Source organism: Psychrobacter raelei (genome assembly GCF_022631235.3).
Lineage (GTDB): Bacteria > Pseudomonadota > Gammaproteobacteria > Pseudomonadales > Moraxellaceae > Psychrobacter > Psychrobacter raelei.
This window is the reverse complement of record NZ_CP093310.2, coordinates 749,731-1,672,476: the sequence shown is the minus strand read 5'-3', so window position 1 is coordinate 1,672,476 and position 922,746 is coordinate 749,731. Positions and strand designations below refer to the sequence as shown.

The window sequence follows — 922,746 nt, the reverse complement described above, 5'->3', positions numbered from 1 at the left end:
CTTGTTGCTCTTTCTTTTTTTCTTTGGGGTTTATTCCATCAGCAACCAATTGTTTTATTTCTAGATTACGCTTTCTAGCCTCTTGTAATGAAAATGCAGGATACTTATTCAATGTGAGTGTCTGTTGTTTACCTTGCCAGCGATAAGCACTCACCCAAACTTTATTACCTGTATGTCTTACCCAAAGTTGAAGGCCATCGCCATCGCTATATTTATCAGGTCTGTTAGGTGTGCATTTATCGCTTGGGGTTAGTTTATTTATAAATGTATGAGTTAGTGCCATTGTTGGTATATTCCTGTTCTGTTAATCTTTATACCAACAAATATACCAACATTCTATATTGTTCACCATACCCCTATGTATTCACTAAACCCATCAAACGCCCATAAAAAAAGGCTTACCGAATATGACGGTAAGCCTTGAATCAAAATATGGTGGGCCCAGTAGGACTTGAACCTACGACCAAAGGATTATGAGTCCTCTGCTCTAACCAACTGAGCTATGAGCCCTAATAACAAGCCGTTTAATCAGCTTTATTAGACGCATTATATTACCTGAAAATTATAAATTTGCAAGGGTAAGACGCTAATTTTGGGTGACTTTTTTATAAAATCTGAGCAATAGCATTTATTCGAGCGGCACTCAATGCCGTACCAATAGCGCTGCCTTGTAAATCTGGGTCGATATCCGCCATGCTGATCTGAGTATAAGCCTTAATAAAATCAGTCATCTCAAGCTGCTGCCACGCCATTTCAATAACCTTGTGTAATTGTATTAGCTCATGGAGATCAGAGGGGTCTTTATCGGCTTTAGTGAGCACGATGAGCTTGGTCAACGAATTGGCATCAGAGTCGCTGTGTTGCCCTAGGTATGGATATGCTGCTAAATACCCTGAGCAATTGGCATAAGATGCAGCAAACTGAGTGGTTTTTTTTGGTACCTTCAAGTTATGGCTCACCTGTTTAAGCTTGCTTGCCCAGGCGCTGAATAAGGCCTCATCGATTTGATGCGGATGATGATTTGAGTGATGGCGTGGATTAAGCACCTCTATCACCTCTTGTGCGAAGCTTAACATGATTATCGCCCAGCGCTGCTGCAAGCTTAAGTTCAGTTGGCCTGCTAATTGTAGGGCTTGAAACACCAATGCTTTTATCTTGTCATCGCCTAACGCATTGGCAATACTGGGAAAAATATGGGGTAGGGCGCCCATATACTGCAAACAATCTAGGTAAGCATATGGACAGTCTTGCATCAAAGCGCGACTGGTCTCTTGCCAGACACGCTCAGCAGTCAGGCATGCAAGTTCATCACTGTCATTGATGGTGGCGATTAACGCTAAGGTATCTGGTGCAATGCTGAAGTTATGATCAGCTTTTGGATCATAAAATCGTCCATAAAACCTAGCTATCCTTAGTACCCGCAGCGGGTCTTCACTAAAAGCTTCAGACACGTGCCTTAGTGTTTTAGTTTTAATGTCCTCACGGCCACCATAAGGATCAATGACTTCACCTGTGAGAATGGTGTCGTCCATCAGGCTTTTGACTTCTATGGCCATGGCATTAATGGTCAAATCGCGGCGTAAAAGATCTTGTTCTATGGTCACCTCGGGTGAGGCATACACCTCAAAGCCTTTATACCCTTTGCCAGATTTACGCTCAGTACGTGCTAAGGCATACTCTTCTTTGGTTTTAGGGTGCAAAAATACCGGAAAATCTGCGCCTACCTGGATAAAGCCGGCCTCAATCATTTGCTCGGGTGTGGCACCTACCACAACGAAGTCTTTATCGGTATAAGGTCTGTTGAGTAGCTCGTCTCTGACTGCACCACCCACAATATAAACTTGCATAGTCATCCTTATGTTTTAATTTTATTATTAAGAGCGTATAAATTAAAGTATCAGTATCAATAATGTTTTTGATATAATCAACCGCTTTATTCTCAAGGCTCCAAGAGACTAAGCGATTAAAATCTATAAGGAGTATAACGCATTATTTGGGATGCTATTCATCCTATAGATGATACTTAAGCGATAGTGGAGTTGATGTAAATGATGATCTCAAATGCTAACCAGCTAGATAAAGCCCTTGAAAATGTTAAAGATGGTGAGCTTATTAGGCTGGTTTATGTGAGCATAATTAGTAAGGAAAGCAGCTCAGACCCGCAGTTGTTCGAACACATCAGAGTACATGCTGAAGATTATAATCTTAAAAACTCTATTAAAGGGGTGCTCTGTAATGATCATCGTCATTTTTTACAGTGTTTAGAGGGTCAAAAAAAGGTACTTGTACCACTTATGGCTCGAATATTTGTCGACAAGCGTCATAAAAAGGTGCAAGTTATTTTGTTAAAGCACATTAATAAATACAGCTTCCACAAGTGGCAGATGAGCAGTTTAAGCTTTGATAAAACAGCATGGACGGCTGATTCGATGCAAGCACATACTCCTGAGTTAAATCAGTTTTTACCCTTCAAGCCGTTAACCTGGTCGCCTTGGTTCGTTGAGCATTTTATTTGTGTGATGCAAAAACTTGAAGCCAATACCGTTAATGACCCACAGTATCAAGAAGTTTATAACATCATCAGAGATCCTAAAAATGATGTGGTCAGCATTATGGACTCAGGATTATTGCATTGGCTACTGTTTGGGCTCGTGGTTATTACGTTGGGCGTACTGCTAAAATACGGCTCAATTTTTTAATCTAGGTTTATCAATAAAAAAGCCAGCGATTGCTGGCTTTTTTATTGACTTAAGGCTTATAAGCTAAGATTAGTTTTTTGCGTTGGCTTCGATATCTTGAGCTTCTGTAACCGCTAGGGCAGTCATGTTGACAATACGACGAGCAGTAGCAGAAGGCGTTAAGATATGTACAGGCTTGCTGGCACCTAATAGGATTGGACCAATGGTGGCACTACCTGTAGCTGTCTTTAACAAATTAAAGGCAATATTAGCGGCATCAAGGGTTGGCATAATCAACAAGTTAGCTGGGCCTTTTAACACACTGTGTGGGAAGTCTTGATTACGGATACGGTCATCTAGTGCTGAATCACCATGCATTTCGCCATCAAACTCAAAGTCCACATTCATTTCATTTAGCAGCTCATACACTTTGCGCATTTTAATGGCGCTATCACGGTTAGAGGTACCGAAGTTTGAGTGTGAAAGCAGAGCAACACGTGGAGTAATGCCAAAGCGGCGCATTTGATCTACAGCCAGTACTGTCATTTCTGCCAACTGCTCAGCGGTTGGGTCTTCATGAATATAGGTATCGGCAATAAACAGGTTGCGGTTTTGCATCAATACGGCATTCATTGAGTAGAAGTTTTTAACACCCTCAAGCTTGCCAATGACTCTTTCTACGTAGTTTAAGTGTAAGTTGTAGTGACTGAAAGTACCACAGATCATACCATCAGCATCACCTTTTTCGACCAACAAAGAGCCGATTAGCGTGGTCTTACGGCGCACATCACGGCGAGCAAGTTCAATACTGACGCCCTTGCGTTTATTTTGCTCGTAATAAGTCTGCCAGTAGTCTTTATAGCGTGGATCATCATCTTGGTTTACAATTTCAATGTTTTCACCTGCTTTTAGACGCAGGCTCAAGGCATTGATTTGTGATTGAATAATTGCAGGGCGACCCACTAAGATTGGCTGAGCTAAGCCTTCATCAACCACTACCTGAACTGCACGCAGTACGTCAGGATCTTCACCTTCACAGAAGACAATACGTTTTGGATCTTCTTTGGCACGCGCAAACAAAGGCTTCATTACAAAGGCTGAGTTATACACAAAGGCTGAAAGTTTTTGACGATAAGCACTAAAGTCATCAATCGGTAGTGTGGCTACGCCCGAATCCATGGCCGCTTTTGCTACCGCAGAGGCAATCTCAACGATTAAGTTTGGCTCAAGTGGGCCAGGAATCAGATACTCGCGGCCAAAGATCTTAGAGCTATCCACATATTTTTGGCCTTGCAATGGCGTGGCTTCTACATGAGCCATGGCTGCAATAGCGTGCACACAAGCAATCTTCATTTCTTCGTTTACTGTGGTTGCGCCCACATCTAGTGCACCACGGAAGATATAAGGAAAGCACAAGGCATTGTTTACTTGGTTAGGATAGTCTGAGCGACCGGTTGCCATGATAACGTCATCACGAACAGCATGCGCAACCTCAGGCATAATTTCAGGAGTAGGGTTAGCCAGTGCAAAGATAATAGGGTCACGAGCCATACGCTTAATCATGTCAGGGGTTAAGATACCTGGCATAGATAAGCCTAGGAACATATCCACATCGTCCATCACATCATTAAGGCTTGTGGCTTCTGTGTCACGAGCAAAGCGCTGCTTGCTTTCATCTAAGTTGTCACGTTTGGTAGAGATGATACCGCGTGAGTCTGATACAAAGATGTTAGAGCGTTGAACGCCTAACGCACAAATTAAGTCTAAGCATGAGATGGCGGCTGCACCGGCACCAGAACACACCACTTTGATATCTTCAATTTTTTTGTCGATCAGTTTTAAAGCGTTAATTAAAGCGGCGCCCACAATGATTGACGTACCATGTTGGTCATCATGGAATACAGGAATGTTCATGCGCTTACGTAGTTCGCGCTCAATTTTGAAACATTCAGGCGCCTTGATGTCCTCAAGGTTGATACCACCAAAGGTAGGCTCTAAAGAGGCCACAGCTTCAATGAATTTGTCAGGGTCATTTTGATCAATTTCGATATCAAATACATCGATACCTGCAAAGCGTTTAAATAATACGCCCTTACCTTCCATAACCGGTTTTGATGCCAAAGGACCGATGTTACCTAGACCCAGTACTGCCGTACCATTGGTAATAACACCAACTAGATTATTGCGTGCGGTATATTTTGCCGCAAGCTTTGGATCTCGTTGAATTTCTAAGCAAGGAACAGCTACCCCTGGAGAGTAGGCCAAGGCTAAGTCATGTTGGTTAGCAATCTGCTTAGTTGGGGTAACTGAGATCTTACCAGGTGTGGGGTGCTCATGATAATGCAAAGCGGATTGTTCAAACTGCTCTTTGTTCATTGCATTAATGGAATTAGGATCTGAAGGAATAGAATTTGAAGTATTATCGCTCATGTTTAAGACCAATTATCTCTTGAGAAAGGAAATCCGTAACCGGAGATTCAATGTTATTGTGCGCCTCATATTTTAGCATTTTTCTAGCTATTATACTAACCAAAGAGGCGACACTCATTTTATAAGTATTATCGTATTACTAACCAAGCTAGGTAAGCCACAGCTTGCTCGCTAAGTCACTAATAGCACAATTATACAGGTTTACATCTCATATAGGGTGCTTAAGCAGCTATAGAAGGTGTTTTTTACATGAAAAATATTTAATGGCGCCCAAAATATTTATGATGAGCAGCTAATTACCAGCGGCTTATCTTCTCTGGCCGGCGGTGTATAGTCTGTTAGCTTCGCCATGTCATTGACGTTATAAGGGGTGCTTAGCAGCTTAAATAAGCGATCCACCTCAGATAAGTCGCCCGCCTGCGCCTGTTCAATAGCGCGCTGTGCCATGCCATTACGCAGCACATAGACAGGGTTGGCTTGGGCGAGTTGCTCGACCACTTGTGTGGCCGAAAAACGGTGGTCATTTATCGCAATTTGCTCATTGATATGAGCGCGATATTTATGTTGCCAAGTTTGCCACAATGTTTGCTGCTCAGCACTGAGCTCCTGAGATATATTGGCAAGTAGCTGATCTTCATGGGAGTGACTACCTGGCTCAAGCACAGCCATAAGAGCGCGAAAACTGTTGGTATAGTCAAGTTTATTGTGCTCAATAATCTCAAGCAGTTCAAAGGCCAGCTTTAATGTGGTATTGATGCTTTCGGTGCTACGCTGATACTGATGCTGACTATTTTGTAAATTACCAAGCCCCTCCCAAGGCAGTCCTAATTTACGACAAATACCGTGTTGATAGTGGCGCATAAAGTGAGTTTCATACTCAGATAAGGCGGTGGCCAAAGTTTGTCGGTCTAAGCGCTCTTTGCACGTGCCGAATAAGATCTTATCCGACAGCTGCATAAAATGCATCATCCACACGTTTAGGTTCCAATGGCCGATGGCGGGCTGATTTTGATAAGTATAACGGCCAGAGTAATCAGAGTGGTTGTTAATCCAAGCAGGATCAAAGCGCTCTAAAAAACCAAATGGTCCATAATCTAAAGTAGTACCGGTAATAGATAGGTTGTCTGTATTCATAACACCATGAGCGAAGCCAACGAGCTGCCAGTCAGCGATCATGGTAGCGGTATTGGCCACTACAGCAGCAATGAAGTCCGCGACGGGCGTCTTGGAGGTAGTCAGCTCAGGATAGTAAGTCTCAATCATATACTGAGTAAAGCTTGGCAATAAGTCTGGGGCAAAGCTTGCAATCCATTCGACATGACCTAAGCGAATGTGGGTATCGGCTACGCGCATTAAAGCGGCGCCAGTCTCTACGGTCTCGCGGCGTACGGGAGTCTGTGAGGTAACAAAGCCCAGTGAGCTTGAAGAGCGAACGCCCAATGCGCTCATGGCATGACCACACAAATACTCTCTTATGGTGCTACGCAAAACGGCTCTACCATCGCCCATGCGAGAGTAGGGCGTCAAGCCGGCACCTTTAAGATGCAAATCGGTCAGCTCGGAGTTTTTGTCAATGACCTGTGCCATTAATAGCCCGCGGCCATCACCTAATTGACCGGCCCATTGACCAAACTGATGGCCGGCATAAGCCATAGCCAGTGGCTCGAAGTCTTCAGGAACCTTATTGCCTGATAAAATATCTACCCAGTTGTCCATAAGCTCAGAAGATTGATCCCAACCAATTTGAGCGGCAACTATTGGGTTAAAGTGTCCAGCTTTTGGGTTATCCAAAGCTGTGGGCATTTGTTTGTTGTACAAGCGAGGATCAAGTTTGGCGTAGCTATTATGGTATTGCATAAGTATCGACTTTTTAAGAATTTAAAGATGGGTGATAAAAAGATGGATGATAAGTTGTCTGATAGAAGTCTAACAAACAGAAGTTTAACAAACCTGATGGCCGCTTATTGTGGTCTGACTGTTATGGTTGGTTGCACAGTTTAAGCAAAAAAAACCCTTCACCAGAGGCAAAGGGGTGGAGAAAGCATACGCTTGTTATTATTATTGTTTTAATATTGAGCTTTATTTTTATTGTATTTTATTTTTATTGGGTTGGGGGTGTAGAGCAGTACTTCTACAGCAAGCTGCTCTACCAGGATAAGCTTAGTTAACGAGGCTAACTGGGCTTATAATTCAATTGTTTAAACGCCTGCTTTAAGTTACGGTTGTGAGCGAATATGCGCTGCTCCAAGATTTTGTATTGGTCTCTTAACACCTCATCTACCTCATGCAGACGCTCAGAGAATTCCGCCTTCTTCATTTGAATGGCTTTGGCTTTTAGGGCCTGCCATTCTTTGACTGTCTCATTAAACTGTTGGTACTCAAAGTTGATTCTATCGCTAAACTTCTGTAAGTTGCTTGGCAAGTTACTGTCTAACACTTGTCCTTGCTCATTGGTAATCTTAGCCAACTTATTTTGAGCACGTTTAAACTGCATTTGTACTTCTGCATGCTTAATAGTCATATCATCAACGGTACGAAGCTCAGAAGCTAAGCCTAATTTTGCCAATGCTGCGATTAACCATTTCGTGGGGTCGTACTGCCACCATTTGACGCCATTACGATAATCGTATTGGAAGAAGTGGTGATAGTTATGATAGCCCTCACCCCAAGTAGGAATGGCAAGTATGAAGTTATCACGCGCAGTATTGGTGTCTGTATAAGGGCGTGTACCATACATATGGCATAAAGAGTTAATAAAGAAAGTAAAGTGGTGGTTGATGACCAAGCGCACCAGACCTGCAAGCAATAAAGTGCCCCAGACATCACCGATAAGCCAGCCAATAGCACCAATCAGTCCCACGTTGGTAGCCACTACCCACAGACCATAGTATTTATGCTGAATTTGCAGCACCTTATCCTTGGTTAAGTCAGGGATGTTTTTATAGTCAAAATTACCGCTTGGGTAGTTTCTTAACATCCAACCGATATGGCTGAACCAAAAACCACGCTTGGCTGAGTAAGGGTCATCCATAGGGTCATCAACATGGCGGTGATGAGTACGGTGGCCCGAGCACCAATCAAAAGCAGAGCCTTGCACTGCTAATGTGGCACCCAATAAGAAAAAGTTGCGTACAGCAGGATGCGCCTTGTAAGCACGATGCGACATGAGACGATGATAGCCTGCGGTAATACTCATACCGGTCCAAACCGCCACGGCACCGAAAGTGAGCCAAACAGGGGCACTGACCTTATGGGTAGCAAGATACCAAGGGGTAATCAAAGCTGCGGCAATGGGCGTGGCTACTAAGACAGCGGCAGGAATCCAGTTAATGGGGGCGCGCTTAAACTCAAGCTCTTTGGCCATCAATTCACTGTTTATCTCGTTGGTTTCAAGATGGGCGTAAGCGTCAGCACCTTTTGCCGATAGTGTAACCCCAGGCTGATAGCTCAAACGCTGACCCTCATTGACTGGCTTGTTTTTATTTAGCACAGACAAAGGGATTTGGGCCAAAGCATTGGCTATTTTTTTGCCGGTAAATACCGCACGACTGGCACTTAGCTTGGACAGCTGAGCACTTGAGCGCAAAATACTTAAAAGGCTTGTTTTGTTTGTAGGCATTCTTGGGGCGTTCCTTGCATTACATATACATAGTTTTGACTTGATAGAAGTAGGATACCTCAAATCAGCGATAAAGTGAACACTTATACACTAAGAATTTGAAGAAATAAGGCGCAAATAAGGGGTTAGTTACCTATATTAAACACTCAATTAATAGCAGGGTAACAAAAGCAACTACCCCTTATACACCAGGATATTGACAGCTATTGCTGTAAAAATAAAGTGGGATAATCGGTAATGACATAATTCACCCCAAGCTCAATGAGGTTTATCGCTTGCTGCGGTTGATTTACTGTCCAAGCTGTGGTCGACAATCCATAATATTGGCACCTTTGGATAACTGAGGCATTAAACAAAGGATAATAAAGACCGAGACTGCTACAGCCTAAGCGTGCGGCAAGCGATGGGGTGTCATACAGCATCTGATGAGTGCTAAGCGGTAGCGTGTTTAAACGATCAGCAGATGAGGACTCAGTTAGGGTTCCACTGGGCGAAAAAACAGACGGTAGCTCAGATATTGACCAAGATAGCGGCTCGACCAAAAGCCCTCGGGGTAGGTGGCTTAAAAATGAATCAATTTGCAAATAATAATGAAGGCGTAAGTCAAAGCTTGTTAAGGTGATTGGCAAGCTGTCAAAGTCTGGGTGCGCTAAGCATCGTCTTAGAGCCTTGATCAGTGCTTGATAGTTAGTGCGGCTGTGGGTTTTGATCTCAAGCTCGATGTGCTGATAAGTGCTCAGCCATCTAGGCATCTCATCAAGAGTGACAATGGCCGGCTGACTGGCCGCGCTATTTTTGTTATTTAAACGCTTAATCTCAGCGGTACTCAACTGATCTATACGCGATTGTCTACCATATAGCCTAAGCAAAGATTCATCATGAAATACCACAAGATGGCCATCGAGTGTCAGCTGTACATCGAACTCTATGCCGACTAAGTGATTTGGAAAGCTTTGCTGTAACCGCTGGGTGTGCTGAAAGCCAGCTTGTGTGTTTTCAAAGTATTCGCCCCGTGCCCCTCGGTGTCCGAGCAGGTGGCTGTTATGAGTATCAAGGGCGCAGGTTACGCAGGAACGGCTCATAGATAAGCACTCGCATAAATTAATGGCTAAAGTGGATAAAAGTTTGAACATATCTTGAAGGTAGGACAATCATTTTACAAACTGTAGATATAAATTGACACACACCGGCATTACAATACGCTTACAGTAATACTAATTAACAAATGCTAAATGTTTGGCGTATAATACCAAGCGACATGGCTTATCAGCTTGTCTTTTTTAAAAAAGACTTATGTATCAGTCTGGTAGCAGCTTTTTACGGACACTTTCAAAAATGGATTTGTTAAGTAAATAGCAAGTATTATATTAGTAAGACTCCTTAGTTCGTAGTTTGACGAGCATAAATACATTATTAAATATACGACTTACCTTGCAAAAGCTAATGTGGGTCATCTAAGAGGTTACAATGAAGTTAAGTTTTGATCGCGTTTCTCGTCCTGCCAGCTTAGTTGGTGTTGTGATACTGTGTGGCCTAACCGCAGTAGGGTGTAGTAAAAAAGAGGAGTCTACCGCTGACAAAGCAGAAGAGGCCAAAGTTGAAGTGGCGCCAGCGCCTGTCGTGGCATGTAATGATCAAGTGGCCTTAGCTCAGTTGACTAATATGGTGCAATCAACGCTGACCGGTCAATCGCAAAAGCTATTTAGCGCTTATGCTGAAAGTGCAGGCGAAAGCTTGAGCTTAAACAATGTCAATACCGCTGTGGGCTCTGTGTTGGTGGATATTGCCAATCCTACTATTTTGCAAGAAGCCAATGCTCAAGGTATGGTGACCTGTAACGCAAGCTTAAGCTTAACCTTACCCAATCAAGATGTAGCGCGTGCTACCCGTGTCTATGCCTCTTTAGAAGACCGTAACTTAGCCGACTTATTGCAATCAGAGAACATTACCTTAAACAACAATATGTTGGTGAGCAATAACTTCAATTATGTGGTTGGTATGCAAGGAGGGCAAGTAACAGCGCGTTTAGTCGGTCAGCCTGCTATATTGACCGCCGCTTCAGATATCATTGCAAAATCTCAATTCCAAGCGGTATTAGAAACCAATCGCGCTGCCCCGCAGACCAATAAGCCAAGACCGGCACCAGCCTTACCTGCTGAGCCTAAACAGCCCGCCCAGCCTCGTGTGCGTCCAGAGCCTGAGCAAAAGCAAAAAGCACCTGCTCGTGAAACGCAGCCTGCCCGTAGCGCTGAGCCAAAAGCTGCCACCAAGCCAACAGAGCCTTCTGTGTCTACTGACAACACTAAGCCCAGTGTCGAAAAACCTGCAGCCACTACCGCACCTGCTCAGTCTGCTGAAAAACCTAAATTGGTTGTGCCAAAAGATGACAACATAGAAATGGTGATTATTGAAGAAGATGGTACCTACTAAGACGCAGCTTCTCGCCTTCCATGATGAGCATTGAAGCGTTGCTGGTATTATTTGCCTAGCATAAAACAGCCCTCAAATTGAGGGCTGTTTTATGCTTAATTTTTATTTTTTTAGCCATTGAATTTATCTAAGATGTTTTTGTCCCATAAGACTTCTTGGGACTGCTCAAGTTTGGCACAATATCTTGAGAGTACAAATAACCAATCAGACAAGCGGTTTAATAACTTAAGACAGGGGCTAGATAAAGCGTCAGAGCTGTGATTGACTAGGTGTACCGCTTGGCGCTCAGCACGGCGACACACGGTACGAGCGATGTGTATTTGGCTGACCAAGACAGACCCTGCTGGTAATATAAAGTCCTTGAGCGCTGGCAAGTGCTCATTGAGCGCATCAATCTGATCTTCAAGCCAAGTGATGTGTTGATCGGATATGCCTTTATATTCAGGCATGGCCAGCTCACCACCGACATTAAATAATAAATGCTGCACAGTGCTTAAGCTGTTTTGTAATTGGGCATGCGTGGGCTGATTATCTAATGGCTTAGGCAAGCGTGTTAGATTATTAAGATGGGCGCTAACCATACCCACATGAGCATTTAGCTCATCCACATCCCCCATAACGACAAATATAAGATCAGATTTGCTGACGCGATTGCCATTGGCTAGGCCAGTGGTGCCATCGTCACCTGTGCGGGTATATATCTTGGTTAATCGGTTACCCATAACAAGGAACTCCGTTAGTAATAAAAAGGGGCCAAATAGGCTAGGCGCATCATAACCCATGGCCATGAAATATAGCAATTTTTGTCAAGCTTAGGTAAGATGGCCGTCATTAAAACAATAATCAGTTGTTGGCTTTTTATACTCATTTGAACTTTAAGGTTTTTTTATTATGTCCTCACCTGCCAAAATCGCACAAACTCCTGAATTTTTATCAAAACAGCTACTGCAACAGCAGGCGGCATTGAAGATCTATGATTCGATGACCACCAACAAGCGCAGCTTTGAGCCATTACAAGCGGGTAAAATTGGCATGTATGTGTGCGGTATGACAGTTTATGATTATTGTCATATTGGTCATGCGCGCGTCATGGTCGCCTTTGATGTGGTGTCTCGCTGGTTGCGTCATCTGGGTTATGAGGTCAATTATGTGCGCAACATTACAGATATTGATGACAAGATTATTGCGCGTGCCAATGAAAATGGTGAGCCGATTGGTGAGTTGACCCATCGCTTTATTAAAGCGATGCATGAAGATGCGGCGGCTTTGGGCTGTGAAAACCCCGATGCTGAGCCACGCGCCACCGAGCACATTGATGAGATGCTTGATATGATTGGCACGCTTGAGCAAAAACAGCATGCTTATGCCGCCTCTAATGGTGATGTCTATTATGCCGTTGATACCTTTGAAGGATATGGCAAGCTGTCTAAGCGCAAACTAGAGGACTTGCAAGCTGGCTCACGTGTGGATGTGGACACCGATAAGAAAAACCCATTTGACTTTGTGCTATGGAAGGCGGCCAAAGCCGGTGAGCCTCAGTGGGCATCAAGCTGGGGTGGTGGCCGACCTGGGTGGCACATTGAGTGCTCGGCCATGTCGACTAAGTGCTTGGGTAATAGCTTTGATATCCATGGCGGCGGTCACGACTTACAGTTCCCGCATCATGAAAATGAGATTGCCCAATCCGAAGCGGCTACGGGCTGCACGTATGCTCATAACTGGATGCATGTGGGCTTTATTAACGTTGATGGCGAAAAAATGTCCAAATCATTGGGCAACTTCTTCACCATTCGTGAAGTGATGCAGAAGTTTCATCCTGAGACCATCCGCTTCTTTATTTTATCAAGTCATTATCGCAGTCAGGTGAACTTCTCTGATGCGGCGTTAAAAGAAGCACATTCTGGTTTGACCCGTATCTATCAAGCCCTAAAGGCAGCCGATGCCGTACTAAATACTTCAGTAAGTGCCGCGGAGTCTATTGAATCTATCAATGCTGAGCACGCCGGTACCCACAGTGCTGACTTTATCGCCGCGATGAACGATGACTTCAATACCCCCCAGGCCATTAGTGTGTTATTTAGCTTGGCAAAAGAGGTCAATAAACTGGCCCGTGACGCGGATGATGCTGACACACAGGCTCAATTACAACTGCAAGCTGTTCAACTAAGAGCGCTGGCAGGCATCTTAAATATTGGTCAGTTAAATCCTGCCGAGTTCTTACAGGCACAAATTGGTGAGGTGGCAGAGGGCCAAATGAGTGATGAGCAAATTGAAGCGTTAATTCAAGAGCGCCTCGACTCTAAGGCCAATAAAAACTTTGCACGTGCTGATGAGATTCGTGATTTATTGCAAAATAGCGGTATTGAGCTTGAAGATGGTAAGCTTGGTACCACGTGGCGCCGCACCTAATCTGTTAGGCTGCTTGAGGATTAAGTGGCCCCAAATAAATTGGCGGTAGCGTCAAACCCAAAAATGGCCACTATTAGCAAACTTACGTACCATAAAATACGCACCATAAAAGTGTCATTAGAAATCAGATAAAGGTAGAGCGCTATGACATCGCAGACAGACCAATATCCTTCTAACGGCACTTTTTTGCGCCTGCTGATACCGCTTTGGGCGGTGTGCATCGCCGTTGTATTGATGGCTAGTCCCCTAAGCGCCTATGCTGCTGAGTCTAGTGTTATCGAGCAGCCCGATAGCTTAGTGGCCTATGTCAAGCAGCAGATGCAGCAGCCCCAAGCTGACACGCTGACACCCACCCGCAGTTTGTTGGCCAAAAATGAGCTGACTGGCGAATTTAATGACGCTTATTTTGCGGTTAATAAGCTCAATGCAGGGCTACCTAAGCTTGATCCTCCGCCAAATTTAGAGACACCACTGGCTACGCTGGATTTTTTTAACAGTGCCAGTCTAAAAAGTGACTTTGCGCTGGCAAGTTATGCACTCAACCTCAACTCTATAGAAGATGACCTACAGGTTAGTCATGCTTCAGATTTGGCACAGAAGCTGGATTACTTGCTAAGTGAGCAAGGCCTGTATGTCTTCGATGAGTTGCCTGATCGCTCAGATGGCTTGATTGAACCAGCATTGGGCGGCTCTAATCCCATACAAGGTATCGCTAGGCGCTCCATTAAGCTTGGCAGTATCAATTACAAAAATCGCAGCGTACCGCTTTATTTAGAGCGGGTGCGTGTCGAGGGTGAAGCACCAGTTTGGGTTTTTTCTTCACAAACTGTCGCCAATATTGAGGCGCTATATAGCATCCATAAGCCTGCCGGCTTTGAGCGCTATCTGCCAGAGGTATTAACGGCCAAAGTTCTTGGTATCAGTGTCTGGGAGATACTGGTGCTCATCGTATTTATGTTCACCACTATGGGACTTGGCTTTGCGCTTAGTAAAGGGGTAGCAAAACTTAGTGATTGGTATGTCACTCATGCCAAAAAGCGCGGCAATACTGAGGAGTTGTCTTTACACAGTAAGGGTATTACTGACTTTTTTTACAAAATTACCGTGCCGCTTACGGTCACTATTAGCTTGTCTTTAATGTTTGCCCTTGTTTCAGGGAGCCTGCCTAAGGTTGAGGCCATAGGTACCTCAACACGTCCCATTATCTGGATTTGTTTGATCATAAGCGGGTTGTGGCTGGGCATACGTGGTATTAATTTTTTTGCCAATCGTTATCAAGATTATCAAATCGATGCGCTCGATGAAGAGCAGTTTAGTATTCAGCGTGAGCGTATGACTTATGTGTCTATCTTTAGACGCATTTTTATCTTTGTTATGGTCATGGGCGGGCTGTGGATCAGTCTGGCTGAGTTTACTGACTTAGAGGGGCTAGGTACCACGCTGCTGACCTCAGCAGGTATTGCCGGTGTGGTGATAGGTATTGCGGCACAGCCCACGCTTGGTAATATCATCGCTGGTTTTCAGGTGGCAGTGACGCAGCCGGTGAGAATCGGTGATACCATTATGGTCGATGACATTTGGTGTGAGGTTGAGGATTTACGCTATACCTATGCGGTGCTCAAAACTTGGGATGACAGACGCCTGATTGTGCCCATGAAGTACTTTGTGACCGAGGTGTTGGAAAACTGGTCGCATACCAATACCCAACAATCAAGCGCCATCTATTTGTATGTCGATTATGGGGCCGACATTGATGCCATATCCGATAAATTCTTTGAGTTGGTAAGAGCACATGAGCTTTATAATGTAGAGGTTGAGCCAGATTTTAGAGTCATAGACGCCACTAAAGATGGCATCACCTTACGCGGAAAAGTCAGCTCTGATGGGCCTTTAAATGCTTGGAATTTAGAGTGTGATATCCGTCAGCAGATGCTGGCGTATTTAAATCAGCAGCACCACATGTATCTACCCACTGACCGCATTACTTTAACCCCTAGACCGCTAAGACACGGCTCTGACAACCGCTAAACCCTAACTTTTTACTTCGAGCGGTTTATTTTTAAAAAACACGCCCCATTAAAGGCTTACAGTGAATGACACGCTGCTAAGTGTGGTTATTGTAATAATGAAGTAAACACTTACGAATTAAAATAGCAATGTCACAGATAGCTTTGTATTTATCTGTTTAAGTCTTTATCTGTTTATGTCTTTATGCCAACTTATAGTGACGGAATGCGGTGATCATCCTCACTGGCATGGCTTTTATTTATTAGTAGTTATCTTTTAAGTATTTAGACCGCTTACCAAGTGAAATTCACCTGCTCAAAAAACAATTATTTTGCTATAATAGATTGCTTATTTTTCCCAGCCAAGAGGTTTGTATGTTGCGAATCGTAGATGATGCCCTAACTTTTGATGATGTATTACTTTTACCAGCATATTCTAATGTGCTTCCTAAATCAGCTTCATTGACGACGCGATTAACCGAAGATATCTCATTGAATCTTCCAATCATTTCTGCAGCAATGGACACAGTGACTGAGTCAGAGATGGCCATCACCATGGCACAGCTTGGTGGTATGGGAATCGTGCATAAGAACATGGATATCGATCGCCAAGCGATGCAAGTGCGCCGTGTCAAAAAGTTTGAAGCCGGTACCGTGGTTGACCCCATCACAGTGACGCCAGACATTAGCGTGGGTGAGTTACTACGCATTACTCACGAAAATAATATCTCAGGGGTACCGGTAGTAGAAGCCGGTAGTGGCCAAGTCGTGGGTATTGTTACTCACCGTGATGTGCGCTTTGAGACCAATCACAACCAGCCTGTAAGTAACGTGATGACCCCGCAAGACAAGCTGGTGACTGTCAAAGAAGGCGAAAGCAACGAAAATATCAAGAAGCTACTCCATGAGCACCGTATCGAAAAAGTGTTGGTAGTAGATGATAACTTCAGCCTAAAAGGTATGATCACCGTTAATGACTTTAACAAAGCGGAGAACAACCCTAACGCTTGTAAAGATTCTCAAGGTCGCTTACGTGTAGGTGCCGCAGTTGGTACAGGTGCAGACACTGAAGCACGTGTAGAAGCGTTAGCAGAAGCTGAAGTGGATGTGATTGTGGTCGATACAGCCCACGGTCACTCACAAGGCGTTATTGATAAAGTACGCTGGGTGAAAAAGCACTTCCCGCACATCCAAGTTATTGGTGGTAACATTGCAACAGGCGATGCGGCATTGGCTTTACGTGATGCCGGTGCCAACGCTGTAAAAGTGGGTATTGGCCCAGGTTCAATCTGTACTACTCGTATCATTGCTGGTGTGGGTGTGCCTCAGATCTCAGCGATTGATAACGTAGCATCAGCGCTAAAAGACAGTATTCCATTAATCGCTGATGGTGGTATCCGTTACTCAGGTGATATGGCCAAAGCCATTGTTGCTGGCGCTTCATGCATCATGGTAGGCTCATTATTAGCCGGTACTGAAGAAGCGCCAGGTGAGGTTGAGCTGTTCCAAGGTCGTTATTACAAAGCTTATCGCGGTATGGGTAGCTTGGGTGCGATGTCAGGCTCTAACGGCTCATCAGATCGTTACTTCCAAGATGCTAAAGACGGTGTTGAAAAACTGGTACCAGAAGGCATCGAAGGCCGTGTTCCTTATAAAGGCCCCGTAAGCGGTATTGTTAACCAAATGGTGGGCGGCCTACGCTCTTCAATGGGTTACACCGGCTGTGCTACCATCGATGAGATGCGTACTAAGCCTGAGTTTATCAAAGTTACTTCTGCAGGTATGAAAGAGTCGCATGTTCACGATGTGCAAATCACCAAAGAAGCACCAAACTACCGTATTAGCTAATCTAAGGTAGGGCTTAGTATAAAGTTGCTAAGGCTGGGCTAATATACAATTACATTGGCCTGGCTGTTTGACCTTAATAATAAAAGCTTTACTCTGCTTGATAAGCTTTGAAAAAGACCAAAAGAGAATATCTTTTGGTCTTTTTTTTGTAGTATATTAAGGCATAATAAAGTGTTGACTGATTTTTAATTATTTGAGGTATTTATGAGCTATTTCGGTACAGATGGTATTCGTGGTCTTTTTGGCAAATTTCCTATTACCCCAGATTTTGTCTTAAAGTTGGGTTATGTCACCGGTCAGGTATTGGTGGAACAAAATCCCAACCCTAAGAAAAAGCCGAGCGTGGTGATAGGCAAAGATACCCGTTTATCCGGTTATGTTATCGAAGCAGCCCTACAGGCAGGATTCAACTCAGCTGGGGTAGATGTGCACATGATTGGCCCGTTGCCAACTCCGGCTATTGCGCACTTAACCCGCAGCTTCCATGCAGATGCTGGGGTGGTGATTTCAGCCTCACACAACCCTTATTATGACAATGGTATTAAGTTCTTTGCTGCGGACGGCCGCAAGCTTAGCGATGAGATGCAAAATGCCATCAATGATAAGCTAAAAACAGTGGTTGAAGGCCATGCCGATTATACGCAAGATGATCCTGCTCAGCTTGGCAAGCATTTTCGTATTAATGATGCCAAAGGCCGTTACATCGAGTTTTGTAAAGGCAGCTTTCCCTATCAGTATGACTTATCTAATTTAACCGTGGTTATCGACTGCGCTAATGGTGCTGGTTACAGTGTGGGGCCTCGAGTACTGCGTGAGCTGGGTGCCAACGTTATTGCCATTCACAACAAGCCTAATGGCATTAATATTAATGATAATTGCGGCTCAACCCATCCAGAAACCCTACAAAAGGCGGTGCTTGAGCACAAGGCTGATGTGGGTATTGCCTTAGATGGAGATGGTGACCGTATTATTATGGTCGATGAAAAAGGGGTGGTGGTCGATGGCGATGGTATCTTATATATCCTAGCCACTAAATCAGAGGCCAAGGCTGAAGGTGTGGTAGGTACTCAGATGAGCAATATGGGGCTGCAATTGGCATTAGAGGCGGCCGGTATAGCTTTAGAGCGAGCCAAAGTGGGAGACCGCTATGTGATGCAAGGCCTAGAGGCCAAAGGCTGGATTTTGGGCGGTGAGCCATCAGGTCATATCTTGTGCTTAGATAAAAGTCGCACTGGAGATGCGATTATTGCCGGCCTTCAAGTACTGGCGGTCATGGCGCAAACTCAAAAGAGCTTAAGCCAGCTGACAGAAGGCTTTAAGCTGTTGCCTCAATGCCTGGTCAACGTACGTTTAGAGCAAATGCAAGATCCTTATGACTTCCCTGAGTTGGTGGCAGCCTTTGAGGCGGCCTCAAAACAGATTGAAGGGCGTGGCCGTATCTTAATTCGCAAGTCAGGTACTGAGCCGCTCATTCGAGTGATGGTTGAGCTGGATAATGCAGAAGAGTGCGACAAATTAGCACATGAATTAGCAGATAAAGTCAAACAGGTGATGGCTTAATCAGTCAGTGCTGTTGGGAGTCTCCAACGGCTCTTGATATTCGATGGCTTATTCGATGAGCTGTCTGACTACCTCTAAGCGAATACTCACATATTAAGGATGCATGATGGATTTTAGCGATAAAAGACTGTCTTATGAAAAAGGCGCTTTGCACGAAGAGATCTTACCACAAGAGCCTTTTTCTATGTTAAAACAGTGGCTTAATGAGGCCATAGAACAAAACGTACCCGAGCCTTATGCCATTAGTTTGGCGACTTGTGGCTCGGATAATATGCCAGCGGTCAGAACCGTATTGGTACGTGAAGTTACTGAGCTTGGCGTTGTATTTTATACCAATTACTTAAGCCATAAGGGTCAAGATATCGAGCAAAACCCGCATGCTGAAGCTTTGTTTTTTTGGCATGACATGCAGCGTCAAGTGCGTGTGCGCGGCGTTATTACTAAAGTCGATCGCGCCAAGACTGAGGCTTATTTTCAAAAGCGCCCTTATGAAAGTCAGGTGGGCGCTTGGGTGAGTCAGCCTCAAAGCGGGGAGGTCGCCAGCCGTGAGGCCATGGATGAGATCTTTGCCAACTTAAAGCAAAAATTCCCAGAAGGTGATACAGTACCCACCCCTGAGTTTTGGGGAGGGTATGAGATTGCTGCTACTGAAATTGAGTTTTGGCAAGGACGAGCCAATAGGCTGCACGACCGTTTGTTATACTCAAGAGCATCGACCCAAGACACGTGGCAGATTATCCGTTTATTGCCCTAGTCGATGATTGCTAGCGCAGTAAACGCCTTGGTAATTACCAAGTGATAAATCTAGTAGATATTAAATTCGATGGTTTAGGATGTATTAATGACCCGTTTTGTCAGTTTTAACATTAATGGTATTAGAGCCCGTCAACATCAATTAGAAGCGGTAAGAGATATTATCGACCCTGATGTGATGGGACTGCAAGAAACCAAGGTTCATGATGAGCAGTTCCCTTTAGAACTGGTAGAGTCACTGGGATATCATGTGGAGTTTTTTGGTCAAAAAGCTCATTATGGGGTGGCTTTGGTGTCTAAAGTAAAACCCATATTCGTCCAAAAAGGCTTTCCTGATGAGCCAGAAGATGCCCAAAAACGTTTCATTCATGCCCGCTATGTGTTTAACGGGCAAGAGGTGGATGTGTTAAATGGCTATTTTCCCCAAGGTGAAAGCCGCAATCATGAAACCAAGTTTCCTATGAAGCGCGCTTACTATGCTGATTTAAACCAGTATATTGATGCCCTAAAGGCAGAAGGTCGCACTCTTATCATTATGGGTGATATGAACATTGCGCCGGAAGATAATGACATTGGCATTGGTGAAAAAAATGCCAAGCGGTGGTTAAGCCAAGGCAAAACCTCGTTTTTACCTGAGGAGCGTGAGTGGTACAGTGCGCTTATGAGCCGTGAGTTATCAGACACTTACCGTATCCATTATCCAGACGCCAATGATACCTTTAGCTGGTTTGACTACCGTAGCCGCGGCTTTGATGATGACCCTAAGCGTGGCCTAAGGATTGATCATATTTTGTGTACTCATGATATTGAGGACAAATGTATTGATGCTGGTATCAGCTATGAGCTGCGTGCTATGGAGAAGCCCTCGGATCATGCGCCAATTTGGGCTTCATTTAAGTTCTAATATAATAGAGCTGTATGTTATCTAAGAAAAATCATTAATCAGTTATAAAAAGGACCACTATGCCAGTAGGAAATATTGCCCCACCTAGCACCATTCATGCCATCAAAGGCGTTAAAATCGGTATTACTGCCGCTGGCGTACGTTATAAAAATCGAGATGATTTGGTGGCGTTTGAGCTAAGCCCGACCGCCGCGGTAGCCTGTGTGACAACCAGCAATCAGTGCTGCGCAGCGCCGGTATTATTGGTGCGTGAGCATTTGGCTCAGTTAGCCGCCAATAACAGCTCGCCACGTTATCTGCTGATTAACACCGGTAATGCCAATGCTGCGACAGGTGATGAAGGCCATAAACGTGCCTTACAAACTTGTCAGGCGCTGGCAGATAAAGGCGCTGTAGAGAGCACACAGGTGCTGCCTTTTTCAACGGGTGTGATTGGCGAGACTATTAATAGTGAGGCCATTATTACCGGCCTAGATAAATGTCTGGCTGCATTAGGAGCAGATAATTGGCTGGCTGCCGCCAATGCCATTCGTACTACAGATACCATTCCTAAGCTTGACAGTCAGCAAGTGCAAGTGGCAGATTGCATCACCTATCATATTACCGGTATTTCAAAAGGCGCGGGCATGATTCGCCCGAATATGGCGACCATGCTTGGCTTCGTGGCAACAGATGCGCCTATTGCACAGCCTTTATTACAGCAGATATTGGTGGAATTGACCAATCAATCGTTCAACCGTATCACCATTGATGGTGACACCTCAACCAATGACTGCTGTGTGCTGATTGCGACGGGTGAAGACAGCAGGCATATGATTGATTCAGAGCAGCATCCGCATTATGCTGCTATTTATGAGGCGTTAAAGCAAGTATTTTTGCGTTTGGCAACCTTGATTGTCAGAGATGGCGAGGGGGCGACCAAGTTTATTACCGTTAAGGTTACGGGCGGTAAGACCACAGAGGACTGCTGTGACGTGGCTTATGCGGTGGCTCATTCGCCACTGGTTAAAACAGCCTTTTTTGCCAGTGATCCAAACTGGGGCCGCATTGTAGCAGCCGTTGGTTACTCTGGGGCAAAAAACTTAGATGCCAACTTAGTGAGCGTTAAGCTAGATGATGTGGCAATCTGTACTCGTGGCCAGTTGGATAACAGTTATAGTGAAGCACAAGGCCAAGCAGTAATGAGTCGACCTGAGATTACCATTCACATTGATTTGGGTATGGGCTCGGCCACAGATACGGTCTACACCTGTGATTTATCACACGAATACGTCTCTATTAATGCCGACTACCGCAGCTAACTCATTAAAATGTTATCAATGGGTAATTAGTTTAGTGAATTACCCATATCCATTGACATTATTAACCTAATATTACAAATAGTGAGTGGATAGCAACACAATATTGCCCTTATAATTGGTTCATAATTAGAGGGCATCGCTTGCCTCTAAAAGAACAAAAGAACGATTTTAATTTATTTAACTTTTCACTCATTTGAGTTGACTATACTTAGAGGTATTTATGAAACTATTACTATCTTCAGTTTTATTGGCTACGGTTGCTTTAGCAGGCTGTACTACCACTCAACTTAACGACGAACGCGCTATGGTTGTGGACGGTGAAGCTCAAGTTGTTAAGGTTATTAATATTCCTAGCATCAAGATTGAAGTTGATCCAAAAAAAGCGGTGTGTGACATTCCTGCCGCTAACGGTACTATGGTTCAGGGCGAGTGCTTACAATATCGTCAACCTTTCCAAAAGAACTTCAATACGCTATCAGGTGATATCCAAGGCTTTACCTTTGAGCCAGGTTACCGCTACTTACTAGACATTCGTCAAGAAGCTGTGGCTGATGAAGTCTCTGGTGTGGTAAGACCCGTTTGGATTTTAAACGAAGTATTATCAAAAAAATCTGAGCAGCTATAATTCATTGATAGCATAATCAGCTACTAATGATTTGCTAAGCTTATATCTGCTTAAAAAGCGCCCTTTATATCTTTAAAGGGCGCTTTTTTTTGAAAATAACGGTCAAAAACAGCTCACTGTCTAATTAGGCGACATCTGAATCAGAGGTATAAAAGTGCTCACTGAATAGGTCGGCAAGGTAGCGGGCTAAAGGGTAGGGGATATCATGGCCAAGTCCGGGTATCAGTTTAAAATTAGCATGAGCGATGGTTTTGGCTAAACTGTGACCATGTGCCGGTGGCAGGAGTCGATCGCAAGCACCATGTACAATAAGAGTAGGCTGTTTTATAAGCTTGTCTATCTTGGTCAAAGAACCTGTGGCCAAAATAGCCAGCAGCTGACGTGATACTCCTTTGGGGTAAAACCGGCGCTTATACAGCAGCTTAGTGCGACTTAAAGCAAGATTTTCATCAAAAAAGTCCGGTGAGCCAATCGTTCTTTGTAGGTGCAAATGGTTATTGATGATTTGCTGCGGATCTTTGTCTTCAGGTATAGGCTGAGTCAAAGCTCTTAGCGCATCCCATTTGGGCGGCGGCAATAACGGCTTATTATTACTGGTAGCAAGTAAGCCGAGTTTATCTATTCGGTGCGGATAGTGAGCGGCCAAAATCTGTGCAATCATACCCCCCATAGACATACCTAGCACATGACATCGCTCAATGTGTAGCGCATTAAGCAATTGGTTGATATCCTCACTCATATCATACAAAGTATAAGGAATGCTTTGATCATCAAGCGTTAGGGGTAGGCCGAGTTTGAATTTAGCAAGCAGCTTCAGCTTTTTACGGCGCGCCTTGTAGACTTGATTGAGTGGATTTTTGTGTTTGAGCTTGCTGGATTTTCCAATGTCTCTGTTGTCAAAGCGAATAACTTGAAAGCCATTGTCTATTAAGCGCTTACAAAATACATTCGACCATACCAAAGACTGGGCACCAAGCCCCATAACCAGCAATATAATAGGATCCTCTGTATCGCCGCCACGCTCCAGATAAAACTTATATTTTGGGGTTTTTATTTTGTACGCTTGCATAAAATCAGCGTATTTGGAGGGCTTGGTCTTGATTTGATAGGGAGTGTGAGAGCATGGCATAAACAAAGCACCTAAAGTGGTGTGGACAGGCTTAAGTACGCCGGGTGTTATACGACCGGCAGCTTATCTCTACCATAAAGCAGGGCTGTTTCAGTTTTATGACGCCGCTGTGAGGCGTCTTAATTTGCAACCTGTACCAAGCACAGCAGGTATTGCGCTATATTTGTAGCATGTGGCGCTTTAATTGACTGACGATAAACGGCTGGAAATACTCAGGCAAATCATGAGACATGCCTTTTATAAGCTTGAATTTGGCATTGGGGATGTCACTGGCCACAGCTTTGCCATGTGAGGGAGGTAATAAGCCATCATTACTGCCATGCATCACCAAGGTAGGGGCTTTGACCTCTTTACTGTAAGGCTGAATTGAGCCGGTCATTAAGATAGCCGTCAGCTGCTGTAACGTGCCGGCTGGATAAAAACAGCGCTGATAGCGTAGGCGGGCAATATCAGCCACTGCTTGCTCATTAATATGGCCTTTGGAGCCCACCGTTTTTATAAACCATTTGCCATGATTGACAATGTCCTCTTCAGCATGACTATCAGGGCGCTTAATTAAGGTATACAACTGCTTTGGACGTGGCGGGGCCAATAATGGTTTGTTATTAGTTGAGAAGATAAGCGCCAAGCGATTGATTAAATGAGGATACTTTGCCGATAAAATCTGAGCAATGATACCGCCCATAGATGCCCCTAAAACATGCACTTGAGACAGACCCAGAGCTTGAATTAAATGGGCGGCATCATCTGCCATATCAGTTAAGCGATAGGGCACCGGCGTCTGCGAGTTATCGAGTCCAAACTGCAGCTTAAACATGGCTGACAAGGTATTGACCCGAGGCAGGTCATCGCGCTTAATCTTAGTTGATAAGCCAATGTCACGATTGTCATAGCGAATAATGTAGAAGCCGGCATCGATAAGGCGCTTTAGTAGCGAATCGGGCCAAAAAATCAGCTGCGAGCCCAGTCCCATGATCAGTAATAGGGGCGGATTGTTCGGGTTGCCCCCCACCTCAACACACAATTCAATCTCATCAGAGACCGGAATGATGGCCTGCTGCATAAAGTCAGAGACGGGTGAGGGGTACCACTGATAGTCTGTTGAGCGCTTGCGCATAAGGGGGAATCCTTTTGGTACATCCTAGGGGTATGGCAGCTGAGCTGAGCCTTTAGATTTCTGACATCTCAAAATCTAGTTTACCTACGCCGCATTCAGGGCACGTCCAGTCATCGGGGATATCTTCCCATTTGGTTCCTGGCGCAATCCCTTCCTCTGGACAGCCTAACGCCTCATCATATACCCAGCCACAAATGATACATTCCCATTTTTTCATAAAAGCACTCTTTAATAAACAAAGTAACCATCCTGCTTGAGCTAGAAACTCTCATCTGAATCAAGATTCTAGTAAACAAGGATAAACTCAAATTTCACAGACTGATTATAGCAAACCAAATCTTGCAGTGTAACTGTTAGTGAGCTTACATTGCCCACAATTACACTTTAACCGCTCACCAGTAACTGCCGCTCAATAACTGCTATCTAACCGTAAGTATCACCTTGAGTATTTTGAGTCTTATGGGATAAATCTGCTCAAAATTATCAGTGATTAGGCAGGGTAATTGGCGCTGCGGCCGCACGCGCAACTCAAGATATGTTAAAATATAATATGACCTAATAGACCAATGAGTATTGGAAATCATTTATGAGTAATCAAACCCCTAATTCTTCTAGTCCTTCTAATCAGGCCAACGTAGAGCAGTCGACGCGCTGCCAGCATCCGCTTTGGCAAGCCATTCGTACTGTGCCTGATTTTCCAAAGCCTGGTATTGATTTTTATGATATTACCCCTTTACTGCTTAATCATGTCAATGAAGTCATTGATGCCATGTTGGATGCTTTGCCAGAGGGTATGTTAGAGGAGATTGATTGCTTTGTGGCCATCGAAGCGCGCGGCTTTATATTTGCCAGCCTATTGGCAGGCCGCTTGGGCAAGGGCATGATGCTGCTACGTAAGCCTGGTAAATTACCACCTCCGGTAGCCAATAAGTCTTACGCCCTTGAGTACGGCAGTGATACGTTAGAGATTCAAGACGGCCTACATGCCTGTAATGTGCTATTGGTTGATGATATTTTAGCCACTGGCGGCACCTTAAAAACAGCTTATCATTTGTGCATCGAAGCAGGTCATAGCGTGGCGGGCGTGTTGGTATTGCTAGACTTGGTAGATTTGCATGATACCTTCCCAGTACCCGTCTATACTGTGCTTGAAGGCTAAAATCTCTTTGATACAAAAAAAACTCTACTGCCTAGGCAGTAGAGTTTTTTTTGGATTTTTATAAGCCTAAAGCTTATCGATTCATTACTTTACCAATTGATGTAAGGCTTTGGCCAGCTCATCACGAGCAGCGATAAAGCCATCGATACCTTTGGGCAATAAGTGCTGAGTGATGCTATCTTGTTCGTAAGCGGCATTAAACTGTGCTTCAGTTAGGCTGACTTTTGGCATGATGTCACTTGCCATTTTAGGTGATAATACTTGCTCAACTGGGGTATCTAAAGCCGCTAGCTCATCAAGTAAGTCAGGTGAAATGGTCAATAAATCGCAACCGGCCAAGGCAAGTATTTGCTCTACACTTCTAAAGCTTGCACCCATTACTTGCGTGTTGTAGCCGTGCTGTTTGTAATACTGATACGTACGCTTTACAGATTGCACGCCCATATCATCGCTAATTGGGATAATTTGACGGTTTTGCTCGCGCTTTTGCCAATCTAGAATACGGCCTACAAAAGGTGAAATCAAAGTCACGCCAGACTCAGCACAGGCAACGGCTTGATGCTGACCAAAAATCAACGTCAGGTTACAATGAATGCCTTCTTTTTCAAGCTGTTCAGCCGCTTTAATACCCTGCCAAGTGGCAGCAATCTTAATTAAGATGCGCTCTTTATCCACGCCGGCACGCGCATACGCTTCCATAAACTCATGCGCTTTGGCAATGGTGGCCTCAGTATCATAAGATAAGCGGGCATCAACTTCAGTAGACACACGGCCATCGATAAGTTTTAGGATGTCTAAGCCCACTTGGATGGTCAAGTCATCGATTACTTTATCAATCATATCCTCGCCATGATTTGAGTAGCGATTTAGGGTGTCAGATAACATGGCCTGCTTGTCAGGGTGAGTGAGTGCTTTGGTAATGAGGCTAGGGTTGGTCGTTGCATCAACTGGTTTTAAGCGTGCAATGGCGCTTAAATCACCGGTATCAGCAACAATGGTGGTCATGGTCTGTAATTGAGATAAGGCACTCATCATGTATTCCTAATTTGTTTCTATGAGATTAAAAAATATCAAGGGTATCTTGGCCTGATTTTGTGCTAACTTGAGCAATCAGGCAGGACACCCTAGCGTTAATTTCGCCTGCATATTAAACTAGCTATGTGCTTAATACCATTAAAAATATGCTAAACATTCCAAAAACCGTACGGTACAATGGAAGCTCAGTGAAGTTGGTATTTAAACGGCGCTATCTTAACAGGGCGTAAGTTTGTTATAGTTACTTTATTAGGACTTTTTTTTATAAAGTCGCTTGGATGAAACGTCATTTTTATGACGTGTAACTTATCCAATTATCATAACATGACCTATAGGCTTTTTTATGACTTCGTCAACAAATAACGATAATAATGCGGCTCAAGCAGCCTCGACAAATGTATTAGGTGAGCTTCGCCAAAAAATTGATCACGTAGACGGCGAGATTTTACAACTTATTAGCAACCGTGCCAAATTGGCTCAAGAAGTGGCCATCTTTAAAAAAGAGCACGCCGATGAGGTAGAGTCTAATCCTATCTTTTATCGCCCAGAGCGAGAAGCACAGGTGCTAAAAAACATCATGAAGCGCAATCAAGCGTCAGACAGTCCCATTAGTGATGAAAAAATGGCGCGCTTATTTCGTGAGATTATGTCGGTTTGTTTGGACTTAGAAGCCCCGCAAAAAATTGCCTTTTTGGGCCCAGTCGGTACCTTTACTCACGCTGCTGCGCTGAAACACTTTGGCAAAGCGTCAACCACCGTGCCGTTAACCACCATTACCGATGTATTTCGTGAGGTGGAGTCGGGTTCTGCTATGTATGGGGTTGTGCCTGTTGAGAACTCCTCTGAAGGCGTTGTTAACCACACACTCGATGGGTTTTTAGGCTCTACTCTAAAAATTATTGGTGAGGTGGAGCTGCCCATTCATCAAAACTTCTTAGTGGCTGAGCATACCAAGGTGGATAGTCTAAGCCGTATTTATTCACATCAGCAGTCGTTGGCACAGTGCCGTCATTGGCTAGATGTGAATTATCCTAATGTTGAGCGTGTTCAAGTGTCAAGCAATGGGGAGGCGGCGCGCCGTCTTAAGAACGAATGGCACTCAGCGGCGATTGCCGGTGATGTGGCTGTCGCAGAATACGGATTACATAAGCTGCATGAAAATATTGAAGATAATCCAGGTAACACCACTCGATTTTTGATCATAGGTCATGAAGATATTGCGCCTTCAGGCCAAGACAAAACCTCTATTTTGGTCTCAGCGCATAATAAAGCGGGCGCCTTAATTGAGATTTTAAAGCCATTATCTAAGCACGGCGTATCTATGACCAGCATCGAGACCCGTCCTGAGCGCCCTAATAAATGGTCTTATGTGTTCTTTATTGATATGGAAGGTCATATTGAGGATGAAAATGTGCGCGCGGCCATTGAAGAGATTCGTCCTTTAGTTCGAGATGTTCGTGTCTTAGGCTCTTATCCGCAAGCTGTGATTTAAGCGCTAGCCATTAACCTAAAAAACCTAAAAGTTAAACGTTCAATAGCCCTATAAAGGCCCACTTATAAAGGTAGTATCATGAGTCAAAAGACATTTGCAACCCCAGCTTACGCCAGCATAGCCACCCTAAGCGCTTATCAATCGAGTAGGTCTGTGGAGGAGCTCAAACGTGAGTATGAGGTAAATGATGTCTTAAAGCTTGCCAGCAACGAGAACCCGCTAGGGTGCTCGCCTTACGTAACCTTGGCCATCACTGAGCAGCTGGGGCAATTGGCTCGCTACCCAGATGGCAAAGGGCATGACCTTAAACAAGCGTTAGCGTATTTTAATGAGGTGCACAGTAAGCAGGTCACTTTAGGTAATGGCTCTAACGATTTGCTCGACTTGATAGCCCGTACCTTTGTGGGCCATGAAGATGCCATTATTTATAGCGAATATGCTTTTATTGTGTACGCTATGCTGGCTAAGATACTAGGGGCTAAGGGTGTTGAAGTACCCGCTAAGCGCTATGGTCATGATTTACCGGCTATGCTTGATGCGGTTCAACATACCCCCAATGCGCGCTTGGTATTTATTGCCAATCCTAACAACCCGACCGGCACCTTGTTAAGCAGTGAAGAGATACGTGATTTTGTCGCTCAAGTGCCCTCACATGTGTTGGTGGTGCTAGATGAAGCCTATGTCGAGTATAGCCCTGAGAGTAATAATCGCGCTTTACTTGAGGATTTTGATAATGTGATTATTGTGCGCACTTTCTCTAAAGCTTATGGGCTGGCAGGTCTACGCGTGGGTTATGCGTTGAGCCATCCTGAAGTGGCAACTATGCTTGATAGAGTGCGTCAGCCTTTTAATGTGAGTCTGGTGGCGCAATCAGCTGCTGTGGCGGCCTTGGGTGATCAAGACTTTATTGCCAAAGTGCATAAAATCAATGATGGTCAGATGCGCTGGATATGCAAGCAATTTGATGCACTGGGTTTGGGTTTCGTCAAATCCTATGCCAACTTTGTGATGGTCAACGTGGGGGATGCTCAAAGTATTAATCAGGCCTTATTGGAGCAAGGAGTGATTGTGTATCCACTGACTGCGTATGGTCTGCCCGAGTGGCTGCGTATCACTGTGGGAACGCCTGAGGACAATACAAGATTGATAGATACCCTGCGTGATACGTTGCAGTCCCTGTAGTCGGTTATACTGACGTGGTTTTATTGATTACTCACATAACAAGATAAGATAGGTTTGGCGCATATGTTGTTTGAACAGGTTTGTATTGTTGGTCTGGGCCTTATTGGCGCAAGCCTTGCTCAAGCAATTAGGGACAGACAGTTGGCTGCAAAGCTTGTGGCCGTAGACAGACATGCTCCTAGTATTAAGTCAGCGATAGAGGCAGGCGTTATTGATAAGGGGAGCGACTCACTGTTTGAGGTAGTCGCAGGTAGTGATTGTATTATCCTAGCGGTACCGGTCAAGGCAGTGGGTGCTGTATTTGCTGATATTAACAGCGCTATGCAGCAAGGTCTGATTACGACAGCGTGTTTAATTAGCGATGTCAGTAGTACCAAACAGAACGTGGTAGATGCCGCACAAAAGGCTTTTGGTCAGCTGCCCACAGGGTTTGTGCCTGCACACCCAATAGCCGGTGCCGAGCAGTCTGGATTTCATGCCCGCCGCAGTCATTTGTTTGTCAATCACAGCCTGATTGTGTGTGAGTTAAAAAGCACCACACCTAAGGCCATTGCTCAAATCAGCCAGTTGTGGCAGAGTGTGGGCGCGACAGTCATGAAAATGGATGTGGCACATCACGATGCAGTATTGGCTTACACCAGTCACTTGCCGCATTTGTTGGCTTTTAATCTGGTTGAGCAGTTGGCGGATCATGATGATAATATGGATATTTTTCGTTATGCTGCTGGCGGGTTTCGCGATTTTACCCGCATTGCCGCAAGCGATCCGGTAATGTGGCATGATATTTTTATTGCCAACAAACCTGCTTTGTTAAATGCATTAGATGAATACAGTCAATATCTAGCTAAGCTGCGCCGCCTTATTCAAGATGAGGATTCAACTCAGCTACTGGGGCTTTTAGGCCGCGCTCAGTCTGCCAGAAAGCACTTTGGGCATATGCTAACCGGTACCCCCTATACTAAAAATATCACGGAAATATCTAACACAAAAACCAATACGGAAAACTCTATGGCAACCTCAACCCATACCTCTAGTGCATACATTATTACTCCAAGCTCAACCATTAATGGCACTATCGCTGTGCCGGGTGATAAGTCAATATCACATCGTAGCATCATGTTTGGTAGCCTTGCTGAAGGCGTGACTCGGGTAAGTGGCTTTTTAGAAGGCGAGGATGCCCTAGCGACACTACAAGCCTTTAGAGACATGGGCGTGACTATTGAGGGGCCAGAAAATGGTAATGTGGTCATTCATGGGGTAGGTATCAATGGTCTAAAGCCTAGTCGCACCCCTTTATATATGGGGAACTCAGGCACTACCATGCGTCTATTATCGGGTATTTTGGCCGCCCAAAGCTTCGATAGCGTATTAACCGGCGATGCAAGCTTATCTAAGCGCCCGATGGAGCGTGTGGCCAAGCCGCTGCGTGAAATGGGTGCCACCTTACAGACCACAGGAGAGCGAGGCACGGCGCCTATTAGCATCACGGGCAGCGACAAGCGTGGCAGTAAGCTGCATGGCATCACTTACGACATGCCGGTGGCTTCAGCTCAGGTAAAATCTTGCTTAATCTTGGCCGGTCTATGGGCTGAGGGGAAGACCACCGTAATTCAGCCAGAGATTAGCCGTGACCACACCGAGCGTATGCTAAGCGCGTTTGGTTATGATGTGGAAGTCGAGGGCAATACCATCAGCGTTGAGGGCGGCGGTAAGCTGACTGCTTGTGATATTGCTGTACCTGCTGATATCTCCTCAGCAGCATTTTTTATGGTGGCGGCCTCTATTGCCAAAGACAGCCAAATTACCATCACTCAAGTGGGTATGAATCCGACACGTACTGGTATCATTGATATTTTAAAGCTTATGGGTGCAGACATTAGCCTAAGTAATGAGACTTTTGTGGGCGGTGAGCCTGTGGCAGATATCACTATCAAGTCGGCTCAGTTAAAAGGCATTACCATTCCAGAGGCGCTAGTGCCCTTGGCGATTGATGAGTTTCCAGTGCTATTCGTTGCCGCCAGCTGTGCCCAAGGTCAAACCGTGTTAACGGGAGCCAAAGAGCTTCGTGTAAAAGAATCAGATCGTATCGCAGTAATGGCAGATGGTCTGACCCAATTGGGTGTGGACTGTACAGTAACTGAAGATGGCATTATTATCGAGGGTAAAGGTGATGGTCAATCTCATCAAGCGGTGTTTGGCGGCGGTGAAATCTACTCTCACCACGATCACCGTATCGCGATGAGCTTCTCTGTGGCAAGCTTGCGTGCTACTGACACCATTACCATTCAAGGGGTAGAAACCGTGAATACCAGCTTCCCAGGCTTTGCGGAGTTGGCAAATAAAATTGGTATGAACCTAGCCACTCGTCAAGGCTAAAAAGCTAAGTTATCTGCTGTTAGCTGCACAGTGTAAGTCAAAGCCATCTGTTATGAGATGGCTTTGCTGTTTAGAACAGCCAAAACGTTTGTTATGATTTAACTGTGCATTTATCACCGGTCGCCGTAAAGCCACCCACTTCAGGGGGTGGATATAAGGCGACACACACTGTCGTGATCAGCACTTAAAGTATTGCAAGTTAAAATTAACCTCGCCATACTAACCCTATGAAAACACTCAAGCTACGCATCAAAGACAAACATGCAAACCAGCTAAACAAACTAGCTGGGAGTGTTAACTATGCGTGGAACTATGTTAATGCGTTAAGCTTTGAGCATGTAAGACGCACAGGTAAGTACTTTTCCGCCTATGATTTAAGCCAATACACCAAAGGCAGTGGTGAGTATTTAGGCTTGCACTCGCAAACCTTACAAGCTATCAATGAAACTCACGCCAAATCTCGTAAACAGTTTAAAAAAGCCAAACTCAATTGGCGAACCAACCGACCCGATGCCAAACGCAAATCGCTTGGTTGGATACCCTTTAAAAAATCAGCCATCAAGTATCTACATACCAGACAAACAGGTAAAAAAGCACTGAAATCAACCATACAGCTATCGCTCTGTAAAGGTCAAAAGCTTATCATAGACGTATTCGATAGCTATAATCTAAGCCTATATCAAATCAACACGCTTGAGATAGTGCAAGACAGCCGTCATCGCTGGTATGCCTGTATTACCGTCAAAGATTTTCCTAGACAAGCAAGTGGCAAAGGCAGCGTTGGTATTGACTTAGGCTTAAAGCAGTCTGCTACCACCTCAAACGGTGACAAGCTGACAACCAAACAAACTCAAAAATGGGCGAATAAATTAGCAGTCGCCCAGCGTGCAAACAATAAAAGCCGGGTAAAGGCAATACACGCCAAAATTAAAAACTCAAGATTAGATGCCATACACAAATTCACCACCCAATTAGTTAAGGATAATGCCTTAATTGTGGTTGGTGATGTTAAATCACGCTCATTCACTAATTCGATGACCAACCTAGCTAAATTGACATATGATGCAGGATGGTTTGAACTCAAAAGACAACTGGAATATAAATGCAAGCATGCAGGTTGTCAGTTTGAGATAGTGAATGAGAGTTACACTACCCAGACCTGCTCGTACTGCCTTAAAATAAGCGGTAGTAGCTTGAGCGGTAGAGCAGGTCTTGGAATAAGAGGATGGAGGTGTGCTGAGTGTGGCACATGGCATGATAGAGATATCAATGCTGCTAAGAACATCCTTGCGGTCGGGCTTGACCGTCTAGCTGTAGGAATCCCCTCGGTTTAGCGAGGGGAGGAAGTCAAAAGCAGTTGATACAACGCTGAGCGGTTTCTCGAGTTATAATTTCAATATTTTTTGTATCGCTGCTGCTTATCATAGTCTTTATGACTATAATTTTGATTTTGCTGCGTTTATTAACATTGCCTATATCTTAATATAGCTGACTGCATTTAGCCCTTTGGATGTCTTATGTCATTAGCCACTCCCACCAATAGCACACCCAGTAAGCCCAAGCCTGCGGTGGTTCATACCACCAGTAAGGGCATCATCACCGCTTTAATTGCTTTTTCAATATGGGGGAGTTTTCCTTTTTATTTCAAGCGTTTGGGTGAGTATAATGCCGTAGAGATTATCGGCCACCGTATTATTTGGACCTTTGTGTGCCTAAGTTTGGTGCTGATAGTGAGCAAGCGATGGCAGTGGATTGCTACTTTAAAGGCGCAGCCGCGGCTGATTTGGATTACCTTTTTATCAAGCCTTATCATTGCCACTAACTGGCTCACTTATGTGTGGGCGGTCAATGCCAATCAGATTTTAGAGGCCAGTTTGGGCTATTTTATTAGCCCGTTAATTGGTATTTTATTGTCTTTGGTATTCTTGCAAGAGCGTTTGCGGCCGCTGCAATGGATAGCGGTCGGCTTTGCCATCTCCTCGGTACTTATCCAAGTAATTATGCTGGGTAATTTGCCGTGGGTGTCTTTGATATTGGCGTGCTCCTTTAGTGTGTATGGAGTTATGCAAAGACGGACGCCACTGCCTGCGCTTGACTCGCTGTTTTTGGAAACGGCGCTACTTGTGCCGCTATGTATTTGGTGGTTTATGACATCCAATGTGGCCAGCTCAAGTTTGTCATTTTGGTGGAGCGATAACATTTGGTTTTTGATGTTGGCAGGTCCAATCACCCTAATACCGCTGCTGCTGTTTAACCAATCGACCAAGATGGTGGCCTATAGTATTTTAAGCTTTATGAACTATTTGACCCCAACGATTATTTTCTTATTGGCAATATTTTATTACCATGAGCCTTTTGATACACATCGGCTAATGATATTTGGTCTTATCTGGTTTGGGCTTTTGTTGTTTAGTATAGATTTATGGCAAAATCGCCCCAGCAAACAGCTCAATAAGCGTGCTAATTAACTTGTTAATAATTGAATTTGCGAATAATTGAACTTCCTAATAATTGATAAAAGTAGACTGTAATGAGTAAAAAAGACAACCCCACTGATTTTGTCAAAGTTAACGGCTTAAAAGTTGAGGCAGTAATCGGGGTATTTGATTGGGAGCGGGTAATTACTCAGCCCTTGGTGATTGATGTGACGATGGCAACGGATATCAGGGAGGCGGCAAGTAGTGATGATATTGACCATGCCATTAATTACAAAGCCGTGTGTGATGACATCACCCAGTGGTGTCAGCAGGCCAAAGCCATGCTGATTGAGACACTGGCTGAATTAATTGCTCAAAATATCTTACAAAAATATGCCACCACTCAAGTGACGGTTACGGTAGCCAAACCCACGGCCATTAAAGAGGCGGATTACGTTGCGGTACAAATTACGCGTACTGCCAAAACAGCAGAGTAAGCGCCTAGATGGACATAGGAGTGGTGTGTCATGAGCCGTATAGTGCCTTATAAAAATAGCATAAGCGAAAAAAGCAAATCTGCACCTGCCGATGATTCTGATACCTCTTTGGTAAAGGTGTTGAGTGCCATTGAGCCTTTAGCGCAGATTTGCCAGACCCAACCAATAGGATATGTGGTTGAGCTGGGTAGCAATGAGGCGGCTGATAAACATCTGGCGCAGGCTCGGCAGTGCTTATCTCAGCTTGCCAAAAACAGCGTGTGGTCAACTGAGTTTGTCAATCCAGACTATACTGCCACCGAAGATAATCCCAAACCCGATTATACCAATCAGTGTGGCTATCTGATTATGGGTGTACACACCGCCTTGGATAACCCAAGCTTGGGGGAGCTGATAAAAACCACGAAGATTATTGAAAAACAGATACAAAATGAGTTTTTTGAAGCCCAAAAACTCAGTCAGCTTGATGTGCATTCTGTGATTCATAATATGAGTGAGCCTAAGAATCGCAGGGTGATTATAGATATAGATGTACTGGCTATTAAAACAGCCGATAATGAGCTGATTGGTATCGCAGAGCGCTATCCCTTTAAGCATCATGAGTGGGTAGGATTACAAGAGCTGCATCAAAAAGGCCACTTAGAGTAAGTGGCCTTTTTTACGTTGCGGCTTTTTAGCGATGGGTTTGCGGCCGCATCTGACTAATTATTAATAACATCAATCTCATCGGCTGAAATCTTATGACAGTCTTTGGGCTTAAAATTGGGGTCCAAGCGGCACAGCGCCTCTTGCATCTCGCTAATACGTGTCTCAGACTGCTGAATGTGGCTGAGCATCTTGCTAAAGGCTTCTGCTACTGGGTCCTCAGAGTTTGGATTGAGGCCATAAGCATTAAAGTCTACCCGCTCTGACAGACGTTTTTTATGCGCCTTTTGCGGTTTAGCAATAATCTCATCAGGGCAGCTGATTTCATTGTTAGCTGTCGGCTTTTGTTTGGTCGCCTCTAACGCGGCCGAAGTGTTGTTCGCTTCATCCTCAGCACTACTTGTAATCATACGCGCCGCATTGCCCACCATGGTGGCTTCGGCAGGCACTTCTTTGACAACCACTGCATTAGAGCCAATCTTAGCGTTTTTACCTACTGTGAAGGGGCCCAATACTTTTGCACCTGCACCAACGATCACGCCATCTTCTAAAGTAGGGTGGCGTTTACCTTGACCTAAGGAGACGCCGCCTAAGGTAACTCCATGATATAAAGTCACATCATCGCCAATCTTGGCGGTCTCACCGATAACCACACCCATGCCATGATCAATAAAAAATCGACGACCAATTTGAGCAGCTGGGTGGATCTCAATACCAGTGACCATGCGTGAACCATATGAGATGGCGCGAGCACAGAACTTGTAGTCTTTATTCCATAAATAATGGGCACCGCGGTGTAATATTAAGGCATGAATACCGGGATAGGTCAGCAGTACCTCGGTACTGTTACGGGCTGCAGGGTCACGATTGAATACAGCGGCAATGTCTTCTTGTAATGAGGCCTTGGCTTTTTTAATGGCTTTAATGAGTCTCATGGCGATGTCTTATTTTGTTGTTTAAAATGAAATAGCTAAGTAATCTTATTTAGATTATACAACTTAAGAGTGCTTATACGTACGTAAAAGTGCTAAATCCCTTGAAGTAATAAAACAAGGTAAACGCTCATTTTAGAGTCTGCGCTGTACTTTAGCAATGATGGCACTTAACAGCTCAAATTCTTTTTGATCAAGCTGTAGTCGAGATAGCAGCCGTGATAGTCGGCTGGGCAACTCTCTTAGCTTATCATGCTCTGTACTCTCTACCAATTCTAGGCTATGCATCAGCTCTATTATACGAGACTGTAAGCTTTGCTTTTGTTGTTGATTGACAGCCGGTGCATCCCATTTTTGGCGTATCATTACCTCAATATCAGTACCGTCTTTATCAGCAGTGTCATTGGTTTGATTTAGCTTGCTATGGCTGTGCTGCAAGAAACGGCTGTAAAAAAAGCTGGATATAACTTGAACTGCTGAGGCCACATTAAGCACTGGGTAATCAGGATTGGCATCGATTTGAATGTGATAGTCTGCCAGTGCCAGCTCTTCATTGGTAAGCCCTCGGTCCTCTCTGCCAAACAAAATGGCAACTTTGGTCTCACCGATGGGTCTATCTAAAACCAATTGGGCTGCCTCATCTGGGGTGACCACAGGTCTTGGTATGTGACGTTGGCGACTACTGGCGGCAAATACCAGCTGGCAGTCGCTCAAAGCCTCATCTAAGGTATCCACTACTGCACAGTTATCTAACACTGATTTAGCGCCTGCAGCATGAGCGATACTGTCCTCGTCAATCGGGTGTTTAGGGTTGACTACAACCAAGTCTGTTAGCCCCATGGTGAGCATGGCACGAGCCGCTGACCCTATATTAGCAGGCAGAGTGGTATTGACCATAACGATACGGACGCTATTTAAACGTTGACGTAAATCAGGACTGTGGCGGTCTACATCCATGTGTATAGGTGTAGACTTTGAAGCAAAAGGAGCGGTCATAGGGTATCTTTAGGTTGTTTATTGCTAAGTTAAGCGGTTAAGTTTAATGAAAACTGGGCTGAAAATCTATGGGGCTTTCCTTATAAGTGCTGTCTTTATAAGTAAGCTGGGCCATTAACTCAATGAGTCTACACTCAATTTAAGCTTTTTATATAACTGGAGCAAAGCTGAGTAAAAAGCTGTACTTGCGGTGGTAATGTTCTGCCAGCAATGCTAAACATGCCTATCTGACGTTTTACAATAGGGTCAATAAGCGGTATCCATACCAAATGGTTATCGTACTCTGGAAAGGCAAGCTTGGGTAAGGTCGTCACACCGAGCTCATTTCTTAATAATGAGAATAAGGAGGTAATATTGCCCACCTCATATCTAGGCTTGATATTTATCTCATAAGCAGGGGTATGGCTGAGTAACTGACAGGTACCGTTATAAATAAAAGGTTCGCCTAACAGCTCTTGCCACACGACACCCTCTTTAAACTGAGCAAGTCGATGGTTTTTGGTGCAGACCACGCCAATAGGGTCAGCGAGTAACGGCATAAAAGTTACCTCTTGCTCATGGGTGGTGTCTAAATTACCTAGCGCAATATCGACCTCGCCAGCAAGCAAACGGTTGCAAACACCTACCGAGTTGTCATCAACCAAGCTTATCTCTACATCAGGATAACGTCTGGAGTATTCTGCTAAGACGTCAGGCAGCAGTTTGGTGGCTATAGAGGGAACAGTGGCTATTCTTATCTTACCGTATTTTCCTAAAGCAGTAGACTGTAGGTCGGTTTCAAGGCGATGATAAAGCTGCATAAACTGATCGATTTTGGGTGCGCACTCTTTGCCAAAGGGCGTTAAGATCGAGTTATTACCAGGTTCAAATAAGGCTCGTCCTAGGTGAGGTGCCTGATGAGCTACTTGAGCAGCTGCGTGCAAATGTGCCGCTGCAAGAGGCAGGACGTAACTCAAATAAAGTGATTGTTCTGGCACGGGCGAATAAGAGTATGCGCGTGTTTGAGCACATTGTTGACAGGCTTAGCGAGTGGCAATCAGCCAAAGCCTGAAGTGCTAGCACAAGTGGGGTATATTCTAAGAACGACTGCTGTCTATGGCAATGGCAAATTTGGAATCCATGATTTTAAACCATTAGAAAAAACCATCGACTTTGGTCAGTCATTTAGTGCTCAGATGTGTGCCGTCTATTTATTACGCCAGTTCAGCCTAGATTTGGTGGATTTCTTAGCGAAGAATAGAGGCGGGGAGACCGCAGTTGGTTTGCATCCTAAACTACAACGTTATCTAGGTGTGGGCAATGCAACGGGTTTGGGTATGGCGCCTTACCTCATTAACCACCCTTGTATTGTTGATCAGTGGCTAAGCACCAGAGAGCAGGCATTAGCCACTGTATTAGAGGGCAAGATTGAAACGAACAAGTTTGCAACATTAAAACAATACCTTGAGCGAGCTGTAAAACACCTACAGCAAGTTGTTACTATCAATGAGCGACAGCAACAAAAGAATCAAACGGCAGTATCAGAACTTGAAGAGCTGCTTAAGTCTGTTGAGTTGACTGCATCAACTTTATGCATTTGGCGAGAGCTGCTCAAACATTATCAATATATGAGCTATGAGGCGCAGGAGGTCTTAATCGCCTGCTTAATGGCGCTGTATCCTGAAAAAGTAGATGCGTTTGAGTCACTTATGAATGCTGATGAAACCATGGAGGTGCCTTTAGGTAAAAAGGTGGGCGACATTATCCGTATCTTGGAAGCTCGTTATCAGTGGGCAATTCATACCGACTTCACTGATTCTAATAATGCTTACTGGTTTTGGTATCGCTCTGAAAATAAAGAAGAGCCAAGGCTTGGTGTTAGAGGTGTAGAGGAAGGTGTTGAAAAAGAGTTGCCCTTAGATATCGGTAGGCAAGCACGCAATCTTTATTTGGCGATGAAACAGGCTGATGAGTCGCAAAAGCTGTCAGAGTTTGTCTTAAAGCATCCAAAGTATCGCGGTATTATTCGCCGTGTGTGGAATATGGGTAACAAGCCAATGGGTGATATTCAAATGAATGTGCTACATAAGGATGCACTACCTATGAATTTACTGCGCTGTAAATTATCTATATTTGGAGCGACTAAATTTGATCCGCGTTCAGATCGGTGGGTACGCATTACTTTATTCCAAGGCGCGCCTTTATTTGAAGAGGCTCATGAAGCAGAGTGGCTATTTCCTTTGTTGCCGACAGAAGCAGAAATACAGCAAGGAGATGAAATATGATAGTCTCTCATAATGAAATTATAAGCTTGGTGCAAAAGGCTTTTTTGGGCACGCGTAATGAATATGGCGAGGCCGATCTCATTGCCATCATGGTGGCAGAGCTACAGATGGCTGGGCTTGAAGGTATTCGCCAATTTAACAATGCCAGTGATTTTCTGTTCAATGAGCAAGAAGTCGAATTAGATATTATCAATAATCAGATTGTTGATGAAGTGGTATTAGATGAAAATGATGAGAAGTCTAAGTCTTCATTAACTTTGACGTTTGATTTTCATGGCAATAGTATCGCTTATCACCTACCGGCAGTTTTAGACTATGCGTTAGAGCATTTTGCAGATGATAAGCACCATCATATTAAGATTGAGCTAAAAAACTGCCATAATCGCTGGCTGGCTTACGGGGAGTTAGTCAGGCTTGCTGTAAAAGGTATTGCTTGTATGGCACGCTGGGATAATGGAGCAGAACCCAGACATACTTTGTTCATATTAAACTTAGGTAATATTTATCCTGAACTTTACTTCTTTGATGAACAGGTCGATGAGATAGATGGGCCCCAAGACATGATCATTGAGTTGGCTGATAACGACTTTGTCTTAGAGCGCTATGGAAAAAACCACGTGGACTATCTAAGCTCAGAGGAAATCTTAAAGCGCCATCAATCATCTTGGGATACTGGAATTAAAGTTAACTCCGTAGAATGGGGTATTTTGAAAGAAACCGCTAAGCATATGTTAGTAAAGAACAGTGAGCAGTCAATGAGAGGTGCTGGTGGCGTATAATGTGACTACTCTGCTATTATTACTCTATACTCATCAAGTTATAATTCAAAATACAAAAAAGCCCGCTAATCAGCGGGCTTCTCGTTATTAAAAACTAAACTAGGCGTTTATTAAAAGTGCTTAAACAGCCCAGCAAGAGCAACCAAAGGCACCGAAGAAGTCTTTCATGTTAGAGACAGGTGCATTTGATTTCCAAGCCTTGGCATGATTATGGCCATGCAAGTTACAGGCGCTTGAGCAGCCACAAGAGGCGGCCATGGCAGCACTGTTTGGCGCTAAAGAGTTCTTGCCAGCCCCTTCAGGATCACCCCAAGCAGCGTAGCCGCCATACTGATTGACAGGTGACCAATCTGGCATAGCAGGGGGGATTGGTGAGTCGAAGTCTGAGAATTCACCCGCACCATATACCGTCTTACCGCCCACGACTGTTAAATCTGAGGTAAGATAAGGAATTTCATTTTCTGGAATGGCGAAAAAGTCTTTGTTTGGTACGATGAAGTCTGCTAAATAACCTTCTTCAATGCGACCACGTTTGCCTTCTTCATTGGTAAACCAAGCGACTTTTTCTGTCCACATACGTAGCGCTGTTTCACGGTCTAATAGGTTGTCTTGATCATATAGCTGCATACCGCCAACGGTCTGACCACTGATTAACCATGATAGAGAGACCCATGGGTTATAAGAGGCAACACGTGTTGCATCTGTACCTGCCGATACATTGACGCCGCTGTCTAGCATTTGCTTAACAGGTGGGGTGTTAGACGCTGCCGCAGTGCCATAACGCTCAGCGAAGTATTCGCCTTGGTAAGCCATACGATGCTGAACAGCAATACCACCGCCTAACGCTGCGATACGGTCAATGTTTCTCTGAGAGATAGTTTCAGCATGGTCAAAGAACCAGTTTAGACCTTCAAAAGGAATCTCTTCGTTCACCTTTTCATAAACATTAAGGGCACGCTCAATGGTCTCATCGTAAGTAGCATGTAAGCGCCATGGCCATTTGTTTTGAGCCAAAATACGAATCACTTCTTCAAGGTCATGCTCCATATCAGCGGGCATTTCAGGACGTGGCTGACGGAAATCTTCAAAGTCAGCAGCTGAGTACACCAGCATTTCACCTGCGCCATTATGGCGGAAGTAGTCATCACCTTGCTTATAAGTGACCGATGACGTCCAGTTTAAGAAGTCTTCTTTTTCTTCTTTTGGCTTTTGAGTAAATAGGTTGTAGGCCATACGAACAGTCAGCTGACCTTCATCATGAAGCTTTTGAACCACTTCATAATCATCAGGATAGTTCTGCGAGCCACCACCAGCATCAATAATACCAGTCACACCTAAGCGGTTCAGCTCACGCATAAAATGACGCGTAGAATTTAATTGGTATTCAAAGGGTAGCTTTGGACCTTTGGCCAAAGTAGCATAAAGAATTGAAGCATTTGGCTTGGCTAACAGTAGGCCTGTTGGATTGCCATTGGCATCACGTTGAATCTCGCCACCAGGTGGTTCTGGCGTCTCTTTTGTATAACCTACTGCACGTAAAGCAGCCGCATTCAGTAAAGCGCGATCATATAGGTGTAAGATAAATACGGGCGTATCTGGAGCAACGGCGTTGATTTCATCAATGGTAGGAAGGCGCTTTTCAGCAAACTGATTTTCAGTAAAGCCACCAACCACACGTACCCACTGAGGAGAAGGGGTATTTGCCACTTGCTGCTTCAACATCGCCATAGCATCTGCAAGCGTGCGTACACCATCCCAGCGTAGTTCCATGTTGTAATTGAGGCCACCGCGGATGACGTGAGTATGATTATCAAATAAGCCTGGTAGTACACTACGTCCTTTTAGGTTAATCGACTTAGTATTGCTGCCTGCCATTGAAAGAATTTCTGAATCACTACCTACGGCCACAAATTTACCATCTTTAATAGCGACCGCTTCCGCCGTAGGCTGTGAGCGATTTAAAGTGGTTATTTTCCCGTTATGATAGATAATGTCTGGAGTTGTCATATTATTATCCTAATTATAATGAAGTAAAACATTATTCAACAAGGTATGATTGATTACAGTGCAATTTCACAGACTTGTCGACTTCCATGGATGATTACTTATTAGATCTTATCGTCATCGCTTTATTATCGTATATAAGATATCAGTGAGTCGCAACTATTAAGTATTTATTCAATACACAACAACACTAAAGCCATACAATATTTTTTTCGTAATCTACAAAACGACTCGATACCTCTTATATCGCTTAATGTGAGCGCAGTCATAGATTACCTATGTGACATTTCATGCACTAAAGGTTAATCCCTATGATTTGCAATTTAGACAACTCAAATAGTTTAGCTAATCTATAATAATGCTTGGTTAAACTCACAAATACAAATAAGAAAATAAAAGTTATTGAGCCATAGAGACTAGGCTTTATTTACTTGTCTGTATGCTATGAATAGCAAGCAGAGATTACTGCATATTATTTTGAGAGCTATCTTGTTGTACTACTTGCTCAGCAGACGGTGGCGTGTGAAATACGTGCTGCTTAACAAAAGGAATGAGCTGCTCCCCAATCAGCATTCCGAACAGCCCGACCAATGCCCAAGTAGGCGGTGCAGGAGAGCGAACATTGACAACACTATAGATAACACCAACAACAATACCGACAATTAAAGAAGCTAAATAGATTTTCATGAGGGATATACTCGGGTGGGTGAATGCAAAAAAGGACTAACTGAGCTCGATATAACTAGGATTAAGTTAGTTCACAAGCTAAGTTCGCCCTTTTTTATTTAAAAATAAAGGTAACGTTTAATCGTTAATTATTTTTTTGGAGCAGGGTTAGGACCGATGCTACCTTTAGCTGCAACACGCGCAGGCGCTTTATGAACCATAGTGTAGGCATAGTCAACACCCATACCATACGCACCAGAGTGCTCACGTACGATGTCCATTACAGCATCATAAGTTGCTTTGTTAGCCCAGTCACGTTGCCACTCAAGAAGCACTTGCTGCCAAGTTACAGGAACAACGCCTACTTGAAGCATACGCTCCATAGCCCACTGATGTGCTTCTACAGTAGTACCACCAGAAGCGTCAGCTACCATATAGATTTCATAATCAGTATCTTGTAAGCAAGAAAGAGCGAAAGATAGGTTACATACTTCAGTCCATAGGCCTGACACAACAATCTTCTTACGGCCATTTTTAGCATTTTCGGCTAAAGCATCACGAACATTTTGGTCATCCCAAGAGTTCATTGAGCTACGCTCAAGAAGATCGTTATCTGGGAACACTTCTAATAGTTCTGGTAAGGTGTTACCAGAGAAGCTGGCTGTCTCAACAGTAGTAATAGTAGTAGGAATATTGAAAACTTTAGCAGCTTTGGCTAAACCAACAACATTGTTTTTAAGAGTTTGACGGTCGATAGACTGTACGCCAAATGCCATTTGTGGTTGTTGGTCAATAAAGATTACTTGGCAATTTTCTGGCGTTAAAAGTTCTAATAATGCTTTAGATGAAGTAGACATAGTTTTTATTCCTATTTATATGATTAATTAGAATTTAAATGAGTTAATTACAGAGCTGCTAGATAAATGCTTTAGCAATTAACGTGGCTGGGCATCCTGGGTTAGGCTAGTATTCTATTTAATAATATAGCTTAACTAAAAGCAGGTCTTATAACGGATTTATACAATCAGTATTTCTCTGCGTGCTAAGTGCCGTCGAGGGTCATTATATTAGTAGAATTAAATACTGACAAGTCCCGTGTTACAGTTGTTATACACTGTTATAAAAGGGTTTGCAGGCTATTTTTTTGATTTAATTACCGAAGATGTTTAGGGGTTTTTTGTGATTTTTAGGCTATTTTTTTGGGTATTGGTTGTCATTTAGATTAAAATATGCCCCAATATTTTATTTAGTTTTAATAAATAATTTTCTTTTAAAACATCGAAGTTTTAATGGCTTTAAATAAAAATTGGTTTTATTTGTGAGTACATAGTGATCTTGTATTATTTAGATTTTAAATTTAGTTTGTTTATAATTTAATGAACCAATATTAGACTAAATTAAGTAAAAATGAGGTATAAAATAATTAATTTTCGAGATTTTATGCGGTAAATAGAGCTCGAATTTATTTATTAAGAAGCCAATTTGGATAACAAATCTAGGTCTAAATTGACTGATCTGCCAATAAAATCCCAAAATATAATCAGCAAATTACGAAAAAGTGGCGCGATTAATTTCGCTCAGCCCATTTGAGTCGTCTTTATAATAGGTTATTTTGCAACCTTTTTAGAGCTGATTGGTGATAACTTGAGAGAGTCTTACTTAATAGGAGCAAGAGGTGCTTAAATTTGTTCGACACACAAAAAAATGCTTAAGCTTTCAAACAAAGCTTAAGCATTTTTCGATTAAAACGCCAAATATTAAGCGTGTTAGAGGTTACTGGTTTAAAGGCTACTGGTAATGGAAATACAAGTTGTCCTGGGGTACTAAGGTGCCCAGCTGTATTAAATTGTCATCTGTGGGGTACAGACGCCAGTTGTCATTTAAACTGACATTGGCAATGGCAAAGTCGGTATAAATGTTTAGAGCGATAGGAATACAGCCATCGTTTTGTGCTACCGGAGCCGCTGTCATATCCGAGTTGCCGTTATAGTAAGCTTCCATTGAATTGCCGTCATCACTGTCTTCATCGAAGGCGGGGCTTTGATGATTTGGAATGAGATGACTCTGAGCAGGCTTTAGTAAGGGTTGTAGTGAGTCAAGCAACAAGGTGTTTTGGCTGTGAATCTTGATACTTATCTTTTTTACCCAACGTTGACGGCATTCAAGCAGGGTATAAGCATTGTCTAAACGGGCGAATAACCGGCCATCACGGTCTCGAATGCCGCCTTTGATAACAATTACCTCATCGACCTTGAGCTTGTCTTTAATGCGGTTAAAACGCTCAGCATAGCAGCTAACCTCAAGACGGGCTGTGCCATCATCAAGTGTAATGACGCAGCGGTTACCAAAGTTTGCGATGTCCATAATCAAACCGGCAAAAAAAGTACTGCCGTTATAGCCAGTATCTGCCAAGCTATCTAAACGGGCATTTGAGGTATAAACAGCCACCTCTTTGCGGTATTGATCTAGGGGATGACCGGTTAAATAAAGCCCTAGGGTGTCTTTTTCAGCTTTGAGACGGTGCTTGTCTCCCCAAATCAGACCGCTATCTGTAGGCAGTGGCGGTGCGGTGGTGGCATTATCGACTTCACTGAATAAGTCCATCATGCCCATTTCGTTATTTTGACGCTCTTGTTCCGCCGCTTGTACTGCACTTGGCAGCTGTGCCATTAACGCACCGCGAATCTGATGGCGCTCATCTGCTGCTAAATCTGGGCGCTGGGTAATGGCAAAGTCATCAAAGCAGCCAGATTTAATTAACGCCTCTAAGGTGCGCTTGTTTACCTTTTTGATATCTACTCGGCGGCAAAAATCATAAAGATCTGTAAACTTGCCCCCTTGACGACGTGCTTGCACGATAGAATCTACCGCACCTTCACCGACGCCTTTAATGGCACCTAAACCATAGATGATGTTGGTGGGAGTATCGGCCACAAAGTGCCATTCACTTCGATTTACTGAGGGGTTATCGACGCTAAGATCGAAGTTTTCACGGCAATCGTTAATGAAGAACACCACGTTATCGGTGTTGTTCATATCTGAGGTAAGGACTGCTGCCATAAACTCAGCTGGGTAGTAATATTTGAGATAAGCCGTTTGATAGGCAAGTACCCCGTAAGCGGCTGAGTGCGACTTGTTAAAGCCGTAACCGGCGAATTTTTCCATCAAATCAAACACACCGCCAGAGATGACAGGGTCAATACCTTGTGCTGTGGCACCGGTCACAAAAATGTCACGCTGTTTGGCCATCTCTTCAGGTTTCTTTTTACCCATGGCACGGCGCAGCATGTCAGCGCCGCCTAAGCTATAGCCAGCCATGACCTGTGAGATTTGCATTACCTGTTCTTGGTAGACAATAACGCCGTTGGTGTTCTCCAAAATTGGCTCGAGGTTGGGGTGATCGTATACAACCTCTTCACGCCCATGTTTGCGGTCAATATACATCTCTACCATGCCAGCATCCAATGGGCCGGGGCGGTATAACGCACACATGGCGATAACGTCTTCGATGTTGGTCGGTTGCAGCTTGGCCAGGTATTTTTTCATACCCGAGCTCTCTAGCTGGAACACCGCTGTGGTTTTGGCGTCTTGTAGCAGCTTATAGGCATTTGTATCATCAAGCGGTAAGTCTTCAAGCTCTAAAGCGGGTTTGTTTTCGCGGGCACGGCGCTCGTTGATGTTTTTGACAGCGGCATTGATAACCGTTAGGTTGCGTAGACCTAAGAAGTCGAACTTAACTAGGCCGACAGACTCTACGTCATCTTTGTCGAATTGGCTAACCCGGTGACCTTCTTCATCACAATAAATCGCACTAAAGTCGGTGATTTTGTTCGGGGCGATTAGTACCCCACCGGCATGCTTACCGACGTTACGAGTGATGCCCTCAAGCTTAATGGCCATCTCCCAGATTTCATTGGCATCTTCATAGTCCATGTTGTCCGGATTAGACAGCAAATCCTTAAGCTGAGGCTCCTCGAGTAGGGCGTCTTTTAAAGAGATACCGGGCGTCTTTGGAATAAGCTTGGAGATTTTATCAGCCAAGCCATAAGATTTACTTTGGACACGAGCCACGTCTCGCACCACAGCTTTAGCCGCCATGGTACCAAAGGTGATAATCTGCGACACCGCTTCACGGCCATACTGACTGGCCACGTATTCAATGACGCGGTCACGCCCTTCAATACAAAAGTCGATATCGAAGTCAGGCATGGACACACGCTCGGGGTTTAAGAAGCGCTCAAACAGCAGATCATAATGCAGCGGATCAAGGTCGGTGATGTTCAAGGCGTAGGCCACTAACGAGCCGGCGCCCGAACCACGCCCTGGACCGACAGGCACGCCATTGGCCTTGGCCCAGCGAATAAAGTCCATAACGATTAAGAAGTAGCCCGGAAATCCCATCTCCAAGATAATATTAAGCTCATGGTTTAAGCGCTCATCATAGGGTCTGCGAATCTCAGGCCACGTCTCATCACGCTCGCTTACTGGATATAACTTATCCAAACGTGCCTCCAGCCCGCGCTGCGACTCAGCTCTGAAGAAAGACTCAATGGTCTCACCTTCTGGTACTGGAAATTCAGGCAATACGTTTATGCCCAGTGTCAAAGTAACGTTACAGCGCTGCGCTAGAATGACCGTGTTTTGAACCACCTGAGGGATATCGGAAAATAGCTCAGTCATCTGGGCTTGAGTCTTTAGATACTGTTCACTTGAGTAGTCGTGTGGCCTATTGGGATCAGCCAATACATGGGAGGAGGCAATACACACTCGAGCTTCGTGAGCATCAAAGTCCTCTTCTTCCAAAAAGCGCACGTCATTATGGGCCACTGTGGCAATACCATGACGCTGACCTGCCAAAATGGCCTGTTCAATAAAAGTATCTTCCAAAGCCCGTTTGGTGCGCTTTATCGCAAAATACAGGCGATCACCAAATACTGCTTGATACTCGCTAATCAATTGATGTCCGCGCTCTGGGTTTGCGCCTAATAAAGCTTGGCCCACATCAGATTTTTCGGTGAATAGTACAATAACCCCTGCGCTGTTATCTAGCAAATGCGCTTTATTGACAATAGGTGTTCCTCGGTTATCAGGATTCATGCGGCCATCAGTGAAGCCTAGCGAGACAATACGGGTAATGCTTTGATAACCCTCGTTATTCATGGCAAGCAAGGTTAAACGAGTATGTTCATCATCAAGAATAATCTCAGCACCAATAATGGGCTTTATCGCCGCATCTAGGCAGGCACGATAGAATTTAACAGTGGCATACAAATTCGATAAATCTGTCAATGCCAGTGCCATCTGTCCATCAGCAGCGGCCGCTTTGACCATAGGTTTGATACGGATAATAGAGTCCGTAATAGAAAATTCGCTGTGAATACCAAGATGTACAAACGCCATAAATGACCTGATTAGCTGATTAAAATAGAGATGATGTGGCGAAGCTACGCTATATAGCGTATAGCGCTCAAAAGAAGTGGCTTGTTTATACCAAGTAAACCAATAAACAAGAGGATAACTATAGCATTTTTAAGCATATTGAGCCATAGCTAGGCGCAGTGTTACACTCTTATATTACTAACAGATTTTGCTGTTTTTATGATGACCATTTATTGTATACCCTCCAATCAAGGACCCTATTATGCATATTTCTGCCAATTTCGATGCCGGTAATATTGAGGTTTTAAATGCCGACAATCCTAAAAATATTGAACTGGCTATTCGTCCAGATGTTGGCGATGAGTTTTTTCAGTGGTTTAATTTTCGTCTGACCGGTGACATCGGTGATCAATATGTGCTCAATATTGTCAATGCTGGCGAGTCCTCGTATGTCGAGGGCTGGGAGGATTATCAAGCCGTCGCTTCTTATGACCGTCAATATTGGTTCCGCTTACCGACGTCTTATAAAGAGGGCAAACTGACCATTGATGTTGAGCTTGAGTGTGAAGGTATCCAAATTGCCTATTTTGCCCCCTATAGTTATGAGCGTCATCAAGACTTATTGGCAGCGGTTCAGACTCATCCTTTGGTCACTTTAGAGCATCTGGGTGAGACCCTTGATAAACGGGATTTAACCTTGGTCAAAGTCAGTAGTGATGATGATAATGAGGCGTCAAATGAAAAGCGTAATATATGGATTATCGCTCGCCAGCATCCGGGTGAGACCATGGCTGAGTGGCTGATGGAAGGTCTGCTTTATAGCTTGTTAGACAGTGACAACACCACTGGCAGACGTTTGCTTGACAAGGCCAACTTCTATATCGTACCAAACATGAACCCAGATGGCAGTGTGCGTGGACACCTGCGCACCAATGCGGTAGGCACGAATTTAAACCGTGAGTGGGAGAGCCCAAGTCTGGAGAAAAGCCCTGAGGTGTACCATGTACTTAACAAAATGGATAAGACCGGCGTAGATCTATTTTATGATGTGCATGGCGATGAAGCACTGCCTTACGTCTTCTTAGCAGGCTCGCAAGGGACACCAAGCTATAGTGAGCGATTGGCAAATCTTCGTGATAAATTCTCTGAGGTGTTGACCCTTGCCAGTGCTGACTTCCAAACTGAGTTTGGCTATGAAATTGATGCGCCGGGTGAAGCCAATATGACAGTGGCCACCAATGCAGTCGCTGAGCGTTTTGATTGCTTAGCCAATACGCTTGAGATGCCGTTTAAAGACAATGCCAATTCACCAGATGAGCTGGTCGGCTGGTCACCTGAGCGCTCAATTAAACTGGGTGAGGCGTCATTAGTCGCTATGCTTGCTGTGGTGGATGAGCTGCGTTAGTTTATTATCCTAAGTTGTTCATGAAATATTCAAGCCTTCTAAGCTTAGCTTGGAAGGCTTTTTTTATCGTAAGTCGCTATAAAATCCTGCTGTTTTGAATATTTCATGGGAATGACACAGAATTTTGAAGAGGGCGTTCAAAACTCTGTGTTAACTAAATTAAAGACGCATCATCTTGCCTATATCTCTTAATTCAGGCAATAGCGCCATGTAATTTTTCTTATAATTTTCTGTAGTTTTATTACCTACAATGCTTTTTTAATTAATTCTATATAGTTTTTATAATGTTTTTTTTAAGTAATGTTATTTTTCTAAATAGTTTCAATTCTTTTAAAGTATAAGATATATGTTTAATTTTTCTTATGAATGCTAATAAAATATTGTAATCATAGATTATTTTAGTATTATACAATTATATAACTAAAAGTAGAGCCAATATTTAGGTTGCCTTCAACTTTAATATGTTTGCTAGAAGGCTTAAGTAAGCCAGTGGATTCTGATTTTTTTCAATACCTCTTGTTTTTGACAGATTTTATATTGTGTCATTCATTTTGAATAACCGCGTATTTTCTATAATAAATTCAACCGAGCTTGTTAACTCATCTTTCTAGCCGCTAAACAACAGCTGATTAAGCGACTGTCAATATAACTCTAATATCATCAACATCACCTTTTGATTACTCCATTCATAGAGAAAAATAAATGAATCTAAACCCCCTCATACTGTCTTCTTTATTCGCAGCGATTACGTTAAGTGGCTGTCAAACCTTCCCTAACTTCAATTCACATGACACAACGTCGGCAGTGAATAGTGCTAATAATAGTAGTAGTCGCTATATTAATAATGTGCATTGGGAGAAAAAGGGCGATCTTTTTAGTGTGCCTAATAACTCAGACTTAAGCCGTTATCAAAGCCGAATTGTGGTTTTTCGTCAGGCTGATGACGTAGTAAATCTAAGAGAAGATTACCAAGGCAGCATTAATATCGGTATTGATGATCGTTTTCAGACAAGCTTGCAGCCTGGTCAATACTCACAGTCTATTGTGTGCACTGGGCGTCATAATTTGAGTACAGAAATAACTCGTAGCAAAACCAATTATTTAAATAATACCGCTTCAGTTGAAACCTTACAGCCCAAGAAAACTTATTATTATCAAGTCATTATTGATCAACGAACCAGCCTACCTATCGCTCAACCAATAGATGATGCAACCGCAATCTCTATGCTACAAAACCTACCGGAACAAACCCACCAAATTAGCCGCGTGGTACAAAACAATTGTCAGCCAGTTGCTCAGCCTGCACCAACACCTACAGATATCTCGCCAGAACCCATTGTTGTCAATCAACCCATTAAGCTTGATGTCCTATTTGATTTTGACAGCGCCAATATTCGATCCTCTTATTCTCAAAAAATAGAAGCAGTTGTTGATTTTATGAGACAACATCCTGAGGTTACTGCTGTGTTAGAAGGGCACACGGATAGTAAAGGCAATGCCGCTTATAATCAGAGACTGTCTGAGCAGCGTGCTCAAGCGGTCAAAGACAAAATGGTTAATCAATATGGGATCAGTAGTCAGCGCTTGATGGCTCAAGGCTATGGTGAGTCACGTCCTGTTGCAACTAATGATACAGAGCAAGGTCGCCAAGAGAATCGCCGGGTCGTTGCCATCATTAGTCAGTAGTTTATTAACCACTTACTTTATTGACCGTCTTAATTTAAAACAATTTAACATCTAGAAGAACTATTTAATACCTATTAGGAAAAGCATGAAAAATATTATCGTAAAAGTAAACAATGCCACACAAACTATCGCTGAACATAACATCATCACTCAAGATGGTAAGCCCACAGTCATTCGTGCTGTACAAAATGCCAATTATGAATTATTTGATAAAGCAATGGGCCGTGCCCCTAATCACATTGTGACCAAACGTGTGGGTGATGATCTTCATGTTTCTATGGAGGATGACGGTGAAAGTAGTGACTTAATCATTGAGGGCTTTTATGACTATCCTCAAAGTGCGTTAATCGGCTTAGCAGAAGATGGGGGCTATTATTACTACATTCCAGATTCTGGTGAAGTGGCAGATTACGTTACTGAATTAGAATCTGGAAATATCGAGGGCCAGGCATTAGGTGGTGAACATCAAGTTACGCCTTGGTGGGTAAGTGCGGGTGATGTAGAAGGTTTTAATGCCATGCCTTGGCTTGTTGGTTTGGCAGGTGTCGGTATTGTCGGTGCTGCCTTATCCAATAATGGTGGTAGTGGCGGATCAAGTGTCCCTCCAGTGACAGAGCCTGATAATATCATAATTGCACGTGATCTTATTGCCCAAGCTGAAGCAGCTGAGGCGCAAGCTGAGCAGCTATTAGCCGCTGCTGCTGAAGATGGCGTGATTAGCCAAGCAGAAGCCGATGCGATCGTAGAAGCAAACGCAGAAGTTGCCCGCACCAAAGATGCGGCCCAAGAGGCAGTTGATGCGCTACCAGAGAGTGTTGAAAAAGCGCAGCTACAAACCCGCGCTGATGACGTGAATGAAGTAACCGTGCCACCAGTTACGCCAGTCGATCAGCCTGTAGATACCACTGCTGCCCAAGACTTACTGGCCCAAGCTGAAGCAGCTGAGGCGCAAGCTGAGCAGCTACTGACAGACGCTAATGCCGATGGCATCATCTCACAAGCAGAAGCGGATGCGATTGTAGCGGCCAACGCGGAAGTTGCCCGCACCAAAGACGCGGCCCAAGAGGCGGTTGATGCGCTACCAGAGAGTGTTGAAAAAGCGCAATTACAAACCCGCGCTGATGACGTGAATGAAGTGACCGTGCCACCAGTTACGCCAGTAGATCAGCCTGTGGATAGTGATGCACCAAACGCACCGACTGTGGTAATTAATGCTGATGGCACCGCGATCAGTGGTAAAGCGCAGCCAGGCTCAGATATTGCTATTGACACCAATGGTGATGGCACGCCAGATTACACAGCAACTGCCGATGCTAATGGTAACTACAGCGTAGATACCTCAGCTGCACCGCTTATCAATGGCGAAACCGTAAGCGCCACAGCAACCGATGAAGATGGCACGAGCGCGCCAGGGACAGATACCGCCTCAGGCGACACTAACGACACCGCACTGAAGCACCGACTGTGGTAATTAATGCTGATGGCACCGCGATCAGTGGTAAAGCGCAGCCAGGTCAGATTGTATTGACACCTGGTGATGGCACGCCGATCACAGCAACTCACGCTAATGGTAACTGTGGGATACTCAGTGCACCGCTTATAATGGCGAAACCGTAAGCGCCACAGCCCGATGAAGATGGCACCAGTGGCAGCGGATCCTGGTGATGTTATGGGAGCCGCCTGAAGCACGACTGTAAGCTGATGGCACCGCGATCGGTAAAGCGCAGCCAGGTCGATATTACTATTGACACCAGAGGCACGCCAGTCACAGCAACTGCCGACGCTAATGGTAACTACAGCGTAGATACCTTCAGCTGCACCGCTTATCAATGGCGAAACCGTAAGCGCCACAGCAACCGATGAAGATGGCACGAGCGCGCCAGGTGATACCGCCTCGGCGACACTAACGACACCGCACCTGAAGCACCGACTGTGGTATATGCGATGGCACCGCGATCTGGAAGCGCCCGGTCAGTATTACATTGACACCAGGATGGCACGCCAGATCAGCAATGCGACGCAATGGTAACTACAGCGAGATACCTCGCTGCTTATCAATGGCGAACCGTAGCGCCCGCAAATAAGATGGCACGAGCGCCGGTACAGTACCGCCTCAGGCGACACTAACGACACCGCACCTGAAGCACGACTTATAATGCGATACCGCGATCAGTGGTAAAGCGCAGCCAGGCCAGATATTACTGACACCAGTGGGCGCCGATTCAGCAACTGCCGACCTGGTAACTGCGTAGATACACCCATCAATGGCGAAACCGTAAGCGCCACAGCAAGATGAAGATGGCACGGCGCCATCAATACCGTCAGCGACCAACGACACCGCACCTGAAGCACCGACTGTAATTAATGTGATGACCGCGATCAGTGGTAAAGAAATTACTATTGAACATGGATGGCAGCCGACAGCAACTGCCGACGCTAATGAACTACAGTGTGGATACCTCAGCGACCGCTTATAATGGCGAAACCGAAGCGCCACAGCAGATGAAGATGGCACGAGCGCCGTCGATACCCCCGGCGACACTAACGACACCGCACCAGCACGATGTATAAGCTGATGGCACGCGATCAGGGTAGCGCAGCAGGCTCAGATATTATTGACACCAATGGTGATGGCGCAATAGCAACCCGACGCTATGTAACCAGGGATACCTCAGCGCACGCTTACTCAATGGCGAAACCGTAAGCGCCACAGCAACCGATGAAGATGGCACGAGCGCCGGCAGATCCGCCTCGGCACACTAACGCACGCACCTGAAGCACGACTGTGTAAATGCTGATGGCACCGCGATCAGTGGTAAAGCGCGCGCCAGATATATTGACACCAATGGTGATGGCACGCCAGATCAGCCGCGACGCAAAATAGTGGATACAGCGCACCGCTTATCAATGGCGAAACCGTAAGCGCACAGCAGATGAAGAGGCACGGCGCCAGGCATACCGCCTCGCGACACTAACGACACCGCACCTGAAGCACCGACTGTGGTAATTAATGCCGATGGCACCGCGATCAGTGGTAAAGCGCAGCCAGGCTCAGATATTGACACGGTGATGGCACGCCGATTACACAACTCGACGCTAATGGTAACTAGTGTGGATACTAGCGCACCGCTATCAATGGCGAAACCAAGCGCCACAGCAACTGATGAAGATGGCACGACGCGCCGGTACAGATCCGCCTCTGGTGACACTCGACACGCGCCAAACGCACCGACTGTGGTAATTAATGCTGATGGCACCGCGATCGGGCGCAGCCAGGCTCGATATTATTACAATGGTGATGGACGCCAGATACACAACGCCGACGCAAATGGTAACTACAGTGTGGATACCTCAGCTGCACCGCTTATCAATGAACCGTGGCCACAGCAAGATGAAATGGCACAGCGTGCCGTACAGATACGCCCGGCGACTAACGACACCGCACCACGACGTGGTATAATGCTGATGGCACCGATCAGGGTACGCCAGGCTCAGATATTACATTGACACCATGGTGATGGCGCCAGATACCGCAACTGCCGACAAGGTAACTACAGTGGATACTCAGCGCATATCAATGGCGAAACCGTAAGCGCCACAGCAACCGATGAAGATGGCACGAGCGCCAGGTACAGATACGCCTCAGGCGACACTAACGACACCGCGCCAAACGCACCGACTGTGTGATGCACCGCGATCGCGAGCGCAGCCAGATATTGCTATGACACCATGGTGATGGCACCAATTACACGTAACCGCCGACGCTAATGGCTTGTGGATCTCGCTGCGCTTATCATGAAACCGTAAGCGCCAACGATGAAGGGCAGAGCGCCAGGTACATCCGCCGGCGAACAACGAACGTGAAGACGACTGTGTTAATTAATGCTGATGGCGCATCGGTAGCGCAGCTCAGATATTGACACAATTGGGCACGCCGATACCAGTGCCGACGCAAGGTAACACGGAATCAGCTGCACCGCTTATCAATGAAACCGTGCGCACAGCAAGATGAAGATGCGAGCGCCGAGATACGCCTCTGGACACTAACGACACCCGCCAAACGCACCGACTGTAATTAATGCTGGGCACGCGATCAGGGTAAAGCGCAGCTGCGATATTATGACACCAGGGATGGCACGCCGATTACACGCCGGACGGGTAACTCGTGGGATACCCAGCTAGATCAATGAACTAGCGCCAAACCGATGAAGAGGCCAGGGGAGATCCGCCTCTGGTGACACAACACACCGACGACTGTGGTAAGCACACCGCGATCAGCGGAAAGCAGCCAGGCTGATATTCAACACCGGGCGCGTCGCCGCACGCTAATGGTAACGCGTAGATACTCAGCTGCCCACAGGCGAACCGCGCCACAGCAACCGATGAAGATGGCACGAGCGCGCCAGGGAGATACCGCCTCTGGGACACAACGACACCGCGCCAAACGCACCGACTGTGGTAATTAATGCGATGGCACCATCACGGAAACACGGCCTGTATCACCTGGGATCGCCAGATACACGAGCTAATGGTAACTGGTAGATCGTGCGCTTACAATGGCGAAACCAAGCGCCGCCGATGAAGGCACGAGCGGTCGATACCGCCCGGCGAACAACGACACCGCGCCTGAAGCACCATGTGAAAGCTGATGCACCGCGATCGGGAAACCAGGCTCAGATTGCCATTGCACCGTGATGGACGCGAACACGAACCGCTGACCAAATGGAATACGGGACTCAGCTCACCGCACGGCGAAACCAAGCGCCACAGCAACCGATGAAGATGAGACCAGGTACGATACCGCCTCAGGCACACTAACGACAGCCCACAACCATGGAATTAATGCGATGGCACCGCGATCAGGGTAAGCGCCAGCTCAGATATTCTGACACCATGGTGATGGCACGCCGTCGGTAACTGCCGACGCTATGGAACACAGCGTAATACCTCAGCTGCACCTATCAATGGCGAAACCAAGCGCACAGCACTGATGGCACGAGCGCGCCAGGCACCCTCTGGTAAAACGACACCGAAACCACGACTGTAAGCTGATGGCACCGCGATCAGTGGTAAAGCGCGCCAGTCGATATTACTATTGACACCAAGATGGCACGCCGATCAGCACTGCCGACGCAAATGGTAACTCAGGGATACAGCGACCGCTTATCAAGGCGAACCGGCGCCAGCACCGATGAAGATGGCACGAGGCCAACATACCTCGACACAACGACACCGCGCCAAACGCACCGATGTGTATTACGGCACCGCGATCACGGAAAGCGCAGCCCTCAGATATTGCTATTGACCAATGGTGATGGCACGCCAGATTACACGGAACCGCCGACGCATGGTAACCAGCGTGATACCAGCTGCGCATCAATGGCGAACCGAGCGCCAAGCAGATGAAGGCAGAGCGCGCCAGGGACAGATACCGCTCTGGTGAACTAACGAACCGCGCCAAACGCACCGACTGTGGTAGCTGATGGCACCGCGATCAGCGGTAAAGCAGCCGGCTCGAATTCTATTGACACCAGGTGATGGCCGCCAGTTACACGGTAACGCGACGCTAATGGTAACACAGCGGATCCCAGCCACACTGGCGAAACCGTAAGGCCCAGACCGATGAAGATGGCACGAGCGCGCCAGGTCAGATCCGCCTGGCGACCAACGACACCGCGCCTGAAGCACGACTGTAATTAATGCTGATGGCACCGCGATCAGCGGTAAAGCGCAGCCAGGCGATATTACATTGACACCAATGGTGATGGCACGCCAGTCGGTACGCCGACGCTAATGGTAATACAGCTGTCGACCGCTTATCAATGGCGAAACCGTAAGCGCAACGATGAAGATGCAAGAGCCGGTACGTCAGCGACACAACGACACCGCCCGAAGCACCGACTGTAATAATGCTGTGGCACCGCGATCGTGGTAAAGCAGGTCGATATTATTGACACCAATGGGATGCACGCCAGATACACAACTGCCGATAATGACACAGCGATACGCACATCAATGGCGAAACCGTAAGCGCCACAACGATGAAGAGGCACGAGCGCGGCAGATACCGCCCTGGTGAACTAACGAACCGCGCCAAACGCACCGCTGTGGTAATAATGCTGATGCACGCGATCAGTGGTAAAGCGCAGCAGGCTCGATATTGCTGACACCAATGGTGGCACGCCAGATTACACGGTAACCGCCGACGCAAAGGTATCCAGTGCACCGCTTATCAATGGCGAAGTAAGCGCCACAGCAAGATGAAGATGGCACGAGCGCGCCACAGATACCGCGACACTAACGACACCACCGAAGCACGACTGTGGTAATTAATGCGATGGCACCGCGATCTGGAAAGCACGGCTCAGATATTACTAGAACCAATGGATGGCACGCCAGATTACACAGCACTGCCGACGCAATGGAACACAGTGTGGATACCTCAGCGCCGCATCAATGGCGAACCAAGCGCCACAGCACCGATGAAGATGCAGAGCGTGCCAGTGATACGCTCAGCGACAACAACGCCAACGCACCGACTGTTAAATGCGATGGCACCGCGATCGGGTAAAGCACCGCTGATAGCATTGACACCAATGGTGATGGACGCCAGATTACGGTAACGCCGACGCTAAGGCACAGCGAGATACCCACGCACCGCTTATCAATGGCACCGTAGCGCCACAGCAACCTGAAGATGGCAGAGCGCGCCTAATCCTCTGGTGACACTAACACACCGCAAACGCAACTGTGTATAATGCGATGGCCGCGATCAGTGGTAGCGCGCCAGCTCAGATATTACTATTGACACCAAGGATACGCCGATTACAGCAACCGACGCAAATGGTAACTACAGTTACAGCTGCACCGCTTATCAATGGCAAACCGTAGCGCCATAGCACGATGAAGTGGCACGAGCGCCAGGTACATCGCCTCGGTGACACTAACACGCGCCAAACGCACCGATGGGTGATTAATGCAGACGCGATCAGCGGAAGCGAGTCGATATTGCTATTGACACCAATGGTGATGGCACGCCAGATTACGGTAACCGACGCAATGGTAACTACGGGATATCAGCTGCACGCTTATATGAAACCGTAAGCGCCAGCAACCGATGAAGATGCACGAGCGCGCCGGCAGTACCGCTCTGTACCTAACGACCCGCCAAACGCACCGACTGTGGTAATTAATGCTGATGGCACCGCGATCAGCGGTGCCACCAGGCTCAGATTGCTATGAACAATGGGATGGCCAGAGAACGACGCTAATGAACACGCGTGACGCTCGCTTATGCGAACCGTAAGCGCACAGTTGGCACAGCGCCGGACAGATACCTGGACATAACGCCGCAAACGCACGACTGTTATGCTGAGCACGCGATCAGCGAAAGCAGCCAGGCTCAGATATTGCTATTGACACCATGATGCACGCCGATTACAGAACCGCGACGCTAATGGTAACCAGAACAGTGCTATCAATGGCGAAACGTCGCACAGCAACGATGAAGATGGCGAGCGCCACGATACCGCCTCAGGCGACACAACGACACCGCGCCGAACCGACTGTGTTAATTACTGATGGCACCGCGACGGGTAGCGCAGCCGCAGTATTACTATGACCAATGGTGATGGCACGCCAGATTACACGAATGCCGACGCAGGTAACTACAGCGTAGATATCAGCTGCACGCATAATGGCGAAACGTAAGCGCAGCAACGATGAAGATGCGCGGCCGGTACAGATACCCTGGTGACGCACCAATGGATGGCGCGATTACTGAGCAACTGCCGACGCAAATGGTAACTACAGTGTGGATACCTCGCTGCACCGCTTATCAATGGCGAAACCGTAAGCGCCACAGAGATGAAGATGGAGATGGTCGATACCGCTGACACAACGACAACCGAACACCGACTGTGGTAATTAATGCTGATGGCACGATCAGTGGTGCAGCCAGCTCATACTATTGACACCAGGATGGCACGCCAGATTACACGGTAACGCCGACAAATGGTAACCATGTACAGCTGCATTATCAATGGCGAAACCGTAGCGCCAAGCAAGATGGCGAGCGCGCCAGGTACAGATACCGCCTCAGGCGACACTAACGACACCGCACGAAGAACTGTATTATGCTGATGGCACGATCAGTGGTAAAGGCAGAGTCAATATACAGACACCAATGGTGGCACGCCGATTCACAGCACCGGGTAACTACGCGTAGATACTCAGCTGCCCGCACAGTAAACGCGCCACGGCGATGAAGATGAGAGCCGGTACAGATACGCCTGGGACACAACGACACCGCGCCAAACGCACCGACTGTGGTAATTACGATGGCACCGATCAGCGGAAGCGCAGCAGCTTGGTAATGAACCAAGGGATGGCACGCCAGAGTACGGAACGCCGACGCAATGGTAACAGTGGACTCAGCAATCATTAATCATGATAAGTGCAAAACGAAGAGGGACGCCAGCTGGATGCTCCGGTGATGTTAATGGGAGCCGCCTGAAGCACGACTGGTATAGCGATGGCACCGCGATCAGTGGTAAAGCGCAGCCAGCTCAGATATTGCTATTGACACCAATGGTGATGCACGCCGTACCGCAACTGCCGACGCAAATGGTAACTACGGAACCGCACCGTATCAATGGCGAAACCGTAGCCACAGCACATTGGCGACGCCCGGTACGATACCCAGGCGACACAACAACCGCGCCAAACCACCGACTGTGGTTTAATGCTGATGGCACCGCGATCAGTGGTAAAGCGCAGGATATTGCATGACACCAATGGTGATGGCACGCCAGATTACACAGCAACTGCCGACGCTAATGGTAACTACAGCGTAGATACCTCAGCTGCACCGCTTATCAATGGCGAAACCGTAAGCGCCACGGCAACCGATGAAGATGGCACCAGTGAGCCAGGGACAAGCGAAGCTCCTAATCTCAATGAAGCGCCTGTACTAACCGGTGATTTCCAAGCAGAGGTTGTTGAAAATTACTCAACTATTATCACAACAACAGATTTGAACTTCACAGATCCTGACGCTGAAGATATTGCTAGTGAGGTTACTTTTACTGTGACTAACTTAACAAATGGGGTTGTGATGGTAGATGGTACGGCAGCGACCTCATTTACTGGACAACAGTTGGCTGATGGTCAGGTGAGCTTTGCACATGATGGTAGTAATGTGACCGATGCAAATAATCAAGCTAGCTTTAGTGTCATTGTAGAAGATGGTAATGAGGACGGTAGTACGCCAACGCCGCAAACGTTTACTATTAATATAACGCCATTAGCAGAAGTGACAAATATTGTTGTTACAGATAATATAAATGCGACCACTGAGCTGCCAAACTCGCTATCAAATACTAATACGAGTATTTCAGGGGTAGCAAGTGCAAATTACGGTGACAATTATGTTTATTCTGGCGGGGTAGTTGCAGATTCTGATAATGCAACACCAAATCAGCAGAATCTAACCAATGATATGACACCGACAGTGACGGTGACTATTGATAACCCATTAGTGGATGGTTATCAAGCCTTAGAGGTTGTTCGCTATACAGTAGTTGATGGTGTTGCTACCGAAGAGGAGGTGATAACCTCACTGACTCGTAATACTGATACTGAATATACTTATACTGAGCCAGCTGAGCTTCCCTCAACATATGGTACAGAGTATCGTTATGAAGCACGAGTTGTTAATATTGATGACCCTGCTTCAGTAGAAACCACCGAAATAAACTCTGAATGGAGCAGTAGTGAACAAGCTAAGTTTGTTTTAGATACTATTGAAGAGTCTCTACTGATTTCTGGGGTTTCAGGAACAGGTCCACTTATCATCTCTGGTGTCAATGCTGAACAAGGTACGGTAGTGGCTTATAGTTATACTAACGAAACAGGGGAGTATGTGTTTAATCCTACTGGCGGACCAGAAGGTAATGGTATTATTGCTAGCACACAAGTAGATGCAGACGGTAATTGGTCATTAGAGTTATCCAGAGACAATGCACGAGCTTATCTCGCTATTAATGATGAAGATAACTATGAGGGGAGTAATGCGCGTAATGCAGATCCGAAGGTAGATAATAATGGCAATGATATTTATGATGAGTTCTTACCACTAGGATTTGTTGATCAGGCTGGTAATGCCACAGATCCACTTGCCCCGATAAAGCTCTATTACTTTGACTCAGATTCTTTAGAAGGTTCTGGGAACCTAAACCCGCTGGATCGTCCTCGTGATGCTACTAACACAGTATCTGATGGTAATCCGCAGTTCAACACTGTGTTTACCGATGATCGTGATATTATCTATGTCAGAAATAATATTGCGACTCTTGGTAGCGGCACAAGCAATACCTTCACTGTGGATTTGTTAGGAGGTGATGACACCTTAAATGTTGGTGGTAACTTATTGGCTAATACAACAGTGAATATGGGAGAAGGCAACGATTCCTATATTGGTAGTGGTCTAGTAGGAACTGATAATACAACGACCTCTGTTAATCTAGGTACAGGTGACAACCAAGTATTGACGCTTGATAACAATGGTTTAGCAATTTCAAATATCACTATTACGGCTGAAGGTAATGGTAACAACCTAATCAGTGTTAATTCTAATAACTCTGACTCAATTAATAGCAGTGTTATTACAACGACAGATGGTGATGATACCTTGATTACCTTAGGCGGGATTGATAGCTCTACTATCGATTTAGGTAATGGTAATAACTCAATTACAGCATCAGGCCCTGTAGATAGTGGTTCTGTTATCAGAACGGGCTCAGGAGTCGATGTGGTAGAAGTAGGCTTGATTAATCGTGCTGATGTCTCTCTTGGTGATAATGATGATACATTGACTACCACCTCTTATATTTCGGCCGGTCAACTCGATGGTAGAACTCATACGGTCGACTTAGGTGCTGGTAATGACACTCTCAATATAGGTACATATTTGCGCGCTGGTACTGGTAATCGAAATACAATGAATGTTCTTGGCGGAGCAGGTGAAGATAGTATCAATATTGCACAAGATGTCAGTTCAGCTATAGCAGGACTTGATAGAAGCACTGTATTATTAGATAGTGGTGCTGATGATGATACCATTACCATCGGCGGTGATGTCAGTGGCGGGACTCCTATTAATAGTAGAGTTACCATCTTGAGTGGTACAGGTGATGATACTATTCGTATAGATGGTCAAGTTACTGGTGGTAGTGGTAATAATAACTCTGCTACTATTGATGCGGGTGATGGTAACGATACGATTATTATTGAAGGCCGAGTATATGGCGGTTCAGCGTCAGGGACTGTGGCTAGTATCATCGGCGGCTTAGGTAGTGACACGCTTACACTTAGTACGTTAGATGGTGGTAGAGCGGTTGTTTATACTGGGTCAGCATCAGATAATGAAGATAATGCTGTGGATACGGTTACTATCAATAATATGAGCGGTAGTACGGTTTACTTAGGTAATGATGATAACTTCCAAATAACAGGGGAGATGTCTAATGGTACCGTTAATTTCGCAGCTTCTGATGATACCACTACGCTAAACGTTGTGTCAGGTGGCACAGTGAATATGGAGTCCGGTAATGATACGGTTAATATTACTACCAGCATGAGTGGTGGTAACATTAATTTAGGTGCTGGTGACGACACTATTACTGTAGCGAGCTATACAGGGGGTAAGATTGACGGTGGCGCAGGGTTTGATACCTTAGATATTCAAACTGGTAATAATAAGGTTTCATTGTCAGATGTAACCAATATTGAAGCCATTGATTTGCATGGTACAACGATTCATTTGGCTGATGTTAATCGTGGTGACCTAACGAATGATATTTATATAAGAGGTGATGGGGGTAACACAGTGAATATCGGACGTCAGGCACTAGGTACAAACTATAGTGAGACTGGTACTCAAGGTGGTGGTACTTGGTCAGATACTGGGGATTTGACTCAAGATGGCGTGACTTACGATGTTTGGACTAATAGTAATGGTAATGATTACACAGTTTATATCGAACAAGGTATCAACGTAATCTAACCCCAAACAACCTCACTGTAAAAAACGTTTTCACTTTAAGTTATGCCAGTCAGTTACAACTGACTGGCATTTTTTATGATGTTTTGGTGTTTTAAGTCGCGATACTGTAGTGACTCAAGTGGCTCAAAAGGTTAAGCTAAATATGTGGTTACATTGACATAATTTGCGGCGATTAGGATATCAGTTTCAGCACTCAATTTTACAATACCGCCAAATCTTCATCTTTTGGATCACAAATAAACATATAACCTGGTGCATGGGTGATCATCAGCTCAGGCTTTGATGTCATTGCAATGTTTTGCGGAGTGACACCACACGCCCAGAACACAGGCACTTCGCCTTTTCCAATGCGAGAGGCGTCACCAAAGTCAGGGGTGTTAATATCATCAATACCGATTAGGCTTGGATCACCAATATGTACCGGCGCACCGTGAACTTGCGGAAAGCGTGACGTTGCTTGCACCGCCCGAGTAACTTGATGATAGGGAATGGGGCGCATACTGACCACCATTTTTCCGCTAAATGCGCCGGCTGGTACGGTATCTATATTGGTAATGTACATCGGTACATTGTGATTGTCTTCGATATGACGGATGGGGATAGACGCATTGATTAACGCTGATTCAAATGAGAAGCTACAGCCCAACAAGAAGCCGACCAAATCATCCTGCCAATAACTCTCTAAATTTGATACCTCATCGACCAGCTCACCCTGTTTGTAAATACGATATCTTGCTAAGTCATAGCGAAGGTCGGCACCTTTTGCCATAAACTTGGGCTCTGGGCTACCGATGTCGGTCACATCTAAGATGGGGCAGGGTTTTGGGTTGCGCTGAGCAAATAATAAGAAGTCATAGGCAAGGGCTTTAGGGACGATAACCAGATTGGCCTGAACATGACCTTTACACAACCCAGATGTGGGCTGATTGAGCTTGCCTTCTCTAATGAGAATTCGAGCGCTTTGAGGCGTAATGTTGGCAAGGTCTGTCATGATATATTTCCCTGTTGCCTGAGTGACTTAACTTTGGTGTGCTTAACTCTAAAAAACCATAATAGCCAATAAAGCAGCTACTCGTCTATAGCCCATTTAGAAAGATACCATAAGTCATATCGCTCCCAATGTTATAAACTTTTTAAAAGCGTTTTGGCCTCAATGGGTTTGGTCAGTTCAATAAATTTAATATGCTGGTGTTCAGGTTTGTTTATTAATTGACGAACCTTTTTACGATTTTTATGATGCGTTGTGATCGTCCACCAAATAATAGATTTTTTGGAAAACAGTCTTGTTAAGCTCTCTACATTATTGGTATCCCACAGCTTCTTTCTACTAATAGTCCTAAATATGGCACGCCTAAAAGCACGAGATAACACTAATGGGAACGAATAGTTCAGCCAAATGACGGTGTCGATATCTTTCCATTTGATAGGTATTGTCCGACTATAATTACCATCTAATATAAATGTTGGCTTATCTAGCGCTTTTTCAATATTTTTGATAAAGGTTTCATCATCAACATGCTGCCAATTATCGAGCCAAAATAATCCGTCCATTTCAACGTATGCACATTTAAGCTTATCTGCTAGAGCTTTGGCAAACGTAGATTTCCCTGAACCCGATGTCCCTAACACGTTGACTTTTTTCATAGTTATACTACCTCAAACACTTATGAATATTTCGGTAATATTCGAAAAAAGGCATGTAGCATACCTTAGAGAAACCACCTAAAATCAGTCTATAAAATCTAAAATAGACCATTATAATCAGCCACTTATAATAGTCTATCTTTTAGTCTAAGTCTGTCGATACAGCAGGCATGCCATAACGACAGACGATCATAAACCGGTTATACGAGCTGACCCATTTTACCGCTGTGATAATCCTCATAAGCTTGTACGATACGCTCTTCGGTATCCATCACAAATGGACCATCAAAAATAATATTGTCTTTGATGGTATCGCCACCTAGTAGCACCAACTCGACATCGGCATCACTGGCTGTCAACGTAACACTATTGCCCGTAGATAAAACGGCAATAGATTCTGAACCAAGTTTGCGTCCATCAGCTAAAGCTAATTGACCAATCACCACATAAATCCCAAGCTCTTCAGCACTTTTTTCATCCACATCCAAAGTAACACTTTGATTGGCAGGCAGGCGAACATGCGCTAATAGATTGGTGGTTTGGGTCTGAATGGGGCCGTTATGACCTTCAAGATGGCCTGCAATAACGCGGACGGTGGCTTGATCTTTATTAAACTCAGGGATTTTGTCGCTATGATATTCTTGATAGCTGGGTTCCATCAGTTTTTTGTCAGCGGGTAGGCTTGTCCATAATTGTAGTCCGTGACGACCACTGGTTGGCTGTTCGGCATGGATCATACCGCGTCCTGCATTAATATATTGGGCATCAAGTGCGTTCAACTCGCCTTTTAGGCCTTTGCTGTCACGGTGGGCAACGCCGCCTTCAAATAGGTAACTAATCACTTCAATCCCAGCGTGTGGGTGCGGTTTATCCCCAATACCACGCATGCTTTGGTGTTTGTAATGATCAACGAACACATAGGGCCCAATAGAAAATCGGTCACGCTGAGGCAGGGCACGCCATAACAGCATGTCCCCGTCATCGATGGCTTTGTGTGCTGATAAAACCTCGGTAATTGTTCTTGTTTTGTTTGGCATAATTTAATTCTCTCTTGTTGTGTTTTTATCACATAGGTTTATGGTTATATAGGTATTTATTAGAAATTATCAAGTATTGACAGAGGGTAACAGCACTTAAGATGGTGTACCCAGGAGGAGTCTATCAAGAGAGTGAATTCGTTATAGTATAAGCGATTCTATTGTATGACACAGAGTCTAGGATGGGCTCAAATAACGATTTTTCTTTAATATAAATATTTCTAACAAATAAATCATGCTTTAAATGAAAACAATTATCATTTGTGTTATTGTTAGTTAATATTTAGTATCATAATCAATACATTATAGTAACTAAATAATAATGAATAGCATTTTAGACAATTATCAGTCTTATTTTATGGAGAAATTTATCAAGTTATTTAAGCAGGCCAGCAGTGTAATCAATGTCATGGAGTACAACAGGTTGAGTAACGTTATACACGTAATGAGTCAAATTGCACGTCCCATAACATTGACATCACCCCGTTTCTTATCCGTTTGTGTGGGGGCAGCGATGCTAGCTACACTGCCATCAATAGCCAGTGCAGTAGAAATACATAATGCAGAAGCAGACAATACAGTAGAAAATGCTACGACAACACCAACACCTAAAACGCAGGCGAATGAACGAATACATCGGGCGGCCGCACCCACTGTCATGCTAGATACGATACAAGTGGTAGCCTCTAACAACGATATTAGTGAAGACAGTGATAGTTACGTTTTTGAGAATGCATCAACTGCAACGGGTTTGGCTTTGTCTCCCCAATATACTCCGCAATCGGTCACGACCATTACCCATCAGCAGATTGAAGATCAAGACCTAGAAGATGTTGCCGATGTATTACGGCACACGCCAGGGGTTAGCCTGCTGACCTTTGACGGTGGGCGTACCATGTCGTCTGCACGTGGTTTTGATATCACTCAATATCAAATTGACGGTCAAGATGTTGATTTTAATGGTATTTGGACAAAGGGCGAAGACTTTACCAGTACTGCTATTTTTGACCGTGTCGAAGTGGTGCGCGGCGCAACAGGATTAACCAGTGGCTCAGGTGAGCCTTCAGCGTCTATTAATCTGATTCGTAAACGTGCCAATAGCCGTAACCCTGAAGCCATGATTCGTGTTGAAGGTGATCATCATGGTCAATATGGCGCAACGCTCGATGCCAGTACGCCATTAATAAAAGGGGGCGATATAAGAGGGCGTTTTATCGCGCAATATAAAGATGGCGACACCTTTATTGATCGTGAAGAAAAACAGATAGGTCTATTGTATGGTGTGGTCGATGCTGATATAGGCGAAAAAGCCACACTTAGTATAGGGGCATCGCAACAAGATACCAAGATAGATTCGGGCATGTGGGGCGGATTGCCTGCATACTACTCAGATGGCGGAAAAACGTCTTGGGATGTAGACCGAAATAGCAGTGTGGACTGGGTAGAATGGGACAATAAAAATCGCACGTATTTTGGTACATTAAATTACGATATTACCCATGATTGGCAGTTTATGTTGCAAGGCAGTCGTAGTAAAAATGAAGCAGATGACAAACTGCTTTATTTACTAAGCAATACGATCGACAGAGAAACAGGCATGGGTGCAGCTACTTACAATAGTTACTCTGGTGGCGACCGTAATCAAGACAACTGGAAAGCCACTGTAAATGGTGTTTTTGATGCCTTTGGTCAAACCCATACAGTGCAATTTGGCGGCAGCTATAACAAAAATGAGCTAAAGAGTTACGCGCATACGGCTACGCCTAATTATGAGCCGATAAACTTTTATACTTGGAATGGTGATTATCCAGAACCCGTCTGGAGTGATAAAAGAGAGACTGCTAATGTTGATACTAAAGAGAAAAGTCTATTTGCTTCGGGTCGCTTCCAACTCACAGACCCGTTAGCGTTAGTACTCGGTACACGCGTAACCGATTATGACAGTGAAGGCTTTGATTCAGGTGTCGATATTGATGTATCACACGATGATAAATGGGTGCCCTATATAGGCGCCACCTATGACATCAATGATAACCACACCGTATTTGCCAGTTATACCAGCATTTTTGATCCACAAATAGAGCGGGATGTTAATAATAACTTGCTTGACCCCGTTGATGGCGACAACTATGAATTGGGTATTAAAAGCAGTAACGTTGCGGGCACGCTACAAGGTCAATTTAGTGTGTTTCGTATTAAGCAAGATAATTTAGCACAGCCAGTGGCGGGCACAACCATTATTAATACAGATCCGCCGCAGCAAGCTTATATACAAGCAGATGGCGCAACCAGCAAGGGGGTAGACATCGAGGTGACGGGGCGTATTAATCCTGATTGGCAAACCAGTATTGGTTTTACCCAGTTTATCGCAAAAGATGATAATGACGATAGAGTTAATCCGCAGTTTCCAGACAGAGTATTCAAACTGTTCAACACTTATGACATGTCTTCATGGATACCCGGCTTAACGGTAGGCGGTGGTATTAATTGGTCAGATGAACGCCACACCTTACTGACCAATCCAGCAACGCAGACGCTGGAGAAATATGAGCAGAATAACGTGACTTTAGTAGACATTATGGCGCGTTACAACATTACAGACAGTTTGGAGGCGCAACTCAATGTAGAAAACCTATTTGATGAAGAATACCTGAGTAATACGGGGTTCGGTTTTGGTCAAATCAATTATGGTAAGCCGTTGACACTTTCTGGAAAGCTGAGCTATACGTTTTAATGCTTATCGTGATTCAGAGAACATGGTTAAGATAGCATGGTTAAGAGAGCATAATACAATGCTTGGTGTGCCCACGAGGACTCGAATTAAAGCTTTTAACCATTGATATAAAAGGGATGTAGCGATTTGATAAAAGAAAATACCGCGTTTAATACCGTAATTACAAAAAGTCACCTTAATTTAAAGGTGAAAACGAGGCATTAAGCCTCATTTTCTTCGCTGTCAGCTGAGACTGACTGCTTACTAATAATATCATCAATCTTTGATTTTAGCCATTTATTAGGGCGGCCCTTCAAGTCAGGCTCAGGTAAAAAGCCGCTTTCCATTTTTCGATAAATTGTTGTATTAGATTCCCAGCAAAATATTTCTTTAATTTGTGCCGTAGTATAGTAAATTCCACTCATAGTACCAACTCCTTTGCATATGCCTTAATATTTCTTGCCGCCGTCTTTCTTGCGGTTCTCAATCTTATGATCAGCACGATTGTTGTTATAATCAAGCTTATCAACAAAAGCACTGGCCAATTCCAGGTTGTGCCCACCGGCATAATCAAATATACGAATAAGGGCATCGGCAAATTCGACATCTTCCATACCGTAGGCTGGCAAGTGATCATCTTTTAAGCCCTTGCGGTGACCTTCCATTGCTTCAGCAATCTCACTCACTATTAGCATCATCATCTCACCTTTGTTGCGAGTTAGAGGTTCACCAGTTGATAGATCAGTCCACCAGCCATTTGCTGCCGCTCGTGAGTGGCATGCATTAACAAGACTTTGTATGCTATTAGTTAATAATTCACGCTCAGTTGGGGCTTTGCACCAATTTTGTAGTTTCTCCTCAAAATGACCTTGTGCCCAATTTTTAGCAGCATTAAGGCTGGTAAATCCAGTTGCCGTTTGCGGTGGCTCAACTACTTTTTCATGAGTCGGAGTAACCTCGTTATAGTTCCAGTATTTAACTAGGTACTTACCGGTTTCCACGTTCTTCCTGATTTCATATTCAGTAAAAGGGCTGTGAGACTTACTGTCGTTATGCCAAAATAAATCAATTGCCTTATTTGTCATATTATTTACCTTCAATTACGTTAATCATCTTATCCAAGCTGTCACAATGCAGTGCAGTCACCAAGTTGCCGTTATCCCAAGACTCTTTATTAAGAACAAGTTTTACAATTTCCTGATAACGAGGGTCGTTTTCATCGTCAAAGTGTATGGCAAAAATGCAATTAACCTGTTTAGGGGTGTTAACTAATGCCTCGGTTCGCCTTTCAGCTACGCTCATTCTTATACCTCCCATTCATCTAAAAAGTCATCGACCCATGCTTTGTTTGTCACTACCAAGCCATCATGCATATATTGATAAATCACGCAACCATCGCTTGCATCTAGGACCGTGCAAGTGACGCCAGGCTTTGATTTGTGTCTATACGTCATCTGGCACCTCGTTTGTCACCTCAGTCCTCCTTAAACAAAGCCAAGCTGCTGTTAACAGCTCGGCTGGCTCGACTGACTAGCTCTCTTAAGCGCTGTTCGTTGCTGGCCATACTCGCAAGCTCTTGTTCGAGCGCACAAACCCTAAACTCTAGTTCATCTACCTCATAAGATAGGTTATGATTTTCATCTTGCAATTTTCTGAGTTGTCCAGACTCTTCAGGGTTTAAGTTGCGCTCTAAGCGGCAGGCAAGAGCATATGCTAGCGAGTCATAACCCTCATCTAATGCGAGTGCTATTAACTCGAATTCAGATGCATTAGCGAATCTACGATTAGCAATTAGGTTCATTTATGCCTCCTCAGTTTGAGGGTAGTCATTTACCTTAGTGAGCTTTTTATGTACCTCAGATTCGAGCACCCAACCAGCTTTTCTGCCAAGCTTATAGTTGATAGATACCACGTCTTTTAATTCTTTCGCCTGTTTGATAGCCAAAGCAACCATTCTTAAAATCACAACTCTTGAATGCCGAGGCAGGTATTCATCCACCCTTACAAATTGACCTGATAATAGCCTTTGGGCTATTTCTCCGATGGTTTGATGATAAGCTACTCGTGAGGAAACGCCCTTAGGCAGTGGCTCACGCATTTGACGAACAACATCTGTATTGGCCTTTGTTAAGAACATATCGCTAAAAGCGCTTTCTAACATCCAGCCTAGATTCTTTCTAGTCTCAGTCTGGATTGTGATAACCTCAAAGCCACGCGCTTTTAAGTCAGAAGTAATTTTCGATAAAATGACACGCATTGTAGAAGGTGCATACATACTTTTATAGTCAGATACTTTGACGAGTTCGCCACTAAAAAGCCGCGATTTAATCTGGCCTCTTAACCCTTCAAATGATTCATCCGAGACATCAATCATTTTGTTGGTAGGCTTTGGTACGTTACCAGCAGCAGTAATAAGCGCAGCTTGTAGATCTTGTTCTCGCTTTTTATTCTTGGCCTGTCGTTCTTTAATATATTTGGTGTTTGTATTATTAAAATACGTATCACCCTTCGCCAGGTTTTCAGGAAGCTGTTCGTTCTTTGCATTTTCTCTTAGCCATTCTTCGATAACTTCAACTGGTGTACCTTGGTTGGCTTTAACAGCTGATAAATTTGTTTGTATTAGCATTATTCCCTCCAACCCTAGATGATAGATAGCATCAGCAAAGCCAATGCTATCGTTAGTCTTTTAACCCTCAGCACCAATTTCTTCAGCGATCATGTCTAGCGTGTCGCTAAGTAGCTGTAAATCAGGCTGTGCAAAGTCACCAGACTTGTCTTCAATCACACCGCGCATACGCTCAACATCATCTAATGACTGGCATGATTTGATGTTATTCATAAGATTGGCGTACTCAAGCTCCAGCTTTTTATCTTTCCAAGTTTTACGTAGAGCTTCCAAGTCATCATTTTTGATGTTGATATCTGCATCTTCAGACATGGCTTTAATTTCTTTGCCGATACTATTAATTTGCTTTAAGTCTTGAGCTTTACCAATCGTGCTTAGCAAATCTGATGTATCAAAGTATTCAATAGCCGGCGCTTCAACTGTTGCCGCCTTTGCTTTGACACGCTCAAGTAGGGCAGAGGCACCGGCGTTCTTGGTTTTAACCGGCTTGGCTGGAGTAACGTCAATCGCACGGTCTTTCTCTTCTTCAGTGATCCCAAAGCCACTTAGCACGTCAGCGAACTTGTCACGTAGAGCGTAAGCACGTGCGCGGTTTTTCATCATGCGCTTGGGGTACTGAGTCCAGGGACCTTGTTTACCAGCCAACCCTGCTTTTTTAGCGTCTTGCATACTAAAGGTTACGCTGTGTGGCTCTTGACCAATACGCTTAACAGTGACCGTTGCATATTCATCTGTAACTTCTTCAGTAATATCTTCAAGCATCCCTGAGCTTTGGCAGATGGCCACAACAGCATCACCCCAGATGGTAGGACGGCCATTAACTACAGCGATATTTTGCAATGATTGCAGGGGTTTTAAGCCAATCTCGCTACCCATTTGCATGGCGATTAAAATATCGGCCGGTTTACCTTTGAAGTTCTTGGGTACCATTTCAGATGCTGCTAACATTTCACTAAACTGCCAGGCTTCTTGATAGTTTTGAGGGTTGATAAAGCCAGATGATTGAGTTTGTTGGGGTAAGTTATTCATTGTTTTGTTCCTTATTGAATGGTTATTTGATTCGCATCACACGGCTTGCTGACTGTTTGACATACTTAGCAGCAAGTTCTGGCATATCTTTTTTAAAGCTATTGCTATCAAAGCGGTTGCTAACTTGCGCCTTGTAAGTCACTGCAATATCGCCATCGATTGCCAGTGCTTCATTGTCACCAATCGTGCAAATAAGCTTGGTTTGAGCAGCTTCAATCTGCTTCTTAAGCAGCTTTTCAGCTTCTTTTAGCTCTACATACTCGTTAAACACTTTGACTTCGTCGCTATCAATGGAGATGTCCAGCACCGTGTCAGGGTTGTGAGCGGGGTACTTATTCTTAGCGTTTTCAAGAGTCGTTGGCTCTGGTGCCACACCTGCTAAAACATTGTTAACCCAAAAGTCTTCGGCTGCTTCAAAAAGCACATCGATAAGCTCTTGGCTTCGTTCAATCTTGTACTGGCGGTACTTGTTGCCACCGATTAGCACAGCCATGTAGCAAGTCTTGGTATCAGTAACGCCCATATACCACTGTGCTTGACACATATACTGGTCAGGGACTTGGTCTGACTCTTCATCGCCCCAGTCTTTAGCGACATACTCAGATGCCGTCTTAATCTCTAAGATAGTATCGGAAGTAAGCTTGCCGTCTTTAAATCTGACGTTGCCGCTAATCTCTGGATTGATCACAGCGCGGTCAATGTTGGCCACTGCAAATGTATGAACGGGATGACGCATCATGAAATTAACGTTTTGGATTTTAAAGTCATTACGCTTGGCAAATTCAGCAGCGACCACTGGTTCCAAGGTGGTACCCCAGTAAGCGAACTCGCTAGCTTCTTCATCCACTGGCTCAGTCTTGCTGACATAAACATCGTAGGCGGTAGCGTAGGGGTTAACACCCATGATTGCGCTGATATCAGAGCCACCGATACCAGTTTGGCGAGCCGTTAACCAATCTTCGCGGCACATGTTTTTAGTGCTTAAAGCCAGGCAAGTTTCATACTTCTTAAAATTCTTGGCGATTGCTAAATTACTCATAATCTTTTGCCTCCATTTGACTCATTTCGTAGTCGTAGTTATCGATGTACTGCTGCTGATTGCTTTGTTCTTTGTCTAGCGCAAGCAGCGCTACATGGGTTGAGCAGCCACCTACAATGGCTGCTAATAGGGCTGTAGCTAATGCCTTCATCATGCGCCCACCTCGCTAACTTCAACGACTTCTTGAAAATCTACCCAGCGCTTTAAGCTATGAATGATGTGACCGCGTGCTTGCATGATTGTTTCCCCATAGACGTACTCAGTAATGTACGTCCCTTGGTCGATGTAGCTGACTCGATATAACTTTTCCATCACCATCCCCTTAACCGTAAAGAAAATCTGAATTTGTGAAACCAAGACTGGCCATGCTGTCACGCTCTTCATAAGGCTCTTCACCCCATAGCATTGGCTCGATTTGGTCACGCATGATGTTGAAGATCTCGTCAGTGATTTCGAACTGCATTGGCTCTTCACCGTCTTTTAACGCTTCGATAACTTCCAGGCTTTTTACGTTGCCGTTTTCGTCTGATTTGAAGCCAACTTGAATCAAGTCATAACCTTGCTCAAAGAAGAAGAAGCCAGTCTTCTTGCTATAACCTTCGTTAACTTCAAAGTCATAACCGGTATCTAACTTGAGTTTTTCTAATAGTGCTGTCATAATGTTTACCTCTCTTAATTGAGTGAAGCCCCTTTGCCGTCCAAAGTTCAGGGGCTTTTTAATGTCTAAAAAATGTCTAACTAGACGTTTGAATGTCTAGCTAATCAGTGATGTTGTTAACAAAATCAACGCAGTTTTCAAAAGTATCTGAGTAAATCATTTCGTTTTGCTCAAGACACCAAACCTCGCCACGATGATTAACAACGTAATTGCCTTTCTGATACGTTTTGTTCATAGCTCTTTTTCCCTTGGTTGATTAACACACAACAGCCGACTACTTGAATCGGCTGTAATTTGTTAGCCTTTAAATTCTGTTTTTACATAGTCACTAGCATCATCGTCTGATTGCTTGTCTTTGTTGGTATAACGATTATGCAATAATGCATAGTTAAATGCAAGTATGAAATGAAATTAAATGCATTAATGCATTAAAATATTCGTACTTATGCCTTGCTGGCTGAGAAAATACTTAAGGCTAAATGAAAACCGCCCTCAAGGCGGCTTTGTTCACATCATTTTGTGTTTTTTAAGAAACAAAGGATTTTGCTTCTTGAATTGCGGGCATAAAAAAACCGCCCTGGTATGGCGGTTGGATTTAGGTATTGAACGATCATTGGAATGTAAGTGATGTTGGATAACCAGGTTGGTCAGGAGCGAAGCTGAACCAACTATTAAGATGAGCGGCATCAGGGAGCGTACTGACGCATACTAGAGTAGGGCGCGACCTATCAGAAAGTCGCTATTATGCTAGAGCTAAGTATAAAACAGGGCGTTGATACTATTTTAAGATCTTCAGAATAGGCCTTTTAACATCTAGGCCTTTAGTTTCTTGAACTGTTTTTCTCGGAAGTCGAACTGTAGTATTTGAATCAACAACTATATCTTCCATAGCATCGGTTTTATGTGATACCTTGGCATTAAGCTGATAATTATTTACATATCTCTCTAATTGCTGTTTTATACTATTATGCAAATCTTCAGCCAGCTCTTTATCTGTTTCAGTAATATTGAGATGGATATCATAATCTGCTTTACATCGTAAATCATGATACCTTTTTAAATCTCTCCCTAACTGCATCAACCCTTCTTTTTTACTACGTATGAGACTTTGGCTGACAGCTTGATGTGAGCTATATTTCTGTGGTGAACTACCTTTTTTATTAGGCTTATATTCATATAAGACTATATCTGTATCGCTAATAACTTTCTTAGAATAATGATACGTTGCATAGTAACCCCGAGATATAACCAGTCTTTCTATCAACTCTCTTGGGGTAGCGCTAAAACTTTTCAGACTCTTCTTAAGATTGTATAAATCTTCAGTGTTTAAAGGCATTACGATTCCAGCAATTCTTTATTATCCAAAACGAATGCTGACTCAATTTTATTTTGATTGTCATCTATTGGTTTAAAATAAACTATAAATTTCTCTAAAGCTGATAAGTTCTCCGATATTATTACGTGCTCGATAAACGAAGAGTCAAATTGCTTGTTCAGCTCAATGGCTTGTTTGGGTGTAATTTCTAAAAAAACCTCTACCCGAACAAATTGATCATATTTATCTTCTATGCTAATTCTAAGATGATAGGTTTCAAGAGTCTTGCTACTTATGAAACCATTCAAGTATTTCATTGAATCAACGTATACTTCGGTATCTAAGTCAATTTCATTGAGATTATCAATTACTTTAGGAACAGCATTAATAACTACTCTAGATTGTCTTACTAATGAGCATTCAGCTTCATCTTTCTCTTGGAATAACTCTAAAGCTGCTTCTAACTCATCTGTATCTAATAAAAGGTATGATGTAGCCAAAAGGTGGACTATAGGTTGATACATGGATGGGTAAGATCTTAGATATCGTTTTGCTTCAGAAAATAATTCATCAAAACGATTCATACGAAATAATAGTGCAGGATAATTCACCATTAATTCGCGGTTGTCTTTACCCAATTTCCAGGCTTTTTGATAACAAGAATATGCTGCGGTATAGTTTAGTTTAAGCGATTCTATGAAAGATAGGATAGCCCAATATTTTGCAGGACCGCCATCCAAATTCTTATATGCTTCTGCCTTAAGATTGTCTAATTGAGAATAATCCGGTTCTTCTAAGCCCTTCGACTCCGTCAACAAATTAATTAACTCATTACCTATGTCAATTAAGGCATCTTCTTTAGTTTTAGGTTGACGTGGTGCCATAGTTCACCTTTATCTTATTGAATTCTATTGAGCTTCTTTCATAAATTTTAGGGATAAAAAAACCGTCTTTATACAACTCAATAAGACAGCCAACACGATGAAGTTAAATTGTAAATATAATTTCTATATCTAGTATTTAAATACTAATATAGGTAAGAAAATCATAACAGCTTGCTAGCCTTAGTTCAAGGTTTACTAAAAAACTTATTGATTTTGTCAACCCTTATAACTGTATTTTTATTAAGGCCTATAAAGCCTTGATAATATTATGATTAAAGGAACGACATTGAAAAACCGCCACTGGGGCGGTTTTTTATTTTTATTAAGAGTATTTAAACAAGGGTTTGCGTTTTAGGCTTGTTTGTTTTTGAACGCTGTATTGAAAGAACTAGCTTTACGAGTCTCCATTACTTTCATCGCTATTTCGCTGCTTTTTCGACTGGCTTCTTGCATTGCATTCTTTAAGCTCTGGGGAGTTTGATATATCATTGCTTTGTGCTGTGCTTGCATTTGCTTGTTGCTCACTATTATTGTCTCTGTTAGCTTCATCATCCTCTTCCTTCCTATTTAATGTTTCGTAGAGTGCTGGTAAATCAAGCTCATTACAAAATACATCATGTAGACTTATGCCTTCGCGAATAATTACATCAATTTGATTCAGAAGAGTCTTTTCAGTTGAATCAGGCGCTCGTACTTTTTTAAATATACTACGCGCCTCTTTTCTGTCAATAACGAAGCCATGTGAAGGATAGTCTGCTACTAAGTTTAGCACCCCATTTTCATGTAAATTGTTAAATTTTTCTTGCAATCTGTTGCCGTATTTAAATGCAATTTCTGTAGCTCGCTGAGTTTCGCCTAGCCTAGTGGGGTCAATCTGAGAAAATATTGGACTAAATGTACCTACGGTAATTTGTGCAGCTGCATCAGTTGCAAGTTTAGTAGAAAGTCTAGTCTGTGTTTTAAGTTTTATAGCTATGCTATTAAACATATCATAAGCTTGTGTAGATAATACATTAAACCCCTGAGTAATGTCCATACCAGAGGAGCGCTCAAACATTTCGTCAGATTTCATTATTTGCACATCCAATGGGCCCAACTCCCCGCCATCTGATAGCACAAGTTCGCTTGCTCCAATTGCTATTAAAGTCCCTGCAGATTTGCAGTAGTGAGGAACATATAGTGTTATGCCATCTTCAAAATAGTGCTGCAAACACCTAGCAATCCTAAACCCAGCATCTGGATCTCCACCATAAGTAGATAATACAAGGTCTACAGTTTTCGGATGGTCTTCAGGCAGTCCTTCGCAAACTTTAGAAATCCTTTCATAGCCATATCTATTAATTTCTCCAACATAAACTATGGTTACTGATTGTGTATTACTTATAGTCATAACAACTTCCTCTAATTTTTCTTAAAAGATGCAATTTTTTCATTTTTAATTCTCCATATGAACGCCCTCTACCATGGTCATCATCTAGTCACCCCACAAATCCCCATACACCCCACAGTTACGCTCAATAGCATCCATCGTATCTTCAGTGCTATGAACGCCATTACGCCAAGCATTGACAGGGAAGCCCTAATTTAGCGACTTCCCCTCCGAATACCCGACATCCTGCCAGCCACTCTACTTGCCTTTTTCTTGTTATACGCAGATGGTTTTAATTATGTCATCTGGTGGAGTGGTAGGGTATGCAATTTTAAACTCACTTTCATCTTCAATCGTATAGTCATCAGATGCTACAACTTCTCTGTTGTTATACATTCTAAAACTTTTAACAAAATAGCTGCCCATATCACAGTTGATATAATTGTATTGAATAGTGTGAGTATAGGCCTCACCGCTTGATAAGCGAGCACCGTCATTGAAGTCAATCCTGCTGAACACTGATAGATACCGATCAGTCGAACTGCTGCCTACCAGGTAAGGGCTAATACTTCTAACACTATCAATATCTATATAAAAGCTAGAATCATCGTCGTCTGCAAGCTGCACCCATTTTGCAGCATACGCTTGAGCACTACAAAGCACCAAACTAAATACCAGTAGTCTTGTCATATCGCACATCCTTATTATCTCAAGTTTTTAATGTACTTTGCCCACCTTCTACTCTTCATCCGCACTCTGACTTTTACTGGATTTTTTAATTGGGAAGTTGTCCATACTATAAACAGGGATAGCAACTAGATCCCCGTAATGCTTCGCCAACAATTTAACCTGCTCAATTGTCAAGCTCATAGGCTCATTGTTATCTGCTGCTGTATTAATTTCAGCCATCAGCTTGTTAATAGGTAATTCGCTATTATCCATAATTTTTATCCTGTTATATATTTTCGTAGACCTTTCATAGCCCACTATGGCCTGTCTTTCTTATTTCAGTTTCTTCTTATGCTCAACAGCCACACCGCAAATTGTGAACGGAGTATGTCTGCTATCAATGGTAGGGAAGTCAGGGTTTAGAGGTACTAGCTCACAGTACTCCACACCGTTATCATCAAACCCACGTGGCCGCCACTTTTTAAAAGTTACGGCGTTTTCACCTGCTTTTTTAGCAACGACATAATTACCGGGTGAAGGCTGGGTGTCTGGATCGACCAAGATGAGATCGCCTGGATTGAAGTCAGGCGTCATGCTCAAGCCCTCAATGATTACCCAGTGAACATGGGGTGGATAATCACCTATGATGATTTCAAAAGTATCAGCAATAGCATCATCGAAGTAATGGCAAAACTCGCCAGCTTGTACGTAATTAAGGACAGGTACGCGCCGTACATTATCCATTGGTAAAACTCTGAAGTTATCACCTTGGATTCTAGTGAGGTCTTTAAACCTAAGCTCAGCCTCTTCAATGTCAAAATATTCCGCGTATTTCTTAACAGTCTTACTGCTGGGGCTTTGGGTATCACCATTTATTATTCTGAAAGTCGTTGACTGTGGAATGCCAGACTTGTCCTGTAATTGGTAGGCGTTAATTCCATGTTTTTTTAATAAAAATTCTAAGTTACTAACTAAGTAAGACATACAACCAACCTATTAATATTAAAGTGCAAGCTTATTTTATGCAAAAACGCATATATATGTAAGTAGTTATGCAAATATGGGTTTACATTATGCAAATGTGCATTATAATAACGATGTTAATAAATTTAAGGATTCTAAAAATGACTCCAAAGCTAATTGAGAAAATCAATACACTCATTGGTGTCGGAATGACTCAGGCAATGATTGAAGAGCAAACTGATATTCCACAGTATCGAGTCTCGCGACTAGGAAGTGGAGCAACTAAAAATCCAAGATGGTCTGATGTTGAGAAAATCAATAGTCTTTACGACCATGTCATTACTCAAGGTCAACACTGGAATGACTTTAAACAACAAACCGAGGAGACTTAACTATGTGCCACACCCCGATACATTTATTATCAGACCCCACGCGTGGAATAGCACGCAACAACTACGCTTTTTTATTACAGCGCCTTACAGACAAGACGCAATGTGCTACAGCTGCGGCTACAGGCGTAAGTACAGCTAAGATTAGCCGCCTTGTTGGCAGTGAGGATAAGCAGGGTGATTTGGAGCTGTTTGCCATTATGTGTGCTTTTTTAGGCATCAAGCTTGTTGATATAGACGCTGTTTTTTGTGACCGAGACATGGCCCAGGCAATGGCAACAATGCTACGCACGAGTGTAAATAGCCCTGATTTTATCGACATTATTTTTAGTGGGGGAGACAAGAAGTAATGGCTATGAAGATCACTCATCCTTTGCAAAAGACGGTTGATCAGATTATCGAAGATGAGCTAGGCACAGAGTTGGTGGCAGGCGTGCAGATATCGCTGGCAAGTTTTGAGCATATTCGAAACAAAGAATACGTGCGCAGACGACTAGAGCAGAAGGGGTTTAAACAGATAAAAGGTTCAACTATCAGATACTCGTATCAGATAGTGATCGATGAACGCCCGCCAAGTTGCCGCAAGTACAGCAAAGAAGATGTGCTTAATAGATTTAAACATGAGGCTGGGATTATCTCGAACGAAGGATTAAAGCTGTCTGAAAGAAACAAACTATCCAGGACTATTACTTATCTTAGACGGACTGGATATGTGATTGAGTCCAAAAGAGACTGGTCAAAGGTGGTCGGAACATCTGTAACGACTTACAAACTAAAAACCTCTGATAACTGCGAATTATCAGAGGCGTGTTAATTAACCATCAAAAAGTAACTAACAAGGATATTTAATCATGAATACGGTTTATAGGCAATCACCAATGAGAGAAGCAGGCTATACGCAGATTGATAACAAGATTTTTGACGCACAGCCATTCTTGTCGCCCGCTGCATTTGGGGTTCTTCTACGCATGGTGAGAATGATAGACGGTTATGGAAACACCGATAAATCTCTATCGAATAGCTTTTTACAAGAAACCTGCAATATCAGCAAAAATACGGTTTCAAAAGTAGTAAATGAGCTGGTTGATTTTGGCTTTTTAACTGCCAAAAGACAGCAAAGAAAGACAACAATTTACAGTCTAAATTATGAAAATATCGCCAATTTCGACCCCAAAAAACTAGGTCAAAATTTAGCATCCCAAAATTTAGCATCCCAAAATTTGACCATTAGATTCCCAAAATTTGACCAAGTTGGCTCCCAAAATTTGGGAAGTAATAAAGAAAAAGAAAGAAAAGTAATTAAAGAAAAGTATAAAGAAAAAAATAATAAAAAAGAAAAGCCAGCCGAGCCTGACAAATCCAAAAAAACAAATCAGTTTGTTAAGCCTAGTGTTAATCAGATTAAAAGTTATTTTTCTGAACTAGGTCGTAGTGATTCACAAGCAATTGCTGAAAGGTTTTTTGATTACTACGAATCGAACGGCTGGAAGGTTGGTAGATCATCGATGAAAAACTGGCAAGCAACTTGTCGCAACTGGAATCGAAATAACAAGCAGACCGCAGCTAAGCAAAACACAGGAAATCAGAACACAGGACTTAATCATGCAATCAATCAACCAGCTAACAACCAAGCTAACGAACAGCCAAAGAAATCAAGCGCAGACATCTACGCAGAGAACCTTGCCAGAGACCTTGCACAGCAGTACCCAGACGAATTCGCAAACGTGCCTTTCTAAGCAGCAGATAGCCAGTTTGTTTGCAGGGTGGAAAAAGTTATTTAGATCAAAAATCAAAGATGAGGACTGGGGTGTCGACACACTGACCGTTTGGTATATCGCATTAACCGACCTAGGCATGACACAAGACGAGTTTAATCAAGCTAAGCGTAAATCGTTAAGTCTTTCATGGCCACCAACAGCCCCAGCTGATTTTTTAGAGTTAGCAAGAGCTGGCAAGCAAAGTGAATACCTAGACACACAAACCGCATTTGAAACAGCCTGTAGATGCTCAGGAATGCGCGGAGACGTCGAAAGAGACTGGAGGCACCCAACTGTACTAGAAACTGCAAATCGCATCGGGTGGGGCAAATTAGCGAGTGCTGGTAACAGATTTATTAAATACTTTGCCACGGTCTATGAGCAGGTGATTATCGAACACAAGAATGGGGCTGATTTTGAGATACCCAAAACCCATCGTATTGAAGCGCCTAAACCTGCCCGCCTAAATGATGATAGTCCAGTAGCTCAAGAATGGGAAAAAATGAAGGCTAGATTCGGTGTAGGCAGGCCCAAACAAGAAACAGTTGAAGTTTAAAACAAAGGGAATCCATGGCTAAGAATAAATTGAGTAGAAACCAGCGCCGTGCTAAGGCGTTAAAAGCGAAAAAAGCCACGAAGATACAACAAGCGAAGTCTAAGCCACGCCAATATCAAGGCTATATGAAAATGTTTTTGGACGGTGACAAGGTGGAGGACCTAATCAAGCGAGTGGTACGTACCGAAGACTTCTTAACCCGGCCACATGATATTTTCAGCCACGACCGGACTTACACTTTCACCATGAATGCAGTTAGCAAAGATGGTCAACGTGCACACGCTAAGGCTGAAATTGAAGGCGAGCATGATCAAGCCGGGCTAGTTGCTGCTATTGGTCAAGCATTTAGAGACTTTTGCGATGAGCTTATGGAGCACGCGCCAGAGGTTGAGCTTGATTATAGTGAATGTCATGTGGTCATACGGGCGCTTAAAACAAAGATTAAGGCACCAGGTGGCTATCGGTGGGTGTAAGAGCAGGTAAGCTTAAAACAAGTAAGGGCTATACGCTCACACGCTTAAGCAGAGCATATGACCCGGCCGGCAATCATTGGAATCAGTATAGCGCCCGGGTAAGAGCAGTTGAGGGTAATCCTTTTTTTGATCAAATCGTTCGATGGGATTTAAAGGGCAATGCGATTAATCATGAGTTGGGCGATATTGTTTGGGGTGCAGATGGTACTGGGGATTATCAACTAAGACAAGGCGAGAATATTTTTAGATTTTAGTAAGGGCTTTTTATGTTAAACGAATTATTTTTGATGATGTTGTGGTGCTATCTTTTTCTTTCCCTGTTTAGCACGTATTTAATTGCTCGTGTGGTTTTTGGTGATGGCAGGCGGGTGTATAGGTTTCAGGTCCAGTGGTACCACAAGTGTGTTTTAGGGTATTTGATAGCCGTTCCAGTTATTTTTTTACAGTGGCGTTTATCACTTTGTTATGGGGCAAGTAAGGGTTAAAAGGGTATGAGGGGTAAACGAATAGGATTATCAGAAGATGAAGTACAGACGGTAGTAATGAATTGGTCTAAGCGCCAGAAGTTTAAAGGCCGGCCATTGTTTGATTATATTCATCATTCACCAAACGGCGGTAAGAGAGCCGCTAAAGTTGGGTCTAGCGGTAAGAGGTATTCACCAGAGGCGGCTAAATTCAAGCGTATGGGTGTGAAAGCGGGCTACCCAGATTTGATTATTGATATTGCTAGAGGCGCTTACCACGGCCTGCGCATTGAGATTAAAAAAGATGGTAACAGCTATGCGACGCCAGCCCAAAAAGAACGAATCGAGATGTTGGCCAAAGAGGGGTATTGCGCGGTTGTCGCTAAAGGGATTGATAACGTAATAGAGGTTATTCAGCAGTACATTAAATTAGGTGACTTTGATGGCGTAAGCCAGTTAACAGCTGACAAATAAACAGGCAAAAAAAAGCGCTCATGCGGTTACATGAGCGCCAAAGGATGACAATTCCAGCCCTTACTTCATTAGGCAGCATGATTATATCAATGACAGAAAAAACTGCAATGAGGGCGCGCGTGTGGCAAAAAAACGGCTTGGGTTTACGGATAAACAGTTAAGGCAAATTAGAGTAACAATAGGCCGAAATTTGGCGGCGGCCAGAAAGAATGCTGGCATGACTCAAGCTGAGGTCATGCGTATTGTGTGGAATGTGGATAACAATAGAAACCGTATTAGTGAAATTGAGAACGGTAATAAAGATTTAACGCTGACGGATTTGCTGATATTTCAAAATCTTTATAACCAGTCGCTTGATTATATTTGCGGCCTATCGGTAGAGCCAGAGCTGGATATGCTGGCAAGCACAGTTAATCATGTGGTGACTCAATCGCGTGCAATGGTAGAGCATTTAACAGAACAGTTTGCCGAAACAATCACTGAGCATATGAAGTCGATTTGCGTCAATGATCAAGAAGCACTACTGGCTGAGGCGAAACAGTTATGCAGACTGCTAAAAGAGCAAGAGGTTCAAAAAGACTCTCAAATCGCTCAAAGCGCTAAAAGTCTTATGTCAACAATACGTAAGATTGAATCTAAGCAAGCGAGGCAAATTATGGCTGTTGAGACGCAAATGATGCAGATTAAGCAGCGACTAGACAAAGAAGATAAGCACATCATGCTATCTGATCTTGATTGCGACTATCAGTACAGTCTACCTTTGCCGGAACCTGTATATAGCGATGAAGAAATGATTAAAGGGGTTAACTGATGGCAGTACCAAAGGAAGTGTGGGCGGCAGCTAAGGCCCTATGGGAGAGTACACCCAATATTACTTATCAAGAAGTTGTGGACCACTTACAAGAAGTGTACGGGGATAAGGCGCCGGCTTCTAAATCCGCCGTATATAACCGTGCCAAAAAGTATGACTGGCAAAAGCTATCCATGCTTGAACTGAAAGAACGAGCGGAAAATGCGAAAAAAAAACAGAACAAAAGTGAACAGAACGGGGTTGAAAAAAAATTAGAGAACAAAGAAAACAATAAAGTCAAAAATGAGCATGAAACCCAAATTTACAGAACAATAATCGATAGCACAGACAGAACAAAACAGAAAATCGTTCTCTCAACTGAACAGCGTGCCAGCGTTATTATCAAACATAGAAATAGACTGCATAATCTGGGTGCATTAGAAGATGCTATCACCATGCTATCACTTGACGTCGCAGAAAACGTGCTAAATCCAACACCTATTGAGTTGGACCATGTTAGCACTGGTGATGACGATGATTATAAGTTCTATGATGATGAAGAGGACCCTATTGCTAAGAAGTTAGGAGTGATAAAAAGTCTAAGTTTTGTACTGGGTAATTTAACTCAGGCACAAAAGGTGATTGCTGAACAAGAAATGCCCATGTGTGGTATTAGTGCCGAGGACTTTAAGCAATCAGAACAAGAACGCCGTTTAGGGGCGCTTGAAGCGCTGGCAGGTATTGATGAAGAAGAGCGTGCTGCTCGTGAAAAACTGCATAGGGAATTGCAAGAACGGATGCAGTCGCTTACCCAGCTTGAGCATGACCCTGATTTTTTTCGTAATGGTGATGCTGAAGATGTTGAATTTGATGATTTGGAGGAGTGAATATGAAGTGCGCAGTCTTTACAGATGGAATATTACCAGGTCTTAACAGCTTAGAGACTGAGCCGTTATCGTTTTTGAAGTGCAGTCAAAAGGTTTATAACCAGCTTATCGAGCACGCAGACGGCGAAGATATTGTTTACAGCGAACAACTTAAGGTTTTGGTTGTCTTAGGCCGGCTGGTCAAAGTTGATAATAGTTTGGGTGATAATATGGTTGAGCTTTGGACTGAGCACAAGGTAGAGTCAAAGCCCAAGATTGGTAATGCAATGAGTCATACCATCATTATGACGAAGCCACTTAAAGACTACACTCTTACTATGCCTAAGGCGTTACGAAATAGCTTACCAGGATTTAGGCAGATGATTGGCTATTGACTCAAAATATTGAGGTGAAAGTAAAGATTAGATTGATTCATGCAACTTTTTTGTATAAAATTCCAAATTATGCAAATAGGAGTGTCAAATGAAATCTAGTCCAAAAAATATATTCTCTAAACATATAGCTAAAGAGTTTACGATTGATAAATTAATTAAACTGCATGAGGCGATTGCCGCTCAGCTTGTCACTCATGAAAGATTCATTACGGATGTATATGATGATGTCATTAAGCCATTTTCTCGACCACAGTATCAGTATTTTGCAATAATCCAAGCGGCTCAGGAGTCAATGGTTAATTTAATTGATGCCTCATATCGTTTAAAAAATACTGAACCAAAAGGAGGTATATATCCTCTCATTGAATTACCTTCTTTTTCTATAATCCCACGAAGATCTGGGACAATGCAGTCGTATCGAAAAGCAAATTATCTCAAAAATAAAGCTGTAAATAATGCTATGTTTGAACAGGCGATGCCTGATTTATTTGATGTGATTGAGAACCCTAATATTGCCAGATCAGATAGAGTGTTTATGATACTGGATGTATTTGTTGACGAAGACAATCAACCTCATCTAAATTTCTTACTACCTAGCACTGATTTAAAAACAATTCATTTAATTATTTCCTTTGAAGAGATTATACAAATGCAATTCCAGCATGAGGATAATAATCCGCAAATACAGCCTGCTGCTCCTACGCTTAAGAAGACATTGCAAGAACTTGATGCGCAGGTAAGTCAGTAATATTGCAAGGTGAAATGTTATGTTTAATCCAGAACGTTTAGTTTTAGCTCGGAATGCTAGACGAATGACACAAGAAGCGCTAGCCCAAGAAATTGATTACTCTGATTCAATGATATCTCGATGGGAAAGTGGAGCAAATAAACCTACGTATTCTGCAATCTCTAAGATTTCTAAGGCACTATCTATGCCAGAGAGATGGTTTTCCTTAAGAAGCATAGATGAACAAGGTGTATATCAGTTTAGATCATTAACAAGAACAGAAGCTAGCGCGAGAGATCAAGCAAAAGCCAAGCTGCTTTATTTTCGAGAGATTTCAGAGATTTTAGAGCAATGGGTGGATTACCCTGCATTAAACCTAGTCGATTCTCCAAATAGAATAGAGGCTCTTAATATAACAGACGAAAAAATAGAGAAGCTTGCAGAAGAACAGCGTACATTGTGGGGTCTTGGGAATAGGCCTATTCAAAATTTAACGAGATTAATTGAAAATTCTGGTGTGTTAATTACTTCAGATTGGCTGAATTCTAGCGATATGGATGGGGTGTCTGCTTGGATGGCAGGTAGACCGTATATTCTTTTAGCAAAAGATAAAGATAATTATTTTAGAAATAGATTTGATAATGCTCATGAGTTTGCGCATGGTATTTTACATAAAAATTTAACCAGTTCCGACTGTAAAAACATTGGCTATAAGGAAATTGAAAGGCAAGCCAATTATTTTGCCGGTTGTCTATTAATGCCAAGTGACGCTTTTTCTTTAAACTACAAAAGTGTTACTTTAGATAATTTGGTGATCGAAAAGCGTCACTGGGGAACATCTGTTGCTTCATTAATAATGCGTTATAGCCAGTTAGGGCTCATTGATGATAATCATAAGACACGCTTATTCAAAAACTACAGTTATCGTAAATGGAGATATGGTGAGCCTTATGATGATAGCGTTAAGCCAGAAACACCTGAATTAATGTATAACACTGTCAAAATCTTGCTAGAAGAAGGTGGGTTTCGCAAAGAAGATATAATTGATCGAACATTTTATAATGCCGATGATTTAGAACAGCTATGCTGCTTACCAAAAGGTATGTTATCAGGGGAACAACCAACCAAACCAAAGTTAAGGTTAATTAATTAGTAGTATCCAATATTCATATAAATTGTCTCTGCACACGACAAAAAAAACAAAAAAGTCTGTTAAAGCAAAGGCATAATAGTGATTTTTAAGACGAATCAGACCATGCCAAACTTTAACAGACTTAGTGAAACTTTAACCCAAAACCTGAGTATGAACAAGGCAAGAATCACATGTTTGAGCCTAATGATAATAGCCCTGATTACTGCTCAAAGCAGTAATCTTAAAAAAAATAGCAAGACACCTCCCTAAGGGTGGCAAGACCGACAGCCACTATCGCAGACTACAGCGATTTTTTGCCGAAGCGAGGATAGACTACGATCAATTAGCTTTAATGATATATCGACTATTTGGGCTAGGCAAAGTCACCTTAACCATTGACCGCACCAACTGGAAATGGGGTAAAAGTAACCTCAACATCTTTATGCTAGGGGTGGTATATAAAGGGATAGCCATCCCCTTATACTGGCAAATGCTAGATAAGCGAGGTAATACAAACCATCTTGAACGCTGTGAACTTATTGAGCGGTTTATCAAACAATTTGGCAAAGATAACCTTGAGATGATAGTAGCGGACAGAGAGTTTGTTGGCGAAAAATGGTTTAACTGGCTCACCAATAATCACATACCCTTTGCCATACGGATTAAGAAGAACAGTAAAGTTAAGAATCATCATGGCAAGTTGGTACAGATTAAAGAGTTATTGCGCCATGTTAGCCATCAAGAAACATATCGACATGGGCGAATACTGACTGTCGATGGTTGTTTGGTTCGAGTATTTGCCAAGCGTGATAAAGACTATGGTTTAGTGATTGTCGCAACCAATCAACTAGAAACAGTGGATGCGATGACAAGCTATGCTAAGCGTTGGGAGATTGAGACTTTATTTGCTTGTTTAAAGGGGCGTGGCTTTAATCTTGAAGATACCCACTTAACCCATCTTGATCGGGTCAGTAAATTAGTCGCAGTGAACGCCTTAGCATTTTGTTGGGCTTATCATGTCGGTATTTATAAAGACAAAGATAAGCCGTTAAAACGCAAGTTGAAGTCAAACGCTCGACCTCAAGCCAGTTTGTTTGTGCTTGGCCTGGATGTGTTGATTGAGGGCCTGCGCTTGGTGTTTTTTAACAATGATAAGACTGTACTTCGACAGTTAGTTAGCTTTTTAACCCCTAAACCTATGAAAATTGGGTGGGGATAATTTTTTTGTCGTGTGCAGAGATAAATTGTGTATTTTTTTTAAAAACAAAAAGGCGAGTGCAGTGGCAAAACCATTTTTAAAGTGGGCTGGTGGAAAAAGTCAGCTAATTCCGGAAATTGTTAAGAGGTTACCAGAATATGTATATAACAAGTCGCCCTATCAGTATGTTGAACCCTTTGTGGGTAGTGGGGCAGTGGCATTACATCTTTTAGATAGTCCACATCCGCCCACTAAAGTGATATTAAACGATATTAATAGCGACTTGATAAATCTTTACAGGGCTACAAACAGTAACATAAATTCTATCTAAATCTATTTATAATTACTTACTATGAATAGATTATTAAGCATAAAACAAGCAGCTAACCAGTTAGGCGTTTCCGTTTCAACCCTGCGAAGATGGGATGAGACAGGAGTGCTTGTAGCTCAAAGAACACCAAAAGGTCATCGTAGATACGACTTATCTAAAATAAACCCAAACCTGACTCGTAATAAGGTGGAACAACAACGCAAAACCATAGCTTATGCTCGTGTATCAAGTCATGACCAAAATCCAGACTTGCAGCGTCAAATTGAGATGCTTGAGCTGTACTGCTCTGCTCAAGGCTGGTCATTTGAAGTGATTAGCGATTTAGGCAGTGGTATGAACTATCATAAAAAAGGCTTAAAACGCCTGCTTGATGATATTTTAGACAACAAAATAGACAGGCTGGTGCTAACCCATAAAGATAGATTACTGCGTTTTGGGGCAGAACTTGTTTTTGCTTTGTGTGAAGCTCGTCAAGTCGAAGTGGTTATTATCAATCAGGGCGAGAACTTATCGTTTGAGGAAGAGTTAGCACAAGACGTACTTGAGATTATCACCGTGTTTTCAGCAAGACTTTACGGGTCACGTAGCAAGAAAAACAAAAAACTCATTGAAGCAGTTAAGGCGAGTTTAGAATGATACGAGGCCATGTTATTGAGCTTAATCCAAACAATAAGCAAGCAACTTATTTCGCTAAAGCTTGTGGTGTTGCTCGTCTTGCCTATAACTGGGCGTTAGCCGAGTGGCAACGACAGTATGCTCAAGATAAGGCCTATCAAGATGCTTGTCGCATTATTGGCATTGATATTGATGAAAGTAAGTTACTAAAGCCTAGCCAAGGCAAGTTACGCAAGCAATTAAACGCCATTAAGCGTGATAAGTACCCGTTTATGCTTGAGGTAACGAAGTGCGCCCCACAGCTCGCTATTATGCAACTAGGTGATGCCTACAAACGATTTTTTAAAGGCGAGGCTAAGTATCCACAGTTTCGTAAAAAAGGTGTTAACGATAGGTTTAGTCTATCCAATGACCAGTTCGCTGTAAAAGGCAAGCAGATTCGCATACCAAATCTAGGTTGGGTTCGTATGCGTGAAGAGCTGCGTTTTGTCGGTAAAATGCTCTCAGCTAAAGTCTTTAGCAGAGGTGGGAGATGGTTTGTCTCTGTTGCAGTTGAAATAGCTGATATTGTAAACCTTACCAAAAAGACAGGTAAGCAAACTGGTGTAGACCTAGGTATTACTGACTTAATCACTCTATCAGACGGTAGTAAAGTTAAAGCACCCAACCCACTTAAGGCGAAACTCAAGAAACTTAAAAGGCTTAGTCGCCAATTAAGTCGTAAACAAAAAGGCAGTAATAATCGTGCTAAAGCGAAAGCCAAGCTATCACGATTGCACCTGCAAATTAGTAATATCCGTAAGGATGCACTACATAAGCTTACTACTGGTTTAGTGAGTGAGTATGATGTTGTTGCGATTGAAAACCTAAACACTAAAGGCATGATGCAGAACCGCAAATTAAGTCGTGCGATTAGTGATTTAGGTTTTTATGAGTTTAAGCGTCAGCTTGTTTATAAGGCCAATCAATACGGTAAAACCGTCAAAGAGTTAGATAGATGGTTTCCATCATCTAAAACTTGTTCTAATTGCGGTCACTTGCTAACCAAAGACGAATTACCACTATCAGTTAGACGATGGCAGTGTTCGTCTTGTCAGCAAGCAAATGATAGAGATATCAACGCCAGTATCAATATATTGCAACATGCTGATAAAGTTTTAACCCATCAGTGATGGGTTAACAAAGCGGTGAGTTCCACCGTGTTAGCCTGTGGAGATGATATAAGACCTGCGTGTAACCACAAAGGCAAACATCTATGAAGCAGGAAGAAAATACTAAAACTACGTGAGTAGATTTAGATAAGTTTTTCGGAACGGTAATTAAATCAAACCCTACCGAGTTATTGGATTATTTGAAGCTTATTCAAAGTGAGTACGATAAGCTTGAAGACAAAGAGGCAAAGCAGCCGTTTTATTACGATAAAAGAGATAGTTTTAATAAAAGAGATGTCAGTTCTGTAGAACATGCAGGGCTATTCATTTTTCTAAATAGGGCTGGCTTTAACGGTTTGTATAGGGTAAATAAAAATAATGGTTTTAATGTTCCTATAGGAAGCTACAAGAAGCCTAACTTTGTGTTTGAAGACGTTATTCTGAAAGCTTCACGGCTATTATCTGGTGTAGATATATGTAATATCAGCTTTGAAGGGGCCCTAAAATTAGCTAATGAGGATAACCCTGAGGGGTTACCTACGTTCTTTTATTTTGACCCACCATATAAACCATTGAATGATTCATCCAGCTTTACCTCTTATGCTAAAGATAGCTTTAATGATGATGATCAGGTGAAGCTAAAGCTAGTTTGTGACCTACTAGATGAGCAAGGTCATCAGTGGCTGCTAAGTAATTCAGATACAACTAATTTTGATGTTACTAATACATTTTTTGATGATTTGTATGAGGGCTATAAAATAGAACGTGTTAAAGCTAGCCGTAATATCAACTCTAAAGGTACTAAGCGTGGGCAAATTAATGAGCTACTGATTAGGAACTATTAAATAATGAAAGAGCTATACGAAGCGGCACACTTTACTCAAATGGTAAATACTTTAAGCCAAAGAGGTATTCTCCAATATGATTATTTTGTTAATTGGGCAAAGGTTTTAACCAAGATTGCGCCTATAGAGAAAGAGTTAAATATCCTAAATGCTGCTGTAGGTAAGGAGGATATTGAAGGTGCTTTGTTTGATATTTTCAAAGAGTATCCAAAAACAGTTAAAGCTATCCCTGCTTTACTCGCTATACGGGATAACTCAATTGATATTCTCATAGACAAAACTAACTATATCCATAGAAACTTTGACTTTAAGCATAGAGAGTTTACAGATGATGATTTAAATAATTTAGTCGATTTTGTTATGCATTCTGGTCTTGGCAAGATGATGCAAGACAGGAGTATCAGAAACCTGCCTGATTATTGTACAGGAGTTGAGGTAGGGCTTGACTCAAATGCTCGGAAGAACCGTGGTGGTACACAAATGGAGAAGCTAGTAGAGTCATTTGTGGCACTTTTCTGTCATGAAAACGACCTGGAATATTTACCTCAAGGCAACGTCAAAAGTATTAAAGAAGCATGGGATGTGGACGTAAAAATAGGTAAGGCAGGTAAAAACATTGATTTTGTTATTTATAAAAAAAGCACAGGTAAGCTATTCTTTATAGAATGTAACTTTTATAACGGTGGGGGCTCAAAACTAAAATCTACTGCCTCAGAATACACAAAAATGAGTGAGTTATGGAAGGCTCAAGATATAGAGTTTATATGGGTTACTGATGGTAAGGGCTGGCTAACAACCACTAAGCCACTTAGAGATTATTTTGATGAAGGTAATTATTTATTGAACATTGATATGTTGCAAAAAGGATATTTAGAAAAAATAATTTTATGAGGGAGTCCATCCTGATCAGGAAGCAAACGATATAAAACCAGTGATTCAAAATAGACAAAAGTGGCACTGGTGGGAACTATTGAAGCTATTTAGGGCCTGGCCGTAGGAAAGTCTCTATTAAAAGCGATTGATTTAATTATCAGTCGCTTTTTTCATGCCCTTAGGAACACTCAAAGCTACAACCCGCCAGCAGTGCCATAATTTAAGCCACACGTACAGTATTATAAGGCTTTATCATGGCAACTTATCTTAACTATGATGATCAGGGCTTCATTATTGGCACAAAGCGGCTAGAAAGCGGTATTAAGTCAATCGGTGAAGATACTCAAGAGATCATACAGATACTCAAATCACAAAATCAAATTAACCAAACGGTATTAAACCGTATAGCTAAATCCAATGAGCGTATAGCTAACAAGAAGTCTATGCGTATTCAGGGCGTGGTGCCAACTTACGATCCCAATGATTCAAGATTGACTGGTATAAGCCAGCCGAGCACGCAGAGCCAGGCACAATCAAAGCAGCAACATAGACAGAGGTTAAGTAGTACGAGTCAGCCAGAAAAAAGCGAGGTAATGTCAGCCGGCGGGAAGGGCGGCGACACTCTTAGTAATGTCACTGCAAATGCTACCGTAAAATCAGGCTCAGCAGCAAATAGAGCTGATAGCCAGCGCGATAGCGGCTCAAGCGGCGTTAATAGTTCAACAGGTGGTAAGGGTAAGGCCGAGGGGCGGCTAGACGCCACTAACAACGCAGCTGGTGGCATACCTGGTGCAGCTCGCAAGGCCAACAACCCTACCGGTAAGAATGGGCGTGAGAAAAGCAAAAAAGATAGCGATAAAAATAGAGACGAGAAGGGCCGCTTTACAGCCAAGGAGAAATCGCTATTTGATTCGCTGGCCAAGGTGGCTAATAGCGGCCGTAGTAGCTATGGCGGTTATGGTGGCGCTCAAGATATTGACCCGCTAATTGCATCAATGAATGAGATCAAGGATGTAGCAACACCCATGGTCGGTATGGCCATGCAAGCTGGCAAGATTGGCGGAATGGCTGGCAAGGCAGCGTTAAGGGCAGGCAGGTTCTCGTTCTCAAAGTACAAGAGTTTGAAGCGCAAAGAGCCGTTGCCGAAGGAGCAGGAAAGACATAACAAGCAGAACGAGGAAACGCTAGGCGAGATTCTGAAAAGGATGCCAAGTGGTGACGGTTCGTTACTGGGTAAATTAGGGCGTGGCTTAGGCATTCTGGGCGGCGGTGGCGGCGGAAAGGGCAAGGGCAAAGGTAAAGGCGTTAAGGCTATATTATCTGGAGCTGGAGCTGCTTTATTAGGTGCTGGCAAGAATGGCAGCAAGCATATTGGCAAGGCAGCTAAAGCGCTTGGCAAGGCTAGAGTGCTGACACCACTGGCAACAGCTATTGGCGTGGGGAGTCTGGCGAGTCGTTGGGATGATCTCGATGATGAAGAGAGAACAGCGGGCATTGGTAGTGTAGCTGGCGGCGGTGTTGGTGCTATGGCTGGCGGCGCTGTAGGCTCAGTGCTAATACCAGTGCCAGTAGTGGGTACAGCTATTGGAGCGGCCGTGGGTGGGTGGATAGGTAGCGAGGGCGGCGAGGTTTTAGGTCGTACAGCGTCACCTCATATCAAGTCATGGACTGATAGCGTTAAGGCTTACAACTTACCTCAAAAAATGCAATCTAAGTGGGAGACCGGATTAGCACCGGTCCTTTCTAAACTAAGTGAAGCAGCCGGCGGCATGAAGTCATGGGTGTCAAACATGGCTAGTGGCTTGGGCAGCATGCTGGGTTTTGGTGGTGATAGTGGCATGGGTGACTGGAAGGTTGATTTTGGTTCGGGCCTAACATCAGCCAAAGATGGTGTCACTTATAAAATGGGCGCTAAAAACTTCAGCGGCGGTGTTATTGATTGTTCAGGCTGGGTTGATCAATTAAACAAAGATACCGTAAGACAGATTGAAGAGCAGCTAGGGCCAGAGGCGGCTAAACGCGCTCGTATTGACGCAAGCGGTGGAGCAGCTGGCATTATCCAGTCAGAAGAAAAGAAAGGGCGCCTCATGACCACGGCGAACAGTTGGGCTCAACTAGATATCAACAAGTTGCAGGCTGGCATGGTTATTGGTGAGTCACGAGGGGAGCATGCAAGAAAAGAAGGCAGATACAAAAACATCGGCCATATCGTGCAGATTGTTGAGGAAAACGGCGTTAAATACGTGTCTGAATCTACATCATCCAAAGGCTCAGACGGTAAGACAGGGGTTAGAAAAACAGAGCTTAGCGAGTACGTTAAAAACCTTAACGGCCGACAATTTGGGGTGACAGTTGTTGACCCTTACAAAGAGCTTAGAGGACAGTTGAAAGCACCAGCAGCGCCGTCGAGTGTTGCGATTGGCGGTGCAAGTAACTACCAAGACAAGGCGATTAGTTATTTTATGGGGCAGGGTTGGACCAAACAGCAGGCGATCGGTATTGTTGCTAACCTACATAAAGAAAGTGGCGGGTTTGATCCAAACGTGATATCAGGAAAAAGACTAGGCGATAGCGGCCAAGCCTACGGTATTGCACAGTGGCACCCACCACGCCAACAAGATTTTAAACGCGTGTTTGGTAAGGATATCCGTCAATCTACCTTTGAAGAGCAATTGAAGTTTGTTCAGTGGGAATTAAAAAACGGTGGGCCATTAGAGAAGAAGGCTGGTAAAAAGCTTAAAGAGGCCAAGACTTCTGAGCAGGCAGCTAAGGATTTTTCTCAATACTATGAGCGACCCCAAAATACCGAAGCTGAAAAACGTGATCGTGCTGCTATTGCAAGTAGAATAGAGGCTCAATATAGAGAGTCTGTGCCTGCTTACATGGGTGGTGGGAAGGTTCCAAGCGGTGCTGGTGCATCAAACTTTATGCCAACCGCCAATACAAGTTACTTGCCAGCCAGCCAATCGTTAGGCCTCGATTTGGGTGCGTCGATCCTTAAAAACGTGCTTAACATACCTGATATGCCCTCATTTAGATTGCCGCTGGCAGGTGGCAGCCAGGATAAGCCGATTATTGTTCAAGCTAACAATGAAAGCATCGGTCAGAATGTGTCAGACAGGGATTTAGCACATGCAATTACTGGTGGCATGGGTATGAGTATGAGTATGGCTTGGGACTAAGAGTCTAAAGGAACACCCCAAAGGCAAAAGCGCTTAACCCCTTAAACTAAGGCATATTATTAAATATTCTATGCCTTTTTTGAGGGGTTTTTCATGGCTAAGAAAACGAAAGTTATTACATACAACCTGGCGGATCGTGGCCGTAAATACAATGGCCAGGATAGATCAGACTTAGATATCAGCTCAATGGTTAAAAAGATTAATTCACCAGAGGTTCAAGAGCTTGTCAGCAGTGGTGATTTATTTGGCTTTAACGGCCATGAGATAAGAGCACGCTTTGGCATGTACCCACCAGACCAATGGGTGGATGAAAAGACGGGCCGTATTATTAAAATCCAGCCAGCCTTACGCACCATCAGGCTTGAAGCTGACGATGACGGCAACGTCGTAACCCAGCATGAGTTCTTAGATACGGACGACGGCCAATTTGCCGCGCGTTTATACGCTAACAAGGCCGGCGGCTTTAGCAGCGCTATTAATCGCAGACGCAAGCCAGACGGTTATTATGAAGTTACCGGCTTTCATGGCTTTGACTATGTGAGAACACCAAACTATGCCACAAATAAAGGCGACGGCATGTTTGATAGCATCTTGAATGGCGCTTATACCGAAGGTGAGGCGTGCTTTGATAGCCTGGTAGAGCTGCCACAAGACCAGATTGTCTTAAAAGAGGCTTTAGAACGCATCATCATTGCTCAATATGACTCAATGCAAACAGCTTTACATTCAGAGTCACTGGTAAGCCATTATCAGCGTGAAGCACTGGCAGCCCAAGACGCTTTGATCAATGCAGAATTACGTCGTCAAAAAGTATTAGAGCGCAAGAAGCAGCGAGAATTAGAGCTTTTTGATAGCCTAATTTGCCCTTCTAAGCCGTTTAACGAGATTAAGGCCCAATGGGATAGCTTTCATATTGGTAGCACGTCAGACGCAGATTTACGCATAAGTGAGCTAGAAAAGGTGGCTGGCAGGTCAGAAGCACCACAAGAGCGCATTAGCATTGTCGATAGATTTCGTGGCCTTTAAATAGGGATTAAACAATGAGCAAAACTAAACGACTGCTATCACCGCTTGAGTATTTGCAGATAGCTTGGGCCATGAAGTTAAGGGATTTTAGGCAATGGTGCATGCCAACAACTCAAGGCGTTTACGACTGGAAGCGACGCAGGCTAGAAGCGGCTATTGTTGTGGCCAGGACTTCTATGGTTGATGATGTGGAAGGCATGCTAAAAGCAATACAAGAGACTGATAACGCAAAGAACGCAGGTTATAAAAAAGAGTCTGGTTCGTCCGTTTATTTGCCAGTGCTTATGACGGCTATTAGCCCGATTGAAACGCCACCTGAGTATGATCAGGTTGGCGGCCTACCGTATTGGGTAAACGTGGTTCTACCTCAAGACCCACTAAAGCGAGTCGTACAAATGCGATCGGTGCCCGTAGCTTATCGTTGTCAGATAGCTTTTTTTAGCCCAGATCCCCACAGTGCGTCAGATATTGCCAGGCAGTTTGCAAACTTTTGGAGGCATGAGGAAAAAAGAACATTCCCAGTGTCTTATGATGTTGGGGTTCTTGAGGGTAAGCCAATTAAAGATGATTGGAATTTTAGGGTATTAGAAAATAGTCTTTACCCTGATAGTGCAACAACTGACCTTAAAAACCTGTTTATTGCCACTGTTGATTGTACGATTGTTGGTGCTATCCCTGAGTTTGTTGGCTTGGGCGGCGAATGGGATGATGTAACCGATATGGGTGAGCCATACGAGAGCTTGCCAACACGGCCTAACCCTGAATATGACCCAGAGAAGCCAACCATACCGCTTGACCCTAATAACCCAGACGGGCCGGCCATTAACAGCCCAAGAGTGCCGGTTCCAGGCGTTAAACCAGTTGAAGGCAGTCGCGATGATTACGACAAGCTTAACAGCCTGGTTATTGAAGCCAGTATTGATGATGAAGATACAGACCATGAATTCAGAGTTGCTATTGACCCTGATACGGGTGTGATCACTGAAACTAAGGTGGATAAAAAAGGACCTACCGACGATGAATGATCAGGTTAAACCAGTCGTTATTGACGCAAGGGCAGCTGCTTATGCTGGCGAGGCTGTACGAGTGCTTGGCGTAGTATTGCCCACGTCAGGTAGGGTAGTTATTAAGAAACAAGCCAGCTGGAAAGAGCAGCCAGTACCGAGCGATAGTACCGTTGTAGTTACTGACACCCCAATGATCTTTGATTATTGGGATATGAGCTTTAACGAGTCAGAGCAGATGAAGGAGGTTATGGCCGTTTATAACGAGGCTCAGCGATCAGGCCTAGTTGGCATTGAGGACGCATTAAGACGATACGAGCCAAAAGATGTTATTCAGTTGCGAAAAATGGACGAGCGCGGGCAAGTGTTGGATTTTGACTCTATGGGTATTACTAATGGCCATATGGCTGTTTTATTGGCTATCTGGGCTGCAAGAAAGGTGCATGGCGGCTATATTATGGCAACAGCACCGATAACGCTTGATGACAGCTCAAACGACAAGGAAAGCGACTATGGTTTAATGCCGTTTAGTATTTAGTATTTAGTATTAAGGGCTAAAAATGTTAGATGATTTAATGCTACTGCCTGAGTGGCGTGAGGTATGTGACAGGTATCGCTATGATATCACGCGCTTTGCCGTCGAAGCGTTAGACATGACTGTACAAGCCGGGCAAGCGGTAACATGGCAACAAGAATTATTGTTCAAGTCTATAGTCGTGCCTGGCAGCCGCACAAGTGTTGCCTCTGGTCATGGTTGCTTTGGGATTGATACACCGATAATGCTATCCACAGGTGAGGTGAAGAAGGTACAAGATATACAGGTTGGCGATAAGCTCATGGGCGATGATGGGAGGTCTGTAAGGGAGGCCTTAGATGTTGTCTCAGGTGTGCAAGAACTATTTGAATTTAGACGGTCCAATGGCACTAAAATTACTTATAACGCCAGCCATATTTTGTGTTTATTCGATATTCGGACCAAGCAAACTTTAAATTTAACGGTCTATGATTATATCCAATCACCTGATAAGTATTTTTTACATGAGTATGTATTAGGCAAGTCGGAAAACAGCCTTCTCAATTTTCAAATAAGTGATACTGATTATCATATTTCTTATATTGAGGAAGTAGCTTTTTTGGGCGAAGGGAATTACTACGGCTTTGTGCTAGATGGTAATAGCCAGTTCCTAGGTGGGGACTTTACGGTACTTCATAATACAGGCAAATCGCGCTCAGCCGGCATTATCGCCTTATGGCACCTTTTATTTTACCCTGAATCGGTTATGCTGTTCACCGCACCTCAAATCGGGCAACTTAGAACCGTTGTATGGAAGGAAATCAATATTTGTTTGCAGCGCCTACGCAATAACAAGGCGCTAGGCTGGCTGGCCGACTATGTTGTCGTACTAGCAGAAAAAATCTATATCAAGGGCTTTAAAGACACCTGGTTTGTGTTTGCTAAGACAGCCCCAAAACATCAACCAACTAACATAGCAGGTCAACACGGCGATCACTACATGGTGTGGGCCGATGAAGCTTGTGGTATCGATGATGCGGTTATGGAAGTTGCTATTGGTGCATTAACCCATGAAAACAACCGCGCTGTATTGACTAGCCAGCCTGCTAAGAATACCGGCTTCTTCTACGATACGCACCATAAGTTGAGCCACCATAATGGCGGTAAATGGATTGCTCTTGAGTTCAACGGTGAAATGTCACCGATCGTTAGTAAGAACAAGCTAGTAGAAGCCCTATATCAATATGGCAGCCGAAACAGTCCAGGTTATCTGATTCGTATTCGCGGTAAGTTTCCAGAGCTTAAAGGCGAGTACCTATTAACGCGCACTGACTACGAAAACATGAAGCAGCAGCCTTGTGTGATTGAAGAAGGCGATAAATGGGGCATTATCGTAACTGTGGACGTGGGTGGCGATGTTGGCCGTGATAGCAGTGTAATCTCGGTTATGCAAGTAGTGGACAAAATGGTTAAAGGCCGTATTGAGAGGCACGCACATTTACTTGATATACCGCTGTTTAGTAATAGAGCTAATATCAATACGCTTAAAGCCAAAATTAATGATGTAATGAGCGATTACCCGGGCGCGACATTGGTTATTGACCCGCTAGGCGCTGGGATGGGCTTAACGCAGTCGGTAAAAGCTGACGGGGTTTATTTTGATGAAGTGCATTGGGGCTCACCTTGCTTTAACAATACGCTCAAACGCTATTACATGAATAAGCGTAGTCATGCCTATGTGGCTATGGCCAAAGCAGTAGAAAGTGGCCGCTTTAGTGTAAGCGATAAAGTCAAAAAAATGTACCAGGTAATGACCAACTTAGAAGAGCAAATAACACGCCTACCATACTATTTTGATGAGAAGGCCCGTTGGTGCATGATGAGTAAAAAGGACATGCTCAAAAAGGGTATTAAGTCGCCCGATATCGCAGATACCATAGCCTTTGGTTTTATGGAAAACATAAGCTATGCGCCGGTTGAAAGCTACGAGGATATAAGTGCTGGTAGCGATGAGGATAATGAGTGGGATTTGCTCAATGAGGCGGCTGACTCTTTGCTTGATATTTAAGCTTGCAAATGGAACACATGGCACACCTGCCAGCCCAGGTAGTTAAACTTATGCAATACCAAAACTTTAAGGATTGCGTAAACCATGGCGAATAAACCAAACCCAATTATATTTAAGATAACCGATGAAGGGCGTTTAGCGGTGTTAGACGCTCAAAAGCAAGGTATAAGCTTGTCTTTAAAGACGTTTGTTGCTGGCACGTCAAAATACGTACCAAACGGCAGAGAGACGCGTATCAAGGCAGAAGCTATGCGATCCGATATCGTAACAAGCGGTATTGAGAAGGAGAGCAAATCTTTACGATTCAGTGTTACTTTGAATAGCGTCATGTCAAGGGATATCTACGAAGTTGGATTGCTAACCAGCGATAATAAGCTTTTTGCAATTGCCGCCAGTACCGAGCCATTATTTACCGTTTATGCAAACGTTACATTTGTTGGTAGTTTTGGCATGTCTTTAAGTGACCTGGATGTTAGTAATATCACAGTCACTACCGATCCTGATAGCGCTATTGTTATTAAGATGATTGAAGATCACTTAGCAGCACCAGACCCCCACCCTCAATACGTTAAGGCTGATAAGCTGGCCCAGCTTGATAAAAAGGTGGATAAGCTTGGCGAGAATATCAATAGTGCATCTAACAACCTGGCGGAACACCTAAAGGCGCCAAACCCACACCCGCAGTACACACTTAAAACAGAGCATGATGCACACGTTAAGCAATACGATGCGCTTAAAAAGCTAGTGGACACAAATGCTGGCACAATCGCTCAGCATGGCAAGGATATCAACAAAGTATCTACTGATCTTGATAGCCATGTGAAAGCAGCTGATCCGCATGCGCAGTATGCCAAGAAAACAGACTTATCAGCTCATACAAGTGCAGCTGATCCGCACCCTCAATACGCTAAGAAAACAGACTTATCTACCCATGCCGACTCAACCGACCCGCATCCTCAGTATTTGCAAGATAAAGACCTGGCTGGCATGAAGAAACAGATTGAGGAATTGCAGAAGCAGCTAACAGCAGCTCAAGGCAAGGTTACTGAAATGCCAATTGGTTCTGTGTATGTGACGACCAATGATTACAAGAGCAGCGCAGAAGTTAATACAGCTTTGGGTTATGGCACATGGGCTAGGTTCGCAGAAGGTAAGACGCTTGTTGGTATGTCAACCAAAGCAGCTGATCCGGCATGGACCAAGACGCTTAAATCATCATTTGGTGCTTATGAGCATAAGCTTGTAGCAGAAGAGATGCCCTCAACAGCGCTTAAAGTTAGGGAAGCAGGTTATCACGGGGCACGTAGGCACGGCGGGGGTGGTACAGGTTACGCGAGTGGTAGCCAAGGCAAGATGATCCCTTTACCCACATCGGAAACAGGGTGGAAAGATAAGCCGCACAATAACGTGCAGCCTTCAATCGTTGTGGCTTACTGGTTACGGACAGCTTAACCATGATTGAGAACATATTAAACATTTATCACAATGCGATACGTGATCACGTTGACTTGCTTTATCGACGTGGCCGCACCGATAGGCTAATAACCTGGAAAGTGGGTAATGATGAAATTCACGACCCCACGTTAATTGCGTTTAGAGCATACAGGGATCGCAGTTATGCAGACGTTGTTATGGTATGCGCTGGCACGAATAGGATTGGCCAGCCATTGCCCAAAGACATTATCTTTTTGCCAGTCGCTAGGGATTTAATAGCAATCAAACGCAGGTATTTAAAAGGGGTATAAATGGATAACCTAGATACTGACTGGTTTAACAATAACAGCCCACAAAATCAGGATAACCCAGTAAGCCGGCAGGATAGGCTTGTAAACAATATGAGCCTTGAAGAGCTTAGGCGTTGGCGTATTGATACAGCCAGGCAGGCCAGCGAGCAGGGCAAATTTGCCAGCCAGCATAACAGGTATCTAAAAGATACGATCAGGGATATCAAGGGCGGTGAAAGGCTAACTAGCCAGCAGTTACAATCCCTGGTGGCCAGTGCTAAAAGCTTAGCTGGCATATCAGCAAGCGAGCTATTGGAATTTACGCTAGGCAATACCAAGCGTAACGAAAGCTTAATGCAGGTATTGGACGCAAGCGTATTAGACGCATACCTGGCAAACGTTAAGAAGGCGGCTAAGAAGTTCGCTGGAGGTATCACCCCTCAAGACGTGATCAACAACTCAAGGCCCGTCGATATCCAGCGAGCCAACAAGCAAATTTACATGGCTATGGTTTATAAGAGACAAGGCAATACCTTGTTTTTCTTAACCAATTCAGGGCCAGAAAGTAAGGTTGCTAACCACAAGGTGACAGTACAGCTGCTAGATTACCCTGGATTGCTGCTAAGAACCAAGCCACCTAGCATGACAGAGGTAAGAAATAGCATATTACACGGCAAGATAAGATTTGACTGTGACTGTGGCCGTCATCAATTTTGGTATCGCTATATTGCCACCGTTGGCAAGTATAACTATGGCATTGATGAAAACAGGTACCCGTCAACACGTAACCCTAATTTAACTGGGGTGGCTTGTAAGCATGTATTGCGAGTGATGAAGCACTTAACAAGCGGTATGATGCTAAGCCAGGTAAGAGACTATGCCAAGGCTGATATTGCCATGGCTGAAAACCAGGTTAAATCGCATAGACGCACAAGCCAGCAAGTCAAACGAGAAGCAGCTAAACAGACTCAAGCACTCAACAACTGGAATGGCCGTTTACATTGGTCGAAGGTGATCAAGCAAGCTGTTAAACAGGCCGAGCAAAAAGTACGCACTGAACAAAAACGGCAAGCTAAAGCACGCCCGTATGAGCCAACAAAGGCTGAGTTAAGTAGTTATAAGTACGCGCAAAGCCAGTTGCAGCAAAAGGGCATACCAGACAGGTACAAGCAGCTATACCAGGCAGATATTCAAGATTTTGAAAAGAAATGGGGTAAACGATGACGCTTAAAATTGAAAATAAGCTAGTCACAGACGGTCAGGCACTAAGTACACGTATTATCACGCTGCGCAATCAATCAACGATCCCGACGTTTGTGTTTAGACGTAAAGTGCTAACAGTGAATGATGATGATTATGAGCGTTCAGACTTGTCATGGGCTGGCCTTGGTACAGTAAGTGACAGTGATGAACATTCAATAGACTATGAGCCATTAGGACACGCTATGGTGGTGCTACTAGATAGCTTAGGCGGGCCTATGCACGATAGCGGCATGTTTATCACCCCAGAGCAGTTTAGCTCAATGGTATTGATTGAGCCTTACGATATTGATTTGGAAGGCGACGATCGTATAAGAATGAGACCAGACTGGAACCCCAAAAAAGGCGACCTGTTTTGCTTTTTATTAAACAACCATAAGGAATACCATGAGTGCGTAGGCGTGGTTGGTAATTCATTGTTGGTGAGTCATGGCCATAGGTACCTACTAAACCAAAGATTTGACCTGGAATATTTGGATGCGTTTGATGAAAGCGAAATTGAGGATGTGGAAGTACCGTACAAGTAAGGTTTTAGACACATTCAACCTTGTACTGGTGTTTTTTTTAACCTTCTTGATGTAAGCCTGCCAGCAACACCCATTAACCGCCTTAAATGGCGGTTTTTTTGCTATTGGAACACCCCTAAAAAGGGTGTCTAGGCGAGTCTTAATATAACCCTATCGGATATGTTCAATTTTTTTCAATGACGATAGGAATATTCTTATGAATAAAGACCAAGCCAAACAACATTTATCCGTTGTTTCTAATGAGCTTACAAAAACACGCCAGTTTATGCGCGAATTTGCTAAGTTTGATGCCAAACAATCTGACGTTGCACAATTTGACTCAATGATCGCTGCTAACTCGCATGATCGTGAAATGGGATTACAGGCCATTCCTGAGTCATTGCAAAAACTGTTAGAGGCTCAAAACATTGCAGCTGCCCCAGCTGGCAAGCAAGCGGTATTCGACGGCTTACGTGATGGTATTGCAGAATATCAGCGTCGCAATGGCGGCGATATGCCACCAGTAGAAGTAGTACAGTCGGCTTTATCAGCTGCTACCGCATTTACCGAAAATGCCCATCGCGGCGATGATAACGACCCATCATTTGACAGCCTATCATTTAGCCACCATGAAGCCTTATCAGTAGTACCAGCTGCCGTACAAGTTGTTATTACTATGGGTATCGCAAACAGCCTACCATTAATCTCAATGCTACCTAACCCAACTGGCTCAAACGAAGTACCAATCGTTGCCGGTGAAGGTACCGCTGGCATGGATATGGGCGTTATGCGCCGTGGTGAATTAATCGACGGTGAAAAAGCAGGCTTACCATACTTCGATAATCGTCACCTATTGGTTATGGAAGATGCAGGCGAGGGTAAATTCACCCTTGAATCACACGTAGCCTACACTAAAGAGATCCGCGACAACAAAACAACTAAGTTTGTTGTAGATAAAGACTCTATCAAAGCCCCATTTGTAGGCGGGCGTGTAAGCATTAAAGTTCGCGGCGTTGAAGTTGCTAACGACAATCATCGCAGTCACCCAACTTTTGGCGGCAAGAGCACGTTACAGCCACTTGATCCTATTACTTTAGGTGCAGATACCTTTATCGTTAAGTCGGCAGTTGCAGATCTTGATAGTCACACAGTTGAAGTTGCTTTTGATACTACCGACGGCGCTGCTCCAGGTGCAGACGAAGTAGAAGTTGAATTAATCTTTGACTATGAGCGTAAAGACGAGAAAGGCGACTATATCTTACGCGCACCAAGTCACGATATGGCGTTTAACTACTATGGCGTTTACGCTTACCCAAGCCGCGCTCGCTCTACCGCTACCATCGACGCAATTACCCAGCTACAAAATGAGCTAGGTATTAACTGGTATGCAGCAGCTCAAATGTTATTTATCAACAAATACAACTTTGAGCAAAACGGCCGCTTATTACGTGGTGCAGTTAACCAGTGTCTAGCCAACCAAGAGCAGCACGTCAAAGTATTCGACGCTGATATCGCTGGCGTGACTCACACCACATTAACTGATCTTTACTCAAACATCCGTGTCGTTTTAGGCAAGGCTCGTACCGCGCTATCAACAATCACCAATACAGCTATTGGTCAGTATGACTTATACGTATCTGATCGTGGTGCAGCGTTCTTTGAAGCTATGAGCCGTGACGAATACACCCCAACTGGCGAACAATACGGTGATCAATACTCAATCTACCGCATTGGCCAGTTAAACACTGGCGTAAACATTTACTACGTGCCAGCCTCAATGGGTGTGTTTAACGAAGATGAATTAACCCAGGGTGGTTATGCGTTGTTAGTGCCACGTGCAACAACACCAGCAAAAGCACCGTTTGTAGGTACTGTTGCAGTTCCTACTATGGTTCTGGCTTCATCAGCTAATGCGTTTGAAAAAGACGTAGCGGTTTATAACCGTATGGCGGCAGAAGCTAACCCAATCCCACGTTATCGCAACCAGTGCATGTTGATTGAGTTACGTAACTTACCATCACTTTAAGCCAATAGCTTAGCCATGTAACCGCCACGTTGCATGGTTAAAACTGGCCTTGTTGTCTGTGGCAACAGGGCCTTTCTTTTGACAAAAACATGAGGCTGATTATGACAGAACCAAAACAAGTACCAGGTGATTTAGCAGAACTTGCTATCAACCCTGAATATGCAGAAGTTGATGAAACCTATACGGTTAAAGAACTGCAAGCAGAGCTTAGAGGCTTGGCCGTTGCTTATCGTTCTAACGATAGTAAAGACGCTTTAATCTGGCGATTTCTTGACGCTAAACAGGCCGATCTTGAGCCAGTTGAAGCAGAAGTTGAAGCAGAAGTTGAAGCAGAAGTTGAAGCAGAAGTTGAAGCAGAAGTTGAAGCAGAAGTTGAAGCAGAAGTTGAAGCAGAAGTTGAGGCAGAAGTTGAGGCAGAAGTTGAGGCAGAAGTTGAGGCAGAAGTTGAGGCAGAAGTTGAGGCAGAAGTTGAGGCAAAAGAGTTTGAACAAATCACTGTTTACAACAGTGGTGCATACAATCTATATGACCCGCATAGCCGCACCTTGTTTTACGCTCGTAAAGAAGCGGTTATCGAACTCAAGCCAAGCATTACCAAAGAGCGTGTGTTGCGCAATATCGAACAGATCAACGCAACGCGCGGCAAAGTTTTAGTAATTCTTTAAACCCTATAGGCTGTGGTGCTTTGCATCGCAGCCATCTTTTGGCTAAGGGCGGCTTAAATGTTAAATAGCAATACTTTAGGACGTGCAGTAGGTATAAGCCAGGACGAGGTTTCTGGAAATGCAAGCCCAAACGTGCCGTCAATCAACCAAAATGGCGTTATTGTTGGCCGCTTCAAGCGTGGCCGTTCAGACAAGCCATTCAAGGTCAATCCCCAAAACTACAAGGCCTTACTGGGTGAGGATCGGGCCAACCCAAGTTATTTAATTGTCCAAGATGCCTTCATTGCTGGAGCCACTGAGTTGTGGATCTTGCGTATAGGCGATCCAATTCTAAAGCTTAGCAATGGAACCGAAGTTACAGATGGAAAGACGTTTGAGCAGATAGCATTTGAAAGTAATTTATACCCAGTGCCAATGGTTAGGGATGATATTTACGTGCCATTGCTTGAGCCGCTTGACGCTCAATTAAGGTCGCTAATCAAAAAGGCTGGCGAGATCGTTGATTCATACTTACCTGGCGTTACTCACTTTGATATCAAGAAAATAACATTTGGCAAGGCGTTTGATATTGCAGAAGGCTATAAGTCAAAAATTGAACTATTGCAGTCTCACCTGGGATCGGTGGTTAAGCAGCCAGTACCAATCGTAGATAGTTATAAGCCTGGCGTTGAGATTTTACCGCTATCGTTGCGTTATGGCTTTAAGTCATTTGATTATGAATACGGTTATAGCGTGTCAGCCGATCAGCTAAATATTGAGCGTATATCGAAAACTAAAGAAAAAGACATTCACTCAAAATACACACCTAAAGCTGAAATTCTAGACGTTCAGCTGTCACAGGCATTGCAGACTCAGAGCGCAAATGCAGGAACAGGCTTTTATACACAAAGTTATACCTTGCTAGACTTAATTATGTCGAATGGGCTGGTTGAGACGACTGCTAATGACGAGAGTTACCAGCCGCAAGTTGAGCAGTTATCACTGGTATTACACCAAGCTTTAAGTGTTGTCGATATCAAGATTGATAGCGGTTACTTGCCAGCAGTTAAACCGTTGAGCGTCCACATAACAGACAAGGGTTATTACACGACGATAAGCGATGGTTATTCAGCCGACTTAGAGCTTATGGATATCGAGCATATTAATTACCTTGCTGGCAATTATGATGCAAATAGCGGCTATTTAGTTGGAGTTGAAGCCTTGGATGCAACCAAGGTTGATTTTGAACAAGTGGATATAGAGGTTTCCCAGGACGGCTACACCCCAATTATTAAACCACTAAATATCTTTACAACACAGAGGGTCAAATAATGAAAACAGGTTTTGCAGGCGAGTTGCGTTGCATTGTCAAAAAGAAAGACGGCACAACCGTTCAAGATACTGGCTACCAAAAGAACATGTTTCTTAATACGGGCTTGGACTTTTTTGGCGGTGGCCACGGTGATGATATTTTTGCTCACTGTGTGATTGGCGCCGGCGAGGATGCACCAGAAGCCACACAAGACAAGTTGGTCAGCTTTGTGGCTAAAAACAACTCTATTGAAGCTGATGATAGAGGTTCAGAGCCGTATTTAAGTGGTGATCAAGAGTTCAAGGTGTGGCGTTCTAGCACATATCGCTTTGAGGATATTAGCGGCGAGTCTATTTCAGAGGTTGGTTTGGCTAGTGAGTTTGTCAGTGAAGATGAATACCATCTTTGCACCAGGGCATTAATCAAAAGCGCAGAAGGTGAACCAATCACAATCACGCTTAAAGAAGATGAAGTGCTGGAGATCACCTACCGCATCTGGCAGGTTTTTGACCTATCGGATAAAGATTTTTCCATCAAGATTACCGATGATATTGGGGGCGAAAAGCTATATAACGCTAGATGCCGCTTGTCTGGTATTGGTGATGAAGGTGCTTACTATGAATACAAGGCAGGCATGGCGTTTGCAGAAGATACCGAATACTCATCAGAAACCTATAACGGTTTCTATTCGTATGCTGGCGATATTGGCGAGGTTACAGGTGTGCCAAGCATCAATATGGGTGAGGCCGCCAGTGTAACGCTTAGTGACTACGAGGAAGGCTCATACACACGCGATATGAGTATTTTCTTCGGTCTTGATGATGCACGTTTTCCGGTTAGAAGTGTGTTGGTACCAACAACTATGGGTAACTATCAGATTCAGTACGGATCACAGCAGAGTGACGACCCAATACCTAAGTCGAAAAACGATACCTTGACGGTGCCAATTCGCTTTACTTGGTCACGTTACGAAGGCGATTTAAATGTTACCGAATAACAAAATTAAGCGTGCAAGAAAATGGCTTGGTGATCTGCATGAGCCAAGGGATAGAAAGCACCCCAATACACGCTCGTTTTGTTTAGGTGGTATTGATATAGGCGACACCACTCAAGGTATAACCAATTATGTCTGGCAGGCTTGGACGGATGGGGCGGCCATTTATTTGCAGCGTACTGATTCTACTAGGCCTGATAGGGTGCTAACCGATAAGAGCATAACATCGGTTTCAGTGGCTTTTGATCGCAATATGAATCTGGTAATAGCTTACCAGGCTGGCTTGGAGTCGAAGCTATGGGTGGGCCACAATGGTTCGCTTTCCGGAACTGTTACAGCCTCAATAAAAGGCAGTCAGAGCCCTATGGTGGCCTTAGATGACAATAGATATGCAACTGATAGTACGTCTGATGTGATCTTTGCTTACGTCAAGGACTCAATGCTTTGTTGTCGATATCAGCGCGAAAAGTATAGAACAGAGCATAAGTTGCAGTTATTAGAAGGTGATACAACTTTGTATCGCATAGGCATGGGTAGGGATAATCGCTTTTTATTCCTACTACAAAAAGAAGTGAAAAACTAAGGCGGAAATATGATCACAACTAAGATTTTAAAAACCGCTGTTGGCGTACAGCGTGGTGATGTTATTGATAAGACAGAATCCACGAAGCTTCAAAACGTCACGAACGGTATCATCGTTGGTCGGTTCAAACGTGGCGTTATGGGTACCCCATTTAAGGTCAATGAAGGCAATTTTTCAGCCATTCTGGGCCGTGATGTGGCAAACCCTAGTTTCCTAGCTATTGAGGACGCTTTAAACAGTGGATTGAGTGAAGTTTGGGTTATGCGAGTGGGCAGCAGCTACAAGCGTGCTGACTTGAGTGGCTTAACTGATTGCTTTAACAAAACTATTAAAGAGGGCGATATGGTAGTCGGTGACGACAATTATACCCCTGATTATCAACAAGGCCAAAATGAGCAATAGGAGTTAATTTATGGCGTATGTTCTGGTGGAAGAGGGGAAAATCGAAGAGCTTGAAGAGGCCTGCCAGCGGTCTGTGAAGGTTGATGATATTAAATTAAGTAGCGGCTACATTGCAGTTTATGAGCAATCAGGCGAAGGCAAAGAGGAAGATTAACTATGAGTATTAAAGGTGTTGTTCTTACCAAGGACACAGACGTAAGAGAGCTTGCAGCCCGTATCGGTAAAGATATTGGTAGTGTTAGCAAGCTTGAAACTGGCGACAAAAAGAGCGTTGTTGCTGCCATTAACGAGGTTAAAAAAGCAACTGTTGAGGCTGGCGAGATTTATGCCACCAAAGAAGAGGCTGCTAAGCTTGCCAGCAAGGTAGAGCTACAACAAGCTATCACTGATCTTATCAATGGTGCTGATGAAGATGATGATACTTTAAAAGAGCTTGCAGATAAGATAGCAGACTTATTTGAAGCTGATGAAAACTTTGCTCAACAAGTTAGTGCTATTAATAGCGATAAGGCATCACGTACTGAACTTAACCAGGTTGAAACAGAGTTATCAGGCTCAATCCAGGCAACCAAGACTCAACTACAAACGGCTATCAGTGCAGAAGAGACTTCTCGTAAGGCCGAAGATAAAGCCATTCGCGGTGAGTTTGCAGCTGCCGATAAAACGCTTAAAAGTGCATTTGAAGCAGCAGATACGGCTATTCGTGGTGAATTATCCCAAGCTACTCAAACCCTAAAACAAGAAGCTAAAGAAGAATCAGAAGCGCGTAAGGCTGAAGATATAGCCATTCGCGGTGAACTTGCTGAATCTAGCCAGCAGGCCCAAAAAGCCATTGAAGATGAAGCAGCTGAACGCTTAGCAGAAGATACGGCGATCCGTAATGAGTTTGCCTTAGCTGATCAAGAGCTACAAAAAGCGATTGATTCAGAAGCGGCAACCCGTAAAGCACAAGATACCGATATCCGTAACAAGTACGCAACTAAGGCTGAATTAACCCAGGCGATCACCGATTTAATTAACGGTGCAGACGCCGATTCAGACTCTTTAAAAGAACTTGCGGACAAAATTACTGCCCTGGCTCAAGCTGATAAGGGATTGGTGAGTGCTACCGAAACCCAATCATTCAAAGCGGCTAACAAAGAGATTGCACGCAATAACATTGATGCAGTAGCTAAAGCCACGTTTGAAAAAGAGGTAGCTGAAATTGATAAGGTTAAAGCAACCCGTGAAGAGCTTAGCTTAGCCAAAACAGAGCTAAGAGACTCTATTAATACTAAGAGTACCCAGCTTAGATCATCTATTGATGATGAGGTAGCTAATCGCAAAGCAGACAGTGCAGCAATTCGCACAGCATTTGCTCATGCAGACGACATGAACAAAGAAGCTTTGACAGCTATGATCAACACCAAAGAAATCTCTTTACGCAGTGAAGTTACCAATTATATTGAGGTACTACAAAGCGGTATTGATGCAGAATCGGTGGTTCGTAAGGTTGAAGATACTGCTATTCGTAGCGAGTTTGCCCAAGCAGACCAAAAGCTAAAAGATAGTCTGATTGATACGATCAACGCAAGAGATTCTTCTATTCGCAATGACTTCAACAAAGCTGATAGCCAGGTGCAAGCAGCTGTTTTAGCAGAAGAAGGTGCTCGTAAAGCAGAAGATGAAGCGATCCGTGGTGAATTGTCACTTATCGACCAAAGCCTAAAGGCAAAGGTTGCTTCAGAAGAGAACGCACGTAAAGCAGAAGATACGGCTATTCGTGGCGAGCTGGCAGGCATTAATCAGTTAATACAAAGCACTATTGATGCAGAAAGTGCAGCCCGTAAGTCGGAAGATGCGGCCATTCGCAGTGAGTTTGCCACTAAGAACGAGCTAACCAAAGCGATCACCGACTTAATCAACGGTGCCGATGCTGATTCTGATACGTTAAAAGAGCTGGCCGATAAGATCACAGCCCTGGCACAAGCTGATAAAGGCCTAGTTAGTGCTACCAGTGCTCAAGAGTTTAAAGAAACCAACAAGCAAATTGCGCGTAAAAATATCGACGCAGTAGCTCAAGCGGTTTTTGAGCAGTCAGTAACAACAATCAATAGCACTAAAGCTGATCGTACAGAGCTTGCACAAGCCAAAACGGAACTAGCTGATTCTATTCAGAATAAAGGCGTTGATCTACAAGCAGCTATTGACAAAGAGCAGGCCGAGCGTAAGTCTGAAAACACAGCTATTCGCAGCGAACTTGCTTTAGCAGACCAAAGCTTAAAAGACGACATTGAGGCGAAAGACGCAGCTATTCGCAGCGAGCTTACCCAGTCTAGCCAGCAACTTCAAGAAGCTATTAGCACAGAGGAAGAAGCTAGAAAGGTTGAAAGTGCTGTTATTCGCAGTGAGTTTATCAAAGCTGACCAAACCTTAAAGCAAGCGGCAGATGCAGCAGACGAGGCTATCCGAGGCGAACTAGCGAAGGCTGGCGAGCAGTTGCAAGAAGCGATTGAAGCTGAAAAAACGGCCCGTGAAGCCGCTGAAACCGCTATCAATGAGCAGATTGCTATTAAAGCTGATAAAGCCCCAGAAGGCGAGGAATATGCCCTTGTTTCATCATTGCCTGGCCTAGTAGCACCATACGCCACCAAAGATGAGTTAACGCAGGCTATTACTGATTTGATCAACGGCGCTGATGCGGATTCTGACACCTTGAAAGAATTGGCCGATAAAATCACGGCACTGGCACAAGCCGATAACGGCCTTGTTAATGCCACACAAGCCCAGTCTTTCACAGTGGAGCAGCAGAAGCAGGCACGCACCAATATTGCCGCTTTAGCAGAAGAAGATATTGTTCTAGGTGATGGCTATGCAGAGCGATTTGCAGAGGCTTTAGAGCAAGCAATTAGCGATGGAATTACAGAAGGCCAAGCATAGGTGGATAATATGAAAAAATTAGTACCACATGAAAAATTAAATGAATTTATCGACGCGCTTGGTGCGTCGGTAGGATCGATGATTGCTGATATTAAGCAAGGGATTGAAAAGCTAGATGGTCGCATTGGCGAGAGCGAAGCAACTATCACCACTTTATCTCAAAAAATTGATCCGCTACATGACTTAGAAGCACGAATTGCTAAGCTAGAGTCGTATCATCAAGTAGATGAGCAAGACTTGGGCGAAGATACTCAAGGGGTATAGGAACACGTGCAACCAAAACCATTGTCTGACTTTATACTATGCCCATATCTAAGAATATGGGCATTTTTTTAGCCACATCAATCAACATAGGTGAGTAGTATGAAGAAGTTAGCATCACATGATGAATTTATTAAGTTTATAGACGAAGTTAGCGTGTCGTTAGTTTCAAAAATCAAAGGCCTTGGGGGGTCATTAGAGGAATTGCTGGATCGCTCATTAGTGATTGGTAGCGACTTAACCAAGCTGTCTGAAAAAACAGAGGGTATTTCAAATATTGCAGAAGCAGAATCACGAGTAGCTAGACTTGAAAAGATACATAGAGAGTCTGGCCTAGCCAAAGACTATCCTGGCACTGGCTGGTATAAAGCCACTGACACAGGCATTGTTTATAATAAAGGCGTACCGGAGGGTGAAACCTATAAGTTTGAAGGCGATCCTAAAGAGTATGTTTCGGTTTACACTAGAAAAGATGCTAGATTGTATGCAGAACGTGCAGCTACTTCCCACATTACTGGTATGAGTAATATGTTTAGTGGAGCTAGTTCATTTAATCAGGATATATCTCACTGGGATACTAGTAATGTTACTAATATGAGTAATATGTTTAGTGGAGCTAGTTCATTCGACCAAGACCTATCTTCATGGGACACTAGTAATGTTACTAATATGGGTACTATGTTTTATAAGGCTACCTCATTTAACCAAGACTTAACTACATGGGACACTAGTAATGTTACTGGTATGAGTAATATGTTTAGTGCCGCTACTTTATTTAATGGTGATATATCCACATGGGACACTAGTAATGTTACTAATATGAGTAATATGTTTAGTGGAGCTAGTTCATTTAATCAGGATATATCTCACTGGGATACTAGTAATGTTGCTAGTATGAATAATATGTTTAGTGCCGCTACTTTATTTAATGGTGATATATCCACATGGGACACTAGTAATGTTACTAATATGGGTACTATGTTTAGTGGAGCTAGTTCATTTAATCAGGATATATCTCACTGGGACACTAGTAATGTTACTGGTATGAGTAATATGTTTAGTGGAGCTAGTTCATTTAATCAGGATATATCTCACTGGGATACTAGTAATGTTACTAATATGAGTAATATGTTTAGTGGAGCTAGTTCATTCGACCAAGACCTATCTTCATGGGACACTAGTAAAGTCACTAATATGAATAATATGTTTGGTAGTGCTACTTCATTTAATCAGGACCTATCTGAATGGTGCGTACCTCTTATAACAACAGCACCCGGATGGTTTGATATCAATGCAACCAGCTGGACCCTACCAAGACCCGTATGGGGTACCTGCCCGCGCGGTGAGGATCAAGCATAGGAACACCCCTAAACAATACTGTTAGCCCAACTCTATACTATGCCTATATTCACCAATATAGGCATTTTTTATGGCAACTCAACTGTTTATTAATATCCTGCCTACTTCCGTTACTATCACCAATAGCAAGGAAAGTAAGGCATTAGCAACTATCGAGCTTGTTACTGAATACGGCTTTGACCACAACGTCGTGGCCAAGATTCAAGTAGTTGATGATAAGACACCAGCTAAAGCAAATGACCCGTTAAATAATCTGTTATTTGACATTACATTTGCTGATAAAGTTGATGATAGTATGATCACCTCACTGCAAGGCCGTTTATACACTGGCGGCGGCGCAGACGAGCTTGAAAACAACTATCCAAATGACTTTTCATACATCACGCAAAAGCTTGATTTTCATGGTGCATTAGATAGCAGCAATGACTTCTTTGAACAAGTCGAAACGACCTATTCTAAAGATAACGCAGCTCAGGTTGTAGATGCACTGAAAGCTGTTAAGGCCCTAAAAGACCACGGTACCTACCGCAAGGCTGAAATTGTCATTGACGTGCCAGCCAGCAAGGTTGTAGAGCCAACACCCGAGCAGATCACACGTACTTTAATTGATATGCGTGAACGCCCACGTTACATTGTTGTTTGTTCAACCGATGACATGCCTGTCATTGAGGCCACAACAAAGGTAATGGATAAGCTTAACTGTCACGTATTACTGGACCTGGGTAAGATCAATGACTGGGTAGCAGCCGCGGCACTTGCTGAATCTATCAACATTAAAGACCACCGTTTTTGGGTTTTTTGGAACCCGAACGTATCACGCCCTTCAAACAGCGCAAGCGTACTATCACGCAAAAAATGGCGACCATGTGTAGGCGATTACCTAGGCCAATTACTTGTTCGTAACGCCCTTACTAATGCGTCTGGTATTCCACCTGTTAACCGCCCTGTTGCCGGTTATGACTTCCCTGTTAGCTTCCGTGATATGGAAACCATGCCAAGCGTTAGCCTTGATGAAGAGGCCCAAAACGCCCTGGCATCAGCTGGCGTGAACGTGGTATTGAATGAACGCTTTGATGCAGGCGATCGCTGGATTTATGGTGACGCTATTACTCAATACGATAGTAAAACAAGCGCTTTACGCTTAATCAACGCATCTGAAATTACCACTTACGTTGATAACGCAGTAGTTAGCATTGCTAAAAAGCACTTACTTAAAGGCATGGCTAGTTACGTAAACGACGCAGACGCAGAAATCCGTCGCTTCTTGAACGCTTGTAGCTCAGCTGGCTTGTTACAGCCGGTAGCAGAGCTATCAGGCAAGCTATACGGCCTAGAGGTAGCACCACGAGCAGATAACCCGTTTGAAAAAGTTGATATTAGACTTGTTAAACGCCCAGAGGGTTGTGCTCGACAAGTTTACTTTGAAACCACAATCACTAAGTAATGCAGTTTATTGATCAGTAAAAGGAAGATAAATAATGTTAGTATCAAGCCATATTATCGAGCGTAACCAGGATCGCATGTTAGAACGTCAAGAGGCGCAATTTGACGCAACTAACAGCGCCAAACAAGCGGCAGAATCTATTGATTTTGACCCAATTGATGAACGTATTGCCGCACACTCAACCACTCAAATGCGTTTAGCAGCACTGCAAGTAGCGTTTATGCTGGCAGGCATCATGTCAGAGGTTGACTTTGAGGATCAGGAATTACTACCAAGCGAACTTCTTGACAGCCTAATCCTTGAAGTGTTTGTTGAGGACCCAGAAGATGACGACGACGAGATTGACCCAACTGTCAAAACCGTCTTGTCAGCTCATATTGCAGACGCCATGAGCACTTTGGGCGTTGATGAGGACCTGATTAACGATGTTTTTGATAGCGATATTGATATTGCAGATGCGGCAATCGAAACAGCCTCAGAAGTTATCTTAGAGAACATGCCAGCCGATGACGAGCTAGACGACTTTATCTCAATCTTTGCATACGGTGACGAAGCCACTTATGACGCAATGATGAAAGAAGAAGATGAAGGCATGTATGACGCAGCCCGAAAACCTTTACGCCCTGGTAAGAAGACCACTCGCAAAGTTAATGGAAAGACTATTTCATACCGAGCTGTCAAAGCGGTACGTGATGGTAAAATCAAGGTTGTTAACAAGCGTATTAGAGGCAAGGTTCGTTTAAGTGCAGCTCAAAAAGCAGCCCTTAAAAAAGCTCGCAGAAAATCAACCACGGGTTCAGCGGTTCGTAAGCGTATGATGTCATTTGCTAAAGGCTTACAGCGCAATATCTATAACATTGATCCACAAAAAGCACGCAATATGCGTCGCGGGCTAAAAGCAAGCCACTACCGCCGCAGTGTTGGCATGTAATTTGTTGGAACACCCCAGCTAATCAGAGCTAACAGCAAGCGATAATAACCCCAATCAATTAATTTGTTTGGGGTTATTTTTATGAAACTGTCAGAAATCACAGAAAAAACATCGCTTGTCAGTGACTTTGTTAAGCGCTTAGCTAAAACAGCTAGGCAGCAAGTTGTTGTTGTTGATGTTTTAAGAGTATCGAGGGTATCTGGTGCTAGTGCCAGGCCTATTCACATCGCTTTAGACGGCGGCCAGGTTGTAAAGCTTTATATTCGTGAAGCCCCTGAATCAGATCAGCCGGATGGGCTGGATATTTTCCGTATTGATATTAACAGCAAAACACAGCCGACTACCGGCGACTTTGATAACTCTTATAAGCCGTCATTCAACGCATCGGTTGACGAGATCGCAAAACTTATTAACCAGGGCCAAAAGGCATTTAGTGCCCGACGAGCTCGCGCCCAGGTAACAAGAACTAAGCGTAATAGAGCGCCAGCCAACAAAGCGCAAACGTTAAAATCACTGCTAGAAGAGTCGGTGGAACTAGATAAAGTAATTGCCGTTAAAACCAAAGAAAAACAAGATCTTGAGGCTCAATTAGAGAAAGTAAAACAGCAAAACGCAGCATAAGGTAATGGTATGCAGAACGCCTATATAGTGGACTTTTTTTTAAGCGGTATGTTAATGATTATGATGTTTTACTTGTATGTAGATATCCTTAGCAGGTTAAAGCTACTCAACAAGGTTATTGACAGCAATACATTGGCCGTGGCTATCGGTCAAACCTTGCGTCAATCCCTATTGTTGAGCGTGCCGCTTTTAATATTGCTTATGTTCTTATTATGGCGTTTTTATGCTGTCATGGTTATATCGCAGTCATGGGGGATTGGTGGTGCTGGCTTGCTTGTTATTATGGCCATTCTAGGATCGTTTTTTGTATGGCTTGACATGCTGTTAGTTTGCATCAAGAACTCAAGATTTGTTGATGCGTCTAAGCTTATAACCCAGGCCAAAAAGACAAGATCCAAGATAAGACTGCCAGACCCCAATACCCCATTATCCGAGGTGCGAATTAAATGATTACCGCCGAACACATTAGGCAGATGATTATTCATTGGTTGGACACGCCGCCTAACGGTTACTTTGCTCAAGGTTACGGCGCCGATGCTAAGGCCATGTTATTAAAAGAGTTGTCAGCTGATACGGCAGATGACTTTTTGAGAAAACTAAGGCGCGATATACCGATAATAGATACGTTGGATGAAGAACAATTGAGCATATCTGTTGAGACAGTAGGCTTTGATAGGATTAATGTTGTCTTATCTATTGGCAATATTGATATTCAATTAAACGATAACCCAATAACCGATATCGACCAGGATTACTACAATGTCAGTGCCCAGTAACCAATTAAGGAAAAAGATACTATCAAGTATAGATAGTCATTTAAACGACTACCCAGAAGTTGCAGAGCGCTGGCGAGCTGGCGATCCCACGGTAAGGGCCATGATGACCTCTATCGTGGAGACTGTATTATGGCTATCACGTGATAACGCGGTAAATATTACAGAGCCGTTTATTAAATCCAAGCAAAGCACAATCATTGCAGATGCCATTAACAAGGGCATATTGCCAGTTGCTACACCTTGCCAGCACATGCTAACTATTGAGAACAATGGGAATAGCAAGGTTAGTTTGAGCCAGGGCCGTTTAGTTGAGGACGGTACGGGCAGACAATGGCGGCTTATGTCGTCCGCAACTTTAAACGGCCATGAAACCAAAAAGGTTCTAGCAGAGCAAAGCACTGTTAATCATATTGAGGTTAATATACCTGTTAGTGAGTCTTTTTATCGCCTAGACGTATCAACAACCGACGGCGCCTATCTATCGAGTTTGTCAGTTTATAACGCAACTTTGGGTATGAGTTTTCAGTACACGCCCAAGTTTATGAACGCCGGTTTGGGCCAGGCGGCTTATACACTACAAAGCCATAACCTTGAGGATATAACCATTGTTTTTGGCGACTCCGAACGTGCCGGCGTGACAGTACAAGCCGGTGATACCTACGAGATCGCAATCACTCAAAGCTATGGGTATGTTGACCAATCAAGCCTAAGCAGCGCGGCCTTGAGTGAGATTTACGAGTCAGAGGAAAGCAAGTTAAACCTATATTTCAAAGCCGGTGATCTTGTTCGAGCCGGCGCAGATCCGTTAAGCGTGGCTCAAATGCGACTACTTGCCAGCTACCCGTCAATGTATGACCATAACGCCGTTTTCATGGGTAACTTTGATTTTTTAGTACGCAAGCACTTTATGCAGCGGTTTGATTACATGGCCATTTGGAACGAGACGATCAATGAGAAGCACTACGGGGCCTCATTGGACGCAATCAACCATCTATTTTTAACCGTGGTAGCTAAAAACAAGATTGAGCAAAAGGCGCTGGTAGAGGATATTAAAAAGCTGGTAGCTAATGCTGACTCGCTATTGGATGGAAAGGTTAATATCAAAGAGGTTGTAGAAAGACCCTATCAAATCACCATTGCTGGCCGCTTAGCAACGGTGCATGATATGGATTCAGTAAAGACTCAAATCAAAGAGTTGCTGCTAGAAAACTTTGGTAAAGGCTCGCTATCATCAAGCTACCACAATCCAGACGGTTTTAATAAGCAAGAAATTGCCATTAAGATCAGAAGTGATATTACAGCCTTCCAAGACCGTATTAGCGACTTTTCAGTCTTAACAGAAGATACCGCTGAAAACCCTATTAAACCGCATGAATGGGCTTATATCACAGAAGATAGTATTACTATCAATATGACAAGAACGGCCGATACTGGTACAGCTATTTGGACTTTGTAGAATGGGTAAAATAAGCAACTTACAAGCTACCGACTTTACTAGAACGGTGCAAGAAAGCCACAAGGCAAACGAGCTTGATGAGGCCATTGCAGGTGTCTTTACTAAGCTGATTGAAGAATACGAGCTTGAAAGCTTGGTTGATATGAATAGCTATGGCACCCCATGGCTAGAAAGCAGCCCAGTTGTTATTGAGCGATTCAGTAAGCTTAACGGCCTAGTGATCTTGAGACAAGACGCAGATGGGTTATCAACTGATATCATGTCTACAATTCTATCTAGCTGGCAGGCTATGGCCAGTGGCCGTGGCTTGGCTTTTTTGCAGTTTGTCTTAGACATGTTGTTCCCAGGTAATAACAGGGTGCTCAGGCTTTGGCATTCAAAAGAGCTGGCAAGCTCTTATCCAATGGCGGTAAGTGAAAAACAAATGCCAGGTTCTTTTTTGACTAGCCGTGTGCGTATTGCATTAACCCTTGATGACAACAATAGCGATATTTCTGACATTGCCCCCGTCTTAGAAAAGCTGGTTCCCTGGAATATCGTACCTGAAATTGCTGTCTCTGTTGATTTCAGCCAGGTTGATGCTGCTGTCGCGGTTGGTGGCTATCGCTATCATGTGGCTTATCTATCGCCTTTTTAGGTGGAACACCCCTAAACCATACTACCTCTCCAATGCCAAAATAACCCTATCATTTATTATTGACTAGGGTTTTTTTATGAAAAGTTCATCACCTACCTTGCAAGCCTATTCACAAATGCACGAGCTGGCCAAATCTTTGGGTTCAGCTATGCTTGCTTGTAACGCAATTTGTAAACCAGAAGGTTACGAAAACCTTTATATCCTTATTCAAAACTTCCAGCGCCCAATGATCACTAACCACGAGCCAGCCGACGCAGATTATGCTTACGGCTTCCAGGCCCACGTTACAGCGCCGCCTAAAACAAACTTTGAAGGCCAGTGGACCATGATTGAAACCGAATCAGGCACCATTGCTAAGTTTGCAGAAGATATCGTTATTAAACACAATGGTGAGATCCCACTGGTGCGTGTTTATGATGGGTTCGCTACCGATGGTAACGAGATTAAAGGTAAGACTGAATACTTGCTTAAAGACTGTGCTATTACCTTCCCTGATGGTGGTGGTGAGATTGATTCAGCAAGCCGCAGTCAGATTTTACAGGTGCAAGTAACTTGCCGTTATAACTACTTTGGCCAAACTGGTGATATTGGCGCCGGTACTGCTAACAAACTGGCTGGCTTGTTAACCAACGCGCTAAATGCTTTTGGTGGCTACAAACCAGTTTCTACCATTGGTGGTACAACTATCTTTGGTTAAGGTAATCCTGTATGTTTACTAGCAGACAAGATAGCTACATCGAGGGCGATATTAAGAGTATCGCCACTCGATTTTATGAAGATCTATATACGACCGGCTACTCACTTCTTGAAAGTGATGTAGAGCGTATTATTACTGATGTTTGCCGCGATTACCTGGCATGGGGTGGTGCGTTACGTGCGTATGATCTTGATGATAAAGATGATACCTATACGTTACTTATTGATAGCGCAATTAATATCTACAACGACGAATGGAGCATTATTAGGCCTGTTGTTGTGGCTAGATGCGACCTTATGCAAGCGAAACGCATGGAAGGCGCTCAAAACTTAGGGGTTCAGCCGGTTGGCATGGGCTCAAGTGAGGCCTACCAAAACCACAGAGAAGCTATGCTAGAAATGAAGAGGGAGGCGTTTAATACACACCCCTTTAGCGTTGATAGTACGGCCGATCTTGAGGGTAAAAACCAAACTAACAATACGATTGATCTTTTTCAAAGCATTCAGATTAATTACAACGGCTGGTGGAAATGAGGATAGTTCTATCTGACGGCTCAACTATTGGCGGCGGCGACCTTATTAGTGCGATATATCGTACTGACTTGGTGCCGGTGCCAGTATCTCTTGAAATGGTAGTTAAAGCTACCGACGAGCTAAAAGGACTATTGGGTATTGGCGATAAGCTGATAGTTGGCGACGGCATCAGCTTAACGATCGTCAAATCACAGCATATAAATATGCAGGCGGTTAAGGCTGGAAAGCGTGTAGGCGGATTAATTATTATTGCTGTGTTATCGGGTTGCGAGCCGCTGCTAAGCGTAGCTAGTAGGGCCACGTCACTAAACGATACAAGCTTTAACGAGGTTTATCGGGTCCTGGGTGCAAAGATACGACTAAAAAGCGATATCAAGTTAAATCAGTTTATATGCTTAAAGGGCCAATTACCGACAAAAAGAATAGCAATATCGCTGCAAAAAGAAGCAGCTGTAACTATGTATAGCGACGGTGAAATATCTGTTACTCGCATTAATGATTTATTCAAAGGTGAGTCGCTTATATACGATCGCAGTGCTTTACAGTGGATAGATAACCCCCATGTTTTATCGCATGGTAACACTAACTTTTTATCAGTTGATGATAACGGATCGGATATCTTAGGCTCACCACTTAACAACAAGCAAGTAGGCTATTATCCAAGAGCAGATGCCAGGGAGTTACAAAACTTGCGTCGTATCTTAGTGACTAAAGCCAAGATGGTAAGACAGCTTGATGATAGGTTAAACGCTGGCAGTGTGGTAACCGTTGATGACGGTTATGGCCAAGATAGCCTGGTGGTTTTAACAGCAGCGCATCGTTACGATACTGGGGCTTTAGGTGGCAGGCCGATAATGGCCACTCAAGCTTGGCTTGCGCAGTTAGAGGGCGAGAAATGAGCGTAATATCACCATATTTTCACCCAGCTAAGCTAGTGTCTTATGACAAGGCCAATAGAACGGCCAATGTAGCAATAGCTGGGCTAACCGATGGGGTGCCGGAGGGTATTACTGCTATGTTAGCTTATCCAATCGGTGATGATGATTTTGATACCGAGCGTGAATTACTACCAGGCGCCGACGTATGGGTTTTCTTTGAGCAAGGCGACACATCAATGCCAGTGATTGCTTTTTACCGTCGCCATGGCGGTGGCCAAGCGGCAGTTGATGTTCGCCGCATAAGACAGCAAAACATTGAATTGCTGGCAAGAGCTCGTATTACTTTGACAGCAAAAGACCTGATACAAATGCAGGCCCAAAGCGTGACCATTGATGCCAGTACGGTAACTATAACGGCCGACAATATGAATGTTAAGGCTCAAATCAACCATACCGGTAACCAAAACACGTCGGGAACCATGGCTGTTAAGGGCAATGTCTCAACTAGCAGTAATATATCAGCCAATGGCGGCATTACCGCCGATGGAACCATGGTGGCTAAAGGCAATATCACAACTCAAGGCACTATGTCAGCAAGTAATGATGTGGTTGGTGGCGGTATATCACTAAAAGGCCACGTTCACGGCGGTGTTAGAAGTGGTGGCAGCTCAACTTCTGGGCCAAGATAAGGGCATAAATAATGAATTTTAGAAAACGTCTAGCAAGCTTTTTAATTGATGATAGGCAAGCTCGAATGTCAGAGCAAATGCCTACCATTGATGACGTGGATCGTAGTTATGAGGCTACCAATCCGTTTGAACTTGGCACCTTTCATCACAAGGCAAAGCAGCCGCGTACTCGCAGACAGATTTATACGATGTGGGAAATCATGCAGGCAGACCCTCAAGTTTCAGAGGCGTTAAGCTTGCACGTTACCGCAGCTTTAGGCGGCCATGAGTCAACCGGTGATATGATCTTTATCACACCAAGCGATCACATCAGAGAAGGCGGCCGCAGAGCCAAAGAGCTTAGAAAAAAGGTTGAGCGTGAAGCTAAACATATCGCACCTATCATTAACCGTCATGTATTCTCGCTGGCACGCCAGGCTATTGCTTATGGTGATAGCTATGCTCGTATCTATACAGACGAGCGCAAAGGCGTGCTTGATTTAATGAATAACCGCTTTACCCAGCCTTCATTAATCATGCCGTTTGAGCAAGCAGGGCGCACTATTGGCTTTCACGCCTTAGAAGATGAAGATAAGCAGCGTACTATTGCCAAGTTATCATTAGAACAAATGCTTAGAGTTAAAATGCCTCGTATTGAGAACATACCGCAAATGGCCTTAGATGTATGGCAGGATAGAACAACGCTTGTTTATGACCTAAGATCCGACAACCCAATCCTACCGTCAGAGGTAGGCGGCTCATTCTTATATCCTATTGAGGACGCATGGAGAGACGTAACCATTAGTCGTGCTGGCCTTAACAACCAGCAAATTGCAGACAGCGTAAAACAGGCTTTTTTAACGCTCAATATGGAAGGCATGCCAGCCAAACAACGTCAAGGTTATATCAGCTCATTAACTAAAATGTTGAAGTCATACCGAGATCAGATACAAGATGCGTTTGACGGCGGTGAGGCTTTGTACGGTACAAAATACCACGTACTACCGCAGTATGGCGAAAAGCAAGTTATTCAGTCAGTAGGCGACCTAGCACAGCGCGTAGCACCACTGAATGAAGGCATATTAATGATCAACTTACGTCGCTTAGCCGGTGGCCTGGGTATGGATCTATCACTAATTGGCTGGGCCGATATGCTGGCAGGTGGCCTGGGCGATGGTGCAGCTTTTCACACGTCAGCGCAAGTTATGAGACGGTCAATGCTAATCAGACAGGCTTGTATTGACGCATTTAACCACTTAATGAGCATACACTGGGGTATTAAGTATAACGAATGGTTTGAACCTCAAGATTATCCCTGGCAGTTTGACTTTTACTCGGATCAATCAGCCGCCGCTACTGAAATGCTTAATAACAAGCAAAATAGAGCTAATACGCTCGCTATTGTAGCCCAATCGCTTGCCGGCCTTCGTGAACTAGGCTTTGACAAGGAAACCAACCAATTAATGCTAGAGGATGTGTTTGGGGCCGATATTAATCTAGCAGAGCGTGTGGCAGCAGGATTATCAGCCAGACCGGCAGATGAGCAAGGCGGACTAATGGGCCAAGAAGCTGGCATGCCAGGTGAAGAGCCGATGCCAGGTGAGGAAATGCCGGTAGATGATGATGTGGATGATGATATGTTTTGGGATGACGAGTAATGCTGGATTTAGTTAGCGAGTTAATCGACCATGACTTTACGGCTGGCAATGACTTTAGAGAAACAGCCTTCAACTTAGTCAGTAATGCAGCTCAAAAAACGGGTAGTGCAGTTGATAATACTGTAAGCAAAAACCTACTAGAAGAGTACGCTCGCATTTATGGAAGGGTTAAAGCTCATAAGGCGTTGATTAAGGCGGTTTACAGGGTAAAGATAGAGAATATATTTGGTCATAAAGGCGATATACCCTGGTTCAAAGATCAAACGCTTAGCTACCTTGCGACTAATGCTGAATTGTCGTTAGGTTCTAATGAGTCTGAAAGCTATCAAGCTGGATCTTACCAGGCGAACTACTTAACCCAACAAACAAGCAGTGAAATGGACATCACCTTTATCGAAACAGCCAAAGGCGATATCTCTAAATCATACAAAGCTTGTCGCAGGCTTGCGTTTAACAACGATGGAACAATGAACGAAACAAAAAACTATGCGTTTAAGCTAACGGTGGCATTGTTAAACCCCAATGATCCCAGAAGAATTGCTGTTCAGGAATCATGGATAGTTGGTGTTAAGTCAGCAAGCATTGAATTATCAGCAAGTAGCAGAAGCGAATTGGTAGAAATACCGGTTACTTTTGAAAAACTAAGACCTTTATCATTCTCAAGCTAAGGATTAATCATGATTGAAACTAAAATTATTTCAACCGCTGTTGGCGTGCAGCGAGGCGACGTAAACGACAAGACGGAATCAACCCAGGTTCCCTCAACTCAAAATGGGCTAATTATTGGCCGCTTTAAGCGTGGTCGCACCGACAAGCCATTTAAAGTAACCAATTTAAGTTACCCTGGCATGCTAGGCCGTGACATTAACAACCCAGACTATCTAACGGTAGAGGACGTTTTCAACAAGGGCGTTAACGAGGTATGGATCAGTCGAATTGGCGCACCAGAAACAGAAGAATAGCTGCCTGGGAACACCCCTAAAACACAATCTTATATTAATGACAAAATAGCCCTATTATCTTTATTGTAATAGGGTTATTTATCATGTCTTATATTAAAACAGGTGCAGCACACACCAACCAATTAACAGAAGATTTATACGGTAATGAGCAAACACGTTATAGCCGCTATGAAACTGGTTTTATCGAAGGCGAATACCGAGATATGCTGGCATTAATTGCCGATGAAACAGGCTTTGATGGATTAGGCTTTGATTCAACAGCTGGCAGCAACGATGATAAATGGCATGTAGTTAACTTATTTGAAAATGGCGGTCATTACGTCGATTCAGTGGCCATTGGTGGTGCTTTAGATGAAGAGCACGCACTATCACTAGCAACCACTCAGTTCGACCATTTAGGCGCTGATTATGGTGTTGTTGTTGGTTATACCGATAACATGCAGTTTGATCACATGACAGATGATGGGGCGTGGTCAATTGATGCTATTTCTAAGCTACTAAATAACCCCTCACAAGATAAGCACTATCTACCAATCATCACATCAAAAGAGCTATACGAAGAGGCGACACGAGCCGCTTTTAATGGTGTTCAATGGGATAACTTAACCCTATCAAGCCATGGTGGCAGCTTAACCAATCTATACACAGATATGATCCGAGCTGACACGTTTAAAGAGCTGACACAAGAGTTTGACTTACAGCAAGCGTTGATTGACTCAGAGGCAGAAGAAGCTGAATTCGACTCAATCATGGAGACGGTCAACCGCTTGCCAATGCTCAAAGATCGCTTATTTAGAGCAATGAGCCAAGCCTCAAATGAAACCTTATCTGTAACCAATGTCACTCAAACCAAGCCATTTAAACGTGGTGGCGTGGTAAACGTTGCTTTTGTGTTTGATTTATCGGACGGCCAAAAACTATCTATTTGGTTCCACAACCCTGATAGCACGCCTAGCAAATTGCTGGCAGGCGATATGATGGTTAGCTGGAAGTGGCTGTTAAACAAACGCGACGTAACTGCTATTTTGTCACCAGTAAACGGTCAAACAGTGAAGATCCCAACCCTGGCGCGACAAATGATGTTGCTTGCCAGCAAAAACAGCAAAAACTTTAAACGTGCTCAAGAACGCAAAGCTAAGCGTGACGCTGATATCAATGAAGCTCAAAGCAATATTGAGAAGAAGAAACAAACTATTGAGCAGCTAGATAACGATATTGCCAGCTTAAAAGATCAGATTGACGCTGCTATGAAAGCGAATAAAGGCAAGGCAGACAAAGATACGACAGAAACAACAAATGATGATAGCTCGCAAGATATGAATATTCAGGTTAACAGCATTGATATAGATAGCCTGGATATTGAGCCTAGATACAAAAAGAGACTGCTAGATGGCGTACAAAGAGGCCTGGGGATTTTAGATACTGCCGCACAAACCAAGCTTAAACAGAAGATTGAGAGTTTAAAAACACAACTTACCTCAATGGGAGTGTCGTTCATATCAGAAAGTGAGCACCAAGAAAAAATAAACTCGAATGAAGAGTCTGGTTTTTCAGTTCAAAGCCTACAAGATGATCTAAAAGAGTCGGTGTCGCAGCTACACAAATTGGTAAACAAGCAAATAAGACCCTCAAAAATTGTGGGAACTGGTTATAAGGATAACCGAGCTGTTGCCTTTGAAAACCTTGGGTTAAACATAGCTGAGAATGAGGTTGTATTGCGTACACAGCCATCGGGATTCTATAAAACTGTGAACCTAAGTAACTATGAGACTTACTTAGATGTTCTTGTTAGTAGCTCGAAAAAAGCTAATGAGGGAGTTACGACTGCCAGTCAAATTGAACCAAAAGAAGCGCTGAAATCTGATGTTGAAACCTACTTTTCTGAAACCCCTTATGTATCGGATGCCGGTGGCGATGTGCTACAGATGAGCGGCTTCGAGCTAGGCAAGTTTCCAGATACTCCGGAAGGAAAAAAACAATTACGCCAAGCAGCTAAAGATGCTTTTAATCAATTGCGCGGCCAATGGGTTGATTGCCCCTCTTTAAAAGTTACTGAAGGTGAAAATGCGAAAGTCGAGATTCGCCGAAGAAGTATAAAAGAGTTTATGGCATTTAGTGGTGACACACGCAAGCTTAAGCTTGTACCAAAAATAAAAAATATTATTGAGACAGCGTCTTTACCTGATAATGGCTGGCAAGAAAACAAAAAGATGGATAAAAAGCGCAGTACTGTAGGTTACTACCATCTTGAAAATAAAGTCAGATTGGATAACGAATTACTTTCAATCAAGATTGTAATTGAGAAGGATAATAACGGCTTGCTTCATTATGATGTTTTGGTGCCTAAGTTTTCATCACAATTTGACCATATAAAAATGCCTGAAACAGCGATCCCTGATCACGATTCAGGGGTTGCTTCAGGCACTGATAATATTAAATCAAAATATGCAGATGAAATCAATATGTTTGATTCTATTGAAGATGATTATGAGAAAAAAATGTCTGAGCAACCGATCCCTGATAACTATTCAGGGGGTGACTCAGACACTAAGATAATTAAGCCAAATTCTACAGATGAAGTCAATATGTTTGATTCTATTGAAGATGATTATGAGATAAACATCGAAATACTAGAAGTAATAGAACAAGGTAATAGTTCTAAGCAGGTCGAGGACAACTTTGTAGGTACTACGGACAAGACTGCAAAAGAGCAATCTATCACTAGTGAGCTTGACCCAAAAGAAGTTCCGAAATCTGATGTTGAAACTTTCTCCCCTGAAAACCCTTATGCACTTTATGCCGATAATGACGAGGACGCTATGGCGAATGCTGAGCGCTGGGAAGCTAGAAAAGTGTTGACGGAAAAAGGTTTAGAAAAGCTCAATGAACTTGCTGAATCTTTTGGTTTTACAACTTTTATCGAACCAAGGCATGCCGGATTAGGCGTATTTCAAGCGGTTAAAGAAGTATCTAACCGCAGAGTTGAAATTGAAGGCAAGTTCAAAAACTATGATGGAGAGTCCGCAAAGGAATCACCTAATGACTTTACCATTGAATGGTCACAAGATGGTGAAGTTGTCGATTATCAATATACCAATGACTTACCTGAATATATTGAAAAGGCCAATAACTGGTTGAATCAAGATGTCGGGAGCTTAAATGAACAAAATGTAGCCACAGTAAATGCCCCTGAGGACATTGAAAGCGGTGAACAAGAAGTCAGTGATATCAAACAAGGACATGCGATGCAGCAAACAGAAACAGCCTATAGCCAAGATGATACAGATTACCTAAATTCAATCATCGATGGCTCTTTAAGTACCGATGATATTGACCTTGATAGGCTGACAGTTATTGGCGAAAAAGACGAACACAACCCGCTATTTACTCAAGCGTTAGATGTTGTATTAAGCGCAGTTGATAAAGAATCATCAGACTTATAAGGGGCGGGCATGACACCTTTAAAGAAGATAGAACTGGTGAAGCAGCTCAAGGCTGCTATATCAGACGCTAAAAACCTTGATGGGTTAAAGCGCCTTGATGAAATAAAAAGAGTTATGCAGCTTAGAGCTGATCTTGGCTTATCTGTTAAATCAGATAATTCAAACAGCCAGCCTAATCAGGTAAACAAGATTATTAAAGGCCGCAACAATAATGTTAAAACAGCAAAAGGAACCAGGGTATCAACACTCCTAGCCATAACTGAAATTGATAACGTTATTGCTAGTCACACAGCAAGCGGCAGCCAAAACCCAATATATCCGCAAGAATTACAGCCACGTGATCGTGGCCGTGACTCATCAATCGCATGGGTACAAAAAGTATCACGTGATCTTGACCCTGAAAGCTTAGGGCGTTCTGGCAGGGCTGATAGCGGGGCACCTATTGTCGGTGATGATGTGGCCGTGGAAAGTGGTAACGGCCGAACTATGGCAATAGCTATGGCTTATGACAATGGTACAGCCGATGATTATAGGGATTGGCTCATTGATGAAGCCGACTACCTGGGATTCAGCCCCAAAGATGTAGAAGCATTTAAACGGCCAATACTGATTAGGATTAGAACCAGCGAGGTTGATCGAGTTAAGTTTGCTATTGAGGCCAACCAGGACGACAAGCTGTCATACAGTGCAACAGAGCGAGCCAAGACGGACGCTAAAATGCTAGATGACCACATGCTCATGCTATTTAATCCAAGTGAAAACGGGGATTTAACGGCATCAAGTAACCATAACTTCGTTGTCGCCTTTTTAAAGCAATTAGGCGATACAGAGGCGGCTCAATACACAACTAAGGACGGTAAGCCAACACAAGCGCTGGTGGCACGCATGAAAGCCGCTATTTTTAGCAAGGCCTACAATGACGAGCGATTAACAGAAATGATGGCCGACGACGCAAAACCAGAGCTACAAAACGTACTAAACGCCTTGAGCGTGGCCGCGCCTAAGTTTATTGAGGCACAAGCCATAAGCCGTGGCAATGTTCAAGATATATCAAGCGGCATTGTAGATAGCATCGAAAAGGGTCTTGATGACGAGGTTACAAACGCAATCATTGACGCAGCTAATGTGGTTATGAGTGCTAAGGACAACAACCAAGATGTTGCAGAGTATGTTAAACAAATGGGCTTGTTTAGTGATTTGGCAGAAGGTGTGGCCGAAATAGCCGTGTTTATTGCTACCAATAACCGTAGTGCAAAGAAGATGGGGTTATTTTTCAAAGCCATGGCTGAATTTTGTGAAAAAGAATCTCAACACGGCCTCGCTGATGATTTATTTGGTTCGCCACCTGTTAGTACCAAAGACGCTGCTAACTATGCAGTTGATAAGGTTCAAAGTATTTACGGTAACAACAAAGGGTTAGATATGTTCGACTCAATGACACTAACACCGCTTGAAAAACTTAAAAAGATTAAAGAGCTTAAATCAGTCGTATCAGACGCCAAAACATTAGGCAATTTGCAAAAGCTACAAGCGCTTAAAAAGATTATGCAGTTGCGTAAGGATTTAGGTCTAGTAAGCAATAAAGAAAACGAAACTGATTACCTTGGCGAAGAGGTTAAAAGCCTTAGCGACAAAGTATCAGAAAGCAGCTTTGACCCACTGGGATTTGATAGTGACTTTGCAAAAGAGCTGGCTGGCAAGATTGAAGAGGCAGATAGGCCTGATCTTGTGCAGATTTTCAAAGATACACTTGAACATTATCGTGACTTACTGGTGTCTTTAGCTATTGAGAGTTTGCAGAAAACTAAAGCGGTCGTTTAGCTATGAAAAAAAATACAAATAAGCCGGCGGATAATGCAAGCAAGCCCAAGACAAGCGTAGTAGTAGGATCTGGCGTGCCTTGGTTGCATAAAGGTTTAAATGAGCGACTGATCGCTAAGATACGGCCAGTATCTGAAGATAACGTGGAAGGCGGCCAGGGCAAACAGACCTATAACCCCATTGAAGGTAATACCATTATTGCTGCGCTATTTGAAGATGGTGAGTTTACAGTTGAGTCTCAGTACTCAACACCCTTTGAAACATCGAACCCAGAAGGGCGGATGCCCAATATGATGGGTATGATTCAATCGGGGGAACTACCCGCATCAATGTATAGTATTTTTAACTTGGACTCAGAAATAGCGGATGACAGCGCGGTTAAGAGTGTTGCCGGCGATGCTGCTGACAAGCTACTTGGGCTAAAAGATAAGTCTACGTTTACTAAGATTAATAGCCGTCAAGTCTATACTTCATCAAGCTCAGTACGTATTAGTGGGACGCTCGTTTTTCAGGCGTGGGTTGATGCAGCCTCGGAAGTTGAGCGCGCATTGAACGTATTACAGCAATACGCATCACCTAGAAAGCTATCAGATGCGTCTTTAGTGGTGGGTGCGCTTAGTGAGGGTGCTGATGGTATGTTTCCATCGACCATACCTCCGCTTGTGCAGTTTCAATACGCTGGGAAAACATATAAGCCTATGTTTATTGAGAGCTTATCAGCACCTATTACGGCGCCGATGAACAAAAACGGTGACAGAATCGCGATCAAGGTTCAAATAACATTGCTGTCCCTAACCGCTTGGGATAAATACGATATAGCAAATTTAAGAGCATCACCTAACGGGAGTAAGAAATGACAGACGTTGCAGTAATCCAATTACAGCTGCTTGAACATATAGTGCCAATGCCAGATCTCACAATCGGTCAGGCTATGGAAGTTGCGAAAATACCAGAGCGTTTTAACGAAAAGCGTATTAGCGCACTAATAACCTTAATTACCGGCTATCCAGACTTGGCCGACAAACTAACTGTGCAAGAGCGTTATTATTTTTTATTAAACCAACAAGCCTTATCTCAGAACAAGTATTCAGCTAAAAGCAATTTAAGCGAATACCTGGTTGATACAGTCGAATCACTGGTGCCAAAAGAGCATTTAGACGAAGAGACTCAAATAGGCGTACAACACATTAGAGGTGCTCATGTCTGCTTGCTTGAAACGATATGTGAAAATTTGTTTGATTGGACTTGCGGCCTTATGGCTTGTCAGCTTTTCGGTAATATCAGCAGCATTGTGGGTGGTGATATGGTTTGGGACAAGCTAGACGATAGCTTAACCCAAAATGAGTTGAACAAACAGGTTTTAGAACGGGCCAAAACTATCAGTGATCTTAGTGAGTTTAACTTTAATAACCTGGCTGAATTGTTTGATAGCCTCATATCCAACTTATCGCATTACGTTGATACCAGCATTGATAACAAGGGCATTACAGTCATTGGGGAGGTTGCTGGCGAATACACGCCAGCACGATTTCAAGCCCTTTTTGAGTTACGAGGGCATGCAAGACAGCTTGCACGATATATTGTTGAGTGACATTGTTTTACTAATGGAACATGGCCAAATGAGCATGTTTGAAGCGCTTAAAATGAGTCTAAACTTTGTGGATCTTTATGATAGGTCGCAGGCGTTTGACTATCGCTCAAAGATAATGGAGAGAGACACAACAGCCCAATTGGGACTGTACAAAAGGCTAGACGCTATCATTAAGATTTTAACAGCACGTCGGTAATAGACGTGCTTGGGTTTTTGAAAAGGGGTGAAGGGTGCAACATAATATTGATACTGCAAAGCTTACTATCGGGCTAATTGCTAGCTCGGTAGCAAGTATATTTAGTGCGTCTGCTAGTGCAGTGGCTTTTACGGATCAACTCAATCAAACCCGCACTTTCTTGTATCTAAATATCCCAATCTGGGTGTTCTTTTTTGCTGTATTGCTATTGAGCATGGTTGGCTCAGTGGCCTCTTTGCTTACTGATATTTATACAAGTGATATGGAGCAGCGACCTTCTGTATTGCAACAAATGTTTCATCTTGCTGGCGGGTTTTTTAGTGGGATTATTGGAGCGTTCGTTTTATTGCCAGCGCTTACCGATGCTGCAAGCCCACCGATTGAAGTTATGCTGATGACAGCATTGGTTATGTCATTTTCAGGTGTGGTACTTATCAACAACTTAGGTGACTTAAAGCGTGATAAAGAACTCCAAGACTCAGTACGTAAGCTCTTAATTAGCAGGGTGTCATGGCTGGCCAACATCTTCACTAAGGGAAATGGAGATAAAGGATAGAGATGGAACATCTAATCATCATCAACTTGCAAGTCATTAATAATATAACACCGTACCTTGGATTGTTCATGTGCGCAGTTGTTATGTTTAGTGGCAGATATTGCACTAACCGCAAATCAACTTCGACTTTGATAGTGCTTTACGCATTTATATGGCTGGGGCTTTTGTGGGCTGATGTTGGTAGTACGGTGTTTGTGCCTTCAAAACATACAATTTTAGCGAGGACACTGCTTGTCTTATCAATGGCAGTGCTCATGCTTGATATAGCGGGCAGCACCAAAACAGTTAGTAAGCTTAAAAGTAAGATAAGAGAATTTAAAGAAAATGACAGCAAAAATTAGAGAGAATATCAAGAGATTGCAAGTGCAGGCTGGTGCCAAAGTCGATGGATTATGGGGTCTGAACTCGCAAAAATCTTTGACTGATTCTGGCAAGCGACTTACCTATGAGCCGGGCAAACTTGCTAAGCACTTTGGACCATTAAAGCAATCCCAGGTTAATGGGTTTGATAGTATTTTAGAGGCTTGCAACCAATACGGAGGCAATGCTATTAATCCGCTTTATTTTGCTTATATGCTAGCTACTACCTGGCATGAAACAGCAAGAACCATGAGGCCCATCGAAGAATACGGCAAAGGCCGTGGTAGGCCTTATGGTGGTCGTATTGATATCCATGGCGGCAGGTACTCTGATTTACTTCCAATTTACTATGGTCGCGGTTATGTGCAGCTAACTTGGTTAACAAACTATGTCTTGATGCGCAGGTTGCTAGGCGTTGATTTTGTGAATAAGCCTGAACTGGCACTAGACCCAAAACATGCAGCAGATATCATGATCATTGGTATGCTGGAAGGTCATTTTACTGGCAAATCACTATCAAGATACATAAGATATGGTTCGTTTGAGCAGTTTAAAAACGCTCGTCGAGTCATCAACGGTACTGACAAAGATACACTGATAGCAGGGTACGCAATCAAATTTTTAGACTGCCTGACAATACAGTAGTTTTGTGTTAGGGGGTCGCAATGCCAATAGGTGTTGCGACCCTTTTTATTTTAGATATATCAGCCGCCAAGAGCTATTTTAGCTTTTATCCTCAATTCATCAGCCCTGCTAAAGTTCTTCTCATATGTGCACTGAATGTCGTTTTTACATTCGGTATTTCTTGACTCTATCCAATGTGATTGCTTCTGAATTAAACTGTCTGTAAGCATGCCTTTATCAGCAAGCTCTCCTAATGTGCTTTGTAAATACATTTCTGACTGAATAAGAGTCTCGCATTCATTTTCCTCATCATACCCATATAAGATATCAGAACATTCTGTCGCCATAGCCGGCATACTAGCTAGCCAAAAACAACTAATGAATCCTACTTTACAAAGTTTTGCTGCTAATTGCATGATTAGATTCCTTTTAGGGAGTTTGAAATTAGGAACATAGCACGCCATGAGCAATGCTATCTGCAACAATATTACATATTCATCATATATTAGGAAATTATTTTTATGATTATTGATATTGACCGCTTGGTACCGCTTCAAACAGCCCTAAAGAAATTACATTCAGCAACTAGCGTAGAAGATAAGCTAGAAGTATCAACCCTTGTTCGTAACGAGCTTGTTAAGCTTGGCGTGTTAAGTGATATCGACGATACAAGCAGCCCAAAAGATAATAGAGCCAGTATAGGTGCGGCTTATGATGCCATTACATCATGGGACATTAAAAAAGCGGATAATAAATTTCAAGAGTTACTCGAACAAAACAACAGTGATCATAAAAAATCCGCAATGCATTTTTTTAAAAAATACCTGTCTGGTAGGGCGGTTAAGACGACTCTTGGATTGGTTGTTTTGAATAGCAAATCTAAAAATAAAATGACATGGCAGGCCAAGCGTGAGCCAATTGCTTTAGCTACACCTCGTATTCCACAAATTCTACTAGAAGGAAAAATAGGCGCAAGAGAGCCTGCTAATAAAGAACGCTCAGACAGTTTGATAGCTTTTTATGAATTTAGCAAAATCATTACAGTAGCAAGTAAAGATTACCATGCAAGAATCAAAGTAGCAGAAAGGGAGATGGGTGACCACGCTGCATACAATTTGACTTCAAGGCAGCTAGACGGAATGTATAGCGAAGAAAACCCGTCACACCTTCCTCATTGGCTGAACAAGTCTGATTTAGACAATCAGCCCAGCTTGAGGCGTTGTGACGAGCTTTTAACTATTACATCACACAGTAATAATGATGTCAACGATAGTACAGCTTTTGATGATGTTTCATATGCTGAGAATGTTGGCAGTAATACAGCATATGAAATTTTACTAGATACGCTAGAAGTGCAAGAATTAGAGCCTTCTAATTCTGAGTATAGCGACAACCCTAATGATGATAACTATCGGTATGCTGATACAGGTTATATTGCTGGCAGTAAAAAAGAGCTGGCAAGTAACCGAATAAAAGAGTTAGCCAAAGATGGGGTGGCTGTAAAGGTTAAGGATATTGATTGGTCAGAAATTGAAACTGATGCGCTGCTTGCTGAGTCCCTAATTAAAAAATCAAATATTATGGGTCAGGTTGACTACAATGAGTTAAAAGATAATGGTATTGAGCCTGGTACCGCTTTTTTAATTCAAAAGGTATTGGCGTCTGTGGCAACAGAACCTCATTGGGACTTAGTTGAATTTGCTAAAAACTCTTATGCTGGTCGTAGAAACATAAGCTACAATCAAGATCAATTACTTGCATTTGCAAGATTAGCAGATGAGCTTGGTGTGGCCGAGCAAAAACAGATGATGCGTAAAGCTTATGTATCAGGTATTGATACGTTAAAAGCACGCATTAGTAAGTGTGTCACGCCTCGTGATTTGTACAATGAACTTGTTGCTATCGCAGGTGAACTTGGTGGCTCAATGCTTAGTACAGACGTCGCAGATAAGTACAAAACTCTATCCTCAGAGCAAGATGCATTAAGAACTGAGATGGAAGAAGAGAGTGAGGCGTTATACAAAGAAGCGATTGCTGGACTTGCTAAAATGGCTAAGGAAGAGGGTATAAACCCAATTGAATATAATATACAAAAGTGGGTAATGAGCTGGGCTACAGAAAAATACCCCGAACGCCAGTTTAGTGGGAGCTACATTGGCAAAGGCATTGTAGATGCTAATAAGTTTAAAAAGTGGAAAGAGTACAATATTGCTTTAAAAGCTATCAATGCAATAGGGGCATTTGAGACATTAACTACAAATAGGAGCATTCAGCAATGGGTAGCTCTTGGTGAGAGATTCTGGGCAATTATTGAGCGTACTTCATCAGCCTTTGTTAAACACCTAAACCTAGCCATAGATGGTAAATATGACGACTGGGGGCTGACTATTACAGATAGCAGCAAGACTGGAAGTGGTGGTAAAAAAGGTAAGAAAAAAACAACCTTTGAATTAATTGTTGCTGAACAAATTGAGCGTAAGGGTGGGAAAGAAGTTGTCATCAACTCTACCAAAGAGCTTAAGGATGAATTTGGCTTCAGAGATATTCAATCAGGAGATTGGATTTTAAAAGAAAAATCTAGCGCTGAGTTTCATGTAAAAAATACGGCAGCAGCAATGTTTGATTTGTCAGATATTATCGGTATTAACCATAAAGCGCTTGGGTTTAACGGCAGGTTGGCAATGGCTTTTGGCGCGCGTGGTAGAGGAGGAGCGCTTGCTCATTATGAGCCAGTTCAGCGCGTTATCAACTTAACTAAGATGCGTGGTGGTGGCTCGCTTGGCCATGAATGGTTTCATGCTATCGATAACATTTTAGGTGAAGTGCTAGGTAATGAAGAAGCTGTTGGAGCAGGTAATTATTTAACGGAAAAACCAAGCCTTGCTAGTAATTCTAAAATATCAAAGGCTTTTAAAGACTTGCAAGATGCTATGTTTATTGGTGATACTTATACACCTGAAGTGTTTAAGATTACAGAAAAAGATATTGAGCTGGCAAAATTAAATATTAATCCTGACAAGCTCAATAGGACGACAAAATTAATCTTAGATGCAGGCAATGCCAGCGGCGCTGTAAGAGCGATTGACAGTATATACGGGAGAGCTAATAGAAGTCGGCGCAGCAAACAGCATACAGCATGGCGAAAAGTGGCGGCTGCATACTACAATCAAGATAAGTCAGGACAAGAGGTCGTTCTTGAAACCGGCCTTATATCGTCTAAGTTTAAAGCAAATTCGGTATCCCTTGATGGAACACGTGCCAAGCCGTATTGGTCTTCAACAAGAGAAATGGCGGCAAGAGCATTCCAGGCATATCTTGAGGATAGCCTGGAGGCACAAGGACGCCGTAATGATTACTTGAGCTATGGTGCTAACAATGATTTATACGATGGCGTACATAAAGCTTACCCTGAGGGTAACGAGCGTGCGCGTATTAACGCGGCATTTGATAAGCTTTTCGAAATAATTAAAGATGAGAAGGTATTTGAAAATGCCTCAGCCGATGAAGCTTTGATGGACTCTATTTTTGGAGCTCAACCATATGGTCAGTTCGTGCTTGACCATTTGATTCAATGGTAGCGTAAAAAGCCCTCCTAGGTTGACCTAGAAGGGCTTTTTAGTGGCTGTCTGTCATACCACAAGCTATACTGAGCTTTTAAGTTCATCTAGATAGTTCGACCAGGTCTGCATCATTTCTCGCCTCTCATCTAAAAATATGGTCCTATTGTAGGCCCTACCGTGCATATCTCGCACATTATGGCCAAGCTGCATTTCTACTAACGATTCATCGTATTTGAGTCGCTCAACCAGCATTGTTCTAGCTGATGCTCTAAAACCGTGTACCGTATGCTGTTCACCACTAAATCCCAGGCGCTTTAGAGCCTGACCTAATGTATTTTCGCTCATTGGCCGTATTGTTGAATGTAGCGATGGAAATACAAAATCGCTGCGTTTATGCGGCTCTAATTGTTTGAATAGATCATAAACCTGGTCAGATAGAGGTACGATCAGAGATACGCCGGTTTTGCGCTTAGTTTTACGCGGTGTGAATGTCCAGGTTCGGGCATCAAAGTCGAAATCTTCCCATAGCGCATTGCGCAACTCACCACTTCTAACAAAAAGATGAGGGATTATTTTGATAGCGATACGCGTCTCAAACATCCCGTCATAGTCGTCAATCGCACGTAGCAATATAGCAAATTCTTCCGGGTCGGTAATTGCGGGATAATGCTTTACTTCTGGTGGCTTAAGAGCTCCTTTTAAGTCTTGAGTAACATCACGCTCACATCTTGCCGTCTGTACTGCGTATCTAAATACCTGACCTGCTAGCGAGCGCATTTTCTTTGCTGTCTCAAGATACCCTTGCTTTTCAACTTTACGACATGCATCAAGTACGTCAATTGGTTTGATATCTGAAATAGGCATGCGGCCTAAGTGTTGGCTCAAATACATAGCATATCTGGCTTTGTGGTCGATTGTATCTTGCGATAGATGAGTTTGGCGCTCGATATACTCAGCAGCCACAATCTCAAAAGTGTTATTTTGTTTTAAGCGTTGTTGGCGTGCCTCATCACGTATTTTGTCAGCTGGATCAATGTCAATTGCTAGTAATGCCCTGTACTCGGCGCGTATGGTTCGCGCGCCGGCAAGCGAGATTTCAGGGTACTGACCAAATGTAAGCGTGGCCCGTTTTTTAGTAAACGGCCTAGTGTAATCAAAGCGCCAAGATTTTGTGCCGGTACTTGATATATATAGATAAAGTCCGCCACCGTCTGACAATTTATAAGGCTTATCGGTATTTCTAGCCTGCTTAACCTGAGTATTTGTAAGGGGTGCAGTAATTTTGGCCATTATTTTACGGTATCCTTTAACGGTATTTTCGGTAATACCGCTTATATTACCGTAAAATTGACGGTATGCAAGGGGTCTTTATGGTACGATAAAGTTTATTAAAGTTAACAAAAAGCCCCGTATCATAAGGGATACGGGGCAATATGGTATAGTAAGGTATAGTAATTTGGTATGCCCACAGGGACTCGAACCTCGATCGGTCGCTTAGGAGGCAACTGCTCTATCCTGTTGAGCTATAGGCACATAAATAAAGCTATTTTATCATAACAAAACCAGCGTTTTACCCATTTTTTTTGGCATTGACAGATAAACATAAACCGCAGGCCTCAGTGTATCTTACTGGTTAAAAACCATCAGATTATTTTGTAAATAAAATAACAACGATCTACCCGTTGGACTAAAAACCAAAGTCACTAGTGCTATAATGCCGCGATAATCGATAGTTATGGAGGATGTACATTATGGCTCGTACGGCAAGCGCATTACATATCTTAGTAAAAGACAAAGAACTGGCTGAAGAGATTATTGCCAAGCTTAATAAGGGCGCACATTTTGATGTGCTGGCTAAGAAGCATTCAACCTGTCCATCAGGTAAAAAGGGCGGCGACTTAGGTGAATTCAGAAAAGGTCAAATGGTACCAGCATTTGATAAAGTCTGCTTCAATGGCGAGCTGTTGACACCGCATTTGGTAAAAACAAAATTTGGTTGGCATGTGGTTAAAGTGCTTTACAGAAACTAAGCACTATAATCTGAGCCTGAACAGTAAAGGCTATGCAAACACAGTTGAGATGAGGATAGGACTTAAAGGTGACCTATCTAAAATTAAGGCCTAAAAAAGACGGATAAAGATGGATATTGAAAGTGGCACCGATAACCAAATTGACAATAAAATAGATATTATCTATGAAGATGAGCATCTGGTCGCAATTAATAAAGAAGCGGGTCTATTGGTGCATCGCAGTTGGCTTGATAAGGGTGAGACACGATTTGCAATGCAACTAACCCGTGATGCCGTAGGTTGCCATGTCTTTCCAGTACATAGGCTAGACAGGCCAACATCGGGCGTATTGTTGTTTGCTAAGAGCGCTGCTGTGGCACGCAGCTTGACCGAAGCTTTCACTGAGCGCAAAGTTACTAAACGCTATTTAGCGGTGGTGCGCGGCTTTATGACAGAGCAGGGCAGCATTGATTATGCGTTAAGCTTTAAGCCCGATGCCATCGCTGATAAGTTTGCCAACTTAGACAAGCCTGCTCAAGAAGCGGTCACTCACTGGCAGAGCTTAGCCCAGATTGAGCTACCATTTGCAGTATCAAAAAAGCACGATACTAGCCGCTATAGTCTCATGCGTTTAATACCTGAGACGGGGCGAAAACATCAGCTACGCCGTCACATGAGACATTTGTTCCATCACATCATAGGTGACACCAGCTACGGTGACGGACGCCACAATAAATTTTTTCGTACTCAATATGATTGCACGCGCATGCTGTTACATGCTCAGACTTTATCGCTCACTCATCCTGTTACTGGTGAGCCGTTGATGCTCGAAGCAGGTTTTGACGATCAATGGACTCGAATTTTGGAAGCGTTTTCTTGGACAGATAGTGCAAACCCTTAGCATGTGATAATTGAGTTAATCAAACCTCCTCTCATCGACACATCGTCGGAGTTAACCTTGTATTTATAGGTAGCAATGCTTTGTAATTCTGACGACATTCAGAACATAAATCACAATCATAATAACAATAAAAATGGTGTCAACTCTTTGCGACAGTAGTTGACGTTATAGTGGTGTTTGATGGTTTTCTTTTTGTCATAATGAGTTATGCTTATATGAGCGTTGTATCTTTGCTATGACTGTATTTATTTGAACTTCCATTAACAAAAGATTGCCTCCTTATGTTCAAGATTATCCAATCACATCGCACCGAAAACTTAGTCGATGAACTGCTGGTCGAATACCAATCAGTGCAGCAGTCTATTTTTGATCCCTTTGTGGTGATTGTGCCGTCAATGGTCTTAGGTGATTGGCTTGATAAAACCATTGCCAGCCGTGCTGGTATCAGTACGCTTGTGATGACTAAGTTCTGGGGTCAATACCAGTGGACACTGATGCAAGATGTACTCAGTCAGCATAATGCTTATCTGCTGCAATCTGATCCTGATGCGGCGGTGCTTAACGTGCCTGAGGTGGCTGTGCTGTCACCCACGGTCATGCAGTGGCGTCTGTTTGGCTATCTGACCTATTATCAGCACACTATCATTGAGGATGATAAGCATCCGGTATATCCATTGTTGTCCTCATTGATGGATGCGCCACAAGAAGGTGTTGAGCCAGACCAAGCACAGCAAGATGCGCGTATCTGGCAGCTGGCAAGTGATTTGGCACGGGTGTTTAACCGCTATTTAACCCACCGTGAGGACTGGTTAAGCCTGTGGTCGGCTAATAAGCCACTTGATGTGGATGCGTTGATTGCAGAAAAAGATACGTTGTCTTTGCGCTTTGATCAATATGCACGCGGTACTCCAGAATGGCTGGTGGCGCATTATGTAGAATTGGAAGCGGCTCAGCGTTATCTGTGGTCGCAATTGTTCGCTGATGTGCATCAGTACCGTGTCCAGTTAGAAAAAACCTTTTGGCACGCATTACAGAGCAATAAGGCGGGCGAGCAAGATCAGTTGCCCAAAGTACTGCGTATTTTTACCATTCAGCAGCTACCGCAGACTGAGCTTGATTTTTTGCAGCGTTTGTCACGTTACATGGACATCACCTTACTGCACTACAACCCCTCTAAGCTATTTTGGGCAGATATCGTAGATAAGTCGTGGCTACAGCGCCAGCAGATTATTAACCCTGAGAGTGTGTTTTTACGTGATTATGGGCACAGTTTGCTGTCACGTCTGGGTAAACAGTCTCGTGATACTTTTGCCATGCTTGCTAATTTATCCGGTAACGAGCTGCATGGTGATGCCGTTGTGGATTGGCAAGATAATTTTGAAGATGGCGAGTTTGGGGACTTGAGCGATGAGTTTGGTGCTAAGGCAGATATTGATAGCGATGATAACGCACATGACGCCCCCTCTTATCAACCTCACAACAGCCCCAGCTTATTAAGACGGCTACAAAATGATGTGCTGATGCTTGATGAGCGCTCTACCCAGCAAGCCACAGCAGTTAAAGTGTCACAGGCTATTAGCGAGCAAATCGAGTTAAGCTTCGATGATGCCAATGCTGCTGCCTGGTATGAGGATGAGGTACTTGAGAACAAACGCTTTGAAAAAGAGCGTCTGTGGTCAATATCCTCACAAGATAATAGCCTCAGTATTCATTCGTGCCACAGCTTGCAGCGTCAGCTCGAGGTGCTGCGTATTATGATTGGACGCTGGCTTAATGAGCCACTGCCGCCGGGTACAAAAAAGCGTCATATCTCTGACATCGTGGTGCTGCTGCCCGATGTGGAGCGCCATCATGCACTGATTAGCTCAATCTTTGTCAATGGTAGGGGTCAAGATGGGCTGACCTTGCCGGCCAAAGTCACCGGTGTGGTTGACGCCTCCATTCGCCAATTATGGGAGGCGATTATTGGGTTTTATAAACTGCTTGGCAGTGACAGTGCCCGCTTTGAAGCCGCGGAGGTGCTAGATTGGCTGATGCTACCGCCGCTATATGAAAGCTTTGGTTTGACCCATGATCAGATGAGCCGTGGCTGTGATTTATTGGTAGAGGCAGGCTTCATTAGAGGCTTTGATGAGCAGCATCTTAAGCAAACCTTAGACGGCAATGACTTTGATTACCGCTTTAGTTTCGCCCAAGCGCTAGATAGGTTAACGTTGGGGCTGATTATGCCAGAGGCACAAATGAGCGATTGCTTGTATCCGCTTGATGCCCAGCAATGGCCAAGCACAGCCATTGCTGAGATGAGCTTGCCATTGCCTGAAGTGAGCCTCAATGATGCCCCGATTATTGAGGCCCTATGCCGCATTTATAGCGGGCTACTGGCAAGACGTAATGATCACAAACAAAAGCTAAAGGCAGAGGATTGGCTGAATCAAATTGAGCGACAAGTGATTCACCGTTATTTTGGCGATGTGGATCAAACCCGCAGTATGCGCGCCATTTATAATGCCATGAACGGCTTTAAATCGAGCCTGCGCGCCAACCGTCATTATCGACACTATGCCAGTAGTGACAATACCAATAACCAAGAGGTTGAGCAAAGGCTGGCAAGGGTTGAGCAGCTACCTTTGAAGCTCAGCTTTATGCTAGATAGTATCGAGGCGGAGCTTGAGAGTCAGCAGGTGAGTGCCGAGCCGACAGGGGTGATTACCTTCGGCCGTTTTGGGGCATTAAGAAATGTGCCCTTTGATTTGGTGGTCATGCTCAATATGAATCTCTCTGAGTTTCCCGCACGTGACCGTGACAATCGCTATGACTTGATGAAGGCGACCCTATCACGCCGTGGCGATAGAGTGAGTGAAGACGATGACAATGGTGCATTTTTAGATGCGTTATTATGCGCGCGCAGTGCCTGCTGGATATTTTATAACGGTCAAAGTTTAACCGATACTCATGAGCATTTACCGGCCAACCCTGTCAGCGAGCTGCTGCAATTCTTGCAAGGCGAGGTGCAGTGGCAAGTCAATTCACTCGACAGTTTGTCAGAGGTGGTAGACCCCACTACCGAGAGCCTAAAGCGTCATTTACCAAAGCTTGTCAAACAGTGGCTGGTGACCGAGCATCCCGCACTGCCCTTTGATAAGCGCTTATTTGAGCAACCGCTAGAAAATGGTAGGGCAGTTGAAGACAGTGTTGCATTACAAAAAAATAGCCTAAGCAATAAAAATGACACCCAGCAGGTAGCAGTACAGGATTCCGCTAAAAAGGATTTAACTCAGAAGAATTCAGCTGACTTAAATGGTGCCAATGATGAGCCGTCTGAGTTTGACGCTTTAGAGGGCCTATTAAATAAAGCGATGCAAAAAACCAAACTGGCGCAGCAGCGTCAGTTCCCACCAGCCCCTCTATGGCAAGCGGTATTTCATACCTTAAAATCTCGAGACTCTAAGGCACATCCGCAGCTGGTCAGCTTACCTAACAAAGCGCATTATGAAGCAATTGCTCAGTTATTGGGATCTGGCTTGGGACAATTGGGGGATATCGACAATCAAAATTTGCCTGCCTTAACTGATCTGTTGTCAGTTGATGCTGATTTAAATAGTAATGAGCAGAATAAAGCCTTGGCCCAACGGCTGTTTGATATTGGTGAGATTGATGTTGAAGGGGCGCTTGCCTATCAAGTACGCCATCCTGCCAAGGCCTTTTTACGGGCACAAGAGGTGCATGTGGTTCAAGGTGAGGAGGCGATGGCACATCAAGAGCCGCTGTTTTTGAATAGCCTCAGCACCTACCAGATCAAAGATTATTTGATTCATCAATTGGCAAATGCTTCGCCAGCGATGGGTTCAGACAACGCCCAAAGTATAGAGACATCAGCGGCTCAAGCCACACCAATTTTAATGTATCAAAAAATCATGCCAGCTGGGGTAGCACGCCATACCACTTTACCCAATCAACAACAAAAGCTGCAGCAGCAATGCCAAGCTTTTCAAGAGCAGTTGCTCGCTAACGGCATTGAAGTTCACGAGGCGGATGTGGGCTTGCCGATTATCAGCCCCACTATCGAGCATCCTGTACAAGTAGATTTGGCACGTGTGTTGCCACAAAAACAGAGCGCATCTTTACTAGCCCTTTTACCCCAAACAATTAAGATCAAAGGTGTGGTACCCATACAGGTTAATGACAAAGGCGCGCAGCTACAAGCAGGCATCTCTTATGCCGAGCAGTCGCCTAAGCACTGGTTTAATATCCTGCCCAATTCTGCCAGTCCCAGACATCTGCTTAAGTTTTGGTTATCGCACTTGTATTGGCAGGTTGCCAGACGCACCACAGCTGAGCAGGCGGCATTAAATGATGGTATGAGCATTTGGCGCTTTAATAAGTCAGGCACTAAGGCCAAAAAGCTTGAGAAAGCCACAGCATTTAAGCTTGGCCCCATCGTTTATGAGGATGCTGTCATTGAGCTGGTTAAGTGGGCCATTTTTGCCAATCTATCTGGTCAAATACCGCTCACCTTATTACCAGAGTATGCGCTTGGCTACTTGGACAACTGCCTAAAAGCGCAAGAAGATGAGGGCGCTGAATATTGGCCAAAACGAGGTGATTTCTCAGAGTGGCTGTTCCCTAACTACACGTCAGATGCGGTCTATGACACTTGCTCGCAGCATGCTATTTGGCAATATATTCTGCGCGATCAAGATGCCTTTAGCGCACTAGCCACTGCTTTGATGGCTTTGGCACAGCCTTTGTATTCGCCTATGTTTGACACGCTTAATGGGCTAGAGGGATAAGATCAGCCAGTTAGACCGGCACATTGAGTAATTAAGCTACGATATTGATCCTATAGACAATAATTAAAAAAGTATATCTACCTATGACAGACATCACTGATAACACGACCTTAGATACCCAAGCACAAGGGCTAGCAGATGATTTAGCCTCGTATGCGCATGCTGACAGCGATGTGCCCAATGAGTCGCATCAGGAGCATAACAAGGAGGTGATACCGGCTGTTGATGTGGCGTTAAGCGGTCGACATCTTATCGAGGCGTCAGCGGGCACAGGTAAGACTTGGACCTTAACTGGTATTGTACTGCGGCTACTTATCGAGGCGCGGCGTGCGCCTGAGCAAATTATAGCGACCACTTTTACCCGAGCGGCAGCGGCTGAGATGCGTCAGCGTATTCATGATCGCTTGGTGGATTTTTATCAACTGCTGCAATGGGTCAATAACCTAAGTGCAGATTTGGCCAATAAAGAGCACTTATATCCAGATATCCTGCAGGTCACCCCTGAGGCCAGTAGGGATCAACGACAGGCAGATAAACAGGCAGACAAAGCGGCTAATGCTAGTCTTGCTGACGATGAGCTTAACCAAGACTTAGCGCATGACAAACAGCGAGAAGCAGCGCACAAAGCCACTGCCAAGAAGATTCGTGCCAAGTGGTTGGTAGAGCAGGCAAAAAATGCCCGTTTAGATGACATCATGCAAGACCCGATTAACCTGCACTTGGTGGGTTACTTGCTGGATCATATACACAGTTATCCGATGACAGATGCCATTCGCCGCACCGCACTGGTATTAACCACACTTGATAAACTGTTTGTGGGCACGCTTGATAGTCTGGCACAAAAATGGCTGGCAGAATATAGCAGTGAGACAGGTCATCAGCAAGGTATGGCCATTATTGAAGACAGTCAGATTGAGCAGGTGACCGACAGTATTATTCATGATGAGCTGCGACAGTTTCAAAGCCGTTTGTATTACGAGCAGCCTAAGCTATATGCACTCATGGAGCAGCAAGGCAAGCTGACCGATGTTAGTGATCATAAGTCCTATGTGAGCCGCTCGCTTAACTTTATTTCTGCACCTATTGATGAGGTGGCGCTAAATGAGGCTTTTGACTTCGCTGATTTGGAGCAGTTGCTAGAGGGTTTTGCTAAGCTTGATTTGACAGATATTGAGCCGTACTTAAATCCTGATTATCGAAAGTCACAAGGATTTAATGGTCGATCTAGTCTACAGACTCGGTTTGAATTTATTACTGAGATTCATGAGGTAATCGCTGACAAAGGCGTGAGCTTTGAGAGTTACCTAAATGAAGATGCTAAAAAACTATTGGGGTCATTAAGAGATGCTCAGTTCCCCAATGATGACGGAAAAATAAAGAACTTTAATAAGAATAAAGAAAAACAGCATCAAGCCTTGTTCGAGCTAGAAACCATCTGCCAGTTAATGTCCATTATGGATAAGATGGATCGTTTAAATCAGCATATTTTGCTATTGTTGGCCACGCTTAATCGTCATATTGTACTGGCTGTCCGTGACAGATTACCGGTCATTTTAGAAGAGCGTGGCGAGACGACGTTTAGCCTGCAAATGGTACGTCTGAATCAGGCATTGACTGGCCGTCAGGGAGAGAAGCTGGCACGTTATATCCGCCACCATTATCCGGTTGCGCTTATTGATGAATCGCAAGACATCAATGGCGAGCAAGCCATTATGATTGAAAGTATTTATCTGCCGAACAATAAACGTCAGCACTCAGGCAGTCAGACAGGCGATGAGGATAAGCAGTCAACTAATACCAAGTCTAATCAAGAGTTTTTGTTGTTGGTTGGCGACCCAAAGCAAGCCATTTATGGCTTCCGCGGTGGCGATGTTGCCAACTATAATTATATGAAAGCCCAGTTTGATAAAAGTAGTCTATGGACACTAGATATCAACCGCCGTTCTAACAAAGGGGTCATTGACGCCTTAAACTGCTGGTTTGGTATGCCGACGCCCACGACAAGCGAGAACAAATTTGCTGAGCTCGGCAGTCACATTTATTATCAGCACATTACTGCAGCCAAGCTTGAGAAGCAGTTGTCCTGGTTTAATGACTTAGAGAATCATCAAGCCGCTACATCAAGCAGCGCTGCAACAACAGAAGTTGATTTAGTTACTGACGTGCTATCTGCTAAGCCTGTCAGCGTCTTGCATCTGCCTTATGACAAAGAGCTTGAATACGATGAGCATGAAGTGACAGCACGCCATATTGCCGCTTTATTAAACAGCGGACAGACCTTAAAAGGTAAACCTATTCAGCCTAGTGACATTGGGGTGCTGGCACGTGCCAAAAAAGACTTAAAGCGGGTAGAGGATGAGCTGGTTAAGTTAAATGTAGCGACTTTGACCACCAGTGACGTGAGTATCTTTGAGACCATCATGGCTGAAGACGTGGCTGCTTTACTGAGCGCCATGCTCTATCCATACCGTCACGACATGATTAATCGCGTACTGACCAGCCATCTGTATGGGCTGAGCATCAAAGAGGTCAAAGCGATGATGACCGACCATGAATCAGGTGTCGCTCAAAGCGATGAGGCAGCCGTAAAAGTAGCTGCTCATACCAATAGTGCCACTAACGGTAGTATCCAAGGGGATACTGGCAAAAAAAGCTATCAAGATGTCATCAGCTATCTTAAAGAAGCGGCTCAGCGTTGGCAGAATTTCGGCATCTTATCAGCGATGCACTATTTGCTAGATAAAAGCAGTGTTCAGCCGCAAGGTGTTTGGCAAGCTTTAGCGGCTCATCCTGAAGGCGATCGACATATCATGGATTTGCGCCATGTGATGGATATCTTGGCACAGTATGGTATGGGTATGGGTGAACATGAGCTGCTGGCGTGGTTTAGACAAAACATAGACGCTGCACCCAACAGTGACTGGGCCAAGCAGTACCCACTGCCGACAGAATCTGGCGTACAGCTAATGACCATTCACAAATCTAAAGGGCTTGAGTTCCCAATTGTCTATGTGCTCGGCATGGGCGGTGCCAGCCGCAAGTCGGGCAATAAAGAAGACTATGGGTTGTATTTGTATAATGCTCAGCAAGCGCCTAATGCATTGGTACAGAGGGTACAGGGCTCTTCTGGTAATCAGCGCCGTTTTTCAGCGGTAAAAGACTCAGCGACCACACCAGGCTATTATACAGATATCGAGACCCAAGAAGATTTTGAGGAGTTTCGTCGCCTCGGGTATGTGGCCTTTACCCGTGCCAGTGAGCTGCTTTATGTGGTGCTGCGAGACCCAAAAGATAAGACTGGGTTTGATCTAAAGCCGGTGTTTTATTGGTTTGATTCATCAGAGCCGAAGTTTGAGCTACCTGATAGACTCAAAGGATCAATAGGCATGGTACGCGGACAAAAAGTGCATGAGTTTTATCAAGACAATGATACTAAGGCCAAAACTCATCACTTAACGGACAGTACTCAGGCTACCCTTACTCAGCCGCGTTTAGAGCCGATCAAATACGATAAATTTTCTGATGTGATGCGAGACAATTACTTTTATGGCTGGGCCAAGACCAGCTTCACCGCGCTTGCCCGTCAATTGGATGAATCCACACAAGCGATGGCTGTGGTCGATGAGCGTATCGATGATGCCACATATATTGATATTAGCGAGGCAGATGGCGCTTTAAATGCCCAGATACAGGAGCACGGACTAGCCATTAAAGCTGTAGATGACATTCGCTTTAGCTTTGTTAAAGGTGCTAATGCGGGTACGTTTTTGCATGAAATCTTTGAGAAGATACATTTTACCAATCCTGAGCAATGGCCTGCGGTGATAGACAGAGCGGTCAGTGGCTATCAGCTACCCCTGGCCTACGCCAGTGTGGCGCATCAAAAGCGCATTTTAGAAGCCAGCAGACAAGGGGCGAATAACAAGACTTATCATATCGATGAGCGGGGGCTTCAGCATCAGGCATTAATGAGCTGGATTAATGAGGTTTTGCACACGCCATTATTGGCTTCAGGTCAGAGGTTGGTGGACATCTCACCCAAGCAGCGCTTTGCAGAGATGGGCTTTAATATGGGATTATCTGAAACCTTTAAGGCGCAGCAAATTAACACCTTATTTGAGCGTTATTTGCCCCATGAGCCTGACAAACACATCCGCTTAACAGCTCAAAGTAGCAGCCAGTTATATCGTTATCTGCGCGGTGAGATTGACTTGGTTTATGAGCATGCAGGCAAATTTTATGTGGTTGATTATAAAAGTAACTTTTTAGGAAATAGCCTAAGCAATTACGATGAAACCACCCTAAAATTAGCGATGAGTAAAGCAGGCTATTGGCTACAAGCCGCGATTTATCAAGTGGCGCTGCATCGCTTTTTATCGATGCGTATCGCCGATTATACAGGTAATGAGGCTAAGTATTTGGGCCCTGTTGAATATGTATTTTTGCGGGGGACTTATGCGCCAGCAATGACAGAGCGCGCTGAGGACTACCCCCCACGTTATGGACTGGTTGCTTGGGATATTCCCATTGAGTTTGTAAAAGCGTTAGATAAGCTATTTGGTAAGCCTCAGTAGCATCGCTGACAGTTAATTATCCATTTTTAGCCTTTGAGCCATTACCCTTAAACCTTTCATCCAATAATAGGTCTGATAACTTAATGAAATCCAATAACAATACGGCAACTATGCGCGTTGAAGAGAGCTGGGCTGATACCATTAGTGACTATATTTTACAGCGCCGAGCTCAGACGTATGCGGCATATGTACAGCCAAGTGACACCAACACGTCAACAAATTTTATAGAGACTGACCGTTATTTGTTCAAATCGCTGTTTATGGTGTTGGCTAAGCAGTTGGAGGAGGGGCATACTGTATTAACTCTGCGCCAAAATAGTACTGAGCTGGCATTACAGGGCAGGGTAGCGGGCAAGGTAGCTAAGCTTTATGCGTGGCAGCGCGATATTCTACAAAGTTTGGCAGGGCCTTTGTTTGATCTGATTGACAGTGATGCGGCTTTGGCTGCTATCGCACAGTCGCAAGAGGATACTCAAGGCGAGCTTGCGCACTCTGAGGACAGTGATCCTATCTTTAACCTACTTAATATTTTGATGACCTGTGGTAATGAGCTGTGGTTACAGTTAAGCCTTCCTAATAGCAGCAAAGCTCAGCTGGTTGAGCGTTTTAAGTTGGTTCAGCAGCTATACGAGTTAATGCAAAATGATAATAAGGCAGATGAGTTGAGTGAAAAAGGGTTGCTAAATAGCCTAAGCAAATTTATGCAACATGTAGATCAGCACCCTTTATTTACCCAGATGTCATCGGCACTGCTAGCCAAAGAAAATAGCCTAAGCAAAAATATCTCAACTTCAAAACAAACACCCATCATTTACCAAAGTAATCAGCCGCACAACAATCATTTAAACAATCATTTAGACAAGCACTTAAATACAGACAAAAAAATAACTTTCTGGCTGCATCGTACTTGGCAAGCTGAGTTTAACCTCGCTAAAACCATACAAAATATCTTAAACCAGCCAATAAAACCCTTAGATATCCATATTCCTGACAATCTCAATGCTCAGCAGGTACAAGCAGTTAAAGTCGCTAATGAGAACGCTTTTAGCATCATCACGGGCGGGCCTGGTACGGGAAAAACCTATACCGTGGCACAGCTTGTGATTGCCTTACAGCAGGCTCAAGCAAATAGCGATGCACAGCAAGCATTAGGGGAGGGCGCTACGATTAGATTTAGCACAGACAGCGCAGGGCTTGCTCTGTCGGCACCAACGGGTAAAGCGGCACAGCGTATGCAAGAATCACTGCAAGCGGCTTTAGACAACGCTCAAGTAGAGGTGCAGCTGCAAGAAGCAAAGACCATTCACCGTCTGCTGGGGATCGGTAGAGATGGCAGACCACGCTATCATGCAGGTAATCCTTTGGGGGAGGACATCATTATTGTCGATGAAGCCTCAATGCTCGGCGTAGAGTTGGCCAATTACTTAGTGAGCGCCATTAAGCCAGGGGCAAGGCTAATCTTATTAGGGGATGCCAATCAGCTGGCCGCAGTGGATGCTGGGGCAGTGCTCGCCGACTTATGCCGTATTGATGTATTGCAGCCCATTCATGCACAGTTGACAGAGAGCCGCCGCTTCCATGCTGACTCGGGTATTGGTAAATTGGCCACGCAGATTAATACAACACCAACGGACATGCAGCAGGTGTGGCAGCTATTAACCCATGACGAGGCGTTACAGTTCCAAAGCGTTAACATTCAACTGGGCAGTGATGCTATTGATAGGGAGACTGACGATGTAGAGGCGGCTGTTTTTAATCATCAATTAATAAATAGCCTAAGCAATAAAAAAATCATTTCAAAGCTGTCCCAAAACTACCTTCCATATTTAAATAAAATCCGTCAACTAATAAAGCATCCCATAGCAAAATCCGTGCCAGAAGCAGTAAGCCTTACTATTTCTGAGCTTATGAGTGAGTTTAACCGATTTCGTATCTTAACTGCCGGACACAATGGGGAATGGGGAGATCATAATATCAATGACTATCTGACCCGCTGGCATATGACGCAGCTTAAGCTGCCTTTGGGTAAAAGTCCTTGGTTTCATGGTAGACCGGTTATGGTGTTACAGAATAATTATGAGCTGGGTCTATTTAACGGAGATATTGGTATTTGTTTGCAGACACAGCAAAAAGGTGAGGGTGGCCGTTTAGAGGTATTTTTTGAGAATAAGACCCAAGGTATTGCGGTCAATTTGCTTAATGATGAGCTGATTGCTACCGCGTATGCCATGACTATTCACAAGTCGCAAGGCTCTGAATTTGATCATGTTGCAGTTACCTTTGATAATAGCAACAGCCGACTGCTTAGCAAAGAGCTGATTTATACTGCAGTGACCCGCGCTAAGAAAAAGGTAAGTATTTTTAGTACCAAACGTGCGTTACAAAAAGCGGTGCAGACGCCGACGCAGCACTATACAGGTCTTGCTTTACAATTTGAGCAAAAGGCGGCTGTTGATTAAATATTAAAGCGACTAAGTTTTCGGCACAAAAAAGCACCTAATAGGTGCTTTTGAGTTAAAAGACTGGTTAATTGATAGGGTGTTTCAATTAAGGCAGTTTGTCTTCTTTGATGGCATAGATGCCAGGAAGATGACGTAAATAACCATGAAAATCCATACCACAGCCGCAAACATAGCGGTCGTCAACATCCAAACCAATGAAATCTACGTTGAAGCCTTCTACTTTGCGATCATGCTTCTTATTTAGTAGCACACAGCAATCTACTGACGCTGGGTTTTCTTTTTTCAGCTCTTGTACGATAGCCTTTAACGTGATGCCTTCATCAAAAATATCATCAATTAAAAGCACATGCTCGCCTTCAATGTTAACGTCTGGCTTAAAAGCCCACATTAATTCATTGGTACCTTGGTTGTCACGATAGCGAGTTGCGTGGATGTAATGCATACGATGGTAGAAGGTTAGGTGGGTCAGAAGTTGACCGGCTGGAATCAAGCCACCATTCATAACGACCATAACAATTGGGTTCAGGCCTGCATAATGTAGGTTTAATTGAGCAGCCAGGCGCTCATAAGCAGCAGCCACTTCAATGCTACTGATTAAGCATTCTGAATTGCGTAGTGTTTTCTCGATTTCTTGATTGCTGATTTGGCTCATAGTAAGGACACGCAGTTATTTTGTTGAAAGGATCTATTTTAACAGGATTAGCCAATTTGAGCCAACCCTGTTAACGCTATCCATCAATATTTACTGCTTTTCAATGATAAAAGGTCTATAAAACGCCACCAAACGATTTAAAGACTCTAAGGGTAATTGCGGAAACAGCTTATTAATAGCCACCTCTAGTGCCTTATTAATGCCTGCCTTGGCAACTGGGATAGACTTACGCTTGAACATACCAAGTGGTAAAGTCTCAGAGAAGCGAGTAATAAAATGGTCTACCACGGCGTGGTTCATTGCCATGAGGGCTGCTTGCAGCTTTTCTTTATCTACTGACGTTTCGGTAACTGAATCAAAACCTTCGTTGATGGTTTTTGCTGTCGCCTCATCAAGTTTAAAGCCGACACGCATGATACCATTGGGGTCTTCAAAATAAGTTTCGTTCTTTAGATAATCAAAGTTTGGTAGCACCTCTTTATTGCTGTCTTTACCCAATAAGATGTTGAGCATGGTATCAGTTGCGCTCTCAATCTTATTGACGATGCCTTTCATTTTCGCTTTGCGTTCTTCATCAGGAATCACGCTAATTAAATTAACCAGCAAGTTATCAATAATCTCAAGACCAATTTGATGTGAGATGCTGTTACGAAGCGGATAATAAGCCTCATCACTATTGGAAGAGATTTTTAATTCTGCCTCTTCGATCATATTTGATAATTTATTGGTGGGTTCAAATCCGAAATAATGGGTCATTTTAAGTCCTTTTATAACCTATAGGTAATAAATGACGATCGTCAATACGCTTAATAATCGTCATAAGTAGTTCTAATATAACTCAATTAATTCCCAATCACCTAAAGTGTTTCAAAACTATAGGGTCACAAATCGCTATTAATTAATAATTAACACACCTTTAATGTGCCTATCATTTAGAGCGGCAATTGCGAATAAAACCCATTGTCAGCTGTCTTACCGAGCCTTTTATTCGGTATAATAAATCCTTAGCGTAATAATTGAGTAAGAAAGCTGTTGCAAATCTTTAAAGTATAAGATTGAATTCAGCCTTCTTAAAAAGTAATTTCCTTTATTTTATTAGCCTGTTAAAAGTAAGCTAATCCAAGTGCCACAAGTTATGGTGCTTGTTAAGTGGCTATCCTAACGTTCGGCTTTTCAAGGAGTGATAAATGAACAGTGCAGTGGTTTTACTGTTTGGTGTCTTAGCCATGCTTGGTGGCTATTTATTTTATTCTAAATTCTTTGCAAAACACATTTTAGGTCTAGATAACTCAATCCCCACGCCTGCCCATACTATGAAAGATGGCATCGATTATGTGCCGACCAACAAGTATGTGCTATGGGGACACCACTTTACATCAGTTGCAGGGGCCGCACCTATTATTGGTCCAGCTATTGCTGTGATTTGGGGCTGGGTGCCAGCTGTATTATGGGTAGTATTTGGTACTATCTTTATGGCCGGTATTCATGATATGTCGGCGGTTTGGGCCAGTATGCGTAACAAAGGCCAGTCCATTGGCTCTATTGCTGGATCGGTTATGGGTGGCCGTGTGCGCACCTTGATGATGGTTGTGATTTTCTTATTGTTATTGATGGTAAACGCCGTATTTGGTGTGGTTATCGCCAATATGATGATCAAAACGCCCACAGCGGTTATCCCAGTATGGGGCGCCTTGGTAGTGGCCTTTATTATTGGCCAGTGTATCTACCGCTTTAAAATGAATTTGGTGATCGTCTCAACCTTGGGTGTTATTGCGTTATATGGCCTCATTTATATTGGAACCTTGGTACCTGTAGTATTGCCTGAGACTATGTTTGGTCTACCTGACAATGCGGTTTGGATTTTATTCTTATTCTTCTATGCCGCTGTGGCCTCTTTATTGCCAGTTTGGATGCTATTGCAGCCACGCGATTACATCAATGGTCTACAGCTATTTGTGGGTCTAATTTTATTATTTGGTGCTATTTTGATTGCCACACCAGATATTGTCGCACCTGCCATTAACCATAACTTGCCAGTTAGCACGCCCTCTATTATGCCACTATTATTCGTGACGGTGGCTTGTGGTGCAATCTCTGGTTTCCATGGTCTAGTTTCAACCGGTACCACCTCTAAGCAGATCGATAAAGAAGAAGACACCCGCTTCGTGGGCTACTTCGGTGCAGTCGGTGAAGGTTTGCTGGCATTAGGGGCTATCTTAGCGACAACAGCCGGTTTTGCAAGCCTAGCGGAATGGGAAGGCATCTACCAAAAATTTGGTGACGGCTCTATCGGTGCCTTTATCGATGGTGGTGCGACTATTTTAAATAATGGTATGGGCATTGAGATTGTATTATCGCAGACCATCTTGACCGTTATGGCTGCACTATTCGCCGGTACCACTATGGACACTGGTGTGCGCCTACAGCGCTATATTTTCCAAGAGTTCGGTGAGGTGTATAACTTGCCAGCATTGAAAAAAGGCGTGGTAGCGACTTTGCTTGCAGTAGGTACCTGTTTGTTAATCGCCTTTGGTGCTGGTGGTATCGATGGCTCAGGTGGTATGATCATTTGGCCTCTATTTGGTACCACTAACCAGTTGATGGCCGCCTTAACTCTAATGATTGTCACGGTTATCTTGTTACGTAAAGGTAAGACGGTTTGGTATACTTTAGCGCCGCTGTCTTTCTTGCTAATTATGGCCGTATTTGCGCTTATTTTACAGCTAAAAACTTTCTATACAGATGGTAACTGGCTGTTAATCGTGATGGATATCATCATTTTAATTGCAACAATTATGGTCACCTTTGAGAGCTTCTCAGTTTTACGCCGCGAGTGGAAACAGAACAAAGCTTAATAAGAATGGTATAAGTATAAAAACATAAAAGTGCTGGCTTAGGCCGGCATTTTTATTACCCAATTTTTGATAGGCGACTATGGTGCATGTCAAATACGTCTGTATAATTAAAATAAGACTGAAGCAAGCTAAGGAGATAAACCCATGAGTATAGAGCCTACGCTATGGCAGCGTTTTGTAGAAGGATTGACTGAGTTTTATCACGCCCCTTATCGGCAGACCTTGGCCCGCGCAGCTCGCGAGGAAGAGGACTTATTTATGTTGCTACTGTTCTGTGAAAGTTTGGGTATTGATAATCCTGCAAGCTTTTATACGTTGGAGTTACAGCCTATATTTTTAGAAAAGTTCCATGAGTGGCATCAGCGTATGGGCATGCCGCGCTGTCCACTGCAACATGGGGGCTGCTGCTAAGTTCACTCAGACCCATCATCTGTTAATTTAAGAAGAAAAACATGCAAAAACTCATACAATTGGTCGATCAGCTACAGCATCTCCCCATTATATTTGTGGGCGGCAAAGGCGGGGTGGGCAAGACCACTACCGCAGCAGCTTTAGCCAGCCAGCTCTCAGCACGCGGTCAAAAAACCTTGGTCATCTCAACCGATCCAGCGCACAGCTTAGGTGATGTGTTCAATAAAAAATTAAGCAATACCATCAGCAGCTTAGCGGCTAATTTGGATGCTTTAGAATTAAATCCTGATTTAATTATTGAGGAACACTTTGCTAGAGTAGAGCAGACGATTAGCAGTTATGCTCATCCAGATATGTTGCCGAAGATTAAGCAGCATCTACAGTTATCCAAAAGTGCGCCTGGAGCACAGGAGGCGGCGATGCTTGAGGCCATTTGTCGATATCTAGTAGACACCGTACAAACAGGTGAGTACCAGCACGTTATTTTTGATACGGCGCCCACAGGTCATACACTGCGCCTGCTTATGCTGCCTGAAATGATGGCAGCTTGGACCGACGGGTTATTAACTCAGCAGCGCCGTCAAGCTAAGCTAAAAGGCGCTGCTGATAACTTACGCCCACATAAGCCTAAGTCAGCCCTGACCAATCCTTTTGCCGATGCCAAGCCGGTAGACAAATGGCAGCAGGCGGTTGAGGTACTTAACAAACGCCAAGCGCTATTTAAGCAAGCTGGTGCGCTATTGCATGATAGACGTAGCACAGCTGTGGTGCTGGTATTAACTGCCGATAATTTGCCTATAGAGGAGACGCGGCGAGCCGCCGAGCAGTTAAGGCATGCGAATATGGCACCAGCAGCTTTAGTGGTGAACCAATTAATTGCTGAAACACAAAGTGATCCCTTCTGGCAAACCCGTGCTGCGCGCCAGCAAACACTGCTCGCACACATTGGGCAAGATTTTGCGCAATACCCTTTGTATGGGGTATACCTACAGCCTTCGGATATTCGTGGTGTTGAAGCGCTGCAGCAGTTGATTTAAGCTAGCACCAACCCAAGCTGCAGTGCCAACCAACCAAGGCTTATTCTTTATCTTCCAGGCGAGAGCGCTTGAGCTTAGAGGATAATGACCAAGCAGCATCTGCTCTAAGCTCAGCGGCCAAGTCGCTTTTGCCACTCGATAGGCTGCTCCACTGAGGTTTACCACGTGCTTTTTTAAGCTCGCTTGGTAGCTTATTGGGATTCCAAGGTGGCGTATTGGCCTCTTGTAACTCAGTGATGGGCGTGTCGGCATTGGCGGCATGACCACGGTGGCGCAGCGAGGCCAATAGATCCAGTGAGCGAGTGGCTAGTAAGGTTAAGGTGGCCGGATCAATATACAGACGTTTTACGCCATTAATCTTATCGGCGATACTGCCAGTATTAGACAATATCCCGCCTGCTAATCCGCCAATGGCCGCACCTAGTCCAAAGGTAGTGCCTAAAGCAGCTGCATCTATACCCAGACCAAGTAAGGCGCCTGCAGCTGCACCTGAGGTGGTGCGTAGACCATAACTTTTGAGCAGCTCAGGGTCAAAGGGGTCTTGCTGATATTCGCTTAGCTCAAGTGGGGTGACCACAGCACTGTTATCATAAAACTTATATAAATTAAGTAATTTGCCTTGCATGGCCCGCTCTGTTTGACGGACTGCCTCTTGCATCTCATTGAGTACAGGTAGCGGATCATCGTCCTCATCAATCTCGCGCACATAAGCGGCCACATCCAATAAGAAGTGGGCGATAATGATGCCTGCCTGCTCGTATAGCTGTATCCAGTCTTCACGGCGACGGGTAATTAGCTGATTTAAGGTCTCCGGATGGGTCAGCATGGTGGCCAAATTCTGCCAAAGCCTCATCTCATCTTCAAACTCAAAGGCCACGGAGTCGAAGCGAGTTGAGATGTGCAGATTACGCCTTGCCAGCATCGTCTGCCACTCAGTGATATTGGTTTCTTGGCTATCAGTGAAGTTAAACACAGGCATAACCGGAATAGCGGACCAGGACAAAATCGCCAACTCATCTTTGTATTTGCCTAGCACCGGCTCTCTGGCATCAATCACATAGATGGCCATGTCACTGGCCAATAACTGGCGTATTACCTTCGCCTCTTGGGAGTAATCATTTAAAGCAGCGACCGCCTCACCGCCTTGAGCACTATCACTGGCCAAAAACTGCTGTAGACGCTCAATGCCATCACGGCGACTGGCTGTATGGTCTTCAAGCCAGTCCATTAAACCTGAAGCATCCTCTAACCCTGGTGTATCAAACAAGGCCACTAGCGGCTCATCAGTCTGGCTGTCACTGATTATGGCTCGCTCCACGTGACGGGTAGTGGCTGCTTCGTTTTTTACTTCTCCAAAGTACATATCCCGCAATAAGGTACGTAAAATTGAGGTCTTTCCGGTATTGGTATGTCCCACTACCGCAAGCTTTAGGGCCTCTCCTGTGGCTAAGGTCGCCTTTTTTGACTGTGAGCTGGCATGGGGGTCCGTCAATACGGCATCACCATGCAAGTCATCACTGGTATTTTGCGTGTCTTTGAGCAAGTCTACATTCGATTTAGCCGGCGTTATCGAATTTTTTTGCTGTGGGGTATCATCTTGCATGGTCATAAAGGACTCAAATATTGATCAAATTAATAGTATAAATCACAGTAAATATCAAAGCGAAAAATACGAGCGAAAAATACGGTTACTAAGTTAACGTTTACCAAGTTAGCAGTGTCGCTTGTTTTGTTATTTTATCTCACTGGGGGGATGAATAAAGGCTTTTAGTTTTTGTTTTAGCCCTTGAGCGCTTAAAGCTTTGTGCCACATGCGACCAAAAAAAGAAAATATCAGCCCAAAGAGGTTGTCATTGCTTTTCTCACCATAAGCACCAAATCGTACAGGATTATTGAGGGGGTCTTCTTCAACATAAGTACCAAATAAGCGGTCAAAAATAATCAGTACGCCGCCATAGTTTTTATCGACATAAGCGGCATTGGTGCCATGATGGGCTCTATGGTTAGAGGGGGTGTCAAAGACATATTCCACCCATTTGGGGAGCTTGCCGACAGTTTCGGTATGAATGAAGAATTGATAAATTAAATCAAGCGCGTAGAAGAAGAACACCCAGACCGGATGCACACCTAGCAGCATCAGCGGGGTAAAAAACAGCCACCAACCGGTAACCGAATACAGTAAGCTTTGGCGCATGGCAGTCGATAAATTCATACGATCATCAGTGTGATGCACTATGTGTGCCGACCAAAACCAGCTGATCCGGTGCGAGGCGCGGTGGAACCAGTAATAACAAAACTCAACGGCAATAAAGATAGGCAGGGCACTAAGCCAAGTGACATCAATGGTAAATAACCGAAATTGATACAACCATAAGCAAATTGGCAGCACTATCAACGCCTGAATAATCAGCTCAAAGGTGATGTAGGTGCCGCCTAAGCTAAAGTTAGTCAGGGCTCTTTTGGCTGAAAATTGTTCAGCTTGCCCGCGGCGGCTTTGATAAAACCACTCAAGTAGAAATATCAAAACAAAGGGTCCACCCATTAAAGGCAATAACCACTCCTGCCAGTGTTGGGGCAATATACTCACCAAAGTAGGGTGTATGCCTGCAGGAGCGATAGTTAGAACACCATCATTTAATGTGTCTTTTAGAGCGTTTAACTGCTCCGTGATTCCATTCATAGTTACCTCACTACCTTGTTAAATATGACGTCGCTGTTAAAGATAACGGCGTTAAGCACAAGTATCTCTCTGAGTTTAGCAGTTATCAGGGAGGCAACCCATTAAAAATTTTTTACTATCAAGTAATTTTTCTAAATTAAGTATAAATAATGGCTATGAGACCAGACCAATATTGCGCTCAGCCAGTGCCGCCTGCCACTGTTGTCTGCGCACGCTGTCTTGCTTCTCCATACTAGAGGTATCCTCTAGCAGCTGTACAATAACCCCTTGTTTGGCATGAGTGGCAATCTTATCTAACTTACGCATGGTGCCACGATCAGGCAAGGCTTTGGCATGAATACCCACCAAAACTTGAACCTCATGCTGCTCAAGATACTGCAGGATTTTATCCATATCCTCCCTATCATCTAGCACCCCAAATTCAACAGGTGCAGGATGAATAAAGGCCTGGCCTGCGGCATGATACCAATGAGGATCACTGTGTTTATACTCAAGCAATACCACCAATTTATTGCCCGTACTTATTTTTGCGACAGGGGCGACAGCCTGTATTTTTTCGACAAAGTCATCTGCATCCACCACTTTTCTTTGCCAAAAATTGAGGATTTTTTGATAGTAAGGTAGATTTAAGTCAATCTTCATTTTTTGGCGATTAAACATCAGCGCGCACAATGCCCAAGCGATGGCCCTTGGTACAATGCCATACATGAGCAAGCTGCCAATAAGCAAGCTCGCCCATTGCCGGGCAATAGATAAGGGCATTGCCTCTGTGGCCAGACGACTTTGGATAATCGCCTCAGTATCAGGGACGTGAAAACCCACCAAACTTGGTAGCCACCCAAGCCAATGTGTCAAGCTCATTAACGCTTGATCAGAGAGTAGGGTAGACTCCCAGCTAAAGCTGTATTGACGCACAATCAGCAAAAAGATGATAGCAAACAGCATACCGGTTAAAGTGGCCAGCCACAGCTGATGGCTAAACTTACTCAGATACCAGCGCATGCCAGTGTGGTGCAATTGCTCGTCATATAGCTCTACCGCCGCTTGGGTCACATCATCTTTGCCGCGAATTAAAGCCTTGGGGCTGATAAAGCTGGTAATCAGGCTGGGTGATTGACTGCCGCGATTAATGACCGTGAAGATCAGCCACCCAAGCAGCATCACAGTATGAAAACCAAGCAAACACACCAGTACATAAAAGAAGTTGACCACATTGGCCTGTAGCAGCGCAAACAACCCCAAAAATCCTGAGATGCACCACAGCACACTCATGATTAGGATAATGCCTTTAATACGGCCATCGATTTTATTTAACGTACCAGCTAAGGCGCCATTGCTATCAATGCGTTCAGCACGGCGACGTATTTTTTGAAGGGGTGTGGCAGCCTCATCCTGCAAGCGCTCTGTGATTAGCAGCGGATCGGTGGAGAACACATGATTTTTCGACTCAAGCTTTCGTACCAGCTCAGTCAATTGGTCTTGTTTGGATAACATGATATTCCTTGTCGATGGCAGCCGATCACGCTACGCGATACCAAATAAATCAAATAAAAAGTGATTAAGGGCGTCATTGCCCAGCAAAAGAGGCACACATGGCAAAAACCGGCCCGCCATCCTTTAGATTAACAGATACAACACCCCAATAATGGCCACCGCGATAATAAACAGTACTAAATTCATCAGCACACTTTTGGCGCTGACGCCTTCTGCAATGGCAGGGACAGAAGCCGCTTTGATTTTGCGCTTATTTTGCTGTAGCACCATATCAATATGACTCAAGCCATCTTCTTCATACGGCTCACCAATGGCCTCGAAACCTAAAGATTGATAAAACTCGGTCAAGTAAGTTTGTGCCGCTATTCTAATTGGTTTTTTGCCATACTTGCTACGGCAATACTTAATGGCATGCATCATGATATCGCGCGCCAGCCCATTGCGGCGGTACTCAGGTAGCACCAACACTCTACCGATGCGGGGATTTGGATTGGAGGCCACACCACCGACATTGGGCGGAATAATACGGCAATAACCGACCAAGGTTTTGTCCATATGAGCCACCAAGTGTAGGCATTCAAAGTCAATGTCATCAACATCTTGATAAGGACAGTGCTGCTCGACTACAAATACCTGAGAGCGGGCTTGTAAAATGTAATACACATCGACGGCAGTGAGCTCATCGAAGTTTTTTATAGTGAATTTAACGGTCATTGAAAAACATCTTATCGGTTATTTATCAGCCAAAAATTATAAACTAAAAAGCCGCTATAAATTAGACATCGCTTTTGAGAGTGTGGCTTATTTTATCTAAATTTAAGCTGTCTGACATGGCGTTAAAGATATCATAATACGCGCCATGCTGGGCATACAGCTCTTCATGGGTACCGGTTTCGACCACGCGGCCATTATCAATCACAATCAAATCATCAGCATCGATAATTTGGGAAATATTGTGTGAGACAATAATTACCGTACGGTCTTTTTTGATTAAGTCCAAGCTGTGTTTGATCTGCTGGGTTGCAATGGCATCAAGGCTTGCTGTAGGCTCATCTAAGAACACAATAGGCGGGTTCTTTAGGAACATTCGTGCCAGCGCAATCCGCTGCTGCTGTCCTCCTGAGAGCATTTTTGCTTCGCTATCATAGCCCTCAGGCATCCCCATAATCTGCTCATGAATAGACGCCTGCTTGGCCGCCTCAATAATCTCATCATCGGTGGCCTGCATATTACCATAACGAATATTATCAGCAATGGTACCTGAGAAAATATGGTTCTTTTGCAGTACCAATCCAATTTGTTCGCGCAAATTATGCGTATTGTAGTTATCTAGGCTTTGACCATCTAGACAAATAGTGCCGCTGCTGGGGTCATAAAACTTCACCAGTAGATTAATGATGGTGCTTTTACCAGCGCCACTTAAGCCGACCAATGCGGTAATACGATTGGGATGAATCTCAAAGCTGACATCTTTTAACGCCTGCTTGCCATTAGGATAGGAGAAATTGACATCTTTAAGCTCAATATGGCCTTTTAAATCCGTACACTCAATTTCACCAGCACGTTCAATGGCGTCATCATCATCTAAAATATCAAAGAAGCCTTCAGCGTAGGTTAGGGCGTTGTTGATTTGGTCATAAATACGGTGTAATTCGCGAATAGGTGCAGCGACGTTTTGAAACAGCAAAATATGAAACATAATCGCACCAATGGTCATCTGGCCATTAAGCACAAAATATGAAGTCAAGACGATAATAACCACCACCCCAATTTGCTCGATAAAGCTCTTGCCGGCATTATACATAAACGCAATACTGCGGATGCGTAGCTGGTTGGTGGTCATGTCTTTTTGAATTTCCCAGTGCTTATCCGACTCAATCGGCTCACGCACAAAGGACTTAATCACGGTGATAGAGTCAATAATTGAGATCACCAGGCCGCTTTTGGTCTCGCGATATTGGCGCATTTGCTTACGAAACCCTTGTAAGCGGTTGGCCTGCTGTTGACTAACAAAGAAATAAATCGGCACAATAATTAGGCCGACCATGCCCACCCAAAAGTTGGCATTAAACATAATCACCAAGGACACAATGGCACTGGCGAATAGAGGCAGCATGTCGATAAAGAAGTTTTGTACCAGCTGCGTCAAACTGCTAACGCCCAAGTCAATACGGGTCTGCAGCTTACCGCTGGCATTCTCATCACTGGTATAAAACGACATTTTGTAGGACAAAATACGATCGACGACTTTTTGTGATAAATCACGCGATAAGTTAATACGAATACGCTCACCAAAATAGCGCTGACCGAAGGTGATAAAAACGTTGAGCACCTCTTTAGCCAATAAAATACTACTAATTAAGGTTAATAGCTTCAGGCCTTTAATCCACGGGTCAGGTAAACCCACGATACCCGTTAAAGTATCAATGGTGTACTGCAGCACGAATGCGTTAACCTGAGCGGTAAATGACCCCAATACCGTCAAAATTAAGGTTAGGATAAACAGGCCACGATAAGGACGAGCAAATTCACCCAGTCGTTTTAATATTGACCACAGCAATGCCCCCCGTTCGGTTTTTTTGGTGGGCGGTTTGATATCTAGGGGGACACGTTTTGGAGGTGAGGCCATATTATCTCTAGCTCATTACTTATAAATAAGATTAAATATAAAGCGGATGATTATGAAGTTTACCATTCGCGCTCTTGGCTTGGGTAATTATACCTTCATAATCATAGCCGCTTACTATGGCGCCATTGTAATATTTTTGAAAGCAAAGCCCTATGATGACTCTTTATATCCGCTCACCAAGGTCATTATAGAGGCCAATTGTCATCCCAAAAACTCTAAAAGCAGTCACCAGGCACAAACACTTGCCCGACCATAATTCGGCGAGCAGAGCGGCTCATAGACACTTTTTTGGCTTGCCAGCGGCCATCTACCAGCTCAGTTTTACCGCCCACAAGCAGTGTACCAGAGGGATGACCAAAGCGTACTTCAGACAGCTGTGTTGCTGAGCCATTGCCAGCTGATTGGTTAACCAATGTACCTTGCGTGGTGGCAGCAGCGGCAATGGCCACCGCCGCTGTACCCATCATCGCATGGTGCAGCTGTCCCATACTCATGGCACGTACCACCAAGTCAATGTCGTCTTTATCGACCACCTTACCACTTGAGGCAGTGTAAGACTGAGCAGGTGCCACCCAAGCAATCTTAGGGATATGCTGGCTTTTTTGTGCGTCACTTACATCCTGAAATAAGCCCATAGCCACACCGCCTTTGGCGCGGATAGTCTCAAGCTTATCAAGCAGCTCTTGATTGCCATTAATATCAGACTGAAGCTCAGTACCATTAAAGCCTAAGTCCTCAGCTTTCATAAATATGGTGGGGATGCCGGCATTGATAAAGGTCGCTTGAACACAGTCTTTATCCAGTCCGCACCCGGAGACATCAAAGTCGTCAACCAGATGGCCTGTTGGGAACATAGCGCTTGACGCGTCAACCGGATCAATAAATTCAATTTTTACCTCTGCGGCAGGGAAGGTAACCCCATCTAATTCAAAATCGCCGGTTTCTTGTACCTGCACTTGTCCTTGCTCATCAGTGTAGACCGGCACATGGGCAATGATAGTTTTGCTAATATTTTGCTGCCAAATACGCACTTCACAAATACCGCTCTTGGCACTAGCAGCTACTTTATCAGCATCGACCAGACCCATATTGATGGCACAAGCACCCACTGCAGCGGTTAAATTACCACAATTACCCCCCCAATCAATCATAGGCTTGGCAATATTCACTTGCCCAAACAGGTAATTCACATCGTGGCTATCTTTTTCAGACTTGGCTTGATCAGGTTTAGAGAGAATAACCGTCTTTGAGGTACTAGATGACCCATTACCCAAGCCATCGATTTGCTTGCCATAAGGATCGGGGCTACCAATGACGCGCATTAAAAAGTTATCGCGAGCCTCGCCAGGTTGTTGGCAACGCTCAGGCAAATCACTTAATTTAAAAAACGTGCCTTTAGAGGTGCCGCCACGCATATAGGTGGCAGGTACTGAAATTTGGGGGGCAAAGGGTGTATTAGATTGGGTCATGACAAATCCTTATGAGGGGGGTATTATTTTTTATTAAAAAAGCGCACAAGCACAATAAAAGGTGGCTTATGCGCTTAATTAAGACGCGATTTATCAGCGAATTAGCTTCAATAAACTAAGCCACATTGCCTGCCAAGAACTCTTTAGCAAAGCGCTGTAACATACCACCTGATTGATACATTTTAACTTCATCAGCGGTATCTAGACGACACTTAACTGGCGCTTTATCTACGCTACCATCTTTGCGGTGAATCACGAGTGTCATTGTGCCACCTGCAGACACTTCACCTTCGATATCAAACACTTCTGTACCGTCGATGTTTAGGGTTTTGCGGGTCGTGCCAGCTTCAAACTGAACCGGTAGCGCACCCATACCCACTAAGTTTTGACGGTGAATGCGCTCAAAGTCTTCAGCGACCACACACTCAACCCCAGCTAAACGAACCCCTTTAGCAGCCCAGTCACGGCTAGAGCCTTGACCATAGCCATCACCTGCAATGATGATGAGCGGCTGATTGCGTTTCATGTACGTTTCAATGGCTTCCCACATGCGCATGGTCTCGCCTTCTGGCTCAACACGGGCCAGAGAGCCTTGAATGACTTCGCCGTTTTCGTCACGAACCATCTCGTTTAACAGTTTTGGGTTGGCAAAAGTTGCACGCTGAGCGGTTAAATGATCACCACGGTGAGTGGCATAGGAGTTGTAGTCCTCAGCAGGCAAGCCCATGGTGTCCAAATACTCGCCAGCAGCACTATCTGGCATAATGGCATTAGAGGGTGATAAGTGGTCAGTTGTGATGTTATCTCCCAATACTGCCAGTGGTCGCATACCTTTTAACTGGTTGGCCTCAGCCATATTACCCTCCCAGTAAGGCGGACGGCGAATATAGGTGCTCATCTCTCGCCAGTTGTATTGAGGGTCAGTGACAGCATCGTGACGCTCAGCATCTACTTTTCCTTCATCGAACATGGGGATATACACCTTGCTGTATTGCTCAGGCTTAACCGCAGAGGCCACAATGGCATCAACTTCCGCATCATCAAACCAGATGTCTTTTAGATAGACATCATTGCCATCTTGATCTTGACCCAGTGGGTCTTTTTCGATATCAAAGCGAATAGAACCTGCAATTGCATAGGCGACAACCAGAGGCGGCGAGGCTAAGAATGCTTGCTTGGCGTAGGGGTGAATACGGCCATCGAAGTTACGGTTACCTGAGAGCACTGCCGTGGCAAATAAGTCGCGGTCGATGATTTCTTGCTGAATTTCAGGTTCAAGCGCACCGCTCATGCCATTACAAGTCGTACAAGCAAAGGCCACCACATCAAAACCAAGGGCTTGCAAATCAGGCAATAAGTCGGCTTCTTCTAAATACAGTTTTACGGCTTTTGAGCCCGGTGCTAACGATGATTTGACCCAAGGTTTACGCACCAAACCCTTTTTGAGGGCATTACGGGCCACAATCCCCGCAGCAACCATATTGCGTGGGTTTGAGGTATTGGTGCAGCTGGTGATGGCGGCGATAATCACAGCGCCATCAGGCATTGAGCCATCTGCGGGTGCGGTGGGGTCATAGTGCTCTTGAGCGATGCCTTTGTTGACCAAATCTGTGGTAGATACACGAGCATGCGGCTTAGAGGGGCCTGCGATATTACGCACCACTTTTGATAAATCAAATCTTAATACACGCTCGTATTTGGCTTGTTGCATGCCATCTGCCCAAAGCCCCGTGTGCTTAGCATAGGCCTCAACGACGTTAATTTGCTTTTCTGTACGGCCGGTCAAACGCAGATAATCAATGGTTTGCTCATCAATATAGAACATAACGGCGGTTGCGCCATATTCAGGTGTCATGTTTGATATTGAAGCACGATCGCCTACAGATAAGCTACGAGCCCCGTCCCCAAAGCATTCGACATAGGCGGAGACCACACCTTCATCACGCAAAAATTCAGTCATAGCCAGTACCAAATCTGTACCGGTAATGCCAGGTTGTAATTTGCCGGTTAATTCTAGACCGATGATATCAGGCAGGCGCATATATGAGGGATTGCCCAGCATCACGCTTTCAGCTTCTAGCCCGCCCACACCAATGGAGATAACGCCTAAGGCGTCGACCATGGGCGTATGACTGTCAGTACCGACCAAGGTATCTGGATAGGCCACAGGTGTGCCGTCGTTTTTATCGGTAATGACCTGGACCACAGGTGACATTTTCTCAAGGTTAATTTGGTGCATGATGCCATTGCCAGGCGGCACCACGTTAACGTTATCAAAGGCATATTCACACCAGTTGATAAAATGGAAACGGTCCTCATTGCGGCGCTCTTCAATGGCCCGGTTTTTCTCAAAAGCATTCTCTTCATAGCCGGCGTGTTCAACCGCCAATGAGTGATCGACAATCAATTGGGTCGGCACAATGGGGTTAACTTTCGCCGGGTCACCGCCTTCAGCAGCGATGGCATCACGAAGGCCAGCTAAGTCGACAAAGGCGGTTTGGCCCAAGATGTCATGACACACCACACGCGCCGGATACCAAGGAAAATCAATGTCTTGTTTGCGGTAGATATGCTGTGATAGCGCCTCGGTCAAATCTTCTGGTGGGCAGCGGCGTACTAAGTTTTCACAAAGAACTTTTGAGCTAAAAGGCAGCTTGGCATAAGCGCCTGGTTCAATTGCATTAACTGCTTGTTCAACGTCAAAATAATACAGACCACTGTCCTCACCGTTTGGCAAAGGTAGTGGTTTTTTAAATTCTGTATTCATCGGCTGGGGATGTTTGTGGGTCAGCTCTGGCTGGTTTGTTTCAATACTCTGATTTGACATGACTGGCTGTCCTTAAATTAAATTTAACACTTAGCAGTAAGTAGCCCTAATTGCTAAAATCGCTAAATTTTGAAATCAATAAAATATTAATGCGCTAACGGCCATTAAATACAATCATCTAACAAAATAATCATCTAACAAATAAGGCCCTATCTTCAATAAAAAAGATAGAGCCCTAAACAATCTGACTCTACTTTATAAACTAACCGCGCTCAGCGATAGGCGTTACCTCACGTGGCGCTTCGCCCACATATTCGGCGCTTGGGCGGATGATACGGTTGTCAGCACGCTGCTCAAATACGTGAGCGGCCCAGCCGGTTAGGCGAGAGCAAACGAAAATTGGCGTGAATAGCTTGGTTGGAATGCCCATAAAGTTATAGGTAGAGGCATGGAAGAAATCAGCGTTACAGAACAGTTTTTTCTCACGCCACATCACCTCTTCACAGCGCACTGATACTGGGTATAACACCTCATCGCCCACATCGGCGGCTAGTTTTTCAGCCCACTGCTTAATAATCACGTTACGTGGATCTGATTCGCTATAAATGGCGTGACCAAAGCCCATAATTTTGTCTTTATTATCTAGCATACGCAGCAAGCCGGCTTCTGCATCTTCTGGCGAGTCAAAGCCTTCGATAAGCTCCATCGCCGCTTCATTGGCGCCGCCGTGTAACGGGCCACGTAATGAGCCGATGGCACCCGTGATACAAGAGAAGATGTCTGACAAGGTAGATGCACACACACGCGCAGTAAACGTAGAGGCGTTAAACTCGTGCTCAGCGTACAAGATAAGTGACACATTCATCACTCGCTCGTGTAGTTCACTTGGCTTGTCACCTTTTAATAGCTGTAAGAAATGACCACCAATGGTTTCGGCATCGGTCACGCAGTCAATCTTCACGCCTTCATGGCTAAAGCGGTACCAGTAGTTAATAATCGCTGGGAAAGCGGACAACATACGGTTGGTTTTGTCCAGCTGCTCATCAAAGCTGTCTTCTGGCTCTAAGTTGCCTAGCATTGAACAACCAGTACGTAGCACGTCCATTGGATGCGCGTCTTGTGGAATACGCTCTAGTACGTCTTTTAGCGGTTGCGGTAAATCACGAAGCTGTTTTAGCGTTGCTTTGTAGTCATCGAGCTGGGCTTGGGTGGGTAGCTCACCGTATAACAATAAATACGCGACCTCTTCAAAGATGCAATTTTCGGCTAAATCTTTGACATCATAACCACGGTAAGTTAAGCCTGAACCTGATTTGCCGACGGTTGATAATGCCGTTTTACCTGCTACTTGACCACGTAAGCCTGCGCCTGATAATTGTTTACCTGCTGCCATAGTAAAAATCCTTTTTTTGTTTGGTGGCTGAAATAGTTTGCATTTTGCAGCGTCACTGTGTTGGTTTCCTTAGATGTACGATTTGTACAATCTGCAGTCAACCGCCTTGTGACGCTACAAACCTTCAAGCTATTATTAAATTAAAATATTTGGTTTACTCGAAAATACCTTCTTAAAACTTTTCACATTTAAGATGTTTACTTCTTTTGAGCAAATAGCTCATCTAGCTTTTGTTCAAACTGGTGATAATTTAAGAAGTCATATAGCTCCATACGCGTCTGCATGGTATCGACCACAGCTTCTTGAGTACCATCATTTAATAGATGCTGATACACGTTTAGCGCTGCTTTGTTCATCGCACGAAAGGCAGATAGTGGGTATAACACCATGTCCACACCAACGTTAAATAGCTGCTCTGTGGTGTATAAGTCAGTCTGGCCAAACTCAGTCATGTTGGCGAGTACCGGAATGTTTAATACATCGGTGAATTTACGATACATCTCGATATCGGTTAGCGCTTCAGCGAAAATCATATCGGCGCCAGCTTCTTCAAAAGCCACAGCACGTTCAACAGCTGCTTCTAAGCCTTCGACCGATAAGGCATCGGTACGTGCCATCACCACAAAGTCTGGATCGACTTTGGCATCAAGCGCCGCTTTAAGACGGTCAACCATTTCGGCGGTTGAAACGATTTCTTTGTTTGGGCGGTGACCACAGCGCTTTTGTGCCACTTGGTCTTCAATATGCACGGCAGCAACACCTGCTTTTTCCATCTTTTTGATGGTTTGAGAGATATTAAATGCGCCGCCCCAACCGGTATCGATATCGACCAATAGTGGCGTATCTACCGCATTGGTAATACGGCTGGCATCCTCTAATACGTTATCAAGGCTGGTCATACCCAAATCTGGTAGGCCGTATGAGGCATTTGCCACGCCGCCACCTGATAAGTAAATGGCTTTATGACCGACTTGGGTCGCCATCATGGCCGTATAGGCATTGATGGTGCCGACGATTTGTAGCGGTTGGTTATTTGATTTTTGTGCTAAGAGGGCTTCGCGAAAGCGCTTGCCGGCAGAATAAGTGCTCATAATCAGTCCTTTGAATAGAAGGGGGAGGGAGTTTTTATGCAGATTGTATTTTCAATAAGAATAGCCCTAAATTGGCCAATAAGGAAGAAGGGTATAAAGCGATATTGATTACAAATACTAAATATTAGATGTGTTTTTACTAAAACTATTCATAAAATGAGTATGGTTATTTAAATTTTGATGATTTATCTTAAGCCGTATTTAAAATATGCAAAATAGAGCAATCAAAAACCAGATGATTTTTTACAAAAAATTACAATTTGTGTGGAAAATTCAGCTGATAAGGAATTAGATCACTCGGCGATAGGTGATACCACGCTCTTCATAAATGGCATAAATCACCTCAAGTAAGGTAGTAAAGGCTGGGTGCGTGGGGGTGGTCAGGCTACAGATGTAAATCGGTGAGGTGGCATCTTCATGAATTAAGGTGCGGTAACTGATTTGCTCAGAGCGTACTGATTTTAGGCTATCAGGCACTAACGTTATGCCTTCACCGGCGGCTACCAAGCCTAATGCCAACTGAATGTCACTAACCGAGGTGGTGTGATGCGGTAAGGCTGAGCGCTTGGCAAACAGATGCAGCAGCGGCTCGCTAATAAGACTAGGGTCTGTGTTTTGAGCCTCAGTTGTTGAAGCGCTGGCAAGTTGAGGGACAGGAAGGTGGGTTTGGTGGTATAAGATAACTCGGCTATTTTGCAGCTGTGATAAGTGAATATCATGGCTGCCAGCCAGTTCATGAGTATTGGGAAGGGCGGCGACGTAGCGTTCATGACGCAGTAACAGCTGATAAATATGCTCATCGTTATGGGCAAATCGGCCAAAACCCACGTCAATCTCGCCGGCCTTGAGCGCACCGATCTGTTTGAAGGAACTGATGTCTTTTAAATGCACCTCCAAATTCGGCAAGCGCTGCTTTAACCTTGAAATAACCGTCGGTAATAAGCCATAAAGCACTGAGGGCACAAAGCCAATGTTTAGGGTATCTGGCGGATGCGCGATTTTTTGGGTCAGACTGATGGTGCTATCGAGCTCTTTTAAGATGATATCAATTTTTTCATAAAAAAATCTGCCCGCCTCAGTCAGCTGTAACGGACGATGATAGCGGTCAATGAGGATAACGCCCAGATCATCCTCTAACTGCTTGATTAAGCGGCTTAAAGTCGGCTGTGACAGCTGGGTTTGTGATACTGCCTCACTAAAGCTTTTTAAGCGTGCTACGCTATGAAAGGCGGTCAATCTTTTTAACTGCATCACTTCTCACCATACGTTAGAACACATACATTGCACCAAATAGTGCTTACTTAAACACAATCTCGCGACCATCTTCTAATACCATAGCGCCCTTGGTTATCTCAATTTCAATATTTTGTGGATTTTGAATGGCTTTCATCACATTGATGTCAGTTATGCTCACATCCGCCTCCATTTTCCGAGACTGTTTGGGCGACATGGGCGGATCAAATAGGGTAAAAGGAATGACCACCGGCTTGGGTTTTTCGAATGCCGGATAACGCAGCATTAAGGTACCTTTAAAGCTTTTTACAGCTGTTTGCCCTTCATTTGACAGCACAAAAGACAATTTAACATTATTCAAACTGTCGTTTTCACTGGTTTTGGCCGGCAGTAGGGTTATCGGATAGTTATCAGGCTGCACAGCTGTGGTTACTGGGCTTTTTTTACCTGTGGGATTATCCGGATGCAGTGCTTCGTACTTTCGCTGCTGCTCTAATGCCCGGCCAATGGTAATTCTAGGGACAGCGCCTTTTTCATAAGCGTCACTTAAACGCATCCGTAGCATATAACGGCTTAGAAGCTGGCGATCTTCTTCTGAAAGCTGCTCTAAGGTGTCACCCAATTTATCTTGCCACTTCTCGGCATCGGTAGGAATGGTCTGCATCATTGGGTTTTGGGTGCGCGTATCACAGCCTGCCAAAGCAGTGAGGGTGGCCAGCACAACTGCGCTCACAAAAGGACGTACGGGATTTAAGGTCATGGCACTTACTCCAGTTATCTATCTAAGGGGCCAAAAGAAAATCACCAAAAAACGTGCCAAAAAAGGCGTATTGTCGCTATTAAGATAGCATACAACGAAACCTTTGGATTGTAATTACAATTCTAACCCTAATCCAACCCTGCGCTTAAGCCAGCTAAATATGAGGGGATATAAAAAAAGACCTTACGGCTATTGTAAGGTCTTTTAAAGAGGCTAAACAGAGAAGTTTTTTTAGATTAGGCCAAATAATTGCGCCATAAACAACAAAGCAATACCGCCTAAGAAGATCAAGCCGGCAATACTGTACAGCTTCATGCCAGCTGATAGGTTCTGCTGATCTTTGGCTAGTGAGTAATTTAACCAACCAAAAATTGGGGCTGAAACAAAAGCTGTAATCATAGCAAACTTTAGCATAGCGCCCAGCTGCCCGGTAAAGAAGGTGATAATAATATAGCCGCCCACAATACAGTAGGTGGTCCACAGGATGATTTGCTGTTGTGAAATATTGGCATCGTCTTTGATTAAACGTAAACTTTCGGCATTGATACGGCCATAACCATCAGCACAGGTAATGGTGGTACCAAACATCACCATAAAGGCCACAAAAGCTACCAATAGACGTGACCACTCACCAATGGTGGCCGTGTACATACTAATCAGCTGCCCCACATAAGCACCGCCTTGGGTCTGGATTTCAACGCCTGAGCCATACTGTACAAACACACCCAATGCCAAAAATACCAGTGCCAATAAAGAGGTGGCGATAAAACCGACATTAAAGTCAATTAAGCCCTGACGGTGTGTGGTGTGGTCCGATTTTACTTTGGCCGAAATCCACATAGAATTAATCGCTGAGAACTCAAGTGGTGCCGGCATCCAGCCCATTAAGGCCACAATAAAGCCCAAGGTGGCCAAATTCCAAGGTGAGGCGGCCACAAAATCTGGTGCCATAATGGTAGGCTTGCCTGCCGCAATAATCACCGCAGCTAACGTGGTTACAGTCAGCGCCACCATAATCCATTTGGTAAGCTTATCAAGCATCTTGTAGTGACCAAGAATCAAAAATAGCCAAGACACGCCCATGACGATAATCGACAAAACACCATTAGATAGCCCCCAGCTTTCAGGCAACATAAACCCTAGAATAACTGCCGCCAATAGCGCCACTGCACCGGTGCTAATGATCGAAGCTGCTAAAGATAAGATAAAAAATGCCCACAGATATAGGCGTGATTTTTTGGCATATCCGGCAACCAACGACTCTCCGGTTTCATAAACATAGTCGGTACCAAATTTAAAAAAGGGATATTTAAAAAAGTTGGCGAGGATAATCATAATCGCCAATTGCCAACCATATAACGCGCCAGCTTGTGTCGATGAGATAAGATGTGAGCCCCCAATGGCTGCTGAGGCCAGTAAGATACCGGGACCAAAAGCTTGCCAATTAATGCCTTTGTCTTTGGGCGAGGCGTGAGTCGAAGATGTGCTCATAGCAGGTTAACCTTAATTTGTGCTTATTTTAAAGGGCTTGGTTTATAAGATTACTCATAGGTGCAGTAGGTGTGTTTTTTAAATTCATTTAAGTTTTTACTAGCAAAGCGCTAGGCAAGAATCCCTGTCAGCTGTGCCATAAACAATAAAGCGATACCCGCTAAAAAGATAAGGCCTGAGATACTATAAAAGGTCATAAGCGGTGACAGTCGTTGCTGACTTTTAATCAATGAATAGTTGAGCCAGCCATACACAGGGGCTAACACAAAGGCTGAAATCATCGCAAACTTAAGCATGATATCAAGCTGACCTTTGAAAAAGGTGATAAGAACAAAGCCGCCTAAGGCTGAAAAGGTGGTCCACCAAAAAATCTGGGTTTGCGAGGCCTCGTTTGGATTGTTATTAATCAAACGCATCCCTTCAGCAATAGAGCGGCCATAACCATCGGCACAGGCAATGGTGGTGCCAAACATTACCATAAAGGCCACAAACGCCACCAATAACTTGGACCAATCGCCAATGGTGGCGGTGTACATATTCATTAATTGAGTAATGTAAGCGCCGCCTTGGGTTTGAATCTCGGTCCCTGTGCCATATTGTACAAAGACCCCAAGCGCTAAGAAAAACAGCGCCAAAATGGCACTTGAGATGTAGCCGGCATTGAAGTCAATTAAACCTTGGCGGTGGGTAGTGTGATCGGCTTTTACCTTTTCTTTGGTCCACATCGAGGTCATGGCCGCAAATTCAAGCGGTGCTGGCATCCAACCCATTAAGGCCACGATAAAGCCCAGCGAAGCCATATTCCAAGGCGAAGCGGCTATGAAACCTGGTGCCATAACCGTCGGCTTACCCGCTGCAATCATAACAGCAGCAATGGTTGAGACAATTAAAGCGGCCATAATCCACTTATTGAACTTATCGAGCAGCTTGTAGTGGCCCAACACCAAAAACAGCCAAGAGACGCCCATAACGATAAATGACAGTACCGTCATCGAGGGACTGATGCTTGAGGGCAACATAAAGCCCAAAATAACCGTGGTTAACAAGGCCACAGCACCCACGCTAATAAGCGCTGACGCTAACAAAAGCAAGGTATATAACCAAAGATATACCCGCGATTTTTTGGCGTAACCGGCAATTAGTGACTCCCCTGTGTCATACACATAATCGGTGCTGAATTTAAAAAAGGGGTATTTAAAAAAGTTGGCGAGAATAATCATAATCGCCAATTGCCAGCCATATAACGCGCCAGCTTGTGTCGATGAAATAAGATGTGAGCCACCAACAGCGCCAGTAGCTAGCAAGATGCCAGGGCCGAAGATACGCCAGTTAAATTTATCCGAGTTTTGATCTAAATTAGGGGATGCTGCGCTCATAAATACCTCGAATGAGTCAGAAAGCTTAGATCAGCGCAACTGGCAGTGGTGGCAGTAATCATAAGCGCTAAGCTCAGCTTTCAAAAAACTCAATATACTATCACGTATAGTATTGCAACTAATTGAATATGGTTATGACCGACCACTCCTTTAGTTATAAAACCCACAGCAGAAGCAGAACGTATCATTAAAAATACACTTAAGTTAACCCTAAGTTTGCTGATAGCATATTTTATAACTATATTTTATCTATTAAGCAAGCACCGCATAAAATAAGTAACTTCCCTTCTAACTAATTAGGGATTAGGATAAGCAAGCACGCAAAGGAAAATTGCGGCTTATAAGAACCGGCCTTAACGCTTATTTATTCAAAAATAACAAAAGGTTAAGGCTTAATAATAATCACAAGGAGCGTCACATGCTTTACCAAACCCCAAATACTGACAATAGCTTGGTTAAATTCCGCGAAAAATACGATAATTTTATTGGCGGAGAGTGGGTTGCTCCCATTGATGGTGAGTATTTTGATAACACCAGTCCTATCGACGGCAAACTCATTTGCCAAGTTGCCCGTTCAAAAGCTGCCGACATCGAAAAAGCCCTAGATGCTGCACATGCGGCCAAAGAAGCTTGGGGCAAAACCAGTGTCACAGAGCGCTCAAATATCCTGCTAAAAATCGCTGACAAGATGGAAGAAAATCTTGAAAAGATCGCGGTGGCCGAATGTTATGAAAACGGCAAACCAGTTAGAGAAACCCTAGCAGCAGATATCCCTTTATCTATCGATCATTTGCGTTATTTTGCCGGCGCCATCCGTGCTCAAGAAGGCGGCATCAGTCAAATTGATGAAGATACCGTAGCCTATCATTTCCATGAGCCCTTAGGTGTGGTCGGTCAGATTATCCCTTGGAACTTCCCTCTACTTATGGCGATTTGGAAAATTGCTCCGGCATTGGCTGCAGGTAACTGTATCGTACTTAAGCCGGCTGAGCAGACGCCTGCCTCAATCTTGTATTTAATTGAAACCATTGGGCTGGCAGACATCTTGCCAAAAGGCGTATTAAACGTGGTCAATGGCTTTGGGGTAGAGGCAGGCAAGCCACTTGCGTCAAACCCTCGTATTAGCAAAATCGCTTTCACAGGTGAAACCACCACCGGTCGCCTAATCATGCAATACGCCAGTGAAAACATTATTCCTGTTACGCTAGAGCTTGGTGGTAAGAGTCCTAATATCTTCTTTGCAGACATCATGGATGAAGACGATGATTTCTTAGACAAGGCGGTAGAGGGCCTGGTGATGTTTGCGCTCAACCAAGGTGAAGTCTGTACGTGTCCTTCACGTGCACTGGTGCATGAGAGCATTTATGATGAATTTATCAAACGCTGTATTGAGCGCGTTAAAGCCATTAAACTTGGCAACCCGCTAGATACCGAAACCATGGTCGGTGCGCAAGCCAGCTCAGATCAGTTAGAAAAAATCTTATCTTATCTAGATATTGGTAAAAAAGAAGGCGCTAAAGTACTGGTCGGCGGTGAGCAGGCCAAGCATGAAGGCGATCTTGCCAGCGGCTATTATGTGCAGCCTACTATCTTTGAGGGCACCAACGACATGCGCATTTTCCAAGAAGAAATCTTTGGACCTGTGCTGGCGGTAACTACCTTTAAGGATGATGAGGAAGCATTACGCTTGGCTAACGATACCTTGTATGGCTTAGGCGCAGGCATCTGGACCCGCAACGTGCATAAAGCTTATCGCTTTGGCCGTGGCATCCAAGCAGGCCGTGTATGGACCAACTGCTACCACCTATATCCGTCACACGCAGCCTTCGGTGGCTACAAGCAGTCAGGTATTGGTCGTGAAAACCATCTAATGATGCTAGATCATTATCAACAAACCAAAAATATGCTGGTCTCTTATAGCACCAAGGCGATGGGCTTCTTTTAAAACCTAAATTCAACTCTGTATCAACTTACCAAAGCAATCTATCGTCAGGTGGATTGCTTTTTTTAATTTTAAGGTGCTCATTACCAAACCATAATGACAAGGCCGAATATTTTAGGAGTACAAATTATGAAAGTTGATGCCACGCCAGCCTGCATTGAGCTCATTGAGTTATTAAAATCTAAGCATGGCGAGCTGATGTTCCACCAATCTGGCGGCTGCTGTGATGGCAGCTCACCTATGTGTTATCCGCTTGGCGAGTTTAAGACAGGAGGGCAGGATGTGCTGGTAGGCGAGATTGGCGGCTGTCCTTTTTATATGGGCAAGGCTCAGTTTGAACTATGGCAGCATACTGACTTAACGATAGATGTTGTGGCCGGACGCGGTGCTAGCTTCTCGCTTGAGATACCTGAGGGCAAGCGCTTTATTGTGCGCTCTGAGATTTGTCAGATTCAAAGTTAAGCCCGCTCTAAGTACTAAAAAAAGTTAATTTATTTGCAGTAAATCATCTAAAAAACCGAGTCTAAACCGCTCGGTTTTTTCCATTTATATGGTCCTATGCTCTGCATTGACTCCAGCCGACACATAGACTGAGCAATTACAACTTATAACGCTTAAGATACTAACTATCAATATAAGACAGCTATCATAGTCATATATTTGTAATGAAATATTTCAAGCCCTGATTTAGCTAAAGAGTACTGGGTAAATTGATTTTATAAGGATAAATCCGCATGATAAAACTTAAAACATTGGCCACAGGATTTACTGCTATATTTTTGAGTGTAGCTGTTGTGGGCTGTGCATCGACACCTCTGGATACTCGAGGGATGCACTATCCTAATGGTACCTATGATAAAAAAGGGCATAATACCCATAAGCAGAACAAAAAGCATCAAAACAAAAAATATAACAAGAGCGAGTACAACCAAGGTAATGCCGAACGACTGGCCACACGTAAGCTAAATGCAATGGGTTACCAAGTACAAAAAGTCGACTATAAACAAAAGCAAGGCATTGTCAAAACCACCGCTTATCGAGGTGGCAAAAAATACAAGATTGACTTAGCTTATCCCAGCATGAATGTGGTAAAAATGAAAAAAGACTAGTAGCGAAAGACTAGTAGAGCAGGCCACTTGGTATTAACGGCTGCGCAGACTATCAATATAGTCAGCCCAGTGCTGCATCATTTGAGTACGTGTGCTTATTTCATCCAATCGGTTGTACGCTCCGCCATGGGTATCCTTGATCCTGTGGCCGAGCTGTAGCTCAGTGACAATGTCTGAATAGCGAAGCTCGGGCTGCTCCATAAGCAGTGTCTTGGCGGCGGCTCGAAATCCATGCGTACAATGTTTTCCCTTGTAACCCAGCCGGTGAAATGCCTGAACCAAAGTGGCCTTACTCATATAAGCATTGCTTGAGCTGCGTATCGAGGCGAACACATAAGGCTTGTCACCGGTTATTTTTTGGATGTCACGCAGGCGAGTAATCACCTGATCTGCTAAAGGCACCACCAAACTTGAGACCATATCTTCACGCCCTTCGCCTTTGGTTGGTGAAAAAACCCAGAGCTTATGCGCCCAATCAATCTCATCCCAGCGCATAGAGCGTAAATCAATACTGCGCACAAAGACATAAGGCAATAAGTTCATTGCCATTAACGTCAGCTCACTTGCTGCAGTAAACGTCGCCATGTCCTTCAATAAAGCGGCAAACTCATCGGGTTTGGTCAGTGCTGGCAAGTGTTTTCCTGAGCCCGCTGGTGCCAGCTCTCCACGGGTATAAATGGCGACATTGGTGTCACATAACCCACGAGCCACGGCGAATGAAAACACCTTTTCGGTATATAAACGGGTACTGGCACCCACAAAGGCAGCTTCATTATCGTTATTTTGAATAGACTCACAAACATTCAAGATGGTTTCACTGGTGATGTCATACATCCTCAAGTTACCAATCTCGGCGCACATATAACCCAAGCACAAATCCCAAAACTTTAGGGTAGACTCACTAAAGGCACGCTTACCAGATTTGCGTTGACGGCGGCTATTGATTTTATTATCACGCCAAGCTGCAGCAATCTCAGCAAACGTGGCGTTTTTTAGATGCGCATATTTATTCACCTGCTTTTGCTGACGTATGGCTTTAGGGTCGGTGCCATTTCGCACCATATCCAATATAGACTCAGCTTTGGTTCTTGCCTCATGCAGGCTGATATCTTCCACAGAACCCAACGTCATACGCGGACGTTTATTGGGCTGATGTGGATGGGTGTAACGCAGATAAAATTCTTTTTTGCCATTGGGATAGATACGTACACTAAGTTCGGGTACGCCAGCGACTGCGACCAAATAATCTTTGTCACGGCACTCAAGTCTATTAATATCCCGTCTATTATGAATAACCATACTTCTCACTTTGTTGTTTTGTCATATAAATAGGAGCACACATTTTTGTACAATCTTCGCTTTTATTGTGCTAAAGTATTGTTAGTAATCTTCATCACGCCTAACGCCTAGCATTAAAGGCATACAGTTTAATAATCACCGTCTTTTATCTGTAGTCTTGCCTCTAAAATCCAGTACTAAATATCCTATTATTTGGACACCAAACTGGACACCAAAATCATCTTTATAAAAATAAAAACCTTATATATAAAAGCTTTTATGAATAATCATCCCCAAGTGTACCTTGGGGATGATTTAATTTATTGTAGAGCAAATTAACTACAAATACTGGCAATAGGTGATACATTTAATAAAAGAAGTAATTTTTAATAAAAATTAGAGGCGCCTGTATTTGCACAGAATTATAAAAGTAGGGGTGTATTACTGTTCTGTGCAAATACAGGCGCTTGTCTTTTTTGATGATGATAAGCGTCAAAATAGCACAGTCATATCATAACTATTGCGGTTTAGAGATGGCACGCCACAAAATATTGAACAAATCATCAAAACTGTCCGTAAGCGGCGTATTGGCTTTGCGAACCACTTGCATCATACCAATACGCATCACAAACCCCATAAACACATCGAATAACACATATAAAGGCACGCTGTCATTTAACACACCACGTTTTTGTCCATCTAGCAAGACACTGGTAAATGCCTTAATCAGCTCTTCATTTTCATAGATAGATATTTTACGAATGTCCGTGGCAGATATCGAAGTAAGTACCATGACGGCATCAGGGTGGGTATCCACAAAGTCAAAAACCACCCAAAGTGTTTTTCTAATTCTATCCTCCACACTATCAATACCTTGCAAATGATCCATCATGCGTATAGCGAGCCGGCCGAGTACTCTATCCATAATAGTATGGAACACGGTCTGCTTATCCCCAAAGTACTTATATAAAGTTTGCAATGAGACGTTGGCCGCCTTGGCAATTTGGATCATGGTGACCTCTTGCGCATTATCACCGGCAAACAACTGATGTACTGCTTTTTCAATGTTATCCAATGTGGCAGGGCGTATCTTGGATAAAGGGGCAAGTGCTTTGTCATTGAGCCTCTCATTTTTTTGGCTTGCCTTTCCTAAACTCTGGTTCACGTCACATCCCAATAAAATAGTAATAATAATTACTATTTTAGTATAAGTCGTTGCTTAAATAAATATACTTTTGTAGTATGAAAGCTCAAAGTATAGACATATAAGCCTAAAATGTTTTTTATACGGGATAATATATGGTAATTTAAATTACCATAAAAACCCTAAACCTCGTTAAGGAATGACGGTATGAGTATTGATGCTTTTAAAAGTAATTGGATGACTGAAGAACATGAAATGGTATATGAAAGCGCCTTAAAGTTGTTCAAAAGCTGGGAAGATAAAGATGAGCAGTGGCGCGAGAACGGTAAAATTGATCGTGATGCATGGCTTGAGGCCGGTGAAATGGGCTTTTTATGTGCCTCAATGCCTGAAGAGTACGGCGGCGGCGGCGGTGATTTTGGCCATGAAGCCGCTATTTTGCTAGCTCAGGCTCAAGCCAATCAATCTGGATTTGGAGGGATGGTTCACTCAGGTATCGTTGCCCCTTATATCCTCAAACATGGCACTCAAGAGCAAAAAAAGGCTTGGATTCCAAAATTGGCAACTGGCGAATATGTGGGCGCCATTGCGATGACCGAGCCGACAACAGGCTCAGACTTACAAGCAATTAAAACTTATGCCGTAAAAGAGGGCGATGACTATATTATTAATGGCTCAAAAACCTTTATCACTAACGGTCAACATGCCAACCTGATTGTATTGGCGTGTAAGACAGACCGTGAGAAGGGCGCACAAGGTGTCTCATTAATCGTTGTTGAAACCGATGGTTTAGAAGGCTTTGAGCGTGGCCGTAATCTTAAAAAAACCGGTTTGTCCGCTCAAGACACCTCAGAGCTGTTCTTTAGCAATGTCCGCGTGCCACAAAAGAACTTATTAGGTAGCATCGAAGGCCTTGGCTTTATCCAAATGATGCAAGAGCTGCCACAAGAGCGCCTTATTATAGCCTTAAGCGGTTGCGGTGCTATCAAACTGGCGTTAGAGCTCACCCTTGACTATGTCAAACAGCGTGAAGCATTCGGTCGTCCCATTTGGAAATTCCAAAACACTCGCTTTAAACTAGCCGAAGTACAAGCTGACTATTTAGCCGTACGTGCTCTGTGCGACTCTGCTGTGGAGGCCATGATAGAGGGCAAGCTTACGGCACCACAAGCGTCATTAATCAAATACTGGGTCACTGAAAAACAGTGTAAAGTAATCGATGAATGCTTACAGTTATTCGGTGGTTATGGTTATATGAGCGAGTACCCCATTGCCCGTATGTATGCTGATGCGCGCGTACAAAAAATCTACGGCGGTACTAACGAAATCATGAAAGAGCTTGCCTCACGCTTCATGTAACGCACCAGTTTGACTTATGTTTGGTGACTTAAAAACAATATCAAGTCACCAAATAGCTTTACTTAAGCTATCTTAGCGTAAACCAACCGTTCGACCATAAATGATATTAAGAATTAAAAAAGGGATTTTTATGACTGAAGTTGCTTATATTTATGACGCCATCCGCACACCTCGTGGCAAGGGTAAGAAAGATGGCTCGTTACATCAAGCCTCTCCAATTTGGCTGGTTCGCACACTATTAAAACAGATGCAGCAGCGCCACAACTTAGATACCAGTTTGGTTGACGATATCGTGTTAGGCTGTGTCACCCCAGTCGGTGAGCAGGGTTCTGACATTGCTCGTATTGCAGCGATTGATGCCGAGTGGCATCAAAGCGTGGCTGGGTTAACTCTGTCACGTTTTTGTGCCTCTGGTCTGGAGTCAATTAATTTAGCCGCCACCAAAGTTATGTCTGGTATGGAAGATTTGGTGGTTGCCGGCGGTGTTGAGTCTATGAGCCGTGTGCCTATGGGCTCAGATGGCGGTGCTTGGTATATGGATCCTCGTGTCAACGTTGCGACTCAGTTCGCGCCACAAGGCGTTGGTGCTGATGCCATTGCAACTTTGCGTGGGTTTAGTCGTGAAGATGTCGATGCCTTTGCCACAGAGTCGCACAGAAGAGCGGCTGCCGCTTGGGAGCAGGGCTACTATGATAAATCCGTGGTGCCGGTAACCGACATTAATGGTCTTTTATTATTAGATAAAGATGAAACCATTCGTCCTAATACTTCTGTAGAAACCTTGGCAAAATTAAATCCCTCATTTGCTATGCCTGGCAAGATGGGCTTTGATAGCGTTATTCTTGATAAATACACCACAATTGAGGATATCAATCACGTTCACCATGCGGGCAACTCATCAGGTATCGTTGATGGGGCTGCCTTGTGTCTAGTCGGTAGTAAAGCGGCTGGCGAGAAAGCCGGTCTGAGGCCACGCGCTAAGATTACTATGGCCTCTGTTATCGGTTCAGAGCCTACCATCATGTTAACCGGCCCAACTCCAGCCTGTCAAAAAGCTTTGGATAAGGCGGGCATGAGTGCTGCTGATATCGACCTTTGGGAAATCAACGAAGCCTTTGCTGCGGTCCCGATGAATACTGCTGCAGACTTTGGTGTTTCGCTAGATAAAGTCAACGTTAATGGCGGCGCTATCGCCATGGGTCATCCATTAGGGGCAACAGGCGCCATGCTTTTGACTACTGTCTTGGACGAGCTAGAGCGCCGTGACCTAAAGACGGCTATGATCACGCTCTGTGTGGGTGGTGGCATGGGTATTGCGACTATTATTGAGCGTGTTTAACCCGCAATTTATCAATGATAAGGGCACACTCTTCTAGGGTCTAAATACGGACAGAATACACGCCCTACATTACGTGTAGAAATAATAAGGACATAACATGAGCACAAACAGCGTAAACATCATTAATGCATTAAATAACTTCTCTGCAGAAGCAGACAACGGCATCATCACAGTTACCATCGATCAAAGCGATCGTAAAATGAACGTGATTGGCGATGGCTTTAACGAGGCATTTGCCACTTTGACCGATGCATTTATCAACGATACAGAGGCAAAAGGCCTCATCTTAACCTCAGGCAAATCAACTTTTGTGGTGGGTGCTGATATTGATCAGTTGGCCAAGATTGAAAACGCAGAACAAGCGTTTGAGTTGGTAGAAGATCTAAAAACCAGCCTGCGTAAGCTTGAAACTGCCGGAAAACCAGTAGTGGCCGCTATGACCGGTACGGCTTTGGGTGGCGGTTTAGAATTAGCCTTGGCTTGTCATTATCGTATTGCTATTGATTCACCAAAGACCAAGCTGGGTCTACCTGAAGTGAAGCTGGGTCTATTGCCAGGCGGTGGCGGTACTCAGCGCCTGCCTCGTCTTATTGGCATCCAAAAAGCACTTGAGCTAATGACTCAAGGCAAAGAGCTTCGCCCTCAACAAGCGGTAGAGCTCGGTGTTATCCATGATACGGCCAAAGACAACGAGGCGCTTATCAGCAAAGCCAAAGCCTGGATCAATAGCAACCCTAAAGCCTGCCAGCCTTGGGATGAAAGAGGTTTTAAAATCCCAGGAGGAGACAGCAAGCATCCTAAAGTGGTTCAGGTCTTCTCAATTGCCCCAGCCATGGCCAATCAAAAATCACATGGCAATTATCCTGCCATTACGCACATTTTATCTAGTGTGTTCGAGGGCTGTTTAACCGACATCGATAATGGTCTTAAAATTGAGTCGCGTTATTTTGTGGCTTGTGCTTTATCTGATGTGTCTAAAAACATGATCAACACCCTTTGGACACAGCTAAACAGCATCAAAAAAGGTCAGTCACGCCCTGCAGGGTTTGAGCGCTCTAAAGTGAGCAAAGTAGGTATCCTTGGTGCAGGTATGATGGGCGCAGGTATTGCTTATGTTTCTGCCAAAGCAGGCATAGATGTTGTGCTGTTAGATACCTCTATTGAAGCCGCTGAAAAAGGCAAAGACTACTCTAGCAAGCTGTTAGACAAGGCGATTAGCCGTGGTCGTTCCACGGAGCAGAAGAAACAGGCTTTATTAGATAAAATTAACACCACTACCGCTTATGATGACTTAGAAGACTGTGACTTGATTATTGAAGCGGTGTTTGAGGACATCGATATTAAAGCGGCGTGTACTCGCAATACTGAAGCGGTTATTGCAGAAACTGCCATTTATGCCTCTAACACATCGACATTACCCATCACCGAACTGGCTAAGGCCAGCAAACGTCCCAACCAATTTATCGGATTACATTTCTTCTCTCCGGTAGATAAGATGCCTTTGGTTGAAATTATTGTGGGTGAAGAAACAGATGATGCCACTTTAGCCAAAGGCTTTGATTATGTGGGTCAAATTGCGAAGACACCGATCGTGGTTAATGACAGTCGCGGCTTTTACACCTCCCGCGTATTTGGCACTTATGTCTCAGAAGGTATTGCGATGCTCAGTGAAGGCATCCATCCCCGTAGTATCGAAGTGGCTGGCATGAAGTCTGGTATGCCAATGCCGCCATTAGCCCTACAAGATGAGGTATCGTTAAGCTTATCTCTTCACGTGATGCAGCAGACCAAGCGTGCTTTACAAGCCGAAGGTAAACCCTTTAATGCGCATCCGGCCATGCCAGTTGTTGAGAAGATGGTAAAAGAGCTGGGCCGTGAAGGCAAGAAGGTAGGCAAAGGCTTTTATGACTATCCTAAAGACAGTGAAAAACGTTTATGGCCTGAGCTAACCAAGCTTTATCCCACCCAAGATAAGCAGCCCTCACAGCAAGACTTGGTGGACCGCCTACTTTATATCCAAGCCAATGAAAGCGCCAAATGCTTTGAGGAGAATGTGGTACGGACGGTTGCAGATGCGAATGTCGGATCAATCTTCGGTTGGGGTTTTGCGCCAAATCAAGGTGGCACCTTACAATTTATCAACTCTGTAGGTGTCAAAAACTTCGTTGAGCGTAGTCGCACGCTTGCTGCCGCCTACGGTGAACGCTTTGAACCTGCTAACATTTTAGTACAAATGGCTGAAAAGGGGCAGGAGTTTAGTGATGAGTAGCCGACGTTTAGATCAAATGGCGGATTGCCTTCAAGGCGTCAAGGTAGTGGACTTAACCCGTAATTTGCCTGGTCCATTTGCAACCAGATTACTTGCAGATTTGGGTGCCCAGATTGTCAAGATTGAGCCGCTAAATGGGGACCCAGCCCGTGCGTTTGGTGAGCTATTTACCGCCCTAAACCACGGCAAAGACACTCAAAAAGTGGACTTTCGTGATGCAGCAGGTATTGAGGCCATCAAAGCGCACATAAAAGATGCGGATGTCATGCTAGATAGCTTCCGTCCTGGGGTATTAGAAGCCATCGGGTTAAGTGCAGAGACTTTACAAGCGCTTAATCCAAAACTTGTCATGGTATCTATTACTGGCTATGGCTATGGCTATGGCTATGCCGATGCTGACGCGGTGACTCATGGTTGGCGCCACAAAGCGGGTCATGACATCAACTTTATGGCGATGAGTGGCGTGCTCGATCAATTAAAGACAGCCGATGGCGGGCAGGCGATGCCCAATGTCCAGTTTGCAGATTTGGCAGGCGGCAGTGATACCGCCGTCATTGCTTTATTAGCGGCGCTGATTGCTGCTAAGGCCACGGGCAAGGGTCGACATATTAACATCAGTATGACTCACAGCTTATACCAGCATATGGTCATGCCAAAGGCGACGGGTAAGCTTATCGAGCAGATGACCGGCAAAAAACCTGCCCCCCAGTATGATTTTTTGGGAGGTCTATTGCCTTGCTACCGCCTGTACAAGACATCAGATGAGCGCTATATGGCTGTAGGCTCGCTTGAATTAAAGTTCTGGCAGGGGCTTTGTGACGTACTGGGATTGGCCGATTTAAAAAATACGCATTGGCAACGTGGGGTGTTACCAAACATGCCAGATAGTCGTGCTGCGATGAAGACAGTGGCCGACAAATTTGCCAGCCAGCCACTATCGCATTGGCAACAAGTCTTTGCTGACACTGATGTCTGTGTGAGCCCTGTGCTGACGCTTGCAGAAGCACAACAGCATCCGTTATTTGCTCATCAAGATCAGTATGGGGCGACGGCGGGCTGGCAGGTGGTGCGTTAAATGTCTTCATATTTACAAGCCATACATGAAGCGTATTTGACATTAATATATTTAGTAAAAATAGCTCGCTGGCCCCTCTAAAGTGGTTTGGATAAGTGGCTGGGATAAGTGGCTATAGCGGGCTGTTTTTATCTATGTTGTACGCACTTCAAGGCTGAAGTGTATTACTTAACCAGGGAAGGTATGTTATGAATAAGTTTTGGACTGAGTTTTATCCAGAAGGTGTCGCCAAGGAGCTGCCCCCTCTCAACCAATCATTGAATGACTTCTTCGATGACACCTTAACAAAATTTGCCAAAAATAAGTTTATGACCAATATGAGCGTGTCATATACCTATGCCGAAGTCGATCAGATGTCTAAAAACATCGCTGCATGGATTCAGACTCTAGGATTGGCACAAGGCTCAACGGTTGGGATTATGATGCCTAACGTTAATCAGTACTTGCCTATAGTTATTGGCGCTTTACGCGCAGGTATGGTTCTAACTTTAATCAACCCTCTGTACACCTCACGAGAGCTAAAACATCAATTGATTGATGCCGATGCCAAAATTATTTTTATTCTAGAGCCGTTCGCCCATGGCCTAGACTCTATTATTGATAAGACCCCTGTTGAAACTGTCGTTGTCAGCGCCATTGGTGACATGTTAGGCACAGCAAAAGGCGCTTTGATTAACCTAGCCGCCAAACACCTCAAAAAAGCAGTGCCTAACTATGATCTATCAAGCTGCTCAAAGTGCCAAGAAGTTAGCTTTAAAGCGGTGTTAAAACAAGGCAAAAAGCTCAAATACACCCGTTGTGATAGCAAGCCTGATGACTTAGCTTTAATTCAATATACCGGCGGCACCACAGGCACGGCCAAAGGAATATTGATCACTCATCATAATGTGGTCTATGGCACCAAGCAGTATGATGAATGGTTTAAGCCGTTAAATTATGACGCCAATAAAGACGGTCAGTTAACCTCAGTTATTGCCCTTCCGCTGTATCATATCTTTGCTTTTATTATCTCTTTACTCGGGTTTCGTACCGGACAACACTTCTTACTTGTCACCAATCCGCGTGACATTGACGCCTTTGTCAAATTGCTAAAAAAAGAACCATTTCATCTACTGCCAGCAGTGAACACCTTATTCCAAGCACTGTTAAATCATCCTGAATTTAAATCCGTTGATTTTTCAAACTTAAAACTGTCTTTGGCAGGTGGTATGGCGGCGACACCTGAAATGGCACGCAAATGGCTAGATACTACTGGCGTCCCCATTCATGAAGGATGGGGGATGTCAGAGACCCTCGGCGTGGGTACTGCCAATCCTTTAACCAATAAAGAATTTACCGGTACGATTGGTATGCCTGTCCCAGGCGTTGATATTAAGATATTTGATGATGAAGAAAATGTACTGGGTGTGGGCGAAGAAGGGGAGATTGGCATTAAAGGCATGAATGTCATTAAAGGCTATCACAACCTAGATAACAGTAAGTTTTTTACCAAAGATGGCTATCTGAAAACAGGCGATGTGGGCGCTATCGATGACAAAGGCTACGTTAAGCTCTTTGATAGAAAAAAAGACATGCTCATTGTCAGCGGCTTTAATGTCTATCCTAATGAAATTGAAGGTGTTGTGGAGATGCATCCTAAAGTTAGAGAATGCTCAGTGGTGGGTGTGGAGGATGAACTACAAGGCCAATCTGTAAAATTATTTGTGGTATCTGACCACTCAAGCTTAACCAAAAAAGAGCTCTTTGAATTTTGTAAAAAGAACCTAGCCGCTTATAAGTGTCCTCGTCATATTGAGTTTATCGATGAGCTGCCTAAGTCTACAGTAGGTAAAATCTTAAGGCATAAGCTTCGTGCGAAGAGTAATCGTTAGCCGTTTTACATCGATTTTATGCCGTGGCGAGTACAAAAGGTGGCTCACGGCTTAAAAGCTGCAAATACAGCAAGATAATTTTTTTAGAATGCTATAAACTGCCTCGCTAACACTGAACATGCTCATTGAAATAAAAGGCACCTTGCTATGGAACACGCACAAACCGCTACAGAACAAAAACCCGTATTCATGCCACGCGTTGGTAGTGACAATTTAGTAAAAACGGACATGGTTCGAATTGAGCGGCATGTGGGATTTGCAACCAGACAAAAGAAAAAAACCCTTAACGACTTGCACCGAGTCATCAAAAAGAAATACGGCTTTAAAAATGTGCTGGAGCTGTCTAGCAAATCCGGCAATAAGTTAAGCTTTCCTTTAAGCCCGGTGAGCCTTAAGATCACCAATGAAGAAGATGGTCAACAATACAGTGTAGAGAATGCGTATCAAGCCAGCAAAGTATTTAAAGGCGGTGGCCCCTTTGTAGATTTGTTAGATGCCGCACCCAGACAGGCCAAAAAAGATGAGCGCCTTATAAGCTCAGGAGAAATCACTGGCTATGATTACTTTGGTATGGTCTGGGGGCTTGAGCCTTTAACGGTGTTTTATGACTGGCTGTATGTGAATGCCTTAAAACAAAATCCGCACTTGCATCAAGAAGTACTACAGTATCAAGCCTTTACTGACATCTCATTTAACCCAAAAAAGAATGTGCATTGTCCGGCCTATTCGCTGGCGATGTTTGTGGCCTTGCATAAGCGCGAGCTGTTAGAGGGCATCGAGGACCCAGGCACCTTCTATGATTTGGTCACTGGGTTTGAGCTGAGTAATACTGAGCATCTTTTGCAAGAAGGCTGGTTTTAGAGCGCATACCGCCATATAAAGATACAGATTAAAATGGCTTAGAGGTACCAAACTCTTTTTTCATAAAATCAATAAATGAGCTGACCCGCTGTGACAGTTTTCTATTTTTATAGTAGACCAGATTAATGGGCTGCTGCATTTTTATGGTGCTTGACGCAAACAGCTCAATCAAGCGTCCTTCTTTAATATCTTGCTGGGTCATAAAGTCAGATAAGCAGACAATGCCAGTACCGCATAAGGCCAGTTGTCTTAAGGTCTCACCACTATCGGCCTTGATATTGGTCTGAGCGTGAAATAGGTTATTAAAGGCATCATATATTGGCCAATCATTAAGCTTAGGTAGAGCATTAAATACCAGTAGCTGATGGTGAGCTAAGTCTTCTACGCCTTGCGGTGTGCCCTGTGGCTGTAAATAGGCTGGGCTGGCTAGAATTCGAATCTGACTTAAGCCAGCAGCGTGGCATATAAGGTGGAGTCTTTTAGCGTGGGCATTGGCCAAAGGGTACGCGGTTATTCCTTCATCCACAAAGCGTGAAAATCTCGCCAGCAACTTACAAGCCCAACATATCACGTTAAGTGATGAGCAGATGGCACAAATTGATCAGTTAGAGGCCAACAGCCGTGAAGTCGATCCTGAGGGTCTGGCACCCATTTGGGATTAATGTTTTGACATTCAAATAGAGGCCAAGACCTCTGGCTTTTGGCTTTAAAATGATTAAATAGATACAGAGTAATTAACATGACAAACATATTAATCTTAAATGGCGGCAAAAACTTTGCCCATTCACATGGCAAGCTTAATGACACCATGACGTAGGCGGCAAAAGCGCATCTGCTAGATTTGGGGCATCAGGTACAAGTCACCCACATTGATGCCGGCTATGAGGTAGAAGAAGAGATACAAAAGTGGCTGTGGGCAGATGTGGTCATTCAGCAGACGCCGGCTTGGTGGATGGGTGTGCCTTGGATAGTCAAGAAGTATATCGACGAGGTGTTCACTCTAGGTCACGGCCGCTTATATCAAAGCGATGGGCGTACGCGCCAAGACCCTGAGAAGAACTACGGCTCTGGTGGATTATTACAAGGCAAGCAGTATATGCTTTCGGTGACTTGGAATGCCCCTGCCATTGCCTTTACCGACCCTAAGCAGTTCTTTGCAGCCATAGTGCGTCGCGGCATAAATGGCAAATCCGCCCCAGCCTGTACCGATTTCAATCACATGATCCTCAGGCGTTAGCTCTAACAATGTGCAGAGTGTTTTTAATTTATGTTGCTGAGCCTCATAAAGCGTTGCCCCCAGTGCTGGATAAATGGCGGAGGAATACATCATGCTATCGTCCAAGAACGACTGATACATGTCATTACCAAGGTCATAATGCGCTAGGATATTCGATTTTGAATTGCTGACTGTGTTTGAACGAGATTTATGTTTTTTAAACTCAAAGGTTTTTGTCAGCTTGCTAAGCTTACCGTCAAGTTTATGGCTTATATTTTTATTGCGGGCACCAAGTCGAATCAAAGCGGTGAGGTCATCCACCTCCCATTCACCGTTAATATAGCTGTCTGCAAGGGCAATATCGCCACCTGTGATCAGCTTGCGATAGAAGTCTTTATTATGCACCTCTAGCACGGCATGAAGCGCATGATTGCCTGCCACCTCACCACTAAATTTAGGGTTTAATTTTTGAGGTTTGTTGCCAAAGGTAAAGGTGTTGTGCGTTTTACGGCGTTTTCTGGTTTTATTGGAGCCTTGGCCTTCAATAACCGTGATGCTGCCAAATTGTAAGTAAGATAAGGCTTTAAATAAGACACGGCGAGACACCACATCAATACCAAGCTTAACAGGGGTTAGCGCAGGGCTATTTGTCACACGCTTGACCAATGAGTGCGTTTTTCTGTCTGTAGGGTGGTGTGGCTGTATTAACATTTTAGGCTCTCTAATTTGATCATTGTGTTGCCGGCTAGCAACATGAGCGGCTTGTTTACTGCCCTGTAATCGTTGGTTGTAACCCATGTAAGGTACTTTTTTTAAGGCGTATATTAACAATGCATGCCAGTAAATACGGCGCATCGAGCTGTAATTCATAACAGGATTGTTGGTGAGGGTTTTAGTAATATTTGAAACGGTCATAGCTTGAGGCGTCATGTTGATACCGGCCTCAAACACCTTGCCTCTGCTGTCTGATACTTGAATGCTTAATATGAGCTGCTTTAATCCAAGCGGATTATCTACGAGCTTAACCTTCCAAGTGTATGTTTGGTCAAGAGGGTTAAAGGGTGAGACATGAAAGCCTTTATTGTGGCTAAATTCGCTGATATTGCCGTCTAGTTTGAACCCATAAAAATGACGTTTGTCCCATGGCGTATTGCTAATCTCTGCCAACAGATGACTGACATCGCCCTTAGCATTAAAGCCAATATAGAAGTTAACAGGACTAAAATAAAACCCCAAATTTCGGCTCACTACCAGTGCTAAGATGTCGCCGCTAGGCGCGCTATCGGTCAATCGCTGAAACTGTTGTAAGACTTTATGTTGCCACTGCTGTGCTTGTCGCTGTTTATCCGTAAGATCATCTGTTACATATTGTGCATTCTTATAATGAGCATGCTCCACCTTTTCTAGCTCAACATAGTCAGAAAAATCAAAATGATGCAAATTATTCCAAGCCTTACCAAGCTTATCTGGGAAATCGCCTGCCACCAGTCTATTTAGACTCAGCCCCCAATAGCGGTAGGGATAGCTAAATTCATGTTTTGAGGGTAGGTGACGCACATGCCATGTTGTGCCAGTTAAGATTTGATGGGGCAGGGCTTGATGCCGTAAGTTGTGATGACTGTCTTTATCTGCGCTTAGAGGATAAAGACATCGTCACGTTTAAGCGTACGGGCGCCACGGGGCAGTTGCTCAGTGCGCCTGATAAGTTTGAGTTAGATGCCAAGCTTGGGTTTTTGTTCAAAAGCTTTTTGCCCAAGATAAAACAGCAAATTGAGCAAAACCTAGATAAGGCGATAGCAGAAAAGTCTTAACTTAGTGCTTAGATTACCAAGGTTGCGCTATAATGACACTCATAAAATCATAAAAAAATAAGGTTCATTATGGCTAAATTACCTTTAGATAAACCCAGCCTTGCTACTTGTCCGATTGCCCATAGTCTGTCGGTATTCGGTGATTCTTGGTGCCTGCTTATCTTACGCGATGCCCATAGTGGACTGACTCGATTTGATGATTTTCGTACCAGTTTGGGTATCGCGCCCTCAATGCTGACCAAGCGTTTAGCAACTTTGGTGCAAGAGGGGCTGCTTGAAAAAAGAAGCTACTCAGAGCATCCACCGCGTGAGGAGTATCTGCTAACAGCGGCGGGGCAGGATGTATTGCCAGTATTGTTCTCAATAGGCGCTTGGGGCCGCACCCATAAATTGTGCGACACACCCGCTCAGATGCCGATTTTTACAGATTCAGAAACAGGCCTTGAAATAAAGCCTGTGGTCATTGATAAAAATACAGGGATAGAGATTGGTAAACGCGCCATTAGCCGGCAGCGTTGATGGCCAATCTTGTGAATGTGAGCGCTTAGGACTTTGCTCGTAAACGCCGCGTGCTAAAAGTACCCCATCCACTTTTGAATATCATTCGGATAAAGGCGCATAAGGCGGTTTCTGATGGTTTAATCACAATATCTGACCAGTTTTCTGAATGGGGAGGTGGTGTAGATAATATTTATTTCGATAATGGCGATTTTTGGAATCGGATAGAACTTGAATCAATGGCCGGTAGTACGATTATCTAATCTGGCTTTTTCTATGCAGAACATTCGTAACTTTGATGGATCTCGAAAGGCGTACTCATAGCTAATATTTTGTAGATTACAAGTCCTTATAGGCAACAGCTTTAATAGATTTTATTTAACATAATATACATTATGCGAAAACAAACCAACCGCTTTTATAAGATTCAAGATGGCTGTCATGACTCACTTTTGGAACAATTATTGTTATGCAGAAATTGTTATGCAGAATCTATCTCTTAATATGATTCTAAATAATGCTAACATGTTGCGGCTATTTTTTATTTCGCTTTGAGATTTTTAATCATAAGTTTGCCAACGTTATGCACAATAATAATTTTAATCTATTTAATCAGCACTTCGATGACTTTGACCAGCGCCATCTGTGGCATCCATACGCAAGTCTGCCGCCATCATATCCTAATGTGGTCATAGATAAAGCTGACGGCGTTTATCTGTATACCAAGTCTGGTGAGCAGCTTATCGATGGAATGTCATCTTGGTGGGCAGCCACGCACGGATACAATCATCCGAAATTAAACGCAGCGCTTACAGCTCAGTTGTCTAATATGGCCCACATCATGTTTGGCGGCTTAACCCATCAACCGGCCATAGATTTGGGTAAAAAATTACTATCAATCGTTCCTAATGGCTTAGATGCCATATTTTATGCCGACAGCGGCAGCATTGCTGTCGAAGTTGCCTTAAAGATGGCGCTACAATATCAATTGTCTCAGAATAAGCCTGAGCGCAATCAGATAGCAACCACTCGATCCGGCTATTATGGTGATACCTGGCATGCCATGAGCATCTGTGACCCTATAAATGGGATGCACAGTATCTATGGGAAACAGCTGCCGATACAGCTGTTCACGGACACGCCAGAAGCCGGTTACGACACTGCCTTAACACCCTGTATAAAAGAAAGCTTGTGTACATTTTTTGAACAAAATCAGCATAAAATGGCCGCTTTTATCATTGAGCCTGTGGTACAAGGCGCCGGTGGTATGCGGGTTTATAGCCCTGAATATCTCCAAATTTTGCGTAAACTGTGTGATGAGTATCAGGTGTTATTAATTGCCGATGAGATAGCAACAGGCTTTGGCCGTACTGGCAAGATGTTCGCCTGCCAGCATGCCAATATATCACCTGATATTATGACTGTGGGCAAAGCATTAACTGGCGGTTATATGACCTTTGCGGCGACCTTATGCCAACGTTTTGTAGCAGACAGTATTGCCAATAGTGAGTATTCGGCGTTAATGCACGGGCCGACTTTCATGGGTAATCCCCTCGCCTGCTCTGTATCATTGGCTTCTTTAGAGCTGATTATTGAAGGTGATTATGCCAAACGTGCCCGCCATATTGAGCAGCTGTTACGGCAATATCTAAAACCGTTGGCCACCAATCATAAGGTCGCTGATGTACGCATATTAGGTGCGATTGGCGTTATAGAGCTGTATGACACCGTTGATATGCCGCGGTTTCAAGCACTGCTTATCAAGCACAAAGTCTGGATTAGACCCTTTGGTAAGCTTGTGTATATTATGCCGCCGATAATTATGACCGATGAAGAATTGGCTCTATTATGTGAGCGGCTAACCCAAGTCTTGGCGGAGTATTGGTCATGAGTGTATTTTTTATCAGCGGAATCGATACCGATATTGGTAAGACCTATGCGACAGGCGCTTTAGCGCAAGCACTATTGCAGCAAATGACGTCTAATCAACGCCTAAAGTCGGTTATCACCCAAAAGCTGGTACAAACTGGCTGCCTAGGCATTAGCGAGGATATTATTAGCCATCGAAAAATGATGGACATACCGCTACAACCGGCAGATCATGACGGCTTAACTTGCCCTTATGTATTTACAAAACCTGCCTCACCGCATCTAGCGGCCTACCTAGAAGATACTTTTATTGACCCCGCTGTGATTACCAAAGCCACTCAAGCGTTAGCGACAAGCTATGATATCGTATTACTTGAAGGTGCTGGCGGACTGATGGTGCCGCTGAGTCAGTCCTTGCTTACCCTAGATTATGTGGCAGCTATGGGCTATCCCGTTATTTTAGTGACCTCAGGACGTCTTGGCAGCATCAGCCATACGTTATTAAGTATTGAAGCATTGTCTCAGCGCCAGATACCGCTACATGCAGTGATCTATAATCAGTGGCAGCCTAATACGTATCTTGCGTCAGCGTATACGCCTGACAATGCTATTAAACAAAATACCCAGACTTATTTACAGCGCTATTTAGAACGCCACCATCCACAGACTTATTGGGTAAATCTACCCCACATAACAGACACAGATTCGGTAGATACTTCCCAAAACACATCGCAGTCGATGGCTAAGTATGCTAGCGAATTACTCGATGCACTACCGACTGTTTGATAATGATCATAAAAATTAGATAACACATTTAAAATATGGTTAACCCAGACATCAAGGATAAAACGCTATGACTCAGCTGCTAAACCCCAATAGACGTGCTAAGCGTGTCAAGATTAGCGCTAAGCTAGGGATGATATTGACCAGCTGCTTACTTGCCAGCGCCTGTACAGCAGCCTCTGTCCCTGCCGGTAGCCCGGAGCATGAGGCAAATCACTCTGATGTTGGCAATAACGATGTAGTCGCACAAAACAAAGAGACACAGGTCTTGCAGCAGGCCAAGCAGATTAAAGATGACTTAGCTGCGGGTAACTATGAGGCGCTAACCCCTTATATCCATCCTGTTAAAGGTGTGCGCTTTAGTATGTATGCTTATATACATAAAGATGCTGACAAGGTGTTTCGCCGTGAGCAATTCACCACTTACTTACAGCAATCTCGGGTGAAATTTACTTGGGGCGCCAAAGACGGTACAGGCGACTTATACATCACCACCCTACCTAACTTTTTAGATCACTGGGTGGCCGCACAACAATATGACTTTAAAGACGCCACATTTAATCAGTTTCAAGGCTCAGGCAATAGCTTGAATAACCTTAAAGAGGTGTATCCCAATGCCGACTTTGTTGAATTTTATCACTCCGGAAAAAACCCTGAGTATCAAGGGATGGACTGGCGTGCTATGCGCCTAGTGTTTGAAGAGTACCAAGGTAAATCCTATCTGGTCGCCATCGTTAACGATCAGTGGACGGTCTAACAAGTATTAAACGGTCTAATAAGTATTAAGAAGTATCATGACCTTGAACTGTGATACCGCACCAAAAAAAGAGAACCCTATGCCATTAGATATACACATAATAGATGCTTTTACAGACACGGTTTTTAAAGGCAGTTCAGCAGCAGTTATAATCCTCAACCAGTGGTTAGAAGACTCGGTCATGCAGTCTATAGCCAGTCAGAACAACCTATCAGAAACGGCTTTTTTGGTAAAAAATGAGACCGATTTAGAAGATAAGGCGACGCTTGATTACCATATTCGCTGGTTCTCGCCGCTTAAAGAGATGGACTTTTGTGGTCATGCGACCTTAGCGTCTGCATTTTTATTGTTTGAACAGCATAGTACCGCCACAAGCATTCATTTTTATGCCAAAGCCGTGGGAAGCTTAATCATTCAAAAGACGCCTGAGGGCAAAATTCGTATGAATTTTCCAAATACCCTGCCGTCGCTGATTTACTCTGCCACTCATGAGCTTGCAGCAGATGTAGATCCCGTCATAAATACAGTGTTAGCGCACTTGCCTAACGCACATAAAATCTATAAAAATCATCAGGCTTATTTTATTATGTTTGATAATGAAACGGCGGTTTTAGGGTTTGAACCAGACACCCTGTTGATGACACAATTGGCGCCGCTAGGTCTGGTCTTAACTGCCCAAGCGCAATCAAATAAATACAGCAAGTATGATTTTATTTCGCGGTACTTCTCTCAGGCTTTAGGCGGTGCTGAGGACCCGGTAACCGGATCTGTACATACGGCACTGGCACCATTATGGGGCAAACAACTTAGTAAAGATCAGCTGCTCGCCTACCAAGCATCAAGCCGTGGCGGCGAACTGCAATGCGAGCTACAAGGCGATAGAGTGCTGATATCAGGGCATGCTGTACGTTACTTAAGTGGAGTCATTGAGATTTAACAATAAAATAAAGCGAGGTTAAAGCCTTATGGTCAGCTTTATGGTGTGGGCTATTTAACCTACGATATCATGTTAAAGATGAGTTTTTAAGTAAGCTGTTCGGATATAATAACCAAGTACTAAAATATATAACAGAAGCAAAAATCATGAGCGTATTTTTTATTACTGGCGCCGGCCCTCATATTGGCAAAACTTATGCAACCGGCTATCTTGGCAAACAGCTTATGGAACAAGGTGTCAATGTCATCACTCAAAAACTGGTACAAACTGGCTGTGATCGCGACATCGCTACTGACATCATGATTCATCGAAAAATAATGCAAATGCCATTGCAAGTGGTTGATAAAGCATCTGAAAGCTGCCCTTTTGTATTCCCCTTCTCTGCGTCACCGTCTCTGGCCTCACAGTTACAAAATGTCAGTATTCATCCCAGACGACTTGCCGTCGCAACCAAACAACTACAGCTGAAGCACGAATTAGTCTTATTAGAAATTGAGGGCGGCATTATGTCGCCTTTAAATGAATCCGTACTAACCATAGATTATATGGCCTCACAGGGGCATCCGGTAATAGTCATCACCTCTGGGCAAGCACAAAGTATTGATTATACCTTGTTGGTGCTTGAGACCTTAGCACGACGTGGTTTGTCGCTACACGCTCTGGTTTATAATCAATGGCACGATGTGGATGTTGAGTTCACTGAGCAGACACTACTTGATGAAAATCAATATCAGCAAGCCTTTGATGAGCACGATACGGGCACCAAGATTGCAAAACACACACGCAGCGTTTTGTGGCATTATTTAACCCAGCATCACCCTGATGCATACTGGGTAGAGATGCCTCAAGTATGCGATTATGGACTTGACCCTATTTACAAACAGTGGGATGAGTTTGAGATAACCTCACAGTCTGATTTGAATGTTACGGTAAACACCCATGCGCTGGTGCAAGCAGGCTCAAGCGTCAGTATAGAAAGCTACGCGAAGGCGATTGCTGATACACTGCTGTATAATGGCCGTGCTTACCGAGAATAGCTATTTATCAATTTATCGATTTATCAAGGATATCGACTTGATAAAACACAACAACCAAAACAGCCCATCACTAATTAGTATTATATAGCCACTAAAACATGCCCAAAATGAGCGTTAATTACAGTTGATTACAACGGCTGTTGCCGAAAAAACGCAACCATTAACTGATAAATATCCGGATAAGCTGCCATCAGATCATTGGGTCTTTCAAAAAACACCTCGCTTAATACCGCAAAAAACTCAGCTGGATTGGTCGCCCCATAATCATCAATGCCAGGCTTAGGGCTGTATTGAAAATCAGCAAACCCCTGCTCCATAACCTTGGTCCATTCAGTAGGATCCATATCTGACTGTATCGGCGGAAAGCCATTAGCCCGACCATTTAGCATATCAAGCTTATGCACAAATTCATGAATAACCACATTGTGCCCATCACGCCGGCCCGCATCCTTAACATCTTCCCATGATAGAATCACCGGACCACGTAGCCATGCCTCACCGCTGCGATGCTGATGCGCCTCGTGTACAATCCCCATCTCATCTGTCGTGGTCGTCTCACTCATATATGAATGAGGATAGATGATGATAGATGACCAGCCTTTATACCACTCAAGCCCCAAGTTGAGTATGGGCAGGCAGGCTTGTAGTGCAATGGACTGGCGCGCAAAGTCCGTTACCTCAAAGCCATTTGCCCCTTGAATATGCTTTTCATGCAAAAACAAAGTGGCCAAATCAAACAGTTTTAATCGCTGAGCCTCAGATAGGTTATCTAAGATAGCAATCTTGCCCGCCACTTGGCGCCAATCATCCTCACTAAAGCGACTATCCTCTAATATACGCTGTTCTCGCCAGTCTTTTATCAGGTTGAACATGAATAACCTCCTACGGCAGGGCGGACACCAATTGCCCTAGATATATCCTATCTTACTGTCTTATTGTCCTACTATCGCTCTACCCCACAACCAAACGCATAAGCTGTGTACTAACATAACCGCCAATAGTACCCACCGCATAGCCCAATATTCCCAAGAAGACCCCCACAGGCGCAAGTGATGGATGAAAGGCCGTGGCCACAATGGGGGCTGAAGAGGCGCCGCCAGTATTGGCATTCGAGCCCACGGCTAAGAAGAAGAAAGGCGCCCGGATAAGCCTTGCCACGATAAAGACAATCACGACATGGATACACATCCATAATAGACCAATAAGTAGCAGGCGCCACTGAGAGACGAGGCCATTTAGGTTGATTTGCATGCCAATGGCAGCAATCAGAATAAAGATAAACACTGTGCCCATTTTTGAGGCGCCAATATGGTCTAAGCGGCGCACCTTCGTAAAGGAGAAACCCACACCAATTAAGGTAATGATAACCACCATCCAAAAGAACGAGCTGGCAAAGCTGTATTGCACCGCCCAAGTATACGGCGAGAAGAAGCCAGCAATCTCTGCGCCCAAGAAGTGCGCCAAACCCACCATAGCAAAGCACAGACCAAACATTACCATCAAGTCATTTAAGCTGCCGGGGCGCGCGTTATCGCGCTCATAGCTCTCAACCGCTGCCACCACTTTCTCAATACTGCCGGTATCTGCACGCAAAAACTTATCAATTTTCTCGCTGTGTTTGGCCATCACCAAGATAGCCAATAGCCATAAAGAGGCATTGGTGGTATCAACCAATATCATCATGCCAAACAAGTCATCACTGACCCCAAACAGCTCCTTCATGGCCGCTTGGTTGGCCGCACCACCAATCCAGCTGCCGGCTACTGCCGAAAACCCCCGCCATAAAGTGTCATCCATAAACATCTCAGGAGAGATCCATTTGGCAATGCCTAAGCTTATCGGCCCACTGATGATAATGGCAAAGCTTGCTGCAAAGAACATGGCAATGGCCTTCCAGCCCAATCCCAAAATCTTAGGCACATCCATCGACAGTGTCATCAGCAGTAAGCTGGCAGGCAATAAATAAGTGGCGGTAAAGTTATATATCTGCGAGCCAATACCTTCTGCAAACACCCCTAAGCTATTTAAAGTAGCAGGAATAAAGCAGCACAGTACGATGCCGGGTAATACTGCATAAAACCTGCGCCAGAATTTGCCCGGTAGGCCTTGGGTATAAAAAACCAAGCCAATAATGGCCATGATGATGCCAAAAGCTAATGGCAAGCTTTCAATGGCCGTGACTGAGGCAAGTAGATGAGATAAATCAGGCATTGGCTAACTCCGGTCAGGATAGCAAAATAAAATGGACTGCTAAAAAGCAACGTTTATTGCAAAAAAAACACGTCAGTATAAAGAAGCCCTATTTTTGCTGCAACACAATCGTAATAAAGCTTAATATGGCCTGCCAGCACAATACCGCCTGCCGCTATAAGCATAATAAAGCCCGCCGTCAACCTAAACGAATGGCGCACAGGTTATGAAAGGCAAACACAAAGCAATGAATGAGTCAGATAATTAGCGTAAAATGACGGACAAATTTGCTAAATGAAAGCATCTTGGGAATAATACGCACCCTTGCTGCTTAATAGTAGCCTATCTTAGATATCAGCATACCCGCTTATAAAGAATTAAGGAAAGTATAATGAAAATAGCCGTCAGCGATGGCATCGAATACGCGCTCAATTGTAACTACCGTTTGACGGAAGTTGAAGCCACTGATTTTACCAATATTGCCGTCATTGTGGTGACTATGGAAGATCTGCCCAAGGCGCATGCTGAAATTGAAGATTTGGGCTTTAGTATTCCTATCTTTGTGGCCATCAAGTATGGCGATAGCGTTCCTGATGAATGGCTGCCTCACGTATACGGCGTGCTAGAGCTGGCTGATGATCAAAAATACTATAACGGCCAGTTGGTCAATGCCGCAGCGGCGCACTATATAGACACCCTAGATCCTCCGTTTTTCCAAGCGCTACGTGAGTATACCGATTATGGTAATGCCGCCTTTGATTGCCCAGGTCATCAAGGTGGTCAGTTTTTTCGCCGCCATCCCTCAGGTCGCCGCTTCTTTTTATACTTCGGTGAGACCCTATTTCGTGCTGACTCCTGTAATGCGGATGTGGGCTTAGGCGATTTATTGATTCATGAAGGCCCTGCTTTTCAAGCGCAGGCTCATGCCGCCAAAGTGTTTAACGCCGACAAAACCTATTTTGTATTAAACGGTACGTCTTCTTCGAACAAAATCGCCATTGGTGCCCTTGTGGCGCATGATGATCTGGTACTCTTTGATCGCAATAACCACAAGTCTGTGTATCAAAGTGCACTGTCTATGAGTGGTGGTACGGCGGTATACCTTGAGACTGACCGTAATGCCTACGGTCTTATAGGGGGCATTGCCTCACACTGCTTTGATGAGGCGGAGATTCGTGAGCGCATTCGTGAGGTATCTCCAGAACGTGCTGATGCAAAGCGCCCTTTTCGTCTGGCCGTGATCCAGCTGGGTACCTATGACGGTACCATTTATAATGCTCGCCAAGTGGTGGATAAGATTGGTCATTTATGTGACTACATCTTGTTCGATAGCGCTTGGGTTGGCTATGAGCAGTTTATCCCTATGATGCAAGATTGCTCACCGCTATTATTAGAGCTGACACCCGATGACCCGGGTATTATTGTGACTCAGTCAGTGCACAAGCAGCAAGCCGGCTTCTCACAAGCCTCACAGATTCACAAAAAAGACAATCATATCAGTGGGCAGGCGCGTTATGTCAACCACAAGCGTTTTAACAATGCGTTTATGATGCATGTGTCGACCAGCCCTTTTTATCCGCTGTTTGCCTCTTTGGATGTTAACGCTAAGATGCACGAGGGCAAAGCGGGTCAGCGTATGTGGCATGAGTGTGTCATTGGGGGGATTGAAGCGCGCAAAATGCTGCTCGATACCTGCACTTTAATTAAGCCGTTTGTGCCGCCAACCATTGATGGCAAGCTGTGGCAAGATTACGATACTGAGCAAATTGCCAATGACATTCGCTTCTTTGAATTTAAAGAAGGTGAGCGCTGGCATGACTTCGAGCAATATGCTGACAAGCAGTACTTTATTGACCCTTGTAAGCTGCTATTGACCACCCCTGGCATCAATATGGATACAGGTGAATATGAAGCAACTGGTGTGCCCGCCCCGCTGCTGGCGCATTATCTGCGTGAAAGCTCGGTCATTCCAGAAAAAGCGGATTTAAACTCCATTCTTTTTTTGCTAACCCCTGCCGAGACGCTGGCCAAGTTCCAGCATCTGGTGGCGCGTATTGTACGCTTTGAGGCGCACATTAAGTCTAACAGTCCGGTGAGCGAGGTGCTGCCCTCACTGGCCAAAGCTTACCCACAATATCGAAGCTTAGATATCAATGAGCTGTGTCAGCGTCTGCATGATTTTTATGCCAAGCACAAGCTGAACCAGTTACAGCAGCAAATGTTTAAGCGTGAGCACCGTCCTAAGTTTGCGATGCGTGCTTTTGATGCGCACAATGCCTTTATTCGCAATGACATTGAGCTGGTGCCTTTGGCGCATATTGAAGGCCGTATTGCGATGGAAGGTGCCCTGCCTTATCCGCCTGGCGTCTATTGTATCGTGCCTGGCGAAGTTTGGGGCGGTGCAGTGCTGGATTATTTCTTAGCATTAGAAGAAGGGGTTAATTCCTTGCCAGGCTTTGAGCCGGAGGTTCAAGGCGTGTACTGGGAGTATAATGAAGAAGGCCGCAAGCAGGCATGGGCTTATGTGCTAAAAGATGACTCTATCCCTGCCGAGCCACTACCTTACAAAGCGTCTAGCGAGATTGAGCCTTATCACGACTCAGCCTCTTTTGAAGACAAACAAGAGGCGTTGACGCCTTTTGGTCATATTTAGTCTAAATGCGTTGTCTTAAAATGTGTTGTTTTAAATAGCATCAATTGACCTTTGGCTTGTGGCATTAGGCGATACCTGTTATAAACTCACTAACAAAGGTCATATTTTATCTTTTTCGTCACTGAGACTTATCCATGAATCGTTCCAAAGTTTTGCAGTATGTTAGCTACTCCGCCCTACTTTTAGCCCTAAGTGGCTGTGCTTCTACCCCAGACACAGCCGCTAAACGTCCGGTGACCAGCACACCGAGCTCAAGCAAACCTGTGGTAAAAAATGATGCCCCCATCCCTTTTACTGCTAATGAGATCAAAGACATCAGCGCCGCGTTTCATCCCGGCAGCTGTGACTTGAGCAAGCTTAAGCAGCAAAGTGAAAAATATGACCTAGACGATACCTGGGTGAATTTGTATGAGCGCACACCGCAGCCTTTATCCGCTTTAGATGATCAGACCAGCTGTTTTTTGGCGCAAAGCAATGAGCTGTACGCGTATAGCGACGATTTTTATGATGAATCTCCAGAGAGCTTAAATCAAAGCTGGTTTAAAGGAAACATCCCCAATGATGCCAAAATAACCACCATGCGCTACCTAACCCCAAAAGCGTTGTTGGCTCAGTGTGACCCAGATTTGGGACGCCCTGTGATTATTGATTATGAAAAAGATGCCAAAGGTCATATCAGCCGCACCATCTTAATCAATGAAGACTTTGATCCCAGTTGCCTAAACAAATAAGGCTAAGCGTTAAGAAGACTCAACGTAAAGTTACTGCGGTAGACTGCGTTAGTTCACCACAAAAAAAGCAGCCTGTGTCAGGCTGCTTTTTTTGTGCCATAAAATTGAGGGTTTACATTGATGTACTACTGTACTAGAATACTGAAACATAGTTTTAACGGACAGTATTATGACCACCCCAAACCCCGCTTATAAAAGCCTACTTGGCCATTTGGCACATCTGAGCTGCGACAAAGAGATTGATGCAGTATTGTCAGCACTTTTAACCGATAAAGAGCAGCAAGATATTGCCAATCGTGTGCGTATCTTTGATTTGTTACAGCAAGGGGTGACCCAGCGCGTTATCTCTCAGCAACTGGGCGTGGGGATCGCCACAGTATCGCGCGGTGCCAGAGCGCTACAGCAACAAGATGCGACAGCCATTGATAAGCTTTTGGCCACTCATCGTCAGCAAGAGGCGGCCAATAGTAAGATAGAATAAATCTATCTTATTGTCTTCATACCAAATTGTCTTCATATTAAGTTATCTTAACACACATGACCTTTTATCCTCATTTTTACTGCATATTTACTGATTACACCCTTGTTTTTTTGGAATTTATTTATGAGTACAGCCACCGTAAAGCAGCCTGATCCCATTGCCATACCCAGCAAGCCGGTTCGTATTAAACTGACCCAAGACATTGATTTTTTTGAGTTATTTAAGCGCATTGAAGCGCAGTTTGATACCTGCTATCTGCTTGAGTCATTGGGCGCAGAAGGTCATATGTCTCGTCATCATGCCATTGGCTTCTCGCCGGCCATGACAATCGCCGCACCCGATCGCCAAACCTTACGCATTACTAACAATCACAGCGGTGAGGTAACCGACTATCCCACCGACAATCCTTACCAGCTGCTGCGCAGCATCACCCCTCAGCATGTGATTGCTCGTGATCAAACCGGTGGACTGGTGGGGTATCTTGGGTATGACAGCGTCAATTTTTTTGAGCCTAGCCTCAATGCCAAAGCCAGCGAGCATTTCGAGGCCTTCAAATTTGGCGTCTACCTAGATGGCCTAACCCTCGATAAAATGACTGGTGAGATCTTCTATTTTTATTACCCCACTCATCAGCAGCAAAACCGCATCGATACCGTAAAACAGCTTCTAAGCTCACCTGTACCCAGCTATAGCACACCTACCGTTGAATTCTTAGGTGATGGCATGAGTCGTGAGCAGCATGCCCAAGCGGTAATGCAGGTCAAAGAGGACATCATCTCAGGGCGTATTTTTCAGTGTGAGGTCGGCTTTAAGTCCAAATATAAGATTAGCGGTGATCACATCCCTATTTATGAAAAGCTGCGTGAGGTAAACCCCTCACCGCACATGTACTTTATGAAATTCGTTACCCAGCGCATTATTGGTGCCTCACCTGAGCTGTTGTTCCGCCTGCGTCAAGGTGAGATGGAGACTTATCCGCTGGCAGGTACAGCCAGACGCGGCAAAGATGAGGTTGAAGACCGTCAATTGGCGCGCGCCTTGCTAAACGATGCCAAAGAGATTGCTGAGCACAATATGCTCGTTGACTTGCACCGTAATGATATTGGCCGAGTCGCCCGCTTTGGTACGGTCAAAGTACGCAGCCTAATGGACATTAAGCGCTACTCTCACGTGCAGCACATCTCATCAGAGATTGTCGGCGTATTGCACCCTGATGAGGACATGTTCAGCGCACTTGCCAGCAACTTCCCAGCCGGCACCTTATCTGGCGCCCCAAAAATTGAAGCCATTAAGATTATTAATGAGCTAGAGCTCGATGGCCGCGGTGCTTATGGCGGAGCGCTGGGTTCATTTAACTTCAATGGCGACTGTATTTTTGCCATTCCCATTCGCAGTCTGTTTATCAATGGTGAGTCCGCTTATGCACAAACTTGTGGCGGCAATGTCTATGATTCAAACCCACAAGATGAGTATCTAGAGATTCAGCGCAAATTATCGGCGATGAAGGTAGTGCTAGACAGTTTTATTCATAGCTAAAGCTGTCTTTGGCATAGATCTGTCTTTAGCATAGGCAGACGCCTTATCGAGCCTATACTTATATCAAAAAAATAGCTAAAAACTATCCTCAAGGATTACCGATGAATGTATTAATCATAGACAACTACGACTCATTTACTTTTAATTTGTATCAATATGTGGGCGAGATACTACACACGCAGCCAGACCAAGCGGCGGCCCCTCAAGTGACTGTTAAGCGCAATAATGAGATCAGCTTAGCCGATATTAAGGCGGCCAATTATGACCGCATCATCATCTCTCCTGGTCCTGGCTCACCGGATGATCCGGCGTACTTTGGGGTATGTGCTGAGGTCATCCGCGAGCTTGGGCCGACGATACCGCTATTGGGAGTGTGTTTAGGGATGCAAGGCATCGCACACGTGTTCGGCGGTGATGTGGTGCGCGCCGGCGTGCCGATGCATGGTAAGACCTCACCCATTCGCCATGATGAGCAAGGGGTGTATCAAGGGCTGCCACAAGACATTGAGATTATGCGTTATCACTCATTGATGGTCAAAGCAGATACCTTGCCTGAGTGCTTAACCGTCACCTCTGTGGTATCCAATGAAGCCTATGCCGGTCAAGACTTAATGAGCCATGTCAAAAATGGTGAGGAGATTATGGGCATTCGCCACAAAACATATCCCATCCAAGGGGTGCAGTTTCATCCTGAGTCGTTTGCCACTGAGGGCGCCAAGCGCTTGCTGTCAAACTTTTTGTTGCAGGTATAAGCCTCTTTTATGTAAACTTATTTTAGGACGGGACATCGGTCATAAAAGAGCCCAGCTGCATGCAGCTGGGCTCCTTTATTATTGGGCATGTAATCATTAAATTAAGACGCAATACGCTGTAAAAAGGCACGCGTCCGCGGATGCTGGGAGTGTTCGAACAATTGCTCTGGTGGACCGACTTCGACCACATAACCATCTTCCATTAGCATCACCACATCGGCCACATGACGCGCAAAGTTAATCTCGTGCGTGACCACCACCATGGTCCAGCCCTCAGAGGCCAGTTGCTGCATGGTTTTTAGTACCTCTTGTACCAGCTCTGGGTCAAGTGCTGAGGTGGGCTCATCGAACAATAACAAATCAGGTTCAATGGCCAGCGCCCGAGCAATACCTACCCGCTGCTGTTGCCCCCCCGATAGCTGAAATGGATATAAATCCACCTTGTCTGATAGCCCCACTTTTTCAAGAAGCTGTAAGGCTTTGGCTCGAGTTTCTGCCTTATTTTTGCCTTGCGCCACCACAGGGCCAAGCATCAGGTTTTCTATGGCCGTCTTATGCGGAAATAAATTATAAGACTGAAACACCATGCCGGACTTTTGTTGTAACTTGCGCATCACAGCCTTTGAGGGCTTAGCACCAAAGTCGACCTTTAAGCTACCATCATCAAATTCAATAACCCCCTGCTCAGACACTTCAAGGGCATTGAGACAACGTAAAAAAGTGGTTTTACCTGAGCCCGACGGCCCCAGTATCACCACCACGCTGCCCTTTTTGATATCCAAATCAATGCCCTTGAGCACCTCATTGTCGCCAAAGGCTTTTTGAATATTAGTTATTTTTATCATAGCGGTTTCCTAATGAGTGCTGCGGGCCATATCCTGACCAAACTATTTGGCCACGTAGCGATCCAAACGGGTCTCGAGTCGACCTTGCACGGCGCTCAAAGCCAGACAGATGACCCAATATATTAAAGCCGCCTCAGTATAGACCAGCATAAATTCATAGTTTCGCGCAGTAATAATTTGAGCCTGCTTAAACATCTCAGTGACTAAGATAAGTGAGGCAAGAGAGGTATCTTTTACAAGGCTAATAAAGGTGTTCGACAAGGGTGGTACAGACACTCGTAGTGCTTGCGGCAAGATGACATGACGAAAGCTTTGCAAATAAGTCAGACCCACGGTAGCGCCCGCTTCCCACTGCCCCTTAGGAATAGATAAGATAGAGGCACGTACAGTCTCTGATGCATAAGCACCAATATTGAGCGAGAAGGCAATAATTGCTGCCGGGAAAGGCTCAAGCATGACCCCCACGCTTGGCAGACCATAAAATATAATAAAAAGCTGCACCAGCATTGGCGTACCACGTATGGCCGACACATAAATACGTGCCAGCCTATACGCAATCTTATGCCAAAGTGCCTGACGTGGCACCACTCGAATCAGCGCCACCACCAAGGCGATGGCCATACCAATAATAAATGAGGCAATGGCCAACGGAATGGAATAGTAAATGGCGCCTTTTAGCATCGGCCAAAACGACTGGATAACGATATCAGCCCGCGCTGGTGACATAAATGGCAGCATGGCGAGCAGACTTTGTAGTGCGTTTAGCAGCGAAGAGATCATTTTTTGCTGATATCCTCACCGAAAAACTGCTCGCTTAATCGGGTTAATGTGCCATCTTTATGTAGCTCATCCATCGCTTCGTTGATTTTTGCCAGTGCCGCATCATCTCCCTTTAGCATCACCAAGCCTGAGCCGGTCATTTCCTCAGCAGGGGCTTTTAGCTTAATTTCAAGTGAGCTGTCTGGGAATTTTTTTAGATAATCAAGCACGGCTAGATTGTCATTTAAAGTAAAATCAGCACGGCCTTGTTTGACCAATTCCACCGCTTGGGCCATACCATCTACAGGCACAACTTCAGCTTCATATTTTTTGGCCAACTCGCCATAATTGCTGCTTAGTGACTGCGCTGATTTTAAGCCTTTTAAAGACTCCCAAGAGTTAAAGCGGCTGTCTGATTTTGGGGCAAGTACCACAGCGCCTGACCAGCTATAAGCTTCTGCTTTGTCGTACTTGGCTTGACGCTCAGGGGTGGTGAGACTCACTTGGTTGGCCACCATGTCAAAGCGTTTGGCATCTAGGCCGGCAAGCATCGCATCCCACTGAGTCTCTTTAAACTCAACTTTTACACCAAGCTTATCTGCCACAGCACGGGTGACTTCCACATCATAGCCGGTCAGTTTGTTTTGCTCATCATGATAGGTATATGGAGGGTATGTGCCCTCAGTCCCTACGTTGATGGTGCCACCACTGTTGATGCGGCTTAATAAGTCAGAGTCTGTGCCTGCAGATTGTGTCGCCTCTGCCTCTTTGGCGCTATCGGTTGAGGGGGTTTGGTTACAAGCGGCCAATAAGATGGCGCCGGTTGCCATTACAGTTAGATTTCTTAATCCACGATAAGACATAGCAATTCCTTGAATAAATAAAATAAAAAAACATCAGTAAAAAATATAATCTGGATTGAACCCGTTGCAAGATGTCCAAACCAAGCAAGGTATTCCATCCAAAATAAGTGACCACTTTAACCATCTTGCAGGAGTAGCCCTTGATGGGTACAGCTATAAATTATTCAATGATAACCCTAATTCCGATTTTGCATTTATATATTACTTTTTATCCTAGCGCTTTTTATGATAGACGATGCATATAAATCAGATGCATACAGAGCAAAGGGCACTGACCTGCCATTCTAACAAAATTATCTGCCAAAACTGCACTCTCCTTACTATTGGCACACCAAATTGTTTGTAAATGCCACGCTTATCTCAAAGTCGCCTCCCAAAAACACTCACAAGTTCACTGACAACTTGCCTGCCTGTGCTCTAAAATAGCCACTTTTGAGAAAACTGCATATTATTTATAGCCAATTGGTTATAATAGGTCTAACTATTTGTATAGATAATTTTATACTTAATGTTTTAGATGATTTTTTAAATAAAAGAACAATGGACTACTTATAAATGATCAGCTTATTTGATATGTTTAAAATTGGGATTGGCCCCTCAAGCTCCCATACCATGGGGCCTATGGTCGCAGCTGGCATGTTTATCGATGAATTAAAACAGCAATTTAGATTGCAAGACATCGTGTGCCTACAAGTGGATCTCTATGGCTCACTGGCTTCGACCGGTAAGGGGCACGCCACAGATACTGCCTGTATCTTAGGCCTGCTGGGGTTTAAGGCCAACAAAATCGACACCACCAAAGTGAGCGAGTATTTAGCGCCCGTATTACAGCAGCACACGCTGAATCTAAATGGTGAGCACACCCTAAGCTTTGATTACGATCATGACATCATTTGGCATCTGCGCAACAGCTTGCCGCATCATCCCAATGGCCTGAGCTTTACTGCGTATCATAACAGCGGTGAGCAGCTGTCTAAGACTTACTACTCTATCGGGGGCGGCTTTGTGGCCACTGAAGAGGAGTTTGATACTCCCGCTAAGGCGCAGGCAGGTGAGACGGAAGCTGAAGCTGCCCATGCCGCTGACAACGTGGCCATTACCAGTGACCGCTCAGTGCCCTATCCTTTTGGCAATGGCAATGAGCTACTAGAGCAGTGTGCTAAGCACAATCTTAGTATCAGTCAGGTCATGATGGCCAATGAGTTGTCTATCCGTGATAAAGACACCATCTATGCTTACTTAGATGAGGTCTGGGAAGTCATGCAGCAGTGCGTCAGAAACGGCTGTAAAGGAGAGGGTATCTTGCCGGGCGGGTTAAAAGTAAAGCGCCGAGCCAAAGACATGTACCGTCAGCTGTTAAATGAGCTTGAAAGTCCCAAAAAAGCCAGTGATAAGCTCATGGCCATGGACTGGGTAGATCTTTTTGCTCTCGCGGTCAATGAAGAAAATGCTAATGGCGGGCGTGTGGTTACTGCCCCCACCAATGGTGCAGCTGGTATTATCCCTGCTGTATTACACTATTACCGCGACTTTTTACCCAGCTACAGCCAACAAGGGGTGCGTGAGTTTTTGTTGACGGCCGCCGCTATCGGTACCATTATCAAGCAAAACGCCTCAATCTCCGGTGCCGAGGTGGGCTGTCAAGGTGAAGTGGGCTCAGCCTGCTCTATGGCGGCAGCCGGTCTGGCCCATGTGATGAATCTATCCCCTGAGCAGTGCACCAACGCCGCTGAGATTGGCATTGAGCATAATTTAGGCCTGACTTGCGACCCTATTGGCGGGCTGGTGCAAGTGCCTTGTATTGAACGCAATGCGATGGGTGCGGTTAAGGCCATTAACGCGGCAAGATTGGCCAGCCGCGGTGACGGCAAGCATCATGTGTCGCTAGATAAGGCCATTGCTACCATGAAAGCTACTGGCGCTGATATGATGGATAAATATAAAGAGACGGCCATGGGCGGGCTTGCTGTCCATGCGTATAACCCTCAAGATGGTAGCGTTGATGGTTCACGTATTGAGATGGTTGAGGTCGGTGTGGGTTATCCGCAGTGCTAGGTCATTAGTACTGGCTTATTATTTTAGCTAAAAAAGACCCGCCTTATTAATAAGGCGGGTCTTTTTTTGAGTCGTTATTCACTGTTTACTCATCGGTTATCTGACAGCCATCAATACCGCAGCTTGTAGTATCAGCTTGGCTGTCCGCTAACTGCTCTTGATGAATCTGTCTGAGCGCCTGCTCAAAGTCTGCTTGTGCCATCGCGCCTGGAATCGCATATTTATCATTAATCACAAAATACGGCACACCGCGTACCCCTAATTGCATTGCCTGTTGTTGGTCAATAGCGACTTCATCTTTATATTCATCGCTATCAAGCAGTGCATTCACATCAATATCTAAACCAATGTCACTGGCAATTGAGGCTAATACCTGACGATTGGCCAACTCTTTCTTATCAATAAAATAAGCTTTATAGACCGCCTTTTTAAAGCGGTCCGCCAATTCAGGTTTGTTTTGTTGCACATATTTGGTCAGTCTGTGCGCATCCATCGTATTGGTAAATAAGGTATCGGTGTAATCGAAGTCTAACCCCTCTTCTCTTGCAGTCTGAGAGATATTTGCAATCTTCTGGCGAGCTTGCTCATCGCTGATACCATATTTTTGCGCCAAGCGTTCTAAAGTTGAAGCAGTCGCCTTTAGTGGTGCATTGGGATCTAATTGAAATGCTTTGAGTTCTATATCTACATTGGTAGTGAGTTCATTTTGCGTCTGTAACTGAGCGATGGCTTTATCCAGTCGTACTTCACCAATGTAGCAATATGGGCATGCATAGTCCGACCAATAACTAATTTTCATAATAAATTCCTGTGTATAAAATCTTAACGTCTTATATAAGGGTAACGAGCCGCCATTTAAACAGCAGCTGCTATGAATAACATTCAGGCATAAAAAAAGACCAACTCGTTAAAGTTGGTCTTTTTTATTAGCAGTTAATGAGAGTGAACCCATTAACTAGCCATTTAATCAGCTATTTAATTAGCCATTGCTGCTACGGCGGGCTGGACGGCCTTCACCTGAGCGAGCTGGTCCACTGCGGCGTTGGCCACCTGGTTTGCCAGCGCTTGCACCGGTAGGTTTACCACCGAAGCGGCGACCGGCAGGTTTGCCACTAGGACGACCAGCGCCTGCGCCACGTTTTTCACCGCTGGCATTGTCAGTAGACTTACCACGGTAGCCACCGTTACCACCACGACGGTTACCCGCGCCTGGACCACCACGGCGATTGCCACCACGACCACGTTTGGCTGCTGTGCCGACGTGCATGTCTTTGGTGTTTTTCTTAGGCTCCATACCCTCGATTTCTTCAACCGACATGGTACGTTTTAGATAACGGTTGATGGCATCAAGCTGTGCACGGTCATCAATGCTACAGATGTTGATAGCGATACCGGTACGGCCGGCACGACCACTACGACCGATGCGATGCACGTAGTCTTCTGTTTGACGTGGTAAGTCGTAGTTGAATACGTGCGTAATACCACTAACATCGATACCACGGGCAGCGACATCAGTTGCCACTAGGATAGTAATTTTACCTGCTTTTACATCATTAATGATGCGGCTACGTTTGGCCTGTGGTAAGTCGCCATGTAGGAAGCTGGCTTTATGGCCTTGCTCTTTTAAGCTCTTAGCCAATGTCTCACAGCTGCGCTTGGTGGCAGCAAAGATGATCGCTTGGTTCACATCTTTTTGAGTTAATAGGTTATCTAAGATACGGTTTTTATGATTAAAATCATCAGCGTAATATACCGACTCATCAATGTGCTTGGTCTCAGCTTTGATATCGATACGTTCAGGGTTGTTGGTGAAGCTGGCGGCAATTTTGCCTACCGGGCCATCCCAAGTGGCTGAACACATAATGGTTTGACGATTTTTTGGTGCCGCTTTCATGACTTTTTCGATGTCTTCAGCAAAACCCATGTCAAGCATGCGATCGGCTTCATCAAGAATTAGAATATCTAATTCAGATAAATCGATACGGCCTGAATTCATGTGATCGATAAAGCGTCCTGGTGTGGCGATAATCACTTGAACGCCTTTATTTAGCGCACGAATCTGACCACCGTAAGGGGCGCCGCCCACAAGAGGCACACTGAAGATATTACGGGTTTTTGAGCTGTATTGACGTACGCTATCACTCACCTGGTTAGCAAGCTCACGTGTTGGGGTCAAAATTACGGTATGTACCACTTTATTGGTGGCTTTATCACGAATGATTTTATCCAGCATAGGTAGTACGAAAGCGGCTGTCTTACCACTACCGGTTTGGGCAGATAGCAATAAATCACGGCCGGCCAGTGCTGGCGGGATAGATAGGGCTTGAATAGGTGTTGGGTGCTTGTAACCGCTTGAAGTTAATGCTTCAAGTAGCTCTGGCGCCAATTCTAGGTCAACAAAGGTCACTTTATCTTCAGTGTCTACTTCGCTGTTAGGATGGGTCTTATCGTTTAAATCTTGAGTGGTGGTGATACCGTCTACTTCGTTTGCGGCATTGTCTAAAAGAGTGTCTAAGTTTGACATAAATGTGTGTCCATTTAAATACTGCCACTGAGTATCCTGCCAATGCTGAGGGCAAGTAGTGAAACAGTTAAAGTTATAAGGCACAACACAGATAAGCGTTAGTTAAGCTGTACATCCTATGTACAAGTTAGCAACGTATTTTGGTGGTTGTTACCGTGAGGTCGTTAGCAGCAAGAGACATAATTATCTTTTGTTAGGCTAACAGCAAAATCATCGGCAACAATTTTAAAAGGTGTCTTCTCCAGACGACAATTGCGGGCGATGTTATCAATCAGCAAGCGCAGAGTATAACACAACTAATTTAAATAGGTGGACTAATTTAAAATTATATTTAAAAACATCCACCTAGCTCACTCAGTATCCCATACCCTACCCTTTGTCCGACGCTATTTGCTATCTGAAAATTTACTGTCTTAAAGCGAGCTATTTGAAATTTTGCTATTTTAAAGACAGTTAATTTAAAGACAGTTATTTAATCGGCTTTAGCTCAAGGTTGACCGCACGCTGTACCGCAGGACGTGTAGAGATTTGCTTCGCCCAGCGCTGTAGATGGGTGTAGCTGTCCACTTGCAAAAATTCTCCAGCGCGCTCATACGACTCATCCAACGCCAAGCGGCCATACCAAGGCCAGATGAGCATATCAGCCACGCTATAGTTGTCCTCGCCATCGCCAATCATATATTCATGGTGGGCTAAGTGCTTATCTAGCAAATCTAATTGTCGTTTGGTCTCCATCGTAAATCTGTCAATGGGATACTGCATCGGATATGGCGCATAGCTAAAGAAATGACCAAAACCGCCGCCCAAATAAGGCGCGCTGCCCATTTGCCACATCACCCAGCTTAGATAGGTGGCGTATTTTTGGGTTTGTGTGTTTTGTGGCTTAAATTTATTAAATTTTTCTGCCAAATACATCAAGATGGCGCCCGATTCAAACAATTTGACAGGATTGTTGGCATCAGAGTAATCGATAAGTGCAGGAATTTTAGAGTTTGGATTAATCTCCACGAAGTCTGAGCCGAATTGATCATTCTCCATAATGTCAATTTTATAGGCATCATACTTAGCCGACTCTATGCCAAGCTCAGCGAGCTCCTCTAACAATATATTTACCTTAATGCCATTGGGCGTGTTCAGCGAATACAGCTGTAGGGGATTGTCACCTTTGGGTAGAGTTTGCTGATGACGGGCGCCTGCTGTGGGCTTGTTGGTATTGGCAAACTTGCCGCCATTGCCCTCTACCGGCTGCCACACTTTAGGGGGCACATAATCTGTATTGGCATTATTTAAGGTGTTATTTAAGGTATTGTTTGAGCTCATGATAAGTCCTTTTTTTATTAACGTGTTATTGAGGCGTTATGGGCTTTATATGTTTTGATTTAGCCTATCATAAACAATTTTTTGGTTAAGTTCAGTTACAGATTAATTGACAGCCCATTACTAACATTAACACTAAATAGTTCGTGCGGCGGCCGTGGTACTATAGACAACTTTATTTTCTTAGTTAAACCTAATTTTTTAGGTCGTCTTATGCCCAATAATTCTAATAATCAAGAAATCACTAACACCACCGCCACTTCACTGGCATCAGATTTACAGCCCAAATTCACTTTATCTGCGGTTCAAGCCAAGTTTTTGCCTTATGTTCTTGCCGTCGCTTTGTTTATGCAGATTTTGGATGCGACTATCTTAAACACGGCCCTGCCGGAAATGGCGCTGGCGTTAGGTGAGTCGCCGCTCAAGATGCAGTGGGCTGTGATCAGCTATGCATTAACCTTAGCCATCTTTATCCCAATAAGCGGATTTATGGCCGACAAGTATGGGACTCGCAAAGTATTCTTAACTGCGATTGTACTGTTTAGCATTGGCTCAATCTTCTGTGCCATGTCCCCTAATCTGGATATCTTGGTCGCCTCTCGCATACTACAAGGTGTGGGCGGAGCAATGATGACACCCGTGGCCCGCTTGATATTGGTCAAGTCCTATCCGCGCAACCAGCTACTGACGGTGATGAACTTTGCCGTTATCCCAGCTTTGATAGCGCCCCTTGTTGGCCCGCTGGTTGGCGGTTATCTGGTGCAATATGCCAGCTGGCACTGGATTTTTTTGATTAATATTCCGATGGGGATACTGGGCTTTATCCTTGGTTTTAAATTGGTACCTGATATTAAAGAAGCGGCTGGCAAGTTGGACTGGTTTGGTTTTGGTCTATTTGCGCTCGCCGCTGGATTATTGACGCTGGCAGTTGAGCTGTTATCCAAGCCAGGAGAGGCCATCCCAGGCTTTGTTCTTATCGCGGCCGCACTTGGCTTATTACTCATGTACGTGCGCCATGCCCGAAAGGCAGGCAACCCTATTTTTCCGCTGTCGTTATTTGATGTTCGAACCTTTAGAATTGGTATCACCGGTAACTTATTTACCCGACTTGGTATCAGTGCTGTGCCCTATTTATTACCGCTATTGTTACAGGTGGCATTTAAATATACGCCATCGCAGGCAGGCTGGTTGTTAACTCCTATTGCTGTCGGCGCCATGGGCATCAAGCCTTGGGTAAGTAAAATCATTCAGCGCTTTAGCTACCGCAAAGTATTGGTCACCAATACCACCATCCTTGGTATTTTGATTATTTTATTGGCGCAGCTAAATGCCTCGATACCTTGGTACTATATTGCACCGCTTTTAGTGATTATGGGGGCATGTAACTCCATGCAGTTTAGCGCCATGAACACCATTACTATCGGTGATCTAGAAGGCAGTCAAACCAGTAGTGGTAATAGCTTGATGGCTGTTAATCAGCAGTTGGCCATTAGTTTTGGTATTGCTTTTGGCGCCACCATATTGAGCGTCTTTAGCGATAGGCTTAACTTTGAGATTATCAGTGCCTTTCATGCCACCTACTATGTGCTGGGTATTATCACCATCATCTCTGGGCTGTCATTTTTAAGATTAAAACCTGAAGATGGCCGCGGCTTATACTAAGGGATTGCCCATAGCGAGTTGTCGATAAAATGATGAAAAACCTTGTCTGTTTAGATCATAAATTTACTTTAAAATCATACTTTTAATAACTTATTCCTAAGGAACTTATAGAATTTAGTAATGAGTGGTTAAAAAGATATAAAAAAATGTTGAATTTACACTGAAATTAGAGTAATTTTTTAATGTAACAATACTGTAATGTTAATTTAATCTGATAAGGACAGGGCCCTATGAGCATGCAAGACGTCATTAAACGTATTGAAGAACGCTACCCACACCAACCGGAGTTTATTCAAGCAGTAAAAGAGGTAGCGAGCACTATTGACGTTGTATATGATCGTGATCCGAACTTCGCGAAATATAAAATTTTTGAGCGTCTGACTGAGCCTGATCGTATTATTAGCTTCCGTGTTAACTGGGAAGATGATGAAGGTAACATTCAAATCAACCGCGGCTGGCGTGTCCAGTTTAGTAATGCTCTAGGTCCCTACAAAGGCGGTATCCGCTTCCATCCCACCGTTAACGAGTCTATCTTAAAATTCTTAGGCTTTGAACAAATCTTCAAAAACGCCCTAACCGGTCTGCCTATGGGCGGTGCAAAGGGTGGCTCAGACTTTGACCCACATGGTAAATCAGACAGCGAAATCCGCCGTTTTTGTTATGCCTTTATGCGTGAGCTGTATCGCTATATTGGTAAAGACATGGACGTACCGGCCGGTGATATCGGGGTTGGTGGCAGAGAAGTCAGCTATATGTTTGCGATGTACAAGAACCTTACCAATGAATATACTGGGGTATTGACCGGTAAAGGCGTTGGCTTTGGGGGCAGCTTATGTCGCTCAGAAGCCACCGGCTATGGGGCCGTTTACTTCCTACAAAACATGCTAAGCGCTCACAACGACAGTATGAAAGGCAAAACGGTACTGGTTTCAGGCGCTGGTAATGTGGCTGTCCATGCCGCCGAAAAAGCCATTGCTTTGGGTGCCAAAGTCATTACTTTATCAGACTCAAAAGGCACGTTGTACGACGAATTTGGTTTTGATCAAGAAAAACTCGATTGGGTAAAACAGCAAAAAGCCAATCGTCAGCCTTTATTTGAGTACCATAGAAGATTCTCAGGCAGCGGCGTGTGGCTACCTGGTGAGAAGCCTTGGAAGTTTGATGGCGATATCGCTATCCCTTGTGCCACTCAAAATGAAGTGACCGCTGCTGATGCCGAAGCCATGTACGAGCATGGTGTTCGTTATGTGGTTGAAGGGGCTAATATGCCTCTTGATGCTGAAGCCATTGACGTCGTTCGTGACAAAAAAATGCGTTATGCGCCAGGCAAAGCGGCCAATGCTGGCGGTGTGGCAGTATCTGGTCTTGAGATGTCACAAAACTCCGTACGTCAGTATCGTACGTTTGAAGATGTGGATCAGCAGCTTCAAATTATCATGAAAAATATCCATGATGATGCCGCTCGGGCGTCTGAAGAGTATGGCTATAACTCTGATGACTGTATTGACTACATGTCAGGGGCGAACATTGCCGGCTATATCCGTGTGGCCAATGCTTTAATGGCGTATGGATTACTCAACTAAGCGATTTTCTGCTTATTTAAGTGTTTATTTCATTGTTGAATGATGCACTAAAAAAAGGGAGAGCCAAGCGGCTCTCCCTTTTTTTATGACGCTATTTTTTTTAAGACCTTATTTAAAAATAGAGACAATCTCCAGCGGCAGCGCTAGAGTCTCTAATAAGACTTTTAGTGGAACGACCCCAAGCTCAGCTTGTGTCTTAAAGCGTTTACTACCCGTAGGATGTATCAGCGCTTTTACCCCCTCGCCGAGTTTAAACCCCGTTGAGCTGTGATTATCCAGTGCTGCATACATACCACCTTGTAAGGATAAGTTGCAGCTATAGTGTGCCGCATCAGTGAGTTTACAGCTGCTGTTAAGCGGTGCAGGTAGGCTGTTTTTGGTGCTATGGGCGCTCTGGATCTCAAAGGCAAGCTGGATTTGAACGCTGTTGTCGGGGTATTTATTGATAATTATTGGCTCATGGATGTCTAATTGCTGTCCATTCAGCCTATTTAACCCGTTTAACCTATTCAGCCCATTCAGTTGGGTCACTTGATCAAGCGCCTGAGTGCCACTGGATATCAGATAGCTGTATTGGCTACCGATGAGCACTATACCAGGCTGGCGTGCCCCGTCATATACTGGATAGGCCATACCTAAAATGGTCTCTTCTTGGTTCATGGAGGCAGCACTCATAGCGTTTACAGCTCGGCCTGAGTGCTGTTGGCTAAATGGGGCTGAACTACAGCCTGCCATCATAGCGCTGCCCACTATCATCGCACTGATCAGTTTTAACATTTAAGGTAGCCTGTTGTCCTTTACTTTAAAGGGTTCGGAGAACTGCAAGATAACGAAGCCCACAACAGATAAAATGATGGCAATTTCGTATCGGCCCGTAGCCACAGAGATGCCAATAGCGGCCGTGTTCCATAAACTTGCCGCGGTTGCCGTGCCCCTCGCCCCATCTTCTGTCTTGAATATTGCGCCACCACCGATAAACCCCATACCCGTGATGATCGCATACATAATACGCGCCTCGGCATCGCCTTTATAAATGTCCATGCCTACTAGCATAAAGGCACATGAGGCAATAGTGACTAGCGGAAACGTCCTAAGCCCTGCGCCACTGTCCTTCATCTCGCGATTCAAAGCAATGGGCAATGACAATAAAAAAGCAATAAACAGCTTTAATAAATGGTAGCCCATCAACCCGAAGTTAATATCTAAATCCAGCATAAATTACTTCCTTTGTAAATTATCCTAATTCATATTGCCATCTTTTAATACTCAAAGATTGTTTTGATTGACCCGCTGCATCAGCGCTTCTGCACTCTCTACTCGCTCTGAATATCGATCCACCAAATAAGGTGCATGATCGCGTGTCAATAACGTAAATCGTACTAACTCTTCCATCACATCCACAATGCGTAAGTAATATCCAGATGGCTTTATACGCTTGCTAATACTGCCATCGGTGTTTTCAACGTCTTCAAATTCCAAAAAGGCTTTGGGCAGCGAAGATTGGTTGGGTATGGTAATCATCCGCATCCAGCGCCCTAAGATACGTAACTGGTTGACCGTATTAAATGATTGAGAGCCACCATTGACCTGCATCACAGCAAGGGTCTTACCCTGTGTTGGCCGAACTGCGCCCAGCGACAACGGAATCCAATCTATTTGCGCTTTCATTATGCCAGTCATCGCACCGTGACGCTCAGGTGAGCACCACACCATCCCCTCACTCCACTGTACCAACTCACGCAGCTCGCTAACTTTCGGATGAGTGACCTCCTCGCTATCAGGCAAAGGCAGGCCAGTTGGGTCAAATATCTTCACCTCTGCGCCCATCGCTTGCAGAATACGAGCGCACTCCTCTACCACCAGACGGCTATAAGATACCTCTCGTAATGAGCCATATAACAATACAAACTTTGGCTTATGACTTGACAGCTCTCGCTTGAAGTCATTGATGTGCGGTATATGAAACTGTTCAGGCTCAATATTGGGTAAATCGTCAAATTTTCGGATTTTGCTCATACGTGGTGTCCTGTGTGATGGTTGTCTTGTTGATGGCGCTGATTGGAGGTTTTTGCTTTTATTTGCTTAGGCTATTTTTTAGTATAAAGCCATGTCTGTGGGTGATCCGCTCTAATCCGGAGTGGCTCACATTCTTTCATTCTTTGATCCGCCGTGGTGATTAAACGTGATGTACCAAATCAAGCAGCGCCTGTTTGCGCGCTTCAGCTGACAGCTCAGCGCTGGCAATCTGATGTAACTTGGCGACTCTTTGCTCAATGATAGCAATGGTCTTAGCGAAGTTTTGAGCAGTTTTTGTTGCATCTTGCGTATCTTTTGAAGGATCAGACAATCCCCAATGTAGCTTGACCAGATTAGGGATATTACCTAGCCATAGCGGACACTGCTCGCCTGCCGCATTGTCACACACAGTGATTAACACATCCGGCTCAAAGCCTTGCATATACTCCTTATCATCCCAACCATTGCTGGTCAGCCCCTCTACGCTATAGCCTGCCTGCGTTAGATACTCTAAAGTTAAAGGGTGTACCTGCCCCACCGGCGCACTTCCTGCACTCTTAGCCACTAATAACTTCTGGTCTGTCTTGCTCTGTGCGTCTTGTTGAGGCTGATATTGATTGGTAATGGCCTCTGATAAGGCACTACGGCAGCGGTTGTGGGTGCATATATATAATATTTTTAGGGGCGTCATATCGCTCTCTTAGTCCATCGGTAATGAGTTTTGGTAAAGTAGGGCTTACGTGTTAATTGCGTGTTTTTGAATGGGCAATGGGTGAATGGCTATGAGTAAATAGTGTTAACAGTGAGTAGAAATAGGTATTTTTATTTGCTTAGGCTATTTTATTAGGCCGTTTGGCTGAGGCCATATTACAGCGCTTGTTTAGTGCGCTCTATTCTATTATTTACTACCTGCGCCCTATTCTATACTTACTTGCTACTAGCCAACTACTAACTGACCATAGGTAGCCAAAGCGCCAATGCCATTAAAGTTGCCAGCAGTACCGGCACCGTTAGGATAACGCCCACCTTAAAGTAATAACCCCAAGTAATGACCACCTCCTTACTTGCCAGCACATGTAGCCACAACAAGGTTGCCAGTGAGCCGATGGGCGTAATCTTTGGCCCTAAGTCTGAGCCAATCACATTGGCATAGACCATCGCTTGATGTATCTGCTCAGGCTCACTAAAGGTCGATGTATTTACATCAGCAATGGCCAGCGACTGCATCAATACAGTGGGCATGTTATTCATAATCGAGGACAGACCCGCCGACATAAAGCCGGTGCCAATTGTGGCTGCCCACAGCCCCTGCCCGCCCAGAGCATTTAGAGCTTGGGTAAGATAACCGGTTAACCCTTCGTTTTTTAGGCCATAAACCACCAGATACATGCCCAGTGAGAACACCACCACTTGCCAAGGTGCCCCTTTTAATACACTAGATACTGACAGTTTTTTATTGGCCAATGCCGTCAAGATTAACACCAACGCCCCTATGGCTGCGATTAGGCTAATGGGCACGCCTCTAGGCTCTAGTACAAAGAACCCCACCAATAAGGCAGCCAATACCGCCCAGCCAGTAACAAAGGTCGCCTTATCCTTAATGACACTATGCGGACTTGGTAAATTAGCCACCTCATATGTGGCGGGAATGTCTTTTTGATAAAAAAAGTACAGTACCGCAAGTGAGCTTAGTACCGACACCATATTCACCGGCAGCATCACCTGAGCATAACGATCAAAGCTTAAGTTAAAAAAATCTGCCGATACGATATTAACCAGGTTGGATACCACCAGTGGCAAGCTTGCCGTATCCGCAATAAAACCTGCTGCCATGATAAAAGCCAAGGTAGTGGCGGCAGACACCCGCATCTTAAGCAGCATAGCTATCACAATAGGGGTCAAAATTAGCGCTGCGCCATCATTGGCAAACAACGCCGATACCACAGCCCCAAGTAGCACAATAAGCACAAATAATAGCTTAGCATTACCCCCGCCCAGTCGTGCCACATGCAGTGCTATCCATTCAAAAAACCCGGCCTGATCCAGAAGCAGACTGATAATAATAATGGCAATAAACGCAAAGGTAGCATTCCACACGATGTCCCAGACCACAGGGATATCCGCCAAGGAGATTACCCCCATTAATAACGCCGCCAGTGCGCCTAGGCTGGCGCTTACCCCGATACCAAGCCCTTTGGGCTGCCAGATAACCAGTACCAATGTAACCACAAAAATAAGCGCCGCAAGTACCATAACCACTCTCTATTGTGTAGTGAATTAAACAACTATATTTAAACTATATATATTCAAAAATATCGCATAAGCCTGTGCTACTATTTATCAATCAGGGAATCCGCACTAAGAAAGTTCGTACTATTGATAAAGCGATTGATGGCATAACAGCAGGGCATAAAAGCTATAAAATCTAGCGCTAAAATACGCCAACAATGACCACAGATAGCTTGCTTTAATAGATTATCTTTATAGTATAAAACCGAGTATACTATATTCGGTTATGCGGATATAACCCCTGATGTGATAAAACTGCTTAAAGTCTGCATAAAACAGAGGGTCGACTATGGTGTCATCGGTTACATTTTTTAAAGCATTATCAGATCCCACACGCCTAAAGCTCATGTTACAGCTGCGTGAGCAAGACATGCTGTGTGTGTGTCACTTAACTGAACACTTACAGCAGCCGCAGCCGACCATCTCTCGTCATCTAAGTCACCTAAAAAAAGCGGGGCTTGTGACGTGCGAGCGCCGTGGCACTTGGATGTGGTATGCCATTAACCCTGACTTGCCGCAGTGGTGCCAAGACATCATTCATCGCATGCCTCAGATATAAACATCGGTTAATTACTGCTCACAACGGATTAGTCATTGATAATTAAAACACGTCAAACTATAGTGTTTATAGACCCGTTATAAAAAAAAGGATTTTGCCATGACACGCTTTGCGACAGACTCTGCCTTGGATTTGGCGGTGGATACGGCCATCACCCCCGAGCCTAATACAAGCTCTACACCAGCCCCTCATAAGCCTGCCATATTGGCCTGTATCGATGGCTCGAGCGTGACAGAGTCGGTCTGTGACTACGCCGCTTGGTATGCCCGAGAGCTTAAGCTGCCTATTAGCCTGCTGCATGTGATTGATGTGCCCAAAAGCTATCGTCATGATTTAAGCGGCTCTATTGGCATGGATAGCCGCAATACCTTGCTACAACAGCTTACCCTCCTTGATGAACAAAGCGCGCGCGTGGCCAACCAGCACGGTGAGGCGCTACTACAAGATGCCAAAGCCCATATCTTAATCAATCTCCCCCAAGCCAATGTCTACCGCTATCTGCGCCGTAGTAAGCTGCTTGCCGCCATTCAACACTTCATTGATGACAGCAAAATGATCATCTTAGGACGCCGTGGGCGCGATCATCAAGGCGATCACATGACCATAGGTAGCCAGATTGAGAGCGTGGTACGCGCCGTGGACTGCCCGATATTGATCTGCTCAGATGGCTTTATTACCCCCGACTCTTATATGATAGCTTTCGATGGCAGCGAGACGGCAAAAAAAGCCGTACAAAAAGTATGCGACAATAAAATTGCCAAAAATCTTACCGGCCACATTGTCATGGTCGATAATAAGAACAGCGTGCACGAAAGCGCGTTGTATAAAGCACAAAAACAGCTTAGCGATGCCGGCTTCGAGGTCACAGCCCATTTAATCAGCAGTGAAAAATATGGCGAGGGTGATGTGGTCTCAGCCCTCACAGCCTTTCGTAACCAGCACAACATCAGCATGTTCGTTATCGGCGCCTATGGTCATGCCAAATGGCGGCGCTTCTTCGTCGGTAGCACCACCACCAAGCTTTTGACGAAGACCACAGCGCCTGTGATGTTGCTGCGTTAATATAGCGATGCGGTAACCTCATAAGCGGCGGCGCTACGCTGCTACACATGCCCCATAAAAAAGACCCAGCAATAGCGCTGGGTCTTTTTTTATTATCATGGGACAGAATCATGGTACAAAGTCATGGTATAGATTCACGGATATCAGTACTCGCTCTATCCGCTCTATCCGCTCTCATAAGCCGTTTAGACCAAATCTAGAAAGTCAGCCACAAACGCGTTGGCAGGCTTGGCGATAAGTGCCTCTGGGGTGCCAATCTGCTCTACCGAGCCATGATTCATTACCACAATCTCATCCGACACATCACGCGCCTCTTCTTGATCGTGGGTCACCATGATACTGGTCACGCCCAGCTCATGATGAATGGTCTTAAGCCAAGTGCGCAGCTCCTTACGCACTTTGGCATCTAACGCCCCAAATGGCTCATCTAACAATAACAGCTTAGGCTCAACGGCTAAGGCACGTGCCAAGGCAATACGCTGACGCTGACCGCCGGATAACTGGTGCGGATACGCATTGGCTAAAGTCGGCAACTGTACCAGCTCAAGCAAGTGCTCTACCCGCTTTTTAATATCGCTGCTGCTTGGGCGCTGATCTTTGGGTAATAGCTTGAGGCCAAAGGCAATATTCTCCGCAATGGTCTTATGACGAAACAGCGCATAGTGCTGAAACATAAAGCCAATATGGCGCTTTTGTACCGGCGTATCCGTCACATCCACCCCATCAAATAAGATACGGCCACTGTCTGAGTATTCAAGACCGGCAATAATACGTAATAAGGTGGTCTTACCGCAGCCTGAGGGGCCCAATAACGTGGTCAGCTTACCGGTTGGTACGCTTAGCGAGATGTTTTCTAGGGCAACAAAATTGCCAAAGCTTTTATGGACGTTTTGAATATCAATGCTCATCTTTACCCTCATTTTTTTAATGTGTATATAGCGGTGCGGCAAGCCTTAGCGTAATAGTGAACGGTCTATTATGGCTTGGCTTATGACTTAACTTGTGGCCTAAATGATAACTACGCTGGCTTAGTTTTTGGCATCAGTCGCTTTGGCCGGTTCAGTGGCCGGAATCACCAAAGCGGGCGCGGTAATCGCTTCTCGGTCATTGCCTTTGGCATATTTGCGTGTCTGCAATTTTGACATAATCTGCTGCACAATAAGCGTCAGCAGTGCCAAGGCTGCAAGTAGGCTTGATAAGGCAAACGCTGCTGTAAAGTTATATTCGTTATAAGCAATCTCAACCAACAACGGCATGGTATTGGTCTCACCGCGGATGTGGCCTGATACCACGCTCACCGCACCAAACTCACCCATCGCGCGAGCATTGGTTAAGATAATGCCGTACAGCAGCGCCCATTTAATATTGGGTAAGGTAATGTGCCAGAACACCTGCCAGCCTGACGCACCTAAGGTTAATGCTGCCTGCTCTTCACTGTCGCCCTGTGACTGCATCAAAGGAATCAGCTCACGGGCAATAAAGGGAAAGGTCACAAACAAGGTCGCCAACACAATGCCAGGGACCGCAAAGATCACCTGAATGCCCATCGACTCAAGCCAGCCGCCCATGGTCGAGTTCAGACCAAACAGCATCACGAACATCAGACCCGCCACAACCGGCGATACCGAAAACGGTAAGTCTAATAAAGTGGTGACCAGCTGCTTACCCTTAAACTTATAACGGGTCACCAGCCAAGCAATGGCCACACCCATCACGATATTCACCGGCAGCACGATGGCCGCAGTCAGTAAGGTCAGCTTGATGGCAGAGACCGCTTCAGGCTCTACAAGCGCAGCCACATACAAGTCCCAGCCGCCTTTAAATGCCTCATAAAACACGGCCAACAACGGGATAACCAGCATCACAATCATAAATATCGAGGCGATACCGATAAATAGCGCCCGCACCCAAGGGGCATCGCGGGTGGCGGCATTGTCTTGATAGTTATACCCATTTGAGATTTGCATATGCTGTCCTAATTATCCGAATGTACTGTATAAAGCAGGCTGAACTTGACTCACAACTTAACCCATAACTTGGCCTATAAATTGGCCTAGGTCGGCTTATTTAGCCCCGACACGGCGAGACAAACGCCACTGTAGTAGGTTGATGGCCAATAAGATGACAAAGGAGATCATGAGCATAAATAACGCCACCGCGGATGCCCCTTGGATATCGAATTGCTCAAGCTTACTGATAATAATCAGCGGTAAAATCTCAGACTGCATCGGGATATTACCAGCAATAAAGATAACCGAGCCATACTCTCCGGTGGCGCGTGCAAACATCATGCCTGCACCCATCAATAAGGCAGGAAACAGCTCTGGCAGTATCACCGTACGAAAGGTGGTCAAGCGATTGGCCCCCAGTACCGCAGCCGCTTCCTCATACTCAACTGACAGCTCCTCTAATACCGGCTGCACAGCACGTACGATAAATGGAAAGCTTACCACCACCAAGGCCAGCCAAATACCAATGGGGGTAAAGGCGACTTGAATACCCACCTTGTCAAAGAACTGACCGATTAAGCCATTGGGCGCATACAAGGTGGCCAGTGAAATACCAGTTACCGCCGTGGGCAAAGCAAAAGGCAGATCCACCAAGGCATTAATCAGCGACTTACCTATGAAGTCATAACGCACCAATACCCACGCCACCAAGGTACCGAACACCATATTGGTCAACATGGCATAAAATGACATCTTCAGTGACAAAATAATCGCAGCCTTCACCTGAGGCTGACTGATGGCCTCAATAAAACCACTTAGCCCCATTTGGGTGGTGGTATAAGCCATCATCGCAAAGGGTAGAATAACCAATAACGATAAGCTCAATACGGTGATACCCATAGACAAGCCAAAACCGGGTAACACGTTGCGCTGACGCAATCGGGTAAGCCAAGAGCGCTTGCGGATAGGAGCTGTCGATGGGGCTGACTGGTTCATGAAGGTCTCACTGCATTGATGAAAATGGGTCATGCTTTTGTATGGTGCTGCTCATGCTAACAGGGCAAGGTTATTAAGTTTAATGATGAATAAGGCTATCTTAGTGAATAAAAGGAATATACTGGGCGGCTACGCTCACCTTAACTGCCGCCCTGAGCCGACTGTTATTAGCACGATAGGCGCTGTTATTTTGCGGCCGCTAAGTCGGTGCTACAAGTGAGGCAGATGGTGCAGTCGCTTATTGCGGCTTATTTTGGCTACTGGCCAACTGATCAAACACCCCGCCCTCAGCGAAGAACTTACTCATAATCTCATCCCAGCTGCCAAATACATCATTGGCGCGGAAGGTATCCATGGCAGGTAGCTTATCGCTATTGGCTTCAAGAACAGATGCTACGCTTGGGCGTAGATACAGATCGGCGGCCAACTGCTGCGCAGGCGTGCTCCACAGATACTCAAGGTACTCGGCAGCCGGCGCTGTGGTGCCTTTTTTATCAGTGACTGAGGTGACAACGGCCACAGGGTTTTCGGACTGTACTGAGTAGCTTGGATAGACAATCTCCACCTGACCTTTGCCAAACTTATTGGCGGCCAAATTGGCTTCGTTTTCGAAGGTGATAAGCACATCACCGATGTTGCGCTGCACAAAGGTGGTGGTGGCCGCACGCCCGCCATTTTCATAGACTTTGACATTACCCAAAAGCGATTTAACAAATGCCTTGGTCTTGTCCTCATCGTTATTAAAGGCATGTAAGCCGTAGCCATAAGCGCCCAAGAAGCTATAACGGCCACTGCCTGACGCCTTGGGATTGGCAATAATCAGCTCAAGACCAGGCTGGGTTAAGTCATTCCAATCCTTAATCTGCTTTGGGTTGCCCTTACGTACCAAAAACACCGTGGTACTGGTAAAGGGCACCGCATGATTGTCAAAGGCTTCTGCCCAGTTATTGGCCACTAAGCCTTTTTTCTCAAGCAGCGCCACATCTGAGCCTTGGTTCATGGTGACCACATCGGCTTGTAGACCATTGGCCACTGATAAAGCCTGCTTACTTGAGCCGCCATGCGACTGGCTAATACTGATGGTGCTATCAGGATGCGCCGCCTTATACTGCGCCACAAATAGCGGGTTGTACGCTTTATAAAAGTCACGCGAGATGTCATAAGAGACGTTTAATAACTGCACATTGTGACTGTCCACTGTGCTGACGCTGCCATCGGCATTGGTCTGTTTTTGGCTACCACAGGCAATGAGTCCAAAGGCAAGCGTCGTCATTAGCGCAGCGCTGGCCCATTTTTTTGTGGCAGAAGGTGTAATCTGGGCGCTTAATGCAGCTGTCGTCACAGCAGCAGATCGGCGATAAATATTAAAAGTTGCCATGAAGCGTGTGTCCTTAAAAAAGTGAGTCTGCTTTATAATTAAATAGTGTATTTACAGACAGTTATAAAACCATAAGGTTATGCTATCAGGGCTTCGTTATTATATTTAGTGATAAATATATCTATCTTAATGAATAATAGGAATATAAAACGGGTGGTTTTTGGGCACAAAAAAGCCCTTTCAAGTCAGGCAATCTTAGATAGATGGCTGGCTTGAAAGGGCTTGTAAATAGCGGCTTTTAGAGCGATGCGCTTATTTTGGGGCGTTCACTGCCAATTGATCAAACACACCACCATCACTGAAGTAGGTGTCCATAATCTCATCCCAAGTACCGAATACATCGTTTGGACGGAAGGTTTCGATCGGAGGTAGCTTATCGCTGTTGGCATCAAGAACAGACTGTACGCTAGGACGTAGGTATAAGTCTGCGGCTAACTGCTGCGCCGGCTCGCTCCATAGGTAGTTTAGGTATTCAGTGGCCGCTTCAGTCGTGCCTTTTTTGTCAGTCACTGTGTTGACTACAGCCACAGGGCTTTCTGACTTAATAGAGTATTTAGGATACACGATCTGTACTTGGCCTTTGCCAAATTTAGTCGCAGCTAGGTTTGACTCGTTTTCAAAAGTGATAAGCACATCACCGATGTTGCGCTGCATAAAGGTGGTGGTTGCCGCACGGCCGCCATTTTCATAGACTTTGACGTTTTTTAGCACATCTTTAACAAAAGATTTGGTTTTGTCCTCATCTTTATTAAAGGCATGTAGACCATAGCCATAGGCACCTAAGAATGCATAACGGCCGTTACCCGTCACTTTTGGGTTGGCCATAACAATCTCAACACCCGGCTTGGTTAAGTCCTCCCAAGTGGTGATGTTTTTTGGATTGTCTTTACGTACCAAAAATACAATGGTACTGGTAAAAGGTACGGCGTGATCTGGGAAAGCGTCTTCCCAAGTGTCTGCCACAAGGCCTTTTTTCTGTAGTAGCTCAATGTCTGAGCCTTGGTTCATGGTTGCCACATCGGCTTGTAGACCATTGGCCACAGATAAGGCCTGCTTGCTTGAGCCGCCATGCGACTGCTTGATATTGATATTCACCCCAGGATGCTCAGACTTGTAGTGCTCAATGAACATGGGGTTGTAGTCTTTATAAAAGTCGCGCGCCACGTCATAAGAGACGTTTAGTAGCTCGATGTCTTGGGCATCTGTGCTGGCAGCGGCGGTATCACCTGCTTTATCAGCGCCTTCAGTTTCGGTGTTTTTTTGATTGCCACAGGCAGCCAGACCTAAAGCTAGGGTCGCCACTGTGGTAATAGAGGCAAGCTTGGCAGCTTGGGTAAGAGGGGCTTGGCTAAGCTTAAAACTGATCGCCATGGTCTGTGTCCTTTATTAGCAAACTTATAGGATAAAACTTAAGAGCTATCTATTTAGTAATGAGTAACCATAGTAGTCATGAGTAGTAGTCATGAGTCACCATACTTTTAGATACAAAAGTAATTTTAGGCTGCCATGGTAACAAGACGCTGTGATCATGTTTAATGATGATTTTGGCTATCTTAGTGAACAAATAGAATATGCATAAAAAAAATGACTCACCATATCGTAATTAGCCACAATAAATGGGAATAATTTTTGATTCTATGGCATAATCTAATTTATTTATATTGTTAATTATTGTAGTTTTTTGTCACGCTAATTGTTGAGTGAATATCTTGCTTAATTCATCATGTCGATGGCTAGGAGCAATCATATAGCGATCACGTTATATAGCAGCCAAGCTTCTGTGCCATGCGGCGTCATTCTTTAGTAGCAAGGATGCTGCTTGTCGCAATTAAGCGCTATATCAGGTAAGGCGGTATGTCTATGAGTTCGATTGTGACCCGTATCAACGGTTTAAAATTCTTGTTATTAGCCACTGTCTGCGCCACATCCTTATCGGGCTGTTATGTGCAGCCTCACTCTCAGTCTGGTCTGGCTGGGCAGACGCACGCCACCCAAATGCAACATAGCGACGAACACCCGCAGATCTCAGGCCGCTACAGCCTACTGCACTCTGGCGCGCATCCTGCCAATCTAACCGTAACTGTCAAAAAAATTGGGCTATTTACCCCAGCCAAAGACATCAAAATCGACATAACCACTGACTCTGCTACCCCAGCACTCAGCACCAGCACTACTGACGCGGCCTCAAGTTGTACTTACCACGGCTCAGCCAAGCTAATGGGCCAAGACGCCCTGCATGGTGTCATCTATACCGCCCCAGTGAGCAGCTTAATCCATAGCGGCACCAGCTCTGCCTTATTAGATGCCGATCACAGCAATGGGCTGCTGTTTTTCCGCTTTAAAGACAATGTACTAAGCATTGATAGCAACAATCCGCAAGCGTTGGGGCTGTTATGTCAGGGCAATATGGTATTAAAAGGGGATTATGTCCAAATAGACTAAGATGGCAGCGCTCAACGGTGGCCGTCGCCTCAAGCCGTCTTTTTAAATTAACACATTAAGGTCTAAATACAGCTGGGAGTGTGGCATGGGATTTAGATTTAGAAAAAGCATTAAGATTGCACCTGGTGTGCGCCTAAATATCGGCAAAAAAGGCATCTCCAGTGTCTCTGTCGGTGGCCGAGGTGCCCGTATCAATATCGGTAAGCGTGGCACCACTGCCAGCACTGGGCTGCCCGGCACCGGCTTATCTTATACTCAGAAGTTAAGCGGCCCAGCCAAATCTCGCAGCGCCAAGTCTCGCAGTGCCAAAGCTGACACTGCGCATCCTGCACCGCCGCCTGTACCGCCCTCTTCTCTATCTTCGCCCGATCTACATTTGCCCGATGCACTGCCATCGACAGCCACTTCTCGCCCGCCTGCCACGCCTACCCCTCGTACTCCTCGTGCAACTGATACGCAGGGCACTTACCCTGATCACGAGTACCGCAAAGTCTCCTTTGGCCTGCTGCTGGGTATCTTATTTATTCCCTATATCTTTAGCTGGCTAGTACTGCGTGAGGGCTATAGCACCACAGCTCGGGTACTGAGCATGGGCTGGCTTATGATAGTCGTCATCTCTTGGCTGCGTTAGGCTTTGGCTTAACACCTCACATTATTTGAGCACAAAAAAAGCCTAAATCCCAGAGAGCTTATGGATTTAGGCAAAATCAAAATAGCGCTTTATGGTGGCTATTTTTAGACAGCTTATGTGCGTTAGACGACTTGTGTCTTGGTGTGCTTGGGCGCTTAGCCTTTATTTAGTGCGTTAAAGCAGGTGTTGTAGTACTGCGAGATAAATTTATCAATTTGGGCTTCTTGATCGGCTTTGTTCTCATAGCGCTTAACGGTGAATGCCTTATCGATGATACCGGCCGCCAAGGCTTGTGAGGTTTCATCGGCCTTTTGCGCAACTTTATTTAATTGTGCTTTGGTAGCGCCCTCTTGGCGAGCCTGCATTACCTTGCCCGCCATAGCAGCGATATCGACACACAGCTCATCGGGCGCATCGTCTTGGGTATCGGCTGCATACGCGCCTAGGCTACCGAACATTACGGCAGCGGCCATAAAGCTGGCTTTGAGAGTCGGTGTGATTGTCTTTGATGAAATAGATTTGATCATAATAATTACTCCTAGTTGCCCTCAGTATATAAATATTTGGCCAAAACAACCATGGCTGTTATCAATAACTCTGCCTAGCAGTAGGACTTTAGCAAGGTTATTGATTTTGTGTGTGAAAAATTGGGTTATTTGCTATGATTATAAGTATGTTAACTGCTTGTAAATGATAAGCAAAGCCGGTGTGTACTGTCGTTCTGGCAAATGGATGGTGCGGCGTGGTTGGCAGGTTGGCTTTGTTACTGAGTTTTTATTGAAAACTCAGGTCGTCCTGTATTATGGCGATTGCCTATGATAATTAGAGAAACTTTGATGAAAAAAATACTCATAAGCCTTGCATTAAGCTTAGGCAGTCTGGCTACCTCTGCGGTGATGGCAGCCACCCCCAGTTTTTCAACGCAGCAAATGGCCCAAACCAAACTGCATGACTTAAGCTTTAAGCAGGTGATGCGGGCGTTTTATACTGGTGAAATGACGGATTTTTTCGTTAGTGACGAAGATATAGAGTCTATGCCCTATATAGGTCTTGGATATGAAGAAGATGGTGAGCAAATTGTTGCTGTTATGCACCCTAGCATTAAGTATAAAAATACTGCCGGTGAACCTCGCTATCTGGTGATGATTGAGAAAGTATTAATTGATTATGAAGGCACTTTGATCTCTTGTCATGCATGTCAAGCCACAGCAGACTTTTATAGCTTCAAAAAATTAAATAATGGGCAGTTTCAATTGGTAAGCCAAAGCCCACAAGATATTGAAATCTCAAGCAGTTGGGGGCGAGTCGATGTTGACAGTGCTAGCCTCGAGCAAGGCATACGTACATTAGGTGTGAATTTAGTTGGTAGTATCTTTAAGACCAGCTACTCGTCTCTTGGGGAATCATCTAGCTCATGGTATGCACTGCATCTGCCAGAAGATGACTATATTAATATTTATTATATAGGCGATGCTGGTGCTGACAATGGTGGTCAATATACTGCAAGCTCCCCCCTATATTATGGATACAATGTCGCCTACAGTGTGCTACCTGATAAGAGTAGCAAATACTATCCCATCATGCTGAGCTTTAAGGGAGATAAGCCGACAGATGACTTCGAGCGTATCGAAACGGTCAATACCAGAAAGCTTAAAAAGTTTGATCCTGTTAATAAAGAGTATTATTAAGTCAATCTAGTTAGCTTGCCAGCAGAATTGTACAACTGACGCCATAAAATAGGCAGCGTATAATGTACAAATAAACAGCCGCACATGCCTTGATGCACTCACCAATTAACCGTACCGATAATAATTAAAAATCATTTTATTTAAGGAAAGACCCTTATATGACTTCCGCCACCTCATCCATGAGCACCCCCATCAGTCAATCTGAGATTAACAAAGCCGTCTGGAATGCCTGTGATACCTTCCGCGGTGTGATTAGCGCCGATACTTACAAAGACTTTATCTTAACCATGCTGTTTTTGAAGTATTTGTCCGATGTGTATAGAGATGAGCACGACACGCTTATGGCTGAGTATGGCGATGCAGACTTGGTAAAAGAGCTGATGAGCAATCAGCGCTTTGTGCTACCCGATGGTGCCAGCTTCTGGGACTTATACGAGCAGCGTCATCAGCCGGGTAATGGTCAGCGTATCGATGAAGCATTACACGCGATAGAGGAAGCCAATGGCAATAAGCTAAAAAGCGTGTTCCAAGACATCAGCTTTAACACCGATCGCTTGGGCAATGAGAAGAAGAAAAACGAGCTACTGCGTCATCTGCTAGAGGACTTCGGTAAGCCAATGCTCAATCTAAGCCCATCACGTGTGGGTAGCCTTGATGTGATTGGTAATGCGTATGAGTTCTTGATTAAGCACTTCGCTGCTGACTCTGGCGCCAGTGCTGGCGAGTTCTATACGCCGCCTGAGGTATCAAGCTTGCTGGCGACTATTCTAAATCCTGTGGCTGGTGATGCGATATGCGACCCTGCGTGCGGATCGGGCTCTTTGCTGATCAAATGCGGTGCAATGGCGCGCAAAAACTCAGGCAGCAAAAACTATGAGCTGTTCGGGCAAGAGGCGATTGGCTCAACGTGGGCACTGGCAAAAATGAACATGTTTTTGCATGGTGAGGACAACCACCGTATCGAATGGGGCGACACCTTGCGTCATCCGCTACTGCTTGATGATAAAGGCCATCTGCTTCAATTCGATGTAGTAACTGCCAACCCACCGTTTTCATTGAGCAAATGGGGTTATGATGATGCCGCCGATGATGAGTATGGCCGCTTCCATCGTGGTCTACCGCCTAAGACCAAGGGTGATTATGCGTTTATCACTCATATGATTGAAACTCTAAAGAACGATACCGGTCGTATGGGCGTGGTTGTGCCGCATGGGGTGCTGTTCCGTGGCTCATCTGAGGGCAAAATCCGTCAGCAATTGATTGAAGAAAACCTACTTGATGCGGTGATTGGCTTACCGGAGAAGCTGTTCTTCGGTACTGGTATCCCTGCGGCAATCTTAATATTTAAGAAGAACAAAGCCGATAAGTCGGTGCTGTTTATTGATGCCAGCTCGGATTATGAGTCAGGCTCGAACCAAAACAAGCTGACTGAGGACAATTTAGCAAAAATCATTGAGACTTATAACAACCGCGCCTTTGTCGATAAATATGCGTATGTTGCCAGCTTTGATGAGATTAAAGAGAACGACTTTAACTTAAACATTCCGCGTTATGTCGATACCTTTGAGCCTGAGGCAGAGATTGATCTTGTGGCGGTGCGTGAGGCGCGTTTGGCACTCAAAGCAGAGCTTGCCAGCTTAGAGAGTGAGATGGATGACTATCTTAAGGAGCTTGGTTATGGTGCCTAATGGATGGAAAATAAAGAAACTAGATGAAATATGTGAAATAAATCCTAGAAAACCTTCAGAACCAGATGATTGCTTTGTTTCATTCATTTCTATGAGTCAGCTCTCTGAAGATGGTCGTATTATATCTAAAGATACTAAAAACTATGATGAAGTATCTAAAGGGTTTACTTCATTTAAAGATAACGATGTATTAGTTGCCAAAATTACACCTTGTTTCGAAAATGGGAAAGGGGCATTAGTTAATAACCTGACTAATGGTATTGGGTTCGGAAGCACAGAGTTCCACGTACTTAGGGCTAAGAAAACATCTGACCCTCAATTTATTTTCTATCTAACAAGAACCAATGCGTTTAGGGCTAGAGGCACGATGAATATGCAAGGCTCTGCTGGTCATAGACGTGTTACAACGGATTTTATAAAAGTTTATAAAGTACTTACTCCACCCCTACCCGAACAACAAAAAATCGCCACAATCCTATCCACTTGGGATAAAGCGATTGATACCACTGAGCGTTTGATTGATAACAGCAAACAGCTGAAAAAAGCCTTGATGCAGCAATTGCTCACCGGTAAAAAGCGTTTGCTTGATGACAATGGTAAACCGTTTGAGGGTGAGTGGGTTAGTTCTCAACTAAAGGATATAACTGATTTCATTAAGGATGGTACTCATGGCACTCACAAAAGATATGAGAGTGGCATCCCTATGCTTTCAGCCAAAAATATCACTAAGCAATATACTGTTGATTTTGATGACGCGCCACGTATTAGCGAGGAAGACTATAATAAAATACATGCCAAATATACAATTAAAAGTGGCGATATATTATTAACTGTAGTTGGCACTCTTGGTCGAGTTGCCATAGTACCTGATGAGTTAGTTGAGAAGTTCACTCTACAAAGAAGTGTAGCCATTATGCGAGTTAATGCTCAAAGTGCCTATAACCAATTCTTAAAACAATTATTTAGTAGTAGCGAATTCACTAACTTGCTTCATAGAAAGTCAAATTCTACTGCTCAAGCAGGTATTTACTTGGGTGAGCTAGGTAAATTAAAAATAGACTTACCACCCCTCAAAGAACAACAAAAAATCGCTGCGGTATTAACCAATACCGATAAAGAAATCGAATTGCTGGAACAACAGCTTGCCGACTTACAGCAAGAGAAAAAGGCGTTGATGCAGGTGTTGTTGACAGGGAAAGTTCGGGTTAAAGTTTAGTCATTCACATTAAGACCATATATAGACTTAAGCTTGATGATATTTAGCTTAGAATATAATAAGAATTAAATTTACTAAGGAGTACAACATGATCGAAGTCACTGAAGCTGTCAAACGTGCTCGTGAAATTGCGAATCAGTTATACGAAGGTGAAGACATAAAAAACCTTGGCCTTGAAGAAGTCGTGTTCAATGAAGAAGTGAACGCATGGGAAATAACCCTAGGCTACGACTCTTATAGATCCAAAATCATAGAAAACAAACCTACCGAGTTCATGGCCCGTAACCTATACGCTGATGGCAAAATCGAAAAAGAGACACTACGCGAATACAAAACCTTTTCAATCAATGCAGAAAATGGTCAATTCCAAGGTATGATCATGAGAGATATTGGTTAAAGATGCATCATCCTTATGTTCGTAAAAACAAAAAAGTTTTACTTGATACCAATCTATTGACCATGTACATCGTCTCTAGAATTGGTGCAGGTGAGGTTGAAAATTTTAAGCGTACTCGTGCCTACACTTCTAAAGATGCCGAGATTTTAGATGACGTTTTAAAAAACTTTGAATCTATCGTAACCACTCCTCATATATTGGCTGAAACTGCCAATATTTTAGACTGGTTTGATAAATCTAAACGAGCCACTGTATTAGGTTTTCTTTCTAAATATATAGAATTGGTTGAGGAAGTTCACTATCCTGCTGCAAACATAACACTCAGTCCTGCATTCCTTAAACTTGGTCTTTCAGATGCTGCATTATTTGATCTAAGTGTTAGCAATAAGTATGTGCTTTTGACAGACGATTTAGATTTATATGGCTTTGCAGCCGGACATAACATTGAAGCATTAAACTTTACCCATTTTAGAAACTACTTGTAGTAAGACGTGTACCAGTCAACATAACCGCCACGCTTAGTGCCCCTTGGGTAACGCGCAACCTTGGCGGTTTTTCTTTGCCTAAAAAGACAGATAAGCAAATTGCTTTATGTAGTAGATTTAATGGCTCAATAAAGATAGAATTATTTATCAAATCTAAAATAGTAGTTGATTATAGCTATTGAAGTGAGAGCTGGTTACTTCTCTCATAACTCATGTAATTAAACAGATAAATAAAAGGAGTTTTGCTAATGAATTTTAACCAAACATTAAAGGGTGCATCAATCGTCTTAGTTTCTAGTATATTAGCTGCAGTTTCGTTTAACGCTAATGCTTCGGGCACTGAGTGGACAGACAGCACCACCTGCCATTTATTAAAACAAGGTAAACTGGTTAGCAAATCGAAGTGTTCTTATGAAGCGTCTATGGCTTCAAATATGTCCTTCAGCTATACAGGCTATAGCTTTAAGCTACCCAACAACAAGACCAAGTTTAATGCGGAAATTAGCGCAAATGCTAAAACAGATAAAAATGATAATTTTATTGAAGGCCGTGATGGTTCGTTAGTCTTTGATACTAGTATTACATTAAATGAAAAACCAGCAGTTATTCAATATCGCTATGGATCATCTTTAAAAGTAGTACCAAAAAGTATTGCAGCGAAATTCGAAACTGGTGCGCCCAAAGGCACCTTACAATGTATGCAGCAGAAGTCATCACCAGCTTGGGAAATTTGTGCGCCAGCTCAAGATGTTAGTATGGGTAGTTTTTAAGTAAGTTTAAGCCTATTTAATTATGATGTATTAAGCCGTCTATTTAACCCAAATAGACGGCTTTTTTATCGTCTTTTTATTATCAAGAGATACCCGACTTTATAGTAAGCATCCGACCATCCCATCTTTTTTTCTATTAAAAAATGCGAGATAGTGTCCACGATCAAATAATCGTGGACACTAAGATGACAATACAACCCTCTAATAAACCCAAACGAAGAACTTACAGCCCCGAGTTTAAAGCACTTTTAGTAAAAGAAGCGACAGACTCAAATCGATCAATCGCCAGTATCGCCCGAGAGCATGGCATTAACCAAAACCTTCTACATAACTGGAAACGTCAGTATCAGCGTACACAGACTCAAACCGGCACATTGCCTGATGCTATCGACAGTCCTGCTGATCCAAACCCGAACTTTATCCCCATCTGCCTTGAACCTGAAGTCACACATCTAGGCTCAGCATCCGTCATACAAAACATCAAACTGCAAATCGCAGCCTCAGGATCTGGATGCATAAGCCTCAACATTGCCCAAATTGACACCCAAAGCTTGATTGACCTACTACGAGGACTACAATGATAGCCATCAACCACATCTGGTTATCCACCACGCCCATGGACATGCGATGTGGTAGTGGCAAACTACTGGCCCACATCATCACCGAGCACCAAAGTATCCGTCCTCACTGCGCCTACCTGTTTTACAACAAAGCAGGCACACGCCTAAAAGTACTCATTCATGACGGACTTGGCATATGGCTTTGTAGCCGTCAGCTCGATGATAATAAATTTCATGGCTTAACCAAAGCACTCACCACCACTCAAACTGGCATCAGCATCAACCGTGAGCAATTTAACGCCTTAATCAGTGGACTGCCTTGGCGTAACATGGGTCAGGATAAATTAACCCCCATTCTATAAATATCAGATGACAGGCAAATAAAACTCTGGCAACATATCGCCATGACTGCTGCCAATCTATCCGACTTATCAAAAGACCCCATTTACGCCGAGCTTTTGGTGAAAATCCGCGTGCTTGAACAGCGTAATGAGCATCTGCAGCAACAAATTGATCAAACAAACACGAGTCACGAACAACTACAGCAGCTTTTTAACCAAGTGGTTGAGGACAACCACAAGCTGTATGAAAAAGTGCTTGAACTCATCGAAAAGCAAAAGCAGCTTATTCACCGGCTATATGGACAAAAAAGCGAAGGCGTAACTGCCAGACAAACCCACTTAAATTATGAAGCGGCGCAAGAAGACTTAGCGGAGCTTGAACAAATCCGAGATGACTACCGTAGCGGCTTAAGCCAAGATGAGCTTGCCAAGCTCCCTGCTATCGATCCTATCGAGGCAGAAACCCTCATTGATGAGGGCGAGCTTGCTGACCAGCCGCTACCCTCAGTCACTCATCAGTCTAAAAAACCAAAGCGTGCTAAATACACGGTTATTCCAGACCACCTTGAGGTCAAAATCCTGGTTCATGAACCACTCACCACCGTTTGTGACTGCGGCTGTCAAATGACACAAATTGGAGAGGACAAACAAGACAAACTTGGCATTATCCCTAAGCAGTTTTATATTGAGCGTCACCTCTATCCTAAATGGGTATGCCGTGAGTGTGACACCCTTCATCAAGCGGCTGCCCCCAAGCAGATTATTAACAAAAGCATCGCCACCCCAGAGCTGCTTGCGCACATCCTTATTAGCAAGTATGCAGACCATCAGCCCCTATATCGGCAGAATCTTATCTATCAGCGAAGTGGGATAAATATCCCCGATGCCACCATGGCAGATTGGGTGGGACGCTGCGGCGTTGCCCTTGAGCCTTTAGCAAGTCGCTTGCACGCGCTATTACTGTCTGAACCCATCTTACATGCTGATGAAACGCCAGTATCTATCATGAAGAACCATGTAAAGGTAGGTGGTAAATCATTAAAAAAAGGCTATGTCTGGGCGTATCTCACGCCACAGCACAGTGCATTAAAGGCGGTGGTATATGACTTTGCCGAAAGCCGTCGTAATGAGCACCCTAAAGCCTTTTTAGGTAAATGGCGTGGTAAGCTGGTTTGCGATGATTACAGCGGTTATAAGTTTTTATTTCATCAAGGTGTGACTGAAATCGGTTGTCTGGCCCATGCACGGCGTAAATTCCATGAACTGCATGTCACTGGGCAAAGTATCGTGAGTATTGAGGCATTAACGTTATTTAGGCAGTTGTATGCCATTGAACGTGAGATTGATGAGCGATTTGAAAAACACACACCCCCAATACCAAGAGACCCCAAAATAGTTCGGCAAATCAGGCAAGAGAAGGCCAAACCGATTGCAGATAAGCTGCATCAATGGTTACGAGAAAAAAGACAGTTAACCACTAAAAATGCCAGTATTACTAAGGCAACTGATTATTGCCTGAAACGTTGGCAGGCGCTGACATGTTACTTAGATGATGGCAGGTTACCGATTGATAATAATTGGGCGGAGAATCAGATGCGTCCGTGGGCACTTGGGCGTAAAAACTGGTTGTTTGCTGGTTCGCTACGAAGTGGGCAGCGTGCTGCGAATATTATGTCAATCATTCAGTCAGCTCGCTTAAATGGCTTGGATGTGTCTGCTTATTTGATAGACGTGCTAAGACGCCTGCCTACTCAAGATGATCTGGATGAGCTGTTACCTCATCGATGGATGCCACCTCAATAGGGGTTGGTCGGATGCTTACACTTTATATCCCTGAGCTGCAAGTGATACTATTATCTGTCGTATCAAATTTTAAAACCAAAAACCCTCCATACGAAATATCATAACCACTAGAGTCATTTCGTTCTACGGTTACAGAAGGCCCATATGGCGGTTTAAAAGAAGGTCTTAACTTAGTAAAGCTACTATCTGCAAAGACAACCTTAAAATCTGAACCCTCATACTGTTGCAAATATTCAACTTTAGTAATGGGATAACCGAAAGCAACTGCATTTTGTAGATAAAAAGTATATAAACTCTCATGTCCTTCCATTTCTACTTCTGGATCTCCTTTTAAAGACACATGCTTTACTGACTTTCTTAACTCATTGGGAAAGTTATCAGTGATATAAGGGTATTCACAGCCCTGTTGCATTGGCGCTAAATAGAAGGTCCAATCTGTCACTTGAGCCGTACTTTGAACACTATCTTTAGCTTGAGTGCTTGGGGTGGTAACAACTCTTACTACTTCATTGACCATATCACCTAGTCTAATTTGTCCATCCTGGCTAGCAGCACAGCCCGTTAATAAAGTCATGCCACAAGCAGCCACTAATAAAGAAAGGGATTTATATTTCATAACAGTCCTTAATTTATGTATTGATAAATCATCACTTCAGCATTCATTGACCTGTCACATATTGAACCCTGAATAAATGCAATAGATGAGTAAGGAAACAAGATACCACCTTAACTTTTTGGTAAGTTAATATTCACAATATATAACATAGAATATTTTTATCAATATTTATTTTTGCTTTCGGTTTTCGTTATTAAAAGCTATCCCCTACCTCATACAATACATAATATAGCTTGAGTATCTATTGATTAAATACCCCGTTCGATTACAATTAAATCAATAACCATAAGCAGTTAGCGCAAGAGAAAAAGGCGTTGATCCAACAGCTTTTGACGTGTAAGAAGCGGGTTACGGTGGATTAATATAAGAAGGTGAATTATGCGAGGATTAGTAGTGTGTGGCTTATTGGCATTATCTAGCGCTTCAGCTATGGCTGGAGATATGTACGTTTATAAAGATACAAAAGGTAATGTACTCGTGTCTAATACAGAGAATCCAACTGGGGCTTTTAATAAGTATGCTAAAAAGGTGAAGATTGACTACCACCCCACAATTAACGATAACTCTAATAACACCGCAGATATAACTTCTAATCAGTCGTTATCCTCAAATTTAAGCCCTTCTGACAGCTTAGAGGTCACCAAAAATATGTATCTGTATCAAGACGATCAGGGGCATGAACACCTTTCAAGCATCAAACCGAGCAACTCCTCTAAATCTTTTGAGAAGGTAAAAGTTAGCTATACTCGTCTAAACCCTCCTTCTACTCGCCGTAATAATCGTTTCTCAATATTTACCGACTTAAACCGTGATACTAAATCTAGACTAGAAAATATCGAAAGACTGTCTAATTCTGCTGAGCAAAAAGCTGATGAGCTTGCTGATTTGGCTCGGCCTTTTTTGGCTCAGTAATTTTGTTCTTGGATTTAGCAATGAATATAAATGAGTGAGTTCATGGAAATTAATCAACTAAAAAAAATTATTGAACACATTAAAACACTACCAATGCCTGAAACACCAGAGCCCACTATCTTCAGCATTGGCAGTCGAGGATATTACGAAAACCCAACTTCCGATATACTTGCCTTCTTTTGTAATAGTGATGGCGCACATGGCTTGGGCACATTAATGATGGAAGCTTTATTTGAAGCACTGGCTACCGCCAATTCAAAGTCAGCTAACATCCATTTTGATGAATATGCAACGATTAGCGAACCTGCCCGCGAAGTTAGCACCAAAAACAACAAGCGGATTGACTTACTACTAGAAGGTAATGACTGGGTTATGGTGATTGAAAATAAAATCTATCACCAACAGGTGAATCCATTCAAGACCTATAAACAGCATATAGACTCATCTAATGAGTTCAAAGAGAAGGAGCCACTCTATGTTGTTCTATCTCCTAACGGTAAGGCACCTAGCGGATGGCTGGGTTTAAGCTATCCTATATTGCTTGATAGCTTAAGAAAGAAATTAGCGAACGCCTTTATTGACCAGCCATTAAACAAATGGCTAGTTTTATTACGTGAATTTACACTGCATTTGGAAGGAATTATGTCTAAATCAAGCATGCCTGATGACACTGTATCGTATGTTTTAGATAATTTGGCAGCTATTAAACAGGCCGAAGATATTAAACAAAAAGTCATTAGTGCTTATCAAAAAGAGCTGCTAGCAAAAGTTCAGGATGCTTTTCCAGATGAGCAAGTTAATACAAAGCTTCATCATTGGCATGGCTACCCTGCTCTCCGCTTTTCATTTGAATCATGGGAAACGAAATCGGATGTTGCTCTATTTCTAGACGGTCGTAAAGACAAAAGGTTTTGTATCAACTATTATGCCTTTAATATCAAGACGCCAGAGCAAGCAGCAATAGCCGACGAAGTGTTAAAAGAAAGAGACTGTAGCTCAAGTTGGACTGAGGGTTCAGGTAAAATTAAGGGCTATAAATCACCTTATGAGTCTTTTGACAAAGATACCGCTCATGAGTTTCTTATTGCAAAGCTAAGTTTGCTTGACCATTTTGAGACTAAAGTTCGTCGTCAGTGGTGAGCAATATAATCGAAACATATCTTAGTCTGAATATTAAGACCCATATTAAAAACAAGGTTGTAAGTGCATGAGCAATTTTGACTCGACAAAAATACTATTAAGTGAATTACTCGACAATATCAAAAAAGGTAAGGTTCAACTACCTGATTTCCAACGTGGATGGGTGTGGGATGATGAACATGTAAAAGATCTATTGGTAAGCATCGCACGTTCGTTCCCAGTAGGCGCTGTCATGCTACTTGAAACAGGCGGTGAAGTCAGGTTTCAAACTCGACCTATTGAAGGTGTCGAAGATCTAATCGATGCCACTGTGCAGCCTCAAAAGCTTATTTTAGATGGCCAACAGCGCTTAACAACGCTCACTCAAGCAATAGCATTAACCTCCCCTGTGAAAACAAGAACTAGCAAAGGTAAGCCTATTCAGCGACATTACTATTTTGATATCAAAAAAGCCATTGAGTCTGAAATATATATAGAAGATGCGATTGTTGCTGTCGATGAAAACAAACAAATAAAAAGCAACTTCGGCCGTGATATCGATTTAGATTTATCAACTGTTGAAAAAGAGTGTGAGCACATGATGTTCCCATGTGATCAAATATTTAACTCTAATCAATGGCTCATTAAATTAAGTCAAAACCACTCTAACCCTGAGGATCTAGCAATATTTACTGAATTTATTAGCAGGATCATTCAGCCCTTCTGTAATTACCAGTTGCCTGTCATTGAGCTTAAAAAAGAAACCTCTAAAGAGGCTGTTTGCTTAGTTTTTGAAAAGGTAAATACTGGTGGTGTCAAACTTTCAGTGTTTGAATTAATTACAGCAAGTTATGCTGCAGATGGATACAATCTACGAGATGATTGGTTGGGCTCTGAAATTCGAAATGTCGATTCTAGAAAATCACGTATAGCGAAGCACCCTCTACTCAAGGAAACAGAGGCCCCTGAGATGCTTCAAGCAGTGACGATACTGTATACCTATGAAATGCGACAAAATGATATAAAAGAAGGAAAAGTAGGCAAGCAAATTAGACCAGTAAGTGCTAAACGTACCGATGTTCTAAAGCTACCTCTCGAAGCGTGGAAAAAATATGCGGACAAGGTAGAAGATGGATTCAAAAATGCTGCCCAATTCCTTCGTAAAGAATACTTTTATGCTCGTAGTGAATTGCCCTATAGCACTCAAGTTATTCCTTTAGCTGCAGTCATGTCTGTGCTGGGTAATCGTTGGTTAGAGCCAAAAATTTACGAGAAACTAGCACGGTGGTACTGGTGTGGTGTCTTAGGAGAGCTCTATGGTGGCGCAGTTGAAACCCGTATTGCCAATGACTTCGAAGAGCTTCTAGCTTGGTTTGAGGATAACGACAAAATCCCTCGGACTATTATTGATGCATTCTTCCAACCAGAAAGACTGTATAGCTTACGTTCTCGCAATAGCGCTGCCTATAAAGCTATAAACATTTTAATCCTAAGAGAAGGCGCTAAAGACTGGTTCTGGAACTCAACTATCCAAGAGTTAGATGCACAGCAAGAGTTAGCGTTAGATATCCACCATATATTCCCCATCAAATGGTGCGAGGATAGAAATATAGACCCTAAAATATATAACTGCATTTTAAATAAAACCAGCATCTCATATAAAGCTAATAGAAAAATTGGTGGAGATGCACCGTCAGTTTACTTACAAAAAATTCAAAACGAAAAGCAAGTTAGTCTCTCTGATGATGAAATGGATAAACTGTTGAGCAGTCACTCACTATCTCCTGATCTATTACGAAATGACGATTTTGATGCGTTTATATCAGATAGACAGGTACAGCTTATTGAATTGATATCCAAAGCTATGGGTAAAGATATTCAAGAAAGCCACAATGATTAGCGAGTTAATTATATATTTAAGGGTACAGCCATGAAAAAAATGTTTTTAATGCTTGCTTTGGCACTCTCTAGCAATCAAGTTTTTGCTAATGACTGGGAGATGCTTGCTAAAGATGGGTACGCAGCTATAGCAAAAACAAAGCTGACCAATAGAACTTTTGATGGCTGTGAGTATGACAAGGTATATCAGCTTGATGTCGGTCTGTATTTTAAATGTACTCGCTATAAATATTTATATAGGTATAACCCTGATGTATACATACTAAAGCACGCTATTCATGACTCTTATAAGGTTGTAATAGCTGACGAAGAGTTTCATGGTGTTCTTCTAAGATAAGAAATTGGCTCATTACCAAATATATAGCCTAGATATTCAGTGATACATAAAGAGCAACCTACCTTTCCAAAACAACTGATTACACACATCACGAGCGATAGTATGCACACCAGCCCAAGTATAAACTTCAAAGAAGAATTTAGTGCCAAGATACCTGCCCTCACCTTGTTAATGAACTTGGGTTATCACTATCTATCGCCAGCACAGTGCTTCAAGCTGCGCAGCCCCAATAATAACACCATTAGCCACTCAGCGACCCATAGCAGCAACCAAGTGATGCTATTGCCAGTGCTGCGTGAATTCTTAGCCAGTCAAACCTTTCCCTTTGAAGGCAAACAGCATCACTTATCTGATGCCAGCATCGATAAGATTGTGCATCAGCTCACCCCAGCCTTAAACCAAGGGCTTAGTAAAGCCAATGAAATCATTTATGACGCCCTACTATATGGTGTTGGGGTTACTGAATTCGTTAATGGTAAAAAAGCATCGCCGACCATTAAGCTTATTGACTGGGATAATATCCATAACAACCGCTACCATGTGACAGAGGAGATGGTGGTTCAAAACAGCGATGCCACAGGCAATGTCATCCCTGATATCGTCTGCTTCGTGAACGGTCTGCCACTGGTGGTCATCGAGGCCAAGCGCCCAGACTCTAATAATCCCCACAAATCGACCAATAGCCAGGCCATATCGCAGCATCTGCGTAACCAAGGCCAAAAGTACATTCCGCATCTGTTTGCTTATAGCCAACTGCTACTGACGATTAATGGCTACGAGGGGCTATATGCAACGTGCAATACCCCAGAGAAATTCTGGGCCAAATGGATTGAAGAAGAGCTTGAAGAGGCAGAATTTAAACAATTAAAAAATCAGCCGGTACACCCAGATCAATTAGCGGCTTTGTTCGCTCATCGCAAACCTAGAGATAAGCAAGAATACCTATCGCTTGTCCAGTCAGGGGAGCTGACAGTGACTGACCAAGACCGCTTGATTATCAGTCTACTGCGCCCCGATAGGCTACTGGACATGACCCGCTTTTATACCTTATTTGACAGTCGTGCCGGCAAGATTGTCGCCCGCTATCAGCAGGTATTCGGTATTAAGGCACTGATTAAGCGGGTCAGTCAGCTTGATGACAAAGGCAGTCGCGCGGGCGGCGTGATTTGGCATACCACAGGCAGTGGTAAGTCATTTACCATGGTGTTTTTGTCCAAAGCGCTTATTTGGCTTGAGGATCTGGCCAAATGCCGGGTGTTTGTGGTCACTGACCGCATTGATTTAGAAAACCAAATTGCGCGCACCTTTATCTCAGCTGGTGCCCTTAGCGATAAAGACAAAGCGATGGCCAAGGCCTTATCGGGTCGAGACTTGGCAAAAAAGGTGGGGCAAGGTAATGAGCGTATTATCTTCTCTATTATTAACAAATTTGGCGCCGCCGCGCAGTACCCCGAATTTTATAACCCCAGCGAAAACATTATCGTCTTGGTTGATGAGGGTCACCGTAGCCAAAATGGTGCCAATAATATCCTTATGCAAAAGGCGCTGCCCAATGCCGCTTTTATTGCCTTTACCGGTACGCCGCTGCTCAAAGACGATAAGACCGAAAATAAATTTGGTAAAATCATCCACTCTTATACCATGCAGCAAGCGGTAGCCGATAAGACCGTTACCCCCTTGTTATATGAAGAGCGCATACCTGAGCTCAACACCAATGATGTCGCCATTGATAAATGGTTTGATCGCATCACTCAGAAGCTGACCACTGAACAAAAAGCCGACCTTAAGCGTAAATTTGCCAAAAAAGGACAGGTGTATCAAGTCGAGGGGCGTATTGAGCTTATCGCCCATGACATCTCAGACCATTTTCAAAACTTCAAACAGCAAGGGTTAAAAGGTCAACTGGCCTGCGACTCTAAAGCTTCAGCCATTCGCTATAAGCAGGCACTAGACAATATTGGCAAAGTCACCTCAGTGGTCGCGATGTCACCACCTGATACCAGAGAGGGCCATACTGAGGTCGATGTAGAGAGTAAAGATATCGTTCAAAACTGGTGGATGCAGCATGTCGCGCCCAACTATGGTATGGATGATGTGCAATATACCAAGGATATTATCGATGCCTTTAGCCAAGACGATGGGCCCGATATTATGATCGTGGTCGATAAGCTATTGACCGGCTTTGATGAGCCCAAAAACACCGTACTGTATATCGACAAGCCGCTTAAAAGCCATAACCTGATTCAGGCCATCGCCCGAGTGAACCGCTTACACAGTCATAAGCAATTTGGGTATCTTATTGATTATCGAGGTATTTTAAAAGAGCTTGATACCACCATCGAAGATTATCAGAATTTGGCTGAGCGGACTCAAGGCGGGTTTGATATTGATGACTTAGCTGGCATGTATAGCTCGATGCAGAGTGAGTATAAGAAGCTGCCCATGCTGCATAGCAAGGTCTGGGCCATATTCGCTGATGTGGCTAATAAGCAAGATGGGCACGCACTACGTCAGGCGTTATCGCCCAAGATGCAACAGCGTGATGGCATGGTCATCGATACCAACCTTAAAAAACGCGATGACTTTTATGCCGCCTTGACTGAATTTGCCAATACCATGAAAGTGGCGCTGCAATCGGCGTCTTACTTCGACGATACTTTTTTTGACAAAAAGCGCAATTTGTATAAAAAAGACTTAAAGGCCTTTATCGAGCTGCGTAAGCAAGTGCGTGAAGATGCCAATGAGACCATCAACTTCGATGAGTATGAAGACGACATTCGAAACCTACTCAATAAGCACATCGCCGGTCTTGAGGTCAAAGAGCCTGAGGGTGCTTATCTGGTGGGTAATATGGGGAAAGAGGTCAAGCCTGAACAGCTGAACGATGATGAGGCACGTAACCAGACCGATAAGATTACTAGCCGAGTGACCAAAATGATTGAAGTAGACTTGGCCGATGACCCTTATGCTCAAGAGCATTTTTCTAAATTATTAAAGCAGGCCATTGAAGATGCCAAGGCCATGTTCGATGCCCCAGTGAAGCAATATATGATGTTTGCCGACTTCGAGCAGGATGTCAAAGCCCGTAACATGCCCGATGTGCCCAATGCTTTTGTTGATCCATCAGGTGTGCATAACAAGCATGCTCAAGCTTACTTTGGTCTGTTTAAGCATTTATTTCCCAAAAGTTTGCTCATCGACAATCAGCTTAGCGAGCAGGACTTGGTCAATTATGCATTTGAGATTGATAAACTCGTCAATACTGCGGTTAGCGAGAACTCGTTAAATCCTGCCCAAATGGAGAAGTCAATTAACTTTGAAATGATGCGCTTATTGTACAAGCCAATCGGTATAGACAATACCAAGCGTATGGCTCAAGAAGTGATTAATATCGCACGCTTGGGTCTATCACGGGGCAAGCGATGACAGACCGCGGTACAGCCAAAAACAGCCACCGCTTATATTATGGCGAAAAACTCATTGATTATGAAGTAGTGCGCAAGGCCAATAGTCGTAAATTACGCATCAAGGTTCACCCCGACCAGCGGGTAGTGGTCACAGCGCCTATGGATACCACACAAGCCTTTATACAAAGCTCAGTAAATAAAAAGGCGGGCTGGATATGGCAGCACGTACAAGATTTTGCCAAGCAAAAAAGCGATGTACTGCCCAAGCGCTATATCAGCGGCGAGACCCAGTTTTATTTGGGGCGAAGATATGTGCTCAAGATCACAGCTGATGATCAACGGCCAGAAGCGGTAAAACTGTATCGAGGTAAGCTTAATGTTAACCTAAGCCTTGAGCAGCTTGAGACTCAAGAAAGAGCCGCCAAAGTCAAAAGCTTGCTGGATAACTGGTATCAGCAAAAAGCCAAAGCGGTGTTCTATGAGCGCTTATTGGCCATGCTGCCTAAGACCGATTGGGTTAAGGGCACGCCTGCCTTTCGACTATTGTCGATGAAAAAACAATGGGGCAGCTGCTCTACCCAAGGTAATCTGGTGCTCAATCCGCATTTGGTCAAAGCGCCCAAAGAGTGCATTGATTATGTGATACTCCATGAGCTGTGTCATATTGCTGAGTACAACCATAGTGAGCAATTTTGGCGGCTGCTAACCCAAGTCATGCCGCAGTGGAAAGCACTAAAAACTCAGCTTGATAGCATGGCCGAGCTGTATCTAAATGAGTAATGTAAGCGCTACTCCCTACGCTTAATCGCCAGACGCCTCGACCACAGGCTGACGCTTGCCCGCCTCTAATATCGGCAAATTGGCCTCAGTCGGCACATAAATAATCTGATTAATCTTACCCTCACGCAGCGCTTCACCAAAGGCACCGATGAACTCTTGCTCGCGGTATTCTGGGTACTCCTTGGCCGTTTGGCCGATAATCTTGATAGCCTCCGCTCTGAGCTGTGCAGACTCTAACTCTGCACGGGCTTGCTCAATCTGGATCATTTTTGACTGAGTGGCCTCAGCCAATGCTGCCTTACCGCGCATCTCTTGCGACCAAACCTTATAAAATGGGTAGCCGGCCATTACGATAAGCACCAGTACCACGGCTGTTATTAAGCTTACAATGATGAGCTTCACGGTAGATTCTGATTTCATTACTTCATCCTTTTCTTAATCCGTCATTTAAGGTGTCGTCACCTGCTTATTAAGCTAACACAGATTGTATACACACTCAGTAAAGGCCGGTTTACCCTTGGTAACGGTGTTTGTCTAGAGCAGCGGCCCCATGGTGGAGACAATATTAATCCAGATGCGGTAATAAATCGGCCAGTCACGCACCTCTTGACGCATCACCTCATCTGAGTCAGCGATATACGCATACTGACGCTCCACAATCTGTGCCGTGAACGCTTCATCATAAAATAACGCATTGTTCTCATAGTTTAAGTCGAAGCTGCGCAAGTCTAAATTGGTCGAGCCAATCAAGCTTATCTTACCATCCACCGTTAGAGTCTTGGCATGCAGTAAGCCAGGCTTATACTCATACACCTTCACGCCGGCTTCAAGCAGCTGCCAATAGTAGCTGTGACTGGTGGCGGCCACAATAAAGGAGTCGTTGTTTTTTGGAAAGATAATGCTCACCGCCACACCGCGGTAAGCGGTGGCACACAGCATATTAATCAAGGTGTAATCTGGGACAAAATAGGGAGTGGAGATGATAAGGGTGTGACGTGCCTGACTCATCAGCGTACTCAAAAACTGCGGCGTGGTGCCTTGACGCTGAGTAGGACCATCGGCGAAGACTTGAGCGGCAATGCCCTCAGGATGCGGCTCGGTGACATAAGGGAAGCTATTAAAATCGGTATCGGGGTTTTCCATCAGCCAGTCATTGGCAAAGAGCATTTGATTTTGGGCAACCAGCGGGCCTTGTACCCGCAGCATGATATCGACCCAAGGCGCATACTTGGGCTTAATCCGAAACTCAGGATCAGCACTGTTGCGGCTGCCGACATAGCCAATCTTGCCATCAATCACGGTAATCTTACGGTGATTGCGTAGGTCAATACGACTAAACAGCAGCACTTTTAGCAAATTATTGATCGGTAGCGCCACACTCACCTTAACCCCAGCGTCTTGCATCCGCTTCCACAATAAGGAGCGTAACAGCTTGCGTGACCCTAAGCCATCGACCATGGCACGGCAGCGCACCCCGCGTTTGGCAGCACGCATTAATGCCTCACCCACGGCGGTCCCCATGTCATCATCTAGCCAAATATAATACATCACGTGAATATGATCTGTGGCGGCATCGAAGTCGGCAATCATACGCTGCTGCGTGGCCTTGGCATCGGCCATAAGCTCGGCACGGTTGCCCAACGTAGTGTGAAAGCCGGTGACACTCGCCGCATATCCGGCTGCTTGATATTCACGCTCTACCACCTGTGCCATCGTGTCTTTATCGCCCAGCACTTGAGGATAGCTTTCGGCCAACTTCTGAGTGATGCGATCATAGCGGTGGGTGAAGTTGATGCCTAAATGCACCTCACCAAACATCCAATACACCACCACGCCTACGTATGGCAAGATAAACAGCACCACCAGCCAAGCCAGACGAGCCGGAGCGGACAGATCATGGCGGGCCAATACCCGCAGCGAGATGGTAAGCCATATCAAAAAATGTAGGCCGAGTAAAAAATCCAAAAACATGCCGTCACTCTCTAAGTATAAAAAATACAAGGGTGCTTCTTATTATAGTGGTTGATAGTAAAGCCCTACTCTAGAAGCTAAGCGGTAATCACTTGTCATTTAGTATAGCCCAGCTTGTGATGCCATTGGGTTGCTAACTGTAGCAGGCACAGACAATAAAAAAACCAGCCTAAGCTGGTCTAATTGCCTCATCCGTTATGTTAAGCGGAAGGCAGCTGGCGTATTTGAATCAGGACAAAAGATACAGGCGTAAGCTTAAAGCGGCTTTGGCCAGCGTATTATCTATTGGGCAGACGCAAAAATTGCGGATTGGTCACATTAATCTGTAAGTAACTTTGGGTGGAGGTGATATTGCCAAGCACACACATTTTTTTACCCACATAACTGTCCATACGGCCGTAGCGCTTCTCAAACCATACATAGTCTTTGTTCCACACCAAGGCGGTGAGACTTTGATTGGGATTTTTTTTGTCAAAATTAATGTAGTGCCTATTGGGCATATGATTAATCTCTGCCACTGTACCACATGCCATGACCGACTTGCCGATATATAGCGGGGCTTTTGCAGAGTCGATCTGGGGTTCTGCTGCGATGGCTGTAACTGCTGCTGTGAGCAGCAAGCCGCCCGTCATAAGTGCTAATTTGTTACCCATAACGCTGACTATACCTCTTAATAAGCAGACCATGTGCCTAGCTTAGTTTGTACCAATGCGACCATAACTGTTATTGACACTGATTGACACCTTGCCCCTCAACATCAAACAAACCCACCTCAAGCGTATGCATCAAGGTGATAATGGTTTGTCACCCTACTCCCATTAAATAAAAAAAATCCTACAATACCAATACCTTATCGCCAAAGCCTAATTTGGCAAAAAGTTAAGCCCTAAGCAAACTCTCTACTAGAGATATTTACCATTTTTATCGCAGCTTATGTGTTGGTTTTTTTTAATTATTTTTTAGGAGAGTCTTTATAGATTCAAATAGTATAACATTTGTTGACTATTTAGGTTTAGATTCACGTAGTGTTAATGTTTACTTTTTATGATATTTACCGATTACTGGGCACAAAAAAAAGCCAGCCGAAGCTGACTTTTTACCTTAAATACTTTTAATCTTAAATATAGCCAATACTAAATGATGCCGTTAGCTGTACATAGCAGCTTGCAATGCAGATCGACTATTGAGCAGAAGCGCCGACCAGCTTAACCTCAGCACGGTCTTCTTTGGCAATGCTTTCATAATAATTACGTAAGATTTGTAGCACTTCAGGACGGCTGAAGTTCTCAGGCACTTCTTGATCTTCAGATAAAGCCTTACGCAGCTTGGTACCCGATACCTTCACATGATGTTCAGCGTCATGCGGGCAGGTCTTAGTCGAAGCCATGGCCTGACAAGCATTACACCAGAAGGTCCAGTCAATCTTCAAGGGCTGAGTTAACATAGCGTCTTTGTCAATCTCATCAAAAATAGCCTGCGCATCAAAAGGACCATAATAGTCGCCCACACCAGCGTGGTCACGGCCGACAATCAGATGGCTACAGCCATAGTTCTGACGGAACAGCGCATGTAACAACGCCTCACGAGGACCGGCGTAGCGCATGTCTAATGGGTAGCCGGCTTGAATGACGGTGTCTTTTTTGAAGTAATTGTCAATCAAGGTCTTGATGGCTTCTTGGCGCACTTCAGCAGGGATATCACCTGGCTTTAAAGCGCCTAATAACGAGTGAATCATCACCCCATCACAGATCTCAATGGCAATTTTGGCCAAGTATTCATGCGAGCGGTGCATTGGGTTGCGGGTCTGGAAGGCGGCGATGGTCTGCCAGTTCTTCTCCTCAAACAATTTGCGGGTCTCAGCAGGCGTCTTATAAATCTCAGGATATAAGGTTGGGAATTCGCCTTGGCTAAACACCTTGACCGCACCGGCCACGTTCACCTCACCTTGCTCCATCACCTGTTTTACCCCAGGATGCTCTTCTTCTGTGGTGGTAAACACTTGCTGGCACTCATGCGCCTTATCAATGGTGTAAGTCTCCTCAACAGTGATGACCCCCATAATCTCGCCATCTTCTGCCACTAAAGCCACCTCATCGCCTGGGGCTAGGCTATCCGCTTGCTCTTTGCTGGTAGATAAGGTGATGGGAATGGGCCAAAACAGGCCTTTATTGGCGCCGGTTTTTAGGGTCATCTCATCCACAACCCCCTGCCAGTCGGCTTGATTCATAAATCCATCTAATGGGGTAAATCCACCAATACCCAGCATAATTAAGTCGCCACGCTCACGTGAGCTTAGGGTAATCTTGGGTAGGTTTTTGGCATTGTGTAAGGCTTGGCTTAGCGCCTCACCCTCTAGTAATAAAGGCTTTAGCTCATCGCTGCCATGCGGCGGTACAATGCTGGTTTTGCCAAGGCGTTTTACTATTTTTTGTGAAGTCATAACATCATCCAGTAAGGTTAACAGAGAGTCTAAGTAAGACTAATATGGCGGTAAATGGCCCTTATCGCACCCCATATCAGCAAAGCATACAGTAGGCTTAAATGATTAAGCTCAAATAATTAGGCTTAAATTATCTACTTAGGCTATTTATAAAAATCGATTGCATTAGACTAACCAAATTTACTTATTCTTATCTATGCTCTCTTTGGATATAGATATGTCAGATATGAATTTATAAAACACTATAAGCATAGGTAGTATAGCTGCATGATTTTTTGTTATCCAAGGGCATATGAACTATGTATAAGTACACTCATGCAGACCAAGCCATGGTTGATGAGCGGGTTGAGCAGTTTCGCGATCAGACCCGCCGCTTCCTAGCCGGGGAGTTACCCGAAGAGCAGTTTTTGCCACTGCGCCTGCAAAATGGTCTATATATCCAGCGCCATGCGCCTATGCTACGTATCGCTGTGCCTTATGGTCTAATGGCAACCTACCAGGTACGTAAGCTTGCCGAAATCACGCGCAAATATGACCGCGGTTATGGCCACTTCACGACCCGTACAAATCTACAGTTAAACTGGCCCAAGCTTGAAGAAGTGCCTGATATCTTAGCTGAGCTTGCCTCAGTACAGATGCATGCCATCCAAACTTCTGGCAACTGTATCCGTAACACCACCACCGACCCTTATGCCGGCATTAATGCCAATGAAATAGAAGACCCACGCCCTTATTGTGAGATTATCCGTCAGTGGTCAACTTTCCACCCTGAGTTTGCTTTTTTACCGCGTAAATTCAAGATTGCGGTCATCGGTACACCAGAAGACCGAGCAGCGACTCAAGTGCATGACATCGGCTTACATGTGCTAAAAAATGAAGCGGGTGAGATTGGCTTTGAGGTTATCGTTGGTGGCGGCTTAGGCCGTACGCCCATCATCGGTAAGACCATCAATAAATTCTTACCACATGAGCACTTATTAAGTTATCTAGATGCCATCTTGCGGGTGTACAACTTGTATGGTCGCCGAGACAACAAATTCAAAGCCCGTATTAAAATCCTAGTGGAGAGCATGGGTGAAAGAGAATTCACTAAGCTTGTCAATAAAGAGTGGGAAACCTTTACCAAAGATGGACCATTAACGCTAACTGATGACAACTTTGAAACCGCAAAAAGCTACTTCCCAGAGTTTGATTATGAGCATATCGATACGCTGGCAAGCCAATCTGAGCTTAACAAGCACTTAGAGAATAAGGCGTTTGCGGACTGGTACTCTCGCAATACCGTTGCGCATAAAGTGGCCGGTTACCGTGCGGTCGTGGTGTCTTTAAAGGCCGGACTTGTCAATGGCAAATACGTGCCTGCCGGTGACGTGACTCATGAGCAATTAGACCGCCTAGCCGATTTAGCTGACCAATACAGCTTCGGTGAAATCCGTGGTACCCATCAACAAAACCTAGTGTTTGCTGATGTGAAGCAAACCGATCTGTATGCCTTATGGGAGGCATTAACTGAGATTGATTTGGCGCGTCCTAATATCGGCACCTTAACCGACATGATTGTCTGCCCAGGCTTTGACTTATGTGCGCTGGCGAATGCCACCACCTTTAACATTGCCGAACAGATCGAAAAACACTTTGATGACTTAGATTATTTGTATGATCTAGGCGACATTCAGCTCAACATGTCAGGCTGTATGAATGCCTGTGCCCACCACCATGTGGGTGATATCGGTATCTTAGGCGTCGATAAAAAAGGTGAGCACTGGTATCAAATCAGCTTAGGCGGCAGCTCAAAAGCAGAAACACGTCTGGGTAATATCCTAGGCCGCTCAGTGGCCACAGAGGAAGTCGCGCCTACCCTACAAAAGGTACTCGATGTGTATACCCAGCAGCGTTATGTCGAGGGTGATCATCCTGAGCCATTTGCTGACTTCGTACAACGTGTGGGCATCACGCCATTTAAGGAGGCTGTATATGGGTAATCACCGTATTTTAGATGCGCAGGCCAAAGACATTACCGCTGAGGACACCTGGTATGCGCTCTTTACTTCAGAGTTGCCAGATGGCGTGGCCGCTAAGACCACTCAGCTAAGTGAGCTGTTAAATAAGTCTGAACGCCTAGATGTTATCTTACCGCTGTCTGATATTTTAGCGCCGCAAGGACTGTTAACCGAAGTATTGGCGATGATTGCCAATCACAGCAGCCGTGTGGGCTTATGGGCCGACACCAGCATCTCAACCGATCAGCTCGATCAGCTGTTGGCAGCTTGTAAAGACAGCGAGCGCCCTTTGTTAAATGCTTTAGACCTTGTGGTCTTATATCAGCCAGGCTTCGGTGATGGTCGCAGCTTTAGCCAAGCGCGTCATTTACGCCAGCAAGGCTTCGAGGGCGAAATCCGTATCGCAGGTGACTTTGGCCGTGATCAAATTGTGTATTTGCAGCGTGCCGGCGTGGACAGCTTTATTATCCGAGCTGAGAATGTGACCGATGACATTCAAGCGGCTTTCTCAGTGCTGCCCTCCTCTTACGATGGCAGCGTGGCCAGTCAGTTGCCAATGTTTAGAAAGCAAGCTTAGCGCTTTTAAAGAATTGGCGTTTTGCGGTATAAACTTAGAGCCCGCTTTGACTCATACTCTCAAAAAAAACTTTATTACTCTTATAAAATAAGGACACTCCTATGACCATCGAAATCAATATCGACCAAGCCAACCAAGAGCTTCAAGGCAAAACCCCTGAGCAAATCGTTGAGTGGGCGCTTGCCAAAGCCGAAAACCCAATCATCACCACCAACTTCCGCCCTTATGAGTCAGCCATCTTACATTTAGTGGCCAAGCAAAAGCCGGATATCACTGTACTTTGGGTAGACTCAGGCTACAACACACGTGCCACTTATGACTTCGCTAATAAGCTGATTAAAGATCTAAACCTAAACGTAGTGACTTATATTCCTAAGCAAACCAGCGCCCATCGTGACGCCACCATGAACGGTATTCCAAGCGTAAATAACCCGCTACATGACGAATTCACTGAGCAGGTAAAGCTTGAGCCATTTAAGCGTGCTTTAGCTGAGTTAAAGCCTGATGTGTGGTTCAATGCCATCCGCAAAGACCAAACTGAATTCCGTCAAGGTCTTGATGTGCTTAGCCAGTCAAAAGACGGCGTATTAAAAGTCGCGCCTTTGTTCTACAAAAACGATAAAGACTTAGACGCTTACTTAGCAGAGCATGACCTGCCCAATGAGTTTGATTATTTTGATCCGACCAAAGTTGAAGAAAACCGTGAGTGTGGTCTACACACTCAGCTGTAATCCTCTAGATGGCCAGTAAGCATTAAGGCCAGTTAGAGACACAGACACCGCTTAATGGCTCATTAGGCGGTGTCTTTTTGTATCATTAATTCTGAAAATCGGTTAATTAACATAGCCTTATGACAATTATGCATTAAGTAATATCGAATACTTCCATGCTTGTTGTCATCGAATACGCCATAATGGGCATATCTTATAATAAATAGCCTACCGATTATGAACACCTTTCCCCTATTTTTTAAATTAACCAATCAACCTGTGCTCATCGTGGGAGGTGGCGAAGTCGCCCAGCGTAAAGCCGACCTGCTATCGCGTGCAGGTGCGTGTATCACCATATTAGCCCCACAGATTAGCCAAGAGATACATCAGCTTTTAAGCGATGAAAGACACACGCTTATCACAGCGCACTATGATAAAAAATACATCGACGGCAAGCGTATTGTCATCGCCGGCACAGATGATGAGGCGTTAAACCATCAAGTCCATGCCGACTGTAAAGCGTTAAATATCCCCGTGAATGTGGTGGATACGCCGCCCTTATGCGACTTTATATTTCCGGCCATCGTTGATCGAAACCCCATCGTTATTGGCATCTCCTCCAATGGCAAAGCACCTGTGCTTGCCCGCCTGACTCGTGCCCGCTTGGAGACCTTAATTCCTCAAGGCTATGGCAAATTGGCTAAGCTGGCAGGCGACATGCGTGATGAGGTTAAATCAAAGATACCCACGCTGACCGGCCGCCGTCAGTTTTGGGAGAAGGCCTTTGAGGGCAAAGTGAGTGAGCTGATGTTTGCTGGGCGTAGCGTGGAGGCCGAGCAGGCACTAAAACAGCAACTTGAGCAGACCCATCAGCAGTTAAGCAGCAATAGTGATGTCAAGCAAGCTGACCCTAAGTCTGTGGGAGAGGTATATATCGTTGGTGCTGGCCCTGGTGATCCGGAGCTACTTACCTTCAAAGCGCTAAGACTGATGCAGCAGGCCGATATTGTCTACTATGATGCGCTGGTATCACGCGAGGTGCTTGATCTGTGTCGACGTGATGCAGACAAAGTATTCGTCGGCAAAAAACGCAGCAATCATGCTGTGGCACAGCAAGGTATTAATCAGCTCATGATTGATGCGGCCAGCTCAGGCAAACGTGTGGTGCGTCTTAAAGGCGGTGATCCCTTCGTATTCGGTCGAGGCGGTGAAGAGATACAAGCGCTACGGGCAGCAGGTATTGCGTATCAAGTGGTACCTGGCATTACTGCTGCGGGCGCCGCCTCTTGCTATACCGGTATCCCGTTGACTCACCGTGATTATGCACAGTCGGTAAGGTTTGTTACCGGATTTTTAAAGTCTGGCGAGCCCAATACCGGCTTTGCTGCCTTAACCAATCCGAATGAGACCGTCATATTTTATATGGGGCTACACTCGCTTGAGCGCTTAACCAAGGGCTTAATGGATGCCGGTCGTAGCCCACAGACGCCTATTGCGATTATCTCTCAGGCCAGTATGCCCACTCAGCAAGTCATGACCGCCACCTTACAAGATATCGTTGCCAAGCATGAGGCCAATCCTCTGCCTACCCCAGCGCTACTGATCGTCGGTGAGGTGGCTAAGCTGCATGATGAGCTTGCTTGGTATGGGGAGCATATAGCAAATACCGATCAGCAGGCGCATGCTTTAAATATGCTCTAAAAACAGGCAAACATTCTGCCATAACAATAAAGACCATAACAATAAGGGCAACGACTAATCTTAGTCATTGCCTTTATTGCTATGGCTGGTAATGCCTGGTTATGACGGGCTATTAGCAGACCCTTACAGGCCCTTAGCAGTGAGTGCCGGCACAGGGTCTGCTAAAGTTTAGTAAGCCTTGATAGGCTTAATAATCAATGGTATAGCTGATACCATAGGTAGTGCCTTGTGAAGGCAGGCGATTCATATCGCCATAGGTGGCTTGGTGATACACATTCATATGCTCTTTATTGAGTAGGTTTTGACTTCCTCCCCTCGCTAAACCGAGGGGATTGCTACAGCTAGACGGTCAAGCCCGACCGCAAGGATGTTCTTAGCAGCATTGATATCTCTATCATGCCATGTGCCACACTCAGCACACCTCCATCCTCTTATTCCAAGACCTGCTCTACCTTTCGGACTACTATCACTTATTTTAAGGCAGTGCGAACAGGTCTGGGTAGTGTAACTCTCATTTACCATCTCAAACTGACAACCTGCATACTTGCATTTATATTCCAGTTGTCTTTTGAGTTCAAACCATCCTGCATCGTATGTTGATTTAGCTAGGTTGGTCATCGAATTGGTAAATGAGCGTGATTTAACATCACCAACCACAATTAAAGCATTATTTTGAACTATCTTGGTGGTGAATTTGTGAATTAAGTCTAATCTTGAGTTTTTAATTTTGGCATGGATTGCTTTGACACGCTTTTTATTCTTAGCACGTTGAGCAATCGCAAGCTTTTTAGCCCATTTTTGGGTCTGCTTAATAGTTAGCTTGTCGCCATTTGAGGTAGTAGCAGACTTCTTTAAGCCTAAATCAATACCAACGCTGCCTTTGCCACTTACTTGTCTAGGATGGTCTTTAACGGTAATACAGGCATACCAACGGTTACGGCTGTCTTGCACTATCTCAAGCGTGTTAATTTGATACAAAGATAGATTATAGCTATCAAAGAGGTCTATGATAAGCTTTTGACCTTTACAGAGCGATAGCTGTATGGTTGATTTAAGTGCTTTCTTTCCCGTTTGTCTGGTATTTAGGTACTTGATAGCAGACTTTTTAAAAGGTATCCAACCAAGCGATTTGCGTTTGGCATCCACACGGTTGGTACGCCAATTGAGTTTGGCTTTTTTAAATTGTTTTCGGGCCTTCGCGTGAGTTTCATTGATAGCTTGTAAGGTTTGACTGTGTAATCCTAAATACTCACCGCTACCTTTGGTATACTCACTTAAATCATAAGCACTAAAAAACCTACCGGTACACTTTAAATGCTCAAAGCAAAGCGCATTGACATAGTTCCACACGAAGTTTACTAAACCGCTTAGCTGGTTCAGCTCTTTTATATGCTTGTCTTTGATGCGTAGCTTGAGTGTTTTCATAGGGTTAGTATGGCGAGGTTAATTTTAACTTGCAATACTTTAAGTACTGATCACGACAGTGTGTGTCGCCGTAAAACCACCCCCTGAAGTGGGTGGTTTTACGGCGACCGGTGATAAAAACAGGGATGGCCGGGTTTAACGCACTGTTGCTAAAGCTGACCACTGTGCCGCCCAATAGCAAGGTCCACAGCACTCGGCGTACTTGGCGGCTATCTGGATCCTCATGGTAGGCTTGTTGTGATAACGAGCCAGGCGGCGGTGATAAGTGTGTCATCAGATAATGCTAATCTTAGCTTACTGATGAACCGAACTGCGCCGAATGAGCCATATAAAGTACAGTCCCCCAATGATAGCGGCTATGGTGCCTGCCGGCAGCTCATAAGGGAAGATGATATAGCGGCCAATCCAGTCCGCTAAGACCATCACCCCCGCGCCCAGAAGTGCTGCTAATGGCAGCTGCTTCTCAAGCTGCACTGCCCCTAAAGAAGTGGCCAAATGCGGCACCATCAGCCCAATAAAGCTGAGCGGACCCACCGCTAATGTGCTGACTGTACTCAGCGCTGCCACCACGATCAGTAGCGCCAATTGATAAAATCTCACCTTAACGCCCAAGCTTTTGGCCACCGACTCACCTAATCCCAGCACTCTTAGCGGCTTAATCAATAACATACTAAGTGCCACCAGTCCCGCTGCTGCTATCATCAGGTACCAGACCGTCTCAGGGCTGGCGCTATACGTGGTGCCCGATAGCCAGCTCAGCATGGCCTCAAGTCTTGGGTCACCTGACAGCTTGACCATGCTCATGATGCCATCCATCATAGCGGCAATCCCAATACCGACCAGCAGTAAGTAAGCTGGCGTGACTTTACGCGCCAACCAAATAATCAGTAATAGCACCAAAAACGCCCCTGCCAGCCCTGAGCCAACCAAGCTTAGGGCACCAGCTTTTATCCCAAAAGCGGGCAACAATAAAAAGCCGCCAATGACCCCCAATGCAGCCCCAGAGCTAATGCCCAGTACTTCCGGGCTGGCCATGGGGTTGCGAGTCAAGGTCTGTAGCAACACCCCGGCGGTAGCCAGCATAACACCGGTAGCAGCAGCACTTAGCGTGCGCGGCAATCGGTATTGCTGGGTTAGCGCCCAATCTGTACTAAAGGCAATGCCTGAGAGGTCTTTGACCCATACGCTAACTAAAGCAATAAGTAGCAGTACGCCCACACTCCACCGCCACCAGTTGATGGCTTTACGCTGGGGCGTGAACATCGGCGTAATGGGTGTCACGCCTTGGCGTCTTTGACGTAAAATCAGCCAAATAATCAGCGGGGCACCCAACACGCCAGTGATAGAGCCCGCCGGTATCGGCGTCCCCATCACCGGCTCTAATAGCAGCGCCACATTACTGGTCAACCACAGCAATAAAGCGCCAAAGCCAAAGGCCGCTACCAATCTGCGCCCGATAGAGCCAATACCCAAGGCATTCACCAAACTTGCTGCCGCCAAGCCGATAAACCCAATCAAGCCCACCTCACTAACCACCAGCGCCGATACGATAGCTACGATAGCAATGACCGCTAAACGTAAGGCATTAATAGGTACGCCCAGCCGTTTGGCTTGCATATCATCTAGGCTCATTAGGGTTAACGGCTTTAATAAGGGGATACTTATCGCCGCCAGTGCTATGGCCGTTATGGCAAGCTTAACCGTGGTATGCCAATTATTTTGCGTTAAAAACCCAGCCGCCCATGACAAAATACCGACGCTATGCTCAGTAAAAAACAACACCAAAGTGCTGGCAAATGAAGCCAGTAAAATATTTACCACCAGTCCGGCTAACACTAAGATTAGGGGATTAAAACGGCTAGGCGCTGATAAGCTAAATACCAATACCAAACTAAACAGCGCCCCGACAAAGGCAATCCATACCCCACCATAAATCGCTAAACTTGGCACAAATAAGGTCGCAATAAGCAGCGCCAATTGAGCGCCAGTGCCAATGGCCAAGGTGGTATCAGAGGCCAAAGGGTTTTTGACCAGTTGTTGTAATAACACACTGACCACCCCCAGTAACCCTCCAGCCAATAAGGCCACCACACTGGTAGCGACCAGCTTTAACTGCACCGCCATATCCGCCACATCAAGTGTAAAGCTTGACTTAAACAGCTGGCTAACTGGCAGCTCCCAAAGCCTGTCAATCAATACCGAACTGCTGATGGCAATAGCCGCTAACAGTATCAGTATCAAGGCCCATGCCCGCCAGTGTTTGACTTCTACTGCCGAAGCCAAGGAGGAGACTGCAACTGGCCTGTCTGTAGCCGCTTGCGTTGAGCGTTTAGGGAGATGGCTATTGCTATTGTCTTTGTTCTGATTACTATTAGGCATAGAGTGACGATTATTTGATGTCATGAGCACGGCCTCCAACTAAGGTAGCTGAGGCAAGATTGTCTGCCAAACTGGTGAGTGATGCCATACCGCCATAAATCCATACCGGTGGCAAAATGGTCATACAACGGCTGGTGTCTGAGGTACTTGGATCGGCGCCATAGCCCAGTCTTTGCCACACCAAGCTGTCTTGGATTTGCTGCTGGGTGATAGGGTTTAGGGGCTTGATAATCAATAGACACACATCTGGCTCAAGCTGAGTCAAGTCTCCCATTTGAATGGGCACAAACCCCCACTCATTGCCCTCACCCAATGCAACCAACTGCTTATCCATCTTAGTCAGCACAGTATTAAACAAGCTGTTATTGGCATACATACGCATGTTATTGGCATCAACGAACTGCACCACGGCAAATTTTTTGATGGCAGAATACCGCTGTTGTAGCTTTGCACCAGCCTGATTAATGCGCTGCTGACTTTGATTGATATACTGCTCTGCTTGCGCAGGATTGCCTATAATCTTCCCAAGCTTACGCGTAGGCGCGGTATAATCTGACCATTTAGCCGTCTTACCTTGAGCGGCAAACATGACCGTCTGCGCCGGCACGTCACCATATACCCCGCGTGAGTGCTCATAAAAAAAGTTATCTATAATTAAATCAACCGGTAACTGTGCAGCAAGCTCCGCATTGGGTAGATAGCGTATGCCTAAGTCATGGACGGAGGATGGCAGTTTGGGCTCAGCCACCCATTGATCCCACACTCTCATATCCCCGGTAGCAATGGGAGGATGCCCCATGGCAGTAAGCGTGGCCGACACACCCCAATCAGGTGACACCACATTCAGGGACTTCTTAGAAGGGTTAGCCGAAGCGCTGTCTGGCTGATCAAGCGCCTCTATCTGAGAGGGGGCTGATGAGTCATTAAGTGCAGGCTTATCTTGTGTGGAATCAGCCGCACCATCGACGTTGTCACAGCCTGTGAGCACAAGGCTTGCCACACTAAGCACTTGTATCAGCTTAAACGCTGTAGATTTAAACAAGCAATGTCTGGTTAAAGCGGTCTGATTGGATGAGAAGGTGGTGGGGCTGATGGGTGGTTTTTTTAGAGGAGGCAGTCTCACTTTCATATTACACCACTGCCACAGGTTGGCCATTAACTGGATGAGTTAGCAGCTGCATATCGACATTAAAAATATCTTTTAACACGTCTGGCTGCATGATATTAGCCACCGTATCATCATGGCAGATCTTCCCAGCTTTTAGCGCAACAATACGGTCTGCATATTGAGCGGCAAGATTAATATCATGTACAATCATAGCCACTCCCAAGCCCTGTGTATCTACCAGCTGTCTAATCAGTGCCATCACCTCTAGCTGATAGCGGACATCTAGTGCTGCCAATGGCTCATCAAGTAGCAGATATTGGGTATCTTGAGCCAAGCACATCGCCAGCCAAACCCGTGCTCGCTCACCGCCCGACAAGGTAGACACAATGCGATCAGCAAAAGGTGCCACTTGAGTCAAATGCATTGCCTCAGTGACTTTATCACGGTCTATTTGACTGGGTTTTTGTAGCCATTTTTGATGCGGATAGCGGCCGAGCATCACAAGCTCACTGACGCTAAAAGAGGCGGCATCGGGTAACTGCTGCGGCAAATAGGCCAGTTTTTTGGCCAAATCTTTACTGCCATAATCACTAAGCGGTTTATCTTCAAGCACAAGCGACCCTGAGCTTGGTAACATCTCGCCTGCCAAGGTTTTTATTAAAGTGGATTTTCCGGAGCCATTGTGGCCAACCAGAGCAACCAATTGATTGGTCGCAATCTGACAGTTTATGTCTTGTAATAATAGGGTGTTTTGACGGCTAATAGAAAGGTGCTGGGCTTGTAACATAGAATCGCCGTAGATTAGGTGAAAAATTAATAAGCAATTGAATATGCTTTGAATTTAGAGTCAAATTATACTTACGAACGATAATAAAAACAATTATCATTCACTTAAAAAATCTAGCGGATGCTTACAGTACAGGCTTGGTATGGCAAGCTTAGGCGCATATTACTAATAGCCATCAATAGGCCCCTAAGCTGAATACGCCTAAGGTTTTGCCGTCACAAGTCCACTGCGTTCACCTAATACAAACACCACAGCGAAGTCACCTCAGCACGGCGCGCTTCAAATAATGGATCGCTTTTATCTTGGCTTTTGCCATGGGTTGGCTCAGTATCTAAGCGATATTTGACCTTTAAGCCGGCCTCCTCTATCCAGCCAAGTAACTCCTCACGGCTACGTAGCTGTAAATGTTCGGCTAAATCTGACAATATCAACCAGACTTCACCCTTGTCGGCCAGATGCGACTTTGCGCCCATAAAAAAACCACGCAACATCGCACTATTGGCATCATATACTGCATACTCTAACGGTGAGCTGGGTTTGGCGGGCAGCCAAGGCGGGTTACAGACAATCAAATTAGCCAGCGGCGCTTGCTTGGGATACAGATCTATTTGCTGCAGCTGTACCTGTTCAATTTGCAGGCGTTCAAAGTTATCATCGGCACAGTCTAATGCACGGGGATTTAAATCAGTGGCAATCACTTCTTTCACACCACGCTGCGCCAGAACAATGGATAATAGACCCGTACCGGTACCAATGTCATAGGCGATATCGCAAGGCTTTGGCAAGGGTGCATCAAGTAGCAGCTGCACATATTCTTGGCGGGTTGGTGCGAACACACCGTAATGAGGGTGAATTGATACGCCTAGAGCCTCAACGGGGACGCCTTTTTTGCGCCACTGCGCGGCACCTAATGCGCCCTGCAAGTCACGAAAGGACAACACGCATGCCTCATCCATCTTACCAAAGGCAGCTGTACAAGCCTCCCTGACTTCAGGGGCGCGGCCTAGATTGAGTTGATAATTGGCATCGAAATGTAATAGTAGGCGGCTTAATATTCGAGAGCGCTGAGTTTGCGCCAAACGGTTTTTATGAAATAGATTCGGCAGGTGTTGTGACGCGCTCACCGGCTTTGAGTCACCCCTCATTGAATCAGTCACTGCTTGAGCGGCTTTTTTTGCGGTTTTTTCAGCCTTGCGCAGCTCAGCACGATCAATACGGCGCTGCAGGGCTTGAATTAATTGCTTGGCATTATGAAAGTCGCCTCGCCACAGCATAGAAGTGCCGGCATTGGCTAAGCGGTAGGCGGTATCTGCCGTGGTGGTGTCATCGATGATAACGATGCGGGCAGGCGGACCATGATTGCTCTGTGAGAGCCATTGTGCACGGTGTAGACTGCCATTTTCTTGCCATTGAACATACTGTCTTGTTGCTACTAACACGAAATTTACCTTCTTTCATTTATCAATACTAAAAAAACCACTATCATACACTAAACAATAATAAACTTCGCGACAGCCTGGTTATCCTGCTCAGCTTTTGCGGTATTTGTGCTATGATAATTTATCCTCTTTGCTATTGATTAAGTCGCTCTTTTAACGACAATTTAACGACAAGTCGCCCTCTTAACTATTTAACCTGCTCTGCTATCCTTTATGTCAAACTCTACTTCGTTATCCCATCCTCCAAAACCACTCACTATTTTACATACCTCAGACTGGCATCTGGGACGCCGTTTGTATGGCCAATTGCGCTACCATGAATTTGAGGCTTTTTTGGCATGGCTGACTCAGACCTTGCAGCAATATGAGGTCGATGTGCTGATCGTCGCTGGTGATGTATTTGACACCATGACGCCCAGTAATAAGGCTCAAGCGCTGTACTATGAATTCTTGGGTGTGGTCTCTAAGTCGCACTGCGATCACGTGGTGGTGGTGGCTGGCAATCATGACTCCCCTACCTTCTTGGACGCGCCAGCCAATGTGCTCAAAGCGTTAAACGTGCATGTGATTGGCACCGCTTGCGAAGATGTGGCCGATGAAGTATTGGTGCTCACAGACAGCCAGGATCAAGCGCAATGCATCATTGCGGCGGTGCCTTATCTTCGTGACCGTGATGTGCGTAGTGCTCAAGCAGGCGAGTCAGGCGCAGATAAAGATGCCAATCTGTTGGCTGGTATCCATGAGCACTATGCGAAGGTGGCGCAGGTTGCCAAAGCCAAACAGGCCAAGCTGATCGCTCAGCAGCAGCGCCATATCCCTCTTATTGCCACTGGTCATTTGTTTGCCGCAGGGGGTGCGACCACAGCTGATGATGGGGTACGTGAGCTGTATGTCGGCAGTCTGGGTAAGATTTCAGCCGATATGTTTGATGAGTGCTTTGATTATGTGGCACTTGGGCACCTGCATGTGCCGCAAAAGGTGGGCGGCCGTGAGCACATTCGTTATAGTGGCTCCCCTATTGCGATGGGCTTTGGAGAGGCCAATCAGACCAAACAGGTATTGTTGGTACAATTTGGCCAAAATTTAGCCTCTGATAGCCTTAAAGAGCGCATTCAAGAGCGCATTCAAGAGCGCGTTCAAGAGCGTATTGAGGAGGCTTCTACGGCATCTCAAATACCTACGGCATCTCAAATATCTGCTAAGCCCAGCCATACCTTAACGACACCGGCAGCAGGCGCAGCTGCCAATTTATCTCAAGCGGATTTGTTTTGTGGAGATTTATTTGACGATTGGCTTGAGCCGACATCAAATCAGCCATCTCAGCTGCAGACCCATGCAGATTCAACAGCAGACTCTATAAGCCAATTAGACAAGCAGCATAAGCCAGATGAGGCACTGGCGACCAAAACCTTGCACATCACCGCCGATAATACCATGCAAATTATCGCGGTTACTGTGCCTTGCTTTCAGCAGCTCTTGCCCATTTCAGGTGATATCAATCATATTCTACAAAGCCTGCAACAACTCCCACACACCAAGCCCATTTGGATAGAGGTGGCTTATACCGGCGATGAAATCGTCAGCGATTTGCGCGAGCAGATCCATGCTGCCGTGGCTGGCACACCTTTTGAGGTATTAAAAATCAAGAACCATCAGGTTCGTAACAAGGTGCTCAAAGCACAGAGCACGCATGAGACGCTGCAAGACTTGGATGAAATGCAGGTCTTTGAGCGCTGCTTAGTGGCGAATAAAGTGGCAGAATCTCAGCGTCCTAGCTTGCGCGAGGCCTATGCACAAATCGTGTATCAAATCCATCATGATGACTCAATGGCCGAGTAGATCTATTGCTGGTGCACGTGCTGCTTATGCTTATGCTCATGTTGCTATTACTATTGCCCTTGTGCTGCTATTTACTATGTTTTAATTATTTCAACGTTATTTATTTAAACGGCTTGTTATCCTATGCGACTGATTGAATTACGACTCAAAAACCTAAACTCTCTAAAGGGCGAATGGCGCATCGACTTTAGCGATGAAGCCTATATCAACGAAGGTATTTTTGCCATTATTGGGCACACAGGCGCAGGCAAGACCACCATTTTGGATGCCATTTGCTTAGCGCTATATGGAGAAACACCGCGGATCAGTAACATTAGTAAATCGACCAATGAGGTGATGACTCGCCAAACTGGGGAGTGTCTGGCCGAAGTGGTGATTGATATAAATGGCACACATTACCGCTGTCATTGGTATCAGCGCCGTGCCCATGGTAAGCCTGACGGTAACTTGCAAGACGCCACCCATGAGCTGTCCCTTGCCAGCGATCATGAGGGACAAAAAGCCGGTACGGTTCTTGAAGAAAAATCATCGCTGACCAAAAAGCGAATTGTTGAACTTACCTGTATGGACTTTCAGCAATTCACCCGCTCCATCTTATTGGCTCAGGGCAGCTTTGCGGCATTTTTAAGCGCCAAAGCCGACGAGCGTGCCGACATCTTGGAGAAGATAACCGGCACCGATATTTATGCCACCATCTCTGAGCGGGTGCACGAAAAAAAACGACAAGAAGAAGCCCTTCTTAATACCTTGCAGGCCAAGCTTCAGGGGCTAGAGTTGCTCGATGTAGAGGCCGAGACCCAACTCAAACAACAGCTCGAGGCCAATACCAAACAACTGACAGATCACCGCGCCATCGTTAGCCAATTAGAGGATCAATTAACATGGATCACTGAGGTTGAACAGCTTACAGAGCAAGTGGTGACGCTTAACGCCGATGTGGCGGTATCCATACAAGCAAAAACAGCCTTTGAAGAGGATGCAAAACGTCTAGAGCGTGCCAATAAGGCGTTAGAGATTGAAAGTCACTATACACAAGTGCGTAATCTGCGCACCTCAAAACATCAGCTGAATCAAGAGCTGTCTAATAAACAGCAGCAAACCTCTGTCTTACAGCAGCAGCTTGATGAGCAGCAAACACAAATGACTCAGGCACAAAAGCGTGAAGCATCAGCTAACCAAGTCTTGAATGATACGCTCCCTGTGATTGAACAGACGCGCCAGCTGGATAATCAAATTGAACAAAAGCAGCTTACCCTAAAGCAGCAGCAACAATTACAGCACACCCATCAGCAAAGCTTGGCCGAATTCAAGGCAACAATAACACGCCTTATATCAGATAAAAACCAAACCCAGCAGCAGCTGGCTGAGGTTGACAGCTACCTACAGCAGTACCAGCACCACAGCCAGCTAAATGTGGATATAAGTGGCTTAAATACCCTCGGCTTAACTCTCAAAGCTGAGCTTGAAAATAACTATAAGCTGTATCAGCAGCAGCACTTAAAAGAGCAAGAAAATAAGGATCTGACCCATCAATTAAACGCCCTAAAGCAAGAACAGGCCACGAACCAGGCCCTTTATGAGACAAAACAAGCCAAGTTAACTGAGTTATATCACGCGCAGCAAGCACTGTTACAGGGTCAGCCTTTGGCGGCACTTCGTCAGCAGCAAGAGCACAGTGATGCCTTGAGTACGCAGCTGTCCATACTACAGCAGCACCTTGATAATAAAGCTGAATTGGCTACTCAAATCAGCGCTGAAAAGGCAGTCACCACTCAGTTTGACTCAGATATGGCTGACCTACAAAGCGCCATTGAACAGGCTGAGCAAGATCTTGAGATGCTAAACCGTCATCAGCAGGACAAACAATCTCAAGTAGAACAACAACAAAAAATCATTGAGCTGGAGGCCAAGCTTGAGGATTATATCGAGCTGTTAGCCCATAATCAGCCCTGTCCACTGTGTGGCTCTACCGAACACCCTAGTGTTGCTAACAAAAAATCTGATTCATCTGAGGCTCATACCAAGCTCCATCAATTAAAAGATGAGCTGTCTCAAATAGTCGCTAAAATTAATCGTGCCAAGCAAAATTTGGACGACGCCAAGCTGGCTTATAAAAACACTGAGTATAAGCAGCAACAAAGCCACGCTCAGCTGACAAACCAGCTACAGCGACTTAATACAACACTAAGCCAGATACTAAACCATACTAATACGTTATCTGAGCAATTAAGTGCTGCCCCCACTGTGCTGCAACAGCAGCTACTAAATAGCAGCGCTCACCTTCATGAAACTGATCCTCAAAGCAGCGATCCAAAAAATCATCAAAACGACCAGCAGCCAGCGGCGCCTAAGCCGGCTCTCTTGTTAAAGCTATCGCAGCTAACAGCAGGTTTTGACAGTCAGCCAAGCCAGCAGCAGCTTGAGGCTTTACTAGCCACGGGCAAGCAAATTACAGCGTGTATTTATGACGCACAGCAGCGATTACACCATCAAAAACAGCAGATTAAGCAGTCTTTAGAGGAACAAGATGCGCTGACCCAGCAGATAACAGATATCGAGAAGCGGCATAAAGCGATAGAGGCTGATAACCAAAGGCTAATGATGCACATCAAGGACATTGAAACCAAGCAGCAGCTTAACCAGCATAGTATCACTCAAGCTACAGCCTTTATAGATCAAGGTTTTAGTAAGCTTGGTGAGAGCGTTCAACAGCTGCAAGGTTTGCTAGATAAGTATAAAGACAGTGCGGCGATTAATGATGCCTCACAGACCCTTACTGATTGCGAGCAGTCACTGGCTCAGCTTAGACACTGTATGAATAACCAGCAACACTTAGATGACAAGCAGTGCTATGACTCATTACAGCCGCTACGCAATCTTAGTCAATGGATGGGCGCGCTCAATAACAGCTATGCAGCCAAGCTGGCCTCCAAGCAGCAGCTCTTCACTGAGATCCAAACATTAGACACACAGCTTAAAAGTAATCAGGCTCAGGCAGACAAAGAGCACAGCCAGCTTGCGCTATTGACTGACACCATCCGTCAGCTGTCACATGAGATGACTCAGCTGCAAAGCCGCCGCCGTGATTTATTTGGTGATAAGCAAGTCAATAGCGAAGACAGCAGATTGCGTGCCGCGCTTGATAGTGCCAAAGACCAGCTTAACCAAATAAATAAAGAGCACAGCCATACGCAGCATCAATTAAGCACGCTTCAAGCAGAAAGCCTACGCCTTGAGGCTCAGCTGTCTGAATTACAAAGTCAACTTGCTCAGCAAGAGCACGCGCTAAGGACACAGCTTCTTGCCCATGATTTTGATTCTGAGGCCGATTATTTGGCCGCTCGCCTGCCCAAAGAACAGCGTGATGCGCTCAATCAACGACAGCAAGAGATTGTTAATGCCCTAAATTATGCCCAAAATGCTTTAAAAACGGTTGAACATCAGCTACAGCATAAAACGGCTAATCCGCAAACCACCGACACCAAAGAAAATCTGCAGGCTCAGCGGCAACAGCAACAAGACTTAGTCGATGAGCTTATCGAACAGGTGGGCGGCATCAATCAGCAGCTACAAACCAATGAGGCGCGAAAAACAGATCAGCGCTCCCAACTTGAGAAGATAGCTGAGCAAAAACAAAAGCTGAAAGTCTGGCAAGAGCTCTATGGCTTAATTGGCTCTGCCGATGGTAAAAAATACCGCACCTTCGCTCAAGGGCTCACCTTTGAGATTATGGTCAGCAACGCCAATACTCAGCTGCGCAAAATGAGTGACCGATACATACTGGTACGTGACGAGAACAGTCCACTTGAGCTTAACGTTATTGATGACTATCAAGGCGGATTGATACGCAGTACCAAAAACTTATCGGGCGGCGAAGGCTTTTTAATCAGTTTGGCTTTGGCACTGGGGTTATCGAGTATGGCCAGCCAAAACATTCGGGTCGACTCGCTGTTCTTGGATGAAGGCTTTGGTACACTTGATGAGGACTCGCTGGATGTGGCGCTCAATACGCTGACCAACTTGCAGCAAGAAGGCAAGCTGATTGGGATTATCTCACATGTGCAAGCGCTTAAAGATAGAATTCACACCCAAATTAGAGTGGATAAACTCTCAGGCGGATATAGTAAACTTAGCGGGCCTGGCTGTTCGGCGGTTAAGGATTAATGCCCTCTATTCTCTAACATGTCTGGTTATAAGCGCTAAGCTCAGTCATCATCATACTAAAGGCAGAATACAGGCAAATAAAAAGACCTCTTTATTGATAAAGAGGTCTTTTTGTTAGAGGCACATAACGCTCATTATCAAGCGCTCGCTACTTACTCAGAAATCAACTTGTTAATCTCGCTAATCATAACCGAGAGCGCTGATAAGCCCACCTCAGTACCGTTCAGCTTAGACATTTGACCCGCCATATCTTCAATGGCTTGTCTGTGAGACTGTTGCCACTGCTCAAGAGTGGCCGCTGCATTGTCCTGAGACAACAGTTTGTTCATCATCTGACGCAGACTACGGGTCAGCTCATTAAGCAGTGCATAGCGCGCACGTCTGTCCCAGTGGTCTTGCTGTGGTAGATGCTCAACTTGTAGCATTAGCCAGTCGATATGCAGGTTTTGATAAACCTCAAAGTACAGCTGTGCAATCTCATCCACCGGGCGCTGATACTGCTCAGCCAGTAGCGCTGTGTCTAAGGCATCAATAGCATAGGGTAAGATGGCAAAGCTTTGAGCCTGATCTTGATTGAGTCCTAAGTCGGTCAACTCAGACACATCTTCTTCTAGATGTGTTTCGAACTGATGGGCAATAATGCCTTGTGACTGAGTTAATTCAGACACCCCATTTTTGAAGCGCTCAATGGTTGGTGCGACTTGCAAATCATTGCCAAAAGCATTAACCAGCCACACAATACCCTGCTCTAACACCGAGCGCACTCTGACCTCTAACTGCAGCAAGGTTACGGCGTCCACTTGGTTATCCAAGGCCTCAAGCGTCTGCCAGCTGTCAGTGACTGCAAAGATATCACGGGCAATGGCATAAGCGCGGATTAGGGTCGCTACGCTTTGATTGGTCTCTTCAAACAAGCGGAAGATGGCCTCAATACCCAAGCGGTTTACCACACTGTTGGTCAGATACGTACTGATGATCTCGCGATGCAAACGGTGACGGGTCATCTCATCAAAGAAACGGCTTGCCAGCTCATCTGGGAAGTATTTACGCAGCTCATTCACGAAATAAGGGTCATCAGGAAGATCTGACTCTAATAGCTGCTCATACACCCACATTTTGCCATAGGCCAATATCACAGCAAGCTCAGGGCGGGTCATACCAACGCCTGACTTCATGCGCTGCTCAATCACCTCATCACTTGGTAAGAATTCAATGGCTCTATCTAAACGGCCCTGTGCTTCTAGATAATCAATAATACGCTTATGATCGGTTAGGTTATCTGCCCCATCTAAATGACTGAGCTCTAAGGCTTGCGGCTGCAGATAGTTTTGACGCAGTACCAACTGAGCCACTTCATCGGTCATGCTCTTTAATAAGTCATTGCGCTGCTTGGTGGTCATATCACCTTGCTCAACCACTTTGCCCAATAAGATTTTGATATTGACCTCATGATCTGAGCAGTTAACACCGGCTGAGTTATCAATGGCATCGGTATATAAATGACCGCCTTCATGTTGTGGGCCACCATATAAGGCATACTCAATACGGCCTTGTTGGGTGCAGCCTAAGTTACCCCCTTCACCAAAGACTTTGGCACGGATATCCTCACCATTAACGCGAACCGCGTCATTAGCTCGGTCACCCACATCAGCATGGCTCTCCTCGCGGCTCTTGACGTACGTACCGATACCGCCGTTCCAGATTAAGTCCACCGGCGCTTTTAATAAGCGACCAATCAACTCATTGGGGGTTAAGCTGTCCTCAGAGATATCAAAGGCCGCTTTCATTTCATCAGTTATGACAATCGATTTATCTGAGCGTGAGAACACGCCGCCGCCTTGGCTAATAAGCGATTTTTCATAATCATCCCACGTTGAGCGCGGTAGATTAAATAAGCGCTCGCGTTCGGCGTAAGATGCCTCCGTATCTGGATTAGGATCGATAAAGATATGCAGATGGTTAAAGGCAGCTTGCAGCTTGATATGCTTAGACAGCAGCATGCCATTACCGAACACGTCGCCGCTCATATCACCAATACCCACGACGGTGAAGTCGTCTTTGTTTTGGATGTCTAGACCCAACATTCTAAAGTGACGTTTGACCGATTCCCAAGCGCCGCGAGCAGTAATCCCCATGGCCTTGTGATCATAACCGACTGAGCCACCTGAGGCGAAGGCATCATCGAGCCAAAACCCATATTCAGCAGCCACGCCATTGGCGATGTCTGAGAAGCTGGCGGTACCTTTATCAGCTGCCACAACCAGATATGGGTCATCCTCATCGTGACGCACTGTATTGTCCGGATGCACCACATTGCCATCGACTAAGTTGTCAGTCACATCCAGCATACCGCGTAAGAAGGTCTGATAACACTCAATACCTTCTTTTTGGAACGCTTCTCGGCCATCAGCGGGGCTTTTTTGCTTCACGATAAAGCCGCCTTTTGAGCCTACTGGCACAATCACTGCGTTCTTGACCATTTGTGCTTTAACCAAGCCTAACACTTCGGTACGGAAATCCTCCATACGGTCTGACCAGCGAAGACCACCACGCGCCACTTTTCCGCCGCGTAAGTGAATGGCTTCCACACGTGGGGAATACACAAAGATCTCAAACATCGGTTTGGGCTTAGGCAGATTGGGGATATCACTGGCCGCAAATTTAAAGGACAAGCGGTCTTTACGGTTACCCTCGCTATCACGCTGATAGAAGTTGGTGCGTAGCATGGCATTGATTAAGTCCAAGTACCAACGCAAAATTCTATCTTCATCTAGGCTATCTACTTTAGCCAGCGCCGCTTTTAGCTGCTCTTGGCACGCTTGAGTTTTACTGACTCGTACTTCCTCGCTATAGTCCGGATTCATACGCGCATCGAACAAGTCGGCAATCATCACTGCGATATCGCCATTTTTTACTAAGGTTTGCTGAATATACTGACTTGAGAATGGCGCTTTGGCTTGTAGGATATAGCGCATTAATGCCCGCAGTACCACGACTTCAAATGTACCCAAGCGGGTGGCCAACACCAGCTCATTTAGTGAGTCACTCTCAACACGGCCCGCCCAAATTTGCGCTAGGCTGTCCTCGAACTGCTCACGCACCACTGCCAAATCAATGGTCTTAGCATTACGTATGGTCAGCTCGTACTCTTGCAGCCACATTGACTGCTCAGGCAAATCAAACTCGTAGGTCTGTGCTGAGACCACCAGCACCCCAAAGTTCTCTAAAATCGGTAAGATGTTGGATAAAATGGTGGGCTGATTTAAGCCATAGAGCTTCAGATGCAGCTGATTGCTTTCATCACCAGTAGATTGATACAGCTTCCATATCATAGGATTGCTGTCGCTTAGGCTCGCCAGACGCTTGGTATCAGTCACGCCGGTACGGACATCAAAGCGCTCTTTGTAAGCGGCAGGAATGGTATTTAAATAGCGCTTTAATAGGCTATTGGCTTTTTGCTCACCCAAAGCGGCCACCATAACTTGCTGATACTGATCGCTCCAGTCCTCCATCAGGCCGTTGAGCTCATCTTCTAGCTGCTGTAAATCGACCGTATTGATTTGACCAGGCTCGGTACGCACATGCACATGGACGCGGGCATGATATGACTCATCGAACTCAGTGGTAAAGCCAGAGGAAATGCCATTAAAGGCATCTACTAACGCCTGCTGCATCTTAAGACGTAAGCTGGTATTAAACTTATCACGAGGGATATAGACCAGGCACGACACGAAGCGCTGATAGTGATCGACACGGGTAAATAAGCGCAGACGCTTTTTGTCTTTTAGCTGAGCAATACCAGAGACGATGGGATACAGCTCATCAATATTGGCTTGGAACAAGTCATCGCGTGGCAAGCTGTTGATGATGTGCATGTATTTATGATAGTTGTAGCCATTTTTTGGAAAGTCGGCTTGCTCCATAATTTTATTGGCTTTTTCGCGCAGTAACGGAATTTGCTGCACGCTTAGCTGATATGCCTGAGAGGTCAATAAGCCAATAAAGCGATACTCGCCAATTAGGCGACCTTGCGCATCATATTTATGAATGCCCAAAAAGTCCATATATACGGGACGATGAATGGGTGACAATTGACTTGATTTTGACAGTAACACCACGCGCGGCATGGTCATTAGCACTTTTAGACTGTCTGGTAGCTGCGCAAAACTTCTGGACGGTGTGTCTTCAGAAACCCCGTTTAATAAGCCCAGACCACTGTTGCCTACAGAAATAAGGTTAATGGTCTTGCCTGCGTCTAAATGCTCCGCATCTAAGTCGGCGTCATTGGCTAGCTCAAGGCTGTCGGCATTGCCCTCTAAGCGATACTCTCTAAAGCCTAAGAAGATAAAATTATCATCAGCAATCCACTGCAAAAAAGCTTTAATTTCATCTGCGCTGCTATACACCTCAGGCACAGGCGTATTATCAAGCTCTTGCTTAATTTCGCTAAGCTTATTGCGCATGGCCTGCCAATCGCCAACCACCGTATCTAAAGTGGCGATTTTGTTTAAGATGCGCTCACTTAATAACTGCATGGTCTTGCTGTCTGTACGCTCGATTTCGCAATGAATCAATGACAAGTAGCGGGTATCACTGTCTTGCACACCCTCTACTGCAATAATCTCGTCTGCCTCATTGCGTTTGGCATCAATAATGGTGTTGTGGATGCGGTGTACATCTAGACCTTGTGCCTCAATACACATGGTCAAGGTATCGACCAAAAATGGGCGGTTATACGCGACCAATTGCAACACGGTATGACCGCTATGAAAATGTTGCTCTTCGATACTTGGATTGAATAGGCGTAGGGCGGGCTGATTGTTTTTATAAGACTTTAATAGCACAAAGTGATGCAGCGCCATACCGGCTAAGTCAGCATCTGACTCTTTATCAGCGGTACGCGCCGCTAAGCTGCGGTAATAGACCGAAATGAAGTTGTCTACCAAAGCCTTATCTTTATTGACATAGCTTGTGGCAATATTACTTATGTTTTCAAGACGTTCAGCGCTTAAAGCAAGCGTGTTTTTCATTATAAATCCCTTTGAGAGCTTATTTAATTATTGGTTTATTATCGAAATTTAAAACTAGATTTTTGTCTGTTTTAAAGCTAGATTTTACTCCTCCTAGGCTTGAGACTAAAGGGTTTAACAATGTTTCATCATTACCTGTTCATTCATAATTATTAGTAGGCTTTTATTAAATAAACTGCTCTTGTAATCTGATTTTTATTGCTATACATATCCGTAATTGAGGCCAATATAAGGTAAATATGTGCTAAAATGGTAACTTTCTAGACGACTGGTCTATATTCTTGTATCAGCTTTGTAGTTTCGTCTTGAATTCAATCTGGATTATCCTAACAAATCCTATATAAGCTTTCGGCGACTTTTACTTCGACTATATAAATACTCATACTGACGAGCTATTACTAACAAACCATATAAACACCAAATAAATACCATATAAATACCAACGATTTTTATACTCAGCCGACTTTAATCTACTACTTAGCATTTGTCGCAATCTACCAAAACAGGGTGATGCGGCTGTATAACGGATACCTAATTATGAGCTCTTCTACCCCTGATACCGTCGCAGTCCGCCATAAGACTGAGGCAGCAACACTACCTACTATTGAAGCGGATTTTGTGAAAGCCGCTAAAGGCGATACTAAGTCGCATTTGTTGGCCACTGGATATCAACTGCTGGCTCATAAAGGCTTTACTGCGGTCGGTATCAAGCTTATCTTAGATACTGCTGGCGTGCCCAAAGGCTCTTTTTATCATTATTTTGCCTCCAAAGAAGCGTTTGGTGAAGCCATTATTAAAGGCTACTTTGAGCATTATAAAAGCCGTCTTGAGGCCATTTCTAACCAAGATATTAGTGCACAACAAAAACTGTATAACTACTTTCAGTTTTGGTATGACACTCAGCAAAATGGCTGCGATCACGAAAAATGCTTGGTGGTTAAATTAAGTGGTGAGGTGGCCGATATCTCAGACCCTATGCGTGAAGCCTTAGCGGGCGGTTATATGCAGACCATTGGCTGGATTAGCGATCAGATTAAGGCTGGCTGGGAAGATGGCTCTGTGCCTAAGACCGAAAATGTGGCAGCAGAGAGTCTGGCCAAGCGCTGGTACTATGCTTGGTTGGGGGCCAGCTTAATTGCCAAGACCAGTCAGTCTAATATTCCATTATCTGAGGTATGGCAGATGACCACCTCAGAGCTTGGGCGCTAAGCTAAGTTTGCTGAGATGTCGCTTGGCTTATTTTAGTTTTTAGCTTGGTACATTTGTTAGCAGGATATATTTTTTGGTTTGGTACGTTTTTTAGCTTGGTATTTTTTTTAGCTTGGTATGTTTTTTAGCTTAGTATATTTGTTAGTGCGGTACATTGTTTTTAGCGCAGTGCACTGTGGACACAGCGGCTGTGATAGCCGGCTCTAACGTTAGCAGACCGGCTATCATTTTCGGCGCTATCGCTTTGGATATGGTATGCCCCTAACTTTTATCTAGCACAAATGATGCAGCATTGTGTTTTAAATGATGTTGTTAACCGTTAACTCATCTGTTTAACGCCCTCTTTGATTCCCTTGTTTAGTCCTAATGTAATCCCCTCCTCTCACTCGGTTATAAAAACCGTCCACAAAAGTTAGGTAGTTTTGTAATTTAACTAGACGACCGGTCTAATTAGAGCGTATTATAGCCACAGATAACAAACCTAGTCTTTACCCCTACCTTTACTTTAAGGATTTTTATGAACAACTTTCAATACTTTAACCCTGTGCGTATCGTCTTTGGTGACGGTCAAATTAAAGAGCTGTCCAATCTAGTACCTAACCACGCCCGTGTATTAATTACTTATGGCGGCGGTTCAGCACAGCGTACTGGCACACTTGATGAAGTAAAAGATGCCCTAAATACAGCAGACAGCACTCGTGAAGTTTTTGAATTTGGTGGTATTGAGCCAAACCCTGAGTTCACCACCTTGATGAAAGCCGCTGATATGGTGAATGAGCACCATATCGACTTTATTCTAGCGGTGGGTGGTGGTTCCGTCATTGATGGCAGTAAATTTGTGGCACTGGTCTCACACCTAACACAAGATGATGGTACCGTGTCGCGCGACCAAGCTTGGGAAGCACTCACCAGCTATACCAGAAACATTGATTCAGCGGTTGACTTAGGTGCGGTATTGACTATTCCAGCAACAGGTTCTGAGATGAATTCAGGTGGCGTGATTAATTACAGTGAACGCAAAGCCAAGCTACCCTTTGGTAACCCATTGGCCTATCCGAAGTTCTCAATTTTAGATCCTACTAAGACCTTAACCTTGCCTGAACGTCAAGTAATGAATGGCGTGGCAGATGCCTTTGTCCATGTCATGGAGCAGTATTTAACTTATCCAGTAAATGCTAAAGTCCAAGATGCTTTTGCAGAAAGCTTGCTAAAAATATTAATCAGTGAAGGTCAAGCCGTTAAAGCCAATCCAGAGGATCTGGAAGTACGCAAAAACATCATGTGGACAGCAACCATGGCCTTAAATGGTCTAATTGGTACCGGCGTACCTCAAGACTGGACCACACATATGATTGGTCACGAATTAACCTCTCTACACAGCATCGATCATGCCCGCACGTTAACCATAGTGTTGCCCTCAGTGATGCGTGAGTTAAAAGACAGCAAAAAAGACAAGCTTTTACAATATGCCCGCAATGTCTGGCATATCAGCAGCGACACTACCAAAGACGATGACGCCATCATTGAAGAGGCCATTGTGCACACTGAGCGCTTCTTTAAGGATTTAGGCTTACCGGTAAACCTTGCTGATGCCAACCTAGATGAAAGCGCCATTGAGCCTATTGTTCAGCAGTTACAAGCACATGGTATGACTAAGCTTGGTGAGCATAAGACCAATGATTTAGAAGTTTCACGCCGTATTTTACAGCGTGCAGCCCAAGCTTAATTGCCACTTAAAGCCACTTAGCTTAAGTCATAAATTAGGTACAAAAGCACCACATAGGCACAGCCGCCCTACTCTACAATAAAATAGGTGGCTGCGCCCCCACCTCTAAAGATTTTCAAATAATAAAAATAGCAGTCCATTGATTTGGCTTAAATATAATCTGGCTTCAACAACCGCTGCTGCCTACCTCCCTTAATAACAATAAACTGCATAAATACACCAAGGATTTCCACTTATGAGCTTTGATAATACACCATTTAATACAGCCCAATCAGATACCCTAAACCGTCAAATCAAACTGGCCAGCCGTCCTCATGGCAAGCCAATTGACGATAATTTTGAATTAACGACAACTGACGTACCCCGTGCAGCTGATAATGAGATGTTATTACGCACCCTTTATTTATCGCTTGACCCTTATATGCGTGGTCGTATGAGTGATGCCAAAAGCTATGCCGACCCGCTAGAAGTGGGTGATGTGATGCTTGGTGCTACCGTATCGCAAGTGGTTAGCTCAAACGTTGAGGGCTTTAGCGAAGGCGATATTGTGGTTGCTTATGGCGGCTGGCAAGACTATAGCGTCAGTACTGGTGAGGGTGTATATAAATTAACCCAAGAGATGAGCAACCCTTCTTACGGCTTAGGTGTGCTGGGTATGCCAGGCTTCACCGGCTATATGGGATTAACTGATATTGGTAAGCCAAAAGCAGGTGAGACCTTAGTAGTAGGCGCAGCAACCGGTCCAGTCGGTGCGACCGTCGGTCAAGTGGGCAAACTACATAATCTAAAAGTAGTGGGCGTCGCAGGTGGTGCAGATAAATGTAAATACGCCGTTGAAGAGCTCGGCTTTGATGTGTGTCTTGATCACCGCAGCGATGACTTCGAGGCGCAGCTAGCCGCCGCATGTCCTAACGGCATTGATATTTATTATGAAAACGTGGGTGGCCGTGTATTTGATGCGGTACTGCCTCTACTGAATGCGCACGCTCGTATCCCTGTGTGTGGTCTTGCTGCTCATTACAATGAGACCGAGCTGCCTGAAGGCAAAGATCGCTTAAGCCAGCTCATGAGCCTCATCTTAAGACAGCGCCTAACTGTTAAAGGCTTTATTATCTTCGAAGAGTATGGTGATAGCTTCCCGCAGTTCTTACAAACCATGGGCAAATGGGTCTCTGAGGGCAAGGTAAAAACCAAAGAGCATATCGTTGATGGCCTACAAAATGCGCCAAAAGGTTTCGTGGATATGTTAGAGGGCAATAACTTCGGCAAAACCGTGGTTAAAGTCGCTGACCCTAAATAACTGAATTTATAAATAAATGACCGAATTTTAAACACAGATCTTTGCTATAGGATAACTGATGAAAATATTAATGGTGCTTACCTCACATGATAAATTGGCAGAAACGGGTAAAAAAACCGGTTTTTGGTTAGAAGAGTTTGCCGCGCCTTATTACGCCTTTAAAGATGCGGGCGCTGAGATTACTTTGGCCTCACCTGCCGGCGGTCAACCGCCGCTTGACCCAAGCAGTGATACCCCTGACGCTCAAACTAAATACACCGATCGCTTTAAGCAAGATAGCGCAGCCCAAGCGCATTTAGCGACCACTCACAAGCTTGCTGATATCAATGCTGCGGATTATGACGCCGTCTTCTACCCAGGCGGTCATGGCCCCATGTGGGACTTAGCGGTTGATCTCACCTCAATCGCTCTTATCGAAGAATTTGTTAAGTTAGATAAGCCAGTTGCCTTCGTTTGCCACGCACCTGCTGCCTTAAAGAATGTAAAAGTCGATGGCGAATACTTGGTAAAAGACAAAAAAGTCACCGGCTTTAGCAACACCGAAGAGGCAGCGGTTGGCCTAACTGATGTGGTGCCGTTCTTACTAGAAGATGCGCTACAAGCAAATGGTGCTCATTACCAAAAAGGTGCGGATTGGCAATCTTACGTGGTCGAAGATGGCCTACTTATCACCGGTCAAAACCCCGCTTCATCTGAAGATGCGGCCAAGCGTCTTATTCAACGTCTACAAGCTTAAGACTCATTATTACTAAGGCTAATATCATGATTAAATTACATCACCTCAATCAATCTCGCTCACTGCGCATATTGTGGCTATTAGAAGAGTTGGGTCAACCCTATGAAGTGGTCAGCTATCAACGTGACGCGACCACGCATCTTGCGCCACAAAGCCTAAAGCAGGTGCATCCCTTGGGTAAATCACCTGTCATCGAGCTTGATGGCCAAGTGCTTGCAGAGTCTGTGGCGATTACGGAGCTATTAATTGAACGCTTTGCTGCTGATACGTTGCGTCCTGCGCCGCAAAGTGCTGAATATGGCAAATATCTACAGTGGATGAACTTTGCTGAAAGCTCAATCATGGTGCCTTTATTGCTTGAATTATTCGTTAATAAAGCAGGCATCACTGACAATGAGTTTTTGTCAGGCTATATCGCCAAAGAAAAGCATAATTTATTAAGCTATCTAAATGATGAGCTTGAAGGTAAATCTTTTATCGTATCTGATAAGCTAACCGGTGCCGACTTTATGCTGTCATTTGACTTAATTATGTTGGCACAGCGCGGCTTATTGAATGACTACCCCCATATCAAAGCTTATGCAGATAGCCTATCTAACATTGACAGCTATCAGCGTGCCTTGCAGTTAGAAGCGCAGTATGATGCGTCAAAATAAGCTTTAGTTAAACCATAACGCTTATAAAGACACCGGACATAAAAAACAGCTCCTTATGACTAAGGGGCTGTTTTTTTATGCGGTAAACCCAAATCTTTACAAATCAGTGAGTTTTATACCCAAGCTAAAGTCTCTAACAAGAAACATACTTACCTTCGGTATCAATACACATCTGTGCGCCATTGGCTGTATTGCCGACCCAGGCTTTTCCACCCGTGAACATAAAGGGTTGGACACCTTTATAATTAGCACCGCGAATACGCTGAACTGTAGACTCGGTATAGTTAAAAGGAATAACCAACTCACCTGCCAAGTTTACAAATCCCCACTTATCTCCCATACGTACGCCCGCTAACCCTTCAGAAAACGGGGTGACCTGATTAAATGAGAAGGTAATCATCGGCACACCGCTATAGTTAACGAAGCCCCATTTACCATCGCGCTGTTCAGGCTGCCAAATCTCCGGACCCGATGATGCACTCGATGACATTGGAGCAACCACAGGGCCTGAGTTGATGGCCTCTGGACGCTGAAGCGCATTCAGTGCCTCTATTGCTGACTGGCTGGTAGCCACAGTTGTGCGCGGTGCCGTAGTGCTAGGTAGCGGCGCTTTAATATTGGTGGTGGTTTTGACCACAGGTGTTGACGGATTACGAGCCGTTATACTCTGAGTCGCAGCAGATGCAGGCGCTGCAATGGCTTTACCATATGCATCAATCCACTGCGTACCTGCACGGGTCGTAATCTTGGCTCGGTTGCCAGAGAAGTCACTGATACTGACATAATTGGGCGAAAACGGTAACACCACTGTATTGCGAATATCAATTACCCCAAACATACCCCCTTTTTTGACCACAATGCGGTTGCCATTAGCAGCACGGGCCCAGCCTCTGGTTTGACTGTCACCTCGGATGACATCGTAGACCGCGGGGATGATTTCTCGGCCCGCTAAGTTAACATAACCAAGCTTACCCATACGCTGCACAGGTATAAGACCCTCACTAATTTTGCTGACATCGACACCGGTGTAGCGAGACAAGTCAGCAACTCGCCTACCCCTATTGTCTAGTAGTGCTACGGGTTGGCCTGAGTCTTTGAGTGCCAAGAAGTGATTGCTGCTTGAGGTACAAAACACATTGGAGTAGTAGCTTTTGGGCACCTGACAAGCGGCGTAAGCTAGCATACTCATAGCGCCTAATGAGGCAGTCAGTGCAGCGGCTTTAAGCCAAGGGCTGCTCAGTTTTAGCCAGTTATGGGTTTTTGTGGCACTGATAGCTGTAGTATTGGCTTGCGCCGTTTGAGAAGAAAAATGGTTTTTTACACCGTTAACAATTTTTATCATAGCTTTAGATGATGCATGAGGTTGTGAGTTTAGAGGATTAAGAAAATAGCAGATATGTGGCGTAGATACCATGTAAATAATAATTTGTTGCAAACAAGTAGTAATAAAGCAAGCCTATTTCGCCTACTTTTTATTATCAATATTTTTAATATTAATCATGGCTTGATACCAACCATAGCTCTATTTGTTTGAACTGATGTGTTATTCCATGCCAAAAAACTTCTGCTCAAGCCAGCGGTTCATAAACACATTATCTGGATCATATATCTGCCTGATTTGCAAAAAACGCTTCATTTGCGGGTATAATACTTGCAGCTCATCACTGCTTAATTTATTTATCTTGCCCCAATGCGGACGGCCCTGCCATTTTTTCATATAGTCATAGAGCCAATTAAATAACGGCTCGCTGTCCATGCCTTTATAGACGTAAAAAGACAATACCGCACAGTCCTCACCCTGAGTTGGGCTTAGCATACCGGTCTCGCCTTTGTGAGTACGCACCTCAATGGGAAAATGCGATAGTTTATTATCTTGTAATAAGATGTCGTTAATCTCAGTAATGCATTGATCAAAGTCTGACAGCTTAATAAAATATTCCGACTCATTGAACCTGACCCCACGCGGTGTCGGAAACACTTCATAGCTATAACCTTGCCGGTGGGTATTGGGTATAGAGTTTGCTGATATTTCACTGACCTTTTTGGTCAGCTTAGGGTTCATTCTTGCCAACTCAGAGAGCAGATAAAATGCACCATTGAGTATGACGATACTTTCAAAATGATCTTTGAGCTTTTGTGCTCGGCGCATGGGCTGTGGTGCCACAACAGATAAGGTCTTCTGCTGTATCTTATTGGTGCCTGGGAATAAAAACCATTCCATATGTCTATGAGCACGTGCTGTATCATGAAACCCTGCCAACCCTTGTTCAAAGTCTATTGGCTCATTGCTCTCTTTTAGACCATATAAATCGACCACTTTTAGGGTAAGCTTGGTAAAGACGCCAAGCATGCCCAAGCTGACATGTAACGCATTGCCCAGCTCATCGGTATCCGGGTCGCCTCGATGATGCGTATGCCGCTGACCTTGACCATCTACCCACTCCCACGCCACCACTTGACTGGACAATGAGCCAAGCCCAATACCTGTACCGTGAGTACCCGTACTGACCGCACCTGCGATAGTTTGTGCCTGTACATCACCCATATTCTCAAGTGCCAAGCCATGCTTTGCCAAAGCCGGACCAATCTCATGCAGGTAAGTGCCGGCGTGCAAGGTGACCTGTTTGTTGGGTTTGTCTACTGAGATTATGCCACGCATATTATGCAGGCTAACCGCAATCTCCTCAGGTTTGGCGCAGCCGCTAAAAGAATGTGCAGCGCCGGTAACCCGCACCCGCTTTTTATGTATACGTGCCTGTTTGATGATCTCTTGCAGCGCTTCTACTGAGCTTGGCGAGAGCTTTTGTTCTGGCGTAGCGGTGACATAGCCGGACCAATTCTCCCACTGACGGCTTGCCTGCCAGTGTCTTAATGAAAACACAGTCCCTCTCCTCGATAAGTTGTCATAACTTGAGCAGCGCCTTCTACAATTAGCGGCTTATTGCCACGGTAGCACACCAACTCATTAAAATGCTCAGCCAGCTCGCCCGCTTTGGCATGGCGACACCAGACGGCCTCTCCGATTGTTGGCATATTGCCTTGTTTGATTACTGCCTCATCTACCGCAAATGGGGTTTGAACCTCTCCAAACCCTTCATCGGGCAGTAAGCTTAAGCCTGGAGGATAATGCACCACAGGCACCTTATCGGTACCGATAGCGCCTGAGGCAATAAAGCCGCCCCCTTGACAAGTAATGACCCGCTTTTCAGGCTGACGAGTGACTGGCAACACAAAGCCTGCCGCCGGCTTAAATTGCTGCATACTGTCCATATAATCAAAATAGGCCGGCTTATAATACGCAGAACCCACCGTAATCTCAGTCACTTCAGGCTGGCTTGAGGTAAAGTCCATACTGCCACTGCCGCCACCATTGACCAATTTAAGCGGATACCCCTGTTTATTAATCCAGTGCACCATACTTGCTCGGCGGCGACTGACTTGTCTTTTTGAGCTATTTTTTAACAGCTTAATTGCCGGCGTAATCAGTGACTTACCCGGCAGATGCTCTGCCAGTCCAGCAATTTGAGCCTCATAACCCATCATTGCAGTGATTGTTATATGCGATAAAGAGCCTGCTTGTTCTATAATCGTTTTGACATCGCTTTTGCGCATCAAGGCGGAGCGCTTAGTACCAAAATATAGCTTAGGCAGTGGCATAGACATATTGATATCTAAGCAAACCTCAACGGATTGCTCCTGCTGTTTGCCTATCTCATTTAGCAGATGCAAATGCTCAATACGATCAGCCATCCAAATCATAGTCGCCCCTTGCTGATTATATTTCAGGGCTTCTGCCACGCTTGCTCTGTCTACAGTTGGATAAGCACATAGGATATTATCAAAGCCATTTTGCAGCAGGTACACAGACTCAGCAGCGCTGTAAGACATAAGGCCAATAAAGTGAGGGGTATGTTTTTGGATATAACGCAAAACATCCATAGAGCGAATTGACTTAGTCGCAATGCGTAGCTTAACCGCTTGGGTCTTTTGATTGACCAATTTAATATTATGATCGAGTGCATCCATATCTAGCCAAGCACTCACCTTTGGCGGTGCTGGTAGTTGGGCAAAGTCCATTTTTGCTCTCCTGTATAATAACTTCATCACAATCACAGTTCGGTTTATCGCCTACCACCGAATATTATCATTTTATACTAACAGATTATGTTAGCCAAAGCGTTAAAACATAAAAAAAGCAAGGCAGCGCTGAAGCCTGCCTTGCTCATATGTTGTCTCGTATAAAATTTTTATAGGCACAAATGACACATCATGTCGTGTCAGGCTGAAAAACCTAGGATAGCGCTTGAAAGTGTTGTTGAATGTAGGCTTGACCTTCAACATCTAAACACTGAGCTAGGCTGCGACTCCACTGCGGCTTGCGGTCTTTGTCTATCAGTAAAGCACGTACTCCTTCACTAAAGTCAGGATAATTGACGCAGTGCAGCGCCACATTGGTTTCAAGTGCCATAATTTCGGTTAATGACAAGTTGTGGGCTCGCTGATACATCTCATAAGTAATGGCTTTGGTCACCGGACAACCATAGCGATAATTCCCCACGGCCGCCTGAAACCACGCACTGCTGGCAAACTCTGGATAAAACTGCTCAATGGCCAAGTCCGACTGCAAAATAGCATCAATTTTATCCAGACCGCCACAGTTCATTAACCGCTGAATAGGCTGCATAAATTTAGCAATGTTACTGGGTGCAAACTCAATATCTTTAGTCGACTCAATACTAAACTGGTTAAGTGTGCTTGTTGCAATCTGATGCAGTTTACTGCTTAGGCTATTTAAAGTCGGTTGACCCAGTGCCTCGCTCCAATCGGCATCACACAAGCTTTGTAGCATGGCGTCAAAGTCTTGACTGCTCATCTTAAAGTCAGCCAAGTTACATAGCAAGGCATCATTGGCATTGGCGTCTGCACCGGTTAGACCCATAAATAGTCCAGTCTTGGCTGGGAATCGCTGTAAGAACCAACTGCCTGTCGCATCTGGGAATAGCCCAATATTTACTTCTGGCATTGCTGCACGTGTGGTCTCGGTCACGATTCGGTGGCTACTGCTACTTAGTATCCCCATACCGCCGCCCATCACAATACCGCTGCCCCAGATAATAATCGGCTTGTGATACTCGTGCATTTGAGTGTCTAAATGATACTCACTGGCGAAAAAATCAATGGCCTCTGGCGGCGCAATGCCCTCTTTATCCCACTGCTGGCGAGCTTGATACAACTGACGGATATCGCCACCGGCACATAATGCGCGCTCGCCTGCCCCACGAATGACGACTGCCACGAGGTTATCGACTTCTTCCCACTCTGTGAGCTTATCACTCATCATCTGACACATAGTGGTGCTTAACGCATTGAGTGATTTTTCACGGTTTAAGGTAATCAAACCGATTTGTAAATCTTGTTTGATTTGGATTTGTTCAAATAACACTTCTGCGGTATCAGCAGCCTCTGCGCCCTTGGCTGCCAAACTTTTGTTATTGGTTTGCATGTGAATGTTTGCCCCAGTTTAAATAGCTTTATAAGTTCTAAAAACAACCGTGATAATGACCCTTTGAATAAATAAACACCCACATAATCAGGTCATTTAATTTTCATATCATCACGGGGTATGATAATTGCCCATTATCAGACCCATATTTAACAGGGGGCTATACTAGCATATTGGTATTTAGACAAAAAGCCGCAGCATCACTGCCACGGCTTTTAAATATTACTCTAGGGTTCAAATATTAACTTAATAAAACCATCTTAATTTAAAGACCGCTTAAATAGTGGTTTGACCAGCGTACATCTCACGCATCAATTTCTTATCATGTTTGCCTACTGACGTCTTAGGCAAGTCATCCACAATTTTATACTGCTCAGGCACGCCGTACTTAGGAATCATACCCTTTTCAGCGGCTTTTTCGGCAATGGCTTTGATATCCTCAGCGGTCACATCCTGACAGTTAGGCTTTAATACAATTGCCGCCAGTGGACGCTCGCCCCACTTCTCATCACGCACCCCAATCACCGCCACATCAGCGACTGCAGGATGCAAGGATAAAATGGTCTCAATCTCTAAGGACGATATCCACTCACCACCAGATTTAATCACATCTTTTAATCGGTCGGTAATTTTTAACGTGCCATCTTCAGTCATAAATGCAATGTCTTCGGTATGCATATAGCTGCCGACCCATAGCTCATCACCGGCATCGGCATTTTTGAAGTAGCTTTGAGTCAGCCAAGGCGCACGCAGTACCAGCTCCCCGGTTTGCTTACCATCTTGCGGTAGCGCATTGCCATCACCATCCCAAATTTTGGCCTCCACCATTATGACCGGCTTGCCGGTTAGGCTACGTCGCTTCGCCTCTTCCTCTAGACTCATCTCAGGATCATCTGATCTAAATTCAGTCAAGCTAATCAGCGGCGCCGTCTCTGACATACCATAACCAGTATAGACCTCAATATCTGCTGATAATGCGGTTTGCGCCAATCCTTCAGATAAGCGTGAGCCACCAATAATCATTTTTAGGCCATTAAAGCGTTTGCCTTCTGCATCGGCCTGCTTAAGTAGCATCTGCAAAATAGTCGGTACGCAGTGAGTGATACTCACCTTTTCGGTTTCAATGAGCTTCAACATCACATCAGGTGCATAACGACCCGGATACACCTGCTTCATACCAAGCATGGTGGCGGTATAAGGAAAGCCCCACGCCAGCACATGGAACATCGGCGTCATTGGCATATATACATCACCCAGTACTAGGCCTTGCTTTTGTGGCAACACGCCCAGCGTCGCCGCTTCTGCTAACGCATGCAGTACCAATTGGCGGTGACTAAAGAATACCCCTTTTGGATTGCCGGTGGTGCCTGAGGTATAAAAAGTGGTGGCAATGGTGTTTTCATCAAAGTCTTGAAACTCAAACTCATCACTGGCATCGGCAAGCAGCGCTTCATATTCACCAAGCAGTCGCTCCTGACTGATACCAAACACACCCTCACTGCTGGTGCCATTGTCATCAAGCCAAATGATATGCTCAATTGACGAGTTCTCAAACTGATAGTCTTTTACCATCGGTGCAAACTCAGAGTTTAGCAGCAGCACTTTTGGCTTGGCATGGTTGATGGTGTACAGCACCTTCTCTGGAGACAAACGGATATTAACCGTCTGCAATACATACTGCGACATCGGAATGGCAAAGTAAGACTCTAAAAAGCGGTGACTGTCCCAGTCCATTACTGCAACCACATCGCCCTTCTCTAAATTCAGACCACCTAAAACATTAGCAAGCTTCGCAATACGCGTAAACAGCTCGCTATATGTCATGCGTTTTTTATCCGCATAAACGATTTCTTCATTTTGAGAGGTGGTTTTTGAGCGGTTTAATAACTGTTTGATGGTCAACGGAAAGTTGTAGGCTTGCGGGGCGGCGTTATAGTTATTTATCATTGTTAAAGTCCTTTTTTGATGAGTATAAAGTTAATTTGTGTCATACATCCACTGTAAACCATTCAAGCATTTATTTCTATGACATATTTCTATAACAGACTGAAAGCTCAGATAAAATTTATTATAAAAGCGACTGTTAAGCACTCTATTTTTTGACACGCTTTATCAGAATCTGTGAGATGTTAGCGCAATAAAAGACTTTAACTAAAATTACACACAAACCCTTGCACCTCAATACATACAAACAATACCCACACTTGATAACCAGTACATAACACCCCATATACTTATTAAATCTAATTAACAAAAAGAGTCTATTATGCAAAATAATACAAGAATCATTACCGATGTTTTATCCGCACAAAAAGCCATTGATGACGGCGATATGCTGCTATGGCGCGCGCTACCTCAACGTGATCGGTTTTCTATTGGCCCGTATGTGTTTGTCGATCATTACAACCATCAAAGCATGCGTGGTATCGGTGATAGACCGCATCCACACGCTGGTATCGAAGTCATTAGCTATCTGTTTGACGGCGGCGTTGCTCACCGTGACAGCAAAGGCCTAAAAGGTGAGTTAAACGCACTTGATGCCCAATATATTAATGCAGGGCGCGGTATTATCCATGCCGAACAGCCGACCAGTGGTCGTCATGGTTTGCAGCTATGGACAAGCTTACCTGCGGATAAGAAACTAATGGAGCCAAGCTACCAAGAGTATAAACGTGACCAAATTCTTGAGTTTACTAAAGATCAGGCCACCATCCGTGTTGTTGCTGGTCATCTGGAAGGTCATGACGGTCCTATTCAGACCCAAACCACCAACTTGTTAGCACATGTTCGCTTGCCTGCCAATCAAAGTGTCACGTTGAATGTGGATGAAAAAAGTGCTGAAGAGCTTGGCATTTATGTGGTGACTGGTCAATTGGCCTTAGCTGACGGACGCAAACTTGGTTCAGATTCTATCGCGGTTTTATCGACGGGTGACACGGTTATGTTGATGGCCAGTGATGACGATGTTGAGTTGGTATTGCTAGGCGGGGATGCTGTCAAAGACAACATTATTTTTGATGGTCCGTTTGTGATGGATACCGAAGAGCGTATCGCACAAGCTTATGAAGACTATCGCAGTGGCAAAATGGGTCAGCTTGTTTAACGTATCCAAGTAGTTTTATGAAAGTCTGTCGTTATGGCGTATCTGCTGTAGCGATAGGCTTGGATTAGTGCGTTAGTGTTATTGTATTACCCTGTTTGTCCAGTAGCTTCAAGGATAGATGCTTTGCGCTAGCCTTCTCCGTTTAAAGCTTAGGTTTTATAAATTCCGGTGTTTCAATACTCGGTATATTCTCATAAATTTTAAGTAAAGTCTGCTCTGGCGTTAAGTCTTCACCATGATGCCAATAAACAATCTTAAGCCACTGTGCAGCTCTTGCGAATTGACCATAGCCTAACCAAGTGTCTTCTAAATATTTGGCTAATAATTTTCTACCCACTTCTATCATGGTTTGATTGTCGTGTATGCGGTTTAATTGGTTTTGACAAACCAGATAGCCATACTCTCTTGGTGTGATGGTTTTTCTTTTTAATGAGATGTTTTTTTGACCATAGTAATGTTCAAACTCTTTAATACCAGCCTCATAATCTTGCGCTTGTATGCACAATGCTAAATAATCATCTAAGCCATATGTTTTAAGACTTCTGGTTTCCCACCACTGACGTTTGACATAATTATCACCATAGATAGTTTTGGCATGTTGCCAGTCGCTGATACTGTCTTTACCAGTATCAAGCCATTTGGCAAGAGCTAAGTGTTCATATAGCTGATATTTATGGAAATAAGGATCTTGTTCTTCTCCATAACGATTCTTAAGTGTTTCATTGTCATCAATGGCTTTCTGTATCCATTGGATATGGCTGGGTAGAATTACCTCTGTTTCAGACTTTAGACCCACCATCCAATAACCAATTAACATAAGAATATCAGTTGCTGCCACATTACCCATAGGACTATCAGGATCGTATTTAGTATTGATTAAAAAATCAATCATTGCATTTTTTCGTTTTTTCATAGGATCAAACAGCATTTAACATTTCCTTTTTATTGATAAATTAGCTTGTGACACTGTTTCTAGCATTACCCGCACCTGTCGTTCTTTTTTTAAACTTTTCCTTGTCATCAACTTCTTACAATATTGTTAAATTAGTAAAATCAAACTTCTCACAACCAAAAGTTGAGATTGATGTCATACTGGCTATAATACCCTTCTGCTTATCAAACAAGTATACTAATACCATTTCTATTCATTAACATACCGAGCAAAACGAGCGCAAGTACTACAATTAGTAGGCTAAGTGAGTTTGGCAAAGATATGTTATTTTAGAGAATTGGTATCATTATAAAACTCACCTCTCTGATATAGATAATACTATGCCTAAGCCAGACTTATCTCGCCTTGATTCTCTCCCCTCAGACGGTTCAGGCTTTGATGCCGAAAACTTTGACAGCGACGAGTTAATCGACCCTGTAGCCGATGAATTAGAAAATACGGTACTCAGACTTAGCGATTATCTGGCAGCGGTTGAGCTGGTGGTCAAAGAAACCTTTAGCCACAGCGTTTGGGTTAAAGCTGAGATTCGCAACTTATCCAGCAAGGGCGGGCATTATTACTTTGAGTTGGCTGAAAAAGACGACGATGGCAAAGTGATTGCCAGTTGCCGAGGTAACTTATGGCGCTTTAAAGCAGCACGAGTATTGGCTAAATTTGAACGTGCTACTGGCATGGCGTTAGAGCGTGACGTTACCGTTTTGCTTAACGTGACAGCAAATTTTCATCCACTGTATGGGTTCTCATTAACCATTAATGATATTGACCCCAGTTATACTCTAGGTGATTTGGCTCGCCAATATGCCGCCATGTTAGAGCGACTCAGTGCTGAAGGACTACTCAACTTAAACAAGCAAGTCCCTGCCCCTTTTGATATTGAGCATGTGTTGGTTATTGCCCCCGAAAAAGCCGCTGGGCTTGGTGACTTCCGAGCCGATGCCGATAAATTGCAGCGCACTGGGGCGTGTCACTTTCATGACCACTACGATCACTTAGACCATAAAGCCATTAAACAACTGGCGCATAAAGTGGGGCATTTTTATGTACCGCTTGGCGTAAAAGCGCATCTGATACTCTGGGGGGTGGCGGCGGACAATATCAGCGAATATGATTGGTATGAGAGTGCCAGCATCACTGGCGGCGCCTCTTTATCTAAGGATGAGATTACGCTCACCTTTGCGCCCACTAGGCATTTTAGCGGACGCCGATTAACCGGACAAAACACCTCGCTATGGGGGAGCTGGGCGGTACAGTCTCAGCAGCTGAGCGTCTACTTTAGTGGCGATGGCGGCTACTCAGAAGAATTTGCCAAAATCGGTGAGCGCTTTGGCGGCTTTGATGTGGCCTTTATCGAAGATGGCGCTTATAACCAGAGCTGGCGCAACGTTCATATGATGCCAGAAGAGTCAGCGCAAGCTGGCATCGATGTTCAGGCAAAAGTCGTGCTGCCAATCCATTGGGGCAAGTTTGATTTGTCCGTGCATCACTGGCGTGAACCGGTTCGACGACTCAAACTTGCCTTCGATAATTACAACAGCACTCAGCCTGCCAAACACAGAATCAAAGTGGCCACCCCCCGTATCGGCCAAGTCTTCACCCTCGACACACTACCCACCGCGCCTTGGTGGGAGCACAAAGTCTCATAGTAGAGGTTATCTTTTTAACGACAATATCCGCTGTGTTTTATCACCAAAGCGGCTCAATACAAAAGTGGAAACTGAGACAAATTGGCGTAAATGACTGCGCCAATGAGTACGCAGGCCGCGCCAAACCATAGCAAATGACGCTGCGGCTGCGACCAAGCAACCGCCCAGTTGATTTTGTTTTTTGCGCTTATCCATTCCATCACGCTAATGGCGACAGTTAGCCACAATGTACCTACCAAATAGCCGCCCATCACATCACTTAAATAATGCTCGTTTAACACAATTCGGCTTAGGCCAATTAAGAGACATAAAAATATGGTGACGGCGCCAATGCGTATTTGTCTCATAAAATCTGTGCTAAAACGGATACTCAAATAGGCAATAAACCCATATAACGCCACACAAATTGTGGCATGGCCACTGGGAAATGAATAGGTTGCTTCATGGAGCAAAATATCTATTGGCCGCTCACGCTGGAACAGCATTTTGCTTAAAAAAGTAAATCCAGTGCTGCCCAAGGTGGCAATAAGCAGCCCTATAATTAAATAGCGCTGCCCTACTAGCCAGCACAATAGCGTGGTCAGCACCATGACCAAGGCGGTAATCGGCGTGGAGGCCAAGCTGGTGATTAGAATAAAAAAATCAATTACCCCTGAATCACTCATGACGCTCATCTGCTGCGAGACGAAATGATCCATCGCCACGATAGACTCTGAGGTGACCACATCCTCGACCAGACCCACAAATAGTGATAACACATAGCCCATTACCAAGACCAATGCGGTCAAAGGCAAGCCATAAAAGTGCTCGATATGTAGTCTCTGCCAAAAAAAATGGTACAGCTTAGGATAACTGATCTTTAGCTGAGCTAGGCGCTGCTTGATACCAAATCTTCTTTCCAAAGCGCGGCCATAGTCCAATAACTGTGTCCGCACTCTATTGCCATACTCAATCACTGAGTGCTGCAGCATCCATAAAAATATCATGACAAATACAATCAAGCCAATTAAAAAGGACAGCTGCTGATTGTCTTGAATGAGACTGAGCATAGATAATGGTGACCTTTGTGAGTACTTTTAGGGAGTTTACCATGTATATTTTAGCCACCCTAGTTTATGCCAGATTTAGGCACTATTAAACTTATGCCTAGATAAACTTATGCCGAGATAGATACCTGTTACGACTTAGCCTTGCTCCATCACTCGCTTTGTAATGGCGGACCAACTAAGTCTGGTTGCAAAATTTGACTTAATAACAATCTACCTATCACAGTCCCTTCACCACTGCGATAACGCTCGGTTAACGCGTCACTATATTGTCTTAAATCAACGCTATTATTGGCATTAGGCTTTTGCATATTGGCCGGCAAGTTAACAAAGTCCAGCGGTGGCTTTGAAAGTGGCAAATAACGCTGAAACACATCGACGCTCAGGCTATCAATGTCTGGCTGGCTGGTTATATTATGCAGATACTGCCACTGTATTTGACCGTTATTAGCTAGGCCATAAAGCTGCTCTACGCTTTGATTAAGCGTTTGATCGTCAGACAGCTGACCTTCACCGCTATACACCCCATATATCAGCTGATCAGACTCAGTGTCTATCATAGTTCTCATGGACGTGAGCATTTTTTGTACCAAGGATTTACTGCTAAATGTATTGCCAGTGGCCTCGTTTAGCCTTACCGACTCAGCAGTGCTATTGTCCTTGCTGTCAGTATTGGCAGTATTGGAAACATTGGCAGCATCAGTCTCGGCCACAAGCTGCGGATACTTGGCACTAAGAATAGAATACAACGTACGGATATAGTCATGATAAGACTGATAATAATCTTGCACTGTTTGGGTGCGGCGAATCACCTGTGGGCTGGCCAACATAAGGCTAAGCTGCTGCTCAGTTAACGCTCCAGAGAGTCTATTTAACTGACGGGGTGCCACTGGTTCAAACTCGTTAACCGGCGCAGATTCATACAGTCTGTCTAAAGCTTGAAAGTGCGCTTTGATTAGCGACTGGGTAAAACCTTGAGGCAACGTACCATCATTTAAAGTTAGCTTTAGCCATTTATTGTGCCAAGTGGTGCCAAGCTTAGTATCTAGATACTCTGAGGTTAACATCGCAAAATTATCGGCCCATAAATAAATACTGCCGGTCTTGGCATCTACATAAATCGGCTGATTGATAGAGATTTTATTATTATGGACAAAATACTGAGCGCTCATTAGGATCGTAAACTTACCAGCAGCGGGCTGATAGCTGCCTTGAGCATGGATAGACGATGGCTTTAATAGATAAGCCTGTAGCAGTTTGGCTTTTTTGACATCGAGCTTAGTGGGCTTGTGCTGATAATTATCAAACAGGTTTTGGTAATACTCAGAGACCGGTTTGATAGCGTGCTCAGCAGGCGCTACACTCTCATCAGCTGTCTGTTCACTTTGTTCATAGTCGATTTGGTTCTCAGTGTCATACTCATCAGGCTGATTATATTGCCACGCTTGATAAGCCTTGCTACAAGCGATATAAGCCTGTTTAATGGCTTGTCTTTGGGCGTCAAACTGGGCTGATTGCACAGGTTTTTGCGCACCATCTGCCTGCTCAAGTAAGCCCATATACGCCTGATCATGCGTATTTTCGCAGTAAGTATCTAAAGAGTCAGTGACGCCTAAGTCCTCAGCGTTAACCGTGTCAGGTGACATGGCCGGACTGATTTTAATCTGGCTATGATAGCTATAAGCGCTCGTACGCTGCTTCTGTAGTGCCTGCTTAAGCGCTGCTTTTGCCTCGATAGGCGATGCATCATTATGTGATTGCAGCGCTGTGGTTTGACAGCCGGCAAGTAACAGGCTGCCTGCCAGCAAGGTCAGTGATAGTGGCAGTTTTTCGAGTCGTGGCAGCTTTCTAGCCAGTGCGGCGTTTGCTTGCTCTGATCGCTGTGCTGCCGGCTTTGATGCTGTATTTATATGAGTATTGCACGTCATGAGAAGTCCTTGATAGCCTAGTTCTGATAAGGGTGATAATTGAGGTAGATTGTAAAGGGTTCGCATAAAGCGCTTTAAAGGCCTTTACTCAAAACGGCTTATTGTGGCCCATAACTGTCCTCATCGTAGCTATCCTTGCGGCAGTCATTATGAGCCTCATCTTCATGATAGTCGTCATCATCAGTGCCCTCATATTGGGTGACACATGTGGCATCGATATAAAAGTACTCTTCTCGTGCTGCTTGCGCCAAGCTCTGCTTTTGTTTGCTTAGCTTGATCTGTTGCAACCAAGCATTGCCATCGATAGACTTCGGCGCCTTGCTACCAAAGGACTGCTCAAGTAGTGGGGTTAAAGCATGCTGGCTAAAGCTATTGTGGTCGTAGCGTATCTGATTGAGCATTGCCGATTGCATCCCAATAAGCTCACTGCCCAGATTGATACGCTGCTGTTTACCCAATAAGTGACCGGCTTGATCTAGGTAATAATAATTAGCCTGATTAAAAGAGATCGGCACTACCGCCTCAATCAGTTGCAGTAGGGAGCCGATATCCCCACTTTGATAACCTTTGTTATAAAGCTGTACTTTTTTTATGGCATTTTTTAGGCCATGGTTGTCAGGGTAGGCCTCAGGATGCGCATCCACATAGCGCTCTAATGCCGTACTGATGTGTTTAAATATTTTGCCAATAAGCTCACCACTTTGCTTACTGCCAAAATACACTTTAATACCTTGGGCTGCCCCAATCTGCTTGGCAAAGTCATCGTTTTGGATGTCGATTAAGCTGAACAGCTCAGGGTCAAGCTCCGCGATACTGTCTTGCATAGCGGCAATACTGGCATCATAGATGATTGCAGGCGGAATCTGTGAGGTGATGCTGGCAGGCAACCCCAAATCGACTGTCTTCGATATCATTTGATCAGGCAAAGGGGTGTTTTCAGGATCTACCAGTGCCATCAGAGGCATTAAGGCAGAGGGGTCAACAGACACACGGCTGTTATTAAAGTCTATCGCAAAGGGCAATTGTATGGTGCCACTTACTGTCGGCGCTGCATAGTCATAGCTGTAAACGCTGTTATACCGGCGCTCTGCTGGCTTATACTGGCTGACACTATTGAGAGTAAGGTATTGGTACTGATAGGCATTAGCAGTGGCGACCTGCTCAGGTGTCTTTTTACTCATGCTCAGCAAAGCCGTTAAGCTCCCCATGCCCCCGATGCCTGCTTCTGATTTGGCATTATCTTGCTTAGCCGCCTGCATCTCTTCGTAAGTGGCCAACATACGTTTTGGATTATTACGGGTTAAAAAACTGCCTTCTTCATGGTCTGCATAATCTGCCGCCCCATCGTCCGCATCGCTGTCATACCCCTCCTCATCACTGTCAGCAGCAACAGCCGCAGCTGCCTCTTCTATAACAGTCACTTCGCCTGCGTCATCTATATAATAATAAGCATTTGTTTCCTCATCATAATAGACGTCATCACCAGTCACCTCCTCCTCCTCACTATAAGCCTCATCTTCAGCGTGACTGTTTTGATAGTCAATAATGTCTAATACCGTGTTAAATAAACTGTCGGCACCAGCATCAATACTGCCCTCAGCAATAAAAGGGGTGAGGTGATAACGGGCTTTTGCCACAGCCACATGCTCGGTAGCCAGATGTTGCCGCAACGCACTAATAAGCTTATTTTTGGCTTGAGTGTCGCTATCAGGAAAGGCGCTTTGATCAAACAGCTGTTGATATGCCGCTTGATTGCGCTGTAGGGTGTGTTGAAAGGCTTTGCTCTGAGCCTGAGTAAGGGCCGGATCGCTGACTGAGAAGTCTATTAAGTTCGCCGGTTCCGAGGCGCTTAAAGCGGCTGTAGACTGGCACCCCATAAGTGATAAGCAAATGCCGCCAATAAGCGTCGCATGCCGTGTGCTTGACGACCACTTATAGCACAGACCCGCTTTCATATCGGCTCTTAAAGAGCGTTGAGGTAAGGGCTGTCCTTTGCGATGGGCCATAACTTCCTACTTCCTATTTAAAAAATACTGAACACCAAAATTTGTAAATATTTATCTGACACCTTTTTCATATCCTTGATAGTACGCTAATTTTACTCAATACAAAAGATTACAAAGTACAAAAACCACAATAACAAAAACTCTCTGACTGCTTATTGCTTATTTTATAATCTTTGTTAAAATTAAAGCGCTGATCAAGCGTATATATTTATGTTGCTATCAGCCGCTGTTAACTATCTCTGGTTATCTTTTTTAAGGTTTGGCCGGTAGTGTAACGCGTTATAGTTAAAAAACGCTTTATCATTAGCTTTATCATTAAAAAATACTTCGTTTTAAGTTGTTGCTCCATCTCATTTAATAAACCAATTAACTGACTAAGACAGCCCCTCCTTGCTTCTAGGAGCGCTTTGGCTGGCCTTCTTTGACGCCAAAAAATGACATTTTGCTATTTTGGCCCGTCTATTTACGCTTACCTTGCGGTCTGGTGTTAATTGGTTTTTAACCCATCTAAAAGTTAATAAGTGAGATGACGATGAGAGTACATGACTATGAATATGACGAAAAACTAGTTATTGAAGATTTTTTCAATAACACCCTTCCTAAATTCCCCTTTGAGGTTTTGGCGTCACCTTATCATCAAATTGATAAGCATAACTTGAGCAAGATTAAGGATCTGTGCCGCCATATTATCGACCCCTACTCTTATGCAGGCGAAATTCCTGCTGCGGTGGACCGATTTTTAAATAATTTGGCCACCAACTGGCCGCCCTACTTCTCCACTTTTGAATATACCATCACCCAAAGCCAAGGATACATCGCTTTGATGTATGTCTATGATGTCTCGTGCGCCAATTTTGAGTCCACTATAGTGCTCTATACCCGTCAGTACTTGAGCCTAAAAGGTTATATGGATAATCCTGAGGGTGACGACTTTTTTTGTATTCTACCGGTGATTATCACACCGCCCAGTGTGATCAACAATGAGGATGAGAGCCTCAATAGATCTTATCGCTTTATAGAGCTGATTAAAAATGCCAACTTGCATAAGGTGGTGATAGTGGCGCTCAATGGGGCACACTTGGTACTGGGCTTATCTGAGATACTCACTGTGAGCTATCAAGGCTTTGAGATTAACCCGCCGCCTAATGATCCCAGCCGAAGACGCTCTTTGTCACATATGGAGCCGGAAGAGTATATGAATGCCATTGAATGTTGGGGACTAGATAGGGTGATTTTGCCACCGGCTATCTTTGAGGTGCCTGATACCTATAAGAGTTAGCAGCCGCGTGCTGCAATTGAGCCTATTATCGCCAGCTCAATTTTAATGACCCAAAAAAGGCAAGATAAAAGGCAGAAGAGACTTAATCCATTAGGTCTAATCTGCCTTTTTATATGCCCCCTATAACTGATTTGCTACGTTGATAAGAGCGGGCTGAAGTAGACTATGAGCGCGCTTTAAAGGCATCTTCAAAGATACCCACGATTTGTTCATGAGTGGCTTGAATCGGGTTGGTGAAGCCGCACACATCTTTTAAGGCATTAGTGGCCAGCTCATCGAAATCTTCACGTTTTACGCCAAGCTCTTTTAAAGATTTAGGAATATTAACAATATCTGCCAGTTTTTTAATCGCATCAATGGTATCTAGACCAGCAAGATTGGCGTTATTATCACCCAATACTTTACCAATCACATCTAGCCTGTCTTTGGCCGCTGATTGGTTAAAAGCTTCCACATGTGGCAATAGCAGTGCATTACACACCCCATGCGGTAAGTCATACATACCACCTAACTGGTGCGCCATAGCGTGCACGTAGCCCAAAGAGGCGTTGTTAAATGCCATCCCTGCTAAGAACTGAGCGTAGGCCATGTCTTCACGAGCCTGCATGTTTTTAGGCTCAATTACTGCCGTAGGTAATGCCTGAGCGATTAGCTCAATGGCCTTTAGAGCGCAAGCATCCGTAATGGGACTGGCCGCGGTAGATACATAGGCCTCAACAGCGTGAGTTAACGCATCCATACCGGTTGCTGCAGTCAATCCTGCTGGCATGTTAGACATAATGCCTGAGTCGTTAATAGACAGCATGGGCGTTAAATTGCTGTCAACAATGGCCATCTTAATGTGGGTTGACTCATCGGTGATGATACAGAATCGAGTCATCTCAGAGGCGGTACCTGCGGTGGTGTTGATGGCCACCAAAGGCAGTGTCGGCTTGCTAGACTTATCTAATCCTTCATAGTCTTGAATCTTGCCACCATTGGTAGCCACGACAGCTATCGCTTTAGCGCAGTCATGCACTGATCCGCCACCAAGAGAAATCATTAAGTCTGCCTCGAATGTTTTTAGCTCAGTCAGACCTGCTTCGACGTTTGCCACAGTGGGGTTGGGCTGAACCTCGGTGAACAGCTTAATCTCGATGCCCTTTGATTCTAGCGGCCCCGTAATCTGCTTTACGACCCCAATTTCTTCCAGAATCTTATCGGTTACAACAAATACTTTTTTGCAATTAAATCTTGCCAACTGCTCAAGACCTTTTTCTAATGCGCCTTCCCCAATTAAGTTATTAGAAGGCTTGACTTCCTCCCCTCGCTAAACCGAGGGGATTGCTACAGCTAGACGGTCAAGCCCGACCGCAAGGATGTTCTTAGCAGCATTGATATCTCTATCATGCCATGTGCCACACTCAGCACACCTCCATCCTCTTATTCCAAGTCCTGCTCTACCTTTCGGACTACTGTCACTTATTTGGCGGCAGTACGAGCAGGTCTGGGTAGTGTAACTCTCATTTACCATCTCAAGCTGACAACCTGCATGCTTGCATTTATATTCCAGTTGTCGTTTAAGTTCAAACCAACCTGCATCGTATGTCGATTTAGCGAGTTTGGTCTTTTTAGTTGTAAATGAGCGTGATTTAACATTACCAACCACTATCAAAGCATTGCCCTGCACAAGTTTGGTGGTGAATTTATGAGTTAAGTCTAATCTTGAGTTTTTGATCTTGGCATGGATTGCCTTTACCCGGCTTTTATTGTTTGCACGCTGGGCGACTGCTAATTTATTCGCCCATTTTTGAGTCTGCTTAATCTGTAGTTTATCGCCCGTTGATGTGGTAGCAGACTGCTTTAAGCCTAAGTCAATACCAACGCTGCCTTTGCCACTTGCTTGTCTAGGAAAATCTTTGACGGTAATACAGGCATACCAACGATTACGGCTGTCTTGCACTATCTCAAGCGTATTGATTTGATATAGGCTTAGATTATAGCTATCGAATACGTCTATGATAAGCTTTTGACCTTTACAGAGCGATAGCTGTATGGTTGATTTAAGTGCTTTTTTACCTATTTGTCTTGTATGTAGATACTTTATGGCAGACTTTTTAAAAGGTATCCAACCTAAGCTTTTTCGTTTGGCATCGGGTCGGTTGGTTCGCCAATTAAGTTTGGCTTTTTTAAACTGCTTACGAGATTTGGCATGAGTTTCGTTGATGGCTTGCAAAGTTTGCGAGTGCAATCCTAAATACTCACCACTGCCTTTGGTGTATTGGCTTAAATCATAGGCCCAAAACTACTTACCTGTGCGTCTTAAATGCTCAAAGCTTAACGCATTAACATAGTTCCACGCATAGTTAACACTCCCAGCTAGTTTGTTTAGCTGGTTTGCATGTTTGTCTTTGATGCGTAGCTTGAGGGTTTTCATAGGGTTAGTATGGCGAGGTTAATTTTAACTTGCAATACTTTAAGTACTGATCACGACAGTGTGTGTCGCCTTATATCCACCCCCTGAAGTGGGTGGTTTTACGGTGACCGGTGATAAAAAATTGTGATAAAGCCATGATAACTTCCCTATTAGTTTGTTTTTTGTTTTTAGTAACACTCAATACAGAGTACAGGCATCTGTACGCATACCTCATACTGAAGCTGCGCTGGATAACATAACAGATGTACACTGAGATTTGGAAGGGGTTATGGCTTATAATTTAAAATATATTTTTAAAATTACTTATACCCACATTTTTATCATTAGAATCAGAGTAGTTGCTATTAAGCGGGTTGCTTGATTATGCTGACTGTTTAATGATTAAGGCAGGTAACCATTCTCAGGCAGCAGTTCAGGGGGAAGATTATCCTCGCCCAGTGCTTCAAGCAAATTTCGCTCAATGGTGCGTGATAAAGTGGTTAAAGGCAGTTGATTGGCCGCTTCGCCAAAGGGGTCTGTTATTTCTTCATTGAGCGCATCTAAACCAAAAAAGGTATAGGCAATCACACCACAGACAAAGGGCGTCACCCAGCCTAGCGAGGTGGCCAGCCCGAAAGGCAACATGAAGCAGTACAGATAGGTGGTTCGATGCACCAGTAACGTATAGGCAAGTGGCAGAGGCGTCTTATCAATACGCTCACAGGCTGATAGCACCACAGTTAATGAGGTCAGTCTATCATCCATGTTTTGGATCATAAGATCTGAGGTGAGGTTGTCTCGCCGGCAAGCGCCCAGCTGTTGGCCCAGTAATCTCAATAAATACTCAGGTAAATTGCCAGCTTCACGCATACCAGCGTGATACTCAGGTGCCACAAACCTCTCAACATCCGCCCAAGGTGAGCTCTTACGCAGCCTATGACGCAGCGCATGTGTGAAAGCTATGGTCAGATTCACCATCGTATGCTGCGCCTGTTGAGCGCCTGGTTGTGTGTCATCGATAAAAGACATCACTTGACGGGTAAAGCTGCGCGACTCATATACCAGCTGGCCCCACAAGGTTCGAGCCTCCCACCAACGCTGATAACTGGCATTGTTGCGAAATCCCAAAAACAAGGACAAAGCTATCCCCATAAGGGTAAAAGGCGCGGCACTATAAGAAGAAAACGAGCTTGGAATCCAGTGTTGAACTGCGGAGATTATGGTACTGATTAAAATGATAAACAGTACTTGAGTATAAATATGAGGAATAATGGAACCACGTAGCGTAAACAGTATCTTAAATGCATTGGGTTTTTGCAAAACGAGCATAATAACGTTCCTGTTGCGCTAGGATAAATGGACGCGGCGCTTAGCTTACAGATAATTTTTTAGATGTCTATTTTAGCATTAAAATTTTTGTCATTTAAAAGATGAGATAATATCCCATATATTTAAAGACCAACCCATGAGCCGAAGCTCACAGTTCAATCACTTAGTAAAAGGTGTACCCTGATACATAAAAAACTTAAACTCATCACCCCGCTTTTTCCAAATACAGAGGGCGCGGTTTTTCAAAGAGATAGGCTGGCCATCAACTAAGACCTGCGCATAAAAGTCACCGGTAACCATAACATAATCCTGCATATCGATGACCTGATTGATATCATAGTCAAGCTGTTGATACTCATAGAACCCAGACTTAAGTTTTTGTAAATACGAAGACAAGTCATCCATCGCACCACTACTGTGCACATAGCGTAAATCGGCATCACACAGTGCAGCAAACTCATCATACTGTTTATTTAGTAAATAGTTAAAACGCTGTTGTTCAAGCTCGCTAATTTGTTGTTCCATAACTTCCTCTTTAACCTAATTTTCTTTAACGTCAATTTAGCTTTCAATGTGGCGAATCTTAAGCTTATTTTATTATAAAAAACTTTCTCATTACGCACTGTTGCAGATTTTATATTGGTAATATTTTAGTTTGGCCTGCTTATTTTTTATTTGATTTAAGCCAGCTATTGCAGTTGGCCAAAAGTCAGATAAACTGTCATAAACGACATAAACAACCAAGATGGGCTATAGTGGTAAAACTGATATTATTGGGACTTTTAGCAGGGGCATTTTTTAGCTCAACCTTTGTCATCAATGAGCTGATGAGTAGTGTTGGTGGACATTGGTTTTGGTCTGCCAGTTTACGCTATGTGTTTATGCTGCTGCTGGTCTCGGCCATTATTATCGCTCAGCACGGCATGGGACGCCTTAAACAGCTAACTGAGCTGTTTCTGAGAAATCCTATGTTTTGGTGCATCACAGGTGGTATTGGCTTTGGTATATTTTATGCCGGCATCTGTTATGCCGCTGATCACGTCAGTGGTTGGGTGGTCGCAGCCACCTTTATGTTTACTGTGGTGAGCAGTTTATTTATCTTAATGGCATTTGGTCAGCGCTTTGAGAAAAAGATATTTGTGTACGCTTTTTTAATCTTTTTAGGGGTGGTGTTAGTTAATTTAAGCGAAGGCCTAAATGCCGATACTCAAAACCAAGCACCCTTGTTTGACATCTTAGTGTATGGTGCCCTGCCAGCACTCATCGCCGCATTTAGCTACCCGCTTGGTAATCAGCTGGTATGGCAAGCTTCCTCCAATGCTAAGCTGTCCTCTGCTTTTTATGCAGATATGGCAGCAGAGGAGCTATTAGTAGATACTGGCACTGGCACTGGTGCTCATAATAATGCGAAGACGCACCCTGTCACGGATAGCCAGGTCACTCGTTATCTTACTGCTAAAATCCCCTCATTTGATACCTTACTGCTGCAAAGCTCATTTAATAAAATATGGCTAATGACGCTCGGTAGCCTACCCTTTTGGCTGATTCTGGCAGTGATCATACAGCCCCCTTTACCTGCCGCTTCTCAGGTTTTTAATACTTTTTTGGTGGCATTATTGGCAGGTGTGGTAGCCACAGGACTATTTTTGTATGCCCGTGAAGAGGCCAAAACATCCAGTGAAGTGGCCGGCGTGGATGCCACTCAAGCCAGCGAGGTTATCTTTGCGTTAATTGGCGGTATGTTTTTATTAAACAATGATCTACCTTCTGCGCTTGGCTTAGTGGGCGTGGCAATCATTATCTTAGGCCTGGTGTTATTTGCCAAAAACAACTGATCTAGGCAAGGCTATTTTAGTCATTGTATAAACCAGCGGTTAGAGTAACCGTTGATCTTGTCTTTGAGAGCACTGCTCGTGGCAACAAATTGATAAAGATGTCATCACCTTAGCTTGATTTGTCATTATAATGTAGTAAATCAAACTTAGGCCTATTTATTATGACCACTTATATTTTAGACACCGAAACCACAGGGCTGGTAGATCCACATATGACGGAAGCGGCCTATAGCATTATTGCCATTAATAATGCAAAAATCGAGGTTATCCAAGCCCCCCGATCCAAGCGCTTCAATCCACTAAAGCCGATAAGCTTAGGCTCTATGGCGACCTCACACATTTGTGATGAGGATGTGGCTCATGAACCGCCACACACAGAGTTTCGTTTGCCAAACAGCGTCGAATACCTAGTCGGTCATAACATAGACTATGATATGGCGGTACTAAAAAATGCCGGCGTCACCCACACGCCCAAGCTCATTTGTACCAAGGCGATGTCAAGCTATCTACTGCCGATTCTTGAGAGTCATAAACTGGTATCACTGCTGTATCACTTTCACCGTCAAGTGGCACGCGAGCAGGCCAAGCACGCGCACGCTGCTATTTATGACATCTATTTTACCCAGCTAGTACTTGGCAGCTTAATTGAGCTTGCCAATAGCCAAGGTCATAACATTACAGATGTTGAAAGCTTGTATCAATTCAGCGAAATGGCGCGCATCCCTACTCACTTAAGCTTTGGTAAATATAAAGGCCAAGCCATTACTGAGTTAGCCGCAAGCTCTGATGGCGCAGGTTATCTAAAATGGCTTATGGGTCAAGACAGCATAGACCCTTATTTGGCTGAGGCTTGCCAGCAGGCACTCAACTCTTAAGCCACTAGCGGCGCTTTTGGCGTCGATAAACTAAACACAATAATATCAGCTAGGATGTCAGCTAGATGAATAACAGCACCGGCCATATCACCCATCGATCTTATCCCATCGGCCTTATAAATAGGCGGCAATGATATTAATCAGTAACGCAATAATGCTAAGGTTAAAAGCAAAGGCAATAATTGAGTGTAATATGGCCAATTTGCGGCCTTTAAGGGAAGTAAACGTAACATCTGCCGTTTGCCCAGAGGTGCCTATTGCCACAGCACAGTAAAAAAAATCGACATATTTAGGTGGCTCGCTGGTACTGGGTGTACTTTTATCTATATCCAAGCTCATTTCAGGAAAGGCCAGCGGCAAGCGTTGGCCTTTTTGTTGTTCAGAAAAATACAAATAAGCATACTGCAGCGCAAATACCACTTGAATCATCAACCAGGCAATAAAAATAGTGGCTATGGTCAAAATCAGGCTCAGTACTAATGTGATATCTTTATAAGTCTCAGCCAACTGAGTTTGCCGAGCGATGGCATAGACACAGATGAAGCTTGAGACTGTGATTAAAGATAAAATAAAAAAGGTGCTTTGCCGAGTACTGCTTAAATGCTTATGCAGGGTATCATGTCTCATCATCACAATAATACTGGCAATAAATGATAGCACGGTGATATCCCAACCGATAATCAATGCCGCACTCAATGAGACGTGCCACGTTAGGTGGACCACGCCACCCATCAGGGCACCTATTAGTAAGCTGACTAATAAGCGCCAATGGTGATTAAGCAGATGGGATAAAGCGTTCATTATGCCGGCCTACATATCGACCTTGAGTCGGTCCCAATATTTTTGATACAAGGCCATGGTGGTATCGCCAACATCTTCTCGGAACAAAGCGTGACCAAGTAAGTCATCGGGAGGATAGATAATTTGGTTATTGGCAATATCTGCAGGCATCAGCTTCTTGGCGCTCTCATTAGGTGAGCCGTAACCGATCTCTTCACTAATAATGGCGGCATTATCTGGGCGCAGTAGATAGTCGATAAAGGCGTAGGCATTTTCGCGGTTTTTGGCATTTTTGGGAATGGACATGTTATCCATCCACATAATCACCCCTTCTTTGGGATACACAAAATCAAGCTCAGGCATGCCCTGATCTTGCGCCATAATCACCTCACCATTCCAGGCAAGCCCCAGATACGTCTCCCCTTCCATAAACGGCATACGCGGTGCATCTGAGTTAAAGGTGCGCACGTTGGGCATAAGCTTTGACAGCTTTTGGTATGCCGCTTCAATGTGCTTAGGGTCATGAGTGGTGGCGGGATAACCTAAGGTTAATAGCCCCATGGTAAACACATCACGCAAATCATTCATTAGCATCACCCGGCCCTCAAATTCAGGACGCCATAAGTCATTCCAAGAGGTGATACTGTTAATATCAATACGGGATTTATTGACTGCAATCCCAGATGAACCCCACAGATAAGGCACACTAAATTTGTTTTGTGGGTCAAACGAGGCATCTAAGAAGGTAGGACTTAAATTACCAAAATTACTGAGCTTATTATGATCTATGACCTCAAGCATACTCTCTTTGCGCATCTTATCGACAAAGTCTGTACCTGGAAATATCACATCATAATCGCCGCTGCCATTCATCAATTTTAGCTTAGCATACATGGCCTCATTGGAGTCAAAGGTACTATAAATGACCTCGATGCCCGTCTCTTGAGTAAAGCCTTTTAGCACACTGTCTGAAATGTACTCGGTCCAGTTATAGACCTTGACCACGTTACCACGCGCGGTATTGGCCAAATCGGCGGTATCAGTGTCGGTATTAGAGCGCTGACAGCCGGCTAGACCCAGTCCCGATAAGCCAACCAAACCTGCACCTGTCATTCCCAAAAAACGTCGGCGTGAGAATAAGTTGTTATTAGCCATCATAAATCCTTAACGTTTTTTAAGAAGTAGTAATTGAGAGATGACCAAGCCCACCAGTGAAATGGCCAATAATAAGGTACCCACCGCATTGACCTCAGGCTTCACCCCGACCCGCACCATAGAATAAATTTGTAGCGGTAAAATCTCAAAGTTGGCACCGGTATTGAAGGTAGACACCACCACATCATCCAGCGATAAAGTAAAGGCCAATACCCAGCCGGCCAATACCGCAGGCAGGATAATGGGCAACAGTACCGTACGAATCATCGTAAATTCACTGGCACCCAAGTCACGGGCGGCTTCCAATACACTATTGTCCATACTCGATAATCGGGCTGATACGGTAATCACCACAAAAGGCAGACAAAAGGTAATGTGCGCTAATAACAAGGTTATAAAGCCCAGCTCAATACCTATGATTAAAAACAGTGCCAATAGCGAGATGGCCAGCACAATCTCAGGCGACATCATCAGCACAAACAATAAGCTTTGCAGTACGCTTTTACCCTTAAAGTCATAGCGCTGAAAAGACAATGCGGTAAGCCCGCCAATCACTGTGGTAACCGTCGCCGCAACCACTGCCAACAACACTGAATTAATGGCCGCTTGAATCATAGCCTCATTGCTAAACAACTCATGATACCAATGTAAACTAAAGCCGCCCCAGTGATAACCAATCTTGGAGGCGTTAAATGAGAACACCACCATGACCATAATTGGCGCAAACATAATCAAATACATTAGGGTTAAATAGAGGCGAGACAGCCACTTCATTGAACTACTCATACAACTCCCCTATGCCACTTCATTATGATCAGTTTTGCCAATGCGTTTGCTGCTGGCGTAATAAGCGGCAATCAATATTGCCATCGTTAAGGTCAACAGCACACTCGCTGCAGCGCCAAACGGCCAGTCGCGTGCATCCAAAAACTGCGACTTAATAATATTACCCACCAACAAGTTACGTGAACCGCCTAAGATATCAGCCACATAGAACATCCCCATCGCCGGCAGTAATACCAGCAGCACCCCTGAGATAATACCGGGCGTGGTCAATGGCAATATAATGTGCCAAAAGGTTTGAAACTTATTGGCGCCCAAGTCCTTTGAAGCCAGTACAATGTCGTCTCGCAAATCGGTAAATACTGCATACAGCGGCAATACCATAAATGGAAATAACAGATACACCAGTCCGCCGATGACCGCCTTTTGGGTATATAAAATCTGTAGTGGCTCGTTAATCAGCCCAGCTCCAATCAGTGCTGAGCTTAACAGCCCGTTGGCCGCCAAAATCAGCTTTACAGCATACAAGCGCACCAGTGAGTTGGTCCAAAATGGAATAATTAACAATAGCATTAAAAACGACTGCCATTTTTTTGATACTCGGCTAATCAGCCATGCAAAAGGATAGCCTAACAGCAGACAAATCAAGGTGGTAATGGCCGCCATACTTAACGAATGCAAAAAAACTTTGACGTACAATGGGTCGATGAAGCGTAAGTAGTTCTCAACCGTTAATGGCATTGCCAAGAACTTATCTTCATCGCGGGTTAAAAAGCTTGCTAGTACCACCAATATATTGGGCAATAATGCAAAAATAACCAGCCAGGCCCAAATTACAAATAAGGTGACCCGCTGAAATAGGCGGCCATTATTTTTGCTGTGACTAATGGCATTAGATAATGTTGATTTATTCATCAGGTAAAATCCACTCCCAGCCATCAACCCAGTCTACACGCACCTCTTGGCCCAATTTATAGTTAAAATTGGGATCATCTTCGTTGAAATACTCAGAAGCCTTAACCACATTGCCATTTTGCAGACGAATCACAGAGTCTAAGGTACTGCCTTTATAAGCACTATCGATCACGTGCCCGACCAAACCTTCATGACCTTCATTGAGGTAATAAACGCGAATATCCTCTGGGCGTAGCAATAGGTTAATGCTTTGTCCCACTTGCACCGCAAATTTTGGACGCGGCAACTCACGTATCGGATGAAAGCCCTCTTTTTGCTCAGTGACCTCTACTTTTATGTGTTTATCAGCCACCTCTAGCACACGGGCTTTAAATAAGTTGGTCTCACCGATAAAGTTGGCAGTAAATAAGTTAGCTGGGGTTTCATAAATACGAATGGGTGAATCAATCTGTTGAAACTCGCCAGCTTTCATTACCGCAATACGATCAGACATCGATAAGGCTTCTTCTTGGTCGTGAGTTACGAATACGAAGGTAATACCAAGCTCTCGCTGCAAGCGCTTAAGCTCAGATTGCATCTGCACCCGCATCTTAGCATCAAGCGCAGACAAAGGCTCATCAAGCAGTAGCATTTTAGGACGGTTAACCACCGCACGCGCAATTGCAATACGCTGCTGCTGCCCCCCTGATAAGTCTTGTGGGCGACGATTTATGGTATGCTCAAGCTGTACCATTTTTAGCGCCTCTTTTACCCGAGTATCAATCTCAGCTTTGGGCACTTTTTTAAGCTTCAAACCATACGCGATATTGTCATACACATTCATATGCGGAAATAGTGCATACTGCTGAAACACGGTATTAATTGGGCGTTTTTCAGCGGGTAGATGGGTGATATCGACCCCATCTAACTGCATAGAGCCCGTATCCGGCATTTCAAAGCCGCCTATGAGGCGCAGTAGTGTGGTCTTACCACAGCCTGAAGGCCCCAGCAAAGTTAAAAACTCGCCATCATAAATATCTAAGTCGATACTTTTTAGAATCTGAGTATCATCATAGGCTTTGTTTAGCCCACGAATCTGTAGCAGCGACTTTTTTTCGGTGGCGTTGGCTGAAGCCAGTGCCGAAGTTTCATTAAGCGACATAGGAGCGATCTCATATCAGGGTATAGGTTCGTAAGGCGTTATCGTACATGAGCGACACTAAAAATCCAACATATAGCGAAGATTAATTGCAATATCAAAACAGCACACGTGTTGACTCGACAAAATCTTGATGCCTTTCACATACGCTTACTATACCTAATTATGAGCGCCTAGGTTTTATGTCTTCATCTACAAACTTTGTACGCAGCTGATTTTAAAAAATGATTCGTCGATGAGTACAGAGAAAGTATCTAAAAAACTAACAAAAAAGACATGTCACTCACAACTGTTCTATAAATAAGAACAATATATTGCCATAACGCCTGTTTATTGCTTATAAAAAATCATCTACTATAAAAGTTAGCACTTCAAGAGAAGAAATTAATTTTAATAACATTTGATAGGCATAAAGATATGGGATTATTAGTAGAAGGTAAATGGCAAAATCAATGGTATGACACCGAAGCAACAGGCGGCCGCTTCCAAAGAGACATTTCAAGATTTAGAAGCTGGGTAACCGTAGACGGCAGTGCCGGACCAAGTGGTATTGAGGGCTTTAAAGCTGAACCTAACCGTTATCATCTATATGTCTCACTGGCGTGTCCTTGGGCGCATCGCACTCTAATTTATCGTAAGCTAAAAGGCTTAGAGGACATGATTTCAGTCTCTGCGGTGCATCCTTTAATGCATGAGCACGGCTGGACCTTCAATGAGGGTGAAGGCGTTATCCCAGACCCAATCTTTAATGCAGATTACATGCATCAAATCTATACCAAAGCCAAATCAGATTATACAGGCCGCGTGACCGTACCTGTGCTTTGGGATAAAAAGAACAACACCATTGTGAGCAACGAATCCTCTGAAATCATTCGCATGTTTAACTCAGCCTTTGATGAAGTGGGCGCAAACAAAGACGTGAACTTCTTACCAGAGGCGCTGCGTAGCGAGATTGATGAGTTAAACGACTACATCTATCCAAACATCAATAATGGTGTTTATAAATCAGGCTTTGCTACCACTCAAGAGGCCTATGAAGAAGCGGTTGTTGATTTATTTAAGGCCTTAGATACCATTGAGGCTCGACTTGAAAAAAATCGTTATCTGACTGGTGACACCATCACAGAAGCTGATTGGCGCTTATTCACAACCTTAGTGCGCTTTGACCCTGTGTATGTCGGTCACTTTAAATGCAACATCAAACGTATCGTAGATTATCCAAACCTTTGGGGCTACTTACGTGACCTGTATCAAGTGCCTGGCGTTGCCGACACTGTGAACATGGACCATATCAAGACCCACTATTATGGTAGCCATGACACCATTAACCCAACCTTAATCGTACCGGTTGGCCCAGAGATTGACTTTATGACGCCGCATGGCCGTGAAAAACTATCTGCCTAAATCAGCTATTTAAAATAGCTGTATAAAAAGGTAATTGGCTCAAATGACAACTGTGATTTGAGCCAACATTAAACCGATAAGAGCGATAAAAAAAATAAAAACCGAATAAGATTTAATACTACATCCATAACATAATACGCTAATAGCATAATAATTTAATAATACGAATAATAACGATTAAACCTTTCCTTCAGCCCAGTTGACGCTTTCCTCCACTTAGCGCAGCTGGGTTTTTTTTGGTTTAATAATCAGCCTTCAATAGATACTCTATCCTATATAGTCAGTGCACTACTGACCACTTTTAACCACAAAAAAACCGCTCAGATAACTCATATCTAAGCGGCTCTTGATACATTTTTTTAAGTGTTCATTAACGCGCATCTGGATGTAATAAGTTCTCCATTGCTTCTACCTTTTGTGGCTCTTCACGAGGGATAAATTTATTTAATATCAGCCACAGCAGACCAATAAGTGGAGAAATCCAGCAAACAAACGCATACGGTGCATAAGTTAAAGTGGCTGCACCAAGTGTCGCTGCAACAAAGCTACCGCCCATGTTCCAAGGGATAAGCGGGGACAAAAGCGTACCACAGTCCTCAATTGAGCGCGTTAAAGTGGTACGTTTAAAGCCCATCTGCTTGTATTTGTCTTTTAATAGACGCCCTGGTAACACCAAGGTTGTGTAGACATCACCAATAATAGTACCGACGCCAATAACCACACCATAGGTTGAGCCAACCAAGCCAAAGCGGGTTTTGATGATTTTGTTAAGCTTCACCATAATGGCTTTAAGCGTTCCATAATGCTCAAGTGAGCCGACAAAAGCCAGTGCAAAAATAGTCAATGTCACCACCCACGTCATCGACATCACGCCGCCTTTGGTCAAGAGCTGATCGACTACCTCAACGCCTGTTTCACTGACAAAGCCATCTTGTAGCACTACAAAAATCTCATGAACGCCTGCCCCTTGCATAAAAAACGCAATCAAAGAGGCGACTAAAACACCGATTAATACGGTTGGAATCGCTGCAAATTGCATCACCGCCGCACCGATGACAACCAAGGCTGGCAGCAGTGTCCAAAGACTAATGGTGTAGTTTTCTGCTAATGTTTGCTGCATTTGTTCAATCGATGACATATCCACCGAATCTGAACCATAACCAGCACCAATCCAAGCATATAAACCCAATGCAATAATTAATGCAGGCACAGTCGTTGGTAATAACCCTTTGATATGTTCCCACAGATCGATACCTGCCGATGCTGGCGTTAAATTTGTGGTATCAGACAGTGGTGACATCTTATCACCAAAGAATGCACCCGAGACGATAGCGCCGCCAGTAAGCTCCGCAGGCAGACCCAAACCGGTACCAATACCCATAAGAGCCAGACCAACTGTACCGATTGTACCCCAAGAGGTACCGGTTGCTATCGAGATAACGGCACAAATAATACAAACAGAGACCAAAAAGGAGGAAGGGCTAAAAACATCAAACCCATAATATAAAATAGTCGGTACGGTGCCCGCAATAATCCATGCACCGACGAGCATACCCACCCCCATAAGGATGATAATCGCTGGCAGGCCGACCTTAATGACTCTTAAAAATCGAGACTCCATACCATCCCAGCTACGACCACGCGCAGCCATGAATAGTGCTGTGATCAAAATACCACAAGCAAGTGGAATATGAGGGGTAAAGTCTTTGAAGATGAAGAACTGCACCATGAGTATCATGGCAGTCAGTACCAGAGGGGCAATATCTAATAGAAAGTTGGATGAGGCTCTATAGCCCTTTACCTCAGGATCGTAGGGCTTTTTTTTGATCATAAACGTATAGGTTCTCCTTAATCTGATTAACGTCATCTTTAAGTAATACAAGACAACTGTGATATTTAACTAAGCAGTAAGGTTATTAAAATTTTTAATTGATATCAAGTTTTTGGCTAAAAAAACCTATCTTGGGTGTACGTAGACAGGATAGACAGACCAAATATTGATATATCTGCAAGCATAAAAAAACCGCCCTCAAAGTGAGAGCGGTTTTCCTGCTGTACTATATAGATAAGACTTTATATTACAGAACTATATTACCTGTTACTGTAATATCAGTATCAACATATAGGACTCTATCCCCAAGGTAGGTATTAGAATACTCAAAGTAGCTGTTACCTTCAGAATCTGTAACCTCAGAGCCTCTTTGCCAGTTATTAGTACTAGTTAAAGTAACAGTGTCTGATGCATCTCCCTTAATATACATTCCAGAGAGGCTATTACTATATACCGTGCTTCTAGAGGCTGTAAAGGTATTGCCAGAGTCGCCAGTACCTAGATCTAACACCTCAAAAGCAGAGATACTGCTCGCGTTGATATTATTACCACTACCAGTGATATGAAGCGTATCTGTTCCAGCACCACCATTTAATGTACCACCTGTAAAGGTATTAATACTTATCGTATCATTACCGCTGGCGAGATAGATATTACCACCTGACATGGTATCGATAGTCACTGTGTCATTACCCGCTCCAGTATCGATATCGCCACCCGAGTGTGTTGTCACGTCAATAGTATCATTACCATCACCTAAGAAAACTTTACCAGCTGACTTATTCGCGATACTTACATCGTCTCTGGCGGTACCAAGGTCTATAGTGCCTCCGGTCATGGAACCGCTAATACTCACATCGTTACCACCTTGCGAAGACTTAATAGTACCAGACTCTAAATTACTGATATTGAGGATATCGGTGTTACCCAATTCAACATACCCAGCTTCCATAGTATTAATATTAATAATATCTTGGTCAGTATCATTCCCTGAGTATATATTACCTATACGCAATACTCCTAAATCAAGATTGTCAGCACCAGCACCAAGTCTTAACTCAGGGGTACCTGTACTAGCTAATGTCTGACCCAGTCTTTCCATGTTGACGGTGTCATTACCCTCTCCCATATCAATAGTAGAGTTTCCTCTAACTTGGTTTACCTGCAAGTGATCTATGCCAGAGCCCATATTAAGCGTACCGCCTGTCATATTGCCATAAATATAAGCCTTATCATCACCACTGCCCGTCGTGATATTACCAGATATTATTCGACCATTGCTCTGAGTAGCATCTCCGACAATTAAGGTATCATTACCTGAACCAAGATCTAAAGTTGGCGTACCTGCACCATTTCCTATATCAGTCTTGATAGTCACAGTATCATTCCCAGCTCCTGTTTTGACAGTCGATGAGTTATTCAAGGCAACAGCAGTTAGTGTATCATCATCAGTAGCTCCAGGTGTCAAGGTATCAGCACCTGTAATAACTTTTGCTTGTCTTTGGATAATACCAACCTCAATCTCGTCATTACCTTGACCAGACTCAATGCTAGCATTTTTACCATCAATATTACCTGTCACATTAATTACATCATCATCTTTACCTGTAATTATATGTGCCCTTTGACCAGACTCTGTTGCTTCAACATGACCAGTTGCAATTATATTCCCATTTTCATCTTTTTCACCTATATTAATTACGTTATTACCATTACCAGCATTGATAAAAATCTTATTATCGTATCTGTAAGGCAATAGCAAGCCATCTTGAGCATCAAAAATATCAATACCTTCACGGATAGTAATATTATCATTACCACTACCTGAGCTGATAACTGAATTACCTCGTAATGTAGAACCTATATTAAGAGTATTATCGCCTTCGCCCAGATCAATGGTAGTGTCTTTGACGAATCTTAATATATTAACCTTATCATCACCTAGACCCATATTAATAATAATACTATCTGCATCACCATAGCCCCTAACTCTTAAGGCCTCATAGGTATCATCACCATCCTCCATAAATATTCTAGTTCCTGACGACTGTCGACCACCTAAAGTAAAGTAGTCATTTCCACTACCTGTGAACGTAGCAAAACCATATATAGCACCTGATGAATTAACATGTTCAGTGGATATGATGATTTTATCAGAACCATTATCTTCATAGACAATTACATCCGAACGCAAAGTGTTATTAGTTTGAGTATCATATAGCGTACCATCTGCAGCAACCCACTTTTTATTATTACCTGTATATGTAATTGCACCTTGAGGCTCATCTCTATAGTTGTAGGTGCCTCCCAAACCACTTTCAGAACGGTCAAAGTAATAAAGCTCAGCAAAGTCCGCTTTTAAGGCGTTACCTGCTTTATCAACAAAAGAGAACTTTGTCACGAGATCCTTAACATCAACATTACCTTCAGCATCAAGACCTCCAGCGCCTTTGGTTTTGTCCACACCGTCAGTATCTAAGTCCAGCCTTCCTTTAAGCAAGGAAACCTCAATACTCCAGTTACCGTTTGCATCAACCTTTGTAGATACTTCATCGGCATCCAAAACACCATTATCATTAAAGTCAAGGAATACTGTACCCAATGCCTCTGCTTTACCAGTTATTCTTGCTAACTGACTATCATCATCAGAAGTCACATTGAATGAATCTTCATTGATAACAATTTCAGGTCTACCCGCCAGGGTATCTAAAGTAAATGCTGTAGACAACGTAGGCTTGACAGTACCTGCCACAACTTGAGCATCTACACGATAGTCATTACCAAGCGCTTGTGTTTGCGCCAAAGTAAAGTCACTCCAGGTATAGGTCATACCATCGGCACTGACTTGTGCATCGCTCATATAAAGTGTGAAAGGCTTGCCCTGTGTTGGGGTCAAGACAACCTGTACAGTTTCAGCTTCATCAACATTATCAGAAGTAGCTGTACGAAGTGGTTTCTCGAGAGTGACAGTAATTGTTGGTGTTGTATCGTTGGTTAGTCCCTGTAAAACAGCAGGGTCAGTTTGTACACTACCATCTCTATTATTAGCAACAATACCGGTATATACACCATCAACGCCATATGCAGAGGTCTGATTAGCAGGTAAATCCTCTACCTCCTCGTTAGAGTCATCTGTGACTTCTACAAAGACAACTTTAGTTGCTAAAATTACAGGCAAAGTGATTGTTTGCATCGTTGAATTATTACTTGCATCACTATTGTCGCTTACCATGACCTTAAGCTCAATTTTCTGGTTGCTTATATTGCCAGTATTAATATAATCAACGCCCTCATCAGTCAATGTAACTTTGCCGGTATTATCAATTGCAAAATAGCCATTGGTATCTTCAGGTAAACTGTAAGTTAATACATCACCCTCATCTACATCGCTACCATTTACATTGGCAATAGTCATACTGGTATCAACATAGCCTTGATAAATACTAACTTTTTCAGGGACTTCAAGTGTTGGTGCATCATTAACCGCTTCCACAGTCACATCAACGGTGTACTCATTGGTACCGCCATTGCCGTCATTAACAATATAGCTAAAGCTGTCTGTACCGTTAAAGTTAGCGTTCGGCGTATAAGTATAAGTGCCATCAGAACCAATGGTTACACTACCATTTACTGGTGCTGTCGTACCGGCAGCATAAGTGACCGCATCACCATCAACGTCGCTTGCTTCAGGCAAGCTACCTGTTGCATCAGTGTCTTCTGTGGCCGTAATAGTAGTGTTTGATGCCGTTGGTGCATCATTAACCGCTTCCACAGTCACATCAACGGTGTACTCATTGGTACCGCCATTGCCGTCATTAACAATATAGCTAAAGCTGTCTGTACCGTTAAAGTTAGCGTTCGGCGTATAAGTATAAGTGCCATCAGAACCAATGGTTACACTACCATTTGCTGGTACTGTCGTACCGGCAGCATAAGTGATCGCATCACCATCAACGTCGCTTGCTTCAGGCAAGCTACCTGTTGCATCAGTGTCTTCTGTGGCCGTAATAGTAGTGTTTGATGCCGTTGGTGCATCATTAACCGCTTCCACAGTCACATCAACGGTGTACTCATTGGTACCGCCATTGCCGTCATTAACAATATAGCTAAAGCTGTCTGTACCGTTAAAATTAGCGTTCGGCGTATAAGTATAAGTGCCGTCAGAACCAATGGTTACACTACCATTTGCTGGTACTGTCGTACCGGCAGCATAAGTGATCGCATCACCATCAACGTCGCTTGCTTCAGGCAAGCTGCCTGTTGCATCAGTGTCTTCTGTGGCCGTAATCGTAGTGTTTGATGCCGTTGGTGCATCATTAACCGCTTCCACAGTCACATCAACGGTGTACTCATTGGTACCGCCATTGCCGTCATTAACAATATAGCTAAAGCTGTCTGTACCGTTAAAATTAGCGTTCGGCGTATAAGTATAAGTGCCGTCAGAACCAATGGTTACACTACCATTTGCTGGTACTGTCGTACCGGCAGCATAAGTGATCGCATCACCATCAACGTCGCTTGCTTCAGGCAAGCTACCTGTTGCATCAGTGTCTTCTGTGGCCGTAATAGTAGTGTTTGATGCCGTTGGTGCATCATTAACCGCTTCCACAGTCACATCAACGGTGTACTCATTGGTACCGCCATTGCCGTCATTAACAATATAGCTAAAGCTGTCTGTACCGTTAAAATTAGCGTTCGGCGTATAAGTATAAGTGCCGTCAGAACCAATGGTTACACTACCATTTGCTGGTACTGTCGTACCGGCAGCATAAGTGATCGCATCACCATCAACGTCGCTTGCTTCAGGCAAGCTACCTGTTGCATCAGTGTCTTCTGTGGCCGTAATAGTAGTGTTTGATGCCGTTGGTGCATCATTAACCGCTTCCACAGTCACATCAACGGTGTACTCATTGGTACCGCCATTGCCGTCATTAACAATATAGCTAAAGCTGTCTGTACCGTTAAAGTTAGCGTTCGGCGTATAAGTATAAGTGCCGTCAGAACCAATGGTTACACTACCATTTGCTGGTACTGTCGTACCGGCAGCATAAGTGATCGCATCACCATCAACGTCGCTTGCTTCAGGCAAGCTGCCTGTTGCATCAGTGTCTTCTGTGGCCGTAATAGTAGTGTTTGATGCCGTTGGTGCATCATTAACCGCTTCCACAGTCACATCAACGGTGTACTCATTGGTACCGCCATTGCCGTCATTAACAATATAGCTAAAGCTGTCTGTACCGTTAAAATTAGCGTTCGGCGTATAAGTATAAGTGCCGTCAGAACCAATGGTTACACTACCATTTGCTGGTACTGTCGTACCGGCAGCATAAGTGATCGCATCACCATCAACGTCACTTGCTTCAGGCAAGCTACCTGTTGCATCAGTGTCTTCTGTGGCCGTAATAGTAGTGTTTGATGCCGTTGGTGCATCATTAACCGCTTCCACAGTCACATCAACGGTGTACTCATTGGTACCGCCATTGCCGTCATTAACAATATAGCTAAAGCTGTCTGTACCGTTAAAGTTAGCGTTCGGCGTATAAGTATAAGTGCCGTCAGAACCAATGGTTACACTACCATTTGCTGGTACTGTCGTACCGGCAGCATAAGTGATCGCATCACCATCAACGTCACTTGCTTCAGGCAAGCTACCTGTTGCATCAGTGTCTTCTGTGGCCGTAATAGTAGTGTTTGATGCCGTTGGTGCATCATTAACCGCTTCCACAGTCACATCAACGGTGTACTCATTGGTACCGCCATTGCCGTCATTAACAATATAGCTAAAGCTGTCTGTACCGTTAAAATTAGCGTTCGGCGTATAAGTATAAGTGCCGTCAGAACCAATGGTTACACTACCATTTGCTGGTGCTGTCGTACCGGCAGCATAAGTGATCGCATCACCATCAACGTCGCTTGCTTCAGGCAAGCTACCTGTTGCATCAGTGTCTTCTGTGGCCGTAATAGTAGTGTTTGATGCCGTTGGTGCATCATTAACCGCTTCCACAGTCACATCAACGGTGTACTCATTGGTACCGCCATTGCCGTCATTAACAATATAGCTAAAGCTGTCTGTACCGTTAAAGTTAGCGTTCGGCATATAAGTATAAGTGCCGTCAGAACCAATGGTTACACTACCATTTGCTGGTGCTGTCGTACCGGCAGCATAAGTGATCGCATCACCATCAACGTCGCTTGCTTCAGGCAAGCTACCTGTTGCATCAGTGTCTTCTGTGGCCGTAATCGTAGTGTTTGATGCCGTTGGTGCATCATTAACCGCTTCCACAGTCACATCAACGGTGTACTCATTGGTACCGCCATTGCCGTCATTAACAATATAGCTAAAGCTGTCTGTACCGTTAAAATTAGCGTTCGGCGTATAAGTATAAGTGCCGTCAGAACCAATGGTTACACTACCATTTGCTGGTACTGTCGTACCGGCAGCATAAGTGATCGCATCACCATCAACGTCGCTTGCTTCAGGCAAGCTACCTGTTGCATCAGTGTCTTCTGTGGCCGTAATAGTAGTGTTTGATGCCGTTGGTGCATCATTAACCGCTTCCACAGTCACATCAACGGTGTACTCATTGGTACCGCCATTGCCGTCATTAACAATATAGCTAAAGCTGTCTGTACCGTTAAAGTTAGCGTTCGGCGTATAAGTATAAGTGCCGTCAGAACCAATGGTTACACTACCATTTGCTGGTACTGTCGTACCGGCAGCATAAGTGATCGCATCACCATCAACGTCGCTTGCTTCAGGCAAGCTGCCTGTTGCATCAGTGTCTTCTGTGGCCGTAATAGTAGTGTTTGATGCCGTTGGTGCATCATTAACCGCTTCCACAGTCACATCAACGGTGTACTCATTGGTACCGCCATTGCCGTCATTAACAATATAGCTAAAGCTGTCTGTACCGTTAAAGTTAGCGTTCGGCGTATAAGTATAAGTGCCATCAGAACCAATGGTTACACTACCATTTACTGGTGCTGTCGTACCGGCAGCATAAGTGATCGCATCACCATCAACGTCGCTTGCTTCAGGCAAGCTACCTGTTGCATCAGTGTCTTCTGTGGCCGTAATAGTAGTGTTTGATGCCGTTGGTGCATCATTAACCGCTTCCACAGTCACATCAACGGTGTACTCATTGGTACCGCCATTGCCGTCATTAACAATATAGCTAAAGCTGTCTGTACCGTTAAAGTTAGCGTTCGGCGTATAAGTATAAGTGCCGTCAGAACCAATGGTTACACTACCATTTGCTGGTACTGTCGTACCGGCAGCATAAGTGATCGCATCACCATCAACGTCACTTGCTTCAGGCAAGCTACCTGTTGCATCAGTGTCTTCTGTGGCCGTAATAGTAGTGTTTGATGCCGTTGGTGCATCATTAACCGCTTCCACAGTCACATCAACGGTGTACTCATTGGTACCGCCATTGCCGTCATTAACAATATAGCTAAAGCTGTCTGTACCGTTAAAATTAGCGTTCGGCGTATAAGTATAAGTGCCGTCAGAACCAATGGTTACACTACCATTTGCTGGTACTGTCGTACCGGCAGCATAAGTGATCGCATCACCATCAACGTCGCTTGCTTCAGGCAAGCTGCCTGTTGCATCAGTGTCTTCTGTGGCCGTAATAGTAGTGTTTGATGCCGTTGGTGCATCATTAACCGCTTCCACAGTCACATCAACGGTGTACTCATTGGTACCGCCATTGCCGTCATTAACAATATAGCTAAAGCTGTCTGTACCGTTAAAATTAGCGTTCGGCGTATAAGTATAAGTGCCGTCAGAACCAATGGTTACACTACCATTTGCTGGTACTGTCGTACCGGCAGCATAAGTGATCGCATCACCATCAACGTCGCTTGCTTCAGGCAAGCTACCTGTTGCATCAGTGTCTTCTGTGGCCGTAATCGTAGTGTTTGATGCCGTTGGTGCATCATTAACCGCTTCCACAGTCACATCAACGGTGTACTCATTGGTACCGCCATTGCCGTCATTAACAATATAGCTAAAGCTGTCTGTACCGTTAAAATTAGCGTTCGGCGTATAAGTATAAGTGCCGTCAGAACCAATGGTTACACTACCATTTGCTGGTACTGTCGTACCGGCAGCATAAGTGATCGCATCACCATCAACGTCACTTGCTTCAGGCAAGCTACCTGTTGCATCAGTGTCTTCTGTGGCCGTAATAGTAGTGTTTGATGCCGTTGGTGCATCATTAACCGCTTCCACAGTCACATCAACGGTGTACTCATTGGTACCGCCATTGCCGTCATTAACAATATAGCTAAAGCTGTCTGTACCGTTAAAGTTAGCGTTCGGCGTATAAGTATAAGTGCCGTCAGAACCAATGGTTACACTACCATTTGCTGGTACTGTCGTACCGGCAGCATAAGTGATCGCATCACCATCAACGTCACTTGCTTCAGGCAAGCTACCTGTTGCATCAGTGTCTTCTGTGGCCGTAATAGTAGTGTTTGATGCCGTTGGTGCATCATTAACCGCTTCCACAGTCACATCAACGGTGTACTCATTGGTACCGCCATTGCCGTCATTAACAATATAGCTAAAGCTGTCTGTACCGTTAAAATTAGCGTTCGGCGTATAAGTATAAGTGCCGTCAGAACCAATGGTTACACTACCATTTGCTGGTGCTGTCGTACCGGCAGCATAAGTGATCGCATCACCATCAACGTCGCTTGCTTCAGGCAAGCTACCTGTTGCATCAGTGTCTTCTGTGGCCGTAATAGTAGTGTTTGATGCCGTTGGTGCATCATTAACCGCTTCCACAGTCACATCAACGGTGTACTCATTGGTACCGCCATTGCCGTCATTAACAATATAGCTAAAGCTGTCTGTACCGTTAAAATTAGCGTTCGGCGTATAAGTATAAGTGCCGTCAGAACCAATGGTTACACTACCATTTGCTGGTACTGTCGTACCGGCAGCATAAGTGATCGCATCACCATCAACGTCGCTTGCTTCAGGCAAGCTACCTGTTGCATCAGTGTCTTCTGTGGCCGTAATCGTAGTGTTTGATGCCGTTGGTGCATCATTAACCGCTTCCACAGTCACATCAACGGTGTACTCATTGGTACCGCCATTGCCGTCATTAACAATATAGCTAAAGCTGTCTGTACCGTTAAAATTAGCGTTCGGCGTATAAGTATAAGTGCCGTCAGAACCAATGGTTACACTACCATTTGCTGGTACTGTCGTACCGGCAGCATAAGTGATCGCATCACCATCAACGTCGCTTGCTTCAGGCAAGCTGCCTGTTGCATCAGTGTCTTCTGTGGCCGTAATAGTAGTGTTTGATGCCGTTGGTGCATCATTAACCGCTTCCACAGTCACATCAACGGTGTACTCATTGGTACCGCCATTGCCGTCATTAACAATATAGCTAAAGCTGTCTGTACCGTTAAAGTTAGCGTTCGGCGTATAAGTATAAGTGCCATCAGAACCAATGGTTACACTACCATTTACTGGTGCTGTCGTACCGGCAGCATAAGTGACCGCATCACCATCAACGTCGCTTGCTTCAGGCAAGCTACCTGTTGCATCAGTGTCTTCTGTGGCCGTAATAGTAGTGTTTGATGCCGTTGGCGCTTCGTTTACCTCATTCACTGTATTAGGCACTGTACCTGTGGTCGAGGTACTGTCTAATGTGCCATCTGTGGCATTAACCACTGGCGCAGGTAATGTCTCACCCGCGTTCACTTTATCAGCGCCCGCTTGGGTCAGTGTAATCTCACCTGTCACCGGATCAATGGCGTAATTCTCTTGTGAGGCAGTATCTAGCTCATAGGTAACATCATCACCATCAGGGTCTGTTGAACCTGATGCCGTGGCCACTACATCGCCCGCTACCGCTTGACCTTGCTCAAGATCGTTTGACGCTGAAACGGTTGGTGCCGTTGGCGCTTCGTTTACCTCATTCACTGTATTAGGCACTGTACCTGTGGTCGAGGTACTGTCTAATGTGCCATCTGTGGCATTAACCACTGGCGCAGGTAATGTCTCACCCGCGTTCACTTTATCAGCGCCCGCTTGGGTAAGTGTAATCTCACCTGTCACCGGATCAATGGCGTAATTCTCTTGTGAGGCAGTATCTAGCTCATAGGTAACATCATCACCATCAGGGTCTGTTGAACCTGATGCCGTGGCCACTACATCGCCCGCTACCGCTTGACCTTGCTCAAGATCGTTTGACGCTGAAACGGTTGGTGCCGTTGGCGCTTCGTTTACCTCATTCACTGTATTAGGCACTGTACCTGTGGTCGAGGTACTGTCTAATGTGCCATCTGTGGCATTAACCACTGGCGCAGGTAATGTCTCACCCGCGTTCACTTTATCAGCGCCCGCTTGGGTCAGTGTAATCTCACCTGTCACCGGATCAATGGCGTAATTCTCTTGTGAGGCAGTATCTAGCTCATAGGTAACATCATCACCATCAGGGTCTGTTGAACCTGATGCCGTGGCCACTACATCGCCCGCTACCGCTTGACCTTGCTCAAGATCGTTTGACGCTGAAACGGTTGGTGCCGTTGGCGCTTCGTTTACCTCATTCACTGTATTAGGCACTGTACCTGTGGTCGAGGTACTGTCTAATGTGCCATCTGTGGCATTAACCACTGGCGCAGGTAATGTCTCACCCGCGTTCACTTTATCAGCGCCCGCTTGGGTAAGCGTAATCTCACCTGTCACCGGATCAATGGCGTAATTCTCTTGTGAGGCAGTATCTAGCTCATAGGTAACATCATCACCATCAGGGTCTGTTGAACCTGATGCCGTGGCCACTACATCGCCCGCTACCGCTTGACCTTGCTCAAGATCGTTTGACGCTGAAACGGTTGGTGCCGTTGGCGCTTCGTTTACCTCATTCACTGTATTAGGCACTGTACCTGTGGTCGAGGTACTGTCTAATGTGCCATCTGTGGCATTAACCACTGGCGCAGGTAATGTCTCACCCGCGTTCACTTTATCAGCGCCCGCTTGGGTCAGTGTAATCTCACCTGTCACCGGATCAATGGCGTAATTCTCTTGTGAGGCAGTATCTAGCTCATAGGTAACATCATCACCATCAGGGTCTGTTGAACCTGATGCCGTGGCCACTACATCGCCCGCTACCGCTTGACCTTGCTCAAGATCGTTTGACGCTGAAACGGTTGGTGCCGTTGGCGCTTCGTTTACCTCATTCACTGTATTAGGCACTGTACCTGTGGTCGAGGTACTGTCTAATGTGCCATCTGTGGCATTAACCACTGGCGCAGGTAATGTCTCACCCGCGTTCACTTTATCAGCGCCCGCTTGGGTCAGTGTAATCTCACCTGTCACCGGATCAATGGCGTAATTCTCTTGTGAGGCAGTATCTAGCTCATAGGTAACATCATCACCATCAGGGTCTGTTGAACCTGATGCCGTGGCCACTACATCGCCCGCTACCGCTTGACCTTGCTCAAGATCGTTTGACGCTGAAACGGTTGGTGCCGTTGGCGCTTCGTTTACCTCATTCACTGTATTAGGCACTGTACCTGTGGTCGAGGTACTGTCTAATGTGCCATCTGTGGCATTAACCACTGGCGCAGGTAATGTCTCACCCGCGTTCACTTTATCAGCGCCCGCTTGGGTAAGTGTAATCTCACCTGTCACCGGATCAATGGCGTAATTCTCTTGTGAGGCAGTATCTAGCTCATAGGTAACATCATCACCATCAGGGTCTGTTGAACCTGATGCCGTGGCCACTACATCGCCCGCTACCGCTTGACCTTGCTCAAGATCGTTTGACGCTGAAACGGTTGGTGCCGTTGGCGCTTCGTTTACCTCATTCACTGTATTAGGCACTGTACCTGTGGTCGAGGTACTGTCTAATGTGCCATCTGTGGCATTAACCACTGGCGCAGGTAATGTCTCACCCGCGTTCACTTTATCAGCGCCCGCTTGGGTCAGTGTAATCTCACCTGTCACCGGATCAATGGCGTAATTCTCTTGTGAGGCAGTATCTAGCTCATAGGTAACATCATCACCATCAGGGTCTGTTGAACCTGATGCCGTGGCCACTACATCGCCCGCTACCGCTTGACCTTGCTCAAGATCGTTTGACGCTGAAACGGTTGGTGCCGTTGGCGCTTCGTTTACCTCATTCACTGTATTAGGCACTGTACCTGTGGTCGAGGTACTGTCTAATGTGCCATCTGTGGCATTAACCACTGGCGCAGGTAATGTCTCACCCGCGTTCACTTTATCAGCGCCCGCTTGGGTAAGTGTAATCTCACCTGTCACCGGATCAATGGCGTAATTCTCTTGTGAGGCAGTATCTAGCTCATAGGTAACATCATCACCATCAGGGTCTGTTGAACCTGATGCCGTGGCCACTACATCGCCCGCTACCGCTTGACCTTGCTCAAGATCGTTTGACGCTGAAACGGTTGGTGCCGTTGGCGCTTCGTTTACCTCATTCACTGTATTAGGCACTGTACCTGTGGTCGAGGTACTGTCTAATGTGCCATCTGTGGCATTAACCACTGGCGCAGGTAATGTCTCACCCGCGTTCACTTTATCAGCGCCCGCTTGGGTCAGTGTAATCTCACCTGTCACCGGATCAATGGCGTAATTCTCTTGTGAGGCAGTATCTAGCTCATAGGTAACATCATCACCATCAGGGTCTGTTGAACCTGATGCCGTGGCCACTACATCGCCCGCTACCGCTTGACCTTGCTCAAGATCGTTTGACGCTGAAACGGTTGGTGCCGTTGGCGCTTCGTTTACCTCATTCACTGTATTAGGCACTGTACCTGTGGTCGAGGTACTGTCTAATGTGCCATCTGTGGCATTAACCACTGGCGCAGGTAATGTCTCACCCGCGTTCACTTTATCAGCGCCCGCTTGGGTCAGTGTAATCTCACCTGTCACCGGATCAATGGCGTAATTCTCTTGTGAGGCAGTATCTAGCTCATAGGTAACATCATCACCATCAGGGTCTGTTGAACCTGATGCCGTGGCCACTACATCGCCCGCTACCGCTTGACCTTGCTCAAGATCGTTTGACGCTGAAACGGTTGGTGCCGTTGGCGCTTCGTTTACCTCATTCACTGTATTAGGCACTGTACCTGTGGTCGAGGTACTGTCTAATGTGCCATCTGTGGCATTAACCACTGGCGCAGGTAATGTCTCACCCGCGTTCACTTTATCAGCGCCCGCTTGGGTCAGTGTAATCTCACCTGTCACCGGATCAATGGCGTAATTCTCTTGTGAGGCAGTATCTAGCTCATAGGTAACATCATCACCATCAGGGTCTGTTGAACCTGATGCCGTGGCCACTACATCGCCCGCTACCGCTTGACCTTGCTCAAGATCGTTTGACGCTGAAACGGTTGGTGCCGTTGGCGCTTCGTTTACCTCATTCACTGTATTAGGCACTGTACCTGTGGTCGAGGTACTGTCTAATGTGCCATCTGTGGCATTAACCACTGGCGCAGGTAATGTCTCACCCGCGTTCACTTTATCAGCGCCCGCTTGGGTCAGTGTAATCTCACCTGTCACCGGATCAATGGCGTAATTCTCTTGTGAGGCAGTATCTAGCTCATAGGTAACATCATCACCATCAGGGTCTGTTGAACCTGATGCCGTGGCCACTACATCGCCCGCTACCGCTTGACCTTGCTCAAGATCGTTTGACGCTGAAACGGTTGGTGCCGTTGGCGCTTCGTTTACCTCATTCACTGTATTAGGCACTGTACCTGTGGTCGAGGTACTGTCTAATGTGCCATCTGTGGCATTAACCACTGGCGCAGGTAATGTCTCACCCGCGTTCACTTTATCAGCGCCCGCTTGGGTCAGTGTAATCTCACCTGTCACCGGATCAATGGCGTAATTCTCTTGTGAGGCAGTATCTAGCTCATAGGTAACATCATCACCATCAGGGTCTGTTGAACCTGATGCCGTGGCCACTACATCGCCCGCTACCGCTTGACCTTGCTCAAGATCGTTTGACGCTGAAACGGTTGGTGCCGTTGGCGCTTCGTTTACCTCATTCACTGTATTAGGCACTGTACCTGTGGTCGAGGTACTGTCTAATGTGCCATCTGTGGCATTAACCACTGGCGCAGGTAATGTCTCACCCGCGTTCACTTTATCAGCGCCCGCTTGGGTCAGTGTAATCTCACCTGTCACCGGATCAATGGCGTAATTCTCTTGTGAGGCAGTATCTAGCTCATAGGTAACATCATCACCATCAGGGTCTGTTGAACCTGATGCCGTGGCCACTACATCGCCCGCTACCGCTTGACCTTGCTCAAGATCGTTTGACGCTGAAACGGTTGGTGCCGTTGGCGCTTCGTTTACCTCATTCACTGTATTAGGCACTGTACCTGTGGTCGAGGTACTGTCTAATGTGCCATCTGTGGCATTAACCACTGGCGCAGGTAATGTCTCACCCGCGTTCACTTTATCAGCGCCCGCTTGGGTCAGTGTAATCTCACCTGTCACCGGATCAATGGCGTAATTCTCTTGTGAGGCAGTATCTAGCTCATAGGTAACATCATCACCATCAGGGTCTGTTGAACCTGATGCCGTGGCCACTACATCGCCCGCTACCGCTTGACCTTGCTCAAGATCGTTTGACGCTGAAACGGTTGGTGCCGTTGGCGCTTCGTTTACCTCATTCACTGTATTAGGCACTGTACCTGTGGTCGAGGTACTGTCTAATGTGCCATCTGTGGCATTAACCACTGGCGCAGGTAATGTCTCACCCGCGTTCACTTTATCAGCGCCCGCTTGGGTCAGTGTAATCTCACCTGTCACCGGATCAATGGCGTAATTCTCTTGTGAGGCAGTATCTAGCTCATAGGTAACATCATCACCATCAGGGTCTGTTGAACCTGATGCCGTGGCCACTACATCGCCCGCTACCGCTTGACCTTGCTCAAGATCGTTTGACGCTGAAACGGTTGGTGCCGTTGGCGCTTCGTTTACCTCATTCACTGTATTAGGCACTGTACCTGTGGTCGAGGTACTGTCTAATGTGCCATCTGTGGCATTAACCACTGGCGCAGGTAATGTCTCACCCGCGTTCACTTTATCAGCGCCCGCTTGGGTCAGTGTAATCTCACCTGTCACCGGATCAATGGCGTAATTCTCTTGTGAGGCAGTATCTAGCTCATAGGTAACATCATCACCATCAGGGTCTGTTGAACCTGATGCCGTGGCCACTACATCGCCCGCTACCGCTTGACCTTGCTCAAGATCGTTTGACGCTGAAACGGTTGGTGCCGTTGGCGCTTCGTTTACCTCATTCACTGTATTAGGCACTGTACCTGTGGTCGAGGTACTGTCTAATGTGCCATCTGTGGCATTAACCACTGGCGCAGGTAATGTCTCACCCGCGTTCACTTTATCAGCGCCCGCTTGGGTCAGTGTAATCTCACCTGTCACCGGATCAATGGCGTAATTCTCTTGTGAGGCAGTATCTAGCTCATAGGTAACATCATCACCATCAGGGTCTGTTGAACCTGATGCCGTGGCCACTACATCGCCCGCTACCGCTTGACCTTGCTCAAGATCGTTTGACGCTGAAACGGTTGGTGCCGTTGGCGCTTCGTTTACCTCATTCACTGTATTAGGCACTGTACCTGTGGTCGAGGTACTGTCTAATGTGCCATCTGTGGCATTAACCACTGGCGCAGGTAATGTCTCACCCGCGTTCACTTTATCAGCGCCCGCTTGGGTCAGTGTAATCTCACCTGTCACCGGATCAATGGCGTAATTCTCTTGTGAGGCAGTATCTAGCTCATAGGTAACATCATCACCATCAGGGTCTGTTGAACCTGATGCCGTGGCCACTACATCGCCCGCTACCGCTTGACCTTGCTCAAGATCGTTTGACGCTGAAACGGTTGGTGCCGTTGGCGCTTCGTTTACCTCATTCACTGTATTAGGCACTGTACCTGTGGTCGAGGTACTGTCTAATGTGCCATCTGTGGCATTAACCACTGGCGCAGGTAATGTCTCACCCGCGTTCACTTTATCAGCGCCCGCTTGGGTCAGTGTAATCTCACCTGTCACCGGATCAATGGCGTAATTCTCTTGTGAGGCAGTATCTAGCTCATAGGTAACATCATCACCATCAGGGTCTGTTGAACCTGATGCCGTGGCCACTACATCGCCCGCTACCGCTTGACCTTGCTCAAGATCGTTTGACGCTGAAACGGTTGGTGCCGTTGGCGCTTCGTTTACCTCATTCACTGTATTAGGCACTGTACCTGTGGTCGAGGTACTGTCTAATGTGCCATCTGTGGCATTAACCACTGGCGCAGGTAATGTCTCACCCGCGTTCACTTTATCAGCGCCCGCTTGGGTCAGTGTAATCTCACCTGTCACCGGATCAATGGCGTAATTCTCTTGTGAGGCAGTATCTAGCTCATAGGTAACATCATCACCATCAGGGTCTGTTGAACCTGATGCCGTGGCCACTACATCGCCCGCTACCGCTTGACCTTGCTCAAGATCGTTTGACGCTGAAACGGTTGGTGCCGTTGGCGCTTCGTTTACCTCATTCACTGTATTAGGCACTGTACCTGTGGTCGAGGTACTGTCTAATGTGCCATCTGTGGCATTAACCACTGGCGCAGGTAATGTCTCACCCGCGTTCACTTTATCAGCGCCCGCTTGGGTAAGCGTAATCTCACCTGTCACCGGATCAATGGCGTAATTCTCTTGTGAGGCAGTATCTAGCTCATAGGTAACATCATCACCATCAGGGTCTGTTGAACCTGATGCCGTGGCCACTACATCGCCCGCTACCGCTTGACCTTGCTCAAGATCGTTTGACGCTGAAACGGTTGGTGCCGTTGGCGCTTCGTTTACCTCATTCACTGTATTAGGCACTGTACCTGTGGTCGAGGTACTGTCTAATGTGCCATCTGTGGCATTAACCACTGGCGCAGGTAATGTCTCACCCGCGTTCACTTTATCAGCGCCCGCTTGGGTCAGTGTAATCTCACCTGTCACCGGATCAATGGCGTAATTCTCTTGTGAGGCAGTATCTAGCTCATAGGTAACATCATCACCATCAGGGTCTGTTGAACCTGATGCCGTGGCCACTACATCGCCCGCTACCGCTTGACCTTGCTCAAGATCGTTTGACGCTGAAACGGTTGGTGCCGTTGGCGCTTCGTTTACCTCATTCACTGTATTAGGCACTGTACCTGTGGTCGAGGTACTGTCTAATGTGCCATCTGTGGCATTAACCACTGGCGCAGGTAATGTCTCACCCGCGTTCACTTTATCAGCGCCCGCTTGGGTCAGTGTAATCTCACCTGTCACCGGATCAATGGCGTAATTCTCTTGTGAGGCAGTATCTAGCTCATAGGTAACATCATCACCATCAGGGTCTGTTGAACCTGATGCCGTGGCCACTACATCGCCCGCTACCGCTTGACCTTGCTCAAGATCGTTTGACGCTGAAACGGTTGGTGCCGTTGGCGCTTCGTTTACCTCATTCACTGTATTAGGCACTGTACCTGTGGTCGAGGTACTGTCTAATGTGCCATCTGTGGCATTAACCACTGGCGCAGGTAATGTCTCACCCGCGTTCACTTTATCAGCGCCCGCTTGGGTCAGTGTAATCTCACCTGTCACCGGATCAATGGCGTAATTCTCTTGTGAGGCAGTATCTAGCTCATAGGTAACATCATCACCATCAGGGTCTGTTGAACCTGATGCCGTGGCCACTACATCGCCCGCTACCGCTTGACCTTGCTCAAGATCGTTTGACGCTGAAACGGTTGGTGCCGTTGGCGCTTCGTTTACCTCATTCACTGTATTAGGCACTGTACCTGTGGTCGAGGTACTGTCTAATGTGCCATCTGTGGCATTAACCACTGGCGCAGGTAATGTCTCACCCGCGTTCACTTTATCAGCGCCCGCTTGGGTCAGTGTAATCTCACCTGTCACCGGATCAATGGCGTAATTCTCTTGTGAGGCAGTATCTAGCTCATAGGTAACATCATCACCATCAGGGTCTGTTGAACCTGATGCCGTGGCCACTACATCGCCCGCTACCGCTTGACCTTGCTCAAGATCGTTTGACGCTGAAACGGTTGGTGCCGTTGGCGCTTCGTTTACCTCATTCACTGTATTAGGCACTGTACCTGTGGTCGAGGTACTGTCTAATGTGCCATCTGTGGCATTAACCACTGGCGCAGGTAATGTCTCACCCGCGTTCACTTTATCAGCGCCCGCTTGGGTCAGTGTAATCTCACCTGTCACCGGATCAATGGCGTAATTCTCTTGTGAGGCAGTATCTAGCTCATAGGTAACATCATCACCATCAGGGTCTGTTGAACCTGATGCCGTGGCCACTACATCGCCCGCTACCGCTTGACCTTGCTCAAGATCGTTTGACGCTGAAACGGTTGGTGCCGTTGGCGCTTCGTTTACCTCATTCACTGTATTAGGCACTGTACCTGTGGTCGAGGTACTGTCTAATGTGCCATCTGTGGCATTAACCACTGGCGCAGGTAATGTCTCACCCGCGTTCACTTTATCAGCGCCCGCTTGGGTCAGTGTAATCTCACCTGTCACCGGATCAATGGCGTAATTCTCTTGTGAGGCAGTATCTAGCTCATAGGTAACATCATCACCATCAGGGTCTGTTGAACCTGATGCCGTGGCCACTACATCGCCCGCTACCGCTTGACCTTGCTCAAGATCGTTTGACGCTGAAACGGTTGGTGCCGTTGGCGCTTCGTTTACCTCATTCACTGTATTAGGCACTGTACCTGTGGTCGAGGTACTGTCTAATGTGCCATCTGTGGCATTAACCACTGGCGCAGGTAATGTCTCACCCGCGTTCACTTTATCAGCGCCCGCTTGGGTCAGTGTAATCTCACCTGTCACCGGATCAATGGCGTAATTCTCTTGTGAGGCAGTATCTAGCTCATAGGTAACATCATCACCATCAGGGTCTGTTGAACCTGATGCCGTGGCCACTACATCGCCCGCTACCGCTTGACCTTGCTCAAGATCGTTTGACGCTGAAACGGTTGGTGCCGTTGGCGCTTCGTTTACCTCATTCACTGTATTAGGCACTGTACCTGTGGTCGAGGTACTGTCTAATGTGCCATCTGTGGCATTAACCACTGGCGCAGGTAATGTCTCACCCGCGTTCACTTTATCAGCGCCCGCTTGGGTCAGTGTAATCTCACCTGTCACCGGATCAATGGCGTAATTCTCTTGTGAGGCAGTATCTAGCTCATAGGTAACATCATCACCATCAGGGTCTGTTGAACCTGATGCCGTGGCCACTACATCGCCCGCTACCGCTTGACCTTGCTCAAGATCGTTTGACGCTGAAACGGTTGGTGCCGTTGGCGCTTCGTTTACCTCATTCACTGTATTAGGCACTGTACCTGTGGTCGAGGTACTGTCTAATGTGCCATCTGTGGCATTAACCACTGGCGCAGGTAATGTCTCACCCGCGTTCACTTTATCAGCGCCCGCTTGGGTCAGTGTAATCTCACCTGTCACCGGATCAATGGCGTAATTCTCTTGTGAGGCAGTATCTAGCTCATAGGTAACATCATCACCATCAGGGTCTGTTGAACCTGATGCCGTGGCCACTACATCGCCCGCTACCGCTTGACCTTGCTCAAGATCGTTTGACGCTGAAACGGTTGGTGCCGTTGGCGCTTCGTTTACCTCATTCACTGTATTAGGCACTGTACCTGTGGTCGAGGTACTGTCTAATGTGCCATCTGTGGCATTAACCACTGGCGCAGGTAATGTCTCACCCGCGTTCACTTTATCAGCGCCCGCTTGGGTCAGTGTAATCTCACCTGTCACCGGATCAATGGCGTAATTCTCTTGTGAGGCAGTATCTAGCTCATAGGTAACATCATCACCATCAGGGTCTGTTGAACCTGATGCCGTGGCCACTACATCGCCCGCTACCGCTTGACCTTGCTCAAGATCGTTTGACGCTGAAACGGTTGGTGCCGTTGGCGCTTCGTTTACCTCATTCACTGTATTAGGCACTGTACCTGTGGTCGAGGTACTGTCTAATGTGCCATCTGTGGCATTAACCACTGGCGCAGGTAATGTCTCACCCGCGTTCACTTTATCAGCGCCCGCTTGGGTCAGTGTAATCTCACCTGTCACCGGATCAATGGCGTAATTCTCTTGTGAGGCAGTATCTAGCTCATAGGTAACATCATCACCATCAGGGTCTGTTGAACCTGATGCCGTGGCCACTACATCGCCCGCTACCGCTTGACCTTGCTCAAGATCGTTTGACGCTGAAACGGTTGGTGCCGTTGGCGCTTCGTTTACCTCATTCACTGTATTAGGCACTGTACCTGTGGTCGAGGTACTGTCTAATGTGCCATCTGTGGCATTAACCACTGGCGCAGGTAATGTCTCACCCGCGTTCACTTTATCAGCGCCCGCTTGGGTCAGTGTAATCTCACCTGTCACCGGATCAATGGCGTAATTCTCTTGTGAGGCAGTATCTAGCTCATAGGTAACATCATCACCATCAGGGTCTGTTGAACCTGATGCCGTGGCCACTACATCGCCCGCTACCGCTTGACCTTGCTCAAGATCGTTTGACGCTGAAACGGTTGGTGCCGTTGGCGCTTCGTTTACCTCATTCACTGTATTAGGCACTGTACCTGTGGTCGAGGTACTGTCTAATGTGCCATCTGTGGCATTAACCACTGGCGCAGGTAATGTCTCACCCGCGTTCACTTTATCAGCGCCCGCTTGGGTCAGTGTAATCTCACCTGTCACCGGATCAATGGCGTAATTCTCTTGTGAGGCAGTATCTAGCTCATAGGTAACATCATCACCATCAGGGTCTGTTGAACCTGATGCCGTGGCCACTACATCGCCCGCTACCGCTTGACCTTGCTCAAGATCGTTTGACGCTGAAACGGTTGGTGCCGTTGGCGCTTCGTTTACCTCATTCACTGTATTAGGCACTGTACCTGTGGTCGAGGTACTGTCTAATGTGCCATCTGTGGCATTAACCACTGGCGCAGGTAATGTCTCACCCGCGTTCACTTTATCAGCGCCCGCTTGGGTAAGTGTAATCTCACCTGTCACCGGATCAATGGCGTAATTCTCTTGTGAGGCAGTATCTAGCTCATAGGTAACATCATCACCATCAGGGTCTGTTGAACCTGATGCCGTGGCCACTACATCGCCCGCTACCGCTTGACCTTGCTCAAGATCGTTTGACGCTGAAACGGTTGGTGCCGTTGGCGCTTCGTTTACCTCATTCACTGTATTAGGCACTGTACCTGTGGTCGAGGTACTGTCTAATGTGCCATCTGTGGCATTAACCACTGGCGCAGGTAATGTCTCACCCGCGTTCACTTTATCAGCGCCCGCTTGGGTCAGTGTAATCTCACCTGTCACCGGATCAATGGCGTAATTCTCTTGTGAGGCAGTATCTAGCTCATAGGTAACATCATCACCATCAGGGTCTGTTGAACCTGATGCCGTGGCCACTACATCGCCCGCTACCGCTTGACCTTGCTCAAGATCGTTTGACGCTGAAACGGTTGGTGCCGTTGGCGCTTCGTTTACCTCATTCACTGTATTAGGCACTGTACCTGTGGTCGAGGTACTGTCTAATGTGCCATCTGTGGCATTAACCACTGGCGCAGGTAATGTCTCACCCGCGTTCACTTTATCAGCGCCCGCTTGGGTAAGCGTAATCTCACCTGTCACCGGATCAATGGCGTAATTCTCTTGTGAGGCAGTATCTAGCTCATAGGTAACATCATCACCATCAGGGTCTGTTGAACCTGATGCCGTGGCCACTACATCGCCCGCTACCGCTTGACCTTGCTCAAGATCGTTTGACGCTGAAACGGTTGGTGCCGTTGGCGCTTCGTTTACCTCATTCACTGTATTAGGCACTGTACCTGTGGTCGAGGTACTGTCTAATGTGCCATCTGTGGCATTAACCACTGGCGCAGGTAATGTCTCACCCGCGTTCACTTTATCAGCGCCCGCTTGGGTCAGTGTAATCTCACCTGTCACCGGATCAATGGCGTAATTCTCTTGTGAGGCAGTATCTAGCTCATAGGTAACATCATCACCATCAGGGTCTGTTGAACCTGATGCCGTGGCCACTACATCGCCCGCTACCGCTTGACCTTGCTCAAGATCGTTTGACGCTGAAACGGTTGGTGCCGTTGGCGCTTCGTTTACCTCATTCACTGTATTAGGCACTGTACCTGTGGTCGAGGTACTGTCTAATGTGCCATCTGTGGCATTAACCACTGGCGCAGGTAATGTCTCACCCGCGTTCACTTTATCAGCGCCCGCTTGGGTAAGCGTAATCTCACCTGTCACCGGATCAATGGCGTAATTCTCTTGTGAGGCAGTATCTAGCTCATAGGTAACATCATCACCATCAGGGTCTGTTGAACCTGATGCCGTGGCCACTACATCGCCCGCTACCGCTTGACCTTGCTCAAGATCGTTTGACGCTGAAACGGTTGGTGCCGTTGGCGCTTCGTTTACCTCATTCACTGTATTAGGCACTGTACCTGTGGTCGAGGTACTGTCTAATGTGCCATCTGTGGCATTAACCACTGGCGCAGGTAATGTCTCACCCGCGTTCACTTTATCAGCGCCCGCTTGGGTAAGCGTAATCTCACCTGTCACCGGATCAATGGCGTAATTCTCTTGTGAGGCAGTATCTAGCTCATAGGTAACATCATCACCATCAGGGTCTGTTGAACCTGATGCCGTGGCCACTACATCGCCCGCTACCGCTTGACCTTGCTCAAGATCGTTTGACGCTGAAACGGTTGGTGCCGTTGGCGCAGTATTAGCATCACTACCAGCAGTTGTGGTGACTGGACCATTGGTATTACCTGAAGAATCTTTGGCCTCAGCGCTCACCGCTGTACCCTCTTTAATAGCAGCTTCTGGAATGATCGTGCTGTTTGGATTAGCTGCACTTGTACTTGGCAAAAATGCGTCATTGTCTGACTTCCAAGTGCCATCTGGCTGCTTGGTTAACATCGCTTCAACAGGTTGACCTGCTTCATTGGTACCTTTAACGGTAACAGTATCGCCCGCTTTGGTATCTGCTGGTAAATCTACTTTTACTGAACCATCATTAGTACCTGGCGTTAAGGTAGGCTTGCTTGGTGCTGTGGTATCTGGTGCTGTGGCGTTAACCGCAGTACTTGGTCCATTACCCGCTTTATCAGTTGCTTCTGCAGTGATTGTTTCGCCATTGGTTAATGGCACGTCAAGCTCGGCAGTATACTCGCCCTTGTCATCAGCGGTGGCAGTACCTATTACGTTACCGGCTTTGTCTTTAATCTCAACGGTGGCGCCTGGCTCAGTTTTACCAGTAACCGTCGTACCATCTGGACTTACTGTCGCTGTTGGCGCATCAGGTGCTGTGGTATCTGGTGCTGTGGCGTTAACCGCAGTACTTGGTCCATTACCCGCTTTATCAGTTGCTTCTGCAGTGATTGTTTCGCCATTGGTTAATGGCACGTCAAGCTCGGCAGTATACTCGCCCTTGTCATCAGCGGTGGCGGTACCTATTACGTTACCGGCTTTGTCTTTAATCTCAACGGTGGCGCCTGGCTCAGTTTTACCAGTAACCGTCGTACCATCTGGACTTACTGTCGCTGTTGGCGCATCAGGTGCTGTGGTATCTGGTGCTGTGGCGTTAACCGCAGTACTTGGTCCATTACCCGCTTTATCAGTTGCTTCTGCAGTGATTGTTTCACCATTGGTTAATGGCACGTCAAGCTCGGCAGTATACTCGCCCTTGTCATCAGCGGTGGCGGTACCTATTACGTTACCGGCTTTGTCTTTAATCTCAACGGTGGCGCCTGGCTCAGTTTTACCAGTAACCGTCGTACCATCTGGACTTACTGTCGCTGTTGGCGCATCAGGTGCTGTGGTGTCACCCATCGCCTCTACTGGATCTGATTCGTTGCCAGCTTTATCGGTAGCGGTAATCTCAACCTTATCGCCATCGGCAATAATTGGCACTTTAATCTCATAGTTGCCATTTTTATCGGTTGTGGTTTCACCAATCACATTACCATTACTATCAGTCACGGTAATCACTGAGTCAGGCTCTGCTTTACCGGTGATGGTGGTTGTATCAGCACTACCATCATTGTCGGTATCGGTGTTGGTCACAGTATCAACGGTTGGTGCATCAGGTGCTGTGGTATCAACGGGCGGAACATACCCATTAGAGCTTGAGCTACCGCCACCACTGCTTAAAGCAGCACCAACGATACCGGCACCCGCTAAGCCGACTAGCCATGGCAGCGTATCAAAGCTGCCTTCGGTAGCCCCAACCCACCAAGGGGCTACTTGACTTTCACCGCCAAGCGCTTGACCTTCTATATCGCCAACTTGTAGCTGAGTAACATAATCTACCACTTCACCTGAATCAGGTACATAGTAGTAATACTCACCATTTTCTGCCAAGCCTATTAACGCACTATTTGTATCATCATAAAACCCTTCAATAATCAAGTCACTGTCTTGGGCATTGTCTTCCATGGATACATGCAGGTCATTGCCAATACGCTTAGTCACAATATGGTTTGGTGCATGGCCTGTGGCTGGATCAAAAAGCTCATAGTTTACTTTTTGAACAGCTTTAATCACAGTTGGCTGGCCGTCTTGAGTTACCACAGTATGTTCTGCAATGGTTTGAGTAGCTGTGTTTACTTTTACGATAACTGTTTTCATGATATTTCCTAAATTTTGATTTGTATTGATTATTGTGTAGTAAGGGACATTAAGTGTTTTTGTATCTCACTAATTACATTAGATAAAAGTGAAGTGATTAAAATAGGGTGGTGTTTCAAAAAGTATGCTGAAACAAAGCAGGTTGAATTTTGATAAAATAGAGAAATGCGAATAACTCTAGAAATCAAATGTCCAACCTGCCTCAGTGACAGTATAAAGAAAAATGGCATCAAAGTAGATGGGAAACAAAACTATCAGTGCAAAGACTGTAAACGTCAGTTTATTGGTGACCATGCTCTGAGCTATCTAGGATGTCATTCAGGCATTACTCGAAAAATATTACAGTTGATGGTCAGAGGTAGTGGTATACGAGATATCGCTGAAGTTGAGCGAATCAGTATCGGTAAAGTTTTACGTACTTTAACCGAATCGACCTACCAAATTCAGCCTAAACAAAGTCATTATGAGTCTCTTGAAGTTGATGAGTTTTGGACTTTTGTGGGAAATAAAAATAATAAACAATGGCTTATTTACGCCTACCATCGAGAAACAGGTGAGATTGTTGCTTATGTTTGGGGTAAAAGAGACTTAGCTACAGTTCAACGATTGAAGGCAAAGCTTAAACAATTAGGTATTCACTACACCCGAATTGCAAGTGATCATTGGGACAGTTTCATAACTGCTTTTAAAAACTGCAAGCAAAGTATTGGTAAATTTTTTACTGTAGGTATTGAAGGTAATAATTGCAAAATAAGGCATCGAATTAGGCGCGGTTTTAGAAGGAGTTGTAATTTTTCAAAAAAGATTGAAAACCATTTTAAAGCTTTCGACTTAACCTTTTTTTACATCAATAATGGCTTCATTTAATGTCAGCATACTTTTTGAAACACCACCTAAAATAGTTTTATTAAGAGGATAATTTCAAGTTATAACCAGCTGCTCCTTTACTATCGGTATGACTCTCTAAATGTACAGTAGCCTCTGGATTGGCCTGCATATACTCCGCAAGTGGTTGTATTTTTTGTTGATATTTTCCTTTTATCTGAGCACTATCAAAATCAAATAGCACATCAAGATTTATCGGTTTCTGAGTCTCCATTACAGGTGTGGTCACTGGATGAGTTGTAATGGTTTGAGTGGGTGGTTGCATACAGTTATCAGTGACAACTCGGCTGATTTGATGCGTTTGCTCAATAGAGCCTTTAAGTAACTCTATGGCTTCAGAGGTATTAACCGCTCTAATTACTGGCGTAACCCCTTTTTCTACATGACTGACTTGATAATAATAAGTGCGCTTAGGCTGTAGACTTACAATGAGGCTTTGATTCGCCAAGTGATTGTTCTTTTGGTCTGTAAGCTCAGCACTTAACACATTTTGGCCAGTACAAACCTTAATCTGTGAGTAGTGCCCCGCCTGTAACGACGTTTGAAAATAATTCTCTATACCAACAACGACACTGTCTTCAAAATCTATAGCGCCAGCGGCATCTATTGAGGTGGCTTCGGACACACCTGTAGGCGTGCGAAATATAACAATACGACTCTCATTAGCGGCTAATGCACTATCATCAGGAGTCGTAAATACTTGACCCGTTTTAGTCCAGCGAGCCGTGTCGACTTGACGAACGCCATCCGTCGTTGACACAGGTGTACTTGCTATACTTCCTATAGGGTTATCCGCTGAAGCCATAAAAGCTGTAGATTGGCAGCCTGTTGCTAACATTGTGATTAATACGCTTGGTATTAGTAGGGTTTTAAATATCATAAATATTATTGTCCTTATTAGTAATATCTGTCTAGGCTGCTAGAGTGTTAAACTCACCTTACCGTCTAATAATATAATACAGGTTATATGTCAAAGTTCAATTAACCATTAACAACTCTATGGTTTTATTTAAAAAATTAATACAAATCAATAATATAGATAATGTTAAAAAAAATTTACGAGAAGAAATATTGCTAACAATAAGAAATAACAGCTTCAAAATTAGTAATGTTTATTTACACCATACAAGTAGTGTATTGCAATAAATATTTGATGAAAAAACACGTGTATACTTTAAACTTTACTTAAACATCAATAGTGACAACCCCTAAGACTCTTACTACCAAATGCAGGTCAGTTAATCTTAGTGACAATAAAAAAATTTTTAGTAATCATTACTCATACTCTCATCGTTAATTCTTATGGCTTAACTCTTATACGCTTACTCTTTGACACACTCTTTGTATCGAGGGTCTTAACGCTATCTTAACGACCCGATCATTACCATACAGGCATGTTTTTTCCTACAAGAAGCCTGCATATGGTGAATCAAACCTCTTCCTCAGTCGATACTGCTCCCTTATCACAGCCCACGAACTTTGCCTCAAGCCAGCAAGGCAGTGTAGACAAGCGTTCATATTTGAAGTTGTTTTCTCAAAGGCCTATGAATGCCAATATATTGGTATTCATAGTGGCACTTTATTTGACACTGACGGCAAACTTTAGTTTCTTTAATCAGCTTACCGCTATTTATCCGGTGGCTCATAGCTGGCCCTTTGTAATGTCAGTGGGTGGATTGCTGTTTTGTGTAATTTGGTTGGTACTGCAATTAGTAAGTCACAAATACCTGCACAAACCTATGCTGATATTGGCGTTAATGATTGGTGCAATTTGTGCGTATTTCACTGACAGTTACGGGACTATCTTTGATACTCACATGCTTATAAATGGGCTTGAGACCGATCAAGCAGAAGCTATGGATTTATTCGCGCCAGCATTCTTAATGCGGGTAGTAGTACTTGGTGTTATCCCCGCCTTACTTGTCTCACAGCTGCGCATTAAAACGGTGCCGTTAAAGTTTGCAGCCTTACAAAAAATAGGGGCGATTATCGCCACTTTAGCTTTGATGGCCGCTTGTCTATTGCCCTTTGGTGACCAGTACGCCAGCTTTTTTCGTCAGCATAAACAGGTACGTTTTTATGCCAACCCCGTGATGCCTATTTATTCTTCTATTAAACTGGGCACAGATAAATTTGATGAAATGCGCCGTCCAAAGACCCTTACTGCCCACGCGACTGATGCCAAACACATTGCCCCAGCCTCTACCAAGCCTAAGCTTATGGTACTGGTGGTGGGAGAAACCGTGCGTGCCGATCATATTGGTCTAAATGGATATGCACGTAATACTATGCCGCTGCTGTCAAACACCAAAGACATCTATAGCTTCAAAGACGTCAGCTCTTGTGGCACCTCTACTGCTTATTCTGTGCCTTGTATGTTCAGCTATCTGGGTCGAGATAAGTTCGATGTGGATATGGCAAGCTATAATGAAAATGTGCTAGACACCTTGCATAAACAAGGGGTAAATGTGATATGGCGTGACAATAATTCAAGCTCTAAAGGGGTGGCCGATCGCGTCACTTTTGAGGATTACAAAACTCAGGCAACCAATCTAGAGTGTGATGTTGAATGCCGAGACATTGGCATGTTAAAAGATTTTGATAAATTGGTAATGGGCTCAAAAAACAGCCCACCAAAAGACACCTTAGTGGTACTGCATCAAATGGGCAACCACGGTCCGGCTTATTACAAACGCTATCCTAAAGCGTTTGAGGTATTTAAACCGACCTGTTTAAGCAATGAGCTCTCAAAATGTGACACTCAGTCAGTGATTAATGCCTATGACAATGCCATTGTGTATACTGATTATTTTTTGCACAATATTATTGACACCTTAAAGCCTTATGAACAAGCGTATGATGTGGTTATGGTGTATCTTAGCGATCATGGCGAAAGCTTAGGCGAGAACAATATATACTTACATGGCCTGCCTTATAAAATAGCGCCAAAAGCACAAAAGCAAGTACCCGTTATTGTGTGGTCACCGGCCTCAAACCATATGGATAGTCAAGCCATTGCTTCGCAGCTAACTGCTCCGGCCTCACAAGATTATTTAGCACCTAGCTTATTGCAGTACTTTAATATCAGCACCCAAGAGGCAGACCATAAACCTACTTTTTTTCAGGCTCAGCGCTAAACACTTAGCTTCCTTTAGCTTCTTATTGTTAGCTTTATAAGCTGAAACTTAGTGCCATGCGCTGGCCTGCCAGCATTGATACAAGTGAACTAAAACACATGCACAAAATACTCATCATCGAAGATAATCCAGATATTGTGGCCAACGTCTATGCCTTTTTTGAACCCAAAGGTTATCAGCTCGATAACGCTCATAATGGTCCAAGCGGCTTAACGCTGGCCGCTGAAAACACTTATGATGTTATCTTGCTCGATGTGATGCTGCCAGGCATGGATGGCACACAGCTGTGTAAAGCACTAAGAGAAAAACTGCACAATAAAACCCCCGTGTTAATGCTCACAGCGCGCGATACCTTATCAGATAAAGTGGCCGGATTTGACAGTGGTGCCGATGATTATCTGGTCAAGCCCTTCTCTTTGGTAGAGCTTGAGGTCAGAGTCAGAGCGCTTATCCGCCGTCATCAAGATGAGTTTTTTGAGCAAGATATTAAACTGGGTCCTTTGACTCTAAATATTGAAAAGCACACCGCTTATCGAGACGATATCCCACTTAAACTGACCCCGACTGGCTTTAAAATTCTACAAACCTTAATGCAGTCTTATCCCAATATAGTGAGTAAGTCGGAGCTTGAAGAAAAGGTCTGGGGTGAAGATCTGCCCAATAGTGATGCGTTACGTACCCATTTGCATAGCGTGCGTACTCAAGTCGACAAACCCTTTGATCACGCCATGCTGATCACCGTGCCTGGTGTGGGTTATCAAATGATTAGTCCTGAAGATAAGCGCGCCTTATAAGCGTCCTGTAACACTATACTTTATGTTTTTACTGGCAGATGCTTTATGTTTAATACCGATACAATCGCCAATAAGTTTCGCTTATCCTACCTACTCTTCACCATCTTGCTGTGTGCCACTTTTATTGCCATATTTGAGGTTGCAGAAGATAAGATTGAAGCGCTGTTGGTGCAAAGCTATCTGTTACAGCAGCTACAGTTGACCACCGAGGTGGCTGAAGCCAGCTTACAATCCACCCCAGTCACTCCAGGTCTTGGGGTAAGTATCTATCCGTTAAGCTCAGCACCACAAGCCCTTAAAGCTCAAGCTACTTCCGACATACAAAAAAAAAGTGTGGTCACGAAAAAGGGGCAAGAAGCAGATTTGTATTTTTTTAACTATCATTATGAGGGACATGATTATCTTTTAAGCTACCTAGATACAGGGGCTACGCCTCAGCAGTTGCCTGCCCGCTACGGTGATAGTGATCAATATCCAGTACTGGCACTTTTTGAAGAGCTAGAAGCCATATTTTTGCGAGCCTTGGTTGGGGTGATTTTACTGAGTATTCTGATGGCTTTTATCTTCTCTTATCTGTCATCTAAAGCCATTATCAAACCACTTCTTGACCTAAAAGATGCGGTAGAAGCCGATCAGCATAACTTTGATGAGCTCACTGACCTGCCTTCAGAGGTTGGGGTATTGGCACGTGCCATTGATGACAAAAATAACAAACTTGAGCAGTATCTCAAGCGTGAGCAGCTATTTACCGGCGACGTCAGTCACGAATTAAGAACCCCCTTAACCATAATTATGGGGGCATCAGAGGTATTACAGGCGCAGTTATCAGATCACCCTAAAGCCTTAGAATTCACTCAGCGTATTAACACTACAGCCAAAGAGACGTCAGAGATAATCAGCGCTTTATTGCTTTTGTCACGTGCCCCTGAGAAGCTTGACGCACCTAAGATCTGCATCAATCACATTGCCCAAAGTGAGGTGACACGCTTAAGTTATCTACTTCAATACAAGCGCGTGACTTGCCGTATAGAAGCGGCTGAAGACTACCACACCTTTGTGCGGCCAGAGCTGCTTAAAATGGCTTTGGGTAACTTAATCAAAAATGCGTTTCAATACACAGACTCAGGCGAGGTGGTTATTGTCATTGATGAGCAGAGCATCTCAGTGTCAGATACCGGACTGGGCATTCCGGATCATATGATGCCGCTGTTATATAAGCGCTTCGAGCGAATTGAGCCCAAAGAACTTAAAGTTGAAGGCTCAGGTCTTGGACTTAGTATTGTGCAGCGTATTATGAGTCACCTAGGTTGGCGCTTAACACATAGTAGCAATAAGGCAGGCGGTAGTACTTTTACCATACATTATGGCCAAGCACGCTAAGCCTTTGATTTTTAATATAAATAAGGATGTAATTTTAAAACCGCTTACGCTCGAGGTTATCTTAACGCTTTCTTAACCCTCTCCTACTTATAATGGAGTCATGATAAAAGATGGCCGCTTTGGTTATTTTTTGCCAGGTTTAGCCGATTTTTTTAATTTATCACTAAGATTTTATTATGACCGATTACCCACATCTTGCTAAGTCTGTATATCCCATGGCCAAGCCAAAGGGGGCAGACATAAAGCCAAACTTAGACAATGACGCTCAGGCGCCTCTATTAACAACACCAATAACAACACCAAGTTTTGCGTATCAATTAAAGGGTAAAAAAGGATGGTCCCGAGTGCTGAAAGCCGGCGGTTATTCTTTAGACGGATTTAGGGCGGCCTATCGTACTGAGGCGGCATTTCGTCAGCTGTTTTGGTTGAATCTGATATTGGTTGTGGCAGTGATTGCCCTACCCTTTGCGTTGACCATCAAGATGATTTTGGTGTTTGCCTCATTTTTGTCACTTATCGTTGAGCTGATTAATACCGGTCTTGAAGCCAGTGTTGACCACACCTCTACGGCTCAGCACCCGCTGGCTAAGATTGCTAAGGATGTGGGTTCGGCGGCGCAATTTTTGGTGCTGCTATTGCTTTTTTGCTTATGGATGATGGCACTGTCTAGCCTATCGCTGCTTTAACGATCTTCTATCTTAAAGGAGGTGGCAAGTGCACCCTCATAGTCATATTAACTCAAGCTTTATTACTCATCCCCCTCAGCGCCAAAGCCTATCTCGTTGGCTGCTATTAATGGGGTCGGCCATCGCCTCTGCTTTAATCTTTGAACACAGCTGGCTTGATGTCACTATCAGCAAGCTTTTCTATGGCCACAACCAGTGGCTTATTGCCAAAGATGCCCAGCCCTTTAGATTTATTTTTTATGACGCTCCAAAGACAGTGCTTATCTTAATGGCTGTGTACCTAGTGCTCAATTTACTGATAATCTCTGTCACAAAACCGTCTTTAGGCATTAGTCAATCTGCTATAGCCGCACCAAGTCGTTATGGCCGCTGGGTGCTGCCCTTGAGTAAACATGAGCTTGGGTACCTAATAATAGCGGTATTGATGGTACCGGCCACTATCGGCAGCCTAAAAGCGCTCACCCATGTCAGCTGCCCAAGCCACTTACTGCTCTTTGATGGCGACTTGCCTTATTTAACCATTTGGCAGGACATGCTGGCCAAAACCCCAGCCAAATGCTTCCCTGCAGCTCATGCCAGCGCCGGATTTGCCCTGTATGCTTTTGCTTATTTACCAAGATATTATCGCTTAAAAATGAGGATGTTAATCATGGTGACTTTGCTGGGCTGGATTATGGGGCTATATAAAATGATGATCGGCGATCACTTCTTTAGCCACACTCTGGTGTCCATGTGGCTATCTTGGGGGATTTGTTATGGCATCGCCATGCTGTTTTTTCATACACAGCGCCGTCAGTTTCAATTCAAGACGCCTGCGGCTACCCATAACTCTGCTCATTTAGGTAACTGTCATACAGAGCCTTAACATCCACAGCTTGCATTTAGACACAGCACATTATAAGCACAGCAAAAAGGGCTTAGCACTTAAATAACTTAAGCGCTAAGCCCTTTTTTAGGCCGCCTTGCTAAGCTTTAGCTTGGGGTTACCACCGGCTGGGCAGTTGTATTGGTTTTGGTGATGGTAATGCCGCTAAAGCCAAAGATGATGGTCAAGAAAAAAGACAAATAACAGAAGAAGGCATAGGGCAAATACTCAATGACAGAGACGCCTAAAGCTTGGCTAATAAACACCCCGCACACACTCCAAGGCACCAAAGGATTAATCACTGTACCGGCATCTTCAATGGTACGTGATAGGTTTTTTGGGTGTAAATTTAATCTTTCAAACACAGGTCGAAACGCTGTGCCTGACAACAGTAAGCTTAAATACTGCTCACCGATAAGTACGTTGATACTCAAGGCAGACATCGCTGCTGCTGCAATGGCTCGGCCTGAGGTGGTCAAGCTGTCTTTAATGCCTGTTAATAAGGCAGGCAAGATACCCAGTGCAGTTAATAGACCCCCTAAGCTTAATGCTAAAATCACAATAGTCTGAGTAAAGAACATGCTGTTTACCCCGCCACGCGATAACATGCCGCCTACCTCACCAAGATCTAAAGATTCTGCTGGATGATAGCCACTAAAGAAATACCCTCCCAAATCTGCCAAGCTCGGTGAGCTGTGCACATAGGTTATGATTAGTGCGACAACGATGGTGCAGATAATGGTATAAATGGCATTGATACGGCACAACGCCATTACCACCAGTACCACAAAGGGCAATACCGAATAGCCATGGACCAAGCCGCTGTCTACCAACTGTGTTTGAAGCGCTCGTACCTGACTTAAGTCTGATGTGGTGGTGTCTCCTGATAACAGCCAAAATAGCCCAAAGGTGAGTATCCAAGCTGGCACTGTGGTGTACGTCATATTGCGAATATGTTCAAACAAATCTATGCCCACAATGGATGAGGCAATAGTACAGGTATCGGATAAGGGCGACATTTTATCGCCAAAAAACGCGCCTGATACCACAGCACCAGCGGCGATTGCCACGTTCGCATCAAAGGCATGACTCATACCAATAAACGCTACCCCCAGCGTGGCTACTGTGGTTAAGCTACTGCCCAAGGCCACGCCAATAATGGAGGTCAGCACAAAGGCTGAAATATAATAAAACTGCGGAGAAATCAGCTCAAAACCAAAGTACATTAAGGTAGGTATCGCCCCTGACATCATTAAAGCCGATACCATCAGACCAATAAAGAAAAACAAATAAATAGCGCCAATACCGCGCAGCACGCCTACCGCCATTTGTGACTGCATCTCATCAAAACTCAGCCCTTTAATCAGGCCTATTGCCAACAACACACAGATGGCAAGTATCAAAGACAAATGTGGCACCCAGCCAAAGCCAATCATGGTCACGCCCATGATGGCAATGATGATGGTTGAGAGCACGAAGGCAAGTTTGGGAGAGATTTGAGTAAGTATTTGTGGAGGCATTAACATATCCTTATGTTGCCATGAAGGTGATAAATTTCATTGTTGATTTTAAATTGACTCAGTAAAAGACGACCAAGTTAAGGCTGATACAGCACATCAGTTTTGGCAGCCATCACAAAATCATTATGATGCAGACCTTTGATACTATGTGACCACCAGCTCACAGTGACCTTGCCCCACTCGACAAATAACCCTGGGTGATGACCTTCTGCCTCACTGATGTCCGCCACTTGATTGGCAAACGCCATGGCTTTGACAAAGTTTTTAAATTTGTACACTCGGTGTAGCTGTTTGATGCCCTCAATTTCGACTATTGACCACTCAGGGACTTGAGTTAACAGCTCTTTGGCCTCGAGGTCGGTTACTGTGGGCGCGCCGATACGGCAAACTTCACAGCTGGCTTGAGATAATTGGGTCATGGTTACATCCTTGTTTTATTCAGATTCATATACACATATTAAGTAAAAATAGGTCGGCGACGTTAAAGCGCATAGCAAGGCTCAAACAAACCCAACTGCTGCGCCTGATGCACCGCCCCCATCACATCACTATCCGCGATTTCAAATAAAGTTTCTAAATCATCAAGCACATAATAAATGGGCTGGATATGATCAATTCTATAGGGAGTGCGCAGCACATCAATGAGATTAAACTCACGGTAATCGGGCTCGCCGCTTAGCGCATATAGCGTCTCAGAAGGTGAGCTTAAGATCCCGCCGCCATAAATACGTCGATCTACTGGGTCATGTCCCACCAAGCCAAACTCAATGGTAAACCAGTACATACGTGCCAAAAACACCCGCTCTTGAGCAGTGGCTTCAAGGCCTAATTTGCCATAGGTTTCATTAAAAGCGGCAAAGGCTGGGTGAGTTAACAAAGGACAATGGCCGACAATTTCATGAAAAATATCCGGCTCTTGGATGTAATCCATGTCCTGTTTACGGCGAATAAAAGTCGCTACCGGAAACTGCTTATTGGCAAGCAGTTTAAAAAACTTACCAAAGCTTATTAGCGCTGGTACCATAGCGGTGCGCCACCCTGTGGCCTCTAGCAGTACCGCATCAATATCCGGCAGCTGCGGAATGTGAGTGTGCGGCAAGGCCAATTTATCCAGACCTTGTAAATACTCAGGGCAAGCCCGCCCTGGTAGCTGAGTTAACTGACGCTCAAGCAGCGCCTGCCACATTTGATTTTCACAGTCGCTATAAATAATGTGGCCCTGTTCATCTGGCGTGTGCGAGACGTAGGGCTGTTTTGTCGATAACGCAGTGCGTTCCATGCCAGTTATCCTTAATCAAAGGGCGGCTAAAATCACTGTTAACCGCCAACATCTATGTCGTAGCATCCTTGCTGTATATATGCCGCTTAAACTGCAGTGGCCGTATCTTTGTCTGAGGCCCCATCAGCATCAATGGTACCGCGGCGCAGCTGGTCACGCTCAATAGACTCAAACAACGCCTTGAAGTTACCCTCGCCGAAGCCTTCTTCATAATCGCCTTTGCGCTGGATAAACTCAAAGAACACCGGGCTGCCTAAAATGGTCTCAGAGAAAATTTGTAACAGCAGTCTTGGCGTGCCGCCCTCTGTGGTGCCATCGAGTAAGATGCCTCGGGTCTGTAGCTCTGAGACTGTCTCGCCATGCCCAGGTAGACGCTCATCAAGCATTTTGTAATAGGTATCATTGGGCGCTGTCATTAGCGGAATGCCGGCCGCTTTTAGCTGATCGATACTGGCCAATAAGTCATCACTTAGTAGCGCAATGTGCTGAATACCCTCGCCATTAAATTGCATGAGATACTCTTCAATCTGGCCGCCACCTTGACGTGCTTCTTCATTGAGCGGAATGCGGATTTTACCATCAGGCGCCGTCATGGCCTTGCTGGTTAGGCCGGTGTATTCACCTTTGATATCAAAGTAGCGAATTTCACGAAAATTAAAGATACGCTCATAGAAGTCGGCCCAATACGCCATACGACCACGATAGACGTTATGAGTTAAATGGTCGATAACCTTAAAGCCAAAGCCTTTAGGATGCTTGTCCACACCCGGTAAAAACTCAAAATCTACATCATAAATAGAGCTACCTTCCTCAAAGCGGTCAATCAGATAGATAAGCGAGCCGCCAATGCCTTTGATGGCTGGCAACTTAAGCTCCATAACTCCAGTGGGTATCTCAACAGGCTGAGCACCTTGCTCGATGGCACGCTTATAAGCTTGTCGAGAGTCAGCCACTCGAAAGCCCATGCTACAAGCACCCGGCCCATGCTCTTCAACGAAGTAGCTGGCTTGACTTCTTGGCTCTCGGTTTAAAATAAGGTTGATATCGCCTTGACGATACAAGGCCACGTCTTTGGATCTGTGGTTGGCCACATGGGTAAAGCCTAATTTTTCAAAAAGCTCTGCCACCAATGCAGGCTCAGGAGAGGCAAACTCTACGAAGTCAAAACCACGAAGACCCATAGGGTTGTCAAATAAATCTGCCATGCTAAATCATCCTTAATTCATGAAAACTCATATTATTTTGGCCATTACTGGCAAAACTTAATTCATCAATAAAAGTTATTGACGCTGTAATCATATTAGAATAGGTTTATTTATAAGACTAATCGTTTTTTATGATTTATTTATCAGGATTTGTTATGAATATAACTTTGCGTCAATTAAATGCATTTATCCATGTGGCGGAAACTGGCAGTTTTACGCGCGCCAGCGATAAAATGCACCTCACCCAATCTGCAGTCAGTGGGCTGATTAAAGAGCTGGAGAACACCTTAAATGTGGTGCTGTTTGACCGTACTACTCGCCAGCTGTCGCTTTCTGTGGTTGGCCACCATTTATTACCGCAAGCTCGGCGGGTACTCAATGAGCTGACCTTATTCGAAAATGAAGCCTCAAGCTTAACCAGCTTGGCTCAGGGTACAGTACGTCTGGCGGTCTCACAATTTGCCGCCTCATCGATGCCGGCGGTCATTGCTCAATTTGCCAAGCTGTATCCGGAGATTAAGGTGAGTCTGCTTGACTGCTCAGCTGAGGATGTGCTGCAGCATATTGAAAACATCGAGGTGGATTTGGGCGTGGGGGTTGAGCTAAACACCGATCAAAACGATGAAAACCTGAGCGCTGATCTACTATATGAGCTACCGTTTTGTATTGTGTTGCCACAAGCGCATCCGCTGGCCTGTGAGCCTGTGGTGAAATGGGATGATTTATTGGGTCTGCCCCTAATCACGCTCAACGGACCGTTTATTGATCATGTCACCTTAGAGCTCAGCGAGCCTATGGCGCTACAAATCAAGAATGCTGCCTACAAAGTTAACTTTATGTCCACTGCGCTTGAGATGACCCGCCAAGGATTTGGCGTTACGCTATGCCTACCTTATATGCCTGAGGTCATCGACTGGATAAGTGCCAACAACCTAGTGCTCAAGTGCTTGGCTGAGCCGGTTAAATTACGCAAGTTTTATATCTATCAGCGCTCATCACGGGCGCTATCGCCAGCGAGCAAAACTTTCAAATGCTTCTTACAGCATTACTTTGAGGATTACTTCACCAGTCTTGCCAACATAGGTTTTTTATCTCACACACCGACTCAAGACAGCCAATAGAGGGTGTAGCTTCGATGCCATTGATAAAAAAAATTGCACGAAGCATCTTGCAAACTTAATCAATATAAATTACATTATTAGAAACTTATTACTTATATCATAATATATAGCGTAATTTTACACCTCATGCCTATTAATTTACATGCCCATTAATTTATAAGAAAAAGGATTTTCTATGTCTCTTATCGATACTCAGCTTCGCTCTTTTTTGACCATTGCCGCTGATAGCGACTTCTCCATTCACAACCTGCCTTACGGCATCTTTAGTGAGACCAAAGACGGCGTACGCCGCGCCGGTGTGGCCATAGGCGATAAGGTTTTGGATCTGGCAGCCTTAGAAGAGGCCAAGCTTTTGACCTTAACCGGTGGCCCTTATTTTAACAAACCCACTTTAAACGACTTTATTGAATCGGGCCGAGACAATTGGACCGCCGCGCGTAGCCAAGTTCAAAGCCTATTGTCTGCCGAGACTGCCACTTTACGAGACGATGAGCAGCTACAGGCTAAAGTATTGTTTGACCAAAGCAGCGTTTGCCTACATTTGCCGCTTCATGTGCCTGGATATACCGACTTTTATTCCTCAAAAGAGCATGCGACCAATGTCGGCACCATGTTCCGTGATCCAAAAAATGCCTTACTGCCCAACTGGACTGAGCTGCCTGTCGGCTATAACGGCCGCGCCAGCACTATCATCGTCAGTGGTCAAGACGTGGTACGCCCCTCAGGTCAGATCAAACCTAATGCCGATGAACGTCCTATTTTCTCAGCTTGTCGTCGTCTAGATTTTGAGCTTGAAACTGCGTTTGTGGTCGGTAAACCCAATCATATCGGCCAGCCCATCTCTATCGATGACGCTTGGGAGCATATCTTTGGTATGGTACTGCTTAACGACTGGTCAGCTCGTGATATCCAGAAGTGGGAATACGTGCCTTTAGGCCCATTTAATGCCAAGACCTTTGCCTCTTCTATCTCACCGTGGATTGTTACTTTAGATGCCTTAGCGCCGTTTAAGACCGACCTTCCCGTGCAAGAACCGAAACCATTGGCTTACTTACGCGAGCACAATTCAGACACCACCTATGATATCAATCTATCGGTAGAAATTTTGGCAGAAAAAGCCGATGAGCCTACTGTGGTCTGTAACACCAACTTCAAACATATGTATTGGTCGATGGCACAGCAATTAACCCATCACACCATTTCAGGCTGCTCAGTACAAGTGGGCGATTTGATGGGCTCAGGAACCATCTCAGGCCCTACCCCAGACTCATATGGCTCAATGCTTGAGATTGCATGGAATGCGACCAAACCGGTTACCTTAAGCAATGGCGAGACCCGCACCTTCATAGAAGATGGTGATACGGTCATCATGAAAGGCTATAGTGAAAAAGACGGCATCCGAGTCGGTTTTGGCGAGGTACGCGGCACATTACTGCCTGCTTTAGATTTTAAATTTATGAACTAAATACCCAAGAGGTATGCCATCAAAAGGACTTTGATATGAGCTTTGAAATTGAAAAAATTCACCACGTCGCTTATCGCTGTAAGGATGCCAAACAGACCGTTGAGTGGTATGAAAAAAACCTAAATATGAAGTTTGTGCTGGCCTTTGCCGAGGATTATGTGCCCTCCACAAAGGCCTATGACCCATATATGCACATCTTCTTGGATGCAGGTAACGGCAATGTTTTGGCCTTTTTTGAGCTGCCAAACCAGCCTGAGATGGGTGCTGATCCCAATACCCCATTATGGGTTCAGCATTTAGCGCTAAAGGTAAAAGACAGAGCTGCCTTATTGGCCGCCAAGCAGCAGTTAGAGGATAATGGTATTGATGTGCTTGGGGTCACCAATCATGGCATCTTCCACTCCATCTATTTCTTTGATCCCAATGGTCATCGTATTGAGCTGACCTATGATGATGAGACGTCGCCTGAAAAAATAGCCTTGATTACTGAGGAGATGAAAAAGGACATGCTTGAGGAGTGGACGCGTACCAAACGTGCCCCGAGCCATACCCATTTTTTACACGCACAAGAGCTTGCGGCGGTAAAAGACAGCATTCCGGCTGGGGAATAAGTTGATTGATTGATTAATTGGTTAGCTAATTTAACTAACCCACCTAATAGCCACTTCTGTCAAAACAAGCGGTCTTTTGACCGCTTGTTTTGACAGCACTACTGCCCAAAACGATTACAATAAAAACTTGATAAAACCGAGGATTGGTACATACTCTGCACATAAGAAGAATTGCCTAACAGCAGGAACATGATATGACCACCCCTACCCCAGAACTTGATCAGCATAAAAAACAACGCCTAATACAGCAGTATCTGCAAAAACTTATAAAAACCGATCCCACGTTGTATTATTCATCCACAGCAGATATTGCCCATGCTCTATACCCTTTAATAAAAGAACACACCAATCGCATGCCAGTTGATGAGCAAGCTTTATTTAGAAACATCAGTGTGCGTGATATTGAGATGCTGCTCAGCTTTCACTAGTGAGTGTTAACCTCAGCCAATAAAGCATAGCTTAAATGAAGCAGGCGGATATATTCTTAGCCTGCTTTTTTAGGCTTTGGTTTTGAGCTTTGGTTTTGAGCTTCGGCGTCTTTGTTGTTGTTTTGATGTGGTGAACAAAAGTGACATTGCCGCCCAAAATATGCTCACGCTCGGGCCGGCGTGCCTAGCTGTCGCATTAGCACGCCCTTCGATTGAGCGATAGAAAACGCCCATATCATCTTACATTGCCAAGCGCTGTCATGCTGTCTTACAATACTGGGTTTTTAAATATTTATTTTTTTACCTATGCCGGCCAGCCAGATCTGCCGGCCTGATTTAGGATCTCTACGATGTCAAATAACCCCTTCTCAAGCCTTACCCCCGCCTTAGTGTGGCACTACTTTTATGCCTTAACCCAAATTCCGCGTCCCTCTTATGAAGAAGAGGCCGTGCAGCAGTTTGTACTCGATGAAGCGGCCAAACTAGGATTGTGGGCTGAGCGTGACGCAGCCGGTAACGTGCTGGTGCGTAAGCCTGCCACAGCCGGTATGGAGAATGCGCCTGGGGTCATTTTGCAAAACCATCTGGACATGGTCGCCCAAAAAAATGCCGACAGCAGCCACAACTTTAGCACCGATCCTATTGACGCTTATATCGATCCAGAGCTTAATAATGAATGGGTCACCGCCAAGGGCACGACGTTAGGCGCTGACAATGGTATTGGGGCTGCCTCAGCGCTTGCGGTACTGGCCTCCAAGGATATCGAGCATGGTCCGTTAGAAGCTTTATTCACCGCAACCGAAGAAACCGGCATGGACGGGGCCAAAGGCTTGCAAGGCGGCTGGCTACAAGGCAGCTTACTGCTGAATCTTGATACTGAAGAGCTGGGCGACATCTGTATTGGCTGTGCAGGCGGCGTTGATGCCACTTTTACCCTGCCGATTACTTGGCAAACCCCAAAAGCCGCTCAAGCATATCGCTTATCCGTGAAAGGCTTAAAAGGCGGGCATTCAGGGGTGGACATTCATAAACAGCGGGGTAATGCTGCCTTGATTATCTCGCGCTTATTAGACAGCGTAAGCGAACACATCGAAGTGGCGGCTATTAACGCCGGCAATTTACGCAATGCCATTCCTCGTGAAGCTGACGCCGTATTTGTCAGTGACCTTGATGAGTCTGAATTAAATCCGCTTTTAACCACTGAAGTTGACATTATTCGTCGGGGTCTGCCGCTAGAAGATCGCAATATGAGTGTGTCTCTTGAGCGTACCGATATGCCTAAGCAGACTTGGCACAGCGACTCACAGCACACCTTACTTACCGCCATTCGCTTATGCCCCAACGGTGTAGATAGAATGAGCATGGATACCCCCGGCGTGGTAGAAACTTCGGTCAACTTGGCCAAAATTGACACCCAAGACAATCAGTTAGAGCTACAAAGCTTGCTGCGTTCGCTAGATGATGCGGCGCGTGATGATTTAGCTGATAGAATGAAGCGCCTGTTTGAAAGCTTCGGCGCCAAGGTACAATTGGCCGGTGAATACCCAGGCTGGAAACCTGAGCCTGGCGCAGCCGTGATTGATACCGTCATTGAGCAAGGCCGCAAGCTATTGGGTCAAGAGCCGAATGTGACGGTCATTCATGCCGGCTTAGAGTGCGGTTTACTCGGTCAAAACTACCCACAGTGGCAAATGGTATCGTTTGGCCCTACCATTGAAATGCCGCACTCACCCGATGAGCGGGTTAACATTGCCAGTGTGGCTACATTCTGGGACTGGTTGGTATTGGTACTATCGGCTTTAAAATAGCCCCAATCATAACCACCCAGATAACATAAAATCAGAAAAAATGCGACCAGGTGGACGAAAACAGGCCTAAATTTTGGCTGGTGCGCCTAGCATGTTATGATAACTTATCCAAAAAAAGGGGCCTAAGACTGTGCCCCTTTTTTGTTTAACCTGACTTTTTAAAGCCAACTTCGCTATAGAGAGACCCCACATGCAGTTTTTAGGATTTACACTTGATATTGCCACCTTGACCAGCAGTACTGTGCACTTACTGACTCAGGTTGCGCTTGCCATTATTATTTTAGTTATTGGTCGTTGGCTGGCAAGCAAGATTGTTAGGGTGGCGCATGGGATTATGACCCGCAGCCACCTAGATGATACCGTCTCAAGCTTTTTAAGCCGTTTATTACACGGTTTGTTACTGGTGGTGGTGGTGTTAGCCGCCTTAAGTAAGGTTGGGGTACAGACCACTTCTGTTGTGGCTATATTAGGCGGCGCTGCACTGGCTGTGGGTCTGGCGTTAAAAGATCAATTATCTAATTTTGCCGCGGGCATTTTAATTGTGATTTTTCGCCCCTTTGTGCGCGGAGATTATGTCCAAATTAGCAGCTATACCGGCACAGTCACCGACATTACGTTGATTAATACTCATATTACAACCACCAACAATCATGACGTGGTGATTCCAAACAATGACATCAGTACATCAGCGATTATTAATTACACGTCACTACCAAACCGCCGGGTCGATATCACCGTAGGCATCGGCTATGAGGCCAATATCAAGGTTGCCAAAGATATTTTGTTAACCACAGCCAAAGCCAACCCCCTAGCCTTTCAAGACCCTGAGCCTGTGGTACGGGTGACCAATTTGGGCGATAACTCAGTGGACTTGACCTTAAACGTGTGGACCTCAAATGAAAACTGGTGGGCCATGCAGTGCCAGCTGTTAGAAGAATTCAAAGAAGCGCTCGATGCCAATCAAATTGACATCCCCTTCCCGCAGCGTAAAATTCATGTGAGCGGCTTAGACAGCCTGGTTAACAAAGCGTCAGCGGCCAATAGCAAGCCCAACTAACCCGCTTATTTGCCTCCAGATTGTACATTTAAATGCTGCTGCAAATACTGTAGCAGCAATTGCATCTTGGTAGATAGGTGCCGGTTTTGTGGATATACCGCCCATATTCCCTCCTCAGGCTCCCGAAAGTCATCGAGTACACTGATAAGTTTCCCTGAATCAAGATATTTTTGGACATAATAATCTGGCAACTGAACCATACCAATACCCTTTAAGGCAGCATCAACCAAACTATAACCACTGTTATATCGGACGCTGCCACTGACTCGGATGTTGCGCTCACTCTGCGCTTGCTTAAAGTGCCAATAATCCAAACTGCCTAGCAAACAGTTGTGACTAGCCAGCTCAGCTAAAGTTTGCGGCGTACCATAGCGGTCTAAATAATCCGGCGCGGCGCACACAAAATTGGTACGGTGACCGAGCTTTTTTGCCATTAACGTCGAGTCGCTTAGTTTGCCAATACGCACCGCCAGATCATAGCCGCCCTCGACCAAATCTAGCTTTTGATTGCTTAAAAAGGCCGTGACCTTAATATCCGGATACTGTACGATAAAATCATTAATCAAAGGCAACAATTGCTGCTCACCATAGGTCACCGGTGCGGTCAATTTAATCTTACCTTGCGGCTTTGACTGCAAGCTACTAATTGCTTGCTCGGCGGCATCAAGCCCATCAAGTACCCCTCGGCAGTGCTTATAAAACACCTGCCCCTCTTCGGTCAATGAAATCTTGCGGGTGGTGCGATACAACAGCTTAATGTTAAGCCGTTTTTCTAAGGCACTTACCTGCCGACTGACCTGAGCGATAGAAATACCCAGCTCTTTGGCCGCTCGGGTAAAGCTCTCATACTCTGCTACGTACACAAACTCGCTAATACCTTCCCACTTCATCATTATTACCATTATGTAAAAGATATTTGTCAAACCATCATATTATCATCTAATATGAGATAATCTATAATGATTCACATCATTATTCCAACCCCGTTTTCTTACAACGAATAATAAAGAGAGCACAACTATGTCTGATAAATTTATTAAATCAAAAGCAGCCGTCGCTTGGGGCCCAAATGAGCCTTTAAAAATTGAAGAAGTGGATGTCATGCTGCCTCGCAAAGGTGAAGTGTTGATTAAAGTACTTGCCAGCGGCGTGTGTCATACCGATGCTTATACCCTATCAGGTGCCGATCCTGAAGGCGTTTTTCCCGCCATTTTGGGCCATGAAGGTGGCGGTATCGTTGAGCAAGTCGGCGAAGGGGTGACCAGCGTTCAGGTGGGTGACCATGTGATTCCTTTATACACCGCAGAGTGTGGCGTGTGTAAAATGTGTACTTCTGGCAAAACCAACCTTTGCTCAGCCGTACGTGAGACTCAAGGTAAAGGCTTAATGCCCGATGGTACCACCCGCTTTTATAAAGATGGTGAGCCCATTTATCATTATATGGGCTGCTCTACTTTCTCTGAATACACGGTGTTGCCTGAGATTTCACTGGCCAAGGTCAATAAAGATGCGCCGCTTGAAGAAGTGTGCTTACTTGGCTGCGGTGTGACCACTGGTATGGGCGCTGTGATGAATACTGCAAAAGTTGAGAAAGGCTCAACTGTGGCGATTTTTGGTTTGGGCGGTATTGGCTTGGCTGCAGTGATTGGCGCGGTGATGGCAGGCGCGAGCCGCATCATTGGTATCGATGTCAATGAGAGCAAGTTTGAATTGGCCAAAAAACTAGGCGCTACCGATTTAATCAATCCAAAAGACTACGACCACCCTATTCAAGACATCATCATCGAATTAACCGATGGCGGCGTAGATTATTCATTTGAATGTATTGGTAACGTTGATGTGATGCGCTCAGCACTTGAGTGTTGTCATAAAGGCTGGGGCGAGTCGGTTATTATCGGTGTGGCCGGTGCAGGTCAAGAGATCTCTACCCGTCCGTTCCAGTTAGTCACCGGTCGTGTATGGAAAGGCTCTGCCTTTGGCGGCGTCAAAGGCCGTACTGAATTACCCGGCTATGTTGAACGTTACCTGGCAGGTGAAATCCCATTACAAGACTTCATTACGCACACCATGCCCTTAGAGGACATCAATGAAGCATTCGACTTAATGCATGAGGGTAAAAGTATTCGCAGTGTTATTCACTTTGATGCGTTAAAACAGTCTGCCGCTAACAGCTAGCTTTGATTTAGCCGTTACATGAATCAAAAAAAGCAACCGGGGTCATCTACTTTTGGTAGGTGGCCCCTGTTTATTTAAATACCTAAGCCATTGAGTCTTTAATCAATTCCATATAATTGAGCACAGCCTTTATCCTGCACCAAGCTTGACACAAACTGCTGCCATATCTCACTTTTATGGCGTTGCTTGTGCCAAATCATCCACCATACTCGTTGCAAATCAATATCTTTAATCTCAATCTCAATCAGATTGCCCTGTGCCAAGTCCGCCTCAATCACGTGCTGTGATAGACAGCCAAAGCCTATATCAGCTTTGACCATATTCTTGATGGCTTCTGATTGCTGAATGGCCAATACCCGCTCCGTTTGCGGCATATATTGCAGCAACTGCTCATCAATAACCTGCCTTGTCCCTGACCCCGACTCACGTACCAATAGTGGAATTTTGGCCAATTGTTGGGTAGTGAGCTGATAACTGGCCACTTTGTTATCACTGCTATTATTTTCTCGCTTATCTTCAGGGCTTGCCAACCACTGACTGTCCTTTTTAGCAAACACCATTAACTTATCATGGCGCCAGGCTTGTTGTTCAATCAGCTTGCTGTCAGTGGGTCTTGGCCTACCCTCTACCAATGCAATGTCCACTTTTAATTGTTCAACCTCGGCCACCACATCTCGCGTATTACCAATAAAAAACTCTACCTTGGCCTCAGGGCTATTCCCATAAATTTGCTGGATTAAAGCGGGCAGCACATAGTTGCCTATCGTCGTACTCGCACCGATATGAATACGCCCCGCTTGATATTGATGATACTGCTCTAACGTTAAGCATTGGCTCATTATGGCTTGAGCCTGAATGTATATGGCCTCGGCATTGTCACTGCGATGCAAACGCCGCCCTATGCGCTCAAACAATGGCATTTTCAGCCGATCCTCAAGTTCCATGAGCGCACTACTCACCGCTGACTGTGACAAATGTAGCTGCTCACTGGCCGCACTGGTACTACCCGTCTGGTAAATACTGATAAAGACCGACAGCTGTTTTAAAGTGATTTTGGGCAATAAAGCGTGGCCAACTGTTAATGAAATGGCAGTTGTCGACGCATTAGACGTTGAGGCGGGCATGTTTAACACCTTACAAGGTTTATAGACTAAAAATACGGCATCTGTATACGCTAACCTATTTTATCGATAAAAACTATCTAATCAATCTGTTTTATTAATATACAAAAAAGGAATATAGTAATTCTTAAATAGCTTATCTTTCATAGCCATAAGCTTCAGTGCGTCTTTTTTAAACTAAGCGAGCCATCTTATGAGAGCCCATCCTACTACCCCAATTAAAATCCATCCCACTCAGTACAGTCGAGACAATAAAGGCTTATATCGACTGTCTGTGTCTGCTTTATTGAATAAATTGAATCAGATGCTAGGCGGTTATCTGCCAAATAGAAAAAACATATTGGGGCTGCTGATGGTGTTATCTGGCAGCTTAATCAGTATTTGGTTAAATGAGCGCATTCAAGATTGGACTGAGCATAGCGTGCTGGGCTTATCGGCATTAACCTTAGCCATTTTGATAGGTATGGTTCTGGGCAATACCCTCTATCCAAGATTTGCCAACTCTTTGACAGAAGGCGTCACTTTCTGTAAAGCTCAAATACTGCGCTTGGCCATTGTTCTATACGGCTTTAAGATTACCCTGGCGCAAGTGGTGAGTGTCGGCGGCGGCGCCATCGCCACTGATGCTTTGGTATTAAGCTCTACCTTTATGATGACCTACTTACTGGGTACCAAAGTCTTAAAAATGGATCGAACCACCACCATGCTGATTGGTTCAGGCGCGAGTATTTGCGGGGCAGCAGCAGTCATTGCAGCAGAACCGGTACTCAAAGCAGAGTCGCATAAAGTGACCATCGCTGTGGCTACTGTAGTGGTGTTTGGCACTTTATCTATGCTGCTGTATCCACTGCTGTACCAGATGGGCTGGCTTGCAGGTATTATTGATCCTCAGCACTATGGCGTCTATATCGGCTCCACCATTCACGAAGTGGCGCAGGTGGTGGTTGCCGGTAATGCCATCAGCCCTGAAGTCGGCAATACAGCAGTGGTTACTAAAATGATTCGGGTAATGATGCTGGCCCCATTTTTACTGCTGCTATCTGTATTTGTCACCTCAGTAGATACGGCAGCTCAAAGCACAGCAATATCCTCTACACATCAGCCCAGCAAGATACAGCTTATATTACAGCGTTTCAAAAGTATTCAGGTGCCTTGGTTTGCCTTTGTATTTTTGGCCATGGTTGGCATCAACTCTTTGCTCAGCTTATTACCAGGCTCCGCTGCTCCTGTGGTACAAAGCGCTACTCAAGCTATGATACATCTGGATAATCTGCTACTCACTATGGCTATGTTTGCACTGGGCCTGACCACTCATTTTAGCGCCATTAAAAAAGCGGGCATTAAGCCTTTAGTCTTAGCAGCAGTTATGTTTATTTGGCTTATCTTAGGTGGCGCGGCTATTAATATAGTGATGACTCAGATTAGTTAAAGTTAAGCGATCTAACCTGTGGTTTATTGTTCATTTAGATAGAGGAAGTCAGACTACCAAGTTTAAATGCACAGATTTGACAGCAGGGGTTACAAAAGAGTTTATGCTATAAATCGCCAAGACAGGTATGGTTTGATTATTATCGTCAAGCTGGGCAATTAAAATCTCTCAAGTTTAGTTCTACAGATTTGATGGCAGGGCCTCTAACCTTTAAAACATTTAATGATAGGCTCATATAGCTTATAATACGCCCTACTCTTTAGCGCATAGCCTGCTTTTATCCTCTATTAATACGTATATTAAAGCCACAATTGGCCAATAATTGTGGCTGTCTCAAGTATAGGTAATCACATGACTCAATCAAATCAAATCGCTCCTGCTCCTCGCGCCCCAGAGCTACTTTGCCCTGCGGGTACATTCAAAAATATGCAGTATGCTTTTGCTTACGGTGCCGATGCGGTTTATGCCGGGCAGGCACGTTATAGTCTGCGCGTGCGTAACAATGATTTTGATGAAGACAATTTGCGCCGTGGTATTGAGTATGCACACAGCTTGGGCAAGAAGTTTTATGTGGTGGTCAATATCCAAGCCCATAATGCTAAGCTTAAGACCTTTATCGAGGACATCCGTCCTGTGATTGAGATGAAACCTGATGCACTGATTATGTCCGATGCCGGCATGATTATGATGGTGCGTGAACATTTCCCTGATATAGAAATCCACTTATCCGTACAGGCCAATGCGGTTAACTGGGCTACTGTTAAGTTCTGGAAGCAAATGGGGGTAAGCCGCGTTATCGTCTCACGCGAGCTATCATTAAAGGAGATTAAGCAAATCATCGATGAAGTGCCAGGCATGGAGATTGAAGTTTTTGTCCATGGCGCATTATGCATGGCCTACTCTGGTCGCTGTCTGCTATCCGGCTATATCAACAAACGTGATGCCAACCAAGGCACCTGCACCAATGCTTGCCGCTGGAGCTACAATACTTATAAAGCTCAAGAAAATGAAACGGGAGATATTGTACCAGTACAAACCTTCAACCCATCTCAGCAAATCGACACTGTTAATTTAAATGGTGACGTGGTTATGGGCGATGACTATGTCCAAGCGCCAAGCGATGAGGTCGTGTTGCTAGAAGAGCAAAACCGTCCAGGTGAGTTAATGGCCATGTACGAAGATGAGCATGGTACCTATATCATGAATTCTAAAGACTTACGAGCGGTAGAGTTGGTGCCTGAGCTGACTCAAATGGGCGTACATTCTTTAAAAATTGAGGGTCGAACCAAGTCGCATTATTATGTGGCTCGCACCGCTCAGGTATACCGTCAAGCCATTGATGATGAGGTGGCGGGTAAGCCTTTTGATGAGTCATTGATCGGTGCTTTAGATGGGTTAGCCAACCGTGGTTACACCGAAGGCTTCTTACGTCGTCATGTCCACAGCGATTATCAAAACTACGAATATGGTGCTTCAAAAACAGATCAACAGCAGTTTGTGGCCGAAGTCATCGACATCAGTGCTGAGCGTCTAACGCTTGAGATTAAAAATAAGCTTGAGGTCGGCGACACCATCGAGATTATGACCCCACAAGGCAATGTTACCTATACGCTTGAGCAGATGTGGGACAAAAAAGGCAATTCGATTGAGGCGGCTTTAGGGTCAGGTTGGGTGGCCCAGATTAGTAACCCCTTTAAAGAGATGGACAAGGACACTTTGCAATTTGCGTTGGTCATGAAAAACGTAAAGCAGGCCATTTTCAGCTAATATCTATTCGCTGTTAGTCTATGGTTGCCGTTATCTTAGTCGTTACCAATGAGTCGTTACTGATTTAGATATGATTAATTAGTAGACGCTACTGATTTAGATACGAATAATATCGCCCGTCCGCTTACGCTAAAACCTGTCAAAAAGACAAATGTTTTATCGGTTTTAGCGTAAGCTTTTAGATAGTATACTAACGCACCACTTATTTCACACTTAAACCCACCTTTGACGCCAACCAATAGACCCTTGATAATGCCTATCCCCCAGTCGTATTACCTCAAAGCTTTCAATATCCTACTGTTTATCACCGGGCTTATTTTAGTAATAGACTGTGCCATTTTAATTGCCGCTGACAAAATTAACTTTGGCACCCTAGTCCCTTTTGTGCTGGGTCTGATATTTATCATTCATGCCGTATTTTGGCATAAGATAAAAGCCAAGCTACAGGTAAGTAAACACTGGCGTATGGTTTGGAAGCTGCTGTGGGCAATATTTGTCCTGTGGCTGATAAGCTTTATTGTATTTGCCTTTTCATTGCACAAAAATATTAAGCAAGTTGACCAACCGTATGAGACAGTGGCGGCCATTATCGTACTTGGGGGCGGTATTCAAGATGGTTTGCCCACCCCCACTTTGGCCAGTCGCTTAGACGCCGCTGCTCCCTTAATAAAGGAACAACCCCAGGCGGTGGTCATCACCAGCGGCGGCATCGGCATGGGTGAGATACGCAGTGAAGGTGAGGCCATGGCCCGCTATCTGTACGCGCTTTATGGCATCCCACTTGAGCACATTCAGCAAGAAAAAAACAGCACCAGTACTGAGGAGAATTTCTTGTTTAGTCAGCAGATTTTGACCGAGCAAGGCATCTCTTTAAATGACCCAATTGCTGTGGTGACCAGTGACTTCCACATCCCGCGCTCGCTGGCCATCGCTGAGCATCAAGGCTACACCAATCTGGTGGCACTTGCCAGCACCACCCCGCTCTCGATACGTTACAACTCTTGGTTTCGAGAGTATTTTGCCTACATCAGTGGTTGGCTGTTGGGCGAATATTAAACTTAAGCCGGTTTGGTTGATAAAAAAGGAGACGCCCTATGGCTTTAAAAATCACCTCTGAGTGTATCAACTGTGATATCTGTGAGCCTGAATGCCCCAATGAAGCCATCAGTTATGATCAAAAGGGGCAAAAGACCTATGTCATTGACCCCAGTCTGTGTACCGAATGCGTGGGCTTTTATGACGAGCCGACCTGCGATAAGGTATGCCCCATTGACTGTATCATCCCTGACCCTGATCGTATTGAAACTAAAGAGCAGCTGCTGCAAAAACATCAAAACATTTGGGCACAATAATAAAAGATACGCCTTTATCCACAAATAAAAAGGCGTCTATAAGACGCCTTTTTTTATTGAAAACTAAAATAGGTTTTTAGGGTAAGCGGTTAATGACAACCCTTAACCTTAAAAAGCTTGCGATAAGGCAGATAGGGCACCGCGCAACATGGCAGATACTGTACTGGTGTGGGTGCCAATACCTGAGTAAATCTCGCCATCCACGTTGAGCTGAATATAAGCTGCCGCTGTGGCATTGGTCTTATCGCTGGTGGTATCCTCATCCTCACTCATATTGGCCACAGGCTGAGTCATGGCATGCTCTGAGTAATTAATAATATGCAGCTTCTTGCCTGTATGACGTGCAACCCCATCAATAAATGACGACAACGGACCATTACCTTTGCCGGAGATTTCAACGGTTTCGCCATTGATAATCACTTGCCCGCTAAACTCAACGTCACCGCCTTTGTTATTCACGCTATGATCTAATAGCTCAAAGCCTGAATTATGTAGATAAGTGGACTCAAAGGCTTCTAAGATTTCCTCATTTTTGAGCTCACGCGCTGCCTCTTCCGCTTTTTGCTGTACTACGCGGCTAAAGTCAATTTGCATCCAGCGCGGCAAGTTAAAGCCATAGTTGCGCTGTAGAATATAAGCCACGCCCCCTTTACCAGACTGACTGTTAATGCGCACCACATCTTGATAACTGCGGCCAATATGAGCGGGATCAATCGGTAAGTAGGCCACATCCCAGATATTTTGAGTGGCATCGCTGTTTTTCTCATTGTAATCAAGTGACTTTTTAATCGCATCTTGGTGCGAGCCACTAAAGGCGGTAAACACCAACTCGCCCACATAAGGATGGCGTGGATGCACCGGCAAGTTATTGCACTCACTGACCACTTGCACAATGCGGCTCATGTCACTTAGATCAAGCTCAGGATCAACGCCTTGACTATATAAGTTCATGGCCATAATCATAATATCCATGTTACCGGTACGCTCGCCGTTACCAAGTAGTGTGCCCTCGATGCGATCGGCGCCGGCCAACACCCCAAGCTCAGCGGCGGCCACTGCACTACCACGGTCATTGTGGGTGTGCAAGCTGATGATTACATGCTCGCGGTTTTTTATGTTACGGCAAAAGTACTCGACTTGATCGGCATAGACGTTTGGCATGGATGACTCAACCGTAGCTGGCAAGTTGATGATCACCGCTTGGCCCTCTTCAGGCTTCCACACCTCGTTAACCGCATCCACCACTTGCACCGCATAATCGGGTTCAGTTTGGCTAAAGCTTTCTGGTGAATACTCAAACACCCATTCTGTTTCAGGATGCTTGGCGGCATGGTCTTGCAGCATTTTTGCGCCTTCTATCGCAATTTGCTTAATCTGCTCAAGGTCTTTGGCATAAACCTTATCACGTTGCACGCGGCTGGTAGAGTTGTACACATGGACCACAGCGCGGCGTACGCCTTTTAGCGCCTCAAAGGTGCGTTCAATTAAATGCTCACGTGCCTGCACCAATACCTGAATGGTCACATCCTCTGGAATATGTCCTTCCTCGATAAGCTTACGTGCAAAGTCAAATTCCACTTGCGCAGCTGATGGAAACCCGATTTCAATTTCTTTAAAGCCCACTTCGACCAGCAGTTTAAAGAACTGCATCTTTTGTTCGATGGTCATAGGATCAATCAGAGCTTGGTTACCATCACGTAAATCCACACTGGCCCAAATCGGCGCTTTTTCAATGGTCTTATTTGGCCATGTGCGATCAGATAAGTTGGGTGCAAAAGCAAAAGGTTGGTATTTACGAAAATCAAACGCGTCAAACTTAGGCTTTACCTTAGGTTCCACTCGGGTTGATTGGCTAGTAACTTGGCTCATGGGGTGCCCTCTTTGGTCGATTGTTTTTTATCACATTGATTTTGGTTAATGTTAATGGGTTTATATCCATACCCTTAAAATTGATTTGGCATAACAAGCTGACTTTGCACAAACCATCTACTTTTTAGACGCGCTTATCAGCGTCTTAAGTCTATGCTACTTCTTTAAGTCTATCAAGAACATAGATACTTTCGCCAGCTGCTTATTGATACTATTTATTTATCGATACGGTTTATTTAACTATGACGCCATACTGACTATCATATCAAAGCGGGGTGAAAATAATCCCACAAAATTAACCCGATTTTTAATTAAAATTAGCGTATTATGTTTTTTATTTATCATAAATTAGTGAAAATCACTAATAAGCATCATATTACTCCGGATAAACCGCTATGAGCTCATTCTCAAATATTTCCCCAGCCATCGATATTGACGCCATTGATCGGCAGATTTTAACCCTACTACAACAAGATGCCCGCATGAGTATTACCGATATTGCTGAAGCGGTGCATTTATCGGCTACCCCTTGCGCCAGAAGGATTAAGCGTTTAGAGGAAGCGGGTGTTATCACCGGTTACCATACTTTGGTGGATCCGCAGAAGCTTGGTTATAGCCTGGCTATTTTTATTGCGGTGAGTATGGACCGACATACTGCTGAGCGCTTTGCTGAGTTTGAAGCTAAAATCCAAAGCTTCGATGAGGTGGTCAGCTGCAGCATTGTCACCGGCCGCACTGAAGATTATTTATTAAAGGTGGTGGTGCGTGATATGGCGCATTATGAGGAGTTTTTATTGCACCGCTTAAACCGCCTAGAGGGCGTCAGTCAAGTGCATACCAGCTTTGAGCTGCGTGAGGTATTTAATCGCGGCATCATTAGATAGCTCGGTTAATAATAACGCAAAAAAACGCGGCTTGATTTAAACTATAAAGGCTTACGCAGCGGCCAAAAAATTCACTATAATAGTGCGTTTACAATATAGGCCAAAGGAGCCTTTATGTTTGGGATAACAGATCTTACCGCCTATATCATTGGCACCATTGCGATTATTTTACTACCCGGCCCCAACAGTCTATATTGTCTGGCCGTCGCGGCTGCCCATGGCGTGCGTAAAGGCTATCAAGCCATAGCTGGTATTTTTGTGGGTGATGGGATACTTATCTTAGTTACCATATTTGGCGCAGGCGGGCTACTTAAGCTGTACCCCTCTTTGTTTAATGGCATAAAGCTGATCGGCGGCCTGTATCTTATGTATCTTGGTATCAAGCTGTTAATCGGTGCTTATCATACCTTTAAGCAGCGTGCGCTTTTGGCGGATGCAAAGCCCAAGCTTGCGGTGCCAAACCCCAATCAAAATTTCTTTTATCGCGCCATGTTGCTAAGCCTCACCAACCCCAAAGCCATTTTATTTTTCTTATCGTTTTTTGTGCAGTTCGTAGACCCTGCTTATCCGCATCCACTGCTGTCTTTTTTGGTATTGGCCATCATATTACAGTGCATCAGCTTCACTTATTTAACTGTTTTGGCATTTTCTGGTCAAAAACTGGCTAAAAAATTCAGCCAACATCCTTGGCTGATTGTCTCTAGCATGAGCGCTGTAGGTCTGTTATTTATCGGCTTTGCTATTAAGCTGTGGCAGGCGCAATTGATGTAAAGCGCGAAGCTAAAAATTAGTCAATAAAAAACCGCTCAAAGCCATTTGAGCGGTTTTTTATTGACTAAGCTTTGGGTCTAATTGAGTTATGTTTCGCGCTTTTCAGGCAGACGACTTGAGGCCACTTGATAGAAGACGGCTGCCATAAACACAATGCCAACCGGAATAAGCATGGCGCTATAGCCCAATTTAAAAAACCCATAAGCCCCTACCACACCGCCGCCACAGAAGCTGTACCAGATGATGGCCTGGAAGCCCAAAGTTAGCTTGCTAATCGGTCGACCCGCCAACCAGTTACCAATAGCGGCCCCCATGTCTGAGGTCAGACCGGTCAAATGCGTGGTGCGAATAACCGCCCCACTGTAGGTGGCTACCATGGCATTCTGTAGCCCGCAAGCCATAGCCGCCAGCAGCTGACCGAAATAATCATGGTGAAAAAACAATAAAAAGCTGCAAAACAATAAGCCAGCTTCGGTGAATAAGGCAATGCCATAACGGCGGCCAAGCTTTAACGAGTGCTGGCCAATCAGGTAGCCGCTTAAAATCGAGCCTGACAAGAATGACAGCAGCGATGCCCCCACGAACAGCACCCGCGAAAAATTCATCTGCGCCAACGCTGCCGAAAAATAACTGACGTTGCCGGTCACATGCGACACCGATAAATTGGTAAAGCCGCTAAGCGCAATAATATTGATGCAGCCGGCACTAAAAGCCAGCACTGCCCCACCAATCAAAATCCAAAGAGGTAACCTAGTTATCATAAGCACTACTTACAGTTAAGTGTGTACCAAATCAAAAACGTATATTACTAATCAAAAGATTATCCATCGGGCGCGTATACAGTCCTCTACTTATTTGCCCTACCCTAACGCGGCGCCCTTTTTCACTATTTATCTGCCCATTATCTGCCCAGCAAGCTGACGCGGGCATCATTAAACATATCCATGTCGGGTGCAAGCGTACGCATAAAGCGGTCAAAATACAGCATTTGCTTGGTCAGCAGCGCAAAGTCGCGCGGGAAATGAATACCATGGCGTTTGCCGACTTCAACAATCTCTAGCATCATTTTGTTTAGCTCATCGGCCTGCTCTTTGGTATTAAAAGGCTTGCCGCTGGTATAGGTTTTATCCTCTGCCATAATGCGGGTAATCATTTTTGCCAAATCACCGGCCAGCTGTGCCTGATCGACTTGCTCACGATCATGAGTCATGCCCATATCAATCATACAGCCGGCCATGGTCACATAATCATTGTCCTGTAGCGCTTGCATCATACCCATACACGCTTGCCAGCTTTCAGGCTTTAGCTTACCGACAATACCAAAATCAATAAAGCCAATACGCCCATCTTTAAGCAGCATTAAGTTGCCAGCGTGCAGGTCAGCGTGGAAGCTGTTGCACATCATTAGGCTTGCAAACCAAGTGTTGAGCGTATCGGCCATCACTTGCGCAGGATCTGCGCTATATTGGCGCATCGCCACCTCATCAACCATAGAGATGCCATGCAAGCGGCTCATGGTCAGCACTTTTTTGGTGGTCAGCTCATCCACCACTTCAGGCGCCACCACCTTTTGATTGCCCGTCATCTGTAAAAACTGCTGAAAATCACGGATATTAGACGCTTCAGCGATAAAGTCGGTCTCAGCCAACATACGGGTGCGAATCTCATCGATAATCGGCGAGATACTGGCAAAACGCATTTGCGGCATTAAGCGCTCCATAATCTTGGTCACCCCATGCAGCACCCCAAGATCGGTCTGCATGATCACATCGACATCCGGCTTTTGGACTTTTAGCACCACATCACGGCCATCACGCAGCGTTGCCGCGTGCACTTGGGCGATACTAGCAGACGCTAGCGGCGCCTCATCGATATGCAAAAACAACTCATCTAAGCTGTGATGGTCTGTTAACAGCTCTTGCTTTAATACCCCTTCAATATACTGATACGGCAGCGGCGTGGTCTGGTCTAAGCAGCCTTGAAAGGCAATCACATAGTCACGCGGAAACAAGGAGGGCGTGCTGGCGATAAACTGACCAATTTTTATATAAGTGGTGCCAAGCTGCTCGAACGTCTCACGCAGCATGACCGCATCTGGACGCTCACCTTTGGCCACACGCAATGCAGATAAGCCGGCCACACTGGCAGTGTGACGGACACGATTGACAACATTGAAGGATTTTTTCAATAAATTTGACATAGGATTTTGAGTCTATTAACAAAAGAAGGTCAGGCATTAGGTCGTAAAATTTATAACTTAATGCGTCTGTAACATGAGCAAAGTGCCGCTATATTATAGATAAAATCGGCACTTATAAGGCAAAACTAGATGTGCAGGTCATGACCACAGCGGTCACAAAACTGAGCACCGGCGGCGTGACCAAACTTACCACAGTTAGGGCAAGTGACTGGATGTAGCTGCGGGCGCATGCTCTTAGCAAGCTCAGAGGTAAAGATACCGGTCGGCACCGCAATAATGGAGTAACCGGTCATCATCACCATGGTTGCAATAAACTGACCTAAAGGGGTCTTAGGTGACATATCGCCATAGCCCACCGTGGTCAAAGTTACCGTCGCCCAGTAGATAGATACCGGAATACTGGTAAAGCCATTTTCTGGCCCCTCGACCACATAGATGACCGAGCCGAAAATCATAACCAACAGCACCAAGGACAAGAAGAACACGGTGATTTTTTGTTGACTGGTGCGTAGGGCTGCGGCCAAAAACCCCGCTTGCTGCATATAAGATTTGAGCTTTAACACTCGGAACACACGTAGAATACGTAGGATGCGCACCACAATTAAGTACTGAACACCACCAAATATTAAGCTTAAATAACTGGGCAATACAGACAATAAATCCACCACCCCAAAGAAGCTAAATACATAACGTACCCGGTTGGGTGCCGAAAACAGGCGCAGCAAATATTCTATGGTGAATAAAATGGTAAAAAACCATTCTGCATAAAAGAATACTGTACCAAATTGCAGGCGCAAATACAGCACACTGTCTAACATCACCACGGCCACACTAGCGGCAATGGCTATCAATAATACGATATCAAACAGCTTACCTAAAGGCGTATCTGTGCCTTCAATGATAATATGAATGCGATCGCGTAGATGATTTAGCGTATTTGAGGAGAGTTTTTTCATAAATACGGGTAACTAATCTATAAGAGTGGCCCATTATACGTTATTACATCGGCAATGTTACCTATTAGACAAACTTTGTTTTTAGCACATCCTTTTTTATCTGGCTTAACACCCTAAACTCAATGAAAACCGCTTTAGCGCCAAAAAATAAGCTATCCTGCCAAACCCAAATTTCTGCTATAATCTAGCTCTTTTAGAGGCTTGTTAGACTCAAAGTACAAGGCCATTTCCCTAACTGCTCAGGTCATCAAGCCCCTCTTATTTATCGCCGTGTTGCTATCGGCGCAATCAGTAAAAAATTCAAGTCAACACTCATACTTTCATGGCCACATAGTGCGTCCGCAGCTGGCCTATTATTACAGCTGCCGAGGGTGCTAGGTCTTTTTTATACACTCCAAGCGGATAATACCCTTGATTTGTTTAACGTAATTGATAAGGATAACCATATTATGGCAGGTCATTCTAAATGGGCAAATATTAAGCACAAAAAGGCCAAAGAGGATGCCAAGCGCGGCAAAATCTTCACCAAAATCATTCGTGAGCTGGTTTCAGCGACCAAACAAGGTGACCCTGACCCAGAATCTAACCCTCGCCTACGTGCTGCAGTCGAAAAAGCTCTATCGGCCAACATGACCAAAGACACCATCAAGCGTGCCATCGAGCGCGGTGCCGGTAACTCTGACGGCGGCGAAATGGACGAGCTGACCTACGAAGGCTATGGTGTGGGCGGTGTGGCTGTCTTGGTTGAGACCATGACTGACAACGTAAACCGTACCGTCAGTGAAGTGCGTCACGCCTTTACCAAGTTTAGCGGCAACCTAGGCACCGCAGGCTCGGTGGCTTATCTATTCACCAAACGCGGTGAAATCATTTTTGATGATGTCTCACTTGAAGATGAGATTATGTTAGTGGCGTTAGATGCTGGTGCTGTCGATATCGAAAATGATGGCGAAAGCTTACTTGTCATCACTGAGCCTGACACTTTTGGTGCGGTAAAAGATGCGTTAGATGCAGCCGGCTATGAGTCGAGCAATGCTGAGGTTACCATGTCGCCTTCGACCACCGCGCTTATCGATAATATCGATGATGCCGAAAAAGTGATGAAAATGATCGATATGCTAGAAGATTTAGACGATGTACAAGATGTGCATACCAACGTCGACTTCACTGATGAGGTATTAGCGCAGTTAGGCTAGGTGGTTAGTCGCTTTAAATATTATCACTACTAACAATCATAGCGTTATCAACAATAGCATAAAAAAAGCAGCCACTATGTCAATAGGGGCTGCTTTTTTAGTCTTACGATGTAAAGTATAGCCAAAATAGATAACAATATTAACTTAAAACAACAGGCACACGACTATACCCACCTAACGGAGGCAGCTGCCGTTCAAATAACTCATTCGGTGCTGGCGTGATCGCCTCGACATGCGCAAGCAGTGCTCGGATAAGGATTCTAAGCTGCCAAGTAGCCAATAATCGCCCTGGGCACACATGCCAGCCAATACCATAGACCAGATTATCCGCTGCATGTCTGACTGGATCAAAGATATCTTTACCAAATACAGCCTCATCGCGGTTTGCTGAAATCCAGTCTAAATGCACCTTAGCCCCTTTAGGCAATTGATGCTCGCCTAGAGTCACCGGACACTTGGTTATCCTACGGTTTGAGGGGAAAGGATTATCAAGACGCAGTATCTCATCAATAATGGCCTCAAGCTCTGCATCAGAGGCATTGGCACAGTGCTGTAGCTGCTTAGGATGATGGGCAAGATAAGCCACCACTACGCCCACACATAATGCCATAGACCCCAAATCACCCCCTGTCCAGTTGCGCAAAATAGACACGATTTCCGCCTCGTTAAGCGGGCGTCCCTTTATTTGCTCACGGCATAGCTGCGCTGTTATGCTGTCTTGATTTGCTTTGTTATGGCTAGCAGCAGCAGAGTATGTATCCCGAAATGGGGCGATAACCGAGCGAATAATTTCATTAAAATCCTGTGCCACTGCCGCAAGCTTGGCATGGTCTTTTAAACGGCTGGCTTGGTGGTTGTCATTGACCCATTGTACTAAGATAGGCTCAACCTCTGCAGGCCAGCCTAGCCATTGACACTGAGCACGTACTGCAAAGACAGTTCCTATATCCGTAACCGCGTTAATAACCTCTCCTTTTGGTAGTTCGCTAACCAGCTCTGTGGCTACTTGCTGAAAAAGCGGCACATAAGGGGTAATGGCCTCTTGACTAAGATAGCGATTAATCAGTGCTCTGTACTGATCATGCTCTGCGCCGTCTAAGCCATTCGGGATTTGTAAAAACCGCGAGACATGACTAGAGAAAGCATCATCATCAAGCGCCGCTGCTTTCACATCAGCATGGCGTAACAGTACCCACTCACCGGCCTCGTTTTTTATAATATCGTGCTGCTGCCGCCGCTTATCTGTCAGGCTTCGCTGGTCATCTTCTGCATATAACGCTTTAATTTTAGAATCGCCAAACATGATACCTCCCAGACAATCAACTCATATGTCACATCATAAAATATAAAACAAGACTTGAGTCACTCTTATATTCTGTCTAACCGCAACCACAAGACCTTGTGTCCTTAATCTCTAGTATACGTTGTCCACCTACGTTGTCAGTAATACGAAAGGCTTACACTTCACGCTTTGCTGTTATTTACTGTTATGAAGCAGACTGCTGCCAGCGTATTTATCATAAGCGATTGTTATACCAAATCTAAAAATCAACAATGGTAGGTTGTTTTTTAGAAGTTGTTTTTTAGAAAAGGTATTAGCCATTTTAACAATCTAGCCAGCCTTGTTGCTGCGCAAAGCTTAGCTGCTCAGGTGTGTCTATATCCAAGCTAAGCTTTATGTTATCAATCACATGAAGCTGCTTATCATCCAAACTTCTAATTAAATCACGCAGCCCTTTATCACCTGTGAGTGTTGGCTGCCACTGGGTTAATCGCTCGTAATCAATGGTAATAGGAAGACCGGCAATATTTGTATTAGGCTTGGCTGCCTTATTGGATGATAATTCAGGTAAGTCTTTATAAGAGCGGCCATAGCCACTGGCGACAACCTTGCTATCTGCTAAATTCTTGTTCATCGCTGGACTGTTGTTATCAACCGGATTATCGCCAATAGCGTGAACGGCTTGAATAGCTTGCTGATGGCTGACCAGCAGCTGATGCAAATGCGGCGTATCCAGTAATATCTGATCAACCCCCATGATAACCACTCTTTTTACGCTCAGTCCCTGTGCTACTTTTTTATTAAGCGCATCAATGCCCAAATTTAAACTATAAGCCATGCCCTGCTCTGGACATGAGTTGAACACTGGGGTGAGCACATCGTGCTGAGCAGCCAATTTTTTGGCCAAGGGGTGGATAATGCTATGAGACTCGGGTACGACCAGCATAACCGCTTTGGGAGAGGTAACCAATGCACGTTGGGTCATCACCTCAAGCAGTGGCTGTGCGTCTATTGTAAGTAGCTGCTTTGGCTGGCCCAAGCGCTTGCTTAACCCACTGGCCAACAGGATAACCGCATGCTCAGGTGGCGCTTGTGGCGATACAGAAACAGTAGATAATTCGGATAGTTTGGATAAGCTAGAAATACTCATTTAGAAACACTCATTTGATTAAAACCACCCTTATCACTGAGCGGCCCATCTGTCTTTATACCGTCTATCTGACGCTGTCTTCGGCTGAGACGCCTGCTTCATCTCCTTTGCATTTATAGACGCACTGAGTGTGTTTTCTTTGCCATGCATCACTGCACTGATTTGCGCCATAACTCCTAGCGCCAACGCCTCAGGCCCATCACCACCCAGCTTATAGCCGATGGGATAATACAACTGACTGATACCTTGCTCTAAGCCATTAACATCGCCCTGATACGCTTGCTTAATCTCATCGATTAGGCGCTCAGTACGGTATTTGGGGCCCAGCTGTCCTAAATATAAAGGCGGATTGGCAAGCAGCACTTGCAGCCGTGCTCTATCTTGAGTAAGGCTGTGCGACATCACTGCCACCGCTGCATTTTGGCTCAGTGCCAATAAGGTCTGGGTATCCTCAAGCGGCACACACTGGACTTGGTCAGCTTCCATAAAGCGTGAACGAGTAGCATAGTGAGAGCGACTGTCAATCACAGTGACGTGCCAATCCTGCATTTTGGCTAAGCGCACCAGCGGCTGCACATCATTGCCAGCGCCGCAGATAAGCAGCCGCTTTTGCGGTTGCAGCTGCTGAACCAGCCACTGAGTCTGTAACGGCTGAGTGATATCTTGCTGAGCCATACTGGTAATAGTGGCAAAATCGGTTGGTTTTTGTGTTAGGCCAGACCCTATGTGCTTGGCTGTATGTTTGGCTGACACATATTTGGCCGATAAGCTTTGGATGGCTTGATTAATTAGCTCATCACAATCAGCGGAAATGTTGTTAACAGAAGCGACTTGTACTAAATTAGGATCTGACGCTAACTGAACGTGTAAGCCCACTGGGTGGTTCGCCTCTTGTGAGCGGATTAACGTCGCCATTGTCACCGGCTGCTGGGTCTGTCGAACCTGTTTAATCATCTTAAGATACGCTTTGGCAGTATCTAGGCGCTCAAACAGCACATGTACCCGCCCATTACAGCCCAGACCAAAGTTAAGCTCTGTTTGAATACTAAACTCAATATCATCGACAGCCTGCGTCTTTGCAGCACCCTCCTCGGGCAAATCCTCACCCGTTTGATAGACCTGTACCACCGGGCCATTTCGGGTCAGCCATAACGCCTTTTTTATGATATGCGGCTCTAAGCAGCCGCCACTTATCATACCCACCGACTGACCATCAGCGCAGATAAGCATCATGGCACCAGGCTTACGGTAAGCAGAGCCTTCAATGTGTACGACTGTTGCAAGCACCGCCTCTGTATCAGTGGCGATGGCCTGATCGGCCAGCTGCAGAATATCAGATATCTGATTGCTCATAAGGGTACCTTTTGCTGTTAGTCAGGTAAGTGATCAATCAGCTTATCTAGCGTAATCGGAAAGTCATAAATACGTACCCCAACCGCGTTATAGACCGCATTAGCGATGGCCGCCGCTGCGCCAGAGATGGCCGTCTCACCTATGCCTTTGATGTGCATTGGATTGGTATATGGGTCATCTTCTTCGACTAAAATAACCTCAAGCTGTGGCACATCGGCATTGACTGGCAGATGATATTCTGCCAAATCATGATTGCATAAGCGGCCATCATGCTTGTCGTGGATGACCTCCTCCATCAGTGCCGAACCAATGCCAAACACCATACCCCCATAGCACTGTGAGGTCGCCAGCTTGTGGTTTAAGATACGTCCGGCTGTAAAGGCACCGGTCATATTCTTCACTCGAATCTCGCCGGTATAGCGGTGTACAGCTACCTCAGCGAAGTTAGCGCCAAAACAGGCTTGACGGTGTGTTTTACCATTTTTGCCTGGGGCAATCTGTCCTTTGGCACTAAGTTTTTGATCCTCATAGCTTGCGATAATATCTGCCAACGCATGGCTGTTGCTATCGCTAAAATAGTCAGCAGAATTGTTTTTATCACTGCCCAAATCGCTATCCAAACCCGCTTTTTGTGCCGCCGTATCGACGGACTTAAGCACCGCATCCGCTGCACTTTGCAGAGCCGCTTTTCCGGTTTCAATGCCAGACTGTAGTAAACTTGCTTGATGTTCACCCTGCTGTTGTACTTGACCTTGCGTAAGCTGTATGGTATCGGCATGTAGTCCGACCTTTTCAGCGATTTGCTCCCGCAGCTTGGCACAGGCTAAATAAATACTACTGCCTGCACTGGCCGCCCCAAAGCTACCACCTGAGCCAGATGAGGCCGGCAAAGCACTGTCGCCCAATGTCATCTCAATATGATCGATGGGCAGTCCTAACAAATCAGCGGCCACTTGGGAGAATACCGTATACGAGCCGGTACCAATATCGGTCATATCTGACTCAATCACTGCTTTGACCCCAAATGTCTTGGCCGGATCAAGCTGTAAGGTGGCCCGTGCTTCGGCGGGTAATAGGCTGTTCCCTCGAGAAGCCACTGCCATCCCTGTGCCAATCCACCAATCCCCTTGTTGACGACTGGCCGGCTCGGGACTGTGTTTGTCCTCCCAACCAAAGGCTTTAGCCCCTTGCTCCATACACGCCAGCAACTGACGGGTGGAAAAAGGAATGTCTTGTGACGGGTCTTTTTCGGGCTCATTACGGCGACGCAGCTCAATAGGATCTATATTAAGCTGACAGGCCAGCTCATCCATCGCACACTCTAGTGCAATCTGACCCACAGCCTCACCTGGCGCGCGCATAGAGCCTGCTAGCGTCCAGTTCATGTCTGTCTTTTTGTAATGGACTCTGCGGTTTTCACCGCGATATAAAAAATGAGTCGATAATCCGGCTGGCTCAAAGAAGCCTTCACCGGGCAAGTTACTTGAAATCGTATCGTGAATCAGTGTATCAATCATTCCGTTTTCATCACAGCCGATTGCAATACGCTGCTGCGTGTTCGAGCGGCGTACCGTCGCCTCCATCACTTGCGGGCGGGTCATCATAATAAGCACAGGACGCTCTACTTGCTTGGCTGCTACGGCAGCGGCAATAATCTCAGGGGAGATGCCAAGCTTGCTACCAAAGCCGCCACCCACAAAGCGTGAAATCAGATGCACCTGATCATCATCTAAATCCAGAGCGTCTGCGATTTGTTTTTTACTAAAGGCCACCATCTGATTAGAGGCATAAAGGGTTAACTTATCTTCCTCCCAATAAGCCAAGGTAGAATGCGGCTCCATCGGCGAGTTGCTTTGGCTGGGCGTGGTATAAGTACGATCTAATGTCACCGCAGCCGACTTTAGTCCTTGCTCAGGATTACCCTGCTCGGCATTATTATCTGAGCCTGCATCTTCATCGACTTCATGCGCGTCTGCTAAAGCCTTATCAAAATCCAATGCCGCATTATCCGTCTCATCTTCATAATGAACCAGCAGTGCTTTAGCCCCCTCCGTCGCCGCCTCAAAGGTCTCACCAACCACGACAGCAATGGGCTGACCATGATAAGCAATCTCTACTGCACCTTGTGTTGGTGCCTCTAACTCACCGCCCTGCTGCGAATTGCGCAAAAAATGCTGAGCATCTGTCACCACTTTAATCACACCAGGAATATCAGTGACGGACTCTGTATCAATCTTTTTTACTTTACCTTTGGCAATGGTCGCCCCTACTAAGACCCCATAGACTTGACCGTCACGGTGGTATTCAGCAGCATATGTTGCCTGCCCGCTTACCTTTAAGGCACCATCCACCCGAGTGACAGACTTACCGACCAGTTGGCTTGAGGTTTTATCAAATAACGTCTCGACCGGCTCATTCATTACCATCTTTTTGGTCGCGTTTGAATTAAATAAAGCCATGATTATGCGTCCTTAGCGGCAAGCGCGCGCTGAATGATTTGTTTTAATAAGCGGCGAGTCAAAGTGATCTTAAAATCATTTTGCCCCCATCCTTGAGCCTGCTCTAATAAGATATTCGCCGCATGAACAATGTCTGGGATACCGCCCTTAGTACCGACTAAGGCATCCTCAACCGCCTCATTACGCCAAGGCTGAGTACCAATACCACCAAAGGCCAAACGTACGGTAGTCAAAGTGCCTGTCTCATCAGCATCAATAACAGCCGCGCAGGATACCAAAGCAAAGGCATACGAGGCTCTATCACGTATCTTATCGTAGGTGTGCATCCCTGCTGTCTGCGGCGGTAGAATAATATGAGTAATCATCTCTCCTGCCTCTAGCACGGTTTCAATATGCGGCGTGTCTTTGGGCAACTGATAAAAATCTTTAATCGCTATCTGACGTGTGCTGCCATCGGCCTTTTGGGTTTCTAAAGTTGCATCAAGCAGCCTCATTGCGACCGCCATGTCAGAGGGGTGCTGGGCGATACAGTGCTCACTGGTACCCAAGATAGCAAGGGAGCGATTCTCCCCGTTAATGGAAGGGCAACCACTGCCTGGATTGCGCTTATTACACGGACTATCAGGCTGATAGAAGTAATAGCAGCGGGTACGCTGTAAGAAGTTACCCCCTGTGGTTGCTTTATTACGTAATTGCCCCGTTGCACCGGCCAATATTGCCCGTGACAGCACTGGATAATTTTCAATAACGCTGGGATGCGCTGCCAAATCACTATTGGTCACCAGCGCACCGATGCGTAATCCGCCCGCTACGGTCGGCTCTACTTGCTTTAATTCAAGCTGAGTGATGTCCACCAGCTTAATCGGGGTTTCAATTTCAAACTTCATTAAATCCAGCAAATTGGTACCACCGCCGATAAAGGCTGCCCCCTCGACACTGGCCGCTTTGCAGGCAGGCGTCAACTCACTGGCACGGACATAGTCAAAACGTTTCATGAGTTGTCTCCTACAGCTTGCGACTGATTGTTGGTGCTTTTATTGGCATTGTCTTTATGGGCTTGGTCTTTATGGACTTGAGACTGGCTTGGCGGTGGCGACCATATACCGCTCACTGCTGCCAAGACTGCCGGCTTATTGCTTGGGTTGCCTGAACTGTCTAATGAGCTATCTAAGTTATGTAAGTTATCTAGGTTATCTAAGCTCGATGGATGCGCCACTGATTTGCTCTGATTGACCTGTTTTTGTAACTCCTTTTGTAATACCTCAGAGATGGCATTAATGATATTAGGATACGCTGAGCAGCGACAAATATTACCACTCATACGCTCTGCAACTTCTTGGATTAAAGCGCCATCCGGATTTTTTAGATCTTCAGTGACATAGCTTGGCCAGTTTTGTTTGACTTCCTCAATCAGCGCTGTGGCCGAGCAAATTTGACCGGGCGTACAATAGCCACACTGAAAGGCATCATGCTCTTTAAAAGCTTGCTGCAAATCAGAGAGCGTCTCTGGCAGACCAATACCTTCAATGGTGGTAATCTCATCGCCCTCGTGCATCACCGCTAAGGTTAAGCAGCTGTTAATGCGCTGACCATTAATGAGTATGGTGCAAGCCCCGCACTGCCCGTGGTCACAGCCTTTTTTGGGTCCGGTGATTTGTAGGTGATGACGACATAAGTCAAGTAAGGTGGTGCGAGGGTCAAGGTCCTCGAAGTGATAGAGATTATTATTAATCGTAAGCGATAAAGTAGTCATGCTGGCGTCCGCTGGCAAGTAAGTTTGGGAAAGTCTTGGTTAAACTGAGCTCTTATCTATCCTAATGAAAATCCACATTTTATTTAATGATAAAATGTTGTGAGACTGTGCATTTAAGTAAACACGAAAATAAACACTAGACTTTTTAATAAAAAAACCCTCATGGGCATCTCATGAGGGTTACAAACAGCGGGGCCTTAAATAGGCTTAAGCGAGCAGTCCACCATCGACATTGATACAAGCGCCTGTGGTATAACTTGACGCATCAGAGACCAAATATAGCACCGTGCCAGCCATTTCCTCTGGCTGTGCCACACGCTTAAGCGGAATCATAGCCAGCGCCATATTAAGCACCTTATCATTGCTGGTCAGTGCTGAGGCAAACTTGGTATCAGTCAAGCCTGGCAGCAAAGCATTCACTCGAATATTGAGCGGCCCACATTCTTTAGCAAAGGCTTTGGTCATGCTTATGACCGCCGCTTTGGTAATAGAGTAAATGCCTTGTTTATCCCCTGGAGTAACGCCGTTTACTGAAGCGGTATTTAAGATTACCCCGCTCCCTTGCTCGCGCATCATCTTGCCAGCTGCCGTCGACATAAAGAAGTAGCCTTGGATATTTACCTCTAAGGTTTTATTAAAGGCCAACAAGTCAGTATCTAGAATATGACCATAATAAGGATTGGCTGCAGCATTGTTGACCAAAATATCTATGCGACCAAACGTGTCTCTAATATACTCAAATATCGCATCAATCTGAGACATATCTCCCACATGACACGCATAAGCGCTGGCCTTGCCGCCGTCCTTAACGATACTATCCGCGACTGCTTGGCAGGCTTCAAGCTTACGGCTCGATACAATTACCTCGGCACCATAATTTGCCAATAAGCGAGCAATGGCCTCTCCTATCCCGCGGCTGGCTCCGGTGACCAGTGCTACTTTTCCAGTTAAATCAAATAAGTCTTTCATAAAAAATTCCTTTTTAGTAGATAAATACAGGTCACAGGCAAGATGCGGCTTTATTATGCCAACATACCCCCATCTAAAGTTAAGCTGTGACCATTCATAAAGCTGCTTTCATCACTGGCCAGCCAAGCAATCGCACTGGCAACTTCTTCAACTTTGCCCAGTCGGCGCATCGGACTGGCGTTGAGTAAAGCGTGCTGCTGCTTTTCATTCATATTAAGCATGCTGTTGCGCACCATAGGGGTATCAATAAAGCTTGGGCAGACGGCATTAAACCTTATATTGGCACGGGCATACTCAATAGCAGCAGACTTAGTCAGTCCAATCACTGCATGCTTTGAGGCGCTATAAGCTGACAGCATGGGGGCTGAGCGTAGACCAGCAATAGAGGCCACATTAATAACGTGACCACCGCCATGAGGACTCAAGCAAGCAATGGCCGCGCGCATACAGTGCCAAACCCCTTTGACATTCACCGTCATACAACGATCAAAGTCATCTTCCGTTAACTGGTGTAGCGGCGCTGGCGGATGATCGACCCCAGCATTATTGATCACCACATCAAGGCCTCCCAGCTGCTCTACGGCATAAGCAAATAATGCGTTAACCTCAGCAGCTTGAGTGACATCTACTTTCATAAAGCTTATCGTGTGATCTGACGCCCAAGCTTGCTGTGCTAAAGCATGGCCTAAGTCTTCAGCCAAATCAGCAATGATTATCTTAGCGCCGCGACTGGCCAATAGCTTTGCACTGGCCGCGCCAATACCGGAAGCACCGCCTGTGATTAAGATGCGTTTGTTGAGGACGTTGGCGACAGTTTTGTTGGGTTCAAATTCCATTTTGATACTCAGCTTAGTTAGGTTTTTATGTTAAATTAGATCCGTTAGAACCACTCAGGCTGCATGCTGTGGCACACCGCATTGTCCGTGGTCAGCAGCTCAATATCACGCTGGATGAGCGGCAGCTCCCAATCGATGAAGTATTTTGCTGCTTGAATTTTGCCACGATAAAAGTTTTGCTTAGCGCCATCTTCAGTGAGTGCTAATTGCTGCTCGGCCTTGCTGGCTTGGCGAATCCAAATCCAACTCATAACAATAGTGGCAAATACCGTCATTAAAGCTTGTGCATTGGCACTCAAGGTGGCAGCTTTTGGTGTGCTTAGGGTTTGACCCACATGCTGTAGCAGCGGCTGTAGCTGTTCGATATAGATCTGCAATTTGTTAGCAAGCTTCGCGGTTTGCGACGTCGAAATGGCAATCAAGTCTCGAGCGATTTCTTGCTGCAATACCTGTAATCCAAGCCCTTGATTTTGCCATAATTTGCGGAAAGTTAAGTCCAAGGCTTGTATGCCATTGGTGCCCTCGTGAATGGGGTTTAAACGATTATCACGCCAAAACTGCTCTGCTTGATACTCTCGGGTGTAGCCTGCGCCGCCCAATACCTGAATACCTAAATCATTGGCTTTGGGGCCATATTCTGAAGGCCAAGCTTTTAAGACAGGGGTTAATAAATCCAGCAGTTCAGACAAGGCTTGTTTTTGTGTGTCATCATCGCAGGTATTGATACGATCAATGAGATTTGAGCCATACAGACACAAAGCCATGCCGCCTTCGCTATAGGCCTTTTGTGCCAATAGCATACGCTTGACATCGCCATGCTCGATGATGGCCGCCGCAGGATCATCAGGCTTAAGATGTGGGGCCACTCGTCCTTGCAAACGGTCTTTGGCATAGGCCAGCGAATACTGATAGCCACGATAGCCAATCATAGCTGCGCCAAAGCCTACTGCAATGCGTGCCTCATTCATCATCTTAAACATATAGCGTAGGCCAAAATGCACCTCGCCAATCAGATAGCCAACACAGTCATTGGCATCGCCAAAGCTAAGCGCCGTTGACGTGGTGCCGCGGTAGCCCAGCTTATGAATTAGACCGGCCAAATGTACATCGTTACGCTCAGCAGGTTTGCCATTAGCATCCAAGCGGTATTTTGGTACCGCAAATAGCGATATGCCCTTCACGCCAGCAGGACCGCCTGGCACTTTGGCCAACACCAAATGCACAATGTTTTCAGCTAACTCATGATCTCCGCCTGAGATATAAATCTTGCTACCACGGATACGATAAGTGCCGTCATAATGGGGTGTGGCGGTGGTTCTGATATCGGCAAGAGAAGATCCGGCATGCGGTTCAGTCAAAGCCATAGTACCGGTAAAATCACCGCTGAGCATGCGTGGTACAAAGGCTTGTTTTACCTCATCATTGGCAAAGTGCATCAACACATTAATCGCTGCAGTGGTCAAAAATGGATAAGCAGTGGTCGATGGATTGGCTGCCATAAAGTAACCGGCCACCGCCGTCATCACCGTCTCAGGTAACTGCATACCGCCTTGATCAAAATCATAGCGGCCGGCGATAAAGCCAGAATGGCGATAAGCATCAAAGGCTACTTTTACGTCATTGAGCATCGTTACCTTTTTGCCATCGAACTGTGGCTCGTTTTTATCAGCGACTGTGTTATGCGGTAAGAAGAGATCGGTGGCTATTTTTTTGGCGGTATCGATGGTGGCATCGAAGGTATCACGTGAATGTTCAGCGAATTTAGGGTGCTGACATAATTGCTCGGTATTTAGTACATCGTAAAGCTGAAAGGGTAACTCAAACTCATTAATTAAGCTCTGTGCGTCCATGCTGTTCTCTCTTAACAATCATCAGTGGTTCAATATTAGTTCATTTTTATGCCTTACCACATTGTCATTTATGACATAATTAAGGTGGTAACTGACATCTATTAGGGTTAACCTGCCCAATTGATTACCGTATTACGCCGCAAACTAAGGAGTCTTCATGAGTGACAGGGCACCATTTAAAGTCGTTATCGTAGGATTTGATGGGGTGCTGGGCAGCGCCCTGACGGGTGCTCTAGATTTGTTCTCTTTTACCGGTGTCAGTTGGCAGCGTTTTTTGGATCAAGACATACAGCCTAAATTTAACGTACAGATTGCCAGTTTACAAAAGGCCGATATTCGCTGTAGCAATCGTTTAATTATCCAAGCGCACTGTGATATCAAAGAGATTGAACACTGTGATTTGCTGCTTATTCCCACTATTGGCGACTCTATTGATAAGGTATTGGCACACAGCACTGAGCTGCTAACTGAGCTGCAGCGCCTTGCCAACACTGGTACCGATATAGCCAGCAACTGTAGTGGCGCCTTTTTATTGGCAAAAGCTGGTCTATTGGAGGGAAGAGCGGCGACTACTCACTGGGGCTATGCCAATAAATTTAAGCAAGATTTTCCCAATGTGAACCTGCAACAACAGCACTTCGTCACTCAGTCAGATAATATATTTTGCGCCGCAGGCGGCAGTGCGTTTTATGATTTAGCGCTATTGTTAATAGAGCGCTATTGTGGGCGTGAAATCTCAGCGCAAGTGGCCAAGACTCAAGTAATTGACAAAAAAACCGGTCATCAGGACAGTTACACCAATGTCACCTTGCATACGCCACACTCAGACCCAGTGGTGACCCAAATTCAAGCGTATATCGAACAAAATTTTGCCGAGCCGCTGCAAGTCAGCGACTTGGCCAAGCGGGTCAATATCACACCGCGCACCTTAAACCGCCGCTTCCAATCCTGCCTGTCTATGCGGCCGATAGAGTATATTCAAGCGGTACGTATTGAGCAGGCAAAACGCCTATTAGAGTCGGCCGATGTGAGCATCAAGTCACTCGCCTATCAAGTGGGCTATCATGATTTATCCTCATTTAGCCGTTTGTTTAAGCGTGCCACGCACCTAACCCCAAAAGCGTATCAAAATAAATTTGCTCGCACTGTTAGCTGAGCGTTTCTAGTTGTAGTAACAGGCGTTTTTTATCAAGCCCACCAGTATAGCCGCCCAAGCCACCATCACTGGCCACTACTCTATGACAGGGAATGATAATACTAAAGGGGTTTTTGCCATTGGCATTGGCCACCGCTCGGTAGGCGGTGGGTTTGTTTATATTTTGCGCCAATTGTGCATAGCTTATAGTGTCTCCATAAGCAATTTGTTGCAACGCCCGCCAGACATTTTGCTGAAATGGCGTACCCAACGACCAGTCTAGTGCAATATCAAACTGTTGGCGCTCACCTTTTAGATACTGCTGTAATTGGGTGATGGTGGTTATGAGCAGTAACTCAATTGGGTTATCTTTGCTTAGGCTATTTTCGTCAATAAACTGAAAATCATCATCCACTAGTCGATGACGCTTTTTTAGCGGTGCCAGTGACTTTGAGTCAGACCACTGTTGACCCTTGGCTAGCCAATCTAAGCTGACCAATTTGGGCTCTGCAGAGGGTATATCTGAAGCAATAAGCAGTAAGCTATGCTGGGCAAAAGAGGTGGTAGTTACAATCATAATCACAGGCCTCAAAACAGGTCTCAAACAAAAAAATGGCACCTTATGATGCCATTTTTTTAAGAGTAAAGGTTACTTTTTGAGATAGACACAAGCCTATTATTCATCGGTTTCAAACAATGCAGCCACAAACTGCTTCGGACTAAAGGCACGTAAGTCATCAATAGACTCACCCACCCCGATATAGCGAATCGGAATATCTGTGGTATTGGCAATGTTAAATACCACACCACCTTTGGCTGTGCCGTCAAGTTTGGTGATGGTAATGCCGGTTAGGGGCACCGCATCGTTAAAGATTTTGACCTGATTGATGGCGTTTTGGCCAGTACCAGCATCTAATACAATCATGCCCTCGTGCGGCGCCGTGGGATCAGATTTGCGCATGATGCGAACTACTTTTTCAAGCTCAGCCATCAGGTGAGTTTTGTTTTGCAGGCGGCCAGCTGTATCGGCGATTAGCACATCGATATTTTTGGCTTTGGCAGATTGCATGGCATCGAATACGACCGATGCACTATCAGCGCCATGCCCTTGGGCAATCACAGGAATATTATTACGCTCACCCCATACTTGTAGCTGCTCTGTCGCTGCCGCACGGAAAGTATCACCAGCTGCCAACATCACCGACTTGCCTTCAGCTTGTAAGCGCTTAGCAAGCTTACCGATGGTTGTGGTTTTACCCACCCCATTCACCCCTACCATTAAAATTACAAAGGGCTTTTTACTGGTATCAATGATCAGCGGGGCCACTTTTGGCTCAAGAATCTCAACCAGCTCTTTTTGTAAGGCTTTATATAAAGAATGCGAATAAATCAAATCACCGCGGGCGGTCTGCTCGGTTAAACTTTTGATAATTTTGTCTGTCGCTTCGACACCAATATCGGCTACTAACAGCTGATCTTCAACCTCCTCAAGTAGCTCATCATCAATCTCTTTGCCACCAATTAGGATATTAGCAACGCCTTCAGCCAGATTCTTACGCGACTTAGAGAGTCCAGACTTCATACGTGAGAACCAACCGCCACGCTTTTTGTCCTCTTTTTGCTGCTCACTTTGTGTCAGCGTCTGAGCGACTAGCTCTGGCGTTGAGGTTACTGAGCTGGCAGTGGTAGATGTCGAGGAGACGGAGTTAGGTTTTGTGTCTGCGGCGGCCTGCACCACACGAGGGGTCTCGATAATAGGTATGTCTTGCGGCTCAGCCAAATCCGGCAACGTGATGTCATCATCGTCCAATTCATCTAAGCTACCATCGAGGTCAATGACCACGCGGGTCGGATTATTTGCATTATTCATGGGCGTCTCTTATTTTATTTACAGTTATGGTTTTGCATGTGTCATCATGAGATACAGTATTTAATTACCGCGTAGTTTACCATATCTGCCCCAAACCAGGATAAATCCCCTTATTTAGCCCCCTAAAATCAAAATTTTGAATTTTCTCCACTTTTTTGCAGAAAAAATTTGACACATATTGATATATGTATATAATACGCTCCTACATTCAGGGTGATTAGCTCAGTTGGTAGAGCGTCTGCCTTACACGCAGAATGTCGGCGGTTCGAATCCGTCATCACCCACCACTCTTTATAGAGTACCACTTTTTTAGAAAGTGGCTAAACATTCTAAAGCGACCTAAGCAGCGGTAGTTCAGTTGGTTAGAATACCGGCCTGTCACGCCGGGGGTCGCGGGTTCGAGTCCCGTCCGCTGCGCCATATTTTAAAACTTAGCTTACTTATTTAATTAAGCGCACAGTTTCAACCTCAAGTAGAAATACTTGAGGTTTTTTTGTGGGTGATGGTTTTAGTCACCCCTTCTCAAGGTTTTGATTAATAAGGGCTTTATAAGATTTTAATTCTAGAGTTAAAATTATTCCTAGTCATTCTTAATTTCCGTTATTAGATATTCAAGTAGTGAAAAATCATTAATCTATTCTAATAGTTAATTAAGTTAAACTACGGTGACTAGATACTCGGTGACCAAATGGTGACCACTTTGTGACCAAGGTTGTTAAAAATTGGTTATGCTAACTGATCCCAAATTTGCCCTTATCGTTAAGCTGGCTAATTAAAATCTCCCAAGTTTAACTATACGGATTTGACGGCAGGGGTCAGCGTAACCATAGACTAAAAACCTGTAATCTATCTCTGTTATAAACACAGTGGGTCTAGATACCGCTGTGTTTATGAGTATAAGTCATTCATTGAGTCTGGCTCTTAGCCTCTTTATTCGCCTTATTAAAAGAAGCTTGAATTATTCGCAATCAGCCCTATATATATTAAATGATAACGATTATCATTTAATATATTGCAAAGACTAAGAGGAAATAATTTATGGCAAGAGCTGCTCCTAGAACCTTAACTGTCCTAAACATTGAAGACATCACTCCTAATATGCGCCGCCTCACCTTGGGGGGCACAGACATGCAGACTCTTCCTGCGCAGCAAGAAAGCGCTTATCTAAAATTCATCTTCCCCGATACCCAGAACCATCAGGTAGCCAAGCGCTCTTATACCATTATCAATCAGCGTCCTACTGAGATTGATGTGGATTTTGTGCTTCATGAAACTACCGATAATGGCGTGGAGGGTCCGGCCTTAAAATGGGTCAAAAACGTAAAAGTCGGCGACGACATCTTAGTAGCAGGCCCAGGTCCCACTAAGCTTGTCAGCCCTGGCGCTGACTGGTACCTATTAGTCGGTGATATGACTGCCCTACCAGCCATCACAGCAAATTTGGCGCAGATGCCACAAGATGCCACAGGCCATGCGGTCATTGAAGTACTTAGCGAGCAAGACATCCAAAACCTGGCCAAACCTAAAAACATTGAGATACATTGGATAATCGTACCGCATGCCAGCGCTGATAAGGCGCCTTTATTGGATAAAGTAAAATCACTGACTTGGCCGGCAGGACTGCCTGAAGTCTGGGCTGCCTGCGAATTCAATAGCATGCGCGCGCTACGACATTACTTTAAGCATGAAAGCCCCGTTACCCCTTGCAGAATGTATATCTCAAGCTACTGGAAAATCGACAGCAGTGATGATGAACACAAAATAGCCAAGCGCCTTGAAGAGACGCAAGCGGTATAATATCTTGTCGCTCTTTATTTAAGCACTCAATAAAAAGCGGCCAAAACGGTAAACGTTTTTACGTATCAACACATACAGCGCTTTAAACCAGGCCTGTTTATCTGTGGCTCTTTTAGACTCAATAGGACCTGGTTTAAATAATGCTGTAGCGCCGCCTGGCTGTTGAAGAAAGCCGATATGGCCGTTAAATACAGCAGGCAACATAAGGCAAGTCTCTTGGTTTTTTAACATTTACCGCCGAGCATTGACCTGTTCCCACATTTTATTAAGCCGCTTTTGTGACACCGATTGACGGGTTTTCATCGGCTGCGCAAACAGCTGAATACGAAACTCCTCAACCAGCCAGCGGTAGTCACTAATGGTCTCGTCATCTGCACGCCCCGCCAAACGCTCCATATGGACATCAAGCTCATACACCGCGTCCAGATCGCCATCAAGATTATGCTCTAAGCGCTCAATGCGTATCTCTAATGCTTCAAGATAACGCGGATATTGCTGCCAATCCTCATACGCCATACGATACACAAAGTCTGACAAATGCAAATCATCAAGCTGATCCTCGATATCATCTATCGATTCACCAAACACGTCACGATCAAGCATCAGTAAGCTGCGGCGGATACGCTGCCATCGCGCATAGACATCTCGCAGCAGTCTTAGCACTTTTTGGCCTTCTAATAAGAAATTGGCCAATACCTTTTCAGATGTTTTTTCAAACTCTGTGTCATCTAGCGGCAACTGATTGGCCAATTTCTCAGCAACTTTATCAGCATTATCAGGCAGCGCTTCGTCATGATCTTGAAAGCTTGGTGCGTACGCTTCTAAGGTAGCGTCAAGCGTGGCGTCTACCACGATGGTCTTTAATTTCTCCATATCGCCTAAAGGCGCAAAGGCCAGCTTAAAGGTCTTATCAATCTGACTGGTAAGCTGCTTTTGCTTGGCACCGAGTTTGCTGCGGATAAGGGTCAATACCCCTTTGCGATGCGCTTTTAGCGCTGCTGTCACATCGGTAAATTGATGAATGGTCACCGCCTCGCCAGCCTCATCAGCCACCAGTGCAGAAAACTCTTTCATCACAATACCGGCACTATGACGGTTTTTGCTAAATCTAAAGTGCCCAGGAAAGCTGGTATGTACCCCTTGCGTATCTTGGCTGCTGCTTAACGCTTGACTGGTCTTGCTGGCATGACGTTGCTGCAAGGCTTTAAGATCACGCCCTTTTTCAATGACCCGCTTTTTGTCATCAACCACACAAATTTGTGGCTGCAGGTAACGGTCGATAGCGCTTGGATTAAAGTCCTCTGGTTTTACCTCAAGCACACCGCGGCGCTGCAAAGCCTGGCACAGCTGGTTTAATAAACCTTGCTGGTGATTTTTTTCAAGCTCGTCATATAAGCTGTCTGCGGTATTGGGAATGGGCACAATCTTGCGGCGAATCTCTTTGGGCAAGGATTTGAGCAATTGCAGTACCAGCTCATAACGCCAGCCTGGTACCCCCCATAACAGTTCAATGGCATCTAGCTGCGGTAAGGCAGCAAGCGGTACTCTAATGGTCACCCCATCATCTTCAGAGGCCGGATCGAACACGTATTTAAGAGGCAGCTTTAAATCACCCAATTGCCAAACCTCTGGGAACTCGCCTGTGGTCGGTGCCGTCTCTTTCAGCACATCCTCATCGGTAAAGAACAAGAATTTTGGGTCTTCTTTTTCAACATCAGCACGCCAGTCTTCAAAGGCTTTACGGCTGGCGATGTGTTCCGGGATTTTGCGCTCGTAGAATTGATATAAGTCCTCTTCATCCACTAACAAATCACGGCGACGCAGCTTTTCTTCTATACGCTCAACATCTGCAATTTTGTCCATATTGTGCTGCAAGAAAGGCGCTTGACGGCCCAGATTACCAGTCACAAGACCATCGCGAATGAATATTTCTCGTGACTCCTCTAGGTTAATCTGCTCATAATTTGTCAATTGCTTAGCGACCACAATCAGACCAAATAAGCTGATCTGAGCATAAGCACGCACGCGACCAGTTTTCTTCGACCAATGCGGCTCGAAGTAATGGTATTTAAGCAGATTGCCCCCGGCAGAGATAATCCATTCTGGCTCAATTTTTGCCACGGTGCGCATAAACACTTGCGAGGTTTCGACTATCTCGAATGCCATGACCCAAGCAGGTACTTGCTTAAACACGGTACTGGCTGGGAATATTTTGGCTTTTTGTTGACGTGCAGCCAGATACTCACCACGCTGATCTGTCTTATGCGCAATAACAGACAGTAAGCCGGTTAGTAACGCACGATGCAGGTTGGCATATTTCACCGCACGCTGCGCTTCATTGACTTTGTTATCACTGGCATTATCAACAATTAGGTCCGTGGCCACGCTTTTGGCCACTGTTACTGCCTGATTGGCATGACGCTGGCCCTTAGCAGCGTCATTTTGCGTGTGGGGCTTGTCTTTATGCTCTGTGCCAGAGTCTGTGAGCAGCTTTAGGTCAGTCACCATTTGCTCAAGCTGGCGGTAGGTCTTCTCCCATTCACGCAGACGCGGGAAGCTTAGATAATGCTTTTTGGCAAAGGATTTGCGCTGACTGCTGCTTAGCTTATTACTACCGCCGCCATATAGAGCGTTCCATAGGCTTAGATAAAATAGAAAATCAGAGTCTTCTTGACGAAAAATAGCATGTTTTTGATCAGCCTGAGCCCGCTTCTCGGCTGGACGCTCTCTGGGATCTTGCACCGCAAGTGCAGCCACAATGATAAGCATCTCAAGCATACAATCAAAGTCACTACCAGCGACCAGCATACGGGCAAGCCTTGGGTCAATCGGCATGCGTGCCATTTTTTGACCAATACGGGTCAGCTTAACATCATTGAGTGTTTGCTTAGCCACAGGTTTTTTACTGTCGCTATTTTTTGGCGTCAGTGCACCGAGCTCATCGAGCAGCTTTCGGCCATCTTTGACCAAGCGGCTATCAGGTGGCTCGATAAAATCAAAGCTCTCTACTGTGCCCAGACGCAAGCTTGCCATCTGTAAAATCACCGATGCTAAGTTGGTACGCAGAATCTCAGGCTCAGTAAACTCAGGGCGACTGGCGAAGTCTTCTTCTGAATATAGGCGGATACATACCCCAGGCGCCACACGACCACAGCGCCCTTTACGCTGGTTGGCCGCCGCTTGTGAGATGGCCTCAATAGGCAGTCTTTGTACCCGTGAGCGATACGAATACCGCGAGATACGCGCAAAACCTAAGTCAATAACATAGCGGATACCCGGGACAGTCAGCGCGGTCTCTGCCACGTTGGTGGCAATAACAATGCGTCTGCCGCGACCTGAGGGCTGAAAGATACGCTGCTGCTCAGCGTAAGTCTGGCGCGCAAATAATGGCAGCACTTCAGTATGGCGCGGCCCATGTTGCACCAGCACCTCTTGCATCTCACGAATCTCTGCTTCGGTTGCGGCAAATATCAGAATATCGGCATGCTCAGGATGCCCTTTAGCAATCGCATCTTCAAAGCACTCCTCTACCGCCGCCACCACCGCACGTGGCAGATTATCCTCAAAGTCATCATAACTGTCGTCATCTGAGCTGCTCACTGGGGTATCTGTCAGCGGACGATAGCGCACTTCAACTGGATAGCCTCGGCCCTCGACATCAATAACAGGCGCCGGCACCATACGCTTTTTAACAGGGTCATACTGAGCAAAATACTCACTAAAACGTCCGGTATCCAAGGTGGCTGAGGTAATAATCACCTTCAAATCTGGACGCTTAGGCAGCAGCTGTTTTAAATAGCCCATAATAAAATCGATATTTAGGCTGCGTTCATGCGCCTCATCGATAATAATTGTGTCATAACGGGTTAAAAAGCGATCATGACCCAGCTCGGCCAGCAAGATACCATCGGTCATTAATTTGACCACGGATTGGGCGCTGCCTTGCTCATTAAACCGAATCTTAAAGCTAACGGTTTCCCCAAGTGGCTCACCCAGCTCTTCAGCAATTCGGTTGGCCACACTGCGCGCCGCCAGTCGTCTGGGCTGAGTATGGCCAATCTGACCCGTAATACCTCGGCCTGCCAGCATCGCAAGCTTCGGCAGCTGAGTGGTCTTACCTGAGCCGGTCTCACCGGCCACAATAATCACTTGATGGTCGGTGATGGCCTGAATAATATCGGTGCTGCGCTTACTGACTGGCAGCTCATCATTAAGCAGCTGCGGCAAATTATGAGGAATGCTATCAATACGCTGTTGTACCACGTGCTGTGAGCGCTGCTTTATTTGCTCAAACTTAGCTTGCTTGTCTGCCAATACTTTAGGGTCTGCGTTTTTTGGCGGACGTGATAATTCACGCTGCAAGCGGCTTAGAAAATGACGGTCTTTGGCCAGTACCGGCAGCTCCTTCATCGATTCAAAAACAGCCAATTTAGAGCTTATCTTATCGTTTGAGCCATCCTCTACCACAGACGCATTATGTTGATGCGCCTGCATTAACGAGGGCTCTTGAGGATTAGAGGAGGCAGTGCTATTCGTGTCTTTAGTCATAAGTTTTTTTGGCTTTATCGGCTTGAGTTTTGGGGTCAGCAAAGCATTGCAGTGACACAACTATCTATAGTATAAAAAGGTAGAACAGTACGGGGTAAAATAAACAGACGTGGGCGCGGGTATGGCCGCTTGAACCCCTACTTTAGACGCTAAGACGTTTTATATTTCTCATGCCATCATTTCAAAGGGCATGGGGGTTTTATGAGGGGTAATGGCCGCACAATCAAGGGTTTATTATAACACTGCTGAGCGGTTATTTTTGAGTTGCCCTTGATTACGAGAAATTAACTTATAATGCCAAACTCACAACGCCAAACTTTTAAGCGTCTTGAGACTGAGGTAGCCGACATAATTTTTATCCTCTACAGCCTCATCAAAGTCAATAGAACCAACAGGTATAGGCGTGATAGCCAGTCGACCAACACTTAGCAGACCATCAACATCATAGATATCATCGACATCCACCTGATGTTTATTATCAATGTGTGAGGCGGCATTGAAGGGAACATCGTCGTCATTATAGCTGTAATGCTTATAAAACTCGGTCGTGGCGGCCGCTTTCATTGCTGTAGCTTGAGTGGGTGCAACCACCAGCATTTTGTAATGAAACTCTTCGATACTGCCCTCTTGATAGCCACCCAAATTAATAAAAAACAGTTTTAAGTCGGAAGCGTTATCTGTGCTCTGGTTACTCTTAATTGACGAGTTTATATTGCCTTTCGCTGCAGTATTATCGTCCTGCCACTCAATATGATAAGCACTGCCATCAGGGTTAATAACCGTAGTGACGCTACGATAAGAGTCGATATGCCATTTGTTCTTGACGGCAGGCCAGTGGGCATTTATCGCATCTATCAAATCGCCTACCTTATCTGCTACCCCAAAGAACATGTCGTGCTGTTCAATCAGCCGACCCTTTGGCGTGGCGCCGAGCTGCACCATAAACAGTGTCGTCATACTCTGCCCCTTTGACTCAATACTGGATGATTTATTTAGTTAAACGACTTAGTATAATCAGATTTGGTGTCTCGCAAGAACTGCTTCACCACAGCCACTGTGGCTTTCGGGTCTTCTTCTTGCGGCACATGACCTAGGTGATCAAATACCACCAATTGGCTATTGGGTATGGCAGCCTTAAATTTATAAGCGCTTTCAATAGGAATTAATTCATCTTGTGCGCCCCAGATAATCAGTGTGGGCTGCGTAATCTCACCCAAGCGCTTGACTTCATCTTGATATAACCCCTCGCGCATGCGTCTGGTCAAGGCTTTACGATTGCCTGCACGGCGGCTGAGCTCATAATAACGGTTCACTAAGTCATCGCTTACCTTGGATTTATCTGCATAAACACTCTGCACACTACTGCGCACCATGCTTTTGGGGAGTACATGCTCAGTAAGACCATCTAATACAGGAGACTGTGCCAGTTTAAAGCCAATGGGCATGCGTTTGGGGGTAAATTTAAAGCCCGATGCATCAACCAATATCAAGCGGTCAATCCGCTCAGGGTGCATTAAAGCAGTTAGCCAAGCAATGCCGCCGCCAAGCGAATTACCGGCAATGGTCGTTCGCTTGATATCAAGCTTATCCATCACTTTAATGACAGTATCAACATAATTATCTAAGCTATAGGGCTTGGTATCATCAGCATAAGGGCCTGTTAACCCAAAGGCTGGCAAGTCTAAGCGTACCACGCAATATTGTTCTTTAAGCGCCTCAGTCCAGCCATCCCAAGTATGCAAGCTGGCTGAAGTGCCATGGATTAGTAACAAAGTTTCAGCGCCGCTTTGCGCTTCACAGTTATTAGTAGCCGCTAAGTTATCAGATGTCTCAGACTTGGTCACATGCACCTGTAATCCTTCTACATCGACATAAAAGCTGGTCGGCAGCTCCCAATGCTTAAGCTTAGAGACCTGCAAATCTGGCTTCCAGATGCGGCCGATGACAAGTGCTGCCGCAGAGGTTGCCAGCACACCCGCCAAACCCATCTTGACTAAAAGTGTCTTATTAAACGTCAAATGCTTATCCATTGAACACCTATCCTTGGTTAATTTATCTTTGATTACTGGTCTTAACGATTGGTTTTTGCTGATTAAACTCAATCCTTATCATTCAGCTTATTGCAAGATAAATCCATCAAAAAAAGCGACCTTAAGGTCGCTTTTTCTTCACATCAAGTAGCTGATAGTTTATCCAACCATTAAAACTTTAAACGCTTGTCTTGCTCAATCTTGCTCATGACCTCAGGCAATTTATTACCCAGCACAGTCAACGCTGACTTGGTTGCGGTGCTTACCAAGCCTGATACCGCCGAATGAGCGGCGTTAGCAAAACCCAACTTCTCAGCCAAAGTGGGTTTTTGGCGTGATAAAATGGCATACACTTGATGCTCATCCATTTGCTTTAGCAAATATGCATCCGAGGTCGTCAGCTCATCGACCAGGTTTAAATGCAGCGCATCCTCACCATACCAGTGATCGCCATTGGCCACTTTGGTTAAGTCCAGCTGCGGGCGATAGGTGGTCACAAAGTGCTTAAATAGCTTATGTGTTTGCTCTAGCTCCTCAGTGTATTTGGCACGATCGTCATCATCATTCTCACCAAAAACAGTCACCGTACGCTTGTACTCACCTGCGGTAAACATTTCATAATCGATATCGTGTTTTTTTAGCCATTTATTAAAGTTTGGCATTTGTGAGACCACACCAATTGAGCCGATAACGGCAAACGGGGCTGCTAAAATTTTATCTGCCACACAGGCCATCATGTAACCCCCGCTGGCAGCGATTTTATCCACGGCAATGGTGAGCGTTAAGCCGGCGTCTTTGAGGCGCACCAATTGAGCTGCGGCCAAGCCATAGCTATGTACCATGCCGCCGCCTGACTCTAGACGAATGACCACCTCATCACCCTTATTGGCGCCGCTGATGATGGTGCTAATCTCCTCGCGCAAGTGCTTAACAGCACTGGCTTTAATATCACCATCAAAATCAAGCACAAATACACGCTTTTGCTTGGCTTTCGCTTTAGACTTATCTTTTAGTTTTTGCTTGGCTTTTTTGGCCAGTGCTTTTTGGAATTGTTTTACCGCATTTTTGTCCCCTGTCGCTTCAATAAGATGCTTGCGACGCTCGTTTTGACTTTTATTTAAATGAACTACTTTTAACTCAACTGGGTTTTTGGCCGGATAAAACAACATAAATATTCCTTTAAGGGTATAAAACATATCGAAAACTAGATGGGATATAATAACGCTCTAGCACAAATAATTTTTTATCATATTGTTATTAATATGCGTTTGCATTTCAATAATTTCAAGGGTGTTTGGTTGTATCAACACGCAAGATTAGGCATAATGTGCGTTTGATAAAAATTCTTTGACAGAACCTTCTTGAATTTATAAGAATTCTTTTTTGATAACTGATAGGTAGTGGACAATTTATGATGCGTACCGAGTATTGTGGGGCCGTAACCGAAGCGTTACTAGAGCAAACCATCACTATAACAGGCTGGATTCATCGTCGCCGTGACCATGGTGGGGTTATCTTTTTAGATATGCGTGATCGCGCGGGTATCTTGCAGGTTGTCGTTGACCCCGATACGCCAGAAGCTTTTGCAACCGCTGATGCTGCACGTTCTGAGTATGTATTAAAGATTACAGGTCGTGTGCGCAAGCGCTATGAAGGTACCGAAAACGCGAATATGACCAGTGGTAACGTTGAGCTGTTGGCCAAAGAAATTGTCGTATTGGCCAAATCTGAAACACCGCCATTTCCATTAAATGACGAGAATATCTCTGTATCAGAAGATTTGCGCCTAAAATACCGCTATTTAGACATGCGTCGTCCAGAGATGCAAGAGCGTATGGTATTTCGTGCCAAAGCCACCTCTACCATCCGTCGTTATTTAGATGACCAAGGTTTCTTAGACGTTGAAACCCCAATTTTGACTCGTGCCACACCAGAGGGTGCACGTGACTATCTTGTGCCATCACGTACCCGTCCAGGTAACTTCTTTGCTTTGCCTCAGTCGCCACAGCTGTTCAAACAGTTATTAATGGTGGCAGGCTTTGATCGTTATTATCAAATCGCCAAGTGTTTCCGTGATGAAGACTTACGTGCCGACCGTCAGCCAGAATTCACTCAGGTGGATATCGAGACGTCTTTCTTGTCTGAAGAAGACATCATGGACATCAACGAAGGCTTGATCCAAAACCTATTTAAGACCATGCTAGATGTGGACTTAGGTAAGTTCCCACGTATGACCTACGCTGAAGCCATGCGTGACTATGCCTCTGATAAGCCTGATTTACGTATCCCATTAAAACTAATCGACGTCGCAGACTTGATGCAGTCGGTTGATTTTAAAGTGTTTGCAGGCCCTGCTAACGATCCTAAAGGTCGTGTGGCCGCCTTACGTGTGCCAAATGGTGGCTCACTAACCCGTAAGCAAATCGATGAATACACCAAATACGTCGGCATCTATGGGGCGCGTGGTCTGGCATATATCAAAGTTAACGATGCCAGCAACATCAACAATGGTGTCGACAAAGAGTCTGGCCTACAATCGCCTATCATCAAAAACATGAGCGATGAGGTGTTGGTAAGCTTAATTGAGCGCACAGGCGCACAAGATGGCGACATCATTTTCTTTGGTGCAGATAAAGCCAAGATTGTGAATGATGCTATGGGTGCGCTACGTGTCAAAATCGGTCTAGATATGAACATCGAAACTTGTGAGTGGGCCCCGCTATGGGTCGTCGACTTCCCAATGTTCGAGGAGACCGATGATGGTAAGTGGACCTCAATGCACCACCCCTTCACCATGCCAAAAGGCTCAGTTGAAGAGCTAAAAAACAACCCAGAAACAGCCCTATCTATCGCCTATGATATGGTACTAAACGGTACTGAGATTGGCGGTGGTAGCTTACGTATTAACACAGTTGAGATGCAGCGTGCAGTATTTGATGCCTTAGGTATCTCAGAAGAAGAGGCCAACGAGAAGTTTAGCTTCTTACTAGACGCTTTAAAATTCGGTGCGCCTCCGCATGGCGGCTTAGCCTTCGGTTTGGACCGTCTGATTATGCTTATGGTGGGCGCAAGCTCTATTCGTGACGTGATTGCATTCCCGAAAACCAAAACTGCAGACTGCCCATTAACTCAGGCCCCTGCAGAAGTCGACAGCCGTCAGCTGCGTGAGCTGGGCATTCGTGTGCGCGAAAAAGCGCAAGCTGAAAACAAAGAGTAATTTAGCTAACCGCTTGTGGGGCTAGCCCCCACCAGCAGCACACTTAGCTGGCAAAGCGGTGGTTATTCAATAGCTTAGATAATTACCCCTTATTGCGAGTTAAGTCTATGAACCCATTAAATGCCGTCAAATTTGTGCCATTGTCCGCTATGCGGGCAGTGGCACTTTTCGTCACTCCCATCGTGAATAAAATTCCTAACACCTCGATCAAACGCAGCATTGATATCAATCTGCAATTGGCAACACCTGAGCTTGACCATGAAGCTCGTGAGCAACTTTCAGAACAAATTATTCGCAATCAACTCTTAAGCACGGTTGAATCAGTGAAAAGCTGGGCGATGCCGCCTGCTTGGAGCATCAACCAAGTCAATAAAGTATATAATCTGCAGATACTTGAGGCTGCCTTAAAAGATCCTAAGGGGATGCTTGCCATTGTCCCGCATTTGGGTACGTGGGAGATTATGAATGCCTGGCTGAATCAATTTGGCTCACCTACTATCTTATATAAACCGGTCAAAAACCGACTTCAAAATGACTTTATTCTGCAAGGCCGCCAACGCCTTAACTCACAGATGGTCCCCACTGACGCCTCTGGTATAAAGGCCATTTTTAAGACCTTAAAATCTGGCGGCTTTAGTATCATCCTCCCCGACCATGTGCCTCAGCCCTCAGGCGGTGTTCAAGCACCATTTTTTGGTATTGAAACATTAACCAGTACGCTTGCACCCAAGCTTGCCAGCAAGACCAAGTGCTCATTGGTAGGACTGGTCTGTGTACGCAGTGACAATGACTCACCCTTAAAAAGCGGCTTTGATGTCCACTGCTTCGCCTTAGATGACCCTAAGCTATTTGATAAGGACATTGTAGTTGCTACCAGCGCTTTAAACAAAGCGATGGAGGACATGATCAAGCGCTTCCCTGATCACTATATGTGGAGCTATCGACGCTTCAAACAAATTCCCTTAATCAACAATCCTTACAAAGCCAGTACGGATCAGCTAAAGCAGTTTATTGGCGCTTATGTTAAACCTAAGTTATTGACCCAAAATGCTCAGCAAAATGAAGCATTAGAGGATTCACCCGCTCGCACATTAGAGCGCTCATTAGACAAATAAGCATTTTACTGACTCCTAAACCCACCTATTTGGCCCGAGTAACTCATGACAACTACCCAATCTGACTCACGCCTTACGCCTTCTTCAAATAGTGAGGCCCGCTATGTGATCTGTATGAAATGGGGCACCAAATATGGCCCTGAGTATGTCAACCGTCTATACAATATGGTCAAGCGTCATCTGACATTAGATTTTCAGATGGTATGCCTTACCGATGATGAGACGGGTATTGACCCCAATGTGCGCTGCTACCCTATTCCTGAGCTCAATCTACCTGAGGGCCTGCCTGAACGTGGCTGGAAGAAGCTAACCACCTTTAAGCCTGAATTATATGACTTAAAAGGTACTGCGCTATTTTTGGATATTGATATTGTTATTGTTGATAATATCGATGCTTTTTTTGAATACGAAGCCAAGTTTGATGACAGCGTGGTCATCATCCGTGACTGGAAAAAGCCTTGGCGCATGGTGGGCAACAGCTCAGTGTACCGCTTTAAAATTGGTCAAAACACCTATCCCAATCTGCTCAGTTACTTCGAGAAAAACTTTGCCAAGATAAGCAAAGAGGTACGTCATGAGCAGGCTTATTTATCTAATTATTTGCGTAAGCATCACCACTTAGAGTACTGGGATAAAACTTGGTGCGTAAGCTTTAAATACCAATGTATGCCCTCTCCTGCTATGAGTTTTATTAAAGCGCCAAGCTTACCTGATAACGCTAAAATTATTATCTTTCATGGTGAGATTAATCCGCCTGATGCGATTAAAGGTGGTGGCGGTAAATGGTATCGCCATGTGAAGCCAAGCCCTTGGCTTAAGGATTACTGGAAATAAAAACATCGACTCGGTAGCAGATAACTAAAGAGCTATCTACCCAGATACTTATATTACCATGACATAGTGAGAGCCCTTGTGAGCCTACAATCCCCATCTGAAATAGACTTAGTTATCGCCTGGGTGGACGGTGATGACCCGAAGCTCAAGCAAAAGCGCCAGTCGTATCAAAAAACCACTCAAGTGGCCTCTGATGCGATTAGTGCCACTCGCTTTGCCAGTAACAATGAAATCTATTTTAACGTGGCCTCTATTTTAAAATACGTGCCCTTTTGTCGCTATATCTATATCGTCTCTGATGAGCAGCAGCCTAAATTTATCGAAGAGTTTGCGGCACAAGGTGTCTGTACCCAAGACAAAATTCGCATTATTGACCACAAGCAAATCTTCGCAGGCTACGAGCAGTATCTGCCAACCTTTAATACCCGCTCGATTGAGACCATGCTGTGCAATATACCAGGTCTGTCTGATTATTTTATCTACTTAAATGATGACTTCTTTTTTAATCAACCAGCCCAGATTGAAGATTTTTTGACTGATAATAAGATGGTAGTGTATGGCCACTGGCGTAGCAGCCTGCCACTGAAGGCTAAGCTTGATTACCGCAAGACATTACAAAAGCTAGTGGGTAAGCCGGTGCAGCCTAAGCATACTATTGCTCAAATGCTGGGGGCACAACTGGCGGGGATGAGCAAGTTTTTTGAAATACATCATTATCCGCATATTGTTGATAAAAATATTTTGCGAAATTTCTTATTAAGCAAGCCTACGCTACTGGCTAAACAAATCGAGTATAAATTTCGTGATGTGGAGCAGTTTAATCCCATATCATTGATGAATCACTTGAAAATCAAGCAAAATCAGGTCATCTTAAAGCCTGATATTGACATCAATTATCTAAAAGATGAACGCAGTGTGCAGCAGTTTATTAAAGGTTTGCAAGATTCTAATATCAAATATGGCTGCATACAAAGTATGGATCAACTGCCCGCTAAAGAATTCGCTCAAGTTACTGAGGCCATGTTTACCAAGCTTCAGTCCTACCTGCCGCAGTCACTATTGACTGCGCAAGGCTGACTATCACACACTAAGGACAAGATACCTCTTATGAAAGTATTAACTTACTTAATCAACTTAGATGGCAGTGACAAACGACTCGAGCGCTCTACCGAGCAGCTACAGCAGCAGAACTGGGACTTTGAAAGAATATCAGCGTATGATGGGCGTGGTAAATCATTGTCTGAGTTTGTCGATTATGATGACGAACAAACGCGCAGTAACTTAGGCCGCAGCCTTTTAAACTCAGAAATCGGCTGTTATCTGAGTCACTATCAGTGCGCCCAGAAGTTTCTTGAGACCGATGCGGATATGCTGATAGTTTTAGAAGATGATATGAAGATGTCCAGTGCATTTGCGCCGGTAGTCAAAGAGGCCGTATCGTATTTGTATGCGCATCCAGAGCTTGACTGGTATTTGGTCAATATTGCTGCCAAAAAAAAGAAACTGGCCAAAGATATCACAACCATCAATGAACATACGCTTTGGCACGCCTATTATTTTCCTATTAGGGGTCTTGGGCTGATTTGGTCACGTAAAGGCGCCGAAGAATTTATTAAGCATGGCAAGCCCATTACGATGCCAGTCGATATTTTCTTTCAAAGATGGCTCAGTCAAAATGGCAAAGGTCTAGGTGTTTGGCCCGCCGTGATTAGCCCTATGGGGATCGATAGTGATATTTTAGGCACTCAGTCCAGTCAAAATATTCAGCGTAAAGATAAAGAAGGCCGAGATGGCAGCTATAATCTCAAAAAACAAAAAAGAATGCTACAAGACAAAGCGGCGGCTGTTAAGCATCTTTATTTGAATAAATAACTGTATTAAAAACTACTCAAAATCTGGTTTAGCCCAAATACCAGTGCTTTATATGGATAAAACAGTTATGAAGAATATTATTATTAGCTTAGATTCTGCCAATAAAAGACGTCAACACATCGAAAATGAATTTGGTAAACATCAGCTTAGCTATGAGTTTTTTGACGCTCTAAGACCTGAGCAAGCAGCTCAATACGCTAAGAGTCTAAACTTAGAGGATACCTCAGATTTAACCCCTACTGAGCTGGCATGTATGATGAGCCATGTTGCAGTATGGGAGAAAATCATTGCAGAGCAGCTTGATTATGTCGCCATCTTCGAAGACGATGTTTATTTGGGGGAAGATGCGGGAAATCTACTCAATAGCACAGATTGGATTCATCCTGATTGGCATATCATAAAAATCGAAGCTTTCGCTAAAAAAACTTATTTGGGCAGCAAAACGTATGAGGTCCTAGCTAATAAGCGTCACGTCACCCAGCTAAAAGGTAAGAACCTAGGGACTGCTGGTTATATCTTATCTAAAAAAGGGGCTATAATTTATTTAGATTACATAAAAAGCCAGGTTTTAGTGCCTTTAGATATCATGATGTTTGACAACTTTATTCGCCAAGGCTCTGAGCCTATACAACAACTGGTTCCCGCTTTGTGTATTCAAGAGATGATTTTGCACAAAAACAATCCTTCTTTGCCTAGTGCCCTACTAAAAGAGCGTAAGGACCGTATGAGAGCAGAGAAGAAAAAAGGACTCGCCAAAGTTAATAAGGAAGCTAGCCGACTGCTCACTCAAGCTAAAAAGACACTTTTTGCTAAAGAAGTGCCTTTTAAATAATATTATCTTAACTATCTATTAAATTGATCAGCAAGTTCTATTGAAATTTACCGAGTCCAATATGAGCCCAACACACTCCATTTTATCGAATAACTCTAAACACTCGGTTGCCATACTGTACATTGCAACCGGTCGCTATACTATTTTTTGGGATCATTTTTATAAATCGGCAGAAAAGTATTTGCTTCCTGATTGCGACAAGCACTATATCCTATTTACCGATAGCGATGATCTGATTGACTCATTTAAAACACAAAGTGACCAAGTAATTGCGCTTAAAAAGGAAGCAATGGAATGGCCATTTTGTACCTTAATGCGCTTTAGATTCTTCTTGGATGCTGAAAATATCATTAAACAACATGACTTTGTCTTTTTCTTTAATGCCAATACAGAGTTTTTATCAACTATTACGCAGTACGACCTACTTCCGTTGGGCTCACATGAAAACTTAACACTATGTCTGCAACCGCATATGTTCCATCGTAATAGAGAAAAATACACATATGATCGCAATCCGAAATCAACAGCCTATATTGCGTATGGTGAAGGTAAGTATTATTTCACAGGTGCTCTAAATGGTGGCAAAAGTGAGGCTTTCTTGGATCTATGCCATACTTTATACAATAACACCCAGTCTGATTTAAAACAGGATATTATTGCTCTTTGGCATGATGAGAGCCATCTTAATAAGTTTGCCTTAGGGCGTGAAGACATTAAAATTTTACCTCCGTATTTCACACGTGGCGAGCGTGAATACTGGAAAAAAACGTCTAAGCTTATGTTCTCTGACAAGTCACATTATCGTTTTGGTGGGCATGCCTACCTTAGAAATGAGACTGATAAAAAAATCACTGAAGCTGAATGGAATAAAAAGAATGCCAAACGTCGCAGAAAACTCAAGTTTCGAGCCAAACAGTATATCTCCTCACTTCTTTTCAGACAGTGAGACTTACAAGCAGCTTAAAGAAAAGAAGAAAAAACCTTACCGTTACTTCTACAATCTAACAACACCACACAATAAACGTAAAGCTTTTGAAAAAGAAGCTGATCTTGAGCAGCAAAATCAAGTAGCGAAGTGCTGGGCAGAGTTCATTAAGCGTTACTATAGTGGTCAGCTCCAAAAGTTCTCATTAAAGCCTAAAAAAGAATTTCAAAATGAAAAAATCATTTGGCAATATTGGGGGCAAGGTGTTTCTGATAATCAGCTGCCTCCCTCAGTGCAGCTCTATTTTAAGTCGGTAGACAAACATGCTGCCGACTATAAAGTGATTAGACTTGATGATAGCAATATCCATGAATACCTAGACTTGCCTGATTTTGTTTGGCATAAAAAAACCTATCCTGGATTTAGACCTGCTTTCTTTGCAGACTTGCTGCGTCTTGCTCTGCTTGATGTCTACGGTGGTGTGTGGTTGGATGCGACTATTTATTTGACAGACTCTTTGCCTAATGTCTTACAAGATAATGGATTTTTTATGTATCAACGTGCGGCTGATGCAGAAAACAAACAACAATGGCATAAGTTTAATAGTTATTACTTTAGCTGGGAAAGCTCTCATAAGGTAAACCTGTTAAATAGTATTATTTTTGCCAAAAAAAATGATCCGGTTATTCATACTTGTCTCGACTTAATATTAAACTTCTGGCAAACCCAAGAATATATACCTCATTATTTTTTCTTCCAGATTTTGTTTGATACACTAATAAAAGACAAACTTGCTCCACACCAATGTCCTATAGTTGATGACACTAAACCACACTTGTTAGTGGCAGCTCTTCATACTCCTTATAATGAAGCTGATTATCAGAAAATTATCTCTCAGTCGAGCATTCATAAAATGTCCTATGTTAAAGATTTTAAACCTGGTTCATATTATGAGTTTTTATTACAAAATACTTGATACCTGAAATTTTAAAACAGCAACTAGCTCAAGTTTCAAAATCAAATAAAAATTAGTGGAAACAAGTGCATGAAAATACTAGTAACGGGCGCAGCAGGATTTATCGGCTTTCATGTCTGCCAGAAACTACTTGAACGTGGTGAACAGGTTGTCGGTATCGACAACCTTAATGATTACTATGACGTCTCATTAAAGCATGCCAGATTAAAACAGCTTGGGGTTATACCAATTCTAAGAAATAAGGTACAATACAACCAACTCAACAACATAATAGAATCATATGCCGAAAAAGACCCCTAGAAATCATAAACTCACAGACCACGATTTTCTGCAATTGTCTAAAACAGAAGGCAAGGCCAGAGCGCGAATCAGACTACTCATGCTGCATCAACTGAGTCAAGGTCATCCTATAGCGACCGTCGCAGAGAACTTTGGCTATAACCCTAGAAGCGTCTATACCATAAGAAGGAAATACTGGTTGCATGGTATCACTAGTGTCTATGACGCAGCTGGCAGAGGCAGAAAGAGTCTTTTAGCAGAAAAAGACATAGAACCATTCAAACAAGCGATAGTAGAAGCTCAGCAGCAAAGAGGTGGTGGTAGGCTCACCGCAAAAGACATCGCACAAATCGCCAAGGAGCAATTTAACGCCAACTATACCCCTAAAGCGATCTACCCTCTCATGAAACGTATTGGTATGAGCTGGATATCTGCGCGTAGTCAGCATCCTAAGGCAGATCCTAAAGTTATGGAGGCATATAAAAAAACTTCCTTGAGCAGGTAAAGCAAGTTCTACCTGATGGTGTTGATATCAAGCAAGTTGATATATGGTTTCAGGATGAAACACGTATTGGACAACAAGGTTCTATCACAAGGGTTTGGCACTATAAAGGACAAAGACCTCGAATAGTCAGGCAACAGCAGTTTGAATCGACTTATCTGTTTGGTGCCTTTAATCCGGCGACAGGTGAGAGTGTTGGACTTGTTCTACCTTATGTGAATAAGCAAGCCATGGGATTGCATATGGAGGAAATTAGTAAAGCTGTTCCTGAAGGTCGGCATGCCGTGGTGGTTATGGATGGGGCGCTATGGCACCAACCAAGCTTGGATAAAGATAATGTGACCATGCTTAAATTGCCTCCCTACTCACCTGAACTTAACCCTGCTGAACAGGTATGGCAGTACCTTAAACAGCATTGGTTATCTAATCGCTGTTTTGAGAGTTATGATGTGATTGTCGATGCGGCATGTGACGCTTGGAATGCATTGTGTAATGAGACTAACTTAATTAGGTCTATCACTCAGCGGGAGTGGTGCGATTTGAGTGTTATTTTTTAGAATTGGTATTACTTTACCTAACGAGCCGGATACCAATACTACTTATTCTACTAAAAATAAGCATTTTGAATTTATCAAAATTGATATCGCAGACCGTGAGGCGATGGCGTCATTATTTCAAACGCATCAATTCGATGCTGTCTGTCATTTGGCGGCTCAGGCAGGTGTACGTTACTCGTTAGAGAATCCACATCAATATGTTGAAGCCAATATTGTAGGGTTTTTGAATATTCTAGAAGGCTGCCGCCAACAAAAAGTAGATAACTTATGCTTTGCATCAAGCTCATCTGTATATGGACTTAACCAATCTCAGCCATTTAAAACATCCGATCATACCGATCATCCTGTCTCATTATACGCTGCTACTAAAAAATCGAATGAGATGATGGCACACACTTATGCGCATCTGTTTGGTATTCGTTGTACTGGTTTAAGATTTTTCACCGTTTATGGTCCTTGGGGACGCCCTGATATGGCGCCGATGTTGTTCGCTGATGCCATCTCTAATAACCGCCCTATCAAAGTATTCAACCATGGTGATATGAGCCGCGACTTTACCTATGTTGGTGATATTGCCGAGGGTATTTTGGCGATTTTAGATACTCCGGCCGGTAGCAAAGATGTGGGTGCACCAACCTTTGACCCCCGACATCCGAGTCCAGAAACCTCTTCTGCCCCTTATCGCCTCTATAATATTGGCAATAACTCACCGGTAAACTTGATGGCGTTTATTCGTACATTAGAGGCAGAATTTGGCACAGAAGCACAGAAGATTATGATGGATATGCAGCCTGGTGATGTGGCTTCGACTTACGCAGACTCCAGCTCATTAACCCAATTAACCGGCTTTACCCCCAATACAGAGTTGGCTGAGGGTATCAAACACTTCGCTAATTGGTATCGTGGTTATTTTAAAAAATAACTTATTTATTCCACATATTTAAAAGAGCCAGCCACAGCATGGTGATAGGCTCTTTTATCGATAAGAAAACAATATTTTCATTTATATCTTCTATTGTTATTTAAACCGTTAGAACTGCCGAATCAACTGACAACTTTCCAACAAAGAGGTTTTAGCTTCCCAGTTTAACTCCTTTTTAGCCAAATCTACTTTTGCCCAAAACTTAGCTAAATCCCCTTTTCGTCTAGGCTTTATCTTTCTCTCTATCAAAATGTCATTAGCAGCTTCAAAGGCACTTACCAGCTCAAGTACCGTAGTACCCATACCTGTCCCTAAATTAAAAACATGAAATCCAGTATTTGCTAAATACTCGATGGCAGCCAAATGTCCTTCCACTAAATCCATCACATTAATATAATCTCGCTCACCAGTACCATCTCTTGTCTCGTAGTCATCACCAAATACTTGCAAATAAGGCAGCTCAGAATTAGCTACCTTAATTATATATGGCATTAAGTTATTTGGAATATCTTTTGGATTCTCACCAATCAATCCTGACGGGTGAGCGCCAATTGGATTGAAGTAGCGCAGGGTTATTGCTGAAAAAGCCTCATTGCTAGCACATACATCACGTAAAACATGCTCTACATGCAGCTTAGTATAGCCATAGGGGTTAATCGGATTGGTAGGATGCCGCTCATCATAGGGTAAATATTTAGGCTCCCCATAGACCGTAGCAGAGGAAGAGAAAATAATTTTATTAACTTTATTGTTCTGCATAGCTTTGAGTAGATTCAAACTTCCAGAGACATTGTTATCATAATACAATATCGGCTTAGCAACCGACTCAGCCACTGCTTTTAGACCAGCAAAGTGAACTACTGCTTCAATAGTAAACCGCTTAAAGATACTATCAAGTAAACCCTCATCTCTGATATCCCCTTCAATAAAATGTAATTCTTTCTGTGTAATCTGCTCGACTTTATCTTTCACACCGGCATGGCTGTTTGAAAGATTATCCAGTACCATAACCTCGTAACCTGACTGCAAAGCAATCACAGTAAAGTGACTGCCAATATAACCAAGACCACCGGTAATTAATAGCATATTTTTGACTCTTATATTATTCTGTGCAGCTATATTTAAAAAATTATAGTAATTATACCTTACATATCTAATATACTAATTTTAAATATAAAAAATCCGAACATCATGTCCGGATTTTTTTATATTTAAGCCATCCCTAAAATAAGGGCTTAGAGCATAACAGCTATACCGCTTAATTAATCAACAAAGCTCAGCCAATCCATGTACTGCTCATTGCGGCCATGTACCACATCAAAATATAAGCTCTGCAGCTTCTGTGTGATGTCACCGCGTCCGCCATTACCAATGGTGCGATCATCGTATTCACGGATGGGCGTCACTTCAGCGGCAGTACCGGTCATAAACACCTCATCGGCTAAATAAAACTCATCGCGAGTAATACGGCGTTCGACCACTTTAATGCCTAAATCCTCAGCGAACTGAATCATCGTACGGCGGGTAATCCCATCTAATGCCCCACCTGCCAAATCTGGCGTATGTAGCTCGCCATTTTTTACCATAAATAAGTTTTCGCCTGAACCTTGGCACACATAGCCTTGAGAGTCCATCAAGATGGCTTCGTCATAGCCGTTGCGAGTCACCTCTTGGTTGGCCATAATAGACACTGGATAGTTGCTCGCTGCTTTGGCCTTACACATGGTGACGTTGGTCATATGGTGGGTGTAGGATGAGGTTTTAACCCGGATTCCTTTTTGGATGCCCTCCTCACCCAAATAAGCGCCCCATTTCCAAGCGGCAACCATGGCATTGATACTATTATCTCGTGAGGAGAGTCCTAGTTTTTCAGCGCCCACCCAGATAAGCGGACGAATATAGGCCGACTCAAAGCCATTTTGTTTAACGACCTCTTTTTGGGCTTGATTCAAAGTGGCTTTATCAAAGGGGACATTTAATTGAAAGATTTTGGCAGAGCCCATTAGGCGATCGGTGTGATCTTCTAATCTAAAGATTGCAGTACGGCCATCTTCTGTTTGATAAGCACGCACCCCTTCAAATACTGCCATACCATAATGCAAACTGTGCGTTAACACATGCACTTTGGCATCAGGCTGATTGACCATTTCACCGTTTAGCCAAAGCTTGCCTTCCGTTGTTGCCATACTCATAATATTGTTCCCTTTACGCCAATAATCGTCAATCGAGCCTGCATGATCTCCCCTTATAATAAACAGCATATTTAGGAGAGGTCAATCATTTTAGTATATCACTGCGGCCTAAATTGACTATCAATTTTTAGTTTTGTAGCGCATTTGATTTGGTTATATTGAGTCCTAGGCTACACCACTATCTCATTCCATTTAGAGATGACATACTCGCGTGTCTCATTCCAGACCGCTGCATCTACCACCACCGATTCGTTAGCAAGCGCCAGCTGATGCATCGCGGCGCGCAGTAGAAGATAGGCTTTAGTAAGTCCCTCACAGGTCTCAGCATCCCACACTCCAGCGGCCGCTAAGCTTTCAAAAATTCTGACATTATCGCTCCACTGCGCCAGCTCTGGGTGGTCATGGGCATGGGCCAATACGCCATATTGCGCCATAAACTCAATATCGACAATACCGCCTGCATCTTGTTTTAAATGAAACTCACCTTGCTGCTGAGCTAAGGGATTGCTGCCCAAATGGTCTTTCATTTTGCCGCGCATTTCAATCACGTGCTGTTTTAAGTCGGCAATATCACATTTGCGCGTGAGAACCTGTTTGCGAGTATGATTAAAGGCCTGTATCACTCGACTGTCACCACAAATGGCGCGCGCCCGTACTAAGGCTTGATGCTCCCAGACCCAAGCTTTTTCTAATTGATAGCGCTCAAAGGAGCGGCTTGAGACTACCATCATGCCAGCATTACCCGAAGGTCGCAGTCGCATGTCAATCTCATAAGCACGCCCATCTCGGGTTTGGGTATTGAGATAGGTCATCAGCTTCTGGGCCAAACGCGCGGTAAACTTCATGCCGCTAACCGGTTTAAGCCCTGTGGTCATTGCTTGCTCATTAATCTGGTGAATAAATACCAAATCAAGATCTGAGGTATACGACATCTCTATCCCACCAAGCTTGCCATAACCAATAATCGCAAAGCCGTTGTGCGCTTCGGTTACTGACTCGCCTTGCATATTGATCGGATAGCCATGACGCTTGACCAGCTCTGAGAAGGCACGCTCTAAGGTAAATTCAAGCACCACCTCAGCAATATAAGTCAAGGAGTCAGACACCTTCATAATCGGGCGTTCAGCCAGCACATCACTGGCGGCTACAGCCAGCACCTGATTGTTTTTGAACAATCTAAGCACGTTTAGTAGCATCTCCTCATCATTAGGCTCAACGCGCAAAAGGCGCTGACGCAGGATATTGGCAAGCTCCTCTTTGTCCGGCAGGTGGCGGTAGCGCTGCTGTAAGAATGAATCAAGCAATACCGGATAGCGGGTCAACTCGCCAGCAATCCAAGGGCTTGCCGAGAGCATGGGAATCAGATTAACTGTGGCATCTGGGTTTTCAGCGAGCATCACTAGATATATAGAGCGGCGACAGATGGCCTCTAATAAGTCGATAAGTCTGGGTAATGCCACATTGGCTAAGCCCTGCTTGGCTTCATGAATTAGTAACGCATGCACCAATACAGGATAAGCGGCATCTAATCGCTGTTTGGCCTCCTCAGATAGATTGGCCACCATTTTGCTTGACCAAAACTGCTCAAGCTTGGCCTTGTTATCCCCGTTAAGCACCTCATCTAAGCTTTGCAGCTCATCACTGGAGGCAACAGCGGTATTGGTAGGCGTCTGGCGCTCAGTCACCATACGATCAAAGGGGAGATGCACATTGCGGCGATGCTCATTTAGACGCTGTAAAAAAGCATCCCAATTATCAAAGCCTAAGGTGAGCGCCAAATTGTGCTGGCATTCTGGATTGTGCGGCAGCTTTTGAGTTTGCTGGTCATGAATGGCCTGAATACCATGCTCAACGCGGCGAAAAAAACGATAAGCGGCCTCTAGGTTGCGGTAAGTATCATCATCGATGAAATCAAATTCGTTTAAAGCCTGCATCGCTTTGAGGCAGGACTTGACCTCAAGCTGACTGTGACGACCGCCATATATTAATTGGAAAGCCTGTACCACAAACTCTATGTCTCGAATGCCGCCGGCACCGAGCTTAACATTGTCTAAGTCCTCTCGCTGCGCCACTTGATTTTGAATTAAAGACTTCATTTCACGCAGTGCAGCAAAGGCACTGTAATCGACATAATAGCGAAACACAAACGGCTTAATGATGCTCTCTAATTGACTATTAAACCTATCGTCAACCTCATTAATCACCCGCGCTTTTAGCCACGCAAACCGCTCCCATGCGCGGCCATGAGCAGCAAAGTACTTCTCTAAAGCCGATAAGTGAATGGCCAAGTCACTGCCCTCACCCCAAGGGCGTAGGCGCATATCGACTCGAAACACGAAGCCTTCTGCCGTGCAAGTATCTAAGATCTTAATAATGCTTTGACCCAAGCGAATCATAAAGCGCTTATTATCTATACTTTTGGTGCCTTTGGATTTATCACCATCGGTTTCACCGCGGGCACGGTGTACGAAGATTAAGTCGATATCACTAGATAGATTCAGCTCTTGCGCCCCAAGCTTACCCATGGCAAAGATGGCCATGTCATCGAACTGACGCTGCCCTTTTTCATCAATATATGTGGGCCGGCCATAGCGCGCAACCAATTGCTCCCAAACATACTCTTTAACGAATATCAGACAATTATCCGCAAAATCTGATAGCTCACCGGTCAGCTGTTCAAGCGCAATGAGACCCAAAGCGTCCTGCCAAATCCAGCGCAGCATCAATAGCTCACGCAAGCGGCGCAGACCTTTCATGACGCCGGCTTCATCGGCCCGCTTAAGCTCGCCCTCTAACCCATCGTCTAAGGTGTAATCATCAATCAAATCACAGATTTGCTGGCGAGTCAGCAGCTCACCTAAAGGATAACTGGTCAAAAAGTTTTGGCAAATAGCCGGCTTGTTTTTCCAGATTTGATAAGCAAAAGGACTGGCCATCTTAAGTGCTTGAATGTGCTCTTGGGTTATGTGCTGGGCGCTTAGTGAAAGGACGTTTTGAGTTAATTGGTCAATGAGGCTACGGTCAGAGGGCATGATAGGGCACGGCTCCTTAAAAGTGCTAGTGTGCTATTAGCCTACCACATAAAAAGCGGTTAGAAGATAACTGTTCGTGTTAAATTTTTATATCCTTATAGCAAAAATTCTCATATCTAATAGCCTCATTTCAGCGTAAGATAAAAGGTTACTTACAGCAAAGGTTACTTACAGCAGTAGCAGGCTGTGCTCCACCATCTTTTGCATATCAGGTGCCCATAAAGATAAGCTATAGCCTATGGCACCGCCAATCAGCACATCGGTAGGATAATGCAGGCCAAGCACCATACGCGATAAGGCCACCAATAATGCAAAAAGCATCATGACAGGCAGCAGCTGAGGAAAATAACTGCCTAAAGTTGCGCTAAACAGCACCGCTTGTAAGGTGTGTCCTGAGGGAAAGCTAAACACATCTAATGGCCGCTCACCGAGCACTATCACCTGATGTACTTGATAGGGTCTGGGGCGTACCGTTTTTATTTTTAATACTTTATATACCGCAAGCCCAATCAGGCTAATGAGTAAAGTGGTTATAATCGGCAAAAAAGCCTGTTGACCATAAACAACCAAAGCCGCCAGCATCATCGCATACCAAAACCACCCATCTCCTAATCTGCTAATAGATTTAAAGACGATGGCCACAGCATAATTGGTAGAATAGCGGTTGATATGGATACACACTGTGGTGTCCCATGATATAAGCTGATTGACATAAACGGCCAGTGCTGGACTGCGTGAACATAAGGTGAACACAGGACTCGGCGCAATGTTTGGCGGCAGTTGGCGCACCAAAGAAGGCTTTGCTTGGTTAGATTTCACCGCTTATCCCCTTATTAGGTTATGGCGCATTAAAAAAGTATAAAAACTAATTATCATATTTTAAGTTATTGAGTTTACTTTATTTTGTAAAAAATACTCATCTATTTCATCACTCTGTGTGTACATCTCGTTTTACCAGCCATAAGCGCCTATAGTCTAGTCTAACTGTTTTAATCTAACTATTTATAGTCGCCTTCGGTGCCAAGGCTTGATAAAACATGGTCAGCATTTTCTCAGTGGGGCGCTGCCAAGAGCACTGAGCCACACTCTTTCGCGCATGACTTCCCTGCTCTTTTAAACACTGCATTTTTGGCAGCTGCGAGATGGCAGTAATAAACCCTACTTTATCACCTAACGTCACAAGCCGGCCACTATCGGGGGTGACCAGCATACCAGCGGCTGCATCATTAAAGGCATACACCGGCAGGCCACTGGCCATCGCCTCTACCACCACATTACCAAAGGTTTCAACTTGGCTTGCAAACACAAAGGCATCGGCGCTGGCATAATGCCCAGCCAAAGCCTGCCCAGTTTGCGTGCCCGCAAAGATAATATCCTCTTTGTTGTTGGCCGCCATTGCCTGTAGTCGATCTCTATCTGGCCCATCTCCCACTATTATCAACTTAACCGCTCGATGTAGCTGTTGCTGCTGTAGCGCCTTAAACGCATCTATTACCCAGTCTATCTGCTTTTCAGGCGACAAACGGCTCACCATAATCAGTACCGTGTGATGAGTGTGCGCCCCCCACTGTGCTCTAAGTGCGTCACTGCGATGCTTGGGGTTAAACCACTTTAAATCTACGCCGCGACCTACTTCCACCAGCCGCTTAAATCCTAGATTTTGTAAGTCATGCAGCGTCTTTTTACTCGGCACACAAGTGGCTTTTGAGGCATTATGAAACCATTTAAAGTAGGCCATGATGGGCCCTGCCAATAGGCCAAGTCCAAAGTGCCGGCTAAAGTCATGAAACTGAGTATGATAGCCGGTGGTAACAGGAATATTAAGCGACTTTGCAGCCATGAGCGCCGCCCATCCTAGAGGCCCTTCGGTGGCAATATGTACCACATCAGGAGCAATGCGTTTGAGCTGTTTTTTTATGGTGAAATATACCGGCAACCCAAATTGTAAATTAGTATATTTAGGTATCGCCATGCCTTTTACCTGCACATCATGGCTAAGCACCAAACTGCGGCTTTGTTCCCCTAGGTTTTGGGTGGTAAGACCTTGAATGGGCATATCGACTGAACTTGATTTGGGTTTGGGCCGGATGAGGCTCACCTGATGACCTTGTAGAGAGATTTGCTGCATTAAACGTCCCAAACTCATCGCCACACCATTGATATCTGGTGTCCAAGTCTCGGTCACCAGTAAGATGTGTAGTGGCTTTGAATAAGCAGTGACGTCCGTCAAAGTATATTGCTTATCAAAAGTTAAAGCTAAATTGGCCAATAAGCTATCAAAGCCATAGTCAGCGACAAGGGGTGCTGCTCGGGTGTCCATGTTATGATTTAGCATGTGGCCTCCTGATTGCTACTAGATTGCTAATTTGGGACTATAGCCTTACTGTAAAACAAATAGTTGACACTTTTATGGCGGTAAAATCACAGTTTAATGACAGACTAGGTTTTAGCTTAACCTAGTTATGCAGCTTATTTGTTGGCTTTGCATCCTTATAACATGCTCAAATCATGTATAATTAACGCCAAATGCGCCCTTTTTTATTGTACAAGCTGATACTTTTATGACGACAACGACGTTATTACTGATTACCGCCGACCCAAGCCAGCCGCTTGCGTGGCATGCTTATCGTTATGCCAAAGCCTTTATGCAGCATACTCAAGAAGCGGATACTGTGTCGCCTGCTAAGTTGTCCATTTTCTTTTATGCAGATGCAGCCAATACGGCCAATGCGCTACGTTGGCAGAGTGCAGATAGAGCCGATTTAACCCAGCTTTGGAGCCAGTTTAGCGCCGCGTACCAGCAAAGATTACCCGTGTGTGTGAGTACCGCCTTAACCCGCGGCGTAACCGATGAGGACAATGCTGCGCGTCACAGACTACAGACCAATAACTTAGCAGCTGGGTTTGAGCTGGTGGGACTTGGGGAGCTGGCTGAGCAAATGGCCTTAGCCACCAAGGTCATTCGTTTTTAAAGATAGATTAAAAAAGGAAGTTCTGTGTCATTACTTATTCGTTTAACCACCGCCACCGAAACCGCTACTTATGAAGGGTGCGCCCTAGCCCTAACTCTAGCAAGCTTCGGACAAGACGTACAATTGATGCTAAGCAGCTCTGTGTTTGGCTTATTAATGCAGCCTGAGAGCCGCTTACATGGCATGATTAAATCACTAGATTTGTATGATATTGCGCCCGCTTGGCTACCTGACGATGTGTTTAGCAGTTGGATCTTTGGCATGTTGCCTGGTGATGTTGCGCAGCAAGTCGACTTCATTCCAGAAGATTTTGACGCCAATAATTTTCAGCAGATTCTATCTTTTTAACCTGTATCCGCATCAGTGTTTTCCCAAATTATAAGAGCCAAACCATGTCCACTTTGTTTCAATTACAGGCCCCAATGAATACCCTTAAAGCCACCGTCAAAGAGCTGGCTCCCTTATGGCACGCCGGTGACAGTCTATTATTATTGGCTGAAACTTCAGGTTATCTGCCTTGGCTGCAAGTGTATATCAATGAGCTAAACGGTGATGATGAGTCTGAATATCGTATTGAAAACATCCATGCGCTCTATGTGCTGGCCGATGATTTGGCTCATCTTAATGAGACCGCACGGGTCAATTTGGATGTGAGTAAAGTACACGTCATTAGTGATGCGCAGTGGGTGGCATTAACCCAAGAGGTAGATCGCGTGGTAACGTTAAATTCACTCAGTTAGTGGGATGCGACGATCTATTCTATCCCGTAAGACGATTTATTCTATCTCATAAGACAATCTATCCCATAATTTGTATTCCCTTAAGCCGTTAAATTATGAGTCAAGCCATGAATTCATCTTCTACCAGCCCCGCTTCACAGACTGCTGCTGTCACCTCAGAGGACCTAGCCTATCTGGGTCTTGATGAAGAGGGGCATTTGCTTGACCATACCCAGTGGACCCCTCAGATTGCGCAGCAGCTAGCAGATACGCTATCCGTAAAATTGACCGAGCAGCATTATCAGATTTTGCAGCAGGTGCGAGACTTTCACACTCAGTTTAACCACCCGCCGACCACCCGCCCCTTAATTAAGTATCTGATGAAAACCTTGCCTGAGCACAATATCAGCAATCAATTACTGCAGCAGTTATTTAATACCGGTTTGGTTGCCCGCCATGTCAATCGCATCGCAGGGCTACCCAAGCCGCCCAATTGCTTATAATGCTTGCCGGTTATTTAGGATCATAAGGGGTCAGCTCGGTATATCCGGTGCTTCGCCCTTCATCGCCATAAAAGCCTTTTTGACGCCATACTTCATATAAGCAGATGCTGATACTATTGGCCAGATTTAGGCTGCGAGAGTCTGGTAACATGGGCAAACGCAGCCAGTTGCTCTCCCCAATGTCTGCTCGGATGTCATCAGCTAAGCCTGCCGTCTCTGAACCAAATACCAAAGCAATACTCTCATGCTCAGCCGCATTGCTATCGCCAAAATCATACTCATAAAACGGATGACTCAGCTTAGTGGTCAATGCCACCATCTTATGACAGCCTGCTGCTTGTAGCGCCTCTTTCGCCACTTGCCAGTTTTTGTGCACTTGCATGGCTGCGTATTCATGATAATCAAGCCCTGCACGGCGTAGCTTCTTATCGTCTAAATCAAACCCTAATGGCTCAACCAAGTGCAGCTGAGCTCCGGTATTGGCACACAAACGGATGGCGCTGCCGGTATTGTTAGGAATTTTTGGGTGCACAAGCACAATGTGAATGGTCATAAAATGTTGCCTTAAATGAGACGAAGTAAAAACAAATAGTCCGTCTGTGTATCGAAATTTACAATTCTATGACAGTTTTAGATAAATTTCACACATTTCTCTGTTGTTGCTATTGGACTAATTGATATATTATGTAATTAAGGATAACTGCTGTGTTTCTAAAACTTAACGTTTTCTCAGTCGACAAATGTCTGTAAAACCTAGGTTTTTATTATCTGATCATCTAGTGTTAGGTATTTTATCGTAGTATTTGGTGTTAACTTATAGTTAGCGCTACTCGATGGTTAACCTAGTTAATCCAGAAGACACCTATCCTTAGCACACAGTGATGAATTTATATTATTTATTTTTTCAACTTTTAAGGACTTATTATGAAAAAGTTAGCATTTGCCTCTTTAACTGCTCTAGTTGTACTATCTGGTTGTAACACTTTCAAAGGCCTAGGCCAAGACGTATCTAAAGCCGGTGAAGGCGTTACTAAAACTGCTGACAAAGTTGAAAATAAAATCTAAACTTTTTTAGTTTTGTATTGTCTTGAGGTCTGCCATATCCATATCATATATTGGTAAATACTGGTAAACCGATAAAAGCTCACTTTTTTAGTGGGCTTTTGTTGTTTTGGACCACTGCATTCTACTGTACTATCTAGCTGACCGTCTTATTTATAAGCCACACGCTGTTTTACCAGTGCATAACCTGATCTATTCGCCCACCAAAAAGTGTTAAAATAACAAACCTTGCGCTGACAAATGTTTATTTGGAATATTGTCATAACTTGGCAATCAAGTAAAAGTTGTTATAATCAGCATGACTTTTAAAACTATGACAAATCAATGCTCTTTTTAGAGCCTATCTTGGAGAAGAACATGGCAGATTTTAACGTGATTTTAGATGCAGGCGATGTTGACGGCGGCGAAATTAACGTTGTTGTTGAAATCCCAACCGGTAGCAACCACAAAATCGAATGGAACCGTGAATTGGCTGTATTCGAGCTTGACCGTGTTGAGCCAGCTATTTTTGCTAAGCCATGCAACTATGGTTTTATCCCACAAACTTTAGATGAAGACGGTGATGAGCTTGATGCACTAATCATCACTGAACAGCCACTAACCACAGGTATCTTTTTAAAAGCCAAAGTTATCGGTGTGATGAAGTTTGTTGATGACGATGAAGTAGACGACAAAATCGTTGTTGTGCCTGCCGATGACCGTAACAACGGCAACGCTTACAACAGCTTAGAAGACCTACCAAAACGTCTTATTGAGCAGTTAGAGTTCCACTTTAGCCACTACAAAGATTTGAAAAAAGCAGGCACTACCGTTGTAGAATCTTGGGGCGATGTGGCTGAAGCCAAAGAAGTTATCAAAGAAGCCATTCAGCGCTGGAAAGACAAATAATCTGCTATTAAGCCTGTTATAACACTGGCAAATAGAATATAAAAAAGCACTTTAACCTTAAGTTAGAGTGCTTTTTTTGTTACTATCTGTGCTAAAAGCCCTTATTATGCCTTGAGAACTGACTATGTCTACCAAACTTCCCAAACACATCGCCCAAATGATTGAAAAAAACAACTTGGTTATGGCCATAAAAACGCTGTCCGAAGAGCAAGGCATTGGCATGGGTGAAGCCAAGGTTATCATTGATGAGCATGAACAAAAGCTCAAGCAGCAACAAGACAAAAATGTGGCCGCCATTAGTGCCAAACAAAACAAAAAACAGCCGATGGCCGTCTCAAAAACCACCAGCCAGCTCAATACTGCTGCCAATCAAAAAATCAAAGACAATCCTAAGCTGCAAGCGCTAAACTCAGGATTAGACAACCATCTACAACACTTGGGATATAAAAAGCCGCTGTTGCCTTATTGGGCCAAACGCCTGCTGGTTATCTTATTGATCGTCGTACTGTTAAGCTTAATCTTTTGGCAAATTGTGCCTAAAGACAACACGCCTTTTTAGAGAGCTACTGTCCTTTTAGAGCACTACTGTCCTTTTAGATTAATATTGTTAAGCCGCTTAGTAAGCTAGGGCTGTTGACCGTCATCAAGGTATGCTCGGTAAGCCTCATAGCCGACTAAGCGCTTTTGTTCTGTCTCACTAAATAGCTGCTGCTCAAGCTGAGTAATTTGCTGCTGTTTATTGTTATCACTGCTGTTGGTAGCCAAAATCTGCTGCTTGCGCTGCTGATACTGAGTAAATCTGTGGTCAAAGTCTTGATTTTTTTTATCCAATGCACCCAAACGCTGAGCTGCTTGAGGTCCCACAAGCTTCGCGCGCATCTCAAATATTTGCTTCTCTGAGGCACCTTGCTGCTTCATCTGCTGCGTCTGCTTAATAAGCTGTTCAATCTGCTTTTGCTGCTGTAGTTGCTGCTTGGTCGCTGACTCAGGTAGTTTTTGAATATAGGCCTGCTGAGCTTGCTGCTTTTGAGCGATACTCAAAGACTTATCTTGGGCAATTTGTAACATGGCCATATTATAATCTTGCACCTGATCATCGGCGGCAAAAAATGCCTGAGCAACTGGTTTGCCCAATATCTGCTGACGCAAAGCTTGCACCTGTTGTCGCTGCTGCTTAATACGCGCAAGATCCACCTCACCTGCCTGCATCGCCTCCAATGTTTTAGCTGCTTGTTGCTGATTGGTCAAGCGACTCTCAAGTGCCGCCACCTGCTTAAGGTACTGCTGGTATTGATAGTAAGTATCTATGGCAGCATCAGCGGCTGGCTGCGGCGTACGACTGCTAATATATGCCTCAACACGAGCATCGATGGTGGCACTGTCCTCCTCTCCAAGCGCTGACAAAAAATAATCAAAAAGGCGACGTAGGCCCGGCGTAGCTACCAGTTGCCCCTCTTTTGTGACAATAATCTCACCATCGACTTGTGTGCCTTGTAGCGACTTAGGCAGCCGCTCAACACCGGTGACAAAGTGGTCCTCAGGATAAGGCAAATCTATTATCTGCTCCTCACTGTCAGCCTGAACTGGCAAAGTATGGTTTAAAGAGGAGCGCTTAGAGGGGGTCGCTGCCGTATCTGCCGGCTTATCAGACGTATTAAATCTTGGTATTAAGAAGATAATAGCGCCTATCACACAGGCCAAAATAAGCACAATAAGCACCGTTTTAATCCATGATTTATTTTTCATAGCTTGGTTTTACCACTTATTGGGTCGCACTTGGTAGACACAGCGGGAGCAGTTTGATTTTTATAAGCCATTATTTTTTAATCGATTGATTTGGGCGCGATATACCGAAATCGGATCTACTTCACCCCAAGCCACCAGACCAAACATCTGATTGACTGAGTCTAAATGGTTCATTTTATAATCATCTCGAATCACATAGCCTATCCGGCTAGAGCAGGCCGATACCAGCCCATCATTGGCATCATCTTTACCAAAGCTCAATGCGGTAAGCGACAGCAGATAATCACTCGGATCTAGACCATTGGTGATGGTGCCCACCCCTGAGAAGGAATAATAGGGAATATCATTAACCACGAAATTATCCGGCGGCTGACCACAGTATTCACTCGGCATGGCCGCAGGGTATTTTCGATTGTAGTAGTGTGCCATATAGTCTGTGGTCAAACCGGTAACCGCACGCACCCCGTCTTGCTGCTGTAGTTGTTTGCGATTGATACCTGAGCCGTAATCTAAAAAGCGTCCCAAAGCATTGTGAAAGTTAATTAAAGCCCGACTCCGCAGATTGTATTCACCTGGCGCGTAGCCACTTTTGGCACTGCTGTTGGTCACCAGATTTAATAGCCAATCGGCCATTTTTGAGCCCTGTTCAGGGCTGGCGACTGCAGTCACTGAAGCCACAGACTCTGGCGCTACTGCAGCCACATAGCGAATGTCTATGCCGCCTAGGCTGTGCCCCACTAGATTCACTTTTTGTTTGCCGGTAACAGCGGTGATGGTTTGTACTTGCTGTAGCAATTGTTCACCCCGAAACTCAGCATCGTGAATGGCCGAGGTCTTGGTGACATACACCTCGCTACCGCCTGCTATTAATGCCTCGGGAATGCCATTGAAGTAATTAATGATACCAAATAAGCTATTAAAACCGCCCAAGCCATGTGCCAATACCACAGGATACTGTGTGGCGGTCAGGTTGTCCTCTGGCTCAATACTCTTTATCAGCTGACAGCCCGTGGGATTAGAGCAGTTGTAATACTCAGCCGCAGCAGCGCGGTTAGCCAGCCCTAAAAGGCTCATTGCCAGTAGCATAGCTGCAGCCACTGCGTATTTTTTAGATTGAGCTGCCGTGCTTTTATTAACTTGGGTTAATACACTCATCAAACATCCCTGTATTGGCTGAGGTTACAGTACGTTGTTTAGCCACTGACCAATGGCTTGAAGCTGTGGTAAGCAGACCTGATGCGCCATGGGGTAGGCCGAAAAATCTACGTCATAGCCAGCTGCCGTTAGACTGTCTGTGGCACGTTGACCCAAAATAATAGGAACTACCGGATCTTGAGTCCCATGATCAATCTTAATCGGCAGCTGTTTGTTTTGGATAAAGCTTGCTGCATCGTCTATGGCCAAATACGTAGATAGTGCCAATAGACCTGCTAGTGGTGCAGGCTGGGTCAAAGCCACTTGATAGGCCACCGCCCCGCCTTGAGAGAAGCCGGCAATCACAATGTTCTGATGAGGCACACCGCGCTCAACCTCACGATTAATTAAATCATGAATGGCTGCAGCAGACTTCTCAATTTGTGCCACATCCACTTTACGCTCTAAGCTCATCTCTAAAATATCATACCAAGCTGGCATCACCATGCCGCCATTGATGGTCACTGGAATATTGGGCGCATGCGGGAATACAAAGCGCACCGCCAGATCGCTGCGTAGGCCAAGCTCGGGCACCACAGGCTCAAAATCGTGGCCACTGGCCCCTAAGCCATGTAGCCAAATCACAGCACAATCAATGTCTTTATTGGCTGGGTTATGCTCTACAACAACACAATCTAAATAGTGGGTCATAATTATCCTTATCGTATTTTTATGAGTTATCAGCGCTGGGTATCGTCACACCGTCAATAACTTGCGCGACGTTACCTATTTAACAAACTTCTTAGTAATTTTAACACACCCAGCGGGTAGGCGTTTTTACATGCCAGTTCAAATTGCTGCTATTGACTCTGAACTCATTTGACGATACTGACATTCATTAATTTTTCATAGTCTGCTCATCTGAAACACATCTATTTTGGCATCAGCTATGCTAGGATTAGGCCTGTTAATTTGCTTTCGCCCCTCTTCGCTTCATTATCTGGTATTTTTCATGACGGCATTATCTAATTTCGCTGCAAGCCAATCTCCTGCCCCTCATATTCTGATCGTCGAAGATGATCCTGCCATCGCCACGTCGCTTCGAGTGACGTTTAAGCGCGAAGGCTGGCAAGTGACTTGGCTGGACAATGCCAGTAGTGTCATCCCTACCCTAAAGCATTTCAACGATCAGCAGCAGCCACTTTCTGGCATTGTGCTGGATGTGGGTCTGCCTGATGGTGATGGCTTAAGTTTATGTCAAGACATTCGTCACAGCGAGGGCATTGGGATACTAAAGCAGTTGCCTATTGTATTTTTGACCGCCCGCAGCGACGAGGTGGATAGAATTTTGGGCTTAGAGATGGGCGGTGATGATTATTGCCCTAAGCCCTTTAGCCCCAGAGAGTTGGTGGCACGTCTCAAAGCCATTTGGCGCCGCGAGCAGTTGTCCGCTACCAGCATCGAGACGCACATCAGCAGCGCTGAGGACACCACGCCACAACTGTTTGAGTTAGATTCAGGTATTTGGCGTTACGAGCCGCTTACCTATACCTTGTACTGGAATGACCACAAGCTTGAGCTGAGCAATACTGAGCGCAAATTATTGTTGGCATTGTTGGCCAATCCGGAGCGTGTCTTTAGCCGTGAACAGCTCTTAAACGCGATTAGTGATTATCCCGATCACAGATTAGCGCGCACCATTGATAGCCACGTTAAATCTATACGTAAGCAATTGGCACAAATTAGTGAGCGTGAGGATTTGGAGATTATCCATACCCACCGGGGTCTTGGCTATGGGCTTTGTAGTTCATGAGTGATGAGGATAATGAGCTGAGCGAAGCGACAAAACAAGCGCTTAATAAAGCCGGCTCTGCGAACTGGTACGCCAAACTTCACCCCACTGGCAAAGAGACTCCGCCTGTGATTCAAGACAAAAAACCAAAAAAAATCCTCAACTTAAGCTTATTTTTTAGAATATGGATAGCGGTTGGGGTTATCGTGATTATCTCAGGCATAGTGGTGTTCAATCAGTTGTTTAACTACGTGCGCCCCATCACCCAACAAGTTATCGAGGATACCTTAGTGGACACCTCAAAGCTGCTGGCAGCAAGCTTGCAGTCAGCGGTGGAGTCCGGTGAGATTTATGATAGACACTATCAGTCGATGCTCGATAATGCGTTTTTGGCACCCACTTTGCCCACCAAGGAGCAAGCGACCCAACCCCCATCTAGTGCAGACAATACAACCATCGATCCAGCGCGCCCAGCTTCTGCACCTTTTGGTACTTGGTATCACGAAAAGACACACAGCAGCTTTCGGGTGTACATCACCAATAACGAAGGCATTGTTATCTACGACTCCTTACCCAAGGATGGCAATGACATAATGCCTGAGGCCAACGCTGAGGGCCAAGATTACTCAAGCTGGAACGATGTCAATTTGACCTTGCAAGGCAAATACGGTGCCCGAACCACACGCACTAATCCTGAAGACTCAAGCTCGTCAGTCATGTATGTCGCCCAGCCCATATACAGCTCCAGCGACCCACAGCAAATCATTGGTGTTGTCAGTATCGGCAAACCCACCTCCACCGTCTTGCCCTATCTTAATGCCACTCGCCAGCGCATGCTAACCGCCTCGCTTATCATCAGTATCGTCACCTTATTGATGGCGGGTCTAATTGCTTGGTGGCTAAGACAAAGCACTTTACTGGTAACCCGTTATACGCAGTCATTGGCGCAAGACACCAAAAAGCCTTATTTTTATCTAGGGCATGAGCTCAATGAATTAAGTGATACCATCGAGAGCATGAAGCATCGTCTCGAAAACCGTGCTTATGTCACTGACTATGTGCATACCCTTACCCACGAGCTAAAAAGTCCGCTGACCGCCATTCGTGCCAGCGGTGAGCTGCTTGAAGAGACGGATTTGGACGGTGAAGACAGACTGATGTTGAGCCAAACCATTACCGAGCAAAGCATCAAGCTACAGTCATTAATTGATCGTTTGCTGCTGTTGGCCAAAATTGAGCAGCCGACCTTTCGTTTGGCCATGCAGCGTATTAATCTAGATGGGTTAATTAAGACTTTGGTGTCCGGTTATGAGATGCAGCGTCAATACCAAAGCCTGCAAATCAATTATCAATGCCAACTGCCACAAGCGGATAACAACAGCATCTTAGCGGATGAATTTTGGCTCACGCAAGCGTTGCAAAATGTGCTCGATAACGCTCTATATTTTGCTCACAATCAGGTCACTATCACCCTCACCTCTCAGACCATCCAAAAAACTGATTATATTAAGCTGTCGGTCATCAATGATGGCAATCTTATTCCTGACTATGCGCTAAGTAAGGTGTTTGATCGCTATTTTAGCCTCTCGCATCAGTATTCAAAGCCGCAAGCTGCTCCCATCTCGTCGCAAGGTGCAGCCGGTGTAAGTAGCCTCGGTAATGCCAGCCCCACTCAAGGCAAAAAAGGCACCGGACTTGGCTTAACCTTAGTCAAACAAGTCATCGAGCGTCACGGCGGTAATGTCAGCGTCCATAATCTAGAGGCTATCTTAGAGGATACGGATATTAACCGTGATAGCCCCACCACACCGATTCAGTTCACCGGCGTCGAGTTAATTTTATATTTACCCCTAACCCGTGTGTCTGGTAATGAGCGCAGTGGCAGCGAGACGACAACCACTTAGATATTGTCTTGGCGCAGTGTACTGATTTTTAAATAAAAAAAGGCCCCAAAACATCTGTTATGGGGTCTTTAGGTGGTTAGCAATTCTTACAAAGTTAGCTTTGCGAGGGGCTTAACGGCACGATACGCTCTTTTTGGCCACTGCCTAACATACCTTGGCTACCCACCCCTTCTGGATTGGCCTCAAGATAAGCGGTCATCTGCGCAATGGCGTTTTCATCGCCACTGTCGATAAGACGCTGCTTAATCACCTCAACTGGCGGTACCGGTAAATTCTTTAATAAGGAGATTAATTGCGCATTGTCGCCTTTGGTCACCACCATCTCAATAAGCTGACGCGCATCTACGGGTAAGTCTGGGGTAGATTGTGCCATTAAAGCAAGGTGATAGGCGCCTGAGATATCATCATCAGTGACGATACGCTGCTCAATGGCGCTATAAGTCTCGCTGGTCGCGCCGCCTGCCACGCTTAATAGGTGGATACACTTCAACGAAGAATGCGGCTCTTTGGCAATCGCCATAATTTTCTCTGATTGCGCTTCTAAATGCTGTCTTTTTTGCAGTAATTTATCATCTGTCATAGTCATTTTCCTAATTAAGCCCGTATTTGTCCCACAGGTTACCCCACTTGATCTCAGCTGACATCTTGCCTGTGTTTCGTCGCTGTTATAAAAGCTAATTTATAAAGCATTGCTAAGCGAGATTTAAGCTAAAGCAGCCTATATGGGTTAGGGCTCACTAAATATGTTTATCGTTTATTGTGGTTGCTTGTTGTTTAGGTTGCTTGTTGTTTAGGTTGCTTGTTGTCTATATGGTGATGAGTGCTCACTTCTAAAGGGCACATATACAAAAACATAACAGCTTGCCTGTTATTCAAATCGCTTTACTTCTTAAATTCTTGACCAAAAAAAACCCCAGAATCATTCCGGGGCCTTTGATACTAACTTATTTTAATCAACCGCTGCTAAACGATTAGTTAGCTGGGCTGTGCTCTTCTACTAAAGGCTTAAGCTCGCCTGATTGATACATCTCTAGAATAATATCAGATCCACCCATAAGCTCTCCATTGATCCAAAGCTGTGGGAAAGTCGGCCAGTTGGCAATTTTTGGCAAAGTGGCACGAATTTCAGGGTTTTCTAAAATATTAACAAATGCAAATGGACGACCAATTTGAGTTAATACTTCAATGGCTTTAGCAGAAAAACCACACTGCGGAAACTGCGGCGTACCTTTCATATAAAGTAGCACTGGGTTTTCTTTAATCTGGTTACGAATTAACGTTTCGATGTCTTGGGCTTGGTCTGTCATATCAATTCCTTAATGGTGAGACAAGGTTGCCAACTACAGTTTTAAAGCTACAGTTTAACAAATTGGTGAATGCTAGTACCGAGTCAGCTAGGCGTCAATAGCCTGGCGTCTAACCGGTGTAGCGGCTAAAAATATCATTCATAGGTAATTATAGTATTTATGGGGATAGTAACAAAAAATACAACGAAAATGCATCTTATCTGTCATCTCAATTTAGCTTTTGCTAAAAAATCAGCTTACACCTGCTTTGTTAATAACACCACAGCACTGGCCATAATACCCTCTTGACGACCCGTAAAACCTAACTTCTCAGTAGTGGTGGCTTTAACACTAATATTATCAACGTGAGTCTGTAAGTCTTGAGCGATATTAAGGCGCATCGCCATATTGTGTTTGGCAAGCTTAGGACGCTCACACATGACCGTAATATCGGCATTGACTAAGCTGTAGCCTTTTTGGAGAATCAAATCATAAACATGGCGCAGCAGCACGCGTGAGTCTAGTCCTGAATTGGCATCATCAGTATCTGGGAAATGCTGACCGATATCTCCCAGTGCTAAAGCGCCCAAAAGCGCATCGGCAAGTGCATGCAATACCACATCGCCATCAGAGTGAGCCAGCAGACTGTGGCTGTGCTCAATCTTCACACCCGCTAGGGTAACAAATTGATTGGGCTCACTTTTGGCGCTTTGTGCGTCCAGCTTTTTGTCATAAAACGCGTGTACATCAATACCTTGTCCAATTCTTATCATTATCAGCCTATCAGTGTTATAATTTAGCCCAAATTTTAGCATAGTTTCTGATACTTATGACGACATCTACTGGTTTTGATAATAACGCCTATAATTTGCCCGCCCTACGCCTAAGCGATGTGCCCAATCCTGCCCAGACTCGTGTGGTCGTAGGCATGTCTGGTGGTGTGGACTCTTCTGTTTCTGCGGTACTGCTACAGCAAGCTGGCTTTCAGGTAGAAGGCTTGTTTATGAAAAACTGGGAAGAGGATGACGGCACCGAATACTGTACAGCCATGGAAGATTTGGCCGATGCGCAAGCGGTGTGTGACAAAATAGGCATCACCTTACATACGGCTAACTTTGCGATGGAGTATTGGGACCGAGTATTCGAGCATTTCTTAGCCGAATACCAAGCCGGCCGTACCCCAAACCCAGATATTCTGTGTAATAAAGAAATCAAGTTCAAAGCCTTCTTGGACTACGCTGTGACCCTAGGCGCAGATTACATTGCCACCGGTCATTACACCCGCCGCAGTGTCAATTACACCCGTGAAGATGGGCTTGAAGTGGCGCATCTGATGCGTGGGCTTGATAACAACAAAGACCAAAGCTATTTCTTACATGCAGTGGGCGGCGACAAGATTGCTAAGACATTATTCCCAGTGGGCGAGTTAGAAAAACCTGAAGTGCGCCGTATTGCAGAAGAACATGACCTGATTACGGCTAAGAAAAAAGACTCAACCGGTATTTGCTTTATCGGTGAGCGCCGCTTTAAAGACTTCTTACAGCAATACTTGCCGGCCAAGCCGGGCAATATCGTGACCGATGATGGCATTACTATTGGCAAGCACGATGGCCTCATGTACTACACCTTAGGTCAGCGCGGCGGCATTGGTATTGGCGGGGTCAAAGACCGTCCTGAAGAGCCTTGGTTTGTGCTACAAAAAGACTTGAGTAACAACGAGCTGATTGTCGGTCAAGGTCATGACCACCCGATGCTGCTTAGCCAACGCCTAACCGCTTATAAGCTTGACTGGGTTGAGCGTATCCCGCCAGCTGCTATCTTTAGTGAGCAAGGTCTAAAATGCATGGCCAAAACTCGGTATCGTCAGCCCGATCAAAGCTGCACGGTATTTGCTGACTCTGATAATGGCAGCCGCGTAAAAGTAATATTTGATGAGCCACAGCGTGCGGTCACGCCAGGTCAGTCTGCGGTATTTTATATCGGCGAGGTGTGCTTAGGCGGCGGTGTGATTGAGTCGTTTGAGTAATTAAGTGAGATAAGTCATTTAGTCACTCCTTGATATAAAAGAAATCATGCTTATATGGAGTGCTATGTTTATTCTATTACTATTAGTTGTTGTTTGGCTTTCGATTTTGCTAGGGCTGATTGCACTTACTAGTGAGTCCTCTGACAATTCTAAGCCCGACTATTCGAAGAATAAAATTATTTTCTTATGTGCTGTGACTGTGGCTTATCTCATAGTCACTTCATTCTTATGGTATGCATTTATTAGTGCTATATTTGATGCTGCTGCTTCAGTATAGCGCCATTTTTTAGACTTTGCTTTTTTAGACTTTATTAGACTTAAAAGGTCACTTAGCGTCATTAATTGCTATAATTGCAAACCACGCTGATCAGAAGCGGTATTTGATTTACGTTTTTGCTGTTTGGTCTGAGTTTTGCTGTCCATCGCGGCAGCCGTTTTTTATTTATTGTGTTAACAATTTGTCGTTTCCTATTCTTGTTTTTCACCCACTGAGCTAAAGGATATTTATGTCTGCCTCTTTATCTGCCTTAACTGCCCTATCTCCGATTGACGGTCGCTATGCCAGCCGTGCTGACTCATTACGTGCTCATTTATCAGAGTTTGGTCTTATTAAAGCCCGCGTTACTGTTGAGATTCGTTGGTTACAAGCCTTAGCCGATAATGATGCCATCACTGAATTGGCCAAGTTCGATCAAGAGACCAATGCCTTTTTAGACGCCATCGTTGATAACTTTAGTGAAGACGACGCACAAGCGATTAAAGACATCGAAAAAACCACCAACCACGATGTAAAAGCGGTTGAGTACTTCATCAAAGACAAGTTTCGTGGCAACGCTCAGCTAGAGGACAGCCTAGAGTTTATCCACTTTGCTTGTACCTCAGAGGACATTAACAATCTATCTTATGCGTTAATGCTAAAAGACAGCCGTGACATCGTGGTTGCCAAATTGCAACAGGTCACAGACTCTATCGTGGCACTGGCAAAAGAACATGCCAAACAGCCTATGTTGTCTCGTACTCATGGTCAGACTGCCAGCCCAACGACTTTGGGTAAAGAGATGGCTAACGTGGCCTACCGCCTAGCCCGTCAAATCAAGCAAATCAATCAAGTTGAGCTACTAGGCAAAATCAATGGCGCCGTGGGTAACTACAACGCTCATTTATCTGCTTATCCTGAAGTTGATTGGAGTGCACATGCACAGCAATTTATCACTGAGCGCTTAGGTCTGACCTTTAACCCTTACACCACTCAGATTGAGCCACACGACTATATCGCTGAGCTATTTGATGCGCTGCGTCGTTTTAATACGGTGTTGATCGATTTTAACCGTGATATCTGGCAATACATCAGCTTAGGCTATTTCAAGCAAAAACTTAAAGACGGTGAAGTCGGCTCATCCACCATGCCACACAAAGTTAACCCCATTGACTTTGAAAACTCTGAAGGTAACTTGGGTGTGGCAAATGCCATGCTGGCGCATTTGGGCGAAAAACTGCCCATCTCTCGTATGCAGCGTGACTTATCTGACTCAACTGTTCTACGTAACATTGGGGTTGGTCTGGCTCAAGGCATGATTGCTTATGATGCGTGCCTAAAAGGCGTTGGCAAATTAGAAGTTAACCCTGAGAAGCTAGACAGCGACCTTGATAACGCTCAAGAAGTATTGGCAGAGCCTATCCAAACTGTGATGCGCCGCTACCGTGTTGAAAACCCATACGAGAAGCTAAAAGCGTTAACCCGTGGTCAGGCCATGACCCGTGAAAAAATGCTTGAGTTTGTTGATAGCAATGAATTAGATGCAGTGCCAGATGCAGACAAAGCCCGCTTACGTGAGCTGACCCCTGCCACCTATATTGGTAATGCTGATGAACAAGCCCTGGCCATCGATGAGTGGATTGCCAAGCTAAATAAATAATCAAAGCCTTGACTAAAAGGTGATGAATATTAGTGCCGTAATAAAAACCCTGCTTTGATAAGCAGGGTTTTTATGCTTGATAACGTATATCTTGAGTATTAAACCCTTTAGATTTTAGTTACTCTTTTTTATCGTCGTCATCACCGCCTGGAATAATGGCTTTGGTCACAGCAACGGTTCCTTTAACTACGCCTTTGGTGGTTTTGTAGGCGACTTTAACCGGCACAGTGACCAACTTATGGACACAGGCTTGGAGCATGAGACTGCTAATAAGAATGGTCAAAAGGGTGAGTTTTTTCATAGATACCTTAATGCAATAATAAACATAAAAGACAAATAACTTGTCTGATTTTAGTGCTCATAATAAAGCAATAAAATCAGATACAACACCCAATTTTTATATTTTTTTCTTTCTTTGCACTCATAAAAGCCCCATTAATATTTTTATTTCGCCACCTATACCCTCAATATGGATACCCTTTTTTATGAATACCATTAAGTTTTGTCTGCCAGATAACATCAGCCCTGAGGTCTTCTTGCGTGACTATTGGCAAAAAAAACCTTTACTCATTAAACAAGGCTTACCACAACTGGCCGGCATGTTTGAGCCAGATGATATTTTAGGTCTTAGCCTAGATGAGGCAGCCACAGCTCGGCTGCTGACCCAAAACCCGACGTCACAAGGCGATCAGTGGCATCTTCAGCAAAGCCCTTTATCTGAGGAAATGTTTGACGATTTACCTGAGCAATGGACAGTGTTGGTACAAAACTTAGAACAATGGTCACCTGAGCTGGGTCAATTATGGCATGCTTTTAACTTTATTCCGCAGTGGCAGCGTGATGACATTATGGTGTCCTACGCCCCTGCTGGCGGCTCTGTGGGCAAGCACTATGATGAATATGATGTGTTTTTGGCGCAAGGCTATGGTCACAGACGCTGGCAACTGGGCAAGGTGTGTGATGCCGGTACTGAGTTTATTGCCGATCAACCCATTCGTATTTTCGATGACATGGGTGAGCTTATCTTTGATGAGATATTAGAGCCAGGTGACGTGTTATATGTGCCACCCAAGCTCTCTCATTACGGGGTGGCTCAGGATGATTGCCTGACTTTTTCATTTGGCTTTCGACGTCCAAACTTAATGCAAGTACTAGATAGCTTGGTGGACATTGCGACCGCTGAGCCCTCGTTATTTACCCCACTGCTACTAGAGCAGCCCTTGCAGCCTTCAGGTCAACTTGAAGCCTCAAGTATTGCCCAAATTAAGTCTCAGCTGTTGGCCAAGCTACAGTCTGAACAAGGTGATCAGCTGATTGCACAAGCCGTCAGTGAAGTGGTCAGCAAGCGCCAATACGAGCTACTGGTGCCCGAAGAAGCGCTCGATGTCTCAGAGCTGGAGCAGGCACTTAAAGAGGGCGCCGTCATTAAGACAGACTACAGCAGCCGCCTCATTTATAGCCAACAGGCAGACCAAATCACTGTCTTTGCCAACGGTCAGCGTTTAGAGGACATAAGCGGCTGTGAAGCCGAGCTATTACAACGCTTAGCGGATGCACAAAGCCTAACTTATCAGGATTTATTGGCCGCTGATTTGCCGCTTGAGACAATAATGGGCTGGCTTGAAAACAGCTGGGTGTGGCTGGACTTCGATGCCCAGTAATCATCGGCTGTAGCGCTTAAAATTTGTGCGCTGCGTTACATCATTGATACACTAAGGTGCGGTGGGTGGTTTTATTAACCACATCTCCATATTAGTTTACATTTGTAAACACACTAGGTTTGATTTGGTTTTATAATAAAAAAGTGACTTATTTATAATTTTTTAATAACAACCAATCAATCACCCAATCAATCACATAGATAGACCCCCACTGCACGGAGTGCTGTAACAAGGAGAACCACCATGTCCGATGATAATAGCGTTAACGAAACCACCAAAATGGCGCGTAATGATATTAACCAAGACCATTTAGACAAAAAAGACCAGCAGCGTACCGATGATTGCGCCTTAGATATGATGCAGGGTCTGCATGATCACGAAGACCATGAAGATAGCCAAGACAGCTAATTAAGTTTATTGTTAAATCAAAGTTTTATAAAAAAAGACGTTAACCCTCGTTAACGTCTTTTTTATTTGATGTGCTTTGATGTTATGGCATGCTTATTCTTCGTCACCCAGCGATAGCAACTGCTCACTGATAGCCACGGTATTAAAGCCACCATCTACGAATACAATTTCACCGGTAATCCCTGAGGCCCAAGGTGATAATAAGAAGGCAGCTGTATTACCCACCTCCATCTGAGTCACATTGCGTTGTAGCGGCGCAATCTTAGCATTCACATCAAGCATTCTACGGAATGATTTGATACCGCTGGCCGCTAGGGTACGGATTGGACCGGCTGAGATGGCATTGACGCGGATACCTTCGCCGCCCATAGAAGCCGCTAAATAGCGCACACTGGCCTCAAGGCTGGCTTTGGCCATACCCATTACGTTGTAGTTTGGAATAACCGATATACTGCCTTGGTAAGTCAACGTCAGCAATGAGCCTTGACGCTTGGCCAATAGCGCTCTTGAGGCACGTGCCAGCGCCACAAAACTGTACGCAGAAATGTCATGAGCAATGGCGCTACCTTCACGGCTGGTCACTTGAGTGAAGTCCCCATTAAGCTCATCAGCGGGTGCAAAACCAATGGCATGGACTACCCCGTCGATACCGTCTTCCCAGTGCTCAGCCACAGCGGCAAAACACGCGTCAATCTCAGCATCCGAGCCTACATCACAGGGCAATACCAAATCTGCACCGAAAGCCTCTGCCGCCATATCTACGCGTTTTTTCATCTTGTCATTGGGATAAGTTAAAATCAATGACGCCCCTTCTCTATGTAATGCCTCAGCGATGGCCCAAGCGATAGATAACTTACTGGCAATACCCGTCACCACAAAACGTTTACCTTGTAATAACATCACTATTACTCCCTTATTTATAATTTTTCGTTGTTTTATCATTGTCCCCCACCTGATGTTAAGATAAAGGGACTCCATTTTTAGTACCAAGTGTTCACTCAGACTTTTGTGATGTGCATAATAATACAAAAGTCAGCATAATTCACAGTAATCTGTGTTTTTTTATCTCTTAGGTGAAAAATACTCAGCTATTTTTTGACAAAGACCTTTACAATTTATTTGTAGCCGTTAAGCTATAGCATTCTTCTATTTTGCTATTTATAACTATGTGTGATTCTAATTCAAATTCTTTAAAAACAGCCCTAGATCCCAGACTGCCCAGTCCTGATCTTTATGCCAAATTAATCGCCTCTACTGGAGAAGATTTAAATCGACCAGGCTTACTAGATACGCCTACTCGCGCCGCCAAGGCATTTGGTTATTTAACCCAAGGATATCATCAATCACTCACTGAAGTGACCAATAATGCGGTATTCCCTACGGATAACTCTGAGTTGGTATTGGTGCATAATATTGAGTTTTACTCATTGTGTGAGCATCACTTGCTGCCGTTTCATGGTGTCGCTCATGTGGGCTACTTACCAGATGGCAAAGTACTGGGCTTATCCAAAGTGGCACGCATTATCGATATGTATGCCCGCCGCTTACAAATCCAAGAAAGCTTAAGCCAACAAGTCGCTGAAGCCATCATGGAGGTGACTCAGTGCCGCGGCGTAGCTGTAGTTATGGACGCCTCGCACATGTGTATGATGATGCGCGGGGTCAATAAGCAGTTATCTAGCACCCGTACCACAGCCATGCTAGGCGACTTTAAGACGGATATGCAAGCCCGCAACGAATTCTTTGCTGCGCTGCCGGCCTCAAAGCTTTAAACCGCTTATCTATCCCTAGCCATTGACCGTGTTTACTGATATCAACCCGTCTTTATAGGCGGGTTTTTTGATGGGTTAAAACTGCTGGCTATGGGCACTGGTATCAATCAGTAACTTTGAATAAGGATGCTGAGGATTCTCAAATAGCTGCTGAGTGAGTTGATATTCGACACACGCCCCCGCCTTTAATACCATAATGTGCTGGCACAAAGCCTGCACAACTTTTAGATCATGGCTGATAAAGATATAGCTGATACCAAACCGCGCCTGGATATCTCTTAGTAGATGCACCACAGCCACCTGGGTGCTGCTATCTAAGGCAGAGGTCGGCTCATCTAAGATGATAACCTTTGGACGCATAATCAGTGCACGTGCCAGTGCCACTCTTTGACGTTGACCTCCTGACAGCTCATGTGGATAGCGATAAACAAAGTCTGGCGGTAAGTTCACCGTTTGTAGCACGTCAATCACTGCCTTTTCACGCTCAGCCTTGTCCACCCCTTTTACCAATAGACCTTCTTCAATGATTTGCATGACGTTAAATCGTGGATTGATACTGGCGAAAGGATCTTGAAACACCATTTGTAAGGTAGAACGAAAGTGACGCAGCTTACTTTTGCTTAGGCTATTTACTTTTATGCCTGCCACGTCAATCTCGCCGCTTACCTGAGCCTGAGTACTGAGCAATCGAGACAAGGCCAAGGCGATGGTGGTCTTGCCTGAGCCTGACTCACCCACAATACCTAACGAGGCGCCACGGGCCAACTCAAAGCTGACATTGTTTACTGCAGGTGCCCACTCACTCACCCCGCCCAGCAGACTTTTTTTGGCAGCAAAGGCAATTGATAAGTTGATGGCTTTAATAATAGGTACGGTATCGCTATCATCTGATAAAGATAGCGCTGGGCCAAAGTTTTGGTTAATTAACGACAGGGTATAAGCGCTTTTGGGATGGTTAAAAATCTGCTCACTTAGCCCTTGCTCCACCACTGTGCCTTGCTGCATCACAATGATTTGATGGCTATAGCGGCGTACTAGGTTCAGATCATGGCTGATCAGCAACATCGCCATGCCTTTTTGTTGTTTTAGCCGATTAAGCAGCTCAAGAATCTCATGCTGCAAGCTGACATCAAGAGCGGTGGTGGGCTCATCGGCAATGAGCACATCGGGGTTTTGAGCAAGCGCCATAGCAATCATTACCCGCTGACGCTGACCCCCTGAGAGCTCATGCGGATAGCGATTTAATTTTTGCTCAGGCTGCTTGATATTGACATCATTTAACAGCTCAATAATGCGCGCTTTAATCTGAGATTTTGGGAGGCCACTCAAGCGCAGACTCTCAGCAATTTGCTTGCCTACTGTATGCAGGGGGTTTAAGGCCGTCATTGGCTCTTGGAACACCATCGCAATTTTTGCCCCGCGGACTTGCTTTAAAATACGCTCACGCTTAACTTGACGCCTAGCAAAGCCATCCGGCTGCTGGGTGATGGGCAACTCGCCTACCTGCTGTAAGCTGACCGTCCCCTTAACGCTTAAGCTCTCAGGCAATAGGCCAAGGAGCGCCAAGCTCGATAAAGACTTACCAGAGCCGGACTCGCCAACGATGGCCAAAGTTTGCTTTTGATACAGCCGATAGGATAGATCCTGCACCAGCACAGTGTGTGCTTGCGCAATATGTAGGTGACTGACACTCAGCACCGGCTCACCGCCATATTGCTCAGCACAATTATGATTAATAGATGAGCCGTCAATCTTAGTAGATTGAGCCGGATGACAAGCAGAATCGGAGGGGTTGGCAGGGCTTACGGGCATGGACTCATTCTCATAACAAAGACTGAACGCCTAATTTAACCCATTTGAGCGGTGAATCCTAGCCAAAGTTGGTCTGTACTGATGCCGGTCTAGCTTTCACGAGCTGAATGAGAGGATAGAAACTTATCCACCACTTTATATTGACCAGCAGTGCTCTCCTCGCCATACATGGCCTGTCTAAAGGCGTTAGAATCCTCGATACCAGAGGTATACCAAGCAATGTGCTTGCGGGCGATGCGGCAGCCTGAGTATTCACCATAAAAATCATATAGCTCTTGTAAATGAGTCAATACAATTTGTCTTAACTGCTCAATACTGGGGGCTGGTAATATCTCACCGGTCTGCAAATAATGGGCGATATCTCTAAACAGCCAAGGCTGACCTTGAGCAGCACGACCAATCATAATGGCATCACAGCCGGTCTGCTCATACACTTCTATGGCTTTTTGGGGGCTGTCAATGTCGCCATTGGCAATCACCGGGATGTTAACCAATTGCTTTACTTCACGAATGAGATCATAACGGGCCTGACCTCCGTATTTGTCTTCTCGAGTACGGCCGTGGATAGCAATGGCAGCAATGCCCGCCTCTTCTGCTCGTTTGGCCACACGTAAGATGTTCTCCTGTCCATTCTCATAGCCCAAGCGTGTCTTTAAAGTGACAGGTGCATCCACTGCGGCCACTGTCGCATCCAGCAGACGTGCCACCAGATCTTCATCTTTTAATAAAGCAGAGCCTGCCAGTTTACGGCACACCTTCTTGGCCGGGCAGCCCATATTAATATCAATAATCTGCGCCCCATTATTGACCTGATACTGAGCCGCTTCAGCAATTTTATCAACATCTGCGCCTGCAATTTGCGCGGATATGGGAGCAATTTCTCCCTCAAAGTTGGCTCGAAATAACGACTTTTTATGGGCATATAACGTGGCATCAGCCGTCATCATTTCGCTGACGGCATGACCGGCCCCAAACGACTTGCATAAGCGTCGAAACGGGTTGTCTGTTACTCCAGCCATAGGCGCCACCATCAATCGGTTCTGAATCTCTAATCCGCCAATATATAATGGCTGCAATAAGGGATGATCGGCCAAGGTGGTGGGTAATGTCATATCATTTGCCATTGAATCGCTCAACAAATCATTTTAAAAGAAGTATATTATTTGCAGACAAAAAGGCTTGCCCTAATAAGGACAAGCCCGTTTTATCCTGCCGTTATTGTAAGGGCTAATACCTAAAACTCAAGCGTTAACTCAAAACCTAAGGTTTAGATACCTAGCGCCCAAAGCGGCCTGTTAAGCGTGCTCAATCGCTGCTGCTAGCTGCTCAGCCTGCTGTGCAAGCTCTGCCATGTCTGCTTGAACCACAGCATGTTTACCCAGCTCATGGATATTAGAGGGAATGAGATGCACATGATAATGGAAGACGGTTTGGCCTGCCTCAGCGCCATTTAACTGCATTTGAATAATGCCTTCACGATCAAATACTTTACGCTGTGCTGCCATCACCTTTTTGGCCGTCATCAGTACCGCACTGGCATACTCAGGCTCAAGCTGCGAAAGCTCTACCGCTTTTTGTTTAGGAATAACCAACACATGACCTTTAGCTTGCGGCATGATATCCATAAAAGCTAAGGTCTTGTCATCTTCGTACACCTTGTGACAAGGGATATCACCCGATAAAATCTTAGCAAAAATATTATCGTCTTCGTAATGCTTAATGCTCATTGTTATGTCCTTATTTGTTGTGGTTTATATGAGGCATACGTTTACCTCAACATCAGTCGTATTTATCCAACTATTCAACACCAACCGCTGACAAGTTGCAACTGTAATTGCACCATAAAAAAGAGACTGCCAAGCAGTCTCCTTTTTTATGGTAGTTAAACACTGAACCACTTAGATTAAAATACGCGGTTTAGACCATTTAACGCAGCCACACGGTACGCTTCTGCCATAGTGGGATAGTTAAAGGTGGTATTCACAAAGTACTCTAGATTGTGACCACATTTCATAACGGCTTGACCAATGTGAATAATCTCAGAGGCATGATTACCATAGCAGTGGATACCCAAAATCTCTAAGGTTTCGCGGTGGAATAAGATTTTTAGTACGCCTGAACGCTCACCGATGATTTGGGCACGTGCCAAATGCTTAAAGAAAGCCTGACCCACTTCATAAGGTACTTTCTCATCGGTCAATTCTTGCTCAGTTTTACCGATACTTGAAATCTCAGGGATGGTATAAATACCAGTAGGTACGCTAGATACCGGCTCAGCATCTTCATCACCCACCATGAAGGCAGCTGCACAGCGGCCTTGGTCATAAGCGGCAGAAGCCAGTGATGGCCAGCCAATAACATCACCGGCAGCATAGATGTTCTCAACCTCAGTACGATAAGTGTCATCGACTTTGAGCTGGCCTCGGCTGTTGGCTTTTAGGCCAATGCCCTCTAAGTTTAGGCTTTCTGTATTGCCTGAACGACCATTCGACCACAAAATGGCATCTGATTTGATTTTTTTACCGCTTTTTAGATATAAAATAACGCAGTCGTCATAGGTCTCAAGCTTTTCAATCTCTTCGTTATTGCGAACCAATACCCCAAACTGACGGAAGTCATGCGATAAAGCATCGCTAATCTCTTTATCCAGATAGCTGAGCAACGAGTCGTGGTTATTGATTAAGTCCACTTTATAGCCAAGACCGGTGAAAATAGAAGCATATTCACAGCCAATCACGCCAGCACCATAGATGATGATTTTTTTGACCACATAATCCATTTGCAAGATTTTGTCAGAGTCAAACACGCGTGGATGATCAAAATCTAACAAGTCTGGACGATACGGACGGCTACCGACTGTGATAATGGCTTTGTTAAACGTGATGGTTTCAAAACCTAAGCCGTCACCTAATTCGATATGCAAGGTGTGATTGTCTACAAAGCTTGCCCAGCCATGACGCACTTCAATCTGATTACGCTCATAAAAACGGGTATGCGTGTCTACTTGATTACGCACGACTTTACGCGCTTTGGTCAGCACTTTATTCAAAGGTACCTGATAATAGTCTAAGCCTTGAGAGAATAAAGGGTCACGGCGATAGTTAATTAAGTTGAACACAGACTGACGTAGCGCCTTACTGGGGATGGTCCCCACATGGGCTGAGTTACCACCGACTTGACTACGGGCATCGACTACCACAACTTTTTTGCCAGATTTGGCAAGCTTCATGGCCGCCGCTTCCCCAGCAGGACCTGCGCCAACAACGACGGCATCATACTCATACTCATGATTGTCATTTTTTAGGCGCTCAGAGTCGCGAGTGAACCCAGAATTGATACGAATGCGATCGTTATCTAATGGACTGATGAGGTTTGGATGAAACAAGGTGTCCTCTAACGAGCTGTCACTGGCTTTGACAGGCGTTTTTTTGACTTCTGATAACACACTAGGTGCAGCACTGCCAATCTCATTAGCCGCTGTTTGAGTGCTTTGTTTGTCATCGTTAATATCGCTGGTTTCATCACCTTTACGTTTTTTAGACATATCATCCTCTTTGGTATTATAGTTCTGGCTGCAGTGGGTACGGCAATCGCTCAGTGGCACAAAATGTTTTTTTCGGCATCACTTTTTGATATTGGCTATTTTAGAGCCTGTGAAAATGCCCAATAAAAACTGGCGCCATTATAACAAATACTGACCCTTAGGTCATGGTAAAGTAGCCTTATCCAATACGGCGCTTTAATCCGGTAATTTGTAAAATACGGGTAGCAATCTCCTCGACCGACATCTCAGAGACATTTAGGCTGGGAATATTTTGGGTCATATAAATTGCCTGAATTGCCCGCTGCTCCTCTTCACACTGTTTATAACTGGCGTAACGACTACCGGCTCTGCGCTCTTGTCGAATCTTTTGAAGACGCTCAGTATCAATAATCAGACCAAACAATTTACCACGGTGCGGCTGTAGCGCTTTGGGCAGCTGGTTATCAAACAAATCATCTTCGGTCAGCGGATAGTTAGCGGCACGAATACCAAACTGTAAGGCTAAGTATAAAGAGGTGGGCGTTTTGCCAGATCGAGATACCCCGATTAGAATGATATCGGCCATATCATAATGACGGGTGCGAGCGCCATCATCATTATCTAGTGCAAAATGTACCGCATCAATACGAGATTTGTAGGTTTCTGAGTCCACATTATCATGGGCGTGGCCTGAATGACCGTCTGGCTCTACCCCTATCTCATCAGTAATACGGCCAATTAATCCCTCATACATATCAAGATTACAAGCCTGAGCAGAATTCACCACCGCACGAATATCAGGATCCACAATGGTATCAAACACCAAAGGCAGAATACCGGTAGACTGATAGGCTTCATTGATGTGTTTTACCGCCGCCTCTGCTGTCTCAATGGTGTCCACATAAGGAATAACTCGCGTCTCAAAAGGCACACTGGCGAACTGGCTTAAGATAGAGCGGCCTAAGGTCTCTGCCGTAATGGCGGTACCATCTGAAATAAAAAAGGCCACCCGAATCACTTGCGGCTTGTCATCGACAGCCAGTGCACTACGATTTTGGATGGTGGGTTTTACCGACAGAGTATTGAGTAGATTTTCCATAAAATTCCTTAGCAGCAGAGCGTTAAAAACCAAATTTTATAAACTAAGCGCATCTTATCAAATTATCGGTGTTTTGAGTGTGTAATAAGTTTTGAGTATGTAATAACTTAACCTGATTTATCGCGATCTATTTAAGTTAATTTTGACAATTACCGCGTCTGTCTTTTTTAGGTTTTATTTAGGCTGTGTGCTAAATGCCCTTATTTTTGATAGCCATAGAATAGCCATAGCAACTGCCTTTAAGCTCAAAACTGTTCAAAAAACAACCAAAAAGTTATCATTTCTAAAATAAATATCTGTATTTTAATTAGATTATAAACCATGCTATTAAAGGCTAAAAACGGCATAATTCAGCCTTGATACAACTGGGCAACATAGACTCTCAATTAACTTAAATGCTATAGTATTCCCAAATCTACTACCGTAACCCGTCAGAGTGTTGACTACGCCCAATCTCACAGCGCACTGACCCTACACAATTTTTTTAAATAACGTTATAATTTAAAAAAATAACCTTATTTCCTGGAGTTATCATGACAGCACCGCAAGTTATTACCCTTGACAAGCTAGGCAAAAACGACGTCGACACAGTCGGCGGTAAAAACGCCTCTTTAGGCGAAATGATTAGCCACTTATCAGATTTAGGTGTGAGTGTTCCTGGCGGCTTTGCTACTACTGCAGCGGCTTTCAATAGCTTTTTGATCGAGACAGGTCTGTTAGACAAAATCAACAATGAGCTTAAAAGCCTAGACGTTGATGATGTCAAAAAACTGACCGAAACCGGTGAAAAAATTCGTAACTGGATCATCGAACAAGAGCTACCTAAGTCACTAGAGCAAGAAATTCGTGACGCTTTTGAAGTGATGAGCGAAGGCCAAGACATTGCGGTTGCTGTTCGCTCCTCTGCCACAGCAGAAGACTTGCCAGATGCCTCATTTGCCGGTCAACAAGAGACCTATCTAAACATCCGTGGTATCGAAAACGTTCTGATCGCTATTAAAGAGGTGTTCTCATCACTTTATAATGACCGCGCTATCGCTTACCGTGTTCACCAAGGTTTTGAACACGCAGGTGTTGCCCTATCAGCGGGTATCCAGCGTATGGTTCGCTCAGAAACTGGCGCGGCCGGCGTTATGTTTACTCTAGATACCGAAAGCGGCTTTGATGAAGTGGTATTTATCACCTCAAGCTATGGTCTAGGTGAAATGGTGGTACAGGGTGCGGTTAACCCAGACGAATTCTACCTATCAAAAGCGCTATTAAAAGAGGGCAAGCCTGCTGTTATCCGCCGTAACCTAGGCAGCAAACATCAAAAAATGGTGTATGGCGATGAAGGCAGCACTACCCGCTCAGTAAAAACCATCGAAGTAGAAAAAGAAGATCGCAACCAGTTCTCACTAACGACAGAAGAGCTGACTGAACTTGCCAAACAAGCATTGGTTATCGAAAAACATTACGGTCAACCAATGGACATCGAGTGGGCCAAAGACGGTGATTCAGGCAAGCTATTTATCGTTCAAGCACGTCCAGAAACCGTTAAGAGTCGCCAAGACCGCAACGTCATGGAACGCTACTTGGTACAAAGCAAAGACGCTAAAATCTTATGCGAAGGTCGCTCGATCGGTCAGCGCGTAGGCTCAGGTAAAGTACGTGTGGTAAACAGCATCCATGAAATGGACAAAGTACAAGTCGGTGACGTGCTGGTATCTGACATGACAGATCCAGATTGGGAACCTGTTATGAAGCGTGCTTCTGCCATCATCACCAACCGTGGTGGTCGTACGTGTCACGCAGCGATCATTGCTCGTGAATTAGGTGTACCTGCTATCGTTGGCTGTGGTAATGCCACTGAAGTATTGACCGATGGCCAAGAAGTGACTGCGTCGTGTGCTGAGGGTGACACCGGATTTATCTATGAAGGTCTATTAGACTTTGAGGTGAAGAGCAGCTCTATCGACTCTATGCCAGAGCTTCCATTTAAGATTATGATGAACGTGGGTAACCCTGACCGTGCCTTCTCATTTGCTCAAATTCCAAACGCAGGTGTGGGCCTAGCGCGTCTAGAGTTCATCATCAACCGTATGATTGGTGTGCATCCAAAAGCGCTATTGAACATGAACACGCTACCACGTGAAGTGTCGCAAGCCATTAAAGAGCGCATCTCAGGCTATGCCTCTCCTGTAGATTTCTATGTAGACAAATTGGTTGAGGGTATCTCAACGCTAGCCGTGGCCTTTAGAAACCAGCCTGTTATCGTTCGTATGTCTGACTTCAAGTCAAACGAATATGCCAACTTAATTGGTGGTAAGCTGTATGAGCCATCAGAAGAAAACCCAATGCTTGGTTTCCGTGGTGCTAGCCGCTATGTGTCTGAGAACTTCCGTGACTGCTTCGATCTTGAATGCCGTGCATTAAAGCGTGTGCGTGATGAGATGGGTTTAACCAATGTTAAAATCATGATCCCATTCGTACGTACTACTGATGAGGCGCGTCAAGTGGTTGAAATCTTAGCCGCCAACGGTCTAAAACGTGGTGAAAATGGCCTAGAGCTTATCATGATGTGTGAGCTACCTACCAACGCCCTATTGGCTGAAGAATTCTTAGAGCATTTCGATGGCTTCTCAATCGGCTCTAACGACTTAACTCAGTTAACCCTAGGTCTAGACCGTGACTCAGGTATCGTCTCTCATCTATTTGATGAGCGTGATGCTGCGGTGAAAAAACTACTGTCAATGGCCATTGCAGAATGCCGTAAGCAAGGTAAATATGTCGGTATCTGTGGTCAAGGCCCATCAGATCACCCAGATCTAGCTTACTGGTTAATGGAGCAAGGTATCAACTCTGTATCATTAAACCCAGACTCAGTCCTAGACACTTGGATGTTCTTAGCCGATGATGCCAATGCCAAACAAAATGGCTAATTAGGCACAGCGCTGAAAAGCAGACAGCTTAGAGGTTAATCTTTAGCCTCTAATCCGGCGACCACAATTATCAAGTTTTATTGATTATTGTGGTCGTTTTCATTTAATATAATAAATAAGATTGAAAGCCACCGCGCTACACCCAACTATAAAAACTATAGCGATAAAAATAGCTTAAACACTTTAATTTAACTGTTTTAATGAATTTTGTCTTAAGTAGTGGTTTTGATTTTACAAAAGGTTGTTATATCAATGCAGATTTATCTAGCAAGAAACCAAGTTCAGGCGGGTCCTTACACGCTCACAGAGCTCAATAATATGCTTGCCACCGGTCAGGTAGACTTAAGTGATCTGATGTGGCATGCCGGTATGGAACAGTGGCAGCAAGTTGGTGAAATGACCCAAGGCAAGAATCACTACAACCCAAATGGCAGCATAAGCTCAGTACCGCCAAAGCGAGTGTCTGTGGCTGAGCTTTATGGCAAAAAAGAGTCTCATTCGACTACATCGCCCTCAGGCAATAAGCCTTTTAATATCAATAAACCAGTTAGTCTAAAAAAACAGACCGCCAGCATGGCCGCGCCCACACAGCTGGCCAGCATTAGCAGCCGAGTTTTTGCGGTACTGCTCGACGCTTTATTATTTTTGGCCTGCTACTTGCCCTTTTTATCAGGCTTAAATTATGATTTTGCAAAAATTACCGCCACCAATGGCGACATGGAAAAAATGACCCAGTTAGCGCAATCGGTTCCTGAGCATTTAAGCTCAATGACCTCGATTATGTTTTTGGCGCTGTTTGCCATTCAGCTGATCTTATTACTAAGACGCGGGCAGACCATTGGTAAATTGGTGAATGGTATTCGTATTGTTGATGAACAGTCAAAAAAACTGGCTTCAGCGACTCAGGTTATTTTAATGCGCAGCGTCATTACGTCAGCACTGTATATTCTACCCATGGTAGGCCCTATGATTTTATTGGCTGATTTTGTGGTGATGACTATAAATAAAGAGCGCCGCAGTATTCACGATAGGATTGCCAAAACCAGAGTGGTTAAAGCCGATCCTAAGCAGTTAGAAAAATAATAATCTCGCTATAGGCCTTTGGTGCTATTAATATGCCCCAAAAGCCGCTCATTTCTTGAGTTTATATTGTATTAAGCTGCCAAATTTGTTAAAATTGGCGGCTTTAATTTACACACAAATATAATATTCCAATTTGGTGTAAATGACACAACGGCCGCTTAGATTTAAGCTAAAATAAGTGATTACTCACAACCCTTTAGACTTAAATATCACGTTATTAGATGGGCTGCTCTGATAACCAGCTATTTTGTGTCAACAACTATTTGCTAGTCAATGGATAGTCTCAGATCCATGATGGCTAAAATAGGAAAGCTTACCATTGGCCTGCCCTAAGCTTGCTTAATGGCATTAATTGATAAGTTTTGTGTTATTTTACAAATAGAATTTTGCGTCAATTAGTTTTTGCTATAAACTATTGATTTTTATATTCATCAGTAATTATTACTGAGTCCTAATTTTAGTAATTAAACTCTACCAAGGAGACATCCGTGGCTAACTCAGCACAAGCTCGTAAACGCGTTCGTCAAAACAACACTCGTCGTCAGCACGCTGCATCACAGCGTTCAATGATCCGTACTTACATCAAAAAAGTAGATGCCGCTATCTTAGCTGGTGACTATGATGCCGCTACTGCCGCTTATAACAAAGCAGTACCTGTTATTGATCGTATGGCTGACAAAGGCGTTATCCATAAGAACAAAGCTGCTCGTCATAAGAGCCGTTATAACAAAGCAATCAAAGCACTTAAAGCTTAATTGATTTGATATAACCCAAAAAAGAGCCCCTAACTTTTTATGAAGTTAGGGGCTCTTTTTTGTCAGATACAGACTTCAAATTTAGCCATAAATCTTTAAATGACTGGCAGACTAAGGCAATATTAAACGCTGTGTGGGTACTTCAAATCTTTCACCACGCCAAATAAAGTTGGCAGTCGCCTGCTCAAACGGCTTATCATCAAACCACAAGAACATCCCCTCCATCATCTTAGGCCAATCATCCCAAGTAATACCTGTGCTTTGGGTCATAACCCCCAAAAATGCCGCGAGCAAAGTATCATGACTGACCGCCAGCGACAAATGTCCCGGCTGCGGCTGCGATTGATACAGTACAGATAATAAATCTAAAGCCCCTTTATTGGCAGGCTTAGTACTTGGCAAGCTATTTTGTAAAAAAGCATTGATAAACTCTAAAGCACCAATCTCTTTAAACACCGCATTGGCAAGCTTAGCATCAACCACCAAACTACCAGGCTCGACCAATAGCGGCTCATGAGCAATGGGCTGACTCACCCCCGCCCCCTCTTGCATCAATTTGGCAGTATCTACACAGCGCCAAATGGGACTGGCAATACTATGCGTATCTAAAGAGTACGGTAAAGACTCTGCCAGCCAGCGCCCCCATGACTTGGCCAGCACTCGGCCTTGCGGGGTTAACGGTAAGTCATAGCTGGCAAAGCCCTGACCATTTGAGCGCTCTCTTAAAGAATGACGGGTGAATAAAATCAGCCGCTCATTATTATGCGGCAAATGCTTAACCGAATGCATCATACTCGGTGGCAGATGCGCAGGCGCCGGCGCTGTCTTATGTAGACTGGGGGTATTGTCAGTGAGTGTTAAATCGCCTGTGTTAAGCTTGGCAGAACCAAACTCCGGCTGTATGGACTTGTTATCCAAACGAACGTCATGGCTTGTGATTTTATCTGTTGAATTATTTGTCATAATTTCGCCGTATCAAACCTCCACCATTTTTGACCAGTCAAACTCTAATTGAGTACTACTCACCTCACCAGGATAAGCACGGGGATTCACAATCACTCGAGTATTGCCTTCTATATAGTCAAAAGCCTCATGCGTATGACCATGTAGCCATAGCTTGGGAGCCCAGGGCTTGTGCATCCAAGCACTTAAATCACTGACAAATGCAGCATTGCTTGGCATACCTGCGTACCTCTGTGATACCGATCTGGGGGTGACACTGTGATGGGTCATGACCACTACCTTCTTGTGCTCACTGTGTGCCTCTATTAAAGCCTGCTTGAGCCAAGCGCGGTGCTGAGCATGAATCTGCACCGAAATCTCAGGCGAGAATAACTGTTCGCCTGCGTAAATTTGTCGGTAGTCTCGCATAAATGACATGACGACCTCTCGCGTCTCTTCGGTGGCACCAAACTGATAGTCGGTCCACAAAGTACAGCCTAAGATACGCACATCTTGGATATCAATCTGATCACACTGTAGTACTTTTAGCCCACTCATGCGGTTACTGTCAAAAGTATCCCACTGAGCCAGCTGCTGATCGAAGCACAAAATGTCTTCTGAGAAATATTCATGATTTCCGGCAATGGTCACCACAGGCGTTTCGTTGAGCATGGCTTGCTGCTGTAGCCAAGCCATCCCCTTATCACTGTTGGCGGTATCTCCGGCTACCAAGATAATATCGGCCGCTGTCTTTGGGATATGGCCCAGCGGCTTATCCCGTTTGGCATAACTGTCGATATGAAGATCACTTAATAGTTGTAGTTTCATAACGTATCAAGAATTTGTGACATCTTTTGGGTGGGATTATCAGCGTGGGTGATAGAGCGGCCTATAACCAGATAATCTGAGCCGTTTTTCATAGCCTGCTCTGGGGTACAAATACGTTTTTGGTCATCGGCTGCATCCTCAAGGGTACGGATGCCTGGGGTCACCAATTGAAAATCCATCCCACAAAGCTGTTTGAGACGACTGGCCTCTTGAGCGGAGCACACTACCCCATCAAGTCCCGCCTCTTTAGTCAGCAGCGCCAAACGCTCAACTTGCTCATTGACCGGCACATCGATCCCCAGCTGACGCAGCCCCACCTCAGTCATAGAGGTCAATACTGTCACTGCAATCAATAACGTCTCATGGCCGCCGTTTACCAAGCGCTCTTTGGCCGTCTGCATCGCTTCAAGACCAGCACTGGCATGTACATTGACCATCCATACCCCCATATCTGCTGCTGCCAATACCGCTTGTGCTGTGGTATTGGGAATGTCATGGAATTTTAGATCCAAAAACACCTCAAAGCCTCGTTGATGTAACTCATCGATAATTTGAGGTCCACAGCGTGTAAACAGCTCTTTACCCACTTTTACGCGGCAATACTTAGGATCCAGCTGATCGGCCAAAGCCAAGGCTTCATTCAAAGAGGCTTTATCTAACGCCACAATAATAGGCGAATTGGGCCGGGTTAATTGTGGTTTGTTTTGCAGAATTGACTTGGACTGCTGAAGTTGGGTCACATTGCCTCCTAAGCATGTATCATAAATAATAAAATGAGCTGATTAAATCGCTTTAGCAGATAAGCTTGAGCAAATAAATAGTATATAGGATGCGCCTGCAAAGCGCTAAATTAATCCACAGTTGACCACTTAGTTTTCATGTTAATCGATTGTTATGACCCGTCACTCAACCACTCGGCCAAAAAAAACGACCCTGAGGCCGTTTTTTAATCGCTATAACATCTTATCTTATCTAATAACGGTCGTATCCACGGGATCTACGCCCGCTTGTGAGTCAACATAGATGGTCTGATCGGCAGTCTTAACGGTTGATAGACGCTCTATCTCGATGGTTGACTGAGCCAGCTCTTCTTGTAAGCGCTTGTTCTCTTTACTCAAACGGCCAATTTCCCACTTGTTTTGTAGTACTTTAAACAGCAATAAAGCCAATAGCATGCCGATCACGACACCTAAGAACAGACACAAAATTAATAACAGACCTAAGTTCATGGCTGGCGCTTGAGTAAACAGTAAATTTACTGCCACTTCGCTACCGTTGACCAATACCAGACCCAAAGAATAGCCAAAAATCAAAAATAATAAAACAATTAAGACAAAACGCATAGTGACCTCAAAATAATCAAATTTAGAAAAAAAGTAAAATAGGGCGCATTTATTATAGACATTGACTTATTAAATACGCTAATAAATGCGATTATAACGCTTTATAAGCGCATGCCGCTAGCATTCATTTTATGCCATAATCTGTTTTTTCGTGAAAAATGACCGAATCACACGGATTAACGTGCTGTATTACAAGTAATAGTTATCAATAGGCCATTTTTTTGGTACTATGCGTGTTAAATTATGACAACTATAGCCCTATATACCAATAACAGGAAGGGCGGCATAAATTGCCTGTCAGATTATGCGCAATCTTAGGTCGGTGACCTGCCTTAACGTAGGCCTTGCCGCCGACAGCTAATCCCTGTTATTTATTGAATTTTAAGGAAGTAAGATGAGTTTATTTATTCAAGCGGCCCACGCGGCTCCAGAAGCGGCCGGTGGCCCTGCTATGATTATGCAATGGATTTTCCCATTAGCCATTTTCGCAATTTTTTACTTTTTGGTGATCAGACCTCAGTCAAAACGCGCCAAAGAGCACCGCAATATGGTGGACTCGTTGGCTGTTGGCAACGAAGTTATCTTCGCCGGCGGCTTAATGGGCAAAATCAAATCTATTGAAGGCGATTACGCGGTAGTTAGCCTAAACGATAGAAACGACGTAATGATACAACGTGCTTCTGTCATCTCAGTTTTGCCAAATGGCACAATTGATGGCTTGCAATAACAGTTTATTATGACCGTTAATTAATCCAAAAACCAACCCCATGCCCCTAAACCATCACTGGTTTGACGGCAAAATGGGAGTGGTTTTTGGATTATATGTTTTAGTTAAATGAATTAGAGTGCGTCACTCGCGATAACTATAGTTCAGTGTTATAAGCCCAATTTGATTGCTTTAACAATAGCGCTTATCACCTCGTTTTATACGTATCTTATCTGTTAAAGACTGCCTATAGCACTCTACTGTTTCCCTTCCCTCAAGTGAAGAAGCTACTATGCATTACCCTGCCTGGAAATATTTCTTAATCGTCACCGTGCTCGTCATCGCTGGGCTTTATGCTCTGCCGAATTTATATCCTGACGAACCTGCGGTTCAAGTAACCAGTGCCTCAGCAGGTACCGAGCTGACTGAAGAGGTGCTAACCCAATCCACTCAACTGCTTGATGAAGCGGGTATCGCCTATCATGATCCCACCTTCTCAGGTAACAGTGCTTTGTTACGTGTAGAAAACGGGGCAGAGCAACGAAAAGCTCAAGAAGTACTGCGCCAACAACTTGGTAATGACTATGTTGTGGCTTTAAACCTGGCTCAAACTACCCCAGAATGGCTGCGCAGTATCGGTGCCAAGCCATTAAAGCTTGGGCTAGACTTACGTGGTGGTGTGCGCTTTGTTCTTGAAGTCGATATGAACAAAGCCTTAGAGCAGCGTCTAAAAACCACCAGTAATGATGTGCGCAGCAGCTTACGTGCTGAGCGTGTGGCCGCCAAAGGTATTAACGTGGTGGAACAAGGCTTAGTACTGCATTTTAAAGATGTTGATCTGCGTGACAAAGCACAGCGCATTATCCAGCGTGACCATGGTGCCCAGTTTGACATGCAGGCATTGATGGATGATCAAGGTCCTGCGCTGCGCCTGAATTATAATGAGGCAACTTTAAAAGAGATTAATGAATACGCAGTGGGTCAAAACTTAACCACACTACGTAACCGTATCGCTGAGCTTGGGGTATCAGAAGCGTTGGTTCAGTCGCAAGGCAGCAACCGTATTGTGGTTGAATTGCCAGGTGTCCAAGACACCGCTGAAGCCAAGCGTGTGTTAGGTCGTACCGCAAACTTAGAGTTTCGCTTAGTTGCTGATGAGAACACCACTTATGCAGGTGGCATTCCTCCTGCAGGCACTGAAGCCTTTCCTTACATGACACTTGATGGCCCACCATCTTTGTTAAACCGTCAGCCCATCTTAACGGGTGAAAAAGTCCAAGGCGCCACCTCTGGTCTAGATGAAAATGGGGCACCTGAGGTAAATATTACCCTAGATACCGCTGGTGGTAAGCTGATGCAAAATGCCACTAAGAGCGCTGTTGGCAAGCAGATGGCTGTACTGTTTATTGAAAACAAACAAAAAATCGCCTATAGCAAAGATCCAAACACTGGCGAGACCATTGAGACGCGTACCCCCTACGCTGAGACCAAAATCATTAGCCAAGCCAATATTCAAGCGGTGCTGGGCTCCTCATTCCGTATTACTGGCTTAAACAGTAATGCTGAGGCCGCTGAGCTGGCATTATTGCTTCGCTCTGGTGCTCTGGCTGCGCCAATGTACTTCGTAGAAGAGCGCACCATTGGTCCGTCACTGGGTCAACAAAACATCGATGATGGCTTGTTCTCAACTAAGATTGGTTACTTACTGGTCTTCTTATTTATGATCTTGTTCTATCGTCTGTTTGGGGTGATTGCCAATATTGCTCTGGCCTTTAACCTTATTATTATGATTGCGGTATTGTCTATCTTAGGGGCATCTTTAACCCTACCTGGTATTGCTGGTATCGTATTGACCATTGGTATGGCGGTGGATGCCAACGTGCTTATCTTTGAGCGTATACGCGAAGAGATTGCCGAGGGCGTAAGGCCAAAATCTGCTATTGTTGCCGGTTTTGACCGCGCCTTTAGCAGTATTTTTGATGGTAACATCACCACGTTATTGGTCGCTATTATCTTATTCTCAATTGGTTCTGGTCCAATCAAAGGGTTCGCAATTACCCTAGCGATTGGTATTTTAAGCTCGCTATTCACAGCCATCATCGTGACACGTGCTTTGGTTCACCTGATTTATGGCAATCGTAAATCTGTCGATAAATTGAGCATAGGCTAGGAGAGAATAATGTCTAATAACAATCAAAACGACCAACCGAACAACACGCCAGGCGGCTCACATCCTGACTATATTGAAGGCGGTCGTCGCCGCAGACGTGGCCCTCGCCGTGATGGTAAAAATAACAGCTCAAATCGCAGTGCGGTGTCAGAGTCTACAGACTTAACCACCTCTCAAGATTTAGCAGCCAGCAATGGCTTTGATGCAGACGTCTATGAAGATGAAGCCGCTTTAGCCGAAGGGGGCATTAAAGCGGTAGGTTCTAAGCGCATCATCCCCTTCATGAAGCTTGAAAAGCCGATGGCTATTTTCTCAATTCTGATGGTTTTGATCAGTATCGGTGCGCTGCTCATTAATGGTTTGAATTTAGGGCTAGACTTCACCGGTGGTGTCTCAGCAGATGTCAAATATCAAAATCCAGTAGAGCAGACTGAGGTCATTCAGTCTCTAGAGAAATCTGGATTTGATGATGCTGTCGTACAGTATCTTGGTGGTACTACTGAGCTTTTGGTACGTCTACCCCCTCAGTCAGATAACGTGGCTGGCCTTAATGAAAGCTTAGGTAAAGCATTGGATTTACCAGGTAACAATGCTGAAATTAGCAATTTAAACATCATTGGTAGTCAGGTGGGCAGCGAGGTATATCTTAGCTCACTCATTGCCATCGTCACAGCGTTGGGCATGATGATGCTGTACGTTGCGGTTCGCTTCCAGTTCAAGTTGGCTGTGGGCGCTTTATTGGCCCTAGTGCATGATGCCGTTGTTACTTTAGGGGTGTTTGCGTTATTTCAGTTTCCATTTGACTTGACTGTATTAGCCGCCATCTTGGCGTTAATCGGTTACTCATTGAACGATACCATTGTTGTGTTTGACCGTATCCGTGAGAACTTCAGACGGGTGCGTGATGCCAGCTCAAGGCAAATCATTGATTTATCGCTCACAGAGACCTTACGCCGTACTATTATGACCGTATCTACGGTATTGGTTGTGGTATTGGCGATGCTGTTCTTAGGCGGTGCCGGCCTATACTGGTTCTCCTTCGCCTTCTTCATCGGTCTGATTGCAGGTACTTATTCTTCTACGTACATCTCAAGCTCAATCCCGTTAGCCTTAGGCTTATCGCGTGATGACTTCGTCGTAAAAGTTAAGCCTGAATTCCAAGAAGAAGTGGTCAGCTTCAACGACCCTAAGGCTTTTGAAGACTAAGATAAAGTCTATGGAGATCACTCAAGAAGCTTTGCTAACTAAAGTTACAGCTTGCTTCTTGAGTTAATATCTTTGCCAAGAGATACTAGCCCCACCTAACATTTTTTATGCAGCAATTGATATGCCGCAAGCCATAAAAGCACCTTAGGGTGCTTTTATGTTTTGTGATCGGCCATGTTGTATTTGCTTTCATATTTGATCAAAAAGTTAAGGTTTTTATGACTCAAGACTCAGCCGCTCCCCTCAATCTTAGTTATCGTCATATCATTGCTATTGCCGCCCCTGTACTGATTGCTAATCTTGCAATGCCACTACAAGGCGCTATTGATGTGGGTGTGGTGGGCCATTTTCCAAGCTCTTATAATTTGGCCGGCTTAGGCATTGCCTCACAGCTGTGGCTACTTATCTTAGTCAGCTTTAATTTTTTGCAATATGCGTCATCTGGTCTTGCCGCTCAAGCTTTGGGTCGACAAGCCAGCGGATTAGCTACGCCCAATGAGCTGGCTGATATCTTGTACCGCTCCTTGGGTCTTGCGCTGATATTGGCGGCGCTACTGTGGGTATGTCGACCCTATATCTTGAGTCTGGGCCTTGACTTACTCGGTGCACAGCCAAACAGCAGTGCAGCTGCTCATACCTACTTAAGCGTACGCTACTATGGCCTTGTGTTTGAGCTGATGAACTACGCTTTTATTGGTTGGTTTGCCGGACAAGGCCGAACCAATCAAATGATGATGGTGCAGCTGCTTATTTCTATCATTAATATTGTGCTCACTTTAAGCTTTGTGTATCTGTTTGATATGGGTCTTGAAGGCGTGGCTTTGGGCACAGTCATCGGCTATGCATCCGGCTGTGTCACCGCCCTTATTTTGGCCAAAAAAAGCTTGGCAAGCATAAGTACCGCTGCCTCGCCCCACAAAGCTTTGGCGTCATCCCCGCCCCAAGACTTAACGCTTAGGCTCAAACAAATTTATGCCGCTGATAAAATGCTCAGCTTGTTTTCTTTGAACAAAGACATTTTTATCCGCACCATTTTGCTTACCTTAAGTTTTGCTTGGATCACTCGTCTATCGGCTCAGCAAGGCGACTTGGTGATGGCCACTAATGCACTGCTGCTACAAGTACTTAGTATCTCCGCTTTTGCGTTAGATGGGGTTGCTGTGGCAGCTGAGAGCTTATCAGGACAGGCGGCGGCGCGTAAGGGTCGTGATCAGTTTATCACTGCACTCAAGCGTACTGGTGTCATTACATTTCTATTGGCCTTATCGTTAAGCATCATTTGGGCGTTTGTTTTGCCTTATTTTTTAAGCCTAATGACCGACTTGCCAGCGGTATATGACTTGGCCATAGAGTATCGTTATGTGGCCACGTTACTGCCATTAATGGGCGCTGGTGCTTATTGGCTAGATGGCATCATGTTTGGCTTAACTGCAGGATCAAAAATCCGTCAAGTGGCCATTATCGTGTCGGCTATCTTCTTTCCTTTAACCTATATAGTGTACGCACTTTATGGGTCTGAGCATGCCATGCTGGTCATCTGGTTTGGGGTTTATTGGTTATTAGCTTCTCGCTTTGTGGTGGCCGCTATTGTCTTATGGCGCAACCAAGATGTATTAATTTATAATAAAAACTAACTTAGGAATATTTATGTCAGAAGCTCCTGAAAAATTCCCCTTTAAGCTTTGGCCTACTCTAATAGCAATAGCGGTAGGACTTATTATTTGGTTTGTGATTCCCACCCCTGAAGGTGTCACCGACAATGCTTGGCATTTATTAGCCTTGTTCGTGGCAACCATCGTGGCTATCATCGGTAAGGCTTTACCCATTGGTGCTTTGGCCATTATCGGTATTACCTTAGTGGCCTTAACCGGCGTGACAGCTGAGACGCCTAAAGCGGCTATGCAAGATGCCTTATCAAGCTTCTCAAGCCCCTTAATTTGGCTCATCGGTATCGCGGTCATGATATCACGTGGCCTGATTAAAACAGGGCTTGGCTCAAGAATTGCCTATTACTTCATCTCTATCTTTGGCAAAAAAACCTTGGGTATTGGTTATTCATTAGCGGCAGCGGAGCTGATGATTGCGCCTATTACGCCCTCAAACACAGCCCGAGGTGGCGGGATTATTCATCCTATTATGCGCTCTATCGCGCTAAGCTTTCACTCCACGCCTGAAGAGGGTACCCAAAATAAGATGGGGCGTTATCTGGCGATGGTCAATTATCATGCCAACCCCATTACCTCTGGTATGTTTATTACTGCCACAGCGCCCAACCCTTTAGTCGTCGACTTAGTCAACAAGGCAACAGGCAGCGACATTCATCTGTCTTGGACCACTTGGGCACTGGCGATGTTTGTGCCGGGGCTACTGTGTATCTTGATTATGCCGCTGGTGATTTATCTGGTGTATCCGCCAGAGATTAAAGAGACCCCTGACGCCAAAAACTATGCAAGAGAAAACCTAGCCAAGCTTGGCTCGGTCACCCGTCAAGAAAAAATTATGCTGGCGGTGTTTGCCCTAATGCTACTGCTTTGGGCCAATATTCCTGCGCTTATCTTCGGTGATCAGTTTAGTGTAGATGCCACAGCCACAGCATTTTTAGGCTTGTCTGTGCTGATTATGGCTGGCGTATTGACTTGGGAGGATGTGCTAAAAGAAAAATCGGCGTGGGATACCATCGTATGGTTTGGCGCGCTGGTCATGATGGCTGATTATCTTAATAAACTAGGTTTAATCAGTTGGTTTTCATCCAATATCGAATCAGCCATTGCTCTAACAGGTGTGGGCTGGGTCGGTGCTGTGGCAATTTTGACCTTGGTCTATTTGTACATGCACTATTTCTTTGCCAGTACTACCGCACACGTGACCGCCATGTTCGCCGCTTTTTATGCAGTCGGCTTAAGCCTAGGCGCGCCCCCTATGCTGTATGCACTCATATTAGCAGCCGCGGGTAACATCATGATGACGCTCACCCACTATGCTACCGGTACCGCTCCGGTAATCTTTAACTCAGGCTATACCACCTTAAAAGAGTGGTGGACAGTCGGCGCTATCATGAGTGTGGTGAACTTAGTGGTTTGGATTGGCTCTGGTCTAATCTGGTGGAAAGTACTCGGCTATTACTAGCCCCTGTGTTATTGCGCAGCCGTTATATTGTCCAAAGCCAGAACACCAAAAGACGCCTTGTATCAGGGCGTCTTTTTTATGATCCATACTAGCCCAACCTAAGCTGGCTATTTAACGGCCATGCACTCTATTTCAACTTTAGCACCTAGTGCCAAGTCTTTAACGGCAAAGGCTGAGCGTACCGGATATGGTTTACTTAGCTTGCTCTGATACACGTCATTAAATGCATCAAAATCTTTAATATCAGTGAGCATCACCATACATTTGACCAAGTCCGAGCTTTGGTAACCGTAGCTTAACAGGGTTTGATTGATATTGTCTAAGGCCTGAGCGGTCTGCGCTTTAATACCACCTGATACCAGTTTATTGTCTTTCATACCCAGTTCGCCTGATAGATACAAAGTATCGCCTGCCCGAACTGCCTTAGAAAAAGGATAAGCGCCTTGTGAACCATAAAAAATAGGCGCTGTTTTGCTGACGATATTCACTTTGGGTTTGGGTGGATGAGAGTTTTGGCTGGGGTTGACGCCCTGAGTGGCAGCTTGTACCGTCATGGCTTGAGCTACCAGAGTGATACTCAGCAGCGAGCCAATCGCAATTTTATTTAAAGATGTCTGAAACATAACCGTCCTATTTTATTTTTAGTTTGTTATTAGTTAAAGCTCAAACAAAGAAACTGTGGTCTATTATGGGCATAAAAAAGCACCGCATAAATTATGCAGTGCTTTTATCATAACAAACTAATGGTGAGCTTGGCGGGCAATTTTTCAGTTAACATCAATCTGCTTTATATTATCAGATGATAATGATCTTAAACGCCTCGCTTAGTTTTCTTGCACCCCAGTCATGTCCACTGGCGTATCTGCAATGACTTCCACTCCCACTGCCTTGCTTTTGGCCTGATCGTTGCGCTGCTCTTGCAGGTAGTCTAAATACTCAGGGGTAATGGTACCTGTGATGTATTTACCATCGAATACCGCACAATCAAAACCTTCTACTTTGCTGTGCTTAGTATCTTGTACCGCTTCAATCAAGTCATCTAGGTCTTGGAAAATCAAACGGTCAGCACCGATAATGTCACGAACCTCTTCTACCGTATGACCTGATGCAATCAGCTCATGACGCACTGGCATATCAATGCCATAGACATTCGGGAATTTAACCGGTGGCGCGGCGCTGGCAAAAAACACCTTATTGGCGCCGGCATCACGCGCCATTTGGATAATCTCATGACAGGTCGTACCACGTACGATAGAGTCATCGACCAATAAGACATTTTTATTTTTAAATTCAAGCGGTACTGCATTTAGCTTTTGGCGCACCGATTTTTTGCGCTGCTGCTGACCGGGCATAATAAAGGTGCGGCCGATATAGCGGTTTTTCATAAAGCCTTCGCGGTACTTCACATTAAGCTTAAGCGCCAGCTCCATCGCTGAGGTACGTGATGTATCTGGGATAGGAATAACCACGTCGATATCGTGCTCATTGCCCCACTCATCCAAAATCTTCTGAGCCAATTTCTCACCCATACGCAGACGCGCTTTGTATACTGAGATGTTGTCCATAATAGAATCTGGACGCGCAAAATATACATACTCAAACATACAAGGGGTGTACTCTTTTTGCTCCGTACATTGACGGGTGTGCATCTTATTATCAAGGTCAATAAAGATGGCTTCACCAGGCTTGATATCACGAACCACTTTGAATCCTGATCCAGTCAGAGCCACTGACTCTGAAGCTACCATGTATTCGATGCGGCCATCAGCAGCTTCACGCTCGCCGTAAATCAGTGGACGAATACCATTAGGGTCTCTGAAAGCAATCAGGCCTTGACCAGTAATTAGCGCCACTACAGCATAAGCGCCTTCGATACGCTTATACATTGAGCTGATCGCATCAAAAATGTCATCGGGCGTAGGCTGAGTTTTGCCTAATGCCTGAATTTCATGCGCCAATACGTTTAATAATACCTCTGAGTCAGAGTTGGTATTTAGATGACGTAGGTCATCTTGATACAGCTCTTTTGCCAAGGTTTCTGCATTGGTCAAGTTACCATTATGTGCAAGTGTAATGCCATAAGGAGAGTTTACATAAAAAGGTTGTGCCTCTGCACTACTTGAAGTGCCTGCTGTTGGGTATCTGACATGACCCACACCAAACTCACCCACAAGTCGCAACATATGACGTGTCATAAACACATCACGCACCATACCATTGTCTTTACGCAGAAAAAAGCGTCCATCTTTCATGGTCACGATACCAGCGGCATCTTGCCCACGGTGTTGAAGTACAGTTAATGCGTCATACAACATCTGGTTGACTGGTTCATGTGCTGCAACACCTACAACTCCACACATACTCTATCCTTTTAAAATAGTCTTTACTGGTTAAAAGATTCATTTAGTGGTGGCTAAACTACACTTCATCGCTGAAAACACTCAGCTTTTGGTTATCAACCCGCTTACTGCTGCTCCATTGAGTTTGAATCAACAGCAGAGGGATCATTGCTTTTCGAGTCAGGCACATCAATTTGTTGCCATGCCTCACCCAACACTTTGGTAGCAAATTCTTTGGCAAAAGGGGCATAAGGCAGTAGCTCTGGCGCAAGCATAGAAGACTGCCACATGGCCGTATTGACCAGTACCGGCGCTGATACACTAAGCATCACCAGCACCACAAGTAGGTTTTTAAAAGCACCCAGTACCCCGCCGGCCAGCTGGTCAATAAAACCAAGCTTTAGGCTTTTGACAATACCAGACACCAGCATGGTGAGTATCTGAATCACCAGCATTACGATAAGTACCACGGCCAAAAAGCCTGCGCCCATCTGTAATACGGGGGAGCTGACAACATTGGCCAAATAAGGCGCCACATCATCGGCCAAGTGCGTTGCAGCTAATAGGGCAATAAACCAGCCTACCAGCGAGATGGCGCTACGAATAAAACCTGCGCTAAAGCCTCGCCACAACCCCGCCAGCACCATAATGGCAATAACAATGTCTAAAAACCCCATACTCTCTCCACGCCTACTTTAGTTGTTTTATCAATTGATGGCTTACTAAAGCATCATGGCATCACGATGACTGGTAATGGCTTCGACACACTGCTGCACCAGTTTTGGCCCTTGATAAATCATACCGCTGTACAGCTGTATCATGGTAGCGCCAGCGTTTAACTTACGTACCGCCTTATCTCCACTATCAATACCGCCAACCCCAATAATAGGCACCTTACCCTCTAGTCGCTCATAAAACTGTTCGATAATCTGGGTACTTAGATGACCCACAGGGCGACCTGAGAGTCCACCTGCCTCATCACCAAACGGCAAGTCCTCTACCCCTGTTCTACTTAACGTAGTATTGGTAGCAATCAAGCCATCAATATCAAATTCAATAAGCTGGTTGGCAATATAATCGACCTGCTCAGGGGTTAAGTCTGGTGCTACTTTTAGCACCATGGGCACATAAAACCCATACTCTGTTGCCAGCTGACTATGACGGTTTTTTATGCTGTCTAGCAGCTCAGTTAAGGCCTCACCACTTTGCAAGTCACGTAGATTTTTGGTGTTTGGAGAGGAGATATTGACCGTAATATAAGAGGCATGAGGATATACGCGGTCTAAGCAATATATGTAGTCATCGGCGGCATTTTCAACCGGCGTCACTGCATTTTTTCCAATATTTATGCCGATATTGCCTTTGTATTTTGCACGCTGAACGTTCTGGATTAAGCGATCCACCCCTAGATTATTAAAGCCCATACGGTTGATAATCGCATCGGCCTCTTTGATTCTAAATAAGCGCGGTTTTTCATTACCTTGCTGCGGTCTTGGCGTCACAGTACCCACTTCGATAAAGCCAAAACCAAGCTCAGCCAACGCATCAATATATTGACCATTTTTATCTAAGCCGGCTGCCAATCCCACAGGGTTTGAAAACTGCAAACCCATACATTCAGTCGGCAAAGACTGCTGAGAATAGATAAAACCAAGCGCCCGAGCTTTGTGCGCTTTTTCTAACAGTTGCAGCGTAAGCTCATGAGCATGTTCAGGATCTAAATTAAATAAGAAAGGGCGTAGTAAGGCGTAGGACATAACGCTAGGTAACCTGTTATGAAATAAGTAAATTTAGAAGATGGCAATCAAGCACATTCGATCAATTATGGGTTTACTCAAGATAAGTTGTGTTCTACTCAAGAGGTATTGATTATAACAGCATACGTAAGCCAAATCATCGATTAGTCACAACTAAAATAACCACTAAAATAACCACTAAAATACAGCTAAGTGATTGATGTCACTGTGAGATTTGGCACGTTTATTATGGCCACTTACTAAATAGGCCGCTTATCACTTAAGGCTATCCAGCCTTTGACAATACGGTAGATGTGCCAAATGATTGAAAACAAAAATATAATGCCGCCGACCACAGTAAGAGCAGTTGAGCCTAAGGCTACATTTGAGCTATCGGCAAACACACCTATCCCCAATCCGCCTAAGCCAATCACACCTATGATAATGCCTAGGATGCCTAAGATAATACTGTACCAAAAGGTCTTAATTTGCCAATCAAAATGTGTGGCAAGCCAAGTTCCATCAGCCTGCTGGCGGCGGGCATAATTCATAACAATAGGCACTATCCACATCAAGCCCGCTGTAAAAAAGCTAAGCGCATATAATAAGTAGGTGATGTGGTTATAACGAATCAAAGACTCTTGCTGCTCATGGCTTAATATATCAGGCGCACCTATGGGTTGACGCACCAAGTTTGAATGCCCAAACTCAGTAGTTGAGTCAAAGACTGGCCTATCAATATTTGGCTTATCTAATGTGGGTTTGCCACTATTATTATCAGAATGCTTCGGGTCCATTATTGCCCCCTTTTTAAAGTTGTTTTTTCAGCCAGCAAAAAATTAGCTAAGCCATAAAGCTGCTAATACTGCTTAGGCACATAACGCCCTATCTCATGGCCCATGTTTGGCGCAATAAATACAGTTTCAAATATTCGAGCTTCTGCAAGACTAAATGGCTCAGGCTCATCTGCGGTCAGCTGTGCAGCCATCTTTGCCACAATCGGCATATGACACACCACCACCACACACTCACCATCGACATCCATTAAGCTGTGCAGTGCCTGTAACGGGTCATCGCCTGGAGTAATGTTGGGCTGTACGATGACCGGTATCTCAGGTGCAAATTGACGCAGCGCCTCTAAGGTCTGCTGCGCTCTAACATAGGGGCTGACCACAAAGGCATCTGGCTGATACTGACTTAACAGATGCTGTGCGGTTTCGGCCGCTTGTTGTTGGCCAAGTTGAGTTAGTTGCCGCTCGGCGTCATTATCATTATAGTTCTGCGCTTCACCGTGGCGCATGAAAATAACCTGCATAAGGCCTCCTTATTTTTTTGACGTGGCATTCATTTGGGCATTTAAGCTCTCATTGCTGTACTCATGCGGCATCACAAACTCCACATCACTTCTAAATCCTGATTCCATCAGATTCAGTGCCACACCCAATGCCGCTTGATCCTCAAAGATAACCGCATACAGCGCATGAGTGATGGGCATATAAATCCCAAGCTTAGTGGCTTTTTCATGCACTTGCTGAATGGTGTTCACCCCTTCAGCAGTTTGACCCAGCTTCTTAATGGCAGCCTCCAAGCTCATGCCATTGCCAAGCATGTTACCAATACGATAGTTGCGGCTTAGCTCCGAGCTACAAGTGGCGTATAAGTCGCCCACCCCAGCTAGACCCAAGAAAGTCAGAGGATTGGCACCGGATGCCACTCCAAAGCGGCTCATCTCTGCCAGACCTCTTGTTAATAGCATGGCCTTGGTGTTCTCACCTACATTGTAGGAGGCCGCCATACCCATGGCGATGGCATAAATATTCTTTAATGCGCCGCCAAGCTCAACCCCTTTAATATCATCTGAGGCGAATACTCTAAAAAACGCACTGTGCAGCGCTGACTGTACAGCATGGCGCAAAGGCTCAGAGTCACTGGCTATCACAGAGGCTGAAGGCATGTTTTGCATAATCTCAACCGCCAAGTTAGGCCCTGACATTACCCCAAAATTCACCTCCGGCAGCTCCTGGCTGATGATGTCACTCATTAAGCTAAAGGTGTCTTTCTCCATACCCTTGGTCAACGAAACCACCGACTGACCACTTAAATAAGGACGAATCTTCCTTAAAGTCTCTCTAAAAGCAGAGCTCGGTACCGCCACAAAGATAATGTCTTTGTCTTGTACCGCCGCCTTTAAATCATGCTCATACTTTAAGCGCTCATCCAAAATATAGCCGGGTAAATACTTTTTATTAACACGGTTTTTTTGTAGCGACTTAACCGTGCGTTTGTTGCGTACCCAAAGCGTTGAATCACAGCCATTACGTGCTGCCAAGTTTGACATAGCGGTACCAAAGCTGCCACCACCCAAAAAGGCCAAGCGCAGCGTATGTGGCGACTTAGTGCCTTGAGGCTTGGCCATATTGTGCATCACCGTCTCCTCTACCACAGTAGGATCTAAGGTTTGGGTGGTGCGCTTAGCCTTACTCACTTTAGTGGCTTTTTCAAATAAGCTGCTTAATAAACCAGCATTAAAGACCGGCTTTTCAGCTTTAGTTTCAGCACCCGTTTGCTCGTTTTGGCGCTCGGCTTGAGCCGTGTCTGGCTGGTTGTTCTGGTCGTTCTGATGGCTATCTGAGCCATCGGGCGTTACCGACTTTTTCAATTTTTGATGCTCTTGGGCGTCTGCATCTGGTTGTTTTTGGGTATTATCTGACATGGCTTTCTCGCTAAAATAATAAAAGTATCAAGTTATAAACAATAAAAAATCTATGCAGTAGCCAAGCTACCGTTATAATCCGTTTTGATAAGTCACAAAGCCTTGGGTATCAATGTCACCGCGGGCAGGCATGGCACAGTGGCTGCTGCCCACATAGACAAAGGCGGTTATATAATCTTCTGCACCCACATTAAAGTAGCTTTTTACGGCAGGCTCATTGGCCAAAGGCCCCGTACGCCAAACTGTGCTAAAGCCTTGAGCTTGCAGTGCCAAGATAAGATTTTGTACAGCGGCGCCACTACTTAATAGCTGCTCAAAGGCAGGCACTTTTTCATGATATCTCATCCGTGTCACTACCGTGATAATAACGGGCGCCCGCAGCGGCATTTTTAAGGTTTTCTCTGCGCTACGTTCCTCAAGCTCACTGCCCTCACGCAAAGCTTTAGCCTGTGCTGCTGCCAATAAGGCTCGGCCTAACTCATGTCTTGCCTGCCCTTGAGTAACGGTAAAGCGCCAAGGCTGTAGCTTCTTATGATCTGGGGCGCTCATGGCACATTCAATGGCGGCCTCAAGCTGCCGCTTCGTGGGTGCAGGAATACTTAAATTGCCAATACTGCGGCGAGATTTAATCCAGTTGATAACTTGCTCATCACTCACCTTAGCCGACTGTATTTGCGTCGCATCAGCCCGTTGATCGCTGGTTTCAAACTCGTCCTGCAGGGTGTTATTCATCATAATATCCTCTGATTTTTTATATCCTATCCCTTTATATATTGGCATTTTATGCTTGTATTACAATGTTTATTACCAAACTGCTACTAAAGCTCGCCTGCCATCATCTAGCAAAGGTCATACCAAGTTTCACATGGACATAAGCCGCGCTTTGTTTACTCAAGGCTGAGCCAAAAAAATAGGAGATGATAAGGCCAAGTTTTTGGCCCATCACCTCCCACCTATCTGCTGCGGATACCTATTACCTGTAGCGCTTAAGCAATAGGAGCCACCGGTTGGGTGACATCAGCATTTTGGCCTCGATGACGCAAATAATGATCGAGCAGCACAATGGCCAGCATCGCTTCAGCAATGGGCGTAGCCCTTACGCCAACACAGGGGTCATGACGACCTTTGGTAAGCATATCCACTGGCTGACCTTGCTGGTCAATACTCTTACCTGGGGTGGTGATACTGGATGTGGGCTTTAAAGCAATACTCACTTTAATATCCTGGCCTGATGAGATGCCCCCTAAGATACCGCCTGAATGATTGGCGGTAAAGCCATCGGGCGTTAACTCATCGCGGGCAATATGACCAAACTGCTCCGCCACACGCATGCCATCACCAATCTCCACGCCTTTTACCGCATTAATGCTCATCATGGCATGGGCAATATCGGCATCTAAGCGATCAAATACCGGCTCACCCAGACCCACAGGCACGCCTGAAGCAATCACTTCAAGTTTCGCACCGCAGCTGGTGCCTTCTTTGCGCAGGCGTTCAATCAACGCCTCAAAGCGAGGCAGAGCGTCAGGGTCTGCACAAAAAAACGGGTTACTGTTCACAAACTGCCAATCAATCTGATTCGGGTCTGTTACAGCGGCCGCCTCATTGCCCATCAATACCACGTGACCATGAATTTCGATACCTAAGCGCTGCTTTAGGTACTTCTTGGCAATGGCACCTGCCGCTACCCGCATCGCTGTCTCACGCGCTGAGGAGCGACCGCCGCCGCGATAGTCACGAAAGCCATATTTCATACTATAAGTATAATCGGCATGGCCGGGGCGAAAGGTATCCTTGATATCGCTATAGTCTTTTGATTTTTGGTTGGTATTGCGAATCAATAGACCAATAGAGGTGCCTGTGGTTTTACCCTCAAACACACCTGAGATAATCTCTACCTCATCAGGCTCACGGCGCTGGGTGGCAAATTTAGAGGTGCCGGGTTTGCGGCGATCTAAGTCTAACTGCAAGTCCTCACTGGTTAATGGCAATCCAGGCGGTACCCCATCAACGATGGCCATCAGTCCTGCCCCGTGTGACTCACCGCACGTGGTTACCTTAAATGCTTGTCCAATACTATTTCCTGCCATATCATGCTCAATCTTATTTATCGTATCAGTTATGGTATCAATTATCAGGGTGTTTATTGGCTTAATTTGCGCTCACACTCAACGATGAGCTCTATTTAAACGGTTTATGTGGCTTAAATCAATTATGAATTTAGCTGAGCCACTTGAGCCTCAAACAGATGACGATAAGTGATTAATTCCTCACGGTCAATGGCAAAAACACCACTGCCGCCGCGAGCAAAGCTCAACCAGTTAAACTGAATCTCTGGGTAGGCTTGGCGCAGCGCCCAATCACTATCCCCCACTTCACACACTAACAGGCCTTCAGGAGACAGATAATCGGCTGCCTCATTTAATATTTTGTGCACCAAATCCAGCCCGTCTTGACCAGCCGCTAACGCATGCTCAGGCTCGTGGATGAACTCAGGGGGCAGCTCAGCCATGGCGGCAGCATCGACATAAGGGGGATTGGTTACGATAAGCTCATACTGATTTTCGGCAGGAATCTTCTCAAACAAGTCAGACTCAATAAGATTAAGCTGATGCTCCATACCATGGTGCTCAACGTTCACTGCGGCTACCTCAAGCGCTGAATTATCAATATCAGCGGCATCCACTAGCGCATCTCTAAAGCGGCTAGCCAGCGCAATCGCGATACAGCCAGAGCCGGTACACAAATCTAAGATACGCTCAGGTTGATACAACTGCTTGTTCTCTAAGCCATGCAGATAAAATGACGGCAAGTCAGGGGTAGAATCAGCCCCAAGCGGCTGAGCCATTTCGTTGGTTTCAAAATAAGGATAAAACTGCTGGCGAATCAGCTCAGCTATTGGTGATCTTGGGATAAGCACACGCTCATCGACATAAAAAGGTAAGTCACAAAAATAAGCTAGGTTGACCAAGTAGCTTAGCGGCTGACGATTTATAATACGAGATTGCAACAAGGCCAATACCTCCGCTTTTTCAGAGGCAGTAAGACGGCAATCTAAAATCTGCTCATCGGCAGACCAATCTAACGATAAAGTGTGCAATACAATCGCCGCCGCTTCAGCAAATACATCATTGGTACCTTGCGCCACAACCACATCATAGTTACGCAGCTGAGTGACACAAAAACGAATAAAGTCACGGATGGTATAAAGCGCAATCACTGCCTCATCACAGTCAGCGATTAAGGTGTCAAATTGACCATCTAGCGCCAATGTATCCTCTTCTAGATCACCACTGTTTGCGCCTTGAATCTGGGCCAATAAAGCTTCGGCATCTAAGTTGCTTAAATCCAAGGCCTGGCTCTGTACATTGTCTTGCTGAGTATTATCTGTTGACATAATTATTTAATTACCCACGGTTATTTAATTACCCACGTAGCTTGTCGTTAAACTGCTCAGCTTCCAACTCTCATTATCCAAAGGCTATTTTGAGTTTTCAGCGATCAGCTTAAAGCGCTAAGTTAAAAGATTTGAATGAAAAAATCGGACTGATAAAACATTCTATATGAAATCGTTCGAAAATTTCAGTTTTGTTTGCATACCTGTCCAGCAATTTTGCTCTATTATAACCAACATTGCTCTGATAATCTGATAAAAGGGGCTCTGCTGCTCTATAATCTAAGACGGGTTCACCCAATTAGCTTATAGCTGCCCGCTTAACTCGCACAATTGTTACTGTTACTTTAGAATTTGTGGTAAACATTTGCCAGTTACCCTTTTTCATCGCATAATAGCAGCACCTCTTTATTAATTGTGAATACCTGTATGACTATGTCTTTAAAACCAACTCCCCGCAGCACTTTTTTTGCGCCAAAATCTTTGGTAACTGCGGTTACTGCCGCGTTAATGGCACTAAGCAGCAGCGCGATGGCGGTGCAAACCCAGCCTAAGCCTGTCGACAAGCTACAACAGCTTATTAATACGTCTGAGAGCAACCAAAAAGCGGCTGCCGCCAAATCTATGGCGAATGCTCAAAGTACGGCAATGCCAGACCCTGATCTAGACAGCGACGACGCAGAAGATAAAGCAGTACAAGCACAAGTTAACAGCGAAATCGCTGAACAAGTCTCAGAGGATGAAAGTGACGGTGAAGCCGTAGAGCTTGCTGCACCGAACAAAGATGACAGCTCGATTAAGAGCATCGAAAATAAAGATGGTAAAATCTACAAAACCACAAACCTATCTAATTATGCACGGGCAGTGAACGAAGCGGTATGGACCCCTAACATGCGCAAAAACACGGCGATGTCGGTCAAAATGCAAGCATTATTAGACTGGAACCATGCCTCACCCGGTCCGATCGATGGTGGCTGGGGTATGAACAGTACGAAGGCGTTGGCCAACTTCCAGACCATGCGCGGCCTGCCAAGTACAGGCAAAATGGATACCGCCACTTGGAACGAGTTGACAAAAAAAATCAATCCAAAACAGCCGGTATTGGTGCAATACACCTTGACCAAGGAAGACGCTAATACACCTTTAGCGCCAACGCCTTCAGGCTCTGAAGCCAAATCAAAAATGAAAGGTTTGTACTACCAAGATATCAAAGAGATGCTTGGTGAGCGCTTCCATATGGACGTACGTTATCTTGAAAAATTAAACAAGGGCAAGCGCTTTGTTGAAGGTGAAACCATTACTGTCATTAACGTGGGTGACCCGTTAAAAGCTAAGATTAACCGCGTGATTGCCAACAAAGCTGACAAGACCCTTTATGCCTATAATGGCAATCAATTGGTCGCCACCTATCCCACCACTGTGGGCAGCACCAGCACCCCTTCACCGACTGGTACCTTTAAAATTGTTAACAAGGTGAAAATGCCTTGGTATAAATCAACTGTGAAAAATGGTGATAAAAAACAAGTGTTTATGTTGCCGCCAGGACCCAATAACCCAGTAGGCGTGGTCTGGATGGGGTTATCAAAACCCTCTTATGGTATCCACGGTTCTCCCGTACCTGAAGGCATCAGTCGCCAAGCTTCAGCAGGCTGTGTGCGTCTGACCAACTGGGACGTATTAGAGGTGTATGCCAACATCGAAAATGGCGCTAGTGTAGAGCTTAAATAAGCTAGATAGATGGGGTGATATTCACCGCCTATCTTATTGATAACTAACAGGATACAGAGGGCTTTATGGCAAAAAACTTGAGTATTATCGACCGTGCTATTGTGGGATTTGACAGCAGTCTGCGCGCCATTATTCCACACTCAAATCAAACCGCCCGCCCGCTTCCTGTTAGCTCTGATGCCCTGCCCCAACTGTCTATCACTGAGTCTCGCCATGTGGCGGGACTTATGCGCATCAACCATACCGGCGAAGTATGTGCCCAAGGTCTATACCATGGCCAAGCCTTTACTGCAAAAGATGATTTGGTCAAACAAGCCATGCAGCACTCCGCTGATGAAGAGATTGATCATTTGGTCTGGTGCGAGACCCGCTTAGATGAGCTGGGCAGTCACCCCAGCGTCTTTACGCCCGTTTGGTATGGCCTGTCTTTTGGCCTAGGCGCCATTGCCGGCATCATATCAGATGAGTTTAGCCTAGGCTTCGTGGCCGAAACAGAAGCACAGGTCAGTGAGCATCTGCAAGACCATATTGATCAGTTGCCGGAGCAAGACACCCGCAGCAAAGAGATTTTAGCCCAAATGAATATTGAAGAGCTTGAGCACCGTGAGGCGGCATTAAATCATGGCGGCAAGGCGTTATCAGCGCCGGTTCGTATTTCCATGCGCTGGATGGCCAACCGCATGAAAAATCTAGCCTATCATTTATAAGCCGCTAAGCTTTAACTACGGTTACATCTGCTCACTTTAATGGCGCATAAAAAATTGTTATGGTTATGGGCTAAACGTCTCTTTTATGCAGCCTAATTAAGCTGTACCCCTTTCATTTCATTGAGTTTTATCATAAAAACAAGGACCTAATAATGACTAAGCAGGTATCTACAAAACTTCTTTCGAGTGTGATTTTACTTGGACTGGCTGCAACAGGCTGTCAAGCACTACCTACCTCTAGCAGCAACGCCGCCACCAATACCCCGGCCGCTACTGTGGATACCAATAGCGATACCACACCTATGGATGCCGCGGCAGCAGCCGAACAGAGCTCAGAGACAGTACATCGTGTCAAATATAGTGCCAGTGAACTGCAAAACGATCCCCTACTAAGTGCCACTGACATTACCAAAACTCGCTTAGCAGGTATTCCTACCCCAACTGTTAATGTCTCTGCGGTCAGCTACGTACCTACAGTGCTTATTCCTAAGTTACGCAACAACCAAGCTGATCAATTAGATGTCAGTTTACTAGATGATTTTATTGCAGAAATCAGCCCCAGTGCACGTCACTATCCGCCAACATTTAAAACCAACTCAGACCGCTACTATGCCAAAGAGAAGCTAAAAGAGCTTGAGCAGTGGATCCGTCCTTTTGCCGAAGACCAAGATGCCTCTTATGAAGTACTGCTAAGAGCGGCCAAATTAAATGGTATGGGTCGTAACCTAGATCTCGGCTCAGACTACGCAGTGCGCGGCAGTACTTTTATTGCCAAAGCCATTGACAGACAGCCAGAGAGCGCTGAAGCCAACTTTATTTATGGCATGATGCTATCAGAGGGTGGCGGCTTTAAAGAGGGTAAAAAATACCTAATGAAAGCGGCTTCTCAAAGCTACAAGGAAGCTGAGCAAAGCTTGGCGCAAGCTGACTTATTAAATGACAACCGCCCTGCGGCACTTTCTCGTTTAAAGACCCTGCAGCAAAAACATCCTGATGATGCCACCATTGCCAAACAAATTCAGATTGTTGAAGATGGCAAATACTACATCTGGGACTTATCAGGTAAGCAATAAGCGGTACTAAGTTTTTTAATCATTAAGCAATAAAGCCACGTTATGTGGCTTTATTTTTAGCTGTCATTTTACCCACCTGATAATAAGTTAAACTCAGTCATTAACAGTACTTGACTCAGACCCTATCTGCCTACAAGATAGAAGTGTTTTTTTTATGCACTTATCTTTTAGCTAATTTTTTGCAACATGGTTAACCGATTGGCTTTGGCCATTTACTGTTAATCCTCCTTATCTGTTTTTAATTTTTATCCTCACCCTTACCGCTGATGGCTTTTTTTATGCAAAAAAAATTTATTGTGGCACGATTAACTCTAAACTTAGCCTTAACCGCCGGTCTATTGACAGCAGTAGGATGTAGCACCGTATCTGTTGACAAAAAAAACTCCAGTCAGACCATTGTAAAAAAGCGCAGTAATGTGGTCACCACAAATGCTTTAAGCAGTAAGAGCGCTTCGGTCTTGGTCTCTATAGGTGTGCCGGCTAGAGAATGCTTACCAAAGTTTGATGAGTGTCTACAAAAGATTGATGCCGGCTTATTCAACAAAGACTCTAAAGAAGCCCTAGCGCTATATGCTGAGCTATACCTGGCCAAAGCCAAAGAGATTTCGGCATTAGAGGACTGTGTTGAGAAGATTTTACGACCACCTATTGATACTTATTATGCCAATGCACCAAATACCCCTGAGCAAGAACAACAAAGAATAAGCTACTTAAGACAGTGCAATACTGACTATCGCAATAACTTATTAAGCGCGATAAAGTACAGCTACGCCTATTTATTCTATAATCAGCTAAATCCTGAAGCCGCTAATACTGCTAACATGGCGGTAAAACCCAATAACCTACCCTCCAATTTAGACATTCAAACTCAAGATGTCTATGAGGCGGCCTCAGACGCCCTTATAAAACAGCTGTATTCCAACAAAGACCACAGCCAGCAAATCGCTAAAATGACGTCTTTTATTAACTCTGATTTAATTGATGATGCTAAATTGTCTATGAATACGGGTGCTCAATATGCCAATGGCATTAAATATGGCGATCAAATTAAAGTCTTAAACTTCACCTTCCCGCCCATTGAGCAAGACCTTAATACCGATACTGACAATCAGGATTTGAAGCGCACACAACAGACAGATTCAACCAAACAGCTCAGTAAAGACTTAAATTCAGTAGAGACCTCTATCGACTTATATCTGCCTAATGAGCCTGAGTATTTACAAAACACCACCCGCTATAACAAAAGCATAGATAAATTGTATGCCAGCCATGACCTAAGCTTTTCGGGGCTAAACACCATCAGTGAGCGCGAAGGCTTTGGGATTAGCTATGTCACTTTATTTGATGATCGCTTAAACACGTCAGTGACCAATCTGATTAAGTCTGATAACAAAACCTTAAACTCTGAGGATCCATTAGATCGCATCCATTTAACCGGCAATCTTTTGTTAACCGGTATTATTTTACCCGCCGGCAATACCTTAGATGAGGTGTTAAATAGCCAACATTTTGATATAAAGATGTATAACCCACATCATGTCAAAAGTGTGGATATCTTGGGGGAGCCGTATTATCTGGCGGCCAACTTTTCAGCAAGCTACGGTATCTGGCTATCAGAGAACCGCCTAAACAACGTTGGCTACTTTAGCCTGCTATCTAAACAGCAAACCCTAACGTTACCGCAGCTGTTCATGTTAGAGCCTTATGACCCCAATAAGCGGGTAATTATCATGTTGCATGGTCTGGCTTCAAGCCCTGAAACTTGGGTCAGTATCACCAACGATATCTCAAATGACACCAAGCTACGCGACAATTATCAGGTATGGCAGATATTTTATCCCACCAATATCCCTATCTTGGAGAATCGCTATCGTATTCAACAGCTGATTGAGACTACCTATCATATGAATGACCCAGAAGGGGTTCATCCTGCTAGCCATAATAGTGTGCTTATAGGTCACAGCATGGGCGGGGTTATTGGCCGCATGTTGGTCTCTAATGAAAATCTGGAAGAAAAATTTAATACGCTAAATACCCAGCAAAACAATCTGCGTTTAAACAAACTATTAGAGGATCAATTCGATAAATCAAAGGTTAAAAACAGACTACATTTACACCAATTACAAAGCGTGGATACGGCGGTATTTATTTCTGCACCCTTTAGAGGGACTGACTTCGCTGATCGCTGGTTTACTCAGCTCCTGCGCCGTGTGGTTCAGTTGCCTATTGGTTTTGCTCAAACCATTCGTGGCAACCTTGCCAGCATTGCTACTGAAGGGGAGTTGGCGGCCAATCCTTTAGGCGCCTTATACTTTGAAAATGGGGCCAGTCAGTTAAGTGATAAGTCCTCATTTATGCAGCTCACTGCTGACTTACCTATTGCCGACAATGTCACTTATCATTCGATTATTGCCAATAGAGACTCAGACTTGTATAACGGCTTATTAAAGCTCAATATCGCCTCAACGCCAACCACATCCTTATCAAATAACGATGAGGCTCAAGCGCTTAAGGCCGGTGTGAACCTCAACGAAATGGAGGCCAACAAAGCGTCCTTAGATCCTGACAAGGCCAAAGCACTAGAGGATATAAAGAGCAATATCTCGCAGACGCTATCCACGGCTTCCTCTGATGGCATCGTGCCTTATAGCAGCTCGCATTTAGAAGGGGCCGCCAGCGAGACCATTATTAGCGGAGGTCATAGTATCCAAGAGACCCCAGAGGCGGTGCTCACCTTACGTAAGATATTGCATCAGCATTTACGCCAGCATCCGCCGCAGCAGCGACAGCAAAATTAGCCACAACTGTAGCTGACTCATTGTTACCAGCGGCGCACCGAAACCTGCTCTACCTTAAGCGTATCAGCTATAGTGTGTGTCCGCTAATGTGCCCTCAATAGCCTGTTGTACCGGCTTAAAGCTACGTCTGTGCTCAGGCAATACACCTAAGCGAGCAATGGCTTCAACATGCGCCTTAGTAGGATAGCCTTTATGCCCCTCTAAGCCATAGCCTGGATATCGAGCCCCATCTGCAATGAGCTGTCTGTCTCGGTACACTTTGGCTAAGACACTGGCCGCGGCAATGGCGTTATGTCGTGCATCGCCTTTGACCCAAGCTTCAGCGCAGAATTTGACCATACCTGCTGGCTGTGTGACCGTCATATCTGCTAAGCGAATACCATGAGTTGCCAATCGCACCTCATCCAAATCAGGTACTTTATTGCCATCAATCAGCAATTTAAACCCGAGTGGTGTTGAGGATGCAGTCGGCAATTCAGATGCATCACGCCACACTTTGGTAATCTCAACCATCAGCTGCTCACAAGCTACGCGCATCCCTAGTATAGTGGCTTGCAGGATATTAATCTCATCAATGACGCCAGCAGGCACTTCTACGATCAGATAAGCCAAAGCGTGCTGCTTTACCGGTTCAAATAGCTTTTCTCGCTTACGCTCAGTCAGTTTTTTGGAATCGGTCAATATCGCAAGCGGTGTGTCTTGTAGTAAGCCTACCTCCGTCTCCCCAGACGAAGCTTTTGGCAATATCGCTGCTGCCACTACCACACTACCGTATAAAGGGCCACGACCGACCTCATCTACCCCTATTTCAAACTCAAACCCACCAGATTGACTCTGATTGTCTGGGCTAAATAACGCCTTGGTATTTATCCGCCCGCTTAAATGAAGCGGTGATGATAAAGGCAGCTCTAAGTTGGCTTGGGCCGTACCTGTGCTTTGCGAGGAAGAATAAATACTTTGTTCAATTACCATCATAACCACAACATCTTTTTATGAATTAATTTTTTGTCCGCTACGATAATGGCTGACCATTTAACCGCTGATTTTGATAATCATGCCAGGTGTTGATGACTGCTGACACTGGGGTTTGACTGCTTTGTTGCTTCAGCCAAGCGGTGGTCTGTGCTAAGCGATTAAGCTGCTCATCATAGACTCTGGTACGCATCAGGCGGGTTACTGCACGGCAAATACTGTCTCCTGTCGCTTGATCCTGAATAAGCTCAGGCACAATTTGCTCACCGGCCAAAATATTGGGCAGGGACACATAAGGCACCTTGACCAAACGACTGGCAATGGCATAGGTGAGTTTTTTCATTTGATACACCACCACCATCGGACGGTTAAGCAGCATAGCCTCTAAGGTAGCCGTACCAGAAGCCAGCACAATCATGTCGCACATAGCCATGATAGACTGACTAAAATCAGCCTTAGTCTGACTTTCATCATAGGCCACAGCCACTGCTGCCCGTAGCGACTCATCTTGACGATCGATTAAATCTTGTACGATATATTGATGGTTTTTATCGACGGTCGGTATCACAAAGCATAAGTGCTCATCGACCATTAATAAGCGGGCCACAGCATCTAACATTAACGGCAAAATGGCATTAATCTCAGAGCGCCTAGAGCCTGGCATCAGGCAAATCATAAGACTGATGTCCTCTTTACGCTCAGCAAAAAAGCTGTGCAGCTCAGAGTTATTCCACACCAACTCTCGGCGCTGCTCAAGTGTCGAAATCTCCACCAGCTCTCTGGGCAGATTATGCAGCAGCGGATGACCCACACAGATGGCCGGATGATTGTGACGCTGATATACCTCAAGCTCAAAAGGAAATAGACACAGCACCAAATGCGTGGCTTGCTTGATGGACTCAATACGAGACTCACGCCAAGCCCAAATTGAGGGGCTGACGTATTGCACACAAAATATACCTTTGGGCTTGAGCTTTTTGGCCACACGTAGGTTAAAATCTGGCGCATCAATACCAATAAACCAATCAATATTGGCGTGAGCAAATGCCTGAACCAACTCTTTACGCGCTTTGAGCAAATCAGGCAGCTGTGACAACACCTCCACCAGGCCCATCACCGCCAAGCGCTCTAATGGAAAAAGCGACTGCAGACCTTGCGCCTTCATTTTTGGTCCGCCCACACCTACCCAGACTACATTGTCATATAGGTTATTCATCTGCGCCATAAAATCTGCGCCCAAGCTGTCTCCTGAAGCCTCACCAGCCACAATACCAATCACCAGAGGCTTACTTAGTGATGCGTCAAAAGAGGATGTTGAGAGGGGCTGACTTGCAGCACTTGCTAGCATGGCAAACTCTACTTTTTTATCAAATGGACCTAGAAATAATCAGGGACAAACCCAGCAGCGCCCCTGTGTAAATATAGGCACCAGTATAACAAATTTTTGTCTTACCTATTCCTCATATAAAGCAATTAGCCACGCTTAGCACTTGTCAATCTTGAATTAACCCCCCATAATAAAGTTAAGACGATAAATAGGTGTTGCCTTAATTTGTGATAAATATCCACAGCTTACTGCCCATCTGAGCTTTGTGCTACAGTAAGACGGTAGAGCAAACTTATTTATTCCAATTAAGCCCTTTGATTTATATTTGTTAAGTCATATTTCACATTCAAACCGTTATTCTTGTAACGTTATACCAATAATTAATTTAGCAACTATTTTAACAATACTCTAAACTAGGCAAACCGATTATGACCACAACATCGACTACCCACACAGCAGACATTGACGACGTGAATATTGAACAGTTTATCCCGCTAATTACACCCGCCAGTCTTAAAGCTGAGTATCCTTTATCAGAAGCCGCCTATAACACTGTACTTACCGGCCGTACCACCATCCAAAATATCCTTGATGGTACTGACAAACGCCTGTTAGTTGTTGTGGGTCCCTGCTCTATTCATGATGTCAAAGCGGCTCATGAGTATGCAGATAAGCTGGTGAAGCTGGCCGATGAGTTAAAAGACAGCATCTATATTGTGATGCGTGTTTATTTTGAAAAACCGCGCACCACTGTGGGCTGGAAAGGCCTAATTAATGACCCTGACATGAATGACAGCTTTGATATCGAAAAAGGTCTGCGTATGGCACGCAAGCTGTTATTAGACTTAAATGAAAAAGGGCTACCTTGTGCCACAGAAGCGTTAGACCCCAACACCCCGCAGTATATGCAAGACTTAATCAGTTGGTCGGCCATTGGTGCGCGCACCACAGAGAGTCAAACTCACCGTGAAATGAGCTCAGGCTTATCATGTCCTGTGGGCTTCAAAAACGGTACCGATGGCGGTATGACAGTCGCGGTCAATGCCATGAACGCTGTAAAATCTGGTCACAACTTCTTAGGCCTATCCAGCGATGGCCAAGTATGTATCATTAAGTCAAAAGGTAACCCTTACGCGCACGTGGTACTGCGCGGCGGTAATGGCAAACCTAACTATGACCAGTCCTCGGTTGAACAGGCTGAGAACGAGCTTGAAAAAGGCAATGCTATGGTCAAGATTATGATTGACTCAAGCCATGCCAATTCAGGTAAAGACCCATACTTACAACCCATGGTTATCCAAAACGTGGCTGAGCAAATCAAAAATGGTAATAAATCGATTATGGGCCTGATGATTGAAAGTCACTTAAAAGGTGGTAATCAAAAGCTCACCAGCGACCCAAGTCAGCTTGAATACGGTAAGTCTATCACTGATGGCTGCTTGGACTGGGACAGTACGGTTGCCTCTTTACGCAACCTGCGTAACACCATTAAAGAGGTCCTACCTTCACGCTAACAGCAGACTAAGATTAAAAAAAACGCCTAACTTGATGTTAGGCGTTTTTATTTGCAGATAACGATAAATGACACATAACAGCGTGTATGATGCTGCTCTAGCCGGCCTTAAGTAAGGTCTGCAAACTTTCGGTGACATTCTTAGATTTGATCTGGCTGCTAAGCTGCTGTAGCTGCTGCTTGGCTTGCTCACGCATCGGCTCAGCGAGGGTGTACCAGCGCGATAAAGCTTGTAATAGACGAGAAGCCAATACTGGGTTTGTCTCATCAAGCTTTCTAACGACAGAGATATATAGCTGCACCCCTTGCGGCGTCCATAGCTTGGTCGGCTGAGCGGCAAAGCTACCTACCACAGCACGAATTCTATTGGGCGTACCCCAGTCAAAGTCCTTACGCTCAATCAAGGCGGCAACTTCTGCCACACTGGCATTGTCATCACTGGCCTGTACGCTAAACCACAAGTCCATCACCAAGGCTTCTTGATTAAAGCGCTGATAAAAGTCGGCTAACATCTCAGCTTTATCAGGGTGCTGGTGATTGATCATCGCACTTAGGGCACCCAAGCGTTCGGTCATACAGCGTGCATTATCATACTGAGCTTTTGCCCAGTCATGGGCCTCATCTATACCTGCGGTAAGTGCCATATCCAGCACCACATTACGTAGTGCCCGTTGGCCACGCGCCTCTGGCGTATCTTGGTACTGCGTAATAGGCAGCTGCTCATAAATCTGTGTCCACTGCGCCTTCAGGATATCAGCCAATTGCTGCTTTAAGCCTTGCCATTTTTGTTTCATTTGCTCAGGCTTATAGTTGGTATTGACCGCGGTGGCAAGCTCACGCTCAGCAGGAATGTCCAAAATTCTTGCCGCCAGCATGGCATCAGTCTGAGCCAAGCTTAAAAAGGCCTTTTTCACCGCCTCCAGATAAATCGCAGGGTCTTTTTGATTCAATAAAATCTGATTGACCAATGCCTGAGCACTTTGCCACTGGTTAAAGCCATTGGTTTCATGGGCCAACAAGAAGGCCAAATCCTCGTCACTGTGCTCAAAGCGCATTTGTACCGGTGCACTAAAGTCACGCAGTAATGATAAGACAGGCTCAGCGCCATCCACCGTAGCTAGGTTGTCAAACACAAACTGCTGGCTGTCCTCATCGAGCATCAAGAGACGCTCTTCAATGATGGCGCCCGTGCGTTTATCAAACACCGCAGCGTTGATAGGAATCGGCAAAGCTTTTGGGGCATCGTAACCCTCTACTTGACGAGTCTTCTGCGAGAGGCTAACGGTCAGCTTGCCCAGTTGGGTCTGCTCATCGTATTGATAATTTTGATGGCCACTCACCTCAGGGGTGCCGGGCTGGGTGTACCAGTCGATAAAGTGCTCAACCGATTTACCTTGTGCACTTAACGCCGATAGCCAGTCCTCAACAGTCACTGCTTGACCATCATAACGCTCAAAGTAAGTATCTGTACCCTGACGGTATTTTTCACCTAAGGTATTGGCCAACATACGCACCACTTCAGCGCCTTTTTCGTACACAGTTGATGTATAAAAATTATTAATCTCAACAAAGCTGCTCGGACGAGGCGGATGCGCCAGTGGGCCTGCATCTTCACTGAACTGATGGGCACGCAACATAGACACATCATCGATACGCTGCACTGCTGGCGACTGATGATCTGCTGAGAATGACTGATCGCGAAAGACGGTCAAGCCCTCTTTTAAACACAATTGGAACCAATCTCGGCAAGTGACTCGGTTGCCGGTCCAGTTATGGAAATACTCATGCGCAATAATCGATTTCACGCTAAAACTGCGCGCATCTGTGGTCGTCTCAGGACTCGACAGCACACAAGAGGTGTTAAAGATGTTTAGACCTTTATTCTCCATCGCGCCCATATTGAACTGGCTCACCGCAACAATCATATAGCGGTCTAAATCATACGCTCGGCCGTAGTTTTCTTCATCCCACTGCATAGAGTCTTTTAATGCCTGCATCGCCACATGACATTTATCGATATCATGTGCTTTGGCATAAATCTCAAGCTTGACTTCACGGTCTTCGATGGTGGTATAGCGGTCTTCTAATACTGCCAAGTCAGCAAACACACAGGCAAATAAATAGCTTGGCTTTTTGCTGGTATCATGCCAAACGGCATAGTGACGCGAGCTGTCCTCTGCCACCTCACCTGACTCAATTAAGTCGCCGTTAGCCAGTAAGGTGGGGAACTTTTTGTCCGCCTCCAATCGAGTGGTAAATACCGACAGCACATCAGGGCGGTCAGGGTAATAAGTAATCTTGCGAAATCCTTCAGGCTCACACTGAGTCACGAACATCACATCATCGCCCTCGCCGGCAATATACAAGCCTTCAAGCTCGGTGTTTTTTTGTGGTTGATGACGAACGCTTATCTTAACCACAGCGGTATCCGGCGCATTGGCAATCACCAGTTGGGTATCATCTAACTGATACTCTGATGGCTGCAATGGCTGATCATTAATACTAATGGCCGTTAAGCTCATATTTTGACCAAATAAAACCAAATCACCTTGGTGTTGGCGACTCATATTCAGCACACTGTCTACGGTGGCATGATCCTCAAACAGCTTAATATTTAAGTGTACAGAATCCACAGCGAAGCTTGGCGGGGTATAGTCTTTGAGATAAATCTTGTTGACACTACTACTCATAAGGTTCTCTTTTTTTTAATTGCAATGATCAAGAGGCAGGGATTGTTGACTGTTCAATGCGATGTAATCGGTCATTGAATACTTAGCAAGCCACAGTTAAGCGTTGCATTTATAGCCATAAGGCTTATATTGTAACACTCAGCATATTTTCAAGCTTATTGTAATAGACTGCGGCCACCCTCCCCAAGTTTTTAAAAGGTTTTAAAGAGTTTTTATGATGTCAGCCCCAACTTCCCAGCTCGAAGCTTTGACCCAGCATATCGCTAAAATCATTACCCATTTAGTTGAGCAGCAGACCGTCGATAGTGATAACGCCTCAAACAAAACCGCAGCTGGTTTTGAGCTTTTATTAATCAGCACCACTGATCATAACAAGTCTGTGGCTAAAGCACTTGAGACAGGATTTAAAGATAAGCTTGGTTTGGCTATTACCACCCATAGTCCCCAAGACTTTATACAAATTAACTTTAATAAGCGCTATGATTTGGGCTGTTTTATTGAGGGGAGTTTAATTGACAATCAGCCATTGCAGCCATTAACCCCTCTAGACACCGATACCCTAAAACTCATCGCCACTCGATTAAGAGATTTGTTTGCTGAACAAAGCTTGCTGTTTTTGGCCGTCAGCGGCCACTGTGGTGGGCCGGATAAATCTGATGGTGTTACTGATAAGTTTAGCCTTAATGATTTAGGCTATACCTTACTGCCTATCACTGAGTCCGATGACTGTTATAGCCACTGCTGGCAATTTAATTTGTATGATTACAAACGCCAGCCGGATTGGCTAAATGCCAGATTCTGGGCCAACCCAGAAAACTTTGACAAATACCGCTGGTAAAGCAGGCCTAATACGGATAATGAGAAGAATTGCGTAGCGAATCATCCCGCACTGCTATAAAATGCTTGTTATCTTTATTAAACTTTGTCACTATTCTAATCTGTCTAATATCACTTTACAGTAAGACTACTTACATAAAATAACATCTTCTGTGAAATGTGCTATATTTGCAATAACGAACTATAGGCTTATTCAAGCTACCAAACACTCATAAATCATGACTTAACGGCAGTGATGCCATTGCCAGTACCTATGAGTATGTGAAAACATGAGTATGTGAAAACATGAGTATTTAAAAACATGAGTATTTAAAAATTAGGTGTGCAACGATTTAATAACTAACGCAATGAGTGGCCTTAAATCATAGCAGGCTATGTTTAGTGCCCCATTTTGAGTAATCTGAGGAAAAAATATGTATTCAACGCTTAAAATTTCAGCCATTAGCCTAGTGTCTGCCGCCCTATTGGTTACCACCGGCTGTGCCAGCAAGTCTAACACTTCAGAGTTCGTGGTAGCGCCTATGGCTGTACCTGGTAACGCTGCTTATCAAACTGGGCCACTGGTCACCAACTCGGAACAAGTCCAAGCCGATGCTCAAAACTTGCGTAGCGTCGTACGCTTTGCTTTTGACAGCTACGACATTGATGCAGAAGCGGCCAATATCTTAGATGAGCAAGTCGCTTTCTTATCAAGCCATCCAGATGCCAGAGTATTGGTCGCAGGCCATACCGATGAGCGCGGCAGTAGCGAATACAACCACGCTTTGGGTGAGCGCCGTGCACAAGCCGTTAGAAGCTACTTAGCTTCAAAAGGCATTATGGATGCACGCGTTGAAACCATCAGTTACGGCGAAGATCGTCCTGTGGCTGCAGGTTCTGATGAAGCCTCTTACAGCCAAAATCGCCGTGCTGAGCTGTCTTACTAAGCTAAGAACCCCGCTAGTCACTGTCACTTATTCAGTTAGCAGCCTAGCCGGTAACCAGTAAGTAAGTAAGTAAGCAAGTCACTTAGCCGTTACAGTGGCCAATAAACATAAACCCAGCTTTTGCTGGGTTTATGTTTATTGACAGCTACAGAACTTCGTATCCGCTATCTCACCTTTTTTATAAATAAGATAAGACAGTTTAAATTAATGCCATCTAATACCTTTTATGACAAACCGAACTTAGCCTTATATGACACACAATTTTGGGGCATTAATCCCCAAGGCCAGCCTTGCGCAGTCGATGATAAAAAAGCCTGTGTCTGGATAGCCAGCTCTTTTTTTGATGCGACACTCTCAAGCGCCTCTTATAACCATCTATCAAAGCCCTCTGAAAAGATCACCTTACATACGCTACAAAAAAAGGCGGTGCGTCAGCTGTTTCATAAGCTACTTAACCAATTGCCTATTGCTAATGAATGTGTCAATAACAAGATAGATAGGCAAACTACCGCTACTTGCAACTTAGGTATCGTAGATAACCGTGGTGCTATCCCTCCTCAAGCCGCCTTAAATATAAAGCTCAGCTTAGATGAGTCACGCTATCCTTATCGGATACAGCCTTTAGGCCATACCGTAAGCTTTTCTCATTCTCAAAATACGGTGGCTTGTGCACTAAGTACTGTAGGGGCTATCGGCATAGATATCGAACAAAACCCCATACCCACCAAGATTGGTCAAAGATTTTTTTCACACGATGAGCAAAGCTGGCTGCAGCAGTTACCTATCACTGAGCAGCAGCAAGTGCTAAATCTATTATGGATGCTAAAAGAGGCTCACGGCAAATACCAAGTGGCGGCCAGTGCCACAACCGCAAATCTCATGCACGCTTTAGGCGTTGACTTATTATTGCCAGCTCAAGCTTTAATAGATATGGCACGTCAGCCCAACGCCTTGTCTCTAGCAAGTGTTCATCACGCCAGTAACAACTCTATCGAGTCTAGCCGACAATACCTATATCATCCAAGACATGCTTGGGCGGTGGTATATGATATGGGTTCGGTCTCATAACGTTAATAAATTAAAGGCTTTAATAAATAACAAGCATAAAAAAACGACCCCGAGAGGTCGTTTTTTTATCGCCATAAGATAAGCAATTATTAGAAGCGGTAAGTTACACCAGCTTTAACGATTGGGTACCAGATGTTGTCATCTTCGATTTCTTTCTTAGCGGCTTCTTCTAACGCTACATCACCAGCACTAGATTTAACGTCAGCTTTCATTTTACCCATGTAAGCTGCGCCTAGCTCGCCGAATAGACCCCAGTTTTGGTTGATATTTGGACGGTAGCCAACAGTTAAGTATGGAGCAAGTTTGTTTTTGTTTTCAATTTTAACATCAACAGTTTCACCATTATTGATGGTGAACGATTCACCATCAATTTTAACTCGTGCGCTATCACCAGTAGGAGTTAAAGAAGCTTTAATTTTATTATCAGGAACTAAGATACCAGTACCCACTGTGAAGTTAGTAGCCCATGGACGTAAGTTTACACCAATGTATGGGTTGCTAGCGTCGATATCATATCTCATATCGCCTTCGAAGTTACCCCAACCGTCGCCTAATACTTTACCCCAGTTGATCCAAGAATCGCTAGCGTCTAAGTCTTTAGTACCGTCGTCGTTGTAACCGTTCCAACCTGCAGTTAGTTCAGTAGTTTCGTTTAGACCCCAAGCGATGTTAGCACCGTAACCTAAAGTACCAATCTCAGCACTTACAGCAGCTGGATGAACTGCAGTGTTGAATAAAGTTTTGCCAGTACCTACTAAAGCGCCTGTCGTGTTAGCGATAACACCAGCGTTTTGGTCATACTGATAACCAACTGGTTGCGCATCAGTAACTACTACGACGTCGTTACCAGCTTGAGTGTTGTCAACAACAACCGTGTTAGCAGCCATAGCTACTGATGAACCTAGTACTGCAGCAGTGATTGCTGTTAATTTAAAAAGTTTCATAACATCTCCAAAGTATAAACTTAAATGAACCGTAAATTAAGAGGCCACAATCTAAAAAGCAACTTAAGCCATCATCTATATTGGATCTGTGCAAATTTAAATACAATGCACAGTTCTATATAAATCACTTAAGTTGCTCGTCCATGAGACACCCTATTGAGGTTTTCGTATCAATATGCGCCTATTAAACACTTTTTTACAATTAAAGTCATCCCCCAAAAGTTACCTTTTAATAGGGATTCTGTAATTTTTACTTAAAGTTTGTAAGTGGACCTACTTATCTTGACGCCTAATTGGATGCTCTTTATTGAAAATAAATCACGCTCAAGGCACATCATTAATGCTAACACAGCAGATGACTTTGAGCCTCATTTCCATTACAATAGGCAGCTGCCGAGAGGTGTTGCGTCGGTTCAGCAAAATCAAGCAATATAGTATAGCATGTATTTTATTGTTGGTTAAGCTTTACTGTCAGGCTCGGTTAGCCCTTATTAAATAGCGTTACAAAAATAGATTGAATTGATAAACCAGTATTCTGCTGCTGACCCTGCGTGCGCAATAGATTAAGCTGATTTTACTAAATTCATACGCTTTGGTTGCTATTGGCAAACAACGACACCTGCGTTTTCTTCCCCTTAATTTTTTTATTTTCTACCAAGGAGCTCGAGATGGACGCAGTGTCTAACGTCGATTCAAAAACCAATTTAGAAAACTTCCACGACTATAAAGTCGCCGATATCAGCCTAGCCGATTACGGCCGCCGTGAGATTGCTTTAGCTGAAGCTGAAATGCCAGCCTTAATGGGCCTACGCAAGCGCTACAGCGAAGCACAGCCTCTAGCAGGTGCCAAGATTCTTGGTTGTATTCATATGACCATCCAAACCGCCGTACTGATCGAAACTTTAGTCGCTCTAGGTGCTGAAGTACGCTGGACATCATGTAATATCTTCTCAACTCAAGACCATGCAGCAGCGGCTATTGCGGCCAGCGGCGTACCGGTATTCGCTTGGAAAGGCGAAACTGAAGAAGAGTACGAGTGGTGCTTACGTCAACAATTATTTGTCGGCGGTGAAGACAGCGGCCAGCTTTGGGATGCCAACTTAATCTTAGATGATGGCGGTGACTTAACAGCGCTGATTCACAACGACTACCCACAAATGCTTGAGACCATCAATGGTATCTCAGAAGAGACCACCACTGGGGTACATCGCCTAATCGATATGCTTAATAAAGGCACTCTAAAAGTACCTGCCATTAACGTAAACGATGCGGTTACTAAGTCTAAAAACGACAACAAATATGGTTGCCGTCATAGCTTAAATGATGCCATCAAACGTGCCACTGATATGTTACTTGCCGGCCGCCGTGCTCTGGTTATCGGCTATGGCGATGTGGGTAAAGGCTCAGCGCAAAGCTTACGTCAAGAAGGCATGATTGTACGTGTCTCAGAAGTAGACCCTATCTGTGCTATGCAGGCCTGTATGGACGGCTATGAGTTAGTATCTCCCTATATTGATGGTAAAAATACTGATTCAGCAGAAGGCATCAACACTCGCCTATTACAAGACACCGACCTTATTGTCACCACGACAGGTAACTACCATGTGTGTGATAAGCACATGCTTGCTGCTCTAAAATCAGGCGCTGTGGTCTGTAATATCGGTCATTTCGACACTGAAATTGACACTCAGTTCATGCGTGATACTTGGAACTGGGTAGAAATCAAACCACAAGTTCACCAAGTGTATCGCTCAGAAGACCAAAGCGATTACCTCATCTTATTGGCAGAAGGCCGCCTAGTAAACCTAGGTAACGCCACCGGTCACCCATCACGTGTCATGGATGGCTCATTTGCCAACCAAGTCTTGGCTCAAATGTACTTACACCAAGAAAAATTCTCTGAGCTACCCGCTGATGAGCGTGCTAAGGGTCTATACGTAAAAGTATTACCAAAAAAACTTGATGAGGAAGTAGCCGCCGCTATGGTAGCTGGCTTCAATGGCGTTATGACCCAACTAACCCCAGAGCAAGCAGAGTATCTAGGTGTGCCGGTTGAAGGTCCATTTAAAGCTGATGACTATAAGTACTAACCTTAAACCTTTTTAGTATTTAGCGTTAGACAGTAGACGGGTTACATTAAGGGCTGAGAAATGAATAATTTCTCAGCCTCTTATTAAGGCCCTCTTTATTTTATTAAGGCGCTGTATATTTTTTATCAAGGACAGGACATGAATAAGCCAAGATTCTCGTTTGAGTTTTTCCCCACCAAGACCAGTGAGGGCGTAGAAAAGCTCTGCCAAACTTTTGATGCTTTAAATGAATTGGAGCCCAGTTACTTTTCAGTCACCTATGGTGCTGGCGGTACCACGCGTAACCGTACCTTAGGTATCGTAGAGACGCTACAAAATCGCGCCAACACGCCTATTGCCCCGCACATCTCCTGTATTGGTGATGACAAAGTACAGATCTCAGAGTTATTAGACTTCTATAAATCCATCGGCATCAACCGTATGGTTGCGCTACGCGGTGATTTGCCTTCTGGCCAAGTGGGCATGGGTGAGCTGCCTTTTGCAGTAGACTTAGTGCGTCATATCCGTGAGCACAGTGCTGACCATTTTCATATTGAAGTTGCCGCTTATCCCGAAATGCATCCTCAAGCCAAAAGCTTCGACTTTGACATTCAAAACTTGGTGAATAAATTCAATGCAGGCGCAAACTCAGCCATTACTCAGTTTTTTTATAACGCTGAGAGCTATTTATACCTACGTGATGCGCTAGAAAAGCGCGGCGTAGATACTGACAAACACAACCTTGTGGCCGGCATCATGCCCATCATTAACGCCAGCAGTCTGATTCGCTTTGCTGACAGCTGCGGCGCTGATATCCCTCGCTATATTCGTAAGCAATTGGCTGACTATGGCGATGACCGCAAGGCCATTCGTGAATTTGGCTTTGAGGTGGTACACCGCTTATGCGAAACCTTAATCTCTGAAGGTGTACCTGCCCTTCATTTTTATAGTATGAACCGAGTGGAACCCAATAAGCGTCTCGTTGAATCTTTAGGGCTATCTTCTGTCAGCACACAGGCTTAATCAAATGCGTCGTTTTTTTTACAACTCAAGCTTGCACCATAGTGCATCTATTGAGGCCTTGCATCAACGGCCGTTAGGCGACTCACTACGCTTAACCGATGACATTTATCACCATTGGTGCCGAGTGCTACGTGCCAAAGTTGGTGAGCAAAGCTGGATATTTGACGGGCTTGGTGGTCAAAGCTTGGTTGAGCTTGAAAGCATTGATAAAAAATCAGCCACAGTCAAGATTATCCATCAAGATACTGCTGAAAATACTTGCAACTATCATAGCACCATAGCCTTGGTCATGAGCCGTGGGGATAGAATGGATTATGCCATTCAAAAAGCCACTGAACTTGGGGCGACCACCATTCAGCTACTGACCAGCCAGCATGGCGAAGTACGCCTCAAAGCCAATCAGGTGGACAAAAAACTCAGTCACTGGCAGCAAGTGGCATTATCCGCCAGTGAGCAGTGCCGGCTCAATCGCCCCACCTTAATCCTGTCTCCACTGAGTATTGAGCAGTGGCTTCAAGGTGAGATGGGTGCGGTACATCACATGGTGCAGCACTTATATGACGCAGACTATTATCAGTCGTATCTACAGCAGCCTATCCTACCTTTGGTATTGGCGGTGCCCAGTCAACAAGAACAACAAACCCTAGATGTTAACGCTCAAATAACCGATCACTTTGCCTTGGTTAATATAAAGGGCACTAACCCTGACTCTACGGCAGCCTGCCTCCCCCGCTTTGACATTCTCATTGGCGCAGAAGGCGGCTTATCTGAGGCTGAATATCAATTGGCACGCAATACCGGCTACTTGCCGTGGCAGCTGGGCAACCGTGTCCTACGCACCGAGACTGCTCCTGTAGTGGCACTGGCCACGTTGATGTACATCAGTACCAACCCCGCCCAGAGCTAACTTGCAGAGCTAACTTCCAAAGCTAATTTCCAAAGCTAACTTTAAGTGACTTGCTGTCGCTTCGACAATAGTGGCCTATTTATCACAGCTCTATTGGTTTTCTTTGTCACTTCTGCTCAGTCTTACTGCTCATTATCGCGCCTTATCCCTATCCCTATTCCTATCCTTATTCTTATCCTGATACTTCTATATTTCATTGCTGCATTTGGCCTCGCCGCTTAATAAGACGGGGTCAAAACAGGTGCTCACCCCTGTTTTTATATACAGAATTTACTGTTTTTTTGGATGTAAAAACCATTCGATGGCTAATTCAATATATTTTTTGTGACCCATAAGTCTGTGCAACTGCTTGTAAAATAACGGCTTAGCATCTATCTTTTACCTGAAAAGTTTTTATCAGTGATAGCAATAGCCATAGCTTATATTTAGCAGTTATAGTCTTTACTTATAATTTTGTCTCTGCCTATCTGTGGCTGCTGACATTGATAGTTAACAAATTATATAGCTTGTACCCCAAATCATTTTTTATTGATATACCTACCCGGTCTTCAACTGTACTTATTTAAGTGCCCGCTGGTCAGATAAGCCAAAGCGTTAGTGCAAACAATATGATTTGTTCAGTCTAAACCTCTAGGTTTTCAACCAAACTATTATCATTTAAGGATAGCCTCATGCAATATAAAGCCCCTCTTCGTGACATGCAGTTTGTTTTACATGAGCTTTTAGACAGCACTGCACATTACCAAAGCTTAGCGCCATACCAAGAGGTAGAGCGTGACATTATTGACAGTTATATTGAAGCGGCTGCCAGCTTTGCTGAAAACGAAATTGCCCCTTTAAACCGTAGCGGTGACGAAGAAGGCTGTACGTTTAATAATGGTGAAGTAACCACACCAAAAGGCTTTAAAGAAGCGTATAAACAATACTGTGAGCTAGGCTTTGCAGCGCTTGCTGCTGAAGAAGAGTTTGGCGGTCAAGGCATGCCGTTCTCCTTAGGTACTGTGGTTAACGAAATCATGGGCTCAGCCAACTGGTCATTCTCAATGTATCCTGGCCTATCTCATGGCGCGATTGCCACACTTGAGCACCACGGTACGGATGAGCAAAAAGCCATTTACTTAGAAAAAATGGTCACCGGTGAATGGTCAGGCACCATGTGTCTCACCGAAGCGCATGCCGGCTCCGACTTAGGTATTATCCGTACAAAAGCAGAACCTAAAGGCGATGGTACTTATGCCATTACCGGTCAAAAAATCTTCATCTCAGCCGGTGAACATGATATGACTGATAACATCATTCATATTGTATTGGCCCGTTTACCAGGCGCCCCTGAAGGCACCAAAGGTATCTCACTATTTATCGTACCAAAAGTGAACGTTAACGCTGACGGCAGCTTAGCGGAGCGCAACCAAGTCACTTGTGGCTCAATTGAACACAAAATGGGTATCAAAGCTTCTGCCACCTGTGTGATGAACTTCGATGGTGCAACCGGTTACTTAATTGGCCCAGAAAACCGTGGCCTAAACTGTATGTTTACCTTTATGAACGTGGCGCGTATCGGTACCGCCGTTCAAGGTCTGACTGCATCAGAAGTGGCGTTCCAAGGCTCGCTAGAATATGCCAAAGAGCGTCTGGCCATGCGTTCACTATCTGGTGCTAAAGCGCCAGAGAAAGTAGCCGATCCTATTATCGTGCATCCGGCTGTTCGCAACATGCTATTGACCGAAAAAGCCTTCGCTGAAGGTGGACGCGCCTTAGTTTATTATTTGGCCATGTTTGCTGATACTGTGGCCAAAGGCACAGGCGAAGAGCAGCAGTACGCGGATCAAATGCTGTCTTTATTGACGCCAATTGCCAAAGCATTCTTAACAGAAACTGGCTATGAAGCTGCCAACCATGGCGTTCAAGTATATGGTGGTCATGGCTTTATCCGTGAATGGGGTATGGAGCAAAACGTACGTGACACCCGTATCGCATGCTTATATGAAGGCACCACTGAAATCCAATCTTTAGACCTATTGGGCCGTAAAGTATTGGGCTCACAAGGTAAGATGCTGGCCAACTTTACCAAAGTTATTCATAAATTCTGTCAAGAACATCAAGACAATGAAGCGATGGCTGAATTCATTGCCCCTCTTGAAAAGCTAAATACTGAGTGGGCTGAATTAACGGCTCGTATCGGTGAGCAAGCGACCAAAAACCCAGATTCAGTAGGTGCCGCTGCCGTAGACTACATGTACTTCAGTGGCTATGTGACCCTAGCTTACTTATGGGCACGTATGGTTGCTGTGTCTCAAAAAGCATTGGCTGATGGCACCACAGAAACCGGTTTTTATGATGCGAAAATCAAAACCGCTCACTTCTACTACAGCAAGTTATTACCACGCACTCGCACTTACGTAGCCCGTATCGAGTCAGGCGCTGAGCCTTACATGAGCATGGATGTGGATCAGTTTGTTTTTTAATAAACTACTTCTATGATTAGGTACTCATAGCCGCTATATAGCTAGGCCAATAAGTGCTACTCTTGAGACAGTAGCACTTATTTTGCCCGCCCTATCGGTATCAGCCTATGTACTGCTCTCTGTACTACAACATCAGCGACTCTTAAAAGTCGGTCTGTTAAAGCTGACTGTACAAAAATTTGTATCTATAAGTGACCAAACCGTATTCAAGCTTTGTTATAAGCTAAACTTAGCTCAGTACAATTCTAAAAATATTAAAGGACTTTTTATGGCTATTTATAATCCCCCCTTAGATGAAATGCGTTTTATGCTAAATGACGTATTTGATGTTGAAAAATTCTGGCAAGCGAACGAAAATCTAGCTCACGTTGATATGGACACGGTCAACATGGTGCTAGAGGAGATGGCTAAGCTGTCTAAAAACGTATTGCTCCCTTTAAACCGTACTGGTGACGAAGAAGGTGCTACTTATCAAGGTGATGGCGTTGTTACCACACCTGCCGGCTTTAAAGATGCGTTTAAGCAGTATGCAGAAGCCGGCTGGATTGGTCTAGGCGGCGACCCTGAATATGGCGGTCAAGGCTTCCCTAAAATGGTAACCATGTTAACCGAAGAGATGGTTTTTACCACCAACCAAGCTTTCGCTCTTTATCCTAACTTATCTGTTGGTGCGACGCTTTGCCTATTAGCATCAGCTTCTGAAGAACAAAAGCAAACCTACCTTGAAAAAATGTACTCAGGCCAATGGGCCGGCACCATGTGCTTAACTGAGCCGCATGCTGGTACTGACTTGGGCATCATCAAGACCAAAGCTACCCCTAATGAGGATGGCAGCTATGCTATCTCTGGCACCAAAATCTTCATTACAGGCGGTGAGCATGACCTTACTGAGAACATCATCCATTTAGTACTGGCCAAAACCCCCAATGCCCCAGAAGGGTCTAAAGGCATCTCTTTATTCGTCGTGCCTAAATTCATTGTTAATGCAGACGGTAGCTTAGGTGATCGTAACGCATTGGCCGCAGGCTCTATCGAGCACAAAATGGGTATCAAAGGCTCAGCCACTTGTGTGATGAACTTTGATGGTGCGAAAGGCTGGATGGTTGGTGAAGAGAACACCGGTCTTGCCTCTATGTTCGTTATGATGAACTATGAGCGTGTCACCATGGGTCTTCAAGGCCTAGGTGGTACTGAGCTTGCCTACCAAAATGCTGCTGCTTATGCCCTTGACCGTGGCCAAGGCCGTAGTGACACTCAAATCCAAAGCCCTGAAAAGCCTGCTGATGCGATTATTCACCATGCAGACGTACGACGTATGCTATTAAACGCGCGTGCAAACGCTGAAGCATCACGCTGCTTTGCGATGTATGTGGCTAAGCAATTAGATGAATCTAAATTCAGTGTTGATGCTGATAACGCCCAAGCTGCTGCTGCTCGCGTTGCCCTGCTCACCCCTATTGCTAAAGCATTCTTAACGGATAAAGCATTCGAAGCGGCAGTAGACAGCCAGCAAGTATTCGGCGGTCATGGTTATATCCGCGAATGGGGTATGGAGCAAATCGTTCGTGACACGCGCATCTCTCAAATCTATGAAGGCGCAAACGGCATTCAGGCCCTAGACTTATTAGGCCGTAAAATTGCCCGTAACAATGGCAAATACCTAGAGAACTTCTTGGCTGAAATCCGTGACTTCGTTGCTAATATGAAAGCTGATCACGAAATCAAGCAAGCAACGTTAGATGCAGCAGACACCATTGAAGAGCTAACCAAAACCGTTCTGACTAATATCAGCACCCGTAAGAGTGAAATCAATGGTTGTGCGGTAGACTACCTACACGCAATGGGCTACCTATGCTATGCGTTTATGTTCTCAATGATGGTAGAAGCAGCACACGACAAAGAAGGTGAGTTCTATGCGAACAAGCTAAAACTAGCAACCTACTTCGTCGGCCGTATCCTACCACGTATTCATGCTCATGCTGAGATGGTTAAAACAGGCAGCGATCCTATCATGGACTTTGACTTAGACTATTTTGAACAAAATATTAGCTAATTATTTAATACAGCTTTAATTTTCTTAAAATAAGCTATAATTAACCCTCAAATTAGCAAGAAGACAGCTCTCGTAGCTGTCTTTTTTGTCGTAGTGTGTTGCGGTTTTTTTGGTAATAAAAAGTTGCAATAATTTTGTTGATTTAGCGGGTTGCGACGGGCTATATGTCATTAAAGTTATTGTAATTTTTAGGACTTTAAGATACCTTCACACTATCTGATCGAATAAGGGTAACTAAGTGGCAGAATTAAAAGATATTTTGCATAAAATAAATGCACTAAGCGACACCCCTGAGCCTTATGTGCTCAAAAGATTAATTGATACTTTGCGAGTATCAGAGACCGAATATAAAGACAACCCAGCCTGTATTAATGAGCAGATTCGAGCGCTGAATGAGCTGCTACGTAAGCATCCAGAATACGCCAACGGCCTGGCCATATTCGTGTTGACCTTACTAAATAAATACCACCGCATGTCGCTATTTACCGATACCGGTATCTTATCAGATCAAACCTTCTCCAATAGCCTTATGCGCTTAATTGGCCACCGCTTTGTGCCCCTGCTTCCAGAAGATGATTCTATTGTTGAGCTTGTGGCTTATTTATTCGATGGCAAACACGATGAGCGTTGGCTTGCCAGCATCGACAGCCGGCTATGGGATGAGCTGGTCGACTTGGTGATGGTCGATGACGCACACTCTGACTTAGTTGCCACCGCAAAAAACAATATCTTAAATGCCATGGTCATTTTATCTTACCGTGTGAGTGGCATAGGCCTGCACCCTGATTTAATGAAGGCCTATCCGCAGATGCTCGACTATTCTGCTGCCTTTGTGGCACAAAACCAAGAGGCGGTATTGTTTGCCAATGAGTATCGAGAAGCGCATCAATTAGACAACTACAAAGATGTGACACCGCGGCAGCAAATTGACCCTGCCCCACTATTGGTGATGCTTGAGCAGTGCGATAATATCGTGAGTACGGTACGTAAGCGTATTTATAAGACGGGTATCTCAATTCGCTTGACCAATATGCTGCTGCGCCTTGAGCAAAGCCTAAAAAGAATGCGCATCTTAAGTGAGCTGCTCGCTGATAATCACAAAAATCGTGACCGCGCCATCATTGAGCTGGCACAAGCCATTATCGTCAGTGTCAAACGCCGCTACAGCATTGGTTATTTAATCAATAACAACACCAAGCTATTGTCACGCAAAATCACTGAAAATTCGGGTCGTGTCGGTGAGCACTACATCAGCACCGACAAATCCGGTTATAAAAAAATGTTTAAGATGGCGGCGGTTGGGGGCTTTATCATTGCCTTTATGGCCACCATAAAAATCCTGTCTTACGACCTAGATTTGGCGCCTATGAGCCGAGCTTTTGTGAACAGTATGATTTACGGCCTCGGCTTCGTGTTTATTCATATTATTCACGGTACGGTGGCTACCAAGCAGCCTGCCATGACCGCAGCCGCTATTGCCTCTACCATCTCTGACAGCTCGGGCAAAAAGTCGCATCAATTGGCCAAGCTATCAGAGCTGATGGTTGACATCATACGTACCCAATTTATCGCCATCATGGGTAACGTACTTATTGCCATGCCACTGGCGCTCATTATCTCCTTTGTTTGGCTACAAGTCAGTGGTGAGCCTATGATTGGTGGCGATAAGGCAGAACACTTATTGCATGATTTAGACCCTTTTCATTCCTTGGCTATTTTTCATGCTGCCATCGCTGGGGTGTTCTTATTTATGTCCGGCCTGATCGCTGGTTATTATGACAATTTGGCTTTATTTAACAATATCGGTGAGCGTATCAGCCGTCATAAGTTATTGCTTAAGTTTTTGCCAAAACACTCAGTTGAGCGCTTAGGGGTTTTTGTCGAAAACAACTTAGGCGCCATTATGGGTAACTTCTTATTTGGTGTGTTTTTAGGCAGTACTGCCACCGTCGGCTTTATCTTTGGTATGCCGCTTGATATTCGCCATATTGCCTTTGCATCAGCTAACTTCTCACACGGAATGTTCAATATTCCAGCCGATGACTTTGGGTTTGGTCTGGTGATCATTTCACTACTTGGGGTGGTTTTAATCGGTATTACCAACTTATTGGTCAGTTTCTCGCTGGCTATGATTGTGGCCTTACGCTCTAAAGGCGTTAAAGTGGTCGAGTGGAAGACGCTAAGTAAGCTGATGTATACCCATCTGTTTACCCAGCCCCGTGATTTCTTTTTACCGCGTCCTGAGCCGATGAAATATGCCAAAATCGACAGCCAAGGCTATATGATTCATGAAGATACCAATAAGACTCAAAAAAACAAGCTGTTTCCCAAACACTTCGCCGTGCGTCGTCTGTCAAGTGTACGCATCATGCCTGAGGGCGTCAGTATCGATGCCAAGCGCTTAGAGGAAGCCGCTCAAAAAAATGAGTTCCAACAAAAGCTGGATCATAGCGGTGATCAGCCGCCCACAATTGACAAAAAAGTGGTGGTACTTGATGATGCTGAGTTTGAACTGGTGAGCGCAGAAAGCTTAGGCGAGGTCACAGAGGTTATGACGCCTATTGGCGAGGTCACAGAGGTTATGACGCCTATTGGCGAGACCGAAGATATAGACCCTGCTGCCCCAGAAAAACAGGACAAAACCAAAAATGCCAAAACGCCCTTACCTAAACCCAAAAACCCTCCCAAACTGCCTGAGTAATTCGCAAGTTTGGGGGCATGAGTATCACCGCTAACTGTGGTTATTTATGTCCTACAAACCCTAAACAATACCTTGTGCTGCTTGGGCTACTATAGTCTGACCTATTGGGTGTAAAACATCTTCTATGATCCGTCACATAAGACACCATGCGATACTGTGTGTCTTTAGCGATGACACCCAGCATAAATTCACTATAAAAAAGGGAGGGCAAGATGGCCCGTTTACAAGACAAAGTTATTATTATTACTGGTGCAGCACAAGGTATGGGCGAGACCCATGCTCGCCTGTGTCTGACAGAGGGCGCAAAAGTGGTTCTCACCGATATTAATGCCGAAAAAGGACAAGCATTGGCCGCTAAGCTTGGTGATAAGGCACTATTTATTAAGCATGATGTGACCGATGAAGAGGATTGGCAGCACGTTGTGAGCACCACAGAGGCGCATTTTGGCCCCGTTGATGTCTTGGTCAATAATGCCGGTATTACTATGGCAAAGTCGCTATTAGACACCTCATTAGATGAATACCGCCGTATTCTTGAGATTAACCAAGTCTCGGTATTTTTAGGTATGAAATCTGTGGTACCTTCAATGAAAAAGAGTGAGCACGGCTCTATTATTAATATTTCCTCTATTAATGGATTGGTCGGTGGTGCTATCGGCTATACCGACTCTAAATTTGCCGTGCGCGGTATGAGTAAGGCGGCCGCTTTAGAGCTGGCACAGTATGGCATCCGAGTCAACTCCGTGCATCCTGGAGTGATTGCCACACCTATGATTATGCAAGGCGACACCAAGACAGCCGTAGAGAATTTCGCAAAAAGCATCCCTCTAAAACGGGTGGCTCAGCCTGAGGAGGTCAGCGCCATGGTACTGTTCTTAGCCTCCGATGACTCTAGTTACTCCACCGGATCAGAGTTCATCGTCGATGGTGGCTTAACTGCTCAGTAAATACTCAGCAGCGCCTTAAGTGGCCTAAGCTGTGTTTTGGTCAAAAAAATACGATATTATCAACTAAGATAACATCGTATTTTTTATGCCTGTCATTGACTAAAGATAAGCTTAGGTCTGGCATTTACCCCTTGTGTGCTGCAATCCCTAGTCTTTAGGGCAGCGCTCAGAGGCACTAAATATCTTGCCATCTTCTAAGCGATAAGCCACCAAGCAATTGCCCCACACGCAGCCACCATCTAAAGCTCTGGCACTAGGCAAATCCACCTCGGCCTTTAACGCTGCCCAGTGACCGAACAATATCTTACGCTCACGTGGCACTTGCCACTCAAACCAAGGCCGAAAATCAGCAGGCATCTCATCGGTTAAGCTTGACTTAAAGTTAAACTCAAGCGCACCATCTTTTTTGCACAGACGCATTCTTGTGAAGTAGTTGGTAATGGCGCGAATACGAGTAAAGCCATTAAGGTGCTCTGACCACTCATCGGCCTCACCACTATAAAGCTTAGGCAACACTCGGTTTAATTGAAACAAGCTACTAGACAGCTGCGTTTCGACTTCACGGGCATAGCGTTTGGCCTGTTTGATACTCCAGTGTGGTGGGATACCGGCGTGTACCATCACTGTGTGCTCGTTTGGACAAAGCAGCAGCGGCTGGCGACGCAGCCAATTTAACAACTCGTCACAATCAGGTGCATTAATAATATCTTCAGTTTTGTCCTTCTTTTTTAAAGGCGCAAAACCACGCCAAACCGCAATTAAGTTGATATCGTGATTGCCCAGTACCGTGGCAGCAGCGCCCTGCTCACACAGATTTTTGACATGGCGCAAAGTTGACAATGAGTCCTCGCCACGTGCCACCAAATCGCCGACAAACCACAGCTTGTCTTGCTTTGGGTCAAAATCTATCTTATCTAACAACTCAAGATAAGCGGCATAACACCCTTGTAGGTCTCCGATTACGTACTCGGCTCGGTACTTCATAGCATCACTCTATATTAATTGATAGTATTTACTCTTATTGCAGGTGAGTTTTTATAGCAGACACTCTGTGAACCGCTTGTTTATTAGACATAAAACACGATAAGCATCTATCAGCCAGCCTACAGCTGCTCTTGCTCTGCTTGCTTAGCAATCACCAAGTTACTGAGCGCCACAAAATCATTCACATCCAAAGTTTCAGGACGCGCATTGCCATCAATGCCTATGCTCGCCAGATCCTCATCGGTCAACGTGGGCATGAGTGAGGACTGTTTAAAAATAGCACGCAAGGTTTTGCGGCGATGATTAAAGGTTTCGCGCACCACCAAAGCGAACAGTTTTTCATCGTCAGCTTGCACCGGCTTCACTTGATGTGGGCGCAGACGGAACACAGCACTGGTCACTTTTGGTGGCGGATTAAAGGCGCCTCTGGGTACCGTTAATAAATATTGGGTGTCACAAAAATACTGCATGATTACCGATAAACGGCCATATATTTTACTGCCCACTTCTGCGGTAATGCGCTCCACCACCTCTTTTTGTAGCATAAAATGCATGTCTTCAATAATATCGGCATACTCAAGCAAGGTGAACAACAAGGGCGTTGAGATATTGTAGGGCAAGTTACCGACCACACGCAGTTTTTTTGGAATTTCACTGTCAGCATCATACAAGCTATGGTAATCAAATTGCATCGCATTGGCATTCACGATGGTGAAATTTGGATGACTGTTGGCCCCAATACGGATGCGTAAACTGCCTGCCAAGTCACGATCAAGCTCAATGACGGTCATCGCATCAACTTGCTCTAGCAGCGGCTCAGTTAAAGCGCCCATCCCTGGTCCAATCTCAACCAAGTTATCATCACGATTAAGCCCAATAGCGTCAACAATTTCACTGATAATACTGGCATCATGCAAGAAGTTTTGCCCAAAGCGTTTGCGAGGCTGGTGCTTGGCTGCCCGCTGCAGGGTATTGTGTAACGGATGTTTTGTAGTGTCTGATTGCGTCATAAGTCGATATTTATCAATTAAAAAAGGATTTAGTGTAGCATAATTTGCAGTGCTAAAGCGTGAGCTTGTGGCTAAAAAGCTCAGCTTACTTCTGCTGTGAGTGGACCATTGCCTCAGCCATGATAAGCGCTTGCCACAAGCTGCTGCTACTTGGCTGAACATCACTTGTGGCCGAATTGCCTGCCAAATCAAGTGCAGTACCATGATCCACCGAGGTGCGGATATAAGGTAGCCCTAAAGTTAAATTCACCGTATCTCCAAAGCCGTGCGACTTTAATACCGGCAACCCTTGATCATGATACATGGCAATCACCGCATCACAATCTTGTAAGTGACGGGTGGTAAATAAAGTATCTGCAGGCATGGCCAGTGAAATATTCGCCCCTTGCTGCTGAAACTCACGCAGCACCGGATTAATAATATCCATCTCCTCAGTGCCCAGATGGCCGTCTTCTCCTGCATGTGGATTAAGGCCACAGACTAAAATCTTAGGATTTGGCAGGCCAAACTTTTGGCGCAAATCATTCAAAACAATGCGCACTGTCTGACGCACATTGTCTGCCGTTATGGCATCAGCCACTTGTCTTAGGGGCATATGAATGGTGACCAAGGCTACTTTCATGGCACTATTGGCCAGCATCATTACCACTTTTTGGCAGCCACTTTTTTGCATAAAAAACTCAGTATGGCCGGTGAACATACCGCCATCTTCTAAGGTAATACCGGCATCTATTAGCACCGATTTTTGCAGTGGCCCGGTGACAATGGCACTGGCAGCCCCTGACGCTGCCCATTGATGCGCAATTTGTAACTGCTGAACCACCATGGCGGCGTTATTGACATTAAGTTGTCCGGCCACCACAGGCTCAGCACAGCCCACGTGCAGCAAATAAAACTGCGGTAAAGCGTTGCCTTTTGTCTGCCCTGATATCTGCTGCAAGTCATTTACCGACTCAATCCGCTGCCAAAGCGGCCCGCTTAGCTTAGAGACACCGCTACCATAAATAAGCTCAAAGCGCTGCTGTAAGGCGGCCTCATCAGCCAACACGATTAACGGATAGCTCAGCTCGCCTAATTTTTGCTGCATGGCCAATTGTAATAGGATGTCCATCCCTATCCCCGCTGGCTCGCCTGTGGTAACCACCAACGAGGCACTGCTAGGTTTGACATTGATAGAGGAAGTTTTGGTCAGCGGATAAGTTGTGCTCATAAAGGTGGCCTTAATGGTTATCGCATGGATGAATATAGTGATGGTTTTTATATTTGCTGTTAAATGCTGCCAGATGGTTTTAAGCCGTGGCGGTATTAAATTTAGAGTGAGTTTTTGGCTAAAACAATTGTTAATTATGCCTCATTTTTTAAAATAGCAACCCTTTTATGATAACAAAATCTGGCCTGAACCAAGCTTCAATGTGATAAACTTCTAGCCCTAATATACAGCAGCAAAGACAGCAGTGCCGTCATCAAGGCTTTTGTTAATCTAGCCTACTGCCTCAAAAGCATATATTAGCTTAGCCCTTTAAATATAGAGCAATACCCACCATATACCACTCTATCTTCTATTAAAATTATAATGTTTATTGCGTAAAACCTCACTGTCCCTTAGCTTCTTGCCAGCCTAACATGGCCAAGCTTATTTATATTGTAGCCCCCTGATAAAGACCCGAAAATTATGGCCGATAGCAAAAAGAAAACCGCCCCACAACAGAACAATGATGTTGGCTTAACTGATCTACTTAGCCAGCAGCCACCCCATAATATTGATATCGAAAAAGCGTTGATTGCCTCTTTAATGAGCATTGAGGAATCTTTTGATAAGATTTCTGAGATCGTCTCAAAAGATGACTTCTACGCAGGCCGCCATCAGCATATTTTTGCCGCCATTTCGCATTTGGCATTAATTAATGAGCCTTACGACACAGTCATGGTGCATGACTGGCTAAGCTCCCAAAAACTGCTCAAGCAAGCTGGCGGCGAAAGCTATCTGGCAGATATCTTAACCCAAAGCCCCGGCACCTTATTTAACCTAACTGCCTATGCACAGCGGGTGCGTGAGCTGTCTACTTTACGCCAATTAATAACCACTGGCAATGAGATGCTAGCACTCGCCTATGACCCACGTGAGCGCGGGGTGAGTGAAATTCTTGACACAGTAGAGTCTAAAATCTTCGCCATTAACGAGCAGCACAACAAGCGGGCTGAGCAGCGAGGTCCGGTGGATATCGGCTCAGTACTGGTCAACGTCGTCGAACAAATGGATGAGCTTAAAAACAATCCAGACGGTATGATTGGTCTTAAAACCCCCTTTACTGAGCTCAACAACAAGACCCAAGGCCTACAACCTGGGGATCTTATTATCGTCGCCGCCCGCCCTTCTATGGGTAAGACTACCTTTGCGATGAACTTAGCCGAAGGTGTGCTTTTCCACGAAAACCTACCCGTGGTGGTGTTCTCAATGGAGATGCCAGCTGAATCTATTGTGATGCGTTTGCTGTCCTCTTGGGGTCAGATTAACCAAACCAGTCTGCGCTCTGCCCAAATGAATGAGGATGAATGGGCACGCATGATGAATGCCATTACCCACTTGCAAGACAAAAACCTATACATCGATGACAGTACCGCCCTTCCGCCCTCTGAGCTGCGGTCACGTTGTCGCCGTATTGCCAAAAATCATGATGGCAAAATGGGCATGGTGGTGGTTGATTATCTACAATTGATGAAAGTACCCAGCTTAAGCGGCAACCGTGTGGAAGAGATTTCTGAGATTTCTCGAAGCTTAAAAGCTTTAGCCCGTGAATTAAACTGCCCAGTGATTGCCTTATCACAGCTGAACCGAAGCTTAGAGAACCGTCCTAACAAACGCCCTATCATGTCTGATTTGCGTGAATCAGGCGCCATTGAGCAAGATGCGGATTTAATTACTTTCATCTATCGCGATGAGGTTTATAATGAGAACTCAGATTTAAAGGGTGTGGCAGAGATTATTATCGGTAAACAACGTAACGGCCCTATTGGTACCGTTCGCCTTGCCTTTGAAGGTCAATATACTCGCTTTATTAATCTAACGCCGGATCATTATATGGCCGATGCCAGCTTCGAAAATGATGAGTAGTCGTTAGCCGCCTATATAGATCTGACTCATCGTATTGATGGGTTTTCCTTGAGCTACTTAACGTATTGTTTAGTAGCTCCTTTTTGTTTTTAACGTTCAAAACCTTAATCTAAGAGAGTTTAAAACCAAGTTATGTTTCATTTTTTAAACGATTATAGCGAAAGCGCCCACCCTGACATCATCACTGCCATGCACGATGCCCACTTACAACAACATAAAGGCTATGGCTTCGATGAGTACTCTGAGCGGGTACGCGACCAAATAAAAGCACAGCTGTCTGATCCAGATATTGCCATTCACTTTGGTATCACAGGCACTCAGGCCAACTTGGTATGCATCGATGCCATGCTGACCCCTATTGATGGCATCATTGCCTGTGATACCGGCCATATTGCGGTCAATGAGGCCGGCGCTATTGAGGCGACAGGACACAAAGTTATTTTGGCGGAGTCTAAAGATGGCAAATTGACCATAGAGGCCTTAGATAAGGTGCGAGTTCGCCACAGTTTCACGCCGCATGTCGTGCGTGCCAAAGCCGTCTATATCTCCAACACCACAGAGCTTGGTACCGTATATAGTTATCATGAGCTTAAGGCCATCTCAGATTATTGCCGCAAGCATGATATGTATCTATTTATGGATGGGGCACGGTTGGGTGCTGCCATTGCCAGTAGCCATGCTAATCCTGATGATAAGGACATGAGTATCGCTGACTATGCCCAGCTAACCGATATATTTTGGTTCGGTGGCACTAAGATGGGGGCTATGTTCGGTGAGATTTTGATCATTCCTAATAAAAAAATCGCCACCGATTTTAATATTTACCTAAAGCGTCATGGCGGCTTAATGGCCAAAGGCTATCTTCTGGCGTTACAATTTGAGGTATTGTTAAAAGACAACAAATATCTTGAGCTGTGCCATCATGCCAACACTATGGCCAAAAAGTTAGCGGAAGGCATCCAATCTTGTGGCATTGAGCTATTTGTTCCTGCTCAAAGTAACCAAGTATTTGCACTTATGCCGCAGGCGCTGATTGCCACCTTAAAAAATGACTTCGAATTTTATGAATGGGAGCAGCTAGATAACGGCTTTAGTATCGCCCGCTTGGTCACCTCTTGGGCCACACCTGAGATGCAAGTGGATCGATTCGTACAACTGTTACAAAAGGCCACCTCGAATAACTAAATCTTGCTATGAACGCAACCAATTGTTTTTGTATGATTAAGCAGAAACCTGTATAACATATAAGTGCTGCATTAGGGCACTGAGCATAGCCTTAGTGGCTTTGTAAGTGCCCATTTATCATCAACAAATTTGGTTTGCCAAACTTGGCTGACTCGTTATTTTTTCTTAAATTCGTCAGGAGGTCGCTTATGACCCAGTCTCAAGATATCGTGCTGTATCGCGTTGATAATCACATTGCTACCCTTACCTTAAACGACCCAAAAAGCCTTAACGCATTTAGTACCCCGCTAAAAAATGCTGTCATACAAAGTCTAGAAGAGGCGAATAATGATGAGCAGGTACGTGTCATTATTTTACAAGGCTCAGGTGGCAACTTCTCTAGTGGCGGCGATATCAAAGAGATGATCTCTGAAGGCCTTGATAAAGAGACGCTCTCAAATAAATTGGCAGCCATGGTCACCGGTGCCGGTGAAGTAAGTTTGCTGCTGCGCAAAATCCATAAACCTATTATTGCTAAGCTAGAAGGTGCGGTGGCAGGCGCGGGTATGAACTTGGCCTTAACCTGTGACTTTCGTATCACAGCAGACAATGCCAAATTTGTCCAAGCCTTCGTCCATATTGGCTTGGTGCCAGATGCCGGCGGCGTGTACTTATTAAATCAGCTGGTGGGGCCAGCTAAGACCACTGAGCTTGTCATGCTGGGTGATAAGATTACTGCCAAAGACATGGCGGATTTAAATTTAGTCAATGACGTGGTCAGCGCCGATGAGCTAGATGATGCCGTGTTAAAGCTTGCCAATCGCCTATGCGCCCTGCCTAGCAAGGCATTAGAGACTATGAAGCATCTGCTTAACACCCATGCTTATATGGGTCTTAATGAAGCCTTAGATATGGAAGTGCATCAGCAAGCTAGACTGGCCAAAACGGATGACTTCATCGAAGGCATCACGGCTTTTATCGAAAAGCGTAAGCCGGTTTATAATCAGTAGTGTGATTCTTGACCGAGCTGTTAAGCGATAGCTAAAGCAGTAAAAATAGCCGTTAAAAAAGTCACCGATTAAATCGGTGACTTTTTACTGTCTGCACCTGCAAAATTACGACTGACTCAATGAATTATTGCGATATTATTGAGCCGCACGATAAGCATCCAGTGCTGCTTTTAAGCGCTTAATTCCTTCAATAATCTGCTCATCATCTAAGCTTGTGAAGTTTAGACGCATATAGTCTTTATATTCTCCTGACAATGAGAAGGCTTCACCTGGTACGTAAGCGACATTATTATCAATGGCATATTTAAGCAGATCCATCACGGCCACGCCTGGTACACGTACCCAGATAAACATACCGCCATTGGCTGGTGCCATCTGAACCTCATCGCCTAGATAAGTATGAATGGCCTCTACCATGCAGCTTTTCTTAGCAGAATAGGTCTGGCGAATGACATCAATATGGGCATCTAAGTCATTGGTGGTGACATACTGATACAGCAGCTCCTGCACAAAGGAGTTGGTGTGCAAGTCAGCTGCTTGCTTGGCGATGACCATTTTAGCCAACACAGGCTTAGGTGCAATTACCCATCCCAATCTAAATCCGGGGACAAATACTTTAGAGAACGAGCCCATATACACCACATGCTCAGGGGCCAGTGCATAAATCGGACGAGTAGTCATACCTTGAGTATTTGGATCATCAAACAATAAGGCGCCATAAGGGTCATCTTCTAGCATCAGCTTGCCGCTATCTTGTAAGATATCGGCCACTTGCTGACGCTTATCAGCAGAATAAGTTAAACCCGTTGGATTTTGGAAGTTTGGAATACCATAAAAAAACTTACTGTCTGACTGCATCATGGTAGTGCGAAACTGATCGGTATCTATTCCATCTTCTAACAGTTCAACTTCTTTAAACTCAGGCTGGTACATACGAAAAGCTTGGATTGCCCCAAGATAGGTCGGCGCCTCCATTACCACACCATCTTGTGGGTTGATATAGATTTTGCCAAATAAATCTAGTGCTTGCTGTGAGCCGGACACAATCATCACTTGATCTGCATCGACTTGTACATCATGAGCATCTGAGAAACGCTTAGCAATCCACTGGCGCAGGCCTAAGTGACCTTCAGTGGTGGTATACTGAAAGATACCATTGTCTTGGCGGTCAAACATGGCATTGCTGGCATCTTTGATGGTCTGATGTGGGAACAAGGTAGGATCTGGTAAACCACCGGCGAAGGAGATAATCTCTGGTTTAACCGTTAACTTTAATATTTCGCGGATAAATGAGGGTTTTAATCCGTTAATCACCTCTGAAAACTCGTACTGCATATCGCTCTCTTTTTATAACAAGTTGGGTTGACTGGCGTAGATGGGCTTATAATTGCTAGCGTGCTTTTTTGGGGCCAGTATTTGACGTAAATTATTATCATAAGCCAGTATATAGAACCCGCCATTCATACGTCTAGCAGCAATTGTAACCGCTGCAGCTAAAGCCAACTGCCCTTATTAAGTTCTGCTGTCTAAAGCGGATGCTTAGATGAGCGGCAGTTCACACTATTGAGGCACTGCAAACAAAAAACTGCTATCTAGACGAGCAAAAAAAAGGCCCCGCATCCTTAGGATACGGGGCCTTTTGTTTAACGACGTTTTGCTTAATAACGAAGCGTTTTTCAGGTCATATTATGACAATTGCGCCACGTTAATTTTATCCGCCTCTTCGGTGTACTCTTCCATACGGTCGAAGTTCATGTAACGATATACTTCACCGCCCATGCTGTTTAGCATGCCAGCGTACTGCTGATACTCTTCGTTCGTTGGCAGCTTACCAAGTACCGCAGCAACTGCCGCAAGCTCAGCTGAAGCTAGGTATACGTTAGCGCCTTGGCCCAAACGGTTCGGGAAGTTACGGGTTGAGGTAGATACCGCTGTAGAGTTTGGTGCAATACGTGCTTGGTTACCCATACATAGCGAACAACCTGGCATCTCAGTACGTGCGCCGGCTTGTGCGTAAGTATTGTAGTAGCCCTCTTCCATTAACTGGCGTGCATCCATCTTAGTAGGTGGTGCAATCCATAGACGAGTTTTCAGGCTACCTGCTGGTACTTCTTGTAGCAGTTTACCTGCGGCACGGAAGTGACCGATGTTGGTCATACAAGAACCGATGAATACTTCATCAATCTTGTCGCCAGCGACGTCAGATAAAGTCTTGGCATCATCTGGATCGTTCGGGCAGCACAGTACAGGCTCTTTGATTTGGCTCATATCGATGGTCATATCGATGGCGTATTCAGCATCAGCGTCAGCACGCATTAAGCTTGGGTTCTTCAACCACTCTTGCATCGCTTCGATACGACGGCTTAGCGTACGAGCATCGCCGTAGCCTTCAGCAATCATCCACTTAAGAAGCGTGATGTTTGAGTTTAGGTACTCAGTAACTGACTCTTCAGATAAAGTGATGGTACAACCCGCTGCACTACGCTCAGCTGAGGCGTCTGATAGTTCGAACGCTTGCTCTACCGTTAAGTCTTCTAGACCTTCAATCTCTAAGATACGGCCGTTAAACTCGTTGATTTTACCTTTTTTATCAACGGTTAAATAACCTTCTTTGATCGCTTGTAATGGGATCGCGTGTACTAGGTCACGTAGGGTGATACCAGGCTGACGCTCACCAACGAAGCGAACACGAACAGACTCAGGCATATCTAGTGGCATAACACCTGTCGCTGCTGCGAAAGCTACCAAGCCAGAACCTGCTGGGAATGAGATACCCATTGGGAAACGAGTATGCGAGTCACCACCGGTACCAACAGTATCCGGAAGAAGCATACGGTTTAACCATGAGTGGATGATACCGTCACCTGGACGTAAGCTAACACCGCCGCGGTTCATGATGAAATCTGGCAGTGTGTGCTGAGTTTCAACGTCAACTGGCTTAGGATAAGCGGCTGTGTGACAGAAAGACTGCATCACTAGATCTGCTTGGAAACCTAAGCAAGCTAAGTCTTTTAACTCATCACGAGTCATAGGACCAGTGGTATCTTGCGAACCAACCGTGGTCATCTTAGGCTCACAGTACATACCTGGACGTACACCTTCCATACCACATGCTTTACCAACCATCTTCTGAGCTAAAGTAAAGCCTTTATCAGATGACGCAGGCTGCTCAGGTTTTGCAAATACGTCTGAATGCTCAAGACCCATGTATTCACGAGCGCGGTTGGTTAAGGCGCGGCCCACGATTAATGGAATACGACCACCGGCACGAACTTCATCTAGTAAGGTATTTGAGTTTAGTTTGAAGGTTGATAGTACTTCATCTGAGTCATGCTTAGTGATTTTACCCTCATAAGGATAAACATCAAATACATCGCCCATATTGATGTTATCAACAGCTACATTTTCAATCGGTAGTGCACCTGAGTCTTCCATCGTGTTATAGAAGATAGGCGCAATTTTGCCGCCCAATACCAGACCGCCAGCACGTTTGTTTGGCACGTTAGGAATATCATCGCCCATTAACCAAAGTACTGAGTTAGTAGCAGATTTACGGCTAGAACCGGTACCCACAACGTCACCCACATACGCTAGAGGGAAGCCTTTTTCTTTTAGCGCTTCAATCTGCTTCATTGGACCACGTACGCCCTCTTCATCAGCAGTGATGCCGTCACGAGAGTTTTTGTGCATAGCCAATGAGTGAAGTGGAATATCCGGACGGCTCCACGCATCCTGTGCTGGAGACAAATCATCTGTGTTAGTTTCGCCCGTTACTTTGAACGCCGTATAAGTCGATTTTTGTGGTACTTCAGGACGGTTTAAGAACCATTCAGCGTCAGCCCATGACTGAACCACTTCTTTGGCTTTAGCGTTACCCGCTTCTGCTTTTTCGGTCACATCATTGAAAGCATCGAATACCAATAGGGTTTTCTTTAGAGCTTCTGCTGCGTTCTCAGCCACTTCAGCATCATCTAGCGCTTCAACTAAAGGCAATACGTTATAACCGCCTTGCATAGTGCCTAGGATATCTACTGCTTTTTGCTTAGTGATTAATGGTGAGGTTGCTTCGCCTTTTACGATCGCTGCTAAAAAGGCCGCTTTTACATAAGCTGCTTGGTCAACACCGGCAGGTACACGGTTAACCAAAAGGTCCATCAAAAACTCTTCTTCACCGGCTGGTGGGTTTTTTAATAGCTCAACTAAATCGGCAGTCTGATGCTCAGATAGTGGTAGGGGTACTGTACCAAGTTGGGCACGTTCTTCGACATGTTTACGATAGGCGTCTAACACAATAAGCGTCCTCTTTCATTATTTTATGCAGGCTAGGTTGCTTCCACTTGGGATGGGTCACTATTGTCGATTTGCTTAGCTATAAATTTGCATAACTATAAATCGCCAATAGTGAAATTTTTGTGGTGGCTTCCGGCACCTTGCAGGTGGGTTTAACTTTCGCCACTAATATAGCCTAAAATGGTCAAAAAGTTAATCACCAAACGTCACAGGCTAGGTTTTTTAAGGCCATATCCAATATTTATTTTAAAAATACCTACTATAGTTCAAGGCGCACAGCCCATATTATAATTTCAGCGCTCAGCAGCTCACTATTGAGCACGCATAGCCCCTATTAATTTTAGGTAAGCACAGTAAAATAAGAGACCATTGTCATTCATATCATGCCCCAAACCTTGCTCACAAACCTTGAGCCTGCTCACAAAAAAGAACGGCTTATTTCTAACAAATCTAGGCCGTCCGCAGCAAGGCCCACTGTTTTTTATATTTTTTATCTTTTGTTTTTTATATTTTTTAACCGTAGATTTAGGAGTATCAGTGATGTCAAAAAGCGATCTTTATAAAAACGGCCTAGAAGTTCGTACCCAAGTGATGGGTAAAGCGCATGTCAAACGCTCTTTAGAGACTGCCACCCCGTTCACTCAGCCACTTCAAGACTGGATTATCGAACACGCTTGGGGCAGCACTTGGCAAGATGATGACATACTGCCGCGTAAGTATCGCTCCTTAATTACCCTGGCTTTTTTAATTGCCCAAAAAAGTCCGCAAGAGCTTAAAGGTCACGTTCGAGGTGCTATTAATAATGGCGCAACCGTTGCCGAAATCCATGAAGTACTCATGCACAGCTTACCTTACTGCGGCGCGCCGACCACCCAAGAGGCGTTCCGAGCCGCCATTGATGCCCTAACCGAGCTTGGCATTGACTTACAAGATCCACTTTAATTAAAAATTAAGGCTGACTAACTTAAGGTTATTTTGCTGTTGTTATCGGGTTGAATTCTCCGCGTTTAACCTAATATCTGCTATAATAAGCGCAATAATTTTTATAATTTGACCCACCAACAAACCCTAATACTATCAAGGGTTAGGACAAAAGCTGATTATGACAACTACAGTAGAAACCTTCGTGCCGGAAGCACCACCTAAACCAAAAAAAGCCATTAAAGGCGAAAAGCTACGTGGCTATGACAAGGTGGCTCGAATCCCAATTAAAGTTATTCCAACGGTTGAAGCGCCTAAAAAACCAGATTGGATTCGCGTTAAGATGTCTTCACCTGCTGAGGTCGATCGCATCAAAAAAACCTTGCGAAAACAAAAGCTGTACACCGTTTGTGAGGAAGCCGCTTGCCCTAACCTGCCGCAATGCTTTGGGGATGGTACCGCCACCTTTATGATTATGGGTGATATTTGTACCCGACGCTGCCCATTTTGTGATGTGGCGCACGGTCGTCCTAATGAGCTTGATAAAGATGAGCCTCGTCATACTGCTGAAACCATTCAAGGCTTGGGACTTAAATATGCGGTGATTACTTCTGTCGACCGTGATGATTTAAAAGATGGCGGCGCTCAGCATTTTGTGGATGTCATCAATGAGTCAAAAGCGTTAAGCCCAAATTGCTTAATTGAAATCTTAGTGCCAGATTTCCGTGGTCGTATGGATGTGGCATTAGACTTGTTAACCGAAACCGCGCCCGATGTGTTTAACCACAATATCGAAACAGTGCCTCGCTTGTACAAAGCGTTCCGCCCGGGCTCAGATTATCAGCACTCACTAGACTTACTTAAACAGTATAAAGCGCGTCGTCCTGATATCGCTACCAAATGCGGCTTTATGGTTGGCCTAGGCGAAACTGAAGAAGAAGTATACGCTCTACTTGATGATCTAAAAGCACACGATGTGGATATGATTACCATTGGCCAGTACTTGCAGCCGAGTAAAAACCATGCCCCTGTCGATCGTTATGTCCATCCTGATGAGTTCCAGCGCTATATGGATTATGGCAAAAAAATCGGCTTCTTTAGCATTTGGGCAGGCCCTATGGTTCGCTCAAGCTATTTTGCTGATCGTCAGTATTATGGTGAAGACTGCCCTGCCCCAATTCGCAGCAAAAAAGCTTTAGAAGCTGAGGGTAAGCTTGGCTGTTAAGCGCTATTTTAATTCGTAAAATACCATCAAATAAAAAGGAGGCCTAACTCATGGGCCTCCTTTTTATTATAAATCACTGTAAAACTACCCATTTTAGGGGGTAAATATAAGGTGACACAAAAGATAAGCAATAAGCAGACGACAGCATAACGTAATCACGCCATTTAAGTTATAATATCCACATAACCGACTACCTAGACAGTATCTTTTATACGGTTTATCAAAAAATTCGTCAAATATAGGTAGAAAGTCTCTCACATTCATAGCATTAAGCTAGAGTTGACTCCAGAACTATCATAACCATCTAAATAAATACCTTTTTAACAGATCAAAATTAATGCCTACTCATAAGGACCTTCCATGGCTAAGACCATTTTGTCTTCAGATCAAGCGCATACTCTACATCACACTTTATATGCACCTAAAAATAATGCCAAAGCCACTTTATTAATAGTCCATGGTATGACCGAGCACAGCGGTCGTTATGAGAAATTTGCTCAATATTTGGCCGATCAAGACATTGCCGTTTTAACCTACGATCAGTTGGGTCATGGCCGCAGCATCAATAATGCCGAAGAGCTGGGGTATTTTACCAAGTCATATCCGGTACAAACCGTGCTAAAAGATGCGGTCATTATGGCTGACCAGCTAAAGTCTCATTATCCTGATGTGCCCCATTTTATTATGGGTCATTCTATGGGCTCTTTTGTGGTGCGCAATGTGCTACAAGTGCACAGTAGTGAATTTTCTGGTGCCATAATCATGGGCAGCAGTGACTATAACCCCTTAATTAAGGTGGCATTACCCATCGCCAAAGTGCTCAATCAGTTGCAGCCTAAACGCCCCAACCCAGTTTTAGCAACAGCAATGATTAAGCTGTTTAATGCCCAACTAAAAGACAAATCCTCAAGCTCGCCCTTTGCTTGGCTAGCACGTAATCCTGAAGGGGTTGCTGAATATGAAAATGATCCACTTTGTGGTTTTTATTTTACCAATAATGGGTTTTGGACTTTATTCAACTTAATGGATACCGGCCTTGACAAAAACTGGGCTGAAACCATAGACCATGATTTCCCTATGTTTTTTGTAAGTGGTGAAAATGATCCTGTGGGCAATATGGGAAAAGGTATTCGCAAACTGACCAAACGCTTAAAAAAGCAAGGCTTCACTAAGATAAGTCGTCAAATATATCCGCTCATGCGCCATGAGCCACTGCATGAAACAGACAAGCAAGACGTCTATGCAGAGCTTGCAAGCTGGTTAAACACACAGATAAGTCAGTCTTAAACTTTGACCGCTACTGTTAAGTGGTCTGATTTGCTAATAAGCAAAAAATTAGCGACAATAGCTTGAGCGTTATTTTCCGGTTTAATCGGACGCTTTGCACTTAAACCCTTTTATTTGGAACCCCTATGTCATTAGAACAAATTATTGAACAAGCCTTTGAAAAACGTGCCGAATATAGCCCCGCGACTATGCCACAAGAGGTAAAAGATGCGGTAAATAGCATACTAGACCAACTTGATAACGGTAGCCTACGTGTCGCTGAAAAAAAAGACGGTGAATGGATCGTTAATCAGTGGGCCAAAAAAGCGGTACTTTTATCTTTTCGCTTGAACGATAACTACCCTATGCAAACCGGTGAGCACGTACAGTTTTATGATAAAGTTCCCACTAAGTTTGCTAACTGGACTGAGCAGCAATTCGTTGAAGCCGGCGTCCGTGTTGTACCACCAGCGGTAGCACGTCGTGGCTCATTTATCGCCAAAGGCGTGGTATTAATGCCAAGCTATACCAATATTGGTGCTTACGTGGATGAGGGCGCGATGATTGATACTTGGGCCACAGTGGGCTCATGCGCTCAAATCGGTAAAAACGTACACTTATCAGGCGGTGTCGGCATTGGTGGCGTATTAGAACCCCTACAAGCCAACCCTACTATCATTGAAGACAATTGCTTTATTGGTGCTCGCTCTGAGATTGTTGAAGGCGTTATTGTTGAAGAGGGCTCTGTTATCTCAATGGGTGTTTATATCGGCCAATCCACTAAGATTTATGACCGTGAAACTGGCGAAATTACTTATGGCCGCGTACCGGCCGGCTCTGTGGTAGTCTCAGGTAGCCTGCCCTCAAAAGACGGTTCACACAGCTTGTATTGTGCTGTTATCGTCAAAAAAGTCGATGCACAAACCCGTTCAAAAACCAGCATTAATGAGCTACTGCGTCTGGCTTAATGGCTTAATGGCTTAGATACCTGATACCTAATACCTAAACGATACTTGCTGAGCGGTACTGACTGACTTCAGCCAGATAATGACAGTTACAACTGTTGGGTTTACCCCTACTTTACGAAAAGAATTAGCCTCACGGATTTAGATAAGGTGCTTAGATAACTCTAAGCACCTTTATTCATTTTTATCGATTCATCGCTTTATGGCGTGATTTGGCTGTTGTTAAATCATGCCACTTTCATCAAGGCACACATTATGACTCAAAATACACCGCTGCGTAGCCAAGCCATTCCTGTTACTGATCCAGAAGCCGGCTTACGCATGACTGAGATTTTCTACTCCCTGCAGGGTGAAGCGCTTACCGCAGGCCTACCCACAGTATTTGTACGCCTAACGGGCTGCCCATTACGCTGCGTGTATTGTGACACCACCTACTCTTTCACAGGCGGTGAGCGTCTGTCTTTAGAGGCGATTATGGCCGATATCGCTCAGTACCCTTGTAAGCGCATCTGTCTAACCGGTGGCGAGCCGCTAGCACAGCCCAATGCCATACCACTGATGCAAAGACTGCTTGATGAGGGTTATGAGATTTCTTTAGAAACTGCTGGCGCTTTATCAGTGGCAGACGTGCCTGCTGCCGTCAGTAAGGTGATGGATATTAAGACGCCCAGTAGCGGTGAGTCGGATAAGAATCTATGGTCGAACTTAGAGTACTTAACCCAGCACGATCAGCTAAAATTTGTGATTATGAATCGCAGCGATTACGACTGGTCCAAACAAAAATTGGCCGAGCACAATTTGGATAAAGTGGTGGGCACTGTCTGGTTCTCCCCTATGTTTAATGTCCATGATGATGCTCAAGGCGATGTGGCAGCAGTAGATGTGCTCAATTTAGCGCGAGAACTTGCTGAATGGATATTGGCAGATGCCCTACCAGTAAGACTTCAGTTACAGCTACACAAAATCATTTGGGCCGATGCCAAAGGCAAATAAATAAATAAATAAATAAACAACCCACTACAGCCGAGCTACAAGGAGTTACTTATGGTCAGGCTGATTGTTATTACCTTAATCGCCAGTGCATTTTTTAGCTCAACTTATATTCTAAATGAGCTAATGAGCAATGTTGGCGGACATTGGTTTTGGTCCGCCAGTTTACGCTATTTATTTACCTTGCTTATTTTGACGCTTGTCATCGCAGCTCAACATGGTATGAGGCGTATTGGCGAGCTTTGGCGACTGTTTACCGATCACTGGATATTTTGGATACTCACCGGCAGTATTGGCTTTGGTGTTTTTTATGCTGGGCTATGTTATGCCGCAGATCATGTCAGTGGCTGGGTGGTTGCCGCTACCTTTATGTTCACTGTTGTGGCAAGCTTATTGGTACTTATGGCTTTTGGCCACCGCTTTCACAAAAAGCTTATCGCTTATGCTGCACTGCTTTTACTGGGTGTCATTCTAGTGAATCTCAGTGAAGCCCTGTCCGCTCCGGCAGGTATGATTATTGATATTCCGTTATCTCATGTTGTGCTTTATGGCGCCCTGCCTTGCCTTATCGCCTCTTTTAGTTACCCCATAGGCAGTCAATTGGTCTGGCAGGCCTCTTACAATGCTCGGGTTATTAACTCACAACGGGCCAACCAAGCCCAAAAAATTAGCCAGCTACAATTTTGGTCAGTGGACAGTGACTTTCAGCCTCTGACCACACTTGCGCCCAGAATTATCTCGCTAAATATGGCCGATTATTTTTATGAAAACAACTGTGTGATTGAGTCGCAGCCGCTACCGCAGTCAAAGCTGTCTCGAGCCATTAGTCTTATTCCAAGCATAGATACTAAGTTACTGCGCAACTCTTTTAACAAGGTTTGGCTAATGACGCTAGGCAGCGCTCCTTTTTGGTTTGTTTTAGCTGCCGTGGTACAGCCAGAGTTACCAGACATCCTTCAGATAACAAATACACTCGTGGTGGCTTTATTATCAGGAGTGATTGCGACTAGTCTGTTCTTGTTCGCGCGTGAGCGGGCTCAAACTTCCAGTGAAGTTGCGGGGGTGGATGCCACTCAGGCCAGCGAGGTGATCTTTGCCTTGATAGGCGGCATGGTATTTTTAAACAATCCCATGCCTTCTTTTATCGGGCTTACAGGTATAGCCGTTATTATGATAGGGTTGATTTTATTTGCAAAAAATGGATAAGCGCTGTGGCTTAAAGGCTTGTAGAATAGCTGCATCGCCGTTATTTACAACTTTTTTCCAGAAAATAGTGACAGCACATACTCCACATGGCGCTCTACTACTTGCTTAGAAAAAGGGTCTGTTGCTGATAATCTCCTAAATTGTGGGGCAAAGGTGAATATAGAATTTACTGCCCCTATAAATAAGTATCGAACGTGCAAGCTATCCCCTTCTGGCATTAAGCCCAATTTTTGAGCCTGCTGTAATAGATCTAACTCAGAGTCGGCATAAGGACTGATATATTCATCAGTGAACCAATTTAATAACTCAGAGTCGCCATGATTGGCTTGAATCATAAAGCGATGAAAGTCCGGAAATTCTGCACTAAAGTTAATATAATGCTTGAGTAATTCTCGAACCACTTCAATTTGCTCAAGACGGCCAAGGCTTTGTCGGTACTTTTCTGACTCGCTTAGATAAGTGTCAAATATAGCAGCAGCTGCCGCTTTCCACAGATCTTCTTTGGTGCCGAAGTGATGAGTGATTAACGTATGATTCACTCCCGCTCTACTGGCAATGGCACGGGTTGATACACCCTCAAACCCAGCAGACGCAAACTCAGCAAGTGCCGCTTTAATGATTTTGCATTTGGTCTCACGTGAACGCTTTTGCTCTGAGCGTTTTTGCGGAGCACAGCTTACTTTTGAATTCATGGTCACTTCACCTCCAAGCGATAAGTGGACAGCAGGTTAGCAAATAAAAACGGATTAAAATCACCCAGATTGCTCTATCCTCTTATCCCTTTAAACCTCACTAATTACTGTATCTTAATGATTTAAAAATAAGTTTGTTTAAACCGAATAACCTTCACTATGTCATAGCGAAAATACGTATCCAAAAGTTAAGTTTATCATATCTAAACTTTATACGCTCTGAAGTGAAGCATGCTGAGACTAGATTGATGTTCAGACCATATTAAACCACGCCGCCCCATGTAAAGCACTTTACTCAAAACCAATAAAACCCAAGCATTAAGCTCGGGTTTTATTAAATTTAACTTTAATTATACTTAAAAAAGTAGACTTAAAATATTAGGTCATCAATAACAGACTGTAAGAAACGCCAACGACCTATGAGCAGCCTACTGTCTGAGTCTCTTCGACTCCCTTACTGATTAATAATGTCGACACCTTTAGGCGGCGTAAACTTAAACTGGCTGCTATTAATGCTTGGGTTAACTTTTACATTGCTAAATTTAATAGAGGTCACTTGGCCCAAAGAGTCATTAAGTACCATCATAATGGGTTTGCCACCATTGAAGCTCACCGCTAGACTGTTAAAGTTACTGCCGCTGGCTTTTGGATAAAGGACATAATAGTTCTTTTTGGCATCAGGCTGAGTGATTTTAAAATTGCTGGCAATTTTACTTGGGTCGCCTGATAGCAGTAAAGCTGGGGTATTACCCAATTGCTGATCGGCATTTTGACGGGTCGCTTGCTGTAAGTCCTTATCATATACCCACATGGCACTACCATCGGTCACGATTTGCTGTTCAAACGGTGAGGTGATGTTCCAGCGGAATTTATTTGGGCGTTGCAGACTCATATTACCTGAAAAAGTACCATTTTTTGCGCTGAGGCCACTTTTGCCGCCATTGGCACCTTTAGTGGTCTGAGTGAAGTTTGCCGTCATGCTCTTAGTATTAGCCAATAGCGCGTTTAAACGCTTGGCTGCAGTTAAGTTATCCGCTGCTGTCGCCGCCTGTGCTGCTTGTGACACTGCGATTATCGGCATGCCAAAGATAAGTGCACCTGATAACGCGGTGCCCATAATATTTTTCATCATTTTTGTTGTTTTGTTTTTAGGATTCACTGAATTTTGCATGTTGTAAATTATCCTTCAAAAATTAAAGCAAGGGTTAAGTAATGACCGTAGCAACGTTAAATCACCACCGTCTTTATTATATTGATAGCTTATATACAAGAAGATGTATAACTTGATGGGTAGTGTGCCATTTCTTTTATTACCTGACTAGACGAAATTTGCAAATAAAACTGCTGGCTTGTTACACAGTTATGACTTGCTTTGGACAATCTGCGATTTTATGACACACAAGGCTTTTTTGTTAACTTAGGTTGTGCTAATTGGTGGTTATTTTTTATGCGGTATGATCTATCCGCTTGATTTATCAGATGAATTTAGACTATAAAAAAAGCTCTGATATTGCTATCAGAGCTTTTTTGTGGGTAGTGAACTAAGCACTACCCTATAAATTCGCAACCTAATTAGAGAAGCTCTACAAAATGGCAAAACCTTTATAATTAGGCGATCGTTATTTAGGCTTCTTGAACAGAAACGTAACGACGGTTGAATTTACCTTTAGTGTCGAACTTAACAACACCATCAGTTAAAGCGAATAGAGTATGGTCACGACCCATGCCTACGCCAGCGCCTGCGTGGAATTCAGTACCACGTTGACGAACGATGATATTACCTGCCACAACATCTTGACCACCAAATACTTTTACGCCAAGCATTTTTGGGTTAGAGTCACGACCGTTACGAGTTGAACCTGCGGCTTTTTTATGTGCCATGAGAAATCTCCTTACTGAGACTAATTTATAAAACTTTATTACTATAAGTCAGTTAATCTTAAAGCACTTCGATAAGTACTGTAAAATAATTAATGTTACTTAACGTGACTGACTGTATAAGTGTAAAGGTGATTACCAGCTATTAAACATTAATCGCTTTGATTTTAAGAAGCGTGTACCACTGACGGTGGCCTTGCTCTTTGTGATAATGCTTACGACGCTTGTGCTTAACGATACGGATTTTTTTGCCGCGACCGTGCTCTACTACTTCAGCTTCAACGCTTGCGCCTTCAACAACTGGCTGACCAATTTTATAATCATCGCCATCAACAACCATTAATACGTCTTCAATTTTAATGGTCTCGCCTTTTTCAGCTTTAAGTAGCTCAACTTTTAGTAGTTCATCAACGTTTACACGATGCTGTTTACCACCACTTTTAATAACTGCGTACATCTTATGACTCCGTTTAACCCGTGTGCCGTGGTTATTAAGATACCAAAAGGTGTCTGTAATAACGCTTCAGCTTTTGCCTGATTTACGTACACGACAGGGAAAGTTACAGAAAATAGCTTTGCAACAATTTTACTTTTACGCTTTATAAGATCTGCCTACTAAGCACAAACCTTATTGAGTCATGAAAGCAAATACTGCATAAGCTTTGAATATGAAGACGGAATTCTACGCATTTATGGCTTAAATTGCAATAGATGATTGCAATTTAAGCCTATGTTATGATGTTGTTTTATACTGACTTTGGCTTAAGAGCCACTTTCAATGGCCATCTTGAGATAATTAAGGGTAAATAAGACAAACTCACAACCTTAAGACGATATTTTACCGTTACTGCACACAAAACTATATTACAATATCGCCACTTAAGATCGCTGCAAGCCATGTGCTTTAAATTGGCCATCTTACCCTGAGTATATAACACAATAAACTATCACGCATTTGTAGGTGACGTGCTGTTGGCTTGAGCTAATTATCTTTTATTATATCGTGTAGAGGTTAATGGCCTTTATATGAGTTAACTGTCTATATTAGCCTTATCTTATGCCTCACCTCTTTTTGACTTCAGTTGACAATGATATGACCACACCAAACACGCCCTCTTCAAGCGATACCCCTATTATTAAAGATGAAACTATTAAAGATGAAACGCTCGATTATGCCGATATCCAGCAAATTATCGCCGATGACTTCGCCATTATGGATAAGCAGGTCTTTGGTAGCTTAAATTCAAAAGTACAGCTGGTAATGAATGTCTCTCAGCATGTGATTAATGCCGGCGGTAAACGCATGCGTCCATTGATTACCTTGTTGTGCTCAAGACTGTGTAAAGATGAGCAGTCTAAAGATGCGATGCATTTGGCTGCCATCACCGAGATGTTACACACAGCGACCTTAGTCCATGATGATGTGATTGATGAGTCAGGCATGCGTCGTGGCCGCCCTACTGCCAATGCCACTTGGGATAATCCTACTGCGGTCTTAGTGGGCGACTATCTTATTGCCCGCGCCTTTAACTTATTGGTGGGTTTTCAAAGCTTACCTTTATTACAGCTGTTCTCAGATGGCACCTGTGACATCGCTGAGGGTGAAGTGCTACAGCTACAACACCAGCACAATCCTGAAGCCACCGAAACAGATTATATGAACATCATTGACGGCAAAACCTCACGGCTATTTATGATGGCAACCGCGGGCGTGGCTATCTTGCAAGATAAACCTGAATTTATGCAGCCCTTTAGCGACTTCGGTCAGCATTTTGGTAATGCCTTTCAGATTATCGATGATGTCCTTGATTATAGTGGAGATAGCGAAGTTATGGGCAAAAACCTAGGCGATGACTTGGCTGAAGGTAAGCCCACACTACCCACCATCGTAGCACTGCGTCTCCTAAAACAAAGTAACGCTGCCGATTACGATAAGCTGCGTATCGCTGTTCAGACCGGTAAAGTTGAGGATGCCGCCAGCCTGATAAAATTGGTACAAGACTCTGGCGCCTTAGAGTATTGCCGTAATCGTGCCTTGGAGGAGACCCGATTAGCCCAACAAGCCTTAGCGCAGCTGCCCGATAATGAGTACCGCAAAGGTCTGTGGCAATTAACTCAGCTTGCCAGCTCACGTTTGGCCTAGCGTCACCCATCGACATTTTATACTTAAATATAATCGGTGCAAATATAACCGGCGCTTAATCCCCGCGTGGTTTAGCAGCAGCCTACCAGTAACTGATGGGCTGCTGCTTTTTTATTGGCTTTATTAACCCCGTTATAACTTTATTTGCTCATAAACACCATTTAAAGTTTGTTATACTTTACACTTGTAATATATAATAGGCCGCATAATTGGCTTAAATATCCCAATTGGTCAACCTATCTTCACCTCTTTTCGATCTTCCAAACAAGCACCCCACCTATCTTTACAGCATTTAGGTGGGTTTTATTATCCAAAAAATCAAAGTCTCAAAGTTTTTGGTAATGCGTGCTTATACTCAAAAACAACTGCCAAATGAGAGGGTAAAATAGGTAGCTATGTATAGCTGCATAACGATTATCAGTCATAATTCTAATTTGATATCGGCTGAGCCAAGGGATATTTACAAATTTAAAACAAGTGCCTTACTCATCATTGCTAAAGTACGTATAATTTGTAAACTTCCATTATTCTTAAGCGTAACAAGCTAGCAAATATTTGCTTGTGATGACCCACTATTTAAGGTTTTTTTACATGAAACACTCGCACCTTTTCATTGCTATTAGCTTAGCTGTATCTGGTTTATTTATTGCCGGTTGCGACAAAAAAGATGAGGCTGCAGATGCTGCCGCTTCTCAGCAGCAAATGCCGCCCGCTGTGGTCAATGTCATTCCTGTACAATTCCAAACAGTTCCTTTAGTTCAAGAATTCTCGGGTCGTACAGCGGCTTATGAGGTTGCCGATATCCGCCCTCAAGTTACTGGGGTGGTGGATGAAATCTTATTTCCGCAAGGCCGCATGGTCCAAAAGGGTCAGCCTCTATATAGAATCAGCCCAGAAAACTACCAATCTAGCGCCGGCGCCAATCAAGCCGCTGTACAACAGGCTCAGGCCAATGTAGAGACTGCTAAAGCAAGCTATAACAATGCTTTGGCCAATATTGAGTCACAAAAAGCATTGTTAGAACAAGCTCAAGCTGATGTGCGTCGCCTTAAACCCTTGGTTGCTCAGCAAGCTATTTCAGAGCAGCAGTACGAGCAAGCCATGACTCAGCTAAAAACAGCACAAGCAGGTCTAAATAGTGCTCAGGCGGCGGCACAACAAGCCCAAGCCAATATCGCAAGCTCACAAGCTGCGGTAGCCACAGCGCAGGCTCAGTTATCGGGCAGTCAATTAGATATCAGCCGTACCATTGTACGCTCGCCCATTTCAGGCGTCACTGAGCGCTCAAGCGTCACCGCTGGTGCCTTGGTAAACGCCAACCAAGCCAATCCTTTGGTTACTGTCTCAAAAATCGATCCGATTTATGTTGATATCAGCCAGTCCTCTAGCGAGCTATTAAAGCTAAAACAACAGCAAGCTAAAGGCTCAATACAAGCTGGTACCAGCACCGTTGAGTTGGTATTTGAAGATGGATCGACGTATCCGGTGCGTGGTCAATTGTCACTGGCTGAAGCCAAGGTTGAGCAAGATACCGGGGCGGTCACCCTGCGTGCTATTTTCAAAAATGATAACTACATGCTGCTGCCAGGTATGTATGTAAAAGCCCGATTAATTCAAGGCTTGATTAATAACGCGGTGTTATTGCCACAAAGCGCTATTATGCGTACGCCAAAGGGTGAAACCCAGGTGTATATTGTTGATAAAAACAATAAGATTCAGGTTCGTAATGTCACTATCGAAGGCACTTATCAAGGCCAGTGGATTGTGACTGACGGCCTGCAATCAGGGGATAATGTGGTGGCCATTGGTGGCGCCAAAGTTAAGCCTGAACAAGAGGTGGTCAGTAAGCCTTATGTACCGACCTCTAGCGAAGGCGGCGCAGCCCCTCAAGCAGGTGGCGCACCTAACCAAGGGCAAGCCCCCGCCGCCAAATCTGAAATGCCAAAAGGCCCTGTAGCCCCTCAAGCGCAAAAGTCGCCTGAAGATGACGCTGCAAAATAACTCAAAAATAGGCAGACTAGGAAGAAATCATGTCACGATATTTTATTAACCGCCCTATTTTTGCATGGGTAATTGCAATTTTAGTCATGCTATTGGGTGTTATTTCGGTCATTAATTTGCCGATTGAGCAATACCCGCGTATTGCACCGCCAACCATTAAGGTCAGCGCCACCTATCCAGGTGCTAACGCACAGACCGTAGAGGACTCTGTGGTGCAGATTATTGAGCAGCGCATGAAAGGTCTAGATGGATTGATGTATATGTCCTCTAGCTCCTCCTCAACCGGTTCAGGCTCAGTCACCTTAACCTTTGAAAACGGTACCGATCCAGATACCGCTCAGGTACAGGTACAAAACAAGCTACAAGCGGCCATGAGCTCGCTACCCGAAACAGTACAGCGTCAAGGGGTCAACGTTAACAAGTCCTCTAGCAGCTTCTTAATGGTACAAGCCTTCGTCTCTGAAGATGGCTCTATGGATCGATCAGACATTGCTGACTATGTGGCCTCAAACGTGGTTGATCAGCTTAGCCGTGTGGAAGGTGTGGGTGACATTAACTTATTTGGCTCCTCTTATGCAATGCGTGTCTGGTTAGATCCTGCTCGCCTGCGTAGCTATAATTTAGTACCCTCAGATGTGGTCAATGCCATTCGAGCCCAAAACGCTCAGGTCTCTGCCGGTCAATTGGGTCAAGCCCCAGCCGATACTGACAAACAGGTCATTAACGCCACCGTCAGTGTACAAAGCTATCTAAAAACAGCTGAAGAATTCTCAAACATATTAGTGAAAACCGATGGCACAGGCGCACAAGTACGCTTAGGTGATGTGGCGCGTGTCGAGATGGGTAGTGAAAACTACAGTGTCAATGCCTTATATAATGGTAAAGAAGCCGCTGGTTTGGGTATTTCATTAGCACCTGGCTCTAACGCACTGGCCACCCGTGAGCTTGTCGCTGAGCGTATGACGCAGCTTGAAGCCAACTTCCCTAAAGGCTTAACTGCCGTTGTACCTTATGACACCACCCCATTCGTTAAGCTGTCTATTGAACAAGTGGTTCATACCTTACTAGAAGCGATTGCTCTGGTATTTGTGGTGATGTTCTTGTTCTTACAAAACTGGCGTGCGACTATTATCCCAACGCTTGCAGTACCTGTTGTTTTGTTAGGTACTTTTGGTGTGCTGTATGTCGCAGGCTTTAGTATCAACGTATTGACCATGTTTGCCATGGTACTGTCCATCGGTCTACTGGTGGATGACGCGATTGTTGTTGTGGAGAACGTGGAGCGTATTTTAGAAGAAAACCCTGAGATATCAGTCAAAGATGCCACATTCCAATCCATGCGCGAAATTAGTAAAGTGGTTATTGGTATTGCGCTCATTCTATCTGCCGTTTTCGTACCTATGGCCTTCTTTGGCGGCTCAACAGGTGTTATTTATCGTCAGTTCTCAATCACTTTAATCACCAGTATGGTGCTGTCTGCCCTAGTGGCCTTAATATTTACTCCTGCATTATGTGTGACCTTACTTAAGCGTCAAAAAAATCATGGCGAGGAGAAAAAAGGTTTCTTTGGTTGGTTTAACCGCAGCTTTGACAAAACCAGTAAAGCCTATGAGCGCTTTATCGGCAAGAGTATCAATCTAAAATGGCTATACTTAATAGGATATGCGGCGATCATTGGCCTTATGGCTGTGGTTTTCCTACGTATTCCTGGCTCATTTTTACCCGAAGAAGATCAGGGTATTATGATTACCTTAGTACAGCTGCCCTCAGGCTCAACGTTAGATGAGACCCAAGAAGTACTGGATAAAGTCAGGGGCTATTACGACAGTCAAGAAAAAGACAACGTCGCCTCTGTGTTTACAGTCGCCGGCTTTAGTTTTGCCGGTCAAGGTCAAAACATGGGTCTGGCCTTCGTGCGGTTAAGCGACTGGGCGAATCGTAAAGGGGAGGAAAACAGTGCCCAAGCTGTGGCCGGACGTGCCATGGGCTATTTCTTTACCCAATTAAATGAAGCTCAAGTATATGCCATTGTTCCCCCTGCCATTACTGAGCTAGGTAACGCCAGTGGTTTTGACTTAATGCTACAAGATGTGGGTAACGTGGGTCATGACGGCTTATTAGCCGCACGTAACCAACTGCTGGGTATGGCGTCACAAAATGATCAAGTCGCTGGTGTTCGCCCTAATGGTCAAGAAGATGCGCCTCAGCTCAAAGTTAATATTGACCAAGAACAAGCGGCCGCTTACGGTCTGGCTATGAGCGACATTAACAGCTTACTATCTACAGCTTGGGGCTCATCTTATGTCAACGACTTCGTTGATAGAGGCCGTATCAAACGCGTCTTCGTTCAAGGTGAAGCTGACAGCCGCACCAATCCTGAAGACATTAACAAGTGGTATGTGCGTAACAAGACTGGTGATATGATTTCTATGGGCGGCTTCTCAAGCAGTGAGTGGCAAAATGCCTCACCTAGCTTAACGCGCTACAACAGCTTTCCTTCTATGAACATCCAAGGCAGCGCTGCACCAGGTTTAAGTACCGGTGAAGCCATGGCAGCTATGGAGGAGATGGTCAGCCAATTGCCACCAGGTGTGGGCTATGAGTGGACTGGTATGTCACTTGAAGAGAAAAAATCAGGGGCTCAGGCACCAATGTTATATGCCTTGTCTATTCTTGTGGTGTTCTTATGTTTGGCCGCTTTGTACGAAAGCTGGTCCATCCCATTTGCAGTGCTGCTGGTTATTCCGCTTGGGGTGTTGGGTGCAGTCGTGCTAACTTGGTTTAGACAGTTTGCTAACGACATCTATCTACAAGTGGGTTTATTAACCGTGGTAGGTCTGTCTGCTAAGAACGCCATCTTGATTATTGAATTTGCTAAAGAGCACCAAGAGGAAGGCTACAGCTTACGTGAGGCGGTAATGACAGCAGCAAGACAACGTCTGCGTCCTATTATCATGACATCACTGGCTTTCGGTTTTGGTGTGGTTCCTTTATACTTAGCAACAGGTCCAGGTGCCGGTAGCCAAAACGCCATTGGTACCAGTGTGGTCGGTGGTGTGATTACCGCAACTTTATTAGGTATCTTCTTTATTCCTATGTTCTATGTGTGGGTACGCTCTGTATTTAAATATAAGCCTGAGGGTCCAAAAGATGGCTCAGGTGGCGCTGCTGCTCAGCCGCATGCGACAACCCCTGCTCTTTCAGCTAATGGCACAAGTGCAGCCTCTACCCCAGCAAATCTTGGAGACAACACTCAATGACGACCTCTGTAACCTTAATTCCTGATTCTAAAAGTCGAAGCGTGAGTGGTTCTGTTATGCGTACCCGAAAAAAATGGTCCCGTTTGTTTGGTCTATCTGCTTTGACAGTCGCAATCAGCGCCTGTCAAAGTGTTCCACTGGCCGACACAAGCCCCACAGTAGCCCGCCCCAATATTCCTTTGAATCCGGGCGAAAACTATGAGCTTTATGGCAACAACCAAGTGCCTTCAAGCCTAGCGGCTGTACGTTGGCAGAGCTTTTATTCTGATCCTAAGCTAAAAGCGCTTATCCAAATGGGTCTGGATAATAACAAAGATGTTAAGCAAGCTGTCCTAGCCATTCAGAAAGCCCAAGCTCAGTACCGCATTACTGACAGTAATGATGCGCCTAACTTAGGTTTGAATGGAGATTACTCATACGGGGCAAGTAATGCTAGAGACCGTAACCCTAGTGACAGCTTTAATGTAGGCCTAGGTATGGCGGCTTATGAGCTTGATTTTTGGGGTAAAGTGGCAAGCTTAAAAGACCAAGCGCTGCAAAATTACCTCAGCACCACAGCCGCACGTGACACCGCTCAGGTCAGCTTGATTGCCAATATTGCCAAAAGCTATGTCAATTTAAGCTATCAGCAAAAGCAGCTAGAGCTTGCCATTAGTACATTGCAGACTCGAGAAGAGTCGCTACGCATTACGCAAGCCCGCTTGGCAGCTGGCATTGACTCAAAAGCGCCTTCGCTGCAAGCAGCTGCCTCTGCTGAGACGGCTCGTATTGCTGCACTAAATGCTCAAAGCGGCGTATTAAGAGCCAAAAATGCTTTGAAATTCTTGGTGGGTACCCAGATTAGCGAAGACATGATGCCAGATCCCGCTATTCCTTCGATTACTTCAAGCCAAGTATTAAGCGCAGGCTTGCCAAGTGACTTATTACGCTACCGCCCTGATGTCTTGCAAGCTGAATACAATCTAAAAGCGGCGGGCGCTAATATTGATGTGGCCCGAGCTGCCTACTACCCTTCTATTAGTTTGACAGGCAACTTAGGCTACTCAAGTAGCGACTTATCTGACTTATTTAAGAGCAGTGCTGGCAGTTGGTCGTTTGGACCCTCTATTAGATTGCCTTTATTTGATGCCGGTCAGCGTGATGCCAACTATGAAGTGGCTCAAATTGAGCGTGATCAAGCCGTTGCCGATTACGAAAGTACAGTAGAGGCGGCGTTTAAAGAGGTCAACGATGTACTCGCAGATCGAGCGACATTAGATGCCAGAACTCAAGCAGAATATCGCTTACAAGAGAACTATCAAGGTTTATTTGATATCTCTGAAGCCCGCTTTAAGGCGCAAGTGGATGACTACTTAGCGGTACTAGATGCTCAGCGCTCACTGTTCTCCACTCAGCAGTCTATTTTGAACCTTGAGCAAGAGCGTCTAAATAACCAGATTGAGCTGTATCAAGTGTTAGGTGGCGGTGCCAACTTAGGTGCGGTGGCAGTACCTACCCCTAAATATCAAAACCTGGTCAATGTCCTTGATAATAAGACCAATAAGCAAAAAGCGGTCAATGCTGTTGAAGCCAGCAAAGGGCCAAGAATTGTCACCGCCCAAGAAGCTTACCTGCTTGAGCAGCAAAAGCCTGTGAAAGTTGTGGAACAAAAACAAGCAACCCCAGTGGATATAAACAACGACAACAACACCGATGCTTATATCTCTGTGGTAGAAACCACCACTGAGCCTGCTGACTCTAAAGTGGTTCAGCCTTAGTTCAGCCTTAGTTCAGCCTTAGTTCAGCCTTAGTTCAGCCTTAGTTCAGCATTAGTTCAGCATTAGTTCCGCATTAGCTCCGCATTAGATTCTGCCCAATAATACTGACAAAAAATGGCGCTATAATAGCGCCATTTTTTATGGGTAAAACATATGAACAAAAACGCTTAAGCTGGCTGTCATGACCCCGCAGCTTATCTTCTACTCTGGCAGGTCGTGACGAATGTGATCAGGGCTTAGGCCAAAAGAGAACACAAAAGTCGCCACAAGGCTGTTGACGACCACAAAAGGCACATCAAGGCTGGCATGACCCAGTACAAATCGCCCCAGTAATACAGAAATCAGCAGCATCAGGGCAAAAAACAGCGCTAAATACAGTCTAATTTTGGGATGTTTGAGCCCATAAGGCTGATTAGGTCTTGGCCCTTTTTCTAAGACATACAGCCTAATTGCCCAGCCGGCAGCATAGGCCAAAGCGCCCATCAATAAATAATTTAAAAAACCCATGGCTGAATTCCTACTCATGAAGCCGCCCCACCGATGCCATAGGCTCGATAAGGCTTAGCTTTGCCTACCTAACTTATCATTATTTAAAATAGCGAAGATACAAAATAACGGCCAAGCTACTCAACCTTACCCGCTGGCCTAATGGTGATATTGCCCACCTCTTCCATACCGGCTATATTGCTATGCGGATTGGACTGCATTTCTTGCGCTGGTGTGTCATCACAATCCACTTTATAAATGGTGTTTTGACCTTGCAAGATATAGCCCAAATACGGACTGTCTAATGAGGGGTCAATATTGACATAGGCCTGCTTGACATTCGCCATTACCAGCACTCTATCCGGACGACCTATCATGGCCGTTAAGTCCTCTGCTTTGACAGGAAAATACTTATCTACCTGCTTTAAGGGCATTGGCTCAAGCGGCTCTGGATCATCCCATACTCTATTGGCAGATTTGGGCTCTTTCATTTGCATCACCAGCTTACCCGCTTGCTCGCTGACTTTAATTTGAGCTGGCTCTTCATGGCTGACGGTATAACAGCCTGCAAACAGCTCGGCATGCTTTTTGATAGAGGCGGCAGAGGTTACATCCTCTGCACTGTCCATGGTCTGACCCTCAGGGGCATCGTGACTGTCACAGCCTGCCAGCACCGCAGCGCCCGTTAGCAGTAAGGTAGAAGCTATATTGGATAAATTTAGTGATTTCAAAATAGTATTTCCAATCATAATAAAAGGGTCTAAGCCGTTAAGCAGATTGCCATTTTAACAAACTTACAGCCCTTCTGGGTACGCTTATCAAATATTAACTACGCCAGCTCAAATAGCGTCGCTATTTTTGTTATACTAAGGGCACAATTTGGGCAGCGCCTGCCTGATTTTTGGCTAATACGATTATTTTCCTATTGGCCGCTGACTACTTTTTTGCCAATCTTATCTGCTGTGAGCTTTTATGTCTGTTTTGCATCCCAAACCCAATACCACCATAGCTTTTACTGACGGCGCTTGTAAGGGTAATCCTGGCCCTGGCGGCTGGGGTACATTGTTGGTGCTCAGCAGCGGAGAGCAAGTGGAGTATTTTGGCGGCGAAAAACACACCACCAATAACCAGATGGAGCTGATGGGTGCTATTGTTGCGCTACAACAAAGCCCAAAGGATCAGCTATTAGAGATTTGGACCGACTCAAGTTATGTGAAAAATGGCATTACTCTATGGATACAAGGCTGGAAGAAAAAGGGCTGGAAAACTGCTGCGAATAAACCGGTTAAAAACCAAGAACTGTGGCAGCGCTTAGATAGCTTGCAAAGCGGCCGCGACGTCAGCTGGCACTGGGTAAAAGGCCATGCAGGCCATGAAGGCAACGAAAAGGCGGATGAGCTGGCCAATCGTGGTATTTTATCCTCCTCAGAGGACTTAAAAAAAAACTAACTCAAACGCCTAAGCCAAGCCTGACACCCAGCACCGGCTTGACTGATGCCGACACTCTCCCACCGCTCTCTCAAAATATTAAGAATACTGCCTCTATGACTCCTGATAATTCTAAAACCGACTGGCTGCTTAACGACCCCTTAGGCTTCGATGAGATGCAAGCTGACACCCAAGAGCCTGCTGAGTATGATGACTATTATACTGCCCAAGACCCTACAGACTTTGACAATAAGGCATTAGACGCTGAGCCTATGCCGCAAGCCACACCTGATCAAGACTTGAGGGACACTGCGGCACCGCAAGATGCTATGGCGCCGCAAATGGCTGAGCCACTAGAAGCTAACACCCCAGAGGTGGCATTTGATGGCGATACCAGCCGAGCCAACCCTCATTTTAAGCCCTTACTACCGCAGCCTATTAACCGCGGTCTTAGCGGTCGCCAGCTGATTATGGATACCGAGACCACCGGACTAGATGCGCTAAAAGGTGATCGCATTGTTGAGGTGGGTATCATTGAGCTGGTGGATCGCAAATTTACCGGCGAGAAACTGCATGTCTATATCAACCCTGAGCGTGGTATGGATGAAGAAGTTATCCGAGTTCATGGTATTAGTGAAGCTTTTTTGGCAGACAAACCTACCTTTGGTCAGATCGCCAAGCCGTTATATGAGTTTATGCTCGGCGCTGAGATAATCGCGCACAACGCTTCGTTCGATATCAGCTTCTTATCGATGGAATTTGATCGAGTAGGATTGACGGGTTTTGCTGATCAGATAAAAATCACCGACTCTTTAGCATTGGCCAAGCAGCAGTATCCAGGCCAAAAGAATACTTTGGATGCCTTGGTACGCCGCTTGAATGTGGGTAAGATGGACCGCACCTTCCATGGCGCCTTACTCGACTCGGAGATTTTAGCCGAGGTATATCTGGCCATGACCGGTGGCCAAGTTGCTTTAGCCATTGATGAAGATACCCAAAGTGAAGGCGCAGGTTCGCACGCAAGCTTTGCGCATTTGGCAGATAAGCTGGTTACCGCCAAAGCCCCTCTAAGCGATCATGTCCTGTGGGTGGCCAAGTTATTAAAAAAATACCCCAATTTGTCCCAAACCCAAGGGGTTAGCTGTTTTTATCAAGTTACCCAAGACACGCAAGTGCCAAGTGTGCTGCTACAAAAGCCTTTTGTCCGCCCCACTCAGGCGCAGCAGCAAGGATTTAGTAGACCCTTAGTGTATGATGTGAGTCTGGCCGACAACTTATATCTTGCCGTAAGCTAAGCTGTGATTGATTGATAGCTAAGTTTGTACTACAGTGATAAACACGCAATAAGGACATACTCGCGCCATAAGTAGCTATATGGATTTATTTATTACTTGGTAACCTCTATGATCTCATCAGCCTCATCACAGCGCTTAGCGCCACCACAAGCCATTAGTATCACAAACTTTGATTTATCAGCGCTTTATCTGCTGCGCCCAGAAATCCAAATGATCTTAGATAATTGCGAAAAGCATCTAAGTGAGTTTTATAATGATAAAGCGCAGGCCCCACTGCTTTTGGACTCAGCGGCGATGCTGGCGCAGTTAGGCTCAGTGTTTAAGTTAATCTCACTTTATGGCAGTAGTGAGTTGGCACACGCATTATCAGCAGGGTTTAAGCACCTTTATGATCACGGTGATAATAGCAAAAAAGCGCTGATTTTAAGTCTGTTAGAAGCGATTATGATTCAGGCCCGTTATGTGGAGTTTGTGCTACTTCAAGAGACACTAGAACCCTCATTACTATTGCCTATTATCAATAAAATTAATGGCTTATTAGGACACAGCCTAATTAGCGAGACGGCTGTCAGTGTAGAAGGCCTAAGCGGTTATCAACATATAATCTTAGCCAATCCTGCCCAAAACTTTCAGCCGGTGGCTAAGTTAGGGCTCAATCATGAGCTACTTACCACTGCTTATCGCGCAGGCCTTGCGGTTGTATTGAGTGCCAAAACCTCAAAATTGACCGACTCTGAACCAGACAAGATTAGCGCCATGCATCAAGCCTGCACAGTTATTGCGGATCAATCAGACAGCCTATTTTGGCGAGCCGCTCAAGTGGCTACCCAGCATTTGGCAGAACTATTACCGCTGCAGCCAGCACAAAAGCGGCTGTTTATCTTTATTGATCAGCAGTTTAATACCGACTTGCCAACCGATAATCGCCGCTTCGCTGAGCTTGTCAGTTTTGCCTGCTTGCAACCTGGTGAGCTTGCCGGCCGCTTAAGACAGCAAGTCACTGCCAATAAATTAAGTGACTCGCAATTAAAACAGTTTAAGCAGTTTTTGCATGGGCCCGATCAAAAAATTACCGGCACCATACATACTTTGATTCAGCAGCAAATCAATGACATCAAAGCCGATATCGATGCCCAAATTAATGTATCTTTATCTGCTGAGGGTTCAGAGCAGTCAGTCGTGCCTAAGTTTCATAGCGCGACAGATAAGTTGGCTCAGCTGGCCTCAATCTTCCAGCTGTTAAACTTACCAAAAGCCGCCCAGAGCTTACAAAATAGCATTCATGAGATTGGTAAATGGCATCTCCCAAATGATGAGCAGCTTGATATATTGCTGTCTCAGCTGATGGTTGCCGAGAATGCTGCTATAGGCTTATCCAAAGCACATATCCCTGGTGCCGCCATGCAACGCATTAATAATGCTAATATTTCAATTTATCAGCTAGATACCGCCTATCAACAGCTCATTAAGCAAAGCCGCCGTGTTATTCGCCAGCTTGAGCAAGCAATTGGTGAGTATCTTGATAGTTTATACGCCTCTAATACCGATGCATCTGTGCAGCCTCAAAGCTTACTACAACAGATCCCAGCGACGCTCAAACAACTCGCCGGTGCGCTACAATTTTTGGCATTAAGCGATGCGGCCAATATGATTAACCGCTTGCGACTACAGCTTGATGAAAGCTTATATATTGATGATAATAAGCACCCTAAAAAACAGGAGCAGACGTATGATACGTTTGCCAACCTTGCCACTGTGTTATTGGCCATTGACCATCAGCTTAGCGCACGCCAGCAAAACTACCCTATCGGCCAATATGCCATGCAGGTGGCCAATAGCAGTTTGGCCAAAGTGTTGGCGGCGTAAACGGCCTGTTTTCATTTTATTCAACTTATTTTGAGGTACTTGTGAGCACTGATCGATTAAACGCCCTTCCCATCTTATTTAATCGCTTAGGGCTTGAGAGCCTGCCTGCACAACAGCGTGAGCGCATTGCTGCTGTAGATGCCATCTTACCTCAGACTCAGTGCGGGCTGTGTGATCATCCTGACGGCTGCCTGCCTTATGCAGTGGCCATAGTGGTTGATGATGAAGCGCATAATAAGTGTGTACCCGGCGGTCAGCCTGTCAGTAATGATATAGCTGATATTTTAGGCCGTGAGTCGCTGCCTGTGCGTCAGTCACAATGGCCTGTGGATGCTCATACCGGCCGCCCTACTGAAGTGCGTGCCATTATCCGTGAAGATGACTGCATCGGCTGTACCAAGTGTATTCCGGCATGCCCAGTGGATGCCATCATTGGCACCGGCAAGCACATGCACACCATCTTTACCGACCTATGTACAGGCTGCGAGCTGTGCCTAGCGCCCTGTCCAGTTGACTGTATTGACCTGGTGGAGCTGCCACGTGATATAGCGCTTGAAACGCCGGAGTATAGAGCCAAAGAGCAGGCGCATTTAAGACAACGCTATCACACTCACCTAAACCGTGTGGCGCAGCAGATGACAGACAATACCCATGCCAAGCCGGTGACTAGTATGGTAGAGACCATGATTGGTAATGCCTCGCATCAAAGCCTCGACATTGACGAAGATCAGGCCAAAGCCACCATTGCTGCAGCCAAACTACGCACCAAAATCAAAAAGCTTGAAAAGCAGCTTAGCGTGCGTGCCAATGCTACCAAGCAAGCTGAGCTTGATGCGCTCAAACAGCAGTTGATGCTTATTGCCGGTTAATTGCCAAGCTATTTTATGAGTGTAGAGTTATGAGTAAAGTGGTTAAACACAAAACAGCCGATACCCCACCATCAAGACGCCTACCCAATCGCGATGTACGCCCTTTTTTTGAGAAATTGGCCGCAGCCATCGATGAGCCGGTCACAGAGCTTGAATACAGCAGTAACTTTGAGCTGCTTATCGCGGTTATCTTATCGGCGCAAGCTACCGATGTCAGTGTCAATATTGCCACCCGCAAGCTGTTTGCAGTGGCCAATACCCCCGAGGCAATCTATGCGCTGGGTGAAGAGGGCTTGAAACAGTACATCAAAACCATTGGCCTGTATAATTCAAAAGCCAAAAATGTGATTAAGGCCTGTAAAGACTTAGTCGATAAACACAACAGCGTGGTGCCTGATAACCGCAAAGACTTAGAGGCGCTGGCAGGTGTCGGCCGAAAAACCGCCAACGTGGTATTAAATACCGCCTTCGGCCAGCCCACAATGGCAGTCGATACCCATATCTTTCGAGTCAGCAATCGCACAGGACTTGCCACTGGCAAAACGGTTCTGGCAGTCGAACATAAGCTGATTGAACGTGTCCCTGATGATTTTATACTCGATGCCCATCATTATTTGATTTTGCACGGCCGTTACACCTGTCAAGCACGCACTCCAAAATGCGGCGCTTGCCCTGTTTATACAGAGTGTATGTTCAAAGACAAACAACTATTTGCTGAGATGTGATGTTTTTGGGCTCATTTTTGTGCTTTGACTTATGCTAAAACTAACTAAGCCGTTTTCGACCGATGAATAGTGGCCAAGTCACTAGAGTTTTGGCCAACTTCAAGGTAAAATATGCTATTTTAAATTCTACGTTTGTCTTGTCAGATTTTATCGATTATCGTCTTGGCCTTTTTTAAAGCTCTGTCGTATGTTTTTTAAAACTCTATCGGATGAAAATCGCAAGTTCCTGAACACAAGCCCTGACTATAAGTGACTCCCTCATTATGCATGACTATCAACTTTTTACCTCAGAATCTGTAAGTGAAGGCCATCCAGATAAAATGGCAGATCAAATATCAGATGCGTTGCTTGATGCTATTATGCGTGAAGATTTACACGCCCGTGTGGCCTGTGAAACCTTAGTAAAAACGGGGGCAGTGGTTTTAGCGGGCGAAATCTCAACCACCGCCAATATCGATATCGAGCGTATCGTCCGTGATACGGTCAACAGTATCGGTTACAACCATTCAGACCTAGGCTTTGATGGTGAAACCTGTGCCGTTATAAACATGATTGGCAAACAGTCTCCTGAAATCGCTCAGGGCGTTGACCGCATGAATCCAGAAGACCAAGGTGCAGGCGATCAGGGCTTAATGTTTGGTTATGCCAGTAACGAAACTGAAGTATTAATGCCAGCGCCTATCGAATTTGCACACCGCTTGATGGAGCGTCAATCAGAGCTGCGCCGCTCAGGTGAGCTAAAATGGCTGCGTCCAGATGCCAAAGCTCAGGTCACTTTAAAATACACCAACGGTACCCCATCAGCCATTGACGCAGTGGTACTGTCGACTCAGCATGATCCAGACATCTCACAAGCTGATTTACAAGAAGCTGTGATGGAAAACATCATCAAGCACGTGTTGCCTGCTGACTTATTACATGCCGGTACTCGCTATCACATTAACCCCACCGGTAAATTCGTCATCGGTGGCCCTGTAGGCGACGCCGGTCTAACAGGTCGTAAAATTATTGTAGACACTTACGGCGGTATGGCGCGTCATGGTGGCGGTGCCTTTAGTGGTAAAGACCCATCAAAAGTGGACCGTAGTGCGGCTTATGCGGGTCGTTATGTGGCCAAAAATATCGTGGCCGCAGGTCTGGCTGAGCGCTGTGAAGTTCAGATCAGTTACGCCATTGGTGTGGCTGAGCCTACCTCCATTTCGGTCAATACTTTTGGGACAGCCAAAGTTAGCGCTGAGGTGATCATTGAGCTTATCCGCACCCACTTTGACTTGCGCCCTTATGGTATTACCCACATGTTAAATCTGCTACAGCCTATGTACCAACAGACGGCCACTTATGGTCACTTCGGTCGCCCAGGCTCTGAGACTGCCTTTACTTGGGAAAAAACCGATAAAGCCGAAATCCTAAGAGCAGATGCCAATATTTAGCCAATATCTCATAGTAAGCGCTATAAAGAATAAACAACGGCTCTAAATTTTAAAGTAAATAAGTTGAATCTATTATGACCGACAATAACACCACCCAAACCCCTGAGTTGTCAAAAGACATCGAAGCCTTTTACAAACGTGCTGATGCCATCATTGAATTGGCCAACAGCCAATTAGGTCCAGAATCACACTCAGGTCAAGTAGGCGCCTCTTTGTTGTATGCTGCAGCTCGCTATAGCTCTTCTGTGGCTTCAATCGGCTTCGTTAAAGGCAGTGATTTGGCTAAAGAAAAACAAGAGATTATCGAGTTTTATACCAAGCAGTATCGCCAAATGCTCAGTGACAACTTAGATGACTATGCTGAGAACTTCGATAAATATGTACAAACCGGCTCAGCGCAAAAATAGAGCAGATTATCGGCGTTAACCCGCTTTCTGTTTTTTTTATCAGACAGCTTTTTGGTATCAGACAAAAAAATAGCCCACGTTTTGTGGGCTATTTTTTTTGCTACGCTATACTTATGCGCTGTTAATCGCCTGAGATAATCTTAGGAGGGCCTTTCAAAAGCTCTTCATCAACGAATTCATCAGCAGTATTGTGCTCAGCCGACTCCTCGGTAATAAACCACTGATGAGCGCGGTATAAGATTAAGCGGTCACGGCTCAAACCTCGCATTAAGGAGTACATCATCACCACTATCACCACGGCAAATGGAAAGCCTGCCACAATAGCTGCCGCTTGTAACGCACCCAATCCACCCGCTGCCAGCAAAATAGCAGCTACCAATCCTTGAGCCACTGCCCAAAATAGACGTTGAATCTTAGGAGGATTGGCATCACCACCTGAGGTTAACATATCAATCACGAAGCTTGCAGAGTCTGATGAGGTCACAAACCACAGCACAATCATCACCACAATCAGCATGGTGGTGGCCTGAGTAAAGGGGTAGAACTCCATCAGTTTAAAGATGGCATTACCATAATCATTTTGCACCACTTCGATAAAGCCTGGGTTGCCTAGTAGCTCCATATTCACCGCCACCCCACCAAAGGTAGTGAACCAGAAGAATAAAATAGCCATTGGCACAAATAGCACGCCCAATAAAAACTCACGAATGGTGCGGCCACGGCTAATACGAGCAATAAAGACACCAACAAAAGGTGACCAACTTACCCACCAAGCCCAATAGAAAATGGTCCAAGCAGACTGCCAATCTGTCTTAGAGTAAGCTTCATTCCAAAAGGCCAACTGAATTAGGTTTTGGACATAGTTACCAATATTTTCGACGAAACTGTCCATAATGTACTGACTGGGGCCCAATATAAAAGCAAAAGCCAACAGCACAAAGGTCAAAAAGATATTAAGATCGCTTAACCGCTTGATACCTTTGTCCAAGCCTAGCATTAATGAGCCACAGGCCAGTAAGGTAATAAAGCCGATCAACACAATCTGTATGGTGATGTTGTTGGGCAGATTAAATAGGCCCTCTAGACCTGAGTTAATCTGTAACACGCCAAGACCCAAAGTTGTCACCACACCGAACATGGTACCAAATACCGCTAAGGTATCTACCGTATGGCCCCAGCCGCCATAAATGCGCTTACCTAATATAGGGTATAGCGCTGAACGAATGGCCAGTGGTAAACCACGGCGAAAATGAAAATAGGCCAAAGACAGCGCCACAAACGCGTAAATTGCCCAAGCATGAATACCATAATGCAAAAATGAGATGTTCATCGCCTGTTTGGCGGCTTCCACGGTCTCTTTTTCGCCCAAAGGTGGTGCCATAAAATGGTACACTGGCTCAGCAGTACCCCAGTACATGATACCAATACCGATGCCTGCCGAGAACAACATGCCAATCCAAGATGGCAAACTATACTGCGGGGCTTCGGTCTGATGCCCCAGACGAATGTCGCCATATTTACTAAAAATTAAATACAGACACATCACCACTGCGGCATTCATGACCACAATAAAAAACCAACCAAATCTGTGGGTAATAAAGCTTTGGGCTTGTGTAAATACGGTATTGGCCACTTTTGGAAATAGAGCCCCAAAAATGATAAACCCGACAATCAATACAACTGAGGCTATAAATACCGGCTTATTGACCTTGGGAAAAGGACCCAATCGACCAATTTTCAACTCACTCATTTATCTACCTTGTTTTAAAAAGTAGCCACCTTAACAATCCTCTTAATAATAAGCAATTTTTGCAACAGCTTTGCTGTAATAAATTAACCAACTTTAATTGATTTTTTTATCAAAGTATGAAAATCCTATTGATTAACCTAAGCCATGTCTCCCTAGTAAATAGTAAGCCGCCTCTTTATTATCCATAAAAAAAGCTCAGTTACTTTTAACTAAGCTTGCGCATCTCCTGCTGTTTTTATTTTGAAGATAATATTAACTAAATCAAAAGTATCATAAGCCACGTGTTGGCCGCTGTCACTGCTCTAAGCCGCCTTGATATGATGACTTGTGGCTTAAAAGTAAAAAACCCCTTACCTACTTACGTAGATAAGGGGTGTGCTGTGTGATAAATCTATCCGTCTGCTCTAAGCACAGTTAGGCTTTGGTGAAAACCAGGTTATCTTCGTCATCCACATCCACTTGAATGGTATCACCGGCGACAAATTCACCCGACAACAGCTTTAATGACAAGGGGTTTTCGATCTGCTGCTGGATAGCACGTTTTAGCGGACGTGCGCCATACACAGGGTCATAACCCACAGCCACCAGCATATGCATCGCATCAGCAGACAGCTTGATGTCCATCTCACGCTCTTTTAAGCGGCTGCGTAAACGATCCAGTTGGATGTCGGCAATACCGGCCATCTGTGACATACCAAGTGGATGGAAAACCACAATCTCATCGATACGGTTCACAAACTCAGGGCGGAAATGCTGACCGACAGACTCCATGACTGATGCTTTGATTTCTTCATAATCATCACCGGCCATCTCTTGGATTTTGTGCGAGCCTAAGTTACTGGTCATGATAATGACTGTGTTTTTGAAATCCACCACTCGCCCCTGTGAATCTGTTAAACGGCCATCATCAAGCACCTGAAGTAGAATGTTAAACACATCAGGATGCGCTTTTTCTACCTCATCGAACAAGATAACGCTATAAGGCTTACGGCGAACCGCTTCGGTCAATACACCGCCCTCTTCATAGCCCACATAGCCAGGAGGCGCACCGACTAAGCGGCTGACACTGTGCTTCTCCATGAATTCACTCATGTCGATACGCACCATCGCATCCTCACTATCGAACAAGAAGTTGGCCAGTGATTTGGTCAGCTCAGTTTTACCCACACCGGTTGGGCCTAAGAATAAGAAAGAGCCTGATGGACGGTTGGGGTCTGATAGACCTGCACGGCTACGACGCACCGCATTGGCCACTGACTGCACCGCTTCATCTTGACCGACGACTCGCTCATGCAAGCGCTCCTCCATCGTCAGCATTTTCTCACGCTCACCTTGTAGCATTCTGTTGACCGGAATACCGGTAGCCGCCGCCACCACTTCAGCAATTTCGTTATCGGTTACCTTATTGCGCAGCAGCTTGATACCATTGCCTTCACCCGTCTGCTCTTTTTGCTCAGCTAAGTCAGACTCGGTAATGCGTTTTTCTAACTGCGGAATGGTCTCATACTGCAGCTTACTCATGGTCTCATAGTCACCCTCACGGCTGGCTTTGTCATAAGCAATACGCGCTTTATCCAGCTCGTCTTTTAGCTGCTGACTGCCTTTGACCAGCGCTTTTTCTGCCTGCCAAATCTCGTTAAGATCAGCATACTCTTTTTCAAGCTCTTCAATCTGCTCATCTAATACCTTACGTTCTGCTTGAGCGCCAGCATCTTCTTCATTTTTTAAGACTTCACGCTGCATTTTTAGCTGAATTAAGCGGCTGTCAAGCTTACCTAAGGCTTCAGGCTTGCTGTCCATCTCCATACGCAGACGGCTTGCGGCCTCATCCACCAGGTCAATGGCTTTATCAGGCAGCTTACGGTCGGTGATATAACGATGACTCATGCGCGCCGCAGCAATAATAGCGCTGTCTTGGATATCTACCCCGTGGTGCAGCTCATAGCGCTCTTTTAGCCCACGCAAGATGGCAATGGTGTCCTCGACTGTTGGCTCATCGACCAATACTTTTTGGAAACGGCGCTCAAGGGCAGCATCTTTTTCAATATACTGACGGTATTCATCCAGCGTTGTTGCACCCACACAGTGTAGCTCACCACGTGCTAAAGCAGGCTTTAACATGTTGCCAGCATCCATCGCCCCATCCGACTTACCTGCGCCCACCATCGTGTGTAGCTCATCGATAAATAAGATGACATTGCCTTCTTGCTTGGCCAAATCATTGAGCACGCTTTTTAGACGCTCCTCAAACTCACCGCGATATTTTGCACCAGCAATTAGGGCACCTAAGTCTAACGATAACACCTCTTTACGGCGCAGACCCTCTGGCACATCGCCATTAACGATTTTTTGAGCCAAACCCTCAACAATAGCGGTTTTACCCACACCAGGCTCACCGATAAGTACTGGGTTATTCTTAGTACGGCGTGACAACACCTGAATGGTACGACGAATCTCTTCATCTCGGCCAATCACAGGATCAAGCTTACCAAGCTCGGCACGCTCAGTTAGGTTAATGGTATATTTATTTAACGCATCACGTTGATCTTCAGCATTTTGATTGTCCACAGTCTGCTCTCCCCGCAATTGTTCGATAACCGCTTTTAATTTCTCAGCAGTAACACCGGCTGTATTAAACAGTTTTTTGGTATCGCCTTGTTCCGCTAACACCAATAATAACCATTCGGTAGCAATATAATCATCGCCCGCTTTTTGGGCTTGACGGTCAGCTAAGTTAAGCACTTTCACCGCATCTGGGCTTAAGTTGACTTCACCAGTTGGATTGGCAATCACTGCCTGATTGTCCAAGGCTTTGGCCACGCCATTTTTTAGTGCCGGAATACTGGCACCGGCTTGCTGACACACCGAAATATTAGACTCATCTTCTAATAAAGCGGCCATAATATGCACCGGTCCAATACTGGTGTGGTCTCGACCGATGGCCAGACTTTGAGCTTGTTGGAGCGCTGCTTGTAGCTTTTGAGTGAATTTATCAAATCTCATAGGATTGTCCTTGTAATAGGCGTATTTTATATTTTTTATATCAATTGTCTAAAAGCAATCTTTAACTTAAGGCATAAATACTATACACCTGTTGTTAACTTAAATTGCTTTGTTCTGTTATATATATGCAGCTAGGGTCTTAGCTTTTCAAGTCATCTCTATTTGTTTTTTAACAATGTCAAATTTTTTCGATGACCAAGGGGTAATTGGTGTTATATATAAGATTTAGCTGTGTTTTTTTCAATATTTTGGCCAAAAAAAACCTGCGGACCCTTCATAAAAAAGGAACGCAGGTTTAGGACATAACACCCAATATTCGTCATTTTAACAATCATTTAGGTAATTTTTTTACCCAAATCTGTTTGTCCAGCTGTTAAGGCATTTTACAATAAACCAGACCTTGCTCAACGCTAGTTTGGGCACCGGCCATCTGACACTCTTTGACCAAGTGCGAACGGCTGGCTTGCCACCCAGCATAGAAGCTGACGACACAAAGTAATAAAACAAAAATCTTTATTTTGCTGTTTTTGAGCAGTTCCGGTTTTTGGGGTACATCAGAGTGCAATTGAGAGTGTTGACGCTTAGAACTCAAGCTTACCTCCTTTTGCCACTGCCGCTTTATAGGCCGGACGACCTTGGCAACGCTTTAACCAGTTTAAAGTACTGGTATAACGCACCTCATCAAGGCCTGCGCCTGAGTTGGCCGCTTCAACAAAAAATGCCATCTGAATGTCCGCTGCCGTAAACTCGCTCCCTGCAAAAAACTGATTACTCGATAAGGTTTGTTCGACCAATTCTAGCGAATTATTAACATTTTTAGTAATCATAGAGGCTTCTACTTGCTTACGAATCCCTTTAGCGATGGGCTTAATTAGGGCCGGAGAGCGCTCCACTACTTTTGAAAATACCAAGCGCATGACCAAGGCTGGCATGGCAGACGCTTCGGCATAATGCATCCAAAAGTCATAGTCACGCCAAGCGGCATCATCGGCATCAGTTTTTGGATGCAGCTCATAATTGGTATCATATTTGGCCATGAGGTAATCTATGATGTGCCCAGATTCGATTAAAGCAGTGCTGTTATCAGGGTGCTTAGGATCCAATCCTTTTACTTCAAGAATCGGCGATTTGCCGACAGGATGGATACGCTCTAAGCTCTTAGGCGCTAAAAAAGATTTATTGCGCTCATAACTGGTCAGTTGATACGGCACACCCAGCTCTTCTAGAAGCCATAAAATACGAAACGAACGTGACTTTTGTAAGTGATGTAAATGTAAATCAGACATAAGCGATCCTTGATTATGAAATAAAAAATGCCGACAGATTATGCCGGCATTCTATACACTCTAAGCGGGTTGTCATAGCACTGTTTTGTTACTCAAGCTAACTACTCTAGAGTATCAGAGTGGTCCACAATGTCACTGTCTTTATCCGCGTCAAGTACGTCACCGGTCAATAAGCCATCTTCAATCATGGCTTCAACCAGCTCATCTTCTTCACCGGTATCTTCAACTCGTGCCATGGCCACTAAGGCTTCATCCTTAGACAAACGGATTAAGGTAACCCCTTGCGTGTTACGACCTGAGGTTGCTACTTGAGCCACGGGGGTACGCACCAAAGTACCTTTGTTAGAGATTAAGATAATATCATCTTCTGGCTGAACCTTAGTGGCACGAACGAGTGCGCCGTTACGTTCACTGGTCTTGATGGCAATCACACCACCGCCGCCACGGTTTTGGGCATTAAACTCATCAACAGGGGTACGTTTACCATAGCCATTTTCACAAGCAATCAAAATCTCTTGCACATCCTCTTCGATGACTACCAGCGACTTGATAAACTCATCATTTGCAATACGCATACCGCGTACGCCTTTGGCAGTACGTCCCATAACGCGGGCATCATTTTCATCAAAGCGGATGGCTTTACCACTTGAGGCAAACAGCATCACTTGTTGCTCGCCGTTGGTAATGCGTGCAGACACCAGCTTATCACCCTCTTCTAGGCCAATAGCAATCAGACCGTTTGAGCGAATGTTGGCAAATTGTGACAATTCGACACGTTTAACGGTACCGTTAGCTGTGGCAAAGAACACAAAATGGCTGTCAATTTCTTCTGATAAATTCGGAATCGGCAAGATGGTGGTGACAATTTCATCTGGCTCAAGCCCAATAATATTGACTAAGGGGCGACCACGGGCACCGCGGCTGGCAATCGGTACTTCAAAGCCGCGTAAGCTAAACACTCGGCCGTTATCGGTAAAGCAAAGTACCGTGGCGTGCGTTGAGGTGACCACTAAGTGATCGATCACATCATCTTCTTTCATCGCTGTGGCAGATTTACCTTTACCACCACGTTTTTGTGCCACATAATCGCTAATAGGCTGAGTCTTAGCGTAGCCTGTACGAGATACGGTTAATACCACGGTTTGCTCTGGGATTAAATCTTCACGGCTAAAGTCGGTACGTGAGTCAACAATATCAGTACGTCGCTCATCACCGAAGTTCTCTAAAATCTCAAGCATTTCATTTTTGATAACCATCATCAGCTTATCAAAATCTGCCAAAATAGATTCAAGCTCAGCGATTTGACGCAATAAGTCTTGATACTCTTCGGTTAATTTATCTTGCTCAAGACCGGTTAGACGATGCAGCTGCATCTCTAAGATAGCATTGACCTGCTCAAGCGATAGACGATAATTGTTGCCTTGATCAATCAGACCAAACGGATTTTTTAAATCCTCACCCTCAATATATTCAGGGCGTACTGAGCGTAGGTCACCCGCCGCTAGCGTGCCACGGCCCGCTGCCTGTAGCATAGCGACAACTGTTCCTGAGTCCCAAATCTGAGCCAATAGCTTCTCACGAGCTTCACCGCGGTTGGCCGACTCTTTGATAGTCGCGATGATGTCATCGATATTGGCCAGCGCTACGGTCAAACCTTCTAATAAATGACCACGGGCTTTGGCTTTATTTAATTCAAATATGGTGCGGCGGGTGACCACTTCTTGGCGGTGACGCACGAAAGCGGCAATCAGTTGACGCAAGGTCATAAGCTTTGGCTGGCCATTATCTAAGGCCACCATATTAATGCTAAAGCTTGACTCAAGTGGGGTCTGCAAGAATAAGTTATTGACGATAATTTCGGCCACTTCACCGCGGCGCAGGTCAATGGCAATGCGCATACCGTCTTTATCAGACTCATCACGAATCTCAGAGATACCTTCAATCTTTTTATCACGAACCAATTCTGCGATGCGCTCAATCAGTTTGGCTTTGTTAGACTGATAAGGAATTTCGGTAAATACAATGCGCTCACGATCACGGTTAACACCCGTATCGCTCATCGGCTCAATATGATAGCGGCCACGAATGTGTAAGCGGCCTTTACCGGTACGGTATGCATCAACGATACCTGAGCGGCCATAGATAATGCCACCGGTAGGAAAGTCAGGTCCGGAGATGTAATTGGTCAGCTCTTCACTTGAGATATTGGGGTTGTCGGCATAGGCCAAGCAAGCATTTAATACTTCAGTTAAGTTGTGTGGCGCCATGTTGGTGGCCATACCAACCGCAATACCGGTTGCACCGTTAACCAATAGGTTCGGGATACGAGCAGGCAGAACGCTTGGCATACGCTCAGAGCCGTCGTAGTTATCTTCCCAATCGACAGTATCTTTGTCCAAATCACCCAGCATTTGATGCGTCAGCTTGGTCATACGAACTTCGGTATAACGCATCGCTGCAGCAGGGTCATCATCGATAGAACCAAAGTTACCTTGACCGTCAACCATAGGATAGCGAAGACTAAAGTCCTGCGCCATACGCACAATGGCATCATACACTGCAATATCACCATGAGGGTGATATTTACCGATTACGTCACCGACCACACGGGCCGATTTTTTATAGGGTTTATTGTAGTCGTTTGACAGCTGATGCATGGCGTACATGATACGGCGATGCACAGGTTTCAGCCCGTCTCTCACATCAGGTAATGCTCGAGACACAATAACGCTCATCGCATAATCAAGGTAGGATTGCTTCATCTCATCTACGATGGCAATGGGACTGACCGAATCACTCATACATACATCTCCATGTTAGCAGCTGATCTCATTTTTGGGCGTGATTTTTTAGCATGAAGTTTGGCTTGGTTTTTTAGCCCGGCAATCACGAATTTTATGAGGACAACTGCAAACTATTTTTTAAATTTTTATGCTAATAATTACCTGCTGTATTTTAGCATAAATTACGCTCAAGCGGGCGATTTGACTGACATTAACTCCAAAACCCTTGCCAAATTCAGTGATTTTCAGCCAGAAAAAAAACACCTTCTAAGCCTGCGTCAAAAAGCATAGGATATTTGTTGGTAAATTCTGCTAACTTGGTTACAATCTATGGTTTTTTAACCCCATTTTATCCCCTATTTTTGATAAAGGCTAAGTTGACATGAGTGCAGATAAAGACCGTAACTTTGATCCCATCACCGAGCATTTTGTCAAAAAAGTCTATGGCGGCTTAAAAGGGGAGATTCGTCTGGCAGTGCTCAAGCGCGACTTGGCTCAGACAGTCGAGCAGCTATCCGCTCAGTTAAAGCGGCCGTTAAAAATACTTGACGTGGGAGCTGGATTGGCTCAGTTGTCATTGCAGCTGGCCGCTCAAGGTCACATGGTTACGATCAATGACATCTCAGACAACATGCTCACTGAGGCCAAAAAAAATGCTGAACAATTGGGCGTGTTGCCTCAAGTAAACTGGTTAGTCTGCCCCTATCAACAGCTTGAGGACTTGCTTGGGGAGCACAACAAACAAAGCTATGACTTGATTTTGTGTCATGCACTGCTTGAATGGTTGGCTGAGCCGCAACAGATTATGCCATTTTTTGCACAGTGGCTTGCGCCCACAGGCGTACTGTCGCTGTGCTTTTATAACCCCGCAAGCTTCATATACCGCAATCTGATTATGGGCAATTTTAACTTGCTCAATAACCCCAATTTCAAATCAGACAACAAAAAAAGCCTGACACCCAATAACCCCGTCAGCTATGAAGAAGCTGACGCTTGGCTAAAGGCGCAAGGCTTTATGATTGATAAAGTAAGCGGGCTGCGTGTGTTTCATGACTATGCGCCGCTAAAACGTGGTGGTCACACCAATCCTGAGGCTGTGATTGAGATGGAGCTGCGCTATTCAGATCAAACCCCTTATAAATGGCTGGGGCGCTACCTGCATGTTCAGGCCTCTTTTGATGCTTAACTGTCAGTATCTAGTTTGTGATTAACCAGTTTGTGATTAATGAATGAATGAATTAGTGTGTCAGCCATTAGATACGCTGCCACGTGGTCATGTCTTCTAAATTATCACCTTGGAACAATACCACATGCGCCATTAGCGGCCGAAACCCTATGTCTGCGCCCACGGGGTGATCATGGTGGCTTGAAACCAAAGACAGTACTTCCTCGCCATTATCCAAACGCAGACGATATAAGAAGTTGGCACCGCGAAACACCCGCTCTACCACCATGGCATGCTGAGGGCTATGATCATCATGTACTATGTCATCTGGGCGAATGAGCACTTTAATCTTGGTGCCATTAGGAAAGTCATACTCACACACCTCACCTTGGCTAAAATAAGTATCATAGTCAAAGCCTTTATGAGTGGCATGAATCGGCTCAGGATAGCGCTTAATATCCCCCAGGGCAGTCTTGATAACACCTTGTTCAATGACCCCATCAATCATGGCTCCCTCCCCGATAAACTCGGCGATAAATGGACTGCTGGGCTCATGATACAGCTCATCAGGGGTCGCCCACTGTGCAAGCTTACCGTTATGCATCACCCCAATTTTATCAGCAATAGCAAAGGCTTCATGCTGATCGTGGGTGACTAAGATGGCCGTGGTATGGGTGCGCTTTAGGATGTCTCGTACCTTGGCTGCTAATGACTCACGCAGCATCATATCTAGGTTTGAAAATGGCTCATCAAGTAATAACAGCTCAGGCTTAGGCGCCAAAGCGCGCGCTAAAGCAATGCGCTGCTGCTGACCACCTGAGAGCTGATTGATACGCTTGTTGGCGTGTTCAGTCAATTCCACCAACTCTAGCATCTCTTGTATACGTGCCGCCTTATCTGCCTTGCTCCAGCGGTGTAAACCAAAGCCAATATTTTCACTGACTGTCAGATGGCTAAACAGTGCATAGTCTTGAAACACCATGCCCATATCACGCTTAGCTGGCATAACCTGTACAGTAACCTTACCTTGATTAATATCAGTTAAGGTTTTGCCATTAAGCACCACCCTACCTTGATGCGGCTGCTCAAGACCAGCAATGGCACGCAAAGCCGTGGTCTTACCACAGCCACTAAATCCAAGCAAACAGCCGATGTCGCCTTGGTTCAAACGCATCGATAATGACTTTACCACCTCAGTATGACCAAAGCTGACACTGATATTATCAAGCACTAAATAATCTGCACTGTCCTTATGGCTCACATTTTCAAAAGAATGATTCACACTGCGATTGGGGCTGGTTTGCATAGTTATCCACCGTTTTGCTTAGGCTATTTATCTTAATAAGAAGGTTGTCACACTAACAAGTTACTACTAAGACAGCTAACTTATTGATATTTGAAGAAATCAAGGCTTAGAGTCACCCAAGCTTTATGCCGCACTGCTAGGTTTTATCCGATTGACGAATTAACAAAATAACCGGAATCAATCCCACCAAGACGATGGTTAAGCTTGGCAATGCGGCCCGTTCATACATCCCCTCAGAGGTCATCTCAAAAACCCGCACTGCCAAAGTATCCCAGCCTTGGCGGCGTGTCATCAGCGTAATTGGCATCTCTTTGGTAACCTCAACAAACACCATAATCAGCGCAGTAAATACCCCAGGACTAATCACTGGTAAATATACCTGGCGCCAGCGTTGCAAGCGGTTGGTGGTCAATAGCTGTGCCGCCTGCTCTTGACTTGGCGTTAAGCGATTCAACTGGCGGTCTATCGGCTGAAAGCCTACCGTCATAAACCGAGTGGCCAAAGCGCATAGCATGACAATCACACTGCCACTGACCACTTGAGTGGTGGTAATGTGCTGGGCAATTAATAAATTATCTATCCAAGCAATGGGAATAAACACCCCCACTGCCAGTACCGTGCCTGGGACGGCATAGCCCAAGTTGGCCAAGGATACCAACAGCTGATTGCTGCGGCTTGGGTATTGACGCAGCATCCAAGCTATCAATAGCGCAACTAACGCAATGGCGATGGCCGTAGCGCCTGCTATCACCAAGGTATTTTTGACAAAGCCCCAATAGCGCTCATCTAGATCTATGTGATAGTTTTTTATCACCCAGACGATAAGCTGAGTCATCGGCAAGCCAAAAGCCAAAATAAAGATAAGCAGGCTAAAGCCAAAGGCCCATAGATTACGCAGTCCGGTAAGCTCTTCACGCTGACGATGGCCAGCGCTGGGTAAATAGCTGCGTTTTTTTTGCCAATAGCGCTCGATTATCAAAATTAAAAACACAGTAATGATAAGCAAGGCGGCCAGCTGGGCAGCTGTGGTTAAGCTAAAGAAGCCAAACCAAGCTTTGTAAATGGCTGTAGTAAAGGTATCTAGATTAAATACTGAGACCGCACCAAAGTCTGCCAAAGTCTCCATCCACGTCAACAGCAAACCACCCACAATCCAAGGCATGGCCTGTGGTAGTGCCACTTTAAAAAAGGCCTGTCTGCGGGTAAGTCCCAGCATTTGTCCGGCCTCTAATGCACGCTGGCCTTGGGATAAAAAGGCTTGCCGCGCCAGCAGATACACGTAAGGATAAAATACCAGTGATAAGATAATTCCGGCGCCCCAGACACTACGAATTTGTGCCCCAAGTGCACCCGTTATATTCAGCTCTCTTAAAGTGGTCTGTAGCACGCCGCTATAATCAAAAAGCCCAACACTAACAAAGGCCAGCACATAAGCAGGAATAGCAAAGGGTAGCATTAAAGCCCAAACAAAAAACTTCTGTCCGGTAAAGCGATACATGCTGGTCAGCCACGCCAAATAAGTACCTAAACTACCCGCAATCAACGTGACAAGTAATAAGATTAAGGCGGTGTTTTTGAGTACTTGTGGCAGTACATAATCTGCCAAATGCTTCCAGATATCAGCCATGGGCTCAAGCCAAGAGCGCATAACAATAAAGACAGGTATCAACATAAATAGCGAAACCAATACTAAGATTGATTTCGCTATTAAGGACCCTTTAGAGATAGTTGCTTTCATAAAACCCTATTGCCAAGCCCTAGGACAAGCGGTGAACACTGCCCTTTGACTTTAGCACTGATTTTGGTTTTCTCTCTAGCGCAGTGTCACAATCTTGCTACTATTTTAATGTCAATAATAGGTTATTCGTATCCTGCACGATCCATTAATTGAACCGCTTCAGCTTGACGCTGGCCAAAGATGCTCACATTGATGTCGTCTTGCTTGAAGCTGCCCCATGAGCGCAACATGTCTGACTCATCAATCCCTTCTTTTACTGGGAATTCTTTATCACTGCTGGCGTATTTGCCTTGGGCGGTATCTGATGATAACCACTCAATCAGCTTACGAGCGCCCTCTACGTTATCAGAGGATTTGATAATACCTGCACCCGATACGTTCACATGTGTACCAGTTGCTTCAGCGCCTTCCCCTTGGTTGGCCCAAAATAGTTTTACAGGGAAGCTTGGGTTTTCATCCAAGATACGGCCATAGTAGTAGCTATTTGCAATACCAACTTCACATTGACCGGAGGCAATGGCTTCTAACAGCTTGGTATCATTACTAAACACAGGGGCGGCTAAGTTTGCTACCCAGCCTTTCACAATTTCTTCGGTCTTTTGAGCGCCTAAATGCTCAATCATGCTGGCGACTAAAGACTGGTTATATACTTTTTTGGAGGTGCGAAGGCACAATTTGCCTTTCCATTTTGGATCAGCAAGATCTGCATAAGTAGATAAGTCGCTTGGGTTTACTTTGGCTGGATCATAAAAAATAGTACGTGCACGCAGGGAGAGACCAGTCCATAAGTCATCTACTGAATGGTATTTTGCAGGGACATTGCTGTTCACAACTTCAGAGTTTAGAGGCTGTAGTAGGCCTTGCTGCGCAGCTTGCCATAAGTTACCGGCATCTACAGTCAATAGCATATCGGCGGGGGTATTGGTGCTTTCTGCTTGCAAACGCGCCATAAGTGGGCCGCTGTCATCAGTCACAAGCTCTACGGGAATACCCGTTTCTTTAGTAAACTCATCTAATAAAGGCTGGATAAGCTGCTCATTGCGTGAGGAGTAAATGGTTACAGTTTTGGCGTCAGCAGTGGGTGCCACTTCTGCGCTGTTTTCGGTTTCAGTAGTTTGAGTTTGATCTGCAGGCTTATTACATCCAGTTAATGCCAATGCACCAATCACAGCTGCACTCAGTAATGAGTATTTTGTTACTCCTGAATGTGCTACTGCTGTTACTTGTCTATCTGTACCCATTTTGGCCTCTTTAGAGAATTGATTTTTAGTTTGGTCTAAACTGTGTTTGTTACAATCCTGTAATTAAACACAGATTGGCATCTTAATACAAATAGTAACAATTATCAATAACTAACCAATCTCATTTAAAACCTTATCCCATTGAGCCGCTTTACTCTACATTTTGCATCACTATAGGCGGCGTAGTACCCCCTGCTGCCTCAGATTGGGCAGCCTGTGTACGCTGTAAGGCAGCCTGTTTAGAAGCCTGGGTTAAATCGTTTTGTACCGCTGCTTCGGCCTCGCTATTGTCTTTGGTGCTAGCAGCAGCGCCGGCTTTATCTTCAAGCACCGGCTCAGGCTCCATTTTAAGCGGCTCAATTTTGCTGTGATTGGCAATAATGTCCGGCAACGCCGTGAGGTCTGGTTCAAACTCAGTCCACTCAGGACGCAGCGCCTGCATATTTATACTGTCATCCTTGATATCCACCACAGGAAAGGCACTGGTATAAAAAGCCAATAACGCTTGCCCGCGGTCACTGACCAACCACTCCATAAATCTCAATGCCTGACCCACCTCTTCACCCTCATCAATCATACCGATACTAATGGTATTAGTCAGGGTGCCGCGGTTAATTTGATTGGCCCACATTAAGCGAATGGGTGTGTCGGGATGGGTTTTGGCATGGTGCCAGAACACATCGCTGTCGACAATACCCACATCACAGCGGCCTTGCTCTATATTTTTTAAGATGTCCTCATTACTGGCTGAGGGGCGGCCCATATTGGTTTGCCAATTGGCCAAAATCTCTGGGGTCAGCTTCGTGCCCCGATACGACATCATCATTTTAGCAATGGCTTGGTTTTCTGGGCTATAAATATCGGTCATGCACAAGCGGCCGTACCATTTTTTTGCGGCAAGTCCAGCGTAGTTAATGAGCTCAGGCTCGTTCACCTTATTGCGGTTATACACCAAGGTTCTTGCATATTTGGCCACCCCAAACCAATGGCCTTGGGGGTCTTTATATTGCGCCGGCACTCGGGTGGTGAGCTTCTCTGACCCCACCGGTTGCAGCACATGACTGGCATTGGCATCGGCTAAGCTATAAGCGCTGTGCATCATTAGCATATCCACCCCTTTGGGCAGCTGCACATCGAAGTGTAACGGCGGCTCTTCATCAAAATGTATGGTAAATACTTGCCGATCCACAGGCACCCACTCGATACTAATGCCCGTCTCTTGTTTATAAGCATCGCTCAGCGGCTTGAGCATGGCCATATCAAGATCGGTACCTACCTGAAAGCGCTCTTGGCTCATCAGTGGCTGCTCTTTTTTATCTTGAGCAGTATCTGTGTCTGAGCGGCTCGAGCACCCTACCAGCCCAGTTAGGCTGACCGCAGCTACCATCAGCGCCAAGGTTGCTTTGGCAAAAATAGGAAGGCTGGCACGAACAGGGTTTAACATGGCTAAGACCTATGATTTTTTGGACAGTGGGGTGAAGATTTAAAACAAGGTTAAAATACTTAACCTGTAATAGGCCTAGCAGCTTACCTGTTTATCTATCAAAAATATATGTGCGACAACGGCTTTAGAAGTAGCGGCCACATAACGCATTGACCGCTGCCTCGGTACGCAAGATGCGATCGCCTAAGTTTACGCTATGACAGCCATTATTGTGCAGCAGCTCAATTTCATATTCAATCCAGCCACCTTCTGCACCTATGCACAAAATTTGTGGCAAGCCATTGCGGTCACTCCAGTCGCTAAAGCTTGTCGCCGCATAAGGATGGGCCACCACTGCCTGCTGCGCTTGTGCCCAAAGGCTCAGCTCGTCTTCGACAAAGGGTTTAAAGCGTTTTTTTAGATAAATATTGGGTGGCACCGTGTCCATCCCTTGCTGCAGTCCCTCGTGAACAAACTCATCTAGGCGAGTTAACATCGGGCTTTGCCAGTAACTTTTATCGGTGCGATAGCTGTTTACCAGCACAATATCTCGCACACCAATAGCCGTCATATCCATAATCAGGCGGCGCAATACTTTGGGCCGAGGTAGCGCCAGTATGACAGTCAAATCCAGCTTAGCCGGCGGCGCAGTCGTTAACACCATATCAGTCAATATTATCTGATCAGAGCGCACCTCGTTAATGACAGCTGTCCCTATATTTCCGTGCTTTTGCCCCACCTTTAAGTGATCACCAACACCAAGCTGTAGCACTTGGTGTATGTGCTGAATTTGAGCCGGATCACAAAGTACGGTCTGAGCGCTAGATGGCTCCGCTTGATCTAATAAAATTAGGTTCATAGCTCGCCACTGTCCACATCGCTGCTATCGCTGCGGGTACGTACTTTAAAGTAATCAAGGTCCAGCGGCTCTTGTTTAGGATCTGGCTTAGCAGATAAGGCAATTTGCTTTTTAATCAATAAGCTCTCTATCATAGCTAGCTGCTTTTGCATGGCATCGTTTTTTTTGGCCACCAGCTGCGCGCCTAGTTGGCCGGCCCGCTGTGCTTGCTCAGGATAGGCTAGCCACTGAAGCACAGCTTGCAGCAGCGTCGATTGCGGCGCCGGTGTTTGCCCCCCATCGCTGCCTTTAGTCGCTGATTGTTTATTACTGCGCTTTTGGGCATGGCCTTCAGCGGCGTCTACCACCACTAGGGCGCCAGCTGCGCTTAACTCACTCACCAATTCATGACACGACTGGGTATAAGGCCCCATGATAATGGGCTTGGCCAGACTGGCCGCTTCAATCGGATTATGACCACCGATATTGACCAAAGAGCCACCAACCAAGGCCACATCAGACAGCTCATAACAGTCACCCAGCTCCCCCATGGTATCAGCCAAATACACTTGAGTATCGGCATCAATCAGTTGCTGCTCACTGCGCCTGCGGTAGTTAAGTCCAGTCTGTTCAATCAGCTCAGCCACGGCATCAAAGCGCTCAGGATGGCGCGGCACTAAGATAAGTAAAGCGTTCTCCATATGCGGCTGAGTCAATAGCTGCTTATGGGCATTAAGCACGGCAGTCTCCTCGCCATCATGCGTACTGCCGGCTACCCAAATCGGCCGCTGTAGAGCCTGAGTATTTGCGGCAAATTCACTGCGCAGTTGATCTAGCGGTTTTGGCTGCATGGAGCCGGTCGACCATTTTAAGGAGTTGGCACGGCGGATTTTAACAACATCAGTACCCAGATAACGAAAGCGCTTAGCGGAGTCGGCATCTTGGGCGATAATCATAGTTAAGTTGTGGACCATGCCCTTACTAACGGCAGCATGTTTGGCATAGTTGTCATAAGATTTTTGGGATAAGCGGGCATTGACTAAGACTGACGGTATATTAGATTGCTTAAGAACCGCTAAAATATTGGCCCACAGCTCAGTCTCAACGAACATGGCCAAATCTGGCTTGGCATTATCCACAAACTTTTGGATCACAGCCTTGTCATCTACTGGCACAAAAGTGTGCACCACTTGACCGGCAGCTATTGCTTCAGCAAACAAGGCCTCAGTGCGAGCAAATCCAGTCTGTGTGGTATTGGTAATCCATAGCCTTGCGCCTTGTTTGAGCATCTGCTTGAGCATAGGCGCAATGGTATTGGTCTCACCCAGTGACACGGCATGACACCAAATCAGAGTGTTATAAAAGGCCGAAGTGCGCTCACTGACCTCTGTGGCAGTGGCCAAACGCGGCGGCAGCGGGTAGCGGCGGCCATATCGAGCATCAATTTCACTTTTGTAATCAGCCACAGGCAAACCTGTCTTATTGGCTTTATTATGCCGACGCCACAGTGCTATCCTATACAGCGGCTTTAACAGCTTTATCACTAAAGTATAATACCAAGGCGGCGATAAGGCCTGGCCATTTTGGCCAGCAGTTGCGTTTAAGGCGGAGGGTGGTTCAGAGGAGGTTGTGGCATTTTTGTCTGGCATGATCGACCCAATATCACCTTATAAAAAGAAATAAAACCAATGGCGGAAAAAATAGGCGTTATTTTACCCCATTTAAAATGTTTAAAATAGCGATTGCTATCAATAATATATCTACAATAACGGGCTAAACAAACGTATGCCCGAATCAAATAAACGCTTATAAGTCGGCCGGCTCTCCCAGTGTGCCAGATCCAGCATCTCACACTGGGTCAAATACGCCTGCTGGCAGCGCACCACTTGTGCCACAATACTTGGGGTATAAAGCGCTAAGCTAATCTCCATATTCAGATAAAAGCTGCGCATGTCCATATTGACGGTGCCAAATAAGCAGTAGTCATCATCAATCACCACCGTCTTTGCATGCAACAAACCGCCATTAAATAAGGCAATATTAACCCCAGCCTCCATCAAAATAGAGTACGACGCTTGTGAGGCATGCTGCACAAAAAACGAGTCGACCTTTTTGGGTAAAATTAAAGTCACCTCCACGCCTCGTTTTGCCGCGGTAGTTAACGCCGCTAACAGCGCCTCATCAGGGACAAAATAGGGGGTGGTAATTTGAATGCGTCGATCTGCACGGTGAAACACAGTCAATAAGGTGTTATAAATCACATGCTCTGTAATGCGCGGCGCTGAAGGAATGAGCTGCGCCATGACATTATCTATTGCTGGCAAGTTGGCAATTTGCTGCATATAGCCTGCCAGCTTCTGCGGCAACCTCTCGTCTGCCCCCTCCTGTACTTTTTGATCAGAGGCCTTAAAGTCATGACCATATTCATCACTTAAGTTAAAAGAGGCGATTTGCCGCGATAGATAACCCGATGCCTTATCATTTATATCATTAATGGCCGGCTTGGGACGATACAGTTTGCGTGTATAAATATTAATATTGTTATCAATGCGCAAGCCAAGCTCTTTTAAATTAGTTAGGCTCTCAGCACCAATATCAGTCACATTCACTGCGGCCAAAGCGGTCACCACACTTACCGGTTTCTCACTTTCAATGCGCATAATTAAGTCAATCCACTGACCTACCGCCTTGTCTTGTTTAAAAAACTCAGGATCAACCAAGTTGAAGCTACCGGTATAGCCAATATCATCATCTATAACCACAATCTTGCGGTGATTGCGTAGGTCCGTACGTTTAAATAAGGTCTTAAATAACCCCACTGGCAGCGACTGATGGATGGTCACACCTGCTTGCGTTAGCCGCTTATGCCAGTCATCAGTAAAGAAGCTAAAACTGCCCACACTATCTGCTAATATCTGACACTCCACGCCTCTTTGTGCTGCGGCAATTAAAGCCTCAAAGACCTCTTGGACCCGGCCTTTGGGATAAATGATATAAAACTCCATCAAAATTAAGGTGGTGGCATGATTAATATCAGAAATTAGCGACTCAAACGTGGCCTGTGCTGAGGTCAGTAGCTGCATCTTGTGCTTATCATACACCCCAAATCCAGTATCAAAAGTACCAATACGACTGACTCCTTGATAGCGCTGCGGCAAAGTATCATCGACTTTGGCCAACTGAATCGCTTCACGTTTGGCGACAGCCTTTAGCATTTTTTGGGCTTGTGAGTTACGTGATTTATAGCTTTTTCCCAAATAGGGTTCACCCACCAAGACATAAGCAATAATACTCAAAAAAGGGATGGCAAATAACAATACCAACCACGCAATGGCAATCCCATTATTGCGCTGAGTAGATAAGATACGCACGATCATAAACACCGTTAGGGTGATATGAATAGCGACCCCAAGCCAAGCCCAGTCGCCCGCCGACACGGTCTGTAGCCACACAGATGCCGCCTCAAGCTCTTCGCTTAAAGCCGGATACGTGGAAGTCGATGTCGCAGGGACAAAAATAAAGCGAGTCATGGTCGAGTGTCTAAAAAATTAATGCCATTAAAAGAAGATGTACTGCGCTGATCTATAAACGCCTAACTATTCAAGATTAAAGTGAGATAGATTACTCGTTTGTGGTTAACAATGCCAACACTGCTTTTTCATCAAGCGATTGATATTTTTTGCTACGGCCACGCCGCCCCTGCTTATAAGCGTCCATAAAGCTGTCTTGTAAAAAGCGCTCAATAATTTTGGGATGAATATAAGAGGTGCGCGAGACACTTGGCGTATTGCCCAAATTACGCGCCACCTCTTTAACCATATCAACCACCAATTGTTGACGCAGCTTACTGTCAGGCTCACTTGCCAGCACCTCATCATCGGCATACTCATATAGATAAGCGGCCGCCAGCACCGTCGCCATCCAAGTGCGGAAGTCTTTAGCGCTATACTCATAACCAGTATGGGTACGCAGATACTCATTGATATCACCGCTCTCGACCACCTGCTTCTCACCAGCTTCATCGATATATTTAAAAATGCGATAGCCTGGTAAATCAGAACACGCCTGAACAATGTCAACTAAACGCTCATCTTGCAGCTCAATATGATGCGCTTTAGAGCTTTTTCCGACAAAGTCAAAAGCAAGCCCCTCCTCAGTCTCAGTGACATGACGGCTGCGCAAAGTGCTCAGACCATAGCTGTTGTTTTGCTTAGCATAGCGGTCATTGCCGATACGAATTAAGGTGGTTTCAAGTAGTTTTACTACCGCCGCCAATACGTTAGCACGGCTAAGCGCTGGCGCCGCAAGATCTTGCTCAACTTGTGCGCGCAGCTTAGGCAGCACGTCACCAAATCCCATTACCGCATCAAACTTGGCCATATCGCGTACCTGATTCCACTGCTCGTGATATAAATACTGTTTACGACCTTTCTCGTCACGGCCTGTACATTGCAGGTGCCCATCCTCATACTCACAAATCCACACCTCAGACCACATGGGCGGGATGGCCAAAGCATCAAAACGGCTGCGTAGTGATGGGTCTTTTACCGTATTGCCCAGCGCATCTTTATAAGTAAAGCCTTTGCCCCAGCGTTTGCGAGTGAAGCCAGGCTGCTCATCGCTCACATAACGAAGGCGGGCACGTGCTGCCAGTGCTTGATAATCATGGCGCAAATCTGTCTGTCCTATATTGGACGCAGCATTTGTGCTCGGTAAACGCGATGTGGTCATTAATGGCTCCTAACGGTTTATGGCTAATTATTAATCCCTAATTTCTTCTTATTGTAATGGTTAAATAGTCAAATCATTATTGATGAAATTTTTAGTCAGGGTATCGTTTATTCTAAATAGCTTACAGCCTCTAAAACAGTAGTGAGCCGCTATAAAACTGTTACTCAGTGTAAATAAAAAAAGCTGCACCCGTTAAGAATGCAGCTTAGCAACATGCTTTAATACTCAGCATAAGCACTAAGACATTAAAACTATAGAAGCTTGAAAGAAAATAAAGAAAAACTAGGTCATACGAATGGCACCATCAAGACGAATTACCTCACCATTAAGGTAGGCATTTTCAATAATATGAGCGACCAAATTGGCGTACTCAGCAGGCATGCCCAAACGTTTGGGATAAGGTACGCTTGCTTTAAGCTGCTCTTGCGCCTTTTCTGGTAAACCTGCCATCATGGGGGTTTCAAAAATACCTGGTGCAATGGTCATCACACGAATACCATGGCGAGTCAGCTCACGTGCCAAAGGCAGGGTCAAGCCCACTACCCCAGATTTTGAGGAGGCATAGCTGCCTTGTCCCACTTGGCCATCAAAGGCGGCGATAGATGCGGTATTGATAATAATACCTTGATCTTCATTGTTAGGACCGCCGCTGGCCGCCACACGTTTGGCAATACTTGCTGCCACTAAGCGCGCCACATTAAAGCTACCGATCAAATTGACCTGAACCCCTTTGTTAAACTGCTCAAGGTCAGCAGGGTTATTATCACGATCAAGCAGCTTTTGAACGATAGCGATACCAGCACAGTTGATACTGCCAGCTAGCCCGCCAAACTCTTTTTCGGCAGTCTGTACGGCATGCTCCACATCTTCACTTTTTGTAATATCACAGGCCACAAAGCGCACACTGTCACCAAGCTCGCTAACCAGTGCCTCACCGGCTTGTGCATTTAGATCTGCAACAACCACTTTGGCACCGCGTTGGACCAATTCACGTGTGGTGGCCGCACCCAATCCTGAAGCGCCGCCGGTTACGATAAAAGCTTGTGATGCAATCTTCATTTAAAATCCTTTTTTATGGTTAAATTATGAGTTATTACTCGAACAAACAGTCAAACAACTTTAGCATTTATTTAAACAGGTTTAGTCATATTTATCAATTTGATTGACGCAATAAAAAACGCTGTATTTTGCCACTGGGTGTTTTCGGCAATGCCGTCACAAACTCCACATAACGCGGATAAGCATGAGCTGACAGCCGCTTTTGTACCAAAGACTTTATTTGATTGACCAAATCTTCTGAGCCATCAATGCCCTCTTTTAACACCACATAAGATTTGATGACATGGCCACGCATCTCATCCGGAACCCCCACAGCAGCCGATTCTGCCACAGCTTCATGCTCCATCACACAGTTTTCCACATCGGTGGGCCCAATGCGGTAGCCTGCGGTAATGATAATATCATCATCACGACCGGCAAACCAGAACGTGCCATCTTGATGACGCTCAACCACATCACCAGTCAAATAATAGTCATCGAAAAAGGCCTGTTTTTCATTCCAGCTGTAGCCATTAAAATAAAAGGCTGGCGACTGACTAACCACTACTGCCAATTGCCCTTGCACCCCATCTTCTACCGGTTGCATATCGGCATCTAATACCACCAGTTTATGTCCTGGTAGTGGCATTCCCATGCTGCCTGTGGGCGCCTCATGCTGCAACGCATGATGCATGCAGCAGGTCATACCCGTCTCAGTCTGACCATATTGATCGCAGACCTTGCAGCCTAGGTTTTCGCTCACCCAGCCCACCACTTCGGTATTGAGTGTCTCACCTGCTGAATTGGCCACACGTAACGACAATTGGTCCGCCACACCTTCAAAGACCCCACTGGATTTCATCATTCTAAATGCAGTTGGCGAGGAAGCTATGTTGCTAATTTTATGTCGGACTAGGAAATCAAGGGTGTTCTGGGCATCAAAACCCATCTCATTAAAGTAAGTGGTAATGCCCATCAATAACGGACCAGTAATGGCATAATACAAGCCATAAGCCCAGCCAGGATCGGCCATGTTCCAGTAGTGATCTGTTTGTTGCAGGTCAATGGCATAGCGCATGTACAGATAAAAAGTTGGCAAAGCGGCCAAAGGCACACTAACACCTTTTGACTTGCCCACAGTACCTGAGGTAAACATTTGTAAAAATGGCGCATCGGGGGTCAGTAGTACCGGCTCACACACCTCAGAATACTGCTCGGCTTTGGCAAAGATATCATCGCTGTAACCACTAGCATCCGCGGCGGCTTGCGCTTCAATCAACACCATCGTAGGCAAGTTTTCAATCTCATCAAATTTTGAGCGGTTGTCCAAATTGGTAAATACCACCTTGGTGTCCGCTTTATCGAGTCGATAAGCGATAGACTCCACTCCAAAGGCGGTGAATAGAGGCTGATAAATTGCCCCGACACGCCAGGTGGCCAACACCACAATAAGCAGCTCTGGGGTGCGCGGTAGCATGGTCGCTACTCTATCACCAGCTTTGACGCCATAGGCTTTGAGCAAGTTGGCCACTTGGGCGCTTCTTTGATCTAGCTCATTGAAGCTAAGCTGAGTAATTTTTTGCTTAGTATCTTCATGTACCAAGGCCACTTTATCACCTAAGCCATTACGCACATGCCTGCCGCAGCATGCCAAATAAGCATTCAGCGCGTCCTCAGGATGATCTTGGAATATTTGTTTTAGTAGGTCTTGTTGGTCAAACTGCTGATAAAATTCAGCGTAACTGATAGAGTTCAGTGATGTGGTGGTAGTAAGTGACATGTCGCTATTCCTTTAGCATCTTCTAGCATGCCCTATATTGGGCGCTGGGGGATAAGAGTTAAGTTAACATCCTATTAACCTGTCTATTATTAACCGATTTACCTTTTTATTTCAATACAAAATGTATCATTAATACAAAGCAGTGAATATGCCTGATACATACCAAACAAAAAAGCAGCAAACTTAGGTCTGCTGCTTTGCTATTTTTATCTTTTTTTATCTTTAGTTACCGCGGCTTCTTATTTGCCATAAGTACACAGATAAGCGCTCTCAACCGCAACTTTTACCTGAAACTTCTGATTGGCATCAATGGTAAAGCTTTGACCGGCATCATAAGTCGCAAACTCATCTGAGCCTGGCAGCTTCACGGTTAATGCACCGCTGACGACTGTCATGGTTTCAAATTCGCTGGTACCAAACTCATACTCACCGATTTCCATTACACCCACAGTTGCTGGCTTGGTTGCGGTTTGGAAGGCAATTGAAGTAACTTTATTATCAAAATACTGGTTCACGCTTGGCATAGATTATCCTTAGATTTAAAAATTGAAGGGCAATGACACCAAAGTGTTATAGCAGGATTTACAGGGTCTTGGCAATACCCATCGATGATACACCCACTTAGATGGCACTTTAAGGTGCACATCTGAACGCTGGGTTAACCTGTCATACCAAGCTTGTGAGCGCTTTGCACTCATCACTTACTCGCCGTCAGTCAGCCTCTTTATTCATCGGTTAAAAAGCCGCCGGTTTGACGCTCCCACAAGCTGGCATAAACACCCTGTTTTGCAAGCAGCTCTTGGTGCGTGCCCTGCTCGATAATGCGCCCTTGATCCATCACTACCAGTCTATCCATCGATGCAATGGTCGACAATCTATGGGCAATGGCAATTACTGTTTTATTTTGCATCAGATTATCTAAGCTTTCTTGAATCGCCGCTTCGACCTCACTATCAAGTGCTGAGGTTGCCTCATCCAGAATTAAAATCGGTGCATCTTTTAATAGCACACGGGCAATGGCGATACGCTGACGCTGACCGCCTGAGAGCTTCACACCGCGCTCACCCACTTGCGCATCAAGCCCCGTATTGCCTTTTAAATCTACCAATGAATCAATAAACTCATCGGCATTGGCTTGCTTAATGGCACGCTCAAGCTCCTCTTCTGTGGCATCGGGCTTACCATAGATGATGTTTTCACGAACGGTGCGGTGCAATAGCGAGGTATCTTGCGTCACCATCGCAATGTGTTCGCGCAAGCTTTCTTGCGCCACTTTGCTGATATCCTGCCCGTCGATACAGATGCTACCGCCTTGCACATCATAAAACCGCAGCAGCAAATTCACCAAGGTTGACTTGCCCGCACCCGAGCGACCGACCAGACCAATACGCTCGCCTGGCTTGATGTGCAAATCCAAATCTTTGAATATACTTAATTCTTTATCGGCCTCACTGTCGCCATCATTAATGCCTGCTCTGTGATAGCTAAATCGGACGTTATTAAAATCAACTTGTGCGCCTTGTACCGCTAACGGCTGAGCATCTGCTTTATCAGTTAGGGTCAAGGGTTTGGTGAGCAAACTCATCCCATCACGCACTGTCCCTAAGCTTTCAAACAAGTCAGTCAGCTCAAACATCACCCAGCGTGACATACCCAGCAGGCGCAGCGCCATAGACACCGCAACCGCAATCGCACCAAGGCCAACTAAGTCATGCAGCCACAGATAGATACTCAGCGCACTGGTCGCAAAAATAAGGATATAGTTCAAAATGGTCATGGTTATCATCAAGGTTGATAACGTGCCCATTTGCTTATACACCGTCTGCAAATAGGTATCCATACTATCGCGCGCATATTCTGCTTCGCTGTCAGTATGGGCAAACAGCTTGACGGTATTAATATTGGTATAGGCATCCACAATACGGCCAGTCATGGTCGAGCGGGCATCAGACTGCGCTTGTGAGTACTGACGCACTTTAGGATTAAAATAAAATTGCAGCGCGGTATAAATACCCAGCCACACCAGCATCGGCACCAAAAACCAGGTATTTAGATTGGTTAATACGTATAGCATACTGCCGAAATAAACCAGTACGTAAACCATCACAGATACCGAAATCAAGGTCACTTCACGCACCGCCATACTGCTTTGCATCACCTTGGTCGCCGCCCGCCCTGCAAACTCATCTTGGAAGAATGACATGCCTTGATTGAGCAAGTAGCGGTGCGAGCGCCAGCGCACACTCATTGGCAAGTTACCATTTAAAGTGCGGCTTCTAAGCGAGGTGCGCAGATAGTTAATGAGTGGCATGGCTATGAGCAGCAAGGCTGAATAACCCAATAAGGTTGGCATCTCACTTTGCAAAAAGGTCGCTTTGTCATGCTCACTGAGCAAATCAACCAATTGCCCCATAAAGGCATAAATGGCAATTTCACTCATTGCCGACAGTGCCTCTAATACACCTAATGCAAGAAATACCCAGCCATACCCCTGATTATGATAACGAATAAAGCCCCACAAGGTATTTGGCGGGGTTTGATTATCAATTTTGGGAAATGGATTGACGAGTTTTTCGAAAAATAGGCTCATGAGGCTCCTTAGTGGCAGTATGAGATACTAACTGAGGAAGTTACTTATTAAATAACCTTTTAGATTATTAGGCAAATAATGCTGATTATTTAATGGGACTAAATTAGACTTTTTAAACTGTTAGCTACATTCAAATAACATTTACATAGATAGATATCATAAGGGATAGACCTTTTTAAACCGCTCTAACACCAAATCAGAATCTTGTGTAAAATGACTATCAACTGATTGTGCGTAGTCAGTAAAAAACGAGATATGCGCATCTCGCCACCAATCATAAGTACCATCTCCCTCCCCCTCAGCTTGAGCGAAATCCTCAGTAACGTCTTTAAACTTCTCAATCCTGATATCGGTCAATTGGGTGATACAAATGGGTCTGCCCTCCCAGTCTGTTACAATCGTTAGTGAACCAATGTTAGGCAAAGGTTCACTGTCATAGTCCCATCCATCTTTTAAGCTACAGGAAGCTGTTTTGATACCTAGCTCAACCAGTCTAGCGCACTCATTAGCATTAACCTCATCAGCACAGAAATGCTCAGCAGGAATATCATCTAAATTGGGAATATTTTTTCTTTCTTCACTGGTTAATGTTGATAAGTATTGATTTAAAAAATGTTGCTGAGGCTGCGTAAGTTTCGTCGGGTGATATTCATCCATTTTATTGTGTTGTCCTTATTGTGATTTAATTTAGAATACATATTATAAACAGTAACATCATCTACAGTCTGTGCAATAAACTACTATGTGATCAACACCCATCCTATATCCATAGAATGGGCTCCTTCTAAGACAGTTTAAACCAAACCCTTTATATTTCTGACAACCAATCCTTTTGACGCAGAATTTTCTTGGTCTCACGGCGCTTTTTCTTACGCACCGCTTCGATATTGTCTTTTTCATGCACGCCGCCTTTTTTAAGTAGCGGGTTAAACGCAGCATGATTACGTGGTTTGGTGGCGTCTTTTAGAGCGCTCAGGTTCGCCGCATTATTCAGGCTACCCTCACTCTTTTTGGTTTGACTCTCTAGCTGTTTCGCCAGCTTTAAGGTTTGTTTTAAGCTCATAGTTTTGTCCTAAATCTTCTAATTTTTTATTTGGTTGGTTGTTTTGTTTTTTAGTTGATGACATTTTTATTCTCCTTAATATGTTGAGCGACCTATTTTGCTTACTTTTTCTGACTAACTTTAAAAAAGCCTTCAACCCCTCCTAACTTCCTTTTTGTAATGGAAGAGGCTACTCCTTTTTATAGAGGCTTATTCGCTACTATTTTATTCTGCTACGAGGAAATCGAGTGCTGATGTACGCCGAGTACTTCAAGCGAGATTGACAACGTAGCAGGATGAAAGAGTATGAATAACTATCCCTTCACACAAAGTACCTGCTTTAGCGTATGCACCACTTCAACCAAATCTTTTTGATTGTCCATTACCTCATCGATGTCTTTGTAAGCACCCGGTATTTCATCGAGTACGCTTTTGTCTTTTTTGCATTCAACGCCGTCAGTTTGCGCTTTAAGCTCATCAACGGTGAAGGTTTTAGACGCTTTGGTTCGACTCATCTTACGCCCTGCCCCATGTGAGCATGAGCAAAACGACTCTTCATTACCAAGACCACGCACAATAAACGACTTAGCACCCATAGAGCCTGGAATAATACCCAGCTCACCCTCGTAAGCACTGATAGCGCCTTTGCGAGTGACATAGACGTTTTCGCCAAAATGCGTCTCTTGCTCCACATAGTTGTGGTGACAGTTAATGGCTTCTTTGGTCAGGGTAAAGGGCGGTAATCCTGCCTGCTTCGACTGCATCGCATTTAACACCAAGCGCATCATCTCTTTACGGTTTTGTACCGCATAATCCTGCGCCCACTGCACCGCTTCGACATAGTCATCAAAGCTGCTTGAACCTTCAGCAAAATAAGACAAATCTTTGTCAGGCACATGACCAAAGCGTGATTGATGCTCTTTTTTGGCCAAATTAATAAAATAGCGGCCGATACAGTTACCAATACCTCGGCTACCTGAGTGCAGCATCACCCACACATCGTTGTTTTCATCAAGACAAATCTCGATAAAGTGGTTACCACCGCCAAGTGTACCCAGCTGTTTGGCCCAAGTCCGCTCAAAACCCTTGAGCATTTTAAGCAACCCCGGGTGCTTATCGGTAATTGGCTTTAAGCGTTTACCTAACGGATCAAGGGTTGAGGCTTTGGCTGTGATTTGATTGTGCATATTAAAGCCAACCGGCACTTGCTTCTCAATCGCTGAGCGCACCGCTCTTAGACTGTCTGGCAAGTCTCTGGCAGTTAGCGAAGTACGCACCGCATTCATACCACAGCCGATATCGACACCCACTGCTGCAGGGATAATGGCGGATTTGGTCGGAATCACGCTGCCCACCGTTGCGCCTTTGCCCACGTGTACATCTGGCATCACTGCAATGTGTGAATGCACAAATTCTAGCTGCGCCATATTACGTAATTGCTGTATCGCCTCTTGTGCGATATCTTGGGTATATACCTTAACGGGTACACCCTTTTTACTGTTTTCATTCAAAATTAGCTGTATGCCCATTTTGTTATTACCTTTATTTTTAGTCGAATAAGCGGTTTAGAGCCATAGACTTGTTCAACCAAACTTATGCGTTTTGAATATGTTTTTTGTATTAAGCGTTATCGCGACTGGGTATTATTTGTTCGCTTGCTGTACGGTAGTTCCAGAGGCTTCACAAAATACACCCAGTCGCCTCTAAATATTAAATACTGTGCTTTGCGTAACGTAAGTCACAATAAAGAGGGTGAGACTGTGCTAAATAACAAACGCAAAAAGCCCACTAACCTAATGGTCAATGAGTTAAGACAATGCAAATTGAAATGTGACCAGTAGTTGGCCTAGAGAAATGATCGAGGTAGGATAAGCTTAGCTCAAGCTAACAACAACCGTACCGAGGTCATCACTCATTGTGTTTTGCGTCATCTGTAACACAGTTTTTTGAAACAAATACATACTGATTCCTCCGTAGGTTGTGGCCAAATACACACGTGTATCATGGCGTGGGTTGATAAAGTGAGTCGTATTATACGGGACAATCAAGTTAACCGCAAATTGATGATGAGCTGAGCTTAAAGGTTTGTACTAAAATGCTATCTTGAATATGGTATAAGTTAAGCTAATAGCTACAATGGTTTTAATAAGATAGTCTTAGTGTACTTAGTGAAGATTTAAGTCCCTAGTGAGGACTTGAATATTAGGCTGTAGGGTAGTAGAACCAATGGCTTGAGTTATCTAAATAATTGCAGTGTACTTGATGATGTACATAAAGCGAGCTTTTCAAGATTTAATCTAATTACTCTTAATTATCTTAAACAATTTAACAGGTCACTTGTATGAGTGTTTTATTCGACGAAGCTTTAGATGCTCTTAAAGAAGTTAGAGTGTTAGCAGATGATGAGTCTAGGAAAGTAATGGATCAGTTTGTTAGCTCATTTCCGATACGAACTAGTGGTAGCGGAGGAATCGACTGGAACAAGGTTGAGAAAAAAGTGTTATTAAGCTGTATAGAAGAGATTAGCAATCAAATAAACCTTACCTTATCAGATAGTTGTTTTGTTATCTGGAATGATGCAGCACACCCGATTATAGAGACGACTGTTGGAAGTATAGTAAAGGTTTTTGATGATGTTACAGCTGTAAGTTTTGATACATGGATATTCATCCCAAAAAATAATAATGTAATTGAAAGCACTCCCTCCAGCTTAAGAATGACTACATTTTTTTAGGATTTATCTGAATATCCTATTCGGGTTTGGAGTGCTATACAAGCATCTATCTGATAATTATAGGGTTGAAAGCATAAGTCATATTTAGCTTCGCTTGCTCAAAACAATTTAATAATTGTTAGATATAACAGTTTTAAACAATACGCATAGTTTCTATATACCCTGCTATAGGCTCTCTTTCTAAAAATAAAATCCAAGCCTTCGTAATGTCTTGCAGTTTAGTACGACTTACTTTAATACTCTGAAATTCATCATATAAAAAACTTAATCTCACCCCATCGTTACGTATTTCAGCAGAATAAGAATTACTACTTATATCAGCCTCATACGTCGAAGGGCTTTCTAGCGCTCTCAAGCATCCTTTCAAATATTCAATATGTGATTTTAGAGAAGCCCCTCCATTGTCTACTAAATATGATGCAATTAAACTTTCCATATCATCTTCTATTCTGTTAGGAAGAATTGTTGCATGCAAACTCTCAGAGTCAGGAAGTTTAAAATAGCAGAACGTAAAGATCATAATCTATTCTCAAAAATGCTATTACTGGGGGGTAGCCATAAACAATATATTCGTAAATATTTTTTATTCAGAGTGATGATTAACTAATAGGGCATACCCTATCAGAACCATTCAAGTGCTGCCTGTAGTTGGAAAATTGACGACCACTTGATTAGCACCTAGCTTTTAATTAACTTCGCATGTAACCAAAAACCTGCCAGCATCGCGACCACAAAAATCATCGACTCAATATAACCTGCAAATGCCGTCACCAATACAGGTGCAGGACAAAATCCAAGCATACCCCAGCCGATACCAAAAATAAGACTACCAATAGCCAGTTGCGGTGTAATCTTGGTCGCCGTAGGTAAATCAAAATTGCCTTTATCGAGCGCCCTCTCACCTTTAGCAATACGTGATTTGACATAAAAGAAAGTCGGCATGGCAACGGCAATACCACCGCCCATCACCAGACCGAGTGACGGATCCCAGCCATGAAATAGGCGTAAGAACCCAAGCACCTTCTCTGGATTAACCATGCCCGACACAATAAGGCCGACGGTAAATACAGCGCCCGATAATAGGCTGATAATTAACGTCATTGGATTGGTTTTATTTGATGTGCTCATAGTATTATCTCGATACATAGATACATAGATACAGATAGGTTTTACAATGGGAATAAAAGTCTTAGCTACACCATCGCAAATAAAGTGGCTGTGACAATACCGCTGAATAAAAACAAAACGGTTGCGGTAATTGAGCGACCTGACAGACGTGAAATACCGCAGATACCATGACCACTGGTACAGCCTGAGCCCAGACGTGTACCAAAGCCAACCAATAATCCTGCTACTATAATCTTCCAAAGCGGCTGCCCCATCTCAAGCTCTGGAAATCCAACCAATAAGCTATAAACCCAAGTGGTAATAGCCATCCCAATGACAAACATCAACTGCCAGCTAAAGCGAGGTAAGCTCACTAGGCTGCTTTTTAAAATACCGCTCATACCCATGATTTTACCAATACCGACAATCAGAATAGACGCTGCTAGACCAATCATAATACCGCCAATCAAGGCGCTCCACGGCGTAAAGTTTGCCATATCTATCCACGTGTGCATTTTATGTGATACTCCTAAAGTCGTGCGCTTGAGTTGTGTATAGGTGACTGCTTTGACTGACATATCTTGCGTTAAAATATCGCTTTAATCTGCACATTGCTGTGCTTATTTGGCACAAAAGCGCTGATACAAGACTTGCATGACGGCCAGCGCATCCTCACTGGCAATACTATAAAAAATCTGCCTACCCTCACGGCGGGTACTCACCAATCCGTTATCACGTAATACACCCAATTGCTGTGAAAGACTTGGCTGCTTAATACCCGTTGCCTGCTCTAAGTCACGCACACAAGCTTCTGATTCCACCAACTGACACAACAACAATAAGCGATCTGAATGCGATAACGACTTAAGTAAGGCTGAGGCTTTGGTCGCTGAAGCCTTGAGCGCTGCTATATCTAATTTGCCTGTATCTAGGTTAAGCACGTTGGTACGGTCATCTTGTTTGGATGCCTCATGTTCGATTGCATTTGACACAGTTAATATCTCCTTCGTAGACCAATCAAAGAAGTATTATATACAACCCACTCAGGTTACACAGAAATATATTATATAATTTTATATACTATTATTGCATAACTATATGCTCTTTGACTATATGTATCGCTAAATTATTTATGCCTCAGACTTTTTACAACCCAATAGACAGGTTAGTAACGGCTTTATTTGACTAAAAAAGGCCGACCTTAACCCGATTACCCACAAGGTCAAAGTCAGCCGAAGCGTTACTTATTTTGGCTTAAAAGAGCTGACACTGGCAGATATAAATGTCAGCAAAGCCAAACGCTAAAGTAGCTACAAGGTGCCAGAGATCTGATAACTGTCACCGGCATGCCACATATTAACAAAGGTAACCACGCGGCCGGCTGAGAAAGTCTGACGACTGAGCAATAATGCAGGGGCACCCACTGCCAAATCTAGAGCCTTAGCCACCGGCTTGGGCGCCGCCACCGCACGAATGGTATAGCTACCCCCTTGTAGTGGAGCCTGCTGTATCAGATAGTCGCTGGTATTGACCACACTGAAGTCTTGCTCGATAAATTGCGGCACTAATGAGGCATCTACCCAGCGCTCCTCGTATTGTAGCGGCTTACCATTGGCGATATGTACCAGCTTTACCTCATCAATAAGATCGGTGTCCTCTCGCCGCTCAAGACCTGTGGTCGGTGTCGGAGAGATATCCAGCATCGGCTGGGTTAATAATGCCAAGATTCGCGGACTGACTTCACTGGCAGCGACCCGGCGCTGACTGATGACTTGCGCACTATACTGCTTGCCTGTGGCTTTAATATCAGCGGCGATATTGCGCACTTCTACCACCGTATGGTTGTATTGCTGCTGCGCCACAAAGGTGCCCGAACCTTGCCTGCGATGTAATACTCGCTCCTCACTAAGCTCCTTTAACGCACGATTGACAGTCATTCGTGATACAGAAAATTTATCTGCTAAAGCGTGTTCCGTCGGAATGGCTTCTCCTGCCTGCCATTTTCCCGAATGAATATTTTTTAAAATGCTGTCTTTAATACGCTGATAGGCAGGCTTCGCTCTTGAATTAGACTTTGGCACCATTGTTTTCTTTTTTGACATGATAAAAGACTTATTTATTAAGGAAAGTAAAGAATACTCATCACAATGAGTGAACATCCATAAACATTGATATAGCGATAATAATACAATTTAGCCAATCACAACAAACTTAGTTATAAAAAATTTTACTATAAAAATAAAGGCACTCTTAAATTGGCCATAAAAAAAACTTGCATCCTGTTTTCCTTCCTGATAATTTGTATATACAAAATCTAAAATCTATTGTTCCAGAACCAAAGGACTGACCATGACTGACTATAAATTTACCCGCACTGACGAAAGCCGTGAAATTGCCTCCCCTACCGGATCAACGTTAAGCTGCAAAAGCTGGCTGACCGAAGCACCGTTTCGCATGATTCAAAACAACTTGCACCCCGATGTTGCCGAAAACCCAAAAAGTTTGGTGGTATATGGCGGTATTGGCCGTGCTGCGCGTAACTGGGAATGCTACGATCAAATTTTAGAGTCTCTAAAACAGCTTGAAGATGATCAAACCTTATTGGTTCAATCCGGCAAACCAGTCGGTGTGTTCCAGACTCATGAAGACGCGCCTCGTGTATTGATTGCCAACTCAAACCTAGTGCCTAAATGGGCAACTTGGGAGCACTTCAATGAGCTTGACCGTAAAGACTTGATGATGTACGGGCAGATGACTGCAGGCAGCTGGATTTATATCGGCACCCAAGGCATTGTCCAAGGCACTTATGAGACCTTTGCTGAAGCCGGTCGTCAGCATTATGGCTCAGGTGCACAAACTGCAAGTCCAGATAACTGGAAAGGTCGCTGGATTTTGACCGCTGGTCTTGGCGGTATGGGCGGCGCTCAGCCACTGGCAGCCACTTTTGCTGGCGCAGTATCTCTAAACATCGAATGTCAACAAACCAGCATTGATTTTCGTCTGCGTACCGGCTACGTCGATATGCAGGCCAAAGATTTAGATGACGCTTACGAGCTCATCAAAAAGCACACCGCAGCCGGTGATGCAGTTTCTATTGCACTACTTGGTAACGCTGCCGAAATCCTACCTGAGATGGTAAAACGTGCTAAAGATGGCGAGATTAAACCAGATTTGGTCACTGACCAAACCTCAGCACATGATTTAATTAATGGTTACTTGCCAGCAGGCTGGACAGTAGATGAGTGGAAAGCCGCTGCAGCCGATGACACGCAGCACCCAAGATTGGCCAAAGCAGCAGCAGAGTCTTGTGCGATTCATGTGCAGGCCATACTTGATTTCCAACAAATGGGGATCCCTGCGACCGACTACGGCAACAACATTCGCCAAGTTGCCTTTGATGAGGGCGTCAAAGATGCCTTTAACTTCCCAGGCTTCGTACCTGCGTATGTGCGTCCGTTATTCTGCCAAGGTAAGGGACCTTTTCGCTGGGTAGCCTTATCTGGTGACCCAGAAGACATCTACAAAACAGATCAAAAAATCAAAGAGCTGTTCCCAGAGAACAAACACGTGCATAACTGGTTAGATATGGCCAATGAGCGTATTAAGTTCCAAGGCCTGCCCGCCCGTATTTGCTGGCTTGGCTTAGGTGAGCGTGATAAAGCCGGCCTTGCCTTTAATGAGATGGTCAAAAATGGTGAGTTAAAAGGCCCCATCGTCATTGGCCGTGACCACTTAGATACCGGCTCTGTGGCCAGTCCAAACCGTGAGACAGAAAGCATGAAAGATGGCAGTGATGCGGTATCAGACTGGGCGCTACTTAACGGTATGCTAAACGTGGCTGGCGGCGCTACTTGGGTATCACTACATCATGGCGGCGGCGTGGGTATGGGTTACTCACAGCACTCTGGCATGGTGATTGTTGCTGATGGTACTGATGCCGCTGCCAAACGTCTGGCACGCGTCTTGGTCAATGATTGCGGCTCAGGTGTCATGCGTCATGCAGATGCCGGCTATGAGCTTGCCATCAAAACTGCCAAAGACTACGGCTTAAAGCTACCAATGATTAAATAACTATTTTTATCGACCTATGCCTTCATACTCTAAGCTTAATTTGTCTATAGACATAGGCAAGTTAAGCGACTATTTATACAAATTATACAAACCTCTGTATACAAAACTAAGTATGCAAATTAAGCAAACAAGCTTTCTGGTTAGCGTCCGTTATTACGCCGCTAAGCTGCTAACCAACAGCTTCTTATAAACCAGTGAGTCTAACAATTTTTAACTTATTGCTACAGACAAGGATTTGTCATCATGGAAGTCGATAAAAACGTTGAAATGTTTACCGTAGATCAGCAAGAATTACAGCCAGGCTCGTTAATCAGTGACGACCCAATTTTATCTCGGTCACGGGGCATCCTGCAGCTGATTGTTTTTAGTATTATTGGTATTACTACGTTTTTTATTCCATTTACCATTAATGATAAAAGCACCATTTTGTTTGATCATGCCGCCTCGTATTTGGTCAATGACTTACACGCTGTTGCAGTCGCATTATTATTTTTACTCATGGCTTATGGCGCCATCAAGCCTATTGTCACTGGTAAATATAAGGAAAACTTGACACATGCTATCTTAAGCGCTGCAAAGATTGCCGGATTAATATTAGGCAGCTTGTATGTACTGGGTATGGCGCCCGATGTCATTATGGAAAAAGACATGATGCCCTTCTTGTTTGAGAAGTTGGCGTTACCTGTGGGTATGATTGTACCTATTGGGGCTCTTATTTTAGCCTCACTGATTGGCTTTGGTTTGCTTGAGATGATTGGGGTGTTAATGCAGCCGATTATGAAGCCCATTTGGCGTACCCCAGGAACCTCTGCTATTGATGCTGTTGCCTCCTTTGTGGGCAGCTACTCAATTGGTCTTCTGATCACTAACCGCGTCTATCTTCAAGGCCACTACTCTACTCGTGAAGCCATTATCATTGCCACCGGCTTTTCAACCGTATCAGCCGCCTTTATGGTAATTGTGGCCAAAACCTTAGGCTTAATGGAGCTTTGGAACCTATTTTTTTGGTCTACCTTGGTCATTACCTTCATAGTCACTGCCATTACCGCCCGTATTCCACCCATTAGCCAAGAGCGTAATGATGATGCTGACCCTTCGGCGCAAGCTGTCGTAGATATTAAGGAAAACCGCTTAAGTGCAGCCCTTGAATTAGGCATCCAAACCTCAAGACGCTCAAGCAATATCCCCAAGATATTTTGGTCAAACTTTAAAGATGGCTTAGAGATGGCCGCCGCTATTGTCCCCTCTATTATTGCTGTGGGATTGGCCGGCTTACTATTAGATAAATATACTCCAGTCTTTGAGGTATTAGGCTTATTGTTGTATCCATTTACTTTGGTTGGTGGTTTGCCTGATCCTTTGCTTGCGGCCAAAGGCATATCAGCCGGCTTAGCTGAAATGTTCTTACCGGCATTACTACTTAGCGAGACAGATGTGATAACCCGCTACGTTGCCGGTGTGGTCTCTATTAGTAGTGTGCTGTTCTTTTCGGCGATGATTCCTTGTATATTGGCGACAAAAATTCCGTTATCTATCCCAAAAATGCTCATCATTTGGCTTCAGCGAACTATTTTAAGCATATTATTGGCTGCTGCCTTTGCTCATATTGCTATTGCTGCCGGATGGATAGCTTAAACTGTAACACAGCATGCATGACCATAATGCGCTAAGCTTCCCTGCGTAATTTAGGCCAACTCCTTGTATTTGGATGGCCTAAAATTAATTTGTCTTGCAAAATAAATAAAAAATAAAGCTTGGTATTAATGCCAAGCGATAACAATTTATAAAGGATTTTCTCATGCCCTCCACTCAAACCCTAAGCCTCATCCCGCGCAAGCTTACCTTCGCTCAGCTGCGCCAGGTTTATGATTCACCGGTACAAGTCAGTCTTGATGACAGTGCATACAAAGACATAGATGCCTCGCATGATTGCGTCAAAGAAATCATTGCCCGTGACAAGAGTGCTTATGGTATCAATACCGGCTTTGGACTGCTGGCCAAAACGCGTATCAGTGATGATCAATTGGGCTTATTGCAATACAACTTGATTGTGTCGCACTCTGTCGGCACCGGTGAGCGCTTAGAAGATGGTGTGGTACGTCTGATTATGGTCATGAAAGTGGCCAGCCTTGCCCAAGGCTTCTCTGGCGTGCGCCGTGAGGTGATTGATGGTTTAATCGGGCTGATTAATCACGATATTATTCCGCATATTCCTGCCAAAGGCTCAGTGGGCGCGTCAGGCGATTTAGCCCCGTTATCACACATGACCCTGACACTGCTAGGTCAAGGAACGTGTTATATCAATGGCAAAGAGATGTCTGCTAAAGACGCACTGGCACAAGCAGGCCTTGAGCCTGTCACGTTAGCAGCCAAAGAGGGCTTGGCCCTAATTAACGGTACCCAAGTATCGACTGCGCTGACCTTGCGTGGTTATTTCTTGGCCCGTGACTTAGTGGCAACAGCCACTGTGGTTGGGGCATTATCGGTCGATGCTGCGCGTGGCTCTGATTCACCCTTTGATGCCCGTATCCATGAGGTGCGTGGCCACCACGGCCAAATCCAGGTTGCCAAAGCACACCGCCGCTTAATCGCTGGCAGTGAAATTCGTGCCTCACATACCGAGAATGACGACCGTGTACAAGACCCTTATTGTCTGCGCTGCCAACCTCAAGTGGTTGGTGCGTGTCTAGATATTATTAATCAAGCAGGCAATACCCTACTTATCGAAGCCAATGCGGTCACCGATAACCCCCTAATATTTAGAAATGAAGATGGGCCAGTTGCCATTTCAGGCGGTAACTTCCACGCCGAACCAGTTGCTTTTGCCGCAGATACCTTAGCGCTTGCTATCGCTGAGATTGGCTCAATGTCTGAGCGCCGTGTGGCACTATTGATCGATGCCACACTAAATGGTGGCCTGCCGCCTTTCTTAGTCGATAACCCAGGCGTCAACTCAGGCTTTATGATTGCGCATGTGACCGCAGCTGCACTGGCCTCAGAGAACAAATCTTTGGCCCATCCTGCCAGCGTCGACAGCATTCCGACCTCTGCCAACCAAGAAGACCATGTGTCTATGGCCACCTTTGCTGGTCGCCGTCTATATGACATGGCACAAAATACCGCCACCATCGTCGGCATCGAGCTGTTGGCCGCTGGACAAGGGATTGATTTTCATAAAGGGCTGCAAACCTCAGAGCTGTTGACCAAAGCATATCAGCTGCTGCGTGAAAAAGTAAGCTTTTATGACAAAGACCGCTATCTTGCCCCTGATATCGAAGCGGCCAAACAACTGGTGTTGTCTGCTGCGCTCAATACGCACTGGTCTGAGCTGCGAGCTGACTGGTTTTTGCAAGACTAAAGCGTGTTAGCAGGCACTGCTTTAACCCTTATACTGACTTTTGCGAGTACTGATTATGTCGACCTCACACCCTAGCACTGATGATGTTAACCTTGGTGCCGAGCATATACCTTTTGATGCCAGCCTATGGACCGGACGTGCTGAGCCAGACGAGTCACAGCGGGCACTATACTGGTATCAAGTCGTGGTTGCCAGTCAAGCAGCCGATAACAGTGAGAATCACTCAAAAGTAACCTTAGTCGGTTTTGCTTGCGATCAAGGCGTGCGCCGTAATTTAGGCCGTGTCGGTGCTCGCCATGCGCCGCCTGCCATTCGTCAAGCGTTTGCTAAGCTGCCTATCACGCCTGTGCTGCAAGACACGTTTGACAAGGCTGACTATGGTACATTACTGGCTGATGCTGGTGACATTGTCTGTTACGACAATGACACTTTAATGCCTCATGTGCTTGAGCAAACGCAAGCCCTGTATAGCCAGCAGGTTGCCAAGATTATCAATCAAGGCAGCCTAGCCATAGGTTTAGGTGGAGGGCACGCCATTGCTTATGCCAGTTATATGGGATTATGGCAGGCATTAAATGGTCAGTCTGAGTCAAATAGCCCTAAAGAATCAAATAGCCCTAAGATTGGTATTATTAACTTCGATGCGCATTTAGATATTCGCAATGCACCAAACGGCACCTCTGGTACACCGTTTCGCCAAATTGCCGAGCACAATCAAGCACATGATCAGCCCTTTTATTACTGCGCTATTGGTATTAGTCAGTTCTCTAATACCGCGGCTTTATTTGACAGAGCCGATGAGCTTGGCGTCACCATTATTAGTGACGACACCTGTGCGCGAGACAGTTGGGATACGATTGATAAGCAGCTTAAGCAGTTTATCGATCAAGTAGATGTGCTATACGTCACCATTGATATGGACGCCTTCCCCGCCAGCATTGTGCCTGGCGTGAGCGCCCCTGCGGCCAAAGGCATCTCTCTTGACTTTGCCGAACGCTGTCTTGAGGTTATATTTACAAGCGGTAAAGTAAAAATGGCTGATTTTGCTGAAATAAACCCCACTTATGACATTGATGGTCGCAGCTGTAAAGTAACAGCACGTCTGTTGGCGCTGATGATTCAACATCATTTGTTATTGCCTGCCACTTAATAAGTCGTATACAAACCCATTTATCCATTTATCCATTTATCCATTTATCCATTTATCCATTTATCCATTTGGAGTCTCACATGGCATCCTCAATGATTAAAGATTTTCCAGAAGATTTTGATACCCTGATTTTACATGCCAATATTGCCACGTTCTCGGAGCAATATGGTTTTGATAGAGCATTGGCAGTGGCCAACGCTGACCCATCAGCGTCCTCAAAACCGCATAGCCCTTATGGTCAGATCATAGATGGTGCATTGACGATTAAAGAGGGCAAAATCAGCTGGATTGGCGACAGTCAAAGTGCCTTAAACAGCACAGCTTATCATCACGCCATTATGCAGCCCGATGCTGATGACAAAATCATTTATGCCAATCGCCAATGGTTATTGCCTGGTCTTATCGACTGCCATACGCATCTGGTATACGGCGGCAACCGCAGCAATGAATTTGAAGCACGTCTGCAAGGTGTCAGCTACAAAGAAATCGCTGACAATGGCGGCGGTATTGTGGCAACGGTAACCGCTACTCGTGAGGCGGATTTTAATACATTGTACGCCCAAACTGAGCGCCGCTTGCAAGCACTGCTTACTGAAGGTGTGACTACGATTGAAATTAAATCAGGCTATGGCCTTGATTTGGATACTGAGCGTAAAATGCTGCAAGTAGCACGTCAACTGGGTGAAGATTACAACATCACAGTCAAGACCACCTATCTTGCTGCTCACGCCTTACCGACTGAGTATAAAGACAAAGAAAACGGCTCTGATGAGTACATTAATGCGGTGTGTGAGTGGCTGCCTATTTTGCATAACGAGGGCTTAATCGATGCGGTCGATGGCTTTGTTGAAAATATCGGCTTCACCACTGAGCAAATGGCTAAAGTATTTGATGTGGCCAAGTCATTAAACCTACCGGTTAAATTACATGCTGAGCAGCTCAGCGATATGGATGGTAGCGGCTTGGTTGCTGACTATAATGGCTTATCGTCCGACCATCTTGAGTATTTATCTGAACAAAATGTACAGAAGATGGCCGAGCATGACGTGGTGGCAGTGCTGCTACCTGGGGCATTTTATACCCTAAAAGAAACCCAGCTGCCGCCTATGCAGGCGCTATATAAGCACAATGTGGCAATTGCACTCTCAACAGACTGTAACCCAGGGACCTCCCCCTTAACATCGCTACTAATGACTCTTAACATGGGCTGTACCTTGTTTGCTATGACTCCCGAGCAAGCATTAGCAGGGATTACTACGCATGCTGCTAAAGCATTAGGCTTAGACAACAAAGGCCGGATTGAAATCGGTCTAGATGCCGACTTAACCTTATGGGATATCGAACGCCCTGCTGACCTTGCCTATCAAATGGGCCTAAATCCATTAGAGATGACTGTGATAAATGGTCAGGTGAAGTCAACGAACTTGGCTTAAAGTTCGGTCTTATATTTATAGAGACAGAGCGTGAGACGGTCATACCGACAATCAGCTCTCTAATAAAAAAACCTCGCTAATGAGTATTAGCGAGGTTTTTATTTAACTGACTCTCAGTTAGTTCATAAATGCTGGTTATCAACTAGTTCATAAATGACGCAAAGCCATTTAATAACATCTGTACCGAAATTGAGATTAGAATCATCCCCATCAAGCGCTCAATGGCTTTTAGACCACGATTACCCAGCACTTTGTACAGCTTGGTTGAAAAGAACAAGATAACTGCCGAGACAAACCACGCCAAAAGTAGGGCCACTAACGCCTTCGGGATACTCTCTGGGTTTTTTTCAGTCAATAAAATCAGCGTGGCCAAAATAGAAGGCCCAGCAATTAAGGGAATGGCCAAAGGCACAATAAATGGCTCACCGTCTACGTCATCTTCATCGCCCATGACTGAACCACGGTTCGGAAAAATCATACGAATGGCGATAATCATCATCACCAAACCGCCACCAATAGCAACCGCTTCAGTACTAAGCCCCAAGGTATGTAGAATACTGCCACCTGCAAATAAAAACAGGACCATAAGCACTAAGGCTATCAGTAGCTCTCTGATAATAATAAATCTGCGCCTTTGCTCTGGCACCTTATCAAGTACCGATAAGAAAATGGGAATATTCCCCAATGGATCCATAATCAAAAACAAAGTTAGTGCGGTGGCGTAAATCTCCATACTGCTCCTTAGTGTTCTTTATAACCGGCAAAAACAGCGGTCTTAGATCTTAATCTAAGACCGCTGTTGCTTGTTTAGGCATTAAATAGATAGTCGCGCTTCGGCTTTTGGATAAAAAGCATGTGCTCATAAGCCAATAAAAATCTCAATATTTTGAGCCATGCACGCAGCTATCTGCCCTATTTTTATGCCCATTTTCAGGCTGAAATAATAACAAAAAAAAGCAGCGCTATGCTGCCTATGTGTCCATTATTATTCCATAAGTGACTTTTATGCTCCCATTAAGGCATATTTATCCATCTACTGCGCCTTGATGTGTTGTGCTAATATTTGCCACCCAGTTAAAAATATTTCAGGTTATACCTATTACGATGAAATTTTTTAATCTGAAAATATTTCAATTTGAAAGCGTTTTAATTAAAAGCTTAGCGCATGATGTTTGTTTTAGGGGTGTGTATGCATTTTTTATTTGATAGGGCCGAAAAACTACCTGAAAATGCCAGTGCCATAGATTTATTACGCTCATTAATAGGCGGCACCTTAGGGATTTTAATCCTATTGTTACTTACCCAATATACCGGCAACCTAATGATTATGGCCCCCTTTGGTGCCACCTGCGTCTTACTCTTTGCTGTCTCTCACTCCCCTTTGGCCAAGCCGCGTAACGTCATATTTGGTCATTTGATTGCAGCCTTTGTGGGATTGGTATTCTTAAAATATATTGGCACCTCTATCTTTGCCATCGCCTTCGCCGTTGGCTTATCGATCTCATTGATGCACTATTTTAAATGCATCCATCCCCCTGCTGGCGCCACCACCTTAGTGGTGCTATTGACCGCGCAAACCACGCATTATGACTGGGGCTTTTTAATCATGCCCGTCTTGGCAGGCTCTGTAGCGCTCATTGTCGTGGCTCTTATTGTGAACAATATCAAACCCAATCAAAAATGGCCGGCTTACTGGTTTGCCTTAGTAAAAACCCGCATTGAACATCACATTGAGCATCATGCAGACACTCACTTTATCGAAGAGCAAATTGAGGCACAAAACCCACAACCTCAAATGCGCCGTCAAGGTTAAAACTTAAAACAGCTCAATTGGCCGTGACCGACAGACCGCGGCCAGTGTGCTGCTTGAGTAGGCGGCTGTTGACCTTGTTGAATAAATTTTGCGCTACTAATCCAGCCAGCATGCCCCACGACTAAGACTGCCTGATGCAAGACTGTCTGGTGCGTGACATTAAGCCTAGCATGAGTAGTAACATCAATATTCAGCTCAGCTTGGGTCTGCTTTTGCTGCTCAATCCAAGCCGCCACTCGCTCAAATAACTGGCGTAGGCTCTCACCGCCTGGGGGTGCAAAATCCGCAAAATGCTCACACCACTGATCAATCTCATCTTTGCTAATGTCTGACCAAAGCCTACCTTCCCAAGCACCAAAATGGGTCTCGAGCAGTTGAGCATCGACGTGACATTCAAAGCCTTGTGCTGCTAAATACTCACCCACTTGCTTGGAGCGCTGTAAGGGACTCACCCAAATTCGCTTAGGCAATTGATTGACTCTAACAAAGCGCAGAATTTGATGCGCCAGTCGCTTTAATTTGCGCCTATCAACCATAACCTCATGTTGACCAAAGCACAGCCCTTGCACCTGCTTTGGTTTAGGATGGCGCCAGATGTATAATTGCATAAGAGAAACATCTATCCGGTAAAATTGGCCGCTAGACCAGCATAAATAGCAATCTCAGTGATTTGCTGAGTGGCTCCTAAGCCATCACCGGTATAGCCTTGCAAGCGTCTTTTAAGCAAACGGTACATATGGGTCACCCCAAGTAGGGCAAATATGAATGCCAGCACCCATTGCTTTAAGCTGATACTGTGCATAGCTTGTGGCAGCAACAAAGGCAGTAGCAGACCAATAAGTATCAGCCACAGCGCACTTGCCAGCCACTGCTTAAATGTCATTTGCTGCGCCATGGGCTTGGCCTTGGCGTGCTCTATTTCACCGCCATAAGGCAGCAGCACTATCAGCGAGGTACACAACAGGCGCGAGGCACTGTGGGCGACAATCAAAGCCACCACGGCTGTCATAACCGGCATTGCCGCAAGCAGACTCACTTTTAATAACAAAGCACACACCAAGCCTAGGGTGCCATAAGTACCAAGACGAGAGTCTTTCATAATGGTTAAGGTGCGTTCTCGAGTAAGCCCGCCGCCAAGCCCATCACAAGTATCCGCCAGCCCATCTTCATGAAAAGCGCCCGTCAGTTTAATGCCAAAGGTGGTGCTGGCGATGGCTGCTACCAAAGGGGGAAACCCCAAGCTCACTGCCCAAAACACAGCGGCGCAAAGTATGCCCACCAATAGCCCGACACCCGAAAAATGACGGCTGCTTTGATGTAACCAGTCAGGCTGATAATCATCCATTTTTACAGGAATACGGGTCAAAAACTGAGTAGCAACCTGTAATAAGCGCCACTCGTGCTTAACAGACATTGGTGTTATTGCCCATCACTAGTGGCCACAACTGCAGCTATATTGGCTTGTGAACCTGGCTCACTTTGCGTACTAATCCCCGCATCACTAAAGCTTGCCATCTCATTGATAATGGCGCACGCTGATTGCAATAAAGGATACGCCAGCGCCGCACCACTGCCCTCGCCCAATCGCAACTCAAAGCCCAGTAGGGGCTCAGCATCTAGCGCCGCCAACATCCTGCTGTGGCCAGGCTCTACCGACTGATGGGCAAATATCGCAAATTGGGCCACACCGGGTACCAAACGCTCTGCGACCAGTAGCGCACTGCTGGCAATAAAACCATCTATTAATAAAATACGTCGGTCACTGGCCGCTTGGATAAAGGCGCCGGCCATCATGGCAATCTCAAGCCCGCCCACAGCCGCCAACACTTCAAGTGGCGTGGTCACGTGCTCATAACGCTGCAATACTTGGCTTAGCACGTCAACTTTGTGCTGTAAGCCAGCATCATCAAGTCCCGTACCACGGCCAACACACTGGGCAATAGGTATATCTTCTAGCTTGGCGAGCAGTAAGCTTGCTGCTGAGGTATTACCGATACCCATCTCACCTGCAATAAACAGATTACCTTTTAGAGACTTGGCAACCTGCATACCTGCCTTAAGCGCTTCGATACATTCTTCACTATTCATGGCCGGTTCAGTGAGCGCATCACGGCTCCCCAGGCGCACTTTGTAATCCAAAAGCTGCGGATGATGGTCTACCCCATATTCAGCAAAGTTAGTGGCCACGCCCGCATCGACCACCTTGAGCTCAATATTATGCTGACGAGCCAGCACATTAATTGCCGCGCCCCCTTTTAAGAAGTTGAGCACCATTTGCGCCGTTACCTCACTAGGGAAAGCCGAGGTACCATGTTTGGTTAACCCATGATCAGCGGCGAACACTCGAATGTGCGGGCTAACAATCTTTGGCTGCGTTGTCCCTTGGATAAGCCCGATTTTTAGCGCTAGCGTTTCTAGCCGGCCCAGTGCACCAAGTGGCTTGGTTTTGTTATCCAGAAGCTGCTGTAGATCAGCTGCCAATTGAGGATTATCGATATTAGCAATAGCGGGGAAGTTTAAGCAGTCCAAGGTACATCCTTATCGATCTAACAAATTAATGAGTTAACAACTTGGTCAGCAGCGTATCAATCTCTTGCTTAAATTCTTTGTCTTCAATTTTATTGGCCGTAATTTTGGCCTGCTTTAGACTCTTAATGGCCGCCTCAGTCTGACCCAATTCTAACTGCAGCTCTGCCATCGAAAAAGCGATGGAGGACATATGATCTTTGGAATTAATGGCAGTGGCTTTGGTCAAGGCTTTGTCATAGATGACCAATGCCTGATCCAGATCGGCGGTAAAGTCCGCCAACGTTTCCCACTGCTCCGGATGGTCTTTATCGCTATTTTCATTGTCGTCACAAATGGCTTTAAGCTCAGCATACAGCTTATCAAAGCGGGCTTGATCGTTTTTGCTATCGGCCTCTAATAAGTCTTCAGCTAAATTATAAATTGCGCGATATATTTTTGTATTAATCATAAATGGGCCTTAGTGGGGATGAATAACGCTCAATAGCCGCCCTTGCAGCGGCAAGCCATTGGCTAAAAACTTGCTAAAAATGAGTGTGTTATTGATTATACCTTATATACAGGCGAGCCACTGAGGTTGTCACCACTTTAAGCGCTTAGAGCTGAGTTAGACCGTCAATCATTTCATAGCCTGGGCCAGCTATACTGGTATTGAGCAAATAAAAACCTAGGATAATAAAAGGCAAGGCCAACAGCGACTTTAAAAAAGGAGATTTACATTTATCCCAGCGGCTAATCACATAATAAAGGTTAGCAAAAGGCACAAATAAATACATCAGGCCCCACACTATCGACTCTCTAAACGCGATAATGATAAGCTGAATACCATAAAACCATAGAATAATAAAACCTATGACAACACAAACCAAAGCGAAAGCGGGCATCTACTTCTCCAAATAAATGATTTTTACCGTGTATATTTTAGATGAAACACAAATAAGTTTAAAATCATCTACAAAAATTGTCTATAACCTTGACTGTACAAAAGCCCGTCATCAGCCTTTGATTTGTAACCCTCTGCTGTTCAATCCTCTATTTCTCTATATGGTTGCTATGAAAAATTACTGTGTCTATACTTGCGTATACTCTTGCATATACTTAAGTACAATAAGTTGTTGCTCGGTGGCTTGTGCACCAGCATAGACAACAAATTGATACCGCCATGTTCGTAAATTCGTAAAAATACAGATACCTGATAAAACAGATAACTCAAAAATAGGACCGTCATGACTCAGATTTTGGCAACCGACGTAACGCCCACTCAGCCTATATTTATCCCAAAGATTATATTCTTTGATATTGACGATACCTTAAGCCGCAATGGGAGCATCGCGCCGCACAACAAAGCCACTTTAGAAGATCTTGCCAAAACAGATATTAAGTTAGTCATCGCCACCGGCCGCTCAAAGTCCATCATTCCCAAAGATATTATGGCACTGTTTGAATCACATATTTTTGACGCCATTGTCTGTACCAATGGTCAATACAGCTTTGATAAGCACGGCATCATCAGTCATTATCCACTCACACTTGAGCAGGCCAGTAATATCGATCAATTGTGTCGCCAAGACCATCTTATTCACAAATTTGATTCAGCGACCCACTTGGCTTGGGCCAATGATAACGAGAATATACGGGCTTTTATTGCCAATAATCCCAGCTCAATCATTGACCCTGACTATTACAAAACGCATCCGGTCTATCAATGCTCGGTTTTTTTTGAAAGCAAAAAAGACAAAATGCAACACGTGGATTTCGCAGAGTTTGGATTAAAGCTGGTGCACTGGCATAAAATTGGCGGTGATATTTTGCCGATTGAAGCTTCAAAAGAGCGCGGGGTTCGGGACGTTTGCCATTACTTTGGTATTGATGTTAGTGACGCAATGGCCATTGGAGATGGCTTTAATGACTTAGAGATGTTCGATGTGGTAGGTTTTGGTGTGGCCATGGGAGATGCCCAGCCTGCACTTAAACAAAGGGCAGACTGGGTGACAGGCACCATTGAAGAGTATGGAATACAGGCAGCAGTACGCCACCTTTTAGACTAAAAGTGGTGTGATGTGCGATATGTTACAAACCATTAGCCCTTAGGGTCATTCATACGCTAAGCTTAGTGGCCGCGCGTATCCGTGTGCGTTGCTGGCAAATAAGTCTCTTTATCCACCGCCCAAGCACCCGAGCCTCGCACCCATAGATATAAGAAAATAAAGCAATATAAAACGGCCGCTTCCCCTTCATTATTCAGCGGCAACCAGAAGTTATCTACTTGGGCATGAAAGCCAAAATAAGCAACAGCCATCATACCCGAGCTGATAAACGCCGCCAATCTGGTCTGAAAACCGATTAATAACATCACACCCAACACCACTTCGAGCACACTGCCTGTCCACATAAATGAGAACACCTCAGGCATGGGGTGTTCACTCATGGGAATACCAAATAGCTTAGTTGTGCCGTTTAATAAATAAGCATACGCGGTGACAATGCGTAAGACGGCTAATACATAAGGCTCAAAACGACTCATAGGACTAAAGTACACTCTCATAGACCGCTCCTTAAACTGTTTTCTTATCATGATTAACATTAAGTACTCTGTGGTGCGCTTTGATGAATAGACAAAACCATCATCAAAAGCTCAAGACATCCTACTGCATCGTTATGCTTAAAGATCTTTCATTATTGGGCGCTTGGCCCAAAAAATCTGAACGACACTTAGCCTACATTGATAAGTAAAATTTTACCAAATAAAAAATGTTTAAGAGTTGTTTAAGAATAGTACCTATTTACTGCTGTTCGCCTAGGGCCTGATGAGCCTGTTTATAATCCTGCTTTAAGACTTGCCTCAATAAATTGATCCAAATCACCATCTAGTACTGCACCTGTATTAAAGGTCTCAACACCAGTACGTAAATCTTTAATACGAGAGTCATCAAGCACATACGAGCGAATTTGACTGCCCCAGCCCACATCAGATTTATTATCTTCAACGGCTTGCTGCTGCTCCATACGCTTTTGCATCTCAAGCTCATACAATTTAGCGCGTAGCATCTTCATGGCCGTGGCTTTGTTGCCGTGTTGGCTGCGCTCATTTTGACACTGCACCACGGTACCCGTCGGTACGTGGGTAATACGCACCGCAGAGTCGGTGGTGTTGACGTGTTGACCACCTGCCCCACTTGAGCGATAGGTATCAATACGTAAATCAGCCGGATTAATATCAATCTCAAAATCATCATCAATCTCAGGCGACACAAACACCGCAGCAAACGAGGTATGACGGCCATTATTGCTATCAAAGGGTGATTTGCGCACCAAGCGATGTACGCCTGTCTCGGTTCGCAGCCAGCCAAAGGCATAATCACCGCTGACTTTAAATGAGGCTGATTTCACGCCAGCCACACTACCCGCTGACACCTCAATAATCTCAACCTTAAACCCATGTGACTCACACCAACGGGTATACATGCGTAGCAGCATCTCTGCCCAGTCTTGCGCCTCGGTACCCCCACTGCCTGATTGAATATCAACGAAGCAGTTATTGGCATCCATCTCGCCATCGAACATGCGCTTAAACTCTAAGTCCTCTACCAAAGCTTGGGCAGCATTAAGCTCATTTTGCACCTCTTCAAGCAAGCCTTCATCATCGGCCTCTACCGCCAGCTCAAGCATGGCAGCGGCATCTTCAAGAGTAGTGTCTAGACCGGTAATGGTAGTAATCACTGCATCAAGCTGGCTTTTTTCTTTGCTGATTTTGGTCGCGCGCTCTGGGTCATTCCAAAGCTCTGGCGACGCCATCTCAAGATTAACCTCCTCTAGGCGCTCTGACTTACCATCGAAGTCAAAGATACCTCCGCATGTCCTGTGAGCGCTCGCTTAAATCTTTGATTTGTTCTTGATATTGGTTAATTTCCATAGGGTTTCCGCGGTTGTTTGTCAGCTATAAGGAATAAAAAAGAATGAATGGATAGCGCTCATTAAGTAGATAAGTGTCATAAATCGACCTACCCCTCTAATGAGCCTATCAACCATATAAATATCGTGAAGGCGTCATACTGGGGACAAGAGGTTATAATTTCCAGTCCTCAACTGCCCAGCGGTGCGCTAAAGCATGCGCGTGCAGCACCTCATCTGGGGTAACTGCCACTGGTATATCTGCCCATTGTAATAAAGGCAGATCATTTTTTGAGTCAGAATAAGCATAAGTCTTACTGTAACGAGTGCCTTGTGCGTGCTTGGCCTCTAACCACTTATTTAGATGATATATTTTACCTTCTTTGAAGTTGGGTTTGTCGGTTAATTTGCCCGTATAACGATTATCCTGCACCTCAAGCGGCGTGGCCAGCACATTGACCGGCTCGATACCGAAGCGCTGAGCGATAGCAGATACCACAAAGTCATTGGTGGCTGAAATAATGACCACGTCATGCCCCGCTTCGATATGATGCTGGATGGCACTAATGGCTTTTGGCCGTATGTGTGGCTCAATCTCCGTTTGTATATACGCCTCACGGATTTGACACAGCTCATCAAGAGGCAAACTGGTTAAAAACTGAGCCACAAATTCATTGTATTCAGTCGCATCTAGGGTACCTTCTATGTACTGCTCATAAAATTTTTGATTGGCAGTGCGGTACTGCGCCTCATCGACCAAGCCATTTTTTACAATATACTCGCCCCACAGATAGTCACTATCGACATCAAGTAAGGTATGGTCTAAGTCGAACAAGGCCAATTCTTTTTGCTGGGCATCACTTTGCTGCATGTATTTTCCTTAGTGCATGGGTCATAAGTGGATGGGCCATACTTAAACACTGTAAAAGCTGCCCATCGTTTTATATGTTGTGTTTAGCGTCGTTTTGGTGTGTGGTATTTATGCTCATTTCATTATTCAGGTGCGCTCACTGGCTCTAAGCCTGCTTTAAATTGTTGACACTTTTTTGCATAGTGCAGCGCTGACATTTTTAAAAAAGCCACCTGCTCTTCAGTTAAGGTTTTAACCACTTTGGCCGGCGCGCCCATCACCAATGAGTTGTCAGGAATCTCCTTACCTTCAGTCACCAAGGCCTTGGCACCAATAATACAGTTTTTACCAATTTTGGCATTGTTTAATACCACAGCGCCGATGCCAATTAAGCTATTATCACCGACTGTGCAACCATGCAACATGGCCAAGTGCCCTATGGTGACATACTCACCGATAGTGACCTGTATGCCAGCATCAGTGTGAATCACCGCATTTTCTTGCACATTACTGTAATCACCAATATGAATGCGCTCATTATCACCACGGATTACCGCACCAAACCAAACGCTGGCTTGATGGCCTAAATACACATCCCCAATCACGCGGGCGCTATCGGCAACCCAGCCTTGAAAAGGGGTGGCAAACTGCGGGGCTTTGTCCAAAAATTTATAAATCATCGGTGACATCCTTTGTTTTAAGTTATTTCTCTGCGGTTATTGCTGACCCTACCTTGATGTCAGTTTTCTGACTAGGCTAGCATTAATTACATATATTTTTAACGTCATTAAGTACAATGTTATCCAACCCTATACGAGCTCGTGCATTGAGATTTCATCCCGTGCTATTATCAATGCTTTAAGCTGTTATTAGCAAATTTTTCACAAAAAACGACAAAGATATATCGCTGTCATACAAAGCTGGCATAGTACTATAGAGCCAGTTCAGCTTATCTGTCACTTTTTAGTTAAATATTGTCCCTTAATTTAGGATTTCTTTGATGCATCACAAGCACCTTACCGCCGCTTTACTACTTTCAGGCTCAGCTTTGGCTGCCAGCCCCGCGTATGCAAAATCAGACATCGAAACTGCAGGTGATGTTATCGCCATCACAATTCCCGCCCTGGCTTATGGCTCTACCTATTATATGGATGACCCTGATGGGCGCAGTCAATTTTATAAATCCTTTGCGACCAATGCTGTGGTGACGTATGGATTAAAAAAGAGCATTGATAGAGAGCGCCCTGATCACAGTGACAATGACTCATTTCCGTCAGGACATACCTCCATTGCTTTTCAGGGAGCAAGCTTTATTCACAAGCGCTATGGACTTGAGTACAGTATACCCGCCTATGTTGGTGCAACATTTGTGGGCTACAGCCGCGTAGAGTCAGACAAACATCATACCTCAGATGTGCTGGCTGGCGCAGCGCTTGGGATAGCCAGCAGCATGTTTTTAACCAAAAGCTATCACAATGACGACTTATTAATCAGTGCCAATTTAGCCCCTGAGTCTTATCAATTGGCGGTTCACTATCAATTCTAACTTTGTTTTATGTAATATTTTTAGGATTGCCTAGCCATTTGCAGTCAGGTTTTGTATAATACGCAAAATCTGTACCTAAGCGAGTAGACATGACACAGTTTGCAACGTTCACTAATGACTTTTCTTTTAGTGATATTGTTGTTTTCTGTTATCGTGCTACTCGCTTTTTTTGCGACTAGAATTTGTGCCTTAGCGGTTTTTAGGTCACAACATAGCCGCAACCTTCACAATTACTAGGTCATGATAAACACGAATTATAAGGGTGGTAATATGGGCGTACAACAAGACACAACACACAATATCTCTAATGAAGTTGAAGCTATTTTGGCTTTGGCCGATGGTAATATTTTTCGTGGCATCTCAATTGGTGCAGCAGGTAGCCGCGTAGGTGAAGTGGTCTTCAATACTTCAATGACTGGGTATCAAGAAATCCTGACTGACCCAAGTTATGCCAAACAGATCGTTACCCTAACCTACCCACACATCGGTAATACAGGCACCAACGTTGAAGATGCCGAATCTGGCAACATCTATCAAAACAATCAAGTTTGGGCAGAGGGCTTAATCATTCGTGATGCCACTATGACCACCTCAAACTTCCGCAATTCAGAAAGCTTAAGCGATTATTTACAGCGCCAGCAGACTGTGGCTATCGCTGAGATTGATACCCGCAAACTGACCCGTATCCTGCGTGAGAAAGGCGCTCAAAATGGCTGTATCATGACTGCCAGCAATGGCGCGACCATCAGTGAAGAAGATATCCAAAAAGCCATCGAAATTGCCCAGCAGTGGGAAGGCCTAGAAGGTATGGACCTAGCCAAAGAGTGCTGCAACCCTGAAGGCTTTGAGTGGACAGAAGGCACTTGGGAGCTGGCAGACCGCGGCGTACATGGGGTAACCGAGAGCCAAACCGGCGGCTATTACAAAAAACTTGGCGAACATATTGATCATCAATATGACGTGGTGGCTTACGATTTTGGCACCAAAACCAATATCCTACGCATGTTAGTAGATTTGGGCTGTAAAGTGACTGTGGTACCGGCGCAAACGCCTATTGCTGATGTCTTGGCGCAAAACCCAGACGGTATTTTCTTATCAAATGGCCCTGGTGACCCTGCCGCTTGTGATTACGCCATCGATGCGGTACGTCACATCATTGAAGAGACAGACATCCCAACCTTTGGTATCTGCTTAGGTCACCAGCTGGTCGGCCTTGCCAGCGGTGCCAAGACCATGAAAATGAAAACCGGTCACCACGGTGCCAACCACCCTGTACAGGATTTGGCCAGCAAAAAGGTGATGATTACCTCTCAAAACCATGGCTTTGCCGTAGACGAATCCACCTTACCAGACAATGTCAAAGCCACGCACCGCTCATTATTTGATGGCACCAACCAAGGTATTGAGCTGACCAACAAACCTGTATTTAGTTTCCAAGGTCACCCAGAGGCAAGCCCTGGCCCTCAAGATGCGGCGCCCTTATTTAAGAGATTTGCTGACTTAATGCAGCAGAACAAACAGGCTTAATCACCAGCCAATACGCTCGACGCATTTTGCTGATTGTCACCCATAGACACAGAACTAAATATATAAAAAAGAGAGACTTATGCCAAAACGTACTGATATTAAAAGCATCCTAATTATTGGCGCCGGCCCTATCGTTATCGGTCAAGCTTGTGAGTTTGACTACTCAGGCGCACAAGCTTGTAAAGCACTTCGCGAGGAAGGCTACCGCGTTATCTTAGTCAACTCAAACCCCGCCACCATCATGACTGACCCTGTGATGGCTGATGCCACCTATATCGAGCCAATTACTTGGCAAACGGTTGAGCAAATTATTGACAAAGAGCGCCCAGACGCTATCTTGCCGACCATGGGTGGTCAGACGGCACTTAACTGTGCATTAGACTTGGATAGAAACGGCGTCTTAGAAAAATACGACGTTGAGCTCATCGGGGCAACCAAAGATGCCATCGAGATGGCCGAAGACCGCGAACTGTTTGACCAAGCCATGAAGCGTATTGGCCTTGAATGTCCACGCGCCGAAACTGCTGAGAGCATGGAAGAGGCCTTTGAAATCCAAGCCAAACTTGGCTTCCCATGTATCATCCGTCCCTCCTTTACCATGGGCGGCTCAGGTGGCGGTATCGCTTATAACCGTGATGAATTTATCGAGATTTGTGAGCGTGGCTTTGACCTATCGCCCACCCATCAGCTGTTAATCGATGAATCATTAATCGGCTGGAAAGAATATGAGATGGAAGTGGTACGCGACAAAAATGATAACTGTATCATTATCTGTGCCATTGAGAACGTCGACCCAATGGGCGTGCACACCGGCGACTCAATCACCGTTGCCCCTGCTCAGACACTTACCGACAAAGAATACCAAATCATGCGTAACGCGTCACTGGCCGTACTGCGTGAGATTGGTGTGGAAACCGGTGGCTCTAACGTTCAGTTTGGGGTGAACCCAAAAACCGGCCGTATGGTGGTGATTGAGATGAACCCTCGTGTATCTCGCTCATCGGCTCTGGCCTCAAAAGCAACCGGCTTCCCAATTGCTAAAATCGCTGCCAAATTGGCCGTGGGTTATACACTTGATGAGCTGCAAAACGACATCACTGGCGGTAAAACACCAGCCAGCTTTGAGCCATCTATTGACTATGTTGTCACCAAGATTCCACGCTTTAACTTTGAAAAATTCCCACAAGCAGAAAACATCTTATCAACCCAGATGAAGTCTGTGGGTGAAGTCATGGCTATCGGCCGTAACTTCCAAGAGTCGATGCACAAAGCGCTGCGTGGCCTTGAGACGGGTGCTGATGGTTTTGATGAGCAAATCGACTTTGCCGCTCTAAAAGCCGGCAAAATCAGCGAGGACAAAGTAAAGGCTGAGATTAAAAACCGCTTAACCGTCCCTACTCCTGAGCGTATCTTCTATATCGCAGATGCCTTCCGCTTAGGTATGAGTGTTGATGAAGTATTTAAACTGACCAATATCGACCCTTGGTTCTTGGTGCAAATTGAAGACATTGTAAAAACCGAAGAGCAGGTTAAGCTGCTAGGCTTCGGTGGTCTTAATGCCGCAAATCTGCGCAAGTTTAAGCGCAAAGGCCTATCTGATTTGCGCTTGGCCAAACTGCTTGGCGTATCTCAAAAGCAGCTGCGCAAAAAGCGCTGGGACTTACAGGTCTATCCGGTTTATAAGCGTGTGGATACTTGTGCCGCTGAATTTGCCACCTCTACCGCTTATATGTACTCAACCTATGATGAAGAGTGCGAGGCGAACCCAACCGATAACAAAAAAATCATGGTTATTGGCGGTGGCCCAAACCGTATTGGTCAAGGTATTGAGTTTGATTACTGCTGTGTGCACGCAGCCCTTGCCATGCGTGAAGACGGCTATGAGACCATCATGGTGAACTGTAACCCAGAAACGGTCTCAACCGACTATGACACCTCAGACCGCTTGTACTTTGAGTCAATCACCCTAGAGGATGTGCTAGAAATCGTCCGTATCGAAAAACCTGAAGGGGTTATCGTGCAATTCGGTGGACAAACACCACTTAAATTAGCGCGCGCATTAGAAGCTGCTGGCGTTAACATCATTGGTACCTCCCCTGATGCCATTGACCGCGCAGAAGACCGTGAGCGCTTCCAGCACATGATTCAGCAGCTAAATCTGATTCAGCCACCAAACGCCCTAGCCACCAGCATGGAAGATGGCTTAATGAAGGCCAGCAGCGTCGGCTATCCATTAGTCGTTCGCCCATCTTATGTGCTCGGCGGCCGTGCCATGGAAATTGTCTACAACGAAGAAGAGCTTAAGCACTATTTGCGCACTGCGGTACAAGCTTCTAATGAAGCACCAGTACTGTTAGATCGCTTCTTAGATGACGCCATTGAGGTGGACGTAGACTGTGTTAGTGACGGCAATGAAGTGGTTATCGGCGGGATCATGCAGCACATCGAACAAGCGGGTGTTCACTCAGGCGACTCAGCCTGCTCATTACCGCCTTATTCCCTATCTGATGAGATTTGTGATGAGATGCGCGCTCAAACCGTGGCCATGGCCAAAGAGCTTGGCGTGGTAGGCTTAATGAACGTACAGTTTGCGGTAAAAGATGGCACCGTTTACATCTTAGAGGTGAACCCTCGTGCTGCGCGTACCGTGCCTTTTGTTTCTAAATGCATTGGCAAGTCACTGGCTCAAGTAGCGGCTCGCTGTATGGCTGGTACCTCCCTACAGGATCAAAAATTCACCCAAGAAATTAAGCCCACTTTCTTTGCAGTGAAAGAGTCGGTCTTCCCATTCGCTAAATTCCCAGGTGTGGACCCTATCTTAAGCCCTGAAATGAAGTCAACCGGTGAAGTGATGGGCGTTGGCAAAACCTTCGGTGAAGCTTTCTATAAAGGCATTATCGGCTCTAATGAGCGTCTACCAGGCCTACCAAAACAGGGCGAGACCAAGACGGTATTCATCTCAGTGCGTGATAGCGACAAGCCTAACATTGCACCTATCGCCAAACAGCTCATTGATTTTGGCTTTAAATTGGTGGCCACCGCAGGTACTGAGCAGTATCTCACCGAGCAAGGCATCGAGTGCAAACGCATTAATAAAGTGACCGAAGGTCGTCCTCATGTCGTTGATGCCTTGAAAAATGGTGAAATCGACCTTATTATCAATACAACCGAAGGTAAGCAAGCGCAAGAGGACTCGTTCTCAATTCGCCGCAATGCCCTTCAAAGCAAGGTGTTCTATGTCACCACTTTAGGCGCAGCCGATGCGGTATGTAAGTCTTATGCCATCGACTTGCCTTTTGATGTCTATAAATTACAAGCGTTACACGAAGCCGCACTTTAGTCACTGGTCTGATTAAAGCTGCCAAAAGTAGACTTATAAAGCCAACGGGTTGCAAGCAGCTATTAAGTGAGCTGCTTGACTACTATAAACTGAAAGCTAAAACGTCAGTTTCGCGGGTGGCTGTTGTGTGTTGTGATGGCTCTAAATTGTCACAGCTCATGGCAGTCGCCGGTAACAAAATTTAGCGATACAAACCAAGATGAGCTTTTATAATAAGACCTCTTATCATTTATATGATACCGTTATTGATGTGAAAACCCTGATATAAAAGTGGACTTATTGCCCTAAAAAGTTTAGGCTAATAACTCTAGGCTTGTTATTAAGCAGTCGCTTTTTGTTCAACATTAATATACTGGCTTGATAACGTACCACCTTATGTTTTTTTTAATTGCTAATCGACAGCTTCGGTTAGCAATTTTTGTTATAAGTCGTCTTTTTTTAGCTCAGCGCTGAAAATAGAATGTCGACACACAACTTAACCTAAGCCTGACACCAACAGCACCCTCTTAGTGATGAGTGCTGGGGTGTTTTTTGTTTATTAATTTATTCATCCATATATGTATATGAGGAAGATGATATGCAACGTTACCCAATGACTCCGCAAGGACATGCTGCGTTAGAAGCCGAGCTTAAGCAACTCAAAAGCGTAGATCGTCCGCGCATCACGGCTGCGATTGCTGAAGCGCGCGAACATGGCGACTTAAAAGAAAATGCAGAATACCACGCCGCCCGTGAGCAACAAGGTTTTTGTGAAGCCCGTATTCGTGACATTGAAGCCAAACTCTCTGGCGCTCAAGTTATTGATCCGGCTACCTTACCACGTGAGGGCCGCGTCGTATTTGGTGTGACTGTGGTTATCGAAAACCTAGACACTGAAGAGCAAAAGCGCTATCAGATTGTGGGCGATGATGAGGCAGACTTTAAGAACAACAAAATCTCCGTCAACTCCCCTATTGCTCGAGGTTTAATCGGTAAATCAGAGGGTGATGAGGCACGTATTGAGACCCCAAGCGGCCTGGTAGAATTTGAAATTATCGAAGTTATTTATCAGTAAAGCTTAACCAATAAATTTTAATTTATTGCGTCCTTTATTTAGCTAGAGTTCAATATTTTTACTATTCATAGATCAAAAAATGGTCTATTATCTATAAAGTTGAACTCTAGCGTCACTTGCAAATCCCCTTTGCTTAATGTTAAGTTACAAAAATATAACATTGGCAAATCTAAATGTGACACTTCGTGTGTATCTTTACCTCCTATGGTTTTATAGCCAATGTTAACAATTTAGGTAAGTATTTTTTATTTAACCCATTTTTATTTAAGCTATTTAATTAAGTAGTATTTTTATAGTAAATGCATAATCTTTTGAGTTTCCATTACTTAAGATAAATGCTTACGAGGCAATTATGAAGAAATTCACATCAGCTCTATGTGCGCTAGCATGCATGGTAGGAGCCACTAATCTGGCTCACGCTACGGATTCTAAGCAAACTATCAGCGTTAAAAGCCCAAGCGATATCGACAGTGTACTCAACGAGTTAGCACGCAAAAAAAGCCAACCCACCTCTTTATTACAAACCTCCTTTGAGCCCTCCTCTTTAGCTGCCAGCAGCTCATTGATGGATGCCAAAGGTAGTAAAGTTAGCCAAGATAACGATGATGTGTTATCTCATTTAACGTTAGTAGCCTCAAATGCTGTTAACAAATTCAAACAAAGTGGTCGTGCCTCTTGGTACGGTGGCAAGTTCCATGGCAGAAAGACTGCCAGTGGTGAGCGCTTTGATATGAACTCATTAACCGCAGCACACCCCTCTTTGCCTTTTAATACTTACTTACGTGTCACCAACAAAGGTAACGGTAAGAGCGTGGTAGTCAAAGTGAATGACCGTGGTCCTTACCATGGTAACCGTGTGTTGGATTTATCTTATGCTGCTGCTAAGCAGATCGGTTTGGTAAGCCGTGGTATTGCCAATGTGACCATTGAAAGAGTGGGTTCACCTTAATCCTGCTAATCTTAGTAAGCTGCTGGTTTTTAAAAGTACAGTTGCTAAATCAAGTCAGGGTGATAAATTTACGCTTGTCGATAAGCGGCCTGGTGGGCTAAAACCAGGATCAAAAGAAGATCTGCACCGTAAACGGCAGGTCTTTTTTTTATGCCCAATTTTTGAGTCGGCAACTTCAAAGCTCTAAGTTTAAAAAAGCTGAGCAAGATAGGCCGCTCAAACCCTTGTGAAAAAAAGCCATCTTAGCTATGATAAGCAGCTGTTTTATTTGTTTTTAAGTTATCACAGGGGCGCCCTTGGGCTGAGATGTACCCTTTGAACCTGATCCAGATTATACTGGCGTAGGGAGTGTATAGCGATAACGGCATCTTCGGGTAAGGGTTGATTGTTAACTTGCCACCTTTATCATAAGCGTGCCGTCATGCTGTGTGTTTCTAAACGCCCTCTTATCCTATTCGGAGGGAAGATGCAGTTACCATTCATCGAGTCTTGTTTTCACGCCTTTAAAGACCAATCTGCTTTGGTCCATAACCTCACCAATGATGTTGCCCATAATACGGTTGCCAATGTGCTTTTGGCCTGTCGCGCCTCGCCTGCTATGGTACATGACATTCAAGAAGCCCCTGACTTTGTGTGCTTATCTGATGCCCTAGCCATTAACATCGGTACGCTGACCCAAACTCGTCTAAACAGCATGCTGGCCACGGCCGAGATGGCACACAGCAAAGGCATTCCTTGGGTGCTAGACCCAGTCGCTGTGGGTGCCACTGCATTTCGGCAACAAGCTTGCCGGCAGCTACTGTCACTACAGCCTGATGTCATTCGCGGCAATGCTTCAGAAATATTGGCTCTGGCGGGTATGAGTAGTCAAAGCAGGGGCACCGATAGCGGCGATAGCGTGGCGGCAGCCCATGCAGCAGCTGAAGCCTTGACCCAATATGCCAAGGTAGTGGTGGTTACCGGAGAGATTGACTGGGTGACCGATGGCATGAACCGCTGGGCTATTAATCATGGCCATCCTATGATGACTCAAGTCACCGCAATTGGCTGTGCCTTAACGGCGCTCATAGCCGGCTTTGTAGGCGCCAATAAGAAGGCTATGGCACAAGCGGCTGTCACCGCCTTATGTTATTACGGACAGGCCGCTGAGCACGCCATGCAGATTGCTCAAGGGCCTGGCAGCTTTTATATCCACTTCCTCGATAGTTTGTATGCCCTACAGGCAACCGATGTCTCTCAACAAGCACGAGTAACGCTTTATGAATAAACATAATAAATCTGCCGATGCCTTATCGCTATATTTGGTCACCGATAGCGCTCTATGCGCTGATAAGGGACTGATTGAGACGGTGCTTGCTGCCATCGATGGCGGCGTGACCCTAGTGCAGTTGCGTGACAAACACGCCAGCGATGAGGCCTTGTATACCACAGCCTGTGAGCTTAAAGAGGCCATTGCTGGTCGTGTTCCTTTGGTTATCAATGACAAAGTGCAGATTGCACATAAAGCCAAACTCGATGGTGCTCATATCGGTCAAGGTGACTTGAGTGTTGAACAGGCCCGAAATATTTTAGGCCATGATGCTTGGCTGGGGCTGTCTATTAATACTTTAGCGCAGTTACAGCAGACGCACCACCATCACCTTGATCTGCTCGATTATGTCGGACTAGGCCCTGTATTCGCTACCGCTACCAAACAAGATCATGCCGAGCCTATAGGCTTAGAGGGATTGAGCACTTTATCCAAGGCCAGCGTATTGCCCACAGTGGCCATTGGCGGCATTAACCATGCTAATGCCAGACAAGTGTACCAAACAGGCTGTCATGGGATCGCTGTAGTCTCTGCGATTTGTGCAGCCGATGATCCAAAGCAAGCAGCTGAGCTGCTGATAGCACAGCGATAACATAAGATAGGCTATCAATAACCATCCTAATTTTTAAGGAGCGTAGCGGTGATTAAAAATGTATTAACTATTGCTGGTACAGACTGTACAGGCGGCGCCGGTATTCAAGCCGACATTAAGGCCATTAGCGCCAATGGTAGCTATGCGATGAGTGTCATCACCGCCGTGGTGGCACAAAACACCCAAGGTGTGCAGCAAATTCAGATGATGCCAACTGACTTAATTCGTGCTCAATTAGATTCTGTATTTAGCGATGTACAGGTCGATGCGGTAAAAATTGGAATGTTAGGTACCGCTGAGGTCATCCGCTGTGTGGCAGAAGCGCTTCAGACTTACCAACCCACCAAGGTAGTGCTAGACCCGGTCATGGTTGCTAAAAGCGGCGATAGATTGCTGGACAGTGATGCGGTGGCGGCCTTGCGTGAGCTATTATTGCCCCAAGTGGGGCTGATTACCCCCAACCTGCCAGAAGCCGCTGATTTACTGGGTGAAGCTGAGGCCACCACCCGAGAACAGATGCTCGAGCAGGCAGAGCGTTTAGGGGTCGCCACCTTTTTAAAAGGCGGTCACCTGCTTAATCAGCCAGACTCTCCAGATCTGTTATGGGTAGAGGGTCAAAGTCAGTGGCTGGAGGCGGCGCGTATCGCTACTAAAAACAGCCACGGCACTGGCTGCACCCTATCTGCCGCCATCGCGACTTTTTGGAGTCAAGGAGACAGCTTAAGCCTAGCTTGTGCTAAGGCCAAAGCTTATCTGACGGGTGCTCTAGCGCATGCAGATGAGCTTAATGTCGGTCATGGCCATGGTCCGGTGCATCATTTTTACGCGTATTATGAGCGCTAATTTAAAACACTCAGCGCCTTAAATTTCAAACGCTCGGTCAATGGCATCATCCAAGCGATCAGCCGTTATCACTGTCATACCCTTAAACTGCCCCATAAGGTTTTTTGGGGCATTGGCTTTGGGTACGATGGCGTGGGTGAAGCCGTGTTTCATTGCCTCTTTTAGGCGCTCTTGACCGTTGGGAACCGGGCGTATCTCGCCCGATAACCCCACCTCACCAAATACCGCCAAAGATGAGGGCAACGGCCGCTCCTTAATACTTGAGGCACAAGCTAACAGTACCGCCAAGTCTGAGCCGGTCTCCATCACTTTTACCCCGCCCACCACGTTGACATACACATCCTGTCCGCTGGTATGTATACCGCCATGACGGTGCATGACCGCCAGTAGCATCGCCAAGCGCTGAGGATCTAGGCCTAATGCCATACGTCTGGGCTGCCCCGCAGAATCATCGACCAACGCTTGCACCTCTACCAATAGCGGCCGAGTGCCTTCACGGCTAACCATGACAATGGATCCAGATATCGGCTTATCATAACGACTTAAGAATATGGCTGAAGGATTGGCCACTTCTTTTAGGCCGGTATCTGTCATTCCAAAAATACCCAGCTCGTTGACCGCGCCAAAGCGGTTTTTTACTGCACGTATCATACGAAAGCGAGAATCAGACTGACCCTCGAAATACAACACCGTATCCACCATGTGCTCAAGCACGCGTGGCCCAGCCAACGTACCCTCTTTGGTCACATGACCTACCAAGAATAAGGCCGTACCGGTTTGCTTGGCATAGCGGGTGAGCATTGCTGCTGACTCTCGAATTTGACTGACGCCCCCGGGTGCCGAGTTTATGGCATCGGTATAAATAGTCTGAATAGAGTCAATAATAGCCACCGCAGGCTGCTCTTGGGTCAGTGCTGCGCAGATGGTCTCCACATTGGTCTCTGTCATGACCTTTAAGTGATCGCTGGATAACCCTAAGCGCTGCGCCCGCATGGCCACTTGCGATAACGACTCCTCTCCGGTCACATACAATGCACTGCCGGACAAAGACTCAGGGTCTGCCATATTGGCCGCTGTCTGCAATAAAATGGTCGATTTACCAATACCAGGGTCACCACCAATAAGCACCACTGAGCCGGCCACTAAGCCGCCACCAAGGACGCGGTCAAATTCACTAATCCCAGTAGGCAGACGGGTATCGAAGGTGACATTGACTGAGCCTAACGTGACAACGCCGCTTTGTGAGCCTGAATAATTCATACGATCAGACTTTGCACCAGCCAACACCTTAGGGCCTGTATGTGCTGCCATAGCGCCTTTAGCCGCCGACTTATTGTGATGCGGTAGGCTGACATTGGGCGCCTCAACAAGAGTATTCCACTCCCCACAGTCAGAGCATTGTCCGGCCCATTTACCAAAATAGGCGCCGCAATTTTGGCAGACATAACTTGATTTTGATTTGGCCATAACCGCTACCCTTAGTAAGTGATGCTACATATGAGGCGTCTCATATGCAAAATGGTTGATTAATAAAGATGCGCCGATTGCGACAAACTTTGGCGTTAAAAATAGCCAGCCTGTAACAGCCAGCTATCTTTAGGATGCGAGGAGAATGAAAATAGCAATAAGTATGGACATGCCATAAACAACGGGCTAAAAAGCCTATGCGTCTACGACATCTGCCTGATTTAATCTATAACGGATTGTCTAAAAGGCTGTGTTTAATAGTGATGCCACCGGCTGACCCCCCGCTGACAATAGGTGACGACTAAGCCTGGAAGTCGCGGCCTAAATACACCTCTTGCACCAGCTCGTTATTTAACACCTCCTCTGAGGTACCATGGGCAATAATAGCGCCCTCACTTACGATATACGCATGCTCACAAATCGCCAGCGTCTCACGCACGTTATGGTCGGTAATCAGCACCCCAATACCGCGGCGTTTTAGCGCCACAATCACTTCTTTGATGTCGCTCACTGAGATAGGATCAACACCAGCAAAGGGCTCATCCAATAAAATAAACTTCGGATTGGCCGCCAGTGCACGTGCAATCTCACAGCGCCGACGCTCACCCCCTGACACACTCATACCGAGTGAATGGCACACATGCTCTAAGCTAAAATCAGCGATGAGTTTGTTAAGCTCTTGCTCCTGCGCCGCTTTATCTAAGTCTTTTCGGGTTTGTAAAATCGCAAGAATGTTTTCTCGTACGGTCAGCTTACGAAAAATAGAAGCCTCTTGGGGTAGATAACCAATACCGGCACGCGCGCGCTCATGCATGGCGTATTTAGACAGGTCTTGATTGCCAAGCTTTACCATGCCTTTATCCATATTCACCAGCCCAACCACCATATAAAAGCTGGTGGTCTTGCCAGCGCCGTTCGGGCCTAACAAACCCACAACCTGACCTGGCTCCACGCTAAATGACACATCTTTTACCACCCAGCGCTTACCGTAGCGCTTGGCCAGATTAAGCATGGTCAACGCAGTATCCGAGCTAACCGGCTGCGCTATCGACACGGGGGTTTTCTCTAAAGGGCTTATCACTTCAGGCTTTGGGGCATTCGATGCAGAGTTACTCATAACCTACCTAATTCCTGTACGACTATTGGATTCACTGGGCGGGAAAACAAGCTCAACACGCTGACTGCCGCCTGCCGTAGCCTCAACGTCACCCACTTTTAAGCTATAGCGAATAACGTTGCCGGCGAAACTTGCGCCATTTTGGGTAAGCTTGGCGTTACCGGTCAAAGTCACAATACCATTTTGGGCATTGTAATCAATCTTGTTGGCTTGACCGCGAGCCAAGCCTTTTTCTTTGGTGACCACTTGCTGCATGGTGGCTGGGCGACCTGTGGCGACAGCGGATAAGATACTTCGGCTATTAGATAAATTCACGGTAATATTATCTGCTGCAAGCTTTAAAGTACCTTGAGTAATGGTGACATTGCCTGAGTAGGAGGTGACACCGGTGCGCTCACTATAAGTGGCTTTATCCGCCAACAGATGGATAGGTTGCTGCGCATCAGAGGGCAAAGCATTGGCATTAAATGAGACCATAGACGCCAAAGCAGTGGCGGCAAAAAGCGTGATTTTGCTCAGCACCGGTATCAAGCTTGGTGAGTGCGGGGTAGAGAGTATTGGCGCTAGCGTATTTGAGCGTTTATTCACAATGTTTTTCCTAAATTATGGCCTAAAGTAATTATTTAAAGTCAGTAGCTATCTACAATAATGAATAAGTAGCTATCAAAAATAAGTCGTCATTTAAAATAGACAGCTATCTAAAATAAGGGCACGTCTTTGCGGGCCGGTGGCATGAAGGTAACCGCCACTTGGGCAAACTCGTAATCACCTGTGTTCACATCTGCCAAAAATCTTGAAGATTCAAAGCTGTTTTGTCCTTGGGTCACTTTAATGGGCGTGTTGCTATAAACCCTTTTTTGTTCCAAATCGCCTATAAGCTCTGAAGCCACTAATTTCATAGGCGGCTTATTGTCCAGATTATTTGCGGCAGTTTGGCTCGAGAACAACACATTATTGGTCATCACCACTTTGGATTGTTCATGATACATCACCGCTTCGTCAGCATTAATCAACACACTGCGATTGGGACTGGGGCGCCAGTTAAGCTTCATCGCCTCCAATTTATCCAAGTTTTGATCGGCATAATGGGTCAAAGTATCGGCAGCTAATGAATACTCAGCCACCCCATCATCATTGGTCTGAACTGCCAAAATATCGGTAGCTTCATACTCAATATTGGTAGTAGATAAGTTGATAATCGAGTCAAGCTCGCCCTGATTGCGATAAAACCATACCGCAAACACTGCCACAAGCAAGGATAGGATAAATAAAAATCGGGTATTCATTACACCTCTTTATGACCATAACAAAAAATAAATGGTGTTAAGTGCTGATTAATCAAGCACATACTGGCTAATATATTGCTCGTACTTGCCATGACCTTTTAAAATCAAATCACAAACCTCACGTACGGCACCCTCTCCACCTGCGCGCGTGGTGACCATCATCACTCGGCTTAATACCTCAGCATGGGCATTAGCTACTGTAGCAGAGAAACCCACCGACTGCAGGGCCTTAATATCTGGCAGATCATCACCCATATAAGCACAGTGTTCTAAGCTTATTGGCAAGTCTAATAGTAGCTGATTAAGCGCTTCAAGCTTATCATCACGGCCTTGGATTACATAATCAATACCCATCTCTTTGGCCCTTTTATTGACCATAGGACTTGAGCGACCTGTGATAATGGCCGTTTTAACGCCGGCCCATTTTACTGCTTTAATACCCATGCCATCTTTCACATTAAAACACTTGGTCTCTATCTCTTCGCCATCATAAATAATATAGCCATTAGATAAGATGCCATCTACATCGAGCACCAACAATTTTACTTTGCCTGCAGCTTGGATTAAGTCTTGCATAATATCTACTTACCCTATGTGTCGTCGCGAATTGAAATGTATTAAAAAATAAGACAGTATTTAGTGGCTCAACAGCTGTAAAAAGCGCACAGCCTTTTATGATTTAAGATAACAAGCTTATGATCACGCCTAACTCACGCCTGCTTGTAATAAGTCATGAATGCTAATCACCCCTTCAAGCTGCTGCTGCTCGTCGACTACCAGTAGCTGGCTGATGGCTTTTTCGTTCATTAAACTTAAAGCATCTGAGGCCCGCATATCTTTTGAGATTTGTTTGGGATTGGGGGTCATAATTTGTGACATAGGGGTTTGCAAATCAATGTGTTTTTCAAGTGCACGGCGCAAATCACCATCGGTGAAAATCCCCACTACCTTGTGCGCCTCATCCATAACCACCGCCATGCCTAAGCGCCCATTGGTCATGACAAATAGTGCCTGATGTAACGTGGTATCGGTCGATACCAAGGGCAGCTGCAAATCTTTTTGGGCTTGATGCATCAAGTCACTAACTCGCATCAATAACTTACGTCCTAGCGCACCTGCTGGATGTGACAGCGCAAAATCCTCTGAGGTAAAATGACGCGCATGTACCAATGCCACAGCAATAGCATCGCCTAAGGCCAAAGTCGCTGTGGTACTTGAAGTGGGAGCCAGCCCCAAGGGACAAGCCTCTTCAGAAGCACCCAAAGTGAGCGCCACATCTGCAGACTTAGGCAGCATACCGCGCTTATCACGGCTGATACTGATTAAAGGAATGGCCAATTGCTTGACCACAGGCAACAAGGTCTTAATCTCATCAGACTCACCAGAGTTTGAGATGGCCAGCAGCACATCCCCTGCCACCAACATGCCCAAATCACCATGGCCGGCCTCCCCAGGATGCATAAAAAAGGAGGGAGAACCGGTTGAGGCAAAGGTGGCAGCAATTTTACGGCCAATATGGCCTGACTTGCCCATACCAGTGACCACCACTCGGCCTTTGCAATTGCGAATCAGCTCGCACGCTTCGACAAAACGCTCATCAAGCTGCTCAATTAGTAACTGTAATGCAGCTTGCTCAGTGCGGATGGCATCTACCGCATACTTGATATACTGTTCATAAGTGGGCGGTGGCAGTTGTGTTTGCATAATAAAATCAGGCTTTATGAGTTATTGGAATGTAATTTTTTATTAGAATATGGCTTTTTTAACCCTTACGCTTCAGGGTCTATTTCATAGCTTACTATAATGGGTAAGTTTAGCATATTCCACCAAGCTACGAGCAGCTCTAGATGTCAATAGAATGTAATAATATCTAACCTTATCCGATTTTAGGCATAAAAAAACCTGCCAGAAAGCAGGTTTTTTTATTGTTGACTCAAAGCCGTTAGATTTAAATGGGCGGCTGTTGAGTATTGCTCTTGAAATCAGCATCAACAGTTAATCATCACTGCCAAAACCACCACCTAAGTCTTCATCATTATCGACCTGGTTGGGCGCTGCAAAGCCGCGCTTTTCAAAGCTACGCTCATCGAAGCCGCGCTGTGGACGACTGGCGCCAAAGCTTCTATCAGAATCAAAACCACGATCGCCTTCAAAGCCACGCTCTACCCCAAAACCACGCTCTTGGGCAAAGCCGCCACGCTCTTGATTAAAACCGCGATCGGCAAAGCCACCACGATTAAAGCCGCTGCGCTTACTGGCGAAACCGCCCGGCTCAAAACCAGGCGCGCCTCGATCAAATCCCCCTGCAGCTGGCGGTGCACTAAAGCCGCCTGCACTAGGGTAGCCTGCAGGTTGTTGAATAGAGCCGCCAGGTGTTGCTCCACTGCTACGTGGATTGCGGGCAGGTACTACTGTTGATATGGCATGCTTATATACCATTTGGCTGACCGTGTTTTTTAACAACACCACATACTGGTCAAAAGATTCAATTTGACCTTGTAGTTTAATACCATTTACCAAAAAGATAGATACGGGTATGCGATCTTTGCGCAAAGAATTTAAAAATGGATCTTGAAGCGTTTGTCCTTTTGACATGAGGTATGTCTCCTGAATTTTTTAATTTATTATAGATGGATGACAAATAAGTAATTAGGGTAATACTGTAATCCCAAAATAGCTATTACGTTTCGTTATTAATTGGTTGTATTTCTAAAAGAAGTTGTCAATACTTAAGTTGTCTTTACCATAGCATTTTTTTTGCTCTTCGTCTTACAAAAAAAGTGAAGCACAGGTTTTATATACGTTTGGCTGGCTTATATTTGACGTTCACAATATTAAGCGGGCTATTTTCACTCTCAAAATCCAGTCCATACCCTTTATAGCGAACTACGCTCAAGATATATTACTTACGCATCGGCTACATTGCCTTTGACATCTTTTGTGACACTTTTTATTGTGCTTTTATTAAAGACGGGAGAATAAATAGGCCTTAGCGTCTTGTATGGTATCGAAGCTGTGCACCACTTTTTGCTCAGTTTGTGCACCGCTTGTCTGCAGCGTATCAGAGGGCTGATGGCTTGCTACCAGGTTTCTAAGCCAGGTATATTGGCGCTTAGCCAGCTGTCGCGTCGCATATAATGCCTTATTTTTCATATCTTGACAAGCAATTGACTTGTGCGCCTCATTCACTTCTAGCCCTTTATTATCAACAGATTGGCCGTTTATTTTCAGCCGACTAATCAGAGGATGATCGGTGGCTATCAGGTAATCAATGACTTGGCGGTAGCCCACACAGCGCATCGATGGCATCTGCGCATCCAACGAATAATTGGTAAGCAGCTGCCCCACCTCATCAAAAAAACCATCTGCCCACATCATCTCAAGCCTTGAGGCAATACGCTCATGGAGCCACGCTCTATCTGGCATGACCGCTAAGCCTAGCCAGTACTGCTGAGGATTGTCTGATAAGGCCTGTTTGGGAAGTTGCTGCCAATAGCTTAAGGGTTTACCGGTTTGTTGATATACCTCGATGGCGCGGGTAATTCTTTGGGTATCGCCTATAGGTAAGCGTTCAGCCAGCGGTGGATCTATCTTAGATAAATAGTCATGCAAAGCTTCAATCCCTTGCTGCTGACGCTGAGCCTCTACTTGGGCACGAACGTTTGGGTCGGTATCGGGAATTGGAGATAAGCCGTTGAACAGTGCCATGTAATACATCAAGGTACCACCAACCAATAGCGGAATTTTGCCGCGCTGATGAATTTGCTCGATAAGCTGCTGTGTGTCGCTGACGAAGTTTGCCACACTATAGCTTTGCGTCGGATCGATGATATCCACCAAATGATGCGGATATTGCTCAAGCTCACTTTGTGTGGGCTTAGCGGTACCTATATTCATGTCTTTATAAATAAGCGCAGAGTCGACCGAAATAATCTCAAAGCGTCCGGTCTCATACAATTCATAAGCCAACGAGGTTTTACCGCTGGCTGTGGGAGCCATTAAGCACACCACCGCATTGTCTGGCAGCTTTGTTGGCAAGCTTAAATTATCAACATCACCCATGGTATCTACTCTTATGGTTATGGTTTTTTTTGATTGGATTAGCGGTTATAAACGGCTTGGACACTGTCATAAACCTAACTGATTTTACGGGTCGTTTTTTAGTATTAATTGAATCAGCTGCGATAAAGGCAGCTCGCCAAGCGCTTGGTCGGCCAGTTGCTTGCTCCAAGGCTGCTTCCATTGGTTTTGAGCCGCTTTAGCTAGGTTTTGTAGCTGGGTGTTTATCCAGGCTAGTTTTTGCCCTTGACTCACGCAGGCTTGATAGTCTTTATAGTGTCTCTGCCATTCGCCCTCTAGCAGCGTACAGAAGCTAGCCTGTAGCCACCGTATCAACTCAGTCTCTAAAAAGACATACAGGGTGTGCTGTATTTGTAATAACGCCAGCTGCTGATCACTTAAAAGACTGTCACTCAACAGACTCTCCTTCAACAGACTGTCCTTTAACAAATATAAGCACTGCACTGGGCCATCTTTTTGGGTCAAAGACACAGGAGGCAAGTCTGTTACAGTGTCAAAACCTGATAAGCGTGAATCAGAGACGACATGGGGGTGGATTTGCGTATACTGGCCGTGGTGGCCCCGTGTCTGATAATAGGCTATCGACTCATTTGTCTGTACCGGCTGTTTTAACTGAGGTACTGTCGTCTCAGACGCTGTAGCACTGCTATTGTGCGGGTAGTCTATGTGATTAGATGGTGCAATCCGCTTAGAGCCTTGGCTGACAGATATCTGGTGAGAGTGGGACTGCGCCACTTGCACTGATGCTTGGGCGTTGATCTGGTATTGCGGCGGCTGCACTATCGGCTGTATTATCGGCTGACGCTTCTGCCAACGCTGCAAGGCCTCACGCACGCCCACCTCAAAGTGCGCCATGACATTGGCAAGATTTTGGATTTTTATGCACAGCTTCGAGGGATGCACATTAAGATTTAGCCACGCCTTGGGCAGATTAAAAAACAGCACGTAGCCTAGGCTGGCAATGTGATCAAAGCCATTAATGCTCTCACGTAGGCTCTGGGCAATACGCTTGTCTTTGACCAAGCGACCATTGATATAAATCAGCTTATAAGGATGATTGGCCAGTGCCTTTGTACTTGGAATTATCAGCCCTTCAATGCCTAGTGGCTCTTGGCTGCTGTTGATGCCGCGCATACCCTCATATTGCACACGCAGCGCCTCTAAATCTAAGGATAACACCTGCAAGTTGTTGTCATGTAATAAACTTGCTTGCTCATGACTTGGGGGTAGCACCGATTTTAATCGTGTCAGCAAGGCTTGCATCACTTGGGTAGATAAGGCTTCTGAGGCAAGGTTAGACGAAGATACGGTTAACGGCGATGACGGCTCAGCATGGATGGCGGCAAAATTAAAACGACGTTTGTCATTATGCCAAAGGCTAAAGCTGACATCACTTGCTACCAATGCCAACTGTTTGACCACCGTCTCGATGTGCATAAACTCAGTCGAGATGGCCTTTAGATTGCCACGTCTTGCCGGCACATTAAAATACAAGTCCTTTACGCTTACTGTGGTGCCACGGCGATGAACTACCGGCACCAATTGCGGCGTGTCCTCTAAAATACCGGCCACATTAAGCTGTCGGCCAATACCGCTGTCATCACAGCAGCTGGTTAAGCTCAGTCGGGACACAGCGGCTGTAGCGGCCAGTGCTTCACCACGAAACCCCAAAGTGGCTATGCCTTGCAAATGCGCCACATCAGCGATTTTACTGGTGGCAAAGCGCGTCACCGCCATTACCATATCCTCAGGATGAATGCCGCAGCCATCATCGGCCACCTCAATAATGCCCATACCGCCTTGAGTAATGCGCACATCAATTTGGCGCGCGCCAGCATCGAGCGCATTTTCAATCAGCTCTTTGACCACTGAGGCAGGCCGAGTCACCACCTCGCCTGCTGCCAGCTGATTGACCAATAAAGGCGGCAGTTTTTTTATGCGATTGCTATGCTGAGCCTGAGTGCTGACCTGTAGGCCAGTGTCGGCTAAGCCATCGAGCGGGTTACGGCGAAACATCATGTATAAAGCTCAAAGCTGGACGATAAATAAATGAGGACCAATAAATTAGGGCAAATAATTAAGGATATGAGCATCCAAATCACTGCAAAAGATCAAGTCATTAATCTGGGGCAACAAAATCAATAGCATCATCAAAGTCCACGATCACCTCTCGGCGTGTGCCTTGCTCATCACTGACCACAGTAAGGATGACTGTCATTACCGGCGGCGGCAAATACGCCTCAGCACGGCTGGCCCATTCGATAATTACCAACGCCCGCTCATCCTCCAAATACTCTTCAAAGCCTATAAATGACAGCTCTTCTGGGTCTTGTAGACGATACAAGTCGGCATGATATACCCGATCAACCGCCACATTCGTGCTATTTTTTAGCTCATAAGGCTCAACCAAAGTATAGGTCGGGCTTTTTACCGCGCCCTCATGGCCTAGGGCACGCAGCCAGTAGCGGGTTAAAGTGGTCTTTCCGGCACCCAGATCTCCTGATAGCCAGACACTACCTTTGATGTGGGCTTTGGCCAACTGTTTGGCCAAGGCCTGAGTATCGCTCTCAGAGGTTAGCGTAAGCTGTACATTGCGGCGCGTCATTGGCACTCCTTTTATTCTCTTTGTAGCCCATAGGTTGATGACTGGTTATCAGCTGCTGATTATTATTTTACTTGCAGTGCCACTTCAGGATTTATAAAAGCTTCACCTGCTTTTAGCTTGTCATACATCGCCGGATCACTCCACTCTTGCTTGATTTGATCGCTAAATTCAAAATCCTCTAGCGCCAATTTACCCATGTGCTCGTTGCTCACATCTTCAGCAAAGCACTGAGCGTAGCCAGTTGCCGTCTCATGAGCAATCACCGAATACACGCTGACATCTGCCTCGCCATTGGCCATTTTAGTCTGCTCTAAAATACTTTGGGCCCAAAAGAAAATGACCCGAGAAAACTGCTCCGCTGAAGGTGATACCGGCAAGCTGATCCAGCGGGCGCTGAATTTTTTACACATTGCAATGTATTCAGGATCATCTTTGTTCCAAAAACAAATGGCATGATCAAAGCTATCAATAATGTCTTTGATAGAGGATTTTAAAAGGCCAAAGTCATATACCATTTGACCATTATCTAGTCTGTCTGCTTGCAAAATCAGCTCAATTTGATAGCTGTGTCCATGAATAGAGCGCTTGCATCTATCCGAGCTGCAGTTACGCACAATATGGGCGTTTTCAAATTTAAACAGCTTACGTATTCGCATGATTATTCTCACTAAAACTTAGAGTCAATAGGTTTTTTCGATATTACGCCATAGTTTACCACTATAGACAAAAAACAAAATGGATAACACCTGTCAGTGTTACCCATTGTTTAAATTAATGGCGGCCCAAGACTTGACGCTCAATCATTACTCAATCATTAATAGAAGCTCAGTCCTTAAATGTAGAGCCTCAGTTACTAGATTTTAGCCGCAATCGCTACCCTTGAACTTAGGGTTTTGGCTCCAAGTCAATGGCCACTGAATTAATGCAGTAGCGCAGCCCTGTGGTTTCTCTTGGGCCATCAGGAAACACATGTCCCAAATGACCGCCACAATTACGACAAGTGACCTCAACGCGGCGCATGCCATGCGATGTATCTAAGTGCTCATCTACGGCCGACTCATCTAAGGTGGCATCGAAGCTTGGCCAACCACAGCCGGCATCAAACTTATTGCTTGAATCAAATAATTTGGCACCGCAGCCTTTACAGCGATACACGCCCTGCTCGCTCATGTCATTATGGATGCCGGTAAAAGGGCGCTCTGTGCCTTTTTGACGCAGCACACGATACTCCTCATCGCTTAAGCGAGCCCGCCAGTCTGCTTCGGTTAATTGGGCGATTTCTTCTGGGGTCAATTGTGAGTCTTGCATAACATGTCCTTTTGGTATTTTTATCATCAGTTATTTGAGTGCGCTACTGTCAATTATGCGGGCATCCTTGATAACTTCAATCACCCCTTTGCCTAATCTTACCAAATATAGAGCTTGATTACATAATCATAAAACTTCTTATCATCAAAGATAGGCGTGACAATAGGATACCTTTAGCAGACGCGCCTGGCTCATTAATCATAGTTAAGCCATTAATTTTAAATACTTTTTACAAACAACCTGTTATTAGACGCCTCTGTGATTTCAAACGCACCTCTCACAATGCAAGATTTACTTGCATTATAGCCCATTGAAAAAAACCATTTAATGCAATAATATCTTGCATTAGAGAATTACTACATTAAATTGTTTAGCACACCTAGGTTAGACGGTGGCTAAAAGCATATAAACCAAACAACAAAGAGTAGCCGTTATGAGTGAGCAATCTGAATTTAAGGCACAAGGCGCAAGGCTCAGTAAGCTGCGTAAGGCCAAGGGTCTTACGGCTGAGCAATTGGCTGCGGCAATGACAGCGTCCGGTTCTAAAGTCAGTCGTGGCGCCATATCTAATTGGGAACGTGGCATAAATGGGATTGTCTCCTCCAAGCTGCCCGCTTTGGCTCATATCTTAGGCTGCTCTGAGGGCTATTTATTGCGTGGTGAGCCAGCAGACAACGCTGAGCCAGATAATAGTACTCAACGCTCAAGCCTTGCCAGTAACCCACCCTCTATTAACTCAAGCACCAATGCTACTCCAAGCGTTATCCAGACCCCTTCTTCTCACCTAAGTACGAGTAACAGCATCATGAAAAACACCGCCCCTACCCGTAAGCCCTTAAAAAAATCTGATAAATTACAAAACGTTTGCTACGACATCCGAGGCCCGCTCCTTAAAACAGCAATGCAAATGGAAGCTCAAGGTCAGCGCATCTTAAAGCTTAATGTCGGCAACCCCGCGCCATTTAACTTAGATGCCCCGCATGAAATCTTGCAAGATGTGGCGCTAAATTTGCACAATGCGACCGGTTATTCAGACTCACAAGGTATTTTCTCAGCCCGAAAGGCCGTCTTACAATATTACCAATCAAAGGGGCTGTTATCAGCGGTTGATGTGCGTGATGTGTACCTAGGCAATGGCGTATCAGAGCTTATCGTAATGACCATGCAAGCTTTGATGAATGATGGTGATGAGGTGCTTATCCCTATGCCAGATTATCCACTATGGACAGCCGCAGCCAATCTTGCTGGCGGCACCGCGGTACATTATCGCTGTAATGAGGAGAATAACTGGCAGCCTGATATTGAAGATATCCGTGCAAAAATTACCGATAAGACCCGTGGCATAGTGGTGATTAACCCCAATAACCCCACCGGCGCGCTCTACTCTAACGATGTGCTGCTACAAATTATCGATCTGGCACGTGAGTACAATTTAGTCCTGATGGCAGATGAAATCTACGACCGCATTTTATATGATAATGCAGTGCACACCCCCATGTGTACCTTAGCGCAAGATGTCCTGATTTTGACCTACAATGGTCTGTCAAAGTCACATAGGATTGCCGGCTTTAGAGCGGGGTGGCTTATGCTCTCTGGTAATAAAGAACATGCCAGCGACTTCATTGAAGGCCTAGACATGCTCGCCTCGATGCGCTTGTGTGCTAACGTGCCAGCTCAGCATGCCATCCAAACTGCAGTAGGCGGCTATCAAAGCATGCAGGACTTAACGGCCGAAACAGGCCGCTTATACAAGCAGCGCCAATTGGCGGTAGAGCGTCTAAATGCCATCCCAGGTATATCATGCACCATGCCGCAAGGCGCCTTTTATTGCTTCCCAAAAATTGACCGCAGCATCTACCCTATTGAAGATGACATGCAGTTTATGATGGACTTATTAATCGAAGAAAAAGTGCTGATGGTACAAGGCACGGGCTTTAACTGGGATGCGCCCGATCACTTCCGTGTGGTGTTCTTACCTAACTTATTAGATTTAGAAGATGCTATGGACAGATTGGACAGATTCTTCAGCAACAAGCGCAAACAGTATGGTACTGATAGTTTAGGGTAAAATGCTGGCGTTTATGTTACTGCTACCACCCCAAAAAAAGCGCTAACGAGATGTCGTTAGCGCCTTTTAGTCTATCAAAGATTACCAGGCTATTTATTTTATTCTGGCTTAAAGCTATCGCGTAACGTCACAGTGCGGTTGAACACAGGCTTATCACTGCTGTGCTCTACCTCATCCGACACAAAATAGCCTTCACGCTCAAACTGGAAGCGAGTGCCCGGCTCAGCATTGGCCAAAGCGGGCTCAACGACTGCCTCTAGCTCAACTAAAGACTGATCATTAAGTGCTTGATGTACGTCCTCTACCGCACTTGGGTTCTCTGCTGCAAACAGATGCTCATACAAACGCACGGTTGCGGGTACGCCTTGCGTGGCTGATACCCAGTGAATCACACCTTTTACTTTGCGGTCTTCTGGGTTTTTACCCAGCGTCGTCTTATCGATAGTGGCTTTTAGCTCTACCACATTGCCTGCATCATCTAGCACATGCTCCGTCACGGCCAATACATAGGTATTGCGCAGACGAATCTCTGGCTTCTCAGGAGACAGTCGCTTATAACCTTTTGGCGGCTCAAGCTCATAATCACCTTGATCGATATAGATGGTTTCAGTAAAAGGAATCTCACGCTCGCCCATATCAATATTTGGGTGCTTGGGCTGATTGATCCATAAGGTCTTGCTCGCCTCATCCCAGCGCGCATTAACGCCGTCATCTTTTAGGCTTTCCCACTCACTTAACGCCTCATCAAAGTTAGTGATGGTCACTTTTAGAGGTTTTAATACCGCCATACCACGCGCGGTGGTGTTCTCAAGCGATTGACGAATACTAAATTCAAGCAAACGGAAATCTACCACGCTATCGGCTTTGGTCACACCAACACGGTCACAAAAATCACGTAAGCCTTCTGGCGTATAGCCACGGCGACGCATGCCAGCAATGGTCGGCATACGTGGATCATCCCAGCCGCTGACAATGTGCTCATCAACCAACTGCTTAAGCTTACGCTTACTGGTCATGGTGTGATCGACGTTTAGACGGCTAAACTCATACTGATGTGGTGGTACATCAAAGCCAATCTTCTCTACAGCCCAGTCATAAAACGGACGATGATCTTCAAACTCTAGCGTACATAAGGAGTGTGTAATCCCTTCAATGGCGTCCGATAAGGGATGCGCATAATCATACATCGGATAGATGCACCATTTATCACCGGTTTGGTGATGTGCTTGATGCATAACACGATAAATAACAGGGTCACGCATATTCATATTGGGGCTTGCCATATCAATCTTGGCACGCAGTACTGCCTCACCCTCGGCATATTTACCATTTTTCATATCATCAAAGCGCTGCAAGTTTTCTTCTACGCTGGTATCACGCTGTGGCGACGGCTTACCTGGCTCATTAAATGAACCACGGTTTTCTTTAATTTGCTCCGGTGTTTGCAAGTCAACATAGGCATCGCCTTGCTTGATCAGTTTAATGGCCCATTCATGTAGCTGATCGAAGTAGCCTGACGCATAATAAGGCTGATCGGCCCACTCAAAGCCCAACCACTGTACGTCGTTTTTGATGTTATCAATATAATCCTGCTTCTCGGCAGTGGGGTTGGTATCGTCAAAGCGCAGATTACAAATACCGCCAAACTCTTTGGCAATTCCAAAGTTTAGACAGATAGATTTGACATGACCCAAATGCAAGTAGCCATTTGGCTCAGGTGGAAATCGGGTCACGATTTGATTGTATTTATCTTGGGCCAAATCTTCACGAATAATATGACGAATAAAATCGTTTTTTTGATCCTCTTTGTGCTCAGCTGAGGCATTCGCTTTATTATTTTCAGTGCTCATCGAATTACTTCTCCTATTATAAAACTTGGGGGTATCATTCATAATTTTGCCCCATTCTATCAGGTTTACCAAACCCTGTAACAGCTAGACACATGACAACCCAAAAAAAAGAGGTTAGACTACCCCTTTAAATTTAAGAGCATCTGCTCTATATAGAGCCCATTGTGCTCTTAAACAAGGGGATAACTGACCATTTTGTTGCCTAGCTGGCGAGAACTCACTCGCTAATCACAGGTGATAAACCCTACCTTTTTGGTATTTTGCCGGTTGCCTCATCACTTATATTTAGGACATAACGGGTAGTTTAACCAATAACCAGCCCATTTCATCCGATAAGGACACCCTGTGAGCACACTTAAAACGTTAGGTTTTGGTAGCTTAATTTTGCCTCTTTTTTTGATGGGCTGTACCAATACCACTGCTACTCAAACCCCCAGTACCAACATCACTACAAATTCTAAGGATACACAAATGAGCGATATGCCAGTAGTACAACTAAACACCTCTATGGGTGAGATCGTAATCGAACTTAACGCTGAAAAAGCACCTAAAACTGTTGAAAACTTTGTGTCTTATGTAAAATCAGGCCATTATGACGGCACGATTTTTCACCGCGTTATTCCAGATTTCATGATTCAAGGCGGCGGTATGGATGCTGACATGAATGAAAAAAGCACCAACGCGCCTATCGAAAACGAAGCAGACAATGGTTTGAAGAACGAGGAAGGCACCATTGCTATGGCGCGTACTCAAGATCCACACTCAGCCACCAGCCAGTTCTTTATTAACGTAAAAAACAATGCTTTCTTAAACCATTCTGGCAAAAACATGCAAGGTTGGGGCTATACCGTATTTGGTAAAGTAACCAGCGGTATGGACGTGGTTAAGAAAATTGAAGGCGTACCTACTGGCCGTTATGGCATGCACGCTGATGTACCAAAAGAGCCTGTGATTATCAACTCTGCGGTTGTGGTCAGCGAATAAGTAAGTTTTAGCTGATTTATGTCTAATCAAGATTTTGCTATTAGCAGCTATCATCACCTGATAACCACCCGACCCTATGATATCAATCGGGTGGTTATCAGTGATTTGCATTTATCCGCTGATGAGCCTGCCTTAGTGCAGGCTTTTTTGGCTTTACTTGATGATGTGTTGGTGCTGCCCAATGTACATCAGCTATATATTTTAGGCGACTGGTTTGATGCTTGGATTGGCGACGATGCGTATTTGTCATTGTCTGCTACAGAGCAAAAACGCCATTGGCTAACTCCCCTCATAACCAAGCTTACTGAGCTTAAAAATAAAGGCTGCCAAAGCTTTGTCATGCATGGCAATCGCGACTTTTTAATCGGTCAAGATTTTTGTGACAGCTTCGGTGGACAGCTGATTGATGAGCCCTATCTATTAAAGCTTGGCAAGATGACGTATCGGCTAGAGCATGGCGATGCCTTGTGTACAGATGATAAGCGCTATCAGCGCTTTCGTAAGGTGATGCGTAATCCATTGGTACAGTGGCTATTACTTAAGCAGCCGCTACATAAGCGCCAAGCCTTAGCACAAAAGATACGCAGTCAAAGTGCGCTCGATAAATCAGCCAAATCGTTACAAATTATGGATGTAAATGAGCAGGCGGTCACCTGTGCTCTTAAAAAAGTCGATGGCCTCATTCATGGTCACACCCACCGCCCAGCCTGCCATCAAACTCACCTGGCGTTAAACGCCAAAGCCCGCTCTCAAACCCTTGAGTTTAAAAAACGCTATGTGCTCGGGGATTGGCGTATCCTAGACCCAGATACCCGCTGTGAACAAGTACAAGCGGTGATTGGCTTGGCTTTGGACACTCAGATTAGCTCAAGCTTTGAGCTGGTTACGTTTGAGTGGCCAACCCGTTAAGCCGCTGCCCTTTATTTAAGTGCTTAATCCAACAGTTTGAAAAAATGCTGACGATAGTGCTTCAACTCACGAATAGAATCACGAATATCATCCATCGCTAAGTGGCTGCCCGTTTTTTCAACACCCTTTAAGATATCAGGTCGCCAGCGATAGCACAGCTCTTTGATAGAGGACACATCTAGGTTTCGGTAATGAAAAAAGCGCTCTAGCTGCGGCATCTGACGCGCTAAAAAACGGCGGTCTTGGCAGATTGAGTTGCCACACATTGGGGATTTACCCTCATCGACCCATTTATTCAAAAAGGCAATGGTTTCTTGCTCGGCTTGCTCTAAAGTTACGCTGCTACGGCGCACCCTATCAATTAAGCCTGACTGCCCATGCTGCTTGGTATTCCAGTCATCCATCGCGTTTAGCTTTTGGTCTGAGACTTTAATGGCAAATACTGGACCTTCTGCCAATATGTTTAAATCCTCATCGGTGACTATGGTCGCAATTTCAATGATGTCATCATTCATTGTGTCTAGGCCGGTCATTTCTAAATCGATCCAGATAAGCCCTTTTTTGCCTTGATTCTTAATTCTAATTTTGTTGGGGTGGTCACTCATAATTTTTCCTAAACCTGCCAATATACAAAAAACATAAACGCTGCTAATTTAAAGCGTAAATCACGGTAATAAACTATTATAGATAGCCTGTAAAACATCACGAGCCCGCTGCGCCTCTTATTTTGGCCACCCATTTGGCCATCTGTTTAGCCACTAGTTATTTTAGACACTAGCCGCATAGGGTCAAAACAATGGGGCAAAACAACGCGTCAAATCAGGGTACAATACAGGGCACATTGCCTAGGGTGCACCATCAAGGACACACGACAAGAGACATCACGCTATGCGGCATCACTGCCGCTTGATATCCGGTTTGGCGCTATCGATTTAAGCTGCCAGCTCGTCAGCCCTCTATGGTAACAAATTTCGACGCTTTGGCCGTAACTATTGTGCGCCTAGAAGGCGTAAACTGTCACTTTATTGTATAGCCGGTCATTAAGCGATATGCTAATAGCCCTTGAGCCAGACTGCATTCACCCTCATTGACCATCCAGATATTACAAAAAACTTCTTTTAGAACAAACCACAGGTAATTTGAATTTATGGCTTTAATACGACAACGTAAGCTGACCAAACAACAACTAAGACGCATTGATAAACAGCAAGCTCAGCAACAAGAATCGATAGATGGCAGCTTGATGGATGGCGTAGTAATGGCCCATTATGGTAAGCAATTAGAGGTGCAAGTGACCTCATTGCCTACCCTCATACCTGAGCGACCTGAAGTGGTCGAAGGAGAGCCTGAACCATTTTGGCAGGCCATTGAGCTGGGTGATATCTGGCGCTGTCATGTGCGTACCAATCTACCTATGATAGCCACAGGCGATAAAGTACGCTGGGTGGCCGATCCCAATACCGGCTTTGGTCGCATTGAGTCGGTGCAGCCTAGAACCTCACTAATATCACGCCCCGATCGCTATCATAAGCTTAAGCCTGTGGCCGCCAACGTAGATATCTTAGCCATCGTCTTTGCTCCCTTGCCAGCAGCTGCGCCTAATTTGATTGACCGCTACTTGGTGGTCTGTCATCATGCCGATGTTAAGCCGCTATTGGTGCTCAATAAAGCTGACTTATTATCCATTGAAGATTATGCGTTTACCCAAGCCTTGCTAGATGAGTACCAAAACCTAGGTTATGAGACGGTACTCACCGCCGCGCCTTGTCCTGAAAATATCTTACATGGTGCCCAAAGTGAGGATCAGCCTAAAGCTCAGCTGGGCTTGTCGGACTTGCAGCAAAAAATTAAAGATAAGTTGGTTATCTTCGCCGGTCAATCTGGGGTCGGTAAAAGTACCTTGGTCAATGCGTTATTGCCAGACTCTGAGCAAAGCGTGAACGTCATATCCACCAACTCTAAGCTTGGCCAGCACACCACCACGACCAGTCGCCTTTTGCCCTTTAATCGTGACGACTTGACCCAAGGCGGCATTGTCGATACGCCTGGTATTCGTGAATATGGTATCTGGCATTTGACCCCTGATGATATTATTGCAGGCTTCATTGAGCTCTCTGCCTTAGCGGCAGATTGTCAGTTTAGAGATTGCAAGCATACCCATAACAGTAAAGGCTGCGCACTTTGGGAGGCGGTCGCTGAAGGTAGGGTGCTACAGCGCCGGGTAGAGAGCTTGGTGACCTTGCAAGCTGAGGCCGATACCCCCACTTATTAAGTATGAGTGCCCTAGTAGCAATAGTCTACAGTCGTTAATGCATTTATAGCCTTATCACGTTATAATAATTGCCATAAAAATTTTATTGGAGAAGTGTTTTGTCTTTAGATCGCTGGCTTGAGTTCATGGCCCACCACCCGTTTTTATTCGGCACATTGGCCGTGCTTATCTTTTTGTTCTTCACTGTAGAAAACCAACGCAGTGGTAAAAAGGTGTCTCCCAATACTTTGGGCACCTTAGTGAACTCACAAAATGCACAAATCATTGATGTTCGTGCCAAGAAGAAATTTGAAACCGGTTACATTCAAGGCAGCCGCAACATTCCTTTTACTCAGCTTAAAGACCGTCTAGAAGAGATTCGTGCCATTGAAGCCCCTGTGGTCATCGTCTGTGATATGGGGCTTCAAGCAGGAGCTGCCGTACAAATGATTGGCAAACCTAATGTATTTCGCCTAGATGGCGGTATCGGCGGTTGGCAGGCAGCCGGCATGCCTTTAGTGGGTGGCACCGTAAAAACCACTAAAACTGTAAATGGCAAAGCCAAAGCGCGTTAATTGACTAGCATAAGAAGTCGCTCTGCCTATTGACACCTATAGACCACCCTTGTGTCAGATTGGTATCTTAAGTAATACATTGAATACAAAAAACAGTTAAATAACCCATTATAAACCAGGCTCAGTTTAGTAAAATCAAGGATTGTATCACCTTACCCTATTTTGCTGATTTAATGATTGGCCTATTTTAATAAATAACAAAAAGGATTATGACATGACTGCTCCTGTTACTGTATATACCACCCCCATTTGCCCTTACTGCTCTAATGCCAAACAACTTTTGAAATCAAAAGGTATTGAATTCAAAGAAATTGGTATGCATGATATCAGCTCGGATGAGCGTATGGAGCTTATGAAAAAAACCAATAACTACAGAACTGTCCCTCAAATCTTCATTGGCGACACGTTCGTGGGTGGTTTTGATCAGTTAAATCAGCTTAACCAAAGCGGTAAACTAGATGAAATGGTAAACGGCTAATCACCCACGCCTTTTATCATTTTACGCCAGATATTTAACTTTCAACGGATAACCCCGCTTACAATTTACAACCCATAACTAAGGATAATTTTCATGGCAGAACAACAAGCCCAACCTCAACTAGCCCTTGAACGTATTTACGTAAAAGACATGTCACTTGAAGTGGCCGGTGCCGAAGTATTTACCAAAGAGTGGCAACCAGAGCTTGATATTAATTTGGCCACCACAGCTGAGCCACTTGATGAAGATCATTATCAAGTGATTTTAACAGTAACCGTTAATGCACAAAACGCAGGTGCTGCTGCCTTTATCGCTGAAGTGCATCAAGCGGGTATCTTCTTAATCAAAGACATCCCAGAAGATCAAGTGGGTCAAATTTTAGGTGCTTACTGCCCTAATATCCTATTCCCTTACGCCCGTGAAGTCATCAGTGATATCGTGACTCGTGGTAGCTTCCCTCAATTGCTACTAGCGCCTGTTAACTTTGATCAAGCTTATGCTCAAAGCCAGCAGCAGGTTACTGATGGTGAAGGCAACGCTTAATCAGCTTATTGTGATACAAAAAAACCTCAGTTCAAAGTGAACTGAGGTTTTTTTACGTTAATGCTTAAAATAACGTTGAAGACTAGCCTTTTAGAGCACTAAGAATATTTTCTTTAACCACTTCAATATCTTTGGTTCCATCGAATTGATGATATTTAGGGGCATTGGCATCTTCTTTGGCTTTGTTTTGGTAAAAACCAACCAAAGTAGAGGTTTGCTCATGATAAGTAGCTAAGCGATCACGGATGGTTTCTTCTTTATCGTCATCACGCTGGATAAGTGGCTCACCTGTCTCATCATCTAAGCCTTCTTGCTTAGGCGGATTGTATTTTAGGTGATACACACGGCCTGAGCCTGGGTGCTGACGACGGCCTGATAAACGAGAGACGATCTCATCATCAGGTACGCTGATTTCTACCACATGATCGATGTCCACACCCGCTTCAATCAACGCTTCAGCCTGTGGAATAGTGCGTGGAAAGCCATCGAAGATACAACCATTAGCGCAGTCAGGCTTAGCGATACGTTCTTTCACCAAATTAATGATTAAGTCGTCTGATACTAAGCCACCAGATTTCATAATACCTTCTGCTTTTTTGCCAAGCTCAGTGCCCTCTTTGATGGCAGCACGTAGCATATCACCGGTAGAAATCTGTGGAATATCATATTGTTTAGATATGAATTGTGCTTGGGTGCCTTTACCTGCCCCTGGAGGCCCTAGCAAAATAATACGCATCATAGTCGTAATCCTCTTAAGTTGTGTAGATGAGCAAATATCATCCAAAAAATAAAGCGCCTAAATTAATTGAGCATCGATAACCACAAGCCCTAAATATACTATTTATCATAAGGTGGTGACAACTTCTCATTCGCTAGTAGCCACTAGGGACGCTTTAATCCTGTCATATAAAACACAAATACCTTACATTGTGCTGAAAAAAAGCTCAAGCTATTTTGATAATAAATACCGATATAACGAAAACTTATTAGTCAAAATTAAGTCACTTTTATGACAACAGCATAGCCACGCTTATGGCTAGGGTAACGGCTCACTTTGTTATTTTATTTTACCCTATTTTTGTTATGCCCTGTTTGTGCTGTGCCCTACGGTTTTGAGAAAAGCTTTGTTGCAACTGATCTCAAAACCCATGCCCATTAAGGCACCTGTTTATTAATCTCAAGTGCCACTTTTAAATCACCCGCTACCCCCTGATACTCTAAGGGTAAGTCAGTGGCTTCTAAATCACCGGACGCTGTCATCGCTTGCCCTGATTTACTAATACGGGCTTTTACTACCAAAGACTTGCCTTCAGCCATAGCTTTTGACAAGGTATGGGTAGGCATCATCGCATCATTGTCATTAAGCTCGATATTAAAGCCACTCACTGCACTGCTTAACTGAGTAGCCGGCACGCGCTTCACTGCCAATGGGGCACCGCCTGTGGCCTCTTGAACGGTCACAAACAGTATATCGCTGGGCTCAACCATACTGTCCAAGCTTTTGTTTAACGTCACGGTAACTGCCACAGACTGGGCAGAAGCAGCGCTATCTGTAGTGCTCTTGGCTCCTGAGGTTTGTGCTTGTAACGCTGCCTGTTGCTGCTGAGCAATATTACGGCTTAACTCATTTAAGCTATTTAAAGCCTCACTGTGATCGCCATCTCTGGCAGCAATGCCTTGTCTTAAACGCTCAACCCATGCTTGTGCCTGCTCATAGTTACCTGAGCGGGCCTCACCCATTGCCATAAGCATTTGGGCGCCTTGATGCTCTGGATTTTTTCTTAGTACATTTTGTAATGCTTCACGGCTGCTGCTATCTAGCATACCGCCACTGGTGAAGAACTTGGTCTGAGCGTAGGCAACGGCGACTTCTTCATCTTCTGGACTTAAGCGATAAGCACGTGACTGGGCTTCTAACGCTTGGTCATTGGCTTCAAATGCCATTAAAATATCGGCCAATCGCATCCAGCGCATAGGGTCATAGGCATGATGATGCACGTTGGTCTGGATGGCGCCCATCAGACCAATACTATCTTCGGTGGCCCACTCAGGCGGGGCATCAATTTTGCCGGTCAATAAGTCATCTGCTACCTGCCCCACCTTATCTTGCGCTTGCCACAGATTCGTCACAGCGGTTCGATTACCAGACAAAAAGTATGCCATGATCATCAAAATGGGCACACAGATCAAGATAGTTAAGCGTGCTTTGGCACTGCGGGTGAATCTTTGCTCACGCTGGGCCTTGGCAATGGCGCTGCTGCTATGCCCATTATGTGCCAAATCGGTATCTAGGTTATCGTCCAAAATAAGGCTGTTTTTATCATCACTGGCCAAAAGCAGTTGACGCTCAAGCTCAGTTTTTTGAGTTTTAAACTCAGCCTCACTCATGCCGCCTAAATTATAGTCGGCTTTTAGCTCCTCTAGACGCTCTTTAAATACCTCAATATTTAGCACGATCAGTTGATTATTTTGAGCAGATTTATCTACTCTAAGCCAAGGCATTAAGACAATAACCGCCAAGACAAGTGTCAATATTATTGCCAGCGCGACAAAAATCACTAACGTTGGCATGATTTAACTCCTTACAAGTTGAGGTATAAAGCGCATAAGATAGGCTGTGAAGCCTACATTCACTGCTGCGTTATAAAAGCTTAGGCTATTTTAAATCGCTATCGGAGCGTTTTGTTGGGCTATTTGCATCAGATGTTGAGCCGTGTTTGCGTAGTAACGCATTTAGCTTGGCTGCTTCTTCACTGGATAATTCTGACTCAATTTTGTCAGCATCGGTTAGGCGGCTCGCCGCTTTTGTATCACTTTGAGCAGCCTGTGCTGTGGCCAACGCCTTATTTCTCTGGCCTTGTTTGGTGCGCCACAACCAGCCCGCTACCAATAAAATTAAAATCAGTGGTGGAAAATACCATAAGATCCAAGTAGAAGGACGTACAGGCGGTTTATAGCTGATAAAGTCGCCGTAACGCTCATACATGTATTCGCGAATTTGCGCATCACTTTGTCCGGCGATGACCATCTCATAAGTTTTACGCTTTAGGTCTTGTGCAATTTGTGAGTCAGAGCCGGCTAAATTTTGGTTTTGGCACTTTGGGCAACGAAACTCTTCAATCAAGGCTTTATACTGCGCCTCTTGGCTGGGGCTGTTAAACTCATACACCTCAATGGCAGCCTGCGCCGAAGTATGAATTCCCATAAGGCTAAAGGCCAGAAATAAGATACTTAGGCTATATTTTAGGGCTCGGCCAAATGACTGTAATGTTAGGCTTGATGCATTCATTTACACACCTCTGCGATATTTTTGGCGGTATCTGCGGCAGATAAATCCGCTTGTTGTTCACCAAGCTTATTGAGCAAAGAGACACAAGGTTCAATACGCGCCTTCCAGTTCTCCTCAGCCACCTCACCGATAATGTGTTGGCGAATGTTATTCTCCGAATCCACCACAAAGGTCTCAGGCGCTCCTGTCAGACCTAGATCAATGGCAAAGCTGCCTGAATAATCACGGAAGCTAAATAAGAAAGGATCGCCACCATCCGCCAGATAACCATTGGCATTTTCAAGCTCATCTTTATAGTTAACACCCACAATAGGGACGCCCTGCTCATGCAGCTGCATTAAATAAGGGTGCTCAACGATACAGGTTGGGCACCAAGAGCCCCAGACGTTAATTAAAAATGGCGTCTTAGGTAAATCTGCATTGCTCACATTTTTTGAAGGGTCAGACAAAAGCGGCAAGTCAAAAGTCGGAACCGGACGGTTGAGCGCATTATCAATGACCACCTCTGTCGGTTTACCCAACCGAGCAAAGAACATGACAATCAGACCTGCAAAGACAATCAGTGGAATTAAAAACCAGACCTTAAATTGTGACTTCTTCATGACCGGATCAGACATTTATAGCTTCCTTAAATAACAAGTTATGAACCTAGCTTAACGTATACGACTGACTACGCCTAACCAATCTTAATTAAGATTTTTTTAGGCGATAACGACGATCTAGCATACTGATAATGCCGCCTAACGCCATCACTATGGCACCAAGCCATAGCCATGCAATCATGGGCTTAACATACACACGCACTGCCCAATTACCCTCAGGCTCATTGACATTAATCGGCTCGCCTAGGGCCACATAGACATCTCGTAGCATAGTGGTTTGGATACCCGCTTCGGTCATAGGCATGCTACTGACCACATAATCACGTTTTTGTGGGTATAACGTGGTCACAAACTTACCGTTTTTTTCGACCTTAATCTCCGCTTGAGTGGCATCATAGTTTTTGCCGCGCACTTGTTCAAAGTCAACTAAAGTAAAGTGGTAATCATTGACATCCACAGTATCGCCCACCGTCATTGCCACATCTTTTTCGACACTCAGCGCGGTGGTCACACCAATACCCAAAGCGACAATCAATACGCCCACATGCGCAATTTGCATGCCCCAATAATGAGCTTTTAAACGCTTTAGACCTTGGCCAAGGCTTGGTGCATTGCGGGTTTTTTCTTTGATGTCATACAACATCCAGCCCAGCACCCACAAACACAATAAACCGGTGATAATAATTTGGACATTAAGACTTTTGGTAATGAGGTAGGTAATAATACCGGCTAACAATGCACTGCTTACCAAAATGGTGGTAGCAGCACCCAGCAGTGGGCGTTTGTCTTGCTTCCAGCGCAAGTTTGAGCCCATACCCATAGTCAATAAAATCAGCCACGCCAAAGGCACGAACAAGGCGTTAAAGTAAGGAGGGCCCACCGATACCTGACCCAAATTAAAGGAGTCAGCAATGATGGGATACAAGGTTCCTAGTAGAACCACTAAGGTGGCCACTAATATTACTATGTTGTTGATTACTAATAAGGTCTCACGTGATTTTAGACCATAATGACTCTCAACGGTCAAGCGCCATCCGCGCACAGCGAACACAAATAACCCTGAGCCAATCACCACCCCTAAGATGGCTAAAATGGCCAGACCACGCGTGGGATCAGCAGCAAAAGAATGCACAGAGGTAATCACCCCTGAGCGTACCAAGAAGGTTCCCAGTAAGCTTAGCGCAAAGGCGAAGATAGACAGCATAATGGTCCACGCTTTAAACACCCCACGCTTTTCAGTTACCGCCAACGAGTGAATTAAGGCCGTACATGCCAGCCAAGGCATCAAGGATGCATTCTCAACCGGATCCCAGAACCACCAACCGCCCCAACCAAGCTCATAATAAGCCCACCAAGAGCCCAAAGCGATACCCAAGGTCAAAAAGCCCCATGCCGCTAGCGCCCACGGGCGAGACCAACGCGTCCATACCGCATCCAAACGACCGGCCCAAAGCGCCGCCATACAAAATGCAAACGGCACTGCCATTCCCACATAGCCCATATATAGCATAGGTGGATGGAAAATTAAGCCGGGGTCTTGTAGTAAGGGGTTTAGATCCGCCCCATCCACAGGGACATTGGGTAAGGTGCGATCAAAAGGTGATGAGGTAAAAATCAGCATGGCCAACATCATCAACTGTACGGCCGCTAAGATGACTAAAACGCGAGCACGCATATTGAGTGGTAAGCCGCGGCTAAACCAAGCCACCATGGATGACCAGCCAGCCAAAATGGTTACCCACAATAGTAAAGACCCTTCGTGACCACCCCAAGTGGCAGATAGCTTATAGTACCAAGGCAGCAAAGAGTTGGAGTGCTGGGCGACATACACTAAAGTAAAGTCGTTATAATAAAACCCAGCCATCAGTGCCAAAAAGGACAATCCTACTGCCACGAACTGTGCCCAAGCTAAGCTTGGAGCCAAACGCTGCAAATGAGGCTGCTGCCGGACAATGCCAAAAGTTGGTAGCACCACTTGCAGTAACGCCAATACCATTGATGCCACTAAAGCAAAATACCCTAGCTCAGTAATTACCATATTCGCTCGCCCTAAAACTACTACGCTGTTGCTTATTTATCATCATGAGGCAGGTTTTGCCCCATCAAAATAAGCGTGTGAATACTCATGAAACTTTAAATTGTCGACCATCACTCAAGGCATGGTGAACACTGATATTTGTGTTACTCATATTTTAATAGCATTTGTCTTTGCCTAATTGGCCACGCTTAACTTAACTGCGCTTGGTCTATCAGGACGCATGACATACATGACATCACTAATTATGTAGTCTCTATTGATAACCTTTTTAGTAAGTTATGCGCTCTTGACGAATAAAGCCACTCAGTCAATAGAGTGGCTTTATCAAAGACAATTTATAGCGGCTATTATATAGAGTTACGGGCCATATAAACAGCCTTGGTAACAAACCACTTAACCCGAAAAACCTGCCTAAGACGCCGCTTAAGACAGAGATAGCTTGTGCCCTGCATAAGGATGCGGCTTATAGCGGTCATGGGTCTAATTATAAATCTAACCGCCACTGATGGGGAAAAAGACCAGTATTAAGTGTAGCCAACCGGCCAAAAAACCCGTCACCCCACCCAAGATAATTAATGTGGTTTCATCCTCTCTAAAGGCGGGGCGCAGCAAGTTTTGGAACTCTCTGGGTGTTAACGCTTTAATACGCTCACAAAACAGGCCATAAATCTTGCTAGCACGGCTTTCATTAAGCCCCGGATCACGGATAGGCACCATAGTGGCATCAATAGACTTATCGATAATGGTATTTTTGAGCTGACCAAACTCTCGTCGCCCCAAGCCGACACGCAAAGTGGTGCTGACCACAGGTGACTCTAACACCCCATATAAATGGCGCTTCATTAGATTGCGGGTCTCAGCCGCTTTATAGCCATACATCATCTCATTCATGATGTTCTCAAGGGTTACCAGCTCTTGCACCACGATGCCGGCGAACACCTCCGACACTTCAGGCTGACGCTTCATAAAGCCGCCCTGCCAATAATAGGTGTCCATACGAGGGATAACTGGCACCACAAAAGGAAAGCCTTTGACCTTTTTAAACAGTCTTAAATACTTAACCGGTACCGGCTCTACTGGATTAAACACCATCCAAATGGCAATCCAGTTAGTCAAAAAGCCCCAGATGGCAGCAAAAAATGGCACTGTCCAGTGCTGTGGCACCAACAGATAAATAAACATCTGCACGATACCAAACACAAAGCCTATAAGCGCACTAATATGCCAAATAAAGTTGATCTCTTTTTGGCCCACCTTCAAAAACATATTGACCATCAAACGGCGGTCATTTTCCATAGTGCGCACAATCATTTGGCGCATATCTACCAAGTCTTCTACGTTGTGGGTTAAGTCTACCACAAGCTCACGCATGATAATGGGAAGCTGCTCATGGGCATGCGCGTAGATGCGGCGCTTTAATGCATACGGCAAATTGCTCCACAAAGAGGCAGAGCGCTCATTCATAATCTCATCAATAAGATGTTCAAGATTGGCGTCGACTGTTTTAGTAATAAAGTCAGCCATCTCTTCAGGCTCCATCGCCTTAAAGAATTCATCAAGTGAGCCAAGCTTAGATAAGGTCTGATCAACAATGACCCCTGAGATTTTACCTGCCTTACGCGGCACAATACCCTGCCAGCCAATACCCTGCCAGCCAAACGGTAGGTTAGGAATTTTTATCCCCCAAAACTTAATGGGATAAAACAGCATTTTTAATGCCATCCAAACATGCGCCCAAGTCACAAATGCCGTCACAAACGGGATAGTGAGCATCGCTAAAAATTCAGGATGTGCGGTTAAGACTTGCCAAATAGAAGAGAACATGTTGGATATATCACTTATTCTTTATTGTTCTTTATAGACTTAGGTTAAACACCCACTTCCGTGTATCGGTCATTTTGTGTGCCAAATTCTAACACACCCACCACTGATTTACTTAAGCGTACTCGCAAATCATAGCAGGCACTGATAATAGCTTGATATCATCAAATTGTGCAATAGTTAACCCCTAATCTTATAAGTCACTGTTTAATTTTGCTCAATAAAACAGCTGATTAAAAATTTCCCACTCAGATAAATAGCATTAAAAACTGTCTTTGAATATTTGCGCTCAATTACCATGCAGCACAGTTTGGTATGATATAATTAGAAATATTGGTTTTTTTACCCGCATACTAAGCCCTCACCTTCCAATCTTTTTGCCTGCTAAGCATATACACTTAATGAAACAACCTATCTCCTCAGATATTCGACAAGAAAATCGGGTGTTTATCAGCCGTATTTTTTTTGCTGCGCTATTTATCTTCTTAGGCCTTTCGGTGCTTATGGCCCGCTATTGGTACTTGCAAGTGTATTCTCACGAAAAATACATCACTCAAGCAGACAACAACCGGGTTAAGCTCATCTCAGATCCGCCCTCTCGCGGTTATATCTATGACCGTAATGGCTATTTGCTGGCCGATAATAAGCCGGTGTTTACAGCCATGCTTAGCCCAGATGAGATTAAGGATCCGGCACGTACGTTGCATCTGTTAGCGCCTATCTTCAATTTAACTGAAGAGGACATTACCGATATCTTGGCACGCATTGACAAAAATAAAAATGATCCGGTCACGGTAAAAATTGACATCACTGATGCGCAAATGGCGCAGTTTAGTGAGCGTAAGCCATTTTTTAAAGGCGTGAGCATCCAAAGCAAACTAACGCGCAGCTATCCTTATGATGATTTATTTGCGCACGTTATCGGCTATGTGGGTCGTATTAATGATAAAGAGTCTAAGAAAATAGACAAAGAGCGTTATGCAGGCACTGATTTAATTGGCAAGATTGGTATCGAGAATTACTATGAGGATTTATTGCTCGGTAAGCCTGGGCATCAAGCGGTCGAGACCAACGTCCATGGCGATGTGCTGCGCAAACTTGATAGCACGCCGCCTGTTCCAGGTAATGACATTTATTTAAGCCTAGATTACGGCCTACAAAAGGTGGCTCAAGAACAACTTAACGGCCGCCGCGGTGCTATTGTCGCCATTGACCCTAAAAATGGCGATGTCTTAGCCTTCGTTAGTAACCCAAGCTTTGACCCTAACCCTTTTATTTCGGGCATCTCTTTTAAAGATTATGGGGCGCTGCGCGATGACCCCGATCAGCCTCTTTATAACCGAGCGCTTCAGGGCATGTACCCTCCGGCCTCTACCATCAAGCCTTTTGAGGGTTTGGGCGCTATTCATTATGGGGTAATGGGCTGGAATGATACCATTTATGACCCCGGCTACTTTACCCTACCGGGCGACAGTCACCGCTTTCGTGACTGGAAAAAAGGCGGTCATGGTACGGTTAACCTCACCAAATCTATCGTCATGTCTGTGGATACTTACTATTATAAATTGTCGTATCAATTGGGCATTCAACGACTGCATGATTGGATGATCCGCTTTGGCTTTGGCAGCCCTACCGGTATTGATTTGCCAGGTGAGAAATCTGGCGTTATGCCCTCCCCTAAGTGGAAAAAAGACACCTATGATAAAGACTGGCTACCGGGTGAGACCATTTCGGTCAGTATTGGCCAAGGTTACTTTTTGGCGACGCCGCTTCAGGTTGCTAATGCCACAGCCATGACCGCAAACTTAGGTAAGAAGCTTACCCCGCATATGCTTAAGCGATCTGAAGGTGCTGCAGAGGTACATCCTATTGATCGGCCGACAGGTCAAATTGAATTTAATGGCACCCAAGCGGACTGGCTAAAAATGCGCGATGCGATGGAGGAGACCGTTAAAAGAGGAACCGGTCACGGTATTTATACTCCGCGGTATCGCATCGCTGGTAAAACCGGTACCGCTCAGGTCAAGTCCATTGCTCAGGGCAAAAGCTATAACAAGGCCGCTTTAGATAAGCGCCACTGGGACCACGCGTGGTTCACCGGCTTTGCACCGGTAGAAGACCCTGAGATTGCTGTGGCCGTCTTGGTCGAAAACGGTGGCGGTGGTGGCTCAACAGCCGCACCGATTGGCCGCGCCTTGTTTGATTATTGGATACTGCGCCGTAAAAGCGACCCAATCGTACCACCTACACCCGACGAGCTGGCTATTATAAAAGCGCAAAAGGCTGAAGAAAAAGCACGCCTAGATGCCGAACGTGATGCCCAAGCTGCGCTACAAGAAGCCCTAAAAGAGCAGCAAAAGCAGAGCGGCACTACTCAGCCTAGCGACAAGCCTGTTGAAAAATCTGCCGACAAGCCAAAACCGGCCCAAAGCAATTAACGGATCTATTGAGTAAAATTTGCCTGTATACCGTCAATCTACTATAAAGATGTGAGAGTCTTGCTTATGAGTGCCAAGCGCCAACGCCCTGTTAAGACAGCCCGCTCGAAAATGAGCAAACAGCCTGTTAAACACACTGCTGCAAAATCTAGCAAAAGCGGTGTTACCGGTCAGGTGCGCATTATTGGCGGTCAATTTAAACGCCAATTGGTGCCCTTTATTGATGCCGATGGTCTACGGCCTAGCCCAGATAGATTGCGCGAGACTTTATTTAACTGGGTGCAATTTGAGCTCCATGATGCCACCGTGTTAGATCTGTGTGCCGGCAGCGGCGCATTGGGCTTTGAGGCCTTATCACGAGGCGCTCATTATGTCACTTTTATTGAGCTACAACCCAAGCAGGCCGCTTTACTTGGGCAAACTGCCGAGCGCTTAAAGCTGCCGGCATCAAGCCTAGCCGTACATGTGGGTGATGCCCTAAGCCTAATACCTACCTTAGCGCTCAAGCACCGTGCAGCAAGCGTAGCGGAGCAGACAAACTTGCAAAGTAGCGACAACGCTTTTGGCTATCATTTGGTGTTTGTCGATCCGCCTTACGACTTAGAGCTATGGGTACCTTTATTAACCGCCCTTATAGAAAATAAATTGGTCAATAAACATACTTTATTTTATTTAGAAGATAGGCGAGAGATTTCCCAAACCTTGCAAGGGTTAGCGTATAATTACACCCTTTTAAAAGAGACAAAAATGGGGCAGATTTTTGCCAGTTTAATTCAAGTACAAATAGAAGCCTAAATGCGCAGGTTAGTTAAAATAAATAATCTGTGCTAATTACATTCTTATGTTGCTTTTTTTGTAGCCAATGACTACAATGTGCGTCTGTTTTTTGAGAGCCCCGTTTCCCCCAACACTCTCAACGACAGTGAAGCAGTTTAGCTGTTTCACAGACAACTGCTTCACTCGATAACTTAAGGTTTAATCATGAAAACACAAAGTGCAAAGCCCGCTGAGGTTACTCACGACTGGTATATCGTCGATGCTGAAGGTAAAACTTTAGGTCGTCTTGCCACTCAAATTGCTGCTCGCCTACGCGGTAAGCATAAGCCTTCTTTCACTCCGCATGTCGATACTGGCGATTATATCGTTGTTATCAATGCTGACAAGATTGCTGTAACTGGTAAGAAAGCCCAAGACAAAAAATACTATCGTCACAGTGGCTATCCTGGCGGCATTAAAGAGACTAACTTCACTAAGTTAATCGCTCATAAACCAGAAGAAGTTCTTTTGAAAGCCGTAAAAGGCATGTTACCTAAAGGCCCTCTTGGTTATGCTACTATTAAGAAGTTGAAGCTATATGCTGGTACAGAGCATCCACATGCCGCCCAGCAGCCTAAAGAACTAGACATCTAATCGCATAATCAGGAGTAAGTTATGGAACGCAATTACGGAACTGGTCGTCGTAAAACGTCAACTGCCCGCGTCTTTTTATCAAAAGGTACTGGTAACATCGTTGTAAACGGCAAACCACTTGATGAGTATTTTGGTCGTGAAACTTCACGTATGGTTGTTCGTCAGCCACTAGAATTACTTGATTCAGCTGAAACTTATGATATCTATGCTACTGTTAAAGGTGGTGGTATCAATGGTCAAGCCGGTGCTATCCGTCATGGTATCACTCGCGCGCTAATCGAGTCTGACGAAACTTTAAAACCTGCTCTTAAAGAAGCTGGTTTTGTTACTCGTGACTCACGTCAAGTTGAACGTAAGAAATTGGGTCTACGCAAAGCGCGTAAACGTCCTCAATTCTCTAAACGTTAATTTATTTTATAGGCAGAGTTGTACTTGCTTATTTAATATCAAAAAAACCCTTGTTGACTCAAGGGTTTTTTTATTTTTACAGATGCGAATTTATTTTATTACTAAAATAGCTTAGAATAGACACAATTAGTAATATTAGGCAAAGCCAATGTAACCCAACATATATTATTAATGACAAATAACACAGCGGAAGTAAAAGTTATTGTCTTCTTATTGCATTGGGTTTTACATACCAGTATGAAACTGTACGAGTTACTTATATACTAGGTGCCGTCATTTCATGACTTTTATCTGGAGGAAGTTTTTAATGAGCCATGCCGAAGGCGTCAACATAAAACGCCGTAGAGTTCTGATCGCTTCAACTGCCGCTATTGGCGCAGTAGGAGTTGCATCGGTGGCCACGCCATTTGTTCGCTCTTGGTATCCAAGTGCGAAGGCTGAAGCTGCAGGTGCTGCCGTTACCCAAGACATTAGTGCCATTGAAGATGGTCAAATGATTGTGGTGAAATATCGTGGTAAACCAATCTTCGTCGTCAAGCGTACTCCTGAGATGTTGGATAACTTAACTAAAGTAACGCCTTTATTAAGTGACCCACAATCTGAGGCTTCAGTGCAACCTGAATACGCCAAAAACGAAACCCGCTCACGTGAGCCTACTGTCTTGGTAGTAGAAGGTGTTTGTACCCATTTGGGCTGTGCACCAAACTATCGCCCAGAAGTAGGTGCAGCTGACTTAGGTGGTGGTGATTGGTTCGGTGGTTTCTTCTGCCCATGCCATGGTTCAAAATACGACCTAGCTGGACGCGTGTACAGCGGTGTACCTGCCCCACTAAACCTACCAATACCTGACTACAGTGTTGATGGTCCTATCTTAACTATTGGGGAGGCATGATCATGAGTTTTGGTAAAAAGATGATGAGCTGGGTTGATGCCCGCTTCCCCGCGACTGAGACGTATGAATACCATATGTCGAAGTACTACGCACCAAAGAACTTCAACTTTTGGTATTTCTTCGGTGTTTTATCAATGATTGTGTTGGTCAACCAGTTAGTGACTGGTATTTGGCTGACCATGATGTTTAACCCAAGTGCTGAAGGCGCGTTTGCTTCTGTTGAATACATCATGCGTGATGTTAAAGGCGGCTGGTTGATTCGCTACATGCACTCTACCGGTGCTTCTGCCTTCTTCGTAGTGGTCTACCTGCATATGTTCCGCGGTATGCTCTATGGCTCATATAAGAAGCCTCGTGAGCTTATCTGGCTAATTGGTATGGGTATCTACCTATGTCTAATGGCAGAAGGCTTCTTCGGTTACCTACTTCCTTGGGGTAACATGTCATTTTGGGGTGCTCAGGTTATTCTTAACTTACCTGCAGCTATTCCTGTCATTGGTGACGGCCTTGCTGAATGGGTTCGTGGTGACTACCTAATCTCTGGTATTACTCTTAACCGTTTCTTCGCCCTACACGTTGTGGCCATTCCATTGGTATTAGTAGGCTTAGTATTCATTCACTTAGTGGCGCTACACCATGTGGGTTCAAACAACCCTGATGGTGTTGATATTAAGAAGCTAAAAGATAAAAACGGCGTACCTTTAGACGGTGTTCCATTCCACCCTTACTACACTGTGCATGACTTAGTGGGTATCGTGGTATTCTTTATCATCTTCTTTGCTGTTATCTTCTTCTTCCCAGAAGGTGGTGGTTTCTTCTTAGAAAAACCAAACTTCGAAGTGGCTAACTCATTGAAGACTCCGCCACACATTGCCCCAGTTTGGTACTACACGCCATTTTATGCAATTTTACGTGCAGTTCCTGATAAGTTAGGTGGTGTTATTGCGATGGGTGGTGCGATTGCCATGTTGTTCTTATTGCCATGGTTAGACCGTTCACCTGTGAAGTCTATTCGTTACAAAGGTATTTTATCTAAGATTGCGCTAGGTATCTTCGTAGTTAGCTTCTTAGTACTAGGTTACTTAGGTGTGGCACCTGCTACTCCAGTGAACACTATCCTAGGTCGTATCTTTACTATCTTGTACTTCTTATATTTCTTATTGATGCCTATTTATACGTCAATTGAGACATGTAAGCAGCCACCTGAACGCGTTACTGGAGGTCACTAATGAGTGCTTTAACTAAATCATTGACCGGCTTCGGATTTGGTGTTGCTTTAACACTAGCCGCCACTACCTCTGCGCAAGCAGCAGGTGGTGAAGGCTGCGGCACCTTTACCAACGCAGATGGTGTGGAAGAGCATTTAGCGTGTAGCACAGCTCCTATCGACTTTGCTAATAAAGGTTCTTTGCAGCGTGGTGCTACCATGTTCATGAACTACTGTGCAGGCTGTCATACGGCTAAATACGTGCGTCATTCACGTATTGCTCAAGACTTAGAGATTCCACCTGAATTGGTTGAGAAGTACTTATTGGTTACTTCAGATCAAATCGGTGATCAAATTGACAACGGTATTGACCCTGAAATCCAAGCCTCTTGGTTTGGCGCGCCACCACCTGATTTATCTTTAGAGACACGTCTACGTGGTGATGACTGGGTATACACATACCTACTTAGCTTCTATGAAGATCCTAGCCGTCCTTGGGGCGCGAACAACCTAGTGCTGCACAATGCTGCTATGCCTCACGTTTTGATGAACTTACAAAACCAGTTGGGCGAAGAAGAATACCGCAGCCGTGTGGGTGACCTCGTCAACTTTATGGCTTGGATGGCAGAGCCTGTTCGTGAAGACCGTCAACGCTATGGCTTCTTCGTGATTATCTTCTTGCTAATTTTATTAATCCCAGTTTACTTACTAAATAAAGAGTTCTGGAAAGACGTAAAATAGTCTGCCTAAGCCTAAATAGCTCAGTAAACCAAAAAAGACGATAGATTACTCTATCGTCTTTTTTTATGGCTATACTTTATAAATACAAGGGATGGTGTTGAATGCTTGCAGGCTGGTATTAAAGATTCTACTATTGATTAACTTGAGCAGTTTGGTTACGATGCTAGTGAACCGCCCCGGGATTGTCGGAGACTCAATTTTCTGAGAGAATACGACAATGAAAACACGAAACTATACCCCTGAAATGAAAGAGCGAGCCGTCCGTATGCTAATTGAAGCTAAAGACGACTACCCATCCACCTGGTCAGCCATCAAAGCTATAGCACCAAAGATAGGTTGCACACCTGAGACCCTACGATCATGGCATAAAAAGCACGTAGATAAAACCATTCCTGCAAACATTCAAGCTCAAAGCCAAGCGGAGCGTATCAAAGAGCTTGAACGTGAGAACAGAGAGTTAAAGCAAGCCAATGAGATTATAAAGAAAGCAGCCGCTTTTTTCGCCCAGGCGGAGCTCGACCGCAAACCCAAGTAATGGTTGATTTTATTGACGACCACAAACAACAATATGGAGTCGAGCCAATCTGTAGAGTACTACCGATTGCTCCATCCACATACTATCGTGTTAAAGAGCTAGAAGAAAGTCCTGAAAAGCGTTCACAGCGTAGTCAGCATGACGACTTCTATCTTAATGAGATTAAACGTATTTGGAAGGACAGCAAATGCCGATACGGCGCTCGTAAAGTCTGGAAACAGTTGAAGGCAGAGGGTATACATCCTGCACGTTGCACTGTAGAGCGGTTAATGCGTCAGCATGGTATGCAGGGTATTTGGCGAGGTAAGGGTAAGGTAACCACTAAGTCTCGTGATGATCAAAAGCGTGCTGATGATTTAGTTAATCGTAACTTTAATGCCCATCGCCCTAACCAGCTATGGGTTGCTGACTTTACTTACGTTAAAACATTGAGTGGTTGGGTCTATACTGCCTTTATCATTGATGTGTTTGCTCGCGCTATCGTTGGTTGGAAAGTATCAGATCGAATGAACACGGATATGGTGATGGCAGCGTTAAATCAAGCCATTGCAGACAGAAACCATCCTAAAGATGTCATTCATCATAGTGATCGCGGCGTTCAGTACTTATCCATTCGCTATACGGATAAGATGGCTGATTCTGGCGTTATTGCATCTGTTGGTACAACCGGTGATTCATACGATAATGCGTTAGCTGAAACGGTTAACGGGCTTTATAAAACAGAGGTGATTGAATATTTAAAACAGCAGTGGCGGGATGCGTATGATGTTGAATTAGCAACCCTTGAATGGGTCGATTGGTTTAACAAAACTCGCATTCATAGTACGATTGGTTATGTGTCGCCTTTTGAGTTTGAGAGACGATACTATGATAGCCTTAATGAGTCAGACAAAGCTGCCTGACTCAAGCAATCAACTCTCCGATATAGTCGGGGCGGTTCACTAGTCTATTTATTGCCTTTTGTAGTCCATGATTGATCCTAGAGATATCCCTGATAGCCAGCTTGTCCTGTATGCCGATGATGGCTACGATAGCCACGTTGTCAGGTTTTTGTTGGCTGAAAAACAGCTAAAGTATTATTTGTCTTTATTAGACAGCGAACGTCCCGAGGATTTGCGTCAACTCAATCCTTACAATATCCTACCCGTATTGGTACATCGCGACTTTAGCCTCTATGAGCTGAACGTTATTTTTGAGTATCTTGAAGACAGATACCACGGACACAAGCTGCTGCCTGATACGCCTAAGTCAAAAGCCTTACAACGTCAATTGGCGTGGCGCATTCAAAATGATTGGCTAAAGCTTGGGCGTATTTTATTAACCCATAAAGACAGCCTCAATCCTGATCAGGCCAAAATTGCCCGTCGCAAACTGTCTGATGCACTGGTCACATTAGCGCCAGTATTTGGCAATAGTAGCTATTTTATGTCCGATGATTTTGGCTGGTGTGATGTGCTGCTTGGCGCTATGCTATACCGCTTAGAAGAGATGCAAATTGAGTTGCCAGCGCATTTAATCCGGCCGCTGCTTGAGTATCAAAAGCGTATTTTTGAGCGTGAAAGCTTTTTGAGGTCTATCGAGTAGCTTGTGGCTGGCTATACTGTCAGCCTATTCATAACCCCAGTAAATCAAATAAACAAAAAGAGATGACTATGTCACAAGAGCCGACTTTAACGCCCACTCGCCCCTATCTGATTCGTGCCTTTTATGAATGGATGGAGGACAATGCATTAACCCCTTACATCTTAGTAGATGCCACCCAAGACAATTTAGTCATTCCTACTGAGCATGTACAAAATGGTCAGATTGTGCTGAATATTGCCAGTCGCGCTACGGGTAATATGAATATGGACAACACTTACATCAGCTTTAATGCCCGCTTTGGTGGTGTGTCACGTGAGCTTTGGATTCCTATGCAGGCAGTTATGGCCATTTTTGCCAAAGAAGATCAGACCGTGGGCATGCCTTTTGACCCCAGTGAATATGATAATTACACCCCTTTGGAGCAAGAACCTCAGCCTACTAAGTCCAAACCTGCCACAAGTGACAAGCCCAAACGTGAAAATAAAGCCGGTCTTCGAGTGTTAAAATAACGCCATTTTAGCAATACGCTCACAACACATGGCAATTAATGATAAAGGTCTCTTACTCAGAGGCCTTTTAATTTGCAGCATAAAAAAGTTAGGCGCTGCTATTTATGACAATAATGGTTTTTAATTTTGCTTACACTGCCTTTAGTTAGACTTTAACTATATAATACGCCCCGAATAATAAGCGACTTATACCCCCTCTCAACTGTCTTTGCTTGATTTTATGTGATGATGCCATGCCAAATTATATTGTTAGTCCCGATATCTTAATTTATATCTTCGATATGATCGGAGTAATTGCGTGTGCCATCGCGGGCACCTTACTTGCCCAGCACAAAGGGTTCGATATCGCTGGCTGTATTTTGGTGTCTATGGCTAATGCCATTGGCGGCGGAACTATCCGTGATGTGGTGCTCAATCGCCATCCTTTATTTTGGATGACAGATTTGAACTATGTGATTGTGATTACCATTACCTCATTGGCACTACAAATATTTTTTCATTTGTATCACAAGATTGATACTGCCTTGAAGCTTTTTGATGCTGTGGGTCTGGCCGCTTTTAGCGTCATTGGACTTAAGGTAGCGTTATCACAAGGCGTGGCACCGGTCATTGCCATTTTAATGGCAGTCTGTACGGCCATTGTTGGCGGCTTAGTTCGCGATATTATTTGTAATGAAATTCCACTGGTATTACAAAAAGAGATTTATATTACCGCCAGCGTGATTGGCTCCTGCTTTTACTTTTTATTAGATGCGCTTGGGGTGCAAACCGGTATGAACGATTTGATCACCCTCGGCGTTATTTTCTTTATTCGCGTGTTGGCACTGCGCTTTGACTGGCATTTGCCTTCTATCCGCTTGGTCAAATAGTCATTTAATTCATAGCGGCTTAGGGGCTAATTTGGGTGACCGCTACGTCCTTTACCATCAGCTGAATATTTTGATTACCCTGCCACTCATTAATACTAAGCTCAAACAATACATGTACTTGTTGGGCACGGTAATCCCATTTTTTGGGATCATAGTTAAACCAGATGGCATCAATAGGATACATCACCCCAGGGTATTTTAGCGATAGCTTTAAATGCTTGTCTTTTAAAATTCGCGCCTGCACCACGTCAAACACACCATCGAACTGCGGTGGCACAAAACCATGACCCCAGATATGGTTTTGTGTCAATGCCTCAACGAACTGTAAGCTAAAGTCTTCTGCCAGCAGTTGACCATCGGTGAACTGCTGCTCCTCAAATACCGAAGCCTCCACACTTTGCATTTGTAGCTCAAATGCCTCAGCAAACGCCTTAAAATCCTTTCTTTTAAGTGTAAGCCCCGCTGCCATGGCATGCCCACCAAAATGGGTAATCAGCTCAGGATGGCTCTCTGCGATGCGCTCTATGGCATCACGAATATGAATGCCTGGGATAGAGCGTGCTGAGCCTTTAATCGCATCTTGCCCGTCAAGCTGAGTATCATCTGCCGGAGCAAATACAATGGCAGGTCGATAATGGCTTTCTTTAAGACGGCCGGCCACAATACCAATAACCCCTTGATGCCAGTTGTCTTGATACAAAATCAAACTGCGCGGCTGTGCCTTATCAGTAAAAGACTCTGCTTGTTGCTTTAAACTATCATCACTATCATCACTTTGCTCATCAGTCGTCTGTGCCTGACTGCGGTCTGAGTTTGGCTGCAGCTGACCTAAAATCTCATCGGCCTGCTCACGCATCTCGCCCTCAACATAGCGGCGCTCCTTGTTCAGCTTATCAAGCTCAAAGGCCAAACGCTTGGCGTCACTCATGTCATCGGCCATCAAGCATTCAATACCAATACGCATATTGTCCATGCGCCCTGCCGCATTGATACGGGGGCCAATGACGAAGCCAAAGTCTTGTACGCTCATCTTTTGGTAATCACGCCCCGCCAGCTCAAGCAGCGCCAATATACCCAGCGAGCAGCGCCCTGCTCTTATCGCAGCCAAGCCGTGATTGACCAAGATGCGGTTGTTGTGATCAAGCACGCCCACATCGGCGATGGTGCCCAAGGCCACTAAGTCTAAATAACGGCTCACTTGGGCCGTTGATCGCCCCGCTTCTCGGCGGTACTTGGCCAGACGCCCGAGCAGATAAAAGGCCACGCCTACGCCCACCAAGGCCTTACTCTCAAATGAGCAGCCCAGCTGATTGGGATTCACCACAGCATGGGCATTAGGCTTGCTCTTAGTGGTGAGGTGATGATCGGTGATAATTACCTTAATGCCATTGGCAATGGCCTTATCAACCCCCTCATGGCTTGAAATGCCATTATCTACAGTAATAATCATATCTGGCTGGTACTGCTCTATACCCAGCTGTACTATCTCAGGCGTCAGGCCATAGCCATATTTAAAACGATCCGGCACCACAAAATCTACTACGGCACCCATCTGTGACAGGATGCGCATCATCAGCGCCGTACTGGTCGCTCCGTCACAATCAAAATCACCAACAATCAAAATACGCCGCTGGGCCTCAATGGCCTCATCCATCAGCGTCACCGCTTCATCGACATCGCTCAGACCTTGCGCGGGCAGTAGCGCAGATAACCCATAGTCTAAGTCTTGGTCACTTTGAATGCCACGTGCCAAAAATAGGCGCGTCAGGGTCGGGGCTTGTTGATACATCTGGGTAAAACAGGCAGGTAAATCATCAGGCAAGGTGCCGGTAAATCTGGGGGTTAACTTTAGCATGGTGGTCTTTATTCAACTCTAGTTGGGTTTATATTAATATGGGGTCAAATACTCAAAAACGGTATTAAAATAAAATAATCATATATTTACAAAATTTAGCGACAGCAGGCGTAAAGATACAAACTGCCACTTGTGTCAAAAGTGCAATTCTTTAAAATTAGCACATAACGCCATTTAATGGGCAACCTTATAACTTCTCACCCTTCATTTAAGGATACTTTATGATAACTGTTCCTGCAGCAGAAAAACTCCCTGAAACCATTGATCCAGATCTAAACTTAGAGCAAGTAAAAAAAGAGTGTGAGCAACTGGTAAAAAAACGTGCCAAATACTCAGCGGGCGCCGCCATTATTCCGGTTCCTTTTATGGACGTGGCCATTGATGCAGGTATTTTGACCCAATTATTGCCTGAAATCAGTGAGCGTTTTGGCCTTATCTCTGAGCGTGAATCTGCCATCGACTTAGATGCCAAAGAAGTGCATTGGAATGAGATGAAAAACCGTGCCGTTGATTTTGCCGGCCTAATGGCAACTCGTGGTGTGGTGAAAAAGACAGTTCAAGGTTATGGTGGCCGTATTGTTGCCAAGCAAGTGACCAAATTCATTCCACTAGGTGGCCAGCTTGTGGCCGCTACCATGGGCTATATGATTTTCAAAAAAATCGCGAACGACCACATCAATGAGTGCTATAAAATCGCTAAAAGCATTCAGCAAAAACAGCACGGTAAAAACGTTTAAGCCCCTTATCTTTTAATAAGCTATTAAGCCAAACACAAAAAAGCCCTCACACTAATTGAGGGCTTTTTAAGTCTATTTAGCGACGCTTAGGGGCTCTATACGCTTAAAATACGTTGCTTAAAATTAAGTAGCTGACCATAGACATGGTAGCGGCAGCAGGTAAAGTAACTACCCAAGCCAAACCGATTGGCTTCATCAAACCCCAGTTGGTGTTTTTATTCACCATACCAATACCCAATACCGCACCCACAAGCACATGCGTACTAGAAACAGGTAGACCCAGCATAGAGGCGCCCATGACTACCGCTGCTGCTGATAACTCAGCTGAGAAGCCTGACGCAGGATGCATCTCGGCCAAATTGGTACCCACAGTTTGGATAACCTCTTTACCAATAAACCATAAGCCCACAATTAAGGCGACACCAAAGGTGACCATAACCGCGCTAGGTACAGCCGCTTCGCTGGCGATACTATTGGTACGAATAACGTCCATGATGGCTGCAAAAGGACCCACAGCGTTGGCGATATCATTGGCACCATGGCTAAATGCAAAGCCTGCTGCAGTAAATACCTGCATCCAGCTAAATAAAATAAAGGTAGCACGGCCCAAGTCTTCTTTCTGCTTGCCTTTAATACTCTTAGTATAAATAAAGGTCGTCAGCCAAATAAGCGCCCCAATCATAATCATGATTAAGAAGCCATTTAATGTGGTTAGACTCATATCAACGTTTTGTAGGCCTTTAAACACCACCATAGAAGTCATAACCACACCGCCTAATGCGGCCACCAAAGGCACCCATTGACGCAATGCTTTTAGAGTATCAATGCTGTCTCTTTCACGCTCGATGTCATAAAGCTCTTGATAGTAGTCTGTCTCTAGATCATCTCGTTCGGTATCCTCGTCTTTATAAATCTCTTGGTCACGTACCATCTTGGACGTATAGGACACCTGTAGCGACTCAGCCAACTCATTGATCCATTCTTTATGGCGTTTTTTTAGTGCTTTTTTGGCCGCTTTAAGCTCTTTAACTCGGGCTTCAACACGGTCATTATAAGACAAAATATTGACTTTAATTTGGCTGTATAGCACATACGCCAGTATACCACCTAATAAAGGTGACAATACCCAAGATAAAGCAATTTGTCCTATTTGATCCCAGTGCACGGTAGAAAATGCCAATGAAGGCCCGCCCACTTGAATACCCATAACAATCGAGCTGCCCACTACCCCACCAATAATGGAGTGCGTGGTAGAAACCGGTAAGCCTTTTTTGGTAGCGAACAATAGCCAGAACGCCGCGGCAATCAACGCCGATAGCATCACATAGATGAACTGGTTGGGCGTCACTGATAAGGCATCTAAATCAACAATACCTTTACGAATGGTATCGGTTACCTCAGCACCAGCAAGCACCGCCCCAGATACCTCAAAAATGGCGGCAATGGCCAAGGCTTGCGGAATGGATAAAGTACCCGCGCCTACCGATGTACCAAAGGAGTTCGCAACATCGTTCCCCCCAATGTTGAAGGCCATAAATATGCCAAACACGGTAGCCACGATAAATAATGGCGTCTGCTGGTGATTGGTATAATCCAAGCCCCACCACATAAAATATGCGGTCATGACAAACAGGAATAGACCAAAAAGTATATTAGCTTTTTTCGAACCCGTAAACTGGGCGCTACTTGATGTAGTTGACTTTGGAAGCATGAGATTTCTGAGCCAATCGGATGTGAAAATGTAAAACCCCGAGAGATCGGGGCTTCAATGAATTAGTACAAGTCCGTTTGATCGAGACATACGACAACTGTAATAACCTTGATCGCACCAGCAATCAAGGCTTACTTGATAAAGTCTATGGGAAAGTTGTCGGCATTAATAACTATCAATTATACCTGTTGGGGCATAAATTCTGCATATTATACCCTTGTCCGATGCAACTTGAAACCGCTGTTTTTTTTGATTAAGTTTTAATGACTTTTTCAAGCTGAGCAATGGCATGATCAAGCACAGCCAAACGTGCAGTTCGCTTGTCATTGGTGGCCACCACATGCCAAGGTGCATGCTTAGTATTGGTACGCGCCAACATATCCGCTGCCGCCTGTACATACTCATGCCACTTGTCTCGGTTGCGCCAATCATCTTCGGTCAGTTTAAACTGCTTGTGCGGCGTATCTTTTCTGTCCTCAAAGCGGTCGAGCTGCTCTTGCTTGTCTATGGCCAGCCAGTACTTGATGACAATGGTCCCTTTATCTACCAAGTCCCGCTCCATACGGTTAATCTCTTCATACGCCCGCTGCCAGGCCGCCTCACTGGCAAAACCTTCGATGCGCTCGACCAATACTCGGCCATACCAGGTTCTATCAAAGATGGCCACTCGGCTTAAGCGCTCCTCTTTTAGATTGGGCGCAAACTCCGGCATCCGTCGCCAAAAGCGCCATAAATAAGGGTGCTGTAGCTCCATCTGGTTGGGTGCTGATATGTTATAAATCTGATATTCACGTGGGTCTAACAGTGCCACCAAACGCTTGATTGCGCCGCCCTTGCCGGCAGCATCCATCCCCTCAAAAGCAAACACCACATGGTGATTTTTGGCAGCAGATTTGCCCTGTCTGCCGCCTTTGCCCTCAGAGTTGGCACGGGCTCGTAATAGCTCAGCTAAGCGCTCTTGCTTTTTGATCAAAGCTTTTTGGTAATCTGACTTACCCATATCAGGATCATCTATATCGGTGAGCTTATCAGGCACATCTGCCCATGAAAAAGCGGCATTGATATTGCGGCTGACTTGCGATACCAAAGGATGTTTACTGTCATTTTGTTGACTGCTGATTAAAGCTGACTGCGTTGCATGCAGCACTTCATGGCAAAACTGTAAGCTGGCCGCCTCACTATAGCCCAAGTCTTTATGGGACTTTTTGTCATGCTTATCCCCGCCCTCTTCAGGGTCAGAGCCATCTATGATGACCCAATCTGATTGCTGACTTAAGATGATTTTGGCAATGTCATTAAACTGTTTCACCCGTTTTTTATCCTGCCAGTCCATGTGATATAACCACTCAGGATCAGCCTTGTTATCTTTAAGGCGCGACTTTAAGGTGCGCTCATCTATATGAAACCAACACTTTAACAGTTTGGTATGGTTGTTGATTAAGTCGGTTTCAAATTCAGACAAGACCTGTAATTGACCGCGCAGATACGCCTCCCAGTCAGCAAGCTCATTGTGTTGAGATTTGTTTTTATCCTGCTTCATTTTTTGTAGCACCCCTTCCATTAAGTCGGCATACCAGTTACCGAAGTAGGCGGTGATGTTGCCATGGCGCGGTAGCTTGGCCACATGCGCTTGCCATAGGGGCTCATACTCACTGGGCAAGGTGCCAATATTGGCTTCGACGTTTAGTAGCCTAGGATCGACCCACTGACGCAGCTGAGTCACCGCAGCCCCTTTACCAGATAGCTCCATACCATTGACCAACACCAACAGCCCTGTGGCTTGCCCTTGCTGACGGGTCTCTCGTAGCGCATATTGTGCCTTAACCAGCTCTAATCGCAGTGTCTCTTCGTCCATATGAAAGGTGCTTAAAGGATCAGCGTCAATGCGAATCTCTTTAGCGTCGATTTGGTTTTGCTTAGCCATCAGTGAATCCTTATTATTCAAATCGTCCAATAATCAATTGAGTGTGTCTTATTTTTTATGACGTGTCATTTATAACTTATTTAGTATCTATGCCTGCTGTTGTATGACCCACAGCCCTTGTCATGCAACTATTCAACACTCAGATAGAAAAACAGCTTATACAGGCCTTATACATATTAATCATGCTAGGCTTTGATATTATCTAGCCCTTACTTATAGTATTATCATAATTAAAATAAGGTTTGATAAAATAGCCTTTGAGTAACTTATGTAAGTGGGCATCCAAAAAGCCAACTATAAATCAATTTTTTACTACAATGCCATAAATTTGTGACAACGCAAATGGCGGTTTAGCATTTTAACAAGCTATTTTTTTATTTTTTACTTGTCCCTTTTTTAATGAACAGTGTTTAGGAGCCATCGTATGTCTGCTTTATCTAATCTAAATACCCATCTAAAACAGTATTGGGAGTTGCCACACCATAATAATCCTGAGCTAACTACCAAGCTTAGCCAAGTGCAAAACTGGCAAAAAGACCGTATTCGCCGCACCCACGCTGAGCTATTTTCACAGCCCAAAAACAAACCTATGGCTGAGTATTTTTTAAATCACTTGTACGGTGGCGACAGCTTAGATCAGATCGTGCGTCAGCTTGAGGTGATTGTACCCAAAGCGCAAAAGCTTGAGAAACTTGCGCCTACTGCAGCCCTAGAGACCGGTACCTTGGGTGTAGAGACTGCGATTACCTCAACCAAATTGGATTTGAAACTGGCGCAGTGGCTGCTTGACAATAACCTAGAGGTGAATGAGGATAATATGCAGGCCGCTTATGTGGCGGTCAATGATGAGCAAGCACGCCGTCAACAAATTGAAGACTTAAAGCAGGTGTGTTACCGCAGTGACAAGTATTTAAACTCTTTTATTTTGCAAAAAACCTTTAAGCTGGCTAAAAAACAAGCCTATAAGCGCAATCTTCAGCCTTTATATGATTTCATCGACTCAGGCTTTGCGGCCATGAAACCATTAAAAAGTGTGGGCAGCTTTATTGATCCGTTTTGCGAGCGTGAACTACAGATTATTGACCAAGTACACAGCGCATAATTAAGCGATGCCTTACTCGCTTTAAAAAGAGCGCCCCAGTCACAGTGCTTTGACTGGCAAAACCAGAGAAAGCGGCAAAATTGGGGGATCAGCTTAAGCATCCCCCACTAATTTCAGGTATCATTAAGGGTACAGTCAGCACTGATATAAGACGACCCCTTATGTAGCGACCCACAGCCGCCAATCCTTTTAAACCCTTCATGTCTTTATTATTAAATTTTTATTATTAAAATCAGGATCGATAATGAGCCAATCAGACAACGCCACGCCTTCAAACCCTATCTTAGACAACACAGCCAACCTACAAAATGACTTGGTAAAACAAAGCTTGAGCCACAACCAAGATACCAATGCCAAAGTGCAGCAGTCGTTGCAGTCAAGTGCTGCCACAGATGGCCAAAAAACCACTGTGTTAAACACCCAGTTTAGTGATGTGAGCGAGTTACCTGCCGGCACCCCGCAAGGTCAACAGACCACCCGCCCTTTTAGCCAAGATACACCCAAAGCGTCTGCTGCCAATCAGCCTACTGAAGATGATTTTGTAAAATATACAGGTCAATCAGGCTTGCCGCGCTTTAACCCAAAAGATGACATCAACAACCCGCACACCCCAGACACCGATGGTCTAGAAGAGACTCACTTTGGCTATAAAAAAGTCAAAAAAGCAGAAAAACAAGCCAAAGTGGCTGATGTCTTTACCTCTGTGGCCAAAAAATATGACATCATGAACGACTTAATGTCTTTTGGTATTCACCGTCTATGGAAGCGCTATACCATTAGCTTATCTGGGGTACGTGCCGGTCAGCAAGTGTTAGATATCGCCGGCGGTACAGGGGATTTGGCCAAAGCCTTTAGCCGTGAGGTGGGGCGTAATGGCCGCGTTGTCTTATCTGATATTAACGCGGCCATGCTCGATGTCGGCCGTGAGCGTTTGATTAACGCAGGCTGTAATAACGTTGACTTTGTATTGGCTAATGCTGAAACCTTATCGCCTTTTGAAGATGAAAGCTTTGATTTATTGACCATCAGCTTTGGTCTGCGTAACGTCACGGATAAAGATGCAGCGCTGCGCGCTATGTACCGTGTGCTTAAGCCAGGTGGCCGCCTGCTTATTTTGGAATTCTCAAAGCCTATCTTTGAGCCACTATCAAAAGCCTATGATCTTTATTCATTTACTGCCTTACCGCTTATGGGCAAAATCGTGGCCAATGATTCTGAAAGCTATCAGTATTTGGCAGAATCGATTCGTATGCACCCAGATCAGCAAACGCTGAAAGGTATGATGGAAAATGCAGGTTTTGTAAACTGTGACTATCACAACCTAACGGCAGGTATTGTTGCGGTGCATCGCGGCTTCAAAAAATAGCAGGTTTGATAAGAAAAACCTATAGCGCTGCACCCACTTAACAGACTCACATCTCTTTATTAGGCGGTATTTTATGATAACAGTTTTGCTTTTAACTGCTGCAGAAAAACTGGTGAACTTTGCGATCTTAAGCGACCAAATTACCAAGGCGGGATTGTTGCCGCTGTCAGGTAAAGTGCTGCGCTTAACTATGGCGGTACCGAGCTTTAATATAGATGTGCATTTTAATGACAGTCATATTAGATTTGAGCCGGTCAGCCACCTGCACGCAGGTTTGTTTGAGACCGCAGGCGGTGTGCAAGATGAGCGCAGCCAAGCTTGGCAAGAATATACCGCCCTTGGCCGCAGCTTACCAGATTGCACCATTAAGGTCGAAAACTTAGCCGAGCTGTTAAACTTATTGCGAGATGCCAGTGGCAACTTGCCTATTGAGGGGGATTACCGCATATTAATGCAGCTAAAGCAGCTTATCTCAGGGTTTAATCCTGATATTGCCGGCCAACTTGAGCCTATTATTGGTAGTACGGCGGCGATGCAGTTAGGCCTATTAATCAAGTCTCTTAAAGGCAATGTGTCACATACCGCCAAGCATGCTTTTAATGATGTCGCTGACTGGGCGAATGAGGTAGCTGGTAATGCCCCAGTGGACCCTGAGGTAGAGGCGGAAGTAGACGACTTAAAGCAGCAGCTGCTTAAGCTGCGTGCTGATGTGCAGCGTGAAGAGGCACGCCTGGCGATGATAAAAGCGGAACAAGCCCGCCTAAAAGCAGGGGCTGAGCCTAACTCTACTCAGTAATCCTTTATTCATGGGCTTATTGTGTACAGCTTCTATCTTCACGGTTTGTATCTAACTACTGCCGCCTTACTTAAGGCGGCTTTTTTTGTCCTGAATATAAGATTAAGTCGATAAATCTGCGCGGACAATTGTACTCACAATGGCGCTTAACCCATTCTTAAAATGATTGACCCGTGGTATCATTAAGGTCAACTATTTGAGCCTTTATAGCGTTAACGTTTAGCTATATTTTTCACACCTTTTAAAATGGGCCCGCTTTACATGCTGTTATCTCATCGCAAACGCCTTCTTGAGCTTTGGCGCATCGCTGCACATTATCGCCTTGATACCCACTTACCTTTAGAAGATGCGCCGCAGCTACAATCCGTGGCCCGTATGATTAAGTCGCACCCAGCCGCTTGGGGCAAAAGCCATCAGCCCAATGGGGTGAAGTTTGCCCTAGAGGAGATGGGTACCTTATTTTTAAAGCTTGGCCAACTGCTCTCCACCCGCCGCGACTTGGTCACCCCCGAGATTATCGCGCAATTGGTGCAGCTACAAGACCGAGTGAAGCCCTTTGATGTCAATATTGCTATCACTCAAATCCAAGATGCTAAGCTGGGTCTGGGGGATAGCATCAATGATTTATTTGCCCGCTTTGATACCAAGCCTCTGGCCGCCGCCTCCATTGCTCAGGTGCACACAGCCGCCTTACATGATGGCCGCGAGGTGGTGGTTAAGGTGGTACGCCCAGATATCCGTGAGCAAATCGTGGCAGACTTTGAGCTGCTGCGCGACTTGGCTCAATGGGCCTCAGCCCGTATTGAAGCGGCTCGAGCAGTACGCATTATTGATGTGGTCGAAGACTATCGTCAGATTATGCTCAATGAGCTGGATCTGACCTTTGAGGCAGATAATACCACCAAAATGCGCAACAACTTCTTAGGCTCATCGATGATGTATGTGCCTGAAGTGTATGCCTCTTCAAAAAATGTGATGGTTATGGAGCGTATCGTTGGCGTGCCCATCTCACACACCGAAGTCTTTGATAAGCTTGGCTATGACCGTGCCGCGCTGGCGGAAAAAGGCTTAACCATCTTTTTTACCCAAGTATTTCGTGATAACTTCTTTCACGCTGACATGCACCCAGGCAACGTCTTTGTCGAGACCCTACCTGCCGATACCCCTGAAGCTTATCGTCAATATCCTCGATATATTGGTCTAGATTGTGCCATTATGGGTGAGCTGTCGCCCGATGACCAGATGATTGTGGCACGTATGCTGCTTGCGGTGATGAACAACAATTTTAGTAACTTGGTCGATATCGTCAGCCGCGCTGGCTGGATACCGCCCAATACTGATAAACATGCCCTCACCCGAGATATGCGCCGTACTGTAGCGCCTATGGTATTAAAGCCGATTAATGAGATCGACTTTGCTGGGGTCTTGATGCAGATTTTAGACATCGCCCGTCGTCATCATATGAGTATCCCACCGCAGTTGATGCTGCTGTTAAAGACGTTGGTTCATGTCGAGGGTCTAGGTCGCGACTTATACCCAGAGCTTGATATTTGGTCACTTGCCAAGCCTATCTTAACCGGTTGGGTAAAAGAGCAGCTTGATCCGGTGCGTAATATGCGTCAGCTGCGCGAACAATTACCTGAGCTGTTACTGTCAACTGCCCAAGTGCCCAAACTGCTAGACCAAGGACTACAAAGCTTGGCCTCTCAAGGTGCTAGGCAAGATGAGCAACTGCGTGAAATACAACAAATCCGCGCGGATATGCTCAATGACAGACGCCGCGACTGGATAGCTTTGGCAGGGTTTGTCATCAGTGTTGCCATTGCCACTCAAGTTGTTGGCTGGTTGTCGCCGCTATTTTATATCGTGGCTGTTGTGTTTGTGCTATGGCGTATTTTGGGCTAATCCCAATCTACATCTGGCCCCTTAAAATAAAAAAGTAAAATTAAACATAAAAAACTACTGAGCTTGCGTTCACTGAGGCTCAGCCGCCTTATATTTTTTAATGGGTGAGCAAGCCCTATTTAAACTGTGAGTGTTAATCATGCGTAGTGCCTCAATAATTCTTGATTCTAAAGCCTTAACCCATAACCTAAACTGTGTCATTGATACTGTGCCTGATACCACTAAGGTATTGGCGATGGTCAAAGCCGATGCTTATGGCCATGGTATAGCACACTGCTTGCCGGCATTAAAAGACGCAGATGGCCTCGGCGTGGCGTGCTTCACTGAGGCTCAGCATATCCGTGAGCTTGGCTGGGACAAGATTTTGGTGCTTATTGAGGGCGTATTTAGCGAAACAGAATGGCAGCAGTCCATTGAGGCTCAGTGCCAAAGCATCATTCATCATCAAGACCAAGTACAGTGGGCGCTTAATCATTTACCGCCCGAAAACTCGCCTTGCCGTACAGTCTGGCTTAAGCTAAATACCGGTATGAACCGTTTAGGCTTTGAATCTGATGAATTAGGCGATGTGGCCCAAAGCTTAGTGGATGCAGGCTACGAGCTGATATTGACCAGCCACTTTGCCAATGCCGATGCACCAAACCATCCCTCTAATGCCAAACAAATTGACACCTTTACCCAAGCATTGCAGCAGTTACGTGAGCAAGTAGACCCCAGTATTAAGGCCTCTTTATGCAATTCGGCGGGTATTTTAAATTTTAAAGCATGCCATTTTGATTGGGTGCGCCCCGGTATTATGCTGTATGGCAGCTCTCCTGTTGAAGGCGTTAGTGCTCAGACGCTCAAGCTAAAACCGGTGATGAGCTTTAAAGCCAGTTTAATGGCCATTCACAATATTGCAGCGGGCACCTCTGTGGGTTATGGCAGCCGCTTCGTGGCCAACCGCCCCATTGTAAAAGGCATTGTTAGTATCGGCTACGGAGATGGCTATCCGCGTGTGGTAGATGGCTCAGCTTGGGTCAGCGTTCAGTTGGTAGGCGAGCATAGCAGTTATAAATGCCCAGTCATTGGCCGCGTCGCCATGGATATGATTGCCATTGACTTAACCGATGTCCCAAACCCCAAAGTGGGCAGCCAAGTAATGCTGTGGGGCGACCCTGAGCTCGGTGCGCCCAGCGTCGATGAGATTGCTGAGTCTGCACATACTTTAGGTTATGAATTATTGTGCCGGGTTACTCAGCGGCCACTGCGCGAAGTGCTCTAGCGGACTAAAACATTGTACTTAGGCCATTTTTAAAGCGAATTTAATGAGAGGTGTGTGAAATAAATGGCCTTGAACTGTTTTCACAACCCCAAAAAGTTCGCTATACTGAGAGTTTACTAATCTATTTGTTAACTTAGCTTTTACTGATTTATCTTTAGCGAAACCCCTTATCCATTAATAGCCGATTTAAAGAGAGTCCCATGAGCGTGCGCCATTTTTTAACTCTACTTGATTTGTCTCCCGCCGAGCTTGAAGCTTTAATTAAGCGTGCAAGTGAGCTTCGAAAAATGCAGCATGCAGGCGAAGTATATCAGCCCTTCGTGGGCCGTACCTTGGGCATGATTTTTGAAAAGTCCTCTACCCGCACCCGCATTTCATTTGAAACGGGTATGGGACAATTTGGTGGTCATGCCATCTTTTTATCCCCCAAGGATACCCAGCTTGGCCGCGGTGAGCCGATTGAAGACTCAGCACGGGTCATCTCAAGCATGGTCGATATTATTATGATCCGTACCTTTGAGCATGAAAAGGTAGAAAAATTTGCCCAATATTCCTCTGTACCTATTATCAATGCGCTAACCGATGACTTCCACCCCTGCCAGCTATTGGCTGATATGCAGACCTTTTATGAGCACCGCGGCAGTATTAAAGATAAGATTGTCACTTGGGTAGGCGATGGCAATAACATGTGCTCCTCGTTTATGGCTGCGGCAAATCAGTTTGGCTTTGAGCTTCGTGTGGCTGCACCTTATGGCTTTGAGCCCAACCCTGAGCTGATGGAGAAGTTCAAGCACTGCGTAAGCTTGGTTGATGATGTGCAAGATGCGGCCAAAGATGCGCATTTAATTGTCACCGATGTCTGGGCCAGTATGGGCCAAGAAAGCGAACAAAATACTCGGGCTCGCCGCTTTGCGCCTTATCAAGTCACGCCTTCTATGTTAGACAAAGCTGACCCTGAGGTGCTATTTATGCACTGCTTGCCAGCCCACCGCGGCGAGGAAATCTCACATGATATGCTTGATGACCCCCGCTCTGTGGTCTGGGACGAGGCCGAAAACCGCTTGCATGCCCAAAAAGCCTTAATGGAATTTTTGCTTAAAGATAAAATCAAGCTTAACTAGGCCAGCGTCACATGAGTGACGCTCGTTTTGTTCAGTAAAGACAACTGCCTTAATCCAGCAGGCTTAAAAACCACTCAATATTGTGGTTGACCTGCTCCGGCTCTTCTACCGTTGAGGTATGCCCTGCTCGTTGAATGACGGCAAGTTTTGAGCCTTGAATAGCAAAGTGGATGCGCTGCGCCTTATCATAAGGGGTAGCGACATCTTCATCACCAACCAATATCAGCGTGGGCGTTGTTATATCACCAAGCTTTGACAAAACCTCCTCACGCTGTATCACCCCGCGTGTGGCGTGTATCGCCCCTTTTTTGCTGTTGCTATTTAGGTGACTTAGCCACAACTGATACTCTTCGCGGCGCGTGCGATCTGACAAAAAAGTTTTACCAAACATGATGGGCATAACCTTTTTGCTGACTCGTCTGATACCAAGCCAAGAGATGGCGCGCATTAGCTTATTGTAGCTGACCGCCTTTTTGGGGTCTTCGGCATCAGCTGAGGTCTCAAGTAATATCAAAGATTTGAGTAAATCTGGGCGTCTGATTGCCACCCTCTGGCCAACGAAGCCGCCCATTGATAGCCCAATAAAATGGCACTTATCAATGTCTAATGCCTCTAGCAAAGCAATGGCATCATCCGCTAGGCTATCCATATCATAGCCATCTTTGGTTACCTCTGATTGACCTTGACCTCGAAAATCAAAAGCAATACAGCGGTACTTTGATTGAAAGTAAGCCACTTGTTTATCAAATAACGGTGTGCCCCACAGCAGACCATGAGCAAAAAGCATCACCGGCTTGCGATACTGCGGCTCAAAGCGGCTTTCATTGGGGGCACTGTCTTCGTAATAGATATGGGCGTTGTTAAGGGTGATGTAAGGCATGGTAACGACTTCCTTGTGCGAGCAAAAAAAACAGGGTAAAGCCAGTATGCTGACTTCACCCTTATATTTAACCACAAATAGCCTGGCTGTCTGTAGCCAATTTATATTAGCGCTGTAACGTCTCAACACCTGTTGATTTGGCAATTAGCAGCTTATCAGCTTGATTGGCCGCAAAGATACCGTTACATACCACGCCCACAATATTGTTCAAACGCGCTTCAAACTCACTGGCACTCGTGATGTCTAGATTATAAGTATCCAAAATTACATTGCCGTAATCGGTAATGAAGTCTTCACGGTACACAGGCTCACCGCCCATTTTAACCAATTGGCGTGCCACATAAGAGCGCGCTTGGGGCAACACCTCAATCGGTACCGGAAACTCTCGCCCTAATTGTGTCACCCATTTGCTTTCATCTACTAAACAAATGAATTGTTTTGAAGCGGCGGCTACAATTTTTTCGCGAGTTAAAGCGCCGCCACCGCCTTTGATCAGTTGCAGGTTTGGATTGACCTCATCTGCGCCATCGATATACAGGTCAAGCTCGCCCACGTAGTTTAAGTCCATAACTTCAATGCCAAGCGCTTCAAGCTTATCTTGGGTCACCTGTGAGCTTGCCACAGCGCCTTTTAGGTTGACCTGAGGCAAAAGCTCAATTAAGCAGTTGACCGTACTGCCTGTGCCCACACCCAAAATCATACCATCATCGATATAAGCCAATGCCGCTTTTGCGACCTCTTGTTTAAGCTTAAGTTGCTGACTCATAACTGCCCTTTTTGTTTATGAAGTAAAGAAGATATTATGTCGAAAATAATCAGCTGCCATAATATCAAATCTGCCCCGTATTTTCGCCACTTTTACCCTCAAAGTTGATTTTTTTCGTAGGATAATAAAAGTTATCAGTCAAATAACCTATTATCATCAATAATTTCGCTGCTAAAACTTGCACGATTAAAAAAAACAGCATAGGCTTAATGATTACTTAACGTTATTGCCTTTGTCTATCTACACTGGGCAATCCATTGTCAAAGCTTGTGTGAGCTATAAGCTTATAACAAATAAGCAGTGCACAACACAATTAACCCCCAACTCAACCTTTAGGATTATCTATGCTTTCAAAATGGGTTCGTAATGTTCTTCAGGCTACCGTATATGATGCCGCTATTCAGACACCTTTAGACTATGCGCCAAAGCTATCTGCTCGTTTTAACAATGACATTCGTTTAAAACGTGAAGACTTACAACCTGTTTTTTCTTTTAAGCTGCGGGGGGCTTACAACCGAATTAGTCAGCTGACTGAGGCACAAAAAGCGCGTGGCGTAATTTGTGCCTCAGCCGGCAACCATGCGCAAGGTGTGGCCTTCTCAGCTGCCAAATTAGGCCTTACCAATACCATCGTCATGCCCACCACCACGCCCGATATCAAGGTGCAAGCCGTCAAAGCCTTAGGGGGTAAAGTTGACTTATATGGTGACAGCTTCGATGTGTCTAACCAATACGCCATCGAGCGCTCCATCAAAGAGGGGCTCACTTATATCCCGCCTTACGATGATGAGTTGGTGATTGCCGGTCAAGGTACCGTCGCGCTTGAGCTTAATCAGCAGTGGCGCGATGTCGAGTATGTGTTCGTGCCTGTGGGCGGTGGTGGTCTGTTGGCTGGTATTGCAGCCTTCTTAGGTGATGTGGCACCCCAGGTGAAAATCATTGCGGTCGAGCCTGAGGGCGCTGCGAGTTTAAAAGCTGCGATTGCGGCCAATAAACCGGTCAAATTATCCCAAGTCAGCTTATTCGTCGATGGCACCGCCGTCGCACAGATTGGCACCTTACCCTTTGAGGTAGTCAACCTCCAAAAAAGCGATAATTCTGGCAAGCTTATCGAGCAGGAGGTGGTCACCTGTAGTAATGATGAGGTCTGCGCTGCGGTCAAAGATGTGTTTGAAGAAAGCCGTAGTATTGTTGAGCCCTCAGGTGCACTGGCGCTGGCGGGTATGAAAAAGTATTTAAGCACCCATAAATTGACCGGTAAAAATTGCGTTGCCATTATTTCAGGCGCCAATATGAACTTTGATCGCTTGCGTTATATCGCTGAGCGCACCGAAATTGGCGAGAAAAAAGAAGCGGTCTTTGCGGTAACCATCCCTGAGCGCACCGGTGCATTCTTAGAATTTTGCCGAGACTTAAAGGGCCGCAACATCACCGAATTCAATTACCGAGTACGCAATATAGCTGCTCCTGACTCGTTAGAGCCGGCTTCGATTTTCGTTGGTATTGCTCTAAAAGAAGGGGATAAAGAGCGCCATACCATCGCCAACTCTTTGCAAGAGGCAGGCTATAACGCACACGACTTAACCGATGATGATATTGCCAAATCTCACATTCGTTATTTAATCGGCGGCCATGCTGGCCTAGCAGATGAGCAATTGTTTAAAGTCAGTTTTCCTGAACGTCCAGGCGCCTTGCTTAACTTCTTAGAAAAGCTTGGCACTGACTTTAATATTACCCTATTCCACTACCGCAATCACGGCGCTGCAGATGGCCGAGTCTTAGTGGGTATTCAGGCAACGGCCACCAGCTCACGAGCCGTACAAGATACACTACAAGAAATTGGTTATGAGTGCTCGCCAGTATCTGACAACATCAGCTATCAGCTGTTTTTGAAGTAAGTCATGCAAAATACTGCCGCAAAAGCCTGTCTTGTTATCGCCTTAGCTGCCGGCTTCGTGCCGGCTCAAGCAGAGCTTATCGATTTAACAGATGGCAAAATATATGATTTTTCTATGAGCCATGCCTCATGGAAATCTCGCCCAAACTTACAAGTGCCACGGGCGGTTTTGAGTCGCTCTATAGCCGGCTCCTATACGCTCGTGATCAAACTTTTGGTAGATACAGAGGGCAATATCACACACACCCAGCTCTCACAAAGCAGTGGTGACCGAAGGCTGGATAATTATGCCCTTGACGCATTTAAAAAAGCAAAACTGCACCCATTTATGATTCATGGCACACCGGTAAATGGTGTGGCTTATGTGCCGGTGCAATTTATTATCCCAGAAACAACGCCTGAAGATGCTAGCGCAGATGAGCGGCGCTGATTTGGCTTAAGCGTAAGTTAACTGTCATTACTATAGGAATACTCTTTGTTATGTCGACCTCTAAAAAACCTCATACGCATACGACTGACTTACAAAAGGTGCGCTTAGATAAATGGCTGTGGGCGGCGCGTTTTTATCGTACGCGCAGTCTTGCTAAACAGGCCATTGAGGGCGGTAAGGTGCATTTTGCAGGCAGCCGTGTTAAGACCAGCAAAGAGATTAGCATCGGTGATGAGTTAACCCTGCGCCAAGGCTCAGCCACGGCCATGACCGAAAAGACCGTCGTGGTGACAGCCTTATCCGTGCAGCGCGGTAATGCCACGGCAGCTCAAGCGCTTTACGAGGAGACCGAGGAGAGTATTAAGCGCCGCGAATATTATGCCGAGCAGCGTAAGCTTGCCAATCTTGCCCGCCCAGACACGAAGCCCAATAAAAAGCAGCGCCGAGACTTACAACGCTTTAAACATCAAGGGGATTAATCTAACGCCCCGCAGGGCAAGTTGGCTTCTTTGTCATCACCACCTATTCACTTTTTGTAGTTAAGCTTCTGCCCCTATCGTTTCTTGGTCAAGGTTGTTAGAATAGCGCCCTATTGCCGGCAGCGCTTATTTGTAAGCCCAAAGCCACGGCACCTACTTATTTATAAAAATTTAAAGGTTTTATTATGCCGATGTCAGATGCTATGCCAAAGTCTGTATTGCTAGTATGTCTTGGGAACATTTGCCGCTCGCCTACGGCTGAGGGTATCATGAGACAGCGTACCGCCATTGCTGGGCTTACGATGAAAATCGACTCTGCAGGTACGGGCGACTGGCACATTGGCAAGCACCCTGACCCCAGAGCGCAGGTGCATGCTAAGCAGCACGGCTACAACATCAGCAAGCTGGTGGCGCGTCAAGTTAGCCCACAAGATTTTATCGACTTTGACTTAATCTTAGCAATGGATGCGCAGAACCTAAAAGACTTACAAGCCATTAAAGATCAAGTGTCCCAAAGCACCCCTACAACAAAACTGGCCGAGCTGGCCTTGATGAGTGAGGTGGACATCAGCTACCTTAAGCAAGATGTCCCAGATCCTTATTATGGCGGTAAAGAGGGCTTTGAAGAGGTCATTAAACGCCTAGAATCTTCGGTAGACGCTTGGATTGTCTCATGGCAGATGTAAGCTGTTGTTTTGTAAATATCCGCCTTATTTGATTGCCCTTTTTATTCACCCAAACTGAGTCGTAAGCTGCCTATGTGCCCCTCTTTTCACACTACCGCCTCTGTGACTACTGCCTCAAATCAGGCAGACTCTGATTTTAACTTGGCCAAGTTGATAACTGCCCCTGCCCAATTATTGGCACACAATACTATGCGCCTGTCTTGCCAAGCAATGCAGCTGATAACCCTTGAGCAAGAGGCGCAAGTTGAACCGGCTATTGCTAAGCTAAAAGAAGGTGATGCGCCGCTGTTCGTGCTCTCAGGCGGCAGTAATGTGATTCTACCCAAACAGCTACAAGCTCAAGTATTACATCCTGTGTTCAAAGGCATAGAGGTTTTGGCCGAAGATGAGCACAGCGTAAGTCTTGAGGTTATGGGCGGGGAAAACTGGCATGAGCTGGTACTCTACACCGTCAATAACGGCTGGTATGGGCTTGAAAACTTAGCCTTAATCCCAGGTCTGGTCGGTGCCTCGCCGGTACAAAACATTGGCGCTTATGGGGTGCAGCTAGAGGACTGTCTTACCCATATTAAAGCGTTTCATTTACCCACTCAAAAATGGCATGACTTTGACAAAGCGGACTGCCAATTTAATTACCGCGATAGCCTATTTAAGCAGCAAGCCGGACAATGGCTCATTACTCGCGTAGGCTTTAAACTGCACAAAGACGCCACCCAAGTCAATGCCGATTATGGTGATGTGGCCTGCCTAGCATTGAGTCTGGCTCAAGCGGATAATCGCTCAGCTATTGGCCCAATTGATGTGATGCATGCCATTATTGACATTCGTCAATCAAAGCTGCCCGACCCTGCTGTTCTACCTAACTGTGGCAGCTTCTTTAAAAACCCCATCATCGGCACGGAGCAATTTGCACAGTTACAACATGAGTATCCTGGGATTGTTGGCTACCGCGTTGATGAGGCACATACTAAGGTGGCAGCCGGTTGGCTGATCGATACTGCCGGACTTAAAGGCCAAGGTATCAATCCGATTTTAACCCATGCCAAACAAGCCTTAGTCTTGGTCAATCACAGCACTTTGGACAGCACCACGCCTGCCTCTCAAGCGGATATTTTAGCCACTCAGCAGTTCATTCAGCGCAGCATTAAAGACAAGTTCGGTATTGAGCTTGAGCGTGAGCCAGTCTGGGTAGATGAGCAGGCCAGTTATACCGCCGCACCTTAAGTGATCAACTTTTTTTGTAGTGGATTAACCCGCCCAAAAGTTGTTTTTTTCATAATTTTATCGCAATAAAACAATGGCAAATCACACCCATAACTGGCTATAATTCTTAGCTCTCTTCGACAAACCTAGTGTGGAAATCATGGGTCAGGCTTTACAGCGCAGTTTAAAGGCAGTGCAGCGAGGTATTATCGCAGTCATTATGCTGCTAATGCTAAGCGTGGCCAGCTTTTTTACCCCGCTGTTTTCGACGATAGGCCTGTGGGTATTAAATCACCTGCCTATACCTGAAGCCAATCATGCCATGCGGCCGCTGATATATGATCTAAACGCCAACCAAGCTGAGTCAGCCACTGCGCCTACGCTGCCCTTAAACTGGCGCTCAGAGCATGAGCCAACCGCCTATGTGGTACTCGGTGGTGGGCTCACTGAAGCCGATCATAAGCCCAACCGTCAAAAATCCGCCATCGCAAATAAGGGCTCAGATACCCACGTAGCCAATCGGCCGCCATCAAGTCCAGCCCAAAAAAACACCCCACAGCTTTCACCCAATAGCATTGTCTTAAATCAATACAGCCTGAATCGGATGCAGACGGTCATTTGGCATTATAAAAAAAAACCCCTGCCCATCATCTTAACAGGGGTAGAAGCACCTTGGATGCGTGACTGGCTGCTTAACTATGGCATTGATAATATCATTACCGAAAATGCCAGCATGAATACTTGCGAGAATGCCCGCTTTACTGCCAAGCGTCTTAACTTATCTGACGTTTATTTAATTACAGATGCCTATCACATGACGCGTACCCGCCGTCAATTTGCCCTCAATAACATTCATACCAGCCCGATAGTGGCGCCTTTGCCCATGCAAAAAAGCTGGCGACATCCTAAAGATAATGCGCAGCACTCACGGCGCACTTTATATGAGTTGGCCGCTTACGCCCGTGATGTATTTGCGCCACAACAAAACTGTCGCCGCGCCAGTGAAGTCAGCTTTGACACCCTACTACGTAGCCGTAAGCCTGAAGATGTCAAAGTATTTTAGCGTACGTACTCTTTGTATCATCACCAGCTGCCCCAAGCCTATCCCCACAATCATGCCCTCATTTGACCGCTAACCGATATGATAAGACTTTATTTGAGTAATCTTTAAGCAAACCTCAGCACTAAGCGTCCAACAAGCGTATAATAGTTGGCTCAAAATAAGCTTCCTTTTCATCATTATAGACGCCTCATTATTAAGCGGCGCCCTATTAAAATGGAAATCTCGTTATGGTCAGTATGTATTTGTTGATACCGCTGAGCCTTATGCTGTTTGTTATTGGCATTTGGGCGGTGCGTTATGCGGTAAAATCCAACCAGTTTGAAGACTTAGATAACGAATCACAGCGGGTGATTCTCGATGACCGCCAAGAGCGACGTCAAGCACTCTCCACCCCGCCCCCTGCCAAAAAAGCACAGCCTAAAAAGGTCAATAAAGCCCCTGCCGAATCTGTAGAGACCCACGATAAATAGTCTTGATGGACGCCTAGATTTTTATTCTTAATAAACTTTTGGATACGTATTATGACAACACCTTTACTTGTTGCCGCTTTGGCCATGGGTTTTTTTGGCTCTCCGCATTGCTTAGGGATGTGCGGTGGTCTTGTGACCGCTTTTGGCTTATCGATGCAGGAAGTTAGCGCCACAAAAAAGCGGATGCTTATCGTCACTTACCATTTCGGCCGATTGCTCAGTTACGCCTTTTTAGGGGTGATAGCCGGTCTTATTGGTACCACAGTTTTGGCACCTTTAATGATGGGCAACAACTTACCTAGGATTTTATTGGGGTTAGTGTTGGCATTTATCGGTCTAAATATGCTGGGCTTACCGTTTTTGAATAAGCTTGAAAAAGTGGGCATGGGCATCTGGAAAAAATTATCGCCACTGCGCCAAAAAGTATTTCCGCTGACCACCTTCCCTCGGGCGTTGGCCGCTGGTCTGCTTTGGGGCTTTTTACCTTGTGGTCTGGTATATGGCGCTCTATTGATGGCAGCGGTGGGTAATGGCGTGGCCTCAGGGGCGCTATTGATGTTCGTATTTGGCTTAGGGACTGTGCCGATGCTGGTGGCCACCCATGAGACCGTCGGCTGGCTACACAAACAGATTGGCCGCTTTCGTTTGCGTCAATTAAATGGCCTTATTATGCTGCTCTCGGGGCTGGCTGTTATCTTTATTCCTTTGACCATGAAGCATGGCGACGGTCATCATCATGGTAGTCACGCAGCGCATAGCCAACATCAAATGATGGACAGCAGCATGCCAGAGCACAGTGAACACAGTATGCATATCAACAACGCAGCCGATCATGATAGTGGGCATGAGGCTCATCACATGGCAGAGATGCCCTCAGGCCACAATATGTCAGATATGTCTGATATGAATACTAGTCAAAATGATAGCGCCCACCATGCTATGAATCACCAAGATATGCCCCATCATTCTTTAACAGATGAGCCGATGGATACCAGCCATGACCATCACAATATGGCAGACATGACAGATATCACAGATATCACAGATATCACAGATATCACAGATATGAACAATCACCAACATCCGCCAGCTGAGTCAACCTCATCATCAACCCAGCCTTAATTTAAACACCTTGACTTAGAAGCTTAGCCCCACTGCTCAAGCTTTAAGTGGCGGTCTAAATGCGCTTCAATGGCCGGCAGGTTAAAGGCATCATCTTCACTAACAAAGCTGATACTGATGCCTTTTTGGCCGGCCCGCCCAGTACGGCCGATGCGATGTACATAATCATCGGGCTGATCCGGTAAGGTGTAATTGACCACATGGCTGATGTCATCAACATGAATGCCACGTCCCGCCACATCAGTCGCCACAAGTACCTTAGCATTGCCATTTTTAAATTTATCCAAGTAACGCTCACGCTTGGCTTGATCCACATCACCTGAAAGCATCACCACATTGTGATCCGCGCTTAACTTGGTATATAAGCGTTTTACCTGATCCTTGCGATTGGCAAATACGATCACCTTTTTTGTCTCAGGCTGCGCCAAAATCTGGGTCAATGCTTGAGGTTTATCGGCTTCGGTCAACAGATAAAAATGCTGCTCAACCAAATCACTGGTCTTATGCTCAGGCTCAATCTCTACGAACACCGGATTCATAAGCCATTGATACGCTAGATTCATCACATCTTGGTTAAAGGTGGCCGAAAACAGCAGGCTTTGACGATCGGTGTTGGGCGGCATATAACGCATCAAACGCTTAATATCTGGAATAAAACCCATATCTAGCATACGATCGGCTTCATCTAAGACAAAGGCTTCAATACGATCTAAAAACACATGGCCTTTGTAAATTAAGTCAATCAAGCGCCCGGGGGTGGCAATCAAAATATCGGTATAGCTTTTATCTAGCGCGGCAATCTGCTTATCATAATCAATCCCACCCATCACGCACACACTGTGTAATCTGGTGTGTTTAGTCAAGGCAATGGCATCGTCATAGATCTGATTGGCCAACTCTCGAGTGGGTGCCAAAATCAGCGCTCTTGGCTCGCCAATATAACGCATTTCATCATCTGCAAATGGGCGCTTTAGTAATGCCTCAATAATAGTAATTAAAAAAGTGGCTGTCTTACCTGTTCCGGTTTGTGCCTGACCAATGGCATCTTGCCCAGCTAACGTATGCGGTAAAATCTGCGCTTGGATACCGGTCAACTCGGTAAAACCTAAGTCATTGACTGAGCGTAAGATACTGTCACTTAAGGACAAATCAGCAAAGGTAATAAACTCATCCATTAAACTTCCTTAATCTTTGTGGGTTAATATTATCTTTATCTATTATAGGCTATTGACCCAATTATTGCCCATCCTAATCCTAATCCTAATCCTAATCCTAAGTACTGTAACAATCGATCTATATTAACCATACATCTGCTGTTGCTGGCACAACTATCACAAACAAAAAAAGCCAACATAACAAATCCTACGCTGCACGGCGGCTATAAGATTTGGCATATTGGCTGTCTAACTATAAAGCGTTTGATAAAAGCGGGAAAGCATTTGATAAAAGTGGGGCTTGCCAGCTTAATCTCACAAACGCTTCATCGGCATTTGAATTAAGCGTCTACTTTAGTAACTTCTTCAGCTTGTAAGCCTTTTTCACCTTCAGTTACGATAAATTCAACTTTTTGGCCGTCTTGAAGTGAACGGTAGCCGTCACCTTGGATAGCGCGGAAATGAACGAAGATATCTTCACCGCTTTCACGTTGAATAAAGCCAAAGCCTTTTGCATCATTAAACCACTTAACAGTACCTTGCTCACGAGCTGACATAATCTACTTCCTAAAACTTAATTAACAAAACTTCAATTTAACCCCAATTAAAGCATATAAGCTGAAGCCTGAAATGCTAACACTGGGTATAAGAAGTGGCTCTTGACCACTTAATAACAAAGCCGATGTACTATATTGCTCATTAAACGATAATTTGCCTTTAAAAACAGGCTTTTCTCATCTCTGTAACACTACAGACATGTTTGTTATCTAAAACTAATCATAGCACGCCCTTTTATTAACACAAAGTGTTTTAACATAACTTTCACACTATCTGCGCAAAATTTTTATCTAATTTTTACGCCAAGTCTTTAATTATCTAGGGTTAAGCCCTATTAATATCTACTTAATAGGTGTGCTATTATAGCTGTATAGGCGCCTATTTTGAGGCAAAATCGAGTAAATACCCAGTTAAAAGCCTACTTTTAGTATTGATATAAGAAATAATGACTATCACTTTTTAAAATCTCTTAAAATGCCATATGATAACTATTGGCCTTTATAGGTTCGCCTATGGCGCTTTACTCGATGTGATCAGATATGCTCTAAATAACAGAAAAATAAATAACGGAAAAAAACACTTTATGTCGCACTCCCCTTCCACAGCCGCTAGTCCTAAGCTTTTTCAGCACCGCCGTATTTTGCTGATTAATGGACCCAATCTAAATTTGCTCGGTCTGCGTGAGCCACACATTTATGGCCACACCACCTTACAAGATATTGAACAGCGCTTAACGGCGACTGCTCATGCTCAAAATATTGAGCTGATTAGTATTCAGTCAAACCATGAAGGCAAGCTGGTCGATGCCGTTCAACATCACGGTATTTTAGCGGACGCTGAAGACTTAATTGATGCGGTAATTATCAATCCTGCGGCATTTACCCACACTTCCGTTGCGCTGCGTGATGCGCTACTTGGTATAAACAAACCTTTTATCGAGGTGCATTTATCCAATATCCACAGCCGTGAGCCCTTTAGAAGCCACTCGTATTTTAGCGACAAAGCGGTCGGTGTTATCTGCGGCTTAGGCCATCTGGGTTATGACATGGCACTGAGCTATTTATTGCAGCAAGATGAAGATAAATAATCACACCATCGAGCCGTTTAAGCACAGCTAATGACCTAAACCTAGGTCACCGCCTCAACGTAGACCACGCTTTATGCTTAGGTCACCCTTTAAGCGGTTACCAAAATAACTTACCCACGAGCAACATAGGACAGTCATTGCCATTTAATACCTCAAAATGACACTGACAAACTACCGGTTTCGCTTATAATAGGCTTCAAAACAAACAATATATCATTGGGCTCGGCTCATAACAGTGAGCCTAACTTCTCACTTGTCCCCCTTTAGACATCCCTTTTAAGGGTTAAGGCATTGCAAACTATGACATCATCAAGCAAACGGTTTATGAAGCTTGCCGGTATGACCGCAAGTATCGCTGGAAAGGCGGCTAAAAACTCGTTTAAAAGTCTCTCTAGTGATGAAAATAAGCGCGCAGAAGCCCGCTCGCAAATGCTACAAGATGTCGGCATCCAAATTGCTGACACCTTAGGAGAGATGAAAGGGGCGGTGATGAAAGTGGGGCAAATTGCCTCACAGTACAAAGAAGTCTTTCCCCCCGAGGTGGCCGCAGCACTAGAGAAGCTGCAAAATGACGCGCCTGCCATGCCCTATTCGCAAATTAAGTCACAAGTTGAGCGTGAGCTTAACATGCCAATTGAGCAGGCCTATGAGCACTTTGAAGAGCAGCCCTTTGCTGCGGCCTCCATCGGCCAAGTTCACAAGGCCATTTTACCCACAGGTCAACACGTTGTGGTCAAAGTGCAGTATCCTGATGTCGATAAAAACTGCGATAGCGACCTTAAACAGGTCAGAATGGCACTGAAAATGACCGGTGTGCTCAGCATGGGCAAAGAGCTACAAGATCAAATTTTCAATGAAATACGTGATACGCTAAAAGATGAGCTAGATTACATCAAAGAGGCACAAAACTTGGCTATTTTTGCCGCTTTTCATGCCGATGATCCAGGTTTAATTATTCCCAAAGTGATAAAAAGCCACTCGACACGGCGCATCCTAACCTTGACCGAGGAGCTTGGTGAGCCATTAAGCGTAGCTGCTGGCTGGGACAATGAGGTGAAACAAAAGATTGCCACAAGACTGTTTCATTTTAGCGCCGGACAAATCTTTGAGCTGTATCGCATGCACTGTGATCCACATCCTGGCAACTTCGCTTTTCGTCCTGATGGCAGCGTGATTGCTTATGATTTTGGTGGGATTCGTACGTACAGTGATGCTGAGATTCAGCTGTTTAGACGCTTTGCTAAGCATGCTCTAAAAGGTGATGTGACCGCGCTTGAGCAAGACTTAATTGCTCTAGATATTCGCCGAGTCGATGAGGTGCTGATACCAGGCAGCTTTTATCAAAAGTGGCTAGAGATTGGGTTAAAACCCCTATCTATTGCTCCCTATCATAGCGGACCCTTTGATTTTGGTAGCAGCCAAGTTCATCACGAGGCCATCTCTCAAGCCAAGCAGGGGCTTAAATACTTCAAACAATTTCAGCCCTCAGCTTCTACCATGATGATAGACCGTACGGTTTCGGGCCAATACTGGAACTTGGTTAATCTTGGCGTAGAGATTGACTTAAGCCCTCTGGTTAAGCACTACATCGATTATTAAATGTCATAAGGCTTGGCACATACCTCACACTGCTTGTCTTGGCGGTAATGCAGCTTGTGCTGCGTCATATGAATACCCTCCCAGATGAGCAGCTGACCTGCCAGCGGGTTTTTGCCCCGCCCTAAATACTGTAAGGCGGCATTGGCCTGCAAATTACCCATAATAGTGGTGGTACTGGCCAGCACCCCAGAATTGGCACAGGTCTGGGTATCAGTTGTCTCTGATTGCTCTAAGCTGCCTAAGGTTTCACCAAATACGCAGTGATAGCAGCCACTTTTCTGAGCCGGCTCATACAAAGCCAATTGTCCAGACATACCAATGGCTGAGGCGGATAATAATGGCAGGCGCTCCTTGACACTCACCCGATTTAATATGTCGCGCGCGCTAAAATTATCGGTACAGTCTAGCAATAAATAAGGGCCGCTTGCCGCTTGGGCTTGCTCAATAAGCAATAGCTGCTTGGCATTATCTTCCTGTAACCGCTCAGTGGCATAACTGAGTTTTACAAAAGGGTTGATGTGCGACAATGCTTGGCAAGCAGTTTTGGCCTTACTTTTCCCAATATCCTCTGCGGTAAATAAGGTTTGCCGTTGTAGGTTACTGGCCTCAATCACATCATCATCAATAAGATGAATCGCACCGACACCTGCGCGTGCCAAAGTCTCAGACACTGGGCAGCCAAGTCCGCCTGCACCTAAAATCACTACCGTACTGGCTTTTAATCTTTCTTGGGCCTCAATATCCCAGCTTTCAAGTAGAATTTGGCGTGAATAACGCATCAGCTCTGCATCGCTTAAATTCATATACATTGCGCCCCTCTTATCTTGTGCCATATCTGATCTCTTTTTTACCCACGCCGTGGGTATGTATTATCGATTAAAGGGCCATTATAACACCTTACAAAAACTGGATAATCGGCCTTTAGACATCGGATTAAATACCCAGTAGATAAACACCCATTTGATAATAATTATCATTTACTTTAAAGGTAATTTGTCCTATAATATTGCCTTTACCGCCGGTCTTTTAATTTATTAATAACCCGCTGTAAAAAACAGGTAACCTTTTGATTTTATAATGGTTAACTCAAACAAAATAATAATAATAAAATAATAATCGCCTTTCTCCACCCCCTCTATCATCCCTAGTCTTGATAGAGGGTTTTCTTTTTTATATTGTCCTAACTCCAAGCTTAGATCCAAGCTTATCTTGCAACCATCCAAAGCTTAAATTTTCAGCTATCCATTGCGCAGATAAACCGCTATAATAAAACATTCATTATAAATACATCTTTTGTTATTATGGCTCAATGCTTCAGTTGTTTACACCTTATCTGCCCATAGATAACTGTATTTTTTTGGTGTTAGCCTGCTGTCTTTGAGAAATTCCACCTAACGAGGCGCCCTATGCTTCAGATTCAATCTCCCAATCAACGTCCCAGCTCACCTTTGGCTATTTTAAACCTAGGCTTTCGCATTTTTTTTGTTGGTGGCAGTGTGTTTGCCATTATTACCATGCTGCTGTGGATGCTTATGTTCACAGGCCACAGCTCAATGCAGACAGCAGATATTAATCCGCTTTATTGGCATGCCCATGAAATGCTCTATGGCTATGCCATGGCCATTATTGCTGGATTTTTGCTGACTGCGGTTAAGACTTGGACCGGCATAATGATGCCTTATGGCTACCGCTTGGGCGTCATCTTTGGCTTTTGGTTGCTGGCGCGTATTGGCTGGTCAGCTGTAGGCTTGGCAGGTAATGAGACTGTCTGGCTCACCCTAGCCATAGTTGGTGATATGGGATTTATGCTGCTTAGTGCATATGCCGTTATCAAGGCTGTGCTTGCGGTTAAGCAGTACAAACAAATGGGTATCGTCTCAAAGCTTGTGCTGCTTACCTTAGGTAATATGCTTTGCTACTGGAGCATTTTTAGTGGCGAACAAAGCTATTTTCGAGTCGGAATTTATTTGGGCCTCTATTTAGTCATGGGTATTGTGCTCACCATTGGCCGACGTGTGGTGCCATTTTTTATTGAACGTGGCTTAAGCTTCGATAGCGATCAAGAGGTTAAGGTAAAAAACAGCAAACTACTAGATGGGCTCAGTCTTGGCTCATTCTTAATATTTATGTTGGCCGATATTTTCTACCCTCAACCTTATCTCATCAGTATTTCAGCGGCTGTGGTGGCTTTGGTTAATGGTGTCCGTCTTATAGGCTGGTATCAGCCTAGAATATGGCAAAAGCCGCTATTGTGGTCACTATTTGTGGCTTTTTTGGGCATGTGCCTAAGCTTTGTCTTATTTGCAGTGCAGCCTTGGCTCAACTTTGCGCACAGCATTGCGGTGCACGCTTTGGCTTTATCAGGTGTTGGCATGATGACGGTGTCAATGATGTCTCGAGTGTCGTTAGGTCATACAGGGCGTAGCATTCATACTCCGCCAAAGACCGTCAACTTTATCTTTATCCTGATGGTATTTGCCTTCATCTTTCGGGTTGTGATGCCCCTTGTGGCACTGGAGTATTATTTAACATGGGTTATACTGGCCCAAAGTGCTTGGATAGCTTGCTTTGTACTGTTTGGCATCAGCTACTGGCCAATACTGGCCAAGCAAAGAGAAGATGGACTGTTTGGGTAATAGAAGTCAATACTCAATTAGAGGTATAATAGCTTAGTGATTACGACACATCCATTGAGTAAATAGACCTGCTGCTTAGCCAAGACCGGTACGAAATAAAGAGCCGACTATCACAAAACAGACACCAAGCAAGGTGACCGCCACGATATGCAGAGCAAAAAAGTTAAGCCGCGCCGCAGTTAATTGCGGAATGACCCGAAAGCGGGCATGCAGCGCCACCAATAGGGTTAGCAATAGTAAGGTTAGCTTGATACTGACCAGTAGGCCAATGTCATTACGGGTATCAAACCACATTGACACATCTGGTAGCATCTTATGTATCATCGCTACGCCGGTGAGCGCCTGTAATACAAAAGCGGGCATACCTATTTTTTCGAACTGCGCTTCAAAGGCCATCAGTGCGCCAAGCTCTTTATTACGTAAAGCTTGGGGCAGGATCACCAACGATAAGATTAAGTGGCCGCCTGTCCAGACAGTAGCACCCAGTAGATGTGCAATTAATAGGTAATTTAGCATATCGCCCCCTTGCTTAGGGTTTTAGAATAATTTTAGATTCGCCAACATAATTATAACAGCTATCGCAGCGGCACTGACAAAACAAGTTATCCTGCTGCTTTACGTTAACTTAAGGGGTAAAATTAATGCGCCTCACCAATTATAGTGACTACGCTCTACGTACACTGATGTATTTGGCGGTCATTCCCGACCGCAATACCCTAGCCACTATTACGGATATTGCCAACAGCTACCAAATCTCGCGCAGCCACTTGACCAAAATCATTCATCAATTGGCGCAAATTGGCTATATTGAAAGTGTCCGTGGCAAAAATGGCGGCATTCGTCTGGCCAAAGCCGCCCAAGACATCAACTTAGGAGAAGTCATTCGCCAAACTGAGCCTGATTTTCATGTGGTGCCCTGTTTTCCTGCGCCCGGCTGTGATGCCCAAAGCCGCAGTAACTCAAAGAGCAAAGCGCAACCTAAGCCTGCAGATTACTGCGCCATCACCCCTGTTTGTAAGCTAAAGTCTGTTTTTGCGGAAGCCACTGGGGCATTTTTGAAGGTCATGGATAACTACACTTTGGCTGATATTGTGGCCAATGAAGAGGTGCTGTGGCAGATTTTAAAGTTTCATACCGGCACAGTAACATCGACTCAAGCCATAAATTAACGATAAGCCGCCGCTAAACAAGATATCACATCTCATTTATCGCCAAGCTCCGCAGCACTAAATAGTGCCAAACCTAATAAACAACAGCCCCATCTATTGATGGGGCTGTTGTTTGTGTTGACCGCATTTAAGCATCAGCATTAAAGCCTATAGATTTAGTCTTTAACAACCATCAATCTAAGCTCAGTCATGTCCTCTAAGGCATATTTCACCCCTTCTCGACCAAAGCCTGAGTCTTTTACCCCGCCATAAGGCATATTATCGACTCGGAAAGTGGGCACATCATTGATAATCACGCCGCCCGCCTCTAGGGTATCCCAAGCCTGCAAGGCTTTATTGATATTGCTACTGTACACACCCACTTGTAGGCCAAAACGGGTATCATTGGCCAGCGCCATCCCTTTTTCAAAGTCCTCATAGGACTCTAAAATCATCACCGGACCAAAGGCTTCATCTTTATAAAGCTTGGCCTCGTGGCTGACATTCTCAAGAATGGTCGCCTCCATCACCAAGCCCTTGGTTTCACCACCGCACAAGATGGTCGCGCCAGCATCAACCGCTTCTTTCACCCACTGTTGAATACGCTCAAGCTCTCCTTTATCAATCATAGGGCCTACCACCACATCAGCCTCACTGGGGTCACCTGATTTGACTTGTTTGGCAAGCTCAACTAATTTGTCTTTTACAGAGGCATAAATATCTTGGTGAATGAGTACCCGCTGTACACTAATACAGACCTGACCGGCCTGGCTATAGCCTCCAGTGATAATCCGTGGCAGTGCCTTATCAAGATCTGCGTCAGGCTCTACCATCACAGCCGCGTTACCGCCGAGCTCGAGCACGACTTTTTTCTTACCGGCGCGCGCCTTCATATCCCAGCCCACTTTATCAGAGCCGGTAAAAGAGAGCAGCTTAATACGCTCATCAGTGACTAATTTGTCCGCTATCTTCGATGACATGGGCATAATAGAAAACGCCCCTTCAGGCAGCTCAGTTTGCGCCAATACCTCAGCGATCAATAAAGCACCAATGGGGGTATAGCTGGCCGGCTTTAAGATAAACGGACAGCCGGCCGCAATGGCAGGCGCTATCTTATGTGCCACTAAGTTTAACGGAAAATTAAAGGGGGAAATAAAGCCACACAGTCCGATAGGCACTCTTTTGGTAAAGCCGCGATAGCCAGCACTGGCCTCGGTCACATCTAAGGGAATGACCTCACCTTCTGGCATAGTGGTGACCGCATCTGCAGCGAACTGAAAGGTCGCAATTAAGCGCTTAACTTCTGCTTTGGCCGCTGCTTCTGGCTTACCGCCTTCGGCAATTAGCGCTTCAGTAAATTCATCAAATCTATGAGTAAACTTGGCCACACAGTCCAGCAAAATACGCTGCTTTTGATAAGGCTTTAAAGCTTGCATCTCAGGAACTGCTTTAATCCCTGCAGCAATGGCCTCCTCTAATAGTGCTTCATCGGCACGGGCCACCTCAGCGACAGGCTCTTGACTGTATTTATTAATCACTTCAAGCGCATCATCGCTGCCTTCGTGGGCTTTATTGGCTAAATATAAAGGGTAAAAATGCTGCATACATCACCTATGGTTTATTTTTTGGATTTTGTTATTAGATTGGGTTATTAGATTGGGGTTGGCATGTTATATATGTTTTATAGAATAGAGAATGCATAGCCGCGATACCATTATTTTTTGTTGTTGATTTTATAAGAGATGTTGTTAGGCGACTATATGCGGTCTAGTAGATTGTGCGGTGCAGTGCCCTTAATTTACACTGCGACCATTAACTAGCAAAACGTGAGGTTTAGCATGTCCTTTTTTTAGACACAAAAAAACCTCAAGTATAAATACTTGAGGTTGAAACTGTTAAGCTAAATAAAGCTTATTAAGTTTTAAAATATGGCGCAGCGGACGGGACTCGAACCCGCGACCCCCGGCGTGACAGGCCGGTATTCTAACCAACTGAACTACCGCTGCTTAGGTCGATTAGTAAGTTTAAACACTAACTAATATAGTGGTGGGTGATGACGGATTCGAACCGCCGACATTCTGCGTGTAAGGCAGACGCTCTACCAACTGAGCTAATCACCCTCGCTCTGTGGATGTGTATTATATACATTTAAGACAGCGTGTCAAACTTTTTTTGCAAAAAAAATAAAATGATTTCAAAAGCTTTGCCACAACAAAGAAGATGAGCCGCCAGATAATAACTTTGTCCATGCCTCTTATGCTACTCACTCACCTGCCTGCATCGCAGATACGATACCATAGATGAGCAAGTACAATCAGAAACTCTAAGCGGTGGTTAGCGCTCACCTAACCCCTCAGATAAGGTTTTGGTAATGGGTTTGGTTAAGTATGACAATACACTGCGCTCCATGGCCTTTATATCCACACTGGCGGTCATACCGGGCTTGATGACAATCTCATCGCCGCGGCCAGCAAACTCAGCTTTACCAATCTTAATCAGCACTCGGTAATAAGGCTCATCACCTTTTGGGGTTTTTTCTAGCAAGGTATCTGGGCTAATATAGGTAACCGTACCACGCATGGCCCCGAAGATTGAGAAGTCATAGGCATCAAGTTTTACTGAAGCTACCTGCCCTTCTTGAACATAAGCGATATCTGCTGGGCTAACCTTTGCCTCTACAATCAAGTCGCTACTGGTAGGGAGCAGCTCCATAATCACCTCACCTGGCTTAACCACACCACCGATGGTGGTGATGTTAATATTATTCACCTTACCATCTTGAGGCGATAGCAGGCGCTTCTCTTGTAGCACTTGACTGCGATCTCGTAACTGCTCTAGCTCTGCATCTAAATCTTCTTGAGCTTTGGTCATTTCGGCCTGAGCATCTTCGAAGTATTTGTTACGCTTGTTATTAATTTGTGCCTTAATATCAGCAACTTGACGACGCAGCTTAATAACATCTGCCTGACTGACGTCTCCATAAGCCAATAACGGCTCATTCATATCCAGCTCTTTTTGTGCCAGCACTAGCATATCCTCTAAGGAAGAAACCTCTTCATTGATGGCCTGTCTGCGACGATTATAAAGTTGAGTCTGGTTCTCTACATATTCTGGGTATTTGCGTACATTGTCTGGAAATCTCAAAGGCCGATCAAAAATTTCAGCATTTAAACGGGCTAACTGAGCCTCTAAAGCTGCAGATTTAGAGGCCGAGCTGTCAAAGGCGGCTTGTGCACGCTCCTCTTCTAATACCACAAGCAGCTGACCTTTTTTGACATCATCGCCTTCTGATACCAAAATCTGAGTTAACACGCCACCATCTGAAGCTTGAACCTCCTGAGTACGGGCACTGGCTATTACTGTGGCCTTTGCACGGGTAACTTGGTCAATTTTTGCAAAATAAGCCCATACCAATAACACCGTGATACCAATCAAGGCAATCCAGATACTAAGGCGAGCACCGCCAACTTTGGGCTTAGTGGGGGTATATTGATAATCAGACATGCCTACTTCTCTTCAGATTTTGGGTTAATGATAATACTACTTTTAACAGCTGTTGATGCCGCTCTTTGGTCTTCAGCGCCAGCTTGGTTGACCTGTGATGTTGACTGTGATTGATTGGTAGTGGCGTTAACATCTGCACTTGGCGTCTGCGTAGCTTTTATCTCAGAGGCCGGTTTAATAACAATCTGCTGATTGGCAGGACGGCTTGGCGCTTGTCCGCTATTGGCGGCATTTATATCATCAACCGCTGGCTTTGGATGTTGCGGCTGACCTGCAGGACCTTGAGACTGAGGGGCGTTCGGCGGCGTTCCTGGCTGGGGCGAATTAGGGCCTTTTGCCGTAGCCTGTATGGCGGCTCTTGGCGCTTGCTGCTGAGTAATTTGCTCATTACTGCCTTGGCGTTTGGCTTGCTCATTTTGCATCAACTGTTTAAGCACGGCCTCTTTTGGCCCATCCATCACAATCTGATGGTTGTCCATAATGATAATGCGATCTACCAAGTCAAGTAGCGCTGTTTTATGAGTCGATACCACCAAAGTCTGACCTTGCTGCAGCTCATGGCGCAGTACCTGCAAGCAGCGCTGTTCTTGACGGTTATCCATAGAAGCGGTCGGCTCATCAATTAATAACACTGATGGCTTAGTAAGTAGCAAACGCGTGAAGGCCACCAGCTGCTTTTGACCACCGGACAGACCTCGGCCGCCTTCACTAATCGGCAAATCCAAGCCGCTTGAGTGGTTCGATACCAGATTAATCAGTCCTGTCTTTTGCAGCGCATCATGGAGCACATCATCATTGGGTGCAGGCATACCGATAAGTAAGTTTTCACGCAGTGTGCCTTGGAACAAGCGATGATCTTGTTGTAAGTAGCCTACCTGCTCGCTCAGCGATTCACGGCTAATTTGCTGAATATCTAATCCATCTAACAAGATACGTCCTGAGGTGGGTGCGTATAGACCTGAGAGCAGTTTTAATAAAGTAGATTTGCCTGAACCAATGGGGCCTAAAATAGCGATACGCTCCCCAGGCTGAATGACCAGCCTTTTGACACTCACAGCAGGACGATCATTACCGGTGTAATTAAATACCAAGTCATCACACTGATAATGGCCACGGATTTTGGTAGGAGACAACGGATAATTTACCCCATGGTTATCTTGCTCTAGCGCAAAGATAGACTCAATCATGCTTTTTGCAGCCTTGGCATGCGAGTACTGTACCAATAAGTTTGGAATGGCCATAACCGGTGCCAATACACGCCCGCCCAAGATAGAACAGGCAATTAGGCCACCCATTGTCATATCACCGCTCATCACCACAAAAGAGCCGACAATCACAATACCCACATAACTAAACTGCTGCAGCATCTGCGCAAAATAACTTAAATTATCATTGGCGTGTTTCATGTTTAAATCGTTTTTGATGGTGATGTTCATCACATCAAGCCACCGCGATAAAAACTTCCAGCTACCCGCCCCTGCTTTAATGGTCTCAACCCCTTCTACCGTTTCAACCAATAGACCGGTTTTGTAGTAGGAGGCAGAAGCACCTTCAGCGGCAATGGCATCAATACGTTTGCGTGCTGTTAATCCCATAGTAACGGCAATAATAGCGGCAATAATAGGCACCAATGCCACCAAAGGTGAGCCAATATAAGCAATCAACGTGATGAATAATATGGTCATAGGTAAATCAACCAGACCAAATAGAGTACTGGCCGTAAAAAAGCTACGTACCTGCTCATAGCCCCTTAACTGTGCCGCCATAGAGCCTACTGAGCCTGGCATTTGGTCGATACGCACTCGGAGCAGACGCTGAAACACTTCACGTGATAAATACTGATCGAGCCCTACCACCACCTTATCCATGATTTTAGAGCGTGCAAATTTCATGAAGGATTCAAAGATAATAATCAGTGCCACACCACTGGCTAAGATAATCAGCGTATATTGACTTCGGGTCGGAATGACTCGGTCATACACTTGCATTGAGAATAAAGACACCGCTAGCGCTAAGAAGTTAATTAAGAAGGAGGCGATAACGGCCTCTATCACGACGCCTTTGTAACGAAACAAATCCTTTTTTAGTAAATCACTAAAGTTGGCGTTGCGCTTTTTGATATGATTTTCTTTTAGACGCAGGCGTAAAACCAGTTTGACTTCATCTAAGCTTGCCGGATGGGTAAAAGCCTCTTGGCGTAGATTCCAAGACCCTTGTGGGCTCTTACCGTCAATAACTCCCCAGCCATATCTGATGTGATACGCCAGAAGCGGTAAAAATGCTGCATCTGGCTGCTGTAAAATCTCTGGAGACTCTTCAATACCTAGACCTCTGAGCACCTCGACAATACCGCCTAAGGTATTGATGCCTCTGCCCTGCTCTATCGCCCGAGAGGTATCATGCTTTCTAATAACATCTTGCAAACGGATATTGTCTACCGGATAGCCTTGCTGGCTTAAAATATGTTTGAGTGCATCGGCCAAAGACTGGGCAGTGGTTAACTGCTGGTCACTACTGACCAACTCACCCAAGCCATCTGTATGGTCCGGTGACGCTCCCGAGCTTTTGGGGCCTAGATTGTTTTCTGGATTTTGATTAGTACTCATAATGACCACTTATAAAAAAATTATTATCTTAAAAAATGCGAGCAGACATTGCTGTTAATTGCCGGAGTTGGCATTAGAGTCGGTATCTACCCTCATTGAATCCGGCGGACTTGGGTCATTTTGCACGGTTTTATCAGTGAACGTAGGCTCATCCAATAAACGACTGTCATTGAGTACAATATAGCCACCTTGATTGAGTTGATGCTGAGCATCAGCCGGCAAGGTAATTTGAATATACTCATCGGGCTGGCCGGCATTAACCACTGTCGGTTGACCGTAGCCGAATTTTTGGGACTGTGGGGTAGTGATGTTTTGAGTGTTCATCCAGTCTTTAACCGGATCGCTGACTTTAAACATTTTTACCGGTTGACGATTTTTGGCAAAAGTCTGCCAAGGCATCAAGCTAAAATCCACTTGTAGCTTATAAAATGCACCCAGAATATCTGATCGGGTCTGGACTAAGCGAATCTGATAATCACTGAGTTCACGCACAGCATTTAGGACCTCAAGCCAGGATTTTCGACCGGCGATAAACTGGCGCTGGTAGGAATCAAGTACAATTTGGGCACCCGCTACTGCCGATACCAAAGACAACTCACGGCTCCGTGCACTGGCAAACTGCTGATACTGTACTTGGATATTTTCCATCACATTACGCTGCGCGGCTTCTTTATTTTGTACCAAGCTATTTACACGTGCTTCAGAGGCGCGCGTTAAGGCAAAGTTTGAAAACCCGGCTCCAGGCTGATAGTTTAAGCCCACATAAAACTGTCCATCATCCTCTTTGTTATCATAATCATAAGTGTGCTTATATTCGGCATACACGGTCGGGTATTTTGAGGCGTTTTGTGCCTTGACCTCTTGTTTGGCCGACTCAATCTGGAAGATTTCTTTTACCACGGATGGGTTGTAGAAGCTGGCATCATTAAATGCCATTTTTTCAAAGCCTGCCGAGGCCGCTTTGGCCTGCTCAACCAAGGTGTTAAGCGGTGGAATGCTGTGCTCACTGCCAGGTGGCAGCGGATGACCTGTAATCTGCTGTAGGCGCGCCTCTGCAATACGCTGCTGTTCCTGCGCGGCTTCATAGGCATTGGTTTCTTGCAAAATACGGTTGGTGACTAAGTCAAGTTCAATACGCGCTGAGACCCCTTGATTGACTCGGCGCTGCATCATCGCCTCAAAATTACGTAATTGGGTGATATTTTGGAGATAGACACGCTGCTGGGCTACTGCATTAATGTAAGTTTGCCAAGCCTCAATGGTGGTTTTGGCCACTTGGTTTTGCTGCTCATAAATATTTTCAACTGCCGCTTTGTCATCAAAAATTGCTTGGTTAACGTTGGCAGTTAAGCGCCCCCCGGTCCATAGTGGCTGGCGAATACCCACTTCAGAGACCAAATCATCATCGGTATTGTAACCCGTTGAGAAGCTGGGTGTGGGTAGCAGGTTAAGCTTGGCGGCATTAATACCTTCGAGGGTCGCCTGCTGCTCAGCTCGAGCTGATCCTACCAAAGGGTGGGTCTCAATAGCTTGAGCAATTAATGAGTTAATTTGAACATCCGTGATGACCGTATTGGCATGAGCTGACCAGCTTGATCCGGTGACTAATAACAAGGCGACCAACAATTTTTTTTTGTATTTATGCGGACTGAACATCATAGTGTATTAACTTATTGGTTGGAAGATAAAGCGATGCAAGCGGGCATGCTTAGGATAAAACTGTCGCGTAATAAGCCTCGACTCTTAAGCCCTACTTATTTTACACAACAATTCAATACTACTACATTATATCAACACATATTAGTTATTTTATAAACTGTTTCTAAATTAATTTCGAAATTTAATAAGGATAAATAGTTAAGATATTAAGGAGATAAAAAAAGCGCAGTGCCTATATGACGCGCTGCGCTTTTGTGAGTGACTCATAACTTATCGATATTATACCAAGGGCTGTAGCACCTCTCCTATGGTGTGAAAAGAGCCACAAACCAAAATAAGATCTTCAGGATAAGTGGTTGCGGCAACTGCTTCACCAATAACGGACAAACGCTCATAGGTAATAATGGCGCTTTGCTGATGCTGCTTGAGCACGTCAATAAGCTCAGAAACATGTGCAGCCCGCGGATGGTCAATCTCAGCCACATGCCAAGTGTGAATCGGTAGGTTTGAGTTAACCAGTAATTCAACCACATGGCTGATGTCTTTATCAGCCAGCATAGAGAACACCAAATGCAACTTAGCCGTAGGATAACGGGCTTCATGTTGCTGCCACAAAGGCACAAACTGACTGAGCAAAAAGCTCATACCACGCTCATTATGAGCCACATCAAATAACCAATGACGACCCAGCAAGTCGCGAGCATCGAAGCGGCCAGCTAAGGTAACTTTTGCTAATGCCGCCTCAATATCTGCCGCCTCAATTTTTAATGGAGAGGCTAAAAGTGCCGCCACGGCATTGGTAGCATTTACCAATGACAGCTTGGGTATAGGCAATTGCATGGTCACAGCAGCACCACTAAACTGCCAGTGCGCCTCTAAGTCTGACTGTGATAAGCCCAACCGGCCTGAGCCTGGCAGGATAAAGTCATAGTCTTTGCCCACCTGAAAACAAGGACAATTTAAGGCCTCAACTTGACTGCGCACCGAGTGCGGCATGTCTGTCTCACCGTAGATGAGCGGTACGCCCTCACGCAAGATACCTGCTTTTTCAAAGCCAATCTTCTCGCGCGTATCCCCCAGCCAGTCCACATGGTCAATACCAATATTGGTAATCACAGCCAAATCAGCATCAATAATATTCACCACATCTAAGCGGCCACCTAGTCCCACCTCTAATACCCAAACATCACAATGGGCCTCGGCAAAAATGAGCATGGCTGCAAGCGTGGTCATCTCAAAAAATGACAAGGTCAAATCACAAGCCAGCCGCGCCTGCTCAACTTGATAAAACGCATCGATAAGTACTTGGTCACCAACTGGCTTGCCATCAATACGCACCCGCTCATTAAAATCAATTAAATGCGGCGATTGATAAAGCGCGGTTTTGTAGCCGGCCTGCTGACACACTGCGCTAATAACCGCAGTTGTTGAGCCCTTACCATTGGTACCTGCAACCATAAAAACATAGGCATCTTCTTTGGCAGACTTTACCAAGCCCAATCGCTCAGCGACAGGCAGCACTCGAGACAAACCCATATCGATGGCGGACACATGGATTTGCTGCATATAATAAATCCAATCTGACAAAGGACTGGTCAACGTGGGTGCATTAACATCGTTAATTTGTGGGGTCATAGAGGGTATGCTCACAATATCTCTTCGCTCAAAAATAGATAAGCAACCCTTAGCGTTTAAGGGCTGCTTATAAGAATACAATCCTAGGTGCTAAATAACTTATATCACACATCCATATAAGCTATCTAACTTGACTAAGCTTACACGTGGGTCAGCTTAGCTAATAGGCGATATACAGTGTCATTCATCTGATGGCGATGTACCACCTGATCAATGACCCCATGCTCAAGCAAGTACTCTGCACGCTGGAATGGCTCCTCTAGCGTCTCACGTACGGTTTGCTCAATCACTCGCTTACCAGCAAAACCAATCATAGCCTTAGGCTCAGCGATATGAATGTCACCTAACATGGCTAAGGAGGCCGTTACGCCGCCATAAACTGGGTTGGTCAGTACCACGATATAAGGAATACCGGCTAAGCGTAAGCGCTCAATGGCCGCAGAAGTACGCGCCATTTGCATTAAAGACAGTACGCCTTCTTGCATGCGTGCCCCGCCAGAGGCGGCAAAACAAATCAGTGGGGCTTTATTGGTCAACGCCACTTCAGCCGCTTGTACGAATCTATCGCCCACTACAGAGCCCATCGAGCCGCCCATAAAGCGAAAATCAAAGGCACAAGCCACCACATCCATATCACGCAGCTTACCTTGTAACACGATGAGCGCTTCGGTTTCCCCAGTTTTTGTTTGCATTTGTTCCATGCGCTGTGGATAGGGCTTACTGTCCACAAACTTCAAAGGGTCACTGGCACTAAACTCTTGACCCAATTCGGCCTCTATATGATCCAAAAAGCCAGTCAAACGCTCACGGGCAGTCATGGCCAAATGATGGTCACAGTGAGGACACACATAAGCATTAAAAATAAGTGCTGTATTGGTAATCATCGAGTGACACTGTGGGCACTCAGTGGAGGGCTCAGTCTCTACTGCGGTCAATTGCGGCAGACTATTGCGCTTAACGGTAGGTATAGGTCGCGACAGCCAAGACTCACTTTGACCCGATTGAGCGGCATGGATTTCACGTTGAATTTCTAACTCAGCTTCCTTGCCGGCCACAGGTCTATTAGAGGGAGGGTTAGACGAGCTGTTAGATAGGTCATTATTATTTTTTGTCATAGATAAATCTGATGTAGTTATAAAAAGGTTTAAAAAAAAGAAAGAGGGTTTTACCCTCAAGCAGTATACCGTTAACCTTGATACAATCAAGTATAACGTCAACAAAATCTCAACAAATATCAGGTTTTCAAATGGCGTAAATAACGCCAAACGCTTAGCGGTTTGGCGCTCAAAGAGGTTTCGCGGTTATCATTAAGCACTTAGGGCGTCTAACGCTTGACGCAGTTCATCCATTTTGGTCATTATGTTGGCTTGAGCAGTGGCGATATCCTCAGCACGTGAAGTGTGGCTCAGTCCGCTAAAGTTCTTCACCAGCTCACTGCCCACAATCACCCCATCTGCATACTGACCAATGGCCGCAGCAGACTGCCCATCGCGGATACCAAAGCCGACACAGATGGGTAAATTGGTTTCTTGCTTGATGGCCTGCACCTGCTCACCGACCGCTTGGGTATCTAAGCTTGCTGAGCCGGTCACCCCTTTAAGCGATACATAATAAATATAGCCGCCGCAGTGGGTCATTACTTGCTTACGGCGCTCAGGCAAGGTGGTCGGTGATAATAAGAAAATCTTATTTATATCATGGGCCGCCAAGCGCTCAACAAAATTACCTGATTCAGCAGGCGGTAGATCCACGACCAACACCCCATCGACCCCTGATTCGTGACACAAGGCAATAAAGGCCTCATAACCGATAATCTCAATCGGATTGAGATAACCCATTAAGATAATGGGCGTGCTGCTGTCTTGTTCACGGAATTTTTTGACCATAGCCAGCGCCTGATGGGTACTGGTACCGCCTGCTAAGGCGCGCTCACCAGCCAATGCCACAGTCGGGCCATCCGCCATTGGGTCTGAAAATGGCAATCCCACTTCAATCATATCGGCCCCATGTTTTACTAAACCATGCAGTAGGTCTACGAAGCTATTTGGGGAAGGGTCACCGGCCATAACATAAGGGATTAGGGCTTTTTTGTTTTGCGCTTTTAAGGTCTCAAAGGTGCTTTCAATTCGAGTCATGATGGTCTCTTAACATATAAGGTGATAACTGCTGCGGGCCTATAACACGCCCGCTGTATTAAATAATTGTCTTAAAGCTCAATGCCTTCAGCCTTCATTACCGAGTGCAAATCCTTATCACCACGGCCTGACATATTGACGATGATGCTCTGCTCAGGACTCATGGTTTTGGCAAGCTGTAAGGCATAAGCGACCGCGTGCGAGGACTCAAGCGCCGGAATAATACCTTCTTTTCGGGTCACTTCATGAAAACCATGTAGCGCCTCTTTATCAGTACAGCCCACATACTCTACCCGCTTCACATCTTTTAAGAAGCTGTGCTCAGGGCCCACGCCCGGATAATCAAGACCTGCTGAGATTGAATGCGTCTCTAGGATCTGACCATCATCATCGGCCATCAGATAAGTGCGATTGCCATGTAACACCCCGACGCGGCCTGCCGCTAGCGGCGCTGAGTGACGGCCAGTTTCGATACCATCACCTGTCGCCTCTACGCCATACATTTTGACATCGGTATCATTTAAGAACTCATAGAACAGACCAATGGCATTGGATCCGCCGCCCACACAGGCGACAAGTGCATCAGGCAGTTTGCCGGTTTTCTCTAGATGCTGTAGACGCGCCTCTTTGCCGATGATGGCCTGAAAATCACGCACCAATAACGGATATGGATGCGGCCCTGCGACCGTACCAATAATATAATAGGTGGTATCTACATTGGTGACCCAATCACGCATTGCCTCGTTCATCGCATCTTTTAGCGTCCGTGAACCAGACTCAACCGCCACCACTTTAGCCCCAAGCAGACGCATACGATACACGTTCATTTTTTGACGCTCGACGTCATCTGCGCCCATATAAATAATACACTCAAGTCCTAACCGTGCTGCAATCGTCGCTGTTGCCACGCCATGTTGACCCGCACCGGTCTCGGCAATAATACGTTTTTTGCCGCTCATCTTAGCCAGTAGCGCCTGACCGATGGTGTTGTTTACTTTGTGCGCGCCGGTGTGGTTTAAATCTTCACGCTTAAAATAAATCTGCGCGCCGCCAATCTCATCACTCAAACGCTTGGCATGATAAAGCGGCGTTGGACGACCCACATAATTGACCAAGTCATTGTGGTACTCCTGCCAAAATGCAGGGTCTTGTTTGACTTGATAATATAAGGTCTCAAGCTCCTCTAATGCCGCCATTAGAGTCTCTGACACGAAGCGGCCGCCATGGATACCAAAGTGACCACTGGCATCGGGATACTGGTTATAGTCTACTGTTGTGTCGTCCGTTTGATCATTATGCGGAACATTTTCAAAATTATTCATAAATCGTCACTCACCCTGTTTTATTATTTATTAAATTAATACTCTAGTGTAATAGCTTTAAATATAGCCTGTTTTTTTATTTGTCATCACAATCTATTTCAGCGTCATAGCATCATCACGTGTCAACCATAATCTGCGGTCTTTTGACCTTGATGGTAATGCCCTGACACGTACATTGGCACCGCTATTTATTGAAACCTTGTCTTCTTTGTTCAGAAATCAGACCCATCGAATACACATCAGCTAAAAACTCCTCTCTATCATCTATTCCAGGCTTAATTTGGCGAATAAATCCAGCAAAATCATAATCAATACGTTTTAATAATGACTTTTTAAGTGTTTTAGCCAAATCTTGTGATTCCGGAAAATCATGACACAGAACATAGACGACAAAATCAATAATAAAGACTTCTATATCTGAAAACCCTGTTTCAAAATCATATAGCGTATATCCTAAAATAGACTCATAACCGTTAGCACCTTGAGGTTTATCAAGCAAATATGAATAAAAGCTATCTAAGACCATATGCCTAATTTCAATGTAACTTACCATTTAGTGGCTTACTCCTGAGTTAAGACAACTCAATAAAAGGCAAACGGTTGATTTAACTGACTACTTAGCTGCTTACTGAGTAGGTTTAACGAACCGCCCTAATAAAGGCCGCCATCTTGCCCGCATCTTTGATACCCTTTGCCGACTCAATGCCACCGCTTACATCCACAGCCTGTATCGGTAAACTCTGATTAATAACCTCACTCACATTTTCAGGGGTTAGCCCGCCTGCCAAAATGATAGGCAGGCTGGCATCTTTTGGAATGAGCGACCAATCAAAGCGCTCCCCTGTTCCGCCATACGCCTGTTTATGATAGGCATCAAGTAAGATACTGCTGGCACCGGCTTGTGCAAAGGCGTCAATCTGGGCTCGAATCGAATCAGGCGTATCTTGCTCTTTATTAATACGAAGTGCTTTAATCCAGCGTTTGTTCACGGCTTGGGCTAGTGACTGACACTGCTCTGGCGTCTCATCACCATGGAATTGAATCACATCAAAAGTAGCCGTATTAGCAAGCTCAATCAGCGCGTCTTTATTCATATTGACCACCAATGCCACCACACTAACAAAAGCAGGGATATGCTGCATCAGCTCACGTGCCTGCATGGCGGTCACTGCTCGAGGGCTTGGCGGATAAAACACAAAACCCAAAGCATCAGCGCCAACTGCCACTGCTTGCTTAACATCTTGTATTTGGGTAAATCCGCAAAACTTTATCTGCATCGCGCCCTCATTGATTTATCTGATTTAGTCAATTGATGATCTTTTATTCATTAGTAGGTTGAATTGATTTAACAGACTTAATTGACTTAATATACTTGTTTTCTTAACGTGATTAAACGGTTTTTATCACTCACTTATCCTATCATACTTTTCATAGCGATTATCACGCCCTCTGTTACTGCTTAGACAGTCAAAATTTGAGCTTAAATTCTGTGCCATGACTGTGCTACTGCCACTATCGCCTCTCCACTTGCGCCCCACACAATATCAAGGATAAAAACATGTCTCACTCTTATAAAGTATCGGCGCTTATGTGGTTTCGTCGTGACCTACGCTTGCATGACAATACCGCATTGACGCTTTTGCTAGAGCAAGTTGTGCAAGCCTCACAACACACAGAGTCCTGTCTTCAAGCTGTGTTTGTGATGACCCCAAAGCAGTGGCTTGCTCATGACATGTCTATCTCACAGGTTGACTTGATGATGCGTACCCTGACGCATTTAACAAATGACTTAAATCATAAGCTAGGTATGAAGCTATCGGTATTACAAGCTGAGTCGTATTCAGATAGTATTGATGTTATCGAAGCTTTTTGTGTCGACAATCATATTACCCATGTGGGCTGTAACTATGAGTATGAAGTCAATGAGCAGCAGCGTGATACCGCATTAGCAAAGCGGCTGTCTAAACTTAATATTAAATTTAATCAATACCATGACCAATGTATCTTGCCGCCCAATACCATCAAAACCGGTGATGACACCCTGTATAAAGTCTTCACCCCGTTTTATAAAAAATGGCAGCAGACATTACAGATAAGCCCCCCTGTTTTGTATGATATTAACAGCTTAGCTGAGGGTGATATCAAACAGAAATTAACCAACTTGAACATCAATCAAGCTTCGACAGATACAAGCAGCACTCAAAATACAAGCAGCACTCAACATACAAGCTCGACGCAATCGATAAAAGACAGTCATCAGTCTGTCCTACAGCGCTTTACATCCCATTATCAGCTCTCAGAGAATAATGCTGAGACGATACCGGTACTTGAGTCAGCTAGAGCGGCCTACCCTGCTGGTGAGCAAGTCGCGATAGACCGGCTAAATAGCTTTGTACAACAAGACATTGAAGAATACAGCCTCACGCATGATCAGCCTGCCTTGATGGGCACCAGTCATCTGTCAGCCTATCTAACGCTAGGAATCATTAGCCCGCGCTTATGCTATCTAACTGCCAACGCAAGGCTAGAATCTAAAAGCTTTGCAGACGAAAATCTTGTAGACAGTGAATCAGAGCTTGAAATATTTGAGAATAACAGCAAAGGTGATGTCGAGCGCTGGATAAGTGAGCTGGCTTGGCGTGACTTTTATCGTCATGTGATTGTTGATAGACCTGACATCGTTAAAGGCGCTGCTTATAAAAAGGACACTGACATTAAGCTAAATTGGTCATACGACAACGATGACTTTCAAGCTTGGTGTCAAGGGATGACAGGGGTGCCGCTTATTGATGCAGCCATGCGCTGCCTGAATCAAACTGGCTTTATGCACAATCGACTGCGTATGGTGACTGCAATGTTTTTGACCAAAGATTTGTTTATCGATTGGCGCTTAGGCGAGCGTTATTTTATGCAAAATCTGATTGATGCAGACTTTGCGTCTAACAATGGCGGCTGGCAATGGAGCGCTTCAACAGGCACTGATGCAGCGCCCTACTTTCGTATTATGAACCCGTTTAGCCAAGCCAAAACGCATGATAAAGATGCCATTTTTATTAAAAGCTGGCTACCTGAGCTTAAAGACATACCGGCTAATATACTGCATGATGAAAACAAACTGCGTAAAGCCCTTAGCAAACAAGGCGCGTTTGCTCATGTTAACTACCCTCTACCTATGGTAGAACACAAACAAGCGCGCCGTTATGCCATTGAGCAGTTTAAGGCTCGTGGCTAACTAAGGTTATAAGTGTCAACTACTGCATCGGCTGACAGGCACCGGCACCTTGAGTGGTCACACTAACATCAGCACCGGTCATAGAAAATAACTGCTGCATCTCTTTTTTGGCATTGTCTTCAGCTTGCTGCATTACCCCATCAGCACAGGCGCGCTTTAGCACCTCGGCCTTGGCGCTGGCTTGAGCTTGTGCCAAAATCTCAGGCTCTGCTTTTATCATACCGAATAAGCCGCCTGATTTCCAATCATAAACATCAATGTCATCTAAGTACACGGTGAATATCTGAGCCGGTGGCAAGGTAATCATGATATTGGGCATTAAGGTAATGGGCACATCGCTATTGCCTTGTGCCTCGGCAGTGGCCTGAGCTTTGGCGATTTGTTCTGCACTTGGATCGCTCACCTGTACCATCTCTGGGCTAAGCTCGCTCAGATCCACACCCGCCACCACTCGGCCACGCGCGATAAACAGCCCCTTTTGCTGGTCTTGCCACAAGCGTTGCCAACTGCCTGGCTGCTCGCTGGTAATCACCGTATCGACATTATAAGCCACGGTCTCAAGACGGTTGAGCTGTTGAATCTTACTCACCACCCCGTCACGGCTTACGGTCTGAATCTTGGGGGCGCTGTCTTGATGAAACCGCTGCCATAACAAGACACTTATTAAAATAATTAATAGTAAAAACAAAAGATTAAACAGTACGCCACTGCTTTTAGCCGCTTTGTTAGACTGGGTATGCACAGTATTGCTCATAAAGAATCCCTCATAGGGTTATTATTTAGATGTTATTTGAATGTTATTTGGCTGAAATTGGCTTTGCCACGGCTATAATATGTCGTATTTCGAGGCATTTTGAGTGACGCTATTGTTGGTTGAACTGTTTTTAATCAAAACCGTTAAGTCGTTCTCTAAATATAGCCAATAAATAAGTGTGTGTCTGTTGTATTAAAGGGGTAATGCCTTTTAAGTTTGAGGCAGATCTGGCGGCAATTAACCCAAAATGCTGCTAAAATTTGTCTAAATCCAGTTAGACGTCAAAAAAGGATTGCGTCACAGCCCGACTTTACCTAACATAGTCAGGCTATCGCTATGATTTTTCCTTATTATCATTGAACACCGTAATACCCGCCTAAATACTGGTTATCAGCCATCAACAGACGGGCGTTATTGACGGTGCTTTTTTTGTTCAAATTTATTTTGATTTTTTTGAGTTAACTTTTATCGTTAACCACCCTTTAACTACATTGAGTAAAGTCGAGTCAGTTATGAGAGCCAGCCAGTTTTTATTTGCTACCCTAAAAGAAACCCCAAGTGACGCCGATATCGTATCAAGCCAACTTATGCTCAGAGCCGGACTTATCCGCAAGTTGGCTTCAGGCCTATATGTGTGGCTACCGATGGGACTTAAGGTGCTGCAAAAAGTTGAAAAAATTGTGCGCGAAGAGATGCAAAATATTGGCGGCCAAGAGGTCTTGATGCCAATGACTCAGCCAGCTGAGCTGTGGCAAGAGTCAGGACGTTTTGAGGATTATGGTCCTGAGCTACTGCGCTTTACCGATCGTCACAACCGTGATTTCGTGCTGGGCCCCACCCACGAAGAGGTGATCACTGATTTGGCCCGCGGTGAGCTGCGCAGCTATAAGCAACTGCCAGTGACCTTTTTCCAAATCCAAGGTAAGTTCCGTGATGAGATTCGTCCTCGCTTTGGTATCATGCGCGCCCGCGAATTCACCATGAAAGATGCCTACTCTTTTCATGTAGATCAAGCCTCATTAGAGGTAACCTATCAACAAATGTATGATGCCTATACCCGTATTTTTCAACGTTTGGGATTAAACTTCCGTGCGGTATTGGCCGATACTGGCTCTATTGGTGGCTCAGCCTCACACGAGTTCCATGTACTGGCCGGCAGTGGTGAAGATGCCATCGCTTTTTCTGATGGCTCAGACTATGCAGCCAACGTTGAGCTGGCAGAAGCCATTTGCACCGATGAGCGCGCGGCGCCCACTCAAGACAAACAAAATGTCTCAACGCCTAAGATTCAAACCAATGAAGAATTGGCTAAATTCCTAGACATTCCTCTACACACTACGGTAAAAACCTTAGTGGTCAAAGGTCATCGCATTAATGAAGATGGCTCTGAGGGAGATGAGCAGTTGGTGGCGCTGGTTGTGCGTGGCGACCATACCTTAAATGAGATTAAAGCTGAGAAAATCGCTGAAGTGGCGACACCACTTACCTTCGCTACCGAAGAGGAGATGAAAGCGGCCGGCCTCAAAAAAGGCTTTATTGGGGTAGACTTAGATATGCCGGTTTATGTTGACCGTGCTGCCGCTGCTTTGAGTGACTTTGTGTCAGGGGCCAATGAATATGACATGCACACCACCGGTATGAACTGGGAGCGTGATGCCACTATCACTGACGTCGTCGATATCCGTAACGTGGTCGAGGGTGATGCCTCTCCAGATGGAAAAGGCACCCTTAGTATCAAACGTGGTATTGAAGTGGGCCATATTTTCCAGTTGGGTGACAAATACTCAAAAGCGCTAAACTGCACTGTCATGGGTGAAGATGGTAAGCCTGTGACCTTAATGATGGGCTGTTATGGTATTGGTGTTAGCCGTATTATCGCAGCGGCTATTGAACAAAACCATGATGACAACGGTATCATTTGGGCCAAAACACCGGATATAAAAGACTCCATCGCACCTTTTGATATTGCCATTGTGCCGATGAAATCAAAAGAAGACACAGTGATGCAAACTGCTGAAGCGTTATATGAAGAGCTTAAAGCGAAAGGCTTAAATGTTATCTTAGATGACCGTAATGAGCGTCCTGGGGTGAAGTTTGCTGACCTTGAGCTTATCGGTATTCCGCACCGCATCGTGGTCTCAGATCGCAACTTAGCAGAAGATAAATATGAATATGTAGACCGCCGTGATGGCGAGAAGCAGCTACTAAGCCGTGAAGAGCTACTGGCTAAAGTTAGCCTGTAATCTCTAACACTGTTTGGCTGCTGACACATTATTTACAAGGTATCTCTTAGTCGTTTTAAAAAAGAATCCCAAAAACTTGGGATTCTTTTTTTGTCGTCTATTTATTATATTTGGTAACTTAACTTTTCTTGTTGGTTATTATTAAGAAACTTTAGGAGTATAATTCTCCGAAAAATATAGTACTCTTAATAAGCACTATAAATTATTAATCTAAGCTAAAGCTCTGTGAAATCTACCGTACAGAACTTGATTGGCTATTGAGCCATGGCTATATAGAGGTAACTTATGCAATTTGCTGTTATAGGACTGGGTGTATTTGGTCGCGCTTGTGCTTTTGAATTACAAAGCCAAGGCAATGAAGTGCTCGGTATCGATATGGATGAGAACGAGGTCAATAAGGTCAGTGACATCTTAAGCCACTCGGTGATTGCTGATGCCACAGATATTGATACTTTAAAGGAGCTCAATCTTAGCCAGTTTGATGGGGTTATTGTCAGTATCGGTGAGGATTTAGAAGCCAGTTTATTGTGTACTCTCAATCTAATTAAGCTGCCGGTCCAGAATCTTTGGGTAAAAGCCAAGACTGATGCCCATCACGATATTCTAGACAGCCTTGGTGTGACCAACATCATCCATCCGGAACAGGATATGGGTATCCGTATTGCTCAGGCTATGGCCTATCCTATGATGAAGCAGTACTTATCGCTGGGTAATGATGAGTTTTTGGTACGTATTGATGTCCCCGAGCAATTGCGGCCCATCACTGTGGGCAAAATCAAAAGCCGTCACCCAGACACCTCTTTGCTGCTGATTATTCGTGATAATCATGTAGAGCGTAATTTTGACAGTGACACGGTGATTCAATATCCGGACCGGTTGGTGTATACCGGCTTGGTCAGTGACCTTAAGTATCTCTCAAAGTCGTTTATTCAAAGCTAATTGTGTTTTTATGCCTGTCTGCTGATGCTCGTCATCGGCACCGGCTATCGTGAATAAAGATACGACCCTATAAAACAACTGAGGTCTAAAGCAACCATCATGCCGTCAACGCCTACCAAACTCTTATCCTCACCGCCGGCCATTTTAGCCACAGGCTTTTTATTACTCATTACGCTTGGCACTTGTTTATTAAAGCTCCCTGCTGCGACCATTAACTCAGTGTCTTGGCTACAGGCAGCCTTCACTGCCACCTCTGCGGTGACCGTAACCGGACTCTCCATCGTAGATACGGCCAATTACACCCATTTAGGACAGGTGGTTATCGCCATACTCATTCAGCTTGGGGGGCTTGGGTTCATGACTTTCGCGGTATTTGCTTTTTTAAGCTTACAGCGCCGGCTAAACCTAGTCGGACAAAAAATCGCCCGTGAAGCATTTGCTGAGACCAGTTTTGGTAATATCACCACCACTGCCAAATCCGTTATTACCATTGCGTTGTCGGTAGAGCTGTTAGGTTTTATTGCCCTAAGCATCGCCTTTGTCCAAGAAATGCCATTATCTGATGCGTTATATCACGGGTTTTTTTATACCGTCTCAGCGTTTAATAATGCAGGCTTTGCACTTACTAGTGATAACCTAACGGGCTATGTGGACAACAAAGCCATTAATTTTATTATCACCAGTTTAATCATTATCGGTGGTCTGGGCTTTATTGTTATTAAAGACTTGATAGACCACCGCAGCTGGCACAAGATCAGCGTCAATACCAAGGTAGTGGTTGGCACAACTATTGGGCTAAACCTTGTCGCCTTTGTGCTATTTTGGCTACTGGAACACAATAATCCGAATACCTTTGGCCACTTAAGCCTTAGTGATCAACTGACCGCAGCTTGGTTCCAAGCCATTACCCCAAGAACGGCTGGATTTAACACCATACCGATTGAGCAGCTGACCGATGCCAGTACACTACTGACCATGTTTTTAATGTTTATTGGCGGCGGCTCTCTCTCTACCGCCAGTGGTATTAAGATTGGTACCTTTGTTATTTTAATCTTAACCACGTGGGCATTTTTGCGTCAACGTGATCATGTGATTATCTTTAAGCGCCGTATTCCCGATCGTCTGGTGCGCAAATCACTGGCTTTGATTAGCATTACTATGATGCTAATATTTATGAGTGTGTTTATCTTGTCTGTGGTGGAAGCGGAGCACTCTTTAGAAGATGTCTTATTTGAAGTGGTCTCAGCACTAAGTACCGTGGGACTGACCCGAGGACTAACCACGCAATTGAGTCATACCGGTGAGGTGGTGATTATGTTTATGATGTTCGCAGGCCGCGTAGGTCCGCTAACCTTAGCTTATCTTATTGCCATGCCAAAAAGCTCGCGGATACATTATCCTGAAACCAACGTCTTGGTGGGTTAACCTCAAGCGTTGGGACTATCAAAAGGAGCGTTATGAAAATATTATCAGCGTTAGCTACCTTATTGCTTATTACTGGCTTAAGTGCTTGTAATGCACCCGAGCATGACCCCAATATTTTATACAGTGACGAGCACAAAGATCCTATAAAACAGCTTGAGATAGATAAAGTTCCTGCTGGTAATATGCCTTACCAAAAGCTGTTTTATGTGCCGGTATACTCCAATATCTATGTGGATGAGGACAATCCTAAAGTAATGCTTTCAGCCACTTTAAGCATCCGTAATACCAGCTTAAGCCATAAGATTTATATCACCAAAATTGATTACTACAATACCAAAGGCGACTATGTCCGCCCTTATCTCACCAAGTCCATAGAGCTGCCGCCCATGGGCACACTCAACTATATCGTTGAAAAGCTTGATGACACCGGTGGTGATGGAGCCAACTTCGTGGTGGCGGTTGAAAGTAGTGAGAAAAAGACCAAACCTTTGGTTGAGACCATTATGATCGGCACCTTTAGCAATAAAGGGTTCTCCTTCACCGGCCAGGCCACTACAATTGAAGACTCTGGCGGTAAAAACTACTTCGGCACTAAATAACAACATCAGCATCAGTTAGCATCAGACAGCCCCAATCCTAATATTGGGGCTGTCTTGTTTGTTAGGCTTAACTTGCCTACCCTTTTGCAAAGTCATCATAGCAAAGTCATCAGAAAATGCTTGCCAGTGGTACAATAACGGTTTTTATGACTTGATATAGTACTATGATAAAAATAAAGTATGGGTTAGGTTAGGTTCGGCGTGGATGATTGTGGCGGCCTTCTTATTTGCCTTAATGAGTATTTTGGTAAAAAATGCAGGCACAAAGCTGGGTATGCATCTTTATGAGTTGGCCTTTTGGCGATCGCTTTTACCGGCGCTGATGATTTTTTGTGGCACCCTAGTACGTGTGCAAACCCTAAAAACCCCTTTTTTTGTGGGGCATATCAAGCGTAGCGTCGCCGGTACAACCGCTTTATTATTATCTTTTTATGGGTTAAGCCAGCTGCCTTTAGCGACCTCGGTTACCCTAAACTATACCTCAGTGGTATTCATCGCTATTTTATCTATTGTCTGGCTAAAAGAGACGCCATCGATAAAGACATGGACGGCGCTATTGATGGGCTTAGGCGGTATTTGCTTAATGTTGCAACCTGCCTTTGAGTCGGACCGATTAATTGAAACCCTAATCACTCTAAGTGGTGGCATTTTTACCGCTTTTGCTCTATTACAAGTGCGGGCATTGTCTTTTATGGGCGAGCCGGCTTGGCGTATTGTGTTTTATTTATCGGCAGTCGCAGCGGCAATTTCGGCAGTATTGGCAACTTGGATAGGATGGCACAGCTTAACTGTAGAGAGCTTACCTTATATTCTGGGTATTGGCGGTGCAGGATTATTGGCACAGCTGGCAATGACTCATGCCTATCATGTTGGCCAAAAATTTACGGTGGCGGCGTTGTCTTATCTGACCGTGGTATTTGCAGCCATTTATGGGGCAGTTTTTGCCGGTGAAACTATTGGTCTACTAGAGATCTTAGGTATTGTGGCGGTAATCTTAGCAGGGATGGTGAGTAGCTTGCCCGAAAAAACTGCACAGTAACGCTGTACCAATATTACGCGCTTATACTGGTTACTTATATTAGCCGCTTATATTAGTCACTTACTTTGCATATTTTTTCGGTAAGGATAGACGACGGGCAGCCCTTGAGAGCTGGTTAGAATCTCGATATCTACTTGATATACTTGGCATAAAATGTGCGGTTGTAGCACATCTTGAGGTGCGCCTTGAGCCTGAATATGACCCTCAGATAACAGCAACAATTCATCAGAGAATTGAGCGGCAAGGCTTAAATCATGTAATACCATCAAGCAAATAAGCTGATTTTGCTGAGTATAGTGACTCACCTTATGTAATAGATTGATTTGATGCGCCATGTCTCATGTCTAGTGCTGAAACAGGCTCATCAAGCAACAAGATTTGGGGACAACTTAATAAGGCTTGAGCAAACATGGTAAGCTGACGCTGTCCCCCGCTTAGCGCACGGATCGGCCGATGTGCCAGCTCAGCGATATTCAACTGTGCCATCAGCTCAATGGCCTCTTGCATCAGCTCATCACTAATATGTCGGCCCAGTGCATCCATACGCCCCAATAGCACTACCTCAAGCGTGTTAAGCTCCGCATCGGTATGGCTGTCTTGGGGCATATAAGCAATAGGCTTTCGCCAAGACATCAGGTTGGCTTTACTTTGTGTGGTTCTGTGATAACGAATGTTACCTGAAAACGCTAACTCACCAAAGATTGCCTTTAATAAGCTTGATTTGCCTGCACCATTTGCTCCGAGCAGCGTGTATATTTTGCCCGGATGAAACTTGGCATTGATAGATTGGGCCACGGTAAGTGCGCCACGCTTCACGGTTAACTGGTCAAGTTCAAGCATGATGATATCTGTATAAAGTTAATGGCAAAAAATCAGGTAAACAAGTGACGTAACCAATTGACCAGCTTATCCCACCATGACAGGGTCTGAGGCGCTGCCTCTGTTGGCGCCGCTTGTTCTACAGCAGATGCCTTGTCTTTACAAAGGCTTGCACCGCAGCCTAGCTGAATAAAAAACGTACCGCTGGGTTTAACGGGCAGGTATTTTTCATGGAACTCTGTATAGGTTTTTTCAGGATCAACATCTTTAAAGGCTTCAGGGTACAAGGTTTTTGCCATAAACTGAGCCGATGCCAAGTCAGACAACGAGCGAGAAGCGGTATGATAGATATCATACACACGGTTGTTCTTCACCGCAGGCAGATTCTCCCAACCATTTCGGGTGGTAAACCCTTTTAACCGGCGCTGAGCCTCATCAGCACTAATATCAATACCCATTGCCATAGCATCAGTCTGCTTCATACCCACTTCGGTACCTGAGATAGTAATCACGTCCGGCTTATTCACTAAGAGCTGCTCGGGGTTAATGGGTCCCCAATTCTCAACAAAAGGCTTACTGATGTTTTCACCGCCTACCGTATCGGCAATAGCGCCCCTCATATTTTTGCCAAAGGTAAAGCTATGCTCTTGTGGGCCTTTATCGCCAAATTCAATATAGATTTTTGGCTTGGCAGTCCCTACCGCTTCAACCCGTTTTTGGATATCAGCAATGCCATCGGCATACTCTTGTGGCGCTTGATTGGCGCGCTGCTCTGTCCCTGCAATTTGTCCAAAAATCTTGGTACTGTTGGTGTGATTAGCGACACTTTGATCATTATAGTCCACCACTACCACAGGAATGTTTGCGGCCTCAAAACGTGGTATTTCAGCCTTTAGCGTATCGTATTGCCACTTTGCTAATACCACCACATCCGGCTTCATGGCCAGAGTTTTTTCGAGTGAAAACGTGCCTCTATCGGTCATCATAGCCACCAAAATAAGGGTTCTGATCCGCAGCCTTGTTAAGTTGACACCAAGGGCCGCTGCTCTTTCTTCGCCCAGACGTAGCGCGGTTAATTGCCAACCATCTCGCATAAGTAAGGTAATACACACCGTACTGACCACAGCAACCACGGCAAGGTTGGTCCAGGTGGCTTTGTTGAGGTTACCAAAGAGCCAAAATAGAATTTGTTGGGAGACTTCAGGGGATGCGATAAATTGCACCAAGGATAATAGCGATTGAAAAATAAACAAAAGTGCAATCTCCACCAAAATCAAAGTAGCGGCGGCAAACTGCTTAAAGAGGCGAATAAGAACAGTACTGCTGAGGCCAGCATGGTCATGGCGAATGCCCCGATCGGCACCGCATATTGCAAAGGCAACCCAAAGCCGCCAAAGGCAATCACCAATGACGCGCCAAACCCTGCGGCGGCGGCCAACCCCAATGTATAAGGGCTGGCCATCGGGTTATTTAATAAGGTTTGCATTTCAGCGCCGCCCGCCCCAAGTGAGGCACCAATCAATAATGCCATCAAAGCAATAGGCAGACGCAAATCATAGATAATGGTATGCGTGCGCTTAAGCGTAATAAAGCCTCAATCACATCCCTTACAGGCAGCATCGAAGGACCAGTCATCACATCCAAAACCAGTCCCACAAGACACGCTATCGCAAACACCAACAATACCATACGGCGCTTGTTCTCTATTCGTCGTTGCTCACGAATGATGTGTTTGCTCATTATTTGGGTCATTTAATAATCCACAGGGTTAGAGCAGTATGAAACAACCCTTTATGATGTTATTTAGCGATGAGCTGTCGTAAGCCTCATCAGGATGTTAGTACTGACGAGAGTGTTAGTATTGTTAGCACTGGTATTGCAAACTGCCGCCCTAGGGTGACAAGTCTTGCCAACTCTAATAGACGGCGCCTGTATTGGCATCGACCATAATCTCTAGCAAATAACTACCCGCTGCTTGCATGGTATCAGCGAACACTTTATCAAGCACAGAATAGTCTGTTACTTTTTGCGCTTGGCATCCCATACTTTGTGCCAGCTGAACAAAATTAATATTAGGTAGGTCTAACCCTGGTACTTGCGTGCTGCCCATAATCTTACTAAACGAGCGCATCGCCCCATAGCCTGTATTATTCAACACAATGACCGTAACCGGTAAGTTATGCTGTACGGCGGTCCAGATGGCTTGGATAGAATACATGGAGGAGCCATCACCAATGAGACATAGGGTGCGACGCTGGGTGCCCAAAGCAACCCCAACGGCAGCCGGTAACCCATAACCCAGTCCCCCGCTTGCCATCGTATAAAAACTCTTAGGCTGAGTAATGGGCAAATAACGCTGAATCGCAGGACGGTGTGAGGGAGCCTCTTCAACGATAACGACATCTTCTGGGCAATATTTCGCCAATGTCGCCATCACGTACTCAATGCTAATCGGATTGCTGCCCTGAACCTCAGCGGCAGGCTTACGAACCGGCAAATCAAGCTCTGAGCGAGGTGTCATACTCGTGGGCAATTTGTCTAATAGCGCTTGTAGGCTATCGCGTATATTGCCTGATAAGGTTTTTGTTGCCACTGATTGAGCCGCATACTGTGGATCATCGGTAAGCTGATAAATCTTGCTCTTTTTGAGCGAGAGTGTCCCTGCAACATGTAAAGTAAAAGCAGGTGCCCCTATCACCACAATCGTATCATAGCCAAGTAGCTTTTCGCTCAGCTTCTCAGGAATTGCAGGTAAGAATCCGGCAAATAAAGGATGGTTTTCAGGAAAACTTGCTCGACTGGAGTTTGGCGCTTCCCACACAGGAGCTTGACACGCTTCTGCGACAGCAACCGCCAACTCAAAGCCCCCTTGGCGATCAACATCTGAGCCAACAACCAGTGCCATATTCTGACTGGTTGACATAACCTCTACCAGCTCAGCCAACGCATCTGGGCTTGGAATACTATGGCCACAAGACTGTGATAGCAGTGGCAATACCGCAGGCTTGTCCCAATCATCGGACGGAATCGACACAAACGTCGGGCCCTGTGGGTGCTGCATGGCGATTAAATATGCCTGAGCAATAGCTAGCGGCACATCTTCCGCGCGGGCAGGCTCAATACTCTATTTAATATAAGGCTGTGGAAACTGTGCAGCTTGCTCAGCGCCCAAATACGGAGCAAAGGGTAATAAACTACGGGCTTGCTGCCCTGCTGTAATGACTAACGGGGTGTGGTTGCGGTAGGCGGTAAAATATTGCCTAGCGCATTGCCCACACCTGCAGCCGAATGTAGATTAACAAAAGCGGCATTACCTGTAGCCTGAGCATAACCATCTGCCATACCGACCACTGAAGCTTCATGCAAGCCTAATACATAAGAGAAGTCTTCAGGAAAGTTGGTCAGAAAATTCAGTTCAGTGGACCCAGGATTACCAAAAACGGTGGTCATGTTAAGCGTGCGCATTAACTCAAACACTACCTGCTGCACGGTCTGCGATACCACAGACTCCGCTGTGGTATCTAACATAGACGTCTTTTTTGATAAGGGGGTTATTGAATCGTGTTGCATTATCATTTCCTTATGTAACAACGCGAAGAAGTAGCTAAATACTAATCGGCTGACGTACCTGCGACACCAGGCTGCATGACGATGTGCTTGTATTCGATAAAGTCTTCAATACTTGCCATACCACGCAAACGACCACTGCCACTTTGTTTATAGCCACCTTCCTCAAACTCATCTCGCATCACTACCCAATCATTAATCCAGATAGTGCCAGCTTCAATAGCACGGGCAATGCGTAACGGTCTGTCCACATCTTGTGTCCAGATGCTCGCTGCCAATCCATATTGTGTGCCATTCGCCAGCTCAATCGCTTCGGCCTCAGTGTCAAATACCTGTAGCGTCAAGACCGGACCAAATACCTCTGATTGCACAATATCTGCTTGATTATCATCGACTTCTAATAAGCAAGGTTGATAAAACGCCCCCTTGGCAAGCTCACCGTCCGTAAATTTCCCGCCTCGTAATAAGACTTTAGCACCTTTAGCGATGGCATCTTCAACCATACCATCAACCCGATTGACACTGTTCATGTCTATCAGTGCGCCCATATCGCTTTCAGGGTCAAGGGCATTACCGACTTTGACATTGGCTAAGCGCTCGACAAGCTTTTGACGCACTTGCTCAGCGACATCGCTTTGCACCAAGATACGGCTGCCTGTCATACAAAACTGTCCTGCAAATACGGTCAGGGCTTTTTCGGCCTTGGGAATCAATGCATCAATGTCAGCATCGTTGAAAACAATCAGTGGTGTTTTGCCCCCTAACTCTAGACCAAAGCGTTTTAATTGCTTCGCGCCCTCTTCTTGTAATGCACGACCCGTACCGGTACTGCCAGTAAAGCTAATGGTTGGCACATGAGGGTGAGTAACGATGGTTTCTAGCAATTCTCGCTCGCCAGTGACCATATTAATCACACCTTTTGGCAAGGACTTAATGCTTGCTAAGATGTCAGCTATTGTGGCATTGGTTAACGCTGTTTGACCCGGCATTTTAAGCACGGTGGTACAGCCTGCTGCTAATGCAGGTGCCAATGAGCGAATCAACAGGGCTACTGGAGAGTTCCAAGGTACGCTAATGCCAGCTACGCCCACAGGCTCTTTTAAAACGACTGAGAACTTGCCTGCTGACCATTCAGCGGCGCGGCCATAAGTAGTATAAATAGTTGATGCAGCAAAGTTTAGGTTGGGTTTAACCAGGCTGATCTCAAAATTGGCCTCGCCCAAAATCTTACCATTTTCAGTGGCAAGGATTGTGGCAAGCTCATCTTGACGGGCATCAAACGCTTGTACCATTTCTTGTAGTACGTTAAATCTTAATTCACGATTGGTGCGCCAATCAGTGTTAGTAAATGTGTCATGAGCAGCTTTAATTGCCATCTCTGCTTCAGTTTTGCCACCTTCAACATAGCTGCCAATCACCTCCCCGGTACTTGGGTTGATGCTTTCTTTCTTAATACCGCTATCTACCCATTCGCCATTTATCCAGTGACGCGCATGTTGTATTGTTTTATTAGTTGATGTCATGTTGGCAATTCCTTGTTAGATTATTGTTCGTTAATACCCTATGGTCTTAGCTTTTTATTTAAACGTAACTGAGATCGTATCTGAAATTAAGTCACTAAAGCTCAGACTTACTACCAGGGTGTCTTGCTTGCATTATCATCATTATAACTACCACAATTGAAGGCACTGCTGCAAATAAAAACAGTGTACTTAATGTTAAAGATTTTGAGAGCAAGCCGCCAATAACCGGGCCTATCATCGATCCAATTCTACCAATTCCCAAGCTCCAGCCTACACCTGTTGTACGTAGCAAGGTAGGATAGCGTTCAGCAGACAACGCATTAAGTGTAGGTTGTCCACCGACAACCGTGAACCCTGCAATAAACACCACAATAAATAGCACTACAATACTGCCTGCACTAAAGCCAATCATTGCAACACTAAGAGCAGCCACTATAAAGATGGGAATTAATACTTTATAAAAGCCCAGCTTATTGATGCGTGTTCCCATCAATAAACTACCCACTGTACCGCCAAATTGTAACGTTGAGCCTATCATTAACGCTTGAGTGGTGGTAAGTCCTGCCTCCATACCCAGCGTCGGTAGCCAACTTGATAAAAAGTACAAGCTCATCAAGTTCATCATACTGGCAATCCAGATAGTGATGGTAAAAAAGCTGCGATTTTCTTTAAATAATTCTATTGGTGAGGCTTTAACCGTTTCATTCTTAGGTAATATGATAGTGGTGTCATTAGATATAGTAGCACTGGGATAAAAGCGCTGTAATATTGACTTTATCTTGCTCTCATTATTGGGCTTTGAGGCCAAGAATTGTAACGACTCGGGCAAGGCCAGAAACATGATTACAAACAAAATTAAGGGGACGATACCACCAAAATAAAAGATTGCTTGCCACCCATAAGCCTTCAACCACGTTGCCACAAAACCACCTAGCATTGCACCAATGGTAAAGCCTGATGAGATCATAATCATTGTAAACACACGGTATTTGCTTGGCACAATCTCAGCACAATATGCCATAGCATTGGGCATAATACCGCCCAAAAAAATACCCGTCACAAAACGCAAAATCGCCAATTGCTCTAGGTTATGAGCCATTGGCGTGACTAACATAAATATCGAAAACAGTAAGGTTGAGATTAGCAAAATGATACGACGCCCAAAGCGATCTGACAAATTACTAATCAACAATGAACCAAAGAACAAACCAACCAAGCTTGAGCTGAACACCACACCCAACATGGTTTTGTCAATTTGCCAATCACTAATAATTAGAGGGGCGGCATAAGCCATCGCTTGTATATCATAACCGTCCAAAATCATTAGGGCCATACATAGGGCTATAATAGACTTCTGACGATTGCCAAGCGCTCGACTATCAATAAAATCCTTTAATACGATTGATTTCATGTAACATCCTTGTTTAACACCTACTTTAAAATACTTTTCAAAGCACTCATCTACTATCAACGAGCAACATCAATAAACCTATAGATAGTGAGTCAGAAGTCTTAATCACCTTTTTAAATGTTTAAAAATCAAACCTCACTATCTATGTTTATCCATCACTTTTCTCACAGTGATTTAAATGAATCACATGATCATCGTTGAACAAGGGAATGGCTTATGGAATAAAAAATGGTTCGTCTATACCACAGTGACTTCAATCTTGCCCAGTCCTTCAACCTCAGCAACCATGGTATCGCCTTTGACCACTGCCCCCACCCCTTCAGGTGTACCAGTGAAAATTAAATCGCCAGCTCGTAACTCAAAAAGTTTAGACAGCTCAGCAATAGTCTCAGACACATCCCAGATCAAGTGGTTGACATCGCTGTGCTGTTTAGTCTCACCATTAACAGTCAATTTAATATCAGCTTGGTTGATTTCACCAACATCACTTAGCGGATAAATCTCACCAATTGGCGCAGAGTAATCAAATGCCTTACCGATTTCCCAAGGACGGCCCATTTCACGCATTTTCATCTGTAAATCACGACGTGTCATGTCAAGGCCAACTGCGTAGCCATAGATATGGTCTTTAGCACTCTCAACACTAATATTTTTACCTTGTTTTCCAATAGCCACTACCAGTTCAACTTCATAATGGTAGTTTTGGGTCTGATCCGGATAAGGTAGCTGATAATTTTCACCTGCTTTTATTGGCAGAATTGATTCAGCATCATTAGGCTTACAAAAGAAAAATGGTGGTTCGCGGTTAGGGTCAAAGCCCATCTCTTTGGCGTGGGCGGCATAATTGCGTCCTACACAATAAATACGGCGAACAGGAAAGGTATCTTGACTGCCATGAATGGGTAACTCAACGGCATTCATAGGGGCGACGACTTGGCTCATGGTAACTCCTTATTTTTAATCATTTAATTAGTGATGCTTTATACCTTAGCAGGGGCATCAGGTTGCTTAAACGGGGCAGCATCAATAAACGCTGGTAACTGCATACAATTGGCTTCTACTTCACGAATTAAGGGGTATGGGGTCAAATCCACCTCAAAGCGTTTTGCAGATTCAATTTGTGGAATTAAATAGGCATCAGCGATGGTCGGTGTGTCACCAAAACAAAAACCTTGACGGCTCTTATCTTCGCTAAGGATTTGCTCTAGGGCAGTAAAACCATCGTTAATCCACTGCTTACACCACGTTAATACCGCTTCTTCATCTTGGTGCAATTTATTGCGAAGGTATTGCAAAATACGACGGTTGTTGATGGGATGGATATCGCAGCCTACCATTGCTGCTAACGCACGTACGTGAGCACGCTCAAAAGGATCTTTAGGCAGTAATGCAGGATCAGGATACTGCTCTTCAAGCCATTCAATGATGGCAGGGCTTTGAAATAATAACGTATCGTCTGTTTGGAGAACTGGCACAAGTCCTTGAGGATTTAATGCTTTAAATGCAGGTTGTAAGTGCTCCTCTTTAGCAAGACTTACCGCCACATAATCATAATCCAGCCCTTTTAGGTTCAATACAATACGAGTACGGTGCGATGTACCACTTCTAAAAAAATTGTAGAGCTTCATGGCTATTCCTTAATTTACCGGTACGACCTTCATTGATTTGAAAAAATTCAATAAAACGACATTCATCTATTCACCCTTTATAATAGGGCGTAAAATAGCCCCCTAGTTAACAAACGTGAGCTTTTGATATCAGCGTTTTATTTTTAATGTGTTGGTCAATATGTGTTGGTCAAACGACGACTAACCCCGTTCACGCTCCGAATACACCCCAATTTTTTGCTGGAATGGGGCTTCATCTGCCACAAAGACGTAGCAAGGCTTGTCGCTTAAGTTCGTTAAGTCGACCTCGGCAAAACAAGGGGCTACACTGGTGTCAGAGCGTGTCATGGTAAAGTCTTGTACGTCATTTGCATTATTGATGGTCATTTTCATATCACCATCGATGACATGAAACGCCATGGCACACGAGCGCTTGACAAGCTTAACCGTTTCATTGGGGCGTAGCATGATACAGCTAAAGCCGATAATCTGCTCAGCAGGTTGACCATTTTCAGGGTTGGTATACGCTACTTGTACGATTTCAACGTCTGGCTCATTCTCAGCTATCGTGTGCAGCGCATGTTTAACATCACGCCAGCGATAACGTAAGATGGGATATGCCGCATCATTACGGACAAAGTTTTTGACAGGTACGATCCCATTGACATAGGGAGAGTTGATGGAGGTGGACTCGACTTGTTGGCGACCGATAGGCTCTACATAGGTAGCTTCGCTATAATAAACCAGCGGCAAATCTAAAATATCTAACCAAATGACAGGCTCATCGCCATCGTGACCATGTTCATGCCAAGTACCAGAGGGGGTTAAAATCAAGTCACCATGTTCCATGGGGCATTTTATCCCATCAATGGTGGTGTACGCCCCATCCCCTTCAACAATTAAGCGTACGGCATTGGGGGTGTGACGATGAGAAGGCGCCCATTCACCTGGCAGTAGCAACTGCATGCCCAGATAAATCACCGGACTTGCTGACATATTGTCAAGTCCAAGCCCAGGGTTAGCCAGTACCAATACTCGACGCTCCGCTTTTTCAACCGGTGTTAACTCACCAGACTTTAAAAGCGGTCCACGAATATCTTTATACGCCCAAAGCGTGGGCTTGGTACGAGGTTTAGGACTCAGAGGAGGAAGAACATCACGTAGGCTTGGCCAAAGTGGAACCAAATTTTTACTGTTAATGTCTGTGACATAATCGGCTGGCAAATCTGCCAAGGTGGCTAACTCTTCCATGAGGGAGACTCCATAAAAATAGTGATTGACTATTTTTATACTGTATCACCCACTATCTGTTTCATCTATGCAATCAAAATAATTCACTCTATTAAAAATATTAATAACCTTGCTACAATACATCTTATCAAGCATCCGCTTGGCGGTTAAAACAGCCACGGCACTTCTAAAACAAGCTTATTTAAAGTGAAATAAACAACTAGGAAAGACCATATGTTTGATATTGATGTCAGGCTGTTATTACTGTTCCAAGCCATCTATCAGCAGAATACCATCTCCAAAGCTGCACAAAAGCTGGATATAGGGCAGCCCGCTGCAAGTCTGGGCTTAAATAAATTACGCCAGCATTTTGATGATCCATTATTTGTGAGAGTGGGCAATCAAATGCAGCCTACCCAAACGGCACAAAATTTATTTCCTTTAGTTAATAATGCGCTGCAGCATATTCGCGCAGTTAATGACTATACACATCACTTTGAACCAAAAAATTCATCACGAAGATTTCATATCAGTATGACTGATATCAGTCACATGATTATTGTGCCTAAATTGATAAAATATCTAAAACAGCATGCGCCTCATACCAAGCTTGATATCTCTGCCATTAATAGCGACACCCCCTCACGGATGAGTAGTGGTGAAATTGATTTGGCAATTGGTTATATTCCACATCTTGAAGCAGGCTTTTTTCAACAAACCTTTTTTGAGCAGCATTATTCGGTAGTGGTTCGTCAAGACCATCCACGACTCACACAAAATACGTTAACACTTGAAGCCTATCAACAAGAGCAGCATGCGGACGTGATATCCAGTGGAACAGGTCACTATCTTCTTGAAGACCATTTACGACGGCGACATATAAAACGTCATATCGCCATCACCTTACCCACGTATCTAGGCGTGGGGTTAATTATTCAACAGACTGATTTGGTCGCCACGTTGCCTGATAAATTGGCCAAATTACTGTTACAAGAAAACCGTCTCCACACTTTGCCCCTCCCCTTAGACATTCCCAAATATCAGGTAAAGCAGCACTGGCACGAACGGATGCATGCAAATCCTGATAATCAGTGGCTAAGACAGGTGTGTTATGCCTTGTTTCACCAAGATAATGACAGCTAACTACCATTTATCTTCAGCCAAAAAGATCAAGCCCCGTACCATACACAACGCAGCCCTCAGGATGGCCTATGCCATCTAGCTTGAGGCGATAAACAATCGCTGCTTACAATCAGCGACAATGCGATCTAATAGTGCAGCACAGGTTGAAATATCATCCATTAAGCCGACGACTTGACCTGCAGTAACGATACCCTCACGATTCTCCATTGCCAACACTTTGTCTGACATGTGATTTTTTATCACTGTGCTGGGGAGATTGTCCCAAGCACCGTTTTATAAAGACGCCTGATGGAGAGCTGGGCTTAAGCTACCTTTGCGCAGGACTAAAAATGTACTACGCACAGGTGAGCTCGGACTTGCCACTCATCAAACAAAAGCTTAGATTAAATTAAAACTGGCTAATCTGATAACGCTTAGCGATTGAACGTACGGCATCTATGATGTCACCGTTACCTAGCGGCAATTGCTCAGGCGTACCAATAATGGTGATTGCATATTCCAGCGGTGTCTGTTCAATAAGTGAGCGCTCAGTTTCATCGGCTTTAGGCGCTGAAGGGATAACCGGAATGCTGATTGCGTTAATACCCATGAGCATATCACCTGTCACCGTTGCATAACCTTGCGAACGAATATCGGTTTGTAGCTGAGTAAAATCTTGCCATTTAGCATTCAAATCAGTAGGCTTATTAAAGAGAGGATTATGCCCATCATCTTGCCACTCTGAGCGCACCAATGGCTTAATGAGGGTATCAGGCTGATAGCTGGCAAATAGCCTACCTGTGGCAGAAGACGTCAATGGCATACGCGACCCTATGCGAGTAATGATACTGATCGGTCTGTCCGGTTCGAACGAGTGAATAACAATTGGCCCCTCGTTAAACCATTTGGCAATTTGTACACCGCAATGAACCGTGTCTTTGATTTCGGTTGCGGCATCCATGATACGCTGCAAAAGACTGCCTTGATCCAGACTGATGGGGCCTAGCGTGTTACCTCGATTGCCAAGTCCGTAGCGTCCATCACTTAGTTTTCGTGCATAGTCTTTACGAATGAGACTGACCAAGTAGCGATGCATTTTTGCAGGATGCATTCCCATTGATTGAGCAATGTCTTTGAGCATCATAGGTTCGTGATGATCAATGAGTATATCTAAAATTGAGAGTCCGATCTCAAGCGACTGTACGCCATTTTGATTTTTAGGTGTTGATTCTTTTGCTGACATTATACCCTCAGTTAAATAGTGCTTTGTCAAGTGCAGTAAATACCTTAATAACGGTAATTATTGATTAAAACATGGTCATATTACTTATTATGTAATTATATACACAATGATTAATTATTAACACGGTTAAAGAGATTAAACAGTCACCGTTAATTATTAACCGTCATTTATCTTAAACACTTGAAAGAAAGAAACTTAGGAGAACAATTATGATGACTTTATATGGTTACTTTCGTAGCGGTACGTCACATCGTACGCGTATTGCCATGAACCTTAAAGGCCTAGATTATGACAACATCTCTGTTAACTTAGCCCAAGATGAGCAGCTAGAATCGGCCTTCAAAGCGATTAATCCGCAAGGTTTGGTACCTGCGCTACAAACAGATGATCTAATGCTGTTTCAAAGCCCGGCTATTTTAGAGTGGTTAGAGGAGACCTATCCAGAAACACCTTTATTGCCTAAAGATGCCGCTGGCCGCATGAAAGTGCGCGCACTAAGCGCCATGGTTGGCTGCGATATTCACCCTATTAATAACCGCCGCATCTTGCAGTATTTACGCAACGAGTTATCGGTCGATGAAGAACAGGTTCTATTGTGGTGTCAACGCTGGATTTCTGATGGTTTTACTGCACTTGAGACGTTATTGGCCAAAGACAGTGCTCGAGAAGATTTTTGTTATGGCAACCGCCCAACTTTTGCCGATTGCTATTTGATTCCACAAATCTATTCGGCGCGTCGCTTCAAAGTTGATTTAACCCCTTTCCCCAACATTATGCGCATTGATGAACGCTGTCGTACGATCAAAGCATTTATTGATGCTGAGCCTATGAACCAACCTGATGCACCGCACTAGCAATAAACAGCCTCTTAAATGGCCTAATCGCCCAAACTTCGTATGCCTGAATGCAGACAGGTGGCTTAATGTTCTATGATGTTGTGTTAAGCGTGGCGTGCTCACAGGATTTGTGCATTGATTATGTGAAAAATCATTATTTGGTGTCACTCCTAGAATAGGATTTCATAGTGTGCATTTTTTTAGATCTATTGCAGACCATCCCACATTGGCATTTAGTAGGCCTATTTGTCGCTGGCATCATTGCTTTTATCATCTCTACGGTATCAGGTGGTGGCGGTGCCATGTTGTTGATACCAGTCACCTCTTCGATGATAGGGACAGCAATTGCACCACCTGTCATTAATCTGGCTACTCTTATTAGTAATGCCTCACGGCTTTATTTATTCTGGAGTGCTATTGATTGGTCATTAACCAAATACTATGTACCAAGCGCCATCATAGGCGCGTGGCTAGCAGCATTGGTTTTTAGCCGGTTAGATGCAAACTGGATTCAGTTATTGGTTGGCGTTTTTTTAGTCTCTACTATTTTTCAATATAAATTTGGCAAGGTAAGTAAAACATTTGATATGCCAAAAGTAGGTTTTATCCCTTTGGGCTTTATTGTCGCATTTATGAGTACGTTGGTAGGTGGTCTCGGTCCTATCCTCAATCCTTTTTATATGAATGCCGGACTAGAAAAAGAAAATCTTATTGCCACTAAAACTGCTAACTCTTTTTTTGTCGGTATTGTACAAATAGGAAGCTACAGTTTTTTTGGCGTAATCACTACCAAGCTTTGGGTATATGGTCTGGTGTTAGGGCTAGGTGCCGTTATTGGCAATATCATTGGTAAACGATTTTTGGCGGGCATGAGTATTAGTCAGTTTAGAATAATGTTGCTGATTCTAATGGTCATCAGCGGCATAGTAATGATAATAAGAAACGTCAATGTGTTGTTCTCATAAACCATTACTTTTATATAGACGCCCAGTTCGATACAAAACCCTGAAAGTACAATAGATATAAATGTTCGCTGAGTGATTGGCAGTCGCTAACCTATTAACGTTACTGCCTTTTATCTTATATCCCTTAGCTTAAACAATCATGCTTAGTCACCATCAAATAATATTAATTTCATAACTGAACTTCTCAGCTAGCCCATAGGACTCTCTATATTCGATAGGCTCACCTTCTAAATTTTTAGCGACACGACATACCTTAACCAAGCTTTCTTGCTCAGAATTGCCCAAATAAGGGTCTTTATAGTCAGTTATAAAAAATAATGTCTCTACCGCAGATGACACAAACTGGCCGCACTTTTTATAGTAAAACGGATAGAGAAGATTCTCAAAATCTTCAGGATCTAAAGTTGCAAAGGCTTCGTAACGACTCTTAGGTAACCAAATCTTCTCACTCAACAAGACTTTATCTTCAACCATACGCATTCGTTCTATATAAATTAAAGCTTTGTTTTTACCTATATTAAGTTTTTTATTAATATCAGCAATACCGTCTATTACCATGATTTTTTTGATTACACCTGTCGGTGTGCCATAGCCAGCGTCTTTATCACGGAACTTAAAAAACCTTAATAATGAGCTTTCAAAGTCTGGACGCTTTAAAAAAGTGCCTTTGCCTTGCTGCTTTATTAAAATCCCCTCTTCTACTAGTTTTTCAACAGCTTTACGGACGGTTCCTACCGATACTTTATACTTATCTGCAAACTCCTGCTCTGTAGGTAAAGGCGTATTCTCATCCCATTTACTCTCAGTCAATAATGTCTGTATGTGCCAACGCACTTGCTCATAGCGTGGGATTTTAAAATCTTTAAAATTATTTAACATTTTTTTTCACCAAAATAGATACGTTTTTATAAACTGTCTCAATCTCGTCAAGCGTTTTTATTACTGTAAAAGCGAGAACATACCAAATCACTTTAATATTAATACTCATCTAAGTAGCGGTGGTCAATTTTATCTAATTAACCTCATCTTTTTTGCTATCATTCTACTCATTTAGTTGTGTTTTAAGGCTCATACGATTTTCTAGTCTAGAAATATTTTTGTCGATATTGCCCTAATACTCTTTACGCTATAAACACTGCTATGGTTTTTATAGAATTCATACAGTTAAAGTCAAGGAATAGCCGTGACTCTTTATATTGTAGCCGCCATCATGGTATGTATCATTTTGGGCTATACCACCAAAATTAATATTGGCCTATTTGCGATAGCTTTTTCATATCTTATCGGCTGTTTTGGTATGGGATTAAAGGCTCATGAAATTATTGAACTGTGGCCTCTCAAAATTTTCTTTGTTATTTTTGCTGTGACTCTTTTCTACAACTTTCCTTTAGCTAATGGTGCTTTAGAAAAGTTATGCAATTATTTGATCTATAAGTGCCGTCACTTTCCTACATTCTTACCGTTAGTTATTTTCTTTGTTGCCACAATTGTCGCAGGCTTAGGTGCTGGTTATTATACGGTTTTAGCGACAATGGCACCGATGATCTTGCTGTTGTCTAAACGCACCAACTTAAATCTTGTCATTGCTACTTTATCAATTAACTATGGTGCCTTAGCTGGCGCTAACTTTATAACTTCACAAAGCGGCGTTATTTTTAGAGAGCTCATGCACGGCGCAGGTGTCGCAAATGACAATACCTTTACTTATGTTTTAGGAATATTCTCTGCTACTTTTATAATGCCTGTTATCGTATTGGGTAGTTATAGCTTGATTAATGCCAAAAATAGCAAAATATTGATTCAAACCACCGTCCCTGAGCCCTTTGATAGCAAGCAAAAACAATCTCTTATCCTAATTTTCATTATGATGGCTATTGTACTTATCGTGCCTATTTTAAATCTACTCATGCCACAGGTGTCAGCGATTCAATTTTTGAACGCTCGGATTGACATTGGTTTTATCGCCATTTTTTTTGCTTTAGTGAGCTTATTTTTGAAACTAGGCGATGAAAAAGCAGTCATTGCTTTAATACCCTGGAATACTCTCATTATGATTTGTGGCGTCGGTATGTTAATTAGTCTCGGAGTAGAAGTAGGCGTCATCTACGAGCTAACAGAGTGGCTAAGTACGAATGTACCTATCTGGATGATACCGATTTTAGTTTTTGTTATTAGCGCTATTATGTCGATATTTGCCAGTACACTCGGGGTAGTCGCCCCCACCTTATTTCCTATGGTTCTGCCCTTAGCCGTTGCCTCAGGACTAAGCCCTTTATTACTATTTACATGTATCGTTGTTGGAGCGCAAAGCTCATCACTCTCCCCCTTCTCATCAGGAGGTAGTCTGATGTTAGGCGCCTCTCAAGTCGTTATAGATAAAGACAAGCTCTTTAATACGCTATTATTCAAAGCTGTGCCCTTAGATATTATTATTGGAATACTCGCAATTTTAGTTATCCAGTTCATTTTTTAACGACTCATAAGTAAAAAGTACCCTGTCATAAGTAGAAAGTACCCTGGTTTTTTAGTGTCTCTCATACATGCTTACCCTAGTTTACGTCCCACTACTATATCTATTCTTCTCACTGAATGCATAAGTGCTTGAGCCATTGTCTTAACATCATAGTGCCCCTAACATCACTATGACTATCACTACATTTTTATAATCCGCACCACCAAACACCCTTATATCTATTTGTTTTAATTATAAAAAAATTCCATCAACAATAAGGATTAAGTTGATTTTTTTGTTTTTTAGACTGATAAAAAAGGCCAATAATTAATCTTTGAGTCAATATATTACTATAAAATTCATATATACATACATATGTTTCTTGTCATTTACAAAATATTCTGTTACTTTTGTGCAGTGACAAAAAAACATATTTTGATGAAGTTTAGTAACCTCGTTAATAAGGTCCAGCTTTACCTGTCATACCTTTATTTATTTTGACTAGAATTCTTCTGAATTTTTACCGTAAAAATACACACAAGGAGTGTCGTGTGAAAAAATTATCCTATCTGGCTCTTGGCCTGTCTCTCTTATCTTTGACCGCTTGTAACAAGCCAAACGAAACTGCCAGTACAGATGCGACTGCCGCAGAAGGCTCAAGTGAGCTAACCGCACCTTCACGTCCAGAATGTATTGCGCCTGCCAAACCAGGCGGCGGTTTTGACTTAACTTGTAAGCTTGCACAAGCTGGCTTAAGAGATACTGGCATCTTAAAAGATCCTATGCGCGTCACCTACATGCCAGGCGGTGTCGGCGCTGTTGCTTATAACAAAATCGTTGCCAATGATCGTGACAATGGCGATGCTATCATTGCCTTCTCTACGGGCTCTATTCTTAATTTATCGCAAGGTAAGTTTGGTAAATTCACTGAAAAAGACGTGAAATGGCTAGCTGGTGTTGGTACTGATTATGGCGCTATTGCGGTCAACGCAAATTCTCCTATTAAAGATTTGGCTGGCTTAGTTGCTGAGCTCAAAAAAAATCCAAAAGCTATTAGCTTTGGTGCTGGCGGTAGTGTCGGTGGTCAAGACTGGATGCAAACTGCCATCTTAGCCAAAGCAGTTGGCGTCAATCCTAGTGACATGACTTATGTCGCGATGGAGGGTGGTGGTGAAGCGATTACAGCGGTAATGGGCAACCATATTACAGCTGTTAGTGCGGGTATTGCTGAAATCATGCCACAAGCTTCTGCTGGTAAATTACGTGTCTTAGCAGTATTTTCAGATGAACGACTAGGTGGCACCATGGCTGATATTCCTACTGCCAAAGAGCAAGGCTACGATGTTACTTGGCCGGTCATTCGTGGTTACTATATGGGTCCAGACGTTAGTCCTAGTGCTTACAACTGGTGGAAAGATGCTTTTGATAAGATGCTTGTTGATCCAAAATTCGCTGAAATACGTGAGCAGCAGGAATTATTACCATTCTCTATGACAGGCGAAGAACTACAAGCCTACGTTTATAAGCGTACTGATGAGCTGCGTGAACTGTCTGCTGAGTATGGTCTTGTTGAAGCTGAAGCAAAATAGCAACATTAAGCCTCACTGATTTAATTGATTGACTACTAAAGCTTTATCGTACTTTTAAAAGGCTGACAAAATATGAATATGTCAGCCTTTTTTCCCCAAAATTCAAGGAGTCTCCTTATGACAATGGAACGTCTGTTTTCTGGGATAATGGCCCTGGTTAGTTTATTCTTAATATACCTAGCGATTGGTTATGTAGCCCCTATTGCTTATGATCCGATTGGTCCTCGTCCTTACCCTATTTTAATCTTTTCATTGCTGGCATTTGGCGCTTTAGTAGTCGCTTTTCGCCCAGCACGTTTTACTAAGCCTATTGAGATGGGACTTACTAAGCCGATCATCAAAAACCTAGTACTTTGTGCACTCGCATTATTGGTATATGGTCTTATTTTTGAAGGCTTAGGCTTTATTATTTCTACTATCATAATGTCTTTTGTCTTAGGCTTACTGTTTGCAGGTAATCCTATAAAAAGCCTTGTCTTTTCAGTTTTAATCAGTATTGGCTTATATGTCTTATTTGACATATTTTTAGATGTCAAATTACCACTCGGATTGTTGTCAGGGATAATAGGATAGCCAATATGGATACTTTTGATTTTTTGATGCATGGCTTTGCTATCGCATCTACTCCAAATAATTTACTGATTGCACTGATCGGCGCTTTTTTAGGTACCATTGTTGGTATGCTGCCCGGTCTTGGTCCAATCAACGGCGTGGCGATATTACTGCCTTTCGCCTTTGCGCTTGGTTTACCACCAGAGAGTGCACTCATTCTACTTGCAGCCGTTTACCTTGGCTGTGAATACGGTGGCCGTATTTCTGCCATTCTTATTAACGTACCTGGTGATGCCGGTGCCATTATGACGACTTTGGATGGTTATCCACTGGCAAAGCAAGGTAAAGCAGGTATTGCACTATCGCTATCTGCTGTCAGCTCTTTTGTTGGCGCCACTATCGCGACAATCGGCGTGGTACTATTTGCCCCTTTATTAGCTAAGTGGGCAATCTCTTTTGGTCCCGCTGAATACTTTGTATTAATGGTATTCGCGATTACCTGCCTAAGCGGTTTGGTGGGTGATCAACCTGTTAAAACGGGTATCGCCGCGTTAATTGGTCTTGGTCTAGCAACTGTCGGTGTCGATGCCGTGACCGGTATCTACCGCTTTACCTTTGACTCTGTCAACCTGTCTGATGGTATTCAATTTACCACCATTGTTATTGGTTTCTTTAGTGTGAGTGAAATATTAATCTTGCTCGAAAAAACCACTACAGGCCACAAGATCATTGAACAAGGTAAGCGTAGCTTATTAAACTTCAAAGAGTTTACGTTTACACTAGGCGCTATGCTACGTAGCGGTATAATGGGCTTTGTGGTTGGTATTTTGCCAGGTGCAGGGGCTACCATTGCCAGTGCCATGACCTATGCCAGTGAACGCAAAATTGCTGGTGATACCGGTACCTTCGGTGAGGGTGATCTACGTGGTGTCGCGTCACCAGAGGCAGCAAATAATGCCTCAGCTTGTGGCTCATTTGTACCCATGCTGACTTTAGGTGTACCCGGTTCTGGTACGACAGCCGTTATGATGGGCGCTCTAACCTTATATAACATTACGCCAGGTCCGCAGTTATTTACTGAGCAGCCAGATATCGTTTGGGGTCTTATTGCCTCTTTGTTCATCTGTAACGTCATTTTGTTAGTTATGAACATACCTTTGGTTGGTTTGTTTGCCAAACTGCTTGATGTACCAAATTACATATTAATACCAGGCATTGCTGCTGTCAGTTTTGTTGGCGTATATTCTATTCATAGCACCACTTTTGATTTGGTCTTTATGGTAGCACTTGGTATATTCGGTTATTTCTTACGTAAACTAAACTTCCCATTATCAGCACTTATTTTAGGCTACGTATTAGGAGAGCTAATGGAGTCCAACCTAAGACGTGCTTTATCTATTTCTCAAGGCGAACTGAGTATTCTTTGGAGTAGTCCTATTACAGTAGTATTATGGTTATTGGCTATTTTAATGGTGTTCATGCCAGTTATACGCAGTGTATATCGTAGAAATTATAAGAAGTCTGCTGTTTAAACTTTCAGCTGGCCTTAAAATAATTTTTTATGGTGATTGTGCTTTTAGCATGATCACCATTTTTTATGCTAAGTTATGCTGTCTTGCCGTCAAAGCCGTCTATTTAAGTAGCTGTCCCCTAAACATATAACTACCCCCTAAAACACCTTACTCAAATATGGAATGTCTTATAAAATGGGCATAAAAAAAGCCCCAATCATGAGATTGACGCTTTCAAATATTGCCTGAGTTGTCATCTCCATACTGTCTTAAAAATGGTTCAAATAAGACTGGTAGGCTATCTAGGCATCGACGAGCTGTAGGGTTAACACTCTCCAAGTTAACTCTTCTCTACCAGATGACCGGCATTGGTCGCCAAACGTGATGTTAAGAGCGCAGAAATCACTAAAATAACAGCACTGGCTATAAACGTGACTTGGTAACCGTTATGATCAAATAAAACCCCACCCAGTGTCGAACCCACCGCAATAGCAAGCTGAATGACAGCCACCATCAATCCGCCACCCGCTTCAGCATTTTTTGGAAGCGTACGAGCAAGCCAGCTCCACCAACCTACAGGTGCTGCTGTGCCTAAAAGCCCCCATATACCAAATAGTACGGCCACAGCCACAAGCGATGTCCCAAATAAGGTGAGCATCACGGCAATGGCTGCCATGATAACGGGAATAATCATTAACGTGGCATAGAAACGGCGATCTAAAAATATAGTAATAACACAGGTTCCAATAAGACCCATCGCCCCAATGCCAAGCAAAATCAAGGACAGGGTGGAAGTATCAACCTGGGTAATGGTTTCTAAAAAAGGTCTTACATAGGTATAAAGTGAGAATTGCCCCATAAAAAACAAACTGACTGCGAGCATACCAATGGTCACTATAGGATTGCGTAATAACCCCAAAATAGTCGGTTGCTTTGCTGAGTGATCGACCGTAACGTGTAGGGAGGGCAAGCTAATCCACTGCCAAATAAGTGCCAGTATAGCGATAGGAACCAAACACAGAAACGCACCGCGCCAACCAATGACGGAACCAAGATAACTGCCCATAGGCGCTGCAATAACCATTGCCAGTGCATTACCGCTGTTAAAAATCGCCATTGCCCGAGGTACATCCGAGCTTGGTACTAAGCGCATGGCCGTCGCTGCTGACATTGACCAAAAACCACCAATCACAATACCAATTAACGCTCGACCCATCATATAAACCATATAACTGTGTGCCAATGCAATAATGACACCTGATACGGCCATCATTGCCGTTAAAAGCAATAATAGTGTTTTACGATTCATGCTTCTTGCTAAGTGAGAAATAGATAAACTGGTAACCACGGCAAAAGCGCCAGAAATAGCAATACCTTGACCCACCATGCCTTCACTGACATTGAGATCTGCTGTAATCGGAGTTAACAAACTTACTGGCATAAACTCTGAAGCAATTAAGGTAAAAACGCACAGTGTCATGGCGAAAACCCCACTCCAGTAAGCAGGCTGCTCTTCAATTAGTTCACTTTTTTTGGTGTTTAACATATCTACTCTCGATATTAATATATTTAAAACGTCGGTGTTTAAAGAGATATGACGGGCTAAAGAAGTCTCCCACAACATAAATGAACAACCGGCCATCACGTAGCCGGTTGTTGTTATGCTTCATTAGTTGCTCTGTTTTTATTTTAGATTTGTGCGAAAAAATTCTGTTAATTTATCAAAAGGGATTTTATCCATGCGATCGTACAAATCGACATGGTTAGTATTGGGCAGGATAAGTAGCTCTTTGGGCTCTTTGGCTTTTTGATAAGCAGTTTCGCTAAAATATCGAGAGTGTGCGTTTTCACCAACAATCATTAAAATGGGACGCGGAGATATCTCATCAATATGGCTCAGCAGTGGCATATTCATAAATGACAAGGGCATCGTAGCCGTCCATGCGCCGTTTGAGTTCACCGAATTTTTATGAAAACCTCGATCCGTGCGGTAGTAATCGAAGAACTCTTTTTGTACCGGGTTCGGGTTACTGTCCAAGGTTTCGGGCAAAACTCTATCTGCCGTGGTCACTTTGCCATTATCGTCTACATTGAGGTCATGACTGGCCGTCGCAGGTTGCGCATTCTTTGCGTCTACCCAGCGCTGTTGATTAAGGTGTTTTAGCATGGCTTGACGATCGCCCACATCATAGCGATCAGCGCCATTACCAACACCATATCCCATCGCACGGCTCATATCGTACATGCTGGTCGTGGCGACCGCTTTAATACGGGTATCCATCGCAGCCGTATTGAGCCCCATGCCGCCCCAGCCGCAAATACCAATAATGCCTATCCGATCTCTATCGACCTCAGGACGTAACCCCAAATAATCTATCGCTGCACTAAAATCTTCAGTATTAATATCTGGTGAGGCGACATTTCTAGGCGTACCGCTGCTTTCACCTGTATATGAAGGGTCAAAGGCGATAGTGACAAAGCCCTGCTCTGCCATTTTTTGGGCATATAGTCCTGAGGCTTGTTCTTTCACAGCCCCAAAAGGCCCACTAATAGCCAATGCTGCCAGCTTTTTACCCTTATATATTTTTGGGATATAAAGATCTGCTGCGAGAGTGAGCCCATAACGGTTGTTGAAGGTTACTTTTTGATGTGTGACGCTGTCGCTTTTAGCAAAGGTTTTATCCCATTTTTGTGTAAGTGGTAGAGTGGATGTGGTTGCCTGTGCCATATGATTCGCTCCAAAGAGAGTTGCACTGACAAGTAATCCTAAGCTAAGCTTTTTTATCATTGATGAGGCAGTCATTGGTCACCCTTTGTAATGTCAGACAATAACGTCACTGATGATTACTTATATTGTGTGCAAAAATAGTAGTGTTATAAACCAAGCAAAGCTTTTTATAATCTATTCTTTGTGGTTATGAGATTATCTTATCCTGCTACCATTGCCGTGATAATACCTATTTTTTAGCTTTTATTTATTCACTCAGGTTCTAAATATGCGACAACAAGAAAATTATAATGAGCTGCATGCTTTCTTATTGGTTGCTCAAGAAAGCAGTTTTACTAAAGCTGCTATCAAACTTGGGATATCACAATCGGCATTGAGCCGCTCCATCAAATTATTAGAGCAGCGCTTAGGGCTACAGTTATTTACGAGAACCACACGCAGCTTGTCTTTGACACACGCAGGTGAAGCATTATTTGTGACCGCCGAGCAAAGTTTTGGCGCATTAGATAAAAAATTAGATGAACTCAAGCATTTGCGAGAAACGCCTGCGGGATTGGTACGGATCAGTGCTAGTCAATACGCTATTGATAAAGTTCTTTTGCCTAAATTAGCTAAGTTTAAGCAGCTTTATCCTGATATTGAGCTAGAATTGATAAGCGATACCGCGCTGTCTGATATTATCAGCACACAATTTGATGCAGGTGTACGCTTTGGCAGCTTGGTTACTGATGGCATGATATCGGTACGTATCGACTATGATGAGGAGATTGCTGTAGTAGGTTCACCGGACTATTTCCATGAATTTGGCTTTCCTAAGACCCCAATAGATTTGAATAATCACAACTGTTTGGGCTATCGATTTATGAACGGTGGCATGTATCATTGGGATTTTGTGATTGATGGTCAGCCCTATAAGTTAAAGACGCAAGGACAATGGGTATTTTCGACTGACTATTCTGTAATTGACGCCGCAAAACGGGGATTGGGCATTGGCTATGTGCCCATCGATATGGTTAAAGAGGAATTAAAAAGTGGCCAGCTCATTCATGTATTGCGAGAGTTCAGTCATACCTTTAGCGGCTTTCATTTATATTATCCACATCACAATGTATCGCCTGCGCTACGAGCCGTCATTGATACCTTGAGAGTGAGATAAATTTAATGGCTATAAGATGGATCGTAGAGGTCACGCCTTATTGACATTAAATCTGCGCCGATACTCACTTGGTGTCAACCCAACAAGGCGCTTAAATATCTTACGAAATGCACTGACATCACCATAACCCACCTTCCACGCAATGTGATCAACAGGAGACGATGAGAATTGTAGAAAGTCTTTGGCTGCTCCGATGCGTAATCGCTGACAGTATTCTGTCGATGTCATGCCCGTCGCCTTATTAAAACGACGCAAAAAAGTACGCTCCTCTAATCCAGCACAGCCTGCTAATGTGGACAAATCAATATCTTGTGCATTGGTTTTTTGCAGCCAATGCTGAACTTTTAGTATGGCCGCGTCCCCATGAGTGAGTATTGGAGAGAACGCGCTGTAATAGCATTGCTCACGCCTTGAGGGATCAATTAATAACATACGAGCGGTTTCATTCATCACTTTAGAGCCAAGAAAGCGATCAATCATTCTTAAACCTAAATCTGTCCAAGCCATTGCCCCACCAGCGGTCACAATATCACCGTCTTCGATAATAATGCGATCCACGTCAAGATACACATCGGGGAAACGCTGCTTAAAATCCTCTACATAACCCCAATGTGTGGTTGCCTGACGTTTAGATAGTAGTCCTGTCTCGCCCAACAAAAAAGCACCGGCGCAGACAGATGACAGTATCGTCCCTGTCGAATGCTGCTCTTTTAACCATTGAAGCCAAGGAGCGGCGGCTTGCTTTGCAATAGGTGCCTCTAACGTGGGTGGAATGATGATGGCTGCTAATTTTCCTACGCTATCAGGCTTGCTCGAAAAAGTGCGCTTAGGCTGCTGCTCAGCACCGCTAATCTCCCAGTGACTGACTTGTAAAGGCAGATCGGTTGTATCTTGAGATTTAGCGGCGAGTTTACTGGCCACCATCAGTAAATCCGTCAGTCCAAGGATGGCAGCCATTTGCGCTTTCTCATAGACAATCAAGCCAATTTCAATCGTATGATTTTGATTCATATGTCGTTAATAGCCTGTTTAGCTCCTTTTTTTTAATTTAACTGCTAGTTAAGCATAATTTAATTGATTAAAATTATCCATATAATTAAGTGTAAATCACTCTAAACCCCATACAGTCAGGCTTGTTTGCATGTGTCGCTTGATAAAACAGGCTATGATCATCAACAGACAAGGTCGATTCAATGGTCTCGCAGATATAGCCAAGCTCTTCTATAAGAACATCTTGGGCATTAAAATCTATTAATATACTGCCAAAATATGCGGGCTGAGATAGCTTCTCTATTATCTTATCTACAACTATTTTAAGTGTCTCTTCTCGAGTTGATTCAATTTTTATAGGATGAACCTGAGTAAACTCAAAAATGCCTTCTTTTTCAAATAACAACTTTATATCAAATGCATCCAGAGCCAATAATCCATTTGACGGTTTAGAGTTTAACAACTCAACAACCGCTTGTACCTCATCTGGTTGGCACTTCACTACCCCATCAACGGTATTTAAGACTTCCAAACGTTTATTACTTGTGTCGTCCTTATCGCTATCAGTCCATATACCTATCAGGCTCACACACCCTGTTTTATCCTTAAGATCTAAAAGAGAAATTTCACTCCATTGTTCATCAATAATCACGCAAGCAAAAGCGCATGGCGTATCATCGATGATATCTGGTTTATATAGCTTAGCTCTGACATAGACCTGTTCTTGGCTATTCTTGATGTAAACCTTATCGCTAATCATCGCTTAGTCCTTATACTCAATATCTTTTTTAATATTTATCTAATACGGCCAAAGCGCTTAATCTTTATAAAGTTCTATAGCACTCAATAATCTCTCCCTAACTGCCGCTCTTAGATCACTTGGCGCTTCAACCATAGCCAATTGCGACATACTCACCAGCCAGTCCTCTAAACGCTGAGTGTTAGCAACCGTTGCTGTCACTCTATTCCAGTTATCATCAATCCTCTCAATTTGTTGATTATCCGCTAAGGGACGCTCGAATAAATGCTGACAAGCGTATTTTTGAACCTTAAGAACCAGTTTAATCTCATGGCTATTCGTGGGCTCAAGCTTACCTAACTTATGCAAATGAGTAAGCATAAAGGCATCTCTATCAACCCAGTCTGGCATGGGCTTATCAATCACAACCGCTTCTTTGATTCGATTAACCGCGAAGTTTCGATGTGCTTTTAATAAAACCTCATCATCAATATGCTCATCAACAGGATTAAACCCTGTGAGATACATCATATTGTCAATAAACACCAGCCCTTTAGGATAAATCACTCTTTGTTTTGGCTGTCGCTGCCATTTGTTTTGATAAACAATGCATAGCTGGGTTTTATTCAGCAGTGCCTGATGTATGCCTGCTAATACTTGGTTATCGATAGCCGGTGCTTGTACCACACTCGGTAAATTTATGAGATGCTCCTGCCACTGCCCCAATGCACTTTGATGGAATCGTACTTTTTCACGTTTACGAATATGCGCTAATTTATGATGAAGGGTTTGCTGAAAGGAGATAGGTAAATAGTTGGCTGTATAATTACTAAGCATCTCCCAAAAAAATACGGTCTGCTCATTAATAGCATCGATACTAAAATCAGGCTCGATATAAAACCGTGCGGTTTGCCCGCTAATGCTTTGACCCCAGGCCGGTATCCGCACCAAAGCTTGGCTATAAAAGATATCTGTAAATATTTGGTTTAAGCTAAATAAATCGTTTTCAAGATTTTTACGTTGATTAGAAATGTTATCAGTGTCGCTAGCGTATTTATTCATAAGCTCTGTCAATGATAGCGCCTGCTTTTTGCTACGCGGCAAACATTGATATAACGCAAATAAACGTTCAGATTTTTTATAGCTTGAAATAGGATGGGCTGACATTTTTACTCGCTTTATTAGGCTGCTATACCGTTATTTAATATTAACTTCCCTATGACACTACATAGCTGGGATAACTGTGCTTTAAAATTTGCTTAATTTAATCAAAACGCACCACAATTGCTGTGCCATTGTCATAAGCTTTGCCCTCTGATTGATAAACTTGTGTCTTTAATGCCAGTAACCATTTCTGCAAACCCGTATGCTTGTCTATTAATTCCCACTCATCACTGGGTACCAAATCGTGTATGCCGTCCGTACAAATAACCAAGCTGTCGCCAGTATCAATCTCTATCGTGGTCACCTCACTTTGCGGCGCTTCAGCATTAAACCCATCCTTAGTAGACAAACTAAAACACTCAGTAATGCCATATAGCATGCCAGCCATACCTGCTTGGTTATAATCTGTCATCTGTGCTTGCCTGCCTTCCGCTTGTATTTGCTCATCAATCAAGTCATTAAGCAGATTTTGATCTCGGGTTAAACACTCCCACTGCGAAGATCCGCTTGTAAGTCGATAAACACGGCTATCGCCAACATGGGTTATCTTGCCTTGAACACCTCCTTGCTCACTTTTTACCTCAAGCATCGCCAACGTAGCAGCTGCGCCATAACGTTTAGCACTGTGTTTGGTTTTGCTAATAACATTATGAATATTAATAGCGTTCAATGGCTGCTGCCTATCTATTAAAGATCTGATAGATTTCACCACAGCTTTTGAGCAATGCTGGGAGTAATTAGAGCTGGCAACACCATCAGAGACAGCCAAGCAAAAAGGCGGTCTGATAGACTTAATTGCTGTCACACCCAGTCTTTCTTGGTAATAGTCATCTATAAAAAAGAAAGCATCCTGCTGACGGTTGTTACTGGCATTGCCTTGAAAGGTTATGGCGCAAGCTTGACCGACTATCTTTGTGCAATCTAAAGATGTATTCATAAAAGGCACCACTTTAATGTCTATATCTTTAGTATAAAACACAACCTCGTAAATTATTTTCTAGGTTTTTATAATTGCTTTCATTTTCTTAATAGTTTTTTAATGAAAAGCATAGCTTATCGTCAGCAGCTTTATTTGTTAATATTCATGGTAACCTATTTATCGAACACATCTATAAGATCTGACCCTCACCATGGTGCATGTCAATGATATGAGATATAACTCTAATAATATGTATAAACCCTCAGCAGACTTTCAGATAAACTTCTTAAATAACATTCAATGGCTTTTAGAGTCGAGTTCCTACACTGATGTATGCTGAAAAAACCGTAGACAAAAACTTGGTAAACTAAAGAAGACAAATAGGAGTTTGCCATGACAAAGAAAGTTAAGAGATATAGTGAAGAATTTAAAGCAGAAGCGGTCAAAGCAATAGAAAATAATGGTGGCAATGTCAGTGCCACAGCAAGGCAGTTAGGGCTACCAATGCAAACGCTAGCTAATTGGCAACGGAAAGCTAATCAAGGTAAGCTCAAAGGTACTAAGCAGTACGATCCAGAGCTTGTTTCAGCCCTTGAGGAAATCAAGCGTTTAAAACGTGAACTAAAAACAGCGCAAGAAGAGCGTGAAATATTAAAAAAGGCCACGGCGTACTTTGCGAAGAACGGTCAGTAAGGTACGCCTTTATTGACCATCACAAGACTCAATTCAGTATCACAGCTATGTGCAAAACCTTTGATATCAAACCATCAAGCTACTATGACTGGACCAAGCGTGATATCAGCGCTCAGCAAATACATCGTAACCGCTGTGAGCTACTTATTAAAGCTGCTCACAGTGAGACTAAAGAGCGATATGGTTATCAGCGTCTACACGCACATTTAAGTGAACAAGGGCACGATGTCAGCAAGTATATGGTACGTAGTATCAAGGAAGAATATGACATCAAATGTAGACGTCATAAGCGCTTTAAAGTGACAACGGACTCAGATCATAACAAGCGAGTCTATCCTAATTTGCTTAAACAACAATTTGGCGTTAATCGTCCTAATTGTGCGTGGGTCAGTGATATCACCTACATCTGGACAGATGAGGGCTGGCTTTATTTAGCAGGCGTCAAAGACTTGTATACCAAAGAATTGGTTGGCTACGCTATCGATAAACGCATGAAAGCAGATTTAGCCTGTAGAGCCTTAAATAAAGCAATCAAGGATAAACGACCTAGCCAAGGGCTTATTGTACATTCAGATAGAGGTAGCCAGTACTGTAGCGATGATTATCGCACAATCATCAGTAAATACGGTTTTAAAGGATCTATGAGTGCTAAAGGCAACTGCTATGATAACGCGCCAATAGAGAGCTTCTGGGGCGTCTTAAAGAATGAGCTGGTATATCATCATCATTATAAAACTCGATTTGAAGCAATCAACAGTATCATCAAATATATCGAGTTAGATTACAATCAAGTCAGGATTCAGCAGAGTTTAGGTATGAGATCGCCAAGACAGGTTTGGGTTGATTTCTACCGTCAGGCTGCGTAATTAAAATCTCCCAAGTTTAGGTGTACGGATTTGACGGCAGGGGTCACACCTCTACTTATAAGTTTGCCTTGCTGATGTCATTATCAAATCTCTCGATTGAATCAGGTATTGATGATAATAGAATCTGCTCTATATCCTACCTTCATCTTGCAGAACAATTTATACACTTATACTGGACACATGCCCTTCCTTTTTCTAAGCAACAACCAAATTCTGTTTTAAGACAAAGCCATACCACCGGTCAGATTAAAGTTATTAACTGTATCTTAGATTTACAAGCAGAAGCTAAAACGATCAACCTAAATACTGCGCGCGCATTTAACAAGCAAAAATGGGATTCAACGCTAAAAGATATTGCTCGGACAATAAAGACATATCCTGCCAAACACTTACAAAGTGCTAAGAACAATACTCAAAGAGAATTTTTATATCATTACAATGCGAAATCAAAAGAAATTGTATTAAATGCTGGTATTGCCTATTGCCTGGCTAAATTTAGCAAAATAATTCACAAGCTTTGCCAACAGTATTGGTCAGAATTTGTCCGCAAAAATCGACATAATCAAGAATACTTTAACGAAGATTTGGACCTGCACTACTTCCTATTTAACCAGTCCAGACAAAGTCTAAATGCACTGGTTCCATTACTTACTGACATCCAAAAAGGACAGTGTTTTTATTGTCATAATCACATCAAGGGCACTCCAGAAGTTGATCACTTCATTCCTTGGTCTAAGTACCCCATTGATACCTTACATAATTTCGTATTAGCTGATCACAAATGTAATAACAGCAAACGTGACTTTCTTGCTGAAGAGCGCTTTTATGACTCTTGGTTAATTAGAAATGACGACTATGGCAAGCTAATAGATAGTGAAGGAAAATCTTTAGGTTTCATAAGCAATATCCAACGTTCTGAAACCATCAGTCAGTGGGCATATCAAGTCGCTATAGAGCATAGCGATTTGGTATGGTCGCCCGGTACAGGAAGCCGTTTACGAACTATTGACCCGAGACTTTTACGACATCTGAGAGGTTGATAGCTACAAGCGCTTGCTTTAAAAGATAAACATTGATTATGAAGTGTTAGTATTTATGAAAACCAAAGAAACTCTAAACTACTATAACCGAAACGCTGAAACTTATATAAAACAAACCAGAAATCTTCGAACCAATGATTTATGTGATAGGTTTGTTTATGAGTTGCCGTTTCATCTTGGTATTGCCCATCATGTCTTAGATGTTGGCTGTGGCTCTGGTCGAGATGCCTTTTGGATTTCTAATAGATACGCAATCAATGTCACTGCTATCGATGGTAGCTCAGAGATGATTAAGATTAATAAGAAAAACTATGAGCTCAGTGAGGTTAAGTGGTTAAACGTCCTGTTTGATGAGATTAAAACCCAAGGTTGGGAGGATAAGTTCACGGGCATTTGGGCATGCGCTTCTTTATTGCATGTTCCTTTTAAAGCACTGCCTTACCTGATGACGGATTTAATCAAAACCTTAAAGTTTGAGGGCATTATGTACGCCTCTTTTAAGCATGGCGACGCTGAAAGATACGATGGCGAGCGCTTTTTCTGTGATATGAATGAAGGGCGGTTGTTAGAGGTGCTGCATCAGCTTAGTATTGATTGTACGATTGAATATGATTGCTGGATTACCTCTGACCAAAGAGAAGATCGAGATGATGAGTGGTTTAATGTGATGATTACTAAGCGGGTTTGATGAGCCCGTTTATGTCAGTTTATTAGGTATGAACCAAATGACACAGTTTGCCGGTCGTTTCCTAATGTTTACTTGCTGAGGTATTAATATGAATAGTAAAAGGAGGCATTTTTGTCTGAGTTAAAAACTGTTGGGCTTTTTGCCATTACCGCATTAGCAGAAATTATAGGGTGCTACCTGCCCTATTTATGGTTGCGAGAAGGTAAGTCAATATGGCTTCTCATCCCTAGTGTGATTAGTTTATCAGCGTTCGTTTGGTTACTGACGTTACATCCAACTGCTGTCGGTAGAGTGTATGCTGCCTATGGTGGTGTGTATGTAACAATAGCCATTCTATGGTTATGGGCTGTAGATGGCATTCGTCCAACAACATGGGATTTGTTAGGTACATCAGTGGCACTTCTAGGCATGGCTATTATCATGTTTGCCCCTCGAAATACCTAGACCCTATGCCAATTAAGCAACTAATATCAGAAAAAACCAATACTGATAATGCTCCTTAGACCTTGTCTAAAGAGCATCTTTAACTTCATGAGACTTATTAATATTCACAAAGGACTGTTCTGCTCTGTCTATCAAAAGTTAATTTGGCAGCGAAGGGCGCATCGCCATATTGATATCCATTAGCATCATTTCGCACTACTTGATAGAAATCTCTGCCATAAGTAGGTACTTTAAAAGCAGGACGTAATTCTACGAACTTATCAGTATTAAAGTAAAGCTTGGTATGCCCCCACTCATATCCACGAAGCCTTTCAATTTTTTGCAGCGGGTATCCAAAAGCAACAGCATTTTTAAGAGTAACTGTAGTAGTAACATCCTCTCCTTCAACATTCGGATTACCTTTTTGCTGGATATTAGCAACTACTGAACTTTGGTTTTTAACCATTTCTTCTATATCTACTGATCCACAACCTTCTAGCATAGGCTTAATATAAGCACCTAGCTCTGCAGCTTTGGCTTGAGTACTACTTGATGCAGGCTGATAATCTGGCAATAAAACCGCTCTAGCGACCTCGTTGACCATATCTCCGACTCTATACTGGCCATCTTGACTGGCAGCACACCCTGTTAGTAGTGAAAAACTACAAGCTACCGCTATTGAACATATTGTTTTATTATTCATTGCCATCCTTATATACACTCCTTTATTTGCAAAGCTTTTCATCAAATTTAATGCGAGTTAACCAACAAATTAATTTGCTTAAATTCGTTAGCAGCCCTATTCAATCTCATCGCTCATGACGCACTGCAATAGCATGTAACTATCGGCAGCAGGTAAATCTCTACCTTCTTTAACGTAACTATATTTCATATCTTCAGAAGACAAGTCCCTTATTTCACACTCATTTTCATTAGCATATGTCTCGAGCTGTTTTTTATTACCTGTCGGTACATTGGCTAACAACAAATCATTAGTTGCACGTGGGCAACAACCAACCCACTCATCAAAATATAAAGTATCAAAGGATGCTACTGGATAACCCGAAAAAGTCGGATGAGCACCCGCTTTGGGATAAATGGTTTGTGTATAGCCTTCCGCGTACTTATCTGGGTTAGCATAATCGAATATATTTTCCGGCTTTAATTTATTATCCTCTATCGACACCTCTACACTCTTAACTACTAACGCTGGTTCTTTTTTTGTGATGGCTTCGTCTTCATCTAAGCTCGGCTTTTCACCAGCCTCAGGGCTTGCATTAACATCACCAGAAGCATCTTCTTCTACAGCTGTCATCGCTGCATTACTTGTGTTGGTTATTTCTGATGACTCATCTGCTGCCTGCTCCACTGCCACCCCTTCCGTTGGTTCAGGCTGACAGCCCACTAGCGTTATTGTCGATAGTAATAAACCGCATAGAACTCTATTATTTACCTCTAAAAACTTAAGCATTACTTACGTCCTTGGTTAGCACTAAGCTGTTCAATATTAGTTATCTCAGAAAGAAGAATTATTTGTTTTTACTCTACCATTAATAAAAATTACTTCATTGTCTTTATAATATTATATTAATAAAATAACTTGGCTAAACCAACCCTTATTTTTATAAAGATCTAAATAATCTCTATATGTCAAAAAAAGAGCCACTGATTAATAATCAGTGGCTCTTAAAGTAACTTCATAAGCATTTAACAGCACATGCTTTTCACTTAACCACCAACACGTCACTCACACGAGTGGTATAACAAGGGCTCAATAGTTGGCGATTCATCTGCCATGACTGCTGTTCTTTAATTCCCTCACTGGCTATGAACACAGCACTTTGCTGATGCCGGTCTGCTTTATACCTGGCATTCAGCTCATCCATCACCGCCATAAGAGCCTGCTTCTTATCGGTACCATCCTCGCTTGTTGCTTCTAGTTCAAACAAATCAAGCTGTACCTCGTCGTGCTGACAAATACCTGATAGCATCACTCCCGCCTTGGCAGACCTTAAACTCGCCATTAACCGCACAAACAATGATGTCACAATGCTGATTCGATCAACAACGAGTAAGTCTTCAGGATGGATGCCTGCATCAATCATAGACAACCCACCAACACGTACTAGAAAAGTCGCATTGGGATGACTGATGCAAAGCTCATTTAAATCGATACTGGCTTCTACATAGTCCGATGCAGGCGAAGGAAACCCTGCCGGCACCTTTTCGATAAAATATGGAAACGGATTGTAGCTTGCCCAGCAGTTTTGTGGTTATGGTTTTTAAACTTATAAAGTAAGTTCTGCGATTATGATATTCGTTGCGATTAGGAGGGAGCTTCTAAAATAACAAAATGCCCTATATGAGCATTCACATAGGAATAAAGAAAACTACGATTTCAAAGGATAGACAGAAAAAGTGACAATCTACGATAGTCTTTTATAAGCTTTTCTCTTATATCTGTAGTAGTCTATTTTAGACGATCTACTAGCTATCAAAGATATTGCTCTAATTTATTAAATAGACGTAGACCATGCTCATTTGGTGGAACTGGATTGGACGCCACTTCTTGGTCACATTTATTAATTAACTTATTTATTCTTGTTAAATCATCGCCTACAAAACTTATGACTCTTTCCCGTCCAAACTTGAAAATACAGATTATCAAGGCCTTATCGACCAAATCAGTTACTATTTCTTGTTTTCTCGATGCATCATTTATACCACTAGGGGTCATCATTAAATTATGTTTAGCTGCCATGACATTCGAGAACTCTATGCATAAATCCTCATAAGACAGCTTAGATATTTTTTTAGAATACTTCATTACTCCCTGTTGAGTATGGACTTCCTGTTTAGGAGCAAAACTGTCAGTAATTACTACTCCATCTTCGCCTTTATTTTTGAATAAACCAAACATAATATTATTTACCCGTTATTTGTTTGAGCTATGCTGAAGAAACCGTACAAGTAAACTTGGTAAACTAAGCATATTAATCGGAGTTTATCATGGTCAAGAAAATAAGAACCTATAGCACAGAATTTAAAGCTGAAGCCGTTAAGAAGATATCAGACAATAATGGCAATATCTCAGCAACCGCAAAGCAGCTTGGCATTGCCATGCAAACGCTATCGAATTGGCATAACAAAGCCAACCAAGGCAAGCTCAAAGGCACAGAGCAATACGACCCTGATCTTATGACAGCTCTTCAAGAAATAAAGCAGCTCAAACGACAGCTCAAAGTTGCCGAAGAGGAGCGAGAGATATTAAAAAAGGCGACGGCGTACTTCGCGAAAAACAGCTAGTCAGGTACGCCTTCATCAAAGATAACCAGCACTTCTTTACCATCACCACTATGTGCCGCGTGCTAAGGGTTAAGCATTCAAGTTACTACGACTGGCTGAGTCGCGATATCAGCGAGCAGCAGATACATCGCAACCATTGTGAGCTACTCGTTAAAGCCGCTCACAGTGAAACTCATGAGCGCTATGGTGTTGAGCGTCTGCATGCGCATCTAAGTGAGCAAGGTCATAACATCAGTCCCTACATGGTCAGAAGCATCAAAGAGGAATACAGCATCAAATGCCGTCGCCACAAACGCTTTAAAGTCACCACCGACTCCAATCACAACAAACTGGTCTATCCAAACGTGTTGGATCAAGAGTTTGATGCCAGTCGCCCTAACCAAGCGTGGGCCAGTGACATCACCTATATTTGGACGCTTGAGGGCTGGTTGTATTTAGCGGGAGTCAAAGATTTATATACCAAAGAGCTGGTCGGCTATGCGATCAATAAGCGAATGACCGCAGATCTAGTATGCAAAGCATTGAACATGGCCATCAAGAATAAACAACCAAGCAAAGGGCTAGTCGTTCACTCTGACAGAGGCAGTCAGTACTGTAGCCATGCTTACCACAAGATCATCAAGCAGCATCAGTTTACAGGTTCAATGAGCGGTAAAGGCAACTGCTTTGACAACGCACCCATAGAAAGCTTCTGGGGCATATTGAAGAACGAGCTAGTATATCACCAAGACTATAAAACAAGGTTTGCAGCTATCAGAGATATCATTGGATATATTGAGTTATATTATAATCAGACTAGGATTCAAAAGGGTTTAGGCTATAAATCGCCAAGACAGGTGTGGTTTGATTATTATCGTCAGGCTGCGTAATCAAAATCTCCCAAGTTTATATATACGGGATTGACGGCAGGGGTCAGTTTAAGTTTTTTAAAGAAGAATTTATTTGACTGTATTTTTAGCTTACTAGGATTCTCTATTAGAGAACAGAGAAAATAGCACGGTAAAGAGCTTAATCAAATCCTAGTCTGCTTTTGCATTTTTTATGATTTTTTGTGACTGCTTAGCGATAAGATCCAAATTTAATCTCACTAAGAAATAATAACACTTAAAGATAGAAAATAACTACTAAAATAACAACCCAGGTAAGTACACATTTGAAGAGCTTCGACTTAAGCGTATTGAATAAAAATTACAGAGTTTGGCTTTTTATTCTATGAGTTATCATTAGCCATATTTTTAAATGAAATAGTCAAAACTACAAACTAAAAACAGAGCTATCTAGTAATACTGCTAAGTATGCTATCAATACTAAATTAATAATCATATTAAACTTATATTCGGCTAATTTCTCTTTTAGCTCCTCACTCTTTCCTTCTACGCTTAAAGTACTCATACCTTCAGATTTAACCAGTTTAAAGCGTTTATAATTCATATATATCAGATTTAATACCAAACCCCCTATAACGTATATAGCGAAGGGCTTAAAACCATTAACAATAGAAGGGAAAATCGCAAGTAATATAGCTAACACCAAAGGCAATATAAAACCCGCAACCAATAACACACCACTTAAAGTTACTAATTTATTACGGATATCAGCCCTTTCATCATAAGATAATCCAATTTTCCTCAGCACTATTAAACCCAATACAGGTATGCCTAGGAAGGCCCCCATGACTATTACGGTAATTAGAAACACATTATTTATATAAAAATTAACCACACCGATATTCCCAAGTATTAATATAAATTAGACTATTTTCTGAGACCTGCGAATATCTTCAACTCGCTTAATATCAGCTTGGACTTTGGTATTACTATACATATGTTCATGAAGAGGCTGCTTAGCATGACATCCTATACAAAGCGCCTTAAGGTTTGAGTAGTGACAATTATTTTTCTGGCCATTTATATGATGAGTATGTAGTAAGTCCTTATTGTTAAACAAGTTAACACCACACTCCTCACAAGCCCAACGTTTGGATTCTCGATATCTTTTACTAATAAGCATCCAGTTACTTGGATATCTATTAAGAGGGCTATCTTCTCGTAAATAGCCGTTATTCACTAACTTTCTAGGATACTTTTCAAAAAATTTTTTTACTTCAAATTGACTTACACAATCATTCTTCTGATTTAGAGTCCAGGTTTTAATATAGCCCTCCCAATTTAGGATATCTAAGCAGTTTTTACAAACATCTAAAGGGTGTAACTATCCCCTAAAATAACACAGCTCAAACGTAGAATTTCTTATAAAATACGCATAAGGAGTTTTAATATGAGCAAACGAATGACCGAGACCCAAATAGTATCAATATTAAAAGAAGCAGAAGCTGGGATATCTGCTAAAGAGCTGTGCCGTAAATACGGGGTAGCTAGCTCGACATTTTACAAATGGAAGTCTAAATACGGCGGTATGGAAGCCTCTGATGTCAAACGACTAAAAGAGCTTGAAGAAGAAAACCGTAGGCTTAAACAGATGTATGCTGATTTAAGCCTTAAAGCGCAAATGCAGGAAGATATCATAAAAAAGCTATAGCGCCTGTACCCGAGCGCAAAGTCTGGGCGCAAGAATTACAGGCGCAGTATGATGTCAGCATTGCAGTTAGTTGTCAGGTGGTCTGTATGAGTCGAACCGCTTACTACTATAAGCCTAAGCTACCTGATGATAGTGAGATTATTGATGTCTTAAACAAGCTTACTGACAAGCACAATCGTTGGGGTTTCCCAAAGTGTTTTAAGCGTATACGCAAGCTTGGCTACTCATGGAATCACAAGCGAGTACACCGTGTTTATACCGCGTTAAACTTAAACCTACGCCGTAAGTCTAAAAGACGGCTACCAACGCGCAACCCTAAGCCGCTAAGTGTGCCAAACGCATTGGGTCATACTTGGTCTATGGACTTTATGAGCGATAAGCTGCACAACAATATTCGCTTTCGAACCTTTAATGTGATTGATGATTACAACCGTGAAGTATTAGGCATTGATATTGGTACCAGTATGCCTTCACTCCGAGTAATTCGCTACCTTGACCAGCTAGCCGAGTGGCATGGCTATCCTAAGCAAATTCGTGTGGATAACGGCAGTGAGTTTACATCTAGCACATTCACTGATTGGGCATCAGCTCACGGCATCTATATTGACTATATCGAGCCTGGCTGTCCTTATCAGAATGCTTATATTGAACGGTTTAATCGCAGTTATCGTAATGAGGTTTTAGACTGCTACCTTTTCAACAATTTAAACGAGGTTAGTAAGCTGACTGAGGATTGGATCAAGGTTTATAACACCGAAAGACCCCATGATTCACTTAATGATATGACACCTGCTGAGTACAGGCAGGTGGCTTAATTATTCTACGATGATGTTGTGTTAAGAATGGGGTATTTACAAGGGTGCTCTGCTTTTCTAATGGTATTACCATTCATAAAGTTAAGAGAAAAAATATTACTTTCTTTTTGTGAAACTACATATCGCCTTTTTCTACCACTTCTAATCATCCCTTGTAAGGTTGAACAATGAGCAACGTGAAATTTTGGTAATTTAGAAATATCTTCTACCTCTCTGACATCTCTAATATACAAAATAACCCTTTCGCCTTTATATACTAACGTATGATCTTCCAAAGGCGTTAACTCAGATAAGTCTTCAACCTCAATGCCTATAGTTTCTAACTGTATACTTGTGCTTTTTAAATGACTATCCCCAAAACTTCCATAAGTGTATCTATCAACACCCATCTTATTTTTCAAACAATTTAGAGAATGATCATTAAAGAAATTAGGTAGTTGTATTGAAATCATTGTTCATTTTGCCCTAAGTCTTCAAGGATACCCTTAATATGCTCATCTGCATTGGTTCTTACTTTAAACTCTACCCTTTGTGACCCCCGTGAATCCTCCTTACCATCTTTATCATAAATCAGCCTCGATGAAGATAGTCCATTCGCAGTCAGTAAGCTTTTAGCCCAATCTTGATTGGAGGTGCTCTTTTCAGATAAGACGTATCTTAAAACACTTAATGTTCTAGCTTGAGAAAGCTGCATATTCAAAAAATAAGCCTCATTAGCAGGCGTATCTGCACTCCATTTACTAGAGGTATGACCTTCTATGCGTATCTCTTCGATACTATTTGATGTATGCTGAAAAAACCGTAGACAAAAACTTGGTAAACTAAAGAAGACAAATAGGAGTTTGCCATGACAAAGAAAGTTAAGAGATATAGTGAAGAATTTAAAGCAGAAGCGGTCAAAGCAATAGAAAATAATGGTGGCAATGTCAGTGCCACAGCAAGGCAGTTAGGGCTACCAATGCAAACGCTAGCTAATTGGCAACGGAAAGCTAATCAAGGTAAGCTCAAAGGTACTAAGCAGTACGATCCAGAGCTTGTTTCAGCCCTTGAGGAAATCAAGCGTTTAAAACGTGAACTAAAAACAGCGCAAGAAGAGCGTGAAATATTAAAAAAGGCCACGGCGTACTTTGCGAAGAACGGTCAGTAAGGTACGCCTTTATTGACCATCACAAGACTCAATTCAGTATCACAGCTATGTGCAAAACCTTTGATATCAAACCATCAAGCTACTATGACTGGACCAAGCGTGATATCAGCGCTCAGCAAATACATCGTAACCGCTGTGAGCTACTTATTAAAGCTGCTCACAGTGAGACTAAAGAGCGATATGGTTATCAGCGTCTACACGCACATTTAAGTGAACAAGGGCACGATGTCAGCAAGTATATGGTACGTAGTATCAAGGAAGAATATGACATCAAATGTAGACGTCATAAGCGCTTTAAAGTGACAACGGACTCAGATCATAACAAGCGAGTCTATCCTAATTTGCTTAAACAACAATTTGGCGTTAATCGTCCTAATTGTGCGTGGGTCAGTGATATCACCTACATCTGGACAGATGAGGGCTGGCTTTATTTAGCAGGCGTCAAAGACTTGTATACCAAAGAATTGGTTGGCTACGCTATCGATAAACGCATGAAAGCAGATTTAGCCTGTAGAGCCTTAAATAAAGCAATCAAGGATAAACGACCTAGCCAAGGGCTTATTGTACATTCAGATAGAGGTAGCCAGTACTGTAGCGATGATTATCGCACAATCATCAGTAAATACGGTTTTAAAGGATCTATGAGTGCTAAAGGCAACTGCTATGATAACGCGCCAATAGAGAGCTTCTGGGGCGTCTTAAAGAATGAGCTGGTATATCATCATCATTATAAAACTCGATTTGAAGCAATCAACAGTATCATCAAATATATCGAGTTAGATTACAATCAAGTCAGGATTCAGCAGAGTTTAGGTATGAGATCGCCAAGACAGGTTTGGGTTGATTTCTACCGTCAGGCTGCGTAATTAAAATCTCCCAAGTTTAGGTGTACGGATTTGACGGCAGGGGTCAATTTCTATACTTTTCTTGACTAAGAATATCAATGTAGCGAGGAAAGAAATCACTTAAAATATCTTCGAACTGTGGCTTTAAGTCAGCCTCACCAGTATCAAATAAAACATCTGGAGATTTAAACCTAATGACAAGATTTTCTTCATCACAGTTTGCAGCCCACTCTTTCAAGTCTCCTGAAAACTCCTGACATAAATCTTGACCTAACTCATTTTTAGATGTTGAGTAATCAGATACAGCACTATTAACTTTTAGCATATATAAAACAGCTATAAGCATAAACATCATCATGAGACCCGTCATTAAGTCTGCTAATGGAATCCAATGTTGATCAGAGTTTATTGCCATGGTGATTGCCCACTATCTTTTGTCACTTTAGAGATTCTAGCAAGCGCCTCAGATAACTCATCATAATCTGAAGCAAATTTTTCTGTCATTGCTGATAACTGTCCGCCTAAACTATTTAGGGATTTTGTTAGCGCAGCTTCTAACCCATTATTTAATGCAGTTACCTGCTCTTGTGTTTTACTAGACATTTCAGCAACGTTTTTATTAAACTCTAGTGCTGAGCTCTGCATAGTACTAGCAATACCTAGTATTTGTTGATTAATCTCTGGCAGATCATCTGAAGCTTTACTTACCAGCTTAGCTAGACTTTCCAGTCGGGCATCTATAGCTTTCCTCTGTATATCTAAACTACTAAGAGTCTCTCCCAAGCTATCTGCAACTCTCTTAAATTCTTTAATATTATTTAATAACACACCTGAGTTTTCAGTAATAACCTCAGAGTCGTTCACTATATACTCAACTTTACCAACCAAGTTTTGTGTATTTTGAATAGTAGTAGTCAGAAGGTTTGTGGTTACCTCGATATGATCTTTATACTCTTCTTGCCAGGTCAACAGGTCTCCAACCGCCTGATTCAGCTGTTTAAAGTTCTCTCCAAACTGCTCATTTATCTTAGCATTAAAGTCCTTAACAACTTCCTCTAACGCTTTAACCAGCTCTTCTGATGATGTTTTAGAGATCCTATCTAATGCTTCATTTTGTGCTTCTATTAAACTTTCAAAATCTTCATGATTCTCTAACCTTAAGCCTTTTAATGACTCAAGAACATCTTCTCCTTTGTCTGAATCATCTATATGCTTTATTAACTCAGAAAAGCCCTCATGACTTTCAGTTCTTAAGCCCTTTAGCTCCTCAAGAAGCTCTTGATCAGAGTTAGATTCCTCAATATACTCCTTGAGGTTTTTATAGCTCTCACTACTATCAGCTCTTAATCCTTTTATTTCCCCAAGTTGACCCCTGCCGTCAAATCCGTACACCTAAACTTGGGAGATTTTAATTACGCAGCCTGACGGTAGAAATCAACCCAAACCTGTCTTGGCGATCTCATACCTAAACTCTGCTGAATCCTGACTTGATTGTAATCTAACTCGATATATTTGATGATACTGTTGATTGCTTCAAATCGAGTTTTATAATGATGATGATATACCAGCTCATTCTTTAAGACGCCCCAGAAGCTCTCTATTGGCGCGTTATCATAGCAGTTGCCTTTAGCACTCATAGATCCTTTAAAACCGTATTTACTGATGATTGTGCGATAATCATCGCTACAGTACTGGCTACCTCTATCTGAATGTACAATAAGCCCTTGGCTAGGTCGTTTATCCTTGATTGCTTTATTTAAGGCTCTACAGGCTAAATCTGCTTTCATGCGTTTATCGATAGCGTAGCCAACCAATTCTTTGGTATACAAGTCTTTGACGCCTGCTAAATAAAGCCAGCCCTCATCTGTCCAGATGTAGGTGATATCACTGACCCACGCACAATTAGGACGATTAACGCCAAATTGTTGTTTAAGCAAATTAGGATAGACTCGCTTGTTATGATCTGAGTCCGTTGTCACTTTAAAGCGCTTATGACGTCTACATTTGATGTCATATTCTTCCTTGATACTACGTACCATATACTTGCTGACATCGTGCCCTTGTTCACTTAAATGTGCGTGTAGACGCTGATAACCATATCGCTCTTTAGTCTCACTGTGAGCAGCTTTAATAAGTAGCTCACAGCGGTTACGATGTATTTGCTGAGCGCTGATATCACGCTTGGTCCAGTCATAGTAGCTTGATGGTTTGATATCAAAGGTTTTGCACATAGCTGTGATACTGAATTGAGTCTTGTGATGGTCAATAAAGGCGTACCTTACTGACCGTTCTTCGCAAAGTACGCCGTGGCCTTTTTTAATATTTCACGCTCTTCTTGCGCTGTTTTTAGTTCACGTTTTAAACGCTTGATTTCCTCAAGGGCTGAAACAAGCTCTGGATCGTACTGCTTAGTACCTTTGAGCTTACCTTGATTAGCTTTCCGTTGCCAATTAGCTAGCGTTTGCATTGGTAGCCCTAACTGCCTTGCTGTGGCACTGACATTGCCACCATTATTTTCTATTGCTTTGACCGCTTCTGCTTTAAATTCTTCACTATATCTCTTAACTTTCTTTGTCATGGCAAACTCCTATTTGTCTTCTTTAGTTTACCAAGTTTTTGTCTACGGTTTTTTCAGCATACATCAAGTAGCTGGTCTTCAAAACTTGGCTGATCTGTCTGGTGACTTTTAGAGTACAGCTTTCTAAAATTAAATGTTAATGCTGAACCAACACCTGCAACAGAAGCCCAGAAGGCTGTTTTCATACTATCAAGGAGCTGAGGAACACTGTCCTGAATATTAACAGAGTCAAACCTAAGAAGACCTAAAGCGATTGCAAAGAAAGTGGCAAATATCCCTAATGTTGTGAGAATAGTAGGTGCTTGCTCTGATGTTCTGTTGTCATAACGCACATGAAATATCACTGCAAGAATCAGGATTATAATAATAAATAATAATGTTTCAGCGCTAAGACTTTCCAAACCCATTTGATTGTTCCTAATTTAATATTAAAAAACTGTTTCACACACCGGTTGTAAAATTTAGGTAAGAATGCTACCACAAAACCATATACTTGAAACTATTTTTAATATATCAGAGCCCCCATACTTAATATAGAATTTACATGCTATATTTACCTTTAATAACTAATAAAAGACTTTGGAGAGGCAACATGTTTGGCTTTTTTAAGAAAAAAAACCACATAAAATCCGTAAGATTAATTAATATTATTCCCACTACCTTCTCAAACAGCCTCGACACCTGCTTCCAAGATGCTCAACGAGATTTAGAAAACTTCATGGATGCTTCTGAAGATCTAGAACCTAACTTATTAATGCCAATACTTTATACCAGTCGACTAGCTACCGCAGGCTTATATCACCAGGGCTTACAATCTAAAGAAGATTTTGATATCTCAGATCAATCTCACTTCAGCTTAATGGTAAAAATAGGTAACGATATAACAAGACAGCAGCAAATAGATTTCCAAGAAAAATCACTCGACTATTCAATGGAGTTGCTGAGAATCTATTATCCTACTTTCAAAAAGGAGGTGAGCAGTGCACTTATCGTATCTGCGAAAAATGGTGTGTCTATATTTCAGGCTCTCCAACAGGCTCTAAATGAAAAGCTTAAGGACGATGCATTATCTAATGAAATTTGTAGCTCACTTGTTACGCCTCAATTCTGCACCGCATTTATAAACTCTCGCTTATGGGATCCTGTTAATGATGACTTTGCTCTGACAAGCCAGAAACTATGGGCTTATTTCAAGTCGAAGCATTACGATGATTTTCAATACCTATTTATAACTGATGATGAAAAGATAGACAACTATATTGTAAGTGATATCTATAGTCATATTTCATCAGAAATTACAGATTCAGAAATGGCTTATCAATTCATCCTAGAAGAGCTGGATGCAGCATCTCATGGAAATGAAGAAGCTATAAGATTTGTGAACAATACCCCTTTTACCAAGGAAGAGTATGAAGGAGCTCTATTAGATTCTAGTCAACCGACCTTTGGAGTAAACAACCCTCAACTAACACTCACTAACCTGATCAGCCAGACAGGTCTGCCTGCATCTCAAACAGCTAGACTAAGGATTGAAGTTGTTCAAAAGATAATTGATGACTGGTATGATGAAGCATCAAGTAATGAAGATGTTGATTTAGATATCCTCTTTTGAAAAGCCTCTATAGATACTCCAGTGTTATTTAACCATTACCCAAGGTATTAAACATGTCTTTAATTGAGCTGAAAGGAAATATTTTCTGTACTAAGGCACAAACCATCGTAAATACAGTTAACTGTGTAGGCGTCATGGGTGCTGGCATAGCTCTCGAATGTAAGCTTCGTTATCCAGAAATGTTCCAGAAGTATGCGGATTTTTGTGAAGCTGGTTTGTTTGAGCCTGGAAAATTATGGTTATATAAACAAGAAAGCCCTTGGGTATTAAATTTTCCAACCAAAAAACACTGGCGATACCCTTCAAAGGAGTCTTACTTACAGGCAGGTTTGGAAAAATTTGTTCAGACATACGAAGAAAAAGGTATTACCTCTATCGCCTTCCCATTGCTAGGTGCAGATAAAGGAGGGATACCTAAAGATATTTCCCTATCTATAATGAAAGAGTATCTCTCTAATCTACCTATAGATATAGAGATATACGAGTATGACCCTAAAGTAGCCGATTCTTTCTATGCGGATATTCAAGACTGGATAACAACTACAGATTTGCAGGCCTTAAGTCAAAACTCTGGTATACGACTAAAGTATTTAGAGGTTATTAAAGAGTCAATGGAACAAGGTGAAGTGCACCAAATAAGCCAAATTTTAAATATTAAAGGCATTGGCTTAACTACCCTAGAAAAACTCCTTGATTATAGAAACACTCAAATGGACTCATCAACAACTAGCCTGTTTTAAAAAAACCATTCTGGGCTAGTTCTAAAAGACTTAAGTTGTGAGCCTGTCTGATATCTTACCGTTTGATTAATTTCATCATTTCTACAATGTACATGCAAAATATATTCTGGTGGAATATGATCACGTATCAGGCATTCGCTCATCATAATTGTTTTTTGGGCTTCATCAACCTCACCATTATTTGACCATGTATTTGCATAAATACTTTCCCAAGGAAAGTCTTTAACCTTAAGTAAGCTAGCCTCAATTTTACAGTCTGATCTTGCTGCATTTCCCTTTGAAAAGAGTGTGTAGTCATTAAGGATTATCTTTTTATCGATTTCTAAGATAACCAACTCACTACTAAAGTCCTTCTGACGTTGATATAACATTGCATTTCGAGGATTAAAGTAGAGCGGCACATAATCATGCAGCTTTAATTTGTGAAAGTTCTCTTGTCTAGCCCTTCTAACATTGACATCTTGATTTGTAACTATCCCCTAAAATAACACAGCTCAAACGTAGAATTTCTTATAAAATACGCATAAGGAGTTTTAATATGAGCAAACGAATGACCGAGACCCAAATAGTATCAATATTAAAAGAAGCAGAAGCTGGGATATCTGCTAAAGAGCTGTGCCGTAAATACGGGGTAGCTAGCTCGACATTTTACAAATGGAAGTCTAAATACGGCGGTATGGAAGCCTCTGATGTCAAACGACTAAAAGAGCTTGAAGAAGAAAACCGTAGGCTTAAACAGATGTATGCTGATTTAAGCCTTAAAGCGCAAATGCAGGAAGATATCATAAAAAAGCTATAGCGCCTGTACCCGAGCGCAAAGTCTGGGCGCAAGAATTACAGGCGCAGTATGATGTCAGCATTGCAGTTAGTTGTCAGGTGGTCTGTATGAGTCGAACCGCTTACTACTATAAGCCTAAGCTACCTGATGATAGTGAGATTATTGATGTCTTAAACAAGCTTACTGACAAGCACAATCGTTGGGGTTTCCCAAAGTGTTTTAAGCGTATACGCAAGCTTGGCTACTCATGGAATCACAAGCGAGTACACCGTGTTTATACCGCGTTAAACTTAAACCTACGCCGTAAGTCTAAAAGACGGCTACCAACGCGCAACCCTAAGCCGCTAAGTGTGCCAAACGCATTGGGTCATACTTGGTCTATGGACTTTATGAGCGATAAGCTGCACAACAATATTCGCTTTCGAACCTTTAATGTGATTGATGATTACAACCGTGAAGTATTAGGCATTGATATTGGTACCAGTATGCCTTCACTCCGAGTAATTCGCTACCTTGACCAGCTAGCCGAGTGGCATGGCTATCCTAAGCAAATTCGTGTGGATAACGGCAGTGAGTTTACATCTAGCACATTCACTGATTGGGCATCAGCTCACGGCATCTATATTGACTATATCGAGCCTGGCTGTCCTTATCAGAATGCTTATATTGAACGGTTTAATCGCAGTTATCGTAATGAGGTTTTAGACTGCTACCTTTTCAACAATTTAAACGAGGTTAGTAAGCTGACTGAGGATTGGATCAAGGTTTATAACACCGAAAGACCCCATGATTCACTTAATGATATGACACCTGCTGAGTACAGGCAGGTGGCTTAATTATTCTACGATGATGTTGTGTTAAGAATGGGGTATTTACAGATTGCTTATATCAAAATAGTCTGTCATCTGTGAATGAGAGTAAAGTCCGTTAGCTAAGATATTCTTTAGGTTATTTATATGCGTCATATGAAATAGCCCAAACTCCATATCACCCAATAGCTTTTCCTTTATAGGCAATACTAGTATGTCCAATAAAGGCTTATACCAGACAACCCAAGACTCACCATTATCTTTATGGAAGTAGTCACCGAATACCTCACCCTTTTTTGTAAGCGTATAACTGCCCTCTATTTTCTCTAGCAGACCTTGATCTTGTAGAAAATCGAATAAACAGGTTTTAGCATCAACGCCAACTATATTTCCATATTTGGTCGTAGATAAGAATGAAGCAGGATTAACGCTTTCATGAAACTTATTTCTTAAAGGCTCAATTAATGGAGCTAATGCAGCCGTGTTCCAAGCGATATCACTTTTGCCCTTACCCTTCGGTTTAATCGCGCCATAACCCTTTCCTTTAAGCGTAAGCCCTAATTCCCTGTCCTTCGTTAGGAGTCCTAAGCTAGACAAATAGTAATTAATAGTTTGGACATCTATCCCAAACTCTTGTGCATAGTCATATGTGGATTTATATAGCTGATTGTCATTATCAGTGGTCTGCTCTAGTAATTTCTTGGCAACGGGATATAACAAATCTTTATCCCAAACCACCCACCAGTTTCCATCTTCTTTATATCGATATGCACCATAGTTTTCTCCTTTAGGAGTCAGCAAGTATTTATTATTAACCTTGTTAAGTAATCCAGCCTCTATTAAATAATCAAACAGATTAGGTTTTGCTTGTACACCAATACTTTTCGCAAACTGAGCTATGCTGAAGAAACCGTACAAGTAAACTTGGTAAACTAAGCATATTAATCGGAGTTTATCATGGTCAAGAAAATAAGAACCTATAGCACAGAATTTAAAGCTGAAGCCGTTAAGAAGATATCAGACAATAATGGCAATATCTCAGCAACCGCAAAGCAGCTTGGCATTGCCATGCAAACGCTATCGAATTGGCATAACAAAGCCAACCAAGGCAAGCTCAAAGGCACAGAGCAATACGACCCTGATCTTATGACAGCTCTTCAAGAAATAAAGCAGCTCAAACGACAGCTCAAAGTTGCCGAAGAGGAGCGAGAGATATTAAAAAAGGCGACGGCGTACTTCGCGAAAAACAGCTAGTCAGGTACGCCTTCATCAAAGATAACCAGCACTTCTTTACCATCACCACTATGTGCCGCGTGCTAAGGGTTAAGCATTCAAGTTACTACGACTGGCTGAGTCGCGATATCAGCGAGCAGCAGATACATCGCAACCATTGTGAGCTACTCGTTAAAGCCGCTCACAGTGAAACTCATGAGCGCTATGGTGTTGAGCGTCTGCATGCGCATCTAAGTGAGCAAGGTCATAACATCAGTCCCTACATGGTCAGAAGCATCAAAGAGGAATACAGCATCAAATGCCGTCGCCACAAACGCTTTAAAGTCACCACCGACTCCAATCACAACAAACTGGTCTATCCAAACGTGTTGGATCAAGAGTTTGATGCCAGTCGCCCTAACCAAGCGTGGGCCAGTGACATCACCTATATTTGGACGCTTGAGGGCTGGTTGTATTTAGCGGGAGTCAAAGATTTATATACCAAAGAGCTGGTCGGCTATGCGATCAATAAGCGAATGACCGCAGATCTAGTATGCAAAGCATTGAACATGGCCATCAAGAATAAACAACCAAGCAAAGGGCTAGTCGTTCACTCTGACAGAGGCAGTCAGTACTGTAGCCATGCTTACCACAAGATCATCAAGCAGCATCAGTTTACAGGTTCAATGAGCGGTAAAGGCAACTGCTTTGACAACGCACCCATAGAAAGCTTCTGGGGCATATTGAAGAACGAGCTAGTATATCACCAAGACTATAAAACAAGGTTTGCAGCTATCAGAGATATCATTGGATATATTGAGTTATATTATAATCAGACTAGGATTCAAAAGGGTTTAGGCTATAAATCGCCAAGACAGGTGTGGTTTGATTATTATCGTCAGGCTGCGTAATCAAAATCTCCCAAGTTTATATATACGGGATTGACGGCAGGGGTCAAACTGCTGAAGATGCTACTAGGGAGTTCTTCCGAGAAGTGCTAAAAAGCTTGACGCAAGAGCTTAATGCAAAAGATATCGAAAACTATAGATTTACATTCACTGTTCCCGCCTCATTCGAAGCGAACCAACGTCGTAGCCTAATTCAAAGTCTAGAAGAAAATAATATCTCTGAAGATCAACTTTGTCTTATTGATGAGCCTAATGCTGCATTTTTAAGCTTCCTGTATGAGTGCACGCATAAGAAGCAAGAACCAGCTTTCCTAAAAAAACTACAGTCTAGCGATGCAAACATTATTGTTTATGACTTCGGTGCGGGCACCTGCGATATATCCATATTAAAAGTCGGGTTAATGGAAGACAGCTTTCAGTCGAGAAACCTCGCTATCTCTCGATTCACAGCTCTTGGCGGCGATAATATAGATAGGGCTATTGCAGAGCACATCTTAATACCTCAGTTACTACGATCTAATCCAGAGTTCGAACCTAGCTTGAGAGACAAAGAGGAGGTATTAATACCTAGTTTACAAGCGACAGCTGAAAGACTAAAAATTATCGTCATTAAATGGATAGTAGAGAACCAAGTGACTTCACTAGATCAACTAGATGACTATTCAGACGTTGAGTTTACAGATTTACAGATAAATCCAATCACTATAAGAAAAAAATATACCCTGAGCCTAAATGAGCCAAAACTTAAGGTTGCAGCCTTTAGAAGCATTATGGAAGACTTCGTAGGGGATTATGATGGACTACATACCCCACTTCATATTGTTTCACCTATTGCTGATGCCTTAGATAAATCGAAGTTACATAAAGAAGATATTGATGGTGTGCTCTTTATTGGCGGTAGTTCTCAAAACCCATTGGTTCAAGAGTCTGTAATGAACTATATCAATGAGTTTAGTAATAATGCCCAAGCCATCATTCCTAGTGACTTACGTTCTCATGTCTCTTTAGGTGCTGCAATACATAGCTTTAGTTATCACGGTTTAGATATAGACTTCATTCAACCTATTACATCAGAAAGTATTTATATTATTACTAAAAATGAGGTGTTAGAAACCATCATACCAGCATCATCACCTGTTCCTAATCCATCCGCTTTTGAAACCACGCTAGTCGTTACAAATCATAAGCAATCTAGTATTGAGTTGCCTATTTGTGTAGGCAATAAAAATAAACTACTAGGCATCATTACAATTGACTCTGATAATGATTACTTCAATATCGGTGATGAGGTACATGTCACAGCCTCTATTAACCAAGAGAAGCTTCTAAATATTACTGCCTCTGTTGCAGGAAAAACTGTTGCATCGAGCATTTTAAACCCACTGTCTAATGAAGCGCTTACGGAAACAGAGTCTAAACTACTGAAGGCTAAGCAAGCCTTTAACCAAGACTTACTAGACTATAAAGGCCGCCCTAGAATACATGTAGTAGAAGCATACGCTGATGCTGCTTTAGAGGCTGGTGCATACGAGCTTGCAGCAGAGCTATATCAAGGTATTGAAAGAATGGATGAAAATAGTATCTATGATTATTCAACGACTATATGCTATGCATATGCTAGAGCTGGGCGACCTAATTTAGCTAATGAATGGGCTAATTTAGCATACAAACGTAAACCAAATGCAGTAAATGCCTACAATCTGTCATGCAGACATTCAGGTGATGAAAAAGAAAGATATCTAAGATTAGCGCTCGAGCATGATCCTTCATACGATAGCGCTTTGATTGTATTGGGTCGTATTTTGCATAGCCGAGGAGATAAGGAAGGTCGCGAACTACTTGAAAAAGCTAAAAACAATATAATGACTAGTTATGAATTTGGATATATTGACCATAGTGAAGCCGAGGACCTTCTTAGTATAAGTCGTGTACTGAATGATGAAGACGCAAAGCGTAAGGCTGAAAAATGGATTCACGAAATCAAGAGTAAAGAAAAGTCATCTGCATACTCAGATAGCAATCTAGTACAAACAAAAAATAATAACAACTTACTTCACAAATAGAGGTTCTAATGGCTTGGTGGATACCGTTTAATAAATTAAGAGATAGACAGACTCGCTACATTAACGAAATGCTTAAGTCGGTGAGAACAGGAAATAAAACTGTTTATTGGGTACAAGGATTTGCGGGTACGGGTAAAACGACAGTCTTAGCTAACTTAGCAGTCAAACTAAGGGCAGATCGAAAGTCTTTAGGTATTCGTGAGACTTACTGCTTTATTACCTATACTCATGCCATGAAAGAGCTGATAAAGAAGACATTTGTTGCAGAGAATAAAGGCTTTATAAACATTCAAACACATACAAAGTTTCTAAAGGACCAAAAAACGTACGACTTCGTATTTCTCGATGAGGTACAAGATATTAGTCCTAACGACTTAAATAGAATTAAAGCGCTTTCGAACTTCTTATTTATAGCGGGTGACTGCGAACAAAGTATTTATCAGGGAAGCGCTGAAGAAAATCAAATCGATGAGATCTTTAAACCTAATAAGCTTGTTTTTACAGAGATTCTAAGACTAACCAAATCCATGAGAGACTTAGCCAAAAAAATACTTCCTGATAGCAGGATTAATGAAGGCTCTCCAGAAAATACAAATGGCGATAATACACCCTTAATTGTTGAGTTTGATAGTGAGGCATCTGAATTTAGTTGGATTGCTGATAATGCGGTTCAGCGCGCAGCGCCAGGCAGCCCGAGCTGCATATTATTCACACACCATTCAGATATTAAAAAATTCTTTTATCAAATATATAAATCTCAAAATATATCCCCAGCTGGACCTTTTGAAGACGTTAATCTAAATGACCATAATACTAAACTTGACTATAGGCAAGTTAATGGCTATTTCAAACGTCACAAGCTACCTTATCGATATTTAGGTAATAGCTTTGGCGAATTGGACGAAAGTGATAAGCAGCCTATTGTTTTTATCATGACCTACCATAGCTCAAAAGGTTTAGATTTCGATACAGTTTACGTTCCTCAATTGACTATTAACAAGCAGATAGTACTTCCACACGTTTTAGAAAAATCTCCAGGCTTACATCAAAGGCTTTTATTTGTTGCTGTAACTCGGAGTCGTAAGGACCTATTCTTAACATATAGTGGGAAAGCACCTCATAAATACATCACTGATTTACCAGCTGGTAGCTATGAAAAAATTGAAAACCCGCATTTAATAGATGATGATGAAGAAGACGATTGGGATATATTCTAATGGAAAATAATAACTCTATAGCAAACAGCAACTGTATACTTATTACTCATAAAGAGTGGTTAGACTGGCTAGCATTCGGTTACCTGCGCACCTCACCAGTACGTATTAGCTATTTCGATGGCACTGAAGCTGGTTTTGATCAATTACTTAGCCATAGTACCATTATACCAATTCTAAAAAATAACACTCAAATCGCACCACTCCCGCTGAGTGATAGACCTAATTAAGTTAGTCTCATTACACAATGCATTCCAAGCGTCACATGCCGCATCGACAATCACATCATAACTCTCAAAACAGCGATTAGATAACCAATGCTGTTTAAGGTACTGCCATACCTGTTCAGCAGGGTTAAGTTCAGGTGAGTAGGGAGGCAATTTAAGCATGGTCACATTATCTTTATCCAAGCTTGGTTGGTGCCATAGCGCCCCATCCATAACCACCACGGCATGCCGACCTTCAGGAACAGCTTTACTAATTTCCTCCATATGCAATCCCATGGCTTGCTTATTCACATAAGGTAGAACAAGTCCAACACTCTCACCTGTCGCCGGATTAAAGGCACCAAACAGATAAGTCGATTCAAACTGCTGTTGCCTGACTATTCGAGGTCTTTGTCCTTTATAGTGCCAAACCCTTGTGATAGAACCTTGTTGTCCAATACGTGTTTCATCCTGAAACCATATATCAACTTGCTTGATATCAACACCATCAGGTAGAACTTGCTTTACCTGCTCAAGGAAGTTTTTTTATATGCCTCCATAACTTTAGGATCTGCCTTAGGATGCTGACTACGCGCAGATATCCAGCTCATACCAATACGTTTCATGAGAGGGTAGATCGCTTTAGGGGTATAGTTGGCGTTAAATTGCTCCTTGGCGATTTGTGCGATGTCTTTTGCGGTGAGCCTACCACCACCTCTTTGCTGCTGAGCTTCTACTATCGCTTGTTTGAATGGTTCTATGTCTTTTTCTGCTAAAAGACTCTTTCTGCCTCTGCCAGCTGCGTCATAGACACTAGTGATACCATGCAACCAGTATTTCCTTCTTATGGTATAGACGCTTCTAGGGTTATAGCCAAAGTTCTCTGCGACGGTCGCTATAGGATGACCTTGACTCAGTTGATGCAGCATGAGTAGTCTGATTCGCGCTCTGGCCTTGCCTTCTGTTTTAGACAATTGCAGAAAATCGTGGTCTGTGAGTTTATGATTTCTAGGGGTCTTTTTCGGCATATGATTCTATTATGTTGTTGAGTTGGTTGTATTGTACCTTATTTCTTAGAATTGGTATTAGTATTAGCTCGCTTGATGAGGAAGACGGTTTTCTAATAGCCAAGTTAGCGGATGACTATAGCCGAGTAGCTTACTATATATCACAAACCCCATCTACCTATAATGTGTCTATACAAGCTGTTCAAGGTTTTTATGTTTTGACGCAAAGAGCGCTCAATTTGCTTGAAAATGAGATTTTACATTCCCGTTCTGTTGTGGAGTATGATGCAAATATTGAAAGTCTATGGACTAAGTGGGTAAGCTCTCAGATTGAAATAAGACATCATGATAAAGGAAATAAATTCCTTGAAATACTCGGTTACTCTAAGTTTCAAAACATACCTTCTCTTACTAGCTTGAATATATTCAATAACTTGCCAAATAGAATTAATCAAAAATATCTATCGAAAGAACAGCAGGATATTTTAAGAAAAATTAAAGACTTTGGTAAAGAAATCAGTTTCGCTTGGTTGTTTGTTAGTTTTATATTTAGTCTTAACCATGAAAAAATATATCAAAGCTATCAAACTGTTCGAAATTCAGAAATCAGTGAATTAAAAGAAGCATATGACAGCATAAAAAAAATTGATTTAAGAAATAACAATACTTTTTTAACTGACCACCCTTATCTAATAGCTGAAAAATTGTTTTTAGATAAAATATCTGACTCTGAAAGCAACTTTTTAGCAACATCCTTCTTAGTTCATTATCATAACCTGTTAGATAACGATTTGGATATTAACCTAGAATTCTTGAAGAAAGACTTAGCGTTTTTAGAAACCCTATATCCAAATACTAAGTTTTCTAAACTTATCATATATTATTTAGGTAGAAGATTAGATGAAGGCTATTTAAATTATCTATATAACGCTAAAAACATAGATCAACTGCAATCTAATGTGTTTGATATTAGTTTTTTCTCTAAACTCAGGAAAGAGCAACTCTCTGTACTGGACTCCAATTTAGATGAAATCGAGTTTATCGTCAACGATGTCAAAGCTAAGGCTGAAGAAATAGAGCATATTTACAATGAAAGTCTAAATAAGCCACAAGAGCTTAAAAGTATAACGAATACTTCTGGGCAAAATACAAATAATGATGAAAGTAAAACTACTGAGCCTCAGTCAGAGGAACAAACAGCGAATAGTTCAACAGCAGGAAACGTATCTTCAGTAAATGATTCTGAAAATAAAAATACCGAGAGTAATACCGACCCTGACCAACCCAAGCCAGAACCTAAAGGTACAACTGCTACTGAATATGCTACAAGCAATACGAAAGCTACTAGTGAACCAATAGAAGGCTCACCTAAATTAATTGACTATCCTCAAGATGATTCAGCAAATAATAGGAATCCTAGTCCATGTGTAAGTTCGCCTCAAGATAGCTCAGCTCAGACTATTGAAAATAAGATCACAGGCTCTGCTGAAACACAAACCCATAAACCAGTTAGTCAGGAAAACCAAAATAATAATACTAACTCTGCTCCGACTGAATCAGAGACTAAGGATGTACCCAAACAGCAAGGTTATCTTGATGATGCTAGCCAATCCAGTAATGAAAGTGAACCGATACGTAATGAGTCCGATGTCTCGAATGATGATAAGCCAAATAAATTGATTGCTGCAGGCCATCCTGATCCTGATAGTCTAATTGACTTGGCATTACATATTCACTCACAACTTAATGATGATCAGAAAAGGTATGGTAAAAACTTTATTAATCGTTTTATAGAAGAGGTGGATGATGCTACTAAAGAAAAACTAAAATTCAAGACTCAAAAAGAATTTTTTAGCCAGTTCGGAGCTTTGATTGGTAGTAAAGAGCAGTATAAAGATATTAACTATAATACTTTTAAGATTTTATTGAATAATTTAATTAAAGGTTCAAGATTATTCTAACAACTGAATTTGAATAAATAAAAAGGCAGGCTCATTACCTTTGAGCTTGCCTTTTTTTAAAATCACTATTTACACATAACCTGCTATTACTATCATCAGCCAAAGACAGCGGATGATAACGAGCAGATAGCCAAGCTATTGATTGACTTAACAAACGACCATAAAAACTGGGGCTTTAAGCTATGCTTCTTATATCTAAGAAATGTACTCGGGCTGCCTTATAACCATAAGCGTGTTTATCGTATCTACCGTGAGTTTGAATTAAACTTTAGAATAAAGCCTAAACGCCGTATTAAACGAGATAGCCCCCAAAAGCTTGCTGTGCCTAATGATATCAATCAAAGCTGGAGCATGGACTTTATGCACGATGCTTTAACCGATGGTCGTGCCATTAGACTGTTTAACGTCATTGATGACTTTAATCGTGAAGCATTAACCATTGAGGTTGACTTCTCATTACCCGCTCAAAGAGTGATACGCAGTTTAAATCAGCTGATAGAATGCCGTGGTAAGCCTAATCAAATCAGGTGCGATAATGGCCCTGAATATATCAGCAATGATTTAAAAGACTGGGCAACTAAACAAGGTATCGTTATCGAATACATTGAACCTGGCAATCCTCAGCAAAATGCTTATGTTGAACGGTTTAATAAAACAGTGCGTTATGACTGGCTTAATCAAGAACTGTTTGATAGTTTAGATCAAGTGAGACAGCAGGCTGAAGATTGGCTTAATCACTATAATAACGAAAGACCCAATATGGGCAATGCTGGCTTTACGCCGATTCAGAAACTTAATATGGCAGCTTAGTTCTACTTATTTGGTGTTTTAAATTTGGGGGTATTTACCAGCCCTTATAAAACGGGCATAAAAAAAGCCCCAATCTTAAAGATTGGGGCTTTCGAATCTGGTAGGCGTAACTAGATTCGAACTAGCGACCTCTACCATGTCAAGGTAGCGCTCTAACCAACTGAGCTATACGCCTATTTAGGTGGTGTATTTTAGCAAGTTTTCTAGCTTTTGCAAGCCTTTATTTCTACAATAATTAAATTGATGACATAACTCACCTATTATACTTTTAGCTTATCGTTTGCGCCGCTCAATTTTTTTATAGCTATATTAAAATCACCCCTTATTTTATAGCGATATATATACTAGATATTATTTCTTCGACACCCGTTATTACTTATAACTTAGGCTATATTGATTAAAAATATCAAAATTAAAGCTGCCTCTCCCAATCTGACCCAATCAACTCCCGCCTCTGCTATAATCAAATTGGTTTAAACCCACAAGATATTGTAAGGCTCATTATAATGACTCAACCAATAATCAGAGTTGCCATCGCCGGTTATGGTAACCTTGGCAGCGGTGCCCAAGCCGCGATTAATCAAAACCCCGATATGACGTTGGTGGGTATCTTTAGTCGTCGTGATCCCGCTTCGGTCACCCTAATTGATAATAGTGTCCCTGTATATGCTATGGATGATATTGCACAATATAAAGATGAAATAGACGTGCTCATTTTATGTGGCGGTTCTAAGTCAGATTTACCTGAGCAAGGACCAAAGCTGGCCGCTTTATTTAACATCGTCGATAGCTTTGATACGCATGCTAAAATTCCTGAGTATTTTGAATCGTTAGATGCCCCTGCTAAGCAAGCTGGCAAGATAGCCCTACTTTCTGTGGGCTGGGATCCTGGATTGTTTTCTATCAACCGCTTATACGGTGAAACCATTTTACCAGTTGGAGAAACTTATACCTTCTGGGGCAAAGGGCTAAGCCAAGGACATTCAGATGCCGTACGCCGTGTGGTAGGTGTTAAGTCAGGTGTACAATATACCCTGCCCTCAGAGTCTGCTATGGCCAAAGTACGCAGTGGTGAGCAGCCGATCCTCAGTACTCGGGAGAAGCACACCCGAGAATGCTATGTGGTGTTAGAAGCAGGCGCTGATGAAGATACGGTCCGCACTGCCATTGTGAACATGCCTGATTACTTTGCGGACTATGACACCACAGTGCATTTTATTGACCAACAAACTTTTGAGCGTGACCACGGCAAGATGCCCCATGGTGGTTTTGTCATGCGCAGTGGCTCTAGCGGCACCCAAACTGATACCAATCACCAGGCCCTAGAGTTCTCGTTAAAGCTTGAGAGCAACCCGCAGTTCACCGCCAGCGTCCTTGTGGCCTATGCACGTGCTGCTTATAAAATGAACAAAGCAGGTGAAACAGGTGCCAAGACCGTCTTTGATGTGGCACCAGGTTTGCTATCACCCAAGACACCAGCTCAACTGCGTAAAGAGCTGCTTTAAGTACGCTTAAACCGATAAATCCCCAAACAAAAAAACGCACTGAGCCTTGATAGCTTGGTGCGTTTTTTATTATGCGTTATCTCAAGCGGCTTGTTCGTTATATTTTTTCAATTGTAGAGCATTAGCCATTGTTTAATATAGATAAAATTATTTTTCTAAAAATACTTTCCCAACTGTAATACTTTTATATTACTATGTTAATTAAGTATTAAAGGTGTTTCAACAAACTATTGGTAATTTTGGCCAGCCTATTTACCAACGCATTGATGTTTTAAGGCTGCAATATAAGTAGGGATACAAGAGCTGGGCACTAACCATTTGAATGTACTTCAAAAAATACGTTGGTTATGTCAATAGTTGCTCTCATTCACATTAAATAAAGGAACATATTATGCATTACAAAGTCAAAACGCTGACACTTGCTACTCTTTTGGCCTTTGGTCTTACAGGGTGCAATAATAATCAGTCCGCCAATACCGATGCTCCAGCCACAGCAGAAGGCACCAGCACCACTGAAGCTACCCCCTCAACAGATGGTGCTAATGCAGATGCTTCAGCCACTTTAAATAAAATTAAAGACTCAGGGACCATCGTAGTGGGTTTTCGTGACTCCTCTATTCCTTTTTCTTACATCGCCGATGATCCCAATCAGCCATTAGGCTATGCCCATGATTTAGAAATGAAGGTTGTGGATGCAGTCAAAGACAAACTCAACATGCCAGATCTTAAAATTCGCTACAACCTCATCACCTCTCAAACTCGTATTCCTTTGGTCCAAAACGGCACCATCGATTTTGAATGTGGCTCAACCACCAATAATGAAGAGCGCCAAAAGCAAGTTGCCTTCTCAAATGGCTTTTTTGAAATTGGCACACGTTTATTGACCAAAAAAGACTCAGGTATCAATGATTTTGAGGATTTGAAGGGTCGTACTTTGGTGACTACGGCAGGGACAACCTCTGAGCGCTATATTCGTCAATATAATGATGAGAAAAAACTCGGCGCTAAGATCATCTCAGCGAAAGACCATGGCGAAGCTTTCTTAATGTTAGAAAAAGGCCGTGCAGATGCCTTTATGATGGATGATGTGCTTCTAGCAGGTGAAAAAGCCAAGTCTGCTCATCCAGAAGAGTGGCAAATCGTTGGTACCCCGCAGTCATTTGAAATCTATGGCTGTATGATGCGCAAAGATGACCCACAGTTCAAAGCGATTGTGGATGAGGCATTAAAAAATGTTTATGCGTCAGGTGAGATTAATGATATTTATAACAAATGGTTCATGAATCCAATTCCACCTAAGAACGTAAATATGAACTTTGAGATGTCAGACAATCTTAAAGCACTTATTGCCAATCCACATGATGGTGCACAGCCTATGGCGGCTCCTGCCCAATAAGCCACAACTCATATTGTCGCTTTGAATATTAGCTAAACTGTGCCCATACTTTTCATTCTTTGGCAAGGTATGGGCATGTTGCTTTTTTAATAGGCCATTTAGGGATATAAGTGGTGCTAAGAATAAGGGAATACAGATGAATTACAGTTGGAATTGGGGGGTACTTTTTGAGTCAACCGGCATTGGTGATGGTATCTATTTGTATTGGATATTATCAGGGCTCGGCTGGCTACTGCTTATTGGTACCATTGCTTGGATACTGGCATTGGGTATTGGTACAGTCTTGGGGATTATGCGCACGCTACCCAGCAAAACAGCGCGTACGATTGGCACCATGTATGTGACCTTTTTTCGTAATATCCCTTTATTGGTACAACTGTTCTTTTGGTTCTATGTCGCCCCAGGCTGGCTAACGCCTGTCCTGCAAGAGTGGTGGTATAAAGGCCTGTCTCCTAATATGTCAGCCATGATTTCTGCCAGTATTGGGCTTGGCCTATTTACTGCCGCGCGTATTACCGAGCAGGTTCGAACCGGTATTCAGTCCTTACCTGAAGGCCAACACAATGCCGCCTATGCTTTGGGCTTTAGCACCGCTCAGGCTTATCGACAAGTATTGTTGCCACAAGCATTTAGGGTCATCCTACCCCCACTAAGCTCAGAGCTGACCAACTGTTATAAAAATGCCTCTATTGCTTCTTTGGTCGGGGTGATGGAGCTTATTAGTCAAACCAAAACCATCAGTGAGTACACCCAAAACAACATCGAAATCTATACCTACGCCACCATTATCTATCTACTATTTAACCTATCGCTCATAGGTATCATGGGTCTTATTGAACAAAAACTTCGTGTCCCAGGGCTAATTGCAGGAGGTAAAAAATGAGTGCATTTGTCACCGAGTTAACCACCGCATATCCAAGCCTAATCAGTGGCATGATTGTCACCCTCAAAGTACTACTACTAGCGATAGTAGGCGGTATGGCACTGGGTACCGTATTAGCCATGATGCGCTTATCAGGCATTAAAGCCCTTGAGCTACCCGCCAAGCTATATGTGAACTTCTTTCGATCAGTGCCGCTGCTGCTAATCCTACTGTGGTTTTATTTTGCTGTACCGATGATTTATAACGGCTTAACCGGTAGCTATATTACTTTTGATACTGCCTTCACCTCCTGTGTGGTGGCCTTTATGGTGTTTGAAGCCGCTTATTTCTCAGAAGTAGTCAGGGCGGGCATCCAATCCATTGGTAGCGCACAGGTCAATGCAGCCAAAGCTTTAGGGATGACGTATGCTCAGACCATGCGATTGATTATCTTGCCACAAGCCTTTCGCAAAATGACCCCGCTTATTTTGCAGCAGTGTATTATTTTATTCCAAGATACCACTTTAGTATTTGCAATTGGATTGAGTGACTTTTTCCGATCAGCTTACGTACGCGGTGAGCTAATGGGATATTTAACCCCTTACATCTTAGGCGCCGGCGCTGTGTATTTCATCATTAGTTTGATTGCCTCTATTGGGGTTCAGCGCCTGCAAAAATCCATGCGATTTTAAGCTTCATGCGCGGTTGCTTCATATTAAGAGCTATAATAACGGATACCATTATGAATAAATTTGAGGCAAAACCTGACAGCCCTACCCCACCTTTAACCTCCGACTCTATGCCTACTGACCGCCCCAATTCCTATATCAATGATTTTGGCGGATTGGTCACCGATACAGGACATGCCAGCGATGAGATGGTAATTGAAATGTCTAATGTCAGTAAATGGTATGGTGACTTTCAGGTACTAACTGACTGTACCGCACACGTGCATCGTGGCGATGTGGTGGTGGTCTGTGGGCCCTCTGGCAGTGGCAAGTCCACTTTGATCAAAACGGTAAATGCGCTAGAGCCGTTTCAAAAGGGTGAGATTTTCGTCAATGGCATAGCCGTGGGTGATTCAAAAACTGATTTGCCAAAGCTACGTAGCCGAGTGGGCATGGTGTTTCAGCATTTTGAGCTATTTCCGCATCTTTCAATCATTGATAATTTGACTGTGGCACAAATCAAAGTCTTGGGGCGCAGTGACAGTGTGGCCCAGCAAAAAGCCATGGCTTATCTTGACCGTGTGGGGCTATCGGCTCAAGCCAAAAAATACCCCGCCGAACTGTCAGGCGGGCAGCAGCAACGTGTTGCCATTGCCCGAGCTTTGGCAATGGACCCGGTATGTATGTTATTCGACGAGCCTACCTCAGCACTGGATCCTGAAATGATTCAAGAAGTGTTAGATGTTATGGTAGAGCTTGCAAAAGAGGGCATGACCATGATGTGTGTGACTCATGAAATGGGATTTGCCAGTCAAGTTGCCAACCGTATCATCTTTATGGATGAGGGACACATCGTGGAGAACTGCAGTAAAGATGAGTTTTTTGAAGGGGCACGTAGCGATCGCGCCCAGTTATTTTTATCTAAAATCTTGGGGCATTAATCGCTTAAAGCGGATCTTGCCAAGCAAAGTAATGCGCTTTAATGAGCACTGCTGGGTTTAGCTGCCAAATACCACCACGTCATCTCCCTCAGACCAAGGTGTATATTTCGTCATGGCCTGCAAAAATAGTGGATGCTCAAGCCAATGCCGAAGCCAGCGCTGCACATGAACATAAGGCAGGCGATAAAACAATGCACGATCAACATGAGCGAACTGACGTACGAACGGCATAATGGCAATATCCGCCACACCGATGCGCTCGCCAAAAAGATAAGGGTGCTGAGTTAACAAGGCTTCTAGGGTGCGCAAAAACTGCTCGCCCTTTTGCCTATAAGCCTCTTGGCTCATGTCAAGATAACGATCGGCGTATTTATAGCGATCAAGCCAATATTTAAACTCAGTATCATTTTGATCAATTAAAGCCTTAGCTTGAGCGCCTACTGTGTTATCCAGTAAACATTGAGGGTCATTTTGGTTAAGTGCCCACAGCATAATATCACGGCTCTCTTCAATCACTGTCCCATCTGCTAACTGCAAAACAGGCACCGTGCCTTTGGGGCTGATGGCAAGCATTTGCGGTGGCTTATTTTTTAACACCACCTCACGCAAATCAACTGACACACCGGCAAATAACAGCCCAAGCCGCGCCCGCATTGCATAAGGACAGCGGCGAAAAGAGTACAAAACGCCAAGCTTATTGTTCATAAAACCTCTACCTTAAGACCAAAGAATACCTTGTTTATTACTGCGCTAAAAACTCATTGAGTAAGGCGCGCCAGCAAGATGAGCGTTTGTGGTTTTAATTGACTGGTGGTGTGCGTTAGCATAGCATGTCCTTATTTTTACTATAATATGCGGTATAAATTGGTTTAAATGTGCCTTAATATAGGTCATTTGGCCTACTTATAAAAGGACTGTGCTATGACCTATGTTTTTAACCCCAGCTTGCCTGCAGCATTAGATGTCAAGGGCGTTCAAGATAAATTCCCAGTACGCCGGGTATATTGTGTCGGCCGCAACTACGCCGCTCACGCGATAGAGATGGGTTCAGACCCTGATCGTGAGCCACCATTTTTTTTCTGTAAGCCGGGCGATGTTGATGCGGTGGTGGCAGTGCCTGCCAATGGTAGCGTGGATATCCCTTATCCGCCATTGACCGAAAACTATCATTACGAAACTGAGCTTGTGGTAGCGATAGGCAAGCCTGTAAAGGACATCTCAGTGGCACAAGCTGCCTCTAGTATTTTTGGCTATGGCGTAGGACTAGATATGACCCGCCGTGACTTGCAAGCCACCATGCGTGAGCAAGGCCGCCCTTGGGAGATTGGCAAGGCTTTTGATTATTCAGCCCCCATTGGTGAGCTGACCCCTATCGCTGATTTGGGTGAAATAAATGCCGGTAGTATTAAGCTGACCGTCAATGGCGAGACGCGACAAGATAGCGACTTGACTCACTTAATCTGGAGTGTCTCTGAGGTGATTTCTCATTTATCACAGCTGTTTGAGTTAAAACCAGGCGACTTAATCATGACCGGCACGCCAGCAGGTGTTGGGCCCGTGGTAACAGGGGATACGTTGGTGGCCAGTATAGAAGGCTTAAGCAGCATCAGGGTAAATATCAAATAAATCAAGCATATCGCCATCAAGCAGCAAGGCTCAAGTGACCCCAAGCGAATACGAATCACGGATGGATTATAACCTTATCAAAAATAAGGCGAAAGCTTGGCGTGCTATGAGCCACACTTTCCGCAGCCAGAGGCACAGCTGCTTGATTTTTTGAACAATACTCTAGTCCACACATAATATAAAGCCAAGGCGATAATAATAAACACCAGGCCATATTCGACAACATGAGACATCGCTTATTACTCCAATAATTTATAGACCAAAGATAAAACCTGCAACTTGGTACGTTATCCACGCCATCACATAGGCTAAGGCAAACAAATAGCCGGTAATGGCTAAGGTCTGCGGCAAAGATTTGGTTTCTCTGCGAATCACGGTCAACGTTGCCAGACACATGGGGGCATAAATATAAAAGGCCAAAAAGGAAAACGCTGTGGCCAATCCCCACTGATTATGGATAATCGGCATTAGAGTATGGCTCACCGCTTCTTCACCGACATTGCCCACAGCGTATACAGTACCTAGCGCCGCCACCACCACCTCGCGGGCGGCCAGACCCGGAATCATGGCAATGCACATCTGCCAAGTAAAGCCGATGGAGCTAAAAATTGGCTCAATAACATGGCCAAGCATGCCGGCAAAACTGTGGTTGATGGCTGGATCTGTACTGCCTATTGGTGCTGAGGGAAAGCTCACCAAGGCCCATAGCAGCACGCTTAATGCAAAGATCACGGTCCCTGCCCGTACCAAAAAGGCCTTAACCTTGCTCCACAGCTCAGTGGCAATATGCTTGACATTGGGCATACGATAAGTGGGCAGCTCCATCAATAACGGAAAGCTGGCTGCATCGCTTTTACTGCGTCCCACTCGGGTCATTAGCCAAGAGATGAATAAGGCGGACACAATACCTGCGGTATATAACACAAATAAGGTCATCCCTTGCAAATTAAAAAGCCCAAACACGCTCTTATTGGGTATCACCGCAGCTATGATCAATGCGTAAATAGGTAACCTCGCCGAGCAAGTGAGCATAGGCAATACCGCTATGGACACAAAGCGCTCTTTAGGGTTTGGAATGGTGCGGGTCGACATAACAGCCGGTACAGCACAAGCAAACCCAGATAAGAGCGGAATAAAAGAGCGGCCTGACAGCCCCACTTTGGACAATAACGTATCTAATAAAAAGGCGGCGCGCGGCAGATAGCCCGAATCTTCCAAAATTAACAAGAATAAAAACAGTAAGGCAATCTGAGGCACAAACACCACCACACTGCCAACCCCAGCAATAATACCGTCTACCAGTAGACTTTTTAAGATACCCTCAGGTAAGTGACTGGCTATCATCGTCCCAAAGCCATTTACCAACAGCTCTAGCCCATCCATCATAGGGGCGGCCCAAGCATAGATGGCTTGGAAAATCACAAACAATATACTTAGCAATATAACCACCCCCGCCACAGGATGCAGCACCCAATAATCTAAACGCTCATGCCACTTAGGCAATCTGTGCGGTGTAGAAACGGTTTGGCTGATTATCTCATCAGCGCGTTGATACAGCTGCTGTGGATCGGGTACATCTTGGGCGAAGCGTACTGGCCTTATGTGGCGGTGTTGGCGCTGCGAGAACTCTTTAATTAATGACAATAAAGCATCATTAGCGCGGCGCTTGATAGCCACCGTTTTTACCACAGGTACCCCAAGCTGCTCAGAGAGTTTGTCTTCATTGACAACCATACCGCGGCTGACTGCCACATCATTTAAGTTTAATGCCACCATCATCGGTAGACCCAAGCTTTTTAGCTCAAGAATCATCCTTAACGACATCCGTAAGTTGGTGGCATCAGCAACCACCAAGATGGCATCGGGGATAGACTCACTAGGCATCTCACCCATCAAGACCTTTCGAGTGACCTCTTCATCGGGACTTGTGGTTGCTAGGCTATAAGTGCCTGGCAAATCCAAAATCCTGACCTGGCTTTGATTAATAAAAGGCGCTGAGCGCTTATCGACCGTAACACCTGAATAGTTAGCCACTTTGGCTTTTGAGCCGGTCAAAACATTGAACAAAGCGGTTTTGCCACAGTTTGGAGCGCCGACCAGCGCGATAGTAATGGGGGCTATGCTGCCCTCAGTGGCGGCACTGGCTAAAGAAGATGTTGACATACGGGGAGTCACTTATCGGTAAAAAAAGCCTACAAAAATGGGGACAGGTATCTGGGGCTATAACGCCTTGCAGCGAATTTTTTGTAGCTCATCAAGACGCAAGCTAAATTGCACGCCTGAGCCTAATTGCACTGCATAAGGCGGCTTACCAAATAAACCTTTAGCGACAATACGTATCGGCGTATTGGGCAAAAACCCTAAGTCTTTTAGGCGCTGACTGACCACAGCATCTAACCCTCCAAAGCGAGGATTTTCGACAATGGCTTCTATCAAAGCGATTTGATTTTTTGCAAGATCGATAAGTGAGTAAGATGAGGTAGGATAGCTGTTAGCAGACTCAGAGGTATCTGCATCGGTGGCGAGCATGGCTTTATCCATGGACTATATCCAAACAAGTTAAGATATTGTAAATATTAATACTTACGATTTGCAGTTATTATATGCCTAGTTTTTTTACTCAACAATATATTTTAATGGCCGTTACATTTTTTCCTAAAAGCGCAATATACCGGTATACTCCTCAAAAAAAAGCCCTGAACCGTAAGGCTCAGGGCGTATCTACAATCAAAACAGATCAGGCGATCCAGCGGCCAAAATCAACCCATTGAGCTGGCTTTTAGTTGGCTTCAGCTACAGCGCGGGGTAGGTAATAATCTCGCCATTTTCTTTAGTAAATGTCTCTACAGGAGTGGCTAAAACCTCAAATACCCGCTCTAAGGGACGGCATAACACAGCGCCCTTGTCTGTCACCACAATCGGTCGATTGATTAAAATTGGGTGGCTAATCATGGCATCGATAAGTTGATCATCTGACACCTCAGGATTATCTAAGCCCAATTCAGTAAACACCGCTTCTTTGCTGCGCATCAGCTCACGCGGCGCCATTTGCATCTGATTTAGCAAATTAACCAAATACTCACGGCTTGGGGGTGTGTTTAAATACTCGATCACCTCAGGTGTCTCACCTGATGCTTGCATAATGGCCAAAGCATTGCGCGAAGTGCTGCACTTTGGGTTATGAAATATAGTCGCCGTCATTTTAGTCTCCTTAGGGATTAAATCAACAAAAGTACAAGGTTCGCTCAGCATATAAAATCATGCCCATTTAATCAATGTCGCGACTAAATAAGCCTGCTGATATTAACCCCCTAGTGCGTTCTTCAATCAGCATGTCACCGCCTTGTTTATGGCTTATGGCTTATGGCTGATACCTTTTCTAAAAAACAACCTAGCGTTGTCAAACTCGTTTACCGTACTAAGTGTACAGTTTTCACTCGTCATCTTTTCACTCGTCATCCTTGCTATGTTAATTTTTAGATTTGGTATTATTTTTTGGGTGCATCCTTCACACCCTCATCGAATAAATCTGCGATGGGCTGATTGTGTACTTTTGACTGCTGCATAAGCTTGCTGCCTTCATGCTCTTTTTCGGACCAAAAGTTAATATTAAATTGAGCATCGTCACTTAGCTCAATCCGGTGCCAATACTGTGGTGGACTGACTGCAAACTGGCCGGCCTGAATCACAATTTTTTTCTCAGGCTCAGTGGCAGCTTCATCAGCAAAGCCAAAAAAGGTAACCGTGCCTTGCATGACGCAAATCTGACCATAAATACCTGCAGCTGTATTGTGGTGGGTCAGTAATGCAGGAGGGATATTGTCTTTGGTGAAGAATGGTGTGGAGCGCTTGACTCTCCAGTGACTGGGAATGACTATAGGGCTCATGTTATCTCCTTACGATTGTACATACAGACAAAAGTGATGACTTCCTGTCGAGGTAATGGCTTATCGATTTTCTTTTTCACGTTTGACATTTTTAGAGCTGGCATCATAAATAGCATCCAACTCTTGCTCGGACAACACGTGTTGAGCCAGTGGAAACAGCTCACGCTCCTCAAAACGAATATGGTCATACAAAGCGTTGGCAAGCTCTTGAACTTGAGCGGCACTCAGGCTAGGCAAACCAATAAGCTGATACAGCTTGTGATGCTGCTCAGCTATTTTATCAATGACCTGTGCCACTTGAGGATGGCTGGCTCTATAACCCTCTAGCTTGGCCAATATAAGATCATCTTCAACCTTAAAGTGGTTGGTCATATTTTGGTTAATATAGTCCGTCAAAGCTGTCCAGTGTTTGGCAATGTCCTCAACATCATTGGCACATACCTTAGCACGGCGAGAGAGCACCAGACCTAAATGATGCTCTCGTGACAAAGGCTGAAGCTGATTCGTACGTTTCATAATACATCCTTATACACTTAGTAACTTACACTTTGACTTTGACCTTACAGCCTAGCCTATCTAACCGCGGAAAATATTCTCTTGAGCCAGTTCCATTTGAATACCATCAATCTCTGCTTGCTCAGCCAAGGTATATAAGTAATCACATAGCCCATGATGGAAAGCCTGCTGTGCAAGCTTATTCGCGATAGCAGGTTTGGCTTGCAAGTAATCCAGCTGAACACCAGGCTGTTTATCAAGCACCTGTACGATATGAAATCCATAGCGGGTCTCGACCGGACTGGGCGCTAACCCCTCATCCATTGAGAAGACGACCGATTCAAACTCAGGTACAGTTTGACCTTGGGTTAACACGCCCAGCTCACCGCCTTGCTCTTTTGAGGGGCAAGCTGAATACTGACGCGCCAGCTCAATAAATTCTGCATCAGCATTGGTACTGTTATTAATCCGCTCAATAAGCTCATATGCTTGTTTTTTAAGCGCCAAACGCTCTTCTCCATCTTCAGGAAGACTGGCGAGCAAGATATGACGTACTGACATAATGGGCGCGGTTTTGTAGTCAGATTTGTTTTGTTCGTAATAACGCTCACACACTTCATTTTCTGGCGTGGCTGCGTGTACGTTTTTATCAATCAAATCTGATATGGCTTGTTCTTCGTTGTTATCCCAAGCTTCTTGACCCAAGGTATCATCATCAAGCACTGCGTTTTTTAATAGCTCACGGACTACCAAAGCTTGTGTCGCCAAAAACAGCGCATCTTCTTTGCTCGGTGCTGGGTGATATTGTAGCTCTTGCGCGATGGCTTGCTTGTCAATCATCACCCCATTCACCGTTACGGTAGGCAACTCTTCACGACTTGAGGCAATCAGATTTTGATGATTGCTACGCTCCTCTGCCAGTGCTTTTTGGATAAACTCTTGGTCAGAGTGCGGCTTTTTTAAGTCATCTGAGGTTGGCATAATACGAATATTGTCATCCGCCGCTTGTCTAGGGTCGTAAGTCATTGCTGTCATGGTGTACTCCATTGAGTCATATGTCTCTATAAAGCTGCCTTAATCTTAATATCGACAGGCTTTATAGAGCTGCTGCTACAGATGAACAGCGTGATTTAATTTCATTGAAGGCGTCTAGCCCACGCTTAGGCTCATTTTTGGACCAAAGGGCTCATAGTGGATGTTATCGCCGCTGTGCTCCAATGCCATTAACCCTTCAATCATGCTGTCCATAAAGACCATAGAGCCGCACACATAGACATCGGCAGGATTAGGTAGGGTTTTTAGCCAGCTTTCATCTAATAGTTGACCTTGCTCAAAGTAGAAGGTGTGCTGTTGTACATTTTGAGCTTGGCCTAGTAGCTGCGCTACGCGGGTATCAAAGGCTTGAAACTCTGGGTTTTGGCACGCATAAGCCCAGATGATAGGGCGACTAGGATTGGCTTTTACTTGCGCCTCAAGCATAGCCAGTACTGGTGTAATGCCCACGCCCGCACTGATTAATACCAAGGGCACCTCATTTTGTTCAATAAGAGGTTTATTTAATTCAAAATCCCCTGCCGGTGCAGATAGTAAGATGGTATCGCCGACTTCCACATGATCATGCAAGTAGTTAGACACCAAGCCGCGATGAGCATTACGGTTGTCACGGCGTACCGCAAATTTAATACCGTCGCTGCTATCGACTGAATACAGTGAATAATGTCTTAAGGCAATATGGTCACTGTCTTGTGGGTCGGTTTTTACAGTAATGTACTGACCTGCTGTTAATGGCAATGCACGGATATCTAGGCTGCTGTCTTCAGGCTGTACCGTGAAGGCGGCGATGTCTGTGCCGGTGATTTGTTTGTCCACCACTTTAAAGGGCGCAAAGCCTGGCCACATGGCCTGCTCGTACATGCTTTGCTCTACCTTGATAAACACCTCTGCAATCTCAGCATACGCCTCTGCCCAAGCCTCGATAATCTCGTCTGTGGCAGCATCACCCAGTACTTCCTTGATGGCGCCCAATAAATGTTTACCAACAATAGGATAATGTTCAGGCTTAATCTGTAACGCGCGGTGCTTATGACCAATTTGCATCACTTGCGGTAATAATACTTCTAACTGCTCTAAATGCTTAGCTGCGGCCAAAACTGTGGTCGCAAGAGCGCTTTGCTGGCGTCCTAGCTTTTGGTTAGTTTCATTAAAAATATCCAAAAGCTCAGGGTGCTCAGCAAACATATTTTGATAAAAGACCGTAGTAATCTGGGTGCCATGAGTTTCAAGCACAGGAACGGTTGCTTTTACGACTTGTAATGTTTTGGGTGATGCCATTGTGATTTCCTTAATCAGTAGGGTATGCAACTCGGCATTGAGCACGGGTTGGTAGGTAAAAGAATATAAAGCAGCGAATAAAATAGCCTTGCTCATCACTGCAGGGCGCTATTCTATCATAAGATTCATTTGAAATGAATCTTATGATTTTACCGGACCAACCCTTTGTTGTATAGCAATTGTGATAAATTCCTACTGAGAGGTTTTTTGTCTCACGATCTGATAGCGGCGACCCAAATACCACACTGGCGCACTGATAATATGAATCAAACGAGTAAACGGGAAAATCATAATCAGGGTAATGCCTAGCGCCATATGCAGCTGATAAATCAGATCGGCTTGTTCGATACGAGCGGCCGCATGCCAAGGTCTTAAGATCGTAATATCTTGTGCCCAGCCAGCAAGATTCATCATGGTTAACCCATCAAGATGATGCATGGAAGTAAAGATAGATATCAGACCTAAGTTGAGCTGGATAAATAGCAGTATCAGTACCAATTTGTCGCTAAAAGATGAGGTATGCGAGATACGATCATCGGTAAAGCGGCGTACCATCAACATCACCATACCAATCCAGCACACTACCCCTGCAATACCACCGACCACCACCGCTAGGATTTGCTTGTGTGCAGCGCTGATAAATGGCTCATAAATAAAGTGAGGGGTTAACATACCAACCAAGTGACCCAGCAGGACAACAATAATACCCACGTGGAATAAATTGCTGGCAAGGCGCATGTTCTTTTTGCGCAGCATTTGTGAAGAGCCGGTCTTCCATGAGTACTGTGACAAATCAAAACGCGCCCAAGTACCAAGGATGGCAACCACTAATGCAATGTAGGGATAGATACCAAATAAAAATATTTGTAGCCAGTTTAAGTTGGCCAAAGACTGTACACCAGGATCTGCAATATTCACGAGACTCTCTCCTTAAGGCTGTTTAACAGGTTTCGACGTATCGAAATCCACCCAATGCACAGGGGCATCGACTTGTTTTGGCGGCATGACACTTCGGTCTATCGCAATACCTTTGGCAAGGTTTTGGGTATTAGAGGGGCAGCGCTCTTCTTGCTGCGCCCCTAAGAAGTCAACCACCTCTTCTTCCCACTCTTGATCCAGCGCCTCAAAGGTGTCGTCACGCTGTTCACTTTGCACCTGCTCCTCAAGTGCTTCCACTGTATTAAGCGGCTTACCAGCGATTTGTAATAGCGCATTAAAGCAGCCTTCATATAAGCTGTCTCTATCTTTGAGTCTGGCGGCCAGTAGTGCAATGATGTGGCTGACATCCGCAATATCCATACGAATTTGAATCTCATCACCGCCCACTGCTGCTTGATATGCCAAAAACTCTAAATACATTGGCAGATAATCAGGCAGCTCTTTTTGACCAATCTCAAAGCCAGCTGCTTCATATTGACCCATCAAATCAACCATGGCCTGCCCGCGGTCACGTGACTCACCATGCACATGCTCAAACAGCCATAGCGATAGTGAACGCCCACGCTCAAACAAACCATCGTATTGCGCTTGCGCTTCTAGTGATCCCATCGCAATCATCTCATCTATCAGTGCTGCAATCTGAGCACGCACCTCTGGGCTAATAAGCGGTGAGGTGCTAACAATGTCTTTTGACAGTGCCAGCGTGTCCCCTTCAAACAGCTCATTGGCTGGATAATCAATCAGCAAGCTCAATACTTTTAAAATCTTCATATCAGAGTCTGCAATGGTTGGCATCGCTTGTGCGTCTTGATCAACATTGGTATCAAAAGCTGTGTTTTGGATAGTGTCTGTCATGTTACACCTCCCACTTTTGAACGGTGTCAATAAAGTCACGGCGGGTTGCTTTTTTCTGACCGAACATGCTGGTGTCACTGCTGCCTGAGCAGCCTTCACCAAAGGTAAAGCCGCAACCGTTGCGCTCAGCAAAGGCATCACTCATCGCCTCTTCTCTATGCGCCGTTGGAATCACAAAACGGTCTTCATAGTTGGCAATCGCTAGGTAGCGGTACATCTCTTCCACCTGCAATTTGGTTAAGCCCACATCATCTAGGATGCTTTGCACTTCTTGCTTCTCAACCAATTGCATACGCTTGTAGCTGCGCATCGCAAGTAGGCGTTTTAGTGCCATGCGCACCGGCTCTTCATCACCGGCGGTTAGCATGTTGGCCAAATAACGCAGTGGGATACGTAAGCTGTCAACATCTGGAATCAGACCATCCATGCCTACCTTGCCCGCTTCTGCTGCATTTTGAATCGGTGATAAAGGCGGTACATACCACACCATAGGTAGCGTACGGTACTCAGGGTGTAATGGCAGTGCCAGTTTCCAGTCCATCGCCAATTTGTAAACCGGTGATTTTTGCGCCGCATCAATCACAGATTGAGGTACGCCGTCTTTTAATGCTTGAGCGATGACTTCTGGATCGTTTGGATCTAAGAAGAGATCCAGCTGTGCTTGGTATAAGTCTTGCTCATTTGGGGTACTCGCAGCTTCCGCAATCTTATCGGCATCGTATAACAGCACGCCAAGGTAGCGGATACGGCCCACACAAGTTTCAGAACAAACCGTTGGCATGCCCGCTTCGATACGTGGATAACAAAAGATACATTTTTCAGATTTACCTGATTTCCAGTTGTAGTAAATCTTTTTGTATGGGCAGCCTGAGATACACATACGCCAGCCGCGGCATTTGTCTTGGTCAATCAACACAATACCGTCTTCTTCACGCTTATAAATCGCCCCACTTGGGCATGACGCCACGCAAGTTGGGTTTAAGCAGTGCTCACACAGACGCGGCAAATACATCATGAAGGTGTTTTCGTACTCGCCATAGATGTCTGCTTGCACGTTATCGAAGTTTTTATCACGGCGACGCTTTTCAAACTCCGAGCCTAAAATTTCCTCCCAGTTAGGGCCCCATTCGATTTTTTGCATTCGCTTACCGGTAATGGCAGAGCGAGGACGCGCAATCGGCTGATGGTTGCTAATAGGTGCGGTGTGCAAGTGCTGATAATCAAAGTCAAATGGCTCGTAATAGTCATCAATCTCTGGCAAATCAGGGTTAGCGAAGATGTTCGCTAACACTCGAAATTTACCGCCGATACGAGGATTAATCGTGCCATTGGCATTACGAATCCAGCCGCCATTCCATTTATTTTGATTCTCCCACTCTTTGGGATAACCAATACCCGGCTTTGACTCTACGTTGTTAAACCAGGCGTATTCCATACCTTCACGGCTGGTCCAAACGTTTTTACAGGTAACTGAGCAGGTGTGACAACCGATACATTTATCGAGGTTAAGCACCATGCCTACTTGTGATCTGATTTTCATGGGTGTGTGCTCCAAATTAACGTGTTTAAGGTTGTCTTAACCTTCTAAAGTGGTTGGTAATGGCTGTGGTAATGAGTCATCTGGCTTGTCCTCTAGCCAATCAATCTTCGACATCTTACGCACCACCACAAATTCATCACGGTTACAACCAACCGTACCGTAGTAGTTAAAGCCGTATGATTGCTGGGCGTAGCTACCAATCATGTGCGTTGGCTTCAAGATGGTACGGGTCACTGAGTTGTGGATACCGCCTCGGGTACCGGTCTGCTCAGAACCTGGGATGTTGACCAGTTTTTCTTGCGCGTGATACATCATGGTCATGCCATCTTTGACACGTTGACTGACCACGGCACGGGCAGTAATTGCACCGTTGACGTTAAACACTTCAATCCAGTCGTTGTCCTCAATACCGGCTGACTTGGCATCATTTTCTGATAACCAGACAATCGGACCACCACGGCTAAGCGTGAGCATTAATAGGTTTTCAGAGTACGTACTGTGGATACCCCATTTTTGGTGCGGGGTTAAGAAGTTCAGTACAATCTCTTTGTTACCATTGGGCTTAGCGTCTTTCATGATATCCGTGGTCTTGGTATCAATCGGCGGACGATACTGCTGCATTTGCTCACCGAACGCCTGCATCCAAGGGTGATCTTGATAAAACTGCTGACGGCCGGTAATGGTACGCCAAGGAATCAGCTCATGAACGTTGGTGTAACCAGCGTTATAGCTGACCGACTCAGACTCAAGACCTGACCAGGTTGGGCTTGAGATAATCTTACGCGGCTGAGCCACAATGTCTCTAAAGCGAATCTTTTCGTGCTCACTTGAGGCTGCTAAATGAGCGTGCTCACGACCAGTAAATTCTTCTAGCGCCTTCCAGCCTTTCACCGCGACCTCACCATTGGTCTCAGGCGCGAGCATCAAGATGGTCTCTGAGGCATCAATAGCGGTAAAGATTTGTGGACGACCCTCTGACACACCCGGTGTGGTCACTCGATGGTTTAAATCACCTAAGTCTTTGACTGCTTTGGTCATATCCCAGTTGAGGCCTTTTGAGCCATTACCCAGCTTCTCAAGCGCAGGGCCTAGAGAGGTATATTTGGCATAGGTATTGGGATAATCACGCTCAACCACTTTAATCATGGGGCAGTTTTTACCCGGTACTGGTCGCTCGCCAGCGGTTTTCCAGTCGGTACCACCAAAGGGCTGCGCTAGCTCACCTGGGCTATCGTGCTGCATTGGCAAAGTCACCACATCCGTCTCAACCCCTAAATGGCCTACGGATACCGCTGAGAAGGCTTTGGCAATACCTTTGTAGATTTCCCAGTCTGTTTTTGATTCCCAAGCGGGGTCAGTGGCTGCGGTTAATGGGTGAATAAATGGATGCATGTCTGAGGTATTCATGTCATCTTTTTCATACCAAGTTGCCGTTGGCAGTACGATGTCTGAATACAAGCAGGTTGATGACATACGGAAATCTAGCGTCACTACCAAGTCAAGCTTACCTTTGGCGCCCTCTTCGACATAATCCACCTCTTTTGGACGCAGGCCATCAGGCAAGTTCTCTTCACTCATTAGGCCGTTTTTGGTGCCTAAGAAGTACTCCAGCATGTACTCATGACCTTTACCAGATGAGCCTAAAAGGTTTGAGCGCCAGATAAACATATTGCGTGGGAAGTTTTGTGGATTGTCAGGTGACTCACAAGCAAAGCGTAAGCTGTTGTCATGCAATGAATCCACCACATACTCTTCGATGTCTTTACCCTGTGCTTTGGCCGCAGCCGCAATAGATAGCGGGTTACGGTTCAGCTGAGGTGCCGATGGCAACCAGCCGGCACGCTCGGCTTGAATGTTGTAATCGAGCATGTGCTCTGGGAAGAACTTCTTATTCACTCGAGGCGATAAAATCTCGTGTGCCGACACGGTCTCATGGCGCCACTGTGAGCTGTGGTTGTAGAAGAAGCTTGTGCCGTTCATGTGACGTGGCGGACGGTGCCAATCTAGTGCGAACGCCAGTGGCAACCAGCCCGTTTGTGGGCGTAGTTTTTCTTGACCCACATAGTGTGCCCAGCCGCCGCCTGATTTACCGATACAGCCGCACAGCATCAGCATGTTAATCACGCCGCGGTAGTTCATATCTAGGTGATACCAGTGGTTCATACCGGCACCGATGATAATCATCGATTTACCATGAGTTTTGTGTGCGTTTTCGGCAAACTCACGGCCCACTTGGATCACTTTTTCACGAGATAAACCAGTGATAACCTCTTGCCAAGCTGGCGTGCCAGGTACGGTAGCGTCGTTATAATCATCAGTCACATGCTCGCCGCCCAGACCGTTATCAACGCCTAGGTTCGCAACCGTTAAGTCAAATACAGTGGCCACTTTGACAGTGCTGCCATCCGCTAAAGTGACAGTTTTACAAGGCACACGTTTAACTTGCAGCGCATCACCCGCCACAGCATTAAAGTAAGGGTGCTCGGTATGACCAAAGTAATCAAAAGCAACGTCGCAAACCTCTTGCTCGCCAGCATCGGATTTCAGACTTAAGGTTAAGTCGATGTCTTTACCGGTTGAGCCGCTTTTTTGCTCAAGGTTCCATTTACCTTTTTCGCCCCAGCGGTAGCCGATAGAGCCTAGCGGCGATACCAATTCACCATCATTGTTAATACCGATGGTTTTCCACTCAGGGTTATTTTCTTCGCCTAAATCATCGACCAAATCTGAGGCACGTAGGTAACGACCCGGACGACGACCACCATTGTCATCTTCTTCTAACATGACCAAAATTGGCATGTCAGTGTAACGCTTGGCGTAATCAATGAAATAATCGCTTGGCTGCTTGAGGTAAAACTCTTTGATAATCACGTGACAAAACGCTTGAGCCACCGCCGCATCGGTACCCTGTTTTGGGTTTAGCCACAGGTCGGTTAGCTTTGATATTTCAGCGTAATCTGGGGTGATAGAGACCGTCTTAGTACCTTTGTAACGTACTTCGGTAAAGAAGTGAGCGTCAGGGGTACGGGTCTGCGGTACGTTAGATCCCCAGGCAATAATGTAATCTGAGTTGTACCAGTCCGCGGATTCAGGTACGTCGGTTTGCTCGCCCCATGTCATCGGAGACGCTGGCGGTAAGTCGCAGTACCAATCATAAAACGACAGACACACACCGCCGATTAAGGACAAATAACGGCTACCAGCGGCATAGCTGACCATAGACATCGCAGGAATCGGTGAAAAACCAACGATACGGTCAGGGCCATAAGTTTTGGCGGTATAGACGTTACTGGCAGCGATGATTTCGTTCACCTCATCCCAGCTTGAGCGAATAAAGCCGCCCATACCCCGTTTTGACTTGTATTCAACTGTTTTGCTAGGGTCTTCAACAATGCTTGCCCACGCATCAACTGGATCTTTGTGCTGTGCTTTGGCCGCACGCCATAGCTTTAATAATGGCTTACGCACCTTTGGATACTTAACACGGTTAGCAGAATACATATACCAGCTATAGCTTGCCCCACGAGGACAGCCACGTGGCTCATGGTTTGGCAGATCAGGACGGGTGCGTGGATAATCCGTTTGCTGCGTCTCCCAAGTCACTAGGCCGTTTTTGACATAGATTTTCCATGAGCATGAGCCTGTACAGTTCACCCCATGTGTTGAGCGCACAATCTTGTCATATTGCCAGCGATTACGGTAACCGTCTTCCCAATTGCGGGCTTCATCGCGCACTTCACCATGACCGTCAGCGAACTCCCCTTTTTTGCGTTTAAAAAAACGAAACTGGTCGAGTAAATGGCTCATATTGCTATCCTCTAGGTTAAGACTTCATTACAAAAAGCTCAGAGCAGCAGCCTAATCCTGATGCTGTCAGTGCGTGAGCAATAGATATCATTAGATAGGCTGTATTCTATTTGTCCCGTACCTGGCTTACTATCATCTAACATAGGCAATCGCCTACCACTTTAGGGTTAGCTCATGGCTCTTTTTTTGAGCTCTATTTTTTTCATGACCTCAAAGTTGTAACGATTAAGTTATCCACTTTTTTGTAACCAAACCTTTTTTAAGACAGTTAGCGGCTTTACTTTGGGCAATAAAAAAGCGCCACTTATATAAGTGACGCTTTCACCGCTTAGTTTTAATAATAGGACTTACGCAAAACCCAGAATGTAATCCTTAAAGAGCGACTGGGGATTGTTTTTGAAGCCTCTGGAACTACCGTACAGCAAGCGAGAAAATAATACCCAATCGCTAAAAACCCTAATCCTGCGTAAGTCCTAAATAACTACATTGTGTGTCTTACCATTATAGCCCTACAATATAGCCCTATGACGGATACTCTGCATTTTTGCGGCTGTAATACCACCAGGTTAAGACAATACAAACCACATAATAGGCAATCAAAGCGATGAATGTGCCATTGACACCTAAGCCTGAGCCAAACATCTTAGGCACAAAGAACGCACCATAAGCCGCTACTGCTGAGGTAAAGCCCACCACTGCTGCTGACTCTTTGCGAATCTCAACAAACAAAGGCTCTGTGCCTACTTTGTCAGGATGCTCACGCTCTAATACCGTTCTAAAGATAACTGGAATCATACGGAAGGTTGAGCCATTACCAATCCCTGTGGTAATAAACAGCACCATAAATGAGATCAGATACCCCGTAAAGCTACCGGCGCTGGTGCCACTTGGCAAGAAGTACATCACCGCCACTACGGCCAATATCATCACCACATAGTTCCAGAATGTCACTCGGGCGCCGCCCAATTTATCAGCAATCCAGCCACCTGCAGGACGGAATAACGCACCGACTAAGGGGCCTAAAAAGGCAAACTGCAACGCATTGACATCCGGAAATCCTTTTTTAATCAGCATTGGAAATGCCGCAGAAAAGCCAATAAACGAGCCAAAGGTGGCCATATATAGCACACACATGATCCAGTTGTGCTTGCGCTTAAAGATAACCGCTTGATCTTTAAACGATGCTTTTGCCGAGGCAATGTCATTCATCAAAAACCAAGCAGCAATAGAGACCAGTGCAATAAAAGGCACCCAGATAAAGCCTGCATTTTGCAGATAAAGTGTTTTGCCCGCTTCAGTGACTTGCGGCGCACCGCCAAGTGCGCCAAACACACCAAACCCAATTACCAAAGGCACCACAAACTGCATCACAGACACACCTAGGTTACCCAGACCTGCGTTTAAACCCAGTGCTGTGCCTTGCTTGTCTTTAGGATAAAAAAACGAGATGTTGGACATAGAGGACGCAAAGTTTGCGCCACCAAAGCCGCACAGTAGTGCAATCATGGCAAACACGCTAAAGGGCGTATCAGGATTTTGAACCGCGAAGCCCATCCACACTGCAGGAATAAGCAGTGACGCGGTAGAGATGGCTGTCCAGCGACGTCCACCAAAGATAGGCACCATAAACGAATAAAAAATACGCAGCGTCGCCCCAGACAATCCTGGTAAAGCGGCCAGCCAAAACAGCTGCCCCTCATCAAAGCCAAAGCCAATCTCAGGCAAGTTAACAATCACCGCACTCCAGACCATCCATACCGCAAAGGCCAATAGCAGTGCTGGGATAGACACCCATAAGTTACGGCTGGCGACCTGCTTACCGCCGTTTTCCCAAAAATCCTCCATTTCTGGGCGCCAGTCAGTGATGAGCTTGCCCCCTTTTAAGTCTTCTTTATTCACACCCATACTTACCTCACTTAGTACTGTTGATAACTCACAGTCACGGCTTGTTGTTCGATAAGTTAAGGTACTTCAGCCATCATGAATTTAATATGGTTATAAGGGTTTAATGTATCCACTTAAGTAGGTAACTTGCATTAGCGCTTATTAACTACTACTTTAGGAGTATGTCAAAGCTTGGGGCGTAAATGCTAATTTAGCCTACCTCTTTTTTTTCTCATCTTTTTTGGCTCAAAGAAATACTCAAAATCTCTAAAAAGATCGGCTCCAAAAACTTTTTTAAATTCAAATATATCAAGTAGTTATATACGATGCCCATACCTAATACATTAGCAGTTCGCTCTTGGATAGCCACGACACTGATTATTTTGCTCTTTTTGGGCACTGCCCTAAGTAGTGGGTTTTTGGCATGGGCGGCGCAAAATGATGCCAAAGCCATTAATACTGCTGGCTCCATTAGAATGGCCACCTACCGCATGAATTTTTTATTGGTGGCCGACCAAAGTAGCGCTGAGCTAAGAGCTGCGGATATCAGCTCAGTGCAGCAGATTAATCAGCTGATAGACGATATGAATCGGCGTCAAAGCTTACTGCAACAATATCAAAGCCAACGTACCAATAAAGACACTCGCATCGATCGACAAATTGAGCGCATTCATCAAGGCTGGACACAGACCTTAATGCCTCTACTATTGGCACGTGACAGCGTAGGGTTTTATAAAGCGTCCTTGCCATATATACAGCAAGTTGATGCGGTGGTGTCTCAATTACAGTATCGTAATGAGCAGCGGCAAAACCGCCAGCAGTTATTACAGCTCATCTCAATGAGTCTGATGATACTTATCATGATTGGCGGTATTTATGAGCTGCGTAAAAAGGTATTATTGCCGGTCAAAAAATTGATGCAGGCCAAAGCTGCCTTTACCTCAGGTAAGCTAGAGACTCGGGTTCACTTGACCGGTTATAAAGAGTTTGAGGAGCTTGGCCGCTCTTTTAATGATATGGTGAGCACCATTGAGCAAAATAAACAATTTTTGGAAAGACAAATTACATCAAAAACCGCGCACCTAACGCAGGCCAACCAAGTATTGTCTCTGCTGTATGACTTTGCCAAATACTTAACCACCAGCCAGGTGAGTATTACTGAACTAAACCGGCTGATTGCAGATTTTGGTAAAATTATCCCAGAGCTTGAATTCACACTGTGTATCAAAGGCGATTTAATCGACAATAAAGATGCCATTGCCATTCACAGTAGTGAGCTGCGAGATTTGTGCTCCACCACCACCTGTGATAGCTGTTTGATTCAGTCCAGCTTCTATACGGAGTCTTTTTTGATCCGTCATCAAAAGTCGCAGTTTGGGGATTTACGGGTGCGCCCTAAATCTTTAGGCATAAGCCGCCCTACTGAGCAGGCCACCCCATCAGAGAACCGCATTCCTTTGGTACAGATAGCTCAACTTGATTCGATGATCGATGATACAGAAACACAAGCATTAATTGCCAATAACAAGCCGGCCATCACCGCTTTAACCAACTTAATTAGTACGGCGATGTTTTTGTTACAGCAGCGCCAACAAGAGCATCAGATCATATTATTAGAGGAGCGCGCCACCATCGCTCGTGAGTTGCATGACTCATTAGCGCAGTCTTTATCTTACTTGAAGATACAGACCACTATTTTGGAAAAGCGACTGCAGCACACTCACTGTGATAGCCCAGATTTGGCGTTAGTAAGTGACTCTATTGGCAAGCTAAAAGACGGATTAACCTCTGCCTATCAGCACCTAAGAGACCTGTTGGTAACCTTCCGTCTAAGCCTTAATGATGACAGTTTCGATGAGGCACTACACAATTCGGCAGAAGAATTTGCCAAAAAAGGCGGCTTTAATGTCAAGGTGAGCAATCAAGTTATCTCCTTAAATCTAAGCGCAAGCGAGCAGGTCAATGTGATTCAGATTGTTCGAGAGGCCTTATCTAATATCTGCCGCCATGCCAATGCCAAGAACGTGACCGTAAATTTTGGCTATATTGCAGACAGTAATGATACCTTGTTAAGTATTAGCGATGATGGCAAAGGGCTATCAGGTAGTTTTGATCAGACCCATCATCATGGGCTTATGATTATGCAAGAGCGCGCCAAAAGCTTGGGCGGCCAATTAACTGTCAGCAATAATGAGCCGACAGGCACTGTGGTAGAAGCACGCTTTTCGCCAGATTTTTTTAATGGATAGCTTGTGGCGCCTTGTTGTATACAGCTTCTTTGTTCATCAGTTATGTGTTAACAGACCCTTTTTCTAGTAATACGATTTAAATGTTTATATTTGATTATTCTTTTTATTTTTTACCTTTGTGAGTCTCTATGTCAACGAAAGTTTATACCGCGACCTCCCCTGCCAAAATCCTCCTGGTCGATGACCATCCCATGCTACGACGTGGTATGGCCGATCTACTTAGCTTAGAGCCCGACTTTCAAGTAGTCGCCGATGTCAGTAGTGGTGAAGAAGCATTGAGCTATCTTGCCCAAAACCAAGTGGACTTAGTGATTCTTGATCAAAACATGCCAGGCCTTAGCGGTTTAGATACTGCTGAGCAAATTCGTGAGCAAGGCCATCAGGCTAAAGTACTGATGTTCACAGTCTCTGATAGTGGCGATGATATCCATAATGCGTTAAAGCTTGGGGTAAATGGCTACTTATTAAAAGACATGCAGCCTGAGCAAGTGGCACTTGATATTCGTAAAGCCTTACGCGGTGAGCTGGTGGTCAGCTCGCGCTTAGCTGCTGTGTTAGCCCAAGCACTGCGTACGCCTAATTTAGATGACATTGTCAGCAACTTAACAAGCCGTGAGCTGCAAGTGGTAAAAATGATTGCCAAAGGCCACAGTAATAAGATGATTGGTAATGAGCTGGGCATTTCTGAGTCGACCGTAAAAGTTCACGTCAAACATATTTTAAATAAAACCAATTTGCGCACTCGAGTAGATGTCGCAGTGTGGGCGGTGAATAATTTGACCGCTTAACCCTTTGCTGTCTTAAGCTTTGAATTACAGGCAATACCTTTTATTTGACTGTCTTTAAGCCATACATAAAAAAAGCCAACCAAACAATCGCTTGGGTGGCTTTTTTTATTCACTACGAGACTAAGGGCATCCGTATAGCTTTAAAGCCATTGTCAGAGTTTCAGTCATTTGTCATAGCTCACAACTTGTTTTGTGCCAAGCGATCTTGCTCTGCCAAAGCGATATCCACCGACGACATCTTGTACTCATCGCCAAAGGCATCATCAGGCTCTTTGAGCCAAAAAAAGCACACCAGCCATGCCACAAAGGCCCCACCGGCGATGATATAAAAGAACTGGTTAGGCTCAACAAAGGTGTAGATAAATAAGTAAAATACCGCACCCACGTTACCATAAGCGCCTGCCATACCTGAGATTTGACCGGTCAAACGGCGCTTGATAGAAGGAATAATGCCAAAGGTTGCCCCTTCTGCACCCTGCACAAACACCGAACAACCAATGGTAAAGACGACTGCAATAAATAATGGCCAATCAGCGTTGAGTAGTCCCATAAGCGCAAAGCCAATACCGATGCCAAACATATAAACCAGCATCACCAGACGGCGGTTGCCAATTTTATCTGAAATATAACCGCCTAAAGGTCGGGCCCAAAGGTTAACAAAAGCAAAAGTAGAAGCGATTAGACCGGCCGCTGTGGCATCTAGCTTCCAAGTACTGGCAAAGAACATAGGTAGCATAGAGACGACCGCCAGCTCCGCGCCAAAGTTGGCAAAATAAGACACATTTAAAGCGGCCACCGATTTAAAGGGGTATTTGTCATCTTCTGGAATGCCCGCTTTGAGCATAGGAATATTGACACTCAAGGCTTTGTAAATCTGATAAATTACCACCACCGCGATCATCACATAACAGACGATAGCACCTGTCGCAGACAAAAACCCCATGTCTTGAGTGCGATAAACCAGCACCCCCAACACCCCATACAATGGGATAGTAAACAAGCAGTATAACCACAAATCTCGCCAGCTGGATACCTCTAAGGCGCCCGCCTTTCTAGATCTTTGGTGCGTATCTGCTGTTGGCCCATCAGTAATCAAAAACCAATAAGCTACCCCATATAGCGCCATCAACAAGCCAGACAATGCTATGGCCCAGCGCCACCCATCATGACCACCGAAGAACTGTAAAGCCACAGTGGGAATAGTAATCGCAGCCGCCGCAGAGCCAAAGTTTCCCCATCCAGCATAAAAGCCTTCTGCAAAACCAATGTCTTTGGGCTTAAACCAAAGCGCGGTCATATGAATACCGACCACAAAGCCTGCCCCGACCGACAATAGACATAAATAGCCGAGATACAAACAGCTGCATCGCCGATGTGCCAAAGGCGAAGAACCACGTGGGTATCGCCATCACTATCATTAATACCGAAAACACCCGGCGCGGGCCGAATCTATCTAATGCCATGCCCACCACTACGCGGCCAGGAATGGTCAACGCCACGTTAGCAATCAAAAACAGCTTGATATGCTCAGGCGTCAAATAACTTTCAGCCGCCAGCATAGAAGTTGCCAGCGGCGCCATGTTAAACCAAACATAAAAGGTTAGAAAAAAAGCAATCCAGGTATAGTGCAGCGCTCTAATATCACGGCGCTCAACCTCAAGCAGCTCCTTGGCATGCATGATGCGTCTCCTGAGCAATAGACATAAAAAAAGCAGTGATGTTGGCAAGCTCCCGTCTTTAAAGACCCTGTGAGCTTAGCAAGTCACTGCCCTGTAATTGCTTTTAATATAGCGCCAATCTTAATCAATACCTATTGAGCAAAAGCGGTACATAAGCCTAATTCCCTACCCCTTTTGGGGGATAACAGACCCACTTAAAAGTAACAAAATACCCTTGTTTTATTTAATGCGAATTATTATCATTTATTTTTGCATTTAAAAAGCGTATCATAGGCTCATTCTCAAAAAATTAGCAGACATCTGATGTACCACTCGCAGTTAATTTAGAGGGTCTGTGCGCCATGCCATCAGATAAGAGGGTTTTGTTTTTTTATAGTCTAGTTTTTTGACATGTTTTACAGCTTTTTATTTAATAGCCATTGTCTTGTCATGGCTTTTTTAACGACTAAGTTTAATGATTAAGTGAGATTTTATGTTTACCAAACGTCTATCCTCTGCCGCCGCCTCTTCTACGTATCCCAAAGCCAAGTTGGCTTTACTCACCTTAATGGTGAGCGGTGCGCTTTTTGGTTGCTCTCCTAAACAGACAGACACTCAAACTGACAGTGCCGCTGAAACTCAAAGTGAGACTGGCTCTGAAGCGGCCACCACAGAGTCAAGTGCGACTGACAACCAAGCACAAGTAAGCATTGATACCACTCGCGGTGAAGTAACTTTACCCACCAATCCTGAGCCATTAGCTGTATATGACATGACCTTGATGCAGGATTTAGCTGCCTTAGAAGTACCTGTAGCTGGTCTGCCTGACAACTTACATTTAGACAATCTAAAAGCGGCGGGTGCCCCAGAGAGCCAGAATATCGGTACTTTATTCGAGCCTGATATGGAAGCACTTAACCAAATGCAGCCCAAAGCCATTTTAATTGGCTCACGTATGGCAGAAAAATATGATGCCCTTAGCAAAATGGCGCCAACTTTAGACCTGACCTTAGATACTGAAAATATTTATGAGTCTAGCAAACAGCGCTTAGCTGATTTAGGTAAGCTATTTAACAAAGCCGATAAAGCCGCTCAGTTGCAACAAGACATTGATCAAGCCATCGAGCAAGCCAAAGCCGCCAGTGCCGGTAAAGGCAATGGTTTGGTTGTCCTAGTAAACGGCAATAAAATCTCAGCCTATGGCGAAAAATCTCGCTTTGGGTTCTTACATACCGTCTTTGGTATTCCTGCTGCTGATACTCAGATTGAAGATGGCCGACATGGTCAACCCGTATCTTTTGAATACTTACAAAAAATCGATCCAGACTGGTTATTTGTGCTAGATAGAAGCTCAGCCGTTGGTGAAGAAGGCGTAGGTGCAGATGCGGTATTAGACAACCCATTAATGCATCAAACCAAAGCTTGGAAAAACAAACATATTGTCTACCTAAGCCCAGACTCATACCTTGCTTTCGGGGGTTACTATCAGTGGCTAAAAGACACCAAGATCGTCACTGATGCCTTGAGTAAAGCCGAAACAGTTGAAAGCGCTCAATAAGCACGCGCTTATCCCTCAATTTTTACAGTAAAAATAAAGACCGTTATGTTTGATTCTTCTGCCAAACCTAAAGCTCGACATGTTTTGCTATCGCCTATGCTGCTCAACACGTTAAGTGTGCTGCTATTGGTGGCTCTAATTTTGCTAAGCTTATCGCTGGGTGTGGCAGATTTTTCATGGCAAGGGCTGTGGCAAGCCTTAACTCAGCAGTCGGTCAGTAACGATTTACAGTTGTTGCTGGTAAGCCGACTGCCGCGCACACTGGCCATTATTTTGACCGGTGCCTCTTTAGCTGTGGCGGGGATGATTTTACAAGTTGTGTTAAAAAACCGCTTCGTTGACCCCTCCATGGTGGGCGCCACCCAAAGCGCAGGCCTAGGCCTACTTTTGGTCAGCCTATACTTGCCCACAAGTAGCCTATTTAGCAAGATGCTCATTGCGACCTTGTGCGCTATCGCCGGTATGGTGCTGTTTATGCGTCTAATTAAGCATTTGCCTGCCACAGACATCTTAATGGTCCCTTTGGTAGGCATTGTGTTTGGCGGTATTATTGAGGCGGTCACTACCTTTATTGCCTATGAAACGGAGTCTTTGCAGATGCTGTCAGTGTGGCGCTTTGGGGATTTTTCTACTATTTTGGCGGGGCGTTATGAGCTGCTGTATGTGACCGGTGCGTTGGCACTGGTGGCGTACTTTTTGGCCGACAAACTAACCATTGTGGGATTAGGCGAAGCCATTGCTATTAACTTAGGGGTGAACCAGCGCTTGATGACCTGGTTTGTGATCTTGACTGTGGCCATGATTAGCGCCGTGGTGGTGGTTACGGTAGGCGCCATTCCCTTTGTCGGGCTGGTCGTACCTAATATTATCAGCCGCTTAATGGGAGACAGTCTACGTCGATGCTTACCAGCAGTGGCATTATTCGGCTCAAGCCTAGTGCTGCTATGCGATGTGATTGGCCGCAGCATCCGCTACCCCTTTGAAGTACCGGTAGCGACCGTATTCGGTGTTATTGGCGCCGCGATATTTTTATGGATGTTACTCCGTAAACCTCGCAAACCCAAACCTCGTAAGCTTGAAGCCAATCCATCGGCCCAAGCCTAAGCCCACAGCTCTTAAGTCGTATCTTCTCATTTATCCTTTTTGCCAGCTAAGCTTATTATGAATTCATCCAAGCAAGCATCCACCACATCAATGCCTAAGTCCTCTAGCAATAATAAAGATTGTGCAGGCTCGCAGTTTGTGTCCTCAAATAGCCAAACTTCTAAACATCCACTTACCGCTCACCCTGTACAGCTGCGTATTAATCCAGGCTTGGTATTTAGCAAACCGGTGTGGCTTGCTTTGCTGACTTTACTGGTAAGCTGCGTGCTGTTTATGACCTTACAGGCCAATGGCAACTGGGACTTTGTGTTGCCGTTCCGGGGGCAAAAGCTGGCGGCACTTATGATTGTGGGCTACTGTATTGGAGTCTCGACACTGCTGTTTCAAAGCCTCACCCACAACCCGATTTTAACGCCTGCCCTATTGGGCTTTGACTCGTTATATATTCTTATCCAAAGCCTATTGGTGTTCTTCTTGGGTGCGTTGAATATGTTTACCAGTCAGCCGTTACTAAAGTTTGGCATTGAAGTGGCACTGATGGTGGCCGCCTCCTTATTCCTGTTTCGGCTATTATTTAATCGCACTGAGCACTCTTTATCTCGGCTAATTTTAGTCGGCATTATCTTTGGCGTGTTATTTAGAAGCTTATCAAATTTGGTGGCACGCCTCATTAACCCCGAAGACTTCGTAGTGATACAAGCGGCCAGCTTTGCCCAATTTAATATCACCAATGTCCATATGATGTGGCTGAGCCTGGCCATTTGTCTTGTCAGTGCATGGCTTATTTGGCGCTGGCGCTTTCAGGTCGATGTACTGATGCTTGGCCGCTCCGATGCAATTGGTCTGGGCATTGATTATCAAGGTTTAACCCTGCGTCTATTGGTGGTCATCTCAGTGTTGGTCGCAACCGCGACCGCCTTTGTCGGCCCTATCGTATTTTTGGGGTTATTGGTGTGCGCTTTGACCAACCGCATAAGCCACAGCATGTATCATAGCGAGCGTATCGTTTTGGTCAGCTTGGTGTCCATGATTACGTTGGTATTGGGTCAGACTTTGTTTGAGCGGGTGCTTGGCATGGCCGGTGTGTTGTCAGTTGTGATTGAACTGCTCGGCGGCATGGTCTTTATCGGCCTGATTTTAAAGCAGTATCGCAAGCAGGTGGCCTAAGTGATCCATAAGCCCGCTTGGCTGCTTCTTTGACACTTAATGTTATATCTCCCTAATTTTCATCCTATTTTTATACCTGACAGCTGAATATCTTTATGATTACCATTAATAATGTAAGCCATCACATCGATCACCACCCCATCTTAAATAATGTCAGCTTAAGCTTAGAAGATGCGCAAGTGATTGCGTTAATTGGGCCAAATGGCGCCGGAAAGTCCACCTTGTTTAGCGTCATGTCACGCCTACAACCGCTACAAAGTGGGTCGGTTCAGTTTGGTGAGTACGACATTGCACATACCGACAGTAAGGTTATGGCTAAGACAGTGGCCATATTGGCACAGAGCAATCAACTACAAGGCCGATTGCGGGTAGAAGAGCTATTGATGTTCGGCCGTTATCCGTATCATCAAGGCCGGCCTACCCCAGCCGATCATCAAAAGGTGGCTGAGGTTATTAAGAAGTTTGAATTGCAAGATATGGCACACCGCTACTTATCTACCTTATCAGGTGGGCAACAGCAGCGGGTATTGATTGCTATGATTGTCTGCCAGGATACCCCTTATTTACTGCTTGATGAGCCGCTTAACAACTTAGACATGTACCACTCAGGCCAGCTGATGCGCGCCCTACGCAGTTTGGCTCATGAACAAAAAAAGACAGTGGTTATTGTGCTGCATGATATCAACCAAGCCGCACAGTTCGCCGATACCGTAGTCATGATGAAGACCGGACAAGTTATTCAAACCGGCCATCCTATTGAAGTGCTGACGCAAGAGACCATACAGGATTTATATGGGGTGAAAGCTACCGTCATTGAGCACAAAGGCTATCCAGTTATTATTGATAGCCGAGTTTAGTACAGGTAGTAAGTATAAAACTAAGACTAAACATCAAAAATCTTACCACGGTTCATAATCGCATTAGGATCAAACACTTGTTTTAGTGCTTTTAAGTACTCAATTTCGCTCTCGCTACGGGTGTAGTTCAAATAAGGCTTTTTGGTCATGCCCACACCATGCTCGGCAGACACCGATCCGCCATATTTTTGTACTGTGGCAAACACTAGATCATTAACACTTTGGCATTTTTTAAAGAACTCATCTTTGGATAAATTCTCAGGTTTTAAGATGTTTAAATGCAAGTTACCATCACCAATATGACCAAACCAGCAAATTTCAAAGTCCGGGTAGTTGCTGTTGACCACACTCTCAATATCCCTGATAAACTCAGGCACATAGCTGATCAGTACTGACACATCATTTTTATAAGGGGTAAATACTGAGATGGTCTCTGAGATATATTCGCGCAGTTTCCACAGCTCAGCGGCTTGAGATAGGTTTTGGCTCATGACACCATCGACAATCCAGCCATTCTCCATGCACTGCTCAAACATGGCCATCGCCTTATCCATAATAGGCTCATAGGGGGCCTCAAATTCAAGTAGGGCATAATATTTGGTGCGGGCTTCAAAAGGCTCTTGTACATGACCTGTGGCCATCAGCTTCTCAATAGCCACATCATCGAAGAACTCAAAGGCAGTCAAGTCAATTTGAGACTGAAAAGCGGACAGCACATGCATCACATGCTCAAACTTATCCATGCCAAATACCATCACCGTCAAGTCCTGCGGGGCACGTTCAAGCTTGATTTGTGCTTTGGTGACAATGCCTAACGTACCTTCTGCACCGATAAACAAATGACGCAAATCATAACCGGTGGCATTTTTTATCATACCGCGGTTGAGCTGTAAGATATCACCCTTACCAGTGACGACTGTAAGACCCAGCACCCAGTTACGCGTCATGCCATAGCGAATTACTTTGATGCCGCCGGCGTTGGTGCCGATGTTACCCCCAATTTGACTGGAGCCTGCTGAGGCAAAATCCACAGGATAGTATAGGCCTTTGTCTTCAGCGAACTGCTGTAGCTGCTCGGTGATGACACCCGCTTCAATCTCAACCATTCTATCGGCGGGGAAAAATTCACCAATTTTATTCATTTTATCAAGGCTAAGTACAATCTCGCCATGACTGGCCACAGCACCGGCAGATAATCCGGTACGGCCACCACTTGGGGTGATGACTATGCCATATTCATTGGCCAGCTTCACCACGCTTTGGACTTGCTCGGTCGATTTTGGAAACACAATCACAGAGGGTGCGGGCGCAAAGTGCTTGGTCCAGTCTTTGCCCCAATGCGCTAAGCTTTCTGCATCGGTTTTTATTTGACTGGTTTCAAAGCCGTGATTGTTAATTAGCGTCTCTAGGATAAGTTGCAGACTGGATGGTTGAAATAAGTCTATCTTTGTTTCTAAATCTAAAGTTAGCTTGGTCACTAATATAGCTCCATACAACTAATAGCACTTTATGAATATACTCACTTATCTAATGACTTTTAGACATTGCCCAAAATGATATAAAGAGATGCCCATTTCGGTAACGCTAGAGCGCATACCATTACAAGATATCTTGGACTCTTCTATACTTTTAAAAGGAAGCGGTATTTTTTTACGATCACCGGTTAAAATATAGTCAGCAAAACATTTACCTAACAGTGTTCCTGTGGTGATTCCCCTACCATTATATGCAGTAGCAGCTAACAAACTATCATCAACCTCAAATACTCTAAATATGTGATCTTGAGTAAAGCCAAATTTACCTACCCACTCATATTGCCATTCAAATTTAGGCAAGTCAGGATAGTAATGCTTTTGTACAGTATTGGCCCACGCTTGATAAAAAGACTTAGGTTTCATCTTCTTACCTCCCACAGTACCCAGTAACAATCTATTGTCCTTATCACGTCGAATACTAGAGAGTGCTGTTCTTGTATCCCATGCTCCCGTTTTATAAGGTAAAATCTTATCAGCCTGTATATTATTTAAAGGCTCAGAGGCTATTTGATAGTACTCCACTAAGTAGAAAGTCTTCGATAATTGGCTCCACTCACCTTCTGTATAAGCATTAGTAGCCACTATCGTACGATCTGCTTGAACACTTGCTTGCGCTGTTCTGACATACCACTTACCTTCTGATTTTTCGATAGAGGTTACCGCAGAATCCGTATATATTTTTACACCCAAAGACTTAGCTGCTCGAGCTAAGCCATTGACATAAGCTTGAGGATTAATAGTACCTGCACGTTTATCCAATAAGGCTTTATTAATTCGTGTGGTGCCACAGTACTCATGACACTTGCTTCCAGTCAGACGCTCTACATCTGCACCTAATCGCGTCAACTGCTCATAACGTATCTCAACATCTTGTTCGCCTGTGGCATTATGTGCCATATGGATATTGCCCGTTCTGGTCTCTTGAGCATCAATTTTATACTTATCAATAACATCAAAAACCAATTTTGGTGCCAACCCAAGCTCTTGAGTTAAATGTACACCCACCTCCTCACCTAAATATTGATTTAGATCATCTGGGCGAGCCCAAGTCCCTGCGTTTACAAAGCCCACACTACGTCCTGAACCTCCATTACCTACTTGCTTGGACTCCAAGACAATAACATCCACACCTTTTTCTGCTAGATGAATAGCAGCTGATAATCCAGTGTAGCCTGCACCTATGATACAGACTTGAGTATCCGCATCGTATGTCAGCGATGTAAAGAGCTCCCCTTCAGGGGCAATAAGCCCCCATAAGCATTTTTCTTGCAACATGTTATGGAATCTCCTTTTCCAGTTAAATATTATTACTCGTTACCACTACATGCTCAGATACTGGCACGCTAGGCGTCTCACGAGGTATAAATTTATTCAATGCCAACCACAGTAATCCAAATAATGGAGACAACCAACAAGCGAATGCGTAAGGTGCATAAGTTATAGTGGCTATACCTAATGTCGCTGCTACGAAGCTTCCTCCCATATTCCATGGGATTAACGGAGATAGTAAAGTACCGCAGTCTTCTACTGCGCGAGTGAGCGTGGTGCGCTTATAGCCCATTTCTTGATATTTATCTTTTAATAGACGTCCTGGTAAAACTAAAGTGGTATAAACATCACCAATAATAGTACCCACACCAATCACACTAGCATAACTTGAAATAACCAGACCAAAACGAGTTTTGATGACTTTATCAAGCTTAGCCATGATTGCTTTAAGCGTCCCGTAATGCTCAAGTGAGCCGACAAAAGCCAAGGCAAAAATGGTCAGGGTGACGACCCAAGTCATCGACATTACGCCGCCTTTACTTAGCAACTGATCAACTATTTCTAAGCCTGTTTCACTCTTAAATCCATTTTGTAGAACATCAAACACATCGTGTAAGCCCACACCTTGCATAAACACTGCAATCACTGAAGCTACCACTACGCCTACCAACACTGTCGGAATAGCAGGCATTTTCATAACAGCCGCTCCAATTACTACCACGGCAGGCAATAAAGTAATAACACTTAGATTATAATTACTTGCAAGGCTGGCTTTGATTGCTTCAATTGAAGACATATCTACTGAATCAGAGCCATAACTCGTTCCTATCCATGCGTAGATGAGAACAGCAGTAATCATTGCAGGCACAGTGGTAGGCAACATGCCTTTGATGTGTTCCCATAAATCAATGCCAGCAGCAGCTGGCGTCAAGTTAGTGGTATCAGATAATGGTGACATTTTGTCGCCAAAAAATGCCCCTGAGACAATAGCACCACCAACCAACGGTGCTGGTACACCAAGCCCAAGCCCAATACCCATCATTGCTAATCCTACAGTACCCACAGTACCCCATGAGGTACCCGTGGCTAGAGAGATAATGGCGCAAATAATACAAACTGAGACCAAAAATGATGAGGGAGTGAAGATACTAAATCCGTAATATAAAATAGTAGGCACTGTGCCAGCTATAATCCAAGCACCGATTAACATACCTACACCCATTAAAATAAGTATCGCAGGCAAACCAATTTTTACTACTTTTAAGAACCTTTGCTCCATGCCATCCCAATCACGACCACGCAACTTCATAAATAAACCTGTGATTAAAATACCGCAGGCTAAGGGAATATGAGGCGTAAAGTCTTTGAATACAAAAAACTGCACCATCAGGATTATGGCAGTTAGAACCAAAGGTGCGATATCTAATAAGAAGCTTGAAGAAGGGCCATACCCTTCAACAGAGGGATTTTGATTTTTTTCATCAATCATAGTATTTACCTATCCATAGTAAGACTTGCCATATCCATGGCTTAGACCATTAGAGTTAAGAAGCATCCAATATAAATTAAATATTAATTTATATAAACTAAACAATATGTGGTCACTTATTAAAGGACAATGAACCTTATTGCCCTGCAAAACTTTTATTCTAAAAATATCCAAGGTATCTTCTAAGCAACACTTACTTTATAAAGAAATCTTATAAAACAAGAGGCTTAGAAGATTTTTGCAATCGAAAAAAAACTTAGTTGAAGTTAATACCTTGTGCTAATGGAAGCTCAGTTGAATAGTTAATGGTGTTGGTCTGACGACGCATATAGTTTTTCCAAGCATCTGAACCGGATTCACGACCGCCACCCGTTTCTTTTTCACCACCGAAAGCACCACCGATTTCCGCACCACTGGTACCAATATTAACGTTCGCAATACCACAGTCGCTACCACGATCACTTAAGAACTGTTCAGCTTCGCGAATATCATTGGTAAAGATACAAGAAGAGAGACCTTGTGGCACATCGTTTTGCATCTCTAACGCTTGATCGAAGTCTTGATAGGTCATCACGTATAAAATAGGGGCGAATGTCTCATTACGAACCACATCGTTTTGCTCATCCATCTCAACAATGGCAGGTTTTACATAATAGGCTTCTGGATATTCGCTCTCTAGCACACGCTCACCGCCTGTTACTTTGCCACCAGATTGTTTGGCATTATCCAGCGACTTTTGCATATTAGAGAAGCTATCTTCATCAATTAGAGGACCCACCAAGTTGCCTTCGAGTGGGTGGCCGATACTGACATTCTCATAGGCCGCTTTTACCCGTGGTAAAATCTCATCTTTTACTGACTCATGTACGATCAGGCGACGTAATGTGGTACAGCGCTGTCCTGCAGTACCCACTGCTGAGAATAATATGCCTCGCAAGGCCAGCTCTAAGTCGGCACTTGGGGTCAAAATCATTGCGTTATTACCGCCCAGCTCTAGCAAGCATTTACCAAAACGACTGGCGACTTTTGGTCCTACTGCCTGCCCCATTCTGGTACTGCCTGTGGCACTGATTAATGCCACATCTTTGTGCTCAACCAAAGCGTTACCAACTTCCACTTCACCCAAGAGTATTTGCGATAAATATTCTGGTGCCCCATCGAATTTTGCAAGCGCTTTTTCAAATAAAGCCTGACAAGCCAGCGCTGTTAAAGGCGTCTTCTCTGAAGGCTTCCAAATTACAGGGTTACCGCACACAATCGCTAATGCGGTATTCCATGACCAAACTGCAACAGGGAAGTTAAATGCTGAAATAACACCAATAACACCTAAAGGATGCCAAGTTTCACGCATATGATGGCCAGGACGCTCTGAGGCGATGGTTAAACCATAAAGTTGACGAGACAGACCCACCGCGAAATCACAGATATCAATCATCTCTTGAACTTCGCCTAGGCCTTCTTCTTTAATTTTACCTGCCTCGTAAGAGACTAATGCGCCAAGTTCTTGCTTATACTCACGCAGCACTTCACCCAATAAACGAATTAACTCCCCTCTTTTAGGAGCAGGTACAGTACGCCATTCTTTAAAGGCTTTTTTAGCATTAGAAACTTGCGTTTCTACATCAGATACTTCATGAAGGGTCACTTTGCCGATTACTGATCCATCGATTGGGGTTTTAACTTCAAAGTTACCATTTTGATATAGGCTTTCTTCCACGCCCATAGCTGACATGTACTTCTTAATCATTACTATTCCTTAGTTGATTATTAATGACTTCCTTGGTGTAATTCCAATTTACATGTGTCATTAATGAGTTGCAAAATAAAATATTTCTTACTGTCATTCCCTTTTGGAATGGCCTATAAAAGACATAAGAATAACTTAACCATACCACCCAAACTACTTACCAATCTTAACTAACACGCTGTAAGGCGTTTAGACACCGCTCTAAGCTTTGCTGTTGAAGCTTGCTATACAGTTCAAGCTCGTCATAGACAGGTCTACCTAGCGCTTTTTCAAAGTCTGCCTGGTTTGAATTGCCTTGATAACTGCTTTGTTTGTTATCTTTTAGGTTAGACTGAAAAATACCTGCTGCACTTACGGGCAAGAAGTCTTCGTAAACAATTGGCTCAATACGCAGCACACCTTGACTAACAAGCTCATCTACCTGCTGCATTAATACGCCTGCTTCTAGCTTATCTTCATTTAACTGATAATAAAAATAGGCTAGACCTTGCTCATGTAAGCTGTGATAGTCATCTGGAAACGCTTCAAACTCCTGTGACAGTAGCTGATAATATTGACTCGCATTACTGGCATTTGGCGTTGAGCCAAGCTTAGTACGCGCTGCATTTAACAGCTGGTCATATAAAGCGCGGCCTTTAGGGGTCAGAGCGACACCACGCTGTTCAATCTCACCAAAACGGGCGGTATGCGTTCCAGCAACTGCATCACCGGCATCCCCAGTGAAGTTAACGGACTCTTCTAATGCCTTAAAGCTGGTTTGACGTAGCAAAATTGGGCAATTACGGCGTGGTGGCCCCTCAATAATATCTTTAGGTGGAATATTACGTTGACTCATGCCTTGTTGGACCGCATCAATATCTAAGGTTCTGGGCGTTAGGTGGTTAATATGGGGACCTTTAAAACCAACAATATCTGCAATCAATCCATGCTGACTTAATAACTGTTCATACAGCGATTTGCTGATCGGCGAGCTTTCATGCCAACGGAATGTCTCTAATGCTTCACGTACAAACTCCTCACCCTGCTCTGAGGTTAGACCGCCTTGTTTCTCAAACTTTTCAATCAGTTCAATGACTCTATCGGTAAATATATTTCTATTCTCCAGAGCTTGTTTGGCTTTACTGCGTAGCGATTCATCTTCAATCAACTCTAATCGTAAAAGAGAGGTGAATACTCGAAATGGGCTAATATTTAATGCCTCAGTAGTTACTGCACGAAATGCTGTGGAATGTACTGGCACTCCTGCAGGTGTCAAATCATAATAGCCCACCGGATACATACCCATTACAGCAAATAGACGGCGCATGGTCTCAAGCTCTTGGGCCGTACCTAGGCGAATAGCGCCATGTCTTTCTGCACTCAATCTGTCTAGCTCGCCGGTATTGATTAGCTGCTGTTTAATTTCTGGCTGCTGCTGCATAACTGATTCATTTACTTCATTTACCAACTCTATTAGGTTGGTATATAAAGGCACTTCTTTTTGGTACATGGTCGACATAGCTATTGAGAACTGGTAGCGAATCTCATCGGTTTTTATAAAATTTGTTGCTGTCATAGTGACTACCTTAATATTTTATAGAGTTTTGTACTTTGTAAATAAGCTGTCGATTTAATTGAGCTCATCAGGCAAAGTGCTGAGTACTTGTTTTAAAATCTCAAGCCCTTCTTGCAATAGTTCAGGTTCAATGGTCAAAGGCGGCAATAGGCGAATAATGTGTCGATATTTACCACTTGGCATCAGCAGCAGTCCCCTTTCACGAGCTTCTGACAATATTCTGGTCATAATCTCAGGGGAAGTGCCGTGTTTTGGATGACGAAGCTCTATACCGCGCATGGCACCGACACCAGTCATTTTATACAGCCAGTTAGACACACCCTCAGACTTCCAGCTCTCAAAGCTATTAACTAGAATTTGCTCATAGTCTGTAGCAGATGTCCAAACTGAGCCCTCTTCCATAATATCTAAGGTCGCGTTGGCAGCCGCACAGGCCACAGGGTTCCCCGAATAAGTCCCACCCAAGCTGCCTTTGGGTAATCCGTTCATAACCGAGTCTTTACCAATTACTGCCCCTAACGGCAGACCACCAGCGATACTTTTGCCTAATAGAATCATATCCGGCTCAATCTCTAAATGACTAAATGCAAAAGGCATACCCGTTCTGCCAAAACCAGACTGAATTTCATCCATGATTAATAAAATGCCATGCTTATCACAGAAGCCTCGTAGGTACTGTGCAAAGCCTTTTGACATAATCTGAAAACCACCCTCACCTTGCACTGGTTCCATAATGATGGCACCAATATTGTTAATATCAGTTTCAACCATGCCGATACGATCTAACGCATCAATGGCCTGTTGATCGCTAACCTCATTATCTGGACTTGGAAAAGGAATGTGATACACACTACCGGCTAGAGGACCTAACCCTGTTTTATAAGGACCAACTTTGCCATTAAGGTTAACCGCTGCCAAAGTGCGGCCATGAAAACCGCCATCAAAGGCGATAACCCCAACGCGACCTGTTTTTATGCGAGTAATTTTAAGGGCATTTTCTGTGGCTTCTGCACCGCAGTTGGTGAGCATTCCTGATAAAGTACCACTGATAGGAATAAGCTCACAAAGGCGTGGCATTAGCATCTGATAAGGCTGATGACCTGCAGCATTGTAAGCATAATGAATAAGATTACTGGCTTGCTGATGGATGGCATCAACAATTTTGGGATGACAATGGCCAAAGTTTAAAACGCCAATACCGCCTACAAAGTCTATGTAGCGCTTATTGTCCTTATCCCAAACTGTTGCATTTTTTCCTTTGACGAGAGTGATAGGATGCACCATAGTAAAGGCATCGGTCACATTATATAAGTTGGTCATAAACGTCTCATATCTTCCATGATTGATACGTTCATTTCACCAAAAGCATGAATAACAGGCAAACGAATAAAAGTTGAGCAACTATTCCTTTTTTTATGGCAGGAACTAAGTATTTGATAATATTTGCTTTAGTTCCTAGTAACTCGGTCCAAATACTCAAACACCCACTTAATTACTGCTCGAACTTTATGGCTATTGCCTAAAGTGAGTGGATAGGTTATGTAGTAAGCACTTTTAGCTTTAGCATAATAATCATCAGCTTGTCGCAGTGCACCACTGTTAATCTCTGGTGTCACCAAAATTCTTGGTATCAAGGCCACTCCATACCCTAGTAATGCGGCAGAAATACAGGCCTGAAAAGTATCGAATCTAGGGCCGACAAACGTACCTTCTATATGAATATCTTGTTGCTTAAAATAGTCATACCAAGCGCTTGTTCGTGAATTAAGATGTAAGAACGTACAGTTTCCTAGCTTATGCACATCTGCCCCATCTTCTGATTTGATATATTTGTCATAGTAATCAGGACTACAAACAGCGATGCAGTACTCTTCTAATAGCTTGATTGACTCCATTCCAGTCCAAACACCCTCACCATATAAAAATGCGATGTCGATATCATGGTCTTCAGAGAAGAAAGGACCTTCTTGTTCTCTGATATCCAAATTAATTAAAGGATATTGCTCATTAAATCCAGCCAATGCAGGAATTAACCAACGCGCACAAAAGGTGGGATGAGCCATTATTCTTAAAGTTTCTGCATTATCAACGTAAGACATCAACGAGGTAGTAGCGCTTTCTATATAGCTTAGAATATTAAAAACTTCTAGGTAGTAACGCTTACCTGCAGGTGTTAAAGAGATTTTCTGAGAAGTTCTATAAAAAAGTGAAATATTTAGCATGTCTTCAAGCTGAGCTACTTGCTTGCTTACCGCACTTTGAGTCATATACAACTCTTGGGCAGCGCCCGTAAAACTCAGCAATCGAGCCGCCGCTTCAAAGCACTGCAGCGCCGTTGTTGAGGGGTACTTTCGATAACTTAGCGTACTTTTGGCTTCTAACATTATATTTTTTATTCCTTTAAAAAAATAAACTTTATTTTTTATCAGAGGTAGTCAACACCGTAATCTTGAGATGATTTTTTATTATTTATACTGCTCCCTCCTACCCCACAGAGCTTGAGAACAAATTAAGCACCACAACGCCGGTCACAATCAGGCCAATGCCTATCACTGCCGGCGTATCAATACTCTGCTTAAATACCAGCAGACCAATCAAAGCTGTTAACACAATACCTACCCCGCCCCACATTGCATAAGCAATACCAAGCGGAATACCCCTTAATGACTTAGTCAAAAAATAAAAAGAAAAAGCATAGAGCACCACCGTGGCTAAAGTGGGATAAAGCTTAGTGAATTCTTGCGACTTCACCAAAAAGGTGGTTCCGGTTATTTCAAAGATAATAGCCCCGGCCAAATAGGCATAGGCGATGGCAGTTGGAGACATTTAAACACCCACGATTATAGTAATTTTAAGGTACCGATCAGCCCAGCGGCGCCTATAAATGTGGCTAAATTGCTTTATTTGTTGGACTGTACTACATTAGCTATTGAAACCAACATGATTGTTATAACCAATCAAGTAAAGGGTGACTTAAATTCAATGGAGCCAAAAAAATCTCAATAGTTATAAAAGGATTTATAGACCAAAAGCGGTAGCAAAAATAGATTAGTAAAACAAAACATACTATTGTAATTAATTTACTATACAAAACTACACAATTTGGCTTTAATAGAGATAAGCAAGATAACCGGCTTGGTAATAACCATACCCTAACTGCTCTATTGTACTTAAAAAAATAACAGGCTGTAAAAAATCAAGTGTTTTATCCCCCACTCATTACAAAAAAAAGGAGATTACAATGAGTGATAAAAAATGCCCCTACGCCCCCACGAAGCTAACCATGAACAATGGTGCACCCGTTGCAGACAACCAAAACAGCTTAACAGCCGGCCCTCGAGGTCCGCTATTGGCGCAAGACCTTTGGTTGAACGAGAAGCTGGGCAACTTTGTGCGTGAAGTTATTCCAGAACGCCGCATGCATGCCAAGGGTTCTGGCGCCTTTGGTACCTTTACCGTCACCAACGACATTACTAAATATACGCGTGCTAAGATTTTTAGCGAAGTCGGCAAAAAGACCGAAATGTTTGCCCGCTTTAGTACCGTAGCCGGTGAGCGCGGTGCGGCTGATGCTGAGCGTGATATCCGTGGTTTTGCCCTAAAGTTCTACACCGAAGAGGGTAACTGGGATTTAGTAGGCAACAACACGCCTGTCTTCTTCTTACGTGACCCACGTAAGTTCCCTGATTTGAACAAAGCGGTAAAACGTGATCCTCGTACCAATATGCGCTCAGCGACCAATAACTGGGACTTTTGGACCTTACTACCTGAGTCATTCCACCAAGTGACCATCGTAATGAGTGACCGCGGTATCCCTGCCTCATACCGTCATATGCATGGCTTTGGCTCACACACTTACAGCTTCTGGAATGATCAAGGCGAGCGCTTCTGGGTCAAATTCCACATGCGTACGCAGCAAGGCATTAAGAACCTAACTGATGCCGAAGCTGCCGAAACTGTCGGTATGGACCGTGAAAGCCATCAAAAAGATTTATTTGAGTCTATCGAAAATGGCGATTTCCCAAAATGGAAAATGTACGTTCAAATCATGCCAGAAGCAGAGGCTGAACAGGTGCCTTACCACCCGTTTGACTTGACTAAAGTTTGGCCAAAAGGCGACTACCCTCTAATTGAGGTGGGTGAATTTGAACTTAACAAAAACTCAGACAACTACTTTTTAGATGTAGAGCAAGCGGCATTTGCGCCAAGTAACTTAGTACCAGGTATCGGTGTCTCTCCAGACAAGATGCTACAAAACCGTCTGATTAACTATGCAGATGCACAGCGCTATCGTGTGGGCGTTAATAGCCATCAGATTCCAGTCAACCAACCACGTTGCCCTTACTCGAGCAACCATCGTGATGGTCTAGGCCGTGTCGATGATAACTATGGGGGTCGTCCACATTATGAGCCAAACAGCTTTAGTCAATGGCAAGAGCAGCCTGAATACGCTGAGCCGCCTCTAAGAATTAATGGGGATGCCGCTCATTGGGACTTTCGTAAAGACGATGATGACTACTTTAGCCAGCCGCGCGCTTTGTTCAATCTCATGAGCGATGAGCAAAAGCAGGTATTATTTGATAACACAGCCCGTAACATAGCATCGGTGCCAGACTTTATCAAATACCGCCACATCCGTAACTGCTACTGGTGTGACCCTGCTTATGGCGAAGGCGTGGCCAATGCCATCGGCTTAACGGTTGACGATGCGCTCGCAGCTCGAGAGACCGACCCTGCACGTCATTTAGATAGCTTACTATAACTGCGTCTGCAAAACGTACGGGTAAGGCAGACATCTTGTGTTAGCTTTACGGTTCAACAAACACCTCTGGTATTCGCTTGGGGTGTTTTTTATTCCCAGCAGATAAATTAGGGTATTGGTTGCTCTATCCTCTACCAAGGAAATGCTTGCTATATTAAGTCGTGGGCATATTAGACCACACTCGTTAGCTTTTTTACTACTCACTGTATTATTTCTTAACAGACATTTAGAGGCAAATAACCGATGATGACTACAACATTTAATAGTAAATAACTTACCTTAAAAAGAGGACGTTATGACAGATAAGATAATTGATTTGGGTTCAGGTTTTTGGAACATACGTGGTTCATTTAAACTGGGCGGTCTAATAGATATTGGCACTCAGTGCTCTTTAGTGCAACTAGAGTCAGGCAAGTTTATCTTTTTAGACAGCTATAGTTTAACCGGTGAGCTGCGCGATAAGGTGATGTCCTTGACTGATAATGGCACAAAGGTGGAAGCCATTTTAAATTTACACCCTTTTCATACCATACACTGCGCGCAAATGGCCAAAGATTTTCCCACCGCCATTAATTACGGCAGCGAACGTCATAAGCGTAAGATAACCGAGGTAAACTGGGCCGATGACTTGGTAGAAAGCGAGGCCGTAGCCAAACGCTATCCTGAGCTTGAGTTCTCACTCCCCCAAGGTATCGACTATATCTCAGACAATGAGATGATTCACGCCAGCTCTTTACTGGCCTTTCATCCTGCCAGCAAAAGCTTACATGTAGATGATACTTTTGTCACGCCGCCTGCCAAAATCTTGCAAGCCATTTTGCCAGAACTGTCGCTACATCCCACCACCAAAAAGGCACTAACCGATGAGCCTAATGCCGGAAAAAAATACTGTGATTGGGCAGAGAATTTGGCAGAAAAATGGCAAAAAACCGAGAACTTCTGTGCAGCCCATTCAGATATGGTGAAGTTTGGTCCAGGTGAGTTTAAAGCAGCCTTATTAAAAGCGGTTGCCAAAGCTCGTCCTAAGCTTGAAAAGGCTTAGCCCACTTGGCATGATTGAAAGTATAAGCTGATAACTGACAGCTTAAGCTTAATATTTGACTGGCCGGTCGCCCACTGCTGGCATTTTATTAACGGGCTGCTGTTGAAATCTAGTTAACTAATCATTAAACTTTGGCTCAATGTAAACCATATTTTATCAGTTTGCGCCCTACCAAGGCTGCGTTTTTGTCTCCAAGCAAAAACACAGCCTTTTTTTATGGCCATTGATGAGGCGTCCATATTGGGGTTAAAGGCTGTCTTTAACCCTGTCAATACACGCCATACCTGCTTGTACGGCTTTTTTGTTGGTGGTGTTTATGGCTATATTGCGCTAAGACATGCTAAAAGGACTGGTCGGACGTATTTATAACTTCAAATAAGCTTTTTAGCAGGCTATTATAATGAACCCAAATCAAGATATGCGCTTGGCGCCTGATTAATCCATGGTTTAGGCGTCATCACTAACCAAAAATCATTAAATAAAACTGATACACTCTCTACCTCCAACTCATCCCTTTTATTAGCCAGTTGCCGTTATGTCATTACTTAAGTTAAAGCGCTCTGAGACTGTAAAACCGCAAGCCTCTTTTGTGAGACGCCCTTGTGCGCCTACCTCGTATCATATATTGACGCATTATGCTAAGCGGCTCAATAGGCATGCTGCGTATTTGGCTCCCTTATCTTGGCAGCTTTCGGTGGCCGTAAGTCTCAGTGCCCTATCAACCATGGGCCACACGGCACCTATACATAGTGGCAGCGATGAGTATGTCTTGTCACCGCAAAGCCCCATTTATCAAAACCCCATCCCGGCGACCAATGTAAAAAAGATTGGCGAAAATCTAGACAAAGGCAGCTATCAAACCATACCGTTACACAGCATTGTCGACCCAGCTTCAGGGGTGGCCATTGATGATGTGTATACCATTGATGTACCCGACAAAATCAGTCTACAACAAGCCCAAAATGTATTAATGCAAGTGTCACCCAAACTTGCCAGCAACAATGCCGGTATTGCAGCAAATGAGCTGCAATCAGAAGCTACCAAAGGTCTCAACCAACCGCTGATTTTTTTACGGGCTGGCGCCACCCGATATAGTGTGGATGCAGATGTGGATTTAACCGGTCTTAAATCCGGTATCAATGACAGCGTAAACCAAGCAATTCAAGACAATCCTATTTTACAAAATATTGATCCTAATATTGTTAATGCCATTCCGCCCATCATCAGTGACCGCCTACCCGATGAATATAATATAAAACGCAGTGGTACAAATACCAGCGCAGGTGTTGCCATGCTGTGGCCGGTGTATACCGCTGGGCGCACCCAAGCGGTCACTGATCTGGCAGATGCGCGCACTGAAGAGAGCCAAGCGGACGCCTTACTTGATAAGGACGACCTGCAAGCGACCTTAATTAATCGCTACTTCACCGCTCAGCTTGCCATGCTCGCTGCTTACTTACGTGAAGATGCCTTAAATACGGTGAAAGAAACCGATCATATGGCGCAAAGATACCTAGAGGAAGGCTTTATATCAGGCGTTGAAAGACTAGAGGCGAAGACAGCGTTAGCAGAGGCTGAAAGTGAGGCGCTAAAAGCGCGCAATAATGCTCAATTAGCCATGACTGCCCTGCAGCGCCTATTGCGCTCACCAACACCCATCAAGCCTACCAGCCCATTGTTTGTCTCCTCAAAGCCGCTACCTCCCTTAAAGCACTTCCAAGATTTGGCCTTAAAAAACCATCCCGGTCTTAAAAAAGTCGATGCCAAATACGCCCAAGCAGAATCTTTAACCAGCTTATCCAACACCGGTTATAAGCCGACCGTTACCTTATTCGGTTATCATGAAATTGACAAGGATCCCAGCTGGATTGCAGGGGTTTCTGCCAGTTGGAAGCTGTGGGGTGGCTTGGACAAAGGCGCACAGCATGCTTCTGGTCAAGCACAAATGCGCCAAGCCTTATTGGCCAAAATCGATGTGAGTGACAACATCTTATTGTTAGTAGAAAAAAACTGGCAATCGGTAGAAAATGCCCGGGTCCGCTTCCAGTCATTAAACAGCAATGTGCTGCTGTCTCAAGAGTTACTACGCTACAAGCAACTGGGCATGAAAGAGGGGGTGAATACCGCCCTTGATGTAACTACTGCACAAACCAAGTACTTGCAAGCCCGCACCGAGCAAGCTGCTGCGGCCAATGATTATGTACAGGCGCTTGCCGCTTTAATGCAAAGCATTGGTACCCCAGAGGCCTTTAACGAATATATGGCCGTGGCCGATATTAAGCTGCCCACGGTTTATTAGCGCTAAGCGCCGCTACACGCCTTAACCTTTTTACTTTTATTTTATCTTCAGGATAAATACATGAGCACCTCAAACACGAGCCCCTCAAAAAAGCCCAGCCCAACCATGCTAAGAAACATCATAATCACCTTAGTTGTGGCTGGGATAATAGCGCTGATTATTTATGGCTTAAATAAAAGTTCACAAAGTAACGAAAAACCTATCGTGGTGCAAGGCCAAATGGAGATGCAGTCCACTGCCATTGCCGCAAAAGTGCCGGGACGCATCGCCAAGATATTGGTCACTGAAGGTGATAATGTCACTGCGGGTCAACAGCTGATTGAAATGGATTCACCTGAAATTACTGCCAAAATGAACCAGGCTTTAGCTGCCCGAGACATGGCCCAAAGCCAGCTGGATAAAGCACAAAATGGTGCCCGTCCGCAAGAAATTGGCCAAGCCAAAGCAGCTTGGCAAGCCAACCAAGCCGCAGCAGACTTAGCCAAGAGTACTTATGAGCGTGTTAATCGTCTTTATGAAGAGGGACTAATGGCACGTCAAAAGCGCGATGAAGCCTATACTCAGTATGTGGCCAACCAAGATAAAGCTGACGCCGCCCGCTTACAATATGACTTGGCCGTAGAAGGGGCTCGTGAAGAAGATAAAGCGGGTGCTAGAGCACAGGTGGCCCAAGTAGATGGTAAGATTGAAGAGGCACAAGCGGCGCAAAATGAGGCCAACTTAAAAAGCCCCATTGCCGGCATAGTTGATGATGTGATTGTCAATCCAGGTGAGGTCATCGGCCAAGGCGTCCCCATCATGACTTTGGTCGATCCCAATCAGCAGTGGGTGGTACTCAATGTGACAGAAAACCTATTAAATCAGTTTAGCATTGGCACCCAGTTTGTCGGCCAAGTACCAGCGCTGTCTCGTCCTGATGCCCCTTATAAGATGACGTTTAAAGTATTTAACACCGCCGCCTTGTCTGACTTTGCTACTTGGCGCGCCACCAATACCGAAGATAACTTTGATGTGCGTACCTTTGAGGTCAAAGCGCGTCCCGTCACTGCTGACCCCAAGATTCGCTCGGGCATGAGCGTGGTGGTAGAGCTTGATGCCAGTGCCTCTAATAAAAAGACCAACCGTGTTAACTAAATCAGATTGGATAGGCTAAGGCTAGATTATGTCTGCATCTTCCGGTAATCACAGCACACCGCCTAAGATTGTCTTTGGTGATAAAGACAATCGCAAGGCCTCACTGTGGTCAGTGTTCTTACGCAGTGCGTGCTATGAAGGTCGCTTCTTGCAGCATCACTCGTGGGACTTTGTCATGCTATTGTGGCTGCCTTTGGCGACCATCTTAAGCATATGGTGGATATTTTCTAAGCCTTATATCGTCGATCTGCCCATTGGCGTTATTGACGATAGTCGCAGCGCCTACTCTCGCACCCTTACCCGCTACCTCGATGCCAGCCCTGATATCAAAGTTGAGCAGCTGTATACCGATATGGCTCAGGTCAACGAGGATATCTTGACCAAAAAGATATATGGGGTGGTCATCATTCCATCAGATTTTGCCGATCAAATTAATAAAGCAGCCCCTTCACCGATTATCTTAAAGGTTAATGCGCAGTATGGTACCCATTCAGGTATCATTCAAAAAGGGGTGCAGGCTGTGGTAGGTACGCTATCAGCAGGGGTGGAGATTAAGCGCACTGTCAAGCAAGGCAGTTATATAGAGCAGGCTAAGATTAGCTACTCGCCCATTGGTGTCGAGCGCATAAGCTTATTTAATATAGGAGCCAACTATCAGCAGTTCTTGGCCTCCACAGTGATCCCCGCTTTATTACATATTTTGGCCATGATTATTGGGGCGACGACCATTGGCCGCGAGATTAGGGATAAAACCTTCTCACAGTGGTATCACACCATCGTCTATCCGGACATGCCTTATCCTGATTTTAAAGCGCTCAAGCATCTCCCGCCAGCGCAAAAACTGGCAAAAATGCAGGCAGATCTTGATGCTAGCTGGCAAGGCCCGATTGATTATAACGCATTGAGCACCCAGACTTTTGTACCCACTTCTACCTCAAGCCTCAGTGCAGTACCAGCCCCTATCAGCACCACCCAATTGGGACAGCCGCGTATGCCACAAACAGTGTCTATCTTGGCGCTGGTGGTCGGTCTAAATGGCAAGCTTATCTGGGCGCTATTGTTTTATATGATGTGGGCAGGGCTAATGCTACTCTTAGCGGTGTCCGTGCATCCGGCCAGCGCTGCGGCCATCTTGATTGTGTTTGCTGCCTTTATAGCTCTGGTGATGATCTCTTTGTGGGTGGGCGCCATTTTTACTTTGAACAGTTATTCGCTGCGTATGGGGCTCTCAAGTACCGGCTTTGTCTCTGCGCCATCGTTTGCCTTCGCGGGTGTCACTTTTCCGCTATTGGCAATGAGTGAAGGCGCCCAGCGCTGGGCCAATGCCCTACCCTTAACCCATTATCTACGGATTCACTTAACCCAATTACAAATGTCGGCACCGGTTTCAGTGGCACTACCCACACTCGCCGGCCTAATAGTGGCTGTGGTGGTCACTTTGGTACTTACCGCCTTATTATGTATCCGCGCCTTTAAAAATCCACAACGCTGGGGAGCCCGCTAATGTCCAATCTCCCTTTGAACCCAAAACAGCCACATGAAGACAATGATGGTGCCTTAGACACTACCCAACAAGGCAGTAGCAATTTGCACACTGGCTTGGATCATGAGTCATCACAACAGGCTGCGTTAGACCCTGCCCCTTTAGACAAGAAGCCGTTACATCAAGACCCAACAGATGACAGCTCAATCAATCAAGACCCACTATCACAAGATAAGCTGCCAAGCCATCAGACAGATGCTGCACACTGTGATGCGAGTCAGTTACGAGCAGAGCCTGCTTTATCATCTGAATCAAAAGCCCCCTCACAGCCACGCTCAAGTGTGGATAAAAAGCCGACAGCTATGATCAGCCACAGCAGTTTGATTGAAGGATTCTTAGGCACATTAGCATTGGCTTTTAAGGACAAAGGCGTGCTATTAATGCTGATTTTTGCGCCGATAATTTATGGGTTCTTCTACCCCTGGCCTTATGGTAGTGAGGTGGTGCAGCAGGTGCCAGTTGGTGTGGTCGATTATGATCACAGCAAATTATCAAAGACCATTACCCGCTATAGCGATGCCCATCCCAACATCAAGGTGACCCCTTATCTGACCCAAACAGATGCCTTAAATGCCCTGTATGATGAGCAAATTGCCGGCTATTTGATTATCCCTCGTGATTTAGAAAAAGACGTCTACGCCAGTAAGCCTGCACATGTGTCTATTTTGGGCAATAACAGTTACTTTTTATTAAATAAACAGCTGCAATTGGGCTTTACCACAGCCGTCTCCACCGTCTCAGCGGGCATAGAGATTAAGCGCAGTGTGGCCCAAGGTGCTTATATGCCAACGGCCAAGGTAAGTACTCAAGCGGTGCCTCTGCGCATTGATCCCATGTTTAACCGTACCGAAGGCTATGGTGCTTATGTGGTACCAGCCGTGGCCATTTTGATTTTGCAGCAAACCTTGTTGATGGGCACCTCCTTACTTATTGGCACTTGGTACGAAAACAAAAAACAAAACGCCAGTATCCTAGGCTGGCTTGGCCGTATTGGCGCCTTATCTTTAATTACTTTTACCGTGGCCTGTTTTTATTATGGTTGGGTCTTTAATTTTCAAAATTATTCGCGCGGTCATAATCTGCCGGGTACCTTACTGTTTATGGCAATCTACGCTCCCACTGTGGCGACACTCGGCTGCTTGCTTGGCCTGTGGTTTAAAGAGCGTGAGCGCGGTATGCAGATTCTAATTTTCAGCTCCCTACCCATGTTCTTTTTGAGCGGCTATCCTTGGCCGGTCACTCAATTGCCTGAGGTGTTACAATATGTGCGTTGGCTATTTCCATCTACCTCAGGGATGAATGCCTCGGTACAATTAAACCAAATGGGCGCCTCTTTAAGTCAAGTTAGTAGTTATCTGTATCACCTACTGGCATTATGGCTGATGTGTTTTATCCTACTAATTTGGGTACAGCATAGACAAATCAAGCGAACTACTGCAGAATCTATCTAGCACGCGCTCATCGCAATTACTACCGCACCTGATACCTTTTTTATCATTTAATACGCTCAGCGAATTGGCTGGGCGCCTTCTTGCCTAATCAGTTGTGTTAGGCAGCTTACTCTTAGACTCTAGGCTTATTGGACTCATGGAAACCCTAAACATTGTATATTTGGTCAGTGCGATACTTATCTTCTCAAGTATTATGGCCAGTACACTTTCAGCCCGCTTGGGCCTACCCTTACTGCTGCTATTTTTATTGGTGGGTATGTTGGCAGGTGAAGAAGGGATTTTGGGTATTGAGTTCTCCCAGTATGCCATTGCTAACTTTGTGGGGCAGGCGGCATTGGCCTGCATCCTATTAGACGGCGGCTTGCGAACCTCCTTTAAGTCCTTCCGTGTGGGCTTAAAGCCGGCTGTGGTATTGGCCACTTGGGGTGTATTTGCCACCGTCTTGGTACTGGGCTTATTCGTCACCTGGCTGCTGGATGTCGACTGGCGTATCGGGCTATTGATGGCAGCCATTGTCGGCTCAACCGATGCAGCGGCAGTATTTTCATTATTACGTAATGGCGGCGTGAAGCTAAACGACCGTGTTCAAGCCACACTAGAGCTTGAATCCGGCGCCAACGATCCTTTTGCTATCTTACTGGTTACAGGCCTAATTGCGCTTAATGTCGATCAAAATAGCCAAACCTTATTAGGGTTTGTGAGCTTATTGGCGCAGCAATTGGGCTTTGGGATGCTCATGGGGCTATTATTTGGTTACCTGTTATCGAAGATGTTGCCTAAGCTACATCTGGCGGTCGGCATGTATGCCATTTTAATTATGTCAGCGGGTCTGGCGGTGTTTGCTGCGACCAACTTAATTGGTGGTAGTGGCTTCTTGGCGGTATATTTGGCCGGTATTTTAGTGGGTAATAATAAAGTACGCGCCACTGAGCATGTGTTAAGGGTTATGGACAGCTTTGCTTGGTTATCACAAGCCGTACTGTTCGTGGTGCTGGGCTTATTGGTGACCCCCTCAAACGTGCTCAACGTCTGGCACTACTCTGTGGCCATCGCCGCCTTTATGATTTTGATTGCCCGTCCTATCGCCGTATTCTCAAGCATCAAGCCATTTGGCTTTAAAAATAGAGAAATAGGCTTTATTTCTTGGGTTGGCCTGCGCGGTGCGGTGCCGATTACGCTGGCCATTTTACCGGTGATGGCCGGCCTACCGGACGCCTTTTTGTTATTTGATATTGCCTTTGGGGTGGTGATTTTATCCTTAGTGCTACAAGGTACCACTATTCCGTTTATGGCTAATTTATTTAAAGTACGTGTACCAAGCAATGCTGAGCCTGATGAAGAGATGGAGATTTGGGTATCAGAGCAGGCCAGTATTACCTTATACGAGTTTGAGGTGAAGCCTGGTGCTTTTGCTATGGGCCGCCACCCCTTGGACATCTCCTCCAGTATAAGTGAGGATGAAATTGCCATTTTTGCGTTAATTCGTAATGAAAAAATCGTTATTGTTGATCAAGACACCCGCTTAAAATATGGCGACCGAGTCTGGTATGGCTTAAGGGGTAATCATGCCGCCAAAATCGCTCGTATTTATAATGACATTAAGCTAGATAGGCGCTCAGTGGAAGATTTTTATGGTGACTGGATGATCTCTCCCAATGTTCGGCTTGGTGATCTGCCCTTCTTTGATGAAAGCGTCTCCTCTACCCCGCCGAATACCAAAGTCACTTACGATAAAGAGGGCTCACCGGTTAACATGTGGCAACAAACGGTTGCTGAATTTATCAAAGCCAACCTAAATACCGCACCTGTACCTGGAGACACGGTCCAAATCAATGAAGAGTGGTCACTTATTATCAAAGATATTGATGATAAAGGCACCCTACGCACCATTGGTCTGAAGCACTATTAGCGAAATGCTTCCTGTAGGGTCTGCCATGCTATTAACGTTAACGTTATATTCACTTGAGGTTTTAAATATCAGATTTTTCAAACACCAATATCTCATTATTGGCCGGCATACTATAGCGATTAACTAAAATTAGATGGTGCTGTTTGGCTAAATGCATAATATCGACTTTGTCACGGATACCACTGTTTGGATCACGCTGACGCAAATGCCTATCAAAGCGCTGATTACTATCGCTACTATACTGACCGTTGTCATTAAACGGCCCATAGACAATAAATTTGCCATGAGTCGGCAAGGCATCCCATACCAGCTCAAACAACCTCTCAACCAGCGGCCAAGCAATAATATGCAGGGTATTGGCGGTAAAAACAGCATCGTAGGGCGAATTTTTATCTGGATAAGATGGCGCGCTCACTGCTATGGGTATGCCATCACGGGTCAAATCAAAGGCCAGCGGTGCGTGTAAGTTTGGTGCAGGGTACTTGTCATGCCAACCTTGAATCACCCCATGATTATCCACCACATCGCTTGTTTGCCACTGCAAATGCGGCAGTCTGGGTGCAAAGTAAACACTATGCTGCCCTGTCCCTGAGCCCACCTCTAATACATAATGATGAGCTGACAACTGGTGCTGCAATACCTCTAAAATAGGCTGTTTATTATTCTCACATGCTTGCGAAAACGGCAGGTGGGCGCTATGACTGATATCTGTATTGCCCAAATTTTGTTGATTCATAACACCCCTCTTAGATAATCAGCCTACGGTCTCTGTGCTGATGATCACTCATGAGCACATAAAACTTGAGTTAATAAACACCTGCCTCAACACCCGCTGCTAACGTCATCGCTAGCTCTGCGACTTGCTCAGCAAATACATCCTGCCACTCACCTTGCAATATCAATGCCTGTTGAACCCACTCCCAGCGCAGTCCTGTGGTTATCGTCTGTAGTGCCCGTTTGGTTCCTATCCCATCATGACCTGCTCTAATATAGACAGCAAAAGGTAGGCCCTGCTTTTTATCCAGCACTGGATAATAACAGCGATCAAAGAAATCTTTGGTCAACCCTGCCATATAAGCTAGATTTTCTGTGGTGCCTAACAATAAAGCGTCAGCAGCAAGCACATCACCAGGCTGAGTCTCTTGTGGCGACTTGAGAATCACCGTAACGTCTAAATCAGAATGATTGGCCCCATCAAAGGCCGCTTGAGCCAACTTTTGGGTATTCGGTGACGGTGCATGCGCAACAATCAATAAGGTCTTAGCCGACACATTACTCACCACTGGGATAGTGGAAGGTCACGTTTTGTTCAATATCAGGGTGTAGACTTTTTGCCACAGGGCAGCTAAAAGCCGCGGCTTCAAGTCTGTTTTTGGTACGCTCATCAAGCGGCTGATTAAAAGTAATGACCACTTGAATTTCTTTTACTCGGCGGGGTTTGTCCGTCATGATCTTAGTCACTTCAGCACGTGTGCCTATCACGTCTATATCCATGGCCTCGGCTTTGATACCGATGATGGTCAGCATGCAACTGGCAAGGCTCGTCGCTAATAGATCGGTCGGCGAAAACGCCTCCCCTTTACCATGATTGTCCGTTGGCGCATCGGTGATGATTTGATTGTTTGACTGTAGATGTAAGGCTTGGGTACGTAGATTGCCTTGGTATTCAACTGTAGAGGTAGTCATAAAAGCTCCTTAAAAACTCTCGTACTTAATAAACAATTATTACATATTACGGCATAGCCTATCAGGCTAAAAATGAAAAACATAAGCCATAAATCCAGGCAGTAAGGTATTTCCGTCTAAATTGACTTTTTGACTATCAGGGTATTCAACCAGGCGCTATCCATCTTTAATCTATGTAAATACAGAACCTTAATTTGAAAGTACTGCATAGAGTAACGGATAGCACTTTTACCTTGACTTGACTATAAAAGGGCAAGTTTAAGAGTTGCTATTATCAATCTAACGTCTGCGTGCCCCCACCATTTACAAATAAGGTCTGTCCACTCACCCACTCAGATATGGGAGAGGCAAAGTACAGCATGGCCCCTGCAATATCTTCAGGTTCGCCTAAGCGCTTAATTGGAGTATGCTCTAACATCTTATCTTCAAGCTCAGGCGTTAACACCGTTTGCAGAGCGTCTGTTTTGGTGGCGCCTGGTCCTACGGCATTAATGCGTACTTCTGGGCCAAAGTCGTGAGCAAGGTTTGCGACCATATGATTAACCGCAGCTTTTGAGCTGGCATAACCGCTCATGTTAGGGCTTTTATTGATGCTGGCCATAGAGGTCGTGAAGATAATAGAGCCATAACCTGCTTTTTTCATATGTGGCACAACCAGCTGACATAGACGCCAACCGCTAAATACGTTCAGCTCAAAATCACGTTTAAAATCACTAACGTCTATCTCAAAGGGGTTTTCTTTTCCGCCGCCCCCGCCGCCAGCATTATTAATCAGGATATGAACCGCACCGAATGTCTCAATGGTTTTATCAACAAGATTGGTTAAGTTATCATCTTTTAAAATATTGCACTCAATGGCCAATGCTTGAGCATCTGTGTCCTCTAGAGCGGTTATCTCTTTAGCGACTTTTTGTGCATCGTCTAATTTTAGGTCGGCAATAACGACATTAGCACCGTGCTGGGCAAGTAGGATAGCAGATGCTTTGCCGATACCATTGGCGCCACCGGTCACAATAGCTGTCTTATTGGTTAAATCGAATAGTTTGGAAGGAGTCATAGCAGTAGTACTTTTGTTAATGTTGATAGAGAGACACCATAACAAAAGTAGTGGGCTGTATGGGTAAGCGATTGTTTGCTTTGGGTAGAACACCTTGGATTAAGCTCCAGAAAGCAACATACAAATCTCTTATAGAGCACATAAAAAAAGCCCCCATTCGGATGAATAGGGGCTTTAAGGTATAGGGAGCTGACGATGACCTACTCTCACATGGGCGAACCACACTACCATTGGCGCGACGATGTTTCACTTCTGAGTTCGAGAAGGGATCAGGTGGTTCCATCGTGCTATTGTCGTCAGCAAAGGGGGTATAGATATGAGTTGGTTAAGGGTGAGCTTAACTTTGTTTGACTATTATATCAAGAACCTGAATCAAGTCACTGTTAATAAGTGATTATTTATAAATGATTATCAGGATGATATCGAAATAATTATAGCTTATACAAAACCACTTGGGTGTTGTATGGTCAAGCCAAACGAGCAATTAGTACAGGTTAGCTACACGCATCACTGCGCTTCCACACCCTGCCTATCAACGTCCTAGTCTTGAACGGCTCTTAAGGGAAATCTAATCTTGAGGTTGGCTTCCCGCTTAGATGCTTTCAGCGGTTATCCAATCCGAACGTAGCTACCGGGCAATGCCATTGGCATGACAACCCGAACACCAGCGGTTCGTCCACTCTGGTCCTCTCGTACTAGGAGCAGATCCTCTCAAATTTCCAACGCCCACGGTAGATAGGGACCGAACTGTCTCACGACGTTCTAAACCCAGCTCGCGTACCTCTTTAAATGGCGAACAGCCATACCCTTAGGACCTGCTTCAGCCCTAGGATGAGATGAGCCGACATCGAGGTGCCAAACACCGCCGTCGATATGAACTCTTGGGCGGTATCAGCCTGTTATCCCCAGAGTACCTTTTATCCGTTGAGCGATGGCCCTTCCATACAGAACCACCGGATCACTAAGACCTACTTTCGTACCTGCTCGACTTGTGGGTCTCGCAGTTAAGCGCGCTTTTGCCTTTATACTCTATGAACGATTTCCGACCGTTCTGAGCGCACCTTCGTACTCCTCCGTTACTCTTTAGGAGGAGACCGCCCCAGTCAAACTACCCACCATACATTGTCCTCGGTATTGTTATACCTGAGTTAGAACCCCAACATGACCAGGGTGGTATTTCAAGGATGGCTCCACAGATACTGGCGTATCTGCTTCAAAGCCTCCCACCTATCCTGCACAAGTCAGGTCAAAGTTCAATGTAAAGCTGTAGTAAAGGTTCACGGGGTCTTTCCGTCTAGCCGCGGGTACACAGCATCTTCACTGCGATTTCGATTTCACTGAGTCTCTGCTGGAGACAGCGCTGCCATCATTATGCCATTCGTGCAGGTCGGAACTTACCCGACAAGGAATTTCGCTACCTTAGGACCGTTATAGTTACGGCCGCCGTTTACTGGGGCTTCGATCAAGACCTTCGCATACGCTAAGCCCATCAATTAACCTTCCAGCACCGGGCAGGCATCACACCCTATACGTCCACTTTCGTGTTTGCAGAGTGCTGTGTTTTTAATAAACAGTTGCAGCAGCCTGGTATCTGCGACTGTCAATAGCTTACACCGCAAGGGTTTCACCATCCACAGCGTACCTTCTCCCGAAGTTACGGTACCATTTTGCCTAGTTCCTTCAGCAGAGTTCTCTCAAGCGCCTTGGTATTCTCTACCTGATCACCTGTGTCGGTTTAGGGTACGATTCGTTTATGACTATAGTTTAGAAGCTTTTCCTGGAGCATGGTATTTGCCACTTCGCTGTACAAGTACAGCTTGCTATCAGATCTCAGTATTAACAGCCCGGATTTGCCTAAGCCGTCTACCTACATCCTTCCACCTGGACAACCATCGCCAGGCTGGCATAACCTTCTCCGTCCCTCCATCACATCATAAACAAGTATCGGAATATTAACCGATTTCCCATCGACTACGCCTTTCGGCCTCGCCTTAGGGGTCGACTCACCCAGCCCCGATTAACGTTGGACTGGAACCCTTGATCTTCCGGCGTGCGAGCTTTTCACTCGCATTATCGTTACTCACGTCAGCATTCGCTCTTGTGATACCTCCAGCATACCTTACGATACACCTTCACAGGCTTACACAACGCTCCCCTACCACTTGAAACAATTTTCAAATCCGCAGCTTCGGCTCCTAGTTTGAGCCCCGTTACATCTTCCGCGCGGGCCGACTCGACTAGTGAGCTATTACGCTTTCTTTAAAGGATGGCTGCTTCTAAGCCAACCTCCTAGCTGTCTATGCCTTCCCACTTCGTTTCCCACTTAACTAGGAATTTGGGGCCTTAGCTGGCGGTCTGGGTTGTTTCCCTCTCCACGACGGACGTTAGCACCCGCCGTGTGTCTCCCGGATATTACTCATCGGTATTCGGAGTTTGCATCGGTTTGGTAAGTCGGTATGACCCCCTAGCCGAAACAGTGCTCTACCCCCAATGGTATTCGTCCGAGGCGCTACCTAAATAGCTTTCGGGGAGAACCAGCTATCACCGAGTTTGATTAGCCTTTCACCCCTATCCACAAGTCATCCCCTGGCTTTTCAACGACAGTGGGTTCGGTCCTCCGGTGCCTGTTACGGCACTTTCAACCTGCTCATGGATAGATCACTCGGTTTCGGGTCTATACCCTGCAACTATGGCGCCCTATTAAGACTCGGTTTCCCTACGGCTCCCCTAACGGTTAACCTTGCTACAGAATATAAGTCGCTGACCCATTATACAAAAGGTACGCGGTCACACCTCAAGGGTGCTCCCACTGCTTGTACGCACACGGTTTCAGGTTCTATTTCACTCCCCTCACAGGGGTTCTTTTCGCCTTTCCCTCACGGTACTGGTTCACTATCGGTCAGTCAGGAGTATTTAGCCTTGGAGGATGGTCCCCCCATCTTCATACAGGATTTCTCGTGTCCCGCACTACTTAATATGCTTCATTATATGTTTCGAATACGGGGCTATCACCCACTATGGCCAGCTTTCCCACACTGTTCTTCTACATATAAATCCGTCGGCTCCTCCCCGTTCGCTCGCCGCTACTAGGGGAATCTCTATTGATGTCTTTTCCTAAGGGTACTGAGATGTTTCACTTCCCCTCGTTCGCTTCCTAATAAATTAGGATACCTAGCTTACGCTAAGTGGGTTTCCCCATTCAGAAATCTCCGGATCACAGGATATTGCCGCCTCCCCGAAGCTTATCGCAGGCTGTCACGTCTTTCATCGCCTCTGACTGCCAAGGCATCCACCATGTGCGCTTAATTACTTGACCATACAACCCCAAGTAGTCTTGGTTCGCTAAGCTTTTATTTACTATTGGTTAAAGACAACCTCGAAGTAATCCGAGGTGTTTTAACCAATGCATAAATCTAGTTCTTAACAGGTTGTTTGTCGTAATTATAACGATATCACCTTGATAATTTACGCTTGATTCAGTTCTCTTTACTTTGTAACCAACCCCTTGGGATAACAACTGATGTCATTAAAAGGTTGGTTACTGGTTAGACAATGGCTCAGTGAATGATTCATCGTCTAACCGTATTACAACTCATATCTATGTTTTTAAATAGTAATAACGCTGTCATCCAGTCGTCATATAGTTTCTGTATAAAACAGAAGTAAGTAATCGTTTTATCAATTGCTTAATTCTGGCTTATATCTTTTCACTCTTAAATCTGTATCCAATATGGTGGAGCCAAGGAGAGTCGAACTCCTGACCTCCTGCGTGCAAGGCAGGCGCTCTACCAACTGAGCTATGGCCCCTGAGAAGCGTATATAAATGTGCTGGGAGCACATTTTAGCTTCGCAAGAGAGAATCTGTGATTCTCTAGTGCTTTCCGTATTATAAGTGGTGGGTCTGATAAGACTTGAACTTATGACCCCCGCGTTATCAACACGGTGCTCTAACCAGCTGAGCTACAGACCCTTAAGAGCTTGCTAAACCAAAGAACAACTTGTTGTGAATTCTTGCTGACCGGATGCGTCAATAAGGAGGTGATCCAGCCGCAGGTTCCCCTACGGCTACCTTGTTACGACTTCACCCCAGTCATCGACCACACCGTGGTGAGCGCCCTCTAAAAGTTAGGCTACCCACTTCTGGTGCAATCAACTCCCATGGTGTGACGGGCGGTGTGTACAAGGCCCGGGAACGTATTCACCGCGGCATTCTGATCCGCGATTACTAGCGATTCCGACTTCATGGAGTCGAGTTGCAGACTCCAATCTGGACTACGATAGGCTTTTTGAGATTCGCATCACATCGCTGTGTAGCAGCCCTCTGTACCTACCATTGTAGCACGTGTGTAGCCCTGGTCGTAAGGGCCATGATGACTTGACGTCGTCCCCGCCTTCCTCCAGTTTGTCACTGGCAGTATCCTTAGAGTCCCCGGCCAAACCGCTGGTAACTAAGGAAAAGGGTTGCGCTCGTTGCGGGACTTAACCCAACATCTCACGACACGAGCTGACGACAGCCATGCAGCACCTGTATTCTAATTCCCGAAGGCACTCCCGCATCTCTGCAGGATTCTAGATATGTCAAGACCAGGTAAGGTTCTTCGCGTTGCATCGAATTAAACCACATGCTCCACCGCTTGTGCGGGCCCCCGTCAATTCATTTGAGTTTTAACCTTGCGGCCGTACTCCCCAGGCGGTCTACTTATTGCGTTAGCTGCGTCACTAAGGAATCAAGTTCCCCAACGACTAGTAGACATCGTTTACGGCGTGGACTACCAGGGTATCTAATCCTGTTTGCTACCCACGCTTTCGAACCTCAGTGTCAGTATGATGCCAGGAGGCTGCCTTCGCCATCGGTATTCCTTCAGATCTCTACGCATTTCACCGCTACACCTGAAATTCTACCTCCCTCTCACCTACTCTAGCCTAACAGTATCAGATGCAGTTCCCAGGTTAAGCCCGGGGATTTCACATCTGACTTATTAAGCCACCTACGCTCGCTTTACGCCCAGTAATTCCGATTAACGCTTGCACCCTCTGTATTACCGCGGCTGCTGGCACAGAGTTAGCCGGTGCTTATTCTGCAGCTAATGTCATCGTCTATGGGTATTAACCATAGAGTCTTCTTCACTGCTTAAAGTGCTTTACAACCAAAAGGCCTTCTTCACACACGCGGCATGGCTGGATCAGGGTTGCCCCCATTGTCCAATATTCCCCACTGCTGCCTCCCGTAGGAGTCCGGGCCGTGTCTCAGTCCCGGTGTGGCTGATCATCCTCTCAGACCAGCTACAGATCGTCGCCTTGGTAGGCCTTTACCCCACCAACTAGCTAATCCGACTTAGGCTCATCCAATAGCGAGAGCGCAAGCGCCCCCTTTTCCCCGTAGGGTGTATGCGGTATTAATTCGAGTTTCCCCGAGCTATCCCCCACTACTGGGCAGATTCCTAAGTATTACTCACCCGTCCGCCGCTCGTCAGCAAGAAGCAAGCTTCTCCTGTTACCGCTCGACTTGCATGTGTTAAGCCTGCCGCCAGCGTTCAATCTGAGCCATGATCAAACTCTTCAGTTTAATCTTGCTATGAAGCTCTTTAAAGAAGCTTCTAAACTTGGCTCATTCAATACTAGCAAATTGCTTTTCCGTATGTTTCATATAATGAATTAACTTCGAGTTTTTCTACTAATAAAGAATGATAATTTTTATAGTTAGTCACATCACCGAAAAGATGACGTCCCAACTTTAATTTTTAGCATCCTAAATCAGCAAAAATCCACACAAGTTGTTCTTTGATTTAAGCTTTTAAATAATTACTTAGCTTGTCGTCCAAGCCTAAGTTGTATCTTTGCTTAGCATCGTTGTTATTAATTAGTAACACCATTATCGCTGAGCAGGCTGACTATTATATAGATTTTAATATCGTTGTCAACACTTAATTTTTAATTTTCTCTAAGCTGACCAGCTTTAATCTCTCGATTTATTGCCCTATGTCCGTCTTAGTGAGGGCGTATTATAGAGGGTTTATTTTTTCTGTCAACTGCATTTTTAATCTTTTTTGAAATAAATGACCAGTGGCCATATTAAGGCAACTAAGCACCAATTAACTTAGCTATAAAGTCTAACCTTTAACTTTGGTGTTTAAGGTTGAGACAATGCCCGACAAAGCATAAATAATGCCAATGGCTAAAATACCCACTGGAATATCATATAAAACAATACCCATAACTAATACAGCAATAATCAATGCCACAAAAGGAACTTTCTTTTTATCAAACTCTTTAAAGCTGTAGTATTTGAGGTTACTGACCATAAGTAGACCACAAATCACTACCCACACTGCAGCAATGATCATCACCTGAATGTCATACTGACCAATCCACTGGTCGTGATCAATAGCAACCATCACGGCACTCGTGACTAATATCGCCGCTAATGGACTGGCCAAGCCGACGAAGAACTTTTTGTCTACTTCGCCAATTTGTACGTTAAAGCGTGCCAAACGAAATGCGGCACAAGCTGTAAATACGAACGCACAGGCAATGCCCACCCGCCCTAAGGGCTGAAGCGCAAAGCTATAGATTAAAATGGCGGGTGCCACACCAAAGGCAAGCATATCTGCCAATGAATCATATTGCTCACCAAAAGGGCTTTGCGCATTGAGCATGCGTGCTACTCGGCCATCAGCGCCATCCAAGATAGCGGACAAAAAGATGGCCAAGGAAGCTTTGTAGAAGTGACCTTGAGTACTAGATAGAATTGAGAAAAAACCTGATAACAAGGACAGCGTAGTGATTAGGTTGGGTGCCAAATACACGCCGCGGCTGACCACAGGCTTACCATCTGCCACCTCTTGCTCAATCACTTCAAAAGTCAAGCTATCCAAGCCTTCAATACCAGACTCTGTCTGACGTGTAGGCTGCGGATGATTAAGCGGTGCCTCATCTGGCTGCGATGAATCTGGAGTCGTCATACTACATCCCTCTAGGATCTAACCTTCAATTATTCGTCAATTCGTTTTCTACTAATCGCTATTCGCCCACTAGCCAGCGCACGTTTACTGCTTGGCTTTGTGGTAAATCAGGCGCATCTTCAGGGCGCATTAAAGGTTGGATGAAGTTTAAAATCTGACGCGCATGTTGATCAAACTGCCAAGGCGGATTAATAATGAGCATACCGGTACCGTTTAGGCCCACTGCCACATCATTCGGATAAATATTTAGCTCACACAGTAGCTGCTTACGAATACCGGTACGCTTCATCTTTTTATAAAAAAGCTCAACCGCTTCAATATTTTTGATAGGAAACCATAACGCATACACGCCTTGTGGCCACTTGGTCATAGAAGCAACCAACAGCTCCACTAAACGAGTAAAGTCTTTGTGCTCTTGCTCATAAGGCGGATCAATTAAAATCACACCGCGGCGCTCTACGGGCGGGATCACTGCGCGAATACCTTCAAAGGCATCACGGTTGTGAATACCGATAGGCAATTGATACAGCTGATAGTTTAGGGCATCGTATTCGGTGTTTTTAAACTCAAAAGCTTCTGCGCGCACCTTAACTTCAGGATGTTTTTCAACATGATTGGCGATCCACCAAGGTGATCCTGGATAGACATACTTGTCATAAGTCTGACGGGCTTGTTTGATATCGTCTACATACTGACGAACCGCTTCAGGTGCTTCAGAGACATCAGCCTCCAAAATCTTTTGGACACCGGCTTTGGCTTCGCCTGTTTTTCGTGCCTCTTCACTGCTTAGTGAGTAAAGACCACGACCACCGTAAGCATCAAGAGCATAATAAGGTTTGCCCTTTTTGCTCATTTGATTCAGCAGTTGTACCAGTAAAATGTGTTTGGCAACGTCGGCAAAATTACCGGCGTGATAGGCATGTTTGTAATTCATAAGTTAGCTTGTTTTAGTGTAGAAAGGTTCATTATCAAAAATTAGTTCTATGGTAGCATAAGCTGGTTTAAAATGAGTATATTAATGGTTAATAGTACCCATCTAGACCTATAACTCAGCACTTTTTAACTGCTACGCTCTGTTTTACCAACTTTTTGGTTTAATAAAGTAGTGATAATCGGGAATCCACCAATGGCCTCAGTCGTTAAAACGACCCTTACAAGCAGCTTAATTGAAAACAGCTTAAATGATAGCCCCTTAATTGAAATTGAAAGCAACCTCAACACTACCCCTTGCACTCCCCAAGACCCAATCACCATAGCCATTCCACCACCTTTAACTCCCGACGATTTAGTGCAATCCAAACAGCTGGCGCAGCAAGTGCTAAAGCAACTGCCTCCTGACACAGACTATTTATCGTTAAGTCCTTCACTCAAACAGGCTCTTGTGCCCAAATTTGATTTAAGCGACACCCAAAAGATGCTTGAACAAGCTGACTTTGCGGTAGATTGGGCAAAAAGACTTGATGCAGACATGCTCGATAGCTTTGTCAAGCAAGGCTTTATCGTCTTAGATGATCTGTATCAGCCCACAGCGTTATTGGCGCTGCAAGCAGAAAGTGGCTTTGTTGAGTATCGAGATGCCAAGCTGACTGAAGGCGTACGCAAAACGGACATTCGCGGCGATAGAATTCGCTGGATTACTAAGGACTTTTTTGCCGGCTTTTACTATCTCAACAGCATTAATGATCTGGCCTTTTTGTTTAATCGCACCTTATTTGCCGGTATTCGTCACAGTGAGGCGCATTATGCCTGCTATCCACCAGGATTTGGTTATAAGTGGCATTCTGACAATCCGGTCGGCCGAGATGAGCGGGTAATTTCGGCGGTATTTTACCTTAATGATGACTGGACACTTGATGACGGCGGTGAGTTGTCTATTATAGACAGTGAGGGACAGACGCATCAGCTTATGCCTAAAGCCAATCGTTTGGTTATCTTTGATAGTAACTTGCTGCACCAAGTCGAGCTTGCCCATCGCCAGCGCTACTCTATTGCCACTTGGCTACGCTGTGATGATGCCCTGCTCATTGCCGAGCCACTATAGCTAACGGCAGGCTGATGACTTAATAAGGCGCTATACGTCATAAGCCCTATGCGGCATACTACAATTGCCCCACCCCTTTTTTAGCCCTATCTTTTAGCCTTTACTTTATATCTTGAGGAATTTATGCACACAAGCGACCCATCGAATACCGCCACTGACCATCAGAAACAAACCTTAGAGCTTAGTATTGAGCTGATGCGCCGAGACTCTGTGACACCTCACGATAAAGGCTGTCAGGAGGTATTGGTTGAGCGTTTAAGCCCGCTTGGATTTGCGCATGAGTTTATGTATTTTGGTGATGAGCAAGCCAGCGGACGCGATGCACAGGTAAAAAACCTATGGGCCAGACGTGGCAACCAAGACCCTGTGGTGTGCTTCGCCGGCCATACCGATGTGGTGCCTACCGGTAATCCGGACAATTGGCGCATTGCACCTTTTGACGCCAAAGTACATGATGGCTACCTTTGGGGACGTGGTGCGGCTGATATGAAAACCGGTATTGCCGCCTTTACTGTCGCTACTGAGCGCTTTGTCAAAAACCATCCTGACCATAATGGCTCAATCGCCATGCTGATTACCTCAGATGAAGAAGGCCCATCAATTAATGGTACGGTTAAAGTGGTTGAGGTTTTAGAAGCACGAAATGAGAAAATAACCTATTGCTTAGTCGGTGAGCCATCAAGTACAGACAGCTTAGGTGATGTGATCAAAAATGGACGCCGTGGCTCGTTGGGCGGTATTTTAACGGTGACCGGCAAACAAGGCCATGTCGCCTACCCTCATTTAGCGGTTAATCCAATTCACGCTTTATTGCCTGCTTTGGCTGAGTTTAGCGTTACTGAATGGGACAAAGGCAATGACTTTTTCCCAGCAACGTCGATGCAAATCTCAAACATCAACGGTGGTACTGGTGCAAACAATGTGATTCCAGAAAGCGTTGAGGTGGTGTTTAACTTTAGATTCTCGACTGAAACCACCGAAGAAGAATTACGCGCCAAAACCCATGAAATCTTGGATAAGCAATTTGCCAATACTGAGGCTACCTATGAGATTGACTGGAAGTTATCAGGTAATCCGTTCTTAACTGCTGAAGGCAAGCTGGTGGATGCGTGTAAAGTAGCCATCAAAGACATTACCGGTACCGACACTCAGTTATCGACCTCGGGCGGTACTTCTGACGGCCGCTTTATTGCGCCAACTGGTGCGCAAGTGGTCGAGCTTGGCGTGCGTAATGCGACCATTCATCAGGTGGATGAGCGTGTGGAGATTGATGATATTGGTAAATTGGCTCAGATTTATGAGCGTATGCTAGAAGAGTTGTTGCTGGGTTAGCGCTGTTTTATCAGGTGTCTTTATAATGCCTCCTACTCAGATATGATGCTGTTTTAGGACACTGCAGTGCGACGTGATACAAATAAAGCCAGTATCTTAATTCAGACACTGGCTTTATTATGACCGAATTTTATATGACTCAGCTTATAGGACATGGTTTATAGGACTGAGCCTGACAAACCTTAATACTTTAAATAGACTTAGCTTTATAAAAATTAGCTAGTCTGCCTCATCAATCCAGTTCATTTGAATGGCCTCAAGAATGCCTTCGTTCGACTTTTGAGGGTCATCATCAAAGTTTTCAAGCTCAGTTACCCAGCGGTGCAAGTCGGTAAATCGAATATATTGTGGGTCGGTATCTGGAAACTTCTCAACAAGCTCGATAGCGATATCGAGGCTGTCAGTCCATTTTAATTTTTGCGGCGCCATAACGCTGTCCTTATTTTATTCATCAGTTTTTTATATAAAAAGCTCATAGGAACGACTCACCCGTCCTATTTATAAGCTCAATTTTATAAGCTCAATCGTAACAAATTTGCCAGTTGGTATATAGCCTGTTTTTTCAAAATAGGTTGTTACTGAGACTTGATAGCAGTTTGGTTGGCATTCCAAGTGTTAATAACTTCGGTCAAATGCTCACCTTGCATGCCAATACTTGAGGGCAGCTGCTTGCCTTTTTTATTCATCAACACAAATTTGGTGAGACCAACGGCCATCAACGTATTTTTGACATAAAAGTGGTGCTGAAAATAAACGTATTTTTCATCCCACCCCTCTAAAGTACTAGTGACCGTCATTTTACTCAAAAACTTGATTTGTTTGAGATATACCATCTCTTGCATCGAGATAATCCAGTCCATGCTCAGCCCGCCTAGACCGTTTTTTTTGAGGATGTTGTACAGCCAAGCGGTGACATTGAGCTCAACAAAAGACAAATAGCGGTAGTTGGGCAGGTGATCTCGAAACCCCATATCATGCGGCAGTACGCGATAGCTTCGGCTAACGGGCGTGAACAACTCCGCTTGTGTGAGTTTTGGTTTTTGAGCGGTGGTGACGCTGTCAGCGGATGGCCGCTGCTTTGACTCTTGTTTTAATAAAGCCAATAAAATAAAAAAACGAATAAGCATGTTCATAAGTCACTCTCCCACCCAAATACCGCGTTTTTGACCGATTAAAAGCGGATTTTTAGTCTATTACTGCCTAAAATAACCGAGGTTAACATAAAACCTAATAATCCATGTAGGCGTTAGTCTATACAGGCATACCTCACTTGTCAGCTTTGTTAATAAAAAAAATTACTTTTTTAAGGTTGAAAAGATACTCAATCAACCCCACTTTTAGGACAACCCCATAGCTCATAGCAGAATGCAATCGTTACCCTTGATATTCTGTTAAACAACAATATTTTTATGAGTGATATGGGTAAACTTTTATCAACTTAATTGAACTTTTAATGGAGTGAACAATGAATATTCGCCCTTTACATGACCGCATCGTTGTCCGCCGTGTGGAAGAAGAACAAAAAACGGCCGGCGGTATCTTATTGCCAGGTTCTGCTCAAGAAAAACCATCACAAGGTGAAATCCTTGCTGTGGGCAATGGTCAAATCCGTGAAAACGGTGAAGTACGTGCTTTAGACGTAAAAGTTGGCGATAAAGTATTGTTTGGTCAATATGCCGGCCAAACCGTAAAAGTTAACGGCGAAGAATTATTAATCATGAAAGAGTCTGACGTATTGGGCGTACTAGAAGGTTAATCTACACGATTATTGACCTTCTTTTTTGGGATAAACAGATGGCATAGACAATCCAATATTACAAAAACAGATTGGCTAAGCTTACGCGTTCTACCAGACTATTATAATCAAACACTCATTAACTAAAATAATTGGAGAGTATTCTCATGGCTAAAGACGTAAAATTTGGCATTGACGCTCGTAAACAAATGATGGACGGCGTTAACGTTCTAGCAAACGCTGTAAAAGTAACCCTAGGTCCTAAAGGCCGTAACGTGGTTATCGATAAATCTTTTGGCGCCCCTGCCATCACTAAAGATGGTGTTTCTGTTGCTAAAGAAATCGAACTTGAAAACAAATTTGAAAACATGGGTGCTCAGCTGGTACGTGAAGTGGCGAGCAAAACCAATGATGTGGCCGGTGATGGTACCACGACTGCAACTGTATTGGCTCAAGCTATTCTTGTTGAAGGCATGAAATCTGTTGCTGCTGGCATGAACCCAATGGATCTTAAGCGCGGTATCGATAAAGCAGTTGCTGCTGCGGTTGAAGAGATCCACAACATCTCTACCCCAGCTGATGACTCTAAAGCCATTGCTCAAGTGGGCTCTATCTCTGCTAACTCTGACACCAAAATTGGTGAGCTAATCGCTGAAGCCATGGACAAAGTGGGCAAAAAAGGCGTTATCACCGTTGAGGAAGGGTCAGGCTTTGAAGACTCATTAGAAGTGGTTGAAGGCATGCAGTTTGACCGTGGCTACATCAGCCCATACTTTGCAAACAAGCAAGACAGCCTAACTGCTGAATTTGAAAACCCATACATCCTACTTGTTGACAAAAAAATCAGCAATATCCGTGAAATCGTGCCATTACTTGAGCAAGTAATGCAGCAAAGCAAGCCACTATTAATCATCGCTGAAGATGTTGAAAACGAAGCATTGGCTACTTTAGTTGTGAACAACATGCGCGGTGGTCTAAAAACTTGTGCCGTGAAAGCCCCAGGTTTTGGCGATCGTCGTAAAGCCATGCTACAAGACATCGCTATCTTAACTGGTGGTACGGTGATTTCTGAAGAAGTGGGCATGAGCCTTGAAACAGCAACCATCGAGCAACTAGGTACCGCTAAGAAAGTAACCGTTGGTAAAGAAAACACGGTTATCGTTGATGGCGCTGGCAACAAAGCTGATATCGAAGCGCGCGTTGAGTCAATCAACCGTCAAATCGAAGAGTCAACTTCTGATTACGACAAAGAAAAACTACAAGAACGTGTGGCTAAGCTTTCAGGCGGCGTTGCTGTGATTAAAGTAGGTGCTGCTACTGAAACAGCTATGAAAGAGAAGAAAGACCGTGTTGACGATGCGCTACACGCAACTCGTGCTGCGGTAGAAGAAGGCGTGGTACCTGGCGGTGGTGTGGCTCTAGTACGTGCACTAAATGCACTTGCTGACCTAAAAGGTGACAACGAAGATCAAAACGCAGGTATCAATATTCTACGCCGTGCGATGGAAGCCCCTCTACGTCAAATCGTAACCAACGCAGGTGATGAAGCGTCTGTTGTGGTTAACGAAGTGAAAAACGGTTCTGGTAACTATGGTTACAACGCAGCAACTGGCGTCTATGGCGATATGTTAGAGATGGGTATCCTTGATCCTGCTAAAGTATCTCGCTCAGCACTAGAGCATGCTGCCTCAGTAGCCGGCTTAATGCTGACCACTGAAGCGATGATCACTGATAAGCCACAAAGTGATGACCCAATGGCAGGCATGGGCGGCGCTGGTATGGGCGGCATGGGTGGTATGGGCGGCATGATGTAACTTTCATGAGCAAAATGGCTGCGTACAGTATTGCCCATAAAGCTCGATGTACTTGATGTACAATCTTTACTTTATATCCTGCACTGTACGTTGCCATTTAGTTTAGTCCATAAAAGATCGTTTATACTGTTTTAGAGCTACCCTACTATTTGCTTAATATCGTTTAGGTAAGCAAAATCCAGTAGTAAATAAACCCCGATAGGCAATCGCTTATCGGGGTTTTTTATTGGCTTATTTACTTTAATTCGTTGACTTTAAAAATCATTTCGAATTACTGACTGGCCTCATCGCGTCTAAACACCCACGTTTTATCATCAGACAGCTCATCTACATAATAGTAGCCGGCCAAATCAAACTGCTTTAAGTCTTCCGCCTTGGTAATTTTATTATCAGCTGCATATCTCACCATCAGACCGCGTGCTTTTTTGGCATAAAAGCTAATCACTTTGTATTTGCCATTTTTCTCATCTTCAAAACGGGGGGTGATGATAGCCGCATCCAGTGATTTTTTCTTCACCGCTTTAAAGTATTCGTTTGAGGCAAGGTTAATTAGGATATTATCTTCGCCCTGCTCACTTGTGTCTTTCATACGCTGATTGATCACATCCGTAATATGCTCGCCCCAAAACTCATATAAGTTATCGCCTTGCTTATTTTTAAGCTTGGTGCCCATCTCCAAACGGTAAGGCTGAATCATATCCAGTGGCTTTAAAACGCCATATAACCCTGACAAAATACCTAGGTGCTCATTTAAATACACAACGGTTTGTTTATCCGCACTATACATATCAAGACCGGTATAGACATCACCATCAAACAGGTAGCCGGCTGGTTTGGCATTGTCTTCAGTAAACGGTTTGTCCTCGCTCCACGCCCAGTCTTGATTGCGCTGTGCATTAAGCTGTGCCAAATCATCAGAGATACTCATAAGCGCTTGTAAATCTATTGGCTCCTTTGATTTCAAGATTTTCATCAATGCTTGAGCATCTTCAATTAGCTCAGGCTGACTATAGTAATTACCGACTTTCACCGACACTGCATCTTTTTCATTTAAGCTCTTAGCAGGAGACAATATAAAATACATAACTTTATCCTTAGCCTTGTGCGGTTAAACCACATGCTTTAACTGATATTTTTGATTGTTATTAAACATAAGTCATCTTTTGCGCTGCTACGATAAGCGCAAGCAGGCTAAGCCTATCATAACTTGTGGCACAGTGACAGATAGCCACTGCCTATAATTGTCTTCATACACCCACTTTTCATCTGCCATCTTGCCTTTGAGCGCCTATATTTTGCAGTCAACCTTGCCTGCTTTTTACACGGTTATAGATAAAACTTAGTTATATATAAAGCTGTGTTGTCAATACTATATAAATTAAAGTTTGTTAATAAATTTAACTGGTTGGTCATGTTTCTACGATGATTTTTTTTAATTTATATTCTTATAATAAATATCGATGATGGTATTTGAATAACCATTTATTAAATTGATAACCCTTGGTTGTAGTTAACACAACCAGAGGTTTTTGACCGCCAACCCCATTGCGATCAAAGAACCGACTTAGACAAGCGGAAGGTTTAGATCAATCACATAAGCTAGGAGCGAATATGATAATAGGCACAATACAAGCCAAGCAGGCATTTGAAGGTCGTGTTGCCATTACGCCAGATGCGGTAAAAAAGCTTACCAAACTGGGCCACGAGGTGATGATTGAGTCGGGTGCCGGCCAGCATGCCTATTACGATGACACCGCATATACCAACGCCGGAGCCCGTGTCGCTAGCGAATCTGAAGTGCTGTCGCAATCTCATATTATTTGTGTGGTGCAAAACCTAACTGGCGAGCAAATATCTCAGCTGTCATCAGGCAGTATTGTGATGGGTATGCTTGACCCCTACCGCAATGACCAACTCGATAACTATGCCAAGCAAGGCACTACCGCTTTTGCTATGGAATTATTACCACGTACCTTATCTCGTGCTCAAAACATGGATGTACTCTCCTCACAAGCCAACCTTGCCGGCTATAAAGCTGTGCTTATGGCAGCCAATGAATACGCGCGTCCCTTCCCTATGTTTATGACCTCTGCTGGTACCGTAAAACCTGCCAAAGTGGTTATTTTAGGTGTGGGTGTGGCAGGCCTTCAAGCCATCGCTACGGCTAAACGCTTGGGCGCTGTGGTAGAAGCCAGTGACCTACGCCCTGCTGCCAAAGAGCAGGTCGAGTCCTTGGGCGGTAAGTGGCTTGATGTCCCGATGAGTGAAGAAGAAAAACAAAAGGCCAAATCAACCGGTGGCTATGCTTGGACACCCTCTGAGCAGTACATGAAAGATCAAGCGGCTGTGGTCGATAAAGCGGTATCAAATGCGGACATTATTATCACAACGGCGCAAATTCCTGGCCGTAATGCCCCGCGTCTGGTGCATAAGACTACGCTGGATAAGATGAAAGCTGGCTCCGTATTAATTGATATGGCAGCAAGCTCAGGCGGTAACGTGGAGGGTACGGTATCAGGCGAAACTGTGGTTACAGAAAACGGCGTGCGCATTATTGGTGCCGCCAATATTCCCGCCACACTTGCGGCGCAATCATCGGACTTGTACGCAAACAACTTGGTGAATTTTATTGCCACCTTATTTGACAAAGAAAATGACAATGCACTGACTATTAATCTTGAAGATGAAATTCAAGGGGCATTAGCAGTGACCCATAACGGTGAGGTGCTTTTACAACGTAGATAGTGGTCCTATAAGTCTGCAAGGATTGCGATGACTCGCCACTCACTTGTGAAAAATAATCAAGCACACTATACGAAAAACTTTAGAAAGACATTAGGAGAAGATTATGCTTGCTACGTTATTAGCAACCGCACCACTGGGGGTAGCCGTGACAGGGGGTACTCCGTTTGTGGCCATATTTACAATTTTTGTTCTGGCTATCTTTGTGGGTTATTACGTGGTTTGGGGAGTTACCCCTGCCCTACATACACCGCTGATGGCCGTGACCAATGCCTTATCCAGTATCGTTATCGTTGGCGCCATGCTGCAGACCATCCATATCGATGGCAGCGCACTGTCTATGACCAGTATTTTGGGCGCTTTTGCGGTATTTTTAGCCAGTATCAATATCTTTGGCGGCTTCGCGGTGACTGAGCGTATGCTTGCTATGTTTAAACCAAAAGCTAAAAAAACCATCAACACTGAGCCAAAAGGAGGTGATGCATGAATCCAACTGACTTAACCCAAATGAATTGGATTGCAGCCCATGCCGATTGGTTCTATTTAGTAGGCGCCATCTTATTTGTGCTAACCTTACGTGGCCTATCAAGCCCTAAGACCGCTATTCGTGGTAACCGTTTAGGTATGGTGGCCATGGCCATCGCTGTGATCACCACCTTCTTCTTAGCTGATGGCCCGGTACTGTGGTTAATCATCGGTGCCATGGTATTAGGCGCTTTGGTGGGGATGTGGAAAGCCAAAACTGTGGCCATGACTCAGATGCCAGAGACGGTAGCCTTGATGCACTCCTTTGTGGGTTTGGCAGCAGTGGCTATTGCCTTAGCGACGGTATTAAATAGTACTCATGATCACAGCACCATCGCCCGTATCGAGCTATTTATCGGCTGCTTTATTGGTGCCATTACTTTCTCAGCCTCTGTCTTCGCCTTTGGTAAGCTTGCCGCTAAAAAATGGGCAAAAACTTTGACCGGTGGCTGGGTCAAACCAGTTCAGCTTATCTTATTTGTGGCCATGATTGGTTGCGGCGGCCTGTATTTTGTTACGGACTCTATGCCGGCCTTCTACGCCATGACTTTTTTTGCAGTGATCTTTGGTTGGATGTGGATTGCCCCTATTGGTGGCGGTGATATGCCGGTTGTGGTCTCACTGTTAAACTCATTCTCAGGTTGGGCAGCAGCCGGTATTGGTTTTACCTTAGGTAACTCAATGCTTATTATTGCCGGCTCACTGGTGGGCTCATCAGGTGCTATTTTATCTTATATCATGTGTAAAGCCATGAACCGCTCACTGCTTAACGTCTTGTTTGGTGGCATGGGCACAGCAGCAGCGGCAACCGGTAGTGATGACGGTGCACCAAAAACTTATAAGTCAGGCTCTGCTGAAGATGCCGGCTTCTTAATGAGTAATGCCAGTGATGTTATCATCGTACCTGGCTACGGCATGGCGCAAGGCCGTGCGCAAAACGCTGTAAAAGAGTTATATGAAGTCTTAAAAGAGCAAGGCGTAAATGTTCGCTTCGCTATTCACCCTGTGGCAGGTCGTATGCCAGGTCATATGAACGTACTGCTTGCTGAAGCCGATGTGCCTTATGACGATATCTTGGAGATGGATGAAATCAACTCAGATTTTCCAAGTACCGATGTGGTATTGGTGATTGGGGCAAACGATGTGGTCAACCCTTCTGCCAAAGATGATCCTAGCTCACCTATTTTTGGTATGCCAATTTTGGAGGCATCCAAAGCACAAACAGTGATGGTTATCAAACGCTCAATGAGCACAGGCTATGCCGGCCTTGATAACCCGCTGTTCTATTTAGACAAAACCATGATGATCTTTGGTGATGCTAAGAAGATGGTAGAGGAGATGGTGCGCACTATTAATGGTGGTGGTCACTAACGCTATCTTGCACAGACAATCTGTCTGGCACAGGGCCCATATAAACAGTGGTTTAAACATAAAAAAGACAGCTTAGGCTGTCTTTTTTTATGGCAAGTACAGTCCCAATTGTGCCAGACATACATTACTGTGGGTAATCAGCGCCTAACTCTTAGAAAGGATTGCTAACAAAACACCTTCAATACTGCCCTTGGAAATGTAACAAGGTATGACCATATATAAGGTATAGTACGCAGCATAGACATAGCGTTAAATATCATCAAAAAAATAAGGGCACCAACAATGCTTAACACATTAAAAAATATCAATACCAAAAAATTAGCCACTACTTTAGGTCTAGCAACTGCCACTGCGGTAGCATCTACTGTGTCTATGGCGGCAAGCACCTTAACCCCTACTACAGCAGATTACAACTTCACTGCTGAAGGTAAATACAAAGGTACTGCCACTCGCAGCCTCACCAAATCAGGTAACAACTGGAACTATAAAATGAGTGCCAAAGTGGCAGGTGTGGCATCAGCCAATCAAAATAGTAGCTTTATTTTAAGTGGTAACAGCATTATCCCAACCAGCGCCAGTACTACTTATAAGTTATTTGGTGTGGGACGTACCCACAAGGTTGCTTTTAGTGACTCAGGCAAAAAGGTCGTTAGTACTTACCGTGGCAAGTCTTACAATCTTTCTGCGCCCAATAGAGCTTTTGATGACTTAAGCTTAGAGGCTCAAATCAGACAAGATCTCTTAACGGGCAAATTCACTGGCAACTACTATATGGTCAAAAAAGATAAGGTTGAAAAAACCCCGTTTAAAAAGGCGGGCAATACCAAGATAACCGTGCCTGCAGGTACCTTTGATACGGTACGTGTCGATCGTATTCATGATGACAAGAGTCGCTCCACCAGCTTCTGGCTAGCCCCAAGCTTAGATTATCTTCCTGTCAAAGTCGTCCAAAGCGATGACGGTAAAAAAATGGAAATGGAATTAACCAAGGTGCGTTAATAGCGACAACATATTGCTAACAATAGATAATACAACAATCCCCCGTCAGCTCATGGCGGGGGATTGTTGTCTCTGTTTGAAAATCTCTAGCCATTCATAGAGGGCAGCCGCTTTAACAGCTTAAATAAACCCATATTAATAGCGAGCAGCAATAGCACATCTAGGCCATATACCCAGGCCACACTGATACCACTGTCATAAAATCTTGAAAATAAGGTCACACCGCTTGCACCCAAATATACCAACGTCAGCATACTGCTCATCAATAGTGCGTAAGGCGACTTGCCTTTAAGCATCCAAGGAGTAACAATCAAGGCGGGTATCAGCCATAAAATCTGCCAGGCGATACCGCCGATGATATCAGGATGAGCCGGCAATAATAGCCCAAGCAAAACAGGTAATCCAAGAGACCTATAGATAAGCCAAACCAACCAAATTATGCGCAGCTTGGCTTGTAGGTTGGCAATCGCCACTACGTTCTCAGCTGAGGCTCTATCCAACGTTTTTTTATTCGCCATAATTTATGACCACGTGGCGTTGATCAGGGCTTTGGTCGCTTGAGCCAAACGTTTTCCTTGAGCGATAGCCAAAGTGCGCTCATCTTTGGTGACCGGCTGATCATGGGCACTACCGCTAACATGACTAGCGCCATAAGGGGTGCCGCCACGATTGGTGCGTCCCAGCTCCGGATTAGAATAAGGTAGCCCCAATACCATCATGCCATGATGCAGCAGCGGCATCATCATGGTCAATAAAGTCGTCTCTTGCCCACCATGCATGGAGCCGGTACTGGTAAACACGCAAGCGGGTTTGTTCTGTAGGTTACCTGCCAGCCATAAGGTCACTGTGCTGTCCCAGAAGTGCTTCATCGCACCTGCCATATTACCAAAATGAGTGGGGCTGCCTAACGCTAAGCCTGAACAGTTCTTTAAGTCAGATAGCGTGCAGTATAAATCGCCTTCATCGGGAATGGCAGGCTTGGCGACCACAGTCTCTGCCGCGACTGTCGGCACAGTGCGTATACGCGCGGTCATACCCGCATCTTCAATCCCTTGAGCAATGGCATAGGCCAACGCTTTGGTGGTGCCATGCTGAGAATAATAAAGCACAAGCACATAAGGGGTATCCGTAGACTGCATGGGGGCTACTGGGTTTGTCATATCACATTACATCCGATGAATTAATTATTGTATAAAACTAAATCTGCAGGCAAGCATCGGGCGACAGATTGCTTTATCTATACCAAATCTGCACACAACCGCTAAGCGCTCGTCATCTGCTTACCATTATCATATCATTAAGAAACAAACAATCTTCACAATCTGGTTATCAATTTTTGTTAAACTAGCCACAATTTTTACTACACCAGACTGATAATTCGATATTTTTATTAACTTTGCCCTCTTAACTGACTGACACTGACACTAATATGGAAAAACTGTTAAAAAAACTGCCTTTTTATGACCATACTTGGTTTAACTTCCTGCGCTTTTTGATTGGTAACTTTATAAAAGATGATGGTCAGCAAAAAGCGGCTTCTTTGACCTATACCACTTTATTATCCATTGTACCTATTTTAACGGTTTTGTTGATGATTTTGTCTTCTGTGCCGGCTTTAGAGTCAGTACGTGAGCAGATTTCAAACATTATCTACAGTAACTTGCTGCCTCAATCTGGGCTACAGGTTTCTGAATATATTAATAACTTTGCCGAGAAATCGAGCAATTTAACTGCCATTGGTGCACTTGCTTTATTTGTGACCACCATCATGACCCTCACCACCATTGAGCGGGCATTTAACCAGATTTGGCGGGTAGAGGATCGCTCAGGAGGTATTAAGAGTATTTTACGTTATTGGACCATCATTACCCTAGGTCCTTTGGTATTAGGCACCGCCTTTTTGGTCTCAAGTGCCGTGCAAAGCTTAAGTTTTTTGAACCAGCAAGTTGCCGGTTATGGTATCGACTGGGGATTTTGGGTGCAAGTGGTATCTTTTGCTGTCACCATTGCTGGTTTTATCGGTATGTATTGGTTTATCCCAAAAGCTAAAGTGCCGCTAAAAAATGCAGCGACTGCAGGGGTATTTGTGGCGGTTACCTTTGAGTTATTAAAATACTCATTTGGTATCATCATGAGCAATTTTACCAGCTATGAGGCAATCTACGGTGCCTTTGCTGCCTTGCCTATTTTCTTATTATGGATTTACTTGTCTTGGAACTTGATCCTATTGGGTGTTGAGATTAGCTATACGCTCACTATTTTTGCCACCAGCGAAGTCTATCCGCGTCATCCATTATTAAGCTTACTAGACATGCTCAACTTAGTACACGACCGCTACCAGCAAGGCAAGGATACCTCTGAGGAGGATTTGCGCAGTGTGTTGGGACGTAAGGAGCTGCCAAAATGGTTCACTTATCTCAATTACCTCAAAGATGCTCACTTAATCACTGAGACTGACGAGGGTAATTATGTACTCAAAAAAGATTTAGATAACATAACCTTATGGGACTTTTATCGTACTTTGCCCTATCCGCTGCCCATTAAAGATGAGCTCGATGAGGTCTGTGCCAATGCACGCACTCCGTGGTTAAGCTTACTGGTGCAACGCTTTGTCCAAACTGAGAAGCATGCCAGACAAGAGCTGGATATTCCTTTAGCAAAAATATTTGCGCACAGCCTACCCCGTGAAAAAGTAGAGGTATCTCACTCCGTATTCTCTGCGCAAGATGCTGATGCTAAGCGTACTACAAACCAATCCACCACAGCCGAAGGTGGCAGACAGAACGCAGCAGCAGATGGCAAATTTGATGCGCAGCCCTTTGACCCTAATGCCGATGTGCTGCCCGATAGTGACAGTAAAGAGGCAACCAATCCCCCGGATGCGGATATCAAGGCTGCCGCTGCCAAAGGCACGGTTAACTCAGCTCAGCACTCTAAGCATACCGAGACTGCCAAACAAGAGCATAAAAAGACAGGCCTACTGGGTTTGTTCTCACATGATAAGGATGCGCCGATCATCACCGAAGATGATAACCCTAACAAGTAGCTTTTTTTATAGGATTATAAGATAGGCAAGATTGCTTTAAACCTTGTTATCCGTACCCATAATATGACCCATTACGCCACCAATTAGGCTTAGATTTATGCAACATGCCACCGACTTAAGTTTGTTAGAAATCAGTGCGGTTTTTTTGAGCCTGACGGCTTTATTGGCCTACCTCAATAAACGCTTTATCGGCTTGCCTACCAGTATTGGTGTCATGGCTATCTCTTTAGTATTGTCTATTTTTGCCATTTTTTTGGGTCTATTGGGCTTTGATAAGCTTATTGATTATGAAAAAGGGCTGCTTGCTGAGTTGGATTTTACCGAGGTTTTGCTCGATGGTATGCTGTCTATGCTGCTATTCGCTGGGGCGCTACATATTAATCTAGGAGACTTACGTACTTATAAGCTGCCCATTGCTATTTTGGCTTTATTTGGCACGTTGGTGTCCTCGCTGCTGATCGCAGCGGCAGTCTATTTTACGCTGCCCCTATTTGGCTTTGAATTAAGCTTTATTTGGTGCTTGTTATTTGGTGCGCTTATCTCCCCTACAGATCCCATTGCGGTTATGGGTATCCTAGCCTCAGCTGGCGCTCCAAAGAGCTTAGAGACGGTGATTGCCGGCGAGTCGCTATTTAATGATGGTGTTGGGGTAGTTATTTTTGTGCTGCTACTGGGTATTTTAAACAGTGGCGACATTCCCACTACCGGATACATACTGCACTCTTTAGCGGTAGAGGCTGGCGGCGGTATTTTATTTGGCCTGATATTGGGGGCAATCTTGTACTATCTGCTCAAAAGTATCAATAGCTATCAAGAGGAGGTGCTGATCACCTTGGCTGGGGTACTGGGTGGGTATGCGCTGGCCAGTCACTATCACCTATCGGGCCCACTGGCCATGGTAATGATGGGTCTGATGATCGGTAACAAGGGCCGCGCCTATGCCATGAGTGACCAGACCCGCCATTATGTGGATCTGTTTTGGGAGCTGGTCGATGAGATTCTAAATGCCATTTTATTTGTGCTCATTGGCCTAGAAGTGGTGGTGATTGCCTACTCAGGTAATTTATTCATGGCCGCAGCTTTGGCCATTGTGATTGCCTTATTGGCGCGTTATATCGTGGTGGGTTTGACCACAAAAACCTTTAGAAAGCAGCTGGATTTGCCCACTGGTGCTTGGAAAGTACTGACTTGGGGCGGTCTGCGTGGGGGGATTTCAGTGGCCTTAGTGCTGCAGCTGCCATCAAGCCCTGAACGTGATGTGCTGCTTGCCCTCACCTACGCCATTGTGATTTTCTCAATCTTAGTTCAGGGCTTAACGATTGGCAAGGTGGCCAAAAGCATTGCGCCTAGCAAACAAAAGGTATTAGGGCCAGGTGCTTAATGCTAAGCTTTATATTTGTCCTAATTTATGGCTAGGTTATAAGCGCTTGCCCAAAATAACGATATCTGCATAAAAACCTTGCATGTCACAGACGCTCGGCAGGCGGCCCCAAGGCTCAAAGCCAAACTTATTAAACAAAGCGATACTGGGCTGATTATGACCAAATATTAATGCTAGGATATTTTGGATACCCAAGCTTGGTGCTTCCTGCATCATCCAAGTTAACAGCAAGCTGCCTAATCGGCGACGATGAAACTGTTGGCCCACATAAATACTGATTTCACTACTGATGTCATAGGCACTGCGACTTTTGACATCACTAAAGCTGCCCCAAGCCATGACGTCATCTTCCTGGTTTTTTAGCACATAAATGGGACGAGTGGGATGCTGATAGTGCTCATCGAACCAAGGCTGTCTATCGGCCACAGTGACTGAATGAAGATCGGCAGTTGAGGCTTTGGTTGTGATACTTTGATTGTAAATCTCCACAATGGCTGGCAAGTCGGCTGCAGTCGCCAGTTTAATAACAAAGGGTTGGTTTTGGCCATCAAGCTGATAACCATTTTTGTCATTGAGGTTGCTGGCATTAAGGTTGCCGTCAGATGTAAAGTGGGCTTGGCAGTCAGAGGCATGCTTATTGGACATAGAGTAATTCTCACAATAATCACCCAAGACTCATTTTGAGCCTCAGAGACGTTAATTTTACATTATAATGGGCACTTATTACCTCAAAATTAGTAGCCCTATATTACTATTTCACTATTTGCTACCTACTGCTCAGCCCTTAAATGCTGCACCAGTAACTTGCATCTATCATTGTGTTTATCGATAAGGCTTTATGAAAACAATTTTTTTAGACTTGGCCACCATACATGGCACCAAAAGCGACCCCGCCCTAGCCTCAGCTAGTGTTCTAACCATTGGTAATTTTGATGGTGTTCATCTGGGTCATCAAGCCATGCTAAAGCAGTTGCAAGACACTGCCAAACAGCAGCAATTATCGTCAATGGTGATGATTTTTGAACCGCAGCCTAGAGAGTATTTTGCCCAATTAAAAGGCGATCCTGAGTCAGCGCCTGCCCGCCTTACCTCTCAAGATGAGAAGCTAACACTGCTCAAAGACTTTGGTATTGATACCGTGGTGGTGGCTAAGTTTGATGAGGCTTTTCGCTCGTTATCGGCCACTGAGTTTGCTGACATGCTGACCCAGTATTTAAATGTGCAGGCCTTGGTGCTCGGCGACGACTTTAGGTTTGGTCATGACCGCACCGGTGACAGTGCCTTTTTACGCAGTTACGGCTTACCTGTAACTAACTTGCATACCATTACCGATACCCAAGCCATCGCATCTGGTGTGGCAGATGACTTAAGTGACAATCGTATCAGCTCTACTAGAATTCGTGAGCTCTTATTGGCAGGTGACTTGCGCATGGCCAATCATTTGTTAAATAGAGATTACAGCATTACAGGTGAGGTGGTGGGCGGTGATAAAATCGGCCGCACCTTAGACTTTCCGACCGCCAATATTGAGCTCAATCGCGTACGACCTGCGCTGCACGGTGTCTATGGGGTGGATGTGGTGGTTTTAGATGAGCAAGGCGCAGTGATAAAAAACGCGTTTGCCCACTTAGCGCAGCCTGAGCAGTTAGGTATATCTGGCCTACGTCCACACAGCCTATTTGGCACAGCAAATATCGGTATTCGCCCTACAGTTGATAAGCCTCACGAGTGGCGCTTAGAGGTATTCTTCCCTAAGTTCTCAGGTGATTTATATGGCAAAACATTGCAAGTAAGATTTTTACATCACCTACATGATGAACGTAAGTATGATGGCCTAGAGGCTCTCAAAGCGGGTATCCAGCAAGATGTGGCAGACTTAATTAAGTGGCGTAACCAGGCCCAATAAGCTATGTTTGCATAAATTATGCCCATCAACAAGGGGACAGATCAGGCATCTGTCCCCTTGTTTATAACAACGCCATAAAAGCTTTAGCAAGCCCAATTAATATAAAAAATTAATGTGTAATAAGCTTAACCACCGCACTGGCCGCTTTAAAGCAGCTTTCGATACGCCCCTCATCACACCAGTCTCCAGTGACAATCCACTGTTTTTTTGTATCTCCATAGGCGATATAGTCACTGACACACGGCTGCTGCGTAGCGGCATAGCGCCAACGATGACAGTCCACATACTCCGGAGCACTGTCCTCATCCCAGCTTAGTATCTGCCGTGCAGCTTGATACATGAGCGCTTTAACTTGCTCAATATCTTGATCGACATTGGCCTGTGCCCAATTATTTGAGGCATGAAGGGTTATACTTGGCAGCAGCTGCTCTCGGCCAGGCTTATGGTGCTCAGCAAAGACAGTCTCTATCACAGCGTGTTTATCATTCACTTGCAGTATGTCTGAGTCTTTATCTTGTAGTATTTGCGGTAATACTTGCCCCTGATTCCAGCCGAGCATTAGGCTATAGCATGCCAGCATCTGAGGCAATTGAATGGCCTGCAAATGGGCAAAGTCTGTATCGGCAAATAGCTCAACCGCTTGCGCTTGCGGCGCAGTACAAATAACCCAATCATAGCTGCCTAAGACGGTACCCTGCTCATCGCACAATAGCGTTTTATAGTCACCAGTGAGTGTGTCTGTATGTGCAGAATGTGTAGCGGTTGGTGCAGTCTGTATGATCGATTGACTAGATAAAGGCGCAACTCGAGTCTTGTACTTGATAGCCGTGTGGGTCAGAGCTTTGGCCAACTCACGGCCAAAATGGGTCATCTTTGGAGTGGCAATATAGCGCGGCTGGCTATCTGCCCAAACTTTGGCAGGCTCAATATGACTAACTGGATTGTGCGGCAACCCCTCATCTACTATAGTCACCTGAGCCACCTTAGCCTGCCAAGGCTCAATGGTCTTACGATTAATCCAAGGCTGCAAATACTGCTGAAATGCCTCTGATTTTGCGGTAAAAAACTGCGCCCCAAAGTCGAACTGCCACAGCCTATCTCCCCCGCTCGGCGGCTTTTTGTAACGAGTCGCCAGACGCCCGACCCCGGCAGATTTTTCGAATAGTTCGATGGTCACAGCCCGGCCCTGCCGCAAAAATGCTTGCTCTAACAGCTGCGCACTCATCAGCCCTGTCAACCCAGCACCAATAATGGCAATACGAGTCACTGACTCCTTTTGATCTGGCTGTGTCTGTGCATCACAAACGAGCGGCGAGCGTGCAGTCTCGGTATTAAAGGTATTAGCAGTCATAGATAAGCCATTATAAGAATAAAAAGAGGATGATAAATAAAAAGATAAGCGGAGCCCTGTGCTGTCTTAGCGCGGTTCATTGTGGCAAATCTACTAAGCTTTGGCCAGTAAAATAAGCTTTAGCCCATATAAAGAGCATCCTATTAAATCCAATAAAAAACCACCGCCTAATGTCTTAAGCGGTGGTATATCAATAAACTGGTCAATAAACTCGTATCTTTTTTTAATAAAAACAGCCGTGCCTTGCCCATGGGCTATTGGCGCTAAACATTAGGCTTGAGCGGCCTTAACGGTATTGATTAAGTCATCAACCACGCTGGCATCTGCAAGCGTTGAGGTATCGCCTAGACCATCGAACTCACCGGCGGCAAGCTTACGTAAGATGCGGCGCATGATTTTGCCCGAGCGGGTCTTAGGTAGCGCCTCAACAATATACATGGCATCTAAGTTAGCAATCGGGCCAATTTCTGCACGCACATGGCGGTTAAGCTCATTACGCAATCTTTCGTTATCTTCTTCCCCATTTCTTAAGATGATATAAGCACAGATACCTTGACCTTTTAGCTCATGCGGCATTCCGACAATGGCCGTTTCAGCGGCAGCTGGGTGCGACACCAAGGCGCTTTCAATCTCAGCGGTACCGATACGGTGGCCCGATACATTCAGCACGTCATCGACACGGCCGGTAATCCAGTAATGACCTTCCTCATCACGCATTGCGCCATCACCTGTAAAATAGCTGCCAGGATAAGTGGTATAGTAGGTCTCTAAGAAGCGCTTATGATCGCCATAAATGGTGCGCATTTGACCCGGCCAGCCGTCAGTAATAATTAAGTTACCCGCAGTCGAGCAGCCCTCTAGTTGCACGCCTTCTGAGTCAACAATAGCCGGCTTGATGCCATATAAAGGGTTCATAGCAGCACCTGGCTTCATGTCCACTGAGTTTGGCAGCGGAGCCATCAAGATACCGCCCGTCTCAGTCTGCCACCAAGTATCAACGATAGGACAACGTCCTTCACCAACCACAGCGTGATACCAGTCCCAAGCTTCAGGGTTAATAGGCTCACCCACCGTACCTAATAGGCGTAAGCTTTCACGATTTGACTCACGTACATAAGCATCCCCCTCTTTCATCATGGCCCGAATGGCAGTCGGTGCGGTATATAAGATGCTCACATCATGCTTATCGATGATTTGACCAATACGCGCCCAAGTCGGATACTGCGGTACCCCCTCGAACATCACTGTGGTGGTTCCATTGGCCAGCGGCCCATAAGTGACATAGCTGTGACCGGTCACCCAGCCCACATCAGCCGTACACCAGAACACATCATCTTGCTTGATATCGAACACATCTCGAAAGGTCGATAAGGCATAGGTCAAATAACCACCCGTGGTGTGTACCACGCCCTTAGGCTTACCGGTTGACCCTGAGGTGTACAGTAAGAACAGTGGGTCTTCAGCATTCATGGTTTCAGGTGGGCAGTCTTCATTGGAGTTATCAATGAGCGTATGATACCAAGCATCACGGCGGCCACTCATTGGTACTGAGTTGCCGGTACGGTGTACCACAACCACTCGCTCCACACATTCTGTGCCGTCAACATCGAGCGCTTTGTCTACATTGGTTTTTAGCGGCGTGTATTTGCCACCACGCACCCCTTCATCTGCTGTGATGACCAATTTGGCTTGGCTATCGATAATACGACTGGCCAAACTTTCAGCTGAGAAGCCACCAAATACGACAGTATGAATCGCCCCAATACGGGCACACGCCAGCATAGACACCACAGCTTCTGGCACCATTGGCAGATACAATACCACTCTGTCGCCTTTGCCCACGCCCATTTTGCGCATGGCATTGCCCAGACGGCATACTTCTGAATGCAGCTCTTTAAAGGAGATGATTTTGTGTAGTGCGGGGTGGTCGCCTTCCCAGATGATGGCCGGCTTGTAAGGGTTATCTGCCAGATGACGATCGAGACAGTTCACCGAAACGTTCAGCTCACCATCTTCATACCACTTAATTCTAAAATTATCTAAGTCGTAATTGACGTCTTTGATTTTGGTGGGTTTTTTGATCCAATCAATTAGCTCTGCTCGTTTCGCCCAAAAAGCTTCATTGCTTTCAGGAGACTCAATTGACTCTTGGTAGATTTGTGCGTATTTTTCAGGAGTAATGTTGGCTTGAGCTGAGAATTCGGGGCTAATTGGAAACTGTTTCATATAATAAAGTCCTTTTTATTTTATTGTGACTCTTGTCCTAGAGATCACCGGGTGTTAAACCGTTAATAGCAGGCTTAATCTGCTGCGTTATCGTGATAAAATAGGATAAAACCAGTAGCAAACCTGGTAGGCTTATAATAAGGCAGGCAAATTAAGAGGTTATCTTTTATTTTACGCCCTACAGTCGCTGCCTCGACCTTGATTGCCGGTTTACTCAGTCCTATCCTTGTGACTGTTACCCTAATAGTTTTACTAGATTTTGCTACAGTTGTAAACTGTTATTTTATCTAACCCCCTAAAATCTTTATAATTTTTATAAATTTATCACCTTTTTAGAGCCGTCTATTGACCTATTTAAACCACCATATACCCTATAAAAATTATCAGCGACCGCGTGATAACTGAGACTTACCTTAAATTTATACGCAAACTAATTATCAGCTTGACCTGACCTATTGCCAACCACCGACCGCCTAACCCTTCTTAATTCACTCTTATTTAAAAAGCCATATTCATGACCCAAAACCAAGCATACTCTCATAAACACCTTAATAGCGCCTGTTTAGACACCACCTATGCATCTGTACACCAAGGCTTAAACAAATCGGTCGATGTACTGATCATAGGCGCCGGCGCCTCTGGTCTATACTGCGCGTTTACCGCAGCTCAGCGCGACCGATCGGTATTGGTCATTGATCACGCCAATAAAGCGGGAAAGAAAATCCTTATGTCAGGTGGCGGGCGCTGTAACTTTACCAACTATGTGGTCGAGCCTGAAAACTTTATCGGCAGCAACGCACACTTTTGTAAATCGGCGCTCACCCGCTACAACCCTTGGGAGTTTATTGGGCTGGTAGAAAAGCATGGTGTCCCCTATCATGAGCGTGATTACGGACAGCTGTTCTGTGATGACTCGTCAAAAGACATTCTAAATCTATTACTTGATGAATGCTCAGAAGCTGGCGCTAAAGTCCAATTAAAAACTGATATTATTTCTATTAAGTCTTTGCCACAAGATAACGATAAACAAGGCTTCATTGTTGAGACCTCAAAACAGACCATTCATTGTCACTCACTGGTTATCGCCACCGGTGGCTTATCGATTCCGACTATGGGTGCGACCGGTTTTGGCTATGAGGTGGCTGAGCAGTTCGGACACCAAATCATCAAGACCTCAGCCGGCTTAGTTCCCTTCACCTTTACCGATAAGGTCGGTGAGGTCATCGCTTCATTGGCGGGCATTAGCCTTGATGTGATCGCCTTTAATGAGCGCATTTCATTCCCAAGACCCATGCTGTTTACACACCGAGGATTATCAGGCCCGGCCATGCTACAGCTTTCCAACTACTGGCAGGTGGGCGAAGCGATACACATTAACTTGGTGCCTAACGTGGATATCTCTGAGTTATTAAAGCAAGCTAAAGCTCAGCATCCAAAACAATTAATTCGCAGCATATTGACTGAATACTTTCCAAAAAAACTATTGCTGGCGCTACAGGATTTACATTGGTCAGATTTTAAAGACAAAGAGCTTGCCAATATTAAAGACGAGGCGTTAGATACTATCGGCGACAAAATTAATAATTGGTCCATTAAGCCCTCAGGCACGGAAGGCTATCGCACCGCTGAGGTTACCCGAGGCGGCGTAAATACTGATGAGGTGTCCTCAAAGACCTTTGAGAGTAAAAAGCAGCCAAACTTATACTTTATCGGTGAAGTGCTCGATGTGACAGGCTGGCTTGGCGGCTATAATTTTCAGTGGGCATGGGCCAGTGGTAAGGCTTGTGGTGAGGTGGTCTAGGGGGACTAAAGCTATTTATAAGGAGCCTAATACATATCGTCATAGGCTCTGTTTATAGTGGCTACCTTAACAAATCAACGTAGAGAGTATTAAATGGCCGGATCGGTAAATAGTCCTGCCCGCTCAAAGTCTGCTGCCAAAGCAAAAAGCCTCGCCTCATCATTCATACGCCCAATAAATTGCATGCCAATCGGTAAGCCCTTATTGCTCATGCCTAGCGGGACTGACATGGCCGGTAGACCTGTAATATTGCCCAAAGTCGTAAAGGCCATTTTGCTTAATACCGGTGCGCTTAGCTTCTCGACCAAGCTTGAGTTATAAATCCATTTACCCAGATTAACGCCTCGATCAATCAAGCCGCTAACATTAAGCAGTAGCTCATCAATACGACTGGGCGGCAGCACCCCATGCTTAACGGCAGGCGTCGGCACCGTCGGGCATAAAATCATATCGTACTGCTCAAGAATCAGTCCGGTCTGGTACTGTACGTCATGCCAGCCTTGCTTGGCTTTAAGTAGGTCAATCACACTTAGCGAGCGTCCTATCATGACCATATTTCGAGTCTGTGGCTCCAGATTAGCAACTTGCTGCGGCCCATAGCGCAGCGACAAATCTTCCACAAAATGCGCCGTATGAGCACACACCACTGTAAAAAAATCTCGCCACATGCGGTCAATATCAATGTTTGGGGCGGCATAGTCTATTGTGTGCCCCATATCTTCAAGCTGCCGTGCTGTTTTTTCTAGTACCGCCAGCACCTCTTTGTCTACTGTGGCACCTGGAAACAAAGGCGCTTGCATCAGCGCAATCTTTAACGGTTTAGACGGTGTCTGTGTGGCCTGTAAAAACTGGCCGTTATCAGAGGCCTGTGTCACAAACGCTGAGCCAACCTCTCTACCAGCCGTGGCATCAAGCATGGCGGCACTGTCGCGCACACTGCGGGTAATCACATGGTCGGCCACAGCTCCTTCCCAGCCTTCAGCATAGAGAGGACCACTGGGATTGCGGCCACGACTGGGCTTTAAGCCAAACACGCCGCACCAAGCGGATGGGAAGCGAATAGAGCCACCCCCATCACCGCCACCTGCCATAGGTACGATACCGGCACTCACTGCTGCAGCACTGCCACCTGATGAGCCGCCGCTGCTATAGCCTTTTTTAAATGGATTATGGGTGGCGCCATAAGACTTAGGCTCTGTGGTAATAATTAAACCAAACTCTGGGGTATTGGTTTTCCCAAAGGTATTGACGCCAGTGGCTCGCATGCGTTTTACCAGCTCGTTGTCTTGCTCTGGCACAATATGAACGCTGCGGCTGCCCATTTTAATCGGCTCATCGGCAAATAAGTAATTTAAATCTTTTAATAAATAAGGCACCCCAGTGAATATGCCTTGAGGCAAACCTCGCTGCACTTCGTTAAATGCCCGCTCATCAAATCGATGAATGATGGCGTTAAGCTTAGGATTTAGCCTATTGGCCTGATATATAGCCGCATCTAGAGCCTGTTTGGCGCTGATTTCACCGGATCTAATAAGCGCTGCCAATCCTCTGGCATCATATTGCGGGTATTCTTTAAACATAGCGTCCTCTGCTCGTGTTTGGGGGGTGAATTGGCTCTTTTGAGAGCTTAGGTCATTTTGACAAAATAGTTAGGCAAATCTTTATTCTAGCTTATCTTAAAGCCAATAAAAAAGCCAAACTCGAAAGTTTGGCTTTTTGTTGTCGTTCTAAGGCTTTAGGCAGTGAAGATTACCTTAAACCGGTACTTCCATCAGTAACACGCGAGAGTCCGCTAAGGCTTCTACATCAAAGCCTGTTACCTCTGTGATACCCATACCATCACGTCTGTCTAGGATTTCATCACCAATCTTGACTTGACCTTCAATAACCAATGCATAGACGCCATTATTTTTATTTTTTAGGTCGTAATGAGCGGTTACGCCTTTATCTAGATTACCCATGTGGAACCAGGCATCTTGGTGAATCCATACGCCAGCGTCGTCTGGGTTGGGCGATAAAATCTGACCAAACTCATTAGGCTGTAACATATCAGCGATTTTTAACTGCTGATAGCGAGGCTGAACACCTTGCTTGTTAGGCACAACCCAAATTTGGAAGAATTTTACTGGTTCATTGGCGGTGCCATTCATCTCACTGTGCACAATACCGGTACCAGCAGACATAACTTGGATCTCACCACTTTCGATGATGCCGTTTGTACCGATAGAGTCTTTATGCGCAAGTCTACCTGAGGTTGGAATAGAAATAATTTCCATATCACGGTGAGGATGCGTACCAAAACCATTACCCCCTTCTACGTGATCATCATTAATCACACGTAGAGCACCAAAGCCCATACGAGCAGGGTTGTAATAGTTGGCGAAGCTAAAGGTATGTTTACTTTTTAGCCAGCCATGGTCAGCGTCACCACGAGTATTTGATCTGTGTAAAATAGTTTTCATAGGGTGTCCTTATTCTTAGTATCAATTAAACGAGGTCATTATATCATACATTTTATCTTAACCAATACGCATGACTGTTAACTTTAGTTTAATTGTGTAAAGAGTTCATTTAGGGCTAAAGTGACTGTTTAATAAGGGTTAATATAGTGCCCAACAACCCGTTCATCCTATATATAATAAGGCTTTAATCCTATTTTATGGCTACATTAATAATTCACGCTTACCACTTTTACCCATAGAGCTTACCAATCCGGCCTCCTCCATAGAGTCTACAATTCGCGCTGCTCGGTTATAACCAATACTAAACTTACGCTGGATGCTCGAAGCAGATACTTTGCGGGTCTCCATGACAAAAGCCACCGCCTCGTCATAAAGCGCATCGTCTTCACCAGAGGTATTGCCTGCGCCACTGCTGCTTGGACTGGTTAATTCAAAGTTGCAGGCCATATTGTCAATATAATCTGGGGCGCCCCGTTCACGCCAGGCATCACAGACTCGGTTGACCTCCTCATCACTGACATAAGCACCGTGTACGCGATCGGGCTCAATTTGGCCTGGGCCTAAAAACAGCATATCACCATTACCAAGCATATCCTCAGCACCGCCAGCGTCCAAAATGGTGCGTGAATCGACTTTTGAGTTAACGCGTAGCGCTGCACGTACCGGAATATTGGCTTTGATAAGACCCGTAATAACATCTACCGAAGGACGCTGGGTCGCTAACATTAAGTGAATACCCGCAGCACGAGACTTCTGAGCCAGACGGGTGATCAGCTCTTCAGCTTGCTTACCCACTTGCATAATCATATCGGCAAATTCGTCTGCCACGATGACAATCATAGGCAGTGTCTTAAGCTTAGGCGCTTTATCGATGCTGACGCTATCATTTGGGCGCCATAAAGGGTCGATAATAGGCCGGCCGGCCTTCTCAGCGGCAATGACTTTTTTGTTAAATTCACCCAATTTACGCACTTTTAATAAGCTCATAAGCTGGTAACGGCGCTCCATCTCAGCCACACACCAAGATAAACTACTGGCCGCCTCATTCATATCGGTCACCACAGGGGTTAACAGGTGCGGAATATCATTGTAGTTGGCCAACTCTAATTGTTTAGGATCAATTAATATTAAGCGCAGCTCAGAGGGCTTATATTTAAGTAGCATCGACAGCAGCATAGCGTTGACCAAGACTGACTTACCTGACCCTGTGGTACCAGCCACCAGCATATGTGGGGCTCGTGCTAGGTCAGTGATAATTGGCTTGCCGCCGATGTCTTTACCCATCGCCATACTAATCTGAGCCTTAGGGTTTTTGTAATCTTCGGTTTGTAGCAGCTCAATCAAGCGCACCATTTCACGCTTCTTATTGGGTACCTCAATACCAATAAATGGCTTGCCAGGGATCACCTCTACCACACGCAAGGACGCCATAGATAAAGAGCGGGCCAAATCTCGGGAGATACCCGTAACTTTACTGGCCTTAACTCCAGGCGCTAAATCTACCTCAAAGCGGGTTACTACAGGTCCTGGAATCGCATTAACCACTTCAGCTTTTACATTAAACTCTTGCAGTTTGATCTCTAGTAGCTCTGATAATTGCGCCAGTTCCTGCTGGGTATAGCTCGGCTTGCGATCTGGATCAGGTTTGTCTAAGATCGATAATTCAGGAATGGGTGACAGCCCTTCACGATACTTAGCTGTTTGCATAGCACGGCTGGTCGAAGCATAAGCTGTATCGTCATGAATCTCGGGCAACACAAACTCATCTTCATCAACATCCGGCATCATATCTTCAATATGATTGCTGGCATCGCCCTCAGGGGTAGCAAAGCGAATGGTTGGCGCTGCCTGCGTAGGCTCTGATGCCGGCTGCGGCTCATGTGGTTTTTTGGGGTTGGAAGGTGGGGTATTGGTTGGCGTTAGATCCACAAATGCTGGTGGCTCAACATTGTGCTCAACATTTTGTTCAACATCCTCTAACGGCGTCTCTAATTTAGTGTCTTCATCGGCATTATTATTGTCTAAATAACCACCTTCATCTTTAGCATCATAAAGCGCTGTTTGGTCGTCGGTCTCAAGCTCGCTCTGTGTTGTAGCGGCTTCATTTATCGACAACTCACTCTCATCAGTAACATCAGTAACATCAGTAACAGTCTCAGTCTCTTGCTGAGCTTGTGCTGTGTCAGGTACTTTTACATCATATACGTCAAACGCCTGCTGCTCGATATCAGAGTTATGAGTATCAGCAGGGGCAGTATTGTCAGCATTGTCGATAGGTGCCTTGGCTTCGCTGGGTGATGGTGATACTGAGTAATCGGCAGCCTGCTGTGTCTGAGTACTACTGTCTGCCATAGAGGGCGATGAGGCGTCTACGCTATTGGCCACGGCCGTCGGCAGCGCTTGCTCATCAAGCAGCTCATTAATCACATCTTGATCATTCCAAGCGAAGCTAGGCTCCTGCTTTTTTATCAGGCTGCTCTCCGGTGCTATTGAGCCATTGGCTGCTGTCACAGGTGCTTGAGCTGCACTCTTGGCTTGGTGCGCCTCTTGAGCTTCTTGCTCTTGTAACGCCAAGATACTCTCTGTTAATCCTGAATTTACTAAAAAGTCATCAAGCACATTGCTAAGACTGGGGTTACTGGCGTGAGCGGTAGACGGCTCAGAGGCAAGGTCTACTGCCTCATCATCTTCTGATTCAGGCAAATTCAGCTTAAGCTGCTGCATCAGCGGTGAGCCATCGGCAGCCAAATCTTCTGGTTGTTCTTGACTGACGTGCGTCGCCATTTCACTCTCACCCTTTTGTGACACCCCATCAACGGTAGGCTGGCGCTTGAGTCCATTTCCAAGCCAAGATAGGCTTAAGAAGGCATCAAACACACGCTTCCAATGAATATTAAAGGCAAAGGTTGCGGTAATTAGGGTAAACACCAATAAAAAAGCACTGGCCCCATAAATGGTCAATAAACCGCTTAAACGAGTGGCTACTTCAGCCCCTAAAATGCCGCCAAAACGAGCGCCATTATCACTTATCAAGCCCAGTAACTGCGGCGTGATGGCCACTAAGCCACAACTGGCTAATAACAAAAAGACATAGCCTATGGCTCTTAATGGCCCAAAAGCTTGCTCACGGTGCCACCAAATACAAACCGCTTCATAAGCCAAAAACACCATCAGCCACCAAGCGGACCAGCCCATAAAGGTGTAGAGTAAATCGGAGACCCACGCCCCCACTGCCCCGCCCATGTTGCTTATCTGCCCCATATCACTGCTGATACGTGACCAGCTAGGGTCATTGGGTGTGTAAGTAAGCAAGATAACGAACACAAAAGCTGCGAGCATGACGGCAAGTAAGGTGAAAGTAACTTTTTTTAGCGTGTAAATAAGGTGTGCCGTTATCATTAATTTTTCCCAACATTTGAAACTTATAGACAATAAAACTGGTCGCCGATAGCTTATGCCGACTGGCTTATAAGCAATTTTGCTTAACCTAGTCTGTATAACCCTCTATAATAGCAAATTGTGCTCTACTTTCGAGCATCTGTTAGCTTATTTATCACATAAATAAATATCATGACTAAAACTCATTTGCTATTGTCCGCCATTGGCCTCATGGTATTAACCAACCCCAGACTTAATAACTGATTACAAGGCATCACCGCATCTCTCAAGCGGCTTTAAATTCGGCCTATTTGCTGTTTTTATTGCTATTTTGAGCGTTTAAATTGTTGTACTTAGCATTTATTAATTACTTATTTATAACCATTAAGGAACCTTCATGACACAAGAGAACACCTCACCTCGTCACGAAAAACTCATTATCTTAGGCTCAGGCCCTGCCGGCTATTCAGCTGCTGTTTATGCGGCGCGCGCTAACTTAAAGCCTGTCATCATTTCAGGCATGCAGATGGGCGGTCAGTTAACCACCACCACTGAGGTAGACAACTGGCCAGGCGATGCCGAAGGTCTCACCGGCCCTGACTTAATGGTACGTATGAAAGCACACGCTGAGCGCTTTGGTACTGAGATTGTCAATGACCATATCAATTCGGTCACCCTAACTGAGCGACCATTCACACTTGAGGGCAACTCAGGTACCTACACCTGTGATGCGCTCATTATCGCTACTGGTGCGTCAGCTCAGTATTTGCAATTAGAATCTGAGACTAAGTTTAAAGGTTTGGGGGTATCCGCTTGTGCCACCTGTGATGGATTTTTTTATAAAAACCAAAAGGTTGCGGTGATTGGTGGCGGTAATACTGCGGTAGAAGAAGCCCTTTATTTATCCAACATTGCCAAAGAGGTGGTCTTAGTTCACCGCCGTGACAGCCTGCGCTCTGAGAAAATCTTACAAGACAAATTGTTCGAAAAAGCCAAAAACGGCAACGTCAGCATCGAATGGAACCACCAAGTCAAAGAGGTGGTCGGTGATGACATGGGCGTAAACGGTATCATCATTGAATCCACTAAAGATGGCAGTACTAAGCAGCTGGACGTTATGGGTATGTTCGTGGCCATCGGCCATAAGCCCAATACCGATATGTTCGTCGGTCAGCTAGAGATGAAAGATGGCTACATTACGGTCAACAGCGGCACCAAAGGCAATGCCACTCAGACCAGTGTCGAAGGGGTTTTTGCGGCAGGTGACGTGGCAGATAATGTCTATCGTCAAGCCATTACTTCTGCCGGTACAGGCTGTATGGCAGCTTTAGATGCTGAAAAATACTTAGATTCAATCGGTGTGGCCACTGCCACAGAACACACCTATGATTCAACCTTAAGCGCAGATGCCAACGCCAATCTGTAGCTGTCTCATAGTGTCAAGTGCCAAATGCCAAGCGCTAAGACCTAGCTTATCAGGTAGACGCTTATTTTAGGACGGGACAGACACACATAAAAGGGCCAACTCACTTAGGGTTGCGCCCTTTTTTTAGCAATTTACACGATAGGTCTCAATCAGTCGCCCAAGTTAATGGATATACTTGCCGCATTAAGCTTGTTACTATATCAGCATAAAACATCTCATCTGCATCAAATATCTTGAGACATATCAAGTTTTTATTCTGATGTTGATCTTAATCGTTATTTACTCTTTGACCTGTTAAAAAATGAGCTATTAATGGATGCCTTTGTGACCACAGATGATCCAAATTATACCCAAGCACCGGGCCATACTGCGACTGATAACGTAGCGCAGGCGCCCCTATTTGATAGCCCCTATCTGTTTCCAAATCCCAGTGAGGTAGACCCAGAGGGTCTGGGGCTGGTGGGCATGGGCGGCGATCTTGCCCCTCAGACCTTATTATCCGCCTACGCTCAAGGGCTTTTTCCTTGGTTTAATGAAGATGAGCCCATTGCGTGGTGGTGCCCTGAGCCGCGCTGCGTTTTAGCACCTGACAGCTTTGTGCCTAGCAAATCCCTACAGCGGTTGGCCAAAAATAGCCAGTGGCAGTGGTCAGTTAATAGCGACTTTGAGTCTGTGATACACGCCTGCAGCCTGCCACGTAGCTATGCTAAAGACACTTGGATTCACGATGAAATGATTGAGGCTTACTGTCAGCTGCATCAGTTAGGCTACGCACACAGTATTGAGGTCTGGGAGGATAAGCAGCTTATAGGCGGGTTGTATGGACTAAAAATTGGGCAAATTTATTTTGGCGAATCGATGTTCCATCATAAAAGTAATGCCTCAAAAGTTGCTTTTTGGGCATTGACTCAGTTTTGCCAGTACACTCAGGTTCAGCTGATAGATTGTCAACTACCCAATCCCCATCTACAAAGCTTGGGGGCAGCCATTATGCCACGTGAAGATTTTTTAACCGTGTTATCTGAGCTCACGCACAAGGCTGGTGTTAATTGGCATGACTTCTCGCTTACCCGTTATGCGGTAAACGCCCTCTTGCAACGCTTTCAACCTCAGCCACAATAAGCCACAAGGTCACCTTAGATGCATCCTTACGCTGATGACGTAACCCATGATACCAATGATACTCCCACCAGCAATGCTGCCTCACAGGCGCATCTTGTGGTTAATTTATCACCGCCAAGTCTATGTAGTTACTTGCCTGACCGTGCCTCTCAGCTGCACTTTATTTTATTAGAATCAGGCGAGATTATAGACCCTGAGCGCTATACCGAGCTGTGTCAACAAGGCTTTCGCCGCAGCGGTCAAGCCTTTTATCGTCCCAACTGTCCCCATTGCCAGCAATGTATCTCAAGCCGTGTGGTGGTTAATGAGTTTGAGCCGTCAAGACGCTATCGTAAGATACTCAATAGAAATGCTCAGGTTAGCCTACAGCTAAAGCCGGCTGCCAGCGCCACCCACGAGCATTATGCGTTATATCAAAAATACATCTCCGCCCGTCATGCTGATGGCGATATGTACCCTCCCAGTCTACATACCTTTGAGCAGTTCTTGGTAGCCAGTCCGGCCGACACTTTATTTCTAGAGTTTCGTGAGCCCAATAATAAGCTGATTGCTGTGGCCGTAACTGACCGCTTAAGTGATGGGTTATCTGCCATCTATACTTTTTTTGACCCAGATCCCAGTTATAACTCGCGTAGCCTAGGCGTCTACTGCATCTTACAACAGATTAAGATGACCCAGCGCTTAGGGCTAGCGTATGCTTACTTAGGATTTTGGATTCCCACCGTCCAAAAGATGCGCTATAAAACCAACTACGCCCCCATTGAGCTTTTGATACACGGGCATTGGCAGTATTTTAAGAGCGCCCCTACCCCAGAGCAAGTCCTTGAGCTACTGGCCACTCAGCCGCTTACCTTTAATAACTAGTCACCTTTAATCATTAATAGCTTTAGTGATTAGTCACCTTTAATCATTAGTAGCTGCTTCGTAACCAATAGTGCTTAAGCTTAGTTTTTTACGCCCGTGTGTATTGCATAATGAGTGCATCACAGCGCTCAGTTTCTCCTGAGGGCTTTGACGAGGTGTAATAGCCTTTTCGGGTATGAATCACCTCAAACCCCATCTTTTGATATAGCCTAATGGCCCCCTCATTATCGGCTCGGACTTCCAGCAGTATGCTATCAAGTCCTTTATCTGGCATTTGCGCAATCAATTGCTCAATTAAGGATTGGGCATAACCACGGCGCTGAAAGTCAGGATGAGTGCCTATTCTTAAGATTTCTGCGGTTTCAAACACGGTGCTAACTAGGCAGTAAGCCACAGTAACTGTCTGCGGGGTGGCTTGCGGCGATGTTTGCTTTGAGAAGCCGTTATCCTCTAGCTTTTCCTCAGTTATCACCACCCAGCCATGATTAATGTCTTGGTGCAAAAGCTTGGTCACTGACTGCTCATCCCACGCATCCTGTGGCTGCACCAAACGCTCTATCTCGGCAATTTGCTTGACCCAGTCAGCCGCCTGCGCTGTATTTTTTACGGGTACTATAGATACAGGTCGATTCATTGGCATTGGCTCTTGTTAGTAGATTTGGTAGTTTATGAGCAAAGATAAGCCCACTAAAATGGTAAATGCGCGTAAAATAAATTGGCTTGGCTGTAAAAGCTGTCAATGTAAAAGCCCCCAATCTTTCGATTGAGGGCTATTCACCAAATTAAGCAACAAACCAGACTAAGGCAGCACTACAAAGTGCATTGTCTTAGACAGCTTGGTACTCAGTTTTGGCTAACATTACAGCTTGCTGGTCAACTCAGGAAGTACTGTGAATAAGTCACCTTCTAAGAAGTAATCAGCAACACTTGCAATCGGTGCTTCTGGATCGTTGTTAATAGCAACGATAACTTTAGAGTCTTTCATACCTGCTAAATGCTGGATGGCACCAGAGATACCGGATGCGATATATAGGCTTGGTGCAACGATTTTACCCGTTTGACCCACTTGCATATCGTTAGGAACATAACCTGCATCAACTGCGGCACGTGAGGCACCGATAGCAGCACCTAGCTTATCTGCTAGTGGCTCGATGTATTTGGTGAAGTTTTCACCATTGGCTAGGGCACGGCCACCAGACACTACGATTTCAGCAGAAGTTAGCTCTGGACGATCTGATTTCGCAAGCTCTTCGCTTACGAAGCTTGATTTGCCTGCATCTTGAGTGTCATTACGCTCTTCGATAGTTGCAGAGCCACCTTCAGCAGCCGCAGCATCAAAAGCTGTGGTACGTACAGTTAGAAGAACCTTGTCTTCTGAGGTTTTAACCGTGGCCAATGCGTTACCAGCATAGATAGGACGCTCAAAAGTATTGGCATCAATAACTTGCATCACATCAGACAGCATGCTGACATCTAATAAAGCCGCTACGCGTGGTAAGAAGTTTTTACCGTTAGTGGTCGCTGGTACAACGATGTGGCTGTAGTCGCCCGCTAAATCTTTAACCAATAAAGCCACGTTTTCGGCCAATTGATATTCATAAGCTGGACTGTCTACACAAATTACTTTGCTAACACCAGCGACTTTAGCCGCTTGTTCTGCGACAGGTTTGCAGCCAGAACCTGCAACCAATACGTGGATGTCACCACCGATCTGTGAAGCTGCGGTCACTGTGCTTAACGTTGCCTTTTTTAGCTCGGCATTATCATGTTCTGCATATACTAAAATTGCCATGTGAATATTATCCTTTCAAATAATGAGATGAGAGTGTGATTGGGTAACTGTTGGTTGCTGCCAAGGCTTAGTCTTATTTAATTTAATAGGCATAAACTGCATGTTTATGAGTATTTATAATGCTAAACGCCGACAATCAACTGACACCACTAATCAAATTTATGTGAAGTTAGTTTCAAAAATTAGATAACTTTTGCTTCATTTCTTAGTTTGTCGATTAGCTCGTCCACCGAACCCACTTTAACGCCTGCAGAACGCTCAGGTGGTGGCGTTACTTTAATAATCTCTTGCTTAGAGGCCATCTCTACACCAAAATCCGCTGGTGTTTTTTCATCAAGAGGCTTTTTCTTGGCTTTCATGATGTTTGGAAGTTTTGCGTAACGTGGCTCATTCAAGCGCAGGTCAGTTGTAATTACAGCAGGTAATGATAGAGCAACTGTCTGTAGACCACCGTCGATTTCACGAGTAACGTTTACTTTGTCGCCTTCAACTTTAACCTCTGAGGCAAATGTACCTTGGCCGATACCCATCAATGCGGCAAGCATCTGACCGGTTTGGTTATTGTCGTCATCAATCGCTTGTTTACCTAATAAGATGATGTCAGTCGCTTCTTGCTCTGCGATACCTTTTAGGATTTTTGCAACTTGCAGAGGGTATGGTTTTTCATCAGTTTGAACCAAGATACCACGGTCAGCACCTAGTGCTAAAGCTGCACGGATTTGTTCCTGCGCTTCTTTTGGACCGATAGAGGCAACGATAACCTCGTCAACTATGCCCGCTTCTTTTAAACGTACTGCTTCTTCAACAGCAATTTCACAAAATGGGTTGATTGACATCTTAGTGTTGCTAAGATCTACGCCAGAATTGTCAGCTTTAACGCGAACTTTTACGTTATAGTCAATCACACGCTTAACAGCGACTAATGCTTTCATACGTTCCTCGTTTATTAATGTTATGAGTTATTAAAATTAACCAGTTATACGCACCAAGTTTAAAGGCCTACCTGGTACTTTGTAAATTATCCTTATATATCTTAGCCAATATAGGGTCTAATATATATAACAATTTGTAGGATTTAATTAACAGAAATTTCGCCCCATTAATTAAAGCTGCCCTTAGTGTACACAACTGTTAAACCTTTATGCCAACCATTTTTTTGTAGTCAAGGCAGTATAAATAAAGATTTATTATCAAACATCATTATATTGCGTGAGCAGCCCAATAAGGTCAAGCCATTGGCGTGAATAAAGGGTCATAAATTTATGGGTGAGCTGTTCTTGACACCCAACTGAGCTAAATTAATCCAAACCCTGTTATTAAACCTCAAGCGTTATTAAACCTCAAACAAAAAAAAGAGACAACCCATAGGGTTGTCTCTTTCCAGTACCATCATCTATTGAGATGATTAATACTCATTTGTAGGTCTAAGCCTACAAGAAATTATTCAGCTGATTCGATTTGTTCAGCTTGTGGACCTTTTTGGCCTTGGCCTAATACGAAAGTAACTTTTTGACCTTCGGCTAGGGTTTTGAAACCGCTGCCTTGAATAGCACTGTAATGAGCAAATACGTCTTGGCCGCCATCGTCTTGTGCGATGAAACCAAAACCTTTAGCTTCGTTGAACCACTTAACAGTACCTTGTACACGTTCTGACATAACTTTTCCTAATATAAAATTGATTTAACTATAGTCATGATGCTTTTAACTGGGCAAACCTCAATGGATTACACCGGTAGAAAACGTAAATCGAGCAGTATCGATTAGAATGTTGACTAATCTTCACTCTAATAAATAACCACTTCTATTACATTGCTACGATTAAACGCAGTCATGTTTGAATCACTAGCTGTGCTATTCATTCAAAAAGTAACTTACTTACTGGGTGTTAGTATAACAGCTTTAAACAACTTGTCCTAATATTATCTGTGCTTTTAGTTAGTTTCCTGTAAATAATGTAAAAGCGGACTAACTAATTTTGATAAGTTTTCTCAGTCCATACATAACACAGTGTCAACCCAAGACCGCTTCCATAATACAATACTAGGAATACAGTACTAGGAATACAGATCTAGTACGTCTTAGTCAGCACAAAAATACAAAGCGCAAAAAAGGTCACTGAAAAAGCCTGACCAAAACTAACCAATGGCTTTGGAATAACCAGATCCTCTGGCGTGTCAAGCATACCACCTGAGCGTCTGAGCAGTACCGTGCCATATATCCAGCCACCAGTGGTATAAATGGCATAGGCCAGAGGCACTGTCATCGCTAAGGGATTTAAATCGATCCAGTAAAGCACCGAAATAGAGACAAAAAACCACAGCGTATCAATCACTGAGATAAGATGAAAAAATCTAGATTTTGGCAGCTTACCTAGTGTTGCTTTGACCATCTCCCCCTCTATCCAAATAAGCAAAGCCACGACCGCACTTAGTATCAGGTAAATAATTTGAGGGTTTATCTGTGATAACCACGCCGTATTCATAACACCATCTCTTTTTTATTATTAAAATTGCCGTATTTTACACGCCACATTGGGCGTATATTGAGCTATTGTTCTTGTCATTCAAGCACACTGACAAGCGCACTGAAAACCAAAAAGCCCACATGCTTAATAACATGTGGGCCGACGGCTCATCGTAGCCAGTCTATTGTGCTACCTTAAACTAAGCGACTTAGTTTTTTTCTTTATCGATGATTTTGTTACCACCAATCCAAGGCATCATAGAGCGAAGCTTAGCACCTGTTTTTTCAATTTCATGATCCGCATTATTACGACGACGGGCAGTCATTGAAGGATAGTTGGTCGCACCCTCAGTGATAAACATCTTAGCATATTCACCAGATTGAATGCGTTTTAGCGCATTGCGCATGGCTTCACGAGACTGCTCGTTAATAACTTCTGGACCGGTGACGTACTCACCGTATTCAGCGTTGTTACTGATTGAGTAGTTCATGTCAGCGATACCGCCTTCATACATTAAGTCTACGATAAGCTTAAGCTCATGCAGACACTCAAAATAAGCCATTTCTGGAGCGTAGCCAGCTTCTGTTAGGGTTTCAAAGCCCATTTTTACAAGCTCTACAGCACCGCCACAAAGCACTGCTTGCTCACCGAAAAGGTCAGTTTCAGTTTCGTCTTTGAAGGTGGTTTCGATAATACCAGAGCGACCGCCGCCCACACCAGAGGCATAAGATAGTGCCACTTGCTTGGCTTGACCTGAAGCATCTTGGTAAATAGCGATTAGATCGGGGATACCGCCGCCTTTAACAAACTCAGAGCGTACCGTGTGACCCGGTGCTTTTGGTGCCACCATAATCACATCTAGATCTTTACGAGGTACCACTTGATTGTAGTGGATAGCGAAGCCATGAGCGAAAGCTAGGGTTGCGCCTTCTTTGATGTTTGGCTCAATAACGTCTTCGTATAAAGATTTTTGGAACTCATCTGGGGTCAAAATCATAACCACGTCAGCTGCTTGTACCGCTTGTGCTACTTCAGCAACTTTTAGACCTGCGTTTTCCGCTTTTTTCCAAGAGCCTGAATCTTTACGCAAGCCCACAGTCACATCAACGCCTGAGTCTTGAAGGTTAAGCGCGTGCGCATGGCCTTGTGAACCATAACCGATAATGGCTACTTTTTTGGCCTGGATGATAGATAAGTCACAATCTTTATCGTAATAAACGTTCATAATTTAGTCCTTTTTAAATACTTTCAATCACCTTGAAAATAATTGATTATGTTGAAATTCAACCTTTAAATATAACACCTTTTTTTGGCTTAGCTTAAAATTTCCCTAACTAAACGCTAAGGGTGCGCTCCCCACGTAAAATACCGATAACCCCTGAGCGAACCACTTCTAAAATACGCTCATGGCCAATTACTTCAATAAATCCATCAAGCTTAGCTTCATCACCGACGATCTGGATGGTATACATGTTTGAGGTGACATCCACAATTTGAGCACGGAAGATATCAGCACTACGTTTAACCTCAGCTCGGGCACTGCCAGTGGCGCGTACTTTTATCAGCATAAGCTCACGCTCAACATGATCATTTCCGCTTAGGTTAATGACCTTAATCACTTCAATCAGCTTGTGCAAGTGCTTGGTAATTTGTTCGATTTTTTCGGCACTGGCATTGGTGGTCAACGTCAAGCGTGAGATAGTTTCGTCTTCTGTTGGGGCTACGTTTAGTGTCTCGATGTTATAGCCACGCTGCGAAAACAATCCAACAAGGCGTGAAAGCGACCCAGCTTCGTTTTCCATTAGTACAGAGATTAGATGTTGTTGCATTAGGTACGCTCCCCCTTAGATAACCACATATCGCGCATCGACTGACCCGCAACCTGCATTGGATAAACGTGCTCATGACGGTTCACATACACGTCAATAAATACCAATTTATCTTTCATGGCAAGGGCTTGAGCCAATTGCTCATCAAGCTTTTCTGGGTCGGTAATTTTGATACCAACGTGACCATAGCTTTCAGCCAGTTTCACAAAGTCAGGTAGTGACTCCATGTAAGATGAGGCATGGCGGCCTTCATAGAGCATATCCTGCCACTGCTTTACCATGCCCAGCTGAGCGTTATTTAAGCATAAAATCTTCACCGGTAAACCATACTGGAAGCAAGTAGACAGCTCTTGGATATTCATCTGAATAGAGCCTTCACCGGTGATACACACCACATCACGCTCAGGTTCAACCAATTTGGCTGCCATAGCATAAGGCAGGCCCACACCCATGGTGCCAAGGCCACCTGAGTTTAACCACTGGCGCGGCTCATCATACTTATAATATAGTGCAGCGAACATCTGATGCTGACCCACATCACTGGTAATAATCGCTTTACCCTCAGTCAGCTCATACAATTTTTCAACCACAGCTTGCGGCTTCATGCCTTCATCTGTATTGGTGTCATAACGTAGGCCATGACGCTTACGCCATTCATTAATCTGCGACCACCAGTCAAGTAAGGCGGGCTGATCTAGCTGTTTGTCATCGCCTTTTAGCTGCTCAAGTATGTCGCTCAATACCGACTTTACATCACCAACGATAGGAATATCGGCCATGATGGTCTTAGAAATAGAGGCCGGATCGATATCAATATGAATGATGGTGGCGTTTGGACAGAATTTCTGCACATTATTGGTCACGCGGTCATCAAAGCGCGCCCCCACCGCCAAGATAACATCGGCATGGTGCATGGTCATGTTGGCTTCATAAGTGCCGTGCATACCCAGCATACCTAGGAACTGACGGTCTGAACCTGGAAAGCCGCCCAAACCCATTAAAGTATTGGTGACGGGTAAGTTGAGCTTATGAGCAAGCTCGGTCAGCTCTTTGTGAGCATTACCAATAATCACGCCGCCGCCTGAATATAAGATGGGGCGTTTGGCGCCTAATAAAGTCTCAATGGCTTTTTTAATCTGACCACTGTGGCCTTTTACTGAAGGCTGATAGGAGCGCATGCTGACTGAATCAGGATAGTTGTATTCATATTTTTCATGCGGCGCAGTGGTATCTTTGGGAATATCGATGACCACAGGACCTGGACGGCCGGACTCTGCAATATAAAATGCTTTTTTGATAATACCGGGTATTTCGCTGGCATGGCGCACTTGGAAGCTGTGTTTTACGATCGGACGCGACACGCCCACCATATCTGTTTCTTGGAAAGCATCGTCACCGATTAAGTACTTAGGCACCTGACCGGAGATGACCACCATAGGGATAGAATCCATAAACGCGGTGGCAATAGCAGTGACGGTGTTGGTAGCGCCAGGGCCTGATGTGGCCAATACCACACCTGTTTTGCCCGTTCTGCGAGAATAAGCATCCGCCATGTGACCAGCGGCTTGCTCATGACGCACCAGTAAATGCTCAATGGCATCTTGCTTAAATATGGCATCATAAATGTGCAATACCGCACCACCTGGATAACCAAAAATATACTCAACGCCCTGATCAATTAAGGCCTGGACCAGCATTTCGCCACCAGAGAGCATGATTGGCCCATCGCCATTTTCTAAAAGTTCACGCTTTTTGCCAAAATTAATGGCCGCGTGCGCTGTCTGAGTGTGCCCTGTCATGTTAGGGCTTTGGGTTGTTTGGGTCACTGTCATCACCTTTGTTATTGCGGGATGTTATTAAGGCTTTTATCACCCTTATCATCAATCTTTATTATTAACAGCGCCCTGTTAAAAAGCTTATGATAAAAGTGGTGTGATAACTAAACCGGTCATTCGCATTTTTGTCTAACACCAAAACTGGGTAACCGTTTAATCACACGCTATAAAAGTTGCCGGTCAGCAAAGCATACCAAGTGTATACACCTCATACTTTGAATGGCGGTTTAAAACTTATTTAAACCTTACTCAAATTATTATTTTAAGCACATTTTATAAGTCATATCCATACAATTTAATAACCCTATAGACATGACAAAAAATACCATCAGGCATTAGCCATGTGATATGAGCGCTTAAAGATACAGTGAACCTAATTTTGCTGGTTACAGCAGTGTCTTACCAGAGCAGTAAGACTTAAGGTGGTCGTTTAACAAGATTGGTGATTTGGCGAGATGGGCCTGCATATGGCTCTTTATCACACCCACAAATCGGGTTAAAGATTATCTAATAGGCATCAATCTAAATTAAAAGTGGCGCGTTCCCAACAAGACATGCCAAATTCAGATTGATTACTTAGTCACTGTAGACCGATAAGTCCCTGAAACAGAGGCCGCAGCTTGCTAAAAATAGCCGTTGTCAAACCAATGACAACACAAAAAAAACGGCTTAATTCATCACATTTAAAGTAGCCACCCTATAGCGGACGGTAATCCAACAATAGTTGCTACGTTAAAGTTACCTAACTCGATAGAGAAGGCTAACTGACTAATCAAAATCCTATAATCGGATGTTTTGGAGGGGATGTCAACTAAATAAATTTAATAATAAACCCTACTAATTTTAATCAGTAAAAAAATAAGGGAAAGTATTGGTTATATTACCCCACTACTCCCCCTTAATTTTGGCTTAATATTTTTTTAATATAGCGCTATTTTTATCCTCAAAAGAGACGCTGATTACTGACGTACCAAACGGCTAGGCGCTGGTAATAAGCTTGGGTCACTAACTCGGCAAGGATTAATATCAATACCGCCGCGACGAGTATACCAAGCCCGTACCATAAGTTTTGAGGGCTTAAAGTAGCGGCTCACATCGCTAAAAATCTGCTCGACACACTGCTCATGAAAGCCATTATGCTGACGGAAGCTTAAAATATAGGTCAATAAGCTGGCTTCATCGACAGCCACATCAGTGGTCATTTCAATTGATAACGTGCCCCAGTCTGGCTGATTGGTCACCGGGCAATTACTACGCAGCAGATTTGAGTACAGCTGATAGTCTTGTGCCGTCGAGCTTGATACTGGCTCAGCGCCGGCTAAGTTGTTATTGACTGGCGTGTCATGTACGAACAATAAGCGGGCATCAGGGTGCTCAACCGGCTCAATTTTTACAGCAGCGCCTTGCAATGCGTTATCGATGCATTTGCCTTGCGGATGCGCAATCAAAAATCCTGAATGGTGTGTATCGCCAGCACTAATGGCATCTAAATCAAACAGCTCAACGCCCACATCAGCACCCACACAGGCTGATAAATCTTTAGCAATGGTTTGCTCGACCGCAGCCTTACTGTCAAACTCGGTGAAGTTTAAGCTGTTTAAATACAGCTTTAAAGACTTGGATTCAACAATGTTTGGCGAATGAGCGGGGACAGAAAAGCGCGCCACCGCCATCTGCGAGATGCCTTGAGGATTTAGCCATGAAATTTCAAAAGCATGCCACCAATCTACACCCACCGCCAATTTATCATCATCCCAACCAATGGCATCACGGCCTAAAGAGCGTGCAATGGCATAAAGGGTATCGGGCTGATAGGTTTTTGGATAGCTGGTGGTTTCGCCTAAGACGCCATGAATGCTCATAATCTTATCCTTACTAATTGATGTGTTTGCTCAAGATCTTAAGAGGTTTGAGCGGTTTAAGCTTGGGTTAATACAGGTTACGCCAAAGCAAATACGGCATTTGATTCAAAATATGCCTGATAATTGACAAGCTGTCTTAGGCTTACAGTCTTAAGCGTGAGCCGTTATCTAATAAACGATAAGCGATGACATAAAAAATCAAACAAAAGACGAATATGGCCGCCATGGATGCCCACACATTCACATCTGAATACCCTAAGATGCCATATCGAAACGAGTTCACCATATACACAATAGGGTTGAGTAGCGAAACGTTTTGCCAAAAAGGTGACAAATTCTCCAGTGAATAAAACACACCGCCCAAATAAGTTAACGGGGTGAGCACAAAGCTTGGAATAATTGAGATGTCATCAAAAGAGCGGGCAAAGACTGCGTTAATAAAACCACCCAATGAAAATAGCACCGAGGTACCAAGCACCGTAAATATCATCACAAACCAGTGCTCAATGCCTAAGTTGGTAAAAAATTGCGCCACAATAGACACAATAATGGCAATCATTAAACCACGGAAAACACCGCCACCAACATAGCCTAATAATATGGAATGCTTAGATACCGGAGATACCAAAAGCTCTTCAATACTTGACGTAAATTTAGCGCTAAAAAAGCTTGAGACCACGTTTGAGTAGCTGTTGGTAATGACCGACATCATAATCAGGCCTGGCACAATAAACTGCATATAAGGCACCCCGCCCATCTCGCCAACACGGGAGCCTATCATCTTACCGAAGATGACAAAATACAAGCTCATGGTAATCACCGGAGGCAGCAGCGTTTGGGGCCAAATACGTAAAATACGGCGTACTTCTTTTACCAAAATAGTGCGAAAAGCAATCCACTTTTGAGCAACTGTTAACCCATCCTGTGGGCGAGTTGCTGTGTTGGTGTTGTGGCTCATAGTCCCACCTCCTTCATGCTGTCTTTGCCCGCCACACCCTGCTCTACTAAGCGCATAAATAATTCCTCTAAACGGTTGGCTTTATTACGCATACTCGACACTTCAATACCCTGCTCGCTTAGCTGAACAAAGACACTGTTCAACGACTCCCCCTCTGTTAAAGTCACCTCTAAGGTTTGAGCATCAGGCTGTTTAATCGCCGTCACGCCAGTAAGCTTAACGGTACCTTGCAGCGGCTTTTCTAAATCAAATACGAAAGTTTCGACCGACAACTGTGCCAATAGGTTTTTCATCTCGGTATTAATACGGATTTCACCATGATCCAAAATGGCTATATAGCGGCACAACTGCTCAGCTTCTTCTAGGTAATGAGTGGTCAAGATAATGGTGGTATTTTCTTCCTCATTAATCTGCTGCATAAACTCCCACATCGAGCGGCGCAGTTCAATATCTACCCCAGCAGTCGGCTCATCCAAGATAAGCAACTTAGGCTTGTGTATCAAAGCTCGGGCAATCATCAGTCGACGTTTCATACCACCAGAGAGCTCACGGGATTTATTATCACGCTTGTCCCAAAGACCCAGTGCAGTTAGAAGCTTTTTGGCTCGTGGCTTGGCATCCTTAGCAGCAATACCAAAATATCCAGCTTGAGTAATTAAGATGTCTTCCACCTTCTCAAACTGGTTGAAGTTAAACTCTTGCGGCACGATACCTAAATACTGCTTGGCAATAGAGGGGTTGGCCAACAGATCCGTACCGAAGATTTTTACCTTACCTTCAGTGGGCTTAAACAGTGAGCTAATAATGCCAATCATGGTCGATTTTCCTGCCCCATTCGGTCCAAGCAGCGCAAAAAATCCGCCTTGAGGCACCGTCAGATTCACATCTTTTAGCGCAGTAAAGCCATTGCCATAGATTTTTGAGAGATTCTCAATTTGTAATGCTGGAGTTGTTGTAGTCATAAAATCACATTTTTGCTAACTTTTAAAAGGAGTAGGATTAAAAGATAATTAGAGTAAGGAGAGCTGCTATATATGGTGTCTAAAATGTTAAATTAAACCCAAGTAGTGACATACTCACAAATTGGCAACAGCAATAAACATTGGCACGCCCTGTTATCGCAAAACAGCTAGTAGCCGGCTTTAATTCCGGCGATTAAGGGCAGTTATCTGAACTATGGATGAACGTTATAGGACCATTCATGGCAAATTATAGTAAACGACAAAAGACGCTCACCGTTAAGTAAGCGTCTTAGGAATGATTGTGAGAAACTAGGTAGGCTAAGTGCTATCCATTTAGCCTATTTATAGCCAATAATTTTATGTTCAATAATTAGCTAGATTGCTCAACCATGTAGTCAACTGCGTTGTGTACTTCTTCATCAGGAATATCAGCACCACCACGAGCAGGCATCGCATTGAAGCCATTCATAGCGTGATCATAAAGTGTGGCTTTACCTTTAGCTACGTGAGGTGCCCATGAGCCTTTATCACCAAATTTAGGTGCACCCAATACCCCACTACCGTGGCAGTTTTGACAGATAGATTCATAAACTGCTTTACCGTCACGTGGCTTACCATCTGCAGAGGCACCTGAAGCGGTTAAAGTGATATCACAGCTGTCATCGCCATCGAAACATACTCTACCATAAGGCTGGATACGCTCAATTAGCTTAGGATATAAGGCGATAAGTTTTTTAACTTGAGGTGTATCTTGTGGAATAGGCTCTTCTGGTGCAGCAGGAGCAGCGGGTGCAGCTTCACCGTCGGCAGCGGCTTCGCCATCAGTGGCAGCAGCATCGTCTGTAGTAGCTGCGTCAGTGGCCGCATCAGCAGGAGCTTCAGCAGCGGCATCGGTTGTCTCGGCAGCCACTTGCGTGGTTTGATCAGCTGCGGCTGCAGGAGCAGCATCTTCAGCCTGGCTTAAAGAAATACCTGAAAGACCAAGAATGGCGGCGGCGGATAACATCGCGATTTTTTTCATGCGTCACAATCTCTTTTTAGAGCGACGTGCCTCAGTGGCTACAGCTAATAGGCGCTTGGCTGACTGGGCCGTCGTGTATGATTGAGTGAATTGTTTTAACTTATCAGTATAAAACCAGCAATAAATTCTTTTCCCTCATATTATAAGGGGAAATGGGGGATAAAAGCCATGTTTCTATGATGACTGTTTCGACAAACAGCCATTTTTTATCGAATTTACTGGTGCAAATAACAGGATTGGTGGCTAATGTATCAAATTATCCTAGGCTTTGTCATTTATTAAGCGCGATAAGATTGGTTTTTTTGTTGGTTTTTGCTAGACTAGCGGCCTTGAGGAGCCTTCATCAAAAAAAGAAGCTGGGTGTTTGTCGACATCTGCCTGTTGGTAACTCAATAAACCTCAAAGTATGCGCTCGTAGCTCAGTTGGATAGAGTATCGGTTTCCGAAGCCGAGGGTCGTGGGTTCGATTCCCGCCGAGCGCACCACTCCCCTCTTTTGATCCTATCCCTATTATTTCTATGCCTTAAAAGTCTTTATCTTGCAAGACTTTGGTTTTTTGACATCCCTTTTGATTACATACTATCAACTATAGAATGTTGTACATAGCCCTATCTTGCTGTAAATCAGTTTTATTTAGTACGCAGCCTTCTGGCTCTGTTAACCACCAGATAGCTTACGCCCAATATAGACAACAGCTTTTTATTGGAAAGGGTCTGCTTGATATTGGCCACATTAATATGAGACAACCGTTGTTGTAATATCGTCCGCTCTTTTATGGCCTGTACCATAAGTAGAGATAACTGCTTGGCTTTGGCAGCTTTATTGAGATACTTATGCTTGCTACTTGGGCGCTGACCCAACTTATGCTGTGCTTGTAGCTTGGGATATTTTTTTGGTCTAGGCGCTCTCGCAGCTGGTGCTATCACCTTGCCTGTTGCATCATATTTTTTAGAGGCACTACTCAGACCAGAAGCAGGCAGCGTACTGGCTTGAGTAGAGGTATTGTGCGTATTACCCCGAGCTTTTGGCTGAGTCAGCGCTTGGCAGGTTAATTGAATATCCGCCGCCTTATTGCTGGCATGCAAGCTCTTAGCATATCGAGCTTCAGCTTGTTGCCACAATTTAGGGTATAAGGCATATAAGGTGCTGTGCTGCTGCGGCTCGCCATAATACTGAACCAACAGCTTGGCATCGGTCTTATTAATCAGCTTTAATTGTTCATACCCAAGCTTTTGATACTCTATTTCCAAAGCCGTAATCATACCCCCAGGCATATAATCAAATATTTTGAAGCCTGGCTCATCAAGTGCTGTAGAATGCTTAGGATAGAAGGACTCCCAAGCTGCTAAGTGATATAAAGAGTGCAGCTCAGACTCAAAGTTAACCTGTTGCTTTTTTTTATCTCTAATAAGCGCTCTTAAGGCCAGCACCGACTCTTTAAAGCCCAGCGGCCACGGCAAAAAATCTTGTGCCACTTCATACCGCTTGGCAGCATCCTCTTTATGCACCTTTATATAATTTGACCAAGACAAAAACCCAGTATCTGGTCGGTTGCTTTGTCTCAACTTAACATCCTGTTGAGTCTGTTCATCTTGCCATCGCATAATCAAATAAGCCTGTAGAGTAAAAATTAAAAAAAGCCTTGCTATAGCAGGCTTTAAAGCTGTATTGGCATATAGCCATACATTTTTTGTAATGTCAAACGCATAGCCAGTATGTTGTAGAGCCGCTTTATGTGCTCAGAATTCAGGCTTTTATCACCGGTCGCCGTAAAACCACCCACTTCAGGGGATGGATATAAGGCGACACACACTGTCGTTATCAGTATTTAAAGTATTGCAAGTTAAAATTAACCTCGCCATACTAACCCTATGAAAACCCTCAAGCTACGCATCAAAGACAAACATGCAAACCGGCTAAACAAACTAGCTGGGAGTGTTAACTATGCGTGGAACTATGTTAATGCGTTAAGCTTTGAGCATTTAAGACGCACAGGTAAGTACTTTTCGGCCTATGATTTAAGCCAATACACCAAAGGCAGTGGTGAGTATTTAGGCTTGCACTCGCAAACTTTGCAAGCCATCAACGAAACTCACGCCAAGTCTCGTAAACAGTTTAAAAAAACTAAACTCAATTGGCGAACCAACCGTGTGGATGCCAAACGCAAATCGCTTGGTTGGATACCTTTTAAAAAGTCTGCTATCAAGTATCTAAATACAAGGCAAAGCGGTAAAAAAGCACTGAAATCAACCATACAGCTATCGCTCTCTAAAGGTGAAAAGTTGGTTATTGATGTGTTTGATAGCTACAACCTATCGCTGTATCAAATAAACACGCTTGAGATAGTGCAAGACAGCCGTAACCGTTGGTATGCCTGTATTACCGTCAAAGACTTTCCTAAGCAATTTAGTGGCAAAGGTAGCGTTGGTATTGACTTAGGCTTAAAAGAGTCTGCTACCACATCAACGGGCGATAAACTACAGATTAAGCAGACTCAAAAATCGGCGAATAAATTAGCAGTCGCCCAGCGTGCAAACAATAAAAGCCGGGCAAAGGCAATACACGCCAAAATTAAAAACTCAAGATTAGATGCCATACACAAATTCACCACCCAATTAGTTAAAGATAATGCTTTAATTGTGGTTGGTGATGTTAAATCCCGATCATTCACAAGTAAGAGAACCAAACTGGCTAAATCAACATACGATGCAGGATGGTTTGAACTCAAAAGACAACTGGAATATAAATGCAAGCATGCAGGTTGTCAGTTTGAGATAGTGAATGAGAGTTACACTACCCAGACCTGCTCGTACTGCCGCCAAATAAGTGACAGTAGCTTGAGCGGTAGAGCAGGTCTTGGAATAAGAGGATGGAGGTGTGCTGAGTGTGGCACATGGCATGATAGAGATATCAATGCTGCTAAGAACATCCTTGCGGTCGGGCTTGACCGTCTCCCCTCGGTTTAGCGAGGGGAGGAAGTCAAAACAGCCTCCTGTATCTTACAGACCACTGAGCTCGATTCTCAGCTCCTCCACACTAGGCAATTGATGAAAGTTGATAACGACAACATCTCCCAAACGGCGACGACCTAAAGCAGCATTAGCATCTAAGGTGAGCAGAGCCACTTTTTTGGCATTGCGCTCTAACACCAAGTGCTGCTGACGTAGCAACGTGGTAAAGTCAGGAAAATTTTGCATAACTTGCTTTTTAAGCTTGGCCAATTGTGGATTGAGCTTATTGTTAAAGCTTCCAGATTTACTGTTAAACTTCGGCTTAAAGGTGCCTTTTGCACCTTTGGATTTTTGCAAAGCAGCGCTGGTAGTCTGTGCAGACTTTGGCTTTTTTAAATAAGCAATGGCAAACAAAATTAAGCCAATCATGACGACAGCTGCCAGTAACATGCTGCCACTTGTTGTCTGATTCATAACTCATCCCCCTAGTAATAAGCTATTATGATACACAAATCCTTTGATATATAGGTGTTTTATGACTGAAGATTTTAATCACGCCACTCATTTGATATCTAAGGCTAACCGCATTTTTTTGCTGACTGGAGCGGGTATCTCTGCCGAAAGTGGTATTCCAACCTTCCGTGATAAACAAACCGGACTTTGGGAGAATTACCGAGCTGAAGACTTAGCAAATATTAATGCCTTTAAAAAAGACCCTCAGACAGTATGGTCGTGGTATCAGTGGCGACGCGGCTTGGTACAAGACAAACAGCCCAATCCAGCCCATTATGCCCTAGCTAATCTACAGCAGTGGGCCACCGATAACCATAAAGATTGCAACCTTATTACCCAAAATGTCGATGACTTACATGAACAAGCAGGCAGTCAGGCCATACACTTACACGGCCACTTATGGAAAAACAAATGCAGTCAATGTGACGCAAGCTTTAGTGATGCCATCGACTATAACGACCTACAATTATTAAGCTGCCCAATGTGCGGTGGTCACATTCGCCCTGATATTGTTTGGTTTGGTGAGATGCTGCCACAAGGGGCTTGGCAGTATGCCGAAGAGGCTGCAGTGCACTGTGATGTGTTTATAAGTATTGGTACCTCAAGCTTGGTATATCCCGCTGCTGGCTTAGCACAGCTGGCCAAGCAGACGGGCGCTAAGGTGATTGAGATTAACTTAAATCCGACCCAAAGCCCATTAGTTGATGTGGTGTTGGCTGGTCAAGCCGGTGAAATTCTGCCAAGAATTTTGGCAGCTTTACAAGATAATACCAATTCTAAGAAATAAGGTACAATACAACCAACTCAACAACATAATAGAATCATATGCCGAAAAAGACCCCTAGAAATCATAAACTCACAGACCACGATTTTCTGCAATTGTCTAAAACAGAAGGCAATGCCAGAGCGCGAATCAGACTACTCATGCTGCATCAACTGAGTCAAGGTCATCCTATAGCGACCGTCGCAGAGAACTTTGGCTATAACCCTAGAAGCGTCTATACCATAAGAAGGAAATACTGGTTGCATGGTATCACTAGTGTCTATGACGCAGCTGGCAGAGGCAGAAAGAGTCTTTTAGCAGAAAAAGACATAGAACCATTCAAACAAGCGATAGTAGAAGCTCAGCAGCAAAGAGGTGGTGGTAGGCTCACGGCAAAAGACATCGCACAAATCGCCAAGGAGCAATTTAACGCCAACTATACCCCTAAAGCGATCTATCCTCTCATGAAACGTATTGGTATGAGCTGGATATCTGCGCGTAGTCAGCATCCTAAGGCAGATCCTAAAGTCATGGAGGCATATAAAAAAACTTCCTTGAGCAGGTAAAGCAAGTTCTACCTGATGGTGTTGATATCAAGCAAGTTGATATATGGTTTCAGGATGAAACACGTATTGGACAACAAGGTTCTATCACAAGGGTTTGGCACTATAAAGGACAAAGACCTCGAATAGTCAGGCAACAGCAGTTTGAATCGACTTATCTGTTTGGTGCCTTTAATCCGGCGACAGGTGAGAGTGTTGGACTTGTTCTACCTTATGTGAATAAGCAAGCCATGGGATTGCATATGGAGGAAATTAGTAAAGCTGTTCCTGAAGGTCGGCATGCCGTGGTGGTTATGGATGGGGCGCTATGGCACCAACCAAGCTTGGATAAAGATAATGTGACCATGCTTAAATTGCCTCCCTACTCACCTGAACTTAACCCTGCTGAACAGGTATGGCAGTACCTTAAACAGCATTGGTTATCTAATCGCTGTTTTGAGAGTTATGATGTGATTGTCGATGCGGCATGTGACGCTTGGAATGCATTGTGTAATGAGACTAACTTAATTAGGTCTATCACTCAGCGGGAGTGGTGCGATTTGAGTGTTATTTTTTAGAATTGGTATTATGAGTAAAGCACAATAATTCAAAGCAACAAACCCAAAAGGCTAAGCACATCAGTTTTGCCTTTTGGGTTTGTTGGACACAATGTAGCATGTCAAACAGCATTGAGTACGATGACTGTGTTAAAAATACCAAGACTATTTTAAAAATACCACAGTATCAGACAGCTCATTACCAGCTGGATCATATTCAAGATAATAGTGCTGACGCAATAAAATTCCTATTTCATCAAGCAGATCGGTCAGGCTTTGCTCCATGTTACCTTTGGCCATACCTGCACTGGCCTTATCACACATAGCACGCCACACCGTCGGGCTAACATGGGTGCTAATTCCTCTATCGGCGACAATCTCAAGAGTGTGTTCGCACAAATTGACGTAAGCCAGTACCCCCGTATTCTCCTCAGTATCCCAAACCCGGTACTCACTGAACAAGTCAATAGCTCGCTCTCGACTGCCAACTCGGTATGCTAGGTGGATGGGCAGGTGGTTTTCTATCACCAAAAACACCTCACCACGGTGGCCTTTTTCAGCTTCAGTGACTTTATTCGTCAGACGTGTCATGACGGTATCGCTCAGCCAACGATTATGCAAGATAGGCACAAACATCACCTGGCGCCACCATCTAGCAAAGCTTGGCTCACTGACCACAGTATGCCCTTCAGCCACATTTGGATGAGCAGGAGTTAAGTCGGGCTTTGCGTTTTGTTGCATCTTACAGTTACCTCAAAGCTTATAGGCAGATATGCCAATCTAAGTCGAAATTATTGTCAGTTATATTCTATGTCGCAGTTGGCTTCTATATCTCATTTATCGTCTATATATCATACACAGCAAAATAGGATGATAATGGCCGCTACTTTATTTTAGACTACCAAGAGCCGCCCGCGCCGCCGCCGCCGAATCCGCCGCCGCCACCGCCGAATCCGCCGCCACCAAAACCACCACCGCCGAAGCCACCGCCGCCGCCACCAAAGCCGCCGCCTGGGAAGAATACCACGCCACCGCCGCGGCCACCACGTCCCCCTCTACCGCCGCCTTTTCCACCACCTGAGCTGCGGGTAATCAAGAATAACCATAAGAAGACAGCCATAAATAAGGTGACAATCAGGCCCGCACCACTGGTCAGTGCCAACATAATAAAACCACCTGTGGCAACAAATGAGCCTAGAATACGGCCCAGTACCGAGGTAATAAACAACCCAAAAATCATCGCAATAATAAAGGTGCCAAATAAGGAGGGTGAATCACTGGCCGATTGATTCTGAGCTCGTTCTTTGGCCAGTTTATCCGATTGTGCCAAAACATCCGGATCAGCGACCAGACGCTCTTCAATGCGATTGATACCCTTAACCAGCCCGCCTGCATAATCACCTTGCTTAAACGATGGCGTAATATCCTCTCGGATAATCCCCTTTAAAATAGCATCCGGCAGTACACCTTCAAGGCCGTAGCCTGACAAAATGTACATGTCTCGGTCATTGACAGATACCAATATCAATAAGCCATCATCTGTATCTTTATCACCCAACTTCCATTTATCCGCAACCTGTAAGCTGTAGTCAAAAATATTCATACCATTGGTAGAGGGCACGGTTACTAAGGCAGCTTGTGCCAAACCTTGATCATACAGATGACGCAGTCTTTGGGTTAACAACTGCTTTTCTTGCGGGGTGAAGATATTGGCCTGATCGACCACAGGCGCGTTTAAAATCAGCTTATCGCTATCGACACTCTGCGCAGTAGATTGACGGGGTTCGGCTGTGGCCACATTGGCATTACTGCCGGCTTGTGTGTTATCTTCGGCACGGGCTTCACCCATATTAGGCAGGTTGTCAGTAATGGCCTCATTGCCGAACACTGCATCATTAATGGCTTCATTTTGCTGACCGGCTTTGGCAATGGCCACCATATCCTCAACACTTTGGTCACCAAATTGCTGAGAAGATTGAGACGATGCAGTGCTCGTTGCTTCCGTATTGGCAGCCAAACCTATGGGCGTCACTAATAGGGTCGCAACAACTAAAGACAGTATGGACCAGCTACGTTTCAACTTTTGCATGCGCATCATCACCACTTAATTTTATTCACTTTATTTACTAACTCGCCAGCCAACTGCTTCGTGCTTTTATAGCATAGCAGCAGTGGCTGACTCATCAGGCTACAGCCTATGGGCCGCTTAACCCATAGACCGCTTATCTTATATCGCTAAAGGCCTAAGCTATGACCAACGATTTAAGTTACTTTTTACCTATATTACTAGTCACTTATACTACTCGTAGCTTATATTACTCACCAAAATCAACATCTGGTGCGGTTGAAATCTGTGTTTCGTTTTCAACGGTAAAGTTAGGCTTGGTGTCCATACCAAACACCTTAGCAGTGATATTGGTTGGGAACTGACGAACTGTGGTGTTATAGCTTTGAACTTCTTGAATATAGCGGTTACGCGCCACAGTAATACGGTTCTCAGTGCCTTCTAACTGTGCTTGTAAGTCTTGGAATAATTTATCTGACTTAAGCTCAGGATAACGCTCAGAGACTGCCATCAAGCGTGATAAGGCTCCTGTCATTTCTGCCTGAGCGGCTTGATAATTCTCCATAGCTTGCGGGTCATTTAACGCCTCAGGCGTCAGCTGAATACTTCCGGCTCTTGAACGGGCTGCAGCGACCTGAGTGAATACCTCTTGCTCTTGGTCAGCATATTGCTTAACCACTTTGACTAAGTTCGGTACTAAGTCGTCACGGCGCTGATATTGGTTAACCACCTCAGACCAAGCGGCGGTCACTTGCTCATCTTGGGCTTGTAAGTTGTTATAACCACATCCTGATAAGCTCATGGCTGACATACCCAGTACAGTTGATAGCATCAGCGGCTTTAAAATTGATTTACGTGACATAATGGCTCCAGAATTTTTCAAATTAGAATTTAACTATACAATTTTTACTTATCTAAAAAATATTTTTCGCTCTAAAGTAGGCTTTTGATCTTTACGATGATTAACCACCTGCCCTACGTCCTTTAGATTAATTAAATTTAATAGTTAAGGTACTGCAATTGTACTGTTGTATTAGGCTAAAGCACAATTAATACAATTTTTTGTTACTTAATTACAACCGCAATACTTAACTATTTAGACAGATTTCGGGGATAACTATACAAAAAAAGACTGTTTTATGAATAAAGAAAATCTTTTTAGTATGAAAAATAATCTGGCAATTTAAACTTTTTTGTGGCAAATTGCAGTTACTAAGACGTACGTTTGAGTAACATTAGTCTAAGTTTACTTACACTCAACTCCGCGTACTGTCTGCTTACGTGTTTGTGTTTATATAATTGTATTGGTTAGTTTTTATTATGGCTCTATTAATTAAATAAGCGCTGTACACACCTTTGGGATATTACAATTAATTGAGAGACAGGCATGTTCCTCATTTGTTTAACACTAGGAAACACACTATGGAAGGCATCGTAAGTGCTTTAAATAATATTATTTGGAGTCCTGCCCTTATCTATCTATGTTTAGGCGCAGGTTTATTTTATTCAATCATGACGCGGTTTGTTCAGATACGTCTTTTTAAAGAGATGCTTCGCTTATTATTCAAAAGCAAACCTGACAATGATGGTATTTCTTCTTTTCAGGCCCTCGCTGTGGCACTAGCAGGTCGTGTTGGTATGGGTAACATCGCCGGTGTTGCTGCTGCCATTGGTTTTGGTGGTCCAGGTGCCGTATTTTGGATGTGGATTGTTGCTTTCTTAGGCGCCTCTACTGCCTATGTCGAATCAACGCTAGGTCAAATTTATAAAGAGCGTGATGTGGTTACTGGCGAATATCGTGGTGGCCCCGCTTATTACTTCGAGCGCGCTCTAGGTCAAAAATGGTACGGGATTGTATTTGCTATCTCATCAATTATCGCTTGTGGTATTTTCTTACCAGGTGTACAGGCCAACGGTGTTGTTAACGCGGTGGCTCAGGTAACAGGTGAAGGTAGCTTGATGACGCTAATGGGCATGGAAGTGGGGTCAACCCGTCTTATTGCTCTGGCCATCATCTTATTAGTATTAGGCTTTATTATCTTTGGTGGTATTAAGCGTATTGCTAACTTTGCTGAATATGCCGTTCCTTTTATGGCTGTCGGTTATGTTGTTTTAGCCTTATTAATCATGTTCACAAACTTTAGCAAAGTACCTGAAGTTTTCGGCATGATCTTTAGCGATGCGTTCTCAGCTCAAGCAGGCTTCGGTGCTGCTATTGGTTGGGGTGTAAAACGTGGTATTTACTCTAACGAAGCCGGTCAAGGTACAGGCCCTCACGCCGCCGCTGCCGCCGCCGTGGATCACCCTTCACAGCAAGGTCTGGTTCAAGCGTTCTCAGTCTATGTAGATACTTTATTGGTGTGTTCTGCCACAGCCTTTATGATTCTATCAACTGGTATGTACAATATCCAAGGTACATTACCTGATGGTCAGTTCATTGTACAAAACATAGCAGCTGAAGTTGAAATCAACTCACCTTCCTTTACACAGATGGCTATGGAATCGGTATATGGTACGGTAGGTGATTCATTTATCGCATTGGCTGTATTCTTCTTTGCCTTTACCACTATCCTTGCTTACTACTATATTGCTGAAGTTAACATCTCTTATTTAACGCGCTATATGGGTAAAAACGCCAGTAAAACCGGCCTATTTATCGTGAAACTGATGATTATGGTTATGGTGGCTTATGGTGCCTTAAATAGCTCAGGTTATATCTGGGGTCTAGGCGATGTGGGTGTTGGCTTAATGGCTTGGTTGAACATTGTAGGTATTATCATTATCTTCTTTGTTGCAAAACCTACGCTTACCATGCTTAGAGACTATGAAGCTCAGTTGAAAGCAGGTGGCGGTACTTCAGACAAACGCTTTGTATTTGATCCTAAGAAATTTGGTATCAAAAATGCGGTTTACTGGGAAGAGCGTTACAAGCAAACTGTAGAATCTAATCGTAAAAATGATCTTAAATAAGTTCATGCGTTAACCGCCCAGTACCAAAAAACCCGATACGAGTATCGGGTTTTTTTATGGTACAGGTTGTTCACTAACCTTCAGGAAACAGCACTTTATCAATCACATGTACGGTGCCATTACGGGTCGCAATATCAGCAATTTTAATGGCTGCGGTCCGCCCTATGCCATCTTTAATCATCTTTTGATCCGTGATTATAAGCTGATGATTGTTAAATGTGGTCAAGCGACTTGCATGCATCTGAGCTAAAGTAAGGGGCTTGGGGGTCTTGACCACATGATAAGCCAGCAGTATGCGCAGTAGAGGTTTATTTTGCATCAGCTTTTGCTTGGTCATCGTGGTCTGATTAAACCAAGCCTCAAAAGCTGTATTGTCCGGCGCAAAAATCGTGTAGTTTTTGCCTGCAAATCTAAGTGCCCCACTCAATCCTGCGGCCTCAATGGCTTCGACCAAAATAGAAAGGTTGGGATTTCGTCTGGCCATTTCTAACGCATTTTCTGAAGCATCATAACTAAAAGGCTGCACGTTATTAGGACGATTGGGCTGACTGAACAGAGCAGTTGTTGGTACAGAGTATAGCGGTGTGGCAGGCTTTGTGGTCGGCTCTAAGCTTGAGTAGACATCTCCTTTGACCACAGAGGCCGGAGCACTTATCGATATCGATATCAGTGTCAGTCCAATAGCCGACAGCCTCCCTAACGCTATCGTAGGCATTGTTGCCATAAGGGTAAACCTCCTTGTTTATCTGGTTTATGGGCATATATCCTAAGCCCGATCAGCTTTGATATCTTCATTTCTATCCTAAAGCAGTGCTGTATAAAATACCAGTAAGGCTATTTATTATTTATACACTGTGCAGTTAGCTGCGGCTTAAAGCTTGTGATAACAGCTACTTGCGATATCTGGGCTGCGTTTATACCAGCTAGGAATTAGATATTGTTAAGCAGTATGCTACACTAGCTTATCTTAAAAATTTTAGCTGCGGGCCACCCCCGAAGGCTTACCTCTTATTTTCCCCTATTAACCTACTGTATAAGATAGTGCTATGGCCAACTGCTCACATCCCGAACACAATACCAAAAAAGATCTTCCCGAAACTGCTATAAAAAAAGGGCATAATCCAGATAATTTTAATTTAGTGCCGCCGGCTAAGTTTCCTTTTAAAAAGCAGCAGCTTACCGCCCGCCAGCGCATCGTAGAACAGCTAAATCAGCGTATCTTAATGCTAGACGGCGCCATGGGTACCCAGATTCAGACCTTTAAGCTTGGCGAGTCTGATTATCGCGGTGAGCGCTTCGCTGATTTTACTCAAGATGTACAAGGTAATAATGACCTGTTGGTATTGACCCAGCCTGAACTCATTAAAAGCATCCATCGTGATCACCTAACAGCAGGCGCCGATATTATTGAGACCAACAGCTTTAACGGCACTCAGATATCTATGGCAGATTATGCGATGGAGCACTTGGTCCCTGAGATTAACAAAGAGGCAGCCCGTCTTGCCCGTGAAGTGGCCGATGAATTTACGGCGCAAAATCCTGACAAACCACGCTTTGTGGCAGGGGTTATTGGCCCGACCTCACGCACTTGTTCGTTATCTCCAGATGTCAATGACCCCGCTTATCGTAACGTCACCTTTGACGAGTTGGTAGACAATTATACCGAAGCCTTATTTGCACTAATTGAGGGTGGTATCGATCTGGTATTAATCGAGACCATCTTTGATACGCTAAACGCCAAAGCGGCGATTTTTGCGGTGACCGGCGTGTTTGAGACAATTGGTTTTGAGTTGCCCATAATGATATCAGGCACCATTACCGATGCCTCTGGTCGTACCTTGTCGGGTCAGACTGCTGAAGCCTTTTATAACTCAATCCGCCATGCCAAGCCGTTATCGGTAGGCTTTAACTGTGCACTCGGTGCTGATGCGCTAAAACCGCATATCCAAACCTTATCAGATATTGCAGATACTTATATCTCAGCACATCCAAACGCTGGCCTGCCCAATGAGTTTGGTGAATATGACGAAACACCAGAGCAAACCGCGGCGCTACTTGATGGCTTTGGTAAATCAGGCCTGTTAAACATTGTCGGTGGCTGCTGTGGTACTCGTCCTGAGCACATCAAAGCCATCCATGATGTGATGCAAAAATATCCACCACGCCAGATCCCCGCCATTGCACCTGCCTGCCGTTTATCCGGTCTTGAGCCATTCACCATCACCAAAGATAGCTTATTCGTCAACGTCGGTGAGCGTACCAACGTGACCGGCTCCAAAAAGTTCTTACGCCTGATCAAAACCGGTGAATTCACCGAAGCGTTAGATGTGGCACGTAACCAGGTCGAAGGCGGCGCTCAAATTGTCGACATCAACATGGATGAGGGGATGCTCGACTCCAAAGGTGCGATGATTCACTTCTTAAACTTGGTGGCCGGCGAGCCGGACATTAGCCGTGTACCATTGATGATTGACTCCTCAAAATGGGACATCATTGAAGAGGGATTAAAGCGCACTCAAGGTAAATCGGTAGTGAACTCCATCTCGCTCAAAGAAGGTTATGATGAGTTTGTGAAGCATGCCAAATTATGTATGCGTTATGGTGCGGCAGTGATTGTTATGGCCTTCGATGAAGACGGTCAGGCTGACAGCTATGAGCGTAAAATTGAAATCTGTCAGCGCAGTTATGACATCTTAGTTAATGAGGTGGGCTTCCCCTCTGAAGACATCATTTTTGACCCCAATATCTTTGCGGTAGCCACGGGTATTACCGAGCACAACAACTATGGCGCAGACTTCATTAATGCCACCCGCTGGATTACTGATAACTTACCCAACGCCATGGTGTCAGGTGGTGTGTCAAACGTGTCATTTAGCTTCCGCGGCAACCCCATCCGTGAAGCGATTAACGCCGTATTCTTATACCATGCAATTCAAGCAGGCTTAACCATGGGTATCGTCAACCCTGCCATGCTCGAGGTGTACGATGAGATTCCAAAAGAGGCTCGTGACGCCATTGAAGATGTGATGCTTAACCGTAATCAGGGCGAGTCTGGTCAAGAGGCCACCGAACGCTTAATGACGATAGCAGAAGCTTATGTGGCCGGTGGTAAAAAGAACGATGGCACCATTGACTTGTCTTGGCGTGAGCAATCGGTCGAAAAGCGTATCGAGCATGCCTTAGTCAAAGGCATCACCACTTATATTGATGAAGACACCGAAGAGGCTCGCCTAAAATACCCCAAACCACTACACGTCATTGAAGGACCACTCATGGATGGCATGAACGTGGTCGGCGATTTATTTGGCGCCGGTAAGATGTTCTTACCACAAGTGGTGAAATCTGCCCGAGTGATGAAACGTGCGGTTGCGGTATTAAACCCTTATATTGAAGCAGAAAAGGTCGAAGGTGAGGTCAAAGGTAAAGTGGTCATGGCCACAGTAAAAGGCGACGTGCACGATATCGGTAAAAACATCGTTGGCGTGGTACTCGGCTGTAACGGTTATGACGTAGTCGACCTTGGGGTGATGGTGCCATGCGACAAAATATTGGACACCGCCATTGCCGAAAAGGCGGACATCATTGGCCTGTCGGGTCTAATTACCCCAAGCCTTGATGAGATGGTCTATGTCGCCAAACAAATGCAAGAGCGTGGCATGACCCTGCCACTAATGATCGGTGGCGCGACGACATCCAAAGCGCATACTGCGGTAAAAATTGAACCCAATTATCAAAACGATGCGGTCATCTACGTTTCCGATGCGTCGCGTTCTGTGGGCGTAGTCACCAAGCTATTGTCTCAAGAGCACCGAGTAGAGCTGCTTCGTGAGACGCGCGAAGAGTACCAAAAAGTACGCGAGCGCTTGGCCAATCGTAAACCAAAAGCAGCCAAACTCAGCTACCAAGAGTCTATAGAACAAGGCTTTAAATTTGATTGGGACAACTACACCCCGCCTGTACCCAACGAGCAAGGTCAAATCATCTTTGATAACTACCCTATCGAAAACTTACTGCCGTATATTGACTGGACGCCCTTCTTTGTCTCTTGGGGCTTGGTCGGCAAATATCCAAAAATCTTTGATGATGAGGTGGTCGGTGCGGAAGCCAAAGACCTATTTGCCAATGCCAAAGCACTGATGCAAACATTCATCGATGAGCAGCTGGTTACGCCAAAAGGGGTATTCAAAATCATGCCTGCCCGCCGTACCGATCATGATACCGTGACCGTGTATGACAAAGAGCCAAGCGCTGGCGGACAGCCCACTCATGTGTTTGAGCATCTGCGTCAACAGTCGGACAAAGCCAGTGGCAAGCCAAACTACAGCTTAGCGGACTTTATTTCTCCATCTGAGGACTATGATGATTATCTTGGCGGCTTTACGGTCTCTATCGTCGGCGCCCAAGAGCTGTCTGACAGCTACAAAGAGGCCGGTGATGACTATAACGCCATTATGGTACAAGCCTTATGTGACCGCTTAGCTGAAGCCTTTGCCGAGCATTTACACGAACTGATTCGTACCAAATACTGGGGTTATCAGCCTACTGAGCAGTTGACTAATGAAGAGCTGATTAAAGAAAAATACGTCGGCATCCGCCCAGCACCAGGCTACCCTGCCTGCCCTGAGCACACCGAAAAAGGCAAGCTGTTTGATTGGTTAGACACCACCAATGCGATTGGTACCTATCTAACCGAAAGCTTTGCGATGTGGCCTGCGTCCTCAGTCAGTGGCTTCTATTACTCGCATCCTGAGAGCACGTACTTTAATGTGGGTAAAATTGATCGTGACCAGTTAGAGGATTATGCCAAGCGTAAAGATTGGGATATCAAGACCGCTGAGAAGTGGCTGAACCCTAACTTGGTTTAGGCTTATCTTAGTTAGACAAATTAAAAGCGGGCTTCGTAAATGGAGCCCGCTTTTTGGTTTACTAGCTTAAAAAATTATTATTTAAGCACCCAGTTTTAATACAACAATAATGCTTACACATTTAAAAACAACACCTGATATAAATCATCAATAGAATCGTATTTATCAAACTGCCCTTTATTCACAGTACGAATAATGGTTTTCGTTCATTCCGTAATACTATATGTAATTTAACGTTGGGTCTCGTACCTCGACACCAACCTACTCTTTTTAAAGCCGCAAACCCCGCCTTAGGTGAGTTTTAGCCCTAACAATAGCGGATAGCAGGACGAACCACCGAAAATCTTTTCACACCTATCAACTCAAACCAACCACCAACTTATTTCTCACTTCCACAAAAAATACTTTTATAACTCCTGATCAAAAAGCATGGTAATTTAAATATCACCCTTGTTTATGAGTCAGGAGTCATATCGTGCAAGCAATCGCCAAAGCCTCGCAGTGGATAGGCAAAACCTTTGCAATTTGGGCGCTACTCAGCGCCGTGCTGGGCTTTATTTTCCCAGAGTTTTTTGCCTCTTTTGCTAAATTTATTGTGCCTATCTTGGGCATTATTATGTTTGGCATGGGCACCACATTAAGAACAGAAGATTTTGCTGAAATTATCAGACGACCTAAAGTAGTTTTGGTAGGGCTCTTAGCTCAATTCACCTTAATGCCTTTGATTGCTTACACCCTGACTATGATGTTTAAATTAGATCCCATGATTGCTGTTGGCGTGATATTGGTAGGTTGTTGTCCAGGCGGCACATCTAGCAATGTCATTACCTTTTTAGCCAAAGGGGATGTGGCACTGAGTGTATCTATCACTTCAATATCTACTCTTCTCGCTCCAATAATGACGCCTATACTACTTAAAATATTTGCAGGTCAACTGATTGAAATTGAACTTGCCAGCATGATGCTATCCATTTTTAAGATGGTCATCTTGCCTATCTTATTAGGCTTGGCATTTCACAAAGTATTGGGCACTAAAGTACAAATCGCCAATGACATCTTACCGATGGTATCTGTAATCGGTATCGCCATCATCATTGCTGCTGTCGTTGCCGTTTCTCGTGACACTATTTTAACCAGTGGCATCTTGGTGTTTATCGTCGTCGCTTTGCACAACTGCATTGGTTATTTGCTCGGCTACCTATTGGCAAGACTCAGTGGCTTTACTGAGCCGCAGCGCCGTGCAATTATGATTGAAGTAGGTATGCAAAATTCAGGGCTTGGTGCAGCGCTTGCAGCCACTTATTTTAACCCTGCAGCGAGCCTGCCAAGTGCGATATTTAGTGTGTGGCACAATTTCAGTGGTGCACTGGTAGCGAACTTCTTTGTACGTAAAGATAAAGTATAGTCGATACAGCAGTAATATCTTGAACTCTTCATATTCTCTAAAAAAAAGACACTAAGCCAAGCGCAGTGTCTTTTTTATGCCTGGAAATCGAGAGTTAGTTCAGTTCAGTTCATTTTTTTATATTATTTAAGCCAATCTAATCTATTTATTACTAGTATTTTTAGCGTTATCCCTAATAGTGGTGCACTCAAAATCAGTATTTTAAGATTGACCCTTATATTATTGTTTAAAGTAACTATACATTACAGTGTAATTATGAGTATAATTTATATAGTTTCATTGTAAAAGGCATTAAAAATTTATTTCAAGATTCATTGGAGAATATTATTCGTACTAGAGATGCGGCATTAAATAAAGGAGATATCGCTGAGCTTCTTTGTGACGACAGTAAGGTAGCTCGTAATCAAATAATCTTTATTTGCTTAAGTTATGCCCTTGCCGCATTTGATTTTATTATCTATCTTAAATTAGCACCAACCATCGGCACCGTATTTTTTCCTGCCACAGATAGCGCACTCTTAATTCAATTAAAGCTGATTGGACTTGTCAGTGTTGGCTTTTTATCACGCCCGCTTGGTGCCTTATTGATAGGTCGATATGGTGATAAACGAGGCCGAAAGCCAGCATTAATGCTCAGTGTGTCTTTTTTATCAATAACAACTTTTCTGGTCGCTTTTTTACCCACTTATGCACAGATCGGGGTTGTAGCACCGATTTTATTTCTGGTTATTCGCATACTACAAGGTATAGCTTTTGGAGCCCATGCCCCACTTAGCTGGGTGTTTATCGCTGAGCATGCTCCAAAAGATCGCCTGGTAACTTACTGTAGCCTAGCCGTAGCAGGGGGTATCTTTGGCTCTATGTTGGCGGTTACTTGTGCAAAAGTACTGACAGGAACACTAGATTCTGGGGCGATGCTCAGCTATGGTTGGCGTATACCGGCCCTGATAGGCGGCCTATTTGGTGGTTTGTCTTTTCTAATATGGCCTCATGTAAAAGAGACCCCTATTTTTACCAATGCTAACCATAATCAGAGCGCCAATCCATCTACCTTAGAGACCCAGCCTTTCGTTACGCGCTCATCAGCTTTGATGCTATCCATTGTTTTATCCTTTGTTCGCGCCAGTTTAATCATGGTCATCATGCTGTTACTGCCCAAACTTATAGCGCTTAAGTTCTACAACGATCCCTCTTTCTTAATTAATGCAAGCTTAGTGGCCTTGGTGATGCAAATATTGGGCTGTGTCATTTATGGCATCTTGGCCGATAAAATGGGGACGGGTAAAGTTTTCATGTTGGGATCGATGGCCTTAATTGTGCAGATTTGGGTGCTTTATGCCTATTTATCTAATGGACATGAGCTTTACATACTGCCGATGTATGGCTTATTAGGATTTTGTACAGGTATGATTGGGCTGTGTACTGCGATTTTCGTTCAGGTATTCCCAACTGAGGTACGCCTGACCGCAGTTTCGGTTGTTTATAATGTGATATCAGCGCTATTAGGCGCTGTGTTGCCTTTCTTGTTGTTTTATGCCACTCGGCGTATTGGTGTTGCACCGGCTCTATATCTGACGTTCATTGGTATGATCTCTTTTATCGTTGGCTTCCATCTTTACCACCGTGAGACTTTTGGCGAGCTGTATACTGGTAGCAGCAATACTAAGAAGTATAGCTTGAAGCGGTAGGTTATCACTGAGTGTGCCGCATTGATTGAGCCAGAACTCATCTTCTTAAGAAAAGGCCAGATCGATTGATCTGGCCTTAATGCAGATTAAGCAAGTTAAAAGTATTTTTACTGACTTAAAAGCGTTTTTTAAAATCAGGAGGCAGCTGTTGTTCTAAGTCTTTCAGTTGACGCTCCATATCTTCTTTGCTTGGCATATTATTCGGATCTAGGCCAAAGGGTGGCATGCCGCCTGCACCTTGAGTAGGTTTACCACTTGTGTTACCACCCCCAAATAAGGGACCGCCTGCACCTTGAGCACCGCCGCCGCCCATACCGGTTAAGCCTTGAACCGCTTTCATCATTTTGGTTAGGCCTTCAGGTTTTGACAGCATCTTCATCATTTTTGCCATTTGTTTGTGCTGCTTAAGCAAACGGTTGATGTCCTGGATTTGTTTGCCAGAGCCCGCTGCAATACGGCGCTTACGGCTTGGGTTAATCTTATCAGGATTTTTGCGCTCATAAGGGGTCATAGAGTTAATCAGCGCTTCCATCTCTTTTACTTTTTCTTCTGGCTTAGCTTCCTCTAGCGCCTCTTTGATACCTGCTCCGCTCATGCCTGGCATCTTATCTAAGAAGCCACTCATACCGCCCATATTCTTCATCTGTTGGAACTGAGTCAATAAATCCTCAAGGTCAAACTCACCGCCCTTTTGGATTTTTTTGGCCATTTTTTCGGCTTTGTCACGGTCGATTTTTTGCTCAACTTCTTCAACCAAGCTTAGAACATCACCCATGCCCAAGATACGCTGAGCGATACGCTCAGGGTGGAAAGCTTCTAGGGCATCGAGTTTTTCACCGCGGCCCAAGAATTTAATGGGCTTGTCAGTAATGGCGCGCACAGATAAGGCCGCACCGCCGCGGGCATCACCATCAGTCTTGGTTAAGATAACACCAGTGAGCGGCAGTGCATCATTAAAGGCTTTGGCAGTATTGGCCGCATCTTGACCGGTCATTGAGTCAACAACGAACAGAGTTTCAGAAGGATTGGCCGCTGCTGTCAATGCTTTAATCTCATCCATCATATCTTCATCGATATGCAAGCGACCTGCGGTATCGATAATTAGGATGTCTTGATACTGCAGCTTGGCCTCTTCGATGGCACGCTTAGCGATATCAATGGGGTTCTCATCACTGCTTGAGTTTACAAACTTAGCGTTTACCTGAGCGGCCACTTGCTCTAGCTGCTTAATGGCTGCCGGACGATAAACGTCGGCTGAGACCAGCATTACTTTTTTCTTATGACGCTCTTGTAAGTACTTAGCAAGCTTACCTGCTGTGGTGGTTTTACCGGCACCTTGCAGACCAGCCAGTAAGTAGACGACAGGCGGCTTACCGGTCATCTCTAGCTGCTGATTGGCACTGCCCATCATTTCCGTTAATTCATCATAGACAATCTTGACGAAAGCTTGACCTGGGGCCAATTCCTTTAACACCTCTTGACCCAGCGCTTGCTCTTTTACGCGCTTAACGAAGTCACGGGTGATAGGTAGAGCGACATCGGCCTCAAGCAGCGCCATACGCACTTCACGCAGCGTGTCTTTAATATTGTCTTCGGTCAGCTGTCCTGAGCCTGAAATCTTACGCAGGCTGCCAGAGAGTCTTTCGGTTAAGGTATCAAACATAGGGTTTTCTCGATAAATTGTTAATAAAGTTTAAGGCTGTAAAATAAGAATTAATCAAATCAGGTCATGCTCAATTGGGGCAGTGCTTAATAAGTAAGACTTTAATTGGGATAACACTTTATTTATAAGGGTGATTGGTTTTGCTCGCGCCTTTTAAACCCATCATTGGCAAACGCATTACTGGCTCTATTGATTTATTGGTTTAAAACCCACTATTTCAAGGCAGCAGCTTACTGAAATGGCTAATTTTAGCAAAAGCAAAAGTTTAACTGTATAGCAATCGCAAATAAGAGTCATTCTATGCTAAATTAGCGTATCATTAAGTCAGAGGGCTGCGTCAGTGCTTGTTAAGCCAAAATGTACAGGCCATTATTTAAGACCCGCCACAGAATAACATATATAGTATATCAAACATTCTACGACCTAATTTGTTAACTCGATTTATTTGGGGACCAAAACACCGTGTTGCTTGCCTACCTCATCGCACTTATCGTCTATCTTATTGTAAGCTTTCATTTGGCCTGGGCCTTGGTTCGCATCAAGCCCATTGCTAAAGGCTTCACCTTAGGCATGCTTATGGTCGGTCTGGTGGCACATGCCATAAGCTTATACCCCAATATTTTTACCATCTATGGCTTAAATTTTAACCTTTTTAACACCGCAAGCTTAACCAGCTTTTATTTCATGTTGTTTTATGTGCTGTTTTGCTTTTATCGACCCATTTTAAGTTTGGGTGTTTTTGCCACACCCACAGCGATTATTGGCCTAAGCTTGGGATACTTTGGTGTCGCCCCTTATGCGCCACTCACCGACATTACCCCAGGGCTAGAGTCGCATATTATATTGTCAATCGCCGCCTATTGTGTGCTGCTAATGGCTGCCATTCAGGCGCTGATTTTGCGCTTTCAAATCCGAGAGCTTAAGCATAAGACCAAGCAGCGTTTTTGGGTTAATAAACTGCCCTCATTACAAAGCATGGAGTCGCTATTATTTGATATGATTTTGGTGGGCTTTGGTTTATTAACCGCAGCGCTTGCCATCGGCTTTATGTATGTCAGTGACCTTATGGCGCAGCACATTGCGCATAAGACGGTGCTGAGTATTTTATCTTGGCTGTTATTCGGCGGCTTATTAATTGGTCATTGGAAATATGGATGGCGTGGACGCCGAGCAGCCAATATGACCATTATTGCCTTTGTTGTGTTAGCCATTGGGTTTATCGGCAGCAAGTTTGTGCTAGAGATGCTACTTTAGTCTTTCATACCTGTTCACACTGTGGCCTCTATGACGGCATTCAAGTACGCTATTTATACCAATTCTAAAAAATAACACTCAAATCGCACCACTCCCGCTGAGTGATAGACCTAATTAAGTTAGTCTCATTACACAATGCATTCCAAGCGTCACATGCCGCATCGACAATCACATCATAACTCTCAAAACAGCGATTAGATAACCAATGCTGTTTAAGGTACTGCCATACCTGTTCAGCAGGGTTAAGTTCAGGTGAGTAGGGAGGCAATTTAAGCATGGTCACATTATCTTTATCCAAGCTTGGTTGGTGCCATAGCGCCCCATCCATAACCACCACGGCATGCCGACCTTCAGGAACAGCTTTACTAATTTCCTCCATATGCAATCCCATGGCTTGCTTATTCACATAAGGTAGAACAAGTCCAACACTCTCACCTGTCGCCGGATTAAAGGCACCAAACAGATAAGTCGATTCAAACTGCTGTTGCCTGACTATTCGAGGTCTTTGTCCTTTATAGTGCCAAACCCTTGTGATAGAACCTTGTTGTCCAATACGTGTTTCATCCTGAAACCATATATCAACTTGCTTGATATCAACACCATCAGGTAGAACTTGCTTTACCTGCTCAAGGAAGTTTTTTTATATGCCTCCATGACTTTAGGATCTGCCTTAGGATGCTGACTACGCGCAGATATCCAGCTCATACCAATACGTTTCATGAGAGGATAGATCGCTTTAGGGGTATAGTTGGCGTTAAATTGCTCCTTGGCGATTTGTGCGATGTCTTTTGCCGTGAGCCTACCACCACCTCTTTGCTGCTGAGCTTCTACTATCGCTTGTTTGAATGGTTCTATGTCTTTTTCTGCTAAAAGACTCTTTCTGCCTCTGCCAGCTGCGTCATAGACACTAGTGATACCATGCAACCAGTATTTCCTTCTTATGGTATAGACGCTTCTAGGGTTATAGCCAAAGTTCTCTGCGACGGTCGCTATAGGATGACCTTGACTCAGTTGATGCAGCATGAGTAGTCTGATTCGCGCTCTGGCATTGCCTTCTGTTTTAGACAATTGCAGAAAATCGTGGTCTGTGAGTTTATGATTTCTAGGGGTCTTTTTCGGCATATGATTCTATTATGTTGTTGAGTTGGTTGTATTGTACCTTATTTCTTAGAATTGGTATTATTCATGCCTAGTTATTGATTAATGCTAAGTTAAATGCCTTGTCTAAGCCATAAACTTTAATCAGTGGCTGATCTAACAAAGACGCTACGCCAATAAATAATGGGCAACAAACACAGCACACCCACCGCCACACTAAGCACAAAGTGGCCACTATAGCCCAATTGTGCAGCGATAAATCCACTGACTAAGTGACTGACACCGCTAAACACGGTGAGCAGACACACCTGAGTGGTGAAGTCACTGCCCGCCTTCTGGTGACGGGCATAATGCATCACCATAGTCAGCATCGCCACCAGCGCCATTGCCGCAGCCATATGCTCTACAGCATTGGCAGCATAGGTCCACCAAAACGGTATGGATGCACCTGCCCCAACACCTAGCCAATTAGGATGCTCAAAGCCTATTGCCACCAGTACATAAAGCCCTGTAGTCACTACCTGAAATGCATTAAAGCTAAGCAGTGCTGTGTGATGGGCCATACGTTTTAGCAGCCAAGCGGCCAGTGCCGCCCCAAGTAAGGAAGCCCCTGAACCAAGCACACTCACCCACAGCCCTATACTACCAGTGGGTATACCCATATCCACCATCATTGGCTTAACCATACCACTTGAGATACCATCGACTATCTTAAAGCTCAGTAGCACGGTAAGCCAAGCGCGCATTTCACGGTTATGCCAAAAATAACCATAGTTGTCTGTTAAATAATGAGCCACAGAGCGCGCTTTAGGCTCGGCTAGAGTTTCATCAGAGGTGCTAGAAGCTTGCCTCTGATGGCCTATCTGTGACAACATACGATCTGTTTTGGCTTGTGTTTGATGCTGACTAATAGCAATGTGCTTATTCTCAGGGTAGCGCCAAATCGGCAAGGTATTAAGCACAATCAGAGCCGCCATAGCAAAAAAGCTATAACGCCAGGACCAGTTGCCTAGCACCAATAAAAACACCCCGCCACCCAAGATAAGCCCTAAGCGATAACCTATCACTTGCACGGCATTGCCCATGCCTTGGTAAGGGTTATGGGCTGTACTTGTCGCCTCTATCGCTTTATTGTCGCTGCTTTGGCGCACCAATTGACTTAAAGATCGGGTCGCAAGCCCATCGGCTGCCACATCATGGGTGGCACCAATTAAACTCAAAAAAAACAGTAAAGCATATAGAGCCCACAAGGTCTGCGGCGTGCTTAACTGCTGCGGATTAAATAAGCCCACTGCGGCCACTATCATTGCTGACAACAGCTGAAGCGGCAATATCCAGCTGCGTGAGCGTCCCCACTTAGGTGAGAAGTACTGATCAACCACAGGTGCCCACAAAAACTTCAGCGCCCAAGGAGCCAGTAGTAGCCCAGACAAGCCAATCATCTCAAGGGACACGTCATAATCACGCAATATGGCTGGCAAGGCTTGGGTTATAAAGCCCGAAGGTAAGCCTTGGGCGAAATATAAGGTCAATAACACAGTAAGCAGCGTATAAGGCGGACCATCATTTTGTGATTCAGGTGGTCCACTATCTGCTAAATTAAGCGCAGAGCCTGTTGGATCAACATTAGTGTACACGCTTGAATCGGTACTGCTGCTAGAGGATGAAGAAGGGGGCATCATGACGATCTGCCTAATTTTTTATAGCTTTTGCCATAGCGGCTATAGCAACGGGAGGGATATTATCTGCTATAATAGCTTGATTGAACATGGCACTTTTATTTTGCCCACCCATTCATTTTAGCCCAATCTATATTTTAGCTGGCCTTATTTTATAAAAATAGCCAGTTGGCGTATAAATAATATGTGTTTTGGCTTAATGTTTGGAGTGAAGTATGCGATAATGCCGACACAATTAATTTGAAAAAAAACTGATTGTGTGGTATAAATACGCCCTTAAAAATTTTATCCTGGTCACCCACCTTTCGTTGTGGCGATAAAAGGGTACGACCACCATCTTTCTGTTAACATTTTATTCAAGTTGCAGTCCTCTGTGTCCATAGCCGCATTGTGATTCGTTATCTTGAGTAGGTAGAGCCCCTCTCTTATTGGGCATGATTGACATGCCATAGTGATGCTTTACAACTTTATTAGGAGTCCGTCATGTCTCGAGTATGTCAAGTGACAGGAAAGCGCCCTCAAGTGGGTAACAATGTTTCGCATGCGCATAACAAAACCCGCCGTCGCTTTTTGCCAAATCTACACAACCATCGTTTTTGGGTAGAATCTGAAAACCGTTTTGTTCGTCTTCGTGTTTCTACTAAAGGTATGCGTATCATCGATAAGCACGGTATTGATAAAGTACTTGCTGATTTACGTGCCAAGGGTGAAAAAGTTTAGTCTTTTAAATGACTAACGAGATGGCTTTTTTAGCCCTCTTACTTTACAAATTTATAGGAATGCATCATGAGAGACAAGATTAAGTTAGTATCTACTGCTGGTACCGGTTACTTCTACACCACTACCAAAAACAAACGTACTATGCCTGGCAAAATGGAGATCAAAAAGTTTGATCCTAAAGTACGCCAGCACGTTATTTTCAAAGAAGCTAAAATCAAATAATTTTTTGACTATTTGATACAGCAAAAAAGAGGGGGTTATCTTAGATAACCCCCTCTTTTTTTGGTTCATCAGTTATCACTTTAAAAGCTGTATCAAATTAGACAAATATAAAATAGGCAAATCTTAGCTGTAGTGTTTAGGCTCTTCATCATAGACGTTGGCATGCCACTGACTGACCTGCTTTTGCATCACAGCCTGAATGGCAGCATGAATCATCTTATGACCAATAAACTGCCCTTCACCCTCTAGCATTTCTTTTACTTTGTCAGAAAATGCGATAGTGACCAAAGGATCCTCAGCGTCTGCAGAATCACGTAGGACGATTTGACCCTTCTCGTTTTCCACCAACTCTAAGATGGTCTCTTGAGCAAATCCTCTACGGGTGCTACGTTTGCCTGTCTCAGCGTCAATTTCAACTTCTAAGTTGTCTTTTTCAAAATCAAATACCATGCCCTATCTCCCTCTTATAGCATATGTGTATCTATTAACAATGGACGCTAATGGAACAAATTTCAAGGGGTATTTGTTGCAACATATCACTCATAAGCTAGGTTTGAGCACTCATCAGCCATACTCTAACAGCCTAAGATCGCCATTATTCAGCCGACTATAGGCCGGTATAATATGCAGCAGATAAGCTATCGCCAATAACGCAGCTTGGCCAAATAGAACAAAAAAGATACAAACATACCTAAGTAATAGGCATTTTTTAGCTCAAAACTTGGATCGCGGTATTTAAAAGGCAGGGCAACCACTGCTGTGGCAGTGGGGAAAATAATTAACATTACCAGCCAGTTCTCAAACACCGCAAGCCAGCCCTGCCAGCCTGGTGCATGGCGCAGACCCGATAATCCTAGCAGCATACAGCCTATAATCAGGGCTTTAATAAGCCCCTTAGGAATGGTTTCTGGATAAGGGTAATAAAATGAATTGCGATCAAAAATTGACAAGAGGATTCCTTTATTAACGCCAGTTTTGTTAGAGGGGGATTTGATTAGCTATAAGTGCCCATCAACCATAGTAAAGTGACACAAGAGATTAGCCAACCTAAGGTTAATGCATTGCGTCTTTGAATGTGCATCCCCTTGACTTTATTCATAATCAATGACCCCACCCAAAAGCCTAGCGGAATTACCAGAACAAAAGTGGGCACCAATAGGGCGGCGTGGCGCAAGATTTCGCCTATGGGGTCACCCACTAAGGCTCGAAATACATAGCCTGATACGCTCAAAATCAACGAAAAAACTGCCAGCCCTATGGTAAATCCCTTAGGCACCAAGCCGGGCGAGGTCTGCTGCGTTGCCACTTTATCTATCAACTCATTATTTGTCATCTTATCTGTCCTCGCTTATGACCCATTTACCAAAGATTAAATCAAATCCTTGAGCTAATTTGATAAAAACTAGGCTTGATGGGCACCCACTAGACTTAGCTCATGGCGCATCTCATCAATGGCCTGTTTATAGTCTGGCTGATTAAAAATGGCTGAGCCTGCCACAAACATATCAGCGCCCGCTTCAGCAATGGCTCTAATGTTATTGGCTTTTACGCCGCCATCTACTTCTAGACGAATGTCGCGACCGCTGGCATCGATACGCTGACGCACTTGTTTGATCTTGTCTAACGTACCGTCAATAAAAGACTGACCACCAAAACCTGGGTTGACGCTCATCAATAAGATTTGATCCACTTTATCCATCACATAATCTAGATAATGCAGCGGCGTGGCCGGGTTTAATACCAAACCACATTTTGCACCGCCATCTTTGATCATTTGTAATGAGCGGTCGATGTGATTGCTTGCTTCAGGGTGGAAGGTGATGATACTGGCACCCGCCTCTAAGAACTGCTCAATCATACTGTCAACCGGTGATACCATTAAATGCACATCGATGGGCGCGTCGATGCCGTAATCACGCAGTGCTTTACAAATCATGCTGCCGAAGGTGAGGTTTGGCACATAATGATTGTCCATCACATCAAAGTGAATCACATCGGCCCCAGCTTGCAATACCGTCTCTACCTCTTCACCCAAGCGGGCAAAATCTGCAGAAAGAATGGAGGGGGCTATTAGATACTCACGTGGGGTAGCTGCTGATTGGGTGCTGCTCATACTGTTTCTCTAAGAATTGGAGGAGAATAAAAGAAATGTCGCTGGGCTTAATGGCCATTAAACCCAGCTATTATACCAATTATATGGCAGTTAATGCGGCGTTATAATGATGTTCAATGTGGTCATTAATGATGCTTTGGATAAAATAGTAGCTGTGGTCAAAGCCGGCATGGTAGCGCAAGGTCAATGGCTGCTCAACCTGCTGACACACTTTTTGCAAAGCCTCTGGGCGCAAGTAGCCATCTACATAGAAGTCATCTGCTGCGCCTTGATCAACTAAAATAAACGGATACTGTTTGCCTGCTTTTTCAACGATATTTACCGCATCAAACTGTGCCCATGTCTGCTCTGACTCAGCACCAAAGTACTCGCTAAAGGCGGCGCGCCCCCAATCAGACTCACTGGCAACACAAACAGGCGCTATGGCAGACACACTGATGAACTTGCTGGGGTATTTAAAGCCAAACATCAGCGCGCCATGCCCACCCATAGAGTGACCGGTGATACCCACACTGCTAATAGCAAACTGGCTACGAATCAGCTCATAAAACTCGTCAATAATATAACTGTGCATATTAAAATGCTTCGACCACTTATCTTCAGTCGCATTCACATAATAGCTTGCCCCCTGACCGACAAAATAGCGCTCATCATTGGGCACAGATTCGCCTTTAGGTGAAGTGTCTGGCGCTATAAAGATCATGCCAAGCTCGCTACATTTTTGTTGAAAGTGTGCTTTATGAGTGACGTTGTCTGGGCTACAGGTCAAGCCGGATAAGTACAATAACGCCGGGCAAGTTTGGCCGGCCAATGCCTCATCGGGCAAATAAATACTAAAGCTCATCTCTGTATTGGTCACAGAGGATTGATGCGAGTAATAACGCTGCTCACCATTAAAACAACGGTTTTTAGTTTGTAATGTTAACGCTGACATATGAAACATCCTTTTTTAAACAAGATGACTTATAAATAGTACAGGTTTATAGAACACCTTTTAAACCCGATGATTTGACTTGGCGTGGGCCAAAATGAGAATGAACTTTTTATTTATCAATTTATATAGTGATTCTAACATAGCACTCTACTTTTAAAAGTAAGCCCTCGTAAAGGTATAGGTTTCCTTAATTGTATCCGCAGTATGGCGATATATCGTCCACTATGGCGCATTCGTGCCTTAATTAGGTGCAAATAATAGCGATTGTCTTATTTTTAACGTGGTACAAAATTTGCAACTTTTTTAATAAGTTAACCCGTTAACCCTTTGTTTTTATTCTTAAACCTAGCCAATCTTAAAGCCAACATATTCGTTAGTTTCTCTAGGTTTAAGTTATCATTCAATCGAGCCATAAGGTGTGTACTATGAACCCTAAAGATACCGCTCCAATTATTAATGACGCGCCATTAAACCCAGCTGAACCTGCGAATTCTGCCGTTAACGAAACCTTAGAAGATTATACTTTACGTTATGCCCCACATAGCTTTCGTAAATGGACCCCTGGTGTGGTGGCCATTACCGCACTTGGCGGCATCGCTTATTTGGCTGACTTTTCCATTGGTGCTAGTATTGGCTTGGCCTATGGTACAACCAATGCAGTTGTGGCCATTCTGTTGGCCGCAGTGGTTATCTTTTTAACCGGTATTCCGGTCTCTTACTATGCGGCTCGCTATAATATTGACTTGGACTTAATCTCGCGAGGTGCAGGTTTTGGCTACTATGGAACAGTAATCACCAGTATCATTTTTGCCAGTTTTACCTTTATTTTCTTCGCATTAGAAGGCGCTATTATGGCGCAAGGTCTTAAAATGGGGCTCGGGGTACCATTATGGTTAGGATATCTTCTATCTAGTGTCATGGTAATCCCTCTGGTTGTCTTTGGTATGAAGGCACTTAGTAAATTACAAGTCTGGACGACCCCACTATGGCTATTTCTAATGGTCGGCCCCGTAGCCTACTTAGTATTCCAAAACCCAAGTATGGTCAATGACTGGGCCGCATTCTCCGGTAATGGCGACTATACAGGTCTCGATATGTCTGCGGTTATGCTAGGTGCAGGCGTCTGTTTGGCACTGATTATGCAAATTGGTGAGCAGATTGACTATCTACGTTTCATGCCTGCTAAGACGAAGGAAAACAAAGTGTCTTGGTGGGTTGCCATGCTGTCAGCAGGACCAGGTTGGGTGGTGTTAGGCGCCATCAAACAAATTACAGGTGCTTTCTTGGCCTTCTATTTAATGGCCAATATGCTACCCGACAATGTCATTACTGAGCCGGTACAGCAGTTTACATCAGTATTCCAAAATATCATTCCTGGTGGATTTGCCATTGCTTTGGCCGTTATTTTAGTGGTTATTTCACAAATTAAAATCAACGTTACCAATGCTTACTCTGGGTCATTGTCTTGGACCAGTGCCTATGCTCGAGTAACCAAACACTATCCAGGTCGCATTATCTTCGTTATTTTCAACGTGTCTATCGCCTTGTTATTAATGGAAATGGATATGTTCTCAGCTCTAGGTAAAATCCTAGGCTTCTATTCTAACTTCGCGATTGCTTGGATTGTGGTGGTCTCAACTGATATTGCGATCAATAAGTATGTACTTGGACTGTCTCCGAAAGAGCCTGAATTCCGCCGCGGTATGTTATATGATTTTAACCCAGTTGGTTTGGTGGCATTTGGTGTAGCAGCAGGCCTATCTATCTTGGCATTCTTTGGGGTTCTAGGCGATTTCCTAGCACCATACTCTCCTATTATCGCTTTGGTAGTCGGCTTTGTACTGACCCCTTTAATGGCTATTATTACTAAAGGTAAATACTATCTAAAACAAAATGACGATGGCATTGAAGAATCACGTTTCGATATGGAAGGTACACCAGTGGCTACTTTGTATCATTGCGTAGAATGTGAACAGCAATATGAACGCCCTGATGTATTACATTCAACTCAACACAATGGCATCGTTTGCTCACTTTGCAAAACGTTGGAAAAAAGCGCTTAAATAAAGTTTAAAGACAGCAAGTGTTAATCATTAAAATAAGTCAATGAAAACAAATAAATATCTATTATGCTTGCTCACAATAGGTATTTATTTGTTTGCACTAAAAAAATATTTAGATTAATGGGCAGACAATTGACTAAGAAACATATAGTTGTCTATAAGCAGTTGACCACAAGTTAATCAATACCTGAAACCTAGTAACAAGATTAATTAACAAAACAAAAAATATAAACGAGGGCGTTCAAAACTCTGTGTCAACTAAATTAAAGACGCATCACCGAATCTAATCGACCAGGGAAATAGATAGACAGCTGCATCATCGTCTGTCCCCAATTACGAATCGGCATCGTCCACTTGGCACTGGCATTTAACATACCAACATACAACAATTTGAGCAAGCTGGTTTCATTCGGGAAAGCGCCTTTGGTTTTAGTAAGTTTACGAAACTGACGATGTACCGCTTCCACCGCATTGGTGGTATAAATAGGCTTTCTGACTGCTTCAGGATACTTAAAATAGGCAGATAGTAAATGCCACTTGTCCCGCCAAGACTTAATCACCGCCGGATACTGATCGCCCCAAACAGCCTCTAAATCATCAAGAGCCAGTTCAGCTGACTCCTTATTAACTGCCTTATAAACAGGCTTTAAATCGCGCATAAAGGCTTTTTGATCACGACTAGCTACATAACGGATACTATTACGGATTTGGTGAATCACACACAGCTGTACTTCTGTATTGGGGAAAATGGCATTGATGGCTTCAGGAAAACCCTTTAGGCCATCCACACAAGCGATGAGAATATCTTGTACGCCACGATTGTGTAAATCTGTGAGCACAGATAGCCAGTAGTTTGCCCCTTCGCTTTCAGAGCAATACAGACCAATGAGTTCTTTTTTGCCTTCGGTATTAAGTGCTAATAGCGTGTAAATGGCTTTGCTGACATAGCGTCCTTCGTCTTTGACCTTGTAGTAAATCGCATCAAGCCAGACAAACGGATAAACGCTGTCGAGTGGACGAGATTGCCATGCTTTAAGCTGCGGTATCAGCTCATCAGTGATGCTACTGATGGTCGCCTCTGAGACCTCAAGTTGGTATATCTCAGCAATGTGGTGGCGTATGTCACGGTAACTCATGCCATGAGAAAATAGCGATAGGATGCGGCTATCGATCTCAGCGGTGAGTTTAGTTTGATGTTTCTTGACCAACACAGGCTCATATTCACCGTTACGATCTCGTGGCGTTTCAAGCTCGAAGCTGCCCGCCGCTGATTTGACGGTCTTTTTGCTGTAACCGTTACGACGGTTGCTTGTAGAACTTTGTTCAAGGTGGCTTTGTATTTCGGCATTTAAGGCAGCTTCGGTGAGCTGTTTGATGAGTGGGGCAAGTACCCCGTCACTGCCTGTGATAGGTTTACCTGCTTGAATGCCTTTTAAGGCTTCGTTAAAGTCAAAGTTTTGCATGGTGTCATTCCTTGTTTTTTACATAGTTTAGGGGAATGACACAGAATTTTGAACACTACCATATAAACTGTCTCACCCTATTATGTAACTCATCTATAATGACACTCCCTACCATAAAGATTATCTTCTTTTAGGAACTTTACTTTGACTTGGCAATCCTCATTAGAACTTAGCTTTGACTATCGTGTCAGTTCCCAAAAAACTCGGTTATGCCACCGCTTACATGAAGGCGCATTAATGGTACAACGCCCCTTGTACCCTGAACCTGAAAAGACAGATATTGAATGCCCCTCCCCTGATCAAACCTCTTCCTTAAATCCCCATCAGACAATCTACACATCACCTAAAAAACGAATATCCCAATCCGGCATTTGCCACATTTATGTGCTATATCCTCCCGCAGGAATCGCTGATGGTGATAAATTGGCCATGACTTTCGATTTGAAACCTTATAGTTATGCCGTTATTACCACCCCAGGGGCAGGTAAATGGTATGGACAACGTGAATCACTAAGATCTACTAACTCACCACAATCTCAGTTACAAAGTCAACAATCCCTCTCTAACCCTATCAAATCCAAGCCGAAAGCAGAACAAAACATCCGAGTACAACTGGCTGATAATGCTACTCTAGAATGGCTACCTCAAGAAAGTATTTACTTTGATTATTCGGTGTCAAATGCCTGTAGCCATTTTGATTTAGCGCCCACAGCCAGTTTAATGACTTGGGATATCGCTGTTTTTGGTCGCCAAGCTTATAACGAGACCTTTGCTAATGGTCAATATAACAATCGTTTGCAAATATGGAGAGACGGCCAGCTATTAGTTAGCGAACATACCCAACAAGTTGCAAATTCTCGTTGGTTTCAGTCACCGCTTGGACTAAACAAACAACATGTGCATGGATCATTTTGGGCAGTACCTAGCGTAGATGTATTAGATAGCGAGGCACAAAGTAACCCTTTGAAGTTGGGACAGTTTTTAGATGAGACCATCACTGAATTACGTGAGTTAATAGATCAACATAATTTGCCTATTGAAAGTACTCATAACTATCAAGCGATTAACTGCCGATATATAGGCGGAGATGTACGGGCTTGTTTTGAAGCATTTTATGAGGTTCGTGAACTATTGAGAGAAAAATGGTATCAATTGCAGCCTCATCGCCCAAGAATTTGGGACACTTAGTTGGCCTTTAATTCACCTAATCTTTAACTAACCTCTGTTTGCTTTAAAGCTCTTTCTTCAACGACTTAATACTTTTTAAAGTGACACAGTTTTTAAAAATTAAAAATTCGTCTACTTAATTATAAGTTTCTTATACAGGTTTTTTGGTCCATAGATATGAGTTTCTTATATAACTTTACCAACTTATAAATAGTAAGGATATTCCATGCAATTAAACCCGACTGAAAAAGATAAATTAATGCTATTTACTGCTGGCATGGTTGCAGAACGCCGTAAAAATCGTGGGGTTAAACTTAATTACCCTGAGTCTATCGCCTATATCAGCATGCTACTTATGGAAGGCGCTCGTGACGGTAAAAGCGTGGCGCAGCTAATGAGTGAAGGCACAACCTATCTTACTGCTGATGATGTAATGGAAGGTGTTCCAGATATGATACAGGACGTACAAATTGAAGCTACTTTTCCTGATGGGACTAAGCTTGTAACCGTGCACAATCCCATAGTATAGCGGGTCTATTGTGTCATTAATTCTATTTTCTGATATCAAAGACCTAAAGTTGTAGCAGCATATTAATCTCATTCCAGACCCCTAAAGACTGCATAAAATAAAAACTAAGGAACACTATGAAAGCAGGCGAATATAAAATAAAAGCCGGAGAAATGACTTTAAACGCAGGCCGCAGCGTGCAAACCATAGAAGTTGTCAATACGGGTGACCGTCCTATTCAAATAGGATCTCACTATCATTTTTATGAAGTTAACGATGCATTAAGCTTTGATAGAGAAGCAACCAGGGGCTATCGTTTAAATATATTATCGGGTACTGCTGTAAGGTTTGAGCCAGGTCAGGCTCGTGAAGTTGAATTAGTCGCTATCGCCGGTAAAAGAGAAGTTTATGGCTTTGCAGGACGTGTTATGGGGCCTGTAGACATTAAGAGAACGGGAAGTACCTCCCAAAAACTTATCGACCGCCGTATCCATGCTGAGCATTTTGGCCCTACAACGGGAGATAAAGTAAGACTAGCCGATACCAACCTTTGGCTTGAAGTTGAATACGATTTAACCAGTCAGATTGATCATGATATCGATACTGATAAAACTCATTCATTAGACTCCAATGTTGACTCTATCTTAATTAGTGGTAGTGAAGACGATAGTTTGAAATCCTCAGAATCTAACCTCCAGTCTTTCGCTAATGTCAGTATCGGTGAAGAGGTCAAATTTGGGGGCGGTAAGGTTATCCGTGATGGCATGGGACAGTCGCAACTGTTAGCTAATGAGGTGGCAGATACGATTATTACTAATGCACTTATTGTTGATTATACGGGTATCTATAAAGCTGATGTTGCTATTAAAGACGGACGTATCAGAGGCATTGGTAAGGCGGGAAATCCAGATATCCAACCCGGAGTTACCCTACCAATTGGTGCTGCGACTGAAATTATAGCCGGTGAAGGTAAAATCTTGACCGCTGGCGGTATCGATACCCATATTCATTTTATTGCACCTCAACAGTGTGAGACTGCCCTAATGTCAGGGGTCACCACTATGTTTGGTGGTGGTACAGGACCCGCTCAAGGTACCTTAGCCACTACCTGTACGCCAGGGCCTTATCATATTCAAAGTATGTTAAAAGCGACCGATAGTCTACCGATGAATATTGGACTCTTGGGCAAAGGAAATGTCAGCTTACCGCAACCAATTGTTGAACAAATAGAAGCAGGTGCCATCGGCTTAAAGCTTCATGAAGACTGGGGTACGACGCCACAAGCCATTGATAACTGCTTAAGCATAGCCGATGACTATGATGTACAAGTTGCCATTCATACTGATACCTTAAACGAAAGCGGCTATTTAGAAAGTACATTGGGCGCTTTTAAAGAACGCTGTATCCATACTTTCCATACTGAAGGCGCAGGTGGTGGTCATGCACCCGACATCTTAAAAGCCATTGGTCAATCGCACGTTCTACCCTCCTCTACCAACCCTACGCGGCCCTTTACGGTGAATACCATCGATGAGCATCTTGATATGCTGATGGTCTGTCATCATCTGAGTCCTGCCATTGCTGAAGATGTGTCTTTTGCTGAAAGTCGTATTCGTAAAGAGACCATTGCTGCCGAAGATATTTTGCACGACACAGGCGCTATCTCCATGATGAGTAGTGACTCGCAGGCAATGGGACGTGTGGGAGAAGTCATTATTCGTACTTGGCAGACCGCCAATAAGATGAAAGCTCAGCGCGGTCATCTTATGCCAGATACATCTGCTAAAGACGAGCAAGATGCCGGTCATCTTAAACTTAGCGAAACTGATTTTGATCAAGATAATGATAACTTCCGAATCAAAAGATATATTGCTAAATACACGATTAACCCTGCTATTACTCATGGTATCAGCGATATTGTTGGCTCAATCGAAATTGGAAAGTGGGCTGACTTAATTTTATGGTCCCCTGCTTTCTTTGGCGTTAAACCAGACTGTATCCTCAAAGGCGGGCTTATTGCAGCGGCGCCAATGGGGGACATAAATGGCTCTATCCCTACGCCTCAGCCAGTTCATTACCGCAGCATGTTTGCTAGCTCACCAAAAGCAGTCGCCCAAACTTGTATTACCTTTTTATCTCAATCTGCTATAGATAAAGGCGTCGCAGAACAGTTAGAACTTCATAAAATGATTCAGCCTGTACACAATATTCGAAAATTACGTAAAAGCGACATGAAATTAAACAGCCATTGTCCAAAAATGGAAATTAATCCTGAAACTTATGAAGTTCATGCAGACGGCGAACTGTTAACGTGTGAACCATCGGACCAGTTGCCTATGGCTCAGCGCTACTTTCTCTTCTAGTCATAAGCATTTTTAATCTTGTTCAATCAATAACTTGTAGACCGTGATCTACAAGTTATATTGATTGACTCAACCCATATAGCGACCTACAGATAATTATGAAAATATATACCCAACGTCTTAGTACCAGTGACCTAACAGAAGAACAAATGGCACGTCTTGAAACTCAAATACAGGATAAAAACTATCTTTGTTTAGATTTTGACACTCGACAGCGTAGTCGATTCAAGGCGAATAATGAACGTCAACAGTCGCTAGGTATTGATTTACCTCGTACAGAAACCTTAAAAAGTGGCAGCGTATTATCCAATCAACAAGGCGATCTAATCCAAGTAATAGCTGCCGATCAGACGTTGATTTGTGTCACTGCAGAGGATAGTTTCAACCTCATGAAAGGTGCTTATCACTTAGGTAATCGTCATGTGCCACTTATGATTACTCCTGACGCTTTGTACTTCGAACCGGATCATGTGTTGGAATCAATGCTACAAAATCTCGGACTGCATACAAGGCAGGTTCAAGCACCTTTCGAACCTGAGACGGGTGCCTATAAAGGGGGGCATGCGCACAGTCATAGTCATGGCATTGAACATAATCATAGCACTGAGCATAGTCATCCTCATGTACACGCACATGACCATGAACATCACCATAGCCATAATGCCGGACATAGCCACTCACATGACTGAGACGACTGCTAACATGCCAGCGGCTTTAACAGCCGATCAGCCTAAAGAGAGTCAGACTATTATAGATAGCCCTGCTCAACCCATTGATGTCACGGGTCGTTTATTGATGCTCGCATCGAGTAATCTACCGATCGGTAGTTATACTTACTCTCAGGGCATTGAACCTGCTATTGAAGCAGGACTAATTTATGACGAGAGCAGTACTTTGGAATTTATGAGTGATTATCTGCAGTTGGCTTTGACAGGTTATGAATTGCCAACTTTGGCACTGATGGTTACTGCACTTACTAATGATAATGAACATTTAGCACAAGCACTGGCGGCTGACTATCACGCTAGCCGCGAGAGTAAAGAGTTTGTCTTTGAGTCTACCCAGTTAGCCATTTCTCTTTCTGCTTGGCTTGATGAAGTTTTAGATTTAAATGTACCAGACGAGCTACTTAGACACGGGTTCCTACCACTTTTTGCTAATATCTGTGCTCATTGGCAGATTAGCCCAAAGCAAGCCATGACCACTTATGCTTTTGGTCAAATTGAAAACATGGTACTGGCTGCGGTTAAAACAGTACCTCTTGGACAAATGGTAGGACAGCGCATTATTTGGCAATTGCAGAATCAACTAGAAAATTACAGCAATACGATAGCGACTCAGGTCAGTGAGGTCTATCAGTTTTATCTAAATCAGACACCGCAGCTAGAACCATGCAGTAGTTTTAATAAAAATCAGCGTTCTATAAGCTTTTTTTATAAACAGCTGAATATGTCAGCCAATTTGCCTTATTTGGCAAAGCTGTCTAGTCAGCACGAACGACAATATAGTCGATTATTTCGGTCATAGTCGTCGCTATATCGAAAGATAGTTATCTTAAAAACAACTCTCTTAAAACTAGCTGTTTTAAAAAAACACCTATTAAAATTAAATTAAGGAATTATTCATGGCACTTACTCCCAAAACTCAACACTCAAAGAGTCAAAACCCTACCGCACTATCCCCACTACGTCTTGGCATTGGTGGACCAGTTGGCTCTGGCAAAACAGCATTAACGCTAAGACTTTGTCAAAGTTTACGTGATGAGTTAAATATGGCCGTGGTAACCAATGACATTTATACCAAAGAAGACTCAGAGTTTTTGACCCGCAATAATGCCATGCCTGCAGAACGCATTCGTGGGGTCGAAACGGGAGGCTGTCCTCATACAGCGATACGTGAAGATGCATCTATTAATCTGTCTGCTATTGCTGAATTACAAAGCCAGTTTCCAGGCTTAGAACTCATTATTATTGAATCAGGTGGTGATAACTTAGCGGCCACCTTTAGTCCAGAGCTTTCTGATTTAACCCTATACGTTATTGATGTTTCGGCTGGCGATAAAATACCACGCAAAGGTGGGCCAGGTATTATGAAATCTGACTTGCTTATTATCAATAAGACAGATTTAGCGCCTTTAGTAGGGGCCTCGCTGGAAGTTATGGCTCGTGATGCAAAAAAAATGCGTGGCGAAAAGCCCGTGGTCTTTAGCAACATGAAAACGGGTGAAGGCTTGGATGAAATTGTTGCCTTTATTAAAGACAAAGGCATGCTCGGTACTGTATAAAGCTGTTAGTAGCCGTACTCATATTTTTATATCTCACTATTGGATAACCGAACAGGATAATCAGGAAATCTGATAGTGAAAAAATCGACTTACTCGAGGGCGTTCAAAACTCTGTGTCAACTAAATTAAAGACGCATCACCGAATCTAATCGACCAGGGAAATAGATAGACAGCTGCATCATCGTCTGTCCCCAATTACGAATCGGCATCGTCCACTTGGCACTGGCATTTAACATACCAACATACAACAATTTGAGCAAGCTGGTTTCATTCGGGAAAGCGCCTTTGGTTTTAGTAAGTTTACGAAACTGACGATGTACCGCTTCCACCGCATTGGTGGTATAAATAGGCTTTCTGACTGCTTCAGGATACTTAAAATAGGCAGATAGTAAATGCCACTTGTCCCGCCAAGACTTAATCACCGCCGGATACTGATCGCCCCAAACAGCCTCTAAATCATCAAGAGCCAGTTCAGCTGACTCCTTATTAACTGCCTTATAAACAGGCTTTAAATCGCGCATAAAGGCTTTTTGATCACGACTAGCTACATAACGGATACTATTACGGATTTGGTGAATCACACACAGCTGTACTTCTGTATTGGGGAAAATGGCATTGATGGCTTCAGGAAAACCCTTTAGGCCATCCACACAAGCGATGAGAATATCTTGTACGCCACGATTGTGTAAATCTGTGAGCACAGATAGCCAGTAGTTTGCCCCTTCGCTTTCAGAGCAATACAGACCAATGAGTTCTTTTTTGCCTTCGGTATTAAGTGCTAATAGCGTGTAAATGGCTTTGCTGACATAGCGTCCTTCGTCTTTGACCTTGTAGTAAATCGCATCAAGCCAGACAAACGGATAAACGCTGTCGAGTGGACGAGATTGCCATGCTTTAAGCTGCGGTATCAGCTCATCAGTGATGCTACTGATGGTCGCCTCTGAGACCTCAAGTTGGTATATCTCAGCAATGTGGTGGCGTATGTCACGGTAACTCATGCCATGAGAAAATAGCGATAGGATGCGGCTATCGATCTCAGCGGTGAGTTTAGTTTGATGTTTCTTGACCAACACAGGCTCATATTCACCGTTACGATCTCGTGGCGTTTCAAGCTCGAAGCTGCCCGCCGCTGATTTGACGGTCTTTTTGCTGTAACCGTTACGACGGTTGCTTGTAGAACTTTGTTCAAGGTGGCTTTGTATTTCGGCATTTAAGGCAGCTTCGGTGAGCTGTTTGATGAGTGGGGCAAGTACCCCGTCACTGCCTGTGATAGGTTTACCTGCTTGAATGCCTTTTAAGGCTTCGTTAAAGTCAAAGTTTTGCATGGTGTCATTCCTTGTTTTTTACATAGTTTAGGGGAATGACACAGAATTTTGAACACTACCACTTACCTCCTATTTTTAAGGAATTTATAATGACTATAAATAAATTACCATTAATTAGACTACCTGCTACCGCTAATAAAACTGCAACTTTTAGTTTAATAACCTTATTCACTTTATTACCGACACTGGCTTTCGCACATCCTGGCCATGATATTTTAACTTCACAGGGATCTTTTTTATCTTCTGTATTATCAGGTTTAATGCATCCATTGACTGGCCTTGATCATTTAATGTTAGCGTTGGGCATGGGTGTACTATTCACTCAAATGAACCGCTTTAAAAAAGGACTGGTGTCATTGTCTATCGGTTTAATAGCAGGCTTCGCACTTAGTTTGAGTTTTAATTTAAATAACCTCTATATTGAGGGAGGTATCATTTTATCGATTATACTGCTGACTGCCGCGCTTATGAGCCGTCACTTTAATCCCGTCTTAACTGAGAGCTCTAGTACTTCCGTTAATAAGAGCTATAACTTAGCTATTATGGGTTTTGGTGCTTTAGCCATGTTCCATGGCGCCGCACATGCTCTAGAAGTTCCTGCGAACAGTATAACCCCTGGTTTCTTTATCGGTATGATTGTCAGCATGATTGCTCTTTATTCGGTAGGTAATGTTATTGCTAAATACCTAAGCACACACGTTCAAAACAGTTTGATTGTTCAGCGCCTTTTAGCTGTCGTCGGCTTGTGCGCTGTATTATTTAGTTAGCAGCACATTTATTAGTAGCACGTTTGACAAAGGTGAATTGTTTTATAGAAAATGTATCATTCATATATCGCTTAGTTGAAACCAAATACAAAGCCCAGTCTGAAAATTCAGGCTGGGCTTTATAATAGCGAGGAGAATATACTGCGTATTAAAGATTAATCATAAAATTAGGCCTATGCCACTACATCCAACTCTTCTTTCATCATCTTCACAATTTTAAACTTCTGAATTTTACCGGTGACAGTCATCGGGTACTGCTCAACAAACCGAATGTAGGTGGGAATCTTAAAGTGAGCAATTTGGTTATAACAAAAATCTCGTATTTCTTGTTCAGTGAGGGTTTCGCCTGCTTTAGGAATAATCCAAGCCGCCAGTACCTCACCATAATGAGCATCCGGAACACCCACAATTTGCACATCGGCAATCTTAGGATGACGGTATAAGAAGTTCTCCACTTCAATGGGATAAATATTTTCCCCACCTCGAATAATCATATCCTTACTGCGTCCCACCACCGTGATATAGCCGTGCTCATCCATACTGCCTAAATCTCCGGTATGCATCCAGCCATCAACTATGGCCTCGGCAGTTTTCACTGGGTCATTCCAGTAGCCTTGCATCACCGCATAGCCTTTGGTCAAAATCTCCCCCACCTCTCCTATCGACAAGGTTTGGCCATTGAGTGGATCCACCACTTTGACCTCAAGATGCGGCTGCACCACCCCCACAGTAGCAATGCGCTTTTCAAACTCCGTGGTTGGCAAGGTCTGGGTAGCTTTAGGACTGGTCTCGGTCATACCATAGGCAATGGTCAACTCACTCATATGCATCTGTTTGATAATACGCTGCATAAGCTCTCGTGGGCAGCTTGCCCCACCAGATACACCAGTACGAAGGCTGCTTAAATCAAAGCGGGCAAAATCAGGATGATTTAAGATGGCTAAAAACATACTGGGCACGGCATGCAGCACGGTACATTTTTCCTCATTAATAGCCTGCAACACACTTAATGGGTCAAAGCTGCTGCTAGGATACACCAAGGTGGCGCCATGCGATAACATCGTTAGATTACCCAGTACCATCGCAAAGCAGTGATACAGCGGCAGTGGCAAGCACAGCTTATCTTCAGCGGTTAAACACAAGGTTTCGCCCAGATGATAGGCATTATTAAGCAGATTCCTGTGGGTCAGTGTGGCCCCTTTGGGCGTACCTGTCGTGCCACTGGTAAACTGAATGTTGATCGCGTCATTGGCGTTTAGCTGATTTTGACGCTCGGTAAGCTTGGGATCATCTGCATCGCCTTCAGCCAACCAATCAGAGAATTTTTGCATAAATCCAAAGCTTTCATCGCTATTTGGGGCATCTATCCAAATTAAGCGCTTTAGATTGGGCAATGTATTGAGCGCTAAGCACTCATAGCTTTGATGACACATCTCCGGTGCCATTTGTTGCACCATCTGCACATAATCGCTGGTCTTGAAATGACGCATAAATACCAAAGCTTTACAATCCACTTTATTTAGCGCGTACTCAAGCTCCGATATACGGTAGGCAGGATTGATATTCACCAAAATGATGCCCGCTTTGGCCGTGGCCAATTGCATTAGCAACCATTCGGCATTGTTGTGCGACCAGATGCCTACGCGGTCACCTTTTTGCAATCCCATCCTTATCATGCTGCTGGCCAATTGATTCGATTTTTGTTGCAGCTGCTGGTAGGTGAGCCGAATATGTTGATGGCAAGATACCAAGGCTTCTTTGTCTGGCGTCTGATTGGCCACAGAGTCAAAGTAATCGCCAATGGTAGATTCAATCAGCGGGGTATCAGTGGCGCCAATATCATGGCTCATCTGAAGTGGTGCATGGCGTGAGCCTGCATTAGGAAAACGCTGCTCTAATAACTGTCTAAACATAGTCTCATCCTTGTGATAGTCCATCGCTATTAACGTCCTTGTTAATAATACTGGCTGCGCTAAGCATCAGTTAAGCTAAACAATAGTTTAGTAAAACGAAACCAGTAATCTCATTATACTCATAATACCAATTCTAAAAAATAACACTCAAATCGCACCACTCCCGCTGAGTGATAGACCTAATTAAGTTAGTCTCATTACACAATGCATTCCAAGCGTCACATGCCGCATCGACAATCACATCATAACTCTCAAAACAGCGATTAGATAACCAATGCTGTTTAAGGTACTGCCATACCTGTTCAGCAGGGTTAAGTTCAGGTGAGTAGGGAGGCAATTTAAGCATGGTCACATTATCTTTATCCAAGCTTGGTTGGTGCCATAGCGCCCCATCCATAACCACCACGGCATGCCGACCTTCAGGAACAGCTTTACTAATTTCCTCCATATGCAATCCCATGGCTTGCTTATTCACATAAGGTAGAACAAGTCCAACACTCTCACCTGTCGCCGGATTAAAGGCACCAAACAGATAAGTCGATTCAAACTGCTGTTGCCTGACTATTCGAGGTCTTTGTCCTTTATAGTGCCAAACCCTTGTGATAGAACCTTGTTGTCCAATACGTGTTTCATCCTGAAACCATATATCAACTTGCTTGATATCAACACCATCAGGTAGAACTTGCTTTACCTGCTCAAGGAAGTTTTTTTATATGCCTCCATGACTTTAGGATCTGCCTTAGGATGCTGACTACGCGCAGATATCCAGCTCATACCAATACGTTTCATGAGAGGATAGATCGCTTTAGGGGTATAGTTGGCGTTAAATTGCTCCTTGGCGATTTGTGCGATGTCTTTTGCCGTGAGCCTACCACCACCTCTTTGCTGCTGAGCTTCTACTATCGCTTGTTTGAATGGTTCTATGTCTTTTTCTGCTAAAAGACTCTTTCTGCCTCTGCCAGCTGCGTCATAGACACTAGTGATACCATGCAACCAGTATTTCCTTCTTATGGTATAGACGCTTCTAGGGTTATAGCCAAAGTTCTCTGCGACGGTCGCTATAGGATGACCTTGACTCAGTTGATGCAGCATGAGTAGTCTGATTCGCGCTCTGGCATTGCCTTCTGTTTTAGACAATTGCAGAAAATCGTGGTCTGTGAGTTTATGATTTCTAGGGGTCTTTTTCGGCATATGATTCTATTATGTTGTTGAGTTGGTTGTATTGTACCTTATTTCTTAGAATTGGTATAACTTTTAAAATAATAAAAGTGCTATTTGACATAAAAAAAGGGCCCATAAGAGCCCTGTCGCTAAGTTAAGTGTTAAAGCTTGTGCCTATCTTTAACGCGTAAGCTTGCTAAAAGTGGTGCGCATAGCTTATTGGTCTTGTTCTTCTTTTATATCAAATACCTGACGCAAATAGGCCAAGTAGGTGTCATTGTGGATCATGGTTTTGCCTGGGCTATCAGACAGCTTGGCCACGGGCTGACCATTACATTCCACCAGCTTTAATACGATATTTAGTTGGGTGGGTCCCATGTCATTGGTCAAATTGGTACCGATACCAAAGCTTGTCTGAATACGCTCTTTAAAATACTCATGCAGCTGCCATGCTTTTTTAATATCCAGGCCGTCACTGAAGGTAAGTACTTTGGTCTTAGGATCAATCTTAAGCTGGCGGTAATGGTTAATTGCCTTATCGCCCCACACATAAGGGTCGCCACTATCATGACGCAGTCCATCAAACAATTTGGCAAAGTACAGATCAAAATCACGTAAAAAGGCATCCATCCCCACCACATCGGTTAAAGCAATACCTAAGTCGCCTCGATACTCATGCACCCACGCCTCAAGTGCTGCTTTTTGTGAGTCACGCAAACGCACATCAAGCGCTTGGAAAGCCTGCATAAATTCGTGCGCCATGGTGCCAATCGGCGTGATTTTTAATTTTTTGGCCAAATACACATTAGAGGTACCGCGTACGATACTCGGTGCCGCTTTATGCAAGGTTTCAACCACATGGGTATGCCAGGCCTTGCTAAAACGGCGACGGGTGCCAAAATCAGCGATGATAAACGGCGGCATGCTGCGGCTTTGCTCGCCGGCGTAACGTTGCAACAAGTCTACTTTTTGCTGCAGACGTCTTTCTCCCTCTTCAATAATCTTAGGCGTGGTCAGCTGCTGATAATACAGCTCATTGACGATGGCCAAGACGAACACTTCAAAGAACATCGCCTGAATCATCGGGCCTTCGATATCGATATTTAAGCGGTTCTTGTCATCAATACTCACGTGAATATGGCGACGCTTTAGCTTAAATAGCTCCAGATAATCTACAAAATCTGCTCTAATAAAGCGCAGGCCACTCAGATAATCCAGCTCATCTTGGGTAAAGCTTAGCTGACACAAGTGATCAAGCTGAGCCTCTAGAGCCGGCTTAATATCCGCCAGCGGATAAGCGGTGTCTTGATAATTGCGGCAGCGAAAGCGGTACACACCATGGGTTTGTGGGAACTGATGTAGCATGGCTTGTAGCATGGTAAATTTGTACAAGTCATTATCAAGCAACGAGGTGATTATTGGAGTAATAGGTTTTGTCATAATTTCGCTCAAAATTTAAAATCAGCCAGTCTTTACAATCTTATTCATCGTAATATTATGACTTGTTCGGCCCATTAATGCTATTTGGCATTGTCATTTAACCCCCGCCATCCCATTCTCCATAAAAAAAGGACCCAGCTATACTGAGTCCTCTTCATTATAAACACTGTTATCAACACGGTTAACGCTATTTTCTAAGGCTATTTAAGCAGTAGCTCGTTAATACGTTTTAGATAGGCCGATGGGTCCTCTAACTGTCCCCCTTCCGCCAATAGTGCCTGATCGAAGATAACCTGCGCTAAGTCATCAAACTGCTCACTTGATTCAAGCTTTTGAATCAGCGGATGGGTGGGGTTGACCTCCAAGATAGGCTGAGTCTCTGGCACTTCTTGGCCCATTTGTTTGAGCATCTGAATCATTTGTGGTGACAGCTCTCCCTCTGGAGTGACTAAAATCGCTGGACTATCGACCAAGCGATTTGACACACGCACATCTTTGGCACGTGAGCCCAGCGCAGTTTTTAGCTTATCTACCACAGGCTTTAAGCTCTCTTCGGCTTTTTTGACTTCTTCTTTTTCTGCCTCATCTTGCAAGTCACCTAAGTCCACAGCGCCTTTGGCAATGTTTTGTAGTGGCGTGCCATCAAACTGAGTTAAGAAGTTCATTGCCCACTCATCAACGCGGCTGGTCATCAAGATAACTTCGATGCCTTTTTTCTTAAACAGCTCTAATTGTGGGCTGTTTTTGGCCGCAGCTAAATTCTCAGCGGTTAGATAATAGATGGCTTTTTGGCCCTCTTTCATGCGGGCTTTGTAGTCTTCAAAGCCAGTCTCTAAACCGTCTGTGGTGGTTGTGGCATAACGCAGCAGCTTAGCAATACGCTCTTGGTTACTCATATCTTCACCAAGACCTTCTTTGATCACATCGCCAAACTCACTGTAGAACTGTTTGAACTTCTGTTGCTTATCGCTATCTTCACTGTTTGCAAGGCTTGCTAATAGTGTCAACACACGGCGCGCGTTACCATCTCGAATAGACTTAACATCACGAGACTCTTGCAAAATCTCACGGCTAACGTTCAGTGGTAGGTCTTGAGAGTCAATTACCCCTTTCACGAAGCGCAGATACATAGGTAGCAGCTGCTCTGCGTCATCCATAATAAATACGCGTTTTACATACAGCTTTAGACCATGCTGCTGCTCACGGGCATATAAATCAAATGGGGCTTTTTTAGGAATATACAGCAGCTGTGTGTATTGCACGCGGCCTTCAACTCGATTGTGTGTCCAAGCTAAGGGATCTTCAAAGTCGTAGCTGATGTTTTTATAAAACTCGTTATACTCTTCGTCTTCAATCTCAGAGCTTGAGCGGGTCCAAAGTGCGCTGGCCTTGTTAATAGTCTCCCACTCGTCGGTCACTACCATTTCGCCGCCAGTGGGTGTATCACCCTCCTCACCTTCCTCGGCGACTTCTTCTTGCCACACCTCTTTACGCATCTGAATTGGCAGGCTAATATGGTCAGAGTATTTATTGACCAAAGCTTTTAGCTTGTTGCGGTCTAGATAGTTGTCTTCGCCTTCACTGAACTCATCTTTTAGATGTAGCGTGATAGAGGTGCCGCGGCTGTCTTTGGTGATGCTCTCAGTGGTAAATTTACCAGTACCGTCAGATACCCAGCGTACGCCTTGGTCTGCAGGCTCACCCGCTTTACGTGATTCAACAGTAATCGTGTCTGCAACGATAAAGCCTGAGTAAAAACCAACCCCAAATTGACCAATTAATTGACCATCTTGCTTTTGTGATTCAGATAATTGCTCTAAGAATGCTTTAGTACCAGATTTGGCAATGGTACCCAAGTTCTCAATTGTGTCCGCTTCATTCATACCAATACCATTGTCGATAAAGGTAATGGTCTTAGCCTCGGTATCAATATCGATGCGAACTTTTAGCTCACCATCATCTTCATAAAGACTGTCATCGCTGGTGGCTTCAAAGCGTAATTTGTCACAAGCATCGGATGCGTTTGATACCAACTCACGCACAAAAATATCAGAGTTTGAGTACAGTGAGTGAGTCACTAAATGCAGCAACTGTGCTACTTCTGCTTCGAAAACGTGCTGAGTGGCGTTTTGATTTTCGCTCATGTGTTTATTTTCGCTCATGGGTTCCTCTTGGATTGTCCATAATTATTTTTATGCCTATTGGCTATCTCGCCCGTTATCATATACCTCTATTGAAGCTATGACCTGGCGTTTGGGTTACCTAACTAATAGGGGCACGGTGCTGTTTTTTCAAGCTAGGTTTGTGATTATGCGTCATAAAAAAACGCCGACTTTTAATAAATCGGCGTTGTGCGTCACTCTTAACTCATTTTGAGCCATGCAGGCTTGGCTAACTATACCATGGGCCGCAAGGTCAAGACCTGCTCACTACGACCAAAAGGCCCCCGCTTATCATGCAACACTGCACTGGTTAAGCCAATGCCATCAGCACCGTATTGCTGCACCGCCTCAATCCCCAACCATTTGCCCTCAGGCAGGCGGTGCATGTGAATTTGTAGGTCAGTATTGGGAAAAGCCAATTTGGTTTCGGCAAGCTGTAAGCCATTACGAGGGACCACACCATTGGCGGTATCCACCAGCCCCATTAAGCGCACAAAGTCGGTTGTGGCCTCGCCCTCGACCATATCATAAGCGGTGGTCAACCAGACCACACCTTTGCCCGGACGACGCTCAGGATCTGAGACCGCTGTGGTGCTGGCAATAAACCCACCTGGCCAAATACTCATGCCTGGCCAAATGGGTAAAGATTCTGGTGACGCTGTCAGTGCGTGGTCCTCAAGACCGGCAATATTTGAGGTATCTTGGCTAAGCAGCCGCCAAGCTCTGGCGATAATACAATCACGACCCCCACTACTCATCACCGCCTCAATAAGCTCGATGGTTTTGCCTGGGCGGATGCTGCGAGTGGTAATACTAAACGCTTGTAAGGGAATTAAACCCAAGATATCAAGGCTTATGCGCGCAATACGCAGATGCGGCTGAGGCGCAAAAATCTCAAGCTCATGCGCCAAAATACCGGTGGCTGGAGCCATGTGCTGCTCGTGCTCATTCCATGCCCCTTGCGCATGGATGGTAGGTTGGTAATGCGCTGTGCAGCTGCCGTCTTGTTGCTGTTCACGGCTGATGCACTGATAATATGACGTCATAAATCATCCTTAATTTATTAAACCAATGGGCTTATAAACCCACCTCTTTTACGGGGATGCGCAGCTCTTTTGGTAAGCTAAAGGTTACATTTTCTTCAATCCCTTTGAGCTCATCAGGTAAATCTCCGCCCCATTGTTGAAGCTGATTTAACACTTCTTGAATAAGAATCTCTGGCGCTGATGCACCGGCGGTGACACCCACAGCGCCCACCCCAGCAAACCACTCTTTTTTCATCTCACCGGCATTATCAATTAAGTAAGCTTTGCAGTTCATACGCTCCGCTAATTCGCGTAGACGGTTTGAGTTAGAGGAGTTGGGAGAACCCACCACCAATACCACTTCGCAGCGCTGAGCTAAGTCTTTGACTGCATCTTGACGGTTTTGAGTGGCATAACAGATGTCATCTTTGCGTGGCCCTTGAATGTTAGGGAATTTTTTGCGCAGCGCATCAATGACCACTGCTGTGTCATCCATAGACAAGGTGGTCTGAGTCACAAAAGCCAGACGATCAGGATCACTCACTTCTAATTTTTCGACATCTGCCTCATTTTCTACCAGATGAATCTCGCCACCATATTGCGCGCTAAAGCGGCCCATGGTGCCCTCAACTTCTGGGTGACCTTGGTGACCGATAAGCACCGCATCCATTTTTTCACGGGCGAACTTGGCCACCTCAATATGCACTTTGGTTACCAAAGGACAGGTCGCATCAAATACCGTTAAATCTCGGCGCTCAGCCTCATCTTCTACCGCTTTTGACACCCCATGTGCTGAGAAGATAACGATAGAGCCATCGGGTACTTCATGTAATTCTTCTACGAACACCGCGCCGCGATTGGCCAAATCAGACACCACAAATTTGTTATGCACCACTTCATGGCGTACATAAATGGGCGGCTCAAAGCGTGCCAATGCTTCATTTACAATAGCAATAGCACGGTCAACACCGGCACAAAACCCACGAGGGTTGGCAAGATAAATTTGCATAACAGACCTTCACAATAGATAATCGAAGAAATAAAATGTGAAAAACGCAGCTAAGCCCATCGGCTTATTTCTATGCATTAGACAAACTATTTTGTGACTACTTTAACATATCCGCTAAAATAGAAGGCATCTTGGCGCTGATTTATTCGTAATATACACCTATTTTTCATATTCCTTTTTTGGCGCACCTTCCTTTATCCACTATAGAGAATCACTTTATGAAAGGCTCCCTTTTTATTATCACAGCCGCTTCAGGCACAGGTAAGACATCTTTAGTTAAACAGCTTATCGCCACCACCAATGATTTGGCTGTCAGCGTCTCACACACCACCCGCGAGCCGCGTCCCGGTGAAATCCATGGCCAGCACTATCATTTTACCGATACAGCCAAGTTTATCGAGGGCATTCAGGCCGGTGAGTTTTTGGAGCATGCGCAGGTTTTTGATAATTATTATGGCACGTCACGCCAAAGCGTAAACCAGCAGCTTGAGTCTGGGGTCGATGTGATCTTAGAGATTGACTGGCAAGGCGCGTTACAGGTTAAAGAGCTGTATGAGGATGTGACCATGATTTTTATTTTGCCACCAAGCCAGGCCACGTTACGTCAGCGCCTCTCCTCACGTGGTCAAGACTCCCAAGAGGTAATCGAAAAGCGCTTAGCTGGTGCGGTGACTGAAATGCAGCAATACGTGCACTTCGATTATGTGGTGATTAATGATCAATTTGAAGCCGCTTTGTCTGAGTTAAAAGCAATTATTGTGGCCAAGCGTCAAACGCTCGCCCGCCAGCAAGCGCGTTATGCTGAAGTTATCAAAGACTTAATCACTGAATAATAAGCTTTGGCAATATCCGCCCTAAGCCGGCCTGCTTCGAACTAAAATAAAGCTACCCACTTAAGGGCGAAATCTTGCTATAATAGCTGATTAATTATCGCATTTTTACATATCACTTAGTGATAACAAGAGGACTTTATGGCACGTGTAACCGTAGAAGACTGCTTACATGCAGTAGACAACCGCTTTGAGCTGGTATTGGTTGCCAGCAAGCGCGCTCATCAACTGGCCAAAGGCGTCTCTGAGCCGTTAGTTGAAGTCAACAATGACAAGCCAACTGTATTGGCGCTGCGTGAAATTGCTGCCGGCCTAGTGACCAAAGATATCCTAAACCAACCGGATCATCATTTTGCGACGAACTCATTAGATTTGGCATTAAGTGGCGGTCAAGGCTTCTAGTTTAAACCTTAAGATAAGCGGCCACTTAGACCATCAACGCTAAAGCGGCTCTTATTTTATGAAGCCAGTTAAATAAAGAACCACGATAAGCATCTTGCAGATCGTGGTTTTTTATATGCTGCAGCTTATTGGGGTGCCAAATTTAGTCAAAGCCCCCAAGTTATTATTTTATTTTTGCTAATTTTTTGCTAATAAGGGGTTAATAGTTGACACACTGCCTTTTTTAAGATTAATTAAGGCATGGTGCGTGATTTTTATTTTTACCAATTATCCCCATATAACGAGATAAGCACGATCACGACCCGCTTGTTTTTAATTGACTGTTGCCTAGCTGATGGATGATAAAACTATGTTGCCTTTACAAGATCGTTTGACTCCTACCCCAACTGCAGGCTCAACCTCATCTAATTTTGAAACTGATATGATTAAACCCCTAAATACTGACATTGATGGCAATGTCATCAATAATATTGCCAACGCAGATAATATTGTGGATACCTCAATTAGTCCAGATATCACTCTGCCAGATTCATACGGTGATGAGCAATTAAATCAAACCGCTTATATGAAAAACCTCCCCAAGCTGAGCCATCACTTAGTTGATGAGGCGCAGCGTAATCTTATGAGGGCTGTGGCGTATTTAAACGATAAAGAAAAACAAGAAGTACTACAAGCTTGTGCTTATGGGGATAAAGCGCACATTAAAGACAAAAGAAAATCCGGTGAACCCTATATTACTCACCCCATCGCTGTGGCTGAGATTTTAGCGGGCTTTCGCCTAGACCGTGATACCATCATTGCGGCTATCTTGCACGATACGGTAGAGGATACCGAGGTGACCTCTGAGGAAATCACCCGCTTGTTTGGCTCGACTGTAGCAAGCTTAGTCGATGGCGTGACCAAGCTTAAATCCTCCAATCACAATAAGCGCCAAAACAAGGCGGCCACCTTTCATAAAATCTTATCTGCGACCCTAGATGACCCTCGGGTACTGATTATCAAGCTGGCCGATCGCCTGCATAATATGTCAACGCTAGATTCAGTTCGCCCTGAAAAGCAGCGGGCTACTGCCTCTGAGACGCTTGAGTTTTATGTTCCCTTTGCCCGTCTGATGGGGATTAATGATATCGCCGATTATATGGAAATCTTGTGTTACCGAAACCTAGATCCGGTGATGTATACCAAGATGGCCGATAAGCTTTTACAACATGGCTTAGGGCGCAAATATCAAAAAGAGACCATTCAGCAGTATCTTAACTACGTACTGGACAAGCATCACATTTCAGGACATGTGCGTGTCTTAGAAAACCAAGTCATTATGTACCGTCAATTCTTCCGTAACCGCGGTGAGATTGATGACTTATTGCGCCACTATGCCTTTGAAATTGTCACCACAACCATTGAAGACTGTGATTTATTGGCGGATTATTTAATCAAAAAATACCGCATCGCCGACCGCTACGTTGAAGACAATATCCGTCATCCTCTGCCCGGCGGCAATCAGTCGCTCACCTTGACTTATAAGCGTGATAACGACATCATTAAAGTCACCTTGCTGACCCGTAAGATGCAGGCCGTATCACGTCTGGGCGTTATTGGTGCTGAGCAAGCCTCTGAGCTTAGCCGCTCAGTTATTAAAGCGTCGCTTCGTAATATGAAAGAGCTGCTCGACTATAATGAAAATGAGAAAACCGGCGATCCAGACTATGATGAAATGGTTGAGACCATTGATGAGCTTATCTCATATTTAAATACCCGCAAAATCTTGTGCTACAGCCCCAAAGGCCGAGCCTACGAGATACCACGTGGTGCAACTGCTTTAGACTTCGCTTATGCGGTGGGCCCCAAAGTGGGTAACGTGGCTGTGGGCGCAAAAATTAACGGCAAAAATGCCAAATTGGGCTCTATCTTAAAATCAGGTGAAACTGTAGAGATCGAGATTGATCCAGAAGCCAAGCCAAAAGCTGAGTGGCTAGGCATAGTTGTCACCAGTAAGGCACAGCGCGCGCTTAAGCGCTGGTTTAGTAGTCTGCCCATAGAGGAGCAACAGCAACATGGGAAGCAGGCGCTAGATAGGGCTCTAAAGACCTATGGTAAGTCGCTAGATGACTTGACTGAAGCCGACTGGGATGATTTGTTAAAATGGCAGAATGTCAGCGCCAAAGAAGAGCTGTTTGAGAACATGAGCGCTGGGGCCTTATTACCACAGCTGGTAGTGTCTAGACTGTTTAGTGATGATGTGACTAAGACCCACCAACAAGCCAGCAAAAGAGGCTTTGATCGACCCAATCAGCTGCTGTCTAACGCCAACGGTGTTGAGGTGCATTTCGCCGGCTGTTGTCGCCCGATATTTGGTGATCCCATCATCGGTCATTTGACCATGCACGGCTTAGTGCTGCACCGCCATCGCTGCTACTCTATCGTGAATAAATATGCCGAAAAACCTTATGAGCTGGTGCAATTAAATTGGTACAGCGAAGAGCAGATTGAAAAAAGCATCACCCATCCCAGTGAGCGCCCGCACTTCACCGCTTATCTAAAAATTAACCTAGCACTCAATGATGAGCAGGTATCGCATGTGTTATATACCTTGCGTCAGCTAAATATTGGTATCGAAAAAGTTGATATTCGTACAGATTCAACGATAATACACGTGGTTGTGCGTAGTCGCAGTCATGTATTAGAAGGCATTGAAGCGCTGCGCCCTCATGTGGGCTTTGGTAGCATTCGTCGTCTATATCGCTTATAAAGCACCCTTTAAAATCAACAATAACCATAAGTCATAATACTCAAGGAGAATAACTATGGCACGTCAAACCATTCATACTGATAAAGCCCCTGCAGCCGTTGGCGCCTATTCACAAGCGGTAAAAATCCCATCAACCGGTGGCAGCCTGGTATACATCTCAGGTCAACTGGGCTTTGATCCTGAAACTATGGAGCTGCGTGAAGGCTTTGATGCCCAAGCTAAGCAAGTTATGGACAACATTGAAGCCATCTGTGAAGCTGCTGGCGGCAAATTAAGCGATGTGGTTAAGTTTAACGTATCACTGACTGATTTAAATGACTTTGCAGCGCTAAACGCAGTATTCGCTGAGCGTTTGGCAGAACCGTATCCTGCTCGTGCTGCGGTACAAGTGGCAGCACTTCCTAAAGGCGGCATCGTTGAAATTGAGTCTATCTTATTTATCGAAGACTAAGCCTAAGCTGTCATAGGTTAAAAGTAAGTACAAAATAGGTTATAAACTCGAAGGCAACTTTGAGTTTATAACCGCTTTATTTAAGGAGAACACCCCCAGATGCTGATTCGTGTCGCCCTGCCGGTGCCTCTTTATCGTGAATTTGATTATCTTCCACCCATACCTGCTTCAAGCAACCTCACTCATTGTGCCAAAACCGCTCCCCCTATGCCGCCAATAGGTAGCCGAGTACAGGTGTCCTTTGGTCGACAAACCTTAATTGGTATCGTCGTGGCACATATCGACAGACAAAGCAGCGACATACCGCTAAATAAGCTCAAGCCCATCAAGCAATGCTTGGATGAGACACCTATTTTAGATGCCGCTATGCTGTCTTTGGCACGCTGGCTGGCCAGTTATTATCATTACCCTTTAGGCGATGTCATATCGGTGATGCTGCCGACTTTAATTCGCCAAGGCAAGCCGCTAGACTTACTGGTGACTCACTGGCGCATTCGACCCAATGTCAGTGATGCCAACTTTAATAGCAATGCGCACAAACAAAAACAACAATTTGCAATGCTTACACTACATGGTACTCATGGCGCCAGTGAGGAGACTTTGTTACTTGAGGGCATGGAGCGTCCTTTTTTAAAGCGCTTAGAAGAAAACGGCCTTATTGAGCATTATTTGCAGCCTCAAGCAGACCCAGCACCGGTCAGCTTGGCCAAAATGCCTCTGGACTTAAATGAGCAACAAAAGCTGGCCGTTAATGCCATCATCCATACCGCTAACACCCATACTTACTGCGGCTATTTGCTAAACGGCGTCACCGGTAGTGGCAAAACAGAGGTGTATCTGCAAGCCATGCAGTCAGTGCTTCAGGCGGGTAAGCAAGTGTTAGTTTTGGTGCCCGAGATTGGCCTAACACCGCAGACCCGTGCCCGTTTTGCCGAGCGTTTTTCAGCCAATATATTACTGCTGCACTCTAATTTAAATAACACCCAGCGCATGCATGGCTGGGAGGATTGTCGTCAAGGGCGGGCTCAAATTGTCATCGGTACCCGCTCATCAGTGCTGCACCCTTTCGCCAACTTAGGGCTTATCGTGGTCGATGAATCACACGATCAGTCTTATAAACAGCAAGATACCTTGCGCTATCATGCCGCTGATGTGGCCTTATACCGTGGTTATCAACTGGGTATCCCTGTGGTACTCGGTACTGCCACGCCATCGCTTGAGCATCTAAAATTGGTGCAAGAAGGCAAACTGACTGAGCTTATGCTCACAGAGCGTGCCGGTCATGCCAAAGCGGCCAGTTTGTATTTGGTCGATGCCCGAGACACCCCAACCAAATACAGCGACATGCCCGTTGAGGACAAACAAAGACAACTGTTGCCAAATTTAGAGCGCTCCCAAAATACGGGGCTTACCGATGATACCATCGCCGCTATTCGCAGCACCTTAGAGGCCGGCGAGCAGGTACTGGTGTTTTTAAATCGTCGCGGTTATGCCCCTATACTGTTGTGTGATGCCTGTGGCTGGCAAGCGGATTGTGTGCGCTGTGAGGCTCATATGACCTTACATCACAGCCAGCTTAACAGCCAGCAGCCAAGCTATCTTAAGTGTCATCATTGTGACTGGCAGGCCTCTATTCCCCTTGCCTGCCCTGAGTGTCATAGCCCCAACTTAAATGCGGTGGGCATGGGCACCACCCGCTTAACTGAGAGCTTACATGCGCTATTTTCAAACCCACAAACCAGCAAAGTCACCTATCCCATCATTCAAATAGATCGAGACACTACCCGGCGCAAGGACAGCTGGGAGGAGATTTATCAGCGCATTAATACCGGCAAACCAGCCATTTTAGTGGGCACACAAATGGTGGCCAAAGGACACCACTTCCCTAATGTCACCTTGGTGTGTCTGCCCAATGCCGATCGCGGATTTTTATCACCTGATTTTCGTTCGCCCGAGCACACAGCGCAGCTAATTGTGCAAGTAGCAGGACGCTCAGGACGGGGCAGTAAGCCTGGCAAAGTGTTAATTCAAACCGTGCAACCAGAAAACCCCTTATTGCGCAAGCTGGTACGTGATGGCTATCAGCCCTTTGCATTAGAGCTATTAAAAGAGCGCAAAATGATAGGCCTACCGCCTTATACCTATGCTGCGTTGATTCGCTGTGAAGCCAAGACATTACAGCGTGCCACTCAAGTACTCAAAGATGCGGTCGTTATTTTACCCCCTCATAATTTGAGTATCTTAGGGCCAGTAGATGCCCCCATGAAGCTAAAGAATAGCCGCTATCATACTCAGCTCCTATTGCTCTCAAAACAGCGCGCTCCCCTGCATCAGGTATTAAACCTGTGGTGGCCTCAAGTCCTACAATTGCCCTCTGCCAAGTACTTAAAGCTGACATTGGATATCGACCCGATCGGCTGGTAGCTCACGCCGGCATGACAGCATAAAAAGCGCTCTACTTATCTGATACTTTAATAAACACTGAAACTGGGTAAACTGTTATTTAGTTTTGGTCTTAAGTTATGGCCATCAAACCTCATCGTAGGAGCAATTTATGAGCGCCCATCATGACCCACACCACACCCACCCTGATAACCCCATAGCTGCTCATGACCCGCCGCACTTTCATGATGAACCCACAGCTCGTGATATGAGTAAGCAGCGCCGTATCTTATCGTTTAGCTTCTTAATTATCAGCGGGTTTATGTTGGTAGAGGCTATAGGCGGTTTATTAACTCACAGCTTGGCACTGCTGTCTGATGCCGGCCACATGCTATCTGATGCCGCGGCTTTGGGCGCCACGTTGCTGGCTTTTAAAATAGGTGAAAAGCAGGCAAGCAATGAGAAAACCTTTGGCTATAAGCGCTTTGAGATTTTGGTCGCTGGGGCCAATGGTGCCACCTTAATTATCATTGCCTTGATGATTGTATGGGAGGCCATCGGACGCTTTAATTCGCCACCTGATGTGGCCTCTCAAGGTATGCTCATTATTGCCAGTATTGGCTTAGTAGTGAACTTATTGGTGGCTTGGCTGCTACATAGAGGCGGCGCAGCTCATGACCACGATCATGGGCACGGTGAGGCTCAATCTGGCGAAAAAAACCTAAATATGCACAGTGCTTATTTGCACGTACTGGGCGACTTACTGGGCTCAGTGGCAGCCATTATCGCCGCGCTGGCTATGATGTGGATGGGCTGGTGGTGGGCGGATCCTGTGGCATCGGTGATGGTGGCGGTTTTGATTTTAATGAGTGGTTTTCGTGTGGTCAAAGCCTCAACCCATATCTTAATGGAGGGCACGCCAGAAGAGATTTCATTGGATGACGTCAAGCATACTATTGAACATAACGAGCACATCATTGCTGTCCATGACTTACATGTTTGGAGTATTACCAGTGGTCTACATGCCTTATCGTGTCACGTCGTGGTCGATGGAGACATGCGTATTTTGGAGGCCAGTGAGCTTATTCATGAGCTTGAGCACAGCTTAGAGCGCTTGGGCATTAGTCACACTACCATTCAAGTGGAGTCTATTGAGCATCCCCATAACCGTCTTGATGCCATTACTTGCGCGCTAGAGGATACCGAGACCAGCCGTCACAGTGGCCATAGCCATATTGGACATAGCCACTAATTAATCAGCACAGCCAGCTTAAGCCTGCATGCCGCATTACTGCTAGGCGCTTGCAGGCTGTGCCTGTTATCTGGCTATCATCTGGCTATGACTGGGCCTTATTACCTAGCTGTATTCATCTCATTTATCTTGACTAAGCTTAGGCTAAGGTAGGTTTTGTACAATCTGTTTTAGCGATAACTGATAGGTTTCAGGGTCGATTTGTAGTAGCGAAAACACCTCAATTAAAAACTCAGAAGCATCGTAGTAAGCATCGATATAACTGCCATCTAAGCCCAAAACTGGGCTACATAAGACATAACGCAGTCGGTCTGTAGCCGCAAAGGTATGTTTAGGCGGATAGCCCATGGCTCTGATAATATCAATGCCGCGCAAATGCAGGGCTTGCATTTGTTCAAGGGCAAGCTTAGCTAACTCACAACGCGGAATATAACGACGGGCATACAAAAAAGTACCCGCTGCGGTAGGCTCAAGGCAGGAAGCAGTAGAAAATGAAGAGGATGCAGACATAAGTGACTCCTAATACTCCGACATAAATGAATCATAGTGGGCACAAATGGACCTTGTCGGAGTATAGGCTCATGCGCTTTACCAGAGTTATTTTACATCGTGCTGGAAGTTGCAATGCTTGGTGGTCACAGTATTTACTGAGCACAAAGCAATTAAACCCACGATTTTGAGTCACTATACTAGCACAAACTAAGGGGCGAATAAATAAGTGCCCCCGCTATTTATTATTCTGTCCATGCTTGTATGTCGTGTACTGTCTATGAGCGCTACCTTGCATGATGACAGCGCATATTGGTGGCCATGATTGATGGCTATGACTGTCCTAATAAATTTAGCGGCACCTTAAGATAACGCACCCCATTGTCTTCTGGCTCAGGCAGATGTCCTGCCTGGATATTGACTTGTACAGAGGGGATAATCAATCGAGGCATCTGCAAGGTGGCATCCCGTTCAGTGCGCATTTTTGCAAATTGCGCCTGACTAATGCCTTGGTGCACATGAATATTATGCGCTTTTTGCGCCCCAACCGTGGTCACTGGTGAATGCGTTCTGTCTTGTGGTGGATAGTCATGACAAAGATAAATGACCGTATCCTCAGGCAGCGCTAGAATCTTTTGGATAGATTCGTATAACGCATCAACATCACCGCCCGGAAAATCAACACGTGCGGTGCCAACATCTGGAGCAAACAAAGTATCCCCTACAAATATGGCCAATGGCTGCATGGTATCTGCCGTATTTTTGGCAATATAGGCCATGTCTGCTGGCGTATGTCCAGGCACATGCATCACCGTCAGCTCAATATCACCGAGCATAAACTGGGTGCCCTCTTCAGTTAACTTATCGAACTGACTGGCATCAGTTTTAAAGCCCATATCCAAGTTAAACACGTGTTTAAAAATCTTTTGCACTTCCGTAATGGGTTTGCCTATTACCAGCTGTGCGCCCAGCTGCTGCTTTAAATATTGAGCCGCTGATAAATGGTCTGCATGAGCATGGGTCTCAATAATATAGGCAGCGTTAAGCTGTTGCTGATTAATAAACTGCACCACTTGCTCAGCTGACTTGGTGCTGGTGTGACCCGATTTAAAGTCATAGTCAAGCACAGGATCTATAATGGCACACACCTTGTTGCCGGTATCGATTAATACGTGCGTGTACGTTTCGGTGTCCTCATGCAAGAATGATTTAATCTCCATTGTCCGGCGCTCCTTTTGTGGTGTTGATTTATAAATGGCTAAGCGCAGCGTTACGCTTACTATACCTATCATTATACTATATAAATAAATATTATATAGTTAAGCATAGTAACTGCTTGATATCCCCTACTTTTACTTTCTCATCCGACGCAGGGCAACCTATCACGCCAAGTCTGAGTTTGTGTCATGCGCACTGTGTCTCCACCACAAACTTCTGGTTTATCAGAACAACACCTGCACCTTTGTGAAGCGGGTAAAACCAGCAGGCATAAAAAAAGCCAGCCGCAGCCAGCTTTTTTCTAACAGAGGTCAAGTCATCGAGACGATTAGAACAAGACGCGAACGCGAATGGTCTCTTCAATATCTCTAAGCTTATCGAGCGCTTCTTGTGAGTTGCGGTTGTCGACATCCATTACCAAATAACCCACATCGCCTTCTGTCATCAAGCTTTGGGCTAAAATGTTGATGCCCGCTGACGCGAATGATGAGTTAATTTGCGACAATACACCCGGTACGTTTTTGTGAATATGTAGCAAACGGTGCGAGCCTTCTTTGACTGGAATGCTGACTTCAGGGAAGTTCACAGAAGTGGTGGTATCACCGGCATCTGAATATTTAACAAATTTCTCAGCCACTTCAAGACCAATATTGGCCTGAGCTTCTTGAGTTGAGCCACCGATATGAGGCGTCAAGATAACGTTATCAAACTTACGCAGTGGTGATTCAAATTCTTCATCTGCTGATTTTGGCTCTTTAGGGAACACGTCTACAGCCGCGCCTAACACTCGGCCTGACTCAAGTGCAGCAGCAAGATCATCAATCTCAACACAAGTACCACGAGCAGCGTTGATAAAATAGCTGCCCTCTTTCATTTGATCAAACTGCTCTTTTTTCATCATATAACGTGTGCTGGGCAGGTCGGGCACATGCAGGGTAACGATATCTGCTTTGTTTAATAATTCCTCTAAGCTGCCAACCTGAACGGCATTACCTAAGGGTAGCTTGGTAACCACATCATGATAGATGACTTTCATGCCCAAGCTCTCAGCCAATACAGACAACTGTGAGCCGATTGAGCCGTAGCCCACAATACCCATCACTTTACCGCGAACTTCATGTGAGTTCTTAGCAGACTTACCCCAGCCGCCGCGATGAACCACAGCATTTTTTTCGGGGATACCACGATATAACATAATCGCTTCGGCTAAGACCAACTCTGCCACTGAGCGGGTGTTGGAATAAGGGGCGTTAAAGACAGGAATACCAAGCTCACGAGCGGCATCTAGATCCACTTGGTTGGTACCAATGCAGAAGCAACCAATGGCAATTAATTTATCCGCTTGTTCTAAGATATCACGGGTCAACTGAGTGCGCGAACGAATGCCAATAAAGTGGGCGTCTTTGATTTTTTCAGCCAACTCTTCGGGGTCTAGCGCGTGTGATAAATATTCAATGTTGGTATAGCCAGCATCGTTTAATACTTTTAGTGAATTCTCGTGCAACCCCTCTAGAAGTAAAAAACGAATCTTATCTTTTTCAAGCGATAATGCCATGTCTTAGCCCTTATTTCGGATGGGTAATGGGGAGCAGTGATCTCACTGTGCCCCTTTATCATAAAAAGCGTCGAATTAAAATATAACGTCACAAAACGCACAAATCATATGACCACACAAGCGCTTATTACCATCAAGGTGACTTACAAACGTTCAGCTCGGTGTGTCATAATACAACTATCTTATAACATATTTTGTTATTTTGGCAGGTTAAATTACGAATAAACCCCTGCCATTTATGACTATAATGCTTAACTTTAGGTTATGCTATTTATTTTGTTCATCCTTTGATTAACTTTTTTCACTGTTCATAGTTTTTTTACGTTTACTTCTTTAACTTTTTAGAATATTGCCTACAGAGACCCCTATGACTGCATCGAATTCTGTAACCTCCCCCACCCCTGCTCATCAACAGTCGCATGGCGTGGATCAATCCCAAATAAATGAGCCCTCTTTGGCTGCTCAGAGCGCTACGAATCCGGCTACTGTGGCGGCCCTGATTGCCAATTTGACCGCCAATCACGGCTTTGAAACCAGTCAAATAAAAACCGATGCAGAAAGCTTAGCGCATTGGGGCAAAGACTGGACCAAGCACTTTGCGCCCGCACCCTCTGTGATTGTGTTTCCAAAATCGACCGAGCAAGTCCAAAGCGTGGTGAAGCTGGCCAATGAATATGGCATAGTCATCACCCCAAGTGGTGGCCGTACTGGATTATCTGCCGGTGCTGTGGCCAGTCATGGCGAGATTGTACTTAGCCTTGATAAAATGAATAAAATTGGTGAGTTTTTCCCCGCCGATAGAATGGTTGAGATTGAAGCAGGTGTCATCACCGAGCAGCTACAGCAGTTCGCTGAAGACAAAGGCCTATACTATCCTGTGGATTTTGCCTCAGCAGGCTCCAGTCAAATTGGGGGTAACATCGGCACCAACGCCGGCGGCATCAAAGTAATTCGCTATGGCATGACGCGTAACTGGGTGCTGGGTCTTACAGTCGTCACTGGTAAGGGTGATATCTTACAGCTCAACCGCGGTATGATAAAAAATGCCACCGGTTATGATTTGCGTCATTTGTTTATCGGTGCAGAAGGTACGTTAGGCATTGTCACCAAAGCACAAATCAAGCTTGAACGTGCGCCGCAGGATTTGACGGTGATGGTATTTGGCATGGATAAGTTTGAGCATGTGATGCATGTGCTGTCCGCTTTTCAGTCTCAAATTGACTTGACTGCCTTTGAGTTCTTCGATGATGTGGCTATTGAGAAGCTGATGGCCACAGGTCATGTACAAGAGCCTTTTGAAGCCCGTACCAAATATTACGCCCTACTTGAATTTGAGGCCCCCTATGAGCCTATTATGGATAAGGCGATGGCCATGTTTGAGCAGTGCATGGAGACTGGCTGGATTGTCGATGGTGTCATGAGTCAAAACCTATCTCAAGCCGCTGAGCTGTGGAAACTGCGCGAATATATCTCAGAGACCATCTCAGTATTTACCCCATATAAAAACGATGTATCAGTACTGATCAGCTATGTGCCTGAGTTTATCAGGGATATTGAGAGTGTGGTCAACAGCAACTACCCGGACTTTGAGATTTGCTGGTTTGGTCATATTGGTGATGGTAACTTGCATTTAAACATCTTAAAACCTGAGAATTTATCCAAAGATGAGTTCTTTGAAAAATGCCAAAGTGTTAATGATCTAGTATTTGCCACAGTACAAAAATATGGCGGATCGGTGTCTGCCGAGCATGGTGTGGGCATGACCAAAAAGCCTTATTTGAACTACACCCGTAGCGAGAGCGAAATTGAGTACTTAAAAGCACTAAAACAAGTGTTTGATCCTAATGCGATTATGAACCGTGGTAAGATTTTTGATGTGTAAAATCCTGCTTTGTCCGCATTAAAATCAATAAAAAAGACGCCATATGGCGTCTTTTTTTATTGATCAATGCTGTTGGCTGCTTGTCTATAAATAAAGATAAAGACAGCGCCAAAAACTAACCAAACAGCAGTGCTATGGACATCACTGCCAGTATTCCTAAAATAAGCTGTACGATAATAAACGCTTGGTGTGGCCCAACTAAGTGCTGAATCATATTGCCCATAGCATTTAGGGTAATGCCTGAGTCTCTAATATGCGGCGGGGTTTGAATTTTTTGGATGGCCGATAAAAATTGCTCAGTATTATCGGTGCTCCATTTATGTGGCCGAAAGGGTAAAAACCTTGATAACGTATTGGCCTGCTTTTTGGTCTTAGGTGACCACAGCCAACGCTCTAAAAACACCAAACGCATGTCCCAGTTATCAAAGTCACGTGACGTGATTGGTTGGATCAGCAAAATCTTCACATTATTGTGGCGCTTATCATCGAAGATATGCTGCACAATGGGCAGCAGTACCTGCTTTTTACCCTCTAAACATTGCAAAAAATGACCATTGCCATAGCACAGCGTTCCAGTGATACCGTGCTGCTGATTGTATTGTCTAGCCTCTTGCTCTACAGTTTCAAAAATAGCCGGCTTAAAGCGACTTTTTAAAGTCAGGCTGCTTATATACACCAAACGAATTAGGCTATCGTCACTAATTTTATCTAGAGTATTTGCTGTATTTTCTTCATGAAGAGGCATAGTTACCGTCCTTAATACGCCATAACTGTCGAACCCTTACAATTACAATCAATAAAATAACGTATACATTAATTAATGTTAATCATACAATAAATTACTCTTTTTATATAGTATTTAATAACTCAAAAAAAAACACCTGCTATCAATAGCTTAGTTGCTCTCTGCCCTAGCCTCTGACTGTGACAAGGCATATAACTGAGCGCCTGACTGCTTAATGCCTTGTTAGCTTTTATCACTGTTTGTCAGAATTGACAGCGGTGATCGCCGCAATTGCCTGCCACTTAAAGCCAACTTACTTTACAATTTTGCAGTTTTTATCCTCTATGAGCCCTTTATAATACTAAGCATATCCAGTAGATAGCGCTCTAGAGGAGGTTAATCGTTATAACTCTACCTACTAACTTTAGAGCCGCTACTTTTTGCCCGCTACTTTTGAGAGTAGCTCAAAGCGCTACCTCCATAAAACTGACCTAAGCGCTAAACATCTACTTATGATGTTGATAGCTGATTAATTTTTAAGCGCCTGCTTATTAATGGATGCCTTATTTTTTTGCGGCATCTTTGACAACATCAATTAACACATCAGATATCACATCAGATATCACCCGTACCTCTTACTACCTTTACTGAACGAGTATATTCATGACCGCAAAAACCGAAGACTTTCACTTAAAAATAGCTGAAATTAAGAAAAAAGATTACCCACAATTAAAGCTGCTGATGGACCGCGTTTATGCCAACTTGGGCGGCGCTTGGTCTAAGACCACAGTCCATACTCTTATTGACTCTTTTCCTGAAGGGCAAATTGCGCTATTTGACCATGACAAGTTAATCGGGATGGTGCTGACCATGCGGGTCAATTATCAGCGTTTTTCAAACCCGCACACTTACGACGACTTACTGGGTCAACGCGAGATCATTAAAGACGACCCAAAAGGTGATGCCATGTACGGTATCGATGCCTTAATTGACCCTGATTATCGAGGTTATCGTCTTGGTCGCCGGTTGTATGATGCGCGCAAAGAGCTGTGCCGTCAGATGAACTTTCGCGCCATTTTGGCCGGTGGCCGTATCCCAAAATATCATGACCATCAAGACTTAACGCCAGGCGAATATATCGATGCGGTAGAAGCGCGCGAGATTTATGACCCCACGTTGTCATTCCAGCTGTCTAATGGTTTTATCGTTAAACGTATTTTGACCGGCTACTTGCCCGATGATAAGCAGTCTAAAGGCTTTGCCACTTTGCTTGAGTGGGCCAATATTTATTACGAGCCGCAAGATTATAAGCCCAACACGCGCAAGACTGATGTGCGTATTGGCGGTATTCAGTGGCAAATGCGTGAGGTTGAGTCCCCTGAAGAGCTGCTACAACAGGTGGAGTTCTTCGTCGATATCATGGCCGATTACAATGCAGACTTTGCCTGCTTACCTGAATTCTTTAACGCCCCATTAATGGGGCTGTGTGAGTCGACTGACCAAAACATCGCCATCCGCTTTTTGGCCGACTACACTGAGTGGTTCAAAAATGAAATTTCAAATCTAGCGGTCAGTTATAACGTTAACGTCATTACCGGCTCTATGCCTTTGTTTGATGAAAACGAAGAGGTGTTATATAACGTCAGCTATCTGTGTCGCCGTGATGGTACCGTAGAGGAGCAGCGTAAGATTCATATTACGCCGCATGAGCGTAGTGCTTGGGTTATCGAGGGCGGCAACAAAGTACAGGTGTTTGATACAGATGCTGGCCGCATTGGCATCTTAATTTGTTATGATGTAGAGTTCCCAGAGCTTGCCCGCTTACTGGCATTAGAGGACATGGATATTTTGTTTGTGCCTTTTTGGACCGATACCAAAAACGGTTATTTACGTGTCCGCCATTGTGCTCAGGCCCGTGCGATTGAGAACGAGTGCTATGTTATGATCTGTGGCTCAGTGGGCAACTTACCACAAGTTGAAAGCTTAGATATTCAGTACGCCCAGTCCTCTGTGTTCTCACCCTCAGACTTTGCTTTTCCCCATGATGCCATCATGGCCGAAACCACTGCCAATACTGAGATGGTCTTCTTCTCAGATTTAGACTTAGATAAGCTTATCCATGTGCGTAATGAAGGCTCAGTGAATAACCTCAAGGACCGCCGTGACGATCTATTTACCTTAAAATGGAAGAAAAAGGCCAAAAAGTCGGTAGAGGAAAGCAGCAAGCAGGCGCTAAAGGATAACTCTCACAGTGTTCGAGATGGCGATCCTCTGCACGATAGAGCCACCAAACCTTCATAACGTTTAATTTTAACAACAATCACTAAGAGAGAGTAATGAATCATACCAAGGTAATCGACTCTGCCGCTGTGCCCACCCAGGCATCAAGATGGGGGCGACGGGTATGGTCCATACTCCAATACCTGGTGCTGTTTTTAGTGATTTATACGCTGATTAACTGGTGGCGTCAGCCGGTAATGCCTGCGGCGCCGCAGCTGCAATTGACAGACTATCAAGCTCAAAGCGTAGATATTGAAGCCTTAAGTTATAACGCTCCGGTCTTGGTTTATTTTTGGGGTACATGGTGCAGCGTGTGCAAGCTCACCTCCCCCACCATTGATGCTTTAGCACAAAGCAGTGCCTATCCTGTGGTGACTATTGCCACACAGTCCGGCAGCAACGAGCAATTGGGGGCTTATTTAAATGAGCATAACTTTAACTTTGTTACCATCAATGACGAGTCAGGTGAGATGTTCGAGCAGTGGCAAGGCCAAGTGACTCCCTCATATGTCATTTTAAAAAACGGTAAGATGACCCAAGGTCTCACCGGCATACAGCCCGAGTGGTCGCTACGCTTGCGGCTTTGGTTATCAAGCTTACTAAGTTGAGCCTCACATAGCGGGCACATCATAACAACACCTAAATTTAACACCAAACAATCTATACAATAAACAGTCGGCTTGATGCCGGCTTTTTTTGTATTAAATCATTTATTTGCTGCCAAACTGCTTAGTTTAGTGCTGGTTGTTGTCAAAAACTGGCGCCTTTTTATCTGAC

765 protein-coding genes, 10 tRNA genes, 3 rRNA genes, 11 pseudogenes, 1 riboswitch and 1 other annotated feature (1 of these 791 only partly in view) are annotated in these 922,746 nt (G+C 44.7%); of the genes and pseudogenes, 399 read left to right on the top strand and 390 right to left on the bottom strand.

Going from position 1 to position 922,746, the window contains the following annotated elements:
- The 3 genes from MN210_RS07130 to MN210_RS07120 all read right to left on the bottom strand — a co-directional run.
- Nucleotides 1-283, bottom strand: the 5' end (the start) of a protein-coding gene (locus tag MN210_RS07130) for a tyrosine-type recombinase/integrase (RefSeq protein ID WP_338411938.1). The gene continues 953 nt to the left of window position 1, outside the view; 283 of the gene's 1,236 nt are visible here — the first part of the coding sequence; it begins with the start codon at nucleotides 281-283; the stop codon falls past the left edge of the window.
- A gap of 150 nt (nucleotides 284-433) precedes the next feature.
- Nucleotides 434-510: transfer RNA gene (locus tag MN210_RS07125), tRNA-Ile, on the bottom strand.
- A 95-nt stretch (nucleotides 511-605) separates the two neighbouring features.
- Nucleotides 606-1,847, bottom strand: a complete 1,242-nt coding sequence (locus MN210_RS07120; RefSeq protein ID WP_338411937.1) for a tRNA nucleotidyltransferase/poly(A) polymerase-related protein — start codon at nucleotides 1,845-1,847, stop codon at nucleotides 606-608.
- Between the two features lie 201 nt (nucleotides 1,848-2,048).
- Between MN210_RS07120 and MN210_RS07115 the strand changes: the two genes are divergently transcribed.
- Nucleotides 2,049-2,699 carry a BLUF domain-containing protein gene (locus MN210_RS07115; RefSeq protein WP_110816612.1) on the top strand — a complete coding sequence of 217 codons (651 nt, stop codon included), beginning with the start codon at nucleotides 2,049-2,051 and terminating at the stop codon, nucleotides 2,697-2,699.
- Nucleotides 2,700-2,768: 69 nt separating this feature from the next.
- Here the strand turns inward: MN210_RS07115 and MN210_RS07110 are convergent, their stop codons facing one another.
- The 4 genes from MN210_RS07110 to MN210_RS07095 form a co-directional block, all read right to left on the bottom strand.
- Nucleotides 2,769-5,108: an NADP-dependent malic enzyme gene (locus tag MN210_RS07110; RefSeq protein ID WP_011960521.1), complete on the bottom strand. Its 2,340-nt coding sequence runs from the start codon at nucleotides 5,106-5,108 to the stop codon at nucleotides 2,769-2,771.
- A 279-nt stretch (nucleotides 5,109-5,387) separates the two neighbouring features.
- Nucleotides 5,388-6,965: a protein adenylyltransferase SelO gene (locus tag MN210_RS07105; RefSeq protein ID WP_338411936.1), complete on the bottom strand. Its 1,578-nt coding sequence runs from the start codon at nucleotides 6,963-6,965 to the stop codon at nucleotides 5,388-5,390.
- A 316-nt stretch (nucleotides 6,966-7,281) separates the two neighbouring features.
- Nucleotides 7,282-8,472, bottom strand: coding sequence for an acyl-CoA desaturase (locus tag MN210_RS07100; protein ID WP_110817331.1), 1,191 nt, complete (start codon nucleotides 8,470-8,472; stop codon nucleotides 7,282-7,284).
- A 458-nt stretch (nucleotides 8,473-8,930) separates the two neighbouring features.
- On the bottom strand, nucleotides 8,931-9,809 hold the full coding sequence (locus MN210_RS07095) for a glycerophosphodiester phosphodiesterase (protein ID WP_241878025.1): 879 nt from the start codon (nucleotides 9,807-9,809) through the stop codon (nucleotides 8,931-8,933).
- Between the two features lie 385 nt (nucleotides 9,810-10,194).
- Here MN210_RS07095 and MN210_RS07090 point away from each other — a divergent pair, with 385 nt between their 5' ends.
- Complete coding sequence (locus MN210_RS07090) at nucleotides 10,195-11,157, top strand: hypothetical protein (protein ID WP_241878024.1); 963 nt, start codon at nucleotides 10,195-10,197, stop codon at nucleotides 11,155-11,157.
- Nucleotides 11,158-11,267: 110 nt separating this feature from the next.
- On the opposite strand, the gene MN210_RS07085 is transcribed toward MN210_RS07090, so the two are convergent.
- Nucleotides 11,268-11,879, bottom strand: coding sequence for a cob(I)yrinic acid a,c-diamide adenosyltransferase (locus MN210_RS07085; protein ID WP_241878023.1), 612 nt, complete (start codon nucleotides 11,877-11,879; stop codon nucleotides 11,268-11,270).
- A 259-nt stretch (nucleotides 11,880-12,138) separates the two neighbouring features.
- Between MN210_RS07085 and cysS the strand changes: the two genes are divergently transcribed.
- The 8 genes from cysS (at nucleotide 12,139) to MN210_RS07045 (ending at nucleotide 22,563) form a co-directional block, all read left to right on the top strand.
- Entirely contained in the window at nucleotides 12,139-13,566 is a 1,428-nt protein-coding gene (gene cysS / locus MN210_RS07080) for a cysteine--tRNA ligase (protein ID WP_264755977.1), read from the top strand.
- A gap of 144 nt (nucleotides 13,567-13,710) precedes the next feature.
- Entirely contained in the window at nucleotides 13,711-15,594 is a 1,884-nt protein-coding gene (locus MN210_RS07075) for a mechanosensitive ion channel family protein (RefSeq protein ID WP_338411935.1), read from the top strand.
- A 353-nt stretch (nucleotides 15,595-15,947) separates the two neighbouring features.
- Nucleotides 15,948-17,420, top strand: coding sequence for an IMP dehydrogenase (gene guaB, locus MN210_RS07070; RefSeq protein ID WP_110816607.1), 1,473 nt, complete (start codon nucleotides 15,948-15,950; stop codon nucleotides 17,418-17,420).
- Between the two features lie 204 nt (nucleotides 17,421-17,624).
- Complete coding sequence (gene glmM, locus MN210_RS07065; protein WP_011960512.1) at nucleotides 17,625-18,980, top strand: phosphoglucosamine mutase; 1,356 nt, start codon at nucleotides 17,625-17,627, stop codon at nucleotides 18,978-18,980.
- Nucleotides 18,981-19,086: 106 nt separating this feature from the next.
- Nucleotides 19,087-19,734, top strand: a complete 648-nt coding sequence (pdxH, locus tag MN210_RS07060) for a pyridoxamine 5'-phosphate oxidase (RefSeq protein ID WP_338412832.1) — start codon at nucleotides 19,087-19,089, stop codon at nucleotides 19,732-19,734.
- Between the two features lie 87 nt (nucleotides 19,735-19,821).
- Nucleotides 19,822-20,637, top strand: coding sequence for an exodeoxyribonuclease III (gene xthA, locus MN210_RS07055; protein WP_110816605.1), 816 nt, complete (start codon nucleotides 19,822-19,824; stop codon nucleotides 20,635-20,637).
- Nucleotides 20,638-20,696: 59 nt separating this feature from the next.
- On the top strand, nucleotides 20,697-21,938 hold the full coding sequence (gene argJ, locus MN210_RS07050) for a bifunctional glutamate N-acetyltransferase/amino-acid acetyltransferase ArgJ (protein WP_241878019.1): 1,242 nt from the start codon (nucleotides 20,697-20,699) through the stop codon (nucleotides 21,936-21,938).
- A 220-nt stretch (nucleotides 21,939-22,158) separates the two neighbouring features.
- On the top strand, nucleotides 22,159-22,563 hold the full coding sequence (locus tag MN210_RS07045) for a DUF4377 domain-containing protein (protein WP_011960508.1): 405 nt from the start codon (nucleotides 22,159-22,161) through the stop codon (nucleotides 22,561-22,563).
- Between the two features lie 124 nt (nucleotides 22,564-22,687).
- Here the strand turns inward: MN210_RS07045 and MN210_RS07040 are convergent, their stop codons facing one another.
- The 3 genes from MN210_RS07040 to MN210_RS07030 form a co-directional block, all read right to left on the bottom strand.
- A complete protein-coding gene (locus MN210_RS07040; RefSeq protein ID WP_338411934.1) occupies nucleotides 22,688-23,692 on the bottom strand; it encodes an alpha/beta fold hydrolase in 1,005 nt (334 codons plus the stop codon).
- A gap of 157 nt (nucleotides 23,693-23,849) precedes the next feature.
- Nucleotides 23,850-24,809: an alpha/beta fold hydrolase gene (locus MN210_RS07035; protein ID WP_011960506.1), complete on the bottom strand. Its 960-nt coding sequence runs from the start codon at nucleotides 24,807-24,809 to the stop codon at nucleotides 23,850-23,852.
- A 52-nt stretch (nucleotides 24,810-24,861) separates the two neighbouring features.
- Nucleotides 24,862-25,026 carry a rubredoxin gene (locus MN210_RS07030; RefSeq protein ID WP_011960505.1) on the bottom strand — a complete coding sequence of 55 codons (165 nt, stop codon included), beginning with the start codon at nucleotides 25,024-25,026 and terminating at the stop codon, nucleotides 24,862-24,864.
- A gap of 369 nt (nucleotides 25,027-25,395) precedes the next feature.
- On the opposite strand from MN210_RS07030, the gene MN210_RS07025 reads away from it, so the two are divergent.
- Nucleotides 25,396-25,968, top strand: coding sequence for an adenine phosphoribosyltransferase (locus MN210_RS07025; RefSeq protein ID WP_201544132.1), 573 nt, complete (start codon nucleotides 25,396-25,398; stop codon nucleotides 25,966-25,968).
- An 84-nt stretch (nucleotides 25,969-26,052) separates the two neighbouring features.
- On the opposite strand, the gene MN210_RS07020 is transcribed toward MN210_RS07025, so the two are convergent.
- The gene (locus MN210_RS07020) at nucleotides 26,053-27,000 is read right to left on the bottom strand and encodes a transaldolase (protein WP_241879713.1); all 948 of its coding nucleotides are present in this window, start codon (nucleotides 26,998-27,000) and stop codon (nucleotides 26,053-26,055) included.
- Between the two features lie 346 nt (nucleotides 27,001-27,346).
- Here MN210_RS07020 and pheA point away from each other — a divergent pair, with 346 nt between their 5' ends.
- The 7 genes from pheA to MN210_RS06985 all read left to right on the top strand — a co-directional run bounded on the left by pheA (nucleotide 27,347) and on the right by MN210_RS06985 (nucleotide 35,615).
- Nucleotides 27,347-28,495, top strand: coding sequence for a prephenate dehydratase (gene pheA, locus MN210_RS07015; RefSeq protein WP_011960502.1), 1,149 nt, complete (start codon nucleotides 27,347-27,349; stop codon nucleotides 28,493-28,495).
- Between the two features lie 78 nt (nucleotides 28,496-28,573).
- Nucleotides 28,574-29,677 carry a histidinol-phosphate transaminase gene (gene hisC / locus MN210_RS07010; protein ID WP_110816602.1) on the top strand — a complete coding sequence of 368 codons (1,104 nt, stop codon included), beginning with the start codon at nucleotides 28,574-28,576 and terminating at the stop codon, nucleotides 29,675-29,677.
- Nucleotides 29,678-29,740: 63 nt separating this feature from the next.
- The gene (locus tag MN210_RS07005; RefSeq protein WP_338411933.1) at nucleotides 29,741-32,053 is read left to right on the top strand and encodes a bifunctional prephenate dehydrogenase/3-phosphoshikimate 1-carboxyvinyltransferase; all 2,313 of its coding nucleotides are present in this window, start codon (nucleotides 29,741-29,743) and stop codon (nucleotides 32,051-32,053) included.
- A gap of 227 nt (nucleotides 32,054-32,280) precedes the next feature.
- The gene (locus tag MN210_RS07000; RefSeq protein WP_338411932.1) at nucleotides 32,281-33,387 is read left to right on the top strand and encodes an RNA-guided endonuclease InsQ/TnpB family protein; all 1,107 of its coding nucleotides are present in this window, start codon (nucleotides 32,281-32,283) and stop codon (nucleotides 33,385-33,387) included.
- Between the two features lie 183 nt (nucleotides 33,388-33,570).
- Nucleotides 33,571-34,521, top strand: a complete 951-nt coding sequence (gene rarD / locus MN210_RS06995) for an EamA family transporter RarD (RefSeq protein ID WP_011960499.1) — start codon at nucleotides 33,571-33,573, stop codon at nucleotides 34,519-34,521.
- A 62-nt stretch (nucleotides 34,522-34,583) separates the two neighbouring features.
- The gene (folB, locus tag MN210_RS06990; RefSeq protein ID WP_011960498.1) at nucleotides 34,584-34,967 is read left to right on the top strand and encodes a dihydroneopterin aldolase; all 384 of its coding nucleotides are present in this window, start codon (nucleotides 34,584-34,586) and stop codon (nucleotides 34,965-34,967) included.
- Nucleotides 34,968-34,997: 30 nt separating this feature from the next.
- Complete coding sequence (locus MN210_RS06985) at nucleotides 34,998-35,615, top strand: hypothetical protein (RefSeq protein ID WP_338411931.1); 618 nt, start codon at nucleotides 34,998-35,000, stop codon at nucleotides 35,613-35,615.
- A gap of 53 nt (nucleotides 35,616-35,668) precedes the next feature.
- Here the strand turns inward: MN210_RS06985 and cysE are convergent, their stop codons facing one another.
- From cysE to MN210_RS06970, 3 genes are all read right to left on the bottom strand, one after another.
- The gene (gene cysE, locus MN210_RS06980; protein WP_110816598.1) at nucleotides 35,669-36,547 is read right to left on the bottom strand and encodes a serine O-acetyltransferase; all 879 of its coding nucleotides are present in this window, start codon (nucleotides 36,545-36,547) and stop codon (nucleotides 35,669-35,671) included.
- Between the two features lie 132 nt (nucleotides 36,548-36,679).
- Nucleotides 36,680-37,501, bottom strand: a complete 822-nt coding sequence (locus MN210_RS06975) for an RNA methyltransferase (protein WP_338412831.1) — start codon at nucleotides 37,499-37,501, stop codon at nucleotides 36,680-36,682.
- 173 nt (nucleotides 37,502-37,674) lie between these two features.
- Nucleotides 37,675-38,340 carry a LysR substrate-binding domain-containing protein gene (locus MN210_RS06970; protein ID WP_338411930.1) on the bottom strand — a complete coding sequence of 222 codons (666 nt, stop codon included), beginning with the start codon at nucleotides 38,338-38,340 and terminating at the stop codon, nucleotides 37,675-37,677.
- 89 nt (nucleotides 38,341-38,429) lie between these two features.
- On the opposite strand from MN210_RS06970, the gene MN210_RS06965 reads away from it, so the two are divergent.
- Genes MN210_RS06965 through MN210_RS06955 form a run of 3 tightly spaced genes read left to right on the top strand, consistent with a single transcriptional unit; the run spans nucleotide 38,430 to nucleotide 40,583 of the window.
- Nucleotides 38,430-38,591, top strand: coding sequence for a hypothetical protein (locus MN210_RS06965; protein ID WP_241878009.1), 162 nt, complete (start codon nucleotides 38,430-38,432; stop codon nucleotides 38,589-38,591).
- Nucleotides 38,542-39,804: a hypothetical protein gene (locus MN210_RS06960; RefSeq protein ID WP_338411929.1), complete on the top strand. Its 1,263-nt coding sequence runs from the start codon at nucleotides 38,542-38,544 to the stop codon at nucleotides 39,802-39,804. The genes MN210_RS06965 and MN210_RS06960 overlap by 50 nt, the downstream gene beginning before the upstream one ends.
- Nucleotides 39,801-40,583: a DUF3726 domain-containing protein gene (locus MN210_RS06955; RefSeq protein ID WP_338411928.1), complete on the top strand. Its 783-nt coding sequence runs from the start codon at nucleotides 39,801-39,803 to the stop codon at nucleotides 40,581-40,583. The genes MN210_RS06960 and MN210_RS06955 overlap by 4 nt, the downstream gene beginning before the upstream one ends.
- Before the next feature lie 120 nt (nucleotides 40,584-40,703).
- Here MN210_RS06955 and MN210_RS06950 read toward each other — a convergent pair whose 3' ends face one another.
- The 4 genes from MN210_RS06950 to dnaE form a co-directional block, all read right to left on the bottom strand.
- Entirely contained in the window at nucleotides 40,704-42,590 is a 1,887-nt protein-coding gene (locus MN210_RS06950; protein ID WP_338411927.1) for an amidohydrolase, read from the bottom strand.
- A 459-nt stretch (nucleotides 42,591-43,049) separates the two neighbouring features.
- Nucleotides 43,050-43,274: a DUF1427 family protein gene (locus MN210_RS06945; RefSeq protein ID WP_255016271.1), complete on the bottom strand. Its 225-nt coding sequence runs from the start codon at nucleotides 43,272-43,274 to the stop codon at nucleotides 43,050-43,052.
- Nucleotides 43,275-43,402: 128 nt separating this feature from the next.
- Nucleotides 43,403-44,110 carry a hydrolase gene (locus tag MN210_RS06940; RefSeq protein WP_011960486.1) on the bottom strand — a complete coding sequence of 236 codons (708 nt, stop codon included), beginning with the start codon at nucleotides 44,108-44,110 and terminating at the stop codon, nucleotides 43,403-43,405.
- 931 nt (nucleotides 44,111-45,041) lie between these two features.
- Nucleotides 45,042-48,653 carry a DNA polymerase III subunit alpha gene (dnaE, locus tag MN210_RS06935; protein ID WP_338411926.1) on the bottom strand — a complete coding sequence of 1,204 codons (3,612 nt, stop codon included), beginning with the start codon at nucleotides 48,651-48,653 and terminating at the stop codon, nucleotides 45,042-45,044.
- Nucleotides 48,654-48,894: 241 nt separating this feature from the next.
- Here dnaE and MN210_RS06930 point away from each other — a divergent pair, with 241 nt between their 5' ends.
- From MN210_RS06930 to MN210_RS06890, 9 genes are all read left to right on the top strand, one after another.
- Entirely contained in the window at nucleotides 48,895-50,037 is a 1,143-nt protein-coding gene (locus MN210_RS06930; protein ID WP_338411925.1) for a M14 family metallopeptidase, read from the top strand.
- A 702-nt stretch (nucleotides 50,038-50,739) separates the two neighbouring features.
- Nucleotides 50,740-51,723, top strand: coding sequence for an OmpA family protein (locus MN210_RS06925; RefSeq protein WP_338411924.1), 984 nt, complete (start codon nucleotides 50,740-50,742; stop codon nucleotides 51,721-51,723).
- Nucleotides 51,724-51,808: 85 nt separating this feature from the next.
- Complete coding sequence (locus MN210_RS06920; protein WP_338411923.1) at nucleotides 51,809-53,194, top strand: GA-like domain-containing protein; 1,386 nt, start codon at nucleotides 51,809-51,811, stop codon at nucleotides 53,192-53,194.
- Between the two features lie 935 nt (nucleotides 53,195-54,129).
- On the top strand, nucleotides 54,130-54,294 hold the full coding sequence (locus MN210_RS06915) for a hypothetical protein (protein WP_338411922.1): 165 nt from the start codon (nucleotides 54,130-54,132) through the stop codon (nucleotides 54,292-54,294).
- 429 nt (nucleotides 54,295-54,723) lie between these two features.
- Nucleotides 54,724-55,230 carry a hypothetical protein gene (locus MN210_RS06910; RefSeq protein ID WP_338411921.1) on the top strand — a complete coding sequence of 169 codons (507 nt, stop codon included), beginning with the start codon at nucleotides 54,724-54,726 and terminating at the stop codon, nucleotides 55,228-55,230.
- A gap of 2,830 nt (nucleotides 55,231-58,060) precedes the next feature.
- Entirely contained in the window at nucleotides 58,061-58,294 is a 234-nt protein-coding gene (locus tag MN210_RS06905; RefSeq protein WP_338411920.1) for a hypothetical protein, read from the top strand.
- A 1,692-nt stretch (nucleotides 58,295-59,986) separates the two neighbouring features.
- Complete coding sequence (locus MN210_RS06900; protein ID WP_338411919.1) at nucleotides 59,987-60,169, top strand: hypothetical protein; 183 nt, start codon at nucleotides 59,987-59,989, stop codon at nucleotides 60,167-60,169.
- Nucleotides 60,170-60,348: 179 nt separating this feature from the next.
- Nucleotides 60,349-60,513: a hypothetical protein gene (locus MN210_RS06895; RefSeq protein WP_338411918.1), complete on the top strand. Its 165-nt coding sequence runs from the start codon at nucleotides 60,349-60,351 to the stop codon at nucleotides 60,511-60,513.
- Nucleotides 60,506-63,787 carry a beta strand repeat-containing protein gene (locus tag MN210_RS06890; protein WP_338411917.1) on the top strand — a complete coding sequence of 1,094 codons (3,282 nt, stop codon included), beginning with the start codon at nucleotides 60,506-60,508 and terminating at the stop codon, nucleotides 63,785-63,787. The genes MN210_RS06895 and MN210_RS06890 overlap by 8 nt, the downstream gene beginning before the upstream one ends.
- 199 nt (nucleotides 63,788-63,986) lie before the next feature.
- Here MN210_RS06890 and MN210_RS06885 read toward each other — a convergent pair whose 3' ends face one another.
- The 3 genes from MN210_RS06885 to MN210_RS06875 form a co-directional block, all read right to left on the bottom strand.
- Nucleotides 63,987-64,778, bottom strand: coding sequence for a putative hydro-lyase (locus tag MN210_RS06885; RefSeq protein ID WP_338411916.1), 792 nt, complete (start codon nucleotides 64,776-64,778; stop codon nucleotides 63,987-63,989).
- 131 nt (nucleotides 64,779-64,909) lie between these two features.
- Nucleotides 64,910-65,431, bottom strand: a complete 522-nt coding sequence (locus tag MN210_RS06880; protein WP_338411915.1) for a P-loop NTPase family protein — start codon at nucleotides 65,429-65,431, stop codon at nucleotides 64,910-64,912.
- Between the two features lie 200 nt (nucleotides 65,432-65,631).
- Nucleotides 65,632-66,468, bottom strand: a complete 837-nt coding sequence (locus MN210_RS06875) for a pirin family protein (protein ID WP_241877994.1) — start codon at nucleotides 66,466-66,468, stop codon at nucleotides 65,632-65,634.
- A gap of 445 nt (nucleotides 66,469-66,913) precedes the next feature.
- Between MN210_RS06875 and MN210_RS06870 the strand changes: the two genes are divergently transcribed.
- Nucleotides 66,914-69,202: a TonB-dependent siderophore receptor gene (locus MN210_RS06870; protein ID WP_338411914.1), complete on the top strand. Its 2,289-nt coding sequence runs from the start codon at nucleotides 66,914-66,916 to the stop codon at nucleotides 69,200-69,202.
- A 200-nt stretch (nucleotides 69,203-69,402) separates the two neighbouring features.
- On the opposite strand, the gene MN210_RS06865 is transcribed toward MN210_RS06870, so the two are convergent.
- From MN210_RS06865 to MN210_RS06780, 18 genes are all read right to left on the bottom strand, one after another.
- Entirely contained in the window at nucleotides 69,403-69,606 is a 204-nt protein-coding gene (locus MN210_RS06865; RefSeq protein WP_201544160.1) for a hypothetical protein, read from the bottom strand.
- A 24-nt stretch (nucleotides 69,607-69,630) separates the two neighbouring features.
- Nucleotides 69,631-70,266 carry a nucleoside triphosphate pyrophosphohydrolase family protein gene (locus MN210_RS06860; RefSeq protein ID WP_338411913.1) on the bottom strand — a complete coding sequence of 212 codons (636 nt, stop codon included), beginning with the start codon at nucleotides 70,264-70,266 and terminating at the stop codon, nucleotides 69,631-69,633.
- Nucleotide 70,267: 1 nt separating this feature from the next.
- Nucleotides 70,268-70,483, bottom strand: a complete 216-nt coding sequence (locus MN210_RS06855) for a hypothetical protein (protein ID WP_338411912.1) — start codon at nucleotides 70,481-70,483, stop codon at nucleotides 70,268-70,270.
- A 2-nt stretch (nucleotides 70,484-70,485) separates the two neighbouring features.
- The gene (locus MN210_RS06850; RefSeq protein WP_255016252.1) at nucleotides 70,486-70,635 is read right to left on the bottom strand and encodes a hypothetical protein; all 150 of its coding nucleotides are present in this window, start codon (nucleotides 70,633-70,635) and stop codon (nucleotides 70,486-70,488) included.
- Nucleotides 70,636-70,655: 20 nt separating this feature from the next.
- Nucleotides 70,656-70,982, bottom strand: coding sequence for a hypothetical protein (locus MN210_RS06845; RefSeq protein WP_241877990.1), 327 nt, complete (start codon nucleotides 70,980-70,982; stop codon nucleotides 70,656-70,658).
- Nucleotides 70,983-71,807, bottom strand: a complete 825-nt coding sequence (locus MN210_RS06840; RefSeq protein ID WP_338411911.1) for a hypothetical protein — start codon at nucleotides 71,805-71,807, stop codon at nucleotides 70,983-70,985.
- 60 nt (nucleotides 71,808-71,867) lie between these two features.
- Nucleotides 71,868-72,836 (bottom strand): transcriptional regulator, encoded by a 969-nt coding sequence (locus MN210_RS06835; RefSeq protein ID WP_338411910.1) that lies wholly within the window; start codon nucleotides 72,834-72,836, stop codon nucleotides 71,868-71,870.
- A 22-nt stretch (nucleotides 72,837-72,858) separates the two neighbouring features.
- A complete protein-coding gene (locus MN210_RS06830) occupies nucleotides 72,859-73,875 on the bottom strand; it encodes a YqaJ viral recombinase family nuclease (protein WP_338411909.1) in 1,017 nt (338 codons plus the stop codon).
- A complete protein-coding gene (locus MN210_RS06825; protein ID WP_190272726.1) occupies nucleotides 73,868-74,029 on the bottom strand; it encodes a hypothetical protein in 162 nt (53 codons plus the stop codon). Before MN210_RS06825 ends, MN210_RS06830 begins: the two co-directional genes overlap by 8 nt.
- A complete protein-coding gene (locus tag MN210_RS06820; RefSeq protein ID WP_190272725.1) occupies nucleotides 74,026-74,187 on the bottom strand; it encodes a hypothetical protein in 162 nt (53 codons plus the stop codon). The genes MN210_RS06825 and MN210_RS06820 overlap by 4 nt, the downstream gene beginning before the upstream one ends.
- Before the next feature lie 10 nt (nucleotides 74,188-74,197).
- Complete coding sequence (locus MN210_RS06815) at nucleotides 74,198-74,533, bottom strand: hypothetical protein (RefSeq protein ID WP_241877983.1); 336 nt, start codon at nucleotides 74,531-74,533, stop codon at nucleotides 74,198-74,200.
- 100 nt (nucleotides 74,534-74,633) lie between these two features.
- Nucleotides 74,634-74,768: a hypothetical protein gene (locus tag MN210_RS06810; RefSeq protein WP_255016244.1), complete on the bottom strand. Its 135-nt coding sequence runs from the start codon at nucleotides 74,766-74,768 to the stop codon at nucleotides 74,634-74,636.
- Between the two features lie 543 nt (nucleotides 74,769-75,311).
- Nucleotides 75,312-75,869: a hypothetical protein gene (locus MN210_RS06805; RefSeq protein ID WP_338411908.1), complete on the bottom strand. Its 558-nt coding sequence runs from the start codon at nucleotides 75,867-75,869 to the stop codon at nucleotides 75,312-75,314.
- The gene (locus tag MN210_RS06800; RefSeq protein WP_338411907.1) at nucleotides 75,869-76,732 is read right to left on the bottom strand and encodes a hypothetical protein; all 864 of its coding nucleotides are present in this window, start codon (nucleotides 76,730-76,732) and stop codon (nucleotides 75,869-75,871) included. Before MN210_RS06800 ends, MN210_RS06805 begins: the two co-directional genes overlap by 1 nt.
- A 394-nt stretch (nucleotides 76,733-77,126) precedes the next feature.
- Nucleotides 77,127-78,122: an SDH family Clp fold serine proteinase gene (locus MN210_RS06795; protein ID WP_338411906.1), complete on the bottom strand. Its 996-nt coding sequence runs from the start codon at nucleotides 78,120-78,122 to the stop codon at nucleotides 77,127-77,129.
- A 255-nt stretch (nucleotides 78,123-78,377) separates the two neighbouring features.
- Nucleotides 78,378-78,791: a surface-adhesin E family protein gene (locus MN210_RS06790; RefSeq protein WP_044298329.1), complete on the bottom strand. Its 414-nt coding sequence runs from the start codon at nucleotides 78,789-78,791 to the stop codon at nucleotides 78,378-78,380.
- 48 nt (nucleotides 78,792-78,839) lie between these two features.
- Entirely contained in the window at nucleotides 78,840-79,043 is a 204-nt protein-coding gene (locus tag MN210_RS06785; protein ID WP_241877979.1) for a hypothetical protein, read from the bottom strand.
- Nucleotides 79,044-79,103: 60 nt separating this feature from the next.
- Nucleotides 79,104-79,754: a S24 family peptidase gene (locus MN210_RS06780; protein ID WP_338411905.1), complete on the bottom strand. Its 651-nt coding sequence runs from the start codon at nucleotides 79,752-79,754 to the stop codon at nucleotides 79,104-79,106.
- Nucleotides 79,755-79,894: 140 nt separating this feature from the next.
- On the opposite strand from MN210_RS06780, the gene MN210_RS06775 reads away from it, so the two are divergent.
- The 57 genes from MN210_RS06775 (at nucleotide 79,895) to MN210_RS06495 (ending at nucleotide 134,426) form a co-directional block, all read left to right on the top strand.
- The gene (locus MN210_RS06775) at nucleotides 79,895-80,125 is read left to right on the top strand and encodes a helix-turn-helix domain-containing protein (protein ID WP_241877977.1); all 231 of its coding nucleotides are present in this window, start codon (nucleotides 79,895-79,897) and stop codon (nucleotides 80,123-80,125) included.
- Between the two features lie 2 nt (nucleotides 80,126-80,127).
- Nucleotides 80,128-80,472: a hypothetical protein gene (locus tag MN210_RS06770; RefSeq protein WP_338411904.1), complete on the top strand. Its 345-nt coding sequence runs from the start codon at nucleotides 80,128-80,130 to the stop codon at nucleotides 80,470-80,472.
- Nucleotides 80,472-80,936, top strand: a complete 465-nt coding sequence (locus MN210_RS06765; RefSeq protein WP_241877976.1) for a hypothetical protein — start codon at nucleotides 80,472-80,474, stop codon at nucleotides 80,934-80,936. Before MN210_RS06770 ends, MN210_RS06765 begins: the two co-directional genes overlap by 1 nt.
- Before the next feature lie 37 nt (nucleotides 80,937-80,973).
- Nucleotides 80,974-81,858 carry a replication protein gene (locus tag MN210_RS06760; protein WP_338411903.1) on the top strand — a complete coding sequence of 295 codons (885 nt, stop codon included), beginning with the start codon at nucleotides 80,974-80,976 and terminating at the stop codon, nucleotides 81,856-81,858.
- Between the two features lie 16 nt (nucleotides 81,859-81,874).
- A complete protein-coding gene (locus MN210_RS06755; RefSeq protein ID WP_338411902.1) occupies nucleotides 81,875-82,435 on the top strand; it encodes a hypothetical protein in 561 nt (186 codons plus the stop codon).
- Nucleotides 82,436-82,449: 14 nt separating this feature from the next.
- The gene (locus MN210_RS06750; RefSeq protein WP_338411901.1) at nucleotides 82,450-82,908 is read left to right on the top strand and encodes a hypothetical protein; all 459 of its coding nucleotides are present in this window, start codon (nucleotides 82,450-82,452) and stop codon (nucleotides 82,906-82,908) included.
- The gene (locus MN210_RS06745) at nucleotides 82,899-83,162 is read left to right on the top strand and encodes a hypothetical protein (RefSeq protein WP_338411900.1); all 264 of its coding nucleotides are present in this window, start codon (nucleotides 82,899-82,901) and stop codon (nucleotides 83,160-83,162) included. Before MN210_RS06750 ends, MN210_RS06745 begins: the two co-directional genes overlap by 10 nt.
- Nucleotides 83,163-83,399: 237 nt before the next feature.
- Nucleotides 83,400-83,846, top strand: coding sequence for a VRR-NUC domain-containing protein (locus MN210_RS06740; protein WP_241877971.1), 447 nt, complete (start codon nucleotides 83,400-83,402; stop codon nucleotides 83,844-83,846).
- Between the two features lie 121 nt (nucleotides 83,847-83,967).
- Entirely contained in the window at nucleotides 83,968-84,657 is a 690-nt protein-coding gene (locus MN210_RS06735; protein ID WP_338411899.1) for a helix-turn-helix transcriptional regulator, read from the top strand.
- Entirely contained in the window at nucleotides 84,657-85,523 is an 867-nt protein-coding gene (locus tag MN210_RS06730; RefSeq protein WP_338411898.1) for a hypothetical protein, read from the top strand. The genes MN210_RS06735 and MN210_RS06730 overlap by 1 nt, the downstream gene beginning before the upstream one ends.
- A 2-nt stretch (nucleotides 85,524-85,525) precedes the next feature.
- A complete protein-coding gene (locus MN210_RS06725; protein ID WP_241877967.1) occupies nucleotides 85,526-85,897 on the top strand; it encodes a hypothetical protein in 372 nt (123 codons plus the stop codon).
- Between the two features lie 88 nt (nucleotides 85,898-85,985).
- Nucleotides 85,986-86,645 (top strand): hypothetical protein, encoded by a 660-nt coding sequence (locus MN210_RS06720; RefSeq protein WP_338411897.1) that lies wholly within the window; start codon nucleotides 85,986-85,988, stop codon nucleotides 86,643-86,645.
- A gap of 19 nt (nucleotides 86,646-86,664) precedes the next feature.
- Nucleotides 86,665-87,777 carry a helix-turn-helix domain-containing protein gene (locus MN210_RS06715; protein ID WP_241877964.1) on the top strand — a complete coding sequence of 371 codons (1,113 nt, stop codon included), beginning with the start codon at nucleotides 86,665-86,667 and terminating at the stop codon, nucleotides 87,775-87,777.
- A 202-nt stretch (nucleotides 87,778-87,979) separates the two neighbouring features.
- On the top strand, nucleotides 87,980-88,975 hold the full coding sequence (locus tag MN210_RS06710) for an IS4 family transposase (protein ID WP_338412830.1): 996 nt from the start codon (nucleotides 87,980-87,982) through the stop codon (nucleotides 88,973-88,975).
- Nucleotides 88,976-88,985: 10 nt separating this feature from the next.
- Complete coding sequence (locus tag MN210_RS06705; protein WP_338411896.1) at nucleotides 88,986-89,285, top strand: DNA adenine methylase; 300 nt, start codon at nucleotides 88,986-88,988, stop codon at nucleotides 89,283-89,285.
- Between the two features lie 21 nt (nucleotides 89,286-89,306).
- Nucleotides 89,307-89,921, top strand: a complete 615-nt coding sequence (locus MN210_RS06700) for an IS607 family transposase (RefSeq protein WP_201545905.1) — start codon at nucleotides 89,307-89,309, stop codon at nucleotides 89,919-89,921.
- Nucleotides 89,918-91,072, top strand: a complete 1,155-nt coding sequence (locus MN210_RS06695; RefSeq protein WP_338411895.1) for an RNA-guided endonuclease InsQ/TnpB family protein — start codon at nucleotides 89,918-89,920, stop codon at nucleotides 91,070-91,072. The genes MN210_RS06700 and MN210_RS06695 overlap by 4 nt, the downstream gene beginning before the upstream one ends.
- A gap of 146 nt (nucleotides 91,073-91,218) precedes the next feature.
- Nucleotides 91,219-91,896, top strand: a complete 678-nt coding sequence (locus MN210_RS06690) for a DNA adenine methylase (protein ID WP_425605648.1) — start codon at nucleotides 91,219-91,221, stop codon at nucleotides 91,894-91,896.
- 3 nt (nucleotides 91,897-91,899) lie between these two features.
- A complete protein-coding gene (locus MN210_RS06685) occupies nucleotides 91,900-92,787 on the top strand; it encodes a type II restriction endonuclease (RefSeq protein ID WP_338411893.1) in 888 nt (295 codons plus the stop codon).
- 236 nt (nucleotides 92,788-93,023) lie between these two features.
- Complete coding sequence (locus MN210_RS06680; protein WP_338411892.1) at nucleotides 93,024-95,951, top strand: phage tail tip lysozyme; 2,928 nt, start codon at nucleotides 93,024-93,026, stop codon at nucleotides 95,949-95,951.
- Between the two features lie 93 nt (nucleotides 95,952-96,044).
- The gene (locus MN210_RS06675) at nucleotides 96,045-96,977 is read left to right on the top strand and encodes a hypothetical protein (protein ID WP_241879661.1); all 933 of its coding nucleotides are present in this window, start codon (nucleotides 96,045-96,047) and stop codon (nucleotides 96,975-96,977) included.
- A 14-nt stretch (nucleotides 96,978-96,991) separates the two neighbouring features.
- The gene (locus MN210_RS06670; protein WP_338411891.1) at nucleotides 96,992-98,002 is read left to right on the top strand and encodes a hypothetical protein; all 1,011 of its coding nucleotides are present in this window, start codon (nucleotides 96,992-96,994) and stop codon (nucleotides 98,000-98,002) included.
- A complete protein-coding gene (locus MN210_RS06665) occupies nucleotides 97,995-98,519 on the top strand; it encodes a hypothetical protein (RefSeq protein WP_241879658.1) in 525 nt (174 codons plus the stop codon). Before MN210_RS06670 ends, MN210_RS06665 begins: the two co-directional genes overlap by 8 nt.
- A 22-nt stretch (nucleotides 98,520-98,541) precedes the next feature.
- On the top strand, nucleotides 98,542-100,563 hold the full coding sequence (locus tag MN210_RS06660) for a Hint domain-containing homing endonuclease (protein ID WP_338411890.1): 2,022 nt from the start codon (nucleotides 98,542-98,544) through the stop codon (nucleotides 100,561-100,563).
- An 84-nt stretch (nucleotides 100,564-100,647) separates the two neighbouring features.
- The gene (locus tag MN210_RS06655) at nucleotides 100,648-102,015 is read left to right on the top strand and encodes a phage baseplate protein (RefSeq protein ID WP_338411889.1); all 1,368 of its coding nucleotides are present in this window, start codon (nucleotides 100,648-100,650) and stop codon (nucleotides 102,013-102,015) included.
- 293 nt (nucleotides 102,016-102,308) lie between these two features.
- Nucleotides 102,309-103,511, top strand: a complete 1,203-nt coding sequence (locus MN210_RS06650; RefSeq protein ID WP_338411888.1) for a hypothetical protein — start codon at nucleotides 102,309-102,311, stop codon at nucleotides 103,509-103,511.
- Entirely contained in the window at nucleotides 103,508-104,074 is a 567-nt protein-coding gene (locus MN210_RS06645; protein ID WP_011960556.1) for a hypothetical protein, read from the top strand. Before MN210_RS06650 ends, MN210_RS06645 begins: the two co-directional genes overlap by 4 nt.
- 196 nt (nucleotides 104,075-104,270) lie before the next feature.
- Complete coding sequence (locus tag MN210_RS06640) at nucleotides 104,271-106,079, top strand: hypothetical protein (RefSeq protein WP_241879651.1); 1,809 nt, start codon at nucleotides 104,271-104,273, stop codon at nucleotides 106,077-106,079.
- Nucleotides 106,080-106,180: 101 nt separating this feature from the next.
- Entirely contained in the window at nucleotides 106,181-106,744 is a 564-nt protein-coding gene (locus MN210_RS06635; RefSeq protein ID WP_241879650.1) for a hypothetical protein, read from the top strand.
- Between the two features lie 57 nt (nucleotides 106,745-106,801).
- Nucleotides 106,802-108,055, top strand: a complete 1,254-nt coding sequence (locus tag MN210_RS06630; RefSeq protein ID WP_241879649.1) for a hypothetical protein — start codon at nucleotides 106,802-106,804, stop codon at nucleotides 108,053-108,055.
- 23 nt (nucleotides 108,056-108,078) lie between these two features.
- Entirely contained in the window at nucleotides 108,079-109,032 is a 954-nt protein-coding gene (locus MN210_RS06625; RefSeq protein WP_338412812.1) for a hypothetical protein, read from the top strand.
- A complete protein-coding gene (locus MN210_RS06620) occupies nucleotides 109,019-109,612 on the top strand; it encodes a hypothetical protein (RefSeq protein WP_338412811.1) in 594 nt (197 codons plus the stop codon). The genes MN210_RS06625 and MN210_RS06620 overlap by 14 nt, the downstream gene beginning before the upstream one ends.
- A gap of 9 nt (nucleotides 109,613-109,621) precedes the next feature.
- Entirely contained in the window at nucleotides 109,622-110,014 is a 393-nt protein-coding gene (locus MN210_RS06615; protein ID WP_241879645.1) for a hypothetical protein, read from the top strand.
- 10 nt (nucleotides 110,015-110,024) lie between these two features.
- Complete coding sequence (locus tag MN210_RS06610) at nucleotides 110,025-110,168, top strand: hypothetical protein (protein WP_241879644.1); 144 nt, start codon at nucleotides 110,025-110,027, stop codon at nucleotides 110,166-110,168.
- Between the two features lie 2 nt (nucleotides 110,169-110,170).
- On the top strand, nucleotides 110,171-112,933 hold the full coding sequence (locus MN210_RS06605) for a hypothetical protein (RefSeq protein WP_338412810.1): 2,763 nt from the start codon (nucleotides 110,171-110,173) through the stop codon (nucleotides 112,931-112,933).
- A gap of 9 nt (nucleotides 112,934-112,942) precedes the next feature.
- Nucleotides 112,943-113,197: a hypothetical protein gene (locus tag MN210_RS06600; RefSeq protein ID WP_338412809.1), complete on the top strand. Its 255-nt coding sequence runs from the start codon at nucleotides 112,943-112,945 to the stop codon at nucleotides 113,195-113,197.
- A gap of 99 nt (nucleotides 113,198-113,296) precedes the next feature.
- Complete coding sequence (locus tag MN210_RS06595; protein ID WP_338412808.1) at nucleotides 113,297-114,553, top strand: BspA family leucine-rich repeat surface protein; 1,257 nt, start codon at nucleotides 113,297-113,299, stop codon at nucleotides 114,551-114,553.
- A gap of 70 nt (nucleotides 114,554-114,623) precedes the next feature.
- A complete protein-coding gene (locus tag MN210_RS06590; RefSeq protein ID WP_338412807.1) occupies nucleotides 114,624-115,997 on the top strand; it encodes a hypothetical protein in 1,374 nt (457 codons plus the stop codon).
- A 34-nt stretch (nucleotides 115,998-116,031) separates the two neighbouring features.
- Entirely contained in the window at nucleotides 116,032-116,928 is an 897-nt protein-coding gene (locus MN210_RS06585; protein WP_338412806.1) for a hypothetical protein, read from the top strand.
- Nucleotides 116,929-117,009: 81 nt separating this feature from the next.
- Nucleotides 117,010-117,549, top strand: coding sequence for a hypothetical protein (locus MN210_RS06580; protein ID WP_338412805.1), 540 nt, complete (start codon nucleotides 117,010-117,012; stop codon nucleotides 117,547-117,549).
- Nucleotides 117,550-117,995: 446 nt separating this feature from the next.
- Nucleotides 117,996-118,325: a hypothetical protein gene (locus MN210_RS06575; protein WP_241879634.1), complete on the top strand. Its 330-nt coding sequence runs from the start codon at nucleotides 117,996-117,998 to the stop codon at nucleotides 118,323-118,325.
- Nucleotides 118,309-119,781: a hypothetical protein gene (locus tag MN210_RS06570; protein WP_338412804.1), complete on the top strand. Its 1,473-nt coding sequence runs from the start codon at nucleotides 118,309-118,311 to the stop codon at nucleotides 119,779-119,781. The genes MN210_RS06575 and MN210_RS06570 overlap by 17 nt, the downstream gene beginning before the upstream one ends.
- A gap of 1 nt (nucleotide 119,782) precedes the next feature.
- Nucleotides 119,783-120,418, top strand: a complete 636-nt coding sequence (locus MN210_RS06565) for a hypothetical protein (protein ID WP_338412803.1) — start codon at nucleotides 119,783-119,785, stop codon at nucleotides 120,416-120,418.
- Nucleotides 120,419-120,494: 76 nt separating this feature from the next.
- Nucleotides 120,495-121,115 (top strand): hypothetical protein, encoded by a 621-nt coding sequence (locus MN210_RS06560; RefSeq protein WP_007395053.1) that lies wholly within the window; start codon nucleotides 120,495-120,497, stop codon nucleotides 121,113-121,115.
- Nucleotides 121,116-121,126: 11 nt separating this feature from the next.
- Nucleotides 121,127-121,648: a hypothetical protein gene (locus MN210_RS06555; protein WP_338412802.1), complete on the top strand. Its 522-nt coding sequence runs from the start codon at nucleotides 121,127-121,129 to the stop codon at nucleotides 121,646-121,648.
- Nucleotides 121,645-122,547, top strand: a complete 903-nt coding sequence (locus tag MN210_RS06550) for a hypothetical protein (protein ID WP_338412801.1) — start codon at nucleotides 121,645-121,647, stop codon at nucleotides 122,545-122,547. The genes MN210_RS06555 and MN210_RS06550 overlap by 4 nt, the downstream gene beginning before the upstream one ends.
- A complete protein-coding gene (locus MN210_RS06545; RefSeq protein ID WP_241879625.1) occupies nucleotides 122,544-123,215 on the top strand; it encodes a hypothetical protein in 672 nt (223 codons plus the stop codon). The genes MN210_RS06550 and MN210_RS06545 overlap by 4 nt, the downstream gene beginning before the upstream one ends.
- An 11-nt stretch (nucleotides 123,216-123,226) precedes the next feature.
- Entirely contained in the window at nucleotides 123,227-124,852 is a 1,626-nt protein-coding gene (locus MN210_RS06540) for a hypothetical protein (RefSeq protein ID WP_338412800.1), read from the top strand.
- Nucleotides 124,852-125,520, top strand: coding sequence for a hypothetical protein (locus tag MN210_RS06535; protein ID WP_338412799.1), 669 nt, complete (start codon nucleotides 124,852-124,854; stop codon nucleotides 125,518-125,520). The genes MN210_RS06540 and MN210_RS06535 overlap by 1 nt, the downstream gene beginning before the upstream one ends.
- 9 nt (nucleotides 125,521-125,529) lie before the next feature.
- Complete coding sequence (locus MN210_RS06530; RefSeq protein WP_241879620.1) at nucleotides 125,530-125,814, top strand: hypothetical protein; 285 nt, start codon at nucleotides 125,530-125,532, stop codon at nucleotides 125,812-125,814.
- Nucleotides 125,815-125,897: 83 nt separating this feature from the next.
- Nucleotides 125,898-129,257 carry a defense against restriction DarA-related protein gene (locus MN210_RS06525; RefSeq protein WP_338412798.1) on the top strand — a complete coding sequence of 1,120 codons (3,360 nt, stop codon included), beginning with the start codon at nucleotides 125,898-125,900 and terminating at the stop codon, nucleotides 129,255-129,257.
- Nucleotides 129,258-129,266: 9 nt separating this feature from the next.
- On the top strand, nucleotides 129,267-131,078 hold the full coding sequence (locus MN210_RS06520; protein ID WP_338412797.1) for a hypothetical protein: 1,812 nt from the start codon (nucleotides 129,267-129,269) through the stop codon (nucleotides 131,076-131,078).
- A 2-nt stretch (nucleotides 131,079-131,080) separates the two neighbouring features.
- Nucleotides 131,081-131,935: a hypothetical protein gene (locus tag MN210_RS06515; protein WP_338412796.1), complete on the top strand. Its 855-nt coding sequence runs from the start codon at nucleotides 131,081-131,083 to the stop codon at nucleotides 131,933-131,935.
- Nucleotides 131,932-132,669 (top strand): hypothetical protein, encoded by a 738-nt coding sequence (locus MN210_RS06510; protein ID WP_338412795.1) that lies wholly within the window; start codon nucleotides 131,932-131,934, stop codon nucleotides 132,667-132,669. The genes MN210_RS06515 and MN210_RS06510 overlap by 4 nt, the downstream gene beginning before the upstream one ends.
- A gap of 230 nt (nucleotides 132,670-132,899) precedes the next feature.
- Nucleotides 132,900-133,421, top strand: coding sequence for a hypothetical protein (locus MN210_RS06505; protein WP_338412794.1), 522 nt, complete (start codon nucleotides 132,900-132,902; stop codon nucleotides 133,419-133,421).
- 2 nt (nucleotides 133,422-133,423) lie between these two features.
- A complete protein-coding gene (locus tag MN210_RS06500) occupies nucleotides 133,424-133,762 on the top strand; it encodes a hypothetical protein (protein ID WP_241879796.1) in 339 nt (112 codons plus the stop codon).
- Entirely contained in the window at nucleotides 133,746-134,426 is a 681-nt protein-coding gene (locus MN210_RS06495) for a hypothetical protein (RefSeq protein ID WP_241879610.1), read from the top strand. Before MN210_RS06500 ends, MN210_RS06495 begins: the two co-directional genes overlap by 17 nt.
- Nucleotides 134,427-134,485: 59 nt before the next feature.
- On the opposite strand, the gene MN210_RS06490 is transcribed toward MN210_RS06495, so the two are convergent.
- The gene (locus MN210_RS06490) at nucleotides 134,486-134,821 is read right to left on the bottom strand and encodes a hypothetical protein (protein WP_241879609.1); all 336 of its coding nucleotides are present in this window, start codon (nucleotides 134,819-134,821) and stop codon (nucleotides 134,486-134,488) included.
- A gap of 105 nt (nucleotides 134,822-134,926) precedes the next feature.
- Here MN210_RS06490 and MN210_RS06485 point away from each other — a divergent pair, with 105 nt between their 5' ends.
- Nucleotides 134,927-137,983, top strand: a complete 3,057-nt coding sequence (locus MN210_RS06485; protein WP_338412793.1) for an LPD1 domain-containing protein — start codon at nucleotides 134,927-134,929, stop codon at nucleotides 137,981-137,983.
- A gap of 63 nt (nucleotides 137,984-138,046) precedes the next feature.
- On the opposite strand, the gene MN210_RS06480 is transcribed toward MN210_RS06485, so the two are convergent.
- Together MN210_RS06480 and MN210_RS06475 are read right to left on the bottom strand one after the other, a co-directional pair.
- On the bottom strand, nucleotides 138,047-139,255 hold the full coding sequence (locus tag MN210_RS06480; RefSeq protein WP_338412792.1) for a tyrosine-type recombinase/integrase: 1,209 nt from the start codon (nucleotides 139,253-139,255) through the stop codon (nucleotides 138,047-138,049).
- Between the two features lie 167 nt (nucleotides 139,256-139,422).
- A tRNA-Arg gene (locus tag MN210_RS06475) sits at nucleotides 139,423-139,498 on the bottom strand.
- 218 nt (nucleotides 139,499-139,716) lie between these two features.
- Between MN210_RS06475 and ppiC the strand changes: the two genes are divergently transcribed.
- The 5 genes from ppiC (at nucleotide 139,717) to recD (ending at nucleotide 152,698) form a co-directional block, all read left to right on the top strand.
- Nucleotides 139,717-139,995: a peptidylprolyl isomerase PpiC gene (ppiC, locus tag MN210_RS06470; protein WP_011960471.1), complete on the top strand. Its 279-nt coding sequence runs from the start codon at nucleotides 139,717-139,719 to the stop codon at nucleotides 139,993-139,995.
- 109 nt (nucleotides 139,996-140,104) lie between these two features.
- Complete coding sequence (truC, locus tag MN210_RS06465; protein WP_241879605.1) at nucleotides 140,105-140,875, top strand: tRNA pseudouridine(65) synthase TruC; 771 nt, start codon at nucleotides 140,105-140,107, stop codon at nucleotides 140,873-140,875.
- Nucleotides 140,876-141,156: 281 nt separating this feature from the next.
- Complete coding sequence (locus MN210_RS06460; protein WP_338412791.1) at nucleotides 141,157-145,665, top strand: exodeoxyribonuclease V subunit gamma; 4,509 nt, start codon at nucleotides 141,157-141,159, stop codon at nucleotides 145,663-145,665.
- Nucleotides 145,666-145,748: 83 nt separating this feature from the next.
- Nucleotides 145,749-150,239, top strand: a complete 4,491-nt coding sequence (locus tag MN210_RS06455; protein ID WP_338412790.1) for a UvrD-helicase domain-containing protein — start codon at nucleotides 145,749-145,751, stop codon at nucleotides 150,237-150,239.
- Between the two features lie 83 nt (nucleotides 150,240-150,322).
- Nucleotides 150,323-152,698, top strand: a complete 2,376-nt coding sequence (gene recD, locus MN210_RS06450) for an exodeoxyribonuclease V subunit alpha (protein ID WP_338412789.1) — start codon at nucleotides 150,323-150,325, stop codon at nucleotides 152,696-152,698.
- Between the two features lie 88 nt (nucleotides 152,699-152,786).
- Here recD and MN210_RS06445 read toward each other — a convergent pair whose 3' ends face one another.
- Nucleotides 152,787-153,353: a hypoxanthine-guanine phosphoribosyltransferase gene (locus MN210_RS06445; protein ID WP_338412788.1), complete on the bottom strand. Its 567-nt coding sequence runs from the start codon at nucleotides 153,351-153,353 to the stop codon at nucleotides 152,787-152,789.
- 90 nt (nucleotides 153,354-153,443) lie between these two features.
- Nucleotides 153,444-154,109, bottom strand: a complete 666-nt coding sequence (locus MN210_RS06440; RefSeq protein WP_110816569.1) for a hypothetical protein — start codon at nucleotides 154,107-154,109, stop codon at nucleotides 153,444-153,446.
- Between the two features lie 431 nt (nucleotides 154,110-154,540).
- On the opposite strand from MN210_RS06440, the gene MN210_RS06435 reads away from it, so the two are divergent.
- The 3 genes from MN210_RS06435 to MN210_RS06425 all read left to right on the top strand — a co-directional run bounded on the left by MN210_RS06435 (nucleotide 154,541) and on the right by MN210_RS06425 (nucleotide 157,656).
- Nucleotides 154,541-156,208, top strand: coding sequence for a carbon starvation CstA family protein (locus MN210_RS06435; protein WP_011960464.1), 1,668 nt, complete (start codon nucleotides 154,541-154,543; stop codon nucleotides 156,206-156,208).
- Nucleotides 156,209-156,352: 144 nt separating this feature from the next.
- Nucleotides 156,353-156,619 (top strand): cory-CC-star protein, encoded by a 267-nt coding sequence (locus MN210_RS06430; RefSeq protein WP_011960463.1) that lies wholly within the window; start codon nucleotides 156,353-156,355, stop codon nucleotides 156,617-156,619.
- A 41-nt stretch (nucleotides 156,620-156,660) separates the two neighbouring features.
- A complete protein-coding gene (locus MN210_RS06425; RefSeq protein ID WP_338412787.1) occupies nucleotides 156,661-157,656 on the top strand; it encodes an ArsA family ATPase in 996 nt (331 codons plus the stop codon).
- A gap of 40 nt (nucleotides 157,657-157,696) precedes the next feature.
- On the opposite strand, the gene MN210_RS06420 is transcribed toward MN210_RS06425, so the two are convergent.
- From MN210_RS06420 to MN210_RS06360, 13 genes are all read right to left on the bottom strand, one after another.
- Complete coding sequence (locus MN210_RS06420) at nucleotides 157,697-159,259, bottom strand: DUF3482 domain-containing protein (protein ID WP_338412829.1); 1,563 nt, start codon at nucleotides 159,257-159,259, stop codon at nucleotides 157,697-157,699.
- Nucleotides 159,260-159,388: 129 nt separating this feature from the next.
- Nucleotides 159,389-160,336 carry a sterol desaturase family protein gene (locus MN210_RS06415; protein ID WP_338412786.1) on the bottom strand — a complete coding sequence of 316 codons (948 nt, stop codon included), beginning with the start codon at nucleotides 160,334-160,336 and terminating at the stop codon, nucleotides 159,389-159,391.
- Nucleotides 160,337-160,489: 153 nt separating this feature from the next.
- Complete coding sequence (locus tag MN210_RS06410; protein ID WP_011960459.1) at nucleotides 160,490-161,830, bottom strand: DUF2868 domain-containing protein; 1,341 nt, start codon at nucleotides 161,828-161,830, stop codon at nucleotides 160,490-160,492.
- Nucleotides 161,831-161,953: 123 nt separating this feature from the next.
- Complete coding sequence (locus MN210_RS06405; protein ID WP_011960458.1) at nucleotides 161,954-162,544, bottom strand: GNAT family N-acetyltransferase; 591 nt, start codon at nucleotides 162,542-162,544, stop codon at nucleotides 161,954-161,956.
- A 61-nt stretch (nucleotides 162,545-162,605) separates the two neighbouring features.
- Nucleotides 162,606-164,459, bottom strand: coding sequence for an ATP-binding cassette domain-containing protein (locus MN210_RS06400; RefSeq protein ID WP_011960457.1), 1,854 nt, complete (start codon nucleotides 164,457-164,459; stop codon nucleotides 162,606-162,608).
- 215 nt (nucleotides 164,460-164,674) lie between these two features.
- On the bottom strand, nucleotides 164,675-165,928 hold the full coding sequence (prpF, locus tag MN210_RS06395; protein WP_201544953.1) for a 2-methylaconitate cis-trans isomerase PrpF: 1,254 nt from the start codon (nucleotides 165,926-165,928) through the stop codon (nucleotides 164,675-164,677).
- Nucleotides 165,929-166,043: 115 nt separating this feature from the next.
- Nucleotides 166,044-168,695 (bottom strand): Fe/S-dependent 2-methylisocitrate dehydratase AcnD, encoded by a 2,652-nt coding sequence (gene acnD, locus MN210_RS06390; RefSeq protein ID WP_155587211.1) that lies wholly within the window; start codon nucleotides 168,693-168,695, stop codon nucleotides 166,044-166,046.
- 262 nt (nucleotides 168,696-168,957) lie between these two features.
- Complete coding sequence (gene prpC / locus MN210_RS06385) at nucleotides 168,958-170,088, bottom strand: bifunctional 2-methylcitrate synthase/citrate synthase (protein ID WP_338412785.1); 1,131 nt, start codon at nucleotides 170,086-170,088, stop codon at nucleotides 168,958-168,960.
- Nucleotides 170,089-170,285: 197 nt separating this feature from the next.
- Entirely contained in the window at nucleotides 170,286-171,179 is an 894-nt protein-coding gene (prpB, locus tag MN210_RS06380) for a methylisocitrate lyase (RefSeq protein WP_241879595.1), read from the bottom strand.
- Between the two features lie 288 nt (nucleotides 171,180-171,467).
- A complete protein-coding gene (locus tag MN210_RS06375) occupies nucleotides 171,468-172,430 on the bottom strand; it encodes a LysR family transcriptional regulator (RefSeq protein ID WP_110816562.1) in 963 nt (320 codons plus the stop codon).
- Between the two features lie 46 nt (nucleotides 172,431-172,476).
- A complete protein-coding gene (locus tag MN210_RS06370; RefSeq protein ID WP_338412784.1) occupies nucleotides 172,477-173,172 on the bottom strand; it encodes a hypothetical protein in 696 nt (231 codons plus the stop codon).
- Between the two features lie 231 nt (nucleotides 173,173-173,403).
- Nucleotides 173,404-174,663 carry an NRAMP family divalent metal transporter gene (locus tag MN210_RS06365; protein ID WP_338412783.1) on the bottom strand — a complete coding sequence of 420 codons (1,260 nt, stop codon included), beginning with the start codon at nucleotides 174,661-174,663 and terminating at the stop codon, nucleotides 173,404-173,406.
- A gap of 110 nt (nucleotides 174,664-174,773) precedes the next feature.
- On the bottom strand, nucleotides 174,774-176,039 hold the full coding sequence (locus MN210_RS06360) for an NRAMP family divalent metal transporter (protein WP_338412782.1): 1,266 nt from the start codon (nucleotides 176,037-176,039) through the stop codon (nucleotides 174,774-174,776).
- A gap of 418 nt (nucleotides 176,040-176,457) precedes the next feature.
- Here MN210_RS06360 and adh point away from each other — a divergent pair, with 418 nt between their 5' ends.
- The 3 genes from adh (at nucleotide 176,458) to MN210_RS06345 (ending at nucleotide 179,090) form a co-directional block, all read left to right on the top strand.
- Nucleotides 176,458-177,984: an aldehyde dehydrogenase gene (gene adh / locus MN210_RS06355; protein WP_011960448.1), complete on the top strand. Its 1,527-nt coding sequence runs from the start codon at nucleotides 176,458-176,460 to the stop codon at nucleotides 177,982-177,984.
- 126 nt (nucleotides 177,985-178,110) lie between these two features.
- Complete coding sequence (locus MN210_RS06350) at nucleotides 178,111-178,443, top strand: DUF779 domain-containing protein (protein WP_338412781.1); 333 nt, start codon at nucleotides 178,111-178,113, stop codon at nucleotides 178,441-178,443.
- 272 nt (nucleotides 178,444-178,715) lie between these two features.
- Nucleotides 178,716-179,090, top strand: a complete 375-nt coding sequence (locus MN210_RS06345) for a PepSY domain-containing protein (RefSeq protein WP_201544941.1) — start codon at nucleotides 178,716-178,718, stop codon at nucleotides 179,088-179,090.
- 33 nt (nucleotides 179,091-179,123) lie between these two features.
- Here MN210_RS06345 and MN210_RS06340 read toward each other — a convergent pair whose 3' ends face one another.
- Complete coding sequence (locus MN210_RS06340; RefSeq protein WP_338412780.1) at nucleotides 179,124-180,389, bottom strand: tyrosine-type recombinase/integrase; 1,266 nt, start codon at nucleotides 180,387-180,389, stop codon at nucleotides 179,124-179,126.
- Nucleotides 180,390-180,885: 496 nt separating this feature from the next.
- Nucleotides 180,886-181,533, bottom strand: a complete 648-nt coding sequence (locus MN210_RS06335; protein ID WP_162522602.1) for a TetR/AcrR family transcriptional regulator — start codon at nucleotides 181,531-181,533, stop codon at nucleotides 180,886-180,888.
- A 186-nt stretch (nucleotides 181,534-181,719) separates the two neighbouring features.
- On the opposite strand from MN210_RS06335, the gene MN210_RS06330 reads away from it, so the two are divergent.
- The 6 genes from MN210_RS06330 to MN210_RS06305 all read left to right on the top strand — a co-directional run bounded on the left by MN210_RS06330 (nucleotide 181,720) and on the right by MN210_RS06305 (nucleotide 190,286).
- Complete coding sequence (locus MN210_RS06330; RefSeq protein ID WP_201544935.1) at nucleotides 181,720-182,871, top strand: acyl-CoA dehydrogenase family protein; 1,152 nt, start codon at nucleotides 181,720-181,722, stop codon at nucleotides 182,869-182,871.
- Nucleotides 182,872-183,001: 130 nt separating this feature from the next.
- Nucleotides 183,002-184,210 (top strand): acetyl-CoA C-acetyltransferase, encoded by a 1,209-nt coding sequence (locus MN210_RS06325; RefSeq protein WP_155587186.1) that lies wholly within the window; start codon nucleotides 183,002-183,004, stop codon nucleotides 184,208-184,210.
- Between the two features lie 97 nt (nucleotides 184,211-184,307).
- Nucleotides 184,308-186,479 (top strand): 3-hydroxyacyl-CoA dehydrogenase NAD-binding domain-containing protein, encoded by a 2,172-nt coding sequence (locus MN210_RS06320; protein WP_241879583.1) that lies wholly within the window; start codon nucleotides 184,308-184,310, stop codon nucleotides 186,477-186,479.
- A complete protein-coding gene (locus MN210_RS06315) occupies nucleotides 186,472-187,554 on the top strand; it encodes a CaiB/BaiF CoA transferase family protein (protein ID WP_338412779.1) in 1,083 nt (360 codons plus the stop codon). Before MN210_RS06320 ends, MN210_RS06315 begins: the two co-directional genes overlap by 8 nt.
- Nucleotides 187,555-187,742: 188 nt before the next feature.
- The gene (locus MN210_RS06310; protein WP_338412778.1) at nucleotides 187,743-189,425 is read left to right on the top strand and encodes an AMP-binding protein; all 1,683 of its coding nucleotides are present in this window, start codon (nucleotides 187,743-187,745) and stop codon (nucleotides 189,423-189,425) included.
- A gap of 147 nt (nucleotides 189,426-189,572) precedes the next feature.
- Complete coding sequence (locus MN210_RS06305; protein WP_155587182.1) at nucleotides 189,573-190,286, top strand: DarT1-associated NADAR antitoxin family protein; 714 nt, start codon at nucleotides 189,573-189,575, stop codon at nucleotides 190,284-190,286.
- A gap of 28 nt (nucleotides 190,287-190,314) precedes the next feature.
- Here the strand turns inward: MN210_RS06305 and MN210_RS06300 are convergent, their stop codons facing one another.
- Complete coding sequence (locus MN210_RS06300; RefSeq protein ID WP_338412777.1) at nucleotides 190,315-190,812, bottom strand: LysR substrate-binding domain-containing protein; 498 nt, start codon at nucleotides 190,810-190,812, stop codon at nucleotides 190,315-190,317.
- Here MN210_RS06300 and MN210_RS06295 point away from each other — a divergent pair.
- Together MN210_RS06295 and MN210_RS06290 are read left to right on the top strand one after the other, a co-directional pair.
- Nucleotides 190,766-190,948 (top strand): annotated as a pseudogene (locus MN210_RS06295) (aldo/keto reductase); the annotation flags it as partial. The gene MN210_RS06300 and the pseudogene MN210_RS06295 sit on opposite strands and share 47 nt — an antisense overlap.
- 77 nt (nucleotides 190,949-191,025) lie before the next feature.
- Nucleotides 191,026-191,484: pseudogene (locus MN210_RS06290) on the top strand (NAD(P)H-dependent oxidoreductase); the annotation flags it as partial.
- Here the strand turns inward: MN210_RS06290 and MN210_RS06285 are convergent.
- Nucleotides 191,365-193,059 carry a DUF1365 family protein gene (locus MN210_RS06285; RefSeq protein ID WP_338412776.1) on the bottom strand — a complete coding sequence of 565 codons (1,695 nt, stop codon included), beginning with the start codon at nucleotides 193,057-193,059 and terminating at the stop codon, nucleotides 191,365-191,367. The pseudogene MN210_RS06290 and the gene MN210_RS06285 sit on opposite strands and share 120 nt — an antisense overlap.
- A 5-nt stretch (nucleotides 193,060-193,064) precedes the next feature.
- Here MN210_RS06285 and MN210_RS06280 point away from each other — a divergent pair, with 5 nt between their 5' ends.
- From MN210_RS06280 to bioD (MN210_RS06250), 7 genes are all read left to right on the top strand, one after another.
- Complete coding sequence (locus tag MN210_RS06280; RefSeq protein WP_338412775.1) at nucleotides 193,065-193,313, top strand: polyhydroxyalkanoic acid system family protein; 249 nt, start codon at nucleotides 193,065-193,067, stop codon at nucleotides 193,311-193,313.
- A 69-nt stretch (nucleotides 193,314-193,382) separates the two neighbouring features.
- The gene (locus tag MN210_RS06275; protein WP_155587174.1) at nucleotides 193,383-193,832 is read left to right on the top strand and encodes a winged helix-turn-helix transcriptional regulator; all 450 of its coding nucleotides are present in this window, start codon (nucleotides 193,383-193,385) and stop codon (nucleotides 193,830-193,832) included.
- A 562-nt stretch (nucleotides 193,833-194,394) separates the two neighbouring features.
- Nucleotides 194,395-195,702: an adenosylmethionine--8-amino-7-oxononanoate transaminase gene (gene bioA / locus MN210_RS06270; RefSeq protein ID WP_241879576.1), complete on the top strand. Its 1,308-nt coding sequence runs from the start codon at nucleotides 194,395-194,397 to the stop codon at nucleotides 195,700-195,702.
- Nucleotides 195,699-196,466, top strand: coding sequence for a dethiobiotin synthase (bioD, locus tag MN210_RS06265; protein WP_241879575.1), 768 nt, complete (start codon nucleotides 195,699-195,701; stop codon nucleotides 196,464-196,466). Before bioA ends, bioD (MN210_RS06265) begins: the two co-directional genes overlap by 4 nt.
- A gap of 67 nt (nucleotides 196,467-196,533) precedes the next feature.
- Nucleotides 196,534-197,220, top strand: coding sequence for a hypothetical protein (locus MN210_RS06260; protein ID WP_241879574.1), 687 nt, complete (start codon nucleotides 196,534-196,536; stop codon nucleotides 197,218-197,220).
- A gap of 37 nt (nucleotides 197,221-197,257) precedes the next feature.
- Nucleotides 197,258-198,157 (top strand): PhzF family phenazine biosynthesis protein, encoded by a 900-nt coding sequence (locus tag MN210_RS06255; RefSeq protein WP_338412774.1) that lies wholly within the window; start codon nucleotides 197,258-197,260, stop codon nucleotides 198,155-198,157.
- A 146-nt stretch (nucleotides 198,158-198,303) separates the two neighbouring features.
- Nucleotides 198,304-199,194, top strand: coding sequence for a dethiobiotin synthase (gene bioD / locus MN210_RS06250; RefSeq protein ID WP_338412773.1), 891 nt, complete (start codon nucleotides 198,304-198,306; stop codon nucleotides 199,192-199,194).
- 128 nt (nucleotides 199,195-199,322) lie between these two features.
- On the opposite strand, the gene MN210_RS06245 is transcribed toward bioD (MN210_RS06250), so the two are convergent.
- Together MN210_RS06245 and MN210_RS06240 are read right to left on the bottom strand one after the other, a co-directional pair.
- Entirely contained in the window at nucleotides 199,323-200,066 is a 744-nt protein-coding gene (locus tag MN210_RS06245; protein WP_338412772.1) for a M90 family metallopeptidase, read from the bottom strand.
- A gap of 79 nt (nucleotides 200,067-200,145) precedes the next feature.
- Nucleotides 200,146-201,405, bottom strand: coding sequence for a DUF819 family protein (locus MN210_RS06240; protein ID WP_110816552.1), 1,260 nt, complete (start codon nucleotides 201,403-201,405; stop codon nucleotides 200,146-200,148).
- Nucleotides 201,406-201,775: 370 nt separating this feature from the next.
- Between MN210_RS06240 and MN210_RS06235 the strand changes: the two genes are divergently transcribed.
- The 5 genes from MN210_RS06235 (at nucleotide 201,776) to MN210_RS06215 (ending at nucleotide 207,537) form a co-directional block, all read left to right on the top strand.
- Nucleotides 201,776-204,037 (top strand): ornithine decarboxylase, encoded by a 2,262-nt coding sequence (locus tag MN210_RS06235; protein ID WP_338412771.1) that lies wholly within the window; start codon nucleotides 201,776-201,778, stop codon nucleotides 204,035-204,037.
- A 134-nt stretch (nucleotides 204,038-204,171) separates the two neighbouring features.
- A complete protein-coding gene (locus MN210_RS06230) occupies nucleotides 204,172-204,768 on the top strand; it encodes a hypothetical protein (RefSeq protein WP_011960412.1) in 597 nt (198 codons plus the stop codon).
- Between the two features lie 169 nt (nucleotides 204,769-204,937).
- Nucleotides 204,938-205,249, top strand: coding sequence for a Trp family transcriptional regulator (locus tag MN210_RS06225; RefSeq protein WP_241879568.1), 312 nt, complete (start codon nucleotides 204,938-204,940; stop codon nucleotides 205,247-205,249).
- A gap of 123 nt (nucleotides 205,250-205,372) precedes the next feature.
- Nucleotides 205,373-206,785 carry an anthranilate synthase component I family protein gene (locus MN210_RS06220; RefSeq protein ID WP_338412770.1) on the top strand — a complete coding sequence of 471 codons (1,413 nt, stop codon included), beginning with the start codon at nucleotides 205,373-205,375 and terminating at the stop codon, nucleotides 206,783-206,785.
- A 101-nt stretch (nucleotides 206,786-206,886) separates the two neighbouring features.
- Nucleotides 206,887-207,537, top strand: a complete 651-nt coding sequence (locus MN210_RS06215; RefSeq protein ID WP_011960409.1) for an anthranilate synthase component II — start codon at nucleotides 206,887-206,889, stop codon at nucleotides 207,535-207,537.
- Nucleotides 207,538-207,638: 101 nt separating this feature from the next.
- Here the strand turns inward: MN210_RS06215 and MN210_RS06210 are convergent, their stop codons facing one another.
- The 3 genes from MN210_RS06210 to MN210_RS06200 are packed head-to-tail and all read right to left on the bottom strand — an operon-like array spanning nucleotide 207,639 to nucleotide 210,004.
- A complete protein-coding gene (locus MN210_RS06210; protein WP_338412769.1) occupies nucleotides 207,639-208,382 on the bottom strand; it encodes an amino acid ABC transporter ATP-binding protein in 744 nt (247 codons plus the stop codon).
- A gap of 42 nt (nucleotides 208,383-208,424) precedes the next feature.
- Nucleotides 208,425-209,162 carry an amino acid ABC transporter permease gene (locus MN210_RS06205; RefSeq protein WP_011960407.1) on the bottom strand — a complete coding sequence of 246 codons (738 nt, stop codon included), beginning with the start codon at nucleotides 209,160-209,162 and terminating at the stop codon, nucleotides 208,425-208,427.
- Nucleotides 209,159-210,004 (bottom strand): amino acid ABC transporter substrate-binding protein, encoded by an 846-nt coding sequence (locus MN210_RS06200; protein ID WP_338412768.1) that lies wholly within the window; start codon nucleotides 210,002-210,004, stop codon nucleotides 209,159-209,161. The genes MN210_RS06205 and MN210_RS06200 overlap by 4 nt, the downstream gene beginning before the upstream one ends.
- A 555-nt stretch (nucleotides 210,005-210,559) precedes the next feature.
- Between MN210_RS06200 and MN210_RS06195 the strand changes: the two genes are divergently transcribed.
- A complete protein-coding gene (locus MN210_RS06195) occupies nucleotides 210,560-212,059 on the top strand; it encodes an L-serine ammonia-lyase (RefSeq protein ID WP_338412767.1) in 1,500 nt (499 codons plus the stop codon).
- Between the two features lie 85 nt (nucleotides 212,060-212,144).
- Here MN210_RS06195 and MN210_RS06190 read toward each other — a convergent pair whose 3' ends face one another.
- The 3 genes from MN210_RS06190 to yghU form a co-directional block, all read right to left on the bottom strand.
- Nucleotides 212,145-212,858: a DsbA family oxidoreductase gene (locus MN210_RS06190; protein ID WP_241879564.1), complete on the bottom strand. Its 714-nt coding sequence runs from the start codon at nucleotides 212,856-212,858 to the stop codon at nucleotides 212,145-212,147.
- Between the two features lie 180 nt (nucleotides 212,859-213,038).
- A complete protein-coding gene (gene csdA, locus MN210_RS06185) occupies nucleotides 213,039-214,583 on the bottom strand; it encodes a DEAD/DEAH box helicase CsdA (RefSeq protein WP_241879563.1) in 1,545 nt (514 codons plus the stop codon).
- Between the two features lie 468 nt (nucleotides 214,584-215,051).
- Complete coding sequence (gene yghU / locus MN210_RS06180; RefSeq protein WP_338412766.1) at nucleotides 215,052-215,903, bottom strand: glutathione-dependent disulfide-bond oxidoreductase; 852 nt, start codon at nucleotides 215,901-215,903, stop codon at nucleotides 215,052-215,054.
- A gap of 210 nt (nucleotides 215,904-216,113) precedes the next feature.
- Here yghU and MN210_RS06175 point away from each other — a divergent pair, with 210 nt between their 5' ends.
- Both MN210_RS06175 and gdhA read left to right on the top strand, forming a co-directional pair.
- On the top strand, nucleotides 216,114-217,562 hold the full coding sequence (locus tag MN210_RS06175) for a DHA2 family efflux MFS transporter permease subunit (RefSeq protein ID WP_338412765.1): 1,449 nt from the start codon (nucleotides 216,114-216,116) through the stop codon (nucleotides 217,560-217,562).
- Nucleotides 217,563-217,792: 230 nt separating this feature from the next.
- Entirely contained in the window at nucleotides 217,793-219,145 is a 1,353-nt protein-coding gene (gene gdhA, locus MN210_RS06170; RefSeq protein WP_241879558.1) for an NADP-specific glutamate dehydrogenase, read from the top strand.
- A gap of 108 nt (nucleotides 219,146-219,253) precedes the next feature.
- Here the strand turns inward: gdhA and MN210_RS06165 are convergent, their stop codons facing one another.
- The 5 genes from MN210_RS06165 to MN210_RS06145 all read right to left on the bottom strand — a co-directional run bounded on the left by MN210_RS06165 (nucleotide 219,254) and on the right by MN210_RS06145 (nucleotide 223,414).
- Entirely contained in the window at nucleotides 219,254-219,922 is a 669-nt protein-coding gene (locus MN210_RS06165; RefSeq protein ID WP_338412764.1) for a hypothetical protein, read from the bottom strand.
- Entirely contained in the window at nucleotides 219,923-220,360 is a 438-nt protein-coding gene (locus MN210_RS06160; RefSeq protein ID WP_011960398.1) for an MgtC/SapB family protein, read from the bottom strand. It lies immediately after the preceding gene.
- 51 nt (nucleotides 220,361-220,411) lie between these two features.
- On the bottom strand, nucleotides 220,412-221,161 hold the full coding sequence (gene arsH / locus MN210_RS06155) for an arsenical resistance protein ArsH (RefSeq protein WP_155587159.1): 750 nt from the start codon (nucleotides 221,159-221,161) through the stop codon (nucleotides 220,412-220,414).
- Nucleotides 221,162-221,321: 160 nt separating this feature from the next.
- Entirely contained in the window at nucleotides 221,322-221,852 is a 531-nt protein-coding gene (locus tag MN210_RS06150; protein WP_338412763.1) for an arsenate reductase ArsC, read from the bottom strand.
- Between the two features lie 257 nt (nucleotides 221,853-222,109).
- Nucleotides 222,110-223,414: an arsenic transporter gene (locus tag MN210_RS06145; RefSeq protein ID WP_155587157.1), complete on the bottom strand. Its 1,305-nt coding sequence runs from the start codon at nucleotides 223,412-223,414 to the stop codon at nucleotides 222,110-222,112.
- A gap of 325 nt (nucleotides 223,415-223,739) precedes the next feature.
- Here MN210_RS06145 and MN210_RS06140 point away from each other — a divergent pair, with 325 nt between their 5' ends.
- Complete coding sequence (locus tag MN210_RS06140; RefSeq protein ID WP_011960394.1) at nucleotides 223,740-224,009, top strand: ArsR/SmtB family transcription factor; 270 nt, start codon at nucleotides 223,740-223,742, stop codon at nucleotides 224,007-224,009.
- 99 nt (nucleotides 224,010-224,108) lie between these two features.
- The gene (locus tag MN210_RS06135; RefSeq protein ID WP_338412762.1) at nucleotides 224,109-225,071 is read left to right on the top strand and encodes a universal stress protein; all 963 of its coding nucleotides are present in this window, start codon (nucleotides 224,109-224,111) and stop codon (nucleotides 225,069-225,071) included.
- 185 nt (nucleotides 225,072-225,256) lie between these two features.
- On the opposite strand, the gene MN210_RS06130 is transcribed toward MN210_RS06135, so the two are convergent.
- From MN210_RS06130 to MN210_RS06110, 5 genes are all read right to left on the bottom strand, one after another.
- On the bottom strand, nucleotides 225,257-225,979 hold the full coding sequence (locus tag MN210_RS06130) for a sulfate/molybdate ABC transporter ATP-binding protein (RefSeq protein WP_011960392.1): 723 nt from the start codon (nucleotides 225,977-225,979) through the stop codon (nucleotides 225,257-225,259).
- Nucleotides 225,980-226,099: 120 nt separating this feature from the next.
- Nucleotides 226,100-227,038 (bottom strand): sulfate ABC transporter permease subunit CysW, encoded by a 939-nt coding sequence (gene cysW / locus MN210_RS06125; RefSeq protein ID WP_011960391.1) that lies wholly within the window; start codon nucleotides 227,036-227,038, stop codon nucleotides 226,100-226,102.
- Nucleotides 227,039-227,134: 96 nt separating this feature from the next.
- Complete coding sequence (cysT, locus tag MN210_RS06120) at nucleotides 227,135-228,016, bottom strand: sulfate ABC transporter permease subunit CysT (RefSeq protein ID WP_110816540.1); 882 nt, start codon at nucleotides 228,014-228,016, stop codon at nucleotides 227,135-227,137.
- A gap of 238 nt (nucleotides 228,017-228,254) precedes the next feature.
- Nucleotides 228,255-229,289 carry a sulfate ABC transporter substrate-binding protein gene (locus MN210_RS06115; protein ID WP_338412828.1) on the bottom strand — a complete coding sequence of 345 codons (1,035 nt, stop codon included), beginning with the start codon at nucleotides 229,287-229,289 and terminating at the stop codon, nucleotides 228,255-228,257.
- 357 nt (nucleotides 229,290-229,646) lie between these two features.
- Nucleotides 229,647-230,765: a sulfate ABC transporter substrate-binding protein gene (locus tag MN210_RS06110; RefSeq protein ID WP_011960388.1), complete on the bottom strand. Its 1,119-nt coding sequence runs from the start codon at nucleotides 230,763-230,765 to the stop codon at nucleotides 229,647-229,649.
- 489 nt (nucleotides 230,766-231,254) lie between these two features.
- Here MN210_RS06110 and MN210_RS06105 point away from each other — a divergent pair, with 489 nt between their 5' ends.
- Complete coding sequence (locus MN210_RS06105) at nucleotides 231,255-231,836, top strand: hypothetical protein (protein WP_241879553.1); 582 nt, start codon at nucleotides 231,255-231,257, stop codon at nucleotides 231,834-231,836.
- Nucleotides 231,837-231,921: 85 nt separating this feature from the next.
- A complete protein-coding gene (locus tag MN210_RS13310) occupies nucleotides 231,922-232,467 on the top strand; it encodes a DUF4236 domain-containing protein (protein ID WP_425605640.1) in 546 nt (181 codons plus the stop codon).
- A 155-nt stretch (nucleotides 232,468-232,622) separates the two neighbouring features.
- On the opposite strand, the gene MN210_RS06095 is transcribed toward MN210_RS13310, so the two are convergent.
- Nucleotides 232,623-232,994, bottom strand: a complete 372-nt coding sequence (locus MN210_RS06095; protein WP_011960385.1) for a hypothetical protein — start codon at nucleotides 232,992-232,994, stop codon at nucleotides 232,623-232,625.
- A 288-nt stretch (nucleotides 232,995-233,282) separates the two neighbouring features.
- Here MN210_RS06095 and MN210_RS06090 point away from each other — a divergent pair, with 288 nt between their 5' ends.
- The 9 genes from MN210_RS06090 (at nucleotide 233,283) to tnpC (ending at nucleotide 241,415) form a co-directional block, all read left to right on the top strand.
- Complete coding sequence (locus MN210_RS06090; RefSeq protein WP_338412761.1) at nucleotides 233,283-234,155, top strand: hypothetical protein; 873 nt, start codon at nucleotides 233,283-233,285, stop codon at nucleotides 234,153-234,155.
- Nucleotides 234,156-234,313: 158 nt separating this feature from the next.
- Nucleotides 234,314-235,843 (top strand): type I restriction-modification system subunit M, encoded by a 1,530-nt coding sequence (locus tag MN210_RS06085; protein ID WP_425605639.1) that lies wholly within the window; start codon nucleotides 234,314-234,316, stop codon nucleotides 235,841-235,843.
- Nucleotides 235,833-237,059 (top strand): restriction endonuclease subunit S, encoded by a 1,227-nt coding sequence (locus MN210_RS06080; protein WP_338412760.1) that lies wholly within the window; start codon nucleotides 235,833-235,835, stop codon nucleotides 237,057-237,059. Before MN210_RS06085 ends, MN210_RS06080 begins: the two co-directional genes overlap by 11 nt.
- 88 nt (nucleotides 237,060-237,147) lie before the next feature.
- Nucleotides 237,148-237,456, top strand: coding sequence for a hypothetical protein (locus tag MN210_RS06075; protein WP_241879546.1), 309 nt, complete (start codon nucleotides 237,148-237,150; stop codon nucleotides 237,454-237,456).
- Nucleotides 237,457-237,458: 2 nt separating this feature from the next.
- Nucleotides 237,459-237,941: a PIN domain-containing protein gene (locus tag MN210_RS06070; RefSeq protein ID WP_241879545.1), complete on the top strand. Its 483-nt coding sequence runs from the start codon at nucleotides 237,459-237,461 to the stop codon at nucleotides 237,939-237,941.
- Between the two features lie 248 nt (nucleotides 237,942-238,189).
- Nucleotides 238,190-238,711 carry a hypothetical protein gene (locus MN210_RS06065; RefSeq protein ID WP_338412759.1) on the top strand — a complete coding sequence of 174 codons (522 nt, stop codon included), beginning with the start codon at nucleotides 238,190-238,192 and terminating at the stop codon, nucleotides 238,709-238,711.
- 185 nt (nucleotides 238,712-238,896) lie between these two features.
- On the top strand, nucleotides 238,897-239,292 hold the full coding sequence (locus MN210_RS06060; RefSeq protein ID WP_338412758.1) for a transposase: 396 nt from the start codon (nucleotides 238,897-238,899) through the stop codon (nucleotides 239,290-239,292).
- Nucleotides 239,289-239,633, top strand: a complete 345-nt coding sequence (gene tnpB, locus MN210_RS06055) for an IS66 family insertion sequence element accessory protein TnpB (protein WP_338412335.1) — start codon at nucleotides 239,289-239,291, stop codon at nucleotides 239,631-239,633. The genes MN210_RS06060 and tnpB overlap by 4 nt, the downstream gene beginning before the upstream one ends.
- Before the next feature lie 135 nt (nucleotides 239,634-239,768).
- Nucleotides 239,769-241,415: an IS66 family transposase gene (gene tnpC / locus MN210_RS06050; RefSeq protein WP_425605647.1), complete on the top strand. Its 1,647-nt coding sequence runs from the start codon at nucleotides 239,769-239,771 to the stop codon at nucleotides 241,413-241,415.
- A gap of 22 nt (nucleotides 241,416-241,437) precedes the next feature.
- Here the strand turns inward: tnpC and MN210_RS06045 are convergent, their stop codons facing one another.
- Nucleotides 241,438-242,031 (bottom strand): hypothetical protein, encoded by a 594-nt coding sequence (locus MN210_RS06045; RefSeq protein WP_155587147.1) that lies wholly within the window; start codon nucleotides 242,029-242,031, stop codon nucleotides 241,438-241,440.
- 378 nt (nucleotides 242,032-242,409) lie between these two features.
- Between MN210_RS06045 and MN210_RS06040 the strand changes: the two genes are divergently transcribed.
- The 6 genes from MN210_RS06040 (at nucleotide 242,410) to MN210_RS06015 (ending at nucleotide 250,485) form a co-directional block, all read left to right on the top strand.
- Nucleotides 242,410-242,943, top strand: coding sequence for a hypothetical protein (locus MN210_RS06040; protein WP_338412757.1), 534 nt, complete (start codon nucleotides 242,410-242,412; stop codon nucleotides 242,941-242,943).
- A gap of 42 nt (nucleotides 242,944-242,985) precedes the next feature.
- Nucleotides 242,986-244,083, top strand: a complete 1,098-nt coding sequence (locus MN210_RS06035; RefSeq protein WP_338412756.1) for a PDDEXK-like family protein — start codon at nucleotides 242,986-242,988, stop codon at nucleotides 244,081-244,083.
- Nucleotides 244,084-244,150: 67 nt separating this feature from the next.
- On the top strand, nucleotides 244,151-245,962 hold the full coding sequence (locus MN210_RS06030) for a GmrSD restriction endonuclease domain-containing protein (RefSeq protein ID WP_338412755.1): 1,812 nt from the start codon (nucleotides 244,151-244,153) through the stop codon (nucleotides 245,960-245,962).
- 30 nt (nucleotides 245,963-245,992) lie between these two features.
- A complete protein-coding gene (locus MN210_RS06025; protein WP_241879537.1) occupies nucleotides 245,993-246,298 on the top strand; it encodes a hypothetical protein in 306 nt (101 codons plus the stop codon).
- A 102-nt stretch (nucleotides 246,299-246,400) separates the two neighbouring features.
- Nucleotides 246,401-249,724, top strand: a complete 3,324-nt coding sequence (locus MN210_RS06020; protein ID WP_338412754.1) for a type I restriction endonuclease subunit R — start codon at nucleotides 246,401-246,403, stop codon at nucleotides 249,722-249,724.
- The gene (locus MN210_RS06015; RefSeq protein ID WP_338412753.1) at nucleotides 249,721-250,485 is read left to right on the top strand and encodes a M48 family metallopeptidase; all 765 of its coding nucleotides are present in this window, start codon (nucleotides 249,721-249,723) and stop codon (nucleotides 250,483-250,485) included. Before MN210_RS06020 ends, MN210_RS06015 begins: the two co-directional genes overlap by 4 nt.
- Before the next feature lie 21 nt (nucleotides 250,486-250,506).
- Here the strand turns inward: MN210_RS06015 and MN210_RS06010 are convergent, their stop codons facing one another.
- The 4 genes from MN210_RS06010 to sat all read right to left on the bottom strand — a co-directional run bounded on the left by MN210_RS06010 (nucleotide 250,507) and on the right by sat (nucleotide 254,896).
- Nucleotides 250,507-250,905, bottom strand: coding sequence for a hypothetical protein (locus MN210_RS06010; protein ID WP_241879535.1), 399 nt, complete (start codon nucleotides 250,903-250,905; stop codon nucleotides 250,507-250,509).
- Nucleotides 250,906-251,019: 114 nt separating this feature from the next.
- Entirely contained in the window at nucleotides 251,020-252,456 is a 1,437-nt protein-coding gene (gene cls / locus MN210_RS06005; RefSeq protein ID WP_338412752.1) for a cardiolipin synthase, read from the bottom strand.
- Nucleotides 252,457-252,734: 278 nt separating this feature from the next.
- On the bottom strand, nucleotides 252,735-253,109 hold the full coding sequence (locus tag MN210_RS06000) for a hypothetical protein (RefSeq protein WP_338412751.1): 375 nt from the start codon (nucleotides 253,107-253,109) through the stop codon (nucleotides 252,735-252,737).
- 527 nt (nucleotides 253,110-253,636) lie between these two features.
- Nucleotides 253,637-254,896 (bottom strand): sulfate adenylyltransferase, encoded by a 1,260-nt coding sequence (gene sat / locus MN210_RS05995; RefSeq protein ID WP_011960370.1) that lies wholly within the window; start codon nucleotides 254,894-254,896, stop codon nucleotides 253,637-253,639.
- Between the two features lie 299 nt (nucleotides 254,897-255,195).
- Here sat and MN210_RS05990 point away from each other — a divergent pair, with 299 nt between their 5' ends.
- From MN210_RS05990 to cysG, 4 genes are all read left to right on the top strand, one after another.
- Nucleotides 255,196-256,878, top strand: a complete 1,683-nt coding sequence (locus MN210_RS05990) for a nitrite/sulfite reductase (RefSeq protein ID WP_338412750.1) — start codon at nucleotides 255,196-255,198, stop codon at nucleotides 256,876-256,878.
- Nucleotides 256,871-257,473, top strand: coding sequence for a DUF934 domain-containing protein (locus tag MN210_RS05985; RefSeq protein WP_241879531.1), 603 nt, complete (start codon nucleotides 256,871-256,873; stop codon nucleotides 257,471-257,473). The genes MN210_RS05990 and MN210_RS05985 overlap by 8 nt, the downstream gene beginning before the upstream one ends.
- Before the next feature lie 101 nt (nucleotides 257,474-257,574).
- Nucleotides 257,575-258,204 carry a phosphoadenosine phosphosulfate reductase domain-containing protein gene (locus tag MN210_RS05980; RefSeq protein WP_011960367.1) on the top strand — a complete coding sequence of 210 codons (630 nt, stop codon included), beginning with the start codon at nucleotides 257,575-257,577 and terminating at the stop codon, nucleotides 258,202-258,204.
- 216 nt (nucleotides 258,205-258,420) lie between these two features.
- A complete protein-coding gene (gene cysG / locus MN210_RS05975; protein WP_338412749.1) occupies nucleotides 258,421-259,884 on the top strand; it encodes a siroheme synthase CysG in 1,464 nt (487 codons plus the stop codon).
- Nucleotides 259,885-260,202: 318 nt separating this feature from the next.
- Here the strand turns inward: cysG and MN210_RS05970 are convergent, their stop codons facing one another.
- From MN210_RS05970 to MN210_RS05945, 6 genes are all read right to left on the bottom strand, one after another.
- Entirely contained in the window at nucleotides 260,203-261,309 is a 1,107-nt protein-coding gene (locus MN210_RS05970; protein WP_338412748.1) for an RNA-guided endonuclease InsQ/TnpB family protein, read from the bottom strand.
- Nucleotides 261,310-261,313: 4 nt separating this feature from the next.
- Complete coding sequence (locus MN210_RS05965) at nucleotides 261,314-261,583, bottom strand: hypothetical protein (RefSeq protein WP_338412747.1); 270 nt, start codon at nucleotides 261,581-261,583, stop codon at nucleotides 261,314-261,316.
- 20 nt (nucleotides 261,584-261,603) lie between these two features.
- On the bottom strand, nucleotides 261,604-263,712 hold the full coding sequence (gene fhuB, locus MN210_RS05960; RefSeq protein ID WP_338412746.1) for a Fe(3+)-hydroxamate ABC transporter permease FhuB: 2,109 nt from the start codon (nucleotides 263,710-263,712) through the stop codon (nucleotides 261,604-261,606).
- A complete protein-coding gene (locus tag MN210_RS05955) occupies nucleotides 263,699-264,817 on the bottom strand; it encodes an ABC transporter substrate-binding protein (protein ID WP_338412745.1) in 1,119 nt (372 codons plus the stop codon). The genes fhuB and MN210_RS05955 overlap by 14 nt, the downstream gene beginning before the upstream one ends.
- A gap of 1 nt (nucleotide 264,818) precedes the next feature.
- On the bottom strand, nucleotides 264,819-265,583 hold the full coding sequence (locus tag MN210_RS05950) for an ABC transporter ATP-binding protein (protein ID WP_201544609.1): 765 nt from the start codon (nucleotides 265,581-265,583) through the stop codon (nucleotides 264,819-264,821).
- 236 nt (nucleotides 265,584-265,819) lie between these two features.
- Nucleotides 265,820-267,022 carry a methyltransferase gene (locus MN210_RS05945; RefSeq protein ID WP_338412744.1) on the bottom strand — a complete coding sequence of 401 codons (1,203 nt, stop codon included), beginning with the start codon at nucleotides 267,020-267,022 and terminating at the stop codon, nucleotides 265,820-265,822.
- Between the two features lie 213 nt (nucleotides 267,023-267,235).
- Here MN210_RS05945 and MN210_RS05940 point away from each other — a divergent pair, with 213 nt between their 5' ends.
- Both MN210_RS05940 and MN210_RS05935 read left to right on the top strand, forming a co-directional pair.
- Nucleotides 267,236-268,861, top strand: coding sequence for an exonuclease SbcCD subunit D C-terminal domain-containing protein (locus MN210_RS05940; protein WP_338412743.1), 1,626 nt, complete (start codon nucleotides 267,236-267,238; stop codon nucleotides 268,859-268,861).
- 123 nt (nucleotides 268,862-268,984) lie between these two features.
- Nucleotides 268,985-273,025: an AAA family ATPase gene (locus MN210_RS05935; RefSeq protein ID WP_338412742.1), complete on the top strand. Its 4,041-nt coding sequence runs from the start codon at nucleotides 268,985-268,987 to the stop codon at nucleotides 273,023-273,025.
- Between the two features lie 152 nt (nucleotides 273,026-273,177).
- On the opposite strand, the gene MN210_RS05930 is transcribed toward MN210_RS05935, so the two are convergent.
- Nucleotides 273,178-278,055: an NAD-glutamate dehydrogenase gene (locus tag MN210_RS05930; protein ID WP_338412741.1), complete on the bottom strand. Its 4,878-nt coding sequence runs from the start codon at nucleotides 278,053-278,055 to the stop codon at nucleotides 273,178-273,180.
- A 618-nt stretch (nucleotides 278,056-278,673) separates the two neighbouring features.
- On the opposite strand from MN210_RS05930, the gene MN210_RS05925 reads away from it, so the two are divergent.
- The 5 genes from MN210_RS05925 (at nucleotide 278,674) to MN210_RS05905 (ending at nucleotide 283,682) form a co-directional block, all read left to right on the top strand.
- Nucleotides 278,674-279,264, top strand: a complete 591-nt coding sequence (locus tag MN210_RS05925) for a TetR/AcrR family transcriptional regulator (RefSeq protein WP_011960356.1) — start codon at nucleotides 278,674-278,676, stop codon at nucleotides 279,262-279,264.
- Between the two features lie 517 nt (nucleotides 279,265-279,781).
- Nucleotides 279,782-280,990, top strand: coding sequence for an iron-containing alcohol dehydrogenase (locus MN210_RS05920; protein WP_110816518.1), 1,209 nt, complete (start codon nucleotides 279,782-279,784; stop codon nucleotides 280,988-280,990).
- Nucleotides 280,991-281,225: 235 nt separating this feature from the next.
- A complete protein-coding gene (locus MN210_RS05915; protein WP_155587131.1) occupies nucleotides 281,226-282,290 on the top strand; it encodes an NADP-dependent oxidoreductase in 1,065 nt (354 codons plus the stop codon).
- 58 nt (nucleotides 282,291-282,348) lie between these two features.
- Nucleotides 282,349-283,026, top strand: coding sequence for a type 1 glutamine amidotransferase domain-containing protein (locus MN210_RS05910; protein WP_155587130.1), 678 nt, complete (start codon nucleotides 282,349-282,351; stop codon nucleotides 283,024-283,026).
- A gap of 26 nt (nucleotides 283,027-283,052) precedes the next feature.
- Nucleotides 283,053-283,682 (top strand): glutathione S-transferase family protein, encoded by a 630-nt coding sequence (locus MN210_RS05905; protein WP_011960352.1) that lies wholly within the window; start codon nucleotides 283,053-283,055, stop codon nucleotides 283,680-283,682.
- Nucleotides 283,683-283,815: 133 nt separating this feature from the next.
- Here MN210_RS05905 and MN210_RS05900 read toward each other — a convergent pair whose 3' ends face one another.
- The 5 genes from MN210_RS05900 to MN210_RS05880 all read right to left on the bottom strand — a co-directional run bounded on the left by MN210_RS05900 (nucleotide 283,816) and on the right by MN210_RS05880 (nucleotide 291,132).
- The gene (locus MN210_RS05900) at nucleotides 283,816-285,024 is read right to left on the bottom strand and encodes a WG repeat-containing protein (protein WP_338412740.1); all 1,209 of its coding nucleotides are present in this window, start codon (nucleotides 285,022-285,024) and stop codon (nucleotides 283,816-283,818) included.
- A 201-nt stretch (nucleotides 285,025-285,225) separates the two neighbouring features.
- Nucleotides 285,226-286,563: a D-arabinono-1,4-lactone oxidase gene (locus MN210_RS05895; protein ID WP_338412739.1), complete on the bottom strand. Its 1,338-nt coding sequence runs from the start codon at nucleotides 286,561-286,563 to the stop codon at nucleotides 285,226-285,228.
- Nucleotides 286,551-287,759 carry an alanine racemase gene (locus tag MN210_RS05890; protein ID WP_241879511.1) on the bottom strand — a complete coding sequence of 403 codons (1,209 nt, stop codon included), beginning with the start codon at nucleotides 287,757-287,759 and terminating at the stop codon, nucleotides 286,551-286,553. Before MN210_RS05890 ends, MN210_RS05895 begins: the two co-directional genes overlap by 13 nt.
- 214 nt (nucleotides 287,760-287,973) lie before the next feature.
- A complete protein-coding gene (locus tag MN210_RS05885) occupies nucleotides 287,974-289,185 on the bottom strand; it encodes an enoyl-CoA hydratase/isomerase family protein (RefSeq protein ID WP_338412738.1) in 1,212 nt (403 codons plus the stop codon).
- A 276-nt stretch (nucleotides 289,186-289,461) separates the two neighbouring features.
- Nucleotides 289,462-291,132 carry a fatty acid--CoA ligase gene (locus tag MN210_RS05880; RefSeq protein ID WP_241879510.1) on the bottom strand — a complete coding sequence of 557 codons (1,671 nt, stop codon included), beginning with the start codon at nucleotides 291,130-291,132 and terminating at the stop codon, nucleotides 289,462-289,464.
- Between the two features lie 319 nt (nucleotides 291,133-291,451).
- Between MN210_RS05880 and MN210_RS05875 the strand changes: the two genes are divergently transcribed.
- Nucleotides 291,452-292,288: a pirin family protein gene (locus tag MN210_RS05875; protein ID WP_338412737.1), complete on the top strand. Its 837-nt coding sequence runs from the start codon at nucleotides 291,452-291,454 to the stop codon at nucleotides 292,286-292,288.
- A gap of 142 nt (nucleotides 292,289-292,430) precedes the next feature.
- Here the strand turns inward: MN210_RS05875 and MN210_RS05870 are convergent, their stop codons facing one another.
- Nucleotides 292,431-293,216: a hypothetical protein gene (locus MN210_RS05870; RefSeq protein WP_338412736.1), complete on the bottom strand. Its 786-nt coding sequence runs from the start codon at nucleotides 293,214-293,216 to the stop codon at nucleotides 292,431-292,433.
- Nucleotides 293,217-293,560: 344 nt separating this feature from the next.
- Between MN210_RS05870 and MN210_RS05865 the strand changes: the two genes are divergently transcribed.
- Nucleotides 293,561-294,883: an exodeoxyribonuclease VII large subunit gene (locus MN210_RS05865; protein WP_338412735.1), complete on the top strand. Its 1,323-nt coding sequence runs from the start codon at nucleotides 293,561-293,563 to the stop codon at nucleotides 294,881-294,883.
- Nucleotides 294,884-294,936: 53 nt separating this feature from the next.
- Here MN210_RS05865 and MN210_RS05860 read toward each other — a convergent pair whose 3' ends face one another.
- From MN210_RS05860 to MN210_RS05850, 3 genes are all read right to left on the bottom strand, one after another.
- The gene (locus tag MN210_RS05860; protein ID WP_338412734.1) at nucleotides 294,937-295,932 is read right to left on the bottom strand and encodes a phosphatase PAP2 family protein; all 996 of its coding nucleotides are present in this window, start codon (nucleotides 295,930-295,932) and stop codon (nucleotides 294,937-294,939) included.
- 149 nt (nucleotides 295,933-296,081) lie between these two features.
- Nucleotides 296,082-297,857: a hypothetical protein gene (locus MN210_RS05855; RefSeq protein ID WP_338412733.1), complete on the bottom strand. Its 1,776-nt coding sequence runs from the start codon at nucleotides 297,855-297,857 to the stop codon at nucleotides 296,082-296,084.
- A gap of 98 nt (nucleotides 297,858-297,955) precedes the next feature.
- Nucleotides 297,956-299,863 (bottom strand): hypothetical protein, encoded by a 1,908-nt coding sequence (locus MN210_RS05850; RefSeq protein ID WP_338412732.1) that lies wholly within the window; start codon nucleotides 299,861-299,863, stop codon nucleotides 297,956-297,958.
- Nucleotides 299,864-300,389: 526 nt separating this feature from the next.
- Between MN210_RS05850 and MN210_RS05845 the strand changes: the two genes are divergently transcribed.
- On the top strand, nucleotides 300,390-301,142 hold the full coding sequence (locus tag MN210_RS05845; protein WP_338412731.1) for a hypothetical protein: 753 nt from the start codon (nucleotides 300,390-300,392) through the stop codon (nucleotides 301,140-301,142).
- A gap of 163 nt (nucleotides 301,143-301,305) precedes the next feature.
- Here MN210_RS05845 and MN210_RS05840 read toward each other — a convergent pair.
- From MN210_RS05840 to MN210_RS05825, 4 genes and pseudogenes are all read right to left on the bottom strand, one after another.
- Nucleotides 301,306-302,433 (bottom strand): annotated as a pseudogene (locus MN210_RS05840) (iron-containing alcohol dehydrogenase); the annotation flags it as partial.
- Nucleotides 302,434-302,451: 18 nt separating this feature from the next.
- Nucleotides 302,452-303,558: pseudogene (locus MN210_RS05835) on the bottom strand (RNA-guided endonuclease InsQ/TnpB family protein).
- Between the two features lie 381 nt (nucleotides 303,559-303,939).
- The gene (locus tag MN210_RS05830) at nucleotides 303,940-304,866 is read right to left on the bottom strand and encodes a bestrophin family protein (RefSeq protein ID WP_338412730.1); all 927 of its coding nucleotides are present in this window, start codon (nucleotides 304,864-304,866) and stop codon (nucleotides 303,940-303,942) included.
- 159 nt (nucleotides 304,867-305,025) lie between these two features.
- Nucleotides 305,026-305,391, bottom strand: coding sequence for a nuclear transport factor 2 family protein (locus MN210_RS05825; RefSeq protein WP_155587119.1), 366 nt, complete (start codon nucleotides 305,389-305,391; stop codon nucleotides 305,026-305,028).
- 230 nt (nucleotides 305,392-305,621) lie between these two features.
- Here MN210_RS05825 and MN210_RS05820 point away from each other — a divergent pair, with 230 nt between their 5' ends.
- On the top strand, nucleotides 305,622-306,701 hold the full coding sequence (locus tag MN210_RS05820; RefSeq protein ID WP_338412729.1) for a multidrug resistance efflux transporter family protein: 1,080 nt from the start codon (nucleotides 305,622-305,624) through the stop codon (nucleotides 306,699-306,701).
- A gap of 161 nt (nucleotides 306,702-306,862) precedes the next feature.
- Nucleotides 306,863-307,576, top strand: a complete 714-nt coding sequence (locus MN210_RS05815) for a 3'-5' exonuclease (RefSeq protein WP_338412728.1) — start codon at nucleotides 306,863-306,865, stop codon at nucleotides 307,574-307,576.
- Nucleotides 307,577-307,690: 114 nt separating this feature from the next.
- Here the strand turns inward: MN210_RS05815 and MN210_RS05810 are convergent, their stop codons facing one another.
- Genes MN210_RS05810 through potA form a run of 5 tightly spaced genes read right to left on the bottom strand, consistent with a single transcriptional unit; the run spans nucleotide 307,691 to nucleotide 312,350 of the window.
- On the bottom strand, nucleotides 307,691-308,377 hold the full coding sequence (locus tag MN210_RS05810) for a DUF1345 domain-containing protein (RefSeq protein WP_338412727.1): 687 nt from the start codon (nucleotides 308,375-308,377) through the stop codon (nucleotides 307,691-307,693).
- Nucleotides 308,378-308,386: 9 nt separating this feature from the next.
- Nucleotides 308,387-309,511, bottom strand: coding sequence for an extracellular solute-binding protein (locus tag MN210_RS05805; RefSeq protein ID WP_011960328.1), 1,125 nt, complete (start codon nucleotides 309,509-309,511; stop codon nucleotides 308,387-308,389).
- Nucleotides 309,512-309,520: 9 nt separating this feature from the next.
- Nucleotides 309,521-310,297 carry a spermidine/putrescine ABC transporter permease PotC gene (potC, locus tag MN210_RS05800; protein WP_011960327.1) on the bottom strand — a complete coding sequence of 259 codons (777 nt, stop codon included), beginning with the start codon at nucleotides 310,295-310,297 and terminating at the stop codon, nucleotides 309,521-309,523.
- A 9-nt stretch (nucleotides 310,298-310,306) separates the two neighbouring features.
- Complete coding sequence (gene potB, locus MN210_RS05795) at nucleotides 310,307-311,209, bottom strand: spermidine/putrescine ABC transporter permease PotB (RefSeq protein WP_338412726.1); 903 nt, start codon at nucleotides 311,207-311,209, stop codon at nucleotides 310,307-310,309.
- A complete protein-coding gene (gene potA / locus MN210_RS05790; RefSeq protein ID WP_011960325.1) occupies nucleotides 311,202-312,350 on the bottom strand; it encodes a spermidine/putrescine ABC transporter ATP-binding protein PotA in 1,149 nt (382 codons plus the stop codon). Before potA ends, potB begins: the two co-directional genes overlap by 8 nt.
- Nucleotides 312,351-312,764: 414 nt before the next feature.
- On the opposite strand from potA, the gene MN210_RS05785 reads away from it, so the two are divergent.
- A complete protein-coding gene (locus MN210_RS05785; RefSeq protein WP_338412725.1) occupies nucleotides 312,765-313,751 on the top strand; it encodes a glutathione S-transferase family protein in 987 nt (328 codons plus the stop codon).
- 370 nt (nucleotides 313,752-314,121) lie between these two features.
- Here MN210_RS05785 and nhaC (MN210_RS05780) read toward each other — a convergent pair whose 3' ends face one another.
- A complete protein-coding gene (gene nhaC / locus MN210_RS05780) occupies nucleotides 314,122-315,582 on the bottom strand; it encodes a Na+/H+ antiporter NhaC (protein WP_338412724.1) in 1,461 nt (486 codons plus the stop codon).
- Between the two features lie 247 nt (nucleotides 315,583-315,829).
- Complete coding sequence (locus tag MN210_RS05775; RefSeq protein ID WP_338412723.1) at nucleotides 315,830-340,336, bottom strand: tandem-95 repeat protein; 24,507 nt, start codon at nucleotides 340,334-340,336, stop codon at nucleotides 315,830-315,832.
- Nucleotides 340,337-340,501: 165 nt separating this feature from the next.
- Between MN210_RS05775 and MN210_RS05770 the strand changes: the two genes are divergently transcribed.
- Nucleotides 340,502-341,203 carry an IS1-like element ISPa14 family transposase gene (locus tag MN210_RS05770; RefSeq protein ID WP_015586042.1) on the top strand — a complete coding sequence of 234 codons (702 nt, stop codon included), beginning with the start codon at nucleotides 340,502-340,504 and terminating at the stop codon, nucleotides 341,201-341,203.
- 40 nt (nucleotides 341,204-341,243) lie between these two features.
- Here the strand turns inward: MN210_RS05770 and MN210_RS05765 are convergent, their stop codons facing one another.
- Complete coding sequence (locus MN210_RS05765; protein ID WP_338412722.1) at nucleotides 341,244-342,101, bottom strand: OmpA family protein; 858 nt, start codon at nucleotides 342,099-342,101, stop codon at nucleotides 341,244-341,246.
- 541 nt (nucleotides 342,102-342,642) lie between these two features.
- On the opposite strand from MN210_RS05765, the gene MN210_RS05760 reads away from it, so the two are divergent.
- From MN210_RS05760 to MN210_RS05740, 5 genes are all read left to right on the top strand, one after another.
- A complete protein-coding gene (locus MN210_RS05760; RefSeq protein WP_338412721.1) occupies nucleotides 342,643-344,358 on the top strand; it encodes a phosphoethanolamine transferase in 1,716 nt (571 codons plus the stop codon).
- A 98-nt stretch (nucleotides 344,359-344,456) separates the two neighbouring features.
- Complete coding sequence (locus MN210_RS05755; protein ID WP_155587772.1) at nucleotides 344,457-345,152, top strand: response regulator transcription factor; 696 nt, start codon at nucleotides 344,457-344,459, stop codon at nucleotides 345,150-345,152.
- 45 nt (nucleotides 345,153-345,197) lie between these two features.
- Nucleotides 345,198-346,532: a sensor histidine kinase gene (locus MN210_RS05750; protein ID WP_110816492.1), complete on the top strand. Its 1,335-nt coding sequence runs from the start codon at nucleotides 345,198-345,200 to the stop codon at nucleotides 346,530-346,532.
- Nucleotides 346,533-346,747: 215 nt separating this feature from the next.
- Nucleotides 346,748-347,218: a diacylglycerol kinase gene (locus MN210_RS05745; protein ID WP_338412827.1), complete on the top strand. Its 471-nt coding sequence runs from the start codon at nucleotides 346,748-346,750 to the stop codon at nucleotides 347,216-347,218.
- A 28-nt stretch (nucleotides 347,219-347,246) separates the two neighbouring features.
- Nucleotides 347,247-348,083, top strand: a complete 837-nt coding sequence (locus MN210_RS05740) for a PAP2 family lipid A phosphatase (protein WP_338412720.1) — start codon at nucleotides 347,247-347,249, stop codon at nucleotides 348,081-348,083.
- Between the two features lie 107 nt (nucleotides 348,084-348,190).
- On the opposite strand, the gene nhaC (MN210_RS05735) is transcribed toward MN210_RS05740, so the two are convergent.
- From nhaC (MN210_RS05735) to hppD, 4 genes are all read right to left on the bottom strand, one after another.
- Entirely contained in the window at nucleotides 348,191-349,603 is a 1,413-nt protein-coding gene (gene nhaC / locus MN210_RS05735; protein WP_011960309.1) for a Na+/H+ antiporter NhaC, read from the bottom strand.
- A gap of 77 nt (nucleotides 349,604-349,680) precedes the next feature.
- A complete protein-coding gene (locus MN210_RS05730; RefSeq protein WP_011960308.1) occupies nucleotides 349,681-350,022 on the bottom strand; it encodes a 4a-hydroxytetrahydrobiopterin dehydratase in 342 nt (113 codons plus the stop codon).
- Nucleotides 350,023-350,084: 62 nt separating this feature from the next.
- Entirely contained in the window at nucleotides 350,085-350,882 is a 798-nt protein-coding gene (phhA, locus tag MN210_RS05725) for a phenylalanine 4-monooxygenase (RefSeq protein ID WP_338412719.1), read from the bottom strand.
- An 86-nt stretch (nucleotides 350,883-350,968) separates the two neighbouring features.
- Complete coding sequence (gene hppD / locus MN210_RS05720) at nucleotides 350,969-352,087, bottom strand: 4-hydroxyphenylpyruvate dioxygenase (protein ID WP_011960306.1); 1,119 nt, start codon at nucleotides 352,085-352,087, stop codon at nucleotides 350,969-350,971.
- A gap of 155 nt (nucleotides 352,088-352,242) precedes the next feature.
- Between hppD and MN210_RS05715 the strand changes: the two genes are divergently transcribed.
- The 6 genes from MN210_RS05715 to MN210_RS05690 all read left to right on the top strand — a co-directional run bounded on the left by MN210_RS05715 (nucleotide 352,243) and on the right by MN210_RS05690 (nucleotide 358,577).
- On the top strand, nucleotides 352,243-353,208 hold the full coding sequence (locus tag MN210_RS05715) for a LysR family transcriptional regulator (protein ID WP_011960305.1): 966 nt from the start codon (nucleotides 352,243-352,245) through the stop codon (nucleotides 353,206-353,208).
- Between the two features lie 184 nt (nucleotides 353,209-353,392).
- Nucleotides 353,393-354,673, top strand: coding sequence for a fumarylacetoacetase (fahA, locus tag MN210_RS05710; RefSeq protein ID WP_338412826.1), 1,281 nt, complete (start codon nucleotides 353,393-353,395; stop codon nucleotides 354,671-354,673).
- Nucleotides 354,674-354,708: 35 nt separating this feature from the next.
- Nucleotides 354,709-355,284 carry a VOC family protein gene (locus tag MN210_RS05705; protein WP_201545473.1) on the top strand — a complete coding sequence of 192 codons (576 nt, stop codon included), beginning with the start codon at nucleotides 354,709-354,711 and terminating at the stop codon, nucleotides 355,282-355,284.
- A gap of 194 nt (nucleotides 355,285-355,478) precedes the next feature.
- The gene (locus MN210_RS05700) at nucleotides 355,479-355,712 is read left to right on the top strand and encodes a hypothetical protein (protein ID WP_011960302.1); all 234 of its coding nucleotides are present in this window, start codon (nucleotides 355,479-355,481) and stop codon (nucleotides 355,710-355,712) included.
- Between the two features lie 350 nt (nucleotides 355,713-356,062).
- Nucleotides 356,063-357,520 carry an aminoacyl-histidine dipeptidase gene (locus tag MN210_RS05695; protein ID WP_338412718.1) on the top strand — a complete coding sequence of 486 codons (1,458 nt, stop codon included), beginning with the start codon at nucleotides 356,063-356,065 and terminating at the stop codon, nucleotides 357,518-357,520.
- A gap of 190 nt (nucleotides 357,521-357,710) precedes the next feature.
- Nucleotides 357,711-358,577 carry a mechanosensitive ion channel family protein gene (locus MN210_RS05690; RefSeq protein ID WP_110816485.1) on the top strand — a complete coding sequence of 289 codons (867 nt, stop codon included), beginning with the start codon at nucleotides 357,711-357,713 and terminating at the stop codon, nucleotides 358,575-358,577.
- Nucleotides 358,578-358,582: 5 nt separating this feature from the next.
- Here the strand turns inward: MN210_RS05690 and MN210_RS05685 are convergent, their stop codons facing one another.
- Nucleotides 358,583-359,467, bottom strand: a complete 885-nt coding sequence (locus tag MN210_RS05685; RefSeq protein WP_041773305.1) for a LysR family transcriptional regulator — start codon at nucleotides 359,465-359,467, stop codon at nucleotides 358,583-358,585.
- Nucleotides 359,468-359,597: 130 nt separating this feature from the next.
- Between MN210_RS05685 and MN210_RS05680 the strand changes: the two genes are divergently transcribed.
- Nucleotides 359,598-360,752: an S-(hydroxymethyl)glutathione dehydrogenase/class III alcohol dehydrogenase gene (locus MN210_RS05680; protein WP_011960298.1), complete on the top strand. Its 1,155-nt coding sequence runs from the start codon at nucleotides 359,598-359,600 to the stop codon at nucleotides 360,750-360,752.
- Nucleotides 360,753-360,850: 98 nt separating this feature from the next.
- Here the strand turns inward: MN210_RS05680 and MN210_RS05675 are convergent, their stop codons facing one another.
- Entirely contained in the window at nucleotides 360,851-361,876 is a 1,026-nt protein-coding gene (locus tag MN210_RS05675; RefSeq protein WP_241879472.1) for a LysR substrate-binding domain-containing protein, read from the bottom strand.
- A gap of 190 nt (nucleotides 361,877-362,066) precedes the next feature.
- Here MN210_RS05675 and MN210_RS05670 point away from each other — a divergent pair, with 190 nt between their 5' ends.
- The 4 genes from MN210_RS05670 to MN210_RS05655 all read left to right on the top strand — a co-directional run bounded on the left by MN210_RS05670 (nucleotide 362,067) and on the right by MN210_RS05655 (nucleotide 366,421).
- On the top strand, nucleotides 362,067-363,302 hold the full coding sequence (locus MN210_RS05670) for a YeiH family protein (protein WP_241879471.1): 1,236 nt from the start codon (nucleotides 362,067-362,069) through the stop codon (nucleotides 363,300-363,302).
- A 351-nt stretch (nucleotides 363,303-363,653) separates the two neighbouring features.
- Nucleotides 363,654-365,069 carry a prephenate-dependent tRNA uridine(34) hydroxylase TrhP gene (gene trhP, locus MN210_RS05665; protein WP_241879470.1) on the top strand — a complete coding sequence of 472 codons (1,416 nt, stop codon included), beginning with the start codon at nucleotides 363,654-363,656 and terminating at the stop codon, nucleotides 365,067-365,069.
- Nucleotides 365,070-365,321: 252 nt separating this feature from the next.
- Complete coding sequence (locus MN210_RS05660) at nucleotides 365,322-366,125, top strand: YdcF family protein (RefSeq protein WP_011960291.1); 804 nt, start codon at nucleotides 365,322-365,324, stop codon at nucleotides 366,123-366,125.
- A gap of 38 nt (nucleotides 366,126-366,163) precedes the next feature.
- Nucleotides 366,164-366,421: a YfhL family 4Fe-4S dicluster ferredoxin gene (locus tag MN210_RS05655; RefSeq protein ID WP_011960290.1), complete on the top strand. Its 258-nt coding sequence runs from the start codon at nucleotides 366,164-366,166 to the stop codon at nucleotides 366,419-366,421.
- A gap of 108 nt (nucleotides 366,422-366,529) precedes the next feature.
- Here the strand turns inward: MN210_RS05655 and leuA are convergent, their stop codons facing one another.
- Complete coding sequence (leuA, locus tag MN210_RS05650) at nucleotides 366,530-368,290, bottom strand: 2-isopropylmalate synthase (protein ID WP_011960289.1); 1,761 nt, start codon at nucleotides 368,288-368,290, stop codon at nucleotides 366,530-366,532.
- 395 nt (nucleotides 368,291-368,685) lie between these two features.
- On the opposite strand from leuA, the gene MN210_RS05645 reads away from it, so the two are divergent.
- On the top strand, nucleotides 368,686-369,174 hold the full coding sequence (locus MN210_RS05645) for an Lrp/AsnC family transcriptional regulator (protein WP_011960288.1): 489 nt from the start codon (nucleotides 368,686-368,688) through the stop codon (nucleotides 369,172-369,174).
- 114 nt (nucleotides 369,175-369,288) lie between these two features.
- Entirely contained in the window at nucleotides 369,289-369,945 is a 657-nt protein-coding gene (gene leuE / locus MN210_RS05640; RefSeq protein ID WP_201543200.1) for a leucine efflux protein LeuE, read from the top strand.
- 86 nt (nucleotides 369,946-370,031) lie between these two features.
- Here leuE and MN210_RS05635 read toward each other — a convergent pair whose 3' ends face one another.
- The 3 genes from MN210_RS05635 to MN210_RS05625 form a co-directional block, all read right to left on the bottom strand.
- Nucleotides 370,032-370,706, bottom strand: coding sequence for a YoaK family protein (locus MN210_RS05635; RefSeq protein WP_011960286.1), 675 nt, complete (start codon nucleotides 370,704-370,706; stop codon nucleotides 370,032-370,034).
- 140 nt (nucleotides 370,707-370,846) lie between these two features.
- Complete coding sequence (locus MN210_RS05630; protein WP_338412717.1) at nucleotides 370,847-372,145, bottom strand: ABC1 kinase family protein; 1,299 nt, start codon at nucleotides 372,143-372,145, stop codon at nucleotides 370,847-370,849.
- Between the two features lie 125 nt (nucleotides 372,146-372,270).
- Entirely contained in the window at nucleotides 372,271-373,101 is an 831-nt protein-coding gene (locus MN210_RS05625) for an ion transporter (RefSeq protein WP_011960284.1), read from the bottom strand.
- Nucleotides 373,102-373,550: 449 nt separating this feature from the next.
- Between MN210_RS05625 and MN210_RS05620 the strand changes: the two genes are divergently transcribed.
- Nucleotides 373,551-374,297, top strand: coding sequence for a YebC/PmpR family DNA-binding transcriptional regulator (locus MN210_RS05620; RefSeq protein ID WP_241879469.1), 747 nt, complete (start codon nucleotides 373,551-373,553; stop codon nucleotides 374,295-374,297).
- A 139-nt stretch (nucleotides 374,298-374,436) separates the two neighbouring features.
- On the opposite strand, the gene MN210_RS05615 is transcribed toward MN210_RS05620, so the two are convergent.
- From MN210_RS05615 to MN210_RS05575, 9 genes are all read right to left on the bottom strand, one after another.
- Nucleotides 374,437-375,600, bottom strand: a complete 1,164-nt coding sequence (locus MN210_RS05615) for a cytochrome P450 (protein WP_338412716.1) — start codon at nucleotides 375,598-375,600, stop codon at nucleotides 374,437-374,439.
- A gap of 301 nt (nucleotides 375,601-375,901) precedes the next feature.
- The gene (locus MN210_RS05610; protein ID WP_241879466.1) at nucleotides 375,902-376,729 is read right to left on the bottom strand and encodes an NTP transferase domain-containing protein; all 828 of its coding nucleotides are present in this window, start codon (nucleotides 376,727-376,729) and stop codon (nucleotides 375,902-375,904) included.
- Nucleotides 376,730-376,762: 33 nt separating this feature from the next.
- Entirely contained in the window at nucleotides 376,763-378,082 is a 1,320-nt protein-coding gene (locus tag MN210_RS05605; protein ID WP_241879465.1) for an XdhC family protein, read from the bottom strand.
- 17 nt (nucleotides 378,083-378,099) lie between these two features.
- Complete coding sequence (locus MN210_RS05600) at nucleotides 378,100-380,541, bottom strand: molybdopterin cofactor-binding domain-containing protein (protein WP_338412715.1); 2,442 nt, start codon at nucleotides 380,539-380,541, stop codon at nucleotides 378,100-378,102.
- Between the two features lie 2 nt (nucleotides 380,542-380,543).
- Nucleotides 380,544-381,536, bottom strand: a complete 993-nt coding sequence (locus tag MN210_RS05595) for an FAD binding domain-containing protein (protein ID WP_338412714.1) — start codon at nucleotides 381,534-381,536, stop codon at nucleotides 380,544-380,546.
- Nucleotides 381,533-382,294: a 2Fe-2S iron-sulfur cluster-binding protein gene (locus MN210_RS05590; RefSeq protein WP_338412713.1), complete on the bottom strand. Its 762-nt coding sequence runs from the start codon at nucleotides 382,292-382,294 to the stop codon at nucleotides 381,533-381,535. Before MN210_RS05590 ends, MN210_RS05595 begins: the two co-directional genes overlap by 4 nt.
- Before the next feature lie 207 nt (nucleotides 382,295-382,501).
- The gene (locus MN210_RS05585) at nucleotides 382,502-383,263 is read right to left on the bottom strand and encodes an SDR family oxidoreductase (protein WP_241879461.1); all 762 of its coding nucleotides are present in this window, start codon (nucleotides 383,261-383,263) and stop codon (nucleotides 382,502-382,504) included.
- 53 nt (nucleotides 383,264-383,316) lie between these two features.
- A complete protein-coding gene (locus tag MN210_RS05580) occupies nucleotides 383,317-384,099 on the bottom strand; it encodes an SDR family NAD(P)-dependent oxidoreductase (RefSeq protein ID WP_155587763.1) in 783 nt (260 codons plus the stop codon).
- 44 nt (nucleotides 384,100-384,143) lie between these two features.
- Complete coding sequence (locus tag MN210_RS05575) at nucleotides 384,144-385,949, bottom strand: acyl-CoA dehydrogenase (protein WP_338412712.1); 1,806 nt, start codon at nucleotides 385,947-385,949, stop codon at nucleotides 384,144-384,146.
- Nucleotides 385,950-386,106: 157 nt separating this feature from the next.
- Here MN210_RS05575 and MN210_RS05570 point away from each other — a divergent pair, with 157 nt between their 5' ends.
- Complete coding sequence (locus tag MN210_RS05570) at nucleotides 386,107-387,105, top strand: GlxA family transcriptional regulator (RefSeq protein WP_338412711.1); 999 nt, start codon at nucleotides 386,107-386,109, stop codon at nucleotides 387,103-387,105.
- Here the strand turns inward: MN210_RS05570 and MN210_RS05565 are convergent.
- Together MN210_RS05565 and ftsY are read right to left on the bottom strand one after the other, a co-directional pair.
- Entirely contained in the window at nucleotides 387,098-387,661 is a 564-nt protein-coding gene (locus MN210_RS05565; protein WP_338412710.1) for a methylated-DNA--[protein]-cysteine S-methyltransferase, read from the bottom strand. The genes MN210_RS05570 and MN210_RS05565 overlap by 8 nt on opposite strands.
- A 99-nt stretch (nucleotides 387,662-387,760) precedes the next feature.
- The gene (ftsY, locus tag MN210_RS05560; RefSeq protein WP_338412709.1) at nucleotides 387,761-388,954 is read right to left on the bottom strand and encodes a signal recognition particle-docking protein FtsY; all 1,194 of its coding nucleotides are present in this window, start codon (nucleotides 388,952-388,954) and stop codon (nucleotides 387,761-387,763) included.
- 211 nt (nucleotides 388,955-389,165) lie between these two features.
- Between ftsY and MN210_RS05555 the strand changes: the two genes are divergently transcribed.
- From MN210_RS05555 to MN210_RS05545, 3 genes are all read left to right on the top strand, one after another.
- Nucleotides 389,166-389,241: transfer RNA gene (locus MN210_RS05555), tRNA-Val, on the top strand.
- 56 nt (nucleotides 389,242-389,297) lie between these two features.
- Nucleotides 389,298-389,374, top strand: a tRNA-Asp gene (locus tag MN210_RS05550).
- 618 nt (nucleotides 389,375-389,992) lie between these two features.
- Entirely contained in the window at nucleotides 389,993-390,751 is a 759-nt protein-coding gene (locus tag MN210_RS05545) for a siderophore-interacting protein (RefSeq protein ID WP_338412708.1), read from the top strand.
- Between the two features lie 18 nt (nucleotides 390,752-390,769).
- On the opposite strand, the gene MN210_RS05540 is transcribed toward MN210_RS05545, so the two are convergent.
- The 5 genes from MN210_RS05540 to sohB form a co-directional block, all read right to left on the bottom strand.
- Complete coding sequence (locus MN210_RS05540; protein ID WP_338412707.1) at nucleotides 390,770-390,955, bottom strand: hypothetical protein; 186 nt, start codon at nucleotides 390,953-390,955, stop codon at nucleotides 390,770-390,772.
- A 27-nt stretch (nucleotides 390,956-390,982) separates the two neighbouring features.
- Nucleotides 390,983-395,161: an ATP-dependent RNA helicase HrpA gene (hrpA, locus tag MN210_RS05535; RefSeq protein WP_338412825.1), complete on the bottom strand. Its 4,179-nt coding sequence runs from the start codon at nucleotides 395,159-395,161 to the stop codon at nucleotides 390,983-390,985.
- Between the two features lie 441 nt (nucleotides 395,162-395,602).
- Entirely contained in the window at nucleotides 395,603-396,256 is a 654-nt protein-coding gene (locus tag MN210_RS05530; RefSeq protein WP_241879452.1) for a DUF1543 domain-containing protein, read from the bottom strand.
- Between the two features lie 35 nt (nucleotides 396,257-396,291).
- Nucleotides 396,292-397,329: an alpha/beta fold hydrolase gene (locus MN210_RS05525; RefSeq protein WP_338412706.1), complete on the bottom strand. Its 1,038-nt coding sequence runs from the start codon at nucleotides 397,327-397,329 to the stop codon at nucleotides 396,292-396,294.
- Nucleotides 397,330-397,499: 170 nt separating this feature from the next.
- Entirely contained in the window at nucleotides 397,500-398,498 is a 999-nt protein-coding gene (gene sohB / locus MN210_RS05520) for a protease SohB (protein WP_110816461.1), read from the bottom strand.
- 242 nt (nucleotides 398,499-398,740) lie between these two features.
- Between sohB and aspS the strand changes: the two genes are divergently transcribed.
- From aspS to MN210_RS05460, 12 genes and pseudogenes are all read left to right on the top strand, one after another.
- Complete coding sequence (aspS, locus tag MN210_RS05515; protein ID WP_241879449.1) at nucleotides 398,741-400,546, top strand: aspartate--tRNA ligase; 1,806 nt, start codon at nucleotides 398,741-398,743, stop codon at nucleotides 400,544-400,546.
- A gap of 107 nt (nucleotides 400,547-400,653) precedes the next feature.
- Complete coding sequence (locus MN210_RS05510; protein ID WP_338412705.1) at nucleotides 400,654-401,661, top strand: lysophospholipid acyltransferase family protein; 1,008 nt, start codon at nucleotides 400,654-400,656, stop codon at nucleotides 401,659-401,661.
- 45 nt (nucleotides 401,662-401,706) lie between these two features.
- Nucleotides 401,707-402,495, top strand: a complete 789-nt coding sequence (locus tag MN210_RS05505; protein WP_338412704.1) for a glycosyltransferase — start codon at nucleotides 401,707-401,709, stop codon at nucleotides 402,493-402,495.
- Nucleotides 402,496-402,573: 78 nt separating this feature from the next.
- Entirely contained in the window at nucleotides 402,574-403,572 is a 999-nt protein-coding gene (locus tag MN210_RS05500; RefSeq protein WP_338412703.1) for a Stealth CR1 domain-containing protein, read from the top strand.
- A 30-nt stretch (nucleotides 403,573-403,602) separates the two neighbouring features.
- Nucleotides 403,603-404,367 (top strand): glycosyltransferase family 25 protein, encoded by a 765-nt coding sequence (locus MN210_RS05495; protein ID WP_338412702.1) that lies wholly within the window; start codon nucleotides 403,603-403,605, stop codon nucleotides 404,365-404,367.
- A gap of 67 nt (nucleotides 404,368-404,434) precedes the next feature.
- A complete protein-coding gene (locus MN210_RS05490) occupies nucleotides 404,435-405,199 on the top strand; it encodes a glycosyltransferase family 25 protein (RefSeq protein ID WP_338412701.1) in 765 nt (254 codons plus the stop codon).
- Between the two features lie 61 nt (nucleotides 405,200-405,260).
- Nucleotides 405,261-406,145: a glycosyltransferase gene (locus tag MN210_RS05485; RefSeq protein ID WP_338412700.1), complete on the top strand. Its 885-nt coding sequence runs from the start codon at nucleotides 405,261-405,263 to the stop codon at nucleotides 406,143-406,145.
- On the top strand, nucleotides 406,075-407,100 hold the full coding sequence (locus tag MN210_RS05480) for a capsular polysaccharide synthesis protein (protein WP_338412699.1): 1,026 nt from the start codon (nucleotides 406,075-406,077) through the stop codon (nucleotides 407,098-407,100). The genes MN210_RS05485 and MN210_RS05480 overlap by 71 nt, the downstream gene beginning before the upstream one ends.
- 69 nt (nucleotides 407,101-407,169) lie before the next feature.
- Nucleotides 407,170-407,325 (top strand): annotated as a pseudogene (locus MN210_RS05475) (NAD-dependent epimerase/dehydratase family protein); the annotation flags it as partial.
- A gap of 55 nt (nucleotides 407,326-407,380) precedes the next feature.
- Nucleotides 407,381-407,884 (top strand): winged helix-turn-helix domain-containing protein, encoded by a 504-nt coding sequence (locus tag MN210_RS05470; RefSeq protein ID WP_241879271.1) that lies wholly within the window; start codon nucleotides 407,381-407,383, stop codon nucleotides 407,882-407,884.
- Between the two features lie 26 nt (nucleotides 407,885-407,910).
- Nucleotides 407,911-408,438, top strand: a complete 528-nt coding sequence (locus MN210_RS05465; RefSeq protein WP_255017050.1) for an IS630 family transposase — start codon at nucleotides 407,911-407,913, stop codon at nucleotides 408,436-408,438.
- The gene (locus MN210_RS05460; RefSeq protein WP_338412698.1) at nucleotides 408,425-409,360 is read left to right on the top strand and encodes an NAD-dependent epimerase/dehydratase family protein; all 936 of its coding nucleotides are present in this window, start codon (nucleotides 408,425-408,427) and stop codon (nucleotides 409,358-409,360) included. Before MN210_RS05465 ends, MN210_RS05460 begins: the two co-directional genes overlap by 14 nt.
- A gap of 108 nt (nucleotides 409,361-409,468) precedes the next feature.
- On the opposite strand, the gene galE is transcribed toward MN210_RS05460, so the two are convergent.
- The 5 genes from galE to MN210_RS05435 form a co-directional block, all read right to left on the bottom strand.
- Nucleotides 409,469-410,446, bottom strand: a complete 978-nt coding sequence (gene galE, locus MN210_RS05455) for a UDP-glucose 4-epimerase GalE (protein ID WP_241879443.1) — start codon at nucleotides 410,444-410,446, stop codon at nucleotides 409,469-409,471.
- Nucleotides 410,447-410,622: 176 nt separating this feature from the next.
- Nucleotides 410,623-411,552, bottom strand: coding sequence for a branched-chain amino acid transaminase (locus MN210_RS05450; RefSeq protein ID WP_011960251.1), 930 nt, complete (start codon nucleotides 411,550-411,552; stop codon nucleotides 410,623-410,625).
- A 170-nt stretch (nucleotides 411,553-411,722) separates the two neighbouring features.
- Nucleotides 411,723-414,584: a bifunctional [glutamate--ammonia ligase]-adenylyl-L-tyrosine phosphorylase/[glutamate--ammonia-ligase] adenylyltransferase gene (gene glnE / locus MN210_RS05445; protein ID WP_338412697.1), complete on the bottom strand. Its 2,862-nt coding sequence runs from the start codon at nucleotides 414,582-414,584 to the stop codon at nucleotides 411,723-411,725.
- A 168-nt stretch (nucleotides 414,585-414,752) separates the two neighbouring features.
- Nucleotides 414,753-415,337: a phosphatase PAP2 family protein gene (locus MN210_RS05440; RefSeq protein ID WP_413775373.1), complete on the bottom strand. Its 585-nt coding sequence runs from the start codon at nucleotides 415,335-415,337 to the stop codon at nucleotides 414,753-414,755.
- Between the two features lie 241 nt (nucleotides 415,338-415,578).
- Nucleotides 415,579-416,919: a glycosyltransferase family 4 protein gene (locus MN210_RS05435; protein WP_338412696.1), complete on the bottom strand. Its 1,341-nt coding sequence runs from the start codon at nucleotides 416,917-416,919 to the stop codon at nucleotides 415,579-415,581.
- A gap of 226 nt (nucleotides 416,920-417,145) precedes the next feature.
- Between MN210_RS05435 and tusD the strand changes: the two genes are divergently transcribed.
- The 4 genes from tusD to MN210_RS05415 all read left to right on the top strand — a co-directional run bounded on the left by tusD (nucleotide 417,146) and on the right by MN210_RS05415 (nucleotide 418,778).
- A complete protein-coding gene (tusD, locus tag MN210_RS05430) occupies nucleotides 417,146-417,556 on the top strand; it encodes a sulfurtransferase complex subunit TusD (protein WP_241879440.1) in 411 nt (136 codons plus the stop codon).
- A gap of 24 nt (nucleotides 417,557-417,580) precedes the next feature.
- Entirely contained in the window at nucleotides 417,581-417,904 is a 324-nt protein-coding gene (locus MN210_RS05425) for a hypothetical protein (RefSeq protein ID WP_011960246.1), read from the top strand.
- A 44-nt stretch (nucleotides 417,905-417,948) separates the two neighbouring features.
- Nucleotides 417,949-418,296 carry a hypothetical protein gene (locus MN210_RS05420; protein WP_011960245.1) on the top strand — a complete coding sequence of 116 codons (348 nt, stop codon included), beginning with the start codon at nucleotides 417,949-417,951 and terminating at the stop codon, nucleotides 418,294-418,296.
- Between the two features lie 95 nt (nucleotides 418,297-418,391).
- Nucleotides 418,392-418,778, top strand: coding sequence for a TusE/DsrC/DsvC family sulfur relay protein (locus MN210_RS05415; protein WP_011960244.1), 387 nt, complete (start codon nucleotides 418,392-418,394; stop codon nucleotides 418,776-418,778).
- A gap of 10 nt (nucleotides 418,779-418,788) precedes the next feature.
- Here the strand turns inward: MN210_RS05415 and MN210_RS05410 are convergent, their stop codons facing one another.
- On the bottom strand, nucleotides 418,789-419,331 hold the full coding sequence (locus MN210_RS05410) for a tRNA (cytidine(34)-2'-O)-methyltransferase (RefSeq protein WP_011960243.1): 543 nt from the start codon (nucleotides 419,329-419,331) through the stop codon (nucleotides 418,789-418,791).
- 371 nt (nucleotides 419,332-419,702) lie between these two features.
- Between MN210_RS05410 and MN210_RS05405 the strand changes: the two genes are divergently transcribed.
- The 3 genes from MN210_RS05405 to MN210_RS05395 all read left to right on the top strand — a co-directional run bounded on the left by MN210_RS05405 (nucleotide 419,703) and on the right by MN210_RS05395 (nucleotide 421,287).
- The gene (locus MN210_RS05405) at nucleotides 419,703-419,843 is read left to right on the top strand and encodes an entericidin A/B family lipoprotein (protein ID WP_110816444.1); all 141 of its coding nucleotides are present in this window, start codon (nucleotides 419,703-419,705) and stop codon (nucleotides 419,841-419,843) included.
- Between the two features lie 354 nt (nucleotides 419,844-420,197).
- Nucleotides 420,198-420,728, top strand: coding sequence for an inorganic diphosphatase (locus MN210_RS05400; RefSeq protein ID WP_338412695.1), 531 nt, complete (start codon nucleotides 420,198-420,200; stop codon nucleotides 420,726-420,728).
- 124 nt (nucleotides 420,729-420,852) lie between these two features.
- Nucleotides 420,853-421,287: a hypothetical protein gene (locus MN210_RS05395; protein WP_338412694.1), complete on the top strand. Its 435-nt coding sequence runs from the start codon at nucleotides 420,853-420,855 to the stop codon at nucleotides 421,285-421,287.
- Nucleotides 421,288-421,352: 65 nt separating this feature from the next.
- On the opposite strand, the gene MN210_RS05390 is transcribed toward MN210_RS05395, so the two are convergent.
- From MN210_RS05390 to MN210_RS05380, 3 genes are read right to left on the bottom strand one after another with little or no spacing between them, the layout of a single operon-like run.
- The gene (locus MN210_RS05390; protein ID WP_338412693.1) at nucleotides 421,353-422,474 is read right to left on the bottom strand and encodes a lipase secretion chaperone; all 1,122 of its coding nucleotides are present in this window, start codon (nucleotides 422,472-422,474) and stop codon (nucleotides 421,353-421,355) included.
- Nucleotides 422,475-422,534: 60 nt separating this feature from the next.
- Complete coding sequence (locus MN210_RS05385) at nucleotides 422,535-423,629, bottom strand: esterase/lipase family protein (RefSeq protein WP_110816441.1); 1,095 nt, start codon at nucleotides 423,627-423,629, stop codon at nucleotides 422,535-422,537.
- Nucleotides 423,630-423,653: 24 nt separating this feature from the next.
- Complete coding sequence (locus MN210_RS05380) at nucleotides 423,654-424,319, bottom strand: alpha/beta hydrolase (RefSeq protein WP_110816440.1); 666 nt, start codon at nucleotides 424,317-424,319, stop codon at nucleotides 423,654-423,656.
- A gap of 301 nt (nucleotides 424,320-424,620) precedes the next feature.
- Here MN210_RS05380 and MN210_RS05375 point away from each other — a divergent pair, with 301 nt between their 5' ends.
- Both MN210_RS05375 and creC read left to right on the top strand, forming a co-directional pair.
- Nucleotides 424,621-425,421, top strand: a complete 801-nt coding sequence (locus MN210_RS05375; protein ID WP_049750988.1) for a response regulator — start codon at nucleotides 424,621-424,623, stop codon at nucleotides 425,419-425,421.
- On the top strand, nucleotides 425,418-427,304 hold the full coding sequence (gene creC, locus MN210_RS05370; protein ID WP_338412692.1) for a two-component system sensor histidine kinase CreC: 1,887 nt from the start codon (nucleotides 425,418-425,420) through the stop codon (nucleotides 427,302-427,304). Before MN210_RS05375 ends, creC begins: the two co-directional genes overlap by 4 nt.
- 94 nt (nucleotides 427,305-427,398) lie before the next feature.
- Here the strand turns inward: creC and MN210_RS05365 are convergent, their stop codons facing one another.
- From MN210_RS05365 to ispF, 3 genes are all read right to left on the bottom strand, one after another.
- Nucleotides 427,399-427,884: a hypothetical protein gene (locus tag MN210_RS05365; protein WP_110816438.1), complete on the bottom strand. Its 486-nt coding sequence runs from the start codon at nucleotides 427,882-427,884 to the stop codon at nucleotides 427,399-427,401.
- 391 nt (nucleotides 427,885-428,275) lie between these two features.
- Nucleotides 428,276-428,611 (bottom strand): Grx4 family monothiol glutaredoxin, encoded by a 336-nt coding sequence (gene grxD, locus MN210_RS05360; RefSeq protein ID WP_011960233.1) that lies wholly within the window; start codon nucleotides 428,609-428,611, stop codon nucleotides 428,276-428,278.
- Between the two features lie 236 nt (nucleotides 428,612-428,847).
- Nucleotides 428,848-429,363 (bottom strand): 2-C-methyl-D-erythritol 2,4-cyclodiphosphate synthase, encoded by a 516-nt coding sequence (gene ispF, locus MN210_RS05355; protein WP_110816436.1) that lies wholly within the window; start codon nucleotides 429,361-429,363, stop codon nucleotides 428,848-428,850.
- 56 nt (nucleotides 429,364-429,419) lie between these two features.
- Between ispF and mnmA the strand changes: the two genes are divergently transcribed.
- Both mnmA and purB read left to right on the top strand, forming a co-directional pair.
- On the top strand, nucleotides 429,420-430,616 hold the full coding sequence (gene mnmA, locus MN210_RS05350) for a tRNA 2-thiouridine(34) synthase MnmA (protein WP_338412691.1): 1,197 nt from the start codon (nucleotides 429,420-429,422) through the stop codon (nucleotides 430,614-430,616).
- 506 nt (nucleotides 430,617-431,122) lie between these two features.
- The gene (gene purB, locus MN210_RS05345) at nucleotides 431,123-432,532 is read left to right on the top strand and encodes an adenylosuccinate lyase (protein WP_201543254.1); all 1,410 of its coding nucleotides are present in this window, start codon (nucleotides 431,123-431,125) and stop codon (nucleotides 432,530-432,532) included.
- 118 nt (nucleotides 432,533-432,650) lie between these two features.
- Here purB and MN210_RS05340 read toward each other — a convergent pair whose 3' ends face one another.
- On the bottom strand, nucleotides 432,651-432,833 hold the full coding sequence (locus tag MN210_RS05340; RefSeq protein WP_011960229.1) for an NF038104 family lipoprotein: 183 nt from the start codon (nucleotides 432,831-432,833) through the stop codon (nucleotides 432,651-432,653).
- 184 nt (nucleotides 432,834-433,017) lie between these two features.
- Between MN210_RS05340 and MN210_RS05335 the strand changes: the two genes are divergently transcribed.
- Entirely contained in the window at nucleotides 433,018-434,193 is a 1,176-nt protein-coding gene (locus tag MN210_RS05335; RefSeq protein WP_338412690.1) for a JmjC domain-containing protein, read from the top strand.
- 243 nt (nucleotides 434,194-434,436) lie between these two features.
- Complete coding sequence (locus MN210_RS05330; RefSeq protein ID WP_162853843.1) at nucleotides 434,437-434,601, top strand: hypothetical protein; 165 nt, start codon at nucleotides 434,437-434,439, stop codon at nucleotides 434,599-434,601.
- Between the two features lie 93 nt (nucleotides 434,602-434,694).
- On the opposite strand, the gene MN210_RS05325 is transcribed toward MN210_RS05330, so the two are convergent.
- Nucleotides 434,695-435,501, bottom strand: coding sequence for an enoyl-ACP reductase FabI (locus MN210_RS05325; RefSeq protein ID WP_041773301.1), 807 nt, complete (start codon nucleotides 435,499-435,501; stop codon nucleotides 434,695-434,697).
- Nucleotides 435,502-435,767: 266 nt separating this feature from the next.
- Here MN210_RS05325 and folE point away from each other — a divergent pair, with 266 nt between their 5' ends.
- Nucleotides 435,768-436,373, top strand: coding sequence for a GTP cyclohydrolase I FolE (gene folE, locus MN210_RS05320; protein ID WP_193564697.1), 606 nt, complete (start codon nucleotides 435,768-435,770; stop codon nucleotides 436,371-436,373).
- A 75-nt stretch (nucleotides 436,374-436,448) separates the two neighbouring features.
- On the opposite strand, the gene MN210_RS05315 is transcribed toward folE, so the two are convergent.
- The 5 genes from MN210_RS05315 to ppsR all read right to left on the bottom strand — a co-directional run bounded on the left by MN210_RS05315 (nucleotide 436,449) and on the right by ppsR (nucleotide 442,807).
- Entirely contained in the window at nucleotides 436,449-438,185 is a 1,737-nt protein-coding gene (locus MN210_RS05315) for a dipeptide ABC transporter ATP-binding protein (protein WP_338412689.1), read from the bottom strand.
- 89 nt (nucleotides 438,186-438,274) lie between these two features.
- Complete coding sequence (dusB, locus tag MN210_RS05310) at nucleotides 438,275-439,309, bottom strand: tRNA dihydrouridine synthase DusB (protein WP_155586864.1); 1,035 nt, start codon at nucleotides 439,307-439,309, stop codon at nucleotides 438,275-438,277.
- Nucleotides 439,310-439,480: 171 nt separating this feature from the next.
- Nucleotides 439,481-439,912 (bottom strand): HIT family protein, encoded by a 432-nt coding sequence (locus tag MN210_RS05305; RefSeq protein WP_011960222.1) that lies wholly within the window; start codon nucleotides 439,910-439,912, stop codon nucleotides 439,481-439,483.
- 176 nt (nucleotides 439,913-440,088) lie between these two features.
- Nucleotides 440,089-441,729: a Si-specific NAD(P)(+) transhydrogenase gene (gene sthA / locus MN210_RS05300; protein WP_011960221.1), complete on the bottom strand. Its 1,641-nt coding sequence runs from the start codon at nucleotides 441,727-441,729 to the stop codon at nucleotides 440,089-440,091.
- A gap of 178 nt (nucleotides 441,730-441,907) precedes the next feature.
- Nucleotides 441,908-442,807 (bottom strand): posphoenolpyruvate synthetase regulatory kinase/phosphorylase PpsR, encoded by a 900-nt coding sequence (gene ppsR, locus MN210_RS05295; protein ID WP_011960220.1) that lies wholly within the window; start codon nucleotides 442,805-442,807, stop codon nucleotides 441,908-441,910.
- A gap of 533 nt (nucleotides 442,808-443,340) precedes the next feature.
- Here ppsR and ppsA point away from each other — a divergent pair.
- From ppsA to rpsT, 3 genes are all read left to right on the top strand, one after another.
- The gene (gene ppsA, locus MN210_RS05290) at nucleotides 443,341-445,728 is read left to right on the top strand and encodes a phosphoenolpyruvate synthase (protein WP_011960219.1); all 2,388 of its coding nucleotides are present in this window, start codon (nucleotides 443,341-443,343) and stop codon (nucleotides 445,726-445,728) included.
- A 252-nt stretch (nucleotides 445,729-445,980) separates the two neighbouring features.
- On the top strand, nucleotides 445,981-446,811 hold the full coding sequence (locus MN210_RS05285; protein ID WP_201543261.1) for an RDD family protein: 831 nt from the start codon (nucleotides 445,981-445,983) through the stop codon (nucleotides 446,809-446,811).
- Between the two features lie 488 nt (nucleotides 446,812-447,299).
- A complete protein-coding gene (rpsT, locus tag MN210_RS05280) occupies nucleotides 447,300-447,566 on the top strand; it encodes a 30S ribosomal protein S20 (protein ID WP_011960217.1) in 267 nt (88 codons plus the stop codon).
- 111 nt (nucleotides 447,567-447,677) lie between these two features.
- Here rpsT and MN210_RS05275 read toward each other — a convergent pair whose 3' ends face one another.
- The 4 genes from MN210_RS05275 to MN210_RS05260 all read right to left on the bottom strand — a co-directional run bounded on the left by MN210_RS05275 (nucleotide 447,678) and on the right by MN210_RS05260 (nucleotide 450,679).
- Entirely contained in the window at nucleotides 447,678-448,529 is an 852-nt protein-coding gene (locus tag MN210_RS05275; RefSeq protein ID WP_201543263.1) for a histidine phosphatase family protein, read from the bottom strand.
- Between the two features lie 12 nt (nucleotides 448,530-448,541).
- On the bottom strand, nucleotides 448,542-449,336 hold the full coding sequence (locus tag MN210_RS05270) for a metallophosphoesterase (protein WP_011960215.1): 795 nt from the start codon (nucleotides 449,334-449,336) through the stop codon (nucleotides 448,542-448,544).
- Entirely contained in the window at nucleotides 449,333-450,046 is a 714-nt protein-coding gene (pyrF, locus tag MN210_RS05265) for an orotidine-5'-phosphate decarboxylase (protein WP_041773576.1), read from the bottom strand. Before pyrF ends, MN210_RS05270 begins: the two co-directional genes overlap by 4 nt.
- A gap of 258 nt (nucleotides 450,047-450,304) precedes the next feature.
- Nucleotides 450,305-450,679: a lipopolysaccharide assembly protein LapA domain-containing protein gene (locus MN210_RS05260; protein ID WP_011960213.1), complete on the bottom strand. Its 375-nt coding sequence runs from the start codon at nucleotides 450,677-450,679 to the stop codon at nucleotides 450,305-450,307.
- 394 nt (nucleotides 450,680-451,073) lie between these two features.
- On the opposite strand from MN210_RS05260, the gene yajC reads away from it, so the two are divergent.
- From yajC to MN210_RS05235, 5 genes are all read left to right on the top strand, one after another.
- Nucleotides 451,074-451,406, top strand: a complete 333-nt coding sequence (yajC, locus tag MN210_RS05255; protein ID WP_011960212.1) for a preprotein translocase subunit YajC — start codon at nucleotides 451,074-451,076, stop codon at nucleotides 451,404-451,406.
- Between the two features lie 271 nt (nucleotides 451,407-451,677).
- Nucleotides 451,678-453,555, top strand: a complete 1,878-nt coding sequence (gene secD / locus MN210_RS05250; RefSeq protein ID WP_011960211.1) for a protein translocase subunit SecD — start codon at nucleotides 451,678-451,680, stop codon at nucleotides 453,553-453,555.
- Between the two features lie 9 nt (nucleotides 453,556-453,564).
- A complete protein-coding gene (gene secF / locus MN210_RS05245) occupies nucleotides 453,565-454,761 on the top strand; it encodes a protein translocase subunit SecF (protein WP_338412688.1) in 1,197 nt (398 codons plus the stop codon).
- Nucleotides 454,762-454,979: 218 nt separating this feature from the next.
- Nucleotides 454,980-456,395 (top strand): MATE family efflux transporter, encoded by a 1,416-nt coding sequence (locus MN210_RS05240; protein WP_338412687.1) that lies wholly within the window; start codon nucleotides 454,980-454,982, stop codon nucleotides 456,393-456,395.
- Between the two features lie 13 nt (nucleotides 456,396-456,408).
- A complete protein-coding gene (locus tag MN210_RS05235) occupies nucleotides 456,409-457,887 on the top strand; it encodes an anion permease (RefSeq protein WP_011960208.1) in 1,479 nt (492 codons plus the stop codon).
- 107 nt (nucleotides 457,888-457,994) lie between these two features.
- Here the strand turns inward: MN210_RS05235 and MN210_RS05230 are convergent, their stop codons facing one another.
- The 10 genes from MN210_RS05230 to prmB all read right to left on the bottom strand — a co-directional run bounded on the left by MN210_RS05230 (nucleotide 457,995) and on the right by prmB (nucleotide 468,072).
- Nucleotides 457,995-458,510 (bottom strand): RidA family protein, encoded by a 516-nt coding sequence (locus MN210_RS05230; RefSeq protein ID WP_241879419.1) that lies wholly within the window; start codon nucleotides 458,508-458,510, stop codon nucleotides 457,995-457,997.
- A 201-nt stretch (nucleotides 458,511-458,711) separates the two neighbouring features.
- On the bottom strand, nucleotides 458,712-460,247 hold the full coding sequence (purF, locus tag MN210_RS05225; RefSeq protein ID WP_338412686.1) for an amidophosphoribosyltransferase: 1,536 nt from the start codon (nucleotides 460,245-460,247) through the stop codon (nucleotides 458,712-458,714).
- 104 nt (nucleotides 460,248-460,351) lie between these two features.
- Nucleotides 460,352-460,903, bottom strand: a complete 552-nt coding sequence (locus MN210_RS05220) for a CvpA family protein (protein ID WP_338412685.1) — start codon at nucleotides 460,901-460,903, stop codon at nucleotides 460,352-460,354.
- Nucleotides 460,904-460,948: 45 nt separating this feature from the next.
- The gene (locus MN210_RS05215; protein WP_011960204.1) at nucleotides 460,949-461,983 is read right to left on the bottom strand and encodes a quinone-dependent dihydroorotate dehydrogenase; all 1,035 of its coding nucleotides are present in this window, start codon (nucleotides 461,981-461,983) and stop codon (nucleotides 460,949-460,951) included.
- Between the two features lie 239 nt (nucleotides 461,984-462,222).
- A complete protein-coding gene (locus MN210_RS05210; protein WP_241879418.1) occupies nucleotides 462,223-462,759 on the bottom strand; it encodes a DUF4870 family protein in 537 nt (178 codons plus the stop codon).
- Nucleotides 462,760-462,821: 62 nt separating this feature from the next.
- Nucleotides 462,822-463,277 carry a phosphohistidine phosphatase SixA gene (gene sixA, locus MN210_RS05205; protein WP_011960202.1) on the bottom strand — a complete coding sequence of 152 codons (456 nt, stop codon included), beginning with the start codon at nucleotides 463,275-463,277 and terminating at the stop codon, nucleotides 462,822-462,824.
- A 9-nt stretch (nucleotides 463,278-463,286) separates the two neighbouring features.
- Nucleotides 463,287-464,675, bottom strand: a complete 1,389-nt coding sequence (locus MN210_RS05200) for an NAD(P)H-dependent glycerol-3-phosphate dehydrogenase (RefSeq protein WP_425605638.1) — start codon at nucleotides 464,673-464,675, stop codon at nucleotides 463,287-463,289.
- 72 nt (nucleotides 464,676-464,747) lie between these two features.
- Nucleotides 464,748-465,407: a nitroreductase family protein gene (locus tag MN210_RS05195; RefSeq protein WP_425605646.1), complete on the bottom strand. Its 660-nt coding sequence runs from the start codon at nucleotides 465,405-465,407 to the stop codon at nucleotides 464,748-464,750.
- Nucleotides 465,408-465,661: 254 nt separating this feature from the next.
- The gene (gene aroC, locus MN210_RS05190) at nucleotides 465,662-466,765 is read right to left on the bottom strand and encodes a chorismate synthase (RefSeq protein ID WP_155586872.1); all 1,104 of its coding nucleotides are present in this window, start codon (nucleotides 466,763-466,765) and stop codon (nucleotides 465,662-465,664) included.
- Nucleotides 466,766-466,887: 122 nt separating this feature from the next.
- A complete protein-coding gene (gene prmB / locus MN210_RS05185) occupies nucleotides 466,888-468,072 on the bottom strand; it encodes a 50S ribosomal protein L3 N(5)-glutamine methyltransferase (RefSeq protein ID WP_011960198.1) in 1,185 nt (394 codons plus the stop codon).
- A 426-nt stretch (nucleotides 468,073-468,498) separates the two neighbouring features.
- Between prmB and MN210_RS05180 the strand changes: the two genes are divergently transcribed.
- The 4 genes from MN210_RS05180 (at nucleotide 468,499) to MN210_RS05165 (ending at nucleotide 474,375) form a co-directional block, all read left to right on the top strand.
- Nucleotides 468,499-469,797, top strand: a complete 1,299-nt coding sequence (locus MN210_RS05180; protein ID WP_011960197.1) for a L,D-transpeptidase family protein — start codon at nucleotides 468,499-468,501, stop codon at nucleotides 469,795-469,797.
- Nucleotides 469,798-469,862: 65 nt separating this feature from the next.
- Entirely contained in the window at nucleotides 469,863-470,504 is a 642-nt protein-coding gene (coq7, locus tag MN210_RS05175) for a 2-polyprenyl-3-methyl-6-methoxy-1,4-benzoquinone monooxygenase (protein ID WP_011960196.1), read from the top strand.
- A gap of 152 nt (nucleotides 470,505-470,656) precedes the next feature.
- Complete coding sequence (locus MN210_RS05170; protein WP_338412684.1) at nucleotides 470,657-471,577, top strand: tetratricopeptide repeat protein; 921 nt, start codon at nucleotides 470,657-470,659, stop codon at nucleotides 471,575-471,577.
- 278 nt (nucleotides 471,578-471,855) lie between these two features.
- Nucleotides 471,856-474,375 (top strand): esterase/lipase family protein, encoded by a 2,520-nt coding sequence (locus tag MN210_RS05165; RefSeq protein ID WP_338412683.1) that lies wholly within the window; start codon nucleotides 471,856-471,858, stop codon nucleotides 474,373-474,375.
- A gap of 63 nt (nucleotides 474,376-474,438) precedes the next feature.
- Here the strand turns inward: MN210_RS05165 and rnhB are convergent, their stop codons facing one another.
- Both rnhB and lpxB read right to left on the bottom strand, forming a co-directional pair.
- Nucleotides 474,439-475,347 (bottom strand): ribonuclease HII, encoded by a 909-nt coding sequence (gene rnhB, locus MN210_RS05160; RefSeq protein WP_425605645.1) that lies wholly within the window; start codon nucleotides 475,345-475,347, stop codon nucleotides 474,439-474,441.
- A 40-nt stretch (nucleotides 475,348-475,387) separates the two neighbouring features.
- Nucleotides 475,388-476,695 (bottom strand): lipid-A-disaccharide synthase, encoded by a 1,308-nt coding sequence (gene lpxB, locus MN210_RS05155; protein WP_110816416.1) that lies wholly within the window; start codon nucleotides 476,693-476,695, stop codon nucleotides 475,388-475,390.
- 407 nt (nucleotides 476,696-477,102) lie between these two features.
- Here lpxB and MN210_RS05150 point away from each other — a divergent pair, with 407 nt between their 5' ends.
- A complete protein-coding gene (locus MN210_RS05150; protein WP_110816415.1) occupies nucleotides 477,103-478,188 on the top strand; it encodes a 3-deoxy-7-phosphoheptulonate synthase in 1,086 nt (361 codons plus the stop codon).
- A 97-nt stretch (nucleotides 478,189-478,285) separates the two neighbouring features.
- Here the strand turns inward: MN210_RS05150 and pepN are convergent, their stop codons facing one another.
- Nucleotides 478,286-480,877: an aminopeptidase N gene (gene pepN / locus MN210_RS05145; RefSeq protein WP_338412681.1), complete on the bottom strand. Its 2,592-nt coding sequence runs from the start codon at nucleotides 480,875-480,877 to the stop codon at nucleotides 478,286-478,288.
- Nucleotides 480,878-481,091: 214 nt separating this feature from the next.
- Between pepN and MN210_RS05140 the strand changes: the two genes are divergently transcribed.
- From MN210_RS05140 to MN210_RS05130, 3 genes are all read left to right on the top strand, one after another.
- Nucleotides 481,092-481,715, top strand: a complete 624-nt coding sequence (locus MN210_RS05140) for a DUF6231 family protein (RefSeq protein ID WP_241879406.1) — start codon at nucleotides 481,092-481,094, stop codon at nucleotides 481,713-481,715.
- Between the two features lie 412 nt (nucleotides 481,716-482,127).
- Nucleotides 482,128-482,640: a peptidoglycan-associated lipoprotein Pal gene (gene pal / locus MN210_RS05135; RefSeq protein WP_110816412.1), complete on the top strand. Its 513-nt coding sequence runs from the start codon at nucleotides 482,128-482,130 to the stop codon at nucleotides 482,638-482,640.
- A 207-nt stretch (nucleotides 482,641-482,847) separates the two neighbouring features.
- A complete protein-coding gene (locus tag MN210_RS05130; protein ID WP_338412680.1) occupies nucleotides 482,848-483,708 on the top strand; it encodes a 4'-phosphopantetheinyl transferase family protein in 861 nt (286 codons plus the stop codon).
- Nucleotides 483,709-483,797: 89 nt separating this feature from the next.
- Here MN210_RS05130 and MN210_RS05125 read toward each other — a convergent pair whose 3' ends face one another.
- Nucleotides 483,798-484,652 carry a hypothetical protein gene (locus MN210_RS05125; protein ID WP_110816410.1) on the bottom strand — a complete coding sequence of 285 codons (855 nt, stop codon included), beginning with the start codon at nucleotides 484,650-484,652 and terminating at the stop codon, nucleotides 483,798-483,800.
- A 668-nt stretch (nucleotides 484,653-485,320) separates the two neighbouring features.
- Between MN210_RS05125 and ahcY the strand changes: the two genes are divergently transcribed.
- The 7 genes from ahcY (at nucleotide 485,321) to MN210_RS05090 (ending at nucleotide 496,817) form a co-directional block, all read left to right on the top strand.
- Nucleotides 485,321-486,742 (top strand): adenosylhomocysteinase, encoded by a 1,422-nt coding sequence (gene ahcY / locus MN210_RS05120; RefSeq protein WP_155586878.1) that lies wholly within the window; start codon nucleotides 485,321-485,323, stop codon nucleotides 486,740-486,742.
- A gap of 138 nt (nucleotides 486,743-486,880) precedes the next feature.
- Entirely contained in the window at nucleotides 486,881-487,744 is an 864-nt protein-coding gene (locus tag MN210_RS05115; RefSeq protein ID WP_338412679.1) for a methylenetetrahydrofolate reductase, read from the top strand.
- A 4-nt stretch (nucleotides 487,745-487,748) separates the two neighbouring features.
- A complete protein-coding gene (locus MN210_RS05110; protein ID WP_338412678.1) occupies nucleotides 487,749-488,651 on the top strand; it encodes a 16S rRNA (uracil(1498)-N(3))-methyltransferase in 903 nt (300 codons plus the stop codon).
- Between the two features lie 671 nt (nucleotides 488,652-489,322).
- A complete protein-coding gene (locus MN210_RS05105; protein ID WP_110816406.1) occupies nucleotides 489,323-491,116 on the top strand; it encodes an acyl-CoA dehydrogenase C-terminal domain-containing protein in 1,794 nt (597 codons plus the stop codon).
- A 268-nt stretch (nucleotides 491,117-491,384) separates the two neighbouring features.
- Nucleotides 491,385-493,169 carry an acyl-CoA dehydrogenase C-terminal domain-containing protein gene (locus MN210_RS05100; protein WP_338412677.1) on the top strand — a complete coding sequence of 595 codons (1,785 nt, stop codon included), beginning with the start codon at nucleotides 491,385-491,387 and terminating at the stop codon, nucleotides 493,167-493,169.
- Between the two features lie 238 nt (nucleotides 493,170-493,407).
- Nucleotides 493,408-495,870 carry a site-specific recombinase gene (locus MN210_RS05095; RefSeq protein WP_338412676.1) on the top strand — a complete coding sequence of 821 codons (2,463 nt, stop codon included), beginning with the start codon at nucleotides 493,408-493,410 and terminating at the stop codon, nucleotides 495,868-495,870.
- 212 nt (nucleotides 495,871-496,082) lie between these two features.
- Complete coding sequence (locus tag MN210_RS05090; protein WP_011960179.1) at nucleotides 496,083-496,817, top strand: glucose 1-dehydrogenase; 735 nt, start codon at nucleotides 496,083-496,085, stop codon at nucleotides 496,815-496,817.
- A gap of 147 nt (nucleotides 496,818-496,964) precedes the next feature.
- On the opposite strand, the gene MN210_RS05085 is transcribed toward MN210_RS05090, so the two are convergent.
- The 3 genes from MN210_RS05085 to pdxA all read right to left on the bottom strand — a co-directional run bounded on the left by MN210_RS05085 (nucleotide 496,965) and on the right by pdxA (nucleotide 500,021).
- A complete protein-coding gene (locus tag MN210_RS05085; RefSeq protein ID WP_110816404.1) occupies nucleotides 496,965-497,801 on the bottom strand; it encodes a symmetrical bis(5'-nucleosyl)-tetraphosphatase in 837 nt (278 codons plus the stop codon).
- A 119-nt stretch (nucleotides 497,802-497,920) separates the two neighbouring features.
- Entirely contained in the window at nucleotides 497,921-498,811 is an 891-nt protein-coding gene (rsmA, locus tag MN210_RS05080) for a 16S rRNA (adenine(1518)-N(6)/adenine(1519)-N(6))-dimethyltransferase RsmA (RefSeq protein ID WP_338412675.1), read from the bottom strand.
- Between the two features lie 85 nt (nucleotides 498,812-498,896).
- Nucleotides 498,897-500,021, bottom strand: a complete 1,125-nt coding sequence (gene pdxA, locus MN210_RS05075) for a 4-hydroxythreonine-4-phosphate dehydrogenase PdxA (RefSeq protein WP_338412674.1) — start codon at nucleotides 500,019-500,021, stop codon at nucleotides 498,897-498,899.
- Between the two features lie 462 nt (nucleotides 500,022-500,483).
- Here pdxA and dnaB point away from each other — a divergent pair, with 462 nt between their 5' ends.
- The 3 genes from dnaB to MN210_RS05060 all read left to right on the top strand — a co-directional run bounded on the left by dnaB (nucleotide 500,484) and on the right by MN210_RS05060 (nucleotide 504,097).
- A complete protein-coding gene (dnaB, locus tag MN210_RS05070; RefSeq protein WP_425605637.1) occupies nucleotides 500,484-501,923 on the top strand; it encodes a replicative DNA helicase in 1,440 nt (479 codons plus the stop codon).
- Between the two features lie 132 nt (nucleotides 501,924-502,055).
- Nucleotides 502,056-503,108: a threonine aldolase family protein gene (locus MN210_RS05065; RefSeq protein WP_338412673.1), complete on the top strand. Its 1,053-nt coding sequence runs from the start codon at nucleotides 502,056-502,058 to the stop codon at nucleotides 503,106-503,108.
- A gap of 188 nt (nucleotides 503,109-503,296) precedes the next feature.
- Entirely contained in the window at nucleotides 503,297-504,097 is an 801-nt protein-coding gene (locus tag MN210_RS05060) for an enoyl-CoA hydratase/isomerase family protein (protein WP_110816400.1), read from the top strand.
- A gap of 135 nt (nucleotides 504,098-504,232) precedes the next feature.
- Here the strand turns inward: MN210_RS05060 and MN210_RS05055 are convergent, their stop codons facing one another.
- Together MN210_RS05055 and acnB are read right to left on the bottom strand one after the other, a co-directional pair.
- Nucleotides 504,233-505,432, bottom strand: coding sequence for an aminotransferase-like domain-containing protein (locus tag MN210_RS05055; protein WP_338412672.1), 1,200 nt, complete (start codon nucleotides 505,430-505,432; stop codon nucleotides 504,233-504,235).
- A gap of 351 nt (nucleotides 505,433-505,783) precedes the next feature.
- Nucleotides 505,784-508,387 carry a bifunctional aconitate hydratase 2/2-methylisocitrate dehydratase gene (gene acnB, locus MN210_RS05050; protein WP_011960171.1) on the bottom strand — a complete coding sequence of 868 codons (2,604 nt, stop codon included), beginning with the start codon at nucleotides 508,385-508,387 and terminating at the stop codon, nucleotides 505,784-505,786.
- A 540-nt stretch (nucleotides 508,388-508,927) separates the two neighbouring features.
- Between acnB and MN210_RS05045 the strand changes: the two genes are divergently transcribed.
- The 6 genes from MN210_RS05045 to MN210_RS05020 all read left to right on the top strand — a co-directional run bounded on the left by MN210_RS05045 (nucleotide 508,928) and on the right by MN210_RS05020 (nucleotide 514,960).
- Nucleotides 508,928-509,329 (top strand): carboxymuconolactone decarboxylase family protein, encoded by a 402-nt coding sequence (locus MN210_RS05045; protein ID WP_241879398.1) that lies wholly within the window; start codon nucleotides 508,928-508,930, stop codon nucleotides 509,327-509,329.
- Between the two features lie 160 nt (nucleotides 509,330-509,489).
- On the top strand, nucleotides 509,490-510,533 hold the full coding sequence (lipA, locus tag MN210_RS05040; protein WP_011960169.1) for a lipoyl synthase: 1,044 nt from the start codon (nucleotides 509,490-509,492) through the stop codon (nucleotides 510,531-510,533).
- A gap of 360 nt (nucleotides 510,534-510,893) precedes the next feature.
- Nucleotides 510,894-511,820, top strand: coding sequence for an alpha/beta fold hydrolase (locus MN210_RS05035; RefSeq protein ID WP_338412671.1), 927 nt, complete (start codon nucleotides 510,894-510,896; stop codon nucleotides 511,818-511,820).
- 125 nt (nucleotides 511,821-511,945) lie between these two features.
- A complete protein-coding gene (dapD, locus tag MN210_RS05030) occupies nucleotides 511,946-512,767 on the top strand; it encodes a 2,3,4,5-tetrahydropyridine-2,6-dicarboxylate N-succinyltransferase (protein ID WP_338412670.1) in 822 nt (273 codons plus the stop codon).
- Between the two features lie 252 nt (nucleotides 512,768-513,019).
- Nucleotides 513,020-513,757, top strand: a complete 738-nt coding sequence (gene queE / locus MN210_RS05025) for a 7-carboxy-7-deazaguanine synthase QueE (RefSeq protein ID WP_241879396.1) — start codon at nucleotides 513,020-513,022, stop codon at nucleotides 513,755-513,757.
- Nucleotides 513,758-513,808: 51 nt separating this feature from the next.
- Entirely contained in the window at nucleotides 513,809-514,960 is a 1,152-nt protein-coding gene (locus tag MN210_RS05020) for a multidrug resistance efflux transporter family protein (protein ID WP_338412669.1), read from the top strand.
- Between the two features lie 44 nt (nucleotides 514,961-515,004).
- Here MN210_RS05020 and MN210_RS05015 read toward each other — a convergent pair whose 3' ends face one another.
- From MN210_RS05015 to rplU, 4 genes are all read right to left on the bottom strand, one after another.
- Nucleotides 515,005-515,652 carry a TetR/AcrR family transcriptional regulator gene (locus MN210_RS05015; RefSeq protein WP_241879395.1) on the bottom strand — a complete coding sequence of 216 codons (648 nt, stop codon included), beginning with the start codon at nucleotides 515,650-515,652 and terminating at the stop codon, nucleotides 515,005-515,007.
- Between the two features lie 454 nt (nucleotides 515,653-516,106).
- Entirely contained in the window at nucleotides 516,107-516,784 is a 678-nt protein-coding gene (gene lolA, locus MN210_RS05010) for an outer membrane lipoprotein periplasmic chaperone LolA (protein ID WP_486660071.1), read from the bottom strand.
- A 491-nt stretch (nucleotides 516,785-517,275) separates the two neighbouring features.
- Complete coding sequence (rpmA, locus tag MN210_RS05005; RefSeq protein WP_011960162.1) at nucleotides 517,276-517,533, bottom strand: 50S ribosomal protein L27; 258 nt, start codon at nucleotides 517,531-517,533, stop codon at nucleotides 517,276-517,278.
- A 142-nt stretch (nucleotides 517,534-517,675) separates the two neighbouring features.
- Complete coding sequence (rplU, locus tag MN210_RS05000; RefSeq protein ID WP_007393805.1) at nucleotides 517,676-517,987, bottom strand: 50S ribosomal protein L21; 312 nt, start codon at nucleotides 517,985-517,987, stop codon at nucleotides 517,676-517,678.
- A 756-nt stretch (nucleotides 517,988-518,743) separates the two neighbouring features.
- Here rplU and MN210_RS04995 point away from each other — a divergent pair.
- The 4 genes from MN210_RS04995 to MN210_RS04980 all read left to right on the top strand — a co-directional run bounded on the left by MN210_RS04995 (nucleotide 518,744) and on the right by MN210_RS04980 (nucleotide 526,691).
- A complete protein-coding gene (locus MN210_RS04995; RefSeq protein ID WP_011960161.1) occupies nucleotides 518,744-519,673 on the top strand; it encodes a polyprenyl synthetase family protein in 930 nt (309 codons plus the stop codon).
- A 591-nt stretch (nucleotides 519,674-520,264) separates the two neighbouring features.
- Nucleotides 520,265-521,674, top strand: coding sequence for an efflux RND transporter periplasmic adaptor subunit (locus tag MN210_RS04990; RefSeq protein WP_011960160.1), 1,410 nt, complete (start codon nucleotides 520,265-520,267; stop codon nucleotides 521,672-521,674).
- Between the two features lie 29 nt (nucleotides 521,675-521,703).
- Nucleotides 521,704-524,934, top strand: coding sequence for an efflux RND transporter permease subunit (locus MN210_RS04985; protein ID WP_338412667.1), 3,231 nt, complete (start codon nucleotides 521,704-521,706; stop codon nucleotides 524,932-524,934).
- Nucleotides 524,931-526,691 (top strand): efflux transporter outer membrane subunit, encoded by a 1,761-nt coding sequence (locus MN210_RS04980; protein WP_338412666.1) that lies wholly within the window; start codon nucleotides 524,931-524,933, stop codon nucleotides 526,689-526,691. Before MN210_RS04985 ends, MN210_RS04980 begins: the two co-directional genes overlap by 4 nt.
- A 201-nt stretch (nucleotides 526,692-526,892) precedes the next feature.
- On the opposite strand, the gene MN210_RS04975 is transcribed toward MN210_RS04980, so the two are convergent.
- Both MN210_RS04975 and MN210_RS04970 read right to left on the bottom strand, forming a co-directional pair.
- Entirely contained in the window at nucleotides 526,893-527,216 is a 324-nt protein-coding gene (locus MN210_RS04975) for a hypothetical protein (protein WP_227535524.1), read from the bottom strand.
- A gap of 98 nt (nucleotides 527,217-527,314) precedes the next feature.
- Nucleotides 527,315-527,908 carry a hypothetical protein gene (locus tag MN210_RS04970; RefSeq protein WP_227832358.1) on the bottom strand — a complete coding sequence of 198 codons (594 nt, stop codon included), beginning with the start codon at nucleotides 527,906-527,908 and terminating at the stop codon, nucleotides 527,315-527,317.
- A gap of 241 nt (nucleotides 527,909-528,149) precedes the next feature.
- Here MN210_RS04970 and rnhA point away from each other — a divergent pair, with 241 nt between their 5' ends.
- The 7 genes from rnhA to MN210_RS04940 all read left to right on the top strand — a co-directional run bounded on the left by rnhA (nucleotide 528,150) and on the right by MN210_RS04940 (nucleotide 535,197).
- Nucleotides 528,150-528,626, top strand: coding sequence for a ribonuclease HI (gene rnhA / locus MN210_RS13305; RefSeq protein ID WP_041773298.1), 477 nt, complete (start codon nucleotides 528,150-528,152; stop codon nucleotides 528,624-528,626).
- Nucleotides 528,627-528,721: 95 nt separating this feature from the next.
- The gene (dnaQ, locus tag MN210_RS04965; RefSeq protein ID WP_425605636.1) at nucleotides 528,722-529,900 is read left to right on the top strand and encodes a DNA polymerase III subunit epsilon; all 1,179 of its coding nucleotides are present in this window, start codon (nucleotides 528,722-528,724) and stop codon (nucleotides 529,898-529,900) included.
- A gap of 108 nt (nucleotides 529,901-530,008) precedes the next feature.
- Nucleotides 530,009-531,766, top strand: a complete 1,758-nt coding sequence (locus MN210_RS04960) for a hypothetical protein (RefSeq protein WP_338412665.1) — start codon at nucleotides 530,009-530,011, stop codon at nucleotides 531,764-531,766.
- 41 nt (nucleotides 531,767-531,807) lie between these two features.
- Entirely contained in the window at nucleotides 531,808-532,635 is an 828-nt protein-coding gene (locus MN210_RS04955) for an RnfABCDGE type electron transport complex subunit B (protein WP_011960154.1), read from the top strand.
- 29 nt (nucleotides 532,636-532,664) lie between these two features.
- Nucleotides 532,665-533,360, top strand: coding sequence for an endonuclease III (gene nth / locus MN210_RS04950; protein ID WP_011960153.1), 696 nt, complete (start codon nucleotides 532,665-532,667; stop codon nucleotides 533,358-533,360).
- 263 nt (nucleotides 533,361-533,623) lie between these two features.
- Nucleotides 533,624-534,790, top strand: coding sequence for a methionine adenosyltransferase (gene metK / locus MN210_RS04945; RefSeq protein WP_201543320.1), 1,167 nt, complete (start codon nucleotides 533,624-533,626; stop codon nucleotides 534,788-534,790).
- 74 nt (nucleotides 534,791-534,864) lie between these two features.
- A complete protein-coding gene (locus tag MN210_RS04940) occupies nucleotides 534,865-535,197 on the top strand; it encodes a DUF3144 domain-containing protein (RefSeq protein ID WP_011960151.1) in 333 nt (110 codons plus the stop codon).
- A gap of 121 nt (nucleotides 535,198-535,318) precedes the next feature.
- On the opposite strand, the gene MN210_RS04935 is transcribed toward MN210_RS04940, so the two are convergent.
- The 5 genes from MN210_RS04935 to gyrA all read right to left on the bottom strand — a co-directional run bounded on the left by MN210_RS04935 (nucleotide 535,319) and on the right by gyrA (nucleotide 544,037).
- A complete protein-coding gene (locus MN210_RS04935; RefSeq protein WP_110816387.1) occupies nucleotides 535,319-536,947 on the bottom strand; it encodes a BCCT family transporter in 1,629 nt (542 codons plus the stop codon).
- Nucleotides 536,948-537,361: 414 nt separating this feature from the next.
- A complete protein-coding gene (gene clpB, locus MN210_RS04930) occupies nucleotides 537,362-539,950 on the bottom strand; it encodes an ATP-dependent chaperone ClpB (protein WP_011960149.1) in 2,589 nt (862 codons plus the stop codon).
- Nucleotides 539,951-540,323: 373 nt separating this feature from the next.
- Nucleotides 540,324-540,542: a hypothetical protein gene (locus tag MN210_RS04925; RefSeq protein ID WP_011960148.1), complete on the bottom strand. Its 219-nt coding sequence runs from the start codon at nucleotides 540,540-540,542 to the stop codon at nucleotides 540,324-540,326.
- Nucleotides 540,532-541,236 (bottom strand): glutathione S-transferase, encoded by a 705-nt coding sequence (locus MN210_RS04920; RefSeq protein WP_110816385.1) that lies wholly within the window; start codon nucleotides 541,234-541,236, stop codon nucleotides 540,532-540,534. The genes MN210_RS04925 and MN210_RS04920 overlap by 11 nt, the downstream gene beginning before the upstream one ends.
- 101 nt (nucleotides 541,237-541,337) lie before the next feature.
- Nucleotides 541,338-544,037, bottom strand: coding sequence for a DNA gyrase subunit A (gene gyrA, locus MN210_RS04915; protein ID WP_338412664.1), 2,700 nt, complete (start codon nucleotides 544,035-544,037; stop codon nucleotides 541,338-541,340).
- Between the two features lie 364 nt (nucleotides 544,038-544,401).
- On the opposite strand from gyrA, the gene MN210_RS04910 reads away from it, so the two are divergent.
- Nucleotides 544,402-545,205 (top strand): methyltransferase domain-containing protein, encoded by an 804-nt coding sequence (locus MN210_RS04910; RefSeq protein WP_338412663.1) that lies wholly within the window; start codon nucleotides 544,402-544,404, stop codon nucleotides 545,203-545,205.
- 67 nt (nucleotides 545,206-545,272) lie between these two features.
- Here the strand turns inward: MN210_RS04910 and MN210_RS04905 are convergent, their stop codons facing one another.
- The 16 genes from MN210_RS04905 to MN210_RS04830 form a co-directional block, all read right to left on the bottom strand.
- Complete coding sequence (locus MN210_RS04905) at nucleotides 545,273-546,490, bottom strand: ABC transporter ATP-binding protein (RefSeq protein ID WP_338412662.1); 1,218 nt, start codon at nucleotides 546,488-546,490, stop codon at nucleotides 545,273-545,275.
- A gap of 136 nt (nucleotides 546,491-546,626) precedes the next feature.
- Nucleotides 546,627-548,228: an ABC transporter permease gene (locus tag MN210_RS04900; protein ID WP_201545645.1), complete on the bottom strand. Its 1,602-nt coding sequence runs from the start codon at nucleotides 548,226-548,228 to the stop codon at nucleotides 546,627-546,629.
- Nucleotides 548,229-548,350: 122 nt separating this feature from the next.
- The gene (locus tag MN210_RS04895; RefSeq protein ID WP_338412661.1) at nucleotides 548,351-549,469 is read right to left on the bottom strand and encodes an extracellular solute-binding protein; all 1,119 of its coding nucleotides are present in this window, start codon (nucleotides 549,467-549,469) and stop codon (nucleotides 548,351-548,353) included.
- A 151-nt stretch (nucleotides 549,470-549,620) separates the two neighbouring features.
- Entirely contained in the window at nucleotides 549,621-550,913 is a 1,293-nt protein-coding gene (locus MN210_RS04890; RefSeq protein WP_338412660.1) for a type 2 periplasmic-binding domain-containing protein, read from the bottom strand.
- Between the two features lie 124 nt (nucleotides 550,914-551,037).
- On the bottom strand, nucleotides 551,038-551,751 hold the full coding sequence (locus MN210_RS04885) for a 16S rRNA (uracil(1498)-N(3))-methyltransferase (protein WP_338412659.1): 714 nt from the start codon (nucleotides 551,749-551,751) through the stop codon (nucleotides 551,038-551,040).
- On the bottom strand, nucleotides 551,748-553,379 hold the full coding sequence (locus tag MN210_RS04880) for a 3-deoxy-D-manno-octulosonic acid transferase (protein ID WP_338412658.1): 1,632 nt from the start codon (nucleotides 553,377-553,379) through the stop codon (nucleotides 551,748-551,750). The genes MN210_RS04885 and MN210_RS04880 overlap by 4 nt, the downstream gene beginning before the upstream one ends.
- A gap of 111 nt (nucleotides 553,380-553,490) precedes the next feature.
- Complete coding sequence (locus MN210_RS04875) at nucleotides 553,491-555,260, bottom strand: cardiolipin synthase (RefSeq protein ID WP_110816378.1); 1,770 nt, start codon at nucleotides 555,258-555,260, stop codon at nucleotides 553,491-553,493.
- Between the two features lie 91 nt (nucleotides 555,261-555,351).
- Nucleotides 555,352-556,461, bottom strand: a complete 1,110-nt coding sequence (locus MN210_RS04870) for a DNA topoisomerase IB (protein WP_241879378.1) — start codon at nucleotides 556,459-556,461, stop codon at nucleotides 555,352-555,354.
- 282 nt (nucleotides 556,462-556,743) lie between these two features.
- Nucleotides 556,744-557,520 (bottom strand): SDR family NAD(P)-dependent oxidoreductase, encoded by a 777-nt coding sequence (locus MN210_RS04865; protein WP_011960136.1) that lies wholly within the window; start codon nucleotides 557,518-557,520, stop codon nucleotides 556,744-556,746.
- Nucleotides 557,521-557,614: 94 nt separating this feature from the next.
- Nucleotides 557,615-559,279 (bottom strand): AMP-binding protein, encoded by a 1,665-nt coding sequence (locus tag MN210_RS04860; RefSeq protein ID WP_338412657.1) that lies wholly within the window; start codon nucleotides 559,277-559,279, stop codon nucleotides 557,615-557,617.
- 239 nt (nucleotides 559,280-559,518) lie between these two features.
- Nucleotides 559,519-559,803: a pyrimidine/purine nucleoside phosphorylase gene (gene ppnP, locus MN210_RS04855; RefSeq protein ID WP_241879377.1), complete on the bottom strand. Its 285-nt coding sequence runs from the start codon at nucleotides 559,801-559,803 to the stop codon at nucleotides 559,519-559,521.
- A 200-nt stretch (nucleotides 559,804-560,003) separates the two neighbouring features.
- Nucleotides 560,004-561,869, bottom strand: coding sequence for an ABC transporter ATP-binding protein (locus MN210_RS04850; RefSeq protein WP_338412656.1), 1,866 nt, complete (start codon nucleotides 561,867-561,869; stop codon nucleotides 560,004-560,006).
- A gap of 156 nt (nucleotides 561,870-562,025) precedes the next feature.
- Nucleotides 562,026-562,526 (bottom strand): ASCH domain-containing protein, encoded by a 501-nt coding sequence (locus tag MN210_RS04845; protein ID WP_338412655.1) that lies wholly within the window; start codon nucleotides 562,524-562,526, stop codon nucleotides 562,026-562,028.
- Between the two features lie 151 nt (nucleotides 562,527-562,677).
- Complete coding sequence (locus MN210_RS04840; protein WP_338412824.1) at nucleotides 562,678-562,908, bottom strand: hypothetical protein; 231 nt, start codon at nucleotides 562,906-562,908, stop codon at nucleotides 562,678-562,680.
- Complete coding sequence (locus MN210_RS04835) at nucleotides 562,871-562,996, bottom strand: hypothetical protein (protein ID WP_338412654.1); 126 nt, start codon at nucleotides 562,994-562,996, stop codon at nucleotides 562,871-562,873. The genes MN210_RS04840 and MN210_RS04835 overlap by 38 nt, the downstream gene beginning before the upstream one ends.
- 229 nt (nucleotides 562,997-563,225) lie before the next feature.
- Complete coding sequence (locus MN210_RS04830) at nucleotides 563,226-564,440, bottom strand: RtcB family protein (protein ID WP_338412653.1); 1,215 nt, start codon at nucleotides 564,438-564,440, stop codon at nucleotides 563,226-563,228.
- 812 nt (nucleotides 564,441-565,252) lie between these two features.
- Between MN210_RS04830 and MN210_RS04825 the strand changes: the two genes are divergently transcribed.
- Nucleotides 565,253-565,645: a CDI toxin immunity protein gene (locus tag MN210_RS04825; protein WP_338412652.1), complete on the top strand. Its 393-nt coding sequence runs from the start codon at nucleotides 565,253-565,255 to the stop codon at nucleotides 565,643-565,645.
- 133 nt (nucleotides 565,646-565,778) lie between these two features.
- On the opposite strand, the gene MN210_RS04820 is transcribed toward MN210_RS04825, so the two are convergent.
- The 5 genes from MN210_RS04820 to MN210_RS04800 all read right to left on the bottom strand — a co-directional run bounded on the left by MN210_RS04820 (nucleotide 565,779) and on the right by MN210_RS04800 (nucleotide 568,854).
- The gene (locus MN210_RS04820) at nucleotides 565,779-566,081 is read right to left on the bottom strand and encodes a hypothetical protein (protein ID WP_338412651.1); all 303 of its coding nucleotides are present in this window, start codon (nucleotides 566,079-566,081) and stop codon (nucleotides 565,779-565,781) included.
- A gap of 242 nt (nucleotides 566,082-566,323) precedes the next feature.
- Entirely contained in the window at nucleotides 566,324-566,773 is a 450-nt protein-coding gene (locus MN210_RS04815) for a DUF6691 family protein (RefSeq protein WP_241879373.1), read from the bottom strand.
- Between the two features lie 65 nt (nucleotides 566,774-566,838).
- On the bottom strand, nucleotides 566,839-567,330 hold the full coding sequence (locus tag MN210_RS04810) for a YeeE/YedE family protein (RefSeq protein WP_425605635.1): 492 nt from the start codon (nucleotides 567,328-567,330) through the stop codon (nucleotides 566,839-566,841).
- 42 nt (nucleotides 567,331-567,372) lie between these two features.
- Nucleotides 567,373-567,744, bottom strand: a complete 372-nt coding sequence (locus MN210_RS04805) for a metalloregulator ArsR/SmtB family transcription factor (RefSeq protein ID WP_425605634.1) — start codon at nucleotides 567,742-567,744, stop codon at nucleotides 567,373-567,375.
- 318 nt (nucleotides 567,745-568,062) lie between these two features.
- Complete coding sequence (locus tag MN210_RS04800) at nucleotides 568,063-568,854, bottom strand: UTRA domain-containing protein (RefSeq protein ID WP_049750986.1); 792 nt, start codon at nucleotides 568,852-568,854, stop codon at nucleotides 568,063-568,065.
- Nucleotides 568,855-569,101: 247 nt separating this feature from the next.
- Between MN210_RS04800 and hutU the strand changes: the two genes are divergently transcribed.
- The 5 genes from hutU (at nucleotide 569,102) to hutI (ending at nucleotide 576,764) form a co-directional block, all read left to right on the top strand.
- Nucleotides 569,102-570,823 (top strand): urocanate hydratase, encoded by a 1,722-nt coding sequence (hutU, locus tag MN210_RS04795; protein ID WP_241879371.1) that lies wholly within the window; start codon nucleotides 569,102-569,104, stop codon nucleotides 570,821-570,823.
- A 243-nt stretch (nucleotides 570,824-571,066) separates the two neighbouring features.
- Nucleotides 571,067-572,458, top strand: coding sequence for a YjiH family protein (locus tag MN210_RS04790; protein ID WP_338412650.1), 1,392 nt, complete (start codon nucleotides 571,067-571,069; stop codon nucleotides 572,456-572,458).
- 163 nt (nucleotides 572,459-572,621) lie between these two features.
- Nucleotides 572,622-574,181: a histidine ammonia-lyase gene (hutH, locus tag MN210_RS04785; protein WP_338412649.1), complete on the top strand. Its 1,560-nt coding sequence runs from the start codon at nucleotides 572,622-572,624 to the stop codon at nucleotides 574,179-574,181.
- A gap of 55 nt (nucleotides 574,182-574,236) precedes the next feature.
- The gene (gene hutG, locus MN210_RS04780; protein WP_241879368.1) at nucleotides 574,237-575,331 is read left to right on the top strand and encodes a formimidoylglutamase; all 1,095 of its coding nucleotides are present in this window, start codon (nucleotides 574,237-574,239) and stop codon (nucleotides 575,329-575,331) included.
- A gap of 80 nt (nucleotides 575,332-575,411) precedes the next feature.
- Complete coding sequence (gene hutI, locus MN210_RS04775) at nucleotides 575,412-576,764, top strand: imidazolonepropionase (protein WP_338412648.1); 1,353 nt, start codon at nucleotides 575,412-575,414, stop codon at nucleotides 576,762-576,764.
- Between the two features lie 142 nt (nucleotides 576,765-576,906).
- Here hutI and MN210_RS04770 read toward each other — a convergent pair whose 3' ends face one another.
- Nucleotides 576,907-577,497, bottom strand: coding sequence for a YhgN family NAAT transporter (locus MN210_RS04770; protein WP_110816361.1), 591 nt, complete (start codon nucleotides 577,495-577,497; stop codon nucleotides 576,907-576,909).
- Between the two features lie 456 nt (nucleotides 577,498-577,953).
- Here MN210_RS04770 and MN210_RS04765 point away from each other — a divergent pair.
- Nucleotides 577,954-578,481, top strand: a pseudogene (locus MN210_RS04765) (HPP family protein); the annotation flags it as partial.
- A 92-nt stretch (nucleotides 578,482-578,573) separates the two neighbouring features.
- On the opposite strand, the gene MN210_RS04760 reads toward MN210_RS04765, so the two are convergent.
- From MN210_RS04760 to MN210_RS04740, 5 genes are all read right to left on the bottom strand, one after another.
- Nucleotides 578,574-579,185, bottom strand: coding sequence for a histidine phosphatase family protein (locus MN210_RS04760; RefSeq protein ID WP_338412647.1), 612 nt, complete (start codon nucleotides 579,183-579,185; stop codon nucleotides 578,574-578,576).
- 11 nt (nucleotides 579,186-579,196) lie between these two features.
- The gene (cobS, locus tag MN210_RS04755; protein ID WP_338412646.1) at nucleotides 579,197-579,991 is read right to left on the bottom strand and encodes an adenosylcobinamide-GDP ribazoletransferase; all 795 of its coding nucleotides are present in this window, start codon (nucleotides 579,989-579,991) and stop codon (nucleotides 579,197-579,199) included.
- A 5-nt stretch (nucleotides 579,992-579,996) separates the two neighbouring features.
- Nucleotides 579,997-581,106 carry a nicotinate-nucleotide--dimethylbenzimidazole phosphoribosyltransferase gene (gene cobT, locus MN210_RS04750; RefSeq protein WP_338412645.1) on the bottom strand — a complete coding sequence of 370 codons (1,110 nt, stop codon included), beginning with the start codon at nucleotides 581,104-581,106 and terminating at the stop codon, nucleotides 579,997-579,999.
- Between the two features lie 25 nt (nucleotides 581,107-581,131).
- The gene (locus MN210_RS04745) at nucleotides 581,132-581,554 is read right to left on the bottom strand and encodes a tetratricopeptide repeat protein (RefSeq protein ID WP_241879366.1); all 423 of its coding nucleotides are present in this window, start codon (nucleotides 581,552-581,554) and stop codon (nucleotides 581,132-581,134) included.
- A 145-nt stretch (nucleotides 581,555-581,699) separates the two neighbouring features.
- Nucleotides 581,700-581,987 carry a hypothetical protein gene (locus MN210_RS04740; RefSeq protein WP_241879365.1) on the bottom strand — a complete coding sequence of 96 codons (288 nt, stop codon included), beginning with the start codon at nucleotides 581,985-581,987 and terminating at the stop codon, nucleotides 581,700-581,702.
- 342 nt (nucleotides 581,988-582,329) lie between these two features.
- On the opposite strand from MN210_RS04740, the gene MN210_RS04735 reads away from it, so the two are divergent.
- Entirely contained in the window at nucleotides 582,330-583,151 is an 822-nt protein-coding gene (locus MN210_RS04735) for an HAD family hydrolase (RefSeq protein ID WP_338412644.1), read from the top strand.
- Between the two features lie 62 nt (nucleotides 583,152-583,213).
- Here the strand turns inward: MN210_RS04735 and MN210_RS04730 are convergent, their stop codons facing one another.
- The 4 genes from MN210_RS04730 to MN210_RS04715 form a co-directional block, all read right to left on the bottom strand.
- Nucleotides 583,214-583,648, bottom strand: a complete 435-nt coding sequence (locus tag MN210_RS04730; protein ID WP_241879364.1) for a DoxX family protein — start codon at nucleotides 583,646-583,648, stop codon at nucleotides 583,214-583,216.
- Between the two features lie 272 nt (nucleotides 583,649-583,920).
- Nucleotides 583,921-585,016 (bottom strand): peptide chain release factor 2 gene (prfB, locus tag MN210_RS04725; RefSeq protein ID WP_110816354.1). Its coding sequence is split into 2 segments (ribosomal slippage): nucleotides 583,921-584,943 and nucleotides 584,945-585,016, totalling 1,095 coding nucleotides; the frame shifts between segments, so codons are not numbered across the junction.
- 153 nt (nucleotides 585,017-585,169) lie between these two features.
- A complete protein-coding gene (locus MN210_RS04720; protein ID WP_110816353.1) occupies nucleotides 585,170-585,865 on the bottom strand; it encodes an HAD family hydrolase in 696 nt (231 codons plus the stop codon).
- A 122-nt stretch (nucleotides 585,866-585,987) separates the two neighbouring features.
- Nucleotides 585,988-586,524 carry a gamma carbonic anhydrase family protein gene (locus MN210_RS04715; RefSeq protein WP_011960109.1) on the bottom strand — a complete coding sequence of 179 codons (537 nt, stop codon included), beginning with the start codon at nucleotides 586,522-586,524 and terminating at the stop codon, nucleotides 585,988-585,990.
- Between the two features lie 320 nt (nucleotides 586,525-586,844).
- Between MN210_RS04715 and MN210_RS04710 the strand changes: the two genes are divergently transcribed.
- The 8 genes from MN210_RS04710 to thiD all read left to right on the top strand — a co-directional run bounded on the left by MN210_RS04710 (nucleotide 586,845) and on the right by thiD (nucleotide 597,004).
- Entirely contained in the window at nucleotides 586,845-587,390 is a 546-nt protein-coding gene (locus MN210_RS04710; RefSeq protein ID WP_241879362.1) for a phosphatase PAP2 family protein, read from the top strand.
- A 270-nt stretch (nucleotides 587,391-587,660) separates the two neighbouring features.
- Complete coding sequence (gene carA, locus MN210_RS04705; protein ID WP_338412643.1) at nucleotides 587,661-588,917, top strand: glutamine-hydrolyzing carbamoyl-phosphate synthase small subunit; 1,257 nt, start codon at nucleotides 587,661-587,663, stop codon at nucleotides 588,915-588,917.
- Between the two features lie 79 nt (nucleotides 588,918-588,996).
- Nucleotides 588,997-592,257, top strand: a complete 3,261-nt coding sequence (gene carB, locus MN210_RS04700) for a carbamoyl-phosphate synthase large subunit (RefSeq protein ID WP_338412642.1) — start codon at nucleotides 588,997-588,999, stop codon at nucleotides 592,255-592,257.
- Between the two features lie 577 nt (nucleotides 592,258-592,834).
- Nucleotides 592,835-593,311, top strand: coding sequence for a transcription elongation factor GreA (gene greA, locus MN210_RS04695; protein ID WP_011960105.1), 477 nt, complete (start codon nucleotides 592,835-592,837; stop codon nucleotides 593,309-593,311).
- Nucleotides 593,312-593,663: 352 nt separating this feature from the next.
- Nucleotides 593,664-594,260, top strand: coding sequence for a septal ring lytic transglycosylase RlpA family protein (locus MN210_RS04690; RefSeq protein ID WP_110816349.1), 597 nt, complete (start codon nucleotides 593,664-593,666; stop codon nucleotides 594,258-594,260).
- A gap of 276 nt (nucleotides 594,261-594,536) precedes the next feature.
- Nucleotides 594,537-594,625, top strand: a riboswitch (TPP riboswitch).
- Nucleotides 594,626-594,726: 101 nt separating this feature from the next.
- Nucleotides 594,727-595,527 carry a hydroxyethylthiazole kinase gene (gene thiM / locus MN210_RS04685; RefSeq protein ID WP_241879356.1) on the top strand — a complete coding sequence of 267 codons (801 nt, stop codon included), beginning with the start codon at nucleotides 594,727-594,729 and terminating at the stop codon, nucleotides 595,525-595,527.
- On the top strand, nucleotides 595,520-596,161 hold the full coding sequence (gene thiE / locus MN210_RS04680; protein ID WP_155586926.1) for a thiamine phosphate synthase: 642 nt from the start codon (nucleotides 595,520-595,522) through the stop codon (nucleotides 596,159-596,161). Before thiM ends, thiE begins: the two co-directional genes overlap by 8 nt.
- 48 nt (nucleotides 596,162-596,209) lie before the next feature.
- Nucleotides 596,210-597,004, top strand: coding sequence for a bifunctional hydroxymethylpyrimidine kinase/phosphomethylpyrimidine kinase (thiD, locus tag MN210_RS04675; protein WP_011960101.1), 795 nt, complete (start codon nucleotides 596,210-596,212; stop codon nucleotides 597,002-597,004).
- Between the two features lie 18 nt (nucleotides 597,005-597,022).
- Here the strand turns inward: thiD and radA are convergent, their stop codons facing one another.
- The 12 genes from radA to msrB all read right to left on the bottom strand — a co-directional run bounded on the left by radA (nucleotide 597,023) and on the right by msrB (nucleotide 608,867).
- Nucleotides 597,023-598,471: a DNA repair protein RadA gene (gene radA, locus MN210_RS04670; RefSeq protein ID WP_338412641.1), complete on the bottom strand. Its 1,449-nt coding sequence runs from the start codon at nucleotides 598,469-598,471 to the stop codon at nucleotides 597,023-597,025.
- Between the two features lie 301 nt (nucleotides 598,472-598,772).
- Nucleotides 598,773-599,483 (bottom strand): LPS export ABC transporter ATP-binding protein, encoded by a 711-nt coding sequence (gene lptB / locus MN210_RS04665; RefSeq protein ID WP_110817297.1) that lies wholly within the window; start codon nucleotides 599,481-599,483, stop codon nucleotides 598,773-598,775.
- A 108-nt stretch (nucleotides 599,484-599,591) separates the two neighbouring features.
- On the bottom strand, nucleotides 599,592-600,065 hold the full coding sequence (lptA, locus tag MN210_RS04660) for a lipopolysaccharide transport periplasmic protein LptA (RefSeq protein ID WP_011960098.1): 474 nt from the start codon (nucleotides 600,063-600,065) through the stop codon (nucleotides 599,592-599,594).
- 221 nt (nucleotides 600,066-600,286) lie between these two features.
- A complete protein-coding gene (gene lptC / locus MN210_RS04655) occupies nucleotides 600,287-600,874 on the bottom strand; it encodes an LPS export ABC transporter periplasmic protein LptC (RefSeq protein ID WP_011960097.1) in 588 nt (195 codons plus the stop codon).
- A 48-nt stretch (nucleotides 600,875-600,922) separates the two neighbouring features.
- Nucleotides 600,923-601,450, bottom strand: coding sequence for a KdsC family phosphatase (locus MN210_RS04650; protein WP_241879352.1), 528 nt, complete (start codon nucleotides 601,448-601,450; stop codon nucleotides 600,923-600,925).
- Nucleotides 601,451-601,579: 129 nt separating this feature from the next.
- Nucleotides 601,580-602,578, bottom strand: coding sequence for a KpsF/GutQ family sugar-phosphate isomerase (locus MN210_RS04645; RefSeq protein ID WP_110816343.1), 999 nt, complete (start codon nucleotides 602,576-602,578; stop codon nucleotides 601,580-601,582).
- Nucleotides 602,579-602,869: 291 nt separating this feature from the next.
- The gene (hfq, locus tag MN210_RS04640; protein WP_338412640.1) at nucleotides 602,870-603,469 is read right to left on the bottom strand and encodes an RNA chaperone Hfq; all 600 of its coding nucleotides are present in this window, start codon (nucleotides 603,467-603,469) and stop codon (nucleotides 602,870-602,872) included.
- Between the two features lie 369 nt (nucleotides 603,470-603,838).
- A complete protein-coding gene (gene miaA / locus MN210_RS04635) occupies nucleotides 603,839-604,936 on the bottom strand; it encodes a tRNA (adenosine(37)-N6)-dimethylallyltransferase MiaA (RefSeq protein WP_338412639.1) in 1,098 nt (365 codons plus the stop codon).
- A gap of 84 nt (nucleotides 604,937-605,020) precedes the next feature.
- Entirely contained in the window at nucleotides 605,021-606,973 is a 1,953-nt protein-coding gene (mutL, locus tag MN210_RS04630) for a DNA mismatch repair endonuclease MutL (protein ID WP_338412638.1), read from the bottom strand.
- 100 nt (nucleotides 606,974-607,073) lie between these two features.
- Nucleotides 607,074-607,559 (bottom strand): tRNA (adenosine(37)-N6)-threonylcarbamoyltransferase complex ATPase subunit type 1 TsaE, encoded by a 486-nt coding sequence (tsaE, locus tag MN210_RS04625; RefSeq protein ID WP_338412637.1) that lies wholly within the window; start codon nucleotides 607,557-607,559, stop codon nucleotides 607,074-607,076.
- Between the two features lie 62 nt (nucleotides 607,560-607,621).
- Complete coding sequence (locus MN210_RS04620; RefSeq protein ID WP_011960090.1) at nucleotides 607,622-608,215, bottom strand: 6-pyruvoyl trahydropterin synthase family protein; 594 nt, start codon at nucleotides 608,213-608,215, stop codon at nucleotides 607,622-607,624.
- Between the two features lie 229 nt (nucleotides 608,216-608,444).
- On the bottom strand, nucleotides 608,445-608,867 hold the full coding sequence (msrB, locus tag MN210_RS04615) for a peptide-methionine (R)-S-oxide reductase MsrB (RefSeq protein WP_241879350.1): 423 nt from the start codon (nucleotides 608,865-608,867) through the stop codon (nucleotides 608,445-608,447).
- Nucleotides 608,868-609,300: 433 nt separating this feature from the next.
- Here msrB and MN210_RS04610 point away from each other — a divergent pair, with 433 nt between their 5' ends.
- Nucleotides 609,301-610,935, top strand: coding sequence for an aminotransferase class I/II-fold pyridoxal phosphate-dependent enzyme (locus MN210_RS04610; RefSeq protein ID WP_338412636.1), 1,635 nt, complete (start codon nucleotides 609,301-609,303; stop codon nucleotides 610,933-610,935).
- 98 nt (nucleotides 610,936-611,033) lie between these two features.
- On the opposite strand, the gene MN210_RS04605 is transcribed toward MN210_RS04610, so the two are convergent.
- On the bottom strand, nucleotides 611,034-612,785 hold the full coding sequence (locus MN210_RS04605) for a glutamine--tRNA ligase/YqeY domain fusion protein (RefSeq protein ID WP_338412635.1): 1,752 nt from the start codon (nucleotides 612,783-612,785) through the stop codon (nucleotides 611,034-611,036).
- Nucleotides 612,786-613,256: 471 nt separating this feature from the next.
- On the opposite strand from MN210_RS04605, the gene MN210_RS04600 reads away from it, so the two are divergent.
- Complete coding sequence (locus MN210_RS04600) at nucleotides 613,257-613,769, top strand: peptidylprolyl isomerase (RefSeq protein WP_041773541.1); 513 nt, start codon at nucleotides 613,257-613,259, stop codon at nucleotides 613,767-613,769.
- A gap of 18 nt (nucleotides 613,770-613,787) precedes the next feature.
- Nucleotides 613,788-614,678 carry a UDP-2,3-diacylglucosamine diphosphatase gene (locus MN210_RS04595; protein WP_011960085.1) on the top strand — a complete coding sequence of 297 codons (891 nt, stop codon included), beginning with the start codon at nucleotides 613,788-613,790 and terminating at the stop codon, nucleotides 614,676-614,678.
- 23 nt (nucleotides 614,679-614,701) lie between these two features.
- Here the strand turns inward: MN210_RS04595 and orn are convergent, their stop codons facing one another.
- Nucleotides 614,702-615,283 carry an oligoribonuclease gene (orn, locus tag MN210_RS04590; RefSeq protein ID WP_011960084.1) on the bottom strand — a complete coding sequence of 194 codons (582 nt, stop codon included), beginning with the start codon at nucleotides 615,281-615,283 and terminating at the stop codon, nucleotides 614,702-614,704.
- Nucleotides 615,284-615,825: 542 nt separating this feature from the next.
- Between orn and rsgA the strand changes: the two genes are divergently transcribed.
- The 4 genes from rsgA (at nucleotide 615,826) to secB (ending at nucleotide 618,525) form a co-directional block, all read left to right on the top strand.
- Nucleotides 615,826-616,950 carry a ribosome small subunit-dependent GTPase A gene (rsgA, locus tag MN210_RS04585; protein WP_110816337.1) on the top strand — a complete coding sequence of 375 codons (1,125 nt, stop codon included), beginning with the start codon at nucleotides 615,826-615,828 and terminating at the stop codon, nucleotides 616,948-616,950.
- A 125-nt stretch (nucleotides 616,951-617,075) separates the two neighbouring features.
- Entirely contained in the window at nucleotides 617,076-617,504 is a 429-nt protein-coding gene (locus tag MN210_RS04580) for a rhodanese-like domain-containing protein (RefSeq protein WP_338412822.1), read from the top strand.
- Nucleotides 617,505-617,718: 214 nt separating this feature from the next.
- Nucleotides 617,719-617,982: a glutaredoxin 3 gene (grxC, locus tag MN210_RS04575; protein ID WP_011960081.1), complete on the top strand. Its 264-nt coding sequence runs from the start codon at nucleotides 617,719-617,721 to the stop codon at nucleotides 617,980-617,982.
- 93 nt (nucleotides 617,983-618,075) lie between these two features.
- Nucleotides 618,076-618,525, top strand: a complete 450-nt coding sequence (secB, locus tag MN210_RS04570) for a protein-export chaperone SecB (RefSeq protein ID WP_110816336.1) — start codon at nucleotides 618,076-618,078, stop codon at nucleotides 618,523-618,525.
- 82 nt (nucleotides 618,526-618,607) lie between these two features.
- Here secB and adk read toward each other — a convergent pair whose 3' ends face one another.
- From adk to MN210_RS04540, 6 genes are all read right to left on the bottom strand, one after another.
- A complete protein-coding gene (gene adk, locus MN210_RS04565; protein ID WP_197708931.1) occupies nucleotides 618,608-619,261 on the bottom strand; it encodes an adenylate kinase in 654 nt (217 codons plus the stop codon).
- A 419-nt stretch (nucleotides 619,262-619,680) separates the two neighbouring features.
- Nucleotides 619,681-621,096 carry a c-type cytochrome biogenesis protein CcmI gene (gene ccmI / locus MN210_RS04560; RefSeq protein WP_338412634.1) on the bottom strand — a complete coding sequence of 472 codons (1,416 nt, stop codon included), beginning with the start codon at nucleotides 621,094-621,096 and terminating at the stop codon, nucleotides 619,681-619,683.
- Between the two features lie 85 nt (nucleotides 621,097-621,181).
- Entirely contained in the window at nucleotides 621,182-621,730 is a 549-nt protein-coding gene (locus MN210_RS04555) for a cytochrome c-type biogenesis protein (RefSeq protein ID WP_241879694.1), read from the bottom strand.
- Between the two features lie 80 nt (nucleotides 621,731-621,810).
- Nucleotides 621,811-622,431, bottom strand: coding sequence for a DsbE family thiol:disulfide interchange protein (locus tag MN210_RS04550; RefSeq protein ID WP_241879344.1), 621 nt, complete (start codon nucleotides 622,429-622,431; stop codon nucleotides 621,811-621,813).
- A gap of 73 nt (nucleotides 622,432-622,504) precedes the next feature.
- A complete protein-coding gene (locus MN210_RS04545; RefSeq protein WP_338412633.1) occupies nucleotides 622,505-624,454 on the bottom strand; it encodes a heme lyase CcmF/NrfE family subunit in 1,950 nt (649 codons plus the stop codon).
- 492 nt (nucleotides 624,455-624,946) lie between these two features.
- Nucleotides 624,947-626,278: a DUF445 domain-containing protein gene (locus MN210_RS04540; RefSeq protein WP_011960074.1), complete on the bottom strand. Its 1,332-nt coding sequence runs from the start codon at nucleotides 626,276-626,278 to the stop codon at nucleotides 624,947-624,949.
- Between the two features lie 398 nt (nucleotides 626,279-626,676).
- Between MN210_RS04540 and mrdA the strand changes: the two genes are divergently transcribed.
- The 11 genes from mrdA to MN210_RS04485 all read left to right on the top strand — a co-directional run bounded on the left by mrdA (nucleotide 626,677) and on the right by MN210_RS04485 (nucleotide 636,868).
- Nucleotides 626,677-628,713 carry a penicillin-binding protein 2 gene (mrdA, locus tag MN210_RS04535; RefSeq protein WP_338412632.1) on the top strand — a complete coding sequence of 679 codons (2,037 nt, stop codon included), beginning with the start codon at nucleotides 626,677-626,679 and terminating at the stop codon, nucleotides 628,711-628,713.
- A 66-nt stretch (nucleotides 628,714-628,779) separates the two neighbouring features.
- Complete coding sequence (gene rsmD / locus MN210_RS04530; RefSeq protein ID WP_241879342.1) at nucleotides 628,780-629,508, top strand: 16S rRNA (guanine(966)-N(2))-methyltransferase RsmD; 729 nt, start codon at nucleotides 628,780-628,782, stop codon at nucleotides 629,506-629,508.
- A gap of 186 nt (nucleotides 629,509-629,694) precedes the next feature.
- Nucleotides 629,695-630,123, top strand: a complete 429-nt coding sequence (gene rplM / locus MN210_RS04525; RefSeq protein WP_007393901.1) for a 50S ribosomal protein L13 — start codon at nucleotides 629,695-629,697, stop codon at nucleotides 630,121-630,123.
- Nucleotides 630,124-630,144: 21 nt separating this feature from the next.
- Nucleotides 630,145-630,531, top strand: coding sequence for a 30S ribosomal protein S9 (rpsI, locus tag MN210_RS04520; RefSeq protein ID WP_007393902.1), 387 nt, complete (start codon nucleotides 630,145-630,147; stop codon nucleotides 630,529-630,531).
- Between the two features lie 307 nt (nucleotides 630,532-630,838).
- Nucleotides 630,839-631,423, top strand: a complete 585-nt coding sequence (petA, locus tag MN210_RS04515; RefSeq protein WP_041773293.1) for a ubiquinol-cytochrome c reductase iron-sulfur subunit — start codon at nucleotides 630,839-630,841, stop codon at nucleotides 631,421-631,423.
- Between the two features lie 23 nt (nucleotides 631,424-631,446).
- Nucleotides 631,447-632,652 (top strand): cytochrome b, encoded by a 1,206-nt coding sequence (locus MN210_RS04510; protein WP_190272750.1) that lies wholly within the window; start codon nucleotides 631,447-631,449, stop codon nucleotides 632,650-632,652.
- Nucleotides 632,652-633,371, top strand: a complete 720-nt coding sequence (locus MN210_RS04505) for a cytochrome c1 (protein ID WP_011960069.1) — start codon at nucleotides 632,652-632,654, stop codon at nucleotides 633,369-633,371. Before MN210_RS04510 ends, MN210_RS04505 begins: the two co-directional genes overlap by 1 nt.
- A 217-nt stretch (nucleotides 633,372-633,588) precedes the next feature.
- A protein-coding gene (locus MN210_RS04500) for an IS3 family transposase (protein WP_406947902.1) occupies nucleotides 633,589-634,808 on the top strand; the annotation gives its coding sequence in 2 pieces (ribosomal slippage) (nucleotides 633,589-633,865 and nucleotides 633,865-634,808; 1,221 coding nt in all).
- Nucleotides 633,864-633,980: a sequence feature (AL1L pseudoknot), on the top strand. Its footprint overlaps the gene before it by 117 nt.
- Nucleotides 634,809-634,875: 67 nt before the next feature.
- Nucleotides 634,876-635,490 (top strand): glutathione S-transferase N-terminal domain-containing protein, encoded by a 615-nt coding sequence (locus MN210_RS04495; protein ID WP_241879341.1) that lies wholly within the window; start codon nucleotides 634,876-634,878, stop codon nucleotides 635,488-635,490.
- A gap of 68 nt (nucleotides 635,491-635,558) precedes the next feature.
- Complete coding sequence (locus MN210_RS04490; protein ID WP_041773291.1) at nucleotides 635,559-635,999, top strand: ClpXP protease specificity-enhancing factor; 441 nt, start codon at nucleotides 635,559-635,561, stop codon at nucleotides 635,997-635,999.
- Between the two features lie 233 nt (nucleotides 636,000-636,232).
- Entirely contained in the window at nucleotides 636,233-636,868 is a 636-nt protein-coding gene (locus tag MN210_RS04485; protein WP_011960066.1) for a trimeric intracellular cation channel family protein, read from the top strand.
- A gap of 19 nt (nucleotides 636,869-636,887) precedes the next feature.
- Here the strand turns inward: MN210_RS04485 and recJ are convergent, their stop codons facing one another.
- Entirely contained in the window at nucleotides 636,888-638,723 is a 1,836-nt protein-coding gene (gene recJ, locus MN210_RS04480; protein WP_338412631.1) for a single-stranded-DNA-specific exonuclease RecJ, read from the bottom strand.
- A gap of 221 nt (nucleotides 638,724-638,944) precedes the next feature.
- On the opposite strand from recJ, the gene MN210_RS04475 reads away from it, so the two are divergent.
- Nucleotides 638,945-639,460 (top strand): DUF697 domain-containing protein, encoded by a 516-nt coding sequence (locus tag MN210_RS04475; RefSeq protein WP_011960064.1) that lies wholly within the window; start codon nucleotides 638,945-638,947, stop codon nucleotides 639,458-639,460.
- A gap of 103 nt (nucleotides 639,461-639,563) precedes the next feature.
- Here MN210_RS04475 and MN210_RS04470 read toward each other — a convergent pair whose 3' ends face one another.
- Nucleotides 639,564-641,171: an inorganic phosphate transporter gene (locus tag MN210_RS04470; protein ID WP_011960063.1), complete on the bottom strand. Its 1,608-nt coding sequence runs from the start codon at nucleotides 641,169-641,171 to the stop codon at nucleotides 639,564-639,566.
- Between the two features lie 253 nt (nucleotides 641,172-641,424).
- Nucleotides 641,425-643,095: an ATPase gene (locus MN210_RS04465; RefSeq protein ID WP_011960062.1), complete on the bottom strand. Its 1,671-nt coding sequence runs from the start codon at nucleotides 643,093-643,095 to the stop codon at nucleotides 641,425-641,427.
- Between the two features lie 424 nt (nucleotides 643,096-643,519).
- On the opposite strand from MN210_RS04465, the gene MN210_RS04460 reads away from it, so the two are divergent.
- The 6 genes from MN210_RS04460 (at nucleotide 643,520) to argF (ending at nucleotide 650,649) form a co-directional block, all read left to right on the top strand.
- Entirely contained in the window at nucleotides 643,520-644,197 is a 678-nt protein-coding gene (locus tag MN210_RS04460) for an FFLEELY motif protein (protein WP_011960061.1), read from the top strand.
- A gap of 244 nt (nucleotides 644,198-644,441) precedes the next feature.
- The gene (ubiE, locus tag MN210_RS04455) at nucleotides 644,442-645,563 is read left to right on the top strand and encodes a bifunctional demethylmenaquinone methyltransferase/2-methoxy-6-polyprenyl-1,4-benzoquinol methylase UbiE (protein WP_338412630.1); all 1,122 of its coding nucleotides are present in this window, start codon (nucleotides 644,442-644,444) and stop codon (nucleotides 645,561-645,563) included.
- A gap of 73 nt (nucleotides 645,564-645,636) precedes the next feature.
- A complete protein-coding gene (locus MN210_RS04450) occupies nucleotides 645,637-646,359 on the top strand; it encodes a ubiquinone biosynthesis accessory factor UbiJ (RefSeq protein ID WP_201543748.1) in 723 nt (240 codons plus the stop codon).
- A 261-nt stretch (nucleotides 646,360-646,620) separates the two neighbouring features.
- The gene (locus MN210_RS04445; RefSeq protein WP_110817296.1) at nucleotides 646,621-648,264 is read left to right on the top strand and encodes an ABC1 kinase family protein; all 1,644 of its coding nucleotides are present in this window, start codon (nucleotides 646,621-646,623) and stop codon (nucleotides 648,262-648,264) included.
- Between the two features lie 139 nt (nucleotides 648,265-648,403).
- Nucleotides 648,404-649,528 carry an alanine racemase gene (alr, locus tag MN210_RS04440; protein ID WP_241879340.1) on the top strand — a complete coding sequence of 375 codons (1,125 nt, stop codon included), beginning with the start codon at nucleotides 648,404-648,406 and terminating at the stop codon, nucleotides 649,526-649,528.
- A 200-nt stretch (nucleotides 649,529-649,728) separates the two neighbouring features.
- Nucleotides 649,729-650,649 carry an ornithine carbamoyltransferase gene (gene argF / locus MN210_RS04435; RefSeq protein WP_011960056.1) on the top strand — a complete coding sequence of 307 codons (921 nt, stop codon included), beginning with the start codon at nucleotides 649,729-649,731 and terminating at the stop codon, nucleotides 650,647-650,649.
- A 49-nt stretch (nucleotides 650,650-650,698) separates the two neighbouring features.
- On the opposite strand, the gene MN210_RS04430 is transcribed toward argF, so the two are convergent.
- Together MN210_RS04430 and rpiA are read right to left on the bottom strand one after the other, a co-directional pair.
- Complete coding sequence (locus MN210_RS04430) at nucleotides 650,699-651,529, bottom strand: alpha/beta fold hydrolase (RefSeq protein WP_011960055.1); 831 nt, start codon at nucleotides 651,527-651,529, stop codon at nucleotides 650,699-650,701.
- 106 nt (nucleotides 651,530-651,635) lie between these two features.
- Nucleotides 651,636-652,295 (bottom strand): ribose-5-phosphate isomerase RpiA, encoded by a 660-nt coding sequence (rpiA, locus tag MN210_RS04425; protein ID WP_011960054.1) that lies wholly within the window; start codon nucleotides 652,293-652,295, stop codon nucleotides 651,636-651,638.
- 344 nt (nucleotides 652,296-652,639) lie between these two features.
- Between rpiA and ilvA the strand changes: the two genes are divergently transcribed.
- From ilvA to MN210_RS04385, 8 genes and pseudogenes are all read left to right on the top strand, one after another.
- Nucleotides 652,640-654,193, top strand: a complete 1,554-nt coding sequence (gene ilvA / locus MN210_RS04420) for a threonine ammonia-lyase, biosynthetic (protein ID WP_338412629.1) — start codon at nucleotides 652,640-652,642, stop codon at nucleotides 654,191-654,193.
- A gap of 3 nt (nucleotides 654,194-654,196) precedes the next feature.
- Nucleotides 654,197-654,622, top strand: coding sequence for an energy transducer TonB (locus tag MN210_RS04415; protein WP_110816322.1), 426 nt, complete (start codon nucleotides 654,197-654,199; stop codon nucleotides 654,620-654,622).
- 50 nt (nucleotides 654,623-654,672) lie between these two features.
- Nucleotides 654,673-655,101 (top strand): RNA-binding S4 domain-containing protein, encoded by a 429-nt coding sequence (locus MN210_RS04410; RefSeq protein ID WP_110816321.1) that lies wholly within the window; start codon nucleotides 654,673-654,675, stop codon nucleotides 655,099-655,101.
- A gap of 185 nt (nucleotides 655,102-655,286) precedes the next feature.
- Nucleotides 655,287-655,787 carry a low molecular weight protein-tyrosine-phosphatase gene (locus tag MN210_RS04405; protein ID WP_241879338.1) on the top strand — a complete coding sequence of 167 codons (501 nt, stop codon included), beginning with the start codon at nucleotides 655,287-655,289 and terminating at the stop codon, nucleotides 655,785-655,787.
- A 72-nt stretch (nucleotides 655,788-655,859) separates the two neighbouring features.
- Entirely contained in the window at nucleotides 655,860-657,011 is a 1,152-nt protein-coding gene (gene murB / locus MN210_RS04400; protein WP_338412628.1) for a UDP-N-acetylmuramate dehydrogenase, read from the top strand.
- A gap of 139 nt (nucleotides 657,012-657,150) precedes the next feature.
- Nucleotides 657,151-658,053: a YdcF family protein gene (locus MN210_RS04395; RefSeq protein ID WP_338412627.1), complete on the top strand. Its 903-nt coding sequence runs from the start codon at nucleotides 657,151-657,153 to the stop codon at nucleotides 658,051-658,053.
- Between the two features lie 227 nt (nucleotides 658,054-658,280).
- Entirely contained in the window at nucleotides 658,281-658,523 is a 243-nt protein-coding gene (gene ccoS, locus MN210_RS04390; RefSeq protein WP_338412626.1) for a cbb3-type cytochrome oxidase assembly protein CcoS, read from the top strand.
- A 51-nt stretch (nucleotides 658,524-658,574) separates the two neighbouring features.
- A pseudogene (locus MN210_RS04385) lies at nucleotides 658,575-659,354 on the top strand (sulfite exporter TauE/SafE family protein); the annotation flags it as partial.
- A 314-nt stretch (nucleotides 659,355-659,668) separates the two neighbouring features.
- On the opposite strand, the gene MN210_RS04380 reads toward MN210_RS04385, so the two are convergent.
- Nucleotides 659,669-660,820 carry a DEAD/DEAH box helicase gene (locus tag MN210_RS04380; protein WP_338412625.1) on the bottom strand — a complete coding sequence of 384 codons (1,152 nt, stop codon included), beginning with the start codon at nucleotides 660,818-660,820 and terminating at the stop codon, nucleotides 659,669-659,671.
- A 320-nt stretch (nucleotides 660,821-661,140) separates the two neighbouring features.
- Nucleotides 661,141-661,356 (bottom strand): cold-shock protein, encoded by a 216-nt coding sequence (locus tag MN210_RS04375; RefSeq protein ID WP_011960044.1) that lies wholly within the window; start codon nucleotides 661,354-661,356, stop codon nucleotides 661,141-661,143.
- 584 nt (nucleotides 661,357-661,940) lie between these two features.
- Between MN210_RS04375 and aroQ the strand changes: the two genes are divergently transcribed.
- Both aroQ and MN210_RS04365 read left to right on the top strand, forming a co-directional pair.
- A complete protein-coding gene (gene aroQ, locus MN210_RS04370) occupies nucleotides 661,941-662,444 on the top strand; it encodes a type II 3-dehydroquinate dehydratase (RefSeq protein WP_338412624.1) in 504 nt (167 codons plus the stop codon).
- 300 nt (nucleotides 662,445-662,744) lie between these two features.
- Nucleotides 662,745-664,043 (top strand): AarF/UbiB family protein, encoded by a 1,299-nt coding sequence (locus MN210_RS04365; protein ID WP_338412623.1) that lies wholly within the window; start codon nucleotides 662,745-662,747, stop codon nucleotides 664,041-664,043.
- Here MN210_RS04365 and MN210_RS04360 read toward each other — a convergent pair.
- Nucleotides 664,040-664,876, bottom strand: a complete 837-nt coding sequence (locus MN210_RS04360) for a HesA/MoeB/ThiF family protein (protein ID WP_338412622.1) — start codon at nucleotides 664,874-664,876, stop codon at nucleotides 664,040-664,042. The genes MN210_RS04365 and MN210_RS04360 overlap by 4 nt on opposite strands.
- 573 nt (nucleotides 664,877-665,449) lie before the next feature.
- On the opposite strand from MN210_RS04360, the gene MN210_RS04355 reads away from it, so the two are divergent.
- The gene (locus MN210_RS04355) at nucleotides 665,450-666,679 is read left to right on the top strand and encodes an NnrS family protein (protein ID WP_011960040.1); all 1,230 of its coding nucleotides are present in this window, start codon (nucleotides 665,450-665,452) and stop codon (nucleotides 666,677-666,679) included.
- Nucleotides 666,680-666,754: 75 nt separating this feature from the next.
- Here the strand turns inward: MN210_RS04355 and MN210_RS04350 are convergent, their stop codons facing one another.
- Nucleotides 666,755-667,195, bottom strand: a complete 441-nt coding sequence (locus MN210_RS04350; RefSeq protein WP_011960039.1) for a CopD family protein — start codon at nucleotides 667,193-667,195, stop codon at nucleotides 666,755-666,757.
- A 125-nt stretch (nucleotides 667,196-667,320) separates the two neighbouring features.
- Here MN210_RS04350 and MN210_RS04345 point away from each other — a divergent pair, with 125 nt between their 5' ends.
- Nucleotides 667,321-667,848, top strand: a complete 528-nt coding sequence (locus MN210_RS04345; protein WP_338412621.1) for an Rrf2 family transcriptional regulator — start codon at nucleotides 667,321-667,323, stop codon at nucleotides 667,846-667,848.
- Between the two features lie 155 nt (nucleotides 667,849-668,003).
- Here MN210_RS04345 and MN210_RS04340 read toward each other — a convergent pair whose 3' ends face one another.
- The 12 genes from MN210_RS04340 to MN210_RS04285 all read right to left on the bottom strand — a co-directional run bounded on the left by MN210_RS04340 (nucleotide 668,004) and on the right by MN210_RS04285 (nucleotide 681,965).
- The gene (locus tag MN210_RS04340; RefSeq protein ID WP_338412620.1) at nucleotides 668,004-669,431 is read right to left on the bottom strand and encodes an aldehyde dehydrogenase family protein; all 1,428 of its coding nucleotides are present in this window, start codon (nucleotides 669,429-669,431) and stop codon (nucleotides 668,004-668,006) included.
- Between the two features lie 325 nt (nucleotides 669,432-669,756).
- Nucleotides 669,757-669,833, bottom strand: a tRNA-Asp gene (locus MN210_RS04335).
- A 38-nt stretch (nucleotides 669,834-669,871) separates the two neighbouring features.
- Nucleotides 669,872-669,947 (bottom strand) — tRNA-Val (locus MN210_RS04330).
- Nucleotides 669,948-670,161: 214 nt separating this feature from the next.
- Entirely contained in the window at nucleotides 670,162-671,331 is a 1,170-nt protein-coding gene (locus MN210_RS04325; protein WP_011960036.1) for a beta-barrel domain-containing protein, read from the bottom strand.
- A gap of 2 nt (nucleotides 671,332-671,333) precedes the next feature.
- Nucleotides 671,334-673,937, bottom strand: coding sequence for a type I secretion system permease/ATPase (locus MN210_RS04320; protein WP_338412619.1), 2,604 nt, complete (start codon nucleotides 673,935-673,937; stop codon nucleotides 671,334-671,336).
- Between the two features lie 54 nt (nucleotides 673,938-673,991).
- Nucleotides 673,992-675,596, bottom strand: a complete 1,605-nt coding sequence (locus tag MN210_RS04315) for a TolC family protein (protein WP_011960034.1) — start codon at nucleotides 675,594-675,596, stop codon at nucleotides 673,992-673,994.
- 279 nt (nucleotides 675,597-675,875) lie between these two features.
- Nucleotides 675,876-677,231, bottom strand: a complete 1,356-nt coding sequence (locus tag MN210_RS04310; protein ID WP_241879689.1) for a bifunctional folylpolyglutamate synthase/dihydrofolate synthase — start codon at nucleotides 677,229-677,231, stop codon at nucleotides 675,876-675,878.
- A gap of 140 nt (nucleotides 677,232-677,371) precedes the next feature.
- Nucleotides 677,372-678,346, bottom strand: a complete 975-nt coding sequence (gene accD / locus MN210_RS04305) for an acetyl-CoA carboxylase, carboxyltransferase subunit beta (RefSeq protein ID WP_338412618.1) — start codon at nucleotides 678,344-678,346, stop codon at nucleotides 677,372-677,374.
- A 192-nt stretch (nucleotides 678,347-678,538) separates the two neighbouring features.
- A complete protein-coding gene (gene trpA / locus MN210_RS04300; protein WP_338412617.1) occupies nucleotides 678,539-679,366 on the bottom strand; it encodes a tryptophan synthase subunit alpha in 828 nt (275 codons plus the stop codon).
- Between the two features lie 71 nt (nucleotides 679,367-679,437).
- Complete coding sequence (gene trpB / locus MN210_RS04295) at nucleotides 679,438-680,688, bottom strand: tryptophan synthase subunit beta (RefSeq protein WP_110816307.1); 1,251 nt, start codon at nucleotides 680,686-680,688, stop codon at nucleotides 679,438-679,440.
- 184 nt (nucleotides 680,689-680,872) lie between these two features.
- Nucleotides 680,873-681,241, bottom strand: a complete 369-nt coding sequence (locus tag MN210_RS04290; RefSeq protein ID WP_110816306.1) for a hypothetical protein — start codon at nucleotides 681,239-681,241, stop codon at nucleotides 680,873-680,875.
- 85 nt (nucleotides 681,242-681,326) lie between these two features.
- Nucleotides 681,327-681,965: a phosphoribosylanthranilate isomerase gene (locus MN210_RS04285; protein WP_338412616.1), complete on the bottom strand. Its 639-nt coding sequence runs from the start codon at nucleotides 681,963-681,965 to the stop codon at nucleotides 681,327-681,329.
- Nucleotides 681,966-682,246: 281 nt separating this feature from the next.
- On the opposite strand from MN210_RS04285, the gene MN210_RS04280 reads away from it, so the two are divergent.
- The gene (locus tag MN210_RS04280; protein ID WP_338412615.1) at nucleotides 682,247-683,920 is read left to right on the top strand and encodes a cryptochrome/photolyase family protein; all 1,674 of its coding nucleotides are present in this window, start codon (nucleotides 682,247-682,249) and stop codon (nucleotides 683,918-683,920) included.
- Between the two features lie 19 nt (nucleotides 683,921-683,939).
- On the opposite strand, the gene MN210_RS04275 is transcribed toward MN210_RS04280, so the two are convergent.
- Entirely contained in the window at nucleotides 683,940-684,674 is a 735-nt protein-coding gene (locus MN210_RS04275) for a DUF4230 domain-containing protein (protein ID WP_338412614.1), read from the bottom strand.
- 512 nt (nucleotides 684,675-685,186) lie between these two features.
- Here MN210_RS04275 and MN210_RS04270 point away from each other — a divergent pair.
- The 6 genes and pseudogenes from MN210_RS04270 to MN210_RS13295 all read left to right on the top strand — a co-directional run bounded on the left by MN210_RS04270 (nucleotide 685,187) and on the right by MN210_RS13295 (nucleotide 690,919).
- Nucleotides 685,187-686,917 (top strand): proline--tRNA ligase, encoded by a 1,731-nt coding sequence (locus tag MN210_RS04270; RefSeq protein WP_110816302.1) that lies wholly within the window; start codon nucleotides 685,187-685,189, stop codon nucleotides 686,915-686,917.
- A gap of 285 nt (nucleotides 686,918-687,202) precedes the next feature.
- Nucleotides 687,203-687,856 (top strand): potassium channel family protein, encoded by a 654-nt coding sequence (locus MN210_RS04265; protein ID WP_011960025.1) that lies wholly within the window; start codon nucleotides 687,203-687,205, stop codon nucleotides 687,854-687,856.
- Between the two features lie 99 nt (nucleotides 687,857-687,955).
- The gene (locus tag MN210_RS04260) at nucleotides 687,956-689,281 is read left to right on the top strand and encodes a TrkH family potassium uptake protein (protein ID WP_011960024.1); all 1,326 of its coding nucleotides are present in this window, start codon (nucleotides 687,956-687,958) and stop codon (nucleotides 689,279-689,281) included.
- A gap of 32 nt (nucleotides 689,282-689,313) precedes the next feature.
- The gene (locus MN210_RS04255) at nucleotides 689,314-689,880 is read left to right on the top strand and encodes a DUF3124 domain-containing protein (protein ID WP_011960023.1); all 567 of its coding nucleotides are present in this window, start codon (nucleotides 689,314-689,316) and stop codon (nucleotides 689,878-689,880) included.
- 202 nt (nucleotides 689,881-690,082) lie between these two features.
- Nucleotides 690,083-690,457, top strand: a pseudogene (locus tag MN210_RS13300) (EamA family transporter); the annotation flags it as partial.
- Nucleotides 690,440-690,919 carry an EamA family transporter gene (locus MN210_RS13295; RefSeq protein ID WP_425605644.1) on the top strand — a complete coding sequence of 160 codons (480 nt, stop codon included), beginning with the start codon at nucleotides 690,440-690,442 and terminating at the stop codon, nucleotides 690,917-690,919. The pseudogene MN210_RS13300 and the gene MN210_RS13295, both read left to right, overlap by 18 nt.
- A gap of 56 nt (nucleotides 690,920-690,975) precedes the next feature.
- Here MN210_RS13295 and MN210_RS04245 read toward each other — a convergent pair whose 3' ends face one another.
- The 12 genes and pseudogenes from MN210_RS04245 to MN210_RS04190 form a co-directional block, all read right to left on the bottom strand.
- Entirely contained in the window at nucleotides 690,976-691,254 is a 279-nt protein-coding gene (locus MN210_RS04245; RefSeq protein ID WP_197708907.1) for an ATP-binding cassette domain-containing protein, read from the bottom strand.
- The gene (locus MN210_RS04240; RefSeq protein ID WP_241879318.1) at nucleotides 691,226-691,759 is read right to left on the bottom strand and encodes an ABC transporter ATP-binding protein; all 534 of its coding nucleotides are present in this window, start codon (nucleotides 691,757-691,759) and stop codon (nucleotides 691,226-691,228) included. Before MN210_RS04240 ends, MN210_RS04245 begins: the two co-directional genes overlap by 29 nt.
- A gap of 32 nt (nucleotides 691,760-691,791) precedes the next feature.
- A complete protein-coding gene (locus tag MN210_RS04235; protein WP_425605643.1) occupies nucleotides 691,792-692,721 on the bottom strand; it encodes an ABC transporter substrate-binding protein in 930 nt (309 codons plus the stop codon).
- A gap of 54 nt (nucleotides 692,722-692,775) precedes the next feature.
- A pseudogene (locus MN210_RS04230) lies at nucleotides 692,776-693,269 on the bottom strand (iron chelate uptake ABC transporter family permease subunit); the annotation flags it as partial.
- Nucleotides 693,269-693,490, bottom strand: a complete 222-nt coding sequence (locus tag MN210_RS04225; protein WP_241879316.1) for a hypothetical protein — start codon at nucleotides 693,488-693,490, stop codon at nucleotides 693,269-693,271. The gene MN210_RS04225 and the pseudogene MN210_RS04230, both read right to left, overlap by 1 nt.
- Before the next feature lie 163 nt (nucleotides 693,491-693,653).
- Entirely contained in the window at nucleotides 693,654-694,772 is a 1,119-nt protein-coding gene (locus tag MN210_RS04220; RefSeq protein WP_338412612.1) for a thiamine pyrophosphate-dependent enzyme, read from the bottom strand.
- Nucleotides 694,773-694,960: 188 nt separating this feature from the next.
- Complete coding sequence (locus tag MN210_RS04215; protein WP_241879312.1) at nucleotides 694,961-695,308, bottom strand: thiamine pyrophosphate-binding protein; 348 nt, start codon at nucleotides 695,306-695,308, stop codon at nucleotides 694,961-694,963.
- 41 nt (nucleotides 695,309-695,349) lie between these two features.
- Nucleotides 695,350-696,828, bottom strand: a complete 1,479-nt coding sequence (locus tag MN210_RS04210; protein ID WP_338412611.1) for an aldehyde dehydrogenase family protein — start codon at nucleotides 696,826-696,828, stop codon at nucleotides 695,350-695,352.
- Nucleotides 696,829-696,922: 94 nt separating this feature from the next.
- Nucleotides 696,923-698,239: an MFS transporter gene (locus MN210_RS04205; RefSeq protein ID WP_011960016.1), complete on the bottom strand. Its 1,317-nt coding sequence runs from the start codon at nucleotides 698,237-698,239 to the stop codon at nucleotides 696,923-696,925.
- A 237-nt stretch (nucleotides 698,240-698,476) separates the two neighbouring features.
- Nucleotides 698,477-699,181: a fumarylacetoacetate hydrolase family protein gene (locus MN210_RS04200; RefSeq protein WP_011960015.1), complete on the bottom strand. Its 705-nt coding sequence runs from the start codon at nucleotides 699,179-699,181 to the stop codon at nucleotides 698,477-698,479.
- A gap of 38 nt (nucleotides 699,182-699,219) precedes the next feature.
- Nucleotides 699,220-699,867: a maleylacetoacetate isomerase gene (gene maiA / locus MN210_RS04195; protein ID WP_338412610.1), complete on the bottom strand. Its 648-nt coding sequence runs from the start codon at nucleotides 699,865-699,867 to the stop codon at nucleotides 699,220-699,222.
- Nucleotides 699,868-700,047: 180 nt separating this feature from the next.
- The gene (locus MN210_RS04190; RefSeq protein WP_011960013.1) at nucleotides 700,048-701,097 is read right to left on the bottom strand and encodes a cupin domain-containing protein; all 1,050 of its coding nucleotides are present in this window, start codon (nucleotides 701,095-701,097) and stop codon (nucleotides 700,048-700,050) included.
- A 213-nt stretch (nucleotides 701,098-701,310) separates the two neighbouring features.
- Here MN210_RS04190 and MN210_RS04185 point away from each other — a divergent pair, with 213 nt between their 5' ends.
- Nucleotides 701,311-702,219: a LysR family transcriptional regulator gene (locus MN210_RS04185; RefSeq protein ID WP_011960012.1), complete on the top strand. Its 909-nt coding sequence runs from the start codon at nucleotides 701,311-701,313 to the stop codon at nucleotides 702,217-702,219.
- Between the two features lie 75 nt (nucleotides 702,220-702,294).
- Here the strand turns inward: MN210_RS04185 and MN210_RS04180 are convergent, their stop codons facing one another.
- Nucleotides 702,295-702,447 (bottom strand): hypothetical protein, encoded by a 153-nt coding sequence (locus MN210_RS04180; protein WP_241879311.1) that lies wholly within the window; start codon nucleotides 702,445-702,447, stop codon nucleotides 702,295-702,297.
- Between the two features lie 160 nt (nucleotides 702,448-702,607).
- Nucleotides 702,608-703,441 (bottom strand): IclR family transcriptional regulator, encoded by an 834-nt coding sequence (locus tag MN210_RS04175; RefSeq protein WP_011960011.1) that lies wholly within the window; start codon nucleotides 703,439-703,441, stop codon nucleotides 702,608-702,610.
- 212 nt (nucleotides 703,442-703,653) lie between these two features.
- On the opposite strand from MN210_RS04175, the gene maiA (MN210_RS04170) reads away from it, so the two are divergent.
- Nucleotides 703,654-704,295: a maleylacetoacetate isomerase gene (gene maiA, locus MN210_RS04170; protein ID WP_241879687.1), complete on the top strand. Its 642-nt coding sequence runs from the start codon at nucleotides 703,654-703,656 to the stop codon at nucleotides 704,293-704,295.
- 170 nt (nucleotides 704,296-704,465) lie between these two features.
- Nucleotides 704,466-705,242: a sulfite exporter TauE/SafE family protein gene (locus tag MN210_RS04165; RefSeq protein ID WP_425605633.1), complete on the top strand. Its 777-nt coding sequence runs from the start codon at nucleotides 704,466-704,468 to the stop codon at nucleotides 705,240-705,242.
- 153 nt (nucleotides 705,243-705,395) lie between these two features.
- Here the strand turns inward: MN210_RS04165 and MN210_RS04160 are convergent, their stop codons facing one another.
- Nucleotides 705,396-706,121 carry a GntR family transcriptional regulator gene (locus MN210_RS04160; protein WP_011960008.1) on the bottom strand — a complete coding sequence of 242 codons (726 nt, stop codon included), beginning with the start codon at nucleotides 706,119-706,121 and terminating at the stop codon, nucleotides 705,396-705,398.
- 304 nt (nucleotides 706,122-706,425) lie between these two features.
- Between MN210_RS04160 and MN210_RS04155 the strand changes: the two genes are divergently transcribed.
- The 4 genes from MN210_RS04155 (at nucleotide 706,426) to MN210_RS04140 (ending at nucleotide 711,367) form a co-directional block, all read left to right on the top strand.
- On the top strand, nucleotides 706,426-707,715 hold the full coding sequence (locus tag MN210_RS04155) for an SLC13 family permease (RefSeq protein WP_338412608.1): 1,290 nt from the start codon (nucleotides 706,426-706,428) through the stop codon (nucleotides 707,713-707,715).
- A gap of 530 nt (nucleotides 707,716-708,245) precedes the next feature.
- Nucleotides 708,246-709,283 (top strand): Bug family tripartite tricarboxylate transporter substrate binding protein, encoded by a 1,038-nt coding sequence (locus MN210_RS04150; RefSeq protein WP_201543808.1) that lies wholly within the window; start codon nucleotides 708,246-708,248, stop codon nucleotides 709,281-709,283.
- Between the two features lie 117 nt (nucleotides 709,284-709,400).
- Entirely contained in the window at nucleotides 709,401-709,856 is a 456-nt protein-coding gene (locus MN210_RS04145; protein ID WP_201543809.1) for a tripartite tricarboxylate transporter TctB family protein, read from the top strand.
- A 5-nt stretch (nucleotides 709,857-709,861) separates the two neighbouring features.
- Nucleotides 709,862-711,367, top strand: coding sequence for a tripartite tricarboxylate transporter permease (locus tag MN210_RS04140; protein ID WP_201543810.1), 1,506 nt, complete (start codon nucleotides 709,862-709,864; stop codon nucleotides 711,365-711,367).
- 319 nt (nucleotides 711,368-711,686) lie between these two features.
- On the opposite strand, the gene MN210_RS04135 is transcribed toward MN210_RS04140, so the two are convergent.
- Together MN210_RS04135 and MN210_RS04130 are read right to left on the bottom strand one after the other, a co-directional pair.
- On the bottom strand, nucleotides 711,687-712,892 hold the full coding sequence (locus MN210_RS04135; protein ID WP_338412607.1) for an MFS transporter: 1,206 nt from the start codon (nucleotides 712,890-712,892) through the stop codon (nucleotides 711,687-711,689).
- A 138-nt stretch (nucleotides 712,893-713,030) separates the two neighbouring features.
- Nucleotides 713,031-714,074, bottom strand: coding sequence for an alpha/beta hydrolase (locus tag MN210_RS04130; RefSeq protein ID WP_338412606.1), 1,044 nt, complete (start codon nucleotides 714,072-714,074; stop codon nucleotides 713,031-713,033).
- Nucleotides 714,075-714,342: 268 nt separating this feature from the next.
- Here MN210_RS04130 and MN210_RS04125 point away from each other — a divergent pair, with 268 nt between their 5' ends.
- The gene (locus MN210_RS04125) at nucleotides 714,343-715,230 is read left to right on the top strand and encodes a LysR family transcriptional regulator (RefSeq protein WP_241879303.1); all 888 of its coding nucleotides are present in this window, start codon (nucleotides 714,343-714,345) and stop codon (nucleotides 715,228-715,230) included.
- 30 nt (nucleotides 715,231-715,260) lie between these two features.
- Here the strand turns inward: MN210_RS04125 and MN210_RS04120 are convergent, their stop codons facing one another.
- The 4 genes from MN210_RS04120 to MN210_RS04105 form a co-directional block, all read right to left on the bottom strand.
- Nucleotides 715,261-716,241 carry a GlxA family transcriptional regulator gene (locus MN210_RS04120; protein ID WP_338412605.1) on the bottom strand — a complete coding sequence of 327 codons (981 nt, stop codon included), beginning with the start codon at nucleotides 716,239-716,241 and terminating at the stop codon, nucleotides 715,261-715,263.
- Nucleotides 716,242-716,326: 85 nt separating this feature from the next.
- Complete coding sequence (locus tag MN210_RS04115) at nucleotides 716,327-716,980, bottom strand: hypothetical protein (protein WP_338412604.1); 654 nt, start codon at nucleotides 716,978-716,980, stop codon at nucleotides 716,327-716,329.
- Nucleotides 716,981-717,037: 57 nt separating this feature from the next.
- Nucleotides 717,038-718,126 carry a helix-turn-helix transcriptional regulator gene (locus MN210_RS04110; RefSeq protein WP_338412603.1) on the bottom strand — a complete coding sequence of 363 codons (1,089 nt, stop codon included), beginning with the start codon at nucleotides 718,124-718,126 and terminating at the stop codon, nucleotides 717,038-717,040.
- Nucleotides 718,127-718,223: 97 nt separating this feature from the next.
- Nucleotides 718,224-719,060 (bottom strand): PP2C family protein-serine/threonine phosphatase, encoded by an 837-nt coding sequence (locus MN210_RS04105; RefSeq protein ID WP_338412602.1) that lies wholly within the window; start codon nucleotides 719,058-719,060, stop codon nucleotides 718,224-718,226.
- Nucleotides 719,061-719,435: 375 nt separating this feature from the next.
- Here MN210_RS04105 and MN210_RS04100 point away from each other — a divergent pair.
- From MN210_RS04100 to MN210_RS04085, 4 genes are all read left to right on the top strand, one after another.
- A protein-coding gene (locus MN210_RS04100; protein WP_241879282.1) for an IS3 family transposase occupies nucleotides 719,436-720,601 on the top strand; the annotation gives its coding sequence in 2 pieces (ribosomal slippage) (nucleotides 719,436-719,694 and nucleotides 719,694-720,601; 1,167 coding nt in all).
- Between the two features lie 20 nt (nucleotides 720,602-720,621).
- On the top strand, nucleotides 720,622-721,641 hold the full coding sequence (locus MN210_RS04095) for an HNH endonuclease (protein WP_489739897.1): 1,020 nt from the start codon (nucleotides 720,622-720,624) through the stop codon (nucleotides 721,639-721,641).
- A gap of 55 nt (nucleotides 721,642-721,696) precedes the next feature.
- Nucleotides 721,697-722,329, top strand: a complete 633-nt coding sequence (locus MN210_RS04090) for a class I SAM-dependent methyltransferase (protein WP_241879293.1) — start codon at nucleotides 721,697-721,699, stop codon at nucleotides 722,327-722,329.
- Nucleotides 722,330-722,440: 111 nt separating this feature from the next.
- Entirely contained in the window at nucleotides 722,441-722,773 is a 333-nt protein-coding gene (locus MN210_RS04085) for a YnfA family protein (protein ID WP_338412601.1), read from the top strand.
- Between the two features lie 97 nt (nucleotides 722,774-722,870).
- On the opposite strand, the gene MN210_RS04080 is transcribed toward MN210_RS04085, so the two are convergent.
- From MN210_RS04080 to MN210_RS04060, 4 genes are all read right to left on the bottom strand, one after another.
- The gene (locus MN210_RS04080; RefSeq protein ID WP_338412600.1) at nucleotides 722,871-723,461 is read right to left on the bottom strand and encodes a hypothetical protein; all 591 of its coding nucleotides are present in this window, start codon (nucleotides 723,459-723,461) and stop codon (nucleotides 722,871-722,873) included.
- A 90-nt stretch (nucleotides 723,462-723,551) separates the two neighbouring features.
- Nucleotides 723,552-724,223 (bottom strand): hypothetical protein, encoded by a 672-nt coding sequence (locus tag MN210_RS04075; protein WP_241879291.1) that lies wholly within the window; start codon nucleotides 724,221-724,223, stop codon nucleotides 723,552-723,554.
- Between the two features lie 253 nt (nucleotides 724,224-724,476).
- On the bottom strand, nucleotides 724,477-724,974 hold the full coding sequence (locus tag MN210_RS13290; protein ID WP_425605632.1) for a DUF4113 domain-containing protein: 498 nt from the start codon (nucleotides 724,972-724,974) through the stop codon (nucleotides 724,477-724,479).
- Between the two features lie 272 nt (nucleotides 724,975-725,246).
- Nucleotides 725,247-725,672, bottom strand: coding sequence for a hypothetical protein (locus MN210_RS04060; protein ID WP_338412599.1), 426 nt, complete (start codon nucleotides 725,670-725,672; stop codon nucleotides 725,247-725,249).
- Nucleotides 725,673-725,761: 89 nt separating this feature from the next.
- Between MN210_RS04060 and MN210_RS04055 the strand changes: the two genes are divergently transcribed.
- A protein-coding gene (locus tag MN210_RS04055; protein ID WP_150097872.1) for an IS3 family transposase occupies nucleotides 725,762-726,927 on the top strand; the annotation gives its coding sequence in 2 pieces (ribosomal slippage) (nucleotides 725,762-726,020 and nucleotides 726,020-726,927; 1,167 coding nt in all).
- A gap of 385 nt (nucleotides 726,928-727,312) precedes the next feature.
- On the opposite strand, the gene MN210_RS04050 is transcribed toward MN210_RS04055, so the two are convergent.
- On the bottom strand, nucleotides 727,313-727,780 hold the full coding sequence (locus tag MN210_RS04050) for a hypothetical protein (RefSeq protein WP_338412598.1): 468 nt from the start codon (nucleotides 727,778-727,780) through the stop codon (nucleotides 727,313-727,315).
- Nucleotides 727,781-727,807: 27 nt separating this feature from the next.
- A pseudogene (locus MN210_RS13330) lies at nucleotides 727,808-728,251 on the bottom strand (hypothetical protein); the annotation flags it as partial.
- A gap of 84 nt (nucleotides 728,252-728,335) precedes the next feature.
- On the opposite strand from MN210_RS13330, the gene MN210_RS04045 reads away from it, so the two are divergent.
- Nucleotides 728,336-729,411 (top strand): IS3 family transposase gene (locus tag MN210_RS04045; RefSeq protein WP_425605606.1). Its coding sequence is split into 2 segments (ribosomal slippage): nucleotides 728,336-728,585 and nucleotides 728,585-729,411, totalling 1,077 coding nucleotides; the frame shifts between segments, so codons are not numbered across the junction.
- Between the two features lie 5 nt (nucleotides 729,412-729,416).
- On the opposite strand, the gene MN210_RS04040 is transcribed toward MN210_RS04045, so the two are convergent.
- On the bottom strand, nucleotides 729,417-729,863 hold the full coding sequence (locus MN210_RS04040; RefSeq protein ID WP_338412597.1) for a hypothetical protein: 447 nt from the start codon (nucleotides 729,861-729,863) through the stop codon (nucleotides 729,417-729,419).
- A complete protein-coding gene (locus MN210_RS04035; RefSeq protein WP_425605642.1) occupies nucleotides 729,860-730,282 on the bottom strand; it encodes an OmpA family protein in 423 nt (140 codons plus the stop codon). The genes MN210_RS04040 and MN210_RS04035 overlap by 4 nt, the downstream gene beginning before the upstream one ends.
- Here MN210_RS04035 and MN210_RS04030 point away from each other — a divergent pair.
- Nucleotides 730,259-731,424, top strand: a protein-coding gene (locus MN210_RS04030) for an IS3 family transposase (RefSeq protein ID WP_241879282.1) whose coding sequence is annotated in 2 segments (ribosomal slippage) — nucleotides 730,259-730,517 and nucleotides 730,517-731,424 — 1,167 coding nt in all. Because the reading frame shifts where the segments join, the coding sequence is not laid out codon by codon here. The genes MN210_RS04035 and MN210_RS04030 overlap by 24 nt on opposite strands.
- Before the next feature lie 43 nt (nucleotides 731,425-731,467).
- Here the strand turns inward: MN210_RS04030 and MN210_RS04025 are convergent.
- The 4 genes from MN210_RS04025 to MN210_RS04010 form a co-directional block, all read right to left on the bottom strand.
- The gene (locus MN210_RS04025) at nucleotides 731,468-731,818 is read right to left on the bottom strand and encodes a hypothetical protein (protein ID WP_241879284.1); all 351 of its coding nucleotides are present in this window, start codon (nucleotides 731,816-731,818) and stop codon (nucleotides 731,468-731,470) included.
- Nucleotides 731,809-732,795, bottom strand: a complete 987-nt coding sequence (locus MN210_RS04020; RefSeq protein WP_241879283.1) for a hypothetical protein — start codon at nucleotides 732,793-732,795, stop codon at nucleotides 731,809-731,811. The genes MN210_RS04025 and MN210_RS04020 overlap by 10 nt, the downstream gene beginning before the upstream one ends.
- 20 nt (nucleotides 732,796-732,815) lie before the next feature.
- A protein-coding gene (locus MN210_RS04015) for an IS3 family transposase (RefSeq protein ID WP_241879282.1) occupies nucleotides 732,816-733,981 on the bottom strand; the annotation gives its coding sequence in 2 pieces (ribosomal slippage) (nucleotides 732,816-733,723 and nucleotides 733,723-733,981; 1,167 coding nt in all).
- A gap of 53 nt (nucleotides 733,982-734,034) precedes the next feature.
- Complete coding sequence (locus MN210_RS04010) at nucleotides 734,035-734,388, bottom strand: hypothetical protein (RefSeq protein WP_241879281.1); 354 nt, start codon at nucleotides 734,386-734,388, stop codon at nucleotides 734,035-734,037.
- Between the two features lie 185 nt (nucleotides 734,389-734,573).
- On the opposite strand from MN210_RS04010, the gene MN210_RS04005 reads away from it, so the two are divergent.
- Both MN210_RS04005 and MN210_RS04000 read left to right on the top strand, forming a co-directional pair.
- Nucleotides 734,574-735,593: a hypothetical protein gene (locus MN210_RS04005; protein WP_338412596.1), complete on the top strand. Its 1,020-nt coding sequence runs from the start codon at nucleotides 734,574-734,576 to the stop codon at nucleotides 735,591-735,593.
- Between the two features lie 53 nt (nucleotides 735,594-735,646).
- Entirely contained in the window at nucleotides 735,647-736,333 is a 687-nt protein-coding gene (locus tag MN210_RS04000; protein ID WP_338412595.1) for a macro domain-containing protein, read from the top strand.
- On the opposite strand, the gene MN210_RS03995 is transcribed toward MN210_RS04000, so the two are convergent.
- On the bottom strand, nucleotides 736,330-736,809 hold the full coding sequence (locus MN210_RS03995; RefSeq protein ID WP_425605641.1) for a DUF4433 domain-containing protein: 480 nt from the start codon (nucleotides 736,807-736,809) through the stop codon (nucleotides 736,330-736,332). The two genes, MN210_RS04000 and MN210_RS03995, sit on opposite strands and share 4 nt — an antisense overlap.
- A 62-nt stretch (nucleotides 736,810-736,871) precedes the next feature.
- Here MN210_RS03995 and MN210_RS03990 point away from each other — a divergent pair.
- Nucleotides 736,872-737,947 (top strand): IS3 family transposase gene (locus MN210_RS03990; RefSeq protein ID WP_425605606.1). Its coding sequence is split into 2 segments (ribosomal slippage): nucleotides 736,872-737,121 and nucleotides 737,121-737,947, totalling 1,077 coding nucleotides; the frame shifts between segments, so codons are not numbered across the junction.
- A 36-nt stretch (nucleotides 737,948-737,983) separates the two neighbouring features.
- On the opposite strand, the gene MN210_RS03985 is transcribed toward MN210_RS03990, so the two are convergent.
- Nucleotides 737,984-738,838, bottom strand: coding sequence for a hypothetical protein (locus MN210_RS03985; protein WP_338412594.1), 855 nt, complete (start codon nucleotides 738,836-738,838; stop codon nucleotides 737,984-737,986).
- 39 nt (nucleotides 738,839-738,877) lie between these two features.
- Here MN210_RS03985 and MN210_RS03980 point away from each other — a divergent pair.
- The 3 genes from MN210_RS03980 to MN210_RS03970 all read left to right on the top strand — a co-directional run bounded on the left by MN210_RS03980 (nucleotide 738,878) and on the right by MN210_RS03970 (nucleotide 743,320).
- A protein-coding gene (locus tag MN210_RS03980; RefSeq protein WP_150097872.1) for an IS3 family transposase occupies nucleotides 738,878-740,043 on the top strand; the annotation gives its coding sequence in 2 pieces (ribosomal slippage) (nucleotides 738,878-739,136 and nucleotides 739,136-740,043; 1,167 coding nt in all).
- A gap of 83 nt (nucleotides 740,044-740,126) precedes the next feature.
- Entirely contained in the window at nucleotides 740,127-742,103 is a 1,977-nt protein-coding gene (locus MN210_RS03975; RefSeq protein WP_338412593.1) for an Hsp70 family protein, read from the top strand.
- 8 nt (nucleotides 742,104-742,111) lie between these two features.
- Entirely contained in the window at nucleotides 742,112-743,320 is a 1,209-nt protein-coding gene (locus MN210_RS03970; protein WP_338412592.1) for a 3'-5' exonuclease, read from the top strand.
- A gap of 173 nt (nucleotides 743,321-743,493) precedes the next feature.
- Here the strand turns inward: MN210_RS03970 and MN210_RS03965 are convergent, their stop codons facing one another.
- Together MN210_RS03965 and MN210_RS03960 are read right to left on the bottom strand one after the other, a co-directional pair.
- A complete protein-coding gene (locus MN210_RS03965; RefSeq protein WP_303623974.1) occupies nucleotides 743,494-744,006 on the bottom strand; it encodes an IS630 family transposase in 513 nt (170 codons plus the stop codon).
- A gap of 41 nt (nucleotides 744,007-744,047) precedes the next feature.
- Complete coding sequence (locus MN210_RS03960; RefSeq protein ID WP_241879271.1) at nucleotides 744,048-744,551, bottom strand: winged helix-turn-helix domain-containing protein; 504 nt, start codon at nucleotides 744,549-744,551, stop codon at nucleotides 744,048-744,050.
- Between the two features lie 11 nt (nucleotides 744,552-744,562).
- On the opposite strand from MN210_RS03960, the gene MN210_RS03955 reads away from it, so the two are divergent.
- Complete coding sequence (locus MN210_RS03955; protein ID WP_338412591.1) at nucleotides 744,563-746,491, top strand: hypothetical protein; 1,929 nt, start codon at nucleotides 744,563-744,565, stop codon at nucleotides 746,489-746,491.
- A gap of 78 nt (nucleotides 746,492-746,569) precedes the next feature.
- Nucleotides 746,570-747,301, top strand: a pseudogene (locus MN210_RS03950) (IS3 family transposase); the annotation flags it as partial.
- A gap of 98 nt (nucleotides 747,302-747,399) precedes the next feature.
- Here MN210_RS03950 and MN210_RS03945 read toward each other — a convergent pair.
- Nucleotides 747,400-747,476: transfer RNA gene (locus tag MN210_RS03945), tRNA-Val, on the bottom strand.
- A gap of 331 nt (nucleotides 747,477-747,807) precedes the next feature.
- Between MN210_RS03945 and MN210_RS03940 the strand changes: the two genes are divergently transcribed.
- From MN210_RS03940 to MN210_RS03920, 5 genes are all read left to right on the top strand, one after another.
- Nucleotides 747,808-748,806 (top strand): diaminopimelate dehydrogenase, encoded by a 999-nt coding sequence (locus tag MN210_RS03940; protein ID WP_241879267.1) that lies wholly within the window; start codon nucleotides 747,808-747,810, stop codon nucleotides 748,804-748,806.
- Between the two features lie 391 nt (nucleotides 748,807-749,197).
- Entirely contained in the window at nucleotides 749,198-750,202 is a 1,005-nt protein-coding gene (locus MN210_RS03935) for a glutamate/aspartate ABC transporter substrate-binding protein (protein WP_110816284.1), read from the top strand.
- A 136-nt stretch (nucleotides 750,203-750,338) separates the two neighbouring features.
- Nucleotides 750,339-751,085, top strand: coding sequence for an amino acid ABC transporter permease (locus MN210_RS03930; RefSeq protein ID WP_155587702.1), 747 nt, complete (start codon nucleotides 750,339-750,341; stop codon nucleotides 751,083-751,085).
- On the top strand, nucleotides 751,082-751,756 hold the full coding sequence (locus tag MN210_RS03925) for an ABC transporter permease subunit (protein ID WP_011959959.1): 675 nt from the start codon (nucleotides 751,082-751,084) through the stop codon (nucleotides 751,754-751,756). Before MN210_RS03930 ends, MN210_RS03925 begins: the two co-directional genes overlap by 4 nt.
- Nucleotides 751,757-751,941: 185 nt before the next feature.
- Nucleotides 751,942-752,673, top strand: coding sequence for an amino acid ABC transporter ATP-binding protein (locus tag MN210_RS03920; RefSeq protein ID WP_155587721.1), 732 nt, complete (start codon nucleotides 751,942-751,944; stop codon nucleotides 752,671-752,673).
- 57 nt (nucleotides 752,674-752,730) lie between these two features.
- On the opposite strand, the gene MN210_RS03915 is transcribed toward MN210_RS03920, so the two are convergent.
- Nucleotides 752,731-753,378, bottom strand: coding sequence for a glutathione S-transferase (locus tag MN210_RS03915; protein WP_338412590.1), 648 nt, complete (start codon nucleotides 753,376-753,378; stop codon nucleotides 752,731-752,733).
- Between the two features lie 216 nt (nucleotides 753,379-753,594).
- Between MN210_RS03915 and MN210_RS03910 the strand changes: the two genes are divergently transcribed.
- Nucleotides 753,595-754,299 carry a fumarylacetoacetate hydrolase family protein gene (locus MN210_RS03910; RefSeq protein WP_338412589.1) on the top strand — a complete coding sequence of 235 codons (705 nt, stop codon included), beginning with the start codon at nucleotides 753,595-753,597 and terminating at the stop codon, nucleotides 754,297-754,299.
- Nucleotides 754,300-754,403: 104 nt separating this feature from the next.
- Here MN210_RS03910 and MN210_RS13285 read toward each other — a convergent pair whose 3' ends face one another.
- The 13 genes from MN210_RS13285 to MN210_RS03850 form a co-directional block, all read right to left on the bottom strand.
- A complete protein-coding gene (locus MN210_RS13285; protein WP_150097841.1) occupies nucleotides 754,404-754,532 on the bottom strand; it encodes a FeoB-associated Cys-rich membrane protein in 129 nt (42 codons plus the stop codon).
- A 19-nt stretch (nucleotides 754,533-754,551) separates the two neighbouring features.
- The gene (feoB, locus tag MN210_RS03905; RefSeq protein ID WP_338412588.1) at nucleotides 754,552-756,462 is read right to left on the bottom strand and encodes a ferrous iron transporter B; all 1,911 of its coding nucleotides are present in this window, start codon (nucleotides 756,460-756,462) and stop codon (nucleotides 754,552-754,554) included.
- Between the two features lie 57 nt (nucleotides 756,463-756,519).
- Nucleotides 756,520-756,840 (bottom strand): FeoA family protein, encoded by a 321-nt coding sequence (locus tag MN210_RS03900; protein WP_338412587.1) that lies wholly within the window; start codon nucleotides 756,838-756,840, stop codon nucleotides 756,520-756,522.
- Between the two features lie 252 nt (nucleotides 756,841-757,092).
- Nucleotides 757,093-757,500 (bottom strand): arsenate reductase (glutaredoxin), encoded by a 408-nt coding sequence (arsC, locus tag MN210_RS03895; protein WP_338412586.1) that lies wholly within the window; start codon nucleotides 757,498-757,500, stop codon nucleotides 757,093-757,095.
- 287 nt (nucleotides 757,501-757,787) lie between these two features.
- On the bottom strand, nucleotides 757,788-758,186 hold the full coding sequence (locus tag MN210_RS03890) for a TehB family protein (RefSeq protein WP_338412585.1): 399 nt from the start codon (nucleotides 758,184-758,186) through the stop codon (nucleotides 757,788-757,790).
- Between the two features lie 60 nt (nucleotides 758,187-758,246).
- A complete protein-coding gene (locus tag MN210_RS03885; RefSeq protein WP_338412584.1) occupies nucleotides 758,247-758,702 on the bottom strand; it encodes a hemerythrin domain-containing protein in 456 nt (151 codons plus the stop codon).
- A gap of 60 nt (nucleotides 758,703-758,762) precedes the next feature.
- Nucleotides 758,763-759,716, bottom strand: a complete 954-nt coding sequence (locus MN210_RS03880) for a peptidylprolyl isomerase (RefSeq protein WP_338412583.1) — start codon at nucleotides 759,714-759,716, stop codon at nucleotides 758,763-758,765.
- Nucleotides 759,717-759,830: 114 nt separating this feature from the next.
- Complete coding sequence (locus tag MN210_RS03875) at nucleotides 759,831-761,012, bottom strand: globin domain-containing protein (protein ID WP_110816274.1); 1,182 nt, start codon at nucleotides 761,010-761,012, stop codon at nucleotides 759,831-759,833.
- 192 nt (nucleotides 761,013-761,204) lie between these two features.
- Nucleotides 761,205-761,930: a respiratory nitrate reductase subunit gamma gene (gene narI / locus MN210_RS03870; RefSeq protein ID WP_110816273.1), complete on the bottom strand. Its 726-nt coding sequence runs from the start codon at nucleotides 761,928-761,930 to the stop codon at nucleotides 761,205-761,207.
- A 12-nt stretch (nucleotides 761,931-761,942) separates the two neighbouring features.
- Complete coding sequence (gene narJ, locus MN210_RS03865) at nucleotides 761,943-762,746, bottom strand: nitrate reductase molybdenum cofactor assembly chaperone (RefSeq protein ID WP_241879685.1); 804 nt, start codon at nucleotides 762,744-762,746, stop codon at nucleotides 761,943-761,945.
- Between the two features lie 61 nt (nucleotides 762,747-762,807).
- On the bottom strand, nucleotides 762,808-764,346 hold the full coding sequence (narH, locus tag MN210_RS03860) for a nitrate reductase subunit beta (RefSeq protein ID WP_338412582.1): 1,539 nt from the start codon (nucleotides 764,344-764,346) through the stop codon (nucleotides 762,808-762,810).
- 36 nt (nucleotides 764,347-764,382) lie between these two features.
- Complete coding sequence (locus MN210_RS03855) at nucleotides 764,383-768,153, bottom strand: nitrate reductase subunit alpha (RefSeq protein WP_338412581.1); 3,771 nt, start codon at nucleotides 768,151-768,153, stop codon at nucleotides 764,383-764,385.
- 522 nt (nucleotides 768,154-768,675) lie between these two features.
- Complete coding sequence (locus tag MN210_RS03850; protein ID WP_338412580.1) at nucleotides 768,676-770,058, bottom strand: NarK family nitrate/nitrite MFS transporter; 1,383 nt, start codon at nucleotides 770,056-770,058, stop codon at nucleotides 768,676-768,678.
- 305 nt (nucleotides 770,059-770,363) lie between these two features.
- Between MN210_RS03850 and MN210_RS03845 the strand changes: the two genes are divergently transcribed.
- Together MN210_RS03845 and narL are read left to right on the top strand one after the other, a co-directional pair.
- On the top strand, nucleotides 770,364-772,286 hold the full coding sequence (locus MN210_RS03845; protein ID WP_110816269.1) for a histidine kinase: 1,923 nt from the start codon (nucleotides 770,364-770,366) through the stop codon (nucleotides 772,284-772,286).
- A gap of 128 nt (nucleotides 772,287-772,414) precedes the next feature.
- A complete protein-coding gene (narL, locus tag MN210_RS03840) occupies nucleotides 772,415-773,074 on the top strand; it encodes a two-component system response regulator NarL (protein WP_011959943.1) in 660 nt (219 codons plus the stop codon).
- 178 nt (nucleotides 773,075-773,252) lie between these two features.
- Here narL and MN210_RS03835 read toward each other — a convergent pair whose 3' ends face one another.
- Nucleotides 773,253-774,371, bottom strand: a complete 1,119-nt coding sequence (locus tag MN210_RS03835) for an MFS transporter (protein WP_338412579.1) — start codon at nucleotides 774,369-774,371, stop codon at nucleotides 773,253-773,255.
- Nucleotides 774,352-774,753 (bottom strand): MFS transporter, encoded by a 402-nt coding sequence (locus MN210_RS03830; protein ID WP_338412578.1) that lies wholly within the window; start codon nucleotides 774,751-774,753, stop codon nucleotides 774,352-774,354. The genes MN210_RS03835 and MN210_RS03830 overlap by 20 nt, the downstream gene beginning before the upstream one ends.
- A gap of 472 nt (nucleotides 774,754-775,225) precedes the next feature.
- On the opposite strand from MN210_RS03830, the gene MN210_RS03825 reads away from it, so the two are divergent.
- The 4 genes from MN210_RS03825 (at nucleotide 775,226) to MN210_RS03810 (ending at nucleotide 779,418) form a co-directional block, all read left to right on the top strand.
- Entirely contained in the window at nucleotides 775,226-776,290 is a 1,065-nt protein-coding gene (locus tag MN210_RS03825; RefSeq protein WP_338412577.1) for a siderophore ABC transporter substrate-binding protein, read from the top strand.
- Nucleotides 776,291-776,335: 45 nt separating this feature from the next.
- Nucleotides 776,336-777,394, top strand: coding sequence for an ABC transporter permease (locus MN210_RS03820; protein ID WP_110816266.1), 1,059 nt, complete (start codon nucleotides 776,336-776,338; stop codon nucleotides 777,392-777,394).
- Between the two features lie 57 nt (nucleotides 777,395-777,451).
- Nucleotides 777,452-778,561 carry an iron chelate uptake ABC transporter family permease subunit gene (locus MN210_RS03815; RefSeq protein ID WP_110816265.1) on the top strand — a complete coding sequence of 370 codons (1,110 nt, stop codon included), beginning with the start codon at nucleotides 777,452-777,454 and terminating at the stop codon, nucleotides 778,559-778,561.
- Between the two features lie 95 nt (nucleotides 778,562-778,656).
- Entirely contained in the window at nucleotides 778,657-779,418 is a 762-nt protein-coding gene (locus MN210_RS03810) for an iron ABC transporter ATP-binding protein (protein WP_338412576.1), read from the top strand.
- Between the two features lie 26 nt (nucleotides 779,419-779,444).
- Here the strand turns inward: MN210_RS03810 and MN210_RS03805 are convergent, their stop codons facing one another.
- The 8 genes from MN210_RS03805 to MN210_RS03770 all read right to left on the bottom strand — a co-directional run bounded on the left by MN210_RS03805 (nucleotide 779,445) and on the right by MN210_RS03770 (nucleotide 789,839).
- Nucleotides 779,445-780,839, bottom strand: coding sequence for an FAD-binding oxidoreductase (locus MN210_RS03805; RefSeq protein ID WP_338412818.1), 1,395 nt, complete (start codon nucleotides 780,837-780,839; stop codon nucleotides 779,445-779,447).
- Nucleotides 780,840-780,941: 102 nt separating this feature from the next.
- On the bottom strand, nucleotides 780,942-782,228 hold the full coding sequence (amaA, locus tag MN210_RS03800; RefSeq protein ID WP_241879246.1) for an L-pipecolate oxidase: 1,287 nt from the start codon (nucleotides 782,226-782,228) through the stop codon (nucleotides 780,942-780,944).
- A 22-nt stretch (nucleotides 782,229-782,250) separates the two neighbouring features.
- Nucleotides 782,251-783,711, bottom strand: coding sequence for a Na+/H+ antiporter NhaC (gene nhaC / locus MN210_RS03795; protein ID WP_338412575.1), 1,461 nt, complete (start codon nucleotides 783,709-783,711; stop codon nucleotides 782,251-782,253).
- Nucleotides 783,712-783,967: 256 nt separating this feature from the next.
- Nucleotides 783,968-785,458, bottom strand: coding sequence for an L-piperidine-6-carboxylate dehydrogenase (amaB, locus tag MN210_RS03790; protein WP_110816261.1), 1,491 nt, complete (start codon nucleotides 785,456-785,458; stop codon nucleotides 783,968-783,970).
- Between the two features lie 166 nt (nucleotides 785,459-785,624).
- Nucleotides 785,625-787,013, bottom strand: a complete 1,389-nt coding sequence (hglS, locus tag MN210_RS03785; protein WP_241879242.1) for a 2-oxoadipate dioxygenase/decarboxylase HglS — start codon at nucleotides 787,011-787,013, stop codon at nucleotides 785,625-785,627.
- Between the two features lie 54 nt (nucleotides 787,014-787,067).
- Entirely contained in the window at nucleotides 787,068-788,333 is a 1,266-nt protein-coding gene (locus tag MN210_RS03780; protein WP_110816259.1) for a 2-aminoadipate transaminase, read from the bottom strand.
- A gap of 128 nt (nucleotides 788,334-788,461) precedes the next feature.
- Entirely contained in the window at nucleotides 788,462-789,397 is a 936-nt protein-coding gene (locus tag MN210_RS03775; protein ID WP_110816258.1) for a LysR substrate-binding domain-containing protein, read from the bottom strand.
- A gap of 100 nt (nucleotides 789,398-789,497) precedes the next feature.
- Entirely contained in the window at nucleotides 789,498-789,839 is a 342-nt protein-coding gene (locus tag MN210_RS03770) for a DMT family transporter (protein ID WP_155587714.1), read from the bottom strand.
- A gap of 415 nt (nucleotides 789,840-790,254) precedes the next feature.
- Between MN210_RS03770 and MN210_RS03765 the strand changes: the two genes are divergently transcribed.
- From MN210_RS03765 to MN210_RS03735, 7 genes are all read left to right on the top strand, one after another.
- Nucleotides 790,255-791,775 (top strand): catalase, encoded by a 1,521-nt coding sequence (locus MN210_RS03765; RefSeq protein ID WP_241879240.1) that lies wholly within the window; start codon nucleotides 790,255-790,257, stop codon nucleotides 791,773-791,775.
- Nucleotides 791,776-792,070: 295 nt separating this feature from the next.
- Nucleotides 792,071-792,817: a hypothetical protein gene (locus tag MN210_RS03760; RefSeq protein WP_110816256.1), complete on the top strand. Its 747-nt coding sequence runs from the start codon at nucleotides 792,071-792,073 to the stop codon at nucleotides 792,815-792,817.
- A 535-nt stretch (nucleotides 792,818-793,352) separates the two neighbouring features.
- Entirely contained in the window at nucleotides 793,353-795,116 is a 1,764-nt protein-coding gene (locus MN210_RS03755; RefSeq protein ID WP_338412574.1) for a TolC family protein, read from the top strand.
- Between the two features lie 60 nt (nucleotides 795,117-795,176).
- Nucleotides 795,177-796,250, top strand: coding sequence for an HlyD family secretion protein (locus MN210_RS03750; protein WP_110816253.1), 1,074 nt, complete (start codon nucleotides 795,177-795,179; stop codon nucleotides 796,248-796,250).
- A 28-nt stretch (nucleotides 796,251-796,278) separates the two neighbouring features.
- The gene (locus MN210_RS03745; RefSeq protein WP_338412573.1) at nucleotides 796,279-797,754 is read left to right on the top strand and encodes an ABC transporter permease; all 1,476 of its coding nucleotides are present in this window, start codon (nucleotides 796,279-796,281) and stop codon (nucleotides 797,752-797,754) included.
- Entirely contained in the window at nucleotides 797,754-799,244 is a 1,491-nt protein-coding gene (locus tag MN210_RS03740) for an ABC transporter permease (protein WP_338412572.1), read from the top strand. The genes MN210_RS03745 and MN210_RS03740 overlap by 1 nt, the downstream gene beginning before the upstream one ends.
- Before the next feature lie 136 nt (nucleotides 799,245-799,380).
- Complete coding sequence (locus MN210_RS03735) at nucleotides 799,381-801,153, top strand: potassium/proton antiporter (protein WP_338412571.1); 1,773 nt, start codon at nucleotides 799,381-799,383, stop codon at nucleotides 801,151-801,153.
- Between the two features lie 61 nt (nucleotides 801,154-801,214).
- Here the strand turns inward: MN210_RS03735 and MN210_RS03730 are convergent, their stop codons facing one another.
- From MN210_RS03730 to MN210_RS03680, 11 genes are all read right to left on the bottom strand, one after another.
- Nucleotides 801,215-801,889: a DUF938 domain-containing protein gene (locus MN210_RS03730; protein ID WP_241879228.1), complete on the bottom strand. Its 675-nt coding sequence runs from the start codon at nucleotides 801,887-801,889 to the stop codon at nucleotides 801,215-801,217.
- A gap of 70 nt (nucleotides 801,890-801,959) precedes the next feature.
- Entirely contained in the window at nucleotides 801,960-802,424 is a 465-nt protein-coding gene (locus MN210_RS03725) for a flavodoxin family protein (RefSeq protein ID WP_241879227.1), read from the bottom strand.
- A 1-nt stretch (nucleotide 802,425) separates the two neighbouring features.
- Entirely contained in the window at nucleotides 802,426-802,839 is a 414-nt protein-coding gene (locus tag MN210_RS03720; RefSeq protein WP_110816243.1) for an OsmC family protein, read from the bottom strand.
- Between the two features lie 274 nt (nucleotides 802,840-803,113).
- Nucleotides 803,114-803,896, bottom strand: coding sequence for a glucose 1-dehydrogenase (locus MN210_RS03715; RefSeq protein WP_011959926.1), 783 nt, complete (start codon nucleotides 803,894-803,896; stop codon nucleotides 803,114-803,116).
- 187 nt (nucleotides 803,897-804,083) lie between these two features.
- Nucleotides 804,084-804,197, bottom strand: a 5S ribosomal RNA gene (gene rrf, locus MN210_RS03710).
- Between the two features lie 162 nt (nucleotides 804,198-804,359).
- Nucleotides 804,360-807,212: ribosomal RNA gene (locus tag MN210_RS03705) — 23S ribosomal RNA — on the bottom strand.
- A 415-nt stretch (nucleotides 807,213-807,627) separates the two neighbouring features.
- Nucleotides 807,628-807,703: transfer RNA gene (locus MN210_RS03700), tRNA-Ala, on the bottom strand.
- 86 nt (nucleotides 807,704-807,789) lie between these two features.
- Nucleotides 807,790-807,866, bottom strand: a tRNA-Ile gene (locus MN210_RS03695).
- A 61-nt stretch (nucleotides 807,867-807,927) separates the two neighbouring features.
- A 16S ribosomal RNA gene (locus MN210_RS03690) occupies nucleotides 807,928-809,462 on the bottom strand.
- Together the 16S, 23S and 5S rRNA genes with 2 tRNA genes alongside form the textbook arrangement of a ribosomal RNA operon.
- A gap of 544 nt (nucleotides 809,463-810,006) precedes the next feature.
- A complete protein-coding gene (pssA, locus tag MN210_RS03685) occupies nucleotides 810,007-810,858 on the bottom strand; it encodes a CDP-diacylglycerol--serine O-phosphatidyltransferase (protein ID WP_011959925.1) in 852 nt (283 codons plus the stop codon).
- Nucleotides 810,859-810,916: 58 nt separating this feature from the next.
- Nucleotides 810,917-811,792: a 23S rRNA (adenine(2030)-N(6))-methyltransferase RlmJ gene (locus MN210_RS03680; protein WP_011959924.1), complete on the bottom strand. Its 876-nt coding sequence runs from the start codon at nucleotides 811,790-811,792 to the stop codon at nucleotides 810,917-810,919.
- Nucleotides 811,793-811,984: 192 nt separating this feature from the next.
- On the opposite strand from MN210_RS03680, the gene MN210_RS03675 reads away from it, so the two are divergent.
- The gene (locus MN210_RS03675; protein ID WP_201545386.1) at nucleotides 811,985-812,899 is read left to right on the top strand and encodes a 2OG-Fe(II) oxygenase; all 915 of its coding nucleotides are present in this window, start codon (nucleotides 811,985-811,987) and stop codon (nucleotides 812,897-812,899) included.
- Nucleotides 812,900-813,022: 123 nt separating this feature from the next.
- Nucleotides 813,023-814,231, top strand: a complete 1,209-nt coding sequence (dapE, locus tag MN210_RS03670) for a succinyl-diaminopimelate desuccinylase (protein ID WP_241879222.1) — start codon at nucleotides 813,023-813,025, stop codon at nucleotides 814,229-814,231.
- 219 nt (nucleotides 814,232-814,450) lie between these two features.
- On the opposite strand, the gene iscX is transcribed toward dapE, so the two are convergent.
- Nucleotides 814,451-814,660, bottom strand: coding sequence for a Fe-S cluster assembly protein IscX (gene iscX, locus MN210_RS03665; protein WP_011959921.1), 210 nt, complete (start codon nucleotides 814,658-814,660; stop codon nucleotides 814,451-814,453).
- A 146-nt stretch (nucleotides 814,661-814,806) separates the two neighbouring features.
- The gene (locus tag MN210_RS03660; protein ID WP_110816238.1) at nucleotides 814,807-815,364 is read right to left on the bottom strand and encodes an acyl-CoA thioesterase; all 558 of its coding nucleotides are present in this window, start codon (nucleotides 815,362-815,364) and stop codon (nucleotides 814,807-814,809) included.
- Nucleotides 815,365-815,696: 332 nt separating this feature from the next.
- Between MN210_RS03660 and MN210_RS03655 the strand changes: the two genes are divergently transcribed.
- Both MN210_RS03655 and groL read left to right on the top strand, forming a co-directional pair.
- Nucleotides 815,697-815,987, top strand: a complete 291-nt coding sequence (locus MN210_RS03655) for a co-chaperone GroES (RefSeq protein ID WP_011959919.1) — start codon at nucleotides 815,697-815,699, stop codon at nucleotides 815,985-815,987.
- 146 nt (nucleotides 815,988-816,133) lie between these two features.
- Nucleotides 816,134-817,780 carry a chaperonin GroEL gene (groL, locus tag MN210_RS03650; RefSeq protein ID WP_011959918.1) on the top strand — a complete coding sequence of 549 codons (1,647 nt, stop codon included), beginning with the start codon at nucleotides 816,134-816,136 and terminating at the stop codon, nucleotides 817,778-817,780.
- 271 nt (nucleotides 817,781-818,051) lie between these two features.
- Here groL and yaaA read toward each other — a convergent pair whose 3' ends face one another.
- On the bottom strand, nucleotides 818,052-818,864 hold the full coding sequence (gene yaaA / locus MN210_RS03645; RefSeq protein WP_338412570.1) for a peroxide stress protein YaaA: 813 nt from the start codon (nucleotides 818,862-818,864) through the stop codon (nucleotides 818,052-818,054).
- A gap of 527 nt (nucleotides 818,865-819,391) precedes the next feature.
- Between yaaA and MN210_RS03640 the strand changes: the two genes are divergently transcribed.
- The 4 genes from MN210_RS03640 (at nucleotide 819,392) to MN210_RS03625 (ending at nucleotide 823,417) form a co-directional block, all read left to right on the top strand.
- Nucleotides 819,392-820,525 (top strand): Re/Si-specific NAD(P)(+) transhydrogenase subunit alpha, encoded by a 1,134-nt coding sequence (locus tag MN210_RS03640; RefSeq protein WP_338412569.1) that lies wholly within the window; start codon nucleotides 819,392-819,394, stop codon nucleotides 820,523-820,525.
- Nucleotides 820,526-820,691: 166 nt separating this feature from the next.
- On the top strand, nucleotides 820,692-821,009 hold the full coding sequence (locus tag MN210_RS03635; RefSeq protein ID WP_338412817.1) for a proton-translocating transhydrogenase family protein: 318 nt from the start codon (nucleotides 820,692-820,694) through the stop codon (nucleotides 821,007-821,009).
- 20 nt (nucleotides 821,010-821,029) lie between these two features.
- A complete protein-coding gene (locus tag MN210_RS03630) occupies nucleotides 821,030-822,418 on the top strand; it encodes an NAD(P)(+) transhydrogenase (Re/Si-specific) subunit beta (RefSeq protein WP_110817291.1) in 1,389 nt (462 codons plus the stop codon).
- Between the two features lie 282 nt (nucleotides 822,419-822,700).
- Entirely contained in the window at nucleotides 822,701-823,417 is a 717-nt protein-coding gene (locus tag MN210_RS03625) for a DUF3108 domain-containing protein (protein ID WP_110816235.1), read from the top strand.
- 86 nt (nucleotides 823,418-823,503) lie between these two features.
- On the opposite strand, the gene MN210_RS03620 is transcribed toward MN210_RS03625, so the two are convergent.
- The gene (locus MN210_RS03620) at nucleotides 823,504-823,935 is read right to left on the bottom strand and encodes a hypothetical protein (protein WP_155586512.1); all 432 of its coding nucleotides are present in this window, start codon (nucleotides 823,933-823,935) and stop codon (nucleotides 823,504-823,506) included.
- A gap of 3 nt (nucleotides 823,936-823,938) precedes the next feature.
- Nucleotides 823,939-824,577 carry an NAD(P)H:quinone oxidoreductase gene (gene wrbA / locus MN210_RS03615; protein ID WP_155586513.1) on the bottom strand — a complete coding sequence of 213 codons (639 nt, stop codon included), beginning with the start codon at nucleotides 824,575-824,577 and terminating at the stop codon, nucleotides 823,939-823,941.
- A gap of 269 nt (nucleotides 824,578-824,846) precedes the next feature.
- Between wrbA and MN210_RS03610 the strand changes: the two genes are divergently transcribed.
- Together MN210_RS03610 and MN210_RS03605 are read left to right on the top strand one after the other, a co-directional pair.
- The gene (locus MN210_RS03610; protein WP_338412568.1) at nucleotides 824,847-826,463 is read left to right on the top strand and encodes a YihY/virulence factor BrkB family protein; all 1,617 of its coding nucleotides are present in this window, start codon (nucleotides 824,847-824,849) and stop codon (nucleotides 826,461-826,463) included.
- Between the two features lie 97 nt (nucleotides 826,464-826,560).
- Nucleotides 826,561-827,844 carry a cation:proton antiporter gene (locus MN210_RS03605; RefSeq protein WP_011959909.1) on the top strand — a complete coding sequence of 428 codons (1,284 nt, stop codon included), beginning with the start codon at nucleotides 826,561-826,563 and terminating at the stop codon, nucleotides 827,842-827,844.
- A 36-nt stretch (nucleotides 827,845-827,880) separates the two neighbouring features.
- Here MN210_RS03605 and MN210_RS03600 read toward each other — a convergent pair whose 3' ends face one another.
- The gene (locus tag MN210_RS03600; protein ID WP_338412567.1) at nucleotides 827,881-828,489 is read right to left on the bottom strand and encodes a GNAT family N-acetyltransferase; all 609 of its coding nucleotides are present in this window, start codon (nucleotides 828,487-828,489) and stop codon (nucleotides 827,881-827,883) included.
- 193 nt (nucleotides 828,490-828,682) lie between these two features.
- Here MN210_RS03600 and ribF point away from each other — a divergent pair, with 193 nt between their 5' ends.
- Complete coding sequence (gene ribF / locus MN210_RS03595) at nucleotides 828,683-829,750, top strand: riboflavin biosynthesis protein RibF (RefSeq protein WP_110816229.1); 1,068 nt, start codon at nucleotides 828,683-828,685, stop codon at nucleotides 829,748-829,750.
- A 109-nt stretch (nucleotides 829,751-829,859) separates the two neighbouring features.
- Here the strand turns inward: ribF and MN210_RS03590 are convergent, their stop codons facing one another.
- Nucleotides 829,860-831,101 carry an NAD(P)/FAD-dependent oxidoreductase gene (locus tag MN210_RS03590; protein WP_338412566.1) on the bottom strand — a complete coding sequence of 414 codons (1,242 nt, stop codon included), beginning with the start codon at nucleotides 831,099-831,101 and terminating at the stop codon, nucleotides 829,860-829,862.
- 270 nt (nucleotides 831,102-831,371) lie between these two features.
- The gene (acs, locus tag MN210_RS03585) at nucleotides 831,372-833,327 is read right to left on the bottom strand and encodes an acetate--CoA ligase (protein WP_338412565.1); all 1,956 of its coding nucleotides are present in this window, start codon (nucleotides 833,325-833,327) and stop codon (nucleotides 831,372-831,374) included.
- 514 nt (nucleotides 833,328-833,841) lie between these two features.
- Between acs and MN210_RS03580 the strand changes: the two genes are divergently transcribed.
- The gene (locus MN210_RS03580) at nucleotides 833,842-835,128 is read left to right on the top strand and encodes a BaiN/RdsA family NAD(P)/FAD-dependent oxidoreductase (protein WP_338412564.1); all 1,287 of its coding nucleotides are present in this window, start codon (nucleotides 833,842-833,844) and stop codon (nucleotides 835,126-835,128) included.
- A gap of 89 nt (nucleotides 835,129-835,217) precedes the next feature.
- On the opposite strand, the gene MN210_RS03575 is transcribed toward MN210_RS03580, so the two are convergent.
- From MN210_RS03575 to MN210_RS03565, 3 genes are all read right to left on the bottom strand, one after another.
- Complete coding sequence (locus MN210_RS03575) at nucleotides 835,218-836,708, bottom strand: amidase (RefSeq protein ID WP_338412563.1); 1,491 nt, start codon at nucleotides 836,706-836,708, stop codon at nucleotides 835,218-835,220.
- A 174-nt stretch (nucleotides 836,709-836,882) separates the two neighbouring features.
- Nucleotides 836,883-837,590, bottom strand: coding sequence for a pirin family protein (locus MN210_RS03570; protein WP_110816225.1), 708 nt, complete (start codon nucleotides 837,588-837,590; stop codon nucleotides 836,883-836,885).
- 201 nt (nucleotides 837,591-837,791) lie between these two features.
- Nucleotides 837,792-840,989 carry a DNA translocase FtsK gene (locus MN210_RS03565; RefSeq protein ID WP_338412562.1) on the bottom strand — a complete coding sequence of 1,066 codons (3,198 nt, stop codon included), beginning with the start codon at nucleotides 840,987-840,989 and terminating at the stop codon, nucleotides 837,792-837,794.
- Nucleotides 840,990-841,365: 376 nt separating this feature from the next.
- Between MN210_RS03565 and trxB the strand changes: the two genes are divergently transcribed.
- From trxB to MN210_RS03550, 3 genes are all read left to right on the top strand, one after another.
- The gene (trxB, locus tag MN210_RS03560; protein WP_011959899.1) at nucleotides 841,366-842,394 is read left to right on the top strand and encodes a thioredoxin-disulfide reductase; all 1,029 of its coding nucleotides are present in this window, start codon (nucleotides 841,366-841,368) and stop codon (nucleotides 842,392-842,394) included.
- Nucleotides 842,395-842,706: 312 nt separating this feature from the next.
- Nucleotides 842,707-843,516: a leucyl/phenylalanyl-tRNA--protein transferase gene (gene aat / locus MN210_RS03555; protein ID WP_338412561.1), complete on the top strand. Its 810-nt coding sequence runs from the start codon at nucleotides 842,707-842,709 to the stop codon at nucleotides 843,514-843,516.
- 18 nt (nucleotides 843,517-843,534) lie between these two features.
- The gene (locus MN210_RS03550) at nucleotides 843,535-844,380 is read left to right on the top strand and encodes an arginyltransferase (protein ID WP_338412560.1); all 846 of its coding nucleotides are present in this window, start codon (nucleotides 843,535-843,537) and stop codon (nucleotides 844,378-844,380) included.
- Nucleotides 844,381-844,468: 88 nt separating this feature from the next.
- Here MN210_RS03550 and MN210_RS03545 read toward each other — a convergent pair whose 3' ends face one another.
- From MN210_RS03545 to MN210_RS03490, 12 genes are all read right to left on the bottom strand, one after another.
- Nucleotides 844,469-845,014, bottom strand: a complete 546-nt coding sequence (locus MN210_RS03545) for a GNAT family N-acetyltransferase (protein ID WP_241879216.1) — start codon at nucleotides 845,012-845,014, stop codon at nucleotides 844,469-844,471.
- 225 nt (nucleotides 845,015-845,239) lie between these two features.
- Nucleotides 845,240-846,172 carry an electron transfer flavoprotein subunit alpha/FixB family protein gene (locus MN210_RS03540; protein WP_241879215.1) on the bottom strand — a complete coding sequence of 311 codons (933 nt, stop codon included), beginning with the start codon at nucleotides 846,170-846,172 and terminating at the stop codon, nucleotides 845,240-845,242.
- A 182-nt stretch (nucleotides 846,173-846,354) separates the two neighbouring features.
- Nucleotides 846,355-847,104: an electron transfer flavoprotein subunit beta/FixA family protein gene (locus MN210_RS03535; protein ID WP_011959894.1), complete on the bottom strand. Its 750-nt coding sequence runs from the start codon at nucleotides 847,102-847,104 to the stop codon at nucleotides 846,355-846,357.
- A gap of 508 nt (nucleotides 847,105-847,612) precedes the next feature.
- A complete protein-coding gene (locus MN210_RS03530) occupies nucleotides 847,613-847,828 on the bottom strand; it encodes a cold-shock protein (protein WP_007394029.1) in 216 nt (71 codons plus the stop codon).
- A 412-nt stretch (nucleotides 847,829-848,240) separates the two neighbouring features.
- Complete coding sequence (locus tag MN210_RS03525; protein WP_338412559.1) at nucleotides 848,241-848,654, bottom strand: hypothetical protein; 414 nt, start codon at nucleotides 848,652-848,654, stop codon at nucleotides 848,241-848,243.
- 190 nt (nucleotides 848,655-848,844) lie between these two features.
- Nucleotides 848,845-849,861 (bottom strand): ketol-acid reductoisomerase, encoded by a 1,017-nt coding sequence (gene ilvC / locus MN210_RS03520; protein WP_011959892.1) that lies wholly within the window; start codon nucleotides 849,859-849,861, stop codon nucleotides 848,845-848,847.
- 109 nt (nucleotides 849,862-849,970) lie between these two features.
- A complete protein-coding gene (gene ilvN, locus MN210_RS03515) occupies nucleotides 849,971-850,465 on the bottom strand; it encodes an acetolactate synthase small subunit (RefSeq protein WP_011959891.1) in 495 nt (164 codons plus the stop codon).
- Entirely contained in the window at nucleotides 850,465-852,180 is a 1,716-nt protein-coding gene (locus tag MN210_RS03510) for an acetolactate synthase 3 large subunit (RefSeq protein ID WP_197708924.1), read from the bottom strand. Before MN210_RS03510 ends, ilvN begins: the two co-directional genes overlap by 1 nt.
- 1,079 nt (nucleotides 852,181-853,259) lie before the next feature.
- Nucleotides 853,260-854,162: an NADPH-dependent 7-cyano-7-deazaguanine reductase QueF gene (gene queF / locus MN210_RS03505; RefSeq protein WP_241879212.1), complete on the bottom strand. Its 903-nt coding sequence runs from the start codon at nucleotides 854,160-854,162 to the stop codon at nucleotides 853,260-853,262.
- A gap of 142 nt (nucleotides 854,163-854,304) precedes the next feature.
- Nucleotides 854,305-855,120 carry an ABC transporter permease gene (locus MN210_RS03500; protein WP_011959888.1) on the bottom strand — a complete coding sequence of 272 codons (816 nt, stop codon included), beginning with the start codon at nucleotides 855,118-855,120 and terminating at the stop codon, nucleotides 854,305-854,307.
- Entirely contained in the window at nucleotides 855,117-856,082 is a 966-nt protein-coding gene (locus MN210_RS03495; protein ID WP_338412558.1) for an ABC transporter ATP-binding protein, read from the bottom strand. The genes MN210_RS03500 and MN210_RS03495 overlap by 4 nt, the downstream gene beginning before the upstream one ends.
- Nucleotides 856,083-856,452: 370 nt before the next feature.
- The gene (locus MN210_RS03490; RefSeq protein WP_110816212.1) at nucleotides 856,453-857,103 is read right to left on the bottom strand and encodes a c-type cytochrome; all 651 of its coding nucleotides are present in this window, start codon (nucleotides 857,101-857,103) and stop codon (nucleotides 856,453-856,455) included.
- Between the two features lie 408 nt (nucleotides 857,104-857,511).
- Here MN210_RS03490 and MN210_RS03485 point away from each other — a divergent pair.
- Nucleotides 857,512-857,588: transfer RNA gene (locus MN210_RS03485), tRNA-Arg, on the top strand.
- 144 nt (nucleotides 857,589-857,732) lie between these two features.
- Here the strand turns inward: MN210_RS03485 and MN210_RS03480 are convergent.
- Complete coding sequence (locus MN210_RS03480; protein ID WP_338412557.1) at nucleotides 857,733-858,707, bottom strand: hypothetical protein; 975 nt, start codon at nucleotides 858,705-858,707, stop codon at nucleotides 857,733-857,735.
- Between the two features lie 267 nt (nucleotides 858,708-858,974).
- Between MN210_RS03480 and MN210_RS03475 the strand changes: the two genes are divergently transcribed.
- Complete coding sequence (locus MN210_RS03475) at nucleotides 858,975-860,069, top strand: RNA-guided endonuclease InsQ/TnpB family protein (RefSeq protein WP_338412556.1); 1,095 nt, start codon at nucleotides 858,975-858,977, stop codon at nucleotides 860,067-860,069.
- A 33-nt stretch (nucleotides 860,070-860,102) separates the two neighbouring features.
- Here the strand turns inward: MN210_RS03475 and MN210_RS03470 are convergent, their stop codons facing one another.
- Nucleotides 860,103-860,528: a hypothetical protein gene (locus tag MN210_RS03470; protein ID WP_338412555.1), complete on the bottom strand. Its 426-nt coding sequence runs from the start codon at nucleotides 860,526-860,528 to the stop codon at nucleotides 860,103-860,105.
- A gap of 61 nt (nucleotides 860,529-860,589) precedes the next feature.
- Here MN210_RS03470 and MN210_RS03465 point away from each other — a divergent pair, with 61 nt between their 5' ends.
- From MN210_RS03465 to MN210_RS03455, 3 genes are read left to right on the top strand one after another with little or no spacing between them, the layout of a single operon-like run.
- Nucleotides 860,590-861,354, top strand: a complete 765-nt coding sequence (locus tag MN210_RS03465; RefSeq protein WP_338412554.1) for an NAD-dependent deacylase — start codon at nucleotides 860,590-860,592, stop codon at nucleotides 861,352-861,354.
- A gap of 38 nt (nucleotides 861,355-861,392) precedes the next feature.
- A complete protein-coding gene (locus tag MN210_RS03460; protein WP_241878649.1) occupies nucleotides 861,393-861,896 on the top strand; it encodes a winged helix-turn-helix domain-containing protein in 504 nt (167 codons plus the stop codon).
- 26 nt (nucleotides 861,897-861,922) lie between these two features.
- The gene (locus MN210_RS03455; protein WP_255017050.1) at nucleotides 861,923-862,450 is read left to right on the top strand and encodes an IS630 family transposase; all 528 of its coding nucleotides are present in this window, start codon (nucleotides 861,923-861,925) and stop codon (nucleotides 862,448-862,450) included.
- 144 nt (nucleotides 862,451-862,594) lie between these two features.
- Here the strand turns inward: MN210_RS03455 and MN210_RS03450 are convergent, their stop codons facing one another.
- From MN210_RS03450 to MN210_RS03440, 3 genes are all read right to left on the bottom strand, one after another.
- Nucleotides 862,595-863,170, bottom strand: a complete 576-nt coding sequence (locus MN210_RS03450) for a TPM domain-containing protein (protein WP_155586527.1) — start codon at nucleotides 863,168-863,170, stop codon at nucleotides 862,595-862,597.
- Between the two features lie 157 nt (nucleotides 863,171-863,327).
- Nucleotides 863,328-864,518, bottom strand: a complete 1,191-nt coding sequence (locus MN210_RS03445; protein ID WP_338412553.1) for a TPM domain-containing protein — start codon at nucleotides 864,516-864,518, stop codon at nucleotides 863,328-863,330.
- A gap of 226 nt (nucleotides 864,519-864,744) precedes the next feature.
- Nucleotides 864,745-865,356 (bottom strand): LemA family protein, encoded by a 612-nt coding sequence (locus tag MN210_RS03440; protein WP_241879207.1) that lies wholly within the window; start codon nucleotides 865,354-865,356, stop codon nucleotides 864,745-864,747.
- Nucleotides 865,357-865,916: 560 nt separating this feature from the next.
- On the opposite strand from MN210_RS03440, the gene MN210_RS03435 reads away from it, so the two are divergent.
- Nucleotides 865,917-867,464, top strand: a complete 1,548-nt coding sequence (locus tag MN210_RS03435; protein WP_338412552.1) for an alanine/glycine:cation symporter family protein — start codon at nucleotides 865,917-865,919, stop codon at nucleotides 867,462-867,464.
- Nucleotides 867,465-867,537: 73 nt separating this feature from the next.
- Here MN210_RS03435 and MN210_RS03430 read toward each other — a convergent pair whose 3' ends face one another.
- A complete protein-coding gene (locus MN210_RS03430) occupies nucleotides 867,538-868,188 on the bottom strand; it encodes a fasciclin domain-containing protein (RefSeq protein ID WP_110816205.1) in 651 nt (216 codons plus the stop codon).
- A 322-nt stretch (nucleotides 868,189-868,510) separates the two neighbouring features.
- Between MN210_RS03430 and metH the strand changes: the two genes are divergently transcribed.
- The 3 genes from metH (at nucleotide 868,511) to MN210_RS03415 (ending at nucleotide 875,422) form a co-directional block, all read left to right on the top strand.
- Nucleotides 868,511-872,329, top strand: coding sequence for a methionine synthase (gene metH, locus MN210_RS03425; RefSeq protein WP_338412551.1), 3,819 nt, complete (start codon nucleotides 868,511-868,513; stop codon nucleotides 872,327-872,329).
- Between the two features lie 475 nt (nucleotides 872,330-872,804).
- The gene (locus MN210_RS03420; protein WP_241879206.1) at nucleotides 872,805-873,734 is read left to right on the top strand and encodes a bile acid:sodium symporter family protein; all 930 of its coding nucleotides are present in this window, start codon (nucleotides 872,805-872,807) and stop codon (nucleotides 873,732-873,734) included.
- A gap of 314 nt (nucleotides 873,735-874,048) precedes the next feature.
- Nucleotides 874,049-875,422, top strand: a complete 1,374-nt coding sequence (locus MN210_RS03415) for an MFS transporter (RefSeq protein ID WP_338412550.1) — start codon at nucleotides 874,049-874,051, stop codon at nucleotides 875,420-875,422.
- 115 nt (nucleotides 875,423-875,537) lie between these two features.
- On the opposite strand, the gene ffh is transcribed toward MN210_RS03415, so the two are convergent.
- Nucleotides 875,538-877,085 (bottom strand): signal recognition particle protein, encoded by a 1,548-nt coding sequence (ffh, locus tag MN210_RS03410; RefSeq protein ID WP_110816199.1) that lies wholly within the window; start codon nucleotides 877,083-877,085, stop codon nucleotides 875,538-875,540.
- Nucleotides 877,086-877,547: 462 nt separating this feature from the next.
- Here ffh and MN210_RS03405 point away from each other — a divergent pair, with 462 nt between their 5' ends.
- A complete protein-coding gene (locus tag MN210_RS03405; protein WP_110816198.1) occupies nucleotides 877,548-878,339 on the top strand; it encodes a cytochrome C assembly family protein in 792 nt (263 codons plus the stop codon).
- A 64-nt stretch (nucleotides 878,340-878,403) separates the two neighbouring features.
- Here the strand turns inward: MN210_RS03405 and MN210_RS03400 are convergent, their stop codons facing one another.
- The 3 genes from MN210_RS03400 to MN210_RS03390 form a co-directional block, all read right to left on the bottom strand.
- On the bottom strand, nucleotides 878,404-878,916 hold the full coding sequence (locus MN210_RS03400) for an IS630 family transposase (RefSeq protein WP_303623974.1): 513 nt from the start codon (nucleotides 878,914-878,916) through the stop codon (nucleotides 878,404-878,406).
- A gap of 41 nt (nucleotides 878,917-878,957) precedes the next feature.
- Nucleotides 878,958-879,461, bottom strand: coding sequence for a winged helix-turn-helix domain-containing protein (locus MN210_RS03395; RefSeq protein WP_241878649.1), 504 nt, complete (start codon nucleotides 879,459-879,461; stop codon nucleotides 878,958-878,960).
- A gap of 116 nt (nucleotides 879,462-879,577) precedes the next feature.
- Nucleotides 879,578-881,119 (bottom strand): MFS transporter, encoded by a 1,542-nt coding sequence (locus tag MN210_RS03390; protein ID WP_227535464.1) that lies wholly within the window; start codon nucleotides 881,117-881,119, stop codon nucleotides 879,578-879,580.
- 480 nt (nucleotides 881,120-881,599) lie between these two features.
- On the opposite strand from MN210_RS03390, the gene rpmB reads away from it, so the two are divergent.
- The gene (rpmB, locus tag MN210_RS03385; protein ID WP_011959870.1) at nucleotides 881,600-881,836 is read left to right on the top strand and encodes a 50S ribosomal protein L28; all 237 of its coding nucleotides are present in this window, start codon (nucleotides 881,600-881,602) and stop codon (nucleotides 881,834-881,836) included.
- Nucleotides 881,837-881,902: 66 nt separating this feature from the next.
- Nucleotides 881,903-882,058, top strand: a complete 156-nt coding sequence (gene rpmG / locus MN210_RS03380; protein WP_007394061.1) for a 50S ribosomal protein L33 — start codon at nucleotides 881,903-881,905, stop codon at nucleotides 882,056-882,058.
- Nucleotides 882,059-882,181: 123 nt separating this feature from the next.
- On the opposite strand, the gene MN210_RS03375 is transcribed toward rpmG, so the two are convergent.
- From MN210_RS03375 to fghA, 5 genes are all read right to left on the bottom strand, one after another.
- The gene (locus tag MN210_RS03375) at nucleotides 882,182-882,508 is read right to left on the bottom strand and encodes a hypothetical protein (protein ID WP_241879200.1); all 327 of its coding nucleotides are present in this window, start codon (nucleotides 882,506-882,508) and stop codon (nucleotides 882,182-882,184) included.
- A 188-nt stretch (nucleotides 882,509-882,696) separates the two neighbouring features.
- Nucleotides 882,697-883,008, bottom strand: a complete 312-nt coding sequence (locus MN210_RS03370) for a hypothetical protein (protein ID WP_011959868.1) — start codon at nucleotides 883,006-883,008, stop codon at nucleotides 882,697-882,699.
- A 44-nt stretch (nucleotides 883,009-883,052) separates the two neighbouring features.
- On the bottom strand, nucleotides 883,053-883,391 hold the full coding sequence (locus tag MN210_RS03365) for a hypothetical protein (protein ID WP_110816196.1): 339 nt from the start codon (nucleotides 883,389-883,391) through the stop codon (nucleotides 883,053-883,055).
- A 69-nt stretch (nucleotides 883,392-883,460) separates the two neighbouring features.
- A complete protein-coding gene (gene rpe / locus MN210_RS03360) occupies nucleotides 883,461-884,171 on the bottom strand; it encodes a ribulose-phosphate 3-epimerase (RefSeq protein ID WP_110816195.1) in 711 nt (236 codons plus the stop codon).
- A gap of 79 nt (nucleotides 884,172-884,250) precedes the next feature.
- On the bottom strand, nucleotides 884,251-885,105 hold the full coding sequence (fghA, locus tag MN210_RS03355; protein ID WP_338412549.1) for an S-formylglutathione hydrolase: 855 nt from the start codon (nucleotides 885,103-885,105) through the stop codon (nucleotides 884,251-884,253).
- Nucleotides 885,106-885,530: 425 nt separating this feature from the next.
- On the opposite strand from fghA, the gene MN210_RS03350 reads away from it, so the two are divergent.
- Nucleotides 885,531-887,168: a purine-cytosine permease family protein gene (locus MN210_RS03350; protein WP_338412548.1), complete on the top strand. Its 1,638-nt coding sequence runs from the start codon at nucleotides 885,531-885,533 to the stop codon at nucleotides 887,166-887,168.
- 263 nt (nucleotides 887,169-887,431) lie between these two features.
- On the opposite strand, the gene MN210_RS03345 is transcribed toward MN210_RS03350, so the two are convergent.
- On the bottom strand, nucleotides 887,432-888,631 hold the full coding sequence (locus MN210_RS03345; RefSeq protein WP_241879195.1) for an IS256 family transposase: 1,200 nt from the start codon (nucleotides 888,629-888,631) through the stop codon (nucleotides 887,432-887,434).
- Nucleotides 888,632-888,775: 144 nt separating this feature from the next.
- Here MN210_RS03345 and MN210_RS03340 point away from each other — a divergent pair, with 144 nt between their 5' ends.
- The 6 genes from MN210_RS03340 (at nucleotide 888,776) to ureG (ending at nucleotide 894,953) form a co-directional block, all read left to right on the top strand.
- On the top strand, nucleotides 888,776-889,819 hold the full coding sequence (locus MN210_RS03340) for an urease accessory protein UreD (protein ID WP_288776214.1): 1,044 nt from the start codon (nucleotides 888,776-888,778) through the stop codon (nucleotides 889,817-889,819).
- A gap of 205 nt (nucleotides 889,820-890,024) precedes the next feature.
- Nucleotides 890,025-890,327: an urease subunit gamma gene (gene ureA / locus MN210_RS03335; protein WP_007394072.1), complete on the top strand. Its 303-nt coding sequence runs from the start codon at nucleotides 890,025-890,027 to the stop codon at nucleotides 890,325-890,327.
- A 116-nt stretch (nucleotides 890,328-890,443) separates the two neighbouring features.
- Nucleotides 890,444-892,669, top strand: coding sequence for an urease subunit alpha (gene ureC / locus MN210_RS03320; RefSeq protein ID WP_425605631.1), 2,226 nt, complete (start codon nucleotides 890,444-890,446; stop codon nucleotides 892,667-892,669).
- Between the two features lie 98 nt (nucleotides 892,670-892,767).
- The gene (gene ureE / locus MN210_RS03315; protein ID WP_338412547.1) at nucleotides 892,768-893,358 is read left to right on the top strand and encodes an urease accessory protein UreE; all 591 of its coding nucleotides are present in this window, start codon (nucleotides 892,768-892,770) and stop codon (nucleotides 893,356-893,358) included.
- Nucleotides 893,351-894,196: an urease accessory protein UreF gene (locus tag MN210_RS03310; RefSeq protein WP_338412546.1), complete on the top strand. Its 846-nt coding sequence runs from the start codon at nucleotides 893,351-893,353 to the stop codon at nucleotides 894,194-894,196. The genes ureE and MN210_RS03310 overlap by 8 nt, the downstream gene beginning before the upstream one ends.
- A 97-nt stretch (nucleotides 894,197-894,293) precedes the next feature.
- Nucleotides 894,294-894,953 carry an urease accessory protein UreG gene (ureG, locus tag MN210_RS03305; protein WP_110816188.1) on the top strand — a complete coding sequence of 220 codons (660 nt, stop codon included), beginning with the start codon at nucleotides 894,294-894,296 and terminating at the stop codon, nucleotides 894,951-894,953.
- Between the two features lie 125 nt (nucleotides 894,954-895,078).
- On the opposite strand, the gene MN210_RS03300 is transcribed toward ureG, so the two are convergent.
- Nucleotides 895,079-896,278, bottom strand: coding sequence for an IS256 family transposase (locus MN210_RS03300; RefSeq protein ID WP_241879195.1), 1,200 nt, complete (start codon nucleotides 896,276-896,278; stop codon nucleotides 895,079-895,081).
- An 89-nt stretch (nucleotides 896,279-896,367) separates the two neighbouring features.
- Between MN210_RS03300 and MN210_RS03295 the strand changes: the two genes are divergently transcribed.
- Nucleotides 896,368-897,045 carry a HupE/UreJ family protein gene (locus MN210_RS03295; protein WP_338412545.1) on the top strand — a complete coding sequence of 226 codons (678 nt, stop codon included), beginning with the start codon at nucleotides 896,368-896,370 and terminating at the stop codon, nucleotides 897,043-897,045.
- 173 nt (nucleotides 897,046-897,218) lie between these two features.
- Here MN210_RS03295 and MN210_RS03290 read toward each other — a convergent pair whose 3' ends face one another.
- The 7 genes from MN210_RS03290 to ispH all read right to left on the bottom strand — a co-directional run bounded on the left by MN210_RS03290 (nucleotide 897,219) and on the right by ispH (nucleotide 905,755).
- The gene (locus MN210_RS03290; protein ID WP_338412544.1) at nucleotides 897,219-898,958 is read right to left on the bottom strand and encodes an AMP-binding protein; all 1,740 of its coding nucleotides are present in this window, start codon (nucleotides 898,956-898,958) and stop codon (nucleotides 897,219-897,221) included.
- A 133-nt stretch (nucleotides 898,959-899,091) separates the two neighbouring features.
- Nucleotides 899,092-899,604, bottom strand: coding sequence for an IS630 family transposase (locus tag MN210_RS03285; RefSeq protein WP_303623974.1), 513 nt, complete (start codon nucleotides 899,602-899,604; stop codon nucleotides 899,092-899,094).
- Nucleotides 899,605-899,645: 41 nt separating this feature from the next.
- On the bottom strand, nucleotides 899,646-900,149 hold the full coding sequence (locus tag MN210_RS03280) for a winged helix-turn-helix domain-containing protein (protein WP_241878649.1): 504 nt from the start codon (nucleotides 900,147-900,149) through the stop codon (nucleotides 899,646-899,648).
- 186 nt (nucleotides 900,150-900,335) lie between these two features.
- Entirely contained in the window at nucleotides 900,336-901,559 is a 1,224-nt protein-coding gene (gene pncB / locus MN210_RS03275) for a nicotinate phosphoribosyltransferase (protein ID WP_241879194.1), read from the bottom strand.
- A 200-nt stretch (nucleotides 901,560-901,759) separates the two neighbouring features.
- Nucleotides 901,760-903,721: a molecular chaperone HtpG gene (gene htpG / locus MN210_RS03270; protein WP_425605630.1), complete on the bottom strand. Its 1,962-nt coding sequence runs from the start codon at nucleotides 903,719-903,721 to the stop codon at nucleotides 901,760-901,762.
- A 233-nt stretch (nucleotides 903,722-903,954) separates the two neighbouring features.
- The gene (locus tag MN210_RS03265) at nucleotides 903,955-904,767 is read right to left on the bottom strand and encodes a thioesterase family protein (RefSeq protein WP_338412543.1); all 813 of its coding nucleotides are present in this window, start codon (nucleotides 904,765-904,767) and stop codon (nucleotides 903,955-903,957) included.
- Between the two features lie 31 nt (nucleotides 904,768-904,798).
- A complete protein-coding gene (ispH, locus tag MN210_RS03260) occupies nucleotides 904,799-905,755 on the bottom strand; it encodes a 4-hydroxy-3-methylbut-2-enyl diphosphate reductase (protein WP_011959860.1) in 957 nt (318 codons plus the stop codon).
- A 218-nt stretch (nucleotides 905,756-905,973) separates the two neighbouring features.
- On the opposite strand from ispH, the gene gmk reads away from it, so the two are divergent.
- The 6 genes from gmk (at nucleotide 905,974) to MN210_RS03230 (ending at nucleotide 913,821) form a co-directional block, all read left to right on the top strand.
- Entirely contained in the window at nucleotides 905,974-906,588 is a 615-nt protein-coding gene (gmk, locus tag MN210_RS03255; protein WP_011959859.1) for a guanylate kinase, read from the top strand.
- Nucleotides 906,589-906,726: 138 nt separating this feature from the next.
- Nucleotides 906,727-906,987 carry a DNA-directed RNA polymerase subunit omega gene (gene rpoZ / locus MN210_RS03250; RefSeq protein ID WP_011959858.1) on the top strand — a complete coding sequence of 87 codons (261 nt, stop codon included), beginning with the start codon at nucleotides 906,727-906,729 and terminating at the stop codon, nucleotides 906,985-906,987.
- 565 nt (nucleotides 906,988-907,552) lie between these two features.
- Complete coding sequence (locus tag MN210_RS03245) at nucleotides 907,553-909,736, top strand: RelA/SpoT family protein (RefSeq protein ID WP_011959857.1); 2,184 nt, start codon at nucleotides 907,553-907,555, stop codon at nucleotides 909,734-909,736.
- A 55-nt stretch (nucleotides 909,737-909,791) separates the two neighbouring features.
- Nucleotides 909,792-910,187 carry a Rid family detoxifying hydrolase gene (locus tag MN210_RS03240; protein WP_011959856.1) on the top strand — a complete coding sequence of 132 codons (396 nt, stop codon included), beginning with the start codon at nucleotides 909,792-909,794 and terminating at the stop codon, nucleotides 910,185-910,187.
- Nucleotides 910,188-910,286: 99 nt separating this feature from the next.
- The gene (locus MN210_RS03235; protein WP_338412542.1) at nucleotides 910,287-912,611 is read left to right on the top strand and encodes a primosomal protein N'; all 2,325 of its coding nucleotides are present in this window, start codon (nucleotides 910,287-910,289) and stop codon (nucleotides 912,609-912,611) included.
- Nucleotides 912,612-912,741: 130 nt separating this feature from the next.
- Nucleotides 912,742-913,821 carry a cation diffusion facilitator family transporter gene (locus MN210_RS03230; RefSeq protein ID WP_338412541.1) on the top strand — a complete coding sequence of 360 codons (1,080 nt, stop codon included), beginning with the start codon at nucleotides 912,742-912,744 and terminating at the stop codon, nucleotides 913,819-913,821.
- Nucleotides 913,822-913,965: 144 nt separating this feature from the next.
- Here the strand turns inward: MN210_RS03230 and MN210_RS03225 are convergent, their stop codons facing one another.
- From MN210_RS03225 to serA, 3 genes are all read right to left on the bottom strand, one after another.
- Nucleotides 913,966-914,331, bottom strand: coding sequence for a hypothetical protein (locus tag MN210_RS03225; RefSeq protein ID WP_338412540.1), 366 nt, complete (start codon nucleotides 914,329-914,331; stop codon nucleotides 913,966-913,968).
- 311 nt (nucleotides 914,332-914,642) lie between these two features.
- A complete protein-coding gene (locus tag MN210_RS03220) occupies nucleotides 914,643-915,530 on the bottom strand; it encodes an MBL fold metallo-hydrolase (RefSeq protein WP_338412539.1) in 888 nt (295 codons plus the stop codon).
- A gap of 326 nt (nucleotides 915,531-915,856) precedes the next feature.
- Nucleotides 915,857-917,083, bottom strand: coding sequence for a phosphoglycerate dehydrogenase (serA, locus tag MN210_RS03215; protein WP_011959851.1), 1,227 nt, complete (start codon nucleotides 917,081-917,083; stop codon nucleotides 915,857-915,859).
- Between the two features lie 367 nt (nucleotides 917,084-917,450).
- On the opposite strand from serA, the gene MN210_RS03210 reads away from it, so the two are divergent.
- Complete coding sequence (locus MN210_RS03210) at nucleotides 917,451-918,965, top strand: FAD-binding oxidoreductase (RefSeq protein WP_338412538.1); 1,515 nt, start codon at nucleotides 917,451-917,453, stop codon at nucleotides 918,963-918,965.
- 115 nt (nucleotides 918,966-919,080) lie between these two features.
- Here the strand turns inward: MN210_RS03210 and MN210_RS03205 are convergent, their stop codons facing one another.
- Nucleotides 919,081-919,710 carry a BLUF domain-containing protein gene (locus tag MN210_RS03205; protein ID WP_338412537.1) on the bottom strand — a complete coding sequence of 210 codons (630 nt, stop codon included), beginning with the start codon at nucleotides 919,708-919,710 and terminating at the stop codon, nucleotides 919,081-919,083.
- A gap of 642 nt (nucleotides 919,711-920,352) precedes the next feature.
- On the opposite strand from MN210_RS03205, the gene MN210_RS03200 reads away from it, so the two are divergent.
- Both MN210_RS03200 and MN210_RS03195 read left to right on the top strand, forming a co-directional pair.
- On the top strand, nucleotides 920,353-921,990 hold the full coding sequence (locus tag MN210_RS03200) for a carbon-nitrogen hydrolase family protein (RefSeq protein ID WP_011959848.1): 1,638 nt from the start codon (nucleotides 920,353-920,355) through the stop codon (nucleotides 921,988-921,990).
- A 35-nt stretch (nucleotides 921,991-922,025) separates the two neighbouring features.
- Nucleotides 922,026-922,577, top strand: coding sequence for a protein disulfide oxidoreductase (locus MN210_RS03195; protein WP_338412536.1), 552 nt, complete (start codon nucleotides 922,026-922,028; stop codon nucleotides 922,575-922,577).
- Nucleotides 922,578-922,746 lie beyond the last annotated feature (169 nt).

Bases quoted from the DNA above. Each gene is read 5' to 3' on its own strand.
- MN210_RS06585 (WP_338412806.1), top strand. From the start codon at position 116,032: ATGTTAGTATCAAGCCATATTATCGAGCGTAACCAGGATCGCATGTTA.
- fghA (WP_338412549.1), bottom strand. From the start codon at position 885,105: ATGTCAGCGTTAACATTACAAACTAAAAACCGTTGTTTTAATGGTGAG.
- rpmG (WP_007394061.1), top strand. From the start codon at position 881,903: ATGAGAGACAAGATTAAGTTAGTATCTACTGCTGGTACCGGTTACTTC.
- MN210_RS06415 (WP_338412786.1), bottom strand. From the start codon at position 160,336: ATGAATGGAATCACGGAGCAGTTAAACGCTCTAAAAGACACATTAAAT.
- MN210_RS06725 (WP_241877967.1), top strand. From the start codon at position 85,526: ATGAAGTGCGCAGTCTTTACAGATGGAATATTACCAGGTCTTAACAGC.
- MN210_RS05315 (WP_338412689.1), bottom strand. From the start codon at position 438,185: ATGCCCGTAAGCCCTGCCAACCCCTCCGATTCTGCTTGTCATCCGGCT.
- MN210_RS06065 (WP_338412759.1), top strand. From the start codon at position 238,190: ATGAATTTTAACCAAACATTAAAGGGTGCATCAATCGTCTTAGTTTCT.
- MN210_RS03575 (WP_338412563.1), bottom strand. From the start codon at position 836,708: ATGTTTAAAGAATACCCGCAATATGATGCCAGAGGATTGGCAGCGCTT.
- MN210_RS04550 (WP_241879344.1), bottom strand. From the start codon at position 622,431: ATGTCTGATCCGGTCATGAAGAAGTCACAATTTAAGGTCTGGTTTTTA.
- lpxB (WP_110816416.1), bottom strand. From the start codon at position 476,695: ATGCTAGCAAGTGCTGCAAGTCAGCCCCTCTCAACATCCTCTTTTGAC.
- bioD (WP_338412773.1), top strand. From the start codon at position 198,304: ATGAGCGTATTTTTTATTACTGGCGCCGGCCCTCATATTGGCAAAACT.
- ispF (WP_110816436.1), bottom strand. From the start codon at position 429,363: ATGATAAGAATTGGACAAGGTATTGATGTACACGCGTTTTATGACAAA.
- phhA (WP_338412719.1), bottom strand. From the start codon at position 350,882: ATGGAACGCACTGCGTTATCGACAAAACAGCCCTACGTCTCGCACACG.
- MN210_RS06905 (WP_338411920.1), top strand. From the start codon at position 58,061: ATGGCACCGCGATCTGGAAAGCACGGCTCAGATATTACTAGAACCAAT.
- dnaB (WP_425605637.1), top strand. From the start codon at position 500,484: ATGGCCGATAGCAAAAAGAAAACCGCCCCACAACAGAACAATGATGTT.
- MN210_RS05860 (WP_338412734.1), bottom strand. From the start codon at position 295,932: ATGCTCAGTCTCATTCAAGACAATCAGCAGCTGTCCTTTTTAATTGGC.
- MN210_RS03230 (WP_338412541.1), top strand. From the start codon at position 912,742: ATGAGCGCCCATCATGACCCACACCACACCCACCCTGATAACCCCATA.
- MN210_RS05220 (WP_338412685.1), bottom strand. From the start codon at position 460,903: ATGGGGTTTTTAGACATTGTTATTGCCATTATGGTGCTGGCGGGGTTG.
- MN210_RS06970 (WP_338411930.1), bottom strand. From the start codon at position 38,340: ATGCAGCTTTATCATCGCCTTGAAACCGACCTACAGTCTACTGCTTTA.
- MN210_RS06540 (WP_338412800.1), top strand. From the start codon at position 123,227: ATGAATTTTAGAAAACGTCTAGCAAGCTTTTTAATTGATGATAGGCAA.
- MN210_RS07110 (WP_011960521.1), bottom strand. From the start codon at position 5,108: ATGAGCGATAATACTTCAAATTCTATTCCTTCAGATCCTAATTCCATT.
- MN210_RS06350 (WP_338412781.1), top strand. From the start codon at position 178,111: ATGAAAGTTGATGCCACGCCAGCCTGCATTGAGCTCATTGAGTTATTA.
- MN210_RS04320 (WP_338412619.1), bottom strand. From the start codon at position 673,937: ATGAGTACTAATCAAAATCCAGAAAACAATCTAGGCCCCAAAAGCTCG.
- grxC (WP_011960081.1), top strand. From the start codon at position 617,719: ATGACTGCTCCTGTTACTGTATATACCACCCCCATTTGCCCTTACTGC.
- MN210_RS04270 (WP_110816302.1), top strand. From the start codon at position 685,187: ATGAGAGCCAGCCAGTTTTTATTTGCTACCCTAAAAGAAACCCCAAGT.
- hutH (WP_338412649.1), top strand. From the start codon at position 572,622: ATGCCCTCCACTCAAACCCTAAGCCTCATCCCGCGCAAGCTTACCTTC.
- MN210_RS06860 (WP_338411913.1), bottom strand. From the start codon at position 70,266: ATGACAAATAAGGCAATTGATTTATTTTGGCATAACGACAGTAAGTCT.
- MN210_RS05240 (WP_338412687.1), top strand. From the start codon at position 454,980: ATGACTCAAGACTCAGCCGCTCCCCTCAATCTTAGTTATCGTCATATC.
- trhP (WP_241879470.1), top strand. From the start codon at position 363,654: ATGACTCAATCAAATCAAATCGCTCCTGCTCCTCGCGCCCCAGAGCTA.
- MN210_RS04285 (WP_338412616.1), bottom strand. From the start codon at position 681,965: ATGCAGATAAAGTTTTGCGGATTTACCCAAATACAAGATGTTAAGCAA.
- MN210_RS04985 (WP_338412667.1), top strand. From the start codon at position 521,704: ATGTCACGATATTTTATTAACCGCCCTATTTTTGCATGGGTAATTGCA.
- MN210_RS05165 (WP_338412683.1), top strand. From the start codon at position 471,856: ATGCAAAAAAAATTTATTGTGGCACGATTAACTCTAAACTTAGCCTTA.
- MN210_RS06075 (WP_241879546.1), top strand. From the start codon at position 237,148: ATGATCGAAGTCACTGAAGCTGTCAAACGTGCTCGTGAAATTGCGAAT.
- MN210_RS05830 (WP_338412730.1), bottom strand. From the start codon at position 304,866: ATGCTCGTTTTGCAAAAACCCAATGCATTTAAGATACTGTTTACGCTA.
- MN210_RS06400 (WP_011960457.1), bottom strand. From the start codon at position 164,459: ATGGCCTCACCTCCAAAACGTGTCCCCCTAGATATCAAACCGCCCACC.
- tusD (WP_241879440.1), top strand. From the start codon at position 417,146: ATGACGACAACGACGTTATTACTGATTACCGCCGACCCAAGCCAGCCG.
- MN210_RS06200 (WP_338412768.1), bottom strand. From the start codon at position 210,004: ATGTCTTATCGTGGATTAAGAAATCTAACTGTAATGGCAACCGGCGCC.
- MN210_RS06095 (WP_011960385.1), bottom strand. From the start codon at position 232,994: ATGATCAAATCTATTTCATCAAAGACAATCACACCGACTCTCAAAGCC.
- MN210_RS06610 (WP_241879644.1), top strand. From the start codon at position 110,025: ATGGCGTATGTTCTGGTGGAAGAGGGGAAAATCGAAGAGCTTGAAGAG.
- MN210_RS04355 (WP_011960040.1), top strand. From the start codon at position 665,450: ATGCTTCAGATTCAATCTCCCAATCAACGTCCCAGCTCACCTTTGGCT.
- thiM (WP_241879356.1), top strand. From the start codon at position 594,727: ATGCAGTTACCATTCATCGAGTCTTGTTTTCACGCCTTTAAAGACCAA.
- aroC (WP_155586872.1), bottom strand. From the start codon at position 466,765: ATGGCAGGAAATAGTATTGGACAAGCATTTAAGGTAACCACGTGCGGT.
- MN210_RS06605 (WP_338412810.1), top strand. From the start codon at position 110,171: ATGAGTATTAAAGGTGTTGTTCTTACCAAGGACACAGACGTAAGAGAG.
- MN210_RS05635 (WP_011960286.1), bottom strand. From the start codon at position 370,706: ATGATAACTAGGTTACCTCTTTGGATTTTGATTGGTGGGGCAGTGCTG.
- MN210_RS05150 (WP_110816415.1), top strand. From the start codon at position 477,103: ATGACCACAACATCGACTACCCACACAGCAGACATTGACGACGTGAAT.
- rpiA (WP_011960054.1), bottom strand. From the start codon at position 652,295: ATGAGTCAGCAACTTAAGCTTAAACAAGAGGTCGCAAAAGCGGCATTG.
- MN210_RS06510 (WP_338412795.1), top strand. From the start codon at position 131,932: ATGACAGACGTTGCAGTAATCCAATTACAGCTGCTTGAACATATAGTG.
- MN210_RS04580 (WP_338412822.1), top strand. From the start codon at position 617,076: ATGGCCCACCACCCGTTTTTATTCGGCACATTGGCCGTGCTTATCTTT.
- MN210_RS06565 (WP_338412803.1), top strand. From the start codon at position 119,783: ATGGGTAAAATAAGCAACTTACAAGCTACCGACTTTACTAGAACGGTG.
- MN210_RS06555 (WP_338412802.1), top strand. From the start codon at position 121,127: ATGTTTACTAGCAGACAAGATAGCTACATCGAGGGCGATATTAAGAGT.
- MN210_RS06765 (WP_241877976.1), top strand. From the start codon at position 80,472: ATGGCTATGAAGATCACTCATCCTTTGCAAAAGACGGTTGATCAGATT.
- secB (WP_110816336.1), top strand. From the start codon at position 618,076: ATGGCAGAACAACAAGCCCAACCTCAACTAGCCCTTGAACGTATTTAC.
- MN210_RS06915 (WP_338411922.1), top strand. From the start codon at position 54,130: ATGGATGGCAGCCGACAGCAACTGCCGACGCTAATGAACTACAGTGTG.
- MN210_RS05140 (WP_241879406.1), top strand. From the start codon at position 481,092: ATGATGTCAGCCCCAACTTCCCAGCTCGAAGCTTTGACCCAGCATATC.
- MN210_RS06430 (WP_011960463.1), top strand. From the start codon at position 156,353: ATGAGTATAGAGCCTACGCTATGGCAGCGTTTTGTAGAAGGATTGACT.
- MN210_RS06085 (WP_425605639.1), top strand. From the start codon at position 234,314: ATGACTTCCGCCACCTCATCCATGAGCACCCCCATCAGTCAATCTGAG.
- MN210_RS03890 (WP_338412585.1), bottom strand. From the start codon at position 758,186: ATGAGCCCTATAGTCATTCCCAGTCACTGGAGAGTCAAGCGCTCCACA.
- MN210_RS05785 (WP_338412725.1), top strand. From the start codon at position 312,765: ATGGGATTATTAGTAGAAGGTAAATGGCAAAATCAATGGTATGACACC.
- MN210_RS05845 (WP_338412731.1), top strand. From the start codon at position 300,390: ATGACGATGAGAGTACATGACTATGAATATGACGAAAAACTAGTTATT.
- greA (WP_011960105.1), top strand. From the start codon at position 592,835: ATGCAACGTTACCCAATGACTCCGCAAGGACATGCTGCGTTAGAAGCC.
- MN210_RS04910 (WP_338412663.1), top strand. From the start codon at position 544,402: ATGAGTGCAGATAAAGACCGTAACTTTGATCCCATCACCGAGCATTTT.
- MN210_RS05485 (WP_338412700.1), top strand. From the start codon at position 405,261: ATGAGCCCAACACACTCCATTTTATCGAATAACTCTAAACACTCGGTT.
- MN210_RS06615 (WP_241879645.1), top strand. From the start codon at position 109,622: ATGATCACAACTAAGATTTTAAAAACCGCTGTTGGCGTACAGCGTGGT.
- MN210_RS05990 (WP_338412750.1), top strand. From the start codon at position 255,196: ATGTATAAGTACACTCATGCAGACCAAGCCATGGTTGATGAGCGGGTT.
- MN210_RS05195 (WP_425605646.1), bottom strand. From the start codon at position 465,407: ATGAATAACACCCTGCAGGACGAGTTTGAAACCAGCGATCAACGGGCT.
- MN210_RS05870 (WP_338412736.1), bottom strand. From the start codon at position 293,216: ATGCTGTTTGATCCTATGAAAAAACGAAAAAATGCAATGATTGATTTT.
- MN210_RS04790 (WP_338412650.1), top strand. From the start codon at position 571,067: ATGGAAGTCGATAAAAACGTTGAAATGTTTACCGTAGATCAGCAAGAA.
- MN210_RS06895 (WP_338411918.1), top strand. From the start codon at position 60,349: ATGGTAACTACGGAACCGCACCGTATCAATGGCGAAACCGTAGCCACA.
- yaaA (WP_338412570.1), bottom strand. From the start codon at position 818,864: ATGTATTTTATATTGTCTCCTGCTAAGAGCTTAAATGAAAAAGATGCA.
- MN210_RS04905 (WP_338412662.1), bottom strand. From the start codon at position 546,490: ATGCAAACCAGCCCCAATCGCAGTGTGAATCATTCTTTTGAAAATGTG.
- MN210_RS05385 (WP_110816441.1), bottom strand. From the start codon at position 423,629: ATGAGTGTATTAACCCAAGTTAATAAAAGCACGGCAGCTCAATCTAAA.
- MN210_RS06140 (WP_011960394.1), top strand. From the start codon at position 223,740: ATGGTGTCATCGGTTACATTTTTTAAAGCATTATCAGATCCCACACGC.
- MN210_RS05375 (WP_049750988.1), top strand. From the start codon at position 424,621: ATGACGGCATTATCTAATTTCGCTGCAAGCCAATCTCCTGCCCCTCAT.
- MN210_RS05770 (WP_015586042.1), top strand. From the start codon at position 340,502: ATGCGAATAACTCTAGAAATCAAATGTCCAACCTGCCTCAGTGACAGT.
- MN210_RS06455 (WP_338412790.1), top strand. From the start codon at position 145,749: ATGACAGACATCACTGATAACACGACCTTAGATACCCAAGCACAAGGG.
- MN210_RS03675 (WP_201545386.1), top strand. From the start codon at position 811,985: ATGGCCTCAGTCGTTAAAACGACCCTTACAAGCAGCTTAATTGAAAAC.
- purF (WP_338412686.1), bottom strand. From the start codon at position 460,247: ATGTGTGGAGTTGTAGGTGTTGCAGCACATGAACCAGTCAACCAGATG.
- MN210_RS06550 (WP_338412801.1), top strand. From the start codon at position 121,645: ATGAGGATAGTTCTATCTGACGGCTCAACTATTGGCGGCGGCGACCTT.
- MN210_RS04130 (WP_338412606.1), bottom strand. From the start codon at position 714,074: ATGGCACAGGCAACCACATCCACTCTACCACTTACACAAAAATGGGAT.
- lptC (WP_011960097.1), bottom strand. From the start codon at position 600,874: ATGAATACCCGATTTTTATTTATCCTATCCTTGCTTGTGGCAGTGTTT.
- MN210_RS06280 (WP_338412775.1), top strand. From the start codon at position 193,065: ATGTTGTGCCAGTTAAGATTTGATGGGGCAGGGCTTGATGCCGTAAGT.
- MN210_RS06365 (WP_338412783.1), bottom strand. From the start codon at position 174,663: ATGAGCACATCTTCGACTCACGCCTCGCCCAAAGACAAAGGCATTAAT.
- MN210_RS06525 (WP_338412798.1), top strand. From the start codon at position 125,898: ATGTCTTATATTAAAACAGGTGCAGCACACACCAACCAATTAACAGAA.
- MN210_RS03390 (WP_227535464.1), bottom strand. From the start codon at position 881,119: ATGATGCCCCCTTCTTCATCCTCTAGCAGCAGTACCGATTCAAGCGTG.
- trpA (WP_338412617.1), bottom strand. From the start codon at position 679,366: ATGACTCGAATTGAAAGCACCTTTGAGACCTTAAAAGCGCAAAACAAA.
- MN210_RS03375 (WP_241879200.1), bottom strand. From the start codon at position 882,508: ATGGTATTTGATTTTGAAAAAGACAACTTAGAAGTTGAAATTGACGCT.
- MN210_RS06515 (WP_338412796.1), top strand. From the start codon at position 131,081: ATGAAAAAAAATACAAATAAGCCGGCGGATAATGCAAGCAAGCCCAAG.
- MN210_RS05020 (WP_338412669.1), top strand. From the start codon at position 513,809: ATGGTCAGGCTGATTGTTATTACCTTAATCGCCAGTGCATTTTTTAGC.
- queF (WP_241879212.1), bottom strand. From the start codon at position 854,162: ATGAGCATTCATGGCGTCTTAGGCGAAACCACCAGCTATCCAAAAACC.
- MN210_RS04405 (WP_241879338.1), top strand. From the start codon at position 655,287: ATGCCGATGTCAGATGCTATGCCAAAGTCTGTATTGCTAGTATGTCTT.
- MN210_RS05275 (WP_201543263.1), bottom strand. From the start codon at position 448,529: ATGACAAATAATTCAACAGATAAAATCACAAGCCATGACGTTCGTTTG.
- pheA (WP_011960502.1), top strand. From the start codon at position 27,347: ATGACTTCGTCAACAAATAACGATAATAATGCGGCTCAAGCAGCCTCG.
- MN210_RS04895 (WP_338412661.1), bottom strand. From the start codon at position 549,469: ATGGGTACAGATAGACAAGTAACAGCAGTAGCACATTCAGGAGTAACA.
- ureE (WP_338412547.1), top strand. From the start codon at position 892,768: ATGAAAATATATACCCAACGTCTTAGTACCAGTGACCTAACAGAAGAA.
- MN210_RS04000 (WP_338412595.1), top strand. From the start codon at position 735,647: ATGTCTTTAATTGAGCTGAAAGGAAATATTTTCTGTACTAAGGCACAA.
- MN210_RS06210 (WP_338412769.1), bottom strand. From the start codon at position 208,382: ATGATAAAAATAACTAATATTCAAAAAGCCTTTGGCGACAATGAGGTG.
- MN210_RS07115 (WP_110816612.1), top strand. From the start codon at position 2,049: ATGATGATCTCAAATGCTAACCAGCTAGATAAAGCCCTTGAAAATGTT.
- MN210_RS06080 (WP_338412760.1), top strand. From the start codon at position 235,833: ATGGTGCCTAATGGATGGAAAATAAAGAAACTAGATGAAATATGTGAA.
- MN210_RS06460 (WP_338412791.1), top strand. From the start codon at position 141,157: ATGTTCAAGATTATCCAATCACATCGCACCGAAAACTTAGTCGATGAA.
- MN210_RS06845 (WP_241877990.1), bottom strand. From the start codon at position 70,982: ATGAACCTAATTGCTAATCGTAGATTCGCTAATGCATCTGAATTCGAG.
- MN210_RS06440 (WP_110816569.1), bottom strand. From the start codon at position 154,109: ATGACCCATTATTTCGGATTTGAACCCACCAATAAATTATCAAATATG.
- MN210_RS05940 (WP_338412743.1), top strand. From the start codon at position 267,236: ATGTCAAACTCTACTTCGTTATCCCATCCTCCAAAACCACTCACTATT.
- MN210_RS04445 (WP_110817296.1), top strand. From the start codon at position 646,621: ATGCTGTTATCTCATCGCAAACGCCTTCTTGAGCTTTGGCGCATCGCT.
- rpe (WP_110816195.1), bottom strand. From the start codon at position 884,171: ATGAGCAGCACCCAATCAGCAGCTACCCCACGTGAGTATCTAATAGCC.
- MN210_RS05705 (WP_201545473.1), top strand. From the start codon at position 354,709: ATGAGCTTTGAAATTGAAAAAATTCACCACGTCGCTTATCGCTGTAAG.
- ubiE (WP_338412630.1), top strand. From the start codon at position 644,442: ATGAGCCAATCAGACAACGCCACGCCTTCAAACCCTATCTTAGACAAC.
- rarD (WP_011960499.1), top strand. From the start codon at position 33,571: ATGTCATTAGCCACTCCCACCAATAGCACACCCAGTAAGCCCAAGCCT.
- MN210_RS05130 (WP_338412680.1), top strand. From the start codon at position 482,848: ATGCCATCTAATACCTTTTATGACAAACCGAACTTAGCCTTATATGAC.
- MN210_RS05340 (WP_011960229.1), bottom strand. From the start codon at position 432,833: ATGAAAAAACTCACCCTTTTGACCATTCTTATTAGCAGTCTCATGCTC.
- MN210_RS03475 (WP_338412556.1), top strand. From the start codon at position 858,975: ATGAAAACCCTCAAGCTACGCATCAAAGACAAACATGCAAACCGGCTA.
- MN210_RS06190 (WP_241879564.1), bottom strand. From the start codon at position 212,858: ATGAAAATTAGTTATTGGTCGGACTATGCATGCCCATATTGCTACATT.
- MN210_RS03845 (WP_110816269.1), top strand. From the start codon at position 770,364: ATGCCCATACCTAATACATTAGCAGTTCGCTCTTGGATAGCCACGACA.
- MN210_RS04940 (WP_011960151.1), top strand. From the start codon at position 534,865: ATGACCGACAATAACACCACCCAAACCCCTGAGTTGTCAAAAGACATC.
- MN210_RS06640 (WP_241879651.1), top strand. From the start codon at position 104,271: ATGAATAAAGACCAAGCCAAACAACATTTATCCGTTGTTTCTAATGAG.
- MN210_RS03460 (WP_241878649.1), top strand. From the start codon at position 861,393: ATGCCGAAAAAGACCCCTAGAAATCATAAACTCACAGACCACGATTTT.
- MN210_RS05625 (WP_011960284.1), bottom strand. From the start codon at position 373,101: ATGAAAAAACTCTCCTCAAATACGCTAAATCATCTACGCGATCGCATT.
- gmk (WP_011959859.1), top strand. From the start codon at position 905,974: ATGAAAGGCTCCCTTTTTATTATCACAGCCGCTTCAGGCACAGGTAAG.
- MN210_RS05545 (WP_338412708.1), top strand. From the start codon at position 389,993: ATGGCAAGAGCTGCTCCTAGAACCTTAACTGTCCTAAACATTGAAGAC.
- MN210_RS05270 (WP_011960215.1), bottom strand. From the start codon at position 449,336: ATGAAACTACAACTATTAAGTGATCTTCATATCGACAGTTATGCCAAA.
- MN210_RS04140 (WP_201543810.1), top strand. From the start codon at position 709,862: ATGGATACTTTTGATTTTTTGATGCATGGCTTTGCTATCGCATCTACT.
- csdA (WP_241879563.1), bottom strand. From the start codon at position 214,583: ATGTCAAACTTAGACACTCTTTTAGACAATGCCGCAAACGAAGTAGAC.
- MN210_RS05965 (WP_338412747.1), bottom strand. From the start codon at position 261,583: ATGACACACTTATCACCGCCGCCTGGCTCGTTATCACAACAAGCCTAC.
- MN210_RS06305 (WP_155587182.1), top strand. From the start codon at position 189,573: ATGGAACACGCACAAACCGCTACAGAACAAAAACCCGTATTCATGCCA.
- MN210_RS06275 (WP_155587174.1), top strand. From the start codon at position 193,383: ATGGCTAAATTACCTTTAGATAAACCCAGCCTTGCTACTTGTCCGATT.
- MN210_RS13295 (WP_425605644.1), top strand. From the start codon at position 690,440: ATGGGCTTAGGCGGTATTTGCTTAATGTTGCAACCTGCCTTTGAGTCG.
- MN210_RS06375 (WP_110816562.1), bottom strand. From the start codon at position 172,430: ATGCAGTTAAAAAGATTGACCGCCTTTCATAGCGTAGCACGCTTAAAA.
- MN210_RS05715 (WP_011960305.1), top strand. From the start codon at position 352,243: ATGAATATAACTTTGCGTCAATTAAATGCATTTATCCATGTGGCGGAA.
- queE (WP_241879396.1), top strand. From the start codon at position 513,020: ATGACTCAAAATACACCGCTGCGTAGCCAAGCCATTCCTGTTACTGAT.
- prmB (WP_011960198.1), bottom strand. From the start codon at position 468,072: ATGTCAACAGATAATACTCAGCAAGACAATGTACAGAGCCAGGCCTTG.
- MN210_RS03550 (WP_338412560.1), top strand. From the start codon at position 843,535: ATGCATCCTTACGCTGATGACGTAACCCATGATACCAATGATACTCCC.
- MN210_RS04720 (WP_110816353.1), bottom strand. From the start codon at position 585,865: ATGCAGCAAAGTGATGCCCAGCAAAAAGAATTGGCCTTGTTCGACTTA.
- MN210_RS04235 (WP_425605643.1), bottom strand. From the start codon at position 692,721: ATGACCGATAGAGGCACGTTTTCACTCGAAAAAACTCTGGCCATGAAG.
- MN210_RS05495 (WP_338412702.1), top strand. From the start codon at position 403,603: ATGAAAGTATTAACTTACTTAATCAACTTAGATGGCAGTGACAAACGA.
- MN210_RS03540 (WP_241879215.1), bottom strand. From the start codon at position 846,172: ATGGCAATTTTAGTATATGCAGAACATGATAATGCCGAGCTAAAAAAG.
- MN210_RS06850 (WP_255016252.1), bottom strand. From the start codon at position 70,635: ATGACGTATAGACACAAATCAAAGCCTGGCGTCACTTGCACGGTCCTA.
- MN210_RS05885 (WP_338412738.1), bottom strand. From the start codon at position 289,185: ATGCAAACCAATAACAAAAGTTTGGCAGCCAAGGGCGCAGAGGCTGCT.
- MN210_RS06480 (WP_338412792.1), bottom strand. From the start codon at position 139,255: ATGGCCAAAATTACTGCACCCCTTACAAATACTCAGGTTAAGCAGGCT.
- potC (WP_011960327.1), bottom strand. From the start codon at position 310,297: ATGAGTAGTTCAATGAAGTGGCTGTCTCGCCTCTATTTAACCCTAATG.
- MN210_RS03740 (WP_338412572.1), top strand. From the start codon at position 797,754: ATGTCCAATCTCCCTTTGAACCCAAAACAGCCACATGAAGACAATGAT.
- MN210_RS05480 (WP_338412699.1), top strand. From the start codon at position 406,075: ATGCCAAACGTCGCAGAAAACTCAAGTTTCGAGCCAAACAGTATATCT.
- MN210_RS04610 (WP_338412636.1), top strand. From the start codon at position 609,301: ATGAGTGAGCAATCTGAATTTAAGGCACAAGGCGCAAGGCTCAGTAAG.
- ppiC (WP_011960471.1), top strand. From the start codon at position 139,717: ATGGCTCGTACGGCAAGCGCATTACATATCTTAGTAAAAGACAAAGAA.
- MN210_RS05055 (WP_338412672.1), bottom strand. From the start codon at position 505,432: ATGCAGTACGAGTTTTCAGAGGTGATTAACGGATTAAAACCCTCATTT.
- groL (WP_011959918.1), top strand. From the start codon at position 816,134: ATGGCTAAAGACGTAAAATTTGGCATTGACGCTCGTAAACAAATGATG.
- MN210_RS05230 (WP_241879419.1), bottom strand. From the start codon at position 458,510: ATGTTTCAGACATCTTTAAATAAAATTGCGATTGGCTCGCTGCTGAGT.
- pepN (WP_338412681.1), bottom strand. From the start codon at position 480,877: ATGAGTAGTAGTGTCAACAAGATTTATCTCAAAGACTATACCCCGCCA.
- MN210_RS03345 (WP_241879195.1), bottom strand. From the start codon at position 888,631: ATGCAAAACTTTGACTTTAACGAAGCCTTAAAAGGCATTCAAGCAGGT.
- MN210_RS04205 (WP_011960016.1), bottom strand. From the start codon at position 698,239: ATGAAATCAATCGTATTAAAGGATTTTATTGATAGTCGAGCGCTTGGC.
- nhaC (WP_338412724.1), bottom strand. From the start codon at position 315,582: ATGATCAAAAAAAAGCCCTACGATCCTGAGGTAAAGGGCTATAGAGCC.
- htpG (WP_425605630.1), bottom strand. From the start codon at position 903,721: ATGAGCGAAAATAAACACATGAGCGAAAATCAAAACGCCACTCAGCAC.
- MN210_RS04510 (WP_190272750.1), top strand. From the start codon at position 631,447: ATGAGCTGGGTTGATGCCCGCTTCCCCGCGACTGAGACGTATGAATAC.
- argF (WP_011960056.1), top strand. From the start codon at position 649,729: ATGAGCGTGCGCCATTTTTTAACTCTACTTGATTTGTCTCCCGCCGAG.
- MN210_RS06575 (WP_241879634.1), top strand. From the start codon at position 117,996: ATGATTACCGCCGAACACATTAGGCAGATGATTATTCATTGGTTGGAC.
- MN210_RS04485 (WP_011960066.1), top strand. From the start codon at position 636,233: ATGCCAAATTATATTGTTAGTCCCGATATCTTAATTTATATCTTCGAT.
- ureA (WP_007394072.1), top strand. From the start codon at position 890,025: ATGCAATTAAACCCGACTGAAAAAGATAAATTAATGCTATTTACTGCT.
- MN210_RS05380 (WP_110816440.1), bottom strand. From the start codon at position 424,319: ATGACCCACTATTTAGATTGTGTTGTTGTAGAGCATAACCCAGCCAAT.
- MN210_RS03885 (WP_338412584.1), bottom strand. From the start codon at position 758,702: ATGAAACGTACGAATCAGCTTCAGCCTTTGTCACGAGAGCATCATTTA.
- MN210_RS03655 (WP_011959919.1), top strand. From the start codon at position 815,697: ATGAATATTCGCCCTTTACATGACCGCATCGTTGTCCGCCGTGTGGAA.
- MN210_RS05630 (WP_338412717.1), bottom strand. From the start codon at position 372,145: ATGTCAAATTTATTGAAAAAATCCTTCAATGTTGTCAATCGTGTCCGT.
- MN210_RS06870 (WP_338411914.1), top strand. From the start codon at position 66,914: ATGAGTCAAATTGCACGTCCCATAACATTGACATCACCCCGTTTCTTA.
- MN210_RS05810 (WP_338412727.1), bottom strand. From the start codon at position 308,377: ATGAACGCTTTATCCCATCTGCTTAATCACCATTGGCGCTTATTAGTC.
- MN210_RS05335 (WP_338412690.1), top strand. From the start codon at position 433,018: ATGAATACCATTAAGTTTTGTCTGCCAGATAACATCAGCCCTGAGGTC.
- MN210_RS06425 (WP_338412787.1), top strand. From the start codon at position 156,661: ATGCAAAAACTCATACAATTGGTCGATCAGCTACAGCATCTCCCCATT.
- maiA (WP_241879687.1), top strand. From the start codon at position 703,654: ATGACTTTATATGGTTACTTTCGTAGCGGTACGTCACATCGTACGCGT.
- trxB (WP_011959899.1), top strand. From the start codon at position 841,366: ATGACACAAGAGAACACCTCACCTCGTCACGAAAAACTCATTATCTTA.
- thiE (WP_155586926.1), top strand. From the start codon at position 595,520: ATGAATAAACATAATAAATCTGCCGATGCCTTATCGCTATATTTGGTC.
- grxD (WP_011960233.1), bottom strand. From the start codon at position 428,611: ATGACAGACCAAGCCCAAGACATCGAAACGTTAATTCGTAACCAGATT.
- cysE (WP_110816598.1), bottom strand. From the start codon at position 36,547: ATGAGACTCATTAAAGCCATTAAAAAAGCCAAGGCCTCATTACAAGAA.
- MN210_RS05085 (WP_110816404.1), bottom strand. From the start codon at position 497,801: ATGAAGTACCGAGCCGAGTACGTAATCGGAGACCTACAAGGGTGTTAT.
- MN210_RS06245 (WP_338412772.1), bottom strand. From the start codon at position 200,066: ATGTTCAACCTGATAAAAGACTGGCGAGAACAGCGTATATTAGAGGAT.
- MN210_RS04040 (WP_338412597.1), bottom strand. From the start codon at position 729,863: ATGATTTCAATACAACTACCTAATTTCTTTAATGATCATTCTCTAAAT.
- creC (WP_338412692.1), top strand. From the start codon at position 425,418: ATGAGTGATGAGGATAATGAGCTGAGCGAAGCGACAAAACAAGCGCTT.
- MN210_RS04115 (WP_338412604.1), bottom strand. From the start codon at position 716,980: ATGATTAGCGATAAGGTTTACATCAAGAATAGCCAAGAACAGGTCTAT.
- MN210_RS04495 (WP_241879341.1), top strand. From the start codon at position 634,876: ATGATTGATCCTAGAGATATCCCTGATAGCCAGCTTGTCCTGTATGCC.
- MN210_RS04120 (WP_338412605.1), bottom strand. From the start codon at position 716,241: ATGAATCAAAATCATACGATTGAAATTGGCTTGATTGTCTATGAGAAA.
- MN210_RS04730 (WP_241879364.1), bottom strand. From the start codon at position 583,648: ATGAGAGTGTACTTTAGTCCTATGAGTCGTTTTGAGCCTTATGTATTA.
- MN210_RS06685 (WP_338411893.1), top strand. From the start codon at position 91,900: ATGAAAGAGCTATACGAAGCGGCACACTTTACTCAAATGGTAAATACT.
- MN210_RS04145 (WP_201543809.1), top strand. From the start codon at position 709,401: ATGACAATGGAACGTCTGTTTTCTGGGATAATGGCCCTGGTTAGTTTA.
- MN210_RS05890 (WP_241879511.1), bottom strand. From the start codon at position 287,759: ATGGACTTTGCCCAACTACCAGCACCGCCAAAGGTGAGTGCTTGGCTA.
- MN210_RS03760 (WP_110816256.1), top strand. From the start codon at position 792,071: ATGACAGATAAGATAATTGATTTGGGTTCAGGTTTTTGGAACATACGT.
- MN210_RS06135 (WP_338412762.1), top strand. From the start codon at position 224,109: ATGACACGCTTTGCGACAGACTCTGCCTTGGATTTGGCGGTGGATACG.
- MN210_RS04605 (WP_338412635.1), bottom strand. From the start codon at position 612,785: ATGAGCACTGAAAATAATAAAGCGAATGCCTCAGCTGAGCACAAAGAG.
- MN210_RS03660 (WP_110816238.1), bottom strand. From the start codon at position 815,364: ATGAACATGCTTATTCGTTTTTTTATTTTATTGGCTTTATTAAAACAA.
- MN210_RS04845 (WP_338412655.1), bottom strand. From the start codon at position 562,526: ATGGATGAATATCACCCGACGAAACTTACGCAGCCTCAGCAACATTTT.
- truC (WP_241879605.1), top strand. From the start codon at position 140,105: ATGGATATTGAAAGTGGCACCGATAACCAAATTGACAATAAAATAGAT.
- MN210_RS06730 (WP_338411898.1), top strand. From the start codon at position 84,657: ATGGCAGTACCAAAGGAAGTGTGGGCGGCAGCTAAGGCCCTATGGGAG.
- secD (WP_011960211.1), top strand. From the start codon at position 451,678: ATGCATTACCCTGCCTGGAAATATTTCTTAATCGTCACCGTGCTCGTC.
- MN210_RS04810 (WP_425605635.1), bottom strand. From the start codon at position 567,330: ATGTCAGTCAAAGCAGTCACCTATACACAACTCAAGCGCACGACTTTA.
- MN210_RS06315 (WP_338412779.1), top strand. From the start codon at position 186,472: ATGAGTAGCCGACGTTTAGATCAAATGGCGGATTGCCTTCAAGGCGTC.
- rplM (WP_007393901.1), top strand. From the start codon at position 629,695: ATGAAAACACAAAGTGCAAAGCCCGCTGAGGTTACTCACGACTGGTAT.
- MN210_RS06060 (WP_338412758.1), top strand. From the start codon at position 238,897: ATGACAATACAACCCTCTAATAAACCCAAACGAAGAACTTACAGCCCC.
- MN210_RS04210 (WP_338412611.1), bottom strand. From the start codon at position 696,828: ATGACATCAACTAATAAAACAATACAACATGCGCGTCACTGGATAAAT.
- MN210_RS06835 (WP_338411910.1), bottom strand. From the start codon at position 72,836: ATGAATAACTTACCCCAACAAACTCAATCATCTGGCTTTATCAACCCT.
- MN210_RS06035 (WP_338412756.1), top strand. From the start codon at position 242,986: ATGGAAATTAATCAACTAAAAAAAATTATTGAACACATTAAAACACTA.
- MN210_RS05590 (WP_338412713.1), bottom strand. From the start codon at position 382,294: ATGACTACTTTATCGCTTACGATTAATAATAATCTCTATCACTTCGAG.
- rsmA (WP_338412675.1), bottom strand. From the start codon at position 498,811: ATGACGCAATCAGACACTACAAAACATCCGTTACACAATACCCTGCAG.
- coq7 (WP_011960196.1), top strand. From the start codon at position 469,863: ATGGCAAAAAACTTGAGTATTATCGACCGTGCTATTGTGGGATTTGAC.
- MN210_RS07090 (WP_241878024.1), top strand. From the start codon at position 10,195: ATGAAGTTAAGTTTTGATCGCGTTTCTCGTCCTGCCAGCTTAGTTGGT.
- MN210_RS03240 (WP_011959856.1), top strand. From the start codon at position 909,792: ATGGCACGTCAAACCATTCATACTGATAAAGCCCCTGCAGCCGTTGGC.
- MN210_RS05170 (WP_338412684.1), top strand. From the start codon at position 470,657: ATGACTAAGCAGGTATCTACAAAACTTCTTTCGAGTGTGATTTTACTT.
- MN210_RS04255 (WP_011960023.1), top strand. From the start codon at position 689,314: ATGAAAATATTATCAGCGTTAGCTACCTTATTGCTTATTACTGGCTTA.
- MN210_RS03200 (WP_011959848.1), top strand. From the start codon at position 920,353: ATGACCGCAAAAACCGAAGACTTTCACTTAAAAATAGCTGAAATTAAG.
- MN210_RS05955 (WP_338412745.1), bottom strand. From the start codon at position 264,817: ATGAAAGTGAGACTGCCTCCTCTAAAAAAACCACCCATCAGCCCCACC.
- rnhA (WP_041773298.1), top strand. From the start codon at position 528,150: ATGTCTGTTTTGCATCCCAAACCCAATACCACCATAGCTTTTACTGAC.
- MN210_RS04920 (WP_110816385.1), bottom strand. From the start codon at position 541,236: ATGTCTGATTTACATTTACATCACTTACAAAAGTCACGTTCGTTTCGT.
- MN210_RS06410 (WP_011960459.1), bottom strand. From the start codon at position 161,830: ATGTTATCCAAACAAGACCAATTGACTGAGCTGGTACGAAAGCTTGAG.
- MN210_RS06010 (WP_241879535.1), bottom strand. From the start codon at position 250,905: ATGAAATCAGAATCTACCGTGAAGCTCATCATTGTAAGCTTAATAACA.
- MN210_RS03640 (WP_338412569.1), top strand. From the start codon at position 819,392: ATGATAATAGGCACAATACAAGCCAAGCAGGCATTTGAAGGTCGTGTT.
- MN210_RS03290 (WP_338412544.1), bottom strand. From the start codon at position 898,958: ATGTTTAGACAGTTATTAGAGCAGCGTTTTCCTAATGCAGGCTCACGC.
- ppnP (WP_241879377.1), bottom strand. From the start codon at position 559,803: ATGCCAAGCGTGAACCAGTATTTTGATAATAAAGTTACTTCAATTGCC.
- lptA (WP_011960098.1), bottom strand. From the start codon at position 600,065: ATGGTCTCATTTAATGCCAATGCTTTGCCCTCTGATGCGCAGCAACCT.
- MN210_RS04365 (WP_338412623.1), top strand. From the start codon at position 662,745: ATGACATCATCAAGCAAACGGTTTATGAAGCTTGCCGGTATGACCGCA.
- MN210_RS03920 (WP_155587721.1), top strand. From the start codon at position 751,942: ATGGTAATTGAAATGTCTAATGTCAGTAAATGGTATGGTGACTTTCAG.
- MN210_RS06600 (WP_338412809.1), top strand. From the start codon at position 112,943: ATGAAAAAATTAGTACCACATGAAAAATTAAATGAATTTATCGACGCG.
- MN210_RS04200 (WP_011960015.1), bottom strand. From the start codon at position 699,181: ATGAGCCAAGTCGTCGCCCCTATGAATGCCGTTGAGTTACCCATTCAT.
- MN210_RS05935 (WP_338412742.1), top strand. From the start codon at position 268,985: ATGCGACTGATTGAATTACGACTCAAAAACCTAAACTCTCTAAAGGGC.
- MN210_RS06830 (WP_338411909.1), bottom strand. From the start codon at position 73,875: ATGAGTAATTTAGCAATCGCCAAGAATTTTAAGAAGTATGAAACTTGC.
- MN210_RS04830 (WP_338412653.1), bottom strand. From the start codon at position 564,440: ATGGGCATACAGCTAATTTTGAATGAAAACAGTAAAAAGGGTGTACCC.
- MN210_RS05470 (WP_241879271.1), top strand. From the start codon at position 407,381: ATGCCGAAAAAGACCCCTAGAAATCATAAACTCACAGACCACGATTTT.
- MN210_RS06030 (WP_338412755.1), top strand. From the start codon at position 244,151: ATGAGCAATTTTGACTCGACAAAAATACTATTAAGTGAATTACTCGAC.
- MN210_RS05855 (WP_338412733.1), bottom strand. From the start codon at position 297,857: ATGACGTGCAATACTCATATAAATACAGCATCAAAGCCGGCAGCACAG.
- MN210_RS06040 (WP_338412757.1), top strand. From the start codon at position 242,410: ATGCGAGGATTAGTAGTGTGTGGCTTATTGGCATTATCTAGCGCTTCA.
- MN210_RS05875 (WP_338412737.1), top strand. From the start codon at position 291,452: ATGCAAAATAATACAAGAATCATTACCGATGTTTTATCCGCACAAAAA.
- acnD (WP_155587211.1), bottom strand. From the start codon at position 168,695: ATGAATACAGAATTTAAAAAACCACTACCTTTGCCAAACGGTGAGGAC.
- secF (WP_338412688.1), top strand. From the start codon at position 453,565: ATGTCTAATAACAATCAAAACGACCAACCGAACAACACGCCAGGCGGC.
- rpmB (WP_011959870.1), top strand. From the start codon at position 881,600: ATGTCTCGAGTATGTCAAGTGACAGGAAAGCGCCCTCAAGTGGGTAAC.
- MN210_RS06130 (WP_011960392.1), bottom strand. From the start codon at position 225,979: ATGAGCATTGATATTCAAAACGTCCATAAAAGCTTTGGCAATTTTGTT.
- MN210_RS06325 (WP_155587186.1), top strand. From the start codon at position 183,002: ATGACTGAAGTTGCTTATATTTATGACGCCATCCGCACACCTCGTGGC.
- MN210_RS06670 (WP_338411891.1), top strand. From the start codon at position 96,992: ATGAGCAAAACTAAACGACTGCTATCACCGCTTGAGTATTTGCAGATA.
- MN210_RS05700 (WP_011960302.1), top strand. From the start codon at position 355,479: ATGACCACCCCTACCCCAGAACTTGATCAGCATAAAAAACAACGCCTA.
- MN210_RS04690 (WP_110816349.1), top strand. From the start codon at position 593,664: ATGAAGAAATTCACATCAGCTCTATGTGCGCTAGCATGCATGGTAGGA.
- MN210_RS06535 (WP_338412799.1), top strand. From the start codon at position 124,852: ATGCTGGATTTAGTTAGCGAGTTAATCGACCATGACTTTACGGCTGGC.
- MN210_RS07045 (WP_011960508.1), top strand. From the start codon at position 22,159: ATGAAACTATTACTATCTTCAGTTTTATTGGCTACGGTTGCTTTAGCA.
- MN210_RS06545 (WP_241879625.1), top strand. From the start codon at position 122,544: ATGAGCGTAATATCACCATATTTTCACCCAGCTAAGCTAGTGTCTTAT.
- MN210_RS05405 (WP_110816444.1), top strand. From the start codon at position 419,703: ATGAAAAAGTTAGCATTTGCCTCTTTAACTGCTCTAGTTGTACTATCT.
- MN210_RS05015 (WP_241879395.1), bottom strand. From the start codon at position 515,652: ATGAATTCAAAAGTAAGCTGTGCTCCGCAAAAACGCTCAGAGCAAAAG.
- MN210_RS03820 (WP_110816266.1), top strand. From the start codon at position 776,336: ATGTTTGATTCTTCTGCCAAACCTAAAGCTCGACATGTTTTGCTATCG.
- MN210_RS05690 (WP_110816485.1), top strand. From the start codon at position 357,711: ATGCAGTTTTTAGGATTTACACTTGATATTGCCACCTTGACCAGCAGT.
- MN210_RS04555 (WP_241879694.1), bottom strand. From the start codon at position 621,730: ATGGGAATTCATACTTCGGCGCAGGCTGCCATTGAGGTGTATGAGTTT.
- MN210_RS05285 (WP_201543261.1), top strand. From the start codon at position 445,981: ATGCAGATTTATCTAGCAAGAAACCAAGTTCAGGCGGGTCCTTACACG.
- MN210_RS04715 (WP_011960109.1), bottom strand. From the start codon at position 586,524: ATGATTTATAAATTTTTGGACAAAGCCCCGCAGTTTGCCACCCCTTTT.
- MN210_RS03750 (WP_110816253.1), top strand. From the start codon at position 795,177: ATGAGCACCTCAAACACGAGCCCCTCAAAAAAGCCCAGCCCAACCATG.
- MN210_RS05420 (WP_011960245.1), top strand. From the start codon at position 417,949: ATGTCCACTTTGTTTCAATTACAGGCCCCAATGAATACCCTTAAAGCC.
- MN210_RS04060 (WP_338412599.1), bottom strand. From the start codon at position 725,672: ATGTTTGGTTTATTCAAAAATAAAGGCGAAGATGGAGTAGTAATTACT.
- MN210_RS06655 (WP_338411889.1), top strand. From the start codon at position 100,648: ATGGCGAATAAACCAAACCCAATTATATTTAAGATAACCGATGAAGGG.
- MN210_RS03440 (WP_241879207.1), bottom strand. From the start codon at position 865,356: ATGTCACGTAAATCAATTTTAAAGCCGCTGATGCTATCAACTGTACTG.
- MN210_RS07040 (WP_338411934.1), bottom strand. From the start codon at position 23,692: ATGCCATGCTCTCACACTCCCTATCAAATCAAGACCAAGCCCTCCAAA.
- pdxA (WP_338412674.1), bottom strand. From the start codon at position 500,021: ATGAGCACAACTTATCCGCTGACCAAAACTTCCTCTATCAATGTCAAA.
- argJ (WP_241878019.1), top strand. From the start codon at position 20,697: ATGCCAGTAGGAAATATTGCCCCACCTAGCACCATTCATGCCATCAAA.
- MN210_RS03780 (WP_110816259.1), bottom strand. From the start codon at position 788,333: ATGACCAACTTATATAATGTGACCGATGCCTTTACTATGGTGCATCCT.
- MN210_RS06025 (WP_241879537.1), top strand. From the start codon at position 245,993: ATGAAAAAAATGTTTTTAATGCTTGCTTTGGCACTCTCTAGCAATCAA.
- MN210_RS03855 (WP_338412581.1), bottom strand. From the start codon at position 768,153: ATGAGCCATTTACTCGACCAGTTTCGTTTTTTTAAACGCAAAAAAGGG.
- rpoZ (WP_011959858.1), top strand. From the start codon at position 906,727: ATGGCACGTGTAACCGTAGAAGACTGCTTACATGCAGTAGACAACCGC.
- MN210_RS05235 (WP_011960208.1), top strand. From the start codon at position 456,409: ATGTCAGAAGCTCCTGAAAAATTCCCCTTTAAGCTTTGGCCTACTCTA.
- MN210_RS03470 (WP_338412555.1), bottom strand. From the start codon at position 860,528: ATGAATCAGACAACAAGTGGCAGCATGTTACTGGCAGCTGTCGTCATG.
- MN210_RS07035 (WP_011960506.1), bottom strand. From the start codon at position 24,809: ATGCGCAAGCGCTCAACAGACTATCAGTGGTACCCCTCACCCGTCTCT.
- MN210_RS03825 (WP_338412577.1), top strand. From the start codon at position 775,226: ATGTTTACCAAACGTCTATCCTCTGCCGCCGCCTCTTCTACGTATCCC.
- MN210_RS06150 (WP_338412763.1), bottom strand. From the start codon at position 221,852: ATGACGCCCCTAAAAATATTATATATATGCACCCACAACCGCTGCCGT.
- MN210_RS04075 (WP_241879291.1), bottom strand. From the start codon at position 724,223: ATGCTTAAGTTTTTAGAGGTAAATAATAGAGTTCTATGCGGTTTATTA.
- rsmD (WP_241879342.1), top strand. From the start codon at position 628,780: ATGAGTGCCAAGCGCCAACGCCCTGTTAAGACAGCCCGCTCGAAAATG.
- MN210_RS06260 (WP_241879574.1), top strand. From the start codon at position 196,534: ATGACTCAGCTGCTAAACCCCAATAGACGTGCTAAGCGTGTCAAGATT.
- ccmI (WP_338412634.1), bottom strand. From the start codon at position 621,096: ATGCCAACGTTAGTGATTTTTGTCGCGCTGGCAATAATATTGACACTT.
- MN210_RS06020 (WP_338412754.1), top strand. From the start codon at position 246,401: ATGCACACCAGCCCAAGTATAAACTTCAAAGAAGAATTTAGTGCCAAG.
- MN210_RS05595 (WP_338412714.1), bottom strand. From the start codon at position 381,536: ATGAAACGTTTTGACTATGTCCGTGCCAGTGAGTTGACGCCTGCCTGC.
- bioD (WP_241879575.1), top strand. From the start codon at position 195,699: ATGAGTGTATTTTTTATCAGCGGAATCGATACCGATATTGGTAAGACC.
- MN210_RS03450 (WP_155586527.1), bottom strand. From the start codon at position 863,170: ATGCAACAAAACGCAAAGCCCGACTTAACTCCTGCTCATCCAAATGTG.
- MN210_RS03715 (WP_011959926.1), bottom strand. From the start codon at position 803,896: ATGACTCCTTCCAAACTATTCGATTTAACCAATAAGACAGCTATTGTG.
- MN210_RS05115 (WP_338412679.1), top strand. From the start codon at position 486,881: ATGAATAAGCCAAGATTCTCGTTTGAGTTTTTCCCCACCAAGACCAGT.
- MN210_RS03445 (WP_338412553.1), bottom strand. From the start codon at position 864,518: ATGCAAAAGTTGAAACGTAGCTGGTCCATACTGTCTTTAGTTGTTGCG.
- MN210_RS05685 (WP_041773305.1), bottom strand. From the start codon at position 359,467: ATGAAGTGGGAAGGTATTAGCGAGTTTGTGTACGTAGCAGAGTATGAG.
- MN210_RS03915 (WP_338412590.1), bottom strand. From the start codon at position 753,378: ATGAACAATAAGCTTGGCGTTTTGTACTCTTTTCGCCGCTGTCCTTAT.
- MN210_RS06420 (WP_338412829.1), bottom strand. From the start codon at position 159,259: ATGCAAGATGATACCCCACAGCAAAAAAATTCGATAACGCCGGCTAAA.
- purB (WP_201543254.1), top strand. From the start codon at position 431,123: ATGTCTGCCTCTTTATCTGCCTTAACTGCCCTATCTCCGATTGACGGT.
- MN210_RS05305 (WP_011960222.1), bottom strand. From the start codon at position 439,912: ATGAGCATTAAGCATTACGAAGACGATAATATTTTTGCTAAGATTTTA.
- MN210_RS06815 (WP_241877983.1), bottom strand. From the start codon at position 74,533: ATGACAGCACTATTAGAAAAACTCAAGTTAGATACCGGTTATGACTTT.
- MN210_RS04290 (WP_110816306.1), bottom strand. From the start codon at position 681,241: ATGGTAAGTTACATTGAAATTAGGCATATGGTCTTAGATAGCTTTTAT.
- leuE (WP_201543200.1), top strand. From the start codon at position 369,289: ATGTTTGGGATAACAGATCTTACCGCCTATATCATTGGCACCATTGCG.
- MN210_RS05760 (WP_338412721.1), top strand. From the start codon at position 342,643: ATGGTGAATCAAACCTCTTCCTCAGTCGATACTGCTCCCTTATCACAG.
- MN210_RS06770 (WP_338411904.1), top strand. From the start codon at position 80,128: ATGTGCCACACCCCGATACATTTATTATCAGACCCCACGCGTGGAATA.
- MN210_RS04820 (WP_338412651.1), bottom strand. From the start codon at position 566,081: ATGGAAAGTTTAATTGCATCATATTTAGTAGACAATGGAGGGGCTTCT.
- MN210_RS05970 (WP_338412748.1), bottom strand. From the start codon at position 261,309: ATGAAAACACTCAAGCTACGCATCAAAGACAAGCATATAAAAGAGCTG.
- MN210_RS06495 (WP_241879610.1), top strand. From the start codon at position 133,746: ATGACAGCAAAAATTAGAGAGAATATCAAGAGATTGCAAGTGCAGGCT.
- tnpB (WP_338412335.1), top strand. From the start codon at position 239,289: ATGATAGCCATCAACCACATCTGGTTATCCACCACGCCCATGGACATG.
- serA (WP_011959851.1), bottom strand. From the start codon at position 917,083: ATGGCATTATCGCTTGAAAAAGATAAGATTCGTTTTTTACTTCTAGAG.
- MN210_RS03900 (WP_338412587.1), bottom strand. From the start codon at position 756,840: ATGGATAAAGCCATGCTCGCCACCGATGCAGATACCTCTGAGTCTGCT.
- MN210_RS07030 (WP_011960505.1), bottom strand. From the start codon at position 25,026: ATGAAAAAATGGGAATGTATCATTTGTGGCTGGGTATATGATGAGGCG.
- ispH (WP_011959860.1), bottom strand. From the start codon at position 905,755: ATGCAAATTTATCTTGCCAACCCTCGTGGGTTTTGTGCCGGTGTTGAC.
- MN210_RS06750 (WP_338411901.1), top strand. From the start codon at position 82,450: ATGGCTAAGAATAAATTGAGTAGAAACCAGCGCCGTGCTAAGGCGTTA.
- MN210_RS06820 (WP_190272725.1), bottom strand. From the start codon at position 74,187: ATGGAAAAGTTATATCGAGTCAGCTACATCGACCAAGGGACGTACATT.
- potA (WP_011960325.1), bottom strand. From the start codon at position 312,350: ATGTCGCTTAATGAAACTTCGGCACTGGCTTCAGCCAACGCCACCGAA.
- MN210_RS03195 (WP_338412536.1), top strand. From the start codon at position 922,026: ATGAATCATACCAAGGTAATCGACTCTGCCGCTGTGCCCACCCAGGCA.
- MN210_RS05600 (WP_338412715.1), bottom strand. From the start codon at position 380,541: ATGGCTTTATTTAATTCAAACGCGACCAAAAAGATGGTAATGAATGAG.
- MN210_RS05215 (WP_011960204.1), bottom strand. From the start codon at position 461,983: ATGTCCTACGCCTTACTACGCCCTTTCTTATTTAATTTAGATCCTGAA.
- lptB (WP_110817297.1), bottom strand. From the start codon at position 599,483: ATGCTTAATCTGGCCAAGCGCTACGGTAAGCGCTGGGTGGTAAAAGAT.
- MN210_RS05865 (WP_338412735.1), top strand. From the start codon at position 293,561: ATGCCTAAGCCAGACTTATCTCGCCTTGATTCTCTCCCCTCAGACGGT.
- sohB (WP_110816461.1), bottom strand. From the start codon at position 398,498: ATGTTGTTTTATCCGGCCAAAAACCCAGTTGAGTTAAAAGTAGTTCAT.
- MN210_RS04865 (WP_011960136.1), bottom strand. From the start codon at position 557,520: ATGAAGATTGCATCACAAGCTTTTATCGTAACCGGCGGCGCTTCAGGA.
- MN210_RS03925 (WP_011959959.1), top strand. From the start codon at position 751,082: ATGAGTGCATTTGTCACCGAGTTAACCACCGCATATCCAAGCCTAATC.
- pncB (WP_241879194.1), bottom strand. From the start codon at position 901,559: ATGACAAAACCTATTACTCCAATAATCACCTCGTTGCTTGATAATGAC.
- metK (WP_201543320.1), top strand. From the start codon at position 533,624: ATGCATGACTATCAACTTTTTACCTCAGAATCTGTAAGTGAAGGCCAT.
- MN210_RS03815 (WP_110816265.1), top strand. From the start codon at position 777,452: ATGAATTCATCCAAGCAAGCATCCACCACATCAATGCCTAAGTCCTCT.
- sixA (WP_011960202.1), bottom strand. From the start codon at position 463,277: ATGCAGGTTATTTTCATGCGCCACGGTGAAGCGCAGAACTATAATGAT.
- MN210_RS06940 (WP_011960486.1), bottom strand. From the start codon at position 44,110: ATGTCTACTTCATCTAAAGCATTATTAGAACTTTTAACGCCAGAAAAT.
- MN210_RS04350 (WP_011960039.1), bottom strand. From the start codon at position 667,195: ATGCTAAATTACCTATTAATTGCACATCTACTGGGTGCTACTGTCTGG.
- MN210_RS04105 (WP_338412602.1), bottom strand. From the start codon at position 719,060: ATGAATACATCTTTAGATTGCACAAAGATAGTCGGTCAAGCTTGCGCC.
- MN210_RS05575 (WP_338412712.1), bottom strand. From the start codon at position 385,949: ATGGACGCACAGAGCTTAATTAATGAGTTTGAGTTACCCTTTCAGCTT.
- xthA (WP_110816605.1), top strand. From the start codon at position 19,822: ATGACCCGTTTTGTCAGTTTTAACATTAATGGTATTAGAGCCCGTCAA.
- MN210_RS05660 (WP_011960291.1), top strand. From the start codon at position 365,322: ATGCCTATCCCCCAGTCGTATTACCTCAAAGCTTTCAATATCCTACTG.
- MN210_RS04090 (WP_241879293.1), top strand. From the start codon at position 721,697: ATGAAAACCAAAGAAACTCTAAACTACTATAACCGAAACGCTGAAACT.
- yghU (WP_338412766.1), bottom strand. From the start codon at position 215,903: ATGAGCTCAAACAATACCTTAAATAACACCTTAAATAATGCCAATACA.
- ppsA (WP_011960219.1), top strand. From the start codon at position 443,341: ATGACAGCACCGCAAGTTATTACCCTTGACAAGCTAGGCAAAAACGAC.
- MN210_RS06930 (WP_338411925.1), top strand. From the start codon at position 48,895: ATGCATATTTCTGCCAATTTCGATGCCGGTAATATTGAGGTTTTAAAT.
- MN210_RS05805 (WP_011960328.1), bottom strand. From the start codon at position 309,511: ATGGCTAATAACAACTTATTCTCACGCCGACGTTTTTTGGGAATGACA.
- hglS (WP_241879242.1), bottom strand. From the start codon at position 787,013: ATGACAGCAACAAATTTTATAAAAACCGATGAGATTCGCTACCAGTTC.
- MN210_RS05565 (WP_338412710.1), bottom strand. From the start codon at position 387,661: ATGATTGTAACTACCACCTCTTTTGCCCAGCATAGCTTACTGCTTATT.
- MN210_RS04735 (WP_338412644.1), top strand. From the start codon at position 582,330: ATGACTCAGATTTTGGCAACCGACGTAACGCCCACTCAGCCTATATTT.
- MN210_RS03960 (WP_241879271.1), bottom strand. From the start codon at position 744,551: ATGCCGAAAAAGACCCCTAGAAATCATAAACTCACAGACCACGATTTT.
- MN210_RS03770 (WP_155587714.1), bottom strand. From the start codon at position 789,839: ATGTCTCCAACTGCCATCGCCTATGCCTATTTGGCCGGGGCTATTATC.
- MN210_RS03350 (WP_338412548.1), top strand. From the start codon at position 885,531: ATGAACCCTAAAGATACCGCTCCAATTATTAATGACGCGCCATTAAAC.
- MN210_RS03280 (WP_241878649.1), bottom strand. From the start codon at position 900,149: ATGCCGAAAAAGACCCCTAGAAATCATAAACTCACAGACCACGATTTT.
- MN210_RS04490 (WP_041773291.1), top strand. From the start codon at position 635,559: ATGTCACAAGAGCCGACTTTAACGCCCACTCGCCCCTATCTGATTCGT.
- MN210_RS06865 (WP_201544160.1), bottom strand. From the start codon at position 69,606: ATGAGTGGAATTTACTATACTACGGCACAAATTAAAGAAATATTTTGC.
- MN210_RS05900 (WP_338412740.1), bottom strand. From the start codon at position 285,024: ATGATAAAAATTGTTAACGGTGTAAAAAACCATTTTTCTTCTCAAACG.
- MN210_RS05325 (WP_041773301.1), bottom strand. From the start codon at position 435,501: ATGTTATTACAAGGTAAACGTTTTGTGGTGACGGGTATTGCCAGTAAG.
- MN210_RS06810 (WP_255016244.1), bottom strand. From the start codon at position 74,768: ATGAACAAAACGTATCAGAAAGGCAATTACGTTGTTAATCATCGTGGC.
- MN210_RS03610 (WP_338412568.1), top strand. From the start codon at position 824,847: ATGGAAAAACTGTTAAAAAAACTGCCTTTTTATGACCATACTTGGTTT.
- MN210_RS06165 (WP_338412764.1), bottom strand. From the start codon at position 219,922: ATGTTAAAACTGATCAGTGCGATGATAGTGGGCAGCGCTATGATGGCA.
- MN210_RS04460 (WP_011960061.1), top strand. From the start codon at position 643,520: ATGTCTGCTTTATCTAATCTAAATACCCATCTAAAACAGTATTGGGAG.
- MN210_RS06230 (WP_011960412.1), top strand. From the start codon at position 204,172: ATGAATCGTTCCAAAGTTTTGCAGTATGTTAGCTACTCCGCCCTACTT.
- MN210_RS03245 (WP_011959857.1), top strand. From the start codon at position 907,553: ATGAAAAACCTCCCCAAGCTGAGCCATCACTTAGTTGATGAGGCGCAG.
- MN210_RS05825 (WP_155587119.1), bottom strand. From the start codon at position 305,391: ATGGAACAACAAATTAGCGAGCTTGAACAACAGCGTTTTAACTATTTA.
- MN210_RS05530 (WP_241879452.1), bottom strand. From the start codon at position 396,256: ATGACGACACTGTTTATGGTGCAGCTCGGCGCCACGCCAAAGGGTCGG.
- MN210_RS03755 (WP_338412574.1), top strand. From the start codon at position 793,353: ATGTCATTACTTAAGTTAAAGCGCTCTGAGACTGTAAAACCGCAAGCC.
- dapE (WP_241879222.1), top strand. From the start codon at position 813,023: ATGCACACAAGCGACCCATCGAATACCGCCACTGACCATCAGAAACAA.
- MN210_RS04545 (WP_338412633.1), bottom strand. From the start codon at position 624,454: ATGGTAATTACTGAGCTAGGGTATTTTGCTTTAGTGGCATCAATGGTA.
- MN210_RS06445 (WP_338412788.1), bottom strand. From the start codon at position 153,353: ATGAGCCAAATCAGCAATCAAGAAATCGAGAAAACACTACGCAATTCA.
- MN210_RS06310 (WP_338412778.1), top strand. From the start codon at position 187,743: ATGAATAAGTTTTGGACTGAGTTTTATCCAGAAGGTGTCGCCAAGGAG.
- MN210_RS04990 (WP_011960160.1), top strand. From the start codon at position 520,265: ATGAAACACTCGCACCTTTTCATTGCTATTAGCTTAGCTGTATCTGGT.
- MN210_RS05365 (WP_110816438.1), bottom strand. From the start codon at position 427,884: ATGACAGATGATAAATTACTGCAAAAAAGACAGCATTTAGAAGCGCAA.
- MN210_RS05200 (WP_425605638.1), bottom strand. From the start codon at position 464,675: ATGTCAGATAATACCCAAAAACAACCAGATGCAGACGCCCAAGAGCAT.
- MN210_RS06235 (WP_338412771.1), top strand. From the start codon at position 201,776: ATGAAAATAGCCGTCAGCGATGGCATCGAATACGCGCTCAATTGTAAC.
- MN210_RS05410 (WP_011960243.1), bottom strand. From the start codon at position 419,331: ATGACCATTCACATTGTGCTTGTGCACCCAAAAATTCCTAACAATACC.
- petA (WP_041773293.1), top strand. From the start codon at position 630,839: ATGAGCCATGCCGAAGGCGTCAACATAAAACGCCGTAGAGTTCTGATC.
- MN210_RS06985 (WP_338411931.1), top strand. From the start codon at position 34,998: ATGAGCCGTATAGTGCCTTATAAAAATAGCATAAGCGAAAAAAGCAAA.
- MN210_RS03225 (WP_338412540.1), bottom strand. From the start codon at position 914,331: ATGTCTGCATCCTCTTCATTTTCTACTGCTTCCTGCCTTGAGCCTACC.
- MN210_RS04225 (WP_241879316.1), bottom strand. From the start codon at position 693,490: ATGACCCAAATAATGAGCAAACACATCATTCGTGAGCAACGACGAATA.
- narL (WP_011959943.1), top strand. From the start codon at position 772,415: ATGTCAACGAAAGTTTATACCGCGACCTCCCCTGCCAAAATCCTCCTG.
- dnaE (WP_338411926.1), bottom strand. From the start codon at position 48,653: ATGGCGTTTGTACATCTTGGTATTCACAGCGAATTTTCTATTACGGAC.
- MN210_RS06620 (WP_338412811.1), top strand. From the start codon at position 109,019: ATGTTACCGAATAACAAAATTAAGCGTGCAAGAAAATGGCTTGGTGAT.
- MN210_RS05260 (WP_011960213.1), bottom strand. From the start codon at position 450,679: ATGCGTTTTGTCTTAATTGTTTTATTATTTTTGATTTTTGGCTATTCT.
- MN210_RS06405 (WP_011960458.1), bottom strand. From the start codon at position 162,544: ATGACCGTTAAATTCACTATAAAAAACTTCGATGAGCTCACTGCCGTC.
- MN210_RS06370 (WP_338412784.1), bottom strand. From the start codon at position 173,172: ATGACCTTAAATCCCGTACGTCCTTTTGTGAGCGCAGTTGTGCTGGCC.
- MN210_RS05060 (WP_110816400.1), top strand. From the start codon at position 503,297: ATGACCCAGTCTCAAGATATCGTGCTGTATCGCGTTGATAATCACATT.
- MN210_RS03210 (WP_338412538.1), top strand. From the start codon at position 917,451: ATGACTGCATCGAATTCTGTAACCTCCCCCACCCCTGCTCATCAACAG.
- MN210_RS04180 (WP_241879311.1), bottom strand. From the start codon at position 702,447: ATGTCAGACAAAGTGTTGGCAATGGAGAATCGTGAGGGTATCGTTACT.
- metH (WP_338412551.1), top strand. From the start codon at position 868,511: ATGGCCAACTGCTCACATCCCGAACACAATACCAAAAAAGATCTTCCC.
- adk (WP_197708931.1), bottom strand. From the start codon at position 619,261: ATGCGTATTATTTTGCTAGGGCCTCCAGGGGCAGGTAAAGGCACCCAA.
- MN210_RS04240 (WP_241879318.1), bottom strand. From the start codon at position 691,759: ATGCTTGAACTTGACCAGTTAACCGTGAAGCGTGGCGCACTTACCGTG.
- MN210_RS06320 (WP_241879583.1), top strand. From the start codon at position 184,308: ATGAGCACAAACAGCGTAAACATCATTAATGCATTAAATAACTTCTCT.
- adh (WP_011960448.1), top strand. From the start codon at position 176,458: ATGCTTTACCAAACCCCAAATACTGACAATAGCTTGGTTAAATTCCGC.
- MN210_RS05745 (WP_338412827.1), top strand. From the start codon at position 346,748: ATGGCCAAGCCAAAGGGGGCAGACATAAAGCCAAACTTAGACAATGAC.
- arsH (WP_155587159.1), bottom strand. From the start codon at position 221,161: ATGAGCAAAATCCGAAAATTTGACGATTTACCCAATATTGAGCCTGAA.
- ppsR (WP_011960220.1), bottom strand. From the start codon at position 442,807: ATGGAAAATCTACTCAATACTCTGTCGGTAAAACCCACCATCCAAAAT.
- MN210_RS06790 (WP_044298329.1), bottom strand. From the start codon at position 78,791: ATGACAAGACTACTGGTATTTAGTTTGGTGCTTTGTAGTGCTCAAGCG.
- MN210_RS06160 (WP_011960398.1), bottom strand. From the start codon at position 220,360: ATGCTGGATTTAGATATTAACTTCGGGTTGATGGGCTACCATTTATTA.
- mutL (WP_338412638.1), bottom strand. From the start codon at position 606,973: ATGATGTTTCGCCGTAACCCGCTCGATGGCTTAGCCGACACTGGCCTA.
- MN210_RS06490 (WP_241879609.1), bottom strand. From the start codon at position 134,821: ATGCAATTAGCAGCAAAACTTTGTAAAGTAGGATTCATTAGTTGTTTT.
- MN210_RS03600 (WP_338412567.1), bottom strand. From the start codon at position 828,489: ATGTCCAATAAGCATGCCTCTGACTGCCAAGCCCACTTTACATCTGAC.
- orn (WP_011960084.1), bottom strand. From the start codon at position 615,283: ATGAGTGACCACCCCAACAAAATTAGAATTAAGAATCAAGGCAAAAAA.
- MN210_RS03300 (WP_241879195.1), bottom strand. From the start codon at position 896,278: ATGCAAAACTTTGACTTTAACGAAGCCTTAAAAGGCATTCAAGCAGGT.
- MN210_RS03490 (WP_110816212.1), bottom strand. From the start codon at position 857,103: ATGAAAAAAATCGCGATGTTATCCGCCGCCGCCATTCTTGGTCTTTCA.
- sat (WP_011960370.1), bottom strand. From the start codon at position 254,896: ATGACTTCACAAAAAATAGTAAAACGCCTTGGCAAAACCAGCATTGTA.
- recJ (WP_338412631.1), bottom strand. From the start codon at position 638,723: ATGCTAAAGTTAACCCCCAGATTTACCGGCACCTTGCCTGATGATTTA.
- MN210_RS06570 (WP_338412804.1), top strand. From the start codon at position 118,309: ATGTCAGTGCCCAGTAACCAATTAAGGAAAAAGATACTATCAAGTATA.
- gyrA (WP_338412664.1), bottom strand. From the start codon at position 544,037: ATGAGTGATTCGGTCAGTCCCATTGCCATCGTAGATGAGATGAAGCAA.
- MN210_RS04310 (WP_241879689.1), bottom strand. From the start codon at position 677,231: ATGACCCCACAAATTAACGATGTTAATGCACCCACGTTGACCAGTCCT.
- mrdA (WP_338412632.1), top strand. From the start codon at position 626,677: ATGAAACAACCTATCTCCTCAGATATTCGACAAGAAAATCGGGTGTTT.
- msrB (WP_241879350.1), bottom strand. From the start codon at position 608,867: ATGCAAGACTCACAATTGACCCCAGAAGAAATCGCCCAATTAACCGAA.
- MN210_RS06635 (WP_241879650.1), top strand. From the start codon at position 106,181: ATGACAGAACCAAAACAAGTACCAGGTGATTTAGCAGAACTTGCTATC.
- MN210_RS05680 (WP_011960298.1), top strand. From the start codon at position 359,598: ATGTCTGATAAATTTATTAAATCAAAAGCAGCCGTCGCTTGGGGCCCA.
- pssA (WP_011959925.1), bottom strand. From the start codon at position 810,858: ATGACGACTCCAGATTCATCGCAGCCAGATGAGGCACCGCTTAATCAT.
- MN210_RS04620 (WP_011960090.1), bottom strand. From the start codon at position 608,215: ATGCGAATACGTAAGCTGTTTAAATTTGAAAACGCCCATATTGTGCGT.
- MN210_RS04890 (WP_338412660.1), bottom strand. From the start codon at position 550,913: ATGTTAAACCCTGTTCGTGCCAGCCTTCCTATTTTTGCCAAAGCAACC.
- MN210_RS05330 (WP_162853843.1), top strand. From the start codon at position 434,437: ATGTCCGATGATAATAGCGTTAACGAAACCACCAAAATGGCGCGTAAT.
- arsC (WP_338412586.1), bottom strand. From the start codon at position 757,500: ATGACGGCGACTATATTTCATAACCCAAAGTGCAGCACTTCGCGCAAT.
- MN210_RS06795 (WP_338411906.1), bottom strand. From the start codon at position 78,122: ATGACTATAAGTAATACACAATCAGTAACCATAGTTTATGTTGGAGAA.
- MN210_RS04175 (WP_011960011.1), bottom strand. From the start codon at position 703,441: ATGTCAGCAAAAGAATCAACACCTAAAAATCAAAATGGCGTACAGTCG.
- carB (WP_338412642.1), top strand. From the start codon at position 588,997: ATGCCAAAACGTACTGATATTAAAAGCATCCTAATTATTGGCGCCGGC.
- MN210_RS04835 (WP_338412654.1), bottom strand. From the start codon at position 562,996: ATGTCATCAACTAAAAAACAAAACAACCAACCAAATAAAAAATTAGAA.
- MN210_RS06220 (WP_338412770.1), top strand. From the start codon at position 205,373: ATGAGTACAGCCACCGTAAAGCAGCCTGATCCCATTGCCATACCCAGC.
- MN210_RS03395 (WP_241878649.1), bottom strand. From the start codon at position 879,461: ATGCCGAAAAAGACCCCTAGAAATCATAAACTCACAGACCACGATTTT.
- hutU (WP_241879371.1), top strand. From the start codon at position 569,102: ATGACTGACTATAAATTTACCCGCACTGACGAAAGCCGTGAAATTGCC.
- MN210_RS05045 (WP_241879398.1), top strand. From the start codon at position 508,928: ATGTCAAAAAGCGATCTTTATAAAAACGGCCTAGAAGTTCGTACCCAA.
- MN210_RS05580 (WP_155587763.1), bottom strand. From the start codon at position 384,099: ATGGAATTTGAACCCAACAAAACTGTCGCCAACGTCCTCAACAAACGC.
- aspS (WP_241879449.1), top strand. From the start codon at position 398,741: ATGATGCGTACCGAGTATTGTGGGGCCGTAACCGAAGCGTTACTAGAG.
- MN210_RS06805 (WP_338411908.1), bottom strand. From the start codon at position 75,869: ATGCCTTTAAACACTGAAGATTTATACAATCTTAAGAAGAGTCTGAAA.
- amaA (WP_241879246.1), bottom strand. From the start codon at position 782,228: ATGTTGCAAGAAAAATGCTTATGGGGGCTTATTGCCCCTGAAGGGGAG.
- MN210_RS03875 (WP_110816274.1), bottom strand. From the start codon at position 761,012: ATGGCATCACCCAAAACATTACAAGTCGTAAAAGCAACCGTTCCTGTG.
- MN210_RS04080 (WP_338412600.1), bottom strand. From the start codon at position 723,461: ATGGCAATGAATAATAAAACAATATGTTCAATAGCGGTAGCTTGTAGT.
- MN210_RS04340 (WP_338412620.1), bottom strand. From the start codon at position 669,431: ATGCAGCATTTTTACCCTTTATATTTAGCCAATAAAGCCCACGAAGGC.
- MN210_RS06925 (WP_338411924.1), top strand. From the start codon at position 50,740: ATGAATCTAAACCCCCTCATACTGTCTTCTTTATTCGCAGCGATTACG.
- MN210_RS06215 (WP_011960409.1), top strand. From the start codon at position 206,887: ATGAATGTATTAATCATAGACAACTACGACTCATTTACTTTTAATTTG.
- MN210_RS04740 (WP_241879365.1), bottom strand. From the start codon at position 581,987: ATGCCCGCTTTCGCTTTGGTTTGTGTTGTCATAGGTTTTATTATTCTA.
- ftsY (WP_338412709.1), bottom strand. From the start codon at position 388,954: ATGAATAATGCAAATAATCCGACCCGCGTGGTCATTGACCTCGATGGT.
- MN210_RS04745 (WP_241879366.1), bottom strand. From the start codon at position 581,554: ATGATTAATACAAAAATATATCGCGCAATTTATAATTTAGCTGAAGAC.
- MN210_RS05510 (WP_338412705.1), top strand. From the start codon at position 400,654: ATGAACCCATTAAATGCCGTCAAATTTGTGCCATTGTCCGCTATGCGG.
- MN210_RS04345 (WP_338412621.1), top strand. From the start codon at position 667,321: ATGCGCCTCACCAATTATAGTGACTACGCTCTACGTACACTGATGTAT.
- cysS (WP_264755977.1), top strand. From the start codon at position 12,139: ATGACCACCAACAAGCGCAGCTTTGAGCCATTACAAGCGGGTAAAATT.
- MN210_RS04975 (WP_227535524.1), bottom strand. From the start codon at position 527,216: ATGAGTAGGAATTCAGCCATGGGTTTTTTAAATTATTTATTGATGGGC.
- MN210_RS04600 (WP_041773541.1), top strand. From the start codon at position 613,257: ATGAGCGATATGCCAGTAGTACAACTAAACACCTCTATGGGTGAGATC.
- MN210_RS04415 (WP_110816322.1), top strand. From the start codon at position 654,197: ATGCAAAATACTGCCGCAAAAGCCTGTCTTGTTATCGCCTTAGCTGCC.
- MN210_RS03545 (WP_241879216.1), bottom strand. From the start codon at position 845,014: ATGAATCGACCTGTATCTATAGTACCCGTAAAAAATACAGCGCAGGCG.
- MN210_RS06195 (WP_338412767.1), top strand. From the start codon at position 210,560: ATGATCAGCTTATTTGATATGTTTAAAATTGGGATTGGCCCCTCAAGC.
- clpB (WP_011960149.1), bottom strand. From the start codon at position 539,950: ATGAGATTTGATAAATTCACTCAAAAGCTACAAGCAGCGCTCCAACAA.
- MN210_RS04190 (WP_011960013.1), bottom strand. From the start codon at position 701,097: ATGGAAGAGTTAGCCACCTTGGCAGATTTGCCAGCCGATTATGTCACA.
- MN210_RS05615 (WP_338412716.1), bottom strand. From the start codon at position 375,600: ATGTTTGGCGATTCTAAAATTAAAGCGTTATATGCAGAAGATGACCAG.
- MN210_RS03365 (WP_110816196.1), bottom strand. From the start codon at position 883,391: ATGACAAATAATGAGTTGATAGATAAAGTGGCAACGCAGCAGACCTCG.
- ilvN (WP_011959891.1), bottom strand. From the start codon at position 850,465: ATGCAACAACATCTAATCTCTGTACTAATGGAAAACGAAGCTGGGTCG.
- MN210_RS05065 (WP_338412673.1), top strand. From the start codon at position 502,056: ATGTTTCATTTTTTAAACGATTATAGCGAAAGCGCCCACCCTGACATC.
- MN210_RS03970 (WP_338412592.1), top strand. From the start codon at position 742,112: ATGGCTTGGTGGATACCGTTTAATAAATTAAGAGATAGACAGACTCGC.
- MN210_RS07095 (WP_241878025.1), bottom strand. From the start codon at position 9,809: ATGAGCCGTTCCTGCGTAACCTGCGCCCTTGATACTCATAACAGCCAC.
- MN210_RS05180 (WP_011960197.1), top strand. From the start codon at position 468,499: ATGACTATGTCTTTAAAACCAACTCCCCGCAGCACTTTTTTTGCGCCA.
- recD (WP_338412789.1), top strand. From the start codon at position 150,323: ATGAAATCCAATAACAATACGGCAACTATGCGCGTTGAAGAGAGCTGG.
- tsaE (WP_338412637.1), bottom strand. From the start codon at position 607,559: ATGACGCGCCGCAATGTACAGCTTACGCTAACCTCTGAGAGCGATACT.
- MN210_RS06205 (WP_011960407.1), bottom strand. From the start codon at position 209,162: ATGATCTCTTCGCTGCTAAACGCACTACAAAGTCTGCTCGCCATGCTG.
- MN210_RS04245 (WP_197708907.1), bottom strand. From the start codon at position 691,254: ATGGCGCATCAAATCAATCTATTACATAAGGTGAGTCACTATACTCAG.
- MN210_RS05100 (WP_338412677.1), top strand. From the start codon at position 491,385: ATGGCTATTTATAATCCCCCCTTAGATGAAATGCGTTTTATGCTAAAT.
- MN210_RS06880 (WP_338411915.1), bottom strand. From the start codon at position 65,431: ATGAAAAAAGTCAACGTGTTAGGGACATCGGGTTCAGGGAAATCTACG.
- MN210_RS04935 (WP_110816387.1), bottom strand. From the start codon at position 536,947: ATGAGTGAGTTGAAAATTGGTCGATTGGGTCCTTTTCCCAAGGTCAAT.
- ahcY (WP_155586878.1), top strand. From the start codon at position 485,321: ATGGACGCAGTGTCTAACGTCGATTCAAAAACCAATTTAGAAAACTTC.
- MN210_RS03205 (WP_338412537.1), bottom strand. From the start codon at position 919,710: ATGCCTCTTCATGAAGAAAATACAGCAAATACTCTAGATAAAATTAGT.
- MN210_RS05765 (WP_338412722.1), bottom strand. From the start codon at position 342,101: ATGATATTTAAAACCCTACTAATACCAAGCGTATTAATCACAATGTTA.
- folB (WP_011960498.1), top strand. From the start codon at position 34,584: ATGAGTAAAAAAGACAACCCCACTGATTTTGTCAAAGTTAACGGCTTA.
- MN210_RS06760 (WP_338411903.1), top strand. From the start codon at position 80,974: ATGAATACGGTTTATAGGCAATCACCAATGAGAGAAGCAGGCTATACG.
- MN210_RS03680 (WP_011959924.1), bottom strand. From the start codon at position 811,792: ATGAATTACAAACATGCCTATCACGCCGGTAATTTTGCCGACGTTGCC.
- narJ (WP_241879685.1), bottom strand. From the start codon at position 762,746: ATGCCAACCATTGCAGACTCTGATATGAAGATTTTAAAAGTATTGAGC.
- MN210_RS03830 (WP_338412578.1), bottom strand. From the start codon at position 774,753: ATGCATGCCAAGGAGCTGCTTGAGGTTGAGCGCCGTGATATTAGAGCG.
- MN210_RS03525 (WP_338412559.1), bottom strand. From the start codon at position 848,654: ATGAATACGGCGTGGTTATCACAGATAAACCCTCAAATTATTTACCTG.
- MN210_RS06700 (WP_201545905.1), top strand. From the start codon at position 89,307: ATGAATAGATTATTAAGCATAAAACAAGCAGCTAACCAGTTAGGCGTT.
- MN210_RS05815 (WP_338412728.1), top strand. From the start codon at position 306,863: ATGACCACTTATATTTTAGACACCGAAACCACAGGGCTGGTAGATCCA.
- ureG (WP_110816188.1), top strand. From the start codon at position 894,294: ATGGCACTTACTCCCAAAACTCAACACTCAAAGAGTCAAAACCCTACC.
- MN210_RS05125 (WP_110816410.1), bottom strand. From the start codon at position 484,652: ATGAAACTTTTTAAATTAACAGCAATCACTGCTGCAGTACTAGGTTCA.
- ilvC (WP_011959892.1), bottom strand. From the start codon at position 849,861: ATGAACGTTTATTACGATAAAGATTGTGACTTATCTATCATCCAGGCC.
- MN210_RS04815 (WP_241879373.1), bottom strand. From the start codon at position 566,773: ATGAGCACATCAAATAAAACCAATCCAATGACGTTAATTATCAGCCTA.
- MN210_RS04315 (WP_011960034.1), bottom strand. From the start codon at position 675,596: ATGATGTTCAGTCCGCATAAATACAAAAAAAAATTGTTGGTCGCCTTG.
- MN210_RS07000 (WP_338411932.1), top strand. From the start codon at position 32,281: ATGAAAACACTCAAGCTACGCATCAAAGACAAACATGCAAACCAGCTA.
- MN210_RS05105 (WP_110816406.1), top strand. From the start codon at position 489,323: ATGCAATATAAAGCCCCTCTTCGTGACATGCAGTTTGTTTTACATGAG.
- MN210_RS04960 (WP_338412665.1), top strand. From the start codon at position 530,009: ATGATCTCATCAGCCTCATCACAGCGCTTAGCGCCACCACAAGCCATT.
- MN210_RS04375 (WP_011960044.1), bottom strand. From the start codon at position 661,356: ATGTCAGCTCGTGAGCAAGGTACTGTTAAGTGGTTTAATGATGCAAAA.
- MN210_RS04260 (WP_011960024.1), top strand. From the start codon at position 687,956: ATGCCGTCAACGCCTACCAAACTCTTATCCTCACCGCCGGCCATTTTA.
- MN210_RS06775 (WP_241877977.1), top strand. From the start codon at position 79,895: ATGACTCCAAAGCTAATTGAGAAAATCAATACACTCATTGGTGTCGGA.
- MN210_RS06255 (WP_338412774.1), top strand. From the start codon at position 197,258: ATGACCTTGAACTGTGATACCGCACCAAAAAAAGAGAACCCTATGCCA.
- pdxH (WP_338412832.1), top strand. From the start codon at position 19,087: ATGGATTTTAGCGATAAAAGACTGTCTTATGAAAAAGGCGCTTTGCAC.
- MN210_RS05655 (WP_011960290.1), top strand. From the start codon at position 366,164: ATGGCTTTAAAAATCACCTCTGAGTGTATCAACTGTGATATCTGTGAG.
- cls (WP_338412752.1), bottom strand. From the start codon at position 252,456: ATGTTTTTGGATTTTTTACTCGGCCTACATTTTTTGATATGGCTTACC.
- MN210_RS06955 (WP_338411928.1), top strand. From the start codon at position 39,801: ATGATAGTCTCTCATAATGAAATTATAAGCTTGGTGCAAAAGGCTTTT.
- sthA (WP_011960221.1), bottom strand. From the start codon at position 441,729: ATGTCTAAAAAACGTAAAGGTGATGAAACCAGCGATATTAACGATGAC.
- MN210_RS05910 (WP_155587130.1), top strand. From the start codon at position 282,349: ATGAAAATATTAATGGTGCTTACCTCACATGATAAATTGGCAGAAACG.
- MN210_RS03435 (WP_338412552.1), top strand. From the start codon at position 865,917: ATGGAAGGCATCGTAAGTGCTTTAAATAATATTATTTGGAGTCCTGCC.
- MN210_RS03530 (WP_007394029.1), bottom strand. From the start codon at position 847,828: ATGTCAGAACGTGTACAAGGTACTGTTAAGTGGTTCAACGAAGCTAAA.
- MN210_RS04470 (WP_011960063.1), bottom strand. From the start codon at position 641,171: ATGCTTCCAAAGTCAACTACATCAAGTAGCGCCCAGTTTACGGGTTCG.
- ilvA (WP_338412629.1), top strand. From the start codon at position 652,640: ATGCTTTCAAAATGGGTTCGTAATGTTCTTCAGGCTACCGTATATGAT.
- miaA (WP_338412639.1), bottom strand. From the start codon at position 604,936: ATGGGTGATGTTGATAATTTAAGCTTGCCAACAAAGCTGCCAGACAAT.
- MN210_RS04770 (WP_110816361.1), bottom strand. From the start codon at position 577,497: ATGGAGATTTACGCCACCGCACTAACTTTGTTTTTGATTATGGATCCA.
- MN210_RS04800 (WP_049750986.1), bottom strand. From the start codon at position 568,854: ATGTCAAAAAAGAAAACAATGGTGCCAAAGTCTAATTCAAGAGCGAAG.
- glmM (WP_011960512.1), top strand. From the start codon at position 17,625: ATGAGCTATTTCGGTACAGATGGTATTCGTGGTCTTTTTGGCAAATTT.
- MN210_RS05525 (WP_338412706.1), bottom strand. From the start codon at position 397,329: ATGGATAAGCATTTGACGTTTAATAAGACACTTTTAGTCAAGATGGGT.
- MN210_RS06090 (WP_338412761.1), top strand. From the start codon at position 233,283: ATGATAATTAGAGAAACTTTGATGAAAAAAATACTCATAAGCCTTGCA.
- MN210_RS06485 (WP_338412793.1), top strand. From the start codon at position 134,927: ATGATTATTGATATTGACCGCTTGGTACCGCTTCAAACAGCCCTAAAG.
- MN210_RS07120 (WP_338411937.1), bottom strand. From the start codon at position 1,847: ATGCAAGTTTATATTGTGGGTGGTGCAGTCAGAGACGAGCTACTCAAC.
- alr (WP_241879340.1), top strand. From the start codon at position 648,404: ATGCGTAGTGCCTCAATAATTCTTGATTCTAAAGCCTTAACCCATAAC.
- galE (WP_241879443.1), bottom strand. From the start codon at position 410,446: ATGCTATTAATTACCGGTGGTCTTGGTTATATTGGCAGTCACTTTACT.
- MN210_RS07105 (WP_338411936.1), bottom strand. From the start codon at position 6,965: ATGCAATACCATAATAGCTACGCCAAACTTGATCCTCGCTTGTACAAC.
- rsgA (WP_110816337.1), top strand. From the start codon at position 615,826: ATGGCTTTAATACGACAACGTAAGCTGACCAAACAACAACTAAGACGC.
- MN210_RS06340 (WP_338412780.1), bottom strand. From the start codon at position 180,389: ATGGTTATTCATAATAGACGGGATATTAATAGACTTGAGTGCCGTGAC.
- MN210_RS05620 (WP_241879469.1), top strand. From the start codon at position 373,551: ATGGCAGGTCATTCTAAATGGGCAAATATTAAGCACAAAAAGGCCAAA.
- rpsI (WP_007393902.1), top strand. From the start codon at position 630,145: ATGGAACGCAATTACGGAACTGGTCGTCGTAAAACGTCAACTGCCCGC.
- MN210_RS06015 (WP_338412753.1), top strand. From the start codon at position 249,721: ATGACAGACCGCGGTACAGCCAAAAACAGCCACCGCTTATATTATGGC.
- hfq (WP_338412640.1), bottom strand. From the start codon at position 603,469: ATGTCAAAAGGACAAACGCTTCAAGATCCATTTTTAAATTCTTTGCGC.
- MN210_RS06920 (WP_338411923.1), top strand. From the start codon at position 51,809: ATGAAAAATATTATCGTAAAAGTAAACAATGCCACACAAACTATCGCT.
- MN210_RS03480 (WP_338412557.1), bottom strand. From the start codon at position 858,707: ATGCGATGGCAAGATGAACAGACTCAACAGGATGTTAAGTTGAGACAA.
- accD (WP_338412618.1), bottom strand. From the start codon at position 678,346: ATGACAAAAAATAATAATGACCTATCTAACAGCTCGTCTAACCCTCCC.
- MN210_RS06115 (WP_338412828.1), bottom strand. From the start codon at position 229,289: ATGACGACGCTTGCCTTTGGACTCATTGCCTGTGGTAGCCAAAAACAG.
- MN210_RS04760 (WP_338412647.1), bottom strand. From the start codon at position 579,185: ATGCAATTATACATCTGGCGCCATCCTAAACCAAAGCAGGTGCAAGGG.
- MN210_RS06175 (WP_338412765.1), top strand. From the start codon at position 216,114: ATGCCCAATAATTCTAATAATCAAGAAATCACTAACACCACCGCCACT.
- amaB (WP_110816261.1), bottom strand. From the start codon at position 785,458: ATGATTAAGAAGTACATGTCAGCTATGGGCGTGGAAGAAAGCCTATAT.
- bioA (WP_241879576.1), top strand. From the start codon at position 194,395: ATGCACAATAATAATTTTAATCTATTTAATCAGCACTTCGATGACTTT.
- MN210_RS04650 (WP_241879352.1), bottom strand. From the start codon at position 601,450: ATGCAAGACTTAATCCAAGCTGCAGGCAAAGTAAAATTGTTGGTGCTC.
- aat (WP_338412561.1), top strand. From the start codon at position 842,707: ATGGATGCCTTTGTGACCACAGATGATCCAAATTATACCCAAGCACCG.
- MN210_RS04135 (WP_338412607.1), bottom strand. From the start codon at position 712,892: ATGTTAAACACCAAAAAAAGTGAACTAATTGAAGAGCAGCCTGCTTAC.
- MN210_RS07085 (WP_241878023.1), bottom strand. From the start codon at position 11,879: ATGGGTAACCGATTAACCAAGATATATACCCGCACAGGTGACGATGGC.
- MN210_RS06145 (WP_155587157.1), bottom strand. From the start codon at position 223,414: ATGGTACTTGCGGCGCTTATTTTTGTGGTTACATTGGTACTGGTTATC.
- MN210_RS03535 (WP_011959894.1), bottom strand. From the start codon at position 847,104: ATGAAAGCATTAGTCGCTGTTAAGCGTGTGATTGACTATAACGTAAAA.
- MN210_RS06780 (WP_338411905.1), bottom strand. From the start codon at position 79,754: ATGTCTTACTTAGTTAGTAACTTAGAATTTTTATTAAAAAAACATGGA.
- MN210_RS06110 (WP_011960388.1), bottom strand. From the start codon at position 230,765: ATGGCGATCAGTTTTAAGCTTAGCCAAGCCCCTCTTACCCAAGCTGCC.
- MN210_RS06800 (WP_338411907.1), bottom strand. From the start codon at position 76,732: ATGGCACCACGTCAACCTAAAACTAAAGAAGATGCCTTAATTGACATA.
- MN210_RS04360 (WP_338412622.1), bottom strand. From the start codon at position 664,876: ATGGCACAAGATAAGAGGGGCGCAATGTATATGAATTTAAGCGATGCA.
- MN210_RS03955 (WP_338412591.1), top strand. From the start codon at position 744,563: ATGTTGTTGAGTTGGTTGTATTGTACCTTATTTCTTAGAATTGGTATT.
- rplU (WP_007393805.1), bottom strand. From the start codon at position 517,987: ATGTACGCAGTTATTAAAAGTGGTGGTAAACAGCATCGTGTAAACGTT.
- MN210_RS06825 (WP_190272726.1), bottom strand. From the start codon at position 74,029: ATGATGAAGGCATTAGCTACAGCCCTATTAGCAGCCATTGTAGGTGGC.
- MN210_RS04265 (WP_011960025.1), top strand. From the start codon at position 687,203: ATGCAATTTGCTGTTATAGGACTGGGTGTATTTGGTCGCGCTTGTGCT.
- MN210_RS05915 (WP_155587131.1), top strand. From the start codon at position 281,226: ATGAGCTTTGATAATACACCATTTAATACAGCCCAATCAGATACCCTA.
- MN210_RS06650 (WP_338411888.1), top strand. From the start codon at position 102,309: ATGGATAACCTAGATACTGACTGGTTTAACAATAACAGCCCACAAAAT.
- folE (WP_193564697.1), top strand. From the start codon at position 435,768: ATGTGTGATTCTAATTCAAATTCTTTAAAAACAGCCCTAGATCCCAGA.
- MN210_RS06695 (WP_338411895.1), top strand. From the start codon at position 89,918: ATGATACGAGGCCATGTTATTGAGCTTAATCCAAACAATAAGCAAGCA.
- MN210_RS04885 (WP_338412659.1), bottom strand. From the start codon at position 551,751: ATGAACCTAATTTTATTAGATCAAGCGGAGCCATCTAGCGCTCAGACC.
- nth (WP_011960153.1), top strand. From the start codon at position 532,665: ATGAGTAAAGTGGTTAAACACAAAACAGCCGATACCCCACCATCAAGA.
- MN210_RS03625 (WP_110816235.1), top strand. From the start codon at position 822,701: ATGCTTAACACATTAAAAAATATCAATACCAAAAAATTAGCCACTACT.
- potB (WP_338412726.1), bottom strand. From the start codon at position 311,209: ATGAATAAATCAACATTATCTAATGCCATTAGTCACAGCAAAAATAAT.
- murB (WP_338412628.1), top strand. From the start codon at position 655,860: ATGTGCCCCTCTTTTCACACTACCGCCTCTGTGACTACTGCCTCAAAT.
- MN210_RS06720 (WP_338411897.1), top strand. From the start codon at position 85,986: ATGAAATCTAGTCCAAAAAATATATTCTCTAAACATATAGCTAAAGAG.
- MN210_RS05540 (WP_338412707.1), bottom strand. From the start codon at position 390,955: ATGTTGCCTGCTGTATTTAACGGCCATATCGGCTTTCTTCAACAGCCA.
- MN210_RS05390 (WP_338412693.1), bottom strand. From the start codon at position 422,474: ATGAAAAATAAATCATGGATTAAAACGGTGCTTATTGTGCTTATTTTG.
- gdhA (WP_241879558.1), top strand. From the start codon at position 217,793: ATGAGCATGCAAGACGTCATTAAACGTATTGAAGAACGCTACCCACAC.
- MN210_RS06225 (WP_241879568.1), top strand. From the start codon at position 204,938: ATGACCACCCCAAACCCCGCTTATAAAAGCCTACTTGGCCATTTGGCA.
- MN210_RS06680 (WP_338411892.1), top strand. From the start codon at position 93,024: ATGGCAACTTATCTTAACTATGATGATCAGGGCTTCATTATTGGCACA.
- ccoS (WP_338412626.1), top strand. From the start codon at position 658,281: ATGGTCAGTATGTATTTGTTGATACCGCTGAGCCTTATGCTGTTTGTT.
- leuA (WP_011960289.1), bottom strand. From the start codon at position 368,290: ATGAGCCAAGTTACTAGCCAATCAACCCGAGTGGAACCTAAGGTAAAG.
- MN210_RS06875 (WP_241877994.1), bottom strand. From the start codon at position 66,468: ATGCCAAACAAAACAAGAACAATTACCGAGGTTTTATCAGCACACAAA.
- cysT (WP_110816540.1), bottom strand. From the start codon at position 228,016: ATGAACCAGTCAGCCCCATCGACAGCTCCTATCCGCAAGCGCTCTTGG.
- MN210_RS07075 (WP_338411935.1), top strand. From the start codon at position 13,711: ATGACATCGCAGACAGACCAATATCCTTCTAACGGCACTTTTTTGCGC.
- feoB (WP_338412588.1), bottom strand. From the start codon at position 756,462: ATGTCAACATCTTCTTTAGCCAGTGCCGCCACTGAGGGCAGCATAGCC.
- cysW (WP_011960391.1), bottom strand. From the start codon at position 227,038: ATGCAAATCTCAAATGGGTATAACTATCAAGACAATGCCGCCACCCGC.
- MN210_RS06560 (WP_007395053.1), top strand. From the start codon at position 120,495: ATGAAAAGTTCATCACCTACCTTGCAAGCCTATTCACAAATGCACGAG.
- MN210_RS06855 (WP_338411912.1), bottom strand. From the start codon at position 70,483: ATGAGCGTAGCTGAAAGGCGAACCGAGGCATTAGTTAACACCCCTAAA.
- MN210_RS03500 (WP_011959888.1), bottom strand. From the start codon at position 855,120: ATGAGCCACAACACCAACACAGCAACTCGCCCACAGGATGGGTTAACA.
- glnE (WP_338412697.1), bottom strand. From the start codon at position 414,584: ATGCCCTCTGACCGTAGCCTCATTGACCAATTAACTCAAAACGTCCTT.
- MN210_RS03835 (WP_338412579.1), bottom strand. From the start codon at position 774,371: ATGACCGCGCTTTGGTTTAAGCCCAAAGACATTGGTTTTGCAGAAGGC.
- carA (WP_338412643.1), top strand. From the start codon at position 587,661: ATGGGCGTACAACAAGACACAACACACAATATCTCTAATGAAGTTGAA.
- MN210_RS03850 (WP_338412580.1), bottom strand. From the start codon at position 770,058: ATGGGTGTGAATAAAGAAGACTTAAAAGGGGGCAAGCTCATCACTGAC.
- MN210_RS04595 (WP_011960085.1), top strand. From the start codon at position 613,788: ATGTCTAATCAAGATTTTGCTATTAGCAGCTATCATCACCTGATAACC.
- MN210_RS04380 (WP_338412625.1), bottom strand. From the start codon at position 660,820: ATGGATGAGTTTATTACCTTTGCTGATTTGTCCTTAAGTGACAGTATC.
- MN210_RS06045 (WP_155587147.1), bottom strand. From the start codon at position 242,031: ATGAAATATAAATCCCTTTCTTTATTAGTGGCTGCTTGTGGCATGACT.
- MN210_RS05490 (WP_338412701.1), top strand. From the start codon at position 404,435: ATGAAGAATATTATTATTAGCTTAGATTCTGCCAATAAAAGACGTCAA.
- MN210_RS13285 (WP_150097841.1), bottom strand. From the start codon at position 754,532: ATGTCTCATGTTGTCGAATATGGCCTGGTGTTTATTATTATCGCCTTG.
- aroQ (WP_338412624.1), top strand. From the start codon at position 661,941: ATGTCGCACTCCCCTTCCACAGCCGCTAGTCCTAAGCTTTTTCAGCAC.
- MN210_RS04275 (WP_338412614.1), bottom strand. From the start codon at position 684,674: ATGAGCAATACTGTGCATACCCAGTCTAACAAAGCGGCTAAAAGCAGT.
- prpF (WP_201544953.1), bottom strand. From the start codon at position 165,928: ATGACCCAATCTAATACACCCTTTGCCCCCCAAATTTCAGTACCTGCC.
- MN210_RS06330 (WP_201544935.1), top strand. From the start codon at position 181,720: ATGAGTATTGATGCTTTTAAAAGTAATTGGATGACTGAAGAACATGAA.
- MN210_RS03720 (WP_110816243.1), bottom strand. From the start codon at position 802,839: ATGACTACCTCTACAGTTGAATACCAAGGCAATCTACGTACCCAAGCC.
- MN210_RS06675 (WP_241879661.1), top strand. From the start codon at position 96,045: ATGGCTAAGAAAACGAAAGTTATTACATACAACCTGGCGGATCGTGGC.
- acs (WP_338412565.1), bottom strand. From the start codon at position 833,327: ATGAAACAGTTTCCAATTAGCCCCGAATTCTCAGCTCAAGCCAACATT.
- MN210_RS05570 (WP_338412711.1), top strand. From the start codon at position 386,107: ATGAGTGACAGGGCACCATTTAAAGTCGTTATCGTAGGATTTGATGGG.
- rpmA (WP_011960162.1), bottom strand. From the start codon at position 517,533: ATGGCACATAAAAAAGCCGCAGGTTCAACTCGTAACGGTCGTGACTCT.
- MN210_RS03910 (WP_338412589.1), top strand. From the start codon at position 753,595: ATGACCTATGTTTTTAACCCCAGCTTGCCTGCAGCATTAGATGTCAAG.
- MN210_RS03735 (WP_338412571.1), top strand. From the start codon at position 799,381: ATGGAAACCCTAAACATTGTATATTTGGTCAGTGCGATACTTATCTTC.
- MN210_RS05755 (WP_155587772.1), top strand. From the start codon at position 344,457: ATGCACAAAATACTCATCATCGAAGATAATCCAGATATTGTGGCCAAC.
- guaB (WP_110816607.1), top strand. From the start codon at position 15,948: ATGTTGCGAATCGTAGATGATGCCCTAACTTTTGATGATGTATTACTT.
- MN210_RS13310 (WP_425605640.1), top strand. From the start codon at position 231,922: ATGGGATTTAGATTTAGAAAAAGCATTAAGATTGCACCTGGTGTGCGC.
- MN210_RS06345 (WP_201544941.1), top strand. From the start codon at position 178,716: ATGATAAAACTTAAAACATTGGCCACAGGATTTACTGCTATATTTTTG.
- MN210_RS05610 (WP_241879466.1), bottom strand. From the start codon at position 376,729: ATGAGTATTTCTAGCTTATCCAAACTATCCGAATTATCTACTGTTTCT.
- ureC (WP_425605631.1), top strand. From the start codon at position 890,444: ATGAAAGCAGGCGAATATAAAATAAAAGCCGGAGAAATGACTTTAAAC.
- MN210_RS03605 (WP_011959909.1), top strand. From the start codon at position 826,561: ATGCAACATGCCACCGACTTAAGTTTGTTAGAAATCAGTGCGGTTTTT.
- MN210_RS04125 (WP_241879303.1), top strand. From the start codon at position 714,343: ATGCGACAACAAGAAAATTATAATGAGCTGCATGCTTTCTTATTGGTT.
- trpB (WP_110816307.1), bottom strand. From the start codon at position 680,688: ATGAATAATTTTGAAAATGTTCCGCATAATGATCAAACGGACGACACA.
- MN210_RS03620 (WP_155586512.1), bottom strand. From the start codon at position 823,935: ATGGCGAATAAAAAAACGTTGGATAGAGCCTCAGCTGAGAACGTAGTG.
- MN210_RS04430 (WP_011960055.1), bottom strand. From the start codon at position 651,529: ATGCCTTACATCACCCTTAACAACGCCCATATCTATTACGAAGACAGT.
- MN210_RS05435 (WP_338412696.1), bottom strand. From the start codon at position 416,919: ATGCTAAATCATAACATGGACACCCGAGCAGCACCCCTTGTCGCTGAC.
- hutI (WP_338412648.1), top strand. From the start codon at position 575,412: ATGGCATCCTCAATGATTAAAGATTTTCCAGAAGATTTTGATACCCTG.
- MN210_RS05985 (WP_241879531.1), top strand. From the start codon at position 256,871: ATGGGTAATCACCGTATTTTAGATGCGCAGGCCAAAGACATTACCGCT.
- mnmA (WP_338412691.1), top strand. From the start codon at position 429,420: ATGACGACATCTACTGGTTTTGATAATAACGCCTATAATTTGCCCGCC.
- MN210_RS05750 (WP_110816492.1), top strand. From the start codon at position 345,198: ATGTTTAATACCGATACAATCGCCAATAAGTTTCGCTTATCCTACCTA.
- MN210_RS06950 (WP_338411927.1), bottom strand. From the start codon at position 42,590: ATGACAACTCCAGACATTATCTATCATAACGGGAAAATAACCACTTTA.
- MN210_RS05585 (WP_241879461.1), bottom strand. From the start codon at position 383,263: ATGAAAGACTTATTTGATTTAACTGGAAAAGTAGCACTGGTCACCGGA.
- MN210_RS03565 (WP_338412562.1), bottom strand. From the start codon at position 840,989: ATGATAACGGCACACCTTATTTACACGCTAAAAAAAGTTACTTTCACC.
- MN210_RS06000 (WP_338412751.1), bottom strand. From the start codon at position 253,109: ATGGGTAACAAATTAGCACTTATGACGGGCGGCTTGCTGCTCACAGCA.
- MN210_RS03310 (WP_338412546.1), top strand. From the start codon at position 893,351: ATGACTGAGACGACTGCTAACATGCCAGCGGCTTTAACAGCCGATCAG.
- hrpA (WP_338412825.1), bottom strand. From the start codon at position 395,161: ATGAAGGAGCTGCCGGTACTGGCCAAAGACCGTCATTTTCTAAGCCGC.
- MN210_RS03430 (WP_110816205.1), bottom strand. From the start codon at position 868,188: ATGGCAACAATGCCTACGATAGCGTTAGGGAGGCTGTCGGCTATTGGA.
- MN210_RS03590 (WP_338412566.1), bottom strand. From the start codon at position 831,101: ATGACTGCTAATACCTTTAATACCGAGACTGCACGCTCGCCGCTCGTT.
- MN210_RS04160 (WP_011960008.1), bottom strand. From the start codon at position 706,121: ATGTTAAATAATTTTAAAGATTTTAAAATCCCACGCTATGAGCAAGTG.
- MN210_RS04505 (WP_011960069.1), top strand. From the start codon at position 632,652: ATGAGTGCTTTAACTAAATCATTGACCGGCTTCGGATTTGGTGTTGCT.
- MN210_RS03880 (WP_338412583.1), bottom strand. From the start codon at position 759,716: ATGACAGCAATGACTTACGACCCTAGACAAGCGGCGGATGACAATATT.
- MN210_RS04875 (WP_110816378.1), bottom strand. From the start codon at position 555,260: ATGACTCGCTTTATTTTTGTCCCTGCGACATCGACTTCCACGTATCCG.
- MN210_RS04005 (WP_338412596.1), top strand. From the start codon at position 734,574: ATGTTTGGCTTTTTTAAGAAAAAAAACCACATAAAATCCGTAAGATTA.
- MN210_RS05110 (WP_338412678.1), top strand. From the start codon at position 487,749: ATGCGTCGTTTTTTTTACAACTCAAGCTTGCACCATAGTGCATCTATT.
- MN210_RS06740 (WP_241877971.1), top strand. From the start codon at position 83,400: ATGAGGGGTAAACGAATAGGATTATCAGAAGATGAAGTACAGACGGTA.
- MN210_RS06645 (WP_011960556.1), top strand. From the start codon at position 103,508: ATGACGCTTAAAATTGAAAATAAGCTAGTCACAGACGGTCAGGCACTA.
- MN210_RS07005 (WP_338411933.1), top strand. From the start codon at position 29,741: ATGTTGTTTGAACAGGTTTGTATTGTTGGTCTGGGCCTTATTGGCGCA.
- MN210_RS03630 (WP_110817291.1), top strand. From the start codon at position 821,030: ATGAATTGGATTGCAGCCCATGCCGATTGGTTCTATTTAGTAGGCGCC.
- maiA (WP_338412610.1), bottom strand. From the start codon at position 699,867: ATGAAGCTCTACAATTTTTTTAGAAGTGGTACATCGCACCGTACTCGT.
- MN210_RS03730 (WP_241879228.1), bottom strand. From the start codon at position 801,889: ATGAATCAACAAAATTTGGGCAATACAGATATCAGTCATAGCGCCCAC.
- MN210_RS05210 (WP_241879418.1), bottom strand. From the start codon at position 462,759: ATGGACCCGAAGCATTCTGATAATAATAGTGGCAAACCCACATTAGAT.
- MN210_RS05605 (WP_241879465.1), bottom strand. From the start codon at position 378,082: ATGAGCAATCAGATATCTGATATTCTGCAGCTGGCCGATCAGGCCATC.
- MN210_RS04710 (WP_241879362.1), top strand. From the start codon at position 586,845: ATGCATCACAAGCACCTTACCGCCGCTTTACTACTTTCAGGCTCAGCT.
- MN210_RS04980 (WP_338412666.1), top strand. From the start codon at position 524,931: ATGACGACCTCTGTAACCTTAATTCCTGATTCTAAAAGTCGAAGCGTG.
- MN210_RS04025 (WP_241879284.1), bottom strand. From the start codon at position 731,818: ATGGCAATAAACTCTGATCAACATTGGATTCCATTAGCAGACTTAATG.
- MN210_RS05980 (WP_011960367.1), top strand. From the start codon at position 257,575: ATGACCATCGAAATCAATATCGACCAAGCCAACCAAGAGCTTCAAGGC.
- ffh (WP_110816199.1), bottom strand. From the start codon at position 877,085: ATGTTTGATACCTTAACCGAAAGACTCTCTGGCAGCCTGCGTAAGATT.
- MN210_RS05850 (WP_338412732.1), bottom strand. From the start codon at position 299,863: ATGGCCCATCGCAAAGGACAGCCCTTACCTCAACGCTCTTTAAGAGCC.
- MN210_RS03580 (WP_338412564.1), top strand. From the start codon at position 833,842: ATGACCCAAAACCAAGCATACTCTCATAAACACCTTAATAGCGCCTGT.
- MN210_RS06070 (WP_241879545.1), top strand. From the start codon at position 237,459: ATGCATCATCCTTATGTTCGTAAAAACAAAAAAGTTTTACTTGATACC.
- MN210_RS06885 (WP_338411916.1), bottom strand. From the start codon at position 64,778: ATGACAGACCTTGCCAACATTACGCCTCAAAGCGCTCGAATTCTCATT.
- lolA (WP_486660071.1), bottom strand. From the start codon at position 516,784: ATGATGAAAAATATTATGGGCACCGCGTTATCAGGTGCACTTATCTTT.
- MN210_RS04860 (WP_338412657.1), bottom strand. From the start codon at position 559,279: ATGTCACTTACTACCACCACATCACTGAACTCTATCAGTTACGCTGAA.
- MN210_RS06840 (WP_338411911.1), bottom strand. From the start codon at position 71,807: ATGCTAATACAAACAAATTTATCAGCTGTTAAAGCCAACCAAGGTACA.
- MN210_RS05090 (WP_011960179.1), top strand. From the start codon at position 496,083: ATGGCCCGTTTACAAGACAAAGTTATTATTATTACTGGTGCAGCACAA.
- MN210_RS05415 (WP_011960244.1), top strand. From the start codon at position 418,392: ATGAGTCAAGCCATGAATTCATCTTCTACCAGCCCCGCTTCACAGACT.
- MN210_RS04465 (WP_011960062.1), bottom strand. From the start codon at position 643,095: ATGGCTAAGCAAAACCAAATCGACGCTAAAGAGATTCGCATTGACGCT.
- rnhB (WP_425605645.1), bottom strand. From the start codon at position 475,347: ATGGTAATTGAACAAAGTATTTATTCTTCCTCGCAAAGCACAGGTACG.
- MN210_RS06520 (WP_338412797.1), top strand. From the start codon at position 129,267: ATGACACCTTTAAAGAAGATAGAACTGGTGAAGCAGCTCAAGGCTGCT.
- MN210_RS05775 (WP_338412723.1), bottom strand. From the start codon at position 340,336: ATGAAAACAGTTATCGTAAAAGTAAACACAGCTACTCAAACCATTGCA.
- MN210_RS04280 (WP_338412615.1), top strand. From the start codon at position 682,247: ATGTCTCACTCTTATAAAGTATCGGCGCTTATGTGGTTTCGTCGTGAC.
- MN210_RS07020 (WP_241879713.1), bottom strand. From the start codon at position 27,000: ATGAGTGCCTTATCTCAATTACAGACCATGACCACCATTGTTGCTGAT.
- dapD (WP_338412670.1), top strand. From the start codon at position 511,946: ATGTCATTAGAACAAATTATTGAACAAGCCTTTGAAAAACGTGCCGAA.
- ribF (WP_110816229.1), top strand. From the start codon at position 828,683: ATGAAAACAATTTTTTTAGACTTGGCCACCATACATGGCACCAAAAGC.
- MN210_RS04110 (WP_338412603.1), bottom strand. From the start codon at position 718,126: ATGTCAGCCCATCCTATTTCAAGCTATAAAAAATCTGAACGTTTATTT.
- MN210_RS03295 (WP_338412545.1), top strand. From the start codon at position 896,368: ATGACTATAAATAAATTACCATTAATTAGACTACCTGCTACCGCTAAT.
- cobS (WP_338412646.1), bottom strand. From the start codon at position 579,991: ATGTCTGTTAAGCACGAGTGGCGCTTATTACAGGTTGCTACTCAGTTT.
- yajC (WP_011960212.1), top strand. From the start codon at position 451,074: ATGAGTTTATTTATTCAAGCGGCCCACGCGGCTCCAGAAGCGGCCGGT.
- MN210_RS03775 (WP_110816258.1), bottom strand. From the start codon at position 789,397: ATGTTAGAAGCCAAAAGTACGCTAAGTTATCGAAAGTACCCCTCAACA.
- MN210_RS03810 (WP_338412576.1), top strand. From the start codon at position 778,657: ATGATTACCATTAATAATGTAAGCCATCACATCGATCACCACCCCATC.
- MN210_RS05395 (WP_338412694.1), top strand. From the start codon at position 420,853: ATGTCTACCAAACTTCCCAAACACATCGCCCAAATGATTGAAAAAAAC.
- MN210_RS04410 (WP_110816321.1), top strand. From the start codon at position 654,673: ATGTCGACCTCTAAAAAACCTCATACGCATACGACTGACTTACAAAAG.
- MN210_RS04825 (WP_338412652.1), top strand. From the start codon at position 565,253: ATGAGTGTTTTATTCGACGAAGCTTTAGATGCTCTTAAAGAAGTTAGA.
- MN210_RS04645 (WP_110816343.1), bottom strand. From the start codon at position 602,578: ATGCAAACACAACTGCCACCGCCCACTTATGAACAGTATATCAAGTAT.
- MN210_RS06665 (WP_241879658.1), top strand. From the start codon at position 97,995: ATGAATGATCAGGTTAAACCAGTCGTTATTGACGCAAGGGCAGCTGCT.
- hutG (WP_241879368.1), top strand. From the start codon at position 574,237: ATGTCGACCTCACACCCTAGCACTGATGATGTTAACCTTGGTGCCGAG.
- MN210_RS03935 (WP_110816284.1), top strand. From the start codon at position 749,198: ATGCATTACAAAGTCAAAACGCTGACACTTGCTACTCTTTTGGCCTTT.
- MN210_RS04995 (WP_011960161.1), top strand. From the start codon at position 518,744: ATGGATAAGCAGGTCTTTGGTAGCTTAAATTCAAAAGTACAGCTGGTA.
- MN210_RS04010 (WP_241879281.1), bottom strand. From the start codon at position 734,388: ATGGGTTTGGAAAGTCTTAGCGCTGAAACATTATTATTTATTATTATA.
- MN210_RS05505 (WP_338412704.1), top strand. From the start codon at position 401,707: ATGACAACTACCCAATCTGACTCACGCCTTACGCCTTCTTCAAATAGT.
- MN210_RS04475 (WP_011960064.1), top strand. From the start codon at position 638,945: ATGATAACTGTTCCTGCAGCAGAAAAACTCCCTGAAACCATTGATCCA.
- MN210_RS03465 (WP_338412554.1), top strand. From the start codon at position 860,590: ATGACTGAAGATTTTAATCACGCCACTCATTTGATATCTAAGGCTAAC.
- MN210_RS04540 (WP_011960074.1), bottom strand. From the start codon at position 626,278: ATGTTCTCTTCTATTTGGCAAGTCTTAACCGCACATCCTGAATTTTTA.
- MN210_RS06500 (WP_241879796.1), top strand. From the start codon at position 133,424: ATGGAACATCTAATCATCATCAACTTGCAAGTCATTAATAATATAACA.
- narH (WP_338412582.1), bottom strand. From the start codon at position 764,346: ATGAAAATCAGATCACAAGTAGGCATGGTGCTTAACCTCGATAAATGT.
- MN210_RS04395 (WP_338412627.1), top strand. From the start codon at position 657,151: ATGGGTCAGGCTTTACAGCGCAGTTTAAAGGCAGTGCAGCGAGGTATT.
- MN210_RS03510 (WP_197708924.1), bottom strand. From the start codon at position 852,180: ATGCTCTCTGGTGGCGAAATGCTGGTCCAGGCCTTAATTGATCAGGGC.
- MN210_RS06715 (WP_241877964.1), top strand. From the start codon at position 86,665: ATGTTTAATCCAGAACGTTTAGTTTTAGCTCGGAATGCTAGACGAATG.
- MN210_RS06105 (WP_241879553.1), top strand. From the start codon at position 231,255: ATGAGTTCGATTGTGACCCGTATCAACGGTTTAAAATTCTTGTTATTA.
- MN210_RS05645 (WP_011960288.1), top strand. From the start codon at position 368,686: ATGAGCTCATTCTCAAATATTTCCCCAGCCATCGATATTGACGCCATT.
- MN210_RS04880 (WP_338412658.1), bottom strand. From the start codon at position 553,379: ATGCCAGACAAAAATGCCACAACCTCCTCTGAACCACCCTCCGCCTTA.
- nhaC (WP_011960309.1), bottom strand. From the start codon at position 349,603: ATGCCTCCACAAATACTTACTCAAATCTCTCCCAAACTTGCCTTCGTG.
- cysG (WP_338412749.1), top strand. From the start codon at position 258,421: ATGAACACCTTTCCCCTATTTTTTAAATTAACCAATCAACCTGTGCTC.
- MN210_RS07100 (WP_110817331.1), bottom strand. From the start codon at position 8,472: ATGGCCAAAGAGCTTGAGTTTAAGCGCGCCCCCATTAACTGGATTCCT.
- MN210_RS06630 (WP_241879649.1), top strand. From the start codon at position 106,802: ATGTTAAATAGCAATACTTTAGGACGTGCAGTAGGTATAAGCCAGGAC.
- MN210_RS03220 (WP_338412539.1), bottom strand. From the start codon at position 915,530: ATGGAGATTAAATCATTCTTGCATGAGGACACCGAAACGTACACGCAC.
- dusB (WP_155586864.1), bottom strand. From the start codon at position 439,309: ATGGCAAATGATATGACATTACCCACCACCTTGGCCGATCATCCCTTA.
- MN210_RS04450 (WP_201543748.1), top strand. From the start codon at position 645,637: ATGATAACAGTTTTGCTTTTAACTGCTGCAGAAAAACTGGTGAACTTT.
- MN210_RS04215 (WP_241879312.1), bottom strand. From the start codon at position 695,308: ATGCAACACGATTCAATAACCCCCTTATCAAAAAAGACGTCTATGTTA.
- hppD (WP_011960306.1), bottom strand. From the start codon at position 352,087: ATGGCAGATTTATTTGACAACCCTATGGGTCTTCGTGGTTTTGACTTC.
- lipA (WP_011960169.1), top strand. From the start codon at position 509,490: ATGACAACTACAGTAGAAACCTTCGTGCCGGAAGCACCACCTAAACCA.
- MN210_RS03940 (WP_241879267.1), top strand. From the start codon at position 747,808: ATGACTCAACCAATAATCAGAGTTGCCATCGCCGGTTATGGTAACCTT.
- MN210_RS06900 (WP_338411919.1), top strand. From the start codon at position 59,987: ATGAAGATGAGAGCCGGTACAGATACGCCTGGGACACAACGACACCGC.
- MN210_RS05695 (WP_338412718.1), top strand. From the start codon at position 356,063: ATGTCAAATAACCCCTTCTCAAGCCTTACCCCCGCCTTAGTGTGGCAC.
- MN210_RS05880 (WP_241879510.1), bottom strand. From the start codon at position 291,132: ATGATAAATAACTATAACGCCGCCCCGCAAGCCTACAACTTTCCGTTG.
- MN210_RS05920 (WP_110816518.1), top strand. From the start codon at position 279,782: ATGAACAACTTTCAATACTTTAACCCTGTGCGTATCGTCTTTGGTGAC.
- radA (WP_338412641.1), bottom strand. From the start codon at position 598,471: ATGGCCAAATCAAAATCAAGTTATGTCTGCCAAAATTGCGGCGCCTAT.
- MN210_RS03265 (WP_338412543.1), bottom strand. From the start codon at position 904,767: ATGACGTCATATTATCAGTGCATCAGCCGTGAACAGCAACAAGACGGC.
- MN210_RS05675 (WP_241879472.1), bottom strand. From the start codon at position 361,876: ATGCCCGCCTCAACGTCTAATGCGTCGACAACTGCCATTTCATTAACA.
- MN210_RS06660 (WP_338411890.1), top strand. From the start codon at position 98,542: ATGTTAGATGATTTAATGCTACTGCCTGAGTGGCGTGAGGTATGTGAC.
- MN210_RS04185 (WP_011960012.1), top strand. From the start codon at position 701,311: ATGTTTGATATTGATGTCAGGCTGTTATTACTGTTCCAAGCCATCTAT.
- MN210_RS05930 (WP_338412741.1), bottom strand. From the start codon at position 278,055: ATGAAAAACACGCTTGCTTTAAGCGCTGAACGTCTTGAAAACATAAGT.
- MN210_RS07025 (WP_201544132.1), top strand. From the start codon at position 25,396: ATGAGTAATCAAACCCCTAATTCTTCTAGTCCTTCTAATCAGGCCAAC.
- MN210_RS06975 (WP_338412831.1), bottom strand. From the start codon at position 37,501: ATGGATGTAGACCGCCACAGTCCTGATTTACGTCAACGTTTAAATAGC.
- MN210_RS03495 (WP_338412558.1), bottom strand. From the start codon at position 856,082: ATGACTACAACAACTCCAGCATTACAAATTGAGAATCTCTCAAAAATC.
- MN210_RS06530 (WP_241879620.1), top strand. From the start codon at position 125,530: ATGATTGAAACTAAAATTATTTCAACCGCTGTTGGCGTGCAGCGAGGC.
- fhuB (WP_338412746.1), bottom strand. From the start codon at position 263,712: ATGACATCAAATAATCGTCACTCTATGCCTAATAGTAATCAGAACAAA.
- MN210_RS05670 (WP_241879471.1), top strand. From the start codon at position 362,067: ATGAGAGCCCATCCTACTACCCCAATTAAAATCCATCCCACTCAGTAC.
- MN210_RS04325 (WP_011960036.1), bottom strand. From the start codon at position 671,331: ATGTCTGATTATCAATATACCCCCACTAAGCCCAAAGTTGGCGGTGCT.
- MN210_RS06590 (WP_338412807.1), top strand. From the start codon at position 114,624: ATGGCAACTCAACTGTTTATTAATATCCTGCCTACTTCCGTTACTATC.
- MN210_RS06435 (WP_011960464.1), top strand. From the start codon at position 154,541: ATGAACAGTGCAGTGGTTTTACTGTTTGGTGTCTTAGCCATGCTTGGT.
- MN210_RS03930 (WP_155587702.1), top strand. From the start codon at position 750,339: ATGAATTACAGTTGGAATTGGGGGGTACTTTTTGAGTCAACCGGCATT.
- MN210_RS06580 (WP_338412805.1), top strand. From the start codon at position 117,010: ATGAAACTGTCAGAAATCACAGAAAAAACATCGCTTGTCAGTGACTTT.
- MN210_RS05950 (WP_201544609.1), bottom strand. From the start codon at position 265,583: ATGTTACAAGCCCAGCACCTTTCTATTAGCCGTCAAAACACCCTATTA.
- prpC (WP_338412785.1), bottom strand. From the start codon at position 170,088: ATGGCAGCAGGTAAACAATTATCAGGCGCAGGCTTACGTGGTCAAGTA.
- MN210_RS06595 (WP_338412808.1), top strand. From the start codon at position 113,297: ATGAAGAAGTTAGCATCACATGATGAATTTATTAAGTTTATAGACGAA.
- nhaC (WP_338412575.1), bottom strand. From the start codon at position 783,711: ATGATTGATGAAAAAAATCAAAATCCCTCTGTTGAAGGGTATGGCCCT.
- MN210_RS05450 (WP_011960251.1), bottom strand. From the start codon at position 411,552: ATGAGTATGGCAACAACGGAAGGCAAGCTTTGGCTAAACGGTGAAATG.
- MN210_RS05730 (WP_011960308.1), bottom strand. From the start codon at position 350,022: ATGACCCAATTATCTCAAGCCAGCTGTGAAGTTTGCCGTATCGGCGCG.
- MN210_RS03765 (WP_241879240.1), top strand. From the start codon at position 790,255: ATGAGTGATAAAAAATGCCCCTACGCCCCCACGAAGCTAACCATGAAC.
- MN210_RS06785 (WP_241877979.1), bottom strand. From the start codon at position 79,043: ATGGATAATAGCGAATTACCTATTAACAAGCTGATGGCTGAAATTAAT.
- pal (WP_110816412.1), top strand. From the start codon at position 482,128: ATGTATTCAACGCTTAAAATTTCAGCCATTAGCCTAGTGTCTGCCGCC.
- iscX (WP_011959921.1), bottom strand. From the start codon at position 814,660: ATGGCGCCGCAAAAATTAAAATGGACTGACAGCCTCGATATCGCTATC.
- MN210_RS05400 (WP_338412695.1), top strand. From the start codon at position 420,198: ATGGCAGATTTTAACGTGATTTTAGATGCAGGCGATGTTGACGGCGGC.
- prpB (WP_241879595.1), bottom strand. From the start codon at position 171,179: ATGAGCACTTATTCTGCCGGCAAGCGCTTTCGCGAAGCCCTCTTAGCA.
- MN210_RS03745 (WP_338412573.1), top strand. From the start codon at position 796,279: ATGTCTGCATCTTCCGGTAATCACAGCACACCGCCTAAGATTGTCTTT.
- MN210_RS04850 (WP_338412656.1), bottom strand. From the start codon at position 561,869: ATGAGCCTATTTTTCGAAAAACTCGTCAATCCATTTCCCAAAATTGAT.
- dnaQ (WP_425605636.1), top strand. From the start codon at position 528,722: ATGACTCCTGATAATTCTAAAACCGACTGGCTGCTTAACGACCCCTTA.
- MN210_RS05905 (WP_011960352.1), top strand. From the start codon at position 283,053: ATGATTAAATTACATCACCTCAATCAATCTCGCTCACTGCGCATATTG.
- MN210_RS04900 (WP_201545645.1), bottom strand. From the start codon at position 548,228: ATGAAAGCAACTATCTCTAAAGGGTCCTTAATAGCGAAATCAATCTTA.
- MN210_RS06945 (WP_255016271.1), bottom strand. From the start codon at position 43,274: ATGAAAATCTATTTAGCTTCTTTAATTGTCGGTATTGTTGTTGGTGTT.
- wrbA (WP_155586513.1), bottom strand. From the start codon at position 824,577: ATGACAAACCCAGTAGCCCCCATGCAGTCTACGGATACCCCTTATGTG.
- hisC (WP_110816602.1), top strand. From the start codon at position 28,574: ATGAGTCAAAAGACATTTGCAACCCCAGCTTACGCCAGCATAGCCACC.
- MN210_RS06360 (WP_338412782.1), bottom strand. From the start codon at position 176,039: ATGAGCGCAGCATCCCCTAATTTAGATCAAAACTCGGATAAATTTAAC.
- MN210_RS03235 (WP_338412542.1), top strand. From the start codon at position 910,287: ATGCTGATTCGTGTCGCCCTGCCGGTGCCTCTTTATCGTGAATTTGAT.
- MN210_RS06240 (WP_110816552.1), bottom strand. From the start codon at position 201,405: ATGCCTGATTTATCTCATCTACTTGCCTCAGTCACGGCCATTGAAAGC.
- MN210_RS03570 (WP_110816225.1), bottom strand. From the start codon at position 837,590: ATGAAAACTATTTTACACAGATCAAATACTCGTGGTGACGCTGACCAT.
- MN210_RS05035 (WP_338412671.1), top strand. From the start codon at position 510,894: ATGGCTAAGACCATTTTGTCTTCAGATCAAGCGCATACTCTACATCAC.
- MN210_RS04870 (WP_241879378.1), bottom strand. From the start codon at position 556,461: ATGACCACATCGCGTTTACCGAGCACAAATGCTGCGTCCAATATAGGA.